At 71.8% G+C, this 922,746-nt stretch carries 788 protein-coding genes, 14 pseudogenes and 1 riboswitch (1 of these 803 cut by a window edge); of the genes and pseudogenes, 323 read left to right on the top strand and 479 right to left on the bottom strand.

The window, feature by feature from the left end:
- Positions 1 to 184 precede the first annotated feature (184 nt).
- Positions 185 to 1,192: a hypothetical protein gene (locus tag BN6_RS23815; protein ID WP_148302987.1), complete on the top strand. Its 1,008-nt coding sequence runs from the start codon at positions 185 to 187 to the stop codon at positions 1,190 to 1,192.
- Between the two features lie 144 nt (positions 1,193 to 1,336).
- Here BN6_RS23815 and BN6_RS23820 read toward each other — a convergent pair whose 3' ends face one another.
- The 4 genes from BN6_RS23820 to BN6_RS23835 form a co-directional block, all read right to left on the bottom strand.
- A complete protein-coding gene (locus tag BN6_RS23820) occupies positions 1,337 to 1,765 on the bottom strand; it encodes a DUF3592 domain-containing protein (RefSeq protein ID WP_148302988.1) in 429 nt (142 codons plus the stop codon).
- A gap of 59 nt (positions 1,766 to 1,824) precedes the next feature.
- The gene (locus BN6_RS23825; protein WP_015102310.1) at positions 1,825 to 2,505 is read right to left on the bottom strand and encodes a cation transporter; all 681 of its coding nucleotides are present in this window, start codon (positions 2,503 to 2,505) and stop codon (positions 1,825 to 1,827) included.
- A complete protein-coding gene (cmtR, locus tag BN6_RS23830; protein WP_041313787.1) occupies positions 2,502 to 2,858 on the bottom strand; it encodes a Cd(II)/Pb(II)-sensing metalloregulatory transcriptional regulator CmtR in 357 nt (118 codons plus the stop codon). Before cmtR ends, BN6_RS23825 begins: the two co-directional genes overlap by 4 nt.
- A gap of 180 nt (positions 2,859 to 3,038) precedes the next feature.
- The gene (locus tag BN6_RS23835) at positions 3,039 to 4,583 is read right to left on the bottom strand and encodes a sensor histidine kinase (RefSeq protein ID WP_051075710.1); all 1,545 of its coding nucleotides are present in this window, start codon (positions 4,581 to 4,583) and stop codon (positions 3,039 to 3,041) included.
- A gap of 202 nt (positions 4,584 to 4,785) precedes the next feature.
- Between BN6_RS23835 and BN6_RS49055 the strand changes: the two genes are divergently transcribed.
- From BN6_RS49055 to BN6_RS23855, 4 genes are all read left to right on the top strand, one after another.
- Positions 4,786 to 5,205, top strand: a complete 420-nt coding sequence (locus BN6_RS49055) for an ATP-binding protein (RefSeq protein ID WP_015102313.1) — start codon at positions 4,786 to 4,788, stop codon at positions 5,203 to 5,205.
- Positions 5,206 to 5,292: 87 nt separating this feature from the next.
- A complete protein-coding gene (locus BN6_RS23845) occupies positions 5,293 to 6,096 on the top strand; it encodes an alpha/beta fold hydrolase (RefSeq protein ID WP_015102314.1) in 804 nt (267 codons plus the stop codon).
- Positions 6,093 to 7,313 (top strand): PP2C family protein-serine/threonine phosphatase, encoded by a 1,221-nt coding sequence (locus BN6_RS23850; protein ID WP_015102315.1) that lies wholly within the window; start codon positions 6,093 to 6,095, stop codon positions 7,311 to 7,313. The genes BN6_RS23845 and BN6_RS23850 overlap by 4 nt, the downstream gene beginning before the upstream one ends.
- Before the next feature lie 272 nt (positions 7,314 to 7,585).
- Positions 7,586 to 8,047, top strand: coding sequence for a response regulator (locus BN6_RS23855; RefSeq protein WP_331712593.1), 462 nt, complete (start codon positions 7,586 to 7,588; stop codon positions 8,045 to 8,047).
- Between the two features lie 233 nt (positions 8,048 to 8,280).
- Here BN6_RS23855 and BN6_RS23860 read toward each other — a convergent pair whose 3' ends face one another.
- Positions 8,281 to 8,742: a VOC family protein gene (locus tag BN6_RS23860; RefSeq protein WP_015102317.1), complete on the bottom strand. Its 462-nt coding sequence runs from the start codon at positions 8,740 to 8,742 to the stop codon at positions 8,281 to 8,283.
- Positions 8,743 to 8,954: 212 nt separating this feature from the next.
- Here BN6_RS23860 and BN6_RS23865 point away from each other — a divergent pair, with 212 nt between their 5' ends.
- Positions 8,955 to 10,610, top strand: coding sequence for a serine/threonine-protein kinase (locus BN6_RS23865; RefSeq protein ID WP_015102318.1), 1,656 nt, complete (start codon positions 8,955 to 8,957; stop codon positions 10,608 to 10,610).
- 63 nt (positions 10,611 to 10,673) lie between these two features.
- Here the strand turns inward: BN6_RS23865 and BN6_RS23870 are convergent, their stop codons facing one another.
- Positions 10,674 to 11,669: a LysR family transcriptional regulator gene (locus BN6_RS23870; RefSeq protein ID WP_148302989.1), complete on the bottom strand. Its 996-nt coding sequence runs from the start codon at positions 11,667 to 11,669 to the stop codon at positions 10,674 to 10,676.
- A 134-nt stretch (positions 11,670 to 11,803) separates the two neighbouring features.
- Between BN6_RS23870 and BN6_RS23875 the strand changes: the two genes are divergently transcribed.
- Entirely contained in the window at positions 11,804 to 12,286 is a 483-nt protein-coding gene (locus BN6_RS23875; RefSeq protein WP_015102320.1) for a hypothetical protein, read from the top strand.
- 97 nt (positions 12,287 to 12,383) lie between these two features.
- A complete protein-coding gene (locus tag BN6_RS23880) occupies positions 12,384 to 13,334 on the top strand; it encodes an NmrA family NAD(P)-binding protein (RefSeq protein ID WP_015102321.1) in 951 nt (316 codons plus the stop codon).
- A 200-nt stretch (positions 13,335 to 13,534) separates the two neighbouring features.
- On the opposite strand, the gene BN6_RS23885 is transcribed toward BN6_RS23880, so the two are convergent.
- Both BN6_RS23885 and BN6_RS23890 read right to left on the bottom strand, forming a co-directional pair.
- Entirely contained in the window at positions 13,535 to 14,791 is a 1,257-nt protein-coding gene (locus BN6_RS23885) for a signal peptidase I (RefSeq protein WP_015102322.1), read from the bottom strand.
- Positions 14,792 to 14,870: 79 nt separating this feature from the next.
- Positions 14,871 to 15,449 carry a hypothetical protein gene (locus BN6_RS23890; RefSeq protein WP_015102323.1) on the bottom strand — a complete coding sequence of 193 codons (579 nt, stop codon included), beginning with the start codon at positions 15,447 to 15,449 and terminating at the stop codon, positions 14,871 to 14,873.
- Positions 15,450 to 15,830: 381 nt separating this feature from the next.
- Here BN6_RS23890 and BN6_RS23895 point away from each other — a divergent pair, with 381 nt between their 5' ends.
- Together BN6_RS23895 and BN6_RS23900 are read left to right on the top strand one after the other, a co-directional pair.
- Positions 15,831 to 16,640 (top strand): ABC transporter ATP-binding protein, encoded by an 810-nt coding sequence (locus BN6_RS23895; RefSeq protein ID WP_015102324.1) that lies wholly within the window; start codon positions 15,831 to 15,833, stop codon positions 16,638 to 16,640.
- Complete coding sequence (locus BN6_RS23900; RefSeq protein WP_015102325.1) at positions 16,637 to 17,398, top strand: ABC transporter permease; 762 nt, start codon at positions 16,637 to 16,639, stop codon at positions 17,396 to 17,398. Before BN6_RS23895 ends, BN6_RS23900 begins: the two co-directional genes overlap by 4 nt.
- An 18-nt stretch (positions 17,399 to 17,416) precedes the next feature.
- Here BN6_RS23900 and BN6_RS23905 read toward each other — a convergent pair whose 3' ends face one another.
- Positions 17,417 to 18,613, bottom strand: a complete 1,197-nt coding sequence (locus BN6_RS23905; RefSeq protein ID WP_015102326.1) for a PucR family transcriptional regulator — start codon at positions 18,611 to 18,613, stop codon at positions 17,417 to 17,419.
- Between the two features lie 283 nt (positions 18,614 to 18,896).
- Between BN6_RS23905 and BN6_RS23910 the strand changes: the two genes are divergently transcribed.
- Both BN6_RS23910 and BN6_RS23915 read left to right on the top strand, forming a co-directional pair.
- A complete protein-coding gene (locus BN6_RS23910) occupies positions 18,897 to 19,376 on the top strand; it encodes a calcium-binding protein (RefSeq protein ID WP_041313794.1) in 480 nt (159 codons plus the stop codon).
- Between the two features lie 255 nt (positions 19,377 to 19,631).
- Positions 19,632 to 22,445, top strand: a complete 2,814-nt coding sequence (locus BN6_RS23915; RefSeq protein WP_015102328.1) for a type 1 periplasmic-binding domain-containing protein — start codon at positions 19,632 to 19,634, stop codon at positions 22,443 to 22,445.
- 160 nt (positions 22,446 to 22,605) lie between these two features.
- Here the strand turns inward: BN6_RS23915 and BN6_RS23920 are convergent, their stop codons facing one another.
- From BN6_RS23920 to trpS, 3 genes are all read right to left on the bottom strand, one after another.
- Positions 22,606 to 24,972, bottom strand: a complete 2,367-nt coding sequence (locus BN6_RS23920; protein WP_331712645.1) for an ATP-binding protein — start codon at positions 24,970 to 24,972, stop codon at positions 22,606 to 22,608.
- A gap of 43 nt (positions 24,973 to 25,015) precedes the next feature.
- On the bottom strand, positions 25,016 to 25,723 hold the full coding sequence (locus BN6_RS42340; protein ID WP_015102330.1) for a hypothetical protein: 708 nt from the start codon (positions 25,721 to 25,723) through the stop codon (positions 25,016 to 25,018).
- Positions 25,724 to 25,868: 145 nt separating this feature from the next.
- On the bottom strand, positions 25,869 to 26,930 hold the full coding sequence (trpS, locus tag BN6_RS23930; RefSeq protein ID WP_015102331.1) for a tryptophan--tRNA ligase: 1,062 nt from the start codon (positions 26,928 to 26,930) through the stop codon (positions 25,869 to 25,871).
- A gap of 130 nt (positions 26,931 to 27,060) precedes the next feature.
- Here trpS and BN6_RS23935 point away from each other — a divergent pair, with 130 nt between their 5' ends.
- Together BN6_RS23935 and BN6_RS46865 are read left to right on the top strand one after the other, a co-directional pair.
- Positions 27,061 to 27,381 (top strand): hypothetical protein, encoded by a 321-nt coding sequence (locus BN6_RS23935; protein ID WP_015102332.1) that lies wholly within the window; start codon positions 27,061 to 27,063, stop codon positions 27,379 to 27,381.
- Positions 27,363 to 27,506 (top strand): hypothetical protein, encoded by a 144-nt coding sequence (locus BN6_RS46865; protein WP_015102333.1) that lies wholly within the window; start codon positions 27,363 to 27,365, stop codon positions 27,504 to 27,506. Before BN6_RS23935 ends, BN6_RS46865 begins: the two co-directional genes overlap by 19 nt.
- 173 nt (positions 27,507 to 27,679) lie before the next feature.
- Here BN6_RS46865 and BN6_RS23940 read toward each other — a convergent pair whose 3' ends face one another.
- From BN6_RS23940 to BN6_RS23950, 3 genes are read right to left on the bottom strand one after another with little or no spacing between them, the layout of a single operon-like run.
- Positions 27,680 to 28,480: an NAD(P)H-binding protein gene (locus tag BN6_RS23940; protein WP_015102334.1), complete on the bottom strand. Its 801-nt coding sequence runs from the start codon at positions 28,478 to 28,480 to the stop codon at positions 27,680 to 27,682.
- Between the two features lie 51 nt (positions 28,481 to 28,531).
- Positions 28,532 to 29,704 carry an MFS transporter gene (locus BN6_RS23945; protein WP_015102335.1) on the bottom strand — a complete coding sequence of 391 codons (1,173 nt, stop codon included), beginning with the start codon at positions 29,702 to 29,704 and terminating at the stop codon, positions 28,532 to 28,534.
- Positions 29,701 to 30,789: an alkene reductase gene (locus BN6_RS23950; protein WP_015102336.1), complete on the bottom strand. Its 1,089-nt coding sequence runs from the start codon at positions 30,787 to 30,789 to the stop codon at positions 29,701 to 29,703. Before BN6_RS23950 ends, BN6_RS23945 begins: the two co-directional genes overlap by 4 nt.
- Positions 30,790 to 30,912: 123 nt before the next feature.
- On the opposite strand from BN6_RS23950, the gene BN6_RS23955 reads away from it, so the two are divergent.
- Positions 30,913 to 33,516 carry an AAA family ATPase gene (locus tag BN6_RS23955; protein ID WP_041313797.1) on the top strand — a complete coding sequence of 868 codons (2,604 nt, stop codon included), beginning with the start codon at positions 30,913 to 30,915 and terminating at the stop codon, positions 33,514 to 33,516.
- A gap of 136 nt (positions 33,517 to 33,652) precedes the next feature.
- Here the strand turns inward: BN6_RS23955 and BN6_RS23960 are convergent, their stop codons facing one another.
- On the bottom strand, positions 33,653 to 34,435 hold the full coding sequence (locus BN6_RS23960) for an MBL fold metallo-hydrolase (RefSeq protein WP_041313800.1): 783 nt from the start codon (positions 34,433 to 34,435) through the stop codon (positions 33,653 to 33,655).
- 51 nt (positions 34,436 to 34,486) lie between these two features.
- Here BN6_RS23960 and BN6_RS23965 point away from each other — a divergent pair, with 51 nt between their 5' ends.
- On the top strand, positions 34,487 to 35,119 hold the full coding sequence (locus BN6_RS23965) for an ABATE domain-containing protein (protein WP_015102339.1): 633 nt from the start codon (positions 34,487 to 34,489) through the stop codon (positions 35,117 to 35,119).
- 8 nt (positions 35,120 to 35,127) lie between these two features.
- On the opposite strand, the pseudogene BN6_RS23970 reads toward BN6_RS23965, so the two are convergent.
- The 9 genes and pseudogenes from BN6_RS23970 to BN6_RS24010 all read right to left on the bottom strand — a co-directional run bounded on the left by BN6_RS23970 (position 35,128) and on the right by BN6_RS24010 (position 46,761).
- Positions 35,128 to 35,927: pseudogene (locus BN6_RS23970) on the bottom strand (IS110 family transposase).
- A 304-nt stretch (positions 35,928 to 36,231) separates the two neighbouring features.
- On the bottom strand, positions 36,232 to 37,311 hold the full coding sequence (locus BN6_RS23975; protein WP_148302991.1) for a hypothetical protein: 1,080 nt from the start codon (positions 37,309 to 37,311) through the stop codon (positions 36,232 to 36,234).
- A gap of 41 nt (positions 37,312 to 37,352) precedes the next feature.
- Positions 37,353 to 39,581 (bottom strand): hypothetical protein, encoded by a 2,229-nt coding sequence (locus BN6_RS23980; protein ID WP_015102343.1) that lies wholly within the window; start codon positions 39,579 to 39,581, stop codon positions 37,353 to 37,355.
- Complete coding sequence (locus tag BN6_RS42350) at positions 39,578 to 41,035, bottom strand: protein DA1 (protein WP_015102344.1); 1,458 nt, start codon at positions 41,033 to 41,035, stop codon at positions 39,578 to 39,580. Before BN6_RS42350 ends, BN6_RS23980 begins: the two co-directional genes overlap by 4 nt.
- 3 nt (positions 41,036 to 41,038) lie before the next feature.
- On the bottom strand, positions 41,039 to 41,977 hold the full coding sequence (locus BN6_RS44990) for a hypothetical protein (protein WP_041313806.1): 939 nt from the start codon (positions 41,975 to 41,977) through the stop codon (positions 41,039 to 41,041).
- 47 nt (positions 41,978 to 42,024) lie between these two features.
- A complete protein-coding gene (locus BN6_RS23995; protein WP_015102346.1) occupies positions 42,025 to 42,999 on the bottom strand; it encodes a protein phosphatase 2C domain-containing protein in 975 nt (324 codons plus the stop codon).
- Entirely contained in the window at positions 42,999 to 43,712 is a 714-nt protein-coding gene (locus BN6_RS24000; RefSeq protein ID WP_015102347.1) for a vWA domain-containing protein, read from the bottom strand. The genes BN6_RS23995 and BN6_RS24000 overlap by 1 nt, the downstream gene beginning before the upstream one ends.
- A gap of 14 nt (positions 43,713 to 43,726) precedes the next feature.
- Entirely contained in the window at positions 43,727 to 45,346 is a 1,620-nt protein-coding gene (locus BN6_RS24005; protein ID WP_015102348.1) for a DUF4407 domain-containing protein, read from the bottom strand.
- Positions 45,343 to 46,761, bottom strand: coding sequence for a hypothetical protein (locus tag BN6_RS24010; RefSeq protein ID WP_148302992.1), 1,419 nt, complete (start codon positions 46,759 to 46,761; stop codon positions 45,343 to 45,345). The genes BN6_RS24005 and BN6_RS24010 overlap by 4 nt, the downstream gene beginning before the upstream one ends.
- A 681-nt stretch (positions 46,762 to 47,442) precedes the next feature.
- Here BN6_RS24010 and BN6_RS24015 point away from each other — a divergent pair.
- The gene (locus tag BN6_RS24015) at positions 47,443 to 47,859 is read left to right on the top strand and encodes a DUF3592 domain-containing protein (RefSeq protein WP_148302993.1); all 417 of its coding nucleotides are present in this window, start codon (positions 47,443 to 47,445) and stop codon (positions 47,857 to 47,859) included.
- An 81-nt stretch (positions 47,860 to 47,940) separates the two neighbouring features.
- Here the strand turns inward: BN6_RS24015 and BN6_RS24020 are convergent, their stop codons facing one another.
- The 3 genes from BN6_RS24020 to BN6_RS24030 all read right to left on the bottom strand — a co-directional run bounded on the left by BN6_RS24020 (position 47,941) and on the right by BN6_RS24030 (position 50,861).
- Complete coding sequence (locus BN6_RS24020) at positions 47,941 to 48,444, bottom strand: DinB family protein (protein WP_015102351.1); 504 nt, start codon at positions 48,442 to 48,444, stop codon at positions 47,941 to 47,943.
- A 293-nt stretch (positions 48,445 to 48,737) separates the two neighbouring features.
- Positions 48,738 to 50,204 (bottom strand): APC family permease, encoded by a 1,467-nt coding sequence (locus tag BN6_RS24025; protein ID WP_015102352.1) that lies wholly within the window; start codon positions 50,202 to 50,204, stop codon positions 48,738 to 48,740.
- Positions 50,205 to 50,342: 138 nt separating this feature from the next.
- The gene (locus tag BN6_RS24030; RefSeq protein WP_015102353.1) at positions 50,343 to 50,861 is read right to left on the bottom strand and encodes a M15 family metallopeptidase; all 519 of its coding nucleotides are present in this window, start codon (positions 50,859 to 50,861) and stop codon (positions 50,343 to 50,345) included.
- Positions 50,862 to 50,948: 87 nt separating this feature from the next.
- On the opposite strand from BN6_RS24030, the gene BN6_RS24035 reads away from it, so the two are divergent.
- Together BN6_RS24035 and BN6_RS24040 are read left to right on the top strand one after the other, a co-directional pair.
- Positions 50,949 to 51,644 carry a response regulator transcription factor gene (locus BN6_RS24035; RefSeq protein WP_041313819.1) on the top strand — a complete coding sequence of 232 codons (696 nt, stop codon included), beginning with the start codon at positions 50,949 to 50,951 and terminating at the stop codon, positions 51,642 to 51,644.
- Positions 51,637 to 52,728: a sensor histidine kinase gene (locus tag BN6_RS24040; RefSeq protein WP_015102355.1), complete on the top strand. Its 1,092-nt coding sequence runs from the start codon at positions 51,637 to 51,639 to the stop codon at positions 52,726 to 52,728. Before BN6_RS24035 ends, BN6_RS24040 begins: the two co-directional genes overlap by 8 nt.
- Before the next feature lie 17 nt (positions 52,729 to 52,745).
- Here the strand turns inward: BN6_RS24040 and vanX are convergent, their stop codons facing one another.
- From vanX to BN6_RS24055, 3 genes are read right to left on the bottom strand one after another with little or no spacing between them, the layout of a single operon-like run.
- On the bottom strand, positions 52,746 to 53,369 hold the full coding sequence (gene vanX / locus BN6_RS24045; RefSeq protein WP_015102356.1) for a D-Ala-D-Ala dipeptidase VanX: 624 nt from the start codon (positions 53,367 to 53,369) through the stop codon (positions 52,746 to 52,748).
- Entirely contained in the window at positions 53,366 to 54,397 is a 1,032-nt protein-coding gene (vanA, locus tag BN6_RS24050) for a D-alanine--(R)-lactate ligase (protein WP_015102357.1), read from the bottom strand. The genes vanX and vanA overlap by 4 nt, the downstream gene beginning before the upstream one ends.
- Positions 54,394 to 55,383, bottom strand: a complete 990-nt coding sequence (locus tag BN6_RS24055; protein ID WP_063641829.1) for a D-isomer specific 2-hydroxyacid dehydrogenase family protein — start codon at positions 55,381 to 55,383, stop codon at positions 54,394 to 54,396. Before BN6_RS24055 ends, vanA begins: the two co-directional genes overlap by 4 nt.
- A 487-nt stretch (positions 55,384 to 55,870) precedes the next feature.
- On the opposite strand from BN6_RS24055, the gene BN6_RS24060 reads away from it, so the two are divergent.
- Positions 55,871 to 60,058, top strand: coding sequence for a glycosyl hydrolase family 18 protein (locus BN6_RS24060; RefSeq protein WP_197540179.1), 4,188 nt, complete (start codon positions 55,871 to 55,873; stop codon positions 60,056 to 60,058).
- Positions 60,059 to 60,129: 71 nt separating this feature from the next.
- Entirely contained in the window at positions 60,130 to 60,351 is a 222-nt protein-coding gene (locus BN6_RS24065; protein WP_041313822.1) for a hypothetical protein, read from the top strand.
- A 112-nt stretch (positions 60,352 to 60,463) separates the two neighbouring features.
- On the opposite strand, the gene BN6_RS24070 is transcribed toward BN6_RS24065, so the two are convergent.
- On the bottom strand, positions 60,464 to 60,958 hold the full coding sequence (locus tag BN6_RS24070; protein ID WP_015102360.1) for a hypothetical protein: 495 nt from the start codon (positions 60,956 to 60,958) through the stop codon (positions 60,464 to 60,466).
- 568 nt (positions 60,959 to 61,526) lie between these two features.
- Here BN6_RS24070 and BN6_RS42355 point away from each other — a divergent pair.
- On the top strand, positions 61,527 to 63,806 hold the full coding sequence (locus BN6_RS42355; protein WP_015102361.1) for a hypothetical protein: 2,280 nt from the start codon (positions 61,527 to 61,529) through the stop codon (positions 63,804 to 63,806).
- 121 nt (positions 63,807 to 63,927) lie between these two features.
- On the opposite strand, the gene BN6_RS42360 is transcribed toward BN6_RS42355, so the two are convergent.
- Complete coding sequence (locus BN6_RS42360) at positions 63,928 to 66,222, bottom strand: COG1361 family protein (protein WP_015102362.1); 2,295 nt, start codon at positions 66,220 to 66,222, stop codon at positions 63,928 to 63,930.
- A gap of 273 nt (positions 66,223 to 66,495) precedes the next feature.
- Here BN6_RS42360 and BN6_RS24085 point away from each other — a divergent pair, with 273 nt between their 5' ends.
- On the top strand, positions 66,496 to 67,260 hold the full coding sequence (locus tag BN6_RS24085; RefSeq protein ID WP_158509420.1) for a bestrophin-like domain: 765 nt from the start codon (positions 66,496 to 66,498) through the stop codon (positions 67,258 to 67,260).
- Positions 67,261 to 67,388: 128 nt separating this feature from the next.
- Here the strand turns inward: BN6_RS24085 and BN6_RS24090 are convergent, their stop codons facing one another.
- Positions 67,389 to 67,790 (bottom strand): hypothetical protein, encoded by a 402-nt coding sequence (locus BN6_RS24090; protein WP_041313828.1) that lies wholly within the window; start codon positions 67,788 to 67,790, stop codon positions 67,389 to 67,391.
- Between the two features lie 1,005 nt (positions 67,791 to 68,795).
- Positions 68,796 to 69,140 (bottom strand): hypothetical protein, encoded by a 345-nt coding sequence (locus tag BN6_RS24095; RefSeq protein ID WP_148302994.1) that lies wholly within the window; start codon positions 69,138 to 69,140, stop codon positions 68,796 to 68,798.
- 572 nt (positions 69,141 to 69,712) lie between these two features.
- Here BN6_RS24095 and BN6_RS24100 point away from each other — a divergent pair.
- Positions 69,713 to 69,910 (top strand): hypothetical protein, encoded by a 198-nt coding sequence (locus tag BN6_RS24100; protein WP_041313834.1) that lies wholly within the window; start codon positions 69,713 to 69,715, stop codon positions 69,908 to 69,910.
- 6 nt (positions 69,911 to 69,916) lie between these two features.
- On the opposite strand, the gene BN6_RS24105 is transcribed toward BN6_RS24100, so the two are convergent.
- Positions 69,917 to 72,841: a hypothetical protein gene (locus tag BN6_RS24105; RefSeq protein ID WP_015102366.1), complete on the bottom strand. Its 2,925-nt coding sequence runs from the start codon at positions 72,839 to 72,841 to the stop codon at positions 69,917 to 69,919.
- A gap of 497 nt (positions 72,842 to 73,338) precedes the next feature.
- Here BN6_RS24105 and BN6_RS24110 point away from each other — a divergent pair, with 497 nt between their 5' ends.
- The 3 genes from BN6_RS24110 to BN6_RS49730 are packed head-to-tail and all read left to right on the top strand — an operon-like array spanning position 73,339 to position 74,250.
- Positions 73,339 to 73,860, top strand: coding sequence for a GNAT family N-acetyltransferase (locus BN6_RS24110; protein WP_084672922.1), 522 nt, complete (start codon positions 73,339 to 73,341; stop codon positions 73,858 to 73,860).
- The gene (locus tag BN6_RS24115) at positions 73,841 to 74,122 is read left to right on the top strand and encodes a hypothetical protein (RefSeq protein WP_015102368.1); all 282 of its coding nucleotides are present in this window, start codon (positions 73,841 to 73,843) and stop codon (positions 74,120 to 74,122) included. Before BN6_RS24110 ends, BN6_RS24115 begins: the two co-directional genes overlap by 20 nt.
- Positions 74,119 to 74,250 (top strand): hypothetical protein, encoded by a 132-nt coding sequence (locus BN6_RS49730; RefSeq protein WP_269454274.1) that lies wholly within the window; start codon positions 74,119 to 74,121, stop codon positions 74,248 to 74,250. The genes BN6_RS24115 and BN6_RS49730 overlap by 4 nt, the downstream gene beginning before the upstream one ends.
- Before the next feature lie 60 nt (positions 74,251 to 74,310).
- On the opposite strand, the gene BN6_RS24120 is transcribed toward BN6_RS49730, so the two are convergent.
- Genes BN6_RS24120 through BN6_RS24155 form a run of 8 tightly spaced genes read right to left on the bottom strand, consistent with a single transcriptional unit; the run spans position 74,311 to position 86,320 of the window.
- Positions 74,311 to 74,988, bottom strand: coding sequence for a hypothetical protein (locus BN6_RS24120; protein WP_041313840.1), 678 nt, complete (start codon positions 74,986 to 74,988; stop codon positions 74,311 to 74,313).
- The gene (locus BN6_RS24125; protein ID WP_041313843.1) at positions 74,985 to 75,482 is read right to left on the bottom strand and encodes a hypothetical protein; all 498 of its coding nucleotides are present in this window, start codon (positions 75,480 to 75,482) and stop codon (positions 74,985 to 74,987) included. The genes BN6_RS24120 and BN6_RS24125 overlap by 4 nt, the downstream gene beginning before the upstream one ends.
- On the bottom strand, positions 75,482 to 76,663 hold the full coding sequence (locus BN6_RS24130) for an Mce/MlaD family protein (RefSeq protein ID WP_015102370.1): 1,182 nt from the start codon (positions 76,661 to 76,663) through the stop codon (positions 75,482 to 75,484). Before BN6_RS24130 ends, BN6_RS24125 begins: the two co-directional genes overlap by 1 nt.
- Complete coding sequence (locus tag BN6_RS24135; protein WP_015102371.1) at positions 76,660 to 78,669, bottom strand: hypothetical protein; 2,010 nt, start codon at positions 78,667 to 78,669, stop codon at positions 76,660 to 76,662. Before BN6_RS24135 ends, BN6_RS24130 begins: the two co-directional genes overlap by 4 nt.
- Complete coding sequence (locus BN6_RS24140; protein WP_015102372.1) at positions 78,666 to 80,402, bottom strand: hypothetical protein; 1,737 nt, start codon at positions 80,400 to 80,402, stop codon at positions 78,666 to 78,668. The genes BN6_RS24135 and BN6_RS24140 overlap by 4 nt, the downstream gene beginning before the upstream one ends.
- Before the next feature lie 22 nt (positions 80,403 to 80,424).
- Complete coding sequence (locus BN6_RS46870) at positions 80,425 to 80,706, bottom strand: hypothetical protein (RefSeq protein ID WP_015102373.1); 282 nt, start codon at positions 80,704 to 80,706, stop codon at positions 80,425 to 80,427.
- Positions 80,706 to 82,778 carry a hypothetical protein gene (locus tag BN6_RS24150; protein ID WP_015102374.1) on the bottom strand — a complete coding sequence of 691 codons (2,073 nt, stop codon included), beginning with the start codon at positions 82,776 to 82,778 and terminating at the stop codon, positions 80,706 to 80,708. The genes BN6_RS46870 and BN6_RS24150 overlap by 1 nt, the downstream gene beginning before the upstream one ends.
- A complete protein-coding gene (locus tag BN6_RS24155) occupies positions 82,775 to 86,320 on the bottom strand; it encodes a penicillin-binding transpeptidase domain-containing protein (RefSeq protein WP_015102375.1) in 3,546 nt (1,181 codons plus the stop codon). The genes BN6_RS24150 and BN6_RS24155 overlap by 4 nt, the downstream gene beginning before the upstream one ends.
- Positions 86,321 to 86,807: 487 nt before the next feature.
- Between BN6_RS24155 and BN6_RS24160 the strand changes: the two genes are divergently transcribed.
- Entirely contained in the window at positions 86,808 to 88,385 is a 1,578-nt protein-coding gene (locus tag BN6_RS24160; protein WP_041313846.1) for a hypothetical protein, read from the top strand.
- A gap of 16 nt (positions 88,386 to 88,401) precedes the next feature.
- Here BN6_RS24160 and BN6_RS24165 read toward each other — a convergent pair whose 3' ends face one another.
- Together BN6_RS24165 and BN6_RS24170 are read right to left on the bottom strand one after the other, a co-directional pair.
- Positions 88,402 to 88,716, bottom strand: coding sequence for a hypothetical protein (locus BN6_RS24165; RefSeq protein WP_148302995.1), 315 nt, complete (start codon positions 88,714 to 88,716; stop codon positions 88,402 to 88,404).
- Between the two features lie 187 nt (positions 88,717 to 88,903).
- Positions 88,904 to 90,433, bottom strand: coding sequence for an MFS transporter (locus BN6_RS24170; RefSeq protein WP_015102378.1), 1,530 nt, complete (start codon positions 90,431 to 90,433; stop codon positions 88,904 to 88,906).
- Positions 90,434 to 90,519: 86 nt separating this feature from the next.
- Here BN6_RS24170 and BN6_RS24175 point away from each other — a divergent pair, with 86 nt between their 5' ends.
- Positions 90,520 to 91,167 (top strand): TetR/AcrR family transcriptional regulator, encoded by a 648-nt coding sequence (locus BN6_RS24175; RefSeq protein ID WP_015102379.1) that lies wholly within the window; start codon positions 90,520 to 90,522, stop codon positions 91,165 to 91,167.
- A 204-nt stretch (positions 91,168 to 91,371) separates the two neighbouring features.
- Here BN6_RS24175 and BN6_RS24180 read toward each other — a convergent pair whose 3' ends face one another.
- A complete protein-coding gene (locus BN6_RS24180) occupies positions 91,372 to 91,662 on the bottom strand; it encodes a hypothetical protein (RefSeq protein ID WP_015102380.1) in 291 nt (96 codons plus the stop codon).
- Positions 91,663 to 92,191: 529 nt separating this feature from the next.
- Between BN6_RS24180 and BN6_RS24185 the strand changes: the two genes are divergently transcribed.
- The gene (locus BN6_RS24185) at positions 92,192 to 92,650 is read left to right on the top strand and encodes a VOC family protein (protein ID WP_015102381.1); all 459 of its coding nucleotides are present in this window, start codon (positions 92,192 to 92,194) and stop codon (positions 92,648 to 92,650) included.
- A gap of 59 nt (positions 92,651 to 92,709) precedes the next feature.
- Here BN6_RS24185 and BN6_RS24190 read toward each other — a convergent pair whose 3' ends face one another.
- The 3 genes from BN6_RS24190 to BN6_RS24200 form a co-directional block, all read right to left on the bottom strand.
- Positions 92,710 to 93,348, bottom strand: coding sequence for a hypothetical protein (locus BN6_RS24190; RefSeq protein ID WP_015102382.1), 639 nt, complete (start codon positions 93,346 to 93,348; stop codon positions 92,710 to 92,712).
- Positions 93,345 to 94,544 carry a DUF6357 family protein gene (locus BN6_RS24195; protein ID WP_015102383.1) on the bottom strand — a complete coding sequence of 400 codons (1,200 nt, stop codon included), beginning with the start codon at positions 94,542 to 94,544 and terminating at the stop codon, positions 93,345 to 93,347. Before BN6_RS24195 ends, BN6_RS24190 begins: the two co-directional genes overlap by 4 nt.
- Before the next feature lie 67 nt (positions 94,545 to 94,611).
- Entirely contained in the window at positions 94,612 to 95,928 is a 1,317-nt protein-coding gene (locus tag BN6_RS24200) for an NAD(P)-binding domain-containing protein (protein WP_015102384.1), read from the bottom strand.
- A 100-nt stretch (positions 95,929 to 96,028) separates the two neighbouring features.
- On the opposite strand from BN6_RS24200, the gene BN6_RS24205 reads away from it, so the two are divergent.
- On the top strand, positions 96,029 to 96,886 hold the full coding sequence (locus tag BN6_RS24205) for a helix-turn-helix domain-containing GNAT family N-acetyltransferase (RefSeq protein ID WP_015102385.1): 858 nt from the start codon (positions 96,029 to 96,031) through the stop codon (positions 96,884 to 96,886).
- Between the two features lie 72 nt (positions 96,887 to 96,958).
- On the opposite strand, the gene BN6_RS24210 is transcribed toward BN6_RS24205, so the two are convergent.
- The gene (locus tag BN6_RS24210; protein WP_015102386.1) at positions 96,959 to 97,522 is read right to left on the bottom strand and encodes an SGNH/GDSL hydrolase family protein; all 564 of its coding nucleotides are present in this window, start codon (positions 97,520 to 97,522) and stop codon (positions 96,959 to 96,961) included.
- A gap of 449 nt (positions 97,523 to 97,971) precedes the next feature.
- Here BN6_RS24210 and BN6_RS24215 point away from each other — a divergent pair, with 449 nt between their 5' ends.
- Positions 97,972 to 99,261 carry a GAF domain-containing protein gene (locus tag BN6_RS24215; RefSeq protein ID WP_015102388.1) on the top strand — a complete coding sequence of 430 codons (1,290 nt, stop codon included), beginning with the start codon at positions 97,972 to 97,974 and terminating at the stop codon, positions 99,259 to 99,261.
- Between the two features lie 55 nt (positions 99,262 to 99,316).
- Here the strand turns inward: BN6_RS24215 and BN6_RS24220 are convergent, their stop codons facing one another.
- A complete protein-coding gene (locus tag BN6_RS24220; protein WP_015102389.1) occupies positions 99,317 to 100,471 on the bottom strand; it encodes a carboxylate-amine ligase in 1,155 nt (384 codons plus the stop codon).
- 150 nt (positions 100,472 to 100,621) lie between these two features.
- Between BN6_RS24220 and BN6_RS24225 the strand changes: the two genes are divergently transcribed.
- Positions 100,622 to 101,224, top strand: coding sequence for an SMI1/KNR4 family protein (locus BN6_RS24225; protein ID WP_158509421.1), 603 nt, complete (start codon positions 100,622 to 100,624; stop codon positions 101,222 to 101,224).
- A gap of 13 nt (positions 101,225 to 101,237) precedes the next feature.
- Here BN6_RS24225 and BN6_RS24230 read toward each other — a convergent pair whose 3' ends face one another.
- Both BN6_RS24230 and BN6_RS24235 read right to left on the bottom strand, forming a co-directional pair.
- Positions 101,238 to 101,900: a response regulator gene (locus BN6_RS24230; RefSeq protein ID WP_015102391.1), complete on the bottom strand. Its 663-nt coding sequence runs from the start codon at positions 101,898 to 101,900 to the stop codon at positions 101,238 to 101,240.
- The gene (locus BN6_RS24235; protein WP_015102392.1) at positions 101,897 to 103,156 is read right to left on the bottom strand and encodes a sensor histidine kinase; all 1,260 of its coding nucleotides are present in this window, start codon (positions 103,154 to 103,156) and stop codon (positions 101,897 to 101,899) included. The genes BN6_RS24230 and BN6_RS24235 overlap by 4 nt, the downstream gene beginning before the upstream one ends.
- Before the next feature lie 340 nt (positions 103,157 to 103,496).
- Between BN6_RS24235 and BN6_RS24240 the strand changes: the two genes are divergently transcribed.
- The gene (locus BN6_RS24240; RefSeq protein ID WP_231904736.1) at positions 103,497 to 104,951 is read left to right on the top strand and encodes an alpha/beta hydrolase family protein; all 1,455 of its coding nucleotides are present in this window, start codon (positions 103,497 to 103,499) and stop codon (positions 104,949 to 104,951) included.
- A gap of 34 nt (positions 104,952 to 104,985) precedes the next feature.
- Here the strand turns inward: BN6_RS24240 and BN6_RS24245 are convergent, their stop codons facing one another.
- Positions 104,986 to 105,408: a MarR family winged helix-turn-helix transcriptional regulator gene (locus tag BN6_RS24245; RefSeq protein WP_015102394.1), complete on the bottom strand. Its 423-nt coding sequence runs from the start codon at positions 105,406 to 105,408 to the stop codon at positions 104,986 to 104,988.
- A 56-nt stretch (positions 105,409 to 105,464) separates the two neighbouring features.
- On the opposite strand from BN6_RS24245, the gene BN6_RS24250 reads away from it, so the two are divergent.
- Positions 105,465 to 105,980, top strand: coding sequence for a DUF6790 family protein (locus BN6_RS24250; RefSeq protein ID WP_015102395.1), 516 nt, complete (start codon positions 105,465 to 105,467; stop codon positions 105,978 to 105,980).
- A 23-nt stretch (positions 105,981 to 106,003) separates the two neighbouring features.
- Positions 106,004 to 106,654, top strand: a complete 651-nt coding sequence (locus BN6_RS24255; protein WP_015102396.1) for a TMEM175 family protein — start codon at positions 106,004 to 106,006, stop codon at positions 106,652 to 106,654.
- Positions 106,655 to 106,675: 21 nt separating this feature from the next.
- Here BN6_RS24255 and BN6_RS24260 read toward each other — a convergent pair whose 3' ends face one another.
- A complete protein-coding gene (locus BN6_RS24260) occupies positions 106,676 to 106,987 on the bottom strand; it encodes a nucleotidyl transferase family protein (RefSeq protein ID WP_148302996.1) in 312 nt (103 codons plus the stop codon).
- A gap of 192 nt (positions 106,988 to 107,179) precedes the next feature.
- Here BN6_RS24260 and BN6_RS24265 point away from each other — a divergent pair, with 192 nt between their 5' ends.
- The 4 genes from BN6_RS24265 (at position 107,180) to BN6_RS24280 (ending at position 108,346) form a co-directional block, all read left to right on the top strand.
- Positions 107,180 to 107,392 (top strand): hypothetical protein, encoded by a 213-nt coding sequence (locus BN6_RS24265; protein ID WP_041313857.1) that lies wholly within the window; start codon positions 107,180 to 107,182, stop codon positions 107,390 to 107,392.
- Positions 107,393 to 107,402: 10 nt separating this feature from the next.
- Positions 107,403 to 107,624 (top strand): hypothetical protein, encoded by a 222-nt coding sequence (locus BN6_RS24270; protein WP_148302997.1) that lies wholly within the window; start codon positions 107,403 to 107,405, stop codon positions 107,622 to 107,624.
- Positions 107,625 to 107,635: 11 nt separating this feature from the next.
- Positions 107,636 to 107,953 (top strand): hypothetical protein, encoded by a 318-nt coding sequence (locus tag BN6_RS24275; RefSeq protein ID WP_015102399.1) that lies wholly within the window; start codon positions 107,636 to 107,638, stop codon positions 107,951 to 107,953.
- A gap of 219 nt (positions 107,954 to 108,172) precedes the next feature.
- Positions 108,173 to 108,346 carry a CsbD family protein gene (locus BN6_RS24280; RefSeq protein WP_041313863.1) on the top strand — a complete coding sequence of 58 codons (174 nt, stop codon included), beginning with the start codon at positions 108,173 to 108,175 and terminating at the stop codon, positions 108,344 to 108,346.
- 166 nt (positions 108,347 to 108,512) lie between these two features.
- Here BN6_RS24280 and BN6_RS24285 read toward each other — a convergent pair whose 3' ends face one another.
- On the bottom strand, positions 108,513 to 109,742 hold the full coding sequence (locus BN6_RS24285) for a glycosyltransferase (RefSeq protein ID WP_015102401.1): 1,230 nt from the start codon (positions 109,740 to 109,742) through the stop codon (positions 108,513 to 108,515).
- 164 nt (positions 109,743 to 109,906) lie between these two features.
- Between BN6_RS24285 and BN6_RS24290 the strand changes: the two genes are divergently transcribed.
- Positions 109,907 to 110,416 (top strand): hypothetical protein, encoded by a 510-nt coding sequence (locus BN6_RS24290; RefSeq protein WP_041313866.1) that lies wholly within the window; start codon positions 109,907 to 109,909, stop codon positions 110,414 to 110,416.
- A gap of 853 nt (positions 110,417 to 111,269) precedes the next feature.
- Here the strand turns inward: BN6_RS24290 and hemA are convergent.
- Genes hemA through BN6_RS24305 form a run of 3 tightly spaced genes read right to left on the bottom strand, consistent with a single transcriptional unit; the run spans position 111,270 to position 115,593 of the window.
- The gene (hemA, locus tag BN6_RS24295; RefSeq protein ID WP_231904737.1) at positions 111,270 to 112,499 is read right to left on the bottom strand and encodes a 5-aminolevulinate synthase; all 1,230 of its coding nucleotides are present in this window, start codon (positions 112,497 to 112,499) and stop codon (positions 111,270 to 111,272) included.
- A 56-nt stretch (positions 112,500 to 112,555) separates the two neighbouring features.
- Entirely contained in the window at positions 112,556 to 114,070 is a 1,515-nt protein-coding gene (locus BN6_RS24300) for a long-chain-fatty-acid--CoA ligase (RefSeq protein WP_015102404.1), read from the bottom strand.
- Positions 114,067 to 115,593, bottom strand: coding sequence for a class I adenylate-forming enzyme family protein (locus BN6_RS24305; RefSeq protein WP_015102405.1), 1,527 nt, complete (start codon positions 115,591 to 115,593; stop codon positions 114,067 to 114,069). Before BN6_RS24305 ends, BN6_RS24300 begins: the two co-directional genes overlap by 4 nt.
- 182 nt (positions 115,594 to 115,775) lie before the next feature.
- Here BN6_RS24305 and BN6_RS24310 point away from each other — a divergent pair, with 182 nt between their 5' ends.
- Positions 115,776 to 117,011: a cytochrome P450 family protein gene (locus BN6_RS24310; RefSeq protein WP_015102406.1), complete on the top strand. Its 1,236-nt coding sequence runs from the start codon at positions 115,776 to 115,778 to the stop codon at positions 117,009 to 117,011.
- A gap of 93 nt (positions 117,012 to 117,104) precedes the next feature.
- Positions 117,105 to 118,763 (top strand): carbamoyltransferase N-terminal domain-containing protein, encoded by a 1,659-nt coding sequence (locus BN6_RS24315; RefSeq protein WP_015102407.1) that lies wholly within the window; start codon positions 117,105 to 117,107, stop codon positions 118,761 to 118,763.
- A 3-nt stretch (positions 118,764 to 118,766) separates the two neighbouring features.
- Here the strand turns inward: BN6_RS24315 and BN6_RS24320 are convergent, their stop codons facing one another.
- From BN6_RS24320 to BN6_RS24340, 5 genes are all read right to left on the bottom strand, one after another.
- Positions 118,767 to 119,693, bottom strand: a complete 927-nt coding sequence (locus tag BN6_RS24320) for an AurF N-oxygenase family protein (RefSeq protein ID WP_015102408.1) — start codon at positions 119,691 to 119,693, stop codon at positions 118,767 to 118,769.
- A 42-nt stretch (positions 119,694 to 119,735) separates the two neighbouring features.
- Entirely contained in the window at positions 119,736 to 121,823 is a 2,088-nt protein-coding gene (gene pabB, locus BN6_RS24325; protein ID WP_015102409.1) for an aminodeoxychorismate synthase component I, read from the bottom strand.
- Positions 121,820 to 122,668, bottom strand: a complete 849-nt coding sequence (locus BN6_RS24330; protein ID WP_197540180.1) for an arylamine N-acetyltransferase family protein — start codon at positions 122,666 to 122,668, stop codon at positions 121,820 to 121,822. Before BN6_RS24330 ends, pabB begins: the two co-directional genes overlap by 4 nt.
- A complete protein-coding gene (locus tag BN6_RS24335; protein WP_231904738.1) occupies positions 122,665 to 123,492 on the bottom strand; it encodes a UbiA family prenyltransferase in 828 nt (275 codons plus the stop codon). The genes BN6_RS24330 and BN6_RS24335 overlap by 4 nt, the downstream gene beginning before the upstream one ends.
- Positions 123,493 to 123,571: 79 nt before the next feature.
- Positions 123,572 to 124,744: a cytochrome P450 gene (locus BN6_RS24340; RefSeq protein ID WP_015102412.1), complete on the bottom strand. Its 1,173-nt coding sequence runs from the start codon at positions 124,742 to 124,744 to the stop codon at positions 123,572 to 123,574.
- 265 nt (positions 124,745 to 125,009) lie between these two features.
- Between BN6_RS24340 and BN6_RS24345 the strand changes: the two genes are divergently transcribed.
- Positions 125,010 to 126,230: a cytochrome P450 gene (locus tag BN6_RS24345; RefSeq protein ID WP_197540181.1), complete on the top strand. Its 1,221-nt coding sequence runs from the start codon at positions 125,010 to 125,012 to the stop codon at positions 126,228 to 126,230.
- 48 nt (positions 126,231 to 126,278) lie between these two features.
- Here BN6_RS24345 and BN6_RS24350 read toward each other — a convergent pair whose 3' ends face one another.
- The 5 genes from BN6_RS24350 to BN6_RS24370 form a co-directional block, all read right to left on the bottom strand.
- Entirely contained in the window at positions 126,279 to 127,109 is an 831-nt protein-coding gene (locus tag BN6_RS24350; protein WP_015102414.1) for a methyltransferase domain-containing protein, read from the bottom strand.
- A gap of 87 nt (positions 127,110 to 127,196) precedes the next feature.
- Positions 127,197 to 128,105, bottom strand: a complete 909-nt coding sequence (locus BN6_RS24355) for an SAM-dependent methyltransferase (protein ID WP_015102415.1) — start codon at positions 128,103 to 128,105, stop codon at positions 127,197 to 127,199.
- 37 nt (positions 128,106 to 128,142) lie between these two features.
- On the bottom strand, positions 128,143 to 128,523 hold the full coding sequence (locus tag BN6_RS44085; protein ID WP_084672923.1) for a LuxR C-terminal-related transcriptional regulator: 381 nt from the start codon (positions 128,521 to 128,523) through the stop codon (positions 128,143 to 128,145).
- Between the two features lie 383 nt (positions 128,524 to 128,906).
- The gene (locus tag BN6_RS42365; protein ID WP_015102417.1) at positions 128,907 to 129,662 is read right to left on the bottom strand and encodes an EF-hand domain-containing protein; all 756 of its coding nucleotides are present in this window, start codon (positions 129,660 to 129,662) and stop codon (positions 128,907 to 128,909) included.
- 287 nt (positions 129,663 to 129,949) lie between these two features.
- Positions 129,950 to 131,473, bottom strand: coding sequence for an alpha/beta hydrolase (locus BN6_RS24370; protein ID WP_015102418.1), 1,524 nt, complete (start codon positions 131,471 to 131,473; stop codon positions 129,950 to 129,952).
- A gap of 631 nt (positions 131,474 to 132,104) precedes the next feature.
- Here BN6_RS24370 and BN6_RS24380 point away from each other — a divergent pair.
- The 4 genes from BN6_RS24380 (at position 132,105) to BN6_RS24390 (ending at position 138,504) form a co-directional block, all read left to right on the top strand.
- The gene (locus BN6_RS24380) at positions 132,105 to 132,575 is read left to right on the top strand and encodes a hypothetical protein (protein ID WP_015102420.1); all 471 of its coding nucleotides are present in this window, start codon (positions 132,105 to 132,107) and stop codon (positions 132,573 to 132,575) included.
- Between the two features lie 141 nt (positions 132,576 to 132,716).
- The gene (locus BN6_RS24385) at positions 132,717 to 136,847 is read left to right on the top strand and encodes a CHAT domain-containing protein (RefSeq protein WP_015102421.1); all 4,131 of its coding nucleotides are present in this window, start codon (positions 132,717 to 132,719) and stop codon (positions 136,845 to 136,847) included.
- A gap of 471 nt (positions 136,848 to 137,318) precedes the next feature.
- Positions 137,319 to 137,462, top strand: a complete 144-nt coding sequence (locus BN6_RS46875) for a hypothetical protein (protein WP_158509423.1) — start codon at positions 137,319 to 137,321, stop codon at positions 137,460 to 137,462.
- Between the two features lie 277 nt (positions 137,463 to 137,739).
- Positions 137,740 to 138,504 carry a GAF and ANTAR domain-containing protein gene (locus BN6_RS24390; RefSeq protein WP_041313875.1) on the top strand — a complete coding sequence of 255 codons (765 nt, stop codon included), beginning with the start codon at positions 137,740 to 137,742 and terminating at the stop codon, positions 138,502 to 138,504.
- 16 nt (positions 138,505 to 138,520) lie between these two features.
- Here BN6_RS24390 and BN6_RS24395 read toward each other — a convergent pair whose 3' ends face one another.
- The 4 genes from BN6_RS24395 to BN6_RS24410 all read right to left on the bottom strand — a co-directional run bounded on the left by BN6_RS24395 (position 138,521) and on the right by BN6_RS24410 (position 142,226).
- Positions 138,521 to 140,017, bottom strand: a complete 1,497-nt coding sequence (locus BN6_RS24395; protein WP_015102423.1) for a PP2C family protein-serine/threonine phosphatase — start codon at positions 140,015 to 140,017, stop codon at positions 138,521 to 138,523.
- Between the two features lie 479 nt (positions 140,018 to 140,496).
- Positions 140,497 to 140,925, bottom strand: coding sequence for a hypothetical protein (locus tag BN6_RS24400; RefSeq protein ID WP_015102424.1), 429 nt, complete (start codon positions 140,923 to 140,925; stop codon positions 140,497 to 140,499).
- A 240-nt stretch (positions 140,926 to 141,165) separates the two neighbouring features.
- Positions 141,166 to 141,675, bottom strand: a complete 510-nt coding sequence (locus tag BN6_RS42370; RefSeq protein WP_015102425.1) for an STAS domain-containing protein — start codon at positions 141,673 to 141,675, stop codon at positions 141,166 to 141,168.
- 155 nt (positions 141,676 to 141,830) lie between these two features.
- Positions 141,831 to 142,226 (bottom strand): ChaB family protein, encoded by a 396-nt coding sequence (locus BN6_RS24410; protein ID WP_015102426.1) that lies wholly within the window; start codon positions 142,224 to 142,226, stop codon positions 141,831 to 141,833.
- A 222-nt stretch (positions 142,227 to 142,448) separates the two neighbouring features.
- Here BN6_RS24410 and BN6_RS24415 point away from each other — a divergent pair, with 222 nt between their 5' ends.
- From BN6_RS24415 to BN6_RS24435, 5 genes are read left to right on the top strand one after another with little or no spacing between them, the layout of a single operon-like run.
- On the top strand, positions 142,449 to 143,375 hold the full coding sequence (locus BN6_RS24415; protein ID WP_015102427.1) for a UDP-glucuronic acid decarboxylase family protein: 927 nt from the start codon (positions 142,449 to 142,451) through the stop codon (positions 143,373 to 143,375).
- A 29-nt stretch (positions 143,376 to 143,404) separates the two neighbouring features.
- On the top strand, positions 143,405 to 145,018 hold the full coding sequence (locus BN6_RS24420; protein ID WP_015102428.1) for a carbamoyltransferase family protein: 1,614 nt from the start codon (positions 143,405 to 143,407) through the stop codon (positions 145,016 to 145,018).
- The gene (locus BN6_RS24425; protein WP_015102429.1) at positions 145,015 to 145,968 is read left to right on the top strand and encodes a glycosyltransferase family 2 protein; all 954 of its coding nucleotides are present in this window, start codon (positions 145,015 to 145,017) and stop codon (positions 145,966 to 145,968) included. Before BN6_RS24420 ends, BN6_RS24425 begins: the two co-directional genes overlap by 4 nt.
- Positions 145,965 to 146,828, top strand: a complete 864-nt coding sequence (locus tag BN6_RS24430) for a glycosyltransferase family 9 protein (RefSeq protein ID WP_015102430.1) — start codon at positions 145,965 to 145,967, stop codon at positions 146,826 to 146,828. The genes BN6_RS24425 and BN6_RS24430 overlap by 4 nt, the downstream gene beginning before the upstream one ends.
- Positions 146,786 to 148,045, top strand: coding sequence for a UDP-glucose dehydrogenase family protein (locus BN6_RS24435; protein ID WP_015102431.1), 1,260 nt, complete (start codon positions 146,786 to 146,788; stop codon positions 148,043 to 148,045). Before BN6_RS24430 ends, BN6_RS24435 begins: the two co-directional genes overlap by 43 nt.
- Positions 148,046 to 148,110: 65 nt before the next feature.
- On the opposite strand, the gene BN6_RS24440 is transcribed toward BN6_RS24435, so the two are convergent.
- From BN6_RS24440 to BN6_RS24470, 7 genes are all read right to left on the bottom strand, one after another.
- A complete protein-coding gene (locus BN6_RS24440; protein ID WP_015102432.1) occupies positions 148,111 to 149,361 on the bottom strand; it encodes an aldehyde dehydrogenase family protein in 1,251 nt (416 codons plus the stop codon).
- 64 nt (positions 149,362 to 149,425) lie between these two features.
- The gene (locus tag BN6_RS24445; RefSeq protein ID WP_015102433.1) at positions 149,426 to 150,106 is read right to left on the bottom strand and encodes an SDR family oxidoreductase; all 681 of its coding nucleotides are present in this window, start codon (positions 150,104 to 150,106) and stop codon (positions 149,426 to 149,428) included.
- Positions 150,106 to 151,383: a D-glycero-beta-D-manno-heptose 1-phosphate adenylyltransferase gene (rfaE2, locus tag BN6_RS24450; RefSeq protein WP_015102434.1), complete on the bottom strand. Its 1,278-nt coding sequence runs from the start codon at positions 151,381 to 151,383 to the stop codon at positions 150,106 to 150,108. The genes BN6_RS24445 and rfaE2 overlap by 1 nt, the downstream gene beginning before the upstream one ends.
- Entirely contained in the window at positions 151,380 to 151,949 is a 570-nt protein-coding gene (locus BN6_RS24455; protein WP_197540383.1) for a D-sedoheptulose-7-phosphate isomerase, read from the bottom strand. Before BN6_RS24455 ends, rfaE2 begins: the two co-directional genes overlap by 4 nt.
- A 2-nt stretch (positions 151,950 to 151,951) precedes the next feature.
- The gene (locus tag BN6_RS24460; RefSeq protein WP_015102436.1) at positions 151,952 to 153,166 is read right to left on the bottom strand and encodes a glycosyltransferase; all 1,215 of its coding nucleotides are present in this window, start codon (positions 153,164 to 153,166) and stop codon (positions 151,952 to 151,954) included.
- Positions 153,163 to 154,038: a glycosyltransferase gene (locus BN6_RS24465; protein WP_015102437.1), complete on the bottom strand. Its 876-nt coding sequence runs from the start codon at positions 154,036 to 154,038 to the stop codon at positions 153,163 to 153,165. The genes BN6_RS24460 and BN6_RS24465 overlap by 4 nt, the downstream gene beginning before the upstream one ends.
- The gene (locus tag BN6_RS24470; RefSeq protein WP_015102438.1) at positions 154,035 to 155,024 is read right to left on the bottom strand and encodes a glycosyltransferase family 9 protein; all 990 of its coding nucleotides are present in this window, start codon (positions 155,022 to 155,024) and stop codon (positions 154,035 to 154,037) included. The genes BN6_RS24465 and BN6_RS24470 overlap by 4 nt, the downstream gene beginning before the upstream one ends.
- A 166-nt stretch (positions 155,025 to 155,190) precedes the next feature.
- On the opposite strand from BN6_RS24470, the gene BN6_RS24475 reads away from it, so the two are divergent.
- Together BN6_RS24475 and BN6_RS46880 are read left to right on the top strand one after the other, a co-directional pair.
- Positions 155,191 to 155,733 carry a D-glycero-alpha-D-manno-heptose-1,7-bisphosphate 7-phosphatase gene (locus BN6_RS24475; protein WP_015102439.1) on the top strand — a complete coding sequence of 181 codons (543 nt, stop codon included), beginning with the start codon at positions 155,191 to 155,193 and terminating at the stop codon, positions 155,731 to 155,733.
- Between the two features lie 213 nt (positions 155,734 to 155,946).
- Entirely contained in the window at positions 155,947 to 156,117 is a 171-nt protein-coding gene (locus BN6_RS46880) for a hypothetical protein (protein ID WP_158509424.1), read from the top strand.
- A gap of 417 nt (positions 156,118 to 156,534) precedes the next feature.
- On the opposite strand, the gene BN6_RS24485 is transcribed toward BN6_RS46880, so the two are convergent.
- Both BN6_RS24485 and BN6_RS24490 read right to left on the bottom strand, forming a co-directional pair.
- Positions 156,535 to 157,428, bottom strand: a complete 894-nt coding sequence (locus BN6_RS24485; protein WP_041317958.1) for a glucose 1-dehydrogenase — start codon at positions 157,426 to 157,428, stop codon at positions 156,535 to 156,537.
- A 160-nt stretch (positions 157,429 to 157,588) separates the two neighbouring features.
- Positions 157,589 to 158,437 carry a glycosyltransferase family 2 protein gene (locus BN6_RS24490; RefSeq protein WP_015102442.1) on the bottom strand — a complete coding sequence of 283 codons (849 nt, stop codon included), beginning with the start codon at positions 158,435 to 158,437 and terminating at the stop codon, positions 157,589 to 157,591.
- 153 nt (positions 158,438 to 158,590) lie between these two features.
- Between BN6_RS24490 and BN6_RS24495 the strand changes: the two genes are divergently transcribed.
- From BN6_RS24495 to BN6_RS24515, 5 genes are all read left to right on the top strand, one after another.
- Positions 158,591 to 159,889, top strand: coding sequence for an extracellular solute-binding protein (locus tag BN6_RS24495; protein WP_015102443.1), 1,299 nt, complete (start codon positions 158,591 to 158,593; stop codon positions 159,887 to 159,889).
- Positions 159,886 to 160,785, top strand: coding sequence for a carbohydrate ABC transporter permease (locus tag BN6_RS24500; protein ID WP_015102444.1), 900 nt, complete (start codon positions 159,886 to 159,888; stop codon positions 160,783 to 160,785). Before BN6_RS24495 ends, BN6_RS24500 begins: the two co-directional genes overlap by 4 nt.
- Positions 160,782 to 161,588 (top strand): carbohydrate ABC transporter permease, encoded by an 807-nt coding sequence (locus BN6_RS24505; protein WP_015102445.1) that lies wholly within the window; start codon positions 160,782 to 160,784, stop codon positions 161,586 to 161,588. Before BN6_RS24500 ends, BN6_RS24505 begins: the two co-directional genes overlap by 4 nt.
- Before the next feature lie 62 nt (positions 161,589 to 161,650).
- Positions 161,651 to 162,106, top strand: coding sequence for a DUF4383 domain-containing protein (locus BN6_RS24510; protein WP_015102446.1), 456 nt, complete (start codon positions 161,651 to 161,653; stop codon positions 162,104 to 162,106).
- Positions 162,107 to 162,145: 39 nt separating this feature from the next.
- Entirely contained in the window at positions 162,146 to 163,639 is a 1,494-nt protein-coding gene (locus tag BN6_RS24515; protein ID WP_015102447.1) for an FAD-dependent oxidoreductase, read from the top strand.
- A gap of 142 nt (positions 163,640 to 163,781) precedes the next feature.
- Here the strand turns inward: BN6_RS24515 and BN6_RS24520 are convergent, their stop codons facing one another.
- The 5 genes from BN6_RS24520 to BN6_RS24540 form a co-directional block, all read right to left on the bottom strand.
- On the bottom strand, positions 163,782 to 164,012 hold the full coding sequence (locus tag BN6_RS24520; protein ID WP_015102448.1) for a hypothetical protein: 231 nt from the start codon (positions 164,010 to 164,012) through the stop codon (positions 163,782 to 163,784).
- A gap of 103 nt (positions 164,013 to 164,115) precedes the next feature.
- A complete protein-coding gene (locus BN6_RS24525) occupies positions 164,116 to 165,120 on the bottom strand; it encodes an NAD-dependent epimerase/dehydratase family protein (protein WP_015102449.1) in 1,005 nt (334 codons plus the stop codon).
- A gap of 67 nt (positions 165,121 to 165,187) precedes the next feature.
- Positions 165,188 to 165,439 (bottom strand): DUF6480 family protein, encoded by a 252-nt coding sequence (locus tag BN6_RS24530; RefSeq protein ID WP_041313880.1) that lies wholly within the window; start codon positions 165,437 to 165,439, stop codon positions 165,188 to 165,190.
- A 39-nt stretch (positions 165,440 to 165,478) separates the two neighbouring features.
- Positions 165,479 to 166,303 (bottom strand): SDR family oxidoreductase, encoded by an 825-nt coding sequence (locus BN6_RS24535; RefSeq protein WP_015102450.1) that lies wholly within the window; start codon positions 166,301 to 166,303, stop codon positions 165,479 to 165,481.
- A gap of 81 nt (positions 166,304 to 166,384) precedes the next feature.
- Positions 166,385 to 167,158 (bottom strand): alpha/beta fold hydrolase, encoded by a 774-nt coding sequence (locus BN6_RS24540; protein ID WP_148302999.1) that lies wholly within the window; start codon positions 167,156 to 167,158, stop codon positions 166,385 to 166,387.
- 203 nt (positions 167,159 to 167,361) lie between these two features.
- On the opposite strand from BN6_RS24540, the gene BN6_RS24545 reads away from it, so the two are divergent.
- Positions 167,362 to 168,129 (top strand): alpha/beta fold hydrolase, encoded by a 768-nt coding sequence (locus tag BN6_RS24545; RefSeq protein ID WP_015102452.1) that lies wholly within the window; start codon positions 167,362 to 167,364, stop codon positions 168,127 to 168,129.
- The gene (locus tag BN6_RS24550; protein WP_015102453.1) at positions 168,126 to 169,514 is read left to right on the top strand and encodes a hypothetical protein; all 1,389 of its coding nucleotides are present in this window, start codon (positions 168,126 to 168,128) and stop codon (positions 169,512 to 169,514) included. The genes BN6_RS24545 and BN6_RS24550 overlap by 4 nt, the downstream gene beginning before the upstream one ends.
- A 14-nt stretch (positions 169,515 to 169,528) precedes the next feature.
- Here BN6_RS24550 and BN6_RS24555 read toward each other — a convergent pair whose 3' ends face one another.
- The 4 genes from BN6_RS24555 to BN6_RS24570 all read right to left on the bottom strand — a co-directional run bounded on the left by BN6_RS24555 (position 169,529) and on the right by BN6_RS24570 (position 172,762).
- Positions 169,529 to 170,545 (bottom strand): glycosyltransferase, encoded by a 1,017-nt coding sequence (locus tag BN6_RS24555; RefSeq protein WP_015102454.1) that lies wholly within the window; start codon positions 170,543 to 170,545, stop codon positions 169,529 to 169,531.
- Between the two features lie 158 nt (positions 170,546 to 170,703).
- Entirely contained in the window at positions 170,704 to 171,360 is a 657-nt protein-coding gene (locus BN6_RS24560; protein ID WP_231904741.1) for a GAF and ANTAR domain-containing protein, read from the bottom strand.
- Between the two features lie 127 nt (positions 171,361 to 171,487).
- A complete protein-coding gene (locus BN6_RS24565; RefSeq protein ID WP_015102456.1) occupies positions 171,488 to 172,201 on the bottom strand; it encodes a GAF and ANTAR domain-containing protein in 714 nt (237 codons plus the stop codon).
- Positions 172,202 to 172,432: 231 nt separating this feature from the next.
- Complete coding sequence (locus BN6_RS24570; RefSeq protein ID WP_015102457.1) at positions 172,433 to 172,762, bottom strand: hypothetical protein; 330 nt, start codon at positions 172,760 to 172,762, stop codon at positions 172,433 to 172,435.
- 174 nt (positions 172,763 to 172,936) lie between these two features.
- Here BN6_RS24570 and BN6_RS24575 point away from each other — a divergent pair, with 174 nt between their 5' ends.
- Positions 172,937 to 174,727: a thiamine pyrophosphate-requiring protein gene (locus BN6_RS24575; protein ID WP_015102458.1), complete on the top strand. Its 1,791-nt coding sequence runs from the start codon at positions 172,937 to 172,939 to the stop codon at positions 174,725 to 174,727.
- Between the two features lie 108 nt (positions 174,728 to 174,835).
- Here BN6_RS24575 and BN6_RS24580 read toward each other — a convergent pair whose 3' ends face one another.
- On the bottom strand, positions 174,836 to 175,195 hold the full coding sequence (locus tag BN6_RS24580) for a hypothetical protein (RefSeq protein ID WP_015102459.1): 360 nt from the start codon (positions 175,193 to 175,195) through the stop codon (positions 174,836 to 174,838).
- Positions 175,196 to 175,409: 214 nt separating this feature from the next.
- Here BN6_RS24580 and BN6_RS24585 point away from each other — a divergent pair, with 214 nt between their 5' ends.
- Positions 175,410 to 176,858, top strand: a complete 1,449-nt coding sequence (locus tag BN6_RS24585; protein WP_041313891.1) for an RICIN domain-containing protein — start codon at positions 175,410 to 175,412, stop codon at positions 176,856 to 176,858.
- A gap of 77 nt (positions 176,859 to 176,935) precedes the next feature.
- Here BN6_RS24585 and crtI read toward each other — a convergent pair whose 3' ends face one another.
- A complete protein-coding gene (gene crtI, locus BN6_RS24590) occupies positions 176,936 to 178,405 on the bottom strand; it encodes a phytoene desaturase family protein (RefSeq protein WP_015102461.1) in 1,470 nt (489 codons plus the stop codon).
- A 32-nt stretch (positions 178,406 to 178,437) separates the two neighbouring features.
- The gene (locus BN6_RS24595; RefSeq protein WP_015102462.1) at positions 178,438 to 179,523 is read right to left on the bottom strand and encodes a polyprenyl synthetase family protein; all 1,086 of its coding nucleotides are present in this window, start codon (positions 179,521 to 179,523) and stop codon (positions 178,438 to 178,440) included.
- Positions 179,524 to 179,665: 142 nt separating this feature from the next.
- Between BN6_RS24595 and BN6_RS24600 the strand changes: the two genes are divergently transcribed.
- Positions 179,666 to 180,592: a phytoene/squalene synthase family protein gene (locus BN6_RS24600; RefSeq protein WP_015102463.1), complete on the top strand. Its 927-nt coding sequence runs from the start codon at positions 179,666 to 179,668 to the stop codon at positions 180,590 to 180,592.
- Between the two features lie 122 nt (positions 180,593 to 180,714).
- A complete protein-coding gene (locus BN6_RS24605; RefSeq protein ID WP_015102464.1) occupies positions 180,715 to 181,671 on the top strand; it encodes a DUF5914 domain-containing protein in 957 nt (318 codons plus the stop codon).
- 30 nt (positions 181,672 to 181,701) lie between these two features.
- Here BN6_RS24605 and BN6_RS24610 read toward each other — a convergent pair whose 3' ends face one another.
- The 5 genes from BN6_RS24610 to BN6_RS24630 all read right to left on the bottom strand — a co-directional run bounded on the left by BN6_RS24610 (position 181,702) and on the right by BN6_RS24630 (position 187,067).
- Complete coding sequence (locus BN6_RS24610) at positions 181,702 to 183,255, bottom strand: FAD-dependent oxidoreductase (RefSeq protein ID WP_015102465.1); 1,554 nt, start codon at positions 183,253 to 183,255, stop codon at positions 181,702 to 181,704.
- Positions 183,252 to 183,971: a class I SAM-dependent methyltransferase gene (locus tag BN6_RS24615; protein WP_015102466.1), complete on the bottom strand. Its 720-nt coding sequence runs from the start codon at positions 183,969 to 183,971 to the stop codon at positions 183,252 to 183,254. The genes BN6_RS24610 and BN6_RS24615 overlap by 4 nt, the downstream gene beginning before the upstream one ends.
- On the bottom strand, positions 183,968 to 184,276 hold the full coding sequence (locus BN6_RS24620) for a lycopene cyclase domain-containing protein (RefSeq protein ID WP_015102467.1): 309 nt from the start codon (positions 184,274 to 184,276) through the stop codon (positions 183,968 to 183,970). Before BN6_RS24620 ends, BN6_RS24615 begins: the two co-directional genes overlap by 4 nt.
- Positions 184,269 to 184,604: a lycopene cyclase domain-containing protein gene (locus BN6_RS24625; protein ID WP_015102468.1), complete on the bottom strand. Its 336-nt coding sequence runs from the start codon at positions 184,602 to 184,604 to the stop codon at positions 184,269 to 184,271. Before BN6_RS24625 ends, BN6_RS24620 begins: the two co-directional genes overlap by 8 nt.
- A gap of 210 nt (positions 184,605 to 184,814) precedes the next feature.
- Complete coding sequence (locus BN6_RS24630) at positions 184,815 to 187,067, bottom strand: catalase (protein ID WP_015102469.1); 2,253 nt, start codon at positions 187,065 to 187,067, stop codon at positions 184,815 to 184,817.
- Between the two features lie 166 nt (positions 187,068 to 187,233).
- Here BN6_RS24630 and BN6_RS24635 point away from each other — a divergent pair, with 166 nt between their 5' ends.
- Entirely contained in the window at positions 187,234 to 188,235 is a 1,002-nt protein-coding gene (locus BN6_RS24635) for an iron-containing redox enzyme family protein (protein WP_015102470.1), read from the top strand.
- A gap of 1 nt (position 188,236) precedes the next feature.
- Here the strand turns inward: BN6_RS24635 and BN6_RS24640 are convergent, their stop codons facing one another.
- Both BN6_RS24640 and BN6_RS24645 read right to left on the bottom strand, forming a co-directional pair.
- Entirely contained in the window at positions 188,237 to 188,431 is a 195-nt protein-coding gene (locus BN6_RS24640; protein ID WP_015102471.1) for a CDGSH iron-sulfur domain-containing protein, read from the bottom strand.
- A complete protein-coding gene (locus BN6_RS24645; protein WP_015102472.1) occupies positions 188,415 to 189,062 on the bottom strand; it encodes a HemK2/MTQ2 family protein methyltransferase in 648 nt (215 codons plus the stop codon). Before BN6_RS24645 ends, BN6_RS24640 begins: the two co-directional genes overlap by 17 nt.
- Before the next feature lie 173 nt (positions 189,063 to 189,235).
- On the opposite strand from BN6_RS24645, the gene BN6_RS24650 reads away from it, so the two are divergent.
- Positions 189,236 to 190,519 carry an APC family permease gene (locus tag BN6_RS24650; RefSeq protein WP_015102473.1) on the top strand — a complete coding sequence of 428 codons (1,284 nt, stop codon included), beginning with the start codon at positions 189,236 to 189,238 and terminating at the stop codon, positions 190,517 to 190,519.
- Between the two features lie 74 nt (positions 190,520 to 190,593).
- A complete protein-coding gene (locus tag BN6_RS24655) occupies positions 190,594 to 190,956 on the top strand; it encodes a hypothetical protein (RefSeq protein ID WP_015102474.1) in 363 nt (120 codons plus the stop codon).
- Positions 190,957 to 191,043: 87 nt separating this feature from the next.
- Here the strand turns inward: BN6_RS24655 and BN6_RS24660 are convergent, their stop codons facing one another.
- Positions 191,044 to 191,517 carry a DUF6292 family protein gene (locus tag BN6_RS24660; protein ID WP_015102475.1) on the bottom strand — a complete coding sequence of 158 codons (474 nt, stop codon included), beginning with the start codon at positions 191,515 to 191,517 and terminating at the stop codon, positions 191,044 to 191,046.
- Positions 191,518 to 191,799: 282 nt separating this feature from the next.
- Here BN6_RS24660 and BN6_RS24665 point away from each other — a divergent pair, with 282 nt between their 5' ends.
- Entirely contained in the window at positions 191,800 to 193,263 is a 1,464-nt protein-coding gene (locus BN6_RS24665) for an aminotransferase class I/II-fold pyridoxal phosphate-dependent enzyme (RefSeq protein ID WP_041317975.1), read from the top strand.
- A 110-nt stretch (positions 193,264 to 193,373) separates the two neighbouring features.
- Positions 193,374 to 194,369, top strand: a complete 996-nt coding sequence (locus tag BN6_RS24670; RefSeq protein ID WP_015102477.1) for an SDR family oxidoreductase — start codon at positions 193,374 to 193,376, stop codon at positions 194,367 to 194,369.
- A gap of 24 nt (positions 194,370 to 194,393) precedes the next feature.
- Here the strand turns inward: BN6_RS24670 and BN6_RS24675 are convergent, their stop codons facing one another.
- Complete coding sequence (locus BN6_RS24675) at positions 194,394 to 195,572, bottom strand: zinc-dependent alcohol dehydrogenase (RefSeq protein WP_015102478.1); 1,179 nt, start codon at positions 195,570 to 195,572, stop codon at positions 194,394 to 194,396.
- Positions 195,573 to 195,856: 284 nt separating this feature from the next.
- Here BN6_RS24675 and BN6_RS24680 point away from each other — a divergent pair, with 284 nt between their 5' ends.
- A complete protein-coding gene (locus tag BN6_RS24680; RefSeq protein ID WP_015102479.1) occupies positions 195,857 to 196,066 on the top strand; it encodes a hypothetical protein in 210 nt (69 codons plus the stop codon).
- 48 nt (positions 196,067 to 196,114) lie between these two features.
- On the opposite strand, the gene BN6_RS24685 is transcribed toward BN6_RS24680, so the two are convergent.
- Positions 196,115 to 196,591: a DUF6098 family protein gene (locus BN6_RS24685; RefSeq protein ID WP_015102480.1), complete on the bottom strand. Its 477-nt coding sequence runs from the start codon at positions 196,589 to 196,591 to the stop codon at positions 196,115 to 196,117.
- A 221-nt stretch (positions 196,592 to 196,812) separates the two neighbouring features.
- On the opposite strand from BN6_RS24685, the gene BN6_RS24690 reads away from it, so the two are divergent.
- Together BN6_RS24690 and BN6_RS24695 are read left to right on the top strand one after the other, a co-directional pair.
- Positions 196,813 to 199,317 (top strand): molybdopterin oxidoreductase family protein, encoded by a 2,505-nt coding sequence (locus BN6_RS24690; protein WP_015102481.1) that lies wholly within the window; start codon positions 196,813 to 196,815, stop codon positions 199,315 to 199,317.
- A gap of 3 nt (positions 199,318 to 199,320) precedes the next feature.
- Positions 199,321 to 199,779, top strand: a complete 459-nt coding sequence (locus BN6_RS24695; RefSeq protein WP_015102482.1) for a hypothetical protein — start codon at positions 199,321 to 199,323, stop codon at positions 199,777 to 199,779.
- 12 nt (positions 199,780 to 199,791) lie between these two features.
- Here the strand turns inward: BN6_RS24695 and BN6_RS24700 are convergent, their stop codons facing one another.
- The 6 genes from BN6_RS24700 to BN6_RS24725 all read right to left on the bottom strand — a co-directional run bounded on the left by BN6_RS24700 (position 199,792) and on the right by BN6_RS24725 (position 205,172).
- Positions 199,792 to 200,217, bottom strand: coding sequence for an anti-sigma factor antagonist (locus tag BN6_RS24700; protein WP_015102483.1), 426 nt, complete (start codon positions 200,215 to 200,217; stop codon positions 199,792 to 199,794).
- A gap of 215 nt (positions 200,218 to 200,432) precedes the next feature.
- Positions 200,433 to 202,364 (bottom strand): hypothetical protein, encoded by a 1,932-nt coding sequence (locus BN6_RS24705; protein ID WP_015102484.1) that lies wholly within the window; start codon positions 202,362 to 202,364, stop codon positions 200,433 to 200,435.
- Positions 202,365 to 202,641: 277 nt separating this feature from the next.
- Positions 202,642 to 202,836 (bottom strand): hypothetical protein, encoded by a 195-nt coding sequence (locus BN6_RS46885; protein WP_015102485.1) that lies wholly within the window; start codon positions 202,834 to 202,836, stop codon positions 202,642 to 202,644.
- A gap of 13 nt (positions 202,837 to 202,849) precedes the next feature.
- Positions 202,850 to 204,001, bottom strand: a complete 1,152-nt coding sequence (locus tag BN6_RS24715; protein ID WP_015102486.1) for a class I adenylate-forming enzyme family protein — start codon at positions 203,999 to 204,001, stop codon at positions 202,850 to 202,852.
- A 43-nt stretch (positions 204,002 to 204,044) separates the two neighbouring features.
- A complete protein-coding gene (locus BN6_RS24720) occupies positions 204,045 to 204,869 on the bottom strand; it encodes an alpha/beta fold hydrolase (protein ID WP_015102487.1) in 825 nt (274 codons plus the stop codon).
- Positions 204,870 to 204,890: 21 nt separating this feature from the next.
- Positions 204,891 to 205,172 carry a hypothetical protein gene (locus BN6_RS24725; RefSeq protein WP_041313899.1) on the bottom strand — a complete coding sequence of 94 codons (282 nt, stop codon included), beginning with the start codon at positions 205,170 to 205,172 and terminating at the stop codon, positions 204,891 to 204,893.
- Positions 205,173 to 205,359: 187 nt separating this feature from the next.
- Here BN6_RS24725 and BN6_RS24730 point away from each other — a divergent pair, with 187 nt between their 5' ends.
- Positions 205,360 to 206,517, top strand: coding sequence for an alcohol dehydrogenase catalytic domain-containing protein (locus BN6_RS24730; RefSeq protein WP_015102489.1), 1,158 nt, complete (start codon positions 205,360 to 205,362; stop codon positions 206,515 to 206,517).
- Here BN6_RS24730 and BN6_RS24735 read toward each other — a convergent pair.
- From BN6_RS24735 to BN6_RS24760, 6 genes are all read right to left on the bottom strand, one after another.
- On the bottom strand, positions 206,495 to 207,655 hold the full coding sequence (locus BN6_RS24735; protein WP_231904742.1) for an FAD-dependent oxidoreductase: 1,161 nt from the start codon (positions 207,653 to 207,655) through the stop codon (positions 206,495 to 206,497). The two genes, BN6_RS24730 and BN6_RS24735, sit on opposite strands and share 23 nt — an antisense overlap.
- Positions 207,656 to 207,690: 35 nt before the next feature.
- The gene (locus tag BN6_RS24740) at positions 207,691 to 208,905 is read right to left on the bottom strand and encodes a cytochrome P450 (protein WP_015102491.1); all 1,215 of its coding nucleotides are present in this window, start codon (positions 208,903 to 208,905) and stop codon (positions 207,691 to 207,693) included.
- A gap of 45 nt (positions 208,906 to 208,950) precedes the next feature.
- Positions 208,951 to 210,087, bottom strand: coding sequence for a 3-oxoacyl-[acyl-carrier-protein] synthase III C-terminal domain-containing protein (locus BN6_RS24745; RefSeq protein ID WP_015102492.1), 1,137 nt, complete (start codon positions 210,085 to 210,087; stop codon positions 208,951 to 208,953).
- Positions 210,088 to 210,108: 21 nt separating this feature from the next.
- Positions 210,109 to 210,879 (bottom strand): SDR family NAD(P)-dependent oxidoreductase, encoded by a 771-nt coding sequence (locus tag BN6_RS24750; protein WP_015102493.1) that lies wholly within the window; start codon positions 210,877 to 210,879, stop codon positions 210,109 to 210,111.
- Positions 210,880 to 210,906: 27 nt separating this feature from the next.
- On the bottom strand, positions 210,907 to 212,565 hold the full coding sequence (locus BN6_RS24755) for an HAL/PAL/TAL family ammonia-lyase (RefSeq protein WP_015102494.1): 1,659 nt from the start codon (positions 212,563 to 212,565) through the stop codon (positions 210,907 to 210,909).
- Between the two features lie 653 nt (positions 212,566 to 213,218).
- The gene (locus BN6_RS24760; RefSeq protein WP_015102495.1) at positions 213,219 to 214,406 is read right to left on the bottom strand and encodes a cytochrome P450; all 1,188 of its coding nucleotides are present in this window, start codon (positions 214,404 to 214,406) and stop codon (positions 213,219 to 213,221) included.
- 740 nt (positions 214,407 to 215,146) lie between these two features.
- On the opposite strand from BN6_RS24760, the gene BN6_RS45945 reads away from it, so the two are divergent.
- Positions 215,147 to 215,458, top strand: a complete 312-nt coding sequence (locus BN6_RS45945) for a hypothetical protein (protein ID WP_148303000.1) — start codon at positions 215,147 to 215,149, stop codon at positions 215,456 to 215,458.
- A gap of 61 nt (positions 215,459 to 215,519) precedes the next feature.
- Here BN6_RS45945 and BN6_RS24770 read toward each other — a convergent pair whose 3' ends face one another.
- Together BN6_RS24770 and BN6_RS24775 are read right to left on the bottom strand one after the other, a co-directional pair.
- Positions 215,520 to 216,167 carry a hypothetical protein gene (locus tag BN6_RS24770; RefSeq protein ID WP_015102497.1) on the bottom strand — a complete coding sequence of 216 codons (648 nt, stop codon included), beginning with the start codon at positions 216,165 to 216,167 and terminating at the stop codon, positions 215,520 to 215,522.
- Positions 216,164 to 216,559 carry a hypothetical protein gene (locus BN6_RS24775; protein ID WP_015102498.1) on the bottom strand — a complete coding sequence of 132 codons (396 nt, stop codon included), beginning with the start codon at positions 216,557 to 216,559 and terminating at the stop codon, positions 216,164 to 216,166. Before BN6_RS24775 ends, BN6_RS24770 begins: the two co-directional genes overlap by 4 nt.
- A 47-nt stretch (positions 216,560 to 216,606) precedes the next feature.
- Here BN6_RS24775 and BN6_RS24780 point away from each other — a divergent pair, with 47 nt between their 5' ends.
- Positions 216,607 to 217,779: a PEP/pyruvate-binding domain-containing protein gene (locus BN6_RS24780; RefSeq protein WP_197540183.1), complete on the top strand. Its 1,173-nt coding sequence runs from the start codon at positions 216,607 to 216,609 to the stop codon at positions 217,777 to 217,779.
- A 67-nt stretch (positions 217,780 to 217,846) separates the two neighbouring features.
- Positions 217,847 to 218,449, top strand: a complete 603-nt coding sequence (locus tag BN6_RS24785; RefSeq protein ID WP_015102500.1) for a histidine phosphatase family protein — start codon at positions 217,847 to 217,849, stop codon at positions 218,447 to 218,449.
- Positions 218,450 to 218,513: 64 nt separating this feature from the next.
- Here BN6_RS24785 and BN6_RS24790 read toward each other — a convergent pair whose 3' ends face one another.
- From BN6_RS24790 to BN6_RS24820, 7 genes are all read right to left on the bottom strand, one after another.
- On the bottom strand, positions 218,514 to 219,071 hold the full coding sequence (locus BN6_RS24790) for an EF-hand domain-containing protein (protein WP_197540184.1): 558 nt from the start codon (positions 219,069 to 219,071) through the stop codon (positions 218,514 to 218,516).
- Positions 219,072 to 219,172: 101 nt separating this feature from the next.
- A complete protein-coding gene (locus tag BN6_RS24795) occupies positions 219,173 to 221,485 on the bottom strand; it encodes a molybdopterin-dependent oxidoreductase (protein WP_015102502.1) in 2,313 nt (770 codons plus the stop codon).
- 127 nt (positions 221,486 to 221,612) lie between these two features.
- Positions 221,613 to 222,512 carry a sterol desaturase family protein gene (locus BN6_RS24800; protein ID WP_015102503.1) on the bottom strand — a complete coding sequence of 300 codons (900 nt, stop codon included), beginning with the start codon at positions 222,510 to 222,512 and terminating at the stop codon, positions 221,613 to 221,615.
- A 92-nt stretch (positions 222,513 to 222,604) separates the two neighbouring features.
- Entirely contained in the window at positions 222,605 to 223,378 is a 774-nt protein-coding gene (locus BN6_RS24805) for an AraC family transcriptional regulator (RefSeq protein WP_015102504.1), read from the bottom strand.
- A 16-nt stretch (positions 223,379 to 223,394) separates the two neighbouring features.
- Positions 223,395 to 225,089 carry an ABC transporter ATP-binding protein gene (locus BN6_RS24810; RefSeq protein ID WP_231905428.1) on the bottom strand — a complete coding sequence of 565 codons (1,695 nt, stop codon included), beginning with the start codon at positions 225,087 to 225,089 and terminating at the stop codon, positions 223,395 to 223,397.
- A gap of 5 nt (positions 225,090 to 225,094) precedes the next feature.
- Positions 225,095 to 226,882 (bottom strand): ABC transporter ATP-binding protein, encoded by a 1,788-nt coding sequence (locus BN6_RS24815; protein WP_015102506.1) that lies wholly within the window; start codon positions 226,880 to 226,882, stop codon positions 225,095 to 225,097.
- A gap of 29 nt (positions 226,883 to 226,911) precedes the next feature.
- Complete coding sequence (locus BN6_RS24820) at positions 226,912 to 228,027, bottom strand: serine hydrolase domain-containing protein (protein ID WP_015102507.1); 1,116 nt, start codon at positions 228,025 to 228,027, stop codon at positions 226,912 to 226,914.
- A gap of 183 nt (positions 228,028 to 228,210) precedes the next feature.
- Here BN6_RS24820 and BN6_RS24825 point away from each other — a divergent pair, with 183 nt between their 5' ends.
- From BN6_RS24825 to BN6_RS24875, 11 genes are all read left to right on the top strand, one after another.
- Positions 228,211 to 228,870, top strand: coding sequence for a TetR/AcrR family transcriptional regulator (locus BN6_RS24825; RefSeq protein ID WP_015102508.1), 660 nt, complete (start codon positions 228,211 to 228,213; stop codon positions 228,868 to 228,870).
- A 354-nt stretch (positions 228,871 to 229,224) separates the two neighbouring features.
- A riboswitch (cobalamin riboswitch) is annotated at positions 229,225 to 229,390 on the top strand.
- A gap of 526 nt (positions 229,391 to 229,916) precedes the next feature.
- Positions 229,917 to 231,287 carry a KamA family radical SAM protein gene (locus BN6_RS24830; RefSeq protein WP_015102509.1) on the top strand — a complete coding sequence of 457 codons (1,371 nt, stop codon included), beginning with the start codon at positions 229,917 to 229,919 and terminating at the stop codon, positions 231,285 to 231,287.
- Between the two features lies 1 nt (position 231,288).
- Positions 231,289 to 237,519, top strand: coding sequence for a non-ribosomal peptide synthetase (locus BN6_RS24835; protein ID WP_015102510.1), 6,231 nt, complete (start codon positions 231,289 to 231,291; stop codon positions 237,517 to 237,519).
- A 59-nt stretch (positions 237,520 to 237,578) separates the two neighbouring features.
- Complete coding sequence (locus BN6_RS43025; protein ID WP_015102511.1) at positions 237,579 to 241,769, top strand: condensation domain-containing protein; 4,191 nt, start codon at positions 237,579 to 237,581, stop codon at positions 241,767 to 241,769.
- Positions 241,766 to 243,115 (top strand): lysine N(6)-hydroxylase/L-ornithine N(5)-oxygenase family protein, encoded by a 1,350-nt coding sequence (locus BN6_RS24845; RefSeq protein ID WP_015102512.1) that lies wholly within the window; start codon positions 241,766 to 241,768, stop codon positions 243,113 to 243,115. The genes BN6_RS43025 and BN6_RS24845 overlap by 4 nt, the downstream gene beginning before the upstream one ends.
- A 10-nt stretch (positions 243,116 to 243,125) precedes the next feature.
- Entirely contained in the window at positions 243,126 to 244,718 is a 1,593-nt protein-coding gene (locus BN6_RS24850) for a class I tRNA ligase family protein (protein WP_015102513.1), read from the top strand.
- Positions 244,719 to 244,748: 30 nt separating this feature from the next.
- A complete protein-coding gene (locus BN6_RS24855) occupies positions 244,749 to 245,084 on the top strand; it encodes a cupin domain-containing protein (protein WP_015102514.1) in 336 nt (111 codons plus the stop codon).
- Positions 245,081 to 246,121 (top strand): NAD(P)/FAD-dependent oxidoreductase, encoded by a 1,041-nt coding sequence (locus BN6_RS24860; RefSeq protein ID WP_015102515.1) that lies wholly within the window; start codon positions 245,081 to 245,083, stop codon positions 246,119 to 246,121. Before BN6_RS24855 ends, BN6_RS24860 begins: the two co-directional genes overlap by 4 nt.
- Entirely contained in the window at positions 246,118 to 247,494 is a 1,377-nt protein-coding gene (locus tag BN6_RS24865; protein ID WP_041313909.1) for an MATE family efflux transporter, read from the top strand. The genes BN6_RS24860 and BN6_RS24865 overlap by 4 nt, the downstream gene beginning before the upstream one ends.
- A complete protein-coding gene (locus BN6_RS24870; protein WP_015102517.1) occupies positions 247,487 to 248,686 on the top strand; it encodes a CaiB/BaiF CoA transferase family protein in 1,200 nt (399 codons plus the stop codon). The genes BN6_RS24865 and BN6_RS24870 overlap by 8 nt, the downstream gene beginning before the upstream one ends.
- Positions 248,683 to 249,948: an NAD(P)/FAD-dependent oxidoreductase gene (locus BN6_RS24875; protein ID WP_015102518.1), complete on the top strand. Its 1,266-nt coding sequence runs from the start codon at positions 248,683 to 248,685 to the stop codon at positions 249,946 to 249,948. The genes BN6_RS24870 and BN6_RS24875 overlap by 4 nt, the downstream gene beginning before the upstream one ends.
- A 5-nt stretch (positions 249,949 to 249,953) precedes the next feature.
- On the opposite strand, the gene BN6_RS24880 is transcribed toward BN6_RS24875, so the two are convergent.
- From BN6_RS24880 to BN6_RS24890, 3 genes are all read right to left on the bottom strand, one after another.
- Entirely contained in the window at positions 249,954 to 250,664 is a 711-nt protein-coding gene (locus BN6_RS24880; protein WP_015102519.1) for a (2Fe-2S)-binding protein, read from the bottom strand.
- An 86-nt stretch (positions 250,665 to 250,750) separates the two neighbouring features.
- Positions 250,751 to 251,956, bottom strand: coding sequence for an ATP-grasp domain-containing protein (locus BN6_RS24885; RefSeq protein WP_041313915.1), 1,206 nt, complete (start codon positions 251,954 to 251,956; stop codon positions 250,751 to 250,753).
- The gene (locus tag BN6_RS24890; protein ID WP_015102521.1) at positions 251,953 to 253,212 is read right to left on the bottom strand and encodes a pyridoxal-phosphate dependent enzyme; all 1,260 of its coding nucleotides are present in this window, start codon (positions 253,210 to 253,212) and stop codon (positions 251,953 to 251,955) included. The genes BN6_RS24885 and BN6_RS24890 overlap by 4 nt, the downstream gene beginning before the upstream one ends.
- Positions 253,213 to 253,487: 275 nt before the next feature.
- Here BN6_RS24890 and BN6_RS24895 point away from each other — a divergent pair, with 275 nt between their 5' ends.
- Positions 253,488 to 254,630, top strand: coding sequence for an MFS transporter (locus BN6_RS24895; RefSeq protein WP_197540185.1), 1,143 nt, complete (start codon positions 253,488 to 253,490; stop codon positions 254,628 to 254,630).
- Here the strand turns inward: BN6_RS24895 and BN6_RS24900 are convergent.
- Entirely contained in the window at positions 254,593 to 255,351 is a 759-nt protein-coding gene (locus tag BN6_RS24900) for a class I SAM-dependent DNA methyltransferase (protein ID WP_015102523.1), read from the bottom strand. The genes BN6_RS24895 and BN6_RS24900 overlap by 38 nt on opposite strands.
- Positions 255,352 to 255,690: 339 nt before the next feature.
- Between BN6_RS24900 and BN6_RS24905 the strand changes: the two genes are divergently transcribed.
- Genes BN6_RS24905 through BN6_RS24915 form a run of 3 tightly spaced genes read left to right on the top strand, consistent with a single transcriptional unit; the run spans position 255,691 to position 259,037 of the window.
- Complete coding sequence (locus BN6_RS24905) at positions 255,691 to 256,710, top strand: FecCD family ABC transporter permease (protein ID WP_041313918.1); 1,020 nt, start codon at positions 255,691 to 255,693, stop codon at positions 256,708 to 256,710.
- Positions 256,710 to 257,774 carry an ABC transporter ATP-binding protein gene (locus tag BN6_RS24910; RefSeq protein WP_015102525.1) on the top strand — a complete coding sequence of 355 codons (1,065 nt, stop codon included), beginning with the start codon at positions 256,710 to 256,712 and terminating at the stop codon, positions 257,772 to 257,774. Before BN6_RS24905 ends, BN6_RS24910 begins: the two co-directional genes overlap by 1 nt.
- Positions 257,775 to 257,831: 57 nt before the next feature.
- The gene (locus BN6_RS24915) at positions 257,832 to 259,037 is read left to right on the top strand and encodes an ABC transporter substrate-binding protein (protein WP_015102526.1); all 1,206 of its coding nucleotides are present in this window, start codon (positions 257,832 to 257,834) and stop codon (positions 259,035 to 259,037) included.
- 96 nt (positions 259,038 to 259,133) lie between these two features.
- Here the strand turns inward: BN6_RS24915 and BN6_RS24920 are convergent, their stop codons facing one another.
- Positions 259,134 to 259,871: a class I SAM-dependent methyltransferase gene (locus BN6_RS24920; protein ID WP_015102527.1), complete on the bottom strand. Its 738-nt coding sequence runs from the start codon at positions 259,869 to 259,871 to the stop codon at positions 259,134 to 259,136.
- A 143-nt stretch (positions 259,872 to 260,014) separates the two neighbouring features.
- On the opposite strand from BN6_RS24920, the gene BN6_RS24925 reads away from it, so the two are divergent.
- Both BN6_RS24925 and BN6_RS24930 read left to right on the top strand, forming a co-directional pair.
- Positions 260,015 to 261,214, top strand: coding sequence for a cytochrome P450 (locus BN6_RS24925; RefSeq protein ID WP_015102528.1), 1,200 nt, complete (start codon positions 260,015 to 260,017; stop codon positions 261,212 to 261,214).
- Between the two features lie 333 nt (positions 261,215 to 261,547).
- On the top strand, positions 261,548 to 262,078 hold the full coding sequence (locus BN6_RS24930; protein WP_015102529.1) for a hypothetical protein: 531 nt from the start codon (positions 261,548 to 261,550) through the stop codon (positions 262,076 to 262,078).
- Between the two features lie 167 nt (positions 262,079 to 262,245).
- On the opposite strand, the gene BN6_RS49735 is transcribed toward BN6_RS24930, so the two are convergent.
- The 7 genes from BN6_RS49735 to BN6_RS24955 form a co-directional block, all read right to left on the bottom strand.
- Positions 262,246 to 262,368, bottom strand: a complete 123-nt coding sequence (locus BN6_RS49735; protein WP_269454276.1) for a hypothetical protein — start codon at positions 262,366 to 262,368, stop codon at positions 262,246 to 262,248.
- 489 nt (positions 262,369 to 262,857) lie between these two features.
- Positions 262,858 to 264,519 carry a DUF6461 domain-containing protein gene (locus BN6_RS24935; protein ID WP_015102531.1) on the bottom strand — a complete coding sequence of 554 codons (1,662 nt, stop codon included), beginning with the start codon at positions 264,517 to 264,519 and terminating at the stop codon, positions 262,858 to 262,860.
- Positions 264,520 to 264,622: 103 nt separating this feature from the next.
- Complete coding sequence (locus tag BN6_RS42380; RefSeq protein ID WP_015102532.1) at positions 264,623 to 264,931, bottom strand: tetratricopeptide repeat protein; 309 nt, start codon at positions 264,929 to 264,931, stop codon at positions 264,623 to 264,625.
- Between the two features lie 238 nt (positions 264,932 to 265,169).
- Positions 265,170 to 265,922: a hypothetical protein gene (locus tag BN6_RS42385; protein WP_148303002.1), complete on the bottom strand. Its 753-nt coding sequence runs from the start codon at positions 265,920 to 265,922 to the stop codon at positions 265,170 to 265,172.
- A 134-nt stretch (positions 265,923 to 266,056) separates the two neighbouring features.
- Positions 266,057 to 266,536, bottom strand: a complete 480-nt coding sequence (locus BN6_RS24945) for a TY-Chap domain-containing protein (RefSeq protein WP_015102534.1) — start codon at positions 266,534 to 266,536, stop codon at positions 266,057 to 266,059.
- Between the two features lie 2 nt (positions 266,537 to 266,538).
- Positions 266,539 to 267,018, bottom strand: coding sequence for a DUF6301 family protein (locus BN6_RS24950; RefSeq protein ID WP_015102535.1), 480 nt, complete (start codon positions 267,016 to 267,018; stop codon positions 266,539 to 266,541).
- A gap of 87 nt (positions 267,019 to 267,105) precedes the next feature.
- Positions 267,106 to 268,440, bottom strand: a complete 1,335-nt coding sequence (locus tag BN6_RS24955; protein ID WP_015102536.1) for an MFS transporter — start codon at positions 268,438 to 268,440, stop codon at positions 267,106 to 267,108.
- A 54-nt stretch (positions 268,441 to 268,494) separates the two neighbouring features.
- Between BN6_RS24955 and BN6_RS24960 the strand changes: the two genes are divergently transcribed.
- Positions 268,495 to 268,851 (top strand): ArsR/SmtB family transcription factor, encoded by a 357-nt coding sequence (locus BN6_RS24960; protein ID WP_041318011.1) that lies wholly within the window; start codon positions 268,495 to 268,497, stop codon positions 268,849 to 268,851.
- Positions 268,852 to 269,072: 221 nt separating this feature from the next.
- On the opposite strand, the gene BN6_RS24965 is transcribed toward BN6_RS24960, so the two are convergent.
- The 8 genes from BN6_RS24965 to BN6_RS25000 form a co-directional block, all read right to left on the bottom strand.
- Positions 269,073 to 269,432 (bottom strand): STAS domain-containing protein, encoded by a 360-nt coding sequence (locus tag BN6_RS24965; protein ID WP_015102538.1) that lies wholly within the window; start codon positions 269,430 to 269,432, stop codon positions 269,073 to 269,075.
- Entirely contained in the window at positions 269,429 to 270,478 is a 1,050-nt protein-coding gene (locus BN6_RS24970; protein ID WP_051075726.1) for a cobalamin B12-binding domain-containing protein, read from the bottom strand. The genes BN6_RS24965 and BN6_RS24970 overlap by 4 nt, the downstream gene beginning before the upstream one ends.
- Complete coding sequence (locus BN6_RS24975) at positions 270,475 to 272,007, bottom strand: PP2C family protein-serine/threonine phosphatase (RefSeq protein ID WP_051075727.1); 1,533 nt, start codon at positions 272,005 to 272,007, stop codon at positions 270,475 to 270,477. Before BN6_RS24975 ends, BN6_RS24970 begins: the two co-directional genes overlap by 4 nt.
- A gap of 721 nt (positions 272,008 to 272,728) precedes the next feature.
- Positions 272,729 to 273,097 carry a helix-turn-helix domain-containing protein gene (locus BN6_RS24980; RefSeq protein WP_015102542.1) on the bottom strand — a complete coding sequence of 123 codons (369 nt, stop codon included), beginning with the start codon at positions 273,095 to 273,097 and terminating at the stop codon, positions 272,729 to 272,731.
- Positions 273,098 to 273,863: 766 nt separating this feature from the next.
- Positions 273,864 to 274,382, bottom strand: a complete 519-nt coding sequence (locus BN6_RS24985; protein WP_015102543.1) for a hypothetical protein — start codon at positions 274,380 to 274,382, stop codon at positions 273,864 to 273,866.
- Positions 274,379 to 275,149, bottom strand: a complete 771-nt coding sequence (locus BN6_RS24990) for a hypothetical protein (RefSeq protein ID WP_015102544.1) — start codon at positions 275,147 to 275,149, stop codon at positions 274,379 to 274,381. The genes BN6_RS24985 and BN6_RS24990 overlap by 4 nt, the downstream gene beginning before the upstream one ends.
- On the bottom strand, positions 275,146 to 275,463 hold the full coding sequence (locus BN6_RS24995; protein WP_015102545.1) for a hypothetical protein: 318 nt from the start codon (positions 275,461 to 275,463) through the stop codon (positions 275,146 to 275,148). The genes BN6_RS24990 and BN6_RS24995 overlap by 4 nt, the downstream gene beginning before the upstream one ends.
- Complete coding sequence (locus tag BN6_RS25000) at positions 275,460 to 276,164, bottom strand: lipase chaperone (protein ID WP_015102546.1); 705 nt, start codon at positions 276,162 to 276,164, stop codon at positions 275,460 to 275,462. The genes BN6_RS24995 and BN6_RS25000 overlap by 4 nt, the downstream gene beginning before the upstream one ends.
- Before the next feature lie 274 nt (positions 276,165 to 276,438).
- Here BN6_RS25000 and BN6_RS25005 point away from each other — a divergent pair, with 274 nt between their 5' ends.
- The gene (locus tag BN6_RS25005; protein ID WP_041313922.1) at positions 276,439 to 279,192 is read left to right on the top strand and encodes an AfsR/SARP family transcriptional regulator; all 2,754 of its coding nucleotides are present in this window, start codon (positions 276,439 to 276,441) and stop codon (positions 279,190 to 279,192) included.
- Between the two features lie 54 nt (positions 279,193 to 279,246).
- Here BN6_RS25005 and BN6_RS25010 read toward each other — a convergent pair whose 3' ends face one another.
- From BN6_RS25010 to BN6_RS25025, 4 genes are all read right to left on the bottom strand, one after another.
- Positions 279,247 to 279,627 (bottom strand): MFS transporter, encoded by a 381-nt coding sequence (locus tag BN6_RS25010; protein ID WP_015102548.1) that lies wholly within the window; start codon positions 279,625 to 279,627, stop codon positions 279,247 to 279,249.
- Positions 279,628 to 279,872: 245 nt separating this feature from the next.
- The gene (locus tag BN6_RS25015) at positions 279,873 to 280,799 is read right to left on the bottom strand and encodes a YihY/virulence factor BrkB family protein (RefSeq protein WP_148303004.1); all 927 of its coding nucleotides are present in this window, start codon (positions 280,797 to 280,799) and stop codon (positions 279,873 to 279,875) included.
- A gap of 221 nt (positions 280,800 to 281,020) precedes the next feature.
- The gene (gene chrA / locus BN6_RS25020; RefSeq protein ID WP_015102550.1) at positions 281,021 to 282,148 is read right to left on the bottom strand and encodes a chromate efflux transporter; all 1,128 of its coding nucleotides are present in this window, start codon (positions 282,146 to 282,148) and stop codon (positions 281,021 to 281,023) included.
- Positions 282,145 to 282,816 carry an arsenate reductase/protein-tyrosine-phosphatase family protein gene (locus tag BN6_RS25025; protein ID WP_015102551.1) on the bottom strand — a complete coding sequence of 224 codons (672 nt, stop codon included), beginning with the start codon at positions 282,814 to 282,816 and terminating at the stop codon, positions 282,145 to 282,147. The genes chrA and BN6_RS25025 overlap by 4 nt, the downstream gene beginning before the upstream one ends.
- A 334-nt stretch (positions 282,817 to 283,150) precedes the next feature.
- Between BN6_RS25025 and BN6_RS42390 the strand changes: the two genes are divergently transcribed.
- Together BN6_RS42390 and BN6_RS25035 are read left to right on the top strand one after the other, a co-directional pair.
- Positions 283,151 to 284,029 carry a hypothetical protein gene (locus BN6_RS42390; protein ID WP_015102552.1) on the top strand — a complete coding sequence of 293 codons (879 nt, stop codon included), beginning with the start codon at positions 283,151 to 283,153 and terminating at the stop codon, positions 284,027 to 284,029.
- Positions 284,030 to 284,042: 13 nt separating this feature from the next.
- On the top strand, positions 284,043 to 285,011 hold the full coding sequence (locus BN6_RS25035; RefSeq protein ID WP_015102553.1) for a YVTN family beta-propeller repeat protein: 969 nt from the start codon (positions 284,043 to 284,045) through the stop codon (positions 285,009 to 285,011).
- Between the two features lie 91 nt (positions 285,012 to 285,102).
- Here BN6_RS25035 and BN6_RS25040 read toward each other — a convergent pair whose 3' ends face one another.
- The 3 genes from BN6_RS25040 to BN6_RS25050 all read right to left on the bottom strand — a co-directional run bounded on the left by BN6_RS25040 (position 285,103) and on the right by BN6_RS25050 (position 287,221).
- On the bottom strand, positions 285,103 to 285,519 hold the full coding sequence (locus BN6_RS25040; protein WP_015102554.1) for an RNHCP domain-containing protein: 417 nt from the start codon (positions 285,517 to 285,519) through the stop codon (positions 285,103 to 285,105).
- 26 nt (positions 285,520 to 285,545) lie between these two features.
- Positions 285,546 to 285,926 carry an RNHCP domain-containing protein gene (locus BN6_RS25045; RefSeq protein ID WP_041313925.1) on the bottom strand — a complete coding sequence of 127 codons (381 nt, stop codon included), beginning with the start codon at positions 285,924 to 285,926 and terminating at the stop codon, positions 285,546 to 285,548.
- A gap of 410 nt (positions 285,927 to 286,336) precedes the next feature.
- Positions 286,337 to 287,221: an NAD(P)-dependent oxidoreductase gene (locus BN6_RS25050; protein ID WP_015102556.1), complete on the bottom strand. Its 885-nt coding sequence runs from the start codon at positions 287,219 to 287,221 to the stop codon at positions 286,337 to 286,339.
- A 49-nt stretch (positions 287,222 to 287,270) separates the two neighbouring features.
- Here BN6_RS25050 and BN6_RS25055 point away from each other — a divergent pair, with 49 nt between their 5' ends.
- Together BN6_RS25055 and BN6_RS25060 are read left to right on the top strand one after the other, a co-directional pair.
- A complete protein-coding gene (locus BN6_RS25055; RefSeq protein ID WP_015102557.1) occupies positions 287,271 to 287,672 on the top strand; it encodes a MerR family transcriptional regulator in 402 nt (133 codons plus the stop codon).
- Between the two features lie 252 nt (positions 287,673 to 287,924).
- Positions 287,925 to 288,287 (top strand): hypothetical protein, encoded by a 363-nt coding sequence (locus tag BN6_RS25060; RefSeq protein ID WP_015102558.1) that lies wholly within the window; start codon positions 287,925 to 287,927, stop codon positions 288,285 to 288,287.
- A 304-nt stretch (positions 288,288 to 288,591) separates the two neighbouring features.
- Here the strand turns inward: BN6_RS25060 and BN6_RS25065 are convergent, their stop codons facing one another.
- On the bottom strand, positions 288,592 to 288,840 hold the full coding sequence (locus tag BN6_RS25065) for a hypothetical protein (protein WP_051076034.1): 249 nt from the start codon (positions 288,838 to 288,840) through the stop codon (positions 288,592 to 288,594).
- A gap of 417 nt (positions 288,841 to 289,257) precedes the next feature.
- Here BN6_RS25065 and BN6_RS25070 point away from each other — a divergent pair, with 417 nt between their 5' ends.
- The 3 genes from BN6_RS25070 (at position 289,258) to BN6_RS42395 (ending at position 290,887) form a co-directional block, all read left to right on the top strand.
- Positions 289,258 to 289,965 carry a hypothetical protein gene (locus tag BN6_RS25070; protein WP_148303005.1) on the top strand — a complete coding sequence of 236 codons (708 nt, stop codon included), beginning with the start codon at positions 289,258 to 289,260 and terminating at the stop codon, positions 289,963 to 289,965.
- A 16-nt stretch (positions 289,966 to 289,981) separates the two neighbouring features.
- Positions 289,982 to 290,551, top strand: coding sequence for a hypothetical protein (locus BN6_RS46890; protein WP_158509425.1), 570 nt, complete (start codon positions 289,982 to 289,984; stop codon positions 290,549 to 290,551).
- Positions 290,552 to 290,629: 78 nt separating this feature from the next.
- Positions 290,630 to 290,887 carry a transposase gene (locus BN6_RS42395; protein WP_015102563.1) on the top strand — a complete coding sequence of 86 codons (258 nt, stop codon included), beginning with the start codon at positions 290,630 to 290,632 and terminating at the stop codon, positions 290,885 to 290,887.
- A 128-nt stretch (positions 290,888 to 291,015) separates the two neighbouring features.
- On the opposite strand, the gene BN6_RS25085 is transcribed toward BN6_RS42395, so the two are convergent.
- Positions 291,016 to 294,219 carry an AfsR/SARP family transcriptional regulator gene (locus BN6_RS25085; protein ID WP_015102564.1) on the bottom strand — a complete coding sequence of 1,068 codons (3,204 nt, stop codon included), beginning with the start codon at positions 294,217 to 294,219 and terminating at the stop codon, positions 291,016 to 291,018.
- A 1,098-nt stretch (positions 294,220 to 295,317) separates the two neighbouring features.
- Between BN6_RS25085 and BN6_RS25090 the strand changes: the two genes are divergently transcribed.
- Positions 295,318 to 298,713: a BTAD domain-containing putative transcriptional regulator gene (locus BN6_RS25090; protein ID WP_015102566.1), complete on the top strand. Its 3,396-nt coding sequence runs from the start codon at positions 295,318 to 295,320 to the stop codon at positions 298,711 to 298,713.
- A gap of 194 nt (positions 298,714 to 298,907) precedes the next feature.
- Here the strand turns inward: BN6_RS25090 and BN6_RS25100 are convergent, their stop codons facing one another.
- The 18 genes from BN6_RS25100 to BN6_RS25180 all read right to left on the bottom strand — a co-directional run bounded on the left by BN6_RS25100 (position 298,908) and on the right by BN6_RS25180 (position 319,479).
- Positions 298,908 to 299,531, bottom strand: coding sequence for a helix-turn-helix transcriptional regulator (locus BN6_RS25100; protein WP_015102567.1), 624 nt, complete (start codon positions 299,529 to 299,531; stop codon positions 298,908 to 298,910).
- Positions 299,532 to 299,725: 194 nt separating this feature from the next.
- On the bottom strand, positions 299,726 to 300,550 hold the full coding sequence (locus BN6_RS49740; protein ID WP_197540186.1) for an NADase-type glycan-binding domain-containing protein: 825 nt from the start codon (positions 300,548 to 300,550) through the stop codon (positions 299,726 to 299,728).
- A gap of 347 nt (positions 300,551 to 300,897) precedes the next feature.
- Positions 300,898 to 301,443 carry a phage tail protein I gene (locus BN6_RS25110; RefSeq protein WP_015102569.1) on the bottom strand — a complete coding sequence of 182 codons (546 nt, stop codon included), beginning with the start codon at positions 301,441 to 301,443 and terminating at the stop codon, positions 300,898 to 300,900.
- On the bottom strand, positions 301,440 to 303,377 hold the full coding sequence (locus tag BN6_RS25115) for a putative baseplate assembly protein (protein WP_015102570.1): 1,938 nt from the start codon (positions 303,375 to 303,377) through the stop codon (positions 301,440 to 301,442). The genes BN6_RS25110 and BN6_RS25115 overlap by 4 nt, the downstream gene beginning before the upstream one ends.
- Positions 303,377 to 303,787 (bottom strand): GPW/gp25 family protein, encoded by a 411-nt coding sequence (locus BN6_RS25120; RefSeq protein ID WP_015102571.1) that lies wholly within the window; start codon positions 303,785 to 303,787, stop codon positions 303,377 to 303,379. The genes BN6_RS25115 and BN6_RS25120 overlap by 1 nt, the downstream gene beginning before the upstream one ends.
- Positions 303,784 to 304,101, bottom strand: coding sequence for a PAAR domain-containing protein (locus BN6_RS25125; RefSeq protein ID WP_015102572.1), 318 nt, complete (start codon positions 304,099 to 304,101; stop codon positions 303,784 to 303,786). Before BN6_RS25125 ends, BN6_RS25120 begins: the two co-directional genes overlap by 4 nt.
- A 41-nt stretch (positions 304,102 to 304,142) precedes the next feature.
- Positions 304,143 to 305,810: a VgrG-related protein gene (locus BN6_RS25130; RefSeq protein ID WP_015102573.1), complete on the bottom strand. Its 1,668-nt coding sequence runs from the start codon at positions 305,808 to 305,810 to the stop codon at positions 304,143 to 304,145.
- On the bottom strand, positions 305,807 to 306,568 hold the full coding sequence (locus tag BN6_RS25135) for a CIS tube protein (RefSeq protein ID WP_015102574.1): 762 nt from the start codon (positions 306,566 to 306,568) through the stop codon (positions 305,807 to 305,809). Before BN6_RS25135 ends, BN6_RS25130 begins: the two co-directional genes overlap by 4 nt.
- A gap of 19 nt (positions 306,569 to 306,587) precedes the next feature.
- On the bottom strand, positions 306,588 to 307,013 hold the full coding sequence (locus tag BN6_RS25140; protein WP_015102575.1) for a phage tail protein: 426 nt from the start codon (positions 307,011 to 307,013) through the stop codon (positions 306,588 to 306,590).
- A gap of 57 nt (positions 307,014 to 307,070) precedes the next feature.
- Positions 307,071 to 307,502, bottom strand: a complete 432-nt coding sequence (locus BN6_RS25145) for a hypothetical protein (protein ID WP_148303006.1) — start codon at positions 307,500 to 307,502, stop codon at positions 307,071 to 307,073.
- 2,553 nt (positions 307,503 to 310,055) lie between these two features.
- Positions 310,056 to 310,214, bottom strand: coding sequence for a DUF6760 family protein (locus BN6_RS47475; RefSeq protein WP_015102577.1), 159 nt, complete (start codon positions 310,212 to 310,214; stop codon positions 310,056 to 310,058).
- Entirely contained in the window at positions 310,211 to 310,672 is a 462-nt protein-coding gene (locus BN6_RS25150; RefSeq protein WP_015102578.1) for a hypothetical protein, read from the bottom strand. The genes BN6_RS47475 and BN6_RS25150 overlap by 4 nt, the downstream gene beginning before the upstream one ends.
- A complete protein-coding gene (locus BN6_RS25155) occupies positions 310,669 to 311,109 on the bottom strand; it encodes a phage tail protein (RefSeq protein WP_015102579.1) in 441 nt (146 codons plus the stop codon). The genes BN6_RS25150 and BN6_RS25155 overlap by 4 nt, the downstream gene beginning before the upstream one ends.
- Before the next feature lie 44 nt (positions 311,110 to 311,153).
- Positions 311,154 to 312,683, bottom strand: a complete 1,530-nt coding sequence (locus tag BN6_RS25160; RefSeq protein WP_015102580.1) for a phage tail sheath family protein — start codon at positions 312,681 to 312,683, stop codon at positions 311,154 to 311,156.
- Positions 312,684 to 312,828: 145 nt separating this feature from the next.
- The gene (locus BN6_RS25165; protein ID WP_015102581.1) at positions 312,829 to 314,907 is read right to left on the bottom strand and encodes an ATP-binding protein; all 2,079 of its coding nucleotides are present in this window, start codon (positions 314,905 to 314,907) and stop codon (positions 312,829 to 312,831) included.
- Positions 314,904 to 315,605 carry a DUF4255 domain-containing protein gene (locus BN6_RS25170; RefSeq protein WP_015102582.1) on the bottom strand — a complete coding sequence of 234 codons (702 nt, stop codon included), beginning with the start codon at positions 315,603 to 315,605 and terminating at the stop codon, positions 314,904 to 314,906. The genes BN6_RS25165 and BN6_RS25170 overlap by 4 nt, the downstream gene beginning before the upstream one ends.
- A 56-nt stretch (positions 315,606 to 315,661) precedes the next feature.
- Positions 315,662 to 318,745, bottom strand: coding sequence for a hypothetical protein (locus tag BN6_RS25175; RefSeq protein ID WP_408005257.1), 3,084 nt, complete (start codon positions 318,743 to 318,745; stop codon positions 315,662 to 315,664).
- Positions 318,746 to 318,852: 107 nt separating this feature from the next.
- The gene (locus tag BN6_RS25180; protein ID WP_015102584.1) at positions 318,853 to 319,479 is read right to left on the bottom strand and encodes a helix-turn-helix transcriptional regulator; all 627 of its coding nucleotides are present in this window, start codon (positions 319,477 to 319,479) and stop codon (positions 318,853 to 318,855) included.
- 167 nt (positions 319,480 to 319,646) lie between these two features.
- Here BN6_RS25180 and BN6_RS25185 point away from each other — a divergent pair, with 167 nt between their 5' ends.
- The gene (locus BN6_RS25185) at positions 319,647 to 320,948 is read left to right on the top strand and encodes a COG1470 family protein (RefSeq protein ID WP_041313945.1); all 1,302 of its coding nucleotides are present in this window, start codon (positions 319,647 to 319,649) and stop codon (positions 320,946 to 320,948) included.
- 63 nt (positions 320,949 to 321,011) lie between these two features.
- On the opposite strand, the gene BN6_RS25190 is transcribed toward BN6_RS25185, so the two are convergent.
- The 6 genes from BN6_RS25190 to BN6_RS25210 all read right to left on the bottom strand — a co-directional run bounded on the left by BN6_RS25190 (position 321,012) and on the right by BN6_RS25210 (position 325,997).
- Complete coding sequence (locus BN6_RS25190; protein ID WP_015102586.1) at positions 321,012 to 322,385, bottom strand: GH1 family beta-glucosidase; 1,374 nt, start codon at positions 322,383 to 322,385, stop codon at positions 321,012 to 321,014.
- A gap of 8 nt (positions 322,386 to 322,393) precedes the next feature.
- A complete protein-coding gene (locus BN6_RS25195) occupies positions 322,394 to 323,212 on the bottom strand; it encodes a carbohydrate ABC transporter permease (RefSeq protein WP_015102587.1) in 819 nt (272 codons plus the stop codon).
- Positions 323,209 to 324,132: a carbohydrate ABC transporter permease gene (locus BN6_RS25200; protein ID WP_015102588.1), complete on the bottom strand. Its 924-nt coding sequence runs from the start codon at positions 324,130 to 324,132 to the stop codon at positions 323,209 to 323,211. Before BN6_RS25200 ends, BN6_RS25195 begins: the two co-directional genes overlap by 4 nt.
- Positions 324,116 to 325,381, bottom strand: coding sequence for an extracellular solute-binding protein (locus BN6_RS25205; RefSeq protein ID WP_015102589.1), 1,266 nt, complete (start codon positions 325,379 to 325,381; stop codon positions 324,116 to 324,118). Before BN6_RS25205 ends, BN6_RS25200 begins: the two co-directional genes overlap by 17 nt.
- Before the next feature lie 116 nt (positions 325,382 to 325,497).
- Positions 325,498 to 325,665 (bottom strand): hypothetical protein, encoded by a 168-nt coding sequence (locus tag BN6_RS46895; protein ID WP_015102590.1) that lies wholly within the window; start codon positions 325,663 to 325,665, stop codon positions 325,498 to 325,500.
- A complete protein-coding gene (locus BN6_RS25210) occupies positions 325,662 to 325,997 on the bottom strand; it encodes a hypothetical protein (RefSeq protein ID WP_015102591.1) in 336 nt (111 codons plus the stop codon). Before BN6_RS25210 ends, BN6_RS46895 begins: the two co-directional genes overlap by 4 nt.
- A 212-nt stretch (positions 325,998 to 326,209) precedes the next feature.
- Between BN6_RS25210 and BN6_RS25215 the strand changes: the two genes are divergently transcribed.
- A complete protein-coding gene (locus BN6_RS25215; RefSeq protein ID WP_231904744.1) occupies positions 326,210 to 329,839 on the top strand; it encodes a BTAD domain-containing putative transcriptional regulator in 3,630 nt (1,209 codons plus the stop codon).
- Between the two features lie 763 nt (positions 329,840 to 330,602).
- Here BN6_RS25215 and BN6_RS25220 read toward each other — a convergent pair.
- The 10 genes and pseudogenes from BN6_RS25220 to BN6_RS44110 form a co-directional block, all read right to left on the bottom strand.
- Entirely contained in the window at positions 330,603 to 331,604 is a 1,002-nt protein-coding gene (locus BN6_RS25220; protein WP_015102593.1) for a ketopantoate reductase family protein, read from the bottom strand.
- Entirely contained in the window at positions 331,601 to 332,332 is a 732-nt protein-coding gene (locus BN6_RS25225) for an SDR family NAD(P)-dependent oxidoreductase (protein WP_015102594.1), read from the bottom strand. Before BN6_RS25225 ends, BN6_RS25220 begins: the two co-directional genes overlap by 4 nt.
- A complete protein-coding gene (locus BN6_RS25230; RefSeq protein WP_015102595.1) occupies positions 332,329 to 334,098 on the bottom strand; it encodes a M28 family peptidase in 1,770 nt (589 codons plus the stop codon). Before BN6_RS25230 ends, BN6_RS25225 begins: the two co-directional genes overlap by 4 nt.
- 20 nt (positions 334,099 to 334,118) lie before the next feature.
- On the bottom strand, positions 334,119 to 335,774 hold the full coding sequence (locus tag BN6_RS25235; RefSeq protein WP_015102596.1) for a gamma-glutamyltransferase: 1,656 nt from the start codon (positions 335,772 to 335,774) through the stop codon (positions 334,119 to 334,121).
- Entirely contained in the window at positions 335,771 to 337,579 is a 1,809-nt protein-coding gene (locus tag BN6_RS25240; RefSeq protein WP_015102597.1) for a dipeptide ABC transporter ATP-binding protein, read from the bottom strand. The genes BN6_RS25235 and BN6_RS25240 overlap by 4 nt, the downstream gene beginning before the upstream one ends.
- Complete coding sequence (locus BN6_RS25245; protein WP_015102598.1) at positions 337,576 to 338,391, bottom strand: ABC transporter permease; 816 nt, start codon at positions 338,389 to 338,391, stop codon at positions 337,576 to 337,578. The genes BN6_RS25240 and BN6_RS25245 overlap by 4 nt, the downstream gene beginning before the upstream one ends.
- On the bottom strand, positions 338,388 to 339,338 hold the full coding sequence (locus BN6_RS25250; protein WP_015102599.1) for an ABC transporter permease: 951 nt from the start codon (positions 339,336 to 339,338) through the stop codon (positions 338,388 to 338,390). Before BN6_RS25250 ends, BN6_RS25245 begins: the two co-directional genes overlap by 4 nt.
- Positions 339,339 to 339,342: 4 nt before the next feature.
- The gene (locus tag BN6_RS25255; protein WP_015102600.1) at positions 339,343 to 340,968 is read right to left on the bottom strand and encodes an ABC transporter substrate-binding protein; all 1,626 of its coding nucleotides are present in this window, start codon (positions 340,966 to 340,968) and stop codon (positions 339,343 to 339,345) included.
- A 19-nt stretch (positions 340,969 to 340,987) separates the two neighbouring features.
- Positions 340,988 to 342,001, bottom strand: coding sequence for an Lrp/AsnC family transcriptional regulator (locus BN6_RS25260; RefSeq protein WP_015102601.1), 1,014 nt, complete (start codon positions 341,999 to 342,001; stop codon positions 340,988 to 340,990).
- Positions 341,998 to 342,615, bottom strand: a pseudogene (locus BN6_RS44110) (hypothetical protein); the annotation flags it as partial. The pseudogene BN6_RS44110 and the gene BN6_RS25260, both read right to left, overlap by 4 nt.
- Between BN6_RS44110 and BN6_RS50065 the strand changes: the two are divergent.
- Positions 342,615 to 342,944, top strand: coding sequence for an MmyB family transcriptional regulator (locus BN6_RS50065; RefSeq protein ID WP_197540187.1), 330 nt, complete (start codon positions 342,615 to 342,617; stop codon positions 342,942 to 342,944). The pseudogene BN6_RS44110 and the gene BN6_RS50065 sit on opposite strands and share 1 nt — an antisense overlap.
- Here the strand turns inward: BN6_RS50065 and BN6_RS25270 are convergent.
- Both BN6_RS25270 and BN6_RS25275 read right to left on the bottom strand, forming a co-directional pair.
- Positions 342,853 to 343,752: a hypothetical protein gene (locus BN6_RS25270; protein WP_231904745.1), complete on the bottom strand. Its 900-nt coding sequence runs from the start codon at positions 343,750 to 343,752 to the stop codon at positions 342,853 to 342,855. The genes BN6_RS50065 and BN6_RS25270 overlap by 92 nt on opposite strands.
- Positions 343,753 to 343,898: 146 nt before the next feature.
- On the bottom strand, positions 343,899 to 344,453 hold the full coding sequence (locus tag BN6_RS25275; RefSeq protein ID WP_015102604.1) for an RNA polymerase sigma factor: 555 nt from the start codon (positions 344,451 to 344,453) through the stop codon (positions 343,899 to 343,901).
- A 464-nt stretch (positions 344,454 to 344,917) separates the two neighbouring features.
- On the opposite strand from BN6_RS25275, the gene BN6_RS25285 reads away from it, so the two are divergent.
- On the top strand, positions 344,918 to 345,775 hold the full coding sequence (locus BN6_RS25285; RefSeq protein WP_015102605.1) for a phosphotransferase family protein: 858 nt from the start codon (positions 344,918 to 344,920) through the stop codon (positions 345,773 to 345,775).
- Between the two features lie 53 nt (positions 345,776 to 345,828).
- Here BN6_RS25285 and BN6_RS25290 read toward each other — a convergent pair whose 3' ends face one another.
- Positions 345,829 to 346,710 carry an arylamine N-acetyltransferase family protein gene (locus tag BN6_RS25290; RefSeq protein ID WP_041313964.1) on the bottom strand — a complete coding sequence of 294 codons (882 nt, stop codon included), beginning with the start codon at positions 346,708 to 346,710 and terminating at the stop codon, positions 345,829 to 345,831.
- A gap of 73 nt (positions 346,711 to 346,783) precedes the next feature.
- Between BN6_RS25290 and BN6_RS25295 the strand changes: the two genes are divergently transcribed.
- Entirely contained in the window at positions 346,784 to 347,386 is a 603-nt protein-coding gene (locus BN6_RS25295; protein ID WP_041313967.1) for a TetR/AcrR family transcriptional regulator, read from the top strand.
- Between the two features lie 377 nt (positions 347,387 to 347,763).
- Here the strand turns inward: BN6_RS25295 and BN6_RS25300 are convergent, their stop codons facing one another.
- Positions 347,764 to 348,276, bottom strand: a complete 513-nt coding sequence (locus BN6_RS25300; protein WP_015102608.1) for a hypothetical protein — start codon at positions 348,274 to 348,276, stop codon at positions 347,764 to 347,766.
- A gap of 670 nt (positions 348,277 to 348,946) precedes the next feature.
- Here BN6_RS25300 and BN6_RS25305 point away from each other — a divergent pair.
- Positions 348,947 to 349,126: a DUF3558 domain-containing protein gene (locus BN6_RS25305; RefSeq protein WP_015102609.1), complete on the top strand. Its 180-nt coding sequence runs from the start codon at positions 348,947 to 348,949 to the stop codon at positions 349,124 to 349,126.
- A 134-nt stretch (positions 349,127 to 349,260) separates the two neighbouring features.
- Here BN6_RS25305 and BN6_RS25310 read toward each other — a convergent pair whose 3' ends face one another.
- Positions 349,261 to 350,109 (bottom strand): helix-turn-helix domain-containing protein, encoded by an 849-nt coding sequence (locus BN6_RS25310; protein WP_015102610.1) that lies wholly within the window; start codon positions 350,107 to 350,109, stop codon positions 349,261 to 349,263.
- Between the two features lie 124 nt (positions 350,110 to 350,233).
- Here BN6_RS25310 and BN6_RS25315 point away from each other — a divergent pair, with 124 nt between their 5' ends.
- Positions 350,234 to 351,235 carry an alpha/beta fold hydrolase gene (locus BN6_RS25315; RefSeq protein ID WP_015102611.1) on the top strand — a complete coding sequence of 334 codons (1,002 nt, stop codon included), beginning with the start codon at positions 350,234 to 350,236 and terminating at the stop codon, positions 351,233 to 351,235.
- A 375-nt stretch (positions 351,236 to 351,610) separates the two neighbouring features.
- Positions 351,611 to 352,297 carry an alpha/beta fold hydrolase gene (locus BN6_RS25320; RefSeq protein ID WP_015102612.1) on the top strand — a complete coding sequence of 229 codons (687 nt, stop codon included), beginning with the start codon at positions 351,611 to 351,613 and terminating at the stop codon, positions 352,295 to 352,297.
- Between the two features lie 65 nt (positions 352,298 to 352,362).
- Here BN6_RS25320 and BN6_RS25325 read toward each other — a convergent pair whose 3' ends face one another.
- Together BN6_RS25325 and BN6_RS25330 are read right to left on the bottom strand one after the other, a co-directional pair.
- On the bottom strand, positions 352,363 to 352,770 hold the full coding sequence (locus BN6_RS25325) for a RidA family protein (protein WP_015102613.1): 408 nt from the start codon (positions 352,768 to 352,770) through the stop codon (positions 352,363 to 352,365).
- A 240-nt stretch (positions 352,771 to 353,010) separates the two neighbouring features.
- Positions 353,011 to 354,168: an aKG-HExxH-type peptide beta-hydroxylase gene (locus BN6_RS25330; RefSeq protein WP_063641831.1), complete on the bottom strand. Its 1,158-nt coding sequence runs from the start codon at positions 354,166 to 354,168 to the stop codon at positions 353,011 to 353,013.
- A gap of 221 nt (positions 354,169 to 354,389) precedes the next feature.
- Here BN6_RS25330 and fxsA point away from each other — a divergent pair, with 221 nt between their 5' ends.
- The 3 genes from fxsA (at position 354,390) to BN6_RS25340 (ending at position 359,352) form a co-directional block, all read left to right on the top strand.
- Positions 354,390 to 354,554, top strand: coding sequence for an FxSxx-COOH cyclophane-containing RiPP peptide (fxsA, locus tag BN6_RS43030; protein WP_015102615.1), 165 nt, complete (start codon positions 354,390 to 354,392; stop codon positions 354,552 to 354,554).
- A 99-nt stretch (positions 354,555 to 354,653) separates the two neighbouring features.
- Entirely contained in the window at positions 354,654 to 358,352 is a 3,699-nt protein-coding gene (gene fxsT, locus BN6_RS25335; protein ID WP_015102616.1) for an FxSxx-COOH system tetratricopeptide repeat protein, read from the top strand.
- The gene (locus tag BN6_RS25340) at positions 358,330 to 359,352 is read left to right on the top strand and encodes a hypothetical protein (RefSeq protein ID WP_015102617.1); all 1,023 of its coding nucleotides are present in this window, start codon (positions 358,330 to 358,332) and stop codon (positions 359,350 to 359,352) included. Before fxsT ends, BN6_RS25340 begins: the two co-directional genes overlap by 23 nt.
- A 4-nt stretch (positions 359,353 to 359,356) precedes the next feature.
- Here the strand turns inward: BN6_RS25340 and BN6_RS25345 are convergent, their stop codons facing one another.
- The 4 genes from BN6_RS25345 to BN6_RS46905 form a co-directional block, all read right to left on the bottom strand.
- The gene (locus tag BN6_RS25345) at positions 359,357 to 361,660 is read right to left on the bottom strand and encodes a DNA repair protein RadA family protein (RefSeq protein ID WP_015102618.1); all 2,304 of its coding nucleotides are present in this window, start codon (positions 361,658 to 361,660) and stop codon (positions 359,357 to 359,359) included.
- Positions 361,657 to 362,592, bottom strand: coding sequence for a hypothetical protein (locus BN6_RS25350; protein ID WP_041313980.1), 936 nt, complete (start codon positions 362,590 to 362,592; stop codon positions 361,657 to 361,659). The genes BN6_RS25345 and BN6_RS25350 overlap by 4 nt, the downstream gene beginning before the upstream one ends.
- A 266-nt stretch (positions 362,593 to 362,858) precedes the next feature.
- Positions 362,859 to 363,320, bottom strand: coding sequence for a hypothetical protein (locus BN6_RS25355; RefSeq protein WP_015102620.1), 462 nt, complete (start codon positions 363,318 to 363,320; stop codon positions 362,859 to 362,861).
- 43 nt (positions 363,321 to 363,363) lie between these two features.
- Positions 363,364 to 367,287, bottom strand: a complete 3,924-nt coding sequence (locus BN6_RS46905) for a hypothetical protein (RefSeq protein ID WP_015102621.1) — start codon at positions 367,285 to 367,287, stop codon at positions 363,364 to 363,366.
- Positions 367,288 to 367,531: 244 nt separating this feature from the next.
- On the opposite strand from BN6_RS46905, the gene BN6_RS25365 reads away from it, so the two are divergent.
- Positions 367,532 to 367,978: an RICIN domain-containing protein gene (locus BN6_RS25365; RefSeq protein WP_015102622.1), complete on the top strand. Its 447-nt coding sequence runs from the start codon at positions 367,532 to 367,534 to the stop codon at positions 367,976 to 367,978.
- 49 nt (positions 367,979 to 368,027) lie between these two features.
- Here BN6_RS25365 and BN6_RS46910 read toward each other — a convergent pair whose 3' ends face one another.
- Positions 368,028 to 368,168: a hypothetical protein gene (locus tag BN6_RS46910; RefSeq protein WP_015102623.1), complete on the bottom strand. Its 141-nt coding sequence runs from the start codon at positions 368,166 to 368,168 to the stop codon at positions 368,028 to 368,030.
- A 221-nt stretch (positions 368,169 to 368,389) separates the two neighbouring features.
- Here BN6_RS46910 and BN6_RS42400 point away from each other — a divergent pair, with 221 nt between their 5' ends.
- The 4 genes from BN6_RS42400 to BN6_RS25385 are packed head-to-tail and all read left to right on the top strand — an operon-like array spanning position 368,390 to position 370,745.
- Positions 368,390 to 368,848 (top strand): YbaB/EbfC family nucleoid-associated protein, encoded by a 459-nt coding sequence (locus tag BN6_RS42400; protein WP_015102624.1) that lies wholly within the window; start codon positions 368,390 to 368,392, stop codon positions 368,846 to 368,848.
- Between the two features lie 9 nt (positions 368,849 to 368,857).
- On the top strand, positions 368,858 to 369,160 hold the full coding sequence (locus tag BN6_RS25375) for a type VII secretion target (RefSeq protein ID WP_015102625.1): 303 nt from the start codon (positions 368,858 to 368,860) through the stop codon (positions 369,158 to 369,160).
- Entirely contained in the window at positions 369,157 to 370,431 is a 1,275-nt protein-coding gene (locus BN6_RS25380; protein WP_015102626.1) for a hypothetical protein, read from the top strand. The genes BN6_RS25375 and BN6_RS25380 overlap by 4 nt, the downstream gene beginning before the upstream one ends.
- 17 nt (positions 370,432 to 370,448) lie before the next feature.
- Entirely contained in the window at positions 370,449 to 370,745 is a 297-nt protein-coding gene (locus tag BN6_RS25385) for a hypothetical protein (protein WP_015102627.1), read from the top strand.
- Between the two features lie 105 nt (positions 370,746 to 370,850).
- Here the strand turns inward: BN6_RS25385 and BN6_RS25390 are convergent, their stop codons facing one another.
- On the bottom strand, positions 370,851 to 371,588 hold the full coding sequence (locus BN6_RS25390; RefSeq protein ID WP_041318048.1) for a phosphotransferase family protein: 738 nt from the start codon (positions 371,586 to 371,588) through the stop codon (positions 370,851 to 370,853).
- Positions 371,589 to 371,981: 393 nt separating this feature from the next.
- Positions 371,982 to 374,768 carry an eCIS core domain-containing protein gene (locus BN6_RS25395; protein ID WP_041313987.1) on the bottom strand — a complete coding sequence of 929 codons (2,787 nt, stop codon included), beginning with the start codon at positions 374,766 to 374,768 and terminating at the stop codon, positions 371,982 to 371,984.
- A gap of 651 nt (positions 374,769 to 375,419) precedes the next feature.
- Here BN6_RS25395 and BN6_RS25400 point away from each other — a divergent pair.
- Both BN6_RS25400 and BN6_RS25405 read left to right on the top strand, forming a co-directional pair.
- Positions 375,420 to 376,493: a hypothetical protein gene (locus BN6_RS25400; RefSeq protein ID WP_015102631.1), complete on the top strand. Its 1,074-nt coding sequence runs from the start codon at positions 375,420 to 375,422 to the stop codon at positions 376,491 to 376,493.
- Positions 376,490 to 377,305: a hypothetical protein gene (locus tag BN6_RS25405; protein ID WP_015102632.1), complete on the top strand. Its 816-nt coding sequence runs from the start codon at positions 376,490 to 376,492 to the stop codon at positions 377,303 to 377,305. The genes BN6_RS25400 and BN6_RS25405 overlap by 4 nt, the downstream gene beginning before the upstream one ends.
- 94 nt (positions 377,306 to 377,399) lie before the next feature.
- Here the strand turns inward: BN6_RS25405 and BN6_RS25410 are convergent, their stop codons facing one another.
- The 10 genes from BN6_RS25410 to BN6_RS25455 all read right to left on the bottom strand — a co-directional run bounded on the left by BN6_RS25410 (position 377,400) and on the right by BN6_RS25455 (position 387,481).
- Positions 377,400 to 378,527 carry an MFS transporter gene (locus BN6_RS25410; protein ID WP_015102633.1) on the bottom strand — a complete coding sequence of 376 codons (1,128 nt, stop codon included), beginning with the start codon at positions 378,525 to 378,527 and terminating at the stop codon, positions 377,400 to 377,402.
- Complete coding sequence (locus tag BN6_RS25415) at positions 378,517 to 379,668, bottom strand: GNAT family N-acetyltransferase (protein WP_015102634.1); 1,152 nt, start codon at positions 379,666 to 379,668, stop codon at positions 378,517 to 378,519. Before BN6_RS25415 ends, BN6_RS25410 begins: the two co-directional genes overlap by 11 nt.
- Before the next feature lie 358 nt (positions 379,669 to 380,026).
- Positions 380,027 to 380,677: an HAD-IA family hydrolase gene (locus tag BN6_RS25420; RefSeq protein ID WP_015102635.1), complete on the bottom strand. Its 651-nt coding sequence runs from the start codon at positions 380,675 to 380,677 to the stop codon at positions 380,027 to 380,029.
- Positions 380,674 to 381,327, bottom strand: a complete 654-nt coding sequence (locus BN6_RS25425; RefSeq protein ID WP_015102636.1) for a ribulose-phosphate 3-epimerase — start codon at positions 381,325 to 381,327, stop codon at positions 380,674 to 380,676. The genes BN6_RS25420 and BN6_RS25425 overlap by 4 nt, the downstream gene beginning before the upstream one ends.
- Positions 381,328 to 381,352: 25 nt before the next feature.
- Entirely contained in the window at positions 381,353 to 382,471 is a 1,119-nt protein-coding gene (locus tag BN6_RS25430; RefSeq protein ID WP_015102637.1) for a DegT/DnrJ/EryC1/StrS family aminotransferase, read from the bottom strand.
- Positions 382,468 to 383,514: an FAD-dependent monooxygenase gene (locus BN6_RS25435; RefSeq protein WP_015102638.1), complete on the bottom strand. Its 1,047-nt coding sequence runs from the start codon at positions 383,512 to 383,514 to the stop codon at positions 382,468 to 382,470. The genes BN6_RS25430 and BN6_RS25435 overlap by 4 nt, the downstream gene beginning before the upstream one ends.
- Positions 383,511 to 384,644 carry an MDR/zinc-dependent alcohol dehydrogenase-like family protein gene (locus BN6_RS25440; RefSeq protein ID WP_015102639.1) on the bottom strand — a complete coding sequence of 378 codons (1,134 nt, stop codon included), beginning with the start codon at positions 384,642 to 384,644 and terminating at the stop codon, positions 383,511 to 383,513. Before BN6_RS25440 ends, BN6_RS25435 begins: the two co-directional genes overlap by 4 nt.
- A complete protein-coding gene (locus BN6_RS25445; RefSeq protein ID WP_015102640.1) occupies positions 384,641 to 385,768 on the bottom strand; it encodes a sedoheptulose 7-phosphate cyclase in 1,128 nt (375 codons plus the stop codon). The genes BN6_RS25440 and BN6_RS25445 overlap by 4 nt, the downstream gene beginning before the upstream one ends.
- Positions 385,749 to 386,822 carry an ROK family protein gene (locus BN6_RS25450; protein ID WP_015102641.1) on the bottom strand — a complete coding sequence of 358 codons (1,074 nt, stop codon included), beginning with the start codon at positions 386,820 to 386,822 and terminating at the stop codon, positions 385,749 to 385,751. Before BN6_RS25450 ends, BN6_RS25445 begins: the two co-directional genes overlap by 20 nt.
- Positions 386,819 to 387,481 (bottom strand): 6-phosphogluconolactonase, encoded by a 663-nt coding sequence (locus BN6_RS25455; RefSeq protein ID WP_051075733.1) that lies wholly within the window; start codon positions 387,479 to 387,481, stop codon positions 386,819 to 386,821. Before BN6_RS25455 ends, BN6_RS25450 begins: the two co-directional genes overlap by 4 nt.
- Before the next feature lie 317 nt (positions 387,482 to 387,798).
- On the opposite strand from BN6_RS25455, the gene BN6_RS25460 reads away from it, so the two are divergent.
- From BN6_RS25460 to BN6_RS25470, 3 genes are all read left to right on the top strand, one after another.
- Positions 387,799 to 389,004 (top strand): ROK family protein, encoded by a 1,206-nt coding sequence (locus BN6_RS25460; RefSeq protein ID WP_015102643.1) that lies wholly within the window; start codon positions 387,799 to 387,801, stop codon positions 389,002 to 389,004.
- Positions 389,001 to 389,639: an NUDIX hydrolase gene (locus tag BN6_RS25465; RefSeq protein ID WP_015102644.1), complete on the top strand. Its 639-nt coding sequence runs from the start codon at positions 389,001 to 389,003 to the stop codon at positions 389,637 to 389,639. Before BN6_RS25460 ends, BN6_RS25465 begins: the two co-directional genes overlap by 4 nt.
- A gap of 124 nt (positions 389,640 to 389,763) precedes the next feature.
- Positions 389,764 to 390,171 (top strand): hypothetical protein, encoded by a 408-nt coding sequence (locus tag BN6_RS25470; RefSeq protein ID WP_148303008.1) that lies wholly within the window; start codon positions 389,764 to 389,766, stop codon positions 390,169 to 390,171.
- A gap of 318 nt (positions 390,172 to 390,489) precedes the next feature.
- Here the strand turns inward: BN6_RS25470 and BN6_RS25475 are convergent, their stop codons facing one another.
- Complete coding sequence (locus BN6_RS25475) at positions 390,490 to 391,359, bottom strand: LysR family transcriptional regulator (protein ID WP_015102647.1); 870 nt, start codon at positions 391,357 to 391,359, stop codon at positions 390,490 to 390,492.
- A gap of 69 nt (positions 391,360 to 391,428) precedes the next feature.
- Between BN6_RS25475 and BN6_RS25480 the strand changes: the two genes are divergently transcribed.
- On the top strand, positions 391,429 to 392,223 hold the full coding sequence (locus BN6_RS25480; protein WP_015102648.1) for an SDR family NAD(P)-dependent oxidoreductase: 795 nt from the start codon (positions 391,429 to 391,431) through the stop codon (positions 392,221 to 392,223).
- A 77-nt stretch (positions 392,224 to 392,300) separates the two neighbouring features.
- Here BN6_RS25480 and BN6_RS25485 read toward each other — a convergent pair whose 3' ends face one another.
- The 5 genes from BN6_RS25485 to BN6_RS25505 form a co-directional block, all read right to left on the bottom strand.
- Positions 392,301 to 393,215 (bottom strand): LysR family transcriptional regulator, encoded by a 915-nt coding sequence (locus BN6_RS25485; protein ID WP_015102649.1) that lies wholly within the window; start codon positions 393,213 to 393,215, stop codon positions 392,301 to 392,303.
- Between the two features lie 74 nt (positions 393,216 to 393,289).
- Positions 393,290 to 393,655, bottom strand: a complete 366-nt coding sequence (locus BN6_RS25490; protein ID WP_015102650.1) for a RidA family protein — start codon at positions 393,653 to 393,655, stop codon at positions 393,290 to 393,292.
- Positions 393,652 to 394,392 carry an SDR family NAD(P)-dependent oxidoreductase gene (locus tag BN6_RS25495; RefSeq protein ID WP_015102651.1) on the bottom strand — a complete coding sequence of 247 codons (741 nt, stop codon included), beginning with the start codon at positions 394,390 to 394,392 and terminating at the stop codon, positions 393,652 to 393,654. The genes BN6_RS25490 and BN6_RS25495 overlap by 4 nt, the downstream gene beginning before the upstream one ends.
- Positions 394,389 to 395,126, bottom strand: a complete 738-nt coding sequence (locus tag BN6_RS25500) for an SDR family NAD(P)-dependent oxidoreductase (RefSeq protein WP_015102652.1) — start codon at positions 395,124 to 395,126, stop codon at positions 394,389 to 394,391. Before BN6_RS25500 ends, BN6_RS25495 begins: the two co-directional genes overlap by 4 nt.
- The gene (locus BN6_RS25505; protein ID WP_015102653.1) at positions 395,123 to 396,067 is read right to left on the bottom strand and encodes a succinylglutamate desuccinylase/aspartoacylase family protein; all 945 of its coding nucleotides are present in this window, start codon (positions 396,065 to 396,067) and stop codon (positions 395,123 to 395,125) included. Before BN6_RS25505 ends, BN6_RS25500 begins: the two co-directional genes overlap by 4 nt.
- A 254-nt stretch (positions 396,068 to 396,321) precedes the next feature.
- Here BN6_RS25505 and BN6_RS25510 point away from each other — a divergent pair, with 254 nt between their 5' ends.
- The 7 genes from BN6_RS25510 (at position 396,322) to BN6_RS25540 (ending at position 405,098) form a co-directional block, all read left to right on the top strand.
- Positions 396,322 to 398,028 (top strand): ABC transporter family substrate-binding protein, encoded by a 1,707-nt coding sequence (locus BN6_RS25510; protein ID WP_015102654.1) that lies wholly within the window; start codon positions 396,322 to 396,324, stop codon positions 398,026 to 398,028.
- Positions 398,029 to 398,080: 52 nt separating this feature from the next.
- Positions 398,081 to 399,058: an ABC transporter permease gene (locus BN6_RS25515; protein WP_015102655.1), complete on the top strand. Its 978-nt coding sequence runs from the start codon at positions 398,081 to 398,083 to the stop codon at positions 399,056 to 399,058.
- A 1-nt stretch (position 399,059) separates the two neighbouring features.
- Entirely contained in the window at positions 399,060 to 399,956 is an 897-nt protein-coding gene (locus BN6_RS25520) for an ABC transporter permease (RefSeq protein ID WP_408005341.1), read from the top strand.
- Positions 399,953 to 402,025 (top strand): dipeptide ABC transporter ATP-binding protein, encoded by a 2,073-nt coding sequence (locus tag BN6_RS25525; protein ID WP_015102657.1) that lies wholly within the window; start codon positions 399,953 to 399,955, stop codon positions 402,023 to 402,025. Before BN6_RS25520 ends, BN6_RS25525 begins: the two co-directional genes overlap by 4 nt.
- Positions 402,026 to 402,218: 193 nt before the next feature.
- Positions 402,219 to 403,454 carry a pyridoxal phosphate-dependent aminotransferase gene (locus tag BN6_RS25530; protein WP_015102658.1) on the top strand — a complete coding sequence of 412 codons (1,236 nt, stop codon included), beginning with the start codon at positions 402,219 to 402,221 and terminating at the stop codon, positions 403,452 to 403,454.
- Complete coding sequence (locus BN6_RS25535; protein ID WP_041314000.1) at positions 403,451 to 404,473, top strand: D-2-hydroxyacid dehydrogenase; 1,023 nt, start codon at positions 403,451 to 403,453, stop codon at positions 404,471 to 404,473. The genes BN6_RS25530 and BN6_RS25535 overlap by 4 nt, the downstream gene beginning before the upstream one ends.
- Positions 404,474 to 404,813: 340 nt before the next feature.
- On the top strand, positions 404,814 to 405,098 hold the full coding sequence (locus tag BN6_RS25540) for a hypothetical protein (protein ID WP_015102660.1): 285 nt from the start codon (positions 404,814 to 404,816) through the stop codon (positions 405,096 to 405,098).
- A gap of 195 nt (positions 405,099 to 405,293) precedes the next feature.
- On the opposite strand, the gene BN6_RS25545 is transcribed toward BN6_RS25540, so the two are convergent.
- The 15 genes from BN6_RS25545 to BN6_RS46915 form a co-directional block, all read right to left on the bottom strand.
- Positions 405,294 to 405,929, bottom strand: a complete 636-nt coding sequence (locus BN6_RS25545; RefSeq protein WP_015102661.1) for a GntR family transcriptional regulator — start codon at positions 405,927 to 405,929, stop codon at positions 405,294 to 405,296.
- Complete coding sequence (locus BN6_RS25550; RefSeq protein ID WP_015102662.1) at positions 405,922 to 406,728, bottom strand: DUF4438 family protein; 807 nt, start codon at positions 406,726 to 406,728, stop codon at positions 405,922 to 405,924. Before BN6_RS25550 ends, BN6_RS25545 begins: the two co-directional genes overlap by 8 nt.
- The gene (locus BN6_RS25555; RefSeq protein WP_015102663.1) at positions 406,725 to 407,537 is read right to left on the bottom strand and encodes a DUF4438 family protein; all 813 of its coding nucleotides are present in this window, start codon (positions 407,535 to 407,537) and stop codon (positions 406,725 to 406,727) included. The genes BN6_RS25550 and BN6_RS25555 overlap by 4 nt, the downstream gene beginning before the upstream one ends.
- The gene (locus BN6_RS25560; RefSeq protein WP_015102664.1) at positions 407,534 to 408,853 is read right to left on the bottom strand and encodes a TldD/PmbA family protein; all 1,320 of its coding nucleotides are present in this window, start codon (positions 408,851 to 408,853) and stop codon (positions 407,534 to 407,536) included. The genes BN6_RS25555 and BN6_RS25560 overlap by 4 nt, the downstream gene beginning before the upstream one ends.
- Entirely contained in the window at positions 408,853 to 410,319 is a 1,467-nt protein-coding gene (locus BN6_RS25565) for a TldD/PmbA family protein (RefSeq protein WP_148303010.1), read from the bottom strand. Before BN6_RS25565 ends, BN6_RS25560 begins: the two co-directional genes overlap by 1 nt.
- A complete protein-coding gene (locus tag BN6_RS25570; RefSeq protein WP_015102666.1) occupies positions 410,316 to 411,437 on the bottom strand; it encodes a Gfo/Idh/MocA family protein in 1,122 nt (373 codons plus the stop codon). The genes BN6_RS25565 and BN6_RS25570 overlap by 4 nt, the downstream gene beginning before the upstream one ends.
- 163 nt (positions 411,438 to 411,600) lie before the next feature.
- Positions 411,601 to 411,735 carry a type 1 glutamine amidotransferase family protein gene (locus BN6_RS25575; RefSeq protein ID WP_197540188.1) on the bottom strand — a complete coding sequence of 45 codons (135 nt, stop codon included), beginning with the start codon at positions 411,733 to 411,735 and terminating at the stop codon, positions 411,601 to 411,603.
- 65 nt (positions 411,736 to 411,800) lie between these two features.
- Complete coding sequence (locus tag BN6_RS25580; RefSeq protein ID WP_015102668.1) at positions 411,801 to 412,961, bottom strand: hypothetical protein; 1,161 nt, start codon at positions 412,959 to 412,961, stop codon at positions 411,801 to 411,803.
- A gap of 119 nt (positions 412,962 to 413,080) precedes the next feature.
- The gene (locus tag BN6_RS25585; protein WP_015102669.1) at positions 413,081 to 414,256 is read right to left on the bottom strand and encodes a zinc-dependent alcohol dehydrogenase; all 1,176 of its coding nucleotides are present in this window, start codon (positions 414,254 to 414,256) and stop codon (positions 413,081 to 413,083) included.
- On the bottom strand, positions 414,253 to 415,242 hold the full coding sequence (locus BN6_RS25590) for an SRPBCC family protein (RefSeq protein WP_015102670.1): 990 nt from the start codon (positions 415,240 to 415,242) through the stop codon (positions 414,253 to 414,255). The genes BN6_RS25585 and BN6_RS25590 overlap by 4 nt, the downstream gene beginning before the upstream one ends.
- 436 nt (positions 415,243 to 415,678) lie before the next feature.
- Complete coding sequence (locus BN6_RS25595; protein WP_015102671.1) at positions 415,679 to 417,730, bottom strand: ATP-binding cassette domain-containing protein; 2,052 nt, start codon at positions 417,728 to 417,730, stop codon at positions 415,679 to 415,681.
- Complete coding sequence (locus BN6_RS25600) at positions 417,727 to 418,554, bottom strand: hypothetical protein (protein WP_015102672.1); 828 nt, start codon at positions 418,552 to 418,554, stop codon at positions 417,727 to 417,729. Before BN6_RS25600 ends, BN6_RS25595 begins: the two co-directional genes overlap by 4 nt.
- Positions 418,551 to 420,737, bottom strand: coding sequence for a cysteine peptidase family C39 domain-containing protein (locus BN6_RS25605; RefSeq protein ID WP_015102673.1), 2,187 nt, complete (start codon positions 420,735 to 420,737; stop codon positions 418,551 to 418,553). Before BN6_RS25605 ends, BN6_RS25600 begins: the two co-directional genes overlap by 4 nt.
- Entirely contained in the window at positions 420,734 to 421,486 is a 753-nt protein-coding gene (locus BN6_RS25610; protein ID WP_015102674.1) for an HlyD family efflux transporter periplasmic adaptor subunit, read from the bottom strand. Before BN6_RS25610 ends, BN6_RS25605 begins: the two co-directional genes overlap by 4 nt.
- Before the next feature lie 142 nt (positions 421,487 to 421,628).
- Positions 421,629 to 421,766 (bottom strand): hypothetical protein, encoded by a 138-nt coding sequence (locus BN6_RS46915; RefSeq protein ID WP_158509427.1) that lies wholly within the window; start codon positions 421,764 to 421,766, stop codon positions 421,629 to 421,631.
- Positions 421,767 to 422,261: 495 nt separating this feature from the next.
- Here BN6_RS46915 and BN6_RS25615 point away from each other — a divergent pair, with 495 nt between their 5' ends.
- On the top strand, positions 422,262 to 422,552 hold the full coding sequence (locus tag BN6_RS25615) for a DUF4342 domain-containing protein (protein ID WP_015102676.1): 291 nt from the start codon (positions 422,262 to 422,264) through the stop codon (positions 422,550 to 422,552).
- 543 nt (positions 422,553 to 423,095) lie between these two features.
- On the opposite strand, the gene ppk2 is transcribed toward BN6_RS25615, so the two are convergent.
- On the bottom strand, positions 423,096 to 424,079 hold the full coding sequence (ppk2, locus tag BN6_RS25620) for a polyphosphate kinase 2 (protein WP_015102678.1): 984 nt from the start codon (positions 424,077 to 424,079) through the stop codon (positions 423,096 to 423,098).
- A 319-nt stretch (positions 424,080 to 424,398) separates the two neighbouring features.
- Positions 424,399 to 424,890 carry a hypothetical protein gene (locus tag BN6_RS25625; protein WP_148303012.1) on the bottom strand — a complete coding sequence of 164 codons (492 nt, stop codon included), beginning with the start codon at positions 424,888 to 424,890 and terminating at the stop codon, positions 424,399 to 424,401.
- Positions 424,891 to 425,327: 437 nt separating this feature from the next.
- Between BN6_RS25625 and BN6_RS25630 the strand changes: the two genes are divergently transcribed.
- The 5 genes from BN6_RS25630 (at position 425,328) to BN6_RS25650 (ending at position 433,747) form a co-directional block, all read left to right on the top strand.
- Positions 425,328 to 428,294, top strand: a complete 2,967-nt coding sequence (locus tag BN6_RS25630) for an amino acid adenylation domain-containing protein (RefSeq protein WP_015102681.1) — start codon at positions 425,328 to 425,330, stop codon at positions 428,292 to 428,294.
- 1,003 nt (positions 428,295 to 429,297) lie between these two features.
- Entirely contained in the window at positions 429,298 to 430,140 is an 843-nt protein-coding gene (locus tag BN6_RS25635; RefSeq protein ID WP_015102682.1) for an MEDS domain-containing protein, read from the top strand.
- Positions 430,137 to 431,078, top strand: coding sequence for an anti-sigma factor RsbA family regulatory protein (locus tag BN6_RS25640; protein WP_015102683.1), 942 nt, complete (start codon positions 430,137 to 430,139; stop codon positions 431,076 to 431,078). Before BN6_RS25635 ends, BN6_RS25640 begins: the two co-directional genes overlap by 4 nt.
- 473 nt (positions 431,079 to 431,551) lie before the next feature.
- On the top strand, positions 431,552 to 432,346 hold the full coding sequence (locus tag BN6_RS25645; RefSeq protein WP_015102684.1) for a class I SAM-dependent methyltransferase: 795 nt from the start codon (positions 431,552 to 431,554) through the stop codon (positions 432,344 to 432,346).
- A gap of 168 nt (positions 432,347 to 432,514) precedes the next feature.
- Positions 432,515 to 433,747, top strand: coding sequence for a cytochrome P450 (locus BN6_RS25650; protein WP_197540189.1), 1,233 nt, complete (start codon positions 432,515 to 432,517; stop codon positions 433,745 to 433,747).
- A gap of 145 nt (positions 433,748 to 433,892) precedes the next feature.
- Here the strand turns inward: BN6_RS25650 and BN6_RS46920 are convergent, their stop codons facing one another.
- The 3 genes from BN6_RS46920 to BN6_RS25660 all read right to left on the bottom strand — a co-directional run bounded on the left by BN6_RS46920 (position 433,893) and on the right by BN6_RS25660 (position 436,330).
- A complete protein-coding gene (locus BN6_RS46920; RefSeq protein WP_158509428.1) occupies positions 433,893 to 434,066 on the bottom strand; it encodes a hypothetical protein in 174 nt (57 codons plus the stop codon).
- 102 nt (positions 434,067 to 434,168) lie between these two features.
- Positions 434,169 to 435,542, bottom strand: a complete 1,374-nt coding sequence (locus tag BN6_RS25655) for a M20/M25/M40 family metallo-hydrolase (protein ID WP_015102686.1) — start codon at positions 435,540 to 435,542, stop codon at positions 434,169 to 434,171.
- Between the two features lie 254 nt (positions 435,543 to 435,796).
- The gene (locus BN6_RS25660) at positions 435,797 to 436,330 is read right to left on the bottom strand and encodes a hypothetical protein (protein WP_015102687.1); all 534 of its coding nucleotides are present in this window, start codon (positions 436,328 to 436,330) and stop codon (positions 435,797 to 435,799) included.
- Positions 436,331 to 436,610: 280 nt separating this feature from the next.
- Between BN6_RS25660 and BN6_RS25665 the strand changes: the two genes are divergently transcribed.
- Entirely contained in the window at positions 436,611 to 437,312 is a 702-nt protein-coding gene (locus BN6_RS25665; RefSeq protein ID WP_015102688.1) for a GAF and ANTAR domain-containing protein, read from the top strand.
- A gap of 45 nt (positions 437,313 to 437,357) precedes the next feature.
- The gene (locus BN6_RS25670) at positions 437,358 to 438,113 is read left to right on the top strand and encodes a GAF and ANTAR domain-containing protein (RefSeq protein ID WP_015102689.1); all 756 of its coding nucleotides are present in this window, start codon (positions 437,358 to 437,360) and stop codon (positions 438,111 to 438,113) included.
- A gap of 88 nt (positions 438,114 to 438,201) precedes the next feature.
- Here the strand turns inward: BN6_RS25670 and BN6_RS25675 are convergent, their stop codons facing one another.
- On the bottom strand, positions 438,202 to 438,714 hold the full coding sequence (locus tag BN6_RS25675) for a hypothetical protein (protein ID WP_015102690.1): 513 nt from the start codon (positions 438,712 to 438,714) through the stop codon (positions 438,202 to 438,204).
- A gap of 244 nt (positions 438,715 to 438,958) precedes the next feature.
- On the opposite strand from BN6_RS25675, the gene BN6_RS25680 reads away from it, so the two are divergent.
- The 5 genes from BN6_RS25680 to BN6_RS25695 all read left to right on the top strand — a co-directional run bounded on the left by BN6_RS25680 (position 438,959) and on the right by BN6_RS25695 (position 443,102).
- Positions 438,959 to 440,032, top strand: a complete 1,074-nt coding sequence (locus tag BN6_RS25680; protein ID WP_015102691.1) for a carboxylate-amine ligase — start codon at positions 438,959 to 438,961, stop codon at positions 440,030 to 440,032.
- The gene (locus tag BN6_RS25685) at positions 440,029 to 441,030 is read left to right on the top strand and encodes an iron-containing redox enzyme family protein (RefSeq protein WP_015102692.1); all 1,002 of its coding nucleotides are present in this window, start codon (positions 440,029 to 440,031) and stop codon (positions 441,028 to 441,030) included. Before BN6_RS25680 ends, BN6_RS25685 begins: the two co-directional genes overlap by 4 nt.
- Positions 441,031 to 441,194: 164 nt before the next feature.
- A complete protein-coding gene (locus tag BN6_RS25690) occupies positions 441,195 to 441,632 on the top strand; it encodes a DUF1360 domain-containing protein (protein ID WP_231904746.1) in 438 nt (145 codons plus the stop codon).
- 73 nt (positions 441,633 to 441,705) lie between these two features.
- The gene (locus BN6_RS47480) at positions 441,706 to 441,861 is read left to right on the top strand and encodes a hypothetical protein (RefSeq protein WP_173430496.1); all 156 of its coding nucleotides are present in this window, start codon (positions 441,706 to 441,708) and stop codon (positions 441,859 to 441,861) included.
- 215 nt (positions 441,862 to 442,076) lie between these two features.
- On the top strand, positions 442,077 to 443,102 hold the full coding sequence (locus tag BN6_RS25695) for a glycosyltransferase (protein WP_197540190.1): 1,026 nt from the start codon (positions 442,077 to 442,079) through the stop codon (positions 443,100 to 443,102).
- Between the two features lie 12 nt (positions 443,103 to 443,114).
- Here BN6_RS25695 and BN6_RS25700 read toward each other — a convergent pair whose 3' ends face one another.
- From BN6_RS25700 to ctaD, 5 genes are all read right to left on the bottom strand, one after another.
- Positions 443,115 to 444,257: a carboxylate-amine ligase gene (locus BN6_RS25700; protein ID WP_015102695.1), complete on the bottom strand. Its 1,143-nt coding sequence runs from the start codon at positions 444,255 to 444,257 to the stop codon at positions 443,115 to 443,117.
- A gap of 368 nt (positions 444,258 to 444,625) precedes the next feature.
- Positions 444,626 to 445,201, bottom strand: a complete 576-nt coding sequence (locus BN6_RS25705) for an ANTAR domain-containing response regulator (protein ID WP_408005261.1) — start codon at positions 445,199 to 445,201, stop codon at positions 444,626 to 444,628.
- On the bottom strand, positions 445,195 to 445,380 hold the full coding sequence (locus BN6_RS50070; protein ID WP_015102697.1) for a hypothetical protein: 186 nt from the start codon (positions 445,378 to 445,380) through the stop codon (positions 445,195 to 445,197). Before BN6_RS50070 ends, BN6_RS25705 begins: the two co-directional genes overlap by 7 nt.
- Before the next feature lie 232 nt (positions 445,381 to 445,612).
- Complete coding sequence (locus tag BN6_RS25710) at positions 445,613 to 445,885, bottom strand: DUF3040 domain-containing protein (RefSeq protein ID WP_015102698.1); 273 nt, start codon at positions 445,883 to 445,885, stop codon at positions 445,613 to 445,615.
- 18 nt (positions 445,886 to 445,903) lie between these two features.
- Positions 445,904 to 447,667: an aa3-type cytochrome oxidase subunit I gene (gene ctaD / locus BN6_RS25715; protein WP_015102699.1), complete on the bottom strand. Its 1,764-nt coding sequence runs from the start codon at positions 447,665 to 447,667 to the stop codon at positions 445,904 to 445,906.
- Between the two features lie 372 nt (positions 447,668 to 448,039).
- Between ctaD and BN6_RS25720 the strand changes: the two genes are divergently transcribed.
- On the top strand, positions 448,040 to 448,849 hold the full coding sequence (locus BN6_RS25720) for an MBL fold metallo-hydrolase (RefSeq protein ID WP_015102700.1): 810 nt from the start codon (positions 448,040 to 448,042) through the stop codon (positions 448,847 to 448,849).
- Here BN6_RS25720 and BN6_RS25725 read toward each other — a convergent pair.
- Together BN6_RS25725 and BN6_RS25730 are read right to left on the bottom strand one after the other, a co-directional pair.
- Positions 448,839 to 450,071 carry an Nramp family divalent metal transporter gene (locus BN6_RS25725; RefSeq protein ID WP_015102701.1) on the bottom strand — a complete coding sequence of 411 codons (1,233 nt, stop codon included), beginning with the start codon at positions 450,069 to 450,071 and terminating at the stop codon, positions 448,839 to 448,841. The genes BN6_RS25720 and BN6_RS25725 overlap by 11 nt on opposite strands.
- Positions 450,072 to 450,101: 30 nt before the next feature.
- Entirely contained in the window at positions 450,102 to 450,962 is an 861-nt protein-coding gene (locus BN6_RS25730; RefSeq protein WP_015102702.1) for a manganese catalase family protein, read from the bottom strand.
- A 202-nt stretch (positions 450,963 to 451,164) separates the two neighbouring features.
- On the opposite strand from BN6_RS25730, the gene BN6_RS25735 reads away from it, so the two are divergent.
- Both BN6_RS25735 and BN6_RS25740 read left to right on the top strand, forming a co-directional pair.
- Positions 451,165 to 451,866: an AfsR/SARP family transcriptional regulator gene (locus BN6_RS25735; protein WP_041318090.1), complete on the top strand. Its 702-nt coding sequence runs from the start codon at positions 451,165 to 451,167 to the stop codon at positions 451,864 to 451,866.
- A 29-nt stretch (positions 451,867 to 451,895) separates the two neighbouring features.
- Positions 451,896 to 452,111, top strand: a complete 216-nt coding sequence (locus BN6_RS25740) for a hypothetical protein (RefSeq protein WP_148303014.1) — start codon at positions 451,896 to 451,898, stop codon at positions 452,109 to 452,111.
- 43 nt (positions 452,112 to 452,154) lie between these two features.
- Here the strand turns inward: BN6_RS25740 and BN6_RS25745 are convergent, their stop codons facing one another.
- From BN6_RS25745 to BN6_RS25755, 3 genes are all read right to left on the bottom strand, one after another.
- Entirely contained in the window at positions 452,155 to 453,348 is a 1,194-nt protein-coding gene (locus tag BN6_RS25745; RefSeq protein WP_015102704.1) for a hypothetical protein, read from the bottom strand.
- Positions 453,349 to 453,361: 13 nt separating this feature from the next.
- A complete protein-coding gene (locus tag BN6_RS25750; RefSeq protein WP_041314011.1) occupies positions 453,362 to 456,505 on the bottom strand; it encodes a CHAT domain-containing protein in 3,144 nt (1,047 codons plus the stop codon).
- A 253-nt stretch (positions 456,506 to 456,758) separates the two neighbouring features.
- Positions 456,759 to 457,607 carry a LysR family transcriptional regulator gene (locus BN6_RS25755; RefSeq protein WP_015102706.1) on the bottom strand — a complete coding sequence of 283 codons (849 nt, stop codon included), beginning with the start codon at positions 457,605 to 457,607 and terminating at the stop codon, positions 456,759 to 456,761.
- 90 nt (positions 457,608 to 457,697) lie between these two features.
- On the opposite strand from BN6_RS25755, the gene BN6_RS25760 reads away from it, so the two are divergent.
- Positions 457,698 to 458,537, top strand: a complete 840-nt coding sequence (locus tag BN6_RS25760; RefSeq protein ID WP_015102707.1) for a TIGR03620 family F420-dependent LLM class oxidoreductase — start codon at positions 457,698 to 457,700, stop codon at positions 458,535 to 458,537.
- A gap of 213 nt (positions 458,538 to 458,750) precedes the next feature.
- Here the strand turns inward: BN6_RS25760 and BN6_RS25765 are convergent, their stop codons facing one another.
- Genes BN6_RS25765 through BN6_RS46925 form a run of 4 tightly spaced genes read right to left on the bottom strand, consistent with a single transcriptional unit; the run spans position 458,751 to position 462,450 of the window.
- A complete protein-coding gene (locus BN6_RS25765) occupies positions 458,751 to 459,719 on the bottom strand; it encodes a zinc-dependent alcohol dehydrogenase family protein (RefSeq protein ID WP_015102708.1) in 969 nt (322 codons plus the stop codon).
- Positions 459,720 to 459,722: 3 nt separating this feature from the next.
- Complete coding sequence (locus BN6_RS25770; protein ID WP_015102709.1) at positions 459,723 to 460,496, bottom strand: HisA/HisF-related TIM barrel protein; 774 nt, start codon at positions 460,494 to 460,496, stop codon at positions 459,723 to 459,725.
- A 31-nt stretch (positions 460,497 to 460,527) separates the two neighbouring features.
- Complete coding sequence (locus BN6_RS25775) at positions 460,528 to 461,760, bottom strand: FAD-dependent oxidoreductase (RefSeq protein WP_015102710.1); 1,233 nt, start codon at positions 461,758 to 461,760, stop codon at positions 460,528 to 460,530.
- 27 nt (positions 461,761 to 461,787) lie between these two features.
- The gene (locus BN6_RS46925; RefSeq protein ID WP_158509429.1) at positions 461,788 to 462,450 is read right to left on the bottom strand and encodes a hypothetical protein; all 663 of its coding nucleotides are present in this window, start codon (positions 462,448 to 462,450) and stop codon (positions 461,788 to 461,790) included.
- Positions 462,451 to 463,488: 1,038 nt separating this feature from the next.
- On the opposite strand from BN6_RS46925, the gene BN6_RS25790 reads away from it, so the two are divergent.
- Both BN6_RS25790 and BN6_RS25795 read left to right on the top strand, forming a co-directional pair.
- Positions 463,489 to 463,938: a hypothetical protein gene (locus BN6_RS25790; RefSeq protein ID WP_015102712.1), complete on the top strand. Its 450-nt coding sequence runs from the start codon at positions 463,489 to 463,491 to the stop codon at positions 463,936 to 463,938.
- A gap of 306 nt (positions 463,939 to 464,244) precedes the next feature.
- Positions 464,245 to 464,805 (top strand): ATP-binding protein, encoded by a 561-nt coding sequence (locus tag BN6_RS25795; RefSeq protein WP_148303016.1) that lies wholly within the window; start codon positions 464,245 to 464,247, stop codon positions 464,803 to 464,805.
- 40 nt (positions 464,806 to 464,845) lie between these two features.
- Here the strand turns inward: BN6_RS25795 and BN6_RS25800 are convergent, their stop codons facing one another.
- Positions 464,846 to 465,220: an STAS domain-containing protein gene (locus BN6_RS25800; protein WP_015102714.1), complete on the bottom strand. Its 375-nt coding sequence runs from the start codon at positions 465,218 to 465,220 to the stop codon at positions 464,846 to 464,848.
- A gap of 529 nt (positions 465,221 to 465,749) precedes the next feature.
- Between BN6_RS25800 and BN6_RS25805 the strand changes: the two genes are divergently transcribed.
- On the top strand, positions 465,750 to 466,328 hold the full coding sequence (locus BN6_RS25805; protein ID WP_015102715.1) for a hypothetical protein: 579 nt from the start codon (positions 465,750 to 465,752) through the stop codon (positions 466,326 to 466,328).
- 239 nt (positions 466,329 to 466,567) lie between these two features.
- Here BN6_RS25805 and BN6_RS25810 read toward each other — a convergent pair whose 3' ends face one another.
- Complete coding sequence (locus BN6_RS25810) at positions 466,568 to 466,975, bottom strand: hypothetical protein (protein WP_015102716.1); 408 nt, start codon at positions 466,973 to 466,975, stop codon at positions 466,568 to 466,570.
- A 671-nt stretch (positions 466,976 to 467,646) separates the two neighbouring features.
- Between BN6_RS25810 and BN6_RS45965 the strand changes: the two genes are divergently transcribed.
- From BN6_RS45965 to BN6_RS25835, 5 genes are all read left to right on the top strand, one after another.
- Positions 467,647 to 467,859, top strand: coding sequence for a hypothetical protein (locus BN6_RS45965; protein WP_015102717.1), 213 nt, complete (start codon positions 467,647 to 467,649; stop codon positions 467,857 to 467,859).
- A gap of 270 nt (positions 467,860 to 468,129) precedes the next feature.
- Positions 468,130 to 468,321, top strand: coding sequence for a hypothetical protein (locus BN6_RS46930; RefSeq protein ID WP_158509430.1), 192 nt, complete (start codon positions 468,130 to 468,132; stop codon positions 468,319 to 468,321).
- 56 nt (positions 468,322 to 468,377) lie between these two features.
- Positions 468,378 to 468,989 (top strand): hypothetical protein, encoded by a 612-nt coding sequence (locus BN6_RS25825; protein WP_015102718.1) that lies wholly within the window; start codon positions 468,378 to 468,380, stop codon positions 468,987 to 468,989.
- Between the two features lie 699 nt (positions 468,990 to 469,688).
- Positions 469,689 to 470,066, top strand: a complete 378-nt coding sequence (locus BN6_RS25830; RefSeq protein WP_041314030.1) for a hypothetical protein — start codon at positions 469,689 to 469,691, stop codon at positions 470,064 to 470,066.
- Between the two features lie 1,259 nt (positions 470,067 to 471,325).
- Positions 471,326 to 472,378, top strand: coding sequence for a magnesium and cobalt transport protein CorA (locus BN6_RS25835; RefSeq protein WP_015102720.1), 1,053 nt, complete (start codon positions 471,326 to 471,328; stop codon positions 472,376 to 472,378).
- A gap of 260 nt (positions 472,379 to 472,638) precedes the next feature.
- Here BN6_RS25835 and BN6_RS25840 read toward each other — a convergent pair whose 3' ends face one another.
- Positions 472,639 to 473,829: a PP2C family protein-serine/threonine phosphatase gene (locus BN6_RS25840; protein WP_015102721.1), complete on the bottom strand. Its 1,191-nt coding sequence runs from the start codon at positions 473,827 to 473,829 to the stop codon at positions 472,639 to 472,641.
- A gap of 89 nt (positions 473,830 to 473,918) precedes the next feature.
- Here BN6_RS25840 and BN6_RS25845 point away from each other — a divergent pair, with 89 nt between their 5' ends.
- From BN6_RS25845 to BN6_RS25865, 5 genes are all read left to right on the top strand, one after another.
- The gene (locus BN6_RS25845; RefSeq protein WP_015102722.1) at positions 473,919 to 474,404 is read left to right on the top strand and encodes a MarR family winged helix-turn-helix transcriptional regulator; all 486 of its coding nucleotides are present in this window, start codon (positions 473,919 to 473,921) and stop codon (positions 474,402 to 474,404) included.
- A 187-nt stretch (positions 474,405 to 474,591) separates the two neighbouring features.
- Positions 474,592 to 475,182, top strand: coding sequence for an ATP-binding protein (locus BN6_RS25850; RefSeq protein ID WP_331712599.1), 591 nt, complete (start codon positions 474,592 to 474,594; stop codon positions 475,180 to 475,182).
- A gap of 662 nt (positions 475,183 to 475,844) precedes the next feature.
- Entirely contained in the window at positions 475,845 to 478,952 is a 3,108-nt protein-coding gene (locus tag BN6_RS25855; protein ID WP_015102724.1) for an efflux RND transporter permease subunit, read from the top strand.
- On the top strand, positions 478,945 to 479,385 hold the full coding sequence (locus tag BN6_RS25860) for an efflux RND transporter periplasmic adaptor subunit (protein ID WP_015102725.1): 441 nt from the start codon (positions 478,945 to 478,947) through the stop codon (positions 479,383 to 479,385). The genes BN6_RS25855 and BN6_RS25860 overlap by 8 nt, the downstream gene beginning before the upstream one ends.
- 39 nt (positions 479,386 to 479,424) lie before the next feature.
- Positions 479,425 to 482,586, top strand: a complete 3,162-nt coding sequence (locus BN6_RS25865; RefSeq protein WP_015102726.1) for an efflux RND transporter permease subunit — start codon at positions 479,425 to 479,427, stop codon at positions 482,584 to 482,586.
- 49 nt (positions 482,587 to 482,635) lie between these two features.
- Here the strand turns inward: BN6_RS25865 and BN6_RS25870 are convergent, their stop codons facing one another.
- Genes BN6_RS25870 through BN6_RS25880 form a run of 3 tightly spaced genes read right to left on the bottom strand, consistent with a single transcriptional unit; the run spans position 482,636 to position 484,817 of the window.
- Positions 482,636 to 483,148: a COG1361 family protein gene (locus BN6_RS25870; RefSeq protein ID WP_015102727.1), complete on the bottom strand. Its 513-nt coding sequence runs from the start codon at positions 483,146 to 483,148 to the stop codon at positions 482,636 to 482,638.
- Positions 483,145 to 483,954, bottom strand: a complete 810-nt coding sequence (locus tag BN6_RS25875) for an ABC transporter permease (RefSeq protein ID WP_015102728.1) — start codon at positions 483,952 to 483,954, stop codon at positions 483,145 to 483,147. Before BN6_RS25875 ends, BN6_RS25870 begins: the two co-directional genes overlap by 4 nt.
- Positions 483,951 to 484,817 carry an ABC transporter ATP-binding protein gene (locus BN6_RS25880; RefSeq protein WP_231904747.1) on the bottom strand — a complete coding sequence of 289 codons (867 nt, stop codon included), beginning with the start codon at positions 484,815 to 484,817 and terminating at the stop codon, positions 483,951 to 483,953. Before BN6_RS25880 ends, BN6_RS25875 begins: the two co-directional genes overlap by 4 nt.
- 576 nt (positions 484,818 to 485,393) lie before the next feature.
- Here BN6_RS25880 and BN6_RS44125 point away from each other — a divergent pair.
- Genes BN6_RS44125 through BN6_RS25895 form a run of 3 tightly spaced genes read left to right on the top strand, consistent with a single transcriptional unit; the run spans position 485,394 to position 488,884 of the window.
- Positions 485,394 to 486,875 (top strand): BTAD domain-containing putative transcriptional regulator, encoded by a 1,482-nt coding sequence (locus BN6_RS44125; RefSeq protein ID WP_158509431.1) that lies wholly within the window; start codon positions 485,394 to 485,396, stop codon positions 486,873 to 486,875.
- Positions 486,872 to 487,561 (top strand): response regulator transcription factor, encoded by a 690-nt coding sequence (locus tag BN6_RS25890; RefSeq protein ID WP_015102731.1) that lies wholly within the window; start codon positions 486,872 to 486,874, stop codon positions 487,559 to 487,561. The genes BN6_RS44125 and BN6_RS25890 overlap by 4 nt, the downstream gene beginning before the upstream one ends.
- Positions 487,562 to 488,884 carry a sensor histidine kinase gene (locus tag BN6_RS25895; RefSeq protein ID WP_015102732.1) on the top strand — a complete coding sequence of 441 codons (1,323 nt, stop codon included), beginning with the start codon at positions 487,562 to 487,564 and terminating at the stop codon, positions 488,882 to 488,884. It abuts the gene before it with no gap.
- Positions 488,885 to 488,964: 80 nt separating this feature from the next.
- Here BN6_RS25895 and BN6_RS25900 read toward each other — a convergent pair whose 3' ends face one another.
- Positions 488,965 to 489,693: a phosphatase PAP2 family protein gene (locus BN6_RS25900; RefSeq protein WP_015102733.1), complete on the bottom strand. Its 729-nt coding sequence runs from the start codon at positions 489,691 to 489,693 to the stop codon at positions 488,965 to 488,967.
- 464 nt (positions 489,694 to 490,157) lie between these two features.
- Here BN6_RS25900 and BN6_RS46935 point away from each other — a divergent pair, with 464 nt between their 5' ends.
- The 4 genes from BN6_RS46935 to BN6_RS25930 all read left to right on the top strand — a co-directional run bounded on the left by BN6_RS46935 (position 490,158) and on the right by BN6_RS25930 (position 495,542).
- A complete protein-coding gene (locus BN6_RS46935; protein ID WP_015102734.1) occupies positions 490,158 to 492,068 on the top strand; it encodes a pentapeptide repeat-containing protein in 1,911 nt (636 codons plus the stop codon).
- A 460-nt stretch (positions 492,069 to 492,528) separates the two neighbouring features.
- The gene (locus BN6_RS25920; RefSeq protein ID WP_041314043.1) at positions 492,529 to 493,578 is read left to right on the top strand and encodes a serine hydrolase domain-containing protein; all 1,050 of its coding nucleotides are present in this window, start codon (positions 492,529 to 492,531) and stop codon (positions 493,576 to 493,578) included.
- Between the two features lie 594 nt (positions 493,579 to 494,172).
- A complete protein-coding gene (locus BN6_RS25925; protein ID WP_158509432.1) occupies positions 494,173 to 495,030 on the top strand; it encodes a YncE family protein in 858 nt (285 codons plus the stop codon).
- A gap of 272 nt (positions 495,031 to 495,302) precedes the next feature.
- The gene (locus BN6_RS25930; protein ID WP_041314046.1) at positions 495,303 to 495,542 is read left to right on the top strand and encodes a hypothetical protein; all 240 of its coding nucleotides are present in this window, start codon (positions 495,303 to 495,305) and stop codon (positions 495,540 to 495,542) included.
- A gap of 103 nt (positions 495,543 to 495,645) precedes the next feature.
- Here BN6_RS25930 and BN6_RS45975 read toward each other — a convergent pair whose 3' ends face one another.
- The 9 genes from BN6_RS45975 to BN6_RS25980 all read right to left on the bottom strand — a co-directional run bounded on the left by BN6_RS45975 (position 495,646) and on the right by BN6_RS25980 (position 509,353).
- Positions 495,646 to 495,843: a hypothetical protein gene (locus BN6_RS45975; protein ID WP_015102738.1), complete on the bottom strand. Its 198-nt coding sequence runs from the start codon at positions 495,841 to 495,843 to the stop codon at positions 495,646 to 495,648.
- Between the two features lie 633 nt (positions 495,844 to 496,476).
- Positions 496,477 to 497,166: a hypothetical protein gene (locus tag BN6_RS25945; RefSeq protein WP_041314055.1), complete on the bottom strand. Its 690-nt coding sequence runs from the start codon at positions 497,164 to 497,166 to the stop codon at positions 496,477 to 496,479.
- Positions 497,167 to 497,421: 255 nt separating this feature from the next.
- Positions 497,422 to 499,575: a DUF3488 and transglutaminase-like domain-containing protein gene (locus BN6_RS25950; RefSeq protein WP_015102740.1), complete on the bottom strand. Its 2,154-nt coding sequence runs from the start codon at positions 499,573 to 499,575 to the stop codon at positions 497,422 to 497,424.
- The gene (locus BN6_RS25955) at positions 499,575 to 500,720 is read right to left on the bottom strand and encodes a DUF58 domain-containing protein (protein WP_015102741.1); all 1,146 of its coding nucleotides are present in this window, start codon (positions 500,718 to 500,720) and stop codon (positions 499,575 to 499,577) included. The genes BN6_RS25950 and BN6_RS25955 overlap by 1 nt, the downstream gene beginning before the upstream one ends.
- Positions 500,717 to 501,715: an AAA family ATPase gene (locus BN6_RS25960; protein WP_015102742.1), complete on the bottom strand. Its 999-nt coding sequence runs from the start codon at positions 501,713 to 501,715 to the stop codon at positions 500,717 to 500,719. The genes BN6_RS25955 and BN6_RS25960 overlap by 4 nt, the downstream gene beginning before the upstream one ends.
- 29 nt (positions 501,716 to 501,744) lie before the next feature.
- Positions 501,745 to 503,925, bottom strand: a complete 2,181-nt coding sequence (locus BN6_RS42410) for a serine/threonine-protein kinase (protein WP_051075738.1) — start codon at positions 503,923 to 503,925, stop codon at positions 501,745 to 501,747.
- Between the two features lie 92 nt (positions 503,926 to 504,017).
- On the bottom strand, positions 504,018 to 508,325 hold the full coding sequence (locus BN6_RS25970) for an FtsK/SpoIIIE domain-containing protein (protein WP_015102744.1): 4,308 nt from the start codon (positions 508,323 to 508,325) through the stop codon (positions 504,018 to 504,020).
- 14 nt (positions 508,326 to 508,339) lie between these two features.
- On the bottom strand, positions 508,340 to 508,597 hold the full coding sequence (locus BN6_RS25975; RefSeq protein ID WP_015102745.1) for a WXG100 family type VII secretion target: 258 nt from the start codon (positions 508,595 to 508,597) through the stop codon (positions 508,340 to 508,342).
- 87 nt (positions 508,598 to 508,684) lie between these two features.
- Positions 508,685 to 509,353 carry a hypothetical protein gene (locus BN6_RS25980; protein ID WP_015102746.1) on the bottom strand — a complete coding sequence of 223 codons (669 nt, stop codon included), beginning with the start codon at positions 509,351 to 509,353 and terminating at the stop codon, positions 508,685 to 508,687.
- 117 nt (positions 509,354 to 509,470) lie between these two features.
- Between BN6_RS25980 and BN6_RS46940 the strand changes: the two genes are divergently transcribed.
- Positions 509,471 to 512,149 (top strand): PASTA domain-containing protein, encoded by a 2,679-nt coding sequence (locus BN6_RS46940; protein ID WP_015102747.1) that lies wholly within the window; start codon positions 509,471 to 509,473, stop codon positions 512,147 to 512,149.
- Here the strand turns inward: BN6_RS46940 and BN6_RS25990 are convergent, their stop codons facing one another.
- Genes BN6_RS25990 through BN6_RS26000 form a run of 3 tightly spaced genes read right to left on the bottom strand, consistent with a single transcriptional unit; the run spans position 512,150 to position 514,247 of the window.
- The gene (locus BN6_RS25990) at positions 512,150 to 513,088 is read right to left on the bottom strand and encodes a hypothetical protein (protein ID WP_041314061.1); all 939 of its coding nucleotides are present in this window, start codon (positions 513,086 to 513,088) and stop codon (positions 512,150 to 512,152) included.
- Entirely contained in the window at positions 513,085 to 513,954 is an 870-nt protein-coding gene (locus tag BN6_RS25995; RefSeq protein ID WP_015102749.1) for a hypothetical protein, read from the bottom strand. Before BN6_RS25995 ends, BN6_RS25990 begins: the two co-directional genes overlap by 4 nt.
- Positions 513,951 to 514,247, bottom strand: coding sequence for a hypothetical protein (locus BN6_RS26000; protein WP_041314064.1), 297 nt, complete (start codon positions 514,245 to 514,247; stop codon positions 513,951 to 513,953). Before BN6_RS26000 ends, BN6_RS25995 begins: the two co-directional genes overlap by 4 nt.
- 144 nt (positions 514,248 to 514,391) lie before the next feature.
- Between BN6_RS26000 and BN6_RS26005 the strand changes: the two genes are divergently transcribed.
- Positions 514,392 to 514,952, top strand: a complete 561-nt coding sequence (locus tag BN6_RS26005; RefSeq protein ID WP_041314066.1) for a hypothetical protein — start codon at positions 514,392 to 514,394, stop codon at positions 514,950 to 514,952.
- A gap of 176 nt (positions 514,953 to 515,128) precedes the next feature.
- Here BN6_RS26005 and BN6_RS26010 read toward each other — a convergent pair whose 3' ends face one another.
- The 7 genes from BN6_RS26010 to BN6_RS26035 all read right to left on the bottom strand — a co-directional run bounded on the left by BN6_RS26010 (position 515,129) and on the right by BN6_RS26035 (position 521,035).
- The gene (locus BN6_RS26010; protein ID WP_041314069.1) at positions 515,129 to 515,335 is read right to left on the bottom strand and encodes a hypothetical protein; all 207 of its coding nucleotides are present in this window, start codon (positions 515,333 to 515,335) and stop codon (positions 515,129 to 515,131) included.
- A 122-nt stretch (positions 515,336 to 515,457) separates the two neighbouring features.
- On the bottom strand, positions 515,458 to 515,724 hold the full coding sequence (locus BN6_RS42415) for a hypothetical protein (RefSeq protein WP_051075739.1): 267 nt from the start codon (positions 515,722 to 515,724) through the stop codon (positions 515,458 to 515,460).
- A complete protein-coding gene (locus BN6_RS42420) occupies positions 515,688 to 516,020 on the bottom strand; it encodes an alpha/beta fold hydrolase (RefSeq protein ID WP_015102752.1) in 333 nt (110 codons plus the stop codon). Before BN6_RS42420 ends, BN6_RS42415 begins: the two co-directional genes overlap by 37 nt.
- Positions 516,021 to 516,354: 334 nt before the next feature.
- On the bottom strand, positions 516,355 to 517,980 hold the full coding sequence (locus BN6_RS26020; protein WP_015102753.1) for an amidase: 1,626 nt from the start codon (positions 517,978 to 517,980) through the stop codon (positions 516,355 to 516,357).
- A 453-nt stretch (positions 517,981 to 518,433) separates the two neighbouring features.
- Positions 518,434 to 519,039, bottom strand: coding sequence for a hypothetical protein (locus BN6_RS26025; RefSeq protein ID WP_148303018.1), 606 nt, complete (start codon positions 519,037 to 519,039; stop codon positions 518,434 to 518,436).
- Entirely contained in the window at positions 519,036 to 520,295 is a 1,260-nt protein-coding gene (locus tag BN6_RS26030) for a DUF7224 domain-containing protein (RefSeq protein WP_015102755.1), read from the bottom strand. Before BN6_RS26030 ends, BN6_RS26025 begins: the two co-directional genes overlap by 4 nt.
- Positions 520,292 to 521,035 carry an ABC transporter ATP-binding protein gene (locus BN6_RS26035; protein ID WP_015102756.1) on the bottom strand — a complete coding sequence of 248 codons (744 nt, stop codon included), beginning with the start codon at positions 521,033 to 521,035 and terminating at the stop codon, positions 520,292 to 520,294. The genes BN6_RS26030 and BN6_RS26035 overlap by 4 nt, the downstream gene beginning before the upstream one ends.
- 152 nt (positions 521,036 to 521,187) lie before the next feature.
- Here BN6_RS26035 and BN6_RS26040 point away from each other — a divergent pair, with 152 nt between their 5' ends.
- From BN6_RS26040 to BN6_RS26055, 4 genes are all read left to right on the top strand, one after another.
- Positions 521,188 to 521,478, top strand: coding sequence for a hypothetical protein (locus BN6_RS26040; protein WP_015102757.1), 291 nt, complete (start codon positions 521,188 to 521,190; stop codon positions 521,476 to 521,478).
- Positions 521,479 to 522,093: 615 nt separating this feature from the next.
- Complete coding sequence (locus BN6_RS26045) at positions 522,094 to 523,311, top strand: PP2C family protein-serine/threonine phosphatase (protein ID WP_015102758.1); 1,218 nt, start codon at positions 522,094 to 522,096, stop codon at positions 523,309 to 523,311.
- A 298-nt stretch (positions 523,312 to 523,609) separates the two neighbouring features.
- Positions 523,610 to 525,931, top strand: a complete 2,322-nt coding sequence (locus BN6_RS26050) for an Orn/Lys/Arg family decarboxylase (RefSeq protein ID WP_231904748.1) — start codon at positions 523,610 to 523,612, stop codon at positions 525,929 to 525,931.
- 286 nt (positions 525,932 to 526,217) lie between these two features.
- Positions 526,218 to 527,525 (top strand): cation:proton antiporter, encoded by a 1,308-nt coding sequence (locus BN6_RS26055; RefSeq protein WP_015102760.1) that lies wholly within the window; start codon positions 526,218 to 526,220, stop codon positions 527,523 to 527,525.
- A 193-nt stretch (positions 527,526 to 527,718) separates the two neighbouring features.
- Here the strand turns inward: BN6_RS26055 and BN6_RS26060 are convergent, their stop codons facing one another.
- Both BN6_RS26060 and BN6_RS26065 read right to left on the bottom strand, forming a co-directional pair.
- Positions 527,719 to 527,928, bottom strand: coding sequence for a DUF2795 domain-containing protein (locus BN6_RS26060; protein WP_015102761.1), 210 nt, complete (start codon positions 527,926 to 527,928; stop codon positions 527,719 to 527,721).
- A gap of 189 nt (positions 527,929 to 528,117) precedes the next feature.
- Positions 528,118 to 531,459, bottom strand: coding sequence for a S8 family serine peptidase (locus BN6_RS26065; protein ID WP_015102762.1), 3,342 nt, complete (start codon positions 531,457 to 531,459; stop codon positions 528,118 to 528,120).
- A 792-nt stretch (positions 531,460 to 532,251) separates the two neighbouring features.
- Here BN6_RS26065 and BN6_RS26070 point away from each other — a divergent pair.
- The 5 genes from BN6_RS26070 to BN6_RS46945 all read left to right on the top strand — a co-directional run bounded on the left by BN6_RS26070 (position 532,252) and on the right by BN6_RS46945 (position 537,503).
- Positions 532,252 to 533,991, top strand: a complete 1,740-nt coding sequence (locus BN6_RS26070; RefSeq protein ID WP_015102764.1) for an ABC transporter ATP-binding protein — start codon at positions 532,252 to 532,254, stop codon at positions 533,989 to 533,991.
- 560 nt (positions 533,992 to 534,551) lie between these two features.
- Positions 534,552 to 536,399, top strand: coding sequence for an asparagine synthase-related protein (locus tag BN6_RS26075; protein ID WP_015102765.1), 1,848 nt, complete (start codon positions 534,552 to 534,554; stop codon positions 536,397 to 536,399).
- Positions 536,400 to 536,403: 4 nt separating this feature from the next.
- Entirely contained in the window at positions 536,404 to 536,637 is a 234-nt protein-coding gene (locus BN6_RS26080; RefSeq protein WP_197540191.1) for a lasso peptide biosynthesis PqqD family chaperone, read from the top strand.
- Positions 536,634 to 537,116 (top strand): lasso peptide biosynthesis B2 protein, encoded by a 483-nt coding sequence (locus tag BN6_RS26085; protein ID WP_015102767.1) that lies wholly within the window; start codon positions 536,634 to 536,636, stop codon positions 537,114 to 537,116. The genes BN6_RS26080 and BN6_RS26085 overlap by 4 nt, the downstream gene beginning before the upstream one ends.
- Before the next feature lie 213 nt (positions 537,117 to 537,329).
- On the top strand, positions 537,330 to 537,503 hold the full coding sequence (locus tag BN6_RS46945; RefSeq protein ID WP_015102768.1) for a hypothetical protein: 174 nt from the start codon (positions 537,330 to 537,332) through the stop codon (positions 537,501 to 537,503).
- 103 nt (positions 537,504 to 537,606) lie between these two features.
- Here the strand turns inward: BN6_RS46945 and BN6_RS26090 are convergent, their stop codons facing one another.
- A complete protein-coding gene (locus BN6_RS26090; RefSeq protein ID WP_015102769.1) occupies positions 537,607 to 538,098 on the bottom strand; it encodes a MarR family winged helix-turn-helix transcriptional regulator in 492 nt (163 codons plus the stop codon).
- 87 nt (positions 538,099 to 538,185) lie between these two features.
- Between BN6_RS26090 and BN6_RS26095 the strand changes: the two genes are divergently transcribed.
- Positions 538,186 to 539,718 carry an amidohydrolase family protein gene (locus BN6_RS26095; RefSeq protein ID WP_015102770.1) on the top strand — a complete coding sequence of 511 codons (1,533 nt, stop codon included), beginning with the start codon at positions 538,186 to 538,188 and terminating at the stop codon, positions 539,716 to 539,718.
- A 594-nt stretch (positions 539,719 to 540,312) separates the two neighbouring features.
- Here the strand turns inward: BN6_RS26095 and BN6_RS26100 are convergent.
- The 19 genes from BN6_RS26100 to BN6_RS45010 form a co-directional block, all read right to left on the bottom strand.
- Positions 540,313 to 541,611 carry a glycosyltransferase gene (locus BN6_RS26100; RefSeq protein ID WP_231904749.1) on the bottom strand — a complete coding sequence of 433 codons (1,299 nt, stop codon included), beginning with the start codon at positions 541,609 to 541,611 and terminating at the stop codon, positions 540,313 to 540,315.
- Positions 541,578 to 542,174, bottom strand: coding sequence for a TetR/AcrR family transcriptional regulator (locus BN6_RS26105; protein ID WP_041314084.1), 597 nt, complete (start codon positions 542,172 to 542,174; stop codon positions 541,578 to 541,580). Before BN6_RS26105 ends, BN6_RS26100 begins: the two co-directional genes overlap by 34 nt.
- 231 nt (positions 542,175 to 542,405) lie before the next feature.
- A complete protein-coding gene (gene nhaA / locus BN6_RS26110) occupies positions 542,406 to 543,704 on the bottom strand; it encodes a Na+/H+ antiporter NhaA (protein WP_015102773.1) in 1,299 nt (432 codons plus the stop codon).
- Between the two features lie 544 nt (positions 543,705 to 544,248).
- Complete coding sequence (locus BN6_RS26115; protein ID WP_015102774.1) at positions 544,249 to 544,878, bottom strand: TetR/AcrR family transcriptional regulator; 630 nt, start codon at positions 544,876 to 544,878, stop codon at positions 544,249 to 544,251.
- A 39-nt stretch (positions 544,879 to 544,917) separates the two neighbouring features.
- Positions 544,918 to 546,636, bottom strand: coding sequence for an amidohydrolase (locus tag BN6_RS26120; protein ID WP_015102775.1), 1,719 nt, complete (start codon positions 546,634 to 546,636; stop codon positions 544,918 to 544,920).
- 486 nt (positions 546,637 to 547,122) lie between these two features.
- Positions 547,123 to 548,259, bottom strand: coding sequence for an iron-containing alcohol dehydrogenase (locus tag BN6_RS42425; RefSeq protein WP_015102777.1), 1,137 nt, complete (start codon positions 548,257 to 548,259; stop codon positions 547,123 to 547,125).
- A 3-nt stretch (positions 548,260 to 548,262) separates the two neighbouring features.
- Complete coding sequence (locus BN6_RS49745) at positions 548,263 to 549,015, bottom strand: helix-turn-helix transcriptional regulator (protein WP_331712600.1); 753 nt, start codon at positions 549,013 to 549,015, stop codon at positions 548,263 to 548,265.
- Between the two features lie 673 nt (positions 549,016 to 549,688).
- Complete coding sequence (locus BN6_RS26145; protein WP_015102780.1) at positions 549,689 to 550,441, bottom strand: ABC transporter permease; 753 nt, start codon at positions 550,439 to 550,441, stop codon at positions 549,689 to 549,691.
- A gap of 8 nt (positions 550,442 to 550,449) precedes the next feature.
- Positions 550,450 to 551,454, bottom strand: coding sequence for an ATP-binding cassette domain-containing protein (locus BN6_RS26150; RefSeq protein ID WP_015102781.1), 1,005 nt, complete (start codon positions 551,452 to 551,454; stop codon positions 550,450 to 550,452).
- Complete coding sequence (locus BN6_RS26155) at positions 551,454 to 551,873, bottom strand: EXLDI protein (protein WP_015102782.1); 420 nt, start codon at positions 551,871 to 551,873, stop codon at positions 551,454 to 551,456. The genes BN6_RS26150 and BN6_RS26155 overlap by 1 nt, the downstream gene beginning before the upstream one ends.
- A 113-nt stretch (positions 551,874 to 551,986) precedes the next feature.
- Positions 551,987 to 553,234: a cytochrome P450 gene (locus tag BN6_RS26160; protein WP_015102783.1), complete on the bottom strand. Its 1,248-nt coding sequence runs from the start codon at positions 553,232 to 553,234 to the stop codon at positions 551,987 to 551,989.
- Between the two features lie 42 nt (positions 553,235 to 553,276).
- Entirely contained in the window at positions 553,277 to 555,712 is a 2,436-nt protein-coding gene (locus tag BN6_RS26165) for a lantibiotic dehydratase C-terminal domain-containing protein (RefSeq protein ID WP_015102784.1), read from the bottom strand.
- Complete coding sequence (locus BN6_RS26170; protein WP_158509433.1) at positions 555,709 to 556,518, bottom strand: lantibiotic dehydratase C-terminal domain-containing protein; 810 nt, start codon at positions 556,516 to 556,518, stop codon at positions 555,709 to 555,711. The genes BN6_RS26165 and BN6_RS26170 overlap by 4 nt, the downstream gene beginning before the upstream one ends.
- 7 nt (positions 556,519 to 556,525) lie before the next feature.
- Complete coding sequence (locus BN6_RS26175; protein WP_015102786.1) at positions 556,526 to 558,955, bottom strand: lantibiotic dehydratase; 2,430 nt, start codon at positions 558,953 to 558,955, stop codon at positions 556,526 to 556,528.
- A complete protein-coding gene (locus tag BN6_RS46950; protein ID WP_015102787.1) occupies positions 558,952 to 559,287 on the bottom strand; it encodes a nitroreductase family protein in 336 nt (111 codons plus the stop codon). The genes BN6_RS26175 and BN6_RS46950 overlap by 4 nt, the downstream gene beginning before the upstream one ends.
- A 1-nt stretch (position 559,288) precedes the next feature.
- Complete coding sequence (locus BN6_RS46955) at positions 559,289 to 560,380, bottom strand: nitroreductase family protein (protein ID WP_015102788.1); 1,092 nt, start codon at positions 560,378 to 560,380, stop codon at positions 559,289 to 559,291.
- Entirely contained in the window at positions 560,377 to 562,194 is a 1,818-nt protein-coding gene (locus BN6_RS26190; RefSeq protein ID WP_015102789.1) for a TOMM precursor leader peptide-binding protein, read from the bottom strand. Before BN6_RS26190 ends, BN6_RS46955 begins: the two co-directional genes overlap by 4 nt.
- Positions 562,191 to 564,149: a hypothetical protein gene (locus tag BN6_RS46960; protein ID WP_158509434.1), complete on the bottom strand. Its 1,959-nt coding sequence runs from the start codon at positions 564,147 to 564,149 to the stop codon at positions 562,191 to 562,193. The genes BN6_RS26190 and BN6_RS46960 overlap by 4 nt, the downstream gene beginning before the upstream one ends.
- 71 nt (positions 564,150 to 564,220) lie before the next feature.
- A complete protein-coding gene (locus BN6_RS45010; protein ID WP_197540192.1) occupies positions 564,221 to 564,427 on the bottom strand; it encodes a thiomuracin/GE37468 family thiazolyl RiPP peptide in 207 nt (68 codons plus the stop codon).
- Positions 564,428 to 564,649: 222 nt separating this feature from the next.
- Between BN6_RS45010 and BN6_RS26200 the strand changes: the two genes are divergently transcribed.
- Complete coding sequence (locus tag BN6_RS26200; protein ID WP_015102792.1) at positions 564,650 to 565,216, top strand: EXLDI protein; 567 nt, start codon at positions 564,650 to 564,652, stop codon at positions 565,214 to 565,216.
- Positions 565,217 to 565,264: 48 nt separating this feature from the next.
- A complete protein-coding gene (locus tag BN6_RS42430) occupies positions 565,265 to 565,723 on the top strand; it encodes an enediyne antibiotic chromoprotein (RefSeq protein ID WP_015102793.1) in 459 nt (152 codons plus the stop codon).
- A gap of 383 nt (positions 565,724 to 566,106) precedes the next feature.
- On the opposite strand, the pseudogene BN6_RS50275 reads toward BN6_RS42430, so the two are convergent.
- A pseudogene (locus tag BN6_RS50275) lies at positions 566,107 to 566,238 on the bottom strand (hypothetical protein); the annotation flags it as partial.
- 6 nt (positions 566,239 to 566,244) lie between these two features.
- Here BN6_RS50275 and BN6_RS50280 point away from each other — a divergent pair.
- A complete protein-coding gene (locus tag BN6_RS50280; RefSeq protein ID WP_408005342.1) occupies positions 566,245 to 566,352 on the top strand; it encodes a TetR family transcriptional regulator in 108 nt (35 codons plus the stop codon).
- Positions 566,353 to 566,370: 18 nt separating this feature from the next.
- Positions 566,371 to 566,583 carry a hypothetical protein gene (locus BN6_RS47485; RefSeq protein ID WP_015102795.1) on the top strand — a complete coding sequence of 71 codons (213 nt, stop codon included), beginning with the start codon at positions 566,371 to 566,373 and terminating at the stop codon, positions 566,581 to 566,583.
- Positions 566,584 to 566,859: 276 nt separating this feature from the next.
- On the opposite strand, the gene BN6_RS26215 is transcribed toward BN6_RS47485, so the two are convergent.
- Positions 566,860 to 567,864, bottom strand: coding sequence for a helix-turn-helix transcriptional regulator (locus BN6_RS26215; protein ID WP_015102796.1), 1,005 nt, complete (start codon positions 567,862 to 567,864; stop codon positions 566,860 to 566,862).
- Positions 567,865 to 567,977: 113 nt separating this feature from the next.
- On the opposite strand from BN6_RS26215, the gene BN6_RS26220 reads away from it, so the two are divergent.
- Positions 567,978 to 568,445: a VOC family protein gene (locus tag BN6_RS26220; protein WP_015102797.1), complete on the top strand. Its 468-nt coding sequence runs from the start codon at positions 567,978 to 567,980 to the stop codon at positions 568,443 to 568,445.
- 292 nt (positions 568,446 to 568,737) lie between these two features.
- Here the strand turns inward: BN6_RS26220 and BN6_RS26225 are convergent, their stop codons facing one another.
- The 4 genes from BN6_RS26225 to BN6_RS26240 all read right to left on the bottom strand — a co-directional run bounded on the left by BN6_RS26225 (position 568,738) and on the right by BN6_RS26240 (position 572,850).
- Positions 568,738 to 570,261: an FAD-dependent monooxygenase gene (locus BN6_RS26225; protein ID WP_015102798.1), complete on the bottom strand. Its 1,524-nt coding sequence runs from the start codon at positions 570,259 to 570,261 to the stop codon at positions 568,738 to 568,740.
- Between the two features lie 49 nt (positions 570,262 to 570,310).
- Positions 570,311 to 571,009 (bottom strand): TetR/AcrR family transcriptional regulator, encoded by a 699-nt coding sequence (locus BN6_RS26230; RefSeq protein WP_015102799.1) that lies wholly within the window; start codon positions 571,007 to 571,009, stop codon positions 570,311 to 570,313.
- A gap of 289 nt (positions 571,010 to 571,298) precedes the next feature.
- The gene (locus BN6_RS26235; protein WP_015102800.1) at positions 571,299 to 572,213 is read right to left on the bottom strand and encodes a YwqG family protein; all 915 of its coding nucleotides are present in this window, start codon (positions 572,211 to 572,213) and stop codon (positions 571,299 to 571,301) included.
- 229 nt (positions 572,214 to 572,442) lie between these two features.
- Positions 572,443 to 572,850: a MarR family winged helix-turn-helix transcriptional regulator gene (locus BN6_RS26240; RefSeq protein WP_408005262.1), complete on the bottom strand. Its 408-nt coding sequence runs from the start codon at positions 572,848 to 572,850 to the stop codon at positions 572,443 to 572,445.
- A 291-nt stretch (positions 572,851 to 573,141) separates the two neighbouring features.
- Here BN6_RS26240 and BN6_RS26245 point away from each other — a divergent pair, with 291 nt between their 5' ends.
- From BN6_RS26245 to BN6_RS26275, 7 genes are all read left to right on the top strand, one after another.
- The gene (locus BN6_RS26245; protein ID WP_015102802.1) at positions 573,142 to 574,368 is read left to right on the top strand and encodes an FAD-dependent monooxygenase; all 1,227 of its coding nucleotides are present in this window, start codon (positions 573,142 to 573,144) and stop codon (positions 574,366 to 574,368) included.
- 221 nt (positions 574,369 to 574,589) lie between these two features.
- A complete protein-coding gene (locus BN6_RS26250; RefSeq protein ID WP_231904750.1) occupies positions 574,590 to 575,600 on the top strand; it encodes a lipocalin family protein in 1,011 nt (336 codons plus the stop codon).
- A 437-nt stretch (positions 575,601 to 576,037) separates the two neighbouring features.
- Entirely contained in the window at positions 576,038 to 577,579 is a 1,542-nt protein-coding gene (locus BN6_RS26255) for an alpha/beta hydrolase (protein ID WP_197540195.1), read from the top strand.
- 143 nt (positions 577,580 to 577,722) lie between these two features.
- On the top strand, positions 577,723 to 578,622 hold the full coding sequence (locus BN6_RS26260; RefSeq protein ID WP_084672771.1) for a CPBP family intramembrane glutamic endopeptidase: 900 nt from the start codon (positions 577,723 to 577,725) through the stop codon (positions 578,620 to 578,622).
- 16 nt (positions 578,623 to 578,638) lie between these two features.
- A complete protein-coding gene (locus tag BN6_RS26265; RefSeq protein WP_015102806.1) occupies positions 578,639 to 579,787 on the top strand; it encodes a sensor histidine kinase in 1,149 nt (382 codons plus the stop codon).
- The gene (locus BN6_RS26270) at positions 579,784 to 580,458 is read left to right on the top strand and encodes a response regulator (RefSeq protein ID WP_015102807.1); all 675 of its coding nucleotides are present in this window, start codon (positions 579,784 to 579,786) and stop codon (positions 580,456 to 580,458) included. The genes BN6_RS26265 and BN6_RS26270 overlap by 4 nt, the downstream gene beginning before the upstream one ends.
- A gap of 244 nt (positions 580,459 to 580,702) precedes the next feature.
- Positions 580,703 to 581,548, top strand: a complete 846-nt coding sequence (locus BN6_RS26275) for a YwqG family protein (RefSeq protein WP_015102808.1) — start codon at positions 580,703 to 580,705, stop codon at positions 581,546 to 581,548.
- 143 nt (positions 581,549 to 581,691) lie between these two features.
- Here BN6_RS26275 and BN6_RS26280 read toward each other — a convergent pair whose 3' ends face one another.
- The 4 genes from BN6_RS26280 to BN6_RS26295 all read right to left on the bottom strand — a co-directional run bounded on the left by BN6_RS26280 (position 581,692) and on the right by BN6_RS26295 (position 586,300).
- Entirely contained in the window at positions 581,692 to 582,012 is a 321-nt protein-coding gene (locus BN6_RS26280; RefSeq protein WP_015102809.1) for a hypothetical protein, read from the bottom strand.
- A gap of 12 nt (positions 582,013 to 582,024) precedes the next feature.
- Positions 582,025 to 583,383, bottom strand: a complete 1,359-nt coding sequence (locus BN6_RS26285; protein ID WP_197540196.1) for a High-affinity nickel-transporter — start codon at positions 583,381 to 583,383, stop codon at positions 582,025 to 582,027.
- 11 nt (positions 583,384 to 583,394) lie between these two features.
- Positions 583,395 to 584,666 carry a tetratricopeptide repeat protein gene (locus BN6_RS26290; protein ID WP_408005343.1) on the bottom strand — a complete coding sequence of 424 codons (1,272 nt, stop codon included), beginning with the start codon at positions 584,664 to 584,666 and terminating at the stop codon, positions 583,395 to 583,397.
- An 80-nt stretch (positions 584,667 to 584,746) separates the two neighbouring features.
- Complete coding sequence (locus BN6_RS26295) at positions 584,747 to 586,300, bottom strand: DUF4331 domain-containing protein (protein WP_231904751.1); 1,554 nt, start codon at positions 586,298 to 586,300, stop codon at positions 584,747 to 584,749.
- A 258-nt stretch (positions 586,301 to 586,558) separates the two neighbouring features.
- On the opposite strand from BN6_RS26295, the gene BN6_RS26300 reads away from it, so the two are divergent.
- Together BN6_RS26300 and BN6_RS26305 are read left to right on the top strand one after the other, a co-directional pair.
- A complete protein-coding gene (locus tag BN6_RS26300; RefSeq protein WP_015102813.1) occupies positions 586,559 to 586,879 on the top strand; it encodes a hypothetical protein in 321 nt (106 codons plus the stop codon).
- 81 nt (positions 586,880 to 586,960) lie between these two features.
- Complete coding sequence (locus BN6_RS26305; protein WP_015102814.1) at positions 586,961 to 587,374, top strand: hypothetical protein; 414 nt, start codon at positions 586,961 to 586,963, stop codon at positions 587,372 to 587,374.
- 198 nt (positions 587,375 to 587,572) lie between these two features.
- Here the strand turns inward: BN6_RS26305 and BN6_RS48060 are convergent, their stop codons facing one another.
- On the bottom strand, positions 587,573 to 588,283 hold the full coding sequence (locus BN6_RS48060; protein WP_015102815.1) for a nuclear transport factor 2 family protein: 711 nt from the start codon (positions 588,281 to 588,283) through the stop codon (positions 587,573 to 587,575).
- A 128-nt stretch (positions 588,284 to 588,411) separates the two neighbouring features.
- Between BN6_RS48060 and BN6_RS49750 the strand changes: the two genes are divergently transcribed.
- Positions 588,412 to 588,540, top strand: a complete 129-nt coding sequence (locus BN6_RS49750; protein ID WP_269454282.1) for a hypothetical protein — start codon at positions 588,412 to 588,414, stop codon at positions 588,538 to 588,540.
- A 190-nt stretch (positions 588,541 to 588,730) separates the two neighbouring features.
- On the opposite strand, the gene BN6_RS26320 is transcribed toward BN6_RS49750, so the two are convergent.
- The gene (locus BN6_RS26320) at positions 588,731 to 588,952 is read right to left on the bottom strand and encodes a hypothetical protein (RefSeq protein ID WP_041314113.1); all 222 of its coding nucleotides are present in this window, start codon (positions 588,950 to 588,952) and stop codon (positions 588,731 to 588,733) included.
- A gap of 417 nt (positions 588,953 to 589,369) precedes the next feature.
- Here BN6_RS26320 and BN6_RS26325 point away from each other — a divergent pair, with 417 nt between their 5' ends.
- Both BN6_RS26325 and BN6_RS26330 read left to right on the top strand, forming a co-directional pair.
- On the top strand, positions 589,370 to 592,072 hold the full coding sequence (locus tag BN6_RS26325) for a tetratricopeptide repeat protein (RefSeq protein WP_015102818.1): 2,703 nt from the start codon (positions 589,370 to 589,372) through the stop codon (positions 592,070 to 592,072).
- 1,139 nt (positions 592,073 to 593,211) lie between these two features.
- Positions 593,212 to 593,451 carry a response regulator transcription factor gene (locus BN6_RS26330; RefSeq protein ID WP_015102819.1) on the top strand — a complete coding sequence of 80 codons (240 nt, stop codon included), beginning with the start codon at positions 593,212 to 593,214 and terminating at the stop codon, positions 593,449 to 593,451.
- A 54-nt stretch (positions 593,452 to 593,505) separates the two neighbouring features.
- On the opposite strand, the gene BN6_RS26335 is transcribed toward BN6_RS26330, so the two are convergent.
- From BN6_RS26335 to BN6_RS26350, 4 genes are all read right to left on the bottom strand, one after another.
- Positions 593,506 to 594,372 carry a hypothetical protein gene (locus BN6_RS26335; protein ID WP_015102820.1) on the bottom strand — a complete coding sequence of 289 codons (867 nt, stop codon included), beginning with the start codon at positions 594,370 to 594,372 and terminating at the stop codon, positions 593,506 to 593,508.
- 97 nt (positions 594,373 to 594,469) lie between these two features.
- Entirely contained in the window at positions 594,470 to 594,865 is a 396-nt protein-coding gene (locus tag BN6_RS26340) for a peptidase inhibitor family I36 protein (RefSeq protein ID WP_015102821.1), read from the bottom strand.
- Positions 594,866 to 594,976: 111 nt separating this feature from the next.
- Complete coding sequence (locus BN6_RS26345; protein WP_015102822.1) at positions 594,977 to 596,110, bottom strand: sensor histidine kinase; 1,134 nt, start codon at positions 596,108 to 596,110, stop codon at positions 594,977 to 594,979.
- Positions 596,111 to 596,127: 17 nt separating this feature from the next.
- Positions 596,128 to 596,784, bottom strand: a complete 657-nt coding sequence (locus tag BN6_RS26350) for a response regulator transcription factor (protein ID WP_015102823.1) — start codon at positions 596,782 to 596,784, stop codon at positions 596,128 to 596,130.
- A gap of 125 nt (positions 596,785 to 596,909) precedes the next feature.
- Here BN6_RS26350 and BN6_RS48065 point away from each other — a divergent pair, with 125 nt between their 5' ends.
- The 4 genes from BN6_RS48065 to BN6_RS26370 are packed head-to-tail and all read left to right on the top strand — an operon-like array spanning position 596,910 to position 600,359.
- On the top strand, positions 596,910 to 597,437 hold the full coding sequence (locus tag BN6_RS48065) for a hypothetical protein (protein WP_015102824.1): 528 nt from the start codon (positions 596,910 to 596,912) through the stop codon (positions 597,435 to 597,437).
- Complete coding sequence (locus BN6_RS26360; RefSeq protein WP_015102825.1) at positions 597,434 to 598,522, top strand: peptidoglycan-binding protein; 1,089 nt, start codon at positions 597,434 to 597,436, stop codon at positions 598,520 to 598,522. Before BN6_RS48065 ends, BN6_RS26360 begins: the two co-directional genes overlap by 4 nt.
- Positions 598,519 to 599,184 carry an ABC transporter ATP-binding protein gene (locus tag BN6_RS26365; RefSeq protein WP_015102826.1) on the top strand — a complete coding sequence of 222 codons (666 nt, stop codon included), beginning with the start codon at positions 598,519 to 598,521 and terminating at the stop codon, positions 599,182 to 599,184. Before BN6_RS26360 ends, BN6_RS26365 begins: the two co-directional genes overlap by 4 nt.
- Positions 599,181 to 600,359 carry an ABC transporter permease gene (locus BN6_RS26370; RefSeq protein WP_015102827.1) on the top strand — a complete coding sequence of 393 codons (1,179 nt, stop codon included), beginning with the start codon at positions 599,181 to 599,183 and terminating at the stop codon, positions 600,357 to 600,359. The genes BN6_RS26365 and BN6_RS26370 overlap by 4 nt, the downstream gene beginning before the upstream one ends.
- Before the next feature lie 803 nt (positions 600,360 to 601,162).
- On the opposite strand, the gene BN6_RS26375 is transcribed toward BN6_RS26370, so the two are convergent.
- Complete coding sequence (locus BN6_RS26375) at positions 601,163 to 601,798, bottom strand: hypothetical protein (protein WP_015102828.1); 636 nt, start codon at positions 601,796 to 601,798, stop codon at positions 601,163 to 601,165.
- Between the two features lie 104 nt (positions 601,799 to 601,902).
- On the opposite strand from BN6_RS26375, the gene BN6_RS26380 reads away from it, so the two are divergent.
- The 9 genes from BN6_RS26380 (at position 601,903) to BN6_RS46970 (ending at position 613,392) form a co-directional block, all read left to right on the top strand.
- On the top strand, positions 601,903 to 602,343 hold the full coding sequence (locus tag BN6_RS26380; protein WP_015102829.1) for an Hsp20/alpha crystallin family protein: 441 nt from the start codon (positions 601,903 to 601,905) through the stop codon (positions 602,341 to 602,343).
- 448 nt (positions 602,344 to 602,791) lie between these two features.
- Positions 602,792 to 603,280 (top strand): DUF6292 family protein, encoded by a 489-nt coding sequence (locus tag BN6_RS26385; protein WP_051075744.1) that lies wholly within the window; start codon positions 602,792 to 602,794, stop codon positions 603,278 to 603,280.
- A gap of 1,062 nt (positions 603,281 to 604,342) precedes the next feature.
- Positions 604,343 to 606,253: a hypothetical protein gene (locus tag BN6_RS48070; protein WP_051075745.1), complete on the top strand. Its 1,911-nt coding sequence runs from the start codon at positions 604,343 to 604,345 to the stop codon at positions 606,251 to 606,253.
- 238 nt (positions 606,254 to 606,491) lie between these two features.
- Positions 606,492 to 609,062 (top strand): ATP-binding protein, encoded by a 2,571-nt coding sequence (locus tag BN6_RS26395; RefSeq protein ID WP_197540197.1) that lies wholly within the window; start codon positions 606,492 to 606,494, stop codon positions 609,060 to 609,062.
- A complete protein-coding gene (locus BN6_RS26400) occupies positions 609,059 to 609,514 on the top strand; it encodes a hypothetical protein (protein WP_015102834.1) in 456 nt (151 codons plus the stop codon). Before BN6_RS26395 ends, BN6_RS26400 begins: the two co-directional genes overlap by 4 nt.
- Entirely contained in the window at positions 609,504 to 609,953 is a 450-nt protein-coding gene (locus tag BN6_RS26405) for a hypothetical protein (RefSeq protein ID WP_015102835.1), read from the top strand. Before BN6_RS26400 ends, BN6_RS26405 begins: the two co-directional genes overlap by 11 nt.
- A gap of 495 nt (positions 609,954 to 610,448) precedes the next feature.
- Positions 610,449 to 611,510, top strand: coding sequence for a (-)-beta-caryophyllene synthase (ptlA, locus tag BN6_RS26410; protein ID WP_015102836.1), 1,062 nt, complete (start codon positions 610,449 to 610,451; stop codon positions 611,508 to 611,510).
- A gap of 195 nt (positions 611,511 to 611,705) precedes the next feature.
- Positions 611,706 to 612,218, top strand: coding sequence for a hypothetical protein (locus BN6_RS26415; protein WP_041314118.1), 513 nt, complete (start codon positions 611,706 to 611,708; stop codon positions 612,216 to 612,218).
- A 1,030-nt stretch (positions 612,219 to 613,248) separates the two neighbouring features.
- The gene (locus tag BN6_RS46970) at positions 613,249 to 613,392 is read left to right on the top strand and encodes a hypothetical protein (RefSeq protein WP_158509436.1); all 144 of its coding nucleotides are present in this window, start codon (positions 613,249 to 613,251) and stop codon (positions 613,390 to 613,392) included.
- 62 nt (positions 613,393 to 613,454) lie between these two features.
- Here BN6_RS46970 and BN6_RS44145 read toward each other — a convergent pair whose 3' ends face one another.
- The 6 genes from BN6_RS44145 to BN6_RS26445 all read right to left on the bottom strand — a co-directional run bounded on the left by BN6_RS44145 (position 613,455) and on the right by BN6_RS26445 (position 619,893).
- The gene (locus BN6_RS44145; protein ID WP_015102839.1) at positions 613,455 to 614,180 is read right to left on the bottom strand and encodes a lasso peptide biosynthesis B2 protein; all 726 of its coding nucleotides are present in this window, start codon (positions 614,178 to 614,180) and stop codon (positions 613,455 to 613,457) included.
- The gene (locus tag BN6_RS26425; RefSeq protein ID WP_015102840.1) at positions 614,177 to 616,027 is read right to left on the bottom strand and encodes an asparagine synthase-related protein; all 1,851 of its coding nucleotides are present in this window, start codon (positions 616,025 to 616,027) and stop codon (positions 614,177 to 614,179) included. The genes BN6_RS44145 and BN6_RS26425 overlap by 4 nt, the downstream gene beginning before the upstream one ends.
- 15 nt (positions 616,028 to 616,042) lie before the next feature.
- Positions 616,043 to 616,225: a lasso RiPP family leader peptide-containing protein gene (locus tag BN6_RS26430; RefSeq protein WP_148303019.1), complete on the bottom strand. Its 183-nt coding sequence runs from the start codon at positions 616,223 to 616,225 to the stop codon at positions 616,043 to 616,045.
- 240 nt (positions 616,226 to 616,465) lie between these two features.
- The gene (locus BN6_RS26435; RefSeq protein WP_015102841.1) at positions 616,466 to 617,656 is read right to left on the bottom strand and encodes an ROK family protein; all 1,191 of its coding nucleotides are present in this window, start codon (positions 617,654 to 617,656) and stop codon (positions 616,466 to 616,468) included.
- Between the two features lie 822 nt (positions 617,657 to 618,478).
- A complete protein-coding gene (locus BN6_RS26440) occupies positions 618,479 to 619,270 on the bottom strand; it encodes a maleylpyruvate isomerase family mycothiol-dependent enzyme (RefSeq protein WP_015102842.1) in 792 nt (263 codons plus the stop codon).
- Between the two features lie 23 nt (positions 619,271 to 619,293).
- Positions 619,294 to 619,893 carry an NADPH-dependent FMN reductase gene (locus tag BN6_RS26445; RefSeq protein ID WP_015102843.1) on the bottom strand — a complete coding sequence of 200 codons (600 nt, stop codon included), beginning with the start codon at positions 619,891 to 619,893 and terminating at the stop codon, positions 619,294 to 619,296.
- 405 nt (positions 619,894 to 620,298) lie between these two features.
- Between BN6_RS26445 and BN6_RS26450 the strand changes: the two genes are divergently transcribed.
- The 7 genes from BN6_RS26450 to BN6_RS26480 all read left to right on the top strand — a co-directional run bounded on the left by BN6_RS26450 (position 620,299) and on the right by BN6_RS26480 (position 627,442).
- A complete protein-coding gene (locus tag BN6_RS26450; protein ID WP_015102844.1) occupies positions 620,299 to 621,477 on the top strand; it encodes a cytochrome P450 in 1,179 nt (392 codons plus the stop codon).
- Between the two features lie 54 nt (positions 621,478 to 621,531).
- Positions 621,532 to 621,726 carry a ferredoxin gene (locus tag BN6_RS26455; protein WP_015102845.1) on the top strand — a complete coding sequence of 65 codons (195 nt, stop codon included), beginning with the start codon at positions 621,532 to 621,534 and terminating at the stop codon, positions 621,724 to 621,726.
- A 6-nt stretch (positions 621,727 to 621,732) separates the two neighbouring features.
- Positions 621,733 to 623,877: an aminotransferase class III-fold pyridoxal phosphate-dependent enzyme gene (locus BN6_RS26460; protein ID WP_015102846.1), complete on the top strand. Its 2,145-nt coding sequence runs from the start codon at positions 621,733 to 621,735 to the stop codon at positions 623,875 to 623,877.
- A 111-nt stretch (positions 623,878 to 623,988) separates the two neighbouring features.
- Positions 623,989 to 625,011 (top strand): methyltransferase, encoded by a 1,023-nt coding sequence (locus BN6_RS26465; RefSeq protein WP_015102847.1) that lies wholly within the window; start codon positions 623,989 to 623,991, stop codon positions 625,009 to 625,011.
- Between the two features lie 19 nt (positions 625,012 to 625,030).
- Complete coding sequence (locus tag BN6_RS26470) at positions 625,031 to 625,768, top strand: antibiotic biosynthesis monooxygenase family protein (RefSeq protein WP_015102848.1); 738 nt, start codon at positions 625,031 to 625,033, stop codon at positions 625,766 to 625,768.
- Positions 625,738 to 626,160 (top strand): ester cyclase, encoded by a 423-nt coding sequence (locus tag BN6_RS26475; RefSeq protein ID WP_015102849.1) that lies wholly within the window; start codon positions 625,738 to 625,740, stop codon positions 626,158 to 626,160. Before BN6_RS26470 ends, BN6_RS26475 begins: the two co-directional genes overlap by 31 nt.
- A gap of 82 nt (positions 626,161 to 626,242) precedes the next feature.
- Entirely contained in the window at positions 626,243 to 627,442 is a 1,200-nt protein-coding gene (locus tag BN6_RS26480; protein ID WP_015102850.1) for an NAD(P)/FAD-dependent oxidoreductase, read from the top strand.
- Positions 627,443 to 627,503: 61 nt separating this feature from the next.
- Here BN6_RS26480 and BN6_RS26485 read toward each other — a convergent pair whose 3' ends face one another.
- The gene (locus BN6_RS26485; protein ID WP_015102851.1) at positions 627,504 to 628,349 is read right to left on the bottom strand and encodes a helix-turn-helix domain-containing protein; all 846 of its coding nucleotides are present in this window, start codon (positions 628,347 to 628,349) and stop codon (positions 627,504 to 627,506) included.
- A 135-nt stretch (positions 628,350 to 628,484) separates the two neighbouring features.
- Here BN6_RS26485 and BN6_RS26490 point away from each other — a divergent pair, with 135 nt between their 5' ends.
- Complete coding sequence (locus BN6_RS26490) at positions 628,485 to 629,984, top strand: MFS transporter (RefSeq protein WP_015102852.1); 1,500 nt, start codon at positions 628,485 to 628,487, stop codon at positions 629,982 to 629,984.
- A 48-nt stretch (positions 629,985 to 630,032) separates the two neighbouring features.
- On the opposite strand, the gene BN6_RS26495 is transcribed toward BN6_RS26490, so the two are convergent.
- Together BN6_RS26495 and BN6_RS26500 are read right to left on the bottom strand one after the other, a co-directional pair.
- Entirely contained in the window at positions 630,033 to 630,932 is a 900-nt protein-coding gene (locus BN6_RS26495; protein WP_015102853.1) for an aldo/keto reductase, read from the bottom strand.
- 93 nt (positions 630,933 to 631,025) lie between these two features.
- Positions 631,026 to 631,451 carry a nuclear transport factor 2 family protein gene (locus tag BN6_RS26500; protein WP_015102854.1) on the bottom strand — a complete coding sequence of 142 codons (426 nt, stop codon included), beginning with the start codon at positions 631,449 to 631,451 and terminating at the stop codon, positions 631,026 to 631,028.
- A 349-nt stretch (positions 631,452 to 631,800) separates the two neighbouring features.
- On the opposite strand from BN6_RS26500, the gene BN6_RS26505 reads away from it, so the two are divergent.
- The 12 genes from BN6_RS26505 to BN6_RS26560 all read left to right on the top strand — a co-directional run bounded on the left by BN6_RS26505 (position 631,801) and on the right by BN6_RS26560 (position 644,319).
- Positions 631,801 to 633,558, top strand: coding sequence for an acetyl/propionyl/methylcrotonyl-CoA carboxylase subunit alpha (locus tag BN6_RS26505; RefSeq protein WP_015102855.1), 1,758 nt, complete (start codon positions 631,801 to 631,803; stop codon positions 633,556 to 633,558).
- Between the two features lie 32 nt (positions 633,559 to 633,590).
- Positions 633,591 to 633,920 carry a TcmI family type II polyketide cyclase gene (locus BN6_RS26510; RefSeq protein WP_015102856.1) on the top strand — a complete coding sequence of 110 codons (330 nt, stop codon included), beginning with the start codon at positions 633,591 to 633,593 and terminating at the stop codon, positions 633,918 to 633,920.
- Positions 633,917 to 635,188, top strand: coding sequence for a beta-ketoacyl-[acyl-carrier-protein] synthase family protein (locus BN6_RS26515; RefSeq protein ID WP_015102857.1), 1,272 nt, complete (start codon positions 633,917 to 633,919; stop codon positions 635,186 to 635,188). Before BN6_RS26510 ends, BN6_RS26515 begins: the two co-directional genes overlap by 4 nt.
- Positions 635,185 to 636,396 carry a ketosynthase chain-length factor gene (locus BN6_RS26520; RefSeq protein WP_015102858.1) on the top strand — a complete coding sequence of 404 codons (1,212 nt, stop codon included), beginning with the start codon at positions 635,185 to 635,187 and terminating at the stop codon, positions 636,394 to 636,396. The genes BN6_RS26515 and BN6_RS26520 overlap by 4 nt, the downstream gene beginning before the upstream one ends.
- A gap of 33 nt (positions 636,397 to 636,429) precedes the next feature.
- A complete protein-coding gene (locus BN6_RS26525; protein WP_015102859.1) occupies positions 636,430 to 636,687 on the top strand; it encodes an acyl carrier protein in 258 nt (85 codons plus the stop codon).
- A gap of 14 nt (positions 636,688 to 636,701) precedes the next feature.
- The gene (gene fabG / locus BN6_RS26530) at positions 636,702 to 637,481 is read left to right on the top strand and encodes a 3-oxoacyl-ACP reductase FabG (protein WP_015102860.1); all 780 of its coding nucleotides are present in this window, start codon (positions 636,702 to 636,704) and stop codon (positions 637,479 to 637,481) included.
- Between the two features lie 25 nt (positions 637,482 to 637,506).
- Positions 637,507 to 638,463 (top strand): aromatase/cyclase, encoded by a 957-nt coding sequence (locus BN6_RS26535; RefSeq protein ID WP_015102861.1) that lies wholly within the window; start codon positions 637,507 to 637,509, stop codon positions 638,461 to 638,463.
- The gene (locus BN6_RS26540) at positions 638,460 to 639,929 is read left to right on the top strand and encodes an FAD-dependent monooxygenase (RefSeq protein ID WP_015102862.1); all 1,470 of its coding nucleotides are present in this window, start codon (positions 638,460 to 638,462) and stop codon (positions 639,927 to 639,929) included. Before BN6_RS26535 ends, BN6_RS26540 begins: the two co-directional genes overlap by 4 nt.
- Positions 639,929 to 641,395, top strand: coding sequence for an FAD-dependent monooxygenase (locus BN6_RS26545; RefSeq protein WP_015102863.1), 1,467 nt, complete (start codon positions 639,929 to 639,931; stop codon positions 641,393 to 641,395). The genes BN6_RS26540 and BN6_RS26545 overlap by 1 nt, the downstream gene beginning before the upstream one ends.
- A gap of 94 nt (positions 641,396 to 641,489) precedes the next feature.
- Positions 641,490 to 643,031, top strand: a complete 1,542-nt coding sequence (locus tag BN6_RS26550) for an acyl-CoA carboxylase subunit beta (RefSeq protein ID WP_041314128.1) — start codon at positions 641,490 to 641,492, stop codon at positions 643,029 to 643,031.
- A gap of 82 nt (positions 643,032 to 643,113) precedes the next feature.
- Complete coding sequence (locus tag BN6_RS26555) at positions 643,114 to 643,302, top strand: acyl-CoA carboxylase epsilon subunit (protein ID WP_051075746.1); 189 nt, start codon at positions 643,114 to 643,116, stop codon at positions 643,300 to 643,302.
- Positions 643,303 to 643,671: 369 nt separating this feature from the next.
- Entirely contained in the window at positions 643,672 to 644,319 is a 648-nt protein-coding gene (locus BN6_RS26560) for a response regulator transcription factor (protein WP_231904752.1), read from the top strand.
- Positions 644,320 to 644,648: 329 nt separating this feature from the next.
- Here the strand turns inward: BN6_RS26560 and BN6_RS26565 are convergent, their stop codons facing one another.
- The 5 genes from BN6_RS26565 to BN6_RS26585 form a co-directional block, all read right to left on the bottom strand.
- Positions 644,649 to 644,876: a hypothetical protein gene (locus BN6_RS26565; protein ID WP_015102868.1), complete on the bottom strand. Its 228-nt coding sequence runs from the start codon at positions 644,874 to 644,876 to the stop codon at positions 644,649 to 644,651.
- A gap of 565 nt (positions 644,877 to 645,441) precedes the next feature.
- Positions 645,442 to 645,639 (bottom strand): hypothetical protein, encoded by a 198-nt coding sequence (locus BN6_RS26570; protein WP_041314132.1) that lies wholly within the window; start codon positions 645,637 to 645,639, stop codon positions 645,442 to 645,444.
- The gene (locus tag BN6_RS26575; protein WP_015102871.1) at positions 645,636 to 645,899 is read right to left on the bottom strand and encodes a hypothetical protein; all 264 of its coding nucleotides are present in this window, start codon (positions 645,897 to 645,899) and stop codon (positions 645,636 to 645,638) included. Before BN6_RS26575 ends, BN6_RS26570 begins: the two co-directional genes overlap by 4 nt.
- The gene (locus tag BN6_RS26580) at positions 645,900 to 646,211 is read right to left on the bottom strand and encodes a hypothetical protein (RefSeq protein WP_148303021.1); all 312 of its coding nucleotides are present in this window, start codon (positions 646,209 to 646,211) and stop codon (positions 645,900 to 645,902) included.
- Positions 646,212 to 646,614: 403 nt separating this feature from the next.
- The gene (locus BN6_RS26585) at positions 646,615 to 647,520 is read right to left on the bottom strand and encodes an SMP-30/gluconolactonase/LRE family protein (protein ID WP_015102873.1); all 906 of its coding nucleotides are present in this window, start codon (positions 647,518 to 647,520) and stop codon (positions 646,615 to 646,617) included.
- A 178-nt stretch (positions 647,521 to 647,698) separates the two neighbouring features.
- On the opposite strand from BN6_RS26585, the gene BN6_RS26590 reads away from it, so the two are divergent.
- Positions 647,699 to 648,226: a site-specific integrase gene (locus tag BN6_RS26590; RefSeq protein ID WP_051075747.1), complete on the top strand. Its 528-nt coding sequence runs from the start codon at positions 647,699 to 647,701 to the stop codon at positions 648,224 to 648,226.
- Positions 648,227 to 648,314: 88 nt separating this feature from the next.
- Here BN6_RS26590 and BN6_RS26595 read toward each other — a convergent pair whose 3' ends face one another.
- The 14 genes from BN6_RS26595 to BN6_RS26660 all read right to left on the bottom strand — a co-directional run bounded on the left by BN6_RS26595 (position 648,315) and on the right by BN6_RS26660 (position 673,015).
- On the bottom strand, positions 648,315 to 649,751 hold the full coding sequence (locus BN6_RS26595) for an MFS transporter (protein WP_015102875.1): 1,437 nt from the start codon (positions 649,749 to 649,751) through the stop codon (positions 648,315 to 648,317).
- A gap of 359 nt (positions 649,752 to 650,110) precedes the next feature.
- Complete coding sequence (locus BN6_RS26600; protein ID WP_015102876.1) at positions 650,111 to 650,359, bottom strand: acyl carrier protein; 249 nt, start codon at positions 650,357 to 650,359, stop codon at positions 650,111 to 650,113.
- Positions 650,360 to 650,375: 16 nt separating this feature from the next.
- On the bottom strand, positions 650,376 to 652,151 hold the full coding sequence (locus BN6_RS26605) for a fatty acyl-AMP ligase (protein ID WP_015102877.1): 1,776 nt from the start codon (positions 652,149 to 652,151) through the stop codon (positions 650,376 to 650,378).
- A complete protein-coding gene (locus BN6_RS26610; protein ID WP_015102878.1) occupies positions 652,148 to 653,350 on the bottom strand; it encodes an acyl-CoA dehydrogenase family protein in 1,203 nt (400 codons plus the stop codon). Before BN6_RS26610 ends, BN6_RS26605 begins: the two co-directional genes overlap by 4 nt.
- Positions 653,351 to 653,360: 10 nt before the next feature.
- Positions 653,361 to 654,500: an acyl-CoA dehydrogenase family protein gene (locus tag BN6_RS26615; RefSeq protein ID WP_015102879.1), complete on the bottom strand. Its 1,140-nt coding sequence runs from the start codon at positions 654,498 to 654,500 to the stop codon at positions 653,361 to 653,363.
- Positions 654,497 to 655,336: a thioesterase II family protein gene (locus tag BN6_RS26620; protein ID WP_015102880.1), complete on the bottom strand. Its 840-nt coding sequence runs from the start codon at positions 655,334 to 655,336 to the stop codon at positions 654,497 to 654,499. The genes BN6_RS26615 and BN6_RS26620 overlap by 4 nt, the downstream gene beginning before the upstream one ends.
- A gap of 7 nt (positions 655,337 to 655,343) precedes the next feature.
- The gene (locus tag BN6_RS26625; RefSeq protein WP_015102881.1) at positions 655,344 to 660,023 is read right to left on the bottom strand and encodes a non-ribosomal peptide synthetase; all 4,680 of its coding nucleotides are present in this window, start codon (positions 660,021 to 660,023) and stop codon (positions 655,344 to 655,346) included.
- A gap of 20 nt (positions 660,024 to 660,043) precedes the next feature.
- Positions 660,044 to 665,467 carry a type I polyketide synthase gene (locus BN6_RS26630; RefSeq protein ID WP_015102882.1) on the bottom strand — a complete coding sequence of 1,808 codons (5,424 nt, stop codon included), beginning with the start codon at positions 665,465 to 665,467 and terminating at the stop codon, positions 660,044 to 660,046.
- Positions 665,468 to 665,492: 25 nt separating this feature from the next.
- Complete coding sequence (locus tag BN6_RS26635; RefSeq protein ID WP_041318215.1) at positions 665,493 to 665,753, bottom strand: acyl carrier protein; 261 nt, start codon at positions 665,751 to 665,753, stop codon at positions 665,493 to 665,495.
- Positions 665,754 to 666,090: 337 nt separating this feature from the next.
- Positions 666,091 to 667,281 (bottom strand): cytochrome P450, encoded by a 1,191-nt coding sequence (locus BN6_RS26640; protein ID WP_015102884.1) that lies wholly within the window; start codon positions 667,279 to 667,281, stop codon positions 666,091 to 666,093.
- Between the two features lie 66 nt (positions 667,282 to 667,347).
- Positions 667,348 to 668,583 carry a cytochrome P450 gene (locus BN6_RS26645; protein WP_015102885.1) on the bottom strand — a complete coding sequence of 412 codons (1,236 nt, stop codon included), beginning with the start codon at positions 668,581 to 668,583 and terminating at the stop codon, positions 667,348 to 667,350.
- Positions 668,584 to 668,657: 74 nt separating this feature from the next.
- Positions 668,658 to 669,938 (bottom strand): aminotransferase class V-fold PLP-dependent enzyme, encoded by a 1,281-nt coding sequence (locus tag BN6_RS26650; protein WP_015102886.1) that lies wholly within the window; start codon positions 669,936 to 669,938, stop codon positions 668,658 to 668,660.
- 225 nt (positions 669,939 to 670,163) lie between these two features.
- Positions 670,164 to 671,417: a flavin-containing monooxygenase gene (locus tag BN6_RS26655; protein ID WP_015102887.1), complete on the bottom strand. Its 1,254-nt coding sequence runs from the start codon at positions 671,415 to 671,417 to the stop codon at positions 670,164 to 670,166.
- Between the two features lie 41 nt (positions 671,418 to 671,458).
- Entirely contained in the window at positions 671,459 to 673,015 is a 1,557-nt protein-coding gene (locus tag BN6_RS26660) for a bifunctional NAD(P)/FAD-dependent oxidoreductase/class I SAM-dependent methyltransferase (RefSeq protein ID WP_015102888.1), read from the bottom strand.
- Positions 673,016 to 673,065: 50 nt separating this feature from the next.
- Here BN6_RS26660 and BN6_RS26665 point away from each other — a divergent pair, with 50 nt between their 5' ends.
- Entirely contained in the window at positions 673,066 to 673,641 is a 576-nt protein-coding gene (locus BN6_RS26665; protein ID WP_015102889.1) for a helix-turn-helix domain-containing protein, read from the top strand.
- 153 nt (positions 673,642 to 673,794) lie between these two features.
- Here BN6_RS26665 and BN6_RS26670 read toward each other — a convergent pair whose 3' ends face one another.
- The 3 genes from BN6_RS26670 to BN6_RS49755 form a co-directional block, all read right to left on the bottom strand.
- Positions 673,795 to 674,433 carry a response regulator transcription factor gene (locus BN6_RS26670; RefSeq protein ID WP_158509437.1) on the bottom strand — a complete coding sequence of 213 codons (639 nt, stop codon included), beginning with the start codon at positions 674,431 to 674,433 and terminating at the stop codon, positions 673,795 to 673,797.
- 1,391 nt (positions 674,434 to 675,824) lie between these two features.
- Positions 675,825 to 676,526 (bottom strand): Clp protease N-terminal domain-containing protein, encoded by a 702-nt coding sequence (locus tag BN6_RS26675; RefSeq protein WP_015102891.1) that lies wholly within the window; start codon positions 676,524 to 676,526, stop codon positions 675,825 to 675,827.
- A 578-nt stretch (positions 676,527 to 677,104) separates the two neighbouring features.
- Positions 677,105 to 677,227, bottom strand: a complete 123-nt coding sequence (locus tag BN6_RS49755) for a hypothetical protein (RefSeq protein ID WP_015102893.1) — start codon at positions 677,225 to 677,227, stop codon at positions 677,105 to 677,107.
- 297 nt (positions 677,228 to 677,524) lie between these two features.
- On the opposite strand from BN6_RS49755, the gene BN6_RS26680 reads away from it, so the two are divergent.
- The 4 genes from BN6_RS26680 (at position 677,525) to BN6_RS26695 (ending at position 682,553) form a co-directional block, all read left to right on the top strand.
- On the top strand, positions 677,525 to 677,995 hold the full coding sequence (locus BN6_RS26680; protein ID WP_158509438.1) for an acyltransferase domain-containing protein: 471 nt from the start codon (positions 677,525 to 677,527) through the stop codon (positions 677,993 to 677,995).
- Between the two features lie 223 nt (positions 677,996 to 678,218).
- Entirely contained in the window at positions 678,219 to 678,752 is a 534-nt protein-coding gene (locus tag BN6_RS48075; protein WP_015102896.1) for a LysR family transcriptional regulator, read from the top strand.
- A gap of 142 nt (positions 678,753 to 678,894) precedes the next feature.
- A complete protein-coding gene (locus BN6_RS26690) occupies positions 678,895 to 680,883 on the top strand; it encodes an NHL repeat-containing protein (RefSeq protein ID WP_015102897.1) in 1,989 nt (662 codons plus the stop codon).
- Between the two features lie 542 nt (positions 680,884 to 681,425).
- Positions 681,426 to 682,553 carry a hypothetical protein gene (locus tag BN6_RS26695; RefSeq protein WP_015102899.1) on the top strand — a complete coding sequence of 376 codons (1,128 nt, stop codon included), beginning with the start codon at positions 681,426 to 681,428 and terminating at the stop codon, positions 682,551 to 682,553.
- A 99-nt stretch (positions 682,554 to 682,652) separates the two neighbouring features.
- Here BN6_RS26695 and BN6_RS44155 read toward each other — a convergent pair.
- Positions 682,653 to 682,960, bottom strand: a pseudogene (locus BN6_RS44155) (helix-turn-helix domain-containing protein); the annotation flags it as partial.
- Between the two features lie 188 nt (positions 682,961 to 683,148).
- Between BN6_RS44155 and BN6_RS26700 the strand changes: the two are divergent.
- Positions 683,149 to 683,583, top strand: coding sequence for a CoA transferase (locus tag BN6_RS26700; protein ID WP_015102900.1), 435 nt, complete (start codon positions 683,149 to 683,151; stop codon positions 683,581 to 683,583).
- Positions 683,580 to 684,104, top strand: coding sequence for a hypothetical protein (locus BN6_RS45020; RefSeq protein ID WP_015102901.1), 525 nt, complete (start codon positions 683,580 to 683,582; stop codon positions 684,102 to 684,104). The genes BN6_RS26700 and BN6_RS45020 overlap by 4 nt, the downstream gene beginning before the upstream one ends.
- Before the next feature lie 256 nt (positions 684,105 to 684,360).
- On the opposite strand, the gene BN6_RS26710 is transcribed toward BN6_RS45020, so the two are convergent.
- Together BN6_RS26710 and BN6_RS26715 are read right to left on the bottom strand one after the other, a co-directional pair.
- The gene (locus BN6_RS26710; RefSeq protein ID WP_015102902.1) at positions 684,361 to 684,855 is read right to left on the bottom strand and encodes a metallophosphoesterase family protein; all 495 of its coding nucleotides are present in this window, start codon (positions 684,853 to 684,855) and stop codon (positions 684,361 to 684,363) included.
- A gap of 29 nt (positions 684,856 to 684,884) precedes the next feature.
- Positions 684,885 to 685,073, bottom strand: coding sequence for a hypothetical protein (locus BN6_RS26715; RefSeq protein WP_231904753.1), 189 nt, complete (start codon positions 685,071 to 685,073; stop codon positions 684,885 to 684,887).
- A gap of 105 nt (positions 685,074 to 685,178) precedes the next feature.
- Between BN6_RS26715 and BN6_RS26720 the strand changes: the two genes are divergently transcribed.
- Positions 685,179 to 686,426 (top strand): FAD-dependent monooxygenase, encoded by a 1,248-nt coding sequence (locus tag BN6_RS26720; RefSeq protein WP_015102903.1) that lies wholly within the window; start codon positions 685,179 to 685,181, stop codon positions 686,424 to 686,426.
- 80 nt (positions 686,427 to 686,506) lie between these two features.
- Positions 686,507 to 686,890 carry an HPF/RaiA family ribosome-associated protein gene (locus tag BN6_RS26725; protein ID WP_041314140.1) on the top strand — a complete coding sequence of 128 codons (384 nt, stop codon included), beginning with the start codon at positions 686,507 to 686,509 and terminating at the stop codon, positions 686,888 to 686,890.
- A gap of 69 nt (positions 686,891 to 686,959) precedes the next feature.
- Here the strand turns inward: BN6_RS26725 and BN6_RS26730 are convergent, their stop codons facing one another.
- From BN6_RS26730 to BN6_RS49090, 4 genes and pseudogenes are all read right to left on the bottom strand, one after another.
- A complete protein-coding gene (locus BN6_RS26730; protein WP_015102905.1) occupies positions 686,960 to 687,826 on the bottom strand; it encodes a metal-dependent hydrolase in 867 nt (288 codons plus the stop codon).
- An 837-nt stretch (positions 687,827 to 688,663) separates the two neighbouring features.
- Positions 688,664 to 691,501: an AfsR/SARP family transcriptional regulator gene (locus BN6_RS26735; protein ID WP_015102906.1), complete on the bottom strand. Its 2,838-nt coding sequence runs from the start codon at positions 691,499 to 691,501 to the stop codon at positions 688,664 to 688,666.
- Positions 691,502 to 691,807: 306 nt separating this feature from the next.
- Entirely contained in the window at positions 691,808 to 691,990 is a 183-nt protein-coding gene (locus tag BN6_RS45995; protein ID WP_148303022.1) for an RICIN domain-containing protein, read from the bottom strand.
- A 410-nt stretch (positions 691,991 to 692,400) separates the two neighbouring features.
- Positions 692,401 to 692,740, bottom strand: a pseudogene (locus tag BN6_RS49090) (peptide chain release factor 3); the annotation flags it as partial.
- 386 nt (positions 692,741 to 693,126) lie between these two features.
- On the opposite strand from BN6_RS49090, the gene BN6_RS26740 reads away from it, so the two are divergent.
- Together BN6_RS26740 and BN6_RS26745 are read left to right on the top strand one after the other, a co-directional pair.
- Positions 693,127 to 693,492: a MerR family transcriptional regulator gene (locus tag BN6_RS26740; RefSeq protein ID WP_051076045.1), complete on the top strand. Its 366-nt coding sequence runs from the start codon at positions 693,127 to 693,129 to the stop codon at positions 693,490 to 693,492.
- Positions 693,493 to 693,552: 60 nt separating this feature from the next.
- Positions 693,553 to 695,229 carry a ribonuclease J gene (locus BN6_RS26745; protein WP_015102910.1) on the top strand — a complete coding sequence of 559 codons (1,677 nt, stop codon included), beginning with the start codon at positions 693,553 to 693,555 and terminating at the stop codon, positions 695,227 to 695,229.
- A gap of 735 nt (positions 695,230 to 695,964) precedes the next feature.
- Here BN6_RS26745 and BN6_RS26750 read toward each other — a convergent pair.
- Together BN6_RS26750 and BN6_RS48080 are read right to left on the bottom strand one after the other, a co-directional pair.
- Positions 695,965 to 696,360 carry a VOC family protein gene (locus BN6_RS26750; protein WP_015102912.1) on the bottom strand — a complete coding sequence of 132 codons (396 nt, stop codon included), beginning with the start codon at positions 696,358 to 696,360 and terminating at the stop codon, positions 695,965 to 695,967.
- Positions 696,361 to 696,519: 159 nt separating this feature from the next.
- Positions 696,520 to 696,735, bottom strand: a complete 216-nt coding sequence (locus tag BN6_RS48080) for a hypothetical protein (protein ID WP_015102913.1) — start codon at positions 696,733 to 696,735, stop codon at positions 696,520 to 696,522.
- Here BN6_RS48080 and BN6_RS49095 point away from each other — a divergent pair.
- Positions 696,634 to 697,245: a transposase gene (locus BN6_RS49095; RefSeq protein WP_231905435.1), complete on the top strand. Its 612-nt coding sequence runs from the start codon at positions 696,634 to 696,636 to the stop codon at positions 697,243 to 697,245. The genes BN6_RS48080 and BN6_RS49095 overlap by 102 nt on opposite strands.
- On the opposite strand, the pseudogene BN6_RS26760 reads toward BN6_RS49095, so the two are convergent.
- Positions 697,158 to 699,098, bottom strand: a pseudogene (locus BN6_RS26760) (ATP-binding protein); the annotation flags it as partial. The gene BN6_RS49095 and the pseudogene BN6_RS26760 sit on opposite strands and share 88 nt — an antisense overlap.
- A 719-nt stretch (positions 699,099 to 699,817) precedes the next feature.
- Here BN6_RS26760 and BN6_RS26765 point away from each other — a divergent pair.
- From BN6_RS26765 to BN6_RS42465, 4 genes are read left to right on the top strand one after another with little or no spacing between them, the layout of a single operon-like run.
- Positions 699,818 to 700,168: a CPBP family glutamic-type intramembrane protease gene (locus tag BN6_RS26765; RefSeq protein WP_051075750.1), complete on the top strand. Its 351-nt coding sequence runs from the start codon at positions 699,818 to 699,820 to the stop codon at positions 700,166 to 700,168.
- A gap of 25 nt (positions 700,169 to 700,193) precedes the next feature.
- A complete protein-coding gene (locus BN6_RS26770; RefSeq protein WP_015102916.1) occupies positions 700,194 to 700,850 on the top strand; it encodes an ABC transporter ATP-binding protein in 657 nt (218 codons plus the stop codon).
- A gap of 3 nt (positions 700,851 to 700,853) precedes the next feature.
- Positions 700,854 to 701,282, top strand: coding sequence for an FtsX-like permease family protein (locus BN6_RS42460; RefSeq protein ID WP_015102917.1), 429 nt, complete (start codon positions 700,854 to 700,856; stop codon positions 701,280 to 701,282).
- The gene (locus BN6_RS42465) at positions 701,283 to 702,035 is read left to right on the top strand and encodes a hypothetical protein (protein ID WP_015102918.1); all 753 of its coding nucleotides are present in this window, start codon (positions 701,283 to 701,285) and stop codon (positions 702,033 to 702,035) included.
- A 255-nt stretch (positions 702,036 to 702,290) separates the two neighbouring features.
- Here BN6_RS42465 and BN6_RS26780 read toward each other — a convergent pair whose 3' ends face one another.
- Entirely contained in the window at positions 702,291 to 702,902 is a 612-nt protein-coding gene (locus BN6_RS26780; protein WP_158509439.1) for a TetR/AcrR family transcriptional regulator, read from the bottom strand.
- Positions 702,903 to 702,907: 5 nt separating this feature from the next.
- Positions 702,908 to 704,149 carry an MFS transporter gene (locus tag BN6_RS26785; protein ID WP_148303023.1) on the bottom strand — a complete coding sequence of 414 codons (1,242 nt, stop codon included), beginning with the start codon at positions 704,147 to 704,149 and terminating at the stop codon, positions 702,908 to 702,910.
- 62 nt (positions 704,150 to 704,211) lie between these two features.
- Here BN6_RS26785 and BN6_RS26790 point away from each other — a divergent pair, with 62 nt between their 5' ends.
- Positions 704,212 to 704,997, top strand: coding sequence for an SDR family NAD(P)-dependent oxidoreductase (locus BN6_RS26790; RefSeq protein WP_015102921.1), 786 nt, complete (start codon positions 704,212 to 704,214; stop codon positions 704,995 to 704,997).
- Positions 704,998 to 705,155: 158 nt separating this feature from the next.
- Here the strand turns inward: BN6_RS26790 and BN6_RS46975 are convergent, their stop codons facing one another.
- Positions 705,156 to 705,320, bottom strand: a complete 165-nt coding sequence (locus BN6_RS46975) for a hypothetical protein (protein WP_158509440.1) — start codon at positions 705,318 to 705,320, stop codon at positions 705,156 to 705,158.
- A gap of 76 nt (positions 705,321 to 705,396) precedes the next feature.
- Here BN6_RS46975 and BN6_RS50285 point away from each other — a divergent pair, with 76 nt between their 5' ends.
- The gene (locus BN6_RS50285) at positions 705,397 to 705,606 is read left to right on the top strand and encodes a serine dehydratase beta chain (RefSeq protein ID WP_197540393.1); all 210 of its coding nucleotides are present in this window, start codon (positions 705,397 to 705,399) and stop codon (positions 705,604 to 705,606) included.
- Positions 705,607 to 705,687: 81 nt separating this feature from the next.
- Here BN6_RS50285 and BN6_RS47490 read toward each other — a convergent pair whose 3' ends face one another.
- The 20 genes and pseudogenes from BN6_RS47490 to BN6_RS49100 all read right to left on the bottom strand — a co-directional run.
- On the bottom strand, positions 705,688 to 705,861 hold the full coding sequence (locus BN6_RS47490) for a hypothetical protein (RefSeq protein WP_173430498.1): 174 nt from the start codon (positions 705,859 to 705,861) through the stop codon (positions 705,688 to 705,690).
- Positions 705,862 to 705,908: 47 nt separating this feature from the next.
- Entirely contained in the window at positions 705,909 to 706,571 is a 663-nt protein-coding gene (locus BN6_RS26800; RefSeq protein WP_015102924.1) for a DUF2848 family protein, read from the bottom strand.
- Positions 706,562 to 707,347, bottom strand: a complete 786-nt coding sequence (locus tag BN6_RS26805) for a carbon-nitrogen family hydrolase (RefSeq protein WP_015102925.1) — start codon at positions 707,345 to 707,347, stop codon at positions 706,562 to 706,564. Before BN6_RS26805 ends, BN6_RS26800 begins: the two co-directional genes overlap by 10 nt.
- Positions 707,348 to 707,434: 87 nt before the next feature.
- Positions 707,435 to 708,244 (bottom strand): alpha/beta hydrolase, encoded by an 810-nt coding sequence (locus tag BN6_RS26810; protein ID WP_051075752.1) that lies wholly within the window; start codon positions 708,242 to 708,244, stop codon positions 707,435 to 707,437.
- Positions 708,241 to 709,767 (bottom strand): ABC transporter substrate-binding protein, encoded by a 1,527-nt coding sequence (locus BN6_RS26815; RefSeq protein WP_148303024.1) that lies wholly within the window; start codon positions 709,765 to 709,767, stop codon positions 708,241 to 708,243. The genes BN6_RS26810 and BN6_RS26815 overlap by 4 nt, the downstream gene beginning before the upstream one ends.
- A 25-nt stretch (positions 709,768 to 709,792) precedes the next feature.
- On the bottom strand, positions 709,793 to 710,638 hold the full coding sequence (locus BN6_RS26820; RefSeq protein ID WP_015102928.1) for an ATP-binding cassette domain-containing protein: 846 nt from the start codon (positions 710,636 to 710,638) through the stop codon (positions 709,793 to 709,795).
- Positions 710,635 to 712,500 carry a dipeptide/oligopeptide/nickel ABC transporter permease/ATP-binding protein gene (locus BN6_RS26825; RefSeq protein ID WP_041314145.1) on the bottom strand — a complete coding sequence of 622 codons (1,866 nt, stop codon included), beginning with the start codon at positions 712,498 to 712,500 and terminating at the stop codon, positions 710,635 to 710,637. The genes BN6_RS26820 and BN6_RS26825 overlap by 4 nt, the downstream gene beginning before the upstream one ends.
- On the bottom strand, positions 712,497 to 713,438 hold the full coding sequence (locus BN6_RS26830; RefSeq protein ID WP_015102930.1) for an ABC transporter permease: 942 nt from the start codon (positions 713,436 to 713,438) through the stop codon (positions 712,497 to 712,499). The genes BN6_RS26825 and BN6_RS26830 overlap by 4 nt, the downstream gene beginning before the upstream one ends.
- Entirely contained in the window at positions 713,438 to 714,868 is a 1,431-nt protein-coding gene (locus BN6_RS26835) for a CocE/NonD family hydrolase (protein ID WP_015102931.1), read from the bottom strand. The genes BN6_RS26830 and BN6_RS26835 overlap by 1 nt, the downstream gene beginning before the upstream one ends.
- Before the next feature lie 45 nt (positions 714,869 to 714,913).
- Positions 714,914 to 715,435 (bottom strand): flavin reductase family protein, encoded by a 522-nt coding sequence (locus BN6_RS26840; RefSeq protein WP_015102932.1) that lies wholly within the window; start codon positions 715,433 to 715,435, stop codon positions 714,914 to 714,916.
- A gap of 18 nt (positions 715,436 to 715,453) precedes the next feature.
- Positions 715,454 to 715,798, bottom strand: a complete 345-nt coding sequence (locus BN6_RS26845; RefSeq protein ID WP_015102933.1) for a cupin domain-containing protein — start codon at positions 715,796 to 715,798, stop codon at positions 715,454 to 715,456.
- The gene (locus BN6_RS26850; RefSeq protein WP_015102934.1) at positions 715,795 to 717,192 is read right to left on the bottom strand and encodes a 4-hydroxyphenylacetate 3-hydroxylase family protein; all 1,398 of its coding nucleotides are present in this window, start codon (positions 717,190 to 717,192) and stop codon (positions 715,795 to 715,797) included. The genes BN6_RS26845 and BN6_RS26850 overlap by 4 nt, the downstream gene beginning before the upstream one ends.
- Before the next feature lie 9 nt (positions 717,193 to 717,201).
- Positions 717,202 to 717,849 (bottom strand): GntR family transcriptional regulator, encoded by a 648-nt coding sequence (locus tag BN6_RS26855; protein ID WP_015102935.1) that lies wholly within the window; start codon positions 717,847 to 717,849, stop codon positions 717,202 to 717,204.
- 3 nt (positions 717,850 to 717,852) lie between these two features.
- Positions 717,853 to 718,959, bottom strand: coding sequence for an SDR family NAD(P)-dependent oxidoreductase (locus BN6_RS48085; protein WP_331712602.1), 1,107 nt, complete (start codon positions 718,957 to 718,959; stop codon positions 717,853 to 717,855).
- A gap of 103 nt (positions 718,960 to 719,062) precedes the next feature.
- Positions 719,063 to 719,248 (bottom strand): hypothetical protein, encoded by a 186-nt coding sequence (locus BN6_RS26865; protein ID WP_041314151.1) that lies wholly within the window; start codon positions 719,246 to 719,248, stop codon positions 719,063 to 719,065.
- A gap of 34 nt (positions 719,249 to 719,282) precedes the next feature.
- A complete protein-coding gene (locus BN6_RS26870) occupies positions 719,283 to 719,528 on the bottom strand; it encodes a hypothetical protein (protein WP_148303025.1) in 246 nt (81 codons plus the stop codon).
- Positions 719,525 to 719,782, bottom strand: coding sequence for a hypothetical protein (locus BN6_RS26875; protein WP_015102938.1), 258 nt, complete (start codon positions 719,780 to 719,782; stop codon positions 719,525 to 719,527). Before BN6_RS26875 ends, BN6_RS26870 begins: the two co-directional genes overlap by 4 nt.
- Positions 719,783 to 720,577: 795 nt before the next feature.
- Positions 720,578 to 720,919 (bottom strand): beta/gamma crystallin domain-containing protein, encoded by a 342-nt coding sequence (locus BN6_RS26880; protein ID WP_051075753.1) that lies wholly within the window; start codon positions 720,917 to 720,919, stop codon positions 720,578 to 720,580.
- Between the two features lie 160 nt (positions 720,920 to 721,079).
- A complete protein-coding gene (locus BN6_RS42470) occupies positions 721,080 to 722,267 on the bottom strand; it encodes a PucR family transcriptional regulator (protein ID WP_015102940.1) in 1,188 nt (395 codons plus the stop codon).
- A 467-nt stretch (positions 722,268 to 722,734) separates the two neighbouring features.
- Positions 722,735 to 722,881 (bottom strand): annotated as a pseudogene (locus tag BN6_RS49100) (IS481 family transposase); the annotation flags it as partial.
- 414 nt (positions 722,882 to 723,295) lie between these two features.
- Here BN6_RS49100 and BN6_RS26890 point away from each other — a divergent pair.
- From BN6_RS26890 to BN6_RS26900, 3 genes are read left to right on the top strand one after another with little or no spacing between them, the layout of a single operon-like run.
- Entirely contained in the window at positions 723,296 to 723,907 is a 612-nt protein-coding gene (locus BN6_RS26890) for an isochorismatase family protein (protein ID WP_015102942.1), read from the top strand.
- Positions 723,904 to 725,139, top strand: coding sequence for an MFS transporter (locus BN6_RS26895; RefSeq protein WP_015102943.1), 1,236 nt, complete (start codon positions 723,904 to 723,906; stop codon positions 725,137 to 725,139). Before BN6_RS26890 ends, BN6_RS26895 begins: the two co-directional genes overlap by 4 nt.
- Before the next feature lie 13 nt (positions 725,140 to 725,152).
- Positions 725,153 to 726,130 (top strand): LysR family transcriptional regulator, encoded by a 978-nt coding sequence (locus tag BN6_RS26900; RefSeq protein WP_084672779.1) that lies wholly within the window; start codon positions 725,153 to 725,155, stop codon positions 726,128 to 726,130.
- A 249-nt stretch (positions 726,131 to 726,379) separates the two neighbouring features.
- Here BN6_RS26900 and BN6_RS26905 read toward each other — a convergent pair whose 3' ends face one another.
- Complete coding sequence (locus tag BN6_RS26905; RefSeq protein ID WP_148303026.1) at positions 726,380 to 726,958, bottom strand: hypothetical protein; 579 nt, start codon at positions 726,956 to 726,958, stop codon at positions 726,380 to 726,382.
- A gap of 476 nt (positions 726,959 to 727,434) precedes the next feature.
- Positions 727,435 to 728,268: an SDR family oxidoreductase gene (locus BN6_RS26910; RefSeq protein WP_015102946.1), complete on the bottom strand. Its 834-nt coding sequence runs from the start codon at positions 728,266 to 728,268 to the stop codon at positions 727,435 to 727,437.
- A gap of 39 nt (positions 728,269 to 728,307) precedes the next feature.
- Between BN6_RS26910 and BN6_RS26915 the strand changes: the two genes are divergently transcribed.
- Both BN6_RS26915 and BN6_RS46980 read left to right on the top strand, forming a co-directional pair.
- Positions 728,308 to 729,141 (top strand): helix-turn-helix domain-containing protein, encoded by an 834-nt coding sequence (locus BN6_RS26915; protein ID WP_015102947.1) that lies wholly within the window; start codon positions 728,308 to 728,310, stop codon positions 729,139 to 729,141.
- 653 nt (positions 729,142 to 729,794) lie between these two features.
- Positions 729,795 to 729,974 (top strand): hypothetical protein, encoded by a 180-nt coding sequence (locus BN6_RS46980; protein ID WP_158509441.1) that lies wholly within the window; start codon positions 729,795 to 729,797, stop codon positions 729,972 to 729,974.
- 117 nt (positions 729,975 to 730,091) lie between these two features.
- Here the strand turns inward: BN6_RS46980 and BN6_RS26920 are convergent, their stop codons facing one another.
- The gene (locus tag BN6_RS26920; RefSeq protein WP_015102949.1) at positions 730,092 to 730,994 is read right to left on the bottom strand and encodes an aldo/keto reductase; all 903 of its coding nucleotides are present in this window, start codon (positions 730,992 to 730,994) and stop codon (positions 730,092 to 730,094) included.
- Positions 730,995 to 731,081: 87 nt separating this feature from the next.
- Between BN6_RS26920 and BN6_RS26925 the strand changes: the two genes are divergently transcribed.
- Positions 731,082 to 731,789: a TetR/AcrR family transcriptional regulator gene (locus tag BN6_RS26925; RefSeq protein ID WP_015102950.1), complete on the top strand. Its 708-nt coding sequence runs from the start codon at positions 731,082 to 731,084 to the stop codon at positions 731,787 to 731,789.
- A 334-nt stretch (positions 731,790 to 732,123) separates the two neighbouring features.
- On the opposite strand, the gene BN6_RS42475 is transcribed toward BN6_RS26925, so the two are convergent.
- Positions 732,124 to 732,588, bottom strand: coding sequence for a pyridoxamine 5'-phosphate oxidase family protein (locus tag BN6_RS42475; RefSeq protein WP_015102951.1), 465 nt, complete (start codon positions 732,586 to 732,588; stop codon positions 732,124 to 732,126).
- Positions 732,588 to 733,166 carry a dihydrofolate reductase family protein gene (locus tag BN6_RS26935; protein WP_015102952.1) on the bottom strand — a complete coding sequence of 193 codons (579 nt, stop codon included), beginning with the start codon at positions 733,164 to 733,166 and terminating at the stop codon, positions 732,588 to 732,590. Before BN6_RS26935 ends, BN6_RS42475 begins: the two co-directional genes overlap by 1 nt.
- A 57-nt stretch (positions 733,167 to 733,223) precedes the next feature.
- Between BN6_RS26935 and BN6_RS26940 the strand changes: the two genes are divergently transcribed.
- A complete protein-coding gene (locus tag BN6_RS26940) occupies positions 733,224 to 734,147 on the top strand; it encodes a LysR family transcriptional regulator (protein WP_148303027.1) in 924 nt (307 codons plus the stop codon).
- A 71-nt stretch (positions 734,148 to 734,218) separates the two neighbouring features.
- Here BN6_RS26940 and BN6_RS49760 read toward each other — a convergent pair whose 3' ends face one another.
- The 5 genes and pseudogenes from BN6_RS49760 to BN6_RS26955 form a co-directional block, all read right to left on the bottom strand.
- Positions 734,219 to 734,638, bottom strand: a complete 420-nt coding sequence (locus BN6_RS49760; RefSeq protein ID WP_331712647.1) for a transposase — start codon at positions 734,636 to 734,638, stop codon at positions 734,219 to 734,221.
- Positions 734,545 to 734,799 (bottom strand): transposase, encoded by a 255-nt coding sequence (locus BN6_RS49765; protein WP_015102955.1) that lies wholly within the window; start codon positions 734,797 to 734,799, stop codon positions 734,545 to 734,547. Before BN6_RS49765 ends, BN6_RS49760 begins: the two co-directional genes overlap by 94 nt.
- Before the next feature lie 11 nt (positions 734,800 to 734,810).
- Positions 734,811 to 735,212 carry a transposase gene (locus tag BN6_RS49770; protein ID WP_269454283.1) on the bottom strand — a complete coding sequence of 134 codons (402 nt, stop codon included), beginning with the start codon at positions 735,210 to 735,212 and terminating at the stop codon, positions 734,811 to 734,813.
- Between the two features lie 692 nt (positions 735,213 to 735,904).
- A pseudogene (locus BN6_RS49110) lies at positions 735,905 to 736,103 on the bottom strand (cobalt transporter); the annotation flags it as partial.
- Positions 736,104 to 736,134: 31 nt separating this feature from the next.
- Positions 736,135 to 736,983 (bottom strand): SDR family oxidoreductase, encoded by an 849-nt coding sequence (locus BN6_RS26955; RefSeq protein ID WP_041314164.1) that lies wholly within the window; start codon positions 736,981 to 736,983, stop codon positions 736,135 to 736,137.
- Positions 736,984 to 737,070: 87 nt separating this feature from the next.
- Between BN6_RS26955 and BN6_RS26960 the strand changes: the two genes are divergently transcribed.
- Both BN6_RS26960 and BN6_RS49115 read left to right on the top strand, forming a co-directional pair.
- Complete coding sequence (locus BN6_RS26960; protein WP_041318267.1) at positions 737,071 to 737,718, top strand: TetR/AcrR family transcriptional regulator; 648 nt, start codon at positions 737,071 to 737,073, stop codon at positions 737,716 to 737,718.
- Positions 737,719 to 737,959: 241 nt separating this feature from the next.
- The gene (locus tag BN6_RS49115; protein ID WP_015102960.1) at positions 737,960 to 738,250 is read left to right on the top strand and encodes a hypothetical protein; all 291 of its coding nucleotides are present in this window, start codon (positions 737,960 to 737,962) and stop codon (positions 738,248 to 738,250) included.
- Positions 738,251 to 738,264: 14 nt separating this feature from the next.
- Here the strand turns inward: BN6_RS49115 and BN6_RS50290 are convergent.
- Together BN6_RS50290 and BN6_RS26970 are read right to left on the bottom strand one after the other, a co-directional pair.
- Positions 738,265 to 738,540 (bottom strand): annotated as a pseudogene (locus tag BN6_RS50290) (aldehyde dehydrogenase family protein); the annotation flags it as partial.
- On the bottom strand, positions 738,500 to 739,408 hold the full coding sequence (locus BN6_RS26970) for an alpha/beta fold hydrolase (RefSeq protein ID WP_015102961.1): 909 nt from the start codon (positions 739,406 to 739,408) through the stop codon (positions 738,500 to 738,502). The gene BN6_RS26970 and the pseudogene BN6_RS50290, both read right to left, overlap by 41 nt.
- Positions 739,409 to 739,444: 36 nt before the next feature.
- Here BN6_RS26970 and BN6_RS26975 point away from each other — a divergent pair, with 36 nt between their 5' ends.
- Positions 739,445 to 739,984, top strand: coding sequence for a helix-turn-helix domain-containing protein (locus tag BN6_RS26975; RefSeq protein WP_015102962.1), 540 nt, complete (start codon positions 739,445 to 739,447; stop codon positions 739,982 to 739,984).
- A gap of 24 nt (positions 739,985 to 740,008) precedes the next feature.
- Here the strand turns inward: BN6_RS26975 and BN6_RS44215 are convergent.
- The 5 genes and pseudogenes from BN6_RS44215 to BN6_RS27000 form a co-directional block, all read right to left on the bottom strand.
- A pseudogene (locus BN6_RS44215) lies at positions 740,009 to 740,496 on the bottom strand (transposase family protein); the annotation flags it as partial.
- Positions 740,497 to 741,199: 703 nt separating this feature from the next.
- Positions 741,200 to 741,976, bottom strand: coding sequence for an MBL fold metallo-hydrolase (locus BN6_RS26985; protein ID WP_015102964.1), 777 nt, complete (start codon positions 741,974 to 741,976; stop codon positions 741,200 to 741,202).
- Complete coding sequence (locus BN6_RS26990; protein WP_015102965.1) at positions 741,973 to 742,770, bottom strand: alpha/beta hydrolase; 798 nt, start codon at positions 742,768 to 742,770, stop codon at positions 741,973 to 741,975. The genes BN6_RS26985 and BN6_RS26990 overlap by 4 nt, the downstream gene beginning before the upstream one ends.
- Complete coding sequence (locus BN6_RS26995) at positions 742,770 to 743,597, bottom strand: alpha/beta fold hydrolase (RefSeq protein WP_015102966.1); 828 nt, start codon at positions 743,595 to 743,597, stop codon at positions 742,770 to 742,772. Before BN6_RS26995 ends, BN6_RS26990 begins: the two co-directional genes overlap by 1 nt.
- Before the next feature lie 96 nt (positions 743,598 to 743,693).
- Positions 743,694 to 746,426: a helix-turn-helix transcriptional regulator gene (locus tag BN6_RS27000; RefSeq protein ID WP_041318272.1), complete on the bottom strand. Its 2,733-nt coding sequence runs from the start codon at positions 746,424 to 746,426 to the stop codon at positions 743,694 to 743,696.
- Between the two features lie 112 nt (positions 746,427 to 746,538).
- On the opposite strand from BN6_RS27000, the gene BN6_RS27005 reads away from it, so the two are divergent.
- Together BN6_RS27005 and BN6_RS42485 are read left to right on the top strand one after the other, a co-directional pair.
- Positions 746,539 to 747,498: an AraC-like ligand-binding domain-containing protein gene (locus BN6_RS27005; protein ID WP_015102968.1), complete on the top strand. Its 960-nt coding sequence runs from the start codon at positions 746,539 to 746,541 to the stop codon at positions 747,496 to 747,498.
- Between the two features lie 703 nt (positions 747,499 to 748,201).
- Positions 748,202 to 750,907 (top strand): IPT/TIG domain-containing protein, encoded by a 2,706-nt coding sequence (locus BN6_RS42485; RefSeq protein ID WP_158509442.1) that lies wholly within the window; start codon positions 748,202 to 748,204, stop codon positions 750,905 to 750,907.
- 334 nt (positions 750,908 to 751,241) lie between these two features.
- Here the strand turns inward: BN6_RS42485 and BN6_RS27015 are convergent, their stop codons facing one another.
- The 3 genes from BN6_RS27015 to BN6_RS27025 are packed head-to-tail and all read right to left on the bottom strand — an operon-like array spanning position 751,242 to position 757,625.
- Positions 751,242 to 754,070: a DEAD/DEAH box helicase gene (locus BN6_RS27015; protein WP_015102970.1), complete on the bottom strand. Its 2,829-nt coding sequence runs from the start codon at positions 754,068 to 754,070 to the stop codon at positions 751,242 to 751,244.
- The gene (locus tag BN6_RS27020; RefSeq protein WP_015102971.1) at positions 754,045 to 755,367 is read right to left on the bottom strand and encodes an ATP-binding protein; all 1,323 of its coding nucleotides are present in this window, start codon (positions 755,365 to 755,367) and stop codon (positions 754,045 to 754,047) included. The genes BN6_RS27015 and BN6_RS27020 overlap by 26 nt, the downstream gene beginning before the upstream one ends.
- On the bottom strand, positions 755,364 to 757,625 hold the full coding sequence (locus BN6_RS27025; RefSeq protein ID WP_015102972.1) for a tellurite resistance TerB family protein: 2,262 nt from the start codon (positions 757,623 to 757,625) through the stop codon (positions 755,364 to 755,366). Before BN6_RS27025 ends, BN6_RS27020 begins: the two co-directional genes overlap by 4 nt.
- Positions 757,626 to 757,936: 311 nt before the next feature.
- Here BN6_RS27025 and BN6_RS27030 point away from each other — a divergent pair, with 311 nt between their 5' ends.
- From BN6_RS27030 to BN6_RS46985, 3 genes are all read left to right on the top strand, one after another.
- Entirely contained in the window at positions 757,937 to 759,160 is a 1,224-nt protein-coding gene (locus tag BN6_RS27030; protein ID WP_231905436.1) for a metallophosphoesterase family protein, read from the top strand.
- Positions 759,160 to 762,813 carry an AAA family ATPase gene (locus tag BN6_RS27035; protein ID WP_015102974.1) on the top strand — a complete coding sequence of 1,218 codons (3,654 nt, stop codon included), beginning with the start codon at positions 759,160 to 759,162 and terminating at the stop codon, positions 762,811 to 762,813. The genes BN6_RS27030 and BN6_RS27035 overlap by 1 nt, the downstream gene beginning before the upstream one ends.
- Before the next feature lie 796 nt (positions 762,814 to 763,609).
- Positions 763,610 to 763,855 carry a hypothetical protein gene (locus BN6_RS46985; protein ID WP_015102976.1) on the top strand — a complete coding sequence of 82 codons (246 nt, stop codon included), beginning with the start codon at positions 763,610 to 763,612 and terminating at the stop codon, positions 763,853 to 763,855.
- On the opposite strand, the gene BN6_RS27045 is transcribed toward BN6_RS46985, so the two are convergent.
- A complete protein-coding gene (locus BN6_RS27045; protein WP_041314171.1) occupies positions 763,842 to 765,335 on the bottom strand; it encodes an SIR2 family protein in 1,494 nt (497 codons plus the stop codon). The two genes, BN6_RS46985 and BN6_RS27045, sit on opposite strands and share 14 nt — an antisense overlap.
- A 700-nt stretch (positions 765,336 to 766,035) precedes the next feature.
- Here BN6_RS27045 and BN6_RS27050 point away from each other — a divergent pair.
- From BN6_RS27050 to BN6_RS27130, 17 genes are all read left to right on the top strand, one after another.
- Positions 766,036 to 766,392, top strand: coding sequence for an effector-associated constant component EACC1 (locus BN6_RS27050; RefSeq protein ID WP_015102978.1), 357 nt, complete (start codon positions 766,036 to 766,038; stop codon positions 766,390 to 766,392).
- Between the two features lie 2 nt (positions 766,393 to 766,394).
- On the top strand, positions 766,395 to 767,579 hold the full coding sequence (locus BN6_RS27055) for a caspase, EACC1-associated type (protein WP_015102979.1): 1,185 nt from the start codon (positions 766,395 to 766,397) through the stop codon (positions 767,577 to 767,579).
- A gap of 88 nt (positions 767,580 to 767,667) precedes the next feature.
- Positions 767,668 to 768,594, top strand: coding sequence for a substrate-binding periplasmic protein (locus BN6_RS27060; protein WP_158509444.1), 927 nt, complete (start codon positions 767,668 to 767,670; stop codon positions 768,592 to 768,594).
- 401 nt (positions 768,595 to 768,995) lie between these two features.
- Positions 768,996 to 769,502, top strand: coding sequence for a DUF6069 family protein (locus BN6_RS44220; protein WP_148303028.1), 507 nt, complete (start codon positions 768,996 to 768,998; stop codon positions 769,500 to 769,502).
- Between the two features lie 367 nt (positions 769,503 to 769,869).
- Positions 769,870 to 770,253, top strand: a complete 384-nt coding sequence (locus tag BN6_RS49120; RefSeq protein WP_015102982.1) for a flavin reductase family protein — start codon at positions 769,870 to 769,872, stop codon at positions 770,251 to 770,253.
- A 1,784-nt stretch (positions 770,254 to 772,037) separates the two neighbouring features.
- Positions 772,038 to 773,075: a zinc-dependent alcohol dehydrogenase family protein gene (locus tag BN6_RS27075; protein WP_015102985.1), complete on the top strand. Its 1,038-nt coding sequence runs from the start codon at positions 772,038 to 772,040 to the stop codon at positions 773,073 to 773,075.
- Positions 773,072 to 773,416 carry a hypothetical protein gene (locus BN6_RS48100; protein WP_015102986.1) on the top strand — a complete coding sequence of 115 codons (345 nt, stop codon included), beginning with the start codon at positions 773,072 to 773,074 and terminating at the stop codon, positions 773,414 to 773,416. The genes BN6_RS27075 and BN6_RS48100 overlap by 4 nt, the downstream gene beginning before the upstream one ends.
- 148 nt (positions 773,417 to 773,564) lie before the next feature.
- Positions 773,565 to 774,137, top strand: coding sequence for a DoxX family membrane protein (locus tag BN6_RS27085; RefSeq protein WP_015102987.1), 573 nt, complete (start codon positions 773,565 to 773,567; stop codon positions 774,135 to 774,137).
- An 87-nt stretch (positions 774,138 to 774,224) separates the two neighbouring features.
- Positions 774,225 to 774,689, top strand: coding sequence for a universal stress protein (locus BN6_RS27090; protein ID WP_158509445.1), 465 nt, complete (start codon positions 774,225 to 774,227; stop codon positions 774,687 to 774,689).
- Positions 774,655 to 775,575, top strand: a complete 921-nt coding sequence (locus BN6_RS27095) for an ABC transporter ATP-binding protein (protein WP_015102989.1) — start codon at positions 774,655 to 774,657, stop codon at positions 775,573 to 775,575. Before BN6_RS27090 ends, BN6_RS27095 begins: the two co-directional genes overlap by 35 nt.
- A gap of 4 nt (positions 775,576 to 775,579) precedes the next feature.
- Positions 775,580 to 776,740, top strand: coding sequence for an ABC transporter permease (locus tag BN6_RS27100; RefSeq protein ID WP_015102990.1), 1,161 nt, complete (start codon positions 775,580 to 775,582; stop codon positions 776,738 to 776,740).
- Positions 776,737 to 777,075 (top strand): hypothetical protein, encoded by a 339-nt coding sequence (locus tag BN6_RS27105; protein WP_015102991.1) that lies wholly within the window; start codon positions 776,737 to 776,739, stop codon positions 777,073 to 777,075. Before BN6_RS27100 ends, BN6_RS27105 begins: the two co-directional genes overlap by 4 nt.
- A 1,035-nt stretch (positions 777,076 to 778,110) precedes the next feature.
- Complete coding sequence (locus tag BN6_RS27110; RefSeq protein WP_015102993.1) at positions 778,111 to 778,788, top strand: response regulator transcription factor; 678 nt, start codon at positions 778,111 to 778,113, stop codon at positions 778,786 to 778,788.
- Positions 778,785 to 781,007, top strand: a complete 2,223-nt coding sequence (locus BN6_RS27115; RefSeq protein WP_015102994.1) for a sensor histidine kinase — start codon at positions 778,785 to 778,787, stop codon at positions 781,005 to 781,007. Before BN6_RS27110 ends, BN6_RS27115 begins: the two co-directional genes overlap by 4 nt.
- A gap of 108 nt (positions 781,008 to 781,115) precedes the next feature.
- Positions 781,116 to 782,246, top strand: a complete 1,131-nt coding sequence (locus BN6_RS27120; protein WP_148303029.1) for an OmpA family protein — start codon at positions 781,116 to 781,118, stop codon at positions 782,244 to 782,246.
- The gene (locus tag BN6_RS27125; protein ID WP_015102996.1) at positions 782,246 to 783,499 is read left to right on the top strand and encodes a hypothetical protein; all 1,254 of its coding nucleotides are present in this window, start codon (positions 782,246 to 782,248) and stop codon (positions 783,497 to 783,499) included. Before BN6_RS27120 ends, BN6_RS27125 begins: the two co-directional genes overlap by 1 nt.
- On the top strand, positions 783,496 to 783,738 hold the full coding sequence (locus BN6_RS27130) for a hypothetical protein (protein WP_015102997.1): 243 nt from the start codon (positions 783,496 to 783,498) through the stop codon (positions 783,736 to 783,738). Before BN6_RS27125 ends, BN6_RS27130 begins: the two co-directional genes overlap by 4 nt.
- Before the next feature lie 50 nt (positions 783,739 to 783,788).
- Here the strand turns inward: BN6_RS27130 and BN6_RS27135 are convergent, their stop codons facing one another.
- Positions 783,789 to 784,292: a universal stress protein gene (locus BN6_RS27135; RefSeq protein WP_231904757.1), complete on the bottom strand. Its 504-nt coding sequence runs from the start codon at positions 784,290 to 784,292 to the stop codon at positions 783,789 to 783,791.
- 197 nt (positions 784,293 to 784,489) lie between these two features.
- On the opposite strand from BN6_RS27135, the gene BN6_RS44230 reads away from it, so the two are divergent.
- Entirely contained in the window at positions 784,490 to 785,146 is a 657-nt protein-coding gene (locus BN6_RS44230; protein ID WP_084672784.1) for an RES family NAD+ phosphorylase, read from the top strand.
- Between the two features lie 146 nt (positions 785,147 to 785,292).
- Here BN6_RS44230 and BN6_RS27145 read toward each other — a convergent pair whose 3' ends face one another.
- Positions 785,293 to 786,162, bottom strand: a complete 870-nt coding sequence (locus tag BN6_RS27145; RefSeq protein ID WP_015103000.1) for a universal stress protein — start codon at positions 786,160 to 786,162, stop codon at positions 785,293 to 785,295.
- A complete protein-coding gene (locus BN6_RS27150) occupies positions 786,159 to 786,740 on the bottom strand; it encodes a CBS domain-containing protein (RefSeq protein ID WP_015103001.1) in 582 nt (193 codons plus the stop codon). The genes BN6_RS27145 and BN6_RS27150 overlap by 4 nt, the downstream gene beginning before the upstream one ends.
- Positions 786,741 to 786,937: 197 nt before the next feature.
- On the opposite strand from BN6_RS27150, the gene BN6_RS27155 reads away from it, so the two are divergent.
- The gene (locus BN6_RS27155; RefSeq protein WP_015103002.1) at positions 786,938 to 787,597 is read left to right on the top strand and encodes a response regulator transcription factor; all 660 of its coding nucleotides are present in this window, start codon (positions 786,938 to 786,940) and stop codon (positions 787,595 to 787,597) included.
- Between the two features lie 9 nt (positions 787,598 to 787,606).
- On the opposite strand, the gene BN6_RS27160 is transcribed toward BN6_RS27155, so the two are convergent.
- Positions 787,607 to 788,644 carry a NaeI family type II restriction endonuclease gene (locus BN6_RS27160; RefSeq protein WP_148303030.1) on the bottom strand — a complete coding sequence of 346 codons (1,038 nt, stop codon included), beginning with the start codon at positions 788,642 to 788,644 and terminating at the stop codon, positions 787,607 to 787,609.
- A complete protein-coding gene (locus tag BN6_RS27165) occupies positions 788,604 to 790,298 on the bottom strand; it encodes a sensor histidine kinase (RefSeq protein ID WP_041314189.1) in 1,695 nt (564 codons plus the stop codon). Before BN6_RS27165 ends, BN6_RS27160 begins: the two co-directional genes overlap by 41 nt.
- A 138-nt stretch (positions 790,299 to 790,436) precedes the next feature.
- Here BN6_RS27165 and BN6_RS27170 point away from each other — a divergent pair, with 138 nt between their 5' ends.
- Complete coding sequence (locus tag BN6_RS27170) at positions 790,437 to 791,429, top strand: Acg family FMN-binding oxidoreductase (protein ID WP_015103005.1); 993 nt, start codon at positions 790,437 to 790,439, stop codon at positions 791,427 to 791,429.
- A 51-nt stretch (positions 791,430 to 791,480) separates the two neighbouring features.
- Complete coding sequence (locus BN6_RS27175; protein ID WP_015103006.1) at positions 791,481 to 792,179, top strand: universal stress protein; 699 nt, start codon at positions 791,481 to 791,483, stop codon at positions 792,177 to 792,179.
- Here BN6_RS27175 and BN6_RS27180 read toward each other — a convergent pair.
- From BN6_RS27180 to BN6_RS27200, 6 genes are read right to left on the bottom strand one after another with little or no spacing between them, the layout of a single operon-like run.
- Positions 792,134 to 793,234 (bottom strand): lycopene cyclase family protein, encoded by a 1,101-nt coding sequence (locus tag BN6_RS27180; RefSeq protein WP_041314192.1) that lies wholly within the window; start codon positions 793,232 to 793,234, stop codon positions 792,134 to 792,136. The genes BN6_RS27175 and BN6_RS27180 overlap by 46 nt on opposite strands.
- Entirely contained in the window at positions 793,234 to 793,401 is a 168-nt protein-coding gene (locus BN6_RS44235; RefSeq protein WP_084672785.1) for a cation-transporting P-type ATPase, read from the bottom strand. Before BN6_RS44235 ends, BN6_RS27180 begins: the two co-directional genes overlap by 1 nt.
- Complete coding sequence (locus BN6_RS27185; RefSeq protein ID WP_015103009.1) at positions 793,379 to 794,005, bottom strand: CBS domain-containing protein; 627 nt, start codon at positions 794,003 to 794,005, stop codon at positions 793,379 to 793,381. The genes BN6_RS44235 and BN6_RS27185 overlap by 23 nt, the downstream gene beginning before the upstream one ends.
- Positions 794,002 to 794,466: a universal stress protein gene (locus BN6_RS27190; protein ID WP_015103010.1), complete on the bottom strand. Its 465-nt coding sequence runs from the start codon at positions 794,464 to 794,466 to the stop codon at positions 794,002 to 794,004. Before BN6_RS27190 ends, BN6_RS27185 begins: the two co-directional genes overlap by 4 nt.
- A 10-nt stretch (positions 794,467 to 794,476) precedes the next feature.
- Positions 794,477 to 797,107, bottom strand: a complete 2,631-nt coding sequence (locus BN6_RS27195; protein WP_015103011.1) for a bifunctional acetate--CoA ligase family protein/GNAT family N-acetyltransferase — start codon at positions 797,105 to 797,107, stop codon at positions 794,477 to 794,479.
- Positions 797,104 to 797,580: a universal stress protein gene (locus BN6_RS27200; RefSeq protein ID WP_015103012.1), complete on the bottom strand. Its 477-nt coding sequence runs from the start codon at positions 797,578 to 797,580 to the stop codon at positions 797,104 to 797,106. Before BN6_RS27200 ends, BN6_RS27195 begins: the two co-directional genes overlap by 4 nt.
- A gap of 200 nt (positions 797,581 to 797,780) precedes the next feature.
- On the opposite strand from BN6_RS27200, the gene BN6_RS27205 reads away from it, so the two are divergent.
- Complete coding sequence (locus BN6_RS27205; RefSeq protein WP_015103013.1) at positions 797,781 to 798,212, top strand: universal stress protein; 432 nt, start codon at positions 797,781 to 797,783, stop codon at positions 798,210 to 798,212.
- 85 nt (positions 798,213 to 798,297) lie between these two features.
- Complete coding sequence (locus BN6_RS46990) at positions 798,298 to 799,062, top strand: DUF6544 family protein (RefSeq protein WP_015103014.1); 765 nt, start codon at positions 798,298 to 798,300, stop codon at positions 799,060 to 799,062.
- A gap of 183 nt (positions 799,063 to 799,245) precedes the next feature.
- Here BN6_RS46990 and BN6_RS49125 read toward each other — a convergent pair.
- Positions 799,246 to 799,524: pseudogene (locus BN6_RS49125) on the bottom strand (histidine kinase); the annotation flags it as partial.
- 289 nt (positions 799,525 to 799,813) lie between these two features.
- Here BN6_RS49125 and BN6_RS27215 point away from each other — a divergent pair.
- The 3 genes from BN6_RS27215 to BN6_RS27225 all read left to right on the top strand — a co-directional run bounded on the left by BN6_RS27215 (position 799,814) and on the right by BN6_RS27225 (position 804,128).
- Positions 799,814 to 800,323 (top strand): DUF6069 family protein, encoded by a 510-nt coding sequence (locus tag BN6_RS27215; RefSeq protein ID WP_015103015.1) that lies wholly within the window; start codon positions 799,814 to 799,816, stop codon positions 800,321 to 800,323.
- 215 nt (positions 800,324 to 800,538) lie between these two features.
- Positions 800,539 to 802,353 carry an ATP-dependent nuclease gene (locus tag BN6_RS27220; protein ID WP_015103016.1) on the top strand — a complete coding sequence of 605 codons (1,815 nt, stop codon included), beginning with the start codon at positions 800,539 to 800,541 and terminating at the stop codon, positions 802,351 to 802,353.
- A 101-nt stretch (positions 802,354 to 802,454) separates the two neighbouring features.
- Entirely contained in the window at positions 802,455 to 804,128 is a 1,674-nt protein-coding gene (locus tag BN6_RS27225) for a transposase (protein ID WP_331712603.1), read from the top strand.
- Here the strand turns inward: BN6_RS27225 and BN6_RS49775 are convergent.
- From BN6_RS49775 to BN6_RS49135, 5 genes and pseudogenes are all read right to left on the bottom strand, one after another.
- A pseudogene (locus BN6_RS49775) lies at positions 804,076 to 804,301 on the bottom strand (response regulator); the annotation flags it as partial. The gene BN6_RS27225 and the pseudogene BN6_RS49775 overlap by 53 nt on opposite strands.
- A gap of 375 nt (positions 804,302 to 804,676) precedes the next feature.
- Positions 804,677 to 805,183: a hypothetical protein gene (locus BN6_RS42490; RefSeq protein ID WP_148303032.1), complete on the bottom strand. Its 507-nt coding sequence runs from the start codon at positions 805,181 to 805,183 to the stop codon at positions 804,677 to 804,679.
- Positions 805,184 to 805,411: 228 nt separating this feature from the next.
- Positions 805,412 to 805,837 (bottom strand): hypothetical protein, encoded by a 426-nt coding sequence (locus BN6_RS27235; protein WP_231904758.1) that lies wholly within the window; start codon positions 805,835 to 805,837, stop codon positions 805,412 to 805,414.
- Positions 805,838 to 805,956: 119 nt separating this feature from the next.
- Positions 805,957 to 806,700, bottom strand: a complete 744-nt coding sequence (locus BN6_RS48105) for a hypothetical protein (protein ID WP_015103021.1) — start codon at positions 806,698 to 806,700, stop codon at positions 805,957 to 805,959.
- On the bottom strand, positions 806,697 to 807,638 hold the full coding sequence (locus BN6_RS49135) for a tyrosine-type recombinase/integrase (protein ID WP_015103022.1): 942 nt from the start codon (positions 807,636 to 807,638) through the stop codon (positions 806,697 to 806,699). Before BN6_RS49135 ends, BN6_RS48105 begins: the two co-directional genes overlap by 4 nt.
- 618 nt (positions 807,639 to 808,256) lie before the next feature.
- Between BN6_RS49135 and BN6_RS27250 the strand changes: the two genes are divergently transcribed.
- Entirely contained in the window at positions 808,257 to 809,495 is a 1,239-nt protein-coding gene (locus tag BN6_RS27250; protein ID WP_148303033.1) for a lanthionine synthetase LanC family protein, read from the top strand.
- Positions 809,496 to 809,711: 216 nt separating this feature from the next.
- Here the strand turns inward: BN6_RS27250 and BN6_RS48115 are convergent, their stop codons facing one another.
- From BN6_RS48115 to cysD, 12 genes are all read right to left on the bottom strand, one after another.
- Positions 809,712 to 810,965: a tyrosine-type recombinase/integrase gene (locus BN6_RS48115; protein ID WP_197540199.1), complete on the bottom strand. Its 1,254-nt coding sequence runs from the start codon at positions 810,963 to 810,965 to the stop codon at positions 809,712 to 809,714.
- 273 nt (positions 810,966 to 811,238) lie between these two features.
- Entirely contained in the window at positions 811,239 to 812,141 is a 903-nt protein-coding gene (locus BN6_RS48120) for a hypothetical protein (protein ID WP_015103025.1), read from the bottom strand.
- A complete protein-coding gene (locus BN6_RS48125; protein ID WP_015103026.1) occupies positions 812,134 to 812,547 on the bottom strand; it encodes a site-specific integrase in 414 nt (137 codons plus the stop codon). Before BN6_RS48125 ends, BN6_RS48120 begins: the two co-directional genes overlap by 8 nt.
- A 3-nt stretch (positions 812,548 to 812,550) precedes the next feature.
- On the bottom strand, positions 812,551 to 813,336 hold the full coding sequence (locus BN6_RS48130) for a tyrosine-type recombinase/integrase (RefSeq protein WP_015103027.1): 786 nt from the start codon (positions 813,334 to 813,336) through the stop codon (positions 812,551 to 812,553).
- 586 nt (positions 813,337 to 813,922) lie between these two features.
- On the bottom strand, positions 813,923 to 819,679 hold the full coding sequence (locus BN6_RS27265) for a MupA/Atu3671 family FMN-dependent luciferase-like monooxygenase (protein ID WP_015103029.1): 5,757 nt from the start codon (positions 819,677 to 819,679) through the stop codon (positions 813,923 to 813,925).
- Positions 819,676 to 824,067 carry a type I polyketide synthase gene (locus BN6_RS27270; protein WP_015103030.1) on the bottom strand — a complete coding sequence of 1,464 codons (4,392 nt, stop codon included), beginning with the start codon at positions 824,065 to 824,067 and terminating at the stop codon, positions 819,676 to 819,678. The genes BN6_RS27265 and BN6_RS27270 overlap by 4 nt, the downstream gene beginning before the upstream one ends.
- Positions 824,068 to 824,110: 43 nt before the next feature.
- Entirely contained in the window at positions 824,111 to 824,848 is a 738-nt protein-coding gene (locus BN6_RS27275; protein WP_015103031.1) for an aspartyl/asparaginyl beta-hydroxylase domain-containing protein, read from the bottom strand.
- Positions 824,838 to 831,119: a non-ribosomal peptide synthetase gene (locus BN6_RS27280; protein WP_015103032.1), complete on the bottom strand. Its 6,282-nt coding sequence runs from the start codon at positions 831,117 to 831,119 to the stop codon at positions 824,838 to 824,840. Before BN6_RS27280 ends, BN6_RS27275 begins: the two co-directional genes overlap by 11 nt.
- Positions 831,119 to 832,636: a histidine ammonia-lyase gene (hutH, locus tag BN6_RS27285; protein WP_015103033.1), complete on the bottom strand. Its 1,518-nt coding sequence runs from the start codon at positions 832,634 to 832,636 to the stop codon at positions 831,119 to 831,121. Before hutH ends, BN6_RS27280 begins: the two co-directional genes overlap by 1 nt.
- Positions 832,633 to 832,812 carry a hypothetical protein gene (locus BN6_RS27290; protein WP_148303034.1) on the bottom strand — a complete coding sequence of 60 codons (180 nt, stop codon included), beginning with the start codon at positions 832,810 to 832,812 and terminating at the stop codon, positions 832,633 to 832,635. The genes hutH and BN6_RS27290 overlap by 4 nt, the downstream gene beginning before the upstream one ends.
- A gap of 202 nt (positions 832,813 to 833,014) precedes the next feature.
- Complete coding sequence (gene cysC / locus BN6_RS27295) at positions 833,015 to 834,922, bottom strand: adenylyl-sulfate kinase (RefSeq protein WP_015103035.1); 1,908 nt, start codon at positions 834,920 to 834,922, stop codon at positions 833,015 to 833,017.
- Positions 834,922 to 835,911 (bottom strand): sulfate adenylyltransferase subunit CysD, encoded by a 990-nt coding sequence (cysD, locus tag BN6_RS27300; RefSeq protein ID WP_015103036.1) that lies wholly within the window; start codon positions 835,909 to 835,911, stop codon positions 834,922 to 834,924. Before cysD ends, cysC begins: the two co-directional genes overlap by 1 nt.
- 75 nt (positions 835,912 to 835,986) lie before the next feature.
- Between cysD and BN6_RS27305 the strand changes: the two genes are divergently transcribed.
- Together BN6_RS27305 and BN6_RS27310 are read left to right on the top strand one after the other, a co-directional pair.
- On the top strand, positions 835,987 to 837,231 hold the full coding sequence (locus BN6_RS27305) for an MFS transporter (RefSeq protein WP_015103037.1): 1,245 nt from the start codon (positions 835,987 to 835,989) through the stop codon (positions 837,229 to 837,231).
- Positions 837,228 to 839,459: a M20/M25/M40 family metallo-hydrolase gene (locus tag BN6_RS27310; protein ID WP_015103038.1), complete on the top strand. Its 2,232-nt coding sequence runs from the start codon at positions 837,228 to 837,230 to the stop codon at positions 839,457 to 839,459. Before BN6_RS27305 ends, BN6_RS27310 begins: the two co-directional genes overlap by 4 nt.
- Here BN6_RS27310 and BN6_RS27315 read toward each other — a convergent pair.
- From BN6_RS27315 to BN6_RS27380, 14 genes are read right to left on the bottom strand one after another with little or no spacing between them, the layout of a single operon-like run.
- On the bottom strand, positions 839,446 to 840,255 hold the full coding sequence (locus tag BN6_RS27315; RefSeq protein WP_231904759.1) for a [LysW]-aminoadipate kinase: 810 nt from the start codon (positions 840,253 to 840,255) through the stop codon (positions 839,446 to 839,448). The two genes, BN6_RS27310 and BN6_RS27315, sit on opposite strands and share 14 nt — an antisense overlap.
- A 10-nt stretch (positions 840,256 to 840,265) precedes the next feature.
- On the bottom strand, positions 840,266 to 841,339 hold the full coding sequence (locus tag BN6_RS27320; protein ID WP_015103040.1) for a M20/M25/M40 family metallo-hydrolase: 1,074 nt from the start codon (positions 841,337 to 841,339) through the stop codon (positions 840,266 to 840,268).
- Between the two features lie 16 nt (positions 841,340 to 841,355).
- The gene (argC, locus tag BN6_RS27325) at positions 841,356 to 842,387 is read right to left on the bottom strand and encodes an N-acetyl-gamma-glutamyl-phosphate reductase (protein ID WP_015103041.1); all 1,032 of its coding nucleotides are present in this window, start codon (positions 842,385 to 842,387) and stop codon (positions 841,356 to 841,358) included.
- Positions 842,384 to 843,247: a RimK family alpha-L-glutamate ligase gene (locus tag BN6_RS27330; RefSeq protein ID WP_015103042.1), complete on the bottom strand. Its 864-nt coding sequence runs from the start codon at positions 843,245 to 843,247 to the stop codon at positions 842,384 to 842,386. The genes argC and BN6_RS27330 overlap by 4 nt, the downstream gene beginning before the upstream one ends.
- Positions 843,244 to 843,408, bottom strand: coding sequence for a lysine biosynthesis protein LysW (lysW, locus tag BN6_RS27335; protein WP_015103043.1), 165 nt, complete (start codon positions 843,406 to 843,408; stop codon positions 843,244 to 843,246). Before lysW ends, BN6_RS27330 begins: the two co-directional genes overlap by 4 nt.
- Positions 843,409 to 843,420: 12 nt before the next feature.
- On the bottom strand, positions 843,421 to 844,353 hold the full coding sequence (locus BN6_RS27340) for a transketolase family protein (protein WP_015103044.1): 933 nt from the start codon (positions 844,351 to 844,353) through the stop codon (positions 843,421 to 843,423).
- On the bottom strand, positions 844,350 to 845,186 hold the full coding sequence (locus tag BN6_RS27345) for a transketolase (RefSeq protein ID WP_041314220.1): 837 nt from the start codon (positions 845,184 to 845,186) through the stop codon (positions 844,350 to 844,352). The genes BN6_RS27340 and BN6_RS27345 overlap by 4 nt, the downstream gene beginning before the upstream one ends.
- A 2-nt stretch (positions 845,187 to 845,188) precedes the next feature.
- Positions 845,189 to 846,490 carry a DegT/DnrJ/EryC1/StrS family aminotransferase gene (locus BN6_RS27350; protein ID WP_015103046.1) on the bottom strand — a complete coding sequence of 434 codons (1,302 nt, stop codon included), beginning with the start codon at positions 846,488 to 846,490 and terminating at the stop codon, positions 845,189 to 845,191.
- Positions 846,487 to 847,737 (bottom strand): cytochrome P450, encoded by a 1,251-nt coding sequence (locus BN6_RS27355; protein WP_015103047.1) that lies wholly within the window; start codon positions 847,735 to 847,737, stop codon positions 846,487 to 846,489. Before BN6_RS27355 ends, BN6_RS27350 begins: the two co-directional genes overlap by 4 nt.
- Positions 847,734 to 848,813, bottom strand: coding sequence for an acyl-CoA dehydrogenase family protein (locus BN6_RS27360; protein WP_015103048.1), 1,080 nt, complete (start codon positions 848,811 to 848,813; stop codon positions 847,734 to 847,736). Before BN6_RS27360 ends, BN6_RS27355 begins: the two co-directional genes overlap by 4 nt.
- A complete protein-coding gene (locus BN6_RS27365; protein WP_015103049.1) occupies positions 848,813 to 849,952 on the bottom strand; it encodes an acyl-CoA dehydrogenase family protein in 1,140 nt (379 codons plus the stop codon). Before BN6_RS27365 ends, BN6_RS27360 begins: the two co-directional genes overlap by 1 nt.
- Positions 849,949 to 853,278, bottom strand: coding sequence for a non-ribosomal peptide synthetase (locus BN6_RS27370; protein WP_015103050.1), 3,330 nt, complete (start codon positions 853,276 to 853,278; stop codon positions 849,949 to 849,951). Before BN6_RS27370 ends, BN6_RS27365 begins: the two co-directional genes overlap by 4 nt.
- Positions 853,279 to 853,320: 42 nt before the next feature.
- Entirely contained in the window at positions 853,321 to 854,325 is a 1,005-nt protein-coding gene (locus tag BN6_RS27375) for a BtrH N-terminal domain-containing protein (protein ID WP_015103051.1), read from the bottom strand.
- Positions 854,322 to 854,912 (bottom strand): hypothetical protein, encoded by a 591-nt coding sequence (locus BN6_RS27380; RefSeq protein WP_015103052.1) that lies wholly within the window; start codon positions 854,910 to 854,912, stop codon positions 854,322 to 854,324. The genes BN6_RS27375 and BN6_RS27380 overlap by 4 nt, the downstream gene beginning before the upstream one ends.
- 362 nt (positions 854,913 to 855,274) lie before the next feature.
- Between BN6_RS27380 and BN6_RS27385 the strand changes: the two genes are divergently transcribed.
- The 3 genes from BN6_RS27385 to BN6_RS27395 are packed head-to-tail and all read left to right on the top strand — an operon-like array spanning position 855,275 to position 858,589.
- Entirely contained in the window at positions 855,275 to 856,210 is a 936-nt protein-coding gene (locus BN6_RS27385; RefSeq protein ID WP_015103053.1) for a thioesterase domain-containing protein, read from the top strand.
- Positions 856,207 to 857,832 (top strand): non-ribosomal peptide synthetase, encoded by a 1,626-nt coding sequence (locus BN6_RS27390; protein ID WP_015103054.1) that lies wholly within the window; start codon positions 856,207 to 856,209, stop codon positions 857,830 to 857,832. Before BN6_RS27385 ends, BN6_RS27390 begins: the two co-directional genes overlap by 4 nt.
- Positions 857,833 to 857,848: 16 nt before the next feature.
- Complete coding sequence (locus tag BN6_RS27395; protein ID WP_015103055.1) at positions 857,849 to 858,589, top strand: sulfotransferase-like domain-containing protein; 741 nt, start codon at positions 857,849 to 857,851, stop codon at positions 858,587 to 858,589.
- Positions 858,590 to 858,592: 3 nt separating this feature from the next.
- Here BN6_RS27395 and BN6_RS27400 read toward each other — a convergent pair whose 3' ends face one another.
- Both BN6_RS27400 and BN6_RS46995 read right to left on the bottom strand, forming a co-directional pair.
- Positions 858,593 to 861,583, bottom strand: coding sequence for a non-ribosomal peptide synthetase (locus tag BN6_RS27400; protein WP_015103056.1), 2,991 nt, complete (start codon positions 861,581 to 861,583; stop codon positions 858,593 to 858,595).
- A 42-nt stretch (positions 861,584 to 861,625) separates the two neighbouring features.
- Positions 861,626 to 862,006, bottom strand: coding sequence for a VOC family protein (locus tag BN6_RS46995; protein WP_015103057.1), 381 nt, complete (start codon positions 862,004 to 862,006; stop codon positions 861,626 to 861,628).
- Between the two features lie 750 nt (positions 862,007 to 862,756).
- On the opposite strand from BN6_RS46995, the gene BN6_RS27410 reads away from it, so the two are divergent.
- Complete coding sequence (locus tag BN6_RS27410; RefSeq protein ID WP_015103059.1) at positions 862,757 to 863,095, top strand: hypothetical protein; 339 nt, start codon at positions 862,757 to 862,759, stop codon at positions 863,093 to 863,095.
- Between the two features lie 224 nt (positions 863,096 to 863,319).
- Here BN6_RS27410 and BN6_RS27415 read toward each other — a convergent pair whose 3' ends face one another.
- The 6 genes from BN6_RS27415 to BN6_RS27440 form a co-directional block, all read right to left on the bottom strand.
- Positions 863,320 to 864,237, bottom strand: coding sequence for an IS3 family transposase (locus BN6_RS27415; RefSeq protein WP_015103060.1), 918 nt, complete (start codon positions 864,235 to 864,237; stop codon positions 863,320 to 863,322).
- Entirely contained in the window at positions 864,234 to 864,545 is a 312-nt protein-coding gene (locus BN6_RS27420; protein WP_015103061.1) for a transposase, read from the bottom strand. Before BN6_RS27420 ends, BN6_RS27415 begins: the two co-directional genes overlap by 4 nt.
- A 161-nt stretch (positions 864,546 to 864,706) precedes the next feature.
- The gene (locus BN6_RS27425) at positions 864,707 to 865,765 is read right to left on the bottom strand and encodes a hypothetical protein (RefSeq protein WP_148303037.1); all 1,059 of its coding nucleotides are present in this window, start codon (positions 865,763 to 865,765) and stop codon (positions 864,707 to 864,709) included.
- A gap of 65 nt (positions 865,766 to 865,830) precedes the next feature.
- Positions 865,831 to 866,178: a hypothetical protein gene (locus BN6_RS27430; protein ID WP_041314235.1), complete on the bottom strand. Its 348-nt coding sequence runs from the start codon at positions 866,176 to 866,178 to the stop codon at positions 865,831 to 865,833.
- 611 nt (positions 866,179 to 866,789) lie between these two features.
- Complete coding sequence (locus BN6_RS27435; protein WP_015103064.1) at positions 866,790 to 867,053, bottom strand: type II toxin-antitoxin system RelE family toxin; 264 nt, start codon at positions 867,051 to 867,053, stop codon at positions 866,790 to 866,792.
- A complete protein-coding gene (locus tag BN6_RS27440; RefSeq protein WP_041318322.1) occupies positions 867,054 to 867,368 on the bottom strand; it encodes a DUF6247 family protein in 315 nt (104 codons plus the stop codon). It lies immediately after the preceding gene.
- A 522-nt stretch (positions 867,369 to 867,890) separates the two neighbouring features.
- Here BN6_RS27440 and BN6_RS49140 point away from each other — a divergent pair.
- On the top strand, positions 867,891 to 868,391 hold the full coding sequence (locus BN6_RS49140) for a transposase (protein ID WP_331712648.1): 501 nt from the start codon (positions 867,891 to 867,893) through the stop codon (positions 868,389 to 868,391).
- A gap of 123 nt (positions 868,392 to 868,514) precedes the next feature.
- Here BN6_RS49140 and BN6_RS27445 read toward each other — a convergent pair.
- Positions 868,515 to 869,657: pseudogene (locus BN6_RS27445) on the bottom strand (IS701 family transposase).
- 163 nt (positions 869,658 to 869,820) lie between these two features.
- On the opposite strand from BN6_RS27445, the gene BN6_RS48135 reads away from it, so the two are divergent.
- On the top strand, positions 869,821 to 870,006 hold the full coding sequence (locus BN6_RS48135) for a hypothetical protein (protein WP_197540201.1): 186 nt from the start codon (positions 869,821 to 869,823) through the stop codon (positions 870,004 to 870,006).
- Positions 870,007 to 870,061: 55 nt separating this feature from the next.
- On the opposite strand, the gene BN6_RS27455 is transcribed toward BN6_RS48135, so the two are convergent.
- The 4 genes from BN6_RS27455 to BN6_RS27480 form a co-directional block, all read right to left on the bottom strand.
- Positions 870,062 to 870,490, bottom strand: coding sequence for a transposase (locus BN6_RS27455; protein ID WP_231904761.1), 429 nt, complete (start codon positions 870,488 to 870,490; stop codon positions 870,062 to 870,064).
- A 993-nt stretch (positions 870,491 to 871,483) separates the two neighbouring features.
- Positions 871,484 to 874,702, bottom strand: a complete 3,219-nt coding sequence (locus BN6_RS27470) for a hypothetical protein (protein ID WP_148303039.1) — start codon at positions 874,700 to 874,702, stop codon at positions 871,484 to 871,486.
- A 146-nt stretch (positions 874,703 to 874,848) separates the two neighbouring features.
- Positions 874,849 to 875,172, bottom strand: coding sequence for a hypothetical protein (locus tag BN6_RS27475; protein WP_148303040.1), 324 nt, complete (start codon positions 875,170 to 875,172; stop codon positions 874,849 to 874,851).
- Positions 875,173 to 875,307: 135 nt separating this feature from the next.
- On the bottom strand, positions 875,308 to 879,006 hold the full coding sequence (locus tag BN6_RS27480) for an NACHT domain-containing protein (protein ID WP_015103075.1): 3,699 nt from the start codon (positions 879,004 to 879,006) through the stop codon (positions 875,308 to 875,310).
- Between the two features lie 225 nt (positions 879,007 to 879,231).
- Between BN6_RS27480 and BN6_RS44280 the strand changes: the two genes are divergently transcribed.
- Together BN6_RS44280 and BN6_RS27485 are read left to right on the top strand one after the other, a co-directional pair.
- Positions 879,232 to 879,645, top strand: coding sequence for a transposase (locus BN6_RS44280; protein WP_015103076.1), 414 nt, complete (start codon positions 879,232 to 879,234; stop codon positions 879,643 to 879,645).
- Positions 879,646 to 879,915: 270 nt separating this feature from the next.
- On the top strand, positions 879,916 to 880,401 hold the full coding sequence (locus BN6_RS27485) for a DUF2690 domain-containing protein (RefSeq protein ID WP_148303041.1): 486 nt from the start codon (positions 879,916 to 879,918) through the stop codon (positions 880,399 to 880,401).
- Between the two features lie 65 nt (positions 880,402 to 880,466).
- On the opposite strand, the gene BN6_RS27490 is transcribed toward BN6_RS27485, so the two are convergent.
- The gene (locus tag BN6_RS27490) at positions 880,467 to 884,390 is read right to left on the bottom strand and encodes an nSTAND1 domain-containing NTPase (RefSeq protein WP_015103078.1); all 3,924 of its coding nucleotides are present in this window, start codon (positions 884,388 to 884,390) and stop codon (positions 880,467 to 880,469) included.
- Between BN6_RS27490 and BN6_RS46030 the strand changes: the two genes are divergently transcribed.
- From BN6_RS46030 to BN6_RS27510, 4 genes are all read left to right on the top strand, one after another.
- Positions 884,341 to 885,597 (top strand): D-alanine--D-alanine ligase family protein, encoded by a 1,257-nt coding sequence (locus tag BN6_RS46030; protein ID WP_148303042.1) that lies wholly within the window; start codon positions 884,341 to 884,343, stop codon positions 885,595 to 885,597. The two genes, BN6_RS27490 and BN6_RS46030, sit on opposite strands and share 50 nt — an antisense overlap.
- A gap of 9 nt (positions 885,598 to 885,606) precedes the next feature.
- Entirely contained in the window at positions 885,607 to 886,530 is a 924-nt protein-coding gene (locus BN6_RS27500; RefSeq protein ID WP_015103080.1) for a threonine ammonia-lyase, read from the top strand.
- A 9-nt stretch (positions 886,531 to 886,539) separates the two neighbouring features.
- Positions 886,540 to 887,157, top strand: a complete 618-nt coding sequence (locus tag BN6_RS27505; protein WP_015103081.1) for a C39 family peptidase — start codon at positions 886,540 to 886,542, stop codon at positions 887,155 to 887,157.
- Between the two features lie 1,008 nt (positions 887,158 to 888,165).
- A complete protein-coding gene (locus tag BN6_RS27510) occupies positions 888,166 to 889,509 on the top strand; it encodes a recombinase family protein (RefSeq protein ID WP_148303043.1) in 1,344 nt (447 codons plus the stop codon).
- 444 nt (positions 889,510 to 889,953) lie between these two features.
- Here BN6_RS27510 and BN6_RS43045 read toward each other — a convergent pair whose 3' ends face one another.
- Both BN6_RS43045 and BN6_RS44285 read right to left on the bottom strand, forming a co-directional pair.
- Positions 889,954 to 890,556: an IS3 family transposase gene (locus tag BN6_RS43045; RefSeq protein ID WP_158509446.1), complete on the bottom strand. Its 603-nt coding sequence runs from the start codon at positions 890,554 to 890,556 to the stop codon at positions 889,954 to 889,956.
- The gene (locus BN6_RS44285; protein WP_231905437.1) at positions 890,454 to 892,013 is read right to left on the bottom strand and encodes a pentapeptide repeat-containing protein; all 1,560 of its coding nucleotides are present in this window, start codon (positions 892,011 to 892,013) and stop codon (positions 890,454 to 890,456) included. Before BN6_RS44285 ends, BN6_RS43045 begins: the two co-directional genes overlap by 103 nt.
- Here BN6_RS44285 and BN6_RS47000 point away from each other — a divergent pair.
- A complete protein-coding gene (locus BN6_RS47000) occupies positions 891,991 to 892,347 on the top strand; it encodes a hypothetical protein (RefSeq protein ID WP_162164595.1) in 357 nt (118 codons plus the stop codon). The genes BN6_RS44285 and BN6_RS47000 overlap by 23 nt on opposite strands.
- Here the strand turns inward: BN6_RS47000 and BN6_RS27525 are convergent.
- From BN6_RS27525 to BN6_RS27535, 3 genes and pseudogenes are all read right to left on the bottom strand, one after another.
- Positions 892,336 to 893,079: pseudogene (locus BN6_RS27525) on the bottom strand (integrase core domain-containing protein); the annotation flags it as partial. The gene BN6_RS47000 and the pseudogene BN6_RS27525 overlap by 12 nt on opposite strands.
- A 27-nt stretch (positions 893,080 to 893,106) precedes the next feature.
- Positions 893,107 to 894,015, bottom strand: coding sequence for an IS3 family transposase (locus tag BN6_RS27530; protein ID WP_015103088.1), 909 nt, complete (start codon positions 894,013 to 894,015; stop codon positions 893,107 to 893,109).
- A 5-nt stretch (positions 894,016 to 894,020) separates the two neighbouring features.
- Positions 894,021 to 894,332 carry a transposase gene (locus BN6_RS27535; protein ID WP_015103089.1) on the bottom strand — a complete coding sequence of 104 codons (312 nt, stop codon included), beginning with the start codon at positions 894,330 to 894,332 and terminating at the stop codon, positions 894,021 to 894,023.
- Between the two features lie 316 nt (positions 894,333 to 894,648).
- Between BN6_RS27535 and BN6_RS49145 the strand changes: the two genes are divergently transcribed.
- The 3 genes from BN6_RS49145 to BN6_RS27550 all read left to right on the top strand — a co-directional run bounded on the left by BN6_RS49145 (position 894,649) and on the right by BN6_RS27550 (position 897,298).
- Positions 894,649 to 894,936 carry a hypothetical protein gene (locus BN6_RS49145; RefSeq protein ID WP_015103091.1) on the top strand — a complete coding sequence of 96 codons (288 nt, stop codon included), beginning with the start codon at positions 894,649 to 894,651 and terminating at the stop codon, positions 894,934 to 894,936.
- A 422-nt stretch (positions 894,937 to 895,358) separates the two neighbouring features.
- Positions 895,359 to 895,745: a Tn3 family transposase gene (locus BN6_RS46035; RefSeq protein ID WP_269454367.1), complete on the top strand. Its 387-nt coding sequence runs from the start codon at positions 895,359 to 895,361 to the stop codon at positions 895,743 to 895,745.
- A 71-nt stretch (positions 895,746 to 895,816) separates the two neighbouring features.
- Positions 895,817 to 897,298 (top strand): serine/threonine protein kinase, encoded by a 1,482-nt coding sequence (locus BN6_RS27550; RefSeq protein WP_015103094.1) that lies wholly within the window; start codon positions 895,817 to 895,819, stop codon positions 897,296 to 897,298.
- Between the two features lie 200 nt (positions 897,299 to 897,498).
- Here BN6_RS27550 and BN6_RS27555 read toward each other — a convergent pair whose 3' ends face one another.
- Positions 897,499 to 898,056, bottom strand: coding sequence for an NYN domain-containing protein (locus BN6_RS27555; protein ID WP_015103095.1), 558 nt, complete (start codon positions 898,054 to 898,056; stop codon positions 897,499 to 897,501).
- A 34-nt stretch (positions 898,057 to 898,090) separates the two neighbouring features.
- The gene (locus BN6_RS27560) at positions 898,091 to 898,435 is read right to left on the bottom strand and encodes a hypothetical protein (protein ID WP_015103096.1); all 345 of its coding nucleotides are present in this window, start codon (positions 898,433 to 898,435) and stop codon (positions 898,091 to 898,093) included.
- A gap of 279 nt (positions 898,436 to 898,714) precedes the next feature.
- Here BN6_RS27560 and BN6_RS50405 point away from each other — a divergent pair, with 279 nt between their 5' ends.
- From BN6_RS50405 to BN6_RS43050, 5 genes are all read left to right on the top strand, one after another.
- On the top strand, positions 898,715 to 899,035 hold the full coding sequence (locus tag BN6_RS50405) for a helix-turn-helix domain-containing protein (protein ID WP_015103097.1): 321 nt from the start codon (positions 898,715 to 898,717) through the stop codon (positions 899,033 to 899,035).
- 182 nt (positions 899,036 to 899,217) lie between these two features.
- Positions 899,218 to 900,378, top strand: a complete 1,161-nt coding sequence (locus BN6_RS27565) for a Mu transposase C-terminal domain-containing protein (RefSeq protein ID WP_197540202.1) — start codon at positions 899,218 to 899,220, stop codon at positions 900,376 to 900,378.
- On the top strand, positions 900,375 to 901,316 hold the full coding sequence (locus tag BN6_RS27570; protein WP_231904762.1) for a TniB family NTP-binding protein: 942 nt from the start codon (positions 900,375 to 900,377) through the stop codon (positions 901,314 to 901,316). The genes BN6_RS27565 and BN6_RS27570 overlap by 4 nt, the downstream gene beginning before the upstream one ends.
- Positions 901,313 to 901,822: a TniQ family protein gene (locus tag BN6_RS27575; protein ID WP_015103100.1), complete on the top strand. Its 510-nt coding sequence runs from the start codon at positions 901,313 to 901,315 to the stop codon at positions 901,820 to 901,822. Before BN6_RS27570 ends, BN6_RS27575 begins: the two co-directional genes overlap by 4 nt.
- Positions 901,823 to 901,870: 48 nt before the next feature.
- Positions 901,871 to 902,839: an IS30 family transposase gene (locus BN6_RS43050; RefSeq protein WP_041314256.1), complete on the top strand. Its 969-nt coding sequence runs from the start codon at positions 901,871 to 901,873 to the stop codon at positions 902,837 to 902,839.
- Positions 902,840 to 903,253: 414 nt separating this feature from the next.
- Here BN6_RS43050 and BN6_RS27590 read toward each other — a convergent pair whose 3' ends face one another.
- Positions 903,254 to 904,492 (bottom strand): lanthionine synthetase LanC family protein, encoded by a 1,239-nt coding sequence (locus BN6_RS27590; RefSeq protein WP_148303033.1) that lies wholly within the window; start codon positions 904,490 to 904,492, stop codon positions 903,254 to 903,256.
- Positions 904,493 to 904,787: 295 nt separating this feature from the next.
- Here BN6_RS27590 and BN6_RS27595 point away from each other — a divergent pair, with 295 nt between their 5' ends.
- Positions 904,788 to 905,756 (top strand): tyrosine-type recombinase/integrase, encoded by a 969-nt coding sequence (locus tag BN6_RS27595; protein WP_015103102.1) that lies wholly within the window; start codon positions 904,788 to 904,790, stop codon positions 905,754 to 905,756.
- On the top strand, positions 905,753 to 907,990 hold the full coding sequence (locus BN6_RS27600; protein ID WP_015103103.1) for a site-specific integrase: 2,238 nt from the start codon (positions 905,753 to 905,755) through the stop codon (positions 907,988 to 907,990). The genes BN6_RS27595 and BN6_RS27600 overlap by 4 nt, the downstream gene beginning before the upstream one ends.
- A 63-nt stretch (positions 907,991 to 908,053) precedes the next feature.
- Here BN6_RS27600 and BN6_RS46040 read toward each other — a convergent pair whose 3' ends face one another.
- The 8 genes from BN6_RS46040 to BN6_RS47005 all read right to left on the bottom strand — a co-directional run bounded on the left by BN6_RS46040 (position 908,054) and on the right by BN6_RS47005 (position 918,067).
- A complete protein-coding gene (locus BN6_RS46040) occupies positions 908,054 to 908,899 on the bottom strand; it encodes a hypothetical protein (RefSeq protein ID WP_148303045.1) in 846 nt (281 codons plus the stop codon).
- A gap of 313 nt (positions 908,900 to 909,212) precedes the next feature.
- Positions 909,213 to 911,708, bottom strand: a complete 2,496-nt coding sequence (locus BN6_RS27605; RefSeq protein WP_015103105.1) for a site-specific integrase — start codon at positions 911,706 to 911,708, stop codon at positions 909,213 to 909,215.
- Entirely contained in the window at positions 911,705 to 912,964 is a 1,260-nt protein-coding gene (locus BN6_RS27610) for a tyrosine-type recombinase/integrase (RefSeq protein ID WP_015103106.1), read from the bottom strand. The genes BN6_RS27605 and BN6_RS27610 overlap by 4 nt, the downstream gene beginning before the upstream one ends.
- A 576-nt stretch (positions 912,965 to 913,540) precedes the next feature.
- Positions 913,541 to 915,190 (bottom strand): tetratricopeptide repeat protein, encoded by a 1,650-nt coding sequence (locus BN6_RS27620; protein ID WP_331712649.1) that lies wholly within the window; start codon positions 915,188 to 915,190, stop codon positions 913,541 to 913,543.
- Positions 915,079 to 915,675: a hypothetical protein gene (locus tag BN6_RS50075; protein WP_331712606.1), complete on the bottom strand. Its 597-nt coding sequence runs from the start codon at positions 915,673 to 915,675 to the stop codon at positions 915,079 to 915,081. Before BN6_RS50075 ends, BN6_RS27620 begins: the two co-directional genes overlap by 112 nt.
- A 77-nt stretch (positions 915,676 to 915,752) precedes the next feature.
- A complete protein-coding gene (locus BN6_RS27625) occupies positions 915,753 to 916,592 on the bottom strand; it encodes a hypothetical protein (RefSeq protein ID WP_015103108.1) in 840 nt (279 codons plus the stop codon).
- Positions 916,593 to 917,110: 518 nt separating this feature from the next.
- Positions 917,111 to 917,314 (bottom strand): hypothetical protein, encoded by a 204-nt coding sequence (locus tag BN6_RS27630; RefSeq protein WP_041314266.1) that lies wholly within the window; start codon positions 917,312 to 917,314, stop codon positions 917,111 to 917,113.
- Between the two features lie 585 nt (positions 917,315 to 917,899).
- Positions 917,900 to 918,067: a hypothetical protein gene (locus tag BN6_RS47005; protein ID WP_015103109.1), complete on the bottom strand. Its 168-nt coding sequence runs from the start codon at positions 918,065 to 918,067 to the stop codon at positions 917,900 to 917,902.
- Between the two features lie 86 nt (positions 918,068 to 918,153).
- Between BN6_RS47005 and BN6_RS27635 the strand changes: the two genes are divergently transcribed.
- Together BN6_RS27635 and BN6_RS27640 are read left to right on the top strand one after the other, a co-directional pair.
- Positions 918,154 to 918,432 (top strand): hypothetical protein, encoded by a 279-nt coding sequence (locus BN6_RS27635; RefSeq protein ID WP_015103110.1) that lies wholly within the window; start codon positions 918,154 to 918,156, stop codon positions 918,430 to 918,432.
- 22 nt (positions 918,433 to 918,454) lie between these two features.
- Positions 918,455 to 919,255, top strand: a complete 801-nt coding sequence (locus tag BN6_RS27640; protein ID WP_015103111.1) for a DUF6166 domain-containing protein — start codon at positions 918,455 to 918,457, stop codon at positions 919,253 to 919,255.
- A 306-nt stretch (positions 919,256 to 919,561) separates the two neighbouring features.
- Here BN6_RS27640 and BN6_RS27645 read toward each other — a convergent pair whose 3' ends face one another.
- Together BN6_RS27645 and BN6_RS27650 are read right to left on the bottom strand one after the other, a co-directional pair.
- Positions 919,562 to 919,948 carry a hypothetical protein gene (locus BN6_RS27645; RefSeq protein WP_015103112.1) on the bottom strand — a complete coding sequence of 129 codons (387 nt, stop codon included), beginning with the start codon at positions 919,946 to 919,948 and terminating at the stop codon, positions 919,562 to 919,564.
- 49 nt (positions 919,949 to 919,997) lie between these two features.
- On the bottom strand, positions 919,998 to 921,224 hold the full coding sequence (locus tag BN6_RS27650; protein WP_015103113.1) for a helix-turn-helix domain-containing protein: 1,227 nt from the start codon (positions 921,222 to 921,224) through the stop codon (positions 919,998 to 920,000).
- Positions 921,225 to 921,953: 729 nt separating this feature from the next.
- On the opposite strand from BN6_RS27650, the gene BN6_RS42510 reads away from it, so the two are divergent.
- Both BN6_RS42510 and BN6_RS46045 read left to right on the top strand, forming a co-directional pair.
- Positions 921,954 to 922,493 (top strand): DUF4254 domain-containing protein, encoded by a 540-nt coding sequence (locus tag BN6_RS42510; protein WP_158509449.1) that lies wholly within the window; start codon positions 921,954 to 921,956, stop codon positions 922,491 to 922,493.
- A 5-nt stretch (positions 922,494 to 922,498) separates the two neighbouring features.
- Positions 922,499 to 922,746: the 5' portion of a hypothetical protein gene (locus tag BN6_RS46045; RefSeq protein ID WP_015103115.1), read on the top strand. The gene runs 46 nt beyond the window's last position; the window shows 248 of its 294 coding nt (coding positions 1–248); its start codon is at positions 922,499 to 922,501; its stop codon lies off the right edge, out of view.

A 922,746-nucleotide genomic window follows, 5' to 3' on the forward strand; every position in this document is an offset into this window, starting at 1 on the left:
GCCACGCCCGACCAGCCGTGCCTTCTCGCGGCATCCGGCGCACCGACACCTGTTCGGCGGCGTGCGCTGCCCGGCTCGGTCCCGTGCCGGCTGCCCGGTACGGACCAGCGGGCGCCACCCTTCCCGCACCGGCCGGCCGCTGCCACCCTCTTGCCGCCGGAACTCCGCGAGGGAAGGGGAAGCCTTGTCCATCCGAGGGAACAGGATCGCCGCAGCGGCTGCGGGGGTGGCGCTCGCGCTGGCGGTGTCACCCGTCGCGTCCGCCACGACCGCTGCGGCCTGCACGTGGCAGAAGACCACGTGGGAACTGCCGACCGGGGCCGAGGCGGGCAGCGTCACCGGCTACGACGGGAGCCGGTACGCGGTCGGCGTCACCGGGCGCAAGGGCCAGTTCGGGACCATCGGCTCGCCGCGCGGCACCGTGTGGGACAGCGGCCGGGTCGTCCTGCGCATCACCGGGGACGTCCCACACCTGCGGGACGTCAACAGCTCCGGCCTGGTGGTCGGCGACACCGTCGACGACAACGGGTTCAGGGCCATCACCGTCACCCGCGACGGCAGCGTGACCACCCTGCCCGGCAACCCGACGTGGAGCGGCTACACGGCCTCGCTGATCAACAACCGGGGCGACGTCGTCGGCGCGGCCACCACGACCGCGGGCCGGCGCGTCGTGGTGTGGCCGGCGAGCGCGCCCGGCACGTACCGCGAACTGCCCACGCCGACCGTGTCGAGCCTGTTCCTGACCGACGTGGACGAGCAGGGCCGGATCATCGCCCAGACCGATTCCGGTTCCGGCGGCGGTTTCGTGTGGGACACCGACGGCCAGTACCGGGTGGTCGCCGCGACGGGCGCGGGCGGCTGGGGCACACCGTGGGCGATCCGCGACGGCCGGGTGGTCGGCAGCGTCGACTCCACCTCGGCCTACGCCGCCGCGGAGTGGAACGCGCGGGGCGCGCTGACCCGGGTGATCCGCGACGGCGCGCTCGTCGCGCGGGCGATCGGCGGCGCGGGCACCGTGGCGGGCATCCGGTTCGTCGGCTCGACCCAGCGGCCGGTGCTGTGGCGCAGCGGCGTGGTCTCCGACGCGCTCACGTCGGTGGCGGCGGGGTTCTCGGTGCGCGGCGTCAGCAACGACGAGCGCACGCTGGTGGGCACGGAGAACCGCGTCCCCAGCCACTACAGCTGTTCCTGACCACCACCGGTCGGATCGGTCGCGTCGACCGATCCGACCGGGCTGCCGGCGCAGCCCACCGGTCCGGCAGCCGGTGGACGCGACGACACGAGTGGTCGAGCAACGCGTCCGAGGTCGAGCAGCACGTGGGCGCCCGAGACCACCTCAGGTCGAGCGACGGCGTCCGGACTGGCGTGCGAGACGCCAGGTGAGCATCGGAATCGCCACGGCGGCCGCGGTCGTGATGCCGAGCATCACGAAGGTGACCGTCCGGTCGTTCGTCGCCCGCACGTCGTCGACGTCCGACGACGGGTCCGCCGGGTCGTAGACGATCTCGATCTGCTCGTCCAGAGCGGGTTCCGGCCCCGACACGCGTTGGCCGATCAGCGAACGGAACTGCCTGCCGTCCGGCGTGCGGAACTCCACCTCGTCCCGCCGGACCGTGTCCACCACCCGCGCCGAAGCCCGCTGCCCCCGTTCGGACAACGCGATGTCGTTGCTCCACATCGTGTACGTCCCGTACGCGAACCCCGCCACCACCACCGCGCCCATCAACCCGAACAACCAGGCCGGCGGCCGTTTCGTGGACACCATGATCCCCATGGGACCGGCATTCCACGCCGCCGGGCCCGCCAAACCCCGGCCGGGTCGGTTCAGCAGCAGTGGTCGCCGCGCCAGGCTTCGCGGCCTTCCTTCACGGCCACCGCGGCGATGACCAGGGCCACGACCGGATCCGCCCAGGACCAGCCGAACAGGGAGTTGAGCACGAGGCCGAGCAGCAGGACGCCGGACAGGTAGGTGCACAGCAGCGTCTGCTTGGAGTCGGCGACGGCGCTGGCCGAACCCAGTTCCCGTCCGGCGCGGCGTTGGGCGGTCGACAGGAACGGCATGACCAGCAGCGACACGGCGGCCAGCACGATGCCGACGGTCGAGTGGTCGGCGGTTTCCGCGCCCAGCAGGGAACGTGCGGACTCGACCGTGACGTACCCGGCCAAGGCGAAGAACGAGACGGCGATGACTTTCAGCGCGGTCCGCTCGCGCGCTTCGGGGTCGGCGCCGGAGAACTGCCACGCGACCGCCAGCGCGGAGGCGACCTCGATCACCGAGTCCAGGCCGAAGCCGACCAGGGCGGTGGAGGAGGCGATCGTGCCGGCGGTGATCGCCACGACCGCTTCGACCACGTTGTAGGTGATCGTGGCGGCGACCAGGAGGCGGACTCGGCGGGTCAGCGCCGCCCGCCGTCGCGGGTCGGCCGTGCCGCGTGGAGCCTGGGTGCGGCAACCGTCGGCGCACTGCCCGGTGTTCGCGACCGGGCCGGGGCGATCGGCGCTCACCCGCGCACCTGCGCCGCCGGGCCGGTCACGGTCGGCGGGACGTCGAGGCAGGGCTCGGCGGTGTCCACGGTCAGCACCACCGAGACCAACTCCCCCAGCGCACGGGTCAGGTGCGCGTCGGCCAGGGCGTAGCGGACCTGGCGGCCCTCGTGGGCGGCGACGACCAGGCCGCAGCCGCGCAGGCACGCCAGGTGGTTGGACACGTTGGAGCGGCTCAGCCCGAGGTGGTCGGCGAGCCGGGCGGGGTAGCTGATCCCGTCGAGCAGCGCGACCAGGATGCGGCACCGGGTCGGATCGGCCAACGCCCGGCCCAACCGGGCCAGCGCGTCCTCGCGCGTCTCACACTTCAGCATGGGGAGAACCATACAGCGACTGGTGTACTACAGTCACGGCTGAACTGTAGGACTGATCGGCAGCAGTCGTCACGGCCGCGCTGGCTGTTCCCTCCGGGACCGCACGGTCGAGGAGCCCCACCGGCACGGCGAACGCCTACCCCACGAACTCGGGTCGCGCGGCATCTCCGGCGTGCCAGGTCAACCGACGGTGGCGTGCGCCTTGGGCAGGGTGAAGCGGACCGTGGTGCCGCCGGTGACGTCGGTGTCGAGCCAGATGCGGCCGCCGTGGAACTCGACGATCTTGCGGCACAGGGCCAGTCCGATGCCGGTTCCGGGGTAGCGGTCCTTCGGGTGCAGGCGTTGGAAGATCACGAAGACGCGTTCCGCGTACCGCTGCTCGATCCCGATCCCGTTGTCGCTCACCGAGAACACCCACGTGTCGTCCTCGCCGGGCTCGGCGTCGACCCGCACCACCGGGGTTTGGGCCGCGCGGAACTTGACGGCGTTGCCGATCAGGTTCTGGAACACCGCCGTCACCAGGCCGGGCACGGCCCGCACCGCCGGCAGGTCGCCGACCTCGACCCGCGCGCCGGACGAGTCCAGGGCCTCGGCGAGGTTGTGGCGGGCGGCGTCGACCAGGTCGGCCGCCGCGACGACCACCTTCTTGTCGTCGTTGCGGCCCACCCGGCTGAACGCGAGCAGGTCGTTGATGAGCACCTGCATCCGCTTCGCGCCGTCGACCGCGAACGCGATGTACTGCGTGGCACGGTCGTCCAAGCGGTCGCCGTAGCGCTGTTCCAGCAGTTGGCAGAAGCTGGCGATCTTGCGCAACGGCTCTTGGAGGTCGTGCGAGGCCACGTAGGCGAACTGCTCCAGCTCGGCGTTGGACCGGCGCAGGTCCTCGGTCGCGGCGTCCAGCGCGGTGTTGCGGTCCCGGGCGTGGTCGAGCTCGTCCACGATCCGCCGGCGCATGATGTCCACGCCGTGCCCCAGTTCCAGCAGCTCCTGGGGCCCGGTGGCGGCGACGGTGTGCCCGAACTCCCCGCTCGACACGCGACCGACCTGCCCCCGCAGCGTGCTCAACGGGCGCACCACGTGCATGTGCACGGCCACGACGCAGGCGCACACGGCGATCAACACCACGCCCAAGGCGATGATGCAGGTCACCGCCATGCGGGTGGCGGCGTCGTTGAGGGCCGTGCGCCCGTCGGCCCGCTGGTCGGCCATCTCGTCCCGCAACACCGACAACGCGGCCCGCACCGCGTCGAACTGCCGTTTGCCCGCGCTGTCCCCGGGCACGTCGGTGCCGGCGCGCACCGCGTCGATGGCGGGTTCGGCGTAGCCGTCGCGCCAGGTCGCGACCGCCGCGTCCACGGCGGCCAGCCCGGCGTCGACCTCGGGCGACCCCATCGCCACGATCGCCGCGCGGGCCACCTCCTGCCCGATCAGGCCGTCGGCGTAGGGACCCAGGAACGCCTCGTCGCGGCTCAGGATGAAGCCGCGCACCCCGGTCTCCTGGTCGACCAGGTCCGAACCCCACTGCTGGGCGCTGACCACCGCCGGGCCGACCACGTCGAGCAACCGCGACCGGGCCCGCGACAGATCCCCGATGGCCGACAGCACCACCGCGAACGCGCCCAGCAGGATCACGACCAGCACCGCGGAGATCAACACCGACCACCGCCGCAGTGACCTGCCGCCGGCCGGGCCGTTGTCCGTCCCCGACTGCGAACCCGAGCGCACGGCTCCTCCAGACCACGACGCGACCGCGTCGACGGCTCGACGCCACGACGAGCGCGGCCATGATAGGAGCACCCCCGCCACCCGACGCCGCTCCACCGAGGGCGTGGGAGCGCGACGCGTTTCACCCCCGCCGGGAGGTTTGCGCGGTGCGCGACGGGGAAGCCGGTTCGGTGAGCCTCTGACAGGAGACAGGCGTGACGGTGTGAACGAACGCTCTCGCCCCGCGGATGCCGGCACAGCGGAGGTACTGGAACTGGGCGGTGACGGAGAACGGCTGCCCGTGGTCCGCCGGTGGGTCGCCGAGCTGCTGCGGGGCCGGGTCGACGAAGAGATCGTGCAAGACGTGCAGCTCATCGCGAACGAGCTGGTGAGCAACGCCTACGACCACGGTCGGTGGGCGGTGCGGGTGCGGGTCAGCCTGCCGACGGCGGGCGCGCCGCGGGTCCGGGTGGAGGTCGACGACACGTCGTCCGACCTGCCCGTCCTGGGCCGGTCACGGCTGACCGATCTGCGCGGCAGGGGGTTGGTGCTGGTCAACGCGCTGTCGACCCGGTGGGGTGCGCGGCCGAAGTTCGGCGGCAAGACCGTGTGGGCCGACGTCGCCACCACCGCCACCCCGTAGCCGGACGGGACACCCGCGCGGCCCGGTCGTGCCTGGTCGTGCGGTGGTCGCGAGCCGGGTCCCGCACGGCGGTGCGAAGATGTGTCGGTGGACGTGCGCAGCAGGAACAACGTGGTCGACACCGGTGACCGGAACGGTCCGGTCGTGCTGCTGGCGCACGGGTTCGGCTGCGACCAGAACCTGTGGCGGCTGGTCGCGCCCGTGCTCGCCGCCGACCACCGGGTGGTGTTGTTCGACCACGTCGGCGCGGGCCGCTCCGACCTCGCGGCGTGGGACCCGGACCGGTACTCCACGCTGCACGGTTACGCCGAGGACGTGCTGGACATCTGCGCCGACCTCGACCTGCGCGACGTGGTGCTCGTGGGCCACTCGGTCAGCGCGATGATCGGCGTGCTGGCCGCCAACCGCGAGCCGGAGCGGTTCGCCCGGCTCGTGCTGCTCACCCCCTCGCCCCGCTACCTCGACGACGGCGACTACCGGGGCGGGTTCTCCCCCGCCGACATCGACGAGCTGCTGGAGTCGCTGGACAGCAACTACCTGGGCTGGTCGGCGGCGATGGCCCCGGTGATCATGGGCAACCCGGAGCGGCCCGAGCTCGGCCAGGAGCTGGCAGACAGCTTCTGCCGCACCGACCCGACCATCGCGTCGGTGTTCGCGCGCACCACGTTCCTGTCCGACAACCGCGCCGACCTGGCCCAGGTCTCGGTGCCGACGCTGGTCGTGGAGTGCGCCCAGGACGTGATCGCGCCCCGGGAGGTCGGCGCCTACGTGCACGCCCGGATCCCGGGCAGCCGGTTGGTCACCCTCGACGCGACAGGTCACTGCCCGCAGCTCAGCGCACCGGAAGCCACCATCGAGGCGATCACGTCCAGCACCGCCGACCTGCGGTGACGACCCCGACCGGGCGGGGCGGCGGCGGGCAGCCGGAGGACCAAACCTCCGCGCTGCCGGCGGAGGACGCCGAGGAGCTCTACGACCACGCGCCGTGCGGGCACCTGTCCACGACGCCGGACGGCCGGATCGTCAAGGTCAACGCCACGCTGCTGGACTGGCTGGGCCACGACCGCGCCGACCTGGTCGGCCGGCGCCGGCTCAGCGACCTGCTCAGCGTCGGCGGCAGGCTCTACTACGAGACCCACCTCGACCCGCTGGTCCGGATGCACGGCGAGGTCAACGGCATCGCCCTGGAGCTGGTGACCGCCGGGGGCGGCCGGTTGCCGGTGCTGCTGACCGCCCGGGTCAAGAACGGTCCGGACGGCCGGCCGCTGCTGCTGCGCGTCACCGTGTTCGACGCGCGGGAGCGCCGTGCCTACGAACAGGAGCTGCTGCGCGCCCGCCGTGACGCCGAACGCGACCGCGACCAGCTGCGGCGGCTGGCCACGACCCTGCAACGCACCCTGCTCCCGCCGAGCCTGTCGGCCCCGCCGGGCACCGAGGTCGCCGCCTACTACCACCACGCCAGCCCGGACGAGGTCGGCGGCGACTTCTACGACCTGTTCCCGTTGGCCGAAGACCGGTGGGGCCTGTTCCTGGGCGACGTGTGCGGCAAGGGTGCCGGCGCGGCGGCCGTGACCTCGCTGACCCGCTACACGCTGCGCGCGGCGGCGGTCTACGACAACGACCCGGCCGCCGTGCTGGGCAACCTCAACGCGGTCCTGCACCACGAGTACAACGGGGACGACCCGCGCTTCAGCACCGTCGTGTTCGGGCTGCTCGCCCCCGACGGCGACGGGTACCGGCTGAGGCTGGCCAGTGGCGGGCACCCGCCGTCGCTGCTGCTGCGCGCCGACGGCACGGTGGAGTACCTGCACACGCCCGGCGGCCAACTGGTCGGGATCCTGCCCGACGCGCGGTTCGTCACCGCGACGACGCGGCTGGGGCCCGGCGACACGCTGCTGCTCTACACCGACGGGCTGACCGAGGCCCGCACCGGCAGCGGGTACGAGCGCTACGAAGAGGAAGCGCTGCACGCGTTCGCCACCGGGCTCGCTCCGACCACCGCGCCCGCCCTCGTCGCCGCGGTGACCGACCTGCTCGCCGGTTTCGGGGCCGGGCTGGAGGACGACGCCGCCGTCCTGGCCGTGAGCGTGCCGGCCGCCCGGTCATGAGCCGGACCCCTTCCCGACACGGGGCGGACCTCTCGGACGCAGAGGCGACCACCTGGGCCGACGCCACCCGTGCGCCTGATCGTCGGCCGCCGGGGACCCGCTACGATGACCACGCCGCCTTGAGCTGACAGGGCGTCGCCGTGCCGCGGTCCGCTCCCCCGATCGAGCAGGTTCCGCCCGCTCGCCAGAAAGAAGGGGTCGTTGTCCCGCGCGCGGAAATCTCCGTCGCGGCACCAGCCCGGCGATTCCGGCGACCGTCCCCGGGGTGCGAAGTGAACATCAACTACGGCATGGACAACCCACCCTCCCCGCTGACCGTGCTGCTGGTGGAGGACGACCCCGGCGACGTCCTGCTGATCACCGAAGCCCTGCGCGAACACGGCCTGGGCTCCGACGTGCACACCGTCAGCGACGGCGCGGAGGCGGTCTCCTTCCTCTACCGCGCCGGGGAGCACGCCGACGCCCCGCGCCCCGACCTGGTGCTGCTGGACCTCAACCTGCCGCGGATGAACGGCCACGAGGTGCTCACGCACATCAAGTCCGACCCCGACCTGCGCTCGATCCCGGTGATCGTGCTGACCACCTCCAGCGCCCCGGACGACCTCACCCAGACCTACCAGGCGCACGCCAACGCCTACATCACCAAACCCTTGGACTCCACCGGGTTCGCGAAGGTGGTCAACCGCGTCGAGGACTTCTTCGGCGACGTCGCGAAGCTGCCCAGGCGGCGCTAGCCGGCTGAGGCCGGGACGTCGGTGGCAGCGGTGTGGAGCCGGGTTGTCGACGACGACGCGGTGGACGTGGGTGATGCCGTGGGCGGCGAAGAACGCCCGCGCGGTGGGTGAAGCCGATCGTGAGACCCGCCACCCACCACCGTCGCCGCGAGTTCCAGGGCGATGCGGCGGGCCGAACTTCGCCGGCGGCACGCCACCACCCCGCCGGACCGGCAGGGCCGGCCGGGAGCGGGTCAGTCGAGGCAGAACTCGTTGCCCTCGGGGTCGGTCATCACGATGTAGCCGAACGCCATCGGCGGCTCGGGCTCGAACCGGCGCACCCGCCCGGCCCCCAGCGCGACCAGCCGGTCGCACTCGGCCTCCAGGGCCGCCATCCGGTCGTCGCCGGTGAGCCCGGGGGCCGCGCGGACGTCGAGGTGCACGCGGTTCTTCGCGGCCTTGCCCTCCGGGACCTGCTGGAAGAAGAGGCGCGGCCCGTGCCCCTCCGGGTCCTCGATCGCCGAACGGGTGTTGCGCTGGTCCTCCGGCACGTTCATGCGGGCCAGGAAGTCGTCCCACGCGGCCAGCGCGTCAGCGCCCTCGGGCAGCTGCACGCCGGGCGGTCCGGGGTGGACGTAGCCGAGCACCTCGCGCCAGAACGTCGACAGGGCGCGCGGGTCGTGGGCGTCGAAGGTGACCTGCACGTGGCGGCTCATCGAAGGTGCTCCGTTCGTCGGCTGTCCGTCCGGGCCACCATCGCACCCGACGCGGACAGCCGCTGTCCTCGATCGTCCGCCGGCACGGACGGCAGCAGCGTGGACACCGGCCGCTGCGCACAGTGACCGGGCCGTCCGCGCACCCGGTTGCCAGTGCGAACGAAGTACCGGCGGCTCCTCGGCCGCCGGTGATCGGTTGCTAGCGTGACGCGGTGTCTGAGCGAGAGCACACCGGGCGGATCCTCGACGGCCGGTTCGAGCTGCTGGAGAGGCTGGGCAGCGGTGGGATGGGGACGGTCTGGCGCGCCCTCGACCTGGGGCTGCACCGCGAGGTGGCCATCAAGGAGGTCCGCCCGCACGACGCCGAGCAGATCGAGGCCAACCCCGCGATGGCCGCTCAGCTGCGGGAGCGCGTGCTGCGCGAGTCCCGCGCGCTGGCCCGGTTGCAGCACCCCAACGTCGTGTCGATCTACCAGATCATCGACTCGCCCGACTCGCCGTACCCGTGGATCGTCATGGAGCTGGTCCGCGGCACGTCGCTGGACGCGCGGCTGAGCACCGGCGTGCTCACCCCGGCCGAGGCGGCCAGGGTCGGGCGCGACGTGCTGGCGGCGCTGCGCTCGGCGCACTCGGCGGGCGTGCTGCACCGCGACGTCAAGCCCGGCAACGTGCTGCTGCGGACCGACGGCAGCGCCGTGCTGACCGACTTCGGCATCGCCGCGCTGCACGGCTCGACCCAGCTCACCGCGACCGGTGACGTCATCGGGTCCCCCGAGTACATCGCCCCGGAGCGGCTGCGCGGCGACGAGACGCACACCGCGTCGGACTTCTGGTCGCTCGCGATGCTGCTGTACGTGGCCGTCGAGGGCAACCACCCGATGCGCCGCGCGACCACGATGGCCACCCTCGCCGCCGTGATGACCGAGCAGGTCCCGCCGCCGCGCCGCGCCGGGGCCCTGGCGCCCGCGCTCAACGCGGCGCTGCGCAACGACCCGGCCGACCGGCCCAGCGGCGAGGTGCTGGACCAGATGTTCGCCGCGGCCGAGCGCGACCCGGGCCCGCGCCTCGGACCGCCCACCCCGGCGGGCTTCCCCGTCCCGGGGCCGCCGAGCGGTCCGCAGCCGCCGCTCCAGTACCCGCAGTGGCAGTCCGGGCCGACGCCGGCACCGGTCGGCGGGCCGCTCCCCCACGGGTACCCGGCGTCCTACCCGACCCCGCTGCCGCGGCGCAGGCCGACGGGTGCCGTGGTGCTCTCGCTGGTCGCCGTGGCGTTGGTCGTCACGACCGTGCTGCTGGTGATCAGCAGCAACGGCGCGGACAACTCGGCGAACTCCGGCACGGGCACGCAGACCACGCCGGTCACCACGCAGCCGAACGTCGTGCTGCCCACCGGCCCGACGACCACGACCACGGCCGCCGTCGCGGCGACGAAGGACGACCTGCTCACGCCCGCCGGCGCGCGCAAAGCGGTCGGTGCGCTCGGCGAGGTGATGGGCGGGACCAAGGTGTCGGAGCTGACGCTGTGGTCCGAGCGCGCGACGGCGACCGCGCCGACGGCGGCGGTCGCGAACGGCTTCGACGAATTCGTCTACACGGGCGGCAAAGCGACCAGGTACGGCCCGGACGGGGTGGACGCCGACCGCGCCGTGCTCGACCTGAACGACGTGAACTGGGATGCGCTGCCCGCGCTGTTCGACCGGGCGGTCACGGACCTGGGCGTGCCGAAGCCGACCATGCGGTACGTGATCATCAGCACCGGCATCATCGACGGGAAGGCGACGGTGCGGGTGTACCTGGCCGACGACTACGGCGGCGCCTACCTCCAGGCGGACCTGAAGGGCGAGGTCCAGAAGCTGTACCCGCGCTAGAGGTGGCCGGGGCGCGGACGCCTTGCCCTCCGCACAACCGTTGCGGGACAACGGGAACCGGCGTCAGGTGGGGAACTCGGCCAAGAGGTGGTCGCGCAGGGCCTGGACGGCCAGCGGCACGTGCGCGGAGGACGGGTAGGTGAGGTACAGGGGGATGCTCGCCGTCTCGTAGGCGGGCAGGACCGGGGTGAGGTCACCGGTCGCGACGGCCGATTCGCCGACGAGCCGGGGCAGCAGGGCGATGCCCGCGCCCGCGATGGCGGCTCGTCGGACGAAGGACATGTCGTTGGCCGCCAACCGTCCCCGGACGTCGACCTCGACCACGTCGGCACCCGCGCCGTCGCCCGCCGGCCGGCGGTGCAGCAGCCAGCGCGCCCGGCCGCGATCGGCGCGGAAGAGGACGCAGCTGTGGTCGGCGAGGTCGGCCGCGGTGTCCGGGGGTCCGCCGGCCGCGGCCAGGTACCCGGGCGAGGCGTAGAGCCGGAAGCTCATGTCCTGCAACTTGCCGGTGGTGAGCCCGTGCTCGGCCGGTCGGCCGACCCGCAGGGCCAGGTCGTACCCGGCTTCCACCAGGTCGGGCGTGCGCGCCAGCAGGTCGACCTCGACGTGCACGAGCGGGTGCTTGGCGGTGAAGGCCGCCAGCAACGCGGGCAGCACCTCGGCACCCAGGTCGGGCGGCGCGGTGAACCGGACCACGCCGCGCGGCACCTCGTGGGCGTCGACGACCGCGATGACGGCGTCGTCGACCTCGGCGAGCGCGGTCGCGACGCGGCGGTGGAAGTCGCGCCCGGCGTCGGTAAGGGTGATCGCCCGGGTGGTGCGGTGCAGCAGTTGCGTCCCGAGACGCCGCTCCAGCCGCTTGACCTGGCGGCTGATGGACGATTTGGGGGCGTGCAGGGTGCGGGCCGCGGCGGTGAACCCGCCGGAGTTCACGACCTGCACGAACACGGCGATGTCACCGAGGTCCAGCCCAGCGAGGGCATTCGGCGTCGGGTCCACGGGCGGGCGCGCGGGCTGGGCGCCCGCGGCTGCCGCCTCGGGCTCGCGGTCGGCTGTCACGCCGTGAACTCTACGAGATTGTCCCACTGGTGCAACAGTACGTTCGATTCTTCGTGTCTAGTGCCACCTGGAGCAACATCCGTAGCGTCGTGAGCGTCAGGAACCGGCCGCTCAACGCTCGGAGGACCACCGCGATGCCCACCGACTCCACCACCAGCCCGCCCCGGGCCTCGGCCGCGCAGCGGGACGAACGGCCGAGGCCCCGGCTGCCCATCGCGCTGCTCGCCGCCGTCGTCCCGGCGTACCTGTTCCCCGCGCTGACCAGCGCACTGAGCGCGTTGGTGATCCCCGACCCGGTGGTCGCGGCGGCCGTCGCCGCGGCCTCGTGGACGACGATCGCCATCCCCTCGGCCGTGGCGGCGGTGCTGGTGACGCTCTGGACCCGCCGGCGCACCCCGCCCGAGCGGCCGACCGCCGGCCGCACCGCCAAGGCGGTCGGCATCGCGGCCCTGATCTGCGTGCTGATCGCGGGCGCGGGCAGCGCCGTCCTCATCGGCAACGGCGTCCTGCCGCTCACGGTGCTCCAGTACACCCTCAGCTCCGCCGCGATCGGCGGCGGCCTGGCCGCCCGGCGGTGGGCGCGCACCAACCGCGCCGCACACGCCAAGCGCCCGTGACCCGTCCCCGGTGGCCTATCCCTGGTGACCCATCCCGCGCAACCCGTCACCCGCGACCCGTCACCCGCACGCGGTCGTCATCCCGGAAGGAAAAGTCATGATCCTCGTCCTCGGAGCCACCGGACTCGTCGGCGGCGCGGTCCTGCGCCGGCTGGTGGGGCTCGACACGCCGGTCCGCGTCCTGACCCGACGCCCCACCCCCGCCCTCACCGCCTTGTCGGCCGACGTGGAGGTGGTGACCGGTGACGTCGCCGACGCCGCCTGCCTGCGCCGGGCCGTCGGCGGGGTCGAGCAGGTCTTCCTCGTCATGGCCAACGGACCCCGGCAACAGCAGCACGAACTCGCCGTCGCGGACGCCGCCGCCATCGCCGGGGTCGAGCACCTGGTCAAGGTGTCCGCGCCCTACGTCGGAGCCGATTCACCCGTGGCGATCGCCCGCATGCACGACGCCATCGAACAGGGCATCCTCGCGACCGGCGCGCGGCACGGGATGCAACACACGTTCCTGCGCCCCTACGCCTTCATGCACAACCTGCTCAACAACGCCCCGACCATCCGGATGGCCGGGTTCTTCACCGGCACCACCGGCGAGACGCCGATGAACATGGTCGACGTCGCCGACATCGCCGACGTCGCCACGACGGCCCTCACCACCACGCGGACCAGGGGCCGCGCGCTCGTCCTCACCGGGCCGGAGACCGTCAGCTACCCCGACGTCGCCCAGAAGCTGACCGCGCTCGGACGTCCCACCCGCTACCTCGACATGCGGCCGGACGAGTTCGCCGCCGGCTTGCGCCGCGCCGGCCTGGAGGAGTGGGTAGTCGACCACCTGCTCGAGATCCAGGCCATGACCGTGACCCACCCCGAGGTCCCCACCACGACCGTGCGGGAGGTGACCGGACAGGCACCGAGGACCGTCGACGCCTTCCTCGCCGAGCACCTGGCCGAGTTCACCCGCCCGCGCGGCCTGCGGGAACGCCTCACGGCCGTCCCCCTGCGCCTGACCGCCCGACTGCGCACGACCTCGGGCACGACGTCGGGCACCTGAGCCAGCCATCCCGGCCGTTAGCAGCGTCACCATGTCGGCGCAGATGACCAGGGCATGTGACCGGGGTATCAGCCAAAGCACAGTCGAACCACGCCTCGACACCCTCGACGCAGGAATTCGTCCGCGATGAAAACGCACGGAATTACCGTCGGAATATCGAGGTGTCTTCCATCAACTCGATCGTATGCCGGATGCGGTATTCAGCGGGCGTTGTAGTGGGCTTGGACCTGGGCGGCGGTCAGGGCTTGGGGGTAGAGGGCGACCTCGTCCAGTGCGCCTTTGTACGGCTTGTCGGTCGGAGCGCCCTCCGGGCCGGCGAAGGACAGGCGGGAGGCCGGTACCGCCAGGCCCGGTACGCGCAGCGCCGAGGCCGGGCTCGCCTTGCCGTTGACGAACACCTGCGCGGTGGTCGCCGTCACCGTGACGGCGACGTGCTGCCACGCGCCGTTGGTCAGGTAGCCCGAGCCCAGGGCCATCAACTGGGTGGACGAGTTCTGCAGGACGCCGATCTCGCCGCCGCGCAGCACGATCCGGTAGGTCGCCGCGCCGCCCGCCGACACGAACTGGAAGAGCGTGCTCTCCGACGACTGGTAGTCGGCCTTGATGAACGCCTCCCAGGTGAACGTGGACGGCGCGGTGCGGACCGTGGTGGTCGCGAACCCCAGGCCGGTGTTGGACGGGAAGGCGACGGCCTTCTGGTTCGGCTCCGAGGGCAGCGCGCCGGGTGCGCCGTACTGCGGCGCACCGCGGAACTCGGCGTTGTAGTTGTTGCCGGACGAGTCGCGGGCGGTCGGGCCGGCGGTCTCGCCCAGGCGGTAGTAGTACTGGGGCCGGTCGGCCAGGACCGCCGCCGGGTAGCCGCTGAGCTCGGCGGTCCGCCAGCTCGCGGCGGTGGCGGTGGTGTCGGTGAAGCCGGCTCGGGCCGTGGTCACGCCCACCGTGATGAGCACGACCAGTGCCGTCCCGGCGGCCACGGCCTGTCTGGTCGAGCGTGGTCCCGGGCCGAACGCGCCGGCCGTGAGCAGCGACAGCGCGCCCGCCGTGGCGATCAGCGGCAGCCAGCGGCCCTCCCCGGCCCACGTGAGCGGGTAGCCGACCCACGGCACGCGCAACCGGGCCAGGCCGAGCACGTCGTCGACCGGTACCGCGGTGGGGTCCGGGTCGGCGTTGGCGTCGCCCTTGGTCACCAGCGTCCGGTCGGTGTTCACCGCCAGCACCCGGTGCAGCAGCCTGCGGTCCTGCGGGCCGGGGTCGGTGAACAGGATCACCTGCCCGGCGGCGACGGCGTCCCCCGCGATCGGCGACGCCGCCACGACGTCACCCCGGTCGATCCGCGGGGCCATCGAGCCCGAGACGATCGCGGTGCTGTGCCACCCGATCAGCGGCGGCACCAGCGACCACAGCACGAGGCCGACCACGACGCCGAGCACCGCGCGGCAGACCGCCCTCCCGACCACGGCGGGCCAGGGGTCGGGGGTCTGTCGCGCGGTGCTCTCGCGGTGTCGGATGGTCGACCTCGCCTGGTTCGCGGTCCGGTCAGGACGTGGTCTCGGCGGCCCAGGTGAAGGTGACGCCGGTGTTCTTGCCCATCAGGTCGGTGGTGTCACCGGTGGGGGCGAAGGTGTAGCCGATGCGGAAGGTCTTGGCCCCCGAGCCCGGCGTCTGGTAGCCGAGCACGCCGTTGGCGTACGAGCCGATGGCGTCGAAGTCGGCCAGCGTGCCGGCCCACTGCGCGTTCTGGTCCGGCGTGAACGACGCGCCGGAGCCCGTGCCGCGCTGGATGGTCAGGGTGATGTTGCGGGCCAGGCTACCGGTCGGCTCGACCGGGGACGTGGCGAACATCCGGATGTCCGAGGCGTAATCACCCGTGTAGGTGACAACGACGTCCTTGCTGTCGGTGGTGTTGGGCGCCAGCTTGTCCACCGCGAAGACCGCCCGGCCCTCGTGGTCGTTGGTCAGGTCGATCGTGCCGGTGCTCCACGAGTTCGACCCGGTCGAGGTCTGCGCGGAGAAGGCGGCCTGCGACGCGACCAGCACGAGCACGCCGGACAACAGGATTCCCAGCGGTGCCGCTGCGTATCGGACGATGGCCTTGGCCCGGGTCGACTTGATCATAACGCTCTTTCCCTCCGAAGACTGGCGAATCTCATCCTAAGTGGAGGAACGCGCGAGCGAGCCGATCCGTACGCCAGGTCACCAGTGACGTGGCGCACCGTGTCCCGGACCACCGCCGCACTACTTTCCTTGCATGATCAGGAATTTCCGAGTTCAAAAGATCCACAATGGACGAATGATCCACACCACCCGGCCGATACCCCGGACGGCCGCGATCGAGTTCGACAACCGGCACACCCGCGGGCAACCCCGGACCGCGCCGGGAGGGGCTTGCGTCGCCGCTAGTCAGTGCTACTATCTACCGGTAGTCAGTGCCACTCAGTAGATGGCCTCGGCGGCCGGTCCAGAGCGCGCCGGAGAAGCGGATGGGAAGACCCACTCATGACAGCCAGGACAGCCATCGGGCCCGTGATCCACGTGCGGGGCCTGGAGAAGTCGTACAAAGAACTGAAGGTGCTCCGCGGCGTCGACTTCGACGTGGCGCGGGGCAGCGTCTTCGCCCTGCTCGGATCGAACGGCGCGGGCAAGACCACGGTCGTGAATATCCTGTCCACCCTGCTCAAGGCCGACGCGGGCACCGCCGGCGTGCACGGCTTCGACGTCGCCACGCAGGCCGCCGACGTGCGCGAGTCGATCAGCCTCACCGGGCAGTTCGCCGCCGTCGACGAGATCCTCAGCGGGCGGGAGAACCTCGTCCTGATCGCCCGGCTGCGCCACCTGGGGGACGCCGGCCGGATCGCGGACGACCTGCTGGCGCGCTTCTCGCTGACCGACGCGGGCGGGCGGAAGGTCTCGACGTACTCCGGTGGCATGCGCCGCCGCCTGGACATCGCGATGAGCCTCATCGGGAACCCGCCGGTGATCTTCCTCGACGAGCCGACCACCGGGCTCGACCCGCAGGCCCGCCTCGAGGTGTGGCAGGCGATCCGCGGGCTCGCCGAGGCCGGCACGACCGTCCTGCTCACCACCCAGTACCTGGACGAGGCCGAACAGCTCGCCGACCGGATCGCGATCCTCCACGAGGGCCGGATCCTGGTCGACGGCACCCTCGCCGAGCTCAAGCGACTGCTCCCGGCCGCCAAGGTCGAGTACGTCGAGAAGCAGCCGACCCTGGAGGACGTCTTCCTGACCCTCGTCGGTGCCGCGGGCAACGCGCCCACGTCGGAACACGCGAGCGAGGACCGGTCATGACCAAGCGCTTCCTCAGCGACACGGCCGTCCTGCTGGGACGGTCCCTGCGGCACATCACCCGCAGCCTGGACACCATCATCACCACCGCGATCATGCCGATCGCCTTCATGCTGATGTTCGTCTACGTGTTCGGCGGCGCGATCAGGTCCGGGTCTGACCCGTACGTGAACTACCTGCTGCCCGGCATCCTGGTCATCACGGTCGCCTCGGGCATCTCCTACACCGCGTTCCGGCTCTTCCAGGACATGAGGAGCGGCATCTTCGAACGCTTCCAGTCCATGCCGATCGCGCGCTCGGCGGTGCTCTGGGCGCACGTGCTGACCTCGTTGGTCGCCAACCTGCTGTCGATCGCGGTCGTCGTGCTCGTCGCCCTGCTCATGGGCTTCCGCTCGGGCGCGGGCGTGCCGGCGTGGCTCGCCGTGGCCGGCATCCTGGTCCTGTTCACCCTGGCGCTGACGTGGCTCGCCGTCATCCCCGGCCTCACCGCGAAGTCCGTCGACGGCGCGAGCGCGTTCTCCTACCCGCTCATCTTCCTGCCCTTCCTCAGCTCGGCCTTCGTGCCCACCGACACCATGCCCGGCCCGGTGCGCGCCTTCGCCGAGCACCAGCCCGTGACGTCGATCGTCAACGCCATCCGCGACCTGTACACCGAACAGCCGGTCGGCACCGACATCTGGATCGCCCTCGCGTGGTGCGTCGGCATCCTCCTGGTCGCCTATGCCTTCGCCACGATGACCTACCGCCGCAAGATCTCCTGACCGCGGCACGTGCGGCGGTCAGCCCCAGACGTCGGCGAGGACGCAGGCCACGGCGGTGGCCAAGACGCGGACGCCACGGGGTGAACCGGGGTCGATGCCGGTCAGCTCCCTGGCCCGGCGCAGCCGGTAGTCCAGGGTGCGGGTGTGGATGCACAGCGACCTCGCGGTGTGCAGCCGGTTGAAGTCGTTGCGGTAGTAGCAGTCCAAAGTGGACACCAGGTCCGGGCCGGCCGCGAGCAGGCGCGCGATCTCGCGCAGCCACTGGTCGACCGGCGGCAGGTGGGCGACGGCGAGTTCCACGAACACGTCCGCCACGCCGTGCATCCGGCGCGGCACGGCCGCCATCGGGGCGAACCTGGCGGCCTGCCGCGCCGAGGCGGCGGCTTCGGCCAACCCGCCCAGCCGCCCACCGGCGCAGCCCACCGCGCAGGGCACGCCGAGCGCTGCGGCGAAGTCCCGGACGACCGCGAGCGCCGAGCCGACCGGTCCGCTGCCCTCGGCCGCCGCCGGCAGCCACGGCGGGACGAGCCCGACGGCGGGGACCAAGGCGACGAACTCCGCCGGCACCGCCCAGCTCAGCGGGACCTGGTGGCACTTGAACAGCTGCTCGACGACCCCGCCGGCCGCGGGCAGCGGACCGGTCGGCTCGGCCAGCCGGACCACCACCACGGTGTAGTGCTCCGAAAGCCGCACGCCCAGCGCGCTCGCCACGTGCTGGGCCATCTCGTCGTCGGCGAGCAGCATCCGCGCGAGCTGCTGCACGCGTTCGGCCACTGGCAGGAAGCTCTTCTGCCCCTCCATGAAGCCGTCGAAGTAGGCGCGGGTGCCGGTCTCGCCCTGGGCGCTGAACCAGCCGACCAGCCGGAGCAGGTCGTTCAGGTCGTTCGGCCCAGTGGCGTCCTGCATCTCCTGCATCATCAGCGTCGCGTGCAGCGTCACGACCTGTCGTGCCGAGACCGGCGAGACGCCCTGCGCTCCCCGCTCGGTGCCGATCGCGGCGATGCGGGCGCAGTCCTGCTCGGTCATCGGCCGGTCGTCCGACGCCAAGGACGCCGTGATGCGCCGGAACCACACCGCGTAGTCCAGCATGGCGGCCCGCGAGCGCGGGTTGTCCGCCGCCACCCGGTACTCGGGCAACTCGCGGCTGTAGACGACGATCTCGTTGCGCGCGTTGGTCTCCGCCCGCCTGTGCAAGGCGTGGAAAAGCGCCCTCATCACCACTCCCCGCCTGTGGCGGCCTCACTCGGACATGCAGACCCTAGTGAGGATTCGCGCGCCGGTACCGAAATCCCTCCTGCCGGCGGCACGGGATGGGCCTGCCGGCGGTATCGGGGCGCGGTATTTGCGGGAAATGACAACGCGGCCGGCATCGCCGGACCTCCGGTGTCGCGGATTCACGACGCGCCGCCCTCGCGCCGGCTGACACGCTGACCGCCCCGAACCACCGTCACGTCCCGGAAGGACCCGAATGCTCCGCTCAAGACTCAGCCGCGGGCCAGTGGTGTTCGCAGGCGTCCTCGTCGTCGTCACCGCGATGCTCACCGCGGTCGGCCCGGCCGCCGCCACGCCTCCCCCCACCAACACCTGCAACGACCCGCTCACCGGAGTGGACTTCCTGGCCTCCTGGACGGGCACGCCCGGCCCCGACGTCGTCTGGGCGCAGCCCGGCGCGGTGCTGCGCGCCGGCGCGGGCGACGACTCGGTGTTCTCCGAGATCGCCGGCCCGACCGCGATCACCTGCCTCGGCGACGGTGCCGACACCTTCGACCACAGCGACCTGCAACAGACGTCGGTGGGCTACTTCCGGGTCCGCGGCGAGAACGGCAACGACCACATCACCGGCGGCACCGGCAACGACGTCCTGGTCGGCGGAGCGGACAACGACACCCTGGTCGGCGGCCCCGGGCAGGACCGGGTCGACGGCGGGCCCGGCGTCGACCGGTGCGACGCCGAGGTGGAGGTCAACTGCGAGTTCTGACCCGCGGTCGCGCACCCGTTCCCCCCGAGGCTCGGGCGCGTGACCGCCGGCCGCGTGACGCCGGTCCGGGCGCGCTGACCCGGACCGGCGTCACGGGGTGGTTGCCCCCGGGCCGCCGGACCGCAGTTGTGCGCGTTCCGGTGGCCCGGTCGGCGTAATTCGGCGCTGAGTTCACCCGGAGACCCGACCGGACGGTTCACGTGAGGTTTTCTGGAAGGGGGTTCCGGCGCGGTCGTCGACGAGGGGCAGGCGCGAGTGGCTCAGGAAGCTTCGGGCGGTTCGGCCTTCCGCGGCCTGCGCGGTGCGGTGTCGGTGATCGGCAAGTTGCTGGACCGGCCGAGGTGGACCCGGGTTCCGCGGGCGGGCCTGCGCGGGGACCGGCCGCTGCCGCTCATCTGCCTCATCGGCGAACCGGCGGGTGACGGCGTGCTCGCCGCGCTCGCCCAGCGGGTCGACGCCGTCGCCCCGCCCAAGGTGCTGTTCGCGAAGGTCGACGCCGACACCGACGACGCCCGCGGGCCGCGGCCGGGCGCGGACCCCGCGCGGCTGGAACCGCCGCTCGTGCCGCTGCTCAACGTCGTGCGGGACCGGTTGGCCGAAGACCGGTTCGGCAACCAGCGGATGCGGCGGTTCCGCTACTTCACCCTGGTGGACACGTTGACCAGACAACCGCCGGCGGAGGACGTGGGCCGGCGGCGGTCGGTGGCGGACGACCTGGCGGCCGCGTGGAGCGGTCGCCGGTCGGACCCGCGCCAGGACCGGGTCGACGCCGGCGCGAGCGTGCGCGCGGCGCTGCCGTCGTGGGCGCAGGTCTTCGTGGCCGTCCTGGTGGCCTGGCACCGGCCGGTGCGGTACTGGCTGTGGTCGCACCGGGTGTGGCCGTCCGGCTCGGAGCCCCGGTGGTTGATGCGGCAGCGGTTCATGGTGCCCGGCCACTCGTCGAGCTTCCTCGGGTTCGCCGAGCGGCTGATCGCCCGGCGGGACGAGAACCTGGACGAGTTGAAGAAGCTGCTCGTGCACGCTTTCCTCCAAGACCTCCGGATCGCCTACGGCTCGGGCACGGTCCGCCTGCGGCGGTGGCGGCGCACCGCCTACCCGCTGCTGCTGCTGGACGACCTGACCGACGCCAACGGCGGGTGGGAGCTGCTGCGCCTGATCAACGACGTGCGCAACGAGTCGACCGAGCACGACCCGCTGCTGGTCGTGGCACGCGCGGCGCGGCTGCCCGCGTGGATGCCGCAGCGGCGGCTCGAACCGGTGCACACCATCGAGGCCGAGTTCGTCAACTGGGTCGACGGGCTCCCCGCCCGCCGCCAGTCCTTGAGCCGTGACGCGCGTTTCATCGCCGTCCGGATGCCCGCCGCGGACGAACCACCCGTCCCCGACGACCTGTCCGCGTGGTCCGCCGCGCAGTTCCGGCCCCGGCCGGTCCCCCTTCTGGCCCGCCGATCGGTACTGGCGTCGACCCTCGTCGTCGTGCTCGCGGCGGCCGCGCTGGTCGGCGGGCCGTGGCTGTGGCAGGGCATCGCGGGCGACTGCCTGCCGTCGCCGCGTGCCGGGGTGGCCGTGCGGTGGATCGCGGACGCGCGCAGCGGCGAGTGCCTCGGCTACAGCGACAGCGCCGCCCAGGTGTTCGGCGACAACGAGCGCATGGTGGCGGCCGAGCGGGCCATCTTCGAACTCAACGAGACCGCCGAGCGGCTGCACTCGGTGGACCCGGAGCGGCCGTTGGTCAGCCTCGTCTACTTCGCGGAGTTCACCAACCCGCAGGGCGAGCTGGGGTCCGCCGACTCCATCACCGAGCAGCTGACCGGTGTGCTCCTCCAGCAGGCCGAGCGCAACATCCCCAGCGACCACAACGGTCCCCTGCTGCGCGTGGTCCTCGCGAACGGCGGCTACGAGATGGGCCGGGCGCGCTGGGTCGTGGACGAGTTCCTGGCCCCGCTGTTCGAGCGGGACGACTCGCTGATGGGCGTGATCGGGATGGGGCGCACGGTGGACCCGGTGGAGAGCGCCATCGGCGTGCTCGGCGACCTCGGCGTCCCGGTCGTGGCCACCACGCTGACCGGGGCGGACCTGGCCGGGCGGTCCCCGATGTACTTCCAGCTCGTCGCGGGCAACGCCGCCCAGGCGCGGGTGGTGAAGGCGTACGCGAAGCGGGAGGGCAAGGCGATCGACGTCTACCAGCCCGAGGACGTCGACGGCGACGGGTACCTCCGGTCGCTGCGCCACGAGATGGCCCGGACCGACGAGGCGGCGGAGCCGCCGAAGCCGGGGTTCGTGTCGTGGGGCAGCGAGGTGACGTCGGTGAAACCGCTCTGCGGCACCGACCGGATCGCCTTCTTCGCCGGCCGCCAGGCGGACTTCGACGGGTTCTTCGACCGGGTGCTCGCCGAGTGCGCGCCGCACCTGCGGCCGACCGTCCTCGGTGCCGACACGGTGGCCCGCTTCGTCGCCCAGGCCGACAAGCGCGACACCCCCTCCTACGCCGGAATACCGGTCCTGTTCGTGTCACTCGGCGGCCAGGTCGTGCTGGACAACCGGGCGTGCCTGGCAGGCCCCGCACCCGCCTCGTCCACGCCGCCGGCCTCGGAGCCCGCGCCAGTCGCCAAGTCCACCGCGCCGGCGACCGTGTGCTCGCTCATGCGCTACCTGCGCGACCCGGCCGAACGCCACGGCGAGGCGTGGCGGGCCTTCGGCGCGGCGATGAACCCGAACAACGTGCCGTGGATCGGCGAACGGGTCGGGATCGCCTACGACAGCGCGGGCATCTTCGTCCACGCCGTGACGCGCAACCAGAACGCCCGCACCCGGATCGACTCCTCCGGCCGTGCCCCCAACCGGGCCGCGATCTCCCACGAACTGCTGGAGATGTCGTGCCCGAAGCAACCCGACGCACCACGCGGCGGCTGCTACACCGGCGCGTCCGGGGTGATCGACTTCCACGAGAGCCGGTCCGGCGACTCCCGTCCGGTGACCATCCTCAGGCTCGCCGACGTCAAGAACCTCACCGAACCCCCGACCTGCGTCTACGTGGAACCCGCCGACCCGGCCCTCTGCCCCGGCTGACCCCGGCGAGCGGACCGGCGACGGGATCGCCCTTTGAGCGGCGTTGCGGCAGTGGTTCGAGGACGTGGCCGCGTATCGCCCCGAACACGTTCGAGTCGTACGAGATGTACTACCGCCGCGTATGGCGCAAGTCGCACGCCGCTCGTCGCTGATAGGTGCGCTACCCGACCCGGGTCAACGTAGTCGTCCCGCAGTAGCCGCCGCAGGTCCTCAGCTCCGCCTCGTCGGGCGGCATCGTCTCCGTCCACCACGCCGTGTCCGGGCCTGCACCCATTGTGAACGTAACCGCGTTGTACCCGATGATGGGACCGCAGGACGCGCCCGCGCTGTCACGGGTCCGCACCGGAGCCTGCCCGGAGACCTGCGTGTCGTCACCGGACAGCTGAATGCTGTCGCCGCACTCCGTCCGGTAGACGTACGCGCCGTAGCCGGATTCCTCAATCGTGAAGGCGTCCTGATAGATCTCCCACGTGCCCGCGATCCCGGTCGGCGGTGCGCTCGTGATCGTGGGCGCGGCGGCACCCGTGATTCCGGTCTGCCAGTCGTTCGCGATCCCCGTCCCGCTGACGGTCGGCCAGTTCCCCAGAGCCTGTTCTTCCTTGTTCTTGTTGTACGCGACGGCGGCGATGGTCCCGACGACCGCGAGCCCGACGAGGAACATCGTGAGCAACGACGTGCCCTGCGCGGCAGCCGCTGCCGCCGACGCGCCCGTTGCTGCCGTCGCGCCCGTTGCTCCTGTTGCGCCCGTGGACACGGCTCCGGCGGGGGCCGCCGAGCCCGCGTTGGCGGTTACGCCGAAGTCGCCGCCCGGCGCGGTGGTCAGGTCGGCGGGAGGTGAGGGCGGGCCGGGGTCGGGTGGCATCTCGAACGACGACGGATCGGTGCCCGAGTAGGCCGCGTCGACGCTGTCGAACGTGGCCGGTGAGGGCGGTTCCGGCACCGCGTGGTCGAGGTCGGCCATGTGCTCGGCCACGATGTCGGGGGTGTCGCCCTCACCGGGACCGGGGTGCTCCGGCACGTCGATCCGGCCGGGCGGCTGGAGTTCCGGCGGCAGGAAACGGTGGGCGTCGGTCGCGGCCGCGCTCCCCCGCTGATCGCCGAGGACGTGCCACAGCACGCCCGCCTGGGCCAGCAGCGCCCCAGCCACCACCCACCGGCCCGTCACCAGGCTGCGGACGCCTTCCTCGTGGGTGAAGTACGCCTCGGCCTCCCGGTCTCCCGCGCGTCGGGCACCGACCCAGCCTCGGCTCAGCGTTCGGCCCCAGGCGTCGAACCGCAGCGAGTGCGCCAGCTTCGGCGAGGCCGCGCGGCCGAGCGCCACGGTGAGTTCCGGCAGCCCGGCGTCCGTCGTCAGGCCGGCGACCCGCTCGATCGCCCTGCTGTGGGCGGCGACCTGGGCGGGCGTGGTGGCCGGATCGCCCACCCACCGCGTGAAGTACCGGCACAGCCCGTCGACCGGGATCGCCGCGTCGTCACGACGCTGCACGGCCGGCACCACGCCCGGCGCGCACAAGTAGCCGTGTTCGCCCGGCGTCACGAGTCCGAGACCGGTCAGGCGGTCGCAGACCCCGGCCGGGTCCGGTTCGCCCGTCAGGGCACCGATGTGCACGGTGGCCAGCTCGGCGTCCCCCAGTGTCGCGAGCAGGTTCAGCGCCTTCCTCGCGGCCTCGTCGAGCTGGTCGAGCAGCAGCGGCAGCAGGTCCCCGACAGCGGCCGGCGGCGGTAGCTCCTGCCGGCCGGATCCCGCCACGCCGGCCGCGCGCAGCAGCAGCAACGGGTTCCCGCCGGACACCTGCCACAGGTCGACCGCCGTGGCGTGTTCCGCGTCGTGCAGTGGCCGGCCGAGCGCCCGGGTCAGCAGGCGCGCCGCCACGTCCTGGCCGAGGCCCGCCAAGTGGTGCACGGCCCCGTCGCCGATCGGGGTGCTGTCCCGGCCGGCCAGGACGAAGGTGGCGTCGGGAACCAGGTCGGTGAGCTCGCGCAGCTGGTCGATCGTCAGGTCGGCGTTGTCGACGTAGACCGTGATCCGCAGGCCGGTCAGCAACCCGCGCAGGTCCGCCCGGGACGGCGCGTACCCCTGGGTCCGGTAGCAGGCCTCGAACACCTCCTGCGCGAGGTCCGCGACCTGTCGGTGCGCCGCGCTGACGAACACCACGCCGTCCGGCCCGCTCGCGGCCCCGCGTGCGACGTGACGCAGCAAGGTGCTCTTGCCGACCCCCGCCGGCCCGCACAGCCGCACCAGCCCTTCCGCGGCGACGGCGGCGGTCAGCGCCGCCGCTTCCGCCTCCCGCCCGAGCGGCTCGCGCGTGCGCCGGGGCAGGACCGAGATCCGGTCCCGGCGCACCGGGGCGGGCCGTTCCCGCTCCACCGTGACGACGGAACCGTGCCGCGCGTCGACAACGACGTTGTAGCTCCCCGCGACCACGGGCCCGTCGGTGCTCCCACCGACCCCGACGTGGTAGCCGACGCCTCCCTGGGCCTCAGGACCTCGCCCGTCCTCGCCCGACCGTCCGAGTTCTTCGCGCATCCCGCTCACGACCACTCCCGCCCCTCGTGACCTACCGGCCGGCTCACAGCAACCGCCACCAGCCGTCGCACGACGTCTCCTTGACGACCACGGCGGCGTGCCGGTACCCGGTCGGACCCGTCCGGCAGTACCCCTCGTCCACCACGTGCTTCACCGCGTCCGACACCACCAGCGCCAGACATGCCCCGCCGTCCTCGCCGAGCGCGTGCTTCAGCTCCGCCGCGTCCACCAGCCGTGCCGCGTGCACCAGCGGGGTTCCCGACCACTGACCCCCCACCCGGTCGACGTAGCCGACGTGGACGGCGGCCCGCAGGTCGATCCGGTAGGCGTCACTGGCCGCCTGGTTGTGCTCGCGCAGCGCCTTGGCGACCGCCTCGACGAACGTGTCGAGGACGTCGACCACCGTGACCGCCTCCGGCATCACCACCGTGAGACCGTCACCCCGGTCGGACATGTCGAAGAAGTCCTGCGGGACGCCCAGTGCCGCCGTACCGGCCAGCACGCACTCCGCCAGCGCCCGACGCAGGTGCCGTTGCCCGACGTTGTTGCGACAACTGGACTTCTGCACGTCGGTGGTGACCACTGTTCGGTACGCCGCCCGCAAGTCGGCAGGCCGCACCGGCTCGGGCGCGGCCGACGGGACCGGCGTCGAGGTGTTCAGGTGGGTCACATTGCCGTCGCCCGCGACCACCGGGCCGTGGACGTCCCCGCCGATCTTCACCCGCACATCGCGCTGTGGTCGCCCTTGCATCACGACTCCTCGCCGCCGAACGGCACCCGGTGAACCGCAGTTGTACCGATCAGCGGGGCGGCCTTCTGCGTCATCTGACGCAGAAGGCACTCGTTCAGTCGCCCGGCCCACTCGACCGGCCGCACGGCCGCACGACCATTCCGCCTCAGTAGGAGGTTTTCATCGCCGCGTGGACTTCCTGCATGGTTTCGGCGGCCACCGCGTTCGCGCGCTCGTTGCCCTCGCGGAGGATGCGCCGCACCTCCCCCGGGTCGGCGGCGAACCGCGCCCGGCGTTCCCGCATCGGGGCGAGGAACTCGTTGACCGACTCCGTCACGACCCGCTTCAGCCTCGCGGCACCACCCGACCCGATCTCGTCGGCGACGGCGGCGGGCTCACGTCCCTGGCAGAGACCGGCCAGCAGCAACAGGTTGGCCACCTCGGGCCGTGCCTCCGGCTCGTAGGTGATGTGGCGCAACGCATCTGTCTTCGCGCCCTTGATCCGTGCCACCGTCTCGTCCGGGGTGGCCGCGAGGTTCACCGCGTTGCGCCGGCTCTTGCTCATCTTGGTGCCGTCGGTGCCCAGCAGCAGCGGGGCGGCGGACAGCAGGGCGTCCGGTTCCGGGAAGACGTGTCCGTAGCGCTCGTTGAACCTGCGGGCCACGGTCCGGGTGACCTCCAGGTGCGGCAGCTGGTCCTGTCCGACCGGAACCAGGTTTCCCTTGCAGAACAGGATGTCCGCGGCCTGGTGGACGGGGTAGGTGAACATCAGCCCGCTCACCGCCGAGTGCTGCGAGTGCGCGATCTCGTCCTTCACCGTGGGGTTGCGGTTGAGCTCGGACACCGACACCAGGCTCAGGAACGGCAGCAGCAACTGGTTGAGCCGCGGCACCGCGCTGTGCGCGAAGATCGTGGCCCGTTCGGGGTCCACCCCGACCGCCAGGTAGTCCAGCACGAGCCCGCGCACGGTCTCCAGCGGCCGTTCCGCGACGTCGCGGTCGGTCAGCACCTGGTAGTCGGCGATGACCAGGAACAGGTCGACACCCAGGCCCTGCAACCGAACCCGGTTCGCCAAGGTGCCGAAGTAGTGCCCGAGGTGCAGAGGACCGGTCGGACGATCCCCCGTCAGCACGCGGAAACCGCCGGGATCGCGCCGGATGGCGTCCTCCAGCTCGGTGCTGCGCCGCTGGGCGACGGCGATGCCGCCGGCGGTGGTGTGGTTCTGCATCAGATTCTCCCGGAGGGCTCATGGGCCGTCCGGGAACAACACCTGATGCCAACCGGGTTCCCCCGGGATCGGGCTGTCCTCGGACAGCCCGCATATGGATGGCCGTCCCTACTGGGGACGCCACCAACCCGTGTGCACAGTCAACATCACGTCACCGAGCATAACAATCCGGCCGGAGACTCTCCAGCCCGCCCGCCGCGCCACTCCTGAGCCAGACCGAGCAGGCCGGTGCGTCTCGCTCGCCGCGCTGGCCGGCCTCGCCTCCCGCATCCAGGACGAGGGGCACCTCGGGGTCTCCGTCAAGCACCACACCACCAGCGACTCCGAGACGTTGCTCGTCAACGCCTACAGAACCGACAAGGAGGCCGACGACGGCGAGGTCATCTTCCGCCTGGTCTGGGACACGTACCCGGAAGAACGTACCCGGAAGAGGTGGACCGGGTCGTCGTGACCGTCAACGACCAGACCAGAGCCGCCACCAAGGACGAGCTGGAAATGGCCTTCAGCCCGCGCAAGATCCAACCCGACAGCCGGTCCCGCTCAGGGCCACCAGGCCCCTACTACCAACAGCCGTGACGCCTGAGGGGCACTGACGTCAGCGACCGCGTGCTCCGCGCCACCGGCCGGGAGCCCCGCGACTTCACGACTGCTCCCGACGGGACACGCGGCCGCTGGATCTGGTCGGCCGCGTGACCCGCCCAAAGATCACCGGTGCGGCGGATTCCCGCCGCACCGGGTGATCGAGGTCGCTAGAAGCGGTCGGCGTGCTCGCCCACCCACTGGGCGAACGTGCGGGCGGGGCGGCCGGTCACCTGCTCGACGGTGTCCACCACGCGGCTCGCTTCGGCGGGCGGGTCGGCGTGCCAGCCCACGACGTACTCCGCGTCCTCACGGGAGACGCCGGTGGCCAGCAGCCGCTCGACGGCCTGGTCGCGGGTGATCCTGACGAACGTGATGTCCCGGCGGAGGGTTTCGGCGAGGATCGCGATCCGCTGACGCGGGGTGAGCACCTCCGGTCCGGTCAAGTTGTACGCCTGCCCCGAATGTCCGTCCTCCACGAGCGCGGTGACGGCGACGTCGGCGATGTCGGCCTCGTGCACCGACGCGCCGGGCAGGTCGAAGGGCTCGCGGACCACGCCCTCGGCGCGGATCGAGTCGACCCACGCCAGCGTGTTGGACATGAACTCCTGCGGCTCCAGCCGGGTCCACTCCACCCCGGACTCGACCATGGCCTGTTCGGTCGGCCCCACGTACCCGCCCCACACGACGGTCATCCGGCGCACCCCCGCGTGCACGGCCCGTTCGACCAGTTCGACGCCGACCTCCGCCAGCCCGGCCGTCACCGTGATGTGCAGCCGGGTGACCCCGGCCAGCGCGTCGGTCAAGGTCTCGGGCGCGGTGTGGGTGCCCTCGACCAGTTCGACGCCGGGTGGGAGCCGGGCGCCGGCGGGATTGCGGGTGAGGGCCCGCACGTGCTCCCCGCGGCGCACGAGGCCGGCCACGACGTGCCGGCCGGTGTTGCCGGTGGCCCCTGTCACCAAAACGGTCATCTTCGACTTCCCTTCGTTCCCGCAACGGTAGAAGCTCCAGCAAGGTGGAGGTCAAGCCAGGAGTGCCGCGATCGCGGGACCGAACGCGGCGCCCAGCAGGTAGGTGAGGTTGAACAAGCCCATCGCCGGCGCGCGGTGCGAGTCGACGGCGTTGCCGGCGCGCACGGCGTAGACGCCCTGGCCCGACGCCGCCGCGAGCGAAGCCAGCGCCTGCGCGACCAGCAGCACCACCGGGACGACGCTGACGCCGGTCAACACCAGCCCGATGGCGGCGAGCGCCGGGAACAGCACCGCCACCACCCGGAACGGGGTTCGCGCCGTCGCCGCGACGACCACGTAGGACACCAGCCCGCCGAACAGCAACGGCCACAGGAGGGCGAGCCCGACCTCGCCGCTGGTCCAGCCGGAGTGCTCGGTCAGCCGCGGCGGCAGCACGTACATCAACCCGAAGTTGACCACGGCCAGCACGAACGCCAACCCGGCCGAGATCAGGAACACCGGCGTGCGCAACAGCACGGCGGGCACGAACCCGTCCGGGCGCGACCGCAGGTGCGCGGCGACCAGGACCGCGATGAGGACGACGGCGACCCCGGCGGGCAGCCAGAAGTGCGGTACGAAGACCAGCGCGGTGACCAGTGCTGTCACCAGGATCGCGCCCATGGGGTCGAAACGCGACGGCACGACCGGCGTCCGGGGTGCCGATCGCAGCACCGCCGGCACGGCGAGCAGGCTGACGGCGGGCAGCGCCAGCGCGAGTTGCCAGCCGAGCGCGTCGCCGACCAGGTCGCCGATCAACGGCGACGCCGAGCCGACGACCGCCAGCGACGAGGTGACCAGGCCCATCGCGCGCGCCGACCCGGCCAGGCTCATGGCCACCGTGGTGAACCCGGCGGTCCCGAGCCCCTGCAACGCACTGCCGACGACCAAGGCCGGCAACCACGCGACGGTCGCCGCCACGACGGCACCCGCCAAGACCAGCGCGGCGCACGTGAGCAACGCGGTCCGGACGCCGCGGTGGCTGTGCAGCCCGGCGAGCAGCGGCGTCCCGACGGCGATCCCCCAGCCGAACGCCGTCACGATCCACGTCACCGCGGCGGTTCCGGTGCCGAGCGACGCCGCCGCGTCGGGCAGGATCAGCGCCGGCCCGGCGATGCCGAACGACAGCGGCCCGGCCAGCAGGGCCAGCCACGGCCCCGCTACCCGGGTCCGTGCCGGCGCGCTCATCGCCCGGCCAGGGTGGGGTAGTCGGTGTAGCCCCGGTGGTCGCCGCCGTAGAACGTCGTGGGGTCGGCACCGGTGAACGGGCCGCCGGCGGCGATCCGCTCCGGCAGGTCCGGGTTGGCCAGCCACAACTGGCCGAAGCTGATCGCGTCGGCGACGCCGTCGCGCAGCGCGTCCGCGCCGTCCGCCACCGCCGCCGGGTCTGCGCCGGTCGGGTCCGGACTGCCCGGGTGCGGGTTGAGGATGAGGGTGCCGGGCCAGTCGGCGCGGATCAGCTTGGTGATGTCGCGCGTGCCGAACTCCGAGATGTGCACGTAGGCGGGGCTCACCGGGACGAGCGCCCGGACGAGCGCCGGGTAGAGCAGTTCGGTGTCGCTCTCGCGCACGCCGTTGAGGGTGGAGCCCGGCGACAGCCGGATGCCGGTGCGGTCCGGGCCGATCGCGTCGCCGACCGCCCGCACCACCTCCACCGCGAACCGGATGCGGTTCTCGACGGTGCCGCCGTAGGCGTCGGTGCGCCGGTTGGTGTTGTCGGCGAGGAACTGGTGGATCAGGTAGCCGCTCGCGCCGTGCAGTTCGACGCCGTCGAACCCGGCCTCGACCGCCAGTCGCGCGGCCGTGACGAACTCGTCCACCGACCGAGCGATGTCGGCCGACGTCATCTCCCGCGGTTCCGGGTGGTCGAGCAGGCCGTCGGGGGTGTAGAGCCGCTCCCCCGACGCGATCGCCGACGGTGCCAGCGGCAGGCCGCCGTCCGGGTAGAGCGACGGGTGCCCGATCCGGCCGGAGTGCATCAGCTGGACGAAGATCCGGCCGCCGCGCGCGTGCACGGCCTCGGTGACCACGCGCCAGGCGGCGGCCTGCTCGGGGCTGTGCAGCCCGGGGGTGTCGATGTAGCCCTGGCCGACGACGCAGGGTTGGGTGCCCTCGGTGATGATCAACCCGGCTGTGGCGCGTTGCGCGTAGTACTCGGCGGTCAGCGCGGTGACCTGGCCGCCACGGGCCCGGCTGCGCGTCATCGGTGCCATCACCAGGCGGTTGGGCAGCGGCAGGGGTCCCCGCTCGAGCGGGGTCAGCAGCGCGTTCATGCCGTTGAGCCTGGTCCGGGCGGGACCGCGCCGAATCGGTAAGGTTTCGGTACCGGGGTACTGGGATTCGACCTACGTACCCCACTCACGGTCACGGAAGTTCACTTTTTGAGGGGTGCCGGCGTGTTGTACGGCAGGGCCGGCGAGCAGGCGGCGATCGAGGCGCTGCTCGCGGCGGCCCGCGCCGGGCGCAGCGGCGCGCTGGTGCTGCGCGGCGAGGCGGGCATCGGCAAGTCCGCGCTGCTCAGGTGGGCGGCCGACGCCGCCGCCGGGCTGCGCGTGCTGTGGGTGACCGGGATCGAGGCCGAAGCCGATCTCGCGTTCGGCGGGCTGGTCCAGCTGCTGTGGCCGATCCAGGACCGGCTCGCCGCGCTGCCCGGTCCGCAGGCGGCGGCGCTGCGCGCGGTGCTGGACTCGGACCGCACCGGCGGGCAGGACCGGTTCGTGTCCGGGCTCGCCGTGCTCACGCTGCTCTCCGACGTCGCCGACGACGGCCCGGTGCTGTGCCTGGTCGACGACGCGCAGTGGCTGGACCGGGCGACCGCCGACGCCTTGCTGTTCGCCGCCCGGCGGATGGCCGCCGAACCCGTCGCCATCCTGTTCGGCGCGCGGGACACCGGGTTCGCCGCGCCGGACCTGCCGGAACTGCGGCCGGCGCGGCTCGACGCGGCGGACGCCGGGCGGCTGCTCGCCGAGCGCGGGCCGGTGCCGCCGTCGCCGGCCCAGGTGATCGCGGAGTCGGCGGGCAACCCGCTGGCCCTGCTCGAGTTCGCCGCCGCGCAGCAGGAGCACCACATCGCCGCCGGGCCGCTCCCGGTGGCCGACCGCGTGCTGGCCGGCTTCCGCGCGCAGATCAGCGCGCTGCCGGAGCGGACCCGGCTGATGATGCTCATCGCGGCGGCCGAGGGGCGCGGGCACCTGCCGACCCTGCTCGGCGCCGCCGACGTGCTGGGCGTGGGCCTGGCCGACCTGGCGCAGGCCGAGACCGCGCGGCTGCTCGACGTCACCGGGACGACGGTCACCTTCCGGCACCCGCTGGTCGGCACGGCCGCCTACCAGGGTGCGGTGCTCGCGCGCCGGGTCGTGGTGCACCAGGCGCTCGCCGAGTCCACTTCGGACGCCGACTGCCGGGCCCGGCACCTGGCCGCCGCCACCACCGCCCCCGATGAGCGCATCGCGGCCGAGATCGTGCGCTCGGCCGAGCGCGCACGGGCGCGCACGGCGTTCGCCGCGGCGGCCGGGCTGTACCGGCAGGCCGCACACCTCACCGCCGACGACGGTGGGCGCGCGGCGCGCTTGGCGGAGGCGGCTTCCCTGGCGCTCGCCGCCGGGAACGGGCGGCAGGCCGCCGAACTGGTCGGGCAGGCGCAGCCGCTGACCGAGGACGCCAAGGCGCGGGCCGGCCTGGCGCAGGTGCGGGCGGCCGTGGAGTTCGAGTTCGGGGACGCGCGCGCGGCCGGCCGCCTGCTGGTCGCGCACGCACCCTCGGCCGAACCCGCCAGGGCGGTCGAGATGCTGCGCACCGGGGCGCGGTACGCCTGGTTCTCCGGCGACCGGGAGACCGTGCACGACGCGGACAACGCGCTGGACGGCGACGACCCGCTGGTGCGGGGCCTGGCCGCGCTGGTGGACGACGACTTCGCGACCGGGTTGCCGCTGCTGGCCGACTACGTGGCGCGCGCGGCGAGTTCCGACCCCGGCCGGACGTACTGCGCGATGATCCTCGGTGACGACACGACGACCAGGGAACTGGCGTCCGCCGAAGTGGCGCGCTGCCGGCGGGACGGGCTGATCGGCGTGCTCCCCGCGGTGCTGCAAGACCTCGCGGGTGCGCAGGTGTCGGCCGGGCTGCACCGGGACGCGGCCGCGTCGGTGGCCGAGGCGGTGCGGATCTCCCGCGACACCGGATCGCACCGACTGCTCTCCCGGCTCAACGCGGTGCCGGCGCGGGTGGCCGCGATCGAGGGTGACGAGCGGCGCTGCCGGGAACTGGCGGAGGTGCCGCCGGACGCGGGTGGGGTGGCGAGCACGGCCGCCCTGGCGTTGCTCGACCTCGGCCTCGGCCGCTACGAGTCCACTGTGGATCGAATGGACTCCGTGCTGCGCGGGCCGCTGCGGTACACGACGGCGGCGATCATGGCGATCCCGGACCTGTTCGAGGCCGCGGTGCGGTTGGGCGACCCGGGCCGGGCCGAGCCCGCGTTCCACCGGTTCGACGCGTGGGCGCAGGCAGGCGGACAGCCGTGGGCCAGGGCGGTCGCGGCGCGCTGCCGTGCCATGCTCGAAGAAGGCGAGGCGCGGTACCTGCACGCGCTGGAGTTGCACACGGGTGGTGCACGGCCCTTCGAACGAGCGCGCACGGAACTGCTCTACGGGGAATGGCTCCGCAGAGCCAAACGCCGCAGCGACGCGCGGGTTCCGTTGCGCTCGGCGTTGGAAGTCTTCGCACGACTGCACGCACGGCCGTGGGTCGATCGTGCCCGCGCCGAACTGGACGCCACCGGCGACTCCGGCCCGGCGGCCGAACCCACTGCGGACAACCCGCTGGATCGCCTCACCCCCCAGGAACTCCAGGTCGTCCGGCTGGCCGCGGACGGCGGTACGAGCCGGGAGATCGCCGCGCAGCTGTTCCTCAGCCCGCGCACGGTCGAGCACCACCTGTACCGGGCGTTCCCGAAGCTCGGCGTGCGGTCACGGCGTGAGCTGGCCCGGTTGGACCTCGGGTAGGCAGCGTCCGGTACCCGCCTGCTCCGAACTCACCGTCGCCGCCATCGTCCTCCGGCGCGGATGAGAACCGCAGGGCACCGCCTGGCGACCACCCGGGACGTGGTGGCGAGGGTGCCGCCACCACGACGTCCCCGGCTCAGCCCAGGTCGAGGCGGTCGGCCAGGCCGGCGGCGGTGAAGGCGGCCACCAGCTCGTCCAGTCCCTCGGAGAAGTGGCTCCAGCTGTTGTAGTGCACCGGGACCACGCGGCGGGCGTCGAGGATGCGGGTGGCCTCGGCGGCCGACGCGCTGTCCAGGACGAGCGCCGCGCCGTCGAACACGACCGGGATGCGCGGCGCGCCGGCGAACAGGATGGCCGTGTCGATCGCGGGGAAGCGCTCGGCGACCTGCCTGACGGCGTCGAGCGAGGCGTTGTCGCCGCTGACGTAGACCGCGGGCAGGTCGGGCGCGGTCAGGACGAACCCGACGACCTGGCCGGTGACGGGCTCGACCTCCTCGCGGGTCCCGGGGCCGTGCACGGCGGGTGCGGCCGTGACGGTGACGGTGCCGCCGTCGGGCCGGGTCAGCTCGACGGTCTCCCAGTCCGCCAGGCCCTTCGCGGCCCCGCCCAGCCGCCGGCCGCCGCCGGGGGTGGTCAGGACGAGGGGGACGTCGGCGAGCAGGGCGCGGCCGGCGTGGTCGAGGTTGTCCGGGTGCTCGTCGTGGGAGAGCAGGACGACGTCGACGCGGCCCAGCTCGGCCGGGGTGGCCGACGCGGGGGCGGTCTTGGCCAGCTCCGGGCCGGAGCCGTCGCCGTAGGTGCCGGGACCGTCGAAGGTCGGGTCGGTGAGGAAGGTCAGGCCGCCGTAGGTGAGCAGGGCGGTCGGGCCGCCGAACACGCGGACGGGGAACTGCTCGGTGGTCGTGCCGGTGGACGTCACAGGACTGAGTCTCCTCACGGATGAATGTCACCTATCCGTGAGGAGACGGTAGTGTTTCTCACGGATGAGCGCAAGCTCTACCATGAGGCCATGCACGAGGACGTCGACGCCGCTCCCCCGCCGGCACCGGGCGCGGAGCAGTACCCGGCGCTGGACTTCGCCAACAGCGCGGTGGCGCTGCCCGGCGGGCAGTACACCGACCAGCTCGGCACGCCCACGTCCGCCGACCGCTGGCTGGCCGACCACGCCCTGGCTCCCGAGCGGGCGGGCCTGGCCGAGATGTGCACCTCCCAGCTCCGCTCGCTGCGCGAACAGGTCCGGTCGCTGCTCGCCGCACGGGTCGCCGGCGTGCCCGCCCTGCCGCCGGCGGTGGCAGCCGTCAACGCCGCGCTCACCCGCGTCCCGACCGCCGCCCTGCTGCTGTGGGACGAGAAGACCGGCCCGCACCGGGCGGCGCCACACCCGGTCAACCAGATCCTCGACCACGCGTTGGCAGCCCTGGCGGCCAACGCGGCGGACCTGCTCACCGGCCCCGACGCCGAACGCCTGACCGCCTGCGGCTCCCCACCCTGCAACCGCTTCCTGCTCCGCCACGGCCGCCGCCACTGGTGCTCGACCCGCTGCGGCGACCGCGCCCGAGCCGCCCGCGCCTACGCCCGCCGCACCCACGCCGCCGACTCTTGATCGGTTTGTCAAGCGGCGGCAGCGAGGTGAGGTGCAGGTTGATAGGGCCGGTTGTCACGCGGCAGTGCCCAGAGGACGTTGACGCGTCGGCGGGCGAGTGCGAGCACGGCCTGGGTGTGGTGTTCGCCCTCGGCGCGCTTGGTGGTGCCGGTGGCGGCGATGAACTCGGCGCCGAGCAGGACGCCGATTCCGGGCATGCTGATGATCACCTTGGGGCGTTGCGGACCTTGCGTTCACGCAGCCGGACAATCAGGTCCTCGACCCCGACGTCCCGAAGCGCGGCCGGGGTCTGGAATCCCGTCAGCAGGACCAACGGTCCCTGGGTGGTCAGGTCGAGAGCGCGCTCCAGCGCGGGACAGACGGCCGGCATCCGGTCGTGGAGCCGGTTGACCGATCGGACACGGTCGGCGGCCAGGTCCTGGCGGCGGGCCACGAGCAGCCGCAGCTCGACGACCAGTTCGTCGTCGCCGTCCAGGATCGTCAGGTCGCGGCGCATCCGGGCCTGGTCGGCGATGATCAGCGCGTCCTTGGCGTCGGTCTTGCCCGCGCCGCGGTGTCCGGCGGCGGCCCGGTTGACCATGATGCCCGGCACGTAGGCGACCACCTGGCCGTGATCGAGCAGCAGGGTCAGCAACAGCGCGGACTTCAAGTCGATGACCCACCGGACCCGCTCCGACAGGGCACACACCTCGCCGATCGCGGCCAGCAGCACTGCCTCGTCGTTGGCGACCCGGCGGGAGAACACCCGCCTGCCCTCTGCGTCGACCACGGTCACGTGGTGGTGCTCCCGGCCGATGTCCACACCCACAGTTGCGTCAACTCACACCTTTCACCAGCAGGTTCCTGATCGCGCCCGCAGACGACCCCGCCGCCAGGTCCCTACACGGCGATCGGTTCGCAGCTCTCAATCAGAGGCCGAGTCCGTCCGGAAGAGGCGGGCGGCGAGTCGGCCAGAGCCACACCAGCGGCAGACGGCTGAACGCCACACCCGCCCCTCCCGGGGCATCCGGACCCTACGAGGCCGGATAACCAAAGGGTAGGGACGACTGAACGGCGTCACGTTCCGCCACCAAGCCGGTCACGAGCCCGTGCGGCGGCGCTCGGCGCGCGGGTCACGCGTCATCGTCGTCGTCGAAGTCGTCGGAGTCGTCCGCTCCCAGGATGTCGGCCGCGCCCACCGACGGGGCCGCCGGCCGGGACCCGACGACCGCCTCCCGTTGCGGGCCGCCCGGCAGGGACGCCTGCTTCTCGCCGAAGTCGATCGCGAACGGCGTGTCGGACAGCCGGTTCGCGATCACCGCCGTGGCCTTCGCCATGATGTCCGCCACGTTGCCCCGGCTGACCAGACCGTTGTCCAGCAACGAGTTCAGCAGCCCGCGCGCGCCCTCGAAGTCGAGCCGGCGCTGCTGCATGAACAGCGCGATGACCTCGTTGACCTGGTCGGGGTGGGCGGCCAGCTTCAGCCCGATCAGGTTCATCTCGTCGTTCTTGATGGCGTCGGCGTAGAACTCCATCTCCACCCGCTTCATCGTCAGCTCGTGCTCCTGCTGCCGCTTCTGCCGCTCCAGCTCGAACACCGCGCGCTGGGCCTCCAGGTCCAGCTGCGCCCGCTGCTCGATCGCGCGCAGGTCGAGGTCGGCCCTGGTCGCCTCGTTCTCCCGGCGCCGGGCCGCGAGCGCACGGGTGTGCTCCTTGCGCCGGCGCACCTCGCCCGCCGTGCTGTCGTCCAGGCTCAGCGCCACCCCGCAGTCCAGCAGTCCCAGGCCCTGCTTCAGCGTGCGCTTGTGCGTGAACCCGAAGGCCTGGTGCACCTCCTGCTCGGCCACGGCGACCTCTTCGATCGCGTGCTCGACCGTGATCTCCCGGAGCTTCCTGGTCAGGTACGCCTTCACGATGAACTCGGCGTCGGTCAGGTTGGTCTCCACCGCCGCCACCGGATCGGTGATCCGCCACGACGCGTCGACCTGGGCGATGAAGCTGTACGCGCGTTCCGCGCTGGGCACCCGCAGCACGAGGTGGCGGTTGAACACCGACGTGTCCACCAGGAACACCGCCCGCAGGCCCGCGCCGTCCCCGAAACCGAGTTGGTGGGTCAGGTGCTGGTACTTGCCGTGCCGGTCGAGGTAGACCGTCGCCTGATCGGGCCGGGGCACCGGCCGTTTCTTCCACAGCTCCGCGTACGTCAGGTCCATCCGCGTCACCAACGGTGTGCTGTGGCTCGGGTTCCGGTTGATCACGCTCGGTTCTCCTTCTCATCCAGTGCGGCGAGCAGGTCGGCGACGGCGTCACGGGGACCGTTGCGGGCACGGGCCCAGTCCTCCAGGTGGAACGGGATCGTCGCCGCGTCCCCCGTCGTCCGCACGAGGTCGGCGAACAGCCTGCCCAGGGGTGCGCGCTGGGTGGTGTCGCGCTGCGCGGTCTTCACCCAGCGGCGGAACACGTCCAGCATCTCGTGCAGGTAGAACTGGGCCTCCAGGGCGCGGGCGACCAGCGTGACGACCGCCTCGCGCCGGGTGACCCGCCGGGTGCCCACCACGACCCGGTCCGCCCGGTCGGCGGTACGCGTGTCGTCCTCGGCCACCCACAACAAGCCCGGCCACGGCTCGGTGCTGCCGTCCTCGGACACCTGGAGGTAGACGCTGAGCTGCACGACGCAGATCAGCGCGGTGGCCCGCACCGCGGGCTTGGTCGAGACCGACCACTTGATCAGCTCGCCGAGCACGGCGTCCAGCTTGTCGTGCTCCACCACCAGGTTCGTGATCGCGTCGGCGATGGCGATCACCATGCGCGGGGTGTCGGTGTCGGCGGCCTTGCGCAGCCGCTTGAGCGATTCGGCCGTCGTCATGATCGGCAGCACGCCCAGCGCCGCCACGGCCGCCACTCGCCTGCCGGTCACCTTGACGCCCTGCAACCACTGGTCGATCATCCGGGCCAGCAGCGGCTGCATCTCGGGCTGCATCGCGGGCAGCCGCAACGCGCCGAGCACCGCGTGGCGCTCCCACGCGGCGTTCCTGTCGGCCCAGCGCTCGATGACGTACCGGCGGGTGTGCTCGAACTCCGACAGGCTCAGCAGGCCGGCCGCGACGCCGACCCGGAAGCGCACGTCCCGGTCCGGCGAGCTGCCCAGCTCGCGCAGCCAGGCGCGCACCACGGCGTGCGCTTCCGGGTACTCCAGCCAGATGTGCTGGAGCACCCGGCGCGGGCGGTGCGGGTCGCGGTAGCGGACCACGTCGACGGCGAGGCTGCCCAGGTCGCCGTCCTCCACCACGGTCGTGATCTCGGCCGCCATCTGCTCGGCCAGCGAGAGCGTGCGCACCGCGAACACCTTGCGGGTGCGGTCCCGGGAGTCGGGCACCTCGGCCGCCTGGATCGCCTTCGCGAGCTTGGTCGCGTTCTCCGCGACGGTCGCCAGCGGCAGCCCGTCGAACACCGCGAGCGCGATCGCGAACGCGCGGTGGTCGTTGTCGGACAGCCCGTCGAACCACTCGCGGAAGCCCGACTCGGCGTGCGCGGCGTAGCGCTGCCGGACGTCTTCCAGCTCGCGCTCGCCGAGCACCACCAGGCACAGGCCGCGGCCGAACTCGGCGAGGTCGTGCGCGCGCAGCGACCGGCCCACGACCTCCTCGACCAGTTCGGCGAACTCCGGGAAGTCCGCCAGGTCCTGCTCGGGCTTGCCGGCCCGGCGCAACCCGCCCTGGAAGTGGCTGTGCACCAGCGCCCGGTCGTCCAGCCGCGCCGCGCCGTCGACCAGGAACCCGCCGATCTCCCGGTCCCGCACCGGGGTGTGCGCGGCGACCAGGACGACCATCCGCGCGCCGGTGTCGGCGAGCCGCCGCTTCCACTGCTCCAGCGCGAACGTCGACAGCGCCGCCGCCTGCCCGATCTCCAGCGATTCGAGCAGGTAGCCGTGGTCGGCGGTCAGCTCGACCGGGGTCGACGGCGAGCGCAGGTCGAGGTCCGGGCTGAGCTTCTCCACGCCGCGGGCGCACTCCTGGGCCAGCAGGTGCAGGGCGGTGGCCGTGCGCCCCCAGCCCGAGGGCGCCCGCAGCAGCAGGATCCTGTTGTCCCGCAGGCGTTCCTTCAGGTCGCGGTAGTTGTCCGGCGAGACGAAGGTGGCGGTGATCGAGGACAGCGCCTCCGGCGCGATGGGGCCGGTGGGCACCGAGCCGTGCCCACCGGGCCCGCGCGGCGAGCCGGCTTCGACCAGGCCGATCGTGTTGGCCACGAACACGTTGCCGACGGAGCCCCGCTCGCCGAGCAGCGCGGCGACCGCGTTCTCCAGCGCCCGGGTGTTCTGGTGCAGGTGGCGCGCCTTGGACGGGTCCGTCGCGGTCGCCTTCGCGGTGTCGGCGTCCTCCTCGGGCTGCTCCGGCGCGCCGTCCGGTTCGGCCTCCTCCGGCTTCACCTCGGCGGGCTCGGCCGCGGGCGCCTTCTCCTCGTCGGCGGGCTGGTCGTCGCTCACGGCGTGCTCCCGAAGTACGTGCGCGCGTCCACGGACGGGATCGACGGGGTGGTGAACACCGAGCCGATCGAGTTCCCGGTGAACGTCACGTTCAGGTCGGCCCCGCTGCCCGGTGCCGCGGCCTCCGGGCCGTCGTCGGGCGACGGCGGCGTCTCGTACCCCGGCACGCGGGCCCACACCAGGCCGGTCGGCTCGTCCAGCGGGCGGTACGCCTCGGGGCGCAGCCCGCGGAACCCCTGCCGGACCACCGACCGGTACACGTGGTCGGTGACCAGCACGACCGCCTGCCCGTGCTCCGCCCGGCGCAGCACCTCCCGCCCGCGCTCGGCCTCCGCCGCGCGGAACGCCGTCGTCATCGCCTCCCCGACCCAGCCGTGCTCGTCCCGGGCCACGAGTCCGAAGTGGACGGCGACGCGCAGTCGGATCCAGTCGGTTCGGTCGCGTTCGGCGTTGTGCCGGGCCAGCTCGGCCAGCAGGGCCTCCACGAGCGGGTCGAGCACCGGCAGGACCTCGCTGTCGAACACCAGCAGCACGCCGTCACCGAGGTCGTCGAGCCGCTGCGGCACGTCGCCGAACCCGGCCGCGACCACCGCGCGGGCCAGCACCTGGTAGAGCGCGGCGCGCAGGCCGGCCTTCTCCGGGTCGGTCCGGTCGCTCGAACGCTCCACGTCCACGACGAGGACCGAGCGGCTGACGGGGTGGATCTCCATGTCACCTTCTCCTCTGCGGTTGCACTGCTCTGCCTCGCGCCCAGGCAACTCGCGGCGCGCGCAGACCGCGTCGAGCACGGCGGTGATGCCGTGCGCCACGACCGCGTCCCGCACCAGCCGGTAGCCCGCGCCGTACACCGGGTCGGCCGACGTCAGAGCGGCCTCGCGCACCGCGTCGGCGAACGGGGTGCGCTGCCGCTTGAGCCACGCGCCCGCGAACAGCTCGCACACGCCCTCCTCGACCTCCGGCGGCAGACCCCACGCCCCTCGTTGGCACAGCCAGGCGTGCCCGATCTCGTGCGCCACCGTCGCACCGAAGTGCACCGGCGTCAGGCCGCGCGCGATCTCGATGCCGAGCACGCTGCTCTCCTGCTGCGACGTCCAGGTGTGCGTGCGGCCCAGGCACAGCGCGCCCGGGTCGGCGTTGATCGACTCCGGGTCGACCAGCGTCACCTTCACCGGCCGGTCGAGCCGGATGCCCAGCGCCGCCATCTCCTCCCGGACGCGCGGGATGTGGGCGCGGGCGGTCACCTGGTCCTCCACCGCCTGCCGCCGGCAGGTGGGGCAGCGGACCGTCGAGGCGGTGAACCCGGGCCAGCCGCCCTCGCCCACGTGCCGGGGTCGCCCGCACAGCGCGCACCGGCCGTCCTCGGGGTGCCGCGCGCACGTCGTCTCGCCCTGCATGGACACCGCGTAACGGCCCACCGGCGGCCGCCCGCACACCGTGCACAGGTCACCGGACATCCCTCAGGTCACCGGGACCCAACGCCGGGTGTGCGGGTCTCGCCGCCACCCGCCGGTCGACCGCGTCGCCGCCTGCTCGGGCGGGAACAGCACCGAGTCGAAGTACCGGCCCCACTCGCCCGCGCTCGGCCTGAGGTCGGGGTCGTCGCCCAGCGCGGCGCGCAGCAGCCGCATTCCCTCGGCGGGCAGCAGGCCCGCCAGCCGCTCCGGATCACGCGACGTGGACGCGAACGGGCCGGGAGTCAGGCAGCGCAACACGAACAGCCCGAACTTGTAGCAGTCGGTCGGCTGGTTCAGGGTGTCCTCGGGCGGCTCCCAGTCCGGCGCGTTGAGCTGGCGCACCACCGCGACCGCGCCCTTGATCCGGATCGCGTCGCAGTCGACCAGCATCACGCACGGTCGTTGCACCAACTGGAACACCGCGTTCTTCGGGTTGATATCGCCGACCACGAGGTTCGCGCGGTGCAGCAGGTGCAGGGCGTAGGCGAAGTCCCGGCACACCAGCAGCCGCCCGGCCAAGCCAGGCACCGGCATCCCCAGCCGCAACGAGCGCTCCGGGTCGACGAACAGGTGCTGCACCTCCCGCAGCGAGCGGGCCGACGCACCGCTGGGCATGACCCGGTTCTCGAAGTACGCCTCGGGGATCAACCGCATCAGCACGCCGAGCACGCCACCGCCCTCCTGCTCGACCGTGCGCACCGGCCACGCGGTCGACCGGTCCAACCGGACCCGCGTGTCCTCGTCCAGGCGCAACCGGCGGCGCACCACCGCGGCCAGCCCCTGCGGCGGCGCGTGCCCGGCCTTGTACTGCTTGTACACCAAGGGACCCGGCACGTCGGGCAGCACCGCGTGCGGCGCGCTGAACACCCTCGCCTGGCCGCCGGACCCCAGCAGTGGACCCAACGGCCCGATCTCGGCGAGGGTGACGGCGTGCCCACCCACATGCCCATTTACGTGCCCAGTCACGTGATGCCCGGTCACGTGCTCGGTCACGTCCGCGCCACGGGCCAGAACCCGACAGCGGTACGGTCGTCGTCGAAGCTCTTGCGCGCGAAACCGGTCTGGGCGGCGAAGTCCAGCCCCGAGGCGGGCGGCATCGCCCACGCGTCGGCGAGGAACGCGCCGACCGCGCCGGTGCCGTGCCCGAGCGGATCTCCGACGCCGTCGGTGACGACGATCAGCGCCTCCCCCGGTGCGACGGTGGTCCGCACCGGGACCAGGTCGGCCGGCGGCACCGGCAGCGCGTGCACCGAGCCCGAGTGCAGGTCCGCGCCGTCGTTCTTCACCGCCGCCTGCGGCTCCCACCGCTTTCCCCCGCGCAGCACCCAGGCCGACGTGTCCCCGATCGACAGCAGGTGCACCGGGTGCGCGCCGTCGACCGGCTGGAGGTCGACCACGGCGTACAGGACGGTGGTCGCCAGGTGTCCGGCGACCTCGCGGAGGTCGGCGTCCTCCCGGCCCAGCAGGTCCCGCCCCCGCCGCTCGATCCGGTTCGCCACGCCCTGCACGAAGGTGCCCCACGGGAACCGCTGCGGCTCCGTGGAGGCCAGGGCCGCGGCCAGCTTGTCGGTCGCCCAGCGGGCCGCGAGGATCGCGGCCTTGTGCGACATCGGCCCGGACGACACCCCGTCGGCGACGCCGATCACGAAGTAGCGGCCGTCGTCGGTGCGCCGGAACCCGTACTCGTCCTGCCGCACCCGCCCGTAGTGCCGGTGCGCCAGCCCGCGCACGCTCGCCGCGCGCACCTCGGCGATCGGCTTCTTCGGCGCTTCCAGCAGCGCGAAGCCGTCCAGCACGGTGTCCCGCCGGTCCCAGCCGGCCGGGTCGGGCACCGGGACGACGTTGCCCGCGGCCCGGCCGGGGTCGCCGACCTCGTACGGCCGCACCCCGCCGCGCCACTGCGGGGCGGGGGCCGGGGCGGGGGCGACGGGCGGGTCGGTCGGGTGCTCGGTCGCGGTGTCCATCAGACGAAGTCGTCCGAGGAGTGCGCGGTGATGCCCGGCGGCAGGTCGGCGCGGTCGGGCAGCAACAACCCGGACCCGCCCTGCGCCATGCTCTGGCCGGAGGCGAGCATGCTGGAGATCAGGATCTCCGCGATGGCCGCGATGGCGTCGGCCGGGTTCTGCCCCTGGCCCATCAGGTAGAGCTGCATGGCCTTGGGACCCGACGCCGGGTGGATCAGGGTGGCCAGCGTCGCCGGGTCGGCCTGGTCCACGCCGCACGGCACCAGGTTCGGGTAGGTCGGGAAGTTCTCGGTGAGGTCGCGGAAGGCCGAGCGCCACTCGTCGACGTGGTCGGTGGGCGCGCCGTCGCTGACGAAGAACACCGCCGGGCGGTGGACCATGAAGCCGTCCGCCTTGAGCTGCTTGACGTTGCTCTCGATCTCCGAGCGCAGCAGGCGGAACGCGGCGGCGTAGGAGGTGGCGCCGCGCACGGTGAGCGAGGGCAGGGTCACGCTGTCGTCGAGCAGGTCGCACAGCGGCAGCCGGACCTGGGCGTCGCTGCCGAAGTCGATCACGCCGAAGCGGACCTTGTCCGACAGGATCGGCGCGTCGGCCAGCGCGTCGACCACCTGCGGCATGATCATGTTGGCCTGGTCGAGCTTGTCCCCGCTCATCGACAGCGAGACGTCGATGACGAGGTAGAACGGCAGGAGTTTGGCCTTGTCGCTCTCCACCTGGGAGTCTCCGTTCAGGGGTTGGGGCGGGTCGACGGCGTGCCGTTGACCCGCGTGCCGTGGGTGGGCGGGATCCGGACGGGCGGGAACCGGACGGTCTGGGCGCTGTCGGCCGCGGCGCCGCCGTTGGAGGCGGAGCCGCCGGGAGCGGCGGCGTTCGGGACCGTGCCGGGTGGGACGGCGGAGCCTGGTGGGACTGCGGAGCCGGCCGTGCCGCGCGGACCGAACGCGACGATGCCGGTCGAACTCGCGGCGGACGCGCCGCCGACCACCCGGAAGGACGGGTCCACCGCGGGCAGCGGTGCGGTCGACTCGGGGTCGCCCGCCCCGACGTTCTGCCGGTACCAGCGGCGCAGTTCCTCCTTCGTGCGCTGCTCGGCCACCTTGCCCCACACCTCGATGGCGCTGGTCGCCATCTTCAGCTGCTGGTCGGCCACCAGCTGGGTGGTGCGCGCGTGCGCGGCGGTCTGCGCCGCGAGGCGCTGCCGCTCCACGTCCGCCTCCTGGTCGGCGCGCACCTCGGCGAGGTCCCGGTCGCGGTCGGCCCACACCTTGTCGTCGGTGTCCGCCCCGTCGTCCGCGCGCCGGACCAGCCGGTCGTACAGCGTCTCCGGGCCCATGCCGGAGAGCAGCTTGGCGATCACCGGCAGCAGTTCGATGCACAGGAACAGCAGGAACAGCGCCGTGTGCGCCTGCGACCCGCTCTGCCGCCCCTCGGTGATCCGGTCCAGGGCTTCCAGGCGGGCCAGCAGGCCGGTGTCGGCGACCGTCGCGGAACTGCCGCGCTGCTCCAGGTCCGCCCGGTCGGCGCGCAGCCGCTCCAGGTCCGCCTGCACCTCCGGCAGGCGCTTGCGGGCCTGCTCGGTCAGGTTGACCGAGCCGCTCTCCAAGCGTCCGGTGACCTTGGCGGTGACGTCGTCCAGCTCCCGCTGCGCCTTGTCGCGCGCGCCCCGGGCGTCGTCGGCGAGCCGCTTCTTCTGCCGGTACGACTCGCCGTCACCGGGCACGCCGGTGCCGCACTTGCCGTCGAACTCGCACTGCGCCAGGGCGTTGGCGTCCAGGAACGCCTTCTCGGCGGCGTCCAGCTTGGACTTCGCCGCCTTGACGTCCGGGTCGTCGGACACCGTCGCGGTCGCCTGCCCGGAGACCACCGCCAGCAGCCTGGTCTCCTCGGCCTCCAGCTCGGTGATCGCGCGGAAGGCCTCGTCGTACTTCTCCTGGTTGGACTTGGTCTGCTCGGCCTGCATGGCGATCAGCTCGGAGTTGATCTCCGGCTCGAAGATCTTGAGCACCAGCGGCATCGAGATGATCGCCCCGATCACCGCGGCGAGCGCGATCCGGGGCAGCGCCGCGAGGATGTTGAGCAGCAGGCCGTTGCCCCTGGTCATGGTGACGATCAGCAGCCGGTCCAGGTTGAAGATCACCACGCCCCAGGCGAACCCGGCCCCCGCCGCGGCGTAGGCCGGCAGCTCCAGGATCGAGTGCAGGGCGAAGAACGCCGACACGGCGGCGACGGCCGACGTGCTGAGCAGGACACCGCCCATCGCGGCGTGCTTGTTCACGTCGCCGGGGCTCTTCTCCAGCACCGACATGCGGGCGCCGGCGAGTCTGGCGAGCGCCAGGGAAAGGCTCATCGGCCATCTCTTCCACGATCGGGGCGGCCCGCGTCGAGGTCGAGCGCGGGCGTTTCGGACAACATCGCGTGCAGGTCGAGCGGGAACCGCGCGAGCCACGGGGCGGGCAGCGGCGGCAGCGCCACGAGGTCCCCGCCGACACCGGGCAGCGGGAGCGACGACCCCGCGACGGCGGGGCGCGGCAGCACGGGCACCGGCAGGAGCGGACCGGCCGCGTCCCGGTCCGGCCAGGGGACCTCCGGCAGCACCACCGGCAGCGTCGTCACCTCCGGCACGGGCAGGACGGTCACCGGCCCGACCTCGCGCCGGTCCTCGCCCAGGTCGTTGAGCGCGCGCACCTCGATCGGGCCGGACCGGTCCGGGGTCACCGACGTGCTGCCCCGCCCGGGACGCCCGTCCACCCGCGTCGTGCGCGCCCCGGCGGTGAGCTCGACGTGCCGGGCCTCCCGGGCCTCCCACTCCACCACCACCGGCCGGTCGGCCAGGACGAACACGCGGTCCACCCGCACCTCGCCGAGCACCGGCGGCGCGACGGCCTGGCCGAGCACCCGCCGGAGGTGCAGGACCCAGTCGCGGGCCGCCGGGCGGGCGTCGCGGTCGGTGCCCAGCGCCCGCCGCAGCAGGTCCATGCCCTCCGCGTCGAGCACACCGGCCGCGGCGGTCGGGTCCGTGCTGGTGGAGGAGAAGTGGCCCGGGGTGAGGCAGCGCAGCACGAACAGGCCGAGCTTGTAGAGGTCGGTGGCGCGGTTGAGCACGCCGCCCTCGGGCGGCACCCAGTCCGGCGCGTCGAGCTGCCGCGTCCGCGACACCACGCCGCTGGGCCGCACCGCGTCGCAGTCCAGGAACAGCACCATCGGCTCGGCGTCGAGCCGGAAGACCTCGTTCTTCGGGTTCACGTCGCCGAAGACGATCTTCAGCTGGTCGTGCAGGAAGCTCAGCACGGCGGCGAAGTCCCGACAGATGCGCAGCCGCTGCTCGGGGGTCGGCACCGGCCGGCCGACCCGCAGGGCGCGCGCCTCGTCGATGAAGAGGTTCTGCACCTCGCGCAACACCCGCCGCTCGCCGGTATTGCGCCGCACGAGGTCGAAGAACGGCGGGGGGATGCGCGGCATCAGCACGCCGATCGCCTGCTCGTCGGACACCACGACCCGCACCGGCCACGCGGTCATCGCGTCGAGCCGGGCGCGCAGGTCGTCGGGCAGCCCGGTGCGTGCGGCCACCGCGCGACGCAGCGCGTCGGGTTGGACATGCACCGCGCGGTAGCGCTTATAGACCAGCGCACCGCGCACGTCGGGCAGCCGGAACCCGGGCAGGTCGTACACCGTCGCCTCGCCGCCGCGCCCCAACCGGACACCGGGCACGCCCAAGTCCGCGAGGTCCACGGATATGGCGGGGTCGAGAGCGGAATTGCCCATGTCGTCCCTCTTCACCGGCTGTCGCTTTATTCGTCCGAGCACGGAAGCCCATTGCCTCGGGCCGCAACACGTCGGTCGCCGACGGTCCCGTGCGGTCATCGAGCACTCAACTGGGCGGCGACGCTACCGCAATCACGACGGCGATATTGCGATCACTCGACGCACAATCCGCAAAAGTAGGGATTGGCCGTGCGCAAAATCCGGGAAATACCGGGTTTCCCGGATACACCGTTACCGGAGGTCACAGCTACGACATGGGGAAACATCGCACGGCGACAACGTGCATAACGATTCGATCACCGCAGCGCGCCGCGCACCGCCCCGGCACCGCCGGCGATATGCCCGGCCGGACCGCGTGCCCCTGGCCCGGCACAATCCGCAACACCGGCACCAGGTCGGTCGATATCCCGACTCGCCCCGGCGATTGCTTGCACGTTCAACAATTCTGCTGAACGGAAGCCATCTGTTGACAAGAAGTGGTGACGCGAATATGGGGGCAGCCGCCGGCGAAACAGCGTCCCGGGGTGAGTGGCAACCCCGGAAACCGGGTGGCCGCCGCGTTCCGCGTCGCACGCGCGCCACCGCGCTCGAACTACTCTGCGGCACGGCACGTCGTCCGGGCGGCGCGTGTCCCGGAGTGGTGGGTCCGGAGTGGGGGTGGCGGGTACGAGTGGAGGCGTGGTGGCGAAGTCGCTGAGGTCGACGACGGGTCGGGTGGTGGCCGGGGTGGTGCTGGTGGGCGCGGTCCTGGGGCTGGTGATCGTGCTGCGCTCGTCGGCCGAGCAGCGGTCCTGGGCCAGTGCGGAGGGGACCGTGCAGGAGCGGACACGGTCGGGGAAGAGCACTTCGGTCAAGGTCGAGTACCCGCTGCCGGACGGGACGACGCAGGTCGCCACGCTGTCGGAGAACGGCCCGATCCGGAACGTGGGTGAGCGCGTGACGGTCCGCTACGACCTGGTGGACGGCCGGGTCGTGGACGCGGCCTTGGCCGACAACGACCAGGCGCACTGGGTGACCGGCGGCATGTTGGGAGTCGTGGTCCTCGGCGCGATGGTCGCCAACCTCCTGGCGTGGGCGCCCAAGCCACGTTCCGGCTGACCCGGAGGCGGGGGTGCCTCCGGGCGGCCCCGGCGCGTGCGTGCCGCCACCGGTCACCGGTCACCGGTCACCGCGACCCGCTCACCGACCCGGTTTCGGGTGCGGGGCCTGGTCGATCTGCTCGCGGAGGATGTCGCCGTGCCCGGCGTGCCGGGCGAACTCCTCGATCATGGCGAGCAGGGTCCACCGCATGCTGACCGTTCCCTCGGCGGGGAAGTCCTTGGTGTCATCGAGGTCGAAGCGCGCGGCGATCTCCCGTGACCGTCGGCTCGCGCGCTCGAACTCGGCGATGACGTCGGCCACGGACTCGTCGTCGGCCACCGCGAACGTGCCCTCGTCCCGCTTCGAGTACCCGTCGCACTCGGCTTCGTCCAGGCCCGCCCAGAACCGCTGGAACCAGATCCGTTCAGCGGCGGCCGCGTGCTTGACCAAGGAGATCGGCGTCGTCAGCGACACGACGAGCCGCCGGCGGGCGTCGGCTTCGGAGAGACCGCGCACGGTCTCGACCAGCGCTTCCCGGTTGCGATCGAGCACGTTCTCGATGACCGCTCGCTCGGTGCCGTCAGTGATCCTGTTGGTGGACAAGGACTTTCACTCCGTTCGTGGGCGCGCCCAAGAGGCCCGTGCCACCTCACGCCCCTGTCAGGGCGGTCGGCGACCGGGCCGCGTTCGACGCGGTGGTTCGAGGACAGGACTATGCGTCCAGAGGGTGGAACGAATGGCGAACGTCAGGCGTTCGCGGTGCTCACCGCTGCGGTGCGCGGGAGCGTGCCGACCCGGGCAGATCTCCCGTGAAGGTGCCGACGCCGCTTACCCTACCGCGTCTCCGGGAGCCGTGCGGTCGGCGGACCGGAAACCGACCGACCCGAGGTCGTCGGCTACGCCTGACCCGAGCGGTCGAGCGGGGGCGAGTCGCGTTCCAGGTCGGTGCTCAGGGCCTGGTAGACCGCCGGGCGGTGGCGGCGCAGCCACCAGGCCACCGCGAGGCCCGCCGCCGCCACGACCGGCAGCAGCCAGGGCAGCAGGGTGATGACCGGGTTGTCCGAGCCCGCCAACGTGGGGAAGTTCGCGATCGCCAGCGCCACGATGACGGCCAGGCCGAGCGCGCCCAGGCCGGGTGCGAGCGCCGTCCGGGCGAACCGGCGGTCGCCGACCCGGCGGAAGTGGACCACGATCGCCACCGCCGCGAGGAACTGGAGCACGAGGATGCCGAGCGTGCCCAGCCCGGTCATGCTCGCGGTCAGCGCGGTCACCGGGTCGAGGCCGGCCAGCCGGAAGGCCAGCGCGACCAGCGAGGCGAACAGCAGCTGCGCGACGGCGGCCCGGCGCGGCACGCCGGTGCCCGGGTGGGTGCGGCCCAGGCCGCGCGGCAGCACGCCCACCCGGCCCAGCGCGTACAGGTAGCGGGTGGCCGAGTTGTGCAGCGCCAGCAGCGCGGCGAACAGGCTGACGACCAGCAGCACGGTCATCACCTTGGTCAACGCCTCGCCCAGGTGCTCCCGCGACACGGAGAAGACCAGGTCGCCGGTCGACAGGTGCGCGAGGGCGACGTCCTGCGCCTGCGCGACGCCGATCGCGCTGACCACGGCCCACGTGGTGAACGCGGCGAAGACGCCGATGAACCCGATCGCGAGGTAGGTCGCCCGGGGGATCGTCCGGTGCGGGTCCTTCGCCTCCTCGCCGAACAGCGCCGTCGCCTCGAACCCGATGAACGCGTTCGCGGCGAACAGCAGCGCCAGTCCGCCCGCGCCCTGCGCCACCACCGAGGGGTCGAACACCGACAGCGAGAAGCCGTGCCGGAACAGCACGCTGAAGTCCAGCACCAGGAGGATCGACACCTCCAGGACCAGGCAGACCGCGAGCACCTTGGCGCTGACGCCGATACCGCGCCGGCCGAGCAGGAACACCAGCACCACCGACAGCGCGCTCCACACGATCCAGTCGAGGTCGGGCCCGAACACCTCCGCGATCCCGGTGGAGGTGAAGAACCCGCTCGTGCCGATCGCGCCGGCGACGAAGCAGTTGTAGCCCAGCATCGCGATGAACCCGGCGACCAGCCCGAAGGTCTTGCCCAACCCGCGCACGACGAACGCGTAGAACCCGCCGGCGCTGGTGAGACCCTTCGACATCTGCGCGTAGCCCACCGCGAACAGCAACAGCACGACCGTCGCCGCGATGAACGCCACGACCATCCCGCCGCCGTTGCCGAGCGCGATGCCGAGGGCGGCGATCACGACCATCCCGGTCAGCGGCGCGACGGCGGCCAGCACCAGGAAGACGATGCCGGGCACGCCGAGCACGTTGCGGGCCAGCGCCGTGTCGTCCCGGGACTCGCTGCGACTCATGGCTGGCGAGTATCCAACCGCCCACCGGAGCCCGACTTGCCGCAGCGCGCACACGTCTTGCTTCTACGCGACCCGAACACGACACCACGGCGTCACCGACCGGACGCGTTGGTCAAGCGCGACGAGGGTCCCCGGTCGTCACCGCATCCTCGGGTCGTGCGACGGATCGTCGTACATGGGTGGGCAGCCGCCGTCGACGGCTTCGGGGCGCAGTTCGTAGTGCCAGGGTTCGTTGCGGTAGATCTGGCACAGGCCGTACCCGGCGCCGTGCTCGGACAGCCAGGCCGCGGCGGCAGGCGGCCCGATGTCGACCGCGTCCCCCGCCACGTGGGCGGACTTGTCCGGCGTGGCCACCCACCGGGCGGCCTCCTCTTCCGAGCCGCATCTCGACACCACCTCGTGGCGCAGTCGTTCCTGGTACTCGGGCGAACGCCAGCCGCCGTTGACGACGATCTCCACGCCGTCCGCCGCGGCGGCGGTCGCGGCCCGGCGCAAGGCACCGAGCAGGCCGGGATCGAGGTTGGCCACGGCCGGGACGTCGTCGGCGAAGACCGACACGGGGTCCGGCACGTAGCCGTGCGCTGCGCCGAGGGCGCGCCGAGTGGCCGACGACCGGGCGCGGCGTGCCGCTGTGCGTACTTGTTCGCTGTGTGCCATGCCCCCAGTCAAGGCAGCACGCCGTTGTTGGCACGTATGTGGTTTTCGATATGCGCACGAAATACCCGAGGCCGTAACGTCGGGAGTATGCGTGTGTTGATAGTCGAGGACGAACCGTACCTGGCCGAGGCCATTCGCGATGGCCTGCGCCTGGAGGCGATCGCGGCGGACATCGCCGGTGACGGCGACACCGCCCAGGAGCTGTTGAGCGTCAACAGCTACGACATCGCCGTCCTCGATCGCGACATTCCCGGGCCGACCGGCGACGAGATCGCCCGGCGGATCGTCGCCTCCGGCAGCGGCATGCCGATCCTCATGCTCACCGCGGCCGACCGCCTCGACGACAAGGCGTCCGGGTTCGAGCTCGGTGCCGACGACTACCTCACCAAGCCGTTCGAACTGCTGGAGCTGGTGCTGCGGCTCCGGGCGCTCGACCGCCGGCGGGCCCACAACAGGCCGCCCGTGCGGGAGATCGCGGGCCTGCGGTTGGACCCGTTCCGCCGCGAGGTCTACCGCGACGGCCGCTACGTCGCGTTGACCAGGAAGCAGTTCGCGGTGCTCGAAGTGCTCGTCACGGCCGAAGGCGGTGTGGTCAGCGCCGAAGAACTCCTGGAACGGGCGTGGGACGAGAACGCCGACCCGTTCACCAACGCCGTGCGGATCACCGTCTCGGCACTGCGCAAACGGCTCGGTGAGCCCGGGATCATCGCCACCGTGGCCGGCGTCGGCTACCGCATCGAGACCGGACCGGGCACCGGGCGGGAGGGCGGCGACCGTGGATAGGCAACCCGGTATGAGCGTCCGCCTCAAACTCACCCTCAGCTACGCGGGGTTCATCCTGCTGGCCGGCGTCCTGCTGCTCGCGGTCGTGTGGGTGTTCCTGCTGCGGTACGTGCCCGAGGTGCTGTCCCTGCCGATGGTGGACGTGCCCGCCCGCTCGGAGCTGGAGCGCGCCTTCGTCCCGAAGGCCACCACGGCGCTGGTGTTCCTGCTGGCGCTCGGCCTGTCCGGGGGGTGGTTCCTGGCCGGCAGCATGCTCGCGCCGCTGACCCGGATCACCAACGCCACCCGCCTGGCCGCGAACGGCTCGCTGTCCCACCGGATCCACTTGGAAGGCGCGCAGGACGAGTTCCGCGAACTCGCCGACGCCTTCGACACCATGCTCGCGCGGCTCGAAGCGCACGACGCCGAGCAGCGGCGGTTCGCGGCCAACGCCTCCCACGAGCTGCGCACCCCGCTGGCGATCACCCAGACGCTGCTCGACGTGGCCCGCAACGACCTGACCCGCGACACCGGCGAACTGGTCGAACGCCTGCACTTCGTCAACACCCGGGCGATCGACCTCACCGAGGCGCTGCTCCTGCTCAGCCGGGCCAACCAGCGGTCGTTCCACCGAGAGCCCGTCGACCTGTCCCTGGCGGCGGAAGAGGCCGCCGAAACGCTCCTCCCCCTCGCCGAGAAGCGCGGCCTCACGATCGAGACCTCCGGCGACATCGCCACCACCCTCGGTTCGCACGCGCTCCTGCTCCAGCTGACCACGAACCTCGTGCACAACGCGATCGTCCACAACCTGCCGCAGCACGGCACCGTGTGGGTCACCACCAGCGTCCAGCCCGACACCGTGGTGCTCACGGTCGAGAACACGGGCGAAAGGCTGACCTCCCAACTGGTCTCCACGCTCGTCGAGCCGTTTCAGCGTGGCACGCAACGCGTCCGCACCGACCACGCGGGTGCCGGCCTCGGCTTGGCGATCGTCAAGAGCATCACCGAGGCGCACGACGGAACCCTCACCCTCACGCCCAGGGCCGACGGAGGGCTCCGCGTCACCGTGCAACTTCCCGCCGCGCCACCGCACACCGACCCCTGACCATCGGGAAGCGGTCCTCATGAGACGAACGACTGCTCGACGGGGAAGTCGAAGTAGCTGTCCGGGAACGGCTCGTCGGTCAGGGTGTAGTGCCACCACTCGACTTCGTACGGGCGGAACCCGCAGGTCTCCATGATGGCGCGGAGCCGCCGCCGGTTCTCGGCTTCGACCTGCCCGACCCCGCTCGCCCCGTGGTGCGAGACGGGGTCCATCAGGTCGTGGTCACCGCCCATCGCGGCGAGTTCACCGGTGGCCAGGTGGTAGAGCGTCAGGTCGACCGTGCTGCCCCGGCTGTGGCCCGACCTGGCGGCCACGTACCCCTTCTCGACCATCTCCGCCCGGTCGATGTTCGGGTAGTGCCGTGATTTCGTCCGGCCGTCCTCGGGCTGTGCCGACCACCGCAGGAAGCAGTCCACCGCGCGTTGCGGGCGGTAGCCGTCCCACAGCAGCAGACCGAAGCCCCAGGACGCGGCCTTCTCCTGCGCGCACTCCAGCGCCGCGCACAGCGCCCTCGTGCCGACGATGCGGTTGGCCGCGTACCCGTCCACCGGTTTGCCGGTGAAGTTGTCCCAGGTGGCGTACTTGGCGTCCCAGCGTATTCCGGGCACCAGCTCGTCCACGAAGACGAACTCGTCGTTCACCGGACGTTCCCGGCCACCGCCAGCGACACGAGCCGGTCGAGCACGTCCGCCGGCGACAGCCCGGCGGCGGCCATCATGCGCGGGTAGCGGCTGTACGACGTGAGGCCGGGCAAGGTGTTGACCTCGTTGAGGATCACCTCGCCGTCGTCGGTCAGGAACAGGTCGACGCGCGCCAGCCCCCGGCACCCCAGAGCGCGGTAGACGGCCTTGCCGGTCTCCTGGACCAGCGCGCGCGACTCCGCCGGGATGTCGGCGGGAACGGTGATGGTCGAGTTCTCCGACCCGCCCTCCGGGTTCTCCTCCTGGTGGATCCGGAAGATCCCGTGGGACAGCGTGATCTGGTCGGGTTCGCCGATGACCAGGTCCACGTCGTCGCCCAGGATCGCGCAGCCGATCTCGGCGGCGACGATCCCCTCTTCGACCAACACCTTCGAGTCGTACCGCCGCGCGGTCTCCACGGCGCTGCGCAGTTCCTCGGGGCGGGAGACCTTGGTGACGCCGAACGACGACCCCGACCGGGCCGGCTTCACGAAGACCGGGTAGGTCAGCCCGCCGGGCTCGACGTCCTCGCCCGCCGGGACGACCAGGAAGTCCGGCGTGGGGATCCCCGCGGCCCGGACGACGGTGTAGGCGAGCGCCTTGTCCATGCACAGGGCGGAGCTCTGGACGTCGCAGCCGACGTAGGGGATGCCGGAGAACTCCAACAGGCCCTGCACGGCCCCGTCCTCGCCGAACCTGCCGTGCAGCACGGGCAGCACGACGTCCAGCCCGACCTCCTCGTACTTGCCGTCCTCCAGGACGAGCAGGCCGTGCACGCCGCTGTCCGTGGAGAGCACGACCGGACGGCGCCCGCCGCCCTCCCCGTCGACGTCCGGGCCGTCGCAGAGCCACCAGGAGCCGTTCTCCGCGATCCCGATCCAGTACGGCTCGTACTTCTCCGGGTCGAGGCTCTTCGCGACCTCCTGGGCGGACTTCACGGACACGGGATGTTCTTCGGAAGTACCCCCGAAGATGATTCCGATCTTCATACCCAGTGTCGCCTTTCGCTGTCGAAGTTCAAGCAGTTGATGAGGCTGTTCTGCACGGTGTCCCGCAGCGCGTGGTCCGTGTAGTAGGCGGTGTGCGGACTGATCAGGACGTTCGGCAGGCGTTGCAGCCGCACCAGCGCCTCGCTGACGTCCCGGTTGCGGCAGTCGGCGTAGAAGATCCCTTCCTCCCCTTCGAGCACGTCCAGCGCCGCACCGCCCAATCGGCCGGTCTCCAACGCCGCGAGGAGGGCATCGGTGTCGAGAAGTGGGCCGCGCCCGGTGTTGACGATGAACGCACCGTCCTTCAACTGCGCGATGCGCGGCCCGTTCACCAGGTGGTGCGTCTCCGCGTTGAGCGGGGCGTGCAGCGTGACGATGTCGCTCGACCGCAGCAGTTCGTCGAGCGAGACGTGGTCGACGCCGATACCGGGACGTTTGTCGTAGGCCAGCACGCGACAGCCGAACCCGCGCAGCCTGGCCACGACCGCCGTGCCGATCCGGCCCGTACCGATGACCCCGACGGTCAGGTCGCGCAGTTCCCTCCCCCGCACGTCCCCCAGCCGGTAGTCGTGGGCATCGGTGCTGCGGAGGAGGGATTTCGCGTTGCGCACGACCATCAACATCAGCATCAGCGTGAAGTCGGCGACGCTGTCGGGCGAGTAGGAGACGTTCTCGACCACCAGGCCGAGGCTTTCCGCGTACTCGACGTCGATGTGGTTGTACCCGATGCTCCTCGTGGACACGTACCGCACACCGGCCCGGCTGAGCGCGAGAAGAGCGGCGTTCTCGATCCGGACCTTGTGGCCGACGCTGACGCACCGGTTGCCCGACGCCAGTTCGACGTTGGTCTCGGACACCGCCGCCTCGGTGATGGTCAGCGCGACGCCGAAGCGCGACGCCGTCTCCCGGAAGGCAACGGCCTCGTCCGCGTCGCACCCGTAGATCGTCACGCCCAGCACCGGGGCGACGGAGGGCCGCCGGACCATCGGCGATCGGGAGCGGCGAGCCGCGGTTCGCGCCGGTTCGCTGTTGGACATGCCTCCAGTCAAGCCACCACGACGTTGTCAGCGCGTATGCGGTTTCCGATACACCGACGATAAGCTACCCACTGGTAGGGCCGCCGTTCGCCGAGTTGGCCACCCGATCGCCGGGAACGCGCCGGCGGCCGGCGCACCGGTTTCGTAATACCGGACGTGATGCGCAGATTATTTCGGCGCGCAGTTCTGCCGGTCCGGTGAACGGTACCCGCCGATGTGAAATTCCGACTGCCGTTTTATTCGAACCTGAACCATTCGGCTCTGCTGCGCCCTTCCGCTTCGCCGGCAGCATCGGAGGTACATCCCGCAGTTCAAGAATCGAGGGGCGATGTACGACCACCCGCTGTCCGAAGCACCACGACGGACGAGAACAACGCCACCTGGTCGCTTTCACCGTCGCAGGTCGCGCGTCTCGTCACTCAGCGGCCTGCTGGCCGTGGCCCTGCTGGCGAGCCTGGCACCGAGCCCACCCGCCTGGGCCGGGCCGAACCACGCGCGGGAAGCGCCGGCGAGCGCGGCCGCGGACGACGGGCCGCCGACCACCGGCCGGTTCTACCTGCAGAGCCGGATCAGCGGCTACAACATGACCGCCTCCGACAACTCGGACCGCAGGTGGGTCGCCACCAGGCAGCCCAAGGGCGACGAGAACTTCCAGCAGTGGGAGTTCAGCCGCAACGGCAACGGCACCTACAAGGTCAAGAACGCCCAGCGCGACGGCAAGTGCCTCACCGAGCAGGACAACCCCGAGGGCGAGCCGCGCCTGGTGGTCGGCGGCTGCGCCGAGCCCAAGACCGACTGGGAGTTCCGCCACGACACCGGCGAGGTGTACCGCATCTTCGTGCCGGGCACCCAGCGGCGGCTGTGGGGCGAGCCGGTGCTCGACTCCCAGATGCAGGTCAAGATCACCGAGAGTTCGATCGCCAACGACGCGTGGTACCTGACTCCGACCAGCCCGGAGCGCGGACCCGTGCCGAGGGATCCCCGCCTCGACGACATGACGTTCCTGATGTCGCACAACTCGATGCACAACACCGAGGACCAGGAAGACGGGATCGCGTTCCCCAACCAGCCGCACAGCGTCGCCGCCCAGCTGCGCGCCGGCGTGCGCGGGCTGATGTTCGACGCGCACTTCGTGAACGGCAAGGTGCGGCTCTGCCACGAGATCGCCGTGCTGAAGGGCTGCACGGACGAGAGCGCCGAGGCGGTCAAGCTGTTCACCGACGTCGGGGACTTCCTCGAGCAGGACCGCAACGCCGTCGTCACCGTCATCCTGGAGGACTACGTCACCGCCGAGCAGCTCAGCGGCGCCCTCTCGGAGCTGTTCGGCGAGGGGAAGCCGTTGCACGACCTGGTCTTCCGGCCGGACGCGGAAGGCGTGCGGGACAACGGCTGGCCGACGATCGGCTCGATGGTGGGCAGCGGCAAGCGCCTGCTGCTGTTCACCCAGGACAGGGGCGCGTCCGACCAGCGCAACCTCAAGAACAAGATCGGGTTCATGAGCCAGCGGGACTGGACCGTCGAGAACTACTGGTCCATGGGCGCGGGGCTCGGCGGGTCGGACTGGAGCTGCTACAGCCGGTGGGACGACCTCCCGTTGAGCACCGAGGAGAAGTCGTTCCGGCGGCTGTTCGTCATGAACCACTTCCGGGACGCCCCGATGGACCCGACCTACCGGACGGACAACGAGAAGGCGCGCGACCGCGCCGAGCGGTTCTGCGCCCCGGCGGCCCGCAAGAAGGCGAACTTCCTGGCCATCGACCAGTACGGCGACGGCGACCCGATGTCGGCCGTGCGGGGCCTCAACGAGTACGTCTACCACGGTGACACCCCCGGCTCCGGCGGCACGCCGGGCGAGGTGCCGGGCAGCGATCCCCGGTTGAGCGCGGGCGCGCCGGTCGACAACGCCCCGGACAACCGCGGCAGCAAGCCGTCGGCGGGCGACCAGCACGCGGCCTGCCGCCCGGACGGCCTGGTCGGTTCGCCACGGGCCCGGTACTGCGACGTGTACGACAAGTCGGGCGTGGAGTGGGTCGGCAACGACCGCAACCGGCGCGCGGTCGGTTACTTCACCGGCTGGCGCACGGGCCAGAACGGCAACCCGCAGTACCTGGTCAACAACATCCCCTGGTCCAAGGTCACGCACCTGAACTACGCGTTCGCCCACGTGGCCGACAACCGGATCTCCGTCGGCACGCCCGACGACCCGAAGAACCCCGCCACGGGCATGACCTTCCCGGGCTTCCGCGGTGCCGAGATGGACGCGTCGCTGCCGTACAAGGGGCACTTCAACCTGTTGACCCGCTACAAGAAGCGGCACCCCGCCGTCAAGACGTTGATCTCGGTCGGCGGTTGGGCCGAGTCGAGCGGCTTCTACGCCATGACCACCCGGAGCCAACGGGATTCCCGGGACGGCTGGGTGAACCAGCCCGCCATCGACACCTTCGCCGACTCGGTGGTCGCCTTCCTGGACCGCTACGGCTTCGACGGTGTCGACATCGACTACGAGTACCCCACTGCGCTGCCCGACGCGGGCAACCCGCAGGACTGGGCCGTCGCCAACCCGCTGCGCCCGCACCTGAACGAGGGCTACGACGCGTTGATGAAGACGCTGCGGACCAAGCTGGACGAGGCGAGCGCGAACCGCGGCCGCTACTACCTGCTGACGTCGGCCGTCTCCGGGTCCGGCTACCTGACGCGTGGGCTGGACGCGGGACAGGCGTTGCGCTACCAGGACTACGTCAACATCATGTCGTACGACCTGCACGGCTCGTGGAACCACTTCGTCGGCCCGCAGGCCCCGTTGTACGACGACGGCAAGGACAACGAACTCACCGCCGCCGGCGTCTACACCGAGCCCGAGTACCAGAAGAACGGCTACTTCAACCTGGACTGGAGCGCCCACTACTACCGCGGCAAGCTCGCGCCCTCGCGGATCAACCTGGGCATCCCCTACTACACCAGGGGTTGGCGCGGGGTCGAGGGCGGCAAGGACGGGCTCTGGGGCACGGCCGCCCTGCCCGACCAGCGAGCCTGCCCGCCCGGCACCGGCACCGGTGGCGGCTCGCCCGGCACCACGACACCGTGCGGCAACGGCGCGATCGGCATCGACAACGTCTGGCACGACACCGACCGGGGCAAGGAGGTCGCGGCGGGTTCCAACCCCCTGTGGCACGCCAAGAACCTCGGTCAGGGCACCCAGCCCGGCTACCTGTCCGCCTACGGCCTCGACCTCACCAAGCCGGAGAACCGGCTGACCGGCACCTACCAGGGCAGGTACGACTCCGCGCTGGTGGCGGGCTGGTTGTGGAACAAGGACAAGAAGGTCTTCCTGTCCACAGAGGACGAACAGGCGATCGACGCCAAGGCGAAGTACGTCAAGGACAACGGCCTGGGCGGGGTGATGATCTGGGAGCTCGCGGGCGACTACGCCAAGCGGGAGAACGGCGAGTACGGCATGGGCTACGACCTGACCACACGCCTCGACGGGGCGCTGCGGGCCGCGGCACCGCCCAAGACCGATCCCTCGGGTGCGACGGTGCCGCCCAAGCAGGTCGTGGACGTCTCGGTGGAGCTGGTCGACTACCCGACCGACGTCAAGGACATGTGGCCGATCCAGCCCAAGCTGCGGATCACCAACCGGACCGGGAAGCCGCTGCCCGCGGGCACCGAGGTGTCCTTCGACCTCCCCACTTCCACGTCGCCGGTCGTCAAGGACGACGCGTGGCGGGAGCTGACGGACAACATCAAGCCCGGCCACCAGGGGCCGAACGCCGGCGGCCTCAAGGGCGACTTCCACCGGATCACCCTCAAGCTCGGCTACTGCGAGGAGGTCGCGTCCGGCAAGTCCCGGGACATCGGCCTCAAGTACTACCTGCCCGTCACCGGCCCCATCAACACCGTCGTGGCGATCGGCAGGAACCGCTACGGCGTGCTCGGGGACCAGCGCAAGGGCACCAGCACCGTCTCTCCCGACACCAGCGACACCAAGGTGCCCGCGTGCCAGGCCGAGGGGTGGAAGGCCGACCGCGTCTACAACCCGGCGGTCGCGCCGTTCGGCATGTGGAAGACGGGCACCAGGTGGAAGTTCGAGGACAGCTCCAGCGGCGGGCTGCTCGACCACCCCGGTGACCGCACCGCGGTGTCGTTGGCGCAGAACGCGGGCGAGAGCAAGAACCAGCTGTGGACGGTCAGCCTCGACAGCCGGGACAACGGGCAGGCCTGGTTCCACGTCAAGTCGAACAGCAGCGGTCGTGACCAGTGCCTGTCGGCCAACGGACTGCTCGGCGCCCTCGCCGTGCGCGACTGCGACGGCGCGGCGGGCCAGTGGTGGCAACTGGTGGACGCCGACAACAAGATCATCGCCGGCGAGCCGGAACACGGCAAGGCCTACCAACTGGTCTCCTTCGCCGCGGGCAGCGACTGGCGCAAGCCCGATTTCGTCGCCGAACCCAAGAACAGCGGCGGCATCGGCACCACCATGGTCGCGGGCAGCACCGACGGCACCACCCGCACGGTGGTGACCCACAACGGCTACTACTGGAAGGCCAAGTACTGGACCCGGGGTGACACCCCGGACGCCACCAACCCCAACAACCCCTGGACCCGGCTCGGCCCCACCCGCTGACGGTCGGGGGTGCCGCGGTCGCACCGCGGCACCCCTCCCCCCGTCAAGCCGGCGGCAGGACCAGCAGCGCGGTGCCGGCGCAGGAACACCCTCCCGGCCACCGCGCCGAGCACCAGCGCGACCAGGCCCGGCAGCACCACACCGCCCTCGGCGAGGTGCTTGATGCCGTAGACGAGCGGCAGCACGGTCACCAACGACAGGGCGACGCTCGGCAGGTCCAGCCGCCCGGGATCGGGGTCGCGGTGCTCGGGCAGCAGGACCGGCCCGGTGATCAGCAGCAGGCCCAGAGGTGATCGCCACCGCCCCGCCCGCCGTCGAACGCGCGGCGGCCCGGTTGCGCGACACGGGCTGACGAGCCCTCGAAGCCCCGGCGGGCCGGGAGGCGGGCGGTCCGGTGGAGGCGGGTCAGCGGCAGGCCACCCAGGTGTCGCCCTGCTTGACCAGCTTGATCGTCTGGTTCGGGCCCATCAGGGCGACCGGGATGGGGGCCTCCATGGTCTCCAGGCCCGACTCGGCCTCGGGCGACAGGTCGTCGGGCTTGCCCTCCACCTCGACGGCGAGCACACCGGTCGCCGTCGTGTCGGACTGGTCCCGGACCTCCTTGGCGGTGATCCGGTAACGCAGGTCGGCGAGGCGGGGGTCGAGCTGTTCGAGTTCCGCCTTCTTCGCGGCGATCGTCCGGGACTGGGTCCACTCCTCGGGGCAGACGAGCTTGCGCACCGCCTCGTCGTCGCGGGCGTCGGCGCTCTCGGCGAGCGCCTTCAGCGCCGCCTCCGGCCCGCTCCCCGCCGTGGTCCCCGCTGTTGTCGCCGGTGTGTTCGCCGGGGTGTTCGCCGGTGTGCCGCCGCAAGCGGTGAGCAGGAGCACGACAGCTGCGGCGAGTGGTGCGCGAAGCGTCATTCGCCCGATGGTAGCGATGATCAGCTCTGGACAGGGTGGAAAGTTCCGGCCACCGCACCCGCCGCGCCCTGGTAGGCGTCGCGGCAAGGCCCGGCGCTGTACGACCGCATTTTGGCGGGACCTGCACCGGATGCACTCTGAATGCTGCCGCCGGATGCTGGAATACGCCGCACGAACGTCGATTCCCCGCCGTCATGGCGGCGACCCGCAGGCAGCCGGCAGTGGGACGAACGCCCCCCGACTCGGCGCTTCAGCTCACGACGAAGTAGCCACTTAGCGTATTTTAAATGATACCAGGAGTGATAGTCTGTCCTTCCGGCGAGTCAGCGGATAACCAGTCACCACCGACACGGTGTCCCCACAATCGGACCTGCGGCGACCCGCCGGTAACGGCACCGAATTCTTCTTCGAGAACACCCCTACCACAGTCGCCTCCGCATGTCGCACGCGTGCCGGAGCCCTTTGTCCTGCCCGCACGCGCCGGCCCGTGCGCGCCGGCCCGTGCGCGCTTTTGCGACGCAGTAGTGATGCTCCACGATTCAGCGGTTGTCCAGCGAAAGGAATGACGATGATCCTGTTATCCAGAAAGCGCGGCGCGAGACGCAGAGTGGTGGGTGTCGCGGTAGCGGTCCTGCTGGGTGCCGGGGTGCCCTCCGGGGTGGCGGCGAGCGCGCCGGCGACCGTCGAGGACCTCCAGTCCTGGCACACGGCCATCGCCAAGGTCGCGCCGCCGTCGACACCGGGGTGCTACACCGCCGACCACCCGCGGCTGGCGTGGCGGCAGACCGGGTGCGCGGCCCCGCCGTCGGCGGCGATGGTGCCGAAACGCCCTGGTGCGCCGATCACCGTCAACGTGGGCAGCGGAGTCGGGCTGCTGCCCCAGGTTCCGCCCGGGGGCGGACCCATCACCCAGGCGTTCGGCTCGTTCGAGAACGTCAACAACGTGGTCAGCGTGCAGTCGCCGATCGTCGATGGCGGCGCGCCGGTGGCGAACGCCTACACGCTCCAGCTCAACACCAACTTCTTCGCGGCCACCGAGTGCGCCGGCGCGTCCTCGTCGCTGTGCCAGGGCTGGAAGCAGTTCGTCTACGCCAACAACGGCACCAGCGGCAGCCTCTACGTCGAGTACTGGCTGTTGACCTACAACAACCCCTGCCCGGCCGGTTGGTCTGCGCACCCGGCGTTCCTGCCGGAGACCTACTGCTACCAGCGGGGCGGCGCGACACCGACGGGCAACGTGCCGATCACCGCCATCAGCAACCCGAACTTCCAGTTGAACGGCAAGGTCGACGCGGCCACCGACACGGACACCGTGACGTTCGACAACGGGACCTCCACGGTGGTCGCGAACGTGGCTCCGAGCAAGACCCACGCCCTGGCAACGGATCCGGGGTGGATCCAGGCCGAGTTCAACGTGTTCGGCTACGGCAACCGGGCGCGGGCCGACTTCAACATCGGCGGCCCCGCCGCCGACTTCGACGTGCGCACCAGGATCGACTACGGCGGCGTGAAGGAACCCGTCTGCCAGTCCGGCGGCTTCTCCGGCGAGAGCAACAACCTCAACCTCGGCCCACGCCCGAAGCCGACCCTGCCGGGACCGGCCCTCATCTTCAACGAGCGGACCGCTGACGCCGTGACGTTCGGCTGCGAGGGCGCGGCGACCATCGGCGACACCCACCAGAAGACGTTCGCGGGTCTGCTCTACGACTTCCAGGCCACCGGTGACTTCGTGGAGGCGCAGGTCGGCAGCGCGTTCGAGGTCCAGACGCGCAAGATCTCCGGCGCGCCGTCCTGGCCGAACGCCTCGGTGAACAAGTCGGTCGGCACCAGGATGGGCACCACCCGGGTCGCGCTGTGCGACGGGACTCGCCTGGTCGTGGACGGGCGGACCACCGAGATCGCCCCCGGCACGGGGGTGCGGCTGCCCAGCGGCGTCAGCGTCCGCCGCGACGGCAACCGCTACCTGATCAGGGACGTCCTGGGCAACAGCGTCCGGGTCGCCCCGAACACCGGGGCGAACCCGGTCTACACCGACCTGGAGGTCGGTCTCGGCACCTGGCCGACCGCCGTGCGCGGCCTGCTGGGCAACCCCGACAACAACCCCGCGCTGCTCGAAGCGCGCGACGGTGCCCGGTTCACCATCCCGATCTCGTTCGACAACCTCTACAACAGGTTCGGTGCCAGTTGGCGGGCCAACCCGGCCTCGTCGCTGTTGCAGCCCTGCAACGCGGTGAACGCGGGCAGCCCGTCGGGGCCGTTCTTCACCGGCCACCTCGACCCGGCGGTGCGCGAGCGCGCGGCGACCGCCTGCCGCCAGGCCCAGGTCCCCGCCGCCTGGCTGGACGCCTGCACCCTGGACGCCGCCGTCATCGGCCCGCAGGCCCCGCAGGTCTACCTCGGCCGCCCGCCGCCCGTCGTGAACGCCAACCCCGGACCGGTGCACCACGCCGGGATGACGTGGCGCACGATCGAGCAACGCCCCGACGGGGTGATCCACGTGGGGGCCGACAACCTCACCAACGCGTACCAGGGCGACACGCCGGCGACCGTGGCGCTGCCGGTCCTGTGCATCCGCGTGGACGGCCGCGTGGCCCCGCCGGGAATCCCGGACACCGGCCACCACAGCTGGGCCAACGGTGAGGTGAAGCTGACCGCCCCGGTACCCGGTTCGGCCCTGTCCAGCCTGCCGGTCGCGAACGAGCACTGCTCCGCCGCGTTCGGTCGCGAGTGGAGGATGGCCGAGTTCCACGACGGCGAGGGCTGGTCGTTCTGGGCGAACGGCACCCTGCCCACCGACGTCCGCTTCTGGACCCACATCAACGACCAGAACGCCAACCCCTGGAGCTGACCCCCACGACCCGCGCCTCCGCCCCTCACCGGGCGGGGGCGCGGTCCTCGGTTCTGCCGCGGTGGCCGGGCCCCGACCGGGTTCACCTTCAGCCGACGTGGGTTCGGCGGCGGCTGTGCGATCACCCCTTGCGCGCGGCCGCCATCCCGGCCGCCGTGACGACCATGATCGCCATCCCCGCCGCCACCGCGATCAAGGCGATCACCGGCTTGGCAGCCGGTTGGGAGTGGGCCACGGGGTAGGTCGGTGCCGGCGTGACGGGGTTCTCCGGCGCCGGCTCCGGGGGCACCTGCCCAGGGGTCACCTGCTCGGGCGGCACCTGCTCGGGGCGCACCTGCTCGGGAGGCGTCGGGGGCGGTGGAACAGGCGCTTCCAGTTCCGGCGCCAGGACCGTGACGCGGACCGGCGCGGAGGCGGAACGGCGGTACTTCGCGGCATCCGCGCCCGCGAGGCGGGGCGTGCCCACCACCGTCAGGTCGGTGCGGAGGTCGCGCTCCACCACGACCTCGCACGTGTAGGTCACCGTGGCTCCCGCGGGCAGCTCGCCGATCATCCGGCGGCACTCGGCCGGTTCACCCTCCACGGCGACGTCGTCGAAGGCGATCCGGCCCGGGTTGCCGACCCGGACCGTGATGGCGACGGTCTCACCGGCCCGGACGGCGTCCGCCGACCACACCGCGGACAGCGTCAGCAACGGGTTCACCACCGAGAAACCGGCCGTCGCCGAGGCCGTGGTGGCGAGGCCGAGCCGGTCCGAACCGGTCACCGTCACGGTGTCCGCCACGTCGGTGACCCCGGCCTCGACCTCGCACGTCACGGTGACCGCCTGGCCCGGGTCGACGGTCCCGGCGTCGGCCCGGTCGCACGCCTCCAGCACGTCGTGGTCGAGGCGCAGCCCCGACAGCGGTGTGTCACCGGTGTTCTCGACCCGCACGTCCACGGTGACGGTCTGACCGTCGACCACGACGTCCGGCTCGACGGTCTGGACCACCCCGATCGCCGGTCGCAGCACCTCGACCGAGGTGGTGGCGGTGCCGGCGAGCCGGTCGCCGGCCAGGCTGCTGCCGCCGACCTCGACGGTGACCGGGTGGTCGTCCGCCGCCGCCTCGGTCCGGCAGGCGACCGCGGCCGACGCCCCGCCCGCCAGTTCGTCGGGCAGCCGCGCGCAGGCCGGCCCGCCCGCGATCCGCGCGGCGAGGTCGCGCGCGGGGGCCTCGCCGGTGTTGGTGACCTCGACGGTGTGGTCGACCGGGTCGCCGGCGTGGACGGCCGGCCGGTCGGGCCGGATCGTGACGACGAGTTCGGGCAGCGGCACCGAGACCGCCGCGCCCTGCACCAGGAACGCGTCGGTGCGGCCGCTGAGGTCGAGCAGGGCGTCCGGGTCCGCCGGGGGCAGCGCGGCCGCCGCCACCTCCACGACCTTCGCGTCCACGCTCAGGTTGTTGACCGGTTCCGGGTTGCCCAGCGCGTAGGAGGAGAAGAAGTTGTCGGTGCCGCCACCGCCGGGGTCGGCCTGGGCCTGGCCGTTGACGAGCAGCCGGTCGGCGGGCTGCGCCCAGTCGCCTTCGTACGCGGTCACGCCGATCCGGGCCCGCCCGCCGGTCGGCCGGACGCCGGCCAGCCGCGCCTGCACCTGCCGCTGTTGCGACTGCACGCGAACGTGTCCACTGTGGACGGTGATGTGCCGGCGCGCGGGCGCCTCCTGGTGCGCCCGGTCGAACGACCACACCAGCGTGAGCGCCCAGCCGCCGAAGCAGTCCCGGCCCTGCGGTGTCCAGATGTTGCCCACGGTCACCGGGACCGGCCGCCCGGTCGCCACCGCGCGGAACTCGGCGGTGACGTCCGCCTGCGCGCTGTAGAACTGCTGGTCGGTCGGCCCGAGCGCGTCGGCGTGGTCGACGGTGTAGGTGAACCGCCGCGGCCCCAGGGCCGTGGTCTTCCCGCCGACGGCCAGGACCGGGGCCTGGAGCGCCGGTTCCCCCGGCGGCCGCTCGCCCCTCCGCCCGCACGGCGCGGTCGAGGACCGCGCGGTCGCGCCGGCCCAGCCGAGCTTGGCGTAGGCGACCGACGCGCCGGCCGGGACGTCCAGCGTGGCCGTGGACGAGTTGTAGGTCGCCGGATCGCCGTCCACGTCGGTCCACGTCATCCAGTGGCCGTTGTTCTGCGCGGAGACGCCGGAGCCCCGGCGGGACTGCGCCTCGCGGCACAGGCGGGCCGGGAACTGCGGGTCGTGCGTGTCGTCGTCGGGAGGGCAGCCCAGCACGGCGTTGCCGATCACCGTCACGTCGCCGTACACGGTCTGGTCGAAGTCCACCGGCAAGGACGGCTGCGGTGGGTTCTCGGCGGCCAGGACCGGGGTCGCGATCCACAACACCAGTACCGACGCCGACAGGCACCACAATCGTCCAGCTCGCATCGGGTCTCCTGTCTGGTCCGATGGCCGTGACACTCAAACACAACCGTCCTCCCCCCGCCCGGCGGGCGCGGCGGCGTTCCGTGGCACTGCGTGCCAGCTGGGGAAGCGAGGTACCGACAGGGTGCCACTGGCGGATGACGGGGCCTGTCCACCGTGTGCGCTCGGTGTCCGACGGCCGTGCAGGCGGCGGCCGAACGGGACGGGCATGACCGCTTCGGGTGGACTCTCCGCGAAAGTCTGGCCAGGCGACCGTCCAATCCGGACCATGGCACAGTGACGATCTTCAGCGTGGTAGTCGTGATAGCCGCGGTGGTGCTGACCCTCGCGGTCGCCATCGTGGTCGGCCGTCGTCCGGTGAGCGACACGACCGAACGCGACTCCGACTCCCGCAGCTTCGTCGGCGCGGTCCTGAGCGGGCTGTTCATCGTGGTGCTGGCGTTCTACGTGGTCATCGCCTGGACCGAGTCCGACACCGCCGAGAGCAACGCCCTGGCCGAGGCCAGTGCGCTGGCCGACCTGCACTACCAGGTCGAGGTCGCTCCCGAGGCGCAGCGCGAGCGCATCCGGACCGGCGTCGAGGACTACGCCCGGCTGGTCGCCGACGACGAGTGGGACAAGCTCGCCGACGGCGGGCGCTCCGAGGCCGCGACCACCGCGCTCAACTCCCTGCGCACCGAGGTCGTGCACCTGCCCACCACCCCCGAGCAGGTCCAGATCGCCCGCGACCGGGGCATGGAGCGCGTCCGGGAGATCTCCGACCTGCGCCGCGCCCGCCTCGACCAGGCCCAGGGCCTGAGCCCGACCGGCTACCTCATGCTGGTCGCCACGATCATCGGCGCCATCGCGATGATCGGCTACCCGATCCTGGTCGGCACGACCACCCGCGCCCGGCACCTGATCGCACTGGGCGTGATGGCCGGCGCGGTCGCCTTCACCTGCGTGCTCTGCCTCGACATAGCCCAACCCTTCCGGGGCGACCTCAAGGTCGAACCCGACGCGTTCGTGACCCTCTCCGAGGAACTGCGCTCGGTGACCTGATCCGCCTGATCCCGGTGCGGCGCTTGGTCCAGGGTGCGGCGCCCGGTCCCCGCGCCAGGTCGGAATCGGGCGCCGGCCCGACTTCGACGTGACCCGGCCGAGGTCGGCTGCCGACGGCGACCGAGGTGTCACACGAGCGACACCGCGCCACTCCCTTCGGCCCGCACCGCGTTCGGGTAGGGCCGCATGCGGTCGGGCATGTGGGCGCGCAGCAGATCCGCCAACCGGCGGGTGATCGCCCGGTCCATCAGGTAGCCCGCGGCCCGGCCCGCCTCACCGGCCGGCCCGTCGCAGGTCGTGCAGGTCCAGGCACCCTGGTCCGGTCCGTCGGGTAGCCGGACCAGACGCCACCCGCTCGCACACCGCACCTCACACCCGTCCACCGACCGGATGGTGTCGACCAGGCTGCCGGCCTCGCCGTAGGACAGGCGCACACCCGCCCTCCGCCCACCCATGTCGAACAGGGTCAACCGCAGCCCACCGCCGGCTCGGCGCACGTCGACCCCGATGCACCACAGCATCGTCTTCATCCTCCGCTCATCGCCACTCCCCTCCGGTTTCCCGGCACCCCACGGGTTCGCGGAACTCGTCCCCCCGGACACGCGGATCGTCGCCGGTCACCCACCACCAGCGGAGCCCCGGACGCAGAAGAGGCACACCGATCCACCGCGACGCGAAGTTCCACGATTCGGCGAGCGGCACGAATACAACCGCGGACAGGTTCACACAGGCCTGGTGCCGGATGGACCAGTCCTGCCCACGAATACCCGATCGGGGGCGCGTCACCGCCGTCCGGTGGAGTTCCGCAACGGCCTCCCCCACCGCATCGACCTCGGCGGGGGGTGTTCATGCAAAAACCCTTCCGGTGACAGCCGCCCCGCTCCCTCCCCCGCGATGAACGGCAGCCGGATCCCGGTGCTGGACTGCACCCATGTGATGCCCAACGCCCTCGTGCTCGGCCGGATCGATTCGGTCACCGCGCGCGATCCGGTCCGCCGTCGCCGTGGCCGTGGCCGGGTCATCGAACCACGAGGCCGGCCAGACCGTGGCCCCGTGCTTCGCCACCGTCACCGGACGCTCCGCAGCCGCCCACGCCGCCACCCGACCCAGACCTCCGACGAGCACCGCAGCCCCCGCCGATGCTTCGGGCACCGTCCGCCGACCCACTTTGGCCATCTCGCACCCTCGCCGACCGAACCACGGAAACCGTCCAGGGCCAGAGGGTCATGCAGGCCGACGAGGTCCAGGCGGAGGAGTGAAGACCGCCCGCCGTGTGCGGCTCGCGCAGCAACGAGTGCCGCCTTTGGGAGGGTGAACGGGCGCAGCGCACGGCCGCAGGCGGCAGCGACCCGCTGCGAAGTGCGCCCGGCAACGCAGCGGACATCCGGTCCAGGTCGACGGCGATAGAGCCGCGCACAGTTCTTCCTGACGGCAGAGTCCGGGGTCCGCGCCTCCGCAACCGCCCCGAGGCACCGACCGACGCAGTCACCGGCGCTACTGGCACGTTCTCCACTCGAACGGCCTTGGAATCGGGATCAGAACCCGGTGGGGAACACGCGGACCGACCGGACGGGGACGGTCAGCGAGACCGGTACTCGCGAGGGCACCCGTCGGGGCCCGACCGGGTTCAGGAGCACGTGCGAGCCGGATACCTCCAGGCTGACCAGGCCGGCCTCGGTCGTGCACAACACTCCGCCGAGGACGACATGATCCTGCTCAAGTCGAACCGCGCGACCCTGGTCGGCGGTGAAGCGGCCTGCGTCCTCGTCGACATCCAGCTCGACATCGTGGCGATCCCCCACGGAAGGCAGAGCGGGCGAGCACCACACTCCGGCACCTTCGCCTGCCGCGCACTGGAAGAAGACCACATCGTCAGCCACCGCCGACACCCTGATCTCCACTACCACCCCACCGAGAACAGCCCGCGAACCGCGAGGCTATCCACCAGCCGCCGCTATGTCGAGGATCTGATGGTGACGCCAGCGGCACCGCGCGGACCGGTACGGCCCCTGGCGGCCTTCGAGATGCTGCGCCGGATCCTCGGGTACCCGCACACTTCAGTCGACTCCAGGGACCGGGCGGCGACGTGCTGCGCCTGGCCGAGTCGGAGAACGCCCCCAGGTGGTGGTCGGCAGGCGGGCACGTTGCTGCGGATGCCGTTCAACGGCACGAGGGTGTCCACGACGGTGGTGCGGCGTGAACCAGGTGGACGACCACTTCGCCGACACTGTGAAGCCACCTGATCTGGCTCCAGGTCAAGGTGAAGCCCTGCGCGGCACGCGCAACCACGTTGGTGATCGGCTTGGCGGAGTGCTTGCACCGAGCAGGGTGCCGATCGTCCTGCACGAAGGGCTCTCGAACCCGTACTCCGAGGCGAGCCAGGTGGCCACGGCGATGCGCCTGGCCGCTAAGTGGACATCGAAACCCCGATCACAGCAAGGTTCCGAGACTGGTGGCCGCGATCCTCACTTCCACCTCGGCTTCCGCCGGCGCGAAGGCCCAGGCGACCGACACCGTCCGGACGTTTCTGGTCCGCCGCCCCGACTTCGCCCTCCAGCCTGCCTTGCGCACGCTGTTCGAAGCCACCGGGGACCAGCAGGCCGTGTGGGCTTCCGGTGATGCCACCGGAAGCCCACACGTCGTCGGATGACCGCTGTTACTCGATGATCGTGAAGTTGTGCGTACGGATGCTGGACGTCGACCCGTTCGCGTAGCGCGCCGTGACGCGCAGGACGTAACCGCCGTAGGACGGCGGGGCGTAGGTGATGCTCGCCGTGCCGCCCACGGCGGCCACCGTGTACTCGGTGCCCCGCCGGCGGTTGATGTCGAAGCGGTAGGTGTACTCCACCACGTCAGGCCGGCCCGTGAAGGTGAACATGCCCGGCGTACCCAGCGGCACCCCGTGGAAGCCCTCCGGGTACTTGTCCGACTGCACCGACGGCTGGTCGAAGATCTGGAACCGGTAGGTGGTGGCCGCGGACACCGCGCCCGCCGCCGTCCGGCTGGTCACCACGATCGACTGGTCACCGAGGTGCGTCGGGGTGAAGCGGACGGTCGTGGTGCCGTCCGGACCGACCGGCACCGTCGTCGTGACACCGTCCACCGTGTACTCGAACTCCGTCGACCCGGACCGGATGGCGGTGAACGTGAGCGCACCCTCTCGCCACGGCGAGGACTGCCCCGCGGGGAAGTCCGCCGAGGTGACACCGGGGTTGTCGACGATGCGGAACTGGTGAGGCGTGGGGCTCGACTCGACGCCCACCGCCGTCCGGCTGATCACCTTCAGGTACTGGTCACCGGCTTGTGTCGCGGTCCAGCGGATCGTCGCGGTGCCGTCCGGACCAGCCGGCACGGTGGTCGTGGAACCGTCCACTGTGTACTGGAACTCGGCTGCGCCCGGCTGGTTCGCGGTGAACGTGAGGGTGCCCTCGCCCCACGGGCGTTCCTGCCCGTACGGGAAGTCCGTCGAGGTGACGCCCGGGTTGTCGTGCACCCACCAGCTGCTCGAGCCCGCAACGGTCCACGTGCCCGCCGCGTTGCGGGCGCGGGCGCGCAGCACCAGGGTGCCGGTGCGGTCTGCGGTGTGCTGGACGGTGGTGACGCCGGCGGTGGCGGGAACGGTGTACTTCACCGAAGGCACGTGGTCGAACCAGTACTCGTACTCGGTCGGCGACACCATGCCGGTGGTGAAGGTGAGAGTGGCCGGCCGGGTCAGGGAGTCGCCGGCGATCTCGATGCGCGGTGCCGCGCCGTCGACGTAGATCTCGACGGACCGCGTCTCCGACACCGCGCCGGCGGCGTTCGTGCTGCGCACCCGCAGCGCCGTGACGGAGTTCGAGTCGGTGTCGACCGGCGACCAGGTGAAGCTGCCCGTGCCGTCGGCCGCCACGGGCACGGTGACCGGAGTCGAGTCCGGACCGTTCCAGCGCGAGAACCAGTAGGTGTAGGACACCGCGTCCGTCTGGCGCGGCTGGAGCACGAACCGAACCGTCGACCCGACGAGCGCGGTCCCCTCGCGGGTGACCACCGGAGCGTTGTCCACCGTGAACCGGTGCTCTCGTTCAGGCGACGAGACGCCGTCTGCGGACGTGCTGCGGACCTTGAGCGTGTTGTGGCCGCTGTGCGTCGGCGCGTAGACGACGCTCGCCTTGCGGTTCGCGTCGGCTGCGACAGTCGTCTCGGGACCATCGTCCACGCGGTAGGTGTAGCTCGCCACGGAGGTCAGGTTCGAGGAGAAGTCGAACCGGCCGGGAACGCTCACGCCGCCGTTGGGGTTGACGTACTGGTCAGAGTACAGGTCGGACCACACGAACGGCCGGTTCTCCAGGACCGCGAACGAGTACGACTCGTCCGACTGCGAACGGTTGCCCGCGCGGTCCACGGTGTTCACCGTGACGTAGTCGCTGCCCGTGCGGACCGGCGTGTGAGTGATCGACGCCGGACCGCCAGGCGCGGTCGGGACGGCCGTGGACCACTGCTCGTCGCTCGCGAAGCGGTACTCGTAGGCGACGACGTCGTCCGAGGTCGTGGTGAAGGTGAAGGCTCCGGGCACGCCGTACCCGCCGCCCGGCGTCGAGCCGCGCGGGTAGACCGGCGAGGACGTGGTCGGCGACGTGGGTCTGGTGCGGTCGATCGTGAAGTAGCAGGGCGTGGTCTCGGCGGACGCGGCGGTGCCGTCGAGGGCCCGTACCGTCCACGCGTGCGTGCCGTCCGCGGCCAACGCCCAGTCGTTGGCCTGCGCGACGACCTTGCCGTCCGCGCCGGCGGCCCGCTGGAGCGTCTCCCGCGCGGCGGGGTCTGCGACCGGCCAGTGCGCGAACTCGGCGGTCAGCGCGTCGCCCGGGTCGGGATCGCCGAGCTGTGCGGTGAACAGGAGGCGTCGCGCGTCGTTGAGCCGCTCGGGGTTGAGGTAGGTGCCCGGCGCGGTCGTCGCGCAGCCGCGGTCGGGCGCGATCTGGTGGCCGGTCGGCGTCGCGGGCGCGCGGTTGTGGCTGACCACCAGCTTGAGGTCGTTGGCGGCGGCGCGACCGTAGGCCCGGTTGGGCTCGTGCGCGCGCGGTACGCGCAGTTCGAGGGTGATCGAGTCGTCACCGCGCTGCACGGCGGCGGTGATCGCGGCGGTGAGGTCGGTGTCGATCGCCGCCGGGCACTGGCCGCCGACCGGGCCGGCGGTGGCGAGGAGTTCCCGTTCACGCGGGGGCAGCAGCCACGACGAACGCGAGGTGAGCGCGTCGGTCCGCCACACCTGGAGGGAGCGGACGGCGCAGTTCGCCGCCTGGGTCTCCCGGCCGGAGAGCGCGGCGGACAGCACGGTGGAGCCGTCGAACGCGGTGAGGTCGAAGCGGAAGTACGACCGGCTGACGTGCCACCCGTCGCCCGCGCCGATGGGCGCGTCGCCCTGGTGGCCGAGGTGCACGCGCAGGGGCGTTGCGCGGTCCACGTACCCCCACTGCGCCCTGGTCACGGTGGTGGTCGGCACGTGATCGTCGGCCGACGCCGGTGTGGCGGTGAAGAAGGTGAGCGCGGTGCCCACCAACCCCGTCACGCCGACCACGAGCACGGATCTTCGCCAAGTCGTCACAGGTACTCCCCCTGATCTCAAGTCCACTGGGGAAGATCATGGCAACCGAACCTTCTGTTCACGCCATCGATTTCACCGAAAGTCCACAATCGGCGAGGGCGCCTGCGGCCGTACGCGGGAGCGGGCAGCGCAGGGATGTCACCGTCGGGCGCGCGGGCGCACTGTTCGGAGTCGGCTGGTGTGGGCGGCTGATGTGTTCGGAGTACAGCGGCAGGTGCCCGGCGAGTTCCGCCACCTCACCGTGGGCCCGGTCACGCCGCACCTCCCGGTGCCACTTCGCTGGCGCCCGGCGCAGCAGCCGTCCGATGTGGGCCAGCGCGGGCGGAGCAGCAGGTGGCCGTGGAGGTGGTCGACCGGGTGACCGTCGATCACGCCGGTCACGTACGGACGCCAGTCGGCGGCCGCCGCACGGGTTCGGGCAGGCGTGCGGCGACGTGCAGCAGGTCGCCGCGCAGCACACCCGGTTCGAAGCCCGACGGTAGCCGCACATGGTCCCGATGGGCGGCGACGAACCGACCGAGTTCGAAGTCGTCAAGGCCGGTCGCCGCGCCGCCCACCTCGCGCTGCGCGGGCGGATCTTTTCCGAGGTCACGCGGTCGCGGTCCTGCTCGGTCCGGAACTGCGGCGGTTCGCCCTGCTCGATTTCGGGCTGGTTCGAATTGGGAAGCGCCGACCGGGCGGATCTCACCGGCTACTACCAGGTGGTCGTGGGGTGCCAGGAGTTCGACCGGCCCGACGAGCCCCGGTTGACCTACGAGAACGTCATCGGCCGGCCGGCGACCCCGTTCCCCGGGCTGGGGCCAGCCGTCCACTGGGTCGCGCGGGGTGTGGACGGTCTGCTCGGCGTCGCGAAGGTCCACTTCCAGGAAGCCGAGAACGCGCACGTGGCGGTCGCCGAGGTCCAGGTGCGGCCAGCGTCCCGGCGGCGCGGCGTCGGGACGGCCCTGCTGGCGGCCATCGCGTCGCTGTGCCGCTCCCGAGGCCGCCGGGTGGCCGGTCGTGGCCGGGAGCCCCGCTGAGCCGTGGGCCCTGGGCCTGGGCTTCCGGCCGGTGCGGTCGATCGTGATCCAGGTGTTGGCGGTCGCCGACGCCGACCGGACGTCGTGGGAGGCGGCACCGGCCCCCGGTTACCGGCTGGAGCGGTGGCGGGACACCGCTCCAGAGCGGCTGGTCGACTCGTACGCCACGGCCCGCGGTGCCATCCACGACGCGCCCCTGGAGGACAGCGAGTTCGGGAACCGGAGGTTCCAGACCTCCACCGGGCGGGGAACACCCACATGATCAGGGTCAACCACCAGCTCGGCTTCGTCATCGCCCGGACCCTGGTCGCGATGAACCGGGAGGTCGCCGGTCTGCTGCCGGACGACGTGCCGGCCGGCCACCACCCGAGCGGACGTGATGGGGTGTAGCGGACCGCGCCTCCGGCTTCGCCCGCGCGAGTGCGCTTGCCGCGCGGGGCGAACCGGACGTCAGGGTGCGTACCGGACGGCGGCGGCGACGGAGGCCGCACCCGTCCAGCGGTGGGTGGTGGTTCGGCCGTCGTGCTCGCCGACCTCCACGCACAGGCCGTGCAGCAGCCACGGGTCCAGCAGGCGCAGGGTGCGGGACAGGTTCGGGATCCGGTTGATGCCCAGCCTGTGGTGGGTGGGCGCGCCCAGCATCCGTTCCACGCGGTCGCTCCGGCAGCGCACGGCCGTCCGCTCGTCGCCGGTGTGGCGGACCAGTTCCCGCCGCCACGACGTCGCCAGCAGCAGTTCGGCGCTGTTCCACCGCTGTCGCGTCTCGCCCACGGTCGGCGCGGACAGCGCGGTCCGCTTCGACTGCCGCAGGTACCACGCCACGATTAGGCGGCTGCGGAACCACCGGGCCGCCTGCGGGTCGCCGCTGATCCGGTCCAGTTTGGACAGTGCGGTGGTGCTCGCCGGCGGCAGCACCTTCGCGGGCAGCGGCAGCAGCAGCACCACGACATCGGCGCCCGCGTCGACCTCGAACGGGTCGATCTCCAGCGCGGGCACCGCGTGCCCCGCCAGCGCCGCGCACAGCGACCCTCCGACGCCGTAGCCGGTGCCGTCGACCACCACGACGCCGGTGTGCGTCACGGTCTCCGGCCGCACGGGCACGCGGCGGCGGCGCAGGAACCCGATCACGACGGGCCGGTCATCAGGAACAGCTCCACCAGCACCTGGCCCTCTTCGCCGGACTGCGCGCCGACGTAGGCGCGCATGTCCGCGCGCGACCGGAGCTGGGGGATGTCCACCGGTTCGATGATCGACTTCAGGTGCTCGGACACCACGACGCCGTCCTCCAGCCGGCCGTTGCGCGGGCGGCCGAACAACAGCACCAGGCCCACCTGGGCGTCCGGCCCGACCGTCGCGGTCAGCCGTTCGCGGAACACCTCTACCACGGCGTGGTCGGGCACCACCGGCATGACGAAGGACTGCGGCGTGAGGCGCAGGCCCTGCGGCCGGGGCGGCTCGGTGGTGGTCGGCGGGGTGGACGGGCTCGCCACGTCCGCCGCCGGCCGGATCTTCGGCACCTCCGAGCCGATCACGATCACGACCAGCAGCAGCGCGAGTTCGGCGAACAGCCACCCGGCGGGCCCCAGCGTGCCGCCGTCGGGCTGCCGGCGTCGCCGCCGCATCAGGCGGCCGTCCCCGGGTCGTGCCGCTCGTCGGGGTGCCGGAGCCCGTCGGAGACCATGGCGAGCCAGTTGACCCCGTCCACGGTGGCCCGCAGCTCGTCGATCGTCTTCTCCAGCAGCGCGGAGGTCCGGTCCAGCGAGCCGGCCGCCCCGGCGACCACGTCGGCGACCGCCGTGAACGGCTGCTGGGCGGCGGCCAGCGCCTCCCGGTGCCGCTCGTGCCGCTCGGCGACCGACCGGGCGTCCGCCAGCTGCGCGTCCGCCCGCTCCAGCACCACCCCGGACTGGATGACCGCCTCGCGGGCCGACTCCGCCGCGCCGGACACGTCGGTCACGACCGTCGCCAGCGGTTCGAGCTGGGTGCCGATCAACCGCGCGGTCTGATCGAGGTCGCGCCGCACCTCGTCCAGCTTCGCGGCCTGCGCGCCCAGTTCCGGCAGCGCGGTCACCAGCCGCTCGACGCCCGCCACCAGGCGGTCCACCACGGCGGTCGACTCGGCCAGCTTCACCGTGGCCGAGGTGAACAGCTTCGCGGCGGCGCCCAGCTCGACGGCGGCCTGCCGGGTGTGCTCCTCCACCTGCACCGGGCCGAGACCGGCGCGCAGCACGGTCAGCGACGGCAGCAGGTCGACCTCCAGCCGGTGCACGACCCGGTCGATCTCGTCGGCCCGGCGCTGGGCCTGGGCGGGCTTGCGGTAGACGTGCATGATCACCAGCACGGTGACCACGATGGTGATCGACAGGCCGACCGGGCTGCGCCACATCGGCTGCGCCAGCCAGTCCGCGAAGAACGACGACGGCCCGGCGGCCGGCGAGGACGCGAACTCGGTGACGTAGGCCCATTCCGCGTAACCGAGGAACGCCCACGTCACCACGACCGGCAGCAGCGGCAGCGTGCTGCTCGGCCGGTCGACCGGGTGGTCGGCGATGCCGCGCAGGTAGCCGGGTTCGCGCAGCCGCCACAGGTCGGCGTCCCGGTCGACGGCCGACGAGCCGGCCTCGGCCTGCTTGGCCTGCTGGACGGCGGCCCGCAGCACCGCGTCGAGCTGCGCGAGGTGCGCGGGCCGGTGCCCCGGCGACGTGCCCGCCACCCGGTCCAGCCGGGTGGTCGCCGCGCCGACCAGGCCCTCGAACTCGGCGGCGGCGGTCTGGGTCGGTGCGGTCTGGGTCGGTGCGGTCACGGTGTCCTCTCGGGGGTGGGCGACCGGTCGAACAGGCCGTCGATGATCAGGTACAGCGCGGCGATGCCGCCCACCACGACGAGGGCGATCAGCAGCCACCGGACGTCGGGCCACTTGAGCCAGGACGGCAGTCCGGACAGCAGTCCGCGCTTGGCCGGCCGCTCGGCGGCCCCGTCCTCCTGGTGCCAGTCCGGCAGCGAGCCGGTGCTGTCCTCACGCGACCCGGGTTCCGGTTCGCGGGTGGCTGGCTCGGGTTGCGGCACGGCGTGGGCCGCCCGGTTCGCGGCGGTCCGGTGGACGTCCGACTCCAGCCGCACGGCCGCGTCCCGCAACACCTTCCGCTGCGCCGGCGGCGTGAGCCGGTCGAAGTCGGAGCGCAACGCCTGCACCAGCAGGCCGGTGGGCAGCTGCCGGTCGAGCCGGTCGAAGTGCGCGACGCCGGCGGCCAGCACGGTGCCGCCCAGCGACGGCCCGGCCAGGTTGTGCGCGGTGAGCAACCACTTCTCCGCCCATGCCGGGCCCTGCCCGCGCCCCAGGTCCAGCACGCGCGCCAGGACCTCGCCCTCCCGGCCCGCGCACAACCGCATCAGCTCGACCGCCACGGTCGGCGTCACGGTGCCGAGCCCGTCCAGGACCGCTTCGACCTCGCGCCAGGTGTCCGGCGCGGCGTCGAGGAACGCGCGTGCGGTGGGGCTGAGCGCCTTGTGCTGCCGGATGTCCGCGACGATCCGCGCCGTCGGCACGCCGTAGATGCCGACCGACGGGTCCGCCGGCGACACGCCCAGCTCGGCCAGCCACGGCTCGTGCACCTGGTGCAGGTCGGCTCCGTGCAGCGGACGCCCGTCGGCGATCACGTAGTCGCGGACGAACTCGGCCATCCGCGCCCGGCTGTCGAAGCGGGCCCGCAGCAGCCGCGCCAGCGTCGTGGACCAGCCCGGCACCTGGTCCGCCGCCGGCGGGAACAGCGCCGGGTTGGTGTGCGGCGCGGCACCGACGTGGACGTCGAGGATGCTGTCGAACAGGACCTCGGTCAGCTCCACCGGCAGCGACTTCGGGCCGGCCAGCTCGGCGATCGCCGCGGCGGGCGCGTCGGCCGCCCACCGGCTGAGCACGCCCCGCCCGTGCCCGGTGGTCAGCCGGGCGTCGCCGGCGGCCAGCAGCACCGGCACGTCGGACTCCTCGAAGTCCAGCTCGCGGGCGGCGACCAGGTCGACCAGCCCGGCCAGCGACGGCACCTCCAGGTACCGCTGCGGCAGCGCCTCGCCGCGGGTGGCCAGGGCGGTCAGCCACGCCACGACCTCGGCGGTCTTCGGGTGCTTCACCGCCCGCTTGCCGTGCTGCTCGGCGGCGCGGTCCAGCCACGAGCCCAGGCCCGCGTTGCCGCCGGGCAGCCGCTGCGGCCACCGGCCGGTGACCGGCGGGCTGGTGTCCCGCACCGCCCGCCGGACCAGGTAGGTGGAGAACACGTGCCGGCGCACCTCGGCGGTCGGCAGCAGCGCGATCACCGCGTTCAGGGTCGCCGCCACGTCCACCGGCTCGCCGTCCACCACCACCGCCTGGGCGTCGGCGAACAGCGCGGTCAACGCGGCCGACAGCGCGGTCCGCGCCACCGGGCGCAGCCACCGGTCGGACGGCTCGGCCGTGTCCGGGTGCCCCAGCAGGCCGTCCGCGCCGACCCGGCACACCGCCCAGTGCCAGAACTGGGCCGGGTCGTGCGAGGCGGGCGCGAACAGGAACTGGCACATGCCCGCCTGGCCGAACGCGCCGCCCCGGCCCTGCACCGCGAAGCACCAGTGCGGCACCGAGTCGATCCCGACCTGCCGCAGGCTCCACATCGGCAGCAGGTGGCCGTCTTCGGCGGGCTCGTCGCGCTGCGGCACGTTCGTCAGCAGCTTCGTCGCGACCGCCGTGTACGCGGCGGGCGGCGCGGCGCGGCCGTCACCGACGTTCGGCACGAAACCGCCGCCGGTCAGGTCGCCGTACTCGACGAGGACGTAGTCGGTCATGGCCGCAGTCTCCCCAGCAGGTTCAGCAGGAGTTGGGACAGCGCGCCGGACCGCGCGGTCAGGTCGGTGAAGTGCCCGGTGCCCAGCGGTTGGAACGACTCCGCGCCCTCGCCGCTGGGCACCGGCACCTCGCCCAGCGGTGAGCACAGGAAGAACCGCAGCTCGCGCCAGTCCTGGCCGAGCATCGAGGCGATCTGCTGGCCGAACCCGAGGCCGTAGGTGATGCCGCAGGTCAGCGCCGACATCACCAGGTCGCGCACGCGCAGCACCCGGGCCTGGCCGACCACGAGCGACTCGGTGAGGTGCCGGTCGAGCGAGGGCAGCGGGATCTGGCTGGGCGGGAACAGCGCGGACGGCTCGCCCGCCTCCACCTTGACCAGGTCCCGGCCGCCCAGGTGCACCAGGTTCCACAGCGCGTGCGGGTCGCCGTAGTGGGTCACCAGTGACCCGGCGATCTGGAGCGCGGCCTGGTTGCGCAGTTGCACGTCGTACTGGTTGTGCAGGATCGGCGCGACCACGTTGTGCGCGGCCTGGTCCAGCGACGTCCGGCCGCCGTCGGACCGGCGGGCGACCTCCAGCAGGTAGCGGGCGACCCCGTTCACCACGTCGCCGGGGCCGTCCGCGTCCGGGCCGCGCCCGAGGTCGCGCAGCGTCCGGCCGCCTTCCAGCGCCAGCCGGAACAGGTCGGCCTTCGTCACGCAGACCAGCACCTGCTGGGTGCCGCCGAGGTCGACGGCGAGCGAGCCGGACAGCTCGGCGAGCTGGCCCGCCACCCGGTTCTGCACCGAGTTCCGGGCGCCGCGCACCCGGTCCGCGCCGGTGTTGACGTCCTTGGCCGGGCGCATGCTGCCGCGCATCACCCGCTCGGCCTGGTCGTAGGGCAGCAGGCCGGTGAAGCCCTTGGTGACCACCGGGTCCACCACCCACATCAGGGTGCCGTAGTTGCGCAGCAGCCGCTGCCGGTCGTCGGCCAGCACGGTCCGCTGGTCGAACAGCTCGCCGGGCAGGTCGGCGATCGCGGTCAGCACCCGGCGGCCGCCGATCTGGTAGCGGCGCACGATCGGCTGGCGGATCCGCTTGCCCCACTCGTTGCCCGCCGCGTGCACGTCGTGGATCTCGTCGATCTGGTTGACCAGGTCGGCGGACACCGTGTCGTTGAGGAACGCCACCGGCATCATCTCGCCGAGCTGCGTGGCGTTCATCGGCCGCCCCTCCTCCTCGGTGCGGGCGTAGTGCCCGATGAGGACGTTGAGCGGGTGCTCCTCCAGCATGTCCGAGGTCTGCGGGTTGATCGCGGTGGTGTCGGGGTGCCAGTCGACCGACTCCAGGCCGGTCGTGGTGAGCTGCTGGCTGAGCGTGCGCAGCACCAGGTAGCTCTTGCCGGCGGCGGTGCCGCCGATCGCGGCGGCCACGTCGAACCGCTCGACGGTCCACTCCGCGTCGTAGCGGGCACCGGCCGACCGGATGCGGTCGAGGAACACGTGGCCGTCGCCGCAGATCCGGTAGTACCAGCGGATCCGCCGCTCCTGGAAGTCCGACGACGCCCAGTCGCGCGCGGTGCCGTAGAGGCCGACCCGCCACTGCATGTCGCCGGGCTGGGTGCCGTGCACCTCCAGCCACAGGCTGGGCGGACGCGGGTAGCCCTCCTCGTCGTGGGACGGCGGCACGCCCAGGTCGGCGTAGCACGCGGGGCACTTCTTGAGCCGGTCGAGGTTGCCGGGGTTCTTCGCCATGGGTGTCCGTTCGTCGCGGCGGTCAGCGGAGCGCGATGATCAGGGAGAGCACGAGCAGCGCGCCGCCGCCGGCCAGCCACAGCACGCCCTGCCGCCAGGCCAGGTCGCGGCCGATCCGGGCGGCCTCCTCCAGCCAGGTGTGCACCCGGGCCTCGACCTGGCGGGCGGACTCGTCGGGCAGCCCGCCCATCGCCCAGTCCACGACCTGGTGGTCCACGCCCTCGTCGGCCCGGCCGCCCAGCGGCAGGGCGGCGACCCCGGCCCGCAGGTGCCCCGGACCGCTCGCCACGAACTCCTTGAGCATCACAGCTCCCCCGCCACTACCGAGATGAGGACGATCAGGCACACCGCGAACACCGCCCGGCCGCTCCACAGCCACGACCGGTACACCCGGCGGGCCACGACCTGCTGCTGCGCCCGGATCCGGGTCACCAGCTCCTCGCGCCACTCCGCCCAGGCGGGCGCGCGGTCGTCGCGCAGCGCGGTGCGGATCGCGGTGACCTCGTTGCCGTAGCTGCCGTTCGCGACCCGGGCACCGCCGGCGGACGTCGGTGCCGGGCCGGGTGCCGGGCTGCGCAGCGCGACCAGCCTGTCCAACCACGCCTTGGCCGACCAGTCCGGGTCGAGCAGCGCGTTCGGCCGCAGCGGCGCGACCAGGGCCTGCTTGAAGGTCGACCACTCGGCCGGCCACGCGTTGAGCGTGTCCAGCACGGTGGACACCGAGTCGACCGGCCGCTTGCCGACCGGTCCGCGCAGCAGCGCGTCGACCTTGTCGATGCCGATCAGCGCGGTCAGCACGACGAGCACGAAGCCGAACCGGTCGTGCTCGCGCACGTCGATCACGTCGTGGCCGGGCGCGCGGAACCGCCCCGCCGCGCGGATCACCTCGGCCGAGGCGTAGCCGGGCGTGAACCGCAGGGCGGCGGCCGGCCCGCCGATCCGGGTCACCGCGTCGCCGTCGACCAGCACGTAACGGCTCTGGCCGGCGGCGTCGAGGTGGTGGCACACGTTCTGCGGCTTCACGTCGCAGTGCGCGACCCCGAGGTCGTGCAGCTGGTCCACGCCCGCCGCGAGCGCGGACAGCGCGGACAGCGGCGCGCCGCTCGGCGCGGTGCCCAGCTTGTCGTGGCCGGCCCAGCCGACCGGCTGGAGCAGCGGGCTGGCCACGATCACGAAGCAGTCCGGCTGCGGCTGGTCGGGCACGCCGAACCAGGCGGACAGCCGGTTCTCCGCGCCGCCGCGCACCGCCGCCGGGTCGGCCCGCGCGGTCAGCACCTCCGGCGGCGGCGTCGCCGCGACCAGGTGGATCGGCGCGACCGCCCAGGACCGCTCGCCGGGCCGGCCCGCGACCGCGTTCGCCTGGCGCACCAGGCCCGCCTGCGTCGCCAGGTGCCGGCGCAGGTAGCCCGCGTGCTGCGGGGTGGCGCAGCGGTAGATCTTGATGTGCGAGGGCTCCTTGGTCACCGGGTGCTGCGCCGTGGTGTAGAGGACCTGCACGTGCACGTCGTGCACCGGGACGTCGGACCGGCCGGTGGGCAGCGGGAACCGGCGGGTGGTCGCCTTCGTGCCCGGTGCGGGCGGCTGGATCCACAGCGCCCCCGGGCTGCCCGGGTCGGCGGACTCGGTCTGGTACTGGCCGCCGTCGAGCACGTCGGCACCGGTGCCGGCGCTCGGCACGGCGTCGTTCCAGCCGGCCAGCTCGTAGGTCAGGGTGCGCGCGGCGGAGCCGTTGCGGGCGGCGAACCGCAGTTCGCCGGACTCGGCCAGCCCGATGCCGGCCGCGTCGAGCTCGACCCCGTCGACCTCCACGGTGTAGTCGGCGCGGTCCGGCACCCGGTGCGCCCGCACCCGGCCGCCCGCGAACGACAGGTCGACCAGGTGGCCGTGCGGCACGTCGGACAGCGACTGCGGTAACAGCAGCCCGGTGCCGTCGTAGCCCGCGCCGGGGCGCAGCAGCGGCACCCGGTCGGGGCCGGGTTCGAGCAGGAAGTGGAACTCCAGGCCGTCCGCGCCGAGCACGAGCAGCCACGCCTCGTCGGCGGGCGCCCCCGGTGCGGCCTGCGCCGCCGGCTCCGGCTCGGCGGCGCGGGGCTTCGGCATCGCGCAGGTGACGTCGCACGGCTCGACCGCGTCGGCGGCCACGTCGAACTCGACCCGGATGCGGCCGTCCCCGTCACCGAAGGTGGCCCGGATCTCGCGCACGGCGGACCGGATGTCCGACCACGCCTCGGCCGGCAGCCCGACCCTGGTCCGCACCAGCACCTCCGGCACCTGCTCGTCGGCCAGCGGCACGGACTCCGCGAGCCGGTCCCGCACCTCGGTCAGCACCCGGCCGCGCACCGCGCGCACCAGCCGCTCCTCGTCCCGTTCGGTCATCCCCGGACCTCCACCACCTTGTCGATCACCTGCTGGGCGAGCAGCCGCACCCGGCGCGAGCCCGCCTCCTCCGACCCCGTCTCCACGGCGACGGCGAAGGTCACCGGGCCGGCGGCGGTGTCCAGCGCGCCGACCACCCAGGCGTTCTGCGTCGCGAAGCCGCCGGGCACCGGCGCCTCCCCCTCGCCGCGGATCTCGTGGGTACCTGTCTTGACGCGCAGGGAGCGCTCGCGTTCCGTCCGGAGCCGGTGCGCGGTCCCGCTGTCGTCCTGCGTCACACCGCTGAGCGCCTCGCTCAGCTCGCCGGCCTGCTCGGCGGTGAGCACCCGGCGCTGCACGCCCCGGTGCTCGGTCCGGTCGCGGCCGAACGGCCCGGCGGTGACCGAGACCAGGCTGGGCTGCACCACCACGCCGCCGTTGGCGACGGCGGTCATCATCGTGGCGAGCTGGAGCGGGGTGCCCTCGACCCGGCCGCCGCCGAGCACGTTGTTGCCCAGGCTGTCCGAGCCCGGCACGTCGACCTCGGTCGGGACGTAGGACGCCCGGCCGGCGGCCAGGTCGGCCAGCCACGCGGTGTCCGCGCCGCCCGCCGAGGTGTCGGCGAAACCCATGCGCACGGCCATGTCCCGCACCGCGTCCCAGCCCAGCTCGCGGTCGACCAGCTGCACGAAGGCGGTGTTGCACGAGACGGTGAGCGCCTGCTTGAGCGTGATGCGGCCGTCCGCGCCGGTGCCCTCGCACCGCGTCTTGGTGTAGTTCTGGATCGGCTCGCCGCTGCGCGGCCGGTAGGTCGCCGGGGACGGGATGGTGGTCTGGGCGGTGTTGCCCGGCCGGGCCAGGAACGCCGCCGCCACCACGACCTTGAACGTGGAGCCCAGGCCGTAGCGGCGGCCGAGGGCGCGGTTCTCGTCGATGGAGGGCAGCGCGGCGTCGGGCGCGCCCGGCGCGTACCGGCGTTCCTCGGCGCGCTCCTCCTCGGTGTACCCGGCCGACTGCCGCTGGAGCGACCAGCGGCGGCAGCGGTTGTCCCACTCGATCGTGTCGCACCCGGTCTCGGACGCGGCCAGCCGGCCGTTCTCGACCGGGCCGTAGTCGTCGTTGTGCTCGCCGAAGGCGCTCGCGCCGTCCCGGTCGGGGTCGGGGCCGGTCTTGTCCGGCCAGTCGAGCGGGCTGGGCGCGCTGGAGGCGGCGAGCACCTGCCCGGTGCGCGCGTCCAGGACGACGACGCCGCCGGCGAGCGGCCCGGCCTCGGTGGCGTCGGCGCGCAGCGCCTCGGTCAGCGACCGCTGGAGGACCGGCTGCACGGTCAGGTCGATCGTCCCCCGCTCCGGTCCGCCCGGTGTCGGCAGCAGGCGTTCGCCCAGGGACGTGCCGGAGCCGCGCTCGATGAGCGGGTCCAGCGCGTTGTTGAGCACGCCGCCCTTGCCGTGCAGGCGGATCAGGCCGGCGAGGTCGGACAGCGCGAGCGGGGCGGGCTCGATCGGCACCCACCGCTGCTCGGCCCGGTCGCGGTAGTAGGCGGGGGTGCCGCCGATGCGCAGCTCGACCGACGTGCGGCGGTTGGCGACCCGGTCGGTCGAGCACTGCTCGGGGTCGATCCGCGCGGACTCGGCCGTGCACGTCGGGCGGTCTTGGGCGTAACGGCCGTACGGGCGCACGGTGACCACCGCGGCGAGCCCGCCGACGAGGGCGAACACCACGATCACCACCAGCGGCACGACCCGGCGCACCTTCGCCAGCGGCAGCTTGGGCAGCTCCGGGGTGCGGACGGTGGCGGTGCGCGGCGCGGTCGGCGGGCGGGGGCCGCGCGGCCGGTCGGCCCGGTAGAGCAGCCACACCGCCGCCATCACCGCGACGACCAGGGCCAGCGTCGAGTGCCCGCCCCGGGACAGGAACGGGACGGTGATGCCGGAGTGCGGCACCCGGTTGGTGGTCGCGGCGAGCACGAACCCGAACTGGCCGAGCAGCATGCCCGCGACGCCCACCGCGAACAGCCGCGCCGCCCGTCCGCCGCGCTGCCCGCCGGGCACCTCGGCCCGGTCCTCGGCGAAGCGGCCCAGGTGCCGGTGGACCCGGGCCAGGGCGGCGGCGAGCAGCGCGAGCAGCAGCGCCAGCAGCAGGACCGCCAGGCCGCCGAGCTTGTTCCAGATCACCGCGAGGACGAAGTCGGTGTCACCGGCGGGCAGCGGCCCCAGCACGGTGTCGGCGAGCCCGCGCCCCCACACGCCGCCGTCCGCCACGGCCGACATGGACTGCGCGACCTGGGACCGCTTGGCCGCGGCGTCGTTGTCCAGCGAGTCGAGGCAGACCTCGTAGCCGTCCGGGGCCCGGGGCGCCTCGACCCCGGCCGGCGGCGCCTGGCAGGCGACCGACCAGCTGAACGTCCACGGTTCGAGCCACGCCTCCTGCCGGGTCTGCACGTGCTCGACGAACCGGAACACGCCCAGCGCCACCGCCGCCACCACCAGCAGCGAGACCATCAGCGTGCGGCCGGCCTTGAGCGTGTCCCGCCGCCGGACGCCCGCGCCGACCTGGCCGCGCAGCAGGTGCACCACGATGGTCGCGGCGGCCGCCAGCAGCGGGATGATCGGGCCGATGTCCTTCTTCCAGATGACCGCCGCGCCCGCCACGCCGAGGATCACGATGGTGTAGCCCAGGTGCTTGCTGCGCCGGAACCACCGCGGCAGCCGGGTCCGGCTCGCCCATAACTCCCGGGGCGAGCGGGGCAGCGGCGGCGGCGAGACCTGGAACCCGATGGCGTACCGGGCCAGGACGACCGCGAGCACCCAGACGCACAGCACCTTGGCGTACTCGGCGGTGGCGACCTTGAAGAAGGTCAGCCCGTCGTCGCCGACCGGGTCGAACTTCGGCGCGACGATCAGCACGAACACCGCGCCGATCCCCGCCAGGTAGCGCCACGTCGGCGCGAGCCGGTCGAAGGGCCGCGCCGCCGCCCAACGCCCGACGCGGCCCCGTTCGGACCACAGCAGGGCGAACGCGACGCCGAGCGGCACGAAGATGGCGAACCCCACCTCGACCAGCGCGGCGAGGCTGAAGGTCTGGGCGAAGCCCGCCGTCGGGTCGGGCGAGACGCCCAGGCGCAGGGCCATGATGATGCCGACCTGCACCAGCGCGGTGGTGGCGAGCACCACCGCGAGCACCGGCCCGGCGACGATGTCCTCACCCCGCCGGCCGTGCTCGGCCTTCAGCCGGCGCACCACCACGGCGACCACGGCGTAGAGCGGCGCAGAACACGGGATGTACCAGGCCACGGTCAGGAACGTGCCGAAGCTCGCGCCGGCCAGCACCAGCAGGGGCGGCAGGACGAGCGCCGCGTGCGGTCCGCGCAGCGCCTTGCGCCACCCCTCGTGGCGCACGGTGGGCGCGGCGCCGTCGGCGGCCAGCGCCACGGCGGGCCGGCTCACCAGGAACCGGACGCAGTTCACCACCGCCAGCAGCAGACCGGCGAGCACCAGCGACCGGCCCCACGCCGCGGGTCCGCCGAGGAACAGCGCCAAGACCGCCACGACCTCGTGCCCCATCCGCGCCCGTTCCTCCTCGTTCGTGATCCGGCGCGAACGTTCCCGCCGCCTTCCGGCATTCGACTATCCGCTGATCGTCGTCGTGCGGAGCAGCGTTACCACGGTGATCGAATCGTTTTCCGCGACGAAGTGCGCAGGTCACCCCGGGCGGGCTCGACCGCAGGTCACCCCTCGGACATGAGCCGTCTTCGGAAGTTCGGGTGGTTCTAGGGGGTCACCTCCCCAGGTATACCGGGACCCGCCCGCCGGTCGCCACCGAATCGGCCGACCCGACCGTTCCAGTCCACAGTGGACGGCCATTCGCCCGCAAAACTACGGCGACCGGATTCGCGGGCGCATTCGTGCCGCGGAAAGCGCGGGCGAAGAATGGCACCACCAGGCCGATGGCCTGCGCGCGCAGATCATCCGAGGTCGGCTCGCCGGCCTCGGCCCGGTGGACGGTCGGACCGCTGGAACCGCCGGTCGCGCGGCCCGGACAATGTGCGTCGTGGGTGAGACCGGACAGGACTGGGCGGCGCGGCTGGCCAAGGCGTTGCGGGCACGCGACCGGGATAGGGCGACGGCCGCGCTGGTCGAGGAAGCAGGCGCCGCGCCGGCACCGGCGCTGCGCGACCGGTACCGGGACGACCCGCGCTCCCGCGAGGCGCTGCGGCACGTGCTGGCGGCCGCCGGCGGGTGGGCCGACGCCGTGGTGGGCGACCTGCTCTCCGACGCCGTCGGTGACGACGCGTCCGAGCTGCTGCACCTGGCGGTCCGCCGTCGGACGGCGGTCGCGCCGCAGGTCCTGGCGCGCCTGCTGGACGACCCGAGCACCGTCCGGACGGCCGTCGTCGCGGCGGGTTCGTCCGGTCACCGCGAACTGGCACCCGCCGTGGCCGCGCACCTGGGTTCCGACCACGGCGGGCTCGCCGCCGCGGCCGCGTACGCGTTGGCCGGGTTGCGCGCGACCGGGTCGACCGCCGCGATCCTGGACCGGGCGGTCCGCGGCCGGCACCCCGCGAAGTTCCTGTCGGCGCTGGTGCTCATGGACGACCCGGCCGCTGTCCGACCGCTGCTGGAGTGGTTGCCCACCGCGCGCGACGCCGACGTGCAGGACGTGCACGACGCGTTGTCGCGGCTCACCGGGCGCGAGCCGGCGATCCCGGAGGACGGGCCGCAGCGGGCCACCGCGATCCGCCGCGCCTGGGCCGGGTTCGACCCCGCCGCACCGCCCGCACCCCGGGTCGACGGCCCGGAACGCCTGCCGGACGGCACGGCGCGGGCCACCGTCGACTTCGGCGCGGGCCTGGTGCGCATCGAGCACGACCCGCCGGAGCCCGGCGAGGACTGGGTGCGGTGGGACCTGTCGCTGTTCGTGGGCCGCCGCCGGGTGTACGGGATCGGGTCGGGCTGCGGCACCTGCGAGGCGTACCTGCACCTGGTCGGCTGGCCCGACGACCGCGCCACCGAGCTGGCCGACGACGTCCGCGCGCACCTGCGGGACGTGCCGAGCCTGACCGACGGGCTGCTGGCGGCCGTCCGCCCGGTGCTGGCGGGCCTACGCTCGGGCGAGTACCGACTGGTCCTCGCCGACCTGCCGCTGGAACGGGTCGAACCCGGGCCGGGCACCTGGTTCACCCGCCGGCACGCCCTGCGCTCGTGGCACGACCCGGACCTGCGGGAACTGCGGGACGAGGCGGACCTGGGCCTGCCCGGCACCACGCACTTCCAGGTACCCGAACGGATCCCGGGCCACGACTGCGCGTTCGGCGTGGTGGTGCCGACCCAGCCGCTCGACGCCCTGGCCGAGGACGTGGTGGCGCGCCACGGCGACGCGATCGCCGCCGGAGCCCGCCCGACCGCGATCCTGTTCGCCTGGGCCGACGACCGTGACGTGGCCTGCGAACACCCGGAACAGTTCCTGCACGCGGTGATCCTGGACGGCCATCACCGCCTCACGGCCTATGCCCGTGCCGGAGTGCCCGCACGGGTGTTGGTGGTGAGCAGGCTGGCGAACAACTGGGGTCCACCGGAGGACCGTGCCCGGGTGCTGCTGGACCTGCTCGCGCCGTTCCGCGTCACCTGACGGCAGGCGGGGCCGCTTACGCCATGTCGTAGGGCACCAGTGCCTTGTGCACGGTGGACCACGCGTACCTGTGCTCGATCACCGCGTCGTAGAGCGCGTCTGCCGCAGCGTCCAGGCTGGTGTAGCCGCGCGGGGTCCGGTCCCTGTCGTTCCAGCCCCTGCCGAACATCACAGCGCACGGCTTGGGCTCGCGGGTCTGCGCCGTGTACCGGACGTCCGGCGCGGAACCCGTCTCCGTCACGACACCGAGCAGGACACCCGCTTCCGTCGTCACGGCCCACCCGTCGATCCCCTCCACCACCCGCCGGCGACCACGAGGCTTCTCCCCCACCGATTCCTCCCCTACCGCCGTGAGGATGGACAACTCGCCACCGATCATGACCGTACGACGGGTGCGATCTCGCGGCGACCACCGTCGGCGGACCGAGGACTCGGGGTGTTCGGCGGCGGCCGTCACCCAGCGGTTCGACCCGGAACAGCGACTCGTCACCTGGAGCTCCGCACCAGGCGGACAGTCCTCAATGGACTGCCGACTGCTCGACGCGCGGTCGTTGGCGCAACCAGACCAGAGCGGCCACGGCACCGAGCAGGGCGGCCACGGCGCACAGCCGCGTCCCGTGGTTCATCGCGGCGGTGAACGCCTCGTCCGCGGCCGCGACCAGGCGATCGGCCGGGCCGGGAGGCAGTTCGGCGGCGAACCGGTGAGCGGAGGTCAGGTCCTCGACGGCGAGGGAGGGCGTGTCCGGCAGGGTGGTGGCCAGTCGCGCGCGGTAGGAGGCTGAGACGACGGTGCCGACCACCGCGATCCCCAGCGCCCCGCCCAGTTCACGGACCACGCTGTTCACCGAACTGGCCATGGGCGACTTCACGCGGGGCACCGCGGCCACGGTCACCGTGCTGGCCGGTGCCATCACCAGGCCCATCCCCGCGCCCACCACGCCCATGGTGAGGGCGAGCACCGCGAACGGCGTGCCGACGGTGATCAGGGACAGGCCGCCCAGACCGGCGGCCATGCCGGCGAGTCCGGCGGCGATGGTGGTGCGGGGGCCGAATCGGGCGGTGCAGCGATCGCTGGTGCCGGCGGTGGCCGCCATCGACAGTGCGAACGGCAGCGCGCCGAGGCCGGCTTCGAACGGGCTGAACCCGTGGACGAGTTGCAGGTACTGGGTGTAGCCGAACAGCACGCCGAACAAGGCGAAGAAGGTGATCCCGAGGACCCCGCCCGCGACGCTGAACGCCCGGTCGGCGAACAGCCGCACGTCGACCATCGGGTGGGCGGTGCGCAGTTCCCAGCGGACGAACGCCGCGAGCAGCACGACCGCCGCGCCCGCCTCGACCGCGGTGGTGGTCGTCAGCCAGCCGCGTTCGGGACCTTGCACGACCACGTCGACCAGGGCGGCCAGGCCGGTGGCCGACAGCAGCAGACCGGGGACGTCGAGCCGGCCGGTGCGGTGGCCGGGCAGGGCGGGCACCAGCAGCAGGATGGCGGTGAGCGCGAGGGCGACCAGCGGCACGGTGATCCAGAAGACGCTGCCCCAGGCGAAGTGGTCGAGCAGCAGCCCGCCGGTGACCGGGCCCGCCACGACGCCGATGCCGGCGGTCGCGGACCAGGTGGCGATCGCCCGGCCGCGCTCGCCGGGGCCGAACAGCGCCACGATGACCGAGAGGGTGGCCGGCATGACGAACGCCGCGCCCAGCCCCATCACCGCGCGGAACGCGACGAGGTGACCGGCCGAACCGGACAACGCGGCCGCCGCCGACGCGACGGCCAGCACCGCCAGGCCGCCGACCAGCGCGCGGCGGTGCCCGAACCGGGCGCCGAGGCTGCCCGCGGTGATCAGCGTCGCGGCGAACACCAGGGTGTAGGCGTTGGTGATCCACTGGAGGTCGGCGGTGGACGCCGGCAGCGCTTCGGCGAGCGCGGGCAGGGCCGTGTTGAGCACCGTGTTGTCGATCGTGGTGACGACCAGGGCCAGGCAGAGCGCCGCCAGCGCGGGCCGGCGGCGTGGATGGCCTGACTCCGGAACGGGGGTGACCTCGCTGCCCATGACGTCCTTACGGTCGTAACCTTACGGTCGTTAGCCTGACGGGTGGGACCGTACAGCGATCGGCTAACACCTGTAAAGTCACGGCCGTGAAGAAGGCTCCCGCAGCTCCCGACCAGGCCGAGGACACCGCGCCTCGGCCGCGCAACCGGCGCGGCCAGGGCCCGCTGCTGCGCGAGGAGATCATCCGGGCGGCGACGGCCCTCATCGTGCGCACCGGCTCCGACCAGGCGGTCACCCTGCGCTCCGTGGCCCGCGAGGTCGGTATCGCCGCACCCTCGATCTACGCGCACTTCCCCGACCGGGACGCCATCGTGGAAACGGTCGTCATCGAGGCGATCACGCAGCTCCACCAGGCGGTCACGGCCGCCGTCACGGCGCACGACGACCCGGTCGAGGCGCTGCTCGCCGGCTGCGCCGCGTACGTCGACTTCGGCGTCCGCGAACCCGCCCGCTACCGCGTCCTGTTCGGCTGGGCCCGCCCCAAGCCCGAAGCCCCCGCCGCAGACGTCTCCGGCGAGCGGGGGCTCGACGCCTTCCAGGTCCTGGTCGACAACCTGGACGCCTGCGTCCGCGCCGGCCGCTCCGCCAGCACCGACACCTACACCGACGCGGTCACCCTCTGGACGGCCCTGCACGGTCAGGTCACCCTGCGCGCCGACCTCCCCGACTTCGACTGGCCCCCCACCGACACCGTCGAGCAGATGGCCCGCCTCCTCGGCCGCATCAACCCCTGACCCGACGGGGGAAGCGCCGCCCAGGCCGTCCGGCACGTGGTCAGGGACCGAGGTGGAACAGCGGGTCCGGGTCGATCCCTGGCCGGAGCCCTCGGGGAGGCTTCCGGGAGATGGGGTGGAACGGGAAACGGGCGGCTTCCTCGCGGAAGCCGCCCGTCAGTCCCCGCGGCCGGCGGAAGAGCGCCGACCGCGGTGGACGAGCGATCAGCGCCCGTCGTCGGCCTCGTCCCAGTCGTCAGGACCGTCGTCGGGGTGCTGGTCGCCGACACCGTGGTCGCCCCACTCGTCGTCGATGTCGACGGTGACTTCCCAAACCGACACGTTGTTGAACGAGTCGTCGATCGACACCAGGTTGTTGGTCGTGTTCGAGTTGGTGACCTCGTTGCCGTCGCCGAAGACCACGTCGCCGGGATCTGCCTGGGCGGCGGTCCCGGACAGGGCGATGGCCGCGAGAGAGGCCGGGACGATCAACAAAGCCCGTCGGATGATCGACATGCTGTTCTCCTCGTGAGTGTCAGGGCGCTCTGTCGGCGCCTGACATCGACGCTAGGACGGAAATCGATCACTATCAGGTACTCCGGGACCCACGTACGGGCATCACCCGCCGTCGCCCGCACCGCCGCGATCGCCGCCGTCACCACGCCCCGCGCGCCCCCGGATCCCGCCACCGGCCGGTGACCACGCCATCCGCCGCCAACACGCCGACGACCTGCGATTCATCGGCTGCCCCCCGGGCCGGGCGCGGTGCGGCCGTCATGCCGTGCGATATCAGGCGGGGCAGGTTTGGCCGTGGTTAAACACCGATTGGAAACATCCGTGCTCACGGGTGATTCAGCCGAAAAACTGGGCACACATGGTAGTCGCGACCGTTCGGCCCGTCCGCCGGCGACGCGAGTGGGAAGTGGCCGGCAGCCGTCGGATTCAGGCGTCGGCCGGCCGGGTACAACCCGAGCGGTGCCGACGCGACAGCCCGTCCACAGAACCTGTCGGACACAGACCGGAAGTTGTGACGGAGGTGGTCAGGGTGAACGAACTCGATCCCGTGCCCGCGCTGCGGCAGGTGGTGCTCGACGCCACCGACGCGCGGGCGCTGGCGGAGTTCTACCGACGTCTGCTGGGGTTGACCTACCGGGACGGGGATCAGCCCGGCGGCGCAGCTGAAGACAGGGCTGAAGACGCGGCCGAAGACGGGGCTGAAGACACGGCCGACTGGCTGGTGCTGCGCAATCCGGGCGGCGCGCAGCTCGCGTTCCAACGTGTCGACCGGCTTCCCGAGGCGAGCTGGCCGGACGCCGACCCCGTGCCGCAACAACTGCACCTGGACATGACCGTGGCCTCGGTCGAGGAACTCGACGTCCAGCACGTCCGCGTCCTGAAACTGGGCGGGCGACTGCTGAGCGACCGCGGCGACGACCCGGAGGAACCCCTGCGCGTCTACGCCGACCCGGCCGGCCACCCCTTCTGCATCTTCGTCGCTGCCTGACAACCCGCTTCGGAGACAGCGGCCGCCGAGGGCTTGGGCGTTCGTCGCGAGGGCTGGGGTCAGCCGCGTCCGCAGCGCGCGTCGATGACGGCCTGCGCATCGGCCGGCAGCGTCGTCGGGTCGTCGAAAAAGCGTCTGGACTGGCAGATCCGGACGAGGCCGTTCCACACCTCGCGGTACAGCAAGGGATCCGCCTCCAAGCTCGCCGCCTGGCGCGGGGTGAGCGGGAACTTGTAGTTGCCGTCCCAGTGCCCCTGCCCGACGTCGAGGTCGAGCAGGTACCCCGCTCCGCGCCGGACGATCGCCGGAGCCCAGTTCCAGTCGGAGCCCTGAGGCCGGAAGATCTGCTCGTCGTCGTCGGAAAGCCGGAGGAAGACGCCTTGGTCGCCGCGCACTCCCTCGACAAGCGTCGAAGACAGGGTGATCCACACGATTGTGTCGTCTCGCACGCCCAGGTGCGTTGCCGTCCAACGGTTCGCTGGAGGCGCGGAGGGAAAGTCCCACGCCACCGTGCACACGCGATCGGGGTCGTAGCGCGCGGTCGAGCGTCCGATAGGGCGAACCTCGTACGTGCCACCCAGAACGTCGATCACCGTCCGGGCCTCGACGCTGTCGACCGGTCGGCCCAACGCGTTCGCGAAGGTCTCACGCGGAGCTGCGAGCGGGTGTTTCGGCTTGGTCGCCTTCGACTTCTTCACGACCAGTGCTCCAGTTCGGCGTCGATGCGGGGGTCGGTGCGGATCCACACCTCACCGGTCGCGGCTTCCGGTGGGGCATCGACGTGGTCGAGTCCGAGCGTCCGGACCAACTCCAGCAACTCGACCCGGGTTTCGCTCACCTCTTCGAGCGCGCAGCTGTCGAAAAGAACGTAGTGCACGTCCCAGCGGTCGTTGTACCCGGAGTCGGCCCAGGTCCGGCAAAAGCGCTCCACCGCCTCCCGGTCGAGCGGCGCAGTCGGTTGTTCTGCCTCAAGCGCAGCCACCGCGGCGAAACCTCTCGCGATGTCCTCGGCGCTCCACCAGTCCGCCGCCTGCGCGACGGCGGCGGGGGTGAAGTCCTCCGGTGCGAGGAAGATCTCCAGCAGCCGGCCGACCCCGGTGTCCTCGATCTCCAGCTGAGCTTCCTGGAGGTGTGCCACCAGACCGTCGGCCATGGCGCACGGGCCGGAGAGGGTGAAGACGCCGGTGGCGGCCACCAGGGTGCCACCGTCACGGTGTGGGGCGGCGGACGCCACAGCTGCCTCGGACGCGACCCTCGCGAGGTCGAGGAGGTCCGCCGGCACGCCGTCGTACAACGCCGCCCGCGCGTGGGCAGCGGCGGAGTTGAGCGGGCCGGCGTGGTCGAACGTCACCACCAGACCACGACCGGCCGCAGTGAACCAGGCATCGACGGTGTCCCCACTGCTGTTGCCGAAGCCGAGGCGCGTGACGCCGGCGTCCGTCCTCGGCTGACGTCCGTCGACACAGGTCAGGATTTCCAGCCGCCGCCGCAGCTCGCGCGGGTGGGTCCGCCGCAAGACGGACCCGTCGAACTCGAACCGGAGTCGTGCCCGCGCGAGACTTGCGGCGTCCGGCAACCAAGGGCCGTGGAAGTCGAGAGCGGCGAAACCGCCACGGGCGAAGTTCGCGACCTGGGTCCGGTAGTCGCCGCGGTTGGTGACGACCCGGTACTCGGCCCGGGGGTTCTGCGTCCCCTTGACCCGGCAGACGGCCTTCAGGTCGAACAGGAGCGTCAACGCCTCTTCGTTCTTCTCGTCCTCGATGGAGAACGCCGCGTTGTCGTCATCACGGTACTGGTCGGCGAACTCCCAGAACGCGTCGACGGCGGAGTGAGGACCACCGGGAATCCACGCCCGCTCATTGCCCTTGTCGTCGCTGAAGGCCAGTCGTCTCATCGCCATCCTCGGGGTGTCGGCCCTCCGGATCCTTTCATGAACGCCCCGGTGCCGGTGCCGCAGGATTTCAGCAGCGCGCGCCTGGCGCCGACAGCGTCAGCTCCGAGACGGCGGGAGCGCAGCACCCGCCGCCGGAGGGTTCAGTGTCGAACACGCCGGAACCGCCGCACACCCCGGTTTCCGGCAGGGTCAGCTCGACCCTGCTCGCCGCCACGTGGTCGCCGGCGATCTCCGCGACCACGCTGCGGGCCTGCTCGTAGCCGGTCAACGCCAGGAACGTCGGCGCGCGCCCGTAACTCTTCATCCCCACCAGGAAAACACCCTGCTCGGGGTGGCGCAGTTCGTTCGCGCCGTGCGGGTAGACCGTGCCGCACGAGTGCGCGTTCGGGTCGATCAGCGGCGCGAGCGCGGTCGGGGCCTGCAACACCGGATCCAGGTCCAGCCGGACCTCCGACAACCACGACAGATCCGGCCGGAACCCGGTCAGCACCACCACCTCGTCCACCGCGTCCAGCCGGTGCCCGTCCTGCGACTCCAACACCACCCGCTCACCGTCACGCTCCACCAGCGCGGTGCGGAACCCGGTCACCACCGAGACGTGACCCGCCTTCGCCGCCGCCCGCGCCCTGAGCCCCAACGCACCACGAGCCGGAAGCTGGTCGGCCTCACCACCACCGAACACATTGCCCACCGCACCACGCCGCAACAGCCACACGATGTGCGTGCCGGGGTGCCGTTCCGCCAGATCGGCCAGCGCCACCAACGCGGTCAGCGCCGAGTGCCCACTGCCCGCCACCGCGATCCGCCTGCCCGCGTACCGGTCGGCGTCCACGGCCAGGTTCGGCACCCGGTAGGAGATCCGGTCCGACGCCGCCCGCTCCCCGACCGCAGGCAACCCGTCGCCGCCCAACGGGTTGGGCACCGCCCACGTCCCGGACGCGTCGACCACCGCGCGGGCCGTGATCCGCTCCTCACCCTCGGCGGTCCGCACGTGCACGGTCAACGGCTCACTGTCCCGCCCGGCGTCCACCACCCGGTCCCGCCCGCGCCGCGCCACCCCGACCACCCGCGCCCCGAACCGCACCCGGTCCCCCAGCGCCTCCGCCAACGGAACCAGGTACTCGGCCGCCCACTGCGCCCCGGTCGGGTAACCGTCGCCAGCAGGCGCGACCCACCCCGTGGGCTCCAGCAACCGCCGAGCGGCCGGGGCCACCAGCTCGGACCACCGGGAGAACAGCCGCACGTGGTGCCACTGCGCCACCGCCGCCCCCGCCTGCCCACCGGCTTCCAGCACCACCGGCTCCAACCCACGCCCGACCAGCTCGGCCGCCGCCGCCAACCCGCTCGGCCCCGCACCCACCACGACCACCGGATACCCGTTCACAGCCACCCCGTCCATCGGCAAGCATCTATCAAGACGATCCGAACTCTATAGAGACACATCTATGAAAGCAACCATTGACGGAGGTCTATAGAGTGAGGGTATGACGACGACGCTGCCCACGGTCGGCCTGCCGGTCCAGGACGCCACCACCTACGCCCAGTGGTTCGCCTGCCTCGCCGACCCCACCCGCGTCCGCCTGCTGCACGTCGTCGCCACCCACCCCGGCGAGATCACCGTGGGCGCGCTGTCCGAGGCCATCGGCGTCACCCAGCCCACCTGCTCCCACCACCTGCGCAAACTCGCCGACACCGGCTTCGTCCGCCTCCGCAAAGAAGGCACCGCCACCCTCGTCTCGGTCAACCCCGCCTGCTGCACCGGCCTCCCGCACGCCGCCGACGCCGTCATGGGCACCATCGTCACCCGCCCGTGCTGCCCCACCGACCTGCCCGCCGACGTCACCGTCCGCGCCCTCACCGACCACGACTGGCCCGACGTCCGCCGCATCCACACCGAAGGCATCGCCACCGGCGACGCCACCTTCGACACCGAAACCCCCACCCGCCGCGCCCTCGACGCCAAGTGGCTGCCCGACCACCGCTGGGTCGCCGAACTCGACGGCCACGTCGTCGGCTGGACCGCCGCCGCACCCACCTCCACCCGCGACTGCTACTCCGGCGTCGCCGAGACCTCCGTCTACGTCGCCGCCGACGCACGCGGACGCGGCGTCGGCAAAGCGCTGCTGCACAAACAGGTCACCGCAGCCGACACCGCCGGCCTCTGGACCCTCCAAGCCACCGTCTTCCCCGAGAACCGCGCCGCCATCGCCCTGCACCACTCCGCCGGCTACCGCACCATCGGCCTCCGCGAACGCATCGCCCAACACCACGGCACCTGGCGCAACACCGTCCTGCTCGAACGCCGCACCGAGCCGTCCGCCGCCTGCGCCACGGAGTGCTGAACGCCCCGGACAAGACGAAAGGCACGTCGGCCCCGAACATCCGGGCCCGACGTGCCTTTCTGCCGAAGAACCTCAGAGTTCCAGCGGCGGGAACGCCGTCACCGCAGCGGCCACGGCACGGGCGATCGTGTCGTGGAACCGCGCGTTCGGCACGCCACCGGTCACCAGGTCGGGGTTGATCGTGTTGGAGGACGAGTCCGCCACCATCCCCGCCAGGTCGAGCACACCATCGGCCCCCAGGTTCACGTACTCCGACACCAGCGTCTCGTTGAGCTGCTTGCGCCGCACTTCACGCGGGTCGTCGGCGGCCAGGCCGAGCGGCGGCACGGTCGCGATGATCACGTGGATCACCGAGCGGTCGCCTCGCCGGACGTTGCGCAAGGACGCGGCACTCGTCGGGTGCACGAGTCCCTTGATCTGCGCGACGATCTGGTGCTTCCCCGCACCCGCCACGATGTCGTTCGCCCCCAACGCCACCACGACGGTGCGCAGGCCGGGCTGGCTCACCACGTGCCGGTCGAGCGTCCACCACGCCGTACCGGCACTGGCCGCACCGGTGCCCGACGGCGGTGCGGTGATGCCCGGACCGGCGGTGCCCGGCAGGCCCGCGCGGCGCCGGGGTCGTGCGCCTCCCACACCTCGGTGGCCACCGTGAGCTCACGGCGTGCGGCGGCACCGCGATGACCCCGGCCCAGTGGGAGCGGTACTTCCCGGACCTGGCCTTCCAACCGCCGTGCTGACCCACCGGCCGGCCGCCGCCGGGTACCTGCACGTGCACGTTGCGGCCTACGTCCGAATCGAGGGCGTGCACCCGGCCTGCCGGCGAGGCGCCGCCCGTCCGCCGTGGTGGACGAGGTCGTGCGCCTCGACGTCGCTTGTCGCGGGGCCGGACCGAATGGGGCGTCCCACGGGGTCAGGTCGTGGTCCACCCCAGGGCATTCGGTGACCGCGTGCCGGGGACAGGAGTGGCCGGGGACTTCATCAGCGCCTGCACGGGTGCCGTAGTTTGGTCACGGTCGTGCTGGAGCAAGCCGGCGGGCCGTCGATCCGTGCGGGCATCCGCGGGAGGAAAGGTGGACTGCACCATGGTGGCGGTACCAGGCGCGAGGTCGGCCGCTGCGGATCCGGCGATCGGACATGGGGCGGACGAGGACCTGCGGGCGTTGTTCGGGCAGTCCAGCGCCGTGTTCGCCTCGCTCGTGGGGCCGGCGCACGTGGTGGAGACCGCGAATCCCGCCTTCTTCGCCACCATCGGCGAGGAACGCGCCCGTACCGGTGTCGCGCTGGTGGACCTGATGCCCGAACTGGCCGGTCAGGACATCGTCGCCAAGCTCGACCACGTCTACCGCACGGGTGAGCCGTACACCGGCCGTGACGTCCGGGTCGTGCTCGGCACCGGCCCGCACGCGCGGGAGGCGTTCTTCGACCTCACCTATGAGCCGCGCCGCGACGCCGGCGGCGAGGTGGCCGGCATCCGGGTGATCGGGGTGGAGACCACCCAGGTCAAGCACGCCCAGCGGTTGATGGCCGAGCACCGCGCGCTGCTGGAGCAGATCGCCCGCCAGGCGCCCTTGACCGAGGTACTGGACGGGATGGCCCGGGTGATCGAGAACCTGGCGCCGGGGGAACTGCTCGTCTCCGTGCTGCTCGCCGATCCCGACGGCCTGCACCTGCGGCACGGCGCCGCGCCCAGCCTGCCCGACTTCTACAACGAGGCCATCGACGGGATCGCCACCGGCGACGGTGTCGGGTCCTGCGGCACCGCCGCCCACCGGCGGGAACCGGTCATCGTCACCGACATCGCCACCGACCCGTTCTGGGACGACTTCCGGGACCTCGCCCGGCGCGCCGACCTGGCCTCCTGCTGGTCCACGCCGATCCTGGCCCGCGACGGCGGCCTGCTGGGCACCTTCGCCATGTACCACCGCACCCCGCGCGTCCCGCAGGACACCGACCTCGCCCTCATCCGGGTCTTCGCCGGCACCGCCGCCCTGGCCATCGAACGCCACCACGGCGAGCAGGCGCAGCGCGCCGCCGAGGCCCGCGCCGAGGCCGCCCGCGCGGAGTTGGCCGAGGCGGTCCGCGCGGAGCGGAAGCTGCGCGCCGAAGCCGAGGAACGCGCCGTCGCGGCCGCCGAGCTCACCGCCCGGGTGCGCGCCGCCGCGACCGCGCAAGCCCCTGCGGCGCACCCCGAGCAGTGCCAGCTCGGCGGCCGGGCCGGGTGCACCGCGCCACCGGAGCTCAAGGTCGCCGACCCGTGGGGCGACTCGGCCTGGGGCTGCACCGCCCACGCGGAGGAAGCCCTCATCCACGTCCGGTCGGTCTTCATCGCCAACGAGGAGCTCGGCGGCCTGGCCGGCTACCTCAACCGCTGACCCGGCCTCGCGCCACGGCAGGACCGGGGCGGCGACGAACCTCCGCGCAGCTCGGTCAGGGCTTCTCGCGCAGGGCCTCGGGTACCGCCGGGGTGCCTTGGTCGCACCCGGTCAGGGTCCGGGTGGCCAGCTCGTGCACCACGCCCGCCGGGTCGCCGGTGTCCAGGAACGTCCGGTGCTGGCGCTCGGATCCGGTGCCGTCATCCTTGAGCGCGGTCAGCAGACGTTCGACCAGCGCCAGGTCGCCGCTCGCGCGCAGCGCGTCGTGCACCCTGTCGCAGAGCCGGTCGACCAGCAGGCGTGCGGGTACGAGCCGACCTGAGCACACGTCGAGCGCTTGGCCGGCCAGTCCGTCCCGCGCCGCGCGCCACGTCGCCGTGCGCAGCCACTCCACGGGGACCGGTGCCGCCCGTACGCCGCGGTGCAGGTCGCCCAGCGCGGTGGTCACCAGGGCGCGGGTCAGGGCGGCCAGCAGGACCGCCTCGTCCACCGTGGCGGCCACGTCGGAGACGCGGACTTCGACCGTCGGCAGGCGGGAGGACGGACGGACGTCCCAGTACACCATCCGCTCATCGCGGGCAGCGCCCGATTCGGTGAGCATGGTCGTGGTCCGTTCGTAGTGCTCCAGCGACTCGAAGTACGGCGGCGGTCCGGCGGAGGGCCAGCGCGACCACACCACCGAACGCCAACTCGCGTAGCCGGTGTCACGCCCCTGCGCGTACCGCGAGTTCGCGGTGAGCAGGCTCAGCACGGGCAGCCACTGCCGGAGGTGGTTGCCCACCTGCACCGCGATCTCCGGATCGGGCACGGCGACGTGCACGTGACAGCCGCAGATGGACTGCTCCTCGGCCAGCATCCGGTAGTCCTCGTGCAGGCGCTGGTACCGCGGATCGTCACTCACCTCGGACCGCAGGCCGCCGAGCGGTGGCGCGCCGACCGCCAAGAGCCGCGCGTCCGCCCGCCGTGCCGACTCCGCGGCGACCGAGCGCAGAGCCCCCAACTGCTCTCGAACCTCGTCCAAGTCGTGGCACACCGCGGTGTTCGTCTCGACCTGCGCGGCGGACAGCTCGGTGTCGAGCCCCACGCCGAAAGCGTCCTTCGCGTACTCCGCGACCTGCTCTCCGCGCGCGATCTGTCGTCCGGTGTCCGGGTGGACGAGCAGGAACTCCTCTTCGACGCCGAGCGTCGGTACCGCGTGGTGCGCATTCATCGAAACCCTCCAGGCAACCGGGCGCACGGGGTACCCGGTTCGACGGAACCCAAGCCTGTCTCGAATGGATGGTCCACGGACAACCCGCCACCGCGTCGATCTTTCAGGACGTGGGGACGGCGTCCTCCGCCCCGTGCGACGATGGCCGGCATGAGCGCACCTGTGGCCGGGTCGTGGGGCCGCATCGGGAAGTGGTTGCGGAGCAACGCTTCCGACCTCTCCCTCAGGCCGCCCGCCGAGGCGTCGGCCGTCGCCGCCGCGCAGACCGCGGTCGGGCTCCCGTTCCCGGCGGACCTGGTGGAATCGCTGCTGTGCCACGACGGTTCGCCGGCTTCGGTCGTGCCGCCGCGCTGGACGTTGGTCCCGTTGGAGACCGCGGTCGGGATCTGGCAGCGCAACACCGAGCACCTGGCCGCCCGGCAGGCCGTCGAGATCGACGACATGAGCGACGAGGACGACGAGGACTGGACCGAGACCGAGGAGGGCGAGGAGGACCGGTTCTGGGGCTGGAACCCGGCCTGGCTGCCGATCGCGCTGGACGGCAGCGGGGGCCACCTCGTGGTGGAGTTGCGGGAGGGCGAACGGCGGGGCGTCGTCGGGGTGCTCGACCCGGAGACCGGGCCGCGCTTCGAGGGCTACGGGACGTGGCCCTCGACGGCCGCGTTGCTGGAGGGCACCGCGAACGCGTTGTACGGCGGCGACGCGCTGTGGACGGTGGGGATCGAGTCGTGGGGCGTCGACTGGACCCGGTGAGCCGCCGGCGGCGTCAAGACGGGTGCACGAGGCGGCTTTCGTAGGCGAAGATCACGGCCTGGATCCGGTCGCGGAGTTCGAGCTTGGGCAGGATCCGCCCCAGGTGGGACTTCACAGTCGCTTCCGCGAGGTGCAGGGTGGCCGCGATCTCGGTGTTGGACAGGCCGCGGCCCACCTGGACGAGCACCTCGCGCTCACGGGCGCTGAGCCGGCTCAGCCGCTTGTCGCGCTCGGCGCGGGTGCCGTCGGGGAGGTGCGGGCGGAAGCTCTCCAGCAGGCGGCGGGTGATCCGGGGGGAGACCACCGCGTCGCCCGCGGCCACGTCGCGGATCGCGGTGAGCAGTTCCTCGGGTCTGGTGTTCTTCAGCAGGAAGCCCGACGCCCCGGCCCTGAGCCCGGCGAAGGCGTAGTCGTCGAGGTCGAAGGTGGTGAGGATCAGCACCCTGGTTCGCGGGCAGGCCCGGACTACCTGCCGGGTCGCCTCGATCCCGTCGGTCCCGGGCATCCGGACGTCCATGAGGACGACGTCCGGGCTGAGCTCCCGGGCGAGGCGGACGGCCTGGTCGCCGTCCGCGGCTTCCCCGACCGGGGTCATGTCGGGTTGCGCCTCCAGGACCGTGCTGAACGCCATGCGCAGCAGCGCTTCGTCGTCGGCGATCAGGATGCGGATCGTCATGCGGACGCCGCCCCGCTGCTGCCGAGCAGGAGCCGGGTGTGGACTCCCCAGCCGCCGCCCGGGAGCGGTCCGGCCCGCAACGTCCCCCCGTAGGCGGCCGCGCGCTCGCGCATGCCGGTGATGCCGTGGCCGGGCGGTGTGGCACCGGGTCGTGGCAGGCGGGAGCCGTTGTCGGTGACGTCCACTGTGACCGTCTCGGTCGAGCACCGCACCCGGACCTCAGCCTGCGTACCGGGTCGGGTGTGCTTGAGGGTGTTGGTCAAGGCTTCCTGCACCAGGCGGTAGACGGTCAGTTGCGCGGTGGCGGGTATGTGGGCGTGACCGCCGTGGACTTCGAGGCGGGTCGGCAGCCCGGCTGCGCACATCTGGTCGACCAGCGCCTCCAGTTGTGCGATGCCGGGCAGCGGGTGGCGCGCCGCGTCCGGTTCGTCGGCGTGCAGGACGCCCAGGGAACGCCGCATGTCGGTCAGGGCCTGCCGGCCCGTCTCGGAGATCTGGAGCATCGCGGTGGTGGCCTTGTCCGGCGCCCGGTGCTGGGCGTAGACGGCGGCGTCGGTGAGCGCGACCATGACGGACAGGTTGTGGGTGACGATGTCGTGCATCTCGCGGGTGATCCGCGTCCTCTCCTCGGCGACGGCCACGCGCGCCTGCTGTTCCTGCTCTTGTTCAAGGCGTTCGGCCCGTTCTTCGAGGGCCGCGAGGTAGGCGCGCGTGGTCCGGACGTTCACCCCGAGGACGGCGGCGGCGACGACCATCGCGGTGACCGCGACGAACGGGGCCAGGAACGCGCCGTCCGTGGCCCAGCGCAGGCAGGCCAGCAGGCCCCCCACCGCCACGACGGCACCGGCGAGGAGTGTGCCGCGCCGACCCGAGTTCGCGGCCACCGTGTAGAGCGCCACCAGCAAGGCGATGTCCGCCGGCAGTTGGACGTCCAGCAGCCATTGGACGAAGGCCGCGCCCGCCACGACGCCGAAGACCGCGAGCGGGGCCCGCCGCCGCCACACCAGGGGCAGCGCTAGGGCAGCGGTGAGGGCCAGGGCCACCGGCATCTCGCGCAGCGGGTACGTGGTCACGACGTGGAGCAGGAGCAGCGTCGCCGGCAGCAAGTCCCACACCACGGACGGCAGCCGGGAAACCCCACGCCTCACCAATCGCACCACTCGCGCCGAGACCGAGTCGGCGTGCCGCGCCAGTCCCACGGTCGGCCACGCCCGGCCCCGGTGGGCGCTGCCGGGTTCCGCGGCCGCCTCGGTCATCACACGTCCCCGTCGATCCAGCAGGAGAGCGGCCCCGGCCGGGGCCACCACCGCGGACCGCCGGAGCCGACCTCGCGCCGCCCGGCAAGCACCACGGTCCTGCCACGGTAGGCCGCCGGGCCCGTCGAGCACATGAGCCCACCGTCTGATCGCAGCACGCCGGTATACGACCACAGGAGGAGTCCCACTACCTCCCGTGGTCGCAAACCGGCCGCTGATCGGGCGTTCCCGATTGCCACTCCGATCGCACGGCGACCCTCCTCAGGTTGCGTCCCCGGTTGCAGGTGGTGGCGACCCGGGATCGATGCGACAGCGCAGGTCCAGCGCCGAGTATTGCCAGGTGACCGAGATCATCACAGGACTGCACATGTCCCCCTTGGAAATCCTCGCCGTGCTGGGTGCCGTCGCCCTGGTCGTGGCGCGCTGGCTTCCACCCGCCGCCCGCCCACGCGTCACGATCGCGGCGGGTGCGGTCTTCCTGCTGTCCACGATCCTGCTGATCGTGACGGGGATCCGCTGGCAGCTGCTGCCGGTGCTGGCGGGCGCTGCCTTCGCGGCGCCGTTCGCCTTCTCCCCCCTGGTGCGACGCCGTACCGGCCGGCCGGCGTGGCGGGCCCGCTGGTGGCTGGCGTTGCCGGGGGCGCTGGCCTGCGTCGGCCTGATCACGACGGGCCCCGTCGCCGCGTGGGGCTTTCCCGTGCCCGTGTTTCCCAAGCCCACGGGCGATTTCGCGGTCGGCACCCGCGTGGTGCAGTGGACCGACCCGAGCCGCCCCGAGACGTTCACCGCCGACCAGGACGACCGGCGCACGGTCGTGGTCCAGCTCTGGTACCCCGCCCAGAACAGCCCTGCGGACGTGCCACGGGCCCAGTACCTCGGACGCACGGAGGACGAGGCGCGCACCGTCTCCGCAGCCCTCGCCGGCGGCGTCGGCCTGCCGGCTTTCCTGGTCGACGGCGTTGCTCGGGCGCACACCCACTCGGTCTTCGACGCCCCGGTCGCCGATGGGGGCGGGCGGTTCCCGGTCGTGCTGTTCTCCCCCGGGGCGAACGGCGTGCGCACCCAGAACACCGCCTGGGCGGAGGAAGTCGCCGGCCACGGCTACGTGGTCGCCGCCGTCGACCACCTGTACGACTCCGCCGCCGTCGTCCTCACCGACGGCCGGACGATCACCGCCCAGACCGCCTCCACCGGCGACCAGGACGAGGACCACCGGCTCGCCGCCGACTGGACGGCGATCCGGGCCGCCGACCTGGGCTTCGTCCTCACCCGGCTGGAAGGTCTGGACCGGGGCGAGGACGCCGGCCCGCTGACCGGCCGCCTGGACACCGGCCGGGTCGCGGCGACCGGTCACTCCATGGGTGGTGCCGCCGCCCTTCAGGCCGCCCGGCAGGACCGCCGGGTCGACGCCGTCATCGACCTCGACGGCTACCCCCACGGCCCCACCGCCCCGTCCCTCGACCAGCCGACGCTCGCGCTCACCCAGGCGATCACCCCGGCCACCGACCAGCGCTACCTGCCCCGCCTCACCGAGGTGCTCGAACTCGGCACCGCGACGAACTACCGGCTCACCGTCCCCGGCGCCGCACACCTCACGTTCATGGACGGTGCCCTGTACCTGCCGCCCGTGTCCTCGATCGTCGGCTCCTTGGGCCGCACCGCGAGCCCCCGCGTCGTCGCCACCACCACCCTGGCCTTCCTGGACACCGTCCTGCGGGAGGAATCCGTCGACCTGGCCGGTGTTCTGTCGGCCCACGGCGATCTCACCGTCCACCACCCGGACCAGAACCGGTGATCAGCTGTCACCGCACGGGTGAACGGGCCGCGCCTCACCGATCCGGGTCGGACGCGAGGATCTCGGCCAGCCGGAGGGTGTCCCGCAGGTAGCGCTCGTAGGGGAACCCCGCCGCGACGAGTCCGGCGCGCAACTCGTCGTAGAGCGGCTTTCCCGCGGTGTGGAAGGCTTCTCGGCCGGCGTCGGTGAGCCGGACCAGGCGTCGGCGCGCGTGTTCGGGGTCGACGGTGATCTGCACCAGGCCGTCCGTCTCGAGTGGACGCAGCGCGCGGCTGATCGCCGGGTCGGACACCGACAGCGCTTGCGCGAGGCGGTGCTGCGTCGTCGGTTCGACGTCCTCCAGCGTGCCCAGCAGCCGCAACTGGCTGTAGGTCAGGCCGTCGTCGGGGCGTCGCCGGGCCGCGTCGCCCAGCAGCATGACCACGCGGTGCAGCAGGTCTGCGAGTCCGTCATCCACCGCACCAGCCTACCTCAATGTTGACCCGTTAATATTAACCAGGTAAGACTAGCGTCGTGGACACCTTCCCCTACCTCGCCCAGTCCGCGTTTCCCCTGGTCTGGATCCTGGTGCTGGCCATCGGGGCGTTCCTGCGGGCCCGCCGCGCCCGGTCGCGCCAAGAGGCGCTGGAGATCTGGCAGCGCTGGTGGGCCATCGGCGCCTTCGGCATCGGCAGCCTGTGGATGACGGTCGCGTTCCTCGTCATCCCCGACGCCATGGCCGCGGCGATCGGCTTCGAGCGGACGCCGTTCATGGTGGAGATCGCCTTCGCCAACCTCGGACTGGCCGTGATGGGCTTCCGGGCCGCCTCGGCGTCCGCGCGCGAGCGCATCACCATCGGGCTCGGCGGCGGGATGTTCCTGTGGGGAGCCGCGATCGGCCACGTCCACCAGTGGTTCGCCAACGGCAACCACTTCCCCGGCAACACCGGCGGCGTCATCGTCAACGACATCCTGGTCCCGGCGGTCATGATCGCCCTGGCCGTACGATCCCGGCGACTGGCGGCCGATCCCCGGCCGATCGCCGCCTGACCCGGAGGAAGCAGGTCCTCACCATGGCGACTCACACCGGCACCGAACCCGAGGACGAGACCGACGAGGTGCGCGCGGCCGCCACCGATCGGCTCACCACGTTCGTCGACGCGGCGGTCGCGATCGCCCTCACCCTGCTCGCGCTGGACCTCCCCGTCCCCACCGGCGACAGCACCGACGCCATGCTGGGTTCGGTGTCGGCGCACCGCGAGGAGTACCTGGCCTTCGCGCTGAGCTTCGTGGTGATCGCCGCCCACTGGCGCGCCCACCACCGGATCTTCCGCCACGTCCGCTCGCTGGGCACCCGCCTGACCAGCCTCGCCCTGACCTGGCTGTTCATGCAGGTCCTGATGCCGTTCGCGACCCGGGTGATCACCGCCGACGGCGCCTTCGCGCCCCGGTTCAGCTTCTACGCGCTCGTGCAGGTCCTGGCGTCGGCGTCGTTCGCGCTGATCATCCGGGAGATCCGGCGCGAACACCTGTACCGCACGGACGTCCCGCCCAGGGGGCTCGCGCAGAGCCTGGTGCGCAGCATCTGCCTGGCCGCGGTGTTCGGGGTGTCCATCCCCCTCTCGTTCCTGACCACGAGCACCGTCGCCTACCTGTGCTGGCTCGCCGCACCGATCGTGCTCACCATCGCCGGCCACGTCCAGCGCCGCGCTTCCGACACCTGACCGGCCTGACCCGGGCCGTTGTCAGCGGCGCGTCGTCGCCGTGACGAGGGTCGAGGAGAGGTAGGCGTGTGCGGGGCTGGTCGGGACGAAGAGCGTTTCGAGGCCGCTCAGGTGACGGTTCGCCCGAGCCATCGGCAGTTCGTGCTCCAGATCGGCCGGGGTGCGCACCCCCCGCACGATCACGCCGATACGTGCCTCGCGGCAGTAGTCGACCAGCAGCCGGCCGGGACTGGAGTCGACCGTGACGTTGACGAGGTCGCCGGTCACGTCGGCGAGCAGGGCCAGCCGTTCGGGGAGGAAGAACCGGCCGGCCTTGGCCGGGTTGGTCAGCACGCACATGAGCGAGGTCGGTTCGGGGACGGCGTTGGGGGACGGGCCCTGACCGGGTGGTCGACGGTCGTGGGACCGCTCGTCGTCGGAGGGGGAAGTCGATGGCGGGGGGAAAACCGTTGGTGGCGCAGGCACCGACGGAATCGAGCGCGTTCTTCAACGCCGGTACGGCTGGCCGACGGGCGCGAGGCCGTCGTGGAGCCGTTGGACCAGGGTTTCCTCCTGATGGAGCACGTGCGGCCGTTGAAGGACATGCTGGACTGGCTGGCGGGCGATCCGCCCGTGATCGAGTCGTACTCCACGACGTGGGGCAACGTCGCCGGTGAACTGGGCGAGGTGGCGGTGGACTACCGGGCCGCGGTGGCGTCGGGTACGGCGGGGTGGGGGGTGCGGCGGCGGCGTACTTGACCATGCGCGGGTGCATGGTGATGCGTTGTCGGGGGCGGCGTCGGCGGCGGGGACCGTGGGGACGGTCGTCGGGATGATGGGCATGGTGGTGGGGTTCGTGCGCGAGTTGGTGCGCGACCTGATCGCCGGCCTGGTGGGGAAGCTCATCGCCTGGGTGTTGGAGGCGGCGTTCACGCCGAACCCGCGCCTCATCGACGTGGTCGACGCGGTCCGTCGCCACCGGGCCCAGTGAGGGGAACGACCGTGCTGCCCGCGCTGGAGGACCTGCTGGGCGACGACCCGCCGGACCTGCTCGCCATCCCGTTCCTGTTCGGCGAGGTGCGCTGGGCGGCGGCGCAGGCCCTCGCGGCCGAACGCCGCGCGTCGGCGGTCGCCGAGCCGGTCGTGCTCGCCCGGGTTCCACTTCCGCTGACCAGCGACGGCCTGTCCGACCTGGCCACCGATGCGGGCCTGCCCCTCCGGGGCGGTGTGGAGGGGAAACTGGCCTCGTTCGTCGAGCTGCGCGAGCGCGGCCTGCTGCCGCTGACCGACCTGCGCCTGTCGACCGTGGCGGAAGGCTGACGGCCGCGCGGATCGCCCCTCCTGTGCGACGACCGGTGAAAGCGCATCGGAAACGCCGGAGTTCGCCGGAACGAACCCACCGGGCGATCTTTTCGCACAGCCACGGTGCGCGGTCATCGTGGTCACGCAGGTTTGACGGCGCGCCGATCGGGCACCCCAGGGACGAGTGACGGGCGAATGAGACCGCACACCACGACTTTGGCGAAAGAGAGGATCGGAATGGGCGCCGACGACAAGCTCGAAGGAAAGGCCGACGAGCTGAAGGGCAAGGTCAAGCAGGGCGTGGGCGACGCTACCGATGACCCGCAGCTGGAGACCGAAGGCAAGGTCGACGAAACCAAGGGCGACCTCAAGCAGGCTGCCGAAAAGGTGAAGGACGCCTTCAAGAACTGATCCGCCAGTTCGGTCGACAAGCGGAGAGGCCCGCGTCCCGCAAGGGGTGTGGGCCTCTCCGCTTGAGTGAGGACGGACCGTTCTGCCGGCCGGAACGGCTGTGTCGACATCGGTGGCCTCGGGTCGGCCTTGGGTCCAGGTCGAGAGCGTCGAACAAGCGGCCGAGTCAACGGTTCGTCTTGCGGGTCAGGGGAAGGGCCGCCGCCGCGCGCGGGCCCGCCAACCCCTCTGTTCTCCGGGTCTCAGGACGGCCACGGGACTCCTGTCCGGTCACCAGGTCGTACACGCGCTCGATCTCCTGGGCGGAATGGTCGGTGGTGTGGCGGGACTCGACGCGGTCGGTGCCCGCGACCCCGTAGGCGAAGCGCCGGACGTTGTCGGCGAACAGTTCGCGCAACGCCTTGGCCAGGGCGCGCGGATCCCGTCGCGGGACGAGCAGCCCGGTCACCTTGTCCACGACCGTCTCCGCGAAGCCGCCGACGTCGGTCGCGACCACCGGCGTGCCGCACGCCATCGCCTCCACCGCGACCATGGTGTTCAGGCCATCCCACGGAGCGCAGACCACGACGTCCGCCGAGCGCAGCAACGCCGGCATCGACGCCCTCGGCACCCGGCCGAGGAACCGCACCCGGTCCTCGACCCCGCACGCCTGCGCGTACGCGCGCAACGGACTGAGCACATCGGCGTCCGCGCGCGGCGAGGTGCTGCCCGCGAACACCAATTCCGTGTCCGGCAACCCGATCAGCGCGGTGACCACGTCGGCGACGCCCTTGTGCGGCGAGATCGTTCCCGCGACGACGATCCTCCTGGCGAGCCGGCGCGGGAAGACCGTGCCGCCGGGCCGGAAGCGGCGGGTGTCCACCGTGTACGGCACGACGGAGACGTCGCCCGGCGCGACCCCCATCGCCGACAGTTCGCCCAACTCCTTCCGGGACGCCGCGACGAGGTGCGCCGCCCGGCGGCTGACCAGGAGTTCGGAATCGACGCGCTCGTCCGGGCCGGGGTCCCAGCGGCCGAACCGGCGCTCCACCACGCCCAGCGAGTGGAACGACTGCACGACCGGCACGTCCAGACCGTCCACAGCGGCCACCGCCGCCAGGCCCGACGTCCAGTGGTGGGCGTGCACCACGTCCGGGCGCGTGGCCCGCAGCCGCTCCCCCAGGTACTCGGCGAAGTCGCCCAGCGCGGTCGCCCCCGGCTCCGGGCCGTGCTCGACGCGGTAACCGGCGCGCGAGCCGGGCAGGTCCCGCTTGAGCGCCCCGTCCGGCCGCGTGTACAGGACGACCTCATGGCCGCGATCCCCCATCGCGGCGGCAAGTGCGGAGACGTGGGTCGCTTGCCGGATGCCGGTCGACCGGTCCGCGCCGACGTGCTCCGCGACCAGCGCGATCTTCACTGTGCCCTCCGCGACAAGGTCTCGCGCTCGTGCGCGGCCATGATCGTCATCGTCTTCGGAGGGCTGCTTGCTCAACCCGCCGGACGAGTACCACGAGCCGACGCCGTCAAAACACCCGGCGGACTTTTCGATCATGGCCGCCGCGCCCGGTACCATCCGCGTCCATGGACGACGGGCGACTGCCGCTGGACCACCCCGACTGGAAGACCCTGTCGCACCGGGGAGGTCCGGAGGGGAAGGTCGACGTCCCGACCGAACTGCGCGCCCTGCTCGCCAACCCCGGTGACGACGCCCGGTTCGGCGGATTCTGGCCGTACCTGTGCTCGGAGGACACCACCTGGCCGGCCGCCTACGCGGCGACCCCGTACCTGGTGGACCACGCTGCCGCCGTGCCCGCGACCCGCCGCGCCGGGCGCGTCGCGGTGATCGGGCTGATCGTCACCCACTCCCGCACGCAGTCCTGTCCCGCCAGGCTCCGCGATGCCCACACCACGGCCCTGGGCCGGGCACTGCGACTCGCCACCGAGACCGTGACGGTCACCTCCGGCGACGACCTGCGCTGGGGGCTGTCCGCGCTCGCCGCCCTGCGGGGCGCTCCCCTGCTCGCTGAAGTGTTGGCGAACCCGCAGTGCCCCGAGTGCGGAGTGGACATCCCCGTCGACGCGACGCCCTGAACCACGTGGTCCGGGACGTCCTCGAACGCCTCCCGACCGCCGGAGCCACTGGCCCCTTGTCCATTTGTTGACAGTGCGAATGAACTGCCGGTCCGGCGTCGGGATGGGCCCGATCACGAGTAGCTGCTCGGGGCTGTCCGGTGTCCGAGGGCCGGGTCGCCGGGACGTCAGTCGGCCGCTCGGTTCGACGTGGGTTCTTGTGCCGCGCGCCGGGTTTCGTCGGCGGGCGACTTGCCGGCGAACCCGAGCCCGAGCACGCGGGCCGTGGCTGCGGCGATCATGGCCGGCGGCGTCTTCCTGCTCTCCGGCGTAGTCGGCGGCCTGCCCCTGATGAGCAACCGCCCCCACGACGAGACGCCCCCGGTCAGAAGCCCGTCGGCGACCGACTCCCCCGGCCGACTACCTGGACCGCATCGCCTACCGCACCGCCCGCGCCACAGCGGGGTGCAAGGGCCGCAGGTCGGCCTGGATCAACATCACGGGCATGGTGAGCGTGCTGTTCACCCTCTTCTTCGTCAACCTCGTCGCCGTCGGCCTGCACTCGTGCGCGGGCGTCGACTGACGACTGGGTCGTGGCAGGCCGCCACCCGCGACGCCACTGCCGGCGCGGTGGCGCTTGCCGCTCTGGCCAACCCGGCACCTCGCCCGGTTCTTCCAACCGGCCTACTGCCGAATCGGGCTGGGAATGAACCACGACGGACGTACGAGTTCCGCTCGTACCGGCCACCTGGACATGCACCGACAGACCGCCGATACGTGACGTGGGGCGACGGGCTTCCGTGTCCTGTCAGTCTGTCGTGGAAGACCTCGCGGTGTGCCGCGCTCGCGGCACGCCCCGATCACCGCAACCGGGTCATCGCCACCGGGTCATCGCGTCGGTGCGGGAGAGGCCCACTGCCCGCCACACGTCGTCCAGGGCGGCGGCGAAGTCGTGGACGGCCTCGGTGGTGTGCGCCGCGCTGGGGGCGACGCGCAGGATCTCCTCACCCGCGCGGACGCTGGGAGCGTTGATCGGCTGGACGTAGATGCCGTGCTCGCGCAGCAGCAGCGCCGACGCCCGCTTGCACTTCTCCTCGTCCGCCACGAACACCGACACGATGTGCGACTGGTCGGACAGGAACGGGATTCCGCGTTGGGTCAGCAGGGTGTGCAGCAGAGTGGCGTTGTGCGCCAGCCGGTGCCGTTCGGTGTCCGACGCCCGCAGGTGCCGTACCGCGGCGAGCGCGCCGGCGGCGGTGGCGGGTGGCAGCGACGTGGTGAAGATGAAAGGGCGAGAGGTGTTGCGGATCGTGTCCACTATCGGCGCGGGGCCCGCGATGTAGCCGCCCGAGGTGCCGAAGCCCTTGGCCAGCGTTCCCATGATGACGGTGAACCGGTCGGCGATGCCGAGGCTCGCGGCGATGCCCGCGCCCTGCGGGCCGTACATGCCGACCGCGTGCACCTCGTCCAGGAATGTCACCGCGTTGTGCTCGTGGGCGATGTCGGCGATCTCGGCCAGTGGCGCGAGGTCACCGGACATCGAGTACACCGACTCGATCACGATCAGCTTCGGGCGGGCCGGGTCGACGGCGGCGATCAGCTCGCGCAGGTGCGTGACGTCGTTGTGCCGGAAGATGTGCTTCTCCGCGCCGCTGTGCCGGAGCCCGTCGATGATGGACGCGTGGTTCTTCTCGTCGGAGAACACCGCGCAGTTCTCCGTGCCGCCCGCCAGCACGGTCAGCGCGCCGTCGTTTGCGCTGTAGCCGGAGCCGAAGAGCAGTCCCTGTTCTTTGCCGTGCAGGTCGGCCAGTTCCGCTTCCAGCACGTGGTGCACGGGGTTTGTGCCGGCGATGTTGCGGGACCCTCCCGAGCCGCCGCCGTACCGGTCGATCGCGTCCTTCATCGCCGCGAGCACCCGGGGGTGTTGGCCCATGGCCAGGTAGTCGTTGCTGCACCAGACACTGATCTCGACACAGCCACCCTGGTCGGTCCGGGTGCCGGCTGCCGGAAAACGCCCGGCGATGCGCTGCACTTCGAGGAACTCCCGCCTGCTGTCGACGGGCGCTTCCGCCCATCGCCCCATCACGTCCAACGGCTGCACCACCGGTCGGCCCTCTTCCTGGTCGTGAGTAGGGACGGTGCACTGCTCCCCGAGACGGGTCAGGAGTGGCGACCACCGGTGGCCCCTGATTGATCGAGCGCGGCCACCGCGCGGTGCAGCTCGCGTTTGAGCACCTTGCCGCTGGGCCCCAGCGGCAAGCCGGTGACGAACTCCACCCGGCGCGGGTACTTGTACGCGGCGAGCCGCTCCTTGCCCCACGCCACCAGCTCCTGCGCGAGGTCGACACCGGGCGTGACCCCGGACCGCGCCACCACCACGGCGCACACCTCCTCGCCGTGCCGCTCGTGCGGCACGCCGATGACCGCGACCTGCGCGATCTTCGGGTGCCGCGCCAGCACTTCCTCGACCTCGCGCGGGTAGACCTTGTAACCGCCGCGCACCACCATGTCCTTCTTGCGGTCGACCAGGCGCAGGTAGCCCTCGTCGTCGAGCACGCCGACGTCGCCGGACCGCAACCAGCCGTCCACGAGCACCTCGGCGGTGGCCTCCGGCCGGTTGAGGTAGCCCATCATCACGTTGTGGCCGCTGATCACCACCTCGCCGGGCTCACCGGCGCGCAGCAGCTCGATCCTGCCCTCCACCTCGGGCCGGGCGATGGCCACGCGCACGCCCCAGATCGGTTTGCCGACCGTGCCGAGTCGGCTGGGCCAGGCCTTCTGGTTGTACGCGACCACCGGGGAGGTCTCGGTCAGCCCGTAGCCCTCGTAGACCCGGCAGCCGAACGTGCTCTCGACGGCCTCCAGCACCTCGACCGACAGCGCGGCACCGCCGGAGAAGACCCGGTCCAGCTTCGGCCGCACGGAGGTGGCGGCGTCCAGCAGCGCGAGGTACATCGTCGGCACGCCCATGAACACCGTGCAGCCGTGCCCGGCCATCAGCCGGATCGCCTCGGGGCCGTCGAACCGCGCCATCAGCACCATGGTCGCGCCCGCGGCGAAGCAGGTGAGCATGCCGCAGACCTGGCCGAAGGCGTGGGACAGCGGCAACGCGCCGAGCAGCACGTCCGCCGGCCCGAGGTCGAACGGCGAGCGCACGGTGGTGCCGACGTTCAGCACGACGTTGAGCTGGCTCAGCATCGCGCCCTTCGGCCGGCCGGTGGTCCCCGAGGTGTAGAGCACCAGCGCGAGGTCACCCGGATCGCGCGGGACGTAGGAGTCGATCGGCTCGACCGGTGCGAGCAGCTCCTCGCACAACACCTCGACCACCCTCGGCACCACGTCCACATAGGACGGATCGGTCGCCAGCGCGACGGCGCCGGAGTCCTCCACGACGTAGGTCATCTCGGCGGGCGTGAGCAGCACGTTGACCGGCACCGGCACGGCACCGAGTGCGAGGAGGCCGAAGTAGACCGCCGGGAAGTGCGGGGTGTTCGGCAGCACCAGCGCGACCCGGTCACCGGGTCCGACGCCGCGCGCCCGCAACACCGCCGCGCAGGACCGCGCACGTCGCCACAGCTCGCGGTAGGTGATCCGCTCGGCACCGAACACGATCGCCGGGTGCTCCGGCCTGCGTCCGGCCGTCTCGGCGAGGATCGCTGCCACGGACACGGTCATCGCAGCACCTTCCGGTCCGGCTTACCCGCCTTGTCCAGCGGCAGTTCGGCGCGGAACCGGACGTCCGCGGGCGCGTGGCTGGGCGACAACGCCTCGCCGACGTGGCGGATCAGCTCGGTGGGCGTCACCCCGGAGCCGGCGCGGGGCACCACCACCGCGCAGGTGCGTTCCACCCGGTTCTCGTCGGTGACCCTGAACACCGCGGCCTGCCGCACGTCCGGATGCGCCAGCAGCGCGTTCTCCACGGCGACCGGGTGGACCCTGACACCCCTGGTCTTGATCACGTCCGACATCCGGCCGCTCAACGTCAGGTAGCCGCGCTCGTCGAACCGGCCGAGGTCGCCGGTGCGCAGCCAGCCGTCGCTGTCGAACGCGCTCGCGGTCAGCTCGGGGTCGTGCCAGTAGCCGAGCATGACCAGCGGCGAGCGCACCCGCACCTCCCCCACCTCGCCGATCGGCAACCGTCGGGCGGACAGGGGATCACGCACCTCGACCTCACCGATCACGGGCCGTCCCGCCGTGGCGAGCAGGCCGGCGTCGCGGTGGTCGGCGGGCGCCAGCTCGGTGATCGGTCCGACCTCGCTGGTGCCGTAGGCCTGGACGAGCACGTCGCCGAACACCCGCACCGCCTCGGCCAGCCTCGCCGGTGCCGCCGGGCAGCCCGCGTAGGTGAGCGTGCGCAGGCTCGTCAGGTCGGTGGTCCGCACGTCGGGGTGTTCCAGCAGCGCGTACAGCTGCGGTGGCGACACCGCCATCCTGGTGACCCCGTGCCGGGCCACCGCGGCGAGTGCCGCGGTGGGGTCGAAACCGGGCTCCAGCACGACCGAGCCGCCCGCGCCCAGCACCAGGTCGACGATCGCGCCGCTGGAGTGGCTGAGCGGCAACGTGGACAGGTAGACGGTGTCCAAGTCCGCCGGCAGCCCGCTCAGGACCATCCGCCGTACGCCGAACGACATGGCGACGCCCTTGGGAGTGCCGGTCGTGCCGCTGGTGTAGGTGACCGTGGCCGGCTGCTCCGGATCGACGTCCTCGGCCACGGGCCAGCCGTCGGGGCCCGCCGACAGTTCGAACCTGTCGGGGCCCGCCGACAGGTCGAGCACGTCGTCGCCGAGCTTTCCCAGTGCCACCAGGCCCGGTGGTTCGGCCGGCTTCCCGCACAACGCCCGCGCGGCAGCCAGGTGGTCCGCGTCGACGGCGAGCAGGTCGAGCCGGGCGGTGTCCTGCAACGCACCCACGTCGATGCGGTCCAGCGGGTCGACCGCGTTCGCCGTCTGGAGGTGCACCACCGTGACGCCGATGAGGTTCGCCGCGTACCGCAACACGACGGTGTCCGGCGTGTTGGTGGTTGTCAGCAGCCCCACCACCGCCGGGCCTCGCACGCGAGCACGCATCCCATGCGCCGCACGGCCGATCGCGGCGACCAACTCGCCCGCGCTGATCGCGTTCTCCTGCCACCACAACACTGTTCGCGCGGGGTCGCGGGCGAACACCTCCACCAGATCGCCGACGTAGTTCCCACTCATGATCCGCTCCCCAGCCGCCACCGGCCACCGGCCACCGGCCACCGGCCACCGGCCACCGATCCTCACGGTAAGTGTCTCTGCGCTTGCCAGGAAAGCACTTCGGACCACGCTTGGGGTTTTTGATAACCATCATTGCGGCGACCGGTCGTCCTTGATATTGATCCTATGAGGAGGAAGCGCCCATGGACCACGGTTCCGCCCCGCTGGTACTCGATGACGAGTTCGTGCAGGACCCTTACCCGGTGTACGCGAAGCTCGGCACCGAGGGCTCGGTGCACCGCGTGATGATGCCCCCGGGAGTCCCCCTGTGCGGCGGACTGGAGGTCTGGCTCATCACCGGGTACGAGGCGGTGCGCTCCGCACTGGCCGATCCCCGGCTGAGCACCGACCTGAACAGGATCCACGGGCTGTTCGCGCGGAAAGGGCCGGACCGCGCCCAGCGGGGCGGTTTCTCCTCGGCCCTGGCCAGCCACATGATGCACACCGACCCGCCGGACCACACCAGGCTGCGCAAGCTCGTGAGCAAGGCTTTCACCGGCCGCGCCGTCGAAGCGCTCCGGCCGGGGATCGAGGAGATCACCGATGGGCTGGTCGACGCCCTCGCCGACCACGACACGGTGGACCTGCTGGACGCCTTCGCGTTCCCGCTGCCGATCCGGGTGATCTGCCTGCTGCTGGGCGTACCGGTCGAGGAACAGGAGAACTTCAAGTCCTGGTCCCAGGCGCTGGTCTCCGGCGACTCCCCCGAAGCGGCCGCCGCCGCCGCGACCGCCGTGGCCGAGTACCTCGGCGACCTGATCGGGCGCAAACGCCGCGCGGCCACCGACGACGTGCTCACCGCGTTGATCTCGGCGCACGACGTGGACGACCGGCTGACCGGCACCGAACTGGTCTCGACGGCCTACCTGCTGTTCATCGCGGGTTTCGAGACCACCCTCAACGCCCTGGGCAACGGCACGCTGCACCTGATGCGCAACCGGGACCAGTGGGAGGCGCTGCGCGCGGACCGTCGCCTGCTGCCGGGCGCGGTCGAGGAGTTCCTGCGGCTGGAGAGCCCGCTGAAGCACGCCACCTTCCGCTGTGCCACCGAGTCCCTGAGCATCGGTGACGTCGAGATCCCGGCCGGCGACTTCGTGCTGCCGGCGATCGCCGCCGCCAACCGGGACCCGCTGCGCTTCGGTGATCCGCACGCGCTGGACGTCCGCCGGCCCGCCGCCGGCCACCTGGCCTTCGGGCACGGCGTCCACCACTGCCTCGGGGCGCCGCTGGCCAGGGTGGAGGCGCAGACGGCGTTCGGCGCCCTGCTCGACGCGTTCCCCGCCATGACGCTCGCCGTCGACCCCGAGGACTTGCGGTGGCGCAACAGCACGATCATCCGGGGGCTCGACTCACTGCCGGTACGACTAGCCCACCGCTAGCCCGCTTTTCGGAGCAGCACGCCACCAACCCGTTTCGGCGTGCGCCGAGATGCCCTCCAGAATGCTGTACGGCCGGAAAGGTGTGGCTGACCGATGCGCATATGCGGGATCAAGGCATCACACGACGCCGGGGTGGCCGTCATCGAGGACGGTCGCCTGCTGTTCAGCCATGAGATCGAGAAATTGGCGAACGGCGGGCGTTACAGCTCCCTCGGCGACTTGGACCGGGTGACCGAGATCCTCGCCGCCGAGGGCCTGTCGCCCGCCGACATCGACCAGTTCGTGGTCGACGGCTGGTACACGAAAGACGCTGCGGGCCGGCACGCCGTCGCCGTGACCTCCGGCGGCCTGCCGGTGCGGCTCCGAGTCGCACCGTACGTCGAGAGCCCTGGCGACGGCGGTCCGCTGCAACGCCACACGTTCAGCGGCCACGGTTTCGGCGACTACGCCGGCTACACCCACGTCGCCAACCACCTCATCGGCACGTACTGCTCAAGCCCGTTCGCCGCCCGGGGCGAAGACGCGTTCGTCCTGGTCTGGGACGGAATCATCACGCCGCGCCTCTACCGGGTGCGGGCCGTGACCCGTGAGGTGACCTTCGTCGGAGACCTCATGCCCGTCTTCGGAGGCAGTTTCGCGGCGTTCTGCGCGCGGTTCGAACCGTACCTGCGCGAGACCGACGACATGGCGTCGGACCGGGCCATCCGCCACCACCTCTCCGTCGCGGGGAAGGCCATGGCCTACGCCGCCACCGGCCGGGTCGAGACCGGCGCCTTCGCCGTCTTCGACGACCTCCTGGCCGAGTACCGCGACATCCCCGTGGACCGGGTGGGTGTTCTGGGGGACAAGGTCGCCGCGAACCGGGACGAGCTGATGCCGGGCCTGTCCAACGCCGACCTCATCGCCACCTATCAGGCCTACCTCGGCCACCACCTGCTCCGGCGGCTCGTCTCGGCGGTGCGGGGCCGCTTCCCGGACGGCGGCAACCTGGTGCTCGGCGGCGGTTGCGCGCTGAACATCAAGTGGAACACCGCGATCCGTGCCAGTGGGGTCTTCGGCGAGGTCTTCGTCCCGCCCTTCCCCAACGACGCGGGGGCGGCGATCGGAACAGCGGCCTGCGAGATGTTCCGGCGCGGCCGGACGGCGCTGGAGTGGAACGTCTACAGCGGACCTCGGCTCCCCACCGGCACCGTCCCCGACGGGTGGCGCGCACAACCCTGCGACGAGCGCCGGCTGGCCGCCCTCCTGCACGCCGAAGACGAACCGGTGGTCGTCCTGTCCGGCCGGGCGGAACTGGGCCCGCGCGCGCTGGGCAACCGCAGCATCCTCGCGCCCGCGACCAGCGCCCGGATGAAGGAGCGGCTCAACCACATGAAGAACCGGGCCCAGTACCGGCCCGTCGCGCCCATCTGCCTGGCGGACCGCGCGCCGCAGGTCTTCGACCCCGGCACCCCGGACCCCTACATGATCTTCGAACACCGCATGCGGCCCGGCTGGGCCGAACGCGTCCCGGCGGTCGTCCACCTGGACGGCACCGCGCGGCTCCAGACCATCGAGTCCACCCAGGACACCGCCACAGCGCGCATCCTCGCCGCCTACGCGGAGATCAGCGGAATCCCGGTGCTGTGCAACACCAGCGCGAACCTGGCGGGTCGCGGCTTCTTCCCCGACGTCGAGTCGGCGGCCCGGTGGGGCGGGACCCGTTACATCTGGTCGGAGGGCACCCTGTACACCAACACGAACGCGGGTTGATGCTCACGTGCCCGGCCGGACGAGGTCGGGGCCGATACCCAGGTCGTCGAGCAGCAACTGCAACGGAGCGGTGTCCCGCCGGGGTGGCGGGCGGGACGCGGCCCACTCGTCCAACTGGTCGACCCCGATCTCGAAACCGCCTTGGGCCGCGACGATCACCCACGGCTCCAGGTCGGCGGAGCGGAACGCGGTCAGACCACTGACGAGCGCTTCGCGGAACACCTGCTGCCCGGCGCTGTCCAGGCTCCGGTAGAGCGAGCCGCACAACTCGCGGAACACCACCGCGTGGCCGCTCTCGTCCCGCCGGTGCAGGTCGGTGGTGATCCGGTTCATCGGCTGGATCTCCTGGGCCGTGGCGAGCGCGGAGAGGAACCCGCTGATCGTCGTCTCGGCGGCCAGCGAGAACGCGATGTCCACGATGTCGCGGTCGAACCCGGACAGCCCGGCCCGGACGGCGGCGCGTCCCCGGACCACCGCCCAGACGTCCGGTGCGAACCGCACCCCCGCCAGGGCGCGCCGGCGGCGGGTGACGCCGACGGCGTTGTGACACATCAGGATGTGGTAGTGCTCGTCGATGATCGTCTGGTGCAGCGCGTCGACCGCCACCTCGTCGCGCCGGACGGGGATCCGCTCCCGCAGCATCAACCGGCAGGCCGGCAGGATGATCTCGTCCTCGATGGCCGCGGTCTTGGCGTTGTAGGCGATCCACGCGGCGGAGAGGATGCGCTCGCGGGCGTCCCGGTCGAGCCGGTCCGCGCCCGGCAGGCCGAGGACCGGCACGAGGTGTTCGGGGAAGTCCGGCAGCGCCGGGTCGAAGTGCCCGTCCAGGTCGAGTTCGTCCTTCTTCACGGCCACCCGGTGACCCCAGCGACGGGTCAGCTGGACCAGCAGGTCGCGCTCGTACTCTTCACGTGCGGCGGTGCCGGGCATCGGATACCTCCTTCAGGTGTTCAGCACGGGAACCGTTGTGGCTCATCGCGGAGGGCCGTCCGACACCTCGGGCGCGCGCCAGGCGCGGAGGGTCGCCGCCGCCTTGAGCAGCATCTCCTCGTACTCCTCCTGCGCGTCGGAGTCGAGCACGATCGCCCCGCCGGCACCGATGGTCAACCGGTCACCGACGCGGACAGCGGTGCGGATCACGATGTTCAGGTCGGTGCCGCCGGAGAGGCCGAAGTAGCCGAGGGCGCCGGAGTACACGCCCCTGGCCTCCGTTTCCAGGCCGTCGATGATCTCCATGGTGCGCAGCTTCGGCGCTCCGGTCATCGAGCCGCCGGGGAAGCACTGCCGAACGCAGTCCATCGCGCTGATCCCGTCCTTGAGCCGGCCGTGGACGGTGGAGACCAACTGGTGCACGGTCTGGTAGCTCTCGACGGCCAGGTACGGGTCGACCTCGATGCTGCCCACCTGGCACACCCGACCCAGGTCGTTGCGCAGCAGGTCGACGATCATCAGGTTCTCGGCCTGCGTCTTGGCGCTCGACGCGAGCGTGGCGGCGATCTCGGCGTCGCGCACGGGGTCGGCGTCGCGGGCAGCGGTGCCCTTGATCGGCTTGCTGGTGACCGTGCGGTCCCGCTCGATGCGCAGGAAGCGCTCCGGCGACGAGCAGAAGACCGTGACGTCGCCGAGGCGCACCAGCGCGGCGTACGGTGCCGGGTTCACCCGGCGCAGCCTCCGGTAGAAGGAGGTGTCGTCGTCGTGGAACGGCAGGTGCAGCGCGTCGGTCAGGCAGATCTCGTAGCTCTCGCCCGAATTCAGCTGCCGCCGGCACTCCGCGACGTCCGCCAGGTACTGGTTCCGGTCGCGGACCAGGTGTTCCTCGACGTCCGGGGGCAGGTCGGCCGGGACGACCGGCTCGCTGTCGGCCGGGTGCAGGCCCGTCAGGTCCGCGGCCGTCCGGTCCACCCACTCCCGCGCGTCGCGGGCGGTCTTCTCGTCGTGAACAGCCACCAGGTAGGTCAGCCCTTCCTGGTGGTCTACCGCGATGACCCGATCGGCGAACATCCAAGCGGCGTCCGGTGTTTCGGCGGTGTGGCGGGCCGCGCCGCGGCACTCGGCCTTGAGCTCGTAGCCGAAGTAGCCGACGTAGCCACCGGTCAGGTCGAACGGCAGGTCGGTGTCGGGGGTGCGCCGGTCGCGCAGCCGCTGCTCCAGGACGTCGAACATGCCGCCGGGGACGAGGCGGACGCCGTCGGCGTCGCGCACCTCCACCACCCCGCTGCCGGTGCGGCAGGTCAGGACCTCGCTGAGCGGTCCCGACGTGTCACCGAGGAACGAGAACCGGGAAAGATTTTCCTCCACCCGGCTGCTGTCCAACCAGAAGCAGTGCGGTTTGTCGGCGAACAGCTCCAGGAAGATGGCCTCGGCGTCGGCGTCGGTCCGCACGACCCCGCTCACGACGCCCAGTTCCGCGACCGCACCAGGGGTGTCGTCGCGGGCTGTGGTCCCGCTGAGGGTGATGGACGGCCGCCGTCCGCGCCGCGCCCGGCGGGTCAGTTCGGCGAAGTTCCGCAGGATCTCGCCGCCGCACTGGGAAGCGACCGACTCGGGGTGGAACTGCACGCCCCACTGCGGCCGATCGCGGTGGCGCAGCGCCATGAGCACACCGTCGTCCGCCCACGCCGTGGCGATGAGCGCGTGGGGCAGCGGCTCCTCGACGCACAGCGAGTGGTAGCGGACCGCGACGAACTCGCGCGGGACGCCGGCGAACAGCGGGTCGCCGTTGTGGGAGACCTTGGCCGGGTAGCCGTGCCTCGGTTCGGGCGCGGTGACCACCGACGCGCCGGCCAGGTGCGCGATCGCCTGGTGCCCGAGGCAGACCCCCAGCACCGGCAACGTGGTGCGGCGCAGCAGATCGCCGACGAGGCCGATGTCCCGGGCGTGCTGCGGGCGGCCGGCACCCGGTGAGACGACGATGTTGTCCACGTCCGCCGGCAGCGGGCCGGACAGCATGGGGTCGTCGTTCACGACCACGATCGGCTCCTGGCCGTTGATCCCGGCGATCAGCTGGTACAGGTTGAAGGTGTACGAGTCGTAGTTGTCCACCAGCAAGGTGCGCGTCATGGGTCGGCCAGGGTCTTGCCGAGAGCCTGGAGGTCGCGTGACTCCAGGGTGATCCCGAAGATCTCCTCGGGAGCGGACAGCGCCTCGGCCTCGTCCAGCTCGCGGACCGTCGCCGGCTCCCCCGGCCGGATTTCGGTGAGCACGGTGCCGACGAGGACGTGCCGCACCTTGGGCTGCGTGCGCTGGAGAACCATCCGGTGGTTGAACGGCGAACGCGGGTGCGTGAGGCAGAAGTGGTTGAGCAGCTCGAAGTCCGACGGGTAGCGCACGTCCGTGGTGAAGCCGTACAGCTCCGCCGGCCCCTCCGGCCGCAGGAACCGCAGTACCCGTTCACCGGTCGGCTCTCGCACGAGGTCGAACGACCAGTCGCCGTCCAACCGCGCGTTGTCTGCGAGCTGGATCGGCTCGTGCGGTCCGTAGGCACCGAAACTCACGTCGTGGAGCCAACGTTCGCCGTCCAGCTGCACGCACAGGGCCACGTGCAGGGCCGGTCCGAACTTGTTCCCGGTGCGGATCCGCGTCCTGGCGGCGAACGCCGTGAAGGTGAACCCGATGCGGTCCAGAACAGCCGCCATCAGCACGACCTGTTCCAGGCACCAGCCACCGCGGCCTTGCCGCACGATCTTCTCCTGAACGCTGCCCAGGTCCAGCGGCACCGCCGTGCGGCCGAGCAGTGCGTCCAGGTTGTCGAAGGGGATCGCGTCGACGTGGGCGGTGTGCAGGCCCCGCAACGTGGACAGGTTCGCGGCCACGTCGCCTTCGTAGTTCACGCGCTTCAGGTAGGCGTCCAGGTCAACGGCACTCCCCTGCCACATCGACTCGGTCACACGCTGCTCGTCCGTCATGTGAACTGCCCGGCGACCACGGCGGCGAGGATGATCCACCCGAAGCAGGTGTTGGCGACGAAGGCGTCCCAGCACGACCTTGGATCGTCCAGGTCCACGCGCACGACCAGGTAGGCCAGGAAGAACCCGGCCAACACGGCGATCAGGAAGAAGCCCCACCCCACCGGCGTCCGGGAACCGGCCCACAGCACGCCGCCGACGCTGAGCACGACGAAGACCACCAGCCACGCCTTGGTGGCTTTGCCGAACAGCAGTGCCGAAGACCTGACGCCGATCTTCCGGTCGTACTCCTTGTCCTGGTGGGAGTAGATCGCGTCGTGGACCAACGTCCAGAACGCCCCGGCGGCGTACAGGCCGTACACCGCGGGAGGGTAGTCGACGCTCCCGGTCACCGCCGTCCAGCCGATCAGCACGTAGATGCTCATCACCAACGCCAGGAACGCCGAGGGCCAGAAGAAGATGCGCTTCATGAAGGGGTACGCGACGATCAACGGGTACGAGGCCGCGGCGACCAGGGCTGCCTCCACGTTCGCCACCGCCAGGACCAGCAGCGCGGCCACGCCCTGGGCGGCGGCGAACAGGAGTGCGTTCCCGATGCCCACCGCCCCCGACGGGACGGGGCGCGACGCGGTGCGGGCGACTCGGGCGTCGACGTCCCGGTCCACGACGTCGTTGACCGAGCAGGCCGCGCCGCGCACCAGCACCGCGGCGACAGCGACGACCACCACCGTCAGCAGGTCCGGTCGCTGCCCGGCGGCGAGGACGACGGCCCACAGCCCCGGAAGCAGGTACAGCACGTATCCCGTGGGCCTGTCCAGTCGCATCAGCAGGAGGTAGGCGCGGACGGGACCCGGACTTCTCGTGACCATGCCCGCGGATATCTTGTGCAGCATCAGGATCCCATCACCAGGTCACCGGAAGTCGGACCAACCCGCCGATCAACGTGTCGTGGCGCAGCTCCAACTCGTCCACGCCGACAGCCAGGCGCAGGGTGGGGAATCGCGCGAGGAGCTGGGTCAGCACCACTTGCAGCTGCATCCGCGCCAGCGCCGCGCCAACGCAGTGGTGCGCGCCGTACCCGAACGCGAGGCTGCCGGCGGTGTCGCGCGTGACGTCGACCCCGCCGGGGTCGGCGAAGGCCGTCTCGTCGTGGTTGGCCGCGATGATGTTCAGCAGCACGAAGTCGCCGGCCCGGATGGTGACGCCGTCGATCTCGAAGTCCGTCACCGCGTGGCGGGGCATGCCGCCGTTGTGCGGGTTCGGCATCGACAGCCGCAGGGTTTCCTCGACGGCGCCGGGAACAAGGGTCGGGTCGTCCAGCAACGCCTGCCACTGCTCGGGGTCGGCCAACAGCAGCAGGACGCAGGTGCCGATCCGGGCCACCGTGGTCTCATAACCGCCGAACAGCAACAACGCCGTCAACCCGAGGATTTCGTCGTCCTCGATCTTCTCGGTCGCGCAGATCCGGGAGATTACGTCATCGGCCGGATCCCGCCGCTTGCCGGCGATGAGCTGCCGGCAATAGCCCAACAACGCGCCCACGCCCTGCTTGGACCTGACCGGGTCCCCGATGGTGGCGGCGTCCCGGGTCCAGCCGCCGAACCGGTCCTTGTCCTCCTGCGGCACGCCCAGCCACTCGCACATCACCTGGATCGGCAGCGGCAGCGCCAACGCCCGGCGCAGGTCCACCGGTGACTTCCGCCCGGCCAGTTCGTCCAGGAGCTGCCCGGCCAGCTTGTCGACGCAGGTCCGCAGCGCCGCCATCCGCTCGGGTGCGAAGTGCGGCTCCAGCAACGCGCGCAGCCGGGCGTGGTCGGTGGCGAAGCCGCCCAGCAGGCCGGCGAGCAGCGCCGACCCGCTGTCCTTCGCCGCGGCCTCCGGATCGGGGTTCGTGCGGCTGAGCCGGTCGTCGTCGAGCAGCTGCCGCACCCGGGCGTGACCGGTGACCAGCCACGCCTCGTCACCGCCGGGGGTGCGAACCCGGTGGACCGCGCCCCGGGCTTGGAGCGCGCGCAGCCCCGGCGCGAGTTGCAGCACGTCGGCCTGCGCGAAAGGCAGTTGAGCCGGGGTAATCACTGACGACCTCCGCCGGAATCGAAATTCGGACCGCCGAGCAGTCGAATCCCTGGTGCCACCGGGGAATTCGAGCGGAAGTCCCGGCTATTATCGTGAGCGACCCGTCCGGAGGTGTCAACGCCGCCGCGTGACCAGGTCCGACTTTGGGAAAAACCCCAAAGAAACCGGCGCAAAGCCTCGATCGGACTATTCTGCGGATTGACGGCCGGCAGGCCGCACCGAGAGCTGGAGAGGCGAAATGGCGGTATCGGCCGATCCCGGGCAATTGCGTGAAGGCAGGCCGTTCGACCCGTATGGCGCACATCGCGACGACCCGTACTCGTTCCTGGCCGGCATCGGAGACGCGGAGCCGGTGTTCTACGCCCCGTTGCTGGGCGCGTGGTGCGTCACCCGGCGCGAGGACCTGATCGCCGTGCTGCGGGACGACCGGAGCTTCTCGGCGCGCGACCACAACCCCCGTCCCACGGTCCCGCTGCCCGAGGACGTGAGCCGGATGTTCCGCACCTGGCGCGGTGCCGGCGCGGTGGCCGTCGGCTCGCTCGACCCGCCCGAGCACACCCGGATCAGGGAAGTGCTCAACGCCGGGTTCACGCCGGCCAGGGTCAGGGCGTTCGAACCCACGATCCGCGCGATCGCGACCGACCTGGTCGAACGTGCCGCGGTGACGGCGGAGTTCGACTTCATCTCGGCGTTCGCCGTGCCGTACGCCCTGGAGGTGATCTGCCGACGCCTCGGCGTGCCGAACGAGTACCTCGACCGCTGCCGCACGTGGTCCGAACAACGCATCGAACTCATGATGCTGCAACGCGACGGCGATCCCGACCTGCTGCGCGACTGCGCCCGCGGGCTGATGGACTTCGGGGCGTTCGCCCGTTCACTCGTGCGGGAGCGGCTGACCGCACCGCGCGATGACCTGATCAGCGAACTGCTCCACGAGGGCAGGGCGGGCCAGACGCTGACCGCCGACGAGGTTGCCGTCCAAGTACCCACACTGATCTTCGCGGGACACATGACCTGCGCCGAGGCGCTCGGCACGATCCTCTTCCAGCAGCTCCGGTCACCCGGCGGCTGGGCCGAGGTCGTCGACGGGACGATCGCGACGCGGGACCTCGTGGAAGAGGGGTTGCGGGTCGACAGCCCACTGGCGGGCATGTACCGGACCGCGATCCGTGACGTCGTGGTCGGCGACGTCCACCTCGCTGCCGGGAGCCGGCTGCTGCTGTTGTACGGCGCGGCCGGCCGGGACAGTCGCGCCCACGCCTGCCCGGCCGCGTTCAGCCCAGGCACCCGGTCTGCCACGCACCTCGCGTTCGGGCACGGCATCCACTTCTGCCTCGGAGCCGGGTTCGCCCGCGCGGAACTGGAGATCGCGGTGCGGGCCGTCGCCACCAGGATGCCGGGCCTGACCCTGGCGCCGGGGCCGCCGCCACGGCACCGGCCGGTGTTCCCACTCCGGGCGTTGACCGAGTTGCGGGTGCGGCAGTAGCGACGGCCCGGCAGCGACGGCCCGGTAGCGACGGCTCGGCGCCTGCGGTCAGGCGCGGACCGCGGTCAGGAACAGGTAGCCGCTCTCCGGGGTGACCGCGGACAAGCGCATGAAGTCGATGAGCGAGGCGGCCTGCGCCTCGCCGACCAGATCGGCCAGCTTGTCGCGGACGGTGTCCACGGCGTCGGCCATGAGCGCGAGGGTGCGGGAGCAGTTGTCGCTGATGTCACGGATCTCCACGTCGACAAAACCGTTGGCGGCCAACGCCTTCCGGTACTCGTCCACGGTGCCCAAGGAGCGCACCGCGTAGTTCTGGCAGATGTGGTCCAGCAGCGCGCGTCCCGCCGGGCTGACCGGACCGCGCTCGATGACGTCGGCGACGGCGAGGCGGCCGCCGGGGCGCAGGACGCGGGAGATCTCGCCGAGCACCTGGCCGCGGTCGGGCATGTGCCACATCGACTCGAACGCCCAGGCCCCGTCGAACGAGCCGGCCGGGAAGGGCAGGTCCATCGCGTCGGTGAACTGGAAGGTGGCGCGGTGGGCGAGCCCGGCCGCGGCCGCGAGTGCGGTGGCCCGCGCCACCTGGGCGTGGCTGACGGAGATGCCCACCACGTCCACGTCGCAGGCGCGCACGAGCCGCAGCGCGGGGTGGCCGATGCCGCACCCGACGTCGAGGACCCGCTCGCCGGCCCGCGCGGCGAGACCGGAGATCATCAGGTCGGTCAGCCGGTCGGTGGCCACCTCGACGGAGCTGTCGTCGGCGTCGTCCTCCCAGTAGCCGTAGTGGATGTTGGGGCCCCACGCGGAACCGTAGATCCGACCGATCCCGTCGTACACCTCGGCGACGTCGCCGGGAGCGGGAGACTGGCTGAGCGTCATGAAGAACTCCGTATCGTCGGGACGGTGGCGGGACATCGGCGGCCGGCCGCGCCGGCGCCCGGCGGGGACCACGCCGGGCGCCGTCGCTCACCTCAGCTCGAAGCGCAGGAAACCCAGCCGCAAGCCCCCGGCCCGCCACTCGGCCCCCAGCGCCTGGTTCGCCATCAGGGAGATCCGCAACTGCCTGCGGTCCACCGCCGAAAGGCTGCTGTCGCTGTCCAGCACCGCCTTCGTCCAGGCGGTGCTCTCCTCCCAGAACGGCAGGGTCTCCGACGTGGCGTCGACTTCATCGACCAGTTCGAACCCGGCGGAGCGCGCGGCTTGCGCGTAGTCGAGCACCGTGGCCGGTCTGGTGTAGAAGTACTCGGCCCACACGTCGGCACCGTGCGGGCGGGTGAGGAACACCTCCTCGACGCACACGTTCCCGCCCGGCCTGAGCACGCGCGCCAGCCGCTCGAACCACCGGGCGCGGTGGAAGTACCCGCTGCTCTCGATGGCCACCGCCGCGTCGTAGGGGCCGGACACGGGGAGCTGCATCGCATCGCAGACCAGCGTTCGGACCTGCCGGCCCAGACCGCACTCCCGCGCGAACCCGTCGACTATCGGCGCGTGTTCCGGCGCGTTGGTGACCGCCGTCACGTCGGCGCCGTACTCCTGGGCCCAGAAGATCGAGCCGCCGCCCAGGCCGCAGCCGACGTCCAGGACCTTCCCCGACAGCCGGTGCCCGGCGTCCCAGACCTCGGCCGCGTACCGCAGCAGACCTTCCTGATGACACCGTATGCTGCGGCGGATGGCATCAGGCGTCGCGTCGTGGGCGCGCAGCGGCCTTTCCGCAGACGGGTAGTAGCCGACGTGGTAATGGATTTTCGGGCCAGGCCCGTACTTGCGGACGAGCCTGGCCGTTTTGTCGTCGTAGTACTGGCCGACGAGTCCCACCTCGTCCGGCGGGTCCAGCACCGCTTGCGGTGGACTCGACAGTTCATCCAGATCTGACACGGTGAGTTCTCCAGGGCTCGGAGGCCGACAACGCCGGTCAATTCACGGTTTCCCACGCCACCCGCGGCGGCCACGAATCCGTGCGCAGGAGTTCGAGGACGAACGCCTTCGACACCAGCGACACGCGGTTCGGCACCAGCAGCTTGTCGGACATCACGCGGACGTGGTAGTCGATGGTCTTCGCACTGAAGTACAGTTCCCTCGACAGTCGCCCGCTGGAGAAGCCGGCCGCGACACCCTCCAGGATTTTCGCCTGGAGGGAACTGAGGGTCCAGCAGTCGACCTGGAGTGCTGTGCAATCGGCAGAGCCGGCCGTCGCCGGACTTACCGGACCGGAGAACACCTGCCCGAAACCGTGCTCCCGGACACAAACCGAGTGGTGCTCGCAGTTCAGCCTGCCGTTCCGCCCGTTGTCCATGACACCCATCCATTCCCGTACAGCCGGCCAGGTCAGGAGTGCAATCGTCAGCGCCGCGGAGGTCGCGACCGACCGCGCCAGGCCGCCGCTCGCGATTGGTGCCTCGGCGGTGAATCCGCCCGATAAGTCCGCACCACGCCATTTCCCACAATTTTCCGACATGGCGGGGAGGCCCCTCTGAAGTGGAGGCCAAAGCGGTTCTGGTGCCGATGATGGCGACAGAGGCCGACCCGTCGCACACGTCACGGCGACGGGTCGGCGCGTCGGCGTCGGCCTCGGGGTCCACGGGCGGGCGAGTCCGACCGCCGAGCAGTTCCCTGGCCGCCTGGTTCGCGCGACGTCAGTCCTGGTGGAACTCGTCCTCGACCGTTCCCGACCGCGGCCTACAGCGGGCCGTAGAGCCAGTTGCCGTTCGCGTCGGGGTCCTCGCCCGTCCAGAACTCGACCACGGCCTTGCGGACCTCCTCGGCGCGCAGGCTGCCGTCGGCGTCGTGGTCGAGCCGGCGGAACGCCTGCTCCCGACCCTCGGCAGCGGCCCCGCCCATGCCCCGGGCCAGCGTGGCGTACTCGTCGAAGTTGAGGTGTCCGTCGCGGTCGGCTTCGAACAGGGCGTACCAGGCGGCGGCGCTCCGGTGCAGCGAGTCGACGAACCCGGCGTTGTCGCCGTCGATGGCGGCCCGGATGCCGCGTTCGTAATCGGCCGCGGTCAGCCTGCCGTCGCCGTCCTCGTCCACCTGTTGCAAGTAGGTGTCCCAGATGTGGTGCATGGAGTCCTTGAGCGCCTGCGCCTTTTCCGGGTGCGCGCCGAAGGGGGCGGCCAGGGCATCGGCGCGGGCCGATATGTCCTGCGCGGTGACGTAGCCGTCCTGGTCGTTGTCGAGGAGCCGGAACATGTGCTGCAGCTTGCGACTGAGAATGGAAGTGGCGGTGGCGGTCACAGTCGGTTCTCCTCGTCGGATCGTGGCGATCGGCGGTGCCTGCCGGGTTTGCGGAACTGGTCCGAAAAAGTGATCAAGGACCGGATGTCCGCCGGGCTTGTCGAACTGCGCCCTTACCGGTCTTCGGCAGTCACTTCCGAGGTTAGGGGATTCGCGCTGGAACCGCATTCCCCCGGGAGAGGGGTGTCGAGACCGCCACATTGGCCGACGTCCCGGTCGAACCGCGCATTCTGTGAATCTTCCGGTCCTGTCAACCCGATGGGGCGGGTGAAATTTTCACCCGGACAGGTGGGGTGTCCGTTTCGTGGTGCACGGAAGGCGTCTCGGTTGCGCTGTTCAGGCGAGCGGCCCGGTGTGATCTTTCCAGTGCGGCCCGGACTCGTGGACGTGATCACCCGCCCGTCGCCGGGCGGGTGATCGCGGTGGACGCGACCGCCGGCCGATCAGCCCGCAGACTGATTACCGGCTGAACCCCGGTGACCCCGCCACTAGAAGCGGGTGGCGACCAGTGGGGATTTCGGCTGGACTTGAGCGGACGGGTCGGGCAGGGGCATTCCGGGACAGGTCGAGTCTTTCTCGGGGATCTTCCCGTCCACGATGAAGGATTCGACCACGTTGTCCACGCACGCATTGCCGAAGGCGTAGACGCCGTGGTCGCCCTCGTCCGTCACGGTCAGCAGCCGGGAGTTCGCGAACTTCCGGTGGGCTCGTTGCGCCCCCTCCAAGGGCGTCGCGGGGTCACGGGCCGACTGCACCATCAGGACCGGTGGCACGCCCTTGCCGGTGGGGGCCTTCAACTGGAGGGGCGGGCGCTTCCAGAACGCGCACGGGGCCGTCGTCTGGTACCAGCCCGCCAAGGGGTACTGCTTGCCGAGGCGTTCCGCTTCCCGTGCCAGGTAGTCACGGCCTCCGTGGAACTTCGTGTCGTTGCACGAGACGGCGAACGCCGTGGCGCCGGCGGCGTCGGGGTAGCGGACCTCGGGCGCGGCCGCGGTGGTAACCCCGGTGGTGGGCTGGGCGAGTTCGGAGAACGTCTGCGCCGTGTAAGGGAAGTTGGTCTTGCTGTACAGCCCCTGGATCAGCAGCAGGTCGAGCATGACGCCGTTGTAGACGGTGCCGTCGGGGCGCTGGACCGGGGCCTTCGCCAGTCGCGCCCTGGTTTCCTCGTACTTCTGGCGGACCTGTTCCGCCGTGGTGCCCAGGCCGTAGCGGCTGTGGTACTTCGCCACCCACGGCAGGAAGTCGACCCGGAAGCGGCGTTCGAAGCCCGGACCGAACTCGGCCGACGAGTTCTGGAACGTGGTGGTGAAGTCGGTGTTCGAGTCGAACACGAACTTGTCCACGCGGTGCGGGAAGTAGGTCGCGTAGTAGGCGCCCGTCCAGGTCCCGCCCGAGTAGCCGATCCAGCTGATCTTGTCGCGGCCGAGCAGGTGGCGCAGCAGGTCGTAGTCCTTGACCGTCTGCTCGGTGTTCACGACCTTGCCGAACTCGCCCGAGTGGCGCTGGCAGGCGGCGGCGTGCCGCTCCGCCGCGTCGTAGATCAGCTCGACGTTCGCCCGGCTCCGGTCGCGGGGGTCGGTCACCGTCAGGGAGTCGGCGTTCGCGCAGGTGAGGTTGGTGCTGGCGCCGGTGCCGCGCGGGTCGACGCCGATGATCTCGACGTTGTCGACGAGCCGCGACCTGCTCTGGAAGTGCAGCGGCAGGGTCCGGCCCGGTGCGCCGGGGCCTCCCGGGTTGGTCACCACGCTGCCCCTGGCGTTGCCGGGCTTGGCCTTGAGGCGGCTGATGGCGATGGTGATCGTCTTGCCGTCGCCGGGGCTGCGCCAGTCCTGCGGCGCTGTGTACGTGCTGCACTCCAGGGTGGGTTCGGGGATGTCGTCGCACGGCGCCCAGGTGAGGCGCTGGGCGTGCAACGGGGTTCGTTGGTCCTGCTCCCGGGCTTGCGCCTGCGCCGGGGCTGGGAGCGTCGCCACCAAGGCGACTGCGGACACGGCTACCACAACTTTTCTCATGAGCACCCCTCTGGTCGTGCCACCACCTCATATGTGCGACGGGTGGAGGACAACCTGGGAAGCACCGGGTGTTCGGGTCTACGAAAGCACCAGGCCGGTCGGTGCCTCGGGACGGCCGCCGTCAGTGATCGCCGCCGCGCGGAGCGTCACCGCGACGGCGATTCGCCCGCCTCCCGCGCCTTGAGCTCCGCCTGCGCCGCGAGTCCGTCCGCCATCTCCTGCATGAAGCCTCGGAGGTGGTCCGGGAAGGACTCGCGCAGCTCCGCGGCGACCGGGTCGCCCCGATCCCGTCCCGCCCGTCGGACGAGAGGCCGTCGGACTGGCCGGGCTCCAGCGAGTCGATCGGTGTCCACGTCGGCCGGCTCCGCGGATCCAGCAGCAGGGCCCACACCGCCGACGGGGGTGCCGCGGATTCGGCCGTCACGTCGTAGTCGCTCATGGGGCCGACGCCAGTAACGGGGTGATCGGGAAGGAATGCGCGAGACTGCGGCCTACCGGTCGGGAATTGCGGTGGACCCGGACGCCGGCCGGTGTCGCCGGCCGGTGTCGCTGACCGCGCGTGACCACGGCTTCACCGCTGGGCGCAGCGATGACGCCCGTCCGTGGCGGCCCGACGTGGGTCAATGGACTCATGCGCCGACTTCTGCTCTCCGTGGCCGCCCTGCTCCTGCTCACGCCGGCCGCGCACGCGGCGGGCGGCGACCCGTTCGACTACGTCCAGATCAGGAGTGCGGGCAGGCCCGCCTTGGTGCTCACGGCAGGCGAGGGCGGCCTGGTGACGCTCCGCCCCGGAAGCGGTGAGACCGGCCAGCAGTGGCGGATCTTCCCCTCGGACACCGACCCGTACGTCACGGTGCTGGTCAAGCCGGCCGTCGACTGCCTGACCGGCTACGAGCCGCAGGACGTCCGGATGCTCAGCTGCATCGGCACCCAGACCCAGAGCTGGGCGAAACGCACCCAGCCGGACGGCTCGTTCGCCCTGGAGAACGTCGGCCACGCCAACGCGTGCCTGACCGCGCTGCGCGCCTTCTCCCGCGTCGAGCTCACCCCGTGCGACGACGACCGCGACCAGCTCTGGACCGCGGTGGCCGGCACCCGCTGAGCGACCGCCGGACGGACCCCTGGACGGACCGCGCCACGCGACGAGCGTCCCCACCAGCGATGACCCGCCAGGTTCACGGAACCGGCGTGACCGTGCGGTGACCCCCAGTAAGGTCGGGCTTCGACAGCACGGGGAGGCCCAGTGAGCTGGTGGAAACGCGAGCCGACGCCGGAGCATGATCAACCCGAGTTCGTTGTCACCGAGACGAATCAGAACGGCGCTGTCTACGAGGTCTACCGCGCCGCCGACGCCGAGGTCGCGAAGGCGTTCTTGTTGACCAAGAAGGTCGAGCGCGGCTTGTTCTACATCGTGGTCGAGACCCCGCAGGGGAACTGGGGCACGGATGTGGAGGGGCTGTACCTGGAGAACCTGCTGCCCTGGCAGGCCGACACGAGGTCGGCGGACTGCGTCGGACACATCGAGTCCATCACCAACTTCTTCGGCCTGCGAATGGCCGGCCGAGGTGATGGCGACAACTTCATCGTGCGGGTCGCGTGCGGCCGGTGTGGCCATTCGTGGCACGACGCTGTGCGGTACCGGAACGACACGGTGGTCCGCTGTCCGGGCTGCGCGGCGCGGAACACCGTCGACTCGTCCGGGATCACCGTCACCATCGATCCGGTCCGGCGGACCGAAGCAATCCTGAGCCCGTACTCGGTCGAGCACGAGGACGCCGAACCGGTCGACACCGGCGACCCGGAAGCCACGCCGGCGGCCCTGGATCACGCCGTCGCCGCCGCTCGGGACGCGGTGGCCGCGACGCCGCCCGGCCAACCGCACCGACCCGGCCGCCTGTTCACGCTGGGCTGCGTCATCGAAGAGCGGTTCACCCGGTCGAGCGAGCCGGCCGATCTGGACGCGGCGCTCGCCGCCTTCACCGAGGCCGCCGACAGCACCTCGCCCGGGGACCCGGCGCGGGCCGAGCGCCTGCTCGCCGTCGTCCGGTTGCTCAACGCCCGGCGACACCTCGCCCACCAGGCGGCCGATCTCGACGCGGTCATCGACAGGTCACGCGCGGCGCTGGCCGCCCTGTCGCCGGGGGCGGCCGAACGACCCGCGCTGCTCTTCCAGCTCGGTCTCGCGCTCCGCGAGCGCTTCGAGCGCACCGGCCGGCTCGGCGACCTGGACGACGCCGTCACCGCCGGTCGCGAGGCGGTGGCCGGGACTTCCCCCGACGCGATCCGCCATCCCGGCTACCTGGCCACCCTGTCGGCGACGCTCCGCGTCCGGTTCGAGCACACCGGGCGGCGGGACGACCTCGACGAGGCCGTCACGACCGGACGCGCCGCCTCGGCGGGAGCCGGGCCCGACCACCCCGACCGCGCCGCGTGCGTGAGCACACTCGGTCTGGCGCTGCACGAACTGTTCGTCACCACCGATGACGAGGCCGCGCTGACGGACTCGATCACCGCGTTCACGGAGGTGTGCGCCGGCACCGGACCCGACGACTCGAACTACGCCGGGATGCGGCACAACCTCGGCCGCACGCTGCTGGCCCGGTTCGAGGTGGCGAGCCGACTGTCCGATCTGGAGGGTGCGGTCGCCGCAACCCGCGCTTCGACGGCCGCGGCCACCCCGGAGGACGCGGAGTTCGCGAGGTTCCACGCGCAGTACGGCATGGCGTTGCTCGCCCGGTTCGACCACACGGGCGACCCGACCGACCTGGACGACGGCGTTGCCGCACATCGTCAGGCCGTGGTCGCCACGCCGGCCGGTCACCCGGACTTCGCGCTGCACCGGGCCGGGCTCGGGACCGCGTTGATGACCCGGTTCCGACGCACCGGGGCGGCGGCCGACCTCGACCAGAGCGTCCTCGTCCTGCGCGAAGCGGCACAGGCCACGTCGGCCACCCACCCGGACCACCCCGGTGTCCAGGACATGCTCGGCGTCGCCCTGCACAGCCGGTTCCAGCGCACCCTCCAGGAATCCGACCTGGACGAGGCCGTCGTCGCCGGCCGCCAGGCGGTCGCCGGCACCGCACCCGAGCACGCCTGGTACCGCCGGCGCCTGTCCAACCTGGGTTCCGTGCTGCACACCCGCTACCGGCACACCGAGCGCCTGGCGGACCTGGACGACAGCATCGCGCTGGACCGCGACGTGATCGCCGCCACCCGGCCCGACGACAGGCACCACAAAGTCTTCCTGGCCAACCTCGGCACGGCGTTGGTCGACCGGTACCGCGTCACCGGCGCACCGGCCGAGCTGGACGAGGCCATCAGCTCGGTCCGGCGGGCGATCGCGGGCACGCCGCACGACCACCCGCTGCTCCCCGCCCACCTCAACAACCTCAGCACCGCGTTGCAGGCCCGGTACCAGCGCACCGCCGAGGCGGGCGATCTGGACGAGGCGCTGTCGGCCGCACGTGACGCGGTCGCCGCGACGGCGCCCGGCGAGCCCGACCGCACCGCTCTGGTGCAGCTCGCGGTCCTGCTGGGCATCCGGTTCGAGCGGACCGGCGAACTCGCGGACCTGGACGAGGCGATCACCACCGCCGGCGAGGCGGCGGCCGGCCTCCCCGGCGAACACCCGGGCCGCGCGAAGGCGCTGATCGTCCTCGGCACGACGCTCCGCGACCGGTTCAGGCGCACCGGCCGACCGGGCGACCTGGACCAGGCGAGCGCGGCGTTGCAGGAGGCGCACGGCGTCGAGTCGGGCGCGCTCCCGGACCGGATGGCCGCCGCCGGGATGTGGGGCGAGCTGGCGTTCGAGACCGGCCGGGTCGACGCGGCCGCGGCCGGGTACGCGGCGGCGGTGCGGCTGCTGCCGCGGTTCGCCTCGCACGGCCTTTCCCGCGCCACCCAGGAGGACCGGGTCGCGCGCTGGAGCGGCCTGGCCGCGGACGGCGCGGCGTGCGCGGTCCGAGCCGGTCGTCCCGAGGAGGCGGTGGAGCTGCTCGACGCCGGCCGGTCGGTGTTGTGGGCGCAGCTGTTCGACCTGCGCACCGACCTCACCGAGCTGGCCGAACGCGAACCCGCGCTGGCCGAGCGCTTCGAGCGGACCCGGACGCTGTTGGACGCGCCGCTGCCGGCGGTGAGCCCGTCCGGCGATGACGAGGACCCGCGCGCCGAGCAGAACCGCGTCGCGGAGGAGCGGATGCGCGCCGCCCGCGAGTGGGACGACCTCATCGGCCGGATCCGCACCATCGCCGGGTTCGAGCGGTTCCTCCGACCCACGTCGTTCGCTCAGCTCCGGGCCGCGGCCGGTACCGGCACGGTGGTCATCGTGAACCTCAGCCGCCACGGTTGCGACGCGCTGCTGGTCTCCGCCACCGGTGTCGACGTGGTCGAGCTGACCTCGCTGACCCGCGCGGCGGCGGTGACGTGGACCAACGCCCTGCTGGGCGCCCTGGGCCACGCCGCCGACCCGAACCGCACGGTCGCCGAACGGGACCAGGACCGACACACGGTCCTGGACGTCCTGGCGTGGCTGTGGGACACCATCGCGGAGCCGGTGCTGACCAGGCTCGGCCACACCGCACCGCCGGCCGGTGCGTGGCCGCGGATCTGGTGGTGCCCTACCGGTCCGCTGGCCCTGCTGCCGCTGCACGCAGCCGGCCACCACCCCCGTCGCCGGACCGACGCCGCCGGCGGCACCGTGCCGGACCGGGTGATCTCGTCGTACACCCCCACGCTGACCGCGTTGTCGCGCGCCGCGAGCGCACCGGCTCCGGCGGGCAGGCCGACGCTGCTGGCCGTCGGCATGCCCACCACTCCCGGCGCGACCGACCTGCCCGCCGTGTCCGAGGAACTGGACCGCGTCCACGCCCGCCACCCGATCACCACCCGCCTGGAGAACCGGACCGACGGCAAGTCCTCGGGAACACCGACCAAGGCCCGGGTCCTGGCCGAGTTGCCGAGGCACGCCTGGGCGCACTTCTCCTGCCACGGCAGCCAGCACTTCAGCGACCCCGTCACGAGCGCGTTCTGGCTCGCCGACGGCCCGCTCAGCATCGCCGACCTGATCCACCACAACCCGGGTCGACGTGAACTGGCGTTCCTGTCCGCCTGCCAGACGGCCAGCGGCAGCCCCAGGATGGCCGACGAGGCCGTGCACCTGGCCGCGGCGATGCAGCTTCTGGGCTACCGGCACGTCATCGCCACCCTGTGGTCGGTCTACGACCACGTGGCCCCGAGGGTCGCCGACGCGGTCTACTCCGCCCTCACCACCACCTCGGACGCCGCTGACGCGCTGCACCAAGCCGTCGCCGCGTTACGGGCGCGGTGGCCCACCGACCCGCTGGTATGGGCGCCGTACCTCCACACCGGCCCGTAGCGGTCGCTTCACCGGTTCCGTGCCGCACAACGGCGCAGTCGCAGCTCGGGCGGGAGGGGTCGCCATGGGCGAGGTGGTCGGCCTTGGCCCGGGTGAGGGCGCGGTAGGCGTCCTGCTTGGCCGACCAGCGGCGACGGCGGCGGCGAACGCGCAGGCGGGCCAGGTGCGGCAGTGGTGGCTTGCGGGCTGTCCAGCGGTCCGCGAGCAGCCGCGCCCGATCGGCGCGGCCCGGAGCGGTTCGTCGAACAGGGCGCACCGCGCGGACTTGTCGGGACACGGGACCGATGCCCCACGGGGTCACGGTGCGCACGGTGCCGAGGCCGCGAGCATCGCCGCTGCGCTACAGCACGGCGTGCAAAGTCTTGATCGGCGCGGTGAGTCCTCGCCCCCATGCGGCGGCGGGCAAGCCGGTCGACCACCAGCCCGGCGGCACCGTGGCCGACCGCTTGTCGAGGGGTGGAGCAGTTGCGTGTGGACGACACCACCGACGCGGTGTCGATTTCACCCGAAACGGTGGTCATCATCGTGATGCGCCTCATCGTGCGCTGTGGGCGTCCGGTCGAGCTGAGAACGCATCCGGGAACACGCACCGACCCGACCGCCCACGGCGTCTGACACCGGAACCCACATCCATCGTGCCGTCACCGGCCACAAACGCCGCGTGCACGACTCACGAAAGGGTTAACCGCTGAGCCGGACGCTCACTCCCTGCTCGGAGTTCATCCGATCCACGGCCCCCCGGCAGGCCCGGTTCCGGCGCTTCCCCGCCCGCCCAAATGTTTCGCGGGACACTCAGCGTGGCTACCTGTACTGGGTCTGGTTCTCGGGTCCGTCGGACAGCTTCGTATGCGGTATCCGGGCGAACGACCGAGGAGAGCGGTGGACAGTGGCGATGGACGAAGTGCGCGAGACCGCCGCGGCGGTGATCGAGTTCACCCTGTCGCTGCACCCCGACGAACCGGTGGGCGTGCTGCTGGGCCGGGTCGCGAGCAGAGTCACCCACCTGGTCGAAGGGGCGGACGAGGTGAGCGTGACGCTGTACGACCACGGCGTCCCGGGCACCGTCACCTGCACCTCGGAGTCGGCGCTGCTGCTGGACAAGGCGCAGTACTCCGTCGAGGACGGCCCGTGCCTGCGGGCGGCGCGCGAGCAGACCGTGATCCGCACCAGGCTCGACGCGGAGGCCGGCCGGTGGCCGCAGTTGGCCGAGACGGCGGTGGAGCTGGGCATCCGCACGGCGTTGTCGTGCCCGCTGTTCCTGCCCGACGACGGCGCGGCGCAGCACCGGCACGCCGAGGCGCGGCGGCTGTCCGGGGCGTTGAACGTCTGGAGCAGCCAGGCCGACGCGTTCGACCCGGTGCGGACCGCGTTGGTCGCCGTGTTCACCTCCGCGATGTCGGCGATCATCCTCACCGCCGCGCACTGGAGCCACGCCCACGCCCAGGCCCGTCAACTCGTGACGGCGCTGGAGACCCGGGACATCATCGCCACCGCCAAGGGGATCGTCATGGCCCGGCTGGGCTTCACCGCGCCGGACGCGTTCCGCTGGATGACCGAGGTGTCGCAGCGCACGAACCACAAGGTCCGTGACTTGGCGGCGCTCATCGTCACCGATCCGGACGCGATCCTCGCCCGCCCCGGGAACCAGGTGCCGTAGCACCGAGCGCCACCGCCTACCGAGCGCCGCCGTTCCAGGGAGTGGTCCGCGCCGGGTCGGTCCGCCGGGCGAGCAACACCGTCACGTCGTCCCGCAACGCCCCGTGCTGGTGGTCGCGGACCGCGTTGACGAGCCGGCGGACGGTTTCCGGCACCGGGTGCGCGCCGGTCACCTCGCGGCTCAGGAAGTCCGCCAAGCGCTCTTCGCCGAACGGCACCTCCGCCGCGTCACGAGCCGTGGTCACCCCGTCGGTGTAGAGCACGACCCAGTCCTCGGGTGCCAACGCCCGCTCCCCGATCCGCACCTCGCCGAGGCCGAGCCCGAGGCCGAGCGGGCGGCACCGGCCGCCGTCGAGGGTGTCGACGGCCTTCCCGGGGCACACCACCAGCGGCAGCGGGTGCCCGGCGTTGAGGTAGCGCAGGCGGCCGGTCACGAGGTCGAACTCGGCGAGGACGGCGGTGGCGCACGCGGAGCCGCCGAACCGGCCGCTGATCGTCTCGTCGATCAGCTTGGCCTGGTCGTACAGCCCGAACCCGGCGTGCCGGGCGCTGCGGTACGCCGCCACCGCGGCCGCGGCGACCGGACCGGCGCACCCGTCCTGGCTCGCGGCGTCGAGCACGATCACGGTGGCGGTGGACTCCGACAGGGTGTAGTCGAAGACGTCGCTGGTGACGTCGTCGCGGGGTTCCAGCGCCGCGGCCACGACGAGCCCGTCCACCCCGGCGGTCGACGGCGGCAGCAGCGACCGGATCAGCTCGGCGTCGACCGAGCGGCGGACCTGCACGCGACCCCGGTCGATCACGTCGCCGTACTGCGACAGCAGGCTCACCAGGTGGCCCAGCAACGCCGAGAACCAACGGCAGTGCGAGTGCAGTTCCGGGTCTTCGAGGTCGTCCACGTGCTCGACCTCGACTTCGAGGACACCCAGCCGCTCCGCCCCGTCCACCAGCGGCACCCACAGCGCGCGGGACTCCGGGTCGTCCCCCGGCAGTGCCCGGACCTCCCGGAACGCGCGACCGGCCACCGTCCGGTCCACGTCCAGCGAGGCGCGGCGACGCCCACCCGCGGCCACGGCGTGGAGTCGGCGCCGGCCGGAGTCGACCAGGTAGAGGGTGAGCCCCACGCCCAGCACCCGCCCGGCCGCCTCGGCGACGGCCGGCAGCCGGTCGGGCGCCGCCGACTGCGCGCCTTCGAGCAGCTTCACCAGCGCCGCGAACAGGCCGGGCCGGGGCCGGGCCGCCGAGGACGGACGGCTGTAGGTGGCGCGGTAAGACGACGTCAGCTCGTCCAGCCGCTCGTTCACCGCGAGCGCGAGGACATCGCGTTCCAGCGCTGGTAGTGCGCCCCGTCCGTGTACGTAGTCGTCAACGGTCGCGGGATTTGTGCCGCCGCCCAACGCGAAGTACCTGACCCACAGGTCGTCAGGCGACAGGCCGGCGTGCTTCACCGCGAGCGCCGCGCTGCGCTGCTGGTCCGCAGCGCGCTGTTCTGGTCGATGTGCCTCGTCATTCATGGTCGTCCCGGTTGGTGGTGGTTCTCAACGGCCCACGAGTCGATCGATGGAGGTGTCGGGGCGCGGCCAGGCGGTCGGGTAACCCCCGCACGTCCACGGACCACCGGGGTGGACCGCCCGGGCGGTGGGTGCGCGCGGCACGGCCGCTGTGGGTACGCGCGGCACGGCCGCGGTGGGCCGGTTACGCCGCAGGGGCCGGTGGCGGGCGGCGGGGTGGATCGACCGGCGACGGGACACGCCTGCGAGGCCGGACCGAGCATCGACGCGACCGGGCGCACCGACGTCGGGCAGCACTGCGGAACACGGGACACCACCACTCCTCGAACCTCGGCGGAGACATCCGGCGGGGTCGGACTACCCCCGCCAAGCGCGCGAAAACCAAGCGGCGGTGTCGGGTGTCCGCCGTCGTGGTGGGCGATCTCCCGCGCTGGGGCCGCGGTGGCACCGGTACTGCTCGACCAGGTCCTACCCCGCGCGGGTCACAGCATCGGCGGAACCGCCCGGTAGCTCTCGGTGTAGTAGTCGCCGGTGCGTTGCCGGTGGGCGTCGCGGTCGGTGTCGTCCGGGTCGTACTCGGGGGCGTCTTTGATCTGGTCCTTGGTCCGGTCGACGTAGACCTTGCGCTCCTCGTGGTCCACCCGTCGCACCGTGCCCACGGGCAGCACGACCTTGCGGCCGAAGATCCACGGGCCGGTGTCGACCATCAGGCAGTCGGCGGGAACCTCGGCGTTGTCCTCGTCGACCTTGCCGATACCGCCGTCGGTCGCCTCGACGTGGTAGCCGATCAGACCCGTGTCGGGACGTTCGCCGGCACCCGCGCTGTCCCGCACGCGGTCGAAGCCGGCGTCACCGGCGGACAGCCACGTCGGGTCGCGCCAGACCCAGGGGGCGAACAAGTACGGTTGCATCTCGGTCCTCCGGTGTAGGGAGCGGGTACCGCGGGGCTACCCCGATCGGAGCGGCGGAATCGGGCCGATACGGCCACCGGCGTCGGTGGTGGCGGAGGAAGGGCGGCCGGCCTGCGGTTGCTCAGCGTGGTCGGGACGACCTCCACCGCATCAGCCACGCCGCCTTCGTGCGCGCCGTGCCGACGTGAGCGCTGACGTGGGCGGACATGCGGTTTCGCGCGGGCCGGTTCCGCCGGCTCCTCAGTGTCGACGCCCGGGTACGCGCGGCCTGCGTGCCGCCGGGTCGTTGTCCTCTGTGACCGGGAGCCGGCGGGTGATCGCCAGCCGAACCGGCTCCGGGGTGGCCGGTCGCACCGGGAAAACGCCGGCCAGCGCGGCGGACAGGTTCCGGTGCACGTGGAGCAGGCGGTGCAGGCCGCTGACCCGGAGGGTGTGCAGCACCGACGGGTCGGAGGCCACGATGCGCAGGAGCGCGCCCCGCGCGGCACAGCCGAAGTGGTGCTCCACCAGCACCTCCAGCCCCGCCCGGTCGAGGTAGCGGACCTCGGTCAGGTCCAGCACCACCGACGCCGCCGCCTCACGTGCGATCCGCAGGCATCGGTCGAGCGTCACAGCGGTCACGGAGTCCACGGCGCCGGACGCGCGCACCGCGACCACACCGTCCCGGATCACGTGTTCGAAGTGCAGCGTGGCCGGGCGCGGCGGGTCGGGCGCGGTTCGGATGTGGTCGTTGTCGACGCAGCGGTCCATCTCTTCCCCTCATGAGCGTGAAGCGACGGCCGTGGTCACGTCGCCGTGCCGGGCGGGCTCGCTGCTCAACCCACTCCCGGTTCCCGACCCTAGCGCCGACGGACACCACCGCAACTTCAGGACCGCTCCGCCGTCCGGGTGAGGTGACGAGTCGGTCAGTTCCGCGCGGACTCGGTCGCGCGTTCGTTGGCCTTGTGGATGGCGGCGACCAGCTCGCTCTTGCCCATCGTCGACCGGCCGGGCACGTCGAGCCGCTTGGCGATCTCGTAGAGGTGCTGCTTGGACGCGTTGGCGTCCACCCCGCCCGCGGTCGATCCCTGCGCCGGAGTGCTGCGCGCGGCCTGCTTGTCGGAGGGTCCCTTGTGCTCCTTGGGCTCCCAGTGGTCGCCGACCTTCTCGAACGAGTGCTTCAAAGCGGAGAACGCGGTGCGATGTGCGCGTTCGCCTTCTCCGTAGGTGTCCACGGCCGAGTCGTGCGCCTTGATCCACGTGCGCTGGGCCTTGGCCGAGGACCTCTCGACCGTGCTGGGCAGTTCCTGCCTTCCCGGCATGGCTCCTCCTCTCTCCACACGGTGCTGCCGGGTACCCCGGGTGCCGGACCCGCAACCGCGCCGGCGACAGCCGTGCTCGCCGTACCCGGCACCACCCGGGTGAAACACGACGATCGTGCCTCGCGTCGCCCGTTCGAGTTCACCTCGCGGTGGGCGGCCGGCGGGTGGGAAGTAACGACCGGGTCGGTGCATGAGTCGCTCCGACGCGGGTAGCTGGGAAGCATGGGATTGCGACGAGTGGTGGTCACCGGCGGTGCGGGCTTCGTCGGTTCGCACGTGTGCGAGGCGTTGCTGCGCAGCGGCGTGCGCGTGGTGTGCGTGGACAACTTCCGCACCGGCTCGGTGGACAACCTGCCCGAGAACCCCAAGCTGGGGGTGGTGCACGCCGACGTGACGCGGCCCCTCGACCTGCTGGGCGAGGTGGACCTGGTGCTGCACCTCGCCTGTCCCGCGTCCCCGGTGGACTACCTGCGGATGCCGGTGGACACGTTGCGGACCGGTGCGCTGGGCACGCTGCACGCGCTGGAGTTGGCACACCGCAAGGGTGCCCGGATCGTGGTCGCGTCCACCAGCGAGGTGTACGGCGACCCGCTGGAGCACCCGCAGCGCGAAGACTACTGGGGCAACGTCAACCCCATCGGCCCGCGCAGCGTCTACGACGAGGCCAAGCGGTTCGGCGAGGCGGCGGTGGAGGCGTTTCGCCGCGAGTACGGCACGAACACCGCGATCGTGCGGATCTTCAACACCTACGGACCCCGGATGCGCCCGGACGACGGCCGCGTGATCCCCACTTTCCTGAGCCAGGCGCGCGCGGGTCGCCCGCTGACGGTGCACGGTGACGGGCAGCAGACCCGTTCCCTGTGCCACGTCGACGACCTCGTGCGCGGCTTGCTGCTGATGGCGGAGTCCGACCACCACGGTCCGATCAACCTGGGCAACCCGCAGGAGGTCACCGTGCTGGAGATCGCCGAGCGGATCATCGCGCTGACCGGCTCCGCGTCGAGGATCGAACACGTGGACGCGATGGTGGACGACCCACGTCGACGTCGGCCCGACATCTCGTTGGCGCGGTCCGTGCTGGGCTGGCAACCCGAAATCTCGTTGGACGAAGGACTCCGGCGCTCGTTCGCCCTGGAACCGGTCGGCTGACCGTCCACATCGGAGGAAGGAGGCGCGCTGTGCGCGTACTCGGCATCAACGCGGTTTTCCACGACCCGGCAGCGGCTCTGGTGGTCGACGGCCAGGTGGTCGCGGCGGCCGAGGAGGAGCGGTTCTCGCGGCGCAAGCACGGCAAGCGGCCGGTGCCCTTCTCCGCTTGGGAGCAGCCCGAACAGGCCGCCCGGTGGTGCTTGGAGCACGCCGGTCTGACCCCTGCGGACCTGGACGCGGTGGCGTACTCCTACGACCCCGGCCTGGCGGTGGAGGACACCGCGCCGTGGGAGGAGCTGCGGACCACCTACGCGCGTCGCGCTCCGCAGTTCCTCGCGACCGCGCTGCCCGGACTCGACCCGGACATCGTCCAGTTCGTGCCGCACCACGTGGCGCACGCCGCGTCCACGGGCTTGGCCGCGCCGTTCGACGGCAACTGCGCGGTGCTGGTGGCCGACGGCCGGGGCGAGTGCGGCTCGCACCTGTCCGGCGAGTACCGGGGCCACGAGTTGACCACGCTCGCCGCGCAGGAGCTGCCGCACTCGCTCGGCCTGCTCTACGAAGACCTGACCGAACACCTGGGCTTCCTGCGCTCCAGCGACGAGTACAAGGTGATGGCGCTCGCCTCCTACGCCGAGCCGGTGCACTTGGAGCTGTTGCGGGAGCACGTCTTCGCGCGCCCGGACGGCGGTTTCGAGGTGCGCCCGGTGGACTGGGGTGCGCTGGCGAAGCAGCGGGCCGCCGATGACGAGGTGACCCGCGAGCACGCGGAGCTGGCGGCGAGCGTGCAGGTGCGGGTGGAAGAGGTGCTGCTCGACCTCGCCCGGTGGTTGCACGAGAGGACCGGGCAGCGGCGGCTGGCCATGGCGGGTGGTGTCGCCCTGAACTGCGTCGCGAACACCCGCATCCTCGACGAAGGGCCGTTCGACGAGCTGTGGGTGCAGCCCGCGGCGGGCGATTCGGGCACGGCGCTGGGCGCGGCGCTGCACGTGGCGGCGCGGGGCGGGGAACCCGCCGCGGCGATGCCCGGGGCGGATCTCGGGCGCGGTTTCACCGATGACGAGGTCGAGGGCTTCCTGAAGCGGGCCGCGGTGTCCTACGACGAGCCCGACGACATCGCCGAGGTGGTCGCCCAGGCGTTGGCGGACAACAAGGTGGTGGCGTGGTTCCAGGGCCGGGCCGAGTACGGTCCCCGGGCGCTGGGCCGGCGATCGCTGCTGGCCAACCCGTGCCACGCGGAGAACCTGGAACGGCTCAACAACGTCAAGGGGCGCGAGCAGTTCCGCCCGGTCGCGCCGATGGTGCTGGAGGAGCGGGCGGCGGAGCTGTTCGGCCGGGGACCGATCCCCAGCCCGTACATGCTGTTCGTGCACGACGTGCACCCGGACTGGGTGGATCGGATCCCGGCCGTGGTGCACGTGGACGGCACCGCGCGGGTGCAGACCGTGGCACCGGACCGCGAACCGCTGATGGCACGGGTGTTGCGCGGGTTCGAGCGGCGCACCGGCGTGCCGGTCGTGGTCAACACAAGCCTGAACACCGCCGGCCGGCCGATGGTCGACGACCCGCGCGACGCGTTGGAGTGCTTCGGTTCCGCGCCGGTGGACCTGCTGGCGATCGGTCGTTTCACGGTGCGGCGATGAGCCCCGACTACGCGGTGGTGATCCCGACCGTCGGGCGGTCGAGCCTGTCCGTGGTGCTGGACGCGGTGGAGCACGGCCGGGGCGTGGCACCGCGCGAGGTGATCGTGGTGGACGACCGCCCGGAACCGGGCCCGCTGCCGCCGACCCACTCGGCGCGGGTGCTGCACACCGGGGGCCGGGGGCCGGCCGCGGCCCGCAACGCCGGCTGGCGGGCGACGTGCTGCGAGTGGGTGGTGTTCCTGGACGACGACGTGGTGCCCGGCCCGGACTGGCGGGAGCGCCTGGCCGAGGACCTGGCCGACGCCGGGCTCGACCTGGGCGCGAGCCAGGGCCGGATCGTGGTGCCGCTGCCCGAGGACCGGCGGCCGACCGACTGGGAGCGCGGCACCGCCGGGCTGGCCGGCGCGAAGTGGATCACCGCGGACATGGCGTACCGGCGGGCCGCGCTGGCGCGCGTGGGCGGGTTCGACGAGCGGTTCCCGCGCGCCTACCGGGAGGACGCCGAACTGGCGGTCCGCGTGCTGGACCACGGGTACCGGATCGACACCGGGAACCGGACCACGACCCACCCGGTCCGGGCCGCGGACTTCTTCGCCAGCCTGCGCCAGCAGCGGGGCAACGCGGACGACGCCCTGGTGCGCCGGCTGCTCGGCCCGGGGTGGCGTTCCCGGATCGGCGGCCACCGGGGTCGGTTGGGGTGGCACGCGGCCACCACCGCCGCGGGGGCGGTGGCCGTGCTCGGCGCGGTGACCGGCCGGCGGCGGCTCGCGCTCGCCGGCGGCGCGGTGTGGGCCGGGCTGACCGCCCTGTACGCCGGACAGCGGATCGCCCCCGGCCCGCGCACTGCCGACGAGATCGCGCGGATGCTGGTGACCAGCGCCGCCATCCCGGTCGCCGCGTGCTGGCACCGGCTGGTGGGCGAACTCCGGTTCCGCGGGGTGCGGCGGTGAACGTTCTCGTGCTGCGCGCGCTCGGGCTGGGCGACCTGCTGACCGCCGTACCGGCGCTGCGCGGCCTGCGGCGGGCGTTCCCGGCGGCGGTGATCACGCTGGCCGCGCCGGGGTGGCTGGCCGACGTGGTCGCGCGGATCGACGCGGTGGACCGGCACCTGCCGGTCGGCGAGTTGGAGCCGATCCCCTTGCGGGAGCCGGACCTGGCGGTCAACCTGCACGGTCGCGGGCCGCAGAGCACCGCCCTGCTGCGCGCGACCCGGCCGGGCCGGCTGATCGCCCTCGACGGCCGCGACGACGAGCGGCACGAGGTGCTGCGGTGGTGCGACCTGCTGGAGCGGCACGGGATCCCGTGCGACCCGGACGACCTGCGGCTGCCCCCGGTGCCGCGCAACGACCACGTGGTGGTGCACCCCGGTGCGAGCCACGGCGCGCGGCGGTGGCCGGCCGACCGGTGGGCCGCGGTGGCCCGGGCGCTGGGTCCCGAGGTCGTCGTGACCGGCAGCACGGCGGAACGCCCGCTCGTCGAGTCGGTGGGCCGGCCGGCGATCGGCCCGCTCGGGGCGTTCCTCGACCTGGTCGGCGGCGCGCGGGTGCTGGTCTGCGGTGACACCGGCGCGGCGCACGTGGCCACCGCGTACGGCACGCCGTCGGTGGTGCTGTTCGGGCCGGTGTCCCCCGCTCTCTGGGGACCGCGGAACGGCCCTCACCGCGCCCTGTGGCACGCACGGCCCGGCGACACGTTCGCCGACCGGCCCGGTCCCGGGCTGCTGGAGATCGACGTGGCGGAAGTCCTGACCGCACTGGGAGGTGTGCCTTGGCGCGAATCGGTGTCATCGGAGCGGGCTACGTCGGCCTGACGACGGCCGCGTGCTTCGCGGAACTGGGCCACGACGTGGTGTGCGCGGACGTGGACGAAACCAGGGTCCGGGCGTTGAACCGGGCCGAGATCAGCGCGCTGGAACCGGGGCTGACCGCCCTCGTGCAGCGCGGCCTGGCCACCGGGCGGCTGCGGTTCGTGCGCGGCAACCGGGAACCGCTGTCCGGCTCGGAGTTCGTGTTCCTGTGCGTGCCGACGCCGACCGGCGAGGACGGCGCGGCCGACCTCACCCAGGTGCGCTCCGTGCTGCGCGAGGCCGACCTGCTGCCGCCGGACTGCGTGCTGGTGCTGAAGTCGACCGTGCCGCCGGGCACGGCGGACGCGATCGCCGACTCGGTCGACGTGCCGGTGGTGTCCAACCCGGAGTTCCTGCGCGAGGGGCACGCGGTGGAGGACTTCCTGCGGCCGCAACGGATCGTGGTCGGCGGTCCGGCCGCGCGGCAGGTGTCGCGGCTCTACCGGGGGACCGAAGCCCCGGTCGTGGTCACCTCGAACGTCGGCGCGGAACTGGTGAAGTACGCCAGCAACTGCTTCCTGGCCGTGAAGCTCTCCTACGTCAACTCGTTGGCGGAGCTGTGCGAGCAGGTGGGTGCCGACATCGCGGAGGTCACCTGCGCGATGGGCCTGGACGACCGGATCGGCACCGCGTTCCTCGACCCCGGCCCCGGCTGGGGCGGTTCGTGCCTGCCCAAGGACACGCGGGCACTGCTGGCCGCGGCAGGGGCGGCCCAGGTCGACTTCCCGTTGCTGTGCGCGGCGATCGACACCAACGAACACCAGCCCCGCCGCGTGGTGGCGAAGGTCCGTGACGCCGTCGGGTCGCTGGAGGGTACGCGGATCGCGTTGCTGGGGCTGGCTTTCAAGGCCGGCACGAACGACCTGCGGGACTCCCCCGCGCTCGCCGTGGCCGGGTTGCTGGCGGCCGAGGGCGCGGACCTGGTGGCCTACGACCCGAGCGTGTCCGACGCGCCGGGGGTGGCGGTGGTCGACTCGGTGCGGGAGGCCGCCCTGGGCGCGCGGGCGCTGGTGGTGCTCACCGAGTGGCCGGAGTTCGCCGAACTGGACTGGCCCGCGCTGGTCCGCCGGATGGCCACCCCGGTGATCGTGGACACCCGGAACCTGGTCCCGCCGGAGAAGGCGGTGGAAGCGGGCTTCCGGCTGGTGGCCACCGGTCGGCCGGTCCCGCCCGGCCCGTGACTCGCGACGGCCCGGCCCGCTGAGCGCGGGCCGGGCCGGTTGGGTAGAGGCCGACCAGGTCGGGGTCAGCCGGGTTGGCCCAGGTGCACGACCTTCGTGGTGGTCATCTCGTCCAGCAGTTCCGGGCCGTAGCCGTAGCCGGTGCCCGACGCCCGGCGCGGTTGGGCCGCACCGCCGGGCGCGCCGCCGAAGACCGCGTTGACCTTCACCGTGCCGACGGGCAGCGCCCGCCACGCCCGCTGCGCGTGGGCCATCGAGGCGGTCAGGACCGTGGCGGCCAGGCCGTACTCGTCGGCGGCGGCCTCGTGCAGGGCCTGCTCGAACGACGGCACCAGGCGCACGGGGGCCACCGGCCCGAACGTCTCCTGCGTCCACACCCGCATGTCCGGGGTACAGCCGGTGAGCACGGTCGCCGGGTAGTGGCGTCCGTCCGGTTCACCGCCCACCAGGACCTCGGCCCCCGCCGCCACCGCCTCGGACACGTGGGCGTGGACCGCGTCGGCGTGGCGCTGGTCCACCAGCGGCTGCGGGTCCGCGTTCCACTCGCGGGCCAGGCCGCACAGGGCGTCGAGGAACGGCACGGCGATCGCCTCGTGCAGGTAGATCCGCTCGACCGAGGTGCACAGCTGGCCCGCGTTGGTGAACGCGCCGAGCGCCGCCTGCCCCGCCGCCCACGCGGGGTCGACGTCCGCGTCGACCACCAGCGGGTCGTTGCCGCCGTTCTCCAGCAGCAGCTTGGCGCGGGAACCGCCGGCGATCGCCCGGCCGGTCGCCGTCGACCCGACGTGCGCCACCACGTCCACGCCGGGGTCGGCGGCGAGCGCCGCGCCGACCTCGCCGCCACCGTCCACGGTTTGCAGCACGTCCGGCGGGAAGTGCGCCGCCAGCACCTCGCCGAGCAGCCGGCCCGTCCTCGGGCACCGCTCACTCGGCTTGTGCACGACCGCGTTGCCGGTGACCAGCGCCGCGCCCAGCAGGCCGCAGGCGATGGCGACCGGGTCGTTCCACGGCGTGAGCGCCACCACCACGCCGCGCGGTTCGGGGATCATGAAGTCGGCCGCGCCGGCGGAGCCGTGCAGCGACCGGCCCCGGTGGACCGGGCCCAGCTCGGCGTACTGCGCCAGCGTGCCGGCTCCCGCCAGCACCCCCTCGCGCCCGGACTCGAACGGCCGCCCGGTCTCCTCCTCCAGCACCTTCGCCAGCTCGTCGGCCCGGTCCCGGACCGCGGCCGCGGCGGCGCTCAGGGCGGCCCCGCGCTCGGCCGCCGGCGTCGCACCCCAGGACGGCTGGGCTTCCCGTGCGTTGCGCACGCTCATCTACGCTCCTCATCGCCAGACGTGGGTTCGCACGACGACCACGACGGCCGCGTGCCGGTTCTCGCTACGGCCAAGAGCCTTCCTCCGCGTGGGCGACCACCAGTTCGCGGATCTCGCACCCCGCCGGTTGCCGCAGGGCGAAGACGATGGCGTCGGCGACCCGCTCGGGCGGGTTGAGCCGGCTGTCGTCGGGCGGCCGGTACTGCTCCGCGCGGTCGTCGAAGAAGTGCGTGCGCATCCCGCCCGGGATCACCAGGGTCACCCCGGTGCGGCCGGCGGTCTCGGCGGCCAGCGCGCGGGTGAAGCCGACCACGCCGAACTTGGAGGCGCAGTAGGCCGTCGCGTCGCTGACCGCCTTGAGCCCCAACGTGGACGCGATCGTGACGACCCGGCCGCCGTCGAGGTGCGGCAGCGCCGCGCGCACCACCGCGGCGGTGCCGAGCAGGTTGACCAGGACCACCCGGTCCCAGTCCGCCCCGGGGACGTCGACCAGCCGGCCGCAGGCGTCGGTCCCGGCGGCCGTGACGACCGCGCTCAGCCCGCCGTTGCGGGCGACGATCGCCTCCACCGCGCTCTCCGCGGCCCGGGTGTCGGACAGGTCGACCGATTCGAAGTCGGCCACCTCGTCCGACGCCGGGGCCGCCTTGTCGAGCACGAGCGGTGTGCCGCCCAGTTCCCGCACGGCGTGCACCACCGCCGCGCCCAAGCCGGACGCACCTCCGGTCACCAGCACGTTCCCCACCATCAGGCCCTCCTCGTCAAGATCCCGGTCGTCGACCGGCCCCGGTGGTAGGGCACCACCACGGTCCGGCCTCCCCAGCCGCGCACCAGCTCCGCCTCCGGCAGGGACTCGGCGGAGTAGTCCCCGCCCTTGACCCACACGTCCGGTCGCAGTTCGGCCAGCACCCGTTCCGGGGTGTCCTCGTCGAACACCAGCACGTCGTCCACGCAGTCCAAGGCGCGCAACAGCTCCGCGCGGTCGTCCTGGCCGGTCACCGGGCGCTCCGGCCCCTTGAGCCGGCGCACCGAGGCGTCGGAGTTCAGGCACACCACCAGGCAGTCGCCCAACGCCCGCGCCGCCGCGAGAGTGCGGACGTGGCCCGCGTGCAGCAGGTCGAAACACCCTCCCGTCGCCACCACGACACCGCCGCGCGCCCGCACCGAGTCCACTGTGGACTCGGCCCGGTGGAGCCCGGACACGCCGCCGCGCGCCAGGAAGTCGGCCGCCGCGGCAACCGCCGCCACCACGGCGTCGTCCGGCGCGGAGCCGTTCGCCAAGCGCGCGGCGGCGGTCACCGCGAACCGGTCGCCGGCACCGCACGGGTCGGTCGCCGTGATCGCCGGGGCGGGCACCACGACGGGTGCGTCGCCCTGGTGCAGCAACGCGCCGGCACGCCCCATCGTCACGACGACCGCACGGGCGCGCCACCGTCCTCGCAGCAGCTCGGCGGCGGCGTACGGGTCGGAGGTGTCCGCGAACGCCGACGCCTCCGCCAGGTTCGGCGTGACCAGCCGGGCGTCGGGCACCGGGGCCGGGCCGCGCGGGTGCGGGTCCCACACCACGGGCCGCCGGCCCAGCACCGACCGCAGCCGCTCGTCGCGCGCCAGCCCCCGCCCGTAGTCCGAGACCAGCACCAGGTCGGCCGCCAGCACGGCGTCGAGCATCTCGTCGGTCACCTCGGGCGTGCCGGGGCCACCGCCCCGGTCGACCCGGGCCACCGACGTGCCGGCGCTGCGCAGCCTGGTCTTGACCGGGGTGGGCGCGGTGGAGCCGCCCAGCACCGCGGGCACCGCGAGCAGGCCGCGCAACCGCGTGCCGTCCTCGTCGTCGGCGACGGCGCTGACCAGCGTCACGTCCAGACCGTCGGCGTGGGCGAAGGCCGCCGCGAGCGCCGCGCCGCCGGCCCTGGCACGTTCGGCGGTCACGTCCAGCACCGGCGCGGGCGCGTCCGGGCAGACCCGCTCCACGACGCCCTCCACGTCGACGTCGAGCAGCGAATCCCCCACCACGACCAGCTTCACGACACCCTCCGCCGCACGGTCGGCAGCGCCGCCTCGAACGCCTCGCACAGCGCGTGCACGGCGACCAGTTGCGCCTCCTGGACGTGGCACGCGGCACCGGGCAGCGCCAGCACGTCGTCGGCCAGGTCCGCGAGCGGGTTGGGCGCCGGTCCGGTCGACGCCCAGACCAGCGCGCCCGCCTCCCGCCCGGCCTCGGCGGCGCGCAGCAGGTTCGGGCTGCGGCCGCTGGTGGACAGCAGCACCAGCACGTCGCCGGGGCGGGCGTGCGCGCTCACCTGCCGGGCGAAGACCTCCTGGTAGCCGTAGTCGTTGCCGATGGCGGTCACGCTGGAGGACTCGGCGCACAGCGCTATCGCCGAGAACGCGGCCCGGTCGTCCCGGTAGCGGCCGACCAGCTCGGCGGTCAGGTGCTGCGCCTCGGCCGCCGAGCCGCCGTTGCCGGCCGCCAGCAGTCGCGCGCCGCCGGTCAGCCGGTGGGCCAGGGTCGCGCCCCAGCGGGTGATGCGCGGGGCCTGCGCCCGCAGGCCGGCCAGCGACTCCCCCAGCCCGTCCAAGTGCTTCTCCACGCTCACAGCGCACCTCCGACGGCCAGGTCGACCGGCTTGCCCGCACCGGCCCGCAGGTAGGCGCGGACGGTGTCGCGGGCGATCCGGTCCCACGAGTACCGCGCCGCGACCCGGTCGGTGCCGGCGGTGCCGTACGCCTCCCGGCGGCCCGGGTCGCGCAGCAGCGAGTTCAACGCCGCGACCAGCGCCCGCCGGTCGCGCGGGGGCACGAGCACGCCGGTGACGCCGTCGACGACGGTGTCGGTCAGCCCGCCCACGGCGGTGGCCACCACGGGCACCCCGCACGCCATCGCTTCCAGCGGCACGATCCCGAATGGCTCGTACCAGGGCACGCAAGCCACGACGTCCGCCGACCGCAGCAGCGCCGGCATCTCCTCCCGCGACACCCGCCCGACCAGGGACACGCGGTCACGGACCCCGCAGCGCTCGGCGTGCGCGAGCAGCCGCTGCGCCTCCGAGTCGGCGCGCAGCAGCGACGCCTCGGGACCACCGGCGATCACCAGGTCGGTGTCCGGCACCGACCGCAGCGCCTCGATCAGGTCACCGAACCCCTTGCGGGGCACCAGCCTGCCGATCGAGACGATCCGCCGGCGGGATGTCCCGGGGCGGAACCCGGCCGGGGTGAACAGGGTCTGGTCGACCCCGCAGGGCACGACCGACACCCTGGACCTCGGCACGCCCATCCGGGCCAGTTCGGTCACCTCGTCGGCGCAGGTGGCCAGCACCCGGTCCACGTCGCGCCCGATCGCCCGCTCCACGCCGAGCCGCTCCGGCGGGCTGGTGTCGGCCGCGCCCTGGTGCCGGCGCTTGACCGCGCCCAGCGCGTGGAAGGTCTGCACCACCGGGATCCCGACCGTCCGCCCCGCCGACAGCGAGACCACGCCGGACATCCAGAAGTGCCCGTGCACGACGTCCGGTGGGTCGGGGGCCCAGTCGTCGGCCAGGAAGCGGGCGAAATCGCCGAGGTAGGGCACCAGGTCGTCCTTGGGCACCCGGCGCGGTGGCCCGGCGGGCACGTGCACGACCTCGTACCCGTCGTCCGAGAGCACCCGTTCCGGCTGGTCCGGCGCGTACCGGCGGGTGTAGACGACGACTTCGTGGCGCAGCCGGGCCAGCGCCGCCGACAGCGCGGCCACGTGCACGTTCTGGCCTCCCGCGTCCACCTCGCCGAGCGCCGCCAGGGGACTGGCGTGCTCGGACACCATCGCGATCCTCATCCGCTCACCTCCGTCAAGATCCCGTCCCAGTCGCCCAGGAACGCGTCGATCCCGTAGTGGGCCAGGGCGAACTCCCTCGCCCGCGCGCCCCTTTCGCGGGCCAGCGCCGGATCCGCCACCAGTTCGGCGACGCCGCGCACCAGCTCGTCCACGTCGGTCGAGACCACGCCCGCGTCCGGCGGCACCGCGCGCGGCACCTCCGTGCAACCCAGCGCCACGACCGGCATCCCCAGGTGCATGGCCTCGATCAGCGACAGCCCCAGCGACGTCCACCGCATCGGGTGGACGTAGACCCGCCGCCGGGCCAGTTCCCGGTGCAGCACCGGGAGGTCGTGGTCGCCCAGGCCCCACGGCAGCCGCTCGGTGCCCATCCCGAACACGTCCAGCGGGGCGGCGTCGGCGAACCTCGGCAGCAGGTCGGTGCCGACCACCCGTCCCCGGCGGACCGGCTCGTTCACCACGACCGCGGCCCGCGCGAGCTCGCCGGTGTAGAGCGGGCCGGGGTCGACCACGCCGTGCTCGACGACCACGGTCCTGGTGGTGCCGCAGTCCCACATCAGGCGGTTGAAGTGGGTGACGTGGACGATCAGGTCCACCCGGTCCGCGACCGGGTGCGGCAGGTTCGGCCGCGCCGGCGTGTTGTGCTCCAGGTAGACGACCGGCACGCCGCCCGGCACCCGGTCGAGCTGGTCGGCCTCCTGCACGACGGCAACGTCCGCCCGCACGTCGGCCAGGTCGACCTCCCGGGCGCGGGGCCACTGGCGACCGAGCAGGCCCTTGCCGTCCGGCGGCCCGACGATCAGGTAGTCGTGCGCGCCTTGGACGAACGCGTGCGTCCACGACCCGTGCACGTGCCACAGCAACACTTTCACGCCCGCACTCCTGTCAACTCGGTCACGACGGCCACGACCTCGGCCGGGGTCACGTCGTCCAAGCACGGGTGGCCCGGCACCGGGCACTCCCGCGCCCTGGTGTCGCGGCACGGCGCGCTCTGGTCGCCGAGCAGCACGTGCCGCCCGTGGGGCGCCCACCTGGCGGCCGGCACGACCGGCGCGAACAGCGACACCACGGGCGTGCCCACGGCGACGGCCAGGTGCGCCGGCCCGGTGTTGCCGACCACCACGGCGTCCGCACCCCGCAGTACGCCGGCGAGTTCGGCGAACGTCGTGCGCCCGCCCAGGTCCACCCCGTGCGCTCCGGCGACCCGCGCGGTCAACGCCGTCTCGCCCGGTCCGCCGGTCACCAGCACGCGGTGACCGGCCTCGGTCAACGCCCGCACGGCCTGGGCGCACCGGTCCGGCGACCACGTGCGCGCGGGTACGGACGCTCCGGGGTGCACCACCAGGTAAGGCCCAGGAAAGGGTGGTTCCGGTGCGTCCACCCGCAGCCGGCCGTCGTCGCCGGGCGGAAGCTCGAACCCGGCGGCCCGCGCCACGGACAGCGCCCGGTCGGCCTCCGGCACGTCGGGGTCGTCCCGCAGCCGCACGTCCAGCAGGGAACCGGCGTAGTCGACCGACCGCGCCACGACCTTCGGCACGCCCGCCAGCTTGAGCAGCAGCGCGAGCGGCAACGGGCTCTGGTGAAACGAGGTCAGCACCAGCGCCACGTCGACGCGCAGCTCCGCCAACACCGGCAGCAGCGCTTCGACGTCGGCCGGCGAGAACTCCCCGGCGGGGTGGGCGATCCACGGGCAGTGCCAGTGGACGACCCGGTCGACGCCGGGCAGCAGCGCGGCGGCGCGCCGGCCGTTCGGTCCACAAAGGACCACGACCTCACCGGACGCCGCCGCGGCGCGAACCGCCGGTCCCGCCAGCAACACGTCACCGTCGTTGTCCAGCCGGGCGACCAGGGTCCTCATCGGAACACCTTGGGCATGTACTCCACACAGGAGTGTTAGCCACGAATCCGACGAACAAACGCTTCGGGAGAAGCGTTTCTCCTACTGACCGGTAACCCCCCGGTGGCGAGGGAAATTCACCCGCTCACCGTGGTTTGAACCGCTTTGAACTGGATAGGTCCCTCTGGTGACCTTCGACGCGGTGCTGTTCGACCGGGACGGAACGCTCATCCGAGACGTTCCGTACAACGGCGACCCCCGGCTGGTGGAACCCCTGCCGGGGGCTCGCGAACTGCTGGACCGGCTGCGCACCACCGGGGTGCGCACGGGCGTGGTGAGCAACCAGTCGGGCATCGGCCGCGGGCTGCTCAGCCGCACCCAGGTCGACGCCGTCAACGCCCGGGTGGAAGCGCTGCTGGGCCGGTTCGGCACCTGGCAGGTGTGCCCGCACCACCCGGAGGACGGCTGCCCGTGCCGCAAGCCCGAGCCCGGCCTGGTGCTGGCCGCGTGCGCGGCCCTGGGCGTGGCCCCCGAGCGAACCGCCGTGGTCGGCGACATCGAGGCAGACGTCCGCGCCGCCCTGGCCGCCGGCGCGCACCCGATCATGGTCCCGACGCCGGTGACCCGGCCGGAGGAGGTCGACCGCGCACCCACCGTGGCGGCCGACCTGCACGAGGTGCTGGCGCTGGTGACCGACAACGGCGTGCGGACAGGGGGCGCGAAGCCCTGAACGGGTCAGCGCGAACGGGTTCACCGCGTCAGGAGCTGTTTGAGGTTCAGATCTAGCTTCGCCCCTGTGGTGTGCTGGCAGGGTTGATCGACGCCGAGTGGGCCCTGATCGAACCGCATGTTCCGGTGGCGGCCACGGGAACGGTACGGCCCCTGGTCGGCCGTCTACTCCCGGTGCAACGCCTGGGCCAGGGCCGGGGTGTTCCAGACGTTGATGGACGCGCTGATCGCCGAGGCCGCCTCCCGCGGACAGGTCGGGTTGGAACCGGTGAGCGTGGACTCCACGATCGTGCGGGCACACCACGAATCGGCCGGACTCGCGATCGCCGGGGAAACCCTCGACGCGCCGGAACAGGCACTGACCGAGGAAAAAGGGGCTCCGTAGCCCACACAACAGAGCGTGCCGCGGGTGGTGCGCCGCCGTCCGCGCCGGACACCACCAACGCGGGCACGCCCGCCGATCGGGACCGTGCCGCCCTCCGGCACCGTCGGAAGGCGCGGGCCAAGGCAACCGGACTCGGCCGGTCCCAAGGCGGGCTGAGCAGCAAGCCAACCGGAGGAACAAGGGCTCCGCCGGAGGACGGCCCGTGTCCTCGATCCCGTGCCCTACAAGCGGCGCAACACCGTCGAACGCTCCTTCCAGAAGTCCAAGACATGGTGTGGTCTGGCCACCCGCTATGACAAGACACCGGAGAGCTACGAGGCCGGACTGCATCTACGAGGAGCGATCCTATAGCTGAAGACCCTCACCTCAACCACATGATCCAAACTCCAAACAGCTCCTAGCGTCAGCGCATCGGGGTCAACGCATTGGGGTGCCACCGGTCACGGCCAGCACCGCGCCGGAGACGTAGCTCGACTCGCCCGACGCCAGGAACACGTAGGCGGGAGCCAGTTCGGCGGGTTGCGCGGCCCGGCCCAGCGGGGTCTGCCCGCCGAACGAGTCAAGCGCCTCGGCGGGCATGGTGGCCGGGATGAGCGGCGTCCAGACCGGTCCGGGCGCGACGGCGTTCACCCGGATCCCGCGCTCCGCGAGGTCCTGCGCCAACCCCTGGGTGAAGGTGACGATGCCGGCCTTGGTGGTGGCGTAGTCGAGCAGTGGGGGCGAGGGCTGCGAGGCCTGGATCGAGGCCGTGTTGACGATCGCCGATCCCTTCCCCAGGTGCGGCACGGATTCCTTGCACAGCCAGAACATCGCGTAGAGGTTCGTCTTGAGCACCCGGTCGAACTGCGCGGTGGTGATGCCGAGCAGGCCCTCGTCCTGGGACATCTGGTAGGCGGCGTTGTTCACCAGGACGTCGATGCCGCCCAGTTCGCCCACCGCCTGCCGCACGACGTGCGCGCAGTGCCGTTCGTCGGTGATGTCGCCGGGGACCAGCACCGCGCGCCGACCCGCCTCCCGCACCCACTCCGCCGTGCGCTCGGCGTCCTCCTGCTCCTCCTCCAGGTAGGAGAGCACGACGTCCGCGCCTTCCCGGGCGAACGCGATCGCGACCGCGCGACCGATGCCGGAATCGCCGCCGGTGATCACCGCACGCCGACCGGTCAACTTGCCGGTGCCGCGATAGGTCCGCTCGCCGTGGTCCGGGCGCGGTTCCATCTCGCTCCCGGTGCCGGGGTACTCCTGCTGCTGCGCCGGCTGCGCCTCGGGGCTCGGATGCTCCTCGTGCACGGCGGGGTTGTGCTGGTCGGGCATGGGGTCCACCTCCCGGTAGTGGTATTCCACCCAGGCGTTCCCGGTAGCCGCCCGCTCAACCCGATGGCGGGGCACGATCTGCGTGCGCCGGGTCACCTCGCGGCCGGCCGGCGCAGCAGGTCCCGCCGGGCCACCCCGCGGCCGGCAGGCTCCCGCCGGGTCATCCCACGGCCAGCACGCGCCGCTCCACGTCCGGGGGCAGCACCCGCCGCTGCCGGGCCACCACCGGCAGGCGCAGCAGAGCCGAGCCGAGCGCGCCGCGCGCGTCCGGGTCGCCGACTCCGCGCCCGAGGAGCGCGACCGTGCCCGCGAGCGCCCTGCGCCACGGCCTGCGCAGCCAGGTGGTCAGCAGGTCGTTGCGCAGTTCCGCCCGTCGCCGGGCGGCGGCCGGCCCCCGTACCAGGGACGGCTGGTGGTGGGCCACGACGTCGTCGACGTAGCAGCAGGCGTACCCGGCCACCGCCAGGTCCCAGGACAGCAGCCGTTCCTCGCCGATGAAGAACAGCACCGGGCTGAACCCGCCCACCTCCAGGAACGCGTCCCGCCGCACCACCGACCCGCAGCACACGAACCCCAGCACGGACGGGCCGGGCAGGTCCGGCTCGACCCCCAGCGGCGAGGCCGCCATCACCCGGCACACCGGGTCCAGCTCGCCGCCGGGCTCGACCACCACGCGGGCCGCGATCAGGCCCAGCCCGGGGTGGGCGTCGAACAGTTCCTCGCTCCTGCGCAACGCACCGGGCGCCCACCACGAGTCGTCGTCGCTGAACGCCACGTACGGCGTGCCGGCGGCGCGGACCCCGACGTTGCGGGCCGAAGCCCCGACGTTGCGCTCCAGCGGGATCAACCGCACCTCGGGGAACTCGCGGCGCACCCTCGCCACCGTGCCGTCGGTCGAGCCGTTGTCCACCACGACCACCGGCACGTCCAGCTCGCGCAGGAAGCCCAGCGTGCGCGCCAACTCACCCACTCGATCGCGCGTCGCGACCACCACCGTTGTCCGGGCCATGCGCTCGGCTACCCACGGGCGGCGCGCGCACACCGCGCAACCGGTCGACACCCCCGGTTGCCCCGTCCGGGCGACATCGGTGTGACGGCGTCCTGGGCGTGGAATGCCGGTGTACCACGTTCGTGGGCAACATCGACCGTGAGGAGCGCGCCGATGCGCTTGCCGGCTTGGGTCGCCGTGCTGCTGCTCGCGGGCTGTGGGGGCCTCGGCCCGTCACCCGCCGACGCCCCGAACGCCCTGGTGACCATGGGTTTCGGGTTGCCCGACGAGCACGCGACCGCACGCGTCGAGGTCTACCGGCGCGCCCACCCCGACACCGCGCTGCGCATCACCGAGGGCGCGTTCGACGAGCAGCAGTTCCTGTCCTCGGTGGCGGCGGGCGACCCGCCGGACGTGGTGTACGCGGACCGGCGCAAGCTCGGCGGCTACGCGGCCCGGGGCGCGGTGCTCGACCTCTCGGACTGCCTGCGCCGCCACGGCGTCGACCTCGGGCGGTTCCGGGAGGCGGCGGTGCGGCAGGTCTCCCCCGGCGGCAGACCGCACGGCCTGCCGGACTTCTCCTCGGTGCGCGTGCTGATCCTGGGCAACGCCGTGCTGCGCGCGGCCGGGGTGGACCCGGCGTCGGTGTCCACCACCGAGTGGGCCGGGCTGCCCCGGCTGGCCCGGCTCGCCGACGTGCGGGGCCCGGCGCTGCTCCGGATCGGGTTCGACCCGAAGGTGCCGGAGTTCCTGCCGCTGTGGGCCAAGGCGAACGGGGCGGAGCTGGTGACCACGCCGTTGGACGACCCGAAGGTGGTCGAAGCGGTGCGGATGACCGCGCAACTGGTCGCAGCGCAGGGCGGGTGGGCCTCGTTCAAGGCGTTCCGCGACACGTTCGACCTGTTCGGCGCGGGCAACCCGTACGCGGCCGGTCAGCTCGCCGTGATGCCGATGGACTCCTGGTACGTCACCACCCTCGCCTCGGTCAGCCCGGACGCGGACGTCACCGTCACGCCGTTCACCGACCGCGCCGGCCGGCCGCTGACCGATTCCGGCGGGCAGGCGTGGGCGATCCCAAAAGGCGCGCGGCATCCCGACTCGGCGTGCGACTTCATCGTCACGATGACCGCCACCGACACCTGGGTCACCGCCGCGACCGCGCGCCGCGACGCGCTGGCCCGAGCGGGAAAGCCTTACGGGGGCACGTTCACCGCCAATCGCGAGGCCGACGAGCGGATCTTCCGCGAGGTGTGGCGGCCGGGCGGCAACCGAATCCTCGACCAGGCCGTCCCGGTACTGCTGTCGTTGCAGGACAAGGCCTTCGCCCTGCCGGTCAGCGCGGCGGCGAGCGACCTGGTCCGGGCGTGGGAGGGCGGGGTGAACCGGGTGCTGTCCGGGGCGCAGGGGCCCGAGGAGGCGATGGCGCAGGCCCAGCGGGAGGCGGCCGGCGCGCTGCGGAGGGTGGCGGGATGAGGTCGGTGGCGGGCCGCGAGGCGAAAGCCGGGTACCTGTTCCTGCTGCCGTGGGTGATCGGGTTCCTGGCGTTCACCGCCGGGCCGATGCTGTTCAGCCTGTGGTTGTCGTTCACCCGCTACGACATGCTCACCCCACCGGTGCCGATCGGTGCCGACAACTACCGTGATCTGGTCGAGGACGACCGCACGGCCACCGCGTTGGGCAACACGCTGTTCTTCACCGCGTTGCACGTGCCCTTGCAGGTCGTGCTCGCCTTGGCGCTGGCGACGCTCCTGCGCCACGCGGGACGGGCCGCCGGGTTCTTCCGCACCGTCCTGTACCTGCCGGTGATGACGCCGCCCGTGGCGTTGGCGGCGCTGTTCCTGTTGCTGCTCAACGGTCAGCGCGGCGCGATCAACGCGTTCCTCGGCTGGTTCGGCTTCACCGGGCCGAACTGGACCACCGACCCGTCGTGGGTCAAACCCGGGCTCGTGCTGATGAGCCTGTGGACGGTCGGCAGCACCGCCGTGCTCTACCTGGCGGCGCTGACCCGCGTCCCCACCGAGCGCTACGAGGCCGCGCGGCTGGACGGGGCGAGCCCGTGGCGGCAGTTCTGGCACGTGACGCTGCCCGGGATCAGCGGCACCGTCTACTTCACCGCTGTGGTGAACACGATCGCGTCGCTCCAGGTGTTCACCGAGGCGTACACGATGTACTTCGGTGCGCGGGCGACCCGGTCCAGCCAGGACGACGCGGCGCTGTTCTACGTCGTGCACCTGTTCCAGGAGGCGTTCGGGTCGCTGCGCATGGGGTACGCGTCGGCGCTGGCGTGGGTGCTGTTCGCGGTGATCGCGCTGGTGACGGCGGTGCAGGTCCGGTTGTCCCGCCGCTACGTCCACTACGAGGGATCATGAGACGTCTCCCGGTGCTCGCCGCGCTGCTGGTGGTCACGGCCGCGTTCGGCTACCCGTTCTGGTGGCTGGTCAGCGCGTCGCTCAAGGACCGGGCACACGTGTTCGACAACGCGCTGCTGCCCGTGGTCTTCTCCCCCGGCAACTACGTCGAGGTGTGGCACGCGGTGCCGCTGCTGACGTGGATCGGCAACAGCGTGGCGGTCGGCCTGGCCGCGGCGCTGGCGGTCACGCTGTCCAGCGCGGCGGTGGCGTTCGGGTTCGCGATGTTCCGCTTCCCCGGCCGGTCCGCGCTGTTCGGGGTGGTGCTCGCGACCATGATGCTGCCGGCGGCGGTCACGCTCGTGCCGGTCTACCTGGAGTGGCACGCGCTCGGGCTGGCCACCACGCAGATCCCGCTGTGGGCGCAGAACCTGTTCGGGTCGGCGTTCTCGGTGTTCCTGCTGCGCCAGTTCTTCCTGGGCCTGCCGCGCGAGGTGTTCGACGCCGCCCGGGTGGACGGCGCGGGGCCGTGGCTGCTGTTCACCCGGATGGCGCTGCCGCTGACCTGGCCCGGTCTGGTGGTGGTGTTCGTGTTCGAGCTGAAGGCGGCGTGGACGGACCTGATCAAGCCGCTGGTGTACCTGCGCGACCCGGCGCTCTACACGTTGCCGCGAGGGTTGAAGGCGGTGCTGGACCGGTTCGGCGAGGGTGGCGAGGCGCAGTGGGAGCTGGTGATGGCGGCGAGCACGGTCGCCACCGTGCCCCTGGTCCTGCTGTTCCTCGTGGCGCAGCGCCACTTCGTGCGGGGAGCGGTCGTGGGCTGACCGCCGCGCGATGTTTGGCGGCGCGCGACGGGGTAGTCAGTGGAGGACGCGAAGGAGGCAACATGTCCCGACAGCCCATCGAGGCGACCCGCACCCCCGTCCAGACCGCCGCGCTCGCCACGGGCGTGGTGTTCCTGCTGGTCGGCATAGCGGGGTTCATCCCCGGAATCACCACCGACTACGACGCGCTCAGCTTCGCCGGCCACCACTCGGGCGCGAAGCTGCTCGGCATCTTCGAGGTGTCCGTCCTGCACAACATCGTCCACCTGCTGTTCGGCGTCGCGGGTCTCGCCCTGGCCCGGACGGCGGCCGGAGCCCGCGGCTACCTGGTGGGTGGCGGAGTCGTGTACCTCGTCCTGTTCTTGTACGGCCTGGTCATCGACCACGACAGCGCGGCCAACTTCGTGCCTGTCAACGAGGCCGACAACTGGCTCCACCTGGGCCTGGCGCTCGGCATGATCGCCCTGGGCCTGGGTCTGAGCCGTCGCGTGATCCCGCGTGACGGCCGGAGCGTGTGACCGCGTTCGACCCACCCGGTCAGGGGGTATCCGTCCGGTATGGACACCACCACCGCGCACGAGTCCCTCTGGCTGCTCGACGCCGCGCGCCGATACCCGCCCGTCACCGACACAGCGGTGGACGTGGCGGTGGTCGGCGCGGGCGTCGTCGGCGTCACCACCGCACTGCTGCTCAAACGCGCCGGCCTGCGCGTCGCCCTGATCGAGGCCGACCGGATCGGGGCGGGGACCAGTGGCAACAACACCGCGAAGGTGACCGCCCTGCAGGCCACGGTCTACTCGGAGATCACGAAGGCGCACAACGTCGAGACGGCGGCCGACTACGCCACCGCGAGCCTCGCCGGCGTGGCGGCGGTGGCCGGGTTCGCGGAGGGGGCCGACTGCGACCTGCGGCGGATGCCCGCCTACACCTTCGCCTTCAGCCGGGAGGAGGTGGCCGGGGTCGACGAGGAAGCCGACGCCGCGTTCGACGCCGGGCTGCCCGTCGCCCGGGACCGGGGCGAGCTGATGGGCGTGCCGTTCGAGGTCTTCCACGCGGTGCGGTTGGACGACCAGTTGGCCGTGCACCCGGTGAAGTACCTGCGGGCGCTGGCGGAGCAGGTGGACGGCGACGGTTCGCACGTGTTCGAGGGCAGCCGCGTCACCGGGATCGATTCCGACGACCCCTGCTCGGTGAACACGGCGTTCGGGACGGTCTACGCGAACCGCGTGGTCGTGGCGACCCACTACCCGCTGTTGGACCGGGGCGGGTACTTCGCGCGACTGGAGACCGTACGGGCGTACTGCGTGGCGGCACGGCTGCGCACCGGCACCCCGCCCACGGGGATGGCGATCAGCGCGGGTACGCCCAGCTGGTCCATCACCTCGCACGGCGACCAGGTGATCGTGTCGGGCCGGAGTCACCCGACCGGGTCGCTGGAGGACGAGCCGTACCGGGCGTTGTCGGACTTCGCGCGCAAGCACTGGGACGTCGCGGAGATCACCCACCGGTGGTCGGCCCAAGACGTCGTGGCGTTCGACAGCCTGCCGATGTTCGGCTCCTACGCGCCCGGCTCCGACCGGCTGTACGTGGCCACCGGGTTCCGCAAGTGGGGCCTGTCCGGCGGCACCGCCGCGGCCCTCGCCCTGACCGGCGAGCTCACCGGCCGGCCGGAGCCGTGGGCCGGGAGGTTCACCCCGCACCGGCTGTCCCTCAAGTCGACACCGACCCTGCTGCGCAAGAACGCCGAAGTGGTCGTGGACCTGGTCGGCGACCGGCTCAAGCCCGGCGAGGTGGGCTCCGCCGAGGAGGTCCCGCGCGGAACCGGCCGGCTGGTGCGCAGGGGGCTGGGCAAGGTGGGGGTGTTCCGCGACGAGCAAGGCGACCTGCACGTGGTCTCGGCGCGGTGCACCCACCTGGGCTGCCTGGTCCGCTTCAACGACGCCGAGCGCAGTTGGGACTGCCCCTGCCACGGGTCGCGCTTCGGGGTCGACGGCGACGTCCTGGAAGGCCCGGCGACCGATCCGCTCCCGACCCTCGACCCGGACGTCTGAGGCGGCGCGGTCGGGTGGTCGGGTCGACTTCGTTGCGTTGCTTCGATCTCGGTCCGTTCGTGCCGGCGACGCCGACACGGGCCAGCCCAGGCCCACGTCGGTGCCTGCGATCCGTGAGCCACGGATCGCAGGCACCGGGAGGTCACGCGCCCAGGCGCTGCGCGAGGAGGGCCTTGCCCTGCTCGGCTCCCTTGCGGCTCTCGCCCTGGGCGCGGCGGAAGAAGTCCGCCAGCTCCGCGTCACCCGCGCGCTCGGCGTCCGACACGTAGGTTTCCAGCCGCAACGCGTTGCTCAGGCACGCCTCGACGAACCAGATGATGTTGTAGTCCTTGTCCTGCGTTCCGGTGATGTGGCCGGACTCGCTGATCGACATCGTTCCTCCTCTGTCGTTCGGCTGGCACACCAGGTGTTCCCGCCACGCGGAGTTCGACACCCCTGGGGGTCGGAGCCCGCGGCCGGCTCCACCGGAACGGCGGTCACGGCCTGAGCGCGGGGCTGGCGGGCTCACCCTCCCGGCGTGCCATGCCGTCCACCAGATCGCTCAGGACCCGACGGGCTTCATGGCGCGGCACCCAACCGAGTTCATCGCGTGCACGTGACGTGTCCAGCACCGGTGTGGCGAGCGCGAGGTCCACCCAACCGGGTGAAGTTGGTTGCAGGCGCAACCGCCAGGTGAGCGACGCCAGTCCGCGCAGAACGGACGGGGGAAGCGGAACGTGCCTGGTGCGCAGGACTTCCGCGAGCACCTGCGGCGTGACGACCGGATCGGCGGCCAGGTTGAGCGCGCCCGACAGCCTGCGCCGCAGCACCAGCGCCAGCGCGTCGGCCACGTCGTCGGCGTGCACGAACTGGAGCACCAGCTGCTTCGGCAGCGGCAGCAGCGGCAACGTGACCCGGAACAGCGCCGACGGGACCAGCGGGCCCAGGAAGTATCGCTTGATCTCCGCGGCGGCGTCGGGTTGCAGGATCAGCGCCGGCCGCAGGCGGGAGACCGTCAGCCCGGCGTCCTCCCGCTCGACCCGGTCGAGCCGCCGCTCCACGTCGGCCTTGTGCACGCTGTAGAGCGAACTCGACACCCCGCAGGTGGGCCAGTGCTCGTCCACGGTCCGGCTCTTGACCGCCGGGGAGTACGCGCCGACCGACGACAGGTGGACGAGGTGCGGCACCCCGGCTTCGCGGACCGCGGCGAACACGCGTTCGCTACCCGCCACGTTGGTCCGGTACAGCGTGTCCGCGTCGTGGGCAGGCTGGATCCGCCACGCCAGGTGCACCACCGCGTCCGCGCCTCGGAAGACGTCCGTCAGGGGCTCTTCCGCGCCGTCGCGGGAGAGGTCCACCGGGGTCCACTCGACGTCGTACGGCGGCACGGGTGCGGGCGGGCGGCGCGAGATCCCGTGCACTTGGACATCCGGTTCGGAAGCGAGCCTGCGCAGCAGAGCGGTGCCCACGTTGCCGGTCGCTCCGGTCACGACGATCCTCATGCGGATCGGCTACCCGCCCTCCGCCCCGGCAACCTCACCAGAGCGCGCCGGCCCCAGGAGCCGGCCCTCAGAAGCTGGTCAGCCACCCCATCAACTGGGCGATGACGAACGCCACCACCAGCAACGTCACCACGATGACCGCGGCGAGGGTGATGACCGGGGCCCGGCGGGACGGCATCGGCTGCGGGTGGGACAGACCCGAGGTCTGCCCCGAGTCGGGCGGGGTGTCGCCCGGCGCGACCCCACCTCCGGGTTCGAGACCCGGCGTGCGCGCCGGGTCCGGATCAGGCGGGGTGTCACGCGACTCGGTTGTGCCCATGGGTCTCGAATACCCCGTACGGGCCATCGAACACACGGTTCAAGGATGCCGCCACGTGTTGTCGGAGACCTCTCGGCTGGCCTGCGGTCCCATCAGGACCATGCCGCCGTCGACCACGAACGACGCGCCGGTCACGTACCCGGCCGCAGGGGTGGCGAGGAAGGCCACGACAGCGGCGACCTCCCGTGCGTGACCCGGCCGCCCCAACGGCACGCCGGGACGCGGCTGCGTGCGCGGGTCCACGTCCTCCTGGCCGGTCATCGGCGTGGAGATCTCGCCGGGGGCCACGGAGTTCACGGTGATGTCGTGCTCGGCGAGTTCCAGCGCGAGCACCTTCGTCAGTCCCCCAAGGCCGGCTTTCGCCGCGCAGTACGGAGCCGAACCGACCAGCGGCAGGTGCTCGTGCACCGAGGTGATGTTGATGATCCGGCCGCCGCGACCGGCCGCGATCATCCGCTTGGCCGCCTTCTGGCAGCACAGGAACGCCCCGTCGAGGTCCACCGACAGCACGCCGCGCCACGTGTCGAACGACATGTCCAGGGCCGGCTCCGCCGAGCCGGTGCCCGCGCAGTTGACCAGCACGTCGACACCTCCCAGCTCGTCGGCGAGTTCGTCCACGACGGACGCGGACCCGGGCAGGTCGGTCAGGTCGAGGCGGCGCACCGCGGCGCGCGCCCCCGCGTCCCGGACCTCCCGCGCGGTGCGCTCGGCACCCTCCGCGTCCTCGTGGTAGGTGATCCCGACGTCCACTCCCCCGCCGGCGAACGCGACGGCGACGGCCTTGCCGATACCGGAGTCGGATCCGGTGACGATCGCGCACTGGGGGGCTCCCGCGCGCTCATGGGGCAACGGTGCTGTGGTCATGCCGTCGAGTACCCGGGACGTCGCCGGCCATCCCGGGCGTCCGACCCGCCGCCGCCCGATTCACCCGACGGGGACTGTGGGTCACCCCTCCCGGCGGTGTTGCGGCCCGGCGCGCGGCAGCAGCGGCCGGACGATCGCGGCCAGCTCCTCCGGTGCCGAGTAGTTCAGCGTGTGACCCGCGCCCGGCACCTCGACGTAACGGCCGTCCGGCAGCAGCGCCACCACCTCCCGCGCCCACGGCCCCGGCGCGACGGGGTCGCGGCTGCCCCGGACCACGAGGGCCGGCGTGCGCACGTGGTGCAGCTTCTGCTCCACGGGGTCGGCCAACAGGTACCGGAACGTGGTGATGATCCGCCGCGGCCCGGCCTCGAAGTAGTCCTTGACCAGCACCAGTCCCAGCGTCGGGCGTTCGCGCGGGGCGCCGGCGAGCAGTCGTCCGATCTGGCGCAGCGGTGAGCGGGCGTGCCGGTCCATCGTGGGGCCGTTGAGCACCACCGGGCCGAGCAGGTCGGGAGAGTGCACCGCCAGGTCGACGACGACCTGGCAGCCGGCGGAGTTGGCGACCAGCGGCACCCCGTCGCGTCCCGTCGCCCGCAACCAGTGGGCCAGGGCGAGTGACAGGCCGCGCACGTCGAGCGCGGTGCGGGGGCCGGGCGTGCGACCGAAGCCCGGCAGGTCGACGGCCACCACCCGCGCGGCGGGTGCCAGCCGTCGTGCGAAGGGCAGGAAGTAGCGGTGCGAGCAGCCCAGTCCGGGCACGCACACCACGTCCGGCGCGTCGGCGGGGCCCAGGACCGAGGCGTGCACCCGCGTTCCCGCCACCTCGGTGAACTCCGCCGCCGGCCGGCCGGTCACCGCCGCCACCGCCACGACGTCGGGAGCGGGCCGGGCGGGCCTGCCGATCGTGCGGGCCGGTTGTGCATGCCGAGGGCGTACCCGTCCCGCCGAGTGCCAACCGTCCCGATCACCGCGGCGAGCGGGGCACCGCCTGTTTGTCCGGTTCCCGCACGGGTATTCGAACGGTGCGGAGCTTGTCCGATCAGCCCGAAGGGTCGGCTATGACGGCACCCGAACTGCCCGATGAGTACCTCGTGCGGTTCACCGGCACCACGCAGGGTCGGCTCCGCAGCCGGGTGCTGGGTCGACGGCAGACCGCGCCGCCCGTCGTCGCCGTGATGGGCTTGGCCGTGTCGACCTACCAGTTGCCCGCCCTGGCCGCGCTGTCGTGGACCGAAGCGCACCTGGTCGACCTGCCCGGCTTCGCGGGCAGCGACGACACCCCGCACCGGCCGGACGTGACCCGCCACGCCGAGGCGGTGTGCGAGTGGCTGGACGCCGCCCGCCTGCCGCCGGTCGTCCTCGTCGGGCACTCCAGCGGCACGCAGGTCGCCGCGCGGGACGCCGCCGCCCGGCCGGACCGGGTCCGCGCCGTCGTGCTGGCCAGTCCCGCCGTCGACCCGAAGGCCCGCAGCGTTCCGCGAGCGCTCTACCACTGGTGGCGCGACCTCCGGGCGCCGATGCCGGGCTTGGCCGCGGTGCACCGGCCCGAGTGGCGGCGCGCCGGCGTCCGGCGGATCGTCCAGCTGGTCCGCGCGCACCTGCGGGACCGCCTGGAGGACGTCGTCCCGGACCTCGCCTGCCCGGTCCTGGTGCTGCACGCCCGCGACGACCGGCTGTGCACCGCGCGGTGGGCACGCCGGCTCGCCGACCTGACCCCCGACGGGCGGCTGGTGACCGTGCCGGGCCCGCACACGTTCCTGTGGACGGCCCCGGCCGCGTGGAGCGGACCGATCCGGGAACTCTGCGAGACGGGAGCACGACCGTGAAGCCACAGCGGGCCGTCGCGTCCTTCGACTCGGCCTCCGCCTTCCTGCGGGTGCTGGCCGGCCACCTGCACGGCAGATCCAGCCCGGTGCTGGGACTGGGCCCCGCCGCCCGTGCGGCCGGACGGGTGCTGCCCCTGGTCAACCGCCTGCCGGTGGCCGTCCGGGAAGCGCTCTACACCTGGTCGGGCTGGTCGGAGGCCGTCCGCGAAGGGCGGCTGCACGACGTGGACAGCGATGAGATCGCGCGCTGGGCGGCCGGGCACTACCCGCGCCGCCGCTACCCCGCCGTGGTCATCGGCTCGTCGTCCGGCGCGCTGGTGCACCTCGCCGCCCTGGCGGGCGTGCCCTGGCTGCCGCAGACGTTCCTGGTGCCGGTCCGCCGGCACGGCATCCACCCCGACCGGCCGCGCGAGGCGATGACGGCACTGGCCGACGCGCGCGCCGCCTTCCTGGGCGCGAACCCGCACGTGGCCGTGCACCACATGCACGACGCGAACCAGGACCGGCTGATGATCCGCCACATGGCGTACTTCAGGTTCAAGTACCGGCGACTGCCCGCCGCCTACGCCGACTTCCTGGACCGCCACCTGGAACCGGGCGGCACGGTGCTCATCTCCGACTGCGCGGAGAGCCGCCCCACGACCTCCACGGGGCCGCGGCAGTTCTTCCAGCACGGCGCGGTGGGCGGTGCCACCGAGGAGGAGTACGCGCGAGGCGGGCCGCGCGTCGCCGAGTTCCTGGCCGGGTACGGCTCTCCGGTCCGCGCCTGGGACAGCCCGGACCCCGACTCGCAGAGCCCGGAGGCCGAGTGGGGCTTCGACCCCGCGCTGGTCCCCGACCTGGCCCGGCTGTGCGCGCAACGGGGCTGGACGCTGGAGCGGCTCGGTTTCCCCAGCGCCCAGGCGTTGAGCGAACCGGTCGCGGAGGCCCACCGCGCCTGGTACACCGAGCAGGGCGTGACCGCGAACCGGCTGCTGGTGAGCAGCTTCGCGCTGATCGACGCGCACCTGCCGTTGACCCTGGGGTTCGTCCCGTACTGGACGGTGTTCTCCACGCTGCCCGCGCGAGACGCGCTCGACGACTACCTCCGCCGCGCGGCGGCGTACGACGAGATCCGGCTCGGTGTCTTCTCGCACGGCACCCGGTCGATCGGGTTGGCCACCCCCGCCGACTGGGACCTCGTCCTGAGCCGCGCGCGGCACGGTGCCTGCTGCGGGGTCGACCGGGCCGCGTTCCCGCTGGACTTCGCCGCCAACGCCCGGTTCCACGAGCAGGCGGCCAAGCTCCCACCGGCCGCGAACCGACCCGGGCCGGCACCGTGGACGTGGGTGCGGGACCGGCTGGGCGGTCACATCGAACCGGTGGGGTCGGTGGGCAGCCGCTGACGGTCAGGCGGTGCTCAGGAGCCCGCCCGGTCGAGCCCGCAGTGGACGGCCGAGGCGTACACCTCGGCGATGCCGCCCGCCACCCGCTCGATGCCGTACCGGGCCGACACCCGGTCCGTCCCGGCGATGGCGTAGGCCTCGCGGCGGGCGGTGTCGACCAGCAGCCCGTTCAGCAGGCGGCTCAGCCCGCCGGTCCCGCGCTGGCTGGGGATCATGCCGGTGACGTGGTTCACGACCACGTCGGCCATGCCCTCGGTGGTCATGGTGGAGACCACGGCGACCCCGCAGGCCATCGCCTGCATCGCCAGCACCGACGGTCGCTCGCACCACGGCCCGCACACGACGATGTCGGCCGAGCGGAACAACGCCGGCAGGTCGTCGTCGGCGGCGGCCAGGCGCACCACGCGGTCTGCCACGCCCAGCTCCTCGGCGAGGTCGTCCACCGCGGGCGTGCCGTCCAGCACCAGCAGTTCGGCCTCCGGCAGCGCGCGCAGAGCAGTGACGAGCTCGTGCGGCAGCCCGTCCGGCGCGGCGGTGACGATCCGGTGCGTCGACCCGCGCAGCGCACTCGGCCCTTCCGGCGCGAAGCGGCGGCGGTCCACGCCGTAGGGGACGACCGAGACCTTGGACCGCTCGACCCCCAGGCGCAGCAACGCGGGCAGTTCGTCGCCCGACGTCGCCACCACCCGCACGGCGCTGCGGCAGACGGCGCGTTCCACGTTGACCCGCTCGACGGGTCCCCGGCCGGCGTCGTGGAAGGTGTGCACGACCGGGATGCCCAGCGGCCGCGCGGCGAACAACGCCGCCAGACCGGCGGTCCAGCTGTGGGTGTGCACGACCTCCGGGGAACTGTCCGACCACTGTTCCCGCAAGGTCGTGACGAAAGACTGCAACCGCTGCCCCGGGCCCTTGTCGTCGGCCGCGATCCGCGCGCTGTGCACTACGACCTCATGACCTTCACCCGAAAGCGCACTGGACAAATCGACAACGGGAATGTCCGATTCGACCGAGGTGACCATCGCGATCCGCATACGCGTACCTTTCCCATGGACAGCGAAAAAGGCAGCGGCTACTGGCTGAACCGTGCGACTTCACCGTACCGCCCCGCGATCGACGCGCAACTCGGCCGGCGGTGGTGACGCACACAGTCGGCCCTTCGTGGGCGAACCCGTCTTCCTCCCCCGGCCCGTTACCCGACCCGTTCGACCACCGCGTGCGGGTCCAGCGAACCGTCGGTCAACGCCCGCGCCACCTCCGACACCGGCACACCCGTCCGCACGCTGTAACGCTCCAGAACCGCCCGCGCGTCCTCCGGCCCGCCCGACGACACCGCCAGCAGCACCCCCACCGCCTGACTCACCCCCGCCCGGTCGTGCAACGCCGCCACCGTCCGCTCCGCCAACCGCTCCACCCGACGCGGCCCACGCTCCTGGCTCAACCCCAACACCGCCAGATCCGCCAACCCCTGACCCCGCCGCACCACCCGCTCCGACAACCTCGTCGGCACCGTGTAGAGCAGATTCACCCCACCCACCGCCCGACCCAACAACCGCATCGGAAACGCGTAGACCGCCCGGTAACCCTCCCGCAGAGCAGCCTCCGCGAACTCCGGCCACCGCCCCCGCGCCCCGTCCAGATCCCCCACCGCGACCACCGCGTCCTCGGCGATACCGTCCAGACACGGACCCTGACGCAACTGGGCCTGCAACAACTCCACGAACCGGGCCCGCTCGTCCGACGCCGCCGCGACCTCCACACCACCACGCGGATCCACCACCAGCACCCCGACCGCGTCCGCCCCCAACACGGCCGCACACGCCCCCACCACCGCACGCAGGACCGTCAACCCGTCATGACGAGCCGTCAACAAAGCCGTGATCCCCACGACATGGTCATCGAAATCCCGCGACGGCACACTCACCCGGCCAGCATAAGGCCGACCGATCACACGGACCGCACAGCGCGATGGCGGCTCACTCCGCGGCCGAGTCCAGCCGCAGTTCCCGGCTGAGCACCTGCCGCGCCACCTCAGTCAACGGGAGCTGGTTGCTGTAGGCGTACGCACGCAGCCGCAGCAACGCGTCCTCCAGGTTGATCTGCAACAACGTCGCCAGCATCCCGATCGCCATGTTCACGTCGTCATAGAACGACGACACGTCCTCGCGGGCCCACGACGCGACCGGCTTCTCGTCCTTGCTGTCGGTCAACAACGCGGTCGTCGCCAAGTCGGCGAGCGCGACCGCGTCACCGAACCCCTCCGCATCCAACGGACCGGCGCGATGCCGGTAGAGGGCGAAGGTCCCCACTTGGATCGCGCCGACCCGCAACGGGAACGCGAACGCGGCACGAACGTCGGCGGTCGCGGCCTCGTGCACGAAGCCGGGCCAGCGTCCGGCCTCGGTGTTCAGATCACCGACCAGCACCGCTTCTCCGTCGCGGAACGCCGACATCCCCGGGCCCTCGCCCACCGTGTACTGCAACTCCTCCAACGACGCCGCCCACGCGTCACTGGCTGCCGCCAACTGCTGCGTCCGCCCCGCCGCGCGCACCGTGATCGCAGCGGCGTCCACGTCGATCCGCCCCAAGGCCACCGCGCACACCGCGCTCACCCAACCCGAAGCCGGCGGATGATCCTGGGCGTAGGTGGTGACCAGCCGCCACAGCTCCTCGTGGCGCCGACCATCCACAACCCGCCACCTCCACACGGCCGCCACACGCCACGGACGGCCCACTCCTCGCCTGGGCACATCATCGCGCACTCACGAACGGGGCGCCGGCCGCCTATGCCCACCCGGGACCACGGGCATGGCGGGGCCGCGCGCCGATCAGCGAGGAGGACTCGCATCGCAGGCCGTGACCGGCGAGGAACCGCCCGGCCAGGCCGGTCTACCAGGCCTCGTGAACGGGCCGGTGTCCGTTCAGCGCCCGAGCGCGGAGGCGAGTTCCTTCTTCGTCATCGTGGAGCGGCCCTTGATGTTCTTCTTCTTGGCCTCGTTGTAGAGCTGGTCACGGGTGGGCCCCTGCGGCCCCTGCCGGTTGCCGGAGCGCTGCCCGCCACGGCGCTGCGGCGAGGTGTCCCGGGTCGACGTCCGACTGGCCGTCTTCGACTCGCCGGCCTGCGCCCGGTTCTTGTTCACGGTCCGGGCGGCGATCTCCTTGGCGCGTTTCGTAGACTCGCCGCGCTCCTTCGCCGAATCCTTGATGTGCTCGTACTGGCGCTCCCGCTTGGCGTTCGATCCGCTTGGCATGGCAAACCTCCTTTTCCAGTCCTCAGGTACCCCTCCGAATACCGTCCACACCTGACGCCGGCGGTGGCCGCGGGTGCGCTCGATCGGCTCGTACCGCGCCCGGCCGGGTGTGGAACGCCTTGTGCCGGGTAGCCGCCCGCTGGAGCGGGACGACGGTGTCGAGGAGGGAACGGCATGTCCGAGACGGTCGGCGACTACGTGCTCGCCAGGCTGCGTGACTGGGGCGTCGAGCAGGTGTTCGCCTATCCCGGCGACGGCATCAACGGGATCGTGGCCGCGTTCGGCAAAGCGGACGACAACCCGCGGTTCGTGCAGTCCCGGCACGAGGAGATGTCCGCGTTCGAGGCGGTCGGCTACGCCAAGTTCAGCGGCAAGGTCGGGGTGTGCCTGGCCACCTCGGGTCCGGGCGCGATCCACCTGCTCAACGGCCTGTACGACGCCAAGCTCGACCACGTTCCCGTGGTGGCGATCGTGGGGCAGACCGCGCGCAGCGCGATGGGTGGCAGCTACCAGCAGGAGGTCGACCTGCAAGCGCTGTTCAAGGACGTGGCCAGCGCCTACCTCGTGGAGGTGAACGTCGCCGAGCAGCTGCCCAACGCGCTGGACCGGGCGATCCGCGCCGCCGAGGCCGAACGCGCCCCGACCGCGATCATCATCCCCAGCGACCTTCAGGAAGAGGAGTACACGCCGCCGAAGCACGCGTTCAAGCAGGTGCCGTCGAGCCCGCCGAGCCGGGTGAAGTCGGTGCTGGTCCCGGACCAGGACGAGATCGCGCGCGCCGCCGAGGTGCTCGACGCGGGCGAGAAGGTGGCGATCCTGATCGGCCAGGGCGCGCGTTCGGCCGCCGAGGAGGTCGTCCAGGTCGCGGAGCTGACCGGCGCGGGCGTGGCCAAGGCGCTGCTGGGCAAGGACGTGCTGTCCGACGAACTGCCGTTCGTCACCGGGTCGATCGGGTTGCTGGGCACCCGTCCGAGCTACGAGCTGATGCGCGACTGCGACACGTTGCTCATCGTGGGCTCGAACTTCCCCTACAGCCAGTTCCTGCCGCCGTACGGGCAGGCCCGCGCGGTGCAGATCGACATCGACGGCAAGTTGATCGGCATGCGCTACCCGACCGAGGTCAACCTCGTGGGCGACGCCGGGGCGACGTTGCGGGCGCTGCTGCCCCTGGTGCGCCGCAAGGCGGACCGGACGTGGCGGGAGAAGATCGAGGGCGACGTCCGCGACTGGTGGGAGACCATGGACCGGCAGGCCGCGCTGGACGCCAAGCCGGTCAACCCGATGCGGATCGTGTCGGAGCTGTCCGCCAGGGCCCCGCACGACGCGATCTTCACCGCGGACTCGGGTTCGGCCGCCAACTGGTACGCCCGGCACCTGCGGATGCGCGGGGACATGCGCGGTTCGCTGTCGGGCACGCTGGCGACGATGGGTCCGGGCGTGCCGTACGCGATCGGGGCCAAGTTCGCCCACCCCGACCGGCCGGTCATCGCCCTGGTGGGTGACGGCGCGATGCAGATGAACGGCATGGCCGAGCTGATCACCATCGCCCGCTACCGGGAGCTGTGGTCCGACCAGCGGCTGGTGGTGTGCGTGCTGCACAACAACGACCTCAACCAGGTCACGTGGGAGCTGCGGGCGATGGGTGGCGCGCCGAAGTTCGAGCAGTCGCAGACCCTGCCGGACGTGGACTACGCGGGTTTCGCCCGCTCGCTCGGCTTGGCCGCGATCACCGTCGACGCCCCGGACCAGCTCGGCCCCGCGTGGGACCGGGCGCTGACCGCGAGCGTGCCGACCGTGCTGGACGTCCACTGCGACCCGGAGGTGCCCCCGATCCCGCCACACGCCACGTTCGACCAGTTCAAGTCGGTCACCGAAGCGATCCTCAAGGGCGACCCGGCGGCGTGGCATCTGATGGCGCAGGGCATCCGCACCAAGGCGCAGGAACTGCTGCCGGGCAAGCGCTGACCCCACCCGGGGCGCTCGCCGCGACCCACGGATCCGGATCCGCGAAGGGGCCTGGAGCGGGTCGGTCGCCACCGGCGCACCGGTGGCGACCGATCCGCCCACCCGGGGTCAGGGCTTGGGCCACCAGAACCAGTCGGCGCAACCGCTGTGGTCCTCACAGACCCGGAACCGGGCGATCTGGGCGTCGAAGCAGCTCGCCGGGCCCCAGTTCCCGTCGGATCCGTTGCCGTCCCACACCGAGAAGTGGCGGTCGTCGGCGAGGACGACGTCGGCGTAGACGCCGTTGCCGTCGGCCTCGCCGTCGTAGGCCGCGGCGCAGCGCTCGTCCGCAGCGGCCTGGTTCGCGCCCCGGCTCAGGACCGTCGCCTGGGCCTGACCGGCACCGAGGACCACCAAGGCCGTCGTCGTCGCGGTGAGCAGCGCCGCGGACAGCAGCCGTGCGGGACGGCGCGGAGAAGGTGATGTCATGTCGTCACTCCTTCGATGGAGGTGTCGCCGGTCCGAGGCCCCGAGCAGGTGCTCCGAAGCTGGTTCCGACGTGGTGGACGACTCCGTTCTAGGCCGTCGGGGTGTCCCACCATCAGGTGTTGCGGCTGGTCGGGACGGTGGGACAGGCTGGGACACAGCTCAGCCGGGGCAAGTGGGACAGACCCCGGCCGACCGCGCGCCCGAGGAGCCCCGATTGGCCGAGGACACCCCGCCCGGGAGCACCGACGCGCCCGACCCGCGCACGGCGACCGACATCGCGATGTTCGTGGAACTGCTGCGGCGGCTTCGCACGCGGGCGGGCAACCCCGGCTACAAGAAGACCCTGGAGCGGGCGACCCGGGACGAGCACGGCATCCCCAGGATCAGCGGGTCGACCCTCCACCGGGTGCTGGAAGGTCACCAGGACCTGGCCCGGATGCGCGATCCGGACGTTTTCGTCCGCGAGCTGGTAACCGCGCTCGGCGCGAACCCGCGACCGTGGTCGGAGGCGCTCGACCGGCTGCTGCACCCGGCGACGCCGGAACCCCCGGTCGAGCCCGCGACCGACACCACACCGGTCAGGCGGACCCGGCGCGGACTCCTGGCCGTGACCGCGGCGGTGCTGCTGGTGGCGGCCGGGGTCGTGGTCTGGTCGACCGCCGGGCCGCACGAACCGCCGGCCGCGCCCCCGACCGGCCCCGTCCGGCTGTCGATCAGCCTCGCCGCCGATCCCGCGCTGAGCCTGGCCGTCGACCCGACGGCCGACCCCTCGGTCACCCACACGATCCTGGCCGACGACGCCGCCGGCACCGGCTGGGAGATGGTCGCCCCGTACCACGCCGGGCCCCGGTCCTGGCAGCTGCGGGCCTCGGGGCGGCTGCTGTCGTGCCTGGAAGTACTGGGAGCCGGTTACGCGGAGGGCACGCTGGTCCAGCAGTACGGCTGCAACGGCAGACCGCACCAGCACTGGACGCCCGAACCACAGGAGGACGGCACCCTGCGGTGGATCAACTTCCACTCCGAGCAGTGCCTCACCGCCGCCGGCACCCGACCGCGCGCCGGAACCGAACTGGTGCAGCGCGAGTGCGACCCGGCGCGCGCAGCGCTCCAGCAGTGGCGCGTGACCACGATCGACACCCCGCTCCCGCCCACCGTGCCGAACAGCGTCGTCCCGGGCCGCCCGGGTCCGGGGCCGACGGACTACCCGGGTGGCGGCAAGGACCACCCCTGCCACGGCGTCGGCCCGGCACTCGACCCGAGGGCCACCGCCTGGGCCGCGCAACCCTCCCCGGTCGGTGGGCAAGACCCCGGCGGGGGCCGGGTGTCGATGGGCCCGGACACGGCCGGCGCGGTCGAGCTGATGCACGCCACCAGGACCACCGACACCGGCGACCACACCTTCTACTGGGCCGAGGGCTGGATCGCGTTCAGCCCGCACCTGTTCACCATGTCGTTGCAGTGGACCACCGCACCCGGCTCCGGCGACTGGCACACCTGCACCGTCCCGTTCACCACCGAGCACGGTGCGCACGGGCGGCCCGCCACCACCGCCCTGCCCCGCTCCCCCGACGGCACCGGACACCTGGCCTTCCGGACCTGCATCACCTACACCCCCGAACTGGAACCCCGGGAACCGATGATCAACTGCTCCGGCCGCCACTGATCACGCCCGCGCCGGCCTTGCCCGAACTGCCGCACCGGCGGAACCTGAGAGGCACCGCACGGGCGTGCCGGCGGGGCTCAGTCGGCGGGGGTGCGCAGGCGTCGGGCCGCCAACCTGCCGGAGATCAGCACGGGCGGGATACCGACGCCCGGTGTCGTGCCGCTGCCCGCGAGCACCACGTTGCCGCGTCGGAACGGGAGGTTGCGCGGGCGGAACGGGCCGGTTTGGCCGAAGGTGTGGGCGGCCGAGAACGGGGTGCCCGCGGCCTGTCCGCCGGCGGCCCAGTCGTCGGGGGTGCTCAAGGCGATCCTGGTGACGTCGTCGGCGGAGGCGATCAGCCCGCGTCGCACCAGGGTGTCCACCAGGTCGTCCGCGTAGCCGGAACCACGCAGGTCCCAGCGCAGCGGGTTGCGGTCGAGGTTCGGGCACGGCGCCAGCAGGTAGTGCAGGTCCCGACCGGGCGGGGCCAGCGACGGGTCGGTGCGGGTCGGGGTGGTGAGCAGCAACGACGGGTCCGACATCAGCCGACCGCGGGAGATGATCTCGTCGAAGGTGGTCTCCCAGGCGTCGCCGAACGAGATGGTGTGGTGCGCGAGGCCGTCCACCACGCGCCGCGCGCTCAAGTGCACGACCACCGCCGAGGGCGACCACCGGAGGGTGCGCCGGGGTCGGCCGCGCAGCAGCCGGGTGGTCTGCCCGGGTCCGGTGGCCAGCACGACCGCGCCGCACGGGATGCGGTCGCCGCCGACCAGGACCGCGGTGACCCGGTCGCCGGTCCGCTCCAGCGCCAGCGCCTCGGTGTCGCGGCGCACCTCGATCCCGGCGGCGACCGCCGCGGCCTCCATCGCGGCGGGCACCTGCCGCATCCCGCCGCGCGGGAACCACACCCCCGCGACGGTGTCCATGTAGGCGATGACGGCGTACGCGGCCAAGGCGTCCTGGGGCGCGACCCCCGCGTAGAGCGCCTGGAAGGTGAACACCCGTTGCAGGCGCGGATCTCGCAGGAAGCGGCTCACCGCGCCGGTCAGGTTGCCGAACCCGCCCAGCCCGGCCAGCGCGGCGAGGTCCCGGCCGACCAGGTCGAGCGGCGAGTCGAAGTTGGCCGCGATGAACCGGTCCCGCTGCACCTCGTACAGCCGGGTCAGCCACGCCCGCAGCCGGCGGTACCCGTCCGCGTCGGCACCGCCGGCGAACTCGCGCACGGCGTGCTCCATCGCGGCGGCGTCGGTGTGCACGTCGATCGCGCTCCCGTCCGCGAAGACCGCGCGGTAGGCGGGGTCCAGCGGCAGCAGCTCCACCCGGTCGGCCAGGCGGTCCCCGACGGCCGCGAGCGCCTCGTCCACCAGTTCGGGCATCGTCAGCACGGTCGGCCCGGTGTCGACGCGGTGCCCGTCGACGTCCAGCCTGCCCATCAGGCCGCCGCAGTGGGCGGCCTGCTCCACGACGACCACCTCGTGCCCGTCGCCGCGCAGGTGCAGCGCGGCGGAGAGCCCGGCGAGCCCCGCCCCGACCACGACGACCGGGCGGGGCGATGCCCGCCTCGTCACGGCGGCGGTCCGGCGGCCGGAACCGGCGGGGTTCACCGCGTCCTCGCCGTGGCCTGCTCCGCCAACGCGACCAGGCGGTCACGGGCGGCCGGGACGAGGGCGGCGGCGTCGAGCGCGCGCAGCCCGGACGTGGTCAGCGCGGTTATCCGCTCCTCGATCACGGCCACCGCGCCCAGGTCGTGCAGCAGCGCCCGCACGTGGGCCAGCTCGTGGTCGGTGGCCCCGCCTTCCAGGCAGTCGCGCAGCGCGCGCACGGCGTCCGCCCGGCCGGCGGTGCGGGCCAGGCCGAGCGCGGTCGCCATCAGCGGGGTCCGCTTGCCCTCCCGCAGGTCCTCGCCCACCGGCTTGCCGGTCACGCGCGCGTCGCCGAACGAGCCCAGCAGGTCGTCGCGGAGTTGGAACGCCACGCCGATGTCACGACCGTAGGCCCGCAGTGCGTCGATCACGGCCGCCGGCGCGTCGGCGACGGCCGCGCCGAGGTGCAGCGGGCGTTCGACGGTGTACGCGGCGGTCTTGAGCCGGGCGACCCGCAGACCGGCCGCGACCGATTCCGACCGGGTCGCACCGCCGAGCAGGTCGAGGTGCTGGCCCGCCATCATCTCCGTCCGCATCGCCTGCCACGGCTCCCACGCGCGGGTCAGCGCCGAGCCGGGCAGCCCGGCGCGGACCAGGGCGTCGTCCGCCCACGCCAGAGCCAGGTCCCCGACCAGGATCGCGGCGCAGTCGCCGTAGTGGGTGGCGTCACCGGCCCAGCGCTCACGGCGGTGCCGCGCGGCGAACACCCGGTGCGCCGTGGGACGGCCGCGCCGCGTGGCCGAGCGGTCCATGACGTCGTCGTGGATGAGCGCGCAGCACTGGAGCAGCTCCAGGGCGACCAGGGCGCGCACCAGGGCGTCGGCTTCCGGTCCGCCGGCCGCGCCTCCCGCGGCGCGCCACCCCCACCAGGCGAAGGTGGGGCGGAGCCGCTTGCCGCCGCCGAGCGCCAGATCGGCGAGCGCGTCGCCCAGTTCCGGCGCGAGCCCGCCGTCGCGGCGCAGTGCCAGGTAGCCCTCCAGCTCCTCCCCCAGACGACGGGGGAGGTCGTCGTCCACGGTCGGCCCGACAGCGGTCAGCGACATGCGGCCTCCTCGCACGGTGGTGTCCTCTGCCAACCAAGCAGCCCCGCCGGACTGCCGCATGATGAACGCGCCTGTCGTGCGGACGGGTCGGCGTCGATCTAGCGTGGGTCCCGGGTGCCCGAGGACGAGGAGTCGAACCCTGATGTCTGCCGATCGAGAACTCGACGCGGCGAAGATCACCGACCCGGCCATGCGCGCGGCGTACCGGCGGTGCCGGGCGCTCAACGCCGAGCACGGGCGGACCTTCTACCTGGCCACCCGTCTGCTCCCGCCCGACCGGCGGCCCGCGGTGCACGCGCTGTACGGGTTCGCCCGCTGGGTGGACGACATCGTGGACGAGGTGGACGACGGCCGCACCGCCGCCCAGCGCGCGGCGGAACTGACGGCGGTGGAAGGTCTTCTGGAGCAGGGCCTGCGGACGGGCGCGAGCGACAACCCGGTGATCTCGGCGCTGCTGGACACCTCGGGTCGCTACGGGATCCCGCGCGCCCACTTCGAGGACTTCATGTCCTCGATGCGGATGGACCTGACCGTGACCGACTACCCGACGTGGGACGACCTCGCCCGGTACGTGCACGGTTCGGCGGCGGTGATCGGGTTGCAGGTGCTGCCCGTGCTCGGCACGACCGTGCCCCGGGCCGAAGCCGAGCCCGCGGCGGCGGACCTGGGCGTCGCGTTCCAGCTCACGAACTTCCTGCGCGACGTCGGCGAGGACTTGGACCGGGGGCGGGTCTACCTGCCGGCCGACGAGCTCGCGGCGTCCGGTGTGGACCGCGACCTGCTGGTCTGGTCACGGCGGACCGGACGCGCCGACCAGCGCGTCCGCGACGCGTTGGCGGCCCAGGTGGCGCGGGCCCGGCGCGCCTACCGGGCGGCCGAACCGGGGCTGCGCGTGCTCGACCCGCGCTCGCGGCCGTGCGTGGCGACCGCGTTCCGGCTCTACGGGCGGATCCTCGACCTCGTCGAACGCGCCGACTACGACGTGCTGTCGCGGCGGGTGGCGGTCTCGCAGGGGCGCAGGCTGGTCGTCGCACTGCCCGCCCTCGCCCGCGCCGCCTTCGCCCACTGACAGCGCCGATTGACCGCGCCCACCGACAGCGCCCACTAGCAGCGCCCACTCCACTCGTCCACTCCACTCGTCCACCGGCTTCGTCCACGTCCGACCGGTCCCGCTCTCCAGGGGGAAGACACGTGCCCAAACTCCCGCTGCGGCTGTTCCGCAGCCGTCCGTGGCCCGAGCAGGAACCGACTTGGCGGGCCGCCGCACCGGCGCTGATCGGGTCGGCGCTGGCCCGCGCCACCGCCCGCCCCTCCGGGAACTGGTTCACGGTGTGCGCCAGCCGGGAGGTGCCCGGCGACCGGCCGTTCGGGCGCACGGTGGCCGGCCGCGAGGTCGTCCTCTGGCGCGGTGCCGACGGCGGCCTGCGCGCCGGGCCGGGCGCGTGCCCGCACCTCGGCGCACCGCTGCGCGACGGCGTCGTGCACCGGGGCGAGGTGGTGTGCCGGTGGCACGGCCTGGCCCTGGGCGAGGCGAAGTTCGGCCGGTGGAGCCCGTACCCGGCGCACGACGACGGGGTGCTGGCCTGGGTGCGGCTGGACGACGTGGGCGGTGAGGACCCGCTGCCCGCACCCGTGCTGCCCGCGCGACCGCCGGCCGGGGCGATCGAGGCGGTGACCACGGTGATCGGCCGGTGCGAGCCCGAGGACGTGGTCGCGAACCGGCTGGACCCGTGGCACGGGGCGTGGTTCCACCCGTACTCGTTCGCGAACCTGCGGGTGGTGGGCACCCCCACCGACGACGAGGACCGGTTCCTGGTCGAGGTGACGTTCAAGCTGGTCGGTCGGGTGGGGGTGCCGGTGGTCGCGGAGTTCACCTGCCCGGAACCCCGCACGGTGGTGATGCGCATCGTCTCGGGCGAGGGCGTGGGCAGCGTCGTGGAAACGCACGCCACTCCCCTGTCGCCCGGTCCCGACGGCGCGCCGCGCACCGCGGTGATCGAGGCGACCGTGGCGCACTCGTCCCGCCGGGGTTTCGCGTTGACCCGCCCCGCCGCGCCGCTGATCCGCCCGGTGATGAGGTGGGCGGCGGCCAGGCTGTGGCGCGACGACCTCGCCTACGCCGAACGCCGGTACGCGTTGCGGGCGTGAGGCGTCACGCCTCGTCGCGGGCGTGAGGCGTCACGCCCGCGTGCCGTGCGCGAGCGCGTCGGTCCCGGCCGGGTTGCGGCCCCACCTGCGGGCCACCGCGCGCAGCACCACGCCCCGCCCCCTGGTCGGCACGCTCCACAACGGCGTCCCGCGCACGCCCCACCCGGCCAGCAGGTGGTTGGCGGCGGCGAAACCGGTGGTGGCGGCGCGTTCCATCAGCGCCACGGGCAAATCGATGCGGACCAGGTCGCCCGCCAGCACGACGCCGTCCTCCGGGGTGACGACCGGTGGCCTGGTCCGCCAGCCACCGGGCGGGAACAGCGGGCAGTCCGCGCGCAGTTCGTGGCGGGCGTCGACGATCCGCGCGTCACGGGTCTCCGGGTACACCTCGTGCAGGTGGGCGAGCAGCCGCCGCTGCGCGTCGTCCACCTCGGCCAGCGCGTAGCCGTGCAGCTCGACCACCGCTCCCCCGCTCCGGGCGGCCCACGCCCTGGCCTCGTGCTCGTAGCGGTCGAGCACCGAGACGTTGTCCAGCGGGCCGTAGCCGCTGGTGCCGAGGAAGGGCGGCCGATCGGCGCGGACGGGGCGGTCCAACCAGTACCGCGACACCAGGAACGGCGGCGCGGTCTCCAAGGCGGCGATCGACTCCCGCCACCGGGGCGTCCCGAGATCGGGCGAGGCGGCCACGACCGCGCGCAGGCCGGGCACTTCGGCGGCCAGCACGACCGCGTCGACCTCGACGTCCTCGCCGGCGTGCACCACGAACCGCCGCGCCCCGCCGCGCGACACCGCCGCGACCGGCGAGCCCGTGCGGACCTCGGCGCGCAACCCCTCCAAGCGACGGGCCAGCGGTTGCCAGAGGCCGTGCGGGAACGGGTCGGCGGCGACGTCGAACACCAGGCCCTCGGACGACCCCAGGAAGTAGATGTGGAACATGGTGACGAGCTCGGCCGCCGACATCCGCGCCGGGTGGGCGAAGAAGCTGCGGGAGAACACCTCGAACGCCAAGGCGTGCACGGCCGGGGGGAACCGCACGTGCTCCAGGTACGTCACGGCGTCCACGTGGTCCAACGCGTCGTACGTGCCGGGCACCGACACGTCCAGCATCGGCAGGGCGGCACGGGCGTCCACTTCGGACAGGTCCTGCCACGCGAACGTCGGGCTGCGCCGCAGGAACGCCATCGCGTTCCACGGCACCGCGCGTGGCAGCCCGGCGAACCCCTCGCGGTGCCCGCCGGCGTGCCACAGCGGGTAGTCCGGCACACCGACGAGCGCCGTGCCCCGGGGGTCGACCCGGCCGATCAGGGCGCGCAGGTTGTAGTACTGGCGGAAGAACGCGTGGAAGCCGCGGGTCATCGTGACGTGGCTGCCGTCGGCCAGCCGGGTCGGCCACCCGCCGACCCGGCCGCCCAGGTAGTCCTCCCGTTCGAAGAGCACGACCCGGGCACCGCGTTCGGCCAGCGCCGTCGCCGCGGCCATCCCCGCCACGCCGCCGCCGACGACGGCCACCGTCTTCGCGCCGTCGAGGGACGGCTCGCCGGGCAGCGGGTCGGTCCGCACCGCCCGCCGGTCGCGGCCCTTCACCCGCGCTCCGGGGCACGCCCGAGGAACGTGTGCGTGATCCCCCGCTGCCAGCCTCCCGCACTGCCCCGGCGCACGCCGGTGAACCCGGCGCGGCGCAGCCGGTCGCGGAAGGCGTCGGCGTCGTCGAAGTCCAGCGCGCTGCGCCACAGGTAGGTGTAGAGGCCGCGGTCGCCGGTGACCGCCCACCCCGCCGGGATCACCACCGACCAGCACACCGCCGTCCAGACCGCCCGGCGCAGGGCCGAGTTCGCGATCGCGTAGTCGAGCACCACGAACGGCGCTCCGGGCTTGAGCAGGGCGCGGACGTGCCGCAGCACCGGGTCCGGCTCGGGCAGGTTGCGCACCAGGTACGCGGCGAACACCGCGTCGAACGGCCCGCGCACCCCGGCGGCGGCCAGGTCCTCGGCTCGCGAGTGCACGAACTCGACCCGGTCGGGCCACCGCTTGCGGCGGGCGGCGGCGAGCATCCCCGCCGACGCGTCCACCGCCACCACCTCGGCCTCGGGCGCGGCCTCCACCAGTGCGGCGGTGGAGGCACCCGTCCCGCAGCCCAGGTCGAGCACCCGCGCCCCCCTGCCCCGCTCGGGCAGCCGCAACGCCCGAGCCGACGCGCGCAGTGCCGCGTGGTAGCCGGGGTTGAGCCCGACCAGCCGGTCATAGCCGCGCGCGGACGTGTCGAACGCCCCGGACACCGTGCCGGCCGTGATCTCCGTCATCGGGCGGTCTCCTTGCGGCGTTCCCACAACGCCAACGTCAGGGTGATCATCGAGAAGGCGAACAAGAAGTCCTCCACCGGGATGTCCCACGGGAACCGCACCCCGCTGATCGCCCAGTCCGCGTAACGGACCACCGGGGCGTCCAGCTTGGTCAGCCACCCGTCGACCGGGACTTGGAAGGCGAACATGATGGCGAGCGCCGCCCAGTAGACGGGGTTGCGGAACAGCCCGGTGCGCAGCACCGCCAGTTCCAGCACTACGACCACCACCACCGACAGGAGCGCCGCGACGAGGTATTCAGGCACTGACACCCCTGGTCGTCACGCGCCGGATCACGCTGCCGACCGCCTCGTAGGTGCTCAGCGCGCACAACGGCACGACCACGAAGAACAGCAACTCCTCTATCGGCATCCCGCCCGGCAGGACCACTCCCGAGATGAACTCGGACCCGAACGTCCAGTGCCCGCGCGCGATCGCCACGAGGTCCCACGCGCCGAACACCACCACCACGGGAAACACCGCCCGCACGACGGCACCCGCGCCACGCCGGTACACCCCGGCGCCCAGCGGTTCGAGCGGCACGGTCACCGCCAGGCACAGCACCATCAGCGCCGCGTACTGCCAACGCTCCATCTCCGCCTCCTCCGCGACCTCATCCGACCGTATTGGGCACGACGGGTTCCCGCACAACAGGACCCGGACCGTCCCGGCCACCGGGGATGCGGCGCCGGCACCGACCGGGCGAAAGCCGCAGCCGGGACGGGCCGGCGGTCCTGCCTTCGCGGATCGACAGGACGCCCGCCGCACGCGGGGGTCCCACGTGCGACGGGCGTCCGAAGAGGCTCAGGCTTGCGGCGGCTCCTGACCCGCGGTGAGGCGGTTCCAGACGCGGTGTTGGCGCATCAGGGTGAGCACCTGCTCGGCCACCTCGGTCGGGTTGTCCCCGGTGACGATCCCCGGCCCGGAACCGACGGCCGCCGTGCCCCACGCACCGATCGCCTTGGCGTGCCGGTAGGTCTCCTCCACGAGCAGGTCGACCCGGGGGTCGACCGGAGATCCGCCGGTGGCCTTCTCGTCGCGGGCGGGCAGCGCGTCGGGCGCCGGCGGAGGCGTCGCGGCGAGCAGGAGCGCGTCGAACTCGACCGATCGCGCGGTGGCGAACGTGCGCTGGGCGACCAGGCCCTGCCCGAGCTCCCCGCCGTGCGCGGCGATCACCAGCGGCACGACACCGGCCGCGAACAGCGCCTCCCGCACCGCGGCGACGCCGTCGAGGCCGTCCGGGGCGTCCGCGTCCACGACGATACCGACCATCCGGCCGTCGATCGGCCATTCCTGGCCGAGCTGGGACAGCGCCGGGCTCGGCACCACCTCGGGCAGCGCCTCGGCCTCCGGGGCGGGCAGACCGAGCCCGGTGGCGACCTCCGCGGCCAGCCTCGTGTCCACCTTGGCCAGCACCAGCAGCTGGCGTTCCTTGATCGCCTGCTCGTAGCACTTGCCCAGCTCGAAGGTGATCGCGCGGATCACGTGCTCCTGCTCCAGCGGGCTCAGGCTGTGGAAGAACTGCCGGGGCTGGGTGAAGTGGTCGGCGAACGACTCGGGCGCCTTGCGGACCTTCGTGGCCTCGGCGACCCGTTGCGGCACCTCCACGTACGCCAGGTCCTTCGAGCCCGCGAAGAACGGGCAGCCGCCGTCCAGCGAGTTCGGCTTGTAGGGCGCGACACCGCCGTGCACGGCGTGCTGGTGGAACCCGTCGCGCAGCATGTCGTTGACCGGCGCGTGCGGTCGGTTGATCGGGATCTGCCCGAAGTTCGGCCCGCCCAGCCGGGTCAGCTGGGTGTCGAGGTAGGAGAACAGGCGGGCGTGCAGCAGCGGGTCGTCGGTGACGTCGATGCCGGGCACGAGGTGGCCGGTGTGGAAGGCGACCTGTTCGGACTCGGCGAAGAAGTTCGTCGGGTTGCGGTTGAGCGTGAGCATCCCGATCGGCTGCACCGGGGCCAGTTCCTCGGGCACGATCTTGGTCGAGTCCAGCAGGTCGATGCCCTCGAAGGTCTGGTCGGGCGTGTCCGGGAACACCTGGACCCCGAACTCCCACTGCGGGAACGCGCCGGACTCGATCGCGTCGTACAGGTCCCGGCGGTGGAAGTCCGGGTCGAAGCCGCTGATCATCTGCGCTTCCTCCCACAGCAGGGAGTGCACACCGAGCTTCGGCTTCCAGTGGAACTTCACCAGCGACGTCTCACCGGCTTCGTTCACCAGCCGGAAGGTGTGGACGCCGAACCCCTCCATGGTCCGGTACGAGCGCGGCACCCCCCGGTCCGAAACGTGCCACATCATGTGGTGGGTGGCCTCGGTGTGCTGGGAGACGAAGTCCCAGAACGTGTCGTGCGCGCTCTGCGCCTGCGGGATCTCCCGGTCCGGGTGCGGCTTCACCGCGTGGATGATGTCGGGGAACTTGATCCCGTCCTGGATGAAGAACACCGGGATGTTGTTGCCCACGAGGTCGAACGTGCCCTCGTCGGTGTAGAACTTCGTCGCGAACCCACGCGTGTCCCGCACCGTGTCCGCCGAACCGCGCGACCCCACCACCGTGGAGAACCGCACGAACACCGGCGTCGACACACCCTCCTTCAAGAACCCCGCCTTGCAGATGTTCTCGGCGGTCCCGTAGCCCACGAACACGCCGTGCGCGCCCGCGCCACGGGCGTGCACCACCCGCTCCGGGATGCGTTCGTGGTCGAAGTGCATGATCTTCTCGCGCAGGTGGTGGTCCTGCAACAACGTCGGACCGCGCTCGCCGGCCTTCAGCGAGTGGTCCGTGTCATACAGGCGCACGCCCTGCGCGGTGGTCAGAAACGCCCCCTGCTGGCTGTTCGCCGTCTTCGGCGCACCCGTCGGCGCACCGGTCGGGGTCACCGTCTCCGGAGCGTCCTGGTCTGGTTTGGGGGGCAGCGGCTCGCGCGGCTCGGTCGGCTCGGCGACCGAGGGCGGCTCGCTCCCCGGCGCTCCCGGAATGGCCGGTTCGGCCGCCTCCGTCACCTTCTCGACAGCCTTCTTCAACGCGCTCACGACGACCTCCGCCGGGTTCTTGGACACCACCGGGCCTCCTTCTCCTCGTCCGGCGATTACCCGAGCGGATGCGGTCTACACCGAAGCTCCGGCATCCGATCGGCTGGGACGAGAACACGCCGAGTCACCGACCACTTCGGAGCGACGGCCGGCGTCGGCGTGCATCACTCCGGTTGGGGGTGGGTATTCCACTGACGTGACGCATACTCTGCACGCTCTGGGAGCCGCCGCCCTGCCCACTCCGCGTGGGCCGCTGTCCGAGGCGGTCATCACGGCCCTGCGATCCGACCCGTCGCAGTGGTCCGCACCCACCGGCGTGGACGGGGACGACCCGTACGGCGACGACCTCCAACTCGCGCTGCACGTGTGCTACGAACTGCACTACCGCGGCTTCCACGACGCCGCACCAGGCTGGGAATGGGACCCCGACCTCATCCGGCTGCGCTCCGCGATGGAACAGGTGTTCCACGACGCGTTGAACGCCGACCTGCCCGGACACCCAGACGTCAACGAGGTCCTGGACGAACTCCTGGTCGAACCCGTCAACGGGCAGGGACTGAGCCACCACCTGCTCGACCAGGGCCAGTGGTGGCAGATGCGGGAACACTTCGCCCACCGGTCCATCTACCACCTCAAGGAAGCAGACCCCCACGCCTGGGTCATCCCCCGCCTCACCGGCCGGGCCAAAGCCGCACTCGTCGCCGTCGAGTACGACGAATACGGCGGCGGACACGGCGACCGGATGCACTCCCAGCTCTACGCCCGACTACTCGCCGGCGCGGACTTGGAGACCGGCTACCTGCACTACCTCGACCACGCACCCGCGCCGACGCTGGCGACCGTGAACCTCATGTCCCTGTTCGGACTCCACCGCGAACAACGCGGCGCACTCGTAGGCCACTTCGCCGCCGCCGAGATCACCACCGCACCCAGCGCCACCCGCATGGCCACAGCACTCCAACACCTCAACGCCCACCCCGACTGCATCGAGTTCTACACCGAACACATCGAAGCCGACGCCGTACACGAACAAGTCATGCGACACGACGTCATCGGCGACCTCCTCACCCGCGAACCCGAACTCACCGACTCGATCGTCTTCGGCATCCGCGCCACCGAACTGCTCGAACAACGACTCACCGACCACACCCTCACCGCCTGGACCGACAACCACACCTCACTGCTCACACCGCTGTGAGTCACCGCCGACGCGCACGGTGACTGGTGTCGCAGAACGGGAACCGCTTGCTGCGGCGACACGCGCACACCGCCACCACGAACCGGTCGGACTCGACCACCGTGCCGTCGTCCAGCACCAGCTCGACCGGTCCTTCCACAAGCATCGGACCGCCGGGGACGATGGTGACCCGGCGCTTGTCACGCGGCGTCGGCACGGATCACCACCAGCTCCTCCCGGTCCTGCCCCGAAGCCAGCAACCCCTTGTCGCGCAACCACCTGGCCCGCCCGCGCAGGACCGGTCCGAACGGCACGGTCCGGCGGGCGACGACGGCCGCCTTCAACCCGCCCTCCCGCAGGCGGTCCAGCGTGCGGTCGCCGTCGCACAGTTCGGAGTGGACGATCAGGGCCATGCCCCGGTCCACCAGCAGCGACGGCAGGGCGGTGCACAACCGGTCGAGCACCGAGCGCCCCCGCTCCCCCGCGTCCCAAGCCCGCGCGGCCCCTTTCGGCACGCCCGGCGGGCTGGGCACGTACGGCGGGTTCGACAGCACCACGTCGAACCGCGACCGCCCCACCAAGCCGGCGAAATCAGTGCGCAGCGCCCTGACGGCGACACCGCGGACCCACCCGTTGATCCGGGCGGAGGCCACCGCCCGCCTGCTGATGTCCACCGCGGTCACCTCACCGGCTCCCGCCAGACCCGCCGCCACCCCCAGGAAACCGGTACCCGTGCACGCGTCGAGGACGCTCGCGCCCGACGGTATCCCCGCGTCGACCAGAGCTTCGGCGAGCAACCACGTGTCCTCCTGCGGGCGGTACACACCAGGTGGTCTCAGCATCCACATGGAGATGACGTTCCCGGCGCGGCACGCTCCAAACAGGATCACGCCGCGAACGTGCCCACGACGCCGGACGAACCCGGCACGACGACCACCCGGGTCGACGGCTCGTCGATCCCGGATCCGGACAGCCGCGCACGTCACGTGTGGCCGGTGCCGCGCCGGGGAATGGAGCGGTCATGTCGACCAGCTTGAAACGGGCCGCGAGCACGTCGCTGCTCTACTTCTTCGTCCTCGGGGACATCCTCGGCGCGGGCGTCTACGTCCTCGTGGGCCAGGTCGCCGCCGAGGTGGGCGGCGCGGTCTGGTTGCCCCTGGTCACCGCCCTTCTGCTGGCCTCCCTCACGGCCGCGAGCTACGTCGAGCTCGTCACGAAGTACCCCAGAGCCGGCGGGTCGGCCCACTACGCGACCCGCGCCTTCGGGCCGGCCGCGGGGTCGCTGGTGGGGTTCTGCATGGTGGCCGGCGGGGTGGTGTCGGTGGCGGCGCTGGCCCGCGCGTTCGCCGGTGACTACCTCGACGCGCTCGTCGGGCTGCCCACCGTGCCGGTGGTGGTCGTGTTCCTCGCCGCGCTGGCCGCGCTCAACATCCGCGGGGTGAGGGAATCGCTGCGCGCGAACGCCGTGGCCACCGTGATCGAGGTCGGCGGGTTGGTGCTCGTCATCGGGCTCGGTGCGTGGGTGGTGCTGCGCGGGGACGCCGACCTGTCGCGGTTGTCCCAGGTGGACACCGGTGGTGGCGCGGTCCAGGCGGTCCTGGCCGGTACCGTGCTCGCCTACTACTCCTTCGTCGGGTTCGAGACGTCGGTCAACCTCGCCGAGGAGGTCCGCGACCCGCGCCGGTCCTACCCCCGGGCGTTGTTCGGCGCGCTGGCCACCGCCGGGGCGGTGTACCTGCTGGTCGGAGCCGTGACCAGCGCGGTCGTGCCGACGGACCGGCTGGCCGCGTCGGACGGCCCGCTGCTGGAGGTGGTGCGCGCCGCGGGCGGCGTGCCGGGGTGGCTGTTCGGCGTGATCGCCCTGGTCGCGGTGGCCAACGGGGCGCTGCTGACCGGGATCATGTCCTCCCGGCTGGCCTACGGCATGGCCCGGGACGGGCTGCTGCCGACCGCCCTGACCCGGGTCCTGCCGGGCCGCCGCACGCCGTGGGTCGCGGTGCTGGTCACCTCGGCGGCGTCGCTGGTGCTCGCGCTCACCGGCGAGGTCGCGGCGCTGGCGGAAACCCTCGTGCTCCTGCTCCTGGTCGTGTTCACCGCGGTCAACGCCGCCGTGCTCGTGCTGCGGCGGGACGAGGGCGAGGTCGACCACTTCCGGGTGCCCGTCGTCGTCCCGTGCCTGGCCCTGGCGTCGTGCCTGCTGCTGTTCACCCAGGTCGACGGCGAGGTGTGGCTGCGCGGCCTGCTCCTGGTCGGACTCGGCGCGGTGCTCGCCGCGGCGAACCACTTCCGGCGGCGCACTGCATGACTCCCCGTGCTCGCCCCCGGTTATCGAAGGGATCCGGGGGTACACGGTGGTGACAACGCGAAAGGGGTTCGCCGATGCCAGTACTCACCCGGCTCCTGGGCGTCGCCACGGCGGCGTACGGGGCCGCGATCGTCGCGGAGCCGAAGTTCCTCGCCCGGCCGTGCGGCTTGGCGGACGCGCACGGCAACGTCGCTCCCGCCGTGCGGACGATGGTCGGCGGGATCGGGGCGCGGGACCTCGCCATCGGCGCGGCGATGGTGTTCGCGCCGGCCGGGACGCCGACCCGCGTGGCGGTCGCCGCACGGGTGGCGTCCGACCTGGCCGACGCCCTGGTGTTCGGCTTGACGCTGCCCGACCGGGCCGCACGGCCCAAGGTCGCGGCTTTCGCGGTGACCTGGGCCGTCGCGTGCGCGGTGTCCGCGTTCGGGAAGAAGTGAGGTGACGAGACCGGCGGTGCTCGGTTCAGCGGGTTCCCGCTCGTGGCCGGCACGCCGGCCCGACCGCTGAACCGAGCGCTCAGCCGGTCACTGGACCGAGTGCTCGGCGACGTCGAGGAGGTGGACGTCGCGCCACGGCCGCGTCCCCCGCCCGGAGCCGGCATACGGCGCCAGCCGTACCGCCAGATCGCCCTTGCTCCACCCGTCCGCCGCGGTTCGCGTTCCGGTCGTCGGCTGACCGTCGAACACCTGGCGCACCCACCGGGCCACCGCCGCCGGCGGGGGCACCCGGTCCGCGCCGAACCTGGCCTGGACGATCAGGTCTTCGCCACTGTGCGTCTCCAGCGCCACGGCCCACCCGGCGGTCTCGTCCCAGACGAGCGCCACGTCACGGTCGGGGTAGCCCGGGAGTCGGCCGTCCAGCGCCACGTACACGCTCCTCGGAGGTTCCACCTGCACGTACGAACTCTCGCCGGACAGCCGCAGCTCGTCGGCGACCAGCCGGACGTAGCTCTGTAGCGCTCGCACCACGGAGTCGTCGAAGTCCCATTCCACCCGCATCGCCCGCTTCCCTCTCGCAACCGATGCGCCGACTGTTTGACGCCCTGACCGCATACCCAATGGGGTGAAACACCAAACCCGGCCGGTAACGCCGAATTCACCTGCGCTTTCGTGCGGTGTGCCGCCACCCCCCGTACCCCAGGCACCCGGACGCCGAGCGAACGGGAGTCGGAGCCGCACGCGTCCGACCGGCGGGTTATCACCGCACCCTGACGACCCGCGCGATGTCACCCGAACGGGTCAGTCGGATTGCGATGGACCACCGTCGGCTACTCCTCGATCATGGATCACAGCGAAGTGCCCGTGCTCGACGCGTTGCAGGACTTCCGCGACCACGGCTACACGCCGTTCAACCCGCCCGGCCACCGCCAAGGCCGCGGTGTGGACCCCAGGGTGCTCGACGTCCTGGGCCGGGACCTCTTCGCCGCGGACGTCATCACACCCAACGGCCTGGACGACCGCCGCACCACCGGCCGCGTGCTGGAACGCGCCCAGGAGCTGATGGCCGACGCGGTGAACGCCGACCACGCGTTCTTCTCGACCTGCGGCAGCTCACTGTCGGTCAAGAGCGCCATGCTGGCCGTCGCCGGGCCGCACGAGAAGCTCATCGTGCCCCGTCACGCGCACAAGTCGGTCATCTCGGCGCTGATCCTCAGCGGCGTCTGCCCGGTGTGGATCGCACCGCACTGGGACGCCGAGCGGCACCTCGCGCACCCGCCCGGCCCCGACGAGGTGCGGGCGCTGTTCCGGGCCGAGCCGGAGGCCAAGGGGATGCTGCTGGTCACCCCCACCGACTACGGCACCTGCGGCGACATCCGCGCGGTGGCCGAGGCGTGCCACGAGTTCGGCAAACCCCTGATCGTGGACGAGGCGTGGGGCGCGCACCTGCCGTTCCACCCCGACCTGCCGCCGTGGGCCATGGACGCCGACGCCGACCTGTGCGTGACCAGCGTGCACAAGTCGGGTGCGGCCGTGGAGCAGAGTTCCGTGTTCCACCTCCAAGGCGACCGGGTCGACCCCGCCGCGCTCAAGGCGCGGGAAGACCTCCTGGGCACCACCAGCGCCACGTCGCTGGTGTACGCGAGCCTGGACGGCTGGCGACGCCAGATGGTCCAGCACGGCAAGGCGCTGCTGACCTCGGACCTCGCCCTGGCCCGCACCACCCGCGCGAGCCTCGACGAGCTGCCGGGCCTGCGGGTCATGGGCGAAGCCGAGTTCACCGGGCCCTCCCTCGCCGACTCGCTCGACCCGCTCAAGCTCGTGGTGGACGTGTCCGGCCTGGACATCAGCGGCTACCAGGCCGCCGACTGGCTGCGCGAGCACCGCCGCGTCACCGTCGGGCTCTCCGACCACCGCCGGATCGTCGCGCACTTCACCCACGCCGACGACGAGCGGTCCGCCGGCGTGCTCGTGGACGCGCTGCGCGCGCTGACCCGCGACGCCGGATCGCTGCCGACCCCGAAACCGGTCGACCTGCCTTCACCGCGCGAGCTGCAACTGGAGACCGCCATGCTGCCGCGCGACGCGTTCTTCGCCACCGTCGAACAGGTCCCCGCCGACCAGGCCGTCGGCCGGATCGCCGCCGAGATGATCACCCCCTACCCGCCGGGCGCGCCCGCCGTGCTGCCCGGCGAGGTCATCACCCGGGAGATCCTCGACTACGTCCGCAGCGGCCTGGCCGCCGGCATGGTGCTGCCCGACCCCGCCGACCCTGATCTGGAGTCGGTCCGCGTGGTGGCCCGCTGACCCGCCAGAACGTCGAGCACCGGAACGCCCAGCGGTACGCGCTCACCCGGCGAATGAGCGGGGCGCGGCCGGGTATCCCCGGTTACCCAGTGCGGAGTGGAGTGAGGCCGATGCCGAAGCAACTGTCGGAACAGGTCGTGGTCGTGGTCGGGGCTTCGTCGGGCATCGGGCGGGCCACCGCCCTGCGGCTCGCCGCACGCGGCGCGCGGGTCGTGTGCGCCGCGCGGAACCTCCCGGCGTTGGACACCCTGGTCGCGCAGATCGGGGAACGGGCGATGGCGGTGCGGACCGACATCACCGACGAGGCCGCGGTCCACGCCCTGGCGCGCGCCGCCGAACAGCGGTTCGGGCGGATCGACACGTGGGTCAACGTGGCCGGGGTGGGCGTGGTCGGCCGGGTCGAGGACGTGCCCGCCGCCGAGTTCGACCGGGTCATGAGGGTGAACTTCCTCGGTCACGTCCACGGCGTGCAGGCGGCCCTGCCCGCCCTGCGCCGAGCCGGCGGCGGGGCGGTCATCGGCATCTCCTCCGTGGAGGGCGTGCGGTCGGTGCCGTGGCAGGCCCCGTACGCGGCGAGCAAGTTCGCCCTGCGCGCGCTCTACGACAGCCTGCGGGTGGAACTGGCCCAGACCGGCGACCCGATCACGGTCACCACCATCCTGCCCGCCGCGGTCGACACGCCGTTCTTCGAGCACTCCCGCACCCACCTGGGCGTGCTGCCCAAGCCGCCGGCGCCCGTGTACGCGCCCGAGCTCGTCGCCGACGCCGTGGCGACGGCCGCCGAACACCCGCGACGCGAGATCCCGGTAGGCGGCGCGGCGGCGGTGTTCTTCCTCGGCCAACGCCTGTTCCCCGCGATGACCGACGCGCTGATGTCGGTGCGCGCACTGGCCGAGCACCTGTCCCGCAAGAGCGGCCCGGACAACGAGGTGGACAACCTCCACACGACCGTCGCCGGGCCCGGACGCATCCGGGGGTCGTACCCCGGTCGGGTGATGCGGCGCAGCCTGTTCACCACGCTCGCGTCCCGCCTGCCCCGACCGGGTGAAATCCTCGCCGCCGCGGTCTCCCGGTCGAACGGGTCGAACGGGTCGAACGGGAGGTGACCGCGCTGCCGAGCCCGCGTCACGTCACGGCTTCAGCAGCACCTTGACCGCGTTGTCGCGCTTCTGCTGGAAGATCTCGTACGCGTGCGGCGCTTCGGCGAGCGGCAGGTGGTGCGTGGCGAAGTCCTCGGTGCCCAACGGGTCGTCGTCGGTGAGCAGCGGCAGGATCTCCGGCACCCACCGCAGCACGTTCGCCTGCCCCATGCGCAGCTGCACCTGCTTGTCGAACATCTTCAACATCGGCAGCGGATCGGCCATGCCGCCGTAGACGCCCGACAGGGAGATGGTCCCGCCGCGCCGCACGACCTCGATCGCCAGTCGCAACGCCGCCAGCCGGTCCACCCCCGCCGTCTTCATGAACCGGGAGGCCAGGAAGTCCGGCAGGAGCCCCACGGCCTGGTGCGCCGCCTTCGCCACCGGCGCGCCATGCGCCTCCATGCCCACCGCGTCGATCACCGCGTCCGGCCCGCGACCGCCGGTGAGTTCGCGGATGCGGTCCACCAGGTCAGGCTCCAGCAAGTCCAGCGCCGTCACCCCGCGAGCGCGCGCACGCGCCAGGCGCTCCGGCACCAGGTCGACCCCGATCACCGTGCCCGCGCCCCGGTGCAGCGCGACCCTGGTCGACATGTCGCCGATCGGCCCCAGGCCCAGCACGACGACGCTGGTCCCCTCCCGCACCTCGGCGTACTCGACCGCCTGCCACGCCGTGGGCAGCACGTCCGAGAGGTACACGAACCGGTCGTCCGGCGGCCCGTCCGGCACCTTGATCGGCAACGTGTTGCCGAACGGCACCCGCAGGTACTCCGCCTGACCGCCCGGCACCTGCCCGTACAGCTTGGTGTAGCCGAACAGCGCCGCGCCCGAGTCCTGCTCGCGCACCTGCGTCGTCTCGCACTGCGACTGGAGGCCCTGGCCGCACATGAAGCACGTACCGCACGAGACGTTGAACGGCACCACCACCCGGTCGCCCGGCTTGAGCGCCGTGACGCCCGCACCCACCTCTTCCACGACGCCCATCGGCTCGTGCCCGAGGATGTCGCCCTCGTCCAAGAACGGCCCCATCACCTCGTACAGGTGCAGGTCCGAGCCGCAGACACCGGTCGACGTGACGCGCACGATCACATCCGTCGGCTCCTTCAGAACCGGGTCGGGCACGGTGTCCACCCGGACATCGCGCCGCCCGTGCCAGGTCACAGCCTTCATCTCGCCTCCTGTTCGGTGATCAGCTCTCCACGGGTACCCACGTCGGGAGGTTCGAGACACCGCGGGCCCCCTCGGTGCCGGCCGACCACGTTGAGCGGGCCGATCCGGGACCGGGTGTGCACAATGGAGTCGCGCTCCTCGGGATCGCGCTCCTGCAACCCACCTCCGCGTGGTTTCCACCGCCGTTCACGGGCTACCCGGACTCCACATCACCCAGCCGACGCACTTCCCGCTCCGCACCCGTGCGAGGCGGATCGACGCGAAGGTCTCCAGGGAGGTCGACCATGACCGGACAGCAGCACCCCGCGCCCGGGTCGATCATCGTCTTCCTCAACCCGGACGCGCACGAGTCATCGGTGTTCATCGAAGGCGTGGTCGTCGGCGAGCCGCTCACCGATCCGGAGACGTCCCGCCCCTGGGTGCCGGTGCTGCGCCCCGGCCGGATGCTGTCGATCCTGGACGCCGCGAACATCGTCGAGGCGCGGGTGCCGTGACGCACCCGCTCCTCACGGCCGGCCACGGCGGGTGGGGAGCCGGGCCGGTCAGGAGTGCCGGCGGCGGTCCATCGGACCCCAGTCGGCGCTGCCCTGCTCCTCCACGATCTTCTCCGCCTCCCGCAGGACCTCGTCCGCGACCCAGGCCACGGGCCGGTCGCACGCCACCAGCGGCTCGTTGTCCGGGCCACGCCCCAGCTCACGCCCGCGCAACACCCACGGCCGCACGCCCGGCCGCCGGAGTTCGCCGAGGTGCCGGTAGTCGTACAACCGCCGAGCCAGCCACAGCTCCACCGACCGGTCACCCCACCAGGGCTCGACCCGCAGCGGGTTGGCCGACAACCCGGACAGGCGGACCCCGGTGAGTTCGTCCCGGCTGCGCGCGCTCGCACCCAGGTCCACCCCCGGCCCCTTCGACCAGCGGACGTACAGCTCGTCCTGCCGCGAGTCCTGGAGCAGGTCCGCCAGCTCCGCCAGGTCCCCGATCGTGGGCAGGTCGTCCAGTTCGTGTGGTTCCCCTGTCATGCCACGGGTGTTCCCGCAGAACGGCCGCCGACACCCGCGAGTCGGGCTTCGCCGGTTCGCCGGCCACCTGCGCCAGACCGAAAGGGTGACCCGGACGTCGTGTGATCTCCGGTTTGTGCTGTTCATCGGGTTCGCCGCCGAGCCGACCGGGCGGTGGTTGACGGCGGTCGCCGCGGGTAGCCGAGACGGCGGGTGCACACCGCGTCGACGGAGGGGATCGCATGGCCGACCGGATCGCGGACATCTGGGGTGCGCGCACCCCGCACGCGAGGGACGCGCCGTGGCCGGTCCGGGTCGACCTGCACCTGGACCAGGGCTTGGCCGAGTCCGATGTGGATCGGTGGGTGCAGTCGGCGTGCGTGCTGTGCAGCAACGGCTGCGGTTGTGACATCGCCGTCAAGGACGGTCGCGTGGTCGGTGTGCGGGGTCGTGCGGGTGATGTGGTCAACCACGGCCGGCTGGGCCCGAAGGGCTTGTACGGCTCGTGGCAGTGGAACGGACGCGACCGGTTGACCCGTCCGCTGGTGCGGCGCGGCGGCGTGCTGGTGGAGACCGACTGGGACACCGCGATGGAACTCGTCGTGCGGCGCTCGGGCGAGCTGCTGGACGAGGTGGGACCCTTGTCGCACGGCTTCTACACCAGCGGCCAGTTGTTCCTGGAGGAGTACTACACGCTCGGCGTGATCGGCAAGGCCGGCCTGGGCACGCCGCACATGGACGGCAACACCCGGCTGTGCACGGCGACCGCGGCGGCGGCGATGAAGGAGAGCTTCGGCTCCGACGGCCAGCCCGGCAGCTACCACGACGTCGACTCGTGCGACGCCCTGTTCCTGTTCGGGCACAACATGGCCGAGACGCAGACGGTGCTGTGGTCGAGGGTGTTGGACCGGTTGCACGGCCCCGACCGGCCGGTGGTGGTCGCGGTGGACCCGCGGCGCACCAAGGTGGCCGAGGCGGCGGTGGAGTCCGGCGGCGTGCACCTGGCTCCGCTGCCCGGCACGAACCAGGCGCTGATGAACGGCCTGCTCCGCGAGCTGATCGCCCACGGGTGGGTCGACCACGACTACGTGGGCGCGCACACGCTCGGCTACGACGAGCTGGCCGCCACCGTCGAGCCCTGCACGCCCGAGCACGTCGCCGGCATCTGCCGCGTCGACGCCGAGGACGTGCGGCGGGCCGCACGGATCTTCGGCACCTCCGAGCGGGTGCTGTCCACGGTCCTGCAAGGCTTCTACCAGTCCCACCAGGCCACCGCGGCGTCCTGCCAGGTGAACAACCTGCACCTGCTGCGCGGCCTGATCGGCAGGCCCGGCTGCGGCGTCCTGCAGATGAACGGCCAGCCCACCGCGCAGAACACCCGCGAGTGCGGCGCCGACGGCGATTTGCCCGGTTTCCGCAACTGGGACAACCCCGAGCACGTCCGCGAGCTGGCCGAGCTGTGGAAGGTCGACCCGCTGACCATCCCGCACTGGGCGCCGCCCACCCACGCGATGCAGCTCTGGCGCTACGCCGAGCAGGGGTCGATCCGGTTCCTGTGGATCTCGGCGACCAACCCGGCGGTGTCGTTGCCCGAACTGCCGCGCGTCCGCGAGATCCTCGCCAAGCAGGACCTGTTCGTGGTGGTGCAGGACGGGTTCCGCACCGAGACGGCCGAGTACGCCGACGTGGTGCTGCCGGCCGCGCTGTGGGGCGAGAAGCAGGGCACGTTCACCAACGTCAACCGCACCGTGCACTTGTCGGACAAGGCTGTCGAACCGCCGGGTGAAGCGCGTTCGGACCTCGACATCTTCCTGGACTACGCCCGCCGCATGGACTTCCGCGACCGCGACGGCGAGCCGCTTATCAGGTGGTCGGACCCGCAGGGCGCGTTCGAGGCGTGGAAGGAGTGCAGCCGGGGCAGGCTGTGCGACTACACCGGCCTGACCTACGACAGGTTGCGCGGCGGCAGCGGCATCCCGTGGCCGTGCGACGACGAGCACCCCGACGGGTGCGACCGGCTCTACGCGGACGGGGTGTTCCCCACCCACCCGGACGTGTGCGAGGACTACGGCCATGACCTGCTCACCGGCGGCACCACCTCACCTGAGCAGTACAAGGCCCAGCGCCCCGACGGCCGCGCGTTCCTCAAGGCGGCCGAGCACACCCCACCGCCGGAGCAGCCCAGCGACGACTACCCGTTCGTGGTCACGACGGGGCGCACGGCCTACCACTTCCACACCCGCACCAAGACCGGCCGCTCCCGGCAGCTCCGCCGGGCCGCCCCGCAGCCGTGGGTGGAACTGTCCGCCCGTGACGCCGCCGCACTGGGCGTCGCCGAGGGCGACCTGGTCCGCGTCGAATCGCCACGCGGCCGCGTCGAGGCGCCCGCCCGCGTCGGACGCGGCCGTGACGGCGTGGTGTTCGTGCCGTTCCACTACGGCTACTGGGACGTCGAGGACGGCCGGCACGGGCGGGCGGCCAACGAACTGACCCTGACCGAGTGGGACCCGGTGTCCAAGCAGCCGCTGTTCAAGATCGCCGCCGCCCGGGTCACCAGGCTCGCCGACGGCACCCGACCGACGCCCGCCCCCACCACGACGGCGTCCGCCCCGCACGACCCCGCGAGCGTCCCGGCGACCACGGGCGAGGACGACGTGCACGAGGACGTGGCCCCCGCCGACCCGCCCCCGCCACCACCGTCCCCGGATCGCACCCCCGGCGTGCCGCCCGCCGAGTCGAAGGGCTGAACCATGCACCTGTCCACCTACCTGGGCCTGCTGCACACCTCGCTGACCACGCTGGCCGACGCCTTCCGCGAGGTCGGCCGCGGCCACGGCGAGGAACCGGACGTGCGGCAGACCTGCCAGGTCCTCGCCGGCCGGGTCGACCGCCAGGCCGAGGCGCTGGCACCGGTCGTGGAGCGCTACGGCGAGCACCGCGAGGACGAACCCGAGCGCCTGCACGCCGCCGGGCTGGAGACGGTCCGCAGCGGGCCGGTGGGCCTGCTGCGCGACCTCCAGGACCTCTACACCCTGGCCGGCCTGACCGACATCACCTGGACCGTCGTCGGCCAGGCCGCCCAGGGGCTGCGCGACCGCGAACTGCTGGACATCGTCGACGCCTGCGAGCAGGACACCGCCCGACAGCTCACCTGGCTGCGCACCCGCGTCAAGCAGGCCGCACCCCAAGCCCTCATCGCGGCCCGGTGAGGGCGCGATCCCTCATCGCCCCGCTCGGTCCCGGCGGCCGAGGGCGGCGGCGAGGGCGGCCGGGACGGTCGGGTGCAGGTGGAGCACCAGGTCCAGGCCGGCCGTCCGGAGCGGGTGCAGCACGGCTCGCCGGGTGGCGACGATCCGCAGCTCGGTCCCGTGGAAGGCGCAGGCGTGGTGGTGCCTGAGCAGCAGTTCCAGGCCGGTCGCGGCGAGGAACACGACCTGGGTCAGGTCGAGGACGACCGGGGACGTCCCGGCGCGGGCGCGGACGGTGTGCAGGTGCCGGTCCAGGCGTGGGGCGGTGCCGAGGTCGATCTCCCCGGCCGCCCGCACGATCACGGCGTCGCCGGCGGTCGAGTCCTCGACGCGCAGCGCCCGGTCCCAGGCGGGCGCGGGGACGGGGATCGACAGGGTCTTCTCGGTGCAGCTGTTCATCGGGTGACCTTTCCCGGGAGTGGGCGACGGGGTGACCACGTCGCGTTCACGCCGGACAGGCTCGCTGCTCAACCCGTGCCGACCTGTCAAGGGTAGCCCCGGCTCCCGCTACCGCAACCCCGACGTGCCGGTGACGCTGCGCGGGCCTGCTGCCGGCACGTGCCACCTGCGTCGTGGATCCTGCCCCGGGAAGTACGGGGCACCGGGGAAGGCGATCATCCACTGTGTGGCGGAGCGGCCGCCTGGTGGACCGCCAGCGTGATCGACCCGGTGTAGGTGCGTCCCGAGGCGATGGCTGTCGGAACGCCGTCGACCGTCATGGTCACGGTGTGGCCGGGGTGCGCGGTGACGGCGGCGTCCGCGTCGATGGCGAGTTCGCTCAGGTGCGACGTGCCGGCCACCACCCAGCGTGAGCCGTTGCGGAGCTGGACGATCACACCGTTGTTGACGACCGGCCCGACGGTGTTGGTGATCGTGCCCAGCTGCCTGTACTCCGTGGCGGTGATCGTGCTCACGGCGTGGCGGGCCGCCGAGGCGGAGAGCACCCCGTCGATGTCGGAGTTGTCGAAGGCGAGGACCAGGTTCTTCCCTTCGCCGGGGACGGCCCCGCCCCGGATGGCGTTGTAGAAGTGGCCCTTGAGGGCGATGTCGGAGAAGGTGGCCGTGGCGTCGGTGCTGTGCACCTCGGTGACGTCGAAGCCGGCCAGCTTGACCGGGTCGCCGGCGGGCTCCCGGTACACGCCGGTGTTGAGCAGCCGCCCGTCTTCCTCGACCGGACCGGGGTCGTCGTCGTCCATCAGCTGGAGGACGACCCCGTTCGCGGGGTTCAGCCGGGCGCCCCGCGACCCGTCGACGGCGATCGCGGCCTGTTGCCCCTTGTTCAGGAAAGTGGCTTCCCCGGTGTCGAACACCGTGCCGCCGGTGATCTCCACCGAGCCGGCGCCGTGCCACATGACGCCGAACCTGCGCGATTCAACCACCGTGTTCCGCGTGGGCAGCGCGGCGAGTTCCGGGGCGGTGAGACCGAGCCCGAGTTCTGCGTTGAGCCGCGCGACGGCCTCGGGGGTGCTGTCGCCGTAGTGGATCGCGCCTCCTCGGATGATCGTCGCGTAGGTGCCGACCGCGAACCGCGTGCCCAGGAACCGCTCTGCCACGTCGTCGGTGGCGTACGAGCCGTACCCGTCCGGCCCGGTGTTGGCCACCGTGCTGTTGACGACGGTCAGCCGGCAGTTCCGGCCGCGCTCGGTCGACAGCACGCCCCACCCCTGCGACGAGAGCGAGGAGTTCAGGTAGGCAGCCCTGGTTCCGGTGCCCAGCAGGTTGGTGGCCCGGTTGTTCCCGGAGATGCCGAGCATCCAGGGCGCGTCCCGCATGTGGTCCAGGTCCACAGTGGACCGGTAGTCGGCGGGCAGCACACCGTCGCCGGTTCGGATCCGGGAGTTCTTGACGACCACGTCGCTGCCGTCCGCGGCGATCACGCCGGAACGGACCACGCCCGTCGTGGAGATGTCGGCACCGTCCACGACCAGCCTGGTGCCCGGACCCGTCGCCACGATGCCGGCACCGTCGCCGACGAAATCGGACCTCCCGTTGCCGGCGAAGGCAATCCTGGGCTTGTCGAGCGTGTACGCCCCGTCTTTCGCGAACACTCCGGCGAACGCTTCGCCGGTGGACGAGATCCGGACGTCCGACGCGCGGCGCCCTTCGACGCGCCCGCCCTCGACGCTCGCCAGTGCCGACTTGGCGGGCACGAGACCGGTGGCGTCCACGTAGAGTCCCTGGCGGAGCGGAAAGACGTCACCTCGATGCGCGACGAGGTTGGCGTCCGCCACGGAGAGCCTGACGTCTCCCCGGTACGCGCCGGGCGCGATCGTCGTCACGGTGCCTTCGGCCGCGGCGAGCACCGACCCGGTCTCCACCCCGTCGACCGTCAGGGTCAGGCTTCGCCCCGCCGGCGGGGCGACGGTGCCACCGGGCGCGACGGAGAGGGAATCCAGCCGGACGGTCCGGGGCACCAGGCGGGTTTCACCGGGCTCCACGGTGATCTCGGCGACCGTCGCGGCGGAACCACCGGCGGGCAGCAGCGCGGCGATGACGACCACCGGGAGCAGAAGCGCTTGCGCGCGAACGGTACTGCGTCGGTGCACGGGCCACTCCGTCCTGGTGGGATCCGCCGTCGAGCCGCTCGGCCGTCATTCGACAGCTGAGCGAACCTGACGACGCCGGCTTGACGACACCACTCCCCCGTCGCCTCTCATGGGATTCACGGTCACTTGGCGGGAGTTCGCCGCGGCCGCGCGGCCTTCGACTCCGACCGGCACGCCCTGCTCGCCACGCTGCGGCGGGACGGCTCGCCCCGGATCAGCGGCGTGGAACCGGTGTTCCGCGACGCGGACCTCTGGCTGTTCATCATGCCGGGGTCGGTCAAGCACGCCGATCACCGACGCGGTCGCCGCCGCCCGGTTCCGGGAAGTCCTCGAAGCGCGCACGGGCCTGCCGCCGCAGGCCGGGCCGGGGTTGTTCCACCTCGTCCTCGACGCGGTGTCGACCTCGCGCGCCACCGCGGGCGGCCTGGTCGTCCACTCGTCGCGCGCCGGGCACCCCGCCCGCCTCCGGCACCGGCCTGACCTCGTCACCTGGGCCGTCCGAACTGCATCGACCGCACCTTGCCGGTGGACGAGCGGTCGATCGCGGCCACCGGGGCGATGGCGCGGGGACACACGCCCAGGCGCTCGAACGCGGCCGCCAGGCGGTCGTAGGGCACCGCCGGGGGCGACACCACCAGCAGCTCGAAGTGCTCGCCCCGGACCGGGTCGCGCGTCGGCACGCAGGCGAGGTCGACGCCGGGCACGGCCGCGCGCAGCCGCGCCTCGACCGCGTCGAGGTCGACCCGCACGCCGTTGACGTTCACCAGCCGGCTCCGCCTGCCCTCGAACCGGAACCGCGCGGGACCGGTGCGGCGGACCCAGTCGTCCATCAGCCAGGAGTCGGGCCGCGGTCGGCCGGGTTCGCGCGCCAGGCGCGGGCTGCGGACGTGCAGCCGGAACTCGTCACCGGCCCGGGGCACGTCGGCGGTGAACCGGACGTCGGGCAGCAGCGCCCACTCCCCCGGGGGTTCGCCGTGCTGCCGCAGGGCGATCGTGGCGGTCTCGGTCGAGCCGAACAGTTCGATCAGCCGGCAGCGGTCGGGCCCCAGCCGGGCCACGACCTCGTCCGCCACCGCCGGCAGCATCGCCGTGCTGTGCAGGACCGCGGTCTGGACGCCCTCGAACCAGTCCAGTTCCCGGCGCATCGTGCCGAACGCCGACGGAATGGTCACCACGACCCACCGCGATCCCGCCGCGCCCGGGATCGGCGGGCCGTGCCCGGTCCGGTACCAGCTGGGGACGCCGAGCTCGGCCCCCAGCAGCACCGAGGTCCACGTGCCGTAGGAGTGCTCGGGCGGGGCGAAGGACATGATCGCGTCGGGCCGGTCGGGGCCGAGCAGGCCGGCGAGCAGCTCGGCTTCGCACCACGCCTGGCCGGTGTCGCGGTACCACTGCCGTGGGGTGCCGGACGTGCCGGACGTGCTGTGGGTGAGGCCGTCGCGCACGAGGTCGAAGACCAGTCCCCGCCGCCGGCTCTCGGGCACCAGGTCCCAGCGCACCACCCACGGCGTCCGGCCGAACGCCCCCGTCATGAACGCCGGCCGACCGTCGGCGGCCGGTTCCAGCAGCTCGCGCGGTGTCACGTGCTGGAAGGAGGTGTTCACCGCGGTGGTGCTCCGCCTGGCCGAGCCGCTCATCGTCGCCCCTCCTCGGTTCTCCGCGTCCGCGGGTGGTCCGCGCTCAGGCGCTCACCGCGCGGCCGGCACCGGCGTCCAGGAACTCGGCCACCACCGCCCCGATCCGCCGTGTGTAGGCGGCGAAGCTCGGGCACTCGCCGATCACGCGCAGCGTCCCCCGGGGGAAGGCCGCCGCCAGGTCCTCGGCGACCGCGAGCGGGTGGGCGCGGTCGTCCTCCTGCCCCACGATCAGCACCGGGGCCTCGACGGCCGCCAGGTCATCGAGGGAGAACCCGGGACGCGGCTCGGCCAGGGCGTCCATGCAGTCGAACAGCTCCGGGCGGCCGATCAGCTCCCGGGCCATCGACGTGGCCGCGAGCCGCCGGGGGTCGATCCGGTTCATCCAGGAGGGCTGCGCGTCGGTGAGCGCGTCGACCACGGCTCCCAGGCCGGCGGGGCCGGTGCGGTGCGGCCGGGCGAGTGCCGGGCGCTCGGCGCCGGGCTCGTCGAGCAGCGCCGGCGGCAGGACCAGCACCAGCCGCTCGAACCGGGCGGGGTCCGCCAGGACGAGGTCGAGGAAGAGGCCGCAGGACATCGACACGCCGACACCTCGGGTGGCGGCGGTGTGGTCGGCCACGACCCGCAGCTCCGCCACCAGGTCGGCGCGGCTCCACGGCGGTCGGGGCAGGGGCGAACCACCGTGGCCGCGGAAGTGGAGGTAGGCCCGCGACCCCTCGGTGCCACCGAGGAACGGGCGGGTCTCCGGGATGGTCTTGGCCAGGCCGTGCCCGACGACGGTGACCGGCTCGCCGACCCCCTCCACCACGTACTCGACCCAACCCCCGGGGGTGTGCAGGCGGCCGGCGGCGCTGATCCGCGGCAGGGGCATGTGCACTGACTCCCTTGTGACTCAACGGTTCCCGACACTACTTTGGTTCACCACGAGGTGGTTCACCAGCTGGGCGACCCTGGGGGTCGCGCCGAAGTCGATGCCGCGCGGGTGCGGTTCGCCGGACTCCATGCGGGTCGTCAACTCGCCGGTGATCTCCAGGAGCCGCACCGAGTCCAGGTCGAGCACGCTCGCGACGTCCTGTTCGCCGAGGGAGCGCTCCAGCAGGTCCAGCGCCCTGAGGTACCGGCCGCGCAGGTCTGCCAGCAGCTCCGGCACCGTGAGGGGAACCTGGGTGTCCACCCACCTCAAGCTACTCAGCGCCCAGCACTCTGTCAGCCGGGCACTTGTCACCTGATGTGATGAGAAAGCCAGACGCCACAGGGGTTTGCCGCTCCGGTAAAGACCTTCGCACGGCGACCACCGTCCACTGTGCACTACCGTCGAGGCGATGAACCGAGCAGCGCTCGGTTCCGGGTGGAGGAGTGGCATGGCCCCTCGCGTGTCGTTGCCAGAACAGGGTCCCTCGGCCGAGCCCGCCGAGCGCACCGCGACGAGGCCGGCGCGGATGCGGGCGCTGGTGCTGAGCGCTCCCGTCGACGGGTCCCGGCGCGGCCGGCTCGACCTGACCGACCTGCCCACGCCGGTCCCCGGTCCCGCCGAGGTGCTGGTGCGCGTGGCGCTGTGCGGGATCTGCGGGACCGACGTCCACGTCTGCCGGTTCCACGCCGACGGGACCTCGGCCTTCGGCGGCCCCGTCAGCCTGCCCGTGGTGCTCGGCCACGAGGCGTCCGGGGTGGTCGCCCGCACCGGCGAGTGGGTCACCCGCGTCCGGCCGGGCGACCTCGTGGCGCTGGAGAGCGTCCTGGCCTGCGGGACGTGCGACACGTGCCTGCGCGGCCGACCCAACCAGTGCGAGCGCGTCACGCTGACCGGGCTCACCGCGCCGGGCGCGCTGGCCGAGTACGTCGTGGTGCCGCAGACGGCCTGCCACCGGCTCGAACCGCTGCGGGCCTGCGGGTGGGGCCGGGACGAGGCGCTCCAGGCGGGCGCGCTGCTCGAACCGCTCGGCTGCGTCTACAACGCGCTGTTCGTCGAGGGCGGCGGGGTGCGGCCGGGGGAACACGTCACGGTGCACGGCCTGGGCCCGCTCGGCCTGTTCGCCGGTCTGCTGTGCCGGGTCGGCGGGGCGAGCCGGGTCGTCGGGCTGGACCCGCTGCCCGAGCGGCGCGACCTGGCGCGGCGGCTGGGTTTCACCGCCTGCCTGGATCCCGCCGACCCGCCGCCGGACCTGCTCGACGCCGACCTGCACGTGGAAGCCTCGGGGAACCCGGCGCAGACCCTGCCGGTGGTCGAACGGCACCTGCGGCCGGCCGGCCGGTGCGTGGTGGTCTCGCGCACCGACTCGCCCGTCCTGGTGGACACCAACCCGTGGGTGTCCACGGCGTCCAGGCTCATCGGCGCGCGCGGCCACAGCGGCGGGATCTTCCCCTACCTGATCAACCTCTTCGCCTCGGGGCAACTCGACCCGCGTGCGCTGATCGGCGCTGTGCTGACCCTCGACCAGGTTCCTGGAGCGCTGGCCGGCGACGCGATGACCGCGGCCGGCAAGACGCTCGTCCGGATCACCGGGACGCCCGTGCCGTGACACCAGGACTCGTGGCGAGCGCGCGTTCGAGCAGGGGGAGGGTCCGGTCCCGCAGGTCGCTCTCGTACCGCGCCAGCGATTCCCGCACCGGGCGCCCCGAGGCCAGGGCCGCCGCCAGCTCGGCGGCGTCGCGCAGCGCGCTGTTGGCCCCGTGCCCGAGCATCGGCGGCATGGCGTGGATGGCGTCGCCGAGCAGCGTCACGTTGCCCGTCCGCCACGTCGCCGGCGGCGGGAGCATCCGGATCGTCCGGGGGACGATCGTCGCCGGGGCCACACCGTCCACCAGGAGCCGCAGCGAGGGGTGCCAGTCGGCCACCGCGTCCCGCATGAGCGAGTGCAGGAACCCTTTCGGCGCACCGAAGAAGTCGTGCGGCCCGAGGTCGGGGTCGGTGATCTCCAGGCTCACCGCCACGTAGTCCTCGACCGGGTCGAGCCCCACCCCCGCGGCGGCGCGCGCCGCGTCCGCCACCGCGTGGCGCGGCTGGAAGAGACCGGCCGCGAGGTGCGTCCCGCGCGGGTCGCGGATCATCACGAAGCTGTCCTCGAACGCGGCGGGCAGCGCATCCGCCAGCTCGTCGGTGAGCGGGGCCTGCGACAGCAGGGCGTGCTCCACCAGGGGGATCACCGCGACCTCGGGCAGCAACCGGCTCCGGACGACGGAGTTGATGCCGTCCGCACCGACCAGCAAGGTGCCGCGCGCGTGGCCGCCGCCGGCGAAGTCCACGACCACGTCGCCGCCGTCGTGCCGGTAGCCGGTCGCCTCGTGTCCGAAGTGGACGATGTCGGTGATGCCGCTGAGCAGGATCTGGCACAGCGTCCTGCGGTGCACGCTGGTGTGCGGCAGGACGGGGTCGTTGGCCGGACCGAAGTGCGGGATCGTCGCCAGTTCCACCCCGTGGTGGTCGAGCACGGCGACGAGGTCGCGCCGGGGCGAACGCCGGGAGGTCGCCGTGTAGAGGCGGTAGAGGTGCTCGGGCAGGCAGCGCCGCAGCGCCGAACCTCCGTCGGCCCCCATGTGCAGGATGTACCCGCCCCACGCCGGCCCCGGCGCGCGCTCGTACACCGCGCAGGAGATCCCCGCGCGGCGCAGGCCCTGCGCCAGGCAGAGGCCGCCGACGCCGGCTCCGACGACGATCACGTGCTGCCCGTCGCTCCCGGGTGCGCGCGGCGGCATCAGCGGCTCAGCCGGTACTCGATGGGCAGCGCGGTGAGCCCTCCGATGAACGTGGAAGCCGCGCGCACCGGCGTTCCCGCCACTCGCGCCGACTCCAGCCGGGCCACGAGTTCGGTGAAGAACACCCCCAGCTCGACCTTGGCGAACGACGCGCCGAGGCAGTGGTGGCCGCCGCTGCCGAAGGAGAGGTGGCGGTTGGGGGTGCGTCCGACGTCGAACGTGAACGGGTCGGCGAAGACGTCCTCGTCCCGGTTCGCGGACGCGTAGTTCAGCAGCACCGCGTCGCCGGCGCGGATGGTGACGCCGCGCAGTTCGTGGTCCTGGGCCGCGGTCCGCATGAACGACTTGGTCGGCGTGACCCAGCGGAGCACCTCGTCGACCGCGCGCGGCACCGACTCCGGGCTGTGTCGAAGCCGCTCCCACTGGTCCGGGTGCTCGATGAGCGCGTGCAAGCCGCCGGCCAGCGCCACGCCGAGGGTGTCGTGGCCCGCCGTCGCGATCGTGACGCAGTACGCCGCGGTGTCCCGTTCCGACAGGCGGCCGCCGTCGCCACGGGCGTGCACGACGGCGGACGCGAGGTCGTCCCGGGGCTCGGCGCGGCGGTCGCCGACCACCCGGCGGAAGTAGTCGAACAGCTCCTGCTGGGCCGCCACGAACCGGTCCGGGTCACTGCCGTGGACGTCCCGGGTCAGATCGAGGATCCGGCGGTGGTCCGCCTCCGGCACACCGAGCGCCGACAGCACCACCTGGGCCGGGAACCGGTCGGCGACCTCCGCGACGAAGTCGCACGCCCCGCCCAGTTCGAGCATCCGGTCGACGTACCGCGCGGCGAGTTCTCCCATCCTGGCGTGCAGCCGGTCCACCGCGCGCGGCAGGAACAGCTTGGCTCCGATCGCGCGCACCGCGCGGTGGTCGGAACCGTCCATGTGGATGAGCGTGGTGAGGTCGGAGGTGCACTCCCCCGCGGCCCGTTCCATCGCCGTGGTGGTCAGCACCGGCCTGGGCGCGTTCAGGAACCGCTCGTTCGAGCACCCGATCGAGAGCACGTCGCTGTGCTTGGTTATCGCCCAGAACGGTCGGTGGTCGGGCGGGCTCACCCAGTGCACGGGCGCTTCGCCGCGCAGCAGCGTCAGGGCGTTGTGCAAGCGGTCGTCGTCGGCGTAGACCACCGGATCGGCGAGGGCGCGACCGGCGGCTTCCACAGCTGAACCCATTGATCCGCCTCCGTCGTCGTCAAGGGGTCGGGCGTGCGCCGAGGTCTACGGGGTCCAGCCGCCCGGGGGCACCTTCATGGACAGCGCGCCCGCCGAGAAGCTCAGGCCGAACGCCATCACCAGGCTCTCCCCCTCCGGCCGGTGCACCTGCTCGGCGAGCATGAGCGGCACCGAGCAGCCGATCGTGTTGCCGCACTCGCGCAACACCCGGTAAGCGGAGGCGACCTTGTCGCTGTCCGGGCGGACCTCGAACTCGGCGCACAGCCCGTCGAGGATCTGCTTGCTGCCGGTGTGCATGAACAGCGCCGTCGCGTCGGCCGGTGCGGCGAGGCCCGTCTTCCCGCTCGCGATGACCTCCTTGATGGTGCGGCTCGCGTACCACAGGCCCCGTGCCGCAACCCGGGGGCTGAGCGTGTAGAGCCGACGACCGTGCACGATCGGGACGTCCGAGCCGCCGTCGGGCACGGTGCCGAGTTCGGTGTCCTCCGGCAGCTCGTTGGTGAGGCTGACACCGGGACCGAACGACGGCCCGTCGCCTTCCGACTCGAACAGCACCGCGACCGCGGCGTCACCGAAGAGGAAGCCGTGCATGGCGTCCACGGTCTCCTGCCTGCGTTCGGCCTCGATCTCGCTGAAATGGGCGTACCGGCCCGGCAGGGGCGGGGAGAGCGGCGTTATGGCGTCCAGGAAGGCCGCCAGGACGTACTTGCCGGGGTTGCAGCTCAGGTACCACCGGGCGGTCTCCACGACCTTCGCGATCACCGAGCACCCCATGTACTGCACGCTGAGCGTGTCGGCCGACCTGGGGATCTCCGGCAGGTCGGCGACGAGGTCGCAGACCATGCTGGGGAGCAGGCGACCGGGGCTGCTCGTGGCACCGATGACCAGTCCGATCGACTCCGCCGGGACGTCGGCCTTGTCCAGGCAACGCCGCACGGCCCGCACGGCCAGCGCGCCGGCGGGCAGGCCCACCTCGGGCTCCGCGCCGTCGAACAGCACCTGCGGGTAGTTCGCCAGGATCGAGTGGCGGTTGTCCACGCCGAGCTTGCCCATCATGTCGGCCAACGCGTCGGAGAGCCGACCGCCCGCCGCGGTCAGCAGTTCCCCGGTCGACCAGTGCCACTCGGGCAGTGCCGACGCGATCGCCCGGACGTGCGGGTCGAGCACGGTGGTCTGGGTCATTTCGGTGCGCCCCCTCGGGGTCTAGCCGGCCACGGCGGACACGCCGCCGTCGATGACGATGTTCTCCCCGTTGATGTAGCCCGCCTTGTCCGACGCCAGGAAGACCGCCAGTTCGGCGATCTCCTCGGGCTCCGCGACCCGCCGCGACGGCGTCACCCGCATCAGGTCGTCGTGCACGGCCGACCCGATCAGGTGCCGGGTCGCCTCGCTGCGCGTCAAGCCCGGACTGATCGCCACCGCCCGGATGTTGTGCTCCGTCCCGGCCACCGCCAGGTGCCTGGTCAGCGAGATGTTCGCCGCTTTCGCGACCCCGTGCGGGATCATCGACTCGAACCGGACGCCCCGGATGCCGGCGACCGAGCCCATGTTGATGACGACCCCGCCGCCGCGTCGCTTCAAGTGCCCCCACGCGGCCCTCGTGCACAGGTAGGGCAGGTGCAGCTCGTTCTTGATCGTGTAGTACCAGTCCTCCAGCGGCTGTTCGTCGAAGGGGCCGTTGCGCAGGCTCGACGCGTTGTTGAACAGGATGTCGACCCCGCCGAACTCGGCGATCCCGGCGTCGATCCACGCCTGCGCCCCCTCCGGTTCCGAGAGGTCCACCGGTGCCAGCGCCGCCATGGTCCCGCCCGCCGCCCGGACCGACTCGACGGTGCTGTCCGACGCGTCCTCGTGCCGTGCGCAGCCGAAGACCTTGGCACCTTCCGCGCTGAACAGCTTCGCGGCGACCTGGCCGATGCCGTACCGGCCGGTGCCGCTGATGAAGGCGATCTTCCCGTCGAGCCGACCCGGCATGGGTTCCTCCCGCGTCCTGGGCACCGGTCAGACGTCCGCGTCCCAGTGCGGGCGCAGCGCCGCCACCAGGGCACCCGACCGGATCAGCCCGACGACGACGCCGAGGTCCTCGTCCAGCCGCCGGTCGTGGTCCACGAACGGGACGTGGTCGCGGATCACCTCGTAGCCGGTCCTGGTGCCCAGGCCGAGCAGGTGCGCGCCGCGCAGGTCGGCGGCCTGGCAGCCGGCCAGCAGGTGGATCGCGGCGATCTCGGTCACCAGCTCGACCACGCTGCGCGCGTCCCGCGCGGCGATCGTGCCCATGCTGACCTTGTCCTGGTTGTGGGCCTCGGTCGACCGGGAGAACGCGGTGGCGGGGTTGGTCAGCTTCAACGCCTCGGCCGCCAGCGCGGAGGCGGCGATCTGCATCCCCTTGAACCCGTGGTGCAGCCCCGCGGCCGGGTCGCCCGGGTCCACCCGGCGCACCAGGTTGGGCGGCAGGCCGTGGTTGAACTTCGTGTCGACCAGCATCGCGAGCTGGCGGTCGAGCAGGTCGCCGACGCTGGCCACGGCGAGCTTGAGCGAGTCCATCGCCTGCCCGACGTGCCCGCCGTAGAAGTTGCCCCCGTTGTGCACCCGCCCGGTCGCGAAGTCGAACAGCGGGTTGTCGTTGGTCGAGTTGATCTCGATGTCGAGCCACCGGCGCACCCAGTCCAGCGTGTCCGCGAGCACGCCGTTCACGTGGGGTGCGCACCGCACCGAGTAGCGGTCCTGGATGGGCCGGCCCAGCGGGATCACCCCGAGGCCGTCGACGTCGGGGTTGGCTTCGAGCACCTGGGGCGTGTCCAGGCACAGGTCGGAACCGCGCACGAGCGCGCGGACCCGCGCGGCGGAGCGGACCTGCCCGGGGTGCGGCTTCTGGCGGTGGATCACCGGCTCGAAGTGGCTGCGGTTGCCCATCAGCGCCTCGGCCGCCAGCGCGGTGCCCAGGTCGGCGACCGCGCACAGCCCCTCCGCGTCGTGCACCGCGAGCACGCCGAACCCGGACATGAACGACGTGCCGTTGATGAGGGCCAACCCCTCCTTGGCCTCGAAGGCGACGGGGTCGAGCCCCCGGGACCGCAGCGCGACCGCGGCCGGCACCGGTTCGCCGTCGACCCGCGCCGTTCCCGAACCCATGAGCAGGTCGGCCAGGTAGCACAGCGGGACCAGGTCGCCGCTCGCGCCCACCGAGCCCCGTTCCGGGATGACCGGCGTGATGCCGTGCCGCAGGCAGTCCACGATCAGTTCGACCACGCCGCGCCGGATCCCCGAGTAGCCGCGGGCCAGGCAGTTCGCCCGGACCAGCATCGCGGCCCGGACGACGTCCACCGGCGCCGACGGGCCGGTTCCGTTCAAGTGGTACTTGATCAGGTTGCGCTGGAGCTCGGTGGTCTTCTCCGGGCTCAGGTGGAACCGTGCGCTGTCCCCGAAACCGGTGGTCACCCCGTAGATCGGGCGGCGCATCAGGATCAGCCTGTCGCGGGCGGCCACGGAGGCGTCCATCCGGAGCGCGGCGTCCTCGCCGATGGCGATCGGCACGTCGCCGGGCTCCCGGGCGAACCTCGCCGCGTCCGCGACGGTCAACGCGTCCTCGCCGAGCACGATCCCGGACCGCGCGTCGGCGGCCGGCGGCGCGCACACGAGCGAAGGGCCATTGTCCTGCATGGTGGCTTTCCCTCCTGGGGAGCGGGAAAACGGCGGTGGCACGTGATCCCACCCGAGGAGGAAGGCACCCCGGGTCGGTTGCGGCCTGTTGCCTTCCGGCACTTTCTCGCACGCCGGCGGGACCGGCGCGTCACACCGGTTCGCGAACGCCGGCTTCGGTCAGCCGACCGAAGCGGCGGCTAATGCGGTTCCGGTGGCGGGGAGCGCTCCGGCCGTGGCGACAGCGCTCGTCGCGATCACCGGCCCCGGAACTCGTCCCATGCAGCCGAGGCTAGCAAGGACCCCCTGTTCCGGCCGGCAGGAAGTCGCAGGTCACCTGATGCAGTGACAGCAGCGACGCAGCCCTCGCTCCGGGCGGCGATCCGGGCGACCACGACCAGGTCCGAGGTCGGCGCAGGACCAGCCGGCCCAGCCCGTCGGACCGGTTCCCGGGACGTTTGCCGGGTGCCCGTCCTGGTCGCGGCTGTGGCGGTGCCGCGTCCGCTGGTGGAGTCGGCCCCCGCCGGGCGGGGACGATGTCGACCCGGCGCGGCGGAGGAGGTCCGGTACGGCCGGCCCCGATGACCGGGGACGTCTAAGATCGTCCGGGTCATCGGGGCCGGGTCGCGAATCCGTTCGCCTAGTACCAGTACCAACGGCGTTCCGGCTTGGTGTTAAAGACGCGTCGCAGCATCGCGGCCATGACCGCTCACCTCCTCCCGGTGTCCTGGTGCTCGTTCGGCCCGGGTGCGGTGCAGGGTGAAGGGCCGGGGGACGATGCCCTCGGACATGACCGCACGCGGGTCGCCTCCGGTGACCGACAGCCGGGCACCCCCGGCCAGTGCGGTCAGCGCTTCGGTGACCATCGTCTGCGCCACCGAGGCGCCGGGGCAGGCGAAGGGGCCCGCGCCGAACGGGAGGTAGGTGCCGTGCCCGCCGGGTAGCGCCCACCGGTCGGGTCGGAACGCGTCGGGGTCGGTCCAGCGGCGCGGGTCGTGGTGGAGCAGGTGCGGGCTGACCGAGACGAGCTCGCCGGCGTGCAGAGCGGTCCCCGCGAGGGTGACGGGGCCGGGGACGGCGCGGCGGAGCATCCAGGGTATCGGCCGGTGCCGCATCGCTTCCCGGACGATCTGGTCGGCGGGCCACGGCCAGGCGGAACCGGGGGTGTGGTGCAGGCAGGCCAGCAGCACCGACCAGGCCAGTGACGCGGCCACCGGCGCCGCCACGGCCCGGAACATCGTGAGGTGCACCTGGGCCACCGACCGGTCGGCCAGGTCGTCGGGGCACGCCTCCAGCACGGCGTCCAGCACGTCTCGCGGGGCGTCGACGCGCTGTTGCCGACGGTGCCGCACCTGTTCGGTCAGGGCCGCGACCACCCTGGCCCGCGCCACCTCCGCCCGCGCCCGCCGCCACACCCGCGACGAGCGGAACACCACGCCCACGTGCGCGGCCCGGTCGGCGCGACTCCGCGCTTCGGCCGGGGTGCCGGGGTGCAGCAGCAGGTCCGCCAGGCAGCGGTACACCAGCCGGTTGCCGGTCTCAGGCCACCGGCTGACCGACGGCAGCCCCGCCACCGCCGAGGCCAACTCGGCGCGGTAGTCCGGCAGGCGGGCCCGCAGGACATCACGCACCGCATGGCCGACCTCGACCTGCGCCGCCCGCGTCGGCAGCAGGTCGCCGAAGAACCCGGACCTGCCCGTGTTGAACTCCCGGCCACGCAACAGCGCGTGCGCCGCCTCCGGGTCGCCCAGGCACCACCCGCCCCCCGGCAGCGGGATCGCCCCAGTGGCGCTGCGCCGGCGAAGCTCCTCGACGTACTCCAGCGGATCGCGCCGCAACCGACGCCTGTCCCCGATCCTCATCCCACGACGCCCTCCGTGAACTGCGTCGACCTCCCGCTTTCGACTGCCCGACAGAGGTCTCCAGCTACCGCAGACTTCCCGCCCTCGGCGAAGCCGAACGGAGGCCGGCCGGCCACCACCCGTACGAGGAGACGACACCACTCGACCAGGGGCCGACCGCCCGCCCACCCGCAGCTGCGTCACCGGGCGTGGTCACCCATGGCGTAGCGGCTCCAGGTGCCGCCTACCGAGGTGGACCGGGGCACCGGCCGGGCGACAACGGGTCTGGGAGCAGGATGCCCGGCCAGGTCGTGAACCGGCGTTCCAGGGCCGGGTCGCCACGCCCTGGGTGTGTGCGTTCCTGGCAGACCCGACGTCTGACAGCCGCGACGGCACGGTCGGCGAGGCGTTGGGCAGGCTGGAGTCCAAGACCTGCGGGCGCGGCCTGGCCAGGCACCACGCGGTCATGATGACCAGCCACGGGGTGCGGACGGATGTTGGTTGCCCGGGGGGTGAGACGCTCTCTGCCGTGTTGACCGTGCGCATGAACGACATCGCGGCCCGCGCGCTCGGGACCAGTGCTGTCATACCACCGGCCGAGCTCGCGCCGGAGCTGCGCGATTTTCTCCGTGCGGGCGTCGTCCGGCGCGGCGAGGTCCTGCTGTTCGCGGGATACTCCGGTTGGGCCGACGAACCCCGGCAGGTTCGGGGACCTGACAGGCTGGGAGTGCTTCGTCAGCAGCTTCCACCTCGACGACGCGGTGCAGGTCACAATCGGGTCGACGGCGGACGGCGAGCCGGTGATCTCCGAGGAGGACCAGGCCTTGATGCTCCGGCACGGGCTCGGCTTCGCGTTGGAAGTGGTCCGGCTGGTGAACCGGCTGGACAAGCCGGTGGCGGTGCGTTGCATCATCAGCGCGAACACCACCAACGGGAAGTTCCGGTTCCACCGGGCGAGGCCGGGCGAGTCGTGGCTGACCGCCGACCTCGACTCCTACGCTCGCGGCTGGCCCGTCGAAAAGCTGATCGTGGTCGACAGCGGGCCGGCCGGTCTCGGCGGCACTCCTTGGTGACGGCAAAGGGCCGCTCGGCCTTGTGGGAGTGACGATTGGCTGTAGCGGGTCGTCTACATCACTAGGGACCGGCGGGGTTCTCGGTGCCTCGGTCGATGCCGAGGGTGGCGACGAGGTCTTCGTGGAGTTGGAACCACACGCGGTGGCAGGAGTCGATGTTCGTCTTGTCGACCCAGTCGCGGTGTCCGCCCTGTGCGCGTTGCAGGGCCGTCGCGAAGCGGGTGTCGTAGTTGCCGAACCTCGCCAGCACTCCGGCCAGGCGGGCGACAAGCGGACGCAGGTCGTCGTCGAGCGTGGTGAGTTCCGCCAGGATGCGCCCGTCCCACGCGGTGTCGCGATGGTCGTTGGGGGCGAACCTGTCTTTGTCGGTCGGCCTGATCTGCCAGTCGGTGACTGCGCGGAGCAGTCGGGCGTTGAGGGGGATGAAGTCGCGGTAGGTGGCTGCGATCTGGTTCTCCGGGTCGGCTCCGGCGCGTTCGACGGCGAGTTGGCGCTCGTTCTCGGTCTTGCCCGAGTCGGTGAGCGACCAGCCGCCGAGGTCGGCGAACTCGACGTGCTGCACCCAGCTCTGGCGTTCTGCCTCGCGCAGCACGCGCAGCGCCTCGTCCGGGCCGGTCCGGGCGCGTTCGGCGATCTCCGCGCTCTTCGCGAAGCCGAGGAGCCGCACCGCGTGCAGGATGAGAAGCTCCGGCGTCGACTGGTTCGTCATGTCCGCTTGTCCTGCCTGGCACTGAGTCGGGTGACGTACTGCTGGCACGCCTGCGGGGAGTGGAAACCCATCGCCTCGGCGATCTGGGTCCAGGTCAGGCCCTCGTTCCGGGCGGCGAAGAGCAGCCCGATCTCCACGCCCTCGACCTCCGCCCGTGCCGCCGGGAGCAGCGCCAGTGCACTCAGGAGATCGTCCCGGGTGAGGTCCGCCGACCGCCAGAGCGCATACTGCGTGAGGTCGACCGCTGTCGGGGGGACGGGGCCGGGCCGCCACGGGCGTGGCTCCAACCGGTCGGCCCCCAGCTCCATGAGCCGGTCCTGGGCGTCGCGCTCGCGTTGGCCCTGGGCCTGGTCGGCGCTCCGGGTTCGGTCGAGATCGTGCTTGCGCTCCATGCCACCCACTCTGCTACCTTCAACAGAATGTTGTCAATGTTTTGTTGATGAGCGGACGTGTGATGCTGACGAGACTGTCCGACGCGACTCGCTCGACCTGCGGCGGCAAGGCGGCAACGCTCGGCGTGCTGCTGCGCGGCGGCCTGCCGGTGCCCGATGGCTTCGTGGTCCCCGCCGGCGAACAGCGCACCGGCTCCGACGCCGGGCAGGCGCTCCGCGCGGCAGTCGCCCGTGAACTCGGACGGCTGGGCGATCCCGTGGTGGCAGTGCGCTCGTCTGCGGCGAACGAGGACACGGCGCACGCTTCTGCGGCGGGCCAGTACGAGAGCGTCATCGGCGTTCGAGGACCCGACGACGTGTGCGAGGCGATCGCGGTCTGCCGGGCGTCTGCCCGCGCCACGCGAGTGGCCGCCTACCGGGACCAGACCGGCGGCAGTACCTCGGCTGTGCACATGGCGGTTCTCGTGCAGCGCGTGATCGAGGCCGACGTGTCAGGCGTCATGTTCACGCCCGAGCAGCCCGGGGGTTCCACTCGCATCGAAGCGTCCTGGGGCCTGGGGGTCACCGTCGTGAGCGGAATCGTCACCCCCGACACCTACGAGGTCGCACCGGACGGGTCCATCGCGTGCACGATCGGCGGGAAGGAGACCCGCGTCGACCTGGGTCACGAGCGCTCCGGCGTCGTCACAAGCGTTGTCGCAGAGGGACAACAGGCCGCGCGAACCCTGGACGACGACACGACGACGCTCCTCGCGGGGTTGGGAAGCCGGATCGCCGCCGTGCTCGACGGGCCGCAGGACATCGAATGGGCCGTCGCGGGCGACAAGGTGTGGATCGTGCAATCGCGGCCGATCACAGCCTCACTGCCTGCGATCCCCCGTTCCGATGCGGTCATGCCCTCGTCGGCGTTGCGAGGAACGCCCGGTTCCCACGGGGTCGTCACCGCGACCGCGCGCATCGTGCGCGGCCCGTCGGACTTCCAGACCGTCCGCTCCGGCGAGGTGGTGGTCTGCCGGTACACCGACCCGGCGTGGACGCCGCTGTTCACCATCGCCTCCGGTGTCGTGACCGAGACGGGCGGTTCGCTATCGCATGCCGCGATCGTCGCCCGGGAGTACGGAATCCCCGCCGTGCTCCGCGTCGCGGACGCCACGACCCGCATCCGGAACGGTGACCGGATCGCCCTCGACGGAACAGCCGGAACCGTGACCGTCCTCTGACCCCGACCGCCACCCCGAGGAAGGAGACCGGGAGTCGTACTCGCCGTGCGCACTCCCGATGTGTCCTATGGCAACCAGGTACCTCTACATCGCCAGACACGGCGACGCCGACGCTTTCGGCAACCTCACCGACACCGGCCGAGAACAGGCCAGGCTGCTGGGCAAGCGCTTGGCGCACCTGCCCATCACCGCCGTCTGGCACTCACCACTGCCGCGAGCCGCCGACAGTGCGCAGCAGCTCACCATCTTCCTCAACGGAAACACACCCGTGGCCGAGGCCCCGGAACTCATCGACCACGTGCCCTACGTGCCGCCCGTCGAAGAGACGCCCCGACCGTGGATACCGTTCTTCGACGGCTACGAACCCGAGGAGGCCACCGCCGGGAACAAGATCGCCCAAGCGCTCACCGCGAGGTTCGCCACCGCGCCCGAAGGCGGCACGGACGTGCACGAGGTGCTCATCACGCACGCCTACCCCATCGCCTGGCTCATCCGCGACGCCCTCGACGCGCCGCCCGTGCGGTGGCTCAGCCTCAACAGCGCCAACACCGCGCTCACGGTCATCGAGTACCGACCCGGCATCCCGCCCGCCATCGCCATGGTCAACGACATGGGCCACCTCCGCCCCGACCTCCGCTGGACGGGCTTCCCCCCGACCGTGCGCCCCTGACCGTGCGTCCCTGACCGTACGTCCGCAACCGTGCGCCCCTGACCGAGCGTCGCGGCCTTGGCGGTCAGCCGGGGATCCTGCCGAACAGGTGGGTGGCGGGGGCGTCCGGGTCGTCGCCGTAGAAGAACTCGGCGAGCGCCCGGTGGAACTCGGCGCGGTCCAGCCCGCCGGAGCCGTCCTGGTCCAGCGCTTCGAAGACCGCGGCGGAGTCCTCAAGGGACACGTTGCCCGCCAGGCCGAAGATCTCCCCGAACTCCGCCTGGTCGACCCTGTTGTCGCCGTCGAGGTCGATCAGGTCGAAGTAGCAGTCGGCCACCGGCCCGACCTGCTGCGGGTACCGGGCGGGATCGGCCAGCGCCCGCTGGAACCCCTCGGTCATCTCGCGCAGGTCGACCTTCCCGTCACCGTCGGAGTCCATCGGCTCGATCACGCTGGCCCAGAAGGCGTCCAGCCCTTCGGTCAGCCGGTGGGCGGTCGCGGACCCCGACGCGGCACCACGGGCCGCGATGTAGCGCTCGCCCATCAACCGGACGTCCTGGCGGGTGATCACCCCGTCGCCGTCGACGTCCGCGCCCCTGAACCACTGGCGATACTTGAGATCTCGAACTCCAGTCACGGCCACGCCAGGTAGTCAACCGACACGTGGTGTCCAGCGGTGCCGCCAAGAGGGGGACTGGATCAGTCGTTCGGGTGGTGCCGACGCCGTCCACGTGGCGGTGCACGTCAGCTGGGCGGCACGAGCTTCGGTGGTGCGAAGGCGAGCACGTCGGGAAGGGTGCCTTCGTAGCGCTCGACATCGACCAGCGCGCTGAGGGCACTCGGTCCTTGGGACAGGCGCGAGCACGGCCGATCCGCCGTGAGGACGTTCGGGTTGCCGTGGCGGTCCAGCGTTCCGCTCGAACCGGGCTCGACCGGGTCCCACCACGCTCCCGTGGACAGTTGCACGACGCCCGGCATGAGGTCGTCCGACAGGACCGCGCCCGCGAGACAGCCACCTCGGTCGTTGAAGACGCGCACGATCATGCCGTCCGCGATGCCGCGCGACGCGGCGTCCGACGAGTTGATGGTCACCGGCTCACGACCACGGACCTTCGAACCGAGGCTGTGGCCGCCGTTGTCGTACTGGCTGTGCAGGCGGGTGGCGGGCTGGTTCGAGATGAGGTGCAGCGGGAACCGGTCCGACAGGTCGGCGCGCAGCCACTCCGCCGGTTCGAACCACTTCGGGTGGCCGGCGCAGTCGTCGTAGCCGAACGAGTCGATCTTTTCGGAGAAGATCTCGATCCGGCCCGACGGCGTCGCGAGCGGGAACTGCCTCGGGTCCGAGCGGAGGTCTTCGAAGCTGCCGGCATGCGGTCCGGTCGACGGCGGCAGCTCGGCGGTGGAACTCGCCCAGAAGTCGTCGAAGTCGGGCAGGGCGGCGGTGCCGAGCTTGGCCCTCGTCTGCTCGTAGAGGTGCCGCACCCAGTCGATCTCCGAGCGCGACTGCGTGAACTCCCGCTCGAACCCGAGGCGGGCGGCCAGGGCCGCGAAGATGTGGTGGTCGGTGCGGGACTCGCCCGCCGGCTCGCGGACCTTCGGCATCGCCACGAGGTGGGGGTCGGAGAACCCGGCGGCGAAGTCGTCGCGCTCCAGGCCGGTGGCGACGGGCAGGACGATGTCGGCGAACTTCGCCGTCGTGTTCCACCAGGCTTCGTGGACCACCACCGTGTCCGGGACCTGCCAGGCGCGGGCCAACCGGTGGAGGTCCTGGTGGTGGTGGAACGGGTTGCCCCCGCACCAGTAGATCAGGCGGAGTTCGGGCAGCGTGAGCCGCCGGCCGTCGTAGTCGATGACCTCGCCCGGGTGCAGCAGCGTGTCGGCGATCCGCGCGACGGGGATGAAGTCCGGGACCGGGTTGGGCACCTCCGGGACAGTCGCCACGAAGGCGCGGTCCCGGGCGACGCCCGTCGCGTCCATGGTCGCGTAACCCGCGCCCCAGCCGCCGCCGGGCCGGCCCATCGAGCCCGCCATCGCGGCCAGCACGACCGACATCCAGATCGGTTGTTCGCCGTGGTCCGCCCGCTGCACCGCGTAGTTGACCATGATGAGGGAGCGCCGGGACGTGAGGCGGCGGGCGAGGTCGGTGATCGCGTCGCGACCGATGCCCGTGATCCCCGCCGCCCAGGCGGCGTCCTTCGGGATGCCGTCGAGCTCGCCGACCAGGTAGGCGGCGAAGCGGTCGAACCCGACGCAGCACCGGCGGAGGAAGTCCTCGTCGTGCCACCCGTTGACCAGCATCGTGTGCGCGATGCCGAGCATCGCGGCGGTGTCGGTGTTGGGGACGACGGGCAGCCACTCGGCGTCGAGGAAGTCGGCGACGTCGCTGCGGATCGGGCTGAGGTTGACGAACCCGACCCCGGCCGCACGGCACCGGCGTTGCAGGTCCCGCGTCTGGTGCCGGGCCAGCCCGCCGGGGTTGACCTGGCTGTTCTTGAGGGCCAGTCCGCCGAACGCCACCACCAGCTCGCAGTTGTCGACTATCTCGTCCCACATCGGCATCCGGCTCTGGTAGCTCCACGGATGACCGCCGATCACGTGCGGGAGGATGACCTCCAACGCGGCGGTGCTGTAGGTGTTGCGGGAGTCGGTGTATCCCCCGTCCAACGCCAGGAACCGGTGGAGCTGCGCCTGCGCGTTGTGGAACCGGCCCGCACTCGCCCAACCGTAGGACCCGCCGAACACCGCGCTGTCCCCGTGCTGTGCACGAACTCTCCGCAGCTCGTCGCTCACCAGCGTGATCGCGTGGTCCCAACTCACCTCCACGAAGGCGTCCGCGCCTCGGGCCGCGCCGGGGACGCGCGGCTCGCCGTTGAGCCAGCCCTTGCGCACCGCGGGGCGCAACACGCGAGCGCTGTCCTCGGCGGCCGTCACCATCCCGGGGCCGATGGGCGATGGCGCGGGGTCGTCGTGCCTCGGCTCGATCCGCACCAACCGGCCGGAATCGACTACGGCGACGAAACTGCCCCAGTGCGTCGCGACCGACAGGCGTCGTTCCACCAGGTATCAACCCCACCTCTGAAGTGCCCGAAATCTCGGACAACGGTCGCGCTCCGCCAGCGGCGTGACACCCACGGTAGCCCCGACCGAGGGCGGGCAGAAGACGATGTGGCGGGGGCGGATCAGCTCACTGCCCGCTCCCGGACGGTGAGCGGGTGTCCGGGGGTTCGGCCGGGCAGGCGCCGGAGGCGCGGAAGGGCTCGGCGAGCTGGGCCAGGTAGGCGGTGGGGTAGTCGGGTTTGGCGGCCATGCCCAGGTGCTCGGAGGTGAAGCGCCGGGCCGGGTCGTGGGAGAAGGTGCCGAGCAGGTGGTCCCAGACCAGGGTGAACAGGCCGAAGTTGACGTCGCCGACGCCGGCCCACTTCAGGTGGTGGAAGCGGTGGCCCTCGTTGAGCGCGAGCACGTACTTCGCCGCGCCGACGCGGTAATCGGCGTTGGAGTGCTGTAGCAGCAGCTGGACGGCGACGGCGAGGGCCAGCGCGGAGGCGACGTCGACCGGCAGGCCGACGAGGATCAGCGGGGCGACGCCGGCGGCCATCTCCAGGGTCTGGTGCAGGGGGTGCTTCATCAGGCCGTTGAAGCCGTAGAAGCGCTTGACCGAGTGGTGGACGGCGTGGAAGCGCCACAGCGGGCCGATCTTGTGGCTGGCGTAGTGGACCAGGGTGATGCCCAGGTCGGCGACCAGGACCGCCGTCAGCACCTGCGGGACGAACGGCCAGGAGTGCGGCCACAGATCGGCGACGGTGACGGTGGCGGCCAGCACCGGGATGACACCCACGCTGATGAGCAGGAGCAGTTCGTTGACGCCGGCATGGGCGATGTCACGGCCGCCGTCTCCGTCCGGGCTGTTCCACGCCGCCTCGTACGGCAGGGCGCGTTCGGCGGCGAACGAGCAGCCGATGGCGGTCAGCAGCAGGCCGACCAGCCACAGCTTCGAGGCACCGGAGGCGACCAGGGCGATGGCGGCGCCGTTGACCCCCAGCAGCATGAACGGCACGTAGCCGTAGCGGACAACAGGTTTCAGCATGCGCATCAGCCTCGTGGCCGACGGCCCTTCCGGGCTTGGATGGATCCGCTGGGCCGCGCTGCCGGCCGTGCCGGGGCTGGAGCGGGCCGACGTCAGGCGGTGGGGCGTACCAGGTGGACCAGGCGGGAAGGGGCCAGGCCGAACATCTCGTGGCAGACGCGGGTCAGGTGGGAGCTGTCGGCGAAACCGGCACCGTGCGCGGCCTCGGTGAGCGTGGCACCGCCGCGCACCGCCTCGATCGCGTGCAGCAGGCGGGCCCAGCGCCGCCAGGCCGGGAACGGCAGCCGCAGGTGCTCGGCGAACAGGTGCCCCAGCCGGCCGGCCGACACCCCGACCCGCGCGGCGAGTTCGCCCAGCAGCAGCGGTCCGTCGATGAGCTGCGGGACCGCCTCCAGCGCGCGGGACAGCACGAGGGGCAATCCGCTCGTGTCGGCGGTCTGCCCGATCGAGGACAGCACTCCGGGCAGAGTCGGTGTGGCGACGGTCAGCGGACGGGCGGTGGTCAGCGGACGGGCGGCGATCTGCCAGGTGCTCACGCCGGCCGGGTCTCCGGCCGCGGCGATGCGGGCGGCGACGGCGCGCGCGGCCGGGTGGGCCGGATCGAGGTAGGCCAGCAGGCCGTGCGTGCCGGGCGCGGCTCGCAGCTCGTGCCGGGCACCGGCCGGGATGATCGCGGCCCCGGTCCGGAGCCGGTGGCCGTGCCGATCGGTCAGCACCACCTCGCCGTCGAGCACCAGCAGGACCTGCACCGCGGCGTGCGCGTGCGGCTCGGCCGACCCGATCGCGCCGGTGAAGGCGAGCAGCCCGGGGGCTGCCGTGGCCGTCCCCGTCCACCGCGCCGCCTGCGCCTGCTCGCCATGCGGCATTCCTGTCCCTCCCGCTTCACGTTGTCAGGGAAGCATTCCAGAAGTCGGCGTAGCGGCCGCCGCGGCGGAGGAGTTCGTCGTGCCGTCCCTCCTCCACGATCCGGCCGCCGTCGAGGAAGGCGATGCGGTCGGCGCGTTGGACCGTCCGCATCCGATGGGCGACCAGCACGACCGTCCGGCCGACCATCAGGCGTTCGATGCCCTCGTGGACGGCTCTCTCGTTCACCGGGTCCAGTGCGGAGGTCACTTCGTCCAGGAGCACGATCGGCGCGTCCTTCAGCAGCGCCCGCGCGATCGAGACGCGCTGGCGTTCACCTCCCGACAGCAGCGTGCCGCCCTCGCCGACGTGGGTCGCCCACCCGCCGGGCAGCCGCTCGATCACCTCGTCCAGCCGCGCGGCGCTCGCCACCGCGCGCAGCTCGGCCTCGGTGGCCTCGGGGCGGCCCAGCCGGACGTTGTCCTCGATCGTGCCGTCGAAGAGGTAGACGTCCTGGAAGACGATGGCGATCTGCCCCATCAAGCCCTCGGAGTCGATGGCGCGCACGTCCACGCCGCCTACGCGCACCGCGCCCGCGTCCACGTCGTGGAAGCGCGCGAGCAACTGCAGCAGCGTGGTCTTGCCCGCGCCCGAGGGGCCGACCACGGCGAGCCGCTGTCCTTCGGGCACGGACAACGACAGGTCGTGGAACACCGTGCGGTCGCCGTGCCGGAAGGTGACGGACTCCACCGCCAAGCCGTGCCCTGCGGGCTGGACCGGTTCCGGCGCTTCCGGCAGCGGCTCGGTGCGCAGGACCGCGTCGAGCCTGGCCAGTTCGGACCGCGCGGCGCGGAGCTTGCCGCCGATGTCGGCCAGCGACAGGACCGGATCGGCGCTGCGGGCGGCCAGCACCAGGATCGTCAGCACCTCCGCGACACCGATGCCCCCGCCGAGCGCGAGGTAGGCGCCCAGGACCAGCAGCACGGTGAACATCGCCTGCACGACGAGCGTCAAGCCGATCATGCCGGGCAGCACCGACAACACGGTACGGCGGGAGGCGCGCTGGAGTTCCCGCAGCGCGTCGTCGAGCAGCGCGAAGCGCTGGGCGCTGCGGCCGCCGGCGCGCAGGACCGGCTGGGCCTGGAGGAACTCGACGACCCGCCCGGTCGCCTCGGTGTCCCGGTCGTGGCGGTCGGCATCACCGGCGGCCGTCGAGCGGCCGGCCCGGAGCTGGATCACCGCCACGAGCGGCACGGCGACCAGCGCGGCCAGTCCCAGCCGCCAGTCGAAGGCGAGCATCACGCCGACGATCGTCACCGGGGTGACCAGGGCGGAGAGGTAGGGCCCCAGCAGGTGCGCGATCACGCCCACCGTGTCCAGCACGCCCTGACCGGCCAGCACGGACACCTCCCCGACCCGGCCGGTGCTGTACCAGCCGAGGGGCAGCCGGGCCAGGTGATCGCCGAGTCGGTGGTACATGCCGCGCAGCAGCGAGATCCCGGCGCGGAAGCCGAACAGGTCGCTGACGTAGCGCAACACCGCGTAGATCACGACCGCGCCGCCGAACAGGGCCAGCCAGGGCAGCGCGTCCGCGGGGGTGCCGCCGAACAGGTTTGCCAGCACGGGGACCAGCAGGGCGTAGGACAAACCCTCGACCACGGCGGTCGTCGTCATCAAGGCCACGGTGCGACGCACCGGCCGGGCGTGCTCATGGCCCAGGACGTGCAGCAGCATGCGGATCACCGGTACTCCTCGGATTTCAGGAAGGCGGCGAACTTCCCGTTCGCGGCCAAGAGGTCGGCGGGCCTGCCCTGCTCGACGATCGACCCGTTGTCCAGCACCACGACCGTGTCGGCGTCGGCGACCGTCTCCGGGCGGTGGGCGATGACCAGGATGGTGCGCTCGCCCGCCAGCGCCGCCAGCGCCCGCCGGACCGCCTGCTCGGTCTGCGGGTCGGCGAACGCGGTCGCCTCGTCCAGCACCAGGACGGGTGTGGCGGCGAGCAGGGCGCGGGCGAGCGCGATCCGCTGCGCCTCGCCACCCGACAGCCCGGCTTCCTGCCCGAGCACCGTGTCGTAACCGCGTGGCAGGTGAAGGATTCGATCATGGATGTTCGCCGTCCGGGCCGCGCGGACCACGGCGCCGAAATCCGCGTGTGGCACGGCAAGCGCGATGTTGTCCGCGACCGAGGCGCGGAGCAGTCGAACGTCCTGGAAGACGAAGGAGACCAGCCGGTAGAGGTCGTGGCCGGCCAGCTCGCGCAGATCGACGCCGCCGAGGGTGACCGAACCCCGGGTCGGGTCGAAGAAGCGTGGCAACAACCGGACCAATGTGGACTTGCCGCTGCCCGAGGGCCCGACGACCGCGGTGACCGTGCCCGGTTCGAGCACCAGGTCGATCCCGCGCAGCACCTCGTGACCGGCTTCGTAGCCGAAGTGGACGTCACGCAGTTCCACCCGGTGGCCCTGCGGCGTGATCGGGTGCGCGGGCTGCGGCAGCGGTGCCACCTCCAGCACGTCCCGGATCCGGCCGATCGCGCGCTTGGCGGTCCGCAGGTCGTCGAAGCTGTGGGCGATCAGGGCCGTCACCGGAGCGGTCAGGCCCAGTCCCAGCAGCAGGAAGGGCAGCAGGTCGGCCGGGGGCAGGCCGCCGGTCGTGATCAGGGCGGTGCCGCCGATCAGGATGACCAGCAGCACGAACGGCGGTGACAGCACGAGCTGCATCCCGGCGGCGATCACCGAGAGGCCGCGCACGAAACGGGAGTAGATGCCCACGAAAGCGTCGGTGGCCGTGCGGAACCCGCGGTGGGCGCGCCCGGAACCACCGAACGCCTTGACCACCGAGATGCCCTGCACGAACTCGACCACGGAATCGGCGATCTGCCCCATGGCCGCGTCGAACCGCTGCTCCTCGCGCAGCCGGGTCGGGGTCGTCATCAGCGGGATGTGCGCCAGGGCCAGCACCACCGGGATCAGCGTGATCAACGTCAGCCGCCAGTCGATCGTGAACAGGTAGACCAGCGAGAACAGGGGCACCACGAACGCGGCGACGAGCTCGCCGGGGGCGTGGGCGATGAACGGGTGCACGGCGCTGACGTCCTCGCCCACCACCTTGGCCAGCTCACCGGTCCGCCGCCGGGAGAACCAGCCGATCGGCACGCGCCCCAGCCGCGCGGCGAGGTGCCGGCGCAGGGCCAGCTGCACCCGGCCGTCGAGGAGGTGCCCGATCGCGGACGACGCGGCCGTGAACAGCAGTCGGACCAGCAGGCCGACCGCACCGGCGATCGTGACGAACCAGACGTGGCCGTGATCGATCGGGCCGGGTGCCAGCAGGCCGCGCCCCAGTTCGACCACCGCCAGCAGCGGCACCAGGCCCGCGACGGCACCGATCACCTGGGAGATGACGACGGCGGCGAAGCTCCACCGGTACGGGCGCAGCAGCCCGGCCGTGGACTGTCCCGCCGCGTCATCGGTGTCCGGCACGGGTGGGGACGGTTCTCTCGTCGGCGCGACGTCGGTCGTGGTCATCGCTGTCCTGCCTTCGTTGGCGGGCGCGGTCATCCGGACATCGCCGTGGCGTACAGGGCCGCGAGGGCTCCGTCGATGGGGTGGGGCTGGGGCCTGCCCGTGGGGTCGAGCCTGTTCCACCTCTGCATGTTCACCGCGACCGACAGCTGCCGTTCGCCGTCGGCGGTGGTCAGGGACAGCGCTCCGGCACCCCAGGCGGTGCCGCCGTGTCCCCAGGCGGTGCCGCCGGGGACCTCCACCGGGTACAGGCCCAGCCCGTAGTCGATGATCTTGCTCTCCTGGGAGACGACGCGGACCGTGCGCCGCATCTCCGCCAGCGACGACGGGCTGACGATCTGCCCGGCGAACAGCAGGCGGTAGAACCGGTTGAGGTCCGAGACGGTCGAGATCAGTGAAGCCGCCACTCCCACGTAGGACATGTCGAACTCGCTGAAGTCGCGCGGCGGATCGATCATGCCGAACCAGGACTCGTAGCTCTGCGACTGCGGCCCGCTGAACCGCGGTCCATCGGGGAACCCGGTGTCCCGCAGCCCCGCGCGCTCGATGACGTTGTGGGTGATGCACTCCTCCGCCGCGGTACCGGTTACCTGCTCCAGAAGCCGGCCCAAGAGCAGGTAGTTGGTGTTGGAGTACAGCCCCGGGGTGCCACCCGGTGGGCCGAAGGCGGGTGCGGCGACTCCCAGCCCGATCAGCTCGACGGGGTCGAACCGGGTGTGCCGGTGGTCGTCCAGGCTGTGCGGCGTGGTGTCGGCCAGGGCCGGGAACGGCTTGAGCGAGGGGTAGGCGTAGGGCAGGTACTCGGCGAAGCCGCTGGTGTGGTTGATCAGCATCCGGACCGTGACCGCGTCACCGCGCGGCCCGGGAACCAGCTCCGGGAGGTAGCGGCCGATCGGCGCGTCGAGCCCGATCCGACCGCTTTCCACCTGGTGTAGCACAGCGGCGGCGGTGAAGGTCTTGGTGATGCTGCCGACGCGGTGCCGCAGGTCGGCGGTGACCGGGCGGCCGGTGCCGAGGTCGGCGACGCCGGCGGCGCCGCGCCAGACCTGGTCGCCTTCGCGCACCTCGGCGAACAGGCCCGGCATCCCGGCGCGGTGGACGTCGTCGAGGGCCTCGGTCAGCTTCCCGGGGTCCAGCGGTTTCCTCACGGCATCCGTCCTCTCGTAGTCCCCGGGTGCGCCGCACGTCGGCCGCAGACCCGGTTCACCAGGGCGTGAGCGGCCCGCCGGCCGACTGCCGCCGGGCCGCTCGCGACCCCCGCCGCCATTATGCACGCGGTGCGTGCAACACCGAGTGCATAGGTTAGGCTGAGCCTCGGTGGAAGGGGTGGGATGACGGGCCGAAGGCGCTGGTCGACCGAGGAGATCCTGGACGCGGCGGCGGATCTGCTGAGCACCGGCGACGCCGAGTCGTTCAGCGTGCGCAAGCTGGCCGCGGTGCTCGGCACCGACTCCTCCAGCCTCTACCGGCACTTCCGCAGCAAGACCGAACTGCTGCGCGCGGTCGCCGACCGGGTCCTGCTGGCCGCCATCGACGGCTACCGCCCCGAAGGCGACTGGAAGCAGCGCGTCATCACCCTGGCCCTGCGCGTGCGGGAGGCCTTCGGCCGGCACCCGCAGCTCGCGACGATCTGGGGGCGCTACGCCTCCGGCGGCACCGGTTCCCGCATGGCGCTGGAAGAGGTGTTGCAGGCGCTGCGCGCGTCAGGACTGCCCGACGAGGAGATCCCGGCGCACTACCACCGGATCGCGGTCCTCATCGCCGCCCTGATCTCCGCCGACGCCGGCATCAGGACCCTCACCCCCGAGGAGTACGACCAGGGCATGGAGCTGTTCCGCGTCTCGGTGCTCGGCGCCGACCCCGAGCGCTTCCCCGCGCTGGCCCACTTCGGCCGCGACATCCGCCCCCTCGGGGTCGACCGCCGCGCCGTGTTCGAAGACGTCCTCACCGTCCACCTCGCCCACATCGAGGCCGCGATCCGCCCGCGCTAGCCGTTGCGGGCCGTGACGTTGGCGACGGCGCGGGGTGCGCCGGGTTTCGGTGGCCACCACCGGAAGCGGCGCGACGCCTCCGTCCGACCACGACGGAGGGCGACCGAGCGGCGGGCGTGACCTGTTGCCGGACAGGCGATCGCGACCGCGCCGGTTCCCGTCCAGGCCGCAAGCGCTGTCGCACAACACCGTCGCGACGCGACAGCCGGAGGTGGCGACGGTCTCCGTGCCACCGAAACCCTCCTTGTGGGGCTTGTCCCGCGACCCCTCGATGTGCCGCGTGGCAGGCATGCGAAATCCCTATTCGCAAAGCCTCGATTCACGATTCCTTCCGGTCGACACGGTCGGACGTCCTAACTTATGGTGGACCGCGGTGCGGGGAAGCCGGTGGGAGTCCGGCGCGGTCCCGCCACTGCGACCGGCGAGCACGATCCGGCGCGGCCGACGAGGTCCGTCGGCACGGCCCGGGAGCCACGCGGATCCGGGAAGTCAGGACACCGGCCGCGGATGTCCGTGTAGTCCACGAGGATGGAGCCCGCACGCATGTCGGACCTGCCTTGCCACGCGTCCGGTCGACGCCGTCCCGGCGTGCCCTGGTAGCCGTTCCTCCTCGTTCCCGGCCCCCTGCGCGGCGGTCGGGTCACCACGTGCCGTGCCCACCCGGGGCCGCGGTGCCCGTCTTACGCGGAGCTTCCATGCCCAGGCCACCCGAACCGACCTGTCGCCCGCCCTGCCCGGCCGGGCCCGCTGCGGTCGGACGCCCCCGCCGGCAGCCCGGGGTGTCGGACCGCATCTGCGGCGTGGCGTGCGACCGCACCGCCGCCACGTCTTGATTGGGTCCGGCGGACTCGTCCGCGGCCCGACCGACAGGGCGGCACGGCCGCGCAGCCCGGTGTGACCGGTCCGTGCGGTCACGCGCAAGCGGGGTCGCCCGGTGTTCTCCCGATCCGACTCCCGGCACACTGCACCGCGCGCCTGTGCCGGACACCTGCGGACATCCGCAGTCACGGCGGCCCCCGGGCCGCCTCTTCCCGAGGGGACGAGCGATGCTTCTGGACGGCTTGGGCGTGGCGGTCGCCGAGAGCGGCCGGTTCACCGCCTACGGGCTGAGCCGCTTGCGGCAGACGGAGCTGTTCGCCCGGCTGCCGGCGGAGCGGCGCTTCGACATCGAGGTGGTGTCCCAGGTCTTGCCGTTCCGCGTCAACGACTTCGTGCTGCGCGAGCTGATCGACTGGGACGCCCCGCTGGAGGATCCCGTCTTCCGGCTCACCTTCCCGCACCGGGACATGCTGGCGCCCCGGGCGTTCGAGGCGATGGCCGCGCTCCTGCGGGCGGGTGCCCCGCGCGCCGAGACCGAGCGCCTCGCGCGCTCGCTGCGGGCCGGGCTGAACCCGCACCCCGCGGGGCAGCAGACGCTCAACGTCCCGGAGCTGGACGGGAACCCGCTGCCCGGGGTGCAGCACAAGTACGCCAACACCGTGCTGTTCTTCCCGTCGGCGGGCCAGACGTGCCACTCCTACTGCACGTTCTGCTTCCGGTGGCCGCAGTTCGTCGGTGCCGAGGACCGCTTCTCCGCGAAGGACAGCGCCGGGCTCGCGGCCTACCTGCGGGTGCACCCGGAGGTCTCGGACCTGCTCGTCACGGGCGGTGACCCGATGGTCATGCGCACCCACCGGCTGGCCGGGTACCTGGAGCCGCTGCTGGCCGACCCGGGGCTGGCGCACGTGCGCACCGTGCGGATCGGCACCAAGTCGCTGACCTTCTGGCCGCACCGCTACGTGCTGGACGAGGACGCGGACGACCTGCTCGCGCTGTTCCGGCGGATCGTGGACAGCGGGCGGCACGTGGCGCTGATGGCGCACGTCAACCACTGGCGCGAGATGGAGTCGCCGCTGTTCGCCGAAGCGGTCGCGCGGATCCGCGCGACGGGTGCGGTGATCCGCACCCAGGCCCCGCTGCTGGCCCACATCAACGACGACGCCGAGGTCTGGGCGACGCTGTGGGAGCGGCAGGTCAACCTGGGGATGGTCCCGTACTACATGTTCGTCGAGCGCGACACCGGGGCCGACCAGTACTTCCAGGTGCCGCTGGAGCGGGCCGCGCGGATCTACGCGGACGCGGTCCGCCGGGTCGGCGGGCTGGCGCGGACGGCGCGGGGCCCGAGCATGAGCTGCGGGCCGGGCAAGGTCGAGGTGCAGGGCGTCGCGGAGGTCCGCGGCGAGCGCGTCTTCGTCCTCCGGTTCCTGCAGGGACGGCGGGCCGACTGGGCGAACCGGCCGTTCTTCGCCGCCTACGACCCGTCGGCCACCTGGTTCGACCAGCTGCGGCCGGCGTTCGGCGAGCCGCGCTTCTTCTTCTCCGACGAGTACGACGCGATCACCGGGCGGACACCGCTGCCGCCGGAAGCCGGGGTGTGACATGACGGAGTCGTCCACGAGCGCGACGGCGGAGTCGTCCCGAGGCACGGCGGGTGTGCCGCTGTCACGGGGGCAGCGACTGCTGTGGAACGCCGGGCGGCTGCCCGGCGGTGCCGTCGCCTACAACATCCACGTCGCCTACGCGCTGCGCGGCCCCCTCGACGCCGACCGGCTGGCCGAGGCGGTCGAGCGGGTCTACCGCGACAACCCGGCGCTGCACACCCGGTTCGTGGCCGGTGGCGGCACGGTCCGCCAGGTCCCGGCCCTCGACCCGCACTGGCGGGTGGACCGCCCGCGGACCGCCGAGGCCGAGTTGGCCAAGTGCTTCCGGCGGGAAGCCGGCCGGGAGTTCGACCTCGCCGGCGGGCAGGTGTTCGTCGCCCGGCTGCACCGGGTCGCCGAGGAGCACCACGTGCTGGAGCTGACCGTGCCGCACCTGCTCGCCGACGGCTGGTCGATGGGCCTGATCTGGGACGCCGTGCGGGCCCACTACCTGGGCGAGGACCTGCCGGAGCCCGACCTGCGGCACCCCGCCGAGGCGGATTCCGAGGCGGACTCCGACGCCGACACCGACCAGTGGGTCGACCGGCTCGCCGACGTCGACCTGCCGGACCTGCCGGTGCGCCTCCAGCGGGTCGGGGCGCCGGACCCGCGCTCGGCGTTCGGCGACGACGTGGACCCGGCCACCGCCGAGGCGGTGTGGCGGATGGCCGAACGCGAGGACGTCACGCCGTTCACCGTGCTGCTCGCTGCCTACGCGGTCGCGCTCGGCCGTTTCACCGGACGCGCCGACGTCACGGTGAGCACGCCGTACGCCAACCGGCGTCCCGGGTACCGGCGCGCGGTGGGCTACTTCGTCAGCATGCTGCCCCTGGCCCTGACCGTGGCCGAGGAGCAGACCTTCGCCCAGCTCGCCGCGTCCGCGTTCGCCGAGAACCAGTGGGCGATGGACCACCCGGACCTCGACCTGGACCGGCTGTTGCGGGCGCTGGACGAGGACGGCGGACGCGCCCACAACCCGTTGCAGCACTTCGTCATCGTCTGGCAGCACGGGATCGGCGGGAGTGACCTCGGGGCGACCCGGGTCGAGCGCGTCCCGCTGCACCCGGCCAGGGTGAAGTTCCCGGTCTCGCTGCTGGTCACCCCGCGCGGCAAGGGCTTCTCGCTCCAGTGGGAGTTCGACCCGGACGTGGTCGCGCCCTACGCGGTGGAGTCCCTGGACCGGGTCTTCCGGCAGTTGCTCCACCGGTTGACGGCCTCTCCGGACACCCCGATCGGTGCCGTCGCGATCGACCACCACGAGGTGGCGCCGCAAGCGTTCACGTACACCGATCTGCGCACCCGCTGGGACAGCACCGTCGCCGCGCACGGCCACCGGACCGCGCTGCGCGAAGGCGGCAACGCGGTGGACTACCGGAGTGTGGACGAGCGGTCCGACGCGGTGGCGGCCGCGCTCCAGGACCGTGGCGTCGCGCCGGGCGATTTCGTCGGGCTCGCCGTGCGCGGCGGCATCGACCGCGCCATCGCGGTGCTGGGCGTGATCAAGGCGGGTGCCTGTTACGTGCCGCTGGGCCGGGAGTGGCCCGCCGGGCGGCTGCGCGAGCTGTGCGCCCGATTGGACGTGACCTCGGCCGTCACCGGGCCGGACGACGCCGCGCCGGCTCCCGGCGTCGAGGCCGTGCCCGTCGTCCAGCCGGTCGGGCGCGCACCCGAGGTGGTCGAGCGGACCGCCGACAGCGCGGCGTACGTGAACTTCACCTCCGGCACCACGGGCGAGCCCAAGGCGATCGTGTGCACCGACGCGGGGGTGGTGCGGCTGGTGACCGACCAGGACTTCGCGCCGCTGGACGAGGACCTGGTGATGCTCCAAGCGGCTCCCGCCGACTTCGACGCCTACACCCTGGAACTGTGGGGACCGCTGCTCAACGGCGGCAGCTCCGTCTCCCCCGCGGGCCCCCTCACCGCCGCCGGGCTGCGCGCGGCGGTGACCGAGCACGGCGTGAACACCGCCTGGCTGACCTCGGCGCTGTTCAACACGCTCGTCGACCTGGACGTGGAGTGCTTCGCGGGACTGCGGACCCTGCTGGTGGGCGGGGACGTGGTGTCGCCCCGGCACGTGGCCCGGGTCCACCGCCGGCACGCCGGCCTGCGGGTCGTCAACGGCTACGGGCCGACCGAGAACACCACGTTCACCAGCTGCTTCCCGATCCCGCGCGACTGGCCCGCCGACCGGCCGGTGCCGATCGGCCGGCCGGTCCGGGGCGGCGACGTGCGGGTGTGGGGCACCGACCGCACCCCGCTGCCGCCCGGTTTCGTGGGCGAGCTGGTGGCCACCGGTGCCGGCGTGGCCCGCGGCTACCACGGCGACCACGCCGACCCGAGTTTCACCAACCTGCACACCGGGGACGGGTGGGTCCGCGCCTACCGCACCGGCGACCTGGGCTACGCCGACCCGGACGGCTGCCTGCACTACCTGGGGCGGCGCGATGGCCAGGTGAAGGTCAACGGCCGCCGGGTCGAGCTCGCGGGCCTGGAACGGGTCCTGCGTGCGCACCCCGGCGTGGCGGACGCGGCGGCGCTGGTCGGCTCCGCCGGGCAGGGGCAGACCCTGGTCGGGGTCGTCACCGGCGACGTGGCGCGGGACGACGGCCGGCGGGAGGAACTGGCCCGGTGGTTGCGCGAGCGCCTGCCCGCCTTCCAACTGCCCGACCGGCTGGTGCGGGTCGAGCACCTGCCGCTGACCGCCAACGGCAAGGTCGACCGGCGCGCGCTCGCCGAACTCGCGGCCGAACCGCGGGACCGGCGGCCGGACCGCCCGCTCACCCCGGACGAGCGGGCGCTGGCCGGGATCTGGTCGGAGCTGCTGGGTGACGCGGTCGACCGGCCGGACGCCCACTTCCTCCAGCTCGGCGGCAACTCGCTGCTGGCGATGTCGGTGCAGGCGCTGATCGAGGAGCGGACCGGGGCCCGGCTGCCGGTGGCGACCGTCCTCGCCACGCCGGTACTCGCCGACCTCGCCGCGGCGCTGACCGAGGCGCTGGCCGAAACTCGGACCGGGGCGGGCCGGACCGTCGCGCTGGAGCCCGCCGGGCCCGCCGACGGTCCGCTCCCGCTGAGCCGGGAGCAGCAGCGCCTGTGGTTCCTGCACCAGGTGGCCCCGTCCGCCGCGTACAACATCCCGCTGCGCTTCGCCCTGCCCGGGTCGGTGGCCGTCGACCGGCTGGCCGACGCGCTCGCCGGCCTGCTCCGCCGGCACCGGGTGCTCCGCTCGGTCGTGGCGGACGCCGACGGCGGGCCGGTGGCCCGTCCGGTCGACGTCGCCGACTGGTCGCCGCGGCGGATCGAGGTGTCGGACGTGGACGACGCCGTCGCGCGCGAGGCCGGTCACGTCTTCGCGCTCGACCGCGAGATCCCGCTGCGCGCGGCACTGCTCACCGGGCCGGACGGCGCCCGGCACCTGGTCCTGACGATCCACCACATCGCCTTCGACGGGCATTCGCTCGCGCCGCTGCTCGACGAACTGGCCGCGCGCTACCTCGGACAGGAGCCCGCCGCACCGCGGTACGAGTTCGCCGACGTGGTGCGCCGGCAGCGTTCGCCGGAGTACGCGCGCGAGGTCGCCGCCGCGCTGGACCACTTCGCGCACCGCCTGGCCGACGCGCCACGCGTGACCGCGCTGCCCGGCGAGGGGGACGGCAGTGGTGTCGGCGTCGTGCGGCTGCCGCTGTCGGGCGACCTGGTCACGGGGGTGGCGGAGCTGGCCAGGGCGCAGGGGGTGAGCCCGTTCGCGTTCTGGCTCGGGGTGGTCGGCGTGGTGCTGGCCCGGCTCAGCGGCGAGCCCGACCAGGTCGTGGCGGTGCCGGTGGCCAACCGCGACCGCGGCGAGTTCCGGTCCGTGGTCGGCCTGCTGACCAACACCGTGCCGCTGCGGGTGACCGTCGACGGGCGGGAGTCGTTCGGCGACCTGGTGCGCGGGCTGTTCGACCGGCTCACCGAGGACCTCGCCCACCAGTCCTGCCCGTTGGAGGACCTGGCCGCCCGGCTGGGCGTCACCCCGGACCGGCGCAACCCGCCGATCAGCCAGGTCCTGTTCAGCACCGCGAGCTACCCGCCGAGCGACGCCGGCGGGCAGCGGTTCGAGCCGCGCCCGGTGTCACCCGGTGCCGCGAAGTACCCGCTGTCGATCTCGGTCTCGACCGCGGGCGACGCGGCCGAGGTGGTCCTGGAGTTCGACCGGGAGCGGTACGGCGACGGGCAGATCGCCTCGCTGGCCGCCGCCGTCGAGGCCGCGGTCGGGCAGTTCCTCGCCGCTCCCCGGCGGCCGGTGGCCGACCTGGTGCTCGCCCGGGTCGAACCCCGCCACGACGGGGACGGGGCCGGCGACTTCGCACCGATCACCGAGCACATCGCCCGGCAGGTCGAGCAGCGGCCCGGTTCGACGGCGGTCCACGGCGGCACCGGGCAGGACGTCGACTACTCGACGTTGTGGCGGCGCGCCGAGGCGTACGGCGCCGCGCTGGCGGCACGCGGCGTCGGCGCCGGCAGCCGGGTGGCGATCCTGATGCGCCGCACCGACACGCTTCCCGTGGTGCTGCTCGGCGTGCTGCTGTCGGGCGCGGCCTACGTGCCGCTGGACCCCGCCTACCCGGCCGCCCGGCTCGGCCACGTCCTGGCCGACTCGACGCCCGACCTGCTGATCACCGACCTGCCGTCGGTGCCGGCGGAGGTGTCCGACCGCACGACGGTCGTCCCGGTGGCCGATCTGGTCGGGGGGCCCGACCGGTGGACGCGGGCGGTGCCCCGGCCCGAGGACCCGGCCTACGTCATCTACACGTCGGGGACCACCGGGAGGCCCAAGGGCGTGGTCGTCCCGCACGGGGGCCTGCACTGGCTGCGGCACTGGGCCGCGCGGACCTACCTGCCCGAGGACCTGCGGCAGGTGTTCGCCGGCACGTCGGTCTGCTTCGACCTGTCGGTCTTCGAGATCTTCGTGACCTGGTCGCTGGGCGGCGGCCTGCGGCTGGGCGGCACCACCCTCGACCTGATCTCCGGTGCCGAGGGCGTCACCCTGGTCAACACCGTGCCCTCGGTGTGGGAGGAAGTCCTCGAACACCGCGCTCCCCCGGCGTCGCTGCGGGTGCTCAACCTGGCCGGGGAGCCGTTGCGGCGGACCCTGGTCGACCGGACCGGCGCGGTCGCGCCCGCCGTGCGGCTGTACAACCTGTACGGCCCCACCGAGGACACCACGTACTCGACCGCCGCCCTGGTCCCGCTGACCGGCACCGGGCCGGTGCCGATCGGCGACCCGCTGCCGGGCACGGCGGCGTACGTGCTCGACGCCGAGGGCCGCCCGGTGCCGGACGGCTTCCCCGGCGAACTCCACCTGGCGGGCCGCAAGCTCGCCGCCGGCTACCTGGACCAGCCCGGCCTCACCGCGCGGCGGTTCGTGGCCGACCCGTTCGGCGGCGGGGTCATGTACCGCACGGGCGACCGGGTGCGCCGGGAGCCGGACGGCCCGCTGGTGCACCTGGGCCGGCTGGACGACCAGTGCAAGGTGCGCGGGTTCCGGGTCGAGCCCGAGGAGGTCGAGCGGGTGTTCGACGAGCACCCGTGGATCGCCGAGGTCTGCGTGGTGCCCCGGGAGGCGGGCACGCCCAGGGCCCGGCTGGTCGCCTTCGTCGCCGGGGCCGGTCCGGGCCCGGAGCCGGCGGAGCTGACGGCGTGGGCCGCGGACCGGCTGCCGGCGCACCTGGTGCCGTCGACGGTCGTGCTGCTCGACCGGCTGCCCCGCAACCCCTCGGGCAAGGCGGACCGGGCCGAACTCGCCGCCCGCCCGCTGCCCGACGCGGAGCCGACCGGCGTGGTGGCGCCGGTCGGTCCGCTGGAGACGTGGCTGGTCGAGCGGTTCGCCGCGCTGCCCGGTGCCGGCCAGACCGGCGCGGGCCACACCGGTGCCGCGCTCGGTGCCGGTCAGGTCGGGGCAGGTCAGGTCGGGGCCGGTCGGATCGGGGCAGGTCAGGTCGGGGCCGGTCGGATCGGGGCGACCACCCACTTCGCGGCCGTCGGCGGCGACACCGCGGCGGCCGAAGCGCTGGCCGGGGAGGTGCTGCGGGCGCATGGGGTGCCGCTCACCCTCCGGGACGTCCTGGACCACCCCACGCCGCGCGCCTTGGCCCGCCTGGTGGAGCAGCGCCGCGCCGAGGCCGACGACGTGACCACGTTGCTGATCTAGGTGCCCGTGAGGCGACCGACCCCGTCCCGCGCTGGAACCCGCTGAGAAGAGGCGCACCGATGCTCGCCCGCAACGATCCCCACGCCGAACGCTGCCTGCTCTACCTGGACACCCGGGAACTGCCCAACGAGCGGGAAGCCGAGCTGCGCGCGGCCCTCGACCAGGGGTACCGGCTCGTGGTGGCCACCCCCACCCCGGCGGCCTACCGCGGCTACCCGCTCACCCACGTGATCGAGGCGCCGGTGGGCGACTACGACAAGGCCGAGGAGGTGATCGTGGAGGACCTGGCGCGCCACGGCCTCACCGTGCACGGCGTCGTGGCGTGGAAGGACCGCGAGGTGGAGTTGGCCGCCCGACTGGGTGCCCGGCTGGGCCTGCACACCACCAGCCCGCGCGCGGCGGTGAACGTGCGCAACAAGGTGCTCACGCGCCGGCTGCTGGACGGCATCGAGGGCGCGAACCCCCGTTACGCCGTGGTGCGCCAGGAAGACGAGCTGGCCGCGGCCGTCGCCGAGGTGGGTGTCCCCTGCCTGCTCAAGCCGGCCGGGAACTCCGGCGGCCGGGGCATCCGGCGGGTCGCCGACGCCGCCGACGCGATCGCCGCCTACCGGGAGTTCACCGGCTACAACGCGGCGCAGGCGGGCGAGATGTTCCACTACTACGAGGACGCCGTCCTGGTGGAGGAGGAGCTGACCGGCAGCGAGCACTCCGTGGCCGGGGTCGTCAGCGGCGGCCGGGTGATCACGCTGGGCGTCGCCGACAAGCTGTTCGACCGGTCGCTTCCCCTCCAGTACCAGAACGTCGTGCCGTCCCGGCTGCCGGCGGCGGTGCTGGCCGAGGCGCTCGACCTGGTGCGCCGGGCCGTCGCCGCGACCGGGATCGACCACTGCGGCTTCCACGTCGACCTGATGGTGACCGACGCCGGCGTCCGGGTCCTGGAGGTCGGCGGCAGGCTGGGCGGAGAACTGATCAACTCGCACCTGATCCCGCTGGCCCAGCCCGGCCTCAACCCGTACCAGGCCGTGCTCGACGTGGTGCAGGGCCACTCCCCCTTGGCGCTGGACGACTACACCGGACGCTTCCGGGGTTTCGCGGCCTCGCGCGTGGTGATGCCGCCCGACTTCGGGGTGCTGGACCGGATCGAAGGCGTGCAGGACGTGCGCCGCGACTCGCGGTGCCGCGACTTCATGCAGCTCTACGGCCCCGGTCAGCGGATGGTGCCGCCGGAGGTGCGGTTCAAGGGCTACGAGATCGGCTACCTCGTCGCGCAGTGCGGCCCGGACGAGGACATCGACGCCACGATCGCGGAACTGGTGGACCGCATCACCATCACGGTGGTGCCGGACCCGCCAGTGGAGTCCACTGTGGACGACCGTCCCGTCCACGACCTCCTGCGCGAGCTCGGCGAGCACTCGGTCACCGTGCGGGCGCAGGACGGGAACCTGCGGCTCGACGGCCCGGTCACCGCGCTGCCCAAGGAGGTCGTGCAGCGGGTCAAGGCGCACAAGCCGGCGATCCTCGACCTGCTGGCCCGGGTGAGCGACCGGGTCGAACGGCTCGACGACCCGCCCGTGCCGGGGCCGTTGTCCCCCGCCCAGCAGGCGGCCCTCGCCGTCGAGCCGGACCACGGCGCGGCCCGGTCGGTGCTGCGGCAGAGCGTGCGCTGCGCGGGCGAGGTGGATCCCGAAGCGCTGGCGAAGGCGTTCGCCCGCCTGCTGGACCGGCACGAGATCCTGCGCGCGGTCGTGGCGGACGGCCGGCTCGCCCTGGCCGATTCGGCACCGTTCGAGCAGGCACCGTTCGAGCAGGCCGGGACGCCGGTCGACCTGCGCTCCGGACCGGCGTTCGCGCTGCACGTCCGCCCGGACGGGGACGACACCCTGATCGAGCTGACCGCGCACCCCCTGGTCGCCGACGCGCGGACCCTCGCGCTCGCCCTGGGCGAACTGGCCCGGCTGCACAACGGGGAACCCGAGCCCGCCGACCCGGTCGGCTACGCCGAGTTCACCGCCGCGCAGGCGCGCTACCTGGCCCACCCGGTCACCGCCGCCCGGCGCGCCCGGCTGACCGTCGACCCCGCCGTCCTGCGCGCCCCGGCCGCCTCCGTGCAGCGGCTCACCGCGCCCGCGCCCACCGCGGACGTGGCGGCGATCGCGGCCGAACTGGGCTCCACCGTCACGATCCTGAGGTTGGGCGCGTTCCTCCTCGCGGCCCACCGGCTGGGCCTGGCGCGGGCCGTGGCGGTCGAGCAGCCCAACCGGTCGGGGGCGTTCGCCGAGGTGCTGGGCCCGGTGGCCACCACGGCGCTGCTGCCCCTGCCGTCCGCGCCGACCGTCCGGGAGTTCCTCACCGCGGTCCGCGACCGGGTGCTGGACGCCCACGAGCACCAGGACCTGCCGCTCCCGGCGCCCGCCGACCTGGTGCCCCGGGTGCGGTTCACCGAGCGGCCGGGGCCGACCCCCGGACCGGTCTTCGGCGGTGCCGCCGCAACGCTGTCCCCGGTCGAGGCCCTGCTGCCGGGCGGCGACCTGGCGCTGACCCACGTCGACGGCGTCGAACTGGTCGTGGAGCACGACGCCGCGCCGGAGCGGGCCGAAGCGGTCGCGAGCCTCTACCGCTTCCTGCTCGACCGCCTGGACGACTGCCTCGACCGCGCGCCCGACGACCTGCCGCAGGACGTGGCCGCGGTGCGGCGGGCCGAGCACGAGCTGTCCCGGACGTCGTCGGCGGTCGAGGCGGTGCGGGAGATCTTCGCCGACGTGCTGGGCCGCGCGCGGGTCGGGCCGCGGGAGAACTTCTTCGAGCTGGGCGGGACCTCGCTGACCGTCGCGAAGGTCGTCTCCCGGGTCCGGCAGCGGTTCGGGACGGCACCGGGCTTCGCCGAGGTCTTCGACCACCCGACCCCGGCCGGGCTGGCCGGCGTCCTCGGCGCACCCGGCACGTCGACCGGGTACGCCCTGGTGGCGCGCCCGCCGCTGGCGGAACTGCCGGCGTCCCCGCAGCAGGTGCGCTACTTCCTCACCTACAACATCGATCCCGCCCGCTCGGGCCGGATCAGCGTGCTGGTGGACGAGTGGGCCGACGCCGACGCGTTCCGCGCGGCCGTGGCGAACGTGGTCCAGCGGCACGAACTGCTCCGCACGGGGTTCTTCACCGACGCGGCGGGCGTGCTGCACCAGCGCATCGCCGCGTCGGTGTCGCCGGAGGTGTCCGAGGCCCGGCTGACCGCCGAGGACCAGGACGGGCGGCGGGCGGAGCTGGAGGCCGCGCTGCGCACCCACACCTTCGACCTGGCCGCCCCGCCGCTGCTGAAGGTGCTGCTCGACCCGTTGCCGCAGGGCGGGGTGCGGGCGGCGGTCGGGGTGTTCAGCGGACTCCTGGACGCCTACTCGGAGGGCACCCTGGCCGTCGAGCTGCGCACCGCGTACGAGGCGGCGCTCGCCGGCACCCTGGCCGGGCTGCCCCGGCCCCCGGTGCAGTACCAGGACTTCTGCCGGTGGCAGCACGACCTGGCCGCCGGCCCGGAGTTCGACCGCGCGCGCACGTTCTGGGAGCAGCGCTACCCCGCCGACCACGAGCCCTTCCGGCTGCCCGCCGACGACGGCGAGCGGACCGGCGCGATGCGCGTGTTCCTGCTCGGCGACGAGCTCAGCGCCGCCGCCCGGGACGCCGCCGCGGCCTGCGAGTCGAGCCTGTTCGGCTTCCTGCTGGCCAACTTCTTCGAGCGGGCCGCCGAGCTGTACGGCCGCGACGACGTGTCGGTGGGCGTGCTCTACCACGGCCGGGAGAACGAGGAGCTGGCCGACCTGGTCGGCTACTTCGTCGACCTGTTCTGCCTGCGCTGCGACGTGCGCGGGCCGGCGGAGTTCCGCGATCTGGTGCGGCGGGTCAACCAGGAGCTGTTCGGTTCCGTCGACGCCCGTGCCTACCAGTACCAGGACCTGGCCGAACGGGTGGGCGCGTCGCCCGCGGACCCGGTGTTCCCGGTGACCGGCTTCCACGTCAACAACGTCATAGTGCCCGGCCGCGCGACGCGGGTGGGCGAGGAGTTCCGGGAGCAGGTGCTGGACCTGCCGTACCGGCCGAAGTTCGACTTCAACATCTACGTGCACGAGTCCGACCGGGGCATCCTGATCAGGATGGCGTACGCGACGGCGGTCGTCGGCCACGAACGGGCCGCGACCCTCGCCGCGGACTTCGTGGCCGGCGTCCGACGGAACGTGCGCGCCGTCCTGGGGAGCACCACATGACCGGCACCACGCGGACCTACGGGCTGATCGGCATCGGCATCGGCGTGTTCAACCTCTCGCTCGCCGCACTGCTGGAGGACAACGGCTACCGGGACGCCGTCTTCTTCGACCGGCAGCCGGAGATGACCTGGCACGGCGGCCTGCTGCTGGAGTCCTCGGAGCTCCAGGTGCACTACCTCAAGGACCTGGTCACCCCGGTCGACCCGACCAGCCGGTTCAGCTTCCTCAACTACCTGGCCCAGCGCGGCGTGCTCTACCAGTTCCTCAACCGCCGGGGCGGGGCGGTCGGGCGCGGCCAGTTCCAGCGCTACTTCCGCTGGGTCGCCGACGCGCTGCCGAGCACCCGCTTCGGGTCGACCGTCGAGGCCGTGGAGTTCGACGGCGAGCACTTCCGGGTCCGCGTCAACGGCGAGGAGCACCGGTCGCGGCACCTGGCGGTGGCGACGGGCCCGCGGCCGACCGTGCCCGACTGCGCGCGCCCGCACCTGGGCGACCGGGTGTTCCACGCCTCGGAGTACCGGCAACGGCGGGAAGGGCTGCACGGGGCGCGGATCACGGTGGTCGGCGGCGGCCAGACCGGCGCGGAGGTGGTGCTCGACGCGATGAACACCGTGCCGCACCGCGAACTGGCCTGGTACGGGCGGCGGCTGGCCTTCTCCCAGCTCGAAGACCACTCGTTCGTCAACGAACTCTACGTGCCGAGCTTCACCCGGGAGTTCCGGGCGGCGGCCGAGGACAAGCGGCTGGAACTGCTGGACCGGTTGGCGATGTCGTCGGACGGCATCACCCAGCACGTGGTCGACGCCATCTACCGGCTCGCCTACGACCGGATGTTCTTCTCCGACAACGAGTACGACTACGACTTCCGGGCCGGGCAGGAACTGGTCGGGCTGGAACCCGCTCCCGGCGGTGGTTACGAGCTGACCATGAGGTCGTGGCTGGACGACGGGTTGCGCACCGAGACGACCGACGCGGTCGTGCTCGCCACCGGCTTCACGCCCTCCTCCTGGGACCACCTGCGCGGCGTCCTCGGCGGAATCGACGCCACCGAAAAGCACGACAGCGCGGGACACGACAGCGCGGCGCACGACTGCGCGGGGCACGACTGCGCGGCGGCCGGGAACGTCAAGGACGAGGTCCCGCCGGTGGGCCAGAACTTCGAGGTCCTGTGGCGGCACCAGGAGACCAACAGCATCTTCGTCCAGAACGGCAGCCGGAAGTGCATCGGCCTGGCCGACCCCAACCTGAGCATCGCGGCCTGGCGCGCGGCCATGATCGCCAACCGGGTGCTCGGCCGCGAGGTCTACTCGACGCACCCCGACACCCCGCTCGTGCGGTTCTCCTAGGACGGTGGCGATGACGCTCCAACTCCGGTCCGCGGACCGGTTCCTGCTGATCTCGGCCAAGCCCGCGCCCAACGGCGGGTTGCACCTGGGTCACCTGGCGGGCCCGTACCTGCGCCAGGACATGCTGCGGCGGCACTACCTCTCGCGCGGCGCGTCGGTCGCGGTGGTCGGCGGCACCGACCCGGTCGACTCGTTCATCTCGCTGCGCGCGACGCAGGACGACCGCGACCCCGACCAGGTCGCGCACGGCTACTTCGAGCAGATCCGCGCCGACTTCGCCGCGCACGACGTCGAGCTGGACGCGTTCATCGACCCGCTCTCGCCGACCTGGCGGGACCGGTACGTCGCCTCCTTCGCCGAAGTGCTGGAGCGGGCGAAGGCGAACGGTCGACTTCGGCTGGAAACCGTGCCGTTCCCCTTCCGGGACAACGGTTCCGGCGCTTCCGGCGCGTGGGTGTGCGGCACCTGCCCGGACTGCGGGTCCGGCGTGTCGGGCTACTTCTGCGAGGACTGCGGGGCGCACTTCGACCCCGCGGAGATCGGCGCGCCCGTGCCCCGGTTCCCCGGGCAGGGCCTGACCTTCCGGCCCGAGTCCGACTTCTTCTTCCACATCGCGGAGCCCGCCGCCCGGCTGGCGTCGCTGGCCCGCGTCGGGGTGCCCGACGACCTGCGCGAGGTCGTCGCCCGGCAGTTCCGCGCCGGCCGCGACCTGGTCCGGCTCAGCGAACCGTCGGACTGGGGCATCCCGCTGGAACCGGGCTCGCGCCGGCGGTACTTCGGCCACGGGCTGCTCTACGGCTACTGCCGCCTGCTGGGCGACCTCTACCGGGAGGTGACCGGCGAAGCCGGCCACCCGTTCGACGACGGTTCGCCGGTCACCACCGTGAACCTGTTCGGCATCGACAACACCGTCTCGCACATGGTGAACATCCAGGCGATCGGCGAGGAGGTCGAGGGCTGGAAGGGGTTCGACGGGTTCGTGGTGAACCGGTTCCTGCGGCTGGAGGGCCGCAAGATCTCCACCAGCGCCCGCCACCTGGTGCACGCCGCCGACCTGACCGGCCGGTGCGGCCTGCACAGCGACGGCATCCGCTTCGCCCTCGCCGCGTCGAGCCCGACGCGGGCCGAGGTCGACCTGCACGTCGACGAGTTCGTCCGCGTCTACAACGAGATCTTCCTCGGCACGGTGTGCCGCGCGGTGGTCGACGCGGTCGCGGAGCTGCGTGACGCTCCCGCCACCGCGCCGACCACCGCCGTCGCGGCCCGGTTCGAGGAGGTCTTCGCCCGCGTCTGCGACGGGCACCGCTTCCCGGTCTACGACCCGGCCGAGCAGGTGGCGACCGTGCTGTCCTGGCTGGCCGCGAGCCCCCCGGCCGGCGACCCCGACCGGTACGGCCGGCTCAAGGCGCTCTCGCTGCTGCTGTACCCGATCGCACCGCGCCTGGGCCGCTGGGCGTGGCGTTCGCTCGGTGCCGAAGGCGAACCCGCCTACGCGGCCTACGCCGGCTCGACGGTTCCGCGCCCCGATGGGCCGGCACCCGTCCCCCCGCCCGCCGATCCCGCGCGGCTGCGGGAGGCGATCTCGGCGGCAGCCGCCGGCTGACGTCCACCCGTTCGCGACCCGAGGAGCACCATGGTCAACCGCGTTCCCTTCCAGGCCCCGACCTCCAGCCGGCCGGGGGTGCACCTGCACGAGGCCGACTTCACCGCCTTCGGCGCGGGCCGCGTCCCGTTCGAGGGCGGCCGGTTCACGCTGGAGCCCGGCGCGACGTCCAAACCGGACACCCACCAGGTGTCGGAGTGCTGGATGATCGCCGGCGGCTCCGGCCTGCTGACCTACGACGGGGCCGAGCACCCCGTCACCGCCGGCGACTACGTGTTCTTCGAGCCGCAGAAGACCCACTTCATCCACAACAACGGCGCGGAACTGCTCACGATCCACACCGTGTGGTGGCTGGAGCAGGGATGAGCCCCACCGCCACGCCGGACGTCCCGGACTTCGACACCGTGATCGTCGGAGCGGGTGTCCTGGGCTGCGCGCTGGCCCACCGGCTGGTCGGCACCGGCCGCCGGGTCGCGTTGCTGGACCGGCGCACGGTCGGCTCCGGGTGCAGCGGCCACGCCGGGGCGATCGCCTCGCCGTTGGCCCGCAACGACCGGCTGCGCGCGCTGTCGGCGCACAGCCGCCGGTGGTACGCCGACTACCGGCGGCAGCGCCCGGACGCGCCCCTGCGCACCCTCCCGATCCACTTCCTGTGCGCCGAGGGCAACACGGACGCGCTGCGGGAGCGGTGCACCGAGCCGTTGCGCCCCACGCCCGAAGCCGCGCTGCCCCCGTGGATCGCCGTGCCCGGTGACACCGTCGTGCTCGGCGGGCCGGAGGCGTTGCACGGCCAGGTGGCCGAGCTGTGCCGGGTGCTGACCGGGAGCGCCGGCGTGACGGTGTACGAGTGCGCGCCGGTGCTCGGGTGGTCGGGCGGGCCCGGTGCGTTCACCGCGGAGCTGTCCGACGGTCGGCGCGTCCGGGCCCGGGAACTCGTCCTGGCCAAGGGTTCCTGGCTGGCCGCCGCGGACCTGCCGCCGGGCGCGCCACCACCGCGCACCAAGAAGATCGTGTCCTACGTGCTGGACCTGCCGGCCGGCCCGGCGGACCCGGTGGTCTACCTCGCCGACCACGACGCCTTCCTGCTCCCCCGCCCCGAGCGCGGCCAGTGGTGGCTGAGCATCACCTCGCCGGAGTGGGACTGCCACCCGGACGACGTTCCGGCCGCGTCACCGGACGACCTGCGCATCGTCCGTGCCGTCCTGGCGGCGTACGCGCCCGCAGCGGTGTCCGCGCTGCGCGGTGCGAGCGTGCACTGCGACTCCTACGCCGGCGACGGCGGACCGCTGGTCACCACCGCACCCGGCCGACCGGTGGTCGTGCACGGCGGTTCGGGCAGCGGATTCCGTTACGCGCCCGCCGCCGCCGACGCCGTGCTCGGCGCCTTGGAGGTGTCACGATGAGCCTGCGCCCCAGAGCCTCGCTGACCGAAGCGCCGGTGCTGCGCAGCATCGCCGGAGCCGGTCTGGCGAACCTGCTGGCGTCGGTGATCCTGGTCGGGCGCAACCTGCTCGACGGTTTCTACGCCGCCGCGGTGTCGACCGACGCGCTGGCGTCGTTCACGCTGGTGATCCCGATCATCTTCCTGCTCATCGGGCTCAGCCAGGGCGTGAGCGTCGCGGCGAGCAACGTGCTGGCCACCCGCACCGGGGCCGGCACGCCGCCCTCGCCGGACTTCGTCCGCCACGCCGCGTTCGCCGCGCTCACCACGGCACTGGCCCTCGGGCTGCTGCTGGCCGTGGCCGCGCCGGCCGCCATGAGCCTGTACCGGGCGGATCCGGAGGTCCTCGACCACGCGGTGGTCCTGGCGCGCTGGTTGATCGCGGGCATGCCGGTGCTGTTCCTCTACGGGGTGTCCACCGCGATGCTGCGCGCGTTGGGCGACGCCCCCGGTGCCGCCAAGGCGGCCACGGCCGGGCTGCTGGTCGGTGTCGCGGCGACGCCCCTGCTGGTGTTCGTCACGCCGCCGTTCCCGGACGACCCGCTGGTCGGCATCGCGCTCGGGCTCCAACTCGGCTACGCGTGCACCACCGTCCTGGTCGCGCTGCGGTTGCGGCGGCGCGGTCTGCTCGGCGGCCGGATCGACCGGGCGACGCTGCGCGCCGACCTGTCGGCGTTCGCCCGGCTCGGCGTGCCGGTGGCCCTGACCAACCTGGTGACCCTCGGTGCCGCGTTCCTGATCACCGGTGTGGTGTCCAACGCCGGCACCGACGCGACAGCGGCCTACGGAGTGGTGTCGCGGGTCGACCAGTTCGCGCTGATCGTGGTGAACAGCGTCATCCTCGCGCTGGTGCCGTTCGTCGGGCAGAACTTCGGGGCGGGCAGACCCGACCGCGTCCGCCAGGGCGTGCTGTCGGCACTGGCGCTGATGCTGGGCTGCTGGGTGTTGCTGGGCACGGTGCTGGCCCTGGCCGCGCCGGCGGTCGCCGAGCTGTTCGGGCTGCCGGGCGAAGCCGCCGTGACGGCCACCGGGTGGTTGCGGCTGTCCGCGCTGGCGTTCATCTTCCAGGGCGTCACGATGACCGCCGTCGCGCTGCTCCAGGTGCTCGGCCGCCCGGGGCTCGCGCTGGTCGCCAACGCCGTGCACCTCTACGCGTTGTTGGTGCCGTGGCTGTTCCTGCTGGCGAGCGGGGACGACCCGGCGGTGCTGTACCAGGCGGTGGCCGGCGCCCAGATCACCACGGGCGTCGCCTTCCTGCTGATCGGGGCGTGGGTGTTGCGGCGGCGGACCGCGCCGGGCACGGCGGTGGACAAGGAGGGGGCGGCACATGCCTGACGAGGTGGACCCGATCGGCGACAAACCGCTGTCCGGCATCAAGATCGTCGATCTGACCAGGGTGCTCGCGGGCCCGTACTGCACGATGATCCTGGCCGACCACGGCGCGCGGGTGATCAAGGTCGAACGCCCGCCGGGCGGTGACGACTCGCGGCACTTCGGGTCGTACGGACACGGCCGGTCGGCCTACTTCGACTCGGTGAACCGCAACAAGGAGAGCATCGCGCTCGACCTGCGGTCCGCGCCGGACCGAGAGGTCTTCGAGGAACTGCTGGCCGACGCGGACGTGCTGACCGAGAACTTCCGGCCCGGTGTCATGCGACGCCTGGGCTACGGCTGGCCCGAGCTGCACGCGCGGTTCCCGTCGTTGATCCACGGCAGCGTGTCCGGCTTCGGCGGCGAGGGCAGCCCGCACCGGGACCGCCCGGCCTACGACATGGTGGTGCAGGGCATGTCCGGCATGATGTCGGTGACCGGGCAGCCGGGCGGCCCGCCGACCAGGGTCGGGGTCAGCGTCGGCGACCTGGCGGCCGGGCTGTTCCTCACCGTCGGCATCACGATGTCGTTGCTGCGCCGGGCCCGGACCGGGGTCGGCAACCAGGTCGACATCGCCATGCTGGACTGCCAGCTGGCGTTGCTGGAGTACTCGATCGGCCGGCACCTGACCACCGGCGAGACCCCGGGACCGGTGGGCACCTACCGCCCGGCGGTGCCGCCGCCGTTCGGCTCGTTCCGCACCGCCGACGGCTACCTGGTGATCGCCGCCGGCAACGACAAGCTGTTCGCCGCGCTGTGCACCGCGTTGGGCCGGCCGGACCTGGCGCAGGACAGCCGTTTCGTGCAGGGCGAGGCCCGAAAGGACCACGAACCCGCGTTGCAGCGGGAGATCGAGGCGCTGCTGGCGCAAGCCGGCACCGGGCACTGGTGCGCGGTGCTGGGTGCGGCCGGTGTCCCTTGTGGACCGATCAACACCGTCGACCGGATGCTCGCCGACCCGCACGTGGCGGCGCGGTCGATGCTGGTGGACGTCGACGGGGGCGGCGCGCTGCCGAAGGTGGTGGGCACGCCGATCAAGTTCTCCGACGTCGCGGACCTGACCCGGGTCACCGCCGCTCCCGACCTCGACCAGGACCGGGCGCGGATCCTCGCCGAACTCGCCGCGCGCACCGGCGGCGTCCGGGAGTGGTCGTGACGGCGGGAACGGCGCTGTGGGCGGACCGGCCGTGGGCACCGAGGAGCGACGCCCCGCCGCCGCGCACCGGGGTCCTCGTCGTCGGTGGCGGGATCACCGGCCTGGTCGCGGCGATCGACCTGGTGGCCCGCGGCGTCGCGGTGACCGTGCTGGAGGCGGGGGCGGCCGGCTCCGGCGCGTCCGGCCGGGCGTTCGGCTCGATCGCCCTGGGCTGCACCGCGACACCGGGCGCCTTGACCGCGCGGCACGGTGCGGAGCGGGCGCTCCGGATGTGGCGGGAATCGTCCGACGCCGCCGGGGTGTTCGCCGGCTACCTCGCGGAACTGGGCCTGGACGCCGGCTTCCACCGCGCCGGCCACGTCAGGGTGGCCGTGCACCGGGGCCAGGAAGAGGACATCCGGGCGCAGTACCGGCAGTGGCGGCGGTTGTTGCCGCAGGAAGAGCTCCGGCTGGCCGGCGGTGACGAACTGGCGGCGGAGTTCCCCGGCGCGGGCTTCCGCCTGGGGCTGGTGGACGAGCGCTCGGCGTCGGTGGACCCGTACCGGCTCCTGGGCGGGCTGGTGGCGCACTTCCAGGAACGTGGCGGCGTCTACGTCGAACACGCTCGCGCGGAAAAAATCTTGCGCCAGGGCAACGGTTTCACCGTGCGGCACCCGGCCGGCGAGACCACCGCCGAGCACGTCGTGGTGGCGACGAACGGCCACACCGACGGCCTGCTCCCCCGACTGGGCCGCCGGGTCTACCCGGTGGGCAGCTACATGATCGCCACCGCTGCGCTGCCGCCGGACTCGCGCGCCGCCCTCAGCCGCCGGACCGTGACCACCGCACACGTCCGCAAGAACTACTTCCGCCTCACCGGAGAAGGCCGCCTGGTCTACGGCGGCCGGCTGAACCTCGCCACGGGCCTGACACCCGCGCAGGTCAAGACCCGCCTGCACAACTCGATGCTCGGCTACTTCCCGGCCCTGGCGGACGTCGAGGTGACCCACGCCTGGGGCGGACGGCTCGGGTTCACCTTCGACCAGGTGCCCCACCTCGGCACCGACGACGGCGTGCACTACGCGGTCGGCTACTGCGGCCGGGGCCTGCCGATGGCGGTGCACCTGGGCCGGCAGGTGGCACGACGAGTGCTGGGCCTGCCGGTCGAGACGACCTTCGCCGACACGCCCTTCCCCACCCGGTGGTACTTCCGCCGCACCCCCTGGTTCCTCCCGCCCACCGCCACCGCCCACCGCCTGCGAGACCTCGCCCGCCGCCGTTGACCAGGTCAGGAATGGCACTTCCCCGGCCTGGTGACGGCTGCGCCGGCCAGCGGGCAGGCGCGACAGGTGTTTCCGGATGGCGTGCGGTAGAACAGGCAACAGCTGCGGCGGGTGCCGTCGGGCAACAGGGTGCCGCGCAGTGCGGGTGCGGTGAGCAGCTCGTCGCCGAGGGTGCCGAGGCCGGCGGGCAGCGGTCGCAACGCACTGCGCAGGGCCGCGCCGGCGTTGCCCCACAGCAACCCGTCGGCGACCTTGACGACGGCGCGCAACCCGACGTGGAACGGGGTCAGGTGCTCCTCGACCACGGTGTGCAGCAGCAGGGGCGCGGGGTCGCCGGTGGTCCAGCCCCCGGGCTCGGGCAGGGACAGCCGCACGGAGGCGTCCTGGTCGATCCGGTACCGCAGGCGGCTCAGGTCGGGTACGACACCGCCGGTCGCCAGCGCGCCCAGGGCGACCGACCACAACCTGGCCGCCACCAGGAAGTGCAGGGTCGAGGCGGCCACCCGCGCCTCGGTGGCCTCGTACCGGGTGCCGACCCGCCGCACGGCCTCGGCCAGGGCGTCCCGGTCGTCGTAGAACGAGCGCAGCGGCTCGCCGGTGTCGTCCTGCCCGACGACGCAGGACGGGCTGATCCGCGCCGCCGAGGCCAGCGCGGCGGTGACCGTCGCGGGATCGGCAGGGCGGATCGCGTGCCGCTCGGTTCGTGCTCGCCCCACGGGCATCTCCGGGAACTGGTGGTTCGGGGCGGCGGCCCGCACCCGACTGGTCGTCCGGGACCCGCTCCCGGTTCCCGCGCCCACCGTCACGCCGGCACAGCGCTGGGCCGCGGCGCCCGGACGACCGGGACGACGCGGCCGGCCGCGGCTTGGGCGCGGTGCAGGGCCAGTTCGGCGGTGGGACCTCCGGCGAGCACGATCCCGGTGCAGGAACGCTGATCGGCCAGGTGCTCGATCAGGTCGCCGGGGCTCGCGGTCGGGTACCACTCGACGTCGCCGGGCAGGTCGGCGAGGCGGTCCAGGCCGTCCCACCCCGCCAACACCCCTGCCGCACGCGGGTAGAGCGCCACGAACGCGGTCGCGGCACCACGACCGGGCCCTCCGTCGAGCAGGTCCGGGCGCGCGCCGAGGGCGACCTGCACCATCGAGTCGTAGACGTTGGTGCCCAGCGCCCGGCAGAGGGCTTCGCCGACGAGGGCCCCGCCGATGCGGGCGTTGACCTCCACGACCTCGGGTCCGGTCGTGGTGAGGACGAACTCGGTGTGGGCGAAGCCGCGCTCGTGCCCGGCGGCATCGAGCACCCGCCCGATCCAGCCGTCCAGGGCGGCGAGGTCGTCGGCGGGGAAGGCGACCGGGAAGGCGGACGCCTCCTCCCGGTGCGCGGGTTCCGGGGACAGGACCCGGCTGAGCACGCCGAGCAGCCGGGTCTCACCGCGCCAGGTGATGGTCTCGGCGCTGTAGAGGGGGCCTTCGAAGTACGGCTCGGCGACCAGCCTGCCCTTGAGCGCGGTGCCGGCGGCTTCCCGCAGCGCCGCGTCACGCTCGGCGGAGGTCCGGGCGAGCCACACCGCGCGCGACGAGGTGCCCGCGGAGTCTTTGAGCACCAACGGGAAGTCCGCTGCCGTGGTCGGGTCGAGGGGGCCGCTGCGGCTCAGTCCGCGTTCGTGCAGGCGCGCCCGGACGGCGGCTTTGTCGCGCAGCACGCGCACCGCGTCCGGGGACGGTCCGGGCACGCCGAGCCGGTGCGCCAACTCGGCTCCCGGGATGGCCCAGGTGTCGGTGGAGCTGATCAACGCGGCCACGTCGGGCAGGTCGCGCAGCGCCTTCTCGCAGGCCGTGACGTCGGTGGTGTCGACGTCCACCACCCGCACACCGTCGCCGCAGCGGGCCAGTTCGTGGGTGTAGGTGGAGCGGTCGCCGGTGAGCAGCACGAGATCGTGCCCCGCATCGCGGGCCGCGTCGGCGATGCGGCCGAGCCCGAAGGTGAGGGCTTCCAGCAGTACGACGGTCACGGTACGAGGTCCTTCCGGCAATCCTGGGGGCGTTGTTGTGCGGGCACGGCCGGTTCGTACGACCGGCGCGCCCAGTCGATCGCGGCCCACGGCGGGGCCAGCTCCTCCAGCGAGGTGATCTCCGCGGGCGCGAGCAGCGCGGGGGCGAGGGCTTCGCGGTGCCGGGCGAAGACGCGCGCGGTGTAGCGGTGGCCGGTGTCCGCGCCGATGACCACGTGCGTGCGCACCGGGTCGCGTCCCGCCTCCCACTGCGCCGCCAGGTGCGCCGCACCGGTGGACAGGCCGGCGAACACGGCGTGCGTGCGCATCAGATCGATGGTGGCGGCCATGGCGTGCTGGAAGTCCATCCAGTGGACGCGGTCGTACAGCTCGTGGTGGACGTTGTCGAAGTGGATGGCGCTGCCGATGCCGGCGATGATGGCGTCGGGGTCGGTGAAGCGCTCGCTGCCGAACGTGACGCTGCCGAACGGTTGGACGCCCACCAGGCGGACCAGCGGGTCGTGCCGGCGCAGCGCGCGCACCAGCCCGCCGGTGGAGGCCCCGGTGCCGACGCTGCCGACCACGGTCAGCGGCTCGCCGGGCAGCGCCGACCTGAGCAGGTCGGCCAGCTCGGCGTAGCCCCGGTGGTGCACCGGGTCGTGGTACTGGCGCATCCAGTGCAGGTCCGGCTGCCGGGCGAGCAGCTCGCGGACCCGGGCCACCCGCCGGTTCTGGTCCAGGTCCAGGTCGTGGGACGGCGGCATCTGGTCGACCGTCACGCCCAGGATCTCCAGCTGGGCGCGCAGGGTGTCGTCGACCGTGGTGGAGGCCACGATGTGGCAGCGCAGCCCGTAGCGGTGGCAGGCCATCGCCAGGGCCAGCGCGTAGATGCCGCTGGAGCTGTCGACCACCGTCTGACCGGGGCGCAGCACCCCCGTGTCGAGCAGGTGGCGCACCGCGCCGAGCGCGGCGTAGACCTTCAGGGTCTCGAACCTGATCAGCACGGTGTTGGGCGCCAGCCGCACGAGCGACGGTGTTCTGATGGCGTCGGTGATGTGCTCGTGGACCGTCGGCGTCGCGGCGCTGTCGTCGCGCACGGTCCTCACCCCCGGGTCGGCCGCGGGCGGCGGATCGTGGCCGCGGTGGCCTTCGGTGGTGCCGTCGTGCGGGTCGAGGTCATCGTCGAACCCTTCCGGGGGTCGTCGTGTCATCGAGCGACATCGGTGCCGGACCACGCGGGAACGGCGGGTGCCGCACCGCCGTCCGGGTCGGGCCACGGCGCCGGTCCTGCCGATCTTCTCCGGCCCCCACTGGTCGTCGGCGGGGCCTCCGCGGTTCCCGCGCCGGTGGGATCCGGTGCGGGCGGGCGGGAACTTTCCCGAGCGGTGGAACGACCAGTGCTGCGCCGGGCCGGTGGTCGCGCGGTGTCGGACCTGACGGGAGACCTGCGCATGGGCTGGGGCGGTTGATGGGTGTCCCGGCGTCGCCCGCTGCGGGAAGGCGAAGGCGCACCCCGACCGGAAGCGCCTTCACCGGCGCCCGGTCCGTGCTGATGGCGAGCGGGTGCCTGGTCAACATCGGCACGTTCGCGGTCTACCCGTACTTGGCCGTCCTGCTGCGCGACCGGCTGGGCGCGGGCATGGCCCAGGTCGGCGTCGTGCTCGGGGCCGCGACCCTGGTGCAGTTCGCGAGCGCGCCGTTCACCGCGGCGTTCGCCGAACGAGTCGGTCTCCAGCGCTGCCTGACGCTCGCGACGCTGCTCTACGGCGCGGGTGCGGTCACCTACCTGGTCGCGGCGGACGACCCGGCGCTGACGGTGCTCGCGCTGTTCCTGAGCTGTGGCGCGGGGGCGCTGTACTCGCCGGCCTACCGGGGCTACCTGGTGCACTCGGCGGCCCCGGAGCAGCGCCCGCGACTGGTGTCGGCCGGCAACGCGGCGAGCAACCTCGGTGTCGCCCTGGGGCCGGTGGTCGGCGCGCTGTTCCTGCCCGAGCCGAGCGTGTTGTTCACCGTGAACACGGTGCTCTACGCCGTGCTCGTGGTCGTCCACCTGTCCCTGCGCCGGGAGGCGGACGCCGGGGACAGTCCGGCGGTGGAGCCGTTCCGACGGGTGTTGCGCGGTGTGGCCGGGCTGCCGTTCGCCGTCACCGTGGTCACCCACTACCTGTACTTGCAGTTCTACCAGTACCTGTCGAGCTTCGCGGAGGGCCGCGTGCCCGCGACCGGCTACGGGTTGGTCATGATGGGCTACTCCTTGGGTCTGGTGGCGATCCAGCCCTTGGTGGCGCGGCGGGTCGGCGACCTCCGCTATCCCGTGGCGATGGCCATCGGGTTCTCCTGCATGGCGGTGGGCATGGTGGCCTTCGCCGGCGGCCGGACCGCCGGGTTCGCCGTCGGTGCCGCGGCGATGAGCGTGGGGACCGCCGTCCTGATGCTCAAGAACGACCTGGAGGCGTTGGCGGGGTCGCGGCGATCGGCCACGGTGACGTTCGGGCAGCAGCGGCTGGCGGTCGGTGTGGGGGCGCTGTTGAGCGGTGTGGTCGGCGGTGCCGGGTACGGGTTGTTCGAGAGCGCGGGGATGTTGCCCGGTTTCTGGCTCGCGGTGGCCGTGCAGTGCGTCCTGCTCCCGCCGCTGGTGCTGCTGGCGCCGCGCGTGATCAGGAGGGTTGTGCCGCGGGCTTCTCGTACACGGTGACGTAGTTGCCCTCGCCGCGGAACGGTTCACGGCGCCAACCACCCCACCGGTGCCGGAGTTCGAGCCCCGCCAGCCGGGCCATCAGGTCCAGTTCGGTGGGCCACGCGTAGCGCATGAACGCGGGGGCCAGCTTGGTGCCCTTGTCGGTGATCAGCACGTGGTGGCCTTCGAACCGCTGTTCCACCGGGTCGTGGCGGACCGCGGCGATCCGGACCCGGTCGAGCCCGACCCGGTAGGTCTCCAGGGTCTGGTTGCGCTCGTAGCGGGCGACGTCGGGCACCGGGCACTCCAGGACGAACCGGCCGCCGGGCAGCAGGCGCTCGGCGACGTTGGCGAAGCAGCGCACCTGCCGCTCCTGGTCGGGCAGGAAGAAGAACGTCGAGAACACGACGAACACCATGGCGAACAGGTCGTCGCCGCCCGGGTCCACGTCGACCATGTCGCCGATGACGACCGGGATGCGGTCGCCGCCGGGCTTGGCGCGCATCCGCGCCACCATCGCCGCCGAGGCGTCCACGCCGCGCAGGTCGACGCCGGTCGCGGCCAGCGGGATGGTCACCCGGCCGGTGCCCACCGCGAGTTCGAACACCGGCCCGGCCGGGCCCTCCGCGATCAGCTCGGCCAGCCCCCGCACCGCCTCGGCGGGGTCGTGCTCGGCGTGCCACTCGTCGTAGACGTCGACATTGAGCTCGCCGTAGGTCTCCGGTCCCAGGTCCTTCATCGAGCTTCTCCCCCGAAGGTGCGGTCGACGTGGCCGACGAGCCCCGCGCGGACGGCGGTGCGGGTGCCGCGCGGACCTCGTCGACCAGTGGTCGGGCGGCGGAGCGGGAAAGTTCCGCACCGTCCGGGCCGCCCCGGTCGGATGGTTCCCCGGTTCCCGGGAACCGGGGGCCGGTGCGATCCGACCTCTGTGGTGGTGGCCGTTTCAGCTCCGTCCCGAAGAGGAACAGGGTGCAGGGTGTCGGGTAGTGGCACGGATGTCGAGGACGATGTCGACCGGCGTGACCCGGCAGCCGCCGGCGCGCGACGAGCGCCGGGACCGCGGCGCCGGACCGGGTACGTGACAGCGCTGTTCGCGGTGCTGGTCCTGTTGCTGGTGGGCGTGGTCGTGGTCCTGATCGCACAGGGCTCCATCGCCGTCCCGATCGGGGACGTCGTGGCCGTGCTCACCGGTCGGGGCGCCACCTCCGAGGTGAACCGCACGATCGTGCTGGACGCGCGGTTGCCGAAGGTCGTGGCCGGGTTGCTGGCCGGGGCGGCGCTGGCCGTCGGCGGGGCGCAGATGCAGACGCTGTTCCGCAACCCGCTGGCCGACCCGTTCGTGCTCGGCGTCAGCTCCGGCGCGATCCTGGGCGCCTCGCTGGTCATCCTCGGCACCGGCGGGGTGGGCTGGTTGTCGGGGCTGGGCGTGGTGAGCCAGCTCGGCGTGACCGGGGCGGCCGTCGCCGGTGCCGCCGGGGTGCTGCTGATCGCGCTGGGCATCGCCCGCCGCGTCGGCGACCCGGTGGTGGTCCTGGTGGTGGGCGTGATGCTCGGCTACCTGGCCGGTGCGGTGGTGGACATGCTGGTCTACTACACCGACCCGGACCGGTTGCAGGCGCTGGCCACGTTCACCCGCGGCTCGGTGCGCAACGTGACGTGGAACGAGTTGCAGGTCATCGCGGTGTCCTGCGCCGTGGTGCTGGTGCTGTCGGTCTTCCTGGCCCAGCCGCTCAACGCGCTGCTGCTCGGCGACCGGTACGCGGGCAGCCTGGGCATCAACGTCCGCCGCGTGCGCTTCCTGTCCCTGGCCGGGGTCGCGGTGCTGTCCGGCATCACCACCGCCTACTGCGGGGCCATCGGTTTCGTCGGGCTGGCCGCGCCGCACCTGGCCCGCGGGCTGTTGCGCACGGCCGACCACCGGCTGGTGCTGCCGGCCAGCGCGCTGATCGGCGCGGTGATCGTGCTGGCGGCCGAGTACGTCGCCGGCGGCAACGGGCTGACCAGGACGTCGCTGCCGCTGAACTCCGTGACGGCGTTCGTCGGCGCGCCGGTGATCCTGTGGGTGCTGCTGTCCGGCCGGGCGCGGAGGAGTGCGTGATGACCACGGCGACGCCTGCGGTGTCCCCGCCCGCGGCCCTACAGGCCGTGGCGGTGAGCGCGGGCTACCGGCGACGACGCCGTCACCCGGCCGTCACCGTCCTGCGGGACGTGCACCTCGCGGCCCGGCCCGGCGAGCTGATCACGTTGATCGGCCCCAACGGCGCGGGCAAGTCGACCCTGCTGCGCACCCTCGTGGGCGCCCAGCCCCCGCTGGCCGGGCACGTCCTGCTCGACGGCCGGGACCTGGGCGGGCTGTCTCCCCGGGACCGCGCCCGGCGGCTGGCGGTCGTGCTGACCGAGCCGGTCGACGTCGGGCAGATGAGCGTGGCGTCGGTCGTGGCGCTGGGCCGGCTGCCCTACCGCTCCTGGATCGGCCGGGACACCGGGCACGACCGGGCCGCGGTGGACCGGGCGCTGGTCGACGCCGGGGTGGACTGGCTGCGCGACCGGCCGCTGCACGACCTGTCCGACGGCGAGCGGCAGCGGGTGATGGTGGCCCGCGCCCTGGCGCAGGAGCCGGCGGTCCTGGTGCTGGACGAGCCCACCGCGTTCCTCGACGTGGCCCGCCGCATCGAACTGGCCGCCATGCTGACCCGGCTCACCGCGACCACGGGCGCGGCGATCGTCCTGTCCACCCACGACCTGGGTTTCGCGCTGCGCCGCTCCGACCAGGTGTGGCTGGTCGGAGGAGACGGCGCGGTGACGGCCGGCGCGCCGGAAGACCTCGCCCACAGCGACGCGATCGCCCGGACCTTCGCCGGGGAGAACATGACCTTCGACGACGCGGCGGCCACGATCGTCGTCGCCGACGAGACCGTGCCCGGTGCGACCGTCCGGGTGGTCGGCGAGGGGCGGACGCGGCAGTGGGCCGAGCACGCCGTGCGCCGGGCGGGCTGGACACCCACCGAGGCCGGCGGCGGTCGCGTCCTGCGGGTGGAGCCCGGGACGCCGTGCCGCTGGCGGGTCGACGGGCCGGACGCGCACGGCGTCGGCTTCGACACCCTCGTCTCCCACCTGCGCGGCCAAGCCGTGCCGCTGCCCGAAGACGCACGAACCGGGTGACCACCGCTCGACGCACCCACCACCGGAACACCCACGGACACGCAGGAGAGCACCACCGTGAAAAGACTCATCGGCACGGCCGTCGCGTTGCTGGCGCTGCCCCTCACCGGCTGCGGGGTTTTCGGCTCGGGTGCGCCGGGCAGCCAGGCCGACGCAGCGGGCTGCGCCGCGGACCACGCCGAAGGCCGTGACCACTTCCCGGACAAGAGCACCGTCACCGAGTCCGAGCTGTGGAACATCAGCTACCACAACTCCTACAAGACCATCACGCTCGACGACACCGAGAACACCGACGGCGCCGACCTGAAGTACGTGCTCTACCAGTGCGGCACGCCCCGGCCCGAGGCCACCGGCGAGCTGGCGGGCGCGCTGTTCGTCCAGGTCCCGGTCACCAACGTCGCGGTCACCTCGTTCAACGCCTTGGCGATGGTCGACCGGCTGGGCAAGAACGACACCGTGAAGGGCCTCAGCGGTCAACTGCTGGGCAACGCCGCGAAGGACGAGTGGTACGGCGCGGTGGCCGCCGGCAAGCCGATGTCGATCGGCGAGTACACCGAGCTGGACAAGGAAACCGTGCTGGGCCTGAAGAACCAGGTCGTCCTGATGTCCGGGTTCGGCAAGGGCTTCGACGACATCAGCAACGCCCGCGCCGCCGGAATGCCCGGCGTGAGCGTGTCCAACCGGTTGGAGCGGCACGCCCTGGCCTCCGCCGAGTGGATCAAGATGGTCGCGGCCTTCTACAACGCCGAAGCCGCCGCCAACACCGAGTTCGACGCCATCAGGACGAGGTACGAGGAGGTCGTCTCCGCCGTTTCGGGCAAGATCGACAACCGGCGGGCGGGCTACCTCTGCGTCGCGGCCGAGCGCGGCTGCGAGTTCTTCCACGGGCACGGCGCGGAGACCCTGGTCGGCCGCCTGCTGACCCAGTTGGGCGTGGGCAACGTCTTCGCCCCCGACAACCCCGCCCCCAACGGCCAACCCTACGACTTCGAGAAGGCCGTGGGCACGGCGGCCGACGCCGACTTTTTCATCGTCTACGACCCCTTGAAAATGACCCGGGACACCCTGTCCGCCGACCCGCGCACGGCACAGTTCAAACCCTTCAAGGACAACAACTTCATCGCCGGCGTGGACGACAACTTCGAGGAGTGCCGCGCCAAGACCTACCTCGACGTGGACGTGCTCATCAAGGACTTCGCGATCGGCCTCGCGCCCGAGTTGTTCCCCGGTGCCAAGGGAACCTGCTTCGCCCGCCCCTCCTGACCAACCGTCCCAGTCCACTTGCCGTCCCGGTCCGCCCTCCGGCCCGGTCCGGTCCGCCGAACGCTCCGGCTGTTCGGCGGACCGGGGCGCGGTGGCTCAGGCGCGCGTGCCGCGCACGATGAGCCGGCGGGCGTGGTTGTCGTAAGGGGAGGCGTCGAAGTCGCCGAAGCACTCGACATCGGTGAACCCGACCGCCTCGAACAGCCCGCGCAGCTCGGCGGCGCTGTAGAGGGTGGAGTGCAGCGACGTGCGCCGCACCTCGTCACCGCGCACCCAGGTCCAGTCGCTGCGCAAGCGCGTCCAGTCGTCCAGGACGGTGTCGCGCATGTACACCGTGCCGCCGTCGACGTCGACCGCCTGCGGCCGGCCGACCCAGCCGGCGAACACCTCCTTGCCCATCACGTCGACCAGCAGCCGTCCGCCCGGCGCGAGGCTGGTGTGCACGTTGCGCAGCACCACGAGGTTGTCGCCGGGGTCGGTGAAGTAGCCGAACGACGTGTACATGTTGACCACCAGGTCGTACGCGCCGGGCTCGACGTGCTCGCGCATGTCCGCCCGCACCAGCCGTGCCCGCACCCTGGCCCGCTCGCACGCCTCGCGCGCCCGCACGAGCATCGCCTCGCTCAGGTCGACCCCGGTGACCACCGCGCCGTGGCGGGCCAGCGGCACGACGTGGGTGCCCGGTCCGCACGCCAGGTCCAGCACCCGGTCCCCGGCGGCGACCTTCAACAGCGGCGAACCGGCCACCAGCCGTTCCGCCTCCGCGAACCGGTGCGGTGGGAACATCACGTCGGCGAACCCCACCCACACGTCGTCGTCCTCGTACCAGCCCATGACGCTCCAGCCGTAGTCCCGTGCACCGCCTGCGCCCTACAGGTCGTGAGCGGGCACCCGCCGGTTCCCGCAGCGGGGAACTCCCCGCCACCGCAAGACGACTACTGGTGGTGACACCGGCCTTTCGGGATAGGGGACACCGGATGCAACCCGCGCAGGCAGCCCGCACGTACCCGTTCCGCGAGCCCACCGCGTTGGCGCTGGAGCCCGAGTACACCCATCTGCGGGACCACGAACCGCTCAGCCGCATCTCGCTGCCCTACGGCGGCGACGCCTGGCTGGCCGTGCGGCACGAGGACGTCCGGACGGTGCTCGGCGACCCGCGCTTCAGCCGGGCCGCCCTGCTGGACCGGGACGTGCCGCGCGCCTCCCCGCGCAGGCACACCGACCCCACGCTGCACACCGTGGACCCGCCCGAGCACACCCGGCTGCGCCGCCTGGTCGCCGCCGCGTTCAGCCCCCGGCAGGTGGACCGCCTCGTCGGGCACGCCCGGCTGGTCACCGACGACCTGCTGGACCGCATGGCCGAGCAGGGCCCGCCCGCCGACCTGATCACCGGTCTCGCGATCCCGTTGCCGGTCGCGGTCATCTGCCAGATGCTCGGCGTGCCGGTCGCCGACCGCGAGCGGTTCGCCGGCTGGATCGACGTCGCGCTGGCCACCACCGCCTTCTCCAGCGAGGAGATCCACGCCGCGTTCGCCGCGCTCAAGGACTACCTGACCGGTCTGGTCGCCGCCCGTCGCCGCGAGCCCGGTGACGACCTGCTCGGCACGCTCGTCCACGCCCGCGACGAGGGCGACCGGCTCAGCGAGGACGAGCTGGTCGGGCTCGGCGTCACGCTGCTCTACGCCGGGCTGGAGACCACGACCAGCGAGCTCGGCAACGCCGCCTACACCCTGCTCACCCACCCCGACCAGCTCGCGGTCCTGCGCGCCGACCCCGCCCTGGTCGACCGCGCGGTGGACGAACTGCTGCGCTTCAACCCGTTGGTGACCTCGGCCGGGTTCACCCGCATCGCGCTGGAGGACGTCGAACTGGGCGGAGTGCTGGTCCGCGCGGGCGACGCGGTGATGGTGCAGCTCGACGCCGCCAACCGCGACGCCCGCGTCTTCGACCACCCCGACGACCTGGACCTCACCCGCAAACCGAACCCGCACCTGGCCTTCGGTTTCGGCCCGCACTACTGCGTCGCGGCCCAACTGGCCAAAGCCGAACTGCGGGTGGCCCTGGACGCCCTCCTGCGCCGCTTCCCGACCCTCCGCCTCGCCGTGGACGAGACGGACCTGCCGTGGCGACAAGGTCGAATGGCGCGCGGCCTGAACCACCTCCCCGTCACCTGGTAGACCACTCCCCCACCGGTCTTCCACGCAGGTGGACGTGTCTCGCGGACGTGGCCGCTGAACGAGTCGCCACGGTCGGCTTGTCGTGCAACAGGATCGTCGCAATTCAAGGAGTGTCGGGCTGGAGCAGCCGCAAGCGCAGCGAGGTGTCCACGGTGACCCGGCTTCAACCGGCGGACCGGGGAGGTGGCGTACAGCTGCGCGTCGCATCCTGTTCAGCGAGGCGATCCGGCCGCGCAAGGGCATCGAGCAGCCGGTGTGCCTGAGGTGCCAGACGTAGTACGGCCAGGGCCAGTTCCCGCCGGGAACGCAGCTGGAGAAGTGACGGGGTGGCGAATGCCCGCCTGGAAGGGCGAGTGGCTGTCCGACGCCGCGTACGCGGAGCGGGTGGAACCGGCGTTGGCGACGCTGCGCACGTCCCGTGAGGCACGCGCGGTGAACATCGCGCGGGCGACGTTGGAGAGTGCGGTGGCGTCGCAGAAGGTGTTGCGCGAGGGTGCGTACCACCTGCTGCCGCTGCTGCTGGAACTGCTGGACGCAGGAGGCGCGCTCGCGACGGCGGCCGTCTACGACGTGGTGATTGAGATCGCCCTGGCCGAGCCGGAAGACTCGACGCGGCAGGTGGCGGGACTGCCGCTGAAGGACGCCTGCGACACCTACCTGGACCAGGCCAGGCGCCGGGCGTGGACCGACCTCGACCACGCCGACGAGGAGGTGGCGGCGAGCGCCGTCGACTTCCTCGGCCTGACCGAACCGGACGAGCAGTCCTTCGCGGACCGCCTGCTCCCCCGCGTACCCGCCCTGCCGCTCAAGGCGAGGGAGAAGGCGGAGGGCTGGCTGGCCGACATCGGCCGCTCCACCACCTGACCCGACCAGCATTTCCGCACGACCAACGGTTCTTTCGAGGCCGCGCGGACCCGCCCCACGGCTCCCGCGCGGCCTGTCCGTCGGCCGGCCAGAACGCCCCGACGGCGGTGTCAACGACCCGCGTCCCAGAAGCTCCCCGGTGCATCGGCGGGTCGGCGGGTCGGCGCTTAGAAGATCAGCACCAGCAGCAGGGCCACGGCCAGGACGACGGCGATCACGGTCGGGATGGTGGCGGGCGACCGGCGGTGGTGGGCCTGCACGGTGGTGGTGCGGAACCAGCTGTGCGGCACCCGACGACGATGACGACTGACCCAGGGCATGACTGGCTCCCGTTGTGTCCGAAGGAGTCTCCGCACCGGCACCCCGGCACGACACCGCGCCCGGCGGGCACGACCACGCCTGTCATACCCCGCCACACCACGTCCGACACCTCCAACCCGAACCCGCACCGGCCCGGCGACGATCGGCAAGGCACTGCGGCGGTCCACGCCTGGCCGGCGAGGTGCTCATCACTCCGGGAACACCACTTCGATCGACATGTGCCGGCGACGAGTCGAGTCGCTGTCGCGGTGGAACTGATTGCGCAGGCGGGCGGCCAGTTCGAGCTGAGGAAGTCGACGCGGACTTCAAGTCGGCGCAGGGCGTTACCGACGCGCGTTCGACGGCCAACTGGTCGGGACGGTTCGTCCTCGGACGCCTCCACGACGTCTCGCCACAACCCACGATGCCACGATGAGCGACGGCATCGCGCTCCCCGGCACGGGGCCGCAGACCGGACATCAGTCCACCAGTTCGAAGTGCAGCCCCGATTCACGCACCTGCGCCAGGTCCGCCGGCGAGAAGCCCCGCCCCACGAACCGGGAGATCACGGTCAACCCCATGGCGTGCCGGTACCGGTAGTCCTCGAAATCCAGGTCCTCGGTGTGCGGCGCGCCCGCGTCGTGGAGCGGATCGCCTCGGAAGACGAGTTCACCACCCTCGGCGAGCATCAGCCGGTAGTTGGCGTTGACGTTCCAGTACAGGCTGCCGGCTCTCCCTTCCCGGGACAGAACTGGCAGCTTCACGTGGTCGGACCCCTCGTAGCCGTTTTCCTCCACCACCACGACCACGTCGTCCACCGCCAGCACCGCCTGCAACGGCTGGTGGCCCACGCCGCCGGGAGCGACCTCCAGCGGGCGGCCGCCGAGCGCGCCGATCACCTCCTCCGCGGTCAGGCCGCGCACCACCGTGATCGTGGCGGCCACCTGGAGGGGGCTCTTGTAGATCCAGCGGTGCTCCGCGTACGGCAGGATTCGCACTGCCGGCTCGGGCTCGCCGCGCAGCCGGTGGCCCAGCCGGTCGGTCCGCTTGTGCACGACCTCCGGTTCGGCGGGAGCCGGCCACACCTCCAACAGGTAGGTCTCGTCCCCCTCGTCGCCCTCGTCACGGCCGGAGGCGTGCACCCGCACCCGGTACTCGCCCGGCCAGGGCGGTGCCTCCCAGCGCGACACGCGGTGGCCGGGCAGGTAGCCGGTCACGGGTTGGGCGCCGTCCAGACACCCGCCGCCCTCCGGCGCGGTCCAGCCGACCTCGGCGACCTCGTCCCAGCCCGCGACCGTCACCTCCTCCGGTGCACCGGCCAGCACCCGGACCGAAACCGGCACCCTGCCCTCCGCGAGCCCGGTGCGGACCGCCACACCGCCCGCCACCGCGGCGACCAGGCCGTTGCCGGAGAAGTCCACGTCCGCGGGCACCTGGCCCTCGGTGAGCAGGAACCGGTGGTCGGCCACCGTCGCCACCGACGACGCCCACTGCGGGAACCGGTACTCCGCGCGCCGCTTGGCCAGCACGGCTGCCGGATAGGCGGCCGGTTTGGGCACGTCCGGCAGCACCAGCACGGCAGCGCCCAGAGCCACACCCACGACCGCCGCCGACACGGCCACCGGCAGCGGACCGAGCGAACGCACCACCGCCGCCGACACGACCACCGCCAGAGCGAAGTGCGCCGCACCATGCCGGGCGGCGATCTGCTCCTCGTCACCGGTCGCATCCGGGACGGACGCGGTGTCCCGCAGCGCCTGCACCAGTTCCAGCACCAGGTCGACCGCACCGGGGTAGAGCTGGTCCACAATGGACACAGCCGCTTTCGCGGTGCTCCCGTCGCGCACCACGAAACTCATCGTGAACTGCCGGTCGGGCGGCTGGGCGAGGCCGGCGACCAGTTCCGGCGCGATCGGCACCGACAGCCGGTCGAGCGCCAGTTCGAGCGCACCCAGCAGCCGCTCGGCGAACACGTCACCGAGCCCGTGCACCGCCGACCTCACCGGCGACATGTCCTCGTCCCGATACCACCGCACCGCCTCCCACCGACCCAGGCGGGCGGCGGGTCCGGTCGGCACCAGCGCGGCGACCTCCGGTAAAGCGGCCGAGACGGTCACCGCGAACTCTTCGATCTTCCCCATCGCGCCATGGTGCCGGCGGGCACCGACAATCCCGGCCGGACCGGTCGTCGACCAGCGACCTCCGTGGCCGGCAGTCGCCGCCGGCCCCGGCGGGCCCAGGCGTTCAGGCGGTGTCCGGGTCGCCAACGGCGATGGGCCGACCTTGGAGTCGTTCGAGGCGTTGGGCCTCGGTGCCGCGGCCTTGGGCCCGATAGAGCTCCAGCGCTTCGCTCCACGCCGCGCGGGCCAGGTCGTGGTCTCCGAGGGCCGCGTAGGGCCGGCCGATGTGGGCGAGGGTGTCGGCGACCTCGGAGGTGTTGCCCAGGTCGCGGTGCAGGGTGAGGGCCTGGCGGTAGTGGTCGCGGGCGGTGTCGGGCGTGCTCCAGTGCGTGCCGGTCGTCGCCCTGTCGTCCCTTGGCGGAGGCCAGAGCACGGTGGGTGTGCGCCTGTTCGACGGTGTTGTGGTGGCGCTCCGACAAGACCAGTGCCCGCTTCAGGTGTCCGGTGGCCTGGTCGTGCAAACCGAGCCGGGAGCAGGCGCGACCCCAAAGCCGCTCGGCGCGGCTGCGGGCAGTCGGGTCGGGCAGGTGTGCCGCGCAGTCCACCGCCGCCCGCCACACGACGAGCGCGTCGTGGCCGCGCCCCTGTCGCAGGTGGAAGCTCTCCAGAGTTCAGGCCAACTGGCAAACCATGCGGTGGCGGCCCAGGGCGGCAGCGGCGCGCTGGACGGCCGGCAGGGTGGTGTGTTCGGCCGCCAGCCAGGCCGCCGCCGTCGTGGCGTCGGACAACGCCTGCGGGCGGACGCCGGACGCGGGCGGGTCGGGTGGCAGGAGTTCGCGGTGGGGGTTGAGGAGCCGTTCGGCGGTGTGGGCGGTGTGCAGGTGGAAGTCCGTCACCCGGACCAAGGCCGCCTCCCGCACGTCTTGCGGCAGACCACGGACGGTGGTGTCGGCGTAGTCGCGGACCAGGTCGTGCATCGCGTAACGGCCGCCCGACCGTCGTTCGAGCAGGGATGCTTCGTCCAGTGTGGACAGTGCAGCGCGTGCGTGGGCCGGAGACAGGCCGGTCAGTGCAACAACGACGGGCAGCGTGGTGTCGGCGCCGGGGGCGATACCCAGCAGACCGAACACGGCCAGCGGGTCACCCCCGCACAGCCCGACCACCTCGTCCACGGCGCCGGGTTCGACGACGACGCGATCGGCCCCGATGCGGGCCGACAGCAGGGCTCGGGCCCCGGGCGGGGTGAGGACGCCGAGGGTGAGGTGGCGCGCGTCGTGCCGGTCGATCAGGGAGACGAGCCGGTGCCGGCCGGTGACCAGCACCGTGCACGACGGACCGCCCGGCAGCAGCGGCACCACCTGCTCGGCCGTGGCTGCGTTGTCCAACACCACCAGCCTCTCCGCCGCCCATGGCATCTCCCGCATCCACCGCGTCGTCACCGACAACGGTCCCTGCCACCGCGCCCACGCCACCAACAACCCGGCTCCACACCGGCGTCACCAACGTCCCGGCCTCATAAGACTGGTGGGTTCGCCCGGTCACCGGAACGGCTTTGCGTTCAGCCTTGAGCTGGAGGGATCTTGAGCCAGCGCATCTCCAACGGGTTCTCGCCCACGTCACGCGTCGCGATCCGCTCGTCCGACCACGACTCCGCCGCCGCCGGCCACTCCCCCTCGCGCCAAGCCTTGTAGACCAACCCTCTCGGGTCCGAAACCTGGTAAACGTCCCGCAACGCCACGACGCACCGCTGTGCCAACGCGGCGTACTCCGCAGTCAACGCCGGCACCGGCAACGTGAACGTCCAGTTCGGCGGGTCGAAGCCCGACGGTGGCACCCAGCCCGCCTCGGTCATACCGCTGACATCCGCCCACGGAACGACCTCGGGCCCCGCCGCCTGCGCCTCCACCTCGTGCTGACCGCCCGCGAACTGCACGTACACCTTCGGGTTCGCCGGCAGGAAGACGATCAGGAAGACCCGGTCGGCCACGTCCCGCAACGCCTCGGTGAGATCCCGGCCGAACTCCGCCCACTCGGACATCGTCAGCGATCCTCCTTCAGGTCGAACTCGACCAGTTGCGGGGTGTGGAACTCGACCCTTGTCGACTTCGTCGCCAAGCTGACCGTGACCTGACAGTTCCCGGCCAGGCTCCAGGTCGCGTCGGTCCCCGACCGGACCCGTTCCAGCGACGGGCGGCCGTGCCGGGACACCCCTTCGCGCACCGTCAGCGTGAAGAGGTCGCCGAGCAGCGCCCGCGACTGCGCGGATTCCTCCCTGATCATGTCCGCGATCCAGAAGTCCAGCGACATCAGGGTTTCGGCGTCCACCGTCGACACGTCCGGCGGGGTGAGGCCGGCGACCGAGTTGACCAGGTACTCCCTGCCGTTCTCGACCTCGACCTCCCAGCCGAAGCGATCGATCGCCAAGAGGTGGGCTTCGGCGCGCGTGACCGGCCACGGCACGCCCGCCCAGAAGTCGACTATCTCCCACACCTCGACCGGTGTCATCGCCTTCCACTGCATGACCGATGTTATCCCGTGCGTGCTCCGGCTGACGTGAGCCCCGACCGGGGCCGGCCCCTGGTGGAAGCGCCCTGCGAGGACGCGGGTTCAGGCGGGCCAGCGGGTGTGCAGGCGGTCAATGCGGTAGGTGTGGACGTGCCGCCACCGGCCGTTGACGAAGACCGCGTCGTGCAGGTGGTCGTGGTCCTCGTCGAGTTCGTGGAGGTGCTCGACTTCCTCCGGGTCGTGCGCGGGCCAGCAGCGGACGGCCACGGCGGTCGCCGCCGTGGTGAGGACTCCGAGCACGGCCAGGGCGACGGTCGTGCTCGCGGCGGTCGCCAGCCAGCCGGCGAGGGGGTAGCAGAGCAGCCAGCAGGCGTGCGAGAGCGAGAAGTCCGCCGCGAACACGGCCGGCAGGTCCTCCCGGTGTGCGGAACGGCGCAGGAGCCGTCCACCCGGGGTGAGCACGAGCGAACCGCCGACGCCGATCGCCGCCCACAGCACGAGCAGGGCGGGCCAGCGCCAGTCGCCGGGCAGCGCGGTGGCCGGGATCGCCACGAACAGCACGACGGCAGGCAGGGTGGCGGCGCGCAGCATCACGGTCCGGTCGGCGACCCGGTCGAGCAGGCCGGGCAACGCCAGGGCCGCGACCAGTGACCCCAGCCCGTACGCGGCCAGCGCGAGGGCTACCGCGGTCTCGTCGCGGCCGAGCACGTCGCGCACGTAGCCGACGGTGTTGACCAGGACCATGGAACCGGCGGCGGCCACGGCCAAATGGACGGCGAGCAGCCCGCGCAGACGTGGGGTCGCCAGGTACACACGGATGCCGCGCGTGGTGGCGTCGAAGGTGCGGTCGGCGACACGGGCGTCCGTGGTGGCGGGCAGGACGGCGGCGAGCACCAGCAGGCCGGACGCGGCGAACCCGAGCGACGTGCCGAAAAACAGGGAGTCGTAGCCGATCACGGCGAGCGCGCCGGCGGCCAGCAGGGGGCTGAGCAGGCTTTCGAGGTCGTAGGCCAGGCGGGACAGGCTCAGGGCGCGGGTGTAGTCGCGCTCGTCGGTGACGATGTCGGGGATCGTCGCCTGGAACGCGGGCGTGAACACGGCCGACGCCGCCTGCAACAGGAAGATCAGCAGGTAGATCTGCCACACCTGGTCCACCCAGGGCAGGGCGAGCGCGATGGCCGCGCGCACCAGGTCCAGGCCGACCAGCAGGGTTTTACGCGGCAGCCGGGCGGCGAGCGCGCCGGCGAGGGGCGCGATGCCGACGTAGGCGACCATCTTGATCGCCAGCGCGGTGCCGAGCACCGCTCCGGCGTCGGGACCGGCGAGGTCGTGGGCGAGCAGCCCGAGGGCGACCGTCGCCAGGCCGGTGCCCGCGAGGGCGACGACCTGGGCGGTGAACAGCCGCCGGTAGGCGGGGTTGTTCAGCACGGCGAGCATGCGTCGGGCCTCCAGGTGCTGTTCGGGACCTCCGGGGTGGCACCATACGTGCTCATGTACGCACGCGACGACGTTGCAACAACGCAAGACTGGCAACAGCTACCTTCTGGCGAGCACGTCGAAGCGGCCGTCGACGGGTTCCGGATGCTGGCCGACCGCACCCGATTCCAGATGATGTGGCTGCTCTGCGGCGCCGAGTACGACGTGACGTCCCTGGCGACTGTGGTGGGGATCGCACGCCCTGCGGTGTCCCAGCACCTGGCGAAGCTGCGGCTCGCCGGTCTGGTGTCGATGCACCGCGACGGCCGGCGAGCCGTCTACCGCGCTCGCGGCGGACACGTGCGACGGTTGTTGGCCGAAGCGTTCCAGGCGGCCGACCACCACGTGACCGGCACACCCGACCACGACTGAGGTGCCCGCTCTTCCGCGCGCTACAGGAGTCGGCCCAGGGTGGGCCCACCACAGTCCGGCACCCGTCCGAGGGCGGCGGTGGCGGCGGTGGGGTGGTACCGCACACCACCGACGACCACGGCTGAAGCCCAAGCCGGAACGGTGGATACCACCGCAATCACCACACAGCCGAGACCCAGCGAGAGCGTGGAAGACGAGGCCGGCCGGAGTGGTCGGAGGAATCAGGACCGGGGTTGTTGTTCCCGTCCGGGCGCGGTGGCGGTGGTGAGGTGGTGGTAGGTGTTGGTGCGGCGGAGCAGGCGGTCGAGGAACGCCGGACGGCTGTCCAGCAGGAGGACCGCGCCGGCGGTCGTCGCGGCGCGGTGGGTGGACAGGAGCAGCGACAGGCCGTGCGAGTCGCAGAAGGTCAGGTTCGAGCAGTCCACCGCCACCACCGCCGGGCGGTGCGCGGCGAGCACCTGCCGCACCACGTCGAGGAGTTCCTCGCCCAGGTCGTAGACGAGCTCTCCGGACAGTTCCACGGCCGCGCGCTCGGCGGCGACGGAGACGAGGGTGCAGGTCAAGTGCTTCGCTCTGGTCATGCGGCAGGTCCTGGCTCGGTGTGGGGGGACGTTCGGGCGATCGCGGTCCGGGCTTCGCGGAGCAGGCACGTGGCGCGCGGGAAGTCGCGCAGTTCGGTGGCCAGCAGGTCGAGCGCGAGACCGAGGAAACGGGTGGGCGCGCCGCGCACGGCCAGGATCTCGGCGGTCCACGTCACGTGGCCCGCCAGCAGCGAGGGGTCGTCCGTGTAGAGCGCGGTGCACAGGTGGTCGACGATGTGCGCCAAGTCCTCGGGGGTGTGCCCGGACCCGTGGTCCGTCCCGTCGAGGCCCGTGTGCACGGCCCGCACCAACCGGGTCGCCGAGCGCGCGACCAGCGTGTACTCCTGGTCTGCCAGGTGGGGCAGGTCGTCGATGGGCTGGTGGGCGTCCCGCCTGCGGATCGGCGCTCCCCCGGCCAGCAGGTCCGCCGCCGTCCGCGCGTCGGGGGCCCACAGGTCCGCGCCCAGCAGCCGGGCGTAGCGGCCGTCCGGGCCGAACGCACTGCCGCCGACCAGCACCGGCGTCCCGGCGGCCTGGCAGGCGGTGATGGTCGCGTGCGCGGTGGGCAGCCTCGGCGCGAGCGAGCCGGACAGCGCCACCGCCTCGGGACCGGTGGTGTGCAGGTGGGTGATCAGGTGCGGGGTGGGGATCTGCGCGCCGAGGTAGTCGACGCGGAACCCGCGCAGGGCCAGCACTTCCGCCAGCAGCCGGGCGGGCAGCGCGTGCCACTCGCCGTCCACGCAGGCCACCGCGATCCGCGCCCGGTGCGGTCGGGGGTACCGGACGGCGGCGCTCAGCTTCGCGATGACCCGCTCGTTGATCGCCGTGGCGGCGTGCTCCTGGGCGACGGTGAGCCGGTCGGCCGCCCACTCGGCGCCGACCTTGCGCTGCACGCCGCCGATGACGTCCAGCAGCACCGACTCCGGGTCCAGCCCGTCGTCCAAGGCGCGCCGCACGACGTTCCCGGCGGCGTGGTCGTCACCGCTGACGACGGCGTGCCACAGCGCGTCACCGGACTGCTCCAGCAGGTCGGCGGTCGCGGTCACGGGGTGTACCGCCCGCGGCCGTGCCCGCCCACGGCCGTCAAGTGCTGCCCGCGCGGGGCGGTGATGGCCAGCAGCGCGATGTCGTCGTGGCCGCCGTCCCCGATCCACTCGGCGGCGACCATGTGGACGTGCTCGGCCACGGCTTCGGCGGGCATCCCCGCGCACGAGGCCAGCACGTCGCGCAGCCGCTGCTCGCCGAACATCTCGCCGCCCAGCGGCCCGCCGAACGCCTCGGTGATGCCGTCGGTGTAGAGCAGGCAGGTCTCGCCGGGCGCGAGCACCACCTCCGCGGTGGTGGACGAGATCGTGGGCAGCACGCCGATCAGCGTCCCCGAGGTGGGCACCTCCTCGACCACGCCGTTCGCCCGCACGACCAGCGGCGGCAGGTGGCCGCCGGAGGTCAGGCGCAGGCGCACCCCGGCGGTGGACCGCGCTACCGACGCCAGCACCAGCGTGACGAACCGGGTGGAGTGCCTGCTCAGCAGCGCGTCGTTGAGCAGCGACAACACCCGGGAGTGGTCCTCGGACATGGGGAGCAGCGCCTGCACGACGCCGCGCACCTTGCCCGTCATGACGGCCGCTTCCAGCCCCTTGCCGCACACGTCGCCGAGTACCGCCAGCAGGTCGTCCGGACCGGAGGTCACCGGGTGCAGGTCGTAGAAGTCGCCGCCGACCCGCTCGGTGTCCGACGCCGGGCGGTAGCGGCCCGCGAACTCGACGCCGTCCACCTGGCGCAGCACGGGCGGCAGCAGGTCACGCGTGAGGATGTCGGTGATCGATGCCTGCGCGGCGAACAGCCGGGCGGCGGACATCGCCGAACCGGCGCGCGCGGCGAACAGCCGGGCGAACACCTCTTCGTCCTCGGTGTAGGCCTGGTGCCGGCTGCGGCGCAGCAGCACCAGCGCGCCCGCCGGCACGCCGTGGCCGGGCAGCGGGGTCACCACGATGGAGCCGATCTCGCCGAACTCCTCGGGCACCAGCCAGCCGGGAGCGGAACCGGGGTCGATCCACCGCGACGGCACCGGCGGGAACCCCTGCAACGCCTCGGCCAGGCCCGCCACCTCGTCCGCATCGATCACGAGCCGGTCGTGCACCGGGGTCCCGCCCCGCGTGCACCGCGTAACCGGGAACTCCCGGCCGCTGCCGGGCGCGATGACCAGGGCGGCGTCCGCCAGGTGGTCGGCGGCCAGCTGAGCCGTGAGCTGCCGGCACCGGTCCGGGTTGAGCGAGGTCAGCAAGGCGGACGAGACCTTGCTCAGCAGGGCGGTGCGCTCCCGTTCGACGCGCAGCTGTTCCCGTGCCAGGTCGAGGTCGGTGCTGTCGACCAGCCACCAGGTCACCGAACCGTCCGCGTGCGGGGCGGCGTGCGCTTCGAAGCTGCGCTGCCCGATCGTGCCGGACACCGGTTCGCGCACCCCGGCGGCGTACCCGTCGTGCGCGTCCGCCAGCCAGGCGGACCCCTCGCGCAGCGGCGTGCCCGGGAGCAACCCGGGGAACAGCCGCTCGGCGGCGGTGTTGACCGCGCTCACCGTGTCGCCGGCGACGACTACCCCGGGACAGGGGGCACCGGTCCAGCCCGTGTCCCGCAGAACGTCCCGCAGGACTGGTTGATCGGTCTCCACCACAATGCACGGACGCCCGTGTCGGGGCCCTCCACCTCACAGAACTTGGTTGTTGGACGACAATGATTGTAGTGCCGAGCCGTCGTCACCGCACGCGGGTCGATCATCGGGCGTCCGCCACCACCCCCGGCACGCCGATGGCGAGGCCGTCAGAGGTGGATGCCACCACCACCTCCAGCTGGGCGGCGTCGGACAGCACCGAAGGACCGAGTCGGGTCGTCAGGATCGCAGTCGCGTGAGGTGCGCACCGCGTATCCACGGGTGCCCTGTCCTGGGGCTTTGCCACTGAGAACGAAACTTGAGCAGGAACGCGACGACGTTCCGGTCCGGGCCGTGGGCCGAGGGGTCCGCCCATCTCCCACGCGCTACCGCTTCCGGCTTCTCGTGACGCCGAAGCACCCGTCCGGACCGCGACTGCGGGCCGTCGGGCGACAGCTTCGGAAACCCGGCGTCGGGCACGAAATCCACGTGCGGGCCTGCCACGCACGGTCGCGCCGGGTCGGGGTGGCCCTGTCCAGGACCCCGACGGCCGACACCGGAGATGGCCGGACGCCATCGGTGCGATCGAGGTCGTGGACGTGGTTGCCTGGTCAACCGGGGGTCTGTGGTCCCCTGGTCCGCTACGGGGTCACACGCCGCGCAGTGGCGGGTAGGGCTCGCCCGGCGGGTGTTGTGGCCTGTTGGCGTCCCTGGCCTCTTGGAGCTGGTCTTCCAGGGTGACGATGCGGCAAGCGGCGTCCAACGCGGTGCCCTGGTCCATCAGTTCCCGGACGCGGGCGGCCAGACGCAGTTGGTAGCGGGAGTACCGGCGGTGTCCACCGGCTGAGCGCTGCGGCTCGATCAGCCCGGCCTCGTCCAGGCTGCGCATGAACCCGGCCGACGTGCCGAGCATCTCCGCGGCCCGGCCCATGGTGTAGGCCGGGTAGTGGTCGTCGTCGAACCTCTCGGCCGTGGTCTGCGCCGGGGCCTGTGGTTCGTCTTTTTCCTCTGGGTTCATCGCGCCTCCGCATCACGAGGGGCCCCGGCGCAGTACGCGCCGGGGCCCCAGGGGTGTTGGGTTTCACTTCCACCTAGCCGACCGTGAGACCGGCTTCCTCTGTCCGCTCGACCCGCAAGGAACGCGGGTGCTGCGGGGATCGCTTGTGCGTAACCGAAGACCACCTTCCAATCAGATGGAACTGCGGTACCCGTCCGGCCGAGTTCTGCCGAAACCGGGCGATCCGATGGTGTGCGACCCTTCCCTTCTCCTCTGATCAACAACTCCTGCAACCTCACGCGACGGTCGGCACCGGTCCTGATGCACATGCCGGAATCACCTCACCGACCATCCCTGGCCACCTGCCAAGAGCCCCGTCCACTGCTCGGCTCCGACAGACCTGGCCGTACCGCATCAACTGCTCTATCAACCGCTGCTATCAACTACCACTGCTAGCGACTGCTACAACAACTGCGATTACGACGTATCACTACAAACGGTCGTCGGCACCGGGATCGTTCCTCCGGTCACATCCGCCGATCAACCCCTGGTCCACTGCCGCGGAGCCCCTTCACTGCCTGGCCCCAGCATGTCCGACCGTCTTGCCTCGAACTCACGGGCAGTTCGTCTTCTCCCGTGCTACTGACTTTCTCTCTGCCAACAAGGAGAACACTACACACACCCACCGCCGAATGTCTACTTCGACTGGCACAGATTTGCTCGTCCGGGTGACAAAGGACCTCTCACCAGCGGCGATGAGGTCGAACAGTGCCGACCGAGGTCGGTCCTACGTGGTGGCGCGCGGGTCGAGCAGCCCGCGCGCCACGAAGAACACGACCCCGGCAAGCACCGCGGACACGGCGAGCAGCACGAGGTAGACGGCCAGGCCCGCCGTGAACGGGACCTGCCGCGGCCCGCTGTTCAAGGTCGTCAACTGGAGGAAGCAGGTCAACGCGGCGCAGAAGACCGTCCCGCCCCACAGCACACCGAGCACGCGCAGCGTGGCGCCCGCCCGGTTCACGTCCAGGCTCTCGCCTTGGACCGACGAGCGCGCGCTTGTGAGGGTCGCGCCGGACAGCAGCAGCCAGAACGCCGTCAGCGCGCCCACGACCACGCCGATCGTGCTCAGCGGGTGGTACGAAGTGGGCAGACCCAGGCCGACGACGACCAGCACCACCCCGATCACCAGGGCCGCGCCGACCAAGAGCAGTCCGACAACCCCGCAGCGGGCCCGCACGTGCGCGGCCCGCTGCGGGGAGATCCGCACGTACAGCGGCGGCGGGTCGCCTCCGACCGGGATGATCACCTCTCCAGCGACCAGTCGGAGCCGTCGCCGTCGGTGACGCTCGCGTCGGACATGTCCGCGGTGTTCGGCATGGTCCACTCCGTGCCGATGTCGCGGATCTTCTGGGCGATGTTCTGCTGTTCGGCCTCGATGGTGTTGGTGTGCGACTCCAGCGCCATGACCGTCGCGCCGATGATCCCGATCGCGACGGCGAGCCCGCCCGCGATGGCACCGATCGCCGCCGGCGCGCCGACGACCGTGCACGCGGCGGCCACCGCGGCGATCGCCGACACCACCAACGTCGCCAGCGCCACGCCGATGGCGATCCAGAACGCGTCGATCGAGTTGGCCAGGCTGACCAGCGACGACCGCATCTGGTTCGAGACGTCCTTGACCGCGTTCAGCCCGGCCGCCTGGGGCGGGACGGTGGCGGCGTAGGCGCGCGCCGCCTTGCCCGTCCACGCCACGTTGGTCTGCATCTTGTCCAGCCCGATCGTGCCCGCGATGTCGCCGAGCACGTTGCCGACCTTGTCCGACCACTCCTCGGCGACCTGGTTGAGCCGGTCGGAGTCGCCGGGCTGCCGGAACAGCTGGTCCACCCGGGCCCAGAACTCGGAGATCTTCGCGTTGACCTGCCGGAACAGCTCCTCGACCTGCTCCACGACCCACCTGAGCGGGGCGGGCACCCAGCTCAGCGTCCGGTTGACGGTCTCGAAGAACCGGCGCAGGATGCGGTCGACCTCGTCGGCCTTGCCGCGCGCCTCCACGACCAGCGGGTTGCCGCTCATCGGTTCCCCGCGATCCGGTTCAGCTCGTGCATGTTGGCTTCCTCTTCGCGCTGGTAGGTCTCGGCGGCGGCGCGCAGGCTGTCGCCGAGGCCGGTGAACGCCTCGACCGCCCGGCCCAGCAGGTCCTCCAGCACGACGCGCGCGTTCTCGTAGGTCTGGTCGAGGTTGCGGTCCACCGCCCACATCGACAGGTCGGCACCGGTCAGGTGCAGGTCGCCGATGGCCCGCCGGGGCGCTTCGACCTTCTCCGCGGCCTGCGACCAGAGGCTCGCGTCGTCGTGCATGGCGCGCAGTTCGGTCGTGATGTCGCTCATGGCAGCAGCCCCACCCGTCGCAGGAGGGTGGTCGGATCACTGGCCAGGGCGCGGAGTTCGGCGATGGCGGGACCCTGCGGCCCGTCCGCCAGGCGGCTCGGCGACCCGGCGGCGTGCAGCTTGCGCAGGACTTCGAGGAGTTCGCCCTCGATCTCCCGGTTGGGTGCGCCGTGCGCCCACGTGCCGTCGGTCTCGAAACCGATCAACTGTCCTGTTCGGACGGTTCCGCGCACGTGGCCGCCCGCGCTCTCCGCCGTCACCGGGTTGTCGGCCGCGTGGTCGAGCTCACTGGCGAACGCGTCCAGTTCCGCGGTGACGGCGTCGAACAGCCGGAGCGCGTCCTGCCTGGTGAGCCGGGAGTCGAAGGACACCGGGGTTCGCGGCTCCGAGCTGCCCGAAGTGGACGCTCGCGTTGACTCCAGTCCGCTCGCCAACGCCTGCATGGTCGCGTTGTTCGCCGCGCTGAGCACAGCCCCGCCGAGGCGGCGCGGGTCGAGCGCGCGCCGCCAGTCCGCGATGAGCGTGACCGCGCGCGTCTGACCGTCCGGTCCGACCGCGACGGTCACGGCACCGCTCACGTCCACCCCGATCGCCGAGTCCGAGTCGTCCTGCTCGACGGGCCGCGATGGTGTGGCACGTCGTTCGGCCGCGTACTCCCAGTCCTCGGCCTCCTCGAAACCCCATCGTCGGTCATCTACCACACGTTCCCCCTGCTGACTACTTTGTGTCACTGATCAATTCGGTCTGCAACCACACCGCGCCGACGGAGACGCCTGCCGCCGGGCGGTCCGAGAACCGCCGGACGACGAGAGTCCACAGTGGACAATTGTGCGGCCGGCACGGCCGCGGCGGGCACCGCCGCGACTCGTCCGAACCGCGTCCGTCTCCCCGTGAGGTGGTGCGATGTCGCTACCGGGGCGAGCTTGCCGGCTGGACCTGGCACGAACCTGGCACGGCGTGGTGGATACTCGCCCGATGGGGGCGGTGCGGTTCCAGTTGCTCGGCGAGGTCCGGACTTCGACGGAGGACGGGTTCGCCCCGATCCGGCACGCTCGGGTGCGGTGCGTGCTCGCGGCGCTGCTGGTGGACGCGAACCGGGTGGTCGACGTCGACGTGCTGGCCGATCGCGTGTGGGGCGAGCGGCTGCCGCAACGGCCCCGGGAAGGGGTCTACAGCTACGTGTCACGGCTGCGGCGGGCGCTCGCGGACGTGCCGGGGGCCGTTCTGGGCAAGCGGTCCGGCGGGTACGTGCTCGACGTCGACCCGCAGGCGGTGGACCTGCACCGGTTCCGGGAGCTGGTGGCGTGCGGCGGTGACGACCGGGACCGCGCGGCATCGCTCGGGTCGGCGTTGGACCTCGTGGTCGGCACCCCGTTGACCGGGGTCGACTCGCCGTGGGCCACGTCGGTGCGCGAGGAGGTCGAGCGGGAGGTGTTCGCGGCGCGCCTGGACGCGCACGAGGTCGCATTGCGGCTGGGCCGGCACGTGCAGGCGGTGACGCCCCTGACCGCGCTGGCCGCCCATCACCCGTTGGACGAGCGGGTCGCCCGGCTGGTGCTGCTCGCGCTGACGGGGAGCGGGCTGCACGCCGAGGCGTTGGCGCACTACGAGGCGCTGCGGCGGCGGCTCGCCGACGAGTTGGGCGTCGACCCGAGCCCCGAGTTGCGGGAGGTCCACCGGCGCGTGCTCACCCACGGCCGCGTGCCTACCGACGACCGTGAACCCGCCGCGCCGCACCCGGTGCCCCGGCAGCTGCCCGCCGCACCGCGCTGGTTCACCGGCCGCCCGGACGAGCTGGCCGCGTTGGACGACCTGCTCAGCCACCCGGGCCCGGCCGTGGTCTCGGGCAGCGGCGGCATCGGCAAGAGCACGCTCGCGCTGCGCTGGGCCCACCGGCACGCCGACCGCTTCCCCGGCGGGCTGCTGTTCGCCAACCTGCGCGGCTTCGACCCCTCGGGCAGCCCGGTGCCGGCCTCGTCCGCGCTGCTCGGCTTCCTCGACGCGCTCGGTGTCGGCAGGGACGCCGCGCCGGCCGACCTCGACGCCCGGACCGCGCTGTTCCGCAGCCTCACCGCCGACCGCCGGGTCCTCGTCGTGCTCGACAACGCCGCCGACACCGCGCAGGTGACGCCGCTGCTGCCCGGCAGCGGGTGCGTCACGCTGGTCACCAGCCGGCACCGGCTGCCCGCGCTGGTCACCGCGCACGGGGCGCTCCCGGTGCGCCTCGACGTGCTGCCCGCCGCCGACGCCCGCGCGCTGCTCGCCGAGCGGATCGGGGCCGCGCGTGTCGCCGCCGAACCCGCCGCTGTCGACGACCTGGTCGGGCACTGCGCGGGCCTGCCGCTCGCGCTGAGCGTCGTGGCCGGCCGAGCCCAGGCGCACCCCACGTTCCCGTTGGCCGCGTTCGCCGCCCAGCTGGGCGACGTGACCACCAGGCTCAGCGAGCTGGACGACGACCCGGCGGCCGGCGTGCGGACCGTGCTGTCGTGGTCCACCGAGGCGCTCGATGACGAGCACGCACGGATGTTCGCCCTGCTCGGCACCACGCCGGGACCCGACTGCACCGCGGTGTCCGCGGCCTGCCTGGCCGACCTGCCGCCGGCGCGGGCCACCGCCGTGCTGCGCGCGCTGGAGCGGATGTCGCTGGTGCAGGAGCACCGAGCCGGCCGCTACCGCATGTACGACCTGGTCCGCCTGCACGCCGCCGAACAGGACATCCCGCAGCAGGACCGGGACGCCGCCGTGCGCAGGGTGGTGGACCTGCACACGCACACCGCCGCGTCGGCCACCGCGGTGGTGTGGCCGTTCCGCCGGGCGAGCCCGCTCGGCCCCGTGCCGCCGGGCCGCCACACCCACGTGCCCGAGGACCTCGACGCCGCGCTGGCCTGGTTCACCGACGAGCGGGCCGTGCTGGCCGCGACCGTCCGGGCGGCATCGGAACTCGGGCTGCACCACCAGGTGTGGCAGCTCGCCCGGCACCTGACGCCCCTCTACGACCGGGCCGGCTTCCTCCAGGACGTGGCCGACGCGTGGCAGTTGGCGGTCCCGGCCTCCCGGGCGCTGGGCCGGGACGACCTGCTGGCCGACGCGCTGCTGGCACTGGGCTACGCCAACGGCCAGCTCGGCCAACTGGACGACGGGCTGGAGCACGTGAACCGGGCGCTGGCGCTGGCACGGCAGACCGGCGACCAGATGGTGGAGGCCATCGCCGAGAACTCCTTGTCGATCCTGGTCGAGTGGACGGGCGACCTCGCCGGCGCGATGCGGCACGCGCAACGCTCGCACGAACTGCTGCGCCGCCAGGGCAACGACGTGTTCGAGGCTCAATCGCTCGGCCAGGTCGGCTGGTTGGCCGCGCGCCTGGGCGACCACGAGACCGCGCTCGACGCGTGCCGCACCGCCGTGGAGGTGTTCCGCGCACAAGGAGACCGGGACAGCCAGGCCATCGCCACCAGCGCCCTCGGGTACGTCGCCCGCGCGACCGGTCGCCTGGACGACGCACGAGCCCTCTACCAGGAGGCGTGCGACCTGCTCCGTGAAGTGGGCAACGTGCGCCGGGAGGCGAAGGCCGTCGAGATGTTCGCCGAACTTCTGGTGGAGATCGGCGACCACGCCGCAGCACGCGCCACATGGGAACGAGCCCACAGCCTGTTCCGCGCCCAACACCGCGTGGCGGACGTGGAACGCGTCGAAGCACACCTGGAAGCGCTCGACATCGACCACCACTGAACCGAACAATCCTCCGGGGGTGCAATCAGTTCCGGCGGAGAATCAGGGAGTCTGTCAGACCGCGGTGACAGTGCCGATGGCGCGGCCGATCTTCGCGGGCTCGGCGAGCGTGCCCGCCACGCTGAACGCGGCCGGACTGGCCGACGCGGCGACCAGCGCCGCCAGCACCCGCAACGCCATCAGCAGCGGGTAGGTGGTGACGAAGGCGGTGGCGAAGTCGATCGCGGCGAACACCACGAGCCCACCGACGATGGGGACCTTCCTCGGCAGCCTGGCGGTGAGCACGGCCATGATCGGGGCGGCGACCGCGTAGGTGATCGAGAAGGCGATGACCAACTGGCCCGCCGCCGCCTCGCTCACCTCCAGATCGGCCGAGATCGCGGGAAGGATGCCCGCGATGATGAAGTCGTCGGGGCCCGTGTGGTGTCCCCTCAACCCCTTCTATCCGTACCCACCACCGCAAGTGACCGGCCACGGTAGAAGCTTGACGTCAGGCGCGCACAGCATTGCGTCCATTGTGGACACCCGGTGACAGGATGCCTCCACCGGCAAGGGCGTCAGCCGCGAACATCGGGCGTTCCTGCGGGACGGCGCAGTGCGTCGAGCGTCACGTGATCACGTGCGCCACGGCGAAAATTGCTCAGTAGCACCGGATGAGGTCCGATCAGTCCATGGTCCGGTCAGTCCATGGCCCGGGTGTCGCGCGGCGGGGCCACGGGGTCCTCTCCCGACTCGCCCTTGCGCATGCGCCGGCCGCGTTCCAGTTCGGCGTCCAGTTCCGCGCCGAGCAAAAGTGCGAGGTTGGAGATCCACAGCCACACCAGGAACACGATGACGCCGGCCAACGAGCCGTAGGTCTTGTTGTACGAGCCCGCATGTCCCACGTAGAAGGCGAACCCGAACGAGGCCGCGATCCACACCAGCACCGCGAGCAGGCCGCCGGGCGTGATCCACCACCACCGGGGTTGGCGGACGTTGGGGGAAGCCCAGTACAGCAGGCCGATGGCCAGGCTGGCCAACAACAGCAGGACCGGCCACTTGGCGACGTCCCACACCGCCACCACCGTGTCCCGCAGGCCCAGGATGCCGCCCAGCCAGTCCGCCACGCCGCCGGTGGCGGTCACGCCGAGGGCGGTGAGGGCGAGCAGCACGACGACGCCCACGGTGAGCCCGAGGCGCAGCGGGACGACCTTCCAGAACGGCCGGCCCTCCTCGACGTCGTAGATCGAGTTGGCGGCACGCATGAACGCCCCCAGGTAGCCCGACGCCGACCACAACGCCGTGACCAGCCCGACGATCGCGAGCGGACCGGCGATGGCCTTGGAGGACTGGAGGTCCTCGATCGCGCCGACGACCAGGTCCCGGGCCTCTCCCGGGCCGAGCACGCCGAGGCTGTCGATCAGCGCCTTGGTGGCGTCCGGGCCGAGCAACCCGAGCAGCGAGGTCAGCAACAGGATCCCGGGGAACAGCGACAGCACCGCGTAGTAGGTCAGCGCGGCGGCCCAGTCGGTGAGGTTGTCGTCACCGAACTCCTTCACGGTGCGCTTGAGCACGCCCCACCAAGAACGCCTCGGCAGGGACGTCGGCGCGTCGAGGTCATCGGTCATAGGTGCAACGTTCCGCACGAAGCAGTCGCCTAAACAGGTTGTGCGGTCCTGCGTGGGTGCCCGAACTCCGCGCAGGGTCGCTGATCTGCGGCGATCGGGCTCCAAGAAGTCGAAGGGCACGATCATGGGATGCGGCATCGCGACCGCCGCACCGGTGTTCCAGCCGGTGGGGCGCAACGCCGAAGGTGCCCGCCTCGGCCTCGTGGCCCGCGGTGTCGTGGTCAGCCGGCGAGGGTGATCAGTGCTCCGATCACGCCGGCGCCGACGAGGGCGGTGACCACGCCGCGGCGCAGGGCGAGCAGCCACAGCGCGGCGGCGGCCAGCAGGCCGTACTGCCAGGGGGTGTGCAGGGCGGCGGTGAGCGGGAGGGTGGTGCCGGCGATCGCGCCGATGGCGGCGGCCCCGGCCCCGGTGAGGAAGGCTTGAGCTTTCGCGTTGTCCCGCAGGCGTTCCAGGCGCGGTCCACCCAGGATGATCATCGCGAACGACGGCGCGAAGGCGACGAACGCGGCCAGCAGGCCGCCCCCCAGCCCGGCAGCGGCGTAGCCGACCACGGCGACGGTCTGCACGACCGGGCCCGGCGTGATCTGGCCCAGTGCCACGGCGTCGAGGAACTGGGCGTCGGTCATCCAGCCGTACGTGGTCACGGCGTCGTGCTGCATCATCGGGATGATCACGAAACCACCGCCGTAGGACAGCGCGCCGACCTTGGCCGCGACCCACGCCACGGCCGGCAGGCCGCCGACCGCCGCCGGCAGCGCGAGCACCGGCAACACCGCCTGCGCACGACCCGACGGCACCCGCACCGCGACCTCGACCAGACCGGCCACGACCAGCACGACCACCAGCCACGGCCCGGTGACCGCCGCGGCCACGGCACCGACCAGGACGTAGCCGCACCAACGGATCCGCGCGGATCTCCCGGCCCCCACCCGTTTCCAACTGCCGGGGATCAGGCCCCACGCCGCGTGCGCCGCCACGGCGGGGACGGCCGCGCCCGCGCCGGCCGCCGCGCCGAGCACCCACAGCGGCGGGTGCGCGGACAGGAAGAGCGCGGCCAGGGCCAGGATCAGCACCAGTCCGGGGACGATGAAGCAGAAGCCGCCCACGAGCGCGCCGCCGGCGCCCCGCAGCCGCCACGCGCACAGGATCGCCAATTGGGTGGACGCCGGGCCGGGCAGCAGGTTGGTGACCGCGATGCCGTCCTCGAACTCCTTCTCGCTCAACCACTTCCGCCGGTGCACGCACAGGTCGCGCAACAAGGCGATGTGCGCGGGCGGGCCGCCGAACCCGATGCACCCCAGGCGGCCCCACTCGCGGGCGATCGTGGCCAGGCCGACCCGGTTCACGACGCCTCCGTGATGGCGGCCAACCGGTCCACGCGGTCGGTGAGCACGGACAGCACGTCCTCGAAGATCTCGTCGGTGTCCACCGGCCCCGGGTCGGGCACCGACCAGTGCACCCAGCGGCCCGACTCCCCCGCCTCCTCGTAGGCCTTGTCGCACACCGCGACCACGAGGTCCGCCGGTTCGATCACGTCGCCGACGTGGGCGGTGCCGGCCCGTTCGAGGGTCAGGCCGTGCCGGTGGGCGGCGGTGACCGCGCGCGGGTTGAGGCGCGGGCCGGGGTGGGTGCCCGCGGAGGTGGCCGGGATGCGGCTGCGCGCGCTCCACGCGGCGGCGGCCAACGGGGAGCGCGCGGCGTTGCGGGTGCAGACGAACACCACCCTGGGCGCGGTGACCGACGGGGTGGGCCGCAGGCCGTCGAGGGCGGCGGGGAGCAGCCGCACGTAGGCGCGGCGGCCGTCCGCGTAGGACTGCGAACGCGCCACCAGACCCACCTCCAGGAGCACCTTCAGGTGGTGGGCCAGCAGGTTGGACGTGAGGTCGAACCGCCGCGCCAGCTCGCCGGGCGACCGGTCGCCGACCACCAGCAGGTCGACGATGCCCAGCCGGACCGGGTCGGACAACGCGTGGTGCACGGCCGCTCGACCACGAAGAGTGATGTCGTTTTCCATTGAGGCAATCCTCGCTGAGGTGCTTACATGAGTCAACGACCCAGCGACACCCGGGAGGCCCCGAGCCACACGCACCTCCGGAACCCCACCACACCCGCAGCCCCCGCGCGGACCGCCGGGACACCCCCGCCGGACGGCGTGCGAATACGCCCGCAGCACGCGAGCGCAATTCCAGAACACCGACCCGATATCACTGCGGCCATTTTTTCCTTAGCATGGCAGCGCATCCGCTCCGAATGACCCGCGAAGTTACTGCGTTATGCCCATTCTGCCACCGGGGTCGCTGTGTACGTTCGATCACATCGAACATTCCACCCCTCGGAATGGGGGAACCGTGACAAACCAGATCACCCGGCCGGACGACGGCGGAACGCTCCGGCAGAAATGGTCCCAGGCACCGGTCACCACGAAGTTGTACTGGCTGCTGCGGATCGGCGTCGCGATCGAGTACCTCGGCCACGGCTGGGCCGGCCTGAGCCGGTCGCGGGCGTGGCTGCCCTACTACGACCTGTTCGGCATCTCCCCCGAGGCCGCGGTCGACTACCTGATGTACCTCACCGGCGCGGTCGACATCACCGTCGGGTTGCTCGTGCTGTTCTTCCCGCTGCGGATCGTGCTGCTGCACGCCACCGTCTGGGGCGTGTTCACCGCCCTGCTGCGCCCCGCCGTCGGCGAGGGCTGGTGGGAGTTCCTGGAGCGCGGCGGCAACTACGGGATGCCCCTGGCGCTGCTGGTCCTGGTGGGCGGTGGCGGGTGGTCGCTGCGCCGCTGGTTCACCCGCGCCGACGCCCCGACCGCCGTCTCCGACCGCGCCCACGTCGCGTCCCACTGGGCCGCCCGGGGCGGGCTCGCCCTGCTGCTGATCGGCCACGGCGGATTCGCGGCCTTTGAGAACAAGGCCTACTTCTACAAGTACTTCGCCTTCTTCGGCCTTGACCGGGGCACCGTCGACGCGGCCAACCTGATGACCATTCTGGGCTGGTTCGAAATCCTGCTCGGGGTCGCCGTGCTGATCCGCGCGACCGCACCGCTGCTGTGGTTCGTGCTCGCCTGGAAACTGCTCACCGAACTGCTCCGACCGCTCACCGGGCAGGAGATATTCCAATTCGTCGAACGCGACGGGGACTACGTCCTGCCGATCGCGCTCGTCCTCGGCGCGGGCGTCTACGCCCTGGCCCGCGACCGCCTGCGCCAGTCCCGGCCCACCACGTAGAGGGGATCCTCCGTTGCGTCGCCTGCTCCTCCTCACCACCTCCCTGCTACTCCTCGCGACACCGGCCACCGCCGACACCGGTGTCGCGAAGGGGCAACCGGTCGTGATCGGCACCATCCCCACCGGGCCCAACACCCGCATGGTCGCCTTCACCCCGGACCACGAACTCGCCTACGTCGCCAACGGCGGCTCCGACAACGTCTCGGTCGTCGACCCCCGCCGCCGCACCGAGGTCACCAGGATCCCCGCCGGCAAGTTCCCCTACGGCGTCGTGTTCGACCGCCCCGGCCGGTTCGTCTACGTCTCCAACCGCGACTCGAACGAAGTCAGCGTGATCGACACGACCACGCGCGCCGTCGTCAAGACCATTCCCGTCGGCACCGCACCTCGCCTGGGAGCCCTCAAACCGGACGGCAGCGAGGTCTGGTTCAGCAGCACCGCCTCCAACGCCGTGAGCGTGATCGACACCCGCACCCAGACCGTCACCCACACCATCCCGGTCGGCAAAGCACCACGCGGCATCGCCTTCGCCCGTGGCGGCCGACAGGCCTACGTGGCCAACTCCGACGCCGACACCATCTCCGTCGTGGACACCGCCACCCACGCCGCGATCGCCACCATCCCGGTCGGCGACGAACCACGTGGCGTCCTGATCACCCCCGACGGCCGCACCGCCTACGTGAGCAACGCACTCGGCGGCACGATCTCCGTCATCGACGTACGCACCCGCACCGTCACCGCGACCATCACCGTCGGCCGCACCCCACGGGGCATCACCCTCGCCGCCGGCGGCCGGATCGCCTACGTCGTCAACTCCGGTTCCAACTCGGTGAGCACCTTCGACACCCGCACCAACGAAGTCCTCGGCGAAGTGCCCGTCGGCACCGACCCGCACTGGGCCGCACCCGGCCCCGGCAACCGCTACATCCTGGTCGCCAACTCGGGCTCGTCCACCATCTCCATCGTCACCCTGCGCTGCTGACCCACCGGACGTCCGCCTCGGCGCTCCCGCCGCGCGTCGGCTGCCGGGGCTCCGACGACGACCAGGGCCGGTCGTCGTCGGAGCCCCGGGATCACAGCGCGAGCAGCGCCCGGACCGGGACGCCGCTGCCGCACAGCGGCCGGACCGCCATCCTCAGCAGTGCCAGCGGGTTGTCGTCGCCGGCGACGCGGTTGGCGCTGAGTTCCCCGCATCGCAGGCAGTGGTGGACGAGCAGCCACTCACCGTCCGACCGGGTCGACAGGCTCAACGCCTCCATCCGCCCACCGCAGCCTGCCGCGCGGTCGCCGGGTACCCGGCCGTCCACGTGCAGGCTGCTCAGGCACTGCGGGCAGTGGTTGCGGTGCGCCGTGCCGGGTGCGGCGAGCGGCACGTCCAGCCGGCAGCCCGCGCAGCGGAACACGCCGCCGGGCTGTCGGCCACCACCGGGTACGGCGTCCTTGCGCCGCTGGGTGCGACGGTCCGTCCGCCGCGAGTTGTTCCGTGCCATGGGTTCTCCCCCGTTCCCGACGACCCTCACAGGTCGCTGAAGATCTCCAGCGGGAACGGTGGTTGGGCCAGGGGTCGGACGGCCAGCCGCATCAGGATGAGCTGGTTGTCGTCGCCGTGGACCCGGTTCGCGGTCAGCTCGTCGCAGCGCGTGCAGCGGTGGATGACCTTCCAGTCACCGTTGCGCAGCACCGCGATCGAGATGGGTGACATCCGCGCCTGGCACTCGGACGGCCCGCCCTCGACGTGGTCGTGGACGTGCCGGGAGTTGAGGCAGCTCGGGCAGTGGTTGCGCCGCACGCCGTCAGGCGCCGACGCGAGGACGGTCAGCCCGCACCACACGCAGGCGAAGGTCTCCATGCTCGAACCGGAACGGGATGGTGTGGTCTTCTTGTCGGTGTTGGACACCCGGAACTCTCCTGGCCAGATCTCGTACTCGGGTACGGGCGAAGGCTGGAGGGGCCGAGCAGACCTCACGCGGGCAGGTCGGAATGACGGGCAGCCCGAAGCCGCACCGGAGAACGCCGGGAGGGCCGACGCGCGAGAGCGGTCAGCGAAAGGACCCGGCCGAGGTGCGGTGGCGAGGCACACTCGGCCCATGCTGGGGCATAGATCAACTGCTTTCCAGGGCACGACACCCCTGAGCGCCGACGGTCGGACGCGACGGACGTTACCGCCGACTTCCCGCGTCCACCAACGTGTTTTCACCGCCACGCCCGGCCACGGCGGCCGAACACCGTGGCGACCGAGCCCCGCGCGATCAGGCGGCCCTCCCGCCGGGCCTGATGCCAGACGCCCGGTTCCGGTGTCGGAATCGGTCAGTCGTCGCGGGGTGTGCCGAACTCCTCGATCAGCACGGGATACTGCTCTGCGCCGTGTCCGGCGGCGATCGCGCGGTCGGCCATCGCCTTGATCAGCTTCGGCAGGTCGGCGTTGACACCCACCGCCTCGCTCTCCTCGATGAGGTGTGCCATCGCCCGGACGTCGGTCTCCAGGGCCGACACCTCGGCCGGGAAGGAACCACTGTCGATCTGCTCCGCGTACCCGGGCAGCCATTCGGTCACCACGGCAGCGATCTGTCGGGCGAACGGCGTGTACGTCGCGGCGTCGACACCGGCTGTCCTGAGCAGAGCGGTCCCCTGGAGCCAGCCGTTCAGGACGCTCCACATCATGGCCAGGCCGGCCACGTCGTACAGGGACGCCAGCCCGTGGTCCGCACCGAGGTAGGTGACGGTGCCGAGCGCGTCGAGCGTCGACTTGTGCGCCTCGAAGTCCGACTGCGGCCCGCTGTGCAGGATCACCGCCTCGGCGGTCCCGATCGCCGACGGGATGGCCATGATGGCGCCGTCCAGGTAACGGGCACCGCGCTGCTCGGCCCACTGGGCGGCTGCGCGGGCCTGGGCCGAGTCGCCCGAGGTCAGGTTGACCAACGTCGTGCCGGCCGGCTTGACGTCGCTCGCGTCGAACAGCTCGTGCACGGCCTGGTAGTCGGTGACGCAGATGATCGTGAGGGAAGCCGCCTGGAGCGCGTCGCCGACCGTGGGCGCCAGCCGCGCGCCCGCGGCCACCAGCTGGTCGGCCTTGGTGGCCGTGCGGTTCCACACGGTGGTGGGATGCCCGGCTTCCAACAACGCGCCGGCGAGTGCCTGACCCATCAGCCCGAGTCCGATGACCGCCACGGGTGTGGTTGTTTCGTCGTTCATGGCAGCATCGTCGACGTTGATACCGGTGTGAAGGTCAAGCGAGGTTTCGATGCGGATCGGGGAACTGAGTCGTCGGACGGGCGTCAACGCCCACCAGTTGCGCTACTACGAGGCCCAGGGCCTGCTGGAGGCGGACCGCGGCGCGAACGGCTACCGGGAGTACGGCGAGAACGCCATGCTGCGGGTGAAGCAGATCCGGCGCCTGCTCGGTGCCGGTCTGTCCTCCGAGGACATCGCGTACCTGTTGCCCTGTGCGGTCGGAGAGCTGCCGGAACTGCTCGGCTGTCCCGACCTGCTGACCGCGATGCGGTCACGGCTGAAGCGCCTGGACGAGCAGATGGACAGGCTCGCCCGATCCCGCGACGCTCTCGCCGACTACATCGATGCGGCCGAGCGGACGGGCAGCGCGAGCCACCCGCCCTGTGACGGTGCCGAACCCGTCCCCGCTTGAGCTGCCGGGGTCCGGACCGCGCCGGCGGGAACGCCGTCCCGAACGGCGGGCGCTGCTCTCCGTCGCGGACAGCGGCAACGACGCCGAGGAGGACGTCGCCGGCGGCGGTCTCCGCACTGGCTTCCTCAGGAGGCACCATCGCGGCCACGGAGATGGACAAGGCCGCGGACACGACGACGGCGAAGGTGCCCCACCGGTGCGCCGTGGGTCGCCGATGCGCAACGCGTGGTGCCCGTCCGGAAGGGCGCACCCGTGACGGGCGTGGACGTCAGGCTCGGCCCGCGCGGGCACCGGGCGGTGGCCCACCGGCTGGCCACCGGGAACAAGATCGCGGTGACCGACCCGGACGGCACCGAGCGGGCGGTGCCACTGGCGGCGGACACCCAGGTCAGAGCCGTCGCGGTGGCGGCTGGCCTGATGGCGGCGGTCCTGCGGCCGCCGGGAGCGAAGGACTACACCGAGATCCGGGCGTGGGAGCTGGCCACCCTCACCGAACGCACCCGCATCGAGACGCGCCCAGGCGTGGGACACCGGATCGTTCACCCGGCAGGAGGGCCGGCAAGACCATGGCGACCGCCGCCTCGGGCAGCACGGAGGTGCACCTGTGGGACGTGACGACCGGCGAGAAATGGCCACCGTCCAAGGCCACCGGCCCGACCCACTCCCCAACCCGCTACGCCTCGCCTTCACCACCGAAGGACTCGTGAGCGCCGGTTACGAGGTGCTGATGATCCCAACCGACACCGGCTGCCCGTGAGTCGGTAGCCCCACCACGGGTAGGACGTCTCGGGTTCAGCTGTCGATGGCGGTTTCACCGCGCAATGAGCCCAGGGGCCGGCACTCGCGGCCTTGGCTCGGTGGCCGACCTATGCCACGGTCGTCGGTCGAGCTTCCCCGGACGCCATTGCCGAGCCGGTGGTCAAGTGTCGCGTCGTCGCATTGATCGGTACAGCAACCACAGTGCCAGCGCGACCGGTGTCAGGACCACCCCGAAGAGAATGCCGGCGAACATCTGATAGCCGTGCGGATCGGAGGACACTCCGACGGCGCTGAGCACCGCATTGCCGACGAGCAGCACGATCACCGCGGTGGTGCAGGCGAATGCGCCGAGCACGAGGCACCGGAGCGCGGTCCGCAGGGCGCTCGCGCGGGCAGGGCGGTCCGGCATGTCCAAGTTCGGCTCCACGGGTTGGTGTGCCGCCGTCATCCCTGGGTGTGGGGGCGGTCGGGAACGCTGCTAATTCTGGCGTTGGACGTCCGACGCGTCCAGCCGGCGGCGATGGCCGAACAGCTTCCGGCAGGTCGGGGATCACAGCCTCATCGGGGTGAGCCTGTGACGACTTCCCGTCGCACACAGACAACCGCTCCGGGCCGGGTGCACGACCCGGTGCCGCCACCGGGCAGCGTGATGGGGCCGAGCTTGGTCGAGGGGGGCTCCGGCCTGCGAATGGACCCTCGCTGGACCGGTGGGCGGGATGCTCCGGCGCGGCACAACACCGCAGAGCCCGGCCGGGCTCGCCACGTGAGGGGGACAACGATGGGAAGTCGATCTGCCGCAACGAGAACCCGTTCCGCACTGGTGTCGATGGGTTTGGCCGTCGTCTTCGTGCTCGGTTCCACGAGCGCGCCGGCGTACGCCGACACCGAGATCGAAGGCGCGATCTACAGCCCTGCGGAACTGCAGGTCGGCATCTCGCTGACCGCGTCGGCGCTGGACGCGCTGTCCGTCGACGCGTCGAAGATCGACACGTACATGATGGGCCAGGTGCCGGCGGAGAACCAGCCGCCGACCGAGACCGCGCCCGACCCGGGCCCCTACCCGGACCCGGACTTCTTGGACGAGCCGGTGCCGGTGCCCGGTGCGGCGGCGGACGGGCCGACGGTCGCCGCCTACCCGATCTACGAGATCCTCGACCGCTGGAGCGACAAGTACGGCGCGACCAACATCATCCGTCGCGGCTACTACGACAGTGCGACCGACAAGGGCTTCGGCAACGACAAGTTCTACTGGAAGCACAACTTGACCCGCGCGGCCGTCAGGACGACCACGAAGTACCCGCGCACGCGGTACCACGTGAGCGGGCAGAAGTACCAGTATGAGACCGACGTCTACCACGTGAGGTGCACGGGGTGGGGGCCGTGGCGCAAGTGCAAGATCGTGGACAAGAAGGTGGTGCTGGTGAGTCACGACTTCCGCCTGCTCCCCGACCGCAGCTCGTTCGGCGTGGTGACCGCGTACTGCAAGGGCGTCGTATGGTGCCCGTACTGGGTCAAGGGGGCGCTGAACATCTGAGATGACGAGCCGGCTGGTGCACCGCGGAGACGCGCGCGGCCTCTTCTTGACCGAGGTCGCCGCCGTGGCCCGCGCCAACGCCACCCGCGGTCTCGTGCCGGCTCGCCTCCGTTTCGGTGACGGCGACCACCCGGTGGTCGCCGTCACCGCGGCGTTGCCAGGCACTCCACCGCACACCGCGCACCTGCCGGTCACCACCGACCGCACGGCGCTGACCGCCGTGCTCGCCGCCGTCCTCGGCCCCTTGGCCCCACCGTCCGACCCGGTCGGCGACCCTGCCGCTCACCCGTCGCCGCCGCTCGCGGTGCACGCCGAACTGCTCGGCGACCTGGGCGGCTGGGCCGTCGCGCTCACCACCTACGGCCCGCGCGCCTTCGTGTACACCGAGATCGCCACCGACGGTGCCACCTACGCCCACGTCGACGTCCGCGACGCAACAGGAACGTGCTACCGCACCGTCGAATCGCTCACGGCGACGCACCCACCGGTCGCCACGCCACACTCCATAGTGGACTGGATAGTGGCCGGCAAGGGCCACCGGACCCCGTCCGGACTCGTCGTCTTCGACCGACAGCCCTTCCGATGACCGCGCGCATCCGAACGCACACACCGCACCGGCCCACCTGAGCGCGCACTCCGTGTTCTGCGGGCGGTTCCACCCCGGTTGCCCCATGTTACGGCTTACAAGCGCTTCGCCGCCGGGGAGAAGGTCCCGGGCCGCAAGCCGCACATCGTCGTGGACACCGTGGGCCTGCTGGTGGCCGTGTTGGCGACGCCGGCGTCGACGCAGGACCGGGTCGCCGCCCGCAGTCTGCTGCGCCGCATGCGTGAGACCGGCGGCGAACGGGTGTCGTTGGTGTGGGCCGACGGCGGCTACACCGGCCCTCTGCTCGACTGGGCACGAACGACCTTCGCCTGGTGATGGAGATCGTTCGACGTCCCGACCTGCCGTACTCCACCGTGCTGCCCCGAAGGTGGCTGGTGGAGCGGACTCTGGCCTGGATCGCCGGCCGCCGACTCGCCCGACCCCCACAGCTCCGAAACGGACGCTCAGATCCGTGCCGACAGCCGGGTGTCGTGCGGGATGCCGGTCAGCGGCGACAACAGGTGTCGGGCTGCCTCGGTGTGCCGATCCGCCGTGGTCGGGTCATCCTCGTGACGGGCGGCCTCCGCCATGAGCAGCAGGGCTCGCGCCTCGCCCAGGCGGTGGCCCGTCCGGACGTGGATGGAGTGCGCTCGTGCCGCGTGGTCGGCGCCGACCCGGTGGTCACCCAGGCGCAGGTGGGTCGCGCCGAGCACGGCGTGCGCCTGTGCCTCGTGGTGCCGGTGGCCGGTCTCGCGGGCGAGGCTGAGCGCGTCGGTGGCGTCGCGGACGGCGGGCACGAGGTCGTCCCGGTGGTGGTGCACCGTCGCGAGCCCGAGCAGCGCGTCGAGTCGTCCCTGCAGGTATCGGGAGTTGTCGGCGGAGGTGAGGGCCTGGCTGTGCCACGCCGCCGCGTCGTCGTACCGGGACCGGAGGCAGTGCACCGCCGCGAGGGTGTTCTCGATGTCGGTCGCGACGACGTGGTGCCCCTTGCCCGCGTCGGCGGCCTCGTCGAGCAGGTCGAGCGCGCCTTGGTGGTCGCCGCGCAAGGCGGCCAGCCGGGCGCGCAGTTCCAGGCACCAGGCCGCTTCGTGGTGTGCCGGGTTCCGCCGGAGGTTCGCGGCGACGAGTCCGACCAGGTCGTCCACCTTCGCCAGGTCGCCCAGGTGCAGGTAGGTCTCGGCCAGGCACAGCAGCGCCTCGGCACGGCCGCGCTCGCGACCTGGCGCGTTCTGCACGGCGAGCGCCCTGGTGAGGTGGCCGATGGCGTCGGCCGGGTGGCCGAGCTTGAGCGCGGTGGCTCCCAGGTTGACCAGGACGGTGTCGGCGTTCAGGTCGCCGGTGGTGTCGGCGGCGGCGATCTCGTCGGCCCGGCTCAGCAGGTCGAACGCCCTGGGCAGCGGGCCGGCGTAGTAGTGCAGCAGGCCGAGGTTGGACAGCGCGGTGATCTCGCCCCGCGACCACCGGGCCGCGGTCGCCCCGGCCAGGGCCGACTCGAAGTGCTCGACCGCTGCCCTGTGCTCGCCCTGGACCAGGGCGAGCAGTCCGGCGCTGTTGTGCATCGCGGACATCGCGTGCGGGTGGCCGTCGGCTTCTGCGGCGGGCAGGGCGCAGTCGATCACGGTGGACCACTGCGCGGTGTTCCCGCGCAGGAAGTACCCCTTCAGCGCGTCGGCCAGGTGCCAGGCGAGGCCGCGGTGACCGCGGACCGCCGCCAGCCGCGCGATCGCCGTGATGTCGAGCGCTTCCGCCGTGAGCCAGTCCAGCGCGGCCGTGGCACTCTCGAAGTGCACGGGCTCGTGACCGACCCAGTCGGCGCTGCCCGGCAGGCGCGGCCTCCCGGCGTCGAGACTGTCCGCAGCGCTGTCGACCGCGATCGCGTACCACGTGAACAGGCGTCGCAGCGCGTCGTCCGCGTCGGCGACCGCCCGGTCGGCGGCGTAGAGGCGGTGCAGGTCGTGCAGCGCGTAGCGGCCGTGAGCGGGCTGTTCCACCAGGTTCGCCGCCACCAGTGCCCGCAGCCCCTGCTCGGCCTCGGTGTGGCCGATGTCGGCGAGTGCGGCGACGGCGGGCGCGGTCACGTCCGGTCCGGGCACCATCCCGATCAGGCGGAACAGCCGCTGCGCCAGCGGTTCCTGCAACGCGTAGGACAGGTCGACGGCAGCGGCGACCGCTGCGGTCGGATCGCCCTGCACCTCCAAGGCGGCGAGCCGGTCACCGGCTGCCAGCGCGGTGACGTAGTCGCTGATGGAACGCGCGGGCTGGGCGGCCAGGTGCGCGGCGGCGATGCGGAGCGCGAGCGGCAGACCTCCGCACAACGCCACCAGGTCGCCCACTGCCTCGGGTGCCCCGGCCACGCGCGCCGCACCGGCGATCCGGGAGAGCACCTCCCGGGCGTCCTCGGGACCGAGCACGTCCAAGCGCAGTTGGCGCGCGCCTTCGTGGGCCACCAGGCCGTCGAGCCGGTTCCGGCTGGTGATCAGGACCGTGCAGGCCGGTGTGCCGGGCAGCAGCGGGCGGACCTGGCCCACGTCCACGGCGTCGTCGAGCACGATCAACAAGCGCCGCCCGGCCAAGGCAGAGCGGTAGACCGACGCCGCGGCGTCCAGGCTGGCGGGTCTTCTGGTGGGGTCGACGTCGAGCGCTTGCAGCAGCTGCTCCAGCGCCTGCCGCGCGGTCAGCGGCACGTCCGCGCCGTGCCCCCGGAGGTTCACGAACAGCTGCCCGTCGGGAAAGCCGGAACGGTTGCGGTGCGCCCAGTGCAGCGCCGACGCGGTCTTGCCCACGCCCGGAGCACCGGTGAGGACGTGCACCACGCCACCGGTCGGTGCGTCGATGGCGCGCAGCACCTCGACACGCCCGACGAAGTCGCGCGGCGCGGCGGGCAACTGCGCGATGGCGGCGGGTGGTCGCGGGGCCGAGGCGTCGACGTCGTGGTTCAGCACGTCGGAGTGCAGTCGGCGCAGCTCGGTGCCCGGCAGCACGCCCAGCTCGCGGTCCAGCGCCGCCCTGGCGTCCTCGTAGACGACCAGGGCTTCCGTCGAACGGCCTTGCTGGTGCAACGCGGTCATCAGGATGCACCGCAGCCGCTCCCGCAACGGGTGTTCGGCGACGAGCCCGCGCAGCGCGGCGATCGCGTCGTCGTGCCGCCCGACCGCGACGAGGGCTTGCGCCAGGCGTTCCTGGGCGGTGAGCCGCTGCTCGGCGAGCCGCGCGCGGACCGCGTCCACGTCGGTGCCCGACAACTCCTCGAACGGCTCGCCCCGCCACAGCGACAGCGCCTCCGCCAACACCTCGACCGCCTGACAGTGCCTGCCGGCCGTCAACTCGCGGTAGCCACGGGCGGCCGAGTCCTCGAACAGGTAGACGTCCACCTCGTCGCGCGCCACCTGCAAGCGGTAGCCGTCCGGGTCACGGGCGATCCGCCGGGACGTATCACCGCCCGGCCCCATCAGGCGACGCAGGTTCCACACGTAGGTCTTGATGTTCCCGGCTGCCGACGACGGCGGGCCGTCCTCCCAGAGGGCGTCCACGAGCTGCTCGACGCGCACGGACTCGTTGGCGTGCAGCAGGAGCCGGGACAGCAGAACCCGCTGCTTCCGCGCCGCCGGCACCACCGGACTCCCGTCGGCACCCTCGAACTCCAGGCTGCCCAGCACACGTAACAGCATCGACACTTCCCCCTCGGGTCGGCGGCGCGAACCGCCCCTCCCTCGACTTCGCGAACCGGGCGACGGTGCTTCCGCCCAATCCAGCCTCGCGCGCAGCGCCACAACGCACAACTGTGGAAAGCGCCGATCGGACGTTCGGACGTGTGGTGGCGTTCGCACAGCCACCGGGCGTCCGTCTCCGGGCGTTGGCGGTGCCGCACGCGAAGACCTCGGTGAGCCGGCCGCTCGCGGCGTCGGCGGACGTTCCTCGGCGGATCCGAGTCTCTTCGACCGCCGCTCAAAATCACGATGGCTGCGCCGTTCATGGGATCCCCTTCACCAGCTCTCAGCCGAGACGGGCAGCGGCGCTTCCCACCATGGCGCTGTTTCCCTGTAGAGGTCCGGAAGGCGTTCACGCTCGGGTGCCAGTTCTCCGCCGTGCGCAGTGGAGCAGTCCCGGCCACACCCTGCCGCGAGGCGGAAGGAGTGCCCGGTGCAGGTAGCGGGCGCTTCAGGTTCGGCCTCCACGAGGTAGTGGCGGTACGCCCAATCGGGGGCCGGACGTGAGGGATCGTGCGAAATCACAGCCGAACAGCCGAACAGCTTCGTCCTCAATGGACGGATCAACGTGATGCAGCCTGTCAAGGGGAATTGTTTCCGGGACGATGACAAGAGTCTCGGACGTCGTTAGCGTCGTCGTCATGTCATGTCACGCGTTCGACCACCGGGCGCTCCCCGACCGTGGACGCGGTACCGGTATTCGCAGGTCAACCGTTCTTTGGACGGTTCGACCGCCGACTTAACCCCACGTCGGACGAAGCCACCACGAACGCGTGGATACCGCCCATTAGACAGGTATAGCTGTGGAATGCGACACAATGGGTCAATGTGAATGAGTGACGGTTTGTGCGGACGGCTCGGCGAAGAGCGTCACACGGCGGTGACGACGTGGTTCATGCCCTGTCGCCCGTCCGGCGAGCCGGGGTGACCGGACCGGAATCGCTCCCGCACGTGGCCGGACGGCCCCTTGCGCGGGTGAGCGGACGACCACGCGGTTCGGTCGGGCCGGGGCGCTGGGAGACGTGGCCCCGCCCGGCCACAGGAGGAGGATCGGACGGGATGACCGCGGGACAAGCGCTTCGGGTCGCGTTGCTGGGGCCGGTGCGCGCCTGGACCGGTGCGCGCGAGGTCGCGCTCGGCTCTGCCCGCCAGCGCGGCGTGTTCGCCGTGCTGGCGCTGCGGCCGGGCACGACCGTGCGGCGGGACGAGCTGATCAGGGCCGTGTGGGGCGACGACGCGCCGGCCACCGCCGAGGGCAGCGTCTACACCTACGTCTCCGTGCTGCGCAAGGCGTTGGAGCCGGAACGGCCGCGCGGCACGCCGTCCCGGCTGCTGGAGTCGGTCGGCGCGGGCTACCGGCTGGTGCTCGACCCGGCGGCGTCGGACGTGGCCGAGTTCGAGTCGCTGCGGCGGCGGGCGCGCGACGAGCTCGACGGCGGCACGCCGGAGGTGGCGTTGCGGTCGCTGGACGAGGCGCTGGCGCTGTGGCGGGGCATCCCGATGACGGGGCTGGAGGGCCCGTTCGTGCACGCGCGACGGCTGCGGCTCGCCGAGGCCCGGACGTCGGCGCGGGAGCTGTGGGCGGAGGCGGCGCTGGCCGCCGGGGCGCACCCGGAGGTGATCGCCGAGCTCGGTGCGCTGGTCACCGAGGAACCCCTGCGGGAGCGCGCGCGGGAGCTGCTGATGTCGGCGCTGGTCCGGGCCGGGCGCGGCGCGGAGGCGCTGGAGGTGTTCCGCGAGGCCCGGCAGGTGCTGCGGGCCGAACTCGACGTCGAACCGGGTCCCGGGCTGCGCGCCGCGCACGAGCGGGCGCTGGGCGTGGTGCCGGCGTCGCCCGCACCCCGGCCGGAACCCGCGCCGGCCAGGCGTGCGGAGCCGGTGCTGCTCGGGCGGGCCGACGAGGTGGCGGCGGTGCTCGACGTGGTCGGCGACCTCGCCGCCGGGCGGGGCCGGGCACTGTGGATCGAGGGCGAGCTGGGCATCGGCAAGTCGGCCCTGCTCGACGTGGCGCTGGCGCGGGCGTCCGCCGCCGGGCACCAGGTGGCGCACGCCGTCGCCGACCAGCTCAGCGCCCGGCTGCCGCTCCAGTCCGCCGTGGACTGCCTGGGCGTGGACGTGGACTCGCCCGACCCCCGGCGGTCCGCGGCCGCGCAGGCGTTGCGGGACCGCAGGCCCGCCGCCGGGTCGGTCTTCGCCGCCGCCGACCCGACCGCGCAGGCCGCCGGCCGGCTGGCGGCCCTGGTGGAGCAGCTCTGCGCGGACGGGCCGCTCGTGCTGGCGCTGGACGACCTGCAGTGGGCCGACGACGACAGCGTGGAGCTGTGGCGCAAGCTCGCCGCCGGCACCCGGCGGCTGCCCCTGCTGCTGATCGTCGCCGCGCGCCCGGTGCCCCGGCGGCCGGGGGTGGTGCGGCTGCGGCGGGACGTGACGTCCGGCGGCGGCGCGGTGCTCGACCTGGCGCCGCTGACCGACACCGCCGTGGCGGGGATCGTGGCCGGGCTGGTCGGCGGCGAACCCGGCCCGGGGCTGCGCCGGATCGCCGGGTGGGCGGGCGGCAACCCGCTCTACGCGCGGGAGGTGGCCGACACGCTGGTGCGCGAGCACGCCGTCCGGTTCGACACCGGGCTGGCGGACGTGTCGCCGGACGTGCTGGACCGCGCTCCCCCGTCGCTGGTGTCCGCGGTGACCGACCGGCTGGACTTCCTGTCCACGCCGACCCGGGAGGTGCTGCGGTTCGCGGCGCTGCTGGGCGGCGAGTTCGCGGTGGGCGACCTGGCGGTGGTGCTGGGCAGACCGGTGCCGGTGCTGCTGCCCGCGTTCACCGAGGCCATCGCGGCGGGCGTGCTGCGCGGCGCGGGGCCGCGCGTGGCGTTCCGGCACCCGCTGATCCGCCAGGCGCTCTACGACGGCACGTCGGCGGCCGTGCGCACGGCCCTGCACCAGCAGGCCGCCCAGGCGCTGGCCGCCGCCGGCGCGCCGGTCGAGCACGTGGCCGGGCAGCTGCTCGCCACGTCGGACGGGCTCGGGTCGTGGGCGGTCCCCTGGCTGGTGACGCGGGCGCCCGCGCTGGTGCACCGGGCGCCGCTGGTGGCCGTCGAACTGCTGAACCGGGGCCTGCGCGGCACGGACGACCCGGTGCTCACCGCGTACCTGGGCAACGCGCTGTTCCGGCTCGGCCACGACGCCGAGGCCGAGGAGCAGACCCGGCGCGCGCTGCCCCGCCTGCGCGACCCGGACCGGATCGCCGAAGCGCGGTGGACGCTGGCCTACGTGCCGTTCCGCGCCTCACGCCCGCAGGACGCGTTGGCGGCGCTGGACGAGGCGCTGGCCGACCCGGTGCTGACCGACGCGTGGCGGGCCCGGCTGCTGTCGCTGCTGGCGCTGGTGCAGCGGGCCGGGGTGGGCGACCTGGACGCGGCGGAGGTCAGCGCGCGGCGGGCCATCGAGGCGGGCAGGCGCGGTGGTGACCCGTTCGCCGTCGGGCAGGCCCTGGAGGTGCTCTGGCAGGTCGACGTGGTCCGCCGGGACTACGTGCGCGCGGTCGGGTACCTGGACCAGGCGCTGGAGGTCGTCGGCAGCGACCCGGGCCTCACCGACCTGCGGCTGGTGCTGCTGGACAACCGGGTGTTCACCCTCCAGTGCCTGGACCGGCTGGAGGAGGCGACCGAGACGCTGCGGCTGGCGTTCGCCGCGACCGGACCGGGCACCCCCGTGACGAGCCTGCACGTGGGCACCGCCGTGCACCGGTTCTGGCTGGGCGACTGGGACGACGCCGTGGCACGGCTGGAGGGCGTCCTGGTCGAGGACCCGGAACTGACCGGTTTCGGGCTGCGCGAAGGCGGCCCGGTGCTGCTGCACGGGGTGCTCGCGCTGATCGCCGCGCACCGCGACGACGAAACCCGGTTGCGGGCGCACCTCGCGGCCGGCAGCGAGATCCCCCTGGTGACCGTCGCCTACCGGGAGAACTGCGACTTCCTGGTGGCGGCGACGGCGACGGCGGCCGTCCGCGACGGGGACCACGCGGCGGCCGGGGAACTGCTCGGGCACCTGCTGGACACCGGGCACGCGGTCCAGACGACGTTGCGGCACCAGTGGCTGCCGGAGCTGGTGCGGATCGCGCTGCACCTGGGCGACCGCGCCACGGCGCGCGGCGCGGTCGAGGCGTGCGAGGACGAAGCGGGCCGGGAGACCTCGGTGGCGCGCGCGGCGGCGGCGGCGCGCCGGTGCCGGTGCCTGTTCGACGGCGACCCGGACGGGCTGCTGGAGGTGGCCGCGCACTACCGGTCGGTCGGCCGGACCTACGAGCTCGCGCAGACCTTGGAGGACGCGGCCGTCCTGCTCGACCGGCGGGGCCGCGCCGATGAGGGCGCCGGCACCCGCCGCGAGGCGGTGGCGCTCTACCGGGGGATCGGGGCCGCCTGGGACGTCCGCCGGATCAGCGGGCAGCCCGCCTGATCGCACCGGGCCGGGTCCGTCCCGGCGCACCCGGCCGGGCCCGGGTCCGGCTCGTCGGGCGGGGCGCCGATCACCCCGTCGTCCGACATCACCCACGCCGGTTCCCGGCGCCTGGGCCGGACGTCGGGCCGGCGGCCGCGCACCGAGCGTTCCACCATCCGCCGCAATCGCGCCTTGTCCGGGAACGCGGCCATCTAGATCATCCCCTTCCGCAGGGCGTAGGCGACCGCGTGCGGCCGGTTGCGCAGGTTCAGCCTGCTGGTGATCCCGTAGAAGACGTTCTTGATCGTCCGCTCCGAGTAGGACAGCGTCGTGGCGATCTCGGCGGTGTCCAGCCCGTCCGCCATCAGCCGCAGCACCTCGACCTCGCGGCCGGTCAGCCGGCCCCGTTCCGACGAGGGCGCCACCAGTTGGCGCTGCAGCCGCCGCACGTGGTCCAGCAGTTCGGCCACCATGGCCGGCGGCATGGCCCCGCCGCCGGCCGCGGCGGCCAGCACGCTGCGCAGCACCCGGTCGCCGGTCGCGCCGGCGCGCGGCAGGAACGCCACCACCCGGCACTCCACGGCGGTCAGCACGTCCGCCTCCCCGATCTCGTCCAGCACCAGCACCACGGGCACCCGTGCTCCCTTGGCCGAGCGGCGCAGCCCGGCCACCACCTCGTCGGTCAGCCTGCCCACCGCGACGACGGCCACCTCGGCGTCGGCCCACCGGTCCGCGTCGACCAGCGCGACCTCGGGGCGAGCCCCGAGGAAGCTGGTCAGACCGGCCTGGCTGAGGTGATCCGAGGACTGGACGACGACCCGCACTCGCTTCTCCACCACTGCCTCCCACAGTTCCGGATTGCACCTCCGAGTGTCCGGGGCGCGGCTTCACGCTTTCTCAAACGCGTCTGCACCGGTTCTTCAGACGCCCTCGCGGCACCTCGGCCGAGGCGGCTGATCAGGGCGGCGGGGGCAAAGGTGGCGGGTCAGGGGCGGCGGGATCAGGGGCGGCGGAGTCAGGGGCGGCGGGATCAGGGACGACGGAAGAACTCGACCTCGCCCAGCGCGATGTGCCTGCCCTCGGTGAGGCCGGTGGCGGCGGCCACGGTGAGGCGGACCCGCACCACGTCGCTGATCCCGGTGTCGGTGCGCTGCGGGCCCGGCTGGTCGGCCAGGTTCGCCGAGAGCGCGTGCGTGCCGCCGTCCCGCGTGGTGACGACCACCTTCAACGCCGACGGCCGCGCCTGCGCGACGAACCCGTCCTCCTCCGCCGACGCGCCCGCGTGCACCACCACGGACAACAACCGCAACGGGGTGGCGAAGGCGAACTCCACCTCGTCGCCGACCGCCGGCGCGCCCCAGTAGCGGTTCGAGAGACCATCCGCCGCAGCGGCGGCCGGGTGGTCGGCGACCGAGGCGCTAGCGGTGACGCTCGTGGGCGCGACGGGTTGCGGGGTGGCGAGCCGGTCGCGCAGGTCCTCCCACAGCGCGAGGGCCTGCGGGTGGAACAGCCACGCCGCGACGACCAGCGCGACCACCACCAGCAGGGCGGCCAGGCGGCGCAGCCACCGCGAGCGGTCCCCGCGCCACTGCCACCGGCGGCGGCGGGCGGCGGACCGCGCGGACGCCTCGGGGTGCAGCGGGGTGGCGCAGCGGCGGCAGAACCGCCGCCCCGGCGGGTTCGTGGTGCCGCAAGCCGGGCACGGCGGCCCGTCCACCGCCGCGTCGACGGCCGTCGTCGGCAGCGGGCGCTTGGCGTCGGGCCTGCCCGGCGCGACCGGCCCCAGGTACCCCGAGGCCCGATCGCGCGCCACACCCCCGTCCAGCGCGCCCGCAGCCGCTCCACTGGCAGCCACACCGCCGGCAGCCACCCCACTGGCAGCCACCCCACCGGCTGCCACACTGCCGGCCGTGCCACCGACTGCGGCGCTACCAGCGGCAGCGCTACCGGCCGACGTACCACCGGCTGTGCCACCACCAGTTGGGCCACCACCACTTGCGCCAGCATCAACCGGGCCACCACCGGCTGGGCCGTCGACCGGCGGGCCGGCGGGCGCGCTCTGCGTGCCACCCGGCGGCACGGCGGCCGACGGGCCGGCGTCCTGCCGGTCACGCGCACCCCATCCCAGGTAGTTGCCGCAGTTGCCGCAGAAGTCGTCGGAGTCCCCGACCGGCGCACCGCACTGCGGGCACGACCGGGCCGTCACGGCTCCTCCCCCGCCGGCACCTCCACGGCGCACCGCACGTGCACCGGGCACACGGCGGCCACCAGCGCCTCCACCAGCTCGCGGTCCACCGCCCCGGCCCCGCGCACCCGCACCACGACGACCTCCACCGGCTCGCCGGGCAGCTCGGTGTCCGGCGTGGTCGACCACCGGACCCCCGGACCGTCGAGCACCTCGGCCCGCACGCCCAGCGACACCTCCAGCAGCTCCCGCAGACCGACCGCCGTGCCCCGGCGGCGGTGCAGGTCCACGGCGCGGTGCACGACCTCCCGGCGGCGCGCGAGCGGCCACGCCGGGTCCAGGTCCGCCGACACCCAGGACGCCAGCCAGGACACGAAGTCCTCCGGCGCGAGCGCCGGGTCCAGGTAGGCCGTCAGGTTGTCCATTGTGGACAGTATCGAGGAGAGCACGGAGTCCAGCCCCGAGGTGAACCGCTGGGTGAAGTCGTCCACGGCGTAGAGACCGGGCAGCATCTCGCCGATGGGGTGCGTGCTCGGCAGCTCGGGGAGCGCGGCCCGGCTCATCTCGCGCCTACCGCGACCTGGTGCTGGTGCGAGAACACCAGCGCGTTCGGTGCGAGTTCCATGTCCTCCACCGGCGCACCACGCGCCCCGGTGAGCGGGTTGGCCGGGAACAGCCGCAGCTCCTCCACCGACGTCACGTCCGCGACCCGTTGCAGCACCGCGAAAACCTCGCCGTACCGCACCGAACGCCCGAACTCCCAGCCGGTGCCGTCCGGGCCGCCGCGCAACGGGTTGAGGTACCGGTAGAGCGCGTCCAGCGCCGCCCGGTGCACCCGGCCGTCCTCCACCGCGGCGGTCAGCCGGGCCACCACCGTGATCCCCTGGTAACGCGGTGGTTCCACGACCAGGCGTGCGCCCAGCAGCCGGCGTTCGTCCAACCGCCGCGCCACCGCCGCCACCACCTCCTCTGAGGGCATGAGCTGCTCGAAGCGCAGCCGATCGCCCTCGTCGGCGACCGCGTCGGGCACGAGCAGCACCCGCGCACCGCCCACCTCGCCGGTCACCGGCAGGCAGCGCACCCTGGCCAGCGACGGCACGGCCTGCCGCGCGATCAACTCGTGGTCCTGGGCGGTCACCGCGCGGTCCCACACCCGCAGCTGGTGGGGAACCCGCACCTTCGCCTCGTCCACCGTCTCGGCGTCCGCGCCGCCGCTCGCGGCCTCCCGGTTCTCCACCTCCGACACGTAGGGCTCGGAACTGCGCAGCACGGAGATCGCGCCGCGCGCCACGTTGCCCGCCCGTCCCCCGCCGGTCCGGTAGCGCGGCACCAGCACCACCGCGCCCTTGGCCGGCACGGCGCCGTAGCGGCGCAGCGACCCGTCCGGCTCCCGCACGGCGGGCGCGAACCGGACCTCCCCGGCGGTCGCGTCCAGCACCACGTGCCGGTCGTCGGGTCCGGACGAGCCGAAGTCCTCCACGAGCGACCAGTCGTCCCAGCCCGCGCCGTCCGACACCCGCACCACCACCGGCCGCCCGTCGGTCAGCACCGGGGCGGCGGGCAGCCGGAACCACTGGCCGGGCACCCCCGCCGACTCGCCCAGCACGGCGTCGAGCTCGACCTCGGCGTGCTCGACGGTCGTCGTGCCGCCGATGGTGAACGCCTCGGCCTCCCGCACGGTCGGCGACTCGCGGTAGAACGGCTGGCCGGGCAGCGGTTCGACCACCCGGCAGCGCAGCCAGCCCGCGCGGTGGCCCGACACGACGGACGCGGTGTGCCCGGCGGGGACGTGCAGCACCACCTCGCCCGGCCGGTTGAGGCCGCCGGTGCTGTCCTCGTCGGTGGCGCAGGCGACCCAGCCCCGGCCGTCCCACGCCTCCCACACCAGCGGCGGCTGGCGCGGGTCGACGCCGACGCCCTCGACCTGGCTGTCCAGCCGCAGCACCACGGCGCACCTCGGCACGGCGGCGGACAGCCCGAACAGGGTGGCGTCGCCGACCGCCGGCGCGGCCTGGAAGCACGGGACGTCCTTGCCCTCGTCCAGGTCGCGGGTGCGGTCGGCGTAGTCGCCGCGCGCCGACGTGGTGACCAGGCGCGTCAGCGACGACGGCACCACGGGCAGGTCGGCGACGGTGGCGAACACGACCGGCTCGTCCGCGTCGCCGCCGGCGGTCGCGACCTCGGTCCCGGCGGGCAGCAGCACGGTGTCCGGTTGGGGCGCGGACAGCCAGAACGTCACCTCGGCCCGCGCGGCGGTCGGCGGGAACAGCCGCACGCCCAGCAGGTCCAGGAACGCCAGGTAGTTCTTCTCCGGCACCCGGTTGAGCCGGTAGACCAGCTGGTCCACCATGTGCGCGAAGGTCTCGATGAGCGTCACGCCGGGGTCGGACACGTTGTGGTCCGTCCACTCCGGACAGCTGTCCTGGACGTACCGCTTGGCCTCGTCCACCAGTTGCTGGAAGCGGCGGTCGTCCAGGTCGGGCGAGGGCAGCGCCATCAGCGCCCACCGCCTTCCTCGGACGGGATCGTGTAGAACGGGAACACCAGGTTGCGCCGGTCGTTGGTGGCGCGGACCGTGTAGTGCACGTCGATGTAGAGCGTGCCGACCTCGACGGAGTCGAACGCCACCACGACGTCGGTCGTCTCGATGCGCGGCTCCCACCGGTCCAGCGCGACGCGCACCTCGCGGGCGATGTCGCCGGCCGTCGCGTGGTCCGCCGACGCGAACACGTGCTCGTGGATGCCGCAGCCGAACTCCGGGCGCATCGGGCGCTCGCCGGGCGCGGTGCCCAGGATCAGCCGGATCGCCTGCTGGATCTCCACGTCCCGCTCGACCATCCCGATGCCGCCCGTGGTGCCGACCCGCAGCGGGAAGCCCCACCCCCGGCCGATGAAGTCGACGCTCACAGCGGACCCCCGATCAGCACGGTCTTCGCGCCGAGCACGACGGTGGCCTGGCAGACCGCGCGGTCGCCGACGACGGCCGCCGGGGCACCGCCGATGAACACGCTCGGCGGCGGCGCGGGCCTGGGCAGCAGCACGTTCGACGGTCCCAGCAGCGGGTCGGGAATCTTGGGGCAGGCGTGCACGCTGCCGACCACGGCGGCGGGCACGCCCTCGATGAGCACGGTGAGCACCTTGGCCGCCAACGCGGGCGATACCGGCGGCCCGAGCGTGCCGCCGTGGGAGGTCTTGTCACCGGTCCGGGCTGCGAAAGGCATGTCGGCTCTCCTCTGGTAGTGGGTGGGGGTGCCGGTCCGGGTCAGTTGAGCCGGACGATCCGGCCCTTGACCTGGACCACCCCGTTGCGGGCGTCGATGGTGATGCCGGTGCTGTCGACCACCAGCGAGCTGAGCACCCCTCGCCCGCCCGGCCCGCGCACGGCGAGTTCCAGCCGGCCCCGGCTCTCGTCGACCTTCACCTCCAGCCGGCGGTCGCCGCTGGCCAGCCGGACGCCGGAGGCGCGCGGCCCGTCCATCAGCTCCAGCCGGTTGCCCTTGCGGGACGACAACGACCGGCGGTTGACCTTGCCGCTGCGGCGGTCCACCAGCGCCCCGTCGTGCTGCGAGGGCTTGTCCACCCCGTTGTAGAGGCCGCCGAGCACGTAAGGCCGGTCCAGGCTGCCCTGCTCGAACCCGACCAGCACCTCGTCGTTGACGTCCGGGCTGAGCACCCCGCCGCCGCCGACGCCGCCGAACTGGACGGTGCGCACCCAGTCGGTGACGTACTTGTCGTCCAGCCACGGGAACTTCAGCCGCACCCAGCCCCGCTGGCCGCCCACCTCCTTGATGTCGGTGACGATCGCGGTCGCCAGGCCCGGCATCCGGGTCGGCGCGGTCCCGCCCGCGACCAGGCCGGCCAGCGAGCGGTCGTGCGACGCGCTGACCACGACGGTGGTCCGGTAGCCCTGGGCCGGTTCCACGACGTGGGTCACGGCGGTCGCGGTGTACCGGCCGCTGAACGCCTCGCCCGCGCCACCGAGCGCGATGGGCACGCCCGCGCGGAGCTTCGGGTTGCCCTCCGCCACGGCTTCCAGCTCGGCGTAGCCCGAGCTGATCGACGCCTCCAACGAGCGCGCGGCCATCGTCGCCTCCGCCTGCGTGGCGTAGGGGACGTCGGTGACCAGGTTCCGCGCCTTCGTGCGGAACGCCTTGTTCACCTTCATCGACGACAGCCCGGGAACGGCCGTCTTGCTGGGGGTGTTGTTCCGCACCGCCACCAACGGCTTCTTGCGGGCCACGTCCCAGCCGCGCACCTGCACACCGTTCGCGAGCTCGGCGCTGCTCAGCGCGGCCCGCAGCACCAGCAGGTTGCCGCCGAACCGGAGCAGGAACGGGCTCTTGCCGTCGGCCGTGGGCTTGGGCGCCCGCGCGGCGGGCTTGAGCTTCGTGAACTCCAGCCGCCCCCGCTCGTCGACCCGCACGACCGCGCCGTGCTCGCGGGCCAGCCCCTGCAAGAAGTCCCAGTCCGACACCCCCGGCTGGCTGAGGTGCTTGTAGGTGATCCGCGACGTCTCCACCCGGCCGACCGCCAGACCCGCGTTCTTCGCGACCTTCGCGACCACGGCGGACGCCGTCATGTTCTGGAACGCCTCCACCCGACGCCCCCGGAACAGCCGGTGCGCCCTGCTCATCGCCCGGATCACGGTGAAGCTGCCGGTGCCGTCGACCTCCATCTCCACGGCCGTGACCTCGCCGGAGAACAGCAGTTCGCGCGCGGGGCCGCCGGTCGCCGACACCGAGACCTTCAGCGGCGTGCCGATGGTGATCCCGGTCTTGGCCAACAACGTCCGCTTGTCGTCGCGGTAGGTCAGCACGGCCGTGTCGGGCAGGCCGACGCTCTCGTCCACGACGCAGCTCTCCACCTCCCGGGTCACCGGGGCGTTCGCGACGATGGTCAGACCGGCGGCGAAGGACCGGACGGCGCTCATCGGTCGACCTCGCGGCGGTAGGACGTCGTCATCGGGGCTCCTCCGGTCTCCGGGTCGGCATCGTCGATGCCCGGCAGCAGCAGTTCCCCGCCCGGCACCAGCGCCAGCGGGTCGTCGATCCCGTTCGCCTCGGCGATGGCCCGCCAGGCGCCGGGGTCGCCGTACTCCCGCCAGGCGAGCTGCGGCAGGCTGTCGCCGGCGACCACGCGGTGCGCGCGGCGGGCTTCGTGCGACCCGGAAGTCGGGTTCTGGCGGGGGGTGTCGACCCCCGCCTCCTCGATCGACAGCGAGCACGTCGCGCGCAGTGGACGACCGTCCACGTCGAACAGCGAGTAGTCGACCGACAGGCTCGACAGCACGCCGTCGAACGACACCGACTTGGCGGTGCCCCACTCGAAGCGGACCCACGGGCTCGCGGGCTTCTTGCTGCCGATGCTCTTCTTCGTCGGCACGCAGGCGACCATCAGCTTCTCCACGCCCGTCTCCACCGAGTTGTCGTGGGTCGCGGTGGCGTCGAGGAAGACCTCCACGCCCAGCGTGCGGGGCCCGCTGCCGACGAACTCGGGCAGCGACGCCTGGCCCGCCATCCGCGAGGGTTGGCGACGCCACTCGACCGACTTGCTCAGCGCCAGCGTGCGGGGGTTGAACTGGAACGCGACGGTGGCCAGCTTCGCCCCGGGCTTCGCGCCGACGTCGGCCGGCGGTTCCATGATCACCAGGCGGGCCTTGACCAGGCTCGCCCCGGGTTTGCGTGCCACGACGTGACCTCCTTCTGGGTCAGGAAGCCTCAAGACCCTCGTGGGAGAACTCCAGGGTCTCCACCGCGGCCTGCGACTGGCTCGGGTCGAACGACGGCCCCTGCCACCGGATCGGGAGGACGCCGAGCACCTGCCACCGCACGATCGGCGTCAGGTCGGGTGCGAGCGCGACGATCTCGCCGTCCTTGCGCTCGGCCCGCTGGAGCACCTCGCCGAACCACTTGAGCACCTTCGCCGAGTCCGCCGTGACCGGCCGCGTCATGGTGACGTTCGTCCAGGTGATCCGCGACGGGAGGTGCCAGGTGAACCCGTTGTTGCCGCCCTCGGCGTACTCCTCGACCTCGAACTGCGCGCCCAGCCCGTCGCAGGTGTGGAAAGCGCCCAGGTTGTTGCCCGCCACGGACAGTTGGAAGAAGACGCTGCTGGCGAAGACGTCGTCGGTCATCGGTGGTCCCCAAGGTCGAAGGTGTCCGGGGTGGTACGGGGTTTCGAGGTCGGTGGGTCAGCGGCGCCGGTCGTGCAGGCGGCCGGCGCGCTCGCGGCCGGTGCGCAGTTCGGCGCGCAGCAGCCTGGCGATCGGCTCGACCAGCTTGCGGGCGAGGCCGTCCGCCTCGGCGGGGTCGAGGTCGTCGACGAACCGCTGTTCGGGGGTCCGCCGGTCTGTTCCACGCCCGGGGGTGTTCGGGGTGGGGTCCTCGGGGATGTTCGCGCCCGGGACGGGTTCGGTGGGTTCGGTGTGCGGGGCGGTGTTCGGCTGCGTGGTGCCCCGGCTGTGCGGGGACGTGGTCGGCGTGGGCGTCGCGGGGGCCCTGGACGAACTTGCCGCGGCCGGGGCCCCGGCGGACCTGATCCGCTGCACGGTCGGGTTGACGAGGTGGAACCCGCTCGGACGGCTGCCCCCGGTGGTTCGGGTCGGTACGGAGGCGCGGTTCACCGGCACCACCGTGGTGCCCGCTGAAGGTGCTCCCGGCGACCGGACGACCGGCGGAGTCACCGGCATCGCGGCCCTTGGGGTGGCGTGGTTGTGAGGCGGCAGCGGCGTTGGAAGGAGCCTCTGCGGAGCCGTCGCCCGAACCGCCTGCAATGTCATCGGTGAGGTCGTCTGCGATGCCGTCGGTGAGGCTGTCGGTGCGGTGGTCAGTGCGGTGGTCGGTGCGGTGGTCGGTGAGGTCGTCGGTGAGGTCGTCGGTGAAGTGATCGGCGAAGTGGTCGGTGGGGTCGTCGGGCGCACACGCGATGGGGCGGGAGCGTTTTTTGGTTGCGCGCGTTGCACTGCGGGACTTTCTGAGCGTCGCGCGACACTTGTGCGGGTGGGCGTTGCCTGCCCCGGCGCGGTGGCGGCGGTTGGTTGGCTGCGGTCGGACGACCATTGCGGCCGGACCACGGCACGTCGTGGAGGAACTGCGGGAACGTCCTCGTCCACGCGCAGTTTCGGTGTCAACGGGCGGTTCCCCAGCAGCGCGGCGGTTCGTTGGACCGTTGGAAGGACCGTGGAACGCGTGGCCCGAACGGCTCCAGCGCTGCTGTGCACCACGGGCGTCTCCGCACTGTGCCGCGTCGGCGGCAGGCGGACCACGGGCACCGCTCGTTGCACGGGTCGGGAGCCCTCGCCGCCGCCGCGCCGGGGCTCAGCGACCTCAGCGGTCTTGACGGCCCCGGTGGACTTGGCGGGCTCTCCCTTGGTCGCAACGACTTCGGGGGTCGCGGTGGCGGGGATCGCCGTGATCTCCTGGCCCAGGACGGTCCGGATCCGGTTCGGTCGCGCGGGTGAAGTGCCGTCGGGGACCTTGCGCTGTACCGCAGGATCGTCCGATCCAACGCGCGACACAACGGGAGTGGTCTTGGGGGTCGACCACTCGCCCGGGGATGCGAGCCTCGGCGACACAGCGTTTTGGGGCGGAGTGCTCGGGGTGCCGGTGTTCAGCGACATTGCCGTCGCGGGCATTGCCGTCGTGGGCAACGCAGTCGCGGGCATTGCAGTCGCGGGCATCCGTGCCAGCGGCTCACCCAGCAGCGGGGTGCCTGACGGGCGCACAACGGGTGTGCGGCCGTTCACCGTGCTGCCGGCCACCGGCGTCCGCTGGAGGATCGGGGACGCGTCAACGTCCCGAACCGCAGGCGGCACGATGGCGGCTCTGGTGGCCGGAAGACGCTGCACAGCAGGAGCTTTCGCGTCGACAGCCGAACTCGGCCTCTTGCTCCTGATCACACCGCCGGCCACGGGCGGCGTGTCGGTCCGCACGACCGGAAGCCGGCGGACGGGGAGGTCCGGCCGGACGGCCGTCGTCAACGGCGGTCCGATCGGATCGAGCCGCACTGCCGCCGACGCACTCCCGGCCCCTGCGGAGCGCTCCGCGACAGACCGCGACACCATCACCGACGAACCGCCCACGACCTCCCGCACCCCGCCCGGTACCCGCGCGACACCCGACCCCGAGGCCGGACCGGAGTCCGCCCGTCCACCGTGGCCGGTATCCACCCGCCCACCTCGGCCGGAGCCGGTCGGCGCACCGTGACCGGAGTCGATCGGCGTCACTTGCCTGGGTGCGGTTCGCGCTGTTGTCCCGGCTGCGGTTCGAACTGCCCGCGTCGAGCCGGCCGGCTCACCCCCCGAGCCGGTCTTCGCGGCAACGATCCCGGGCCGCGCCGGACCTTCAGCACGTGCCGAGCCCTCCGCGACCACAGACCGCAGCACCGGCAGCGCGGAACTGCCGGAACTCGGCCGCTCGCCGCCCGACGCCTGCCCGCTCGACGCCCGCCCGCCCGACGCTCGCGTGTTCCCGTTCGCTGTCTCGGGTAGGACCGACCGCGACACCGTGAGCGCGGGACTCGCCGACGCCGTCGCGTTCCCTCCTGGGCTGACCGCGCCCGAACCAGCGGGGGAAACCGGCGAGCTCGACCCCATCCCCGTCGGACCGGCAAGATCTCCCATCGGGCGGGCGGGCTCTTCCACCGCTCCGGCGGATTTCCGCACCGCCCTCTGCAACTTCCCCTCCGGACGAGCGGGCTTCCGAGCGGCCGCGGAGCGCGACACCGTTGGTGCAGGACCGCGACCACCGGAAGGCGTTCGCGCGACTCGCGCCGCGCCGGAGGGCTCCGGCGGTCCTTCCGCTCCGTGAGCGCCCGACCACCACACCACCGGCAACGTCCCGCCGGTCCACGGGTAGCCGGGGGTGGCGGTGCGCTGCACGGCCACGCCGTGCAGCACACCCGCCGGGGCGTCGGAGCTGATCGAGTGGCCCATCCCCGTTCCGAAGGTGTGGTCCTGCCACGAGGCGAGCCCGTCGCGGAAGCGCACACCGTCACCGACCGCCGGCCCGCCCCGGCCGATCACCCCGTCCGCCGGCGGGACCGCGCGCCAGCCGCCGTCCCACGCCGGGCGCTCGGACCCCGGCGCGGCGGCCCCGGAAGCACCGGACCCGCCGGTCCGACCGGACCCCCTGGGCCGGTCGGACCGGCCGCGAAACCTGTCCCACCAGGACACGGTTCACCTCCCCTCGTTCACCCTCGTGTTGATCCGCGCGATCTGGTCGACCCAGCGCCTGCGCTCCTGGTGCTCCAGGTCGAGGATCTCCTCGCGCGGCCAGTGGAAGTGGTAGGCCACGTACGCGACCTCCTCCAGCAGCCGATCGGCCGCGTACGTCACGATTCCCCCAGGCGACCACCGGCGAGGTCCACCTCGAACGCCGTGCCGCACGACGGGCAGGACACGCCGGCCCGGGTGTGGCCCTCGCTGTTGACCCGCCGGTAGAAGTCCTGGAGGAACGCGATGTCCGTCGCGTACATCTGCTCCACCACGCCGGGGTGGATCTCGGTGACCGCGCCCAGCTCGGTGATCACCTGGCTGAGCAGGACGACGCTGAGGTAGCCGGGGTTCTCCTTGACCCGCAGGTCGATCTGCGGGCGCAGTTCGTCGCGCGCGGTCGCCAGGCGCATCTTGCCGTGGCGGTGCACCACGCCGTCCGCGTCGACGTACCCGCGCGGCAGTTCGAAGTCGAACACGGTGTGCAGCGGCGCGGACGTCGCCACCGCCCCGCGGTCCCGCTTCGGGTTCTGGTCGACCAGTTCGTCGAGCTGGTCGAGCGCGATCGTCCGCCGCCTCATTCGACCGTGATCTCCTCGAACACGAGCGTCACCTTCTCGGTCGCGGCGGTGGACTCGCCGGCCTTGAGCGAGGGGCCCTCCCACTTGCTGGCCCACGCGTTGGTGAGCTGCATGCGCCGGACCGTGTTGCCCTCGGAGTCCTTGACCTCGATGGTGACGTTCTGCCGGGCCGCGCTGACCGCGCCCTTCTCCAGGGTCTCCTTGAGCCACTTGGTGAACTCGGAGCTCTGGTCGAGGCCGCGGGTGAGGGTGACCTCGCCGCCCTTCTGCGCGCCGGGCTGCTTGCGGATGAGCGGCTTGCCGGTGGAGGTCACCTGGAAGACGTCGACCACGTCCTCCTCCACGCTCAGACCGCTGATCTCCTGTAGCGACTCGACCATGAAGCCGCCGAGCTGCACGCCGAAGATGTGGGTGGAGAGAGCATCGCCTTCTGCCATGGGTTCGTTCGCCTTTCCGGTTCAGGTGCCCCGAGGGGCGTGGCTCACTCGTCGACCAGGCTGGTGCTGTCGGAGAACTGCGCGAGGCGGAAGACCACGAACTCGGCGGGCTTCACCGGCGCGACGCCGATCTCGCACACCACCTGCCCGAGGTCGATCGACTCCTGGGGGTTGTTCTCCCGGTCGCACTTGACGTAGAACGCCTCGGCGGGGGTGCGCCCGAACAGCGCGCCCTGGCGCCACTGCTCGGTGAGGAACGCGGTGATGTTGCGCCGGATGCTGGACCACAGCCGGTCGTCGTTGGGCTCGAACACGACCCACTGGGTCCCGATGAGGATGGACTCCTCCAGGAAGTTGAACAGCCGGCGCACGTTGAGGTAGCGCCAGGCCGGGTCCGAGGACAGCGTGCGGGCTCCCCAGATGCGGATGCCGCGGCCGGGGAACGCGCGCACGCAGTTGACGCCGATCGGGTTGAGCAGGTCCTGCTCGCTCTTGCTCAGCGACGTCTCCAGGTCGACCGCGCCCCGGATCACCTCGTTGGCGGGTGCCTTGTGCACGCCGCGCTCGACGTCGTTGCGCGCCCACACCCCCGCGACGTGACCGGACGGCGGCACCATGATGTTGCGCCCGCCCGCCGGGTCGAACACCTTGATCCACGGGTAGTACAGGGTGGCGTAGCGGGAGTCGTAGCCCGCTTCGTCCTGCCGCCACCCGCGCACCCGCTGCGCGGACAGGCCGGGCGGGGCGTCCAGCACGGCGACCCGGTCGCCCATCTGCTCGCAGTGCGAGATCAGGGCCAGCTGCACGGTCTTGACGCCTTCGAGGTCGAGCAGGCCGCGCTGGTAGGCGGCCATCAGGTCCGGGGCGGCGACCATGGTGATCTCGTCGATGCTCTCCAGACCGCCGAACCCGGTGCGCGCCTCGGGGTCGCCTAGGTACTCCTGCGCGTCGACCACGGTGGGCAGCGCCGCCGCGCCGTCCGCGCCCGCCGGGGGCAGTGCCACGGTCTGCTTGTCCGGGCGGGCCAGCGCGCCGCTGGGCTGCTCGGTGATCGTGATCAGCTTGGAGCGCTCGGAAACCTGGGTCGCCACGTAGTTCTTGGCGTTCTTGCGGGTGGACGCGTCGTAGGTCTCCACCACCCGGCCGCCCTGGCGGACCAGCAGCTTGAACCGGTCGTCGGCCGGGTTCTCGCCGTCGGCGTCGGTCACCTCGACGGTGATCTCGCCGTCGACGCCGGGCAGCGCGGCGATGCCCAGCCCGCCCACCTGCACGGGGTTCGGTCGGGGCGGCTCGGGTTCCGAGCCGGACTGCGGTCCGCCGACGCGCACCACGTACGCCGCGCCGCCGCCGTTGGCGAAGTAGCCGTAGACGGCGTGCGGCAGGAACGCGCCCTCGGTGAAGCCGCCGAAGTTCTGCACGTACTGGTTCCAGTTCGCCACCAGGGTCGCCTGGTGGAAGGGGCCCACCTCGCTGAAGCCGATGAAGGCCGCCACGGCGGTGCCGACGCCCTCGATCGGCCGTGCGCCGGACTGGACCTCCTCCACGTACACGCCCGGTGAGAGGTACTGCGGCATGGTCACTCCTGTCTGGTGAGCTAGTCCGCTTGTGTGCCAACAGCTTCCCGCGCGCGGGTGGCGGTCCGGGAGGTCCGGCGGCCCCGACCGGGGGGCAGCCCCGTGCCCTTTGGGGAAACGCGGTCCACACCGGACGCCCGAGGTGTCATCGGGGTGCGGTGGACCACGGGCCGAATTCGTCGCCCTGCATCAGCCTGCCTTGCTTGCGGTACTCCTGGTGCACCGCCGCGACGACGTCGGCCATCGTCAGCGGGCGGTCGGCGGCGGCGGCCAGGTACGCGGCGGTCACCACGCAGGACCGGATCGACCCACCGGCCAGTTCGAAGTGCTCGGCGCAGAACGCGAGGTCGAGGTCATCGCCCCGGGGCACGGCGGGGCCCAGGCACCGGTCCCACAACGCCTCCCGCTGGTGCGCGTCGGGCAGCGGGAACTCCGCGATGACGTCGATCCGCCGGGTGAACGCCTCATCCACGTTGGACCGGAGGTTGGTGGTCAGCACGGCGATCCCGTCGAAGGACTCCACGCGCTGCAACAGGTAGGCCGACTCGACGTTGGCATAGCGGTCCCGTGCGTCCTTGACCTCCGAACGCTTGCCGAACACCGCGTCCGCCTCGTCGAACAGCAGCACGCCGTGCACGCCGGCCGCCTCGGTGAAGATCCGCTCCAGGTTCTTCTCCGTCTCGCCGACGTACTTGTCCACCACCGTCGACAGGTCGACCACGTACAGGTCCATGCCGAGCTCGGAGGCGATGACCTCGGCGGACATCGTCTTGCCGGTGCCGGACTCGCCGGCGAACAACGCCACCACCCCGCGCCCCCGGCCGCCGCCGGGCCGCATCCGCCACTGCCCGAGCACCCGTTCCCGGTGCCGGGCCCGCAGGGCGAGTTCGGCCAGCTGCCGCCGGGTCGGCTCGGGCAGCACCAGGTCGTCCCAGCCGACCGAGGGCGTGACGCGGCGGGCCAGCCGGTCCAGGCCGGCCCCGTTCTGCGCCCGCACACCGGCCCGCAGGTGCTCCGCCGCCACCGGGTGGCCGTCCAGCACCGCCAGGCGGGTCGCGACGGACACCGCCCGCTCCACCTCGTCCGCGCCGAGCCGGAAGCCGCCGAGCGACGCCGGCAGCGCCGGGGCGGGCGGTGCGCCGGTCGCCTCGGTGAGCGCGCGCGTCCACAGGGTGGTGCGGCGGTCGGCGTCCAGCGGTGGCACCGGGACCGACACGGCGGGCCGGCCGGCCCACTGCGGGTCCCAGTGCTGCCTGCCGTGCAGGACCAGCGGCACGTCACCCGCCAGCGCCACCACCTCGCGCAGCAGCCGGACGCGTTCGGGCACCAGCCGTTCGACCGGGCCCACCACGAGGCCCGCGCCGCGCAGCCGCGCTTCGCGCACCACCGCGCCGAGCGCGGGCCCGTCCCGGTCGGCGAGTTCGGTCACGTCCAGCACCACGGCGGCCCGGCCGGCGGCGGCCAGCGCACTTGTCGCGGCACGGCCGCCGCCGCCATCGGCGTCGTGCAGGTGGAGCAGGCCGACGCCGCGGCGCAGCGCCGCGCCGACCCGCCGGGGGAACCCGTCCTCCGGTTCCCCCGCCACGACGCGCACCAGGTCGGCCACCTCGCGGTCGAGGGCGTCGTCGCCCAGCAGGTGGCCGACGACGCGGTCGGGCACGCGCAGGACCCGGGACAGCGCGGGCGACTCCGGTTCCCGCACCTCGACCAGGCCGCCCGCGACGAGCGGGGAACCCGCCGCGAGCCGGAACCGGCCCCCGCCCGCCGGGTGCAGCCCGCACAGGTCCAGCGCCAGGCCGACGGTCGCGCGGCGGCGGGTGACGTCGTCGTTGAGGTAGCCGTAGAGGCGCTCCACCCGGCTGTCGACGTCCGGTGCCAGGGCGATCAGCAGGAACTCGACGTCCAGCCGATCGAGGTGGAAGTCCCGGGCAAGGACGAGCAGCCGGGGTCCGGGCGCGGGCACGGCGGCGGCGATCGCGTCCAGGTCGGGGTCGTCGTACGGCGGGACCTGCGGCGTGCGCTGCTCGTCCAACGTCCGCCGGACCGCCTCCGGCGTCAGGTACAGGCCCCGGAACGGGTCGTCCGGCGTCGGGTCGCCCGCCAGCCGCGTCTCCACCGCCAGCCGGACGCGCTGCTCGACCGCCGCCAGCCGGCCCCACAGGTAGACCAGGTCGGCGTCCCCGGCCGGCGCGGCGGCCCGTTCGCCGACCACGTCGGCGGTCATCGGATCGGCTCGCCGCGCCGGCGTCGGACCGAGGGCTGCGGGCGGTCCCTCGACACCGAGAAGCCCTCGCCGGCCGCCGTGGAGGGGCCGTCGTAGCGGAGCCTGCGCGCACCGGACGGGGTGGGTTGCGACTGGTCCTCGGTGCGCAGCAGCACGCCTTCGGTCACCAGCGGGCCGGTCGGCGTCCACTCGCCCGCCAGCGGCGCGGTGATCTTGAGGGTGATGGCGGGTTTGAGCTCGCCGCCGAGCGCGGACCACACGTCGGGTGCCGCGCGACCCTCCGGCGCCGGCCCGGCGACCTGCATCCCGACCGCCAGGCCCAGTTCCGCCAGCGACCCGGTCAGCCACTGCGGCGCGAGCCGTTCGGCGCGCACCAGGCACGCCAACGCCTCCGACAGCAGCCGGTGCTCGTCCTGCGGCCGGTTGGTCCACGCGGTCACCAGGTAGGACAGCTCGAACCAGCGTGCCGGGCCGCGCCACCCCCGCAGCTCGCCGTCCTCGTCGTGCACCTCGGTCTCGCCGCTGCTGCGGCGGGTCAGGTCCTCCCGGATGTCGTACAGGAACACGTTGACGGCGGGCGCGTTGCGCCGTGCCGTCCACTCCGTGGTGGGTGCCTCGAACGCCAGGTCGCCCCGGCTGCCGGGTACCCCGCCGGCGTCGAGCAGCCGGCGGATGCCTTCGTCGACCTCGTGGATCACCGGTGCCTCCTCGTCGTCACGGTCATCTGCGCGTCACGGTCATCTGCGCGTCACGGTCATCTGCGCCCCACCATGTCGGGCGGCCCGATGGTGCCCGCCACGACGAGGAACGGCGTGGTGGCGGGTCGGAAGCCGGGTCCGGTCGCGGTGATGGTGCGCGGACCGGTCGCGTCCTTGGGCAGGATCAGCAGCTGCGCGGCGAACCCGCCGTCGGGCCGGGGAAACGTCGGGGCCGCGGCGGCGGTGATGCCGGGCGACCAGGTGAGCCGCACCGGCACACCTGGCGGGAAGTCCAAACCCCGCACCGAGGTCACGAACCCGGGTTCGCCGATCGGCGGCACGGCCACGATGCGGGGCAGCAGCACCCGCATCGGCGCGGTGGCGGAGTTGTCGCCCGGGTCCGCGTCCGTGCCGCTGGTCCTGAGCACCCCGCCGACCGAGGTGACCAGCGGCGCGTCGGGCGCGAAGACGACCTGCACGACCAGCGATCCGCCGGGTGCCAGGTCGGGCAGCGCGCAGCCGGCCGCCGAGCACCCCGGCGGCAGTGCCGACACCGGGACCCCTTGGGGCAGCGCGAAGTCCAGTCGGAGACCGGTCGCCAGCGCGCCGCCGCCGTTGCGGACCGTGTAGCTCGCGGTGGCGCGTCCGCCCACATAGGACGGATCAGGCTGCACCACGACGGCCACGCCGGGTCCTGCGGCGGGCGGTGCCGGTGGCGGTGGTGGTGGAGCAGGAGGAGGTTGCGGCGGAGGCGTGGAGGATGTCGGCGGCGCGGTCGTCCGGTCGCGCACCGGGATGTCGGTCCCCGTCGCGTTGTCCCCCGGCCGGACGTCCAGCACGTCGCCCGCCACCGACCACGTCACGCGCCGCCGGCCCGCCACGACACCCACCAGTTCCACCGAGACCCGGACGACCGCCCCGTTCTCCAACGCGCCCAGCTCGCAGCGCGGCCCGGAGGCGTCGCAGGAACCCCGGTCCGGGCGCACCACGTCCACCCGCACCCCCTCGGGCACCGCGGCGGTCAGCACGGTGCCCGGCGACGTCCCCGGCCCCCGGTTGGTCACGGTCACCGCCACGGTCGTCGTCGCCCCGGTCTCCACGTCCGGCACGGCGGGCGGCGCCTGCACCGCGAGGTCCACCGACGGCTGCCAGGACGGCTCCTTCTGCCGGCCGGGCAGGTCGCGGGTGATCCGGTCGAGCCCGCCGGAACCGTCGAGCACCGCCAACTCCTCCGGTGCCGCCGCAGGGCCTTCCCGCCGGGTGGTGAGCACCAGCCGGTCACCGCCCGGCGCGTAGGCCGCGTCACGGGGCTGGAACGGCCCGGAGGGCGGCGCGGTCACCGGCGTCGAGCACGGGCGTCCGCCCGGCGGGAGGACGACCCGGCACCCGTCGCCCGGCCGCGACACCTCGACCAGCCCGTCGAACTCCCGGTTGAACACCAGCGCACCGCTGTCCGGGCGGAACGCCGCGCTGTCGTCGGTCACCTCGCAGTCGAACCCGCACACCGCCGCCGACAGGTCGCGCTGCGCGTCCAACGAGCCCGCCCGCGCCGTCCACACGTGGTTGTCGCGGACCTCCTCGCCGTTGGGGCGGTTGAAGACCACGCCCCTGGTGAACGCGAGGGTCGTGCCGTCCGGCGACCACGCGGGCTGGGTGTCCTCCCGTTCGGCGACCTCCGGCGGCGGGGTCAACCGCCCGACCACCGCACCGGTCGCCGCGTCCACGACCACCACCCGGCCGGGCCCGCCCGGTCCGGGGCGCAGGCCGCCGGGTGAGCGCCGGGCGAAGGCGAGGAAACGGCCGTCCGGCGACCACGCCGGGTCGAACTCCCAGTCCGCCGGCCGCCGGTCGGCCACCGGCAGCCGGCGCGGGTCGCCGCCGTCCGCGTCCACCAGCCACAGCCGCTGCGCGCGCACGCCGTCGACGTCCTCGAACCGGGTCACCACGATGCGCCGCCCGTCCGGCGAGTAGGACTGCCGCTGGGTCCACGGGTCGTACCCCGCACGCGGGCGGAACAGCCTGTTCGGGTCCTCGTCCACGCCGGGGTCCTCGCGCAGCACCTCCACCCCGAGGTCACGCGGGTCCGCGCCGTCCGGCCGGACGTCCTGGAGGGTGGCGGCGTTGCGCACGGCGGCGGTCGTCCGCGACACCAGCAGCGTTGGCCGGCCGACCACCGACCACGCCGGTGACGACACCCGGCGGTCCTCGGCCAGCAGCAGGCCGGGCGCGACCGGCACCGGCAGCCCGGTCCGGGTGCCGACCTGGTAGACCTTCTCCACGTTCGGGTCGGCCGGGCAGGAGCAGGTCTGGTCGTAGCTGAGGAACAGCAGCCCGTCGCCGTCCGGTTTCCACACCGGCCAGTGGCCGCGCCACCCGGCCTGGTCGCCGCCGAGCACCGGGACGCCGACGCCCGCGCCGTCGAGCACCCGGAGCCGGGGCTCCCCCGCCGCGGTCAGGGTGTAGGCGATCCGGCCGTCCACCGGGTTCCACGCGGGTTCCCCGGCCGCGCCGACGGGTTCGTCGGTGACCCGCACGACCGCGCCGCCCGCCACCGGCTGCCGGTAGACCTCCGGCTCGCCGTCGCGGTCGGTGGCGAACGCGACCTGCGCGCCGTCGGGCGAGAACGAGGGCCACGACTCGTTCCCGGGGCTGTCGGTGAGCCGCCGGACGCCGGTGCCGTCCACACCCACCACCCACAGGTCGCGCTGCCCGTCCTCGGCCGAGTCGAACACGACCGACCGCAGGTCCGGCGAGAGCTGCGGGTGCCCGGCGTCGCGGCCGGACGTGAGCCGGCGGACCGAGCCGTCCGGCCCGCGCAGGTACACCTGGGGCCGGCGTTCGTCGCGCAGGCTGGTGAACACCACCAGGTCGCCGCGCGCCGACACGTGGTCCTCGAAGTGCGCCGGGCCGTCCGCCACCGGGACGCTCGTCGCCGGCTGGTCGGGCAGCGGGTCGTCCACCACGCCGATCGAGCGGTGCGCGGTGCCGGCGAACGCGATGCGCCCGCCGCCCGGTTCGGCCTGCTGCGCCTGCGCCGGGGCCGTCGCGGCGCGCAGCACGACCACGACCCCGCACAGCGCGACCACGGCCGTGATCGCGGCGACAGCTCGGTTCCTCGCCCTGCTGGACAACGACAACACCTCCGGTTGCGGGCCTCGCGGGAATCCTGGCCACGCCCGGCGCCGCGGCGCGAGGTCCGTGCGGGCAGGGCCGGGGCGGCCGGCGGGTGGGTTCGGGCAACCCGGCCTCAGATCAGGCCGTGCCGCATCACGTAGCCCACGGCGTGGGCGCGGTTGCGCAGGTTCAGCCGGGTGGTCACCTCGTGCAGGACGTTCTTGACCGTCCGCTCCGAGAACGAGGTCTTCACGGCGATCTCGGTGGTGTCGAAGCCTTCCGCGACCAGCCGCAGCATGTCCGCCTCGCGCGAGGTGAGCGTCGACAGGGTGGGCGCGTTGGGGTCCAGGACGGTGCGCTGCAACCGGCCGACGTGGTCCAGCAGCCTGCCCACCAGGTCACCGGGCAGCACCGCCTCCCCCTTCGCCAGCGTCAGCACGGTCGCGACCAGGCGGTCCTGGTCGGCCTCCGCGCGCCGCACCACCGCCGACACCCCGCAGTCGACGGTGAGCTGCAGCGCGTCCTGGTCGAACCGGCCCACCACCACACCGGTGCGGGTGGCGGACGACCGCCGCAGGCTGCGCAGCACGCGGGCCGCCGCGTCGTCCACCTCGTCCACCACGACCAGCGCCACGGCCGCGTGCCGCTGCTCGCCGGCGGGGAGCACCTCGACCTCGGGTCGTGGGCGCAACTGGTAGACGACCCCGGTGCGCAGCACCGGGTCCTCGGCGTAGACGGCGACCGGGATTCTCGTCGTCATGCGGAGCCCCTTCCACGACGGCGGGCCGAACCGGCCCAGGTGGCACCATCGTGGTCCGCCACCGCGGCCCGGGGCAGGCGCGGAGGTCAAGCGGTGCACTGGTGTGCCCGCACACTGCCCTTTTCTCCCTGCCGGGCGGCGGTCCGACGTCCCTACCGTTGCGTGGCGTGACCGCAACGACGGAATTCGGTCTCCCCACGGTGGTCGTGACGCCCGGCCAGGAGACCAGCACGACGATGACGGTGCGCAACGACAGCGACATCGTCGAGGCGTACGAGTTCGAGGTGGTCGGCGAGTGCGCGCCGTGGACCGGTGTCGAACCCCGGCGGCTGTCGCTGTACCCCGGCACATCGGGTCAGGTGACCGTCCTCCTGCGACCGCCGCGCTCACCGGCGGTGCGCGCCGGCGAGGTGCCGCTGGGGGTGCGGGTGCTGCCCGCCGAACGACCCGAGTCGGTGGTGGTGACCGAGACGACGGTCGTCATCGAGCCGTTCGCCGAGCAGCGCGCCGAGCTGGTCCCGGAACGCCGCCGCGCCTGGCGCAGCGCCCGCTACCACGTGGAGCTGCACAACGGCGGCAACACCCCGGTCGCCGTGACGCTGACCGCGCCGGAGGCCGACGACCGCCTGACGCACACGGTGCCGAAGCAGCCCACGACGGTGGAGCCCGGTGACCGCGCGGAGCTGGAACTGCGGGTGCGGGTCGGCAAGCTGCTGTGGTTCGGCAAACCCGAGCACTGGCCGCTGCGCCTGGACGTCGCGGCCGTCGCGGGCGACAACACCGCCCGGCACGAGCCGGAGGGCGAGCTGATCCAGCTGCCGGTGTTCCCCCGGTGGCTGCTGGCGCTGCTCGCCGCGTTGCTGGCGCTGCTGCTGATGTGGCTGCTGCTGGTGCGCCCCGCCGTGCGCAGCGCCGCACGGGAAGCTGCTGACGGTCGCGCGCAGGAGATCGCCCAGGCCGAGCGGGAGCAGCCGAGCACCGGGCAGGACCCGGGTCAGGGACAGGGCCAGGGCCAGGGCGACCAGGGGCAGGGCCAGAAACCCGGACAGGGCCAGGGACAAGGGCAGGGACAGGGCCAAGGTCAGGGCACCGTGGTCGGCGGCGGAACCCAGTTCTCCCGCACCATCGAGGTGCACACGGCCGGTGGCGGGCAGGGCGTCGGCACGGACACCGTGGCCGACGGCAAGGTCTTCCGGATCTCGGACCTCGTGCTGGGCAACCACCAGGGCGACGAGGGCGTGCTCACCATCGCGTTCGGCGACCGGACGCTCCCGCCGATCGCCCTGGAGACGTTCCGCAACCAGGACTACCACTGGGTGACGCCCATCGAGATCCCGCAGGGCGCGGCCGTCACCGCGACGGTGAGCTGCACCAAGCCCGGCACCCCCGCCAACGGGCAGCAGGCGCCGGACTGCTTCCAGGTGGTCAACGTCAGCGGCGTGCTCGCCGACCTGCCGGACGGCAACTGACCACCGGCTCCGGGCAGCCGCGCGCGAGCGCCGGCCGGGTGGGATCCGGCCGGCGCTCGCGGTTCAGGCCGACGGGACCGCGTTGCGCGCCACCACTTCCGCGAAGAACCGGCCGCTGTCCTTGACCGTCCGCCGTTGCGTGTCGAAGTCGACGTGGACCAGCCCGAACCGCTGCGTGTACCCCAGGGACCACTCGAAGTTGTCCAGCAGCGACCAGGCGAGGTAGCCGCGCACGTCCGCGCCGCGCGCGATCGCCGCGTGCACCGCGCGCAGGTGCTCGGCCAGGTAACGCGTCCGCCGGGTGTCGCGCACCCGGCCGTCCGGGTCCACCACGTCGGTGAACGCCGACCCGTTCTCCGACACCACGAGCGGCACGCCGCTGTAACCGGCCAGCCACACCAGCAGTTCCGTCAGCGATTCCGGGTGCTGCTCCCACCCCATCGACGTCAACGGCCCGCGCGGCGGCAGCACGTCCACCCCGCGCAGGCCGGGGAGCGCGCAGTTGCTCGGGATGCCGGGGTCGGACAGCGGCACGACGCGGCTGGGCGCGTAGTAGTTGACCCCGAGCCAGTCCACCGGCGCGGCGACGACCTCCAGGTCGCCGTCCCGGATCGCCGGCTCCAGCGCGCGCAGGTGGGCGACGTCGTCGAGCACGTCGGCCGGGTAACCCCTGCCCAGCACCGGGTCCACGAAGAACCTGTTGTGCAGGCCGTCGAACCGGCGGGCGGCTTCGCGGTGCGCCTCGTCGTCCGAGTCGACCAGCGCGGGCGAGAGGTTCAGCACGAACGACAGCTTCTGCCGCGTGCCGCCGAGCTCCCGCAGCGCGCGCGTCGCCGTCCCGTGCGCCAGCAAGTGGTGGTGCGCCGCGACGAGAGCACCGGCCGCGTCGCGCAGACCCGGGGCGTGCACACCGGTCCCGTAGCCCTGGAACGCGGAGCAGAGCGGCTCGTTGAGCGTCGTCCAGTCCACCACCCGGTCGCCCAGGCGCTCGTGCACCACGCACGCGTAATCGGTGAAGCGCTCCACGATGTCCCGCGCGCCCCAGCCGCCCACGTCCTGCAACGCCTGGGGCAGGTCCCAGTGGTAGAGCGTGACCAGCGGACGGATGCCCCGGTCGAGCAGGGCGTCCACCAGCCGGTCGTAGAACGCCAGCCCGCGCGGCTCCACGGTCCGCCCGTCCGGCATCACGCGCGGCCACGCCGTGGAGAACCGGTACGCGGGCATCCCCAACTCGCCCAGCAGCGCCACGTCCTCCAGGTGGCGTCGGTAGTGGTCGCAGGCGGGATCACCGCCCACGCCGCCCAGCACCGCGCCGGGCACCTCGGCGAAGGTGTCCCAGATGGACGGTCCACGGCCGTCCGCGCGCACCGAGCCCTCGATCTGGTAGGCCGCCGTCGCGGCGCCCCACAGGAAGTCCGACGGGAAGACTTGTTCCACTTACCACCTCACGGGTTGACCCGGCCCCCCAGGAGGCCGGCGACCAGTTTCCTCGACAGGAGCGCGAAAACCACGACGACCGGCAGCGTGCCGAGCACGGCGCCGGTCAGCACGAGGGGGTAGTCGGTGTAGTAGCCACCCGCCAGGCGGGACAGCGCTACCTGCACCGTGGGCCACTCGACCGGGTCGAGCACCACGAGCGGCCAGAAGTAGTCGTTCCAGGCGGCCAGGAACGTCAGCATGGCCAGCACCAGGGCGTGCGGGCGCAACGCCGGGAGCACTATGTGCCAATAGGTCCCGATGGGTGAGCAGCCATCCACCCGGGCCGCGTCGACCTGTTCCCGCGACACCGCCTCCCGGCACGCCTGGCGCATCCAGAACACCCCGAACGCGCTCACCAGCGCCGGCACCACCACCGCCTCCAACCGCCCGTACCAGCCCAGTTCCCCGACCAGCTCGAACAGCGGCACCACGCCGAGCTGCGCGGGCACCATCGCCGACCCCAGGACGAGCCCGAACAGCGCCCGCCGGCCCCGGAAGCGCAGGTGCGCGAACGCGAAACCCGCCAGCGTCGAGAACAGGACGTTGGCCGCGGTGACCGTGCCGGCCACGATCGCCGAGTTCGCCAGGGCCACGTCGAAGTCGGCCGCCTCGAACACCCGGCGGACGTTGCGCCCCAGCTCACCGCCGGGCAGCAACGGGGGCACCCGCCCGGACATGGCGGCGTTGTCGTGCGACGCCACGACGACCGCCCAGTACAGCGGGAACAGCGAGCCGACCAGGAGACCCGCGCGGGCGGCCACACCGAGGACGCGGCGCACCCTCACCCCCGCCCGACGAGCCGGCGCACCAGCACGGCGTTGACCGCCGCGAACACCGCGCACAGCAGGAAGAGCACCCACGAGATGGTGGCGGCGTACCCGGCGTCGAAGCGCTCGAACCCGTTCTCGTACAAGTACATGACCAGGGTCTGGAACTGCCGGTCGTTGCCGCCCGTCACGCCGCGGTCGACCAGGCCACCGCCGAACAGGCGCGGCTCGGCGAACAGCTGGAGCCCGCCGATCGCCGACACCACCACCGTGAACAGCAGGGTGGGCCGGATGCCGGGCAGGGTCACCGACCGGAACGTCCGCAACCGCGACGCGCCGTCGAGCGCGGCGGCCTCGTACAACTCCCGCGGCACGGTCCGCATGGCCGCGAGGTAGATCAGCGCGTTGTAGCCGGTCCACCGCCAGATCACCATGATCGCGACGCCCAGGTGCGCCGACCACGCGTGCGCCTGCCAGTCCAGCGGGTCCGCGCCGAGCCACGACAGCACCCAGGCCGCGAACCCCTGGTCACGTCCCAGCAACTGGGTGAACACCAGCGCGACCGCCACCACCGGCACCACGTTGGGCAGCAGCACGACCGCGTGCCACGCCGTGCGCGCGCGTTGCGGCCGGTTGAGCAACACCGCGATCCCCAGCGCCGCGACGATCTGCGGCACGGTGGACACGACGAAGATGCTCGCGGTGTTGGCCAGCGCGTTGTAGAAGTGCGGATCGGCGAGCAGCTCGGCGTAGTTGGCCAGGCCGGTGAACCGGACCGCTCCGAGGAGCAGGTCCCAGCGGTGCAACGACATCCACGCCGTGCGCAGCAGCGGGTACAGGCCGAACACCGCGAACAGCAGGAAGAACGGGGCCACGAAGAGGTAGGGCGCGATCCGCTCGCCGGGGCGGGGGGCACGGCGGCTACCGGAGGGCGTCACGGGCTTCGCGGACTGCCTGCTCCCACGCCTGCTCGACGGTCTGCGCGCCGTCCTCGACGCGTCCGAGCGCCCGCCCGAACACCGGTCGCACGTCGGCGTCGCGCACGCCCCGGTGGTTGGGCCGCACGGTGTCGGACGAGGCGGCGAACAGCTTGCCCAGCGGTGCCTCGCCGAAGTACGGGTCCTTGTGCTCCAGCACCGCGGGATCGCGGTACACCTCGGGCTGGCTGGGCAGTATGCCGTCGCGCACGAACAGCTTCCGCTGCTGCTCCGGGGCGGTGAGCCACTCCGCCAACCGGTAGGCCTCCTGCTGGTGCGCGCCCTGCGCGGGCACCGTCAGGTAGGAGCCGCCCCAGTTGCCGCCGCCGCCCGGGACAGCGGTGACGTCCCACTTGCCCGCACCGCCGGGGCCGGCCGCCTCCTTGATCTGGGCGAGCATCCACGCCGGGCAGGTGACGGTGGCGAAGCCGCCCTGGTTGAGCGCGGCGTTCCAGGGCTGCGTGAACGTGGCCACCTTCGCCGTGCGCCCCTTGGCCCCGAGCGCGCCCGCGAGGACGAACGCCCGCTTCACGTTGGGGTTCACGTCGGCGATGAAGGAGTCGTCGGCCTTGGCGAAGTAGTTCTCCTCCGCCTGGTTGATCACCGCCGTGTAGACGGTGTTCACCGAGTCGGCGAACCGGCTGTCGGCGACGCGCCCGGCGAACAGGTCCGCGACGCCCGCGTAGTCCTCCCACGTCGGCCACAGGGCGGCGACCCGGTCCCGGTCGGTGGGCAGGCCGGCGCGTTCGAACAGGTCGCGCCGGTAGCACATGGCCAGGCCGCCCATGTCGGTCCCGAGGCCCAGCACGGACTTCCCGTCGTCGGAGACGCCCTGCGCCCACTTCCACGGCACCCACCGCTCGCGCAGCCGGTCCGCGCCGAACCGGGACAGGTCGGCCAGCCGGTCGGTCGACCTGCGCAGCCGGGGCATGTACTGCTCCTCGACCGCGACCACGTCGGCCGCGCCCCGCCCGGCGGACAGGGCGGTGATCAGGCCCTTGTGGTGGTTCTCGTAGTCGGTGACCCGGCCGACGACCTCCACCTCCGGGTGCGCCCGCTCGTACTCCTCGAACAGCGGCCCGTAGCCGAACTCGCCGAACGTGGCCACGGTGAGCCGGAGCCGACCGTCCGCGTCCGCGTCCGCGCCGCACCCGGCGACCGCCAAGACCAACGCCACGACCAGCCACAGTGCTCGACCCGCCCGCTGCATCACGACTCCTCCCGCGCCCTCCAGGTGCGCCCATCGTCGTACCGGCACCGCCGGCGGGACCGGGTCGTGCGCGGTGTCTGCCCTTCCTCACCCGATGGTTGCCCGAAAGGGCCGGCTCACCCCGCGCGGACCCGCCGGTTCCACTCGTCGAGCAACGCGTCGATCCAGGCCGCCAGCAGCCCGGCGGTCGCCGCGTCCCCGCACGTGAGGGCGTGCCGCCGCTCGGCCCCGGCGCTGGTCAGCTCGCCGACCAGGTCCAGCGCCCGCAGTTCCGGCCCGGTCACGCGCGCCCCGACGCGATCCGGAACGCCTCGACGTACTTGGGCAGCTCCACCAGCGCGCGCTCCCACGTGTCGGCGGCGATCTGCCCGGCGAACACCGCGTCCACCGCGAGGCGGTCCACCTCCGGTCCGATCCCGCCGGCCTGGCGCAGCCGCCGGGACAGCTCCGCCCGGCGCACCCTGACCCGGATCACCTCCAGGGTGCGCTCCAGTTCGGCGACGACCCGGTCGGCTTGCTCCGGCGACAACACCAACCGCCCCTCCCTGGCCAGTTCGAGCAGCAGGTCGCCGACGAACCCCTCGGGCGCGCCGTGCGCGTTCCGCTCGGATCGCATCTCCACCGCACCTCCGCACGGGACCGACGACGTGCCACGAGCCCATCACGTGGCCGCCGCGACGCCAAGGACCGCGGCCGGGTTCTGCCCGTCCGTACCCTCTCCGCTGCCTGCACCACCGGAAGTTCCCGTGCGCCGGACGGGTGAGCGCCGGGAACCTCCCGTGCGCCCGGGGTGTTGGATGGTGCACGGGGCTGAGTGCGGGGGTGCGGGTGTCGACCACGTCTGCCGAGGGACTGCGGGTGAGCGTGCTGGGGCCGGTGCGCGCCTGGTCGGGCGTCGCCGAGCTGCCGCTCGGGCACGCCCGACAGCGCGCGGTGTTCGCGGTGCTGGCGACCAGGGCGAACCAGGTGGTGTCGCGGCACGAGCTGGTAGACGCCGTGTGGGGCACCGAGCCGCCCGCGAGCGTCGTCGGCAGCCTGCACACCTACGTGTCGGGCTTGCGGCGCGTGCTGGGGGCGCACCGGGCGTCGCTCGAATCGCGGTCCACCGGGTACTCGCTGCGGTTGGCGGACGGCGCGGTGGACACCGACCTGTTCGTCCGGGCGCGCGACGAGGGCGGCCGGTTGTTGGCGGTGGGGCGGTGGGCCGAGGCGCGGGAGGCGCTCGGCGGCGCGCTGCGGCTGTGGCAGGGCACCGCCTACGCCGGGGTGTCCGGCCCGTTCGCCGAGCTGGAGCGGCAGCGGCTGGCCGAGCTGCGGCTGGCCGTCGCCGAGCAGCACGCCCGCGCGCGGCTGGAGCTGGGCGAGCACGCCGAGGTGGTAGCGGACCTGACGGGGCTGGTCGCCGAGCACCCGTGGCACGAGTCGTTGCGCGGCCTGGTGATGCTGGCGCTGCACCGCTCCGGGCGGCGGGCCGAGGCGCTGGAGGCGTACCAGGAGGTGCACCGCGCGCTGGTGGCGGAGCAGGGGGTCGGGCCGGGTCCGGCGCTGCGCGAGCTGCACCGGCGCATCCTGGCCGCCGTGCCGGAGGAGCGGGTGCTGTTCTCCGCGCCGCCGCGCCTGGCCCAGGTCCGCGCGCCGGGCGGCGTGCTCGTCGGCCGGGACGAGGAGACGGCGCTGCTGCGCGAACTGGTGTCCGACGTGCTGGCCGGGCGCGGGACGGCCGTGTGGATCGAGGGCGAGGCGGGCATCGGGAAGTCCGCGCTGCTGGCGGTGGCGCTGGCGGACGCGGGCGAACGGGGCTGCCAGGTGGCCTGGACCGCCGCCGACGAGCTCGGCCGGCGCGACCCGCTGCACGTGGCCGCGCGGTGCCTGGGCGTGCGCTCCGACTCGCCGGACCCCCGGCGGGCGCGGCTGGCGGCGCTGCTGCGCGGCGACTCCGGCGCCGACGACCCGCTCCCGGTCGCGCTGAACCTGCTGGCGGCGCTGGTGGACGAGGCGTGCGCGACCGGGCCCCTGCTGCTGGTCGTCGACGACCTGCACTGGGCCGACGACGCCAGCGTCCTGCTGTGGCACCGGCTGGCCACCGCGACCCGGCAGCTCCCCCTGCTGCTGGTGGCCTCGACCCGCGCGGACCCCGGCCGGCCGGAGCTGGCCCCGGTGCGCCGGGGCGTCGAGGCGCGCAACGGGCACGTGGTGGCGCTCGGACCCCTCCCGCGGGCCGGCGCGGAGGCGCTGCTCGCGAGCGTCGTGGGCGCGCCGCCCGGTGCCGCGCTGCGCGAACTGGCCCGCCGCACGGCCGGCAACCCGCTCTACCTGACCGAGGTGGCCCACGCGCTGGTGCGCGGGTCCTGCGTGCGGGTGGTGGGCGGTGTCGCCGAGGTCGACCCGTCCGCCGTCGAGGAGGTGCCGCGTTCGCTGCTGGCCGTCGTGGAGCGTGCGCTCGACGTGCTGTCCGACGAGACGCGCGAGGTGCTCCGGCTCGCGGCGCTGCTGGGCGCGGAGTTCCGGGTGGCGGAGCTGACGGCGGTGACCGGCCGCCCGCCGCTGGAGCTGGTGGGCGCGCTGGAGGAGGCGTTGACCGCGACCGTGGTCGTGGCGGTGGGCGACGACCTGGCGTTCCGGCACCCGTACCTGCGGCAGGCGTTGCACGAGGGCGTGCCGGGTTCGGTGCGGGCGGCGCTGCACCGGCACACCGCCGAGGTGCTGGCCGGGATGGGGATGCCGGCCGACCGGGTCGCCGGGCACCTGGTGGCCGAGGAGATCCCGCCGGACGGCTGGGTGGTGCGCTGGCTGGCCGAGAACCACCGCGCGGTGGTCGCCCGCGCGCCGGCGGTCGCCGCCGACCTGCTGCGCGCGGCCGTGGACACCGACCTGCCGACCCCGCGGCAGCGGGCGAGCCTGCTCGCCGCCCTGGCCAGGGTGCAGTTCCGGCTGGGCCGGTTCCCCGAGGCGGACGCGGAACGGGCGCAGGCGCTGACCACCGACCCCGCACAGGCCGCCGAGATGCGCCAGCTGCGGGCGGCGATCCGGCACCGGCGCGGCGACACCGCGACGGCGGTCGCCGTGCTGGGCGAGGCGCTGAACGTGCCGGACGTGCCGGAGGTCTGGCGGTTCCGGCACGTGGCGCTGCTGGCCGACTTCCGGCGCGGCGACCTGTCCGACCTCGACCAGGCGGAACGCTCGGCGCGGCGGGCGCACGCGGACTCGGTGGCGGCGGGCGAGCCGTACGCGGTCGCGCAGGCGTCCCAGACGCTGTGGCTGGTGCACTCCATCCGACGTGACCACGAACGGGCGCTGGGCCACGTGGACGACGCGCTGTCCCACGTCGGCGACCGCCCCGACCTGTCCGAGCTGCGGCTGGACCTGCTGGACAACCGGGTGTTCAGCCTGCAGAACCTCGACCGCCTGCACGCGGCCGAGCAGGCGATGTGCACGGCCCGCGTGGTCGCCGCACGCCACCACCTGCCGACCGCGCTCCAGGTGACGGCGGCCGTGCACCACTACTGGACCGGTCGGTGGGACGAGGCGCTGGCCGAGCTGGACACGGTCACCGAGGACGGGCCCGGCATCACGTTCTTCGGCCTGCGCGAGCCGGGCCCCGCCACCCTGCTCCTGCGCGGCGTGGCGGCGCTGATCGCCGGGCACCGCGACGACCGGGCAGCGGCGGCGGCGCGACTGGGCGGTGCCGACGCGCCCACGACGTTGGCGGAGCGGGAGAACTGCGACTTCTACCTGGCCGCCTCGGCGCTGGCGGCCGAGCAGCGCGACTGCGTGGACGAGGCGGTCGCCCGCCTCGAACCGGTGCTGCGCCCGGACTACGCCCAGATGATGCTGCGCCACCAGTGGCTGCCCTACCTGATCCGGCTGGCGCTGACGGCGGGTGACCACGCGACGGCACGGCGGGCGCTCGCCGTCAGCGAGGACGAGGCGGCGAAGGAGGTGCTGCCCGCCCGCGCGTCCGCCGCCCTGGCCCACTGCCGCAGCCTGATCTCCGGCGACCCGGACCCGGTGCTGGGCGCCGCGGCCCACTACCGCGAGAGGGGGCGGGTGCTGGAGTGCGCGGCGGCCCTGGAGGACGCGGGCGTGCTGCTGGCCGCCACCGGCCGCGCGGACGAGGCGTCGGCCGCGTTCGCCGAGGCGGTGCAGCTGTTCGGCGCCCTGTCCGCCCGCTGGGACGTCGTGCGCGCGGAGAACCGCCGTCGGGCAGCGGGAGTCCAACGCACCGGACCGGACACCCGCGCCCCGGCCGGCACCGGCTGGCAGTCGCTGTCCCCGCTGGAGGTCCACATCGCCCGGCTGGTCGCGGCGGGCCTGTCGAACCCGGACATCGCCGAACAACTCGCCCTCCCGAGGGGGACGGTGCAGTCGCACGTGTCGCGCCTGGCGGACAAGCTGCGCACCGGTTCACGCGCGGGCATCGCCGAGCACGTCCAAGCGAACAAGCCGCCGCACACCTGACTTGCGCAAGACCATTGCCCCTGTCACACCCGAGGTCTGCACTCCTCGCCATCCCGCGCCCAGACGCCCGCCACCTACCGTGGGCGGAATGACGCGACGGGAGAAGCGGATGAGAAGCCGGGGATGATTCCGCCGACCAGCCCCTGCCGGGTGCCGGCCGGGCAGAGGCATCGGCACCCGCCGGGATCCTGGGGCTTCAGCGGAGCCTGGGGACCGCTGCCGTCGGCCAATCGATGCGCCGATCGGGCCTGGTGGCGAGCCGGCAGCGTCCACGGAACCTGGTGGCGAGGGTGACATGGGCACCGTCGTCAGGAACGCGGTTTCCCAGGCCGGGCAGCCTTTGGGCAGCGCAAGGCGGGAGCAGGCCGAGTCAGTGTGCGAAGATTGCGACCGGTCGCGATCCGGGATGATGTGTGGATCCTACCGACGGGGCACGTACCTCTCGGAGTGGTCAAGCAGGCGGCTGGTCTCGGACAGCTCCTGCTGCAACGCGGGCTTGTCCTCAGGCGGCGTACGGCTGTCGCTCCACTGCCTGGGCACTGGCCACGCCCTCGGCCACGTTGGTCGTGCCGGTCGAGGACTGCTGCGAGGGCGTTCCGTCCGCGTCGGGCGACCCGCTCGAACCGTCTCCGCCGCAGGGCTTCAGGTCGACCGGGCGTATCACCCAGCGCCCGGTCGACCTGCACGTCGAGGCCCGACTGCAATCGCACCGGGCGGCCGGTGTGGATCGAGGGCCGGCCCCGACTCGTGAAGTCGCGCGGTATCAGCGCACGCGGGCCAGTTCGTCCAACACCGGCGGGTTCATCGTGTTCGGATCGCGTTCGGCGCGGTGCACCGCGTCGACCACCGCGCGCACGTGCGGGACCGCGATGCCGTGACGCGCGGCCATCTCCAGCACTGGGCCGAGGATGTGGTCCACCTCGGTTTGGCGGTGGTGGATCGCCAGATCTCGCCAGACGCCCGTGCGGGTCTGCTGGTGGGACACCCAGTAGGTGATCTGCGCCTGCCAGGCTGCTTCCACCGCGTCACGGGCGGGAGTCGTGAACACCATGGGGTCGAAGCCGTCCACGGGTTCGCAGCGCACGCCGGCCGCTTCGGCGACCCGCACGACCTCGGCGACCAGGAGGCCGAACAACGGCCGGTGCTCAGGGCGGGCCAGCAGCACCGGCACGTCTTCGTCGGCCACGGCGGTCGCGAAGTACACCGCCGCGATGGCCGCTTTCGACCACAGGTAGCCGAAGATGTTGTCGGTGACGTCGGTGGGGTGGAACTCGCCCAGCAGCCGGGCCAGACCGCGCACCCGGTCGCCGACGGTCCCGTCGATCTCGCCGATGCGGAAGGTGCCGGGACCGCCGTAGGTGATGCGGCCCGGCCCGTCGTAGAAGCCGCCGAACGTGACCAGCGCACCGACCGTCCGATGTAGACCGATGGCGGCCGCGATCGGGTACTCCTCCAGTCCGTTCTGCAACGACACCACGCACCCGTCGTCGGCGAGCAGCGGGGTGATCACCCGCAGGGCGTCCACCGTGTGCCGGGACTTCACGGCCAGCAGCACGGTCCGCAACGGCTCGGCCAGCCCGTCCGGGCCCACCGCGCGGGGCCGCGCGACGAAGTCCGCCTCACCGGAGATCCGCAGCCCGTCGGCGGCGATCGCGGCCACGTGCTCGGCGTTGGCGTCGACCAGGACCACGTCGTGCCCGGCCCGGTGCAGGTGGGCTCCGACGAGGCCGCCGATGGCGCCCGCGCCCACGATGTGGATGGTCATGTCAGGTCCCTGGTCAGCGGCAGGTGCGGGCGGCCGGTGTGCGAGCCGCCGCTGACGTCCACGACGGCCCCCGTGGTCCACGACGAGCGGTCGGACAGCAGGAAGGCGCACGCCTCGGCGATGTCGGCCGGGTCTCCGGTGCGGCGCAGCGGGGTGGCCGCGAGGGTCTGCGCGAAGTAGTCGGGCACGTCCGGGGTGTCCGGGCCGATGACCTCGTCGAGCACCAGGCCGGGCGCCACGGCGTTCACCCGGATCCCGTGCGGGCCGCCTTCGATCGCGCTCACCTGGGTGAACATCTCGACGGCGGCCTTGGACGAGCAGTAGTGCCCGCCGCCGGCGCGGGCGGACCGGGCCGCGCCGGAGGAGACGATGACGATCGCACCCGGCGTGCCGCGAGCGGTCCACCGTCGGAACAGTTCGCCGGTGATCAGCATGACCGACCGGACGTTCACCGCGAACACCAGGTCCCACTCCGCCGCCGTCAGCTCCGCGATCGGCAGGTTCGGGTAGATGCCGTGCGCGAACACGACACCGTCCAACGGCCCGCCTTCCTCCGCTTGGTCCACAATGGACGACAGGTCCGCCTCGGCAAGGTCGGCCCGGACGTCCACGTCGGGGGTGCGGTCCTGGGTGACGACCTGCGCGCCCCGCTCGGCGAGCAGCCGCGCGGTGGCCCGCCCGATCCGGCCGGCCGCGCCGGTGACGAGGTAGCGTGCCGGCCCGGTCATCCCAGCACCTCTTCCAGGAACGCCACGACCTGGCGCAGGCTCACCGCGACGCGGTTGCGCTCCCGCAGCAGCCGGGAGTGCAGGAACCGGAACTCCGCGCCGGAGGGGTCCAGCGCGGCCAGCCGGGGCGCGTCGGCCAGACCGGGCAGGCCGCCGACGAACACCGCCGGGTCGTGCCGGAACCGGTCGCCGCGCGTGTAGTCCAGCGGGACCAGCAGGCGCGAGAGCCGGTGCACGACCGAGTTGAACCAGTCCACGTCCTCCGACCCGCGTTCGGCCCACAGGGTCGCGGCCAGGTCACGTGCCCGCAGCGCGCGGTCGACGGCGACCGACAGGTCCAGCCGCCCGCCGGAGGCGGCCTGGAGCTCGCGCAGCCGTGCGGCCAGTGCGTCGCAGGTCGGCGTGAAGTCCAGCGGCAGCGCGGGGTCGGTCAGCAGCCGCCACACGGCGTGCAGGTAGATGCGGGTGTCGCGGGCCAGCAGCTCGGGGTCGATCTTGTCCAGGGTGTCCTCGGGGGTGTGCCACCACCAGCCGGTGCCGTTGCCCTTGCGCGGGCCGCCGCCGAACACGGCCGCCTGGGCGTTGAGCAGTGCCGGGTCGATCGGCTGCTCGCTCAGGTTGGCGAAGATGGCGGGCACCCCGATGCCCCAGAACGACTGGTCGCCGGCGCGGTGCATCCGGCGGCCCGCCCACTCCTGGTCCGCCTGCGCGCCGAGGGCTTCCCGGGCCAGCTCGCCGAGTTCGGCGGCGGAGGTGGCGTCGGCGACCACGGTGTTGCCGTTGCCGCCGGTGGAGTCGATGTTGACGTGGACGACCGCGCGGTCCTCCAGCTCCTCCCAGTGGTGGTCGGCGTACCAGGCCGAACCGGAGTAGCGGCCCTGGGAGTGCCCGGACCAGAACGCCAGCCGCAGGCCCCGCCGCCAGCGGTCGCGGTGCGCGGCGGCGATCCGGGCGACCTCCACCATGGTCGCGTTCGCGGTGCCGTTGTCCATCAGGCCGTGGTGCCACGTGTCGTGGTGGCCGGTGAAGAAGACGAACGGCTCGTCGTCGCCGGCCAGGTCGGCGATCAGGATCGGGGTGGGCCGCCACCCGGTGTCGATCTCGGTGTGCACGGTGACCTCGCCGCCCGCCGCGGCCACCTGCCGCAGCCGGACGCCGTCCGCCGCGCTCACCGAGCAGACGGCGGTGGCGGGCAGCTGGTGCACGGTGTCGTCGCCGGGACTGCCCCAGACCGGCGACACGCACATCTCGTGCAGCTTGTCGTGCGGGCTGACGTGCACCTGCGCGATCGCGCCGCGCCGGCCGGCCTCGATGGTCTGGTCCGGCCCCGGGACGCCGTCGACCAGCACCACGCACCCGGCGACGTCCAGGCCGTCGTAGTCGGCCGCCGCGCCCCGTCCGACGGCCACCAGCCGGCCGGTCAGCCCGGCGCGGTGCGTGGACTGGGAGAACGACACGGCCAGCGCGGTCAGCGATTCGCCCGCGACCTCGACCCGGGCCGACACCGGGAGGCTGATGTAGGCGTCGTGGCTGATCACCTCGGTGGTGAAGCCCAGCTCGTCGAGCAGGCCGCGCAGGTAGGCGAGGCTGTCGAGCTCCTCGGGGGTGCCGGCGTGCTTGGTCCAGCGGGCCATCGGCGCCAGCACGGCCATCAGGCGCTCGGCGGAGACCTCGCCGGTCACCCGGAGCACGTCGGCGAGCGTCCCGGGCCGGTCGTCGGCCGCGAGCGCGACCGGGCCGCCGTCGGCGGTTTCGGTGGTGTTCACTGTGGACGGTCCTCTCGGGTTCACAGGGCGGCGGCGCTGCCCGCGCGGCGGGGTCCGGCGCAGCCGAACAGCCGGTCGTCGTCACCGCGCCAGCTCATCTGGAACGAGCCCAGGTGCCAGTCGTAGGCGGGCAGCGGCGACATGAGCAGTCCGAGCGAGGTCACGCCCCGGGTGACCTCGTCGGGGATCCGGCTCTCCATGGAGAACTGGTAGTCGTCGCGCAGCGGGTAGAGCCGGGGCGCGTCCTCGGCGGCGTAGGGGTCCATGCCGTAGTCGAGGATGTTCGACAGCACCTGGGGCACCGTGCAGTAGACGCTGCCCGGGGATCCCAGGCCCAGCACCGGGCGGCCGTCCTTGAGGACCAGGGTGTTGCCGATCGCGCAGCGCATCCGGCCGCCGCCGGTGAACCAGCCGCCGAGCCACATGTCCATGCTGTTCACGCCGTTGCTGCCGATCATCGGCACCCCGCCGATCACCTCGCCCGGGATGCCGGATCCCTGGAGGGTGTTCATCGACTGCACCCAGTTGCCGTACTGGTCCACGATGGACAGCTCGCAACTGCCGGCGGACTGGGCCGGCGTGGCCGGGGGCAACTGCCCGATCGCGGCCAGCCGCGCCGCTCCCCCGGTCACCTCGACGTGCTTGGCGAGGTCGGCGGTGGGCCTGCTGCGCCGGATCAGCTCGGCCACCATCGCGTGGAACTCGCGTGACATCAGCACTTCGGTCGGGTTGTCGAAGATCTTCGGGTCGTTGAGGAGGTTCGCCTCCTTGTCCGCCCGCCGCAGCGCGTGCGCCACGTAGTACAGCGCGTCGGCCGACTCGGTGTAGTGGCCCAGGGAGGTGATGTCGAGCTCGTCCAGGATGCCCAGCACCATCGAGCAGAACACGGCCTGCCGCTCCGGCGGTGAGAGCTGCACGATCTCGTGCCCGCGGTGCTTGTAGCGCAGACCGCTGCCCCACTCGGCCTTCGAGACCGCCAGGTGCTCGGCGGTGATCGGCCAGCCCAGTTCGTTGGCGCGGCGCAGGAAGTCCCGCGCCCAGCCGCCGGTGATGAAGTAGTCCGGGCCCTCCTCGGCCAGCCGCAGCATGGTGCGGTGCAGTTCCGGCTTGGGCCACCGGTCGCCGACCTGCGGCAGGTGCCCGCCGGGCGCGAAGTGGGCGCGGCCGGAGGGGGTGTAGAGGAAGAAGTCGTAGGACTGGGCCATCACCAGGTGCTCGAAGGAGTCCACCACGTGGCCGACCTCGGCCCAGTGCACGGCGGGCGCGCACAACTCCGCCCAGGGGCGGGTGGCGAACCGCTCGTAGAGCGCCTTCATGCCGGGCATGAAACCGGGGATCACCGCGTACGGCCCGGCCCCGCTCGCCGAGTACTGGCTGCGCGGCGGCGGGACCCGGTGGAACGGCGGCAGGTCCGGCGCGATCGTGCCGTGGCTGTTGAGCTCGTGCACCGTCCCGGTTTCCGCCTCCCAGAACAGCATCGTGAACATGCCGGCGTGGTTGGTCAGGTCCTGCTGCACGACGGCCTGGACCAGCGAGCCGGCGATGACGGCGTCCACCGCCGTCCCGCCGCCGTGCAGCACGTCGCGCATGGTGTCGGTGACGATGGGGTGCTGGCTGGAGCACACCGCTCGTTCGCCGGACACCGGGGTCTTGGGTCCAACGCGGCCGTCGGTCACCTGGTGACTCCTTCCTGGTCGAGCCCGAGCACCGAGCCCACGAGGCGGGCGGTGTACTCGTGCCCGGGGTTGTCCAGCACGAGGGCCGTGCGGCCCTGTTCGACGATCTCGCCCCGGTAGAGCACCAGGACGCGATCGGTCATCTGCCGGACGACGGACAGTTCGTGGGTGATGAACAGCATGCTCATCCGGTACCGCCGTTGCAGTTCCCGCAGCAGGGTCAGGATCTCCGCGCGGACCGACACGTCCAGCGCGGCCACCGGTTCGTCGCAGATCAGCAGCCGGGGCCGCAGCGCGACGGCCCGCGCGATGGCGATCCGCTGCCGCTCGCCGCCGGAGAGCTGCGCGGGGCGCCGTCGCGCGTGCTGCTCGGTCAGCCCGACCTGGGCGAGCAGTTCGGCGGTCTCGGCCCGGTGGTCGGCGGCACGGTCGCGGGCGGTGATCGCCTCCCGCAGGGTCGCGCCGATGGTGCGGGCCGGGTTCAGCGACGAGTACGGGTCCTGGAACACGACCTGCACCAGGTGGGCGACACCGCGCGACTGCTCGCGGCTGAGCCGCCGGTAGTCGGTCAGGTCGAGCCCGCCCAGCCCGATGGTGCCGGAATCGGGGCGGGCCAGGCCGAGCAGCGTCCGGGCGATGGTGGTCTTGCCCGAACCGGACTCGCCGACCAGGCCGACCGACTCGTGCACGCCGACGTCGAAGGACACCCCTTTGACCGCGTCGGTGCGCTGCTTGGCGGCGGACAGGTCCCGGTACGACTTGCGCAGGTCGCGCACGGTGAGCAGGACACCGGGGGCGGCGACGTTGGCGTCCCCGGTGTCCTGTCCCTCCTGTTCTGCCGGGCCGAGGAGATCCGGGGCGATCTCGTCGACGCGCAGGCAGGCGGTCGTGTGGCCGGGGGTGGTGAGCGTGAGCAGCGGCCGCTCGGCACGGCAGGCGTCCACCGCCCACGCGCAGCGGGACGCGAAGCCGCACTGGCCGCCGACGGAGTCCGCCGGGGGCACCCGCCCGGGGATGGACCTCATCGTCTCGACCCGGCGGTCGACCGGCAGGTGCGACCCCAGCAGCCCGGCCGTGTAGGGGTGCCTCGGGTCGCGCCGCAGCTCGTCGGCGGGGGCCTGCTCGACCAGGCTCCCGGCGTACATGACCATGATCCGGTCGCACACCGAGAACGCCACGCCGAGGTCGTGGGTGACCAGCACCAGGGCCATCCCGCGCCGGCGGCGCAGGCTGTCGAGCATGGCGAGGACCTGCGCCTGCGTGGTGGCGTCCAGCGCGGTGGTGGGCTCGTCGGCGATGAGCAGGTCCGGGTCGCCGGCCAGCGCCGCCGCGAGGGCGACCCGCTGCCGCATCCCGCCGGAGAGCTGGAACGGGTAGCGGCGCGCCACCCGCGCGGGGTCCAGGCCGACCTCCTCCAGCCGGCCGTGGACCTCCGCGCGCACCTTGGCGCGGTTGCGCCGGATCTCGGCCGCGAGGCCCTCCGCCACGTGCGCGAACACCGTCTGCACGGGGTTGAGCATGGAGAACGGGTCCTGCATCAGCAGGCTGATCCGGCCGCCGCGCACGGTCCGCAGTCCGCGCTCGGGCAGGCCGAGCAGCTCCCAACCGTCGAAGGTCACCGAACCGGTCGCGCTCACGCCGGCGGGCAGCAGGCCGACCAGCGAGCGGACGGTGAGCGACTTGCCGCTGCCGGACTCGCCGACGATGCCGACCGACGTCCCCGCGTCGACGGAGAAGCCCACGTCCCGCACCAGCCGACGGCCCCGGTGGCTGATGTCCACGCTGTCCACGGTGAGCAGGCTCATCGTGCCTCCCGCCGTGTCGTGAGCCGGTCGTAGACGCTGTCGCCGAGCACGGTCGCGCAGACCGCCGTGAGGATGATCAGCACGGCCGGCGCGAGCGAGAGCCACGGCTCGGACAGGATCTGCTCGCGGCCGTCGGCGATCATCACACCCCACTCCGCGCTGCCCGGCTGGCCGCCGATGCCCAGGAACGCCAAGGCGGAGAAGGCGATCAGGGCGACGACGAAGTCCAGCAGGAACGTTGCCACCACCGTCGGCACGATGTTGGGCAGGACGTGCCGGAACATCACCGTGCGCGCGGGCAGCCGCAGGCTCTGGGCGGCCTCCACGTAAGGGAGTCCGCATTGGACGCTCGCCGCGCTGCGGATCATGCGGATCGCGGTCGGCACGGACAGCAGCGACAGCACCAGGACCGTCACCGCGTAGCCGCCCGACGAGATGCCCACGACCACGATGGCCACCAGCAGTGCGGGCAACGCGTACATCACGTCCACCAGGCGGCTGATCACCGCGTCGACCCGGCCCCGGTAGTACGCGGCCGCCAGGCCCAGGCACACACCGACCGCCACGGCCACCAGCGCCACCAGCAGCGGGCCGACCACCGCGACCCGGGCACCGGAGATCACCCGGGACAGCACGTCCCGGCCCAGGTCGTCGGTGCCCAGCCAGTGCTGCGCGCCCGGCCCGCTGGAGCTGAGCATCAGGTCCTGGGCGTTGGGCGGGAACGGCGCCAGCAGGTCGCCGGTGACGACGCAGACCAGGATCACCGCCAGCGGCACCGCCGCGACGATCGCGGGCGCTCCCAGGCGCTTCACGACGCCACCTGCCGGGCCCGGATGCGCGGGTCGAGCAGGCCGGTGAGCACGTCCACGGCCAGGTTGACCAGGATCACGAACGCCGCCGCGACCATGGCGATGCCCTGCACCATCGGGATGTCCTTGGTGTTGACCGAGACCACCAGCAGCGACCCGACACCGGGCAGCGAGAACACCGTCTCCACCAGCACCGCGCCGGACAGCGCGGCGATCAGCACCACCCCGGAGGAGGTCACGATCGGCACCGCCGCGTTGCGCAGCGCGTACTTGACCAGCACCCGCCCCGGCGCCACTCCCCTCGCCCGCGCGAAGGTGATGTAGTCCTGGTCCATCACGTCGAGCATCGCCGCCCTCGTCTGTCGCAGCACGATCGCCATCAACCCGGCGGCCAGCGAGACCGCCGGCAGCACCAGGTGCCAGAGGCCGTCCGCGAAACCGTCGCCCGAACCGAACACCGGGAACCAGTCCAGCAGCACGCCGAACACGTACACCAGCAACAACCCGACCGCGAACGGCGGCGCGCTCATCCCGAAGGCCGCCGCGGTGGACACCACGCGGTCCGCCGCGGCACCGCGCCGCAGTCCGGCCGCCGTGCCGAGCGGAATGCCGACCAGCACGACCAGCAGCAACGCGAACAGCGCCAACTGGAAGGACATCGGCAGGGCCTGGCCCAACGCGTCGAGCACGTTCTCGCCCGAGCGCACCGACGTGCCCAGGTCGAACCGGACCGCGTCGGCCAGCCACCGGCCGTACTGCACCAGGAACGGGTCGTCGAGGTGGTACTTGAGCGTGGTCGCCTCGATCAGCTCCGGCGTGGTCGGCGCGGTGCCCATCAACGTCGCCAGCAGCGATCCCGGTGCCAGCGCGAGCAGGCTGAACACCAGGAACGACACCAGCAGCAGCATCGCGACCATCGCGGCCAGGCGGCGGGCCAGGAACCTGGTCATGGCATCACGCCGTCGCCCGGACGCGCTGGATCCAGGTGCCGTCCAGGACGTCGGACTGGGTGACCGGCTCGGAGAAGGTGAACCCCTTGCCGAGCGCGACCACGAAGTTCGGCGCGTACAGGGGGATGTAGGGAAGCTGCTCGGAAACCTGCTTGAGCACCGACTGCGTCGCCGCCCAGCGCGCCTCGCGGTCCACGGAACCGGTCAGCGCCTTGACGTCGTCCTCGATCTTCGGGGTGGTCCAGTTGGCCAGGTTCAGGCCCGGCGCGGCGATGCCGGCCTGCCCCACCACGCGCGGCAGCACCGCGTTCGGGTCGGGGATGGTGGCGATCAGCTGCATCGACTGGATGCCCGGGGTGTCGTGCGCGAACACCCGCTTCGCCCACACCTCCGGCGATTCCGGCTTCGGCGTGATCGTGACGCCCAGTTCCTTCATGTTCTCCTGGAGGTTCAGGATCGTCGGCTCCGCCCACGGCGAGCTGGTCGTGTAGGGGATGGTGACCTCGAACCCGCCGGGCGTCTTGGACTGCGCCAGTTCCGACTTCGCCTTGCCCTTGTCCAAGTCGTACTGGGGCAGGGTTTCCAGGAAGCCCTTGGCCGTGTCGGCGGACCCGGCGACACCTTCCAGCAGGGTCTGCGGCACCAGGCCCCGCAGCACCACGCCGTTCGCGCCGTAGACCGCGCGGGACACGCCCTGGCGGTCGATCGAGTGGGCGACCGCGCGCCGCGCGTGGATGTCGTCGAACGGCGGCTGCGAGGTGTCCAGCGTCAGGTAGCTGGTCACGTTGGCGGGCAGTTGCACGGTCTGGGCGCCGGAGATGTTGTTCCACTGCCCGATCTGCTTGACGTTGGTCACCTGCGCGCCGTTGATCGAGTTCGAGCGCATCGCCAGTTGACCGGTGTTGTCGTCCTTGATCGGGACGAACGAGACCGCCTTGGCCTTGGGCTGGGTCTTGGCGTGCTTCGCGTTGCGCTCCAACAGGATCTTGTCCGGTCCGCTGGACTTGAACACGTACGGCCCGGTGCCTACGGGCAGCCCGGACGGCGTGCCCAGTGCCGCCCCGGCGGCTTCGGCGGCCTTCTTCGACTGCACGTAGGAGATGACCGAGAGGTTGTCGCGCGCGGTGGGGTCGGCGAACTTCAGCTTCACGGTGACGGTCGTCGGGGTGGTGGCGGTGATGCTGTCGATGCTCTTGACCCGTCCGGCGGTCTGCGCGCCGGCCTTCGCGTCGGTCACGTGCTGGAGGCTCCACACGGCGTCCTCGGCCGTCAGCGGGGTGCCGTCGGAGAACTGCGCGCCGGGCGCGAGTTCGTAGACGATGGAGGTCGGGTCGGGCTGCGTGACGCTCGCGGCCAGCGCCGGGCGGAACGTGCCGTCGTTGGCCACCCGTTCCAGCGGTTCGGTCACCAGGCTGATCACCTGCTGGGTGTTGACCGTCGCGTCCTTGGCCAGGTCGAGCGACACCGGGAGCTGTTGCAGGGCCCAGGTGAAGCTGTCGAACTCGGTCTCCACCCCGGCCGCGGTGGTGGTGCCGGAACCGTTGCCACCGCCGGCGCACGCGGTCACGAGCAGGCCGGCGATCGCGGTCGCGGCGACCGTCTTGCGTCTGCGCCTGTTGAGAATCGTCATTGTTTCTCCTTCTGCGGCGTTACTCACCGGCCGGGCCGGGCGCTTCGAGGGGCAGGAAGGCCCGTTTGAGGGTCCGGATGTTGATCGACACCCGGGTGCCGCGCACGCCGGGGAGCGTGCCCAGCACCTCGGTCCGGAACCGGAACAGGTCGGCCTGGGCGGGCACGGTCAGCTCCACCAGCAGGTCGCTGTCCCCAGCGGTGGCCGCCACGTACCGCACTTCCTGGCGCGCGGCCAGCGCGCGCACGGCGTCCGCCAGGGCGGCGGGCTCCAGGTCGACCCAGGCGAACGCCTGGATGCCGAAGCCGAGCAGTTGGGCGTCGACCAGCGTCACCGGGTGCACCCGGCCGGTCGCGATCAGCGCGTCGGTGCGGCGGCGCACGGCGGACTCGCTCAACCCGGTGGCCTGCGCCAGGTCGGCGAAGCTCATCCGGCCGTCGACCCGCAGCCGTTCGGCGATGACCTCCTCGACCGCGTCCAGCGGGGCCGGTTCCTCGGCCGGTGCCAGGTCCAGCAGGGGCAGGCGCACGCCGGGGAGGTCGGCGACCAGCGAGTGACTCCAGTCCACAGTGGACTTGAACTCCCGCAGCACCGGTTCCGACATCGTCTCGAACGTGGCGTCCACCCCGGTCAGGGTGTCCAGCAGGATCGTCGCCAGGTCCTGGGTGGACGGGGTGATGAACTCGGCGAGCAGCCCGTAGCGGCCGGTCAGCACGGCGACCATGCGCACGTCCGCCCTGGCCACCAGGTGGTCGGCCAACGTGCGCAGCGACTTGTTGGTGACCGCGAAGTACACCGTCACCGGGAAGCCCTGGCCGGTGCGGATGGAGTCCACCACGACGGTCGTGCGCAACGCCCCGGACGTGGTCAGCGCCCGCACCCGACGGGCCACCGTGGACTCGGAACTGTCCACGGCCTTGGCCAGGTCGCGCCAACTCACGCGGGGGTTGGCCTGGAGGGCGGCGGCCAACCGCGCGTCGAGGGACGCACGCTCCCACCACCCGCCGGGCGCCGGACCGTCTGGTGAACTCATGCGAGCACCGTACGCATCGTGACGGTATCCGTCCATAGGCGTCGGCATCTTGATGAGATCCGCGCCAGAACTGCGGGAGCGCGCCTCCTCACCGTCCCCACCGGCGGGCACTGGGCAACACGGCACCGTGCCTTCAGCGCAGCCGCTACCGCACCCGGTTCTCGTGGAGGGTCGGGGCCGGGCATGCCGGTGTCGCCGTGCAGCCGTGGCTTGTCGGCGATGTCGAAGACGAAGGGCAGCTCGACGGTCTGGGCGGCGCCGAGTCGTCCGTTCAGGGCCGTTGAGCGATAGCCGGACGAGTAGACGTGTGTGCGGCCGCTCAAGGTTTGGGCGTGCGCCATGCGGGCCCTACCGGCACCGAACAGTGCCTTCCCGAGCACCGCGGAGCGCAGCTCGCCCGGTGTCGCGTTCGGCAGTGCCGCGCGGTGCGCCGCGACCTCGGCCTCCAGGTCCGCGTGCACCCCGGCGACGATGGCGAGCACGCCTGCCTCCGTGGTCGACTCCAGGTTGCCCTGCGGCACAACGTGGAGGTTCCCCTCTTCGGTGTTGATGCCGATCAGCAGGTCGACGTCGGAGGCGGGGCCATCTGCGAGACCGTCGGCGGGCTGGACCGATGACCACGAGCGCGAGCACCTCGACCGGCTTGAGGCACCCGCAGGACCCGCTGCTCGCGGAGCTGATCGGCGAACTGACCATGAAGAGCCCGGAGTTCGTCGCGCTCCGGGGCGATCACCGCGTGGCATCCTGCGATGTCTCGCCCTACTACCCGCACCATCCCGTCGTCGGCACGGTGACCTGTCCTGGGAGGGCCGGCATGATGTCGGCCCTCCCAGGACAGTGCGGTACGAGGATCAGAACTTGCCCGCAGCCACGTCGGCGAGGGTCACGCGGCCTGTCTTGTAGTTCACCACCCAGGGCTTGGACGGTTCCGCCGCGTCCTTGACCGGGATGCCCTCGGAACGGATCGGCAGGCCGTTGTCGGCGTTGACGGTGAGGACGTACGTGGTGTTGCCCCCCTGAATGGCGGGAGCCGCGGTGAGGGTCAGCGCGGCCTGGCCGTCGACGTCGGTCTTGCCGATGGTCACGTCCTCCATGGTCGCGAGCAGCTTCAGCACACCCGCGCGGACCTCCGCGTCGGAGGCGGCGATGTACAGCGCGTGCGTGGTGTTGCTGAACAGGTGGTTGTCGATGCGGTTCTCCAGTTCCTCGCCCGTCGGCCGGTCGGGAACCTCCTGGCCGGACTCGCGGAACTTCTCCTCGACCTCCGCCATGGCCCGCGCCCACGCCTCGTCCGCCTCGGCGGGGCTCAGGCCGATTCCCAAGGGGTTGCCCGCGGCGGTGATCATGTCGACCTTGGCCTTCTCCACGTCGCCGTTCGCGGCGAGGCGGGCCGCCGCCGTCACCTTCGCGTTGAACGGCGAAGCGGGCTCGGCGGCGCCCTTGGCGACCGTGGCCGCCAGGTTCTGCGGCGAGTCGCCGGTGAAGACCTGGCCTTGGTCGGTGTAGACGGTGTAGTAGAGCTGCGGCCCGTCCGGCAGCAACTTCGTGTTGATGATCAGCGACGCTTCTCCTGGCAACGTGCCGGCCGCCTGGACCGCGGAGGCCAGCTTCACCAGCGGTGACTCGACCACCACCTGCTGGGCCGCGTCGGAGGGGCCGGCCGGGACGTTGCCGTCCGTCGTCCCCATCACCACGGCCGCCGCGACGGCCGCCGCGCTCACGGCCGCGACGCCGGCCTTGGTCCAGGACATCCACCGCTTCGGTCGTACGACTGTGTTCACGGGTTCCGCCATCGCCGTGTGCAGCGCCGTGCGAGCACGGTCATAGGCCTCGGGCCTCGGGGACGGCACTTCACGCAGGTCCTTCATCAGATCCATTTCATCCATGGGGTGCCTTCTCACGTTGTCGGGACTCGCAACAGCGCGGCCACCTCGGGGGCCTCACGCAGCGCCTTGCGCGCCTGGTGCAACAGGCGCCGGGCCGTGCCGGCGGGAATGTCGAGCACCCGCCCGGCCTCGGCGACGGTCAGGTCCTCCCAGGCGACCAGGCCCAGCACTTCCCGCTCTTCCGGTTTGAGCCGAGCCAGTGCACTTCGCAGCTGTGCCTGCGTGTCCACGCGGGCATCCACCGCCGGCCAGGGATCCCAGTCGTTCGCCACGCTGGTCAGGTCCGACGCCGGCTCCTCGGCCGGTTCGGACCGCCAGTGCCGCCGCAGCCTGTTCAGTGCGACGCCGTACAGCCAAGGCCTGGCTTCGGGGTACGAACTGTCATAGGTCGCACGGGACTCGTAGGCCGCCACCCACACATCGCCGAGCACGTCCTCGGCGGCCTGACGCCCCACTCTGCGCGCCAGGTAGTTCCCGATCGCGGCCTCGTGACGGCTGATCACTTCCACGAAGGCAGCGGTGTCTCCACGCAGCGATCTGCCGATCAGTTCCGCGTCTGACGACATGAAGCTCCTTGGGTTCGCTCAGCCCTTACACCCCGTCTTTGCCAACGCGCGCCCAAAGCGTTCAGGTTGCCTCACCCCATGACGAACGTCGCTGGTCAGCGCCTGGTGAACTGCCGGACGAACGAGGCTTGGTCACACGTCGTCGACCTGCCGTCGCTGAAGCCGGAGCGTTGTACGCGGTCGGGCCGACCGGACTCCGATTCGTTCGAGGTCAGCGGCAACGCGTCCAGCGTGACCACCGGGACGGGCACCATGTAGTCGGGTGTGCGCGCACCCCCGCCGTTCCGGGTGTTCATCCTGCCCGGCCCGCATCGTCGTGAACGTCCCCCACCAGCGGTGAGCCGTGGCGGGATCGCCGCAGAGGAGATCCCGCCACCATCTGGCAGGTAGTGCGGAAGTACATCATCTTGTCATCACGAACATCCGCCCATGCCGCTGATTGAGCACGTGCGAGGATTCACGGTGTGGAGGCGGAGGTCGTTTGGCGTGCGACGGCCGCGGCGACGGCACTGGCCGGAGAGCTGCGCCTGCGGGTCGGCGACGCGGTCGTGATCCAGGATTCGAACATGCTCGCCCTGCGTCTGCTGCCGTGCGGCGTCTTCGCCCGAGTAGCGCAGGCGGGGCAGGAGGTGGCCGCGTTCGAGGTCGAACTCGCCGGGCGACTCGCCGCCACCGCGAGCCCCGTCGCGGCACTGGACCCCCGGGTCGAGCCGCGGGTCTACGAACGCCACGGCTTCGCCGTGACCTTCTGGACCTACCACGACACCGTGACCCCCGACCCGGACTTCCCCGGCGCATACGCCGACGCGCTCCACCACCTGCACGCCGGCATGCGACACGTCGAGACCGAAGCCCCGCACATCCTCGACCGGGTCGCAGAGGCCGAACGACCGGTCACCCACCCCGACGACACCCCCGCGCTCACCGACACCGACCGGCATCTCCTCCTCGACACCCTGCGAAGCGCCCGCGAACGCATCCGCGGCCACGGTGCCGCCGAGCAACTGCTGCACGGCGAACCGCATCCCGGCAACCTGCTCAACACCCGTAACGGCCCGCTGTTCATCGACCTCGAGACATGCTGCCGCGGACCCGTCGAATTCGACGTGGCCCACGTGCCGGAAGAGATCGGCACGAGCTACCCCGACATCGACCACGCCCTGCTCGCGGAATGCCGGCGGCTCGTCCTCGGACTGGTCGCCGCCTGGCGCTGGAACATCCGCGACAACTTCCCGAACGGGCGTAGGCACGGCCAAAACATCCCGACCCTGCTCCGCAAAGGCCCACCATGGCCCACACTCGGCACCCTCACCACCGAATAACAGAACCCACGCACATGCCGCTGATCGAGCGGACGTTCGTGATGGCAGGCGGTTCATCGGCTCGGACCGGTCGTCGGTGGCGTGCTACACCGATTCCCTTGCTCAGGTGCGCGCGGCCTGCTGTCGGATGGCAGCCATGCTTCGTGTTGGTGGCCGGTCTTCTCCCAGAGCATGGCCAGGTGTTCGGGATCGATGTCGTCCAGCGGGATTCGGAACTCCGTCAGCGCCGCGGCGAATTCGTCTAGAGTGGACAGTGCGCGCTGGTCGGTGCCGCGAGGGCCGGTGCGGGTGATCGTGCGTGCACGCAAGGCCAGTTCGTGGTCGTCGCGGTGGTGTTGAGCCACGAGCACCCTGACGAACGGGGAGTCGGCAGGCTTGTCCGTCGCTCTGGTGGCGTACTCGGCGAGTTCGCGTGGCGCGGTGCGGAAGTCGTAGGAGGAGACCGTGCCCTCCGGGTGGTGGTGCACACGCCACGTTCCAGTGTCGAGGCGTTCCATCCGGTAGGCCAGTCGTCCCTGGCGGTGCGTGCCCTCCCGCAGTGGCAGCGGTTCGAGGAACGCGTCTCCGATCCCCGTGTCGGCCAGCCACCGCTGTCCCTCGACGTCCACCAGCAGGGCGATGTGGTTGCCCCACTGCCCCTCCCCGCGGGTGGCGCGGAGCACCGCCGCCTCCACGATCGTCACAGTGAACCCGACCGCCCGTAGCAGCAGGGCGAGCGCGCCGTTCATCTCGTAGCAGAGACCTCCGCGCTCACGGCGTGCGAACTTGTCCACCAGCGCGTCCGGGGTGAGCAGGACCGGCCTGGCGAGCTGGATGTCGATGTTCTCGTACGGAACCCGCAGCCGCCACGCCCGGTGCAACCCGCGCAGCGTGACCACGTCGGCCCGAACGGGCTCGCGGTACTCCAGTCGCTCCAGAAACGCCTCGATCACCATGACCACCTCTCGCTACATTGGCTCTAACTTTAGAGTGACTCTAACATCATGGTCACTCCAGTACCATGGCCGCATGACCGAACCGACGGGGTTGCGAGAACGGAAGAAGCAGCGCACCCGGAGGGCGCTGATCGAAACGGCGTACCGGCTCTTCGCGCAGAAGGGCTACGACCGGACGACCACCGCCGAGATCGCCGCCGCCGCCGAGGTGTCCAACGCGACGTTCTTCAACCACTTCGCGACCAAGGAGGACCTGGTCCTCACCGAGGACGGCGAGCACATCCTGCGCACCGGCCTGGAGGTCATCGCGGAGCGCCACTCCGGCGACACGGCGCTCGACGTCCTGCGTCGGGCGATGCTCCGGATGCTGGCCGAGGCCGAGGCAGGACTCCGCGACCCGGCCGGCGAACTGGAAACGATCCGGCTGGACCTGATCACCTCGGTGCCGGCGCTGCGGGCGACCATGCTGCAACGGGCATTCGACGCCCAACAACAACTGACCGCCGCACTCCGACAGACCCACACCGACGAACTCGACGACATCGACGCCGCCGCGCTCGTCGGCGGCGTCACCGGAGCCGTTCTCGCCGCCGGACAAGCAGCTCTGCGAACCGGCCAACCCCTCGGAACGGCAATGCGGCGTGCCATCGACATCGCTACCGGACAACCGAAGTAGCCACCCAGACAACGGCCAGGATCACCCGTGCCACATCACCGGCCGACCCCTGCGCCGTCGGCCGGCAGGCCTTCTCCGTCGGGGTCGGCCCCACCAGCGCGAGTCCTGGGGCGAAGGTGGGCGGGGCCTTGTCCTGCCTCGGGGTCGCAGAGTTCCGCGGTCGGGTCGTCGGTGAGCGCGTTGGCCGCCGCGGTGACGGAGTCGTTCGGCGACTGGCACGACCCATCCGGTCGAGCGCCGCCCGCCGGTCATCAAGATCCGGTTCGCAGCGCTGATCGCGGCGATCCGGCCCCGTGGTGAGCGGACGGGTGTGCCGGCCGGTGGTCAACGCCTCCGGCCGGCAAACCCGACGTGCTCGAACAGAGATGTCCGATCGACTACCCGCAGGCCATGTGGTCCCAGACATAGGCAGGTCCGCTGGTCCCGGAACTGTAGGAAACGTGCAGCATTCTCCAGACAGTGACCCCGCAGGGCGACTTGAACAGTCGGTCACCGCTGGTATGGATCGTCATCTGCTGTCCGGCGGCGAGCGTCACGGTGCCGCCGTCCTCCCAGTACCACTCTCCGTCATCGATGGAGTAGTCGAGTGTCCAGGTGACCGTTCGGGCACTCGTGGCGGTGTTGATCAGGCCGAGGTAGCCGCGGTGGAAACAGGAAGTACTGTCACAGTTGTAGCGCACGCACGGCTGATAGCGGATCGGTCCGAAGCTTTGGGTGCCACCGCACTTCGGCGATGCCATGACCCCCGCATCGGCCGTCGCTCGCGGTGCGGAGGTCTCGGTGGCGCCCGCGGTCCCGGTGCCGACTATGGCCATCGTTGTGGCCATCCACATCACGAGCAGCATCCCGAGGATTTTTCTCAAGATGAACACCTCTTCGTCCCTGTGCACAGTCGTCACCCCGTGGACTGCGAAGGTGAACCGCGCTTCCCCTGGCTGGCCAGGCAACTGTAGAGGCGGTCCGGCGGAATCGGGAAGGGTGCTTTCGAGGCACGGTTTCATCCCTGTGGGGTGTCAGAAGTCGGCCGCTGGCTCTGACCTGTCTGTTGGGCGGAGGGCACGTACTGGTTGATCAGATCGCCGAAGATCGGTAGCAATGCACTCTCATGCTGCTGGGCGAGCGTTCATACCCATCTGGAAGTAAGAACCTCCCGCGGTGAACGACAGCTATGCGGACCCGGCAAGGCCGGCGTCCCGCCGTGCCCCGGCCGGTGCCGTCGCCGACCGGACCGGTCGACTGTCTCCCCACGGCTCCGGGACGAGGGGAACACCTTGCTCCGCTCCGCCTCTCCCCTGCTCGTCCTGGTCGCCGCCGCGCTGACGGCATGCTCGACGGGCACCCCCGCCGACACCGTTACCACCATCATGGCCACCACTCCGCTGTCAGTGGACGCGTTTGCGGAAAGCGCCGTGCACCGGGCTGAACGCAGACCAGAACGCCCGGCTCGGCCTGTCGCAGGTCAAGGCGACCGGAAACGGCGGCCCAGCACGACCTGCGTGTGGAGGGCGTCGGAGCACGAGTCGAACCCGGTCGTCATGAGCGTGGAAGCACTCGACGGCGGTGTTCGCGGCGGACTTCGACGGGCGTCCCAAGGGCATATGCGTGCTCTGGGTCGGCGCGTCGGAAAACCTGGTCATGCAGTGGGGCACCGACCTTTCCGAAGGCCCGGACGCCACCGATCCCTGCTCGGCCGCGAAGCGAATCGCGACCACCGTGGTGGGCAACCTCAGGACCACCTGAGTCACACCCGCGACGGACACAGCCCTCGACCCGCCGACGCCTCTCGTCCGGCCGGCGACGAACATCCGCGCATGCCGCGAAACGGGCGCTGGAACGTCCGCTTCTGCCGATAGGCCGATCGCTCACGGTGCCAATCAGGACGTGCCGTTGTGTGCCGGCCAGGCTGTGTCGTCGACGGCCAGCCATGGTTCGTTCGCGGCGGCGGTGGGGGTCGTTCCGGTGAACACGCGGACGTCGTGGTGGAGGTGGGACTGGTCGGCGTAGCCACCGTCGGCTGCCACCCGCGCGGGGGCGTGCCCGCGGACGAGGCGGTGGATGGCGTGGTCGAAGCGGACCAGCATGGCGGCACGTTTGGGTGTCAGGCCGATTTGCGAGCCGAAGCGGGACCACAGGCGCTGGCGGCTCCACCCGCTCTGTGCCGCGAGGTCGCTCACGCGCGCTCGGCCGTGGCCGGCGACGATCTGGCGCCAGGCCCAGGCCACCTCGGGATCGACCAGGCTGCCTGCATGGAGGCGGGTCGACAGTTCTGTGTCGATCAGCGCGAAGCGCTCCGGCCAGGTTCGCGCGCGGTGCAGCCGCTCCCGCAGGCGCGGCGTGTCCCGGCCCCACAGGTCGTCGAGCGCGATGACGCTCCCGCGCAACTGCGCGAGCGGCAGCCCGAGCACGGGGTACGCGGAAAGCGGAGACAGGCGTATCTGCACACATTCGACGCCCTCGGCGCGCACCTGGAACGCGCTGAAGGCGAGCCCGGCGACCAGGCTCTCGGACCGCAGTCGACCGGCCCTGCCGTGGATGTCGAACGGGCGGTCACCGAACTCGACGGCCACGGTGACAGCCGGGTGGGGGATGGCTCGTAGTTCGATCGGGCTGTCACCGCGAATGCGGAACCCGGCCATGTCGACACCGGGCAGCGCGGTGGCCCGCGACGGTCGCGCGATCTCCCAGCCGGCGGTGGAGTCTGCCTTCCGGCGAACTGGTCGCACGCCTCGACCCTAGGGGTGGTTCGGCGGAGGGAGCAACCAACGCGAGGCCCGGACATTTCTCCAAGACTCGTCGCGTTGGCCACAGCGAAGGTGATGGCGCCTCGGCCCGATCGACGGAGGAGCCATGGACGAAACGACGACCTCGCGCGACCAACGCACCCACAGCCGCGCAGACGCGACGCCGGAAGCACCGCGCGGGTGGCGGGCATGGCGTCGACGGCGGCGGATCACGCTGCCGGCCGTCGGCGGGCTGGCCGTCCTCCTCGCGTGGAACACCGTGGCAGTGGACACGGAGACAACCGGTGCGTCCGGCGAGCAGATCGTGCGCCTTCCCGGCGGGGACGTCCACATCGTGCAGGATGGGCCGCCCGATGCGCCCACGGTGGTGCTCTTGCACGGCCTGGCCGGTTCGACGGCATGGTGGGACCCGGTGCTGCCGGCGTTGCGGGACTTGCACGTGGTGCGTGTGGACCTGCTCGGGCATGGCAGATCGGCCAAACCGGCCGTCGGCTACGGCATCGAGGAGCAAGCGCGCCGGGTCGGGGCCGTGCTCGATCAGCTCGGGGTGCGCCGCGCGAGCGTCGTCGGGCACTCCACCGGCGGTGCCGTCGCCACGTCGCTGGCCGAGCAGCGCCGCGACCTGGTGGCGGCGATCGCCCTGATCGACACCGGCCCGCGGGCGGACGCGTTCCTCGGCGACAGCTTCGTCGGGCACCTGATGACCACGCCGGTGGCGGGGGAGCTGATCTGGCGGCTGCGCACCGACGGCACGATCCACGGCGCACTGAGCACCGCGTTCACCCGCGAGGTGCAGATCCCCGACCAGATCATCGCCGACGTCCGCGGCATGACCTACCGCAGCCTCACCGCGACCGACGAGGCGGTCGACGCTTTTCTGAAGGAACAGCCCATCCCTGACCGGCTTGCCGACCTCGGCCTGCCGACCCTGGTGATCTTCGGCTCGCAGGACCGGCGGTGGCGGCCGTCCTCCGCCCAGGACTATCGCTTGAACCTCCACTCCCGCATCGAGATCCTCGACGGTGTCGGCCACACCCCCATGTACGAGGACCCCGACGCCACCGGAGCCCTCCTGCATGGCTTCGCCGTCGAAACCGCACCACGCTGATCAGAAATTTCTGACCCGGCATCACCACTCATCCGCCGCGCCTGGCGCTGATCGAGCGGTGTGGTGCGGTGGTGTCGTGTGGCCGGCGATCACCGCCAGGTCGAGGACGACGGCGTGTTCGGTCGCGGGTGAGGCCGCCAGGCAGAACCAGTCGGCGGAGCAGCCCTCGTCGACCAGACCCCACAACTCGGCCGACTTCGGTTCGAGGCGGTCGAGCAGCCGGTGCAGATGGTCGGCGAGGTCGCCGTCCGCCGGTCCGGAGGACAGCGCCCGGGGCGGCTGCGCAAGCGGAAGCAGAACGTCCGGAACTGTCTCTAGCCTGCCGTGTCGACGTACTGCGGTGACCTGACCGCGCGGGGAGATGGAGAAACGATCATGGACATCCTGCTCATCGCCGGTCTGTGGCTCGACGGATCGGCCTGGGCCGACGTCGCGTCCACACTCCGGTCGCTCGGCCACAACCCCGTGCCGCTCACCCTGCCCGGTCAGGGGGACGGACCCGCCTCCGCCACGCTCGACGACCAGGTGGCGACCGTGCTCACCGCCGTGGACGCGGCCGCCGGCAAGCCCATGGTGGTCGGGCACTCGGCCGCCTGCACCCTGGCCTGGCCGGCCGCGGACGCGCGTCCGGACAAGATCTCCAAGGTGGTTCTCATCGGCGGCTTCCCGGCTGCCGACGGGAAGCTTTACGCCGACTTCTTCGAGCTGCGGGACGGCGTCATGCCCTTCCCCGGCTGGGACCCGTTCGAAGGGCCGGACGCGGTCGACCTGGACGAGGGTGCCAGGCGCGCCTTCGCCGCCGCCGCGATCCCCGTTCCCCAGGGCGTGGCCACCGGCATCGTGCGGCTGACCGACGAGCGACGCTTCGACGTCCCGGTCGCGCTCGTGTGCCCCGAGTTCACCCCGGCCCAGGCGAAGGCGTGGATCGACGCCGGCGACGTGCCCGAACTCGCGCGGGTCGAGCACCTCGACTTCGTCGACATAGACTCCGGCCACTGGCCCACGCACACGAAGCCGGCCGAGCTCGCCGGGCTGCTCGCGGCGGTGGCCGGCACGGCCTGACCGGTGTCGGTGCCGCACGACCCCGGGGCACGACGACGCCGGCACGACGGCGGACCCGAGTGGGGTCAGCGGGGCAGCGCGGCCAGTGCCTCGACCTCGACGGTCAACGCCGGGGCGGCCAGGGCGGCGACGACGATCAGGGTCTGCGGCGGGTAGTCGCCGCCGGGGAACCAGCGGGCGAACGTCTCCGTCATCGCGGTGCGGAAGCCGGGCAGGTGCTCGGTGCCCGACACCATGCTGAACAGCCTCACCAGCTGCGCCGGCCCCGCGCCGGCCGCCTCCAGCAGGCGCTCGATGTTGGCGAACACCGCCCGTGCCTGGGACAGCGAGTCCTCGCCCGCCAGGCTGCCGTCGGGCAGCGTGCCGACCTGGCCGGCGAGCACCACCACGTCGTGGTCGGCGGACACGTGCGCCAGGTGGCTGTACGGCCCGGCGGGCGCGGCCACGGTCTCGGGATTCCAACGCCGGATCATGAGTCCTCCTCAGCTAGGTCGAGCTGGGCGGAACCCTACGTCGTCGCCTCCCGGCGGCGTGGACGGCGTCGGGCAGGCGGCGCGAGAGGTGGCGTGCGAGTGCGTGAATCGCCTCCGTCCACACTGGAGAGGACTTCGAGGGAGCACGGGCCGTTTCGGGCCCGTGGTGTGTTCCCACTTCGGGTGGACGCCGGGTGACCGGCCGCGCAGGGCGTCCTGGTCTGAGCCCTCGAAGTCGGTTCATCGACCAGGCGGCGGTCGTTCCGGACCGTCCTCGCGGCGCAGCACGCGGGCCCGGTGGTCAGCGGCGAGGCGGTCGGCTTCCGCTTGGGCTGCGGGTGTGATCGGGGTGGTGCGCCAGGACGACAGGGTGTTCGCCATGCCCTGCACGAAGTCCCGGCCGACGGTGGTCAGCTCGGCGCCGGCCAGCAACGTCTCCGCCACGTCCAGCGACGCGGTGCGCCAGCGGGCGAACTCCACCTCTCGGCCGGCCCGCCGGCAGAACGCCGCCACGCCGAGGTGGGCGTACGCGCCGTGCAGCAGGCCGTGGGCGGGTCGCGGGTCGTCGCGCCACGGCGCGTAGTACCGCTTCCCCGAGTCGGGCACCACCAACCGGAACAGGTCCATCAGCGCCACCAGCTTGGTGTGCTGGAGTTCGTGGGCCAGGGTCATCGCGGTGACCACCGGATCATGGGGCAGGGACAGGAAGACGCACCCGTACGCGTCGGCGTGCGTGGCGCTGTTGACGCCCTCGGCGGGCCGGCGCAGCGGCGTCAGGACGGTGATCGCGGCGGCGATCTCGGCCGCCACCGCGCCGTGGTCCCGGGTGAGCACCGCCCACGCGCCGGTCAGCCCCTCCTGCCACCGAGGCACGTCCGGGTCCTCCGCGAGCGGCAGCCGGGCGGCGCTCGAACCGATCTCCCGCGACCGCTCCAGCAGGAAGGTCGGGCCGCCGGGGACCTCGACCCGGGGCGTCGGCCGCCAGGTCAACCCGCCCACGTCGACCTTCCCGCGCGGGTCGCCCGTCAGGACGCCGAGGGTGGGCAGCCACGGCCGGCCGGTCCGGGGCAGGTCCAGCGAGACCGCCGCCCCGGCCCGCACCGCCGCCGCGGCGGCCACGTAGGCCAGCCACGCCGGTGCTCCCCGGCCGATCGCGGTCCTCGTGGCCCACGCCCCCACCGCCGGGTGGTCGACCACGTGGTGGACGGCCGCAACGGGCAGGCCCGCCACCACGTCCATCGCCTCGCGGGCCTCGGGCCACCGGTCCGCGACGTGGCAGATCAGCTGGAGGGTCCGGCTGCGCCGGGCGCGGGTCAGGAACTCCACCGCGGCGACGCCGCCACCGCCGCCGGCCACGGCGGCGAACAACGATCGCGGCATCCGCAGTTTTGGGGGCATCGCACCTCCGCCGCCGGTTCGCGGCCGGGATCCGGAGATGCCGCCCGCCGAACTCCGAGAAGGATCCCACAAGACCGTGGGATTACCGGGATGATTGCGGAATGATCGGCTAACCTCGCAACCCCGAGTGCCGCGACAGTTCGATGCTTCGCCTGAACGGCGCATTCCGGTCGCGGGGTTTCGACGGCCGCGGTCGGGAGCGGACACGCAGGAGGCGGGAGATGACCGATGATGGCGCGCTGGAGTCCGAACTCCTCGACCTCACCGAGGTAGCGCCGCAGGACCTGGGCGGGATAGCCGCTCCGGCGCTCCGCGAGTCCCTGCGACGGATACTGACCGAGAGGTGCGCCGCTGATCAGTACGCCGCCTTCCAGAGTTCGCTGTAACCCGATCACTGCGGCCATCCGAGTGAATTTGTGGCGACTGTCCGCAATAAAGCGGAATTCCGGTAATCCCGCGTCCACGCACCGCGATCTGGAGTAGTGATGAGCAGCTCAAGGAGAGCTACCGCCGTCGCCTTCCTGTCGACATCCGGTAGCACCGGTCGGACGAGCGCGGTCGCCAACCTGGCGTGGGTCTTGTCGAGCGTCGGCCACCGCGTCCTGGTCCTGGACCGGGGGTCCGAACCGCCTCGGGTCGAGGAGTACCTGTCGCGCTTCCACGTGCACGACGTCGAGCCGCCGGACCCGGCCACGACCGCCAGGCGGTACGCCATGCCCGGCTGGACGGGCCACGTCGACGTCCACACCCCGGACGGCGGCGCGGACGCGCGGGCGTCCGCCGGTCCGGTCGCGCCGGTCGTGCGCTCGGCCGCCGAGCGGTACGACTACGTGCTGCTCGACGCCCCGACCGGCCGCGACGACGGCTCGCTCGCGGCGATCGCGGACGTGGCGCACGTCGGCGTCGTCTGCTTCGTGCCCAGGCCGCGGGCCATCAGGGACGCCGCCGCGCTCGCGGGCGCGTTCCGGGGCCTCGCGGTGCGCCCGGTCGACGTCGTCCCGCTCGTCACGATGTTCGACCACGGCTACGACCCCCGCGCGCGGCAGAGCCTGGACCTCATCCGGGCGGAGTTCTCCGGCCTCGCCGGCGACGAGCCGGGCCGGACGCGCGCGACGATCCAGCTCCCGCACCGGCCGTTCGAGGCGTTCGACCCGCTGCTCGCCGTGCTCGTGGAGGACCCGGACGACACGACCGGGCTGCGGGAGCAGTACGAGAAGCTGGCCGCGGCGGTCACCGACGGCCGGGTCACCCGCATGGGGCCCGTGCGCCGGTCGACCAGGTCCCGCTACCGGCGGGCGTTCGGCCTGGAGGCGGTGGCCGAACCCGACCGGGTGCTGGTGGCCTGCCACCCGGCGGACCGCGCGTGGGCGGACTGGGTGTGCGAACTGCACCGGAGCGCGGGCACCCGCGCCGTTCTCCTGCGCGGGCACGAGGAGTGGCTGGACGACGGGGCACCGGTGGAGGTGCTGGTGATCCGCTCCGCGCGCTGGGAGGGCTCGCCGCGGCAGGCCAGGCTCGCCCGCCTGCTCGCCGGGCGCGACGTCGACGTGCGGTGGGTCCGGGTCGACGGCGACCCCGACCGCGCGGTCGCCGTCGACCCGGACCGCGCGGCCGCCGACGGGCCGGAGGTGGTCGTGGCCGACCTCGACGGCCCGGACGCGCGGGCCCGGCTGCTGACCGGCCTGGACCTGGTCGGCGGGGCGGACGCGGACGAGCCCGGGGGTTTCCCCGGCGGGAACCCGCTGACCTCCCTGCTGCCGAACCGGCTCGCCGGGTTCGTGGGGCGCGACGAGGAGCTCGAAGCGGTGCGCGACCGGCTGCTCGACGGCGGCGGGCCGGTGACGGTCGGCGGGGCGCCCGGGGTCGGCAAGAGCGAGTTGGCGCTGGAGTACGCCCACCGGTTCAAGGGCCTCTACCACGCGGTGTGGTGGGTTCCCGCGCACGACCGGCAGGCCGCGATGATCTCCCTGTCCCGGTTGGCGGCGGCGACGAGGTCCCCGGGCCGGGCCGTCGAGGTCGCCGCGGCGGGCCGGCCCGCGTGGCCGTTGACCGCGCTGGGCTCGCCCGGCGGTTCGCCCCGGTGGCTGCTGGTCTACGACAACGCGGACTCCCCCGGCGCGCTGGAGGGGCTGGTGCCGCTCGAGGGCCCCGGTCACGTGCTGATCACCACGTCGGCCGGTGCCGCGGACGTCGAGCCGGCCGAGTTACCGCCCGAGGACGCCCGGTGCTTCCTGCTCGACCGCGTGCCGGGGCTCGGTGCCGACGCCGCCGAGCGGGTGTCGGCGGCGTTGGGCCGGCTGCCGCTGGCCCTGCGGCTCGGCGGGTCGTGGCTGGCCGAGACCGTGGCGCGCGAACGCCTCGCCGCCACCCGCACCACCGACGCCGTCGCCTGGTCCGCGCGCACCCTCCTCGACGCGCTCGCCGGCGGCGGGCGGCCGGACCTGGTGGGACGCCTGGTCTCGCTGGTGGTGGACGCCCTGTCCCGGGAGGCGGCCGGGCGCACCGCGGTGGCCCTCGCGGAGCTGTGCTCCTTCCTGTCCTGCCAGGGGATCGGCCTGCGGCTGGTGCGGTCCGCGGCGGTGGTGTCGGCGCTCGTGGAGATCTGCGGCGAGGACGCCGAGCCGCTGCGGCTGGACTCCTGGGAGGTGGACCGCGCGCTGTGGCTGTGCGTGCGGTTCGGCCTGTTCCAGGTCGACTGGGGCGAGCACAACTCGGTGCGCGTGCACCGGGCCGTGCAGCAGGCGCTGATCGACCGGATGCCCGCCGACGAGCGGGAGCGCCGGCACGCGCGGGCACTGCGCGCGCTGGCCGCGTTCGCGCCCACCGAGGCCGAGGAGGCGGAGGAGTCCGACGACGGCCGGCGCAACCGCGCCTGGCACTTCCGCGAACTGCAGAAGCACGTGTTCCCGTCCCGCGCCATGGACAGCGACGACGACGTGGTCCGGCGGTGGCTGGTGAGCCAGCTGCGCTTCCTCTACACCGACGGCGGGGCCGAGGTGGGCCTGCTGTCGATGGAGCCGGCGCACGCGCTGCTGGCCCGGTGGACGGCGCGGTTCGGGCCGGACGACGCGCTGCGGGCGCGCCTGGCGACGCAACTGGCGAACGTCGAGCGGAAGACCGGCAAGGCCGAAACGGCGCTGAAGCTGGACGAGAGCGCGCTGAACCACCAGCGGGAGACGTTGGGCCTGACGAGCACCCAGACGCTCATCAGCGCCCGCGGATTCGGTGGCGACCTGCGCGGCGAGGGGTACTTCAGCGAGTCGCTGGACGAGGACCAGACCACGTGGTCGGGTTTCCGGCAGAACTTCGGCGACGACCACCCGCACACCCGCAGCGCGGCGAACAACCTCGCCGAGGCGCTGCTGCTGTGCGGCGAACCCGGTCGGGCGCTCGCGCTGGAGCAGGACAACTTCGCGCGGCGGATGCGCCTGTTCGGCGACAAGGACCCGAACACGTGGTGGTCGCTCATGCGCGTGGGCGTCTACCAGCGGGAGGTCGGCGAGTACGAGAAGGCCGGCCACGCACTGCGGCGCGCCGCGCAGCGGCTGAAGTTCGGCGGCGGCACCAGTGCCGCGGAACTCGCCGCGCGGTGGCACCTGGCCATCACCGAACGGCTCATGGGCGACGTCAAGGGCGCCCGGACGCGCAACGCCGAGACGTTGGCCAGGTTCCAGGAAGTCCTGGGCCCCTTCCACCCCGAGACGCTGGCCTGCGCGCTCAGCCTCGCCGTGGCGGAACGGGCCGCGGGCGAGGCGGCGGGGGCCGTCGAGAGGTCGCGGCACGTCGTGGCGGGGTTGTGCGACGAGGTCGGGCTCTCCGCCGCCCACCCGTTCGTCGGGTTGGCGCGGCTGTGCCTCGGGCTGAGCCTGCGCGCCGCCGGCGACGTCGAGGACGGTGCCCGCGAAGTCGCGGCCGCGCACGGGATCCTCGTCGACCGGCTCACCGAGTCGCACCCGTGGACGCTGGCAGCCGCCGTGGCCGTGGCGCGGCTGACCGCCGCCGGCGGCGACACGTCGACGGCGGTGAAGCAGTTGACCCGGACCTTCAGGCGGTGCCGGACCTTCCTGGGTGCCGGGCACCGGACCACGCGGGTCGCCGAGCACAACCTGGCGCGAACCCGGGAGCCCGGTGCCGAACGCGACAACGGTTGGAGGGACAGCGATGTCGACATCGCCCAGACGTGAGCCCGGTGCCGGCCCCGGCCAGCCGCACCCGGAACAGCCGCACCCGGAGCAGCCGCACGAGGAGCTGGCGCCCCTGCTCGGCAACGGGTTCCGCTCGGCGCGGGCGGCGTGCCGGGACGAGGTCGCGCGATGCCCGTCGCTGCCGTACGTCGGCTACATCAGCAAAGGGGTGTACCGGTTCTCCGCGGACCGGCTCGGCGCGGGGTTCGGCGACCGCGCCGGCCTGCACCGGATCGGGCGCCGGGTCGCGCAGTCCGCCGAGGAGATCGACCACGCGCTCCAGGAACCCGACACCGGCCCGCTGATCCGCACGGTCGTCCACACCGACAGCGGGGCGGTCCTCTGCAACCACGTGATACCGCAGGAGTACGTGGTCGCGGTCGCCACCGGCGGTCCGCAGCCGGTGGACGGCCCGCTGACCGACGTCGAGGCCGTGAACGACGCGGACATCACGTTGTCGGGGCTCACCACCAGGCTGCGCGAGCTGGTCAGCCTGCCGTCGCTCAACCACGGCGGGTGGCAGACCGCGCACACCACGCGTCCCCTGTCGTCCGTGGGCGGCGTCGACCGGCCCCGGACCGAGAGCTGGGCCGAGGTGCCGGAGCGGCTGCGCGCCGGGCTGACCGCGGCCGTGCGACCGCAAGACCTCCACTACCTCGCGTACCACGTCGACGGCGAGCCGGCGCTGGAGTCCGACGTCCTCGGGCACGCGTCGTTGGAACGCTTCTACACCAAGGTCGACGTCGATGAGCGACGGATCTTCTACCGCGAGTTCGGCTGGCAGCTGGACTCCGTCGTCCGCAAGTTCAACCGGATGCTCACCGGCGCGCTGTCGGGCGGCCTGGTGACCCGGCTCGTGCTCGACGTCGAACGCGGCGCCATCTACTACTACCAGCTCGACATCGGGGTGTACCTGGTCGGCGTCACGCTCGACCAGAGCCGGGTGCGCGACGCCGACGAGCGCGTGGCCCGGCTGGCGCACCGCGCCGGGTCCGGCTGACCCGTCAGCTCCGACCCGACGAGGCCACCCGCACCGCGGTGTGGCGGACCTGCGCGCTGATGCCCTCCAGGTGCTCGCGCACCCTGGCCCTGCGGGCGGGCCGGGACAGGTCGGCCACCGCGCCACCCGGTGCCGTCCACGGCGTGAGGTGCACGAGCGGTTCGAGCTTGTGCAGCGGCAGGTACTCCACCACCGCGTCGTAGGTCCGGCAGATCTCGTGCAGGGTGTCCAGCGCGCGCTGCGGCAGTTCGCCCGTCGAGCGCCGGACGTCGTCCGACTCGTGCCACTTCAGCACGGCTCGCTGGAACGCGACCAGAGCCTGCCCGAGCACGGCGACGATGCCCATCGCCTCCAGGTAGCCGGACGAGGTCTGCCGGCGCTGCACGGCCTGGAGCACGGCGGCCGAGTCGTCGTCCACCGCGAACGCCTGGCGCATCATCAGTTCGGTCTGCGTGATCTCGTCCAGCGCGGCCAGCCCGTCCTCGAACAGCCGCGCGACCGCGACCGGCAACGGGGCCGTCGGGGCGTGCTCGGCCGGTGCCGACCCGCCGGCCAGGCCGACCAGCTGGTGCTGGATCTCGACGAGCCGGCGGTCCGACGAGGTCCGCAGCCCGTCGATGTGCTCGGCCAACTGCTCCACGAACCCGTAGAGGCTCGACTGCTGCCGGTTGATCTGGTCCATCCGCTGGCGCAGGACGCCCGCTTCGTCGCCGCCGGGTGTCCGGGGCAGCTTGCCCGCGGCGGCCCGCACGGCGGTCGGCAGGTCCTCGGCGAAGCCGCGGCTGTGGTGCACCAGTGGTTCGCGGCCCAGCAGGGCCCGCAGGTCGTGCGCCGGACCGGCGGCCACGACGCCGTTGACGACGAGGACGACCTCGGCGCCGGGGGCGGCCCCGGTCACCGCGGTGATCCGGCGCACGGCCGCGTTCGCGTCGGCCTCGGACAGGACCGAGTCGGTGACGATCACCGCGCACCCGCCGGCGCGGTCCTGGAAGGTGAGCCAGAAGTCCACCCGGGCGTCGTCGCCCGGGGACAGGTAGTGGTCGGGCTGGTAGGTCCAGCCGTGGCGCTCCAGGAGCCGGTGGATCACCATGACGATCTCGGTGGTGCTCAACGGGCCGAGCTGTTCCCTGGTGACCTCCCGGACCATCTCGTCGGTCACGCGTCGACCGGGGCTCTCGTGCGCCGACTGGAACAGGGCGCGGCACATGCGGATCACCTTGCGCGCGTTCCCGCCGGTCACCATCGTCACGAACTCGACGGTCTCCACCGAGAACGGTTCCAGCCGGCGACTGCCGAACTCGGCCGCCTGCGCCGACTCGACCAGGTCGCGCACCTGCGGGGCGCTCAACCCCGCCAAGCGCACCGGGGTGGTGATCCGGTCGGCCACCGCCGGGTCGACCGAGAAGAGGAAGTCGGGCTGCCCGCACAGCACCAGGCAGGCTCCCGCGCTGGAGAAGACCTCCAGCAACTTCTGGAACGCCAGCCCCAGCGCGTGGTCCTGCGCGGACGGGAAGATCTTGTCGAACTCGTCGATGACGAGGACGAAGCGCCGCTGCCGGTCACCGAACAGCAGCGCGACGACGCCCAGCGCCTCCAGCACGTCCAGCTCGTCGGAGATCGGCTCGCGGATCCCCCGGTCCACCAGGACGGGTGCCGGGTCCTCGCCGTTGAGCCAGCTCCACACCGCCGCCTCGAAGCCCGGCCGCAGCAGCAGCGCCAGCGCCAGGCCGAAGTCCTCGTTCTCGGTGACGCCGCTGAGCTCGCGGTGCACCCGCCGCAGGAGCTCGCTCTCCATCAGCCGCAGCTGCCGGACCACCTCGTGCGGCGCGATCTCGCGGCGGCGAAGCAGTTCCACGGCGTGGCCGGCGAGACCGTTGTCCTGGAGCTGTTCGGCGACGATGTCGGCGTAGAAGTCGCTGACCCGGGCCCGCACCGCCGCCACCCCGAGGTGGCCCAGGACCCGCCCGTAGATGCGCGTCACGGTCTCCGCGGTGGCTTCCAGGTAGAGCGACCTGGTGCGGTCCTCCAGCCGGGACGCCGCGAGCCGGACGAGGTGGCGGGCCAGGTGCGACTTCCCGGCCCCGTGCTCGCCGAGGATGAGCAGCACGGCACCGTCGGCCACGCCGCCCGCCCCGGGCGGTGGGGCGTCGAGGTACGAGGTCAGCTCGGCGACCGCGCGGCGGCTCCCGTCGGTCTGCACGGTGACCTCGGCGGCACCCAGGTCGTGGTCGAAGGTCGCTATCCGCGCGACCGCCATGGCCGAGAACGGGTTGCGCAGAGGCGTCGCTTCGTCGCGTCCACCGCTCATGAGGTACCCCATCCGTCCTTCGGAACGCGCTCGGCTTCCTCGATGATGTGCTCGATGGTCACCCTGGCGTCGTTGTCGTAGTCCTCCGCGTGTTCCATCAGGTACTCGAACGTGCTGTGCAGCGTCCGCTGCAATTGCGCCACGGTCTGCACCTTCTCGCCGACCGCGGCGACGGTCTCGTCGCTCATCCGCGGGAACCGGCCACGATCCCGGTTCTCCCCGGTCCGCTGGTCGACGAACCGCTTCACGTCCCCCTCCACGAGGCGACCGACGGTGAGGACGACCGGTTTGGTCCACCGCTCCACCGCCCGCTCGATCTGCTCGACGTGCTCGTCGCGCAGCACGTCCGACTCCAGCATGAACAGGACTCGCGGCGGGGCGAAGTCGGCGTAGCGGACGACTTCCTGCAACAGTTCGACGGGCGTCGGCAGGAGCAGGATGAGCGCGTGGTCCCGGTGCATGTAGTCGCCGAGGTTCACGTAGACCCGTTCGGGTTCCTTGCGGTTGCGCTCGAACTCGTCCACGAACTCGTCGCGGATCAACCGGTCCTTGCGCATGAGGTCGAACAGCCGGTCGCACATGCCGACCATCCGCATGTCGAGCGACAACTGCTCGAACCGCTTGAGCGGCTTGGTGGCGTCGACCACCGTCGCGACGATCTTCCGCTCACCGAACCTGGTTCGCGCCCAGGCGGCGCAGCGGTTCACCAAGGCCGACTTGCCACAGCCGGTGTCGCCGTTGACGAGGACCGTGCGGCCGTAGTCGACCACGGACGACAGGTCGCCCAGTTGCTTCTGGAAGTTCAGGTACTGCCCCTCGCTGTCGCCGACCGCAACGTAGAGCCCATCATGGGGGTGGCTGAAGGGCTCCAGCGGCTGCACCGCCGACACGAACGGGTGCACCGCGAAGGGGTTGATCGGGTCGAGCGTCATCGGCACCCCCGCCGGGGCCGGGTCGGCGCACCGCCGGGCGCGCGCGACGAGGACCCGGCCGCGGCCGCCCGCCGTCCTCGCATCCGGTCCCCCTGGTGTGTCGGACGTCCGAACGTTACCGACAATAGAATCGCCAGTCAGCAGAACAGAGTTACCCGATAACACCCGAACGGCGCGCCCTGCCACCGGACGGGCGGAGTCCACCGGTCACCGAAGGTATCGCCGAGGGGCCCGGAGCAGAGTATTTCCCGATCGGTTGGAATAGATCACGCACGGCCTGCCGCCGCCGATGTGCGGATACGCACGTGCACCCGGCAAGGGGTCAATGCCGGGGCCGGGACGTCCACCTCCTCGTCGGGTCCGGCGGTTTCCGGAACTTCCGGCGGGCGGAAGCGGTCGCAGGCCGATTTCGTCACCGCGCACCGCAGGTTGGGCACGACGATGGCAGGTGCGATCACCGATCGCTCCAGCGCGTGCAGCAGCGGGTACCTGGCGGCCGGCGGGCGCACCCCGAGCGCGGCCACCGACAGCGGGTCGATCCGGATGACGGCGACCGCCGGTTTCTTCGCACCCCCGGCCGAGTCCATTGATCGCGCGGCGATCCCGGCAGAGACCTGCATGTGCATTCCGCAGTACAGCGGACAACCGCCGAATACATTCGCCCTGCTGTTCGAAGCGGCAACACCATGGATACCGCCGAAATAGTCCGCAGGCCCCGCCGGAAACATGATCGACGCACCCGGCGCGGCTCCCGCGAAAGCCGCCGCGCGGTCAGCCGGGTCGCCCGGCGACGTTCCCCGCCACCGGTGGACCGGCCGGGCGCAGGCCGTTCGCGCGCGCGACCGCCCGTAGTTCGAAGCGCTTCCAGTCCTCCACGTACGCGACCGCCGAGACGGGGTCCCCGGCGAGTTGGGCGCGGGCCAGGGCGAGTGACTCGACCTCGGTCGCCTCGGTGTCCTCCAGCACGGCGACCACCTTGTCGATGCGGTCGCAGAAGACGTGCAGCACGGTCGCCGCGTAGACCAGGTAGGCGCGCAACTGCTCGTAGACCATGAGGAGTTCGTCGGCCGTGCCCTCCGGGGTTTCCAACGCCCGGTAGTTCCGCAGCGCCGTGGTCGTCATGTCCAGCCGGCGGGCCTCCACGAGGTGGCGGCGCAGGCGCACCGCGAAACCGTCGAAGCGGTCGGCCAGCCGGCTCGACAGCCCGTCCACCACCGTTTCCAGGTCCGAGCGCACCAACGCCCGGGTCAGCCCGGCGAGGTCGCGGCGGCCGGTCGACGCGTAGTGCACGTACAACTCCCGGACGACGCGGTTCAGGTCGCGGGGCAGGCCACCGGACAGGACGTGGCACAGCCACACGAACGGCTCCGGGAGCCTGGCCACGCGGCGCACCAGCAGCCGGCGGGTGTCCTCGACGGCGAACCGGCGCACGCCCACCACGACGTCGAAGGCCGAGTCGAACGCGGTGCGGACCGTGGACGAGCGGCGCGAGTACGAGGCCAGGGCGTCGTCGGACACCGTGACCAGGAAGAAGCAGTTCTCGACCCCGAACACCGCTTTGATGTCGTTGAGGAAGCGCTCCGCCTCCTCGGTGGAGCCGATCTTGTCCAGTTCGTCGACGCACACCACGATCGACGCGCCGGGCTGCCGGGCCAGCCGGGTGAGGAAGTCCCGGAACTCCCCCACCAGCTCGGGGAAGGTCTTGACCTGGCCGGCTCGGGCCCGCGCGTGCGACCCGCCGAACTCGGCCACGGCGGGCGGTTTCGCGGTGATCGTGCGGGTGAGCGTGGTCGTCTCGAGGTACTGGAGGCCGTCGAGCCTGCGCCGGGCCTCGCGCGCCAACTCGTCCTCGGAGCGGCCGGACCGCACCGACCTGCTCCTCAGCACGGCGATCGGCACCAGCGCCACCACGGCACCCGCGCCGATCACCAGTGCGCGCCAGTTGGCCGGCACCCACGCGGCGGCGTCCGCGACGCGCTCCACCTGCCAGGCGCCCAACGCGACCAGAGCACCCGCGAAGGACACGAGCAGCCACGGCCAGTTCCGGCTCCGGACCGGCGGCGGCGGTCCGGCACCGCGCAGCACCTCCTCGCACAGCGCCCGGTAGAGGTGCACCAGGAACTCGCGCGGCGCGTAGTTGGTGGGTGCGGGTTCCAGGATCCTGAGGGCGTTCGGGCCGCCCTCCGCGCCGAACTTGCCGAACATGGCCAGCACCGTGCTCTTGCCGACCCCGCGCGGACCGCTGATCCCGATGGACCCGCCGGACATCGCCTTCATCAGGTCGGCCAGGTGGCGGCTGGTCCCGGTCGCCACGAACTGCGTCGCGTCGGTCACCTGCCCCAGCCGGCGCACGTCCCCCTCCGGCAGCTCCACGGCGTAGGACCGCTTCGCCACGGCCGCCAGTCGCAACCCCACCAGCGGGCGCACCCCGCGCTCCACCAGCGCCTCGATCCACTCGCGGTGCGCGTTGACCGCCGCGAGCCGCGCGGCACGGGCACGGGCGACGACGTCGGGAGGCCACCGCTTCGGGTCGTCCGACGACAGCCCGGTCGTCCGCTCGCGGAACGTCCTGGTCACCCGGTGCAGGACGGCGAGCGCGACGCCCAGCGTGAGGGCGGTGGCGACGCCCTCCCGCGGCAGCTCCAACGGCTCGCCCACGATCTCGGTGACGAGCCACGTGAACGCCCCGCCGAAGACGCCCGCGAGGGTCAGCAGCGCGACTGCCCGGACAGCGCCGCGCACCACCTGGGTCAGCAGGACCATCAGCCCCACGGCCGCCACTCCCAGCACAACGCCCGCACCGGGCAGCACGGCGAGGCCGAAGCCCTGGAACAGCCCGAGGGTGCTCATTCCGATCGCCGCCAGCCAGCCGACCGGAGCCGCGATCCACACCACCATGTCCAAGACCACCGCCTGGTGCAGCGGAAGCGGCAGCAGGACGCGGGCGTACTCGTCCTTGGCCTGCACGTAACGGCTGCGCGCCGTCGACGTGGACGCCAGGATCACCCCGGTGCCGGCGCGGACATCCTCGGCGATCCGGTCCACGAAACCGCGGTAGGTCGACGCGTCGACCAGGCCGCGGACGTCGACGCGGCGGCACGCCTCCTCCGCCAGCCCGGTGCTCAGCTCGACCACCCGGAGCGCCGGCGAGTCGTCGGTGTGCGGACCGGGTTGCTCGAACCGCTTGTCCGCCAGGGCACGGCGGATCGCCTCGGTGCGGGGGTGGTAGACGCCGCCTTCGTGACGCACCAGCCCCGGCGTCCTCGCCAGCGTGCTGACCGCTTCGTGAACGTGCCGGTTGTCCCACGGCAACCAGGCCACCAGGTAGCGGAAGGAGGCTGATCCGGACGCTGCGAGCAGCACGCCGGCCATCATGAGGAAAGTGGCCAGCGGCTCGTCCATCGTCTCGGCCTCCAAGACGACGGTCAACCCCAACATCCACAGCAAAGCCCACAGCGCGGTGACCACGGTGTCGCGTTCCAGCACTTCGTCCGGGGCGTCCATCAGGCTCTCGTCGGCCTCCGCGGTGACGGCCCACGCCCAGAGCCACACCAGGCCGACGCCCGCCCACTTCGCCCAGCCGGCCCACACCTGGTCCGGGCCCACGAGAGCGCCCGCCGCCGCGAGGAACACGCCGATGACGGCTAACCCGGTCAACCGCGAACCGAGCAGGGCCATGTCGACCGCACGCGGCGGCCTCGGCCGGGAGGCCCGCATCAGCACCATGCCGGCCATCAGGGCGATACACCCGCTGAGCACCCACGACGAGCCCGAGGGCAGGCCGGGCGTCTGCCGCAACCAGGTCGCCACACCGTCCTCGACCCGGAAGCCGAGCCCAGCGGCGACCACCAGCACCAGGGCCTGGACGAGCCGCCGCGGCACCCGGTCGCCCAACCGCCACCACGCCACCCCGTCGTCGCCGGAGTGCCGGAACAGCGCGGCCAGCCGGTGCAGGTCGCGGCGCACCACCGGGTCGGAGTCCTCCAGCAGGTGCCGGCCGATCGAGTCGGCGTCGGGGAACACCTCCCGGTCGACCAGCGCGGACGGGTCGCTGGTCCCGCCGAGGTGCGCCCGCTCGAACAGGAACCTGTTGACCGGGTCGGCCAGCGCCGCGGCGACCGGGCCCGAGGGGTCCTCGCGGACCGCCTCGGCCACCGAAGCCCACCGGAGGAGGCCGGCGTCCGGCGCGGGCGGGGTCAACTCCAGCACCGGGAACCGCTCGTCCGGCGGGATCGGCCTGCTGGTGAGCAGGACGGGGAACGGCAGCGCCGCAACCCCGTCCAGGAGCGATACCCGCAGCCCCGGGGCCAACTCGTCCACACCGTCGAGCACGGGGTGCACCAGGCCCGCGTCGACCACGGCGGCCGCCGCCTCGCGGTCGACCGGTCCGTCCCGCCACAACCGGTCGACCAGCCAGGCGCGCAGTGACGTGCCGGCCCTCCACGTCGCCAGGTCGAACCCGACGGCCACCGGTCCGCCGGGTTCCCGCCGGCGCAGAACCTCGTCCTCGTAAGCCCGTGCCAGGGCCGTCTTCCCGGCACCGGGCTCCCCCACCACCAGTAACGACCGCGCGGCCCGCTCGATCACGACGTCGAGCGGCGGGGTGAACTCGGCGAGGAAGAGTTCCGCCTCGGTCTTGAGGTCGGCGGCCAACCGGTCGGCGTGCTGCGCCGGGCTCGACGTGACCTCGGACATCGTGCGTCACTCCCTCCACCGGACAGCGGTCGGACCGGTTCGGTGCGACCGGCGGTCGGGGACGCTCGTCGAACCTCCCGGTGACACTTCGCGCGGAGGGCGTCGTTCGTTAACGGCCCGAGCGCACAGCGCCCTCCCGGTGAACAGGACCGTCCCGTGTCAGGTCGGTGCCAGGTCGGTGCCAGGTCCGGCCGGCACCATCCCCGGCGCACGGGAGTACGGCGGCTCAAGAGGGGGAATCGGGATGAAGTTCGCGCGGTCCGCGGTGGTGTTCGCCGCGGTGGTGCTCGGGCTGGTGGGTCTCGTCCCGTCGGCGACGGCGGGGGACGAGACCTGGCGGTTCGACAGCGAGTGGGACACCGGGTCGCTCGACCACAACCCCACCAACGGCGTGCACACGCGGTCGTGGAACGGCGGGCCCTGGCAGATCTGGGCGGTGAAGCGGTACGGCGACGGCACGTTCCGGTTCATGAACACCGGGTCGCTGAGGTGCCTGGACAACAGCGAGCACGGCGTGCGCGGGTTCGGCTGCAACGACGGGTCGTGGCAGCGGTGGAAGGTCAACTCGTGGGGCGACGGCACCGTCGAGATCGTGAGCACGTGGAACAACCACTGCCTCGACAACAGCTGGGAAGGCATCCGCACGGTCGGCTGCAACGGCCTGGAGTACCAGCGGTGGAGGGTGCGCTAGCGCGGTGACCGCGGACGTCCGCCGGGTCCGGCCGGCCGGACCCGGCCGGTCAGTCCTGGTCCCCGGCTCCCTCTTCCCCGCCCTTCCGCTCGTCGACCGACGCGAACGGTCCCTCGGGCACGGGCGGGTTGGGCGCGTCCGACCACTTCGTCAGCGCGTCGAACACCGATTCCAGGAACTCGAAGACCATGAGCACCACCCCCTGACAGCGATTGTGCCCGACTCCCGACGCTCACGACGGCGCGCCCGTCGCCGGGAGGATCTGTTGCGTGCCGGTGGACCACCGGCACGCCATCGTCCGGCCGCGCCGAGCCGTGACCACCCGGTCGGCCGATCACCCGCATACCCCGGACGGGTGACCTCGGAGATTTCCGGCCGGACCGGGCGGGGCGGTGGGTAGCGTCCCGTCCCGTGAGCGAGGGAACGGCCAGGGACCTCTTCTCCGGTGATCCGGCGGCGATCGAGGCCGGGCTGGACGACTGGGTCGCCGAGCTGGAGCGCAACGCCGAGCACTACCAGGAGCTGCAACGCCGGGTGGACGACGTGCGGCTCACCGCGACCAGCCCGAACGGGGCCGTCACCGTCACCGTGGACGCGTCCGGCGCGCTGGTCGACGCCACGTTCACGCCGAAGGTCCTCAACACCGCGCCGGAGGAGTTGGGCCGCCAGCTGATGGCCGCCGTCGGCCAGGCCCGAGCGCGGATCACCGACGAGGTCGGCCGGGCGGCCGCCGAGACGGTCGGCGGCGACGGGGCGCAGCGGATCACCGGCTACTACCGGGAGAAGTTCGGCGTCCCCGACGAACGGCCCGGACGCCGCGACCGGGCCGAGGACGTCGACGGCTCGGTCTACCACCAAGAGGGCTTCTGAGGGGGGACCGTGGGGTTCGAGGTCACGGCGGGCGACCTGCGCGCGCACGCCGACAAGGTCGAGGGGCACAGCGCCCTGCTCGGCCAGGCCGTCGAAGCGGCGGGCAGCGCGATGTCCGACGACACCTACGGCCGGATCTGCCGGTTCCTGCCCCCGGTCTTCAACGACCTGGAGGACGTCGCCCGCGACGCGCTGGCGTCCGCGCGCACCGGCCTGTTCGCGATCGCGGCGAAACTGCGGGACACCGCCGCGACCTACGAGACCGAGGACGAGGCCGTGGGCCGCGGGTTCTCCGGGATCGCCCCCCGGTGAACGACAACCCGCTCATCGCGCCGGTCCGGTCGTCGACCGAGTGGTACACCGGCATCGGGATCGCCGAGTCCGTCGCGGACCTGGTCTCGGGGATCAAGAACGGCGACTGGCTCGACATCGGGCTCGGCGGGCTCACCACCGGGCTGGAGGCGCTGAGCATCGTGGCGGACCCGCTGGGCTCCGTCGCCTCCAACGTGCTGTCGTTCGTCATAGAGCACGTCGCACCGCTCAAGGCCATGCTGGACGACCTGGCGGGCAACGCGGACGCCGTCGCCGCGCAGGCGGCCACGTGGCAGCGGATCTCCGGCGCGGTCGGCGAGGCGCGGACGGCGTTCGAGCGGGAGTCGGCGGCCGACACCGCCGGGTGGACCGGCCGGGCCGCCGACGCCTACCGGGCCCGCGCCGCCGACACCGCGGCCCTGCTCGGCGCGGCCGCCCAGGGCGCGGACGGGCTCGGCAGCGCCACCGAACTGGCCGGACTGGTGGTCGCGGTGGTCCGGGAGACCGTCCGCGACCTGATCGCCGACCTGGTCGGCCGGCTCGTGGTGTGGGCGGTGGAGGCGTTGACCGTCGTCGGCCTGCCGGTGGTCGCGGTGCAGGCCGCCACGGCGGCGGCCAAGTGGGGCGCCCGGATCGCACAGCTGGTGAAGAACCTGGTGCGCACCCTCCAGAAACTCGTGCCGCTGCTGCGCAGGCTGAAGGACCTCTTCGCCAAGATCGGCCGCAAGCTCGACGAACTCGGCGGAGGTGGCGGGAAGAAGCCGCCCAAGGACCCGGACACACCGCCCGGATCGTCCGGTGATCCCTTCGACGACCTCCCCGAGGTCGAACGGGAGAAGCTCATCGACGAACTCGTCCGGGACAGCAACCCGAACTTCCCGCTGAGCCGCGAGAACGCCGAGGCGATCCTGCGCGGCGGCCCTCCCGGCACCACCCCGGAGGTCGCCGGGCCGGGCGGCGAGGGCGCGGACGTGGTGTTCCGCGACGCCAACGGCGAGGTCGTCGGCCGGCGCGAGGCCAAGGCGTCCGACGGCACCTACGCCTCGTTCAACAGCGAACTCACCCACGCCACCAAGCAGGTGCAGCGCAACGGCGAGGTGTGGTTCCAGGTGCCGCCGGGCACCGACGCGCAGACGTGGGTCCGGCGGTGGCAGGGCCAGCGCCCCGGTGCCGGGCTCGACAAGTACACCGACGTCACGCTGGTCGTCCGGGATTCCAACGGGGTCGAAGTGGGTCGCTACAATCTCGGCGATCGCCTTCCGCCCCGGTGAGCGAACGAGGAGTGCGCGTGAGTGAATCGGCCTGGCTGCTCAGCGACCGGCACCGGGTGAAACTGGGCCTGGGCAAGCCCGTGCGGTCGCCGGACGGTTCGGTGGACCACTTCCACGACGGTTCGCAGAACTCCCGGAACTCCGACCTGACCCGCGCGCTGTGGAAGTTCCTCGCCGACTACGGCGACGGCCCGGTCCGGGTCGTGACCAGCTACCAGCCCGAGTTCACGGCGGTCGCCGAGTACCGCACCATCGGCGGTGACGCGCTCGACGACACCGACTTCCCCGAGTACCTGCGCGACTGGACCGGCTGACCGGAGCGCCGAGCACGTCGGCTCGGCCGGCGGCCACGGTTCGCAGGTCGCGGTGCTGAGGTCGGCGGTGCTGAGGTCGGCGGTGCCGCACTGGCTCGTGCGGCCTCACAGCTGGGATCTCAGCACGTCGATCTCGCAGCCTGGCGCGGACGGGTCGAAGCCGTGCTCGATCAGCCAGCGGACCGCCCGCAGGCTGCGCAACGACCACCACGCGCGGATCACGTCGAGGTCGACGTCGGCGCCGTAGCCGGCCACGACGTCGCCCAGGTGCTCCTGGTGCCCGAGCGTCAAGGTGGCGAGGTCGAACAGGGCATCGCCCTGGGCCGCCTCGGACCAGTCGATCACGCCGGTGGCCTCGTCACCGTCTACGAACACGTGGCTTGTCTGCAAATCGCCATGCGTGAACACCGGTGTCCACGGCCGGAGCGCGGCCTCGGCGACCTGGCGGTTGCGCGTGACCAGCTCGGAGGGAAGGACGCCGGTCGTGATGAGCCACTCGCACTCGTGGTCGAGGTGCGACGTGATTTCGTCACGGCTCCGGCCGGGCCACGGCGGCAGCGGCGCGTCATGGAGCTTCCGCACGGCGGCACCCGCCGCGACCCACGCCGCAGACGACGCGGTCGACGGCTCGCCGAGGCGACCGAGTGCCGTGCCCGGGAGGGCGGCGAGCGCGAGCACGGGCGGCTTTCGCCACAGGACTCGCGGAGTCGGGATCGGCGCCCTGGCCATCGCCTCGACCTCGACGTCGGTGCGCGTCTGATCAGCATCGACCTTCAGGAACACGTCGCCGACGCGCAGGGTCGCGCAGTCGTGATGGGCGACGACGACCGCGACTTCCTCCACGTCGGCCAGTATCGCGGGGATCACCGCCGACGTCGCCGGATTTGGCACCGGCGACCGCGCGGCCGACACGTCCCGCTGTGCGCCGGCCCCGGTGCACGCCACCGACCGCTGACGGATCGAGCACCGCCCCGGTCCGCCGGGCCTCGGCACGGTGTCGCGCAGCGGCCGTTGCCAGGACCGACGTCATCACCGCGGTGGACCGCGTCGACCGCAAGTGGGGCGGCTGGTGCCGGAGAGCGGGTTCGGGCCTGGGACGGGGTGGGCAAGCGACACCGGGTCCTGCCGGCGGGTGGTAGTGCTCAAGCGATCTGCCCGGTGGTGATCCGGGCAGTCGTTCGGGTTTCCGGGGCGATGGCCGCGGGGTCGAGGCCGCGACAGGCGCACAGCGCCCGGTCATCCCCCGCGTCGGGCCGGCCCCTTGCCCTTGCCCACGTCGGTGTACTCCATCTCGTCGTCCGCCTCCTCGAGCTCGACGAGCGGCTCGTCGATGTCCATGGCCTCCGGCTCGGGCTGCCGGGGCCGGGAGGATTGCCCGATCGTGAACCGCACCCCGGGCGGGAACGGGCGCACGCCCTCGTGGGCGAAGTCCCAGTAGAACTGGACGCCGCTGAGGTGGGCGTAGAAGTGCTGCCCGTTCTCGTCGACGTGGTGGTTCAGGCCGGCGACCTCCGGGTACTCGCGGTCGTCCGCGGTCCCGCCCATCGTGACGTCCCCCTCGACCGCCGGTTCCGGTGCCTTGGCCTTCGCCGCCTTGGGGTTCAGCACCTTGAACTCCCGGTTCAGGTAGCCCTTGAGTGCGTCGGGGGAGGTCTTGAGCGCCTCGGCCATGCTCGGCACGGTGTACTTGCCGCGGCGGTCGGCGATCATCCGGCTGAGGTCGCGCGGCAGCTGGGCCGGCTTGAGGCCGTCCTTGGCGGGTGCCGCCTCCCACGTGTCGTAGAACCCGGTCTCGCGGATCTTGGCCTCGATCTTCTTCAGGCCGTCGGCGTCGAGCTTCTTGCCCTTCGTGAACGCACCCTTGCCGCGCTGCCGCTTCGGCTCGGCGTCGGACTTCTTCTTCCCCCGCTGCGGCATGCGCTTCATGTTCGGGTCGGCCGTGCGGTTGTCCCGCTTCTCGTGCCCGGTGGTACCCCGGATGAGGCGGCTGACCGTGTCGGGGCCCACCCCGGAGGCCTGGTGGATCTCCCGCTGTGAGGCGGCGCCGCCGTACTGGGTCGGCCTCTCGGCGTAGTAGCGGAAGACCACCGCCTGCGTGTCCCGGTCGCCGAACAGCCCCACCTGCCGGAGCAGCATCCGGTCGTCGTCGTCGAGCATGTTCCGGGCGCGACGCCCGGGGTTCACCTCCTCGCTCCCCTCGCCGACCTTCCGGCCGCCCTCGTCAGGCAGGTACTCGAAGAGGTTGCGTTTCCAGGAGTTGTAGACCTCTTCGTCGTCGGACTCGGCGAGTTCACCCTCGCTGTCGGAGTTGCTCCCGTAGCCCCGACCCCCGGCGTCTCGGACGGGGATGCGGATCTCGGGGCCGTTGACCTCCTGCGCGTCGGCCGGGGGACCCTGCCACGACAGCGCCGAGGCGCTGACCGCGCCACCGCGCTCCGGGTCGGCCATCTCCCTGATGTACTCCAGGTAGTGCGGGTCCTGCACGACGTGGCGCAGGTGGTCCTGCAGGCCCTTCACGGAACTCGCGTAGTAGAACCCGTAGTTGGGGTTGAACTGGAGGTTGCCGAATCCCAGGACGTCCCGGTAGTAGCGCAACGCCGCCGCGCAGCCCATGCACGGCCGGTACCGGCCCGAGATGGCGAGCGCACCCTTGGCCTCCTCGGGCTTGAGACCGGCCCGGTGGATGGCCACGAGGAACTTCTGCTCGGCGTGCATCCGCTTGGGCTTGCGCCGGCCCGCGTCGGCGCCCTCGCGGTACGTGCCGTCCGAGGCACCGAAGCGGAGCATGATCACCGATCCCGCGTGATCACCCGAGGTGAGCAGGTTGTGCAGGCCCGGGTCCTCGGCGTCGACGACCATGACCGGTCTGCCCGTGCTCTTGCGCATGGCTTTGGCCGTGGCGTCGTCGCCCATGCCCCGCAGCTCCTGGAACGCCGCCAGCACCTTCGTCTCGGCGCGGTTGAGCCGCCCGAGGTACTCCTGCGCGTCCGCGCTGAGCAGACCGTCCGTGCGGTCCTCGTCGTCCTGGTGGATCTCCACCAGATCGCGCAGGGTGGCCATGTCCTCCCCGAACTCGACCTCCAGGTTGACCATCGTGTCGTTGTAGTTCGACGCGAACAACAGCCGGTCGTTGATCAACATGCCCTGGAGCTCGCGCTCGTTGACGACCTGGATGTCCTCTTCCATCCTCACGAGATCCCGCTGGACGGCTTGCAGGGCGTCGTGGAGCAGGAAGCTGAGGTGGGACAGGGTCTGGGTGGTGCGTTCGTGCGCCTTGCGACGGGGGAAGCGCAACCGGGCCTCGTCGGGGGCCCGGCCGTGCTTACCTCCTCCGTACACCTTCGCGTGCTTCTTGACCTCCTGCCCGATCTGCTTCACCACGTCGGTCTTGCCCCCGTCCTCCTTCTCTTCCGCCAAGTCCTCCACCCGGTTGGAGGGCTCGAAGGACTCGGAGGAGGACTCCTCGGACGATGTCTCCTGCTTGCCGACCACGCGCTGCACGCGCTGCTCGCCACCAGCTCCGCCCGCAGGCGACCCACTCGACTCCGCGGCGACGGATCGCGCGTGCCGCGCGCCTGCCCGGAAGGCGGCGCCGTCGGCCGCGGCGGACCGCTCCTCGGGGTCACGCGGGCTGCTGATGCCCATGCCGGCGCCGTTGTCGGTAGCCGACACCCGGCCCGCCCGCTGCTGCTTCACGTGGCTGGTCTCGTGCCCCAGCGTCTCGTCGTCGGAGTCCTCGCCCAGGACGATGTCCTCGCCCACGGTGAAGGCACTCGCACCGATCGCCTCGGCGGAGCGCTGGGCGACCGGGCCGGTGTGCACCCTGACGGCCGAGAAGTCCTCCTGGTGGAAGGACTCCAGCTGCTCGCGCCGGGACGGCTCGATCGGCCGGCCCGGCGAGCGCACCGCCGCGTCCACCAGGGCGCGCTGGACGGTGGGCGCGTGACCGCACGCGTCGTCGTGGACGTGCCGCTCGCCGGCGATCAGCTGGGCGACGACCCGGTTTCCGACCGAGCGCTGCAACGCCGCAACCGCTGCCGGGGTCAGCGGACCGGGGCGGACGGGGCCCCCTCGCTCGTCGGACCCGGGAAACGGCCGGCGCCTGGCGCTGGGCTGGTCGTCCGGCCGCTTCTCCTGTTCGCGCACGCGCACCTGCCCCCTCGGTCCCGACTTCGGTGGACCCCTCCCATCCTGCACACCGGGTGCGGTACGGCGAACCGTCGGCCGGTCCCCCGTCGGGGCACTGTTGGTGTCAGAACGGGCAACGCGGGCACGGTGCTCGGCGTCAGCGCTCGTAGGCGACAGCTTGTCCGGAGGCGGCCCCATGGTCTGCCCCACGACGCCCGACAACTTCGGATGTGCGGATCAGGCGGCCTGCTCCACCTGTTCGCCTCCATTGCCGACCCGCGTGATCTTCCCGAGCATGATCCGGGCACAACCCGGTGGACGGGCGGTGGTGGAGTCCGCCAGTCGGGCAGTGGTGTCCGGCACGTGGAGGTGGAACGGCGATGTGGGAAAGCGCGCTAGCGCAGACCGGCACCGACTGTTTGCAGCGGTCGGTTCCTTGTCGGGCGGTCGATCCGGATGGCCAGGATCGGTCATCGTTCAGCCCTTTCCGCGCTTGTGCGGGTTGCTAGCGTGCACGGCGCCGGTCCAGCGGTGTCGGGGAGGATCATGGGGTCAGACGCGTTGGCGGAACTCACGTTCACCGTGCTCGCCGCGAAGAACGCGCTCAAGTCGAGCCGTGACCACCTGCACGACATCGTGGAATCGCGGCTCGTGAACGACCCGGACACCGCCGCGTTCTGGGCGGGCTATGCCGCCGGTGGGCAGGTGTCCCCGGAACTGACGGCTGCCCTGGCGGGAAAGCTGCGTCAGGACGAGCGGTTCGCCGCGCGGGTCGAGGGCCTGGTGAACCGCGCGATGTGGCGTCGTCGGCTGGTTCCGAGACGAGACGTGCTGCTCGGGATCGGGCTCGCGGTAGCCGGGGGTGTCACCGGCGCGGTCTCCGCGCCGTTCGGTGAACCCCGGGCGCAGGACCACGTCAAGCAGGCGGAAGAGGAGAAGGCCCGGTCCAAGGGTGTGCTCGCGGCGAAGGTGGAACGCCAGGTCCGGGTGGACGACGCATTGGGCTGGGTGTTCGCCGACCCGTTGTCGGACGCCCAGGTGCGCGACCTGCCGGCGACCAAGGGCCGGCCTGTGCCGGGGCCGTTGGTCGGTGTCGCACGGCCGGTCTACATCCCGCTCAACTCCTTCGGGAAGCTCTACAACTTCACCAGGGCGAGGGTGACGGTCGTCAACCACTGGCCGAAGCCGGTGCTGATCACCGATGTCAGGGCCAAGGTGAAGCGGACGGCACCGCTGTCCGGCGCGCTGGTGTGGGCGGGCGCGCAGGGCGGTGTCCCGGTGATCGACCTGACTTTCGACCTGGAGGAGGACGAGCCGCGAGCACGGACCGTCGACGCGGACGGCACGCTCGGCGATCCCTGGACCTACAGCGAGAACGTGGAGCTGGAACCCGGTCAGACCCAACCGTTCAACGTCGACGGGCGGGCCACGGCGTCGTGCTGCGAGTGGTACCTGGAGATCCACGCGGAGATCGGTGGGGAGAAGCAGGTCTTCGAGGCGAGGGAGGCGGCCGGGCCCTTCACGACCACGGCGTTCGCCGACCACTACCGGCAGCGCTTCAGCTACCAGGTCAACGGCGGCACGTGGATCGAGCGCGGCGAGGGCGGGATGTTCCGGTGAGGACCGGGGTGCGGCGGACGCTCATCGTGGTTGTCTGCTTCGCCGCGGGTTTCCTCGTGAGCCGCGCGGTGCGGTGGGAGACGGAACCCGCGACGACACCGCCCACGCCGTGGAGCACGGTGCCCGCCCAGGAGCCCCGGATCGACGCCCGCGTCGCGCCCGGCGCGCTCGATGACGGCGCGGGGTGGGTGCTGATGGCGGCGGAGGATCTCGCCCGCGCCGAGCCGCCCGACGACGTCGTCGACTGCGGTGGGCTGCGGGACTGGGCGTTGCGCGAAGGTGCGGTGCCCGCCGGGAACGCTCCGCACTCGATCGAGGTCACGGCGAACTACCGGACCACCGTCCAGACCGTGCACGTTCGCGTGCTGCCGGATCCCACGCCGTACTCCGGGAAACCGCCGACCGTGCGACTGGCGTGCCTACCGCGCCCGGATGCCGTCCTGCCGTTCCCCGAGCCCGACGCGGCGCGGGTCAAGGTCAACGGAGAGCCCTCACTCCTCGACCCGGTCCAGAAGCAGACGACCCTGTACCGCCCGCACGAGGTCCGGCCCCGGTCTCCAGCGGAACTGGAGGTCGTAGTCGACCTGACCGGTTCGACGGGGCCGTTCGCCTATCGCGTCGAGATCGACGTCGTGGAGCAGAACGAATTCCGGGGGAGGGCCGCGAGCGGACCGCTGTTCGCCACCGAGGACGGTGGCGGGATGGGCTACTGGCCGGCGACCGCCACGTGGACGATGAGCCCCTCCCGCACCCACGTCTACTGCGAGCCCGTGACCAACCCGACTCCGGGCACGGAGCCCACCTGCACCTGACCACTCCTGGCCACGGCCAGGCGGAAGTAGATCTCTCAGCGGCACCGGGCCGGAGCGCGGCCGTCTGCTGTGGGCCGTCGCCGATCGATGGGTGTCACCGGCGGAAGCCGGGAGTGGGGGATGCGTGGCGGTGGGCGGTGGCCAGTGCGGCGGCCAGGGCGGCGGCTCCAATTGTGGTCAGTGCCAAGGGGATGGGGAGGGCGGGGGTTGGTGGGGTCGCGAGGATTCCCACCAGCAGGGGGAGGGTCGTGCTGCCGGCCATCGAGGCGGCGAACAGGAACGCTGTCGCTTGAGGGGCCGCCGGGGTCCGGCCGGTCAGCCACGCTACCGCCACGGGGATCACGGGAGCCAGGCACAGACCTGCCGCGGTGTAGGCGTAAGGGGTCAGGGGCGGGATGGTCGCGACGGCCAGGGCGGCAGTGGCCGCGGCCAGGCAGTAGACGACCACGCGGTGCAGGGGCTGGGTCCTGGTCACCAGGGGGATGACGATCCGGCCCAGGGCGAGGGCTGCCCAGAACGCGGAGACCCAGTGCACGGCGGTGTCCGGCGGCAGGCCCTGGGAGATCAGGTGGGTCGCCTGCCAGGCACCTACGCCGGTCTCCAGTCCGGCGTAGAGCAGGACCATCAGGGTGAAGGGGGCCAGGAGGCCGGCGGGCAGGTGGTGGCGGGAGGGTGGCGGTGGGGCGTGGCGAGGTGCGGCCTGGCCGGCGGGCAGGCACAGCAGGGCCAGCACGCCGATCACGGGGAATGCCGGGGTGATCGTGGGCATCCAGCCGACGGCCAGCGGGCCGGTGATGGTGCCCGCTCCGAAGGCGGCGTTGAGGAAGTTGAGCATGAGGACGCCGTCGAAGCGCTGCGCGAACGCGACGTTGAGGTGCAGGACGGCACCGCCGTAGCCCAGGCCGGTGACGGCGCCGGCTGTCACGAGCACGGGCCAGGTGTCGGCGAGACCCATGCCGACGCAGCCCGCCGCGAACAGGACGACGGACAAGCGCAGCACCAGAGGACCCGGTAACCGGTGGGCGAACAGGCCGCACAGCGCGATGGCGGTGAAGCCACCGAAGCTGTAGCACGCGATGAGGGAGCCGCCTTCGCCTGCCGCCAAGCCGTATTCGGCCCGCAGGACGGGCAGGGCGGCACCCAGTGCGGCGGTGACACCACCCAAGAGGACGAAGAAGGCGAACGCCGCGGCGGTGGCGGTGCGGGTGGGTTCAGAAGACATCGGGCAGCCACACCTCCGTCCGGCGCGTGAGCATCCCCATCAGCTCGACGATCCCGTCGTCGAGCGGCCCCAGGGATCGGGTCAGGGCGGGCGGGTCCAGGGTGCCGGCGTACCAGGCGGCCAGTTGCCCCGGCGACAGGGCGACGGCCCCGGTGCCGCCGGGGCTGGTGACAGCCCTGCCGTCGGCTACTTCCAGGACCAGGCGTTGCGCGGCGGGGCCGGTGATGGCCAAGTCGAGTCGGCCGGTAACGGTTCGAGGCCAGCCGCGGCTCTCCAAGGCGGCGGGGATGTCGAGCAGCCGCAGCATCCACGGGTACCAGCCCTGTTCGCGCAGTTCGTGTTGGGGCAGTTCCCACACCAGCGCGGGCAGGTTCGCCAGCGTGCCGGTGTCGAAGTGGACGGTGTGCGCCATGCTGCCGAAACCGCCGAGGAAGCGGAGCAGGGCGCGGCCGGACGCCGTGTCGCGGGCCCAGAAGTCGGACACGACCAGGTCCTGCCCCCAGGGTTCGACGGGGCGCACGCGCACACCCAGCAGGCCCTGTGGTTCGCCGCCGACCACGAGGGTGTAGCAGCGGTGCTCGCTGTCGGAGTACTTCCAGTCCCACCACCAGGACGGGCGGCGCAGTGGGCCGTCCCAGGCGCGGGCGAGGTCGCGTTGGAGCTCTCGCGCGGGCTCGGTGAACCCGGGCACCACGTCGCCGGGTGCGGCGGGCAGTGACCGCAGGCCGCGCGCGGGCACGGACCACCGCCTGCCCAGGCCCGCGACTTCCCAGCCCCACCGCCGGTAGACGCCGGTGGCGGGCGTCCACAGGGTGCTGAGGACACCGCCGTCGGCTCGGGTCCGGTCCATGAGCGTGTCGATCACCCGGCGGGCGACACCGCGGCCTCGCCACTCGGGGCGCACGCACACGTCGGCCACGCAGCCGGTGGGCACGGCGCTGCCACCGAAGAACTGGTGCGCCCGCAACGCCACCGCGCCGCCGATCACCTCGTCGTCCACGACCGCGACGGCGGCGGGGCCGCGTGACCGGTGGCAGGTGAGATCCCGGTGGTCGCCGCCGAACGACTCGGCGGCCAGGCGGGAGTACTGGTCCCAGTCGCGTTGGTGCCGAGGCGCGGTGACGATCGGTTCAGACGTCACGGGCGCTCCCCCGCCCCACCGGCACCGCCTCGGACCCGTGCGGTTCCCCTCGCCGGAGGCCGGCTCCACATCGGACGGTGGCAGGCCGGCGACCGCCGGGCGTCGGTATCACCGGGACGCCGCCGGCCCGTGCCGTCGGCACCACCCGTTGCAGCGGGTCCAGCGCCGCACCAAGCAGGATCCCGCGGAAACCCGACATAGACCGGGCCCCCGTCGCGCGGCCCGCCCGGGTGTCGGCGGCCCGAGCCTGGCGACACGGACGCGATGTCGTCGTGGACGTATCCGGAATGCACGGGCGTCACCTCTCTGACGGGGACGGGTGTCGACAGGTCGTGCGGACCGCGTGCGCGACGCGACGTCACCCCGTGCGCAGCGCGACTTCACCTCGCGGGCCGAACCGGACGTGGGCCAGGTCCGGCACGATCGCGTCGGAGCCGGTCAGCTCCGCCGGGTCGTGGGTGGTGCTCAGCGCGACCGCGCGGATGCCCGCCGCGCGGGCCGCGGCGAGGCCGGCCGGGGCGTCCTCGAACACCAGCGCTCCGGCCGGTTCGACACCGGTTCGGCGGCAGCCGAGCAGGTAGCCGTCCGGCGCGGGCTTGTGCTGCTCGACGTCGGCGGCGGTCACGAGCACGTCCGGGGCCGGGATGCCCGCCACCGCGAGCCGGGCGGTCGCCGCGGGGTGGTCGCAGGAGGTGACGATCCCCCACCTCCGGCCCAGGCGGGTCAGCTCGGCCGTCGCCTCGCGCGCCCCGGGCTGGGCCACGACCTCGGTGACGTACCGCTCCTCCAGGGCGTCGACGGCCGCGGCCTCCTCCGGGGTGGCCAGGTCGGGCGCGGCGGCCCGGAGGTGGTCCGCCGTGGTGCGCCCGTGGCCCAGCGCGAAGGTGCGCTCGGCGTCCAGGCCGTGCCGGGCCGCCCACTCGAACCAGGCCTTGGCCACGCACCCGGAGCTGTCGACCAGGACGCCGTCGAGGTCGAACAGGATCACGTCCGCGACGAGGAGGGTCATCGGGCCGCTCGCAGCGTGCCCACGGCCGCCGGCGGGCCGCCGTGGCGCGGGGCGAACACCGCGGAGGCCGCCACCAGGACGTCCGCGCCCGCGTCCACGAGCCGGCCCGCGCGTTCGGCGGTGACGCCGCCGTCGGCGACCAGTCGCACGTGCTCGATCCCGCGCTTGACCAGCAGCGCGCGCAGCCGGCCGATCTTGTCCAGCACGTGCGGCAGGAAGTCGCTGGTGCCGGGGTTGCTGGTCATCAGGACGACCTGGTCGACCTGCTCCAGCACCTCGTCCAGCACGCCCAGCGGGGTCGCGGGGTTGAGCACCACGCCCTTGCGGATGCCACCGCCTTCCAGTCCCCGCAGGACCGCGGACAGGTGCTGGGTGCTCTCGACGTGCACGGACACCGTGTCCGGAGCGATGTCGACCAACTCGTCGAGCAGCCTTTCCGGCTGCTGCACCTGGAGGTGGACGTCCACCGGCAGGGTCGTGCGCTCGCGGATCGCGCGGACCGTGCGCAGCCCGAAGTTGATGTCGCGCACGAAGTGCCCGTCCATCACGTCCACGTGCAGCAGGTCGGCTTCGGCGCGTTCCACGTCGGCGATCGCGTCGGCCAGGGCGAGCGGGTCGGCGCCGAGCAGCGCCGGGGCGATCATCACCATCGGGTCCTCTCGTTCCACGGGGTGGTCAGCCGGCGACGAGCCGGCGCGGGCGGTGTCCGGTGGCGGCGAGCAGCACGTCCAGCACGTAGTCGATCTCGGGGCCGGTCAGGTCGGGGCGGACCGGCAGGCAGAGCGTGCCCCGCGCCTGCGCCTCGGCGTTCGGGAACGACCCGGTCAGCCCCAGGTCGGCGAAGGCCGGTTGGCGGTGCACCGGGACCGGGTACCGCACGACCACCTCGACGCCGCGCGCGGTCATCTCCTCGAACACCTCGTCCCGCCGGTCGACCGCGACCTGGTAGAGGTGGAAGACGTGCCGCTGCCCGGCGGGCGGCGTGGCGGCCACCCCGGTGCCGGCGAGGGCCCGCGCGTAGTGGCCGGCGACCTCGGCGCGCCGCGCGTTCCACCCGTCGAGCCGGTCGAGCTTGTCGTCGAGCACCAGGGCCTGGATGACGTCCAGCTTGCTGTTGCACCCCCGGACGACGTGGTCGTTCTGGGCGCGCTGGCCCAGGCCGCGCAACACCTTGACCCGGCGTGCGATCTCCGGGTCGTCGGTGGTGATCGCTCCGCCGTCACCGGCCGCGGCGAGGTTCTTGCTCGGGTGGAAGCTGAAGCAGCCCACCCGGCCGAAGCCGCCCACCCGCCGGCCCGCCCACCTCGCGCCGACGGCCTGGGCGCAGTCCTCGACCACCGCCAGGCCGTGGCGGTCCGCGATGGCGCCGAGGCGGTCCATGTCCAGCGCTTGGCCGAACAGGTGGACGGCCAGCACCGCGCGGGTGCGCGGGGTGACGGCGGCGTCGACCTGGTCCAGGTCCATCAGGTGGTCGCCGGGCGTGCAGTCGACCAGCACGGGCCGGGCGCCGACCGCGGTGATGGCGAGCACCGAGGCGTGGAAGGTGTTGGCGACGGTGATCACCTCGTCGCCCGGTCCGACGTCCAGCGCCCGCAGCGCGAGCACGAGGGCGTCGGTGCCGGAGTTGAGGCCGACGGCGTGGGCCACGCCGGTGTGCGCCGCGAAGCGCTCCTCGAAGCGCTCGACGGCGGGACCGAGGATGTAGTCGCCGGCGGCCAGGGCGTCGCGGATGCGCGCGGTCAGCGCGTCGAGGTCGGCGAACTGGGCGCGGTGGTGGTACTTGGTGACCTTCATGGCGTGGCTCCACGGTGTGGGAGGACGACGACGGGCTTGCCGACGAACCCGTTCTCGGCGTGGTCCGGCAGGGCGGACGCGGCTTCGGCGAGCGACATGCGACGGGTGGTGAGCCGCTCGACGGCGGCGCCGGCCGTCCAGCCGGGTCCGGTGGCGGCGAGCAGGCCCAGCGCCCGGTCGAAGTCCGCGCGCAGCGCGCCGTGCGTGCCGGCCAGCACGAGCGGGACGCCCGCCACCGAGGACCGCTCGACGCGTTCCCGGCGGCGCAGGTCGTCGAGGTCGACGCCGGCCAGTTCCACTCCGGGGCGGGTGCCCGCGAACAGCAGCAGCACGCCGCCGGGGCGCACCATGGCGAGCGCCGCGTCGAGGGCTTCGGGCGAGGCGGACGCAGTGGCCAGCACCACCCGGTCGAACCGGCGGCCCGCCGCCGGTGCCAGCACGTCCTCGGGCAGGACGTGGTGCGCCCGCAGGAAGTCCAGCCGCGCGGCACCGCGGTTGACCAGGCTGACCGGCACGCCGTCCGCGTGCAGCACCGCCGCGATCAGCGTGCCCGCCATGCCCGCGCCGACGACCGCCACGGCCGAACGCCGGTCCCCTCCGGCGTCCTCCAGTCGCCGCACGCAGTGGCAGGCGCACGCGAGCGGTTCGGCGAACACGGCGCGGTCCTCGGGCACGGTGTCGGGCACCGGCACGAGGGCGCCGCGCACGGCCTCCGGGGCACCCTCCAGCTCCACTAGTTCGCCGTAGCCGGACGTGCGGGCGTGCAGCGGCGGGTGCGGGTCGAACACGACCCGCTGTCCCGCCACCAGCCCCAGACCGTCGGTGCCGCCGACCACCTCGGCCACGATCTCGTGGCCGAAGTCGCGCCGCAGGTGCCGGTCGGACCGCAGCTCGCGCAGGTCCGACCGGCACACGCCGACCCGGCGCGGCGCGATGACGGCCTTGGCCGACGTCCCGGACGGCTCGGCGACGCGCGCCTCGCCGAGCACCACGCGCCCGTCGTCGTGGTCCAGCCTCCGGTAGGGCGTCCCGGTGGGGATCACGCGGTGCCTCCCAACTCGCCGACGGTCGTGAACAGGTCGGGCGCGCGGTGGGCGCGGCCCGTCATCGTGGGGTCGACCAGCACCTTGATCCGCTCGGCGGGACCGGCGGACGGAGCTCGCCGCGCGGCCAGCGCGGGCAGCTCGTCGGCGGCGGCCTCCAGGGACACCACGTGCGTGACCACCGGTCCGAACGACTCGGGGTGGTCGAGCAGCAGCCGCTGCGCCCGCTCCAGGTGCCGCCGTGCGGTGCCGCGGTGGCCGGTGAACCCGGCCGCGCCCCGGCGCACCACGACGCCGGGCCGCGGCAGGCCGCACGCGTTCGCGCGGCGGACCTCGCCGAGGTCCACCCCCGGCGCCGCCGGGTGGCGGTCGCCCGGACCGAAGCCGCCGACGAGGTCCACCACCCCGTCGGGCCCGAGCGCGGCCACCGCCTCGGTCAGCGCGGCGGGCGCGGCTTCGCGGGGCAGGCACAGGAAAGCGGCGTCCACCGGCACCCCGGGCGGCCCGGTGTGCAGGGAGGTCGTGCCGAACATCCCGCGCCCGGCGAGGAACCGCAGCCGTTCTTCGCGCGGGTGCAGCAGGAAGGTCCGGACGCCGCGCAGCTCCCCGACGACGGCGGCGAGCACGGCGGTGCTGCCGCCGCCCCAGACGGCCACCCTCGCGGGTTCGCGCTCGAACAGCTCCCAGCCGTAGAGCACGGTGGCCAGCGGTTCCACCAGCGGTGCCAGGTCCGCGACCAGGCCGGGCCCGGCGGCCACCAGCTCCGGGCCGTGCTCGTCGACCACCAGCCGCTGCTGGAACACGCCGTCGTAGCTGTGGCCGAGCACCCGGTCCTGGTCGGTGGCGTCCACCGGGTTCAGCACGGCGTGCCACGGCACGCCGGTGACCGGGTCCGCCAGCTCCACCAGGGCCTCGTGCCCCAGGACGGTGGCCGCGTCGGGCCGCACCCGGCGCTGGATCTGCAGGTCGGTGCCGCACACCCCGGCGCGCAGCACCCGTGCCGCGCGTTGACCGGCGCGGACCGCGGGAGCCGGCCTGCTCTCCACGACGCTGCCCGTACCGCGGCGCACCAGCGCGAGGTTCACCCCGGTCGCCACGGTCGCGCCGGTCGTCTCGGCCGTGCCGGTCACGCGACCTCCCGCAGCCGGTCCAGCGCCACCCAGGAGCGGTGGGCGCGGTGGATCTCCTCGGGGGTCACGTCCTCCACGAACACCCCGTGGCCGAGCCCCTGCGGCAGCGGGAGGTGCTGGTGCCCGTCGCGGTGCCGGGTGGCGTCCTCCAGGCACCGGACCAACTGGTCCGGGGTGACGCCCGACGTGGTCACCGGCAGGCCGATGAGGCGGAGCAGCCGGACCACGCGCCGGACCTCGTCCTCGGACAGCAGACCGCGCCCCTGGGCGATCAGGCAGCACAGCACCATGTCGACGGCGACCGCCTCGCCGTGCAGCAGCGGGTGGTCGGCGTTCAGCTCGAAGCCGGGGCTGAACGTGTGGCCGAAGTCGACCAGCCGCCTGAGCTCCTGCTCCCACAGGTTGGGCGCCAGCTCCGCCAGCATGCCGCCGACCGCGCGTTCGATGATCTCCCCGCCCACGCCGCCGTGCTTGACCAGCTCCACCACGTCCGCGGCGCGGTCGGCCAGCAGGTCGAACAGGACCCGGTCGCGGACCAGGGCGATCTTGACGATCTCGGCGAGGCCGTTGGCGACGTGCCGCGTCGGCAGCGTGCGCAGGAAGCTCTGGTCGAGCAGCGTGGTGGCGGCCGGGAAGTAGGTGCCGAGCCGGTTCTTGTGCGAGTGGTGGTTGATCGCGGTCTTCACGCCGACCGCGGCGTCGACCAGGCCGATCAGCGTGGTGGGCACCCGGATGAACGGGATGCCGCGCCGGTAGAGGCTCGCGGCGAGCCCGACCACGTCGGTCAGCACGCCGCCGCCGATGGCGATGATCGGGTCGCTGCGCCGGTTCAGGCCGGCCGCGTCCGCCGCGTCGACCACGGCGTACACCGACTCGACCGTCTTGTTGGGTTCGTCGGTGGGCAGGGCGACGTAGCGCGCGTCGACCCGCTGGTGGCGGAAGTAGGCGCGGACGTCCGGGCCGTAGAGCTGCCAGACCTGCCGGTCCACCACCACCAGGCGGCGCGCGCCCGGGTGCAGCGCGGCGGCTCGGGCCAGGTCCCGGTTGCCGGGGTCCAGCACCCGATCGGTCTGCCGGACGTCGTAGCTGACCTCCTGGGTCGCGTTAACGGTCCAGGACTTCACGTCGTTCCCCCTTGGTCAGGTGCACGTCGATGAGGTCGAGCGGGGATCGGGCCCTGATGCCCGCTCCCCGCAGTGCGGCGAGCCCGTCGTCGCTCGCGCGGGTGATCCGCCGGGCGAAGTAGGCCGGATCGTCGATCCCGTACAGGCCGAGCGCGGCGAGGTTGCGCAGGAGGCTGTCCCGGTAGTGGTCGCCGAGCCCGTCGACCACGCCGCCGCTGAGCACGGTGCGCTCCACCCCCGGGTCGAGGACCGCTTGGTGCAGCAGCACTTCCGCCAACGGCCGGGTGAAGTCGTCCAGCAGCGACCGGGCCCGGGGATCACCTCCGCGCACGGCGGCGGTGAACGCCCCCACGACGTCGTCGGGGCTCCGGTCCCGCAACGGGCGCGCCTCGGGCAGTTCTCGCAGCAGCGCTTCGATGCCGCGGCCGGAGGAGAACGCGGCCAGGTGGTCGGGTGCCCCGCACTCGCAGTGCGCCCGCACTTCCCGGCCGAGCGCCGTGAACCGCGCGGGCAGGTGGCCGATCTCGCCCTGCACGCCGTGGACCGGGTCGAGCGGGATGTGGCCGGTGCGCAGGTCGATGGTGCGGCAGGCGATCCCGCTGCTGACCGTGACGGCGGTCGCCCTGCGCCCCGGCAGCGAGTGCGCCAGCAGCTCGACGGCGAGGGCGGACACGTCGTTGAGCACGGTCCACCGCACGTCGGGCAGCGCCTCGCGGAGCGCGGCGGCGAGGTTGAACGGTGCCGTCCCGCCACCCCAGAGCGGTGCGCTGCCCAGCACCTCGCCGGTGTGGCCGTTCAGCGCGGCACCGAGCGACACGCCGACCGCGTCGAACCCGTGCCGGCGCCGCTGCTCGCGGGTCCGCTCGACGACGAAGTCCACCAGGTCGGCCTGCAACCCGGGGACGGGTTTGGCGGTGTTGCGGTGGTTGACGGCCGGGACCCGGCACAGCAGGCGCACCGCGCACGCGTCGGTGAGCAGCCCGACCCGCCACCAGCTCCCTCCGAGGTCGAAGGCCAGGACGGGGTGTCGCGGTCCTAAAGCGACAGTGCTCACCCCGCCCGCTCCTCGCCGGCCGCCGCCTGGTCCGCGAACAGCTCACCGTCGACGCCCAGCACGCGTGCGGCGGGATCGGTGTCGGGGACCTCTCCCCCGCGCAGCCGCGCCACCGCGCGCGCCTTGGCCGCGCCCGCGGCGAGCACCACCCTGGTGGGCACCGAAGCGAGCAGGTGCACGGCCATGCTGACTCGGACGGTGCCCTGGTAGGGCTGCGTGACGACGACCGGTGCGGGATCGTCGACCGCCGGGTCCCCCGCGAACAGCGACGCGGTGTGGCCGTCCTCGCCCAACCCGAGCAGGGCGATGTCGGGCACGCCGCCAGGGGTCAGGCCGGCGAGCAGCGCGGCGTAGCGGTCGACCGCGCCGAGCAGGTCGTGCGCGGCGGTGGGCATGGGGTGCCACCGGGACGGTGACACGCCCGCGGGTGTGATCAGGTTGTCCTCGATGACGGCCGCCGAGGTCGCCGGTCGGTCGTCGGTGACGCGTTCGTCGGTCTGGACGACGTGCACGGCGTCCCAGTCCACGCCGGCCCCGGCGAGCAGGCGGTAGGCCCGCGCGGGCGTGCTGCCGCCGGACAGGGCCAGCAGGCAGGTTCCGCGTTCGCGCAGGACGTCGGAGACCCGACGGGTGATCAGGTCGGCGACGGCGGTGGCCATCGCCTCCCCGTCGTGAAAAGTTCTGCAGCGCAACGTACTTGTCGACTGGCGCACAGTATCCTCCACAGTGGAGCGTGGGATCAGGTCGTGGCGGTGTGTCGAAAGCGGTCGGGCGGGAGGGGCGACGGCCGCACCGCCGTCGCGCACGTGCTTGTGTCAGCTGACCGGGCTCGTGCCGTTCCTCGTCGAAGGCTTCCCGGTCCGGCGGGTCGTGCCCGCCGTGCTCGCCCCCATGCCCAGACCTCCGTGAGGCGTTGTCCGCCTGTCGGCGGCGGGTCGTCGCAGGTTTTGTACTCCCCTAGTGCAAAATAAGGGACATGTGCCGATGGCCGCAATTCGAGGTCGCGGGTCTTCCGCTGACAGCGCGCGTGCTGAACCTCGTCCACGAGCGCGGACGGGTCGCCCGCGCGGAGGTCACGAGCACGCTCGGAGCGGCCCGCGGCGCGACCGGCGACGCCATCGCTGAGCTGGTCGGACTCGGTCTGGTGCGGGTCTGCGAACCGGTCCGGGCGGGCACCCGCGGCCGCCCCTCGCCCACCCTCGCGGCCGAGCCCGGCGGGCCGGTCGCCATCGCGGCGCAAGTTACCCCCATTGGACTAGACCTTGCCGTGGTCGGCCTGCACGCGGAGATCGTCGCCAGGCACCGGCTCGCCCTGCCCGACCACATCGACGACCCGGCGCGGGTGATCGGCGCGCTCGCCCGCGCCGTGACCCGCCTGGCCGAGGAGTCCGGCCGGGCGTGCGTCGGCGTCGGCGTCGGCGTCGCGGGGATGGTGCGCGACGAGGACGGCCTGGTCCGCTCCGCGATCCACCTGGGGTGGCGCGACGTGCCCGCCGGGGACCTGCTCGCGGCGGCGGTGCCCGCCGGGCTGCCGGTCGTGGTCCGCCGGGACGCGGCCCTGGTGGCCATGGCCGAGCACCGGCACGGGGCCGGCCGCGACGCGGGCACGCTGCTCGTGGTCACCGGGCACCACTGGGGCGTCGGCGGCGCGCTGCTCGGCGGCGGCGTCTCCCCGCACGGCACGCACCTCGAAGTCGGCCACCTGGTGCTGGACCCGCGCGGCCGGCGCTGCGCCTGCGGCCAGCGGGGCTGCCTGGAGACCTACACCGACGGCAACGCCCTGCTGCGCGCGGCCGGGCTGCCCGAGTCCGCCGACTCGGCGGCGTCCGAGCGCCTGCTGGACTCCGCGCGCGCGGGCGAGCCGGCCGCGCTGGCCGCGGCGGAGGAGGTGGCCAGGCGGCTGGGCATCGGCCTGACGAGCCTGGTCAACATCATCAACCCGGACCGGGTGGTGTGCACCGGCACGTTCGCGGCCCTGCTCGCCCTGGCCCGCGACGACGTGCTGCACCCGTCCCGCCGGTCGGTCGTCGCCACCCTCGACAACCCGCACACCACGCCCGGCGCGGTCGAGGACCCGGTGCTGGTCGGCGCGGCCGAATCGGTGTTCCTGCCGCTGCTGCGCGACCCGCGCACCCCCCTGTTCCGCACCGACCGCCCCGGAGGAGGAGTGCCGGCACCATGACCGCACCGGACCCGGCCGAGGTCGTCCACCGCCACGCCCTGCGGCTGCTGGCGACCGCCCAGAACGGCCTGACCTACGCCGACGACCCGTACGACCGCGAGCGCTACCAGGAGGTCCGGCGGGCGGCGGAGGGGCTGCTCGCCCTGGTCGCCACCGGCGACCTGCGCGAGGTGCGGCGGATCGTGGCCCTGGACACCGGACACGCCACGCCCAAGGTCGACGTGCGCGGCGCGGTCTTCGACCCGGGCGGGCGGGTGCTGCTCGTGCGGGAGCGCTCGGACGGCCGCTGGACCCTGCCGGGTGGCTGGTGCGACGTCCTGGAGTCGCCGGCCGAGGCGGTCGCCCGCGAGGTGCGGGAGGAGTCCGGGCTGACCGTGCGGGTCGCCAAGCTCGTCGCCGTCCTCGACCGCGAGCGGCAGGGCCACCGACCGCGCTTCCCGTACCACGTCCACAAGTTGTTCTTCCTGTGCGACGAGGAGTCCCGCGGCGAACCCGACCCGACGGAGATCTCGGCCGTCGACTGGTTCGCCCTGGACGCACTGCCCGAGCTGTCCACCTCGCGGGTGCTGGAACCGCAACTGCACCTGGCGCACACCCACTGGCACGACCGGACCCTGCCCACCGTGTTCGACTGACGGCGAGGCGGGCGACAACGCCGCCGCAGCGCGGAAGTCGGGGCTTCGCACGGCTTGCCCGATCCCGACGTGATCCCGCTGCTCAACCGTGCTTCCGGACCGGATCGTGGCACTCTGTCCCATCGTGGACGACGACCGTCCCGCCGAGGAACCGCCGCGTCGGCCGACAGCCGGACGTCGGGTGATCAACGGATTGGTGGTCGCGGGACTCGCCATGGTCGGGTGGACGCTCCTGCGGGCCGACCTGCTGCCTTCGCCGGGGTGGTTGTCCCGGTGGTGGCCCGCGGTGGCGAGCTTGCTGCTGTTCGGCGTGGCGTTCGCGGTGTGGCGCAAGGGCCGGGTGCCGAGGGCGGCCGAGCCCGCGGTCCGCCGCGACTGGACCCAGGTGATCACCGCCGCGACCGCGTTGGGCGCGCTGGTCTTCACCGCACTGTCCCTGCGCGCCGCCCAGGAGCAGATCGAGGTCGCCGAACAGGGGCAGATCACCGACCGGTACGCCAAGGCCGTCCAACTGCTCGGCCCCCGGCGCTGAGCGCTTCCAGGTGCGGCTGGGCGGCACCTACGCGCTGGAACGCCTCGCCACCGACGACGAAGCCGATCGACCTCCGCGACACCTGCCTGGCCGAGCTGATCGCGTTCAACGCCGACCTGACCAGGATGTCGCTCGTCGGCCCGGAGTGGTCCTCACCGGCGCGAAGCACGACGACAAAACCAACACCACTGGCGTGAAGTACGACGCGACCACTGTCGGGGCTTGGTGGTGAGCCAGAGCGCCTCCCGGGTGGCGATGCCTTGGTCGGAGCCGCAGCTCCGGCCGCCGCAGGGTGCCGCACCCAAGTGCGGCACACCGTCAGCTCACCCCCTCCAGCGCTGCCTGGACGAACCGGGCGATCCACGGCGACCGGCTGCCCGCCGGCCAAAGGACCAGGGTCCGGTACGGCGTCGCGTCGGGTACCGGGCGGTACGTCACGTCGGGCCGGACGTTCAGCGCGGCCAGCGAACTCGGCACCAACGCCACGGCCTGGCCAAGTGCGACCACGTCCAGCAGTTGGGCACTGTCCCGCACGACCGGGCCGTCCGCCGGGCGATCCGGGTTTCCCAGCCAGTAGTCGCGGTCGACCACCCCCGGGGCGCTCCACCGGGGCGCGGGCTCGGCGAGCAGGTCGGCGGTGCTGAGGACCTCGCGCCCGGCCAGCTCGTGTCCTACCGCGAGCGCGGCGACGCGTGGTTCGGTCGCCACCAGCTCGGTGTCGAGGCCGTGGCCGTCGACGCAGGCGGCGATGGCCAGGTCCGCGCGCCCGTCCCGGACCATGTCGGCCTGCTCGCCGAATCCGCTCACCACCACCCGGATCTCCGGTGCGTCCGGATCAGCCCGGAACCGTTCGCGGACCCGGAGCAGCAGCCGCGTGGCCACCCCGGGTTTGGCGGTGACCACGAGTCCGCGGAAGGGAAGGCCGGCCTGCCGCGTCCGGCGGACCGCGGCGTCGAGGGCACCGAGCACGGCGGCGGCCTCCTCGAACAGGATCTCGCCGGCCCGGGTCAGCGCCAGCCGGTGTCCGGTGCGGTCGAAGAGGTCGACCCCGAGCCGACGTTCGAGCTGACGCATGGCCCGGGACAGCGGCGGCTGCGCGATGCCGAGCCGCTCGGCCGCGCGGGTGATGTTCAGGTGCTCGGCAACGGCGCGGAAGTAGCGCAGTTCGCGGATCTCCGGCTCCGGCATACCGCCAGGGTATGGGGCGGCACCGAACCGGTCGTTCTCTTCCGGCGCGGCGTCGGCTGGAGTGGCGACATGAACGCGAACGAAGTAGCCCTCGTCACCGGCGGCAACAAGGGCATCGGCCGGGAGGTGGTCCGCCGACTCGCCGGACAGGGCTTCACCGTCTACCTCGGAGCGCGCGATCCGGAGCGTGGCCACTGCGCCGTCGAGGAGCTGACGAGCGCGCCGGACGGTGCGGCGCGGACCGCCAAGTCCGGCGGGCGCGGCAACGGGTTGGACATCCGGTTCGTGCGGCTCGACGTCGGCGACGTGGCATCCGTCCGGGCGGCCGTCACGACGATCGAGGCCGCGACCGGACGGCTGGACGTGCTGGTCAACAACGCCGGGATCATGGTCGAGTGGGACGTCCGGACCACCGACATCACGGCCGCGCACCTTCGCGAGGTGTTCGAGGTCAACGTCTTCGGCGTCGTCACGGTGACATCGGCCTGTTTGCCGCTGCTGCGTCGCTCCCCCAACCCGCGCGTCGTCAACATGTCCAGCGGGCTCGGGTCGCTCACCCTGCTGAGCGACCCGGAGAGCCCTCTCCCGGCTCAGGGCTTCCTCGCGTACAGCTCGTCCAAGGCCGCGCTCAACGCCGTGACCCTGATCTACGCCAACGCCCTGCGCGCGGACGGGATCAAGGTCAACGCCGCCAGTCCCGGTCTGGTGCCGACCGACCAGAACGCCGCTGCGACGTTCCCGCGCGGCGACCGCTCCACAGCCGATGGCGCGGTCGTCCCGGTACTCCTCTCGACGATCTCCGCCGACGGCCCCACCGGCGTCTTCCGCGGGCCGAACTCCCTGGACGACGTCATCCCGTGGTGAGCACCCGACCAAGCTCCCGGACAGGGCGTCGTCACCTCGTCCGCGCCGGCTTCCGGCGATCGTCGTGCGGGCGTCGGTCAGGTGTCCTGTTCCAGGCGTGCGCACACGGTTTCGAGGACCGCCAGAGCGGCGGTCAGGGCGGGACGGCGGCCGGTCGGGGTGCGCCAGACGCCGTAGATGCGGCGCAGGGGCGGGGCCGTCACCGGGAGCACCCGGACCGACGGCGGGAGCGGGCCTCGGCCCATGCGCGGGACCAGGGCCAGGCCGAGGCCGACGCCGACGAGTCCGATCTGGCTCGCGTACTCGGTGACGATGTGGGTGAACCGGGTCGGGTTCGGGGTGTGCTGGAAGGCGTTGAGCAGGAAGTCGTGCGCCACCGAGCCGGGTTCGTAGAGCCACCGGTCGCCGCGCAGCTCGTCCAGGTCCACCGACGCCCGCCCGACCAGCGGGTGGGTGTGGTGGGCGAGCACGTCGGACAGGTCGTCGCCCAGGTGCCTGGCCTGGAGTCCCTCGGGCAGGGTCAGCGGGATGGCCATCCAGTCGTGCGCCACGGCCAGGTCCGCCGTGCCCCGGGCGACCAGTTCGACCGCCCGGTGCGAGTCGGCCTCGATCAGCCGCAGCGACAGGTCCGGCCAGGCGCGCGTCAGCTCCTCGGTCGCGCCGGGCAGCACGCCGCGCGTGGCGGTGGGGAAGGCGGCGACGGTGAGGGTGCCGGTGACGGTGTCGCTCTGCGCCTGGAGCTCGGCGCTCATGCTCTCCAGTTCGACCACGATCCGGCTGGCCGACTCGGCCAGGACGCGGCCGGCCGGGGTCAGGGTGGTCCGGCCCGCCTGGTGCTCGACGAGCTGCTGGTGGACGTCGCGGCTGAGCCTGGCGATCTGCTGGGAGATGGCGGACGGGGTGTAGCCGAGCGCGCTGGCGGCGGCGGTCATCGATCCGTGCACGGCGAGGGCCTCGATCGCGCGCAGCCCCGCCAGGCTCACCGTCAGCACGTCGGCGTCACCTCACTCCCGGTGTCCGTCCAGTGCCGCCATCCTGGCACGACACCGCCGCGACACCACCACTGTCACTCGCCGTCACCGCCGGTGGCGGGGAGGTGCAGCACGGCGTCCACCTCCACCTTGACCGAGCGCAGCCCGGCCACGACCGTCGTGCGCGCCGGTTTCCAGTCGCCGAAGTGCGCGGCGTACGCGTGGTCGAACTCGGCGAAGTCGGCGACGTCGGCCAGGTAGGCGGTCACCTTCACCACGCAGGTGCGGTCGCCGCCCGCCGCCGCGACGACCGCGGCGAGGTTGCGCAGGGCGAGCGCGGTCTCGGTGGCCACGTCGGCGGGCCGGTAGGAGCCGTCGGGCAGGCGTGGCACCTGGCCGGACACGTAGACGGTGTCGCCCGCGCGCACGAACGGCCGGTAGTGCCCGGCGGGCGGGATCACCGGCGGGCCGCCAGGATCGCCGAGGACACCTGGAAGGCGTTGAACCGCTGCCCGGTGGCGAAGTCGGCGTCGATGCCCGCGAGGAACGCGAACGCGGGCGCGAGCCGTGCGGGCGGCACGATCCCGATCCGCATCTCGTCGGTGTAGTGGGAGTCGGACATGGGGGTGTCGATGGGCCGCCCGGTGGACATCGTGTTGACCGCGACGTTGTGCTCGCGGCCTTCCAGGGCGAGCACCTTCATCAGCCCTTCCTGGGCGTGCTTCCCCGGGGTGTAGGCGGTTTCCTTGACGAACCCGGACAGCGCCGACCCCGAGGACAGGAACACGATGCTGCCGTCGCGCGCCGCGACCAGGTGCGGCCACACGGTCTTGGTGAGCACGTAGGCCGCGCCGAGGATGATGTCGACCTCGCGCCGCCAGTCCTCGAAGGTGACGTCCAGCATGGACACCTCCTTGAGCACGGCGGCGTTGTGGATCAACGCCCGGGGCGGGCCGTAGTGGGCCAACGCCGTCTCCGTCGCGTCCCGCGTGGCGGCCGGGTCGGCGAGGTCGACCACGAGCGGCAGCACGTCCGCGCCCGCCGCGCGCAGTTCTTCGGTGAGAGCGGCCAGTTTCCCGCCCTGCACGTCCATCAGCGCCACGCGCATCCCGGCGGTGACGAGCTCGCGGGCGATCTCCCGGCCGAGTCCTTCGGCGGCACCGGTCAGGAACGCCACCTTGCCGTCGACGGCGATCACGAGGACGCCCCGGCCGCGGTGACCCGGATCGCCTCGGAGAGCTGGAAGGCGTTGAACCGGTGCCCGGAGGCGAAGTCCGCGTCGATGCCGGCCAGGAAGGCGAACGCGGGCGCGAGCCGGGACGGCGGCACCATCACGGCGCGCTGGGCGTCGGTGTAGGTGTAGGCCAGCGGGCCGTCCACGGGCGCGCCGAGGGTGATGGTGTTGACGGCGACGTTGTGGTCTTTTCCTTCCAGGGCGAGCACTTTCATCAGTCCTTCCTGGCCGTGCTTGCCGGCCACGTAGGCGGCCTCGTTCGCGAACCCGGACAGCGCCGAGCCCGACGAGACGAACACGATGCTGCCGTCGCGTGCCGCGACCATGCCGGGCCACACGGCCTTCGACAGCACGAACGCGCTTTGCAGGATGCTGTCGACCTCGGCGGCGAACGCCGCCCCGTCGAGTTCCAGCACGGGGGTTTCGCGGAACACCGCCGAGTTGTGCACGAGCAGCCGGGGCGTCCCGAACCGCTCCAGGACCTCCTCGGCGCGGGCGCGCAGGACGTGCGGGTCGGTGAAGTCGGTGGTGAACGCGTGCACGGACGGCAGTTCGTCGGCCAGCGCGCGCACCGCGTCGGCCTGGTCGCACAGCACCGCGACGGTCATGCCGGCGGCGGCCAGTTCGCGGGCGACGGCGTGGCCGAGGTCTTCGGCGTTGCCGGCGACGAGGGCGAAGCGGCCGGTGGGGTGGGTCATCGTGCGGACTCCTCGACGATCTCGGCGACCAGGGCGACGACCTGGCCGGGTGACTCGATCCGGGCCAGGGTGGGGCGCAGCAGGGCGAGCGCGGTGCGCGGGAACGGGGCGCGGAAGGTCTCCACGACCTCGCTGGTCACCGGGTCGAGCAGGTGGCCCAGGACGGTGTCGCGGCCCACCACGGTGCCGAGGGCGGCTTCCCGCAGCACCGGTTGGTAGACGCCCGGCCGGGAGGTCGACAGCGCCACCTTGCCGGTGGCCGCGGTGCCCGGCTCGTCGGGCAGGTCGGCCTCGGTCAGCACGCCCGCCTTGCCCAGCGCCCGGCGCAGGCCGCGGGTGACGGCGGCGGCGCGGTCCTCCTCGAACTCGCCGCGCCCGCCGGCCTCGATCCACACCGCGACGGCGCCCTGGGCGCGGGCGTGCCCGGTGAGGCTGGAGGCGCGGTCGGGGCCGTCGAGGATGAGCGGGGTGCCCATCCACTCGGCCAGGTGCTCGCTGCCGGGGAACCGGTAGGTGAAGCAGTTGATGTTCCAGCTCCCGCCGCCGTGCACGTCCAGGACGACGTCGGCGCCGTCGACGGCGTGCTCGGCCAGCACGGCGGCCAGCCGCTGGGTGTGCGAGCCCGCCGGGTCGCCGGGGAAGCTGCTGTTGAGGTCGAGCAGGTCCAGGTGGGTCTGCCGGGCGTCGGCCTCGGTGGCCAGCGGGTGCGCGACGGGCACCACCCGCAGCGTGCCGAGCAGTTCCTCCTGCCGCACGGAGGACAGCAGCCGGTTGACCGCGAGCGTGCCCCAGGGCCCTTCGTCGCCGTGCACGCTCGCCACGAGCAACCCCACCGGACCGCCCTCCCCCGCGGTCCCGATCCGCACGTCGACGGAGCCGTAGGCCAGTGACGACGCGACCGGGTGATCGCTCCACTGGATCGTTTCGGCGAGTGTCGGCATATCCGCTCCCTCTGGTCCGGCGCGCTGGCGATATTCGGTGCGCGAATTCTGCGCAGACCGGCCCGGGAAGCACAAGACAGAGTTACGGGACGCCGTCAATTACCTTTGCTTAACCCCGTCCGCCCAGCTCATCGGCAGTTTAGCAAGGATTAAAGGGGCCGTTAAACGATTGTTGCTTGCCACTCCCGAGGGCCCGCCTGTTCACTCTGGTAACCGCGTCGGGGGCCACCGCACGAAAAGTTCTGGAGCAGCGCATGAATCGTCGAAGGATGTCCGGCGTGCTCGCCGTCGCCCTGGCGGTGTCCGCCTGCACGGCCGGCTCGCCGTCCGGCGGGGACACCACCAACCTGGTGCGGGGGGACGCCAACACGGTCAACACCGGCACCGCGAAGCAGGGCGGGACGATCACCTACGTCCTGGAGCGCAACATCGTCAACTGGAACCCGCTGGGCGCGGACATCGGCGTGGCCACCCAGCTGGTCGCCGACGTCTACGACCCCGCCGCGTTCGTCACCCTGCCCGACCTCAAGACCGTCGAGCTGAACAAGGACCTGCTGGTCAGCGCCGAGCAGACCAGCGAGTCGCCGCAGACCCTGGTCTACCGGATCAACCCGAAGGCCGTGTGGAACGACGGCACGCCGATCACCGCGGCCGACTTCGACTACGTCCGCCGCGCGTCGACCCCCGCCACCTGCCCGACGTGCGAGGCCGCCCACACCATGGGTTACGAGGACATCACCTCGCTGACCGGCACCGACGACGGGCGCACGGTCACCGTCACGTTCAGCCGGCCCTTCGGCGACTGGAAGTCGCTGTTCGGGCCGATCCTGCCCGCGCACGTGGCCCGCAAGCTCGGCGACGACGGCACCCCGGAAGGTCTGGCCAAGTCGTTCAACGAAGGGTTCCGCTACCAGGACTCGTTCCCCGACTGGTCCGGCGGCCCGTTCATGTTCGCCTCCTGGGAGACCAACCAGGCCGCGACGCTGGTGCCCAACCCGAAGTGGTGGGGCGCGCCGGTCACGTTGGAGCGCCTGGTGTTCCGGGTCGTCACCGACACCTCGCAGGAGGTGCCGGCGTTGCAGAACGGCGAGGTCCAGATCATCAACCCGGACCCCCAGGTCGACCTGCTGCGCAACGTGCAGGCGCTGGGCGACGTGAAGTACCAGCTCGTGCAGGGCCTGCGCAAGCAGATGGTGCTGCCCAACCTGAACAACCCGGCCATGCGCGACCCGGCGCTGCGCAAGGCGTTGTTCACCGCCATGGACGTCGGGCAGACCATCGGCAAGACCGTCGGCCAGTTCTCCTCCGACGCCACCCCGCTGCGCAACCGGATCTACGTCCCGCAACAGCCCGGGTACAAGGACAACCTCGGCACGTTGGGCACCGGCGACATCGCCAAGGCCAAGTCCATCCTCACCGAGGCCGGCTACAAGGTCGACGGCGACAAGCTGATCGACCCGCAGGGCACGCCGGTGCCGACGCTGACCATGCGCTACATCCAGAACAACCAGATCCTCCAGACGGTGTGCCAACTGTTCGCCGACTCGGCCAAGCAGCTCGGCGTGACGGTCGACGTGCAGACCACCGACTCGATCGGCGCGACCGTGACCCACCAGGCCGGCAAGGACTTCGACCTGTTCGCGATGGGCTGGATCGGGCAGACCTTCGTGGCCTCCCAGTACTCCCAGGCGTTCAAGACCAAGGCGGGGCTCAACTTCGGCGGCTACTCCAGCCCCGTCGTGGACGAGCTGCTCACCAAGGCGCTCGGTGCCACCGACGAGGCCGAGGTGGCCGAGCACCTCAACGCGGTCGACGCGCAGCTGACCGAGGACGCCTACATCCTGCCGCTCTACCAGGTGCCGGACCTGCTGGCCTACAAGGCGAACCTGGTCAACGTCCGGGCCAACGGCACCTACAACGGGCCGCCCTACAACGCCGGGCAGTGGGGCATCGCCGGATGACGGGCCGCGGCGCGGGCTCGACGCCCGCGCCGCCAGGGGAAGGCAGGCAGCGATGTTGGCTTACGTGCTGCGGCGGTTGCTGCACACGATACCGATCGTGCTGGTCGGCTCGTTCGTGACGTTCGTGATGGTCAGCGCGTCGGGTGACCCGCTGGGCGACCTGAAGGCCAAGCAACCGCCGGTGCCGCAGGCGGTCCTGGACGCCGAGGCGCACCGGATGCGGCTCGACCAGCCCCTGCTCGAACGCTACTGGCACTGGCTGACCGGGATCCTGCACGGCGACTGGGGCCCGTCGGTCAAGCGGATCGACATCGGCGCGGAGATCTGGCCGAGGCTGCTGGTGTCGGCCCGGCTGGTCACGCTCGCCGTGCTGGTGGCGCTGCTGCTGGCGTTGGTGATCGGCGTGGTCAGCGCGGTCAAGCGGTACTCCGCGGTGGACTACGCGTTCACCGCGCTCGGGTTCCTGCTGCTGTCGATGCCCGCGTTCTGGTTCGCGGTCCTGTTGAAGCAGCAGGCGATCGAGGTGAACCAGGCCACCGGGACCACCCTGGTCTACACGGTCGGGGACGCGTCGATCCCACCGCCGTCGGGGTTCTGGCCCGCGGTGCTCGACGTGCTCGGGCACTTGGTGCTGCCGACGATCGTGCTGGCCATGACGTCGTTCGCGCCGTGGAGCCGGTTCGTGCGCTCGTCGATGATCGAGGTGCAGCAAAGCGACTACGTGCGCCTGGCCCGCGCCAAGGGGATCAAGCGGCGCACGGTGCTGGTGCGGCACGCGCTGCGCACCGCGCTCGTGCCGCTGACCACGGTCGTGGCGCTGGACCTGGCCGTGCTGTTCTCCGGCGCGGTGATCACCGAGACCGTGTTCCAGTGGCGCGGCATGGGCTCGTTCCTGCTGTCCGCGGTGCGGGACAAGGACATCTACGCCGTCATGGCCTGGCTGCTGCTGGTGTCGGTGATCGTCGTGGTGTGCAACCTCATCGCCGACCTGCTCTACGCCGTGCTGGACAGGAGGGTCCGCCTTGGTTGAGATCGCGCAGACGCCCGCCGCCGACGGCGGGGCCCCGGTGGCGACGCCCCGGTGGCGGCTGGTGGTGCGCCGGTTCCTGCGCCACCGGCTCGCGACGGCCAGCCTGGTCGTGTTCGTGCTGCTGGTGCTGCTCGCCTTCGTGGGCGGCGAACTGTGGCACTACCGGTACGACGTGTTCACCCCGGACAACTCGCAGCCGCCGTCGGCCGAGCACCCGTTCGGCACCGACGCCACCGGCTACGACCTGCTGGCGCAGGTGCTGCGCGGCACGCAGCGCTCGATCGAGATCGCGCTGTTCGTGGCGGCGGTCTCCGGGGTGTTCGGCAGCGTGTGGGGCGCGGTGGCCGGGCTGCACGGCGGCAAGGTCGACACGCTGATGATGCGCCTGGCCGACCTGGTGCTGATCTTCCCGGCGATCGCGGTGGCCGCGGTGCTGGCGAACAACGTCGGCGCGACCAGCCAGGGCTGGTTGCTGATCGGGCTGGTGCTGGCCGCCCTCACCTGGCCCTACGTGGCACGGCTGGTGCGCGGGCTGGTGCTGTCGCTGCGCGAGCGGGAGTTCATCGCCGCCGCGCGCACGTTCGGCGCGGGCTCCTGGCGGATCATCTTCCGGCACGTGCTGCCCAACGCCATGGGCACGATCATCGTCGCCGTGACGATCATCGTCGCGGTCGCGATCCTGGCCGAGACGGCGCTGTCGTTCATCGGGTTCGGCGTGCGCCCGCCGGACACCTCGTTGGGGCTGCTGGTCAGCCAGAACCAGACCGCGGTGTCCACCCGGCCGTGGCTGTTCTACTTCCCCGGCCTGTTCATCGTGGTCATCGCCCTGTCGGTCAACTTCATCGGCGACGGGCTGCGCGACGCCTTCGACAACACCAGGTCACGGAGCAGGCGATGACGACGGCGACCACCACCGAAGTGCTCGGCATCCGCGACCTCACCGTCGCGTTCCCCGACGAGCGCGGGCAGGTCACCGCCGTGCGCGGGGTGTCCTGGTCGTTGCGGGCCGGCGAGGTGCTGGGCGTGGTCGGCGAGTCCGGGTGCGGCAAGTCCGCCACCGCGCTCGCCGTGATGGGCCTGCTGCCGCCCGGCGCGCGGGTCGGCGGGTCGGTCCGGTTCCGCGACCGGGAACTGGTCGGGCTGACCGACGAGGAGATGAACTCGGTGCGCGGCAAGTCGGTCGCGATGGTGTTCCAGGACCCGCTCTCGGCGCTCAACCCGGTGTACTCGGTGGGCTTCCAGGTCGCCGAGGCCGTGCGGGCGCACCACCCGCGGCTGGACCGCGAGCAGGCCGTCGAACGCGCGGTCGCCCTGCTGGACCTGGTCGGCATCCCCAACGCGGCGGACCGGGCCGGGGACTACCCGCACGAGTTCTCCGGCGGGATGCGGCAGCGCGTGGTCATCGCCATCGCGATGGCCGACGACCCGGACGTGATCATCGCCGACGAGCCGACCACCGCGCTCGACGTGACCATCCAGGCCCAGGTGCTCGACGCGCTGCGCACCGCCCGCGAGCAGACCGGCGCCGCGACCGTGCTCATCACCCACGACCTCGGCGTGGTCGCCGGGCAGGCCGACCGGGTGGTGGTGATGTACGCGGGCAAGGTCGTGGAGTCCGGCACGGTCGAGGAGGTCTTCTACTCGCCCCGGATGCCCTACACGCTGGGGCTGCTGGGCAGCCTGCCCCGCCTCGACGGCCGCGAGGACACCCGGCTGACCCCCATCGCCGGCACCCCGCCCCCGCTGGACCGGCCGATCACCGGGTGCGCGTTCGCGCCGCGCTGCCCGCTGGCCCGCGACCTGTGCCGCACCGACGAGCCGCCGCTGGCACCGGTCGAGGGCGAGCACCTGGCCGCGTGCCACTTCAGCGCGGAACTGGCCGGCAAACGACCCCAGGACGTCTTCACCCCCCGCACCGCGCCCACTCCCCCGCCCACTGCCCCGCCCACTGCCCCGCCCACTGCCGCGTCCCCTGCCTCCGACGTCGTCGCGGACGGGCCGTCGACGCCGATCGTCGCCGCGTCGGGCCTGGTGAAGCACTACGCGGTGCGCGGCACGGGATTCTTCCGGCGCGGTCGGGGTGAACTGCACGCGGTGTGCGACGTGTCGTTCGACCTGTCCGCCGGCGAGACCCTCGGGCTGGTCGGCGAGTCCGGCTCCGGCAAGTCGACCATCGCGAAGCTGCTGATGTCGCTGGAGGAGCCGACCGGCGGCGAGGTGCTGCTCGACGGCCGGCCGCTGTCGCCGCGCGGCCACGCCCGGGACCTCCAGATCGTGTTCCAGGACCCGATGAACTCGCTCGACCCCCGGATGACCGCCGCCGACCTCGTCGCGGAACCGCTGCGGGTCAACGGCACGAGCCGCCGCGCGGCCCGGACCAGGGCGCTGGAGCTGCTGGCCTCGGTCGGGCTGTCCGGCGCGCGCTCCGAGCGCTACCCGCACGAGTTCTCCGGCGGCCAGCGCCAGCGCATCGGCATCGCCCGCGCCCTGGCGCTGCGCCCCCGCGTGCTGGTGCTCGACGAACCGGTGTCCGCGCTGGACGTGTCCGTGCAGGCCGACGTGATCAACCTGCTGGAGGATCTTCAGGACGCGCTCGGCCTGGCCTACCTGTTCATCGCCCACGACCTGTCGGTGGTGCGGCACATCGCCGACCGGGTCGCCGTGCTCTACCTCGGCCGCGTGGTGGAGACCGGCGACCGCGACACCGTGTTCGACCACCCCCGCCACCCCTACACCCGGGCACTGGTCTCGGCCGTGCCGCTGCCCGACCCGCGCAAGGAACGCGCCCGCGAGCGGATCGTGCTGACCGGCGACGTGCCCAGCCCGGCGAACCCCCCGTCGGGATGCCGATTCCGCACCCGCTGCCCGCTCTACCTGGACGGGCTCACCGACGCGCAACGCTCCCGCTGCTCCGGCGAGACGCCCGCGCTGCTCGACGGCGTGGCCTGCCACTGGAGCGGGCGGTGAGCGGGCCGGGTCGCGCCGGCCACCGACGCGGCCCGGGGCGTCGGCCGGGCCCGCGCGGTGCGACCGGCGCGGACCTGGTACCGCTCGACATCGGCGTGGCCGGCCGGCGGATCTCGCCGGCGCCGACGAACTGTCCCGGGTCGGCCATCCCGGCCGACCCGGCGTGAACCAGACAGCAGAGGGAGACACCGACATGGCGGCACGCCGTCACCCCGTCGCATCGCGGCGGGTGCTGCGCACGCACCTGCCGGAGCGGGCGGACACGCTCGGCACGTCGGTCCGGGAGGCGGACCTGGAGCTGCGGTTGGACGGCGCCGGGCACGGACTGCTGGACACCACGCACTTCGACACGGTCCGCTTCCCCCCGCCGCCGTGGGCGCTGGCCGCGTTCACCGACGCCGCGAACGACGGCGAACTGGCCTACACCGGCTACCGGGGCAACGCCGCCGTGCGGGCGGCGTGCGCGCGATCGGTGTCGGGCCTGCTCGGGATCGACGTCGACCCGGACCGCGAGATCGTGATCACCACCGGCACCCAGGGCGGCCTGTTCGCCACCCTGAGCGCCCTGGTCGACCCCGGTGACGTGGTCGCGCTGGCCGACCCCGAATACCTGTTCGTGGAGCGGATGCTGCGGTTCCTGGGCGCGCGCGTGGTCCGCGTGGGCATGGTCGAACACCCCACCGGTCCGCAGCTGGACCTGGCGGCGCTGGAGGAGGCCGTGATCGGCGAGGGCGTCACCCTCGTCCTCACCTCCAACCCGAACAACCCCACCGGGACCGTGTACACGCCCGAGACCGTGCGCGGACTGGCCGCTCTCGCCGTGCGGCACGATGTGCTGGTCGTCGTGGACGAGCTGTACTGCCGCCTGGTCTACGACGACAACCCGTACACCCACCTCGCGGCGCAGCCCGGGATGGCGCGGCGGACCGTGACCCTGCTCGGCGGGTCCAAGACCGAATCGCTGAGCGGCTACCGCGTCGGCGTCGCGGTCGGCCCCGCCGACGTGATGGACGCCATCGAGCAGGTCATGGCGATCTCGTGCCTGCGCGCGCCCGCCTACTCCCAGCACGTGCTGACCCGGTGGCTGGTCGACGACGTGGAGTTCGTGCGCACCCGCGTCGCCGAGCTGCGCGCGCTGCGGGAGCTGACGGCCGAGCGGCTGCGCCGGGTCGAAGGGCTGGTCGTGCGGCCCGGCGCGGGCACCGCCTACCTTTGGCCCGACGTGTCGGCATTGGGGATGAACGACGTGGAGGTCGCGAAAGTGGTGCAGCAGCGCGCCGGGGTGATCGTCAGCCCCGGCTACCAGTTCGGCCCGTCGGGCCACGGCCGGTTCCGGGTCTGCTACGCCCGGGAGGAGACCGGGTGGTCCGCCGCGCTGGACCGCGTCGTGGACGCGCTCAACCACGCCGCGACGGAGGTGGCCCGGTGACCCGGGTGGTGATCTGCTCGCCGCTGGAGCCCGACCTGGTGGCGCGCATCGCGGCCGTCGGCCCCCGGGTGGAGGTGCTCTACGAGCCCGACCTGCTGCCGGTGCCGCGCTACGAGGGCGACCACGTGGGCGTGCTGCCGGAGCTGACCGCCGAACAGCGGCAGCGGTGGGCCGCGCTCACCTCGACCGCCGAGGTCGCGTTCGACTTCGACCGGCGCGCGCCCGCCGAGATCAACGAGAACTTCCCGAGGTTGCGGTGGGTGCAAGGCACCAGCGCGGGCCTGGGCAGGCTCACCGACCGGTTCCCGCTGGACCTGTCCAAGGTGGTGGTCACCACCGCCGCCGGGGTGCACGCGGTGCCGCTGGCCGAGTTCGTGCTCACCGGGCTGCTGCACTTCGTCAAGGACGTGCCGCAGCTCAAGGAGTGGCAGGCCGGACACCGCTGGACCCGCTACACCAGCCGGACGCTGTCCGGACAACGCGTCCTGGTCGTCGGACTGGGCGCCGTCGGCCGGCACACCGCGACCGTGCTGGCCGGCCTCGGCGTCGAGGTCGTCGGCGCGATCCGACCCGGCGGCACCCCCGGCGCACCCGGCGTCTCCGAAGTGGTGCGGTTCGACGAGATCGGGTCGGTCCTGCCGACCGTGGACGCCGTCGTGCTGGCCTGCCCGCTGACACCGCAGACCGAGGGCCTGCTCGGCGCGGCCGAACTGGCCGCGCTCAAACCCCACGCCGTGCTGGTGAACATCGCCCGCGGCCAAGTCGTGGACGAGACCCCGCTGGCCCGTGCACTCGCCGCCGGCACCCTGCGCGGCGCGGTCCTCGACGTCGCCACAGTAGAACCCCTGCCCGACGACTCACCGCTGTGGGACCTGCCCAACGTCCTGATCTCACCGCACTCGGCGTCGACGGCGGCCAACGAGAACGCCCTGATCACCGACATCTTCTGCGACAACCTCCGGCGCTGGCTAGACGGCAAACCCCTGCACAACCTCTACCGCCCCGAACTGGGTTACTAGAGCCGCAGGCGCGGCGAAGCGCTGCCCGGGTGGGAGACCGCCGTGCGCACTACGAGAGGAGACGTGACGCACGCGTGTGTCGATCGACCGGTGAACAATCGAGAGACATTCACGTCGACACCCGCCTGGAAACATGCACGAGAAGAAGCCCTCTCCGGAATACGGCGGGCGAAGGTGTCCCGCACTTCTGCGGTACACCTTCGACTTTTCGTGGCCGACGTCGGGAATCTACTCGATCGGCGGCTGAACTGTCGGTCGGATGGTCTTAGCGTTCACCAGCGACAGGTCCCAACCGGGTCTGCAGTCGAAACGACTTGGGCCAGACCGGAAGGAATGAACGATGACAAGGGTGAAGGCCCTCATTGCCGCGGCCTCGGCGCTGGCGGCACTGACCATCGGGACGACCGGGGTCGGGACGGCTTCCGCAGAGGCCGTCCGCGCGCAGGAAGCCCGCACAGTGTGCTACGCGAACGACGTTGACGTGCGATACACCGTCGGCGGAAGCCCGACAGGGCGGCTCGTGTACCTGAACCAGAGCGTCAACGTGATCGACCACCGCGACGGGGTGTGGTGGCAGATCAATTCTCCCTACTCCGGATACGTGCTGGCGCAGTACTTCTGCTGATCAGCCCCAGTGGTCGGGCGACAAGAAGATCGGGCGGCAGCCGCTGTCACCCGCCGGGCGGCGTCGATATCCCGTGGTGCCACGAAATTGGACGATCCACCTGATTCGCTACGGAGTTGATCCGTACGGAAACGGACCGGGCGATTCCCGGCCGATGACGATATTTCCCTTTCTGTTCGTCCGCTTGGACAGCGGCTAGAGGACGTAGTCGTCGCGCAGGTAGTGCCGGTACAGGGTGGTCGCCACGGTCGTCGGGTCGCCGCCCGCGAGAGCGTCCACGAGGTCGCGGTGCAGGGCGGGCATGTCGGTCAGGGCGAGGTGCTGTTCTTCCAGCGAGGAGCGCATGACCGCGCCCATCTGGGCGTCCATGCCCGCGAACAGCTTCGCGAGCCGGGGTTTGCGCGCGGCGGCGACCAGTCGGCCGTGGAAGGCCGTGTCGAGGTCGACCACGGCGGCGAGGTCGCCGGCGCGGGCGGCGTGGTCCATCCGGTCGACCAGGTCGGTGAGGGGGTCCACGAGGTCGGCGGTGCCGTGCGCGAGCACCGCCCGCACCGCGCCTTCCTCCAGCACGTAACGGGCGTAGCAGGCGTCCTGGATGTCGTCGTGGGACAGCCGGGTCACGATGCTGTGGCGGCGCGGGCTGATCTCGATCAGGCCCTCGTCGGCCAGTCTGGTGAGCGCGAGCCGCAGGGTGGTGCGGCTGACGCCCAGTTCCTCCGCGATCGGCACTTCCAGCAGTCGGGTGCCGGCCGCCAGTTCGTTGTTGAGGATGCGGGTGCGCAGCAGGCGGTGCACCCGGTCGGGCAGTGAGCCGGCGTCGAGGTCAGGCATCGGGGCATCCCAGCAGTCGCGGTGTCACTCCCACGTGGCCGGTCGGGTCCACGTGCACGTCGAAGTCCGTCGCGGGTCCGCACAGGATCGGCATCGCGCCGGGGCCGTGGCCGGGCAGCGGGCTGGCCGCGTGGACCACCACCGCCATGGTCAGCCACCCCTCCCTGCGTCCCGCGTTGTGCCGGACGTCCACGTCGTCGAGGCACAGCAGATCACCCAGCCGCCAGGGTGCCGCGTCCGCCCGGTCGACCTGCACGTCGAGGTCCCACTGGTGCGCGGGGCGGCCGAACCCGTTGCCCACCAGGTGCGAGGGCACGCGGGCGCGCACCGATCCGACGTCCAGTGCCGCGAGCACGGCGGGGTCGATGTTCAGCACGGTGGTGGCACCCCGGGCGGGGGCGCCCTGGCCGTGCGCGCGGATCGCCACCCGGTCGTCGGGCAGCATGCGGGCCAACACGTCCTGTGGGAACACCGCGATCACCCTACCGTCGCGTTTGCCCAGCACCCGGCCGGTGGCGCCGCGCGCGTCGCCCGTGCGCACGACGGCCTCGTTGCCCAGGCAGGCGAACGCGGTCAGCGCGTGGCAGGCCGCCGGGTCGGGGTGCACGAGGGTGACGCCGGGGGCGGCGTGGTCGCCGTCGACGTCGAACACGCCGTCGCCCAGCCGCAGGCCCAGCACCACGCCGCCGGTCGCGGTGGGCACGTAAGGCGTGCCGTCGCGGTCGACCAGGTACGGCGCGGGGCCGAGCCGAGGGGTCTCCACCACGCCGAGCAGCATGGTCCGCACCAGGGCGCTCACCAGCCGGCCCCGATGTTCGCTCCCAGGTCGTCGACCAGGTCGAACGCCTCGATCGGGCCGGTGAACAGGGTGGTGGGGCCCGGTCCGTGGCCGAACAGCCGGCAGTCGCCGGTGCTGAGCGCGCCGACCGCCAGGTAGCCGGCGCGGTACCCGCGGCCGAACCGGTGGTCCTGGTCCTCCAGCGCGACCAGGTCGCCGATCCGGCCGGACCGGACGCCCATCAGGTCGGTGTTGGCGTACTCCGAGGCCATGCCGGTGCCCGCGCCGACCGCCGCAGGCGCGATCCGGGCCGCCACGGACACCCGCAACCGGCCGTCCGGGGCGGTCGCGACGGGCAGGCGGGGCAGCAGGTCGGGGTCGAGGTTCTTCACCACGACGTCGGGGTGGTCGAGCAGCCGCAGCCCTTGACCGCGGGCGCGGATCGCCACCCGGTCCCCCGGTGCGACGTCGACGGCGTCGGACTCGGCGAGGTCGACCAGCACGTAGGCGTGCTGGCCGTACACGCGGCCCGTCGGCCGCCGTGCGCCGAGGACGGTGACCTCGTTGCCCACGCAGGTCAGGTACTGGAGGGCGTGGTTGGCGGCCGGGTCGGGGTGCCACACGGACAGGCCTGGTTCGAGGTGGTCGGCGGCGTGGCCGGTGGCCGGGTCGCCGACGCGCACGCCGAGGGTCACCCCGCCCATGCCGGGCAGCAGGAACGCCGTGCCGTCGCCGTCGACCCGGTAGCCGAACCGGTCGCCCGTGGGCGGGCAGACCTCGCCCAGCAGCATCTGGGCGGGCAGCCGGTCGGCGTTGGTGCGCGGGGTCACCGGGGACCGAACCGGAAGCCGTGCGCGCGGATCGCCGGCGCGGTGACCGCCCCGTTCCACACGTTCATGACCGGCTGGGCGCGCAGCTCGTCGCCCACTCCGTCCACAGTGGACAGTAGATCGAACACGGACTGGGTGAACCTGGCTCCCCGCACGGGGTCGCCCAGCTCGCCGTCCGCGATCCGGAAGCAGGCGTCCCGGCTCACCCCGGTGATCGTGCCCGCCTGCCGGTCGACCAGCCGCGTGTACCAGAACCGCTCGACGTAGAGGCCGTTCTCCACCCCGGCAACCAGGTCGCCGTGCGTGCCGGGCGCCATCACGACGTTCGCCGCGACCGGCGACGGCACGGCTTCGCGCGCCACGTGGGCGTGGCCGGTGCGGTCGGTGACGGGCGCGCCGACGAGTCCGGCGGTGATCAGCGGCACCACCGACTTGGTCGTGCCGAGCACGTCGAACGGCACGGGCAGCCCGAACGGGTAGGACGCGTCGTCGGCGACCGTGACCAGGTCCGAGGCCACCCGCCGGCCCGGTGCGGTCGCCGCGCCGACGCCCGCCTCCGCCAGGCCGCCGTCGAAACCGAGCACGCCCAGGAACCCGAGCAGCTCGCCGGTGGCCTCGGGGCCGAGCACCACGGTGTAAATGCCGTCGGGCAGCGGTTCCCGGCCACGGCTCCGCACGGCGCGGGCGACGGTGTCCGCCACGGTCCCGGCGTCCAGGCCCAGCGCGTCCCGCGACCGGTGCAGGTTCGCCCAGTGCGCCGAGCCGTCCCCGTCGCCCACCGTGAGACTGCCGGTCGCCTCGGTCGCCACGACGTGCCGCAGCGCGCCGGTGCTGGAGGCGACCGCGAGTTGGGTCACCGCCCGGCCGACCATGCCCGCCGCGGTGCAGCCGGCCCGGCGTGCCCGGGTCATCGCCTCGGCGGCGATCGCGATCCGGGCCGGGGCGTCGAACGCGGCGGTGTCGTCGTGCCACAGGAGGTGGTCGTCGGAGACCGGGGCCGCCGGCCGGGCCGAGCCGGGCGCGGCGGCCGTGCGGGCGAGGTCGCGGGCGAGCGCGGCGGCGCGGCGGACCGCGTCGGGCACCCGGTCCAGGGCGCCGGTCGCGACCCGCGCGGCGTGCCCGTCCACCACGGCCCGCACCACGACCTGCTGTTCGGTGACGTCCTGCGGCTGGTGGACGCGCTCGCCCGCGAACCGGGTGTACTCCCCGGCCCGCGCCAGCAGCGCGGCCTCGACGTGGTCGGCCCCGGCCGCGCGGACGGCGTCGGCCAGCAGCCCGGTGGCGCGGTCGGGGTCGACGGGCGCGGCGAACCCCATCACGCCACCCCGATCCGGACGCCGCGCACGAGCGTGGACGGCGCGCCGTGGCTGAGGAAGCTCCACTGCTTGGGTTCGCCCTTGCCGCACGGGTAGCCGAAGATCCGCAGGTCGTCGGCCACCGCCTCGACCGAACCCCAGAACCGGGGCGTGATCCCGCCGTAGGAGAAGTTCTTCAGCAGCCGCCCCCGCTTCCCGCCGCGCACCTCGTAGGCCACCTCGGTGCCGAACTGGAAGTCGAGCCGCCGCTCGTCGATGGACCACGACCGGTTGTCCTCGGCGTAGAAGCCCTCGCCGAGCCGGTCGCACAACTCGTCCAGCGTGCCCTCGCCGGGTTCGAGGTAGACGTGGGTGGCGAAGCAGACCGGCGTCCAGGCCCAGCCGTCCGACCGCGCCGCCCCCGTCAGGGTCGCGCCCGTCCGCGCCGCGGAGTCCAATGTGGACAGCGTGTTGCGCACGATCCCGCGATCCACCAGCGTGTGCCGACGCGCCGGCGTGCCCTCGTCGTCGAACGCGAAGCTGCCGCGCGTGCCGGGCACGGTCGGGTCGCTGGTGATGGTCACGGCGGGCGACCCGTAGCGCAGCGAACCGATGTCGTCCACGCCGATGAACGAGGTGCCCGCGAAGTTGGCCTCGTCGCCGATCATCCGGTCCAGTTCCAGCGCGTGCCCGGCGGACTCGTGGATCTGCAACGACATCTGCTGGCTGCCCACCACGACGTCGGCGGTGCCCGAGGGCGCGACGGGCGCGGTGAGCAGCGCCACCGCCTCCTCCCCCACCCGTGCCGCGTTCGCCACCAGGTCCCGGCCGAGCACGAACTCCCACCCGGCCGCGCCCGTGTCGCCGTGGAACGAGTTCGGGTAGCTGCGCCGCTGCACGTCGCCGTGCCCGGCGGCGGTGGCCACCACCAGCACGCCGGACTCCAGGAAGTGCTGGTGCTGACGGGAACCCGCCGAGTTGCCGAAGTGCCGGTGCTGCCGCTTGGCGTTGACGCCCGCCTGCGCCGAGACCACCTCGCGCGGCGCGGACGCCGCGTCCAGCGCCGCGCCGAGCAGCGCCTGCCGGACGCTCTCGGCGGTGGCGAACGGGTCGAGTTCCACCACCGTCCGGTAGCTCCCGCTGTGCGCGTCGAGTTCCGGCAGGCGGACCGGCTCGGACGCACCCCTCGCCGCCACGGCCAGCGCGTGCGCCCGACGTGCGGCGGTCGCGGCGTCGGCGCTGTCGGCCAGCGGGCGGGCGGCGAACCCCCACACACCGTCGACCAGCACCCGGACCCCGATGCCCAGCGTGTGCTCGACCCGCACGTCCGGATCCGCGCCCGCCTGCCGGTACGCCCGCAGTTCCTCGGCCTCCACCAGCCGCACGTCGGCATACTCGGCTCGCCCGTCAACCGCGTCCAGCGCCACCTCCACGACCGCGCGGGCCGCGGCGTCCTCGGCCATCGCGCCCCACCCGTGCGGGCTCACGCCACGCCACCCAACGGCAGGTCGACCCACGCGCGTCGGCGGAACGACGCCTCGAACGCGTTGATCGTCTCCTGCACCAGCGCGCCCTGCGCGAAATCACCCTGGTTCGTCGCGCCGCCGTCCAGGATCTCGGTGGTGAAGTCGGCGCACAGGTTGGCGTAGAACAACGAGTCCCATGCCTCCGCGGACGTCGCGCCCGGCGGGAAGAACCGGGCCGGGATCTCCCGCTCCACGAACTCGGGCTCGTCCTTGGTCGCCGTGCGGATCGTCTGGCAGCCACCGGACTCCTGCGCCAACCGCACGATCACCGCGCCCTCCGAACCGTAGAACCGCGCCTCGATCCCCGGCAGGGCACCCACTGCCACGTACGAGGACTGGATCGAGGCGACCAGGTCGTTGTCGAACTCGCAGATCCACATGTCGCCGTCATCGATGTTGAGCCGCTGGCTGCGCCCCGTGGCGAGGACCACGCGCTCCGGCACGAAGTTGCGCATCGTGCCCACCACGGAGGTCAACCGCGCCCCGGCCCACCAGTGCATGATGTCGATGATCGGCGCGCCATAACCCTCGATGGACGAGGTGGCGATCACGGCGGGGTCGGCGTCGGGGTCGACCTGGCGCATCGGCGTGGCGGGGTCGATCCACTGGCTGTTCTGCTCGAACCCGTTGAACAGGTACGGCGTGCCGACGAACCCGGCGTCGATGAGGCTCTTGGCGTGGAGAACCGCCGGCGCGTACCGGAACGTGAACCCCAGCTTGGTCTTGAGCCCCCGGGACGCGGCAGCCTCGGCGAGCCGCTGGGTCTCCCGGTAGTCCCGGTGCACCGGCTTCTCGCACAACACGTGCTTGCCCGCCGCGATCGCCGCCGCCGAGACCTCGAAGTGCGCGGTGTTGGCCGTGGCGACGTCGACCACGTCGACCGTCGGGTCGTCCAGCACCTGCCGGTAGTCCTCGAAGGTCCGCCCAACCCCGAACAGCCGCGCGGCCTCACCCAGGGCCACCGGATCGCTGTCGACCAGCGCGACCACCTCGACCCGAGGATCACGCGACCACCCCGGCAGGTGCGCCCGCCGAGCCCACCGCCCCGCCCCGACCACAGCAACCCGCAACTTGTCCACGTCGCTCTCCTCGCACTGGGATCCCCCGACGCTATGCCGACTGTCGATTGCCGACAATCGACACAGAGTATGACGTGGGTCACATGCCGCCACTGCCGGATCCCGGCGCATCGGACCGGGACGAACCGCACCGCGGCGGGTTCCATCCGCAACTTGTCCGGGTTCACCGTCCCCCTGGCAGCGGCAACACCTCGTAGTCGTCGACCGACACGTCACCGACCAGTTCGTCCACCGTGAAGGTGCCGGCCTTTTCGAGGTCGTGGTCGCGCGCCTGGGTCTCACCGCCGGCGGTGGACACCACATCACCGGGTGCAGATACTCGGCGGCTTGCGCGCGGAACGGTGCCTGACCGGTTCCGACCGACTACCGGTACCCGTGCCCAGGCGCGTTCTGCGTGGAACTGTCGCTGTCCGTGGACCTCCGGCGTTCCCGCCGATGCCGGCTTCGCTCCTGGCGTTCCCGCTCGCGCCGACCGTAGGTCGCGTCGCGGACGGTCTCCTCGTCTTCCAGGCTCGACCCGAGCGCACCGGCGACGATGCCGACAGAACTGCACAACCACACCAGCTTCAGGTACGAACCCGCACCAACCGGGTGGCCCAACGTCTGTTCGAAGTAACCGCTGTCGATCAAAACGGCCGCCGCGAGCAGCGCGAGCACGAACAGGATCGCGTACATGCAGGCCACCCCGATCGCCAGCGTGGTTGCCGTGGAAACGTTGTACAGCAACATTTTGCGTCGCTCGGCGGTCTCGGACGGCCGATCCCAGAGGTGGTTGCGCACCGTCAACCACACCGTCATGACCAGTACGGTGACCACCGTGATCGCCGCCAGCCGCAACGGGGGCAGCGCGTCCGCGAGCTTCCAGAACGAACTGGTGATGATGCCGTAGGCGGCGGTCCCGGCCGCGGCCGCGGTGGCACCCGCGAGGTGCGGGACGAGCCGCCACGGACGGTTGTCCCGCACCATCCCCGCCAGCAGGCGCAGCCGGCCACGCAGCCCGACCAGGGCGAGACGGGTCACGGGCGACTCGGGACCACCGGAAATCCGCTGGGTGGGAGCCAGCGCCTCACGCACGCGCGCCACCACTCCCCCGCCGTCGCGGTCCCCGGCGATCCCGAGCTGCCGCGACACCAGTTGGCGCACCACGTGGACCAGCAACGCCCGTGTCCGACGCCCGACCATCACCGCACCGAGCGCGGGCAGCGAGATCATCGCGACACCGTGCTCGACGTCGACCCCGGCGACCACGGGTTGCGTCCCCGCGCGCCGGGGCAGGTCGGTGACCAGGACCAGCACGTCCCAGCCCCGGTCCTGCCGGTGTTCCTGCGACAGCGCGCGCATCGGGATGTCACCGTCGTCGTCCAGCGGCAGCCGGTCCACCTCGTGCTCCACCCGCCACCGCGCCCGTCCGCTCACCCGGGCGGCGAAGGTGTCGGGCAGGTCGTCGGCGATCGTCGTGATCACCCGCTCGGGCAGCCCTTCGTCGGCCAGCACTCCCACGGTCACCTGGTGGGGCGCACCCATGTGGTCCACCTCGCTTGTCGGCGCTCGCCGGCTTCCACGGGAGGTACCGGCCGAACCCATCCGGCCCGGCGGTCTCGCAGCGCGGTCCGCGCTCCCGCGAAGGCCGGACGCGGGTGGCATCAGGGTTTGAGGACGACCTTCTCGCAGTTGTCCTGCTTGTTCTTGAAGATGTCGAAACCGCGTTCCGCCTCGTCGAGCGGCAGGGTGTGGGTGATGATCCGGGTCGGGTCGATCTCCCCGCGTTCGATGCGTTGCAGCAGCGGCTTCATGTAGCGCTGCACGTGGCACTGCCCGGTCCGCAGGGTCAGCGACCGGTTCATCCACGCGCCGGCCGGGAACTTGTCCACCAGGCCGCCGTACACGCCGATCACCGACACCACGCCGCCGCTGCGACACGACAGGATCGCCTGGCGCAGCGCGTGGGGGCGTTCGGTCTCCGAGCGAACGGCCTGCTTGACCCGGTCGTACGCGGCGATGTGCGCGCTGCCGTGGCTGGCTTCCAGACCGACCGCGTCGATGCACTTGTCCGGTCCGCGCCCGCCGGTCAGTTCCAGCAGCCGGGAGCGCACGTCGACCTCCTCGAAGTTCACCGGCGTGTGGCCCGCCCGTTCCGCCAGCTCCAGCCGGTAGGGCTCCTTGTCGATGGCGATGACCTGCGCGGCGCCGAGGACCCGGGCGCTGTCCATGGCGAACTGGCCGACCGGGCCGGCGCCCCAGACCGCCACCACGTCGCTGGGTTCGATGTCGCACATCTCGGCGCCCATGTAGCCGGTGGGCAGGATGTCGGAGAGGAACAGCACCTGCTCGTCGGTCAGGTCCGACTCGATCTTGAGCGGGTTCACGTCGGCGAACGGCACCCGCGCGTACTGCGCCTGACCGCCGGCGAAGCCCCCGGTCAGGTGGGAGTAGCCGAAGATGCCCGCGACCGGGTGCCCGAACATCTTCTCCGCGATCCCGGCGTTGGGGTTCGAGTTCTCGCAGCACGAGTACAGCTCGGCGGCGCAGGCGGCGCACGCGCCGCAGGCGATCGGGAAGGGCACGACGACCCGGTCCCCGACGCGCAGCCGACCCGGCTCGACGCCCGGTCCCACCTCGACCACCTCGCCCATGAACTCGTGCCCCAGGACGTCGCCGTCCTGCATGGTGGGCACGTACCCGTCGACCAGGTGCAGGTCCGAGCCGCAGATCGCGGTGGAGGTGATGCGGACGATGGCATCGCGGTTGTTCAGGATCTTCGGGTCCGGCACGTCGCGGACCTCGACCTTGTTGCGGCCCGCCCAGGTGTTCGCCCTCATGCGTCAGCTCCCTTCGCGAGCTCGGATTCCGACAGCGGTTGCGCCGGGCGCTGCGGGAACTCCCTGCGCGCACGCTTGCCCCACGGGGCACCGTCGGAACGGACCACCTCGCCGGTCTCCAGGACCTGCTTGAGCCGGCGCAGCTCGTCGTCGAGCTGCTGGTGTGGTTCCTCGCCGAAGTACTTGGCGACCGCCTTGCCGATGGCCCCACCAGGAACCTCGTACACCAGGGTGACGTGCACCTCGGTGCTCACGCCGTCCGGGGCCGGCACGAAGTGGACCGCACCGGCGTTCGGCACGGCGGCTTTCCCCGTCGATCGCCACGAGATCTTCTCGCCGGGCGTCTCGTCGGTGATCTCCGCGTCCCACTCGACCTCCTTGCCGAACGGGGCACTGGCGGACCAGTGGCTCGTCCGGTCGCCGGTGGTGCGGACCTGTTCGAGGTGCGCCATGAACGTCGGGAGGTTTTCCAGGTCACGCCAGAACGCGTAGACGTCCGTGGCGGGTTTTCGGATGGTTGTCGTTGCCGTCAACTTCACAGGTCCTCCTGTGCGTACGCCCCGTGCCTCCTGCACGGAGCTGGTGCGTGCCGCTCGGGTGGCTTGCACGGCGGTCAGCAGGTCCAGCGCCGTGATCCCGGCTACGGCACCGGTGACCCCGACCAGGCGTCGTCGACGGTGCCCGCCACGGTGGGCGAGGGCCATCCCGAGCGCGGCCAGGTCCATCGCGTCGCCCGCGACCCTGGTCCACGCCCACGCGCCCTTCCGCCGGCTCGTCAGGAGCCCGGCCGCGTGGACCAGCTCCCGCGCTCCGACGACCGGCACCACCGCTCGTGACCTCGCGGAGTCGTCCACGCCGCTGATCCGGCGCACCGTGCCCGGTGCTGCGAGCTGTACCACGCCCAGGGCGAAGCTCAGCCAGCCCAGCCCCCGGCCCCGCCGCCGCACCTCGTCGTGCTTTTCCTGCCCTCTGGTCGAATGGGTCATGGGCAGCCTCCATGTCCGATCGAGAACTGTCGAACGTCCCGCTGCACCGCGATCCGGGACGCGCCCGATGTGGGGTGGGCTACCCCTCGAAAATCCCGCTAACCCACCGATCGACCACTGCGTGGAGATGACACCCGGTTACAGCCACAGCGGTGTGAACCGGTCATACCCGTCGTCTGTGAGCAAGTGAGGTCGTCCACTTGAACCTGACGCCTGATCCCGGAACGTTCTGCGGGGAAGAACGTTCGCGGGTGTCCGGCAGGTCGAAGTACCCGGGTGAGTTCGCGAAGCGACCGTCGATCGCGACACGGGCCGCTCCGGGCAAGGCGAACTGAACTACTCCATCCGTGCATTTCCGGGCGTGCTTCGTCATAGCGGTGCCGGCCCAGCGCAACGGGAAAGTGTCAGGTCCTCTTTGGACCGTCCGGCGGTCGCGTCAGCCGACCTCCGGCGCGGGACGCTCCCCCGACCTGGCGGCCGCGTGCTCGAACGGCGCGCCCACCACCTGCCGCGCCGCCAGTCGGTGGAACAGGCCGTCGGTGTCGGCGAACAACTCGTCGAACGTGCCGGACTGCACGACCCGGCCCCGGTCCAGGACGACGATCCGGTCCGCGTCCCGCACGGTCGACAGCCGGTGTGCGACGACCACGCGGGTGGCGGCCGACCGGCGGGTGCCGGCGGTCACGACCTCCTGGGTCCGGTTGTCCAGCGCGCTGGTGGCCTCGTCGAAGAACAGCACCCGGGGCTTCGTCGCGAGCGCGCGGGCGATCAGCACCCGCTGGCGCTGCCCGACCGACAACGTGCCGCCCCCGAACGGCACCACGGTGTGGAGCCCCATCGGCAGCCGGCGGACGTCCTCCTCCAGCCCCGCCAGCCGGACCGCCTCCCACACCGCCTCGATCGGCAGCGGGTCGGCGCCGCAGATGTTCTCGCGCAGGGTGCCGCCGAACAGCCGCCCGTCCTGGAGGACGACGCCGCACTGGCGGCGCACGGCCCCCACGTCGAGCCCCGCCAGGTCCTGCCCGTCGTAGCGCACCGCCCCCGTCCCGGGTCGTTCGAACCCCAGCAGCAGCCGCAGCAGGGTCGACTTGCCCGACCCGCTCGGTCCGACGAGGGCGACGAACTCGCCGGGCCGGACGTGCAGGGAGACGCCGTCGAGCACGGGCGCGGCCGAGCCCGGGTAGCGGAACGTCACGTCGCGGACCTCGATCTCGCCGGCGAGTTCCACCGGCCGCGCCCCCGGCTCGCTCTCCGGCGACGCGGCGAGCACGTCGGACACCTCGCCGAGGCGGGGCAGCGCGGCGGCGACGTCGACCCCGGCCGCGCACAGCGTGATCGTCGCCTGCACCAGCAGCGCCAGCCCCGCGTTGGCGGTGAAGAACCGGTCGGCCGGCACCTGCCCGCTCAGCGGGCCCGACAGCACCGCCAGCAGCACCAGCTGAGCGCTGATCGGCAACGCCGTGACCAGCGCCGCCAACCCCGCCTGGACCCGCCGCACACCCTGCACCCCGGCCCGCGCCGCCACCGCGGCCTCCGCCCACCGGTTGAACGCCCGGGGTTCGGCGGCGGCGGTCTTGATCGTCGTGACGCCGGCCAGCACCTCGTCGGTGACCGAGGCGGCGCGGTGCTCGGCGGGCAGCGCGGCCCGCTGCCGGCGCACGACCACCGCGCCGAGCGCGGCGCTCACCAGCGCCGTGCCGACGACCAGCCCGAACCCGACCCAGGTGAGCCCGGACTCCACGACGAGCAGCAGGCCGACCCCGGCGCAGGCGGTGCACAAGGCGAGCAGCGCCCTGGCGGGCACCCCGTCCAGGGCCTGCCGCACGTGGGCGACGCCGAGGACCCGGTTCGCCAGCGCGCCGCTGGTCGTCCCCCGGAAGAACCCGGTCGGCAGCCGGAGCAGCCGGTCCCACAGCGCGAGGTGGAGGTTCGCCTCGAACCGGTCCTCGAACCGCAGCGCCCGCAGGTTCAGCACGACCTCCAGCAGCGCCGCCGCCACCGCGGTCGCCAGGTAGAGGACGACGTCCCAGGCCATCCCGCGCAGGTCGCCCCGGACGAGCCCACCGAGGACCTGGCCGATGATCAACGGCGTCGCCAGGTGGAGGATCGCGACGAGCGCACCGGCCACCAGCATCCCGCGCAGGTCGCGGCCGTTGCCGGTGAGCCCCCGGCGCAGCAGGTCCCGCAGGCGGGCCCGCGCGGGCAGCGGCAGGTGCGGGACGGCGACGCTGTCGGTGAACGCGGTCGCGCCGGCCGCGTCCACCGGCGTGCGTGCCCTGGTCACGGGGTCGACCACGTGGTAGCGGCCACGCGCGAACACCAGCGGCACCGCGACGGGGTCGCCCGTCCCGTCGGTGCCCCGGCCGATCAACGGTCCGATGTCGCGCCGCCACCAGCCCCGGTCCAGCCGGGTCCGGCGCAGGCGGATCCCGGACTGCCGCGCGTGCGCCCGCAGCGCCGCCAACGGGTCCGCCGGCGGCGCGCTCACCGCCGCCACCCGGTCACCGCGCGCAGCACGTCGCGGGGCTCGCCGCCGGACTGGTCCACCGGGCCGGTGCGGGGGCCCAGGCCCAGTTCGCCCAAGGCGCGACGGGCGGTCGCGGCGATCGCGGACCGGTGGGCGCGCCGGCGTTCGGCGAGCGCGGCGAGGAGACGTTCGTCGTCCGCTCCCGCCTCGTCCACGGCGGCCCCGGCCAGGCGGGTCAGGTGGCCGCCGATGACGTCGGTGAGCCCGCCGGCGCGCAGGACGTCCTCCGTGGTGCGGAAATTTAGGACGCAGTCGTCCTCGGCGCGGATCCAGTCCCCCACCGCGAGCAGGACGGCGTCCCGGCCGGCGGTGACCACGTCGCCGCCGTTGACGCGGAACCTACCGCCGGCCCGCAGCCAGAGCGGGCGTCGGGCGCACAGCGCGGACCGGCCGGAGGCGAGCGCGCCCGGCCGCAACGGCTCGCTGTGGCGCGGCGGGTGCGCCGGTCGGGCCCGGTCGGACATCGCCTGCAAGGCGCGGTCCAGCGCCGGGCCGAGCGCGCCGGCCCACCCCGGGAACGCCGGGTCGTGCAGTTCCCGCAGCCGGGCCCCGGGCAGCGGCACGGCCCACAGTTGCCCCTCGCCGGTCGACGCGGGCGGCGGCACGGCGCTGAACTCCGGACAGCGCGCCACGAACTGCCGGCGGGACCGGCTGCCGTCGGGCAGCTCCCACACCGCGAAGAGGTCGACCGGGCCGCCTTCGACCAGGTAGGTGAACCGCCGGTCGAGCCGGCGCGGTCGCGCGGACGCCTCCGACGCCGAGGCGGCGAGGAGGTCCCAGCTCACGGCGTCACCTCCGGGGTCTCGTGGTGCCGGATGAGGTCGGCGTAGGCGCCGTCGCGGGCGAGCAGCTCGTCATGCGTGCCGCGTTCGACCTCACGGCCGTGCGCCAGCACGACGATCAGGTCGCAGTCGCGGACGGTCGCCAGCCGGTGGGCGATGATCAGGCAGGTCGCCCCGCGTCGCCGGATGTCGGCGTCGATGAGCGCCTCCGTCGCGGTGTCCAGGGCGCTGGTGGCCTCGTCGAGCACCAGCAGCCGGGGCCGGCGGGCCAAGGCGCGGGCGATGACCAGGCGTTGGCGCTGCCCGCCGGAGAAGTTCCGGCCGCCTTGGCGCACCGGGGCGTCCAGGCCGCCGGGCCGGTGGGCCACCTCGTGCAGGACGTGCGAGTCGGCCAGCGCGGCGAGGACCTCGTCGTCGCCGATGGTGGGGTCCCACAACGTCACGTTGTCGCGCACGGTGCCCTGGAACAGGGTTTCGTCCTGGTCGACCACCGCCGTGGTCGCCGCCCGCAGGTCCGGGTCCAGGGCGTCGAGGTCGTACCCGTCGATCGTGACGCGCCCGCGCCACGGCCGGTGGAGCCCGACGACCAGCCTGCCCACCGTCGACTTGCCGCTACCGGAACCACCGACCAGCGCCACCCGGGCACCGGGCGGCAGCTCCAGGGAGAAGTCGGTCAGCAGCGGCGCGGCCGAGGGGTTGTAGCCGAACGTGACCGACTCGACCAGCACCCGGCCCTCCATCGGCACGTCCGTGACGGGGTCCGGCGGGGGCGCGGGCACCGGGTAGTGCTCGACGTCCAGCAGCCGCCGGACGTCGACGCCGACCTCCGCCACCCGGGCGCTGACCTCGCCCAGGGCGTCCACCGGCCGGTTCATCGCCGTGACCAGGCCCTGCACCGCGACGAGCAGGCCCACGGTCAGGGTGCCCGCCACGACCAGCCCGCTGCCGACGGCCAGCAGCACGGCGGTGGTCACCGCCATCACCAGCGTCGGGACCACGCCGAGCACGGCGGCCGGGACCCCGGCCCGTTGCCGGCCCCTGCTCACCGCGGCCTGGCGGGCGGCGACCTGCCCGAACGCCAGGTCCTCCTGCCCGTTGGCCTTCGTCGTCTCGATCATCGCGATCGTCGAGACGACGGTGGAGTACCAGCGGCCCCGCTCCGCCTGGACCCCGGCGACGGCGGACGTGCGCATCCTGGACAGCCACCGCAGCACCACGACGTTGAGCCCGGAGCACGCCGTGGCGCACAGCCCGAGCACGGGGTCGTACCAGCAGAGCAGGACGCCGTAGGCCAGCACCAGGGCGAGGTCGACGGCGGTCGCGGCGAGCCGCCTGGTGAACACCTCCGCCACCGCGTCGTTGGTCTCGACCCGGTGCGCGATGTCGGCGGCCGGCCGCTGGTCGAAGAACGCCTGCGGCAGCCGCAGCACGTGCCGGAAGAACCGGGCGGCCCCGCCGAGCGCGACGGCGGTCTCCGCCCGGACCAGCAGGAGCCGCTGCACGAGCGCCGCGACGGACGTGATCACGGTCGCGATCGCCAGCGCCGACACCAGACCGGTCGCCACGCCGGTGTCCCCGCCGAGCAGCACCCGGTCCACGAACACCCGCGACAGCAACGGGAACCCGATGCCCAACACCGCCACGAGCAGCCCGAGCAGCACGGTCAGCGGAACCACCGAGCCGAGGTGGCGCCACCGCCGGGCCACCGCCGCGAGCAGGCTGAACCGCCGGCCCTCGGGCCGGAACGCGGGCCCGGGTCCCAGGTCGATCGCGATGCCGGTGAAGGAGCGCTCGAACTCGTCCCACGGGACGGCCCGGGGGCCCAGCGCCGGGTCGTTCACCCGGACCCGGCGGCGGTCCATCCCCTCCAGCACCAGGAAGTGCTCGAACCGCCAGTGGAGGACCGCGGGCAGCCGCAGCTCGCCGAGGCCGGCGATCCCGCACTGCCTGCCCCTGGCGGTCAGCCCGTGCCGCCGCGCGGCCTTCACCACGCCGGACGCGGTGGAACCGTCCCGGCCGACCCCGCAGTCCCGGCGCAGCTCCTCCAGCGGGACGTGCCTGCCGTAGTGGGACAGCACGATGCCGAGCGACACCGCGCCGCACTCGGTCGCTTCCATCTGGACCAGCGTGGGCGTGCGGACCCGGCGGCGGGTGGGGCGCGCGGTCCTTCCGGCGACGGCGGTCACGTGAGCAGCCAGTCGACCGGGCGTTCGTCGGCGAGCGTGATGCGGGCCGTGACGACGCCAGGCGCGTACCACCGGTCCCGGGCGAGGTCACCGGTCGGGTCGACGGTGACCGCCACGACCGGGCCGGCGGAGAGGAAGGGCGTCACGTCGCGGGTCCGGCCGAGGAAGGCGCGCAGCGATTCGGCGGTCTCCGGGAACGAGCCGACCTCGCGCACCACCCCGGCGGCGGGACCGGGCGCGCCGGACAGCTCGACCGTCATCCCGGCCCGCACCGACCGCGCCGCCGGAGCGGCGACGTAGACCACGGCGCGCACCCGGTCGTCGGGCGTGTCGAGCCGTTCGAGGTTCGCGACACTGGTCCCGGTGGCCACCCACTGGCCGGGCGAGACCAGCGTGCCGACCACGTACGCGGTCCAGGGCGAGCCGACGGTGAGCGTGCCGCCGTCGGCGTCGGCCAGTTCGTAGAGCGCCTGACCCCGCTCCACCCGTTCGCCGGACCGAGCCAGGACGGCGGTCACCAGGCCCGCGCGCGTTGCGTCCACTGTGGACACCCCGGCGGCGCGGGTGAGAACACCCGGCGCGGAGACCGTCCTGGGCACGGTACCGAAAACCGACCAGGCGCTCGCGGCGACCACCACCGCGGTCAGGGCGAGCGCGGTGAGCCAGGCGGGCACCGGGGCGAGGTGCGCGACCTCGTCCAGCTGCTCCGGCGACGCGAGCGATTCGAGGGCGCGTTTGCGGAACTTCACCGGCTCCTCCTCGGTCGACCGGGAACGCGGGCCCGGTGGAAGAACGCGAACGGGCGCGCCGGGAGCGGATCCCGGCGCGCCCGTCGTCGCGCGGTGTGGCCGTCGCGGCGACACCGGCACAACAGTCCGACTGGCGGTCTGCCTACGCGCGGGGGATGCGGCGACCGCTGCCGAACTCGCCGTAACCGCCGGCGACGGTGTCCAGGTCGGCGTCGTCGAGCTCGACGACAGCGGTGATCTCGACGTCGTCGGAGGTGGGGAGGATCTGGTCGTTGGCCATTGTTCTTCTCCTGGTCAGACGTGCTTCGGTGGAAGGCCGTTGCGGATCCGGAGGCCGTCGTCCTCGCGGTGTCGCCTTTTGGCCACGAGAGAAACGTAAGGGCCCGGTCGGGCGGTCAACCACGCAGAAGTCCAGGCAGAACAAGAACTTCCGCCCGTTCTGCCGGTCCCGCCGGACGGGCGTTTCCCGGCATTGCGGCGGATGGGCGTCGCGTCGCGGAAACAGGGGATTAAGCGCAGGCGTCCAACAGGTACCGTGCGAGTGGGTTCAGCGCAAGTCGCCTTGCGAGTTCCGCCGATGCGCCACTGCGGTGGTCTGGCATCTCCGAAAGGCGACCGGCGAGCCGGGGTCGGGTTCCCACGCCCCTCCCACCCGCGGTACTAGCGGTGCCCTGAGGGTTGGATCAGGCGGAGATCAGGGGAAACCCTGATGGCACGGTGACCGGTCGCCGACATGCTGGAGGTGTCAAGGGACATCCGCAGTTCGAGGAGAGTCATGAGCGAATCCAGGCCCGAGTCCCCCCGTGCCGCCGTCGATGCCGTGGTCGACGCCGTTCGGGGGTTGGTCAACGAGGGCATCAACCGCCGGGTGGTCGTGCGCGACAGCAAGAACGACGTGGTGCTGGAGGTGCCGGTGGCCCTTGGGGTGGTAGCGGTGCTGGCCGCTCCGGTGGCCACCACGATCGGTGCCGGTGTCGCGCTGGCCGGCAGGTGCGGGATCAAGCTCGAGAACCGCCAACAGCCCGGTAACAAGCCCGCGACGACGGTCGAAGCCGAGCAGGTGTAGCCGGTCGGCGGTGGTGCCAGCGTGTGCCGTTCGACAACCTGCCGATGGAACCGCTACCGCCGGCACCTCGCGCGGCCACGCCGCCTCCACCGCACCACCAGTGCTACCACGCAGACCAGCCCGATGCCGATGCACCCGAAACACCACGGCGACGACGGGGACGAACCCTCGGACATCGCCACTGGCCGCGGCAACATCCTGATATCGATCATGATGCTGGCTCCGGGCGGCGCAGCACTCGCACTGGGGCTGTTCCTGGGCTGGGACACCGTTCCCGAACGCAGATGGCAATACCTTCTTCCGCCTGCACGTGATCGACATGAACGGCCCGATGGACGTCGACAGGTGGGACGAGCCCGCCGGCGACCGCTTCGCATGCCGGTACGAGGCATACCTCACCAACCCGCGTTCCCAACGCAGGAAAACACATAGCGCGTCGCGCTGAACATCCTCATCGCCGACGACAGCGCCTGAGCAGCCCCGCCGCCTTCCAGCCGCGTCCGCTGGTGGTGGCGTCGTTGGCGGTGGTCGCCGGAATCCCGCTCACGTGGGTTCGTCGGGGTGCAGACCCGGTTCGTGGGGCATGTCCGCGGCGATGGGCGTCGGGCTGAGCGAGGTGTCGTCCTCGCCCGCTTCGAGGAGCGTGTTCGCGGCGCCGACGATCCGCCCGTCCGGTTCGCCCACGACGTCGAGGTCACGGTCGGCGTAGTCCAGGCGGGCCAACACGCTGCGCATCGCCTCCAGGCGCGCGCGGCGCTTGTCGTTGCTCTTGACCACCGTCCACGGGGCTTCGGCGGTGTCGGTGGCCCGGAACATCGCCACCTTGGCCTCGGTGTAGTCGTCCCAGCGGTCCAACGAGGCCAGGTCGTTGGCGCTGAGCTTCCAGCGCCGGACCGGGTCGACCTGGCGAATGATGAAACGCGTGCGCTGCTCGGCCCGCGACACCGAGAACCACAGTTTCACCAGGACGACGCCGTCATCGACCAGCATCCGCTCGAACTCCGGCGCCTGGCGCAGGAAACGTTCGTACTGCTCGTCGTCGCAGTACCCCATGACCCGCTCCACCCCCGCGCGGTTGTACCAGGAGCGGTCGAAGAGCACCATTTCCCCCGCGGTGGGCAGGTGCTCCACGTAGCGCTGGAAGTACCACTGCCCTCGTTCGCGCTCGGTCGGAGTGCCCAGCGCGACCACCCGGGCACCGCGCGGATCGAGGTTCTCGGTGAAGCGCCGGATGGTGCCGCCCTTGCCCGCCGCGTCCCGGCCCTCGAACACGATGACCACCCGCCGACCGGTGTCCTGGACCCAGTACTGGAGCTTGAGCATCTCGATGTGCAACAACCGCTTCGCCCGCGCGTACTCCGTCCGGCCCAGCCGCTCCGCGAACGGGTAGTTCTCCCGCCACGTGTCGACCTCCGTCCCGTCCGGGCGCAGCAGCACCGGCTCTTCGCCCTCGGGGAAGCGGACCTTGATCTCGCCGGACAGCTCGGGGAACACCTCGGCCGCGGAAAGGAGGTCAGGCTCGGCCATCATGACCCGCAAGTACCCCCACCCGATCCGGGACTAAACCGACATTCCGCCTTCGCCACCCGACCGGCTACCAGGACTGGGACTCCGACGACCCGTATGAGGCCGCCGGCAGCGCGTCGGTCAGGTCGCCCACGGCCTCTTGGCGTTGGACCAGGCGGCTGACACCCATCACCAGGAGGCAAGCCTCGAAATAGAAAACGTCCGCCCCCAATTTCAAAGTAAGCCCATTAAAAGCAGTTCGAGGCAAGCTGTTTCAAGGTGGAAGAAGCTTTTTTCCCGCCCACTTCTTGTCCGCCCTTTACACGAATCAAGTAACCACTCAGGACACCTGATGCCGCTCTCGTGTCGCGTCACGGGAACGTCGGGTCCGTTCACGCTGTCGTTGACCAAGGGGTACCACGACGAACAGCAGCACCAGCGAGGAAATCACGAGTAGCACCCCGCCGCCCAGCCCCGCCGCCCCCTCGGCGAGGAACCCCGACACCTCCACCAGTAGGCCGAGCAGGCCGAGCACCACGAAGCCCACCCGCAGCGCCGTCAGCGGGAACGGCATGGCCAACACCGCGTCGGCCTGGTCCATCAGCGGCCGGGCCAACCGCGAATCTTCTACCGCCACGCCTTGGCGCATCGCACGCACGATGGCACGGCGCTGGCGGGAGTCCAAGCCGCGTAAGGCCGTGGAACCCCACAGTCGCCGCATCACGACGGCCATGGCGAGAGCGAACACCGCTCCCGACACCAGACCGACCCACACGTTGTCGCGCAACAGCCCCTGGGCGACGCCGAAGATCCCACCGGCGAACACCCCCATCAGAACGACTTTGCCGTACGAAACCCGCCGCGCCACCGGTCCTCCCCCGAGTCGTCTCCTGTCGATCTACCCCTTACGGCGTCCGACGAACCGTCAGGCCCACCGTCGCAAGACCCCGGCCGACCCGTTCGACGACCGGCGCTGCGGCGCGGCGACCTCACACCCCGCGCGCTGCCGGGATCCGTGCACATCAACCGACCCGACCCGCGATGTCGGACTTGCGGCCGAGTCGGAGGGGTCTTGCAGCACCGTTCCATGTAGACACACCGTCCGGTCACCGTGGCCGCACTGTCGGTCGAGAGCGCCGAGTGGGCTGCGCATCCGTACCGGAGCCACATGGGCGAGTCGGTCCGGGTGGCGTTTCCGCGCCGGGCGGCACTGGGAACGCTGGTAGTGGAACTTTTCCGGCCAGCAGCACAAATCGGAGGAAGATCGTCGTGTCGCGCAACCTGGTTCTTGACGAGTTCGAGCAGTCGCTCCGACGAGATCCCGACCACGCAGCGGTCGTTGATCGCGACAGGGTGGTGAGCTATCGCGAACTCGCCGAATCGGCCGGCCGGATCGCCGCTTGGCTGAGCTGCCGGGGAGTCGGTCGTGGTGACCTGATTCCCTTGGTGGGTGAGCGTTCCGTCGATTTGATCGCCGCGACGGTGGGTGTGTCCCAGTGCGGTGCCGCCTACGTACCGGTCGACGCCGCGTACCCGGCCGAGCGCCGCGAGAGCATGATCGCGCAGTGCCGGCCCAAGGCGGTGCTGTCCGCTGCGTGTGGGGTCGATGACAACATCGGTGCGGCGGTGGACGTCCGGACGATCCTCGCCGAGGCCCGGGACCCGCGACCAGGACCGGTGGAGATCGGGGGCGGCGACTCCGTCTACGTGATCTTCACCTCGGGCACGACAGGTGTGCCGAAGGGCGTCGTGGTCGAGCATCGCGCGCTGGCCCGGTTGATCGAGTGGCACAACAGGCGCTTCGCGATGGGGCCCGACTGCCGCAGCACCCTGATGGTCGGCGTGGGTTTCGACGTGTCCCAATGGGAAATCTGGTCGGCCCTGACGTCCGGGGCCACGATCCACGTCGTGGACGAGGAGGTCCGCGCGGAACCGGCCGCCCTGCTCGACTTCTACGCCGAGCACGGTCTCACCCACGCCTACGCGCCGACGGCGTTGGTGCACGGACTGGCGGACGCGCCGCAGCCGTCGTCGCTGCGTCTGCGGTACTTGTTCTGCGCCGGTGAGAAGTTGCACCCGTTGGCGACAGCCCACCTGCCGTACAAGCTGGTGGACTACTACGGGCCGACGGAAGCGACGATCTACGCGACCTACCGCGTGGTGCCGCCGCACAGCGAGCACGAGCCGTCCTCCATCGGCGTTCCCGTCGCCGACACCGAGGCGTTCGTCCTGGACGACGTGCTCGACGACGTGCCACCGGGAGACGTCGGGGAATTGTGCCTCGCGGGCGCCGGGCTGGCTCGTGGCTACCTGGGCAGCCCGAGGCTCACGGCCCGGCGGTTCGTGCACAGCCGGCGGCTCGGCCGACGTCTCTACCGCACCGGAGACCTGGCGCGCCGGCTGCCCGACGGCACCCTCCAGTTCGTCGGCCGCCGCGACGAGCAGATCAAGATCCGCGGTTACCGGGTGGAGCCCGGCGACGTGGAGGCCGCGCTGCTGAAGCATCCCGGGGTGCGCGCGGCGGCGGTGGTCGCCGAGGCCGATGAAGAGGCAGCGCAACGGCTCTTCGCGTTCCTGGTACCGGGCGACCCGGCCGAGGCCGAGGACCGGCTCGTCGCCGACGTGCGCGCCGGCCTGCGGCGGGAACTGCCGGACTTCATGCGCCCGGCCGTCTACCGCCTGCTCACGGAGTTGCCCACCGCGGCCAGCGGCAAGACCGACTACCCCGCGCTGCGCCAACTCACGACCACCGAGGAGCCGTCCGAGGAGGACGAGGAGGACGAGGACCGTTTCGACAACGACGTCGAACGCGGTATCGCCTCGGTCTGGTGCGAGGTGCTCGGACACCGCCACTTCAGCGCGGACGACGACTTCGCAGAGGTCGGCGGCAACTCGATGCTGGTGGCGTCGACCGTCGAGCAGATCAGTGCACGGACCGGGATGAAGACCCGCATCCGTGACCTGTACGAGTTCCCGAGCGTGCGCGCCCTCGCCACCGAACTCCGAAAGCGCGCCACCCAGGACGTGCCAGGCGGTGACGGCGAACCCGTGCACGAACTGCAACGCGACATCCAGCTACCGCCCGGCTTCGCGGTCACCGGCAACTTCGACCCGGACGTGCTCACACGCCCGCGGCACATCCTGCTCACCGGGGCCACCGGGTTCGTCGGCATCCACCTGCTCGCGGAGTTGCTGGCCACCACCCGTGCCCACCTGCACCTGCCCGTCCGCGGCTCCGACGCCGCGCACGTGACCGACCGGCTCCGCCGAGTCGCCCGCCGCTACCAGGTCGACCTCGACCTGGACCGGATCTCCGTCCATCCGGCGGACCTGGCGGAACCGCGGTGGGGCGTCGCCGACGAGGACTACCGGCGGTTGACCGAGCAGGTCGACGTGGTCTACCACTCGGCCAGCGCCGTGAACTTCATCCAGCCCTACTCCTACCTGAAGCGCGACAACGTGGACGGGTTGCGGCAGGTCGTCGCCTTCGCCGCCGAAGGCCGGACCAAGGCGCTGATCCTGCTCTCCACCATCTCCGTGTTCAGCTGGGGGCACCTGTTCACCGGCAAGACCCGGATGCGGGAGGACGACGACATCGACCAGAACCTGCCCGCGGTCAGCACCGACCTCGGCTACGTGCGCAGCAAGTGGGTCATGGAGAAGATCGCGGACCTGGCCGCCGAGCGCGGTCTCCCGCTGATGACCTTCCGACTGGGCTACGCGACCTGCCACAGCCGGACCGGGCTCAGCGCGGACTACCAGTGGTGGGGACGACTCGTGCAGACCTGCACCGCCCTGAACGCCATCCCCGACCTCCGGGAGCTGCGCGAAGGACTGACCACCGTCGACTACATGGCCCAGGCCATCGCCGCGGTCTCCCGACGACCGCAGGCGCTCGGCCGGCGGTTCAACCTGGTCCCCTCACCCGAGCAGGCGATGACCCTCAAGGAGTTCTTCCACCTGGTCGGCCGCCAGATCGGTCAGGACTTCGCCGTGCTGCCCTACCGGCAGTGGGTCTCGCTGTGGGAGCACGACCCCACGGCCCCGCTCTACCCGCTGCGCGGCATGTTCACCGACGACATGCACGAGGGGCAATCCACGATCGAGCTCTACCAGAACACCTACCGATGGGAGACCGACGACCTCCGGCACCACCTGGCCCCGAGCGGAATCCGCGAGCCGGAGTTCACCCCGGACCTCCTCACCCGCTACCTCGACCGTCTGCACATCGACTAGCACCGCTCCGTTGAGCGGTAGAGGCGGACCACCACAGGGGGCGCGATTGGCGGGAGCAGGGGCAGTGCCCGCCGCTGGAACGCCGGGCTGGAACAGCTCCGCCTCGTCCAGGCTGGTCAGGAATCCCGGCGCATGTCCGGTTGGCGTGGAACTTCTTATCGCGGTTGGCGGCGGGTCTCGGTGTGGTGCAGGACGGATCTCCCGGTCATCGCACCCGCGAACGTGAAGAGGGGCCCGGCACCATTTCGGCGCCGGGCCCCTGGGGTTGCGGGTTCACTTCCACCAACCGGTCCTAGAACCGGCTTGTCATGTCCACGTCATCCGCACGAACTCCGGACGACGCTGGGATCGCATATACGTGACCGGAAACCACCTTCCAATCGATCTGGAGTGCGGTACCCGCCCGGACTTGTTGCTCCGAGACAGGCGATCCGATGGCGTGCAACCCTTCCCTTCTCTGTCGTTCCCTACCTTGCCTGTACTGCTCGGGCCACCGTGCCGGAACCCCTTCCACTGATCGGCTCCAGCGCGCCTGACCGATACTGCTGTTCCCACTGCAGACTGTCGGACTCCGGGTCGTGCGAACTGTTGTCGAGCGTAATGCGGTTGTGCTCCCGGTACTGCGTGTGCCGACCGTCCTTGGCCTCACCTGCGGAACCTTCTACCACCGGTCCCGGCCGGAGGGGCCGTACTGCTCCCAACTCGCGGGTAGTTCGTCCTCTCCCGCGCTGACCAAATGTTCTCTTCTGTCCAACAAGGAGAACACTACACACACCGACCTACGAATGTCTACCCCTGTGACCATAGATTTCCTCAACCAGGTGCCGCAGGTGCGCTTACCTGCGGTGATGCACCAGCTGCGTGGTCCGCGGCCTCGGTCCGGCCGCCGAGACCACGGCGGTCACGACCCGTCCGCAGGTGAACCGATCTCCCGGCGAAGGGTCCGCGCACCAGCGCGGACCCGTACTGCCGGCGAGCACCGGCGATCGGTACGATCCAGGGGATGCGCAGGTCGGGGCTGGTGAATCAGACGCGCGGGCTGGGTGCACACGACCACGTGTGCTGGCGGTACGACGACCCGCCCGACTTCCAGGCCCGTGCGCGGGAGTTCCTGCTCGACGGCTTGGAGCAGGGCTACCGGGTCTGCTACGCGGCCTCCGGCGATGTGGACGCCCTGGTGCACGATCTGAGCGGGATCGACGGCCTCGACCGTGCGCTGGGCGAGGGTGCGGCCCAGGTCACTTCGCTGGGAGCGACGTACCAGGGCGGCACGGTGGTCGAGCCCGAGGCGCAGGTCCAGTCCTACGCCGCCGCCACCGAGGCCGCCGTGCGTGACGGTTTCGCCGGGTTCCGGGTGGCGGCCGAGGCCACTCCGCTGGTGCGCACCCCGCAGCAGCTCGCCGCCTTCGCCCGCTACGAACACCTGGTGGACCGCTACATGGCCGAGCACCCGTTCTCCGCGATGTGCGCCTACTCCTCCGCTGAGATCGAGGACTCGGCGTTCGCGCAACTCGCCTGCCTGCACCCGAACACGAACGCGCGATCGCCCGGTTTCCGGCTGCACGCCGCGGACGACCACGGCACCGTGCTGGGCGGCGAGGTGGACTCCCCCGCAGTCGACCTGTTCACCCAGGCGTTGGGCCGCGTCGACCTGCGCGCCCAGGGCGGGGAGCTGGTGCTCGACGCCACGGAGCTGACCTTCATCGACCACAACGGCCTGCTGCGCCTCGCCGACCACGCGGCCCACCTGGGCGCACCCCTCGTCCTGCGCGCTTCCTGGCCGGGCCTGGCCCGCCTGGTAGACCTGCTCGACCTGCGCGACGTGCACGTGGACCACGCCGCATGACCACCACGACGCCGCCTCCCGCCGGGTTCGTGCACCCGGCGTTGTTCTACAGCTCCGACGAGGAGTACCTGGGCGCACTCGTGCCGTTCATCACCGACGGCCTGGCCGAGGGGCACCCCGCCGCCGTGGCGGTGCCCGGGGCGAGGCTGCTCCTGCTGCGCGAGGCGTTGGGTGCGGCCGCGGACGACGTGCTGATGCTGGACATGGAGGTGGCGGGCCGCAACCCCGGCAGGATCATCCCGACCGTCCTGCGACGCTTCGCCGACGCCCACCGCTCCGGCCACGTGCGCATCATCGGCGAGCCGATCTGGGCCGGCCGCACCGATCTCGAGTACCCGGCCTGCGCACAGCACGAAGCCCTGATCAACCTGGCCTTCGTCGGACGCGACGTCACCATCGTCTGCCCCTACGACACCCGCACCCTCGGCGACCGCGCGCTGACCGACGCCCTGGCAACACACCCGACGGTGTGGGAGACGACCGGACGGCGCGACAGCGAGCACTACGACCCTCACGCCGTGGTCGACCGCTACAACCGACCACTGCGAGCGGCCCCGGACGCCACCGGCCTCGACATCAGGACCACCGCCGACATCCGCGACGTCCGCCGGCTCGCCGGCGACCGGGCGCGACAAGCGCACCTCGATGCGGAGCGGACGGCCGACCTCGAACTCATCGCCACCGAGTTGGCGACCAACAGCCTCCGGCACACCGACGCGGGATGCCGGCTGCGGATCTGGCGCGACGAGGAACACCTGATCTGCTCGGTCGAGGACGACGGGCGCCTGACGGACCTCCTGGCCGGGCGCCGCCCACCCGAACCAGGACAGCACGGAGGCCGAGGTCTTCTGCTGGTCAACCAACTCGCCGACCTCGTGCGCACCCATGCCACCGCCCGCGGCACGACCGTGACCGCATTCCTGCGCACGGACGGGTGACCGACGGGGAAGGGTCGCCGGGTTCACCGCCAAGCCGCAGTCTCGCGGTGTACGTACGCACAACCCGGGTATGTGGCGTAGTGCCGCAACGAGCGATCGCGCGGCGGTAGGACCGCTTCGAGCGGTCCTGGCCCAGGCGGCACGGAACGTTGAGCAAGCAGCGCCCGTGCCGCCTGGGCATCTCCGGCACGTCGCTTCGGGGCACGAGCTGGGCCAGTCGTGGCGGGTGAGCACTCGGAACTGGGGGTCTGCTCGACATCGGCGATCGTCCGCGTCCTCGCCTTCGACGTGGCGGACCGGAACCAGGCCGCAGCCGCCCCGCCCCGGAGACCCTCGGGCTCCCGCCGATCCGGGGCGTTGTGCACACCGCCGGTGTCGGCCGCCTGGCAGCACACCGAACTGTCTCGCAGGCTCGCCGGCTGAACACCGCGTTCGCCCCACCCAGAGCCGTCCACCACCCGGAGGTCACCCCGATGAGCCGCTACCTGCTCGACAACGCGGACGCCCGCACCAGAGCGCGCTTCGACGCGCTCAACGCGACCTACGACGCGGCCAGCCACACCGCGCTCGACGCCACAGGCGTCACGACGGGCTGGAGGTGCTGGGAGGTCGGGGCCGGCGACGGCGGTATCGGGCGGTGGCTGTCCGACCGCGTGGGAGAGCACGGCTCCGTGCTGATCACCGACATCGACACCCGCTGGGTACGAGCCTGCGAACGGGCCAACACCACCGTCCTCGTCCACGACGTGGTCGACGACGAACCGCCCGGTGACGGTTTCGACCTGATCCACGCCCGCCTGGTGCTGGTGCACCTGCCACGCCGACAGGCCGTCCTGGACCGCCTGCTCGCCTGCCTGCGGCCCGGCGGCCGGCTGGTGCTGGAGGAGTTCGACCTGGAGCTGCGCCTGACGACGTCGGCCGGCGACCCCACCTCCCGTGCGACGTTCGAGGCAGTGCACCAGCCGTTCATGCGCCTGCTCGAATCCCGGGGCGCGGACCTCGCGTGGACGCGATCCTTGCCGGAAGACTTCACCGCGCGGGGGTTGCGCGACGTCACCGTTCGGACGCACACCCAACTGTGGCGCGGAGGAGAAGACCACATCGCCCTGCACCGCGCGAACATCGGGCAGGTGGCGGAACTCCTGTTGGACCAAGGCGTGTCACCCCACGAACTCGACCGGTTCCACGCGCTGCTCGACGATCCCCGGTTCGCCGTGTGGTCCTACACTCTCGTGTCGACCTCCGGCAGGCTCCGCCCGGAAAGCTGACCCTCAGGTCCTCTCCGGTTCGACAGTGGACTGTCCGTGACGTCGTCCCCTGCGCCGGCCCGCGTCAACCCCGCCGTTGAGCACGATGTGACCTTTTCGGACACTGCTCGAACACCGTTTGACGGCGTCCCGTTCGGGCATACGATCGGAATGCGACGTCCACATGCTTTGATCGACAACTCGCTGTCCGCGTTGGTCGAGGGCTACACCTGGTTGCCCGCGCGACGGGCGCGGTCGGCGTCGGGCGTGGCGCACACCCGCGTTCTGGGTCAGCGCGCGGTCGGGTTGTGCGGTCCGGACGCCGCCCGCTTCTTCTACGACGAGGACCACGTCCGGCGGCACACGGCGATCCCGTGGCCGGTGCAGAACACGTTGTTCGGCCGGCGGGCGGTGCACACCCTCGACGGTGACCGGCACCGCCGCCGCAAGAGCATCTTCCTGACGGTCGTGAACCGGCACACCGCGCGAACCTTGGCCGATGGCGTCGGCACTTCGTGGGACGACGCGGCGGCTTCGTGGGAGCCGGGGCGGCCGGTGGTGCTGTTCGACGAGGCCGCCCGGGTGCTCACCCGGGCCGTGTGCCGGTGGGCGGGCGTCCCGTTGGCCGACGCCCAGGTGCCCGTCGTGGCACGGGACCTGGTGGCGATGGTGGACGGCTTCGCCACACCCGGTCCCCGGCACTGGCGCGCCCGCGCCGCGCGGGGCCGGCGGGAGGCGTGGCTGGGTAACCTGGTGACCCAGGTGCGTGATGGTGCCTTGAGCGTGCCCGCGGGTTCGGCCCTGGCGGCCGTCAGCGCTCACCGGGAGGTCGATGGCGAGGAGCTGTCCCCCCGGTTGGCGGCGGTCGAACTGCTCAACGTCATCCGGCCGACGGTGGCGGTGTGCTGGTTCGTCGCCTACGCGGGCCACGCGCTGCACCGCTGGCCCGAGCACCGGCAAAGCCTGCGCGACGGGGACCGCGACTTCGCCCTGGCCTTCGCCCACGAGCTGCGCCGCTTCTACCCGTTCGCACCGTTCATCGGCGGCCGCGCGGTCCGCGAGCTGACCTGGCACAGGGACCGCATCCCGAAGCACGCCATGGTGCTGCTCGACCTGTGGGGCCACAACCACGACGAACGGCTGTGGGGCGACCCGTTCGCGTTCCGGCCGGAGCGCTTCCTCGGTCGCGACATCGGCCCGTTCGAACTGGTGCCGCAGGGCGCGGGTGACCCGGAGACCAACCACCGCTGCCCCGGCGAGCCTCTGACCGTGGCGATCCTGCGCACCCTCGCCGTGCGGTTGGCGCAAACCGACTACACGGTCCCGGAGCAGGACATGACCATCTCGCTGCGACGCGTCCCGGCACGGCCCAAGAGCGGATTCGTCCTCGTCCCAACCGGCACGGCGTCGCACAGCTCCTGACCGGTGTCATCACCCGGGAATCGCCCTTGGCACCACCGGCCCGGTCGACTCGCGCGGGGGGTCGGCCCCACGCAAGCCGCGAACATGGACGCCTTCCGATCGGTCCGACAGCGTGCCGGTGCCTGCCCGGCCGTCGCACCGCAGGTCAGTCCGGTGGTTCGGCTGCGGCGGTGTCCTGGTCGGTGTCGTGGATGACGTCATGATCGGTCGGTGTTGTGCGCTCGACTTCCGGGACCTCCACGTCCAGGTTGTCCAGGCGCGGCGTGCCCGGGGAGTGGGGCGGGTCGGGAGTGAGCGGTGCGCTGTCGTCTTCCGTCATCGGAGACGGCTACCCGTGCGATCGTCGGTCAAGCATCTCGAACGAGTGAAGCGAACACCGCGGCCACCCGGCCGGTCCTGGTGCGCGACGGTGTCGGATCGGTCAGCGGCGGTCGTGCAGCGCCGCGAGTCGTGGCCACAGGTGGGCCAGCGTGGCGGCTCCGGCGAGCAGGACGTCGATCGACACCCGTTCGTCGCTGTCGTGCCACCGGTCCTCGGGCAGACCGGTGCCGAAGAACACGACCGGCGCGTCCAAGGCGCGGGCGAGCAGTTCGGCCGGTCCTCCGCCCGCGTTGCCCATCCGGCCCGGCGGTGAGCCGAACCCCTCACGCATGGCGTCGGCGAGCGCGTCGAGCGCCGGGTGGTCCTCCGGCGTGCGGTAGGGCTCCTGGCCGGTCTCCTCCGCGACGGTCAACTCGTAGTCGACGTGGTCGCCGATGTTGTCCGCGACCCAACGCCGCAGCTGCCCGGCCACGTCCGCCACCTTCTGGTCCGGCACCGTCCGGATGCCCAGGTCGGCGGCGGCGACGGCCGGGATCGCGCCCGTCGGCGGCCCGACCGGATCACCCGCGACCACGGTGAGCACCTCGGCCGCCGGCCGGGTCCACAGCCGTTCCAGCACCGTGTACCCGGCCTCACCGCCGATGGTGCGGGTCTGCGACCTGGTCAACCAGTCGTCATCGCTGAACGGCAGCGCGGCCAGGGCGGACCGGGTGCGTTCGGATGCCTCGGCCACGTCGTCGTAGAACCCCGGCAGCGTGACGCGGCCCTTGTCGTCGTGCAGCCGGGCCAGCAGCCTGGACAGCTCCTCGGCGGGGTTGGGGGCCGGTCCGGACACCGCGCCGCTGTGCACGTCGCGCAGCGGACCTCGCACTTCCAGGTGCGCGAGGACCTGGCCGCGCACGCTGGTGCAGATCGCGGGGTGGTCGGCCCGCCACAGCAGGGTGTCGGAGAAGACCACCAGGTCGGCGTCGAGCCGGTCGCGATGCTCCTCGATCAGCTGGGCGAAGTGCGGTGACCCGGCCTCCTCCTCGCCCTCGACCAGGAACTTCAGGTTCACCGCGGGTGCCGTGCGCCCGGTCGCGGCCAGGTGCGCCCGAAGGCCCCACAGGTGGGCCAGCACCTGGCCCTTGGCGTCGGAGGTGCCCCGCCCGTAGAGGCGGCCGTCGCGCAAGGCCGGTTCGAACGGGGGCGTCTCCTCCCACTGCCCGTCCTTCGCGGCGCGCACGTCGTGGTGGCTGTAGACCAGGACCGTCGGCGCGTCGGGCGTCGCACACCACTCGGCGTAGACCGCCGGCCCCACGTCCCACACCTCCACCGTGGGGAAACCCGTGTCCCGCAACGCCCCGGCGAGCCACCGCGCCGACCGGACCAGGTCGACGTCGTGCTCCGACTCCCCCGCGACCGAGCGCAGGCGCACCCAGCCGATCAACTCCTCGACGATCCGGTCGCGGTGGTCGGCCAGGTAGCCACGCACGCGTTCGGCCACCTCCCCGTTCCCGCCAGGCGAGGGCGGAGTTCCTTCGTCGGCCATCGTCGTCCTCTCGCTGCGCTGTCGTCGGGGAGTCGCCAGCGGGCACGGCGCCATCAGCCTCTCCTGCCTGAACACCGTGCCGCTGGGGCGGTCGTGGCCACCGTTTCGGCGATGCCGGCCAACGCCTCCGGCTCCGAGGTGCGGTCTGGCCCCGCACCGGGTCTGCGCCGAGGTCAGCGGCGAGGTCTGCGCCTGGGTCAGCGGCTGCTCGACACAGCGCGGAGCACCGGGCCGACATCCGACCGGCGACCGGGGCGCAGCGCGGCGTGCCGCTGCCCCGGACCGGGCCCGTCCCGCGCGGCCAGCACGTCGGCCACCACACCGGTCGCGAAGCCGTAGACCGACTTGTGCAGCAGGTCCACCAGCAGCTCCCGGCGCGGCCACGTCTGCGGCGGCGCGCCGACACCGGTGGCGTTCTCCAGGATCTGGTCGTTGGTCAGCCGCACCACGGTGAACATCGCCGACGCCACCGGACCGCGCACCCCCGCGTTGGCCATCAACGACCGCACCACCCCGGCGAGCGCACCCTGACCCAGGTGCATGGCGAGGTTGACCGCGCGCGGTTGCTTCCCGGGCTTCTCGGTCATCCCGAGCAGCCGCTCCAGCACCCGGGCCGGCACGTGCGAGTCCGGCCGCCCGGTCACCCGCTGCTCCAGCTTCTCCCCGACGGTCATCACCACCGCACCGGCCGCACCGGCCACCAACCCCTGCCACAGCGCACGCTTCATCATGACCACCGGCTACCCCGCGCCCGGCGACCTATCCTCATGCCGTCCCGCCGTCCGCTCGCGACCCGGCCTCGGGCGCTCCACGACCCGCGGCCGCTCCGGCAGCTCGTCGAGCCGGCGGAGGCAGGTGTGCGGAGGAGCGCCGGACCGGGGATAATCGGACGCCCTGGTACTCCCGGGGCGCGTCCGCGACGTACTGCGTTCGTGCACGAGATCACCGAGGCAGTGGTCACGGCTGGTGCGTGGTCCGGTGCGGCGGTACTCCCTGCGGCAGCGAGGACGGATGTTGGACGGGCAGCGTCGAGACCGGCTGGCGCGGATGGTCGCGGAAAGTGTGGTCTCGCCTGGCCGCGCGGGCTGGGCGCGGGCGCTGTGCGAGGTCTGCGTGCGGGCACTGGCCGGGGTCGACGCCGCCGCGATGTCCTTGCGCAGCGACCACCGCGCGCAGGAACTGCTCGGCGCGAGCGACCGCTGGGCCGGCGTGCTGGAGGAAGCCCAGTACACCGTCGGCGAGGGCCCCGGGGTCGAGGCGTTCGCCACCGGCGGGCCGGTGCTGGTGGCGGACCTGAGCGCGTACCGCGCGAAGTGGCCCGGGTTCGCCGATCTCGCCGAGGACGAGGGGCTGGCGGCGGTGTTCGCCTTCCCGCTCCAGCTCGGCGGCATCAGGCTCGGGACACTGGACCTCTACCGCCGCCGACCGGGTGGCCTGTCCTCCGAGGTGGTCGCCGACGCCGCCGTGCTGGCCGACCTGACGGTCCTGTCGCTGCTCGACCACAGCGGTGCCACCGACGGCGAAGTGCGCGTCGAGGTCTCCTACCAGGACGTCAACATCGCCACCGGGATGCTCTCGGCGCAGCTCCGGATCAGCCTGGAGGACGCCTTCGCCCGGCTGCGGGCGCACGCCTTCGCCAACCGCAGGTCGGTGCTCGACGTCGCGCGCGACGTGCTGGCCCGGCGCCTGCCCCTGGACCAGCTCGCGGACTGACCCGTCACCGCGCGCCGCACCCCCGGCGGGTCGTATGCTTCCGAGGTGCCCGCTCCCGAGCAGATCGCCGCCGCGTTGAGCGACATCACGGCGAAGCTGGTCGACGGGCATGACGCCGACACGGTGCTGCGCATGATCACGGCCGCGTGCACGCGGCTGCTCGACGCCTCCGCCACGGGCGTGATGCTGGTCGACCCGCGCGGCGGCATCAGAGTCGTGGCGGCGTCCGACGAACGGGCCCGGTTCGTAGAGCTGCTCCAGTCGCAGATCGAGGAAGGCCCCTGCGTGGACTGCATCCGCGACGACGTCGTGGTCAGCGCCGTCGACCTGGCCCGGGAAACCGACCGCTGGCCCGAGTTCACCCCCGCCGCGACGGCCGCCGGCTACCGAGCGGTCCACGCGATCCCCATGAGGTTGGACAACCGCGCCCTTGGCGGCTTGAACGTCCTGTTCACCGGGACCGCGCCCTGGGCGCAGTGGCAGTACGACCTCGCCCGCACCCTGGCCGACCTGTCGGTGCTGGGGCTGTCGCAGGAAGGCGACTCCCGACGCGCGGACCGACTGGTCGAACACACGTTGACCACCATGAACGACCGGGTGCGCCTCGCCCACGCGACCGGCCTCGTCGCGGGCAGCTTGAACCTCGACCCGGAACGGGCGAGCGCGTTGATCCACCAGCACGCCGGCGCGCATCGCACACCGGTGCGCGACATCACCCGCGCCCTGGTCGACGGCTCCCTCGACCCGGCCGCCCTGGCTCCTCCCGCCGAAGCGCGCCAGGAACGGCCGCCGGCCGGCTGACCTACTCCACTCGGGACTGGGTGCGAGCACAGGATCACCCGTCTGGGCGGTGCGCCGCTCTACAGTGGACTTCTGCTCTGGCGTCCGGTTACGCGGGGTCCGCGTGCAGGACCAGGCTGTGGATCTGCGCGATGGTGACCTCAGGGCTGTCCGGCAGGATCAGGTCGATCGGCTCCACCAACTCGTAGTGGCCGCTACCGGACGGGCAGGAAGCCCCGGCGGTGCTGAACTTCGCCGGGTTCCTGACTGTGGCTTGCACCTTGCCGCCCGGTTGTTCGACGGTCGCGCCGAGAGCGATGACGAGGTCGTCGGCGAAGTGCGACGGCGATTCCGTCGAGGAGCGCAGCACGCTGTCCTCGTCCTGCACGAGCGTGATGGTGCCGCCGTCCTCCGGTCCGCCCGCGTCCGGCAGTTCGGCGGTCAAGCGCAAGCCGGTCAAGCGAAACCGCGCCGTGCCCTGTGCATCGGTGTCGGCGGTGAACGAGCAGGTTCCGGCGAAGTCGACCAGCACGGGCTTCGACCTCAGCGTGAACTCGACCTCGGACGCCCGGCACCGCAGCTCCGACTTGGATCCGGACTGCGGCAGATCGGCGGACGACATGGCGGGGGCCACCTCCTGTTGACGAACGCGCTCGGAGCGCCTGGGGCCTGCTTACCCCGGGTCGGCGGCCTCAAACGAGGGGCGCGGAGCGGGGACCGACCGGGTGATTGCCGTTCCGGACCGGCGATCGTCCACCTCGGTCGATGACCTGGCCGGTGAAATCCGTCCCCGGCCGGGTAACCCCGCTTATGCAGACGCCCCACACGTCGGTCCGAGTCGGACGCGCGCCGCTCGGCGGTGCGGTGTGAGAACGGTCGGGGTGGAGGAGGAATTCCTGCTCGCCGACCCGACCACCCGCAAGGTCATCCCGCGCGCAGCGGCCGTGTTGAAGCGGGTCGACGGCCTGCCGGCGGGCTCGAAGACCCACCGCGAGCTGCTCGACACCCAGGTCGAGTTCGCCAGCGGGGTGTGCGAGGACCTGACCGAGCTGCACCGCCAGTTGGCAGCAGGCCGCCGAGCCCTGGTCGAGGCGGCCACCGACGAGGGTGTGCTGGTGGTGCCCTCCGGCACGCCGGTGCTCAGCGCACCCGTCGCTCCTCCCGTGGACGACCGCTACCGGGCGATCACCGACCTGTACGCGGGGCAGGTGGCGGACTACCACTGCTGCGGGTGCCACGTCCACGTCGGAGTGCCGGATCGGGACACGGCCATCGCGGTCGTCAACCACCTGCGCCCGTGGCTGCCCACGCTGCTCGCCCTGTCGGTCAACTCGCCGTTCGCGCACGGCCGCGACACCGGTTTCGGCAGCTGGCGGATGGTCGAGCAGTCCCGGTTCCCGGGGTCCGGCCCGCCGCCGCGCTTCGCCTCGGCCGCCGAGCACGACACCGCCGTGGAGCGGTTGGTCGACTGCGGGGTGCTGACCGATGCGGCCATGACGTTCTGGCACGCCCGCCCCTCGCCCCGCTACCCGACGGTCGAGGTGCGGATCGCGGACACCGCGGTGACGGCGGCGGACGCGGTCGCCTTGGCGGCCGTGACGCTGGCCCTGGTCGAGCGGGCGCTGGACGACCTGGCAGCCGGGCGGGAGGCCCCGGAGTTCGACCACCAGGTGCTGGCCGCGGCCACCTGGACGGCCGCGCGGTTCGGCGTCGACGGACCGGGGGTGGACCCGTGGAACGGCGTAGCGGTACCCGCGCCGGTCCTGGTGCGCCGCTTGCTGGACCACGTGGGCGGGACGGGGCATCCGCACGACCACCTCGGCGCACCGACCGGTGCGCGCCGTCAGCGGGCAGCCGCCGCGAATGGCCCGAAAGCCCTGGTCGACTGGCTGGCGTCGGCGTGCATCACCGGGATCGGGCCGGGTATCCCGCCGACGTGACGCATACTCTGCACGCTCTGGGAGCCGCCGCCCTCCCCACTCCGCGTGGGCCGCTGTCCGAGACGGTCATCACGGCCCTGCGATCCGACCCGTCGCAGTGGTCCCCGCCCACCGGCGTGGACGGGCACGACCCGTACGGCGACGACCTCCAACTCGCGCTGCACGTGTGCTACGAACTGCACTACCGCGGCTTCCACGACGCCGCACCAGGCTGGGAATGGGACCCCGAACTGATCCGGCTGCGGTCGGAGATGGAACGGGTGTTCCACGACGCGCTGGACGCCGACCTGCCCGGACACCCGGACGTCGACGAGGTGCTGGACGAACTCCTGGTCGAACCGGTGGACGGGCAGGGACTGAGCCACCACCTGCTCGACCAAGGCCAGTGGTGGCAGATGCGGGAACACTTCGCCCACCGGTCCATCTACCACCTCAAGGAAGCAGACCCCCACGCCTGGGTCATCCCCCGCCTCACCGGCCGGGCCAAAGCCGCACTCGTCGCCGTCGAGTACGACGAATACGGCGGCGGACGCGGCGACCGGATGCACTCCCAGCTCTACGCCCGACTACTCGCCGGCGCCGGTCTGGAGACCGGCTACCTGCACTACCTCGACCACGCACCCGCGCCGACGCTGGCGACCGTGAACTTGATGTCCCTGTTCGGACTCCACCGCGAACAACGCGGCGCACTCGTAGGCCACTTCGCCGCCGCCGAAATCACCACCGCACCCAGCGCCACCCGCATGGCCAAAGCACTCGACCACCTCGACGCCCACCCCGACTGCATCGAGTTCTACACCGAACACATCGAAGCCGACGCCGTACACGAACAAGTCATGCGACACGACGTCATCGGCGACCTCACGACCCGCGAACCCGAACTCACCGACTCGATCGTCTTCGGCATCCGCGCCACCGAACTACTCGAACAACGACTCACCGACCACACCCTCACCGCCTGGACCGACAACCACACCTCACTGCTCACACCGCTGTGAGTCACCGCCGCCATGTCGTCACGAGGGACGGCTGTGGAGGAATCGAGTTTGAGGCCGTGAACGAAGGCTATTCACACGGCATGTCGATGGCAGGGATTCTCAATCGCGTCAGGACGAACTACGCACGAGGCGAGCCGCGGCCACTGGGCGGCTACCTTCGGGCGATGGGCGGGTACCTGGGTTTGGTGGGCGCGGCCACGGTGGTGGGCGTGGCTCGCGGTGCCCGCTTGCCGGAGCGGTTCTCGTGGAGCGACACGTTGCTGGTGTCGGTGGCCACCCACAAGATGACCAGGCTGTTGAACAAGAGCGCCGTCACCAGTCCTCTTCGGGCACCGTTCACCCGCTTCGAGGGATCTGCCGGCGAAGGCGAAGTGCTCGAGTCGGTGCCCTCCACGGGCAACCACCGACATGCGGTGGGCGAACTGCTGACCTGCCCCTTCTGCTCCGGGGTGTGGCTGGCGACGTCGTTGACCGCCGGACTCGTGCTGGCTCCCCGCCCTACTCGCCTGCTCACCACCACCATGGCCGCCGTCGCCGGCTCGGACTTCCTGCACCTGGCCTACGACGCCGCCAAGTCGGCCGCCGCGCAGGCCGGTGAGTGATCCGCCCGGTCGGCGTCGCACGCCGGCAGCCGCCGGCCGGGCGTTCCGCACCCGATGAATGGAGGACGACCCGATGGACCCCGACGACCGAGTGGATGCGCAAGATGGTGTCGACCCGGAGGAGTTCGCCGAAGACGTCGGCATCGACCCGACACCCCAGGAAGTCGACCAGTACCTCGAACTGGCCGTGGAAACCCCCCAGTCCGAATCGGACGAGTCCGGGGAATAACGCAGCGCTGACGCGGTCGGGCCGGGGCCAGAGCGGCCACAACTCCAGCAGGCCCGCCGGCGGTGGCAAGCCACCGATCACGTTCCCGCACGACCACACCCGTCTCCAGCAAGACCGCGAATCGCCGGAAAGCACGCCTGATCCGGAATGGACCGTGCGGTAGCGGGCATGTCTGTGATGTGAAAGGGACAAGCGTAAGCAGGCGGCTGTCGTACGTGCTCCCGCTGCGGTGGAACGACGACAGCGGACTCGACGAGCTGACCGACTACCTGCGGTGGCTCGCGGAGCGGTGTCAGGTCGTCGTCGCGGACGGTTCGCCCGAGCCGCACTTCACACGTCACGCGCAACGGTGGAACAGATGGGTCACCCACCTCCGGGTGCCCACAGTGACCGGGGCGAGCAACGGGAAAGTGGTCGGGGTCTGCCACGGCGTGCGGGTTGCCGTGCACGACAGGGTGGTCATCGCCGACGACGACGTGCGCTACGACGACACCGCACTACGGCGTGTCGGAGAGGTGCTGGACAGCTCAGACCTCGTGGTGCCGCAGAACTACTTCGGCGCGTTGCCGTGGCACGCCCGGTGGGACACCGCCCGGACCCTTCTGAACCGGGCGTTCTCCGGTGACTACCCCGGCACGTTCGGGGTCAGCCGCACGACGTTCCTGGCCATGGGCGGGTACCGCGACGACGTCCTGTTCGAGAACCTCGAACTGATGCGCACCCTGGCGGTAGCCGGTGGTCGGATCGCCCGCGCCCCCGACCTGTTCGTCCGGCGCACACCTCCCACAGCCCGGCACTTCTGGTCCCAGCGGGTCCGCCAGGCCTACGACAGCCTGGCCCAACCCGTGCGCTGTTGCGTCGAACTCGCCGTGCTGCCCGCCGTGGGCGTGGCGATCGCACGGAACAGCACCGCGAAGGTCACGAGTTTCCTGGCCCTGTCCGGAGTCCTAGTGGCTGAACTGGGCCGTCGTCGACACGGCGGGACTCAGGTCTTCCCCGCCACGACGGCGGTCTTCGCGCCACTGTGGATCGCCGAAAGGGCCGTGTGCGTCTGGATCGCACTCGCCCGGAGAGTTCTGCTCGGCGGCGTGCGCTACCACGGTGGACGCCTGCCGACCGCAGCGCACTCGAAGCGGTGGCTGAGCAAGCGCCGTGCTTCCCGACCAGGGGACGGCAGTGCGCTGACATCACCCGACGGCGCTCGCCCAGTCCACAGTGGATGCCGCCCGGCGCCCCGGTAGCGACATCCGAGATCACGCCGCGGTGTCCGGTAGCCAGTCGTGGCCCGTGTCCCGGCTCAGGATCGTCACCACGTCCTCCAAGCGCCCGCGCCGCTGGAACGCCTTGCGTTGGCGGACGGCGCCGTTGCCGTTCTGGAGGACCTTCGTGGACAGGGCGTTGACCGCGCGCAGCTCCCCGCTTCGGCGCAGTGCCGGCCGGACGTGGCGGATCAGCCGCCGCAGCAGGTGGGCGGCCGGGACGCGGTGGTTGGTGAACAGGTCGATGCCGTCGCCCTCGATGCCGTCGTGCGCGGCGCGCCAGTAGGCCGCGCGCAACGCCTCGGTGGTGACCGGCAGCCCCTGGTCACCTTGGCGGACAGCCCCCAGCGCGGTGCTGACCAGGGCACGCACCAGGGCGGCGAGCAGGATCGACTCGTCGACCGTGGCGGGCACGTCGGAGACCCGGACCTCGACGGTGGGCAGGTGGTCCGACGGCCGCACGTCCCAGTACACCATCGCCGGGTCCAGCACCGCTCCGCTGTCGATCATCATGTCCAGCACGGCGTCGTAGTGGCCGGCGGACGTGAAGTACGGCGGCGCGCCGGAACACGGCCAGCGGCTGTTGAGCACCGACCGCCAGCTCGCGTAGCCGGTGTCGACGCCTTGGTGGATCGGCGAGTTGGCGGTCAACGCGAGCAGGACCGGCAACCAGGGCCGCAGGTGGTTGCACACCTGCACCGCAGTCTCCCGGTCCGGCACCGAGACGTGCACGTGACAGCCGCACACGCCGTGCTCGGCCGCCAGCAGACCGTAGTCCCGCCCGATCCGCCGGTAGCGGTCCGAGTCGCTGAAGGACTGCCCCAGCGGTCCGGTCAGGGGCACGCCGACCGCGAGCAGCTGCGCTCCCGCCTGCAAGGCCGCAGCCGCGGCCGTCGACCGCGCGGTCAGCAGATGGCCACGCACCTCGCGCAGCGTGCGGCACACCGGTGTGTTGCTCTCCACCTGCACCCGGGTCAACTCGGGGCACAGGTCCGCGCCCAGCCGGTTGGCCAGGTCGACCACCTCACCGGCCACCGGGACGGGCGCACCGCTGTCCGGGTCGACGACCAGGAACTCCTCCTCCACCCCCAGGGTCGGCACTCCGATGTCCGAGATGGGCTGATCAGCGTTGACCATGGTGTCCTCACCGCTCGCAGGTGGCCGGCACGCAGGTGCGCCCGAGCACCGGCAGCACGCGCGCACGATGACGGCACGATCCCGGCCCAAGGGCCCTGCGTTGGTGTCGGCACACTGCTTGGCCGACGAGAAGTCCCTCGCGCGGTCCGTTCGGATGAGCGGGAGCCCGGGTCGAGGGACCACGGAATACCACTCACCGTCGGTGGCAAACCGGTTGTCGGACACCGGAATCCCAGCAGACCGGGGCCGTGCACGCGTCGGCGCAGGCGCGGAACGGTTCGAGGCCGGCGCGTTGCCGGGCGGCGCGGTCGATCACGTGGGTGGAGTCGAGTTCCGGCAGGCGATCCCGGAGCCGCGCGGGAGGTCCGTCAATCGGCGGCGAGGAGGTCCTCCAGGAAGCGCTCGGCCAGGTCGCGGAGCTTGACGTTCTCGCGCTGCGACCGCGCGGCCAGCATCGCGAACGCCTCGTCCGCGCTTACCCGGTGCACGGCCATGACGATGCCCTTGGCCTGGTCGATGACCGCCCGGGAAGCCAACGCCTGCCTCAGTTGAGCCGCCTGCTCACGAGCACGGAGGTAGCGGCGTGCGTTGCGCAACGCCGCCTCGACCGCGGTCGTGTACAGCTCCAGGAGCGCCACGTCGAGAGCCCGCAGACCGTCCGCGTGCCCGCTGTAGAGGTTGAGGGAAGCCGGTGTGTCCTCGTCGAAGCACAACGGCGCCGACAGGTAGCCGGCCACACCGAGCCCCTCGGCCTGCTCGGCGAAGGCCGGCCAGCGGTCCGGCAGCTCAGCCGCCACCGCGCGCACGACCTCGCCGATCCGCACGGCTTCCAGGCACGGTCCTTCCCCCGCCCGGTACTGCGCGACGTCCACTTCCGACGCCTCTCGCCCGGTCGTCGCTCCGGTCACCGGACCGTCGTCGGACAGCAGAGTCACGCTCACCATGTCGGCGCCGGGACCGCGCGCACCACCTGGCGGCAGATCCGGTCGAGGATGATCGACAGGTCCTCTTCCTGGTCCAGGACCGCGGCCAACCCCTCCAACGCGCCGGTGATCTCGTCCAGCCGCCGGACCAGCGTCTCGGCGGCCTCGTCGTCCGCCGCACCCCGCGGTTCGCCGCCCATCGCCCCACCTCCTCGGTCGGCACCGGCCGCCGCCCCGCTCCTGCGGACCGGCGTGAACCGCTGCCGTCATCCGCTGACGTTCCCCCGTTCGAAGGTAGCCACACCTTCCGGGCGATGGTGGACGCACCTGCCGTCGCCGGGGTGATCCGCCACGTCAGAGGTCGGTCGGAGGTCCGGCGGACGTCAGGCCGCCACCGGACACCCCCGCCCGAGGCGGGCGAACTCCTCCCGCTCAGTCCTGCGTTCCGGCCGACCGCAGGCGTGTGACGTGCATGCAGGCCGCAGTCATCAGCAGCAGGAAGCCCGCGAACACCAGAGGCAGGTGGACGACCGCTCCGCCGAGCAGGAAGGCGAAGCCGAGCACGGTGACCCACACCAGCACCGACCTGCGTCGGGTGGCCGTCACGGTCGGGTCCCTGCCTGCGAGCACCGAAGCGAGGGCCGGGTCGGTGTGTTCGAACCAACGCTCGATCCGGCGGAGTTGACGGCGTTCGTACCTGGTCACCGAGTCCTCCGTGCGGTGTCAGTCGTCGTGATCGGCCTCGCGGTCGGTGGGGGCGAGGACCTTCTCGGTGGTCGGGTCGACCTCGACGTCGTCCTGGTTCTTGCGCAGGACGGAGTAGTGGGCCTCGTCGCGCATCCGTTCGGCCATGTGGGGGTAGTGCAGTTCGAACGCTGGGCGTTCGGACTTGATCCGGGGCAGTTCGGTGAAGTTGTGCCGGGGTGGCGGGCAGGAGGTGGCCCACTCCAGGGAATTGCCGAAACCCCACGGGTCGTCGTGCTCGGCGTGGTCGCCGTAGCGGTAGCTGCGGAAGACGTTGTAGAGGAACGGCAGCGTGGAGGCCCCCAGCACGAACGAGCCGATGGTGGAGACGGTGTTGAGGTCGGTGAACTGGTCGCTGGGCAGGTAGTCGGCGTAGCGGCGGGGCATGCCCTGGTTGCCCAGCCAGTGGTGGACCAGGAAGGTGAGGTGGAAGCCGATGAACGTGGTCCAGAAGTGGATCTTGCCCAGCTTCTCGTCGAGCATCCGGCCGGTCATCTTGGGGAACCAGAAGTAGATGCCGGCGTAGGTGGCGAACACGATCGTGCCGAACAGGACGTAGTGGAAGTGCGCGACGACGAAGTACGTGTCGTGGACGTGGAAGTCGATCGGCGGGGAGGCCAGCAGGATGCCGGACAGACCGCCGAACAGGAACGTGACCAGGAACCCGACGCTGAACAGCATCGGTGACTCGAAGGTGAGCTGCCCCTTCCACATGGTGCCGATCCAGTTGAAGAACTTGATGCCGGTGGGGATGGCGATGATGAAGGTGGTGGCGGAGAAGAACAGCATCAGCACCGCGCCGGTCGCGTACATGTGGTGCGCCCAGACGATCACCGAGTACAGGGCGATGGCGATCGTCGCGTAGACCAGGCCCTTGTAGCCGAACAGGGGCTTGCGGCTGAACACGGGGAAGATCTCGCTGACGATGCCGAAGAACGGCAGCGCGACTATGTAGACCTCGGGGTGGCCGAAGAACCAGAACAGGTGCTGCCACAGGATCGCCCCGCCGTTGGCCGGGTCGAACACGTGCGCTCCCAGGTGGCGGTCGGCGAGCAGGCCGAGCAGCGCGGCGGTGAGGATCGGGAAGGCGACCAGCACCAGGATGGCCGTGATGAGGATGTTCCAGGTGAAGATGGGCATCCGGAACATGGTCATGCCGGGCGCGCGCAGGCACACCACGGTCGTGATCATGTTGACCGCGCCGAGGATGGTGCCCAGGCCGCCGACGACCAGGCCGGTGATCCACAGGTCCGCCCCGACGCCCGGGGTGCGGGCGGCGCTGCTGAGCGGCGTGTAGGCGGTCCACCCGAAGTCGGGCGCGCCGGCGGGCGTGAGGAACGCGCTGACCGCGATCAGGCCGCCGAACAGGTAGAGCCAGTAGGACAGGGCGTTGAGGCGCGGGAACGCCACGTCCGGCGAGCCGATCTGCAACGGCAGGATGAAGTTGGCGAACCCGAACACGATCGGGGTGGCGTAGAGCAGCAGCATGACCGTGCCGTGCATGGTGAACAGCTGGTTGTACTGCTCGTTGGACAGGAACTGGAGCCCCGGCCGGGCCAGCTCGCCCCGCATCAGCAGCGCCAGCAGGCCGCCGACCAGGAAGAACCCGAACGACGTCGTCAGGTACAGCAGGCCGATCTGCTTGTGGTCGGTGGTGGAGAACAGCCGCAGCAACGCCGACCCCTTGAGACGGGGCCGCGCGGCCTCACGGGGCACGATCGGCGTGGGTTTGAGCGTCGTCATGACCATCCTCGACTCGACTGGTGCGGTGCGCAGGCCCACCGGCAGCAGACCGCTTCCACGTTTCCTGGCACGACCTCGAACCGCCTGCGACGCGCCCGACTACCCCGCAGCGGCCCGCTCACACCCGGCCGGCCGGAATTTCACCCGGTCCGGACGAATCGACGTGCGGGCGAGGTGTTCCCGCCCCGGACACCTCGCCACTCGTCCTCGGGCCGGGTCGACGAGGAGGTCGGCCGCCGGCCAACCGGCTTCCCGGGCACTCCGAACGGCCGCTCCAGCACCCGGCCCCGCGCCGCGCGCCCGCCGGCGCAGCACCGTGACCCCGACGGCCGGCGAGCGGTTGAGCGCGGCCCGCGTGGCAACCCAGGCTCCATGGACCAGCAGAACTCGCTGATGTTCGTGGGCAACGCCACCACGGTGCTCGAACTCGGCCCCTTCACCCTGCTCACCGACCCGAACTTCATCCGCCGCGGCCAGTGGAGCTACTTCGGCCAAGGTCTCGCCTCCCGCCGCCTCAAGGACCCCGCTCTCACCATCGACGAACTCCCCCGGCTGGACGCCGTCGTCGTCTCGCACCTGCACGGCGACCACTTCGACCGCGTCGCCGCCCGCTCCCTGGACCGCGACCTGCCGATCCTCACCACCTCGCACGCGGCCCGGAAGCTGGGCCGGCGCGGCTTCCGGGAGACCGTCGGCCTGGCGACCTGGTCCGACCTCACCCTCACCCGCGACGGTGCCTCGCTGACCGTCACGTCCCTGCCCGGCCGGCACGCGCTGGGCCCCCTGGCGAAGCTGCTCCCGCCGGTGATGGGCAGCATGGTCGAGTACCGCCCGCGCCCCGACGCCACGCCGCTGCGCGTCTACCTCAGCGGCGACACCCTGGTGCACCGCGAACTCCACGAGATCCGCGAGCGCTACCCGGCCATCGACGTGGCCGTGGTCCACCTGGGCGGCACGAAGGTCCTCGGCCTGCTGCTGACCATGGACGGCAAGCAGGGCGTCGACCTGCTGCACCTCCTCCGCCCCCGGCACGCCGTCCCCGTCCACTACGACGACTACGGCCTGATGAAGTCCCCGCTGTCGGACTTCGTCGCCGAGGTCGAACGGCGCGAACCGCCGGCCGCGGTCACGTGCGTCGACCGCGGCGGCCGGTTCACCTTCCCGTCGCACCTCACCCGGTGAGCGTGCGGACCAGCAGGAACAGGTTCAACGCCGAGATCACCACCGCGCCCGCCACACCGAACAGGGTCGTGCCGCGCCGGTTCACCGCGCTGCCCATCACGTCCGCCCGCCGCCCCAGCAGCACCAGCGGCACCAGGGCGAACGGGATGCCGAACGACAGCACCACCTGGCTGAGCACGAGCGCCTGGGTCGGATCGACCCCTAGCGCCAGCACGGCCAACGCGGGCAGCATGGTCAGCAGCCGCCGCAACACCATCGGGATGCGCCGGCGCAGGAACCCCTCCATGACCACCTGACCGGAGTACGTGCCGACGCTCGACGCGGCCAGCCCGGACGCCAGCAGCGCCAGCGCGAACGCCAACGCCGCGCCGGGCCCCAGCAGCGCGCCCAAGCCGGCGTGCATGTCCTCCAGCGACTCCCGCGCGGGCCCCGAGCCGTGGAACGCGCCCGCCGCCACGATGAGCATGCTCGCGTTCACCGCCCCGGCCACGCCCAGCGCCACCACGATGTCCGCCCGGCTGGCCCGCAGCACCCGCCGCCGCGCCGCCGGGTCGGTGGTGTGGTGCCGCTGGGTGAGCGCCGAGTGCAGGTAGATCACGTGCGGCATCACGGTCGCGCCGAGCATGCCGGTGGCCAGCAGCACGCTGTCCACCCCGGCGAACCCGGGCACGAGCCCCGCCGCCGCGCCGGTCGGCGGTCCCAGCCGCAGCGCCTGGTAGAGGAAACCGCCGAGCACCACCGCGAGCAGCCCGACGATCACCGACTCGAACCGCCGCCGGCGCAGCGGGGCCAGCGCGAGGATGCCCGCCGACACCACCGCCGTGATCAGCGCCGCGGGCAGCAGCGGCACGCCGAACAGCAGGTTCAGCGCCACCGCCGCGCCGACGAACTCGGCCAGGTCAGTCGCCATCGCCACCAGTTCCGCCTGCGCCCACAGCAGCCCCGTCACCGGCCGGGAGTAGTGCTCCCGGCACAGCTCGGGCAGGTTGCGCCCGGTCACCACGCCGAGCTTCGCCGACTGGTACTGGACGAACATCGCCAACGCGCTCGCCCCCACGACCACCCAGAGCAGCAGGTGGCCGTGGGCGGCGCCGCCCGCCATGTTGGTGGCGAAGTTGCCCGGGTCGACGTAGGCCACCGCGATCACGAACGCGGGCCCCATGACCACGGCCGCCGAGCGCAGCCGCGCCACGACCGGCGTCCGCGACGGGGTGTCGACCATGTCACCTCCTCCGAACCGGCGGTCCGGCCGTCACGTGAGCTTGCGGATGGCCTTCTCGATCAGCCCCAGGTTGGCCGGGCTGGTGGCGTAGAGCAGCGGGTCCGGCTTGGGTGCGGACGCCTTGTCGCCCAGCGGCTCCGGGTCCATCAGGTAGGAGAACTCGTGGGTCCCGTCCGGGGTGGGCCCGGACGCCCACCGGCCCTCCGGCCCGGCCGTGCCGTCCGAGTTGTGCCAGATCGTGCCCGCGTGCTCCTGGTGCTCCTCGTCGAACAGGGCACTGGGCGCGATCGGACCCTCCAGGCCGTCCTCCTGCAACTCCTCGATCGCGGCCAGCCACATGTTCTGGTGGGCGGTGTCGCGGGCCAGGTTGAACTTGAGCATGTCCCGCACGCCCGGGTCGTCGGTCATGTTGTAGAGCCGCGCGGTCTGCAACCGGCCCTGGGCCTCGGCGGCGACGTTGGCCCGGAAGTCGGCCATCAGGTTGCCGCTGGCGACGATGAACCGGCCGTTCCACGGCACGCCGTTGCTGTCGGACAGCGTCGGGCCGCCGCCGCTGACGATGGCCTGCTGCACGTCCATGCCGCCGACCACGGCGGCCACCACCGGGTCCTCCACGGCCTTGGCAGTCACCTCCGAGGGCGCGCCCTCCAGCAGGCGGGCCACCATCGTCGCGAGCATCTCGACGTGGCCGATCTCCTCGGTGGCCACGTCCATGATCAGGTCTTTGTACTTGCCCTCCATCCGGCAGTTCCAGCCCTGGAACAGGTACTGCATGGTCACGGTCATCTCGCCCCAGGCCCCGCCGATCAGCTCCTGGAGCTTGCGCGCGAACAGCGCGTCGGGCTGCGCGGGCTTGGCCTCGAACTGGAGCCTGCTGGTGTGCAGGAACATCGCCGCCTCCTCGGTTGGGTGCGGCCGACGGTAGGCAGCGGGCGTGACCGGTCCGCGCCCGAGAACGGCACGACCGCGTCACCGCCCCGACACCGGCGCAGGTGGATGAGGGACGAATATTTCCCCGCGGTGGTGTGGAGGCGCGATTCCCGGGCACCCGAGCGGCTCTACGGGCGTGCCGGCAGAAAGGGTGTTCGCGGCGATGAACGATCGACCCCGCACCACCGTCCACCTGCTCGACGGCTTCGGCCTGGACTGCGACCAGGCGCGGGTGCACGTGGTGCCGAGTGCGCGGAAACTGGTGGCGCTGCTGGCGTTGCGCGAGGCTCCGGTCACCCGGTCGGTGGCCGCGGCGCTGCTGTGGCGCGAGACGACCGCTCGACGGGCGGCGGCGTGCCTGCGGTCGACGCTGTGGCGGCTGTCCGAGCCGGGCGTGGTGAGCACCGCCGACGACACCCTGTTCCTGCGCCCCGGCGTGGAGGTGGACTTCCACCGCGCCCGACGGCTGGTGGACGCCGCGACGTCGGCCGATCGTGCGCCGGAGCCGGAAGCGGTGGCGCTGCTGCGCACGGACCTGCTGCCCGGCTGGGACTACCCCTGGCTGCACGAAGAGCAGGACTGGTGGCGCGAGGCCCGGTTGCGCGCGTTGGAGGCGCTGAGCGCGCGGTTCCGGTCGTCGGGCGACCGGCTGCGGGCCCACCAGGCGGCGCTGGCGGCGGTGCAGACCGATCCGCTGCGGGAGAGCGCGCACCGGACGCTGGTGGAGTTGCACCTGGCCGAGGGCAACCCGGCACAGGCGGTGCGGCAGTACACCGCCTACCGGCTGCGGTTGCGCAGCGAGTTGGGGTTGGAGCCGTCCCCGGAGATCCACCGCCTGGTGCGTCCGCTGCTGGGCGGCCGGTGATGGCGGGCCCGGCAATGGCTGTCCCGGCGGTGGCTGGCCCGGCAATGGCGATGGTGTGCATGGGGCTGCTGTGGCTGGCGGGGGTGGGGTTGTTCGTGCTGGCGTGCCGGTGGTCGGCGGCGGAACCGCGCCGAGCGCGCGAGGCGAGGCGGATCGCGACGTGGCTGCGTGCGGCCCCGTGGATGTCGGCGGTCGGGGCCTTGGTCCTCGTGGCGGGCGCCGGCCTCCTGCTCCTGGTCCCGTGACTCGGAAGCGTGGTGGACCCGCCGACGAGCCGGGGACCGTGCGTCACGGTGTTCCGCCGGCCGGTACGAGCAGGTGCGCAGCCGCCTGGAAGTTCTTCACCACCACGTCGACCCGCCGGAAGTCGATCTCGGAGAACTCCTCGAAGCGGGTGATCAGCATGTCGTGCACGGTGTCGGAGACGAGCACGGCGACCGGCACGTCCGGGTGCCGCCGCACGACCTCGCGGACCGGGTCGCTGTCGGCCAGCCGGCAGAAGTTGACGATCGCGTCGGCGGTGAACCCGAGCGGGCCGAGGCCGACGGTGCCGATGTCCATCGCCATGCGCAGCCGGATCGGGTCGTCGTGCGCCGCGTTGTCCTCGGACAGCCGCTGCGGCAACGCCGTCAAGAGCGTGTCGAGAGCTTTCGGCAGGTCGGTGTCCGGTTCGAAGAAGGCGACCACGCCGTCCCCGGTGCCCTGGAAGTACGGGCCGTTCAGGACGATCCCGGCGTCGGCCAGCACGGCGTCCACGACCTCCCGCAGGCGCTTCTGGACCTGTTCGCGCTGTCGGATGGTCCGCTTGCCGTAGCCGACCACGTCGACCGTGAAGCCCAGCCGCACGTTGATCGCCGCATCGCCCACCGGAGCGCCGCACGGGAGCCGGATGGTGAACCCGTCGGCACGGCCGCGCGGGTGCAGGCCCCAGGAGTCGGCGGGGCGCAGCGCGTAGTCCGCGACCGCCTCGCCGACCAGTTCCCGGCACCCCTGCGGCGTCACGACCGTCAGCCAGCCCACGTCCGAGCCCGACCGGACGCCTTCGGTGCGCCGCCAGCGAACGCCGGGACCGCCGACCTCCACGCAGTCCAGCACCGGCCTCGTCGGCGGCACCGCCACCTGGTCGTGCAGCACCCGACCGGCCAGGTCGGGCTCGTAGCGGATGAAGTCCAGACCTTTCGTCACCGCGTAACGGATCTGAGGCACTTCCACCGGAACCGACCTCGGGAGCACGTCGACCACCAGCACGTCGGGTGTGGTGAAGCGCAACCCGATCTCGGCCCACGTCGGCGGTGGCGCTTCCGGGTCGAGCCGGGTCGCGTAGTCCACCTTGACCAGGTAGGCGTCGTGCCCGTCCGGCGCGCCGGCCAACGGGTCGACGCGCATCCCGTGGAAGGTGACGCCGCCCAGGCGGATGTCGGTGCTGTGGAACGACCTCAGCTCCTCGGTGAGCATGAGGTCGACGTGCGCGAGGGTCTGCACGAGCGCTCCGGGGTCAGTTGCCGACGTGGATGGAGGCCGCCCACGTCATCGGGGCGGTGGGGTGCTCCGCGCGCACCAAACGCACCGCGTGGTGCAGGGCGAGCGCGGTGTCCGGCAGGTGCGGGGCGGTGGTCCCGCCTCGGGTCAGGAAGCCGTGCACGGCCGCGCCGATCCGCGCGGCCGTCGAGTTGACCGGGGTGAGCGTGCCGATCACGCTGCCGTACCCGGCCAGGTGGAACGCCGCGGTGATGTGCACCGCCTCGTCGGCCAGCCGGACCGCCGTCAGGGACGTGTGGCACGCGGACAGCAGCGCCAGGCCCGTGCCGCCCAGGTCGAGGCGGGAGAGCAGGTCGACGGTGAGCGCGGCGTCGGCGTGGTCGTGCAGCAGCAGCCGGCCGGTGCCCGGCTCGAAGGGGTCGCTCACGGCGTGGCACGCGAAGTGCACGACCGGGTGGTGCGGCAGGGCGTCGAGCACCGCGTCCCGGGTGGCCTCGGCCGAGACCAGCGTCCGGGCACCGGGCAGCAGCGCGACGACGTCGTCCAGCTCGGCGGCGGCGGAGGGCAGCGGGGGCGCACCGGGCGTGTCCGGCATCGCCACGACGAGCGCGGGGCCGTCGGCCGTCGGGTGGCGGCTGTGCGCGAGGCCCCGGATCGAGAACGCGTAGGACGACACGACCCGGTCCAGCACCGACCGGCCCCGTCCGTCGAGGTGGTGACCGGCCGCGTGCAGCGGCAGGTGGGTCAGCACGCCGACCGGGCACCACCACAGGCGCGGCCACTCGCCGCGCGGTGCCGAGCGCAGGCCCAGGTGGTCGAGGATCGGCTCGGTCACGTTGTCCCACAACCACTCCAGCACCTCGTGGGCGGCCCGGTGCGCGGCGGCGCGAGCCCCGTAGGTGGGTGTCGTGGTGGTCTGGGCGACCTCGAACTTCTCCGCCTGCTCCGCCGCGAGCCGGTGCGTCACCGCGGGCAGCGGCACGACCGCCACGGGCCGTCCCCGGTGGAGCACCAAGGCGTCCGAGCGCGCCGCCGCGGCGTAGACGTACACGACCGGGCCGCGGTCGGCGTGCCCGGACAGCTCGGCGGCCGACCGCGACAGCAGGAACCGGTCCAGGCCCGGCCTGCGGCGGATCTCCGCCGGCAGCGCCGTCATCCGCTGCCGCAGGGTCGTCCGGCGCTCCGGCGGCACGGCGAACACCGGTTGCTCCGCGACGGGGTGCTCGGCGGCGTCCAGCTCGTCGCGCACGCGGTGGAACTCGCTGTGCAGCCGGGGTTCCAGCTGCTCCAGGCGGCGCAGGTCGCCCAGGGCGTCGATCTTCTCCGCGTGCAGCAGCACCCTGGCCTGTTCCAGCAGTTCCACGGCCCGGTCGGGTCGTCCCGCCGTCACGGCCGCCGCGGCGGCGTCGGCGGCGAGCCCGGACGCGTGGCCCAAGCCGAACTCGCGGTCCGCCCGGAGCAGGCGGCGCGGGGCGAGGGAGGGCAGCACCGCGACCGCGTCCTCGTACGCGGAGACGGCCGCCGCCGGGTCGCCGGCGGCGAGTTCGACCTCTCCCAGGCCACGCGCCGCCGCGACGCGTTCCGACGCGGTGGCGGCGGCCGACCGCAGCACGTGGGTGTAGGTCGTGCGGGCGTCGTCCAGCGCCCGGCGCTCCGACAGGTGCTTGCCCAGCTCCAGCAGCGCGGCTCCCAAGGTGAGCAGCAGCGGCGGTTCGCCCGGGGAGGCCACCGAGTCCTCGACCGCGTCCGCGGCGAGCACGCAGTGGGCGACGGCGGCGCGCAGGTCGTCCACGTCGCCGGTCCGCGGGTACCGGTTGAGCAGGGCGTAGGCGGTGTTGGCGAGGGCGGGCTTCGGGACCTTCCGGCCCTGCGCCGGGGCGGTCGCCCGCCTGCCCACCTCGACCGCCTCGTCCAGCAGGGCCGGGTCGTCGGTGTGCGCCGCGAGCGCCGTCAACGGGATGATCAGCGACGTCCGGTCGTCCGGTCCGGGCGCGGCCAGGGCTTCCCGGCCCAGGTCGACGGCGGCGCGGAGCGCGTCCTCGTCGCCGTCGCGCTCGAAGCCCAGGACGGTGACGGACGCCGCGTCCAGCAGGATCGACGCGCGTCGGACGTGCCCCACCGGGACGGTGCGGGCGGCCTCCCGGGCCGCCTCGACCGCCCTGACCAGCACCGACCGCTCGCCGGTCCGTTCGTAGAGGGTGCGCAGGGTGCCGCCGAGCGCCGCCAGGACGAGTGCCCGGTCCGCGTCGCCGGTGCCCGTCCGGGCCACCGCGGTCGTCGCCGCGCGCGCCGACTCGACCAGCGCGCCGACGTCACCGGTCAGGTTGAACGACCCCCTCAGGACGGCGGCGAGGAGCGCTTCGGCGTGCGCCCGGTCCGGGTCGTGCTCGGCGAGGGAGCCGACCGCCCGCCGGGCCAGGCCGACCGCCTCGCGCAGCGCGTCGCGGTCACCCGCCCGCACCGCCGCGGAACTGCTGCGGAAGGCGAGGTTGGCGAGCATCGCCGGTTTGTCGCCGTCGTGGTCCGGGGTCTTGTCGCAGGCGGTCTGGAACGCCCGGACGGCTTCGGCCGCGGGCTCGTCGTCGCCGGTCTCCTCGAACAGGTCCCACAGGGCGTTCGCGAGGTTCGCCCACGCCACCCCGAGTTCCGGTCCCGCGGCCACCGCGTCGCGCCCGACCGCGACCGCTTCGCGCAGCGCGTCCGCGTCCCCCGTGTGCAGGTAGAGCGTCCGCAACGACGCGCACAGGTTCGCCGAGCGACCGGCGAGGGCCGGCGCGTCCGGGGGCGAGGCGGCCAGTGCGCGGCGGCCCACGTCGACCGCCTCCCCCAGGGCCGAGTGGTCCGAGGTGGCCTGGAACCAGGACTCCGACATCGCGGCGAGGTTGGACAGGGCGAGCGGGTCGTCCGGCGTGCGCTCGACCGCGCGACGGGTCGCGGTGATCGCTTCGGCGAGCGCGTCCACGTCGTCGGTTCGGCTGTGCAACAGGAACAGGCTCGCGCCCAGGTCGCACAGGCGACCGGCCGGCGGATCGGCGACGTCGACCGCGCGCCGGAGCAGGCCGACCGCCTCGCGCAGCACGGCCACCTCCCCCGTCCGCTGGTGCTGCCGCGCGAGTTCGCGTCCCCTCCGGTGGAGGGTCGCGGGATCCCCGTTCACCATTTCCCGAATCTAACACCATTTCCGATTTCATTTCGAGCGAGGGAATTCCCGCAGAATTACGGACTTGTCGAACGCTGTGGCGGATGCCGTCGCCACGTCGACAAGGGGGCAGTGCGGCAAACGTGTGTCCCGACGCCGAATCCGCGCGCCACCGAGACGTGAATGTCGGAGTGTGTGGAGCAAAGGGGAATGCATGGCTGTCCGGCCAAAGGAGCGAAGACGCTCGATGCGGGCGACCGAGTAGCGCACGGCATCAGTCCCCGAAGGCCGCCCGGTGGGCCGCCATGCAGGTGGGCGGGAGATCGTCTGGGACCGAGACGCTGCCGACGATCGTCGTGCGCGGCGCGAGCGGGATCGCGCGCACCCGGGTGGACCGGATCTCGGCCACCTGGTCAGCGGGCAGCACCGTCCAGCCGCGCGGATCGGAGCCGACCTCGACGATCGTGTCCTGGACGGTCCCCGCCCGGCGGCCCGGCCGCACCTGGACCCCGGCCTCCCCCAGCGCGGCGATGACAGCCAGGTCGTGGTCCTGGGAAGTCCGGAACGGGTCGGCGGCCAGCTCGGCCACACCGACCACCTCGCCACCGGCGGCGGGATGCCGCGCGGACACCACCGCGAACAGGGACTCGGTCCATGCCGGCAGCACCCGCACCCCGGGCGCCGACCGCACTCCACGCGCCAGCGCCAGGTCGAGCTCCCCCTGCCGCAGGGCGTTCAGGCGCGCGGGCAGCGGCAGGTCGACGAGCACGACGTCGAACGCCGGAGCCCTCTCCCGCAACGCGTCGATCCCCCGTTCCAAGCGGGCGGTGAACTGCCCGGTACCCGTCCCGATGCGCATGACGCCGGCCTGCTCACGCGACACGGCCCGGACCCGGTCGGCGGCCGCGAGCGCTTCCCGCGCCGCGTCGAGCACCCTGTGCCCGGCCTCGGTCAGCCGGACCCGGTGCGGTGAGCGGTCGAACAGCCGGACGCCCAGCTCGCGCTCCAACCGCGCGATCTGCCTGCTGACCGCGGGCTGGGCGATGTGCAGCCGGTCGGCAGCCCGGCCGAAGTGCAGCTCGTCGGCGACTGTGACGAAGTACCGCAATGCCCGCAGTTCCACCGGCCCTCCCCTGCGACGATGCCGTCAGGTTATCGCCACGCGTCAGTCCTGGTCCTGGTTCGCCGCGGGCGGCCGTGCTGGAGTCGGGACATGAGCCTCGACCTCGGCCTGCTCGGCGCCCACCTGCGCGAGCACGAAGCAGACCCGCGAGCCGCAGCGGAACTCGAGCGAGCCGGCTACGGCACGCTTTGGCTGGACGCCTCGCCACCTGCCGACCTCGTCTTCGTGGAGCAGCTGCTCGACGCGACCACCCGGCTGGTCGTGGGAACGAGCGTGGTGAACGTCTGGACCGCCGACGCGGAGACCGTAGCCGCCTCCTACCACCGGATCGAGGCCCGGCACCCCGGCCGGTTCCTGCTCGGCGTCGGGGTCGGGCACCGCGAGGTTCACACCGAGTACACCTCGCCGTACGCCAAGCTGGTGTCCTACCTGGACCAGCTCGCCCAGGCGGGAGTTCCGGCCGGCCGCACGGTGGTGGCCGCGCTCGGGCCGAAGATGCTGCGCCTGGCCCGCGACCGCACCGCCGGGGCCGTTCCGTGCATGGTGCCTCCCGAGCACACCCGGCGGGCGCGCTCGATCCTCGGCGTGGGCAAGCTGCTGCTGCCCGGACATTTCGCCCTTGTCGAGCCGGACCTCGGCCGGGCCCGTGCGATCGCCCGGTCCGCACCGCCCGGAACCGCGCTGGGCGTCACCAACTACGCGGCCAACCTCCAGCGGCTCGACTTCACCGAAGACGACCTTTCCCACGCCGGTAGCGACCGTCTCATCGACGCGCTCGTCGCCCACGGCGACCCGGCCACCGTCGCGACGCGGCTACTGGCCCACCGGGACGCCGGCGCGGACCACGTCGGCGTCTACCCGCTCGGCGACGACCTGATCGCGACGCTCCGCACGGTCGCCGAAGCGGTGCACACCGCCAAGGCCGGGTGATCGGTCAGCGGACCGAGAGATGTCCGGACTTCCCAGTCGGACGTGCCGTCGGCGCGTCGACGGCCCGACCCGAGCGGAACCTGATCGCCATCGTCGCGCAGGCGGCTGCGTCCGGAGTGGTCGTGGTTGGACAGAATGCGGTTTCGGCGACGTATACGGCACAGGTCCTTCGCCTCTCTACCGCCGGACTGCCGCTGTGCGTCGTTCGCAGGGTCAGCCGGTGAGGATCACCTTGCCCCGGCGGCCAGGTTGGCGAACGTGGTCCAGTGCCGTGGCGACGTCGGCCAGGTCGTAGGTCGCGGCGACGGGTGCCGCGAAGTCCGGTGTGGACAGTAGCTCGACGGCGTGCTTGGAGAGTTCGGCGAGCACCTCGGCGGTCTGCTTGGAAACGATGTGAGGCAGCCAGAATCCTCGGACTGTGATGCTGCGGAACACCAGGGTGTGCGGTGTGAGGGCGAGTGTGCCGCCGTCGAACATGCCGAGCACGACGGCCTGTCCTCCGTCGCGCAGGCACTGGATCGCGGCGGTGCCGAGTTCTCCGCCGACGGCGTCGAGCGTCGCGTGGACGCCTTCGCCGCCGGTGACCTCGCGCACGCGGGCGACCAGGTCTTCGACGGCGGTGTTGATCACGGCGGCGGCTCCCGCGCGGGTCAGGTCGTCGTCGTGGCCCCGGTTGCGGACTACGCACACGCATCGGACGCCGGTGCGGTACGCCAGGTGCAGCACCATCCGGGACAGCGCGGAGCCGGCAGCGGTGATCAGCAGCCAGTCGCCGTCGCGCAGCGCGAGTTCGCGGGTCAGCAGGAGCGCTGTGAGGGGGTTGACGGTGAGCTGGCAGGCTGCGGAGTCGGCGAGCCGGTCGGGTACCGGGACGACGTCCGCCGCCGGTACCGCGACATACTCCTGCCAGGTGCCCTGCGCGGCCACGGCCACGCGTTGCCCGACGGCCGGACCGCCGGTCGTGGTCTCCTCGACGGTGCCGACGCCCTCGAACCCCGGCACGGCGGGCAGGGTGGGGCGGCGGCCGTAGCGGCCCTCGATGAACAGTTCGTCGGACGGGTTGACCGGGCGCGCTGTCATCCGCACCAGGAGTTCTCCGGCGCCGGGTCGGGGGCGGGGGCGGTCTGCCAGGGTGACGACGTCGGGGGCGGGTCCGTGTCGGGAGAAGACGACGCTGCGCACGGGTCACCGCCCGTCCGGCGGCGGGTTGCGGCGGATGTCGTCGAGGGTGACCGCGCCGGAGTGCAGCATCTTGTTGGCCAGCACGTAGGACGCGCCGCCTTCGGTGATCCCCTGGTGCAGGTCCCGCACGGTGCGGGCGCCGCCGGAGGCGATCACGGGGATCGAGAGGGCTTCGACCAGGGCGCGGGTGAGGGCGTGGTCGAAGCCGCGCCCGGTGCCCTCCCGGTCGGCGCAGTTGGCGATCACCGCCCCGCACCCGAGGTCGCGCAACGTCCGCCCGAACGTGAGGGCGTCGATCCCGGTCGCCTCGTCGCCGCCGTCGACGTAGACCGTCCAGCCGTCCTGCCCGCCGCGCCGGTAGCGGGCGTTGACCACGCCCACCAGCCGGTCGGAACCGAAGCGCGCGGCGATGGCCGAGACCGTGTCCGGGTCGTCGACGGCGCTCGTGCTGACCGACACCGACGCGGCCCCGGCGTCCAGCAGCTTCGCGCAGTCCTCGACCGAGGGGACGCGGCCGTCGTGCAGCGACACCATGACCTCGACCAGGGGTGCCGCGCCGGCGACGACCCGCTGCGCTTCACCGACCCGCTCCCAGGTGTCCACCACGTCGACCAAGACCCGCCGCACGCCCGCTCCGGCGTAGTGCGCGATCAGTTCGACCGGGTCCCACCGGTCCCGGAGGCCGGGGACGCCGCTGGCTTCCGTGGAGCGCTCGTCCGACACGTCGACGCACGGGATGAGCACGTCGACCAGGGTCGGGGGGTCGGTGACTGGCATGGCGTCCTCCCAGGGGTCACGGCGTGGGGTGTCACGGTGCGGGCAGGTGTCGCAGGCGGGCGCTGCCCGGGGTGATCCGGCGGGCCACTGCGGCGGCCGAGGCGATCGCGCTTTCCTGGTCGCCCAGTCCGGTGGTGTAGTGGCCGGCGAAGTGCAGACCTTCGCGGCCCTGCAACGCCGCCAGCGCGCGTTGTGCGTCGACCAGGTCGGTCGTGGGTGTCAACGCGTGGAAGGTGCTCGTCGCGAGGACGCGGCGCGGCTGGGCGGAGCGGTGGGTGATCTGGCTCTTGAAGACGTCGACCCCGTGCGAAGGGCCGTACCAGAAGCTCGATTCGGCCCAGCCGTCGTGGCTGATCAGGTTGTACGTCGACCACAGGTCGCGGTCGCCCGGCAGGTAGGCGGGGTCGAGGTGCAGGGCGTAGCGCACCGGCCGGTAGGCGAATCGGCGCAGCACGTGCCACGGTGCGCCGGGGCCGGTCATCGACGCGGGGAGCAGGCGCGCCGCTGTCGGCGGTGGCACGGTGAGCACCAGCTGCTCTACTACGCGGTGGTGGCCCTCGGTGTCGATGAGTGCGTAGCCGTCGGCGGTGCGTTCGACGCGGTCGACTCCCGCCCCGGTCCTGACCTCGGTGGTGGTCAGCCGCGCGGCCAGCGCCCAGGCGAGGCTTTCCATGCCGCCGCGCAACACGCGCACCGTCGACGGCTCGTCGTTCGCGACGCTCGACAGGTAGGTCAGGACCACGTGGGCGGGCAGCCCGACGACCTGGGCCACCGGGCACGCGAACAACGCGGCGGGCAGCGCGGACAACACGTGGTCACGCACCGCCGGCGGCGGCGACAGCGACTCCACCACAGCGCCGAACGGGACGTCCCGGTCCGGCAGGTCCGGCACACTGTCCAGGAACGACCGCGTCTGCTCCCACAGCGGCCCGCGACCCACGTGCGCCGGCCGTCCGGGACAGTCGTCCACCAGCAGCGCGTTCCCGTCCATCGAGAAGGTGTGGGAGGACGGGACGTCGATCAGCTGGTGCGCGTCGATGCCGACGGCGGCCATCAGGGCGGCGTGCGCGGAGGAGTCGTCCGCCGCGATCTCCTGGGTGCCCAGGTCGAACACCCCGAGCACGTTCTCGACGCACCCCGCCGCGGAGCGCGCGTTCCCCCCGATCCGGGAGCGGGCCTCCAGCAGCACCGCGGTGCACTCCTGGTCCACCAGCCAGGCGGTGACCAGACCGGAAATTCCCGCGCCGACGATGCCGACCCGCATGACGACCTCCTCACGCCCGTGGGACGGTCACGACCAGGCTTCGGCGGCGGCGCGCCAGAACAGGCCGATGTTGGCTTCGAGCAGCCGAGCCGAGAAGGCGGCTTCGTCGGGATCGTCGCCGCGGCGCAGGCCGTCGTCCGCGGTCTCCAGCGCCAGCGCGAGCAGGTCTTCCGACGCCGTCCCGTCGTAGTAGTCGAAGAACTCGTCCGGCGCGGTGACAGCCGACTCGCGCACGCCGGCGGTGATCGCCACGCAGTCCGGGAAGTAGACGGTCATGTCGGTGTGCAGCGCCAGGGCGAGCGACGCCTGGCTGCCCGTCACCGCGATCCACGACAGGCAGCCGCCGAACGCGTAGATCGTCGGGTCCGGCACCCGGCGTCGCAGTTCGGCGTCGCCGAGCCCGAGGGCGCGGGCGCACGCGACGAGCTTGGGCGTGGCGTTGGTGACCAGTTCGGTGATCTGCGTGAAGAACGCCGTCGCCGGCGGGTGCGGGTACTTCGCCAGCCCCACCCCGTAGGCCACCAGTTCCGCTTGGTGCGCCTGTAGTTCCGTCAGGACCAGTCCGCGCAGGTCGGCCGCGGTGAGGCTGCCGTCGTTCAGCTTGTCCAGGACCGCGTTGGCGACGGGTTCGTCGTGGCGCAGTGTGGCGAGCCGGCCGGCGAGGTCCGCTGCTTCGGTGTGCACTGTCATGGTGGACTCCTCGATGGGGTGGTGGCGCATCGACGTCGCCGGGTCATTCCTCGGGGCCTCGACGGGTGCCGGGGACCGCCCAGTGGGTCCGCAGGAGAGGATCGACCCGGGCTGCGGTCCGGGCCCTTTTGGCGTGCCAATCGAGCCGGAGGTGAACATGACGTAGGCCAAGTCGCTCGCGGACAGTTCCGGAATCGGTGCCGAAGCTTCGGCCACGGTCTCAGCGGCGTCCGCCAAGGCGAGGCAGGGTGGCAGCGGGTCGCCGTCGACCGATCGTTCCCACCCCACCGCGACGGAATCGCCCACCCGAACCCCCTTCGCGGCGAGCACCGCGGCCAGGGCCTCCATTCGGCGGCGGACCTGGTCATAGCTCAGCAAGTCAGCGTCCTGCGGGGACAGCGCGATCGCTTCGGGGGTCGCCCGAGCCTGTTCCAGGAACAACTCGTGGACGAGCGCATCCCGCGGGTAGTCCAGGACCGTTGCATTCCACTCCCGACCCCGACCCAGGTGCGCTGCCCGCTGCGATTCACGCCCGGCCACGACAGAACCCCCCATCAGGCCCGGGCACGGCACGGCCCGCTTGGAAAGACCCCGTCAAGGCGGATTTTCGAATTAGACAAACATTTGCCAAGAATATATCCCGATCCACCGGCGGCCTCAATCAACCGTTCGGGTGCCGACCCGGTCCGTTGGGCCCACGGGGCGAATTCCCGCCAGCCGACCCGTCCGGCTGACGTCCATCCGGTCATTCTTGCGTATTTTATGCGGGGCGGACTATTCCGCCGCGATCGGCCAGGTGGCTCAAACGTGGCGGGCGGCAGCACCGCGGTCCGGGCAGAAGGGGATCTGACGGACCGAACCGGTCGATCGCTCCGTCGGCATCGTCCGCTTACCCCGCGCCGTTTCGGGGTATCACCGCGCCAACGGAGGTGCCGCGCCGGTCGGGAGAGACCGTCGGCGAGGGTGCCTCACCGCTCCGCGAGCGAACGATCGCGGTCGTGGAGCGGAACATCTCCGCTGGAGTGAGAGGACACATCGATGAGCGGCAAGGGCGTTCCGGGAAACCCGGCCGGGTTGCGGTCCGACGTCGAGAAGGCTCCGGAAAAGGCCAAGGAGAAGGCCGGCGAAGCCGCTGATCGGGCCGGCACCGCCGCCGGGCAGGCAGCCGCGAAGACGCAGGGCGTCGCGGGTGAGGTGGCGGCCAAGGCCCAGGGGGTCGCCGGCGAGGTCGCGGCGAAGACGCAGGCTGTTGCGGGTGACGTGGCGGCGAAGACGCAGGCCGTGGCGGGTGAGGCCGCGGCGAAGGCTTCCGCGGTCGCGAGTCAGGTGGCCGGGCGGGCCGACCAGGCCGTCGACGCGCTGCCGCCGTCCGTGCGGGAGAAGGTCGTGCTCGCCAAGGAACAGGCGCGCAAGCACCCCGCGCTGGTGTGGGGCGGCGCAGCGGCGGCCCTGCTGGTGGTGTGGCGGTTCGTCCGCCGGGGGCGGTGACGACCCGGGCCTCGACGGGCCCTTCAGCCTGACCTTCGCGCCGCCCGCCCCCTCGGGGACGGGCGGCGCGCGCGTAGCCGGCCCGGTCGCCCACGAAGAGCGCCCGACCAGGAGCAAGACCGGACCGGAAGAGTCCCGGTTCGCCCGTCCCCCACTACCGGGTCGAACGGCAACCTGGTCGTGCCGATGGGACCGCCCGGCACGCGTACACGATCGGGTGCACGGTGAGCACTTCCCGCGGTCCGGTGAGCGTGAGCGGGCGCGGTCGAGGGGTCGAGATCGCCCTGCCACGGCGGGACGGGCCTGGTGAGCGCGGCGATCGCCAGTCGTCGGCCCGGCCGACGCGAACGACTGCGGCTCAGGCGCACTGCGGGGGCGGATGGTTCGGTCGACGACGTATCGGGGATTCTGGTGGTCGAGGCGACTGGAGCAGACGGTGATGGCGACGTGAACCCCGCAGGCGAGAACCTGCCCGAGCACCGCGGGCCGGTTCTGGAACTCGGTGACCGGCCACCGATGAACGCGGTTCGCCGATGGACCGAACGGGCCGTGCCGCACGTGGTGGGCGAGTCGCTCGAAGACCTGCTGTTGCTGGTGACCGAACTGGTCAGCAACGCCTACGACCACGGGCGCCGGCCGGGGCGACTGCGCTTGCTGGACTCCTGCGACCAACTCCGGGTCGAAGTCGACGACGGTTGCCCGGAGCCGCCGGTGCCGGGCCGGTCGCGCATCGCCGACAGCAGGGGCCGGGGGTTGCTGCTGGTCGCTGCGCTGTCCAGCGCTTGGGGGCACACCGGACGAGTCGGTGGGGGCAAAACCGTGTGGGCGGACCTGCCCCTTCCCGACTTCACGGGCGAAGCGCGCTGACCGGCCTCGCCTGGCGCACGAAGGGTGCACCTGAGGGGAACTAGCGGTTCGTGTCCTGGCGTGCGGCGGTGAGGGCGTCCTCGACGCTGTCGTGAATCGGGAACAGCTCGTCCATCGCGGTGACGCGCAGCGCGTGCCGAACCTGCCTGCTCGCCGCCAACCGCACGACGCACGCCGGGCCGTCCGCGTTGTGCTGACGCAGGTGCGCCAGCACGGCGATCCCGGACGAGGCGAAGAAGGTCACGTCGACCAGATCGAGGACCAACGCCGCGGGTGCCCCGTCGAGGATCTTCACGCCCGACTCCCGCAACGGGTCGCTGTTGGACATGTCGATCTCGCCCGCAACCCGCAACACCGTCACCTCGTCCACCACGTCCACGCGCATGCCGGGCAGCGGATTCGTTCCATCACTCATGTCCCGATCCTTCCTCAGTCCGCCGCCGGAAATCCGGGACGTGTGCCTCTGTTGTCCCGCTGCGGGCGGCCTCCCCGATCGTCGTGCCGCGTGTCTAGAGTCGCGCATCAGCGGAGGCACAGCAGCGCAGCCCCCTTGGGAACGGCATCCGGCAGGGTGCCGTCGTCACGGGAAGGCCCTCCGGTGTTCGAGGACGATCTGCACTTGGCGCGGGCACTGACCGCCACACGCTACCGTCCATTGTGGACGATCTGCACCACAGCCAGTCCGACACCGACGACGACACCTGCGTCGTCGGACTCCAACCACCTGAGACATCGAGACATCGCTCCCCGCCAGGCCGGCATCCACTCGTGCCGCAACCGTTCACGGCACCGACGTCGAACAGGTCGGCCGCCGACAGCGCAACCCTGACTCCAGCCACGGGTTCTGCGCAACGCCTGGTGGATGCGGTCCCACGCTGATCACGTCGAGCCGACTCGACCGCCACTAGAGTGCCCACGTGCACCGGAAGCCGCTGAGCCATCGCATGCGACCGCGACCGGATCACGCGCCCGTGCTGCCGTCGGACACGCCGGAAGCGCGACGCCGTGCCCGTGGCGAGGGCTTCCGGGCGAAAGCCGTGGAATGGGCGGCGCTGCTGATCTCCTTGGTGGCACTGGCGGTGAGCCTCGCGGCGTGGACGAGGCCCTACCCAGCCGACCCGCGGAGCCTGCCCCGCTATGGCGACCCGAAGCAGGCCGTCGTCATCGCCGACGTCGAGCAGGCTCTGGGGTTCTTCACGTTCCTGGACGACGAACGAGAGAGCCGGGTCTTCCTCAACATCAGCATCCCCACCGAGGTGATGCGCCAACGATTCCGGCCGCACGGCGACGCACAACCAGGGGACGAGCCGTACCGGGACGGCTTCGTCCTGCCCGACGACCACCTCACCTACGTCCTGTCGATCAACAAGGCAGGCGAGCCGGACCGAAGGGGGATGTACTTCGCGCACGGCGCCTACAACCTGAACGGCTACTTCGCCAACCGCGGCATCATCGACATCTCCACCGGAGCGGCCACGGTCTCGATCACCCCGCTGACCGATCTGGAAGCCCTCGGCCCGTAGTGCACGACGAATCCTCGGACCCACTCACGAACGAATCCTGATCACATCCGGTAGGCCACAGGCCGAGAACCAGTGGTACCGAAGGTCGATTCGACGCCCGACTGACAGCCGTTCGGATGATCTCGGCAGACGCCTCTGAGATGGCCTCGGAAGTTCTGACGTAATAAAGGGTCGGGTGGCCGCAGGTGCGGCCACCCGACCCTTTCCCGGCGCACGGAATCGGCGCCGGGGCGGCCTGATCAGAGAATGTCGACCAAGACCTTGGAGACGTCGATGTCGTCGATGATGTCCGCGTCGTTCAGCGCCTCGACCACGGCGCTCTTGAACACCAGGTTGTCCTCGACCGTCAGGTTGTTCAGGACGTCCTCGATGACCACCTGGACGGCGTTGAGCTGGGCGTTGGTGAGCACGTCGATGTCGTTGCCGCTCGCGATGTCGCCGATGGTGATGACCGAGTCCGGCAGGTCGATCGGGACCTGGACGGTGGTGTTGATCGTGCAGACGATCACGTTGACCAGGCCGGTCGGGTCGGAGTTGATGCAGGAGGCGCTCGGGGTGCCGGTGGCCGAGGCGGAACCTGCGGTACCCAGGGCGGCGAGGGCGGCGAACGTGACGGCGGTGGCGGCGGTGGCGATGCGCTTGAGCAACTCGGGCTCCCGTTTACTCGGTGGGGGTCGATCTGACGGGAGAAATCAATCAGACGTCCACCCGGCTCCGGAAGTGCCAGTTTTTCTGAGCGCCGTTCACCTGTCACACAATTGGTCCGACCGCCTGCACGCAGTTGCGCCGACCGCCGCCCGGAACCGCGCCGTGCCACATGTTCGCGACTCACCATTTCGACAGCGGCCCCGACCAAACTCCACCGCGAGTGTGATTCCGTACCGCCGCCCATCAGCCGGAGATGGGATGATCGACCGGAGCCGATGTGGGACTTCGAAGCGCGATGCGGGCCGCCTGTCGATACCGTCTCGACGTCTTGGACCGCCCGGGTGGTCTTTTCCTGCCAAACTGCGCCGGAAGGGTGACCCCCCGGACCCACTGGCAAAAAATACAAGGCGATGTGATCGGCGTCACTCCAGCGAACCGTGGCGTACGTTGTTCAAGCGTCTGCCAGACGCGCCCCCCTCGCGCGCGCCGCCCTCACCCACACGAGCGAACAGCGATGGCGGCGACAGTCGATCTCGTGTCCTCTGTGGAGTGACTTTCGGCGGGAATCAGTTTCTGTGGCCCCATATCGGCTATCCCAGACACGTGTACGTGACGACCGCACATCCGGTCTGAACGCCGGTGACGCCCCCAGCCCCCCAGGAGGTGGGCCATGACCTCGACACCCTGTCCGCCCACCGGGGCGTTCGTGGTCTACCTCAATCCAGACCTGCTCGATCCCGCCCCCTTCGTGTGTGGTGCGGTCATCGGCGACTCGATCGTGGATCCGGAGACGCGCCGTCCATGGGTACCGGTGCTGGGCACGGGCCACCTGGCGCTGGTGGACACCGCCGACATCGTCGAGTCGACACCTCGCCGCCCGTGAAGCGTCGTGGTCGGCGTTCGACACCGGCCGGTCGCCGCTGTTGCGCGGCCACGAGGACGAAAAACTTCTCCGCATGCTGCGGTTCGACCCCGATTCCGTTGTCGCGACGGACAACACCCACCTGTCGCCCTCGCCCGCTTCGGCGTGGATCCGCACGTGGGGTGGCGGCACCCCCGGAACTTGACGGCGTTGCCGACGACGACGTCGCCGTAGCGTTTCCGCAGCACTTGGCAGAAGCTCGCGATCTTGCGAAGCGGGCTCTTGGAGTTCATGCGAGGCGACCTGGGCGAACTGCTCCAGTTCGGCATTGGAGCGGCGCAGGTCCTCGGTCGCGGTGTCGAGCGCGGAGTTGTGTTCGCGCGTTTGGTCGAGCCGGCCGACGATGCGCTCACGCAGGACATCGACGTCGCCGCTGCTCGGCGGCCGGCGGGGTCCTTCTGCGCAAAGGGTTCCGGCGTTTAGTGGGACTCCGCTGCGGGGACCCGCGTGCCATCACGACGTGCACCCTGGGGAGATGGATGGACGACGAGGTTCGGCGCGCTCATGACGAGGTGGTCAACCTGGTCGCCCTGCGCCCGGTGGCCGTGGCGGACAGGCGGTCGTTGCCCCGACGGTTCTTGTGGCGTGACGTCTGGTTGGCGCTGACATCGAGTTCGCTGAACCTGCTCGCCGCGGCGACGGTGGTCGCGGTCGGGGCGGACGGGTGGCTCACCTCCGCCGCCGGCAGCGCGTTGGCGAGCGCCGCAGCGAGCTCGATCGTCTCCGGCTTACACGAAGTGCACCAGCGGACCCGCCACGCCGGCCGGCTGCTCGAACACGGCCCCGACGCGGCCGACACCCTCGCCGCCTTGCAAGCCGACCGACCCGGGCCGCACTGGACCTTGGCCCTGCGGGTGGTGTTCGACCTGCTTCTCCTCGCGCTGCCCGCGATGGCGCTGTCCCAGACGTGGCACGAAGGCGCTTCCACGTGGACCATCACCGCAGGCGTGCTGACCGCACGGCTCGTCGCCGCCACGATGGAGCACCTGTACCTCCGGCGCAACCACCGGTGGCGACAGGACTTCATCCATCGCGAAGGCATCCCGCTACCGGCCCTGCCGGACCGCTGGCGCGTGCTCGTGACCCCATGAACGACCACCAGCAGACCAGCCAAGCAGCACGCCGATCATCGAGGTCGTAGCCCGTCGTGGCTGCCTCGCGGTCGCCGGGTCCCCTCGCACGCGCGGTCCGGCGGCCTTGGCTTTACACCAGAGCGCAAACTGCGGCCGGAACACCGTCGGGGTCCGACAGGAGTGGCATCCTGTGCGAATAGTCGCTTTGGCGGATCCGCCGAGCGGGGGTTGTCATGACGTCGTGGCACCACCGACTGTCCGGTCAACCAGTGGACGTGTACCTCGGAGCCGACGACAACCAGCAGTGGCGGTTGCTGTCGGCGCGCGGCAGCATCGCATCCAGAACGTCAAGCACGAGTACTGCATGGACGTGCCGGATCACGACGGCGTCCCGGCGGGCACCCCGATCAGCGAGTACCACTGCAACACCGGTGACACCGACAACCAGGTGTTCGTCCGGCCGAGACTGCGGAGGCGAGCGCCACGAGGGGGTCCGGCCGCCGCCTCGTCGGCCACCACTCGCACCTGCGCCGCCACACCGGTTCGCTGTCCGGCCCGGACTGGTCGCGATCACCGTGATCGTCGTGGCGTTCCGGCAGGCGCACTGCCCACCGGAGCTGCTGGGACGGGTCAGCGCGAGCGCGCAGTTCCTGAACTACGGGGTGATCCCGGTGGGCACGGTGATCGCGGGCGTGCTCGCGGACTCCGGCCGGCTGGGTGGTGGTCGCGGTGAACCTGTTGGCGCGCTACGCCGACGTCGACGGGAAGGTGCGGTTCTTCGCCGACGACCGCCGGGTGCCGCTGGACGGGGTGGCGGATGAGCGGGCCGGATCGAGCGCATCCCCTACGAGTTTGTGCGTGGTGGTGAGCGACCCGGAGGATGACCTTCCCGGCGACTTCGACACCGCCCGCGAGGTGCACCACGCCGCGCTGCACAAACCCGTCGACGTCACCGCGTTCGTCGCCGACTTGGAGCAGCGATCGACAAGGACACGCTGCGCCACCGACTGCTGCCTGTGTCAGTTCGCGATCGCGACCCTGTCGACGCCACGTTCGCCGCGCGCGGGCTGGCGTACATCGACACCCGCGGCGTGAGCGTGGCGGGGTCCGCGTTCGGGGGTAGTTCTCGTCGTCGGACCTCCAGCCATGGTCCGCGCCCCGGGGCCTGTGGTCGGCAAGTCTCCTCTGAGGTCATCGCGCCTGCACAACGCGAGGGGCCCCGGCGCAGTTCGCGCCGGGGCCCCGGGGTTGTTGGATTCCACTTCCACCTAGCCGGCCGTGAGACCGGCTTCCTCCGTCCGCACCACCCGCACTACAAGCGGGCGCTGCGGGGATCGCGTGTGCGTGACCGAAGACCACCTCTCGATCAGGTGGAACCTCGGTACCCGTCCGGCAGAGTTCAGCCGAAACCGGGCGATCCGATGGTGTGCAACCCTTCCCTTCTCCTCTGATCACTGCGACTTGCGTTCTCACGTGAACGGTCGGCACCGGTCCTGATGCACATGCCGGAATCACCTCGCCGACCATCCCCGGCCACCTGACTAGAGCCCCGTCCACTGATCGGCTCTGACAGACCTGACCGCACTGCACTTGCGGTACTGCACTTGCGTTATCACACTGCCGATAGCAACTGCTTCACGAACCGAATTGCTTCACCACTTCGTCCGGCCGCCGGCACCGGGATCACTCCTCCGGTCTGTCGCCGATCGACCCCTGGTCCACTGCCGAGGAGCCCCGTTCACCGATTGGCCCCAGCACGTCCGACCGTCTTGCCATCGATCCCACGGGCAGTTCGTCATCTCCCGTGTCACTGCTCTTCTCTGTCAACGAGGAGAACACTACACACGCGGGCACCCGAATGTCTACTCCGACCGACACAGATTTACTCAACCAGGTGACGAAGGCTCTCTCACCTGCGGCGATGGCACCATCGGGCCGCAGAATGGGCAGATCCCCATCCACGACACCGAACCTGACCGGTGGTCGCCCGTTGCCGTGGGCGATCCGCGGCCGGGCGGGCGCGGCACTGGATGATCCACGGTGAATCGGCCGGCGTCCTGCTCGTGGTGACCGAGCTGGTCGCCAACGCCGTCGACCCACGGGCGGCACCCCCGCCGGAGCCGGCTGCGGCGATCAGGGATCCGGTCTCGCGTCCGCGTCGAGGTCGACGGGACCTCGGCTCGCCGGCAGATCGGAACGTCACCGGCCGGATCGATACCGCGGCCGGGCCTGGTCATCATTGCCGGCCTGTGCGCCCGTTCGACCGCCGTGAATTCGTCGTGGAGGTAACTGTGTGATCGCCTGTTCCAGCGATCCACCGTGGCCGGGCCCACCGCTGCGGCAGAATCGCGCGAATGGCGAAACTCGGAGCCGACAGCACGCTCGGCCCCGTCGTGGGCCGGTCCCACGACTCCGTCGTGGCCTGCGGGGTCTACGTCGACGGTGTCCGGCTGCCGGGCCAGTGGTCGGCTGCCGACGCGGTCGCCGAAGTCCGCGACCGGGGCGAGGGGTTCGTCTGGATCGGCCTGTACGAGCCCGCCGACGAGCAGATCCGGGACGTGGCCGAGGCGTTCGGACTGCACGAGCCGGCCGTGAAGGACGCTGTGTGCGCCCATCAACGGCCGAAGCTGAAGCACTACGGCGACAACCTGTTCATGGTGTTCAAGACGTTGGGCTATGTGGAGAACGAGTCCCCGACGACCGCCAACGAGATCGTGGAGTCCGGCGAGATCATGCTGTTCCTCGGCGCCGACTACGTTGTCACCGTCCGTCATGGACGGCACGCGGGGTTGCGCGACGTGCGGCAACAGCTGGAGGCGATCCCCGACCGGCTGGCCGCCGGACCGGCGGTGGTGCTGCACGACATCGCGGACCGGGTGGTCGACGGCTACCTGGAGGTCGTGGAGGCGTTCCAGGGCGACATCGACCTGGTGGAGGCCGCGGTGTTCGCACCGCGCAGCGTGCTCGGTGTCGAGCAGATGTACCTCGTCAAGCGGGAACTCGTGGAACTGGGTCGGGCCGTCATGCCGTTGGCCGGGCCGCTTCGGCGGCTCAGCGACGGCACGTGCGGATCGCTGGTGCCCGACTCGGTGCGCTCCTACTTCCGCGACGTGGACGACCACCTGACCTCCGTCGCCGAGCGGGTCGCCGCCTTCGACCACCAGCTCTCCAGCCTGGTCGACGCCGCCATGGCGAAGGTGTTGCTGCAGCAGAACAACGACATGCGCAAGATCTCCGCCTGGGTCGCGATCATCGCCGTGCCCACCATGGTCGTCGGCGTCTACGGCATGAACTTCGACCACATGCCCGAACTGCGGTGGAAGTACGGCTATCCGTTGGTGCTGTCATTGACCTTCATCGCATGCCTGACCGTGTACCGGCTGTTCAAGCGCAACCGGTGGCTGTGACCCACGGCGGCAGCCGCTTTGCCAGCTACACCGAGGTGCTGCCCGCAGGGCGTCGCCATCGTGTCGCATGGCCTGGCCCGCTACCGGGCCGGAGCCCTTCTTCGCAGCCCGCCTCCCCAGATTTCGCAGTGTGCCGTCGAACCCACGGTCGCGCCACCACGCGACAACGCCGTGAGCTGACGGGTTGCCGATGCGTGATCTCCGGACTCCGGCGGGGCGAGAGGTGACGGTCTCGGGTGAACAGTGGCGGAAGTGCGGGATCAGCCCTCGGCGGGGGCCTGATCCCGTCCCCTCCAGTCCAGGCACAACACCATCGCGTCGTCCTCCGGGCCCGAGGCGTGGCGGTGCCCGGCCAGTTCCTGGAGGATCGCGCGGGGTACCTGGGCGGCGGGCAGCAGGCGGGTGGCGTTGATGGCGCGCGCCAGCGCCCGCTCGCCGTAGCGCTCGCCGCCGGCGGAGGCGACGTCGTACACGCCGTCGCTGACGAAGATGAGGCGGTCGCGGGGCACTACACGGAACCTCTCGGCGGTGTAGGGGGTGCCGTCGAACATGCCCAGCGGCATCTGGGCGTCGAAGTCGACGGGTTCGGCGGTGCCGTCGCGCAGCAGCCACATCCTCGGCGAGCCGGCGTCGACGACTTCGACGTCGCCCGTGGTCAGGTCGAATTCCAGCAGCAGCACCGAAACGTGCAACCGGCCCTCGTACTGGCCGTAGACGGCCTGGTCGGCGAGCGCGGCCTGGTCCGCCAGGGGCGTTCCGGCTCGTCTCGCGTTGCGCAGCGCGTTGACGGCCAGGTTGGTCAGCAACGCCGCGTCGATGCCCTCGCCCATCCCGTTGGTCACCGTGAGCGTCAGCCGGTCAGCGGAGGTGGACCAGTCGAAGTTGTCGCCGTAGATGGCGTAGGCGGGTTCGAGTTGGGCGCCGATGCTGTACTCGGCGCGGGCACAGGCGCGGCCGGGCAGCAGCTGCCACTGCATCTCGGCGGCCAAGGTCAACCGGTTGGCCCGCCGGGCCTGGAGGTAGAGGTCGGTGTCGCGCTCGGCGACCATGATCTCGTGCGCGAGCACTTCGGCGATCTGCGCGAGCGCGTCCAGGACCACGTCGTCGGGCGCTTGGGGCAATCCCACGGAGAGCACGCCGAGGCGGTCGCCCCGGACGGTGACCGGCAGGTGGACGACGACACCGGACGACACCCGCTCGACGCGCGGCTGCTGCGCCCCGAACGACTTGCCCGGCTCGCTGGTGCCGACGGGCACCGGGCGGGCGGTGTAGGGCAGGACGGAGACGGGCTGCAACATGGTCACCGCGTAGTCCGCCATCAGCAGGTCCACGTCGGTCGCCCCGAAGCGGCGGGCGAGCTCGGCCCGGGTGACGTCGAGCAGCGCGTGCGGGGCGGCGTTGCGGAGCTGACGCTCGACTTCGAGGTATCTGCCGTCGGCTGGCGCGGTCATGTGTGCCCGATTTCTTCCGGTGGCCGCCGCACCGTGGTGACGGACGAGCGCAGGCTGACAGGAGGCGGCGAGGATGCGATGGTGGACAGGTGAACCGGTTCCGCGCCCACTCCGACCCCGATGACGCGCTCGATGTTCTCACCGAGGTCGTCGAACGCATCGAGGTGATGTGGGAACGGAGTCGTGGAGCCTCGCCGGCTCCCCTGTCGGCGTCGCAGTTGCGCGCGATGTTCGTGCTGGAACGCTTCCCGCAGATGAACCTGCGCGCTCTCACCGAGCAGCTCGACTCGACGCCGCCGTCGGTCAGCCGGTTGTGCGACCGGCTGGAGGCGGTGGGGTTCCTGGACCGGTCGCTCAGCCCCAACTCCCGGCGGGAGGTCGAGCTGCGGTTGAGCGAAAGGGGCCGGACGTACCTGTCCGACCTGCGAAGTCGCCGTCGCGAGCACGTCCGCGGGTTGATCGAGGCGATGCCCGCGTCGGCGCGGACGGCGCTGGTGGAGGGCCTGCTCGCACTCCGCGACACCGCCGTCGTGCCGGACGCGCCGCGCCAGGAACCCGGTACGCAGTCGGCGTAGCCTCTGCCGAAACATGATCGCCTTCCGACTGCATCGCACGCGGACGCTCGCCCACAGGGTCGCTACTCCTGCTAACGTTTGTCGAGAGACAATAGTTTAGCAACTGCGAGAAGGGGTCGTGGACCGCGGCCGCAGAGGGGGACCCGATCATGCGCGACCTCTTGGCCAAGGTGCCCGCCGGGCGATCGTGGCAGGCAGACCGCCCGCAGTCGCCGGCACGCCGTGCGGCCTCCACGTGAGCCCGGCCGACGTGGAGGGGATGTTCGACGCCGCACAGGCCCGGACGGCGTCGGGTCGGCAGGGGACTCGGTGCGCGACGGCCGCGGGAGCCGGTCATGCGCGAGCAGGTGGGATCCTGGACGCCCACCGGCGTGCCGTCGTCGAGTCGACGCACCTGGTCCGCGACGAGCCCGACCTGCTGCCCGCCCGGCACGCCGTGCGCGCCGCCGCGGTCGCGGCGGGTCTCGGCCTGATCGCCCAGACGAAGATCGTGACCGCCGCGAGCGAGCTGGTCCGCAACGCCTACGTCCACGGCGGTGCCGGGACGTTGGTCATCAGCACCGTGACCTCGCCACGCGGCAGACGCGGGCTCCGGTTGTCGGTCACCGACAGCGGACCGGGCATACCGGACGTGCCGGCAGCGCTCGCCGACGGCTTCGGGACCGGCACCGGACCGGGCCACGGGTTGGGCGGCGCGCGCACCCTGGTCGACGAGTTCGCCATCAACACCGAGGTCGGCAGGGGCACGACCGTGACCATCGTGCAGTGGGTGACGTGACGGCGCGGGCGCTCGCGACGGAGACCGGACCGCCCCTGCCCGCCGCCGTCACCCCTTCCGAACCGGCGGGTGACCCGGACAAGCGCGCCACCGACGGCACGCTGCGCCTCCAACCACCGCTGCGCGCACGGCGAACCGGCCACCCGAACGTCGCCCGGTGCGCGTGCGGAGCGACGTCCCGGCAGGAAGACGCCCTGCGCCCGCCGGCGGCGACCTCTACGACTGGTTCGTCCCGCCCGACGCCCTCCTGCACATCACCGTGGTCGACGCCGTGGGCCACGACATCACCTCCACCCGCATCGCGATCGACGTGACCCACACCGTCCACACGCTCACCATGGAAGGCCATCCCCTCAGGACCTCTGATCTCGACGCGTCCGAGCGGCGGTGCCCTCCCGGTGATGCCGCAACGACCGGGCAGGGCGAGCGCAGGTCTTGTGCCGGTCTTCGGTCATCCGGTCGGCGAAACGGGGCCCACGGCGTGCGGCGTCGGTGGTGTACTGAGTGTCACGCGTGCCGGGTCGTGCCGGGTCGTGGTGGCGGATCGGCATCGAGTGGCGGAGGCGGCCGACCGGCGGGTGGGGGCTCAGCGCGGGGTCATATGAGCGGGCCATGAGGTCGGTATGACCGGGTTCTGAGGTTCGCGGTCCATCGTTTCGCGCATGATGCGATGGATCGTCGGGTCGAGCCAGAAGTACCGCCGCCTGGTCTTGGCGGTCGCGGTCGCCCTGCTCGCGTTCGGCTTCGCGCAGTTGCGGAACACGTCGGTCGACGCGCTGCCGGAGTTCGGGCCGGTCCGGGTCGACGTCCAGGTCGAGGCGCTCGGGTTGTCGGCCGAAGAGGTCGAGAACCTGATCACCAACCCCATCGAGAACGAGTTCTTCAACGGCATACCCTGGCTCGCCAAGCTCGAATCGCGGACCATCCCCGGACTCTCGTCGCTGGAGATGACCTTCGAGCCCGGCACGGATCCGATCCGCGCGCGCCAAGTGGTGCAGGAGCGCCTGACCATGGCTCCCGCGCTGCCACAGGCGTCGTCCAAACCGCCGCTGGTCGTGCAGCCGCTGTCCAGCACCGGCCGGCTGATGATGATCGGGCTCTCCAGCGAGGACAAGTCGCTGATCGACATGTCCCTGCTCTCCCGGTGGACCATCGTGCCGCGGCTGCTCAGCGTGCCGGGGGTGGCGAACGTCGCGGTCTGGGGCTTCCGCGACCGGCAGTTGCAGGTGCAGGTCGACCCGTCGAAGCTGGCGCTCAACGCCGTCACGCTGGACCAGGTGCTGCGCACGTCGGCGAACGCCCTGTGGGTCTCGCCGCTGACCTTCGTCGAGGCGTCCACCCCGGGTCTGGGCGGCTTCGTCGACACGGCCAACCAGCGCATCGAGATCCAGCACAACCAGCCGATCAAGTCCGCGGCCCAGCTCGGCCAGGTGACCGTGCAGGGCGCCGAGGACCGGGGGTTGAAGCTCGGCGACGTGGCCACCATCGCCGAGGACCACCAGATCCTCATCGGTGACGCGGTGGTCGAGGACGAGCCGAGCCTGATGCTGGTCGTGGAACGCTTCCCCGGCACCAGCGTCTCGGACGTCACCGCGCGGGTCGAGGGCGCGTTGAACGAGCTCCGGCCCGGGTTGGGCGGCATCCGCGTCGACACCACGGTCTACCGGCCGGCGACGTTCGTGGAGCGGATGGCCGAGAACCTGACGCTGTCGCTCGTGCTCGGCGGCATCCTGTTGCTGCTCCTGCTCGGCGCGTTCCTGTTCAGCTGGCGTTCCGCGCTGGTGAGCCTGGTGTCGATCGTGGCCTCGGTCGCCGTGACGGTGCTGGTGCTGTCGTGGTTCGGCGTGCCGCTGAACCTGATGACGCTGGCGGGGCTGGTGATGGCGCTCGCGGTCGTGGTGGACGACGCCGTGGTCGGGGTCGACAACGTGCGCCGGCGGTTGCGGGACCGGGGCGAGCGCGGCGTGTCCGACGTGATCGGCGGCGCGCTGCTGGAGGTGCGCGGGCCGTTGTTCGTGGCGGCGGTGATCTCGGCGGTGTCGGTCGCGCCGCTGTTCGTCCTCGACGGTGTGCGGGGAGCGTTGCTCGCTCCGGTCGCGATCGGGTTCCTGGTCGCGACGCTCGTGTCGTTCTTCGTCGCCCTGGTGCTCGCGCCCGTCCTCGCGACGGTGCTGCTGTCCGGCGAGTCGTTGCGGCACCGGCCCTCACCGGTCGCCGAGTGGCTGGAACGGGGCTACGCCTCGGCTCTGGCCCGGTTGTTGCGCGGCCGGGTCTGGGGGTTCGCGGTGGCGGGGGTGCTGCTGATCGTCGGGTTGGCCGTGCTGCCGCTGCTCGGCGGGCGGCCGTTGTCCCCGACGTTGCAGGAACGCGACCTGCTCATCGCGGTGGAGGCCCCGCCGGGCACGTCCCGGCCGGAGATGAACCGGATCACCGCCGCGCTCACCCGTGAGCTGCGCAGGACCGACGGCGTGCGCAACGTCGGCGCGCACTCGGGGCGGGCGCTGGCCTCCGACCAGGTGGTCAACATCAACTCCGGCGAGGTGTGGCTGAGCATGGCCCCCGAGGCCGACTACGCCAGGACGTTGGACGCCGTGCGCGGTGTGGCCGCCGGTTACCCCGGGATCCGCACCGACGTGCTCACCTACTCCGACAAGCGGGTCCGCGAGGTCGTCACCCGGGGCAGCACGTCGGACCTGGTCGTCCGGGTCTACGGCAACGACTACGGGGTGCTCGACAGCAAGGCCGAAGAGGTGCGGGGAATCCTGCGCGGGATCAGCGGTGTCGCGTCCCCGCGCGTCGACAGCACGCAGGTCGCGCCGACGATGGAGATCGAGGTGTCGGTCGCGAAGGCGGCGCAGTACGGGCTCAAGCCCGGTGACGTGCGCCGGGCGTCCGCGACGCTGGTCGCGGCGACCGTGGCGGGCAACCTGTTCGAGGAGCAGAAGGTGTTCGAGGTCGTGGTGTGGGGCACGCCGCAACTGCGGCAGGACCCGACCAGCGTCAAGAACCTGCTCATCGACGCGCCCACCGGCGGCCCGGACGGTGGCGCGACCCAGGTCAGGCTGAGCGACGTCGCCGACGTCCGGATCACCTCGAAGCCCGCGATGATCCGGCACGACCAGGTGTCGCGCAGCCTCGACGTGGTCGCCGACGTGAGCGGCCGCGGGTTGGACGAGGTGACCGCCGAGGTCCGGCAGAAGGTCGCGGGCGTCACCTTCCCCCGGGAGCACCACCTGGAGGTGCTCGGGGAGAGCCAGGTGCGGGCGTCCACGGACTTCGAGGTCTGGACCTACGTGGTGGGCGGCGCGATCCTGGTGTTCTTCCTGCTCCAGGCGGGGCTGCGCAGTTGGCGACTGGCGTGGCTGACCTACCTGCTGCTGCCGGTGTCGTTGACGGGCGGTGTGCTGGTCGCCGTGCTGCTGCGCGACCGGGTGTCGGTCGTCGCGCTGCTGGGCCTGCTCGCGGTGCTCGCCGTCGCCGTGCGCGGCAGCCTGCTCCAGGTGCGCCACCTCCAGGAGTCGGCCGCGCACGACGCGGACGGTGTCCTGCTCGGCGCGCGGCAGCGGTTCGCGCCGGCCGTGGCGGGTCTGCTGGGTGCCGGTCTGGCGCTCGCGCCCTTGGCGTTCTTCGGCGTCGTGTCGGGGCTGGAGGTCGCCATGCCGCTCGCCCTGATCGTCGTGGGCGGTCTGGTCACCACCGCGTTGGTGAACCTGTTCCTGTTGCCCGGTCTGTACTCGCGGTTCACGGCGAAGGAGAAGGCAGATGCCTAGCAGGCGATGGATCGCGGCGGCACTGGTCGTCCTGGCCCTCGGCGCGGCGGGGTGCGCCGGCACGCCGACCGCCGACGACCGGCCCGTCGAGCCGCCGGCCAAGGTCGAGTCGATCTCGGGCAAGGACGTCAAGCGCGTGACGTTGACCGAACGGGCCCACCAGCGCGTCGGCGTGGAGACGGTGGAGATCGCGACGGGCGCGTCCGGTCTGGTGGTGCCGTACGCGGCCGTGATCTACAGCGCGGACGGCGGCACGTGGGTGTTCGTCGAGACCGGGTCGCGCAGCTACGCGCGGGAGAAGGTCGTGGTCGAGAACGTGGGCGGCGACAAGGGGACCGAGGCGTACCTGTCCGCCGGCCCACCGGTCGGCACGAAGGTCGTGCGGACCGGCGTGGTCGAGCTGTACGGCGCCGAGCTCGGGGTCGGGAAGTAGTCCGTGAACGTCCACTCGGGACGATAGGAGTTTCGCGCCATGATGCGCTGGATCGTGCGGACGAGCTTGAAGCTCCGCTTCCTCGTGGTGGTCGCGGCGTCGATGATGATGTTCTTCGGCGTGCTGCAACTCCAGTCCACGCCCGTCGACGCCTTCCCGGAGTTCGCGCCACCCCGGGTGGAGATCCAGACCACCTGCATCGGCCTGTCGGCCCGCGACGTGGAAGAGCTCGTGTCGGTGCCGATGGAGCAGGGCCTCAACGGCATCGAGGGCCTGACCGCCATGCGGTCGAAGTCGGTCTCGCAGCTCTCCTCGATCGTGATGATCTTCACGCCGGGCACGGACCTGATGAAGGCCCGGCTGCTGATCCAGGAACGGCTCAACGCCATCACCCCGCGCCTGCCCAGGTGGGCCAACTCGCCGTTCATGATCCAACCCCTCTCCTCGACCAGCCGGGTCATGAAGATCGGCATCTCGCAGGACGACAAGTCCGACGCGGCCCACGTCGACATGGCGCTGCAGGCGTACTGGACGATCCGGCCTCGGCTGATGCGGATCCCCGGCGTGGCGAACGCCGCCATCTGGGGCGACCGCTGGCACGTCAAACAGGCCCTGGTCGACCCCGACCTGATGAAGAAGCACAACGTCACCATGCAGCAGGTGCTCGACTCCGCGGGCAACGCGGTGGACGTCGGGCAGCTGAAGTTCAAGGGCGGCTTCGAGATCGGCACCGGCGGGTACGTCGACACCGCCAACAACCGGTTCCCGGTGCAGCACCAGCTGCCCCGGCTCGACGGTCAGCAGCTCGCCGAGATCCCGATCGAGACCGCACCCGGCGCGCCCAGGGTCTACCTCAAGGACGTGGCGGAGATCCGGGACGACGTGATGCCGCCGTCGCTGCTCACCGGTGACGCCGTCATCAACGACGGCCTCGGCATCATGATGATCATCGAGAAGCTGCCGTGGGGCAACACGTTGGAGGTCACGCACGGGGTCGAGCAGGCGCTCCGGGAGCTCGCGCCGGGGATGCGGGGGCTGGAGGTCGACACCGAGATCTTCCGGCCGGCGACGTTCATCGAGCAGTCGGTGGACAACCTCGGGCGCGCGATGCTGTTCGGCTTCGGGCTCGTCGTGCTGATCCTGATCTTCTTCCTGTTCGAGTGGCGGGTCGCGCTGATCAGCGCGATCACCATCCCGCTGTCGCTGGTGGCCGCCGGTCTCGTGCTGCACGTCGCCGGGGCGACGATCAACGTGATGATCCTGGCCGGCCTGGTCATCGCGCTCGGCGTGCTGGTGGACGACGCCATCATCGACATCGAGAACATCGTCCGGCGAATACGGCAGCACAGACGGGAGGGCAGCGACAAGTCCACCGCCCGGATCGTGCTGGAGGCCTCGCTGGAGGTGCGCGGACCGATCGTGCACGCCACGATGATCATCCTGGTGTCGATCGTGCCGGTGTTCATGCTCGGCGGCCTGACCGGGTCGTTCTTCCGCCCGCTGGCGTTCGCCTACGGCCTGTCGATCCTGGCCTCGCTGGTGGTGGCGCTGACCGTGATCCCGGCCCTGGCGCTGATGCTGCTGGCCAAGGCCCCGATCGAGCGGCACCACTCGCCGCTGGTGACGTGGCTCCAGCGCGGCTACACCGCGCTGTTGGCCAGGATCATCCCCCGGCCCGGGGTCGCGTACTCGACCGTCGCGGTGGTGCTGGTGGCCGGGATGGCGGCACTCCCGTTGCTGGGCAACAACCTGCTGCCCTCGTTCAAGGAGCGGGACTTCCTGATGCACTGGGTGGCCCAGCCCGGGGCGTCCCGCGAGGAGATGGTGCGCATCACCCAGCAGGTGAGCAAGGAGCTGCGCGCGATACCCGGCGTGCGCAACTTCGGGGCGCACATCGGCCAGGGCACGCTCGCCGACGAGGTCGTCGGGATGAACTTCACCGAGAACTGGATCAGCATCTCCCCCGACGTGGACTACGACACGACCGTCGCCGCGGTGCAGCAGGTGGTCAACGGCTATCCCGGGCTCCAGCGCGACGTCCAGACCTACCTCAAGGAGCGCACCAAGGAGGTGCTGACCGGTGGCAGCGACGCGATCATCGTCCGCATCTACGGCGACGACCTGGAGGTGCTCCGGGAGAAGGCGAACGCGGTCAAGGAGAGCATCGACGGGGTCGACGGGATCAAGGAAGCCCACGTGACCCTCCAGACCAACGTGCCGCAGGTGCACGTGGAGGTGGACCTGCAGAAGGCGTCGCGGTACGGCATCACCCCGGGCGAGGTGCGGCGCACGGCGGCCGCGTTCATCTCCAGCGAGGAGGCCGGCGACATCTGGCGCAACGGCAAGAACACCGAGGTGCACGTGTGGAGCCACCCCAAGGCCCGGTACAGCGTCGAGGGCGTGCGGGCGCTGCTGATCGACTCCCCCGGCGGCGGCAAGGTGCCGATCGGCGACCTGGCCGAGGTCAAGGTGGTCCCGTCGCCGAACCAGATCCTGCGGGAGAACGGGTCGCGCCGCATCGACGTGGGCGCGAACGTGAAGGACGGCGCGGCGCTGGCGACCGTGGCGCAGGAGGTGGAGGAGCGGATGGCCCGGGTCCAGTACCCGGCCGGGTACCACGCCGAGCTGATCGGCGAGTACAAGGAGGCGCGCACGGCCCAGGACCGGCTGCTGCTGTTCTCCGGGGTCGCGGTGCTGGGCATCCTGTTCCTGCTCGCGACGGCGTTCAACAGCTGGCGGCTCGCGCTGCTGGTGCTGCTGACGTTGCCGATGGCGCTGGTCGGCGGGGTGCTCGGTGCGCTGCTGACGGGCGGCATCCTCTCGCTGGGTTCGCTGGTCGGGTTCTTCACGGTGCTGGGCATCGCGGCGCGCAACGGCATCCTGATGATCAACCACTTCCAGCACCTGGAACGGGAGGAGGGACAGCCGTTCGGCGAGGAACTGGTGCTGCGCGGCGCGCTGGAACGCCTCGCCCCGATCCTGATGACCTCGCTGGCCGCCGGTCTCGCGCTGGTCCCGCTGGCCGTCGCGGGCGACCTGCCGGGCCACGAGATCGAGCACCCGATGGCGATCGTCATCATCGGCGGCCTGTTCAGCTCGACCCTGCTGAACCTGTTCGTGACACCGTCGCTCTACCTCAAGTTCGGCGGTCCGCGCCGGCGGCGGCGCAAGGCGGAACAGCCCGAGCCCGCACCCGCGTGACGTGAGAGGGCGGTCCCGTTGTCCGGGGCCGCCCTCCCGCCGTGCGCGTTCAGGCCGTGTCGCGCAGCCGGCGGCGGGTGAAGAGCACCACCGCGCCCAGCACGACGGGGATCGCCAACGCCACCGGCAGGGCGCCGCCCGGGTCGAGGGTCTGGCGGCCGGTGATCTCGACGTGGATCGGCGGGCTCACGGCGAGCGGCCCCGATCCGTCGGGCAGCACCACGGCGTAGACGTCGAACGTGCCGGCGTTGACCGCTTGGACGTCCCACGACACGGTCGTGCTCTCCCCAGGCCCCAACGGGTCCACCGACTGCGTCGGTCCGGCCGTCCAGTCCTCCAGGTCGACGTAGACGTCGTTCATCGACGCGACGTTGAGGTGCGCCACCAGTTTCGCGGTCTTGTCGGGACCTGTGTTGGTCACCGTCGACCGGATGTTGATGTACGACCCGACGGGCTTCTCCACGCGCGTCCCGTCGACGGCCACCTCCACCGTCGCCGCCGCGACCCCGGGCGCCCCCAGGGCCAGGGCCGCCGCCGCGGCCAACGCGCCCACGTGCCTCATGCGGGTCCACCCCCTCCGCCGAGCCGGACGATCCGAGGTCCCGCCACGGCCAGCGCGACCACCGCGCCGGCCACCGCGACCACGGGCGAGATCAGGTACCCGAGGTCCTGCGTCCAGCTGTGCCCCTTGAGCACCACCAGTTGCAGGTAGTGCATGCCCGCGGTCAGCGGGTTGACGCGGGTGAGCACCTCGCCGACCGCGCTGGTCGGCATCGCGGGCAGTTGGGTGGGCGCGAACAGGGCCAGCACCAGGAACAGCGACGCGCCCAGACTGACCTTGTTCGCGCTGGACACCGCGCTGATCAGCAGGCCGATCGCGGCCATGGCGAAGGCGAGCAACGTGCCGACGAGCATCCCGAGCAGGACCGCGCCGGCGACCACGCCGACACCGTGGCCGAGCACCCACAGGTACGGCAGGCTGACCAGGAAGGTCCCGCCCCACAACGACATCGCGGCGGCCAGCTTGCCCTGCACGATCGCGCCGCGCGAGACCGGCGAGAGCAGCAGGCTCTCGAACGTGCCGCGCTCGCGCTCGCCGCTGATCGCGTCGGCCGCGACGACCATGGTGATCAGCACCCCGACCGCGACCGAGACCTGCAGCGTCAGGTTGACCGCTTCGCGCTGTTCGAGGAAGTTCAGGATCTGGTTGGTCGCGGCCAGGTAGGTCACGGCGCTGAGCAGCACGCTGTAGGCGAACAGCAGCACCGGTCCCCGGCCGCCGAACCACAGGTCACGGCTCTCCTGCCCGGCGATGACCCACCACCCGGGCCGGGCCGGGGCCGCGTCCGGTTCGACGGTCGTGGTCACGGCTGATCACCGCCGGTGATCGCGAGGAACGCGTCGTTCAGGCGCACTCCCCCGACGTCGAAGGACAACACCGGGACGCCGGCGTCCAGCACCGCCGACAGCGCCTCGTTCAGCCCCTCGGTGGCCGCGAACACGACGGTGTTCGCGCGGTCGGTGGGGAGCAGTTCGACGCCGGGCACCGCGGCGAGCACCTCGCCGGCGCGGCCCACCTCGTCCGGCGGCACCCTGACGTGGCCGATCCGGCGACCCGCGCCGCCCTCGGTCACCCCGGCGACGGTGTCGTAGACGATCACCTTGCCCTTGTCGAGGATCAGGACGGTCGAGCAGATCTCTTCGACTTCGGGGAGGGTGTGGGTGGACAGCACCACCGTGGTGCCCCGACCCGACGCGATCGCCGCCACCAACCCCAGGATCTCCCGCTGCCCCGCCGGGTCCAACCCCGACGTCGGCTCGTCCAGGAACACCACCACCGGATCGTTGACCAACGCCCGCGCGATCCCCAACCGCTGCCGCATCCCCCGGCTGTACGAGCCGATCCGCGACCCGCCCCGCCCCGCCAGCCCCACCTGCTCCACCAACCCCGCCGCCACCCGCGCCGCCTGCCCGCGCGACCGCCCGAACAACCGCGCGTGGTACGCCAGGTACTCCACCCCCGTCTGACGCGCCGGATACCCCGCGCCCTCCGGCAACACCCCGATCCGCGCCCGCACCTCCGCCGCCCTGCTCCCCGGCACCCCCGCCACCGAGAACTCCCCGCCCGACGGCGCCAACACCGTCGACAACAACCGGATCGTCGTCGTCTTCCCCGCACCGTTGGGCCCCAACAACCCGATCACCTCACCCACCCGCGCGGTGAAACTCACCGACTCCACCGCCGAACGCCCCCCGAACCACTTCGACAACCCACGAGCCTCAAGGGTCACACCTGACATGGCCTCGCCTCCACGATAGGAGCAATGTCCCGAGTGGATCGCCCGGAGATGAGAGAACGATAAGAACACGAAATAGTCCGATTCATTGAGACGCCCGTCGCGGGTGGCCGCCCGGAACGGCCGTTCGGCGGAATTCCGGCCTCCTTCCAGCCGTTGCACAGGTACTGGGACAAGTCGATATTCGGAGGTCCGAACCATTGCCGTCGACGTGCCGTCGGATCGGCGGAAACAGCGCCGCCACCGGCCCGGTACCCGGATCACCGCCGGTCACGGCAATCCACCATCGGGTGGAGGACAGGTCGACAGCCGGGCGAACCGACTGCCTGTGAACAGGTTCCGACACGCGACCGGCGGCTCACACCGGCCGAAAACCGGCCGAACCCTTTTCCTCAAAGCGTCCATGTGCACACAATTGGGGCACATTCCAGCGGCGACACCCGGGCCACCGGAACAAAACTCCAGGTCCGGGAGATGACTGGAGCGAGAACCCGCTGGGAGGGGGCCGCCGTGGAGTTCCGACTACTGGGTGCGGTGGAGGCCTGGTGCCAGGAACAGCAACTCGACCTCGGGCCGCGCAAGCAGCGCTTCGTGCTCGCGGTGCTGGCGCTCAACGCCAACCAACTGGTGCCCGTGGACCGGTTGGTCGACCTGACCTGGCCGGCGCGGCCACCGCGCACCGCCTACCACGGGATCCACGTGATGGTCTCGCGCCTGCGCCGCGCGATCGCGTCGGCCAGGACGGGGCTCTCCGACGTCGAGATCCTGACCCGCGGCTCGGCGTACGTGCTCAAGCTCGACCCCCTGTCGATCGACGTCCACCGGTTCCGCGCCCGCGTCGCCGACGCCCGGCGCGAGACCGACGACGAGGCGCGCGTGCACCTGCTGCGGCGGGCGCTCGCGCTGTGGCACGGTCCGCCCCTGGCCGACGTGGCGACCTCGGACGTGGCCACCATGCTCTGCCAGGGCCTGGAGGACGCCCGGCTGAGCGCGCTGGAGGAGTGCCTCGACGCCGAACTGCGGCTGGGCAGGCACACCGCCGTCGTCGACGAGCTGACCGACCTCGCCGCGCGCCACCCGTACCGGCAGGGACTGCACGCGCAGTTGATGCTCGCGCTCTACCGGTGCGGCCGGGTGACCGACGCGCTGGAGGCCTACCGCGCCGCCCGGAGCAGGCTGGCCGACGAGCAGGCGCTGGAACCCGAATCACGGCTGAGCACCCTCCAGCGCGCCATCCTGCGCGCGGACCCCGCTCTCGACGCACCCCGCGCCCGCGAACCGGTGCGGGTCCTGCCGCCGCGACGGGCGTGGTCGCCGCCCGCCCGCACCGCGGACGTCGTGGTCGAGGCTCGTGGGTTGTCGAAGTGGTTCGGGGGGCGTTCGGCGGTGGAGTCGGTGAGTTTCACCGCGCGGGTGGGTGAGGTGATCGGGTTGTTGGGGCCCAACGGTGCGGGGAAGACGACGACGATCCGGTTGTTGTCGACGGTGTTGGCGCCGTCGGGCGGGGAGTTCTCGGTGGCGGGGGTGCCGGGGAGCAGGGCGGCGGAGGTGCGGGCGCGGATCGGGGTGTTGCCGGAGGGCGCGGGGTATCCGGCGCGTCAGACGGGGGTGGAGTACCTGGCGTACCACGCGCGGTTGTTCGGGCGGTCGCGCGGGCAGGCGGCGCGGGTGGCGGCGGGGTTGGTGGAGCAGGTGGGGCTGGCGGGGCGGGGCGGGTCGCGGATCGGCTCGTACAGCCGGGGGATGCGGCAGCGGTTGGGGATCGCGCGGGCGTTGGTCAACGATCCGGTGGTGGTGTTCCTGGACGAGCCGACGTCGGGGTTGGACCCGGCGGGGCAGCGGGAGATCCTGGGGTTGGTGGCGGCGATCGCGTCGGGTCGGGGCACCACGGTGGTGCTGTCCACCCACACCCTCCCCGAAGTCGAAGAGATCTGCACCGGGGTGCTGGTGATGGAGCGGGGCAGGGTCGTCGCCGACCGGGTGCTGACGTGAAGCGGCACGGGCGGGTGCTGGTGGTCGAGGACGAGCGGTCCTTCGCGGACGCGCTCGCCGCCGGGCTGCGCGCCGACGGGTTCGAGGTCGAGACGGCCGAGGACGGTCTGCTGGGCCTCGACGCGGTCCTGTCCCGGCCGTTCGACGTGGTCGTGCTCGACCTGATGCTGCCCGGCCTGACCGGGCTGGACGTGTGCGCGCGGCTGCGCCGGGCCGGCGTCGAGGTGCCGGTGCTGGTGCTCACCGCGCGCGACGGCGAGCTGGACCAGTTGCGGGCGCTGCGGATCGGTGCGGACGACTACCTCACCAAGCCGTTCTCCTACCGGGTGCTGCTGGCCCGGCTGCACGTCCTGCTGCGCCGGTCCGGGCCGCGCGGGTCGGACGTGCTGGCGGCGGGCGACCTCGTGCTGGACCGGGTGGGCCGGCGCTGCCGCCGTGGTGAGACCGCCATCGAGCTGACCCCGCGCGAGTTCGCGCTGCTCGAACTGCTGATGTCGCGGCCGGGCCAGGTCGTGTCGAAGCGGTTCGCGATCGACGAGGTGTGGGACCCGGCGATCCCGGTCCAGTCGAACGTGCTGGAGGTGTACATCGCCTACCTGCGGCGCAAGGTCGACGTGCCGTTCGGCCGGCACGCCATCGGCACGGTGCGCGGCTGCGGGTACCGCCTGGACCCCGGGGGCGGCTGAGTGCGCCGCCGCGGTGGGTGGGGCGTCCAGCTCCGGTTGACCGTGCTCGCGGTGCTGGTCGTGGGCCTGGGGCTGGTCCTGGGCGGTGCCGTCGTGGCGGTGCTGGTGCGCGACGACCTGACCGGTGACGCCGAGGAGCAGGCCCTCTCCCGCGCCGAGTCGGCCGTGCCGCTGGTCGAGGCCGGGCTGCCCGCCGCGCTGCCCGACCTGGTGCAGGTGGTCGACCGCGACGGCGCGGTGCTGGCGTCGAACGAGGCGCTCGGCGGCACCCGGCTGCTGGCCCTGTGGCCGGACGCCGACGTGGTCACCGGCACCTCGCGGCTGCCGGACGGCGAGCGCTGCACCGTCGCCGGGGTGCGCGGCACGCTGGCGGGCCGTCCCGTCGCCGTGTACGCCGCGGCGTCGCTGGACCACGTCGAGGACGGCGTGACCGCCACCGTCCACGCCATGGCCGTGATCGTGCCGGTGCTGGTGGTCGCGGTGACCCTGGTGTCGTGGCTGCTGGTCGGCCGCGCCCTGCGGCCGATCGGGGCGATCCGCCGACAGGTCTCGGAGATCACCGGCAGCCGGCTCGACCGGCGGGTGCCCGAGCCGCCGACCGACGACGAGGTGGGCCGGCTGGCCCGCACGATGAACGCGATGCTGGCCCGGATGCAGGCCGACCACGACCGTCAGCAGCGCTTCGCCGCCGACGCCGCGCACGAGCTGCGCAGCCCGCTGGCCGCGATCCGCGCGCAGCTGGAGATCGGCCTCACGCACCCGGACCGCACCGACTGGGTCCGGGTGGCGCAGGACCTGCACCGCGAGGGCGCGCGGCTGTCCGGGCTCACCGACGAGCTGCTCGAACTGGCCCGGTCCGACGACGCGCCGGACCCGACCGGCTGGGTGGACCTCGACGAGGTCGTGCTCGCCGAGATCGAGACCATCCGCTCGCGCGGCACCGTCGAGGTGCTCCTGTCGCCGTTCTCCGCGGTCCGCCTGCACGGCAACGCGGGCGGGTTGCGGCGGGTCGTCCGCAACCTGCTGGACAACGCCGAGCGGCACGCCCGCGGCACCGTCACCGTCGGGTTGTGGCTGGGTGAGGACGGGTTCGCCGAACTGGTCGTCAGCGACGACGGGCCGGGCGTGCCGGGAGCCGATCACGATCGCGTCTTCGACCGCTTCTTCCGGGTCCAGCCCGCCCGCGCCCGCAAGGACGGCGGTGCGGGGCTGGGTTTGGCGATCGTCCGCGACGTGGTCGAACGTCACGGCGGCACGGTGTGGCTGGCGAATCCTTCATCCGGGGCGTCGTTCCACGTCCGCCTGCCCGCCGGCTCGGTCTAGGAGCTGTTCGCGGTTCGTGGCGGTTGCGCACCTGAGTGGCTGACGCTGGATCCGGACCTCGACCAGCTCCCAGCGGCTCGTCAGGCGGCTCGGGCGGGCACCCGGTCCGGGGGTGAGCCGCGTTCCCGCCGCCACGCCCCGAGAACGGCCGTCATCACGGTGATCCAGGCGGCTCCCAGGGCGTAGCCGGCGAGCACGTCGGAGACGTAGTGCACCGACAGCGCGATCCGTGACAGGCCGATCGCGAGGACCGCGACCGTCGCGGTGGCCGTCGCGACCCATCGCCACAACGGTGGTAGCGCCTGCCAGCACAACAAGAGCAGCAGGGAGTACGACACGACCGCCGACTGCGCGTGCCCGCTGGGGAAGCTCAGGCCGGACGCGTGCGCGACCGGATCGGCGACGACCGGGCGGGCCCGGTGCACGACGGTCTTGACCGCACCGTTCACCACCGCACCACCCACCTCCGTGACCACGACGAACACGGCCGGACGTGGCTGTCGGCGATACAGCAGCCACCCCGCGACCAGGGTGAAGACGACGAAGTAGACCGGGCTGGACCCCGCCGTGCTCGCCGCCTTCATCACGGCGGTGAACACGTCGTGGTCGAGGGCGAAGCGGTGCAGCCGGTCGCGGGCGACGTCGTCCACGTGCTGGAGCGGCGGCCACCGGGACTGGACGAAGAACAGCAGCAGCCCGAACGGAACCGCGACGAGGGCGACGGCGGCCAACGCCAACACCGACCGGGCGCCGAAACGCGCGTCCGGGTGTTCCGGGCCGCGGCAGCCACGCCGCTCGTCATCGCCCACGTCGCCGGACCTCCCGCCCGCGCCGGCGGACGGTCAGCCGGCACGCCTTCGACGATGGCCGGGAATTGTTAAAGCATGATGAAGATCCACAACGCCCCGCCGAACCCTGTCGGTCCGTCGTCGCACCGGAGAGGCGCAGTGACAGAAGCCTCGTCAGACGACCGGGCGACCGTCAGCCCTGCCGCCGCTCTCTTCAGGGACGACGCACCGAGCGGCTGACCGCCAGGTGGACCGGCGGCGAGCTGTCCCGACAACGCCACGCCCTGGTCGCGCAGGGCGTCGCTGTTCACCATGTCCACGTCGCCGACGATGGCCGCTTTCCGCGCCGGACGATCCTCTTCCCGAACTCGTGCCGCGCGATCGCGTTCCACCCGTCCTCCGGTCCGGGTTCGGCGTGGAGCCGCCATGATGGGCGGGTGAGCACGTCACCGTCCCGGGATCCCCTCTTACCGTCCACGCCGCCGATGTCGCCGCTGGTGTACCGGACGCCGGTGGAGCCGCCGGGCGAACTGCCGGTGTTGTCCAACCGGGCGATGGCCTGGGCGGCGGTGGGGCTGGCGGTGCTCGGTGTCGGGCTTGCCGCGGGGTTGCTGGTGGCATTCGGCGACGGTCGGCACTCCACCCGGCTGGACGCCATCAAGACCGCCGGCACGATCGTGGTGGGAGTCGGCGGCGCGGCCGCGCTGTGGCTGGCCGCGCGCAGGCAGCGGACGGCGGAGCTGAGCCTGAACCAGACGCTCGCGGCGCACGCCGCCGCGGTCGCGAACGCCGAGGCCCTCCGGATCACCGAGCTGTACGGCAAGGCGGCCGATCAGCTCGGGTCGACGCAGGCCCCGGTCCGGATGGCCGGCTTGTTCGCGCTGGAACGGCTCGCCCAGGACAACCCCACCCAACGACAGACGATCGTCAACCTGCTGTGCGCCTATCTGCGGATGCCGTACGAGCCGATACCGCCGATACCGCCGGAGCCGCAAGCGCCGGCGGCCCGGCGGTCAGGGGTGTTTCGGCCGCTGCTGGGCAGCGCTGCCCGACAGCGGGCGTCGACACGGCCTGCCCCGGCGGCCCCACACCCCGACATCGCGACCCTTTCGGTGGTCGAGACGGCGCAGGAGCACCAGGTGCGGCGGACGGCGCAGGCCATCCTGTTCCACCACCTCCGCACGGGCACCACGGAGAAGCCGGTCGAGACCTTCTGGTCCGGGATCAGCATGGACCTCACCGGTGCGGTGCTCGGTCCGGCCAACCTGATCGGCTGCCACGTCCTCGCGGCCGACCTCACCGGAGTCACCTTCACCGGCGACGTGTGGTTCCGCGAGGCCCACTTCGGTTTGGGCGCCGTGTTCACCGGGGCGCGTTTCGCGGGCAGCACCGACTTCAGCGGTGCGCGGTTCGACCACCACGCGGGCTTCGACGGGGCGGTGTTCGCTCGTCGTGCCCAGTTCGACGGGACCGAGTTCGGCGGGACCTCGACGTTCGAGCGGGCCGACTTCCGCTCGGCCGTGGTGTTCAGCGGCGCGAAGTTCGCCGGCACCGCCTCGTTCTCCGAGTCGCGGTTCGGCGGCCAGACCGATTTCGGCAAGACGAAGTTCGCCCGGCGAGTGGCGTTCAGGGAGGCGCGCTTCCTCGGCAACACCTACTTCGCCGGCGCGGAGTTCGCCGAGCACGCCGGCTTCCACGGGACCCGGTTCGCCGGACACGTCACCCACTTCGGCACCACCACGTTCGACAGCGCCGACTTCCACGCGGCCGAGTTCGGTCCGAACACCAACTTCAGCAACACCCGGTTCACCGACGGGGCCTCGTTCAACAACGCACTGTTCACCGCCGAAGTGGAGTTCACCCAGGCGAAGTTCGACGACGGCGCCAGCTTCGGCGGCACGCGGTTCACCACCTACGCCGCGTTCGACGGCGCGGAGTTCGGCGGCTACACCACGTTCTACGAAAGCAGCTTCGGCCGTCCGGCCAGGTTCGAGCGGACGCGGTTCACCGCGGACGTGCGGTTCGAGAGGACCGAGTTCGCGGAGGGGGCGGGCTTCACCGAAACGGAGTTCGGCGCGGACGCGCGGTTCATCGACACGAGCTTCGAGCACGTGTGCGGGTTCCTTCGCTCGCGCTTCGCCGCCGAGGCCGCCTTCACCCACACCCGCTTCGGCGGACCGGTCGGGTTCGTCGCCACGGCTTTCGCCCGGCCGCCGCAGTTCAGAGCGGTGTGGGTCCGGTTGGACGGACCCCGCCCGGCCCTGGCCGGCACCTGGCCACCGGGAACAGCGGTCCAGGAAACCAGCGGACGCCCCCAAGGCGTCAACGAAGGCCGCTGGGGACTGCTGACAACCGCACCACCGGACGACGTGCTCGCCGAACACGACCCGGCGTGAGCGCGTACGCATGGCGCCGGACGCGAAAACCAACGGCCTGCGGTAGCCCCGCGCGGCGAGGACGTTGCGATCTTCGCAGCCCCTGGCCCAACAAATGGTCTCCGACGCCCGAAACCTCGGCCTCCCTACGTTCAGCCTTCCTGTACAGACGCGAATGTGCCGCCAGGAACAAGCCCTGGCGGGCACATCGCGGATCACGTGCGCGCTATGGGATCAAGAGCCGCTCACCGCGAAATCAGTGCCCAAGAGTGTTTGCAACCGGCCAACGCGAGGACGTTGATCCGACGGCCCCCACCAACCGGATCAGGATTTCATCGGCGTCATGATCACCGGGGTCGACGGCACCGTTACGCCGCCCACGGGAGTGACCACGACCGGATCCGACCCGCTCAACCTCTCCAGGCAGCCGGAGATCCCGCCCCCCGCGAGGGCGCGCCGGCCGTTAGTCACAATGGTCCCCATGCGACGTCTGCTCCAGCTGTTCGTGGTGGTGTCCCTGCTCGCGGGTTGTGCCGCCCCCGAGCCGGACGACCTGACCCAACAGGAACGGCAGATGCCGGAGCGGTTCAACGAGTTCCACCAGCGGTTGAAGCAGGAGGGGTTCAGCGGTGTCGCGGAGATCCGCTGGCGCAAGGAGAAGCACCTCTCCGAGGCGTACGGCGAGGCCGACCCGGCGACGAAACGACCGAACACCCTCGACACCCGGTTCCCGATCGGCGAGGCGACCCAGATGTTCACCGCCGTGGCCGTGGTCCTGCTGGCGCGCAAAGGCGAACTGAAGCTGAGCGACCCGGTGTGCTCGCGCCTGCCCGTGTGCGTGCCCGGCTGGCAGCCGATCACCGTGGAGCAACTGCTCCTGCACACCTCCGGCCTCCCCGACTACACCGAGCAGGCGTTGTCGACCATCGGTCCGTCCCACCTCGACCTGGTCCGCCACGTGCAGAGCCTGCCGCTGGTGCGCGCCCCGGGTTCGTGGCAGCCCGGCAACTCCGGTTACGCGGTCCTGGGCGCGCTGATCGAGCACGTCACCGGCGAGCGGTACGGGCAGCACCTCAAGCGCGTCCTGTTCGACCCGCTGGGCATGGCCGCCACCGCGGCTGACTGGGACACCGTCGACCCGGCCCAGCGCGCGGTCGGCTCCCCCGCCTCGACCCCGGCCCGGTACGCCGACCGCGCGATCGTCTCCACCGGCCCGGACCTGGTGCGGTGGGGCGAGTTCCTGGTCTCGGGCGACACAGACGTCACCGACATCACGGGCTTCGACCTGCTGGGCAAGAAGAACGTCTCGAAAATGACCACCGACGCCACCGGCAACGGACAGGGCTACGGCCTCCGCACCACGGGCGAGAGCGTGTTCACGACCATCTGGCAAACCGGTGCGGTGGCCGGATTCTCCGTCTACTTCGGGGTTTCGTCCTCGGATCAAGCGATCGTCGCCGTGCTGGGCAACCGACCTTCGCCGGACACCGCCGACCTCGGTCGAACCATCATGACCACCATCACGAAGTGACCCGCGCACCGGCACACCCGACCCGGGCAGCTCCGGTCGACCGCATTCCACCCTCTCCGCTCCAGATCACCGGTTCCTGGTTCTGATGGTGCTGCCAGTTCTGCCTACGGCCGAGGTGTCGTCCTCGTCCACCGAGGCCCATGACGCGGGCAACGATCAGCGCTTGGGGCGCCGTCCCGGCCCATCAGGTGCCGGGCGGACCCGGCGGATCACCTCGTCCTCCACCACGGGCCGTCTCCCAGGGACGCCAGGTGGCGGATGCCGGTCGAGAACCGGTCCTCGCGGAGTTCGCCTCGCGCACCACGGCCCGCATTACCGCATCTGTGAGCACGCCCCGCCTTCTCGTGCGTCGAATTCACCCCCTGAAGGGCATCTAGCCCTCTTCACTCAGCGAGATCGCACACTAGGCCAATAGGGTCACGCCCGAGGTGTGGAGCCGTACGCGTCTCGGGACGTCAGCGTCCCGCGTCCGGTGAGCGTGGGAGGAGTGCGGGTCAGAACGGTCTTCATGTTCTGTTTGCGGCGAAGAAGGAACTCCACGGTCGAGGGAGAACAGTGATGTGGTTGCCGACAGGGCCTCGAATCTACCCAGAGTTGTTCGCTTCCACTTTCGGGCGAAGGTATGCATTGTCCATGTGGATGATGGTGGTTGTGCTGGCGGTGTGCAGCTCGCCCGCCGCCAGAGCTGAGCCACGCTGGCCCGCACGTGTCCAGGTGTTCGTGGCCAACAGCGGGAGCGACACCGTGACGGTCTACGACACTCGGGCGGGAGAAGTGGTGGCCACCGTGCCGGTGGGGTTGCACCCGTTCAACGTCGCGGTGACCAAGACGCACGCGTATGTGACCAATTTCGGCTCGGGCACGGTCACCGTCATCGAGATCACGACGAACAAGCCACTCCTGACCATCCCGGTAGGTCGGTTCCCGCACGGCGCGGTGGCGAGTCCGGACGGTAGCCGCGTCTACGTCGCCAACAACGGCGCCCAGAGCGTGACGGTCATCGACACCGCCTCGAACAAGGCGGTCGCCACCATCCCCGCCGGCCTCTTCCCGGCCGGCATCGCCCTCAGCCCCGACGGCGAACGCCTCTACGTGGCGAACACCGGCACGGACGACGTCACCGTCATCGAGACCAGGGGCCACCGGCCCATCACGACGACCAAGGTCGGCGACGCACCAATCGGCGTGACGGTCACCCCGCGCGGTCGCGTCCACGTGACCAACTCGAACTCGAACACGATCTCGGTCCTCGATCGCTCCGGCGACCTGATCGGCGGGGCGGTGCCCGTGGCCGCGAAGCCCGAGGGCACCGCCGCGAGCCCGGACGACAGCTTCGTCTACGTGGCCAACTCCGGTGCCAACCTGATGTCGATCGTCAGCGCGGGCACGCCGGCACTGGTCGGCACGGTGCCCGTGGGCGCCAACCCCCAGGGTTTGGCCGTCACCTCCTGACCACCGGCCGAATCGGAACGTCGCTCGGCGCTTACGTGGTCGCGACCCAGACAGCCCTGAAGTTCGGAACCGGCCAACCACCCGCAGGAGGCCACGGGCGAGCCCCACCACGCCGTCCCACGACACCCGCGCGCAGTCGTGATGGTCGCCCCGTTCGCACAAGGTGACCGGCGGCTGCACCTACTCACGGAGGTCCGACTACACCCGGTTCGGCGGAGTGAGGTGAACGCACCCCGGGGTTGACGGAAGCCGTTTCCGGGCATTCGAGGACCATGGAAGCCGACACGTCCGAGGACTTCGACAACCGGTCGCCCTTCACCTGGAGGGCCATGACAACGGCGTTGATGGCCATCATGGCGGTGGTAGCGGGCATCGGCATCGTCGCCTCCAGTGGCCAGGGAATCGGGTGGTTGTTGCTGGTGGTCGGACTGGTCAGCGCTCTGGTCGCAGCCTGGATCTTCCACCTCGCCCGGAAGTCCCGCCGCACGCAGGACGGCGCCAACCGGCTCTAGCCGCTCGCTGTCCTCTTCCTCGTCTTCGACGAGGGCTGTCCGGCGACCGGCCCCGAGACCGATCCCGTGTGAGTGCGGTGGGCGGTGGTGTTGGTCAGAGACGCTAGAGCACGGCCCGTTCCCCGTGGGCCGAGTGGGAGGTTCCGGCTATGGTGCCCTTTGAGTTGATGATTGCCGCATAGCTTGTCCTGCCACCGGGCAACATGCCGAGTGGGATCAGCGTGCCGTTCGGAGTCCAGTACACGGCGTGGTTTTCCCGCAGGTGCAGCGACACGAGGTTCGTGGAGGTGCCGACGGTCATGTTGCGGTCGTTGATGTCCGACGCGCGGCCGAGTTCGTCGTCCCGCAGGCGGGGCAGGGTGGTGGCGGTCCCGTCCGGCGTCCAACGGGTCGGCTACCGGTAGGGCGGATTGCCGGTACCGCCCGCCATGGCGCCCGTGGCGTTGATCGCGGTGGGCAGCCCGAACGAACCGAGGTCGACAGGGTCAAGCTGGGCTTGACGGTGCCGTCCGCGCTCCACCGCAGAGCGTGATCCGCCCGTCCGGAGATGGTTATGTCGCCGACGATGACTCCCGAATCGTTGATGCCCACAACGCGTAACTCGGAACCGGTGCCGCTCGGTGACCACAGGTTCGAGTACCCGATGACGGTGTCGGCGTTGTTCAGCCCGACGGCGTTGCTGCTGTTGTCACCGGGCAAGGTGCCGAGATCGATCACGGCGGCGGGTGAGAGCCACGCGGCCGGACGCTGTTTGGTTCCCTCGACGGGACACTGTCTCGCCCACTTCGCGCCGGCGGCGTTGACCTTCAGTCCAGAGTGGACAGATGATCTGGGCACCTGGCGGTTTGATCTCCTACTTGTGCGTGCGATGTACATGCAGAACGGGCCGTAGTCCGCCGGACGTGTTCATCGGTTTGCAGGAAAGCCTGCCGGGTCAGTCGAGCGTTTGGTGAGTTGCGGCTGCTGACGAAGACCCGGAGGTGGTGATCAGCCAGCGGGCGCCGCGCCACCCGCTCCACGCCATGTACAGCCCCGCTGCGAGAAGAGTGATCACCAGCCCCGACCACCAGTCCTCTTCCACGTGTTCCGCTGTCGTCGGGCGCAACGCTCCCGTGGGATCGACCAGCAGTTCGAAGCGCCCGCCCACCTCGGCTTGTGGAGACGGGCTGAAATAGGTCGTCGGGTATCCGCCCGCGCATTCCAGGTCGTGTTCGGTTGCCGGTGTCGAGGTGTCCCCTGTCGTCGCGACAACCCCGGTCAGAGCGAGCACCGTGCACTCCACAGCGGTGGCGTTGTCGAGAGTCACCCGTGCCTTGGTCGCGGCGACCGAGGCGAGCGCCATGGCCGTCAACAGGGCACCCCCCAGCAGGATCGCCGCGACTTCGTGGCGCTCGTCGCCGACCGTCGATCTCAGTCCCGCAACAGCGAGCCCAGCGCCCGCCAGGACGATCAAGCCGCCCAGGACCACGATCGTCCAGCGCCACCAGCCCCACCCGCCCAGCGAGTACAGCAGCACCGAACCGACCGCCACGCCGATGATGAACGGGGGCAACGCCACCGTCAGGAGCACGATCCGCAACACCCGGAAGGCCGGGAACCGCCCTGCCGCCGCCATGGTCATCATGATTGCGCAACTGCGGCGGCAGGGGAACAACGTGGGGAGGATGTTCTCGCTCAGTCGGTGCCGAGCGGCCGACGTGGGCGCACTCGGCCCTGTGGGTGCCAGAACTTTGCACCAGGTGTTGATCTGCGGCGATTGTGCGTCCCGGCACATCGTTGTTCGTGGAGTCCGGGCATGTCGAGTCGGATTGCGAGGGGATTCATGTGGAGGTAGGAAAACGAGACTCCCTCCCCTTGCCGATCGGAGATCCTCACCAGGTCACCGACCGGATACCCGAACAGCTCGGTCGACGGCGACACCGTCAGGTCGACTCCCTCGCGGGAACAGCGTGCGCGGGTTCAGGGTGGCGGTGAGGCGACGGAGTGGGGGTGCGGTGGTCAAGGCGGCTCGGCGGATGTCACGGGTTGCCCGCCAGGCGGCGCCCACCGCGGCTTCGGCGGTCGGGTCCGGGGCGTAGTCGGCTTCGTTCGCCGCGGTCGACAACGTGGCCAGCAGGGGTTGGGCTTGCGGGGTCAGGGCACCGTGGTGGGCGGTGGTGGCGACGACCTCGGCCCGGGTCATGGTCGGGTGGACCGGGACGCCCACCTCGGTCAGGCGGTCCACGGCCTCCTGCCACGCGCCGCGGACCGAGGACTTCGGTGGCGCGGATCGGCGGCGGGCGCGGCGGAGGGCTTTCGCGGTCGGCACGGCGGCGATCAGCAGCGCCACCAACGCCGACGCGGACACCACCCACGGCAGGGTCGACGGTTCCGGTGTGCGGACGTCGCCCGGGGTGATCGGGTCCGGGGTCGAGGCGGTCGGCGGGTCGTGCTGGTCCTGCGCGGCCTGCTGCGCCGCGTCGGCCATGCCCGTGGCTGGTTTCGTTGCCCCCACACGGGTGTCGACGGTGTTGGCGCGCGGGCTCGGGTCGACGGTGACCCAGCCCAGACCCTCGAACTCGACCTCGGTCCAGACGTCGACGTCCTTCTCCGTCACGGTGAACGCGGTCGACTCGGGTGCGCCGCCGAACCTCGGGCGGAAACCCATCACCACCCTGGCGTGGTAGCCGGCACCGCCGAGCAGCACCGCGTAGGCGCTCGCGTACTGCTCAGGGGTGCCGCGGCGCGTCTCCAGCAGTCGACCGATCTGGTACAGCCCGTGCCCGCCGGCCGCGTCCGGCCCTTCGTCCAGGAGGAAGCCCGAGTCGGGCGCGGTGAACCGGGTGAGCAGCGCCAGCACCGAGGCCGACCCGCTCGGTTGCCCGCGCACCACCTCGGTCGTGAAAGCGCGCAACGGCGCGGGAAGCGGATCACCTGCCGGCTCGATCCGCACCGGCGAGGCCGCGCGGATCCGGTCCGGGTCCGGGGTGCCCACCGACGTGGTGACGGTGTAGTTCTCCGGGAACGGCCGGTCCTCCGGCACGACCAGGTCGCCGGTCGTCTCCGACACCCCGAGGCCGGCGGTGTCGACGGTGCGCGCCCGTCCCGGCGTCGGCAGCCAGGCGAGCGGCCCCGGCGCGGTGACCGTGATCCGGGAGACGACCTCGGTGGCACCGGGACGATCCGGGGACGGCAGGGTGCGGCCGGCGCGGCGGTAGTCGGCGCGGACGTTCCAGTAGGTGCCGGTGAAGTCCTCCAGGCTCGCCATCCGCAACCGGTCGACGTGCCGGGACATGCTGCCGGACAGGCGGACCGGCCTGGAGCCGTTGCGCAGCGCGAGGAACTGCTGCAGGGGGCTCACCCCGGACCTCGGCACGACCGGCGCGTCCAGCAACTCCCGCGCGTCGGCGGGTGGTCGGACACCGACGCCGGGCGCGACCGGACCGAGCACCGCCGTCGCCACCACGACCGGCACCGACACGAGCGCTGCGCCCACGAGGAACCCCCGGGACGGCGGGTGCGTGCGCGCCGTCAGCAGCACACCCAGACCGGTGAGCACCAGCGCGGGGACCAACCACCACGGCAACGCCGGTCCCGCGCTGCCCAACGACAACGCGAGTACCAGGCACACCACCGGCGGCAGCAGCGGCACCAGCGGGTTCGTCGACCACAGCGCCGCCAATCCCGCCGTCAGGCACGTCCACCCGACGACGATCGCAACCACGGCCGGGAGCGGGCCCTCCGGATCCGCCGGCAAAGCGCCGGTGAGCAGCAGCCGAGGTCCGTCGACCACGTCGACGCCGCGCCCGGACACCGCCACCGCCGCCAGGACCACCAGCACCAGACCGGTGGACGACATGAGCGCGGCAGGCGCCCGTGGCAGCAGCACCACGGTCACCACGACCACGGCCGCCACCGCGACGGCCGCCGCCCCGGTGATCAGCAGGATGCGGGGCGCACCACCGAACACCGGCCCGAAGGCCAGCCCGGCGAGCACTCCCGCCACGATCGCGAGCACCGGCCGCGTGATCCCGAACGCCGCCTGCCGGTTCATCACGAGCCTCCTACGAAACGGTTCCACTCGGCTGCGGTCTCCTCGGCGGTCGGCGCGGACAGCACGACCAGCCCCGGTCGACGCCGCACACCGCACGCACCCGGCGCGATCACCGCGACGACCACCGTGGTGAACCGGCGGCGTTGTCCCGCCAACCGGGTGAGCACGGCCGACGCATCCTCTCCCGTGACGACGACCAGCGCGCCACCCGGCGCGGTGTCCTCGACCAGTCGGACCAGGTCGACCGCCGAGCGGTCGGCGCACCGGGAGACGGCGGCGAGCCGGTCGAGATCGGTGTGCGCGCCGGCGTCCGCCAGTGCCGCCGCGTCCTCGGCCAGCACGTGCAGCACGACGGGACGCGCGGCCGTCCACGCCGAGGAGGCCACGGACGCCGCGACCTCCACCGCGTGCTCGAACGCCTCGTCGCCGAACACCGACTCGCGGGTGTCGAGGACCACCGTCGTCGCGGGCTCGGTGGTGTCCACGTGCTCGCGCACCATGAGGTTCCCGGTGCGGGCGCTGGACTTCCAGTGGATCCGGCGCGGGTCGTCACCCGGCGCGTACTCGCGCAGCGACGAGAACGTCACCGTGCCGGGCCGCGAGTTCTCCGTGACCGGACCCTCGTAGTCCAGCACGATCCCGACGGGCAGCGGTCGGAGCGCGTGCACGCGAGGGTGCACCCACAGCAGCGCGTTGTCGGTTTGCCGTTGCGCGCGGCTGAGCAGGCCGAACGCGTCCACGCGCAGCAACGTCAACGGTCCGAGCCGGAGCAGGCCACGCCGGGTGGTCGGGACCGGGTACTCGACCACGCGGCTCTCCCCGCCGGACAGCGAGCGCACCGGCAGGTCGATCCTGATCGAGCCGATCCGGTCCACCGCGGTGAGCGCCGGCGAGCGCCACCGCGACGGGTTGTGTGCCTCGACGCGCCCGAGGGCCGCCTGGCCGACGGTCACCCGCAGCGGCGACACCGTGCGGCGCAAGGACACCCGCGACTTCACCGACACGGCGACGGCCGCGCAGCACAACGCCGACGTGAGTCCGACCGCGAGCCCGATCAGCGCGGGGTAGCCGAGCAGCACGCCGGCCGCGTACAGCACGACGGCGCCGATCGCGGCCCAGGCTCCGGTGCGGGTGAACGGCGTCACCGGGCGCCCGCACCGAGCGGCGACGGCACGGCGACCGTGCGGAACGCCTCGCGCAGCACGCTGTGCACGTTCTCGCCGCGCATGTCCGCCTGCGTCGTCGGCACGAGCCGGTGCGCGAGCACCGCCTCGGCGACCGCCTTCACGTCCTCGGGCAGCACGAAGTGCCGTCCGGACACCGCCGCGTGCGCCCGTGCCGCCCGCACCACCGCGAGGCTGCCGCGCGTGCTCACGCCCAACCGGAGCGAGGGGTGCTCGCGGGTGACGCCGGCGAGCAGCGCGACGTACCGCGCGATCTCCGGCGCGACGTACACCCGGCCGACGATCTCCTGCAACGCGGCCAGGTGGTCCGGGGTGATCACCGGTCGCACCGCGCCGATCCCGGAGGACGTCGCCGTGCCGGCCAGGATCTCCTGCTCGACGTCCAGGTCCGGGTGGCCGACGGTGATCTTCATCAGGAACCGGTCGAGCTGGGCTTCGGGCAGCCGGTAGGTGCCCTCCAGGTCGATCGGGTTCTGCGTGGCCACCACGAGGAACGGGTTCGGCACCGGGTGCGGTTCGCCGTCGACCGTCACCTGGCCCTCCTCCATGACCTCCAGCAGCGCCGACTGGGTCTTCGGCGACGCGCGGTTGATCTCGTCGGCGACGACGACGTTCGCGAACACCGGACCGGGCTTGAACTCGAACACCCGCCGGTCCTGGTCCCACACCGACACACCGGTGATGTCGCTGGGCAGCAGGTCGGGGGTGAACTGGATCCGGTGCGCGGTGCCGCCGGTGGCGACCGCCAGCGCCTTGGCCAGCGTCGTCTTGCCGGTGCCGGGCACGTCCTCGACCAGCAGGTGACCTCGGGCCAGCAGGCACACCAGGGCGGCGGAGATCCGGTCGGCCTTGCCGCGCAGCACCGTGCCGATCGTGTCCACAATGGACTCGGCGGCGGTGCGGACGGTCGCCACGTCGGACGGACCAGGCGCGGAGTGGTTCACGGTGGACGACATGTGCGGGTCCTCGCGGGTGGTTGAGTTGATCAGGACTCGGTGCACGCCAGCGGCGGCGCGGGGTCCGGCGGCGGCGCGGTGACGCCGTAGCCGAACACCCGGAAGCAGGTGCGATCCCCGCGCCGCACACCGGACACCGCGAGGGAGTCCGCCGTCGGCGGCAGCTCCGCGCCGACCTGCCGCGGCGTCTCGTCGCCCAGCACGCGCAGCACGATGAAGTGCTGCAGGCCGGGAAGGCGGGAGGTGCCGGCGGACCACCGCAGGGTGCCCGTGCCGTCGGCCTGCACACTGATGTTGGCCGCCACCGGGTAGAGCCGGGTGGCGGTCGTGGGCGCCGGGGTGGACGCCGTGGTGGACGCGGTCGATGTCGGCGCGGCCGGGGTCTCGTCGAGTCCCAGGGTGATCCCGGTCCCCGCGCCGCCCACCGCGACGGCCGCGACCGCGACCGCGATCCACCGGCGGCGCTTGCGCGGAACGGGCGGCTGGACGGGTTTCACCGGAACCGGTCGCACGGCCGTCCCGGTCGACTGGCGGTCTTCAGGACCGGACGCGACCGGCGGCGCGAAGTGGGGTGGCGCCGAAGTGAGCAGCGCCGACCACCCGACGGCGACCTCGCGCGCGGTCGGACGCCGGTCCGGCACCTTGTCGAGGCAGGCGGCGATCAACCGCCACGCGTCGTCGACCACGCCGTCCGGTCGTTCCGGTTCCCGCTCCAGGTGCGCGCGCATGAGGGCGGCATCGGTGCCCTCGGCGAACGGACGGCGGCCCGCGAGCAGTTCGTAGGCGGTGATCCCGAGCGCGTAGACGTCGGTCGCCGGCGTCGGCGGCGCGCCGTCGAACAGTTCCGGCGCGAGGTACGCCTGCGTGCCGCGCAACTCGGTGAACCGGGTCCGACCCGGCGCGTCGACCACCCGGGCGAGGCCGAAGTCGGTCAACCGCGCGGTCCGGTCCGGGCCCGTTCCGGCCAGCAGGACGTTCTCCGGCTTGAGGTCGCGGTGCACGATCCCGTTGGCGTGCACCACGTCCAGCGCGGTGGCGGTCTGACCCAGCAGCGCGGCGGCGTCGGCGAGGGGCAGCGGGCCCCGGCTCAGCAGCGACCGCAGGTCACCGCCTTCGACGAGGTCCATCACGATGCCGACCTGCTCGTCCTCGAACAGCAGGTCGAGCACCCGCACGATGTTCGGGTGCCGCACGCCCCGCAGCACCTCCCGCTCCGCGAAGAACCGGCTGAGCACCGCGACGTCGGTCGAGTACTCGGTGCGCAGGAGCTTGATCGCCACCGGCGAGCCCGTCGACCGGTTCCGGCCGGCGTGCACGTGCCCGGTGGCGCCGCGCCCGATCGGGGTCGGGTCCATCAGGTAGTTCTTGCCGAACGGCACGAACGCGTCGGTGGTCGGGACGGCGCCGGCCGGCGGCAGCGTCTCCAGGCGGTCCGGGGTCGGATCGCCGTTGCCGCTCAACGCGGCCACGAGCGTGCGCACGAGTGCCGTCGGGGTCGCGGGCCTGCTCGACGGGTCGAGCGCGAGCGCGCCCGCCAGCACCTCGACCACCTCGGGCCGGTGTCCGGCCGCCTCGGGCCGCTCCCCCGTCAACCGGGCCAACCTGCCACGTTCGTCGGCGCGGTACGGCGGTTGTCCGGTCAGCAGCGCCCACAACGTCGACGCGCAGGCGAACACCGTTCCCCGGACGGTCCACTCCTCGCCGCGCAGCACCTCGGGCGGCTCGTGACCGGTGGGCGGGACCAGGTCGGCGATGGCCGGCGGCAACGGCGTGCCGAGCACGAACCCGCCGGAACCGTCGTGGTGCAGCGGTGGAACGGGGCCGAGGACGCCGTGCGCGGCGAGGGCCTCGAGACCGGCGGCGAGGGCTTTCGCGGCACGGGCCACGTCGTCCGGGGTGTGCGGCACGCCGGCGGACACGGGCGGCGCGCTCGTCAGCACGAGGAAGGGCCTGCCGGCGTCGTCGACGCCGTGATCGAGCAGTGGCAGCACCAGGCCGGGGTCCACCGGCGCGAGCCTGCCTTCGAGGTCGGCGCACTCGTCGCGTAATCGCGCCCGGTGCCGGGAGCCCGGAACGCGGGTGACGACCAGGACCACGACCTCGACGCCGTCGCGAGTGCTCCGGACCTCGGCGAGCGGACCCCGGTCGCCGACCGGTTCCGCCCCGATCGGATCACCCGGGAGCCAGGATCCAGGTCTGTCCTCGTACACCCGTTTCCTCCCGGACGGCTGCGGGACGAGCCGCGCGTCAGACGATTCCCGGGCGCCGACCATACTCCAGTCGACTCGGCGGCCCACGGCGGTCATCGCGGGCTTTCCCCGAATTCGGACACGGCGACCTGGACCCGCCTCGTCCCGCCTTCCCGGACGAACAACGCACGGCCCGGCGTCCACCCGCCCGGCGTCGACCGGGGCAATCGCAACTCGAACAACTCGCCGTCCTCGGTCGAGGGGGTCAACAGCAATCCGGTCCTCGACCGGCGAATGGAACAGAGCCATCCTCGATATCGGAACCCGGCCAGGACATCCGCACCAGTGGCGGCCGTGATCAACACCGATCCGGAATCGCCGACACCGCGCGCGAACGACTCCAGCACCTCGGTGAGCGCGAAATCGACCAGTCGTTCGCCGTCGTCCACGACCACGGCGCACGGACCCGACGCGGCATGGTCCTCCACCCGCGCCGCCATCGCCTTCTCGTCGGTGACGACCTCGATCCCCGGTCGGCCGGCGAGCACGCGCAGCGGTGACGGCCTCGGCGCGAGCACCAGCACCGGCAGCGTCCCGTCCAAGCTCGCCGTGATGGTCAGCAACGCGGTGGACCGGCCCGAGCGCGGCGGTCCGGCGACCAGGAACGTGCCGCCGACCTGCGCGAGGTCGACGTCGACGGGCGCCAGGTGGTCGCCGCCGACGGCGGGCGTGCACACCGCCGGACCGGCCGGCCTCGGCGCGGTCCGCAACGCCTCGACCTGCCGCGCGGACGCGGTCGCCGGCAGCACGTCGATCCGGTGCGGCAACCGGTGCGGCGCGACGCCGTCCCACCGCGCGCGCAGCGCCACCCCCGTCCGGTGCAGCGCCTCGGCTTGCGCGGTGCCGGCTGGATCCGGTGCGAGCAGGGCGAACTGGACCTCCTCGCCGGTTTCCGACCACACCGCGCGGCCCGGCGGCACGTGCGCCGGGAACGTCCGGGGGTTCAACCCGAACGCCGCCACGTCGTCCCGGTCCGCCTGCCGCATCACCAGTCGCGCGCCGATCGTCGCGGACACCCGGTGCGAGAAGCCCGTGCGGTCCGTCGCGACCACCGGCGTCACGCCGACCGCCGGACCACCGCGCAACAACCGGAGCAGCGCGTCGAAGAGCACGCCGCCGTCGAGGTCGGCGTAACCGGCCGCGAACACCTCCAGCCGGTCCACCAGCAGCACGAGGTGCGGCAACCGGTCCTGCGGCGCGGCAGCGGCCCGCTGCTCGGCGAGGCCGGAGTGCCGTCCCGCCGCGAAGATCCGCTCGCGCCGGTCGACCTCCTCCAGCAACCACCCCAGCAGCCGCTCGACCCTGGCGTGATCACCGCCGTCGACGATTGCGCCGCAGTGCGGCAGTTCGGCGACGGGGTCGAGGGCGCCGTTGCCGCAGTCGAGCCCGTACAGGTGCAGGTCCTCGGGCGACCGGTCGACCACCAGGGCGGCAGCCAGCACGCGCAGCGCCGTCGACCGCCCCGAGCGCAGCGCGCCGGCGATCGCGACCGGGCCGGCGTCGAGGTCGAGCACGAACGCGTCCTGCGCCTGGGCGCTCGGCCGGTCGATCAGGCCGACGCGCGCGGTGGCGAGCCCGCACCGTTCCGCCGGCGGCAGCAGGTCGAGTAGCACGACGTCGGGCAATGGCGGCAACCACGGGCAGTGCGGTCGGTCCGCGCCTTCGGCCGCGCGTCGCACGGCGGCGACCAGCGCGGTGAGGTCGGTCCGCGTGGAGGTCCCCTCGGCGTCCCGGTCCCGGCGGAGGGCTCGGCCCAGCACCTCGACCGTGCGGGGCGACACCTCCACCTCCGCCGAGTCGTCCTCCGCCGACTCCGCCGGCCACGCCACGCGGGCGGTCTGGAACGCGGTCAGCTCGCCGTGGCCGGTGCGCAGGTACGCCCGACCCGGCAACCGGGCCGGGATCCGCGCGGCGTCGGCGGAGTCCACCACGTCGACGGACTCGGCGTCGGACGTGACGCGCAGGCTGATCCGGAGGTTGACGTTGGCCCGCAGGTCCGCCGTCACGACGCCGGCGGGTCGTTGCGTCGCCAGCACGACGTGCACGCCGAGGCTGCGGCCGCGCATGCCGACGCCCACGACACCGGGCACGAACTCCGGCACCTCCTCGACCAGCGACGCGAACTCGTCCACGACGATCACCAGGCGCGGCAACCGATCCCCGGTGCGCGCCCAGTGGTCCTCGATGTCCTTCGCGCCGGAGCCCGCCAGCACCGTCTCGCGGCGGCGGAGCTCGGCCGACAGCGAGTCGAGGACCCGGGTGACGAGGTGCCCGTCGAGGTCGGTGACGAGACCGACGCAGTGCGGGAGGTCGGCGCACGCGGCGAACGCGCTGCCGCCCTTGTAGTCGACCAGCACGAAGTTCATCGCGTCCGGGCGGTTCACCGACGCCAGGGACGCCACGAGGGTTTGCAGCAGCTCGGACTTGCCCGCGCCGGAGGTGCCCGCGACCAGCGCGTGCGGACCGTCCGCGCGCAGGTCCGCGGTGATCGGCCCGGACGGCCCGACACCCAGCAGGGCCGTGGTCGAGCGCCCGTCCGGCGAGCGGTCCCAGCGAGCCGCCACGAGCCGCGCGTCCAGCACCGGATCACCGGTCAGCGGCAGGTCGGCCACGTCGGTGAAGCGGGCCCGGTCCGGGAGCGAGGAGTCGCCGCCGCGATCACCGAGCAACCGCAGCGGCGCCAGCGCCCGACCCAGGTCCGCGGCGACGTCCGGCAGCAAGCCGTCGACCAGCACGTCCGCCACGACGTCGAGCCCGGGGCGGCTGACCCGGGCCCTGGTCCCACTCCCGCCGATCACGACCGTGGCGCCGCACTCGTCGGGCAGCGAGTTCTCCTCGGCGTCCAGGCACAGCGCGTGGACGCCCGCCGCCGGCCCCCTGGTCAGCAGGTCGGCGACCCCGCCCAGGTCGCGCAGGCGACGCGCGCCGTCGAGGACGACCAGCACCGCCCGACCCTTCGGCGGCCCGTCGCCGAGAACCCGGCGGTGCTCAGCGGTCCGCTCGTCCACGAGCCGTGACAACTCCGCGACGCGCGCCTCGGCCTGCTCGGCGTCGGTGGCGACCATGCGCCGGCAGTCGAACGCGGAGGACGACGGCGCGGTGTGGGGCAACCAGGTCGCCCACTCCCAGTCGGCGGCCCGGTCCCGACCGGTGATCACCACGATCCCCAGGTCGCCCGGCGCGTGCAGCACGGCGGCGTGCGCGACGAGGGCTCGCGCGACGGCGCGCACCGCGTCCGCCGGACCACAGACCCCCAGCACGCCGGCGCCGGTCAGGTCGACCGAGATCGGGACGTCCCGCGCCACCGGGACCTCCGGGACCTCCGCGTCGCGTTCCGGGCGCAGCACCACCGCCGCCGGGCGGTCGACCAGGCCCACCCGCAGGCTGAGGAAGTCCGAGTCGCGTCGTCGGCGCTGCCACAACGCGGCCGTGGGCGCGCGCCGGCCGACACCGGCGACGCGGACGAGGGCCGACGGGTCCGGGTCGGCGGCCCGCTCGCGGTGCTCCTCGGAGGTCACCGCCGCCAGCACCTCGCGGTCGAACCGGGCGCGGTCGCGCTCGTACTGCGCGTGCAGGCGGACGTGGTCCCGGCGGCCGGATCTCCGGTCGGACACCAGGTTCGCCAGCGCCATCAGCGGGCTCAACCCGGCGATCACGACGAGGTAGGCGCCGGCGCCGGGCAGCAGGGCGTACAACCCGCCGCACACCACCAGCGGCAGGAGCGTGGCCGACCACGGGAACCGGAAGCCCCGGGGAGGGGCGGGTTCGGCCGGCACGGCCAGTTCCGGCAGCCTGGTCGGCGCGGTGATCCTCGGCGGCCGGTTGACCAGGCGCGCGCCGCCCGTCGGCTCGGCGGTGATCTCCGCGTCCGCCGGCGGAACGGCGCGCAGCGCGAGCACGGACTCGCCGACGGCGAACACCGAGCCCTCGGCCAGGTCCTCGGCGGCGGTGATCCGCCACGCGCCGAGCCGGACGCCGTTGCGCGACCCGGTGTCGACGACGCGCCCGTCCTCGACCTTCGCGTGGGCGCGGCTGACCTCGTTGTCGGGCAGGACGAGGTCGCCGACCGCGCCACGCCCGATCACGACCGGCACGCCGGGGCGGACGGGTGCCGTCGTCCCGCCGAGCACACCGCCGACGACGGCCACCTCGGACGCCGCGTCGCCGCCCGTCCGGTGCGGCGGCACCCCGCCCAGCACCGAGCCGTCCGCCAACCCCGCCGAGATCAGCGGGATGTCGTCCGGTCCGTCCGAGCGCACGCCGAGCGCGCGGTGGAGGTCGGCGAGCGTCGCCTTCTCCCCCGCCCGGACCACGACGGCCCGGACGCCGTCGCGGCCGGGGACGACCAGCTCCCACTCCACCTCGGCCGCCGCGCTCAGTTGCCCGCGTGGTCCAGCGCGACCTTGCGCCGGTCGACCTCCTGCGAGGCGTTCACCAGCTCGCGCGCCAAGCCGTCCAGCGCGGGGCGGAACTGGCCCTCCCAGGCGTGCCGGAAGCGCTCGGCCGCGCCTCCCGACCACGTCGTCGTGGAGATCAGCGAGGTGAGCGCGCGCTTGAGGTCTTCGACCTCGCCGCTGCACGTGCCCAGCTTGCGCGACAGGGTTTCCAACTCGGCGAGTTCGGCCTGGATCACGGTGACTCCTCGGGTACCGGGTGCGTCGGACTGCGCAACCGAAGCTAGCCGGCCCGGCCGGTCGGCGTAATCGGGAACCCTCCCCAGTCACCGCCGGATCAGGCGCAGGTCGGACCTGGTGATCATCCGGGTGGTGAGCACGTGCTCGCCCAGCGAGCGCAGCGCGTACGGACCCGTCATGTTCGGCACCCCGGCCCGCTCCAACCTGGTCCGCAGGTACTCGACGCGCTTGACCAGCGTCGAGCGCTCCCACCCCAGCCGGAACGCGGCGGCGGCGTAGGAACGCGGGTTCGGGTCGTACCGGTCGCCCTCCTCCAGGTAGCCCGCGAACAGCGCGACCAGCGCCGCGCGGTCCTGCTCGTTGACGTTGACCTCGGCGCCGATCGAGGTGGGCAGGCCGCCTTCCGGCGCGCCGGAGGACACCTGCGCCGACGGGCCTTCCAGCACCAGTTCGTGCACCGCGCGGACACCCTCGACCAGAACCCGGCACACGCCCTCGACCTGGACCCGCTTCCCCGGGCCCAACTGGTTGCGAATACCCACCTCGTCCACGACCGCGAGTTGTCTGGCGTCACTCGTGTTGATCAACCACCACAGTTCGTTGGCGAATTCGACCGCGCCCGCGAGCCGGGAAATGGCCAGGTCGTCCGAGTCGAGGCACACGTCGCAGTCACTCGATCGGCCGAAGGTGAACCGGCGTTCCCGAGTCGGCCGGTGCTCGGCTCCCGCGACGCGCACAACCAGTTGGTCACTCACGTTCTCCCCTTCTTCCCCACGACTCGGTTATCGGGTGGTCACCCCTTCCCATTACGGTAAGACGCCGGTGTTCCTACGCTGACGGATCGACACGGCTGACAAGGCAGGTGACCCGCGGTGGGTGTGTTATCCGGGCGCAATCGCATCCGACGTGGAATTTCCGCGCTGTGGCGCGGGCCGCGCAGTCGGGCCGCCTCGCTCGCGCTCGTCGGCTGCCTGCTCGCGGGAGTGCTCGCGGTGACGCTCGGCGCGGGGTACTCGGTGTCCCGCACGGTGCTGTCGGACGGTTCGGCGTACCTCGGCAAGGGCCACACCGTCGCCCACGTCAACGGCGAGAGCAACCTGACCGACGCCGAGGTGGCCCGAAGCCTCGCGACCGGGACGCAGCGCTTGGAGTCCGTCGCGCTGCCCAACGGCCTGGTCGCCGTCGTGAACAACGACACCGGTGACGTCACCTTCATCGACCCCGCGACAATGGCTCCGGCCGGCACACCGGTCAACCGGCCGGACTCGGCCGGGCTGATCACCGCGCTGCCCGCCGCCGAGCACAGCTACCTGGTCGACCTCCAGCGCGGCACGGTCGAAGTGGTCGACAAGCAGGCCAATCCCGGGACGCCGGTCCAGGTGCCGGGCCGCGTGCTCGACGCGGTGCCGGTCGGCGACTCGGTGTGGGCCGTGACCGGCGAGGGCAAGGTCGTGCAGATCACCGGCGAGCGCCTGGTCCGCACCACGTCGCTCGGCTCCGGTTTGCGGATCACCTCCGCCGACGGGCACCCCGTGGTGGTGACGGCCGACGGCACCGCCTACGCCGTCGACGGCGACCAACCCAGATCGGTCGGCACGACCGGGCTTCCCGCCGGGGACGGCGCGGTGCTCGGGTCGTGGCAGGGCGCCGAGCGGCACGTGATCGGGGTCGACCGCACCCGCAACCAGGTCGTCGTGCTGGACCCGCGCACCGGCACGAGGGTGACCATCGGTCTCGACGTGCCGAGCGGCTCCACCCCGCAGTGGGGCGCGCCGGTCGAGTTCGGCAACCGCGTGTACGTCCCCGACGCCGCCGAGCCCGCGCTGTGGAAGGTCGACCCGGCCTCGGGCACCGCCGAGAAGCTGACCGTGCCGGGAAAACCCGGCAAGATCGAGCTGAAGGTCAGCGGCGGCAAGGTGTGGGCCAACAGCCAGTACGACCAGCGCGTGCTCGTCGTCGACGACCACGGCGCGAGCACGTTGGCGGACAAGGGGACCGGCGAGGCGGTGACGGACTCGCAGCAGGAGCCGACCACGACGCCGCAACCGGAGAGCCCCGCCCAGAGCACCACGCAGGAAACGCCGGCCGCACCGCCGCCGCCGGCGCCGCCCACGTCGCGGCAGCCGGACCCCACGACCGAAACGGTCACCGTGCCGTCGTTCACTCGGGGCACCGGGCACGAGGCGGCCTGCGCGGAGTTGGAGCGGCTCGGGCTGCGGTGCGAGGCGCTGTCGGCGGGCGACGCCTCCGGGTTGGCCACCGGCGAGGTGATCGACACCAACCCCGGCGGCGGTCGGCAGGTGCCGGTCGGCAGTCGCGTCGTGGTCCGCTACGTCGGCCCGGTCGAGGTGCCCGACGTCGTCGGCCTCGACGTGGAGGCGGCGTGCGCGGCGATCACGGCGGTGCAGTTGGAGTGCGCCCAGGTGCCCGACCCCACGCCGACGAGCCGACCCGAGGAGCTGTTGGTCGTCTCCCGCCAGGACCCGACACCGGCGGTCGGCGGCGGCGCGGCGAAGGGCAGCAGGGTGTCGGTCCACTTCCCGAACCGGATCTCCGGTTTTCCCCCACTGGCCGGGAAGACCCAGGTCGAGGCATGCCAGTTGGTCGAGAGCTACCACCTGACGTGCGCGCCGAAGTCGGGTTCGCCGCCGGCCGGCCAGTGCCCGAGCGCGGGCGCGGTGTTCGACCAGAAGCCCGTTGCGGGCACGGTGGTCGAGGTCGGCTCCGAGGTGGAGATCTCGGTGTGCGGCGGCCGGGTCGTCCTGCCGGACTTCGTGAACCCGTTGCCCCGGAACAAGGACGCGGTGTGCGCCGACGTCCGCAGCAAGGGGTTGCAGTGCAATCCGGTCGAAGGAGTGACCGCCGCCGGTACCGGCCATCCGCCGCTCACCGCGTACTCGCAAACCCCTGCCGCCGGGCAGCAGGCCGAAATCACCCAGCCGGTGACGATCACCTACTACAGCGACCAGGTGGACCTCTCCGACCACGTCGGTCAGCAGTACGGCGGCAACGTGTGCGCGGGACTTGCGGCGAAGGGCTTGCAGTGCACCGCCAACCGCGTGGCCTCGCCAGTCGCGATGAACACCATCGTCGGCCAGAACCCACCCGCCGGCCGGGTCGCGATCGGGTCCACCGTGACCGTCGACTACTCGGGGTGGCAGTCGGTCCACTACTGGATCGAGAACGTCGGCGGGTCCGGCGGCAAGGTCTGGCAGCTCACCGGGAGCCCCGGCGGCGGCGAGCGCTTCTCGGTGGGCCGCGCCTTCGGCTCCAGCAGCGACACGATTCCCAACGGGCAGTTGGTCCGGGAGTTCAGGTGCTCGGCGACGTGCGGCGGAGTGCCCCAGAACCGGTTCTACTCCCGGCTGGAGTCGTGGCCCGGCTACGGCGCATCGCCGGTGGCGGTGTTCCTGCCGTGCGACACCAACGACGGTCGGGTGCCGATCTACCGCGTGTGGAAGGACGAGAACGGCAAGCGGTTGTACGGCATCAGCGACACCACCGGCGGCTGGGAGGGCAACGAACTGCTGGGGTGCGCCTGGCGGGCGTGATCACGCGGACAGCAGGGTCAGCTCGCGGAAGACCTCAGCCGGGCCGACCCTGCCCAGCATGATCGGCGTCACGTCCTCGCCCAGTTCAGCGGCGAACAGCGGCGGCACGTCCGCGCGGACCGACCACAGTCCGGCATCACCGGCGTCGACGATGTCGATGCGCCGCAAGGGCAATCCGTCGCGTACCCACTCCAGCGCCCACCGCGAGGCCACGCCGCGCGCGAGCGCGGCCAGGTCCGCCGCGACCTCGTCGGCAAGCCGGGGCGCGGCCAGCACCGCGCGAGCCGCGTCCGCGTCCGCCGGGTCGGAGTCGAGGAGCCGGGTGAGCGCGTCCGGGTTTGTGACGACGAACGCGTCCGAGGTGGGCCTGGGGCGCGGTGCTATCGCCAGCAGCTCCACGAGCATCCTGGGTACGTGGTCGACGGGCGTCGGCACCGGGCCGGTGCCGTCATCGACGTCGACCTCGTTCCCCTTGCCCATCAGAGTGATCTCGTCAGTCCCGGTGTCACGACGCAGCACGAGCCGGGCGTGGAACGGGAGCCCGCAGGGCATGTCGTCCCGCTGCGGAGGTCGGGCCGGTCGTCCCGCCACGACCCGCCGGGCGGTGTCGCGGTCGCGCGCGTAGTCGCCGACGGTCGACGTCCAGCACGTCGCCGACGTACCGTCCCGGTCCGGCGATGCCGCGGTTTCCAGGGCGATGCCACGGCCTCGGCGGTCGATCATGCAGTGCAGCGCGCGCACCGAGCCGCTCGGCAAGCCGGCCGGCGCGGTGTCGACGTCCACCGGCAGCACGTGGTCGAACCACTGCCCGAGGTGCGAGGTAAGGTCGTCCACGACAAGCCCGGCGACGTCGGCCGGCAGGTGGGCGCGCGCGACGACCAGGCCCGAACCGGTGTCCTCCACCACCCAGTCCTGCGGCGCGAGCGGAAACCCCGTCACAGCAACCCCTTCAGGTCGGCCGCGAGCTTGCCCGGCGTGTGCACCACGTCGTCCACGACGTCCTTCGCCTTGCCCGCCACCGCGTCCACGCCGTCGGCCGCCAGATCGCCCACGCGATCGGAGATGTGGTACTTGCTGTCCAGCACGCTCCACGCCACACCCGCGCCGACGGCGACGACGAAGCCAGGCGGGAACACCGCCAGCCCGGCGGCGCCGGCGAGCGTGGAGGCGCCTGCGACCGACAGCGCCGACACGGCCGCGCCACCACCCGCCGAGGCGAGCGTCCTGGTGACCTTCTGTGTCGTGTTCAGCTTCGGGTCGTGCGCGTTGCGCCACGCCGCCGAGGCGATACCCATCGTCGTGGCGCTGCGGCTGAGCGCGGAACCCATTCCCGCCGGGGTCTTCAACCTCGCCGCGATCCCGCGCACCCCCGAAGGGCCGCCGGAACCAGCCCGCAAGCCGCCGAGGTCGATCCGCTGCCGGTTCCGCGCCGCCGTGCCCATAGCGGACCCCAGCCGACTGACCGGCGACGGGACGCCGGCGCCGAACGAGCCGCCGAAGAGCTGCAGCGGCACCAGCATGAGGTCGAACGCCAGTTCGCGGTTCTCGATCTCCTGGAGCCGTTCCAGCGCCGCGCGCCTCCCGGCGAGGTCGGCCCGGACCTGGTCGAGCGCCCGTCCGGCAGCGCGGAGGCCGTGCGCCGCGTCGTCGACGGCGTGCCGCACCCTACCCGCCACGTCCGCCGGCACACCGGCGGGCACGGACACGCCGGCGAGCTGCGCGAGCGCGTGGTCCACCACGTCCAACTCCCGCCGCAGCAACGCAATCGCGGCCCTCATCGCCGTCGGGTCCACCACGCACGTCATCGGGTTTCCTCCTGACGTCGACGCCACGCCTGCCGGCGGCTCTCCAGGTCGTGCGCCGCGTGGTCGAGCGCGGCGGCGCAGGACCGCAACGAGTCCGCCGCGCGCCCCGTCGCCGCACCGACACCGCGCAACTGCCCGCGAGCCGCCTGGGCCGCGCCGGATTCCCAGCGGCCCAACGAGGGCGGGCGCACCGACGCGGCCGCACCGGCGATCCTGCGCAACGTCGCGGCGAGCTCGGCGATCTGCGCCGGGTCGCCTTCCGGACACGGGTCGGCCGGTTCGACACCGAACACGTGACACCTCCTGATGAGCGGTCCTGCCCGGGAGGCTAGAGGCGCGCACCGGCGGCGGGTATGGGAAACCCTTGCCGTTCCGCCGACCCCGATGGGAACCGCTTCCCATGTCGTTCGGCACTCCGGCGCGAGCACACTCACCCCATGCCGAACCCGTCGAAACGCCGACCGGTCAACCTGTCCCTGGTGGCACTGGCGTTCCTCTGCCTCGCATTCCCCTTCACCGCTGTGTCGTGCCAGACCGCGATGGGCTCGATCAGCGCCGAGTTCACCGGCTACGACGCCGCCTTCGGAGGTGCCCCGACGATCGAGGCGACCGAAGGCATGAAGGAGCCCAAGTCCGCCGAGGACAACGGGGTTTCCCCGCAGCCGCTGGTGATCCTCGGCATCGTGGTCCTGGCCCTGGGAATCATCCCGCTCTCCCGGTCGCGCGCCAACCCGGTGTTCGGCATCGGCGTCGGCGCGGTCGCCGGCGTGCTGTTCGCGGCCGGCCAGCTCTCGATGCGCAGCACCGTGGCCTCCGCACTGGCGGATGACAAGGACCTCAAGCGCACCGACCCGTACGACCTGATCGAATCCCGCTACGGCTTCTGGCTCGTCCTGCTGGTCACGCTCGGTCTGGCCGCCTACAACGTCGTCGCGCTGGCCCGAGCCCGCGCGACCGCCGTCCCACCACCTCAGACCCAGCCACCGCCCACCCCGTAACGCGCCGCCGCGAACGGTCCGGCACCAAACCTGTTCGTCCGCCGACCAACCGGCCCGCCAGGATGGCGGGCATGGTGCTGTGACCAGCAGCTCATGTCAGAGCCCGCTGTGGTGTCGCGGTCGTGGGAGCAGCGCACCGGCGCGGTCGGCATGGGGATCGGCGCGTCCTCATCCGACTACTTGTGGTGAAGGACGAGTGCACGGTCTGGACGAGCGATCCCGTGTTGCCCGCCCGTTTGAACGCGCGTCATCGTGGCCAGGTTGAGCGTGATCCCGACCAGGCCGATCCCGACCATCCCGGCGATCGCCGCGGCGTGCACGTCGGCGAAGACGGCGGAGCCGACCAGGAACAACGCGTTGAGGAGCAATCCGGCGACGATCACGGCGACCGTGTGGGCCGTCGACGTGGTCGGCGCGGGACCACCGCCCGACCTGCCGGCCAGCCGCGTGAGCGCCAGCCGAGGACATGCTCTGCGGAGCACCGGTTCGGTGCACCCCGGCCGGATCAGAACGTCGGGTCGGGCAGCGGGACTCCCCGGCAGGTGAGATCGCGCTGCGGCACGACCCCGTCCACCAGGACCCGCGTCTGTTCCTCCGTGGCGCGGTGTCCCGGCTGGTCCACGACGGCGCGGAGCGCGGCCAGGTCCGTCGCCGCACCGGGGAACCGGGCGGAGCGGTACATGGCCTCCAGGTACCTCAGGTCGAGGTCGCCGGCGGTGTACGTCGTGCCGGCGGTCAGCACGGCCGGCGTCGCGGCGATCTCGGCGCGCACCCGCTCGTAGGTCGCCCCGATCTCGTCGCCGGTGGTGTCGCGTCCGTAGCGGCCGTGGTACTTCGCCCCCAGGGCAGGAAGTCCTCCCGGAACCACCGCTCGACCCCGGCCTCGAAGTCGGCGAACGCGCCCTGCCAGTCGGTGGTCAACTCTGTCTTGGAGTTGAACACGAACCGGCCCACGTGCGTCGGGAAGGAGGTGGCGTACTGCGCGCCCAGCCACGTCCCGACGGAGTAGCCGAGCCAGTCGATCTTCTCGCGGTCGAGCAGCCGACGCAGCAGGTCCAGGTCGCACACGACCTGCTCGGTGGTGATGCGCAGCCCGAGGTCGCCGGACGCCGATTGGTACTCGCGGACCTGGCGCTCGGCGCCGTCGTAGAGGCGGTCGACGTTGGTTCGTCACCGGGCCGGTCCCAGTCGAGCGATGCGGTGAAGGCGCCGCACTCCAGGCGTTCCGCGCCGGCCGGCTGCGCCGGGGGCGGACCGTCCGGGAAGCACGCCTGCCAGTCGATCTTTCGCGCGAGGTGCCGTCACGGTGCCAGCTCGGCCGACGCGGGTGCGGTCGTGGGAATCACGGTGGCGGTCAGGACCACTGCGGTGAACCTCGCCCGCACGGCTGCCCCTCGGGTGTTCACTTCGCGGTGGGCAGGTAGCGGGGCGCCTTGCGGGCGTGGGTGGCCTGCTCGTAGGCGTAGGCGAACGAGAGCAGCTTCGCGTCGCTGAAGCGCGTGCCCAGGAACGACAGCCCCAGCGGCAGGCCGTCGCGGCTGAAGCCTGCCGGCACGGACAGGTGCGGGTAGCCGGCCGTCGACGTGTGGCGGCTCGTGCCCGCGAACGAGTTGCGCACCGGGTCACCGCCCTGGTAGTCGACGGGCGGTGCGGGCAGCTCGGTGGACGTGACGATGGCGTCGAGGCGGTGCGCGGCGAGCACGTCGTCGATGCCCTGCCGGCCCGCGGCCGTCGCGGCTTCGCGGTGCGCCCGGTACTCCGGGTTGGTGATGTCGCCGTCGGTCTTGTCCGCCATCTCGAACAGGTCCTGGCCGAACGTCGCCAGCTCGACGTCCGCGTGCTGCCGGTTGTACTCGATCAGGCCGGTGAGGTTCTTCGGGTGCGAGCCGGGTGTCGCGGCCAGGTAGGCGTTGAGGTCGTGCTTGAACTCGGTCAGGACGGCGGGCAACAGGTGTGGCACCACCACCTCCTGGAAGTCGGGCAGGTCGGCGCCCTCCACGACCGTCGCGCCGAGGTCGCGCAGCTTCGCGACGGAGGCGTCGAAGACCCGGTCGGCGTCGGGGTCGATGCCCTGGTGCCCCTTGCGCCAGACGCCGATGCGCTTGCCGCGCAGCGCGTCGGTCTTGAGCACCTGGGTGTAGTCGGCGGGCAGCGCGCCGGCGGCGGCCGGGGAGTCCGGGTCGGCGAGGTCGGTGCCGCGCAGCGCCCACAGCGTCACGGCCGCGTCGGTCACGGAGCGGGTGATGGGCCCGGGGCTGTCGTGCCGGCTGGTGATCGGGACGACACCGGTCCGGCTGACCAGGCCCAGCGAGGGCTTGACGCCGACGGTCGAGGTCATCGCCGCCGGGCAGACGATCGACCCGTCGGTGTCGGTGCCGATCGTGATCGCCGCGAGGTTCGCCGCCGCGGCGGCGGCCGAGCCGCTGGACGAGCCGCACGGGCTGCGGTCCAGCACGTAGGGGTTGCGGGTCTGGCCGCCCGTCGCGCTCCAGCCTGCGAGGGCGTCGGAGCCGCGGAAGTTCGACCAGATCGAGAGGTTCGCCTTGCCGAGGATGACCGCGCCGGCCTCGCGCAGCCGGGAGACGAGGAACGCGTCCTTCTCGGGCCTCGCCTCCAGCAGGGCCGTGGACCCGGCCGTCGTCGGCTGCCGGTCGGCGGTGTCGGTGTTGCCCTTGATCAGCACTGGGATCCCGTCGAGTGGTCCGCGCGACCGGTGCTCGCGCCGCCGGGCGTCGCTCTGGCGGGCCAGGTCGACGGCGTCGGGGTTGACCCCGAGCACCGCGTTGAGCCGGGGGTTGAGGGTGTCGATGCGCCGGAGGTAGGCGCGGGTCACCTGCTCGGAGGTGAACACCCGGGCGTCCATGCCCTGCTGGAGGTCCAGGACCGTGACCCGGTCGAGCACCGCGCCCAGCAGTGCCTCGGGCACGACGCCGGTCGAGGCCTGCGCCGGCAGCGCCGTGAACGCACAGGCCGCCACCAGCCCGACCGCCACCCCGCGCACCGACCACCTTGCTGCTGTTGACCGCATCGGATCCCCTTCGTCCGTGAAGATCGCACCCTCGCGTACAGTCCACTGAGGACTGCCGGTGCGGATTCCATCCTCTTGGGAACGACGCTAGGCCGACGCCCCCGGCGCGAAAATGCGCCTGGCACCCTTGCCGGGGTAGTGCTTGCACCACCACGCCGCTGCGGCGCGCTCTACGCGGCCGAGCGCGGCGATGAACGCGCGAGGGTCCGGCGCGATTGCAGGTAGGCGTTGACCGCACCGCGCTGGCCCAGCGTGACGTGGTCGCGGGCCAGTGCCTCAAGCACGGCAAACTACGGTCGAGGGCTCCATCATCTGTCCGATCGCGGCTCTGGTGCCGATCTCGTGGAGCAGTCCGTCCTGGTCGAGCCGGGGCGTACGCCACAGCGCCTTCACGCCGGGGTGCAGATCGAGGATGGAGGACGAAGCTGTGTGTCGGTGACGCAGCAGCGGCCTTCATTCGCGGACGGCGGCCTCCTCCTTGGCACCGAAGATCACGAACAGCACCAGCCCCAGAAGGCAAACGAGGATGGCCAGCGTTGTGGCGGTGCGATCTGATTGGTCCGCGATGGCGAAGGCCCACCACTGCGGTCCGGATTCACCGTTCGCCGTCGCGCGTATGCGGGTTCCGAAGAGCAGACAGCACATCAAGTAGAACAGCGGCAACGTCCAACTGCGGGTGGCACCCACCGCGACGGCGGTCACCAGCGCCATGCCGGTCAGTCCCAAGGTGTTACGCAACGCGGTCATCATGTTCGGTACGAGCAGCGTCGCGGCTGCCGCGGTGATCAGCAGCACGCCTGCCACCGCAGCACGGTGCACGTATGGCAGTCGTGGTGTCACGCGGAACAGCGAGGTCGGTTGTCGGCTGTGCGATCCGATTGCACAAGCGAGGATCAGCGGCAACAACTGACCCAACGGGACACTCATCTGCCGTGCCGACGACAGGGACGGGATCGGGACGTGGTCACCACCGAACACCACCCCGACGACGGCCACGGCGCAAGACGTGGCCAGCAGAGTCGGCCAACGATGTGCCCGCAGCCACAGCCAGGCGATCACGACGGCAGCGCCGGCGAGGGCGTGGCGCAATCGCGGTGCGCTTCCAGCAGTTCCGTGTACCACGCGCGCTGGCGCTCCGCCGGACTGCGGATCAGGCGGTCGAGGTCGGCGACGTAGTCGGGCGGCACCAGCCGGGCGGCGGGTTCCTCCGGCCTGACCCGATGGATCAACCACGCGTTGAGCAGGACGTTCGATTCGGCAGCGGGATAACCTCGGGAACCGCCCTCGACGGCAGCGCAGGCGGGCGGTACCGGAAACAGGTTCTGCGCCAAGGACATCACCAGGTCGGTGTCGGTTGTCGTGGGGCGGGTGGGGCCGACGCGCGGCGCGTCGGCCCCTGGCCGCAAGCCGTTCTCCAGGTACAGCGGTGCCGGCGGGGCGATATCGGTGAACGCGTCGCGGAATCGGGCCGCTGCGGTGAGCCAGGCGTCGACGTCGGCGGCGTGCTCCGGCCACATGCACACCGTGATGCCGTCGCGCGTCGCACAGCTCTCGGCGGTGGCCGATCGGGCCTCGGTCAACTGCCCGTCGGTGCTCTGGATCATGGCCACGGCGGTGGTCGCCACAAGGGTGGCGAGCGCCGCGACGACGGCGACCACGACGACCCGGGGCAGGGCGAGGACGGCGAGGCCGACCAGCCCCAGGCCTAGGATCCACAACCACTGCCCGGCCACTGTCACGGCAACGGGCTGCGATGCCACATCGCAGCACTCGCGGTTCACCGCGCTCAACCGGGCGATCAACGGATCGGCGCTCGTGGAACCGAAGGCAAGCCCCAGCCAAACAGCGACCGCCGCCAGTGGGGCAGCGAGATAGCGGGGCAGGTAGTGACCGGCCGCCGCACCTAGCAGGACGGAAGCCACGATGCACAGCGGCCCGAGCAGCACGACCGACCAGTACGGCCCGCCACCACCGCGCACATTCATCGCGATGGTGGCGAACGCCATGGTCCACCCGATCATGCCGGCGATGAGCGCGCCCGCACCGTTGAGCAGCAGCCAGGTCAGTTGCGGGCGCGAGTACGTCCGGATCAGCAGGGGCGTGCCGGTTCGACGGTCGCGCGAGGCGTCCCAGGCCGCGATGGCCGCGGTCAGGGGGACCAACAGGACGCCGTGCTGCTGGAGTTGCCCGGAGGCCCACCCCCAATCCACGAACCAGGAGTCCCCCCGAGTGCCCGCGTAGAGCCCCAGGAGGGCCATGACGGGCACGGCGATCGGAGCGGCGCCCCGACGCAGGGCGATCGACAGCGGGCTCACCGGTCATCACCGGTTTCCACGAGTGCGTCATAGGCGGTGTCGATGTCGGCAGCGACGCTGCCCCGGCCGCCCGTGAACTCCTCCACTGTGCCGTCGAAGCGCATCTCTCCCTCGTCCAGCACCACGACCCGGTCCGCAGCGGCGGCCACGTCCTCGGTCAGGTGGGTGCTCAGCACGACGGCCCGTTGCCTGCCCAGGGAGACGATCAGATGGCGCAGTACCCGACGCTGCCGCGGGTCGAGGCCCACCGTGGGCTCGTCGAGCAGGAGCACTTCGGGCTGGTTCACGACGGCTTGCGCGATCCCGACGCGCCGGTGCATGCCGCCGGATAATGTCGAGATCTTCTGGTCCCGCCGGCTGGACAGGTCGACCGCCGCCAAGGCGACGTCGACCGCATCGGCACGTTTCCGGCGCGGCACCATCCGTTGCCAGGCCGTGAGAGTGAGGAACTCCGCCACCGTCAGGTTTCCGGGCATGGTGAAGTGCTGAGGCAAAAACCCGAGCAGATCGCGATAACGCCTGCGGTCACGAGCACTGTCGACACCGCCCACCGACACCGAGCCGCGCTGAATGCGCAACGCCGTGGACAACAAGCCGAGCAAAGTGCTCTTACCCGCCCCATTAGGCCCCAATACCGCTGTCACACCGGAGCGGAAATCCAGCTCCAGTCGGTGTAGTGCCTCCACGTCGCCATAGCGGTGCGAGACCCCCCGAACCTGCACGACATCGGTCAGTGACATCTGTCCCTCGCATGACGAAGAGCGGTGGTGATCGACTCTAGTGGAGTTCTTCCACGCAAGTTCACCGGCACGGAACGCATCTATGAGAACCTCTCCGAGATTCCAGACCTGAAGATCCCTTCCTCCGGGATGTGGGAGGTCTGCTACTCCACATGGACGAGCCTGGGTTTTCCACAAAGGCCGCCTCGCTGTACGTGACCACGGCGGCGTTCATCAACGGCGTGCGCGTCCCCGGCACCGAGGCGATCGCAGGCGGGTACGTCAACGCGAACGAGGTCGTCGTCCAGCACACGATCGGGCTAACGTTCGTGCGCACGTTCGCCGCCGGGGACGTGGTGACGCTGCACGGCTACCGCATCGGGAAAGACGGCACGGTCGGCATCATCAGCAACGGCGACGGGCGCACCCGTATCTCCGCGCACTGGGTGAACCCCGGTTTCTGACCTCACAGGCCCTGCGGGCACGGGTCGGGCCGTCCTTCGCTGTCACCGCGCGCAGACGCTGCTTCCACGCGTCGGCAACGTCGTCAGATCGGCGATCGAGGCGCAGTCCCGACCTGCCCAACGCTCCTGCCGGTAGCGCGCCAGAAGGTCGTAGACCAGCCGGCATCGCACAGTTCCGGGATACGGCCGGTGTGGCTGCTCATCTTCGCGACGCCACCACTGCGGGCATTCCCACTTCTCGGGATGACCGCACCTGAGATCACCGCGACCACGCTGGACGGGCTCGCTCGCAGGGCTTCGAACTCATCCCGACGAGCGCACCAGCGCGGATCGATACCGCCGCCGCAAAATCGGCCATCGTGGGAGGTGGAGGGTCGCGGCGGTCCACGACGGCCACACCCTCGCCTCGAACCCCCGCAGCCCTGAAGGCGGGAAGGTCTGCTGGACGAAGGCGGTCGGCATCGGCGTCCGATCGCCGAGCCGGCGTGGGACTGGTCTACGGGCCGTATTACCGTCATGGGCACATCCAACTGTTCGGCACCGGCTCGTATGGCTCCTGTCACGCGCTCGTGCTGTCCTGGGGGTGCGTGTCGGCGGCGAAGACGGAGTGGGCAGATGACGGATGTCCGGCGGTTGGCCCGGCGGTTGCAGGTGCTGGAGGCGATCACCGACAACGCGCTGCGCGAGCTTGACCTGGACAAGCTGTTCGACGTGTTGCTGCAGCAGGTGCGGTCGCTGTTCTCGGTCGACACCGTCACCGTCCTCTTGGTGGATTCCGGCGGCGGGCACCTGGTGGCCAGGGCGACCACCGGCCTGGAGGAAGAGGTCCTCCAAGGTGTGCGGATACCGGTGGGCTCCGGCTTCGCCGGCGCGGTCGCCAACTGCCGCGAGCCGGTGCAGATCGACCACGTCGATCCCACCACCGTGGTCAACCCGCTGCTGTGGGAGCGCGGTCTGCGGGTCATGCTCGGCGTGCCGATGGTCGCCGAGGGCAGGCTGATCGGCGTGCTGCACATCGGCAGCACGAGTTCACGCCGGTTCACCGACGAGGACGTCGACCTGCTCCAACTCGCCGCGGACCGGCTGGCCACGGCGGCGCACCTGCACCGCTCGCGGTCCGAGCTGGCGGCGGCGGCCCTGCTTCAGGACAGCCTGCTGCCCGCCCTGCTGCCGACCACACCGGCCTGGGAGTTCGCGGCGCGCTACGTGCCCGGAGCGGAGAGCGGCGTGGGCGGCGACTGGTACGACGTGTTCACGCTGCCCGGCGACCGCATCGGTGTGGTCATCGGTGACGTGGTCGGCAGTGGGCTGCCCGCCGCGATCGTCATGGGACGGCTGCGCAGCGCGCTGCGCGCCTACGCCCTGGAGTTCGCCGAACCGGCGGAGGTGCTCGGCAAGCTCGACCGCAAGGCCAGCCACTTCGAGGCCAACACCATGGCGACCGTCGCCTACGCCGTCATCGACACCGCCACCACCCGCGTCGACCTCGCGCTGGCCGGTCACCTGCCACCGGTGCTGGTCGTGCCCGACGAACCGGCCCGCCTCGTCGACGCCCCGCTCGGACCGCCCATCGGGTACGAGCTGGCGGTTACCGGCCGCCGGAGCGCGACCTTCGACCTCCCACCTGACGCGCTGCTGGCGTTCTACACCGACGGGCTGGTCGAACGCCGCGGGGTGGACCTCGACAGCCGACTCGAACAGCTGTGCGACGCCGTCGCGGCGGGACCCGCGGACACGGTCTGCGCCAGGATCATGGCAAGCCTGGTCGGCAACCAACCCGCCACCGACGACATCGCGTTGCTCGTGACCCGCCACCGGCCCGACCTCACCTAACCTGCCCCGCCATCCACGGGACGGGGTAGTAGAGCCACATCCCAGGCGAAGTCCATCACCGCGAACCGATCAGTGCGGTGAACGCGTCGACCTCGGCGACGTTACCGATCACCACGCCACCGTCCAAGTCGATCACGGCGTGCCTCCCGGAGGCGGGAAACACCCGGTCATAAGTCGCATACCCCTACTCGCAAAATCACACGATCGAATGAGAGCGATCCACGTTTCAGTGACAAAGCCGCTGTACGTCCCGCCGCTCATTACGCTCGAAAGAAATTCGGGTGAGGGGGCTGAGCGGGTGACCGAGTCCACTATTCTCATAGTCACGGAGAAGTCGGCGGCCGACAACACCGTTCCGGCGGCGAAGGTCGAGCAGGTCTGCGCGCACCTGCGCGAGTGCGGGCACGAAGTGATGGTCGTGCACTCCACCACCGATGCCGCCTCCGCCGTCACCTCGCAGGCCGACCTCGCCGCCGCCGTGATGAGCTGGGAACTGGTCGGTGGTGCACTCCAGTCCGCCGACACCGACCCGGCCGTCCCGGGCGGGGTGCTGCGGATGCTGCTGGACCGGTTCTCCTCGCGGCTGCCGGTGTTCCTGCTGACCACCGGCGAGTACGACGACGAGACGCCGCTGTGGGTCTCCGAGGTGATCAACGGGTGGATCTGGCTGCTGGAGGACACCCCGGACTTCATCGCGGGCCGGGTCGACTTCGCCGCGCACCAGTACCTCGACCAAGTCCTGCCGCCGTTCTTCCGCGAACTGCGCCGGTTCGACGACACGCACCCGTACTCGTGGCACACCCCGGCCCACGCGGGCGGCATCGCGTTCCTCAAGTCCCCGGTCGGGCGGGCGTTCTACGACTACTACGGCGAGCGCCTGTTCCGCACCGACATCTCGGTGTCCGTCGGTGAACTCGGCTCGCTGTTCGAGCACACCGGCCCCGTCGGCGAGGCCGAGCGCAACGCCGCCCGCATCTTCGGCGCCGACGAGACCTACTTCGTGCTGCACGGCACGTCGTCGTCGAACCGCATGATCGTCCACAGCGCGGTGGCCAACGACGAGATCACGCTCCTGGACCGCAACTGCCACAAGGCGATCAACCACGGCGTGATCCTCACCGGCGCGCGCCCCGTGTACCTGGTGCCGACCCGCAACGGCTACGGGATCACCGGCCCCATCCCGCCGGAGCGCCTGACCGCCGACGCGGTCCGGGCGCAGGTCGAGCGGACCCCGATCGCGGCGGGCGCGGTCAGCCCCGACCCGGCGTACGCGGTCATCACCAACTCCACCTACGACGGCCTCTGCTACGACGCCGTCCGGGTCAACGAGCTGCTGGGCGCGTCGACCCGGACCCTGCACTTCGACGAGGCGTGGTTCGCCTACGGCCGGTTCAACCCGCTCTACGCCCGCCGCTACGGGATGGCGGTCGACGGCGACGGGCTGCCGGACGCGCAGCGGCCCACGGTGTTCACCACCCACTCCTCGCACAAGCTGCTGGCCGCGCTGTCCCAGTCGGCGATGATCCACGTGAAGTCCGGCAGCAAGGCGCCGTTCGACCCGACCCGGTTCAACGAGACGTACATGATGCACGGCACCACGTCGCCGCTGTACCCGATGATCGCCTCCTGCGACGTCGCGGCGGGCATGATGGACGGCCCGGCCGGGAACTGGCTGACCAGCGAGGCGATCACCGAGGCGGTCCGGTTCCGGCAGGCGATGGTCCGGCTCGGCAGGAGGCTCGCCGACGCGGGCGACCGGCCGCCGTGGTTCTTCGGCGTCTGGCAGCCGGGCGAGGTCACCGACGCGGGCACCGGTGAGCGGGTCGAGTTCCACCGGGCACCGCTCGACCTCCTGCGCACCGATCCGCGCTGCTGGACGTTGGAGCCGGACGCCGAGTGGCACGGCTTCCCCGGCCTCGAACCCGGGTTCTGCATGCTCGACCCGGTGAAGGTGACGATCACCTGCCCCGGTGTCGACGCGCTCGGCGGGGTGTCGGCGTTCGGCGTCCCGGCCCGGGTGGTCACCGCCTACCTGGAGACCCGCCGGATCGTGGTCGAGAAGACGGACGTCTACACCTTCCTCGTCCTGTTCTCCATGGGCATCACGAAGGGCAAGTGGGGCACGCTGCTCGACGCGCTCACCGACTTCAAGCAGCTCCACGACGACAACGCACCCTTGCCCGAGGTGCTGCCGGACCTGGTGAAGGCGCACCCCGAGCGGTACGGGCGGCTGACGCTGCCGCAGCTGTGCGAGGAGATGCACGACAGCCTGGCCGCGAGCAAGGTCGTGCAGCTGCTCAACGAGGCGTTCACCAGCCCGACGCCGCCCACGGCGGTGATGACGCCGGCCGAGGCCTACCAGCACTTCATCCGCGGCGAGACCGAACTCGTCGGGCTGGCCGAGCTGGCCGACCGCGTGGTGGCCACCCAGGTCACGACCACCCCGCCCGGCATCCCGGTGCTGGTGCCCGGCGAGCGCGTCGGCCCTCCGGACGGCCCGCTGCTCCGGTACCTGCGCGTGTTGGAGGCGTTCGACCAGCGTTTCCCGGGTTTCGCCAATGAGACGCACGGCGTGCACCACGAGGGCGGCAAGTACTGGATCTCGTGCGTCACCGAGTAGCCGTTACCGCGTAGGCACCGAGTAACGGCCCCTTCAGTGGAGGTCGTGCTTGGCGCGGTGGCGCAGCGGTGGGCCCAGCGATCGTGCCCGGCGTTCCGCGAGCGGTCCGCCGCGGGGAAGCACCCGATCCACCACCTTGGTGACTGTGAGTGACCAGTCGGAACTCGAAGGGAGGTCCGGCCGGTCGCGGGACCGGGCCCGGTCGGGGGTTGGCGTCACCACAGCCGGGTAACCGCCGGATGGCGGCCAGCCGATGATCGGACCGGCCCGCGCCGAGAGGAGTGTCGTGACGGGTTCCGGTGCCGTGGCCTACACCTGTATCGGTGTCGCCACCCTCTTGGCCGCTCTGCTCCCACGGCTCCTGAACCGGCTGCCGATCTCGATGCCCATGGTGTTCCTGGCCGCCGGCGCGCTCGCGTTCACGGCCATCGGCTCGCTGCCCGATCCCGACCCCGTGCACCACGGGTCCGTCACGCTCCACCTGACCGAGCTGTGCGTGATCATTTCCCTGATGGGCGCGGGGCTCGCGCTCAACCGGCCGGTCGGCCTGCGTCGCTGGTCCACGACCTGGCGACTGCTGGCCATCACGATGCCCCTGTCCGTGCTCGCCATCGCGGTGCTGGGCTGGGGCGTGCTCGGGTGGGGCGTGGCCTCGTCGGTGCTGCTCGCGGCGGTCGTGGCGCCGACCGATCCGGTGCTGGCCGGCGAGGTTCAGGTCGCCGAGCCGGCCGAGAACCCCGACGACGACGCCGAGTCGAACGAGGACGAGGCGCGGTTCGCGCTGACGTCCGAGGCGGGGCTCAACGACGGCTTGGCCTTCCCGTTCACCTACGCCGCGGTCGCCATCAGCATCGTGGGCGCGGCCCCGGACGCGTGGCTGCCGCACTGGCTCGCCGTCGACGTGGTGTGGCGGCTGGCCGCCGGTCTCCTGGTCGGCCTGTTCGCCGGGTGGGTGCTGCGCAAGCTGTTCTTCGCCGCGCCGTCGGAGAAGTTCCGCCTGGCCGAGCACGCGGAGGGGTTCGTCGCGCTCGCCGCAACCTTCCTCGCCTACGGGCTCACCGAACTGGTGGGCGGCTACGGCTTCATCGCGGTGTTCGTGTGCGCCTGCACGATCAGGGCGGGCGAGCGGTCCCACGGGTACCACCGCGTCCTGCACCAGTACGTCGAGCAGATCGAGCGGATGCTCACGGTGTTGATCATCTTCCTGCTCGGCGGCGCGGCCGTCACCGGCCTGCTGGCGGGCACCAGGTGGCAGGAAGTGCTGGTGGCACTGCTCATCCTCCTCGTCGTCAGGCCGGTGACCGGCCTCGTCGCCCTGGCGCGCGGGAAAACCGGACCGCGCGAGCGATTCGTCATCTCCTTCTTCGGCGTGCGGGGCGTCGGATCGCTGTTCTACGTCGCGTACGCGTTGCAGGCCGGGCAGTTCGCCGAACCGGAAGCGATCTGGCGGGTGGTCGGGTTGGTCGTGATCGGCTCCATCGTGCTCCACGGCGTCACCGCGACCCCGGCGATCAGGCTCCTGGACCGCCTGCGGCTCCGCGCGGCGCGCGACCGGCACGGCGACCCGGCGCAGGCACCCCAGACACCAGTGTGACCAGACACCGGTATGACCAGACACCGGTGTGACCAAACGGCCTGAAGCACGGACTGAAACACCTGTCGTCCTGCCCAGTGGAAAGTCGTCGCCGGCGGCGACAGTCTGACGCCGCCGGCGGCGAGGTGTCCGCGCCGACTGCCCGGGTCGGGTCTGTCGGCGGGTTGGGACGTGCGGGTCTCAGCTCACGACGTCAGGCGTCCCGCTGCTCATCGACCGGCACAGCTCGGAGCACTTCGTCGAAGGACCCGTACACGCCTTCGGGGATGGAGCGCAGTGCGTGCACGGTGTCCTCGTCGGCGTTGTTGCGCGACGCGTGGTCCGCCAGCTGCTCCTTGGCGGCCGGGTACCCGACATCGCCCAGCGCCGTGCGCAGTCGGTCGATCGTGGTCGTGCTGTGCATAGCCGTGCCTCCTACATCCGGTAAGCCTGTCGACGGCATACCCCCGTGTGGCTGGGCCAACCACGCCCAGGTGGCGGCGTTGCACGACGTCAGGCCGGTCAGCGGTTCAATCGCGCACGGCGAGGACCGAATCACCGTCGCGTGCTCCCGAACCGCCGAAGCCGTCCGGGAGCACGCAACGGATCGCGACTACGACCCGACCACCCCGTACGCACGGATGATGGTCTGGTCAATGGCGTTGCCCGCCGTGTCAGTGGCGGTGACGTGCAGCGACACCGCGCCGGACGCGGGGTGCTGGAGCTGGGCCACGTAGTCGCCGCCACCCAGGTCGAGCAGCCGCATCGGGCTCCACGTCCGGCCGTCGTCCGACGACGCCCGGCCCGTCACCGACGCGATCGGCGCGCCCGTCGCGCCGGCCACGTGGCCCACGTGCAGGGGGAAGCCGTAGGAACCGCCGCCCGGTGCCCGGTTGTACTCGTCGAGCTGCGGCCGGAACATCAACTCCAGCAACGGGATGCGGTCGGTGCGCCCGTCCGCCGGCCGGCTGGAGCCGAAGGTCCACGTGGTGTCGGTGCGCGTCGAGTACTGCCACCAGGGCGCCGACCGCTCGTTGGTGTAGTTGAGGCGGTAGGTGGTGGGGTCCGGGCGCACGGGCACCGACAGGCCGGGGACGCCGTTGTAGTCGACGACCTGCTCACCGTTGGCGTGCAACGTGGTCCGGTGCACATCGCGAGCGGCCAGCTGGTTGTTCCAGTGTCCCCCGGTGTCCACGTACGGGGCGATGCGGAGGTCCAGGGTGTCGCCGGTGCGCGTGGCGGGTGGCACCAGGCCTCGCGGACCCGGCCCGGCCGGGCGGCCGAACCACTCCTCCCGCAGCACCTCCCCGAGCCGGTAGGAGGTCGGAGCGCCGGTGAAGGAGGCGAGGTCACCCGGTGCCCGGGTCATCCACACCTCGTGCGTCCACCGGACGTCGCCGGCGGAGACGAAGTAGGTCCGCTTCCCCGGCCTGGGCACGGTTCGCTGGAACTCCTTGCGGTGCCGGTAGTCCGGGCGCGCCGCCCACCGCACGTCCATGCCCGGCGTGTCCGGGGTGTCGGCCCGGTACCAGGTGTCCAGCGTGGCGGTGTTGGTGTGGTCGGCGCGGTAGGACAGCACCTCCGGCACCCGCTGCCGCTCCGACAGGAACAGGTCGTACTCGTAGGCCGGCGGGCTGCCCTGGTCGTCCGGCGGGGCGATCAGGTCCCACTTGCTGTAGAACTCGAAGTCCCCCTTGGTGACCGGCTCGGTGGGTGCGGCGAAGGCGGGCACGTTCCGGGGCGTCAGCTGGCTGTCGCTGTCGTCCTGCCCGTCCAGGGCGCGGTGGAAGCCCAGCGACACCCCGTTGGTCGTGGTGGGCAGTTCGGTGTCGACCACGATCCGGTTCGCGGTTCGGCCGTCGAGGGTGAGGGCGGTGTCGTCCGTCACCGCCAACTCCAGGTCGCCGACGAACGCCGTCTCGGTCACGCGATCACCCGAGTCGTCGGCCGAGCTGAGAAAACCCACCGCCGTGTAGGTGCCGGGCGGCACGCGGAACGTCACCGTCGGACGGTCGCCTTCCACGTACTGCTCGAGATGGCCGCTCGCCGGGCTCCAGAGCACGACCCGGCTGGCCGCCTGGAGCCGTCCGGAGTGGGCGACGGCGGTGACGGACACCTCGTGCGTCTCGGGTTCCACGAAGACACCGACGGAGGTGTGCACGACGGTGTCGCCGCCGGTGCCGACCAGGTACCCGACGTAGCGCCCCGTCGGCCCGGCCGCCGGGTCGAGGGCCACCGCCACCGACGCCGTGCCGCCCGCCGGCACCGTCACCCGCGGCCGGTCGACGGTGAACATCCCCGCCGGCGGCGTGCTCCCGTCCTGGTGGGTCACCTGGAGCGACAGGTCCAGCGTCACCTCCGCCGCGGTGGCGTTGGTGAAGGTGACGGCCCTGCTCACCGGTTCGGCCGGGTGCGGCCACCGCAGGTAGCCCAGGTTCAGCGTCCCCGGCCCGGCGTACACCCGCTGGGCGAACGCCCGCGCGACGTCCAGTCGACCGCCGCCCTGCTCGTACGGGCTCATCCCGGCACCGGTCCGCGCCGTGGAGATCAAGGCGTCCTTGAGCTGGGTGTTGCCGTACGCCGGGTGTTGCTGCGCGAGGATCGCCGCCGCACCCGCCACGTGCGGGGTGGCCATCGACGTGCCCGAGCGCCGCGCGTACCGCTCGTCCACGATCGGGCTGCCGGTGGTGCCGCTCGCCCGTGCCGCCACGATGCCCACGCCCGGCGCGACCAGGTCCGGTTTGATGGCCAGGTCCCCGCCGCGCGGACCGATGCTGGAGAAGTCCGCGAGCACGTCCTCGTGGTTCACGGCAGCCACCGTGAGCGCCTCGTCGGCCCATCCGGGGCTGGTGATGGTGCCCTCGAAGTTGCCCAAGTTCCCGGCCGCGGCCACCACCAGCGCGCCGCTGTCCCGGCTGACCGCGTCCACCGCCATCGAGACCGCGTCCGGACCGGTCGCCGGTCCGCCGCCGACGCTCATGTTGATCACGTCCGCGTCCTGGGCGGCGGCCCACTCCAGCGCCCGGATCACCGCGTCGTCGGTGCCGTTGCCCTGCCGGTCGAGGGCTTTGGCGTTGAGCAGCGCGGCGCCCGGCGCGACTCCCCTGCGCACCACCGCCGTCGCCTCCCCGGTGCCCGCCGCGGTGGACGCCACGTGGGTGCCGTGCCCGTTGCCGTCCGAGGCGTCCGGTTCGCTGGAGAAGTTGGCCTCCGCCACGACCTTCCCGCCGTCCAGGTCCGGGTGGGTGGTGTCGATGCCGGTGTCGACCACCGCGATCTTGACGCCCGTCCCGTCGAAGCCGCCCGCCCACGCCTGCGGCGCGCCCACCTGCGGGACGCTCCGGTCCAGCAGGGCGGTGACCTTGCCGTTGCGCCAGACCTTCCGCACCGCACCCGCCCCGGCCACGGCCGGCCAGAACACACCGGCCTGGTCCTTGTGCTGCACCACGGACCGGGCGTTGATGCTGGACAGCACGAACCCGTCGGCCGCACCCGGCGGCGGTGCCACCGCGGCGGCCAGGACCGAACCCGGGTCGTACTGGACGATCAGCGGCAGGTGCGCGCTGTGCGCGTCGTCGAGGCCGTCGGCGACCATCGCGGTCAGGTCGAACAGCTCCGCGTCGACCCGATCGGCGGCGATCAGCGGTGCCACGTCCGACGGCACCAGGTAGAACCGGCCCCGGTCCGTACGGGTGCTGTACCCGACGTCCTCCCGACCCGGCCCCGGCGCGAAGATCGTGTCGTGCTGCCCGTCGGGTCGCACGTGCAGTCGGACGCGGTCGCCGGTCACCAGCGTGATCGTGTGCCACTCGCCCGACCCCGGCGGGTTCTCCGCCGGGGTGACCGGTTGTGCGGTGGTCTGCGGCGCGACCAGCAGCGCCGCCGCGAGCGCGCCCGTGACGGCCACGCTCCATCTCCGCATCCGGCCCGGGGTGTACTTCCCTCTCGTACCCATCCAGCCACACCATCCCTGCTCTACCAAGTGGACAGTTCTCTGCATGTCCCGCGCGGCGAAGTCGTTGAGCGACACGGGAAGCGGGCCCCACATCGGGTGCTGACGCCCGCGGAAGTGATGCCGGCGCAACGGGCCGCGAACTCCTGGTGACCCGGCTCACGGCAGAACGGTGAAACAGGAGGATCGGACCATGGCTCGCACACCGCGTCCACGAAAGACTGATCTCGCGACACGTTCAGGCACCAGGGGTTGCCCGAACGTGCACCTCCTCCACGGCTCATCTGGTGAGAACGGTCAACCTGCGGCAGTTGCGGGCCGGATAGCCGACCCCCGAAAGTGGCTACTTCCCGTGCGGCCGGGCACCGGCTCGGCGACGGACGGGACCAGGTTCCTGATCGGTACGAGAGAGCACCGATCGCTGCGCGGTCGACTCTCCGCCGGCACCGTCGCACGCCGCCGAATCGTCGGTCAGGTCGCCCTGCCCTTCGTTCACGGCCGTTGATCTTGCCTGGTGGTCGCCATTCCACCTGATCGGGTCCGTCGGCCGGGTGCGGGGCGCGGTAGCCCGAGGTGAGATCCACAATGGCGGGACACAGCGGACAGGTGGGCTTCGAGGCGGATGCGGCAGATGTGCGTTGCAGGGTGCGGTGAGCAGCGGTCGGCTGGTGTCCTCGCGGGCCTCGCTCAACGCCCTCCCCGCGTCCGTCGGGACATGTTCGCGGTAAGGCCGTGCCGCGCGGCGGGAGTCCGCGCGGGTCCGTTCGTCACGCCTGCGGGTGACGGGGTCGGCCGGTGACGGCGTCGCTCCGGCGGCTCGCCCGGCCGCAGTTGTGGCCCGCTGTCGGTGCCGTGCTGCTCACTCTCGTAGCGACCGGTTTCGGCCTGGCGCAGCCCCTCGTGGCGGCTGGTCTGGTGGACACGGTCTCCCGGGGCGGGTCGGTCGCGGGGCCGGCTTTCGTACTGGCGGGGTTGTTCGTCGCGCAGGCGTGTGTCGGCGCGTGGGGCTACTTCCTGCTGGAACGGACCGGGGAAAGGTTCTTGTTGCGGGTGCGCACCACGCTGTGCTCGCACCTGGTGCGGATCGTGCTGCCGGTGTTCGACCGGCACCGGATCGGCGACTTCATCTCACGCGCGTCGGCCGACGTCGTCGCGTTGCGCGACGGGTTGACCAACACGGTCGTGCAGACGGTCACCAGCGTGATCATCGCGGTGGCCACCGCCGTGGTGATGGCGTTCATCGACCCGGTGCTGATGGTGATGGTCGTCGGCGTGCTGGCCGTCAGCAGCGTCGTGCTGGGCGCGATGTCGTCCCGCATCGGGGATGCCTCGGTGTCCCTGCACACCACCGTGGGCACGTTGTCCGCCGAGCTGGAGCGGGTCCTCGGCGCCATCCGCACAGTGCGCGTCAACCGGGCCGAGGACCGCGAGGTCGCCGCGATGACCGGGCTCGCCCAGGACGGCTACCGCGCCGGCGTGCGCACCGCGCGGCTCGTGGCGGCGATCGGCCCGCTGTCGGAGATCGCGATGAACGGCGCGTTCCTGCTCGTGCTGTTCGTCGGCGCGTCACGAGTGGCGAGCGGCGACCTCTCGCTGGGCAGTCTCGTGGCGCTGTTGTTGTACGCCAACCAACTCGTGATGCCCATCGGCACGGCCGTCGACGGCATCGCGGAGATCTACAAGATCAAGGGACCGGCCCGGCGCATCCGCGAAGTACTAGACCTCCCCGTCGAACAACCCGGCGACCCGCAGCCGCCGGCACCCTCGCAGTCCGCGCCGGTGCTGGAGATCCGTGACGTGCGATTCGGCTACGAACCCCACACCCCGGTGCTGCGCGGACTGTCGCTGACGGTGCCACAACGGTCCCTGGTCGCCCTGGTGGGCGCTTCCGGGGCGGGCAAGTCCACCACGTTCGCGTTGGTCGACCGCCTGTACGAGCCGTGGAGCGGCACCATCCGCCTCAACGGCCACGACACCACCGATCTCGGCCTCGCCGCGACCCGCGCCCGCATCGGCTGGGTCGAGCAGGACACCCCCGTCCTGCACGGCACGCTGCGCGACAACCTCCGCTACGCCGTGCCGGACGCCTCCGACCCCGACCTCTGGGACGTCCTGGACCTGGTGAACCTCCACGCGAAGATCCGCGCGCTGCCCTCCGGCCTGGACACCGAGGTCGGCGAACGCGGTGTGCGGCTTTCCGGCGGCGAACGCCAACGCGTCGCCATCGCCCGCGCCATCCTGGCCAAGCCCGACCTGATCCTGCTGGACGAACCCACCGCCCACCTGGACCCCGCCAACGAAACCGCGCTCACCCGGACCATGGCCGACCTGCGCCACGAATGCTCGCTGCTGGTGATCGCACACCGGATGTCCACCATCAGGTCCGCCGACCGGATCGCGGTGCTGCGCGACGGCGTCGTCCAGGCCACCGGAACCTACACCGACCTGCTCCGCACCAACTCGGAGTTCACCCGGATCGTGGGCGGATCCGCCACACCCCGGCCACCGGCCCATCCCGCCACCACTCCGCCGTGACACGTCCGGGAGCCCGACGGTGAATGCAGGTGGCGCACGGATTTCCGAGGCCCGTTCCGCGTCCTTACTGGACGTTGCCGCCGGCCGTGGCCGGGAAGTCGGGAGCGGCGTCCCGCGGCAGGGCCGGCCGCTTCGACCTGGTGTCGGCAGGGCTCGACGGCGGTCACGGAGTGTGGCTCCTCCCGCCGGGATCACTGATGTGGTTGTGCGACGGGATGAGCGAGCGCGGTCGAGTTGTGCGGCCCCGGTGGTCCTTCCACTGTGGTGAGGGCGGTTCTTCGCCGCCTGGGCACATCGACGAGAGGGTGGATGCCATGACGAAGAGGACGTTGCCGGAGCGATACCAGACACCGTCGGCACAAGTGGTCGGTCGTTTCACCAGGGACACGCGGGCGCTCGTCCACGGGCTCCGGGACCACCGCGGACGTGGACGCCACGAGAGCTAGTGGAGCAGCCGCACCACATGACCGTGTCAAAGCCGGGCGGCGCGGTCGGAGGGCCGGGATCGCCGGGTCGCCGACCGCGCCGGATCGGGTCTCTCAGGACCGGCAGGGGTCTCGATGCAGGGGTTGTCCAGCAGTCTGGTCGCACTGCCCGATCACCCGGGCGCAGCCGCCGCGGCGTACCGGGTCCCGTACGAAACACCGGACGTGGTGCTCCACCCCTCCGGACGGCCGTGGCTGGTCGGCAGGTGGGCGCCGGGAGAGCTCCAAGTGGCCACCACCGGGTCGGCCCAGGTCGCGGTCTTCGGCTTCTGCCCGGTCACGCCCGGCTGGATGGCCGGCTGCGCGGAACGGCTGCGCACGGTGGCCGACGCCGACTCGATCGCCCGCAGACTGCCCGGCAGCGCGCACCTGATCGTCTCGGTCGGGGGCCAGGTGCGGATGCAGGGCAGCCTGACCAACCTGCGCAGGGTCTTCACCACCGAGGTCGGGGACCAGGTGTCGGTGGCGAGCGACCGCGCGGACGTGCTGGCCACGATGGTCGACGCGGGCGTGGAGGAGGACCTGCTGGCCACCACGGTCGTGCAGTCGAACGCGTACTACCCGTTGATCGAGAAGAGTTGGTGGCGCACGGTGCGATCGGTGCCGCCGGACTCCTACGTGGTGCTGTCCCAAGGAGGACGGGCCCGGCTCGTCCGGTGGTGGCGGGCTCCCGATCCGGTGCTGCCGTCGGCCCAAGGCGCAGCCGACGTGCGCGCGGCCCTGTCCGACGCCGTGACGAGCAGACGTCCCGTTCGGGGAAGGCTTTCGGCGGACCTGTCGGGCGGGATGGACTCCACCACCCTCTGCTTCCTCGCCGCCGAGCGAACCCCCGACCTGCTCACCTTCCGGTGGACCGACGGCAGCACGCGCAACGACGACCCGGCGTTCGCCGCACGGGCGGCACGACTGCTCGGCAACGCGCAGCACGTGGAGCTGCGGGGCGAGGACGGCCCGGCGCTGTTCGCGCCGCCGTACGACACCCCCGACGTCGAGGTGCCCTGGGCGATGACCCGGGGCCTCAACCACAGCGCCTACGAGCGGCAGGTGCTCCTCGCCCACGGCTCCGGTCTGCACCTCGCCGGTCACGGCGGAGACGAGGTCTTCAGCGGCTCCCCCGGCTACCTCCACTCCGTCCTGCGCCGGGCTCCGCTCACGGCTCTGCGCCACCTGCGGATCTACCGGGCGCTGGGCGGCTGGCAGTGGTCGGCCGTCATCACGGCCCTGACCGACCGGCGGAGCTGGAGTTCCTGGTGGCACGAGGCGGCCGACAACCTGACCTCGCCACCGAAACCGGCCCACGCGCCGCCGTTGGGCTGGACGACAGCGACACGCGCCGCCCCGTGGGCCAACGGCGATGCCATCGCCACCGCCCGCCGCTACCTGCACAGCATGGCGGACGAGGTCCGGCCCCTGGCCGACGACCGCGGCCAGCACCAGGCATTGGCCAACCTGCGCCTCGCCGGCCCGTTGTGCCGGCAGGTACAACGGGAGTACGCCACCTCCGGGCTCCGGCTGGACGTGCCCTTCCTGGACGACCGCGTCGTCGAGGCCGCGCTCGCCGTGCGGGTGTCGGACCGCATCACCCCGTGGCGGTACAAACCGCTGCTCGCGGACGCGATGCGAGGCATCGTCCCCGACTTCATCCGCAACCGCACCACCAAAGGCGACTACCAGGACGACGGCGAGCCCGAACTCCGCCAGCACGTCCCCGACCTGCTGGACTACTTCGCCGACTCGGCCCTGGCCGCTCGCGGCCTGATCGACCTGCCCGCACTGCGCGAACACCTGCTGCGGCCACGCCTTGACGACGCCGCCGAAGCCCACCTGGAAACCACCCTCGGCTGCGAGATGTGGCTGCGCGCGATCACCCACGACCGACCCGCTCCCGATCGGAGGGCACATGTCCCTGCGCCTGCACCCTGACACGGTGTCGACCAGCACCGAGGACGGCACGGTCCTGCTCAACAAACGCACCGGCCACTACTGGCAGGTCAACCTGACCGGCGCGCACATCCTCGACAGGCTGCTCGCCGGCGACACCGCCGACGACATAGCCACGGACATCGCCGCCCACTACGACATCGACACCACCCACGTCCGTGCGGACATCACCGCGCTGACCGACAACCTGCTCGGTGCCCGACTGGTCGAGCCGGCATGACCGGACCGCGCGTGGTGCCCGACCGGATCACCCTCCCCCCGCACCGCCGGGTGCTGCCCCTGCTCGCGGTCGCCGCGGCCACCGTCCTCACCCGGCTCCCGCCGAAACACCTGTGCTCGATCCTGGAACACCTCCGGCGCAACGCCCGACCCGCCACCGTCGACCAGGCCGCCGCGGCCCGCAGGGCGGTCGTCGCGGTCAGCCTGCGCTGCGCGGGAGAGGGCTGTCTCCCCCGATCCGTCGCCGCTGCCCTGCTGTGCCGCCTCCACGGCACCTGGCCCACCTGGCGCACAGGTGTCCGCACCCACCCCTTCGCCGCTCACGCCTGGATCGAAGCCCACGGACAGGTCATCGACGAGATCCACCCCGCCGGAACCTTCACCCCGATGCTCACCGTCGCACCCGAGCGTTCGTCTACAAAGGACCGCTCCGTGAATTCCTTGACACACAACACAGTGCCACCCTGGGGCCGAACCTGACCAGTGCGTCACCGCTCCGAGGCAGGCAGATCAACATGATCGGCCAGACTCGGCACGGATAGGGTGGGCCGGGTCGTCACGGACTACGGGAGTCGGGCATGGCGCGAGCGGTCGGTGACCGGTGGCCGGTGCTGCCGGCCATCGGGGTCGCCTCGGCGGTGACGGCGTCGTGCTCCGGCGGCGAGGTGGACGAACGGGCGTACCCCGGCAGTCGTGAGGGGGTACACCGTCGAGGACGTCCAGCGGCTCTCCCGGGTGCCGATCCCGGACTGCGCCGGGGAACAGGCGAAGATCTTCGTCGTGCCGGAATCGGCGGAGAGCGTCGCGTTCGACTTCGGCGGCACGGTCGAGTGCGTGGACCGCTTCCTGGTCGGGCTCGGGGACTGACTCGTCGGCACAGCCGGAGGCAACGGGTGCGGTCGCGCCGTCGAGTTCGTGATCCATCCGAGAGAAGGACACCCGATCCGGGAGCGCGATCACCAACTCGACGTCATGCGTCGAACCCGTGCCTGGTCGGCTGTTGCTCCGGGTCATGACGAGGGAGCAGATTGTCGAGGATCGTGCCGGCGATGCGGGCGAACTGGTCGAGCTCGTCCGCCGTGAGGGGGTCGACGAACAGTCGCCGGACCTCCTGGGCGTGGCCGGGCACGGCCTTCTTGAGCGTGGCGAGGCCCTGCGCCGTGATCACGGCGTCCACTCCCCGGGAGCCGCACTGTTCCCTGGTCACCAGCCCTCGCTTGCCCATCCGGGTGAGCTGGTGGTGCATGCGGCTCTTCTCCCAGCCGGCCGCCTGTCCCAGCTCGTAGGAACGCATCCGGCCGTCGGGCGCCTCGGACAGCAACGCGAGCACGGTGTAGTCGGCGTTGGACAGACCGCTGCCGGCCTGGAGCTGCTGCTCGATGCGTGTTCGCAGCAGCTCCAGCATCTGGAAGGACGTCCGCCAGGCGCGGAGTTCGCGTTCGGTCAGTCGCTGCTGCACCATGCGGCCATCGTACTCGTCAGTTGATGCATCAACTCAACTGTGTACCCTTGAGTTGACACATCAACTCGATGGGCACGAGGAGACACCATGAGCAGGCGGCGTGACTTCCTGAGGACCTCCGCGGCGGTGACCGCGGCCGCCGCTGGAGCGGTCGCGGGCATCGCCGGCCCGGCCGACGCGCACGGCGACGGTCAACCGCCGAAGGACACCGGCCACCGTGGACGCCGCTATGTCATCCGCGGCGGCGCCGTGATGTCCATGGACCCCGACGTCGGCGACTTCGAGCGGGCCGACGTCCTGATCGAGGGCAAGCGGATCGTCGCGGTCCGGCCCGACATCCGCGCCGCCGACGCCGGCGTGATCGACGCGCGTGGGCGCATCGTCATGCCGGGCTTCATCGACACCCACCACCACCTGTTCGAGACCGCGGAGCGCGCGTTCCTCGCCAATGGCCTGCTCCGCGACGACGGATCCGGATCGCCGAGCGCGCACCCGAACTACAGCGAGCACATCCTCGAAGGGTTCGCACGGGTGTACCGGACGCAGGACGTGTACATCAATGAGCTGTTCGCGGGGCTCTCGCAGCTCGACGCGGGTGTCACCACGGTGCTCGACGTGTCGCAGGTCCACCACTCCCCCGAACACACCGATGCGGCGGTCCAGGCGCTGATCGACACCGGGCGGCGTGCCGCGTTCGGCTACTTCGAGGGCGACGGCCGCATCGGAGCCCGGTACCCGGAGGACGCCCACCGCATCCGGGACAAGTGGTTCCCCTCCGACGACCAGCTCGTGACCATGGTCATGGGCGGCGAGCTCCACCTCGGCAGGGAGGTGTACACCAGGGCGTGGGCGATCGCCCGCGAGCTGGGTCTGAGGATCGCCGCGCACTCCGTCGGCTCGTGGGGGATGCGGCCCGTCTTCGACGCCGTGGCGCGGGGCGACGGCGGGGTCGAGGTGGGACCGGACAACCTCTTCATCCACATGACCGGCATGTCCGACGAGACCTGGCAGCGCTTCCGGGACGCCGGCGCGCACGTCTCGCTGGCGTTTCCCATCGAGATGACCATGCGGCACGGCACTCCGCCCATCCTCAAGATGCAGGAGCTGGGCCTGGAGCCCTCCCTGAGCTCCGACGTCGAGACGACGATGACCGCGGACCCGTTCACGCAGATGCGCACCGCGATGACCATGCAGCGCATGATCGTCAACCAGTTGGTGCTGGACCAGGGAACCCCCGTGCCGCCCGACAACTGGCCGACGCCCGCCCCCGGCACGCCGGACCTCCTCACCGTCCGCGACGTGCTCCGCTACGCGACCGTCAACGGCGCCAAGCACCTGGGACTCGACGGCAGGACCGGCACCCTGACGCCGGGCAAGGAAGCCGACATCGTCCTCCTCGACGCCACCGCGCTCAACGTCGCCCCGCTCAACAACGTGCCCGGGGCGGTCGTGTCCCTGATGGACCGCACCAACGTCGAGACCGTGATCGTCGCCGGCCAGGTGCGCAAGTGGCGGGGGCGGCTGCTCGACGCGGACCTGAACCGGCTGCGCCGCGACCTTGAAGCATCACGCGACCACCTGTTCAAGGCAATGCGGCTACCGCAGAACCTGTTCGCCTGAAGCGGACCGTCGCAGGCCCTGACCCACCCGGCGTCGGCCCGAGGTCTCCATGTGTCAGCTGCGGTGACCAGCAGCGACAACGGTCGCCGCCAAGTGCAGCGTTCTGAGTGGGCGGAGCGGTCGCCGTGCCACGCCGGTGGACGACGAGGTGCCCGCAAGTCGGAGGGTCCGCGTGGCACGACCGGTCGACGCGGACGCGGATGCGGTGTTCGAGGTACTGGCGGATCTGGATCGCGTGCGGCACGAGATGCGCGGCCGGTGCACCGTGACGGCGAACCTCACGCGGCCTGTCACCACGCACCGCTCGATGGCGGAGGCATGGCTCGGTCTGGCGATGGACAGGTGCGATGCGGGCCCGCGGACTTGTGGCTCGTGGAAAACATGCGTCCGACAGCGGACGGCCAGACCGCCGGACGAGTCGATGCGCTACACCGACGTCGGACCTGGGAAACGAAGACGCCTACCCCGTCAGGCGCGCCGTTCAGCCGTTCCGAGCATCGCTTGGTCGCGTCGCCCAGGCTCAGACGACCATCAGGGGCAACGCAAACCCGCGGATACAGTCGTCTCGGCCAGTCCAGCCGTCCACGGCGGTGACTACTGGGCCGCCGCTTCCTCGATCACTGCCACCGCTCGCGCAACACCCCGTTCGGCGCGGATCTCCCGCCCCACCTGCTCCGCACGTGAACTCAGCGCAGGATCGCCCACAGCGGCGGTGACAGCCCGAGCCAGGGCAGTTGCGGTGAGGTCCTGTTGGCGCACGGGGACAGGAGCGACACCGATCGCGTGGGCACGCCGCGCCCAGTACGGCTGGTCGGCGACGAACGGGCACACGACCTGCGGACGGCCCGCGGCCAGCGCCGCCGCGGTCGTGCCCGCACCGCCGTGGTGGACGACTGCGGCCATGAGCGGGAACAGCCTGTCGTGCGGGGCCTGGTCGATCACCAGGACGTCGGGCGACGACACTGACGCGATCCCGCCCCACCCGGTGGCCAGCACCGCCCGGACGCCCGCGTCCCGGACGGCGTCGGCGACGATCCGGCCGGTGCGCTCGGCCTGCCGGCCGGCCATGCTGCCGAAGCCCACGTACACCGGGGCCGGTCCCCCGCCGAGGAACTCCGCCAGCCTCCCGGACGGCGCCCACGAGCCGGACCGCAGGGGCCAGAAACCTGTGGTGTGCACGGATTCCGGCCAGTCCGGCGCGGTCTGCGCGATCTGCGGGCTGAACGCGTGCAACACCACCCGGTTGCGACCCGCGGCGTCGTGCAGCAGGTCGTGCACACGGCGGCGGCGCGGCAGTCCGAGCCCGTCGGCCCGCCAGTCGTTGACGACGCCCGAGTAGGCGCGCAGGGTCGCGGACACGGTCAGGTAGGTGGCGCGGTTGAGGAATCGGGGCAACCTGGGGAGGGGCACCATCGGGCACGGGTGTGCAGAGGTCGGCACCCAGCCCGGTTGCAGCGCGACCAGGACCGCCGGGACGTCGAGCATCTCGGCGGCGTGCTGGGCGGGGAGGGTGGGCGTGTGCACCACCACGTCCGCGCCCGACCGGCGCGCGGTCTCTCCGACGTCCCGCAGGACCCGGGCCATCAGCGGTTTGATGCGCCGGGCCGTGCGGACGGCGGCGAGCTTTCCCTTCAGCCCCCGGTAGCCGCCGTCGACCGCGGCCTTGACCACCGGGTCGTCCATCAGGCGGTTCGGTCCCTCGTCCAACGCCGCGAACTCCACGTCGTGCTCAGCCGCCGAGGAGGCGAACGACTCCGGCGCGGCCAGCACCACCTCGTGTCCGGCCTCACGCAACCCGACCGCCAACGCGAGCATCGGCTGCACGTCGCCCCGGGTGCCGTGGGTGACCAGCAGCGCCTTCACGGCCGCACCGCCGCGAACGCGGACAGCCACCGGTCGTTGGTGAACAGGCCACCGGTCAGCATCTCCAACCCGGCCCGCGCACCCCGCACCGCGACCGCCGTCTCCGCCGGATCTCCGCCCAGCAGCCGGCCGACCTGATCCCCGAGCAGCAGCGGCGCCAACTGCCACGACACGTAGGTGACCGCCCGCGCCCGCACGTCCCCGGTCGGCCGGACCCACCCCTGCGCCTCCCCCTCGGCCAGCCACGCCTCGGTGCGTTCCACGAGACCGGTGAACAGGGCCGTCGCACCCGCGGTGCCGTCCAACAGGGCACGAGCCAGGTACCGCCGCACCGGGGTGGCCGTCCGCAACGAGTCCGCCAGCGCGTCGACACCGGCCTCTCCGCCGGCCCGCACCGCGTCCAGGACGTACTGGTCGCACGCCTCACGCAACCCGTCCTTCGAACCGAAGTGGTGCAGCACCAACGCCGGCGAGACCCCGGCGTCCGCCGCGACCGCGCGAACCGACGCGCCCGCGACCCCGTCCGCGCCGAACCGCGCCAGCGCCGCGTCCCGGATGCGCGCCCGAGCCGTCAGATCAGAGACTGAACTCATGTTCAGAGTATTGAACGATCGTTCAGCCGCCGTCAAGTGGCCGCGCGACCGGACGCTGCCTGGAGCGAGGATGGCGACGGCATCGGATCGAGCCGGAGATCGGCGACCGGCTCCGTCCCGGCGAACACACGCCGAACTCCTCCACGTGGCCGAGGCTGACGGACATAGCCACGCCCACCCACCCCGCGACCCGCCACGCGGCCCACGCGAGGGGTCGGCCGAGGGATCGGGTCAGTCCGCGGTGGGCGTGCGCTGGTGGACGTCCGGGATGCCGTCGTGGTCGTCGTCCCGGGTCTCCTCTTCGTGGATCCGCCGGTAGACCCGGTTGCGTGCCCGCAGGATGACCGTCGCGACCAGTGCCGAGAGCAGGGAGCCCAGCAGCACGGCGATCTTGGCGTCGCCGTACTGGGTGCTGCCCTGCCCGAAGGCGAGTTCGCCGACCAGCAGCGACACGGTGAACCCGATGCCGCCCAGCACCGCCAGGCCGACGACGTCCACCCAGGCCAGGTCGTCGTCCAGCTCCGCCCTCGTGAAGCGCGAGACCAGCCACGTGCTCGCGGTGATGCCCACCAGTTTGCCGAACAGCAGCCCGGCGACGACACCGAGCGTGACGGTGTCGGTCAGCGACGACACGAACCCGTCGAACCCGCCCAGCGCCACACCGGAGGCGAAGAACGCGAACACCGGCACCGCGACCCCGGTCGACAGCGGGCGAAAGCGGTGCTCGAAGTGCTCGGCCAGACCGGGGCCCTCGCCCGCCCGGCGCCGGATCACCGGGACCGCGAAGCCGAGCAGCACGCCGGCGACCGTCGCGTGCACGCCCGAGGCGTGCATCAACGCCCACACCGCCGCGGCCAGGGGAAGCAGCAGCCACCACGACCGGACCCGCCGTTGCACGAGCACCGTGAACAGCGCCAAGGGCACGAGCATGAGCAGCAGCGGGACCACCGACAGCCGGTCGGTGTAGAACAGGGCGATGATCACGATGGCGATCAGGTCGTCCACCACGGCCAGCGTCAGCAGGAAGGTGCGCAGCGCCGAAGGCAGGAAGCGCCCGATCACCGCGAGCACGGCCAGCGCGAACGCGATGTCGGTCGCGGTCGGGATCGCCCACCCCGACGCCGCTTCGGGCGAGCCCAGGTTGACCAGCGTGTAGATCAACGCCGGCACCGCCACACCGCCGACCGCCGCCGCCACCGGCACCGCCGCCCGTCGCGGGTCCCGCAGGTCACCGGCCACGAACTCGCGCTTGAGCTCCAGACCGGCGACGAAGAAGAAGATCGCCAGGAGGCCGTCGGACGCCCACTGGCCCAGCGACAGGCGCAGGTGCAGCGACTCCGGGCCGAACTCGACCCCGCGCAGTGCCTCGTAGGCCGGCGCCCACGGCGAGTTGGCCCACACCAGGCCGAGCAGCGCGGCGGCCAGCATGATCACCCCGCCGACGGTCTCCAGGCGGAGGATGTCGGCGATGCGCCTGGCCTCGGGCCACGTGCCCCGGTCGAAGATCCTGGCGGCGGTGGCGCGGTTCACGGGCGGCTCCGGGGTCGGTCGGACACGACGCCGACCAGGCTTCCCGGCACACCATGCCCTGCCCAGGGCAACGACCCCGACCCTACCCACCCCGGCCGGGATCCGCCCATCACGCAGAACACGCCGGTCGACGACCGCACGCTCTGTCGTCCGCTGTGCCGCGTGCACGTGGAGGTCGGGCGGCGGATCACGGACTGGCGGTCCGGGGTGTCGACCTCGTCGTCCACGAGCCGGTAAGCCTCGACCCTGGTGGACCTCCACCCGCCCGGTGTCGTCCCAGCCGATCAGCTGCGCAGACCGGTGCACGGGCACGGGGTGCAGGTGCCCGCCGGAGGTCCGGCCTACCCCGCAGGCAGTCGCTGGTTGCCGCCAGGTCGCGGATGACCCGGGCAGCGTCGACGGGTCTGCCGAGGTGAGGTGAGAAGCCGTGCGGGCGACGAAGCACCAGCGAAACGCCGGGTCGCCGGCAACGGAGACGCAGAACGGGCCATGGGCACGAATCCGCCGGCACCACCGACGATCCGCAACCCGGCTGGATGTCCCCTCAGGCGGGCCGGTAGATGGCCGACGCCCAGATGTCGGCCAGCGACCGGATCATGGCATCCGAGGACGCCCACCCGCGATCGGGTTGCAGCGAGTTCACGTAGAAGCAGCGCTCGTTCATCCACACCAGGGTGGTGGCCAGTTCGCCGGCGTCGTGGCCGGCAGGCGCGACTCCGGTCGCCCTGTCGGCCACGATCTTCGCGGTCGCGCCGGCGATCAGGCGGTCCATCATGTGCTCGAAGGAGCCGGCGAGTTCGGGTTGCTCCGGATAGGCGCGAGCGACCGTGCGCAGCACCGGGCCGTGCGCGAGGAAGACCCGGTACACCGCCCGCAACGCCGTGTAGAGGGAATCGACGGCGTCCCCGGCCACCGCGTCCACTTCCAGCCAGTTCCGCTCGAACTCCCCGTACACGTCATCGAGGATCCGCTCGAACAACGCGGCGACGACAGCGTGCTTGGACTGGAAGTAGAAGTAGAACGTGGCCCGCGACACCCCGGCCTCGTCGAGGATGTCGGAGACCGCGGTGTCCTCGATGGACCGGTCCGCCAGAAGCCTGCCGACCGCGTCGATGATGGCGACTTCGACCGATCCGTCGCGTTGGACGCCACGGGAGGTGCGCCTGGCCGCCATCAGCGCCCGCGAGCCTGTCCGGAAAGCATGTCGCCGATCCTAGAGGACGCCTTCGTCGTGCACCGGACGCCCGCCGAGCATGGTCAGGTGCACCTTCGTGTCCTTGAGATCCTCGGTCGGCGTGGTGAGCGGATCGCGGTCGACGACGATCAGGTCGGCGTGTCCGCCCGCCTCCAGCGTGCCGATCCCCTTCCAGCGCAGGATTCGGGCGGCCGACCGGGTCCAGCTGGCGAGCGACTGCTGCCGGTCGATCACCTGGGCCGGACCGTCGTTGCGGTCACCGAACACGCCGCGGTGGGTCTGCGCGAAAGCGATGTGCTCGAAGACGTTCGCGGGCCCCCAGTCGGTGCCGCAGCCGACCTCGAAACCGTGGTCGAGCTCGCGGCGCAACGGGATCAGGTTCTTCACGTAGTCGCTGCCCAACCGCTCCCGGAAGGTGTGCATCTTGAAGTAGGAGAAGGACATGCTGGTGGTGATCTGGAAACCCAGGTCGCGGTAGCGGCGGCACTGGTCGTCGTCCATGAAGTAGGCGTGCTGCAGAGTCCACTGCTGTTCGGAGAAGTCGCCGAACTTGCGCCGGGCGGCTTCCAGGTGTGCCAGCGCGACGTCGTGCTCGCGGTCGGCCACCGAGATGAGGTTCATCCGCATCCCGCGCTCGGCCGCGAACTCGACCATGAGTCGGCCCTTCCACTCCGGGATGAACTCGACGCCCTTCGACCACTCGCCGTAGGGGCCGCGGTAGCTCCGGTTGAGGATCATCATCCCCGGGTTGATCGGTCCGCCCCGCGAGCACAGGAAGCTCTCTGTGCGGAACATGTCGCCGGAGAGGTCCTGCAGGCGGTAGGCGAGTTCCAACCGCTGCACCAGCTCGGTCTCGGTCAGCGTGACGGAGGTCGGCAGGCCGTGCGGCTCGGCGTCGGGCGTGCACAGGACGCGGGTGGTCAGCGTGCCGGCGTTGCCGTGCTGGCGGTAGACGTCGATGAGCGGCCAGTCCATCATGTGGCCCTCGAAGATGGTCGTGACGCCCCTGCGGTTCGCCTCGGCCATCCCGCTCCGGGCGCCCTCGTACCAGTCTTGCGGGGACACCCCGTCGATCCGCGCGAGGATGGCGTCCCACCACGGTTCGTTGTTGTAGTAGTTGTTCACCGGCCCGAGCAGCCGGCCGGTCGGCTCGCCGTCCGCGTCCTTCTCGATCGAGACGCGGCCGACTCGGTCCGGGGTGTTCCTGGAGACCTGGAGGTTCCACAGGCCGCGCGTGTTCAGCACGGTCACGGCCGGGTGCACCGGAGCCCACGCCTGGATCCAGACCGGGTGGTCCGGTGCCGCGGCGTCCAGCAGCTGCCGGGTCGGCAACTCCCCTTCGGCCAGGTCCCGGTAGGAGCGACGGAGGAAGTAGTGGGGTTCCCCGATGGGCGAGCAGCGGATCCACTGCCCCTTGGGGGTCCTCGCGGCGGCGGCGCTGATCCGTGCGGCGATCTCACCGTGGTCGCGGCAGTCGAGCAGGTCCACGACCGAACGCTTGATGCCGTTCCAGTGGAGCAGGTGCGGATGCGTGTCGATCAACCCGGGCATCACCGTGGCACCCGCCAAGTCGACGGCAACGGCCTGGTCGCCGGCGGCTGCGCGCATCTCCTCCGCCGAGCCGGTGGCGACGACCCGACCCTCCCGGACGACGATCGCCTCCTCGACGGCACCGTCCTCGCGCATCGTGACCACTTGGCCGCCGTGGAACAGCGTGGCCCTGTCATCCCTGGTCATCCGATCTCCTCCTCATCGACACTGACGAGGCTCCGGATCGTATGTTCAGACACACCGTCCAGACAAGGTGTATGGCCACAGAAGGTCGCTCGAAAAACACGGACAGGTCTTGTCACGGCGGCGCTGTTGCTGCCGGGACCGCCAGGTGGCCTCAACGTCCCGAGGCCGCAGCCCTGCTCCGCGATCGCCGACTCCGCCAACCGGATCGACGCGAGTCCCGGCGTGGTCACCACCACTCGTTCGCCGTGGTCGTCGGCGGTGGTGCATGTCCGAGCCGCAGCCGCCCGGCCACCTCGGAGTTCGAGCCGTCCTCGGTACACGCCAACACGATCCGGGCGCGAGGCCAATCCCTGTGCCGCCACGTGACGCCTCGTCCACGGCTCCAGCACGCGACGCTCGTCATCGGCCGGGTGCAGCGGCACCGAGTTCCGGACTCGGCACCGCCACAACCCGGCCTGCTCAAGGATCGACGACCCAGGACACCGGCTAGCCGCCGTCGGCCACCGCGCCGAAGAACGCGCGGAGCCGGCCCGCGTCGAGACCGGTCAGCGCCCTTCGCCACGACGCCAACGCGGCCTCCGCGAACGTTCCCGGGTCGCCGGGCAGCGGCTGCCGGGGCACGCCCCAGTCCCGCAGCTCCGAGGCGCTCCCGGCCGCCTCGGAGCCCAGCGACACCGCGGCCAGTGCCCGCCGGGCCCGGTGCGGCTCACCCCAACCCGGCTCCCGCGACGCCCACTGGGCGTAGGTGGGGAACAACCACGCCAGCGCCCGCATCTTGGTGACCCCGGCGACGGCCGCCGCCGCGTCGGCGAGGTACCACAGGTGGAACGCGAACGGGGACCGGCCGAGCAGGCTCCACGCCTGCTGTGACCCGGCGCTCACCAACGACAGGGACAGGCGCAGCCGGTTGGCGGCGGCGGTCCCCGGCTCGTGGCGGAGCAGCCGGTCGGCGCGATCCCGCACGAGGCGCGCCGCGCCGGTGCACCACGCCGTCCCGGCGCCGCCGAGCGGGTGTGGACCCAGCACCGGGCCGAGCAGCCGCACCAGCACCTCCAGCGCCCCCGAAGCGAGCAGGTCACGCGGCAGCGACGAGGTCAGCACCGGGTCGACCACCGCGCCGGACGGTCGCAACGCCGGCCCGACGAGCAGCCGCGACCGTCCGTCCGGCAGGAGCAGCCTGGCGACCGCGCTGGTCTCCGAGCCGGTGCCGATCGTGGTGGGCACGGCCACCAGCGAGCACCCGGTGCGCCGCGGCGCGCTCAGCAGGCCGAGACCGGACCTGGCCGGGCCGCCGTACCTCGGCTCGCAGCCCGCAGCCAGCGCCACGGCGATCTTCGCCGCGTCCAGGACCGATCCGCCGCCGATCGCGACCACCCGCCGGACCCCGTGCGCCCGGATCGCCGCCACCAGTTCCCCGTGTCCCGCGGTGGACGGCACCAGACAGCGCGCCGACGTGGCGGCCAGTTCCCCGATCACCGGGTGCGCGCGCGCCGCGGCGGGATCGGCCACGACCAGCGTGTCCGGGCCGGGCCGGGCTCGTGCCGCCCACTCGGCGATCGCGTCGCGACCCGCGTGGACGGCGACCGGTGAGGGCATCGCGCCGAACAGGGCTGAGCCGGCCACCGCTCACCCCCTGACCCGGTTGCGGACCGCACGGCCGGGGTGCGTGCCCGGCGCGGTCCTGGAGAAGAGGTCGAACCTGCTGCGCAGCCCCAGTTTCCGCAGGATCGCCGCCACGTGGTTCTTCACGGTGTTCGTGCTGATGCCCAGGCTGCGGGCGATCTGGCCGTTCGTGCACCGCTCGGACAGCATCCACAGCACTTCCTGCTCCCTGGGGTGAGCAGGTCCGGCCGGGCCGATCCGCGCACCGGCGCGGGGGCGTACTGGCCGAGCAGCCAGACCCGCTGTCCGCGCAGCGTCTCCTTGGCCGCGGCGACCAGTCGGTCCGGCGGTTCCTGGACCGCCACGAAGCTGTCGACGCCGGACAGCTGGTACAGCAGGAAGTCCCGCTCGGACACCCCGCCGCAATAGGCGAGGACGTACGGGGGGTGGGCGGCCGACTTGAGTTCGCGGCAGCAGGTCAGTCCGGCGTCCGGGTCCGGTTTCGTGGGATCGATGATGACCAGTCGGACCGTTCTTCGGTCGACCGATTCCTGTACCAGGTGGAAGTCCTCGGAAGCCACCGGGACGACGGTGTCGAACCCGCCTTCGGCGCTTTCCAACGCCGCCTTCACCCCCAGGCACACTATCGGTTGTAAGCCATAGAGCAGTACCTGCACACTTCCCCCCTGGGAAATAGAATGTGCTTTCCAAGATGCGGTCTGCGGTCACCGCCCGGCTGCGGCGCGGGTCGGGCGGGCACCGCCTGGAATCATCCACGAACTCCGTCCACGAACTCCGCCGTCGAGTCCGACGAACCGATTCAACTGCGCTCCGATCCGCGCGTCAGGTGGGCGATGATCGCTGGGGTGTCACGGGTGTCCGGGCCACGTCGGGTTCGACCGCGACTCGGCCGGGTTCGGCGGCGCGGGACTTCGGCACAGCCGCGGGCCTCTCCTGGAATCGGCGGTTTTCGCAGATCACCGTGCCGTGGTGACGGATCGGCGCGATGTCGAACGGGTCGCCGGCGCCGGTCGGCGTGGTGGTGGGAACGGCTCGTTCAGGGCCCCCGCCCCGGCGCTCGATGCCGCCCACCGTGATCGACCCCCTCCCCCACCCGGCGCGCAGCGCCGAAGACGGAGCCGGTTCTGCTCGGGCTCCACCACCCGGTGTTTCGAGTGCTCTGCCGTTTCCGAATCCGGTCGCCGGGCCCAGGACTCCACTGGGCGCGCCCGCCGCCGGCAATCGGCTGGGATTCGGCCGCACATCGCGACCGGCCCCTTCGAACGCGGCCGCCAGTACCCTCGCCAGACTACTCACCCTCGCCTGTCCAGGGAGTGGGCGAACGGGTGACAGCGCTGATCGGAATACCTGCGCGCACGGGTACGGACGAGGTGGTTCGGGAAAATCGGACCACCTCGCCCGCGCCCCGCGCGCGTCGTCGCCGGGAAGGTCACACGTTGCGCAGAGAACCGATCGACCACCTCACGGTCAGCAGGGTGAGAACAGAGATGACGCCGAACGCGATCGGCACGGAACTGTCCGTGAATGCGCCGGCGAACAACGCCCGGGACGCCTCCACCACGTGGTAGAAGGGGTTCACCTGAGCCACCACCCGCAGCCAGTCCGGCGCCAGGCTGATCGGCAGCACCACCCCGGAGAGCAGCAGCAGGGGCAGGCTCAGGAACCCGAGCAGCTGGGACAGCACGTTCTCGTCCCGGACGGCCAGCGCGATCGCGTACGAGAACGCCGCGGTGAGCATGGTGATCAGCACGAACAGCACCAGGGCCAGCAGCAGGCCGCCGGCCGAGAAGTCGAGCCCCATCGCGAACGCGATCACCAGCAGCACCAGAGCTTGCGGCAGCACGATCACCACGTCGCGCAGCAGTTTCGCGACGATCAGCGCGGCGCGGCTCATCCGCGTGGCGGCGAGCCGCTCCACGACGCCGGACCGCAGTTCGGAGACCATCCCGAATCCGGTGTAGAGCGAGCCGAACAGCGCCAGCAGGACCAGCAGTCCCGGCGCGAACCGGTCGAACATCTGCTCCTGGCCGACCCCCGGCACGGAGACCTGGTTCAGCAGCGGCGCGTAGAGCACCAGCCACAGCAGCGGCTGGACCAGGCCCACCGCGATCAGCGCGGGCGACCTCAGCAGCCGCTTGACCTCGTAGCGCCAGAGGATCGCGGTGTCGGAGACGAACGCCATGGTGGTCCTCACCTCCCTTGGCCGGCGGTGGCCGCGACCGGTCCCGCGACGGCGGTCGTGGGCTGCTCGCGCAGCGAGCGCCCGGTCTGCTTCAGGAAGACGTCGTCCAGACTGGACGATTCGACCGACATCGACCGGACCGGGATGTCGTGGCCCTCCAACGCGCGCAGCACCGCCGGGACCGCGTCGCCGCCGTTGTCGACGTAGCACCGCACGCCGCGCGTCTCGACCCGGACCTCCCGCACGAACGGCAGGTCACCCACCACGGCCGTGGCGCGCTCGGTGTCGGCCTCGTCCAGCCGCACCGTGACGACATCGCCGCTGACCGTGCGCTTGAGGTCGTCGGGCGAACCCTCCGCGACGATCACGCCGCGGTCGATGATGGCGACCCGGTCGCACAGGGCGTCGGCCTCGTCCAGGTAGTGGGTGGTGAGGAAGACGGTCGTGTCGGCCGCCCGCAAGGCACGCACCTCGTCCCACAGCGCGATCCGCGCGGTGGGGTCGAGGCCGAGCGTCGGCTCGTCCAGGAACAGCAGTTCCGGCCGGTGCACCAGGCCGAGGGCGAGGGCGAGCCTGCGGCGCTGCCCACCGGACAGCGTCTGGCCCGCCCGGTTCGCGACCTCGACCAGGTCGAACGCCTCCAGCAGGCGGTCACCGCTCTGCCTGGCCGCGGTGACGCCCATCCCGGAGATCCGGGCCTGGAGCATGAGGTTGTCCCGCACCGGCATCCCGTCGTCCACGCCGCCCGCCTGGCTGACGTAGCCGATGCGCTCGCGCGCTCTCCGGGTCTCCTTCGGCAGTTCGCACCCGACGACGGTGATCCGGCCGCTGGTGGGCGGGGTGAGCGTGCTCAGCATCCGGACGGTGGTGGTCTTGCCCGCCCCGTTGGGGCCCAGGAACCCGAAGATCTCGCCCCGGTCCGGCAGCGCCAGGTTCACCCCGCGCACGGCTTCCACCGTCCCGGACCTGCGATCCCGGAAGGTCTTCTTCAGGTCGACGGCTTCGAGGATCATCAGATGTCCAACTCCTCGACGGTGGTCGACTGCCGCGCGCGTTCGAGGTTCGCGGCCAGTTGCCGCGGCACGGCTCCGAGAAGTTCCTCGAACCTCTCGAAGACGTGCAGTTCCAGCTGCGCCGACCCCCACGCCTCCGCCGAGGCGTTCCAGAACGCGTCGCCCTCCGGTGCCGTGGCGTCGGTCCACCACGCGTTGTCCTCCGGGACTTGCGCGGGAACCTGCTCCGGCCAGTTCTCGAACCGCTGGGTGTGCAGCGCGTACCGCCCCTTCTGGGTTTCGTAGGCGACGTGGTACGTGCCGGACCTGGCGTCGGCGGAGGGTGCGTACCACTCCCCGATCCGGCGCGCGATGAAACGCTTGCGCTGGTAGTCGCTGGTGTGGCCGACGCCGACGTCGACCTCCCGGTAGTCCTCCACGTGCCCCTCCGTCGGCCGGGCCCGCCGGTGCGCCGGCCGCGATCGACCATGCCCGGTCAAGCATCCGTATACGTACTACTATACACATACCGGCAAGAGAGGAAACCCGCTGCTCACGAGGGTGGTATCGCCCGCCCCAATCGAACGGGCAGAGAGCGTCGACCGTTCAACGTGACCACCGACCGCCGACGCAAACCCGCCGGGTCCACCGCGAACGCGAGACCGGGGGCGGCTCGCACCAGCACCTCGATCGCGACCTGCGCCTCCACCCGGGCGAGTGCCGCGCCGGTGCAACGGTGCGGCCCGCGCCCGAAGGCCAGGTGCGCACGGGCGTCCCGCGCGGGGTCCACCGCGTGCGGGCAGGCGAACCGGGCCTCGTCCCGGTTGGCCGAGTTCAGCGCGACCACGACCAGCTCCCCCTCCGGGATGCGGGTGCCGCCGACCTCCACCTCGGTCGTCGTGAACCGCCACACCCCCAGTCGCGCCGACCCCTCGGCGCGCAGGAACTCCTCCACCAGTGCCGGCACGGCGGACCGGTCGGTGCGGACCAGCGCCGACAATCCCGGGTCCCGCAGCAGGCCCTCCACCACGTTCCCGATGAACGCGCCGGTCGTGTCGAAGCCCGCCACGGCCAGGTGGAACAGGAACGTCACCACGTCGACGTCCGGCATCGCCCGGCGCTGCGCGGCCCGCACGACGCTGCCCATGAGGTCGTCGTGGTGCTCGCGGCGGCGCTCCCCGACGTACCCGCCGACCAACTCGAACGCCCGCTGCGCCGCAACGCGCAGAGCCTCCACGTCGGCGGCGTCGTCCGCCACGGTGCGCCGCACGAAATCCACGAACACCGGCCGATCCCGGTCCGGGATGCCGAGCAGTTCGCACATCACGGTCACCGACAGCGGCACGGCGTACCGGCTCAGCAGGTCGAACTCGTCGGGCAGGTCGGCGAGCAGCTCGGCCGCGATCCCCGCGACGCGCGGACGCAGCTCCTCGGCCCGCCGGGTGGTGAACGCCCCGGCGACCAAGGCGCGCAGCACACCGTGCTCGGGAACGTCCACACTCGACAGACTCGTGCCGTAGGCGGAGATCATGTCCCCCGCGGGCGAGCTCCAGTCCAGGTCGCGCCACGCGTCGGGGTAACGCCGGGTGTCATTGGTCAGCCGGGAGTCGGTGAGCACGCTCTGGACGTCCTCGTACCGGGTGACGAGCCAGGCGTCCAGCCCGTTGGGCAGCCGCACCCGAGCCACCGGGCGGTGTTCGCGCAACCAGTCGAACACCGCGTGCGGCGCGTCGAAGAACGCCGCGCCGAAAGGGTTGTCGGGATCGACCGGGCGGAGCGCCGCGCCCGCTTGATCGCTCATGTCGTGCTCCCTGGTTCGTGCGCCGCCGCCCGGCGCGAGTGGTCAGAACACGCCGAGCTCGTAGGCGAACCCGACGTCCTTCGGCCTGCCGACGAGGAGCTGGATCATCGGCTCCAGGTGCTGATCGGCCAGTCCCAGGGCAGTCATCAGCACGTCCGGGTCCAGCCCGCAGTGCGCCTGGCACGCCAGCGACCTCGCCGCTGCGGCGAGGTAACCGCGCTGGGTGGCGATACCGGCCTCCATGCCCTGGATGCGGTACCAGCGGTCGCCGTGCACCGGCAGCGCCGCCTCGTAGTCCGTGACGACGGTCAGCGCCACCGGCACGCACCCGACGTCGATCACCGAACGCGTCACCGCGTGCCGCAGCTCGTGCCGCACGTCGCCGCGCCGCAGCAGACCCAGCCGGCGCCCGTCCACCACCAGGTACACCCCCGGTGCCACGCCGGCGACGTCGCCGATCGTCACGACGTGCGCGGTCTGGTCGAAGCAACGCCCGCCCGGCAGGTCGTTGCGGTAGGGCGCGCGGATCCGGTCCAGCAGCCCGGCCAGCTCCTCGGCGGTGAGGCCGCCGCGCCCGAAGAAGCCGAGCGAGCTGCGGCGCGCGGTCCAGGCGTCGTCCCCGGGGTCGGTCGGTGGCAGGTCGACCCACTCGACGACCCCGGCGCGCAGCCGCCCGAGCAGGGGCGGCGCGGAGACCCGGGGAGCACCGGGCCGGGCCCGCGCCGCGTCCTCGACCGGGTGGCCCACCGGTGCCGGGCGGGCCGCGACCGGCACCGCGGCGGGTCCGGCGGTCAGCACGGCATAGCTGCGGGTGGTCGTCCCGTCCACCCCGATGACCCGGTCGACCTCGGCGTCCGGGAAGTGGTAGCACACCCCGAGGTCCCACCCCGCCGCCTCGGCGACCGCGAGCGTCTGGCCGACCAACACGCCCGCGTCCATGCATTGCAGCCGGTACGCGAACTCGCCGTACTTGAACTCGGTGCGCCACGGCGTCACGGTCACGACCAGGTCGCGGGGCACCCCGGCCGGTTCCGGCCCCGCAGGCCGGGCCAGCGCGTGGTGGACCGGTTCGTAGCGCGCGGACGCGGTGTCGCCGAACACGGTGTGCAGGTCCGCCGGGTAGCGCTGACCCGCCGAGGACACCACGCGGTGCACCGAGGCCGGGAAGCGCTCGGCCCCGGCCGCCGGCCGCAGCCTCGACGCACCGGCCGCGCAACGCAGGAACGTGCCCCAGTCGTCCGGTGACCGCGGGTCGAGCCCACCGGCGGGGGTGGGCCTGCCGTCCGGGAGCGCGGTCAGCTCGCCGACCGGGCGAGGGGCGGGCAACTCGCTCCAGTCGACGCCCTCCGGGATGCGGACACCCGTGCGGTTGTCGCGGGCGTAGCGCAGCGCGGGGAGGCCGGCGGTGTCGCGGGCTCCCGGTGTGAACCGGATCTCGGTGTCCGCGTGCCGGTCCACGACGTCCGCGACGACCTGGCCCAGCGCGAGCCGCTGACCGGGCGTGACGCCGAGCCGGGTCAGGTGCAGGTAGGTCCAGTTGACCAGGACGCGGTGCAGCCGGAGCACCGGGTCGGACGCCGCCGCGGCGAGCCAGCGCGGGTCGCGCTGCAACCGGGCGTGGAACGGGCTGCGCGCCAGCACCGACTCGTCCCAGCTCGTCTCGCCGTGCCGACCGGTCAGCGGCAGGCGCAGCCGGTCGAGGGCGAGCAGCCGGCGCGCCTCGGGCACCAGGCCCTCGACGCCGTCGGTGAACGCCGCCAGACCGGGCAGGTGCAGGGGTTCACCGGTCCGCGCCGAGCGCAGCACCAGTTCGACGAGCGGCGTGAGCCTGGGCAGCCAGCGCTCGCTCAGCCGGCTCAGCTCCGCGCGGAGCCGGTCCGGCGTCGCCGATTCCATGATCGCGCCCTCGACGTGCGAGCGGAACGACATGCCGCCCAGTCTCAGCGGACCGGGGAACCTGGTCGCGCAGAGCAACATCAACGCCACGGCCAGCCGCATCCGCGCCGCCGGGCGTTCACCGCCGGCGGCACGCAGGCTGTCGATCGCGGCACCGGTCGACAGGTGGTGGAACCGGTCGAACAGCGCGACGGCGTCCGCACCGCCCAGCACCGGGGCGCGATCCGGGTGCGCGATGCGCAGGACGGAGTTGTCGGGCTGTGGCGGGAGATCGTCGTCCACGCCTTCGCGCAGCGCGAGTTCCAGGTCCGCCGCCGGGCGCGCCGCCGGTGTCCCGGGCTCGGCGGCGCCCAGCCGGTGGCGCAGTGCCGAGGCCACGTCCGCCGCGGTCGACCCGTCGACCAGCAGGGAGACCCGGATGTTCGGGCCACCCTGCCACTCCCGGAAGATCTGCCGCAGCGCGCACTGCCCGGCGACGTCGTCCAGCAGCGGAGCCAACTGCTCGGCGATCACCGCGTCGTGCGACGTGCTGCGGTAGACGCGGTGGTCCAACCACGTCACGGATTCGGGCAGTCGTGTCATCTGGTGACCTCCGCGTCGGACATCAGCGCCATCCAGGCGGCTGCGGCCTCGTCCAGCAGGGTGAGCCCCAGCCGGTTGCAGTGCGTGTGCCACGCGTGCCGGAACGCGTCGACACCGCCCAGCTCACCGGCCACGTCGGAGCACAGCCCGGCGACCGCGACCGCTGCCGCCGCCGGCGGCCGGTCCTGCGGGGTCGCCGAGCTCTGCGCCCGGCACCTGCGCCGGACCTCCGCGGCCTGGTCGCCGGCGAGCCGTTCGGCCCAGACCGTCATCTCCGGCCCGAGTTCGTGCTCGCGCAACGCGTGCCGCAGCACGTCCACGCCGTGCCGGAAGCGCTCGCCCCAGGAGTGCTGCCGGTGCGCACGCAGCGCGACTGCGCTGGAGGCCTTGAGGAATCGCAGGGTGCGCGGCGCGTCGGTACAGGAGGGACCGCCCGGCATCCACTCGCCGTCGAACTCCGTCTCCCACCACGTCCGGGAAGCCCGCAACGGCAGCACGACCCCGGTGCCGGTCTCCCGCGCCCTGATCCACGCGACCGATCGCTCGTACTCCGCCACGGTGAGCGCGCGCGGCTCGGGGTTGCGCTCCGCCCACCGCCGGAACTCGCCGTCCAGGCGCGACATCGCCCGTGTCCGCTGCTCCCGGTCGGCGCACAACAGCCGGATGCGGACATGCGGTCCGCCGTCCCAGTAGCGGAGGAAGAACCACGCGCCCAGCCCGAACTCCTCATGGACCCGCGCCGCCGCCGGCAGCAGCACGGGTAGTTGTCGATCGAGGTCGCTGTGCGCGCAAACGTGGACCGACAACCACTCCTCAGCCATCCCCGAGCCCCACTTCCCACACCACTTCCGGAACCCACGGCGTGCCGTGCGCGTCAGCCGGCACCTGCGCGCTGGTCGGCAGGACCTCGTGGAACAGCAGCCGGCGGGCACCCTTGCGGGTCAGCTTGTCCAGCTGGAGCACGCCCAACGGCGAGGAGAGGTCCAGCGGCAACGGTTTGCGGTGCTTGTCCGCGACCGTGCTGCCCACGACCCGCACGTACACCTGCCGAGGTATCTCCAACCGTCCGCACCACTCGGCGACCCGCACGCCGTAGGGGAACAGGTCCTCGCCGGCACCGCGTCCCGGCACGTCGGCCGCGTCCACGATGACGGTGCGCCGGAGCAGCACCACGTCGCCGATCCGCACCCTGGGCGTGACGACCGCCCCGTCACCCACCACCTCGCCCGCCGCGGCGACGACCGGCTGCACCCGGTGCTCCGCCGGCGGCGCGAACGCCCGCAGCAGCACGCGGATCACCGCCGGGCCGCGGAACTCCGCCATCCGTCCTCTCGGGACGATGCGCACCGGCCGGCCGCGGTGGGTCAGCAGGAGCCGCCCGGCCCGGGAGACCACCCGGCAGTCCCGGGCGTCGACGCCGCGTCCGCCGACCGCCGGTCCGGCCAGGTTCAGCTCCGGCAGGGCACCCAGCTCGCGCAGGTTGACGTTGCTGCCGGACACGGCGGAGATCTCCACGTCGAGCGTGCCGGGCCGGGTGACCGGCCGGTCGTCCGGCCAGCCGGCGACCTCCTCGGCGGGCAGCCCCAGCCGGCGCAGGATGCGCCGCACGTGCGCGGCCGGTCGTCCGGAGCCGTCCTCGACCGAGTTGACCACGAACAGCCGCCGGCCGGCCACGCGGACCGGGTGGCCGTAGAACGCCAGGCTCGTGGTCGCGCTGGGGCCGGGATCGGGTGCGGGCGGCAGCGCGTCGAGGGTGATGCCGTCGGGCCCGACCGGCGCGGCGGCGATCAGCTCCCGCAGCCCGCCGAGACCGGCCGCCGACGCGTCCGGCAACAGGAACCCGTCGCTCCACAACGCGTCCAGCCCCGGTGTCCCGCGAGCGGTGGCCAGGTCGTGCAGCACGTCGACCAGCGGGACCGGGGTGCCTTCCCCGTGCCGTTCGGCGAGGTGGTGCGCGACGACCGCGCGCACCGGCTCCCACGGGTCCGCATGCCCGATCCAGTTCCCGATCGCGCGCAAGGTCGGCTCGACCTGCCGCCAGCCCGCGTCGAGTTCCAGCCGTCCGTCCCGCAGCACGCTGTCGGCGAACGTCGCAGTACCGCGGGAGAGCGCGTCGGCGGGCCAGCCCAGTCGACGCCCCAGCCCGGAGAGGGCTTCGGGCAGGCGTTCGACGGCGGCGGCCCCGGTGTCCGGCCGCATCGCGCTGTCGACCAGGTCGGCCACCTCGCCGAGCGCGGCGGACACCGGGGTCGCCCGGTGCGAGCCGAGCACCGCCCGCACCGGGTCGTCCCCCTGGGCGCCGACCGCTCCGGCCGCGACGACCAGGTCCGCGCGCACCAACGAGTCGAGCAGCCCACGCGCCCGGGGCACGTCGCCCAGCACCGCGGCGAGGTCGTCCACGGCCGCCGCCACGTCGCGCGGGTGGCCGAGCCACGTGCCGAGCACCCGGCGGACCGGTTCGTCCAGCCGGAGCTGGCGGACGCCGGCGTGACCGTGCGGCACGAACCGCACGAACTCGCCGAACGTCGTGCTCGGGTTCGCCGTCACCCGGTCCACCGGGCCGAGCTGCCGGACGAGCACTTCGGTGATGGTCGCGTTCAGCTCGACGTGGTCGACCCGCCGGGTGAGGTCCCCGGCCCACCGGTCCGGGCCGTCGTGGAAGACGCCACGGGCCCAACCGCACAGCGCACCGCGCGGCGTGGACTTGACCGAACCGCGCGCCACGAACGCGTACAGGCTCAGCACCGCGTCCACGTCCGCAGGACCGGCACGTCCGTCGAGCACCGCGGCCAACGGCGACCCGGCCCGCTGGAGCTCGACCTTGACCGGCGGCAGCCCCGCGAGTTCCACGACGGCGGCCGAGCTCCGGCGCAGTTCGTCCGTCCACACGCGTTGCCCGTCCTCGACCGCGGCTTCGAGTCGCGCGTGCACCGCGAGCCAGTACCGCACCTCGTCCGCCACCGCCCCCGGCAGCCGTCCGCCGACGCCGGACCACAGGCGGCGCACGCGTGCCGCACGGCGGTTGTGGATCGCCCTCCTGAGGTCGAGCAGGACCCGGCGGTCAGGGTGCGCCGCCTGCGCGCCGATCAGTCCGTGCAACGCGTCCGAGCACCGCCCACCGCTGAGGCGGAGCTCCTCCGCCGTCGCCGCCCGCCGTTCGACCGCCGACGCCGCCGAGGCGGAGCCGACGACGTCCGGTGCGGTCGCGGGCAGGGCGGGCACCCGCACGACGTAGGGGTTCACCGGTCCGCTCCCACTTGGATGCGGTAGCGCGCGGACGCCCGCTTCCGGGCGACCATCACCGCGAACACCGCGATCCGGGACGGACCACCGGTCACGTCGCGGATCGGCTGGGTCAGGAAACCGTTGTGCACCCTGGCGACCAACCCCTCCGCGCTCGCCGCCACCAGCAGCCGCGTCGTGGCGGCTCCGGCACGCAGGTGCAGGTCGACGTACGCCCGGTCGCCGCGCTCCCGCCGCCACTCGTCGGCGTCGGTGGTGACGAAGAACGTCGCGGGCGCGAGGTGCGCGTTCGTGGACTGCGCCAGCTGGCAGCGGCGGAGGAAAGCCCGCACGTCACCGACCAAGGACGTCGTGCCGTCGTAGAGGCCGTCGGCGACTCCCCGGACGTTCACGGCGGCGGTGAGCACGGACAGCGCCGGCGCGCCGCCCCACATCCCCGGGAACGATGTCGTGCGCGCGGCCGAGCCCAGCCGCGCGAGCTGGTCGCGGTCCAGGGACGCCGGCGACGGGATGAACCCCGGATCGCCCGAATCCCGATCGCGGCGCACCCGGCGCCACGGCACGCGCAACGGCTCCGGCCCGTCGTCGTGCGGTACGGGGTGCGCCGCCGGCACGGGCATGGTGGTCGAGGCGAACCGCCGGTGCGCCGCCGCGGCCGAGGGCCCGACCTCGTCGATCGGCGGGCAGGGGCGGTGCGCGGACGTGGGCGACCGGTCGGGCCGCGGCCAGGTCCACGACCCCGCCGGTCAGCCGGATCATCAGCAGCGCGGACTCCCGCGCGCCGTCCAGGCCCAGCAACCCGTCCAGCTCGGCGGCGGTGGAGTCGGTGTCGAACGCGCCGACCAGCCCGAGGGCGCGTGCCGTCAGCAGCAGGCTTTCCGCGAGCAGTCCCGCCTCCTGGCACACCAGCCGGTAGGCGTACTCGCCGTAGTGGGCGCCGATCGTGCCGACCGCGGCGCTGATCACCAACCCGGTCCTGGTCCACCGCCGGTGCCGCGGCGGAGCGGCGGACCGCAACTGGTGGTGCTCGGGGAAGTACCGGGCGACGTCCGGAGCACCCGCCGGGCCGTCCCCGCCGACGACCCAGACCGAACAGGGGTGCACGCACCGGGCGGACGGCACGACGCGGTGGTGCCGCCAGGCCGACTGCGGCCCGAGCTCGACCGCCGACGCCCCGGCCCCGTGCGCGAGGAGTGCGGCCAACGCGGCGGCCGTGAGCCCGGCGCGTGCACCACCGCCGCCCGACCAGTCGACCGCGGGATCGACGTCGACCGGCGGGAGCCGCCGCACCCAGGAGGGCGTGCCGGTGTCGCGCCGCCACGGCGGGAACTCGGCGGGCAGGCCCCGCGGCACCACGTCGGCCATCCGGTCGAAGGTGAGCCGCAGGTACCGGTCGACGGCCGGCGCCGTGTCGTCGGCGATCACGGGAACGGGTGGGGAAGCAGGTTCAGGTCGGCCCGGGTCAACGGCCCGCCGGCGCGCCCCATCCGCGCCGGCGCGGTCCGCAGCCGGTCCAGGTCGCACCGCCGCGCCCAGTGCCCGAACGTCATCGGGACGCTCCCGGGCACCAGCACCTTCACGCAGCGGAACCCACCCAGGCGGTGCTCGGGCGTGGTCTGGTCGACCACGAGCACCGGCAGCCCGGCGTCCCCGACGCGCTCCACCACATCGGCCAGGTCGTCGCGCAGGTCGTCGTGGCGGTGCGGCTCGGCGTGCCGGCGCGCGGCGTCGGCCAGGCTCAGCCGGTCCACCGGGTCGAGCAGGAACTCCAGGCGCGGGAACGCCTCCGGGGCGCAGTACAGCAGCCGGTGGTCCTCCATGTGCCGCACCTCGTCCGGGTCGTCCAGCATGGCCAGCGCGCGGTCCCGGTTCGCGCGGTAGGCGGGCGGGAACTCCGAGGTGAACGGCGCGAGTTCGAGCAGCGCCCCCTCGAACGCCGTACCCAGGTCGAGGTGCGCGCCGGCCGCGCACAGCGCCTTCGGCTGCCCCGGCCGGTCGTGCTCGTCCACGGCCAGCACCCAGACCGCCGGGACGCCGAGGTCGGTGGTGATGTCGAACAGGTGGATCCGGTAGCCGCTGAGCCGTTCGATGCGCTCGACCATGAGCCGCAGCGCGGTGTCGCGGACCGGGTCGAGCTCCACCTCGACCGGTCGCACCCGGCAGTACCAGGTCAGCAGGAACGCGTCCCGCTCGGCGATCTCGAACAGGCCGTGCAGCGCCGCCTCCGTCGGGTTCGAACCGATCGCGCACCCGTTGGAGATCTCGTAGGCCAACGACGGCGTCTCCGTCCGGTGGTACAGCGGCTCGTAGTAGGCGAAGCACTCCGGGACCAGCACCGCGGTGCCGGCCGTCAGCGAGTGCGCCCACACCCACGGGATCTCGCGATCCTCGTCGAACGGGTGGAAGGGGAAGTTCGCGCCGGTGTACTGCTCCGGCTCGTGGAGGCCGAATTCGCGCGGGTCCACGGCGGTGTCGCGGAGCCGGGCGAAGCTGTCGCGGACCGCGGTGCGCCGACCGCCCGGCTGCGCGCCGCCGGACCGCTCCAGCGCCTCGGCGACGGCGGTGACCTCCGCCCCGAGGAAGCTGCCCTGCCGGCCGAAGCCGATCTCCTGGCGGGGTGACACGCGCAGCCCGGCCGGCGCGGTCGCGGTGGGGAACAGGCCGTGCGCGCTGCGCCGGATGTGCCGGACGAGCCCGGCTTCCTCGTCCACGTACAGGTCGCGCAACGCGTCGGCGGAGTCCAGCAGGTTGCGCACCCGGTACCGGTCGGGCGCGGGCTTGGGCACGGGCACCTCGAACACGTCGGGTGCCGGCGGGCCGTCGTCCGGCACCGATCCGCAGGTCGGGCACAGCGGGTCGGGGAGGAACTTCCGGTTCGCGACCGCGAGGTCCTTCAGCGACAGCACCTGGAAAGCGGTGTGCGGGGCGCCCGCGGTGTCGACCCGGGCCCGCACGAGTTCTGCCAGCAGCGGCCGGATCAGGCGGTGCCGGTCGTCGAACCGGACGCGGCCCTCCCGCGCGAACCGGGCGACGGTGGGCACGGCTTCGGGCCGGCACGCCGCCCGGCGGGAGACCAGGCAGCGCAGGCAGCCCGGCACCCCGGCGCGCGAGGTCGGGCCGAGGATGACCTTGCCGGGCTCCCACCACGCCGTGGTGCTCCGCCCGCCCACCCCGGACTCCTCGTCCACCAACGCCAGGTGCTCCTCGGTCGGTGGCGCGTCCAGCACGTGCAGCGTCATCGGACCGCCTCCTCGCGCGAAGCCGCGACCACGACCGCGCAGACCCGGCCGACCCGGCCGAGCAGCGGGTGGGTCGGGGCGGTGACGGCGAGGACGTCGCACTCGGCACCCAGCGCGGATCGCAACCACCGCGCCGCGTTCGCCACCACGCCGGGCGCGGCGGGTTCGTCCGCGCACCCGGCCCCGGCGGGGATCGACGGTGCGCGCAACGCCTGGCCGGTGACGGTCTCGTGGAGTCCGCACGCCGCGTCGAACAGCGCGTCGGTCGCCGCCCGCGCCGGGTCGTGGGCGACGCCGACCCCGGTGAGGCCGGTGGGGGACTCGGCGCGGGCGACCGCGAAGCCGTCCTCGTCCAGCACCGAGCGCACGGTGACCTCGTGGCCGCCCGCCGCCAGGATCCGCCGCAAGCGGACGTCGTGGGGGCTGTCCGCGCCGACCACCTCGCCGCCTGGGGCCGCGCGGTCGCGCAAGGCCCGCTGACCGAGCCTGCCCACCGCGCGCAGCGCCGCTTCCCCCCAGTTCGCGCCGGAGGCGACGCCCAGCGGGACCCCGGTCTCCAGCCATGCCGCGAGCCGGTCCCGCGGCACGTCGACCGGGCGGTCGCGGAGCAGGTCGGACATCGCGTGGACGTCGTCGTGGCGCGCGTCGGCGACGGCGTCGAGGCAGGCCCGTTCCGCTGCGACGAGCACCGCGGCCAGCCGGGCGGTGGTGAGGTCGAGCCCGGTTCCCACGGCGGTGACCCGGGCCCCGTCGTCCTCGACGGAGGTGACGGCGGCACGGCAGCAGTGCAGGGGGACCTGCGCCAGAGACCCCTCGTCGACCTCGCCCACCGCGCCGAAGCGGCTGTCCGCCTCGGACCTGAAGACCGGGGAGAAGGCCGCGGATCCGGTGTCGTCCGGCGGCAGCGACGCCGCCCAGCCTCCGGGCGCGGCCGGCACCTCCGGCGCTTCGGCGGAGAGCACGACGGCCTCGGTTTCGAGGGTGGCCAGGTCGATCCGCACGGCCCGGTCGCGGAAGTCGTCGGCGGGCACCCCGGTCAGCAGCTTGAACGCCTCGAAGGCGAGTTGCCCGGCCACGATGCGCGCCGTGGGCGTGCCGAGGAACGGGCTCGGCGCGGTCGTGACGCGGAGCCGCCGCCACAGGTCCGGCCCCCGCGTCCCGCCGGCCGGGCCGGCCAGCGGACCGAGCCAGGCCTCGTCGCCGGCGATCACGCCGTGCAGGACCGTCCTCCCGGCGCGCTCGCAGTGCTCGTCGAGCCACCCGGCCGCCGCGGCGTCGAACTCGTCGGCGAAGTGGAGGACAACGGCCGTCCGCCGCACCAGCTCGGCGAGTCGCGTCCGCGCGGCGATGGGACCGTCGTCGGGGCCTATCACCTCGACGGTCAGATCGGGGTCGCGGGTCTGGGCGTCGGCCACCACCTGGCGCACGCCGAGCGCGCTGGGATCACCGGCCATCAGCACCGCGGTGGTGCGCCGGTTCCCCAACTGCACCAAGGCACGCACCAGGCCCTCCAACGTCCGACCCGACCCGACGCACAGGACCGCGGCGTCCCGGAACGACTCGTACCGCGCGGCCGGCGAATCGCCGAAGTACTCGATGAAGGCCAATTCCCCGGCGTAGGCGGTCAACTCGCGCGCGGACAGCCCGTGCGCGCGGTCGACACCCGCGTTCCGCACGAACCCGGCGTCGTGCAGGTTGTGCACCAGCAGGCGGACTTGCTCGCCGACCGCGGGCGGCAGGCCGCGTACGAGGTCACCCAGCGTCGCGCTGCCGTCGAGGTGGGGTGCGATCCTGTCGATGAGCGCGTACGACGACTTGCCCCGAATGGTCAGCGAGGCGGCGTTGCACAACAGGAAGGCCCCGTCGTCATCAGGTACCCACAGCGCGTCGGTGCGCAGCTTCGGTCTGAATTCGTCCGCGACCACGGCGGCCGAACCGGGCGTTGGTGTGTTCACGGTTCGCACGTCCCCCTCATGGCGGTGCGGGCGCGGCCGGTCCGGTGGTCCGGACCGGCCGCCCCGGGTTATCAGGTGGAGCAGCTACAAGCGGACGTGGAGCAGCAGCACGACGCACCGACCTCGGTCAGGCCGTGCCCCATTCGCAGCGACTCCAGGCCTGCCGTGTTCGACGCGAAATCGAGTGTCTCCACGTCGAGGTCGCTCAGGTCGAGCAGGACGTGGTCATTGTCAATGTCCACTTCTCCCCCTTCTCCGGTGAATTCGAATACCGACACGACCACTCTTCAGCAGGATCGGTGCGCGGGCATCGGTACAAGCGCACCGCTGCCGACCGGTCGACCTGTAGTTCTTTCTGGTCCAGAGGTGACTATTTCCCCGACGGGGAAGAACGTGAACGGGCTGACCACTGGCGGGGTGGACGAATTCCAGCTCACGACCCCTTGTCGGGCTAGCAGATGTGTACGTATACTCATAATTGTCGAGGGAGGCCGGACGTCATGCCCAACAAGACGATCTACGTCGCGGATGGCGATGTCGCGCTCTACCAGCGCGCGCAGGAACTATCGGGAGGAAATCTGTCGTCCGCCATCGGACAAGCGCTCCGGCGCTTCGTGGAAGTCCAGGAAGCGAGCCTCGAAGGATTCGAGGAGATCGAGGTTCGCGTGGGTTCCGCGGGCGTTTACCGCCGCAAGCGGTTCCTCGCCCGGCGCATCGCCAGTTGGCAGGTCAAAGCCGATGGCGGGTTCACCGTGTACTACGCGGCGTTCTTGACCAGGAACGGGCGGTACGCGGTGCACACCAAGAAGGTGGCCGGAGCGGTGGAAGCGCCCGATCACACCGCGTTGCCCGGCGAAGCAGGCTGGCCCGGTGCGATGAGGTGGCAGGACGTGAACGAGTACTGGGACAACGCGACGTTCCAGAACTCGGGGGAGCCCTGGGCGGCCGAACTCGATCTGCTCGTCTTCGAGGATTTCGACGAGTTGCAGGAGGCGGTGCCCGCGGAGCTCGCGCGGCTCGCCGAGATGAATGCCCGACAGTACCCGGTGGAGGAACTGGACATCTGACGTCCCGATCCGGCCGCCGGTGCTCCCCGATATTGACCAGGAGGAAGAATGGGCTCGTTCGACCGGTTATCCCGCTCATCCGCAATCGCGGCCGCGGCCATCGCGGCGTTCGGGTTGTTCACGGCCGCCGGTACGACGGCGACGGCCGCAGCGTCCACCCTGGACGCTCCGGCGGTGAGCGCCACCCCCGCCACCGGGCTCTCCCACGGCGACACGGTCTCCGTGTCGGTGTCCGGCTTCACCGCCGACTCGTCGGTGCTGCTCGGTGAGTGCGTGGCGGTTCCGAGCGGTGTGGCGTGCGCCAGGGACAACGGTGCGATCCTCACGATCGACGGCAGCGGAGGTGCCTCGACCTCGATCTCGGTGCTGCGCACCTTCGAGGCGTTCACCAGCGACGGCCAGTCCATCGGCGTGGTGGACTGCGACACCGTGGCCGGTGGCTGCTCGCTCAACGTCGCGGGACAGGGGCTGGTGGAGACGGCCTCGGCCTCCCTCTCGTTCGCCTGAACCACCTGCGGCCGAGCCGTGACCACCTCCGTGAGCCCAGGCGCCGGGACCACGAGGTGATCGACCGGCCGTGAACACACGAGCAGGGCTCCGGACCGGGAACCGGTCAAGGGCCCTGTTCGTCGTCGCCGAGCCCGCACACCCTCGCCCGAACGGCTTCCTCGGCTCCGACTCGGCGTGCTGAGCAAGTCCCCCGTCATGGCCCAGTGGGCACCGCACGGCGTCGCCACCCGCGATCGCAAACGGGAACCGGTCGGGCCATTTGAGCGCGAAGTCGGCTCCCTGATCGCGTCGTCGGCCGCGGTCGTGGGACCGGCCGCCATCTGGAACGTGTGGAGCTGGTCCGGGAACTCGTCGAGACGGACCTCTACGCCGGCGGCCCGCAGTCGCCGTGCCAGCCGTCTGCGGTCGTCCAGCAACGCCTCCGGGGCACCGACCTGGAAATAGACAGCGGCAATCCGCGCGGATCGGCGTGCAGGTGGCGCCAACGGATCGCACGGGTCCGCCCCTACCAAGCCACGATCGAGACGCTCGCCGAGTCGGGATACGCGGGCGCCTCGTTCGCGCGGATCGCCAAGCGTGCCGGGTTGAGCAGCCCGGGGCTGCTCTCCTACCACTTCGCCGATTAGGACGAGCTGATCGGTCAGGTGGTCGCGCACATCTACGGCACCGGCGGTGCTCAGATCCGCCCAGCCGCCGACCAAGCCGTGTCAAGTGCCGACACGCTGCTGGCGTTCGTGGCGGGCAGCATCGCGTTCTACGACTCACACCGCACCCAGATGCGCGCGTTGATACAGATCCTCAACGGCCACCCCCAGGCGCGCGAGCGCTGGGTGGACCAAGCCAATTGCTGCCCGTGATGAGTGCCGAGTTCACCCGTGGGGTGTCTCCATGCCACGGCGCAAGCGCCGTCCCAACCTCCGAAAGGGCGCCGTACGCGGCTTGACGTCCTATCCCACGGCCGTCTCGATCTCGGCCCGCACCTCGTACGCCCACTGTCGCGGCGAAGGCGGCCGGTTTACGTCCTCCATCGCGGCGTGCGATCAACGAACGGAGCGGTAGCCATGGCCACAGGCGCTCCTCCCCCGCGAGCATCGCTGTCCGGTAGAAGGTGCGCACACGACGCCCCAGTTGCCCTACTGGATCAAGGAGTTCCCCCCGGCGCGTGCGGCGCGGCGGGCCAGTTCGGTGAAAGCGGTCCGCAGGGGTGGTGGGCCGATGACCTCGATCTCGGTGTCGAAGCGCGCCAGCTGCGCCGCGAGCGCGGGCCAGGACCAGGAACCGGTCCTCAGCCTGGTCCTGGTGGGACCGGCCTGTTCGGCGACGCCGTCTCCGGCGAACGGTGCCACCTCGGTGATGGGGAGCCCGAGGATCACCTCCCCCTGGCACGGCCAGGCGTCGACGCTGTCGGAACCCTTGAACCGCGCGGAAAGGAAGGTGACGACGTCCCCGCCGGGCACCTGTCGCGCGGTGAAGCGCGGCCCGTTGGGGACGCGGAGCGTCATCCGGTCCACGCGGTGGATGCGCCAGTCCTCGCGCTCGGCGCTCCACCCGACGAGGTACCAGCGACCGGCCCGGACCACCAGGTGGTGCGGTTGCGTCCGGCGGGGCTCCCGCGGCCCGTCGTCGTCGCCGCCCGGTGAGCGGTAGTCGAACCGCAACTCCTCGCGGGCCCGGATGGCATCACTCACCGCCAGCAGCAGGTCGACGTCCACCCGCGGGTCGCCGCCGCGCCCGGCCGATTCGGCGGCGGTGACGTCGAGGGTGTCGACGCGATGGCGCAGCCGGGACGGCAGGACCTGCCGCACAGTCGAGAGAGCCCGCACAGCGGCCTCCCCGACACCCGCACCCGCTGCCGCCGCCATCCGCAACGCCACGACGAGCGCGACCGCCTGCTCCTCGTCGAACAGCAGCGGCGGCACCTGACCGCCCGCGTCCAGCCGGTAGCCGCCGTCCGGACCCTTCACCGCACCGATCAGGTAACCGAGCTCGCGCAACCGATCCACGTCACGGCGCACGGTCCGTTCACTCACACCCAGCCGCTGGGCGAGCAGTGGTCCTGGCCAGTCGCGGCGCACCTGCAACATCGACAACAACGCGAGCAACCGGCCGGACGTGGTCGTCGACGAGGAGATCGGCATGTTCCCCATGGTCGCACCATTAGCGGACGTTCCCTGTCCGCCACCTCCGTCACGATGGTGTCGCCGCCGGGAATCACCGACGGCGAACACCACTTCTCGAAGGACCACACATCATGTCGATCAACGCTGTCGCGCACCTGAACTTCCACGGCCAGGCCAGGGAAGCCCTGGAGTTCTACCGGTCGGTGTTCGACGGGAAAGCCACCCTCGCCACCTACGGCGACTTCGGCATGCCCGCCGGGCTGCCCGACGCCGAGAAGGTGGTGTTCGGCCAGGTCGTCGCCGACAACGGCTTCCGGGTCATGGCCTACGACGTGCCGGGAGAAAGCATCCCCGTCGCCCAGGGTGCGTCCACCACGCGCCGGGAGAACGGCACCACGATCACCGAGCAGCCCTTCTTCCTCTCCGTCCGCGGGGAAACGGTCGACGAGGTCACCGAGTACTGGAATCGCCTCGCCGAAGGCGCGACGGTCATCGAGGCTTTCGGCCCCGCACCGTGGGCACCCGCCTTCGGGATGCTGACCGACCGCTTCGGCGTCACCTGGATCCTCGACGTGGCAGCCGGATACAGCCAGTCTTGAGGTTGTGACGCCGAGGGACGGCCTTGCCGTCCCTCGGCGTCGCAGGCGCGGCCCGGCGGCCGATAGCGGCGATGACAGGACTTCGATGTCGGGATCAGGACACAACCGTCGCGATCCACTGGAGCACCGCTGGCGTTGGTCCTGGGCGCGATCTTGACTCATGCCGGTGAGCACGAACGCGACCTTGGCGAACCCGCGTTGTCCGATCCCGGCCGCGCGCAGCGCGCTGATCACTGGGTGGATCGCCTGTACTTCGGCGTCGCTTGGCGTCGGGCAGTTGTGGGACTCGCGCCTAGTTCTCCGGGCTGCCGAACCAGCGGGCTGCGCCACCGGCGAACTCCTCCAAAGCGGGAACGTCCTCGGTGGCCCATGCCACGACGCCGTCAGGACGGATCAACAGGGCGCGCTGACCGAGGTCGTTGCGCGCTTTCCCTGCGACGTAACGGATCTTGCCGGCCCAGCCCGTGGCCGTGGCCTCCAGCGGGCGGTCGCTGCCGAAGTCGAGCGCGATGCCCTGGCCCTGGCGCATCAACTCGCCGAGGCGGAGGCCGTCCTCGAAGCGGAAGTCGGGGGCGGTCCGGCCGACCAGCGGATGCACGTTGCCCAGGTCGTAGCGGTCGAACAGACCCGATGTCTTCCGGTATGCGTGCGTCGTTCCGTCGGCAGTGCTCATCAGGTCGTGGACCAGCCGCCGCAGCGCGAGGGCGTTGGGGCCCGGCTTCATGGTCGCCACCTGGGCGCGTGACCAGTCGAGCACCGAGGCACCGACCGGATGGCGCTCGCTGGTGTAGGTGTCGAGCAAGCCGTCGGGCGCGTGCCCGTGCACGGTGGCGGCGAGCTTCCAGCCGAGATTCACGGCATCGCCGAGGCCCAGGTTGAGACCTTGACCGCCGAGCGGGGAGTGGATGTGCGCGGCGTCGCCGGCGAGCAGCACGCGGCCCGCGCGGTAGGTCGTCACCTGCATCGCGCGGTCGGTGAAACTCGATGCCAGGTGGACATCGGTCAGCGTCACGTCGGTGTCGGTGATGCGACGCAGGACCGTCTGGAGGTGCTCACGGGTCAGCGGCGCGGTGCGGTCGAACCTGCCGCCGTCGAAGTCCATCAGGCCCAGGTGACCCTCGAAGGGCGTCCGCAGGTACATGCCGTGGGGTGTCAGGGTGAAGCCGAGCGGCAGTTGCCGAGGGTCGGCGAAGGTGACGCGCGCGGTGTAGCCGGTGAACAGCGGTTCCGTGCCGACGAAGTCGAAGCCGGCGAGCCGGCGGACCGTGCTGCGACCGCCGTCGCATCCCACCAGCCAGCGCGCCCGGTACTCCCGTCCGTCCGCCGTGGCGATCACGGCCTCGTCGTCCTGGCGCACGGCCGTGACCGGGGCACCCCGGATGACCTCCACGCCGAGTTCGGCGGCCCACGGCGACAGCACCGCCGAGACCGCCTCAAGACTGGTCATGAAGCCTTCCATCGCCGGACTGGGCAGCCGGAAGGGCAAAGCGGAGGTGTCGATGGCGGCGGCGTCGAGGCCCATCCCCCCGAAATGGCTCACATCACGGGGTGCCGGCGCTTCGACCGCTTCAGCAGCCGCGCCGACCCGGTTCTCGTCGGCGCCGGAAGCGCGCACCACCGCCGCGAGCAGACCCCGGCGGTAGAACGCCTCGGCCGACCCGGCGGTCAGGCCCCGCAACCCGAGCGGGAGCGCCTGAAACGGCGAGCCGGGTTCCCGGTCGCGTTCGAGGACCAGCACCGAGCAACCGGACAGAGCGAGTTCGCCTGCCAGGAACAGCCCGACCGGGCCGCCGCCGACGATCAGCACGTCGTGCATGGGAATTCCCCCTGGTGAGAAGACCGACGGGCGAACCCTGCCGGGTGGGTCAGCGCAGACGCGCCAGGCCGTCGAGGACGATGGCGATGCCGGCGAGGAACTGCTCGCGGTCGTCGTGCTCCTTGGCCTGGTCCACGATGGCGTGCATGAACGGGTAGGTCTCGGCGTCGAGTTCCCGCCACGTCGTGGACAGCGCGTTAAAGAACTCTTCGCGGTCCACATCGGACGGTTCCCCCGCGGTGTCCCCGTCGAGACGGGCGTGCTGGCTGACCGCTCCGAGGATGTAGTGCACGAGTGTCGACGTCGCGTTGAACCAAGAGGCTCGTGGGACGCCCAACGCGCCCACCTGGCGGCCAATCCTCTCGAAGACCTCGACCGTCACCGGTCCCGCCGGGTTGCGGACGATCTGGAGGGTCAGCCGCGTGGCGAGCCACCGGTGTTCGGCTATCGCGTCGAACAGGGCCAGCGCGACCGCGCGGATCTCCTGCTCGGGCGCGGCACCCGTCTGATGAGGCTTGGCCGCGAGAGCCGCCGCGACGATCGTTTCCGTTGCCGCGTCGAGCAGTTCGTTCCTGGTGCCCACGTGGTGGTAGACCGCCCCGGACCCGGTTGCCAGCCGCTCGGTCATCGCCCGAACGGTCAGCGCGCCCTCGCCACCCGAATCGAGCAGTTCGATCGCCGCATCGAGGACCTGCTCCCGGGAGAGCACCTGGTTGCGCCGCCGGGGCCGGTCGGCTCGTGTCGTCACAGCGCCACCGTAACAGGATTTGGAGCGATGCACCAACTTGGTGCATCGCTCCAAACCGGGCCACCGTGTCGTCGGATCTGGTGCCGCCCAAGCGAGGTGGAACCACAGCGGACGGCACACCATCCGATGTGGACTGGCGTGCGCCGGGCTCCGGGAAAACCAGGTGGGCGTGCTGCGGGGCCTAGCCGGTCGTGCCGCAGGGGTTGCCGCCCGGGGCTGACGCTCGTACCGATGAGGAAGCCGGTCGAAGGTCCGTAGCGTCAGCCCCAGGGCGGTGTCCGTTTCCCGCCTACTCGGTGAACATGGTGAACGACAGCGTTCGGTCGAAGCGCTTGTCGGCGAGATCGTCGCGACTGATCAGGAAGCACCCGTAGTGGACCTCGCTGTCCGTCGGGAACTGGGCGAGCGTCACCCATTCACGAGTCAGCCGGTACTTCTCCACCTCGCCCGGCTGGAACCGTTCCGATCCCGGGAAGTCCGAGTCGTCCAGCCGGCTCGTGATGCCGATGTGCGCCATCTGCGTCCACGGGTCGTTCTGGCCGCCGATCTCCGAGCAGTACCCGCCGAGGTTGACCACCAGGCCTCGGTCGGATTCCGGCCAGAGCTCGTCGACCAGCTCGCACAGGTCATCGACGTGCTCCAGCTCGCCGAGCAGCTGCTCCTCGATCACCTGGTCCGACTCTTCGAAGTCGTACTCGTCGTCCTCGATCCACTCCGGCAGCTCCGGCTGGACCGACGCGGAAAGCGGGCGTTCGGGGGTGAGGAACGGGATGTCCTCGTGGAAGGGCGTCGTGCTGTCGTGGCCGGGCGGCGGTGACGCCACCGCCGTCTCCGCACCCGCCGGGACGTACACGACGCGAGCGAACTCCGGCACGTCCGTGCCGAGAGGAGCCAGCAGGTCGTTTTCGTGGTGCAGGAAGAACAGCAGCGAGCCGTCCTCGGGCAGGGGAAGCCCCCCGACCCGCGGGAGGACCGCACAGTCGACGGAAGCGACGAACGGTAACGGGGACCCGCTCCCGTCGCTCGGCCACTCCGCGCCCACCGGCAACCGGGGAAGCCCTCCCCGCTGACCGACCACCTGCTCGCCGTCGCCGGCAGATCCCAAGTGGATCGCGAATCGGAGGTGATCGGTGAACTCGTCGATCTCGTCGTCCGGGATGCCCCGATCGATCGCCGCGCGGCGGAACTGGTTGTGATGATCCATGGTGCGGGATGATCGCAGACGACTGGACATCACTCAACCCGGCCCGTGCAAAGCCGGCGCTCCCAGAACCTGTTCAGCCACAAGCACATGCCGACGTTCCGGAAGGCATGGGCCGCAAGCTTCCCACCGCGACCCGACCCGCGTTCGGCCGCGCCGACTCACGCCGTGCAGTTGCCGCGACAGAGGTTCCGGTCGGCTGCCTCGCCGGTTTCGTTGAGAGTGAACGGTGCTACGCGCGGTCGAGGGGCAAGGTGCCGGTCACGCCCCTCGCGTTCGCTGTTGCCGCACCGGTAAGGGAGTCGAGCAGGCCGGTGAGCAGACGGCGTTCGTCCGCGCGCAGGCGATCGATGAACGGCACGAGTGCCGCGCGGACCTCTTCTTGGACCTGTTCCGCCAGTTCGCGCCCCGCAGGTGTGATGAAGACATCGACCGCACGGCGGTCTTCCGCCGACTTGCCCCGTGCGACGAGGCCCCGCCGCTCGGCCCGCTCGACGAGGCCGGACATCGTGGACTTGTCCAGGCCAAGGAACGCCGCCAGCTCGGCCATGCGCGGCCGGCGGTCACGCAGGAGACCGAGCACTCGCAACTGGGTGAGGGACAGGTCGTGCTCGGAGCCGATGCGGGTGAGCACGGCCATCACCCGGAAGGACGTCCGGACCAGAGCGTCCTCGAGCGCAACGTCGGATCTCATGCCCCGATCCTACTTGACATAGTTTGTCTTGCCAACCAAACTCAAGGTAGTGGGCAATGCAAACCAAATCTGCGGGGTGCCGTCGCGGTTGCCCACTTCCCCACTCCTGCACGACGTTCGGCCCGTCCCGCGCCTCTGACCCAGGTGACCGAGGCGCGGAACGAGGAGACGGGCGACCCCATCGTTCACGTCCGGCAAGGCACCGGTCCACCAGTCCCACCTGCCCCAAGGAGAGCCATGCCGCCCAACAGCAACAAGCGTTGCCTCGTCGTCGGTTCCGGCATCAGCGGTCTGGCCACCGCGATCCGCCTGCACCGGATCGGCTGGGAACCGGTGATCGTGGAGCGAGCACCCGACCGCCGATCGGGCGGCTACTTCGTCGCCCTCTTCGGCGCCGGTCGGGCCGCCGCGCGACGACTCGGCTTCGATGACGCCATCCCCGACCGGGCCGTACGTGACGGCCGGACCTACGTCGTCGACCGGGCCGGCCGCCGCAGACCAGGTCTGGGATTCGGAGACCTCCCCGGTGACCAGCGCATGATGCTGCGCGGTGACGTCGAGACCGCCGCGTTCGACGCACTTCCCGACGACCTGGAGATCCGCTTCGCGACCCGGCCCACGAGAATCGAGCAGGACCAGTCCGGTGTGGACGTGACCCTCGACCACCACGGCGCGACCACCACGGAACGGTTCGCCCTCGTCGTGGGCGCCGACGGCCTGCGCTCCACCGTCCGGCAACTCGTCTTCGGCCCGCACGAGCACCACCTGCACCGGCTCGGCTACATGATCGCCGCCCTCGCCCTGCCGAACCCGCTCGACGGCGTCCCCGCGCGCGACGGCATCAGCCTGTTCGAACCAGGCCGCGCGATGTGGCTCTTCCCCTTCGCCGACCGGCCGCACAGCCTGCTCTTCTCCTACCGCACCAACGACGTCGAACGGCAGTTCACCGGACGGCCCGCCGCCCGGGTCCGCGCCGCCTTCGGCCCGGCACCGGCCGGGCCGCTGCTCGGACCGGCACTGGACGCGCTCGACGACACCGGCGAGTTCCTGTTCGACACCGTGGAGCAGACCCGGATGGACACCTGGTCACGCGGCCGGGTGGTCCTGGTCGGCGACTCCGCCTGGTGCGTCGGCCTCTACGCCGGCATGGGCGTCTCCGCCGGACTGGCCGGAGCCGACCTGCTCGGCACCGTGCTGCACCACCACCCCGGTGACATCCCCGCCGCGCTCAGGTCCTGGGAAGCCCGACTGCGCCCCCACCTCACCGTCTACCAGCAGGCAGGCGTGAGCGGACAGTCCTTCTTCACACCCGACAACCAACGGCAGATCGCACTCCGGCCGATCATCGCGCGCGGCGCCCGACTCCCGCTGGTCGGCGACGCCCTCCGCTTCCTCCAGGCCAACAGCAAGATCAACCGGACAAGGGGACTCGACATCGCCGGTAACCCCACTGCGGCCGCCTGAACGCGCGAGCCGCCGGCAAGAAGCCCGCTTGTCCGGGTGGAGGCCCCGCAATACCGGGCAGTTGGTCCCAGCACGTTGTCGACAGCCTCCAACTCCGAACCAACGTGGACAGCACGACGTTGTCCTTCTACTCGAATGCAAGGAGAGTCCTCATGTCCGCAATCCGAACCAGGCGCCGAGCGGTGGCCTTGGTCGCCGCAGCGGTGACTGTGGCATTCGGTGTGCCGATCGGTTCTTCCGTCCAGGCCGCTCCGTCGGCGGCACCCACCGCGAGTCCGGTCACGTCGGGGATTCCGGCCCTGGTCGATCCCGGGGTCGACCTGGGCCGGCACGCGCCGGGACCCCAGCCGACCTGGTTCGACTCGATCTACTTCACCAGTTCGGTGCGGGCGAACGGTCAGGAGTTCGGCCTTCAGGTCCACACCCGCATCCTGCCGAACAGGGGCGAGGCCGCGTACCGCTGGACGTTCTCGGTGATCAACAAGACCACCGGCTGGTACAAGGACCACGCCGTGATGGTCGAGCCGGAGGACTACCGGTGGAGCCAGGGCAAGCTCGACATCCAAGCGCCGGGACTGAGCTGGACCGGTGACGCCACCCGCCAGTCGGTGCAGGTCCAGACACCCTGGGGATCACTCGACGTCCAACTGTCACCGACCGGCCCCGCCCTGAACTACGCGTCGACCGGTGTGTTCAACCTGGTCGACGGCGTGCCGAACTACGAGTTCGCGCTCCCGGCGGTGCGGACGTCCGGAACGCTCGTCGTCGAGGGCAGGAAGCACCAGATCGTGGGGACCTCCTGGCTGGACAGGCAGTGGGGCGAGATGCCCACGTCGCTCGTCCGGTGGACGTGGATGAACCTCGGCATGCCCAACGGTGACAAGGTCGCCATCTGGGACACGATCGGCACTGGAACCAGGAACAGCTGGGCGACGGTCCTGCACCCGGACGGCTCCTACCAGGTGGTCGCCGTCGAACCCCTCGCCCAGGGCGTCTCCCGGCAGTGGACCAGCCCGGCCACCGGCCAGACGTACCCCACCCGGTGGCGCATCCGGATTCCCGCCCTGCGGTCCGAACTCGACGTGCAGGTCACCGGAAACCCGGACCAGGAGATCGAAACCCCGGACGGTGGCGGCTACCTGGAAGCCACGGCGGCGTTCACCGGCAGGTACGACGGCAAGAACGTCCGTGGCGAGAACTACGTCGAGATGACCGGCGAGTGGAAACCCTGATCACCACCGAAGCCATTCGCAACTGACACGAACCCAGGCGCACTCTCCGGAGTCGCAGATCGGCCTGGTAGTAGGCGGCTCGTTCGGCGTGGCGGGTAAGCAGGTCCCGCAACTGCCGAAGCGGTCGGAGCAACGGTTTCACACCGGCAGCCCGGTGGTGAAGTCACGTTTCGGGCTGTCCGCGCCCGAGTAGTGCCCGTGGGGGCGGGATTTCGTCCCGTCCCCACGTGGGCACGCCCAGTCGACCGCAGGTCGGTGTCCCCCGTGAGGACTACAGAGAAGTGTCCACACCAAGGGGATTCGTGGTGCCGCTCTCCCTCATAGGTTTGCCAACGACGGCGTCAGTGCGTCACGGCACGCCGAGAACTTGGAGGGCAAGGGCGTTGAAGACAGTGCAACGGTCAGCGGGAGCCGGTATTCCCCGCAGGTTCACCGGGGTGGTGATCGCGGTGGCGCTCGCCGTCGCGGCGGCGGCTTGTGGCGCCGACCCGGAAGGAAACGCGCCGAGCGAGGACCCACCACCGGTCGCCGCCGAGGTGGCCGCCACGCCGCGCATCACATGGGGCACATGCCCGGCGTTGGCCGAGGGGGCCAGCCGCGACCCGCGGCTCACCTGCGGAACGGTGGAGGTTCCGCTCGACTACCGGAACCCCCGTGGCGAGAAGATCGAGGTGGCCGTCTCGAAGCTGCCGACAGCGAAGTCCGGCGACCGCCGCGGTGTTCTGCTGCTGAACCCGGGCGGGCCGGCGTTGGCCGGCCTGGACACGCCGGGGGTGGTGGCGCCGACTCTGCCGCCGTCGGTGGTGGCGGCCTACGACCTGATCGGCTTCGACCCGCGCGGGGTCCAGCACAGCACCCCGCAGAGCTGTGGTCTGGACGACCCTTCTCTCGCCGGCCTTTTCCCGTACCCGGCCGCGGACGGCTCGATCACCGCGAACGTCGACCACGCCCGCACCGACGCCGAACGGTGCGCGACGAGCGCCGGCGAGAAGCTCCGGTACTTCACCACCGCCAACACCGCCCGCGACATGGACCGCATCCGCGCGGCACTCGGCGAGGAGAAGATCTCCTACTGGGGCCAGTCCTACGGCACCTACCTCGGCACCGTCTACGCGTCACTGTTCCCCGATCGCGCCGACCGGGTGGTCCTCGAAGGCAACGTCGACCCCACCAAGGTCTGGGCCGGCGCGAAGGACAACTGGGGCAAGGCCATGTCGGAACGCTTCCCCGACGCGGCAAAGGTCGCCGCGGCGCAGCACGCCACGCTCCGGCTGGGCGGCACCGTCGACGAGGTGACCCGGACCTACCTCGCACTCGCCGACCGCCTCGACCGCACTCCCGCGCCCGTCCCCGGCACCCCATTGGCCCTGACGGGAGCGATGCTGCGCACCGTCACCTACAGCCTTCTGCTGCACAACGACACCCTCCCAGTGCTCGCCCAGTTCTGGAAAGCCGCCGCCGGACTGGCCGACGGCACCCCCACCGAGGCGGACCGCCAGGTGCTGCAACAGGTGTTCACCGCGCCACCGCCGACCCCGGGCGTGCCGGCCGACAACCAGGCCACCATGTTCCTGGCACTGACCTGCGGCGACGCGCAGTGGCCCAACGACGTCGACCAGTACGCCCGCCGCACCGCCGAGGACCGCGCGGCCTGGCCGCTCACCGCGGGGATGCCCGCCAACATCTGGCCGTGCGCGTTCTGGCCGAAACCGATCGAAAAGCCCGTCCGCGTGACCGACAAGGGACCGCGCAACACGCTGATCCTCCAGAACCGCAGGGACAACGCCACCCCGTGGGAGGACGGCCTCGGGCTCTACAAGGTCCTCGGCGAACGAGCCGCGTTCGTCGGCGCGGAACACGGCGGGCACTACGTCTACAACCAGGGCTCGACGTGCGTGGACGAGGCGACGGTGACGTTCCTGACCACCGGCCGGTTGCCGGACAAGAAGCTCCACTGCACCGACATCACCCCGCAGTGACCACGATTGCCGGCGGCAATTGTAGGTAGACGGGGAACTCCTGGTGGCGGGCTGGATGCCGTGACACCCGAAGGTATGGCCTGTTGTCCCCCTTGAGAGCTACACGGGTTGTTGTTCCCAGCGGGATTCCACGGTTGGGCCGGATGCCTAATCTCCCTGTCAAACGAAGAGCGCATCGCAGAGAGGACGAGGAAATGGTTCGTTTGAAGGAAGTCGGGCAGCTACGCAGGTATCGGTTCCCCCTGCTGCTGGTCACGTTCACCGTCGTGATGCTGGCGAACGCGGTCATCATGCAGCTGGTGTCGCCCATCGCGCTGCTCGCCCTGCCGGTGGGGGCCGTCTCCGTTCTCGTTGTCTTGGCCGGTTATCGCAAGCTGTCGCAGGTCGTGGAGCAGCGGGCGGACATCCCGGAGCTCGCCACGCCGCGGATGTGGTCACAGCTGCGGCGTGGGGCGTTGCTCGGGTCCGGGCTGTTCGTCCTGTTGATCCTGCTGATCGGGATGTTCGGTGGCTGGCAGGACATGTCGTGGGGCTCGATCTGGGGCTGCCTCGGCACTGCCGGGCTGGTGGCGAGCGTCGCGGTCACCGAAGAGGTGCTGTTCCGCGGCGTGCTCTTCCGGATCATGGAAGAACGCACCGGGACGGTGATCGCGCTGCTCGTGTCGTCGCTGATCTTCGGTCTGGCGCACTCGATCAACGCCGAAGCGACGCTCTGGGGCGTGTTGTCGATCGCCCTGACGGGCGGGTTGCTGACGACCGCCGCCTACGTCACGACCCGTTCGCTGTGGCTGTCGATCGGTCTGCACTTCGCCTGGAACTTCACCCACGCCGGCATCTTCGGCGTCGCGTTGTCCGGCTCGGCCGAGGTGCCGCACGGGCTGTTGCAGACCACGCTGTCCGGTCCTGCCGTGGTGACCGGTGGCACCTTCGGGCCTGAGGCGAGCCTGATCGCGCTGCTGGTCTGCGTTGTGCCCAGCGTCGCCCTGCTGCGCCGCGCCGCCCGCACCGGCCAGATCAAGCCGCGTGTCAAAGCCGGGGCCTGACCAGTACGCTCGCGCGATGCTCCTCGGGTGGCAAAGACTAACGCCGTCTACTAAGGACAGTGCGCTCGCACTGGTCCTCACGGCCCTGGCGTTCGTACCGACCGTGTCCACCATCGGCCCCCAGCTCGGGGACTTGCCGAGACGCCCGGTCGACGCGCTCGCGTTCGTGCTGGTCATCGCCCAAGCTGCGCCGCTCGCGATCAGACGACGCATGCCGGCGGGCTGTCTGGCGGTCATCGGTACCGCCTTCGCGCTGCACCAGTCGTTCGGCTACCCGGACACCATCGCCGGCATCGGGCTCTACCTGGCGCTCTTCGCCGTCGGAGCGCACCAGGTGGGGTACCGCCGCGTCATCGCGGCGATGGCGACCGCGGGCTACAGCGGGTTGGCGATCACGTTGCACCTGCTGGGCTCGCCCAGTCAGCTTCAAGTGTTCGTCGTCTTCTACCTGAGTCTGGTGGTGATGTGGATGGCCGGGACCGCGATGCGCCGGTGGCGGGCCGAGGAGGCGGAGAACCGTCGGCTGAGTGTCGAGGTGGCGACCGCCGGAGAGCGGGCCCGCATCGCGCGGGACCTGCACGATGTGGTGACCCACCACGTGACGGCGATGGTCGTCCAAGCGGACGCGGCACAGTTCTTGCTCGACGGGGCACCGGAAGAGGTGGGGCGAGGGCTCGACGCCATCAGCGTCACGGGCCGCCGGGCGTTGACGGACCTGCGTCACCTGCTCGACGTGCTCGAGGCGACGGGTGACTCGGCGAGGGCCGACCGGTCGCCGACCCTGGGCCGGGTCGGCGACCTGGTCGAGCAGGCCCGGCTCTCCGGCCAGCCGGTCGAGCTGACCAGGCGGGGCGACCAGCGTGAGCACGCCGTCGACGTCGAATTGGCGGCGTACCGGGTGGTGCAGGAGGCGCTGACCAACGCGTTGAAGCACGCGGCGGGACACCTGACCCGGGTCGAGATCGACGATCACGACGACCGGATCGAGATCGAGGTCACGACGGACGGGATCTCCGCGGGCACGCCCGCGATCGGGTCGGGTGGGCGCGGCCTGAGCGGGCTGCGGGAGCGGGTACGGATGCTAGATGGTGAACTGGTGGCCGGGGCCCGGCCCGAAGGCGGGTTCCGGGTGCACGCTCTCATCCCGTCACGGAGGCAGGCATGACCATCCGGGTTCTGGTGTGCGAGGACCAGGAACTGGTGCGCGCCGGGTACAACACAATCTTCTCGGCGCAACCGGACATGGAGGTCGTCGGCGAGGCGGCGGACGGCAGGCGGGCCGTCGAGGAGGCGCTGCGGCTGCGCCCGGACGTCGTGGTGATGGACATCCGCATGCCCATCCTCGACGGTATCGAGGCCACTCGCCGGCTGGCCGGGCCCGGTGTGGGGACCCCGGCGAAAGTGTTGATGGTCACCACGTTCAACGTCGACGAGTACGTCTACGAGGCGCTCAAGGCCGGTGCCAGCGGGTTCCTGCTCAAGGACGCGCCACCGGCGGAACTGATCAAGGGCGTGCGCACTGTCGCCGCCGGGGAATCGCTGGTGGCGCCGGCCGTCACCCGAGCGTTGATCGGCCACTTCGCCGAGCGCCTGCGCCCCACCGACACCACCCACCCGGCCCGGGAGCACGTCCGGCAGACCCTCGCTCGCCGGGAACTCGAAGTGCTCGTGCAGATCGCCGCCGGCCTGTCGAATGCGGAGATCGCCGAAAAGCTGTGCATCACCACGGAAACCGTGAAGACCTACGTCTCCCGAATCCTGACCAAACTCGACCTGCGTGATCGCGTGCAGGCGGTGGTCCTCGCCTACCGGGTAGGACTGGTCGTCGCCGAGTGACGCCCGTGCACTTCGAGCCGGCAGTAGAACGTCAGCTCGCACCAACCTGGGCCCGTGCCTGCCGAACTTCCGTCCATTCAGGGCGGAAACGACACGGTGCCCCTCCGCAGAGCTGGTCACGGACTCGCCGGGTGCGGACGCGTCGGAAAGGGACTCGGCCCTGAAAGCTCCTTGTCCCGCCCGAAAGGGCAGAGCCGTCGACCGAACCTCGTCTCGGTCCGGTGATCGCGGCTAAGGTCGCCGCGTGATCGCAGACATCCTCGGCCCGTTCCGCGACGAGGCGCTCGCACGAGGTATCCCGACCGGCGACGTCGAGCGGTGGATCAGCATCGCCCGCCCGTGCGCGACCTTGACGCCGTCCGCGAACGGGCCGGTCGTGGCCCGCTTCGGTGGCCCCCTGATGCTCCCCGCCGACGCCCCGGACCCGTGGTTCCCCCTCGTCGCCACCATCGACTGCGAGGCCCTGCCCCCGGACGCCACGGACCTCCCCCTCCCCCCTGACGGTCGACTGCTGTTGTTCGCCTTTCCCCTGGCGGACGATCCCGGCGTGGCATCGGCCGGTGAAGCGCTCCACATCCCCGCCGGCACGACAGTCGAGGAACGAGAGAACAACCCGTACTTCTACGGCGAAGTCCCGGACTACGACCAGGTCTGCCGAGCGTTCCCCCAGGGCGAGCTGCGCCTGACCACGAACGTCTCCCTGCCGCACTCCGGGATCAAGGACATCCCCGAGCCGCCGTACTCCGTGCCACTGCCCGGCCACCCGCGCTCCGAGGAACTGGTCGCGGTGTGGTGGGAAACCCGAGGCAAGATCGCCTCCGACGGCCCGCTCCAGATCGGCGGCTACGGCACGGACGAGTCCGGACTGGACCCCGTCACCTCCGCCGCGGAGTCCGCGGCGGAAGCCGAACGAGCGGGCCACCGGCCGGCGGCAGAGCCACCCGGCACCGACGACTGGGTGCTAATCGCCGACTGGTACCCCGACATCCGAGGCTTGGAAGGCACCACCGTCCACTGGACGATTCCGCGAGCCGACCTGGCCGCACGACGCTTCGAACGAACGCACGTCACCACGTACTGGAACCCCTGAGACCGCAGTGACCGCAGTGCCACGCTGAGACACCATCCGAAGAACTCGGTTGCATCGTGCTGCGGACCGCCGACCCGATAGCGCGTGGCCACTCGTTCGACCATGAATGCACTCCCGCGGATACCGTCACCCCGCGATGGCGGTCAGTCGATCAGGCCGGCCACGTTGGCGCGGTCCGCGCCGAGTTGAACGTAGGTGCGCGCCCACTGCTGGTCGGTTCCGGTGGGTGGCTGCCCGTCGCAGAAGGGTTTGCGGCCGTGTGCGGTGTAGTAGCGCAGGAGGGGAAGTGTTTCGTCGGTGCGGCGGAGAGTGTCGTCGGAGTAGCGCGGGCCGGGTGGTGTGGGCTGGTGTTTCAGGCAGGTGATGTCCGCTGCGCCCTCGGTGTCGAAGACCGGTCCGGGGTCCGGGGTGGAGCACGCGGTGAGCAGCACGGCCGTGCTCAGGACGAGTGCGGTGGTGCGCATGAAGGGGTTCTCCTATCCGAGTGCGGCGCGCAGGGTCAGCCCGAGGCCGACGAGGAGGACGAGCGCGGCGGTCAGCGCTGGGAGTGCGGTGAAGCGGTCGCGGAGGCGTTCGACGGCGGCGAGCCGGTCGCGCAGGCGGACCAGGAGCAGGCCGACTGCGACGAGGGTGGCGGCCATGCCGATCCCGTAGGCGATCACGAGCAGCACGCCGAACCAGGTGCGGCCGAGGGCGACCGCACCGAGCAGGACGACCAGGGCGGACGGGCTGGGGACGAGTCCGCCCGCGATCCCCATGCCGACCAGACCCGAACGACCCACCCGACGCCCGTGCCCATGTCCATGTCCGTGCCCGTGGCCGTGTCCGTGCCCGTGGCCGTGTCCCTGGACGACGAGTGCGGGATGTCCGGTGCGCAGGGCGGAGCGCAGCAGAACGGTCCCGATGGTGGCGACCAGGAGGCCGCTGAGGATGCCCAGGACCCGCAGGAGCGACTCGCCCGCCAGGGTGCTGGTGGCGCTGATCAGCAGGCCGATGACGAGCACACCGAGGGTGTGGGTGAGGGTGACGGTCGCCCCGACCGCCACCGCGTCCCGGGCGGTGCCCTCACGACCGGCGAGGTAGGCGGCGATCACCGTCTTGCCGTGTCCGGGCAGCGCCGCGTGCGACGCGCCCAGCAGCAGCGCCAGCAGCACGGCGAGCATCCCGACCAGCGGGGTGAGGTCCTGTTCGCCGACGATGTCGGTGAACGCGCGGGTCGCGGTGCCGAGCAGCGAGGTGCCGCCCGGTCCGGCGACCGCGCCCGACGCGGTGGACGTGCCGGGCTCGACGCGCAGGCTGACCGACCGCACGTCGAGCGGGTCGGACAGCAGGTCGTCCGGGTAGGCGCGCAGGGTGTCGCTGGTGCTCGACGCCGGCACGGGGGGATCGACCAGCGCTGTGCCGTCCCCGACGGCGGTCATCTCGTGCCAGCCGACCCGGTCGCCGCGGTACGCGTCGCGCACGTCGAGCACCGCCGTCCGGTCGAGGTCGGCGGGCGCGGTGAACGAGCAGGTCAGGCGGGTGGTGGTGAGTCCCGCTTCGCCGGCGGGCGACTCGACGGCCGCCGAACGGGCGGTCAGCGCGACCGCGCCGCCGTCCACCCGCAGCTCCACGCCCCGCCGCACGGCGTCGCACTCGCGGGAGGCGTAGGCAGGTTGCGCGGCGGGGCGTTCCTGGAGCGTCGGGATCTCGGCGAGGTCGATCACCGACACCAGGTCGACGCGGTCCGGGTGCACGGTGATCGCGTGGTGGTGGTTGACGGTGAAGTTGCCCAACGGGTGCGCGGAGGCCGCGGCCGGGACCAAGGTCAGCCCCAGGCCAGCGAACAACAGCACCACGACGGCCCTCATCGCAGGCCCGCCAACGCGGTCCGGGCGGCGGGGGCGTCGACCGGCGAGAAGTGCGGGTTGGTCGTCAACGCCAGATCGAGGGCCACCACGGCCTCGTCAGGACGGCCCAGGGCGGCGAGGATTATCCCCCGGTGGTAGGCGAACGTGGCGTTGCGCCACCCGGTGCGCGCGGCGAGGTCCGCGTACTCGACCGCCTCGGCGTCGCGTCCGTCCAGGTGCAGCGCCCAGGCGAGGGCGTCGGCGACCAGCGGGTGCGTGCGTCGGCTCCACTCCTGCCGTGCGGCGGCCACCGCGGTCGCCGGGTCGCCGCGGTCGGCGGCGGCGACGGACCGGCTCAGGTCGTCGGTGCTGCCGGCGCTCGCGAGCAGCCGCTCCTGCGTGGCCAGCACCTCGAACTGACGTGACGCGTCCGCGGTCCGGCCGGCGGCCCGCAGGAGGTTCGCGTACTCGTGGATGTACTGCGGCGACGGGACCCGCGCGACGATGTCGGCGTACCCGGCCAGTGCCTCGTCCAACGAACCACGCGCGGCGGCGACCTTGGCGTGCCCCTGCACCAGCGGCACGTCGTGCGGGTCGACGAGCAGGCCCCGGTCGTACTGGTCGGTGGCCTCGGCCAGGTCGCCGTTGTCGAACGCGAGCTCTCCCAGGTGGTAGCGGATGAACAGCACCTCGGCGGGCGTCGACGCGGCGTCCAGCGCGCGGAGGAGGGCCGCTCGCGCGGAGCCGACGTCGCCGCGTTGTTCGAAGTCGTAGGCGGCGCGGGTGAACGCCGGGACACCGGGTTCCAGGTCCACCATGCGCTGCGTCGCGGCGCGGGCGGCGTCGGCCTCGCCGAGTTGGGTCAGGGCGTCGGCGAGGACGCCGTAGACCTCGGCGGTGTCGGGCAACGCGAGGCGCGCCTGCTCGGCGTGGTCGCGGGCGGCGGCGAAGTCGTGGCGTGCGTTGGCCAGCGCGCCGAGACCGATGTGGGCGGCTCCGTTGCGCTCGGGTCGGTAGCGCAGCGACGTGTCCAGCGCACCCTGCGCTTTGGCGTAGTAGGCGGGATCCCCCGTCACTCGCGCCTGCTCCACGTAGGCCGCGCCGAGTTGCGCCCAGGTGCCGGCGTCCTCCGGCACGCGACGCAGCCGCTCCTGCGCCGCGGACACACCGCGCTGCACCCCGCTGTGCGCCACGGGTGCGGCCGGCAGCACAGGCGGGTCGTCGCGGCGCGACGCCGTCACCGTCGTCACCAGCAGCACCACACCCGAAGCGATCACCAGCAAAGCCACAATCCTGCGCCTGGTCATGACACTCCAAAAGAGAGGGTGCGGCAGGTGCGTCCCGGAAGACGCTCCTGCCGCCCGTGGTGCTAGGACATCGCCGGAACAGTCCACTGTGGACGCTTGCGCAGCAGCCAGGCGCCGGCACCGATCAGCAGTGCGGCCAGCGCCGCGTTGAGCACGAGCCCGGCAGGGAGACCGGTACCGCCGCCGCCACCGCCACCAGAGGGCGCAACGGCTCCGCCGGCCCCGGAGTTGACCGCCGTGTTGTTCGGCAGTGCCACGTACGGGAACGTCGCGCCGAACGCCTTGTCGTTCGCGTTCACCTTGTCCCCCGCCGCCAGCGCGGGCACGATGCCGGTGACCGCCGCGCCCTCCAACGCCTGCACCCCGATGTCCACGACGTCGTCGGCCAGGCGTCGTCCGTTCGGGTAGCCCTGGAGATCGTTGGCGAGCACGCCCAACCGGTTCGGCGACGCGGTGGGCGGCACGGACACGTTGAGCCGCAACTGCTCGGACGGCGTGAACCGCTTGGGGTTGACGTCGGCGTTGTTCAGCTGCGAGTTGAGGTCGGCCTTGATCGGCCCGCCCAGCTTGGTGGTGATGCCGGTCAGGAAGATCTCGACCAGGTCGTCGCGCGGCGTCGCGGGCGCGGGGATGCCGTAGATCGCCTGGATCAGCTTGGGCACCTCCGGATCGGTCACCCGGTTCACCAGTTCGGGGATCTTCCCGTCACGGTCGGGCGTCAACCCGTTGAACTTGTCCTTCAACGCCGCCGGCACCACGACCTCGTTCACCAGCGGGTTGCCCAGCCGCGACACCTGCACGTGAGGTCCGAACGCCCGGGAGTCGCCCGGACTGAGCGCCATCGACTGCCGCTCGGTGTCGCTCCACACCCCGATGACGGGGTTGCGCGACGCGTCGCCCTTGAGCGCCAACTGGGACTTGGGCACCTGCAACGCGATGGTGTTGACGTTGAACCCGGCCAGCGTGTCCTGCCCGACCTCCGACAGGTTGCCGCCGTAGAGCAGGTCGAACACCCGCAGGTCGAGGAAGAACGCGTCGTCGGCCTGACCCACGTAACTCTTGCCGCCGCCCGGAACGTCCGTCACCGCCTGCGCGCGCAACGCGCCGTAGTCCGGCATGGACGCCGGGCCGGTGTTGGACGGCGCCACCTTCCCGGAGCGGATCAGCTTGCGGTCGCGGCCGTCGGCGTCCCAGAGCTCCAGCGTGTAGGTCTGCCGGAACAGCAGGTTCTCGTCGTCCAACGACGTGACCGGGCCGTTGTTGTAGAGGAAGGTCGACTTGCCGCGCCGGTCGTCGGTGCGGAACGTCCACCGGTAGGTGAGGTCGGCGCGCGCGTCGCCGTCGTTGTCGATGTTGATGTCGTAGTGGGCGTCGGTCGCCCACGGGTAGAAGTTGGGACCGCCGTTGGGTTCCTGGAACGGCGACCAGTTCGCCACCAACGTCACCGTGTCGGGCTTGTCGGGGCTGACGAACGCGTAGACGTCCGTGTTGTCCACCGCCGGATCACCGGCGATCAACGGCGCTTCCCGGTGGCTCGACGCTCCGGCCGGACCAGACCCGCCGATCAGACCGGCGGCGAGCACCGTGCTCCCGACCGCGATCAGACTTGCCGCCACACGTCGTCGACGACGCGTGGGTGGGGGTGCTGACATGCTCCATCCCTTCGGATCGACACCCGTCCGAGGCGCAACCCGCCGCACGGACAGGACACTCCCGGTTCGGACGGGCCCGAAACGCGGTTCACCAGTTCACCCGATCGCCCTCTTGCACATTCACGGCAGCAGCGCGGCTCGACCCGTCATCCGATGTTTCGTCGGCACCTGCCCTCGGTGGCGAATGGACTTCGTTCGCTCTGTTCCCATTCCGCTGACGAGGTGTCGCTGACGCAGGCCATCGAGGAGGTGGTCGCGACCACCAAGCGGCCGCGAGCCGTCGACAACGAGGAACTTCACGCCGCGCTCGACAAGACCCGCCAGGCGCATCAGGACGCGCCCGCTTGCAGGTGGCCCTTTCGCCATGCCAGCCAAAGGGTCGTGCCGGGACCCGCCCCGGCCGTCGCCGCTGACTACAGCACACCCGCGAAACTCGACGACCTCCTGCACGGCGGAGGCGTCGATCGGACCGCTGACCGCTCGCTGACAGCTGGGGCGCTGACGCCGTTCGGGCGCTTAACACCCTCGATCCGCAGGTCCTAGCCTGTGGGTCAGGGGTTTTCGACACACAGGGGGTATTGCGATGGAATTCGTCGGGTCCGGATCACCGCAGGAGGTCTCGCGGTGAAGGCATTGGTGACGACAGCCGCGCTGTTGGCTGCCCTGGTCGCGCCGGCGGTGGTGGCGGCCCCGGTCGCCACGGCGGCCCCGACCGGGTTCGGCGTGGCCGGTTCGCCCGGTCCGAACTGCGACGCCGGGCTGTGCGCCGAGTTCCGGCGTTCGACGGCGAGCGGGTCGCCCCGCACCTGGGGGTACGGCTCGTTCACCGGGTCCGGCAGTCGGTCGGTCGAGCTGAAGGTGACGCTCTACACGTACTGGAAGCCGCAGTACGTGGCGATCGCCACGGCCACGACCACGGGCAACGGGTTCCGCGAGGTGAGCACCCGCGAGACGACCACCGACTCCCTCATCATGCTCACGTGCGCCCGCATCACGTACCAGGACAACCAGGAGACCCGTCAGATCTGCGACAACTGAGTCCCATCGGGCGCCCGTCAGGACCAGGGTTACGCTCGACCATGCAGGTGGTGTGCGGTGGTGGGTGAGGGATCGCCGGTCCTTGAGGTGGGCGATGCCGTGTTCGACGCGGATACGGTGTGAAGAGTGGGCTTTGCGTTGTGCGGCAAGGATTTTCTCGTACCAGGGTGGTGGGTCCTTCCGGAACCTGCGGCGGTGTCACCACGCGCCGCAGGTTCCGGCACCGAGGCCCTGGCATCCGGCGTCGGCGAGGATCTGCGCATCGTGCGCGTCGTGGAGCAGGCCGATCAGGCCCCGCGTCGCGGGCCTGGGTGATGTCGGCGACCGAACCTGGCACGGTCGCGCCGTAGTACAACACCCGGTCCGCGAGGTCGGCGGGCACCATGGTCTTGACGGCGTTCTGCCTGGACTCCCCGGAGAAGAACCGGTGCCGGTCGACACGAAGCCGCGCGGCGAGTACGTCGAGGGTGAGTCCCTGACGGACATGCACCGGTGTGACAACAGGCGATCCACGAACACCAGCGTGTACTTCGCGCCTGCACCCGGAGCGGAGCCGTGGAGCTTGAGCGTGGTTTCCTCGATACGGCTGAAGCGCCCGTCGGGCGCGAACTCGCCGAAAACGTAGACCTCCGTGCGTACGGTCGATCCGTCCGTCTTGGTGACCTCGACGGTGTGGCGATCGGCGTAGTGGGCACCGTCGTACAGCTCGTCATGAACCTCGACAGACCCTGCGGTCACGATCGTGCGCAGGTGGGCGATGTGCTCGACAAACCCCTGGCGGTCAGCCCACTCACCGTCGGTACGTTGGCGGTAGTCGGGGGTGAAGTGCCGGTCGATGGCCTTATACAGGTCGAGATCGGGGGTGAACAACAGGTCTGTGAGGACAGCACGAATACCGGTCCGATTCATGGAGATCCTTTCGCCACAGCCGCATATGCGTGCGCCACGCACGCACTACGAGGAAGCTGGTCCGCCGTGAACCCGACCCCTTCGACCGGCGGGCGACCCTGCTAATCCTCACCGAGCACGGTGAACACGTGGTGGACGAGCTACGCCGCCGGCTGGCCGCCCACATCACCGCAAGCCTCACCGCCTGGCCGCCAGGCGAAGCCCAAACGTTCGCCCGGGGCCTGCGCCGGTTCATCACCGAAGGCCCCTTTGCCTGAGCCGTCGAGCAGCCCTCGACGGCTCCGAACGAGACCGGCTGTGCCGATTGCCGACACCCCGATCCTCATCGCCGCACCTGGGTGCAGCAGAACCCCGCACTTCGTCCACAGCATCGCTGAATCCGGGCAGCGGGGAGGCGATCTCGACGGTCACCTCTCCCGCCGCCTCACGGAGTCCGGCTCCCGACCGTCAGACCTCCGGGTCGAGGAACCTCGCGTGCACGGGCTCGAATGGTGAGTTCCAACTCGCCAGGGCGGCCCGGATGGTGGCCTCGGGGTCGGTGCAGAAGTCCGGCGGGGCTTCGTCACAGCCGGGCACGTCGCCGACCCAGAACTCGGCCGAGACCCCGCTGACGAACAGTTCGCCGGACCTCAACAGGTCCAGTTGGAACGTCCAGCCGCAGTCCGACACCGATGGGGCTCGACTCCATGCTCGGCCAGGCCGTCCACCCGCGACGCGTTTCACCCCGCCAGGACACCCTCGAACTACTGCTGGCCCACGACGTCACCGTGTTGATCAAGAACTACCTGCTGCGCGGCGGCGAGGTCTGGGGTCATGGCGAGATCTGGTCAGACCCGACTCGTACGATCCTCTGTCCGGTCTGCGCCGGGAACGGGACGTTGTCGGGGAACGCCGCCGGATCGCCACCGTGTACGCGGAGTCCCTGGGCTGACGACGAAACGGCCTGCTTCGACCCTCGGCCGGGCGGCTGGTTCTCGTGCGTACGTCCGTCCGGGCGGTCGGTGCGTCGAAGCCGGGGGACGGTGGTCGGTCGTGCGGTAGACCGGGTTGGTCGAGGAACTGCCAGGCTGCTTCGGGAGGGTGGGGATGGCGAGTCCGGGTCAGGCCGTGCACCGCACGATCGTGGTGGTGGACGTGGAGGGGTTCGGTGACGCGCGCCGGACGCTGCCCCACCAGGTGGCGACTCGGGCCGGGTTGTACCGGGTGGTCGGCGCGGCGCTGCGTGCGGCGGGGGTGCCGTGGGAGGGCTGCTACCACGAGGATCGCGGTGACGGCGTGTTCGTACTGGTCCCGCCCGGGTACGCCAAGGCGCCGCTGGTCGAGGTGATGCCGGTGGCGTTGGCGGCGGCGTTGCGGGAGCACAACGACGCCGGCCCGACGGCGCAGCACGTCCGGTTGCGGGTGGCGGTGCACGCCGGCGAGGTGGTCTTCGACCGGCACGGTGTCACCTCGACCGCGGTCACCACGGCCTTCCGGCTGCTGGACGCGCCGCCGGTGAAGGCGGCGTTGCGACAGTCGCCCGGTCTGGTCGCGTTGGTGGTGTCGCGCTGGGTGTTCGACGAGGTGGTCCGCCACTCCGCGGTGCTGGACCCGGCGACGTTCCGGCCGGTGCCGGTGGCGGTGAAGGAGGTCCGCGACACCGCCTGGCTCGCCCTGCCCGACCATCCCCACCCCGCCGACCAGGGCGTGCTCGACCGGCCGGCGGGCCCGGTCGCACCCGACGGCGGTGGCCCGACGCCTCGGCAACTGCCCGGGGCACCGACACTGTTCGTCGGCCGCGAGAAGTACCTGGCCGACCTGGACCGCGCCCTGACGCCCGGCAACGGCGACCATGCACCGGGGGCGGCGGTGATGATCTCGGCGTTGGGCGGCGCGGGCGGGGTCGGCAAGACCTGGCTGGCGCTGCACTGGGCCCACCGCCACACCGACCGGTTCCCCGACGGGCAACTGTTCGTCGACCTGCGCGGCTTCGGCCCCTCCGGCGACCCGACGGATCCGGCGGTGGCGGTGCGCGGCTTCCTCGACGCCCTCGGCGTCGACCCCGAGCGCATCCCGACCGACCTCGACGCCCTAGCCGCGCTGTACCGCAGCCTGGTCGCAGGGCGACGGATGCTGATCGTGCTGGACAACGCCGCCACCAGCGACCAGGTCGTCCCCCTGCTGCCCGGCACAGCCACCTGCACCGTGCTGGTCACCGGCCGCCGCAGACTCGCCTCGCTGATCGACCGGCACGGCGCCCGCCACCTGACCCTGGACGTCCCGGACCGCGACGAGGCCCGCGCCCTGCTGACCGCGCGCCTGCCCGCCGACCGGGTCGCCGCCGAGAACGACGCCGTCGACGAACTGGTGACGCTGTGCGGGGCCTACCCGCTGGCCCTGGCGATCACCGCCCGCACCGCCGCCACCCGCCCCGCCATCCCGCTGTCCGAGATCGCCACCGAACTGCGCGAACTCGGTCTGGAAGCGCTCGACCACGACTCCGACCCCGCCGCCGGCCTGCCCACCGTGCTCTCCTGGTCCCTGCGCCACCTCACCGAACAGCAGCGCACCACGTTCTCGCTGCTGGGCATCGCACCCGGTCCCGACACCACCTCGCCCGCCACCGCCGCCCTCACCGGCCTGCCCCACGGCCCGGCCCGCAGGACGCTGACGGCGCTGGAGGACGCGTCGCTGATCGAACGGCGACCGGGAGGCCGCTACGCGATGCACGACCTCGTCCGCGCCTACGCCGCCACCACCGCCCACGCCCTGTCCGACGACGAACGGATGGCCGCCCTGACGCGGGTGACGGACTTCCACCTGCACACCGCCCACGCCGCCGACCGCCTTCTGCGTCCCGACCGCCCGATGCTGCTGCCCGACCCGCCCGCACCCGGCGTCCATCCGTACCCGTTGTCCGACGCCGCGGCGGCGACCTCCTGGCTGGACGCCGAGCACGCCACCCTCCTCGCCGCCCAGCACACCGCCGCCCTTCTCGGCCGCCACGACGCCGTATGGCACTTCGCCTGGGCATTGGACACTTTTCACTTCCGGCGAGGGCACCGGCACAACGCCGTCGCCTCCTGGCGGGCAGCCGTGGACGCCGCCGCCCACCTGCCCACCCCCACCGCCCGCGTCCGCGCCCACCGGCACCTCGGTTACGCCTGTACCCGGCTGGGCCTGCACCAGGAGGCCACCAGGCACTTGGGCCAAGCACTCGACCTGTCGGTACACCTTCGGGATGTCACCGAGCAGGCGCACACCCACCTGGCGCTCGCCTTCGCCTGGGGACGACAGGGGGACGATCGGCAGGCGCTGGGTCACGCGCACCGCGCACTCGACCTCCAACGCGTCCTGGACAACCCGGCGGCGGAAGCCGACGCGCACAACCTGGTGGGTTGGTACGCCGCGCGCCTGGGCCACTTCGACACCGCCCGCGACCACTGCCACGCCGCCCTCATCCTGCACCGAGAACGCCACGACCCCGACGGTGAGGCGGCAGCGCTGGACAGTCTCGGGCTGATCGCGCACCGCACCGGCAACCACCACCAGGCCATCGACCACTACCACCAAGCCCTGACGGTGTTCCGCCCACTCGGCTACACCTACCAGGTCGCGGACACCCTCGACCGGATCGGCCACTCCTACGCGGCTCTCGGACAACGTGAACACGCCCACGCGGCCTGGCAAGAGGCCCTGGAGTCGTACCGGGAACAAGGGCGCGACACCGAAGCCGACCGCATCCGAGAACAGCTCGACGACCTCGACACCACCAACCGCAGTCCGGACGCAGCCGCTGACAGTTCATAGGCGGGCATCAGGGCGAAAAACGACTGCTCACTCCGTGCCCACTGGGTCCGCGGATCTCCCCGAGATCACCACCAGCCTTGGCTCACGAAACGTCGATGACACGCCAGACGCTCCGACTCGGGCAGTCGCGACCCCGCTCCGGTGCGCGCGGCCAGGCGCGGGGTTGTCCACTGGCCGCGCCGGGCCGGCTGCGTGGGAGCTGCCACCGGTGTCCGGCGACCGTCCCGGACCTGGACCCGGGTTCTGACGAGCCGGTACGTCACCACCGGCCCACCACCGAGGGCAGGAACGTTTCGAAGATCACCGCCCGGGACCGGCCCGCCGGATCCGGGCGCCGTCCACCAGGACCGGCGGGTAGCCGGCGTCGAGGGCGACCAGCAGGTCCCCGTCGTCGTCGGCGACGGGGACGGGGACGGGGACGGCGGTGTCCAGCGCGCCGGCGACCGCGCCGGCCCGGCCGCCGAGCTGTTCGACACCGCTCGCCTCACCACCGAAACCGTCGAGTTCGCCGCGGTGGGCTCAGCGTCGACGTCCTCGGCGGGCACCTCGCCGGCGCGGGCTTCACCGACGCGTTGCGGGTCGCGGTCGTGGCGCTGGGGAGTTGTGGCGTCGCCGCGGCCCGGGGCAAACGGTTGCTGCGGCGTGCCGGCGCGCCGTAAACACCGGAACTGAACGACGACCACCGGCCAACCATGCGGGAGTTTCCCTCTTTCGAGTGCCCGGCGTTATACCGGCCAGCGGTCTGGACCATTCGGCAAAAGGGTGACGACTGCCGTCGAATTTTCCGTTCAACCGCCCGGACAGCCACCTGAAGTGTGCTTCCCGGATCCGCCGACGCCCGGTACGCCCGCACCGGGTGTCGGCGTCGGCGGAATCCGGCGGGAATCCACCCGAAACCGGACCAGCGGCTACGTGACCACCGTTCACGTGCCAGTCCGACCCGGTGATTCACCACCGGAAAGATCACTCCGCAATCATGCGAATTCACCCGTTCACCCCGATCGGCCGATTGAAATACCCACCACCCGACGTGAGGATGGTCCACGCGAGGGGACACCACTGCCTATCCGGATCAACGGGTGGGCACCTTTCGACCGCTCATACGGACTCCGCACCGTTGAGGATCCAGGGGGACTCCGATGTCACACGCGGCAAGATTGTCCTCGCGCGAACGCGAGGTGCTCGACCTCTACGCGACCGGGCTCACCTATCTGCAAATCGCCCGCCGCCTGGGGATAACGGCCAGCACGGTGGACACCTACCTGCGGCGCATTCGGGAGAAGAGTGGCATGATCACCGGAGCCGATCTGGTCCGGCTGGCCCTGTCATTGCGTTCGCGGGAATCCGGCACCGGATTCGACCCCGGTCTCCCGGGCTGAACGACGTGCGGCGGTGCGGTCCGGGATCCGGACCGCACCGCCGCGCCGAGGGGTTCACCTGGGCACGTGTCGGGCGGCTCGCAGCCGGGCCGCGTTGGCGTCCTTGGCCTTGGCGAACGCGTCCGGGTCCTTCTCGATGCGGGCGCGCTGGTAGGCCGACTCGACGGTGAACCACACGCCCACCAGGTTGGTCCTGACCTTGCAGTCGATGTCGGTCGCGGCCGTCGCGAGCTGCGTGGGCGTCACGTCGCCGATGAACGCCGGATCGCCCGCGACCGCGAGCGGGTCGGCGTAGTGGTGGCCGGCCTCCGCCATGCACGCGGACCACGCCGCGACGGCCGCGCGGACCCGGCTGTCCTGCCGGCCCGCCTCGAACGACTCGAACTGGAGCCGCTGCCCGAGCTGCGGGTCCGCGCCGGCGGGCAGGTCGCGGTCGAGCACGCGGTCCGCGTCGCCCGCACACCCGCCCTCGGGCACGGCCTGGCCCGCCAGCACCGACTGCCCCTGCCCGGTCAGCGCGTTCTGCCCGGTCGCGTCGAGCTCCGGTTTGACCGGCGCCGGGCGCAGCGCCGGGTCCCGGGGACCCATCCCGTACCCGTGGAGCTCAGCCAGGCCGGCGTCGGTGATCCCGTAGCGGCGCTCGGTGAGGCTGCGCGGGCCGAACGGCTGCGCGACCGGCAACGGCACGGTGTACTCCACGCCGAACCGGCGCAGGCACGCGGTGATCAGCAGGACCCTGGCGGCGGCGATCTCCACCCCCTGCTCGTCGGTCACCAGGTAGTCCTCGACCGGCAGCCGCAATTCCGCACCCGGCGCCACCGTGGGCACCGGGCCGATTTCGGGTTCGGTGCCGCGGGCCGGCGCGGAACACGCCGCGAGCGCCACGACGCACCAGACGAGAAGAACGCGGAATGAGCGCATGGCAGAGCCTCCAGCGGGTGTGCGCCATTTCGACCACGGGTGAAGCCGGCCCGACCGCGAACACCGGCCGGACCGACATCGGGTCACGCTCGACGAATCAGCAACTGCTCGACGAGTAGTAGGCCGACGAGATGGTGTTCTTGTAGGTGGCCGAGGCGTTGCCCACGTACCCCGGCGACAGGCAGCCGTGCGAACCGGTGTAGCCCGCGCCGGTGAACACGTGCCACCAGAACGAGTCGCGGTTCCGGTAGGACTCGGTGTTGTTGTCCGCCGAGACGCCCGTCCCCGGGAAGTTGTCGTCGGCGAAGTTCGAGTCCGAGACGTACAGGTCGAACACCCAGCCGCTTTGGCCGGTGAGGTAGTACAGGCCGAACTCGCCGGACTCCAGCGAGCCGTTCTTCCCGGCCGCGCCCGCCGGGCCGGCGGCCATGGTCAATCCGAGCACCGCGGCGAGCACCGCGCCGAGCAGAGTGGACTTTCTCGCGAATCCCATGGGTTCCCCTCGAATCCGATGAACCGGAACACCACGATGGTCGCCCCGCGAGCCCGCACCCGAGTAGTCGCGAGGGTTCGGTTCTTGACGTCCCCTCGCACACCTGCTAGGTCACCCGGCCGTGCTGCGGGGCAGGAGCACCCGCACCACCAACCCCCCTCCGTCCCGTGGCTCGGCCTCCACCCGGCCGCCGTGCGCGTGCACCACGGACCGCACGATCGACAGCCCCAGCCCGCTCCCGCCCACCGAGCCGACCCGGTTCGCGGCACGCTGGAACGGCTCGAACAGCCGGGCCACGGCCGGGTGCGGCACCACCGGCCCGGTGTTGGCCACCGACAGCTCCGCCTCCTCCCCCACCGGGGCCACCAGCACCCGCACCCAGCCGCCGGACACGTTGTGCCGCACGGCGTTGACCACGAGGTTGTGCGCCAACCGGTCGAGCAGCGTCCGGTCGCCGCGCACCGCCGCCGGCCCCCCGTCCACCGACACCGCCACCCCGAGGCGCTGCGCCTCGTGCCGGGTGAGGTCCACCGCGGCGGCGGCGGCCTCCGCGAGGTCGACGTCCTCGGGCGCGGCGATCTCGTGCTGCGACTGGGCCAGCGTCAGCAGGCCGTCCACCAGCGACTCGTGGCGGGCGTTGACCACCAGCAACGTCTCCCCCAGTTCCCGCAGCTCGACGGGCGCGTTCGGCCGGTTCATCGCCACCTCCAGCAACGTCCGGTTGATCGCCAGCGGTGTCTTGAGCTCGTGCGAGGCGTTGCCGACGAACTGGCGCTGGCCCGCGAACGCCGCGTCCAGGCGGGACAGCATGTCGTCGACCGTGTCGGCGAGCTCGCGCCACTCGTCGCGCGGCCCCCCGAACGCGATCCGCTCGTGCAGGTTGCGGTCCGCCACCCGGCGCGCGGTCGTCGTGATCCGGTGGATGGGGCGCAGCACGCGCCCGGCCGCGAACCACCCCGCCACCAGCGCGGCCAGGACGACGCCGCCCAGGCCGAGCAGGCCGCGCTCGACCAGCGGGTCCAACGTCCGCGCCCGCAGTTCGTCGCGCACCTGCCGCTCGGCGGCGGCCTGGCGGCTCTTGAGCTGCTCGGCCGCCTCGGCGGACGCGGGCTCCGACGCGAGCACCGGCACCTCGATCCGCTGGGTCGCGGTGCCCCGGTCGACCACCAGGCAGGCGATCGCGAGCACGCAGCCGCCGGCGAGCAGCGCGACCAGCCCGTGCAGCAGGGCGAGCCGGGTGCGCACGGTCCACCTCGGCCCGGTCATGGGATCCGGTAGCCGACGCCGAGCACGGTCTCCACCACCACCGGCGGGCCGAGCTTGCGGCGCAGCGTCATCACCGTGACGCGCAGGACGTTGGTGAACGGGTCGATGTGCTCGTCCCAGGCCCGTTCCAGGAGCTGCTCGGAGGTGACGACCGCGCCCTCGGCCCGCAGCAGCTCCTCCAGGATCGCGAACTCCTTGCGGGACACCGGAACGCGCCGGTCGTCGCGGAACACCTCCCGGCGGGCCGGGTCCAGCTCGACGCCCGCGCGGCGCAGGGTCGGCGGCGCGGCGGGGCGCGCGCGGCGACCCAGCGCCCGCACCCGGGCCACGAACTCCGCGAACGCGAACGGTTTGGGCAGGTAGTCGTCCGCACCGAGGGAGAGCCCGGCGACCCGGTCGCCGACCCGGCCGGCGGCGGTGAGCATCAGCACCCTGGTCAGCGCGCCGGACTCGACCACCCGCCGGCACACCTCGTCGCCGGGCACGTGCGGCAGGTCCCGGTCCAGGACGAGCACGTCGTAGTCGTTGACGGCCAACCGGTCGAGCGCCGCCGCGCCGTCGTAGACCACGTCCACGGCGACGGCCTCCTGTCGCAGCCCTTCGGCGACGGCGTCCGCGAGCAGCACTTCGTCCTCCACGACGAGTACGCGCATGTCGGGCACCTCCTGGCGCCTATCGTGACCGGAAGGCCATAAAACACCCATAAGCGAGCCGCTAATGCGCTCCTTACGGCAATTCCGCTGCAATTTCCCCCATCCGATGCACAAGGGGAGGGCAAATGTGCGGAACACGCTCGTTGACCGCGGTGCTCGTGGCGGTCTTGCTGGCCGGGTGCGCGGCGTCGCCCGAAGCGCCGAGCGTCGTCTCGGTGGGCAGCGGCTCCGCGTCCGCCGCCGCCGGGTCGGGGAACGCGGCGCAGGTCGTCGCGTACCGGGACTGCCTGGTGGCGAACGGGGCCGTGCTGGTCGACCACCCGACCGAGGAGGGGCTGCCGCAGATCGACAAGGAGCGCACGCCGGTGGACGTCGCGTCGACCGCCGCCGAGCGGTGCCGGGCCTTCGTTCCCTCGGGCGGGGAGGTGGCGAAACCCGATCCCAAGCTCATCGAGGCGCGCCAGCGGTACGCGGCGTGCCTGCGGCAGAACGGGATCCCGGACTACCCGGACCCAGACCCTCAGACCGGCGACCCGCGCATCGGCGACGACCTGGCGGGCAGGCTCAAGGAAGACCCGAAACTGCCCGCCGCCGAGGCCGCGTGCCACGACATCCTGACCGGGGCGGGCGACAAGGGCACGGTGGGCGGATGACCTCACGGCGCCGTCGCGTGCTCCGGGCGGTGGCCGCGCTCCTCGTGGTGGCGGGCGCGGGTGCGGCGGTCCCGCTGTGGTCGAGGTGGACGACGACCGCCGCACCGCCGCCCGCGCCCGCCCCCGGCGTCACCGCGCCGGTCACCAGGGCCACCCTCGCCGAGACCACCGCCGTGGACGGTGAGCTCGGGTATGGCCCGGCGGTGCCGCTGACGTCCAAGGCCGCCGGCACGGTGACGTGGCTGCCGGAGGTGGGCGCGGTGTTGACGCGCGGGGACGTCCTGTTGCGAGCCGACGAGAAGCCGGTCGTGGTGCTGCTCGGGCCGCTGCCGATGTACCGGTCGCTGGCGCGGGACTCGACCGGCCGCGACGTGCGCCAGTTCGAGGAGAACCTGCGTGCGCTGGGGTACGTCGGGTTCACCGTGGACGAGAAGTACACCGAGGCCACGGCGAACGCCGTGAAGCGGTGGCAGCGCGCGCTGCGGGTCGAGGACACCGGCGAGATCGACCCGGGCGGCGTGGTCTACGTGCCGGAACCGGTGCGCGTGTCGTCCCGCGCGGTCCGGATCGGCGGGAGCGCGTCGGGCGAGGTCCTCTCGCACACGCCCGACGTCAAGGTGGTCACGGTCGACGCGCGGGCGAAGGACGTCGCGTGGGCGGTGGTCGGGGCCGGGGTGTCGGTCGCGCTGCCCGGTGGCGCGCAGGTCCCCGGTGTGGTCGCCGCCGTCGGCACGGAACTCAGCACGGGCACGGGCACCGGCACCGGCCAGCCGGGAGGCAACCCGACGGGTCAGTCGACGAACGCGACGGTGCCGGTCACGATCACCGTCGCCGACCAGAACGCGGTGGCCTCGATGACCAAGGCCCCGGTGCAGGTGCGCTACACCGCGCGGGCGCGGCCGGACGTGCTGACCGTCCCGGTGCCCGCGCTCCTCGCGCCGGTCGAGGGCGGCTACGCCGTCGAGGTCGTCGACGGCGACGCCACCAGGGTGGTGGCGGTGGAGACCGGCCTGTTCGCCGACGGCCGGGTCGAGGTGCGCGGCCCGGGGCTCGTCGAGGGCATGACCGTGCGGGTGCCGGGATGAGCGGCGCGGTGGCCCTGCTGCGGGGCGTGTCGAAGGTGTTCGACAACGGCGTGGTCGCGTTGGCCGGCGTGGACCTCGCCGTCGCGGCGGGTGAGCTGGTGGGCGTCGTCGGCCCGTCCGGGTCGGGCAAGTCGACGCTGCTCAACGTGCTGGGCACGCTGGACCGGCCGTCGTCGGGCGAGGTGTTGGTGGACGGCGAGGACGTGGCGGCGCTGTCGGACCGGGCGCTGTCCGCGCTGCGCGCGCACCGGATCGGGTTCGTGTTCCAGCGCTTCCACCTGACCGCCGGCAAGACCGCGCTGGACAGCGTGGCGGACGGCCTGCTCTACACCGGGACGCGCCGGCCGGAACGCCTGCGCCGGGCCGGGGACGTGCTGGGCCGGGTGGGGTTGGGCGACCGACTCGCCCACCGGCCGCACCAGCTGTCGGGCGGCGAGCGGCAGCGGGTGGCCATCGCCCGCGCCGTGGTCGGGCGACCGGCGCTGCTGCTCGCGGACGAGCCGACCGGCAACCTCGACTCCGAGTCCGGGACCAGGGTGCTGGAGGTCCTGCGCGGCCTGCACGTCGGCGGGACCGCGGTCGTGGTGATCACGCACGACCTCGACATCGCCGCGCGGCTGCCGCGCCAGGTGCACCTGCGGGACGGGAGGGTGACCGGGTGAGGACGCGTCTCTCGGTGTCCGACGCGGTGCGGGTGGCCGCGTCCGGGTTGCGCACCGGGCCGTTGCGGGTGGCGCTGGCCGCCCTGGGCATCACGATCGGGATCGCGGCGATGCTGGCCGTGGTCGGGGTGTCGGCGTCCAGCCGGGGCGAGCTGGACGAGCGGTTGGCGGCGCTGGGCACGAACCTGCTGACCGTGGAACCGGGCAGCACGGTGTACGGGGAGGGCGCGAAGCTGCCGGCCGAGTCCGTCGGCATGGTGCGGCGCATCCCTCCCGTCCGGTCCACCTCCGCGACCGGGCGGCTCACGGCGGGCGTGTACCGCAACGACCACGTGCCGTCCGGCGACACCGGGGGCATCGCGGTGCTGGCCGCCCGGCTCGACCTGCTGGACACCTCGGCCGGTCGCGTCGCCACCGGTCGCTGGCTGGACGGCGCCACCGCGACCTACCCGGCGGTGGTCCTCGGTGCGCGGGCGGCGCGGCAGCTGCTGGTCTCCACGCCGGGCACGCGGTTGTGGCTGGGCGGCCGGTGGTTCGGCGTGGTCGGCGTCCTGGCCCCGGTCGCCCTGGCCCCCGAGCTCGACACCGCCGCGCTGGTCGGGTGGCCGGCGGCGGCGGAGTACCTCGGGTTCGACGGGCACCCCACGAAGCTCTACTGCCGGTCGGACCCGCCCCAGGTCGAGGCGGTGCAGTCGGTGCTGGCCGCGACGGTCAACCCGCGCAGCCCGATCGAGGTGCGGGTGTCCCGGCCGTCGGACGCGCTGGCCGCGCAGCGGGCGACCGACCGCACCCTGGACGGGCTGCTCCTGGGTATCGGCGCGGTCGCGTTGCTGGTCGGCGGGGTGGGGGTGGCGAACACGATGGTCATCTCGGTGCTGGAACGGCGCGGCGAGATCGGGCTGCGCCGCGCGCTGGGCGCGACCAAGGGGCAGATCTGCGTGCAGTTCGTGCTGGAGTCGCTGCTGCTGGCCGGGCTGGGCAGCGCCGGTGGCGTGGTGCTGGGCACCGCGATCTCGGCCGGGTACGCGACGTGGCAGGGGTGGCCGACGGTCGTCCCGTGGACGGCGTCGGCGGGCGCGTTCCTCATCGGGTTGCCGGTCGGCGCGCTGGCCGGGCTGTACCCGGCGATCCGGGCGGCCCGGCTGACCCCGGTGGAGGCGCTGGCCTCGTTGTGACCGGGGTTGTCATGCGCCGCTGACGTGCTGGTGCAGGTGGGCGGTCAGGGTGGGGTGGGTTTCGTAGTGGGTGGATCACCGGAATCGAGGCTGCGGGAGGCGTCGACCACGGCGAGTTCCCCGAGGCGTGGAACCCTGCAAGGGGCGGTCGACGGTTGTCCGAGCAGTGCGCGGCAGCCAGTGCGGAGTCCCGCCCACCGGCATCGGGCAGCCCGACTGTCACCGCCTCGCGCACGGCATCCGAATCGCCATCGGATCCGGGTGCCACATCCATTCGGGCCATCACGGGACTTTCATCGTTCATCCCATCGAGCCTTCCGGCGGTTCCGGCATGGTCCTCGCCGATCCGGGTCAGTGCTCGACCGACTGAACCTTGGTGGTCACCGCAACCACCACGACCCAGTAGGTCGTGGTCCCGGTCGGCGTTTACGGGACGGGCGTCGGCGAGCCGGTCGATCGTCCCTCGGAGCTTGAGAGTGATGGCTGGTGGGCGCGGCGGGACTCCTCCGACCACAGGGGCGCGAGCAGGACGAGGCAGGGGGTATTTCAGGCTCCAAGCGGGCGGCCGTGTTCAGCCGTCTGCACCGGCGAGGTGTCGCCGTGTGCCGAAGCCGACCGGAGCAGGTGCAACGCGGGCATGCAGACCTCAGCCGTCGTCGGCACCCCCACTCCGCACCCGGCTCGCCAGCCGTCGTCCACATAGGACCCCATTGGACGACGTCGCGCGGCTCGCGGACGCTCCAGTCCCACGCCGTCGGAACCGGCCCTCGTCTAGGTCTTCCGGAGGCCGCGGGATCGTTGATCTACTGCTCCGCCACCGGTGGTGAGCCTGACCGCAGCACGTGGGTGGTGTGGCGGATCTGGGTCGCCTGGTCGGTGAGGGACTGGACCCGGGCGGCCAGGCCGGCGTGCGTGGCCGTCAGGTAGGGGTGCGTGTCGGCCAGCGGGGGCAGCAGGCCGGCCGGGTCGTCCTCGGCGAGTGCCTGACCGACCAGGTCGACGTGGTGCTGGGCGTGATCGGACAGGCCCCGTACGGAGCTGACCTGACCGGCCAGCTGGCGCAGGACCGTGGCGTTGTCGCGGGCCCAGGCGGCGACCGCCCGGTCACCAGCGCGTTTGTCGCGCTGGGCGCGTACCCGTTCCTCGCCGGTCTGCTCGCCGGTGCCGGTTGGCCGCAGGCGCAGGTAGCGGCGTTCGGCGGCCTGGCGGCTGGTCACCCCGAGCGCGGGAGCCAGCGCGGCCCAGCTGACCTTCTGCGAGCGGGCCGCAGTGATCAGCTCGGGCTCCCAGCCGGCCAACTCCTCCCGCAACTCGCGCAGCACCGCCAGTGCCGCCACCAGGTCACCAGGACTACCCGCGCCCGCACGGGTTCGGGCCCGCACGTCCTGGACCAGGGCGAGTGCCTCGACAGCGGTGTAGTCGCCCACATGATCGCTCACATGTCATCCTTTCAACGACATAGGTACTTGTCATCCCTTCGATGACATGATAGATCTGTGGTGTGCGTCGACACCAGAGCCGAGACCACAAGGGAGGGAACGTCATGTTGATGCGCACCGACCCGTTCCGGGAGTTCGACCGGCTGACCCAGCAGCTGTTCACCAACACCACGGGCACCTGGTCGCGTCCCACCGCGATGCCGCTCGACGCCTACCGCGCCGGGGACGAGTTCGTCGTCGCCTTCGACCTGCCCGGCGTCGACCCCGACGCGATCGAGCTGAACATCGAGCGCAACGTGCTCACCGTCAAGGCCGAGCGCCGCCCCACCGCGACCGACCAGTCGGTGGAGATGCAGGTGTCCGAGCGGCCGCTGGGAGTGTTCTCGCGACAGCTGTTCCTCGGCGACACCCTGGACACCAACCGGATCAACGCCGACTACAACGCGGGCGTGCTCACGCTGCGGATCCCGATCGCGGAACAGGCCAAGCCCCGCAAGATCGAGATCAGCGCCGGGCAGGCCACCCGCAAGGAGATCAACGCCTGATCCGGCGGCGTGATCACCGAGCTGATCACGGTGATCGCCATTGTGTCCGTTGCACGGACAGCCCCCGGGAGGAGCTCCTCGCCCCGCTGTGCGCGGGGCGAGGACCGGGTGCTCTTTGAGTTCGCCCCGATCGTGCCAGCGAACCGGCGCTGACCCACGCCGCCACGGCCAGCCGAACCGATCTCTCCAGCGGTGCCACCGTTGCGATGGGTTCAGGCGAGGTCGGGATCGGTCGCCGCCCAGCGCAGACCCGCCCACACCACAACGAACTTGACCCAGCGAACCGAGCTGACGGCGTTCGAACCGCCGCACGTGGCGCGGTGGCCACCCGCCGAGGACACCGATGACAATGACTCTGACTATCGAACAGCCGCCGCACCTGGCCACCCAACCCAGGCGTGCGGAAACACCAGGCCGTCTGACTGACCGGGACTGTGCCGTACTCCTGATGCCCGTCGTCGAACACGCCGACGGGCCAGGGGGCGACGAAGTCCTGCCCGAGCTGGCAGAGCACGGTTTGCGCCACTACACCGCCCGGATCGCCGCCGCGGTGGGCGCCGGAGCGGAAGCGGCCTGGTGCGAGTGGGCCGACGCGCCCAGCGCCTACATCGCACTGGATCAGCGGCTGCCCGGCCACGCGGACGGGGACGTGGCGCTGATCTGGGCCGCCGAGCGCGGCTGGGCACTCGCGGTGGAAGCCGGCTGCGGCGATGACCTGCTGATTACCGCCTCACTGGACGGCGATGTGCTGCCCGCCCCCGACACCGTCGCCACCTGGTTCCGTGCCGTGCTCACCGGCAGACACGCCGACGCACACCAGCACCCCACTACCCAGGCCAATGCCGCAGCGAGCACCGACGTCACCCGTCGGCTCGCGAAGTGGGCCGGGCACGAGCCGACTTTCGACAGTCGCGACGGCGAACGAAGCGGGGGCTGACCGGTCACCGGATCGCGTCGCAGCCGGTGACCGCCGTTCGGCGTCGTTGGTGAGGTCGGTGCCGAGGCGGCCGCGCAGTCCAGCGATGTGGTCGTACACGGTGGCAAGGTCGTCTTCCGACCCGTGGGAGTGATCGAGATGGACGGCACGAGCGTTCCCCGCCTCGCGGGAACAGAGCGCGGGAGGCTGCCCGAGACCGACCAGAGCGACTTCGCCGACTTGGTCTGCACCGAGGCGGCATGGGTGCGAGCGGAGTTCGACGCGATCATCGCCGCCAACTTCGGTGTCGGAGCCGAGCAGCCCGTGGTCCCCCCGCGCCGTCCACCACGCCCCACGCGGGATCGCCGCCCTCGCCCCGGTGGTGCGGACCGCCGGCTCGATCCGCCGGCGTGGGCGCGACGAGGTGACCACGCGAGGACGGCCCGCCGGGTGGAGGCACGGGAGCGCTCCCCTCCGATGCCTCGCCGCGTTGCCGCGCAAGGCAAACCAGCGAGCACAACCGGAGAAAGGCGATTGGTCGGCAAGGAGGTGATGTCAGGAGGGCGCGGCGGCGAGAGGTGATGAGTCCGCTGTGGATGGTCAGCCCGATGTGCTCGCCGGCAATCATCCGCGAGGAACGCCGGCCCGGCGTCTCGTGACGCGATCCAGGCGACACATCCCGGCAGGGCTTGCGCATTGATCGCCCGTTGTACACCCCTCCGGCAGGAGTTGCGCCTTCCTCCGCGACAGTCGCGTCCGATGCCCGCCACAGCCCGCGCTGCGGCGGGCATCAGACTCTTCGAAGAAGGACCTGTGCCGCACCCCTGTCGAGATCTTGCAGGTTGGGAACAGAAACTCGAGTTGGTCTCTCGATGCCGAGAGGCGGTGGACCGCCAATCGGCACGTTGAGCAACTCGGTGGTCGTCACCGCGCGAACGGGGTAGTCCGCCCCACACCCCGCGGCTCTCGGCAATTCTGCGGATCCGCCGTGATCCGATCTGGTGACTGAGGGCCACAATTGTGTAGCGCGGGGTGATTCGCCGCTAGGGTCGCTCGGGGGTGGGCGAGGGGAGGTCAGCTGCGGTGGTCGGTGTGCCGTCGGCGGGGGAAGGTGTTTCCGGGGACGTCGACGACGACCTCACGGTCCGTCTCCCCGTCGTGCCGTTGCAGCGGGTCTCGGGTGGTGCCCCGCTGGTGAGAGGGCTGTTCGACGGGGTCGAGCGGTGGGGCTGGGAGTTCGCGCCGCTGCCCGAGTTCACCGAGGTGCCGGAGCCGGCTCCCGAGTGGCGCGAGCCTGCCGAGGTCGCCGCGGCGTGGCAGTTGCGCAGGCGACGTCTGCGGCAGGTGCCGTGGACGTCGGCCGGTGTCGGTGTGGTGGCGTGGGGCGGGTGGGCGCTGCCGCTCCCGGGCGCCGTGGACGTCGCGCTGTCGGGGTGGCTGGTCGTGGGTCTCACGATGGTTCTTGTGCGGCAGGTCGCGGTGCCGCGGTCGCGGATGAGGGCCGCCGCGCGGGAGCGTGACTTCCGGTTCGACCAGTTCCGTCACCGCGTCGGCGAGTGGCGCAGCCGGATGGCGGCCCGGGAGCGGGTGTTGGCGGCTCGGGCGGTCGCCAAGGAGTGGCTCCCGCTGCGGCCGTCGGTGACGGCGGCGCGGGTGGAGGTGTTCGGCGGCACCGGTGACGGCTGGGCCAGCCTGGTCACGACGGTGGGCAGTTCCCTGCTGCGGGCCGGCGACTCGGTGTTGGTCGTGGACCTCAGTGAGCGGCGCGTCGCCGACGACCTGGCGGGCTTCGCCGGTGCGGTGGGTCTGCCGGTGTCGGCGGTGGCGTTGTCGCGCGACGACGGCACCTTGTTGCGCGGGCTCGACTCCGATGAGGTGGCCGAGGTGGTGGCGGGTGCGGTGGCGACCAGGCGGTCCGGTGCCGATGCCGCCGACCTCCGGGTGGTCGACGCCTCGATCCTCGCCGCGATCGCCAGGAGCCTGGAGGGTCCGATCACGTTCGCGCGTCTTGCGGCAGGTCTGCGCGTGGTCCGTGGCCACTACGGCGCCGAGAGCCCGCTGACCCCGCTGGAAGCACGCCGGCTCACCGCCCAGATCGACGCCGTTGGCAGCACGGACCGGGTTGTCAACGCATTGCACGCCCTGACGAACCTGGTTGAACTGCTCGCCGCCGAGGGGCCGCTTGGCGAGCCGGTGGCGTGGTCCGGCCCGGGTTTGACCGTGCTGGCCACCGAGGGGCCGCACCCTCGCCGCAAGGACTTCCTCGACCGGGTGTTGTTCGAGCGGGTGCTGCACGCCGTGCGCGTGCGCCCGCAACAGGCCGGCGGGAACGTGGTGTTCGTAGCCGGCGCGGACCGGATCGGGCCGGCGGCGGTGGAGGAGCTGGCCCGCCAGGCGCGGCGTTGTGGTGTGCGCCTGGTGCTGATGTTGGAGCACCTGCGCGACGACGTGACGCGGCTGCTCGGCGGGGACGACAGCGCGACGATCCTGATGAGGCTGGGCAATCACGAGGAGGCGAAGGTGGCGGCCGAGTTCATCGGCCGTGAGCACACCTTCAAGATCAGCCAGATCACCCGTCAGGTCGGGCAGAGCTTCACCGAGGGCCACAGCGATGCCACCGGAACTCAGAGCAGCGCCTCGCACAACGAGGGAACACACCGCAGCCGACCGGCACCCGCCCGGTGGTTCGACCGCAAGGCGGGCAGCGAAAGCAGTTCGGCGGGCACAGCCACGTCACGGTCGGATACCTGGCAGCACACGGTCAACTACTCACTCGCCGATTCGGAGAGCACCGGCACCACCGAGTCGCGGGTCTACGAGTTCACCGTCGAACCCACGCAGCTCCAGGACCTGCCGCCGACGGCGTTCATCCTCGTCGAGCACAACGGTGTCGGCCGGCGCAGGATCGTGCTGGCCGACTGCAACCCGGGGATCACCTTGCTGTCGCGCGTGGTCGGCGGCACTCGGTGGCGGGACGAGGCCCGAAGTGCTTGAGCCGAGCGCCTTCGACGGTGCCCGGGTGCTCCGGCTGAGGTCGGCGCCGTGCCGGACCGATCCTGATCCCGCGCCCGGGCAGTTGTTCGCCGCACTGACCGCGGCACATGCCGGTCTTTCCGGCAGCGGCCTGGTTTTCGCGGCGTGGCAGCGGGACGAGGGCGATCCGCAAGTCCGGGTGTTGTTCGGCGGGAGCCCCGGGTTCCCACCCGGTCCCGGTACCGGTGTGGTGGGCGACGTGCTCGCGCCGCTGTACCCGCCGGGCAGCACCGCGGAGGTGGTCGACTCCGCAGAGGTCGTCGCCGGTTGGCGCAGCTTCCCCGCCTGGGTGCGCTGCACCGGCCGATTCGACGCGCTGCGGCAACCGGTGGACGACAGACGACGTCCGCCGTCCCGAGGTGCGTTCGACGACTACGTCGCGCACCTGGGCGAGTCGTTCGTCTGGCTGACCGCAGCGCAACCCCTTCCGGCGGGTCACGTCGACGACGAGTTGTCCACGTTGGAGGTCACGATCCCGGTGCTCCGCAGGGAGACTCGGCTGGAGTCCAGTCGGATCGCCCTGCACCGCGCCGAAGGCAGCTACCGCGAGCTGTCTCGCGCGCTGCCAACCGGCTTGTGGGCCGTCCACGTCCTGGTCGCGGGGCGCGACACCGTCTCGGCGCGGCGAGTGGCGGCGTTGTTGTGCGGTGCGAGCGACTTGGACGACCTGCCCTACACACTCGCCGCAGCAGACGCGACGGACTCCTTCGAACGCGCGTTGACCGCGGTCGTCCCGAGATCACCGTTTCCCGCGAGTGGCGAGTTGCTGGCCGCGCTGGCGCGGCCGCCCAAGCAGGAGCTTCCCGGCATCCGACTGACCGAGCCCGCCAGGTTCGACCTCACCCCGGAGACGAGCGGGTTCCTCGAACTCGGCACCGTGCTCGACGACGCGGACCAGGCGGCGGGCCGGTTCACGGTCGCAGGAAGCACCTTGAACCGCCACACGTTCGTCGCGGGCTCGACCGGCGCGGGCAAGTCGCAGACCGTGCGGCACCTGCTGGAGCGGTTGCACCACGCGGGTGTGCCGTGGCTTGTCGTGGAGCCCGCGAAGGCGGAGTACGCGGCGATGGCGGGCCGCATCGGCGAGGACGTGGTGACGGTGATCAGGCCGGGTGCGCCGGACGCCGTCCCGGTCGGCCTCAACCCCCTGGAGCCGGAGCCGGGTTTCCCGATCCAGACGCACATCGACCTGGTGCGGGCGCTGTTCCTCGCCGCGTTCGACGCCGACGAGCCGTTCCCGCAGGTGCTCAGCCTCGCGTTGAACCGCTGCTACACCGAGCTGGGCTGGAACACCGTGGTGGGCGGGTCGCGCCTACCAGGCGTGACGCCGAAGTACCCGACCCTGGCCGACCTGAGGCGAGCGGCCCTGGAGGTGGTCGAGGGCGTCGGGTACGGCAAGGAGGTCACCGACAACGTCCGGGGCTTCATCGACGTGCGGCTGGGTGGGTTGCGGCTGGGCACCCCCGGCCGGTTCTTCGAGGGCGGCCACCCGCTCGACGTCACGGACCTGTTGCGGCGCAACGTGGTGCTGGAGATCGAGGACGTCGGCAACGATCAGGACAAGGCGTTCTTCATCGGCGCGGTGCTGATCCGGCTGCACGAACACCTGCGATCCCGCAGGTCCGAGGGTCCGAGCGGTGGGCTCCGGCACGTCACCGTGCTGGAGGAGGCGCACAGGCTGCTCAAGCGTGCCGAGCCGGGCTCGCCGACCGCGCACGCGGTGGAGCTGTTCACCGCCCTGCTGGCCGAGATCCGCGCCTACGGCGAAGGCATCGTGGTGGCCGAGCAGATCCCGTCGAAGATCGTGCCGGACGTCGTCAAGAACACCGCGTTGAAGATCGTCCACCGGTTGCCCGCCGCAGACGACCGGGACGTCGTCGGCGCGACCATGAACCTCGACGAGGCGCAGTCCCGGCACGTCGTGTCGTTGCCGCCCGGGCGGGCGGTGGTGTTCGCCGACGGCATGGACCGTCCCGTGCGGCTGAGCGTGCCGCTGGGCGAGGACCGTGAGAAGCGCGTGCCCGGCCGTGCCCCTGCCATCCGGGATACCCGAAGCGTCGCGTGCGGCCCGACCTGTCGTGCGCGGGCGTGCCTGCTGCGCGAGGTCGACGCCGGCGCGACCGCCGCCGAAGACCCACGACTCGTGTTGTGGATCGAACTCCTCGTCGTGGCGCACCTCGTGGGGCGCCCGGCTCCCCGACCGGAGCGGAAGTGGCTGGTGAGCCTCACCGCGAGGTTCGACGCCCGTACCCTCGAGTGCGCCATCGCCCACCGCGTGCAGACCGCGGTGGACCTCCGCTACACCGGGCTGGCGGCGCACTACCAACCCGAGGCGCTCGCCGAGCACGTCGCGGCGTCGGCGTTGGCCACCGTGCGCGGGGACGCCACGACGTGCGACGGGGCGGAGGCGCAGTGGCAGGCCGGCAAGTACCGATGGCTGGACGTGGTGCGGGCGCTCGTGGAAGCAGGCCCTGACACCGGTCCGCACCCCGACACGGCGAGCTGGGCCGACCGCGGCCTCCACCTGACCGGCGACACCGCGGCCGAGCAGCTCACGGACCTGGAGGCCCACCCCGACAGCTGGCTGCCCGACGACACGGTGATCACCGGTGCGGGCACACCGCCGGTCCACGAACAGGCGTTGGCCGAGCTGAGCCGTGTGCAGCCCTTGGATCAGCGGTTCCTCGCAGTCACCGGCTTCCTGGGCCTGAGCACCACGTGGCCGTTGGCCACGCTCAACCTCACTGATCAGACACAAGGTGACCGATGAGTGCGGACAAGAACAGACCCGTCGAGGAGCCGGCCGCACCCGACCGGCGCGCCGAGGCCGCCGAGGCCGCCGAGGCCGCCGTGGAAACACGCCAGGACGAACCGGCCGAGGGAACCGCCAGGCGCTCGCTGCGCGAAGAACGTCCACTGGAAACCGACGTCCGCGACAAGGTCGCGGTGGAGCCCGCTGCCAAGGAGATCGTCCGGCACGCAGATCAACGGGCGCTCAAGGGCGATGGCGACCACTACGTCCGGGGCGTGCGCGAGGGAGACCTCGTCTACTACGTCGACGGTGTGCTCGACCGGCAGGTGCCGAACGTGGAAACCAAGTACCCCGGTGGCGGACGAGCCGCCCACTGGGATCCCGACAAGGACGCCCTGGTGATCGAGGATGGTGACCGGGGCACGGTGTTCACGCCGAAGAACGGAAGGGACTACTTCGATGACCTCTGACGGTCGGGAGCTTTCCGGCGAAGGTGTCGTCCGGCTGCGGACAGGCGAGTTCGACCTGCTGCGCCAAGTCGTGCGCGAGGTCCGCGAACTGAGCGACGACCAGCTCTCCGCTCTCGGAGTGGGCCGGGATGAGGTGGATGACCTGCGCACTGCGGTACGCACCGTGCACGGTGAACTTGCCGACACCGACTACAGCGCTGTGGACGTGGTGCTCGATGAGTCCGCCACCGAACCACCCGCGGTGACCCACCCAGAGCCGCCCGGTCCGGCCCGGGTCACTGGCCTGCTCACACAGGCGACAGCCGTGCGACTACCGCACCTGATCCACTATGTACGCGACTGGCTCGGAGAACCGGAACTGAGCCTCCGCACCGGCAGCGATCCCGCACAGCTCGACGGCCTCGCCGCCCGCTTCCCCACGTCCAGCGCCAACCACTGAACGCGTCGACCTCGCGCGTGGTCTGCCCCGAGCGAGCAGGGTTGGTCCGTACGCGCGCTGGGGCCTGGGCATCTCCGACGTGCCGTGCCTTCCCTGCACACGCAGGGGTGGCCGATCGCGCTGCACAACAGGGCGGCGGCACGGCAGTGTGTCCTCAGGATGGCGAAGTAGTGGTCGCTGCGGCGACGGATGACGTATCACGCCCTCGACGCCGGAGATGTTCCAGTCACGGCAGCCGATCCGGGAGAGCGGGACCTCGAACAAAGGACCCCTTGGTGGGTAGGCGCAGGCAATGCCCGGGTTCTATCTCGGCCGTGGAGGTGTTGTTCTTCAGCCAGTCCACGGTGTCTCGGCCAGTTCGTTGTCCAGCAAGGCTTCGGCGGCGGGGCCGGCGACGCGGGTCGCGGGCCGTTCGGGTGGACACCTTGTCGGCCGTTGCCTTTCCGGATCTGTCTCCGTGATCCTGGCCCTACCGACCGGAGGAAGGCGGAGCAGGTGGGCAGACCGGCCACGCCGCAGCAGACGGCGTTCCACATCCCGTTCCCCCGCGCGATCAGCCCGGACGTGTCCGCGGTGCACCCGGGCTCGATGGCGTGGCTGCGCCGGCACGGGATGCTCCGGAGTGACGCGTCCGCACGGCGGGTGGACGGGTGGCGGCTCACCGAACTGGCCGGCCGCTTCTTCCCCGATGCCCGAGGCGAGGACCTGCGCCTGGGCGCGGACGTCATGGGGTTCTTCTTCCTGTTCGACGACCAGTTCGACCACCCCGGTGGCCTGCGGGCCGAGGCGGTCGCGGTCAGCAAGCGGTTGCTGCACCTGACATCCCTGCCCGCCGGCCCCGCCCCCGAGGGGGCCGGCCCCGTGGTCGCGGCCTGGGCGGATCTGTGGAACCGGTCGTGTCAGGGGATGTCGTCGGCATGGCGGGTCAGGGCGGCCCGCGAGTGGCGCCGGTACTTTGTCGGGAACCTGGAGGAATCCGTCGCGCGGGAAGGCATGTCCGGCGAGTCGGTGGAGGACTACCTCCGGCTGCGCGCGATGACCATAGGCACCACGCCCGTGTACGACCTGTGCGAACGCACCCAGCACTTCGAGATCCCGGACGAGGTCCTGCACAGCCACCACGTGCAGGCGATGCGGGACCTGGCCACCGAGATCGTCGTCCTGTGCAACGACGTGGCCTCCACGATCAAGGAAAGCGCCCGGGGCGAAACCCTCAACGCCGTGCTCCTCCTCGAACGGCACCACGAAGCAGAACGCGGACCGGCTGTCGCGCGCGTCCAGCGAATGGTCGAAGCCCGCCTCGCGGCCTTCCGGCGGCTGCGCGACCGCACGTCCCGGACCTGCGCTGCGCTCGACCTCACCGCCGAGCAGTGCGATCGGGTCGACCGCTACGTGCGCACAGCTCTGATGTCGGTGGTGCGCGGCAACTACGACTGGCAACAGCGCAGCGCACGCTTCTCGGCCGACGACGCCCGCCCCGGCTCCCTACCCGGATACCTCGACGATCTCGTCGGGCACTCCGGCGTCGTCGGGCCGCCCCCCGTCGACGGATCATGACGCCCTTCCGCGCCACAGCGACCGTGGGGGTTCACCTCTGTCGCGCTCACATCGTTCATCACAACTCCTTCGGCCGCTTGCGCGTCGATCACCGAGAGTGGTCGAGTTGTTACTAGTTGCTTGTCATCCAGTCGGGAGCAGCACATGCCGAGACACCTGGGAACGACTACGCGCAACCGGTTCAGGGCCTGGGCGGTGGCCGCCGCCTCCATCCTCGCGCTGGGTTCCGCCGCGGCGGTCCCGCCGCCCGCCGAAGCCGCGGTCGCCAGCCTGGCCTGCACCATCAACGTGCAACTGAGCTTCAGCCCACCGCTGACCGCCGTGCAGACCTCGGCGTCGGTGGTCGCCGTCGCCAGCCTGTCGAACTGCCTGTCCCCCAACGGCTCACAGCCGCAATTGGCCGGCGGCGTGGCCACGCCCGTCACGGGCACCGTGTCCAGCCTCGGCGGCGTCCCGTGCAACCTGCTGCTCACCATCACCGGCTCGGGAGTCATCGAATGGTCCCCGGGCGGCGAGCAGACGACGTTCGACTTCACCGTACGCACCAACGTGCTCGACGGCACCGTGCAGCTGACCACCTGGCAAACCGGCGGCACCCTGGCCGGCACCACCTCACAGACGGTCGGAGCGGCCAACCCCAACCTCGACTGCCTGCTCAACGGCCTGTCAGGTCTGGCGGTGCCGGTCGCGGTGACGACCTTCCTCTGATCGTGTGCGGGACTGCGAAACGAGCGCCCCTGTCACTGAGCGTGTGATCAGCCGACCAAGGACGGGCAGGGGCGCCCCTGCCCGTCCTTGAGGCGTCACGGTCAGGTGTCGGGCTGGATCGGACTTGCGCAGCGGGCCTCCGGGACTACGAGGTTGGCGAGCTCGCCACGCGCTACGTGCACATCGCCGTCCTCGCCGACGCCGCCATCAAGATCGTGGAGATCCACCACGGTGTCCACGAGTCGACTGCCACGCCGAACGGCTCGTCAGCACCGTCGGGCACGAAGCCACCGACCACCCGCTCATCATCAACCAACACCACCTGAGAACAGTGCCGCACCGCCCTTTCCGGCCTCGACCCGACCGGTGCAACGCACGCACCTGCCGCTCAGCCGTTGCGTGCCGCGGGCGGAGCGGACACCCGCCCGGCAGGTGTTCACCCCGGCGGAGGCCGTCGATCTGGTGGACTGGGTGCCGCGTGAACGCGCCCATGGCGCTGTCGACCACCTGGGGCGGGCCGGAACGGGTGATCGACGATCTCATCGTCCTTTCCCGCTGACGTAGAGGCTGCGCCGTTCGGGTGTTTCTCGGCGGTGGACGGCTCCCAGCCGCCCAGCGGCTCCCATGCGATCGGTATCACCCGGACTGATGACGCATTCGGCATCCGGTGACCGTGAGTCTTCACATTCGCGGGCCCGGCGGTCGGAAGGCACCTCACCCAGGTGGTTCGGCTGTCGCTGTGCGATCTGATGCCGCCCACGGCCGCGTCGCCGGTTCAGCCGGCCTCGACGGCGGCGGTGCGAGCCCGGTTGTCGACGCCGACGGCCGCGCGGGCTTCGAACTGGCTGTCCCGAACCGGGTGGTGCGTGCCTTGTCGTTCAACTTGACAGTGCGACGAGAAGAATATGGCGAGAGGGTGCTTCTACATTTCGAAGGCGAGCCTCCGGATAGCGCGAAACGGTCATCGGAAGCTTGTTTGCGGTGCACTCCACGTTCCTGCACAGTGGTTTGACCAGGGTGAGGAGAAATCATGAAGGTGCGAGTTGAGTTCACCGCCAGTTGCCGCCTACCGGATTTGATGCGTGCCCTTCGCGGGGTGGTCACGGCAGTCGCCGTCGTCCTGATCGTGCTGCTCACGGGTGACATGCTGCCGAGCGGGGTGTGGCTGCGGTAGGCCGCGCTGGAGGTGCCCAGGCCGCGCCGGGAATGTCCCGGCGCGGCCTGGGCACCTTTCGCTCACAGCGTCAGAACTTTGACGAAGCCAACCGCGGTCCACTCCGGTGACCGGTCCACCATCAGCCCGTCGACCTCCACCCACGCGTGGAATCGCACGGGATCTTCGGCGGCTCCGATGACCCACCGCATCCGCTGACGGGACAAGGCGGCGGTGACCACCGCGCCCAGCGAACGTTCCAAGCACGCCACCCGCCCGAAGTGTCGATCCGCCGCCGCGTCGACCGCCGCGACCGTCGACACCGCCTCCGCGACCGTCGCGGCGCGCGAGCACCAGCGGCCCAACAGCAGCTCGATCAGACGGGTCGTGAGGTGGAACGGCAGGCGCAGCAACACCAGGGCGATCAGCAGACCCGCGTGCTCACGGACCGAGGGTGCCCGTTGCGCCCAGCCGGCGTTCAGGATGCCTTCGGGGCGTTCCGGCGAGGTCATCGGCGGTCGTGACGCACCCACGCCCGGCGCGATCAGTCCTCGCGCCAGCATGTCCCCGACCACGTGTCGGGCGTCGGCCCGGAACACGTCGGCGGTGGGCTGCGCGTACTGCGCGGCTGCGGTGCCGATGACGTGCTCGACGTCGCCGAGGCGGCCGAGTTCCCGCCACAGCGCCGTCGCGGTCGCGTTCAGCACGTGCCACTGCCCCGATCTGCCGTCCAGCAGGAACGTCGCCCCGCTGGCCGCCGCGGCGGCGTGGACGTGGCAGGGAACGTGCACCACGGTGGGCTGCCTCACCCGACCGCTCCGAGCCACAGGTCGTAGGCGATGAGGCGGTTGAACGCCGGGAAGGGCGTCCCGGCACCCGCCAGGGTGCGCTCCACCGAGGCGAGCACCGACCGCGGCTCGATCAGCCCCAGGTCGGCCAGCCGGCTATCGCGGAGCATCGCGCGGATCGTCGGCGCCGCCGCCCGGACACCCCGGTAGTCCTCGCCGAGGTAGTTGCCCTTGGTGCGTCGGCGCAGCGCGTCGGCGGGCACCCGTTCCCGCAACGCGGTGCGCAGCAACGGTTTGAACTCCGTCCCCGAGGCGCGGCGATGTGCCGGGAGCGCGGTGCACGCGCGAATCACGTCGTTGTCCAGGAACGGAGCCTGCGGCCAGACACCGAACGGGCGCGCCAACTCGCCCAACTGCCGCTGCACCGCGCCCGACCTGCGCAGGTCGTGCCACGCGGTGAAGTCGGCGACGCCCGGCCCGGCGGTGTCCGGGTGCCGGCCGGCGTGGGCGTGCACGAAGTCGGCGAGCATCCGCCGTGCCGCCGAGGACAGCCAGCCGGTCTCCAGCCCCGGCGCGGGCCACCACGAGATCGCGTCCACCCAGTCCGGGTGCCGGGCGTCGCCGCGTCGCAGCCGCTGGGCCAGGTCGAGCAGGGCACCCCGCATGGGTGTCCGGGACAGCCGGACCGCCCGCGTCAGCACCCTGCCCGGGGAGTCGTTGCGCAGCTTCGCCCACGAGCGGGTGTCCGCCAGCAGCCGGCCCACCTGACCGGTACCGGCCAGGTCGCCGAGGTAGGAGGGCGGTGCGACGACAAGGGCGTCCGCGCCTTCGCCTCCCAGGTGCACGCGACCGCCCGTCGCCGCGACGTGGCGCAGGCGCAGGCGGTTGCGCTCGCGCACGGTGGTGGCGAAGTCGGGCAGTTCGTCGCACGCCGCGGCAGCCAGGTTCTGGTACGCCAGCGTGTCGCCGGTGCCGCGAACGACCTCCAGGCGCAGGTGCCGGCTCAGCCTGGCGTTGTGCAGCGCGTGGCTGAGGTCGTCGGCCGGCGCGTCCGGGTGGTGGTAGGCGAAGACGGGCAGCGGCTCGCGACGGTGGCGCGCCGCCAGGAACGCGATCGACGTCGAGTCCAGACCGCCGCTGAAGTCCGCGCTGACCGACCCGCCACGCGCCATCCGGGCGGCTACCGCGACGTCCAGCGCTTCCCGGAGCCCGGTGGCGCAGTCCTCGGCGGACATGGTCGGGTCCGGGGTCGGCGGCGCGTAGGCCCACCTGGTCACCGAGCCGGTCGAGGACACCCGCAGCGCCTCGCCCGCGTCGAGCCGGTGGAGCCCGGCGAGCGCCGTCCGGTTGACGGTGAGGCTCGGCACAGAAGAGCAGAAGATGTCCGCGGCGACGACCAACGGGTCCGGGTTCGTCCCGATGCCCGCGGCCTCGGCGGTGCGCAGGGGGCTCGTGCCGAACACGACGCCGCCGTCGTCGGCGTGGAAGTACAGCGGGTGCTGCCCGGCCAAGTCGGTGAACGCGACCAGTTCGCGGTCGGTGACGACCACGGCGAGGTAGCTGCCCGGCCACCGCGTCACCAATTCCGGCCGGTTCGCGCGCAGCGCGGCGGCCAGGTCGGTGTGCAGGCGGGTGTCGTCGGCCAGGCAGTCGCCGACGACCAAGACCCGGCCCGCCGGGCACCGGGCCGAGCGGAACTCGCCGGACCGCCACGGGCCCCAGGCGATCAGCGCGGGTAGATCCGGCCACACCCCGGAGGCGCTCCCGGCCGCCGCGAGCGTGCGGTCCGCCGGGTAGCTGCCGAGGAACCCAGGTGCCCGGGGTGTCGTTCCCGTGGGGGCCTGGGGGTTCGCGGACAGGGAGGTCACGGCTGCGGCTGTCGGCTACCAGTAGTACTGGGAATTCGCGTCCGCATTACCGCTGGACGAGCTGCCGAGGGTGACCCGCCGCACGTCGCCGATGTCGATCACGACGGGGGGCTCGTAGTGCGCGTCCCCCGAGTCTGCCGGTGAATTCGCATTCGCCGCGTCATTTCCGCCGGTCGACCGCGCGCGGATCCGTCGCATCAAGTCCATGGTAGGCCCTGCTCATGAGTGAGGCGTGTTGGGAGCGCAAGCGTATCCCATCCGAATGTTCGGCTTCCAGCGGTCGAATGCCTTCGTCGTGAATGGGCCACGCTGTCATCCGACCGTGGTCTCCGCCGCCGCCCGGTCAGGTGGTGCGTGTTTCGGTGTGTTCACCCGCGCGCGACGGCCGGTAGTCCGCCGAATTGAACTGCCGCGGTGTGGCCGACCGGGTCGGACAGTTCAATTCGATGACCGAGACCGCAGGCCGAGGATCAGCGCGCCCTGCGCTTCCGCGTACGGGCTCAGCGTGCTGGTGCGCAGCTCGAAGTCGGCCGTCGGCGCCACCGCGCCGGACAGGGCGAACCGGGTCAGCTCCTGCCGACAACTGTCGAGGACCATGGACCGGGCCTCCGCGAGTTCGCCGCCGAGGACGATCCGGTGCGGATTGATCAGGTTGCACAGTTGCGCGAGCGCGAACCCCAGCACGCGGCCGGCGTCGTTGAGCACGCGGGTGCAGACCGCGTCGCCGTTGCGCGCCCGCAGGACCAACGCGGCCAGCGTCGTCGGAACGTCCCGGGCGGTGCCCCGTTGGGACTGCTTCACCTTGGCCAGCAAGGACTCCGCGCCGACCAGCGTGTCCAGGCAGCCCCGCCCGCCGCACAGGCACATCTCGCCGTCCGGGTCGATGGTCAGGTGACCGATCTCCCCGGCCATGCCACGCTGCCCGCGCACCAGGTTCGCCCCCACGACGATGCCGATGCCCACGCCGGTCGACGCCTTCACGTACACGACGTGCTCCACCGCGTCTTCCGAGGTGTAGGTCTGCTCCGCCAGCGCGCCGAGGTTGGCGTCGTTGTCCATCACCACCGGCACGCCCAGTTCGACCGCGAGCTCGTTCGCGGGCTGGTCGTCCGCCTCCCACGGCGGCAGGACCGGCGTGGCGAACCGCCCGGTCCGCGGGTCCACCATGCGCGGCACCGCCAAGCCCGCCGACACGACATCGGCGATGTCCTGCCCGGTCTCCTCGACCGCTTCCCTGACCAGCCGGAGCACCTCGGGCAGCAGGCGGCGGAGGCCGACGTTGGCTCCCGGGCTCTCGGTCCGGGCGGCGATGCGGTCGTGCGGGTGGTCCACCGGTCTGGCCGCCACCGAGATGTGGTTGAACCCGAGGTCGATGCCGACCGCCACGCCGCGCATGGGGCTCAGTCGCACCTTGCCCCTGGCCCGGCCGCTGCCCGGCGCGTCGACTTCGACGACGCCCTCCTTGGCGAGGTCCGCGATGGCCGCCGAGACGAGCCCCTGCGACACGCCGGCCCGGCGGGAGAGCTGCGATTGCCGGTCGGATTTCACCATGATCTCGATGATCAGCCGCTTGAGGGTCGACTCGCGCCCTTGAACGGGGGCGTCCAGGAGTTCACGCGCCTCGCGCATGGGCGTCGCCCTTTCCGCAAAAATGTTATTCCCGAAGTCTCCGCAGCCAAGAATAGCATCGGTTTCTTCAATCTGAACAAGCGGCGCGGCCCATCGGCCGCTGAATGAATTCCACCGCGTCTGGAAACTTCCGCTGCCCGACCAGCCGATGCCCGGGGGTCCGGGCGGCTACGACCCGTGATCATGACTGGCGATTCCTCGCCTGCCGGCGCGGCCGGGCCTGCCCTGCCCTGCCGGCGAGCCCTTCTCAACCGCAGGAAGGCGATCGGGGGATCGCGGACATCGGTTCGCGTGCCGCGGACTCCATTTCGTTCCGCTCGCGAGCGAGGGCGGCGGTCGGGCCAGGGGCGCGCCCGGAGCAACGCGGGGCAGAATGGTGTGAACAATGGAATGCGGCGATTCGTCGCGCTGTCCGTGTGCGCGGTCGCACGGGCGGCCCACCCCGTCGGCGAACGCCCGGCCACCTCGCCGGTGGAAGTCGGTGGAGTGGGCTCTCAACGGCCACGCCCACCCGCGAATGTACTTCGCCGACCACACCGGCGACGGCCGGCCGGTGGACGTGTCGGTCGCCAAGTGGAACGAGGCGCAGGGCGTCGATTCGGATGCGAACCCATTGCGGCTCAACGCGGTCCAGGGCCTGTGCGCCGACTTCTGGCGCTCCCCAAGCCCATCCGCACGCCTCCCGCGAACGGGTTGCGGCGGGGAGGCGGCCGGCCTCGTGTGCGGGGGGCGCTCACGAGGCCGGCCGCGCGCTGGGCCCGACCCCCGGTCGTGGAGGTGGCCCGACCCAGCGCTTGGAAAGGCCGGCGGTGACCCGGGCCCTCAGAACCCGGGGAACACCCGACGGAGATCGTCCAGCGACAGGCTGTCGCTGGTCAAGATCGTCCCCGGCGGCGTGCGTTCCGGTGCGAGCCGGCCGGCCGCCAGCCGGAGGAACGCCTCGGCGGGCAGGGTCAGCCTGCCCACCACCGGCGTGGCCGGGGCGTCGGTGATCGCGGCGGTCTCGCGCAGGTCGAGCCAGAACGTGCGCGCCGGCCCGGTCGTCACGACCTCGACGACGCCCTGCCGCCCCTGCAACTCCGCCGGCCTGCCGATCATCCCGATCAGCAGGTCCAGCGTCCGGTACAGGAACTCGACCGCGTCCGACGCCACCACCGCTGCCGGGTCGAACGCCGCCCGCACGTCCCAGCCGTGCAGTGCGACCTCGTTCAGCCGCAGCGCACCGACCCCCGCCACGTCCAGCGGTTCGCCCAGGAACCCGAGGTCGATCTTCAGGTTCGCGCGGGCCTGCGCGTCCAAGGCCTCGAAGCGCCGCACCAACTCGTCGTCGGCCGCCCGGAACCCGGCAGCCTGCTCCCGGGGCGGCAACGCGTTCCACCGCGCCCAGACCTGCTCGGGGGTCTCGGTGGGTTCGGCACCGGTGAGCGCCTCCTCCAGCGTCGCCGACAGCAGTTCCGCGCCGCTGCCCAGGTGGCTGAAGACCTGCGCGACCGTCCAGTCCGCCGCGGCCGACCGCCGTTGCAGGTCGGCCTCCGACAACCCGGCGACCATGGCGTCCAGGTCGTCGTGGCTGCTGCGCAGGACGGTGATCGTCCGGTCGACCAGTTCGCTCATCTGCCGCTCCCCGAGTTGTCCGATCACGCCAAGTATGGCTTGGCTTCTCGGGCGTTGCGCAGCGCCTCGCCCCACCACACCAACTGGTCGAGCAGGGTCTTGGCGGCCTCCTCGACGGGGCCCGCGTCGAGCAGCCCGCCCTCCTCGTCGAACAGCTCCCAGTAGTTCGGGAAGGCCACGCCGTCGCGCACCGTGACCGCGTGCAGCTCGGCGAAGACCAGGCGCAGCGCCTCGACGGCGCGCAGACCGCCCGCCTGGCCGCCGTAGGACGCGAAACCGATCGGCTTGGCGCGCCACTCGGCGAAGTGCCAGTCGATGGCGGCCTTCAACGAGGCCGGGAAGCTGTGGTTGTACTCCGGGGTCACCACGAGGTACGCGTCGGCCGCGGCGAGCTTGGCGGTCAGCCCGGCCATGGCGGCGGGCCGCTGGTCGGTGGTGGCGATCGCGGGCGGCTCCGGGCCGAGGACCAGCGGGAGGTCGGTGTCGGCCAGGTCGACCAGTTCGACCTGGAACTGGCCGTGCTGGGTGGCCTGCTCGGCCAGCCAGTTCGCGACGACTGGGCCGAACCGGCCCTCCCGCACGCTGCCGATGATCACGGCGAGGTTGAGCGGCTTGCTCGACATCGGAAGTGCTCCTGTCTGGTTGATCCGTTCCGGCGGACCGGCCCGCTCGGACGTCCGCACCCGCCGGGCGACCCGGCACGCGCCGGACCGCACTCCGGGCAATCATCTGGCAGCCGTCGCCGGTGAGGGAGGCCGAGCTGAGACCGGCACTGCCAGGGCCACTCTCGCCCCCCCACCATCCCGCCGCACCCCGGTTCCCGCCGTCAAGGCAATCGCGGCGCACGCGACGGCGAATTGACAGCGGCCCGGCAGAAGTTTGCCAAGACCTGAACTTCGGGACCTTGACGCTGCTCGCCGCGGTACTCGACCATTAACCGGGTTCAGATATCCGCGGCACTCGACCGCGGTTCCCGACCGGCGCAGATCGCAGAATCTCCGCCCGCAGCCCGGGAAGGCCAGTCGACAGTGACCACCACAAGCCCCGCCTCCACGATCGACCTCTATTCCGACGAATCGGTGCTGGAGCCGTACGAGAACTACCGGGTGCTGCGCGGACAGGGCCCCGCCGTGTGGCTGGACCAGTACGGCGTGTGGGCCGTCCCCCGCTACCGCGAGGTCTACGACGCACTGCACGACCACGAGACGTTCTCCTCGGCATCCGGCGTCGGCCTGAGCGACGAGCTGAACCGGGTGATGGCCGGCGGCACCATCGCCAGTGATCCGCCCGCGCACGACGACCTGCGCAGGGTACTCGGCCGACAATTGACCCCGAAAGCACTGCGGCAACACCAGGAATTCGTCCGGGCGAAAGCGGCAAAGCTGGTCGACGAACTGATCGAGCGTGGCAGCTTCGACGCCGTTCCGCATTTCGCGCAGTGGTTCCCGGTTTCCCTGGTGCCCGATCTGCTGGGCTGGGCGGAAAGCGACCACACGAAACTGCTCGACTGGGCGGCGGCCGGGTTCAACGCGCTCGGCCCGATGAACGAGCGCACCCTGGCCGGGATGCCGGTGCTCCGGTCGCTGTGGGGGTACCTGGACCGGATCGCCACCGAGCGCGACCTGCGCGAGGGCAGCTGGGGCGCGAACCTGGCCGCCGCCGTCGACGCCGGGGAGATCCCCGCCGAGCGGCTGCCCACCCTGCTCGGCGACTTCCTGGTGCCGTCCCTGGACACCACGGTCAGCGCCCTGGCGAGCACGCTGTGGCTGTTCGGCACCCACCCCGAGCAGTGGGACCGGGTCCGCGCCGACCACTCGCTGATCCCGAACGCGTTCAACGAGGTCGTCCGCCTGGAGACCCCCGCACGCGGCTTCTGCCGGCTGGTGACGGCCGACCACGACCTGGGCGGGGTCACCCTGCCCGCCGGCTCGCGGGTGTTCCTGCTCTACGCCTCGGCCAACCGCGACGAGCTGCGCTGGGACGACCCGGACACCTTCGACGCCGGCCGGCGCGACGCGGCGGGCCACCTCGCCTTCGGCCACGGGATCCACGGCTGCGTCGGCCAAGGCCTGGCCCGGCTGGAGGCGCACGCGCTGCTCGCGGAACTGGCCGCGAAGGTGCGCCGGATCGAGGTCGCCGAGCCGACCTGGCGCAGGCACAACACCATCCGCGGCATCGCCGCGCTCCCGACCACCCTGCACCGCTGACCTCGGCACCGCTGACCCGGTACAGCCGACCGACACCTGAGGGGGACGGCCACGATGAGGCTGATCGTCGATCGCGACCGCTGCGAAGGGCACGGCGTGTGCGAGGGCGCCGCGCCCGACCTGCTGAAGCTGGACGAGCACGGCGACCTGGTCCTGCTGGCCGACGGGGAGCTCCCGCCGGACCTGCGGCAGCAGGCAGCCGACTCGGTGCTCATCTGCCCGGTCGCCGCCCTCAAGCTGGAAGGCTGACGCCCGATGGAGAGCACGGCGCGAACGGTGTTCCGCCCGGCCTCGGCCCGCACCATCGAGCTGATCGCCGAGCACAACCGGCGGCAGCGCTGCACGTTCATGATGGCCAGCAACTACGTCAACCCGGCGGCGGCGGGGCTCGGCTACCTGCTCGACCAACTGGTGCCGGCGGGGCCTGCCGGGCCGAGGGTGTCCTACCTGCTCAGCTCCGGCCTGGAGGCGCTCTCGGCCGCGATCAAGCTGGCCCGGCACGCGGCGGTGGCGGCGGGCCGGGACGACGGTGGCTGGGTGCTGCTGGTGGACCGGCACGAGCGCTACCAGGAGTTCATGGACCCGCTGGGCGCGGGCGTCGAGCAGGCGCTGATCCCGCACGTGGTGAGCGCGCCCAGCGCGGCCGACGCCACCGCGCGGTTCCCGGGTGCGCCGTGGGCGGCGGTGATCGTGATCCGGTACGAGGACACCGACCTGGCGGAACCGGCGCTGGCGGACCTCGCCGACGCGTGCCGCCGACGCGGCGGCGTGGTCGCGCTGTGCTGCACCGAACTCGACCTGTCCACCCCGGACCTGTTCGAGAACCCGTTGGCGGCCGACGTCGTGGTCCACGGCGAGGGCCTCGTCGACCGCCAGGTCCCGTTCGGCTCCATCACCATGTCGCCCGCCGCGCACGGGGTGTGGCGCAACCACGTCGACTGCTTCGCCCACACCTCGACCTACGGCGGCAACACCCTGTGCGCGGGCGTGGCGCTCGACGCGCTCGACCGCGCCGGTCTGGTCACCCCGCCCAGGCGGGCGGTGCTGGACCGGATCGACTCCGACCGGGCCGTGGCGGGCGAGTACTGGACCAGGCACGTCAACCCCAACATCGGCGAGATGGCCAAGGTGTTCAACCTCGACGTGGACGTGCGCACGGCCTCGGGCGGGCGGTTCACCACCGGCGACGGCCGCGACGTCATCGACTGCGCGGGCGGCTTCGGCAGCAACCTGCGCGGCCACAACCCGCCGGACCTGGTGCCCGACGTGCTCGACGTGCACGACCCCGGCCACGACTACCTGCCCGACCTGGAGCGCAAGCTGGCCGAGCTGACCGGGCTGGACCGGGCGTTCCCGTCGGTCAGCGGCGCGGTCGCCAACCACGCCGCCGTGACGCTGGCCGCACTGGCCCGCCCCGACCGGCGGACCGTGGTCACCTTCACCGGGAACTACGGCGGCAAGACCCTGTTCTCGCTCAACCTGAGCAAGCACGGTCCGCAGAGGACGGAGTCGGTCGCCGACGCGTTCCGGCCGTACTACGCCGAACTGGTCTACGTCGACCCGTTCGCCGACGACGCCGTCGAGCAGTTGACGCGGCACCTGCGCGGTGGTGACGTGGCCGTGGTGTGGTTCGAGTACGTGCAGGGCGCGACCTGCCGACCGCTGCCGGAACCGCTGCTGGCGGCCATCGACCGCCACCGCGACGAGCACGGCTACCTGGTCGCGGTGGACGAGGTGCTCACCGGCGGCTGGCGCACCGGCCGGGACTACCTGGCGCACCAGGGCGTCATGCGGACCGCCGACATCGTCACCCTCGGCAAGACCATCAGCGACATGACCGTGCCCGCTGCCGCCGTGGTCGTCAGCGAGGACGTCTACAGCCGCGCGGTCGCCGCCGCGCCCGCGCACGTCGAACGGCTGCGCAGCGGGTTCCGCCACAACCTCGGCGTCCACATCTCGTTGCACGCGCTGGAATCGGTGGACCACCCGGAGCTGCGCGCCGAGCGGCAGGCGGCCTACGCCGAGCTGCGGTCCGAACTGGACGGTCTGTTCGCCTCGTCGAAGGTGTTCGGCCCGGTCGCCGGTTCCGGCGCGCACCTGAAGCTGACGATGCACGACCGCTTCCCGCACGGCGGCACCCTGGGCACCCTGCTCACGCTGGCCCTGTCCGACCTGGTGCACCAGCGCTGCCAGGTCTACGCGCCGCTGCTGGCGATCCGCCACCGGGTCGCCGCCGATCCCGCCGACCTGCGCGAACTGGTGTCCCGGCTGGCCCGGGGAACCAGCGGGATCACCCCGCTGACGGTGTACAAGCACCTGGCCGGCTGCCTGCTCGGCTCGAAGTTCGCGCCGCTGGGCCGGCTGCTCAAGGGCCGGGCGGCCCGGACCAGGGTGTCCTAGGCCCGCCCACGCACCCGGACCGCGCTCCCCCGCGGCCCGGCCCGCGCACCCCACCCGACGCGGCACCCCACCCGACGCAGCACCGCGACCAGGAAGGTTGGCCCCGACGCCATGTCAGAGGAGAGCACCGAGAACACGACCGCCATGCGGTTGCTGCGGCTGGTCACCGCGAGCTGGATGTCCAGCGCGATGAGCGCGGTGGCCGAGCTCGGCGTCGCCGACCGGCTCGCCGCCGGACCGCGACCGGTCACCGACCTGGCCGCCGACGTCGGCGCCGCGCCGGGACCGCTGTACCGGCTGCTGCGCGCCTGCGCCGACATCGGCCTGTTCCGGGAGAGCGCCGGCCAGGTGTTCGCCCTGACCGACCTCGGCGACGGGCTGCGCTCGGATTCACCCCACAGCCTGCGCAACTTCGTCCGCTGGGTGGGCCTGGCCGCCGACCGGCACACCTGGTCGGACCTGGCGCAGACCGTGCGCACCGGCGAGCCCGCCTTCGAGCGCGTGCACGGCAAGCAGGTGTGGGAGTACTTCCGCGACTCGCCGGAGGTGGCGGAGGTGTTCGACAACGCGATGACCGAGTTGTCCGACCACGTCATCAAGCCCGTGGTCGACGCCTACGACTTCGGGCGGTTCCGGCGGATCGTGGACGTCGGCGGCGGGCACGGCTCGCTGCTGGCGACCGTGCTGACCGCCAACCCGGCGGCCACCGGCGTGCTGTTCGACCAGCCCGAGGTCATCGCGAGCGCGGGCGCGCCGCTGGACGAGGCGGGGGTGCGCGACCGGTGCCAGCTGGTCGACGGCGACTTCTTCGTCGGCGTCCCGCCCGGTGGCGACGCCTACCTCATGTCCAACATCATCCACGACTGGGACGACGAGCCGTCCCGGCGGATCCTGGCCAACTGCCGCGAGGCGATGGCCGACGGCGGCCGGGTGCTGCTGGTCGAGGCGGTCGTGCCGGACGGCGTCGCGTCGTCGCCGACCGTCAAGCTGATGGACCTCGACATGTTGGTCATCAGCGGCGGCAGGCAGCGCACCGGTGCCCAGTTCGACGCGTTGTTCCAGGACGCCGGCCTGAAGCTGTCCGGGATCGTCCCCGCCGGGCTGTGCAGCGTCGTAGAAGCAGTGCGCGCCTAGCGCGAACAGGGAGGCTCCGATGCCGGTAATCGCGGCGAACGACGGTTGTCTGACCGTCTTCAACATGTTCACCACCGACACCATCGACGGGCAGCGGGAACTGCTCAAAGAGATGCGGGACATCATCGACAACGGCAACTTCACCGGTTGGCGCTCGTCGACGCTGCACGCGGGCCAGGACGAGCACGGCACCGCCAACTACATCCAGTGGCGCAGCCTGGCCGACCTGGAGGCGCGGTACGCGGGCGAGGGCTACAAGAACAACACCGTGCCGCTGTTCAAGCAGATCTCGACCTCGGTGCACCTGCTCAAGACCGAGGTGGTCTTCTCCCAGCACCACCCCGACCTGCCCCGGATCGAGATCTCACCGGAGCGCGACGACTACACGGTGATCATCGTGATGGACGTCGCCGCGCAGGACCAGGCCGCGCTGGTGCAGGTGCTCGGCCGGCCGGACGAGTGGATCAAGACCGTGCCCGGCTACCTCTCGCACGCGCTGTGCCGGGGCATCGACGGCACGTTCGTAGTGCTGTACGCGCAGTGGGAGAGCAAGGAGCGGTACGACGCGTTCCACACCATGCCGGAATCGGCACGTCCCCAGGCCGTGCGCGAGCAGCGCGCCTTCACCGACACCCTGATCACCGCACGGCGGTCGAACACCTACCGGGTCGTGCACACGCGCTCCGCGGGTTCCCCGGCCGTCTCGATCATGAACCAGGAGGGCACGTGGCAGGCGAGGGCAACGTCGCGACCGTAGAGAGGTCCATCGAGCTGATCAACCGCGGCGAGGTCGAGGCCGCCGTGGACGTCCTGTTCGCGCGGGACGCCGTCGACCACGACCCCGCGCCCGGTCAGGGGCCGGGCCGCCCCGGTTTCCTCGCCTTCTTCCAGGGCTTGACCACCGGGTTCCCCGACCTGCGGATGCGGCCCCGGCTCGTCACGGCCAACGAGGACCACGTGTCGGTGGCCTTCACCGTGTCCGGGACGCACACCGGCCCGTTCCTGGACGCCCCGCCGACGGGCCGGGCGTTCCGGGTCAGCGGGGTGGAGGTCTTCCGGTTCGCGGACGGCCGGGTCGCCGAGCGGTGGGGCCTGACCGACGACATGGGCATCCTCGTCCAACTGGGGCTGGTCGACCCGCCGCACTGACGAACCACCCGCGACAGCGGTCTCGGCAGAGCGCCCCGACGACGGGGCCACCGGAACAGGACCCAGGAGAGGACCGCCGGAGATGAGCACACCCCCGTCACTGGTCGTCGTCGGCGCGTCCTTGGCCGGTCTGCGGGCGGTCGAGGCCGCCCGCGGCAGCGGGTTCGACGGCGCGATCACGCTCGTCGGCGACGAACCGCACCTGCCGTACAACCGGCCACCGCTGTCCAAGGAGTTCCTCGCCACCGGCGTCGGGCCGGACTACTTCCGCACCGAGACGTCCCTGCGCGACGACCTCGGCGTGGACCTCCGGCTCGGCGCACCCGCGACCGCCCTGGACACCGGGGCGCGGGTGGTGGTCGCGGGCGGCGCGGAGATCCGCTACACGGCGGCGGTCCTGGCCACCGGAGCCGCCGCGCGAGCCCTGCCCGGCACAGCGGGGCTGTCCTGCGTGCACAGCCTGCGCGGCATCGACGACGCGCGGGGGCTGCACGCGAAGCTCGTCCCCGGCGCGCGGGCGGTGGTCGTCGGAGCCGGGTTCGTCGGCGCCGAGGTCGCCGTCACCGCGCGCCGGCGCGGGGTCGAGGTCACCGTGGTGGAGGCGGCGCCCGTGCCGCTGGTGCGCGCCGTCGGCCCGGAGATGGGCGCGGCGCTGGCCGGGCTGCTCGCCGGCCTCGGCGTCCCGCTGCTGTGCGGCACCGGCGTCGAGTCGGTGACGCAGCGGGGGAACACCGCCACCGTGCGTCTCGCCGACGGTCGCGCACTCGTCGCGGACGTGGTGGTCGTCGGCATCGGGGCGGCCCCCGCCACCGGCTGGCTGGCCGGTTCGGGCGTCGAGCTCGGTGACGGCGTCCTGTGCGAGCCGGACCTGGCCACCACGGCGGCCGCCGTCTACGCGGCCGGCGACGTCGCCAGGTGGCACAACCCGGTCTTCGGCACGACCATGCGCCTGGAGCACTGGACCACCGCCGCCGAACAGGGGGCGACCGCCGGCCGCAACGCGGTGTCCCCCGGCACCGCGCGCCCGTGCGCCACGGTCCCCTACTTCTGGTCGGACTGGGGCGGCCACCGCATCCGGTTCGCCGGGATCCCGGATGCGGACGAGGTCGCCGTGGTGCAGGGCGATCCGGCGGCGGACAGCTTCGTGGCCCTGTACCGCCGGGGCGACCGGCTGACCGGCGCGCTGGGGCTCAACCGCAACCGCGCGGTCGTCAGGCTGCGCGCGGCCATCGCCCGGGGCGTGACCTGGTCCGACGCGGTCACGTCGGTGCACCGCGACTGACCCGCGCCCGGACCGGGAACGCCGTGCCGCGGCCCCGGTCGGACCGCGACCCGGTGACGGCTCAGCCGGAGCCGACCGCGCGCAACCCCACCTGGTTCACGTTCAGCCGGTTCAGCTTCGCCTCGGTCGCCGCGTCCGCCGGCAGCAGCACGACCAGCCGCTGGTCCGGGTCCGCCAGTTGCATCGTCTCGAACGACAGCCGGACCGTGCCGATGTCCGGGTGCGTCATCTCCCGGTCCGCCGGCCTGCCGCCGAGCGGCCGGCGCTCCCACCGGGCCGCGAACTCCGCGCCCACCGTCGTGGCCAGCCGTTCGGCGAACGCGTCCACCACCGCGTCCCCGCGGCGCAGCTCGTGCAGGTCGACGACGTACTCGTCGGCGACGCCGGACCAGTCCGGGTAGACCGCGCGGGCCCGCTCGTCGGTGAAGACGAACCACAGCAGGTTGGGCTCGTCCTGGTCGAGGACGCCGGTCGGCCGCATGAGCCGGGCGTAGCCGTCGGTCCAGGCGAGCAGGTCGGACAGGTGGTTGACCACGAAGCACGGCGCGGGCTCCAACTGCCGCAGGATGGCCCGCACCTCGCGGCGCACCACCCGGGACGTGCGGCGCTCGCGCGGGCACAGCTCCGCGCCGTTGCTGAACGCGGCCAGGCTGTTGAGGAACCCGATGTCCTCCTCGCCGAGGTTCAGCGCCTCGGCGATCGCCGAGAGCACCTTGGCCGACGGCCTGGTGTCGCGGCCCTGCTCGATCCTGGCCAGGTACTCCACGCTGATCCCGGCCAACGTGGCCAGCTCGGCTCTGCGGAGCCCCGGGGTGCGCCTGCGGGCGCCAGTGGGCAGGCCGACCTGGGCAGGCGTCACGGCTTCACGGCGACTGCGCAGGAAGGCCCCCAGTTCGCCTTCCATCATGCCGCCAGTCTGCCACCCCGGGCCGGGTCCGGCCACGGCTGTGCGTGGCCCTGTCAGGGCTACCACCAGCACGGTATCCCTATCCCCCGCACGGACGCCGGAGAATGTCCGGGTGGACCACCACGGGGGGAAGACATGACCGAGCACGCGAACGCGCCCGCGCCGGCCAGGGCCGGTCGGCGGGAGTGGCTGGGGTTGGCGATGCTCGCCCTGCCCGCGCTGCTGGTGTCGATGGACCTGACCGTGCTGCACCTCGCGGTGCCCGCGCTCAGCGTCGACCTGCGGCCCAGCAGCTCCCAGCTGCTCTGGGTCGTCGACGTCTACGGCTTCATGATCGCGGGCTTCCTGGTCACCATGGGCACCCTCGGCGACCGGATCGGCCGCCGCAGGCTGCTGCTGATCGGCGCGGCGGCGTTCGGCGTCGCGTCCGCGCTCGCCGCGTTCTCCACCAGCGCCGAGATGCTGATCGCGGCCAGGGCGCTGCTGGGCGTTGCGGGCGCGACGCTCGCACCGTCGACGGTCGCGCTGATCCGCAACATGTTCCACGACCCGCGCCAGCGGACCTTCGCCATCTCGCTGTGGTTCATGAGCTTCATGGCGGGCTCGGCGGTGGGACCGCTGATCGGCGGCGCGCTGCTGGAGTTCTTCTGGTGGGGCTCGGTGTTCCTGATCGGGGTGCCGGTCATGGCGCTGCTGCTGGTGGTCGGCCCGCTGGTGCTGCCCGAGCACCGCTCCGACCTGCCGGGCAGACTGGACCTGGTCGGCGCGGTGGTCGCGCTGGCGGCCGTGCTGAGCATGATGTGGGGCTTGAAGCAGGTCGCCGAGCACGGGGTGGCGCTGCCGCCGCTGCTCGCGGTCGCGGCCGGGCTGGTGCTGGCCGGCTGGTTCGTCCGGCGGCAGCGGCAGAGCCCGGACCCGCTGATCGACCTGCGGCTGTTCCGGATGCGCACGGTGGCCGTGTCGCTGGGCGTGCTCACGGTCGGCGCGATCGGCATCGGCGGGATCGGCTACCTGACGGCGCAGTACCTCCAGCTGGTGGTGGGTCTGTCACCGTTGCAGGCGGGGCTGTGGATGCTGCCACCGCTGGGGGCGGGCATCCTCACCACCGTGCCGGCGTCCGCCGTGGTGCACCGGGTGCGGCCCGGCGTCGTGTTCGCCGTCGGGCTGGTGACGGCCGCGGTCGGGTTGGCGCTGGTCGGCCAGGTGACGGGCCCGCACCAGTTGGCGCTGGTGGTGATCGGGCTGGTGCTGGTCTTCGGCGGGCTGATGCCGCTGCTGGCGATGGGCGTCGACATCGTGGTGGCGGCGGCACCTCCCGAGCGCACCGGCGCTGCATCGGCGTTGTCGGAAACGACGCAGGAGCTGGGGATCGCGCTGGGAATCGCGTTCCTGGGCAGCCTGGCCACCGCCGTGTACCGGGGCGGGCTGCCGGTGACCTCGGCCGAGCTGTCCACTTTGGGCAGTGCGAAGGCCGCGCGGCTCCCGCCGGACGTGGTCGCGGCGGCCGAGTCGGCGTTCACCGACGGCCTGCGGGTGGCTTCGCTGGTGTCCGCTGCGGCGCTCGCCGTGTCCGCGGCCCTGGCGGTGGTGCTGCTGCGGCGAACCGGACCGTCCGCCCCCGCCGAGGAGCACTGAACCGCCGGCCGGCCGACGGCAGGCGGTTCGCCGGGCGCAGCCGGGCGGTCAGGCCGAGGCGCTGTCCAATCGGGACAGTTCCGCCGCAGTCAGCTCGACCTCCAGCGCCGCCACGTTCTCCGCCAGGTGCGCCACCTTCGTGGTCCCCGGGATCGGCACGACCGCCACGCCCCACTTCACGGCCTGCTGCCGCACCCACGCCAGGGCCACCTGGCCCGGCCGGGCGCCGTGGTCGCGGGCGACGTCGGCCACCGCGTCCAGCAGTTCCCGCGCGGCCGGCGCGGCCCCCGGCGCGTGCGCGCGGCGCGCGGTCGGGTCGAGGAAGTTCAGCTGGCCGGCGCCCTGCGGGCAGTACGGCACCACGCCGATCCCCAGTTCGGCGCAGACCGGGACGACCTCCTCCACCTGCCTGGCGACCAGCGACCACTCCGACTGCAACGCCGCGATCGGGTGCACCGACGAGGCCCGTCGCAGGTCGTCGGCGGTGGCGTTGGACAGGCCGAGGTGGCGGACCTTGCCCGCCGCGACCAGTTCCGCCATCGCGCCCGCGGTCTCCTCCACGGGCACCCGCGGATCGCGGTCGTGCAGGTAGTACAGGTCGATCACCTCCACGCCCAGCCGGCGCAGGCTGGCGTCGCAGGCGGCGCGGACGTAGCCGGCGTCGCCGCGCGTGGTCATGCCGTCGGCGGTGCGGACGACGCCGAACTTGGTGCACACGACCGCCTCGTCCCGGCGGTGGCGCAAGGCCGCGCCCACCAGCTCCTCGTTCGCGCCCGCCCCGTACAGGTCCGCCGTGTCCAGGAACGTGACGCCGAGGTCCAGCGCCCGGTTGATCACGGCGGCCGCGTCCGGGGTGCGCGCGCTCAGGCGCATGCAACCCAGTCCCTGCGCGGGCGCGGTCAACCCGGTGGTGCCCAGCGCGGCGGTGCCCAGCGGAGTCGGACGCATGACGCCTTTCCGGCGGCCGACAGGGGAGGATCGGCGATCCGCTCGACCCCGCCGCAGCCTGTGGTGCGGGAACCACTGTCCCACAACGGGAACTCAGGCGGGGTGCGGCGACCCGGTCGACCAGATCAGGTGGAACGACAGCCTGCGCAGCCGCCACCCGTGCGCGGTGCGCGACGCGAGACCCTCGGCGCGGGTGCCGGTGGTGAACAGGGAGCCACCCGGGAGGACCTGGGTCGAGACCAGGTTGGCCCGCAGCCTCGCCCGGTCACCGTACAGGTCGACCGCGGCGGGCGAGTTCAGGTGCTGGGTCCGGGCGAACTTGGCCAACGCGGTCCGGTGGAAGGCGGCCAGGCCCGGGACGCCCTCGTGGCGTCCCACCGGGAACTCGACCACCGCGTCCTCGGTGAACAGCGACCGCGCCCACGCCTCGTCCAGCGAACCCGCGTCCAGGTCGAGCAGGTAGCGGTCGAGCAGCGCGCCCACGTCGGCACGGGACGGCAGGTCGGACTCGGCTGTCATGGCGCACTCCCCCACAGCGGTCGGATCGGACCAGCGTCCGAGCAGGACCCGGCCCGGGGCAACCCGATCGACCGGATTTGTGGAAGAACTGACACGAGATCGCGGTGATTTGGCGTATCGCGGTGGCGCCCGGCAGGGCAGCGGACACTTCTCTGACCTGCCTCGCACCTGCGCGCTGCGTCCGTGCGGCGACCTGCGAGAAACTGACGCAAGTCTGAAACCGGTCGTCTTGAACGGTTCCCGGCGGCGCGCACATGATGACAGGGCACCAGGCGACGGGATTCCGGCCGGTGCCGTTGTCGCAGAACTCCCACTCGTCGCAGTCCGCTGAACGAACCAGGAGACCACGTTGCGCAAGGTGCTGATCGCCAATCGCGGCGAGATCGCCGTCCGGATCGCCCGCGCCTGCACCGACGCGGGCCTGCTCGGTGTCGCCGTCTACGCGGAACCCGACCGCGACGCGCCGCACGTCCGGGTCGCCGACGAGGCCTACGCGCTGGACGGCGACGTGCCGGGCACGACCTACCTCGACGCGGCCAAGCTGCTCGACGTCGCCGTCCGCGCCGGCGCGGACGCCGTGCACCCCGGCTACGGCTTCCTGTCCGAGAGCGCCGAGTTCGCCGAGGCGGTACTCGCCGCCGGCCTGACCTGGATCGGCCCGCCACCGCACGCGATCCGCGCGCTGGGCGACAAGGTGACCGCGCGGCACATCGCCCGCCGGGTCGGCGCTCCCCTGGTCGCCGGGACGGCGCACCCGATCAGCGGCCCGGACGAGGCGGTCGCGTTCGCGCGGGAGCACGGGCTGCCGATCGCGATCAAGGCCGCGTTCGGCGGCGGTGGGCGCGGCCTCAAGGTGGTCCGCTCCCTCGCCGAGGTCGCCGACCTGTACCAGTCGGCCGTGCGCGAGGCGATCGCGGCGTTCGGGCGCGGCGAGTGCTTCGTGGAGCGCTACCTCGACCGGACCCGGCACGTGGAGACGCAGTGCCTGGCCGACAGCCACGGCGCCGTGGTCGTGGTGTCCACACGCGACTGCTCGTTGCAGCGCCGGCACCAGAAGCTGGTCGAGGAGGCGCCCGCGCCGTGGCTGTCCGCGGAGCAGGACGAGCGCATCCGCGCCGCGTCCAAGGCGATCCTCGCCGAAGCCGGCTACGTCGGGGCCGGCACCTGCGAGTTCCTGGTGGCCGAGGACGGGTCCATCTCCTTCCTGGAGGTCAACACCCGGTTGCAGGTCGAGCACCCGGTCACCGAGGAGGTCACCGGCATCGACCTGGTGGGCGAGCAGTTCCGGATCGCGGCGGGTGAACCGCTCGGCTACTCCGACCCGGTCGTCCGGGGCCACTCGATCGAGTTCCGGATCAACTGCGAGGACCCGGGCCGCGGCTTCCTGCCCGTGCCCGGCGCGGTGACCGGCTTCCGGCCGCCCTCCGGTCCCGGCGTCCGGCTGGACGCCGGTGTCGAAGCCGGCACGGTGATCGGCCCGGCGTGGGACTCGCTGATGGCCAAGCTCGTCGTCACCGGGGCCGACCGCGCCCAGGCGCTGCGCCGGGCGGCCCGCGCCCTGGCCGAGTTCGAAGTGGACGGCGTGCCGACGACGTTGCCGTTCCACCGCGCCGTCGTGACCGACCCGGCGTTCGCCGGCGAGCGATTCGCGGTGCACACCCGGTGGATCGAGACCGAGTTCGACAACACCATCGCGCCCGCCCCGGACACCCGGGACGGGACGGCGGACGGGAGCGCCGAGGGCGCGGGCCGGGAGCGGATCGTCGTCGAGGTCGACGGCAAGCGGGTGGAGGTGTGCCTGCCGGCCGGGCCGGCGGCGTCCGCGCGCCCGACCGGCACCCGCCCGCGCGGCCCGCAACCCAGGCGGGGCAGGGACAAGCGCGCGGAGTCCGGCGACGCGGTCATCGCGCCGATGCAGGGAACGATCGTCAAGGTCGCGGTGCAGGACGGCCAGGAGGTGGCGCAAGGGGAGCTGCTCGTCGTCATCGAGGCGATGAAGATGGAGCAGGCGCTCAAGGCCCACAAGTCCGGCGCGGTCCTCGGCCTCACCGCGCAGGTGGGCCAGAACGTGCGCGGCGGCACCGCGCTCTGCGAGATCAAGGGCTGACGACAGCCGCTTTCCGGAGGGAAGGATCACCGATGTTCAGCACGTTGATCGTCGCGCGGATGGACCCGGGTTCGAGCCCGGACGTCGCGGAGTTGTTCGCCCACTTCGACACCACGGAGATGCCGCACCTCATGGGCACCCGCCGCCGGCAGCTGTTCTCCTACCGGGGCCTGTACTTCCACCTCCAGGACTTCGAGACCGAGCACGGGCACGAGTCGATCGAGGCGGTCAGGACCGAGCCCCGGTTCGTCCGGATCAGCGACGAGCTCAAGCCGTTCATCGAGGCGTACGACCCCCGGACGTGGCGCTCGCCCGCGGACGCGATGGCGAGCCGCTTCTACCACTGGGAGGCGGCCGAATGAGCGCGCGGCGGGTCGTCATCACCGGGATCGAGGTCCTCGCGCCGGGCGGTGTGGGCGTCAAGGACTTCTGGGCCCTGCTCAGCGAGGGCCGCACCGCCACCAGGCGGATCAGCTTCTTCGACCCCTCCCCGTTCCGGTCCCGGGTGGCGGCCGAGATCGACTTCGACCCGGCCGAGCACGGCCTGGGGGCGCAGGAGGTCCGCCGGATGGACCGGGCGGCCCAGTTCGCCGTCGTCGCCGCGCGCGGCGCGGTCGCCGACAGCGGACTCGCGCTCGACGCGCTCGACCCGCACCGGGTCGGCATCACGGTGGGCAGCGCGGTCGGCGCGACCATGGGCCTCGACCAGGAGTACCGGGTGGTCAGCGACAGCGGCCGGCTGCACCTGGTGGACCAGGAGTACGCGGTGCCGCACCTGCACAACTACCTGGTCCCCAGTTCCTTCGCCGCCGAGGTGGCGTGGGCGGTGGGCGCGCAGGGGCCGACCGCGGTGGTCTCCACCGGCTGCACGTCCGGGATCGACTCGGTGGGCTACGCGGCGGACCTGATCCGGGAGAGCTCGGTCGACGTGGCGGTGGCGGGCTCGTCCGACGCGCCGATCTCGCCGATCACGGTGGCCTGCTTCGACGCGATCAAGGCCACCACGCCCCGGCACGACGACCCGGCCACCGCGTCACGGCCGTTCGACCTGTCGCGCAACGGTTTCGTGCTCGGCGAGGGCTGCGCGATGTTCGTCCTGGAGGAGCTGGAGCACGCCCGCCGGCGCGGCGCGCACGTCTACGCCGAGGTCGCGGGCTACGCCACCCGCAGCAACGCCTACCACATGACCGGGCTGCGGCCGGACGGGCTGGAGATGGCCGAAGCCATCCAGGTCGCGCTCGACGAGGCCCGGCTGGACGGCGACCGGATCGACTACGTCAACGCGCACGGCTCCGGCACCAAGCAGAACGACCGGCACGAGACGGCGGCGTTCAAGCGGAGCCTGGGCGCGCATGCCCACCGCGTGCCGATCAGCTCCATCAAGTCGATGGTCGGCCACTCGCTGGGCGCGATCGGCTCCATCGAGATCGCCGCGTCCGCGCTGGCCATGGAGTACAACGTGGTGCCGCCGACGGCGAACCTGCGCACCCGGGACCCCGAGTGCGACCTGGACTACATCCCGCTCATCGCCCGCGACCACACCACGGACGCGGTGCTCACCGTGGGCAGCGGTTTCGGCGGCTTCCAGAGCGCCATGGTGCTGGCGCGGCCCGACCGGGCGGGGGCATGAGCGCCCCGGTGGTGGTGACCGGCATCGGCGTCGCCGCGCCCAACGGACTGGGCACGGCGGAGTACTGGTCGGCCACCCGCGCCGGGCGCAGCGGCCTGGGCCGGGTCACCCGCTTCGACCCGTCCGGCTACCGGTCGAAGGTCGCGGGCGAGGTGCCCTGGTTCGTCGCCGAGGACCACCTGCCGAGCAGGCTGCTGCCGCAGACCGACCGGATGACCAGGCTGGCGCTGGCGGCGGCGGACTGGGCGCTGGCCGACGCCGGAGTCCGGCCGGCCGAACTGCCCGCGTTCGACATGGGCGTGATCACCGCCAGCTCGTCCGGCGGGTTCGAGTTCGGGCAGGGCGAGCTGCAAGCGTTGTGGGGCAAGGGGAACCAGCACGTCAGCGCCTACCAGTCGTTCGCGTGGTTCTACGCGGTCAACAGCGGTCAGATCTCCATCCGCAACGGCATGAAAGGCCCCAGCGGCGTGGTGGTGAGCGACCAGGCGGGCGGGCTCGACGCGATCGCCCAGGCGCGCCGGCAGATCCGCAAGGGCACTCCCCTGATCGTCTCCGGCGCGGTCGACGCCACCCTGTGCCCGTGGGGCTGGGTGGCGCTGATGGCGTCCGGCGACCTGAGCACCGTCGAGGACCCGGCTCGCGCCTACCTGCCGTTCGACCGCAGGGCCGCCGGGCACGTCCCCGGCGAAGGCGGGGCCATCCTCGTCCTGGAGGACGCCGAGGCGGCGGCGGCACGCGGCGCACGGGTGTACGGCGCGATCACCGGCTACGCGGCGACCTTCGACCCGCGTCCGGGCAGCGGCGGGGAACCCGCGCTGCGCAAGGCGATCGAGCTGGCGCTGGCCGACGCGGGGACCGACCCCGGCGACGTGGACGCGGTGTTCGCCGACGCCGCGGGCGCGCCCGAACTCGACCGGGTCGAGGCCGAGGCGATCTGCGCGGTGTTCGGCCGCGACGGCGTCCCGGTGACCGCGCCGAAGACGATGACCGGCCGGCTCTACTCCGGCGCGGCCCCGCTCGACGTGGCCGCCGCGCTGCTGAGCGCGGTCGACTCGGTGCTGCCGCCGACCGTCGGCGTGCACCCCGTCGCCGGGTACGGGATCGACCTGGTCACCGAGCTCCGACCGACGGCCGTGCGCACCGCCGCGGTGATCGCCCGCGGCCGCGGCGGCTTCAACTCGGTGGTGGTCGTGCGCGCCGCCGACTGACCGACCAAACCTGAGCACGGAGGAAGGAAAGCCATGTCGCACAGCAACTTCACCATCGAAGACCTCAAGCGGATCCTGGTCGCGGGAGCGGGCGCGGACGAGGGCGTCGACCTCGACGGGGACATCCTCGACACCGAGTTCACCGACCTCGGCTACGAGTCCCTGGCCCTGCTGGAGACCTGCGGCCGGATCGAGCGCGAGTTCGACATCACGCTGGACGAGTCGCTCGACGAGGTCACCACACCGCGCACGCTCATCGACCTGGTCCACGCCGAGCTGGCCGCGCGCTGACCCGAGGAGAAACCATGACGCAGCAGCGAGTCGCCCTGGTCACCGGCGCCACCAGCGGGATCGGCCTGGCCACCGCCCGGCTGCTGGCCGTGAACGGCCACCGCGTGTTCATCGGCGCGCGCACCGCCGAAACCGTGGCCACCACGGTCAAGCAGTTCCGGGAGGAGCGGCTGCACGTCGCCGGCGCGGCCGTCGACGTGCGTTCCCCCGACGACGTCCGCGATTTCGTCAAGGCCGCCGTCGACCGCTTCGGCGAGGTCGACGTGCTGGTCAACAACGCGGGCCGCAGCGGCGGCGGCGTGACCGCCGACATCGCCGACGACCTGTGGCTGGACGTGCTCGACACCAACCTCACCAGCGTCTTCCGGCTGACCCGCGAGGTGCTCAACGCCGGCGGGATGCGCGAGAAGGACTGGGGCCGGATCATCAACATCGCCTCGACCGCCGGCAAGCAGGGCGTGGTGCTGGGCGCGCCGTACTCGGCGTCCAAGCACGGCGTCGTCGGCTTCACCAAGGCGCTGGGCAACGAGCTCGCGCCGACCGGGATCACGGTCAACGCGGTGTGCCCCGGCTACGTGGAAACCCCGATGGCGCAACGGGTCCGGCAGGGCTACGCGTCGGCGTACGGAACCACCGAGGAACAGATCATGGCCAAGTTCCAGGCCAAGATCCCGCTCGGCCGGTACAGCACCCCGGACGAGGTGGCAGGACTGGTCGGCTACCTGGCCTCGGACATCGCGGGCTCGATCACCGCGCAGGCGCTCAACGTCTGCGGCGGCCTCGGCAACTTCTGACCCGTCCCGACCCGAAGGAGCAACCATGTCAGCGAACGTGGCAGAACCCGTGCTGCGCGAGGTCGAGCACGAGATCGGGGTCGAGGCTCCGGCGCAGGCCGTCTACCGGTTCATCGCCGAGGTCGAGCACTGGCCGCGGATCTTCCCGCCGACGATCCACGTCGACCACGTGGAGAAGGCCGGGCGGGCCGAGCGCATCCGCATCTGGGCCACCGCCAACGGGGCGGCCAAGAGCTGGACCTCCCGGCGCGTGCTCGACCCGGCCCTGCTGCGGGTGGACTTCCGGCAGGAGGTGTCCACCCCGCCGGTGGCCGCGATGGGCGGCGCGTGGCTCATCGAGCCGGTCGACGGGAACGCCTGTCGGGTGCGGCTGCTGCACGACTACCGCGCCGTGGACGACGACCCGGCCGGCCTGGCGTGGATCGACCAGGCGGTGGACCGCAACTCGCGCTCGGAGCTGGCCGCGCTCAAGGCCAACGTCGAGCTGGCCGACCGTTGCGCGGACCTCACCTTCTCGTTCACCGACACCGTGCTGGTCGACGGCGCGGCCCAGGACGTCTACGACTTCGTCAACGACGCGCACCTGTGGCAGCAGCGGCTGCCGCACGTGGCGCGGGTGGAGTTCACCGAGGACGCCGCCGGCCTCCAGACGCTGGAGATGGAGACCCGCGCGAAGGACGGTTCCACGCACACCACCAAGTCGCACCGGGTCGCCTTCCCACACCGCAAGATCGTCTACAAGCAGGTGACGCTGCCGGCGCTGATGTCGCTGCACACCGGGTACTGGACGTTCGAGGAGCGGGACGGCGCGGTCGAGGCGTCCTCCCAGCACACGGTCACGATCAACACCGACAACATCGCCCGCGTCCTCGGCCCGGACGCCGACGTGGCGGCGGCGCGCGAGTACGTGCGCACCGCGTTGAGCACCAACAGCCGGGCGACCCTGGCGCACGCGAAGGCGTTCGCCGAGAACGCGCGGTGAGCGCACCCGGCCCGGACGCCCCGGTCGCCGTCGTCGGGGCCGGTCCGGTGGGGCTGATGCTCGCCGGCGAGCTGCGCCTGGGCGGCGCGGAGGTCGTCGTGCTGGAGCGGCGCGAGACCCCGACGACCGAGTCCCGGGCGTCCACGCTGCACGCCCGCACCATGGAGATCCTCGACAGCCGAGGGCTGCTGGAGCGGCTGGGCGAGCCGCCGAACCAGCCGCGCGGGCACTTCGGCGGCATCCCACTGGACCTGACCACGCCCGGCCGCCACTGCGGGCAGTGGAAGGTTCCGCAGACCACGACCGAGCGGCTGCTGGCCGAGTGGGCGACCGGGTTGGGTGCCGAGGTCCGGCGCGGCTGGACGGTGCGGGACGTCGTGGACGACGGCGACGGCGTGCTGGTCGTCGGCGAGTCGGGGCGGCGGCTGCGGGCCGGGTACGTCGTCGCCTGCGACGGCCAGCACAGCACCGTCCGAAAGGTGGTCCGGGCGGCCTTCCCGGGCCTGCCCGGGACGCGCCGGCTGGTCCGCGCGGACGTCGCGGGCGTCGACGTCCCGGACCGCCGGTTCCAGCGGCTCGACGCGGGCCTGGCGATCGCGGCCCGCGCCGGGAACGGCGTCACCCGGGTCATGGCGCACGAGTTCGGCTCCGCTCCCGCCGCGGCGCCCGACTTCGCCCAGGTCGTCGCGCTGTGGCGGCGGATCACCGGCGAGGACATCAGCGGCGGCGAACCGCTGTGGATCAACTCGTTCGACGACGCCAACCGCCAGCTGGAGCGGTACCGGCACGGCCGCGTGCTGTTCGCGGGCGACGCCGCCCACGTCCAACTGCCCGCCGGCGGGCAGGCGCTCAACCTCGGCCTGCACGACGCGGTGAACCTCGGTTGGAAGCTTGCCGCCGTCGTGCGCGGCCACGCACCGGACGGGCTGCTGGACACCTACCACGATGAACGCCACGCCGTCGGCCGCCGCGTGCTGGCCAACATCCGGGCGCAGGCGCTGCTGCTGCTCGGCGACCGCTCGGTGGAGCCGGTGCGCGCCCTGCTCGCCGAGCTGATCGCGACCGAACCGGTGCGCGCCCTGCTCGCCGGGATGATCAGCGGCGTCGACGTCCACTACCCGCCCGGCGGGACCGGCGGGTCCCCGCCGGCGGGCGGGTACCTGCCGGAACTGGCCCTGACCACGGCGACCGGCACGACCACGACGACCGCCCTGCTGCGCACCGGGCGCGGGCTGCTGCTGGACCTCACCGACGGGGGTCGCCTGCGCGACGCGGCGGCCCCGTGGGCCGACCGCGTCACCGCCGTGGCCGGACGCCCGGACCCCGCACCCGGCGCGGCCGGCCTGCTGGTCCGCCCGGACGGCCACGTCGCCTGGGCCGGTGCCGACCCGGACGGCGCGCGGGCCGCGCTCGGCCGCTGGTTCGGGACCGGCCGACCACCGCACCAACCTCGAGAGGGAGACTGATGGACGCCGATGTGATCGTCGTGGGAGCCGGACCGACCGGCCTGATGCTCGCGGGCGAGCTCGGGCTGGCCGGCGTCCGCGTCGTCGTGGTCGAACGCCTGGCCGAACCGACCGGCCAGTCACGCGGCCTCGGGTTCACCGCCCGCGCCGTGGAGACCTTCGACCAGCGCGGCATCCTGCCGCTGTTCGGCGACCTCGAAACCAGCCCGATCGGCCACTTCGGCGGGGTGCAGTTCGACTACACCGTGCTGGACGACTGCCACTTCGGCGCGCGCGGCATCCCGCAGTCGCGGACCGAGGCCGTGCTGGAGGAGTGGGCGGGCAAGATGGGCGCGCAGGTGCGGCGCGGCTGGGACCTGCTGGACGTGGCCGACCACGGCGACGCGGTGACCGCCACCGTCGCCGCCCCGGAGGGGAGCAGGACCCTCCGCGCCGGCTACCTCGTCGGCTGCGACGGCGGCCACAGCGCGGTGCGCGAGCTGGCCGGGTTCGACTTCCCGGGCACCCCCGCCACCCGGGGCATGTACCTCGCCGACGTCGTGGGCTGCGACCTGCGCCCGCGCTTCCTGGGCGAGCGGCTGCCCAACGGCATGGTGATGGCCGCACCGCTCGCGCCCGGCGTGGACCGGATCATCGTCTGCGAGCACGGCACCCCGCCCGCCGACCGCACCGACCAGGTCGACTTCGCCGAGGTCGCCGACGCGTGGCGGCGGATCACCGGCGAGCCCCTGGCCGGCGGCCGGGCGGACTGGGTCAGCTCGTTCACCGACGCCACCCGCCAGGTCACCGAGTACCGGCGCGGGCGGGTCCTGCTGGCGGGCGACGCCGCCCACATTCATCTGCCCGCCGGCGGGCAGGGCCTGAGCACCGGCGTGCAGGACGCGGTCAACCTCGGCTGGAAGCTCGCCGCCGTCGTGCGCGGCCACGCACCGGACGGGCTGCTGGACACCTACCACGACGAACGCCACCCCGTCGGCGCGCGGCTGCTGATGAACACCCGCGCCCAGGGCCTGGTGTTCCTCGGCGGGGAGGAAGCCGACCCGCTGCGCGAGCTGATGACCGAGCTGATCGCGCTCGACAGCACCAAGCGGCACCTCGCCGGGATCGTCAGCGGCGTGGACATCCGCTACGACGTGGGGTGCGACCACGCGCTGGCCGGGCTGCGCGTCCCGCCGCGCGCGCTGCGCGGCGCCACCGGCGAGACCACCACGACCGACCTGCTGCACGCCGGCACCGGTGTGCTGCTCGACCTGGACGACAACGCGGCCGTCCGGGCCGCCACCGAGGGCTGGGGCGACCGGGTGCGCACGGTCACCGCGACCCCGGTGTCGCCGTCCGCGCCACCGGCCACCGCCATCCTCATCCGGCCGGACGGCTACGTCGCCTGGGCCGGCGAGGACGTGGACGGCCTGGACACCGCGCTGCGCCGGTGGTTCGGCGCACCCGCCGCGGCCACGCCGCGATGACGACGGCGAACCCCGCGCCCGGCCGCGCGAGGTTCGCCCGTCCCGCCCGGACGCCGCCGCGGACCGGGCCGCCGACCAGCGAAGGGAGCAGTGCGTGAACCGCCTGGACCAGCTCAGGGAGCTGAAGAAGCAGATCGAGGACGGCCCCGACCCGCAGGCCACCGAGCGCCAGCACGCCAAGGGCAAGCGAACCGCACGCGAGCGGATCGCGCTGCTGCTGGACAAGGGGTCCTTCACCGAGGTGGAGCCGCTGCGCCGGCACCGCGCCACCGGGTTCGGCATGGAGGACAAGCGCCCGCACACCGACGGCGTGGTCACCGGCTGGGGCACGGTGCACGGGCGGACGGTGTTCGTCTACGCGCACGACTTCCGGATCTTCGGCGGCTCGCTCGGCGAGGCCCACGCGCAGAAGATCCACAAGCTGATGGACCTGGCCATCGCCACGGGCGCCCCGCTGATCTCGCTCAACGACGGCGCGGGCGCGCGCATCCAGGAGGGCGTCGCCGCGCTGGCGGGCTACGGCGGCATCTTCCAGCGCAACACCAGGGCGTCCGGGGTGATCCCGCAGATCAGCGTCATGCTCGGGCCGTGCGCGGGCGGTGCGGCGTACTCCCCAGCGCTCACCGACTTCGTGTTCATGGTCCGCGACACCGCGCAGATGTTCATCACCGGCCCCGACGTGGTGACGGCGGTGACCGGCGAGGACGTGACCCAGGACGGGCTCGGCGGCGCGGACGTGCACGGCGAGGTCTCCGGTGTCGCGCACTTCGTCCACGACGACGAGGAGACCTGCCTGGAGGACGTGCGGTTCCTGCTGTCGTTGCTGCCGGCCAACAACCGGGAGGTCCCGCCGGTCGAGCACACCGACGACCCGGCCGACCGGCTGTGCCCCGCGCTGGCGGGTCTGGTGCCCGACGACGGCAGCAGGCCCTACGACATCCGGTCGGTGATCGAGGAGGTCAGCGACGACGGGCACTTCCTGGAGGTGCACGAGCGGTGGGCGACCAACATCGTCGTCGCGCTGGGCAGGCTGGCCGGCCGGGTCGTCGGGTTCGTCGCCAACCAGCCGCAGTCGCTCGCCGGCGTGCTCGACATCCGGGCCAGCGAGAAGGCGGCGCGGTTCGTCCAGTTCTGCGACGCGTTCAACATCCCGCTGGTCACCCTGCTGGACGTGCCCGGCTTCCTGCCCGGCGTCGACCAGGAGCACGGCGGCATCATCCGGCACGGCGCGAAGCTCCTGTACGCCTACTGCAACGCCACGGTGCCCCGGATCTCGCTGGTGCTGCGCAAGGCGTACGGCGGCGCGTACATCGTGATGGACTCCCGCAGCGTCGGCGCCGACCTCGCCTACGCCTGGCCGGGCAACGAGATCGCGGTGATGGGCGCGGAAGGGGCGGCCAACGTCGTCTTCCGCCGGCAGATCGCCGCGGCCGACGACCCGGAGGCGATGCGCGCCCAGCTGGTCCGGCAGTACAAAGACGAACTGGTGCACCCCTACTACGCCGCCGAGCGCGGACTGGTCGACGACGTCGTCGACCCCGCCGAGACCAGGAGCGTGCTGGCCTCGGCCCTGCGGGTGTTGCAGAGCAAGCACGCCGACCTGCCCAGCCGCAAGCACGGCAACCCGCCGCAATGACCGCCCGCAACGGGTAGCAGTCGAAGTGCAAGGTGCATTCGTGGAGTTGCGATGCGTTGCCGACCGAATACCGGAGGTTCTGGTGGAGAAGCTGGTCCGAGTCCTCGGCGGCTCGCTCGTCGACGACGAACTCGCCGCGCTCACCGCAGTGCTGCTGGCCCGCACCTCACCGAACGTGGCGACCGCGCCGGTTCCCGATCACATCCCGTGTGCGCACTGGTGCCGCGCGGAACGCGTTACGGCCTACCGCAGCCCGTCGAGTTGGCAATAGTGCGGATTCCTCGCAGCCACAAAAGCGCTGGTCACACCAATGATCCACTGGTGGCGGGCAATTGCGACAATTGTCACCCCCGGTGCAGCCATGGTAACTTCGCGATCACCGTCATGACACCGGAAAAAATCATGAATGCGGTTCACACTCTTGAGCGCGCCGGGGGGTGCCTCCTTTCACCCGCAAACGGAGACTGGAGCATACCGAATACGGAGGGTGAGGTGCCCGACTACATCCGGAAGGTGCGCAGCCGTCTGGTCACGGTGGAAATCCATCCCTGGGGGGAACGTGGTAGGGCAACAAGCCGGTGAGTTAGTCAGCACATGGGAGCCCGCGCCCGGCGGGCGGAACGGCTCGGCCACGTGGCACGTGCTCGTGGTCGAGAGCAACGTCAGCGACAAGGAGAACTTGGTCACCTGGCTGCGCAGGCAGGGCCACGACGTCTACAGCGCGGAGACCGGCACCGAGGCCATCCGCGTCCACGACAGCGCCGACCTGGTCCTGCTCGACCTGGAGCTGCCGGACCTGGACGGCATCGAGGTGTGCCGGGCGATCCGGGCGAAGTGCGACGTGCCGCTGATCGCCGTCACGGCGCGACGAGCCGAGCTGGACTGCGTGCTGGGCCTGCAGTCCGGCGCAGACGACTACCTGGTCAAACCGTACGGGTTTCGCGAACTCATGGCCCGCATCGACGCCGTGATGCGCCGCGCCCGGCCACGGGCCGCACCCGCGCCCACCGTGTCCCGCGGCTCATTGCGAATCGACGCGAAGCTCCGGGAAGTGATACTCGCCGGCAGGCGAATCGAACTGACCCGGAAAGAATTCGATTTGCTCTACCTGCTGGCGTCCCACTCCGAGACGGTCGTACCGCGCAGCGCGATCATGAAACAGGTCTGGGGAGACTCCTGGTCCCGCCGCACCGTCGACACCCACGTCAGCAGCCTGCGCAACAAGCTCGGCTCCGGGCAGTGGATCGTCACCGTTCGCGGTGTCGGTTTCCGCCTCGGCGAGGGCTGACCCCCGACGAGGGCCGCCCGCCACCGAAGCCGGCCGGCCCCGCTCCACACGGGCAGTCATCCACATCCCGGCGCAGGGGGGAGCTCCGGAGTGGAACACCCACACTGGCACACGAGGTGACAACGCCGTCATAGCCCGGCTTCGCCCCACGCGCGGTGACGTCCAGACACGTCACCACGCTCCAAGGCGGAGCCGGGACGTGCCCGCCGCCCACGGCCGCACGCACACCGGTTCTGCCGCGATCGGCCTGACAACCACCGCTCTGTCCCGCGTGGACAGAGCGCGCAGGGCGGGCAGCCGCAGCAGAAGCCGCCCCAACTCCGCAGGCGTCAGCGCGGGCAGCTTCCGTCGCAGCAGGACCGACGCAGCAGGACCGACTCGGCATCCGGTACTGGACAACGGCAGATCACCAGAGCCAGTCCCGCCTGGGCGTGATTGCACACCGCGGTGAAAATCTCCGCGAACCCGGGATCGAGGGACTCACCGGCAGCGGTGAGGTTCTGCTCGAAGTCGTCGAACTGCACGACCGGCCGCAGCCGCGCCGGCGCGGTCAGCACCAGTAACAGGGTGCGGCGGTCAGAGTGGACTCAGCAGACATCGGTGGCGGCCGCGTGTGGTCCGCAGGCGACGATGTCCCTGCCAACGGATGACAGCGACCGTCCAACCTCTGCCGGCCCTTCGGAGGTGTGCGTCCAGCGAGATGATCCGGCCGTCCGGGTCGGCGGTGTAGTCGGGCTCATCGGCCGGCCGGTCGCAACCCGGGGGTGCGTCGGTGTCCTTCCGCCTGCCCAACACCGCTTTCTGCCTGGGCGCCGGGTGCGCGTCCCCACAGCGGCATGGCGAACTTGATCAGGTGCACCACCTGGTAGCTGCCCCCGCCTCCCACGCGGGCTCGTCGGGCCGGCCCAGGCGAACGCGTCGCCGTCGGCCGGGTTCCCCGCGCCCTCCCGGAAGTCGAACAGGGTGGTCGTGGCGGGCTTCCCGGCGGCGTCAGGACGGTTGTCCGGGCGGAAGCCGGGCATTCGCCAGCGGGTTCGCAGGCCCGGCACGGCCGCTGCCTCGTCGGCCGGCGGTGGCGCAGGCCGAACCGGTCGCCGAACAGCGACGCGCCGACCGAGACCGTCACGCCGCCGATCCGACCAGCCGGTCCAGGGCCGGGTGCAAGCCGGCACGGTCGGCGATGACGTCCAGTGCGAGCGGCTCCCGAACGGGACGAGCAGAGCCGGGGTGCGCCGGGAGTGGCGGCGCGTCGCACGCCGCCACCGCCAGACCGAGGCTCCCGGCGAGCACGGCCCGCCGGGAGAGCTTCGCGTCGGTCACGCGTTGTAGACCCGGAACACGACCTGGACCGGCAGCTCCTCGTCCTGCTGCCGGACCCCGATCACCAGCCTCAGACCGCCCACGCGCCACCCGAAGTGGTGGCCATAGCCGAAGTCGTCCCACTCCGACTCGACGGCCTCCCCCGCCCCGCCCGGCCGCCACCCCGCGGCGGCGAGCGAACCCGCCACCAGCGCGCCGGACCACCCGTCGGCGTCGTGCGCCGCCGCCGGCACCTGGTCCACGATCTCCGCGTCGCTCATCTACATACCGTTTCCGGGAACGTGGATCACCCGCAGGGTCCCGTTCCCCACCTGGTTCGGGAAGTGGGTGCGGAACAACGACTCGAACGCGTCGGCCGCGGCGCGGTTGGAGACCGCGCAACGCTCCTCGTTGTACCGGAAGTCGGCCGGATCACAGGGCGGGTTCTTGGAGGCCGCGTCGTTGCGGCCCGCCCACTTCGCCTCCACCAGGTAGCCGCCGATGGGCCCGCCGTCGACCTGCGTGCGCCGGTAGTCGAGCGGGTAGACCGCTCGTGGTCCTGGCCGGTGACGTGCTTCCGGTACTTCGCCCACGGCCGGCCCGACTGGCTCACGGGAGTCGGCGCGTCCCGGCCCGACACGGTCGCCGCCGACAAGGCGTAATCCAGTCACGCCAACCGCAGGAAGAAGGCCGCCAGGGCGGACTACCCGTCTTCCACGACACCGTGCTCGACAAAGGACGTAACACGGTCGAACCTGCATCGACAAGATCAAGGCATGGCGCGGGCGACGGCGACCGGCAGGGCGCCGATGGTGGCGGGCTGGTCGGGTGGCGAGGCACAGCGAGGCGGGTGAGGCGCGGCACGGCCAGAGGCTGCGCACGCGGGCAATCCGGCTGCCGGCGAGGCTTCGGACTGGCACCCGGCGGGCGCAGCCCTGAGTCCACTTGGACTGCCAAGGGGGTGGACCGGGTGCGGAGGCGGTGCCCGGTGGGCGGTCAGCGTTGGACGAAGACGATCTCGTACTCGTCGGCGGTCGGTGGGAGGCCGGTCTCGGCGGTGTCGGACTTGGCGTTGACCACGGCCAAGCGGTCGTCGAAGGCGACCGCGGTCGCCGGGAACTGGAAGGCGTCGTGCGTGATGACCTCCTCGACCACGCCGGAGGCCAGGTCGGGGCTCAGCCGGACCCGCGAGACCTGGTTGACCCGGTTCTGCACGACCCACAGCCGCAGGCCCTCCAGCACCAGCCCGTCCGCCTTGGGCACGTCGACGCCCTCGACCATCCGGCTGACGCCCGACACCGGGTCGACGGTGTAGAGCCTGCCGTTCGCCGTGTGGGAGACGATCAACGGCTCGCCGTCCTCGGGCGCGACGATGCCGTTGAGGTTGAACTCGCCGCTGATCTCGGCCGCCGGGCCGGTGATCAGCAGGGTGCGGGCCTGCCCCAGCTGCCCCTCCGGGCTGATCGGCACGAAGTACAGCACGCCCGCCGACGAGTCGCTGAAGTAGGCGCCGTCGCGGTTGACGAACGCCTTGTTGACCACCGTGGCCGCCAGGTCGTCGATCTCGCCGAGCTGGTACGCGGCAACGGTTTCGCCGGTCTCCATGTCGTACACGTACGCCCAGCCCAGGCCACCGCCGACGAACAGCCACCCGTGCCGCAGGTCGGCCCACAGGCCCATCGCGAAGCGGCCCCTCGGCGCCTCGACGAACAGCTCGGCGGTCCCGCGCCTGAGGTCGCCCCGGTAGATGTGGCCGCGGAACAGGTCGCCGTAGTAGAACGTGTCGCCCGCACCCCTGGCGATCCCCTGGGTCGAGGTGACCCCGGGGAGCACGACGACGTCGCTCGCCCCGGCCCGCGGGCCACCCACTGTCGTTTCCTCGGACTCGTTCCGGGGTGCCATCAGATCGCCTCGTTCCGTCGTCCTCGGATCCGCCGACAACAATCTCGCGAACACGACCCGGCGTGGGCAAGGCCCGGGGGTGTGGGCGATGTGCCGCACGAAAGCGCGCACCGAAGCGCGCCTCACCGCACACTTACGGACCTTCACCGCGTGCTGCGGCGCTGCCTACGCTGGATCCATGTCGACCCCCGGCCCGCCGCTCGGTGCGCACACCCGGGCCGCGACGATCGTGATGGAGGCGTCGAACGAGCCCGGCTGGGGCATGTTCGTCTGGCTTGCCGTGACCACCGACGTCCGGGGTGCCGAGTTGTGCGCCCTGCGCTGGGACGACGTCGACTTCGACCTCGGCGCGCTGACCGTCCGGTCCGCGACCGGCCTGCGGCGCGTCCCGCTCGACGCGCAGACGATCACCCTGTTGCGCGCCTACCTCGCCCACTGCGCCGCGCAAGCCGCCATCCTGGGCATCGAGCGGCACCCGGCCGCCTACGTCTTCTCGACCACGCCGGACGGCGGGACCGCGCCGTCGCCCGACGAGTTCGCCGGGCGCTACACCCGGATGTGCGCGGGCCTCGGCTGGGCGGCGGACCTCGACCGGCCGCCGCACTGCCCGACGACCGATCTCGTCGCGGCCGGGGTCGACGTGCGCGTCTTCCTCTGGCGGTTGCAGCGCGGGCTCTCGCGCATCCAGCGGAGGCCGAGGGCGTGACCGGCGGGACGAGCACCGCCGGAAATGCCCCGAGGCTGGGACTTCAAGAGTGGGGACGCCAGGGGTTGGGACCGCGGCAGCCGGGACGTCAGGGGTTGGGGGCGGCAGGCTTCTGGGGTTTCTTGGACGGCGCGACGACCAAGGCGGTCGCCGCGGCTAGGACGGCGACGGCGGCGAACACCGCGTAGGCGTTGGTGAAGCCGCCGATCGACGGCGTGCCGGCGAGTCCCGCGGCGGCGACGGTGGAGCCCACGCCCACGAAGATCGCGGCGCCGGTGGGGTTGAACGTGTAGACGATGCCCGAGACCACCCCGGCCTCGTGCTGGGCGACTCCGGCCAGGGCGGAGGTGGTCGCCGCGACGAAGACCGAAGTCGCGCCCAACGCGAACAGGACGACACCGGGCATGGCCTGGAGCAAGACGTTGCCGTCCGGTGTCAGGCCGATGAGCAGCGCATTGCCCACGGCGACCAGGGCCAGGCCGGCGCACGCCACCACGCGGGTGCCGACGACGCCGACCAGGCGACCGCCCGCCATCGCGCCGACCACGCTGGCCACGGCCGCGGGCAGGAAGAACAGGCCGGCGGACAGCGCGCTGTAGCCGTGCAGGTGTTGCAGGTACTGCGAGGTGACGAAGACGTCCCCACCGGTCACGCCGGCCGCGGTGAGCATCAGGAACGCGCCGGTCGCGACGGGTCGTTGGGCCAGCACCCCCAGGCGCATCAACGGGTTGCGCACAGTGCGCTCGACGACCGTGAACACGCCGTACAGCACGATGGCGGCCACGAAGGCCAGCAGCGTGCCGAGATCGGCCCAGCCGTGGTTGCCGGCGTTGATGACGCCGTAGATGAGCGAGCTGGTGGCGGCGGTGGAGGTGACCGCGCCCAGCACGTCGACGCGCCGGGCCGCTCCCTCCACCCGGCGCTCGGGCACCAGGACCAGGATGGCCACCAGCAGGCCGATGCCGACCGGGATGTTGATGAAGAACACCCAGCGCCAGCCGGGGCCGCTGGTGAGCAGCCCGCCGGCGAGCAGCCCCACGGTGAAGCCGACGCCGCCCAGGGAGGACCACACGCCCAGCGCCTTGTTGCGCTCGGCGCCCTGGAACAGGCCGGTGAGCGTGCGCAGCGCGGCCGGGGACAGCAGCGCGCCCCCGACGCCCTGGAACGCGCGTCCGACGATCAGCATCGTCCCGTCCTGCGCCAAGCCGCTGGTCAGCGAGGCGAGGGTGAACACCGCCAGGCCGGTCAGGAGCATGGTGCGCGCGCCGAAGGTGTCGGCGAGCCGGCCGCCGAGCAGCAGCAGTCCGCCGAGGAACAGCACGTAACCGCTGACCGCCCAGGTGAACTCCACGCGGCTGAGGTCCAGGTCGGCGCGGATGGCGGGCAGGGCCACGTTGATGACGGTGGAGTCCAGCATGAGCATGAACTGCGCCGTGCAGATCGCCGCGAGCGCGGTCCAGCGGCGGGGGTCCGCGGACTGCTGCGGCTTGGCCGCGTCACGCACCGGGTCTCGGGGGTCGCGCATCACCGGGCTCCTGGCTCGAATCTCGGTGGCAGAGCCTCGGACCCGCCGAGGCAGTGCCCTGCATCGAACGACATCGCACTCCGCCGCGGGCCGCACGGCGCGAGGTGCCGTCGGCGGCGGTGGATTCCCTCGCACCGCAACGCCTGGCGTCTGGGCGTGGAGGACCTGTGCGCCGATTCCCCATCGCCGCGCGCGACCGTTCAGGCCGTGTCTTCTCGGCCCGGGACATCACCGCCGATCCCCTGATCGACCGCCTCACCCGGGGAGGCAACCCTACGTTGACAGCCGCCGGCTTGTCAACCTCAGGATGACAAGTCCGGGCCCGCCGGCCCCGCACCCCGGCCGGGATCCGGGGCTGTTCACGGCCGGGTCGGGCCGTTCCCGCGGCGCTCGGCCACCATCCGGTCGATGTCGCCGACGGTAGCGGCGGACACCAGGTCCTCCTCGCTGATCTCCACGCCGAGTTGGCTGGACAGGCTCACCGACAGCTCGACTATCGACAGCGAGTCCAGACCCGCGTCCTCCAGGCTGTGCTCGGGGCGCACCGCCGCTTCGTCGAGGTCGAGGTCGTCGACCAGGATCCGCACGAGTTCTTCGTCCACCTTCATCTCCCTCCTCTGCCGGTCACTCGGCGCTGCGCGCCGGACGCGCGCCCTCGCCGACGACGATCAACGTGCCGTCGAGGTAGCGGTCCCGGCACGCGCGGCGCTGCAACTTGCCGCTGGACGTCTTCGGCACGGTGCCGCGCCGCAGGAACACGACGTCGTGCACGTGGATGTCGTGGTGCGCGGCGACACTGCGGCGCACCGCCGCCCGCAGTCGGCCGGGATCGGCGTCCGTGCCCGGCTGCAACTCCGCCGCCACCACGACCCGTTCCTCTTCGCCGGTGTCCACGGAGAACGCGACGACGTTGCCGGGCCGCACCGCCGCGACCCCTTCCTCCACGGTCGACTCGATGTCGATCGCGTGGTGGTTGCGGCCGTCGACGACCATGACGTCCTTGCGCCGCCCCGCGATGAACAACGAGTCGTCGTGGAAGAAGCCGAGGTCCCCGGTGCGCAGCCACCCCGGCTCGCCGTCCAGGACCGCGTCGAAGATCTCGCCCGCGCGGTTCCCGGCCGGGGACTCGTCCCCGCCCCGGTAACCCGCCCAGTAACCCGCGCAGACGTTCGCGCCGCGCACCCAGATCTCGCCGACCTCACCCGGTCCGGCCGCCAGCCGGGTCTCCGGGTCCACGATCCGCACGTCCTGCCCCGCGGGCGCCCCGCAGCCCACCATGATCATCCCGCCGGGGTCCCCGTCCGCGATCCGCCGGGCGCGGCCCGCGGTCAACTCGGCGCGGTCGAAGGAGAAGACCGGCGGCTCCCGCTCGACCGGGACGGCGGTCACCAGCAGGGTCGCCTCGGCCAGGCCGTAGACGGGGGTGTGCGCGGAGGACCGGAAGCCGCACTCCGCGAAGGCTTCGGTGAACCGGGCCAGCGAACGCGCCCGCACGGGCTCCGCGCCGTTGCCGGCGAAGACCAGCCGGGACAGGTCCAGGCCGGCGCGCTCCTCGGCCGGGACCCGGTCCACGCACATGTCGAACCCGAAGTTGGGGCACAGCACGTGGGTCGCCTCGTGGTCGTGCAGCAGCCGCAGCCAGCGCAGCGGCTCCCGCACGAACGCGAGCGGCGACAGGTGGACGATCGGGAACCCGCGCGCCAGCGGCAGGACCACGCCGAACACCAGACCCATGTCGTGGAAGAACGGGCTCCAGCTCACCGTCGTGGAGCGCTCGTCGAAGCGCAGGGCGGTGACCAGCTGGGCCGCCGCCACGGCCATGTTCCGGTGGGTCACCCGCACGCCCGCGGGACGCCGGGTCGACCCGGAGGTGTACTGGAGGTAGGCGGTCGCCCCGGGCCGGGCGCGCACCGGTTCCCACGGCGCGTGCGGCTCGGGTTCGACCTCGTCGGGGCAGACGATCCGGACCGGTTGGGACAGCGGGATCCCGGCCACCGCGTCCCGGGACGCGCTCGGTGCGATCGCCACCTCGCAACCGCAGTCGTCCATCGCCGGCGCCACCCTGTCGTGGTGGCGGTAGGAGCTCGGCGCGGTCAGCGGGACCGCGACCAGCCCGGCGTAGAGGCAGGCGACGAAGCCGACGACGAAGTCCACCCCGGTCGGGCACAGCAGCGCGGCCCGCGCGCCCGGCCGGGCGACCTCGCGCAGCCGCGCGCCGACCGCGCGGACCCGCGCGTCGAGCTCCCCGCAGGTCAGCTCCCGGGCCACCCCGCGCGGGTCGGCGGAGTAGTCGACGAACGTCATCGCCGTGCGGCCGGGATCGGCTTCGGCGCGCCGGCGGACGACCGCGGGCAGCCCGTCGGCCTGCCCTGTCCAGGTGGTCTCCGACAGGACACTCACCTCCGGCTCCCCCGCGCCCGGGAGCGCGAGGCGCCCAGCACGCCGCCCGCGATGGTGCGCAGGAGGATGTTCGACGTGCCTTCGTAGATCTGCCCGATCATCGCGTCCCGGTAGAACTTCTCCACCGGGTAGGCCGTGGAGAACCCGTTGCCGCCGAAGGTCTGGACGGCCTGCGACGCCGCCCGCCCGGCCACCTGCGAGGCGAAGTACTTGGCCATCGCGCACCGTGACAGCATCTCGGGTACGGAGCCGCCGCCGTCGGCCAGGCGGGCCGTGTCGTGCACGAGCAGGCGCGCCGCCTCGATGTCGGTCGCCACCCGGGCGAGCGGCAGCTGCACGCCCTGGAAGCCGGAGATGGGTTGGCCGAACTGCCGGCGCTGGTCGGCGTACTCGACGGCCGCCTCCAGGGCACCGGTGGCCAGCCCCACCATCTGCGCGGCGATGCCGATGCGGCCGATGTTGAGCGTGTCGACGGCGATGTCGTAGCCGTCGCCCTCCTCCCCCAGCCGGTCCTCCAGCGGCACGCGCACGCCGTCGAACCGCACCTCGCAGGTGGAGCTGGCCCGGATCCCGAGCTTCTCCTCGTTGGGCCCCACGTCGAGCCCCGGTGCGTCCCGCGGCACGAGGAACGCCGTGATGCCGTGCACGCCGTGCTCGGGCGCGGCGTTGGCGAACACGACGAACAGACCGGCCTCCCGGGCGTTGGTCGTCCAGACCTTCCGCCCGTCCAGCACGTAGTCGCCGCCCTCGCGCCGCGCCCGCGCCCGCAGGGCGAAGGCGTCGCTGCCCGACTCGGACTCGGTCAGCGCGTACGCGCCCACGAGGTCGCGGGCCAGCCGGGGCAGGTGCCGCTCCTGCTGCGCCGGGCTGCCCCAACGGATCAGCGCGGTGTTGACCAGGACGTTCTGCACGTCGACGCAGACCGCCACCGACGGGTCGACCCGGGCGAGCTCGGCGATGGCCAGCGCGCTCATGAACACCGAGCCGCCCGCGCCGCCGAACCGCTCCGGGATCTGGACGCCCATCAGACCCAGCGCGAACAGCTCGTCGATCAGGTCGCGCGGGATGCGGGCGTCGCGGTCCATCCGGTCCACCCGCGGCCGCAGCTTCTCCCGCGCCCACTTGCCGACGGTGTCCCGCAGGGCTTCCTCCTCGTCCAGGAGCTCGGCGCGTCGGGTGACGCCGGACGCTGCTTGCATGACATGCCCCTCACTGGAATGCGGACAGCCCCAACACGGACCGGGCCACCACGAGTTTGTGAATCTCGGTCGTTCCCTCGGCGATGGTCAGGGCCCGGGCGTCGCGGTAGTGGCGTTCGAGCGGGTAGTCCGGCGACAGGCCGTTGGCCCCGTGGATCTGGATCGCCTCCGACGCCACCCGCACCGCCATCTCGGTGGCGTACGCCTTGGCCATCGACGCCTCGCGGTCCGAGCGCCGGCCCTCCTGGATGGAGAGCAGCGCGCGGTGGATGAGCAGCCGCGAGGCGTCGATGTCGACGGCCATCGTGTAGACCTTGTCCTGGATGAGCTGGAACTCCCCGATCAGCCGGCCGAACTGGCGCCGCTTCCTGGCGTAGGCGACCGACGCCTCCAGCGCCGCCCGGGCGATGCCCAGGGAGATCACCGCCATCCGGCACCGCGCCCACTGCAACATCTGGAAGACCAGTTGCAGGTTCTTGAGCGAGCCCTCCGGGCCGACGCAGTTCTCCCGCGGCACGCGGCAGTCCTCGAAGGTCATCTCGGAGGTCACGAACGCGGTGAGCCCGAGCTTGGGCAGGTCCCGGGTCCGGTAGGGCGACCGCTCGCGCTCGACGATGATCGGCCTGATCTCCCCCCGCCCGCCGTCCTCGACCACCCGGCACAGGACCACCGCGTAGTCGGAGATGTCGGCGTTGGAGATCCAGCGCTTGCGGCCGTTGATGACGTACTCGTCGCCGTCGGCGACCGCCCGGGTCTCCATGGCCGCGTTGTTCGAGCCGTGCTCCGGCTCGGTGGAGGCCAGGCAGCCGATCTTCGCGCCGCCGAGCAGGGCCGGCACCGCCCGCTCGCGCAACCCGGGCGGGCCCACCGCGGCGATGTAGCGGGCGCACGCGTGGGAGACCATCAGGCAGCCCTCCAGGGACGGGAACACCCTGGCCAGCTCCTCGCTCGCCAACGCGCCCGCCACCTCGTCCCGCGCCACCTCCTCCACCGGGTAACCGTGGCCCCGCAACGTCTTCACGATCTGCGGCAGCATGTCCAGCGGCAGCTGGTCGTCGGAGTAGCGGTCACCGAGCGGCCTGATGTCCTCCTCCAGGCCCGCGCGCAGCGAAGCCAGCCGGTCCTGTGCGGTCACCGGTTCCGTGCTCATGGTCGCCAAGCCTCCCCCCGGCCCGCGTGCAGGCGTTCGAGCTGACCGGTCACGGCCCAGGCGAACCGCTGCCGCGCCGTGTCGATGAAGAAGTGGCCACCGGGCAGAGTGGTCACCGTGAAGTCGCCGGTGGTGTGCGCGCCCCAGCCCTCCAGGCCGGCGCGCGGCACGGTCGCGTCCTCGCTGCCGCCGAAGGCCGCGATCGGGCAGTCGAGCGGGCGGCCGGACTCGTGGTCGTAGGTCTCGTCCAGGCCCAGGTCGGCGCGGATGACCGGCAGCATCACGTCGACGAGCTCCTCGTTGTCGAGCATGGGGTTGTGCTGCCCGGCGAGCTGGTGGAGGCCCTCGACCAGGTCCGCGCGGGTGAGCTCGTGCAGCGGCGGTCTGGTCGACCGCAGGTGCGGGGCCCGCGCCGCGCCCACGAACAGGGCCTCGGGCCCCGGCCGGCCCCGCCGGGCGAGCTCGCGCGCGGTCTCGAAGCCGATCAGCGCACCGACGCTGTACCCGAGCAGCACGAACGGCCGGCGGACCTCCTCATCGACGGCGTCGGTGACCTGCTCGACGAGCGGGCCGAGCCGAGTCAGCGGCGGCTCGCCGAGCCGGCGGCCGTGGCCGGGCAGCTCGACGGCGCACACCTCGACGACGTCGGGCAGGTCCGCGGCCAGCCCCTTGAAGGCCGACGCCCGGCCCCCGGAGTAGGGCAGGCAGACCAGGCGCAGGCGCGCGGCCGGGTTCGGCCGCGGGCGCTGGATCCACTCGCGGTGGCCCGCCCGGCTCGCGACGGGGGCGGGACCCCCGTCGCGAGCCGGGTCGAGCCGCTCGGGTGACTCCCGCATCGGCCGGTCAGGTCGTCGAGCCGGCGACCCGGGCGGCCGCGCCGAACCGCTGCACGAACCGGGCGACCGACTCCTCCGGGATCAGCACGCCGTCGCACTGCGGGGGCCCGCCCGTGTAGCCGTTGCGGCGCAGGGCGTCGATGTGCCCGGCGGCGCGGTCGGGGTCGGCCGGGCCGGTGGCCGGCGCGATGCCCGGCTGCGCGACGAGCACGTTGGACAGGACCGAACTGGTGACCTGGGTGGTGCTGAACGCGTCGGGCGTGTTGGCGGCGAACCAGTCGACGCCCTCCTGCCCGGCCAGCTCGTACATCAGCGGCGGCCAGCCGAACAGCTTCTGCATCGGCGTCGCGCACTCGATCACGTCGCCCTGGCTGAACAGCAGGTCGGCCTTCTCCTCGATCCTGGCCAGCGCCACGTCCCGGTCGTAGCACGGCGGGATCGAGTCGTCGACCAGCATGGTGCCCGGCCGGAGCTTGGCGATGTCGACGATGTCGGGCGCATTGGTGTCCGCGCTGATCACGGTCGTCTCGTAGAACTCGTCGGGCAGCTTGGAGATCCCGCCGATGATCTGGATCTCCCCCCGGTAGCCGAGCACGTTGACCGCCTCGTCCGCGGCCTTCCTGAGCCGGCCGGTGAGGCCGGCCGCCGGGCCACGCGGGCTGTCGCTGGTCGCCGCGTAGGGGTCGCACAGGACGAGCTTGCGCGGGTGCGGCAGGTGCTTGAGCAGCAGGTGCATCGACGCCTTGCCGACCGAGCCGACGCCGAGGATGCCCAGCACCTCGTCCTGCATCCGGCGGCCGGTCATCCGCAGCATGTTCTCCACGTTCAGCAGCACCGCCGCGGACGTGGTCTCGTGGCCGCTGGTGACCGGCGGGAGGTCCGTGCGGTCCGCGATGGCGGCGGCGACGCTGCGGGCGTAGTCCGTCGCGGTCACCAGCAGGCCGCTGAGCGAGATGTTCTTGGCGCCCAGCCGGGCCCCCATCTCGATCCCGCCGATGATCGTCTCGACCAGCCGGTCCCGGTTCAGGTACAGGTCCGCGGTGTCCAGGCGCGGGACCATGATGGTGGCGATGCGGCCGAGGTTGGTCTCGACGATGCCGCACAGGTGCGGCAGGTCGAGCGCGGTCAGCCGGTGCGCGACGTCGCCGGGGTCGAGCCCCGCGCGCTCGAACAGGCCCGCCGGCGTGGCCAGCACGCCCGCGCCGTCGACCCGCGGCAGCTGACCGGCCGAGTACAGGGTCAGCAGGTCGCGCTTCTCGGTGCGCACGCTGCCGGGCTTGACCTCGCCGTTCCCGTTCGCGCTGACCACTTTCCCGTCCTCCGTCCGGTCCTGCCCGGCGGCGTCACCGTCGCCGAACGACGCCGAGAGCTCGGCGATGGTGGGGTGGGCGAACAGGAAGCGCACCCCGAGCTGCTTGCCCACCGTGTCGGAGATCTTCGACACCAGGTTCACCGCTTGCAGCGAGTCGTCGCTGAGCTCGAAGAAGCTGTCGTGGACGCCCACCTCCTCCAGCCCCAGCACGTCGCACCAGTGCCGGGCCAGCTCAACCTCCAGCGGGGTGCGCGGCGCGACCGGCCCGCCGGCCGCGTCGAGCTGCGGGACGTCGGCGCCGGCCAGCGCGTCGCGGTCGATCTTCCCGTTGGCCGTCAGCGGGAGCTCGTCGCGCAGCACCACCGTCTTGGGGACCATGTACTCGGGCAGCTTGTCGCGGACGAACGTCCGCAACTCGCCCGTCTCGGGCTTGCGCCCGCCGGCGGCCACCACGTACGCCACCAGCCTCTTGCCGTCACCCCCGTCGTCCACGGCCAGCACGACCGCTTCGCGCACCGCGGGGTGTTCCCGGATGGTGCTCTCGATCTCGCCGAGCTCGATCCGGTAACCGCCGATCTTCACCTGGAAGTCCTCCCTGCCCAGAATCTCGATGCTGCCGTCAGGAAGACGGCGGCCGATGTCACCGGTCCGGTACAGGCGTTCACCGGTCCGCGGATGGGTGATGAAAGCGGCGCTCGTGGCCTGCTCGTCGCGCCAGTAGCCGTCGGCCACGCCCACGCCGCCGATGTACAGCCCGCCCGGCACGCGGAGCGGCCGCACGTCGAGGTCGCGGTCGAGGACGTGCACCTGCTGGTTGGCCAGCGGCTTGCCGTACGGGATGCTCGTCCAGTCCGGGTCCACCCGGTGCACCTCGTGGGTGATCGACCAGATCGAGGCTTCGGTCGCGCCGCCGAGGCTGATCACCCGGACGTCGGGCACCAGCCGGCGCAGCCGGTCCGGGAGGGTGACCGGGATCCAGTCGCCGCTGAGCATGGCGACCCGCAGCGAGGCGGGCACCTCCGCCCGCACGCCCTCGGCGTACTGGACCAGCAGCCCCATGAAGCCCGGCACGGAGTTCCACACCGTGACCCGCTCGTCCCGGATCAGGTCGAGCCAGTGCGCCGGGTCGCGCAGCCCGGACTCGTCGGGCAGCACCAGCCGCCCGCCGGCCGCGAGCGTGCCGAACACGTCGTAGACCGAGAGGTCGAAGCTCAACGACGACAGGCCGAGCACGCCGTCGTCGGGGCCGATCCCGAACCGCCGGTTGATGTCGACGATCGTGTTCAGCGCGCTGCGGTGGGAGATCATCACGCCCTTGGGCACGCCCGTGGAGCCCGACGTGAAGATCACGTACGCCAGGTCGTCCTCGCGCTGGACGGGTTCGAGCGGCTCCTCGGAGACCTCGGTGAGCAGTTGGGTGTCCACCCGCAGCCGGCGGGTGTTCTCCGGCCACTCGACGTGCCGGTCCACGCGTTGCCGGGTGAGCACGACGCCGACCCCGGCCGCCGCCAGGACGCGGTGCAGCCGCTCGCGCGGCAGCGAGGCGTCCAGCGGCAGGTACGCCGCGCCGGACTTGAGCACGCCGAGCACGGCCGGCACCTGCGCCCAGCCCTTGTCCATCACCACGCCGACCAGCGTGTTGGGCCGGACGCCCTGGTCGCGCAGCCAGCGGCCGATGCGGGTGGCGTGCCGGTCGAGCTCCCCGTAGGTGATCGTCCCGGCCGCCGACACGACCGCCGGCCGGTCGGGCTGGTCGGCCGCCTGCGCCTCGAACTGGCCGTGCAGCAGGCCCTCCGGCACGGGCGCCGCCGTGGAGTTCGCCTCGGCCTGCGTCAACCGGTGGGCCTCGGGGACGAGGTAGCGGCGGCTGCGCTCCTCCCAGCTGCCCGGCACCTCGGCGAGCCGCCGCACGTGCCGCACGAACGCGTCGAGCATGTCCTCGGCGAGCCCGGGCGGGAACACCGAGTCCAGGACGTCCCAGATGAACTCCAGGCCGCCGTTGCGCACGGCGCTGCGCACCTCCAGGTACACCTGCGGGGTCTGGCTGACGGTGTAGCCGAGCTCGCCCAGCCCGGAGATGTCCAGGCTGCTCATCTCGACGCTGTTGAACACCACGTAGGTGTTGCGCCGGGGCGTCCCGCCGTACGCCTTGGCCAGCTCGCGCATCACCTGCACGCCGCTGACGTAGCGGCAGTGCTCCAAGTCCTCGATGAGCTGGCGCTGCAGGCGCTGCGCGCGTTCGAGGAACGTGGAGTCGGGCACCGAGGTCACCCGGAGGTGGTTGGGCAGGGCGAAGCTGCCGACGATCTTGTCCACGTCCTCGTGGATCGGCATCCGGTCCCAGAACGGGGCGTTGACGCTGAACTCCTCGGTCTTGCTCCACAGCGCGGCGACGTCGCAGAAGGCGGTCAGCAGCGCCACGCCCGGCATCAGGCCGGACTCCTGCACCCGCGCCTTGAACCGCGCCCAGGAGTCGGCTTCGAGGATCCGGGCGGTCAGCGCCTTGGACACCATCGGCCCGTCGGTCCGGGCGACCTGGATGGGCAGCTCCGGCGGCGGCGGGAGGGTGGGCAGCCGCCGCCGCCAGTAGTCCAGCGCCCGCTCGTGCACGGGTGTGCCCTTCAGCGCCGTCTTGGCCACCACGTAGTCCCGGGTGGACAGCCCGATCGCCGGCAGCTGCTCGCCGGTGTTGAGCAGCGAGAGCTCCCGCCAGATCTGCATCAGGCTCAACGAGTCGGCGACGAGCAGGCTCGACCCGAGGTGCAGCCGCGTGCGGTCGCCGTCGAGCAGGGTGGCGCGCATCCGGAACAGCGGCCAGGTGTCCCGGGCGAACACCTCGCGCGGCATCTCCAGGCGGAGCTCGGCCATCCGCGCGGCGATCTCCTCCTCCGACCGGCCGCGCAGGTCGGTCACCTCGATCTCGTACTCCGGCACCTCCGGGAGGATCTTGTTGCGCCCGTCCGGGAGCACGACGGCGCGCAGCATGGCGTGCCGCTGGATCACCTGCCGCCAGGAGGCCGTGAACCGGTCGAGGTCGAGCCCGACGGCGTCGACCTCGATGTAGCCGTTGCCGGACAGCTCGCCGATCTCGAACGCGTCGCGCCCGCCGGCGAAGATGGCCTGCTGCATGTCGGTGAGCGGGAACGGCTCGTGCAGCTCCGCCGGCGCCGGCACGACCTTCGGGATCGCCGCGGGCAGGTCGGCGGCGCGCTCCCGCAACGTGGTGAGGATCCCGTCCTTGTGCTCCTTCAGCGCGGTGCGCAGTTCGTCGGTGAGGGCGTCCCGGGGTGCGCGGACGCGGAGCTCGTCCCCGTCGGCCCAGAGGAGCACACCGCGTCGTGCGAGGTCCGCGACCAGCTCCTGCACGGTTGTCATTGCTTCGCCTCCAGGTGAGGTCAGAGAACTTCGAACTCTTCCCAGGCATCGGATCCCGAGCCGTCGTCGGGCGGTGGCGCGCCGCCGGCCGCGGCGGCGGCCAGCATCTGCTCGGCGAGCTGCCGCACGCCGGCGCCCTCCAGCGCGGCGGCCAGCGGCAGCGACATCCCGAACTCCACTTCGACCTGGTTCTTCATACCGACCGCGACCAGGGAGTCCAGTCCCACCTCGGTCAGCGGCAGGTCTGCGTCGAGCTGCTCGGGTTTCAGGCCGAGCGCGCGGGCGATCACGTCGTGCAAGTAGGCCTGGAACAGCTTTTGGCGCTGCGCCGGTTCGGTGGCCAGCAGGTCCTCGACGGTGAGCGCGCGCCGCCGAACGGCCGGCCGGTCCGGCTCGGCCCCGGCGACGAGTTCGGCGATCAGCGGGGAGGTTCCGGCCGCCGCCGCCCAGCGCTGCCAGTCGACCAGCCCCACGACGACCTGCGCCGCCTCGGCGCCGAACAGCAGCCCCAGCCACCCGGTGCCGCCAGTGGGCGTGATGCCCTCGACCCCGGCGCGCTCGACGAACCGGCCGACGCCGTCGGGCCGCACCGACAACCCCGTGTCCTGCCACGGCCCCCACGCGATGCTCAGCGCCGGGAGCCCCCGCGCCGCGCGCCACGCGGCCAGCGCGTCGAGGAAGGTGTTGGCCGCCGCGTAGTTGCCCTGCCCCGGCGAGCCGAGCACCCCGGCCAGCGAGGAGAACAGGACGAAGAAGTCCAGCGGCAGGCCGGCCGTCAGGGTGTGCAGGTTCCACGCCCCGACGGCCTTCGGGTCGAACGCGGTCGACAGGCGCGCCGGGTCGAGCACGGCCAGGGTGGCGTCGTCGAGGACACCGGCCGCGTGCACGACGCCCCGGACGGGCGGCATGGACTCCGCCGCGTCGGCGAGGACCGCCGCCAGCGCCCGGTCGTCGCCGACGTCGGCACGGGCGACGTGGATCTCCGCGCCCGCCTCGCGCAGCGCCCGCAGTTCCCGGTCGGCGGCCTCGTCGGCGCCCCGGCGACCGAGGAGCAGGAGGTGCCGCGCGCCGCGGTCGACCAGCCACCGCCCGACCAGCAGCCCCAACGCGCCCAGGCCGCCGGTGACGAGGTAGGTCGCGTCCGCCCGCACGACGTCGGCGGGCACCGCCCGCGGCGCGGCCCGGCGGACCAGGCGCGCCACGTGCCGCACCCCGCCCCGGACGGCGATCTGGGTCTCCGGGTCGTCGGCCCGCAACTCGTCGGCGAGCCACCGCGCCGCCGCCGGGCCGGGGTCGGGGTCGAGGTCCACCAGCGTGGGCCGCAGCCCGGGGTGCTCGACCGCAGCCACCCTGCCGAGCCCCCAGACCGACGCGTGCGCCACCGACGTCGGGGACGACCCGCCGACGGCGTGGACGCCGGCGGTCGTCAGCCAGAGCCGCGGGCCGCCCTGCGCCGGCGCGTCCCGCGCGAGCGCGTGGAGCAGGTGCAGGACGCTGACCGCGCCGCGTTGTTGCCCGGCGCGCAGCGCGTCCGGACGCGGGTCCGCCGGGCCGTCACCGCCCGCGTCCAGGCTCCACAGGTGCGCGACCCCCTTCAGCGACCCCAGCCGCTCCCGCGCCACCTCGACTGCCCGGCGCACGTCGTCGCCGCCGTCGGGGCGGATCACGAGCCGCTCGGGGTCCGTGTCGTCGTAGGAGTCACCGGCGTTCGCCAGGAGGACCCGCTCGCCGTCCTCGACCAGGTGTGCCGCCACCTGTGCACCCATGCCGCGCTCGTCGGCGAGGACCAGCCAACCACCGCCGGACCGGCTCGACGGCCCCGCCGCACGTTCCCGGCGCGGCCAGTCGACTTCGTAGAGCGCGCGGTCCAGGGTGGTCGACGCGGGCAGCAGGGCGTCACTGTCCAGCTGCCTGATGTGGACGCCGTCGAGGACGGCGACGGTGGTCCCGTCCTCGGTGGCCAGCAGGACGTCACCGACCACGCCGGCCGCGACGGCATCACCCGCCGCGCGGACGCGGGCGTGGACCCAGAGGCGGTCCTGCCGCCCCACGCCCGATGGCGCCGCGGTCACCCGGTCGATGGCGAACGGGACGTGCGGGCGCTCGTCGGCGTCGACATCGCCCCGGAAGGCGGCGACCAGGACCTGGAGGGCGGCGTCGAGCAGCGCCGGGTGGACGCCGTGGTAGCCGGTGTCCGCGGCCACCTCGGCGGGCGCGACGACGACGGCGAGCGCCTCCCGGTCACCGCGCCAGAGCCCGTCGACCGCCCGGAACGCCGGCCCGTACTCCAGCCCGCGCCGGTGCAGGGCCTGGTAGAAGTCGGCCGGGTCGACCGGGTCCGGGCAGCGCGCGCGGACGGCGTCCAGGTCCGGCACCGGGAGGTCCGGCGGAGCCCCGGGCACGATGGTGCCGGTCATGTGCAGCGTCCACTCCGGTTGGCGTCCGGCGCCGCCGGCAGGGTGCGCGTACGCGCGGACCTCGGCACCTCCGCCATCCACAGTGGACACCCGGAGCTGGAGCGTCGCGGTCTCGGTGTCCGCCAGGGCGAGCATGTGCCGGAACTCGACGTCGGCGACGACACCGGACCCAGGCACGGCCACCGCCGCCGCCGCGCGCGCCATCTCCAGCCACGCGGCACCGGGCAGCACGGCGACGCCCTGCACCCGGTGATCGTCCAGGACGGGCTGCCCCGCGACGGCGATCACGCTCTCCCAGACGTGGCCACCCGCTTCGTCGGCGAGCCGCAGGTGCTGCCCGAGCAACGGGTGGCCGCCGCGACCGGGCAGGTGCGGCGAAGTGCCCGCGGGCAGCCAGCTCCGCTCCCGCTGCCAGGGGTAGCCAGGCAGCCGCACCAGGCCGCGGGGCCCGAGGTGCAACGCGGTCCAGTCGGGGTCGAAACCGAGGGCGTAGAGCGCGCCGAGCGAGGTCAGCGCGACCTCGCGCGGTGGTTCGTCACGACGCAGCGACGGCAGGAGCACGACCTCCCGGCCGCGGGCCTGGGCACCCTGCGCGATCGCGGGCAGGAGGCCGGGGTGCGGCGCCAGTTCCACGAACACGTCGTGGCCGTCGTCGAGCAGGGCCTCCACGGCCGGCGCGAACAGCACCGGCTCGCGGATGTTCTGCGCCCAGTACCCGCCGTCGAGGGCGCGCGGGTCGTCCCGGCGGCCGGTCACCGTCGAGTACATCGGCAGTCGCGGCGGGGTCGGCCGCAGCCCGCACAGGGCGTCGGCGAGGTCGTCCACGAGCGGGTCCATCTGCGGGCTGTGCGAGGCGAAGTCGACCGACCGGAGGACCCGGCAGAAGGTGCCGCGGGCCTCCAGCCGGGCGGTGACCCGCTCGACGGCGTCCGGGTCGCCGGAGATCACGGTCGAGGTCGGCGCGTTGACCGCGGCCACCGAGACCCGGCCCTCCAGCCCGCGCAGCTCCTCCCGCACGGCGGCGACGGGGAGCTCGACGACGGCCATCCGCCCCCGGCCCGACACGGTGCGGATCGCCCGGCCGCGCCGGCAGATGACGCGCACGGCGTCCTCCAGGCCGAGCGCGCCCGACAGGTGCGCCGCCGCCACCTCGCCCATGCTGTGGCCGACCACGGCGTCCGGCACGACGCCCCGCGACCGCCACAGCGCCGCCAGCGCGACCTGGAGGGAGAACAGCGCCGGCTGGCAGAAGTCCGGCTCGGTCAACCGGGAGGTCTTCTCGTCGGCCCACAGCTGCTCCAGCACCGACCACCCGGCCTCGGCCCGCACCAGGCGGTCGCACTCCTCCAGCGCGGCGAGCAGCGCGGGCTCCTCGCGCAGCTCCGGGTCCAGCGGCCACCAGACCGGCCCCTGCCCCGAGCAGACGAACACCAGCCGGCGGTGGCGGCGTCGACCCGAGTCGCCGGAGATCGCGCCGGGGGCGGGGTCGCCCGCCAGGAAGGCGCGCAGTCGCGCCGCGGCGTCGGCCCGGGAGCCGGAGACGACCGCGAGGCGGTGGCGGTGGTGCGAGCGGCGGGATCCCGCGGTGTAGGACAGGTCGGCGAGGTCCGCTCCCCCGTCGCCGGTGAGCACGTCGAGGTACCGTCGCGCGGTCTGCCGCAGCGCTTCCGGGCTCCGGGCGGAGAGCGGGAGCAGCACGGACCCCTCCACGCGCGGCGGGGCGGAGCCGGGGTAGGGGCGGACCGGCGGCGCCTCCTCCAGCACCACGTGGGCGACCGTCCCGCCGAAGCCGAACGAGCTCACGCCCGCCCGGACCGGCCCCTCGCCCCGCGGCCACGGCTCGCGGGTGCGCGCGACCCGCAGCCGCAGCGACTCGAAGTCGATGCGCGGGTTGGGGTTCTCGACGTGCAGGCTGGCCGGGATCTCCCGGTGCTCCAGCATCAGCACGGTCTTGATCACACCCGCGATGCCGGCGGCGGCTTCCAGGTGGCCGATGTTCGACTTGACCGAGCCGATGACGCACGGGCGCTCCGCCGGTCGGCCGCGACCCAGCACGTTGCCCAGCGCCTGGGCCTCCATCGTGTCGCCGAGGGCGGTCCCGGTGCCGTGCGCCTCGACGTAGTCGATGTCGCTCGACGCGACGCCGCTGTTGCGGTGCGCGGCGCGCAGCAGGTCTTCCTGCGAACGCCCGTTCGGTGCCATCAAACCGTTGGTGCGCCCGTCCTGCGCGACCGCGCCACCGCGGATCACCGCCCGGATCGGGTCGTGGTCGGCGAGCGCGCGCTCCAACGGCTTGAGCACCACCACCCCCGCGCCCTCGCCGCGCACGTAACCGTCGGCGGCGGCGTCGAAGGTCTTGCAGCGCCCGTCCGGGGCCATCACGCCGGCCTTGCTGAAGTTGATCCCGAAGGCGGGCGACAGGATCAGGTTCACGCCGCCGGCGAGCGCGAGCCGTGACTGCCCGCTCCACAGGCTCTGGCACGCGGAGTGCAGCGCCACCAGGGAGGACGAGCAGGCGGTGTCGACGGCGACGCTCGGGCCGCGCAGGTCGAGCGCGTAGGAGATCCGGTTGGCCGCCACGCCGAGGGCGACGCCGGTGCCCCAGTACGCGTCGACACCGTCCAGACGGGACGCTTGCAGCAGCGCGTAGTCGAAGCTGCTGATGCCGACGAAGACGCCGGTGTCGCTGCCCGCCAGCGCCGCAGCCGGCTGCCCGGAGTCCTCCAGCGCCTCCCACGCGACCTCCAGCAGCAACCGCTGCTGCGGGTCGATGGCACTGGCCTCACGGGGCGAGATGCCGAAGAACTCGCGGTCGAAGCGGTCGACGCCGTCCAGGAAACCGCCCCAGCGAGTGATCATCTTGCCGGGTGCGGCGGGGTCGGCGTCGTAGAACTCGTCGACCTCCCAGCGATCCGGCGGCACCTCGCTGATCGCGTCCACCCCGTCCCGCAGGAGCCGCCAGTACTCCTCGGGGCCGTCGGCGCCGGGGAACCGGCACCCCACACCGATGATCGCGATGGGCTCCATCCGCCACGCCTCCCCGTTCCGGTCGTCAGTCGTCGTGCGGGCTCGTGCTCGCGCCGGCCACGTGCGCGGCCAGCGCGGCGATGGTGGGGAACTCCCACGTCAGCGTGTCCGGAAGCGGCACCCCCAGCTCCTTCGCGAGGTCGCCGACCAGCGCGACGCTCGACACCGAGCTCAGGCCGTTGGCGATGAAGGACTCGTCGACGTCAACCTCCTCGGGGCCGATCCCCCGCGCGGTGGCGATCCGGGCGACCAGCCAGTCCTCGACCTGTCGCCGGTCGACGGGCATCCCCACGGTGCGTTCCTCCCCCGAGAGCCGGTCGAACCCGCGTCGTCCGGCACCGCGCGCCCAGGGCGCGACGGGCCCGCCGGCGGCGGGGCGCGCGGCCCCACCGTGATCCACCGTCCCAAGTGCTGGGAGCCGGTTCGCGGATTCGGATCAACACCTAAACTCCACGAGTGCCCACGGGTGTGGACAGCCCCGTGGGAGCGGACGATGTGCCGCGCCAAAGTGCGCTCCATCGCGCCTCGACCCTTTTCCCCACAAGGGCTTCGCCTGGTGCCGAGGCACGCCGAAGACCGGCCCGCCGCAGCGGCGGGCCGGTTCCGGTGTGCTCAGCGGCGGATCAGGCGGCGTGGACCTCCAAGGGCAGGTTGGCCAGGGACCGGAGCACGTTGTGGCGGCGCGGCCGCGGTGGGCCCGCCAGTTCGAGGGTGCGGACCTGCCGGGCCAGCGCGGTCAGCAGGCCCTCCGCCTCGAACCGGGCGGTCGCCGCGCCCACGCAGGAGTGGATGCCCGTGCCGAGCGCGAGGTGCGGCGCGGCGCGGCGCCGGATGTCGAAGCGGTCGGGCCGCTCCCACCGGCGCGGGTCGCGGTTGGCCGCGCCCAGGAAGCACAGCACCTTCTCCTTGGCCGGGATCACCGCGCCGGCCAGCCGCACCTCACCGGTGGTGGTGCGGAAGAAGTGCTGGACGGGGGTGTAGTACCGCAAGGCCTCGTCGAAGGCCGCGCGGGCGAGCGCCGGGTCGTCCCGCAGCGCCGCCCACTGGTCGGGGTTGACGGCGAGCAGGTACAGGGTCCAGGACAGGGCGTCGATGGTGGAGTCGAGGCCCGCCGAGATCAGTGAGCGCACCAGCAGGCCCGCCTCGTCCTCGGTGGCCTCACCGCGGTCCACGGCGGAGTAGACGGCCGCGCCCAGGCCGTCGGCGCGCAGCGAACCACGCCGGCACTGCTCGGTGAACCACTCGTGCAGCGGCATCCCCGCCGCCATCGCCGCCCGCGCGATCTCGTTGCGCGGGCCGAACAGGTTGAAGGCCATGTCCCCGTAGCGGAGCAGCTTCTCCCCGCCGCCCGGGGCGAGGCCGAACGCCTCCGGGAACGCCCGCAACAGGTACGCCTGCGCCAGGTCGGTCACGCCGTCGAACCGACCGCGCGCCACGACCGCGGCCACCGCCTCCTCGGCGTGCCGCTCGAACCCCGGCCGCAGGCGCTCGATCGCCCGCGGCGACATCGCCCGGGTGGTGATCCGCCGGGGCCGGGTGTGCGCCGGCGGGTCGGCCTCCACCAGCAGGCTTGGGCTCCGCCACGGTTCCTCGTGCCAGAAGTTGGCGAGCCCCACGCCCGCGGCCGAGCAGAACCTCTCGTAGTCCCGCAGCACCGCGTGGACCTCGGTGTAGCGGGCCACCGCCCACACCCGGTAGCGGTCGAGGTAGACCACCGGGCCCGCTTCGCGCAGCCGCTCGTGGAACGGGTCGGGGTCGCGCTGGAACTCCTCGGCGAACGGATCGATGTCCAGGACCGGAACGTCGGTCTGCACCTGATAACCCCCATCTCTCGCGGAGAACCGCCGGCCGCCGCCGGCCGATCGGGTGCCGCCGGCCGATCAGGTGGCGATCGGCAGCCGCACGTAGCCGTGCAGGGCCAGACCGGGTCGGCGTTCACCCGGACCGGTGACCTCCAGCCTCGGGAAGGCGCGCAGCAGCGCGGGGAACGCGACCTGGGCCTCCAACCGGGCCAGGGCCGCGCCGAGGCAGTAGTGGATGCCGCCGCCGAAGGACAGCGGCGGTTGGCCGGACCGGTCCAGGCGCAACCGGTCCGGCTCGTCGAACACCTCCGGGTCGCGGTTGGCCGCGCCGAGCACCAGCACGGTGCGCCGGCCGGCCTCGATCGGCTGCCCGTCGAGCACCACGTCCTCGGCCGCGGTGCGGGCGAACAGGAACTGCAGCGGCGGGTCGAACCGCAGCAGCTCCTCGACCGCCGGTCCGGCGAGCCCGTCCTCGGCGCGCAACCGGTCGGCCTGGTCGGGGTGGTCCAGCAACGCGACCAGGCCGTTGGAGAGCAGGCCCGTGGTGGTCTCGAACCCGGCGGCCCACAGCAGCGCCGCCATGGTGGTCACCTCCTCGCCGCTGAGGCCGGGCTCGTCCCCGGCCGGGGCGACCAAGGCCGAGAGCAGGTCGTCGCGCGGGTGCGCGCGGCGCTGCGCGGCCAGGTCGTCGAGGTAGTCCCGGATCACCACCGCGGCCGCGTCCGCCCGCCGCACGGTGGCCGGGTCCAGCGCGTTGACCACGCCGGTCCAGTCCCGCACCAGCGTCTGGAACATCGGCCGGTCCGGACCCGGGATGCCGAGCAGCTCGCCGATCACGGTGACCGGCACCGGGTAGGCGAACTCGTCGACGAAGCAGCACCCGCCGGAGAGCCGGTCCAGCGCCTCGGCCACGAGCCGCTCGACCGCGGGCCGCAGCGCGGCGACCCGGCGGCCGTTGAACGCCCTGGACACGACCCGCCGCAGCCGGGTGTGCTCGGGCGGGTTGAGGTGCCCGAGGCTGGTGAAGAACAACCGCAGCGACGGCCGTTCCCGCCAGTCGGCGTACCCGGCGCGGACCAGCATCCCGCCCACCTGCTTGGTCAGCCGGGGGTCCCGGGCGGCCGCCTCGACCAGCCGGTAGCCGGTGATCACCAGCTCGCCGCCCGGCCCGGTGACCGCCGGGCCGAAGCCGTGCAGCCGCCGGTAGGTCGGGTAGGGCCCGGCCTGGACCTCCGGCACGGTGAACAGCGCGGCGGCCAGTTCCGCCGCCCCCTGCCGCACCGCCCGGTCACGTTCCGGCGAATCGGTCTCCATCGTGCTCAGATCCCTCCTTGCGCGGTGCACGGGCCAGGGGCCCGGTGCGCGATGAACGTTCGGGAGACGCGTGCTCAACCGGGCAGGAACCGCTCGTTCGGGTGCTCAGTCGACCAGAACCCCTTCTCCGCCGTGCCCACCGACTCGACGAGCAGGTCCACCTCGGCCGCGGTGTTGTAGACGCCGAACGACGCCCGCACGGACCCGACCAGACCGAGGCTGTCGAGCAAGGGCGTGGCGCAGTGCACGCCGGTGCGGGTGGCGATGCCGAAGGAGTCGAGGTGGCTGCCGACGTCGTTGGGGTGCACGCCGTCGACGTTGAAGGAGACGATGCCGCCCAGCGGCGCCTGCGCGCCGTACACGGTGACGCCGTCCAGGGCGCGCAGCCCCTCGGCGGCCCGCGCGGCCAGCGCCGCGTCGTGCTCCCCCACCGCGTCCCGACCGAGTTCGTCGAGGTAGTCCATCGCGGCCGCGATGCCCACCATGCCCGCGATGTTGGGCGAGCCGGCCTCGAACCTCAGGGGCGGGCGCGCGCCGAGCGGGCCGTCCGCGTAGGTGGCGATCGGGGTCATGCCGCCGCCGAGCAGCAGCGGTTCCAGCCGGGCGAAGTGCTCCGCCTTGCCGTACAGCACGCCCACGCCGTGCGGGCCGTACATCTTGTGCCCTGAGAAGCAGTAGAAGTCGGCGTCGAGGTCCCGCACGTCGACCTTCCGGTGCGCGACGGCCTGCGCGCCGTCCACGACCACGACGATGCCGCGCGCGTGCGCCTCCGCGGCGATCTCGCGCACCGGGTTCACCGTGCCCTGCACGTTGGAGACGTGGGCCACGGCGATCACCCGCGTCCGGTCGGTGATCTTCGCCCGGAAGGCGTCCAGCGACGGCTCGCCGTGCTCGTCGACGTCGGCGACCTGGAGGGTGGCCCCCGTCCGCGCGCACAGCTCGCGCCACGGGAGCAGGTTGGAGTGGTGTTCGAGCCCGCTGATCAGGACCTCGTCGCCGGAGGAGACGACCTGCGGCCCGAAGCCGTGCGCCACCAGGTTCAGCGACTCGGTCGCGCTCTTGGTGAACACGACCTCGGACGCGTCGGCGGCGTTGAGGAAGTCTCGGACTCGCTCGCGCGACCGCATGAAGCGGCCCGTCGCCCGCATCCCGAGCGCGTGCACGCCACGTCCGACGTTGCTGTGGTCGTTGGTGTAGTAGCCGTACATCGCGGTCAGCACCTGCTGCGGCACGTGCGTGGTGGCGGCGTTGTCCAGGTATACCGGCGTTCTGCCGTCGAGGTCCGTGCCGAGGATCGGGAAGTCGGCCCGGACGTCGCGCGGCAGGCCGGCGGGGGTGTTGTGCTCAGCTGACATCAGCGCACCTAACAGAGAGGGAGGAAGGGCGTCGACGAACGTCGGCGGAACCGACGTCGTCGGGTGCCGGCGCGGACCTGTTCCGCGCCGGCGATCACCGGGTCGGCCCGTGACGGCGGCCCGGTGCCGGGCCCCGCGGACAACGTTCGCGAGACCGCACCGGTACGAGCAAGCCCGAGGGGTGCGGACGATGCGCCGCACGGAAGTGCGCACCTCGGTGCGCGGTCAGGCTTCGCGCCGGTCGACGATGTGCTCCACGATGTGCGCGGCGTCCGCGCCGGCTCCGACGACCACCGACGACGCCATGGAGTGCAGCCAGGGCAACCCGACCGCGTACAGCCCGGGGTGGGTGGTGACGCCCCTGGTGTGCCGCGGGAAGCCGTACTCGTCGAACACCGGCAGGTCGACCCAGCCGAAGTCGAGCCGGTACCCGGTGGCCCACACGACGGACCCGATCCCGGCGTCGGCGAGGTCGAGCTCCGTGCCGGCGTCCCGCACCGGCGAGTCGTCGGTCGGACGGCGGTCGTCGGGCGGCACGTCGAGCCCGGCCGCCGCGGCGTAGGCGTCGAACAGCCGCCGTTGCGTCTTGTCGAACTGGGCCTCGCCGAACGCCAGCCGCTCGGCCAGGTCGTCGTGGAACCGCACCTTCGTGCCGTCCGCCGACTCCAGCCGGCCGTGCAGCGCGACGCCGTCCCGGGCGAGCTGCCGCAGGTCGATGCTGTGGCCGCCGCCCTGGCCGGAAAGCAGCGGGTTGCGGTCGAACCGCGCGGCCGGCGGCGGCGGCTTGAGCACCACGCCCACCTCCGCCCCGTGCAGGTGCACCTGGAGCAGCCACCAGCCGATGTCGCGACCCCGGTATCGGCGGGGGGCGGTCGCGAACGTCGAGACCGCCAGGTGGACCTCACGACCCGCCCGGTGCAACTCCTCGGCGATCTGCGCGCCGGACTGGCCGGCGCCCACCACGAGCACGCCGCCGTCGGCCAACTGCCCCGGCCTGCGGTAGTCGCCGGAGTGCAACTGCTGGACGTGCGCGGAGACGTGGTCGGACGCGGCTGGGATTTTCGCCCGCGGGTACGGCCCGGTCGCCAGCACCACGTCGCGCGCCCGGAACGTCGTGCCGCCGGCATTTGCCACCAGGTCGCCGTCCGCAGCGGTCAGGCGGGTCACCTCGGTCCCGAGCCGGGCCGGCGGGTCGAAACCGGCCGCGTAGCGCGCCAGGTGCGCCACCACCTCGTCGCGCGCCATGTAACCGTCCGGGTCGTCGCCGTCGTAGGGCATCCCCGGCAGCTGGATGGTGAAGTTCGGCAGGACCAGGTGGAACTCGTCCCACCGGTCGTGCCAGCTCCCGCCGAGCCGGTCCCGCCGGTCGAGGACCAGGTGCTCCACCCCGGCCCCGGTCAGCCAGTAGCTCATGGCCAGCCCCGCCTGACCGCCTCCGATCACGAGCGTGTCGATCCGTTCCACCGTTCCCCCGGTCATGTCTGCTCCATCCCCTGTTGGTCACGTGCTCGCGCGGGCCGTCACCGCGGCCGGTCGGCGGCTCGCCGGGTCGCGCGCAGCACCGCGTCGGTGAGCGTGATCGGCTGCCCGTCCGGCGCGGTGGCCGGGCGCTGCGGTGCCGAGGCGGTGATGTCCCACTCCGCCGGGTCCAGCAGGGCGGCGACCTGCTCGGCGGTGGACATCAGGTGCGGCAGGCGCGGGCGGCGCAGCTCCGCCACGTCCAGGTCGGCCGGGTGGTGGCCGACGACCAGCAGCGTCCCGCCCGGTCGGACGGCCGCCGCCAGCCGCCGGTACAAGTCCTCGCGCACGGCCCCGGGCAGGTGCAGGTACTGCACCGACACCAGGTCGAACTGCTCGGGGGCGGGGTCCCACGCCGTCACGTCGGCCTGCTGCCAGGTGACCTCCACGCCCGCCTCGGCAGCCTGCCGGGCGGCCCTGTCCAGCGCGGTCCGCGCCAGGTCGACCCCGGTGACCTTCCACCCGCGCTCGGCCAGCCAGATGGCGTCCGCGCCCTCGCCGCTGCCCACGTCCAGCGCGGTGCCGGGCGCGAGGTCGGCGGCGGTGGTGGTCACGTGCCGGTTGACCTTCCCGCTCCAGACCCGCTCCCCCGTCCCGTACCGCTGTTCCCAGTAGTCGCCCGACAGCAGCCGGCTGACCAGCTTGGTGTCCTCGGCGACGAGGTCGGCGTTGATCGCGGCGCCCGCGGCCGCCCCGGCGGCGGCGGCGCCGACCACCTGCGCGCTGAGGTCGGTGATGTTGCCGGCGACCCACACCCCGGGCGTCTCGGTCAGCCCGGTCGGTCCGGCCGCGATCGACTCGCCGATGCCCTGCGAGTGCGGGGTCGGCGCGAGACCCAGGTCGGCGAGCACGCCCGAGTTGGCCACCAAGCGCGGCGCGACGACCACCGCCGAGCAGGCCACGACGGCCCCGCCGGCCAGCCGGACGCCGGTGAGCCGGTCGTCGGCCACCTCCAGCGCCTCCACCATCCCGTCGACCACCTCGATGCCCCAGGCGGTCAACTGGGCCACCTGCTGCTCGGTCACCGCCGGACCGGTGTGCTGGAAGAAGGTCACCGCCGAGGCGAGCTGCCGGAACATCAGCGCCTGGCGCACGGCCCACTCGGTGTGCGTGGCGAGCACGCCCACGGGCAGGTCGCGCAGCTCCCAGCCGTGGCAGCTCGGGCAGTGCACCACGTCGCGGCCCCAGCGCTGCGCCACGCCGGGGACGTCGGGCAGTTCGTCGGCGAGGCCGGTGGTCACCAGCAACCGCCGCGCCTCGACCGTCCCGCCGTCGTCCAAGTCCACCTCGAACCCGTCGTCGGCCCGGCGCGCCGCGACAGCCGTGCCGGACAGCACAAGCCCGCCGAAGCGCTCGACCTCCGCGCGCCCGGCCTCGACGAGCTCGCGCGGACCGATCCCGTCACGGGAGAGGAACCCGTGCACGGCGTGCGAAGACGCGTTGCGCGGCGCCCCGGCGTCCACCACGACCACCGAGCGGCGGGAGCGGCCGAGCGCGACCGCGCCGCTCAGCCCGGCGGCGCCGCCGCCGAGCACCGCAACGTCGAATTTCCGTGTCATGGCACCACCTTCGGTGCCCGGCGGCCGGGAGACCAACTAAAGTTGCGAGAATGGCAAACCTCGAAGAGGTGCTGGCCGGAGTCGGGTCCAGGCTGCGCGCGATCCGCAAACGACGCGGGATGACGCTCACCGAGGTGGCGGCCTGTACGGGTCTCTCGGTGTCCACGCTGTCGCGGGTGGAGGCCGGTCGCCGCCGCCCCACCCTGGAACTCCTGCTGCCGCTGGCCCAAGAGTACGGCGTGCAGATCGACGAGCTCATCGGCGCGCCGCCCACCGGCGACCCGCGCATCCACCTGCTCCCGGTGCAGCGCAACGGCATCACGTTCATCCCGCTGACCCGCCGGCCCGGCGGCCTGCTGGCGCACAAGGCGATCATCCCGCCGCGCCGCCGCCCGCCGCAGTTGCGGGTGCACGAGGGCTACGAGTGGATGTACGTGCTCAACGGCCGCCTCCGGTTGGTCCTCGGCGACGAGGTCCTGGTTCTCAGCGAGGGCGAGGCGGCCGAGTTCGACACCCACGTGCCGCACTGGTTCGACAGCGCCGACCCCACCCCCGTCGAGGTGCTCATCCTGTTCGGCCGCCAAGGCGAACGCGCCCACCTGCGCGCCCGCTCCGTGCCGCGGTAGCGGCCCGCCACGTCCGGGAACCCGGGCCGCACCCCGGGTTCTCGCACCACCCGTTGACATCGCAGACCGACCCGCGCGTTGCCCACCGCCCAGAGGGCCGGCGGTTCCGGTCCTCCCGCACCGCGCGTTCCCGGGTGCCGGCCGGGACGCCGGTCACCGCCTCTGGGCTGGCACCGTGTCGTCGCGCAGCATCTGGGCGACGAAGTGCGCCCGACTGGGCGAGTTCACCTTGTTGAGCACGGACGAGACGTGCCGCTTGGCGCTGTGCAAGGAGATTCCCACCTTGTCGGCGATCTGCCGGTTGCTCAACCCCTCCAGCAGCAGGGCGATGACGTCGCGCTCGCGCGGGCTGAAGTAGGGCTGGTGCCGAGACCGCGGCACGTCACCCGATCGGGCGCGGTCGAGCAGGTAGTTCGCGACGGGGGCGGGCATCGGCATTTCCCCGCGGATCAGCGCCCGCAACGTGCTGTCCAGCGTCGCTTCCGTGATGTCGTGCACCATGAGGTAGCCGTCCGCGTGCGTCCGGGCGGCCATGGCCAGGTGTTCCGGGTCGGCCCTGGTGACAAGTTCCAGGATTCGGCTGGTGGGAAAGGTGAGCCGGAGGTCGTCGGCGATCTCGTCGGGCGCGCAGCAACTGACTATGACGACGTCAGCCGCCCAACCACCGCCGCGCGCCCGTAACGCGCCGAACAACTCCTCCACATTTCGATGGCATTCCAGCGTGCTGATCCACTCAAGTCGTCGAAGCATTGTCTCCAGACCGCAGCGGAGCACTTCGAGCGATTCGAGCACAGCGACATCCATGGTGTTCGGCCCTTCTCAGATCGTCGAAGCACGTGACCGGACGCCGCAGCGGTTGGCGGGATTCGACCGCGCCCGGACGGTTCTCCGACGATTTCCGCCGGCCGGAGCGCGTTTCACGGACGAATCCACCCCGGGGGCGGAGCTCGTCGACCGTCCGGCCGCACCACCGGGACGTCGGTCTCGAAGAAGTCGAATGGCGGCGAGCCCGACGGGCCGGCGGCGCAGCGGATCCGGACAATGGCGCCCGAAGATCCCGACGTCCGGCCGAATGCCGATCGCGCACCCGCGTGATCGTCCCGGCAGCACTGCGGCGGCGCCGCGACGAGCCCGGCGACCGCCGCCGTCACGGCGGTGCCCCAAAGCCGGGCGCCACGACTCCACCGCCTACTCGGAACTGCGAAAAGAGGGCTCTACCCGACCGGCGTGGCCTTTTCACCCCAGACACCCTGGTCGTCGCGCCCCAGCCGCCCCCGGCCCCTGGCACGGGGTCGGGTCGCCACCCGCGACATCGCGGCGGTCCGCGAGCGCGGCACCAGGCAGGCCGATTCGGCGCCAACCGGTTACGTTGCATCAGTCAGGTGAACCGGGGTGACGCCCGGACATTGCGCGCGGTAGGATTGACCATCCGCAACGGGCCGGGCGGAAGTGAGTCGCCCATTGGTCGTGCGCACTCGAACGAGCGCGGCGTACAGGATATCAATCGGACTGCCCGCGCTGTTTCGCGACAACAACTTCTCCCGGCCGGCGATATCACCCGCACCAGTGATACCCTGCTGCCCACGCGCGGCGACAACGGCGAGCACAGCGACAACCGGCCGCGCACCGGCCCGTGTCCGGTCGTGGTGTCTCCTGGCACGAGATCCGTAACACCGCATTTCGAGGCCCCCTCGTCGCGTACCGCCACCAGCCCCCGGAGCGGACGTCACAACCTATGGAATTCACTTATAGCACCGGATATTTCACCGGTCAAGACACGGTGTGAACAGCTGGAGGAACTCCAGCACAACACATTTCACGTTCCGCACGCGCACGCCGCCCGTCCACTCCCGCGCTGTGATCATTTTCGGGCCCGCACGACGTCCAACCGATCGGCCATCGCGGCGAGAGCCCCACGCCGACGGGGACGACGGCAGCGGGCGCGGCGCGAGGGGCAGCGGCGAGCGGCGGGGACGGGCGCGGCGGCAAGGGGGCGCGATGAGCGCCGCGGCGGCGGGCGGCGAGTACCGCTGCGCAGCGCCTTCGAGCTGTTTCGGGCCAACAACCTTGGCAAGATCCGGACCCCGGCGGCACGGGCGCTCTCGACACCCCGATCGTGTCCACGCGTCGGGGGCGACGCCACGCGCTACCGGTGTTCCTCGACCTCCAACGAGATCGTCTCCTCAGTGGCCCGCGAGTCCGTGGGCCGCGAGCCAAGCCTCGACCGCGTTCTTGTCGACGCCCAGACCGGTGAGGACCACCGCGCCAACGCCCTGCTCGTCGGCCAGTACCGCGAGCAGGATGTGCTCCGTGCCGACGTACTGGTGGCCGAGCCGCTGCGCCTCCCGGACGCTCACGTCGATGACGTTCTTGCCGCGCAACGTGTACGGGATCTGCTCGGGAACCGCGCCGCGCGGCGGGCCGAGGGCGTCGTGCACCGCCGCGCGCAACCGGTCGGGCGTGACGCGTTCGGCCAGCACCTTCGACGCCACCCCCTCCGGCTGGCTGAGCAGCGCGAGCACGATGTGCTCGGTGCCGACGTAGTCGTGCTCGGCGGCGCGCGCCTCGTCCTGGCTCGCGGCGATGACCGCCTTGGCGCGCGGGGTGAAGCGTTCGAGCGCCGCGCCCGGGTCGCCGGCGGCGGATTTGGGCACGAACCTCTTCTGGACCGCCTGCCTGGTCACCCCCATGCTCTTGCCGATCTCGGTCCAGGTGGCACCGGTGTTGCGGGCCTCGGCCACGAAGTGACCGATGAGCTGGTCGGCGGCCTCACCGAGCCGATCGGACACGGTCACCGCGTCGGCGAGGTGGGCCAGCGCGTCACCGCCCGGGTTGAGCCCGGCCACGAAGCCGATCAGTTCGTCTAGCTGCACTGGTTCATCCATGACGCAACCCTAGGTTGACAAACTTCTCGTTGTCAACCTGAGGTTGCCCACCGTTCGGGGCCAGGTCAGCCCACCCACACCAGGTCACTCTCCGCCACGCCAGTCCACCCCGCCAGGCCAGTCAGTCCCCGCCAGGCCAGTCAGTCCCCGCCAGGCCAGTCAGTCCCCGCCAGGCCAGTCAGTCCCCGCCAGGCCAGTCAGTCCCCGCCGGTCCGGTCCGGCCCGCGGGGTCAGCCCACCTCCCCGGCAGCCGCTCTCCTCTCTGCTGGATCCAGCGGTGCTCCGCGTACAGCGGGTTCGACACGGGTGGCTCGGGCTCGCCGCGCAGGCAGTCACCGAGCCGGTCGGTCCGCTTGTGCACGACCTCCGGCGCGGCGGGTGCCGACCAGACGTCCAAACAGTAGGTCTTCTCCCCGTCGTGACGGCCGGAGCCGCGCACCCGCGCCCGGCACTCGCCCGGCCAGGGCGGTGTCTCCCAGCGGTCGCCCGGGGGACGCGTGGTCCGCCGACGCGTTGCGCGCCGGGCTCGACCGCATCACCTCCACCAGCTCCAGCACCCGATCGGTCGCACCGTGGAATCACCGGTCCACTGTGGACACCAGTGGTTCCACGGTGCTCCCCTCGGCCGGGACCAGGCTCATCGTGAACTGCCCCTCGGACAGCGAGCCGATCCCGCCGACCAGCGTCGGTGGGATCGGCACCGGACAATCCCGCGTCACCGGTCCTGTCGACAGCTGCCCCTGCGCACCCACAGCGACCCTCCGCCCAACCCTGGCGGCAGCGGTACACCTCGCCGCCCGGGGCCGGACAGGGTGAAACCGTCCAGTCCGCCCCAGTGCTCGGTGTCGCAGCCATCGCCGAACACCGTGCGCCCGTCGGCCTCCAGCTCGCCGCAGACCACGCTCGACTGAGGACAACCCCAAGACCCTGAGACGTCGCGTGGTGGGTGGCAGTTCGACAATGCCCGGAGTTTTGTGGAGCCATTCGGCGGGTCGTCCTTGGCCGTCATCTTCCAGGCGATCGACGAAGCCTGCACCGCCCTCAACCCGCACCTTCCCCAACCGCTGCAAGATGTCGTGTTCGGGGACGGCATCGACACCCTCGACCGCACCGAATACGCCCAATCGGCCATCTTCACCGTCGAAACCGCCCTGTTCCGATTCTGCCAGCACCGGGGAATCAACCCCTCAGTCCACATCGGACACTCCATCAGCGAAATCACTGCCGCACACATCTCCGACAGCCTCACACTGCCTCACGCCGCACGCCTGATCACCCACCCGCGCCCCACTCATGCAACGACTCCCACCAGGCGAAGCCATGGTTTCGATTCCGGTCAGCGCCGACGAGGGCGCACCGCTGATCGACGGCAGCGACACCATCGCCTCGCCGCACGGGGGATGCCGGAGGACACCGCGCTCGCCGAACGGCTGGACGACGGTGCCGGGCGGCTGGCCGCCAACCCCTGAGTTCGGCTTCGCGATCATCACCGCCACCGCCCCCTGACCCGCCGGAACCTCCTCCCCTGACAGGCTCGCGCCCGACGACCGCGCGGCCGAACCAGGCCCCGAAGCCCGGTCTGGCCCCGAACGCGCCCAAGCCCGGTGGACATCCGACGGTTGTAGGTTGATCACCAGATGGGGCGCGTGGACCCGATCGGCCCGCTGTCGGCGGTGGCCAGGGGGAGGCGTGATGGCGGAATTGGGCCTCGGTTCGGTGCGCGCTTTCGTCGCGGTGGCGGACAACCGGCACTTCGGCGAGGCCGCTGCGCAGCTCGGCACCACCCAGCAGGCGGTGTCCAAGGGGATCGCCAAGCTGGAGGCGACGATCGACTCCGTGCTGCTCTCGCGCCTGCGCGCCGGGACCGGGCTGTCCCGCGCGGGCGAGGTGTTGCTCCCCCACACCCGCGCGCTGCTGGCCACCGCCGACCACGCTCTGACCGTGCTGTCCGGCCGTCTGGTCGTAGGTCTGCTCGACACCGGGCCGCGCCGGCACTCGCAGTTGCGCCGCGACCTCCTGAGCATCTCCCAACGGATGCTCTCCCTCCCCTTGCGCAACCGCGAACGCGACGGCCTGGTGACCCGCGCCGTAACGCCGGCCATGCCACCACGGGTCGACTACGGACTGATCGAGGCGGGTCGCGCTCCTGCGGGCCGCTGCGGGCGTCGGTGGCGCGGGCCGAGGAGCACCGGGACCACTTGGCCGCCGAGTCGCGCCCGCTCCTGAAGCCCCCGTCTCGGGTCGCGACCGGCACACCCGACGCCGCGCTTTCGGCGGTGGCGCGGCGTCCGTAAGGTGCCTTGTGATCGTGGGGCGCACTCGGCACGGTAGGTGGGTCGGCCCGCCCACCCCTCGACAGGAGTGCGTGATGCGCCTCTTGCCCGTCGTATTCGCCCTGGCGTTGCTCGTTTTCGGCACACCGGCGATCGCAGCGCCCGCGCCCGGCGCCGATACCTACGCCTACACCGCCTCGACCGTCGAATCGTCCTTTGTGGAGGGTACGACCAACGCCTGGATCACCGGCGACGACGTGGGCACGTGGATCGACCTGCCGTTCAAATTGCCGTTCTACGGAACGATGTACGAGCGCGCCGTGATCAGGGTCGACGGCTCTCTCGGCTTCGCCGGGAACAGTCCCACGCAGCCGCCCAAGCAGATCCCGTCGCCGAACCAGCCCAACGGCAGCGTGTACGCATTCTGGGACGACCTGGTGGTCGACGCCGAAGCGAGCGTGTGGACCGGGACCGACGGCGTCGCACCGAACCGGCGTTTCATCGTCGAGTGGCGCAACGTGACGCTGAAGTCGGTGCCCGGCAGCAGGTTGACCGCCGAGGTGGTGTTCGGCGAGAACGGCGTGATCCTGCTCCAGTACCGGGGCCTGGACCAGCCCGCCGAACGCGGCGCGACCGCCCTGGTCGGGGTCGAGAACGCCGACGGCACCAGCGCCTTCGTGTGGTCGGAGAACGAGGCGAAGCTGTCGGACGGCGTGGCCGTCCGGTTGCACGTACCCGGCACCGCGATCGCCCGTGGCCGGATCACCGATGCCAACACCGGCCGGTACCTGTACAGCGCCAAGGTGTCCACGACCTTGGGCGGCCGGACCACGAGCACCTCGGTGGACTACCTCGGCACCTACCAGCTCGAAGTCTCCGCGACCGATCCTCGCATCACGGTGAGCCTCGACGGATCACCGCCGGTGGTCCTGGCACCCGGATCCGTGCCGGAGCACACGGTGCTCACGCTGGACCACGCGTTCAAGACACCGATCTTGGACCCGCCGCCGAACGTACTGGAGATCACCGTGCCGGCCGGCGGGAAGACCACGGCGTCGGCACCGGTCCACAACTCCGGCACCGCACCCGGTTCCTGGACGACGGTCCGGGAGATCGCCGGCGGCTCCACGCCGCCCCGACCCGGCGCGTCCGGCCCGCTGCGCTCCTGGGACCCCAAGGCTTCCGGCGTCGAGAAAAGCTACGGCGTGGCGGAGTTGAACGGCGACGTGTGGCTCAGCTCGCCGTCCACGCACCAGTTGACCCGCCTCACCCCGGAGGGCGTCGTACGCGACCGGACGACGTTGCCCGACACCGAGAAGCCGGCGGACCTCGCGCTGGTGGGCGACAAGTTGTGCTACGTCAACAGTTCGACGTACGACGGCGGCGCGGTGATCCACTGCGTGCGCCCCCTGACCGGCGAGGTCACCCCGTTGCTGACGACGGTCCCCCACGTCGTGGGAGGGACGAGCGGCTTGGCCTACAACCCGGCCTCCGACGTCTTCCACCTGATCGACGACCGGACGGTGTGGACCGTCAAGGGCACCTCGCACCCGGACGTGGGCGCGCTGGTGTCGTCGTGCCTGATCAAGTTCAGCCGGTGGGACCCGAACTACTACCCGGAGGGCGCCGCACTGGGCCCGCACGGCGACATCTGGGTCTACGAGTCCACCGGCGACTACAACGGCCGCACCGGCCGGATCGAACTGATCGACCCCACCGACTGTCAGTCCGGTGACCTGCTCGGCTGGTCGCCCATCCCCAGCCCGTACAACGCGGGCGGCATGGAATCGGACGCGGCGGGCAACGTCTGGGCCTACACCGCCCCGCGCTTCGCCGGCCCGTTCCCCCCGACCGGCCCGGCGAACATCAGCCTGTTCCAAACCCGCTACCCGATCTACACGGAGCTGCCGTGGCTCTCGTCCGGCACGGCCCCCACCATCGCGCCGGGAGCGACCGGGCAGGCCGTGGTCGACATCGACGCGACGACCCTGCGGCCGGGTGTGCACAACGTCGCCTTGGACCTGCGCACCACTAGTCCGGGCAACCCCAGCCTCGGCATACCCATCCGCCTCACCGTGACGTGATAGGCCACCCGCGGAAGTGATCGACCGTCGGCCTCCGGCAATGTCGGAGGCCGACGACGTCACCCTCCCGGGAGGCCAGCCTTCGAGCGGCTGCTTCAGCCGAGGCGGGACTCGATCCTGCGGCGCTGGTGGGGGCGGTCGAGGAAGCGTTCGACGCGCTTCCAGGTGCCGTCACCTGAGGAGAACGTCAGGTACACGCCGTAGGTGCCGGTTCGCCGGGCGCGAGGTTCTCCCAGTCCTGCTGGGCGATCGCGCCGGCTTCCTCGCACAGTGTCCGGTATGGATCGGCTCAGCGGTCGGTGTGGACGCAGCGGGCGACGGAAACGGGGCACGCTCACAGCACCCACCGCCCGGACGCCGTTCGACCGAGTCGAGAGCACGCCCCGGAGAGTCGCCTACGGCTGAATCGACAACGCCACTGCGGGGTTGTCCCGGTCGGCAGGAATTCCTTGTGTGACAGGGAATTCTGCTCTGATCGGGCCGTGACGGTACCGACTTGTGGTCACTATCAATGACCGATGGGCGACGTTAGCGTGTGAGGCATGCGCCGACTGCTCAACGTCACCGCCGCCGTCCTGCTCGTCCTCACGACCGTTCCCGCCGTCGCGTCCGCCTCCGTGAAGGCTGTCGACCTGGGCGTGCTGCCCGGCGGCGAATACAGCTTCGCCAACGGGATCGGCAACGCCGGCACCGTGGTCGGCTACGCGAACACCGACGACGACCTCGTCCACGCCGTGTCGTGGACGCCGGACAACCGGATCACCGACCTGGGCACCCTGCCCGGCGACGTGGGGAGCTCCGCGACCGGCGTCAACGATCGCGGTGTGGTGTACGGAAACTCCTACGCCGAGAGCGGGCGGGGCCGCGCGGTGCGCTGGGTCGATCGCGTGATCCAGGAACTCCCCCCGCTGCCCGGTCACGTGGAGACCCTCGCCTCGGCGATCAACGAGGCGGGCACGGTCGTGGGAGTGTCGGTCGGCGCCGACTACACCGACGAACACGCGGTCGCGTGGGACCGCTCCGGCCGCGTCGTCCGACTCGCCGAACTGCCCGGCGACCAGGTGTCCCAGGCGATCGGCATCAACGACGCGGGCCTGATCGTCGGCTACTCCGGCCGGTACGGCACGATCGCCGACCTGCACGCGGTTGTCTGGACGCCGGACGGCAGCGTCACACCGCTGGTGTTCGACGGCTCGAACGCGGGCGCCGCCGAAGGCATCGAGGACACCGGCGTCGTCGCCGCCACCATCGTCGACCGCGACAACCGCCTCCACGCCGTCCGCTTCGACTCCGACGGCAGGGGCACGGACCTGGGTGCCGGCCTGCGGGCGACCGGCATCGGCGAGGACGGCACGGTCCTCGGCACCCGCTCGGACCGGGGCGCCCTGCACGGCGCCCGCTGGCGGCCGGGCACCGTCGAACCGGAGTTCCTGACCGTCGGCTACGCGGTCGCCGCCGTCAGCCGCACGGGCGTGACCGTCGGCACGACCCGAGGCGCCGGCACGACTTCCCGCGCGATGGCCTGGACGCCCGACGGGGATTCCGGCACACGACTCCCGTCACTCGGCGGCCCCAGCAGCAGCGCGAGCGCCGTGAACGACCACAACGTCGCAGTCGGCTCCGCCGAGATCACCAGAGGTGTGCGGCACGCCGTCAAGTGGCACCTGTGACCGGATGCCTACGGAGTCCAACAACCTTCGGGCGCACCGAAACCGTTCACGTCCGAACCACGCACCGGCCTCGGCTCGTCGGACGCCGGCACCCACCCGGCCCGCGTGTGCCCGACCCAGGTTCCGGCCGACCGTGCGCACCGACATGACCGTGCCCTGGCCGCGAGTTCCAGGGCGATGCGGCGGGCCGACCACTTGCGGTCCCGACGCGGCCGCTCGATGCGGACCACGACCTCAGCCGCGGTGGCGTTGACTGCCGGCACGGAACGCTGGAGCGGTGAGGCCAGAACGGCCTCGCCGGAACGGCGACAGCGGTTGACCCACTTCGAGGCGCACTGCCGCGAGACGCCCATCTCGGCCGCGACATGCCCGGAATCACTCCGCCACCAAAGCGTCCGTGTAGAACATCAACTGGGCCCTGATCAACTTTGTTCGACCCGGCTGCTGCATGCGCTGGTCGGACGACGTCATTCGGTGGCGGCTCCGGCGCCGTAAACTGGAATCGTCGGCCCGATTGCACGAAGCGGTCGACGTCGGACTGCGCGAGAGCTTCGCGCATGACGGCTCACGGTCGGTAGGTCGGAGGGAACTGGGCGTGGCGAGGATCGCAACCGGGTCGTCGGCGGGTCGGCGCGGGTACGACGGCCTGGTGCATGCGGGCAGCGGTATCGCGGTGGCCGAGGGCTCGGCCGACCGGCCAGGCGTGCTGCCGGCGCGGGCGTCGGACCACGGCACCGGGTACCTGCTGGCCGCCGCCGTGCCGCGCGGGCTGACCGAGTGCGCGGAGCCCGACGGTCGGCATGTGCGGCTCTCGTTGGCGGGCACCGCCTCCCGGCTGCCGCACGACCTGCGGCCAGCCGATGTGGACGATCTGGACGGGTACGATCCCGCGCCGTGGCTCACCGGAACCGACTCGCCACACGGCTCGCTCCGGCACGCGCGGTCCCCGATGGGCTACGACGGTGTGCCGCCCGCCTGGGGCCGGCCACCGGGCCGGTGGGCCGCGGACCGGGCGGAGTGGCTCGCGTGACCGGGCGGGACGAGGTGCTCGCCGTGGTCGCGGACCTGTCCGGACCGCTCGGGCCGTTCCGCACGCCGGAGGACATGGACGACATCCGGCTCATGTGGGTGTCCGAGGTCGACTGGTCGGCGTTCGGGCACCTCGCGGACATCGCGTGCGGCTCCTGGCCGGAACTGGCGCGGCTGGACCCGGACGCCGTCCACTACGAGCTGAGCCGACTGCTGACCGAACTCGGGCAGCGGGACGTGGCCGGCGCGGTGGCACGGCTGGCCGGGCTGCTGGAGGTCCCGGCCGCCCGGACGGTGGCCATCGCGGCGCTCGGCGGCTTCGGCCCGGCCGCCCTGCCGGCGTTGGCCGCGCTGGTGGACGAGCCGTTGACCGTCTCCGAAGCGGTGTGGCTGGCGTGCGCGCTGGGCGAGACCGAAGACGAACGGGCCCGGCCGGCGCTGCTCGCGTTGCGGGACCGGGTAGGCGCGCCGGAAGTGGTGCAGGAGGTCGCGACGGCGCTGGTCCACCTCGACCACTGCTGAACCGGCCCGGCCGGCCCCTGGATCATGGTCTTGGGCCCGGCCGAGGCGTTCGGCACTGCCCACGCGGTCGCCTGTCCCGTCGGCGATGTCGGCCGTGGTGGCGCCCACCGTCCGGCCGTCGACAATTGCTGGCTGCCCCGGCTCCGTGAACTGGAATCGTCGGCCCGGTTGCACGAACCGGTCGCAGAGCCTGATCGCCGGGGCGGCCGGCGCGAAACTGACCGGTGCCCGGTCGGGGCATCGCGGAAGACGCCCGCTACTCCGTCACCGGCACGATCCGCGCGTCCAGCAGCACGCCGTCACGCACGTCCAGCAACCCGATCGTGCCGTGGGGTTGCCGCCGCCGGTCGGTCGGCGATCCGGGGTTGAACACCCGGACCCCGTCGACCGTCTCGTCCCACGGGATGTGCGAGTGCCCGAACACCACCAGCCCCGCGTCCGGGAACCGCCGCCGCATCCGCGCCGCACGTCCCGTCGCCGGTCCGCTGTCGTGGATCATCCCGACCCGCAACCCGTCCAGCTCGAACTCGACCACCTCGGGCGCGCCCCAGGCCACCACGTCGGGCCCGTCGTTGTTGCCGCTGACGGCGATCACCGGCGCGAACGCGGCGAGTTCGTCCAGCACCGAAGGCACGCACACGTCACCCGCGTGCAGCACCACGTCCGCGTCACGCAGGTGCGCGGCGACGGCGGGCGGACAGGTCTTCCAGCGCCGAGGCGCGTGGGTGTCCGCGAGGACCACGACCTTCACCGCACCTCCCCCGCCCGACCCCGGTAAGTTCAGCAGGTGTTCACGATAACCGAGTGGGACCCAGGGCTCAGGTCGAGGATCTGCACGTTCCGAGCCCCGGCGGGCACGCGGACCTGGTAGGTACCGAGCCTGACCGGGTAGCCGAAGAAGCTGCCCGCCGGTGCGACGGCGGTGCCCGCGATCTGCGAGCCGTCGGTGCGGTGGACGGTAACGGACACGTCCGCGCACTGCCGGTCGAACGGCCGACAACGCGGCGGCGTCCAGGCCGCGACGCGCCGGCCGGCGTAAGTTTGCCCCGACGGTGTCGAACGGAGGACCTCTCAGTGACCACCAGGCATGCGGTGATCTCCGGCGCGAGCATCGCCGGGCTGTCGGCCGCTTTCTGGCTGAAACGCACCGGGTGGCAGGTGACCGTGCTGGAGCGGGCCGAGGAGTTCCGCGACGGCGGGCAGAACGTCGACGTCCGCGGCGTCGCCCGCGAGGTGCTTGCGCGGATGGGGCTCACCGAGGCGGTGCGGGCGCTCAACACCACCGAAACCGGCACGGTGTTCGTGGACGCGGTGGGGAAGGTCATCGCGGAACTGCCCTCGGACGGCCCGGACGGCGCGACCGCCGAGCTGGAGGTGCTGCGGGGCGACCTCGCCCGCGCGGTCCTGGACCACCTGCCGGCGGGCGTCGAAATCCACTACGGCGACCTGATCGCCGAGGTGGACGAGCGCGCCGACGCGGTCGCGGTGACGACCGCCGCCGGCCGCGTGCTGCGCGCGGATCTGCTGGTGATCGCCGAAGGGGTCCGCTCGACCACCCGTGACCGGCTGTTCGGCGACCAGGTCGACCGCCGGGAGCTGGGCATCGCGATGCTGTTCGGCACGATCCCGCGCACCGCGGACGACGACGACCGGTGGCGCTGGCACACCACCACCGGTGGACGGCAGGTCCACCTGCGGCCCGACAACCGCGGCACCACGCGCGCCATGCTCGCCTACGCGCACGCGGACAACCTGACCAACCTCGACCGCGTCGACCTGCTGGCCCGCGTGCGCGACCACTACGCGGGCGCGGGTTGGGAGACGTCCCGCGTCCTGGACGGGTTCGACACCTCCCCCGACGTCCACCTCGACCACCTGACCCAAATCCGGATGCCCACCTGGCGGCGCGGTCGGGTGTGCCTCGCGGGTGACGCGGCCTGGTGCGTCACGCCGATGGGCGGCGGCGGCGCGTCGCTCGCCCTGGTCGCCGGGTACGTCCTGGCCGCTACCCTCTCCTCCGCCGCCCTCTCCTCCGCCGAACCGGACACCGGCCTCGCCGCCTACGAGGAGTGGATGCGGCCCCTGGTCAAGGATGTCCAGCAGCTCCCGCGCGGCATCGAGCGCATGGCCTTCCCCCGGACCCGTTTCGGCCTGACCACGCACAACGCCGTCCTCAGAGCCCTCACGTCCCCGGTGCTGAAACCGCTGATGGCCAGGTTCACCCAGGTCGCCGGTTCCGACCGCCCGCTCCCCCCGATCTCCACTCCGCTGACCTCCACGCCGCCGACCGTCGACGCGGCAGATCCGTCCACTGTGGAGTGACGCACGCCCGCGCCAGGTTTGAGCCTGCCCCTCCAGGGGTACTGACCAAGACCATTGCCGTCCCGCTTCGGAAGGTGCTCATGCAGATCCAGGTCAACACCGACCACAACATCCACGGTGGCGAACGACTGGCCACCTACGTGACCAACGACCTGGAGAACGGCCTGTCCCGGTTCAGCGGATGGTTGACCCGGGTGGAGGTGCACCTCAGCGACGACGGGAACGGCAAGCCGGAAGACAAGAAGTGCGTCATCGAGGCGCGGCCCGGTGGCAAGCAGCCGGTCGCGGTCACCCATCACGCGACCACCGTTGACGACGCGTACGCCGGGGCGGCGCACAAACTGGCGAAGGTGCTGGAATCCCAGTACGACCGCGCCCACGACCACAAGGGCAGCGACAGCATCCGCCACATGCCCGCGCCGGAAGACCCGGACCAGGTGGGCGTGATCAAGCCGCAGGGCTGATCACGACAGGACTGATCACGACGACCGGCCGGGGTGGCGCCCGGCTGGTCGTCGCGCCGCCGCCGCCCGTCAGGTCCGGTCCACCACGGCGAGCACCGCCGGCCACACGCCCGGCACCAGCAGCACTCCCGCCACCGCGCACGCGGGCAGCACCACGAACCGCTCCACCGCGCCACCCGTGCGGAAGCGCAGCGGGCGGGGTGGGCGGATTTCGTACCAGGTTTCGCCGCTGATCGGGATCGGCCACAGGAACGGGCAGCCGGAACGGGTCAGCGCGTCGCCGAGGCAGTGCACCACGCAGCCCACCGCGACCGCCCACCCGATCCACCCGGCGAGCGCGGCCAACTCCCGCGTCAGGGTCCCGTCCGCCAGCCACACCACCCCGATCAGCGCCGCCATCGCGAGCACCCAGTCGCCGAGCGCGTCGGCCGCGAGCAGCACCGCCAGCGCGAGCACCGCACCGGCCGCCCACGTGCCCATCGAGCCGGTCGCCCAGTTGATCCACCACCCGAGCAGGGCCGCGAACGCCACGGTGTGGGTGGCGTGCCGGTGCTTGCCCGACACCGGCTCGTCCCGCGGCCCCTTGGTGATCTCGTACAGACCGCGCGACGCACCCCGCGCGATCCTCGACAACACCCCGGTGATCGGCCCGACGAGCCGCGACGCCCGGGAGCCGGGGTGGTCCAGGTCCGGGATGAGCGCCGACCCGGCGGTGACGGTGGCGACCACCACCGCCTGCGGCACGGTGTGCGCGCCGAGCAGCGAGGCCAGGGCGAGTCCGGCGCACCACCCGGTGCCGGCGTGGGTCGTGCCGAGCATCACGATCTCCTGAGCGGAACGTCCCGGCTCACGACAGCCGACGCCGTTCCGCTGCCACATCGCGGAAACGCCGAACCGCGCGCGTTGCCGGTTGCCGAAAAGGATGAACAGCAGCACCCCTGGCAGCGCCGTCAGCGGAACCCAGGCTCACCCCGAACACCCACCGAGGATCATCCCGAACAACACGACCTCGCCGTAAACGATCCGCCCCGCCACACCGGCCTCCTCGAGTCGACTCGGTGTTGATCTACCCGGGTGGACGCACGCCGAACCACCCGGCCCGTCGACCTGCCGGGTCGGCCGTAACGGACCGCGCCGCCCGGCCCGCGTGCGGTCGCACTCGCGTGCGCCCGCCTGGCACTCGTCCCGGCCAGCGCGGTCGGGGTGACGGTCGCCTTCTTGCAAGGGTACGAGTCCGCGCCCGCACCGGAGAGCCCGCTGACACTGGTCGCGACCCTGGCCGGGCTGGTGTTCGGCGTGTGGGCGCTGTCGGCGAAACGGCCGGGCGCGGATCCGCCCTCCCACGCCGTCACCTCGCCCGACGAGCAAGTTCACCTCGGATCCAAAGACACCACACGATCGCGGGTGCTCTCCTCCTCAGCCACGTGTTGCCGACGGTAGACGACAACCAGCGCCACTACCCCGCGACGCCCGCCACGTAGGCGAGCGCGATCTTGACCACGGTGAGCTGGCCGCCGGCGAGAGCACCTTGACCTCCGACGGTGCGGGCATCCCGAGCCTTACGGCACCGGAACTCCTGGTTCGCTCGGACTCTCGTACCGCGATGCGTGCCCCGAACGTCCGCTGCTGCCGATGAGAGGACGGCGACAGCGTTGCCGGTGGCGTGCGAGGTGCAGCACGACTACCTCGGCCAGTGGCAGAACGGGCCGGGCAGCGACGGGTTCGAGTGCAACGTCGGCGTCCAGAGTTCCAGCGTCCAGTGGGGCTGAGCGCTCACGTCCGCGAGACCTGTGCCGCCGGGGCGCGCTGCTCCTGACGGAGGACGTCCAGTTGTCGCTGGATTCTGCCGGCGACGTCGGCTCGCTGTTGAGACTGGCACAACTGGACGGCCCGCCGCCACGTCGCGCCGGCCAGGTCGTCGTGGCCGAGAGCGCGGTAGGTCTGCCCGAGGCGATCCAGGGTGTCGACTTCGTTGTAGTCGTGGCCGAGTTCGCGGAGCAGTGCGAGCGCCTGCCGGTAGTGGTCGAGGGCCTGGCCCAGCCGACCGGTGTGGTGGGCGATGTAGCCCAGACTGTCCACTGTGGTCGCTTCCAGCTCGCGGTCGCGATGGCGGCGGGCCAGGGCCAAGGCGGCCTCGCAGTGCGTGCGCGCCTGCGGGTAGAGGCCGGACTTGGCCTGGTGCCAGCCCACCTGGCCGTGCGTCCAGGCCACCCACACCGGCAGGTCGAGGTCCTGGTAGAGCCGCAGGGCCGGGAGGGCGTGCTCCAACGCCCGCCGGTCGTCGCCCCGCACCTCCCAGACGCCGCCGAGGGTGGCGTGGGCGTGGGCCTGGCCGAGGGCGTCGCCCGTCTTCTCGCTGACCGCGAGGGCGTGACGGAGGTGCCGCAGGGCTTCGGCGTGGAGTCCCAACCCACCGCACGCGTTGCCGAGGCGTCTGCGGGCCAGGGTCTGCGTGGCGGTGTCGCTCATGCGGTCGGCGGAGGCCACGCCCGCCCGCCACGCCCGGACCGCGTCGTGGTAGTTGCCGCGCCTCCGGAAGAACGTGTCCAACGTCCAGGCCACCTGCCAGCCCGGAGTGTGCCAACCCTGCCGCGCAGCCAGTTCCTGGACGGTCAGCAGGTTCCGGAACTCGGTCGCCAGCCACCTCATCGCGGCCGGCTCGTCCTCGATCGTGGTGAAGGCACAGCCGTCGGCGGGGGTCCCGATCCGGATCGGATCGCGGTGCGGGTCCAGCACCTGGTCCGCCGTGTGCGCGGTGTGCAGGTAGAAGTCGACCAATCGCCGCAGTGCGTCGGTGGTGGCTGCCGGAGGGTTGTCCTGGTGGGCGCGTTCACGTGCGTACAGCCGGACGAGGTCGTGCATCCGGTAGCGGCCTGCGGCGTGTTGGCCGACCAGGTGCGCCTGTTCCAGTTCACGGAGACAAGTCCGGGCGCGGGCGGTGGGCAGCGCGGTCAGACTCGCGATGGCGTGCAGACAGGTGTCCGTGCCGGGGGCGAGCCCGAGAGCCTTGAACACGGCGGCTGCCCCGGCGGACAGAGCGCGGTAGGACCAGGAGAACACCGCGCGGAGACTCACGAGGTCGTCGCTGGTGTCCAAGGCGTTCAGCACGCCGGACTGGTCGCGCAGCTCGTCGGCCAGCACCGTCAACGGGAAGTCCGCGTTCCTGGTGGCGCGTGCGCCCACCATGCTGATCGCCAGCGGCAATCCCCCGCAACAGGACAGCAGTTCCGTCGCCACACCGGGTTGGGCGGTCAGCCGGTCGTCGCCGAGGTGCCGGGCCAGCAACCGGTAGGCCTCCTGGTCCGTCATCCGGTCCAGGCTCAGGAAACGCGCGCCGTGCGCGGCGACCAGCCCGCTGAGGTGCCGACGGCTGGTGACCAGCGCGGTGCAGGTCGGGCTGCCGGGCAGGAGGGCGGCGACCTGACTCGTGTCAGCGGCGTTGTCCAGGAATATCAGCATCTTCTTGCCCGCGACCAGACTGCGGTACAGGCCGATCTGGGCGTCCAGGTCGAGCGGGACGGCGGCGGGGGCGACGCCGAGCGCGTCGAGGAAGACGCGCACCACCGTCTCTGCGGGCATCGGTTGCGCGGCGGGATCGAAGCCGCGCATGTTGACGTACAACTGGCCGTCGGGGAACCGGTCGAGGTGCCGGTACGCCCAGTGCAGCGCCAACCAGGTCTTGCCGATCCCGCCGATCCCGCCGATCACTGAAATCGGCACGCTGTCGTCAGCGTCGTCCTTTCCCAGTGCGGTGTCGAGGTCGGCCAGTTCGCGCGTCCTGCCCGTGAAGAAGAGCGGCTGGGCCGGGAGGTGGCGCGGTACCGTCACCGGGACGGTCGCCGGACCGGATCGCACGGTGGGAGCCGCCAGCGCCGGGTCGGCCGCCAAGACCTGTTCGTGCAAGCGACGCAGCGGTGGGCTGGGGTCGGTGCCGAGTTCGTCGGCCAACCGGCCGCGCACCCGCTGGTAGTGGTCCAGCGCCTCGGCCGGTCGACCGCTGCGGTACAGGGCGGTCATGAACTGGCACGCCAGGCGCTCGTCCAGTGCGTTCTTGGCCGTCCACGCCGCCAGGTCGGGCAGCAGGGCGGCGTGCAGGCCGAGCCGGAGCCGGACGTCGGCGAGATCGAGCCTGGCCTCGTGGCGGTGCAAGATCAGGGTCGCGCGGGTGGACTCCAACCAGGGAGAGGTCAACCCGGCGAACGGTTCCCCGCACCACAACGTCAACGCCTGTTCGAGCAGGGCGGCGGCGCGAGCGTCGTCGTCGGCGGCACGACCGTCCTCGACCAGTCGGCGGAACCGGTGGAAGTCGACCGTCTCGGGCTCGACGTCGAGTTGGTAGCACCTCGGCGGCTTGCGGGTGATCGCCACGTCCGCCGCGCCGGACAAGGCGCTGCGGAGCAGGGTCATGCTGTGCTGGACCGCCGCGCGCGGGTTGCGAGGCAGGCGGCGATCGCCCCACACCCGGTCCACCAGTTGGTCCACCGACACCGCGTGGTTCGCCTCGACCAGCAGGACCGCCAGCACGCACCGCAGTTGCGGGTAGCCGATCCCGATCGGCTGACCTCGGACGTGCGCCTCGACGTCGCCCAGCAGACGGAACTGCACCGTCATCCGTCTTCCTCCCTGCACCCGGAGGACATGCTTACCGGGTCTGACGACCACCCTCAAGCGTTGCCCGCGCGCCGCGCACGTTCGGGCTATGCGCAAGCGGCCTGTCGGCGTAGGGAAGTCCGTCGACGTAGGGGAACCAGTCGGCGAAGGGAGTACGTGCGGCCAAAAGCACTGTCTGGTCCGGGAATCCGGGAATCGGGGAGACGGCGCGGCGCGGATGCGGGCCGCTGGGCCGAGGGCATCCGCGCCGTGCCCGGTCCGGCGGCCGTGGTAGGCAGGCAGTGTGCGGTCAGCCAGGAGGCGACGTCACGGCCAGATCTGCCACCACTGGTCGTTGTACCCGAGGATGCAGTCGTAGTTGACGACGTTCGCGCCGTTCTGGCCCTGGTTGGACGGAACGGCGAGACAGCGGTCACTCTTGTAGTTGCGCAGTCGTAGTGGATCAGCGGCTTGCCGTTGCGGTTGTCCGCCGAGTTCACGGCGAGACACTTGCGGTGGTAGTTGTTGATCAGATTCTGGTACGTGCCCGGGTTGATGCCCCGCACTCCAAGATTCCCATCCATCCTCCAAGCGAAGGGGCCGTTCTGACCCACCAACCTTGGCCACCCGCGAGTGGCCAATTCGTTGGCAGCGCATGAGTTCCCAGGTCAGGGCCGCCGGTCCCACCTCATCCCAAGGGCCAAGGGCGCTCACCGGCAGGCCGGGCCGAAGGGGAGGTCGGGCAGGAGTCGTACCCACTGCTCATGCGTGATCATCCCCTTCGCCCGAAGTGCCTCGCACAGGTGCCGGGTGACCGCATGGAAATCGGGGCTCAACTGCCGTACCCAACCTTCCGCGTCGACCCCGGCGAGCCTGCCGTTTGCCACCGAAGGAAGTCCACAATGGACTCGTCAAGCCGGTGATGTAACGACCATGCCGCGCCGAACCACCCCCGAGCAGACCCGGGCAAACGCGATCTGGTCCCGGTGGGAGGGGGTCCATGCCGGTCTGGACCTTGAACACGAGCGCCGAGAACGGCGCGTCCAGCGCACGGGCACGTCCCTGGACGTCCACCCGCGGCTCAGGGCGTGGTGCCAGTTCTACGAGCAGGTCCAGCAGGTGCCGCACGCCGAAGTCGAGCACGGCCGAGCCGAACAGCACCGGCGTGGCCGAGGCGTTCCGGAAGCGTTGCGGGTCGAAGTCTCCGCCAGAGGCGGCCGGCAGGTCGAGTTCCTCCACCGCGCGCGTCCACCCCGCGCCGGCCGGACTTGCCGTGCACCGCGCCGGCCTCGGAAAGATCACCCGAGCGTGCAGGGCGAGCGCCCCGGTCAACGTCGACTTGCCCGCGTCGAGGTCGCTGATCACCGCGAAGGAGCGCCGCCGATCAGCCTGGCGCGGCACCTCGACGGATGGAGCCATCACCGGATCCGCGGTGGCCATGCATGCTCTCCTGCGCTGGATACGCTCCGCACAAGTCCACTCTCACGTCACGGTAGCCTCTGCCCCCGTCACCCAGGTCGGGCCCCCGGATCCCGGCAGGAATCAGGTCGTGGTTGTGCGGCGACGTGGACGGTCGCAGCGCCCGCACCGGGTGCCACAATGACCGAATCGCATTCGACATCGGAAGGGACCTCGTGGGCGGGCGCATGCAGATCGGCGAGGTGGCCGAGCGGACCGGCCTGTCGCTGCGCACGATCCGCTACTACGAGGAAGTCGGCCTGGTCGTGCCCAGCGACCGGAGCCAGGGCGGATTCCGCCTCTACGCCGAACCCGACGTCGATCGCCTCCAGGTGATCAAGCGCATGAAGCCGCTGGGCTTCCAACTGGAGGAGATGCGCGAACTGCTCGCGCTCCTCGAGACCCACTCCGCCACCGACGACCGCGACCAGCACCTCGACCGCCTCGCGGCGTTCCACGCCGCAGCCGAGGAGCGCTGCGAGGAACTCCGTGCCCAACTGCGGATCGCCGAGGAGTTCGCCGGTGCTCTGCGGGCCTACCTGCCCGGCGACTGAGCGCTGGGACGGGGTCGATTTCGCCGTGGTCACACTCTCACGTAACGTGAGAGTGTGACCATGGCTCAAACCTCCGTCCCTCCGCCGACCCTCGCCCCCGACGCGCTGCGCGTCATCGCCCTGGGCGGGCTCGGCGAGATCGGGCGGAACATGACCGTGTTCGAGCACGAGGGCAAGCTGCTCGTCGTGGACTGCGGCGTGCTGTTCCCGGAGGAGCACCAGCCCGGAGTGGACGTGATCCTCCCGGACTGGACCCACTTCCGGGACCGGCTGTCCGATGTGGTCGCGGTCGTGCTCACCCACGGCCACGAGGACCACATTGGCGGGGTCCCCTACCTGCTGCGCGAACGCCCCGACATCCCCATCGTCGGCTCACGCCTGACCCTGGCCCTGTTGACGGCCAAGCTCGTCGAACACCGCATCACCCCGGTGACGGTGGAGGTCCAGGAAGGACGCCGGCTCTCGCGAGGACCGTTCGACCTGGAGTTCCTGGCGGTCAACCACTCCATCCCCGACAGTCTGGCCGTAGCGATCCGCACCGCTGCCGGACTCGTGCTGCACACCGGCGACTTCAAGATGGACCAGTTCCCGCTCGACGGACGCATGACCGACCTGCGCGGCTTCGCCCGCCTCGGAGAGGAAGGCGTCGACCTGTTCCTGGTCGACTCCACCAACGCCGACGTGCCCGGCTTCACCACCGCCGAGCGCGACCTCGCCCCGGCGATCGACGAGGTGTTCCGCACCACCCCGCGCCGCGTCATCGTGTCCAGCTTCGCCAGCCACGTGCACCGCATCCAGCAGGTCCTCGACGCCGCCCACGCCCACGGCCGCAAGGTCGCCTTCGTGGGGCGTTCCATGGTCCGCAACATGGGCGTGGCCACCGAACTCGGCTACCTCAAGGTCCCTGACGGCCTCGTGGTGGACATCAAGCGCATGGACCGGATGCCGCCCCGCCAGGTGACGCTGATCTGCACCGGCTCGCAAGGCGAACCGATGGCCGCGCTGTCGCGCATGGCCGGCGGCGACCACTCGATCCAGGTCGAGGAGGGCGACACCGTCCTGCTGGCCAGCTCGCTCATCCCCGGCAACGAGAACGCCATCTACCGGGTCATCAACGGCCTCACCGACCGCGGCGCGAACGTCGTGCACAAGGGCAACGCCAAGGTCCACGTCTCCGGCCACGCCAGCGCCGGCGAACTCGTCTACTGCTACAACATCGTCCAACCGGCCAACGTCCTGCCCGTGCACGGCGAAGCCCGACACCTGCGCGCCAACGCCGAACTCGCCGTCAAGACCGGCGTGCACCGCGAACGCGTGCCGATCGCCGCCAACGGCCACGTCGTCGACCTCCAGGACGGCCGGGCACGCATCACCGGCAGGGTCGAGATCCACAACGTCTACGTCGACGGTCAGACCGTCGGCGGCGTCACCGAAGCCTCGCTGGCCCAGCGCCGCACCCTGGGCGAGGAAGGCGTCATCACCGTCGTCGCGATCGTCGACACCGACTCCCGCCGCCTCGCCGAACCGCCGGACTTCATCGCCCACGGCTTCGAGCACGACACCTCGACCTTCGTCCCCACGACAGCCGCCATCGAGAAGGCCCTCGCCGGCGCCGCCGAGCGCAGCGTCACCGACTTCGAGGAACTCGAACGGCTCATCGCGCGCGAGGTGCAGAACTGGGCCTTCCGCACCCACCGCCGCCGTCCCGTCGTCATCCCCGTCGTCGTCGAGGCGTGACGCGCCAGGCACCTTCGGTCGTCCCCGAGCGCCGCCGCTTCCACCCGACGGCGCGCGGCCGGGGCGACCGGGGGTGCGGCCGGGGCGCCACGTGGAAGTCACAGACCCACCCGGACCAAGCGGGCGCATGACTGAGCCGCAGCACCACAGGTCGGCGACGTAGCCCACAAGCACGGCCGAGCACCCGTTCGACGCCACGATCACGCAGCAGCAACGGCTCTACCTGCCGCAACAGCGGACGAACCCTCGAATCGAGCTCCCTGCCCCGGTCACCGCAACCGGCACGCGGAGAGCGTGCTCACGAGCAGTTCACCCGACCTGGGATCAACTGTCACGTCAGCGCAGAGTTCCCGACGCCCGCGCCCCGTTGAACCCCGCTGGCGCGGAGCATCGCGCGGGGTACGTCCGGCTTCCGAAGGGCGCCCGAGACACGAGCACCGCACCGGAGGTCCGCAGCACGAGTCCAGGACTCCCGCGACAGAGCCGTGCCGTGCAGGACCGCGACGAACTCCGCCGGAGTTTCCGCCGCGATCCGGGCGATGGTCGTCAGAGCCCGCGAAATGTCCGTGCGAGCCGTCGAACACGCCGAGGCCGTATCGACTCGACCACGAGGTCGACCAGCCAGGGCGTGAGCGACCGAGAGATGATTACGCTCGTCCAGCCGACGGTGGCAGCCTGCTGGAAGCAGCGGGGGTGCTCCCAGCAGCACTGCTCTGCCTGACCGATCTTGACGGGTCAGGATCCGGTGACCGGCGAGGCGATTCCGACGAGGACGCCGTAGGGGTCTCTGACGTAGGAGACCACCTGGCCCCAGGCGGTGTCGTGCGGCTCGGCCAGGGCAGTGGCACCGGCCGCGACGGCGCGGGCGAAGCCACCGGCGACGTCGTCGGTGATGAAGGTGAACTCGATGCCCACCGGTGGTAGGGCAGGGTCGAGGGCGGCGTAGGGCACCGGCACCGCCTCCGCCCCCAGCCGGTGGCTGGTGAAGGCAAGCGCCGTGCCGCCGGTGTCGAGCTGGGCGAAATCGCCCGACTCGTGAACGAACGCGCGGGCAAGCCCGAAAGCCCGCTCGTAGAAGTCAACGGCGTGGACCACGTCCGAGACGTACACGATGGCGTAACCGAACCTCATTGCGGCTCCCTGAAGATCAGTACGAAGTACCGCCAACACCACCACAGAGCCAGCACCGCAGTCTTGAACGAATCGGACATCGCGCCGTCGATCACCATGGTGCAACATCCGCACCTGCCGCTGACCGGGCGTTCAAGGTCAATGAGAACGTTGTGAGGATCAGCCGCGGGCGCGCCGTAGCCCGTCCTCCAGTTCCTCCTCCGCGACCGTGCCGGTCAGTTCACCACCTCGTTCAATGCGGTCCTCTCCGACGCCGACATCGAGGTAGTGAAGATCCCACCAGGGTGTCCACGAGCCAACGCCCACGCCGAACGGTTCGTCGGCACCGTCCGACGCGAAGCCACCGCCCGCCTGCTCATCCTCAACGCACACCACCTGAGAACGGTGCTGAAGCGCTACCCGGCCCAGTACAACCACCGCCGACCACACCAAGCCCTACAACTCGCACCACCACGACCGGACCACCCGACCGCAGAGCCCGACCACGTGTCGACACGCCGCCGACCAATCCTCGGAGACCCTGATCAACGAGTACGAACACACAGCCGCCTAACCGCAGGTCAGACCATGTTGCCGACTCTTGACACCCCACAGGTCGCGCAGAACGGTCCGTACCCGTGGCCGAGAAGCGCCAGAACGAGCACCACTCCGCGCTTCCCCGCCGTGGACCACGCGGGCACGATCACGGCAACTTCGGTGCCTCAGCGCAGAATTTCGGCACCTCGCATCCCCTGCGTCCGGAGCTCAGCGCGTAGCTCGCCAGCGTCCGGGTGTCCGAGTTCATCGAGGATTGACAACGCCCGCAGCCATGTCCGGCTGGCCATGGGAGCGTCCCCTGACGCCAGGTGGGTCGAGCCGACGCGGCGCAGCACAACCGCCTCGTAGTAGCGGTCACCGAGATCACGGAGGAGGTCAAGCGCGTTCGCGTAACTGCTCAAGGCTTCGACGTTGCGACCGAGGTGCTGATAGGCGTGCCCCAGGCTTTCCCAGGTGTAGGCCTCGTCGTGCCGTACACCGTGGCTGGCCAACACATCGAGCGCGTGTTCACAGTAGACGATGGCCTCTTCGTGCCGTCCGAGCAGTGTTAGATACCAACCGACTGCGTTCGCCGCACGGCCGATACCGGGCTGGTCGTTCAGCCGCTCGTAGAGTTCCAGCGCGCGTTGTGCATGGGTTAGAGAAACGTCGCAACGCTTCTGCAGTTCGAAGACCCACGCGCCGCTGAGCCGCGCTGCCGCCTCACCGCCCCCGTTGGACAGATCTGCGAACAGTTCGATCGAGCGGAGGATGTGTTCTTGCGCCCTCTGATGAAGCCCCAATCGGGCAGAAGCATGGCCCAGATTGCGGTGAGTGTGTGCCACCCCTTCGTGGTCGGACGACCCCTCCGCCATCGTCAGCGCCATCTCCTGGACCCTGACCTGGTGGGACCAATGGCCTTGCCGATCCAGGAAGTCGGTGAGCGCCCACGCCAGCCGCCAGGCGTACGCTGCGAGGCCCTTGCCGGCCGCCTCACCGATCAACGCCACCAAAACCGCGTGTTCCGATTCGAACCACTGGAAGGCATCTTCATAGGTGCTGAACTGCTCACCGATCACGCTGGCCGGTACTGCGGGCAGCGAGATCTCCACCCGATAGGGCGCTAGCGTCAGCGCGGCGGCTGTCGCGGTACAAAGGTAGTAGGCCAGCAGGCTGCCTGTCGCCAGGTCGCGCTCGGTGACAGTTAGTCGGCTGTGCACGCAGTCACGCGCGTAGGCCCACACCAAGTCGTGGAGAAGGAATCTTGCGGGCTGGTGTTCGATAACGAGATTGGCCCTCGTCAACTCCCGCATCACGGACCGCGTCCGCTCAACCGAACCACCCGATGAGGCCGCTGCCGCTGCCGTCGACACGTCGGGCCCGGGGTGCACACCGAGCATGGCGAACAGTCGCGCACCTTCCGGGCTCAGATCGCCATACGACGAAGCGAACACCGTGCGCAGGTCCACCGCCGGCGCACCTCCGTTGAGGAAATCGAGTCGCGTGCGTTCGTCCTTCAGTTCTTCGATCAAGGTACCCAGTGGCAGCATCGGGTTCTCCGACGCCCGCGCAGCGACGATTGACAATGCTAGCGGGAGGCGCCCGCAACGATCGACTAATTGGTCCACCGTCGCCGGCAGGATCACGGCGCCAAGTCGTCGTTGCACTAATTGGATTGCGTCATCCCGGGTTAATACGTCGAGGCTGATCGAATACGCACCCTCGTGCACCACCAGGTCCGTCATCTTGTTGCGGCTGGTCGCCACCACCAATGAGGTCGAGCCGCCCGGAAGAAGGTTGCGCATGTGGTCCGCATCCCGCGCGTTGTCGAGCAGGATCAGCATTCGCCGCTGGGCGAGGATGCTCCGGTACAACCCAACCCGCGCATGCGGCGAACCAGGCACCCGCTCCGGAGGCACGTCGAAAGCATCCAGGAACCCTTGAACCACCTGGTCTGTCGACAACGCCTGGCCCCCTGGGTCGAACCCTCGGAGGTTCACGTACAACTGGCCGTCGGGAAACCGCGCCGCCACACGGTGTGCCCAAAAAAGGGCAAGTGCGGTCTTGCCGATACCGGCAGTGCCGTCGATCGCGGAAATCATAATCGCCCGGCCGCCGCCCTCGTCCCCGTCGAGCAACGAATCGAGCCGGTGGAGTTCCATCGTTCGCCCTATGAAATGCGGATTGCAGGAGGGCAGCTGACGCGGCACGACCGCGCGCATCGCTGCGATACGAACCGTCAGGTGACTCTGTACGACACCACCGTGGATCACACCGGCTTGCACCACCGAGGCTGCGGTGCCGACGTCGAGGTCGTTGCGCACTCCACCAGCGGCGGGCAGGGGGTCGCCTTCCAATAGGACCTCCCACGGCAGCAGGACCACACCCGGCGTTCATCACGCTATCGCAGGCACCGAAGAAGGCGCCAGGACGTCTACAGGAAAAATCCGTGCGGCCCGGCTGGGGATCCGGTACGGCTGAATCTGGTGATCGCGATCAAGTCGGCCGCCACCACCGTGGCAAGGACTCCGAAGTTCGGCTGTTCGGATCATCCGATCGGTGACCCCACGCATGGGCCGCGTGGAGGGATGAGGAGGCAAAGGAAAGTCGGCTACAGCTTACTTGTCGAAGCATCAAGCCTGCTCAACTGGGCAGGTTCAGGCGGTCGCAGCACGTGATCTTGGTGCTCGGAAGGGAAAGATTGCCCGCCGTGCTTCGGAAGTCGACCTTGGCCGAACGGGAAGAAGGTTCCCCGTGGCGTGGCCGAGTCATCGGAGTACGCGGCACTCGACCGCTACGTCTCCCCCTACAACCACCGCCGACCACACCAAGCCCTACAACTCACACCACCCCGACCAGACCGGCCGATCGCAGAGCCTGGCTACACCTCGATACACCGCCGACCAGTCCTCGGCCGCCTGACAGCTACCTGCGGCAGCGGGTGCACCCCGGCCGCCCGGTGGCGGCCACACTGACGACCGGCCTGATCTGGGCAGTGCGGCGCTACCCGCTCGCGTTCGTCGGCTACATCGAGTTCGAGAACGTCGCGGTTGGCCTGACGGCGTGGACGGTGTCGTTCGCGTGTCAGGAGGTTCTGCTGAGCTGGCTGCGGGTGCGCAGCGGCAGTGCGTGGACGGCGAGCCTCGCCCACGGGGGCAACAACATGATGCTGGCCCTGCTGGTCGGCTTCCTGCTGCCGGACGTGGACGTCCTGGCCGTCACGGTGCTCATCACGGCCCCCTTGGCGGTACTCGCCGCCTGGGTGCTGGCCACCGGGAGATTGCGGCCGTGAACGGTTCCGCAGTAGCGTCGCGGCGTTGGACAACCTGAGTCTCACCTGCCTGGCAGGCACCTGGACCGCCGTCCTGGGGCCGTCCGGCTCCGATAAGTCCACACTGCCGCACTGCGCCGCCGGACTGGACAAGATCACCAGCGGCCGGGCGCTGCCGGCAGACCGGGACATCACCGACGCGTCGGACACCGTGCTCACCGAGCTGCGGCGCCGCGTGATCGGCCGCGTGTTCCAGAGCCTCAACCTGATCGGTCCGCTCACCGCCGAACAGAACGTGGCCTTCCCGTCGAAGATGGCCAGGGTTCGCGTGTCCAGGGCGCAGGTGCGCCAGGCACTGACCGACGTCGGGCTCGGTGACCGGGCCATGCACAAACCGCGAGAAATGGCCGGTGGTCAGCAGCAGCGGGTGGCGATCGCCCGCGCGATGATCTCCCGACTCTCGGCGCTGTTCGCCGACGAGCCCACCGGTGCGCTGGACTCCACCTCGGCGAAGATCGTCCTGGAGCTGTTGCGCCGCCTGGTGTGGGAGGCCGGGCAGAGCATCGTCATGGTGACGCACGACCCGGCGGTGGCTGCCAGTGCCGACACGGTGGTCTTCCTGTCGGACGGCCACCTCGTGGACCGGCTGGACAGGCCGACCACGTCCCTGGTCGCCGAGCGCCTCGCGCGGTGGGGGTGCTGAACCGTGGTGCGACTGTCCTTCAGCACGTTCCGCGAGCGCTGGGAGTCGTTCGGCGGCGCCATCCTGAGGGTGGCTGTCGGTGGGGCGCTGGTGCAGGCATCGCTGCCGGTGCTGGTCGCCACGGGTGAACCGCGGATTCCACCGGGCCTCTCCCGCCAAGACGAGGACGAGCTCCGCGAGGGATTGGTGGGTGCCGCGACGGTCATGGGCATTGCCGTCTTCCTTGCGATCTTTCTCGCCGTGTTCATCGTCGGTTCCACGTTCGCCCACACCGATGCCCAGCGCCGCGAGGATCTCGCCCTTCTACGACTGACCGGCGGTAGCCGCCACCAGCTGCGCGTGCTGCTGTTGTCCGAATCGCTGCTGCTCGGGCTGGCCGGCACGGCCGTGGGCGTGCCGCTCGGCGTGGTCGCCACGTTCGGGCAGACCTGATTGCTGATCGACATGGTGCTGCTGCCGAGCGGGTTCACTGCGGCCTGGCTGGCCTGGGCCGTGGTGGTGGCCGGGACGGCAGGTGTCGGCGTGGCACTGGCCGGTGTGTTCGGCGCTTCGCTGCGGGCGGCGAAGATTCGACCCGTCGACGCACTGCGGGAGACCGGCGCGACGGCCACCGTGATGACCGGCTCCCGCTGGCCGGTCGGATCGGCCTTCGCGGCGTGCACCGTCGCCATGGTGGTGTGGGCGCAGGGAGCCGACAGGATCGGCGCCATGCTGCCGGCGCTGGGCATCGCCATGTTCGGCGCGGGGGCGATGAGCATGCTCAGCCCGCTGGTGGGGCCGGTCCTGGCCCGGCTGCTGGGCGCGCTGTTGCGCGGCAGCACCCTTGCCGGGCTGGCGCGGGCCACCCTGCGCGACGGGGTGCGGCGCAGCGCGGCCACCGCGGCACCGCTGATCATGCTGACCTCGCTGCTGCTCGGGTTGACAGGCACCTTCACCTCGCTGGGCACGGCGGAAGGCGCGGAGGCCGAGCGCTCGGTGAAGGCACAGCTCGTGGTGACCTCCACCGGAACGGACGCGGACCGCATCGCGACGGTGGACGGGGTGGCGGTCGCCTCGACGCCTGCACGGGCACGTCCCCGAGTCCATCCTGTCTGTCCCCTTGCCCGACCGAGTCGACGTGACCCGTCCGAGGTCACGTCGAGGAAGGCTCCGCCGCCGTTACGGGGTCTGAAACGCTGTGCCTGAACACCTTCGCCTCGGTGTGGTCCGGCGCCACTTCTGCACCTGCTCGTCATCCAGACCGCTCGCGCAACTGGCTCGCAGGCTTCCGGCGACTCCGTGTCCACGCTCAGTGGCGATGCCGACGATCGGCTCAGTGCGTTGATCGACACCAGCGTGCCGATCGACGTCGTCGGCCACTCCGTCACGATCTTCCGCAGGCCGTGACGGCGAGGAGGTTCCACCTTTGCGGATCAGCACCGGCTCACGCGGTCCGCGTCGTCAGGAGCGCCAGACGTCCGCGATGTTCTTGTCGAACATGCTCGCGAGGGTGATCAGTGCGCTGGGCATGTCCACCGAGTCCGGATCGACCAGGGCTTGGAGGTGGATGCCCAGGAGCGCGCCGTTGAGCGCGACGGCGGCGGCGCGCTCTTGGTCGACGGCCTTCGCGGGGTCGGCGTCCGCCGGTCGGCGCAGGCGCAGCAGGACTTCCATGCCTTCGCGGCGGCGTCCGAGGAATTCCTTGTACTGCTCGCGGACGACGCCCCGGTCGTTGAGGGCCTCGACGAGGATCATGAACACCAGCGCGGAGTTTCCGGCGTTCAGCAGCCGGGTGGTCTCGGAGAACACCTCGGTGAGCGACGGGACGGACTGGTAGCGCGAGGCGGGCCAGATCCGTTCCACCGCGCGTTCGACGACGGCCATCACGAGACCGTTCTTGTTCTTGAAGTGCCAGGGGATCGAGCCGCGGCTGATGCCCGAGCGCTTGGCGATGTCCACGAAGGACGTGCGGTCGAACCCGCGTTCGGCGAACAGTTCCTCGGCGGCGTCCAGAATGCGGCGCCGGCTCTCGTCGCCGATCTCGTCGATCCGGCGCTGCCCTGGGGAGGTCACGCCGGTCATCGTACGAGCCGCGCGATGTCGCCCAGCACGTGGCGCGCGCTCGCGACCAGCACCAGCCCCGCGAGCACCGAGCCTGCTGGTGCCACCACGGTGATCGCGATCTGCTCACCCCAAAGCGCCTTGGCCAGGCCGGTGAGCAGCGCCCCGCCCAGCCCGCCGATGGCCGCCGTGCAGACACCCATCAGCGCGAACGCCGTGGCACGGATCTCCCGCGGCGTCACCGCGGCGACGACCAGGCTCAGCGGGACGACGCCCGCGAAGGTCATGCCCTGGGTGATCACCCCGACGACGACGTAGGTGGCGACGTCCGGTGCGTGCGCCTGCACGGCGAACCCGATGCCCAGCAGGGTGAGCGCGGCCGCCGCGAGGTACAGGCATCCCTTGGGGCTGAGTTTGAACAGCCGGTCGCTGAGCCAGCCGCTGAGCGCCGCGCCGGCGAGTCCGCCGAGCGCGCAGACCGACATGATCAGGCCGCGGTCCGCGGCGTCCTGCCCGAGTTGCTCCTCGAGCAGGACGTTGAGGTAGATCGGCACCGTGGTCACGGCCATGCCGAACGCGCCGAGCGCGAGAGCTGCCAGGACGAACGTGCGAATGTCACGCAGCTGCGCGAGCGCGCCTCGCGGGGTGGTCGTGACGTGTCCGCGCTGCGGTTCCGGCAGTCGCAGCGCGCTGAGGCCGAGCAGCAGCGCGGGCACGGCGAGGAATGCGAACGCCCAGCGCCACGGCTCGTTCTCCTCGGGGATCAGTACCGCGAACGCCGCCGCCAGCAACGGTCCGATGATGATTCCCAGGGGTTGGCCGCCGCGGTGCAGGCCGAGCACGCGACCACGCCGTGCGGACGGGTAGGCGTCGACCAGCAGCGAGGACTGGATCGGCCCCTCGTTGGCCTTGCCCACGCCCGCCACGATGCGCACCACCACCGCCTGCCAGAAGTTCTGGACCACGCCGAGCACCCCGGCCGCCGCCGCCCAGGCCAGGGTCGCGAGCCCCGCGATCGTCGTACGGCGGTGCCGGTCTCCCAGCAGACCGAGCGGCACGGCGGCGAGGGCGACCATCACCACGGCCATCGCGCCCAAGACGCCCATGGCGTCCGTGTCGATGCCGAGCGACCTGCTGATCTCCGGCGCGAACACCACGAGCATCACACCGTCCACGCTGTCGAGCACCTGCAGCCCGACGAGCACGCCGAGCGTGGCGTGGCCTCCGGTGGTGAGCACCTTGCCAGTCGTCATCTCCATGCCGAACACGCTACTGTGTCAGTCAACATAGAGTAATCCTGCCAACATAGAGAGGTGCTCCCATGCAGAACTGGACGGATTCGGTCGCCTTCATCACCGGCGGCGCGAGGGGGATCGGGCTGGGCATCGCGCGTGCTCTCGCCAAGCGGGGAGTGAGCCTCGCCCTGACCGACGTCGACGCGCCGGCGCTGCAACGCAGTGGTGAAGAGTTGAAGCAGGTGACGGAGGTGCGGACCTACCGGCTGGACGTGCGCGACCGTGCCGCGTTCGCCGAGGTCGTCGACGAGGCCGAGCGGGCGCTGGGGCCGGTCGGCCTGCTGTTCAACAACGCCGGGATCGCGCCGTACTCCGCCATCGACGAGCTGAGCTACGAAAAGTGGGATCTCACGCTTGCCATCAACCTGACCGGCGTGGTGAACGGGGTCCAAACCCTCCTGCCACGGATGCTCGAACGGCGGACGGGGCACATCGTGAACACCGCCTCGGGCGCTGGGCTCGTGGCCGGCCCGAACGTGCTGTACACGACCACGAAGTTCGCGGTGGTCGGCCTGTCCGAGTCGCTCAGTGCGGCCGTCGCCGAGCATGGCATCAACGTCAGCGTGATCTGTCCTGGCCCCGTCGCCACGGACATCATCGCGAACACCGGCTCGTTGGATGCGGGGGTGGCGTTGCGGGACGACCTCGTGCCCGCGGTGGAGGCGTTGCTCAAGAGCGGGACCAGCATCGACGAGGCGGGGGAGATGGTTGTGACGGCGATGGCGGCCGGCAAGCCGTGGATCTCCACCGGCTACGACATGCGGCCCCACCTTGAGCAGCGGACGGCGGCCCTGCTCAACTCGTTGGCCTGACTCGTCAGATCAGCGTCCGGATTGCCTGTTCGAAACCGATGACGTGCTGAGCCGCGAGCCCGGCGGTCTTCTTCCCGTCGCCTTCAGCAACCCCTTGAGCTGCAGGACGTGCTCGTCGACGTGTCGGCCATTCCGTACAGCGGCGGTAGGAACACGTATCAGACGTGCGCCGCCAGGTTGTCGCAGGAGATGAGCGCGTCCTCCATGAACGGGATGTGCACGCACCGATAGATCGCCCTGTGCACGGCGACGTCATCGCGCAGCAGCGCGGCGTTGTCGCCGTGTCCGGGCGGTCTCCAACCGGGGAGCGCAAGCTCGCGCACGGCCGGTGCGATGCGCGCAGCGAAATCCTCTGTGGACGTGCGTGAGTCGTCCGGTGCCGATTCGCTGTGAGCGGAGCTGTTCGGCCTCCGCTTTGCCACGGGGCACGGGCACAACAGCGCCAAGGCGGTCGTGCCCGGGTTGGCCGGACACGCACCTGACACCGTCGATCCGGGCAGACCACCCGTCGGTGCAGCTACCCGGATCACTGTTCGCGGCTGCACCGACCGACAGGAGTCCACTTCGGACTGCCATGCCCGCGCATCGTCGTTGTCAGGGAACCTGTGAGGTGGCAGAACTGTGCACTGGGATGCTGAGCTGCGGCGATCGCGCACGCTGGACCTTCTAGGCATGATCGTGAAGTGTGCGTTACGACTGCTGTACCTGATCTTCGTCCGACTCGGTGACTGGCTGGTCCTCCTTGGCCGGTCCTCCGAGGCCAAGGACGTCGAACTGTTGGTACTGCGGCACGAGGTCGCCGTCCTGCGCAGGACCAACTCCCACCCGCGCCACCACGTCGACGGCCTGCCCGTCCACGTACACGCCGGTCGTCCTTCAACGACGCCAGGTATTCCGCTCCAGTGCGCGCATCACGCGCTCTTCTGCTTGATCTCGTAGGCGTGGGTCAGCAACGGGCCACCGGGGACCTCCAGGTGCACGCGCCAATAAGGGCCGTAGGCGAACTCCCCCGCCAGTAGCGGCAACGTGCCGCAGAACAGCACCAGATCCCCGGTGACGGGTCCGAGGACGCGGGTCATCCGGTCGATCAGGTCGGCCGGGTGCCGCAGCACCGCCACCCGGCCGCGCTGGTACTGCCAGCCGTCCACACTGGACTCGGCGACGTGGTCGTCCCACCCGACCGAGCCCAGGTCGACCTCCACCACCTGTGCTCCCAGCGGTTTCGGGCAGGCCGCCTTGGACGCGGCGACGTCGGCGCGCTCCAGGTCCCGGTCGGTGTGGTCCGAGCCGACGCCCAGGAAGTACCGGCCGCCGATCCGGATCACCACCGGCTCGACCTCGCCGGACGTCGCCGGCCCGTCGACCTCCACCACGGCGTCCGTGGTGACCAGCACGGGGTCCAGGTCGTAGAACGCGGGCACGCTCGCCGGCGGCGGCACCCCGATGGCGGCCAGTTCGGCGATGTGGGCCCGCACGGACGCCGTGTCGCGGGCCGTGTAGCCGGCCACGACCAGCCGCGACGGGGTCAGCGCGAGTTCCTCCCCGGTGCCCGCCACGTGCAGCGTCACGCCCATGACAGCCCCCGGCGGTCGGCCAGCACCGGGAACCCGGCGCGGGTCTCGGCGACGACGGCCCGGTCGACCTCGCACGTCGTGACGCCCTCGTCCGCGCCCGCCTCGACCAGCACGGCACCCCACGGGTCCACGACCCGGCTGCACCCGGCGAGTTCGACGCCGTGCTGCTCGCCGACCGCGTTGCAGGCCACCAGCAGCACCTGCTGCTCGACCGCGCGGCAGGAGGTGAACAGCCGCCAGTGCTCGCGCCGTGCGGCCGGCCACGCCGCCGGGACGACGACGGTCTCCGCGCCGCGGTCCACCAAGCCCCGCCACAGCTCCGGGAACCGCAGGTCGTAGCAGGTGGTCGCGCCGATCGGGCCGAGCGCGGTATCGGCGACGTCGAGCGCGTCGCCGGGCGTGAGCAGCTCGGCTTCGCGGGAGGCGTGGCCGAACACGTGCACCTTGCGGTAGGTGTGGGCGATCCGCCCGTCGGGCGCGACCAGCACGGCGGTGTTGAACAGCCGCCCGGTGTCGTCGCGTTCGACGAAGCTGCCCGCGTGGACGTGCGCGCCCAGGTCGGCGGCCCAGGTCCGGGCGGCCAGGACGGTCGGGCCGTGCAGCGGCTCGGCGTGCTCGGCGTAGCCGTCGAAGCCGAAGTAGCCCGCCGCCCACAGTTCGGGCAGCACCACCAGGTCCGCGCCGCGCGCGTCGGCGACCAGGCGGCCGACCCGCGCTCGGCGCGCGCCGGGTGTCTCCTCCGGTGGCGAAGCCACCTGGACCAGTGCGATCTTCATTGACGTTCCCCGCTCGGTAGAGATCTCATAGACCGGATGCATACGAGTGGTGGGCGCACGTCGGCCCGGATCGGAACTTCTGGACGGTCAGAGCACGCGGCTCAGGAAGCGCAGGGCGTCCTCGACCACCGGGGTGGGGTCGACGCCCCGGAACACGTGGTCGGCGTCGGGCACCGGCCGGAACTCGACCGGAGCGCCCACGTCCCGCAACGCGCCGACCAGGAACACGCTCTGCTCGAAGGGCACCAGCCGGTCCTGCTCGCCGTGCGCGACGAACAGCGGCGGCGCGTCCCCGGTCGCGTAGGTCGCCGGCGACGCCGCCGAGGCGCGCTCGTCCGCCGCGGAATGGCCGAGCAGCAACGATTCCGGGGAGTCCACCGGGTTCGGCATCCGCCTCAGATCGGCCGGGCCGTAGAAGTCGAGGGCCGCGCGGACGTGACTGCCCACGCCCGCTACGCCGTGCGAGCCCTCCAATGCGGCCACCCCACCGGTCAGCGCTGCGAGCGCGGCCAAATGCCCGCCCGCCGACTCGCCCCACACGGCGATCCGGTCGGCGTCGAGGCCCAGGTCCGGCGCGAAGTGCCGCAGCCACCGCACAGCCGCCTTCACGTCGTGCAGTTGGCCGGGGAACGTCGTCTCACCGCTGAGCCGGTACTGCGCCGACGCGAACGCGTACCCGGCGGCCAGGACCTGTCCGGGCAGGTCGTGCACCCATCGTGGGGACTCCGCGCCGGGCCGGTGCGAGCCGTGCAGCCACGCACCACCGTGGATCCACAGCACCACCGGTACTTCACCGCCACGCGGCACCGTCAGGTCGAGCAGCAACGGCCGGAACCCCGGCACCGTCGCGTAGACGACGTCGCGGTAGCGCGCCACAGGTTCGTCGTACGGCGTCACGATGTCACCTGCGGAGCCCAGGACAGCACGTCCAGCGCACCGTTGGGCGCGAACGCGCCGAGGCCGGCGATCCCCTTGGCGAACACGTAGTTCTGCACCGCGGCGATCGGCAGGAACCACGCCTTGTCCACCACCGTGCGGTTGAACTCCCGCGCCGCCGCCTCGGCCTCGGTCTCGGCCGCCGTACCCAGTGCCTCGAACGCCCGGTCGATGTCGGGATCGGTGCTCAGGAACGGGTTGAGCGGCGAGGTCGCCCCGGTGATGTTGAACAGCGCGCTCGCGAACAGCGGGGTGTTCAGCCGGAACGTGGTGGCGGAGAACTTCCGCGAGGTCAGGTCGGCGACGTACCGGTTGAGGTCGTTGCCGTCGGTGTGGATGGTCGCGGTCACGCCGACCTTCGCCAACTGCCCGGACACCGCCTGCGAGGCCGTGTTCATGCCGAAGGTCAGCAGGTCGACCAGCTCGAACGAGAACCCGCCGCCGTACCCGGCCTCCTCCAACAACGTCCGCGCCCGCGCCGGGTCGTGGCGGAACCGGTCGTCCAGCGCCGGGTCGTGGCCGTCGGTGCCGGCGGCGGCGATCTGGCCGACCGCGCTGAACCCCGCGCCCAGCGCGCTCGCCACGGCGGAGCGGTCCACCGCGTGGTTGAGGGCCTGACGCACCCGGATGTCACCGAGCGCGGGCGTGGTCTGCCCGGCCCGGTCGACCAGGTACAGCGCCAGCACGCCCGGGTTGCCCTCCAGCACCGCCGCGCCGCTGCCGCGCGCCTGCTCCGCCAGCGTGGCCGTGGCGTTGAGGTTCACGTCGACCTGGCCGCTCGCCAGGGCCTGCATCGCCGAGTTCGGGTCCGGGATGACCCGCACCTGGACCTTGGCGAACCGCTGCGCCTCCGGCTTGTAGTAGTGCGGGTTCTTGACGAACGTGTAGTGGTCGCCGGCGACCGTGGCGGCGGGGTCGAGCGTGTACGCGCCCGCCCCGAACGTGGCGGACGCCAGCTTGTCGGGCTGGGCGAGCCCGGCGGGGCTGATCACGTCACCCCAGTTCACCAACTGGCTGAACACGTAGGGCAGGATCGGGTTCGGCGAGGTGAGGCGCACCCGCACGACCGGCCCGGCTGCGGTGACCTCGCTGATCCCGGTCAGGAACGGCTTCATCGGGCCGGCCGCCGCCAGGTAGTAGTTCAGGGTCGCGACGACGGCCGCCGGGTCCACCGGGGTGCCGTCGGCGAACGCGGCGTCCGGCCGGATGGTCATCTCGAACAGCGTGTTGCCCGGCCCGACGTACTTCCAGTCCGAGGCGAGGGCGGCGCTGAACGTGCCGTCGGAGTTGGCGCGGATCAGCGGCTCGTAGCTCAGCCAGTGCACGATGCCCTGGACGCCGGAGCCGTTCTGGGCCGGGTTCATGCTCTCCGGCGGCGCGGGCAGCGCGACGACCAGCGTGTCGTCGGCCGCCGCCGAGCCCGCGCCGGCGCAGCCCGCGGCGAACAGGGTGCAGGCCGCCAGCAGGGCGGTCAGTGCTCTCATCGGGGGTCTCATCGGGGTCGTCCTCTCACAGCGGGCGGGTCTGGAGGCGTTCGGCGCGGCGGCGGGCCTGCTCGACCGGGTCCGGGACGGGCGCGGCGGCCAGCAGCGCGCGGGTGTAGGGGTGGCTCGGCCGGGAGCTCACCTCGTCGGCGGGTCCGGCCTCGACGACCCGGCCGGCGCGCAGCACCACGACGTGGTCCGCGAGGTGCCGGACCACGGCCAGGTCGTGCGTGATGAACAGGTAGGACAGGCCGCGCTCCGCGCGCAGGTCGGCCAGCAGGTTGAGCACGTGCGCCTGCACCGACAGGTCCAGCGCGCTGACCGCCTCGTCGCAGATCACCAGGTCCGGTTCGGGCATCAGAGCGCGGGCGACGGCGATCCGCTGGAGCTGGCCGCCGGAGAACTGCGCCGGGTAGCGGGCCGCCGCGTCCGGGTCGACGCCGACCCGGTCCAGCATCGCGGCGACCCGGGCCCGGGTCTCGGCCCGGGGCGCGGGCGGCAGCGTCTCGGCCACCGCCTGCCCGATGGTGCGCCGGGGGTTGAACGACAGGTAGGGGTTCTGGAACACCACCTGCACCCGGCCGCTGAGCGCGCGGCGGCGCTTCGGGCCCAGCTGGGTGATGTCCCGGCCCGCCAGGCGGATCGTGCCGCCGGACACCGGCACCAGACCCAGCACGGCCTTGCCCAGCGTCGTCTTGCCGGAGCCGGATTCGCCGACCAGTCCGACGGTCGTGCCCGACGGCACGGTCAGCGACACGTCGGTCAGCGCGGGTGCCGCACCGTAGCTCACGTCGAGGTTCGCGATGTCCAGCAGTGGTGTCGTCGGGGGTGTCGTCGGGGGTGTCGTCGGGGGTGTCGTCGGGGGTGTCATCGGGCCGCTCCCGTCGTCGTGTCACGGCGCGGGTGGACGCAGCGGTGGCTGCCGCCGTGCCCGACCGTCTCGGCCACCGGCCGGGCGCACTCCGCTGTGGCGAACGCGCAGCGCGGCGCGAACCGGCAGCCATCGGGCCAGTGGCCGGGCGCGGGCACGGCACCGGCCAGGACGGGCAGCCGCGCGCCGGGAGCGGCGGCGTTGGGGTCGGCGGCGAGCAGGGCTTCGGTGTAGGGGTGGCGGGGCGCGTCGAACACCCGGCGCACGTCGGCCCGTTCCACGACCTGGCCCGCGTACATGACCACGGCCTTGTCGCAGGTGTCGGCGACGACGCCCCAGTCGTGGGTGACCAGGACCAGCGCCATGCCGGTGCGCTCGCGCAGCTCCCGCAGCAGGTCGAGGATCCCGGCCTGCACGGTCACGTCGAGCGCGGTGGTGGGCTCGTCGGCGATCAGCACGCTCGGCTCACCGGCCAGCGCCCGCGCGATGGCGACGCGCTGCGCCATACCGCCGGAGAGCTGGTGCGGGTACTTCGCCAGCACGCCCTTCGGGTCCGGCAGGTGCACGGCCTCCACCAGGTCGACGGTCCGCCGCCGCACCTCGTCCCGGGTCGCGCCCCGGTGGTGGTGCCGGACGGCCTCGGCCAGCTGGGAGCCGACGGTGAACAGCGGGTCCAGGCTCGCCACCGGGTCCTGGGCGATGTAGCCGATCCCACCTCCGCGCACGCCCGCCATGCCGCGCTCGTCCAGCGCCACCAGGTCCCGCCCGGCGAACCGCACCTCGGCCGCCTCGACCACCGCGCCGGGCGGCAGCAGGCGCAGCACGGCCGAGACGGTCATCGACTTGCCGCAGCCCGATTCCCCGACCAGTCCGAGCGCGGTACCGGCGTGCACGTCGAACGCCACGTCGTCCACGACGGTCGTGCCGTCCTCCAGCCGCACGGACAGGCCGCGCACCGACAGCACCGCCGTGTCGTCGGCGGGTCCGCCGGCGCGGCGCACCACCGGCGTGCGCATCCGCCGCCACGACAGCGGTTCCCGGCTGGTCCGGTCGTCGGTGGCGTCCCGCAGCACGTCACCGACGACCGCGCAGGCGATCGCCGTGGACGCGACCACACCACCACCGGGAACCAGCAGCCACGGCTGCCGGTAGATCGCCTGCGACGCCTCGGTGATCAGCCCGCCCCAACTGGGTTCGGGCGGCTGCACGCCCAACCCGAGGAACCCCAGCGACGCCTCCACCAGCAACGCCGACCCGGCGACCAGCGCCACCAACGAGATCACCGGCCCCACGACGGCCGGCAGCACGTGCCGCACCAGCACCTTCGGCGTGCTCAGCCCCGCGACCCGGGCCGCGGCGACGAACGGTTCCTCGCGCACTGCCAGCGTCGACGCCCGCACCACGCGGGCGAGTCCGGCGGCCGACAGCACGCCGAGCGTCACCATCGCGGCCGACTCGTCGTGCGGGAAGATCGCCAGCACAACCAGCAGGATCACCACGGCCGGCATGGACAGCGCCAGGTCGCTCACCCGCAGCACCACCCGGTCGAGCCACCCGCGCCGGTAGCCCGCGAGGACACCCGCCGCGCACCCCAGCACCAGGTACGCGGCCAGCGCCTGCCCGACGACCAGCAGGCTGACCTGCCCGCCGTGCAGGACCCGGCTCAGGACGTCGCGCCCCAACTGGTCGGTGCCCAGCCAGTGCGCACCGGTCGGTCCGCTGTACACGGCCGTGAGGTCCTGCTCCTGCGGGTCGTACGGGGCCAGCAGGTCCGCGCCGAGGCAGGCCGTCACGACCACGACCAGCCACCCCAGGCACAGCGCGCCGACCGGGCGGCCGACGACGGCGCGCCACGCGGTCACCGGGTCACCGCCCGCGGATCGAGGCGACCGATCACGAGATCCACCAGGAGGTTCACCACGACCACCAGCACCGTGAAGCACAGCACGACACCTTGGAGGATTGGCAGGTCGTGCTGGGCGGCGGCGGTCACCGTGAGCTGTCCCAGGCCGGGCAGGGCGAACAACTGCTCGACCACCACCGACCCGCCGAGCAGGCCGATCAGCACGACGCCGAACACCGACACGACGGGCAGCGCCGCGTTCTTGGCCACGTGCCGCAGCACGATCCGGCGCGCCGGCAACCCGTTGGCGCGCAGCGACCGCACGTACGGCCTGCCGAGCACCTCGACCACCGCACCGCGCACCTGCTTGGCGATCACAGCGATGCCGCCCGCCGCCAGGCAGACCACGGGCAGCACCAGCGCCGTCAGCCACGCCCCGGGCGACTGCGCCGCCGGCACGTACCCGGTGACCGGGAACCACGCCAGGTTCACCGCGAACACCACCACGAGCACCAACCCCAGCCACGGCGTCGGCACGCTCATCGCGACCACCGACAGGCCGTCCAGCACCCGCCCGACCACGCCGCCGCGCAGCGCTCCGACCAGCCCGACCGCCACTCCGACGATCGCGATCACCACGGCGGACAGCACGAGCAAGGACAGCGTGGTCGCGAGCCGGGCCTCCACAACCGCCGACACCGCCTCACCGGTGAACAGCGACCGCCCCAGGTCACCGCGCACCGCACCGCCCAGCCACGTCCCGTACTGCTCCCACAACGGCCGGTCGAGCCCGAGCTGCGCACGCACCTGCTGGTAGGCGGCAGGGTCGGTGTTGGTGCCCAGCACGACCCGCGCGGCGTCGCCGGGTGTGAGCCACGCCAGCAGGAACGTCAACGCGGACAACGACACCAGCAGCGGCACCGACCACAGCAGCCGTGCGCCGACCAGGCGGAGCATCACCGGCTCCCGGGCAGCAGCACGACCGTACCGGGCAGCAGCACGGCGGTGGCGGGCCCGTCGGACTCGTCGGCGCGCACCACCGTGACGCCCAGGCGCAGCACGTCACCCGGTGCCAGCCTCAGGTGCACGGGGTAGACCTCCACGTCGAGCACGACGGGTTCGTCCTGCGGCAGTGGTTCGGCCCGGTCGTGCGGGTGCCACGGCGCGCCGGGCTCGCTCCGCTCGGCGTCCACGGCACGGTGCGAGGCGCGCAGCCGGCCTTCGGTCACCTGGAGCACCTCCCCGTCCCGCACCACCGAGATCCGGGCGTGCAGGTCGACGTCCGCACAGCCGCGCACGGACAGCACCGCGGTCAGGCCGATGCCACCGAGCAACGTCGTCGGTTCGGTGACGGGCAGGTCGAACGTCACGTCCTCGCCCCACAACCGCATCCCGGACTCGGTGGCCAGGTCGACGATCGGGTGCACAGCGGTCGGCGGTCCGGGCGGCACCGCGAGCAGGCTCGCCGCCGGCTCGACCGGGGTCGGCTCGACGACCGGCTCCCACCGGATCCACCGGGGGTCGGGCCAGCCCTCCCGGCTCACCCACTCGTCGGTCCCGAACACCGCGAGCCGGGCGTTCTGCCGGGGCGGGTTCCCCGCATCCCGCAGCCAGAAGTCCAGCCAGGCCGTGAGCTCCGCTCGCAACTCGGGGCCGAGGACCGGTTCGTGGCTCCAATTGCCGACCAGCAGCCGCTTGGGGCCGGCCGCCTGCCGGAACCCGCGCACCGTGCCGCGCAGGAAGTAGTCCTGCCAGCCGCCGATGAACAGCGCGGGCACGTCGAGCGCGGCGAAGTCGACCCGCTCGAACAGGTCGGTGTCGAACTCCTCCTCCACCAGACCGTGGTAGAAGTGCCGCAGGCCCTCCCGTCGGGTGTCGGCGCGCTGGGCGTTGAGGAAGGTCCTCGCACCCCACGCGGTATGCGACGGGATGCCGCCGCGCTTCCACATGTCGCGGTAGGTGTCGGCCGGCGCGATCCACGGCGCGATGCACCGCAGGCCGCGCGGCTTCCGCACCGCGGCGAACAACTGGTTGACCCCGCAGTAGGAGCCGCCGACCATGGCCGTGCGGCCGTCGCAGAAGTCCTGGTCCGCCAGCCACTCCAGCAGCTCGACGGTGTCACGGGACTCGCGGTCGGACAGCACCCCGTGGTACGGGCCGGTGGAGCCGCCGAACCCGCGCACGTCGGCCACGACCACGTCGTAGCCGGCCGCGAGCACGGCGCCGACCAGGTCGGCGTTCTGCGCGGCTTCCTTGCGGTAGGGCGTGACGGTCACGACGACCGGGTTCGGCGAGGTGCCGGCCGGGTGGTGCAGCACGGACAGCGCCGCGCCGTCGCTGAGCGGAACGGCGAGCCGAGCCGGGGGCGGCAGTGGGTTTTCGGGCATGGCGAAGAGACCTCGCTTCGAGGTGTGTCCGAGGGGGAAGCGGTTCTAGGAGATCCAGGGGGCGGGGGCGTGCCCCCGGTCCAGGACGTCGCTGAACCGGCCGCGCAGGAAGCCCAGCGGTTCGCCGTCGCGCTCGCACACGTCCCCCACGTGGCCGACCACCACGACGTGGTCCCCCGCGGTGAAGTGGCGCTCGACGTCGCATTCGAGGTGGGCGAAGGCGTCCGGGATCACCGGGACGCGGTGGCGGCCGTGGGTGACGTCCAGGCCCGCGAAGTGGTCCTCGCCGCGGCGGGCGAAGCGCAGCGCCAGGTGTTCCTGGCGACTGGACAGGATGTTGACGGCGAACCGGCCGGCCGCGGTGACGGCGTGGGTGCTGCGCGCGCCCGTGGTCAGGCACACCAGCAGCAGGGGCGGTTCGAGCGAGACGGAGGTGAGCGAGTTGACGGTCATGCCGTGCGGGGTGCCGTCCGGCGAGCGGGTCGTGACGACGGCGACGCCGGTGGCGAAGCGGCCCATCGTGCGGCGCATGGTGAGCGGGTCGACGGGGATGGTCGCGGGGATCATCGGGGCCTCCAGGGCGGGTCAGGTCCGGTAGCGGACCTCGAACGTCAGGACCCCCTCGTCGGTGCGCCACGGGCCGTGCGCCATGCCCGGCGGGCGGCACGCGTACATGCCCTTGGTGAAGGTCCGCCCCAGGGTGAGGTCGGTGAACGACCCCTCCAGGATGTAGACCTCCTCCCAGAAGTCGTGGCGCTGCACGCCCATCGGCGTCGAGTCCGCGCCCGGCGCGTAGCGCAGGATGCGGGTGGCGACACCGGTGTCGGCGTCCCGGGCGAGGATCCGCTCGGTGATGGCGGGGTCGCCGCCGGGGCAGACGGTGAAGTCGATCCCGGTGACGGGGAAGAACTCGTGCTCGGGTTTGCTCATGGTGTCTCCGTGCCGTAGCTGCCCAGGAAGGAGTCGACTTCCGCGACGGCGGTGTCGAAGTCGTAGTTGCGGTAGGCGTGGCCCTTCGCGACGAACGGCGCGCCCGCGTAGAACATCTCGTACTGGTGGTGCCGACCCGCGAACTCACTGCCGATCGCATCCCACACCAGCTTGAACAACTTCACCCGCTCCACGGCCGGCACACCCGGGCTGTGCACATACCGATCGATGATCGGCCGGGTCTCCGGGCCGACCAGGTCCGCCATGCTCGACGGCACCTGCAACACACCACCGCCGACCAGCTCCCGCAGAATCGCCAACACCCGTGGATACAGCTCCGCTTGCAGGCCCATCACGCCGTACAACGCCTGCGCGTCCGGCCGCCACAAGCCTCGCGCGTCAGGCTCGGAAGCGTACTCGGCGGCCAGAACGGCGGATTCGACCAGTGACACCAGCGACGCCAGTTCACCCAGCTTCTCCACCACACCGGGAAACCGGTCCACCCCGTTGACCGCCGCCACCTTCCGCCCCAACCCCGCCAGAAAACGGAGCTTGACCGCGAACCGGATCTGCGCCTGCCAATTGCCCAGCACATGCGCGCCCGTGTCGAAGAACTGCCGCCGCAGACCAGGAACATCCCGATAGACGAACACCCGCTCCCACGGCACGAACACGTCGTCGAACACCACCAACGCATCCGTCTCGTCGAACCGAGACGACAACGGATAGTCGTATTCACTGGACGCTGCCGGTGCATAGGGTCTGCGGCACAACAACTTCAGTCCTTCCGCCGCCACCGGGACGACGAAGCTGACGGCGAAGTCCTCGTCCTCGGCGGTCAGCGGTTTGATGCAGGACACCAGGATTTCATCCGCGACGGCACCACCCGTGGCCAGCATCTGCGCACCACGCACCACGATCCCGTCCGGCCTCTCCTCCACCACGCCGACCTGGACGAACTCGCCCTCCCACCCACTCGCCGTCGACGCACGAGACACCTGCGGCGGAATGATCGCGTACGACACGTACAGACTCTCGGCCACCATCCGACGCTGGAACGCCAGGACGTTGTCCGCGAACCGCTCGTCAAAAGCCTCCGGGTGCGCGGCGAACGCAGCCACGAACGCGCCCACATGATCAGGACTACGCCCCACCCACCCGTGCGTATGCTCCGCCCACCTCGTCGCGGCAACCCGGAAGGCGGTCAAGTCCTCACGGGAACGCGGCGCGGTGAACAGCGGTGTCACGTCCGGGACGAGGTCGAGCAGTTCCGCGATGGTGCGGGCGATCGGCGCGAACGCCGGGTGGTCGGCGACGTCGGCCACCACCGCCCCGTCGACGTAGATCCGCCGGTCGTCCTTCAACGACGCCAGGTATTCGATTCCAGTGCGCATCAGGTGCTCCTAGCGTTCGGACAGGTGCAGCGCGGTCAACGTGCTCGCCAAGTGGGCCGCGACCGCGCGGCCGGCCGCCTCGGGGTCGCCGGAGCGCAGGGCGGCCACTATGGCGGCGTGTTCGTCGAGCACGCGCCGGGCGCGGTCCGCGCTGTTCGCCACGGCCCGCAGGCCCATCCGGACCTGCCGCTCCCGCAACGTCTCGTAGAACTCGGCGAGCACGGGGTTGGCGGCCCGCCGCACGATGGTCCGGTGGAACACCCGGTCGCGCTCGATGAACCCGAGCGGGTCGGTGATCGCCGCCTCCTGGTCGGCCACCAGCCCGTCCAACTCGTCGGTGAACGCCGGGTCGGCGGGCACGGCGCGGCGCACGCACCAGTCCTCGACCAGTGCCCGCGCCTCCATCACCGCACGCACCTCGGCGTCGGAGATGGGCGGCACGAACGCGCCCTTCTTGGGCATGATCCGCAGGAACCCCTCGGCCTCCAGCCGCAGCAGCGCCTCGCGGACCGGGGTGCGGGAGGTGCCGGCCGCCTGCGCCACCCCGGACTCGGTGAGGAAGGTGCCGTCGTCCGGCGGCAGCGTGGCGATGTGCTGCTTGAGCCAGCGGTAGGTGGTGTCCTGCGCCGACCCGCCGGAGAGTTGTGAACCGCTCATGGACTAGATGTATACAAGCTGTGGACAAGCTGCGCAAGAGTGGATCCGCGCTGGTGGGGCACCCGTTGCCAAAGCGGAACCGCAGACGGCGGCGGTCGTGCGGGCAGGAGAGGCGGCTACTTCATCGAGTCGACCTTCATCTCGGTGCAAATGCTGAATCCGCTGAACTTGAGTCGCAGGTCGATCCGCCCGCCGCGGACGCAGCCAGGTCTGCCAGGGCGCTTGGTTCCAGCCGACATGTCGACAGGGCCGCCACCTGCGGTCTCGTTGAGGGCACTTCCGCCACGGGCAGAAGGACCCTGGCGTCCGCACGCTCGGAGAACTCCCAAGCGACCTGCAAGTACCGCGCGGGAGCTTCGAGGCTGCGCAGCATGAGCGGCAGGTCCGCGGCGCGGAGTGCGCGACCGTGGTGAACACCACCGCGCCGCCGTCGTTGAGCAGTGGGGCGAGCCGCTGCACGGTGAAGAACGCGCCCTTGGTGTTGACCGCGAAGTGCCGGTCCCACGCCTCCTCCGTCACCTCGGCCAGTTCGGCGAACTGCGCGATGCCGTGGTTGACGAACAGGTAGTCGACGCTGCCGAGCCGCTCGGTCACGAGTGCGCCGAGCGCGGCGATGTCGGCCATGCTGGCCGCGTCGGAACGCACCACGTGCGGCGCCTCACCCTTGAGCGTCGTGCGTGCCTCCTCGATGTTCCGCTCGTTGCGGCCCGTCAGCACCACCTCGGCACCGCGCGCGAGCAGTTCCCGCACGATCACCAGTCCCATGCCGTGGGTGCCACCGGTGACTACAGCCTTCTCTACCGGTGCCTCAACGACGACTACGCCGGGGTGACCCGCCCGGCGACTTCTGCTATGCAGTGACCGGTTTCGTCCCACCCAGGTTCCCGCCGACCTCGGCACAGGCCGGACTACGACCGACCACGGGTGTGCTGCACCGGCGCTGCTCACAACCGGCGCGATCTTCGACGCGCGGGCGAACCGGCCTCTGCCGCCGAGAGTGCCAGACCGCATCGGGCTGCCGAAAGTTTGGGTGCGGGTGCCGATGTGCCCGAGCCGCCACCCGCCCGCAGCTTTGACGGAGGAAAGCCCATCAGGCGACCACCCAGTCATGAGCGGGCAGGGTGCTCGGAAAGAGAGTTCCGGCGCGGTGACTACAAACCGTCGAGAGGGTTTCGGGTGGCCGCCCACGGCTCTGAACGGCCACCCGAACAGATCATCGGAATCGTTTGACCGCTTGGCGGACCACGTAGGCACCGCACGCTCCACCGGCCAACCACAAGCCGACGGCCAACACGACGGACCCGCCGTTGAGTACCACGACCAGCCCGATCGCGGAGAGCACCCCCATCATCGTGTAGGCGAGGAGTACGTCCTTGCTCATCTTTTCGCGCTGCACCACGGGAGTGCTCCTTCCGTCGTTCGACTGGTGATCGTCAGCGGCTGGTCAGCCAGCGGACGCCCTTGCCGGCGATGCCGTCGCCGACCGCGCCGATCACCCCGCCGACCGCGCCGCTGATGGCGGCGTCGCCGACCTTCGCGCTGTCACCACCGCCGATCAACGCTCCGGCTGCGCCACCGGTGGCGCCGAAGATGGCACCGACGATTCCGGCGCGCCGCTGAGGCTGCACTGAGGTGCGATTCAGTCGAATTCTTGACCGGTGCGCAAGCCGCAACGTCAAAGGTCCATTGTCGACTCCCAGCGTTGCCGGCGTTCCTCGGCGGTCTGTTCCCACCACGGCGTCCCGCGCTCGCCCAGTGCCACCTTCGCCGCGTGGACCCGGCGGCGGGCCTGGGCCTCCGCCACCTCGTCACCGGCGCGCAGCGCCGCGCCGACATCGCGCCGCGCCGACATCAGGGCCTTGCGCAGCCGCGCGGCCGTCTCCTCCGGGATCGCCGGATCGGTGGCTCGCCATCGCCGGCCGTTGATCACCACGTAACGGTCCTCCACCACTCCAGCATCGCCCGGGAAGGACCGGTTCGCAGCGGCGGTACGCGAGGTCGTGGGATCAGGGGCGGCTCCTGCGAGGTGCAAGAACTTTGCGCTGGGACGCCGAACCGCATCGATCTCGCATCATGGGCGGCAGCGGGCATGATCGTGAGGCATGGCGTCACAACCGCTGTACCTGATCTTCGTTCGGCTCGTCGGATGGTCAGTCCTGCTCGACCGGTCACCCCGCGGCCGAGGACGTGGAGTCAACGGCGTTACGGCACAAGGTGGACGGTGAAGGTGTACCTGCCGCCCTGCCCGCGTCGACGTTGCCGCGAATCGCGGACAGGGCGCGGCCGACGTGGTGAAGCCGAGCCCGTGGCCTGGCCCGCGCCGACCGGCACGGTCGGCCACGCTGCGATGCAAGGCGCACCAAGGTTTGGACCAAGCCCAGCAGAGCGCCCTCGGACACCATCTGAAGCGCGTTGACCAGATTGTCGATCTGGAGGGACACCGCGCTGACCAGGCCACCGACAACCGGGAGCGCGATGATCGCGGAGATCAGCGTGAGGCCGCGCAGCCGGGCGAAGGCGACGCGCCCACCCCGGCGCCCGGTGGGCGACGACCGGACGGCCGTGGTCTGCGGCTTTCACCGCGCATCCCGCCATCCACGTGCTCACGGTCGACGCCCTCGCCCGTGAGCGGACAATGCGCTGACCGGACTGGCCGCCGACACGTGGCCCCGTCGTGCTCGACCGCGGTGCGGGTTCGAGCACGACGGGGCAGCGTGCCAGAGCCGGTTCAGAGGATCCGGAACTCTTCCAGCCGCACCCCGCTGGGGTGGTTCGGCCAGGTGAAGGTAGTCCATTTCCCGATCGGCGACGCCGGCTGCCACCGCCCGTCCCCGAACCACTGGACGCGGTTGTTCCCCGCCCAGATCTCGGTGACCCAGACTCTGTGCCCGTTGCTGTCGTAGATGCGGATGCTCCCGGCGTTCGCGAAGCACATGTTGTAACTGGACATGTTGGTGGCGTGGACGGTGACCCGCGCGAACTCGTTGTTGTTGCATGGAACTTCTCCGACTGCCCACGCCGAGCCGGCCGGAACCGCGACCGTCATCGTGACGGCCGCCAGCGCGGTCACCGCAGCCTTTCTGACCTTTCGAGACAACTGAACCCCACCCCCTTCACAGCACAGGTATCACTTCTCGAAGAACGAATTCCGGCGTCGTGCGCCGGCGGAAAAAACCATAACAACCGGCACGACGGGCGGGCAACGTGCGGCGGTACGACATCAGTCGGCTTTACATTGGAGATCCACACAAATTGCGATACTGGAGCGCCCACCACACCTCGAACGCGGTTTCCGTGTCCTGAAGGTCCGCCCCGGTCAGCGCGGCGAAGCGCGCCAACCGGTAGCGCAGGGTGTTGACGTGGACGGACAGGGCGGCGGCGGCCTCGGGAATCGACCGCCGCCGGGACAAGTAGGTCTCGACGCTGGCAAGCAGCGCCTCACCGGTGGCGCTCTCCGCAGACACCGGTTCGACGTAGCGTGCGTGCAGGTACTCCCCCAACTCCCGCTCGTCCGCCACCGCCAGCCGCAACGCCATCCGCCCGCGGTCCACGACCCCGCCACGGCCGAACCTGATCGCCGCCTCCAGCAGTCGGGTGGCCTCGGCGAACGCGCCGCCCAACCGGGACAGCCCGGCTGGGCCCGCCAGCCCGACCGTGATGTCGCCCGCCGGCTCGGCGGTGACAGGCCGAGACAGCACGGCCGCCGCGTCACCGCGGTAAGCGCCTATCAGCACCGTGTCCTGCGCGCCGGCCGCGCGTTCCAGCTCCCGGGTCAGCGTCACCGGATCGCTGCCGGCGGAGCGCGCCCGCAGGACCCAGTAGTCCCGATCGACGACGAGCCCGAGGCCGACGCCCGCCGTGACCACCTGTTCCGTCGTCATCGTGCCCTCCAGCAGGCGGGTGAGCAGCATCCTGCGGTGCTGCCCCTCGCGGTGGACGAGGTCGAACCCGGTTTTGCGGTGACCGGCGAGGATGTCGTTGCTGTAGCGGTCGCCTACCTGCCAGATCCGCTGGACGCCGACCAGCGCAGCGTCGGCCGGGAGCCCCTCGGCCCGCGCTGCCCGAAGGAACTCGTCGCGTAGCAACGCGATGCCCCTCCGGTAGGCGACCAGGACGTCCGCGCTGGGGATGCCCTGCAACGCCCGACGCCGCCCGGTCTCCCGCTCGTCCTCCTCGACCGCACCGGCCGCCGGGTGCTCCGCACCGCGGAGCGCGGCGACAACCCGGACGACGTTGCGGTGCGCGGACGGCCGGACCTCCGACGGCGGAACAGCGCGGTACGAGCCGATCGCACCGACAACGCGCAACTGCGCCGCCACCAACTCCTCGCTCCGCAGCAACAATTGCCCGGCCACCCCGGCGAGCTGGGCCTCCAACGCACCGCAGACCGCCCGGTCCGTCTCCTCGTCACACGACACGGTCAGCACCGCTGGCCGGACCGCACCACCCGACCACCCGCCCGGAAGCAGACTCCCAGGACGTCGAGCACGCCCGGATCGTCGCCGACGCCGAATGAACGGCAACGGCCTAAAACCGCTCCACCAACCACACCACGACTTCTTCGCACTGTCCGCTCCCCCAACGTCGCGACTACGGCAAACCTATGGATTCGGCGACCTGGGAACATCACCGTGCGGTGGACATGCGCGTGTAGCTCGCAAGAGGGACAGAAAGCGAGCAACCAGTCAATTTTTGTTCGCGCACCAAACCTGCGATTCCAACCCTCAACCGGCACCCGTCCGCTCGTGGGCCATCGTGACAGCTGGCGGACCTTCGGGAGCACATGTCCTCAGAGGCAACCCTTTGGGCTTGTTCAGGGCCTGTCAAACACAATGAGCGGCTCTGGCCCGTAGTCGGTGGTGACGCTGGGTATTCGTCAGGGCAGGCCGGTCGGGTCAAGGAACCTGCGGCGGTTCAAGCCCAGATGGACCAGGTGCCGGCCGACCGTGCGCACCGAGATCGTCGTGCCCTCGGCGTCGAGTTCCAGGGCGATGCGGCGTGCCGACCACTTGCGGTCCCGGCGCAGCCTCTCGGGACTGATCTTCCGTCTACGCCTCGCAGGGCTGCGGACGGGTGGGGAGGTAGTGCGGCTCGCCCGACGGCCGGTGTCCGGCGGTGGTCGGGCACACCGGTGTAGCGGATCCGGTGGGGAGCCGCCCCCCTCTGGTCCGCGCGTCCGGGTCGCCGGCGGCCGGCGGCGGCCACCGGCCACCGCGCGAATAGCGGGTCGCGCGGCGTGGCGATCATTTCGGTGATCGTGCCAAGAATGCACGCCGGGTGCCGGCAACCGCGCGCTACTCCGCCCGGCGCCACCGGCGGGGCCGGCTCGCGTCCGCACCTGGGCGGTCCGACGGCCGGGAGGGTATAGGCGATTTCAATACCAGCACGGCGGTGGGCCGTGTTAGCGTCACGGCACAATTCTTCGTGACGGCCGTGAAGGACCGATATGACGACCCCTCCCTGGATTGTCGATCCAGCTACCTGCGCGTTGCTCGTCATCGACATGCAGAACGATTTCGTGCGTGCGGGTTTTCCGATGGCTGTGCCGATGGCCCGCGAGCGGGTGTCGGTCATGCGGGAAGTCATCGACACGTGCCGGGGCGCGGGAATTCCCGTGATCTACACGCAGCACATCCTTTATGACACCTTCGACGTGTCGCCACTGGAGACCGCGTACATTCCTCGGCTGCGCGAATCCGGTATGCGCGACGGCAGCCACGGCGCGGAGATCATCGACGAACTCGCGCCGGAGCCGGGCGAGATGGTGATCCGGAAACACCGGTACGACGCCTTCCACAACACACCGCTGCACAGCGTGCTGAACACGATCCGGGGACTGCGGCGGGTCGACACGGTGATCATCATCGGCACCCTGACCGAGGCGTGCTGCGAATCGACCGCCCGCAGTGCGTACATGCACGACTACCGCGTCGCCTTCATCGAGGACGCGACCGGTGCCCTTTCCGATTCCGCGCAGGAGGCGACACTCCGCTCCATCCGCGGTTTCTTCGGCCGGGTGCTGCCCGCGTCCGCGCTCACCGAGGAGCTGGGCGGATGAGCAGGGACGTCCGTTACGAGCGCAGGGCGGTCACCCTGCTCGCGTTGGGCTTCGGTCTGGTCGGCCTCGACCGGTGGATCATCGCCCCGCTGTTCCCCGCGATGGCCGACGAACTCGGCCTCGACTACCAGGACCTCGGCGGCATCGTCGGCGTGCTCGGCGTGGCCTGGGGCGTGTCGTCGCTGCTGATGGGCCGGTTGTCCGACCGGATCGGCCGCCGGAAGGTGCTCGTCCCCGGCATCCTGCTGTTCTCGCTGTGCACGGCGTTCACCGGACTGGCCGGCGGGCTGTTCAGCCTGATCGCCATCCGGTTGGTCATCGGGCTGACCGAGGGGGCGTACAGCCCGGCGGCGTTCGCCGCGACCGCGGAGGCGTCCCACCCCAAGCGCCGCGGTCTGAACATGGGCATCCAGCAGAGCACGTTCGCGCTCTTCGGGGTCGGACTCGGACCGATCCTCGCCACCCAGCTGCTCCAGGTGCTGCCGAGCTGGCACTGGGTGTTCGCGCTCCTGGTCGTGCCCGGCGTCTTGCTGGCCGTCCTGCTGGCCAAGGTGATCAGGGAACCGGACGTGCTCGTCGCGCCCGCCCCGGTCGCGGCCGAGCGGCCGAAGTGGAGCCACCTGTTCCGGCACCGCAACATCCCGCTGGCCATCGTCGCCCTGTGCGGCACGATGACGTGCATCTTCGTGCTCAGCGCGATGGTGCCCAGCTACCTCACCGACTTCCTGCACCTGAGCACCGTGCAGATGGGGATGATCGCCTCGGGCATCGGGTTCGGCGCGTTCTTCGGCCAGCTCGTCATCCCCGGCGCGTCCGACCGGATCGGCCGCAGGCCCGCCGTGCTGGTCGCGCTGGTGCTGTGCGCCGCGCTGCTGGCCGTGTTCGCCGCGCAGGGCCCGGTGATGCCCGTGCTGTTCCTGCTGCTGTTCTTCGTCGCGTTCGGCGCGAACGGGTGCCTGGCGCTGATCGTGGGCGCGTTGACGGTGGAGTCCGTGCCGCCCGCGCTGACCGCCACCGCCATCGGGACCGTGATGGGCATCGGCGAGATCTTCGGCGGCGGTGTCGCACCCGTGGTCGCGGGCTACCTCTCGAAGCACTACGGCATCCAGTACTCGCTGTACCTGGCGCTGGGCGGGTTGCTCCTCGCCGTGGTCACGGCGGTGTTCTTCGTGGAGACCGCGCCGCGCAGGTCACGCCGGGCCGCACCTGCGGCGCGACCCGAAGTGGTGTGAGACGGTGGACGGCATGGATTTGGAGGGCGTGCGGTCATTCCTGGCTGTGGCCAAGCACCACACCATCTCCAAGGCCGCCGCCAGCCTGTACGTGACCCAGCCGACGATGAGCCTGCGGCTGCGCCGCCTGGAGGAGGGGCTCGGCTTCCCGTTGTTCGAACGGGGGTGGCGCGGGGTCACCCTGACCCGCCAGGGCGCGTACTTCCTGCCGTACGCCGCCCAGCTGGTCCGAGACCTGGCCAGTGCGTCGGAGGTGCTCGGTGAGGCGGGTCAGGGACAGGGCCGCCCGCTGAGCTTCGCGACCGTCGCGCGGGACCAGGAGGACCAACTCGTCGTCGGGGTGGACTCGTGGCTCACCGGCCGGATGACGGACGCGGTCGTGGACACGTTCGACGCCGCGGTGGGGCCGCACGGCTTCCGGATCACCGGCAGGCCGGCACCCACCCTGATCGACCTGCTCGAACTGGAGCACATCGACTACGCCGTGTTCTACTCGACGGGCACGGGCGACGCCATCCACGCGCGTCCGCTGCTCCGCGATCGGATGGTGCTGGTGCACCACGGGGACCTCGTGCTGGACGGCGAGCGGGAGTCCGCCGTCCGCGAGGCGCTGTCGGCCCACGACTTCCTGCTGTTCGACAACCCCGTGCTGACCCACCACGCGGGCGTCACCACCCGGCTGATCGACGACTACGGCCTCACCCGGTTCCGCGTGGTCGACGACCTCGACGTGATGCTCTCCCTGCTGCGCAAGGGCGGCACGATCTCGATCCTCCCGGTCAGCGCGATCCCACCGGACTCGCGGGGCGACACGATCGCGATCACCGAACTCGGCCGGTTCTCGCCGGAGATCACCATCGACCTCGGCTGGCACGCGCGCAGCGGCCGGGTGGCCGAGTTCGACGCGTTCCACGCGGCGATCGCCGCGGCGATCGCCGCCCGACCCGCCGGACCGGACGCCACCGTGTTCCGGGCGCCACCGTCACCATGACGAAGCCGGCGGCGGGTGGTCCGTTCGAACGTCGTTCCGTATCGGGGTCGGCGTAGTAACCGCCAAAAACCGGGCGGATATACGCTGACCTGCGGAGAAGTGCTACTGGTGTGACAGGTCAGGGTTGGTGCGTGGTGTGGCGGGTGACGACCGCGGCAGCGTCAAGCGGGCGGGCTGCGGATGACCCTGACGCACGGCATTCCCGACAGGCGCGGCGCCACAGCGTCAAGGAGGCCGTGCGGCGGGCACTCAGCGGGTGACCGGTCGAGGTTTCCACAGATCGCGCAAGGAGTCCTGCACGGCGATGCCGAAGAGGGTCGCGAAGCCGTAGGCATAACTCACGAAGACCAGGAAAGGCCCCCAGGTCAGCGGGAACGGCACCTCGGAGATCATCCACAGGTCGTGATCGCCGGTGAAGAGTCCGGCGACGAACGTCACCACAGCGGCCGCGAAGCCCAGGGCGATCCACCCGATGGAGACCAGCGGATACAGGACCGCGGGGAGCCACACGACCGACATGCCGCTCACGTTCCACGCCGTGGAGACGCGGTCACCCCCGTCGGTGACGACGAAACCGATCGCCACGACCGCGCAGAGCCCGAGGTACACGGCCGTCGAGACGTCCAGGGGCAGCGGGCCGCCGAAGTACTCGGGACGCAGACCGCCGATGCCGTGCTCCCGCAGGACCGCAGTGAGCCGGTTGTGCCCTGCCTCGCCGGAGAAGACCTCCACCAACTGCGACAACGCCGCACCGCCGATGTGCAGGAGCCAGACCAGGAGCACGTCGAAACCGAGCACACCGACCGTGCCGGCCAATCTGACCCACATCGGCAACCGCCTCGACCGGGGTTCGCCCGCCGTCTGGCCCTCGTACAACGTGTCTTCGGACTGCGGCGACATCGCAGACCCCCTGCCGGGCACGGGACGGTCACGACCAGTATCGATCATGGTGAGCAGCGCTTCGCCAGAGCGTCAACCTCACTCACCCACCTGACCGCCGCCTGTCCGGTGGTCGACCGGTGACAGCCGGCCGAGAGTCGCCGAACACGAGACAGCCGAGGTGGGCAACCTCAGGACCACCTGAGCCACACCGCAACGGACACCAGGTCCACTCCGCCAACTTCTGACGTTCCGCCGCCGACGAACGTCCTGTCATGCCGCGATCAGCGCGTCCGGAACATCCGCTTCTGCCGAGTTGAGTGCGTGAGCGATGCTTGGGCCCGCACCCGAGTTCACGAAGTGGTGTTGGCCGGCCTGCCCCCTGCTGCCTGCCCGACTACGGGTGGTGGTGGGAGCCGGGTGGGTCACGCCGTCTCGGCCAGCTCGCGCCACTGATGCCAGGTGGCGAGCCGCTGCTGGTACACGCTCTCGGTGATCGGGTACGGGTAGCTGCCGAGGAACAGCCGCAGCGGCGGTTCCGGCAGGTCGACCAGGCTGAGGACGACCTCAGCGGTGACCGACGGGTCGCCTGGCGCGCGGGCGGTGGCGCCGGCCCGGCGGGCCTGCCGGATCGGCTCATAGGCCGCGATCGGCGCGGTGTGCGCCGCCGATGCCCCGGCCCAGTCGGTGCCGTACGGTCCTGGCTCGAGGATCGTCACCTTGATACCGAGCGGGCCGACCTCCTGGGCCAGGGCCTCGCTCATCCCTTCAAGGGCCCACTTGGAGGCGTTGTAGAGGCCCAGCGTCGGGAAGGCGGCGATGCCGCCGATGCTGGAGACCTGGACAAGGTGCCCGCCACCCTGCGTCCGCATGATCGGCAGAGCGGCTTGGGTCACCCAGAGCGGGCCGAACAGGTTGGTCTCGATCTGGGCTCGGGCCTGCTCCTCGGTGGTCTCCTCGATCATGCCGAACAGGCCGTAGCCGGCGTTGTTGACGACCACGTCCACGCCGTCGAAGGCTTCAGCGGCGCGGTCCACCGCGGCGAAGACCTGAGCCCGTTCGGTCACGTCGAGCGCGATCGGCAGGAGGCGGTCGCCGTAGGTCTCGGCCAGGTCCTGGAGCGTTTCGGGCTGACGTGCCGTCGCGGCGACCCGGTCACCGCGCTCGAGCGCCGCCGTTGCCCAGATGCGTCCGAAGCCGCGTGACGCCCCGGTGATGAACCATGTCTTCATGGCCTCGACCATGCCCCGGCGCAGCATCGCCGGCCAGCACCCTGGCAGGGATACCCTCGACAAACGATGACACGCGACAATCTTCTCGGGGAGTTCCTCCAGGCGCGCCGGGCCCGCGTGCGGCCGGGCGAGGTAGGGCTTGTGTCCTACGGTCGGCGCCGAGTCACCGGACTCCGCCGCGACGAGCTCGCGAGACTCGCCGGCGTCTCCGTCCAGTACCTGACAAGGCTGGAGCAGGGCGTCGACCGGCACCCGTCCCCCCAGGTCGTGGACGCGTTGACGACGGCGCTGCGCCTCGACCTCGACGCCGCGAGCCACCTGCGCGCCCTGGCCGCGTCGCCAACGGAACCACTCAAGCCCAGCGATTTCCGCGTCGAGGTGCAGCACCTACTCGACTCATGGGGCAGCACCCCGGCGTACGTCCGCGACCGCCGTTTCGATGTGCTGACGGCCAACAAGGCAGCCATGGTGCTCTCCCCGATGTACCACCCCGGGCACAACCTGGTCCGCGATGTATTCCTCGACCCCGCCGCCCGCAGCTTGTTCCCGGACTGGCCGGACATCGCCGAACAGACAGTCGCGGCCTTGCGGGCGACGGCCGATCCACGCGACCCACGGACGGCCACCCTCGTGGCCGAGTTGCAGCACCACGACGACTTCCGCTCGTTGTGGGCCAGACACGACGTACGCCCGTCACGCAACGAGACCAAGCGGTTCGATCACCCCGACGCCGGCCACCTCACCCTGCGCCGTCAGACCCTCACCGTCGCCGGAGCCGAGGACCAGGTGATCATCGTCTACCAGCCGGAGCCCGGCAGCGCTTCGGCCGACGCCCTGGCAGGGCTTCTCCAGCCCGAGACTGCTGCGTCCCACGCACCCACGCGGCGATGCCGCGACTGATCGAACGCCGCGCCGGGCCGTCCCCATCTGCCGCGATTGGCATGGTGCTGGTGGTGTCGTCGTGGGGCGACCGTGATGGGTTATGGACCTGTCGAACCTGGACGATGTCGTGCTGCGCCTTGCCGCCTCGGCCTACCTGGGCCGCTACACCAGGACCTCCCGCACCGACACCGAGTCCGGCTTCTACCGCACCTGCGTCATCGACTCCGTACTCGACCATTCACCTGTCGAGTACGTCCGCCGACCCCACGTCCTCAACGAGTCCCCCTGGTGCTTGCCACCCGGGGTAGGACCCGCCATCGAACGCGCCGTCGACGAAACAGGCAGGCCGGGCCGATCCTGCTCAACCAACGCCACCGGCGGATGGACCGACACTGCACCACCAGGCGCCCCCACCACCTCGCCAAGACCTGGGTAGTGCGGCTGCCGAAACTGCATCCGCACCTGCTGCGGCACACCTACGTCACCACCATGCCCGACTCCGGAGTCCACCTCCGCCACGTCCACATCGCCGCACGCCACGCCGACCCCGCACCACCAGCCACTACGACCGAGCAGGAGTGTTGGCTGAACCCCATCGGCGACACCGGCACAACCCCGAACACCACAGGAGCAAAGCCGGGTCCGGCCTGGCATCCAGGGCCGTAAAGCCATTGGCTGACAAGGGGAACTTCGGCAGGAAGTACTCGGCGGCGAGCCGGGCACATGCGGAGACGGTGTTGCGGGCGTTCTACAACTTCCACCTGGAGGCCGGTGGCTGGCCGATCATCAACCCGTTCCGCTGGACCGTTCCCGGCGGGCGGTGCGGGGCAACGCCCACCACAACCCGCTGAAGCCTTTCGTCAAAGGCCCGCGCGGGCCGGTATCGGCCGAAGGCCTCCAGGCGACTGCCCCGGCGACGTCGGACAAGCAGTTCAACCACGGTTGTCGTCGGCACTGTGAGCGGTTGCTCAACGGTGGTTCCGCGCCAGAGAGCTGAGCGCGTCGAGCGTGGACTGGTGCGGCTGGTCGATGACGGCCTTCGACTCGTCGACCAGGCCGGTCAGGCGGGCCAACTCGGCGTCGGTCAGGTTCTCGGCGACCTCGGCCGCGGCGATGTTGGCGCATAGGTGATCGGGGTTGCTCGTGCCGGGGATGACGACCACGGCGGGGGAACGCCGCAGCAGCCAGGCCAGCGCGACCTGCGCCGGCGTCGCACCGAGGCGCTGCGCGGGGCCGGTCAGCTCGTCGTAACCCGCGAGCCGTCCGGAGGCCAGCGGGAAGTAGGGGACGAACATGATGCCCTGTGCCTCACAGTCGGCGAGGACCTGGACACCGCTGCGGTCGAGCAGGTTGAAGCGGTTCTGCACGGCCGCGATCGGCGTCATCTCCTGTGCGCGGGCCAGCATCTGTGGTGCCGCGCCGGACAGCCCGATGCGGCGGATGAACCCTTGGTCGCGCAGCTCGACGAGGACGCCGAGCGAGTCCTCCAGCGGCACGTCGCTGGGCGGTGCCGGACCGTCGCCGCCGAGCCGCAGGTACGTCAACTCGCTCGCCTGCACACCCAGGTCGGCCAGCGCCTCGTGGACCTGCCGGCGGACCGTGTCCGGGTGGTCGGCGATGATCCACGACCCGTCCGGGCCGCGCCCCGCGCCGACCTTGTTGCCGACGACCACCCCCTCCGGGAACGGACGCAACGCCTCTCCGATCAGCCGGTTCACCGTACGCGGCCCATACGCGTTCGCGGTGTCGAAGAAGGTGACTCCCAGCTCCACCGCCAGGCGCAGCACCCGCCGCGCCGACTCGGGGTCCTCCGGCGGCCCCCACACGTTCGGCCCGGCGAGCTGCATGGCACCGTATCCGATCCGATTCACTGGCCCTCCCCCGCTGTATCACTGCAACGCTGATCGTCGTAGCAGTGCCTGTTTCAGTGATACGCCAAGTCCCGTAACATTGCAACGGTGGACGACGCGAAGACCCGTACCCGACGGCAGGTCATCGAGGTGGCGGCCGGCATCCTGGAACGGGAGGGTGCCCAGGCGGTCTCCACCCGCTCGGTGGCCGCGGCGGCCGGCATCCGCGCCGCCTCCCTCTACCAGCTCTTCGGCGACAAGGACGGCCTCCTCGCGGCCCTGGCCAGCCACGCCTTCGAGCGCTACCTGTCCGAGAAACACACTCTGGTGCCCACCGACGACCCTGTCGGCGACCTGCGCCGCGGCTGGGACATCCACGTCGACTTCGGCCTGCGCCACCCCGCCTTCTACCTGCTGATGTTCGGCACCGATCGCCCCGGCCGCCGCCCACCCGCCGCCGACGAGGCCCACGGCCTCCTGCTGAAGTTCCTCGACCGCGCCGCCGCGGCCGGCCGCCTCCGGGTCCCGCCCGCCCTCGCCGCCCACCTCTGCCTGGCCGCCGTCACCGGCGTCACCCTCTCGCTGATCGGCGCCCCCGCCCAGGACCGCGACCCGGAGATCTCCGCGAGAATGCGCGACACCCTCATCGGCTCCCTCACCACCGACCCACCGCCGCCCTCGGCGGCGGGCCCCGGCCTCGCCTCCCGGGCCCTCGCCCTCGATGCCGCCCTCACCGCAGTGGACCGGGACACCCTCCCGATGCGCTCGACCGAAACCGCCCTGCTGCGCGACTGGCTCCACCAGCTCGCCCGCTGACCCGGACAGGCAGCTCTCCCCCCGCCGTGATCACCTTGCCCCCTGCATCGCTGCCGCCGTCACACAACCCGACGGCCCCGGAGGCGGACTCCAGGGAACCGTGACCGAGAAAAACCACCAATGTGGACTGATCATGAGTGACATCGCGGTGAGACAACCGAAAAAGCCCAGCTCAACGAAGATCGACATGTCACGCGGTTCGAGACCTTGTAGCTCGGGAGGAGTATCCGACCGTTGGCCAGGGTGGCCACTTCTGTTCGCTCCGTACCGAAGGGTTGTGCTGGATGGCCGTGTTGCGGTTGGGCTTGGGCCCGAGGAACGGCCGCTTGCTGTGTCACGGAGGTTCGACGGGAAGTCTGGTGTCGGTGACGTTGTCGAAGCGCGAGTCACCGCCCCGGATGAGCACGTAGTGCCGTGTGACGTCCGCCTGATAGACCCGCAGTGGCCCCTCTGGTGCGAGATCGTGGATTCCGAGTTGCTGGCTGGCCGGCAGGCGTGCGTTGAGGAGTTCGACGGCGACAGGGCAACCCTGATCGTCGACCATACTGCCGGTCGCTTCGAGGTAGAGGGCCTCCGCTCGGCCGATCGGCGCGCGTGTGTCGAAGACCGTGACGGCCACGGTGGGACAGGCCGCGATGTTGCGTGAGTGACGACTGTCCGGTGAGGACACCCAGAGGAGTCGGTGCTCCCCATCGGCCGCGTAGAACACCGGGGTGACCCACGGGTTGCCCGCGGGGTCGATGGTCCCGAGCACGAGGTAGCGATGCAGGGCAAGCAGCCGTGGAACGGTGGCCCACATCAGGCCCTCGCCGGTGCGGGCGGGTGAGGTCGGTACCGCACGTTGATTTCCGCAGCGGGGTCGCCTTCGCCGACCCGATGCAGGCGGATCGGTGCTGCGCCGGGGTTGTCGTACAGCCGGATGCCTTCACCGAGCAGGACCGGCGCGATGTGCAGGTCGATCTCGTCGATCAGTCCCAGTTCGAGAAGCTGACGGCCGATGGTCGGCGAGAGCACCTCGAGGTTCTTGCCGCTGGCCGCCTCCAGTCCGATCCGCACCGCCTCGACCGGCCCGCAGTCCAGGAACGTGACCCCGTCGGCGGGGGTGGCGTCCTCGGGGTGATGGGTCAGCACGAAGACCGGTCCGTCCCAGGCGCCGCCGTAGGTACGGCCGCCGGACGCGACGGCCAGGTCCCAGCCGTCCCTGCCTCCCAGCACGGCGCCGGTGGTCTCGACGTACTCGTCGATCAGCCCCGGGCGGTTCGAGAGCCCGGTCATCCAGTCCATCGCGTGGCCGGGCCCCGCCACGAATCCGTCCAGTGACATCGTGAAGTGCCAGAGCACCTTCCCGCCCGCGGTCTGCGGCTCGGTGTCGTACATGTGTCGCCTCCTGGATCTCTTCGCCGGTCGTGACCGATCCTGGCTCCGGGCAACGCGGTGATCAACGAGGAGATCCGCCACGATTGTTCAGCCATGCTGAATAATCCGGGTATGGAACGGCAGGACATCGAGGTGTTCCTCACGCTGGCCGAGGAACTGCACTTCGCCCGTACCGCGGAACGCCTGCGGCTGGCCCCCGCCTCGATCAGCCAAACGATCAGGAAACTGGAACGCCGGTTCGGCGCACCGCTGTTCACCAGGACCACGCGGCGAGTGGACCTGACCCCGCTGGGCCGGCAACTGCTGGACGACCTCGGCCCGGCCTACGCCCGGGTCCAGGCCGCGATCGAGCGGGCGGTCACCGCGGGGCGCGGCGAAACGGGCGAGCTGCGCCTGGGCTACATGTCCGCCGCAGTGGCACGCCGGGTCCTGACGCTCATCGACGCCGTTCGCGGTCACGTACCCGGCATCCAGGTGAACATCATTGAGACCGCCCTGGCCGACCTGTACGGACCACTGCGCCGAGCCGAGGTCGACCTGTCCGTACTCCCCCTGCCCGTCGCCGAACCCGATCTCACCGTCGGGCCCGTCCTGCTCTCCGAGACCGCGCTGCTCGCCGTCTCCACCACCCACCCCCTGGCCCGACGTGCGCCGGTGACAACCGACGACCTCGCCGAACAGACTTTCCTGTTCGCCCAAGGCCTTCCCGAATACTGGGTCGAGCACCACCTGCCCACGACCCGCTCGACGGCCAGGGTCACCACGCTGCCCGGGTTCCAGGAGATGCTGGCCTACGCCGCCTCCGGACACGGCGTCGCCCTCGTGGGCGCCCAGGTCGAACAGCTCTACCCACGCCCGAACCTGACCTGCCTGCCCATCGAAGGCGGCCCCACCTTCGACTACGCCCTGGTCTGGCGCACCGACGACCTCAGCCCTCCCGCCGCCACCTTCCTCCACCACGCACAAACCCACAGGACATGACCCGCAACAGCACACCACCCCAGACCCGACTCGTTCAGACCAGCCATCACTCCACCCCGCCGCACGAGTGGTCAAGCAACGCGGAAACCAGCCGCCCGCCTAGGTTTCGGCGTTCGGCCAGCGGTCACCGAACGTGTGGCGAAGGCTTTCAGCACGGGCTTCCAGCGCATCGTCCACCTGGCACGGCCCGTCCCGGTCAGGTCGGGGCTGCGGCTGACAAGGTACAGACTCTTCATCGCCGACTGTTCGGTGGGGAAGTGCCTGCGGGCGCGGATCGCCCGGCGGTGGCGGGCGTTGAGCGACTCGATCGCGTTGGTGGAACAGATCATCCGCCGGATCTCCACGTCGTAGTCCAGGAACGGCACGAAATCGTCCCAGGCGTTGCGCCACAACCGGATCATCGCCCCGTACTTGCGGCCCCATTGCTCGGCCAGGTCCTCCAGCGCGGCTGCCGCGGCGTCGGGGGTGGGTGCGGTGCAGGTCGGGGTGATGCCCCGTTCACCGCGTCCCGGTCCTGGCGGGCCACCAGCCGGAAGATGTTGCGGATCAGGTGCACCACGCAGGCCTGCACGACGGTGTGCGGCGACACGTCGGCCACCGCGTCGGGCAGGCCCTTGAGACCGTCGCAGACCAGGAAGGACACGTCGTGCACGCCGCGGTTCTTCAGCTCGACCAGCCCGCCCGTCCAGAACTTAGCGCCCTCGCCGCCGGCGCCCGTCCACAGCCGAGCACGTCCTTGCGGCCGTCCACCGTGACGCCGATCGCGGCGTCGAGCGGGCGCGCGGCCCAGTCGTTCATCTCCGCGACGACCTTGTCGGTGATGCGCGAGACCGTCTCCTCCGACACCGAGGCGCCGTAGATCTCAGCGAGGTGCGCCGAGATCCACCTGGTGGTCAATCCCTTGCCATACAACGACAACACGATCTCGTCGACGTCGGCGAGACGGCGTTTGCCGCTTTTTGACAATCTGTGGTTCGAAGGTTCCCTCCCGGTCGCGGGCACCTCGATCCCGACTTCGCCCGCCGCATCCGAGATCACGGTCTTGCTCCGGCTGCCGTTGCGCACGTTGCTCGACTCGCGTCCCGGTTCCGCGCGGTTCTTCTCGTGCCCGAGGTCTCGGCCATCTCCTCGCCCAGCGCGGTCTCCAACACGCTCTTGGTGAACAGCTTCAGCAGACCGTCCGGGCCGGTCAACGCCACCCCCGCGCCTTGGCCTCGGCCACCATCGCCGCCGCCGCGGCCTGCTTCGGCGACAGCCGCCGCCCGGCCCCGGACTCTCTCTTCCGTGCGCCCACAAGGTCAGATGTCATCACTCCCAGTGCCCATCCCGCCGGGCCCCAAGCCCGGCGTGTCGGACCGGACACACCGGTCTCGAAACAGTCCCCTGCCGATGACCGCGTGTTACGTGGTGCAACGGGTGGGCGGGTCGGGACGATGCGGGAGTGGCGGTGTTGCCAGGTGTTGGGAGTGTGCTGGTGGGTGGGTCGGCTCGGTGGGTGTTCCTGAGTCACACCTCCGAGTTGCGGGTGCACCCGGCTGGCGAGTCGTTCGTGGATGCGGCGGAGAGGGCGGTTCTGCGGGTGCGGGACGCGCCGGTGGACATGGCACATTTCACCGCAGGTGACCTCCCTCCGGCGGCGTTGTGCCAGCGGCGGTTGCCGAGTGCGATGTGCATGTGCTGGTGGCGGGATTCCGGTACGGGTCACCGGCGCGAGATCGGCCGGCGATGTCGTACACGGAGTTGGAGTTCGAGGCGGCGAGGAGGAAGAACGGCATAGTCAGCAGCGATACGGCCGCCAGCACGATCCCGACCGTGGAGTGGTCTGCGTCCTCGGCACCGAACAGGGCGCGCACCGGCTCGACGGTGACGTAGGCGGCGAGCGCGAAGAACGACACCGCGATGACCTTCAGGGCAGCTCGCGTGCGCCTCGGGATCGGAGGGCTGCCAGGCGACCGCCGGGCGGGCAGGACGAACACCATGTTGTTCGTCAGCCGCTGTAGGCGCGTGTGGCTGCCTTCGGGTAGTGGCGGCGCAGGTTGGCGGCGATGACGCGGTCGAGCGTGCGGTCGGACAGCATCCGGGTCAGGCGGGTGATCAGGGCGGCATCCCGGCCGATGGTGTAGCGGGTGCGCGGTCTGCGGATCGTCACGGCCTTCGCGATGACGCGGGCGGCGGCGTCGGCGGTCAGGCCTGATGCGGTGCCCGAAGCCATCAGCGTGTTGGTCGCCTGGACCAGGCTGCCGTAGCGCTCGTGTTGCTCCGGCGTCATCTGGGCGGCCAGTTTGTTCGCCGTCGCGATCCCGCGGGTGGCCATCTCCGTGCGGACGCCGCCGGGCTCGACCACGACCACCTGTACGCCCAGCGGCGCGACCTCCCGGCGGAGCGAGTCGCTGACCGCCTCCAGGGCGAACTTCGCGCCGGCGTACGCGCCGTACGTGGCCATGGCGACCTTGCCGCCGACCGAGCTGATGTTGATCACGCGACCCTTGCTGCGCAGCAGCGCGGGCAGGAGCGCCTGAGTGATGGCGATGTGGCCGAACAGGTTGACTTCGAACACCCACCGCCACTGCGTCATCGGCAGGGCTTCGACCGGGGCGTTCACCTGGATGCCCGCGTTGTTGACGAGCGCGTGCAGCGCGCGCGGGTCGCCGGCGACCCGCGCGGCGAGTGCTTCCACCTGCTCGGACTTGGTGATGTCGAGGATGATCGGCTCGACGCCGGTCGATCGGATGGCGTCGGCGTCACGGTCGCGTCGCACGCCGGCCAGGACGTGGAATCCCCGGCGAGCCAGTTCGCGGGCTGCTGACGCGCCCATGCCCGTGGAGGCTCCGGTCACGACGACCAGCTTCTGATTTCCAGATGACGTTGTCACTTCGACGACCCTACCAGTTCAGATGACAACGTCAACTGTATGATGGACGTCATGGCCACCCGTGCGGAATCCGCCGCCGCCACCCGCCGCGCCCTGCTCGACGCGGCCGCCGAGCTCCTCGACCTCGGCGGCCCCGAGGCGGTCACCTTGCGCGAGGTGGGCGCGCGGGCAGGCGTGACGCGGGGAGCGCCGTACCGGCACTTCGCGGGCAAGGACAGCCTGCTGACCGCCGTCGCGACCGAGGGTTGGGAACGGATCGGCGACCGGGTACACGCCCTGCGGACCGACCCGGCCCTGTCGGCCTCCGAGAAGCTGTGCGGCGCGCTCCGCGCCCTCATCGGCGTCGGCCGGGACCAGCCGCACCTCTACCAGATGTTGTTCAGGCAGCGCGGAGACCGTCCCGGAGAACGCGGTGAAGGCCTCGAGCGCGTCCGGCTCCAGCTATGCGGACCGGAGGGTGACCCGGCCGCGGCTGTTCGCGCGGCCGAACGCTTCCAGGACGAGTTCCTGGCCATCGTCGCCACCCTCGTGAAGGAGCGGAACGCACCGCACTACGGCGCCCTGCTGCTCAGCAGCGCCCACGGCATCGCGGGCATGGAGCTCAGCGGCCACCTCGGCCCAGACAAGTGGCGCACCACCGCCGACGGGCTCGTCGACACCCTCGTCCGCATGGTCGCGGACGCCGGCGAAACGACATAGCAACGCCCTGCCTCCGCACTCGAGTCAGCAGCCCTCCTGACCAATACCGTGGCATCCGTTGCGCTGACTTGCCATTCAGCGAACGTCCGCCCATGCCGCTGATCGGTCAGTGGCGAACGCACGCACAAGCCGAGCCGCGCCGGCGGGTAGGACTCCCTGGCCGGGTCGAGGTGCCCGCTGCCGACGGTTCCCGATGGCAGTCCTCACGCGACGTCCCGTCGTGCGGGGCAGGATCCGGGCTATGAGCGACCCGGACCGGCTTGCACTGCTGTGGAAAGAGCACGTGCGTGCGCCATTCCCGCCGCACCTTCGTCGCGCGGACATCGACGGGGAGGACACGGTGTTGCTGGACGCGGACATCGGCGGTTGCGTCTCCGGAGCACTGTCGCGCCCACTGGACGAGCGGCGTCGCCGAGCCCTCGTGAGGTGCCTGATGGCTGCGGCAAAGGCCCTGCCGTCGATCGGCGATGGACGATGCCGCCGAGCGCCGCCGTGGTCGAGCGCGGCCGAGATCCACACGGCGGTGCCGTAGTCACGGGTGTACACGGACGAGGCCGGGTCGTAGTCGGCGGCGTTGGCCGTGCGCACCGCATCGGTCTCCCCGGTGAACCGTTCGATCGTCACCACCGGACCAAACAGTCCTTCGCGGACGATCGGGTCTTCGGCGGTGCCACCGGTGACAACGGTGGGCGGGGTGGAAGAAGCCCCGCCGGTCCAGCCGCACACGACAACCGAGTCGGTCGGACAACCCGCCGTGCGCCGACCGATCGCCTGGTCAGGTTCACGTCGCCCGGAGGCCGCTGAGCAGATCGTGTGCGGCATCGGCCACGGCGTCCGATCTGACCATCGGGATGGTGATGTGCGAGGCGTCGGCGAGGGCACGGTGTTCGCCGTGCGGGGTCGCGGCGGTGATCGCCTCGAACAGGCGTTGGCTGCCGGCGATCTGTTCGCGGAGGTTCTCCTCGGACTGGAACACTGTCTGTTCGGCGCCGATCGCGGTGCCGGACAGGACGATCACGGGCACGTCGGGCATCGGGCCGCCAGCGCGGAGTTCGTCCAACAGGGACTGGACGTTCACGCCTTCGCGTATCCCGATGAGCAGCCTCTCAGGGCTGGTGTGCTTGTCGATCAGCTGTCCGCGGATGTCGTCGGGGAAGACGTCGAGCATGCCGCTCTCGAACTGCCCGCGGGCCAGGGCTGCGAGGTCGTCGGTCACCTCCGGCAGCTCCATGTCCGCCATGTTGTTGGCCGCCAGCTTCAGGCGCTCGGGCATGTAGTCGTCGTAGTCGGGGTGGAGGGGTTCGAGCTGGAGCAGCGCGGCGACCTCGTCGGGGAACCGCTGGGCGTAGCGCAGGGTGTAGGCACCGCCCAACGAGTGGCCCACGAGCACGTAGGGCGGCGGCACGTCCAAAGCGCGCAACAGTGCGCGCAGTTCGTCGGTGACCTCGTCGAGGGAACGGGGCAGGTCCGCGTCCTGGCTCCAGCCGGTACCGGCGCGGTCGTAGATGACCGACGTGGTGAACTCGGCGACCCTGTCGTGGGCGAGCAGGTAGTCCAACCCCATCGCGCCCGCGCCGGGCAGGAACACGACGGCGGGCCCACCGGTGCCCGAACGGTGGATCCACAGCCGGTGTCCGTCGACATCGACGTGGCGCCCGAGGGACGGCAGCCCACCTGAAATCGGTCTCATAAATGAGAACGGTATCAATCATGAGACCATGCGGCAATGGAACTCACGCAGTTGATGCTGCACCCCATCCGGCTGCGGATCGTGAACTCCGTGTTCGACGGCCGGCCGTTCACGACCTCGCAGTTGCGCGATCGGCTGCCGGACGTGCCGAAGGCGACCATGTACCGCCACGTGGGGCTTCTGGTCGAGCACGGGCTGATCGAGGTCGAGCGCGAGGAGCGCAAAGCCGGCGCGGTCGAGCGGACCTACCGGTTGCACCGGTCGCGAACGGTGATCGACGATGCCGCCGCGGCGGCGATGACCAAGGAGGACCACCGTCACGGCTTCGCGGCGGGGATCGCGTCGATCGTGGGCGAGTTCGAGGTGTACATCGGCCAGGACGACACCGACCCGACCACGGACATGGCGAGCTACCGGCAGGTCTCACTCTGGCTCGACGACACCGAGAAGGAGGCCTTCTACGAAGACCTCATCGCCGCTGTCCGCGCACACCTCGACAACGGCCCCTCCCCCGGACGCAAGCGGCACCTCATGGCCATGATCATGTTCCCGACCAAGTCGACCCATGACACGTAGCGATAGCCGCTCGGGTACCGGCCCACGCCCGCGGTAGGGAACGCGGATCGGGCCGCTGGCACCTCGGTACGCCTTGTCCGCCCACCACGGGATGCCCGCTGCGGTCAGGGTGTCGATGATGCCGTCGGTGCGGGCCGCGGTCAGGTCGTGAGCTGAGCCAGGCAGCGCGGGCGAGGCCCACAGCAGGTGCCCGGCCGGATCGGCGAGGACTTGGACGTTCATGCCGTGGCGCTTGTGTTTCCCGAGTAGTACGGCCGGTCGGCGGCGATGCGGTCGATGCGGAGCAGGGGGCCGTCGAGGATGACGCAAGGCTTGCGCGCGGCGGCTCGCGTCGCCTCGGCAAGATCCGGCGCGAGGGCGGCCAGAAGCCGCACCGCCTCGGGGAAGTAGCGGCAGACGGTGGCCAGGCCGATGCCGAACCCCGCGCCCAGGCTGGTGTAGGTGTAGCCGCAACGAAGACGGGCTGGCACGAGCGGTGCTTGGCGTACGGGATCGAGCCCGCGCCACCTGCTCGGCAGTAGGTCCAGGTGCGGAGGGGCGAGTCGGCGGCGAAGCCGGTCTTGGGGTTGGGCTCAGCCGTTCCGCCGGCGGATGAACGAGGTAGTCGCGGCGTTCGGCATGGGTGAGGTGGTCGGTGCCGCCGCCGCACGAGCAGGATCGCGGCGATGGCGTTGGGCGCGGTGGGGCTCTCGGCGCGCAAGGTCCGGTAGCGGTCGGCGTCGACGGCTCTGGAGCACGTCGCTGAGACCCGACCGGTCGGCCACGTCGATCTCCAGGAACAGGACCGTCGGCTGCGCCGGGCACGGGGTTCATGCCGCGTTGTTCGGTCTCCTTGCGCGGCACTCGTCGACGTCGCCGGCCTACCGGTGATTGCGATGATGGTGAGGGCACCGTCGTGCGCGATGGAGTCGGTGATGAAGCGGCGAGCCGAGCGTGCCGGGGGTGCAGGGCGGGCGTCGTGGAGGCGTTGGCCGACTGCGGCGCTGAGCCCGTCGAGTCGTTGCGAGACTTCGGCATCACCGCGTCGCCCCCGAGCCGGGTCAGCCGGCAGCAGGACTGTCTCGTCCTCACCTGGCCATCGGCGAGGGCGATAGCGGCCGGCTCCCGACAGCGCCCAGGCGGCCCGCCACCTCTTGGCGCGCGAGCACGCGCCCGAGGCGTTGACTCGCGGCTGCGGGCTGCCCGGCCAGGACGAGCGGAGATGGGGCGCCGGGGTCAGACCGTGACGGTGGTGGGGTGGCCGAGTGGCAGCCACCGGACCTCCGGGCGGTCGGCGAATGCCCGTTCGACGGACTCCGGAGATTCCCGGAAGTGCTGCCAGCCCTCGTAGTGCACGGGAATCGCGACGTGCGGGCGCACCGCGTCGACCAATCGGAGCGCCTGGCGCGCGGTCATCGAGTAGCGGATCGGGCCGGTGATCGGGAAGCGGACGCCGCCGAGGTGCAGCAGGACGGTGCCGACCCGGACGCGGTCGGCGACAGCGAGGACCCCTCGGTGCAGGACAGTGTCCCCGGTGCACCAGAACGCCCCGTTCCGTTGGCCCTCCCAGCGAAGCGCGAAACCGATGACCTCGCCCACGAGCACGGTGCTCAGCGGTGGTCCGTGGCGGCACGGCGTGGCGGTGATCTCGATGTCGGGACGGCCGGGGTGCGACAACCGGGTGGTCTCCCACGCCCGCAACCCCCGCGCGCCCCGGCCGAGCCGTCGCGCGCCGGACGTCGTGGTCACCACCGTGCCCACGTCCGCGAGCAGGGCGCGGCCGGCGTCGTCGAGGTTGTCGCCGTGGTGGTCGTGGGTGAGCAGCACGACGTCGACCGCGCCGAGCCCGGCGACCGGGATCGCCGGGCCGGTGAGCTTGCGCGACGACGTTCCCCACCCGAACCCGTACCGGCGGCCCGGTGGGTCGAACGTCGGGTCGGTCAGCAGCCGCCACCCGCCGAACTCGACCACGGTCGTCGGACCGCCGACACGGGTGATCGTGGCGAGGGTCACCGGGCGTGCCGCAGTGCCCAGTCCAGGACGTGGTCGGCGATGGCCTCCCAGCCCTCCTGTGCGGGCAGCAGGTGGGCGAAGCCGGGGCGGTCCTCGACCTCGGTCACCGTGTTCGACTTGTAGTGCTTGGCGTTGGAGTGCTGCACGGCGGGCGGCATGATGTGGTCCTCGCCGCCGGCGACGAACAGCAGCGGGGCGCGGGCGTCGTTGTGGTAGTCGACCCACGTGTCCTGGTGGCCGGGCTGGAAGTTGGCCAGCACGCCGCCCCACACGATGCCGCCGTTGACCGGGATCGCGTACCGCTCGTAGAGGGCGCGGGACTCCTGCTCGGTGAACGTGTTGGTGAACGCGTAGTTCCACTGCTCGAAGGTGATCGGGACCGCCCGGTGCCGGTTGGCCGGGTTCTTGAACACCGGGAACGTCGACTTGAGCTGGCTGAGCGGGACCACGCGGACGCCCTCGGTGGGCGCGGAGTTCAGCGCGACGCCGACCGCGCCGCGGCCCCGGTCGAGCAGGATCTGGGTGAACGCGCCGCCGGCCGAGTGCCCGATGAGGATCGGCGGGGTGTCGAGCGCGTCGATCACCGCCGCGAAGTGGTCGATGATCTTCGGGACGGTCAGCTCCGCGATCGGCGTCGGGTCCGCGTTGAGGGCCTCGACCTCGACCTCCAGGCCGGGGTACGCCGGTGCGACGACCGTGAACCCCTTGCTCTCGTAGTGCGCGATCCAGTGCTCCCAGCTTCGCGGGGTCACCCAGAACCCGTGGATGAGGACGATGGTGTCGGGTGCGGTCATCACAGGCTCCTGAGGAAGGCGAGCAGGTCGTCGGCGAGCTGCTGCTTGTGGGTGTCGGTGATGCCGTGCGGCGCGCCCGGGTACACGGTGAGCGTGGCGTGCTCTATCCGGGCAGCGGACGCCTGGCCGCCGACGTGGAACGGGACGACTTGGTCGTCGTCGCCGTGGATCACCAGCGTGGGCACGTCGAAGGCGTCCAGGTCCGCGCGGAAGTCCGTGGCGGAGAACGCGGCAACGCACTCGTACGCGTTGTGGTGCCCCGCTTCCAGCCCCTGCCGCCAGAACGCCTCGCGGACGCCCTGCGACACGTCGGCACCCGGCCGGTTGTTGCCGAAGAACGGGCCGTCGGCGAGGTCGCGGTACAGCTGCGAGCGGTCGGCGAGCGAACCCGCGCGGATGCCGTCGAACACGTCGCCCGGCACGCCGCCGGGGTTGTCGTCGGTCTGGAGCATGAACGGCGGCACGGCGGACACGAGGACGGCCTGCGCGACCCGCGCGGTGCCGTGTCGGCCGATGTAGCGGGCCACCTCGCCCCCGCCGGTCGAGAATCCGACCAGCGTCACGTCGCGCAGGTCAAGGGTGTCGATCAGCGCGGCGAGGTCGTCGGCGTAGGTGTCCATCCCGTTGCCGTGCCAGGTCTGGGTGGACCGGCCGTGGCCGCGCCGGTCGTGGGCGATCGCGCGGAAGCCGCCGCGGGCCAGGAACAGCTGCTGGGCCTCCCAGCTGTCGGAGTTCAGCGGCCAGCCGTGGCTGAGCACCACCGGTCGGCCCTCGCCCCAGTCCTTGTAGAAGATCCGCGCGCCGTCAGCGGCTGTCACGTAGGGCATCGGTAGCGCTCCCCTCGTCCTCCGGTCGCAACGTGCCGATCGTCGCGGGCGGGTGCGGGCGTTCGAATCCCGTGGAACGCGTAGTCGTGACGAGGGTCAGCCGGACAACTCCCGGGCGAGCCGCCGCCGGGAGGTCACGCCGAGCTTCCGGAAGACCTTGCGCAGGTGGTAGTCGACGGTGCTGGCGCTGATGAACAGCTGGGTGGCGATCTCGGTGTTCGTCGCGCCTCCGGCCGCCAGCGTGGCGATCGCGAGTTCCCTCGGGGTCAGGCCGGGCGCGGTCCCGGTCGTGCGGCGGCGCGCGGTTCCACCGGTCGCGGCGAGTTCCTGCGCGGTCCGTGCGGCGAACCCGGAGGCACCCATCCGATCGAACAGCTCCACCGCCGTACGCAGCTGGTCACGGGCGTCGCGACGGCGGCGGCACCGGCGCAGCCACTCGCCGTAGAGCAGGTGCGCGCGTGCCAGGTCGGCGCGGGCCGGGGTGTCGGCCAGAAGCACGATCGCACGGCGGTAGAGCGGCTCGGCGCTGCCGACCGGCGCGAGCAGGGCTTGCGCGCGGGCGAGCACGCCCCGGGCCCAGACCGTGCCGGCAGCGGTCGCCCGGTCGGTCAGCTTCGCGAGCGCGGAGGCGGCGAGCACCCGGTCACCGCTGCGCACGGCGGCCTCCACCAGGTCCGGGAGCAGCCGGGAGTGCAACCCGGTCACGTCGGCGTCCGCCATCCGCTGGGCGATCGCCCGCGCCCGCGCGTAGTCGCCGCGCCCCAGGGCGAGGACCACCAGGCCGGCGCGGGAGATGGACTCCACCGAACCCGAGCCCAGCCACGTGCCGGCCGCCAACGACCGGTTCAGGACCTCCTCCAGGTCGTCGCCCTCCGCGCGCCAGCCCAGCAGCTCGGGGTGCCGGTAGACCGCCCACAGCTCGTCGGTGCCGCCGATCGCCCGCCGCACGTCGTGGCACTGGGCCAGCAGGTCGGCGGCGGCACCCAGCTCGCCGAGGTAGGCCTCGCCCATGGCGGCGCAGTACAGCGCGACGTCGAGCTGCCACAGGGCACCGGTCCGGCGGGCGATGTCGACGGCCCGGCGGACCACGGCGCGGTGCAGGTGGGCGTCCCACAGCAGCAGGCACAGCGACGCCCCGGTCAGGTACCGGCGCAGCACCTGGTCGTCGGGCGTCACCGGGTCGAGCAGCGCGGCGACTGCCTCCCGGATGTGCGGCACGGCGGGCCCGTGCCCCTCGTCGACCAGCACCACGAACGCGCGCACCAGCAGGTCGGCGGCGGTCGACGAGCCGGTGCGGGCCAGGACTCCCCTGGCCACCTTGGCGACCTCGGCGGGGGTGGTGCCGGTCAGCAGGTGTTCGGCGCGGATGGTGTGCTCGATCGTCTCCAGCACCGCCTCCCGGGCCGTCCCCGGCGCGAGCTCGGCGAACGCCAGCGCGGCCCGCAGGCACAGCGCGGCTCCCTGCGCGAAGGCTCCCTCACCGCCCAGCATCACCAACCCACCGGCCCGCACCAACAACTCCCGACCTTGACCTGAGCCCTCCATCGGCGCGGCGGTCACGGTGTCCAGCAGTGTCATCGCCTGCCACGGCGCGCCGGCGGTCAGTGCCGCCTCGGCCGCCGTGAGCAGCAGGTCGGCGCGGCGCGGACCGTCCCGGGTCAACTCGGCCGCCCTGGTCAGGAACCGGGTGCGGGCCGCGTAGCCGCCCCGCGCGCCGGCCCGGTCCGCCGAGCGGAGCAGCTCGGCGGCGACGTCGTCGTCGGGGCCCACGCACGCCGCCGCCAGGTGCCACGCCCGCCGGTCCGCGTCCGCGGGCCGGGTGGTCACGGCGGCCAGTGCGGCGTGCACCCGTCTGCGCTCCACGCCGGTCACCCCGCCATACACCGCCGAACGCACCAGCGGGTGCCGGAACGCGGCGGTGGTCCCGACAGACAGCAGCCGCGCCGCCTCGGCCGGTCCGCTCGCGCCACCGGCCAGGCCCAGCCACGCCGCCGCGTCGGCGATGTGGGCGAGGTCCCCGCCGGGCTCGGCCGCCGCGAGCAGCAGCCACCACCGGGTGGGCTCGGGCAGTGTCGCGACCCGGTGCCGGTAGTGCTCCTCCAACCGGCTGCCCACCGGCAGCGGGTCCGGCAGCGACACCCCACCGCTCAGCTGGTCCGCCGACAGCTCACGACCCAGGTCGGTCAGCGCGAGCGGGTTGCCACCGGCCGCCGCCACGATCCGCGCCGCCACCCGGCCGTCCACCGGTCCGGCCACCGACTTCAGCAGCTCGACGCCGGCGGTCTCGGGCAGCCCCGTCACGTCGATGACGGGCAGCCCCACCAACCCGGGCACCTCGCCGCGCGCGGCGAACACCAGGCCGACGCCCTCGGCGTGCAGGCGTCGCGCGACGAAGGCCAGCACGCCCGAGGACTCCTCGTCGAGCCACTGCGCGTCGTCCACGCAGCACAGCACCGGGCCGCGTTCGGCGACCCGCGCCAGCAACGTCAGCGCCGCCAGCCCCACCAGGAAACGGTCGGCGGGCGGTCCGTCGTCGAACCCGAACGCCACCCGCAGCGCGCCCCGCTGGGCGGGTGGCAGGTCGTCCACGTCGCCGTGCAGCGGGACCAGCAGCCGGTGCAGGCCCCCGAACGGGAACCCCGCCTCGGACTCCACCCCGGCCACCCTGACCACTCGCAACCCGGCTGCCGAACCCGTGACGTGGTCGAGCAGGGCCGTCTTGCCGATGCCCGGATCACCGCGCAACACCAGAACCCCGCTCAGGCCGTCGCGCAACGCCCGCACCACCCCGTCGAGCGCCGCGCACTCGGCCGCCCTGCCCCTGAGCATCGTGACCACGTCAGCACCGTAGGGAGGAAGCCGATCACCGGTGCGGGCTGTGCGTGCACGGTGGGCGGCCCACCGTGCACACTGGTCGGCAGCGCGCGCGAAGGTGGGGGTGATGGCCTACATTCTCGACACCGCCGACCTCCCGGCCCGGGATCGGGTCGAGGCGGTCCGGTCCGCGATGGCGCGCGCCTCCGCACCCTGCCAGGTCATCCACGAGAACCCGGACGACGACGTGCACGCCCGCCTCGGCGTCTGGGACCTGGGCAGCACCAACGTGTTCACCACCCACGCCACCGGGATCCGCCTGCTGCGCACCGGGAAACAGGCCAAGCAGGACGCGATGCCGGTCGTGGCCCTGTCGGTGCAGCAGCGCGCGCGAGGCCGGCACGAGCAGTTCGGGCGGCGGCGGGTCGTCGCGCCCGGCGAGCTGATGGCCGTCGACCTGTCCGCGCCCTACGACTTCTCCTGGTCCGGACCGGGAGGCGCGGGCTGTCTCCAGGTGCCCGTGGACCACCTGGGCCTGCCCGTCGACGTCGTCCGGCGCGCCATCGCCGACCTGCCGCGCAGCCCCCTGCACCGGCTCGTGACCGACCACATCGCCCACCTCGTCGCGAACGCCGACCGGCTGGCCGCCGACCCCGCCGCGCCGGCCCTCGGCGCGGCGAACGTCGAGCTGGCCCGCGCGCTCCTGCTGTCGGCCGGACAACCCGACCGGCACGGCCGCGCCGCCCTGGCCGAAACCCTGCTCACCCGCGTCCGGACGTATGTCCGCCGGCACCTGACCGACCCCGACCTGAGCCCGGCCGCGATCGCCGGGGCGCACCACATCTCGGTGCGCCACCTGTACCAACTGTGCGCGCGGGCCGGGTTCAGCCTCGAACAGTGGATCATCGAGGAACGGCTCGCCGGCGCTCACGACGAACTGGCCCGCGCCACCGACGCCCACCGGACCGTCGCGCTGACCGCCCGCCGCTGGGGGTTCGCGGACCCTGCCCACTTCACCCGCCGCTTCCGGGCCCGCTACGGCCTGACACCGGCCGAGTGGCGACGGGCCGCCCGAACCGACAGCTGACCTCCGACCGACGCTGGCGCCCACCGACCGCGGACGGCCGGCGACAGCCGCGAACGCAGGTGTCGTGGTACCGGTTTGCGCCGGTGACCGCGACGTCACGAGGTCGGCCGAGCGGGATGAACACCGCGCGGTACTCGTGGTTGTCGGCGTTCTTCACGGCCTGGGCGGGCTTGCTCCGACGCGGGCGCGCACGACTGCGACGGTCGCCGGCGGTACGGGGGTGGCCGGGGTGATCGCCCACCGCCATCAGGACGGGTACCGCACCGGACATGCCGGCTGCACCAGGTCTGATCCAGGTCGCTTGCGTTCGTGGCCGTCATGTCGACATGGGGGCCGAAGCCTGGCGGAAGGCGATTTCCGGCATACGCCGAACGTGTACCGAAGTTTTCCCGGACGGCGCAGGGGCGCACACTCACGGTTTACCTGTCCGCAGTTCTCGCAAAGCCGACCCGCAAACTTGTCGTAAATCGTCGTGGTGCCGGCCGGAATAGTAGGCTACTGGTCGCACCGGAAGATGACCTTGAGTTACGTGGCCGTGTTTGGACGCCCGCAGCCGTGGAATCATGCCTGGTCAACGCCTCGTGGGTGACGTAGAGTTGCGCCGCGCGACCAGTCGCACACCCTCCGGTTTCATTCTTTGACATTTGCGTCCCGCACGAGAACGATGTCCGCAAAAATGTATGTTGCTTTCACAGCGGCAGGGGTGTGCACTGACGTCTCCCGTTATTTTCCGATCTGCCGCGTACTTCCCGAAGAGGAATGTGAGCCTCCCATGAGTGTTGAAACCTTTCAGAGATCGCGCCGCCGCAGAGGTGGCTGGCACCGGCGGCTGGCCATGACGGCAGCGGTGTCGGTGGCGTCGGCGGGGCTGCTCGCCGTGGGCGCGCAGCCCGCCTCGGCGGCGGTCGTCACCCACCCGTTCGCCTACGTCGCCAACAGCGGCGCGAACACGGTCACCGCCTACGACGCCACGACCGCGACGGTGGCCTCGACGATCGTGGTCGGCTCCACGCCGCTGGGCCTGGTGGCCACGCCGGACGGCGCGCGGGTCTACGTCGCCAAGCTCAGCGGCGGCGTGTCGGTGATCGACACGGCCGCGGGCGCGGTCGTGGCGTCCATCGCGGTCGGTTCACAGCCCATCGGGATCGCGATCACGGTCGACGGCACGCGGATCCTGGTCGTCAACAGCGGGTCGAACTCCGTGTCGATGATCGACACGGCCACCAACGCGGTGACCGCGACCGTCACCGTCGGCGCCAACCCCACCAGCGTGGCCATCAGCCCGGACGGAGCCACCGCCTACGTCACCAACGACGCCTCGGGCACCGTCTCGGTGATCGACACCGCCACGGCGACGGTGACCGGCACGATCAACCTCGGGTTGACCCAGCCGGCCGGCGTGGCCATCACCCCCGACGGTGCCACCGTCTACGTCGCCCGGTACGGCGCCGGCACCGTGGCCGTGATCGACACCGCCACGAACGCCGTCACCGGCAGCATCACCGTCGGCGCGGTCCCGTCGGGCGTCGCGGTCAGCCCCGACGGCACCCGCGCCTACGTCGCCAACATCGGCCCCGACACGATCTCGGTGATCGACACGGCCACCGACACCGTCACCGCCACCGTTCCGGTCGGGAGCAACCCGAGCCGGGTGGCCGTCACCGACGACGGGTCCACCGTGTACGCCACCAACAACGGCGCCGGCTCGGTGGCCGCCATCAACACCGCCACCAACACCGTCACCACGACCTTCGCGGTCGGCTCCGGCCCGTTCGGCGTGACCACCGCGAACGTGGTCCAGCCGAGGGTCACCGCGATCAGCCCCACCACGGGACCGACCGCGGGCGGCACGAGCGTCACCATCACCGGCACCAGCCTGGCCGCGGCCACCGCCGTCCGGTTCGGCGCCACGCCCGCGACCTCGTTCACCGCCGTGAACGACACCACCGTCACCGCCACCGCCCCGGCCCACGCCGCCGGCCCGGTCGACGTCACCGTCACCACCCCGACCGGCGTCAGCACCACCTCGGCCGCGGACCAGTACACCTACCTCGACCCCGCCCCGGTGATCAGCGCGGTCGACCCGGCCACGGGCCCGGCGGCCGGAGGCACCCCGGTGACCATCACCGGAACCCACTTCACCGGCGCCACCGCCGTGGCCTTCGGCGGCACCCCCGCCACCTCGTTCACCGTCGTCAACGACACCTCCATCACCGCCACCGCGCCCGCGGGCACGGCCGGCACCGTCGACGTCACGGTCACCAACGCCGGCGGCACCAGCGCACCGGGCAGCGGGTACACCTACGTCGCCGCTCCCGCCGTGACCGCCCTCGACCCGACCAGCGGACCCACCGCGGGCGGCACCGCCGTCGCCATCACCGGCACCGCCCTCACCGGGACGACAGCGGTGAGATTCGACGGTGTCGACGCGACCTCGTTCACCGTCACCAGCTCCACCTCCATCACCGCAGTCGCCCCCGCCCACTCCGCCGGGACCGTCGACGTCACCGTCACCACCGTCGGCGGCACGAGCGCGGCCACCGCCTCCTCCCGCTACACCTACGCCGACGCCGACCTGTCGGTCTCGGTCACCGACTCCGCCGACCCGGTGTCCCTGGGCGGCGATCCGTACACCTACACCGTCACCGCGGCCAACGCCGGACCCAGCACCGCCACCGGCGTGACGGTGTCCACCACCCTCAGCGGCGCGTCCACGACGATCAACTCGGCGACCCCGTCCCAGGGATCGTGCACGACCGGCGCCGCCACCGTGTCCTGCACGCTCGGCACGATCGCCGGCTCCGGCTCGGCGAGCGTGACCATCTCCGTCACCCCGTCGACGTCCGGCACCGCCACCGCCACCGCCGCGGTCTCGGCCACCGAACCCGACCCCGTGCCCGCCAACAACACCGACACCGAGTCCACGACCGTCGACAACGCCCTGGGCTGCACCATCGTGGGCACCGCGGGCAACGACTCCCTCAACGGCACCAACGGCAACGACGTGATCTGCGGCCTGGGCGGCAACGACACCATCACCGGCGGCAACGGCACCGACACGATCCACGCCGGCACCGGTGACGACGTCCTGGTCGGCGGCAACGGCGCCGACACCCTCTACGGCGGCCTCGGCAACGACACCAGCAAGGGCGAGTCGCTGCTGGACAGCCTGCTGGGTCTGTTCGACAACGGCGACGACACCATCGACGGCGGCCCCGGCAACGACAACCTCGACGGCCAGAACGGCAACGACACCCTGATCGACCACGACGGCACCGACACCATGGCCGGTAGCCTCGGCAACGACACCATCGACGTCCAGGACGGCATCGGCGGCGACACCGCCAACGGCGGCCTGGGTACCGACACCTGCACCGTCGACGGAGGCGACACCACCAGCAGCTGCTGACCGACCACCTCCCCCTTCGCCGCGGGACGACCGGGCACATCCAGCCGTCCCGCGGTGACCACCGCGCCGGGTCTGGATTGCGCGGGTCTTTGGGCGGTTGCCCGCCCGGACAGTCGGCACCGGTCGACTCCACCCGCAACTCCGAACGGCTCCCTCATCACCACAGGCCCATGGTCCGCTGGTCCATGATCCGCGTCACCAGCCGCCGACTCGCCCAACACCAGTAGCTCGGAAACAGCCGCTCAGCCTCTGGGCGTTCACCCGCGCAGGATTACTCGGGGAGGCTTGGCGCGCATGAACTCGCCGGGTATCGCCGGTTCGTCTGTCTGCGGGCCTACGGAATGCTCAGCTCGGACCCGATGATGAGGTTTCGCACATCGTGGGGCGCTGTGGCCAGGTAGTGGCACAGCAGGTCCGCCGCGGCCTTGGCGTCGGCGAGTGCTCGGTGAGCCGTGACGTGAGCGGCCGGTGTGCCGATACCGGTCAGGCAGTCGTGCAGTTTGCGGCGGCCTGCCTGGTGGACGTGGTTGTCGAGTTTCATCGTGCACAGTGTCGCGCTCGGGGAGAACGGCGTGCTGGTGCGGGCGAACTCCGCGTTCAGGAAGCTCAGGTCGAACGAGGCGTTGTGGGCTACGACGACGGCGCCGTTCAACTGGGCGGCCAGGGCGGGCGCCACGTCGGCGAATACGGGTGCACCGACCAACTCCTTTTGCGTGATGCCGTGGACCTCGCTGGCCGCGAGTCGGCGTTGTGGGTCGACCAGCGAGCTCCACTCGCCGAGGACGGTGCCGTCGGGGGCTATGCGGATGACCGCGACCTCGATGATCCGGTCCTTGCGCCAAGCCGCGAAGCCGGTGGTTTCGACGTCCACGACCGCATAGGCGGTCGGGGCGGCGAAGAGAGGTGGCGGAACGGAGGGGATTCCGGTGATGAGGTCGGCGTCGTGTTCGGGCAGCCGGTCGACGAGGTTGGCCAGCGTGGAACGGGCCCCGGCCATGTCCAGGCACCCGGCGGCGTAGCCCCTGGTACGCAGTGGCTTGCCGAGATGGACGTCGTGCTTCTCGACTGCGGTGTCGGGCAGCGAGGCGGCGATGTCCTCGGCGGTGGTGTCATCCTCCAGCAACAGTTGCTGGAGGACCGCGCGCAGCTGTGCCGGTGTGCATTCGGGCACCGTGAAGGCGATGCCGTCGCGGACCGGCGACGCGCCCGCACGGGTCAGCCAGGCTGTCAGGGTGTTGAGAATCCGGTCGCCGCGCCAGGGAAAGACGATGGTGTCTTTGCCCTTGGCCAGCGCGGGCTTCTGGGCCAGGTCGAAGCGGCGGTAGGCCGCGCGTCCTTCGTCGAAGAGGCGTTGAGCGGTGGCGTCGAGGTAGCCGGGGATGTCGTCGGACTCGTACCAGGCGCGCATCCGACGGCGGACTTCGTCGTGGATCTCGGCACGGCCGCCGGCGAACCGGGGTGCCCGTCCGCCATGCGAGGGCTCCACCTGGATCAGGGCCGCCTGGTCATCGACGGAGACGATCTTCCAGCGCCTGCCCGCGAAGATGACGAGCGAACCGACTTCGGTGGGTGTGGTCACGTGCAGCACGCCGAGGGTGCGAGAGCCGTGGACCAGCCGGTACTCCTGTTTCTCCGCGAAGACAGCGTAGAACGAGTAGTGGTTGACGATCCGCTCGCCCACCCTGCCGAGCAACAGCAGACCGTCAGGTTCCTGCTGGACGAGTTCGGTTCGGCCGAGGTCGCGCAGCACGGAGGCAAAGGTGGTCTGGTCGATGTGCGCGAACGGCCCGGAGTGGCACAGCGCTTGGAACAGCTCGACCGGGTGCGCTCCCTGGTGCTGGGCGATGACGGACATGATCTGCTGGACGAGCGTGGACAGGTGCAGCGCGGACGTGTCCGCAGGCTCGTACCACCGCTCGATCAGCAGGCTCATCATCGCCACGGCCTGGAACAGTTCCGCACGCAGTTCGTCCTGGGGCGCGATGTCAGCAGTGATCTCCTGAGCGGTCACGTACATGCGCAGCACGGCCGGCTCGCCACGACGTCCAGAGCGACCGATGCGCTGGCGCAGGCTCGCCACCGAGGGTGGCGCCCCGATCTGGGCGACCGAGCTGAGAGTGCCGATGTCGATGCCCATCTCCAGCGTGGAGGTGCACAGCACGGTAACGGGCCGATTGCCCTTGAGCAGGTCTTCGACGTGCTCCCGCACGTCTTTGGCGAGGCTGCCGTGGTGGGGGAAGAACTCGTTGGGCACGGCGCGTTCCTCACTGCGGCGGCGCAGGCGGTCGGCGTACACCTCGACATCTCCGCGCCGGTCGAAGAAGACGAGGTTGTTGCCACCGCGCAGGGTGGTGAACACGTGTTCGCCGATGCGCTCGACGGAGGTACCGCCGTCGGTCTCGTCGTCCTCGATGGCGGGCGCCTCGTTGACGTACCCGCGGATTATGACGCTGGTGTCTCCGCTCTGGTGCGAGGACGTCAGGAGGTGAACGGCTTGGCCGTTGCCGGGACGCAGGTAGTCGCGCGCCGACTCCATGCTGCCCAGGGTGGCCGACAACCCGATGCGGGGAACACGACGCCGGGTCGCCAGCTCGACGCGGTGCAGCAGGGACTGGAGTTGCGCACCCCGCTCGGTGCCGGCGAACGAGTGCATCTCGTCGATCACGACCCACCGCAAGGCTCGCAGCAGCCGGCTGATCTCCATGCCGCGCAGGATGAACATGGCCTCCAGCGACTCCGGCGTGATGAGCAGGATGCCGTCGGGCTTGGTGAGGACCTTCGCCTTGGCCGAACCGGGCACGTCGCCGTGCCAGCGGTGCACCGGCAGGTCCAAGTCCTCGCACAGCTCGTCGAGTCGGCGGTGCTGGTCGTTGATCAACGCCTTGAGCGGTGACACGTAGAGCACCCGGATACCGCCGTCGTCCACCTCGTCGAGCAGGGCGGAGCAGATCGGCAGGAAAGCTGCCTCCGTCTTGCCCGACGCGGTGGCCGCGGAGACGATCACGTCCTCGGTCCCCTTGAGCACCAGGGGGATGGCTTGCTCCTGCACATCGTTGAGCCTCGGCCACCCCTGCCGGTGGATCCAGCGCTGGACCTTCTGGTGGAGGCGGAAGAACTGGGATGATCCCGGCGGGGTGTCAGAGGCGGAAGGTGGCCAGCTCATCGTCCACTCTCGACTCGTCCTGCGCTGCGGGCTCCAGCGGTGCGAGGTCGGGATTGCGCTCCGCCTCGAGCACCACCCCGCCGACGAGCGGTTCCCACGGCAGGCCCGGGTTGTGCTCCAACACGGACAACAGGTTGAGGAACTCGCGGATCGTGGTGCGGGGTGTGCGGAAATAGGCGTCGCCGATGTTCTGCGAGCAGTGGCGCATGAACGCGTGCAGCGCCGCATCGGGCACGAGGTACTGCGTCGGATCGCCCGAGGCGTGCACGTGGCGCAGCTTGGTGAGCAGGATGTAGAAGTCCTCCTGGGTGAGGTTGCCCAGCCGCAGCACCGGGCCGGAGTGGTCCACCAGGCCGTTGGCGGCGAAGGCGTTCTCCGCCAGACGAGACTGCAGCGCCTCGTAGGAGTACAGGCCGCGACGGGTGTCCATGAGGAACTCGGGCGTGCCGCCGAACAGGAAGCCGACGTGGGTGCTGATGCCCTGGAGGCTGTCGTTGACGATGCGCAGGATCTGTTCGTAGTTGGCGGAACGGGCCTGCGCGGAAGTCAGCTTGTAGAGGTTGACCATTTCGTCCAGGCAGACCAGCAGACCGGTGTAGCCGGCCATGCACACGAAGCGCGACAGCAGCTTGAGCTGGTCGTAGAAGCTCGAATCGTCCACGATCGTGCGCACGCCGAGCGCGGCTCGGGCCTCGGTCTTGGTGGTGAACTCGCCTCGCAGCCAGCGCACCGCGTCGATCTTGAGCTGTTCGTTGCCGGTGTCGTGGCCCCGCCAGTAGGCCTCCACGACGGTGCCGAAGTCGTAGCCGCCGACCAGCTCGGACAGCTCGGCCATGCGCTGCCGGATCACGTGCTCCGGTGACGTGCCCTGTTCGCGGGCGGTGGCGAGTGCCTGGGAGACGAAGCGCTCCACGATGCCCGCCAACGCGCCGCCGTCCGGCTTGGCCGAGGTGGAGGTGTTGCGGGCCAGCTCGGCGTAGAGACTCCGGGCCTGGCCGCCGGTGGCGTGCAGGCGGCGGTCGGGGGCAAGGTCGGCGTGCATGGTCACCAAGCGCTTCTTCAGCGCGGCGGCTCGGACCAAGTTCAGGAAGAACGTCTTGCCGGAGCCGTACTCCCCGATGACGAAACGGGCCGTGGAGCCGCCGTCGGCGACGCTGTCGAGGTTGCGCAGCAACGACTCGACCTCGCGTACACGCCCTACCTGGACGTGCTGCTGACCCGAACGGGGCACGACGCCCGCCCGCAGCGACTGGATGATCGCGTCGCGGTCGCGCGGCCGGATGCGTGTGTCGTTCATGCGAGCAGTTCTCCCAATGCGTAGTCGTTGATCAGGAGCCGGTCGCCGTCGTCCTCTACGACCGGTTCGTCGGCGGCGTCGACCGCCGCTTCGTTCAGCACGTCCAGCGCGCCCTCGGGCATCAGGTTGGCCTCGGCACAGAGAGCGTCGAACTCGAGACGGGTCCAGGACGGTCGCGTGGACAGTTCCCTCAACAAAGTGGAGTGGGCGGCGTCGAGAAGTCCGACGAGGTCCACCGCGACCACTGGTGCGGGTGACGGTGGCGCCGCATCTTCCGGCTCCTCGGCGAAGACTTCGGCGAGAAGGGCGGCCACAGCCGCGCTCTCCCTCATCGTCGCCTCTACCAGGGCGGGATCGAGGCGCATGACTCCGACCGGCAGGTCGGGCGTCGGCGGAGGCGGGATGAGATAGCCGGTCGGGCCGGTATCCGCGGGCATGACGACCACGGGTTCGACGGCCGGAGCGGGGCGGGTGGACGCAGAGGTGAGGGCGTGCAGTTCGGCGTACACGGCGTCCGGCTCCTGCCCCAGCAACTTGTAGATCTTGCGCAGCGTGTCGACCTCGGCGGGTGAGACGACACCGTCGGCGGCGGCGATCGCGGTCGCGAACTCGGCGACGTGGGCGCGTTGGCCATCAGTCAGCACACCCAGTCGTTTGGTGAGCCCGGTCAGCTTCAGCTTCGACGCCAGCAGCCAGTCCAAGTGGGCGGTCAGCCTGATCCGCTCCCCCGGGGTCAGGTGCAGGCTCGTCTCCAGATGGGAGACCAGGTGGTCCCGTTCGGCGGTGGACACGTCGTCGTCGGCGGCGGAGACCACGGCGGCGAGGTGCAGCAACGTCGCGGCGGCGGTGTACTCGGGCGTCGTGGTCGCGGATTGCGCAGCTGTGACGCGGAACAGCACGGCCGCTCCCGCGCTCTGCAACGGACCGCCCAGGCGCACATCGGGCTCGATGCCGATGCCGAACTTGTCCAGCAGTTGCGCCAGACCGACCGCGTCGGCCTTGGCGAACTTGCCAGGGGTGCGGGCCGGCCACAGGGAGGTCAAGTCCGCCAGCTCGAGCCGGGCCTGCCGCACGTCGTCGGGAAGGGTCCGGTCGACCAGTTCACGCAACGGGCGCAGACCGGCGAGGTCGCCAGTGAACAGCTCGTCTGGCAGGAGGGCCAGCGCGGGCAGCGTTCCCGCCGCCTCGGGTCGACGACCGATCAGACGGCTGTACGCGTCAAGGTCGTCCGTGCACGAGTCCACCAACGCCTTGAGCACCTTCGTCGGCGCGGCGGAGGTGAACACGTCCGGCACGTCCAAGTGCCACGTCGTGCTGCGGAGACCGCCGCTCGCCGGCCGGTAGGAGAAGTCCACCCGGCTCTTGAGCGAGCGGATGCGAAGGCCGTCGGGACAGCGGGCACGGTAACGAGTGGTGAACAGCGCGCGGAACTCGTCCGGGCACCGGGTCGCGGGCGTTCGCGCATAGATCTCCGGGTGCAGCATGGCCCACGACCACGCCCATTCCACAGGCAGCGGACGCCCCTCGGCGGCGAAGCGACCGAGGCCGACGCGCAAGGTGAGCGGCGGAGGCCACTTGTCGTGCTCGGCCGGGTCGGGGGCGGGGCCCACTCCCTTGCTGATCAGCGCGCGCAAGGCCTGCTGGAACTCGGTCGCGTACTGGCGGAACGACGAATTGCCGCCGTAGACGGTCAGCAGGCGCACGACCTCGCTCAGGATGCGCGGCAGGTCGGCTCGCGCGGCCGGATCCTGCTGCGCGTCGACCAGCGCACGGCGCTCCAGGCCGTAGAAGTACAGGAAGACATAGCCGATGTAGGCGTCGGCCGCCCACCGGCCGCCCTCCAGCCACAGCAGGTACGCAGCTCGGCTCCGTGGCGTGATCGAGTGGTAGGCGGGCCAGTAGTCCATCTCCTGACCCGCGAAGTCCGGCTTGCGCCAGTCGATCGGCAGTGTCGGGTCGATGACCTCGACGTTCCCGCCGGACACGACGTCGCTCCTGGTGAGCCGTCCGAAGTAGACCATCCCGGGCAGAGTCCGACCTGCCAGCGATGTCGTCGCACCGACTGGGACCCAGGAATGCCCGGACACCGCAGGACGGCGGGGCGAAGCAGGTTGCGGTGGGCGCGGATGCGGTGCGGCGACGGGCTGTGGCGGGTACGGCGCGGAAACCTGCGGTGGTACGGGCGGAAGGTATCGAGGTGGCGCGATCGCGGTGGCCCCGCCCCCGAACCTCTGCCGCAGCCGGTCGAACAGTCCCACTCGGCCCCCTCAGGTGTCGCACCGTAGCCGCGCGGACGGCCTCCAGAACGGTGACAGCGGTTACGTCGCGTCAGCTCCATTCGGCGTTAGCGCCCTAACGGGTGAACTACGTCAGTGGGATTTTCGCCTTGTCGCAGCAACCACCCACTACGCGAGGATCGCTCGCGCGGGCCGATAGATGACCGATGTAGCGCTATGGAGGACAGCCGCGATGTGCGGGCCATGGAGTTTTCGCGTGATCATCACTCGGCGCTGCTGCCCGCGGTCCGCACGTGCCGGTCGAGTGGCCGGCGGTGACCGGGGTGCGGATCGTGCACGCTGCCGACATCCACCTCGACAGTCCCCTGCGTGGGCTCAGCAGGTTCGCTGACGACGACCTCGCCCGGCGGTTGCGGTTGGCGTCGCGACGCGCGATGGAGAACCTGGTGAGGTTGGTGGTCGACAAGGGCGCCCACGCACTCGTGCTGGCCGGGGACATCTACGACGGCGACTGGCGCGACTACGCGACAGGTCAGTTCTTCGCCCGGCAGATGGACGTCTTGGACCAGCACGGGGTGCACGTCTTCATGGTCGCCGGCAACCACGACGCAGCCAGCGTCGTCACGAAAGCCCTGCCCTTGCCCGGCAACGTCACGGTCATGAGCACGGACAAGGCGGAGACGATCACCGTCGACGACCTCGGCCTGGCCGTCCACGGTCAAGGCTTCGCGTCGAAGGCCGTCGATGAGAACCTGGCGCTGTCCTACCCCGATCGCGTCGAAGGACTGGTGAACGTCGGCATCCTCCACACGGCGGTCTCGGGGGCGGAGGGGCACGCGAGGTACGCTCCGTGCTCGCCCGCGGACTTGGAGCGCAAGGACTACGAGTACTTCGCCCTTGGCCACGTACACACCCGACGAGTGGTGAACAAGGGCCACCGAGTGGCGGCGTTCTCGGGCAACTTACAAGGCAGGCACGCGAATGAGACGGGCCCGAAAGGTGCCTTGATCGTGGACTTGGCCGTTGACCAGGAGGCGGTCTTGTCCTTCGAGCCGCTCGACGTGGCCCGTTGGGAGAAGGTCGAGGTGGATGCCACCGGCTTGCGATCGATCGATGAGGTGTTCGATTCCGTCGAGCGCCGCCTGGCCGAGGCACGGACGATCACCGGCGACCGCCCGCTGCTGGCCCGCGTCACGATCACCGGTGAGACCGCCGTGGCCGGAACGTTGAGCGATCGCGTCCGGTTGACCGAGACGGTGCGCTCCATCGCGGAGCGCGCCGGCGTCACCCTCGAAAAGGGCGTCTCGCAGGCGCGACCCCCACGAGCCGACGGCAACGTCGAGGACCGGTTGCTCGATGCCGTCCGCCAACGGGGCCGGGAGTTGACCGCAGACCTCGGTCTCGTCCACGAAATGGCGAAGTGGCCCGACCGTGACTTCGGCCTCGAACTGCGCCGGAGTGGCCTGCTCGACCTGCGCGACGACGACGTGCTGCGCCGAATCACCGCTACGGCCCTGGACGCCCTGGTGGCCAAGCTGTCCCCCGAGGTGAGCTGATGCGCGTGAGAACGCTCGAACTCGCCCGCTACGGGGCCTTCGAAGACAGGTCCGTCGACTTCGGCTCCGACCTGAGCCTCGTCCTCGGCGGCAACGAGACCGGCAAGACCACTACTCTGGACGCCCTGGCCGACCTGCTCTGGTCGATCCCGCTCCACTCATCGCGCAGCTTCCGCTTCAGCAGGCAAGCACTCGTGCTGCGCGCCACCCTCTTCCTGCCGGACGAGGTGGAACTGCGCGTCGAGCGCGTCGCGAGCGGCCTGAGCGACATCGCGACGGGTGCCGGGATCACGGCGGTGTGGCAGGGCGAGGGGGACGATCGCGCCCGGTGGAAAACCTCGTTCGGGCTGTCGCACGAAGCTCTGCGCGCCGGTGGGCGTGATCTGTGCCAGGCACGAGGCGACCTGGCGTCGTTGATCTTCCAGGCGCGCAGCGGGCACTCGGTCCGCGGCATACTCGAAGACCTATCGGCACGAGCCGACACGCTGTACAAGAGCCACCGCAACAACAAGAACGTCGAGGCACGCCAGGCGCTCGCCGAGTACCAGGACGCCGTGTCCGAGACAGAACAGGCGATGGCGCGCGCTCATCACGTGATGGAGGTGCGGGCGGCCGTGGAACGGGCTGCGGGTGATCTGGCCCTGCGGCGTGCCGAGGCCGACAGAGCCAGGGCCGGGCACGACACGTGGAGCGCCAAGCTCAGGGTCGTGGGCGAGGTCCGGGACCTGGCACGCACGCGAGCCCGCGCAGCAGAGCTGCGTGCCGCCGGACCATGCCTGGTGGGAGACGACCTCGCGGTGTGGGACGACGCGACCCGGCGGCTCCGGTCGCTCGACGACGACCTGGCGGACGTCGAGCGACAGAGGAAGGCGGTGGAGGAGCAGTCGGCGGCCATCACCGTCGAGCACGATGTCCTGGCCGAGCAGTCGGCGATCACCCTGCTGGTCCACGAGTGCACAGCACGGGTCGAAGGCATGGCCACCGCCGGGAAATCACTGTCCGATGCCGATCTGCTGGACACCGAGGCTCGGGCGCTGCTCTTCAGCCTCACCGGTGTCGAGAACCTGCGGGTCGAGGACGCGCTGTCCCGTCTGTGGCTCGGCGAGGATCGAATCGCCGAGTTCGACACCGTCGCGTCCCAACTCGACAACGCGAACGCGGCGTTGTCCTCCTCCGAGAAAAGGGTGGCCACCGCTCTCGACCAGGAGGCGGCCGAGAGCTGCGATTCTGCCGCAGCGCCGACAGAATCCGTCTCGGCACTGCGCGAGGCGCTCGAATCGCTGAAGGCCGCAGATTCGGCGCCGATGGCGTTCGACGAAGCACTGCACGCGGCGCACAAGGCGACGACCGAGCGCGCCGAACTGCTCAACCGAGCAGGTCTTCCGGTTCACGCGGACATCGGCGACGTTCCGTCGCTGGACGCGGCCAAGACCAGCGGCGACCAGCTCATCGCGTGCGAAGAAGCACTACGTACCGCGCGTTCCGGAGCGGAGCGCGCCACACACCGGGTCGGCGAGCTCGAACAAGGGTTGCGCACGAGCGCTGATCGCGACGTCCCGGACCCCGCCGCGGTCGTGAGCGCACGCGCCGAGCGGGACAGGCTCTTCGACAACGTTGTGCGGGCGTGGGTGGCGGGCATGTCCGCATCGCGCGCACCGGGCCTCCCCGTGGAGGCGGAGCGCGCCATCCGACACGCCGACTCCATGGCCGACCTGATTTCCGAGCACCGGCAGGCGGCCGCGTCACGATCGGCTCTGGTCAGCCAGCTCGCGGCGGCACGCGTCGAGTCCGGCGCCGCCGCAGCGGCGGTGGAAGCCGCAGAGTCCGCACTGGCGCTGGCACGGCAGAACTGGACAGCAGTCTGGCAGCCGACAGGTGTAACCGCTCCTCCGCCCGCCGAGGCGATCGCACACCGTGCTCTGTTGATCGACGCACTGGCCGCCGAGGGCAGGGCTCGGACGGCACGGGACCTCGGGGAGAGCCTGCGTCCCCTCGTCGAGCAGCAGCGCACCTACCTGGCAGAGTTGCTCGCACAAGCCGGACGTCCGCGTCCCGGTGCCGTTCTGGACATGCTGGTGACGGCTGCGGAGAACGTGCTCTCCGAGGACGCCGAGGCGCGAGGATCGCGTGCCGTCGCGCAGCAGATGCGGAAGCTGCGGGAGGCCGCGCAGTTTGATCGCGACCAGGCACTGGCGACTCGCGATTCGATCGAGGCGAAGTGGGTCTCCGCCTTCCTGACCGTCGGACTGCCCATCATGAGTCCGACGGGGTGGTACCGACGACGGGACGTCGTGACGCGGGCCCATGGCCTGCACGCCGACGCGAACCGCCACCGCGAAGAGGCTCACGTGCACCGCGAGCGCTACCGGCTCTTCGCCGAGGAACTCTCCCGGGTGGCCGCGCTGCTGGACGTCGACGTGGCCGCTGATCCCACCGAAACCACCGCCCTGCTGTCCGACCGCCTGCGGGCAGCGCAGCAGGCCAAGACGACATCGGAGAACTTCGAGCACCAACTGACCGCGTTGAAGGCGAGGGTCGAACACACGACACGACAGCGGGAATTCGCTTCCGAGGAGTTGGCGGTGCTCCACCACCGTGTCGGCTCTGACGACCTCGACCACGCTGCAGGACGAGGACGCCTCCTCGTGGACCACGAAGAACGGGCTGCGAAGCACACCGAGGTGATCAGGGCGGCGCTGCCGGACCTCGACATCGACCAGTTGGTGTCCGATCTGGCAGAGGTCGACACCGAGTCCGTGCGTGCCGCAGCGGAATCCGCCGAACGACTCGCCGACACGGCGACCGAAGCTCGTGAGAGGACGGTCGGGGAGCACGCTCGGCTGGAGCAGCAGTACCGCGAGCTGACCACGCGTCCCGGAGCAGCGGAGCTGCACGCCAAGGCCGAGGAGAAGCTGGCCGTGCTGGCCGAGCACGTCGAGGAGTACCTGGACGTCGAGATCCAGCGGACGGTTCTGCGAAGTGAACTGGAAGCTCACGAGCGCAAGCACGCCTCTCCGCTGCTCGACGCGGCGGGTCGCATCCTCGAACAGCTCACCGAGGGCCGGTACGTCGCGCTGCGTGCCCAGCACGGCAAGGACGGGCGATCGCTGCGCATCGTGGGAGCCGACGAACACGCGCACGCACCTGATGAGCTGTCCGAGGGAACCGCGGACCAGGCGTTTCTCGCATTGCGGCTCGCGGGCATCGCGTCCCTCCAGGAGAGCCGTGTGGCCCGCGGATTGCCCACGCTGCCTGTCGTTCTGGACGACGTGCTGATGACGTTCGACGACGCGCGTGCCGCTGCCGCTCTCCGGGTCATGGCCGAATTGGCCAAGCGCTGGCAGGTCATCGTGCTGAGCCACCACACCCACATCAGTCAGCTGGCGGCGGGGTTGGGTCTCGACAACGTGACCGTGTCGGAGCTGGTGGAGCCGGCGAAGTTGGAGCCGACACGCGGCCCCGAGGAAGTGCGCGCCGCGGTACGCGAGGGCACGGCCTTGGAGGAGGTCGCGCCGACTCAGCCCACGCGCCCCACCATCGCGCAGGACTTGACGAGCGTGCGGACATGGGCACGCCAGAACGGATTCCAGGTCAAGGAACGGGGCCGTGTGCCCCATGACGTGATCAAAGCCTACGAAGCGGCGAACGCATGAGCAGACCGAGTGAGCACCTGGATGACACCCAGCCGCGATGGGAAAGCGAAGCGCCAAGATGCACGGCGCGGTGACCTCGCCCGGCACCTGCGCGGCGACCTCGCCGCCGGACCTCCGAATCAGGCTCGCTCACTAAGATCTTCCCCACTGCGATGTCGACCCAGTTGACCGAACACCCGCCCGGCTCACGCGCCGACACCGGACTACGTCGACTCATGCGCTTGCCGTGGGGCCGGATGGAGGGCGACCACGCCGACAGTCGACTGGACGACGGCCGCTGTCTCGAACCGATTGAGGAAGGCCGACTGGTCGACCGAGGGCATCGCGGAGAAGTTGCGCCGGGACGGTGCGGCGAGGATGAGCAGCACGACCCCTGCGAGACTCAAGCCCTCGCGCTCGGGCTTCGCGCACTGACCCGCCGCACCTTCGTCACCACGGGATCTTTTCATCAACGAGTACTACAAAGCAGCTCGATCAGCAGTGATACCTTCGAGCGACACAGCCACAACCGGGACCGTGAGGTCAGCGAGCCAGGTCCCGTCCGGGGCAATTGCCAGCCGATCATGACTCACACAGCTTTCGCGAGAACGGCACAGCCGGGGGTTTCGGTGCCCATCGACCCTGGACGATCGACCCGTCAGGTCGAAACATTCACTGCACTCGCCGCGCAACCCACGACCGTCGACCCCGCCGCTCCGACCGCGACACCGGACCGCCAGGCGCCAGGCGCAGTAGCGCAACGGCAGCGAAGGGCGATACACGTGGTACAGGGACCCGGTCATGGGGCGGTGATGAGATGGCGCACACGTACGAGTTGCCGGATCTACCCGACGGATGGTCTCGCGCGCGGATCGGTCAAGTCGTCGTGCGGACCCGCGCCGCCGAGCACCTGACGTTCGAGGAACTTGTCGAGCGCGAGGTCCGGTCGAGCGTCGAGTTGGGTGACCCGAGGCAACGCGCCGAGTTGGAGGCCGACATCCGCGCGGACTTCCGGCGGCGCGTCGACCAGTACAGCCGAGGGTGCCCGGTCACTTCCGGATGATCAGCTCGGCGACTGCTCTCATGTGCTCGGCGATCACGGTGCCGATGCGGGCACCGTGGCGCTCGTTGATCTTCGATGAGCTCTTCGGGCGCATCGAGGCCAACGAGATGACGCCGACGGGCAGGTCACCGGATCTCTCGTCGAGTCGGATCGGCACGCAGAGGTAGGTCAGCCACCGGTCGCTCCGACCGGCGCGGGTGTCTCCGTCGTCCGGGTAGATGACCGGGCGGCCGGCGCAGAACGCCCTGACCGATTCGTACTCCGAGTCGGCGACGATCTCGGCGTAGCGCATCATCTCCGGGTTGCGCCACAGGCTCGCGGTCGACGCCCACAACCACAGCCGGCCCGTCTCCACCGGGTCTCGCCGGACCCAGATCTCCAGCTTCATCAACTCGCCGTGCGGCACCGACAGCGCGGTCCTGATTCGCTGCAGGGCCGCGTCGAGCGCGTCGTGGTCGGCGTGCTGGCGCTGTTCCAGCGTGCCGTGGCTCTCATGGCTCCACGAGTTCCACCAGGCTCCCAGCCGCTGCCGGTAGGGCCGGGTCGGCAGTTTCGGCACGGCGGGATTTCGACGACGCAGGCAGATCTTGATCTCCGTGACCAGTTGCGCCACCTGGTAGTAGAAGTCGGGCACGACCGCCTGCACTCCGAACGAGCTCATCCGGTCGACCACACTGTCCTTGACGTCGTCCACCGTCGCTTCCGCCCCGGCCGGGAAACCCATGCCCTGCAACGGCACCACGGCGACGCGAATCCGGTCCTCGTCGGCCTCCGGGATGGTCGCGGCCAACGCTCTCAGCAGCGGGGGGTCGGTGAGGCTCGACCCCAGCACGATCACGGAGTGGCGTCTGAACAACTCCTCCAGGACCGCGCTGGAGCGGTCGTAGGCGACCATGTAGTCACGCTCGCTGAGCACCACCGTCGCGCGCTGCCGACCGCCACCGTTGGGGACGTGGCCGTGCAGGTGCAGGATCTGGCCGGGCCGGGTGTGGTCGGCGACTTCGAAACCAAGCGCGGCGTCACGCTCCTCGATCACGGACACGCGCGCTTCCACCGGCGGCAGGCCGACGACCCTCCGACCCAGGTTCAGCAGGTCCACCTCCTGCTGGATGAACTCGTCGTAGTTGGTCGTGGTGAGGAAGAATTCCTTGCCGTTGTCGACGAGTTCAGCGGCCAGGCTGACCACGGCTCGGGCGAGCTCGCCCTGCTGCCACGCCCGCCCGCCGTACAGCAGGGTCCTGATGTCGTTGACGAGCACGGTCTCCCATCCGACCGAACGGTCGGCGTACAGCTTGGCAACGACGGAAGCAGCCTGCAACGGGGTGTTGGTCTTCATGATCGCATCCGCGACCGCGGGCGACTTCTGCCTGCTCAACAGGTTCTCGACGAGGGCCGGCCAACTCAAACCGGTCCGGTCGATCGTGACACCCGCGCCCGCGTAGATCACCAGCGACTGCCGTGCGGCAACACGGTCGATCACCGCGTTCAGATCATCGTCGTCGAAGAACCGACCAGAACTTCGCGAGAAGTACACCGGAACCCACCCCCTCGAAGCTGGTTCGGACCTGATGGTGTGATCGGCACCGGCCGATCCACGTTACCCACCAAGACATACGGTCTACCTGCACGAGACAGTTTCACCCGTTCGCTGCGCATCTCGGAGAGAACGTGCGTTGCGAACCCCGAAAAATCGGGGACAGCAGTGACCACACCCTCCAGGACAGCCATGCCGACCAGCGCGAAGATCCCCCGCCTCACCGCCGGCGACGACAACCCCGGTTCCGGTCTCGGGATGCGAATCGTCGAGCAGCACGCCGACTCTTCGGCCGGCACGTACGAAGTCCCCGGCCCGCAGCGGCCACGACCGGAACTCGGCGACAAAGAAATCGAACCGGCTTTGCCGCACCCGCCGCACGGCGCACAGGTCGACACGATCACCGCAAGGGAACTACTACCCCGATGGGACAAGGTCTTGTCGCACATCTTTTCGAGGAATTCCATTTCGAGTAGAAATAATCAACCGCCGATGCCTCGGAACGGTAACGATGCCGCCATTCCGGTAACGCCTGCCCGACACCTCGGGACATGGTGTTGCAGACGCAGACGGCACTAGTCGCCGACATCGCCTTCCACCGACGAGCCCGCACCAGTACGGAACGCGGATGACAACAGGAGAACGCGTGACACTGCCCATCGTGGTGGACGGCCGTGACGACGGACTCTGGCGCTGGCTGAGCCGAGACCCGGCGCTGGGAGGCCGGATCCGGGCCGTTCCCGGGCGACCGCCGGAATCGACGCTGGGTGCGGAATTCGTCCTGATCGCCGCCGTCACCGTGGTGCCCACCCTGGTCAAAGCCATCCTCGCCTACCTCGCGGAACGCGAGCGGGGACGAGCCGTGAAGCTGCGACTCACCGTCAAGGAGGCTGACGGCAGTCAACGGACGGTGGAACTGACGGGACAGTCGGACGCGGTCGTCGTGACCCGCCTGATGCTCGACGGGGGCACCGGGCACCGCATCGAAGCGACAGAGGACTGACGATGCGGCTCCCCGACCCGGACAAGTCCTACGCCGTGTTCCTCGGCACCACCAAGTACTCCGGGGACCTCGTCGACCGGCCGCTGCCCGCAGTGCGGGGCAACGTCACCGACCTCATCGCCGCACTCACCGACCACGAGCACGGGAGCTTCCTCCCCGACCACTGCATCGACCTCGTCGACGTCGACGACGCCACGCACATCCTCCGGACCATCGAAACCACCGCGCGCAAGGCCACGGACACCTTCCTGCTCTACGTCGCGGGTCACGCCTTCCCGAAGGACCCGGGCGGCAACGAACTGTTCCTCTTCCTCCCCGGCACCGACCTGGCACGCACCCTCTGGTGGCGGGACGCACTGCCCTACGCGGAGATCCGCGACGTCCTGCACCACAGCGTCCCCGCCAACCGCATCGTCATCGTCGACACCTGCTTCGCGGGTATGGCGCTGACCGAGGCGATGGCCGCCGACGCACGACAGCTCTTCGACGTGACCGGTGCCTACACGCTGGCCGCCGTCGGACCGAACAGCCGCGCCATCGCGCTGCGGGACGCTCCGCACACGGTGTTCACCGGTCTCCTGCTCGAACTGCTCACCACCGGCGTACCCGGCCTCGGCGAACTGCTGTCGTTCCCCAGGGTCTTCCCCTACCTGCGGGCGAGACTCCTCGACGAACGACGGGAAGAGCCACACCAGCGCTCCAGCGGAACGGCCGAGCACCTCGGGGTCGTCCGCAACCGCGGCCTCAACGGCGCGTGGGCACTTCCCGAGGACATGGCGCGAGACCTGGTCAGCAGGGAACCCGCCGCGCGCGCGGCGGTGCTGGACAAGTTCGAGGACCTGTTCCACACCGGCACCGCCGCCGTCAAGGTCCGGGTTCGCGCCCTGGTCGTTCCGATGATCGACGACGACAGTCGGATGGTCGCCGAGAAGGCGGCCGACCTGCTGGACCGGTTCCACCCCGACTGGCCACGGAGACCCGGGCGGCGCTCGGCGTTGCACAAGCACCTGACCGATCCGTGGTTGCTCACGTTCTCCCCCGTTCTGGCGGCGGTAGCCACCGTCATGCTATGGCCCGTGGCCAATCTGGCGTCGTTGGCGATCTCCATCCCCGCTGCGGCGTGCGGACACATCGTGGCGGCGGCGATGAGCGCGCGAGTGTCCACACCGGACGGTGTCGGTCACTGAGCAACTGCTCGCAGATTCCTCCCACCGAATCGACAGGGATCCACACATGACTGCTCGACGGACCATTCTCCGAAGAATCATCCCGCTGGTGGCAGCTGTCGTGGTCGTCGCCGCTACGATCGCCATCGTCCGGTTCGTCTCCACCGGCCACGGTGAGGCCGACACCGCGGCCTCCGGCCAGAGCACGGCAGTCGTCCGGCAACCTACTTCCGCCGCCGCGCTTCCCCCGTCCTCGTGGGCCTCGCCGGTCCGCATCGGCATCAACGGGTCGTTGCCGGGGTGGAGCTACCCGTCCTCGACACCGGACGGGTACGACGGTTTCGACGTCGCCCTCATCCGCTTCATCAAGGACAGCCTGCACATCGAGGTGCATCTGGTACCCATGCAACCCGGAGAACGGGAGAAGAGCCTGCTCGACGGCACAGTCGACCTCGTTGTCGCCAACTTCTCCATGGACGGCAAGAGCGTCGCCCGTGAGGGATCGGCGCGCAAGGACGTGCTCGCCTTCGCCGGCCCCTACTTCCGGGACAGGTCCGGGATCATGCTGTCGACGAAGAAGCTCTATGAGTTCACCCACCAGAATGCGACGATCCCGTCGGAACTGGTGTGCGTGGTGAAGGGGACCACCGCCGAGGGGTACATGACGGGCGCCAAGGTGCGGCGGTCGCAGGCCGAGTGCTTCGAGGAGATCGGCAAATCCGACGAGGTGGGCGAGCGCGTCGTCGGCGCGGTGACGGACGAGACGATCGTGGACGCCTACAAGCACGCCAAGGCGAACGACCGCCTTGCGGGCACCGTGATGTGGGACGGACAAGACCACCCGATCAGTCCCGAGATGTATGGCATCGGCATGCGCAAGGGCGATCCCGCGCGGTGCCGCGAACTCGGCGGCGTGATCACAGAGTTTCTTGTCTCGCAGGGCGATCCATGGCACAAGGCGTTCTACGACAGCCTGGGCGCGCAGTCACCCAAGGACCGCAAACCCACAGCGGTCGATCCCACCTACTGCGGCTGACGGGTTGCTCGCCTTCGGAGGAGTCGAACTGGGCGGAAACCTCTCATCGAAGTCTTCGCCCTCATGGCCGGCGCCGGAGCCGGGACTGCGGCCCGCTCGGGGCAGCTTTGGGGAACGCTCGCCCCGGATCGAGAACCCCGTGCCCGATCGGGCGTTCGTTCCGTCGAGCGCGGATACCCGGCAACCGGCCCGACTTGCCCTGGTGTCGCCTGTTCATCTGGGCGCAGGGGCGGGACTCCAGGCATCTGCGACCTCACGGCTTCGCCGCTTCAGCGGCCTAGTGCCCTGTTCGGTAGGGACTTTCGGCAGACGTGCGGTGCCGCCGACTGGAGGACAGTCGAAGCTCGGGGGGATGTGAAGCGCAACGCCGCGGTGACCGCCGCCCGCACAGGGAGAACGCTGTGAAACAACGACGTGACACGTACGAGATCCAGCACCCCGCGCCCAGGACCCACTTCGAGTCGAAGTCCTCGTCAGAAGACGACGCGCACCCGTTACGCCCGTACTCGCCCGGACTCTTATGGGCGGATGGCACGGCCACGGCGTTCGTGGCCGGGCTGCTCGCCGTCGCCGGCATCCTGTTCGCCCGAGGGGCGCTCGACATCGCCGTACTCGCCCCGACCGGCGACGCGGTCGGAGGGACAGCCGGCACCGTCGGCTATGCCGTGGTCGCCGCCGCAGCGGCGCTCGCCGCGACCGGTCTGCTGCAGCTGATGCTCGCCACGACCCCGGACGCGGTGCACTTCTTCACCCGGATCGTCCAGCTCCTGGCGGTCATCGCCGCGGTCCTGCCGCTCGGCTTCGACGCGGGCACCGGTACCCGCGTCGTCACGGCCCTGCTCAACACCTTGATCGGCGCAATGATCGCAGCGTCGTTGCGCGATGTCGCGCGCCGCTCGCGCAAGTGAGCAGCCCGCCCACTCCGGCGGGCTACAGATCCATCGCGGTTGTCCTGCGCGTGGGTCGATTGTCACTGGTGGCTTCACCTGTGCTGGCGCGGCCGATCTGAACCACCTGTCATGGTGTTCGGCGACCACAGTGACATGATCGTCCCTTCGACCGCACCGACCGACCGATCGTGCGGGACGGAGTCGGTCGGTGTCCACGACACCGACCGACTCCAAAGTCGTTCGGCCGATTCTGGGCCGACCGCGGCACGAGGTCCGATTTCGGCGAGTGCCATGACCACGACGCGGGCAGGCTTCGTCCTAGGAGCAACCCGCCACCCGTGCATTCCGGGATCGAGCCCGCGATCCTCTACTCGGAACGCCGGTTGTGCGGATCTTCAGCGACAACGAGAACGGCACACCCAACCTCGCGCCGATGTCCTCGGCGTTCTGCCTCGGCTCGCGCGCGCTCCTCGGCCTGGAGGCCAGTTCGCAGACGACTCGGAACATGTCGCGCACCCGCCAGTGCGTCCTCAACCTGCCCTCCGTCGACCTCGCCGGGGCGGTGGACCGGCTGGCCCTGACCATCGGGGTGGATCCGGTGCCCGAGCGGAAGCCGCTGTGCGGATACCGGCACGTCGAGGCGAAGTTCCACCGCGCCGGGCTCACGCTCGTGGCCTCGGAGACGGTGTCGCAGCCTCGCGTCGCGGAATGCCACCGTCGTCGTGGAGGCGATCGTCGAGGCGGTGCACCAAATGGCAGCCGACGATGAGGGCCTGCGCGGGGCCATCGTGTCGTTCGAGGTACGTGTGCAACGTGTCTTCGTCCACGACAGCATCCGCGCGCCCGGCGTCCAGGACCGCATCGGCTCCGCACCTATGGCACCGGCTGATCGTGAGCTTCCAGCACTTCTACGGCCTCGGTCCACGCGTCTGACCCTCCACCCTCGCGCCAATACCGGAACGGGTGTACCGGAGCTCCGACGTCGACCGGGCGAGAGCCACCTCTATCGCGCGACGCCGACAGCCCATGTCCCTGCCGCCAAGACCGAGCACCGGCGGCACGGACGCTTGCGCGGGAGATTCACCGACGACTTCACCTCACAACCGGTGCACGTCGTGCGCCCGCCCTTGAACGATGTACTTCCTGGGCCACAACGCACGGCCACACGTCGAAGGTCTTCTTCCCCATCGCCACCGTCAGCTCGCTTCGCGCCGGACGCCATGGTGCTCATCGATGTGACGCGCTCCGCATTCCTGGTACGTCGGAAGGGCCTTCCAGCGGGACGTCGCCCACGATCGGGTGGGGTCGACGTCGTGTGCCTGGATGTGCGCGTGGGCAGGCATGGTTCCGGTAGCCGGGCGCTTCAGTCCAGCGGTCCACTGGCTGCGCCGGCATTGCGCTGCTCCTCCGCTCAGCGATCACCGGCGCGGACACGCAGATCGTTACAGGCTCGACGAACCCGCCGCCATCCGAGTGGCGTCGGCAGGCGATCGAAACGACCCTTCAGAACTCGGCGATGAACAGGTCGGGCCGCACGCCCACGCGGAGCAGAGAGGAACTCACGTGTCGCCAAACGCGACGACCTCCGATGCGGCTGGAGGCATGAGCACTCAGTCGGTCGCCGTACTCGCACTGTTCATCGTTCTCATCCTCGTGATCCTGGCAGTGCGCCGGACACTCCGCAGGCAACCACGACACACGCGCCGTACCGCCGTCACGCCTTCGAACGATCCCAGCCTCGACGTGGCACAGGTACAGACCGTGACGAGCGCATCGGCACCGGACGACCTCTGAGGTTCACCCCGCCCGTCCGGCGCTGACGAACACCGCCCGCGTACCGAGCGACAAGCCTGGCCGGGACCGGAGGAGCGGGGCATCAGGCACTGCCACTTGGCTCGGTCGATCACCGGTGAGGGCACGCCCTGGTGCCGCACTCGTTTTCGTCGCAGGGAATCCGCACCCACACGGTCTTTCCGCTCGCCAAGGACCGCACGCCCCAAGCCTCGGACAACTTCGCGACGACGATCACGCCTCGGCCGCGACGGTCTCCACACCGTGAGCGGCGCGGGACCGGGAGCCGGGCGTCGACGCCCAGCGGTGTCACCGTGCACGACCGGTTCACTACCCCCGGGATCAGCACCACCGGCGCTTGGTCCGTCCTGTTCTGCCCGCCGGGCGTACCGGTGCGAGGCCCTTCGCCTGCACAACGGGATCGGAGCGGCCCACCCCCGCGGCCCGGATATGCCAGTCGCCAACAGCTTGACCAACTGGCACAGGCCCGCACCGACCCGCAGAGGTGGGCTGCGACTGCGTGATGGCCCTGTGCCGCCAGCCCCGGCGTCGACCGTTTCGGTGATCGTCCTGGAGGGGTCGACCACGCATCCGCCCCTTCCACTGGTCACGGCGAACTCGGCGGGCTCGTGCACGTGAGTGGCACAGCGCCTTGGTGCGACCGGGACCTTCGGGTGCGGCGGCAGGGGCCTCGGGCTCTCCTCGTGCCCGTGCCGCGAGCGGAGGCTGGAAGGCGTACCAACCACAGCGAGGAGGCGCGCGATGAAGGCGATGGTCTACCAGGGTCCCGGGCAGCGGTCTTGGCAGGACGTGCCCGACCCCGTGCTGGTCGGGCCCACCGACGCGGTCGTCCGGGTCACCGCCGCCACGATCTGCGGCACGGACCTCCACATCCTCAAGGGCGACGTGCCGGAGGTCGAGGCCGGGCGGGTGCTCGGGCACGAGGCCGTCGGGGTCGTGGAGGAGGTCGGTGCGGCGGTCACCTCGGTGCAGCCGGGCGACAGGGTGCTGGCGTCGTGCATCAGCGCGTGTGGGCGTTGCCGGTACTGCCGGGCCGGTGTCTACGGGCAGTGTCTCGGCGGCGGGGGGTGGATCCTCGGGCACACGATCGACGGGACGCACGCCGAGCGGGTGCGGGTGCCGTTCGCCGATTTCTCCACGCACCTGGTGCCGGACAACGTCGATGACTCGTCGGCGGTCATGCTGTCGGACATCCTGCCCACGTCGTTCGAGGTCGGTGTCCGCAACGGGAACGTACAGCCCGGACAGACCGTGGTCGTGGTGGGCGCGGGGCCGATCGGGCTGGCCGCGATCGAGACCGCGAAGTTGTTCAGCCCCACTCGGATCGTGGCCGTCGACCTCGTACCGGCGCGGTTGGAGGCTGCCAAGCAGTTCGGGGCGGACGTCACGGTGCGGGCGGACGAGGATCCGGAGCGGGTGGTCGCGGAGCTGACCGGCGGGTTGGGCGCGGACGTCGCGATCGAGGCCGTGGGTGTTCCGGACACGTTCGAGCTGTGCACGCGGCTGGTCCGGCCCGGGGGCCGGGTCGCGAACATCGGTGTGCACGGGCTGCCCGCCGTGCTGCACCTGGAGAAGCTGTGGATCCGCAACGTCACCATCACGACCGGCCTGGTCGACACGGTGTCCACGCCGACGCTGCTGGAGATGCTGGCGGCGGGCCGGTTGGACGCCGGCAGGTTCGTCACGCACCACTTCCCGATGTCCGAGATGGATGCCGCCTACGACGTGTTCGCGCGGGCGGGCGAGACCGGAGCGCTGAAGGTGGTGCTGACCCGATGACCGCCACGGAGGAACGTCTCGACGCGTGGACCGGGTTCCGCGGCGAAGGCTGGCGGCGGGAGATCGACGTGCGCGGGTTCGTGCAGGACAACTACACGCCGTACGAAGGCGATGCGGGCTTTCTGGCCGGTCCGACGCCGAGGACAGCGGCGTTGTGGCGGGACCTGTCCGGGCTGTTCGCGGAGGTGGAACGCGTGGACGTGCTGCCGTTCCACAAGCTGGGCGCGCCGAAGTACGCGAAACTCGGCACCCCGTTCGCCCTCGCGGGCACCCCGACACCCACCGCGGTGCTGGTCTCCCAGGTGCGTTCGACGTTCATCGCGCACGGGCTCAACGCCTGACCCGACCGCGGCCGTTCGGTCGAGGACCTTCGGCACGACGAACAGCGCCCAATGAGCCGCGATTGTCCCTGTGGAACGAGGACTTTCTTCCGCTCACAGGCGAGTGACCCGCTGCGAGGCTGGGTGCAACGACAGAGAAGGAGGCGTCATGACCGCGATTGCCGACACCACCGCCGACACCACCGCCGACACCACCGCCCGCACCGACGTGGGCACCAAAGCACTCGCCGTGCTGCGGATCGCCACCGGGTTCGTGTTCCTGTGGGCGTTCTTCGACAAGGCCTTCGGGCTCGGCTACGCCACGAAGTCGGCCGGCGCGTGGTTCAACGGCGGGTCGCCGACCAAGGGCTTCCTGAGCCGCGTCGCCGTCGGCCCGTTCGAGTCGACGTTCCACGCCTGGGCCGGCGCGGGCTGGGCGGACCTGCTGTTCATGCTCGGGCTGCTCGCGATCGGCGTCGCCGTGACGGCGGGGTTCGGCCTGCGGCTCGCCGCGATCGCCGGTGCGCTGATGATGCTGCTGATGTGGGCCGCCGAGTGGCCGCTCGCCCAGGTCGACTCGGCCGGCCAGGCGACCATGTCGACCAACCCGATCGTCGACTACCACGTGATCTACGCCCTCGCGCTGATCGCGGTGGCGTGGACGAACGCCGGCGACACCTGGGGCCTCGGCCGCCGGTGGGCCCGAATCCCCTCGGTGCGGGACAACGCGTGGCTCCGGTAGTGACCTCGCGGCGGGTGCGGAAGCAGATCCGCACCCGCCGTTCTGCTGTGCGAGAGGGAGAAGGCGATGACTGGACAACCTGTGGTCGTGGTCGGTGTGGACGGGTCGCCGGCGAGCACGGCGGCCCTGACGTGGGCGGTGGCGCACGCCCGCGATGTCGGGGCACGAGTGGTCGCCGTATCGGTGTGCCGGGTGCGGCCGACGCCGCCGTCAGATGATCGACAGCTGACTCCCGCCGACGCGTTCACCGCGCTGCACCAGCGCGAGCTGGACCAGGCGATCTCGGTGATCGACGCGGGCGATGTCGAAATCGAGGCGCGGGTGCCACGTGGTGCGGCGGGGCCGGTGCTGGTGGCGATTTTGACGGACGCGGACGCTTTGGTGCTGGGCGGTCACGGCTACCGCAGGGGGAAGGTGTCGGTGATCGGACCGGTCATCGGCCACTGCCTGCGACACGCGCGAATCCCGGTCGTCGTCGTGACAGCGGGAGGAGGCGGCGACGGGAGCCCGGCCCGCGTTGGAATGCCGGTGTCTGCGCAAGAATTTCGGTGACCTGGCAGCGGTCGACGACGTCAGCTTCCACTTGTCGGAAGGCGAGACGTACGGGCTGCTGGGGCCGAACGGCGCGGGCAAGAGCACCACCATCTCGATGGTCGCGGGCATTCTCGCACCGGACTCGGGGAAGGTCCTGGTGTACGGCGTGAGCGCCGGTTCGGCCGCGGCCAAGCGGCGGATCGGCTACGTGCCACAGGAACTCGCGCTCTACCCGGACCTGACCGGGCGGGAAAACCTGCGGTTCTTCGCCAGGTTGTACGGGCTCTCCGGCCGAGCCTCGGCCCGGCGTATCGACCACGTGCTGGAGGTCGTCGGGCTCGGCGACCGCGCCGGCGACTTGGCGCGGGAGTACTCGGGTGGCATGAAACGGCGGCTCAACGTCGGTGCAAGGTTGCTGCACCAGCCCCTGTTGCTGGTGTTGGACGAGCCGAGGGCGGGTGTGGACCCGCAGAGCCGCAACGCCATCGTGGACAACGTCCGCGAACTCGCGGCGGCCGGCATGGCGATCCTGTACACCACCCACTACATGGAGGAAGCGGAACGCCTGTGCGACCCGGGGCGGCGTGATCGACGCGGAACGTCTGATAGCCGAAGGACTCGACGTGAACTGGTCGAGCGGCTCGGTGAGCGGAGCCACATCTCCCTGGTGGTGCAGGGAGACACGGCTTCCGCGCTGGCCGCCGCACGCGCGCTGCCGGCGGTCCGGTCGGTGCCGGCCCGCGGTGACGAGGTGGAGCTGGTCGTGACCGACGCCGGGATCTGCCTGCCCGAGGTGCTGGCGGCGGTGACCCGCGACGGTGTGTCCGTGCGGTCGGTACAGGTCACCGAGCCCGATCTGAAGACCGTGTTCCTGCACCTGACCGGCAAAGCGCTCAAGAGGTGACCCGGTGCGGCTCATCCTGCTGATCGCGGCGAAGGAAGTGCGGCAACGCTTGCGGGACCGTTCGGTGTACGTCTACGCGCTCCTGCCGCTTGGGCTCACGCTGGTGCTGAACCTGGTACTGGGCAGGGTGGACGGCTCGGGCCCGTTCCACTTCGCGGTGGCGGTCGAGGACCGCGGGCCGATCGCGGCGTCTTTCGTGGACACCGTGCTGCCCGCCGTGCGGGACAGTGGCGCTGCCGACTTCCGGGTGGTACCCGATGCCGGGGAAGCCAGGCGGTTGGTGGACGAGCGCGAGGCGTCCGCCGCGCTGGTGTTGTCGGAGGGGTTCTCCGACGATGTGCTGAGCGGGCGCGCCGCGGTCGTCGGTGTCGTGGGTGGTGCCGATGCCCCGTTGGGGACGCGGGTGGCGCGGTCGATCGCCGATTCGTTCGTCCAACGGCTCACGACGGCGCGGGTCGCCGTCGCGGCGGCCGTGCACGCGGGGTCCGCTCGTGATCCCGCCGAGTTGGCTGCCTTGGCGGGTGCGCTGAACGTTCCTCCGCTGATCTCCGACACCGCGGCACGGCGCGAACTCGACCCGACGACGTACTACGCGGCGGGGATGGCGGTGTTCTTCCTGTTCTTCACCGTCCAGTTCGGGGTCGCGAGCCTGCTCGACGAGCGCCGGGACGGCACGCTGGCGCGGCTGCTCGCCGCACCGCTGCGCCGTTCGTCGATCCTGGTCGCGAAGCTGCTGACCAGTGCGGTGATCGGGGTGGTGAGCATGGCTGTGCTGGTGGCCGCGAGGAGCGTGCTTTCGGGTGCGCGGTGGGGGCACCCGCTGGGTGTCGGGCTGTTGGTGGTCGCCTGCGCGCTCGCGGCGACCGGGGTGGCCGCCGTGGTGGCCGCGCTCGCGCGCACCGCCGACCAGGCCGGTGGGTGGCAGGCGGCCATCGCGGTCACCCTGGGATCGCTCGGCGGCACGTTCTTCCCCGTGGCCCAGGTCGGCGGGGTGCTCGCGGCGGCGTCCTACGCGTCGCCGCACCGGTGGTTCATGCTCGGGCTGTCCGACCTCGCCGCGGGGGACGTCGCCGCGGTGCTGCCGTCGGTGGCGGCGCTGACGGGGTTCGCCGCGGTCGGTCTCGGCGCGGCGCTGCTGATGACGCGGAAGGCGGTCGCGCTGTGAAGGCACTGGTCATCGCGGGAATCGGGCTGCGACGGCTGTTCCGGGACCGGATCAGCCTGTTCTTCCTGTTCGTGCTGCCGTTCCTGCTGATCCTCGTGATGGGGGCGGCGTTCGGCGGCGCGGCGCGGCCGGCGCTGGGCGTCGTGGGCGACGGGCCGGTCCTGGACGAGCTGCGCGCCGAGCCCGCGATCCGAATCGAGCGGCTCGCGGACGAGGCCGCGTTGCGGTCGGCGGTCGAGCCGGGCGAGGTGAGCGCGGGCCTTGCTCCGCACCAGCGGCAAGCAGTCAGCCGGATCCGGCCTCCACGCCCGGCTGCGCTTGTTTGCCGGGGCTGACTTGAGGCCGTTCCAAGGTCGACCTTTCCAGCCTGACGCACAGAGTGTGCAATCCGTGTGTCAAAGCCCGGGGCACACCGCGAACGCCGCTTCCGTCGCGTTGCGGACGGCGCGGGCAAGTCCGCGCCACCCGACACCAAGCCCGCTCCTCGCCGCGACCAGGCGGTCAACGCCCGGTGCAGCAGCCCGGGACGGGTATGTCTGGTCAGCGTCACGCACCGAGTCGCGGGTCGGGTACCGGCGGCCCGCGTGCGGGCAGGGGACAAGGCGGGCCTCGGTGGAGTCCGAGAACCTGTTGCCGCAGTTGCTAACCGCCGTCGGCACCACCACCCCGAAGTGCTGTCCGGCACCGCCGACCTCACGCACCTCCGCGCGCTGGGCACCGGCAACCGCAACCTGTTCGTCATCCGGTTCGACCTTGCGTCGCGCGGGGCGACGCGGAGGAGACCGCCCGCGCCATCGCCGACCACGAAGAGATGCTCGCCGGAATCGTGTGAGCGCATGGCCCTGCCCCCGATGCCCGAAGTGCGCAGGCACGGTTGCCTGCAGCCGACCAAGGGCAGGTGCGGCCGGCCGACCGTCACGCGGCGCTGCGATCGCGGGCGGGGCTGTGGCACTCGTCACAGTGCACGCCGGGTGGCGCGCAACTCGATCCCGGACCAGAGGTTCAGGAAGCGAGGATCCGGCAGGGCCATCGGGGCGGACTGCCCCACTTCCCAGCGGTCAGCCGACCATCGCTCATTACGACGATTGATTCCGCACTTTTGCGAACCCTGTGCATCAGAGCCACTCCCCGTAAGTCTTGCGGTGCGCAGCACTGGACATCCGCGCGACGGGACGAGAGCGCGAACCAGACAGGCCCGGCGTTCAACCCGAGCACTGAGGTCGCCATGACCACGTGGCGCAAGGTCTTCGGCCACCAGGGCATGTCGTCCACTGTGGACTTTCCATCGGCCGCCAATATTTCCGAGAAGTGCGGACTGTAACCGAGCGTGGCGATCAGCCGATTGCGGAGGTGAACGGTAGGAGGCGCGCATGATCTCGGTGATGGCGATCGACGACCACGAGAGCAATCTTTACGGCCTGCAGATGTACCTGGCGGACAAGGCGCCGGACATCGCGTACCTGGGAGGCTACGGCTCGATCGCGGCGTGGAGCACGTCCGGACGTGCCGTCCCGCAGGTCGTGCTGCTCGACATGCTGCTGCCGGACGAGCCGGACATCGCGTGGAACGTGCGGTTCGTCCACGCGGCGGGTCCTCACGTCATCCTGCACACCAGCAGCCACCGGCCCGCGCTGATCAGGAAGGCGGTCGAGGCCGGAGCGCGGGCACTCGTGCTCAAGGGCGATCCGCTGTCCAGGGTGGCCGAGGCGGTGCGCGACTTGTCGCGCGACCACTTCTACGTCTCCAGCAGGCTAGCGCACGTGATGGTCACCGATCCCCGTGCGGCGCTGAGTTTCAGCAAGCAGGAGTTGGCGACGCTGACCATGATCGCGAAGGGCCTGCCGCGGCGGCGGGTGGCCCGGGAGTTGAACGTCAGCGAGTCGAGCGTGCGGACCTACCTCGACCGGGCGGCCAAGCGGTACGCCGCGATCGGGCTGTACCTGGCGGGACCCGGCGAGGTGGTCGCCGCGATGCTGGAGGACGGGCACATCGCCATCTCCCCGCCACACACCCCGACCGACTCGACCTCAGGGGACGCGCGGGGATGACGGCCGGCGACGGGCCGGCGGCGAAGGCGCGGACGTACCGGTCGGCGGTCGAACGGGGTATTCAGCGGGCGTTCGCTGTGATGAGCGTGGCGTTCGCCCTGGCGGCGGCTGTTCCGGATCCCCGCTCCTGCTCACCTGCCGTGACCGCCACCAACACCGTGTTCTTCGTCTTCCTGCTCGTGGTGGCGACGCGCGCGTGGCGGGTGCGGCTCGGCAAGGCGGAGGGGATCATCGCGGCCGGTATCACCGTCGCGGGCGATCTCGCCCGTGTCGTGCCGGCAGCGGAGGTGCCGCCCGCCGCCTCGGGTGCCTCGATCGTGACGGTTGTCCTGCTGGTGGGATTCCACGATCGCCGCTGCTGCCTCGCTCTCGTCTCCGTCGTCACGCTCATGAGCCTCCAGTGCGATGCCGTCGTGGACGGGGTCGCAGCGTCGATCGAGGGTCAGTGGCCCCACCTCGCGGCGTACGTGACGTCCTACTACCTCGTGCCCGTGCTGCGCCTCGACGGAGAGCGGGCCGACCAAGCACGTGAGGCGCTGCACCGGGTTCACGTCAAGGCCGCCGAGGCACATGCCCGTCGCGAGGCGCACCGCCACTTCCAGCGGGTCCTGCACGACGACATCATGTCCGCGCTGCGGGCGGTCGCCACCATGGGCCTGCGCCGCAAGGACGTGAGGCGCGCGGCGGCGGAGGCCGTCTGGCACGCCGAGTCCCTGCCCGACGACACAGTCGGTGCTCCTGTCGAGCTGTGGCCGCTGCTCGCGGCGCGGTGGAGGAGCGTGGGTATCCACGTGTTGCCGGGGCGGTCGGATCGCGTCGTGGTGCCGTCGGCCGTCGCCGGTGCGGTTGTCGCCGCCCACCGCGAACTGCTGCGCAACGTACGCCGTCACGCGCGTGTCGACCAGGTCGTCGTGGACCTGCGGGCAGACGGGGCCGGTTTCGTGTTGCGGGTGACCGACCACGGCGTCGGATTCCGTCCGAACGAGATCCGCGGTTCGTCACTGGGCCTGCGCGATTCGGTGCTCAGCCGGATCGGCGAGGTCGGAGGTCGGGTCGCCGTCGAGAGTGAACCCGGCGTCGGCACGTCGGTCGAACTGTCGTGGCGGCCCGACGGGACGAGCTGCGTCGGCGCGGACCAGAAGCCCGACCGGGCCAGGGGCTTCCGAGCGGCAGTCGTGGACGTACGCGTGCCGCTGTACGCGGCGTGCCTGCCATACCTGCTCGGCGCGGCCGTTCCGTTGACAGGTCGCCTCGGTGCCGCGCAGGTGACGCCGTGGCTCGCGCTCTGGTACGCGGTCTTCGCTGTGACCGTCGTGGCGTTCATCGAGCGGGCCCGCCGCCCTGTCGGATCGTGTGCCGCGTGGGCGGCCGCGCTCTGGGCAATGATCAGTTCGGTGTCCGCGTCTCTGATGCTGCCCGCCGACACTCCCGGCGCGTTGTTGTCGTGGCCGATCGGCGCGGTCGGTCCGCTGCTGCTCGTGCTGGCGGTCGTCCGCCCGTGGTGGGAGGGCGTGTGCGCCGTCCTGGTCTCCCAGACCGCTTTGGGCTGGGCGATGGCGACCGGGCACTTCGTCCTGGCGCAGCCGCTCGAGGTGGTGCCGCTCGCGCTCGCGCCCGTGGTCGGCGTCGTGATGGGCTCGACGATCTCGGTAGCCATCGCCGACCACGGGCGGGTCGCCATGGGCACCGACGATGAACGTACTCGGGTCGCGACCCAGGCCGCAGGTCATGACAGTCGCCATGCCCTGCACGCGAGCAGGCTCGCCGGAATCGGTCGCGTGGTGCTGCCGTTCCTGGCGGGCGTCGTGGACGGGCGGGTCGCGCTGGGCGACCGGCGGACACAGTGGATCGCCTGCGAACTGGAGCACAGCACCCACGACGAGATGCACATCCCGGGTGTGCTGGACGACGATGCCCGGCGGGTGCTGAACCGGGCGCGCCGGGCGGGATGTGTCATCACGGTGCAGACCGACGTCGACACCCTGAATCCACCCGCGGTCGTGCGCGAGGTGTTGACGACGACGCTCGTGGGCGGGGAACTGCCGAAAGAGGTTGTGCTGAGCCTGTACCCATGCCGAGGCGGCACTCTCGTGAGCCTCGTCCGTCTGCCGGGGAGCCGTGCCGCGATGGAAAGGCTCCGCGTCGCCTTCCCCGCCGCCGAGCTGTCGAACGACACCGACGCGGTCGAGTTCGAGCTGTTCGTGCCGTTCTCCACCTGATTCTGTCGGCATTTCTGGCGACTGTCGGAGAACACCTCGCTGTCCGACGATTGACGTGTGAAGCCAACACGAACCACCACACCGAACCGCAGGCGGTTCCGGCAGCGCGTGGGCGCCGTGATCGCGACGGTCGCCGCGATGTCCTCCTCTTCCTGCGCCACAACGGAATCGACCAGGTTGACCTTCGCCGCGACAGGGAGCGCGGCCGAGCCCGTACCCTGGAACGACGTCCTGGAGAAGCTCGCGCTCGACCACGCCATGCGGGCCGCGCAGGTCGGTGACGGAGCGGTGACCGTCCTTTTCGGACCCGAAGGCGACGTCCACCGGGTCGACCTCACCCCGATGCGGACCGAGACCGAGGTCGAGCAGGACCCGGATACGGCGTCCGGCAAGGCGCGCACCCTGCTTCCCGGCCTGCGGACCGCGCTGGTCGACGGCACGCCGGCAGCCGGTGGGCTCGACCTGCTCGGCACGTTCCGCCGCGCCGTGCAGGCCACACCCGCACCGGGCACGGTCGTGCTGATCTCCTCGGGGGTGCAGACCGCCGATCCGGTCGACCTGCGCACCTTGGGCTGGGACTTCGACGTGGCGACGACCACCGACGACCTCGCCGCGCGCGGCTTGATACCGGACGCGTCGGGGCGCACGGTCGTGATGCTCGGCATCGGTGTCACGTCCGGCACGCAGCCCCGGTTGCCGATCCCGGCCGAGGCGAAGGTCATCGCCTTCTGGCACGCGCTGTGCGTCCGGTCCGGTGCCACGAGGTGCGAAGGGCGTGACACGCCACCGGGACCACAACCCGTGTCGGGACGCCCGCAGGTGCCCGTCGTACCGGTCGATGCGACGCCGACGCGGTGCGCCGGCAGCCAGATCCTCCCCGAAGCCGTGACGTTCGCGCCGAACGAGCCGACGCTGCTGGCCGGCGCGGACGACGTGCTGCGGCCCATAGCCGAACAGCTCGGCCGGTGCCCCACCACGCGTCGCGCGTCGTTCACCGGCCACACCGCCGCTGTCCCCAGTGGTGACCAGGGCTTCGACCTCTCCCGCAGGCGGGCGGAGGTCATCCGGACCAGGCTCGCCGAGTTGGGCGCACCGGCCGGAGCCCTGGGCCCCGCGGAAGGCGTCGGCTCGACGCGGCCGATCGTGGACAACCTGCCCGGAGGGGTCTTCGCCGAAGCCCTGGCCCGCCACAACCGGCGGGTGGAGATCACCATCACCGACGTCGACGAGGAGCACTGATGATTATGTCCGCGAAGGTGCCCGTCGGGCACACCGTGACGTCGCTGCTCGGGCTGGGCCCGATGCCGTTCACGAAGATCGTCAAGTCGCACGAGCTGGTCGCCGAGTCCAACCGCACGAGCGGTACAAGACCGGACTCGGATCTGACCAACCTGGAGGACGGGCTGCGCCGCGCCGTCGAGACTCGCGCCGAACGAGCCGTCCGCAGGTCGGTTGCCAAGCGCATCGACCCACTCGCCGAAAAGATCAACAACCTGCACGCCGAGGTCAACGTCGTCTGCCACCAGATCACGGCGCAGGCCGACCAGCGGTACGTGGGCCCCCACGGCGAGTCGTTGAACTCCACGGAGACCACCGAACTGCATCGGCAGTACTCCCGGGCCGTCGCCGACGACTCAGGCGAGGGCGCGGTGGTCCACCGCCGGACGACGCCGGAGTCCAAGCGGGCCATCGTGCGGTTGCTGGCACTGGACATCTTCGTGCTGACGTTCCTGATGATGAAGTTCCTCAACGTGGACTTCACGAAGTTCTGGCAGACGCCGGGCGGACTGATGAAGGCCGGCACGGCCGTGCTGTTCGGCGTGCTCGGCACGATCGGTGTGGCGCTGGGGATGAAGGCGTTCGGTCGGCGGCACCGGGCGTACCGCCGACCCGACGGCAACTGGGACTTCTCCGGTGGCAGCAAGAGGGTCCTGATCACGGAGCTGAGTGTCGCGATCGGTCTGGTGCTGGCCGTCGCGGGTGCCATGGCCTGGCGGTTCATCCTCGACGGCGAGGGCGGCGACCAGACGCTGACGGTGATCATGGCGATCCTGTTCGCCCTGATCACCGGAGCGGTCGCCTACCTGTCGTACCTCTCCGAGTTCGCCGACGGATCGCTGATCACCGAAGCGATCGACGTGCTGGCGCCCCAGCTGCACGGCGCGCGGGACAGGCTGTCGGCGCTCGCCAAGCGCCGGTCGGTCCTGCTGGAGAACGCGGACCGGCTGTTCTCCCGGATCGAGCGCACCGACGTCGAGATCCGGTTGACCGCCGTGCGCACCGTTCTCACCAGCCCGCACGACAAGGCGATCCGATACGCCAGGTCGCTGCACCAGCGGACGGGTGCGAGCGGGTCGCTCCCCGAACCCCGGCTGGACCTCGCGGCTCTCGACCTGGCCACCGACCAGACTCGCCGCCTGGCGGAGAACCAGGCGGACCTGCGGACCGTCGGCGACGACCTGGGCGACAGCGGGCTGGTGGTGGTCCGATGAGCTTCAAGGACAAAGCACAGCGCGCCCTGGCCCTGGGCGAGATCGTCGTCACCCTGAGCGGCCTCGGCCAAGCGCCGCCGGACATGCCGAGATACCTCCAACAGCAGTACGGCGACGCCGCCAAGGTCCGGCTGAAGGACAACCCCGCGCGGATCAAGCGCCTCACCGCGCCGACCACGAAGCAAAGCACCTCTCACACCCTGTCCCGCAGAGAACTGAAAGAGTTGCGCGGCAAGTGAAGGAGCGCGGCCACGGCTCGCGGGACGCCCTCGCGAGCCGGGGATCGCACTCAAGCCACAGGCCGGAGAGCACCACTGCGAACCCGCCGGCGCAGGTCAACGCAACGGCGTCGGCCGACAGCGCGTTCCGGGTCGACGTGCCGTTGTTCCGGCTCGCGGACGACGACCACCGGGCAGACCGCGCGGCGCACGCAGTACGAACTGAGCGAGCCCAGCAGCGCCTCGCGGATCACCCCCGCACGCGGCTTCCCGACCACCAGCAGCACGGCATTCGCCGAAGCCCGCACCAGAACGTCGCGCGCCGGGCCGTCCGCCATTTCCACGTGCACGTCGTCCCCGACCCGGTCGGCGATCTCGTCCAACAGGACCCGGTCTTTCTCGCGCAACTTCCCGGGGTCCGCGCCGGCGGCCACGGCCGCGAACACAGGCCCGAAGAACATGCCGTCGTCGCAGTCCCAGACGAGCAGGGCGTGAACAGGCACCCCACGCAGCCGCCCTTCCTCCATCGCCCAAGTCAACGCGAGCCGGCCTGCGGGTGAGCCGTCGACACCCACGACGATCCTGTGGTCCACGCAGCCTCCTCGGGTAGTCGCTTCCCCCAGCATCCCGGTGGCCGGCCGGCAGGGTCAGATGCGCTGGTCCCGCACACGGCAGGACTTTCGCCCTCAAGGTTCGCCCGGAAGGGTCGGACAGGGGCGGCGGGCCGGTCGTCAGCCCGCAGGCTCGCCGGCACCGAGGATCGTCGGCGAGCGTGCTGTCGACACCGCTAGGTCTATTGGGAGAGATCAGCGACGCGGCCGCCCGTCAGGGCATCTTCAAGCACGCGACTCCGACCTTGTGGCGCTGCCGAGAGCAAGGACAAAACGCGTTCGACCTCAACTCCCGCGAACTGGGCAGCCCACCTGCAGAATTCGGTGCCGCCAACCGGATGACCGGGAAGGGTCAATCCGCGTTCTACGGCAGCACATCCCTGCAATGCGCAGTAGACGAGGTGGCGCGGTCCGCGGACATCGCCTTCTCGGCGTGCAGTTTTGCGCCATCGCGACCGCTCTTCCACTTTGACGCTTTTGCAGTCCCGGACCCTCCGAGCCCGTTCGCCGAGGACGCTTGTGACGACACCCAGGCCCTGGCCTTCCTTCGCCGCTTCGCCGAAACGCTGAGCGAGCCCAACACCGACGACGACCAGTACCACTACGTTCCGACCCAACTTTTCACCGAGTATCTGCTCGCCGGCCCGGAAGAGCTCCGTCCGGACGCGGTGCGTTTCGCGAGCAGCCTCGACAGCCAGTACGAGAACTGGGTGGTGTTCGTCGACAACAGCCGCTGCCTGGACGCGCCGACGACGAGGGCTGGGCCTGTTCGCGATCACGTCGCCGTAACGGCGGAGACGGCCAGCGGCTCGCCTTGATGGCGAACGTGGTGATGACGTCGCGCCAACCGGACCGTCGACTTGGAACGGCTGGTGACGGTGGCGCTGCAACGCCGTCGGACTTCCTCGGCACGGCAACGAAAATCGGAGGCGCACGCAGGTGCACCCCCGATTCGACGGACTCGCTACTCCCCCGTGGGCCGGACGACGGCCACCGGGCACGGGGCGTGGTAGACCAGTGCCTGGCTGGTGGAGCCGAGCAGCATCCCGGTGAACCCGCCGTGCCCCCGGCTACCCACCACGAGCAGCTGCGCGGTCTGGGCCAGGTTGAGCAGTGCGCGCACCGGCCGGTCCCGCAGGACGACCCGGTCCACCCGGACGTCCGGGTACTTCTCCTGCCACCCGGCCAGCCGCTCGGCGAGCACCCGCCGTTCCGCGTCCTCGACCTGGGTCCAGTCCACGGTGAGCCTGCTGCCGTACGGGGTGTCGATCAGGAAGTCGTTCCACGCGAGCACCGCGGTCAACGGCGCGTTGCGCGTCGAGGCCTCCTCGAAGGCGAACCCGACCGCTTCCTCGCTGGCCGGCGACCCGTCCACACCGACGACCACGGCCCCGTGGTCGCGCACCTCGCCGCGCACCACGACCACCGGGCACTTCGCGTGCGCGGCCACCGCGACGGCGACAGAGCCGACGAGCAGCCCGGTGAACCCGCCCAGCCCCTGCGAACCCAGTACGACCGTGCGGGCCCGCGCGGATTCGCGGATCAGCGCGCCGGAGGCTCCCGAAGTCTCCAGCGCCGTCATGACCTCCACGTCGGGCGCGGCGTCGCGGGCCACGTCCGCGGCTTCTGCCAGCCAGGTCCGGCCCTGGTCCTCGATCGCCTGGAGCACCTCGCGGCCGGTCAGCACGATCTCGGGGTAGCCGCGTGTGGGCATCACGTAGGCGTGCACCAGCTTGAGCGGCAGGCGGTGGCGTGCCGCCTGTGCGGCTGCCCACGTCACCGCCGACAACGCCGAGGTCGAACCGTCCACACCGACCACGATCGGGGCACTCATCGCACGATCCTTTCCGTCGTGTCCCGGACGCGCGCTCCCGCGACACCCGGTACCGCTTCCGCCAGGGCCACCGCGACCCGGGCGCTCTGCTCGTCGGGGAAGTCGGCGTCGATCGACACCTCGCCGTCGTGCACCGACGCGGTCCACCGGCCGGGGCCGGCGCAGGCGTCGAGCCGGGCCCGGACGTCGGCAGCGATGGCCGCGTCGGTGCGGGCCAGCGCGCGCACCAGGTCGCGCCGGGTGACCACGTCGAGCAGGCGGGCCCCGTCCACGATCGGCACGCACCGCACGCGGTCGTCCACCATCACGCGGGCGATGAGCACCACCGGGGTGCCGGGGCCCATGGCGAACACCGGCGTCGTCATCACCGAGCTCACCGGGGTGTCGCCGGCCGAGCCCTCGGTGTACCGGCCGCGCACCAGGTCGGCCTCGGTCACGATGCCGATCAGCCGCTCGTCCTCGTCTACCACGGGTGTCGCGGTGAAGCCGTGGGACACCAGCAACGCGGCGGCCTCGCGGGCCGGCACGTCCGGTGTGACCGCGATGACCGGGCTGGTCATGATGTCGCAGGCGCGCATCGCGCACCTCCTCCTCGTTCGTTCCCGCTTCCGACGCTAGGCGGCGGGCAGGCGGGCGGAACCGGCCCTTGGTCCCCGCCGGACAGGGCCCATCGCCGCCAGGTCGCGGGTAGTCCCAGGGTCCAAAGTCCCTGGGACGCCACCGGCGGATCGGGCATCGTCGTGGGGGCATGGTCGGACGACGCGAGGTGGGTGCGGTGGGTGCGAGGATCTTCCTTGTCGACGATCACGAGGTGGTTCGGGTCGGGGTCCGCGAGCTGTTGAACAGCGCGGACGACCTGGACGTGGTCGGCGAGGCCGGATCGGTGGCCGAAGCCCTGGCCCGGGTACCCGGCAGCCGAGCCGACGTCGCCGTGCTCGACGTCCGCCTGCCCGACGGCAACGGCATCGAACTGTGCCGCGAACTGCGCTCCCTGCTACCCGACCTCAAGTGCCTCATGCTCACCTCCTTCACCGACGACGAAGCCCTGTTCGACGCCATCATGGCCGGCGCCTCCGGCTTCGTCCTCAAACGCATCCTCGGCACCGACCTCGTCTCCGCCGTCCGCACCGTCGCCGCCGGCGAGTCCCTGCTCGACGCCCGCTCCACCTCCGCCCTGCTCAACCGCATCCGCCGCGAACGCGAACACGGCGACCCCGTCCGAATGCTCACCGAACAGGAACGCCTCGTCCTCGACCACATCGGACGCGGCCTCACCAACCGCCAGATCGCCGAGCAGATGTTCCTCGCCGAGAAGACCATCAAGAACTACGTCTCCCACCTGCTGGCCAAACTCGGCCTCGAACGCCGCACCCAGGCCGCCGTCCTCGCCACCCGCCTGCGCAAACCCGACCCGGCGACCCGCGAGAACGGCTGACTACGACGGTCAGCAGTGGATGTGCGGCGCGGGTTCCACAGGATCGCCCGGTCGTGCCACCGCGTAGTGGGCGTCGCCAACCCGCACCGTGGGGCGACCCGGAGCATGCTCCGGAACGCGGATCAGCCGTACAGCCAACAACGAACCCTTGCGGGGAACCGGAAGTCCGAGCGCTTCCGCGACGCGCGGTGCTTCGTTCTGGTGGCCGAGCACGACGATCCCTTCCTGGGCGAGGAGCAGCCGCGCGTCCCGGCATCGCTTCATGCCGTCGTGCTGCATGGCCACGGTGAGCGTGGTCTTGCGCTCGATCAGCTTGCCCTGCACCCGTCGGAGCAGCTCGTTGACGCGCTGCTGCCCGGATCGCGGGCCCATGATCGCGTCGCTGTCCGCGCGGGGCATGGCGAGCAGCGCGTTCTCGGGCAGGAGGGCGTCGCGGAACAGCCATTCCGCGTTCGCCGTGGCCCGACCGGGCCGGAGTTCCCGCCGGCTCCTGCGCGGCCGGGTGAGCACGTCGGGTGTGGCGCGGACCAAGCCGACGTCGAACGTTGCGCGCCGGTCGTCCGCCGAGACGAGCAGGCACAGCCGGCCGATCGCGCCGGAGGGCACCGACCAGGTCGTGTCGAGCGAGAGGAGCAACTCGACCTCGTGACCGGCGACTTGGCAGCCCGCCCGCCGGCCGGGCGGCAGGGTGAACTCCGCTCTGGTGAGGATCGTGAACTTGGTGCCCAGGTACACCTTCTCGACCTGGTCCAGCCGGTCGACGTCGAACCGACCGGTGCGCGGACCGTCCAGCACTTCGTCGAGGGTGTCGCGCAGGACGGCACCGAAGCGTGCCGACGCCTTCGGTTGACCGCGGATCCAGGCGGCAACCTCGTAGCGGCCACGATCGGAGCGGGACGCCGTCTCGTCGGGCATCGACTCACGGTAACCGGGACGACGCCCGCACAGTCCGCAAAGATGGGCGGTCAGGCCCAGCCGGTCAGAACCAGCCGTCAGGCCCAGCCGGTCAGGACAGGGGGACTTGCCAGCAGAAGCGGGTGCCGCCACCGGGATCGGCGCTGACGGACAGGGTGCCGCCCAGTTCGGCGGCGCGGCGCTCCAGGTTGTGCAGGCCGCTGCGCGCGACCTGGTCCGGCATCCCACCACCGTTGTCGACCACCGTCAGGGTGAGCCGGTCCCCCGCTTCCACGGTCACGGTCAGTTCGGTGGCCCGTGCGTGGCGGACCACGTTGCTGACGGCTTCGCGCACCACCGCTTCGGCGTGTTCGGCGATGTCGTCGGGCACGGAGTTGTCGACTGTTCCGGTCATCCGCACGGTCGGTGTCACCGCCGTGTCCGAGGTCACCTCGGCGATCAGGTCGAGCAGCCGGCGGCGCAGGCCCGGGGCGTCGTCGGACGCCTGGAGGTCGAAGATCGACGTCCGGATCTCCAAGACCGTCTCGTCGAGCTGCTTCACCGCCTTCTCGACCCGTTCCCGGATGCGCGGCTGCTGGATCGTCCCCAGAGCGCCTTGCAGGCTCATGCCGGTGGCGAAGAGCCGTTGGATCACGTGGTCGTGCAGGTCCCGGGCGATCCGGTCACGGTCCTCCAGCACGTCCACCAGCCGCCGGGAGCGCTGGTTCTCGGCGAACTCCAACGCCACCGCCGCCTGGTCGGCGAACGACGCCAACAACGGCACCTGGTCCGCGACGAACTGGGTGCCGCCCTTGCCGCGGGCGGCGAGCAGCACTCCGTTGACCGTGCTGCCGGTGCGCAGCGGCACCGCCACGGCGGGTCCCACGTCCACCGACAGCTGTCCCAGCCGGCCTTCCAGGTCCTCGACCAGCAGTGGCGCGGCGGAGTCGAGCACCTGCCGCGCGAACTTCTCCCGGGGGGTGACCGCGACACCGATCAGCCCGTCGGACTGCTTGCCCGCCCCGGCGGCGATCCGCAGGTCCGCGACGCCCTCTTCGACCAGCAGGATCAGCGACAGCGAGGCGGCCGACAGCTCGCGGGTGCGCTGGGTGATCAGGTGCAGGGCGTCCTCCGCCGACGCGCCGCCCAGCAGCACCGAGTTGATCTCCGCAGCGGCCTCCAGCCACCGCTCCCGGCTGCGCGACCGCTCGAACAGCCGCGCGTTCTCGATCGCCACCCCGGCCGCCGCCGCCAACGCCGACAACACCACCTCGTCATCAGCGGTGAAATCCGCGCCGTCGATCTTCTCGGTCATGTAGAGGTTGCCGAACACCTCGTCGCGCACCCGCACCGGCACGCCCAGGAAACTGTGCATGGGCGGGTGGTTCGGCGGGAAACCCACCGACGCGGCGTGTGACGACAGGTCGTGCAACCGGATCGCCCGAGGGTCCTTGATGAGCAGTCCGAGCAGACCCTTACCCTCCGGCAGGTGGCCCATGTTGGCCCGTGTCGCCGGGTCGATGCCCACGTACACGAACTCCGACAGGTCCGCCTTGGTGCCCAGCACGCCCAGCGCCCCGTAGCGCGCGCCGACCAGCTCCACGGCCGCCTGCACGATCCGCTGCAACGTCGAGTCGAGTTCCAGGCCCGCCCCGACCGCCAGCACGGCGTCCAGCAGCCGCTGCATCTTGTCCCGCGTCGAACCGATTTCGGTCAGGCGCTCGCGCATCTCGTCCAGCAGCTCGTCGAGCCGCAGTCCGGCGAGCAGGCGTGGCGTCGGTACGTCCAGGGGTTCCGGCACGGGCATCAGGCTCGCACAGCGTGATCGTGGCACCAAGTCTTGAGCCCCCGTCGGATCGGGACCTTCGACCATGTGAGCGGACGACCACCCGGACGAATGATGAGTGGAAGGTGTCTTCGAAAGCGGAGTTCGGGGTGACGGGTGATGGTGGAAGCGGCGCAAGTGCTGGGACTGGGGCCGGATGAGCTGCGGGAGGTGTTGGCCGCGGCCACCCTCGCGCCGTCGGTGCACAACACCCAGCCATGGCGGTTCCGGCTTGCCGACGACCGGATCGAGCTGCACGCCGATCCGGCGCGGCGGCTGCCCGCGACCGACCCCGAAGATCGGGAGTTGCGGCTGGCGTGCGGCGCGGCGTTGTTCAACCTGCGGTTGGCGTTGCGGGCCAGGCTGATCCGGCCGTTGGTGACGCTGCTGCCCGGTTCCGACGCCCCCGGCGCGTTGGCGGTCGTGCGCCGGGGCGGTCGGCAGGACCTGGACGAGGAGGCGCGCGGCCTGATCGGCGCGGTGCCGGCCCGCAGGTCCAACCGCATGCCGTTCCGAAACGTGCCGGTGCCGGCGGCGCACGCCCACGCGCTGGTGCGGGCGGCCGAACGGGAGCGGACGTGGCTGCACGTCGTGGCCGACCGCGAGGAGCGGGCGCGCCTGCAACGGATGGTCGGCGACGCGCACCGCGTGCAGGCCGAGGATCCCGCCGTCCGATCGGAGCTGGCGGCGTGGACCGGTGTCCGGGCGGGTGACGGCGTGCCGCCGGCGTCGGCGGGCATCCGGCCCGCGCCGCAGGACGAGTGGGCGCTGCGCGACTTCGACGCCCGGGAACGCACGCCGGGCAAGGACTACGAGTCCGACCCGCTGATGGTCGTGCTGTGCTCGTTCCACGACGGCCCGCAGGCCGAACTCCAAGCCGGCCAGGCGTTGCAACGGGTGCTGCTCACGGCGACCACGTTCGGGTTGTCGGCGTCGTTCCTGTCGCAGCCCGTCGAGGTCCGGTCGGTCCGCGAGCGGTTGCGCCGGTCGCTGGGCGGGTCGCTGGAGCCGCAGGCGGTGCTGCGGATCGGGTTCGGGTCGCCGGTGCCGCCGACACCGCGGCGCGAGGTCGAGGCGCTGGTGCTGGAGCAGGGACTTTCGTCCCGCTGCTGACCTCGCGCACGACCCTGCCGCGGTCGGCGGCGGCGGACGATCGTGGAGGGCATGGACAACCTGGTCAGCTCCCCTGTTCCGCCGGTGGTCGTGGCGTCCGGTGAGACCGCAGTCGACGAGGCCGCCCGCTGCTGGGCCGCAGAGCACGCGCGACTCGTCGGAGTTCCGGTCGAGGTGCGCCCGCCGGACCGGGTGGGTGGTCTGCCCCGTGGTGGGCTGCTGGTCGTCTCCCAGCCGGGCAACGGCCCGACGAGGGTGGGCCGACGGGTGTTGACGTTGGTCGACCACGCGGCGTGCGACGTCGTCGTGGTCCGCGGTGCGGCGCCACGCGGACACCGCCGGGTCACCGCGCTGGTGACGGGAACCGATGACGACCTGGTGCTCACCCGCGCGGCCGTGCTGGCCAGGCAGCGCGGTGCGGCGCTGCGCGTGCTGCACGCGTCCCCGCCGCTGCCCGTGCGGGCGGACGACCCGGAGTGGCCGCTGACCCACGCGGACCGCGTGCTGCGCGGCGTCCGGCACACGTCCGTGCTCGCCCGGATGCACCCGCACGAGGCGATCGCCCGCTACGCCGACACCGACCTGCTGGTCGTCGCCGGGAGCGGGCCCACCACGCGAGCCGCTCTGCACCACGCCCGGTGCCCGGTGTTCGTGGCCCGCCGGATCCCGTCCGACGTGGCCCGCCGGCCCGTGATCGTCCCCCGTCAGCCGGTCGCCCGCGACAGCCGGCGGCGGACCGCGGACAGGTAGGCGGCGGCGGGCATCGTCGCGAACAGCCGCACCTCGTCGATCAGCGAGGTGCGTTCGTCGAGGAACCGCAGGGCGGGCTCGGCGGTGGCGTGCCGGAACAGGGCGGCGAAAGCCTGCTCCAGGCGGGCGGGCTCGGCGGCCACCACGTCCAGCAGCGCGCCGTCGTAGAGCCGGAACCGGGTGGGCGGCGGGCGCAGGTCGAACGGGTGCCCGTGGCGGCGCAGGGACCGGGCGATGGCCGCGCTGTCCCGCTGGACGCGCTGGTAGCTGTACCCGGTGGAGGCCTTCACCAGCCCGCCCCGGGCACCGATGGCCAGCACGTTCCCGCGCCGCCGGGGTGCCGGCCGCGAGATGAGCGGGAGGTCGGCGGACTCTTCCCGCTCGACCACGTGCCCATCGGTCCCGATCACGTCGTCCAGGTACTCGCGCAGCGCCTCCCGTCGCGCGGTGTCGTCCACCGGACCGCTGGTGAACGAGGTGTGCTCGACGAGGGCGTGGTGCGGGTCGACGGGCAGGACGTAGACGAAGCTCGCGCCCAGTTGGCGGGTGCGGAAGTCGAACAGGGTCGGCACGTCGGGGTCGAACGCCGGCCGGTCGGTCCGCACGTGCCACCCGAGGAACGCCAACCTGCCGTCCGGGTCCGGCAGCGGTCCGCCGACGCTGTCGAACACCCACCGGGCGGGGAAGGCCTCGCCGTCCACGACGATTCGCCCGTCCTCGACCAGGTCGACGTGGCCGCGCCGGTAGCGGCATCCCGGCGCGAGCTCCCGCACGACCCGCACGACCCGCACGACCCGCGCGAGATCCGGGCCGAGCACCACCCGGTACCGGTAGCAGCCCAGGTCGAGTACCCAGGTGCGTCCGCCGGCGTGCACGCGGACGCGGTCGAACGTGCGGGACACCGCCGCGTCGAGCAGCCCGGGGCGGTCGCTCCACGACGCCCACGCCAGCCCTTCCAGGTCGGCGTGCCCGTCGTCCACCACGGTGACCGGCCACCGCGACAGGTGGCCGGCGAGGCTGAGCCCGCTCATCCCGCCGCCCGCGATGACGATCATCACCGCACCCGCTTGTGCAGGGTGTTCGGGCCCAGCGCCGCCGGCCGGTCGGCGGCCACCGCGCCGGTCAGCCCGGCGGCCTCGTCGGTCCCGGCGCGCCGGACGACCTCGTGCACCGGCAGGCCGTGGTGGGCCGGCTCCCGGTCAGTCGTGGCCGGTGACGGCATGGCGGGACTCGGGGAAGGCGACGTCGACCACGCCGGGCACCGCACCGACGAGCACGGACACGATGTGCCGGTCCTCCGGGTCGTCCATCGCGTCCACTATGGACACCCGTCCGTCGGTGACGGACACCGTCCAGCGGTGGCGGCCCGCGTACAGGCCGAGCCGCCGGCGGACTTCGGCGGCCAGGTCGCGGTCCTCGCGGCTGATCACGCGCAGCAGGTCCCGGCGGGTCACCACCCCCACCAGCCGCCCGGCCGACACGACGGCGGCGCTGCGCGCGTCGGCGTCGACCATGCGCCGGGCCAGCACGGCCAGGTCCACCTCCGGTGTGACCACGGCGTCCGGCGGGCTCATCACGCCCTCGACGGTCCGCGCGGGCGCGGGGTCGTGGCGGGCGGGTTCGCCGCGCACCAGCGTCCGCGGGTCGAGCGACAGCCGGCCGCGCAGCGCGTCGACCTCGGTGACGACGCCCACGAGCCGGCCGCCGCCGTCGACCACGGGCAGCATGGTGAACCCCTTGGCGGCGAGCAGCGCGCCGGCGTCCCGGGCCGACGAGCCGGGTGGAACGGTCACCACGTCGTGGGTCATCACGTCGCGGACCCTCATGACCGGGCCTCCTCTGCTGCGGGTTCGGCGCTGCTCGGCACCTCGGCGGGGATCACGACGACCGGCGCGGTCGAGTGCAGCACGCAGTGCGCGCTGGTGCTGCCCAGGACGCGGCGGCGCAGCTTGGAGCCGTTGTGGGCGGCCAGCACCAGCAGTGCCGCGCCTCGCGCCCGGTCTTCGAGGACCTCGGCCGCGCTGCCCCGCGCGCAGTCGCGCACGATCTGCGGGAAGTCCCGGCGACCGGTCGCGGCGGTGCGCAGGGCGTTCTCCACCACGGCTTCGGACCGGCTCCGCGCCTCCTGCTCGGAGGTCATCGTCCAATCGGCCAGCGGCTCGAACTGCCACACGTTGACCACGTGCAGCGGGCACCCGCGCAGGGTCGCCTCGTCCATGGCCCAGCGCAACGCGCGCAGGCCCGCCGGCGTGTTGTCCACGCCGACCACGATGGGTTGTGCGTTCACGGCCGTCACCTCACTCGGTTCTGGGTTCGACTCGACGTCCGGTGCTCACCGGAGGGGTGCGCAGGCCACGCGGGAACGCGTCGGCGGGCGCGGCGGGGGCCAGTCGCACCCGCGCGTCCACCACCTCGGCGTGGCCGCCGCGCACGATCAGGGGGTTGAGGTCGAGTTCGGCGACCTCAGGGAGCAGTTCGGCCAGCCGCGACACCCGCAGCAGCACGTCGCGCACGGGTGCGGCGTCGACCTCGCCGAACACCCCGGCCGCCGCCCGGAACCCGTGCAGCAGGTCGTCGGCGTCCGCTCCGGTCAGGGGCGCGAGGGCGGCGGCGCGGTCGTCCACCACGTCGGTGTCGACGCCGCCGAGACCGGTGACCACGAGCGGCCCGAACTGGGGGTCGCCCACGACGCCGACGAGCAGTTCCCGCCCGCCTTCGCTCATGGGTTGGACGAACACGCCGTCGAGCCGGTCGCCGAACTGGTCGCGCAGTTCGTCGAACGACGCCGCGACCTGCGGGCCGTCGACGTTCAGGAGCACGCCGCCGGCGCGCGATTTGTGCAGCACGTCCCGTGCCACGGCCTTGAGCGCGACCGGACCGCCGAGGGACCGCTGCGCGGCCACCGCGCCTTCCTCGTCCGTCACGAGGGCACCGCCGAGCACGGGCAGCCCGAACGCGCGCAGGAGCTTCACGACCCGGTCCGGGTCGAGCCACCCGCCGGCCGGCTCGTCGGCCAGGTGGGCCTGCACCACGGCGCGGGCCGCCGTCAGGTCGACGCCGGGCAGTGGGGCGAATCCCGGTTCCGGGCGGCGCAGCCACTCGGCGCGGTCCGCCAACGCGGCCAGGGCGCGCACCGCGCCCGCCGGGTCCGGGTAGCAGGCGACGCCGTCGGGCCGCACCAGCAGCGGGCCGGACGGGTCGACCGCCAGCACGGGCTTCCCGGTGCGGTGCACGCCACCCGCCGGGTCGCCGAGCGCGGTGGGCACCGTGACCGCGACGATCGCGTCCACGACGGGATCCTCGGCGATCAGGTCCAGGCACCGCGCGAACACCCGCGGGTCGAGGACGGCGGTCGTGTCGACCGGGTTGTCCGGGCTCGCCGTCGACGGCAGCAGCGACCGCAGCGCCCGCGTGGTCGCCGACGAGAGCACGGCCACGGTCAGTCCGTTGTGGACGCACGCGTCGGCAGCGAGCACTCCGAGCCCGCCGGCGTTGCCGACCACCGCCACCGACCGTCCGGCGGGCAGCGGGGTCGCGTGCAGTGCCGCGAGCACCTCGACCAGCTCGGTCACGCCGTCCACCGCCGTGACGCCGGCCTTGCGGTACAACGCGTCCCGGGTCACCGCGGGCGTCGCGGTGGCGGCGGTGTGCGAGGCGGCGGCGCGCTGCCCGGCTTCGCTGCTCGCGGACCTGATGGCGAGCACGGGCTTGCGGCGGGACACGCGGCGGGCGAGGCGGGAGAACTTGCGGGGGTTGCCGAACGATTCCAGGTACAGCACGACGGCGTCGGTCCGCTCGTCGCGCTCCCACCACAGCAACAGGTCGTTGCCGCTCACGTCGTACTTGTCGCCGGTCGAGACCAGGTCCGACGTGCCGAGCCCGGCCCGGCGCAGCTGCTCGGCCAGGGCGATCGCGACACCGCCGGACTGGGTGACCACGCCGATCCCGCCCGGTGCCGCCGGTTCGCGCAGGAAGGTCGCGTTCATCCGCACCGCCGGGTCGGTGCTCACCACGCCGATGCAGTTCGGCCCGACCACGCGCAGCCCGCGCACCGCGTCCGGCAACCGGTCGACGCCGGAGGTCACCACGACCACCGCCTTGACACCTTGCTGCGCGCAGTCCTGGGCGACCTGCGACACCGCGCTCGCTGGCACGCACACCACAGCGAGGTCCGGTGTCTCCGGCAAGTCCGCGACGGACGGGTGGCAGGTGACACCGGCGATCTCGCGGGCGTGCGGGTTGACCGCGTGCAGGCGGCCGGTGAACCCGCCGTCGACCAGGTTGCGCAGCACGGCGTGCCCGACCGAGCCGGGCGAGCGCCCCGCGCCCACGACCGCGATGGACGACGGCTTGAGCACCGCCCGCAGGCTCGCCAGCTCCGCGGCCAGCTCACGGTCGGTGACCGCGTCCAGGTAGCTGTCGCCGGGTTCGAGCCCCAGATCGACGTGCACGACCTCGCTGTCCGGAGTGGACCTGCCGACAAGTCCGAGGTCGGCGAAGACCCGCAACATCCGGACGCTCGTCGCCAGCACGTCGGCGACGAACGAGCGCACGCCCCGCGCGCGGGCCAGCGACACCAGGTGCTCCAGCATCAGAGTGCCCACGCCGTGCGACTGGCGGTCGTGCGCCACCACCAGCGCGACCTCGGCGACGTCACCGGAGATCACCACGTAGCTGGCCGTGCCGACCAGCTCGTCGCCGACGAACGCGCCCACGGCGACGTGGCGGGGCTCGTCGACCGAGGTGACCCGACCCACGAAGTCGTCCAGTCCACGGGGCGAGGCGCTGAAGAACCGGGAGTAGCGGTCGTCCAGCGGCAGCCCGCGGTGCAGCGCGAGCAGCGCGTCCGCGTCGGTCGGCCCGAGTACGCGCAGCCCCACCACCGTGCCGTCCGCGAGCAGGGCGCGGTCCCCGAGGTGCGCGGTCACAGCAGCGGTCCGGGCGTGATCACCGGACGGGCCTCGTCACGGGCCGGCTTGGGCAGGCGCACCACCACGACGGGGCACGCCGCGTGGTGCACGCAGAACGAGCTCACCGAGCCCAGCAGCGCTTCCCGGACCGGCCCGGCACCCCGGCTGCCGACCACCAGCAGCGAGGCGTGTTCGGACGCCTTGGCCAGCACGTCCCGCGGGTCGCCCTCGGCCAGCACCGGCCGCACGTCACCTTCCGCACCGGCCACGGCCTCGTCCAGCACCGCCTGGTGCGCCTCGCGCACCCGCTCCCGGTCGAGGCTCGCCGCCACGGTCGCCGACATCGGACCGATCACGATCCCGTAGTCGACGTGCCACGCCAGCACCGCCTCGACCGCGCAACCGCGTCGCAACCCCTCGTCCACCGCCCACCGCAACGCGTCCTGACCGGCGGCCGACCCGTCGACCCCCACCACGATCGTCTCGCTCATGACTCCTCCTGGCTGCTCCCCTCCCACTTTTCCGGCGGCGCGGCGGCGCGGTCAGTGGCCGCGGTCCCGCACGGGCAGGGACCTTCGGCCTTACGTGACCCGCGCAGTGCGGTTGGGCCCCGCCGACCGACGACGAAAGCCCCTGACCGGCCGGCGCGCCCGGCGCGACGCTGAGGGCGGAACCGAACGAGGAGGCAGTGATGATCCTGGTGGGAGTGGACGGATCGCCCGCGAGCCGCAAGGCGCTGAAGTGGGCGCTGGAACACGCGAAACGCTCCGGCGAGACCGTCGAGGCGACCATGGCGTACGCGGCCCAGGAGGGGTTGGTGCCCGCGAACACGATGGGCCTGAACCCGTATGGGGAAACACCCCACCGCCGGCACCCGGCGCGAGACCTTCACTCGATCGTGGAGGACGTGCGGGCGACCGTGCCCGACGCGCCGAGCGTCGCCGAGGTCACCGTCACCGGCGACGCCGGCACCGCCCTCTCGGAGGCGTCCCGGCAGGCCGACCTGCTGGTCGTCGGCACGCGCGGCCACGGCCGGCTGGCCGAGGTGTTCCTGGGCAGCGTGGCCGCGGACTGCCTGCGCCACACGGCGTGCCCGGTCGTGGTCGTGCCGCCGGACGCCTGACGGGTCGAAGGTCCCGGTCCGCCCGGTCCCGCGGACCCTGCCCCCGGCGGCCCGGTCGCGGCGAACCTGGAAGCGGAGGTGCACCATGCCGCACAACGACTTCGCCACCACGGTCGCCCACGTCACCCCGGACGACCTCGCCCACCTGCCCGAACCGGCCCGACGCCACCTCACCTTCGCCGGAGTGGTCGGCCGCACGCCGGACCGGTCCGTCGAGGCCAGGCTGCGCGGCTGGTTCCGGATGCGCCCGGACCAGCGCTGGACCGCGTGCGACTGCCACCAGTACAACACCGCCCCGGAGGTCACCCGGCGGTTCCGGATGCGGACGTCGCTCGCCCACCTGTTCCCGCTGCGGGCCACCGACACCTACCTCGAAGGCCACGGCCGGCTACACGCCACCGCCCTCGGCCTGTTCACCGTCGCCGACGAACACGGCCCCGAACTCGACGCCGGCGAACTCGTCACCTACCTGGCCGACGCCGTCCTGCTCGCCCCGTCGATGCTGCTGCCCCTGCCCGTCGGGTGGACGGCCGTGGACGAGCACACCTACCAACTCGCCCTCACCGACCACGGCCACACCGTGACCGGCCGCGTCACCGTCGACCACCGGGGCGCGCCCCGTGACTTCACCACCGACGACCGCTGGGCCGTCCTGCCCGAGGGCCTGGTCCGCACCCGCTGGTCGACCCCCCTCGACGGCTGGCTCCTGGTCTCGGGCCGGATGCGCCCCCGTCGCGGCACCGCCGTCTGGCACCTGCCCGACGGCCCCTTCGCCTACGCCCAACTCGACTTCACCCGCAGCACCATCACCTACAACGCAACCGCCCCTGCCCCGGCATCGCTGAGCTGACCCGCCATGACGACCACCGTTCCGACGCCGCTGCTCGACGTCGCCACCCAGGTGCGCGAGTCCCCGTGACGCCTCGCCGGCACCGGTGCGTGTCCTGCCGGTCAGGCCGGACGCCGTGCGCGCAGCACCAGCCCGGCACCGGCCGCCATCGTCAGCAGCCCGCCCAACGCGAGCCACCCGACGGCCGTGCCGCACGAACCGCGAGAGATCGTCCTTGGTGCCCAGCACCCCCAGCGCCCCGTAGCGCGCGCCGACCAACTCCACCGCCGCCCGCGCCACCCGCTGCAACGTCGAATCCAGCTCCACACCAGCCCCGGCCGACAAGACCGCGTCCAACAGCCGCTGCATCTTGTCCCGCGTCGAACCGATCTCGGTCAGCCGCTCGCGCATCTCGTCCACCAACTCGTCCAACCGCAGCCCACCGAGCAGCGCCCGGGTCGTGCCATCACCGAAGTCACCCACGGTCCACCACGGTTCCGCGAGCCCTCCGCTCCGACCACACCCGAATCGGGTGAAGCGCCGGGCCTCCGGCACGTGTCGACGGCCGTCAGCGTCCCTTCGTCCCGCCGCGGCGGGGACTTTCGACAGGCGCGCGAGAACTCCGACGACGGGAGAGTCGGGGCCACGACGCAGAGCGAGAAGAGGCCAAGACGACGATCGCCCGCTCTCGACCGGCGATCCCGAGTTGGCCGACAACCACCGCCCCGGCGCCGGCAGGCCCGGCGGCCGACCGAGGAGGGAAGACCCAGCCATGGCACAACGCCCAGATGCCCGCGGTGTCCACCACGTCGACCCCACGAAGCAGTTCGAGCTGGAGTCACCAGCGCAGGACGAGGAGGAGACGCCGGCGCGCGCCTACTCCCCCGGTCTGCTGTGGGCGGGCGGTGCCGCCACGGCGTTCGTAGCCGGGTTGGTGGCCGTCGTCGGCATCCTGACCGCACGAGGGCTGCTCGACATCGCGGTGCTCGCCCCGCAAGGCCACGGCGCATGGGGCGGCGCGGACGCCGTCGCCTACACGCTGGCCGCCGCGGGCAGCGCGTTCGCGGCCACCGGCCTGCTCCAACTGATGCTGACCACCACACCGGACGCGGTCCACTTCTTCACCTGGATCATCCTGCTGCTGACCGCCATCACCGCGGTCCTGCCGCTCGGCCTGGAAGCCGACACCGGCAGCCGCGTGGCCACCGCGACGCTCAACACCCTGATCGGCATCGCGATCGCGGTGTCCCTGGGCGACGTCGCCCGCCGCTCCCGCAGGTGACCGCACCGGCCCGCTCCCCGCCACGGTGGCGGGCCCAGCGCGTCGGCCAGTCGGACACCCAGCGGGCAGATCACCGACCGCAAGCGGTTGCGGCGTGTCGGTTCCCCAGCTCGCGTCCCCGGCTCATAGGGTCTGGGGACCATCGCCCCGGTTCGGGGCCCCGGCGGTGGGTCGAGCAATGACCGGTACGACGATCTGCCCTGGATGGTTGGCTAGTGCACCTTGGAAAGTACTCCGTGCGCGGGTTCCGCTCCCTCGCCGGCGTCACGGACATCCCGATCAGCAGCCCGACGATCCTCGCCGGTCCCAACGACGGCGGCAAGACCGCTGCCCTCAGCGCACTGGGCTTCCTCCTCGGTGCCCACACCCTCACCGAGGACGACAGGTCCTACCTCGCCGCCGAATCCGGCGGCCGGTGCGCGCTCACCGAGGTCATCGGCGAGTTCCACCTGGACCCCTGGGAACAGGACAGATTCAGACTTCCCGCAGAAGTGCGGATCCGACGCTGCGCCGAAGCCGACCTCGTGCCGCGCTACGAGATCTGGGGCCCGGTGCCCGCCGACGAGGACCTGCGCGACCTCAGCGGCAAACTGGTGCCCGACCTCAAGGAACTGGCCACGCGCTTCGGCATCAGAGTGCCCAAGCCGGTGAAGGCCACCCTGCTCGACGCGCTCACCGAGTACGGGAGAGAGCACTCCGGCGGTGACGGTTGGAGCGGCATGCCCCCGGCGTTGGCCGATCGGCTGCCGCGACTGGCCGAGTTCGAGGGCCACTCGCTGGATCCCGAGGCCGCAATCCGCAGCGTGCTGGCGGTCCGCTTCAAGACCTACGTGGCCGAGGAGAACGTCCAGCGCCGGGTACACGACCTGGAGACCGACGCGAGCGACTGGCTCGGCATCCAGGCGAAGCCGCTGGCGGACCACATCGTGGAGCGCTGCGGCGACATCGCCACGGTCACCGTCCAGACCGACGTGAGCTTCACTCCGGTCCTGCGCTCGACCAACCTGCGGCTCGAACGCGCCTCCGGCGAGCAGGTCCGGCTGGACCACTCCGGGCGCGGCAGCGCGCGACGCATCTCGATGGCGGTGTGGGAGGGGACCAGCGAACTGCTGGCCGCCGAGCCCTCCGGCGACGAGGTCGACCCCGAGGTCGGGCCGCCGGTGCAGGTGATCGTCGCCTACGACGAGCCCGACACGCACCTGGACTACCACTTCCAGCGCGAAGTCATGAGGATCATCCGACGGCAGGGCAAGGCAGAGCACGTCAGCGTCGTGGTGGCCACGCACTCGATGAACCTGATCGACGGCGTGGACATCCGCGACGTCGTCCTGCTCAAGCTGGACGACCACCGCCGGACGGTCATGCAGCGCCTGGGCAGCGCCGAACACGCCGCGTTCGACCGTCACCTCGGCGCGATCGCCGCCGCGGTCGGCCTGCGCAACTCCGTCCTGCTGCACGAGCGGTGCTTCCTCGCGGTCGAAGGCGAGACCGAGCAGCTGGTGTTCCCCCTCCTGTTCGCCCTCTCCGAAGGCATGTCGCTCCAAGCGGCAGGCATCGCCTTGTGGGGGTGCAACGGCAACGACGGCGCGCTCAATCTCGCGAAGTACCTGCACGAGCACGGCCGCTCGGTGATGCTGGTGATCGACGCGGACAGCGAAGCGAAGAACAAGATCTTCCGGCAGGGCAACCTGACCCGGCACTTCGGCCAGGACCGGGAGAAGGTGTCCAGGATGCTGGGCAAGAGGTCGGGCGTCGACGAACTGGAGGAGCTGTTCGACGACGAGACGTGGGCGCGGACCGCAAACGAGGCGTGGCCGCGCGACGGCGGTTGGACCCCCGAGCACTTCGCCGCCCACCGTGGGCAGAAGAAGTTCAGCGGCGGAGTCGAATACATGCTGCAACAGCACAACGAACAGCAGCCGCGTAAGCCGGCGATGCTGTGGGAGGTCGCCGTCCGACTCGAACGACCCGAGGACGTGCCGGGTGAACTGCGGGACATCTTCTCCGACCTGCGGGCTCTAGCCGGCTAACAGCTGCTCGGTCGGACGACCGCGCCGGGCTCGCCGCGCCAGCATCCGCTCCTTGCGCTGCGCAGCGGTGGGCTCGGCCCACACGTGCCACTTCACAGTCGGTGCCCACCGCTGAAGATGCTCTTCCCGGTCCACCCCGCACCACCGGCAGCCGTTGGGGTTGGGTACCGGATCCTCATCGCTCTCGTGCATCACATCACCCCTCCGTCCAGGTAGTTGTACCGCGCGGGTACGACATTTCCAGGACTTGCGGCCAAGAGCGACCCGAGTCCGTCTGCGGAGTTCCGAAGCACCTGGACCTGCGCGGTTCCCACTGCGCGCCACCACTGCGGTTCTATATCACTGAAATCATCACTACTTCTGATCTCAGGTCTGCGACCCAGGCGGAACGCCGCCCTCCCCGAGGACCTTCGCCACTGCCGGCCGAAGCGCACGTCCGGGCCGCTGGCCCAACCCCGCACGCCCGGTATCCGGTCCGGGCCCTATCGCACGGCCTCCTTCGACGGCTGCAGCTCGATCAAGATCCCCGACACCGCCCGCAACCGGGCCTGACTCGATTCCCCGGGCAACGGCGGCCACCCCTGGTGGAGCTGATGACACTGGTCGAGACCGGCACCAGAGCGCTGATCGGCGCGGTGTTCGGTCCCACTCGAGAGGGCGAGACCGACTACACCAGACGCCTGCTGCACCTTCTCACCCCGGACATGGTGGTGTTGTGGGACAAGAGCTTCGACAGCAACGCCTTCCTCGCCCAGGTGCACGCCACCGACGCGAGGATCCTAGGGCGGCTGCGCAACAACCGGCGCATCCCCGTCCTGGCCCGTCTCGTCGACGGCTCCTACCTGTCGACGATCGGCGCCGTGCGGGTGCGGGTCGTCGACGCGCGGATCACCGTGACCGCGGCGGGCGGGACCACGTTCACCGGGACCTACCGGCTGGTCACGACCCTGACCGACGCCCGCCGCCACCCGGCCGCCGCCCTGGTCGCCCTCTACCACCAGTGGTGGGAACACGAATCGGCGTACTACGCCCTGCGCCACACGATCACCGCCGGACGAGTCCTGCGCTCGGGCGACCGGCCCGGGCTCGAGCAGGAGATGTGGTCCCTGCTCACGCTCTACCAACTCCTGCGCACCGCCATGGTCAACGCCGTGGAATCCCGGCCCGGCACCGATCCGGACCGCTGCGGATTCATCATCGCCGTGCACGCCGCCCGCGACCAAGTCGTCCAGGCGACCGGAATCATCGCCGACAGCAACGAGAAATCCGGGGTCATCGCGCATCTTCTCCTGGCCGCACTCCTTCCGCCCCGACGCCCACGCGTGAGCACCCGCAAGGTCAGATCCCCGATCTCCCGCTACAGCGACCGCCGCGACGACGGCACACCCGACCGAAGCCGCACCGTCACCGCCCTCGACATCAGCGTCCTGGAACCCTGGAGCTGCAGCCCGCTGCCCACCGCCTCTCGGGACGACCGCAATATCACCCCTGCCGAGCGTCGCAGGCATCGGATTCTGGTCCTGTTACAGGAAGATTCCACCCGTCTCCGGCGACCTCGCGACATCGCGGTCCACTTCGGTGACATCACCCTCGACACCATGTACAGACGGGCTGGCCCGATGGGCCGACAGCGGACTCATCCACAAGATCGGCCCCAGCCTCTACGCCGCCACGACATGGTCACCGACTTCCTTGCAGGAGCACGGAAATCCTTAACTACGCCGCACCCGTGTCCAAGCCCTCGGCCTCGTCCCACTCGCCGTCCTTGGCCGTGAGCATCAGGATCGGCGTCCACATCTCGGCGGCCCGCAGCCGCGCGCACACCCGATAGCCGTTCAGCCCCGGCAGCATCACGTCCAGCACGATCACGTCGTAGGCGTTCCGCATTGAGCCCGCGGACGAGAAGGCCCGCAAGTCGCCGGTCGTTCTCCACCACCAGTACCCGCATACCGCCAACTATGCCGCACCTGGGACGCCGTACCTGAAGGTCATTTCAGGTACGCTCAGGTCCTTTCAGGTGTGATCGAGCAAGCTGGCTAGCGCAGCACACCGAAATCAGACGCAACAACAGTCGGAGCAGAACCCTGTTCCAATCTGTCGGCGATGACGTCGAAGATGCATGGATGTGTCACCATAGTCGGGATTCAAAAAGGGAAAGTGACAGGCGCTTGATGTTCAAACCGGACAACGCCCTGACGGCCACGACGTGGACGTTACTGTCGGCAAGATCGACGAGAACAACGAGCCCCTTATCACTCGTCGGTGTCGTGCCAGGTCACGCCGTCGGGCGTGTGCCACCGGTGGTGAGCCGAGCTTCGAACAGTCAGGAGACCTTGATCTCCAGCAAGATCGCCGGACCTTTACCCTCCTGGTCGTCGGCGACCCCGATGCCGGTCCAGATGTCCTTGACACCCGACTTGTTCTCGATCTTGTCGTCCACCTTGGCGACCACGTCGACCCGGCGCTCGGCCAACCCGTTGAACTGGAAGGTGTCGGGGATCTCGACCTCCAACCGGCCACTGGGCCCGGTGGCTTTGAAGCAGTAGTGCCCGCGCCAGGCGACGTCCTTGTCCAGGGTGGCGTTGGACCGCCGTACCTCGATCAGCCCCGGACTGCCGCACGTGGTCATCACGAGACGGCCGTCGCCGCGGATCACACGGATGTTGCGCTGTTCCCAGACGACGTCCGCCCCAGGGTAGGAGAAATCCTCCACCAGCGAGGACTGGGCGTCGGCGGCGGTCTGCGCGCCGGCGATCGCCAGCGCTCCTCCCGTCGCCATTACAGCGCCCACTACGCCGACGAGGAGAACACCGCCGATCATCAACACCACACCCCGTTACAACAGATTGCCGGAGGGGTTCGCACGGCTACTGCCGAATGCGGATCGAACCCCGTTTGAAGCAGAATCAGGAGAACACACTCGCCGGCCGGCCGGGACATGACGATGCCCACAACGTCAATCGCCTTCCATCTGTCCGCGCCCAGGCCCGAAAAACGCGGCTCGAATAGTCTAACGCGCAGGAGGTCTACACATTCCGCAGTAGGCCAACCTATTACCTCAAGGCAGTGAAGGGAAGACATCCTCCCATGACTTCAACGGTTCAGGCAGTTGTTCGCCGTAGGCCCGGTGCGCCAGTTTCAGGCCGGGGCGCAGGAAATCCTTGGCGATGCGCAGACGCAGGATCTCGGAGCGTTCCAGCGTCATCCACCGCTTGGCCAGTGCCCGGGCCTGTTCGACCGGCATCGGCAGCTCCCGGATCAGCACGTCGGTCATCCGGTGCGGGTCGAGCAACTCGACGTCCGGATTCGGCGGCACCTGCCCCAGCAGGTCGGAGGACAGGTGCAGGGCTCGGTACGTCTTCTCCCGGTGGTCGAAGTCGCCTGCGGCGATCGCCGTGTCCACGGCGTAGTCGTACGCCCGCGCGACGAGCGTCCAGTCCTCTCGGGACAGTCCTGCGGCGTCGTGCATGATGTCGGCGGTCAACAGCTGCACCACGGCGAGCCACTCCTGCGTCCCCAGTTCGGACCGGGCAGGTGATCCGCCGGATAGACGCGTGGCGAGGCTCCGCAGGTCGAGTTTGACCAGCTCGTCCGGACTGACCATCAGAACCTCACCCCCGCCGCGGCGAACGCGTCCAACCCGATCTGGAGGCTTTCCAGGGAGGGCCAGAAGTGGCCGCTGTGGTTGGTGATCTTCAGCCCGAAGTACCCGATCTGGGCGTTGCCGCCGATGGATGCCTCGCCCGCCGCGCGCACCGGTGCCCCGCGGGTGAGGACCGAGTGCGAGATCTCGCCGGCTCCGTCGATGTTCTTGGGCACGACCACCAGACTGCCATCCTCGCGGACCGCCCACTTGACCACGACGTTGTCGATGACGACGTCGAACTCCGCTGTGCCGGGGGCGACCGGCTTGACACCCAGCCGGTCCGCTTTCGCGAGCTCCTCGGCCAGTCCCTCTGGCATCTTGACCGCGGTGCAACGCGGCGCGCATGGTCGAGGGTGTCCCGTCAGGGAAGTGCCCCATGCGGTGCAGGACATTCCAGGCAGATGGTCCGACGAACCGGTTCGCGTCCCTCTTGCCTGGCCGCATGGCCGCTTCACCCCGCGCGTCTCGTGCCCGTGGTGGATCAGCGCCGCCGGGGCGAGGTCGGCCAGGGCGACGCCTTGGACGGTGAGGGCGCAGCACACGTCGAACACCGCTTCGCGGCGGTGTAGCCAGGACATGTCGTGTGCGGCAGCGAGTTCGGCGAACTTGTCGAGCAACGGGTCGGCCTGGGCAACGATGAAGAAGGAGGCGTAGTCGGTGAACAAGTTCGTGCGGAGGGCCAACAGGGTCGGCTGGATCACGCGGAGGCAGAACAGCGACCGCAGACCCGGCCCGTAAGCGAGCCCTGTGGTGCGCCGTGACCCAGTGAGTTGACCTGGATCTCGGCCCGTCCCAGAGGGCTGGAGTCCCAGCGTTGTTGCCAGGTGTCGCCGTCGAACTCGGTCAGGTAGGTAAGCACTTGACGTGTCGCCTGACCACGCTGCTGACGCGTGACCTCGGCGCCGTCCCAGGTCGCGATGGCGAGCCGGGCGATGGCTTCGATGCCGGTGGTGCTCAGGTCACCGTGCGGGCGTGGCGGCGCTGTGACCACCGCCGCCTCCGCCTTGATCTTGCCGGACACGAACCGGCTGGCGAAGCCGAGTTCGGCGATGACCGGGCCGTGACGCCTGCTGAGCCCAGTCGTCGGGCGGACCCCCTGCTCAGCCACCGAACACCGCCTGAATGTCGGCAGCGGCGTAGCCCAAAGGTATTGGCGCTCCGGTCGCGGCCGGGCGTAGTGCTCGGTGAGCTTGTCGAACAGCTCTTCCACACCGACGGCGAGGTAGCGGCCCGTGGTCTGGATGTTCGCGTGCCGCAGGATCGCCTGGACCTCCGGCAGGGTGAGCTTCCCGCTGTTGGCCATGCGGCTGACGGCGGTGTGGCGCATGTCGTGCAAGGTCCAGTTCGTGCCCAGCCGGGCGTTCGCCCGTTGCAGCACCCGTCGCATCGCCGAGTAGCCGAGCGGACGATTCTCACCGCGGCGAGTCCGCCAGACCGGTTCACCGGTGGCCGGTGTCCCGATCTCGTCGAAGTAGAGCGCGAGCCGGACGAACGCCTGCGGCGAAGCCGGGACCGCCTCCCGCTCGCGGCTGCCCTTGGACACCACGTAGATCCGCCGGCCCACCCAGTCGACATCCTCGGGCCGGACACCGAGCAGTTCGGTGGCACGGGCACCGCTGGTGACGAAGAACTCCAGCACGATCGGGGATCGACCTCGGTGGACGATCGGCCACCCGCTGCCGAAGGCGCGCTCGCCCGACGACCAGCTTGGGTTCCAGCGGGCTCAAGTGCGCCAGCGCACGACGCCGCTGCGGCGAGGATGGAACCGGATTGACCACGGGACCACGGCCATGATGCCCGTGGTACTCGTAGAAGCCGCTGACCGACGACAACGCGTGGTTGATGGTGGTTGCGGCGTAGCCCGCCCGCAGGCTGGCCTTCCCCGTACGCAGATCGACGGCTCCGGGCTCGGTCGATCCAGGTCGACGACGACGCTGCGGATTCGCCGCAGTACGCAACCACCCGACCAACACCGCGACCTCAGACTCCGTCGCCTGCTCCCACCGCACGCCGAGCAACCACAGCAGCCTTCTCTGCACCAAGCAAGAGGACACGCCGGGTTGATCGGTTCAGATGCTCAAGGAGCCGTCGTCTCGCCTTCACATCCGCACCGTGCCACCAGACGATCGCACAGCGTCCTGTAATGCCGATGGAGTGCCACTATTGACGGGTGATCTTGCGTAGCGCTGAGACATGCCAGCGTGTTGCTGGTGCCGCGTGGCGGTGGGTGTTAGACCAGGTGCGGTGGGAGGATGGGTTGTGGATCCCGGAATCGGTGTCCGGTCCGCTGGTGCCGCAGTACCGGGACGGCATGTACTACGGGGTCGGCGGTCTGGCTCATGCGCTGATCGAGATCCGGCTTTCTCGTCCGTGGACTGCTGAAGAGCAGCGCGTAGCGGACGCCGTCGTTGAGCGGCTGCGCGGTGCGGTGTCCACCACGACCGACTACAGCTTCTTCAACGGGCTGGTCAGCACGATCGGTGTGCTGACCGCGCTCGATGCTGCCGGAGCGGATGCGGCCGTGGACCGGCTGATGGTGCTCGCCGCACCTGATGGCTGGCCTCAGACATCCCTTGGCCCACCGCGGTTCCTGCCCGGCACCCGCGTCCACGATGTGGTGCTGGGCACGGCCGGAGTCCTGCTGGGCGCATTGTGGGCGGGGCGAATGAACGTGGCGGGCGCGCACGCCCTCGCAGAACACGCCGTCGGCGTGCTCATGGCCGAGCGGGAGGAGGAACAGACCGGGGTCAACTGGCGTGACGTACCCCAGCGCTTCCGCACCGATCCCGGCGGGCAGGCGCCCAACTTCTCGCACGGTCTCGCGGGCATCGCGACGACGCTCGCGCTGGCCGGTGCCGAGCTCGACCGGCCGGACCTGATCTCGGCCGCGGTAAGCGGTGCGGAACATCTGGTGGCACTGGGCAAGACGGACGGTCCAGGTTTCGTCGTGCCTCGCCGCATACCCGGCAACCATGCCGACGAGGACGAGTTCAGCTACGGCTGGTGCCACGGCCCCACCGGGACTTCGCTGCTCTTCCTCGCCCTGCATCGAGCCGGCGTGGCGGAGGTGGCCGGTGCGCCGCCGCTGGTGTGGCACCGCCGGTGCCTGCACAGCGTCCGCACGTCTGGTCTGCCATCGCGCCTTTACCCCGGCTTCTGGGACAACGACGGACGTTGCTGCGGCACTGCGGGCGTAGGCGAGGTGTTCCTGGACTCTTGGCATCGCAGCGGCGACCCGGACGACCTGGAGTTCGCTCTCCAGTTGGCAGACACCCTGGTCGACAATGCCGTGGTCGAGGGATCTCATGCCTACTGGCGGTTCATCGAACACCGTGCACCAGCTCCCCTGCTTCCGGCGGGAGTTGGCTGGATGCAGGGTGCAGCCGGGATCGCCGCATTCCTCCTCCGTGTCAGTCGCGTCATGCAGGCAGGGCCGAAGGCCGCACCGATTCCCCGCATGGACAACTGGTGGACACTGCCCAGCGTGAGCCCATAGCGCCATCTTCGGTTTGGCACGGCTGATTCGACGGTCTTCGTCAGCTCTCAGGCGGATTGGCCCCGGCACGAGTCAGCCGGCCGGGAGCGATCCGTCTGGCTCGGTCATTGGACTGCGCCGACGGCGGGCATGCCGAGGTCGACCTGGCGGGTGATCCGGGTGAGCCGCAGGGCGTCGGCGCGCTTGTCGCGCAGGCACTGGAGTGTGCGGTCGATCTCAGGTCGACCTCACTCGCCGGGTCGCCGGAGTCGGCTGGATGCTGGGGATGCCGAGATTGACAGGCGCGATGCGGGCCAGTCGGTTGGTCTCCTCCCGTTTCTGTCGGAGGAGGGCAAGGGTGAGGTCGATGCCCTCGACCTCACCCAGCCAACTCTCACGTTCCGCCCGAGCGCGGCGGGCCAGTAGGTCCTCTTCGATCTCGTCGAGCCGTGGCAACATTTTTGGGTTGATTGCGAGCATTGGGCAACGCAAACATGAATGCTCATGCCGGCAAGGGGTCCCATATGGTCGCGTGCAGCCGCCCAGCCCAACCTTACGCTTGTCGAAATGCTCTTCGAACTCTGACCACTCTTGCTCGGTGACGTCCCGGTATTCATCGCTCGGGCGAGAATTGCGGCGTCGGCCAATAAATTCCTGATAGTGATGGACGACGTCTTCGTTGAACACTGCGACGTAGCCTCGTGTGGTTTCGAGATTCAAGTGGCCGAGCAGGGCCGCGCCGATGTGGATCGGCAGCCCGTTGTTCACAAGCTCAGTCGCGAACAATCTCCGGAAATCGTGAGGAGTGAAGCAGGTCGTGAGGAAGCCTGGATGGCGCTCGGCGAGCTCCTCGCACCGGCGTCGCAGCATGTTCACCACGGTGGCGGGCGAGATGACGTCCTGGTTGGTACCGATCTCGCGTTGGAACAGGTACGGCATCGCCGGGCTGGCCTGGCGCTCGTGCGGGTCGTAACGCGGCAGCAACGGGATGGCACGGCCGTCCTGGGTGTGACGACGGATGATCGCAGCGGCGATGCTGAATAGCTCGGCGGACATGGGGATGACACGTTCGCGGTCGCTCTTGGAGGGGGCGATCACGAGCAGCGCGATGATTTCGCCATTGGGGCGCTGGTATTGCCGGACGCTGAGGTGGGTGAGCTCCAGTGCCTCCTCGATTCGGATGCCGGTGTGTCGAAGGACTTCCACGATCGCCCACTCGAAGAACGCGGCGTCTTCGGCGGCTGCGACGTTGACGTGTTTTCCGGATGTCTGGTCTAGGACGCGTACGTTCTCCTTGCCACCGAGCCTGATCCGCCGCTCGTCGACCCGGCTCCACAAACGCTCGTAGGCGCGGCCGTCGAGAGTGATCACCTCCCCGCCGCCCGCGGTGTCGGCGCGCTCCAGCAGCGCGCGGAGGTGCTCGTAGCGGGCCTCCATGTATCCCACGAGTGTGTCCAGCAATGGTTGGCGCTGGCGGGTGCGGTCGTCCATTCGTTCTTTGACACGCCGCTTGCGGACCCCGAACCCGCGGACCTCCGCGTCACCGGCGGGGCAGGGCGCCACCCAGACCGCCCAGTGCTCGGGTTCGGCGGCCGCCCAGGCTTGCAGGTCGGAGTAGAAGGCCCGGATGGCGCGCAGGATCGGCTCGAACTCGCGGCGGCCCTTGCGGTCCGCACGGACCGCGACCTGCTCGCGCCACGTCCTGTAAAGCTCGGCGTCGATGCGCAGGTCCGCCTGCCCGGGGGCGAGTCTCTCGACAGTGGATCAGAAGTGGCTGGCCAGGTGCCGGGAAAGGTTGTCCAGCGTCGAGTAGTCCAGTTCGGGTCGGCGGCGCTCCAGGTAGGCGATCAGCAGCTGCCGGATGCCGGATTGGCGAATCGGGTAACGGTCGACCATCTCCTCGACGGTCAACCGGCCGGTCAACAACGCCGCCTTCAGCGTCGACGGTCCCTGCGGTGGGAAGTGCCCCATGGCGTGCAGCGCCTGCCAGGCCAGATGCCCTGGAAACCGGCTGCCGGCACCGCGCGCCCCGAGCACCAACCCCTGACGGCGGCACTCCCAGGCGTAGTGCAGCAGGGCCGCAGGGGTCAGATCGGCCAGGGCGATGCCCTGGGTGGTCAGGGCGACGGCCACGTCGAACAACGCGGTGCCGTGGTGGACCGGGTTCACCTGCGTGGCCTGCACCTGCGCCCAGAACCTGTCCAGCAGAGGGTCGTTCTGGGCGACAAGGAACCGCTTCCCGTAATAGAGAAACTGGTTGGATCGGAACGCCTCCAGCGACGGCTGGATGACGCGCAGGCAGAACAGGCACGCGGCGCCGGTCCCGATCTGGCTCCTCTCCCTCGGCGCCGATCGCAGGACCGAGACGGGGCGCGCTGGCTCGTTGAACCCGCTGGCCTCCCACCGCTCCTGCCAGGTCTCGCCGGGGAACCCACTCAGGTGCTGAAGAAGGTCCCGTGTGCCACGGCTTCGACGCCAGCGGTTGTCCGCCGACTTCGTCGGCCAGCTCGTGCGCACCGCCTGCGTGATGTCCTCAATGGAGGCGCGCGTCAGTTCCCCTTGAGGGCGCGGAGGGACCGCTGGCGGAGGCGCGGGGGCGGCGTTCACGCTGACGAAGCGGCTGATGCCCTTCTTGCTCTGGAGGGTCGCGCCGCCGAGGTCAGGCACCGAACACCGCCTTGATGTCGTCGGGGTCGTAGCCTGCGGTGTAGACGCGCTGCGGGCGGGGCCGGTTGTAGTGCTCGGTGAGCTTGTCGTGCATGTCCTCCACCCGCGCGGTCAGGTACCGGCCGGTGGTGTCCAGGTGCGCATGACGCAGGATCGTCTGCACCTCGGCGAGCGTGAGCCGCTCGTCGCCGGCCATCCTGGTGGCCGCCGTATGCCGGGCGTCATGCAAGGTCCAGTTGGTGCCCAGCTTCTCGTTGGCCCGTTGCAGGATGCGTCGCATCGCCCAGTAGGTCAGCGGCCTCTGGCCCCCGCGCCGGGTGCGCCAGACCGGCTGGCCTGGCGCTGGAAGCCCATCGACGGCCAGATAGCTGCCGAGATAGCGGAAGGCGTCCGGGGACGCCGGCACGGCTCACCGCTCCCGGGTTCCCTTGCTGATCACGTAGACGAGCTGGCCAGCCCAGTCGACGTCCTCCAGGTCGATCCCCAGCAGCTCGCTCGCCCTGGCCCCGGAGGACACGTAGAACTCCAACAGGGCGCGATCGCGGTCGCAGCCCATCACCGCGAACAGCTCGTCCCACCGATGGTCGGGTATCGCGCGCGGGGCCTGCGCCGGAATCCGCTGCCGCAGTCTGGCCCGGCGGAACACCGGCGTCGGCTCCAGAGGAGAGCGGTGTGCCAGAGTCCGCCTGCGCTCAGCCGACACCGGGACGGGGTTGAGCACCGGGCCGGCCCCGAAGCGGGCGTGGTAGCGGCAGTAGCCGCCGATCACGGTGAGCGCGTGGTTGATCGTCCTGGGCGCGTAGCCCGCCCGCAGCGACGGCTTGCCGGTGTTGAGATTCACCGAACCCGGTGGAGCCGAATCGGGCAGTCGGCGGCGCCGCTGCGGATTGGCCGCCTCCCGCAGCCAGCCCACCAGCACCGCGACCTCGGCTTCGGTGGCCTTCTCCCACGGAGTCTCCAATAGCCACAACAGGCGGTGCCACCGCAACAGATCGAACGCGTAGCTTCGGCACGTCAACGGGCTGGCATCTCCCAGCATGAGATCCCGTAGATAGGCGCTGACCGACTTGACCTCGTGCCCGTCGCGGTCCACCACGACGAATGGCAGGTCGGTTCCTCGCCCAGCGACCACAGACCCGACGGCAGGAACAGAGTGCTGTCCCTCCATCAGGGCACGGCGTACATCCTCGACCACACCAACTCCTTGATCCTGATCAGCAACAAGTCGAGCAGCCGGCTCATCTCGGCGTGGAACTCCGCCAGGGATGTCACCTTCGCTCCGTCCAACTCGACATCCATTCCGGTCACTCACTCCCAGTTGGGCAGTTTGGTAGAAGTTCTGATAGTGATCAGCGGTCACGTAGACCAGTCCGTCATTGGAGTACACGAGTCGATGACCGGGCTGCTTGTTGCGGCCTATCCCGCTGTCCAGACCGACGTCGGCTTCGAACCACTCCCGACCGTTCGCACTCGGCAACAGATCTTTCACGAGTCAAGTGACCTGGGCGACCGGCAACGACGTGCTCGTACCTCATCAGCCGCGCGGTCGGCACCACGGCAGACCGGGTTCGAAGATCCATCTGATCGAACGGGCGTCGAGCGGCACTCGCGCGCCAGTTCACCCTCGACCCGGCCGTTCGTCATGACGAAGTCATGACGAACGCGAGGACTACTGCTTCACGTCGCGAAGCTCCGATGACCTGTGGTCCGATGTGAGCGGTTTCGGCGGGGTTCGCGGGCGCGTTCGGAAGGGTGCGACGCGGTCGGTTCGACCGCGCGTGTCACGTCAGACCGTCCTGCTCCCCCAGCACTGCCGACAGCGGCTGGTCGGCCCGGGTCGGCGCGGCCTCCAGGAAGTGGTGGAGTGCACGACTCACGGCGGCCAGGGTGTCCGGGGCGAGGAAGCCCGTGTCGGCGACCAGGTAGCCGGTGAGGCCCTCGGGTCCCCGGGACACGTCGACCAGCAGTTCGAAGTCGCCTGGGGTGGGGGGTAGTTCGACCTCGGTCATCTCGACCTCACCGTCGGCTGTCCACGCCCGCATCGCCTCGCGCATCACCAGCATCACCGGGGTCAGGGGCTGGCGTCCCTGGACGCGGCAGGGTGCGAGTTCCTCCACGACCTTCTCGTACGGGGTGTTCTGGTAGGTCAAAGCTTCCACCGCGCTGTCCCTCGTGCGCCGCACCAGGTCGCGCACGGTGGGGTCGCCCGAGACGTCCACGCGCAGCGGCACGGTGTTGACGAAGAAACCGACCAGCCGCTCGAACTCGACCTGGCCCCGGCCGGCCACCGGGCCGGCGATCACCAGGTCGGTCCGGCCGCTCCAGCGCGACAGGACGGCGCCCAGGGCCGCCAGGAGCACCATGAACAGGGTGCCCTCCTCGGCCCGCGACAACTCGGTCAGCCGCTGGGTGCCTGCCTGGTCCAGCCTGATCCGCTCGACCGTCGTGCCCGTCGTGCCCGTCGTGCCCGTCGTGCCCGTCGTGCCCGTCGTGCCCGTCGTGCCCGTCGTGGCTCCGCCGGGCGGCTCGGGCGGGCGCAGCGGGCGGACGCCGGCCAGTGCCCGCCGCCAGTAGTCGAGCTGGCGGTCCAGCGCGGTCGAGCTGAGCCAGTCCCGTTGCCAGCGCGTGAAGTCCAGGTAGCGCGCGGGCAGTGGCGGCAAGTCCGGTTCCACACCGGTGGCGAAGCAGCGGTACAGGGTGGCCAGGTCATCCTGGAGCACCTCCATGGACCAGCCGTCGGCGGCGATGTGGTGCACCGCCAGGGTGAACAGGTGGTCCTCGGCGGCCAGGCGCAGGACGGCGGCGCGCAGCACCGGGCCCCGCCCCAGGTCGAACGGGCGGTGGGCGAACTCGGCGGCCCAGGCCACCGCGCGGCCCGGGTCGATCCCGTCGCCGTCGACCAGTTCCAGCCCGAAGTCCGAGCCGGAGCGGACGACCTGGCGCAGCTCGCCGCGGCCGTCCAGCCGCAGCACCGTGCGCAGCACCTCGTGCCTGGACACCAGTGCCCGCAGCGCCCGGTCCAGCGCTGTGACGTCGATCGGGCCGCGCATCCGGAACACGCCGGTGATGTGGTGCGGGTCGACGCCCCGCGCCAGTTGGGCGGCCAGGTACATGCGCTCCTGCCCGAACGAGGCGGGCGCGGACTCCAGGTCTCGGATCTCCCCCGCCTGCCCGGCCACGACGTCGGGACCGGCGTCGCCGGTGGCGAGCCGGGGCGGCACGACCGCCGTCGCCCGGCTCGCCCGGTCCTCGGACTCCGCCGCGACGGCCCTGGCCAGGCCGGCGACCGTCGGGGACTGGAAGATCACCCGCAGCGGCAGGTGGGGTGCCAGCTCCCGGCGCAGGCGGGCCACCAGCTGGGTGGCCAGGATGGAGTGGCCGCCCAGCTCGAAGAAGTCCTCGTCGGCGGCGACCTCGGCCACGCCGAGCACGTCCCGCCAGATCGCGGCGATCCGCTCCTCCAACGGCGTCGACAGCGGTGTCCCGCCGACGTTCGGACCCCTCTGCCGGTCCCGCGGTCCGGGCAGCGCAGCGCGGTCGAGCTTGCCGTTGGGGGTGCGGGGCAACGACGGCAGCACGACGACCCGCGTCGGCACCAGGTGCGCGGGCAACACGTCGACCAACGCCGTGCGCACCGCGCCGCCGGTGAGCGGCACTCCCGGTGCCGGGACGACGTAGCCGGACAGCGCCGCCGCCGCCGTGCCGAGCCCGTGCGCCGCCGCCGCGGCCGCCGCCACGCCCGGTACCGCCGACAGCGCCGCCTCGACCTCGCCCAGCTCGATCCGGAACCCGCGCACCTTCACCTGGTGGTCGGTGCGGCCGAGGTAGCGCAGCCGACCGTCCCGACCGAACCGGACGACGTCGCCGGTGCGGTACATCCGGGCGTCGGGCACGGCCGGGTCGGGCGGGAACCGCTCCTCGGTCGCCGCGGGACGGCGCCAGTAGCCCGCCGCGACGCCCGCGCCGGCGATGTGCAGCTCGCCGGGCACGCCGATCGGCACCGGGTCGCCGCGCTCGTCCAGCACGTGCAGCCGGGTGTTGGCCAGCGGCCTGCCGATCGTCACCTCGGTCCCGTCCACCAGGTCGGCGGTGGACCACACGGTCGTCTCGGTGGGGCCGTACATGTTGTGCACCTGCGCCGAGGTGTGTGCGCGCAACTGCCCGACGAGGTGCGGGTCCAGCGCCTCGCCACCGAGCACCAGCACCTCCAGCCCGTCCAGCGCGGCCACGTCGTCCTCGGCGAGCAGCGCCCTGGCCTGGCTCGGGGTGCACTGGAGGTGGGTGACCCCGTGCGCGCGGACCAGTTCCGCGAGCCGGGGTTCCTCCGGTGTCCCGGCGGCGGCGCGGGCGCGGACCTCGGCCAGCGCGGGCAGCGAGTCCAGCACCGCGTCGACGTCCACCCCGAAGTCGATCAGACAGGCCAGCTCGTCGACCCCGGCCGCGCCGAGGGCGTGCGTCAGCGCGGCGCACGAGTCGACCGTCCCGAGCAGCGCGTCACCGCCGAAGTAGCGGGCGCAGGCGTGGTCCAGCAGCGCCTCCCGGTCGTCGTCGCCGAAGTCGGCCGAACGGACGTCCAGCCCCATCCCCTTGGCGAGGTTGGCGATCAGGCCGAGCGACGAGCCCAGGTAGTCGCGGAACGGTCGCCAGGCCCGCGCGCGGACCTCCTCGTCGTCGGCCCCGACGAAGGTGTGCAGCATCAGGGTCACGTGCCCCCGGCCGACGTGCCCCGCGGCCCGCCACGCCTCGCGGTAGGCCGCGATCTTCCCGGTCAGCTCGGGTACCGACTGGCCGAGCAGGTGGGTGAGCAGGGCCGCGCCGCGCTCGCCCGCGACGCGGCAGGTGTCGACGCTGCCGGATGAGGTGAGCCAGACCGGCAGCTCCCGGGTGACCGGGCGCGGCAGCACCGAGACGCCCAACTCGCGCCCGCCGGGGGCGGTGAAGGGCACCTCCTCGCCACGCCACAGCGCGCGCACCCGGTCCATCCCCTCCACCGTGAGCCGGTGCCGGTCGGCGTAACCCTCCGGGTTGAACACGAAGTCGTCCAGGTGCCAGCCGGAGGCGAACGACACCCCGACGCGGCCCCCGGAGATGTTGTCCACCACCGACCACTCCTCGGCCACGCGCACCGGGTGGTGCAGCGGCAGCACCACGCTGCCCGCGCGCACGTGCACCCGTTCGGTGCGCGCGGCGACGGCCGCGGCCAGCACCGAGGGGGCCGGGAACGGGCCGCCGAACTCGTGGAAGTGCCGTTCGGGCAGCCACACCGCCGTGAAACCGTTGCGGTCGGCGAACTCCGCGCCGGAGAACAGCAGCCGGTACTGCTCGGGACCGGGCTCGGTCGAGGCGCTGGAGAAGTAGAACAGGCTCAGCTCCGGCCCGCGCCGGGCACGGGTGTCCGGCGCGAGCACCACGCGGTGGCCCCGGCTCACCGTCCACAGCAGCTCCAGCACCGAGATGTCGAACGACGCGCTGGTGACCGCCAGCCACGTGGCCGGCGCGCCGCCGCCCAACCGGTCGTCCATGGCGCGCAGGAAGTTGCGCAGGTTCCCGTGGGTGAGCACGACGCCCTTGGGCGTGCCGGTCGAACCGGAGGTGTAGATGAGGTAGGCCGTCTCCTCCGCCGCCGGATCGGCCCACCCGTTCGGGGCGCCGCCCCCGGTGTCCGCTTGCGCGGTGGACCGGTCGACGTGCAGAACGGGCACGTCGCTCAGCGCGCGCCCGGCGGTGGGCTCGTGCACCAGCACGAGGGCCAGCTCGGCGTCCTTCGCCATGTACCGCAGGCGTTCCTCGGGGTAGGCCGGGTCCAGCGGCACGTAGGCCGCGCCCGAGCGCAGCACCGCGAACATGGCCACCACCAGGTCCGCGGTGCGGCGCAGCACCAGACCGACCCGGCTGCCCGGTCCGACGCCCGCGGCGCGCAGCGCGCCCGCCAGGACCTCGACCCGGTCGGCCAGGTCGCGATAGGTCAGCTCGTGCTCGTCGATGATCAACGCGACCTCGTCCGGCCGGGTGGCCGCCTGGCCGGACAGACCGCTCAGCACCCCGTCCGCCGGTTCGGCCGCGGTGCGGTTCCAGTCGGCCAGCGCCGCGAGTTCCCGCGCGGTCGGCAGCAGCAGCCGGGACAGCGGGAGGTCGGGGTCGGCCGCCGCCCGCCGCAGGAACTCCACCAACAGCTCGGCCATGGCCGCCGCGGTCCCGGCGTCGAAGAGGTCGGTGCTGTACTCCAGCACCCCGACGACCTCCCGCCCCTCCTTGGCGAAGTCGGCCGCCAGGTCGAAGCGGGCGTGCCCGTAGTCCACGTCGACCGACGCCACCCGCACGCCGGGCAGGTCGTAGTCGACGTCGGGCACGTTGCGGAAGCCGAACTGGACCTGGAACACCGGGGCGTGGCCGACGTCGCGCACCGGGCGCAGCTCGCGGACCAGCCGCTCGAACGGCAACTGGTCGTGGGCCAGCGCGCCCAGCACCGTCTCCCGGACCCGCCCGAGCAGGTCGGTGAAGCACGGGTCGCCCGCCAGGTCGGTGCGCAGGACCAGACTGTTGACGAACATGCCGACCAGGTTCTCCACCTCCGGCAGCCGCCGGCCCGCCACCGGCGTGCCCACGACCACGTCGTGCTGCCCGGACCAGCGCGACAGGACCGCCTTCCAGCCGGCCAGCAGCACCATGAACAGCGAGGCGTTGGCGGCTCGCGCCATCCGCTCGACCTGCTCGGTCAGCCCGGGGTCCAGCCGGACGTGCACCCGGCCGCCGCGACCGGTGGGCACGGCGGGCCGGGGCCGGTCGGCGGCGGGTTCCAGCAGTGGCGGCGCGTCCGCCAGGCGGTCGCGCCAGTAGGCGATGTCCCCGGCGAGCGCCGCGTCGGTCAGGGTCTCCTGCTGCCAGGCCGCCCAGTCGGCGTAGCGCAGCGGCGGCACCGCCGGTTCCGGGCCGCCCAGGAGCGCGGCCCGGTAGCCCGCCGCGACCTCCCGCACCAGCACGGCCCGCGACCAGGCGTCGCCGACCAGGTGGTGGTTGACCACCAGCAGCAGGGCGTGCTCGGGCGAGGTGCGCAGGAGCACCGCGCGGAACAGCGGACCGGTGGCCAGCGGCAGGGGGCGGGCCGCCTCCCGTGCGGCCAGCCGGGTCAGCAGCTCCTCGGACGCACCCGGCGCGTCGACCACGACCAGCCGGAAGCCGGTGCCCGGCAGCACGCGCTGGACCGGGACGCCGTCGTCCTCGGCGACGACCGCGCGCAGCACGTCGTGCCTGGACACCACCCCGGCCACCGCCCGCTCCAGGGCGGGCACGCTCAGCGGGCCGGTCATCCGCAGCACGCCGTACTCGTTGGAGGCCGCACCGCCGGGCTGCAACTGCTCCACGAACCACAGGCGCTGCTGCCCGAACGACAGCGGCGCGGGTTCGTCCGGGTTCCGGCGCGGGATGACCGGCCCGGACGAGGTGCGCGCGGCGGCCGGCGAACGGCGGATGCGGCGCCCGAACTCGGCGCGCTGCTCGTCGGTGAGCCGCGCCAAGCGGTCTCCGGTGGACTCGGTCACGAGCGCTCCAACTGGTCCAGCACGGCTTCCTCCACCATGGTCGCCAGCCCGGCGACGGTCGCGCCCTCGAAGAACACCCGGACCGGGATCTCGATCTCGTACGCGGCCCGCACCCTGGCCGCCAACTGCGCCGCCATCAGCGAGTGCCCGCCCAACTGGACGAAGTTGTCGTTCACGCCGACGTCGTCCACACCCAGCAGCTCCTGCCACAGCTCGGCGAGCTGCGCCTCCAGCTCGCCCCGCGGCGCGACGTACGGTTCGGCCAGGTCGGGGCGCGGTGCGGTGGTCACACCGCCGCCGGTGGACCACGGCCCGTCCGCACCGAGGTCCAGCGGCTCGCCGATCCCGGCCCGCGCGACCAGCACGTGGCCGCCGCGCCCGGCCAGCAGCGCCTCGAACGCACGCACCCCCTGCGCGGTGGTCAGCGCGCGCGCCAGCACCTCCTCGTACGCGGCGCGGAGGTCGCCGGGCACCTCGGCGTCGCGGAGCATCCCGGTCTCCCCCCAGGTGTCCCAGGCCGCGGACAGCACGAGCCGCCCGTCCGACCGGCTTTCGGCCAAGCCGTCCAGGTAGGCGTTGGCGGCCGAGTAGTCGCATTGGCCGTAGGTGGGCACGACAGCCGCCAGCGAGGAGCACAGCACGACGAAGTCGGCCTCCCCGGGACGCAGCGCGGCGAGCAGGGTGCGCGCGCCGGCGACCTTCGGCGCGAGCACTCCGGCCATCTCCAGGTCGGTGCGCCGTTCCACCGCGCCGCCGCCGGCCACGCCGGCGGCGTGCACGACACCGTCGATGCGGCCGAACCGGGCCCGGACCCGGTCCAGTGCGGCGGTGAGCGCGACGACGTCGGACACGTCGGCCCGCTCGGCGGCCACCGTCGCGCCCGCGTCGGCGAGCGCCCGCACGGTGGGGTGGTCCTCGTGCGCGCTGCGGCTGAGCAGCACGACCGTCGCCCCGTGGCCGGTGGTCAGCCGCTCGGCGAGGGCCGCCCCGATGCCGGTGAGGCCGCCGACGATCAGGTACACGCCGCCCCGGCGCACCGGCAGCGCGGAATCGGCGGGTGGCGCGGTGGCGCGGGCGGGTTCCCGTCGCCACCACCGGTCGCCGCGCAGCGCCAGCACCGGGTCCGTCGCGCCGAGCACGGCGCGGGTCAGCGCGGTGGCGGTCGCCTCGTCCACGCCGTCGGCGTGCGCGGGCAGGTCGAGCTGCACGCAGTCGAGGTTGTGGTACTCGGTGGGCAGCACCAGCACCGGGCCGCTGAGCATGCGGGCGACCGGGTCGGCGTGCTCGGCCCCGGTGACCGCGAACGCGCCGCTGGTGACCACGCCCAGGCGCAGGTCGTGCACGACCCGTTCGGCGGCGACGGCCCTGGCCAAGCGCACCAGGCCGAAGTAGTCGCGGGTGTCGTCGGCCGAGGGTGCCAGGGGCCAGCAGTACAGCACTGTGCTCGGCGTGCGCACGAGTGCGCGCAGCTCGGCGAACAGCTGTCGGTAGTGCTCGGGCCGGGCCGGGTCCAGCTCGTAGACCCCGCGCCGCACCCGCCGGTACTCGGCCCCGGGCAGCACCGTGGTGACGACCTGGCCGGCGGCGGTGAGCACGTCGGCCAGCGCCTGCGCACGGCCGTCCGCGTCGAGGAACAGCAGCCACGCGGAGCGCTTGCCCTGCACGGGCTTCGCGTCGGGCTCGACGGTGGTGGCCCGCCAGCCGAACCGGCCGAGGGTGGCCTCGTCCCCGCCGACCGCCGCCCGCGCCGCGGGTTCCACCCAGTGCCTGCGGTGCTGGAACGGGTAGGTGGGCAGGATCGCGGTCCGCCCGCCGGGGTCGCCCAGCCGGTCCCAGTCGACCGGCACGCCGTGGGCCCACAGGCTGCCGAACGCCAGGCGCGCCGAACCGGGTTCGCCCGCCGCCGACGGCAGCGGCGGGGTGGCGGCGGTCAGGCCGGGCACCTGTGCGGCGTGGACCAGGCCGGTGAGCATCCCGCCGGGACCGGCCTCCACCGCGACGGCGGGCGCGTCCGACCCGCCCAACGCCGTCAGGCCGGCCAGGAACCGGACCGGGGCGCGCATCTGCCGCAGCCAGTAGCTCCGGTCCAGCGCCTCGGTCCCGGTGAGCCAGTCGCCGGTGAGGTTGGACAGCACGGGGATCGTCGGCGGGTGCGGCGTGACCTCCGCCAGCAGCGCGGCCAGCTCCTCCTGCGCGGTGTCGGTGAGCCGGCTGTGGAAGGCGTGCGAGGTGGGCAGGCGCACTCCGCGCAGACCCCGGGTCGCCACCGTCTCCTCGGCGGCCACCACCGCCTCGATCGGACCCGACACCACGGTGCTGCGGGGGCCGTTGACAGCGGCGACGTCCAGCCCGTGCCGCCCGGCCAACTCGGCGGCGGCCTCGGCGTCCAGCGGCAGGGCCAGCATCGCGCCGGGCGGCATCGCGGCCATCAGCCGCCCTCGGCCGGCGACCAGCCGCAGCGCGTCGGGCAGGGTGAAGATCCCGGCCAGGCAGGCGGCGGTGTACTCGCCGAGGCTGTGCCCGAGCAGCGCGGCGGGCGTGACGCCCCAGTGCAGCAGCAGCCGCGCGGCGGCGTAACTGGTGGTGAACACGGCGGGTTGGGTCAGCCGGGTGCGCGACAGCCCGTCGTCCTCGGCCCACAACTCGGCTCGCAGGTCCAGGCCCAGGTGCGGGACGAGCAGGTCGGCGCACTCGTCGACGGCCGCCCGGAAGACCGGTTCCGACCGGTAGAGCCCGGCGCCCATGCCCGGGTACTGCGAGCCCTGTCCGGGCAGCAGGAACACCGGGCGGGCCGGGCCGTCCTCCGCACGGCCGGACGCGACCTTCGCGCGGTCCGCGGTGGACAGGGCGTCGACCGCCGCGGACACGCTGTCCGCGACCACCACCCGGCGGTGGGCCCACTGCCGCCGCCCGGTGCGCAGGGTGTGGGCGACGTCGGCCAGGTGGAGTTCGCCGTGCTCGGCCAGGTGCGCGCCCAGCAGTCCGGTCATCGCCGCCAAGGCGGCGCTCGACGCGGCGGACAGCGGCAGCACCACGGGACCGGTCTCGACGGGGGCACGCGGATCGCGGGCGGGCGCCTGTTCGAGCACGATGTGCGCGTTGGTACCGCCGATGCCGAACGCGCTGACCGCGGCCCGGCGCGGCCCGGTGATCACCGGCCAGTCCTGGAGCCGTCCCGGCACGAAGAACCCGGCACCGACCAGGTCCAGCTCAGGATGCGTCGGGTCGGCGTGCAGGCTGGCCGGAACGCGGCCGTGGCGCAGCATCAGCACCGTCTTGATCAAACCGGTGATGCCCGCGGCTGCGTCGAGGTGCCCCAGGTTGGACTTCACCGAGCCCAGCGCCCTCGGTACGGCCGGCTTGGCCGCGCCGTAGGTCTCGGCGAGCGCGGCGACCTCGATCGGGTCGCCCAGCGGCGTGCCGGTGCCGTGCGCCTCGACGTGGCCGACCGTGGCCGGGTCGACGCCGGCGATGGCCAGCGCCTCCCGGATGACCTCCACCTGCCCCCGGTAGCTGGGGGCCGTGTAACCGACCTTGCGGTGGCCGTCGTTGTTGATGGCCGAGCCGAGCAACACCGCGTGCACCGGGTCGCCGTCGGCGAGCGCGTCGGTCAGGCGCTTGAGCACCACCACCCCGACGCCGTTGCCGAACACGGTGCCGTCGGCCTCGGCGGAGAACGGGCGGCAGCGCCCGGTTGCGGACTCCATGCCGCCCTCGGTGTGCCGGTAGCCCACGCGTGCGGGCACGGTCACGGTCACCCCGCCCGCCAGCGCCACGTCGCACTCCTGGGCCAGCAACGCCTGCGCGGCCAGGTGCACCGCGACCAGCGAGGTGGAGCAGGCCGTCTGCACGCCGACCGCGGGGCCGTGCAGGCCGAGCTGGTAGGCCACCCGCGCGGCGAGCTGGTCGGGCAGGTTGGCCTGCAACACCATCGGCATCCCGTGCGTGGAGACCAGGTCGGGCCGCGGTAGCAGGTTGTGCGCCAGGTAGCTGCTGAACATGCCACCCGCGTACACGCCGGTCCGGCGCGCACCGCGATCCGGGACCAGGCCCGCGTCCTCGACGGCGGTGAGCGCGCACTCCAGGAACAGCCGGTGTTGCGGGTCGAGCAACGCCGCCTCGGCCGCGCTGTAGCCGAACAGCTCGGCGTCGAACCCCTCGACGTCCGACAGCGCGCCCTTCGCCGGGACGTGGGCGGGGTCGCCGGCGAGGTCGGCGGGAACCCCGGCGGCGGCCGGCTCCTGCGGCGTGAAGCGGGTAACCGCCTCTTCCCCCGCCGTGAGCAGCCGCCACAGCGCGGCCACCGAGTCCGCGCCGGGGAACCGCCCGGCCATCCCGACGACCGCCACCCGGTCCGGCTGGTCGTCTGCCTCACTGTGCTGACTCATCGGTGCTACCCCCAGAGCGTTCTCGGGTGGACCCGGTTCGGGTTCAGACGGCGACCAGGTACTGCTGGAAGCGCGGCATGAGGTGGTCCAGCACGCGGACCTCCTTCTCGCTCAGGTCCGGGTGCCAGACGTCCCAGAGCAGCACGCAGCGCTGTTCGGTCCCCTCGTTGCGGGCCTCGTGGATGAAGCTGTCGTCGAACAGCAGGCAGCGGCCCTCGGTCCAGGTGCGGCGGTCGTCGGCGACGGTGATGTGGCAGTCGGGCGGCACCACCAGGGCGAGGTGGCAGGTCAGCAGCAGGTTGACCCCGCCGGTGTGCGGGGTGATGTGCACGCCGGGGTTGAGGACGGTGAACATGCCGTCCCTCGGCCCGTGCGGGGTCTTGTCCAGCGCGGCCAGGGTGTTCGGGCAGCGGTTGGCCGCCTCGGGGTCGACCACCCCGTTGCGGTACAGGGAGAAGGTGTCCCAGCCGCGCCAGCCCAGTTCCTTGGTGTAGGCGTCCTCGTAGGGCGCGAACGGCACGTCCTCCTGGCGCAGGGCGGAGAACTCCTCCCGGATCAGCGGGAAGTCGGCCTCGACCGCGCGCACCCACCCCAGTCCCGCCGTGTCGTGCCAGGGCAGGGCGCTGATACCGGGGAAGAACAGCCGGGTCGGCTCCTGCTCGTCGTGCAGGTACGTCGGAGCCCGCTCGCCGACGAGGATGCGCAGGCACTCCTCGATGCGCTCCAGCCCGTCCGAGCCGAACTCGGTGTCCAGTTCGGCGAGTACTCGGTCAACGTCCACTGTGGACCTCTCCATCGTCGTCGGTTCGGCGCACGCCCCCGCGGGCGCGGGAGAGCGACCGCAGGGCCGCCCGGCGCCGGTCGGCTCGGGCGCCGTCCTGCTCGGGCGCCCGCGGACCGGTGGCCAGGACGCGGGCGGTCAGCTCGGCGATGGTGGGGTGCGCGAACACGTCCACCAGTCGCACCGGCCTGCCCAGCCGTTCGATGAGCAGCAGTTGCAGCCGGGCGGCGAGCAGGGAGTTGCCGCCCGCGTCGAAGAAGTTGGTGTCGCGGCCGACCCGGTCCAGGCCGAGCACGTCCCGCCACGCCCGGGCCACGACCTCCTCCGCGCCCGTCCTCGGCCGTTCGGCCTGGCCACCGACCGGGCGCGCGCCGGGCGCGGGCAGGTTCCGGTAGTCGACCTTGTTCGAGCGGGTGCGGGGCAGGTCGTCCAGCACCAGCACGACGTCGGGCACGCTCGGCGAGGGCAACCGTGCGGCCAGGTGCGCCCGCAGCGCGGCCGGGTCCGGTGTGCGCCCGGAGGCGGGGACCACGTAGCCGACCAGCACCGGGGCGGGGCCGCCGCCGTCGTGGGCGGTCACCACCGCCTCCCGCACGTCGGGGTGGTCGGCCAGCAGCGCCTCGACCCCCGCGGGCTCGACGCGGTTGCCCCGGATCTTGAGCTGGAGGTCGGAGCGCCCGAGGAACTCCAGGACGCCGTCACGGCGGCGGCCGAGGTCGCCGGTGTGGTAGAGGGTGCCGCCGGGCCGCCACGGGTCCGGGACGTAGGCCGCCGCTGTGTCGGCACGCCTGCGGTGGTAGGCGCCCGCCAGGTGGTCCGAGCGCACGTACAGCCGGCCCGGGACCCCGTCCGGGCAGGACCGCAGCCGGTCGTCCAGCACCAGGACCTCCCGGCCGGCGATGGCCGTGCCGATGGGCACCGGCCCGGCGGTGTCGGTCGCGGTGAGGCGGTGGTGGGTGGCGAGCACGCACTCGGTCGGCCCGTACTGGTTGTGCACCAGCGGCGGCAGCGGCCCGCGCCAGCGGCGGGCCAGCGCTTCCGGCAGCACCTCGCCCGAGAGTTGGACGTGCGCCAGCTCCGGCGGCACACCCGCCCCGCCGTCGAAGACCTCGGTCACCAACGCGAAGAACGAGGGCACGGTCTCGAAGTGGGTGATGCGCTCGGCGTGCAGCCAGGCGGTCATGGCCACCGGGTCCCGGCGCGCGGCCCGCGGCGGCAGGCAGAGCGTGGCGCCGCGCAGCAGCGCGAGGAAGACCTCGGTGTAGGCCGCGTCGTAGGTGAACGGGGCCCACTGGGCGATCCGGCTGTCGGGGCCCACCTCGACGCAGCCGGCCTGCCAGTTCGCGAACTGGGCGAAGGTGGCGTTGGACAGCAGCACGCCCTTCGGCACGCCGGTGGACCCCGACGTGTACACCAGGCACAGCGGGTCCTCGCCGCGGCCGGGCCACGGGTCCGCGGGCGCGGGCGCCCCGGGCTCCGGCGCGCCCGGGTCCGCCACGGGCAGCCCGGCGAGCACCGCCGACCGCGCCTCGGCGAGCCGGGCGGTGGTCACCACGCAGACCGGTTCGGCGTCCGCGAGCAGCCCGGCCGTCCTCGGGGACTCGTCGTCGGTGTCGAGCACCAGGAACGGGTGACCCGCCGCCAGGACGCCGAGCGCGGCGGCCACCTGCGCCGCCCCGACGGGCAGCAGCACCGCCACGATCCCGCCGGCCGCGCTCCGGGTGGCGCGTACCGCCCCCGCCACGCCGTGCGCCCAAGCCGCGAGCTCGCCGTAGGTCAGGACCTCCCCGGCGTGCCGCAGCGCGACCGCGTCCGGGCGGGCCAGGGCCTGCCGCCGGAACAGCTCGGCGACCGGGGTCGGGTACCGGGCGCGGTCCGCACCCGCCGGTTCGATCGGGGCCGGGTCCACGTCGGACAGACGGGCAGCGGACAGCGGGCGGTCGGGTGCGGTGGTGCTCTCGGCCAGCAGCACGGCGAGCTGTTCGGCGAACCGGACCGCCGTGGACTCGTCGAACAGCCCGGTGGGGTACTCCAGGTCACCGGCGAACCGGTCCCCCTCGTCGACGAGGGTCAGGCCCAGCTCGTACTTGGCGGTGCCGGTGGTCAACGCGCGCACCTCGGCCGCCCGCCCGGTGAGCAGCAGCGGCGGGAACGGGCGTTCCTGGTACACGAACGCGGCTTGCACCAGCGGCGGTCTGCTCGGATCACGGGACAGGTCGAGTTCCGCGCCCAGCAGGTCCAGCGCGGCCCGCGGGTGGTCGAGCCCGGCGAGCAGGGTGGCGCGCACCCGTCCGGTCAACTCGGCGAGCGAGGGATCGCCGGACAGGTCGACGCGGAGTGGGAGCGTGGTGGTGAAGCAGCCGACGGCCCGGTCGAAGGCCGGGTCCTCCCGGTTGGCCACCGGCACACCCACCACGACGTCCTCGCTGCCCGCGTACCGGCCGAGCAGGGCGGCGTAGGCGGCCAGCAGCACCGTGAACGGGGTCGCGCCCGACTCGGCGGCGAAGGCGCGCACCCGATCCGCCGCCAGCACCACCGGCAGGTTCGCGCCCGCCAGGTCGCGCACCGGCGGCCGGGGGCGGTCGGTGGGCAGGTCGAGCACACCCGGATGGCCGCGCAGCACCTCCCGCCAGTGGGCCGTGTCGTCGCCGTCGGTGGTGTGCTCGGCGTAGCCGGGGCCGGGGTCCGGCGGCGGTCCGGCCATCCCGGTGCGGTGCCGGTAGCAGGCGGCGAGGTCCGCCAGCGCTATCGGCACCGACCAGCCGTCCAACGCCGTGTGGTGCGCGGTCACCACCAGCACGTGCTCTGCCGCGGACAGCCGGATGAGCAGTGCGCGCAGCAGCGGCGACCGGGACAGGTCGAACGGGCGGCGGATCTCGTGCGCGGTCAGCGCGGCGGCGACCCCCTCGGCCCGCTCGGGTGGGAGGCCCGCGAGGTCGACGACCGGCAGCCGGGTGTCCGGCACCGGACCGACGCGCACTTCCAGGCCGTCGCCGGTGACCGCGGACGTGCTGCGCAGCACCGGGTGGCGGATCAGCAGGTCACGCACGGCGAGCGCCAACGCGGCGACGTCCAGTTCGCCGCGCAGCCGGACCGAGGCAGGCAGGTGGTAGACGGCGCTGCCCGGGTGCAGCCGGTCCATCAGCCACAGCTGCCGCTGCTGGTCGCTCGGTGTGCCCGGCGGCCGGGCCAGGGCGGCCGGACGGCGCGGCGACGTCTCCGCCTGCCGGGCGTCGACCAGCCGGGCCAGGTCGGCGAGCGTCGGCGCGCCGACGAACTCGGACAGCTGGAGGGGCACGTCCAAGGCGTGCCGGACCCGGGCGACGAACCGGGAGACGGTGAGCGAGCTGCCCCCGAGGTCGAAGAAGTCGTCGGTGACCCCGACCGAGCCCTCCGGCAGGCCCAGCACCTCGGCGCACAGGGTCGCGAGCACGTGCTCGGTCCGGGTGGCGGGGGCACGTCCGCCCGGGGCCGGCGCGACGGCACTGCCCGCCAGGGCGCGCAGGGCGATCCGGTCGAGCTTGCCACCGGAGGTCAGCGGGATCTCGGGCAGCACGGCCACCGCCGAGGGCACCATCACCTCGGGCAGCCGGGTCCGCAGCGCGGCGCGCAGCTCGCCGGGGTCGAACCCGACCTCCGGGTCGAGCACCAGGAACGCGACCAACCGCACCGGGTCCCCGTCCGCCTGGACCACGGCCTGCCGCACCCCCGGCAGGGTGGTGAGCGCCGCCTCCACCTCACCCGGCTCGACCCGGTGGCCGCGGATCTTGACCTGGTGGTCGAGCCTGCCGTGCAGCACGATCCGCCCGTCGGGCAGGTACCCGGCCAGGTCGCCGGTGCGGTAGACGGTCCGCCCCTCCCCCGGCCGCACCGGATCGTCCACGAAGGAACCGGCCGTGAGCGCCGGTGCCCGCCAGTAGCCGAGGGCGACGCCGGGGCCGCCCACGACCAGCTCGCCGATCGCGCCGAGCGGCACGGGCCTGCCCCGCTGGTCCAGCACGTGGCAGTAGGCGCCTGCCAGCGGGCGGCCGATGGTGATCGGCTCTCCCGGCAGCACCCGTTCCCCGGTGGCGTACACGGTGACCTCGGTGGGACCGTACAGGTTCCACAGCTCGGCGGTGCGGGCGAGCAGTTCCTCGACCAGGCGCGGTTCCAGCGCTTCCCCGCCGGCGAACGCGCGCAGGCGCGGGTCGCCCGCCCAGCCGCTGTCCAGCAGCAGCCGCCAGGTCGACGGAGTGGCCTGGAGCACGGTCGCGCCGCTCGCGGCCAGCACGTCCGCCAACGCCGCGCCGTCGCGGGTCGCCGAGTCCGGCACGATCTCCACCGTCGCACCCACGACCAGCGGCGCGCACAGCTCCACCATGGACATGTCGAAGGACAACGCGGTCACCGACAGCACGGTGTCCGAGGACGCCAAGCCCGGTTCCGCCACCAGCGCGCTCAGCAGGTTGGCCAGCGCGCGGTGCGGCACGGTGACACCCTTGGGCCGCCCGGTGGAGCCCGACGTGTAGAGCAGGTAGGCGGGCGCGGACGGGTCGACGCGGTCGCACGCCACCCGCGGGCCGGCCATGAGCACGGGCAGGTCGGCGTCGGTGACGACCAGCGCGGCACCGCTGTCGGCGACGACGGCTTCGGCGCGTGCCGCGGGCAGTTCGGCGCCCATCGGCACGGCGACCGCGCCCGCTCGCCAGACGCCCAGCAGCAGCGGCACCACCTCGGCCCGGCGGGACACCGCGATCGCGACCCGGTCGCCCGGCCGCACGGCGAGCGCACCCGCGATCACGTCCGCCGCCCGGTCGAGTTCCCGGTAGTCCAGCGCGGTGCCGGCACAGCGGACCGCGATCCGCTCCGGCGATCGCTCGGCGTTGCGGCGCACCACGTCCGACAAGGTCCACGACGGGCTCACGTGAGCGCCGGGATCGTTGAACCCGACCAGCAGCCGCTCGCGGTCCGCCGAGCCCAGCACCGGCAGGTCACCCACCGGCAGGTCCGGGTCCTCGACCGCCGCGGCGAGCAGCACGGAGAGCCCTTCGGCGAAGCGCACGGCGGTCGCGGCGGTGTACGTCGAGGCGCGGTACTCCAGCAGACCTCGCAGCGCGCCGTCGGGCAGCGGTTGCAGGATCAGGGTGAGGTCGTACTTGGCCGTGCCGCTGTGCACCGGCACCCGCTCCGCGGCGACCAGCGGCAGCGTGAGCTGCCCGGACCGTCCGTTGTGGATGGACACCAGCAGCCGGAACAGCGGGGCGCGATCGCCGGCCGTGCCGCCACCGAACAGCTCGACCATCCGGGCGAAGGGAAGTTCCTTGTGCCGCAGCGCTCCCTTGACGGTGTCCCGGGTGGCCGCCAGCAGCGACCGGAACGGGGCGTCCGGGTCCACTCCGGTGCGGCAGGGCAACAGGTTGAGCAACGGGCCGAACACCCCGGCCAAACCCGGCCTGCCGCGCGTGGCGGCGGTCAGGCCGACCACCACGTCCCGCTGTCCGGTGTACCGGTGGACCAGCGCCGTGAACGCGGCCAGCACGGTGGCCGCCGTGCTGACGCGTTCCCGCCGGGCCAGCGCGCCCGTCGCGGCCACCAGCGGCGCCGGCAGGGTGAACTCGTGCACCGCCCCCGCGTGGTCGGTGCGCGCCGGGTGCGGCCGGTCCGGCGGCAAGGTGGTCACGGGCGGGTCGCCGGCCAGTCGGTCGCGCCAGTACGCCACCTGCGCCGGGTCGTCGCCGGCCGCCCGCTCCGCGCGGGCGTGCGCGCCGAAGTCCGGACCGCCGGCCAGACGCGGCGCCGCCGCCCCGGTGAGCCGCGCGGTGTAGCGCGCGCCGAGTTCGTCCAGGAACCCGCCGAGCGACCAGGCGTCGGCGATGATGTGGTGCGCGACCACCAGGAGGACGTGCTCCCGCGCGGTCAGGCGGACCAGGTGCGCCCGCAGCAGAGGAGCACGGCCGAGGTCGAGCGGAAGCGCGGCCAGCCGACCGAGCAACCGCGCCGGATCTGTTCCGGCCGGCACCTGGAGGACCCGCACGGGCACCGTCACGGCCGGGTGGAACACCAGGCCCGGCTCGGGGTCGCCGTCCTCGATCGCGCAGCGCATCACCTGGTGCCCCGCCACGACTTCCGCCAGCGCGGCCTCGATCGCCGCCACGTCCAGCGGCCCCGACAGCCGCAGCGCGCCGGTCTCGTTGTGCAGCGCGGCCCCACCCGCGAGCTGCTCGGTGCGCCAGATGCCCAGTTGCGGGTAGGTCAGCGGTGCCCGTTCGGGCGCGGGCTCGGGACGCATCAGGACAGTCCCAGGTCTTCGGTCCACAGCGGACCGTTGTCCAGCAGGAAGCGCCGGGCGTTCGCCATGTCGTCGCTGAGCACGCGGTCCTCCCGCAACGCGGGCACCACCTCCCGGAAGTCCTGCACGACCCGCGCGGTCGCCGGCGATACGCGCAGGTCCGCGTTCAGCTCGGTGGCCTGCACCGCCAGCATCAGCTCGATGGCCAGCACGTGCTCGACGTTGTCCAGCACCTGGCGCAGCTTCAGCGCGGCGGTGCCGCCCATGCTGACGTGGTCCTCCTGCAACTGGCAGGTGGGAATGGTGTCCACGCTGGCCGGGGAGGCGAGGGTCTTGTTCTCGTTGACCAACGCCGCCGCCGAGTACTGCGCGACCATGAAACCGGAGTGCAGCCCGGCGTTGCGGGTGAGGAAGTCCGGCAGCCCGCGCTGCCCGGACAGCAGCTGGTACGAACGGCGCTCGGAGATCGCCGAGAGGTCGGCCAGCGAGATCGCGAGGCAGTCCAGCGTGGTCGCGGTGGACTGGCCGTGCAGGTTGCCACCCATCAGCACGAGGTTCTCCTCCGCGAAGAACAGCGGGTTGTCCGAAACCCCGTTGCACTCCTCGGTCACCACCGTCGCGGCGAAGTCCACGACCTGGCGGGCTGCGGCGTGCACCTGGGGCAGGCAGCGGAAGGAGTAGGGGTCCTGCCGGGACCGGTTGCACGTCGGCAGGGCCGCGTGGTTGCCGCCCGCCAGCAGGAGTCCGAGGTTGCGGACCACGTCGTGGCGGTGCCGGTTGCGCGAGGTGCTGTGGTAGAGCGGGTGGTAGAAGTTGTCGGAGCAGCTGAACGCCTGGGTGCTCACCGCGGCCACGACGTCCGCGCAGCGGGTCAGCAGCGTGGCCCGGTGCACCGCCTCGGCGGCCAGCGCGTTGATGTACTGCACGCCGTTGGTCAGCGCCAGTCCGTCCTTGGCCTGCAACCTGATCGGCGCGAGCCCGGCGTCCGCCAGCGCCTCGGCGGCCGGGGTCAGCCGCCCTTCCCAGTGCACTTGGCCGAGCCCCAGCAGCGGCAGCGACAGGTGCGCCAGCGGGGCGAGGTCGCCGCTCGCGCCGACCGTGCCCCGGGCCGGGATCGCCGGGATGACCCCGGCGTTCCACAGCGCGATCAGGGCCTCCACCGTGCCGGGCGAGATCCCGGTGCGACCGCTGCGCAGGGTCAGCAGCTTGATCAGCAGCACCAGGCGGGAGACCGCCTCCGGCACCGGCTCGCCCACACCGCAGGCGTGCGAGAGGACGTGGTTGCGCTGCAACTCCTCGACCTCGGCCGAGTCGATCCGCGTTTCGCACAGCGATCCGAAACCGGTGTTCACGCCGTAGACGTGTTCGCCCCGCCTGCTCAGCTCGTCGACGAATTTCCGGCCGGCCGCGATGTCGGCCACCACGTCATCGGCCAAACGCAGCTCCGGCCGTTCCCGGACGATTTCGACCAGAGCGTCGATCGAATAGTCTTCCCGGGTGATCGTGTGCCCGTTCATGCGCGACCCGCCCGCACCGCCGCGGCGACCTCGGCCGATTCCGCGGCCCAATCCGGGACGACGAAGCCCAGCCGATCGCGGCAGAACTCCGCCCACTCCGGCGAACTGTCGCTGAAAAGCACAGATGCGTCAGGAAGCGGGGCCGCTCGAACCACCGCGGCCTCGTCCAGGAACACCAGCGAGTCCACCGCCGACGCCGCGATTTCGGCCGCCGGGAAACCGGAGTAGGACTGGAGCTGCGCTATTTCGTACGCACGAAAATAAGTCGGCACGAGCCTGGACCTCCCAGTGCGTGGTGAATACACATCCAACTCGCCGCGTCTCCCGACGGTAGCAGTGCGCACAATCCGGTAGCAATACAACTGCGACCGCTCGAAGTTATTTCTCGGTCGCCCGCAGCACCCCCCTCCGGTGGAGCAGGCCGAGCACGGCCCGGACCGCCGCCTCCGGCGTGCAGGTCGAGGTGTCCACCCGGAGGTCCGGGTGCTCCGGCGGTTCGTAGGGCGAGTCGACACCGGTGAACCCGGGCAGCTCGCCCCGCCGCGCCTTGGCGTAGAGGCCCTTGGGGTCGCGCGCCTCCGCCACCGCGAGCGGCGCGTCCACGAACACCTCGTGGAAATCGCCCTCGGGCACCAGTCCCTTGGCCGTGGCGCGCTCGGCCCGGAACGGCGAGATGAGCGCCACGATCACGACCAGGCCGGCGTCGGCCATCAGCCGGGCGACCTCGGCCACCCGGCGGATGTTCTCCACCCGGTCGGCGGCGCTGAAACCGAGGTCGCGGTTGAGCCCGTGCCGGACGTTGTCGCCGTCGAGCAGGTAGGTGTGCACGCCCAGGCTGTGCAACCGCCGCTCCAGCAGGTCGGCGATCGTGGTCTTGCCCGCGCCGGACAGCCCGGTCAGCCACACCACCGACGGCCGGTGGCCCTTGCCCGCGGCCCGCTGCTCCCGGTCCACGGTCACCTGCTGCCAGTACAGGTGCCTGCTCCGGCCGAGTACGCCCCGGACCATGCCCGCCCCCAGCGTCGCGCCGTCCACCCGGTCGATGAGCAGGAAGGCGCCGGTGTCCCGGTTGTCCTGGTAGAGGTCGAAGGCGAGCGGCCGGTCGAAGACCAGCTCGCAGCGCGCGATCTCGTTGAGCCCCAACGAGGTCGCCGGCACCTCGGCGAGGGTGCCGACCTCCAGCCTGCCGACCACGCCCGACACGACGGCACCGACCAGCCCGGTACCGAGCTTGAGCAGGTAGCCCCGGCCGACGTGCAGCTCCCGCCGGTCCAGCCACACCAGGTCGGCCTCGATCCGGTCGGCCACGGTGGCGGGCCGGTCGGCCGCGCACAGCAGGTCGCCGCGGCCGACGTCGACGTCCTCGACGAGGGTGACCGCGACCGACTGCCCGGCCACGGCCGACTCCCGGTCGCCGTCGTAGGTGACGATGCGGTCCACCGTGCCCCGGGCACCGCCGGGCAGCACCACGACCTCGTCCCCCGGGCGCAGTTCGCCGCCGACCACCGGGCCCGCGTAACCCCGGAAACCCCCTTCCCGCCGCAGGACCACCTGCACCGGCAGCCGCGCCGGGCCGCCACGCGCGCGGTCGTCGCCGACCGGCACCGACTCCAGCCACCGCAGCAGCGAGGGGCCCCGGTACCAGGGCGTCCTGGAGCTGGGCCGCACGATGTTGTCGCCGTGCAGCGCGGACGCGGGCAGGCAGTGCACCGGGGGCAGGCCGGCCGCGCGCGCCAGTGCGGCCATCTCCCGCTCCACGTGCTCGAACGCCTCGACGGAGTAGCCCAGCAGGTCCAGCTTGTTGACCACCACCAGTACGTGCCGGATGCCCAGCAGCGACACCAGGTACAGGTGCCTGCGGGTCTGCGGGCGCACTCCGCCGGCGGCGTCGACCAGGACCACGGCGGCGTCCGCCGTGGAGGCGGCGGTGACCATGTTCCGGGTGTACTGCTCGTGTCCGGGCGAGTCGCCCACCACGAACCGCCGAGTGGCCGTGGCGAAGTAGCGGTGGGCCACGTCGATGGTGATGCCCTGCTCCCGTTCGGCGGCGAGCCCGTCCACCAGCAGGGAGAAGTCCGGGGTGGACGCGGGCATCCCCCGCCGGGCGGACTCCGCCACCAGCACGGCGAACTGGTCGTCCAGCACCAGCCTCGCCTCGTGGAGCAGCCTGCCGATGAGGGTGCTCTTGCCGTCGTCCACGCTGCCACAGGTGATGAACCGCAGCAGGTCCTTGTCGGTCAGCTGGTGCGGCGGGTCGTCTGCCGCGAGTCGCCCGTCGCCCGCCATCAGAAGTACCCCTCCTGCTTCTTGCGCTCCATCGACCCGGCCGAGTCGTGGTCGATCAGCCGCCCCTGCCGCTCGGAGGTCGTGGCCAGGGCCACCTCCCGCACCACCTCGGCCGGCGTGGTCGCGGTGCTCTCCACCGCACCGGTCAGCGGGTAGCAGCCCAGGGTGCGGAAGCGGACGTCGAGAAGCTCGGGCACTTCGCCCGGTTCCAACGGCATCCGCTCGTCGTCCACCATGATCAGCATCCCGTTGCGGCGGACCACCGGTCGCGGCGCGGCCAGGTACAGCGGCACGATCGGGATCTGCTCCCGCTGGACGTACAGCCACACATCCAGCTCGGTCCAGTCGGACAGCGGGAACACCCGAACGGTCTCACCCGGCGCGCGGCGGGCGTTGTACAGCCGCCACAGCTCCGGCCGCTGGCGGCGCGGGTCCCAGCCGTGCCCCGGGGAGCGCAGGGAGAACACCCGTTCCTTCGCCCTGGACCGCTCCTCGTCCCGGCGTGCGCCGCCGAACGCGAGGTCGAAACCGTGCTCGTCCAACGCCTGTTTGAGCCCTTCGGTCTTCCACAGGTCGGTGTGCGCGGCCGAACCGTGGGTGAACGGGTTGATGCCACGTGCCACGCAATCCGGGTTGCGGTGCACCACCAGGTCCAGGCCGAGTTCGGCGGCGGTCCGGTCGCGGAAGGAGATCATCTCCCGGAACTTCCACGTGGTGTCCACGTGGAGCAGCGGGAACGGCGGTTCGGCCGGGTGGAACGCCTTGCGCGCCAAGTGCAGGAGCACCGAGCTGTCCTTGCCGATGGAGTACAGCAGCACCGGGCGCTCCGATTCGGCGACCGCCTCGCGGATGATCCGGATGCTGTCCGCCTCCAGCTTGTCCAAGCAGGTCAAAGAGATCACTCCGGACACCGCGCCGACTTCTGTCCGTTGTGGACTCGACCCGGTCGTGGGTGGGGATCCGGCGCCGTTCGCACCTAGCCAAGTCATGCGAAACGCCCTACTTTCTGATCGGGGCAGGACATCACGTCGAGCCGGCTCCGCCCGGCGGTTGGGGAGGGCGTCATGGTGAGCGCCGTTTCGTATCCGAAGGACTTCTGGCTGCTGTGGTCATCGTCGATCGTCTCCGGCATCGGTGACGGCGTGCGCGTGGTGGCCCTGCCGCTGCTGGCCACGACGGTCACCCGCGACCCGCTGCTCATCGCGCTGGTCACCGTGGCGGGCACCCTGCCGTGGGTGCTCGTCGGCCCGTTCACCGGCGCGCTGACCGATCGGCTGGACCGGAGACGGCTGCTGTGGCGCGTCTCGGTGTTCCAGGCGGTGCTGATGGCCGCCTTCACCCTGCTGATCGGCGCGGACGCCACACCGGTCGCGGTGCTGGCGGCCACCACGTTCCTCATGACCTCGGCGGAGACCCTGGCCATGAACGCGTCCGCCGCACTGGTACCCGAACTCGTGGCGAAGGACCGCCTCGCGCCGGCCAACAGCCTGTTGCAGGGCGGGCACTTCGTCACCAGCGACCTCGCCGGAATGGCCGTGGGCGCGGTCCTGTTCGGACTGGGGCCGGTGCTGCCGTTCACCGTGGACACGGTCAGCTTCGCGCTGGCGGCGGTGCTGCTGCTCGGCATCCGACCGCCCACCTCGGGCGGCGCACCCGCCGGACGCGTCACCGTCCGCTCGCTGCTGCGCGACATCCGCGCCGGGATGCGGTGGCTGCTGGCGCACCGGCTGCTGCGCACCCTGTGCGTGTTGTTCGCGTTGAGCAACTTCGCCGTGACCGGCGTGCTGGGTATCGCTGTGCTGTACGCGTTGGAGGTCCTCGGTGTCAGCCAGACCGGCTACGGCCTGCTGATGGTGGTCGTGGCCGTCGGCGGGGTCGGGGGGCTGGTGGTGGCACCGCTGCTGACCTCCCGCCTGGGCCTGGGCCGCACCATCCAGGTCTCGCTGGCGCTCGCGCCCGTGCCGTTCCTGGTCGCCGGGCTCACCAGCGCGCCGCTGGTGGCGGCGGGCAGCCTGCTGCTGGTCGGCGCGGGCGTGTCCATCGGCAACGTGGCCAGCATGTCCATCCGGCAACTGCTGGTGCCCACCGAGCTGTTCGGCCGGGTGAACAGCTCCTACCGCCTGGTGGCGCAGGGGCTCAGCCCGCTGGGCGGCGTGTTCGCCGGGCTGCTGGCCGCCTGGTACGGGCTGCACGCGCCGTTCCTGTTCGGCGCGGCGCTGTTCACCGGGATCGTCATCTTCGGTGCCCCGCGGGTGTCCGACACAGCCGTGCGGGCCGCCGAGTCCGCCGTCCAGGAGGAGGGCCGATGAGGCTCCGCGTCCTCGCCCTGCTCGGCCTGGTCCTGCTGGCCGCGGTCGTGGTGTTCGCGCAACGACCACCGCGACCCAACGCCACCGCCGGGGACACCGAGTTCGCCGCGGGTCGGGCGTCGACCCATCTGGCGCACTTCGCCGACTCTCCTCGTCCCACGGGTTCACCGGCGGCCTCCCGCACCCGCGAGTACCTGCGCACGGCTTTGGCCGACCTGGGCCTGACCGCCACCGAGCGCACCTCGGTCGCCGCGCGCACCTTCGCCGACCGCACCCACCTGCTGGGCTCGGTGACCCCGCTGCACGCCGTGCTGCGCGGCCGGGAGAGCACCGGCGCGGTGCTGCTGGTCGCGCACTACGACTCGGTCCCGCTCGGTCCCGGCGCGGCCGACGACGGCGCCAACGTGGCCGCGGTGCTGGAGGTCGTCCGGGCGCTGCGCGCCGGACCCGGACTCCGCAACGACGTGCACGTGCTGTTCACCGACGCCGAGGAACCCGGGCTGCTCGGCGCGCGAGCGTTCGTCGACTCCGGTGTCCCGGCCGACGCCGTCGTGCTGAACCTCGAGGCACGGGGCGTTTCCGGCCCGGCGCTGATGTTCCAGACCTCGGGCCCGGCCGGCGGGCTCATGCCCGCACTGCGGGCCTCGGGCGCGCTGACCACGTCGGTGTCGGCCGACATCTACCGGTTGCTGCCCAACGACAGCGACCTGACCGTGTTCGACGAGGCCGGGGTGCGTGGGCTCAACTTCGCGTTCATCGGGGGCTCGGCGCACTACCACACCGCCACCGACGACATCGCGCACTTGGACGCGGGCAGCGTGCAGGACATGGGCGACGCGGTACTGGCTGCCGCACGCGTGCTCGGCGACGCCGACCTCGCCGCGGCCGATCCCGGCGCGGCGCACTACTTCAGCGTCCTGGGTCTGGTGGTGCACTACCCGGCCTGGTCCACCCTGCCGCTGGCCGCGCTGACCGCGCTGGGACTGCTCGGGCTGTGCCTGCGATTGCGCTGCGGCCTGGCGGCGCTGCGGGTCGGGGCGAGCCTGCTGCTGCCGGTCCTGGCCGCCGGCGCCGCGGCGTTCGGGCTCTGGTGGCTGCTGGGGGTGCTGCGGCCGGAGTACGCACTGCTGCCGGCGGGCGACCCGTACCAGCCGGGCCCGCACCTGGCCGCGCTCGCGGTGCTGACCGCCGCGCTGCTGCTGGTCTGGCGCGGACTGCTGCGCGGAGCGGGCGAACCGGCCCTCGCGCTCGGCGTGCTGGGCGTGCACGCCGTGCTCGGGCTGCTCCTCGCGGTGCTGCTCCCCGGCGGGGCGTACCTGTTCACCCTGCCGGCGCTGGTCGGGCTGCTCGCGGTGGCGCTGACCGGCCGCCCGGCCGCGGCCTCGCTGGGCGCGGTGCCCGCCGTGCTCGTGCTGCTGCCCGTGGTGCTCCTGCTCACGCCGGCCCTCGGGCTGGCCGGCGCCGCCGGCGTCCTGGTACCCGCCGCGCTGCTGGCCACCACAGCGCTGCCGCTGCTGCGGGCCGCGCCACCGCGTCGGCCGGTCGTGCTGACCGCGCTGCCGCTGGCCGTCGCCCTGGTGGCCACCGGGGTGCTCACCGAGGGCTACGACGAGCAGCGGCCCAAGCCGGTCAGCCTCGGGTACGCGGTCGACGGCGACCGCGGCTCGGCCCGCTGGCTCGGCGAGGGCGAGCCCGATCCCGCGTTCGCCGCGCTGCTGCCCACCCCGCCGGCCGCGGTGGACGAACTGCCCAACCTGACCGGCCGGAGCCTGCGCACCGGGCCGGCACAGGTGGCGGCTTCGGTGCCCGCCCCCGTCTGGGAACATCTCGGCGACCGCCAGGACGGAGGGCTGCGCGAGTACCGGGTGCGCCTGCGCACGCCGGGCAACGCGTACGCGGTCGCGGTCTACGCCGACGTCCCCTCGGGTGAGCTGGTGGAGGCGGTGGTCGACGGCCGCGCCGTGCCCGGCGGACGCAACCGGCGGTTCACCACGGGACCCTGGGGCTGGGGCTTCGGCTACACCGCGCCGCCCGCCGCCGGGTTCGACGTGGTCCTGCGGGTGCGGGGCGGTGACGCCGCGCCCCGGCTGCGCGCGGTGAGCCAGACCAACGGCCTGCCCTCCGACGCCGACGCGCCCGCACTCGCCCCGGACCGCACGCAGGCCGCCTGGCCCTCCCCCGCCGGGCAGAGCTACGCGAGCCGCACGATCGAGCTCAGCCACGGCTGACCCTCGTTCCGCCGCCCGCGAGCGCCGCCGACACCGGGCGGTCCACCCGCCCGTCGGCCACCACGACCTCGCCGATCCCACCCGCCAGCGCCTCGGCGGCGGCGATGAGCTTGACCGCCATCCCGCCCCGCACGTGCGCGGGCGGGTCCGACCCGGCGACGCGGTGCTCCGCCAGCACGCTGCGTTCGTCCGCCGGGTCGGCCAGCACGCCGGGCGCGGCGGTCAACAGCACCAGGGCCCGCGCGCCGAGCGCGACGGCCACCGCCGAGGCGACCCGGTCGGCGTTCACGTTGACCAGCCCGCCGTCGTCGGTGGCCACCCCGGGCGGTGACACCACCGGGGTGTACCCCTCGGCCAGCAGCGCGCGCAGCAGCCCGGCCCGGACCTCGACGATCCGGCCGCTGTGGTCGTCGCGGACCACGACGGTGCGGCCGTCCACCCGCGCCCTGGTGGCCTTCTTGCGTTCGGCCCGCAGCAGTCCGGCGTCCGCGCCGGACAGCCCCACCGCCGCCACGCCCAGCCTGCCCAGCTCGGTCAGCAGCGCGGGGCGCACCGCGCCCAGCAGCGCCAGCGTCAGCACCTCCAGCGCGGCGGCGTCCGTGTGCCGCGTGGTCACCCCGCTGGGCGAGACGAGTCTGCGCGCCGGGACGCCGAGTCGCCCGGCCAGCCGGTCGACGGCCGCCGACCCGCCGTGCACGAGCACGACCGGCGTGCCCGCCGAGACCAGCCCGGCCACGTCCGCGCACACCGCGTCGGCGCGGATGCCGTCCGCGCCACCGCACTTCACCACCAGCACGACCGCCTCCTCACACCGCATCGGACCTGGACAGGTCGGTCACCGCGGCCGTCAGCACCTCGATGCCCCGGAAGAACTCCGCCAGCTCCAGGTGCTCGTCGTCGTGGTGGTCCAATCGGCTGTCGCCGGGCCCGTAGGTCGCCATCGGGATGTCCCACACCTCGGCCAGGGTGTTCATGTCCGAGGTCGCCGTCTTCACCTTCGCGCCGGCCCGTCCTCCCAGGCCGCGGATCGCCGCGGACAGCGCGCGCACCACCGGGTCGGTGCGCCGCACCCGGCAGGCCGCCACCGCGTTGACCACGGACAGCTCACCCGCCCCGACCCGTTCCCGCAGCGCGTGCACGCACCTCTCGACGTCGAAGTCGGGCGGGGTGCGAACGCTGAACTCGGCGGTGGCCGCCGTCAGGTCGCCGACGAAGGACACCAGGGTCGCGCCGGGGTGGCCGAAGGTGCCGTGGCCCGCCTCGGGGCCGAGCAGCTCCAGCAGGACGGTCCACGCCAGCGCGGCCAGCTCGCCCGCCTTCGGTTCGGGGTTGCTGGGGTGGGTCGGCGGGGTCTCCACCCGGTAGCGCAGGTCGAGCTTGCCCTTGTAGCCCAGCACGACGTCGGACCAGCCGCTGGGCTCGCCCACGATCAGCGCGTCCGGCGGCGGGTGGTGCTTGCGGATCTGCACGGCGCCGCGCGAGCCGGGTGTCTCCTCCTCCACCACGGCGGCCAGCACGATCCGCCCGGCCGCCGCCGTGGCGCGGACCGCCGCGCAGACCATCGCGGCCAGCGGGCCCTTGGCGTCCACCGCGCCCCGCCCGTAGAGCCGCCCGCCGGTCAGCCGCACCGGCCGGGTTCCCGGCACGGTGTCCAGGTGCCCGAGCAGCATCACGGTCGGGCCGGGGCCCCGGTCCAGCTCGCCGATCACGTTGCCCACCTCGTCCAGCCGGGCGGCGAAACCCAGCTCCCGCAGCACCGACAGCAGGTGCCCGGCGAGCGCGGCCTCGGCGTAGGAGGGCGAGGGGATCTCCAGCAGGGAGCGCAGCAGGGCCGCCGCGTAGGCGTCGTCCAGCACGGGTCCGTTCCGCTCGGCAGGCACCGGTCACACCTCCGCTTCAGTTCGGGTGCAGGCCCGGGAACTCCAGGCCGGTGTCCTCGGGAAGGCCGAGCCGCAGGTTCAGGCACTGCACCGCGTTGCCCGCTCCGCCCTTGACCAGGTTGTCCAGCGCGCCCACCGCCAGCACGGTGCGCTCGGCCTCGTCCACCACGAAGCCGACGTCGCAGAAGTTGGACCCGGAGAGGATCTTCGGGTCCGGCAGCCGGTGCGGGCCTCGGTGCTCGGCCACCACCCGCACGAACGGCTCCGCGGCGTAGTGCCGCCGGTAGGCCGCGCGGATCGCACGCGCGTCGACGCCGTCGGCCAGACGGGTCCAGCACAGCACCTGCACCCCGCGCACCGCCTCCACGCCGGTCGCGGTCATGAGCACCGGTCTGCCCAGCCGTTCGCCGATCTCCGCCTCGTGCCGGTGGTGCAGCGGGGCGAAGACGCGCAGCGCGCCGCTGCGCTCGGCGTGCGTGTTCTCCGGGCCGACGGCCGCACCGGAACCGCTGGAGCCGGCGCGGGCGTCCACCCTGATCTCACCGGCGACCAGGTCGTCGGCCACCAGGGGGTGCAGGGCCAGCACCGCCGCCGTGGCCATGCAGCCGGGCACGGACACCCGGTCGGCGGTGCGCAACCGGTCGCGGTGCAACTCGGGCAGACCCGGGACGAACCGGCCGAGCAGCCCCAGCTCGGTGTGCGGCCGGCCGTAGTACCGCCGGTAGCTCTCCGGGTCGTGCAGCCGGAAGTCGGCGGACAGGTCGACGACGATCTTGGCCGCCGCGAGGTAGTCCCGGATCCGACCCATCGTCGCGGTGTGCGGGGTGGCCAGGAACACCGCGTCGTACTCGCCCAGGTCCGCCGGGGCCACGAACGTCAGATCGGTGCGCCCGCGCAGGTTCGGGTGCGCGCTGTCCACGCGCCGCCCGGCCAGCCTGGTCGAGGTCGCCGCCGCCACGTCCACCTCGCGGTGGCCCAGCAACAGGCGCAGCAGCTCGCCGCCGATGTAGCCGGACCCGCCCACCACCGCCACCCGCACGACCCTCACTCCCCTTCCGCCACGAGAAAGTCGACGATCTCCGCCGCCACGTCCACCCGGTCGCCGAGCGCCGCCTGGAGGCCGGCGAACTCCACCCGGTCGTTGACCTCCAGCACGTGCAGCCCGCCGGCGCCGTCCTCCACGAGGTCCACCCCGGCGAGGACGGCACCGACCGCCGCCGCCGCCGCGAGGGCCAGCGCACCCAGCTCCGCAGTCACCTCGCAGGGCTCGCTGCGCGCGCCCAGCGCCACGTTCGCCCGCCAGCCCGCGCCGAGCCGGTGGCTCGCGCCGAGCACCCGTCCGCCGAGCACCAGCGCGCGGATGTCCCGACCAGGACCGGTCACGAACTGCTGCGCGTACACCAGGTGCGACTGCGGTCCGGGCAGCGCGGCCACGTACTCCAGCACGGCGGCGGCCGTCGCGGCGTCCGGCAGGAGGGTCACCAGCCGGCCCCACGAGCCGACCAGCGGCTTGACCACCGCCGGGTAGCCGAGGCCGGCGAGCGCGGGCAGCGCCGCCTGCGGGCTCAGGGCCAGCACCGCGCGCGGGGTCGGCACCCCGGCGGCGCGCAGGGCCAGCGTGGTCCGCCACTTGTCCCCGCACAGCCGGGTGGCCGCGGCCGGGTTCAGCACCCTGGTGCCGGCCTCCTCCAGGGTGAGCGCGGCGTGCGCCGCCCGGTGGTAGCCGATCTCCCGGTTGAGGACCACCCGCCACGGGGTGGCCGGCACGCCGGTGTCGTGGCTGAGCGCGCGGGTGTCCACGTGCGTCCACGGCACGCCGCGCCGATCCAGCGCCGTCATGATCCGCTTCTCCTCGGTGCGCACCCGGGAGGCGAGCACCACGACCGGGGAGTCCGCACGGCCGCTCACTCGCCCCAGTCCTCCTCGACCTCCGGGGCCAGCGCGAGCAGCGGCGGGTCGACGCCCACCACCTCCAGCTCGCTGCGGCAGTCCCCGCACTCGACGATCTCGTTGAGCCGCGGAATCTCGGCCACCACCACCGACGCGTCGCAACTCGGGCAGATGATCACAGGCTCCTCCAGTCAGCGATGTCCACGGCCGGCCGCCGCGATGCCCGCCGCCGTCACGCCGGCGGCGTCCAGCAGTTCCTCCTGGGTGCCGACGGTGGCCACGAACTCATCGGGCAGTCCCAAGCGCAGGACCCGCCTGGGCCCGTGGTCGCTCAGCGCCTCGGCGACGGCCGACCCCAGGCCGCCGGTGCGCCAGTGCTCCTCGATGGTCACCACCAGCCGCGCGTCCCGCGTCTGCGCCAAGAGCCCAGCCGCGTCCAGCGGCTTGACGGTGTGCACGTGCAGCACGCCGGCCGCCAGACCGTCGGCGGCCAGCAGGTCGGCCGCGTCGAGCGCGCGCAGCACAGGCAGCGGACCGGTCGCCACCAACACCACGGCCGTGCCCGCGCGGAGTCGTTGCAGCCTGCCCAGTTCCGGCGCGGGCACGTCGGCCGGGAGTTCGGGGGTGGCCTTGCGGCCCAGCCGCAGGTACACCGGTCCGGGCACCCCGGCCAACTGGTCGAGCAGCGCGGTGGTCGAACCCGGCCCGCCGGGCACCACGACGGTCATGTTGGGCAAGGTCCGCATGACCGCCAAGTCCTCCAGGGACTGGTGGGTCGGACCGAGGTGGCCGGAGGCGACCCCGCCGTGGGTGGCCACGATGCGCACCGGCAGGTTGTTGTAGGCGATGTCGATCTTCACCGCCTCCAGCGCCCGCGTGGCGGCGAAGGTGGCCATGGTGTTGACGAACGGCACCCAGCCGGTCGCCGCCAGCCCCGCCGCCACGCCCATCAGGTTGTGCTCGGCGATGCCCAGGTTGAGGTAGCGGTCGGACGCGGGGCCGAAGTCGACGCCGCTGAACAGTCCGCTGTCGGTGTCCAGGCACACCAGCCTGGGGTCGGCGGCCATCATCCCGACCAGGTGGTCCCGGTAGGCGGCACGGGTCGTGGGGGTGTCGGTGCTCACCGGTCACCGTCCGGGTGCTCGTCGAGCGCCGCTCGTGCCTTGGCCGCCATCCGCGCGGAGAGCAGGGCGTAGTGGCTGCCGACCCGGCCCGCCGCGAACGGCAGGCCGTTCCCCTTGACCGTGCGCGCGATCAGCGCGCTGGGCCGGCCCGGTTCCCACGGCGCGCTGCCCAGTGCCGCGCGCAGCGCGTCCCGGTCGTGGCCGTCGACCTCGCGCACCGCCCAGCCGAAAGCGCGCCACTTGTCCGCCAGCGGTTCCAGCCCGGTGATGTGCTCGGTGCGGCCGGTGAGTTGCAGCCCGTTGCGGTCCACCACGGCGACCAGGTTGTCCGCGCGCTGCGCCGCCGCGCCGAGGGCGGCCTCCCAGCAGGCCCCCTCCTGGAGTTCGCCGTCGCCGAGCAGCACGAAGCTGCGCCGGTCCGCGCGGGCCAGCCGAGCGGACAGCGCGAAGCCCAGGCCCAGCGCCAGACCGTGCCCGAGCGAGCCGGTGGGCAGTTCGACACCGGGCACCGCCCGCACCGGGTGGCCCATCAGCCTTCCCGACGACGTGCCGTAGCCCGCCAGCTCGGCCACCGGGAAGAACCCGCGCTCGGCCAGGGTCGCGTACAGCGCGATGGCGGCGTGCCCCTTGCTGAGCAGGAAGTGGTCCCGGTCCGGCGCGGCGAAGTCGGTCGGGTCCACGCGCAGCACGCCGAAGTACAACGCCACCAGGATATCCACTGAGGACAGTGAGCCGCCCAGGTGCCCGCCCTCGGGTCCGGCGCACATGTCCACGACGTGCCGCCGGACGCGGTGCGCGACCTCCGCGGTGGTCTCGTGCAGGTCCAGGAGCATGATCAGGCCACCTTCGCCATGCGCGCCACCAGGTCCAGCCGACGCCACACCTTCTCGAACCCGTCGGCGTAGCGCGCCAGCGCGGGCCCGGCCTCCGGGTGCAGGTGCCGCTTCTGCAAGGTGAGGGTGCCTGCCACGACCGACTCGGCGACCGGGACGGGGGCCGAGGGTTCGGGTGCGGCGCCCGACCAGGGCCGGCCCCGGCCGAAGCCCACGCGGTCGGTGAACACCCGTTGCCGGGGCAGCGTCAGCACCTGGTAGCGGGAGACCGGTACGCCCTCGGCGCGCAGCAGCCGGTGCAGCGCGCGGCGGAGCGACTCCGGGGTGACCCCGTCGACGCCCATGGCCTCGGCGTCGAAGCGGAACCGCAGGATGTGCCAGGCGTGCTTGCTGTCCGGGGCGATCGTCGGCACCAGCAAGCCGGGCAGCTCGGCCAGCCGCGCCAGGAACGCGGTCACGTTGCGCTGCCGGGCCCGTTCGTACTCCGCGAACCGGTCCAGTTGGGACAGCGCGAACGCCGCCTGCACCGCGTTCATCTTGTGGTTCCAGCCCAACAGGTGCGCCACGTAGTCCCGGTCCCGACCGGGTTCGATGACCTCGCCGAACTGCCGGGCCATCCGCGCCCGCCCGGCGGCGTCCGCGTCGGCGAGGGTGAGCAGACCACCTTCACCACAGGTGGGCAGGTTCTTGGTGACCTGGAGGCTGAACGCCGCCGCGTCGCCGAGCGAGCCGACCGGGCGGCCCCGCCACCGCGCGCCGTGCGCTTGCGCGGCGTCCTCGACCACGGCGAGGCCGTGCCGCCGGGCCAGCGCGCCGATCGCGTCCATGTCGGCGGGCGCGCCGTGCAGGTGCACCGGCATGATCGCGGCGGTGCGCGGGGTGATCAGCGCCGCCGCCGACTCCGCGTCGAGGGTGAAGTCGACCGGGTCGATGTCGGCGAAGACCGGCACCGCCATCTGGTGCAGCGGGGCCAGGCCGCTGGCGATGAAGCTCAGCGCGGGCACGACGACCTCGTCACCCGGCCCGATCCCCAGTGCGGCGAAGGCGAGGGCCAGCGCGGTGGTGCCGTTGGAGGTGGCCACGCAGTGCTCCGCACCGCACAACGCCGCCCAGCGCTGCTCCAGCGCGCTCACCGCCGTCTCACCGTCCACGTTGGACACCATCGCGTCGCCGCCGAGCACGGCCAGCACGGCCGCCCGGTCCGCCTCGGTGACCACCGGCCACGGCAGCGAGCGCAGCTCCCTGGGCACCGCCGCGCTGCCGCCGAACGCGGCCAGCCGGGTCTCCCCCTCGTCCACCCTCATGCGCCCGCCCTGTGCAGCACCAGCGGCAAGCTGGTGAGTCCGTTGAGGAAGTTGGAGCCCAAGCGCCGGACCTCGCCCGCCGGCTCGAACCGCTCGACCGCGTCCAGCAGCTCCTCCACCAGCAGTTGCAGCCCGACGCGCGCGGCGGACAGGCCGATGCAGCGGTGCGGGCCGTGCCCGAACGCGATGTGCGGGTTGGGCTTGCGGCCCGGGTCGAACGTGTAGGGGTCGGGGAAGGTCCGTTCGTCCCGGTTCGCCGAGCCCAGCCAGGCCGCGACCAGACCGCCCTCGGGTATCGTCGCAGCACCGAGCCGGACCTCGGTGGTGGTGCGGCGCAGCAGGTGGTTGACCGGGCTACCCCAGCGCAGCGCCTCCTCCACGACACCGCCGACCAAGCTGCGGTCGGCGCGGATCCGCTGCCACAGCACGGGTTCCTGCGACAGGAGCAGCGCGAGGTGCCCGGCTGCCTGCGGGATGGTCGGGTTGGCGCCCATGATGAACGCGTAGCAGTTGACCAGCACGTCGTCGTCGGTGAGGGGACCCCCGTCCACCTCGGTGCCCAGGAGCGCGGAGACCAGGTCCTCGCCCGGGTCGGCCCGGCGCTCCTCCACCAGCGCGGAGAACAGCGAGAACAGGAACACGTGCGCCTGCAACAGGGTTTCCGCCACCTCGCCGGCGTGGTAGGCGGGGTCCTCCGGTGCCATGCCGGCCACCGTCCAGTGGGCCGCCTCCTCCCACTGGCCGGCCGGGATGCCCATCAGCTCGCCCGCGACCAGCATCGGCAGCCGCGAGACCAGCTCCGCGAAGTCCGACTCGCGCCGGTCGACGGCGTCGGCGACCAGCCGCCGGATCCGGCCCCGGATGTCGTCCTCGTGCTCCCGCATGACCTTCATGGACATGCTGCGGACCGCGCCCGCGCGCAACCGACCGTGCCGGGGCGGGTCCATCAGGTGGATGGCGCGGCCCTTGGCGCTGTCGCCGTGCAGCACGCTGAGCATCGTGCTGTGCTCGGAGCTGAAGCGCTCGGTGTCGCCGAGCACGGCCACCACGTCGGCGTAGCGGGTCACCGACCAGAACGGGGTGCCGTCCGGTGCCGTTTGTCGCCACACCGGCGCCTCGTCGCGCAGGGCGCGCCAGGCCGCGTGCGGATCGCCGGTGCGGTACAGCTCGACGTCGTACAGGTCGATCTCGGCCAGTGCGGTGGGACTGGGGCCGGTGGTGGGCACGACTACCGCCTCCTCGTTCATGGGGCCGGGACCCGCACTCGGACCGCGGCGAGCCTGCGCCGCCCGGCTTCCCGCCACAGCACGGACACCGCGCCGAGCGCACGCACCGCCGCCGGCAGCAGCAGGTAGTGCGCGTGCACCGGTTCGCCCAGGCTCATGCCCCGGGCTCCGTGGATCTGCAACGCGGTGCGGACGACGCGGGTGGCGGTTTCGGCGGCCAGGGCCAGTGCCTCCACCGCCAAGTCGGAGAAGGGTTCGTCCGCGTCCGCGTGCCAGGCGGCTTCCAGCAGGGCCAGCCGGGTCGCACCGAGCGCGATTCGCTGCCGGGCCAACGGGAAGGCCACGGCTTGGCGCGTCACGATCGGTGCGCCGAACTGCTGTCGGGACCCGGCGTGCCGCACCGCGAGGTCCTGCGCGCCCAGGGCCAGACCGTACAGGTAGGCCCCGGCGCGGACGCGGGCCCGGCCGAGCACCCCGTCCGGGTCGGGCGACGGGGTGCCGTCGCCGAGGTCGCCGATCTGCTCCGCCTCGGCCGCGACCAGCCCGGTCAGCTCCACCAGCCGCCCACCCGGTGCGGGGCGGGTCCGGTCGCGCACGCGGTCCTCCGGCAGGAGTACCAGCCGGACGCCCGCGCCCGTCCGCTGCGGTACGAGCAGGTGCGCGCCGGGAATCCAGTTACCCGGTAAGGAGACCGTGCCGGACAAGCGCAGCGCGCCGCCATCCGGGACGGCGTGCAGCGACCGCTCGGCGGGCGCGCCGAGCAGGTCGAACCCGGCCAGGTGCACCGCCGTGTCCCCGGCGGCGAGCGCGGTGGCCGCCTCCGCTGCCTCCGCCGTGCCTGACGACGCCATCGCGTCCAACGCCATCGACGGTCCACTGTGGACGTCCGGCAGGGCGCGCCGGCCCAGCTCCGAGCAGACCACGACCCCGCAGGCCAGGCCGAGGTCGAAGCCACCCGCGCCGACCGGCGCCTCGAAGGCGGGCGCCTCGATCCCGCGCAGGGCCGCACGCGCCTCGGCCGCGTCCTCGGCCGCGGCCAGCCGGGCGCGCACGGTTCCGGCCAGGCGCCGGAACAGCGGATCGGGTGTCAGGTCCATCACTGCCCCCCGTCGTGGTGTTCACGGTCGAAACTGGCGCTGGCGATGAGTTCCAGCAGGACCTCGGAGGTCCCGGCGGACAGCGTGAGGCCGGGTGCCTCCCGGTAGCCGGAGTCCAGCACCGCCGCCGAACTCCCGGCGGGCACTCGGCCCTGGCTCAACGCCGCCCACACGGCGACCTCTTGCGCTGTCTCGCTGGTGCGGTACTTCGCCATCGCGGCGGCGGTCGGGTCGACCACGTCCCGGTCGAGGCCCGCGACGACCTCCCAGGCCAGCAGCCGGCCGGTCCGCACGGCCGCACCGTGCCTGCCGATCTGTTCGAGCAGGGCCTCGTCGACATCATCGGCGTCCAGTTCGGACAGTGCGGCGCGATACCACCGGTCTGCCTTGAGCGAGTAGTCCAGCCCGGTCCGCTCGATGGCCAGGCACCGGGTCAGCAGCGGCCAGCCGTCACCCTCCGCGCCCACCAGGTCCTCCCGTCCGACCCGCACGCGGTCCAGCTCCACCCGGTCGAACTGCTCGTCGGCCAGGCTGGCGATCGTGCCCCGGTGCACGCCGTCCGCGTGCAGGTCCACCAGCACCAAGCTGATTCCCTCGTACTTGCTCCCGCTTGCACCCGTGCGCACGGCGCACAACGCGAGATCGCTGAGCCCGCTCTTGAGCCCGTACACCTTGGTGCCGGAGACCAGGTAGTCGTCGCCGTCGCGCACGGCCGCGGCGCGCAGCGCGGCCAGGTCGGAGCCGACCTCGGGCTCCGTGTAGAGCACGGTTGCGAACCGCTGCCCGGCGGCCAGCGCGGGCAGGTGCGTGGCACGCTGCTCCGCCGAACCCGCTTGGAGCAGGAACAGGCCGACGATCTGCACGCTGAGCACGTGCAGCATGTCCGGCACGCCACCGTGCCCCAGCTCCTCGGCCACCGCGGCGGCGTCGGCGTGCCGCAGCCCCCTGCCGCCGTACTCCACCGGCCAGTTCACCGCGAGCAGGCCCCGACGGCCCAGCTCCCGGTACAGCGGCCGGACGTCGGGTTCGGGCCCGTCGTCGGCCAGGGCCGCGACCAGGGCGTGCACCTCGGGTTCGGCCAGCACCGCGCGCACCTCGGCGCGCAGCGCGCGTTCGGACTCGGAATCGCCGAAGTTCACTGCCCGGTCCCCTCCCTCGCACCCATGAAGCGCTCGACCTCTTCGTCGGACATCTGCTCCAGCAGGTCGAGCAGCTCGTCCTCGTCCAGCCGCGCGGCGCGCTGCCGGTCGACCAGCACCGCGAGCCCCGCGACCGTGGAGTCCTGGAAGAAGTCGGCGACCGTGATCTCGACGTCGAACCTGCGGCGGATCCGGAAGATCAACTGCGCGGCTTGGAGACTGCTGCCGCCCAGCTCGAAGAACCGGGTGACCACGTCCACCGCGTCGAGCCGCAACATCGGCCCGAACAGCTCCTCCGCCAGGACCTTCTCGGTTTCGGTGCGCGGCACGACGATCTGCGTGCCGCCGCGCGCCACGGCGTCCGGGTCGGGCAGGGCCCGGACGTCGACCTTGCCGCTGGGTGTCAGCGGCAGTTCCGGCAGCACGACCACGAACTGCGGGACCAGGCCCGCGGGCAACTTGGTCGCGGCGAAGGCGCGCAGCTCCTCCGCGCCGACCTCGCCGTCGGGTGCGCCCACGTAGGCGACCAGGTACCGCTGGTCCCGGCTGTCCGACCACGGCATCACGTAGGACTGGCGGACGCCGGGCGAGGCCGCCAGCACGGCCTCGATTTCGCCCGGCTCGATCCGCACGCCCCGGATCTTGATCTGCCGGTCGACCCGGCCCAGGAAGACGATCGCGCCGTCCCGCTGCCGCTTCACCAGGTCGCCGGTGCGGTAGAGCCGCCCGCCGGGCGCGGTGCCGAACGGATCGGGCACGAACTTCTCCCCGGTCAGCTCGGGCCGCCGGAGGTAGCCCCGCGCCAGCCCCGCGCCGCCGATCACCAGCTCGCCGGGCACGCCGTAGGGCACCGGGCGCAGCGACTCGTCCAGCACGTGCGCCACGTGATTGGCCATCGGCAGCCCGATCGGCGGCGAGGAGTCCCAGTGGCCCGAGCACTCCTGCACGATCATGGTCACCGTGCACTCGGTCGGCCCGTAGCCGTTGAAGAAGCGGGAGACCGCGTTCCACCGGTTGACCAGTTCACCGGGGAACGCCTCGCCGCCGACGAAGGAGATCCGCAACCGGGTCAGCCGCGCGGGCTCCAGCAGCGCCATCACCGAGGGCGGCAGGTCGATCACGCTGATCTCGTTGTGCTCCAGCAGGTTCTGCAACCGCTCCAGGTCGAGCCGGTCGGCGTCCTCCGCCACGACCAGGCGGGCACCGGTCAGCAACGCCGCGAACAGTTCGAAGACCGACACGTCGAAGGTGTAGGAGGCGTAGCCCAGCACCCGGTCGGCCGCGGTCAGGTCGAACAGCTCCTGGGCGGAGCGGATGAAGTTGACCACGGCCCGGTGCTCGATCAGCACACCCTTGGGCGTGCCGGTGGAGCCGGAGGTGTAGAGCGCGTAAGCGAGGTCTCCCGGTGCGCCGGCGCGGGCCGGCGGGGTCGTCGGCTGGGCCGCCAACTCCGCGTCGAGCCGGTCGAGGTGGAGCACGTCCGACCGGTCGGCGGGCAGACCCGCCGCCGAGGCGGTGACGGTCAGCACCGCACACGGATCGGCGTCGGCGAGCAGGCCGGCGATGCGGTCGGGCGGCGCGGCCGGGTCCAGCGGTACGAACCCGGCACCCGCCTTGAGCACCGCCAGCACGGCCACCGGGTGCTCGACGCCCCTGGGCAGGCACAGCGCGACCAGTTTCTCCCGGTCGGCGCCCCGGGCGCGGAGCAGGTGCGCGAGCCGGTTGGCGCGCTCCTCCAGCTCGCCGTAGGTCAGCGAGCGGTCGCCCGCGCTGACCGCCACCGCCGCCGGGTCGTGTGCGGCGACCTCGGCGAACCAGTCGTCCACGGTGCGGGCCGACCGGTGGTGTCGGGGACCGTCCCAGTGCTCGACGAGTTCGGTGTGCTCGGCGGGTGTCAGGAGGTCCAGCCCGCTCAGCGCCTGGTCCGGGGCATCGGCAGCCAGCTCCAGCAACCGGGCGAAGTGCGCCTGCATGCTGCGCACGGTCTCCGGGCGGAACAGGTCGACGCAGTACTCCACGTCGATCGAGGACTGCTCGCCCGCCTCGTACACCTGCCACGTCATGTCGAACTTGGACGTGGCGGTCTGCGGTTCCTCGAAGTCCACGTCGACGCCGTGGATGCGCACCGCGCGGGGCCGTTCGGGAAGCAGGAACGTCAACTGCACCAACGGGGACCGGGACAGATCACGGACCGGCGCGACCTCCTGCACCACCTGCTCGAACGGCAGGTCCACGTGCGCGAAGCCCTCGCGCACGACCCGGTCCACGCGCGACACCAGCTCCCGGAAGCTCGGGTCGCCGCCCACGTCGACGCGCAGGGCGAGCATGTTCACGAAGAACCCGACCAGGCTCTCCAGCTCCAGCCTGCCGCGCACACTGGTGGAGCAGCCGAAGACCAGGTCCTCCTGGTGGGAGTACCGGTGCAGCAACGTCATCAGCACCGCCACGTACACCGCGTACGGGGTCACGCCGAGTTCTCGGGCCAACCGGTGCGCGGCGGTGACCGCCTCGCCCGACAGAGGACCGCGTTCCAGCGCGCCCCGGAAGGTGAACACGGGTGGGCGGGGCAGGTCGGTCGGGATCTCCAGCACCGGGAGGTCGGCCAGTTGCCCGCGCCAGTAGGCCGACAACTTCGCCAAGCGGGGCCCGGACAGCCACTCCCGTTGCCACAGCGCGAAGTCGGCGTACTGCACGGGCAGGTCGGGTAGTTGTGGCGCGCGCCGCTCCACCGAGGCCCCGTACAGCTCGGCGAGTTCGCCGGTGAACACCTCGGCGGAGATGCCGTCGAAGATCACGTGGTGAACGACGAAGACGAACAGGTGCTCGTCCTCGTCGGTGCGGAACAGCCCCGCGCGCCAGAGCGGTCCGTCACCGAGGTCGAACGGGGTCTGCGCCAGCTTCTCGGCCAGCTCACGCGCCTGCGCCCGGCGTTCCGCGGCCCCGTCGCGGTCCACTCCGGTGGCCCGCAGTCGCACCGGGACGGTCGGGCTGATCACCTGGCAGGGTCCGCCGTCGAGTTCCCGCAGGGACGTGCGCAGGGTCTCGTGCCGTGCCACGACGGTCGCCAGGGCGAACTCCAACGCGGCGACGTCCAGCGCACCGCGCAACCGCAGGCACAGCACGATGTTGTAGGTCGGCAGGCCCGGGGACAACCGGTCCAGGAACCACAACAGGTTCTGCGCATGCGACAACGGGGCGGTGTCACCCCGTTCCCGACGGGTCGGGGATTCGGCGGGGCGGTCGTCCTGCCCGGCCCGCAGAAGGGACAGGAACCTGACCCGCCGCTCCAGCGGCAGCCTGCCGAGCCGCTCGCGCAGATCGCTCATGGGGCTACTCCTCAGCACTCGACGGGACACCGCCGGACACGTTCACCGCGCGGCGGAGGCCAACGCCAGGGACTCGACTGCCTGCTCGTAGGACCGCCGCAGCCGCTCGCCGTGGCGGTGGAGTCCCGGTGCGGCGGCCACCGGGTCCGTCCGGCCGTGCGCACCGGTGACCCGCAGGGCCGTCCAGTGGTGCGCGACCTGTTCCACTCGGCGACCCGCCTCGGCCAGTTCCGGTTCGGCCCAGCGCATCCCGCAGGTGCGCAGCAGCTCGCCGTGCACCGCCGACTGGGCCTGCATGCTCCAGCCGAAGGTGTAGACCTCCGCGGGCGCGGCGGCCTCCCCGGCGGCGGACCGGTCGACGACCTCGGCGAGGAACTCGCCGAAGCCGGCCAGACCGGTGCGCTCCGGGCCTTGGCTCTGGAAGCCGTCCACATTGGCCCGCAGGGCGGAACGCAGCGCTTCAGGTGTGAGCGGGGGCGGCACGGCCTCCACGATGACCTCCAGCCACCGCGCCTGCCCGCCCCGACCGCTGAAGAACACGTCCTGCTCGTCCGGTGGCATGGTGGAGCGCCACGCGCGCAACAGGTCTGCCACGGGCAGTTCGCCCCGGTGCGCGGGCGGCATCGCGTCGGAGACCAGCGCCACGCCCCGGTCGAGGTCCAGATCTCGCACCAGGATCAGGTGCGCGGCGTGCACGTCGTGGTAGGCGGGCCGGAACGGCAGGTGGTAGTTGTCGACGGCCAGCACCGGCAGTCGGCCCACCGCCAGCGGACCGGTCAGCGCGGTCAGCGGGTCGGGTTCCGGCGCGGTGCGCCACACCGAGCGGACGCGGTGGTGCGGCAGGACGCTGCCCGCCAGGTCACCGGGCACGCGGCAGGGCCAGTAGTACTCCTCGGGCCGCACGTCGCCGGGCAGGTGCCGGAACTCCCAGCCCAGGCCCAGTACTTCCAAGGGTTCCGCGCCCGCGTGCCGGACCACCTCGGCGAGGGTCGCGTGCACGCAGCTGACCGGATCCCGGTACCACTGCTCGACCTGGGAGCCGGTCACGACCACGCCCCGGTCGCGCGCTGCGCGGTGAGCGCGAAGACGTGCAGGGCGACGTTGCGGGGTAACCGCACCGCCTTCAGTTCCGCCCGGCGCGGCACCGGCACCCGCTGTGCCCAAATGATGCCCGGCACCCTGGGCTGGACGTGCTGCGGGTAGTGCATGACCGTCGATCGGAGCGCCGACGTCTCGCCGAAGACAGGCTCGGCGGCCCAAAAATCGGATACCCGAACGTGCTCGAAGTCGATCGAGCCGTCGGTGAAGTACAGCGCCAGCTCGTCTTCGACCCGACGCTCGCCGCAGGCGAGCAAGTGCACCCAGTCGTAGTACCCGGCGGGCAGTTCCAGCAACTGCCCGTCACCGCGCACGTTGTCCGGCTCCCCGGATCCCGCAGTCGGAAACTCGAATGGCACGCCGTCGAGCACCACCACTTCACCGCACGGCATCTGCTCCGCCGGCAGCGAGTTGCGCCAGACATTCAGGCCGCCGACTCCGGTACCCCCGACCGAGGTGATGCCGACATTGTTCCGGTGCCCGGCAATATCCACCGAGCAGAACACGTCGTGGCCCGTCAGCACGCCATCGGCCAATCAGCCGACCTGCGCCGAACTATCGATCTCGGCTGATCAGAGCAGTCAGTGGAACACGATCCCGACACGCGGGCACCACAAAGCACACCCATGTCGCCCCCCAACCAAGGAATGATCCACACCCCAGTGCCGCAGGTTCCGCGTCCAGACTTGCCACCCAGAGAACCCGGAACCGCTCATTTCGCACCATAGCCACGATCCACGATCGTGTCTACCGTCGTCCGAACCGGACGACGGAGGGCGCTTCGCCCCGACCGGCCGGACCCGCCCACGTTGATGTTTGGACCAAGAATGACTCCTTGGCAGAACACGATCGCTTCGCTAATAATGGGTGATCGGGCCTGGATCCTGAAAGGACGGAAATGGGGACGTCTGATCCGGACGGCCGGCAAGAACGCCTGCGGAGGGAGGGCGCGCTGCCCGAGCGCAAGCGCGCGCTGCTGGCCGAGCTGAGGGCTCGCCGCACGGGCTCCACGCCCGCCGGGGGTGACCTGACCGAACTGCGCCCCGGCGCGGGGAACCCGGTGGTGCTGGTGCACCCGGTCGGCGGTGCCCTGTTCTGCTACGGCGAACTGGTGCGCCTGCTGCCGCCCGGTCCGCCGCTGCTGGGCATGGCCGCCGACGACGTGCTGCGCGCGTCCGAGCCGCCGGACTTCCGCTTGCTGGCCGCGCACTACACGGGCCGGCTGGCGTCGGCCGGAGTGCGGCCGGTCCTGCTGGCCGGCTGGTCGCTCGGCGGGATGCTGGCCTTCGAGATGGCCCGCCTCCTGCCCGGCGGTCCCGTCCCCGTCACCGTGCTGGACGCGATGCCACCGCTTCCCGGCCAGAGGCCGCGCCCGCTGAGCGAGACCGACCTGCTGGCAGCCTTCTCCGGCGATCTGATCCGGTCCGCCGGGTCCGATCCGGACCGCGTGGGCCTGCCCGCGCCGGAACCGGGAGAACCGCCCGCGGTGGTGCTACCCCGGCTGCGCGCGGACTTGGCCGCACACGACATACCACTCGAACTGTCCACTTCGGACCTTGTAGACCGCTTCCTGCTGTACCGCAACGCCTATGTCTCACTGGAGCGACACCGGCCGGCATCCGGCGGCCCCTCGGTGCGGCTGCTGTGGGCCACCGGGACCGCTGCCGACCTCCGGCCGTGGTGGCGCGACGTGGCCGAGGTGACGGGCCGCGCGGTGCGGGCCGATCACTACACCATGCTCCGCGAGCCGGCGGTCGCCGAGGTGGCCGCGTTCGTGCAGGAGTCCATCACCCTGGCGGCGCGGGCCGCCCCGTTCGCGCTGGGGAACCCATGACCACTGCCGACCTGCCCGCCCTGGTGCTGGCCCACGCCGAGACCACGCCCGACGCGCCCGCCGTGCTGGCCGGCCCGGACTCGTTGACCTACCGCCAGTTGGCCCGCACCGCGCACGGCCTGGCCGCGGCGCTCCTGGCCGCGCGACTGCCCGCCGGCGCACCGGTGGCCCCGCTGGTCGGCCGGGACGTCGAGTTGCCCGCCGCGCTGCTGGCCGCCCACCTGGCCGGGCACCCGTTCGTCCTGGCCGACCCGGCCTACCCGCGCGGCGAGCCCGGCCGGATGCTGCTCGACGCCGGTGTGCGTGCCGCGATCGGCCGGGACCGCGCGGACACCGCGCTCGTGCGCGCGCTGGACCGCTCGGTGCACGTGCTCCTGCTCGATGACGCCCCACCACTGCCGACGTGCGCCGCTGCCCGCACGCCGGAGATCGCGGCGGTCGTGCACACCGCCGGGCGCGACGGCGCTCCCCGGCCGTTCCCGCTGCGCGCACGGCCGCTGGTGCGGCTGCTGCACCACTTGCGCGAGCGGCTCGGTCTCGGCCCGGAGGACCGGTTCCTGGCTCTCGCGCCACCGACGCTGGGCTGCGCCGTGGTCGAACTGGTCCTGCCACTGGTGTGCGGCGGTGCCCTGCGCATCGGCTCGGAGGCCGACGCGCGGGATCTGGCCCGCCAGGTGGAGGTGATCCGCGACTGGCGGCCGACGGTGCTGCACGGCACCCCCACCTACTGGCGGCACCTGCTCGGCGCGGGCTGGGAGCCCGAGCCCGGGACGACCGTGCTCAGCAGCGGCGAACCGCTGCCCACCGCGCTGGCCCGCGCGCTGCACGCGCGCGGCGCGGCGGTGTGGCAGCTGTACGGCCAGGCGGAGACGTCGGTGTTCGCCGCCCTGGGCCGGTTCCACCCGGACGAGCCGGAACCCGTCGTCCCGCTCGGAGATCCGGTGCCCGGCGCGGAACTGGTGGTCACCGGGGAGCACGAGTTGGCGGTGGCCGGCGACGTCGTCGCCACGCCGCCGGGCCCGCACCACACCGGCGACCGGGTGCGCCGCGCCGCGGGCGGAGCGCTGGTCCCGCTGGGTGCGGATGCGCGAGCCGGGCTGCGGGAGCACGCGGTGCTCGCCGTACCCGGGGTGGCCCTGTGCGTGGTGACCGCCGACGCCGCGAGCGGGGCGCTGACCGCCCACGTCGTCGCGGCCACCGACGGCGACCCGGACCCCGAGGCCGTGGACCAGGCGCTGGCCGGGTTCGACCCGCCCTGCCGCGCGGTGCGACACCCGTTCCTGCCGATGGCCGCCGACGGTCGTGCCGACCGGACCCGGCTGTCCGAAGAGGACGGTGGGTTCGCCGTGGAGACCGGCCGGCCGCCCGAGACGCACGAGGAGCACGTCATCGCGGAGATCTGGGCCGACGTGCTCGGCGTCGCCGACCCCCCGGCCGACGTCAGCTTCTTCGAACTCGGCGGGTACTCGCTGGCCGTGATGCGACTGGCCGCCCGGTTGCAGAGCGCGTTCGGACTGGCGGTGCCGGTGCCCGACGTCTTCGACAACCTCACCATCGCCACCCAGGCGGCGCTGGTGGAACGGCTCTACCGCGAGCAGCTCGCCGAGCTGACCGACCACTGACAGCCAGGAGTCCCCCATGTCCGCGCGGAACCCGACGGCCCCTCCGGTGCTGGCGCTGTGGAGCGCACCACGTTCCCGGTCCACGGCGTTCCTGCGCATGATGCGGGAACGCGGCGACCACACCGTGCTGCACGAGCCGTTCTCCCACGTCGTGAACTTCGGGCGGACCGAAGTGGACGGTCGCCCGGTGCACGGCGAAACCGAGCTGATCGCGGCGATTCGTGCACTGGGCCACCGCGAGCCGGTGTTCTTCAAGGACACCACCGACTACCACTACCCGGGACTGCTCGGCCACGCCGAGTTCCTGCGGGAAGCGCGGCACACCTTCATCATCCGCGAGCCCGCCGAGGTGATCGCCTCGCACTTCGCCCTCAACCGCGATCTCGGGCTGGCCGAGATCGGCATCGAGCGCCTGCACGAGATATACCAGGCCGTGCACGCGGCCACCGGCGAGCGGCCGGTCGTGGTCACCGCCGAAGACCTCATCGCCCGGCCGCGGCAGACCGTGCGCGCCTACTGCTCGGCGGTCGGCATCCCGTTCCGGGCCGAGGCCATGACGTGGCAGCCGGCGGTGCTGCCGGAGTGGCGGTCCACCCTGCGGTGGCACGGGGCGACCAGCCGAACCAGCGGCTTCACCGAACTCGCCTCGACCTACCCGGACACCGTGCACAACAACCCGGTGCTGGCCGGCTACCTGGAGCACCACCTCCCGTACTACACCGACCTGCTCCGGTACCGGCTGCTCGTGCCCGCCTGAGCCTCAGCCCTCGGCGATCCGCTCGGCCAGCGCGGCGGGGGTGGGCGCGGCGAACACCGCGGTGGGTGGCAGGTCGACGCCGAGCACCTCCTTGACGGCGACCACGAGGTCCACCGCGCGCACCGAGTCGCCGCCGAGCAGGAAGAAGTCGTCCTGCTGCGCCACCGCACCGACCGCCAGGACCTGGCCGAACAGCCCGGACACCGCGCGCTGCAACGGGGTGGGCACCGGTTCCGCACGACGAAGCGAGGCCCGGACCGGGCGCGCGGCCAACGCCAGCCGATCGACCTTCCCGTTGCGGGTCAACGGGAACTCGGCCAGCGCGGTGACGAACGGCGGCACCATTGCCGAGGGCAGCTTCCCCGCCAGGAAAGCGCGCAGCGCGGCCGGGTCGACCGGCCGGCCCGACGACAGCACGAAGGCGTGCAGCACCCGCAGGTCCCGACTGCGACCGGTCGCGACGACGACCGCCGCGCGCACCGACGGGTGCTCGGTGAGAGCGGCCTCCACCTCGCCCAGTTCGATGCGCACGCCCTGGATCTTGACCTGGAAGTCCTCCCGGCCCAGGATCTCGATCCGCCCGTCGGGCAGGTACCGGCCGAGGTCGCCGGAGGCGTAGCAGCGCCGGCCCGTGTCCGGGTCGGTGTGGAAGGCCGCTTCGGTGCGCTCCGGGTCGCGCCAGTAGCCCTGCGCCAGCCCCACCGCGCTGGAGATGTGGATCTCGCCGGGCACCCAGTCCGGCCGGTGCGCGCCACCCGGCCCGAGCACGTGGTAGCTCTGGTTGGTCATGGGAACGCCCAGCGGGATGCTGATCGACTCCGGGTCCACCCGGTCGACGGGGTTGATGACCGACCACACGCAGGACTCGGCGGGCCCGCCGCTGCCGATCACCCGGACGGCCGGATTGGCCGCCCACACGCGTCCGGGCAGCGTCACCGGAATCCAGTCGCCGGCGAGGATCACCAAGCGCAGCGGGTCGACCAGTCCGGTGCGACCGTCCGCCTCCAAGTACGTCAGCAGCATCTCCAGCAGCGGCGGTACCGAGTTCCAGAACGTGACACCGTGCCCGGAGACCAGCTCGGCCCAGTGCCCGGGATCGGGGTTCGGCGACGAGTCGGGCAGCACGACCGCGCCGCCCGCGTCGAGAATGCCGAAGACGTCGTACACGGAGAGGTCGAAGTGCAGCCCCGACACGGCCAGGCAGCGGTCGTCGGGGCCCACCCCGAAGCGCGGGTTGATGTCGCGAATGGTGTTCAGCGCGCCCCGGTGGTCGACCGCGACCCCCTTGGGCCGACCGGTCGAGCCCGACGTGAAGATGACGTAGGCCAAGTCGTCCGGCTGCTGCACGGCGTCCAGCGGGCCGCCGTCCTCCCCGTCGAAGTCGTCGTCGACGCACAGCACCCGCACCTGCTCCGGCCAGTCCAGCGCACCCGCCAGCCGCCGCTGGGTGAGCACGAGGTCGACCTCGCCGCGCGCGAGCAGCTCCCGCAAGCGCTCTCCCGGCACCGCGTGGTCGATCGGCAGGTACGCGGCCCCCGCGGCGAGCACCCCGTGGGCGGCCACGACCTGCTCCCAGCCCTTGGCCATGACCACGGCGACCAACCGGTTGGGCCGGGCACCCAGGTGCCGCAAACGTCTGCCGACCTGGTTGACCCGCCGGTCCAACTCGCGGTAGTCGATCCGCCGGGTGGCGGTGAGCACGGCGGGTGCTTCCGGGCGGACTTGGGCGTGCGCGGCGATCGCCTGGTGCAGCAGGGATTCCGGCGGCGGGGCGTCGGTGGCGTTGACCAGCGCCCGGCGGGCGAGCTGGTCCGGCGGCAACGTCACCGGACGGGCGTCGGACCACAGCGCCGGGTCCGCTGCCAGCCCGTGCAGCAGCCGATCGAGCGCCCGGGTGAGATCGGCGACCAGCCCCGGTGGGAACACCCGCTCCCGGTGGTCGACCTCGCACCGCAGCCCGCCCGCGCGCTCCCGGAACCGGAACGCCAGGTCGACGTGCGGCTCGTACACCCGTGACAGCGCCGGCTCGGGCACGTCGGAGGCCACGCCGAGCGCGAGGTCCACCACCACCGGGAAGCCGCTACGGGTGCCGTTGCGCCGGTTCACCTCGCGGAGCACCCGCGCGCCGTCGAACGCCCGGTGCGCGAGGTCCTGCTCCCGTTGCCGGTGCGCCGCGCGCGCCCGGTCGGCGAACACCCCTCCCGTCTCGTCCAGTGCGGTGAGCACGGCGGTGTCGCCGTTGCCGACCTCGGCGCGGGCCGCGCCCGGCACCGGGCAGACCACGGTGAAGCGGTCGCCTTTGCTCCACCTGCGCAGCACCTCGCCCACCGCGGCCAGCAGGAGGTCCTCCGGGGTGACCCCGTGCTCGGCTGCCCGTTCCCGCAGCGCCCGCCAGCGCGCGCGGGGCAGCTGGGCGAGTTCGCGGGCCTGCTCGTGGCCCGTGGCACCGGGCAGGCGGGGCAGGTCCGGAGCGGGTGGCAGCTCGTCCAAGCGGGCCAGCCAGTACGCGCGGGCGTCGGCGAGGTCGGCGCACTCCGGCACGGGCGCGGAGTTCCCGGTGGCCACCGTGCCGAGCAGCTCACGTCCGAGCAGGCCGTAGACGCTGTGCTCGTCGGCGACGATCAGGTCGACCCGCAGGTGCAGCAGACCCCGCCCGCCGGGTAGCAAGCTCACGACGAGGTCGGCGGGCTGGTCCCGGCCGGCCGCGCCGAGTTCCGCGCGCAGCCGGTCCAGCGCCCGGCCGACGACGTCCGGTCGGGCCCCGCTCAGGTCGAGCACGGGCACCTCGACCGGTCCGGGCCGCGCCACATCGGTGGTGCCCTCGGCACCCACCGACGTGCGCAGCGCCGGGTGCCGCCGAACCAGCCCGGCCCACCTGCGCCGCAGCCGTTCGGCGTCCACGGTGTCCAGCGCCCACTCGACGTAGCGGTGACAGGGAGCGGACTCCAGTTCCCGGCCGAACCACAGCGCGTACTGCCGGTCGTTGAGCGTCAACCCGGCCTCCCCCCGGCGAAGTCGACCTCTGCTCCGTCGCCCCTACTTCGAGGCGGTCAGTTCCGCCTCGCTGCGCAACACGCAGAACTCGTTGCCCTCGGGGTCGGCCAGCACCGCCCACCCCTTGCCATCCGGCTTGCGCCGGTCCACCACCATCGTCGCGCCGACACCCAGCAGGCGGTCCACTTCTTCGTCCCGGGGGATCAGCGGCCGCAGGCACAGGTGCACGCGGTTCTTGCCGACCTTCGGCTCGGGAACCTGGTTGAAGAACAGGATCAACCCGTCCGCCAACGACACCGATGCCTCCGGGTCACCGGGCGCGTCCTCATCACTCACCGGCTGTCCGGTGACCTGGCTCCAGAACTGCGCCAAGGCGTACGGGTCCGGACAGTCGATGGCGAGGTTACGCACGACAGACGTCACGCAGCGTCCCTTCCCAGTTCTCCTCCGTCACCTGCGAGCGTAGCGTTGGCCGGGTGCCAGGGCCAGCGCGCCCACCCGTCGCTCGGTCCACAGCGAGAGGCGGGTGGCGGACAGGCCGCTCCACAGCAGTTGCCACCGTGGAAGTCGCGGGGCGGCACCGGCCTCAAGGTCGACTTCGTCATGGACGGCAGCCAGGCCAAAAAGGGGCGCGTCCGGCCATGGCGACAGCCGCATCCGAGCTGATCCCGGAGTCCGAACTGCTCGACGCCGGGGAGATCCGGCCGCTGGAGGACGTTCCCGACTGCAAGTTCAACCTCGACTGGCCGCACAACTCCGGCCACGTAGCCGGCGACAGCGTGAAGGTCGGGTTCGTCGGCCGCGCTTTCGGCGCCGCGCCACCTCGCCGCGCAGCGCGACCGGGCGCAGCATCGGCTTCGGTGGACTCCAGCAGTCCCTCCGGGGCCGAATCACATGCCGCAACATTGACCGGGGCTCGGCCTGACAGGCTGACGAGTCAGGCTAGTCCTTCGACCTCGATCGAGAGGCGGTCGTCGCCGCCAGGTGTTCGTCCGGCTACCGATAGCCACGTCACGTAGTCGTGGCGGCGCGGTCTTGCCACTTTCGTCGGGTTTGAGCGAATGGAGTGGTGAACGGCGGATGTGGCCGGCATGAACGCCATCAGGCGGTCGATCCTTCCGGTGCCGTCCGTGGGGCGGTGAATCCCGTGCGAGCGAAGGGAAGGCAAGGATCATGCTGCAACGACTGGCTGGGAAGATCGTCTGCTGTGGTGCCGCGATGGCGCTGAGTCTGGGTGCGCCTGCGTATGCCTCGGCCTCGGCCACCGTCGGGACCGCGGATCAGGAAGGGTACTCGTGCGAGTCTGTGGAGTGGTACGGCCACGATGTCGAGGCCCAGGGGTGCGAACCGGAGGAAAGTCCCAACCTGAAGCCGGACCCGTTCATCATCTACTCCAAGCTGGACCTGCTTCCGAGGTACATCGTGTGTCAGTCCGGATCGCAGGTCTGGGATGTCATTCGCGGAAATGATTGCGAGTACGTGTGGTATGGGTCGGATGACGAACGTGCGTGACGGCTCGTAGCGCACGTTCTCGTCGTGTCGGCGTCGAGCCGGGCCGGTGACGTGCGTCTGTCCCGAGCGAGGACGTGGCCCTTGGCCGGTCGTTCACTAGTGGCTGGAGGACGACCGGCCAAGGGCCTGTATCAACCGCGCGTGGCGGCCCCGGAGGACCCGTGCGGCGTCTGGCCCATCGCGTTCGGAGTGAATGAGCTTCCCCCGATAACCCGAGGCGGTTGTTACCTGGATGCGGTCGGTGCCGCCGGGATGGTATCTGGCTGGGTCTGGGTGGCGTGCCAGGCGGCTTCGTACTCGTCGGGGCTGAGCCAGCCGAGGTCCTTCTGGATGCGCTCGGTGTTGTAGAACCCGTCGATATAAAGGAACAGCTCGTTCTCGGCCTCGTCATGGGTGCGCCAGGACCGTCGGTAGACCAGCTCGATCTTGAGCGTGGAGAAGAAGTTCTCCATCAGGGCGTTGTCGTAGGAGTCGCCGACCGACCCCATCGAGGGCAGGGTTCCGTTGTCCGCCAACCGTTCCGTGAACCGGAAGGCCGTGTAGGTCGAGCCGCGGTCGCTGTGGTGGATCAGCTGTCCGTCGCGCACGTCGCGGGACCAGATGGCGTACTCCAGGGCGCCAAGCACGAGGTCGGTGTCGCAGCGGTCGCTGGTCTTCCAGCCCACGATCCGGTTGGAGAACGCGTCACGGACGGCCGCGAGCCAGAAGACGCCCTCGCCGGTGCGGATCCGGGTCGCGTCGGCCACCCACAACCGGTCCGGTGCGGCTGCGCTGAAGTCCCGGTTCACCCGATCCGGTGCCGGCGCGGCCCGCGGATCCCGCCTGGTCGACGGCGTCCGCCACTGTTTGCGCAGGAAGGCGCCCTGCAGACCGGCCTGGCGCATCAGCCGCTCGACACGCTTGCGCGACACGCGGACACCCCGACGCCGCAGGACCTGGTGCACCCGCGGGCTGCCGTAGGTGCCGCCGGAGGCGGTGTGGATGTCGGTGATCTCCGCGGTGATCGCCCGGTCCTCGCGTTCGCGGTCCGACGGGTCGGCCTGTCGGGCCACCCAGCCGTGGTAGGTGGAGGAGGAGACACCCAGGACCCGGAGGACGAACTCGACCCCGAAGCGGCCGCGAAGCTGCTCGACGAGCTTCACGACCGTCGCCGGGTCGGGTCGAGTTCCGCCGCGAAAAAAGCGGACGCGGTCTTCAGGATCTCGTTGGCCCGCTTCAGTTCCGCGTTCTCCTTGCGCAGCCGGCGCAGCTCCTCCGACTCACCGGTGGTGTGTCGGTCGTCGTGCTCGCCGCGGTCGGCCTCGTCCTGCCGGATCCAGTTCCGCAACGCCTCGTGATGCACGCCCAACTGCTCGGCCAGGCGCCGGATCACCGGCTTCGGATCCGACTCCCGGTACAACCGGACCGCACGGGACCTCAACTCGTCGGGGTACTTCTTCGGTGCTGCCACGGACGACTCCCTTCAGGCCCCATCGGACCATGCCTGGAAAGCCACCGAGCTATCGGGGGAACCTCAGAGTTCCTGTTCGTGGCGGGTCTGGTCGGCAGACTCCGGTGGAGACGGCCGCTCGAGTGTTGCCGGTTCAGGTCCGTCCGGCCGAGATCAAGGGCTCACGTCTTCCGCACCTCCAGAACCAGTGGCCGACCGTCGTCAACCGCGACCAGCGCATCGAAGTCACCCGAGAGCGGATACTTCACCGAGCCGAATATCGGGACTTCGTACTCGATCTCGGACGCGAAGCTGCCCGTCACGTGCAGCAACCCGCTCGACTCGTCAAAAGCCATTCTGGCGTTCACCAAGGGATCGCCGCTGAATGTCCAGGAAGCTCGCCCTCCGCTACCCAGATTCACTTCCGGGCAGCGTGCCGGGAAGGGCAGGCGGCCCGCTTTCGCACAGTCGTCGAATACGCTCTTCACCAGGGGCCGGACCTCATCGAGGGAAACATCGGGGGTGATCTTCCGAACAGTCTTGACCGGAACGGGTAGGCGGGTGATTGGAGACACAGACGCTTTACCGTCACGCCAGAACACCTCAGCCGAGTACCCGACCACGCGGGTCTTGGTCTTCTCCCCCCATGCCTCTTGGTAATTGATCGACATCACCGCGTTGCCACGGACGTTGAACCGGTCCTCACGCCAGGCGCTCTGGAGGCCATCCACCGGATCACCGTGCATGGACCAGGCGACGGACTCCCCCGACACCACCGCTTCGCTCTGAGGGCAATTGGCCGGCGCCGGGACCACCGCTTTCGCGCAGTCCGTGATCGCGTTGCGCACCGCGGTTCTGACGGCGTCATCCGTAGCGCCGACCGGCCTCTCCCCCGCATCCTCCGTGAACTTGTCGTCCGGGTCCGGGAGGCAGGACAGAACGATCAACGCAATGGCAGCGAGCAAGGCAGCGAGCAACACCTTGGGCGACACGGTCACCCTGTGCACCGACTCCGACGGATCGCTCGCCTCGACGCCCGGGACATCCGCCAGAGGCGGGGCCAGGCGGTCGTCCGCCGCGCCTCCCTTCAGGGGGATCACCACATGGAACTTGATGAGTTCCCTGACGTGAAAGACGATAGACGTCTTGACGATCTTCAGGTAGCCGGTGTTGCCTATGGATGAATCCCCGGACGCCGTGGCGTGCCCGGTGTTCGACACCGTGTGATTCTCAGATTTCATCTTCACCTACAGCCGAGCCCCGCACGTGCTGACCCTCATCGCCGACCAGAGCACCGGGACGGGAGTCAGTCAGCCCGGAATCCGGAGTTCGCCTCGCCATCCGTCGCCTCCGCCCTGCCGGTGTCGCGGACGCGCACGAAACCGGTTCGGCGCACCTCTCCCGACAGGCCCGTGTTCGCCTGCCCGTTCCCCGTGGACACCGCGTCGCCGGTTCTCGACACGTCGATCGAGTCGGCTGATCGAGTTCCTCGCAGCGCAGCCCACACAGCCACCCCTACCGCAGCCACGGAAGCCAGCGCCGATGCCACTACAGCGATCTTGTTCGCTTCATCCCACGTCACCACGGCGATCCAGACACCAAGCACGGTCACCGCGACAAGAGCGACAATCAGCACCATCCTGCCCTTGGTCATCGGGAGAGCATCCCGCACCACAGGCAGCCTCGTAACGGAGGGTGTCACGATTCGAACGGTCGGCCGAACGACGGGTTCGCGCACATACACCCGAATGGGGGCGGTCTTGTTGCGCGCAGTCGAACCAAGCCGCACAAGCGCAAAATTGCGGACTTGACCCGGATCATCTCGAAAGATCCACGGCTATCGCTGACGGAGAGGCGGTAAGGCGCCTCGCGAATGACTTCCGATCAAGGACGAGGCCGCTCTCGGCCTTCATTCCTCGAGGTAGCCGTAGTCCGAGTGGCGACGGAACGGTGAGGGCTGCCTTTCAAGTAGCACTGGCGGCGTCGTTGAGCGGACGGTTGGGATGATATTCAGGCGGGGCTGTCAGGCTGCTGGCGGGGTGGCGAAGGTGTAGGTGCCGACCGGGGCGGCGACGTTCGACACGTCGGTGCCGACCACGTTGACCGGGTGACCAGTGCACGCGACATGTCGTCATCGGTCGGTCGCTACGGGCGGATCGGCCGGTGGCAGGGCCGTGATGGGGCGGGACCGAACCCGATTGCCTGGATGGCCTGCCGGAACCGAATGAAGGTGGATTCGTCGGATACCCGTCGCCGTGGCAGGGGTCAGCCGAGGTCTTCCAACCACAGCACGCGTTCGACGATGACCCGCTGTTGTTGTTCGAGGATGATGTAGATGATCAGGCCGTGGCCGAAGCCGTAGACGAGTTGGCGCAGTGCCCCGCCGGGGTTGGCGCGGTGGTAGGGCTCGCCGTGCCAGGGCTCGTGGGTCAGCAGAGTCATCGCCTCGGCGAACGGGGTGCCGGCTTCCGCGGGCAGTGCGTGGACCTGGTCCCAGACCTCGTCTGGGAACTCGATCGTGTAGGTCACCTACAGGCCGCGTTCCGTCCGCAGTTCGTCCCACGTGTGCAGCCGCTGCGGAGGCTGACCGGCCAGGGTCTGGTCGACGCGGGCCAGCATCCGCCGGTGGGCGGCGGGGTCGTGTCGGGTGACGGTGGCGATACGCCGCCAGTGGTCGAGCACGTCGTGGACCGGTTGCAGGCTGGAACGCTCGACGGCCTGGCCCAGGGCGTGGCGGCAGTCGGCGTCGAAGGCGTCGCGTTCCTCGGGCAGCAGCGCGGCACGGATCGCCTCGGGGGTCCTGCCGACCTCCGGGGGCTGCTGGTGCGCGGCGGCTGCGGTCACACCCACACGATAGCGCCATCACCGACACCCGGCGCAGCCCACCGAGGGCCGTCCGCTCGACGTGTCGGCAGAGGCGAGACTGCCTGGACCGGCGCGCTCTCTCCCCATCGCTCGAGGGGCGGTGGCCGGTCCCTCTCTGCCGCTTCCCGGCAGGTGCACACCTGGCGGATGCGAAAGCTCGTGACTGATCCAGTCGAACGAGCTGAACTGTTGAGCGCTCCTGGCACCACCGTGGAAGCCTCCGCGGTGACAGCCTTGTCGAGGGCGGTGGTGTGGATCTGATGGGTGACATATTTGGTTAACACTGAAGCTATAGACCTTGCAGACCTTCAGGTTGAGAAACACGACCACCCAGGCGACCCATCAGCGGGCCGACCTCGTCGCGCCCTGTGCACCACCAAGACCTACTGCTGGACGGGATACCGGACCAAACGGCGTCCCCTCGCTAGGCTGCCGCCATGGCCTCTCCGGCTCTTCCACCAGCCAGTCGGAAACCCCTGCCGCCCGGTGACCGTCGCCCAGGTGCGCGGCGTGGTCGAGCGGCTGATCACCGCGGGCCAGTGGAAGCGGGGCGATCCGGAGATGCTGGTGGTGTTCGACGCCGGCTACGACGCGCCCCGCATCGCCTACCTGTTGGGTGACCTGCCGGTGCGGGCGCTGGGGCGGATGCGGTCGGACCGGGTGCTGCGCCGCCCGACCCCGCCCCGGGTCCACAACCCGCTGGGCGGACGGTTCCCCAAGCACGGCGGCGAGTTCGTCTTCGGCGACCCCGGCCACCTGGTGCGCCGAGGACGTGCTGACCCGCACCGAAACCCGTCTCTACGGCACCGCCACCGCACAGGCATGGAACCGCCTGCACCCACGACTGACCGCCGCAGCGCCTGGATCGACCACAATGGACCACAATGGACCACTACCGATCATCGAGGGCACCGTCATCCGCCTGACCGTGGAGCACCTGCCCTCCGGCGGGTTAATACGACAACGACAGGTTGTGATGTCCGCGTCTCTTGTAGTGGCTAGTCCGGGTGCGGGCTTGGCTTGTTCGTCGCCAATTCGACCAGTGCAGGACGTGGTCGACGGTGGGGATGACGCGGTTGACGATCCGGTTCCATAATCGGCGGATCTCGTTGACGGACAACGGGATCAGCGGTTGGCTCGCGCCGGATGAGGAGCCCCCTTTTCGGTGATCTCGCGGGTGATCACCAGGAAGGCCAGGGCGGTCATGGACAGTGTGATGTGCCGGTACCACGCCTGGTAGCCGCGGACCTGGTAGTGGTCCAGTCCGGTCTCGTTCTTCGCGGTCTGGAAGCACTCCTCGATCGCCCACCGCGCACCCGCGACACGCACCAGTCGCTCCAGGGTGGTGTCGGCCGGGCCGAAACAGACGTAGTAGGCGATGTCCGACGGGTCGGCGATGCTGCGCCTGGCCAGCAGCCAGTGCCCCCATTCCCGCCTGCGCAACGGCCGGATGTCGATCACGGCCCAGTCCGACACCCGCGGCCCTCTTCCGCCCTCCCCGCAGCTGAGTCGTTTCCACGCAGTGTCGGGAAGTTCGGCGATCAGACGGTTGACGCGAACCTTCAGCAGACCGAACGACACCACCATCGCACTCTTGGGCACGGCCACCACGTGTGGGACGTCGACGGTCTCCAGCCACAGCCGGAACTTCGTGTCGTTGCCGTAGAGTTCGTCCGCGGTCACCCACCCGAACGGAACCTCGGCCTCCAGCGCTCGTTCGAGCATGCGCCGGGCGAGCAACTACTTGGTCGCGAACCGCACCTCGTCGCCGATTCCCGCCGCACGACACCGTTCCCGGTCATCGGTCCAGTCCTTCGGCAGATACAACTCGCGGTCGATCAACGCCCGTCCTCGCGGCGAAGCGTAGGCCAGGAACACCCCGATCTGCGAGTTCTCGATCCGCCCCGCCGTCCCCGAGTACTGACGGCCCACGCCGGCGGACTTGGTGCCCTTCTTGAGGAAACCGGTCTCGTCCACCACCAGCACACCGTTCTCGGCGTCGCCGATCGACTCGACCACCGCCGCGCGGATGTCGTCGCGCAGCCCGTCGGTGTCCCAGGCGTAGAAGTTCAGCAGCCGCTGCATGCCTTCCGGGCCAGCGTCACCGGCCGCCTCGGCCAGTGTCCACCCGTTTTTCCGCTCCACTTCGGAGAGCAGGCCCCTGACATACCAACGCATTCGGCGCCGTGACTCCACACGCGGAAACCGACCCGCGAACCGGCCGAGGAACGCATCAAACCCCGCCGACCAACCCGAGACCAACTCCATCGACACACAAGATCAGATACCAGAAGATGGCCGCAGATCACAACCTGTCGTTGTCGTATTAGACAAACCGGTCTAGCTGTGGCGCTCCGACGCCGAAGCCGCCGAGGTCGACCGCTACTGGCGGATGTTCCTGCGCCGCTTCGACCTCGAGCACACCTTCCGCATGCTCAAACAGACCCTCGGCTGGACCAAGCCCAAGCTGCGCAACCCTCAGGCGGCCGACCGCTGGACCTGGTTGGTCCTGGCCGCCCACGCGCAGCTGCGCCTGGCCCGCCCGTTGGTCGCCGACCTGCGCCACCCCTGGGAACGCCCCGCCGAACCCGCCAAGCTCACCCTGTGGGGTGCCTAAGGTCGCCATACGGTCTGGCCTGCGGGTCAGGCTGCTGCGGGTTCGTACTCGTTGATCAGGCCGCCGAGGACGGGTTGTCGGCGTACCGACGTGCGACTCGGCCTCGGAAGCGGGTGGTCCGGTAGTGGTGGCGTGGGTTGTCGTGCTCGGTGGGTCGACGGTGGTTGTAATGGGACACGTAGCGATCCAGCACTGTTCTCAGGTGGGGTTCGTTGATGATGAGCAGTCGGTCGGTGACCTCGCGTCTGACGGTGCCGACGAACCGCTCGACGAAACAGTTCGCTCGTGGACTCCGTGGCGGGATCTTCACGACCTGAACACCGACGTCGGCGGGGACTGCGTCGAACGAGGCGGTGAACTGCCCTGCCCTGTCGCCGATGAGGAACCGGAAGTCGTCGGCCCGACCACCAAGGTCCATGAGGAAGTTGCGGGCTTTTTGGGTGGTCCATGCCCGGTCGGGGTTGGTGGTGCCGAGGATGTGCACGTAGCGGGTGGCGACCTTGAGGACGAAGAACACGTACACGCGTCTGAGGGTGACCGCGCAGTCGACGTGGAAGAAGCCACAGGCCAACATGCTCGCGGCCTGGGCACGGAGGAATCACCGCCACGACATGGCGGTGTCACGTCCGGATGCAGGCGGTACGCGTAGGCGCTCGAGCACGCGACGGACCGTTGAGGCGGCCGCCCGGTGGCCGAGCTTGAGCAACTCGCCTTGGATCCTGTGGTAACCCCAGGCGGTGTTCTCCCGCGCCATCCGCCCGATCAACGCCACCACAACGTCGTCGACCGGCGGGCGGCCCGTCCGGCTCGGGTAGGTCCACTTCCTCGCGACCAGGTGCCATCGCAGGACGGTGCCCGGCGTCACCAACCGGTGCTCCCGTAACCAGTCGGATAGCCGTCGCATCAACGCGGCGAGCACCGCACGATCGGCCCAGCCCAACCGCGGGCGATGTCGCGGTGATGCTCGGCCCGTCGACGGAGCCGGACAGCTTCGGGTGCCGGTGCGATCCCGGCCCAGGCGTCGAGTCGGTGGGCTTCCCGTTCATGCTCGACGGCGTCCTGATCGGTATAGAAGCGGTTGGCACAGCGTGGATGGCAGGTGGCCAGGCCTGGACCGGTGTGCGCGCCCTGCTCGGTGTCGTTCTGGCAGGCGGGTCGAAGCGGCAGCCGACCGCGGTGTCGGGGTTGTCGTAGGTCTGGAGGTCGCGGTCGGCGAGGATCTTCTTCCAGTCGCGGCTGGTCAGGATCGCGCCCTGGAAGGTGGTTAAGGGAGTTGAGCGTCGCGGCGATGTACTCGGCGGTTCCCGGGGCAGGAACTGGGTGGATCTGGTCTGCTTCATGCCTTCGTTGTGGTTGCGCCCGTCGGCGATGCTGCGCACGGCCGCGTGTTCCTCATCGAGCGCGCGGAGAACGCCGCGGCCTCCTCGATGGATCCACCTTGACTGGCTCCGCGGAGACCTCGCGCGCCACCACACACTCAGTGTCGGGCTGCGAGTTCAGCGTGACCGTGGAGATGTGAAGGGCTCGTCGCGCTCTCCTTCAGCTGCCGCAGGTTGCGGCGGCGGACGTCCGGTGGCCAGTGCGCTGCGGATGCCCAACCGACGAGCGCCGCCGCCCGCCAGGTGTGCAGCTGAACGTTCCTGGAGGAGGTCAGGGAGTCCGCCTCATGTGTGGACGGGGTCATTGCACGGAATAGGGTGCAGGCGAGGCGTTCCCCATTGTCTCCATCGAACTTCTCGTAGAGGTGGCGCGCGAGATCCGGTCGACCGGAGCGCAACATGGTGTCCATCAGATACCCGGTTAACCCGTCGTCGGAGAGCGTGATGGCGTCGGCGATCTCGAAGGCCTTCTCCGCCGCTCGGACCGCAATGGTCAGGTCGCCATTTGTAGCACTGACGTCTGCGATGGTCGCGTAACCGAATTCGTGCAACCCATCCGCCAGATCCAGGGCGATGTCGTACTCACCGGCGCAGGCAAGGGCCTCGCAGAGCACACGCCGGGTCTCCGGTCCGGTCGTGTCGTCCGTGGCCTGCAACGCCCTGAGCGCGAACGCGCGTGCGTGGTCGTCTTGCCGCGCATGCCAGAGAATCACCGCCGTCGACGCGCTCAGTTCGACGCTCGCCGCGCCACCCAAGTCATCGACTGCCCGTCGGAACGTTGCCACCAACCGCGGCATCCCCCGAACCGCGGCCGGCAATGGCCCGGCGGCCCTCAACACGCCGTGCAGCGTCGACAGACGGTCGCCGCCCTTCCTGACCCGGAACGCCGCCTCGATCGCCTCGTTGAGCAGGCGGTCAGCCTCCGGGGAGTCCGACGCGCGGCAGGCGAACGACAACCTGGCCAGTGCCTCGGCGCGACGTGTCAGGGGTTTGACCTGCATCAGGACCGCCTCGCCGCGCCCGATGTCGTTCGCGCGATGGAAGGCCTCGACTGCATCCAGGGCGTAGTCCCAACCTAGCCATCGGTCCGCAGGTGCGCATCCCTCGATGAGATCGGTCGCCAGTCGGAGGGCCTGGTTCCGGGTACCATTCACAGCCGCCATCGCGACCGCCAGCCGAGCCTGATCGGACAGGGGCCAGTCCTCGCAGTCGGGCACCGCCAGCCCGGTCGTGGCTTCGGCCAGTTCGACCTCGCGCGCTCCGATACGCCGCCATGCTCGGTTTGGGTTGGCCTCGACCACCTCACGGGCACCGGGGAGGTCGCCCGCTTCGATGAGCGCGAGAGCTAGGTCGTGCATGTTGTAGTCGATGAACGGGTGGCCGTACCGTCGACTCGCAGTGAGCATCTGTTGGGCCACGTGCGCCGCATCCTGGACTCGCCCGGTCGCCAGCAGGGTGTTCCCCAACCGGATGAGACGCGCCGACACGTCCTCGAGAAGGTCCTCGTTATCGGCCAGTTCGCGAAGCAGTTCATCCGCTTCACGCAGGGCGCTGTCGCCGTCATGCGCGGGTCCATCTGCATCGATTAGCCTGCCGGTGCTCCCACCCGCGTCGGGACCGTCGAGCAGACGGCGGATCCGATCGATGTCTGCCCACTCCCGAGGGCCGAGGTCGGGATGCTGTCGCTGTCGTTCGGCGAGCGCGTCGAGCCCGACACGGGCGGCGGCGTGTTCACCCGGCTCCCCGAGGACACCGGCCTCAGCGCTAACCGCATGTCGTGACCTCACGTAGTCATCGAGTTCCAGCCGGGGGATTTTCGCCCCGGCCTTCCTCGCGGCGCGTACGCACGAGCGCAGGACGACGGGCTGCAAGTGCTCGTCAACCATCGAAGCACATGTCCACGAAGCGTCGACGAGCCCTCTCGCGCGTTCGAGGAGGCCTGTGTCTGCCAGGGCCTCGGCGACCTCCGCTAGAGCCACGGCGCGAAATCGTTCTTCGGTGGCGAAGGCAACGCCTTCCGCCTGGTCCGCCTGCCCAGACAACACAAGTAGCCGAAGCATCCCTTCGGGCAGGAACGGGCTGTACGAGACGGCCAGAAGGTGGTGGAGGTCGAGTCGGAACAGCAGTTCGAGGTCGTCTGTCGACTGTCCACCGGACTTCTCCGTCAGCGCACGTACGACGGCGATGGTGTCGAGGAAGACGCCGTCGTGCCCAAAGGTCGCCAGCAACCTCTGCCTCCGCTCGTGCGACACGAGGGCCGTCAGCAAGCCTTTGTCGGCAGTGGCGGCGTGCGCGCGTACGAAGTGGTGCAAGCCGTGCAGGAGGAAGGACGGCGTCGTGTCGGGCCAGCCCGCGGCCGCGTGACGGGTTGCCCACTTGACAATCCGCTCGCCGACCCGCGCCCGCCCGCCCGCACCGATCCAGTCGTGCACGAACTCGCCGTATTTGGCGTGGGCCCACTGGTAGCCGACCCCGCTGGGGGCAATGGCGATGGGCAGCAGGCACCGTTCCACGTCGTACAGGTGCTGTGCGACCTGGCAGACAGCAAGTCCCAGGAGATCGGCCAGGTCGAGTCGAGATAATGGCGCGCTAGCGACGAGTATCAGTGCGGCGATCTCCTCGCGTACCGGATCGGCAGACGCCAAGAACGCCTCAAGGTGGCGCTTCGCGTTCTCTGTCTGGGCCTTGGCATGCCGACTGGGGATCAGGTGAACGAGGCTGAACCGCGACGCACCCAGTGGGTGGTGAGGTGGGGTGGCGGTGCGTGGATCGGGCAAGCTCCGCGTCGCGACGACGACGTGGGCATATCCCGAGACGTGCACCGGAAGTAGCGGGCTGATCGCGTCGATGGGCAGTTGCTCGTCCAAGCCGTCCACAAGCAACACTGCCGGGCGCTCGGCGGTGCCGAGCGCGGCGACGGCGTCCCAGAGCCGCGCGAACTGCGCGGACCGCTTCTCCGCGGCGGCGACCTCCTCGTCCACCCTGAGAACGCCGATCAGTTGGCCGATCACCGCCTCGAGGAAGTCGCCGGACCTGTTGGAGTACCGGTCCACGATGTAGAAGACAGCGGTCGGGCAGCCCAAGGCGTTCAGTCTTCGGCACAGCTCGACCATAAACGCGGTCTTGCCGGCGAACGCAGGCGCCTCGACCACGTGGTACGTCCCCGTGCCGCAGAGCGCGTCCAGCAGGCTGCACAACTCGTCCTCGCGGTCGAGGACTTCGGTGTGGAAGCTCTCGAGCGCCCTGCGGGTAGCGGCGTAGCGGTCGTGGTGGGCAGTCGCGGCGTGTCGCCCGTCGCCCAACACGTTCACCACCACGGACTGCACGGTCAGGCCCCCGGCGATCACAGAGCCGGCGACGTCCCCACCCACCTGAACGTTGTCCCCACCGACGGCGCTGTCCCGAACCACCTGGCCCAGTTCCGGCGCACCTTGAGCGGGGCGTCGGTGACCGCGTCGGAATCTCACCGGCCCGCTGTCCGCCCGGTCGCATTCACGTCACCGTGCACCGAACCGCCGACCTGGACATTCGAGCCTGTGATCATGCTGTGCATCACGGACTGCCCGGCAGCCACGGTGCTCTCACCGTCAGGTTCCGGAACTCGGCCTTTCACCATGCCCAACACCCCGACCGCCAAGCCCATCACTGCCGTGCCGGCGCCGATACCACTGGAGATCCGGTCGGCTTCCTCCGTGCCCAAGACGACGAACAACCACACCACGCCGCCCACCGCCATCACCGCACCAGCTACGACCAGTACCACCCAAGCGCTGCGGCGCACATCCATCGGGTCTCCAATTGGTGATGTGACCATCAAAACTAGTGAACGTTCACCGCGTGGAGGTACAGGGAGTGTAGTTCCACCTGCACCAGGCGATGAGCACCTAACCACGACGACAGCGACCATCGAGTTCCGAATCTCTCAACCGAACCAACTTTCAGCGGAGGCCAGGTCACCCAGGGTTGACTCGTCAAATTGCTCCGAACAGTGCAGTTCGGACTGCAAGAGCCATTCGATTGGCACGTCCGCAGGCGTAGCGAGTATGTCTTGAATCAGGTATTCCGGAACTGAGCTCGGACGTGCCGCCCCGACGGGATTGAACGGCCCAGACGACCGGAGCAGGTCGCAGCGTTCCAGGGACGGCGCCTCGATCATCCTTTGTCCGATCGCACGGACGGCAGGCCATGAGCACGGCTCCAGATCGATCATGGAGCCCAGCATTTCGTCAGGTAGCCGGTCGAGGGTGTCGACACGATCGACTTCAGCTGTGTGATGGAGGACGAGAAGTGCGGTGTCGACCGTGTGGGCCGCAAGGTCGTCCAGGATCGAGCGTTGAAGGCGACGGCTGACTCCAAAGGCGCCTATTCTGCTCGAAGCGAGTCGGAGACCCCGAAGCTCTTCGGCAGTGACCGAGCGGACAGTCTCATCCACAAAGTCCAGGCAGCGGGCGACGACAGCGGTATCCGCCATGGCCAGCAAGGCAAGAGCCCACGTGATATGGGACAACGCGTCCGAATGGGCGTAGAAGAGGTCGACCCACCAGCGTTGATTGGCACGCTGGTGTCGGACGTCGCGGATGAGTCGACCATAGTCGGCTTGAGGACCCAGTGCACTCGATCCTGGGGTGATGTCTCCGCCTGTTTTGACGGCATTGGCGGGCAGTGCGGCTCCGATGAGGGCTATCTCTGCCGCGAGTAGACACGGGCCGTGGATGGCGGCGAGTTCGCGAGCAGTGTTTCCCCAGACCGACGTGGTGTCCTTCTGCCCTTTCCCTGTATGAGTCGCCTTGAAGACTCGTTCATACCGGCCGTCGCGGGCAATAAGCCGCTTCGCCACACGCCTGGCGAACTCGTTGCCCAGAGTATAGAGAGGGTGCCCTGTATCCGGTAGGCCGTCCGGAAGGTAGCTGTGGGCTTTCTGGCGGAACCGGCCCGCAGCGAAGAGGGAGACCAGGTCATCGGCTTCGTTCAGACCGTCTCTCGGGACCGCGTCACTGCATTGGCCATCGAGCGCGGCACGGAGAGACTGCCGTGCTTGCGCCGAGTCTTCAGGTAGCGCGAGGCCCGCTTCCATCGCCGCGACGACGCTGCGCGGATCGTCCAGCACCAGCCGCGACACGAGGTGCTCCGGCAAAGGAATGCCGGGGGGGACGTGCTTGCCGTAGTACATCCACGCGGCTTCATCCTCGGTGCCTGCGGCAGTCTCGACACCTGACCGCCACCAGCGGGCGACGACCTCTCCCGCATCGCCCTGTGACGACCTCACAAGGTGCTCCAGAAGGTGGCCGCGCAACTTGTTAATCGGATCGTGAGGCCTGTCAGCGATGGCCTCCAGCAGTGCTTTCATGAAAAGTCCCCCGCCGCGGTCTTCCGCCATCGCGGGAAGGTCGTGATCGACGCCCAGCGCGTGGACGAGCAGACGGACGCTCAGGTCGTCCGTGATCAGACGCGCCACCCTCGCCTGGGAACTTCGCCGGGCGACGAAGACACCATCAGCCAGCAACGTCCAGGCGACTTTCCGGGTGTGGGTGATGAGGCCGCGCACTACCGGACCGCCGACCACGGGAGTTGTTCGATGGACCTCTTCCTCCAGCATCTCCGCGAGCGCGGCGAGTTCCCTGACCGCTGCGAATCCCGCATAGAACCGGCAGGTGTTGAACCAATACGGCCGTCGTATCAATGCCCGAAACACTTCCGACCCGTCGAACTTCGGCAGTTCCGCGCCCGCCACGTTGTAGAGGTGATTCGCCGCGAAGTACTCCTGCACCGGTTGCACGTCGAAACGGAAGGTCCCTTGCTCTTTGCTCGTCAGCGCCCACACCCGGTCGGTGACAGCGGTGAACAGCTCATCGACCAACCCGACGTCCTTGCGGACGTCGTGCAGATAGTTCAGGATCGCCCGTTTGATCTCCTTAATGGACAACTGCCCGTTGGACGCAGCGGACTCGGCAAGCATCTGGAAGTGCCAACCCAGATAGGCTGTCACCTCCTCCAGGTCCTTTCTGTGCCTGTGTACCGCGGGACTCTTGGCCGCCTCCCGGTCCAGGAACGTCTCCATGTACGAACGGTACAACTCAGTACGCTCGTCGGGGATGGAGTCGCCACGCTTCTGGATCAGATACAGCAGAATCGTCAGTTGCATCGGGTTCTCGGCCAACTGCGCGATATGCGGTTCAGCAGACCTCGTCACGAAGATGCGTGTGAGCGCGCCACGGTCGGCGACGGAGAGACCTCGTGAATCCGCCCACTTGTCAAGATACTCCCGGCGCAGGACGAATTCGAGCGGCCGCAAGGCGATCGTCTCGAATCTATCCGCAGACGGCTCAGCCAGACCAGAGGAATTCGGCCTGGTAGTGACCACGACCTGTGGCGGCCAATCGTTGGCCCCCAGACGAGCGCACAACTCGTCGATCCTGGACACGACCTCGCTTCTGACCTCCGCGGACGCCACCTCGTCGAGCCCGTCAAGTACAAGCAACAGCGGAAACCGCGCGATCACGTCGTGGACATCCCCGATGGCGACGGGCAGATCACCACTTTTCACCCGCATCAGAGCGGCCAGGAACGACTCGATCGACCGGGAGCGACGCCGACCACGCCCACCGTCCGTCACGGACTCGGAGACATCGAAAGGATCATTTCCGGCCAACCAAGCGGCATAGTCACGCAGATCGACCCTCAACGGCACACGCCGCTTCTTCACTTCGAACGCCGACGCGCCGATCGGCGTACCGCTCTCCTTGCCCGGCAGGAACGCCTCACGGTGCAGCTGGCACAGATACTGCGATAACGTCGACTTGCCCTGCCCCGGGGCACCCCTGATCAGAGTCAACGGCAGGTCGGTACGCAACAGGTACCCGACGACGCCACCCAACTCCTCCAGACCATCACGACGACCTCGCGCCACACCGACCGCGCGCGGCATCGCGATCCGCTCCGCCACGACATCGACATACAGGTCCGCAAGGGCATAGGAGTCCAGGTCGACCTGCTTGAATTTGACCTTCGAATCCTCGTCCCACTGAGTCGCGACGACCTTGACGACCAGGTCGCGCAACTGTGTCTCACGTTCACGCAGCCGAGGCGCCTCGATCAGGTACCGCATAAGGTCCCAACCGGCCAGCATGTCCGCGTACGCCCACAGAAGCGTCTCCGGCGCAGAGTTCAGCCGCGCGTCGATGTCGGCCCGCCACCAACAGCGCATGGGTATACCGAACTCGGCAGAGTACTCCGCAAGACGCTCGTCGAGTCGGTCCATCGTTCCGCGGTCGGGCGCGCTCGTTCCATCCACCGACGTCATCAGGTGATACTGGGTGGCACCTTCTCGGACGAGACGCCTGATGTTGTCGGCTTCGCCCTTGATCGCCGCGTTCAACCATGCGACAGGGCTGCGAATCGCGTTCGCCGACCACTTGACCTGGTAAACGACGTACGGGCCGCCCGGTTCCCGCCGGACCGCGTCCCTGCCGCCATCGGACTGTCCGACCGGCATGCACGTGACGTCAGGAAACGCGTGCGCCAGCAAGGCACCACACATCCGCTGGAACGCCTTCTCCTCAAGCCGCTCATACAGGTAGCGCCCCTGAGGGGTTCGAGACACCGTTCCGTCAGGACGCGTCATCGAGCGACCTGCACGACCCGGTTTCCGACAGACCCGATCTCCCGCACGGTCTCTTCCACCGCTACCCCCGCTTGGCCACCAGGCTCAGGCATCCGGCAATCCTACCGCGCGGCATCGACACCTTGAGGTTCCCCCGGTAGGTCGGTGGCTTTGATCCTCACCTGGTTGTACGGAGTCGGGTTACTCGATGATCACTCGTCTCAGTAGCCCGGAGGACAACCCACGATGCCCAAGCGGTACCCACCCGAGTTCCGGCGCAAGGTGCTCGACCTGGTCGCGTCCGGCCGCCGCGTCGCCCAGGTCGCGGCGGATCTCGACATCAGTGACCAGACGATCTACGCCTGGCGCCGCCAGGAGCCCATCGACTCCGGACAACTACCCGGCACCACCAGCACCGACAACGCCGAACTGGTCGCGGCGCGTCGGCGGATCGCCGAACTCGAGGCCGAGGTCGCCGTCCACCGCCGCGCCGCCGAACTGCTCAAGGAGGGCAGCCCCCCAAAGGCGGTACGAGGCGGTCACGGTGATCGCCTCCGAAGGGCGGTCGATCCAGCTCGCCTGCCGCGTGCTCGGAGTGGCGGAATGCGTCGCTGTCCATCCACATGCGACGTCGATACTCGATCAGCAGGCCGTGCATGATCAGCCAAGGGGTCCACCACGTGCCGATGCAAACGTGGAAGACCTGGTCGAACGGGCCGACCTCGACCGGCTGAGGAAGCACTTGGTGGGCGAGTCGCCGTTGCCGACCGTGCGGCGTTGCGCGGTGTACGGATCTGTACGGACTCGTGACCAGCGTGTACGGGGCCATCGCCGAGGGCTGCCGCCGGCGGGCGAGGTGTTGCTACCACTGAGCGGCGGGCGCTCCAGCCCGAATCCCCGGATCACCGATCCGAAAGTGAGGAAACCGGTGTGAAGAACGTGACAGGGAATCAGGGGGTGCGCCGTCGTCTGGCCGCCGCCCTCGTGACCGCGTTGGCGTTTTTGATGGCCAGCGTGACTTCCGCGCAGGCCGAAGGTGCCAATGGCGGCAGCAACTACTACGACGGCAAGGACCCGGCGGCCACCGGCTGCAACGTCAACGCGTCGCAGATCGCTACCCGGCCGATCCTCGACCGCAATACCGGTCAGCAGGTGGCGTCGATCCAGATCTTTTACTCCTGGTCGTGCGGCGCGAACTGGATCCGGGTGACCGGCAACCCGTACGGCGGCAACGCGACCAAGTACATCGCGTCGTCGCTGGGCGGGTGGAACAGCGAGTGGGACCCAGGGTATGGGTCGAGCTACTCGATGATGGTCTACGCGCCCGGGACGGCGCAGATCAACGGCTACGTCTACCTGTTCGAACCTGGGATCAACGAGTGGAACTGGAGGGCTGAGGGCACCTTCTCCCTGTAGTCGTCGCCCGGTCGAGCCCGCGGTCGCGCGCCCTTACCCAGGTGGCGCGACTGCGGTTCGGCCGATCAGTCGCAGGGCGCGTCGTAGGGCTGGTCGGGCACCAGTTGCGCCCACTCCGCCGCAGTGATGGCGTCCCCGACCACCTCACAAATGCGACCGGCTGCGGATTCCGGGTCGGTGTCCCAGATGAGGATCCCACCAGCCCGGGTGCCAGCGACGAGGGTGCGCCCGTCCGGGCTGAATTGAGTGGTGAGCACGCCCTCTGACGCGGCCTGGAGGGTCGCCAGGCGTTGCGGTCGGTGCGGATCGCCCAGGTCCCATAGCCAGATCGTCCGGTCGACGCTGCTGACTGCGAGCACGTCGGACCGCGGCCTGAAGCTCAGCTCGAAGATCTCGTCGATCGGCCCGAGGAGCGGCGGGCCGACCGGGACCGGCGGGCCGACCGTGGAGAGGTCCGCCAGGCGCACCGTGTAGTCGGCACCGCCGAACGCCGCGAGCGTGCCCGAGCCGTTGATCGCCGCCGCGTAGACCGGGCCGCTCGCCCCGGTGGCGGTGCCGAGGAGCCGCACGTCCGCGATGTCGTCGACGTCCCAGAGGTAGCCCTTGCCGTCACCTGCCGACGCGGCCAGTCGGCGGCCGTCCGGGCTGAACCTGACGCCGTAGACCTTGGTCGATGACACCGCGATCGTCGCGGCGACCCGAGGGCTGTCGGGGACGCTGATGTCGATGACGCGGACGGTGCCGTCGTCGCTCGACACCGCCGCCTTTCGGCCGTCTGGGCTCACCACGATGCCCTCGACCAACTCGGTCGCGGTCGCGAGCCGCGCGCGGACCCGAGCCGGTGACCCACCGCCAGCGACGTCCCACAGCACGATTGAGCCGTCGTCGCCACCCGCGATCACAGTGCCGCTGTCCGGTGTGATGGCGACCGCGCCGGTCAGCAGCGGGTCGTCGGGCCCCACCGCGAGCGGTTCGCCGAACCGCACCGGCCGCAGGGGGTCGGAGGTGTCCCAGAGGTGCACCTTGCCACGCCCGGTGCCGGCGGCCAGGCGGCTGCCGCTCGCGTCGAACGCGACCGCGAAGACGGGGTCCGCACCGGTCGACACCGGGCCAATCGTGGTCCACGTGCGGGTGACGCCGTCCTCCGCCAAGGTGGTCAGGGTATGTCTGCTGGCGTACGCGACCGCAGTCACCGGGGTGGAGTGGCTGAACTCGGCCAACGACTCCCAAGTCGCCGTGTTCCACCGCCACACCATGCCGTCGGCGCCCGCGGCGGCGAGCACACCGCCGTCCGGGCTGAACGTCACCGCGTTCACCCAGCTCGTGGGTCCGCTCAGTGGAGGGCCTGCGGACCTCGGGTTCTGCCGGTCTGTGACGTCCCAGCGGTAGACGACGTGCTCACCGGCGGTGCCCGCGACCAGGGTGCGGCCGTCGGGCGAGTACGCGACCGCGAACACCTGGCTGATCGGGCCTGCCGGTGTGGTGAGCGCTTCGGGGCGGGCCGGATCGGTGACGTCCCAGACCCGCACGGATCGGTCCTCCCCGCCGGATGCCATCGTCCGGCCGTCGGGGGCGAAGGCCACGCCCCGCACGGTCGCTGTCGGCCCGGTGACGGTCGGTAGCTCGGTCGGGACAGGGAGGTCGAGGCGCCACAAGCGGATCGCCGTGCCCGCAGCGACCGCGAGCAGCCCGCCGTCGCTGCGGACCGTCAGCGCGGTCACGGGGTCGCCGCGGCCGGGCAGGTGCGCGACCTCGACCGGTCTGGCGGGGTCGTCGAGGCGCCACATCCGGACCGCGCCCGTTTCGTCACCCGAGAAGAGAGCGGTCTCGCCTGGGGTGAACGTCAGGGCCGTGGTGGTTGTGCCCCCGGTCAGCGTCGCCACGGACGACGTGGCTGCGGCCCGCCCGCCATCCGCGTGCCGCAGGTCGATGAGGCCTGCGTCCGTGCCGAACGCGGTGAACGCACCCGACGTCGCGACGGACTTGGTGGTGCCCTTGTCGACGCGGAAGCGGTGAGGCACGACTCGGGCGGAGGAGTCTAGTACCGCGGACCGGGCCTCCGGGGTGGCCGCGATGTGGTACGCGGCCAGGGCGAGCTGCGCGGCGAGCGCGGCATCCTTGCCCACGAGGCGGTCCGCCGTCGCCGCGATCTGCCTCGATGCGGACAGCCGGTCGTTGTGCGCCGCAGCATCCCGATCATGGTCGGCCTGGACGGCGACCAGGTTCGCGTAGCCTGCGGTGCCGGCTGCGACAAGCGCCAGGATGATGAGCACGGCGGTCACCTGGTATCTGCGGCGCAGTCGGCGGCGCAGCGCGATCGCCTCGGCGCGTTGCCGGGATGCGGAGGCGTCGAGGAACTCCTGTTCCAGCACGTTGAGCCGGTCGGTGTCGTCGGACGCCCAGGCCAGCGCGGTTGTCAGGCGCGGTCCTCGGTACAGGTCGTCGTCGTGGCACCCGCCGTTGCGCCACACCCGGGCAGCGATGGTCAGCCTGCTGTGGGTTTCGTGGCCCGCCCGGTCGTGCGTGAGCCACTCTGCCAGCCTGGGCCACCCGCTCAGCAGCGCCTCGTGGCTGATCTCCACGGTCTCGGAACCGACGATCAGCAGGCGTTGGGCGACGAACCGCTCGAACACCACCGCAGTGGCGTCGTCGTCCCCGGTGAGCAGCTCGTCGATCGGCACGGGTCTGCGCGTGTCCGGCGTCCCCGGTTCTGAGCGCACCAGTCGGAGGAACAGGCGGTGGGCGATGGTCCTCTCGGAGGGAGTGAGCGACAGGTACACGTGTTCGGCGGTCCGGGCGATCGCGCCGCGCACACCGCCGACAATCCGATAGTGCGCAAGCCCGATGGTCCTCCGGTCCGACTTGTCTTCGCGGTAGGCGTCGACCAGCGCTTGCAGCGTGTGCGACAGCATCGGCAGGACACCCGCTTCGTAGGTCGCGCTGGCGCCGGGCCGTGCAGCTGCTTCCCGGATCAAGACTTCGACCAAGGGCTCGTCGAGTTGATAACCGGAGATCCGGGCCGGTTCCACGACGACCTCGCGGACCTGCCGCTCGGTCAGCGGGCCGACCACGACCTGCGCGTCCTGGGACAGCACCGCCAATCGGGGTTCGCGCAGCACCCGGCCGTAGAAGTCCGCCCGGAAGGCCAGCACGACCAGCGGACCGGGCGATGTCGCGCTCTCCGCTTCGTCCGCGAGCACCGCGGTGAGGAAACCCCGTCGCTGGTCCTCGTTCTCGCACAGGGTGAACAGCTCTTCGAATTGGTCCACGACGAGGACGACGTGGCCATCGCCGGCCGCCGACCCCGCCACCTCGCGCCACGACGTCGGGTCTTCAACCAGCGCCCGGAACACCTCGTCCGCTGGCTGCCCGGTCAGCTTCGCGGTGTGCTCTGCGAGTTCTTGCAGGGGCGCCGTGCCGGGCGTCATCAGCAGCACCGGCCATGACTCCGCGTCCGACACCGGTGGACGTCCCTGTGCGAGGGCGGGGATCAGCCCCGCGCGCAGGACCGACGATTTCCCCGATCCCGAAGGGCCGACCACGATCAGCGGGCTGCCGGTCCCGCGGCGTCGGGCCAGTTCGGCCAGCAAGCGGTCCACGAGCTCACCGCGACCGAAGAAGAAACCGGCGTCCTTGATCTGGAACGGTTCGAGGCCGCGGTAGGGATTCGGCGCCGACGCCACCTCGCGCTCGACCTGCCCGCGCAGGGTCGCGAGCACGTCGAGCCACTCCTGCCTGGCCTGCGCGCTGGTCACCCCCATCGCTGCGAGCAGGGTCGCGAACTGCCCGGTCACTGCCATCTGCGGCATATGCCGTCCCCGGCAGTAGCCGGAGATCGTGGTGAACCCCAGCCCGGTGTCGGTCGCCAAGGCTCGGAACGAGCGCCCCGAGCGTCGACGCAGGCGGTCCAGCTCCTGGGCGAACTCGGCCGGTGTGCTGATGGCACCCGGTCTGCCTTCGTCGCGCGGTAACGGGTCCTTGTCGGTCATCGGCGCGTCCTCCAGGGCGTGCTCTTCCGGGACCTGCGGACAGGAGGTGTACGGATCTGTACGAACCTCGGCGGAGGGCGTTCTGCCCCGTGACGTGTCCCGTGTTGGCTGGGCGAACTCCCGTCAGCCCTCTCACCCAGGAGGAACCGTGCCCCGTCCACTCGTACTGCTGATCGGCGGCAGGAGCACCGAGCATGACGCGTCCCTGCACAGTTACCGACACGTCTTGGCGGAAGTCGGCGCGGAACCGGAGAGGCACGAGGTCGTCGCCGTGGTCTACATCCGGCGCCTCGGCGGTGCCCAGGTCTTCCGCCGCGCGCCGTGGCCCGTGGACGAGGCCGACCTGCTGGCGGGCCCCGAGATCCCGACCATCGACGCGGTCCGCTTCCTGGCGGAGTGCGGTGCCTTCGTCTTCTCCCTGCTGCACGGCACCGAGGGCGAGGACGGCTGCTGGCAGGGCGTCGCCGAGATGTTCGGACTCCGGGGCAGCTTCGGTCCCGTGCTCGGTTCGGCCCTCGGCATGGACAAGTCGCTCCAGTCTGCCGTCGCGGCGTCCGTGATCCCCGATCTGCGCTGCCCTCCCGTCACGGTTGTTCGGCGGGACGACATCGCGTCGGGAGTCGACCGGGCACTTGCAGAGTTGGGCGACCGTGCCGTCGTGGTCAAGCCGAACCGGATGGGCGCCTCCCTGCTGATCGAGAAGCTGACCGACTGGGACGGAGCGGACCTGCTGAAGGCCGTGTCGGCGATCCATGAGTACGACCCCGAGGCCTTGGTCCAAGAGTTCGTGCACGGTGACGAGCACAGCTGCGGCGTGGTCGAGCAGCACGGGGAGCCGGTGGCGCTGCCGGTCCTGCGCATCCAGACCGAGCACGGCTTCTTCGGGCACGCCGAGAAGCACAGACACGGCCTCGCCGGCGTGCGGGTCGAGACCTCCGCGGTGGCGCGTCGCGTCCAACGGGTGTCCGAGCTGCTGTTCCGCGAGCTGAAGCTGTTCGGTTGGAGCCGCTTCGACTTCATCGTCTCCGGTGGAGAGCTTCACTTCCTGGAGACGAACACGATCCCCGGCCTGATGAGCGGCAGCCTCTTCCCCGCCATGTTGCGCGCTGGCGGCCGGTCCATCGGCGACCTGATCGACGCCTGCGTCGACGCCGCTCACGGCCGACCGGCCGTGAGCAAGCACCTTGCCTACCGCATCGAGCACTGAGGGACCGCGATGACTATCGAGCCGACCACCACCGCGAGACCGGTCCCCTCCGTCACGCCGATCCACGAACTCGCCGCGCACGGCTGGTGCCGCCTGCTGGTCAAGGACGAGACGCGACAGGTCTCCGGTGCGTTCAAGTTCCGCGGCGTGACGCACAAGCTGTCGAAGCTGCGCCCCGGCACCCCGCTGGTGACCGCGTCCACCGGTAACCACGCGGCCGCGCTGTCCGTCGCCGCCGAGGCGGCGGGCCACGAACTGCACGTCTTCACGCCCGAGAGCACCCCCAAGGTGAAACGGCGCCGCATCATCGACCATAGCGCCCGGGTCTTCACCGTCGCTGGCGGCTACGACGACGCGGAACGTGCGGCCATGGCACACGCCGGGTCCGAGCGGCTGACCTACGTGCACAGCTTCGACGACCCGGACGTGATCGCCGGGCACACCGGCCTGTTCGTCGAGGCGAGCAGGCAGGGTGTAAATCCCGACGTCGCGTTCGTGCCGATCGGCGGCGGTGGCCTGGTGTCCGCGGCGATCGGAGCCTGGGGCGGCAGCTGCCGCATCGTGGGCGTCGAGCACGCGGGTGCGCCCGCCATGCGCCGCTCGCTGAACACCGGTGCACGGTGCCGGCTGCCGACGGTGCAGGGCCCGGCGGAAGGTCTGCTGGTGCGCCGGGTCGGCAGGCTTCCGTTCGACATCGCGGCACGGTTCGGGCTGCGGGTGGCCGTCGTGACCGACGACGAGATCGCCGCCGCCCTGCGCCTGCTCTGGTACGAGGCGGGCATCCGGGCCGAGTACGCCGGAGCGGCGGCCCTCGCGGTCGCGCTCCGGGAACCGCGGCCAGAGCTCGACGCGTTCTGCGTGGTGTCGGGCGGGAACATCGACGACGCCGTGTGGCACCGCGCCATGGACGGCGTCGGCGGCCCTCTCGGTTAGGGTCGCGCCGTGGACGACACCGTCGAACTGCCGATCCCCTACTTCTCGCAATGGGAGTCCGCCGACCTCGTGCCCGCGCTGCTCGCGGGTGAGGTCTCGGCCGCCTCGGACCCCGCATGGGCGAGGTCCGGCGCCTCGACACCGCAGGAGTACGAGTTCTGGTCGTGGCGCATGTGCGGGATCGCCTGCCTGCGCATGGTGCTCGCGCACCGGGACGGTTCCGCGCCTCCCGCGATGTTGTTGAAGGACGACTGCGTGGTGGAGGGTGCCTACGTCGTCGAAGGCACGTCGGTGAAAGGGCTCATCTACGCGCCCTTCGCCCGGTACGTCGAGCGGAAGTGGGACCTGGCGGCCGAGGTCGTCACGGCGGTCGGCCTCGTCGAGGTCGGCGACCTGGTACGACGCGCCAAGCCGGTGATGATTTCGGTGCACCCCTCGGTGCGCGAACCGGCCGGGACCGCGGGCGGTCGCGGCGGGCACCTCGTGCTCGCGGTCGGCGCGGCACCGGACGGGCTGCTGCTGCACAACCCGTCCGGTCTGCCCGGGAAGTCCCAGGAGTTCGCCTTCGTCCGGCACGAGTTGCTCGACCGGTACTACGCAGGACGCGGCGTCGTGTTCGAACTCTGACCGACGCGGGTCGCCGTCAGCCACAGGGCTTGTGATCCCAGGGCGCGAGCGCGAACCGGCCGGACGACGCCCGTGGTGGGCGGGTCGAGCGGAGACGCCTTCGGGACGATCTCGACATCGCAATTCCTCCCGCTGGTACGTGCCCTTGGCTGGGGTGGGCCGACTGCGCCGCGTTCACCGATTTCAACACGCGGCACAGCGGGTTGTCAGCCGCAGGCGTGACGGAGGTCGCCCACGGCATTGCCAGCCTCACCGCTGGCACACACAACGCCTCTCTGTCGGGCAGGAGTGAGCACGAACAGGCCGAGGGCGCGGTACTCCTCTAGATCACCGTCAGCGACCCTGGTTGCTCGAGGCGCGAGCCGGGAATTCCATTGTGAGCCAACGCTGGCGACCTGCACACCGCAACGCACAACTGCGGACGCCGCCACGCCTCACGGCTCGAAATCGACAGTTCGTCGCCATGCGGCGTGGCGAACGAGGTGCTGGTTACCGGTGCCGGAGCAGCGTCTTCGTTGCACGATCCGTACAACCCGGAACGCGCCTCCACGTGAACACCACGCTCGGCCTGGTGCCGAACTATGGCAACGTCGTCGAAAACGGCCCACGCCGCGCCATCCCCGTGTCCGTCAACGGCCGGCTGGCGAACTGGTTCACCTGACCGACGGCCTGGCGTTCCAACTCCAGGTACCCGCCGGTTTCACTCAGCAGCAGGTGATCGGATTGGAGGAAGGCATCAGCTGACGGGGCCCTCCGCACGTCGACCTCGCGACCGGGTGTGGCCAGGTCGAGACTCTAGCGCTACCCACCAAATGGATCAGCTCTACCCACCAGATGGATCGCGTGGTCGCGAACATCCGCTTCTGCCGCATAGCGGGCGTCAATCTTGCAGCTGGCGGCGACGTTTGCTGACGGGGCACCCACCGGCCCGGCTGGTGCGTCGGTCGATTCAGAGCCTGCCATGCCGCCCGGGAGGCCATCTTGAGATGATCTTGTTTTCCTGTGGTGGTGTGGAAGTCGGCTGTCGTGGTGTTGTCCGGTCGGGACGTGCTCACGGACTGGATGGGCCTGCGGGCGGAAGATTGGACCGGGGTCCGGTGCGACCAGGGGCCGGCTCCCACGGGTGGCCTGCGGTTCGCGTTCTACGGTCGGACCTCGACCACCGAGCACCAGGATCCGGTGACCTCGCGGGCGTGGCAGTTGGAGGTCGCGCAGGAGTTGATCGCCGGTCACGGCACCATCACCACCACCTTCTTCGACGCCGGACGGTCACGGCGCGACCGGTGGCGCGACCGGCCCCAGGCCGCAGATCTACAGGCCGCCCTGCGTGATCCGGACCGAACGTTCGACGCGATCGTCGTGGGCGAGTACGAACGAGGCTTCGCCGGTGACCAGTTGGAGCGACTGCTGGCGTTGTTCCGACGCCATGGCGTGCAGGTGTGGCTGCCCGAAGCCGGTGGACCGGTCGACCTGGCGACACCGGAGCACCGGGCGACACCGGAGCACCGGGCGTTGGTCAGAATGTTGGGTGCGCAGTCGCTGCGCGAGGTGGTCCGCGACCGGCACCGCGCGATGGCGGCCATGCGGGCACTGACCGAGGAAGGCCGCTACCTGGGCGGACGCGCTCCCTACGGCTACCGGTTGGTCGAGGCGGGCCCGCACCCCCAGCCCGCAGGCGCGCGCCGCGGCCGCAACGTCACCCGCCTGGAACCCGACCCGCAGACCACACCGACCGTGCGGTGGCTGTTCACCGAACGCCTGGCCGGACGCAGCATCGGGAACATGGTCGAGATCCTCAACCAGCGACGCACGCCGTGCCCGACCGAACACGACCCCGCGCGCAACACCCACCGCGCCGGACGCCGTTGGACGGCCGAGACGGTGACCACGATCCTGCGCAACCCCCGCTACACCGGCTGGCAGGTGTGGAATCGGCAGAGCGTCGACCACGACCACACCACCCCGAGCGATCAGCGACGCCACCGTATGACGAAGCGCAAACCCGCGCACCAGTGGGTGCTGTCCCGCCAGCGCGCCCACACCCCGCTGGTCGGCGAACACGATTTCGTCGCCGTCCAGCGCATCCGCGCCCAACGCCCGAACCGGCGAGGGGAGGCCCGGGAGTATCTGCTGGCCGGGCTGCTGCGCTGCGGCGCGTGCGGGCGGCGCATGGAGTCGCGCTGGGTGCACGGGCGGCCCGGCTACCGCTGCCGTCACCTTCGCGGTCCGCGCACCGAGGCGACGCCGCCGACGCTCTACTTCCGCGAAGAGCAGTTGATCACCAGGATCGGGCACACCCTGCACCTGCCCGCAGCGGCGAGCCCGCGCCTGGCCGTCGACGCACTGCGCTGAGACCGAGCCGTGATCATCTGTCATGCCGACAGAGTGATCGCCGAAGAACCGCGCGTATCGACGGGCCGGTGGAAAAGATGAACCCCACAACGCCGGTCCGACAAATCGTCAACCTGCCCCGTGGGGAAACTGTGTGTCCGAGGACTTGAACCCCCACGCGTGGGATGCATCCCCGCCGGGGGGTCGAATCTCCGCGCCTCGTCACAGCGATGGTGTTGTTGGTGCCCGTCCCGCTGCGGGGACGTGTCACACGTAGAACGTAGCACAAGCGATCCTCCGCTGTCACACCGTCCACAATGGCTAACGGTAACTCGGCAGTGTCATTGATCGTTGCTTTTCTGATGTGGTGGGCCTTTATGGCAACGCCGCGCATCGGACGAAATGTCGTGTCGGACGAAATGTCGTTCGGTCAATGCCTCGTCCCCGCAGACCGGACACCGGATTTCATGCTACAAGGGCGAGGCCTCGACGATAGCCGACACGGACTTCGTGCGGAGTCCGGTAGCTGACTTTCGAATATAGACGGTCGTGGTTGTAGTAGCCCAGGTAGGCGAAAGCGTCGCGTCGGGCGTCGGCGCGGGTGTCCCAGACGGTCGTCCCGATCTCGGTCTTGACGGTGGCGAAGAACGACTCGGCGACGCCGTTGTCGAAGCACGACCCGGTCCGTCCCACCGACGGCCGGATGCCATGACCAGCGAACGCGGAGCGGAACAGTCCGGAGGTGTACTGCGACCCGCGATCGGCGTGAAGAATCGCGTCGCCGCCGGCCAGGCCGCGTTTGATGGCGAGGTCGACGGCGTCGCGGACCAGTTCGGCGCGCATGTGGTCGGCCATCGCGAGCCCGATGACCTCGCGGCTGTGCAGGTCGATTACCGTGGCCAGGTAGAGCCAGCCCTCCCGCGTGGGCAGACGCAGAGTGGGCGTTCTGGGGCGATGGCCGGTGGTCAGTCTTGGTCGTCGACAACGGGTCGGGCGCCGTCCCGGAGGAGTTGGTGCCAGGTGCCTTTCAGACCTTCGATGTGCTGCTGTTCGTCGGCGGGCCGCCATCCGGAGGGCCAGGTCGATTCGCTCGCGTGAACGACCAGGCATCCGTCGAACACGACGCCCCCGTGGAACACCGTTGGAAACGGGCGCTCGTGGAACCCGGCGACGCCGGAGAACCTTGCGCCATCGAACTTAGCGACGCCGGTGAACCTCGCATAGCCGAACTCGGCGTACCCGTTGAACACTGCGTGTTCGAACCGGGTGGTTTTGGCGAATCTCGCGTTCTTAAACATGGCGTCCTTCGTGAACGTCGCTCGATCGAACCTCGCATGCCCCATGAAGGTCGCTCCGTCGAACCTGGCAAGCCCGGTGAAGGTCGCTCCGTCGAACCCGGCAAGCCCGGTGAAGGTCGCTCCGTCGAACCCCGCGGGTCCCCTGAACTCAGCCCTGGTGAACCCGACGTCCCCGGCGAACTTCGCGCGGTCGAACTGGGTATCCCCGGCGAAGATCGCTCCGGCGAAACCTGCGGGCCCCGTGAACTCCGCTCGGGTGAAGCCGACATCCCCCGCGAACTCTGCTCGACCGAACCCTGAGTGTCCGGCGAACTCCGCTCCATCGAACCTCGCGGGCCTGGTGAAGGTCGTTTGGTCGAATCTGGCATCACTGGCGAACCTCGCGCCGGGGAACCCGGCAATTCCGTTGAAGATCGCTCGGTCGAACCTCGTGTCCCCGGCGAAGACAGCTCGATCGAACTCGGCGTCCCCGGCAAACTTCGCTCCGTTAAACGCTGCGGCATTCTCGAATCGCGCTCCGTCGAACTTGACGGGTCCGTGGAACACAGCTCCACCGAACGCGGTGTGACGTGGCTGGCATCGACTCAGGTCAAAAGAACAGAGGGTGGCGCCGGTGAGATTGAGGTCGGTGTCGGGCCAGAAGGTGATGGCTTGGCGGTCTACGGTGGGCCCGGGCCGCAGGTGGTCGCGCAGGATCTGCTGGGCCGTTAACCGGACCTCTAGTTCCTGTCGACGTTGGTCGTAGCGGGCCAAGCTCGCTTCGTCGGCATCGGCTACGGGTGGATCGCCGGGCAGAGCAAACGGCATGCGCAGGTAGGCGCACAACACGTTGACCACGGTCTGCCGCTGCGGCGGGTTGTCCTGGGCGAGGCGTTCCAGCGCGTACATTCCGGCCTGCCGGACCGGTGCCTTATCCGACCCGACCTGTTCGACGGACAAGGCAAACAGCTCGGTGATCCGGCGGGCTTCGGCGTCGGTGCGGATGTGCTCGGCGGACAGGCGTTGAAGTTCGTGGGAGCGATCCGCCTTCCGGCTTTCCAACTCGTGGGAGCGGTCGGCCGTGTCGCTTTGAAGCTTGTAGTCGCGTTGGGCGTCCTCCTGGTCGCGTTCCTTCTGCACCAGGCTCACCTCCGTGGCGTACTGCCTACGCCACGCCAGGTACAGCGCGAAGACACCACCGCTACCGAGGCCGATGCTCAATCCGGTGCGCAGTGCGTCGAACCGCACCGTCATCACCCCCTGCCCGGTCAAGCCAGCGGTTGTTGTCCACCACAACAACATCACCACCAGTCCGGCTGTGGCCACCATGATCACGGCGGCGACCGTTGCAATCATTCGCGCCGGCATCGGCTCCAGCGGCACCCTCGTCGCCGGTGGTGAATTCCGCGATGCGGAATCCGGCGATGCGGACACCGGCGAGGCCGGCGCCGACACACCGGACGTGCCGGTACGGGGTGTCGCGGCAGGTAAGTGCTCGGTCACACCAGAAAGCATGACCTCCGCCGGCCAGTACAAGACCGGAGCGGAGCCGGCTACACCCGAATGCCAGCTAACTGTATGAGGCCACGACGTTGGTGACGCCGTCGTGGAGCCGGGTGGCTGGCGGTTGGTTTCCAGCGGCAGTGTGGGGTCGATGGTGGTTGTAGTGCACGTTCCAGACGGCCGGGGCGTCGGTGCGTTGCTGTTCGCTGGTCCAGGTCCGGGCGTGGGGGAACTCCTCGGTGAGGATGCGGTTGTAGCGTTCGACCTTGCCGTTGTGGCGCGGGGTGTGGGCCCTGATGCACTGGTGGCGGGCTCCGAGCAGGGCCTTGGCGAAGTCGTGGGCGCGGTGGCGGGAGCCGTTGTCGGTGACGACGCGGTGGATGTGGCCGATGCCGTGGGCGGCGAGGAACGCCCTGGCCCGGTGCGGGAATGTGATCGCGGTGACCGCCTTCTCGTGGGGCAGGGCCTCGGTGTAGGCCGGGCGGGAGAACCCGTCGACCGCGGAGTGCGGGTAGGTGTAGCCGGCGCGGGCGCCCTTGTTCTTGGTGCGTTCGACCTGTCGGGCCTGATCGCTGCCGCGGCCATGGGCCCGCCGGCCGCCCCCGTCGGGGATCACGCCGGCCTTCTTGACGTCCAGGTGCACCATGTGGCCCGGCCACCGGGCGGTGATCCGGCGGGGAAGCCGGTTCTCGCCGGTCGGATCGAGGAATCGGCGACGGTTCAGGCCCAGGTGGGTCAGGTGCCGTCCGACGGTGCGCACCGAGATGCGGACGCCGTCGGCTTCCAGTTCCAGGGCGATGCGGCGGGCTGAGGTTCCCCCGATAGCTCGGAGCGGTGGTTACCTGGCTCCGGTCGGTGATGTGGGGATGATAGACGGCTTGGTCTGGGCGGCGTTCCGAGCGGCTTCGTACTCGTCCGGGCTGAGCCAGCCGAGGTCCTTCTGGATGCGCTCGGTGTTGTAGAAGCCGTCGATATAGCCGAAGATCGCGTTCGCGGCCTCGTCGCGCGTGCGCCAGGATTTCCGGTAGACGAGTTCGATCTTCAGCGTGGAGAAGAAGTTCTCCATCAGGGCGTTGTCGTAGGAGTCGCCGACCGAACCCATCGACGGCAGGATTCCGTTGTCCGCCAGCCGTTCTCCGAACCTGATCGACGTGTAGGTCGAGCCCCTGTCGGAGTGGTGGACCAACTGTCCGTCGCGCACGTCGCGGGACCAGATGGCGTATTCCAGCGCGCCGAGGACCAGGTCGGTGTCGCAGCGGTCGCCGGTCTTCCAGCCGACGATCCGGTTGGAGAACGCGTCGCGCACGGCGGCGAGCCGGAACGTGCCTTCGCCGGTGGGGATGCGGGTGGCGTCGGCGACCCACAACCGGTTCGGGGCGGGTGCGGTGAAGTCCCGGTTGACCCGGTCCGGCGCCGGTGTCGCCCGCGGGTCCTGCCTGGTGGAGGACGTCCGCCACTTCTTTCGGAGGAACGCCCCCTGCAGGCCGGCCTGGCGCATCAGCCGTTCGACTCGCTTGCGCGACACCCGCACGGCCCGGCGGCGCAGGACCTGGTGCACACGCGGGCTGCCGTAGGTGCCGCCGGAGGCAGTGCGGATGTCGACGATCTCCGCGGTGATCGTCTCGTCGTCGCGCCGCCGCCGCGGCGGTTCGGCCTGCCGTCGGACCCAGCCGTGATAGGTGGAGGAGGCGATACCGAGTACCCGGAGGACGGGCTCGACCCCGAAGCGGCTGCGAAGCTCCCCCACGAGCGTCACGACCGTCGCCGGGTCGGGTCGAGTTCCGAAGCGAAAAAAGCGGATGCCGCCTTGAGGATCTCGTTGGCGCGCTTGAGTTCCGCGTTCTCCCGCCGCAATCTGCGCAGCTCCTCCGACTCACTTGTCGTCGGCCGGTCGCCCCGCTCGCCGCGGTCGGCCTCGTCCTGCCGGATCCAGTTGCGCAGGGCCTCGTGATGCACGCCGAGTTGGCGGGCCAGGTGCGCGATCACGGGCTTCGGATCCGACTCCCTGTACAGCCGGACCGCACGAGCCCTCAACTCGTCGGGGTACTTCTTCGGTGCTGCCACGGACGACTCCCTTCAGACCCTATCGGACCATGCTTGAAAGCCTCCGAGCTATCGGGGGAACCTCACCGATGACCCTGTTCGAGCTGCAAGCCTGGCTCGGACACCGCAGTCCGGAAGCCACCCAGCACTACGCCAAGATCACCCCGAACACACTGGCCAGGGCCTACAACGACGCCGGCTACTTCGCCCGCAACGTCCACACCATCGAAGTCCTGGTCGACCGGGACGCCGTCACCTCCGGCCAGGCCGCCGCCGGCGAACCTTGGCAGCACTACGACCTGGGCCACGGCTACTGCACCTACACGTTCTTCGAGCAGTGCCCGCACCGGATGCCTGCGCCCGCTGCGACTTCTACACCCCCAAGGACTCCAGCAAGGGCCAACTGCTGGAAGCCAAGGACAACCTCCAGCGGATGCTGGCCAACCTCCCACTGACCGACGACGAACAAGCCGCCGTCGACGACGGCCAGGCCGCCCTCGACCAACTCCTGGAACGGCTGGCCGACGTCCCCACCCCGAGCGGGCCTTCGCCGCGCGAGATCGGCATCCCGGCCACCGCCACGCTACTGCCGATCATGCCGGTGGACAGGAGCAATGCGACCTGAGCTGGCCGCTGCGAAACAAGTGCTACCTCCGCATACGTCGACTCACAGGGTGGGTCGTCTGGCCATCTGGCCAGTTGATCTCGCCCGGGAAGCCATACGGGGCACCCTCGAAGCGCGGATGCCAGCCATAGCCGCGACATTGGGGACAGTTTCGCGTCTGGCGATGGTGAACCTCAGTGGGGCTGGCGGGCATCGTCTGAACCTGACCTTGTCCTGTGCAGTGGTCACACAGCTGCCAGTCAGCCGGAATCCCCGCAGGTCGAGGCGGTTCCGGCGACTTCCGCTCCCCAAACAGACCCATATTTACGGAGAGTACTGCACTCCGCACTCTACGTCGCAGGCAGTGAAGACGCTCGAGTTCGACCTGTGCCTGCCTGAACGGTGAAACAGGTCAAACTTGACAAATCAGATTCCACAGAACGCTGCGCTACCTCGCCGACGAGGCCTACCGACGGCGCATCACCCGCCAGCTCAACAAGGGCGAGTCGCTGCACAGCCTGCGCCGCGATCTGTTCTTCGCCCATGAGGGCTCGGTGCGGCGCCGCCACCACGAACAGCAGACCGAACAGGCGCTGTGCCTGTCACTGGTGGTCAACGCGATTATCACCTGGAACACCGCCTACCTCGAACTCGCACTAGAGCACCTGGCCGCCCGCCGCGGCCGTATCGACCACGACCTGCTCGCCCACGTCTCCCCGGCCCTGATGGAACACGTCAACCCCTACGGCACCTACGAGTTCCCGGTCGAGGCCGAGTACGCCCGCCAAGGGTTCCGTCCGCTCCGTGACCGCCCCTCGCCAGGCTTGTGACCGCCGCCGGTCCGAAATTGTCGGACCCGGTGTTTAACATTTCTGGATCTAGTGTGAACGGAGATGGTTCGATGCGTATTACCTGCAAGAATGGTGTGTGGGAGCTCGGCGACCGGATCGGCGGGGGCGGCTACGGCCAAGTGCTGGAGGCGCGTTCCGAGTCGGGGGTGAACGGTGCGGCCAAGCTGGTGCCCAAGGAGCCCGGCGCGGAGCGCGAACTGCTGTTCGCCGAGTTGGACGGGGTCCGCAACGTCGTGCCGATCATCGACGACGGTGAGACCGACGACGCGTGGGTGCTGGTCATGCCACGCGCGGAACGCTCTCTGGAAGAACACCTCAAGCAGGTCGGCGGCTCTCTCGACGTCGGCTCCGCGGTGGCGGTGCTGCGCGACATCGCGGTGACGCTGGCCGATCTGGAAGGCCGCGTCGTACACCGTGACCTGAAACCGGGCAACGTGTTGCTGCTCGACGGCCACTGGTGCCTGGCCGATTTCGGTATCGCCCGCTACGCGGACGCCACGACCGCCCCGGACACGCGCAAGGGAGCCTTCTCCGTGCTCTACGCGGCGCCGGAACGGTGGAGCAACGAACGCGCCACCGCCGCCACCGACGTCTACTCCTTCGGGTGCATCGCCTACGAACTGCTGTCGGGCGCTCCGCCGTTCACCGGCGGGTACGTCCACGAACTGCGCGAGGCACACCTGCACGGCGACGTGCCGCACCTGGTGTCCGCCCCGGCGGTACTGGCCGCGTTGGTGGAGGAGTGCCTGTACAAGTCCCCGCAGGCCCGCCCCAACGCCGTAAACCTGGTCAAGCGCCTCGAACGCGCGGCCGAACAGGCTGCCTCACCTGGGTTGGCCGCGTTGCAGGAGGCCAACCGCGCACAAGCCGTCAGCAAGGCCGCGTCGGTGCGAGCGGAGTCCGTGGCGCAGTCGGAGCAGCAGCGGCGCGCGGGGTTGTTCGAGGCGGCCACGCGCAGCTTCGCCAGGATCGCCGACGCGTTCAAGGACGCGTTGACCAGCAACGCCCCGGGAGCCGTCGTCCAAGCGGTGCGCGGTGGCGGCTGGGAGATCCACTTGGGGCAGGCCGTGCTCACCCTGACCGGTCCCACGCCGACGGCGGAATCGGCATGGGGTTCGTGGGACCGCCCTGGCTTCGACGTGATCGCGCACACCGAGATCGATCTGCTCATCCCGGCCGACAGTTACGGCTACGAGGGGCGCGAGCACTCGTTGTGGTTCTGCGACGCCGCCCCCACCGGCCAAGGCAGCTACCAGTGGTTCGAGACGGCGTTCATGGTCTCGCCCCTGCTCAACCGCCCGGTGCGGCAGGACCCGTTCGCCCTCGACCCCGGCACGGAGGCGGCCAAGGCACTGTGGACCGGCATGGCGGAGTGGCAGCTCGCCTGGCCGTTCACACCGTTGACCGTGGACGACCTCGACGAGTTCATCGGCAGGTGGGCGGGATGGTTGGCCACAGCCTCAAACGGCAGGCTGAGCCACCCCAGCTCGATGCCCGAACGGCGCCCGGAGAACAGCTTCCGCCGCCGTTGACCACCGACTTCTGACATACGCGGCCGCACGTACCGGCCAGCTGACCGGCTGGTCGCACGGAACCCCGCCGTGCCGGCGCACCGCAGCTGTGCGCCTTCATCACAGCGTCCTGGCCGCTGGCCAGGACGCTGTGATGTTGCTCGACCTCGACCGGCGGGGGCGCGATCCGCGCACGCGACTGCTTGGCCGTTGTGCAGTCATTAGCTCGACGGCGGCCTGGACAGGTAGTCGAAGTGAGGGTCGAGCTCGACGAACTCGTCGGCTGTGTCGCGGAGCTCACGGCTGACGGCGTGCTTCCAGGACACGACCCGCACTCCCAGACCGCGCCCCTGCAACGAGCGGATCGTGGGCAGGAAGTCGCCGTCACCGGCGGCCAAGACTGCCATGTCCCCCATGTCGGACTTCATGTAGGTGAAGGAGTCCTCCAGCATCTTGGTGGCCAGGGCGGTGTCGACCTGCTTCTCCTTGTTGGTGAAGACGCTGCGGTCGAAGGTCACCACCTCGAAGTCGGCGTCGCGGACCTTCTGCCAGATGCTGTCGTTCTCCGGTGGTCTGGAGCCGAACAGGATCGATCTGCCCACGAACTGGTCCGATGGACAGAGCAAGTCGTAGAACTTGCCGAAGTCGTAGGTCCAGGGCGCGGTGATCTGTCGTGCCATGGCGGTGCGGACGTCGGGGGCCAGGCCGGTGCGGACCGCTTGGATGCGTTGGCCCTCGATCCAGATGTTGGAGTTGTCGACGTAGACGTACAGGGTCATGGGAGTGCCTTTCTTGTAGTGGGGAAACGCGGGGTCAGCCGCAGACGAGCTGCCGGATCTGGCGCAGCAGGTCCTCGGCTTCGGATCCGCCGATGGACCGGAGCGTCTCGTCGCCCCGGTCGCTGGGGTTCAGGACCGCCTTGATGACGTCGGCGACCGGACTGCCCAGCAGGTAGAGCCGCACCACGTCCTCCTGGTTCGGCGGAAGCTCCTGGGGCAGGTGTCCGAGACCGTGTGATTCGAGGGCCCGACTGATCTCTGTACGTACGTGTACCCCGAGCCGACCCGCCCCTTGGATCTTCTTGAGCGTGTCCATCGTGGTCTTGCGCAGTCCGTCGTTGTTCGCCACTGCGGTGCGCAGTGCCTCGTAGCTGTCCATCCGACCTCCACGATTAGTTTCTGATCTCTACTAAAGATGAAGGCTAAAGATCGCCCACTGACTCCACAAGGGCCATCCGGCCTAGTCACTTCTCAAAAACGATCCATTTCGAGAAGGCCGTCAAGGACACCTCCGCTGTCGATGTCCGAAGTCGTCTGCATGGGTGACCTGGGTGTTCGGGTGTTAGTGCAGACGGGTGTGGGCCTCTGTCGTGTCCGTACTTCTGTGCACTAGCGTCCGCTTCGACCCGTACTCCTGTGCGCGAGGGCGAGGTCCGGGATGGCTGATGAGCTGGCGACCGTGCTGGAGCGCGGCGTGTTCTCGGCGCCGGTGAAGGTCTGGGACGCCGCGGTGCGCCGGGCGGAGGTGATCGGTCGGCTGGCTCGCGTGGATGCCGTCGGGCTGGAGGCCGCCGATGCCGCCGCGGCGGAGTTGGGGCTGTCCCGTCGGCAGGTGTACGTGCTGCTGCGCCGGTGGCGCACGGGTGAAGGGGTGGTCACCGATCTGCTTCCGCAGCGGTCCAGCGGTGGGGGCGGCGGCGCGCGTCTGCCCGATGAGGTCGAGTCATCGTGCGGGAGGTGCTGCGGACTCGGTATCTGACCCGGCAGCGCCGTTCGGTGGCGGCGGTGTGCCGGGAGATCACGCGGCGGTGCCGTGCGCTGGGTCTGCGGACGCCATCTCGGGGCACGGTGTTGCGTCGGATCGAGCGGCTGGACCCACTGAAGTCGGTATCGGCGCGCGAAGGCTCCGACTCGGCCCGATCGCGGCGGTCGGCCGGCGGTGTGCCGCCGGAGGTCACCGGGCTGTTGGAGCAGGTGCAGGTCGACCACACCCCGGTGGACGTGATCGTGGTCGACGAGCGGCACCGGTTGCCGATCGGCCGCCCCTGTGTCACCGCCGCGATCGACGTGGCCAGCCGCTGCGTGGTGGGCCTGGTGGTGACGCTGGAGGCGCCGTCGGCGACCTCGGTCGGGTTGTGCCTGACACACATGGTCACCGACAAGCGGGCCTGGCTCGAACGGCTCGGGGTGGAGGCGGTGTGGCCGATGAGCGGCAAACCGCGCGAGCTGTACGTGGACAACGCCGCCGAATTCAAGAGCGAGGCCCTGCGCCGGGGCTGTGACCAGCACGGCATCGCCCTGCGGTACCGCCCCAAGGGGCAGCCGCACTTCGGCGGGATCGTGGAGCGGCTGATCGGCACGATGATGCGGATGGTGCACGACGAGCTGCCGGGCACCACCTTCTCCAACACCGCGGCGCGCGGTGGCTACGACAGCGACGGGAACGCGGTGCTGACCGTGGCCGAGCTGAACTCGTGGCTGGCGCTGGCGACGGCCTGCTACCACGGGCAGGTGCACGAGACGCTGGGCCGCACCCCTGCCGGTGTGTGGGCCGAGCAGGTCGCCGAACACGGGGCGCCGGTCACCGTGGCCGGCCAGACGGCGTTCCTGGTGGACTTCCTGCCGGTGATCCGGCGCAGCCTGTCGCGCACCGGGTTCCAGATCGACCACGTGCAGTACTACGGCGACGCGCTCAAGCCGTGGATCGCCCGGCGCGAGCGGCTCGGGAAGTTCGTGTTGCGCCGCGACCCGCGCGACATCTCCCGGATCTGGGCGCTGTCGCCGGAAGGCGACGCCTACGTGGAGGTGCCGTACCGGACGCTGTCGCGGCCGCCGATCAGCGTGTGGGAGCAGCAGGCTGCGCTCGCCCGGCTGCGCGAGCAGGGGCGCGCCGAGGTCGACGAGCAGTCGGTGTTCACGATGGTCGAGCGGATGCGCCAGATCACCGAGGACGCTGGAGCCAGTACCCGCAAGGCCCGTCGCGACCGCGAGCGCCGCACCGCGACCCCGGCCAGGCCGCCGGCCTCACTGTCGGCGCCGCCCCCGCCAGACGAGGAGGCGGGCGCGGTGGCGAAACCGTTCGAGGTGATCGAGCAGTGGTGACCACCGGGGACAGCAGCACCGACGAGGGTCTGGACGACGACGGCGAGCTGGACTTGGCGCACCTGCACGAGTCGGCGAGGCGGATCGCACGCCTGCCGGACGAGGAGCGGGTGCGGTACGTGCGGGCGGATCGGTGGATCGGCTACCCCCGGGCCACCGCCGCGCTGGAGCGGTTGGAGACGTTGTTCTCCTGGCCGTCCAAGCAGCGGATGCCGAACCTGTTGCTGATCGGTCCGACCAACAACGGCAAGTCGATGATCATCGAGAAGTTCCGGCGCTTCCACCCGCCGATCTCGCACGAGGATCGGGAGGAGATCCCGGTCCTGGTGGTGCAGATGCCGTCCGAGCCGTCGATCAACCGGTTCTACACCGCGCTGCTGGCCGCGCTCGGCGCGCCCTTGCGGGCGCGGTATCGGCTGGCCGAGCTGGAACAGCTCGTGCTGCGGTTGCTGCGCGCGGCCTCGGTGCGCACGCTGGTGATCGACGAGCTGCACAACGTGCTCGGCGGCCGGGGCGAAGCCCGCAGGGAGTCTCTGAACCTGCTGCGGTTTCTGGGCAACGAACTGCGTATCCCGTTGGTCGGGGTCGGTATCCGGGACGCCTACCTGGCCATCCGCGCCGACGACCAGTTGGAGAACCGATTCGCCCCGTTCACCCTGCCCCGCTGGGAACCCGATGCCGACGCCTGCTCGCTGCTGGCCAGCTTCGCCGCGTCGTTTCCGCTGCGCCGGCCCTCGCCGATCGCCAACCCGGAGATGGCGACCTATCTGCTGACCCGCAGCGAGGGCACCATCGGTGAGCTGGCCGGCCTGCTCACCGATGCCGCCGTGGCGGCGATCGAGTCCGGTGAGGAATTCATCAACCAACGCACCTTGTTGCTCGCGCCGTACGAGGGGCCGACCGAACGGCGCCGGCTGTTCGAGCGCGAACTGGCATGAGTCCGGCTCGCCGGTGGCCGCTGCATCCGCAGCCCGGCCCGCTGGAGTCGCTGTCGTCATGGCTTCGCCGTCTGGCGCGCCTCTACGACCTGCCTGCGAAAGACTTGCTGACCCACAACCTCGGCCTGGTCGACCTGCAGGTCCCGGAACTGCTCGACGGGTGCCCGCCCGAGGCGATGCTCGCCGCGATCGCTGAACGCACCGGCGTCGACCTTGCCCGACTGCGCATGATGACCCTGGCCGGGTGGTCCCCCTGGCTGTTCGACCCGCCCAGCCCGAACCAGGACCGGGAGGTGTTCGACAACTACGTCCGGGACAACTCGGTGCTGTTCCCGCCGAGAGCGGCCCCCTCGTATCAGCTCAACCGCGGACGCCCCTGGGATGGGCCGTGGATCTGCGGACCGGGGCTGCGCCGGGCGTGCCCGCTGTGCGCAGCCGACGCCGATCGCGGCACGGGTTTGCTCTGGCAGTTGCCGCTCATGGTGGGCAGGTTCAGGCGGTCGTAGCATGTGATCTTGGTGTTCGGTGGGGAAGGATTGCCCGCCGTGCGTCGGATGTTGTCCTTGGCCGATCGGGAGGAGATCTCCCGTGGCGTGGCCGAGTCGTTGGAGTACAAGGAGATCGCGGTTCGGATCGGCCGTAACGCCTCGGTGGTCTCGCGTGAGGTGATCCGGCACGGCGGTCGGGACGGGTATCGGGCTGTGATGGCCGAACAGGCGGCGAGCGCGGCCCGGTCGCGACCGAAGTCGCTGGCGGTGGACCGCGTCCCTGCCCTGCGGACGCGGGTGGCGGGATTGTTGCGGGCGGGCTGGTCACCGGCGTCGATCGCGGGGTGGTTGGCGCGCCAGGAACCGGGCGAGGACGCTGGCCGGGTGAGTCACGAGGCCATCTACCAGTGGGTCTACGCCCAACCTGTCGCCACGCTGAACCGGGAGTTGATGGCGCTGCGGACCGGCCGCACGGCCCGCCGGGGACCGCGTCCGGCGCCCGCGCCGCGCATCCGCGAGCCCCGCTACCTCGACGAACGCCCCGCCGAGGCCGACGACCGGGCCGTACCCGGCCACTGGGAAGGCGACCTCGTCATCGGCAAGGCGGGCAAGAGTGCGGTGGCGACGCTGGTCGAGCGCACCAGCCGCTTCCTGGTCCTGGTCCCGCTGCGCGGACGCGACTCCCTGACCGTCACCGACGCGATCATCGCCGCCGTCGGCGACCTTCCGTCGTCGGTCAAACCTTCCCTGACCTGGGACTGCGGCTCCGAGATGGCCCTGCACAAACAGGTGACCGCCACCGGACTGCCGGTCTTCTTCGCCCACCCGCACTCACCGTGGGAACGCGGCAGCAACGAGAACCTCAACCGCATCGTGCGCGAGTTCCTGCCCAAGGGCGTCGACATCCCCTCCGATCCCCGCTACCTCGCCGCCATCGCCGCCGAGATCAACGACCGACCCCGTAAGATCCACGACTGGAGAAAACCCAGCGAGGTATTCACCGAACTCCTCGAAGCGGATGCTTCCACCGCCTGAACTCACCACCTACTGGCCCGCCGCGCTCGGGCGGAACGTGAGAGTTGGCTGGGTGAGGTCGAGGGCATCGACCTCACCCTTGCCCTCCTCCGACAGAAACGGGAGGAGACCAACCGACTGGCCCGCATCGCGCCTGTCAATCTCGGCATCCCCAGCATCCAGCCGACTCCGGCGACCCGGCGAGTGAGGTCGACCTGAGATCGACCGCACACTCCAGTGCCTGCGCGACAAGCGCGCCGACGCCCTGCGGCTCACCCGGATCACCCGCCAGGTCGACCTCGGCATGCCCGCCGTCGGCGCAGTCCAATGACCGAGCCAGACGGATCGCTCCCGGCCGGCTGACTCGTGCCGGGGCCAATCCGCCTGAGAGCTGACGAAGACCGTCGAATCAGCCGTGCCAAACCGAAGATGGCGCTATGGGCTCACGCTGGGCAGTGTCCACCAGTTGTCCATGCGGGGAATCGGTGCGGCCTTCGGCCCTGCCTGCATGACGCGACTGACACGGAGGAGGAATGCGGCGATCCCGGCTGCACCCTGCATCCAGCCAACTCCCGCCGGAAGCAGGGGAGCTGGTGCACGGTGTTCGATGAACCGCCAGTAGGCATGAGATCCCTCGACCACGGCATTGTCGACCAGGGTGTCTGCCAACTGGAGAGCGAACTCCAGGTCGTCCGGGTCGCCGCTGCGATGCCAAGAGTCCAGGAACACCTCGCCTACGCCCGCAGTGCCGCAGCAACGTCCGTCGTTGTCCCAGAAGCCGGGGTAAAGGCGCGATGGCAGACCAGACGTGCGGACGCTGTGCAGGCACCGGCGGTGCCACACCAGCGGCGGCGCACCGGCCACCTCCGCCACGCCGGCTCGATGCAGGGCGAGGAAGAGCAGCGAAGTCCCGGTGGGGCCGTGGCACCAGCCGTAGCTGAACTCGTCCTCGTCGGCATGGTTGCCGGGTATGCGGCGAGGCACGACGAAACCTGGACCGTCCGTCTTGCCCAGTGCCACCAGATGTTCCGCACCGCTTACCGCGGCCGAGATCAGGTCCGGCCGGTCGAGCTCGGCACCGGCCAGCGCGAGCGTCGTCGCGATGCCCGCGAGACCGTGCGAGAAGTTGGGCGCCTGCCCGCCGGGATCGGTGCGGAAGCGCTGGGGTACGTCACGCCAGTTGACCCCGGTCTGTTCCTCCTCCCGCTCGGCCATGAGCACGCCGACGGCGTGTTCTGCGAGGGCGTGCGCGCCCGCCACGTTCATTCGCCCCGCCCACAATGCGCCCAGCAGGACTCCGGCCGTGCCCAGCACCACATCGTGGACGCGGGTGCCGGGCAGGAACCGCGGTGGGCCAAGGGATGTCTGAGGCCAGCCATCAGGTGCGGCGAGCACCATCAGCCGGTCCACGGCCGCATCCGCTCCGGCAGCATCGAGCGCGGTCAGCACACCGATCGTGCTGACCAGCCCGTTGAAGAAGCTGTAGTCGGTCGTGGTGGACACCGCACCGCGCAGCCGCTCAACGACGGCGTCCGCTACGCGCTGCTCTTCAGCAGTCCACGGACGAGAAAGCCGGATCTCGATCAGCGCATGAGCCAGACCGCCGACCCCGTAGTACATGCCGTCCCGGTACTGCGGCACCAGCGGACCGGACACCGATTCCGGGATCCACAACCCATCCTCCCACCGCACCTGGTCTAACACCCACCGCCACGCGGCACCAGCAACACGCTGGCATGTCTCAGCGCTACGCAAGATCACCCGTCAATAGTGGCACTCCATCGGCATTACAGGACGCTGTGCGATCGTCTGGCGGCACGGTGCGGATGTGAAGGCGAGACGACGGCTCCTTGAGCATCTGAACCGATCAACCCGGCGTGTCCTCTTGCTTGGTGCAGAGAAGTTGGCTGCGGGCGGTGGGGGTGCCGTGGGATCGGGCGCGGCCTGCCGAGGTCCGTGACCTGGTGTTGTGGTGGAGCAGGCGGACAAGCCCCGGCGCCATCGGCGCACGGTGACGCTGGTGACGGCGGGCACGGTCAATCCGGTTACCCGCAAGCGGAATCTGGGCGACGGGTACGAACCCCGGACGATCCGGCACTCCAACGCGGTGGTGCGCAGCTTTTACGGGTTCTGGTTGGACCTCGGCGAGGGGCCGTTGGTCAATCCGGTGCAGTTGGATCGGCGGTGGCGCGGCGGAAGGCCGCACGCCCACCACAATCCGCTGGAGCCGTTCCGTGCCGAGGGCCGGGTCCGCTACAACCCGAAGCTTCCCCACCGTCTTCCGCGCGAGATGCCCGAGGAGCGCTGGCGGGAGGTGTTCGGGCAGTTGCGGTCGAACCGGGACCGGGCGTTGCTGTCGTTGGACGTCGGCAACGGCGCGCGGGCGTCGGAACTGCTCGGGGTACGAGGGGTGGACCTGGACTGGGGCGACCGGTTGGTGCGGGTGACGCGCAAGGGGACCGGTGCCCAGCAGTGGCTGCCGGCCAGCCCGGAGGCGTTCGTGTGGCTGCGCCTGTACCTGGCCGACCTCGGTGGTCTGCCCGACCCGAACGAGCCGATCTGGTGGACGTTGCGGCGGCGTGAGCGGGGAGAAGGGCTGCGGCGGCAGCCGATGAACTACGAGGCGCTGCGGGCGGTGTTCCGTTGGGTCAACACGGTGTTGGGCACCAACTGGTCGATGCACGACCTGCGGCACACCGCGGCCCTGCGCATGTCGCGCGACGACTCGCTGTCGCTCAGGGACGTGCAGGTCATCCTCGGTCACGCCCACCTGTCCACCACGGCGGACGTGTACGCGGTGGAGGGCCAGGCGCAGGTCGTGTACAGGGTGCGGCGGCACCTGGCCGACCGCGATAACCGGGCGCCGCGGCCGCCCCTCGTCGCGGCCGGCTACGACGCCGCGGACCTGGCCGTCCTTCTCGGAGGTGTCGTCCGATGACCACCGCGCCCACCGGATCGGAGGAAGGGACGCGGTCGGGCCCGCGGCGCCCGTCCCGGTCGGCCTCGAAGTTCAAGCGCCTCGACGAGGTGGTGGAGACCCGTGCCGCCGCGGCCTGCGGCGACCGGCTCTCGGCCGAGGAGGTGCTGGCCCTGTTTCCGACGTTGCCGAGTTGGACCAACGCCGAGCGGTACGGCAACCATCGGCGCCAGGAGCGGGGAGCCCGTCGGATCCTGGACTGGTTGCAGGCCCATCCCGGGCAGGGCTGGCAGGACCGGTGGCTGGTCTCCGGCGCGGACCGGGACCTGTCCTGGATCGACACGCTGGCCGACGAGCCCCGGGAGGGCGGGCCCGGTCGTGCGACCCGCCGCGACATCCTGGTCGAGGGGCTGACGTCGTTGCTGCTGTGCCGGATCGTGCTGCCCGGCTACGGTTTCCTGGCCTCCTTCCGCGCGACGTCTCTGTTCGCGCACGTCCGGCGGCGGTTCAGGCCGGATCTGTTCGCGCTGGTGGAGGAACGCGGCCGCGCGCTGAAGGCCGAACCCCACCGGGTGCGGCTGGCGCTGGTCGCGGTCAGCAGGATGGTGCTGCACACCGGCCGCGACGTCGACCTGCTCACCGCCGAGGACCTGTTGGCCCTGCGCGCGAACTCCACGCGGCGACGCGGCTGTCCGGACCCCGACCTGCCGCTGGCGTGGTCGTTGCTGTGCGGTGTGGCCGACATGGGCGAGCACGCCACCCTCAGGGACGCGGTGCGCCACGGCCGCCAGTCCACCGCCGAGATGGTGGACCGGCACGGCATCCGTTCCCGCGACGTCCGGGAGGTGCTGATCCGCTACCTCGACGAACGCCGACCGGCGATGGACTACAACAGCCTCGTCCAGCTCGCCGCCCGCCTGGCCGGGAGCTTCTGGGCCGACATCGAGCGGCATCACCCCGGCATCGACAGTCTGCACCTGCCCGGTGAGGTCGCCGAGGCGTGGAAGGAGCGGATGCGGACCACGACCGGTGCCGCGTCCGGCGCCAGGCCGCGCAAAGAGCGCTGGGGGTTGTTCGTCGTGGTGCGCTGCTTCTACCGGGATGTGCAGGAGTGGGCTCAGGACGACCCTTCCTGGGCGCGGTGGAGCGTTCCGAACCCCGTCCGCAAGAGCGACACCGTCGGCCACGCCAAGGCCAGGCGGCGCAGCACCGCGGAGATGCACCAGCGGGTGCGGGACCGGCTGCCGCACCTGCCGGTCCTGGTGGAGACGGCAGAACGGGAGAAGGCCGACGCTGCCCGGTTCCTGGCCCTGGTCCGGCAGGCCCGGCTCGGGGGCGAGGTCGTGTTCGACGGGCGGCGGTACCGTCGGGTCGCACCGGCCGCGTACGGAACCCCCTACTACAGCGGGGACACCCTTCCCACGCGGGCGGAGGACCTCGACTCCGGCGAGGTCGCCGACGTCGCGCAGGACGAGCACGAGGCGTTCTGGGCCTGGGCCGCGATCGAAGTCCTGCGGGACACCGGCGTCCGGATCGAGGAGCTGCTGGAACTCACCCACCTCGCCCTGGTCTCCTACCGGTTGCCCGACACCGGCGAGGTCGTCCCGATGCTCCAGGTCGTGCCGTCCAAGGCAGACCGCGAACGCCTGCTGCTGGTCGGCCCCGAACTGGCCAGCGTGCTGGCCACGATCATCACGCGGCTGCGCGCCGAGAACGGCGGCCCGGTCCCGGCCACCGCCCGCTACGACCCCTACGAACGCGTGACCGGGCCGCCCCTGCCGCACCTGTTCCAGCACCGCGTCGGCTGGCGCTGGGAGGTGCCCGACAAGAAGACCGTCCAGAAGTGGCTCACCCGCACCCTGACCCGCACCGGCCTGACCGACCGCGCGGGCCGCACCCTGCACTGCACCCCGCACGACTTCCGCAGGATGTTCGCCACCGAAGCGGTCTCCGGCGGCCTGCCCCTGCACATCGTCGCCCGCCTGCTCGGCCACGCCAACATCACCACCACCCAGGCCTACACCGCGATCTTCGACGACGAACTCGTCCGCTCCTACCGGACCTTCCTCGACAACCGACGCGCCCTGCGTCCCGAGGCCGAATACCGCGAACCCACCGAGCACGAGTGGCGGGAGTTCCAGCAGCACTTCCACACCCGCAAACTCGAACTCGGCGAATGCGGACGCCCCTACGGCACCCCCTGCAAACACGAACACGCCTGCTTCTCTGAACTAACAGCACGTGCGTTTCGCTGACACCGGCTCAGCAGCCGCACCGTCGAGGACCAATATGTTTCCGTCATTGCCAATGCAGTCCAACTACTCTTCGGAAAGCTCGTCTCCCTGCCCACTGGGTTGTCCCCAGAGGAGCTCTGCCGAGTTATGGCACATCTGCGCAAACTGATCAATATAGGCGATATTCACCACATATACAGGGATATCTTGGTGTCGGGTGCGACCATTCTCGGCATCTAAGTAGACCCCGTATTCGACCGACTTGACGACGATATCGCCTTCGTTGTCAAGTCGGCAGACAAATAGGGGTGCATCAGTTACGAGCACGGGAACGAACAGGTCAATCCACGGTTGGTCAATTTCACCCGGACCACCCTGTTCGAGCAGTGAGGTGGTCGCACTTATCACCTGCCTGACCGCATCGAACGGGGCATTCCTGTCTGGATTCTTTTCAACTCTTGGAACGATCGAGTGGGCAACAGGAACACCCGAATCACCCAGTGGGGTACCTGCCCAATAGCCGCTATAGATTCTAAAATCCGCAATGTATGCCTTACTGAGCGGATCCAACCATTGTGGAATCTTGTGAAATTTATGCCGCTCTGCGGCCAGAAGTATCCATGGAACTTGGCTTCGTTTGCATTCAATAACCACGGTCAGGCCTAGCCAGGCGTCACCATTGGTCCTTGTAATCGATGGATGTGATCGCTTTACTGGATTCCACCATGATGCAACTACATCTATCTCTCGCAGCTTACTCTCTTGCGGGTCGAGGTAATGTACGCCCTGTTCAACCGTTTCCGAATGCCCCCAATGTTCCTGCAGTGGATGGGCCCTCAAAAACGCTCTAGCTGCACGAACTTCAAGAATATATCCTTGCCGCTTGAGCCATTCCGCAATATTTTTTTCGAGGGGATCTACGCTTTCCATGACCTGCCTCCCTGATCCAGACCGATCGACTCTTGTCAAACGTGAGCGAAAGCAGGCCGAGCATGTGTCCGTCTTGCCGCCGACTTCCCGCCCCAGAGTAATCCGGCAGCAGATGCTCGTCGAGAACGGGGGCACCGCAGTGGTCGAGTCAGGGCCTGCACACCCTGGTGGCCACCGATATAGGTCGTCGACTTCCTCGAGCAAACCTTCGCGCTTGCCTCGATGGTCCAGGCCTCCAGACTGTAGCGGATCTTCTCCAATCGTGGTCGTTGTGCTGGGCCAGACCGCAGTAGTGAACACCTGACACAAGTTTCTATGGACTTAGTTTTCGTAGGACAGAGGCTCTTCCAGAGATCGATCCGAAGGGCGGCATGCCTAGGTCGGTAGCAGTGGATGCCCGTTGGAGGGTGACATCAACTTGGGCCAGCTTGTCTTTGACGCCGCTGTAGCTGACTTGGAGTCCTTCAACTTCGCCGTGCCAGCCCTCCCGTTTTGCCTCGATGATGCGGGCCTCCAGATTGTCGCGGGTTTCTTCCAATCTGGCCCGTTGCGTGGGGTCCGGCCGCAGGAGCGAGCACCTCACACAAGCGTGTTCGTGGACGCAGGGTGATCCGAATGCTCGCGCGCAGACCCCTACCGAAACTTTCCTTTTCTCGAAGTGGGCGAGGAAGGAGTCCCATTCCTCATCGGTTGGGGTCCGGTATTCCTCGCTCGGTCTGGTAGCCCGGCGGCGGGCGATGAACGCTCGATGCGCTTCGATCGTCTCGGCGGGATAGACGGCCTTGTAGCCCATGGTGGTGTCGATCGTCTTGTGTCCGCAGATGATCTGAGCGATATGCGGCGGCAACCCGTTCATGATGGCGTCTGTGACGAAGATTCTTCGGAAGTCGTGGGCTTGGAACATCAGCGGGTTGCCGGTGGCGTCGGTAAGCCCTGTCGCCGCGAGCGCGTTGATGAGCAGCTTGCGGATGGCTGAGGGGGTGAACGCGCGGCGCTCGTTGCCGATGCCCCGCTGGAACAGCAGCGGCATTGGTGGGTGCCATATCTTCTCCCGGATGTCGTAGGAGACCACCAGCGGGACAGGCCGTTCAGGGGTGCGCAACCGCTGGACGATGGCGCTGAGGACGTCAGCCAGTTCGGGGCTGACCAGCAGCAACCGTTCGGTGTCGGTCTTGGACGGGGCGATCTGCAGCAGCGGCACCAGTTCACCGGTGCTGGGCAATCGATATTCGGTGATGCTGTGGTGGCTGAGTTCGAGCAGTTCCTCGCAGCGAATGCCGGTCAGCCGCAGAACTTCGATGGTGGCGAACGCCCAGAACGTTTCTTCGTCCTCATAGGACAGATTGCGTCGCTTGCCGGTGGCGGTGTCCTCGGCCCAGACATGGCGACCGATGACCTTGGGGGCGACGGCCCGTCGCAGTGTCCCGTTGGTGTTGTCGATGACCTCGCCCGGTTCGGTGGCTTGTGCTGCCGCCAGGAGCCGGGCGGCGGCCAGGCGCCGGTCGTTGGCGGTGCGCACCAGCACGGGCAGTACGGGTAGCCGCTCACGGGTGCGTTGATCCATGCGAGCCTTGCTGTGCTTGCGCTCCTTGGCTTTCTGGACCTCGTCGCCACTGATCGGGCAGGGCGCGACCCACGGCCCCCAGCGGGCTGGATCCTCGACGGCCCAGTGCGCGATGTCGAGATAGAGCGCCCGGACGCGCATAAGCTCGTCCTTGGCGTTCAGCCGAGGGGTCGACACCTCGATCCGGTCGCCGGCCGCATTGGTCGTGGTGCGTTTGACCGAGCTCAGCTCGTCCTCCCAGGCGCGGACGACCGCGGGTGGGAGCCGCAGGGAGTCGATGCCGGGCGCGAGGGCCTCAACGCGGGCCCAGAACAGCCCGGCCAATGTCCGCGAGATGGCGTCCAGGCTGACGAAGTCCAGCGATGGTTGGCGCTCCCGCAGGTAGTCGACCAGCAGGTCTCGGATTGGCTGGCACTGTATGCGATACCGGTCAACCAGCTGCTCGATCGTCAACTTCCCGCCGGCCAGGCCGAACGCGCGGATGCTGTGCGGCGCGTCCCCGGGGAAGACGCCCAGGGCGCGCAGCCGTAGGTAGAAGTCGACCTTCTTCTGTCCGCCGCGGGTATGGACGCGCCGCATCGTCTCGACCAGTTCGACGCAGTCGCCGACGGTGACCTCGGCGATGGTGCCGCCCTTGCAGGCCAGGATCGTGGCGATCCGGGTTGCCGCGATCTTCGCGTCGCCCTGGGAGCTGGCCGGTTCGGCGGCGGCCAGCTCAGCCAGCCTCGCGAACCCTGCCGGATCCCTGACCTGCGCCATCACCGACGCCAGATATCGATGGGTGCGGGTGAGCATCCATGGCAGGCCAGGGCGGATGACGTCGCCGCAGATCAGTATCAGTAGGCCGGACGGCAGGTCCGTGGAGTCGTAGGACGCCACTCCGCCGTGCGCTGCCAGCCACTCCATCGGCAGCTCGATCCATCCCGCTCTAGGGTGCTCCTCGGCACCGCTGGCCAGCCAACGGTCCTGCCAGGTGTCGCCCGGGAAGATTGCCAGCCAGCGCAGGAGCTTGGTCACTCCGCGCCGGCGCGCAGCCTGGGTGCCGTTCGCCGCGGCAGCGAAGGGCGCCACGGTCAGCCGCTGCTGCACCTGCTCGGCCGTGGCCGCAGTGTGCAGCCACCGTTCCTCGGCCGATCGTGGCGGAAACTCGGTGCGCAGCTGACGGTTCCGCAATCGCTGCTCTGCGGCGACCGAGGTGACAGCGGGCAGCGGTTTGCGGGTGCTGTGCTTGACGATGGAGGTCACAGCGTCCTCCCGAACAGCACGCTCAACGTCTTCGGGTCGTAGCCTGGCGCTGGCGGCGAGGGCACCGGCTTCTCGCGCTGTTCGGCGGTGCGGGCGTGATGGGCCAGGACACCGGCGATCACCTCGTTCTTGTTGGGCGTGAGGTAAATCTCGGTGGTGGACAGGTGTGCGTGGCCCATGACGAGTTGCACGTCGCTGAGCGTCAGTTGCGGGTCGTGGGCCATTCTCGCCGCCGCGCTGTGGCGCAGGTCGTGCAGTGTCCAGTCCGACCCGAGTACGGCGTTGGCGCGCTCGAACATGCGATGTGCGGCGTGGTAGTTCAACGGCCGCCGCGGCAGGCGCAACGTCCACCACACCGGCTGGGTCCGGCCCCGTGGGATCTGACCGTGCAACTCCTCCTGGTACAAGCGCAACCACACGAACGCGTCCGCCGACGCCGGGACCTGCTGCGCGGTCCGGGTTCCCTTGCGCACCACGGTGATCAAATGTTGGCCAGGGTCGATGTCGCACTGCCGCGTCCCCAGCAGCTCTGATGCGCGCACTCCGGTCGAGATCCAGAACGCCACCAGCGCCCGGTCCCGGTTGGACGGCAGCGCGGCGAACAGGTCGTTGAACAGCTGATCGGGAATCGCCCGGGGTATTCTCTGCGGCACCTTCGGGCGATATCGTCCCAGTCGCTCGCGCGCCCACCCGTCCATCGGGTTGTGATGCGCGTGCGCGCGCCGGGACCTGCGGGACGCGTCGAGCGGAAACGGGTTGAGGATCGGGCCGGTGCCCGCGTCCCGGTGGAAGTCGTAGAAGCCACGCAACACCGTCTCGCTGTGCGCCACTGTCGCCGGCGCGTACCGATCTCCCAACGCGAGCTTGCCAGTGACCGGATTCGGCACTCCCGCAGCGGACACGTCGCCTCTGCCAACCTCGCTGCGATCGCTCAGCAGACGACGCTGCTTCACCGTCAGCTGTATCCAGCAACTGAAATCGCGGGCCTCCACCCGAGTCGCCCGGTTCCAGTCGACATCCACCGCGCGCAGGAAACGCCACCACCGCAACAGACCCATGCCATACGAGCGCAGAGTTGCCGCTGACCGTCCAGCCGCCAACAACTCCCGCAAGAACACCGCCGTCGGCTCGACCACAGCGCCATCGGCGTCGAGCATGCGGTACGGCTCCGCTTGCTCGCCAGTGGCCACCAGCCGACCGACACGAGTCACGACCAGGTCGGCGAGATCGCGGCCTTGCCCTTCCGATTCGATCACGTCGGCAAGCTACCGACACGCTCCCACGCGGTTTCGCCACCTGCCTAAATCCCGGAGTTAGTTCAGTCAACGGTGCATCCGCTGCCCCAGCCTGCGCGTCGACCCCCGAGCCCGCCCGCGCCTGGTCGAGATCATCGCCAACCTCCGCGACCGCATCAAGGAGGCCAGGCTCAACGGCTGGCTCGGCGAAGTCCAGGGACTGGAGACCAGCCTGAAAGCAGCCGCCGGCAAGCTCGTGTCCTCGACCGGACCCGTGGCCGCCCGGCCGGCGGCCCGGTCCATCTCGGCCTGCCCGTCCTCGCCGACACCACGAGCCTACCGACATGACGCGCGTCCTCGTGCGGCCGGCAAGCCGATCCGGTGACCACTGCGCCAGCCGCACGACGGCCGGGGCTGCCGGGCCGGGGGCGTGGTCAGCGGGGGCGTACATGATCACGGCGACGCCGGCCAGACAGAGCACGGCGCTACGAGCCGGAACGGCTTCTGCCAGTCGAGAAATCCGACTCCTTGAAGAAGGCTCACTCACCGGACAATGGCTCGTTGTCCGGTAACTGCCCTGGTGGGCGGCGTCGTGGTTCAGGTGTGGTCGAGGTCGTCGAGTTGGCGTTGGACGCGCTCGGCGTCGGCGTCGCGGCCTTGGTCCCGGTACAGCTCCAGTGCCTCCCGCCAAACCGTACGGGCCTGGTCATGTCGTCCGAGGGCGGCGTGGGGATGGCCCATGCCGTCGAGGTTGTCCGCGACCGTGTAGGCGTTGCCGAGGTCGCGGTTCAGGGTGAGGGCGTGGTGGTAGTGGTCGAGGGATTGGTGGTGGTCGCCGGTGTGGTGGGCGATGTAGCCCAGGCTGTCGAGGGTGGCCGCCTCGCCGTCGGGGTCGTGGTGGTGTCGGTGCAGGGTGAGGGCGGCCTGGCAGTGCTCGCGGGCGGTATCGAACCGGCCCAGGCGCGCGGCGAACCAGCCCACCGCGTTGAGCGCGCCGGCTTCCCGCACCGGCAGGTCGAGGGCGCGGTAGAGGTCGAGGGCGTGGTGGGCGTGCTCCAGTGCCTGTCGGTCGTCCCCTCGCTGTTCCCAGTCGTACGCGAGCACCCGGTGGGTGAGGGCCTGTCCGGTGGGGTCGTGGTGGCGTACGGCCAGGTCGAGGGCCTGCTCCAGGTGGGTGGCGGCCTGTTCGTGCAGGCCCAGCCGGGAGCAGGCGAGGCCGAGCAGCCGGTGGGTACGACCGCGGGTGGCGGGGTCGGGCAGGTGCTCGGCGGCGTCCAGTGCGGCCCGCCACGTGGTGACCGCGTCGTGCCGGTGTCCCCGTCGGAAGTGGAAGGTGTCCAGGTTCCAGGCCAGGTGCCAGACGGTTTGGTGGTGGCCGAGGGTGGCGGCGGTGCGTTGGGTGGCCAGCAGGGTGGCGTGCTCGGCGTCCAGCCAGGCCAGCGCCGCGTCGGTGTCGGGCAGCGGGTGCGGGTGCACGCCGGGCGCGGGCGGCTCGGGCGGCAGGAGCGTGCTGTGGGAGTCGAGGAGGCGGTCGGCGGTGTGAGCGGTGTGCAGGTGGAAGTCCCCCGCCCGGGTCAGGGCCGCTTCCCGCGCGTGCTCGGGCAGGGTGGTGTGGGCGGTGTCCGCGGCGTAGCGGCGGACCAGGTCGTGCATCGCGTACCGGCCGCCCGGCCGTCGTTCCAGCAGGGAGGCGTTCTCCAGCGCGTTCAGCGTCCTGCGGGCGGTGCGCTCGGGTAGGCCGGTGAGGGCGGCGGTGGCGGGCGGGGTGGTGTCGGGACCGGGGGCGATGCCCAGCAGCGCGAACACGGTGCGCTGCCGGTCGGTGAGCCGGCGCAGGGACCAGGACAGCACCGTGGGCAGGCTGGCGGCCGGGTCGGTGTCGTGGTCGAGCGCCTCCAGGCCGAGGTCACGCAGTTCGGCGGCGGCCTCGGCCAACGCGACGTCGAGGCGGGGCCCGGCGGTGCGCGCGATGATCGACAACGCCAGCGGGTGGCCCCCGCACAGCCCGATCAACTCGTCCACCGCCCCGGGTTCGGCGGCGACGCGGGCGGCGCCCAGGCGGGCGGCAAGCAGGCCGCGGGCCTCCTCCGGGGACAGGACGTCCAGGGGCAGGTGTCGGGCACCGTGCCGGTCGATCAACGAGGCCAGCTGGTGACGGCCGGTGACCAGCACCGTGCAGGACGGCGAGCCGGGCAGCAGCGGCACGACCTGCTCGCTGGTGGCGGCGTTGTCCAGCACGACGAGCATCCGCCGCCCGGCCACCAGGCTGCGGTAGAGCGCGGTCTGGGCGTCGAGGTCGGCGGGGGGATGCGCCTGGGGTCGACTTCGAGGGCGTCGAGGAAGCCGCGCACCGGCTCGCCGGCGGGACTGAACCCGCGCAGGTCCACGAACAGCTGCCCGTCGGGGAACCGCTCCAGCCGGCGGTGCGCCCACGCCAGGGCGAGCCAGGTCTTGCCGATGCCCCCGGCACCGCCGATCGCCGACACCAGCACCGTCGCGCCCTGCCCGGCACCCGCCGGGTCGGCGGGCGCCGCGGTGGCGGTCAACACGCGGTCCAGCCCGGCCAGCTCCGCGCTCCGCCCGGCGAACAAGGCCGGCGCGGCGGGCAACTGCCGCGGGACGACCGGCGCGGGTCGCGGTGGTGGCGGGTGCAGGTTCAGGTTGCCGTGCACCACACCGACGGCGGCACCGTGACCGGTGGCGACGAGGTCACCGTGGATGCTCGTCGTCACCGCGGTGCCGGCGTCCAGGGTGGTGTCGGGGTGAGGCGGGTCGGCCGCCGACGCGGTGTGCCCGTGATCCGCGTCGGCTAGCGAGGGTCGTGCGGCTGCTGCGCAGGAGGCGGTGGTGTGCCGATGGACAGATGGTCGCCGGTGGCCGCGCCGATGGTGATGCCCGGTCCGGAGCCGTGCACACCACCGGCGATGTCGACCCCGCGCCGCCCGGCACCGCCACCCCGGTCGGCCGCGGCGCGTGACGCGGCTTCGGCCATGGGGCCGCCCGGCACGACCTCGGGCCCGACCTCGGGCGGCGGGACGGCGAGGACCGCGGGGTCAGGCGGGTAGGGGTGGTCGGGAAGCGCGATCCAGGCCGGCGCCCGGAACTCCTTCGCCGCCACCCGGACCGGCCGGAAGGTGGCCGGGTCGAGCGTGGCGCAGTGCCGCACCACGTCCTCGAACACGAGCCGGGACACCACCATCGCCAGCACACCCGGCGAAGCGGCCAGCGCCTCCTTCACCGCGTCGGCGTCGAGCAGCCGGAACGCGTCCACCAGGGCGGTCGAGGTGACACCGTGACTGTCGAAGGCGACCTCGCCGGCGTGCACGGCCAACCGCAACCGCACCCCGGCCGCGTCGTGGCTGGTGTTGTTGTGCCCGCGCACCGCCCGCGCCAACGCCTCGGGCAGCACCTCCACCAACGGAGCCTTCGGGAACTCAGGCGAGACCAGGACGAACACGCCGTCGCCCCGGTCCTCGTGGTAGCACCCGTCCCACGGCACCCCGGCCGCCGCCAACGCCCCGGCCACCACCGCGTACAGGCCCTCGCGGGTGTCGAGCTGGTGGTGCAGCGTCCGGGCCGGGGCGCTGTAGCGCTCCACGTCGACCAGGACCATCGTCCGGTGGACCGCGTGCCGACCCGTACCCGCCATGCCGACCCTCCGAGGGCAGAACCGCGTGGTGCGCCGATGAACCACGTTCTACCGACCGGCGCGGACGTGTTCCGCGTCATTTGACGCACCGGTCGCCCGTACGGCCGCACGAGACCACCCGACCGGGCGACACGCCGCCATCCCACGTGCCGGCCTCAAGAGCCAAGCCACCTCAGGCACGCGTGTCAGGCAACACCGTCAGGGACGAGCCGCCTGCTCAGCCCCGGAGCACAGACCACTTGAGCAACGGCTCCTACCAGTCCGGAAAGCCAGCGAGCCCACCTCTGCCAACGCTTGGTCGTACTAACTCCTTAGTCCGGTGAAGCCTCGACCTCGGCCCGATCCGGATCAGCCCGGCCGGCGCGCCTTCCTAGACGCGGACGAGACGGCGACAGGGCCCCGGGCCGGACGTCGGGTGGACCGGCCCTGTCGTCGTCCCGGGGAGGTCGGGAGCGGGTTCGGCGCCGTGCTCCGGTGCCAGTCCGGCAGGGTGTCGCCTCCACCCGCGTGACGCGGGGCTACTGGGCTTGCCCCCGCATGAACCGCACCTTCACCGGCCCCAACTCGGCCTCGACCCTTGCGAACTGGGCCACCAGGACCACGAGCATCGCCACGACCGACAGCACCGTCAGCAGCCGCAGGGTGCCCTGCCAGGTGGAGAGAAGTATTCCGAGCCCCCCACTGTGGTCGTCTCGCCCACGGCCGCCTCGTCGTAGTCTCATCCAGCGTCCTCCGTCAAGTGATCAATCGGGACGCGGGGCGGTCGCGCTGCTGTCGAAGGCCACACGACCACCCCGCCCGCACCCGGCGGTGGGCGCCCGTCCGACCCCGTGCCGCGGAGCCGGACGATGTGCCGGCGGGCGCCCCGTGAGGGGCCGCCCGCCGGTCCCACCACCGGACGCAGCGAGACGCTAGAGGGCGGATCCTCCGTCAGGACCACTTCGTCGGGTTGACTTCCATGCGTGCGGCGCATGGAGCCCACTCCGTGCGCACTGCTGATCGGCGATGAAACCCGCTTTGAAGAGCGGGAACGTCAGGACGCACGGCTAGTCGATCATGCGTGGATCACAGGACCGATTACTCTCTGCAACCGAACGGGGAACCAATGAGTCCGATGGCGGGCGGGTGAACGGGGGCCAGCGTGGGATTCGCGTTGGCCGAACGTGTGCAGCGTCCAACATGTCCGGACGTCGCTGCCAGCCAGAAGGATGCCGGCTAAAGCGCGGGGCGAACGCGGGGATAGTGCGGTGCAAGCGCGGGTCGGTCGAGCGTCCAGCAGATCATGCTGGTGGCGAACAGGAACGTGGTCAGGCTTGGGCGGCCACCGGCCCCCGCCGTGGGCAGCTCGCGCGGCGCGGCGGCGTGCCTGGGTAGTCCTCCAGGCCGGTGAGCTCACCGGCGTGGAGTTCGGCGAAGTCCGCCCACAATCGCGCGGCGATCGCCTCCAGCCCGTCGTCGGTGGTGTGGGCGGTCACGGCGGTGCGGATGTCGGGCGGCCCGCCTCTCGCGTTCCCCGGCGTGCCGGGTGTGGTCGGGCCGGTGATGTCGGAAGGATGCGGGTGTGGACGATGAGCTGGACCACCAACAGAGGGCCATCGAGCTGTGCGACGGGTTCACCCCGTACGACCTGGTCGCGCTCGGCAAGCTGGACCAGGACGCGCTGATCGCGCAGTACGAGGCACGGCAGGCGCTGTTCGACCACGTCGACGCGATGTGGGACAAGGCCAAGGCCGACGGGCTCGCCCCCGCCGACGACCCGCGGTTCTCCGCCGTCGCCGGCCTGCGCGACCTGGCACGGGAACTGCTGTCCAACGCCGAGAACGCCGGCGGCGGCGAATGAACCCACAGGAGAGGGGAACCGCGTGATCCACGTCAGCTACCGGCTGCTGGGCGCCGACGGCGACAGCCGCGACGAGCAGGTCGAACGGTCCGAGCACGTCCCGCGCCTCGGCGAGCTGGTCGGGTTCGACCCGCACCGCTCCTACCAGGTGGTCGACGTGCTGTGGCACCTCGGCGGCAGCGGCGGTCACCGCCTGCGAGCTCAACTGGCACAAGCACATCGCCCGGGTCACCGCCGACTGGGAGCACAGCCACCCCGACCGGTGATCCGCACCGGACGCGCCGGGCTGGAGCGGCGTTGCTCCGAACCGGGTGTCCGAAGCGACGGTCGGCGCGTCCCCGGCCCGCACCCGCGGGCCGGGGACGCATCCTGTGCGGGCACGGCGGGACCGCGCCCACGACGGGGTGCGGCCGGAGGAGGGAACACGGTGCCCGAGCACGTCTACGACCAGGCCGACCAGGACCGCACGTACCACGGCGTCCAGGACCGGACCAACGATTCCGAGTCACGGTTGCTGGTGGAGCAGACCGCGTTCGGAGCCACCGAGCGCGAGCTCGCCCGGTTCCTGCGGGAGATCCACGAACCCGAGCACAGCGGCTTCGGGTGGGGCTACAACGGCGGCGGCACCAGCGAGACCGCCGCGGCGATCCTGGCCGACGCCCTGGACGCCGCCCCGGAACGGTTCTCCCCGATGGCTGTCCTGACCGCCGAGGTCGACCGGCGGCTGCGCGAGGACTTCTGCGTCGACGTGCTCGCCCTGTGCGCCGACGAGTTCCGGCTGCGACGCGGCGCGGTGCTGTTCCCTGTCAAGTCGGCGTGTTGAGATCAGGCCGACGATCCTCGCCCGATCTGGCGGGGACACCTGCACGTAGTGCAGGTGTCCCCGCTGGTCGGCGGCATCCCGGATGTCGCGGCGGTACGCATCCGGGCCGCTGCTGCCGAGGACGACGTGCGAGCTGTCCACGCACACCGCCGATGTGCGGACTGCGCACGCCAGCAAGGAAGTCGAGCACGTCGCGCACCATGTTCGGGGCCGGTGTCTCCGGCGGCTTTCCTACGCACGCTGCGGAACTCCGCGCTGTGACCATCACGTCACGCCAAAGGTCGGATGGCGTAGCTGGGCCGCGGCTCAACTGTGCTTGGACATCGTCCCGTCCTGGGCGTGGTCCTGTTCGATCCGTTGGAAGATGTCGGCGTCGGTTTGCTGCTGCCAGTCGGGCAGGGCGTCCCATTCGGCGACGTAGGACGGCTTCGGATGGGGGAAGTGCCGGTGGATCTGTCCGGTCCAGCAGGCGGCGACGAACTGGCCCTTCTGAACGCGGGTGAGTTTCGCGGCGGCGCCGTCGGTTACGGCGAGGAAGTCGCGGACCTGCCGGTAGACCGCGCCGACGGATTCACGTTCCCATTCCGGGGTGTCCTCCCACGGTGTGACGTAGCCGGCTTTGGGCTCACCCGGGTAGTGCCGGCGGACCCCGGCGATCCACGCTTCACGGAACACACGGGCACCGTCGGTCACGCGGAATCTCCCTTGCTGCTACGAGATCATCGGAGGAGAAGCGGTGTGGTCAGGCGACACCGGCGCGGGCGGCGAACTCCGGCAGGCCGCGCAGGGCAGGTCCGGAGGAGCGCAAATCACGGGTCAGGCGATGGGCCCAGGGACGCACCCGCACCTCCTGCGGCGCTGTCCTCTCCGCCGCGAGCAGCGCGTGGAACGCCTGCTCGCGCTTACCCCAGGCTCCGTAGGCCAGTGCGACGTCCTCGAAGTAGCGCACGCGCCGTTCGGTGACGGTGATCGAGTCGGGTGCGATCACGCGGGCGGCGGCGATCGCGGTGCCGTAGTCGCCGAGCTTGCGGTGCACGCTGATCTCGTAGAGCCCGAGGAAACGGGCGTCCACCACGGAGGTCGCGAGCGTGTCCGGCAGCGCCGCCCGGGGCGTGCGGGCAGCGGCCGTCGCCTCGGCGTGCAGGTCCAGCGCGTCGGAGCGGCGGCCGGCGATCGCGGCGGTGTACGCGCCGGTCTCCAACAGCATCGCGTAGGCCGCCGCGTGGCGCGGGTCGGCAAGACCGGCCGTCGACTCCAGTTTGGCGGCGGTGTCGACCACCAACGCCTGGGCCTGATCGGTCCGGTCGTAGCGACGCACCACCACCGCCCCCATCTGCGCGGCCTCCGCCTCCACCAGCAGATCGCCCGACACACGGGCGGTCGAGATGGCGTGCTCGGACAGCCCGACCGCCATGCCGTCCTCGCCCAGTCGCAACGCCAGCCAAGTGGCATGCCGATACGCGGTGGCGGTCAACGCCTCGACCTCACCGCACCGCTCGCCGTCCACCACCGCGCGGACGGCCTGGGCGTAGCGGATGGTGTCGGGCACGGCCTTCGCCAACTGGGAGTACCGGCAGGCCATGTAGTCGGCCTGGGCCTGCCCGACCAGGTGGCGCAATCCGTCGACGGTGACCGGGCGGGAGCCAGGAGGGGCGGCGCCGGCGGGGGGAAGTCCGAGCAGCGTGGCACCGGCCACCCCGAGCATCCCGGTCAACAGTTCTCGCCGCAGCACGTCATCACCGCCATCCAGAGCGTCCGTCGGCCCTACCGTAGCGAGTCCCAACCGGGCCGGGGGGATGCGGTAGCGCGCGGCCAGCCGCCGCAACTCCTCCACGCCCACCGGCCGGCCGCGTTCGATGCGTGACAACGTCGAGCCCGAATAGCCCAGCAGTTTCCCTGCCTGGGCGAGAGTGAGGCGGCGTCGCACGCGCTCCGCGCGCAGGACGTCTCCCGGAGACGGCTCCGACATCCCCAGCATCCTCACCCCTCGGCGCCCTACTACGCGAGCCCCAATCGGGTCAAGAGCCCGCCCGGAATGCGCACAGCCTGTGCACGAGCGGCACCACACCTGTCAGACCGGCGCCAGAGACGCTTGGCTGGAGCAAGCAGACCGCCCCCAGACTCCGACAGGCAGGAGAACGAGACATCGCTCCCCGACACGGCGCCCCGCCTGCCTGCCGGACCACCACCCACACCCACAAACCGTCACCCGAACGTCCCGACAGGACCCCCATGGCTCCGTCGACCGATCCCCCTTCCGCCACAACGTCCGCGCCGCTGCATTCCTCGCGGCCTGTCCTGGAGTTCGTGAACGGCCACACCTGCGGCCAGTACCTCACGGTCGAGGGCTACTACGAGTGCCGTCACGGCCATCCCCGCCCCCGCCGTCGCCGCCAGGTAACGACGCAGCGGACTTCGCCGCGGCCGATCCGCGTCGGCCGCCCGTTTCACACCCACACTCCTCGACCTAACAGCCAGTCTTAGCAGGCCGAACCGCCGCTCCCCCGGAACCCCGCAGCCGGCCAGCCGTCCCGGACCGGAAGCCGAGGCACGAATCCCCGGCGTGTTCGCAGACCTCGCGGTCACTCCCGGACCGCTCAGCGAAAGGCGAACCCCACCGTCTCGCCTCGGCCGGGCGGTCGCGCCACGCTGCCGGATCGCACCCCAGACCAACACCGACCTCCCGGAGGTGGACATCGTGGTCCTCGCAACCGCCGACCCCCGAACCCCGCCAGGACTGCCCGAGGACGTCTCCCTGCCCTCCGGCACGTGCCTTGTACGCGCGTTCGGCGGCGAACCGACACTCCCCGACGACCTGCTCCCGATTATCGCGGCGTTGGTCCGCACGCACTGGGACCGCGCCGACGCGGTGTCCTCCGCCCACGACGAACACGCCGACGAATCCGGGTCCGCGTCCGCGGCCCGGGTCCTGGGAGCCGGGGCGACCGCACGGCAGGTGCTCGTCAACCAGATCGACCAGTGGGCCGCCGACCGGCTCCCGGACGCGGTGCCCGCGGCGCTGCTGCACACCGAGACCCTCGGCCAGCTGGTGGACCGGCTCGCCGCCGCCTGGGTCTCCTGGCGCACCCTGGCCGGCCACCCCCGCCACCACCGCGACCCCCACGACACGGCCGACGCGCTCGCGACCCTGGCCAATGCCTACGACGACCTGCTGACCGACCTCCGCTCCGGACGGCGACGGCTCCCCGGCGTCCCGCTCGGCGCCTTCACCCTGTAGACGCCGTGCCCACCGACTGGCGCGCCGTCACCGGACTGGCAGTCCCGGCCGACTCCCCGCTGGGCAGAGGCGGCCGTCACGTCGAGACGGTCACCGGCCACCTGCCCCCGCCCGCCGGCCGCGGCCTGTGCGCCCTCTGTCGTACCCCGTGGCCCTGCGGACCGTGGGACCGGGCGGCACGGGCGCTGGAGGAAGAGCACCTGCCCGTGGGCTACCTGCTTCCGCTCGACCTGCACGCCGTCCTCTGGCCTCC

It is taken from the genome of Saccharothrix espanaensis DSM 44229, from assembly GCF_000328705.1.
Classification (GTDB): domain Bacteria; phylum Actinomycetota; class Actinomycetes; order Mycobacteriales; family Pseudonocardiaceae; genus Actinosynnema; species Actinosynnema espanaense.

Excerpts from the sequence above, each read along its gene's own strand:
- BN6_RS25090 (WP_015102566.1), top strand. The coding sequence starts at position 295,318 with ATGACCGCGGGACAAGCGCTTCGGGTCGCGTTGCTGGGGCCGGTGCGC.
- BN6_RS46040 (WP_148303045.1), bottom strand. The coding sequence starts at position 908,899 with ATGGAAAGCGTAGATCCCCTCGAAAAAAATATTGCGGAATGGCTCAAG.
- BN6_RS27395 (WP_015103055.1), top strand. The coding sequence starts at position 857,849 with ATGTCCGCGCGGAACCCGACGGCCCCTCCGGTGCTGGCGCTGTGGAGC.
- BN6_RS46985 (WP_015102976.1), top strand. The coding sequence starts at position 763,610 with ATGGCGCACACGTACGAGTTGCCGGATCTACCCGACGGATGGTCTCGC.
- BN6_RS27390 (WP_015103054.1), top strand. The coding sequence starts at position 856,207 with ATGACCACTGCCGACCTGCCCGCCCTGGTGCTGGCCCACGCCGAGACC.
- BN6_RS26975 (WP_015102962.1), top strand. The coding sequence starts at position 739,445 with ATGGAACTCACGCAGTTGATGCTGCACCCCATCCGGCTGCGGATCGTG.
- BN6_RS25545 (WP_015102661.1), bottom strand. The coding sequence starts at position 405,929 with ATGCCTGACCTCGACGCCGGCTCACTGCCCGACCGGGTGCACCGCCTG.
- BN6_RS46970 (WP_158509436.1), top strand. The coding sequence starts at position 613,249 with ATGAAGGTGCGAGTTGAGTTCACCGCCAGTTGCCGCCTACCGGATTTG.
- BN6_RS46910 (WP_015102623.1), bottom strand. The coding sequence starts at position 368,168 with ATGGTCTTCGAGTTCCTGGAATCGGTGTTCGACGCGCTGACGAAGTGG.
- BN6_RS26805 (WP_015102925.1), bottom strand. The coding sequence starts at position 707,347 with ATGAAGATCGCACTGGTCCAGGTGGCTTCGCCACCGGAGGAGACACCC.
- BN6_RS26035 (WP_015102756.1), bottom strand. The coding sequence starts at position 521,035 with ATGTCACTGACCGATGTCGTGCAGGTTCGGGGGGTCTCGCACCGCTAT.
- BN6_RS26650 (WP_015102886.1), bottom strand. The coding sequence starts at position 669,938 with ATGTCAGCTGAGCACAACACCCCCGCCGGCCTGCCGCGCGACGTCCGG.
- BN6_RS24440 (WP_015102432.1), bottom strand. The coding sequence starts at position 149,361 with ATGAGCGTGCGCAACGCACGGGAAGCCCAGCCGTCCTGGGGTGCGACG.
- BN6_RS27215 (WP_015103015.1), top strand. The coding sequence starts at position 799,814 with ATGGCACAACGCCCAGATGCCCGCGGTGTCCACCACGTCGACCCCACG.
- BN6_RS27175 (WP_015103006.1), top strand. The coding sequence starts at position 791,481 with ATGGACAACCTGGTCAGCTCCCCTGTTCCGCCGGTGGTCGTGGCGTCC.
- BN6_RS24660 (WP_015102475.1), bottom strand. The coding sequence starts at position 191,517 with ATGCGGGTGGAATGGGACTTCGACGACTCCGTGGTGCGAGCGCTACAG.
- BN6_RS27170 (WP_015103005.1), top strand. The coding sequence starts at position 790,437 with ATGGTGGAAGCGGCGCAAGTGCTGGGACTGGGGCCGGATGAGCTGCGG.
- BN6_RS25115 (WP_015102570.1), bottom strand. The coding sequence starts at position 303,377 with ATGGCGCTGCCCTCGCCCGACCTGGACGACCGCCGCTTCCAGCAACTG.
- BN6_RS24025 (WP_015102352.1), bottom strand. The coding sequence starts at position 50,204 with ATGAGTCGCAGCGAGTCCCGGGACGACACGGCGCTGGCCCGCAACGTG.
- BN6_RS24785 (WP_015102500.1), top strand. The coding sequence starts at position 217,847 with ATGGCAACCAGGTACCTCTACATCGCCAGACACGGCGACGCCGACGCT.
- BN6_RS26740 (WP_051076045.1), top strand. The coding sequence starts at position 693,127 with ATGCAGATCGGCGAGGTGGCCGAGCGGACCGGCCTGTCGCTGCGCACG.
- BN6_RS24830 (WP_015102509.1), top strand. The coding sequence starts at position 229,917 with ATGCTTCTGGACGGCTTGGGCGTGGCGGTCGCCGAGAGCGGCCGGTTC.
- BN6_RS24825 (WP_015102508.1), top strand. The coding sequence starts at position 228,211 with ATGACGGGCCGAAGGCGCTGGTCGACCGAGGAGATCCTGGACGCGGCG.
- BN6_RS26595 (WP_015102875.1), bottom strand. The coding sequence starts at position 649,751 with ATGCGCGACCCCCGAGACCCGGTGCGTGACGCGGCCAAGCCGCAGCAG.
- BN6_RS26270 (WP_015102807.1), top strand. The coding sequence starts at position 579,784 with ATGACCATCCGGGTTCTGGTGTGCGAGGACCAGGAACTGGTGCGCGCC.
- BN6_RS26585 (WP_015102873.1), bottom strand. The coding sequence starts at position 647,520 with ATGGCACCCCGGAACGAGTCCGAGGAAACGACAGTGGGTGGCCCGCGG.
- BN6_RS42355 (WP_015102361.1), top strand. The coding sequence starts at position 61,527 with ATGATCCTGTTATCCAGAAAGCGCGGCGCGAGACGCAGAGTGGTGGGT.
- BN6_RS26900 (WP_084672779.1), top strand. The coding sequence starts at position 725,153 with ATGGATTTGGAGGGCGTGCGGTCATTCCTGGCTGTGGCCAAGCACCAC.
- BN6_RS26430 (WP_148303019.1), bottom strand. The coding sequence starts at position 616,225 with ATGCGACGGATCCGCGCGCGGTCGACCGGCGGAAATGACGCGGCGAAT.
- BN6_RS27305 (WP_015103037.1), top strand. The coding sequence starts at position 835,987 with ATGGTGAGCGCCGTTTCGTATCCGAAGGACTTCTGGCTGCTGTGGTCA.
- BN6_RS27555 (WP_015103095.1), bottom strand. The coding sequence starts at position 898,056 with ATGACCCTGTACGTCTACGTCGACAACTCCAACATCTGGATCGAGGGC.
- BN6_RS24170 (WP_015102378.1), bottom strand. The coding sequence starts at position 90,433 with ATGGGCAGCGAGGTCACCCCCGTTCCGGAGTCAGGCCATCCACGCCGC.
- BN6_RS24850 (WP_015102513.1), top strand. The coding sequence starts at position 243,126 with ATGACGCTCCAACTCCGGTCCGCGGACCGGTTCCTGCTGATCTCGGCC.
- BN6_RS23920 (WP_331712645.1), bottom strand. The coding sequence starts at position 24,972 with ATGCGCGAAGAACTCGGACGGTCGGGCGAGGACGGGCGAGGTCCTGAG.
- BN6_RS24305 (WP_015102405.1), bottom strand. The coding sequence starts at position 115,593 with ATGAGTGGGAACTACGTCGGCGATCTGGTGGAGGTGTTCGCCCGCGAC.
- BN6_RS24655 (WP_015102474.1), top strand. The coding sequence starts at position 190,594 with ATGCCAGTACTCACCCGGCTCCTGGGCGTCGCCACGGCGGCGTACGGG.
- BN6_RS24990 (WP_015102544.1), bottom strand. The coding sequence starts at position 275,149 with ATGAGCGGCAACCCGCTGGTCGTGGAGGCGCGCGGCAAGGCCGACGAG.
- BN6_RS27475 (WP_148303040.1), bottom strand. The coding sequence starts at position 875,172 with ATGGATGTGCGCCGCAGCGCTTGGGTGGTACTGGTCGTAGCTGGTGCG.
- BN6_RS25275 (WP_015102604.1), bottom strand. The coding sequence starts at position 344,453 with ATGTCGTCAGACGCGGAACTGATCGGCAGATCGCTGCGTGGAGACACC.
- BN6_RS26115 (WP_015102774.1), bottom strand. The coding sequence starts at position 544,878 with ATGGCGGCCAGGCGCACCTCCCGTGGCGTCCAACGCGACGGATCGGTC.
- BN6_RS25050 (WP_015102556.1), bottom strand. The coding sequence starts at position 287,221 with ATGAACGACGAAACAACCACACCCGTGGCGGTCATCGGACTCGGGCTG.
- BN6_RS26480 (WP_015102850.1), top strand. The coding sequence starts at position 626,243 with ATGAGCACACCCCCGTCACTGGTCGTCGTCGGCGCGTCCTTGGCCGGT.
- BN6_RS25700 (WP_015102695.1), bottom strand. The coding sequence starts at position 444,257 with ATGGTCAACGCTGATCAGCCCATCTCGGACATCGGAGTGCCGACCCTG.
- BN6_RS48135 (WP_197540201.1), top strand. The coding sequence starts at position 869,821 with ATGCTCAAACAGACCCTCGGCTGGACCAAGCCCAAGCTGCGCAACCCT.
- BN6_RS24290 (WP_041313866.1), top strand. The coding sequence starts at position 109,907 with ATGGACGACGGGCGACTGCCGCTGGACCACCCCGACTGGAAGACCCTG.
- BN6_RS46880 (WP_158509424.1), top strand. The coding sequence starts at position 155,947 with ATGGACGCGCTGATCGCCGAGGCCGCCTCCCGCGGACAGGTCGGGTTG.
- BN6_RS26485 (WP_015102851.1), bottom strand. The coding sequence starts at position 628,349 with ATGATGGAAGGCGAACTGGGGGCCTTCCTGCGCAGTCGCCGTGAAGCC.
- BN6_RS25055 (WP_015102557.1), top strand. The coding sequence starts at position 287,271 with ATGCGGATCGGGGAACTGAGTCGTCGGACGGGCGTCAACGCCCACCAG.
- BN6_RS24695 (WP_015102482.1), top strand. The coding sequence starts at position 199,321 with ATGCACCTGTCCACCTACCTGGGCCTGCTGCACACCTCGCTGACCACG.
- BN6_RS24595 (WP_015102462.1), bottom strand. The coding sequence starts at position 179,523 with ATGTCGCTGACCGCTGTCGGGCCGACCGTGGACGACGACCTCCCCCGT.
- BN6_RS25960 (WP_015102742.1), bottom strand. The coding sequence starts at position 501,715 with ATGTCGTCCACCGTGAACCACTCCGCGCCTGGTCCGTCCGACGTGGCG.
- BN6_RS50070 (WP_015102697.1), bottom strand. The coding sequence starts at position 445,380 with ATGGGCGGCGAACCGCGGGGTGCGGCGGACGACGAGGCCGCCGAGACG.
- BN6_RS25510 (WP_015102654.1), top strand. The coding sequence starts at position 396,322 with ATGAATCGTCGAAGGATGTCCGGCGTGCTCGCCGTCGCCCTGGCGGTG.
- BN6_RS26020 (WP_015102753.1), bottom strand. The coding sequence starts at position 517,980 with ATGCGGTCAACAGCAGCAAGGTGGTCGGTGCGCGGGGTGGCGGTCGGG.
- BN6_RS24960 (WP_041318011.1), top strand. The coding sequence starts at position 268,495 with ATGTACGCACGCGACGACGTTGCAACAACGCAAGACTGGCAACAGCTA.
- BN6_RS23995 (WP_015102346.1), bottom strand. The coding sequence starts at position 42,999 with ATGGACACCGCGACCGAGCACCCGACCGACCCGCCCGTCGCCCCCGCC.
- BN6_RS24625 (WP_015102468.1), bottom strand. The coding sequence starts at position 184,604 with ATGGAGCGTTGGCAGTACGCGGCGCTGATGGTGCTGTGCCTGGCGGTG.
- BN6_RS26845 (WP_015102933.1), bottom strand. The coding sequence starts at position 715,798 with ATGAGCAAACCCGAGCACGAGTTCTTCCCCGTCACCGGGATCGACTTC.
- BN6_RS26800 (WP_015102924.1), bottom strand. The coding sequence starts at position 706,571 with ATGGGCGTGACGCTGCACGTGGCGGGCACCGGGGAGGAACTCGCGCTG.
- BN6_RS26465 (WP_015102847.1), top strand. The coding sequence starts at position 623,989 with ATGTCAGAGGAGAGCACCGAGAACACGACCGCCATGCGGTTGCTGCGG.
- BN6_RS26350 (WP_015102823.1), bottom strand. The coding sequence starts at position 596,784 with ATGCGCGTACTCGTCGTGGAGGACGAAGTGCTGCTCGCGGACGCCGTC.
- BN6_RS24510 (WP_015102446.1), top strand. The coding sequence starts at position 161,651 with ATGTCCCGACAGCCCATCGAGGCGACCCGCACCCCCGTCCAGACCGCC.
- BN6_RS24545 (WP_015102452.1), top strand. The coding sequence starts at position 167,362 with ATGACGGCACCCGAACTGCCCGATGAGTACCTCGTGCGGTTCACCGGC.
- BN6_RS42475 (WP_015102951.1), bottom strand. The coding sequence starts at position 732,588 with ATGTGGGCCACCGTTCCACGGCTGCTTGCCCTGCATCGCTACCTCGTG.
- BN6_RS26520 (WP_015102858.1), top strand. The coding sequence starts at position 635,185 with ATGAGCGCCCCGGTGGTGGTGACCGGCATCGGCGTCGCCGCGCCCAAC.
- BN6_RS27650 (WP_015103113.1), bottom strand. The coding sequence starts at position 921,224 with ATGTCGGAGCCGTCTCCGGGAGACGTCCTGCGCGCGGAGCGCGTGCGA.
- BN6_RS25355 (WP_015102620.1), bottom strand. The coding sequence starts at position 363,320 with ATGTTTCCGGCGGGGCCTGCGGACTATTTCGGCGGTATCCATGGTGTT.
- BN6_RS27270 (WP_015103030.1), bottom strand. The coding sequence starts at position 824,067 with ATGAGTCAGCACAGTGAGGCAGACGACCAGCCGGACCGGGTGGCGGTC.
- BN6_RS26890 (WP_015102942.1), top strand. The coding sequence starts at position 723,296 with ATGACGACCCCTCCCTGGATTGTCGATCCAGCTACCTGCGCGTTGCTC.
- BN6_RS26735 (WP_015102906.1), bottom strand. The coding sequence starts at position 691,501 with ATGACGGTGCAGTTCCGTCTGCTGGGCGACGTCGAGGCGCACGTCCGA.
- BN6_RS26840 (WP_015102932.1), bottom strand. The coding sequence starts at position 715,435 with ATGATCCCCGCGACCATCCCCGTCGACCCGCTCACCATGCGCCGCACG.
- BN6_RS25015 (WP_148303004.1), bottom strand. The coding sequence starts at position 280,799 with ATGACCGATGACCTCGACGCGCCGACGTCCCTGCCGAGGCGTTCTTGG.
- hutH (WP_015103033.1), bottom strand. The coding sequence starts at position 832,636 with ATGAACGGGCACACGATCACCCGGGAAGACTATTCGATCGACGCTCTG.
- pabB (WP_015102409.1), bottom strand. The coding sequence starts at position 121,823 with ATGACGCGCACCTTGCTGGTGGACAACTACGACTCGTACACCTTCAAC.
- BN6_RS25465 (WP_015102644.1), top strand. The coding sequence starts at position 389,001 with ATGACCGCACCGGACCCGGCCGAGGTCGTCCACCGCCACGCCCTGCGG.
- BN6_RS25250 (WP_015102599.1), bottom strand. The coding sequence starts at position 339,338 with ATGACCAGGTTCCTGGCCCGCCGCCTGGCCGCGATGGTCGCGATGCTG.
- BN6_RS26910 (WP_015102946.1), bottom strand. The coding sequence starts at position 728,268 with ATGCTGCGCCGGGGCATGGTCGAGGCCATGAAGACATGGTTCATCACC.
- BN6_RS24445 (WP_015102433.1), bottom strand. The coding sequence starts at position 150,106 with ATGGTGGGGAACGTGCTGGTGACCGGAGGTGCGTCCGGCTTGGGCGCG.
- BN6_RS23895 (WP_015102324.1), top strand. The coding sequence starts at position 15,831 with ATGACAGCCAGGACAGCCATCGGGCCCGTGATCCACGTGCGGGGCCTG.
- BN6_RS27130 (WP_015102997.1), top strand. The coding sequence starts at position 783,496 with ATGAGCTTCAAGGACAAAGCACAGCGCGCCCTGGCCCTGGGCGAGATC.
- BN6_RS26960 (WP_041318267.1), top strand. The coding sequence starts at position 737,071 with ATGGCCACCCGTGCGGAATCCGCCGCCGCCACCCGCCGCGCCCTGCTC.
- BN6_RS42385 (WP_148303002.1), bottom strand. The coding sequence starts at position 265,922 with ATGCGGGAGATGCCATGGGCGGCGGAGAGGCTGGTGGTGTTGGACAAC.
- BN6_RS26855 (WP_015102935.1), bottom strand. The coding sequence starts at position 717,849 with ATGAGCGGTTCACAACTCTCCGGCGGGTCGGCGCAGGACACCACCTAC.
- BN6_RS25455 (WP_051075733.1), bottom strand. The coding sequence starts at position 387,481 with ATGGCCACCGCCGTCGCCGACCTGATCACCCGTCGGGTCTCCGACGTC.
- BN6_RS25580 (WP_015102668.1), bottom strand. The coding sequence starts at position 412,961 with ATGGGTGCGCCCCACCAGGTGACCGTGGGAGTGCTGGCCGACGAAGGG.
- BN6_RS25410 (WP_015102633.1), bottom strand. The coding sequence starts at position 378,527 with ATGTCTTCTGAACCCACCCGCACCGCCACCGCCGCGGCGTTCGCCTTC.
- BN6_RS24035 (WP_041313819.1), top strand. The coding sequence starts at position 50,949 with ATGCGTGTGTTGATAGTCGAGGACGAACCGTACCTGGCCGAGGCCATT.
- BN6_RS24005 (WP_015102348.1), bottom strand. The coding sequence starts at position 45,346 with ATGAGCCTTTCCCTGGCGCTCGCCAGACTCGCCGGCGCCCGCATGTCG.
- BN6_RS24195 (WP_015102383.1), bottom strand. The coding sequence starts at position 94,544 with ATGAGACGACTGGCCTTCAGCGACGACAAGGGCAATGAGCGGGCGTGG.
- BN6_RS25805 (WP_015102715.1), top strand. The coding sequence starts at position 465,750 with ATGCGACCGCGACCGGATCACGCGCCCGTGCTGCCGTCGGACACGCCG.
- BN6_RS24930 (WP_015102529.1), top strand. The coding sequence starts at position 261,548 with ATGCCCGCCTGGAAGGGCGAGTGGCTGTCCGACGCCGCGTACGCGGAG.
- BN6_RS26510 (WP_015102856.1), top strand. The coding sequence starts at position 633,591 with ATGTTCAGCACGTTGATCGTCGCGCGGATGGACCCGGGTTCGAGCCCG.
- BN6_RS26665 (WP_015102889.1), top strand. The coding sequence starts at position 673,066 with ATGGCAAACCTCGAAGAGGTGCTGGCCGGAGTCGGGTCCAGGCTGCGC.
- BN6_RS25775 (WP_015102710.1), bottom strand. The coding sequence starts at position 461,760 with ATGCGGGTCGGCATCGTCGGCGCGGGAATTTCCGGTCTGGTCACCGCC.
- BN6_RS25790 (WP_015102712.1), top strand. The coding sequence starts at position 463,489 with ATGAGCGGCAAGGGCGTTCCGGGAAACCCGGCCGGGTTGCGGTCCGAC.
- BN6_RS25400 (WP_015102631.1), top strand. The coding sequence starts at position 375,420 with ATGGGGTCAGACGCGTTGGCGGAACTCACGTTCACCGTGCTCGCCGCG.
- BN6_RS26440 (WP_015102842.1), bottom strand. The coding sequence starts at position 619,270 with ATGAGCGAACTGGTCGACCGGACGATCACCGTCCTGCGCAGCAGCCAC.
- BN6_RS27015 (WP_015102970.1), bottom strand. The coding sequence starts at position 754,070 with ATGAGCTGGCCACCTTCCGCCTCTGACACCCCGCCGGGATCATCCCAG.
- BN6_RS24920 (WP_015102527.1), bottom strand. The coding sequence starts at position 259,871 with ATGGGCTGGTACGAGGACGACGACGTGTGGGTGGGGTTCGCCGACGTG.
- BN6_RS24280 (WP_041313863.1), top strand. The coding sequence starts at position 108,173 with ATGGGCGCCGACGACAAGCTCGAAGGAAAGGCCGACGAGCTGAAGGGC.
- BN6_RS24205 (WP_015102385.1), top strand. The coding sequence starts at position 96,029 with ATGACGACGACGCTGCCCACGGTCGGCCTGCCGGTCCAGGACGCCACC.
- BN6_RS49730 (WP_269454274.1), top strand. The coding sequence starts at position 74,119 with ATGATCAGGGTCAACCACCAGCTCGGCTTCGTCATCGCCCGGACCCTG.
- BN6_RS24615 (WP_015102466.1), bottom strand. The coding sequence starts at position 183,971 with ATGACGGAGATCACGGCCGGCACGGTGTCCGGGGCGTTCGACACGTCC.
- BN6_RS26490 (WP_015102852.1), top strand. The coding sequence starts at position 628,485 with ATGACCGAGCACGCGAACGCGCCCGCGCCGGCCAGGGCCGGTCGGCGG.
- BN6_RS26535 (WP_015102861.1), top strand. The coding sequence starts at position 637,507 with ATGTCAGCGAACGTGGCAGAACCCGTGCTGCGCGAGGTCGAGCACGAG.
- BN6_RS25640 (WP_015102683.1), top strand. The coding sequence starts at position 430,137 with ATGACCACCACGACGCCGCCTCCCGCCGGGTTCGTGCACCCGGCGTTG.
- BN6_RS26895 (WP_015102943.1), top strand. The coding sequence starts at position 723,904 with ATGAGCAGGGACGTCCGTTACGAGCGCAGGGCGGTCACCCTGCTCGCG.
- BN6_RS24895 (WP_197540185.1), top strand. The coding sequence starts at position 253,488 with ATGGCGAGCGGGTGCCTGGTCAACATCGGCACGTTCGCGGTCTACCCG.
- BN6_RS24150 (WP_015102374.1), bottom strand. The coding sequence starts at position 82,778 with ATGACCGAACGGGACGAGGAGCGGCTGGTGCGCGCGGTGCGCGGCCGG.
- BN6_RS25110 (WP_015102569.1), bottom strand. The coding sequence starts at position 301,443 with ATGAGCCGGGCCGCGCTCCCCGAGCTGCCGAGCACGCACCCCATCGGC.
- BN6_RS25505 (WP_015102653.1), bottom strand. The coding sequence starts at position 396,067 with ATGCCGACACTCGCCGAAACGATCCAGTGGAGCGATCACCCGGTCGCG.
- BN6_RS27410 (WP_015103059.1), top strand. The coding sequence starts at position 862,757 with ATGCTGCAACGACTGGCTGGGAAGATCGTCTGCTGTGGTGCCGCGATG.
- BN6_RS26435 (WP_015102841.1), bottom strand. The coding sequence starts at position 617,656 with ATGCGCGAGGCGCGTGAACTCCTGGACGCCCCCGTTCAAGGGCGCGAG.
- BN6_RS24350 (WP_015102414.1), bottom strand. The coding sequence starts at position 127,109 with ATGACGCTCAGCCAGTCTCCCGCTCCCGGCGACGTCGCCGAGGTGTAC.
- BN6_RS24675 (WP_015102478.1), bottom strand. The coding sequence starts at position 195,572 with ATGAAGGCTGTGACCTGGCACGGGCGGCGCGATGTCCGGGTGGACACC.
- BN6_RS25760 (WP_015102707.1), top strand. The coding sequence starts at position 457,698 with ATGAGCCTCGACCTCGGCCTGCTCGGCGCCCACCTGCGCGAGCACGAA.
- BN6_RS24775 (WP_015102498.1), bottom strand. The coding sequence starts at position 216,559 with ATGGAGCGCAAGCACGATCTCGACCGAACCCGGAGCGCCGACCAGGCC.
- BN6_RS27550 (WP_015103094.1), top strand. The coding sequence starts at position 895,817 with ATGCGTATTACCTGCAAGAATGGTGTGTGGGAGCTCGGCGACCGGATC.
- BN6_RS26625 (WP_015102881.1), bottom strand. The coding sequence starts at position 660,023 with ATGACAACCGTGCAGGAGCTGGTCGCGGACCTCGCACGACGCGGTGTG.
- BN6_RS26690 (WP_015102897.1), top strand. The coding sequence starts at position 678,895 with ATGCGCCTCTTGCCCGTCGTATTCGCCCTGGCGTTGCTCGTTTTCGGC.
- BN6_RS27150 (WP_015103001.1), bottom strand. The coding sequence starts at position 786,740 with ATGCGCGCCTGCGACATCATGACCAGCCCGGTCATCGCGGTCACACCG.
- BN6_RS27110 (WP_015102993.1), top strand. The coding sequence starts at position 778,111 with ATGATCTCGGTGATGGCGATCGACGACCACGAGAGCAATCTTTACGGC.
- BN6_RS49115 (WP_015102960.1), top strand. The coding sequence starts at position 737,960 with ATGAGCGACCCGGACCGGCTTGCACTGCTGTGGAAAGAGCACGTGCGT.
- BN6_RS26090 (WP_015102769.1), bottom strand. The coding sequence starts at position 538,098 with ATGGTGCAGCAGCGACTGACCGAACGCGAACTCCGCGCCTGGCGGACG.
- BN6_RS24910 (WP_015102525.1), top strand. The coding sequence starts at position 256,710 with ATGACCACGGCGACGCCTGCGGTGTCCCCGCCCGCGGCCCTACAGGCC.
- BN6_RS24855 (WP_015102514.1), top strand. The coding sequence starts at position 244,749 with ATGGTCAACCGCGTTCCCTTCCAGGCCCCGACCTCCAGCCGGCCGGGG.
- BN6_RS24925 (WP_015102528.1), top strand. The coding sequence starts at position 260,015 with ATGCAACCCGCGCAGGCAGCCCGCACGTACCCGTTCCGCGAGCCCACC.
- BN6_RS24070 (WP_015102360.1), bottom strand. The coding sequence starts at position 60,958 with ATGACGCTTCGCGCACCACTCGCCGCAGCTGTCGTGCTCCTGCTCACC.
- BN6_RS25340 (WP_015102617.1), top strand. The coding sequence starts at position 358,330 with ATGTCGACATCGCCCAGACGTGAGCCCGGTGCCGGCCCCGGCCAGCCG.
- BN6_RS25840 (WP_015102721.1), bottom strand. The coding sequence starts at position 473,829 with ATGACCGCGCCAGCCGACGGCAGATACCTCGAAGTCGAGCGTCAGCTC.
- BN6_RS26380 (WP_015102829.1), top strand. The coding sequence starts at position 601,903 with ATGTTGATGCGCACCGACCCGTTCCGGGAGTTCGACCGGCTGACCCAG.
- BN6_RS46925 (WP_158509429.1), bottom strand. The coding sequence starts at position 462,450 with ATGACAGTGCACACCGAAGCAGCGGACCTCGCCGGCCGGCTCGCCACA.
- BN6_RS25255 (WP_015102600.1), bottom strand. The coding sequence starts at position 340,968 with ATGACGATTCTCAACAGGCGCAGACGCAAGACGGTCGCCGCGACCGCG.
- BN6_RS26065 (WP_015102762.1), bottom strand. The coding sequence starts at position 531,459 with ATGGGTACGAGAGGGAAGTACACCCCGGGCCGGATGCGGAGATGGAGC.
- BN6_RS24685 (WP_015102480.1), bottom strand. The coding sequence starts at position 196,591 with ATGACAGGGGAACCACACGAACTGGACGACCTGCCCACGATCGGGGAC.
- BN6_RS27425 (WP_148303037.1), bottom strand. The coding sequence starts at position 865,765 with ATGAAATCTGAGAATCACACGGTGTCGAACACCGGGCACGCCACGGCG.
- BN6_RS26220 (WP_015102797.1), top strand. The coding sequence starts at position 567,978 with ATGTCGATCAACGCTGTCGCGCACCTGAACTTCCACGGCCAGGCCAGG.
- BN6_RS27125 (WP_015102996.1), top strand. The coding sequence starts at position 782,246 with ATGATTATGTCCGCGAAGGTGCCCGTCGGGCACACCGTGACGTCGCTG.
- BN6_RS25860 (WP_015102725.1), top strand. The coding sequence starts at position 478,945 with ATGCCTAGCAGGCGATGGATCGCGGCGGCACTGGTCGTCCTGGCCCTC.
- BN6_RS26405 (WP_015102835.1), top strand. The coding sequence starts at position 609,504 with ATGACCTCTGACGGTCGGGAGCTTTCCGGCGAAGGTGTCGTCCGGCTG.
- BN6_RS24370 (WP_015102418.1), bottom strand. The coding sequence starts at position 131,473 with ATGAGAAAAGTTGTGGTAGCCGTGTCCGCAGTCGCCTTGGTGGCGACG.
- BN6_RS25735 (WP_041318090.1), top strand. The coding sequence starts at position 451,165 with ATGAACGATCGACCCCGCACCACCGTCCACCTGCTCGACGGCTTCGGC.
- BN6_RS26335 (WP_015102820.1), bottom strand. The coding sequence starts at position 594,372 with ATGCGCTCATTCCGCGTTCTTCTCGTCTGGTGCGTCGTGGCGCTCGCG.
- BN6_RS25945 (WP_041314055.1), bottom strand. The coding sequence starts at position 497,166 with ATGATGACCATGGCGGCGGCAGGGCGGTTCCCGGCCTTCCGGGTGTTG.
- BN6_RS42350 (WP_015102344.1), bottom strand. The coding sequence starts at position 41,035 with ATGTCCGGTGACCTGTGCACGGTGTGCGGGCGGCCGCCGGTGGGCCGT.
- BN6_RS25130 (WP_015102573.1), bottom strand. The coding sequence starts at position 305,810 with ATGAGCGCCGTCCGGTCCTTCGCCGCCGGTCTGACCATCGTCGCGAAC.
- BN6_RS23820 (WP_148302988.1), bottom strand. The coding sequence starts at position 1,765 with ATGGTGTCCACGAAACGGCCGCCGGCCTGGTTGTTCGGGTTGATGGGC.
- BN6_RS24460 (WP_015102436.1), bottom strand. The coding sequence starts at position 153,166 with ATGAGGATCGCGATGGTGTCCGAGCACGCCAGTCCCCTGGCGGCGCTC.
- BN6_RS24255 (WP_015102396.1), top strand. The coding sequence starts at position 106,004 with ATGGCGACTCACACCGGCACCGAACCCGAGGACGAGACCGACGAGGTG.
- BN6_RS25325 (WP_015102613.1), bottom strand. The coding sequence starts at position 352,770 with ATGATCCGGCGTTGGAATCCCGAGACCGTGGCCGCGCCCGCCGGGCCG.
- BN6_RS27000 (WP_041318272.1), bottom strand. The coding sequence starts at position 746,426 with ATGCTCAGGGGCAGGGCGGCCGAGTGCGCGGCGCTCGACGGGGTGGTG.
- BN6_RS24010 (WP_148302992.1), bottom strand. The coding sequence starts at position 46,761 with ATGGGCAATTCCGCTCTCGACCCCGCCATATCCGTGGACCTCGCGGAC.
- BN6_RS26445 (WP_015102843.1), bottom strand. The coding sequence starts at position 619,893 with ATGTCGAGCAAGCCGCTCAACCTCGCCGTGATCATCGGCAGCGTGCGG.
- BN6_RS25345 (WP_015102618.1), bottom strand. The coding sequence starts at position 361,660 with ATGAGCGGTGGACGCGACGAAGCGACGCCTCTGCGCAACCCGTTCTCG.
- BN6_RS24570 (WP_015102457.1), bottom strand. The coding sequence starts at position 172,762 with ATGCCAAGCGGATCGAACGCCAAGCGGGAGCGCCAGTACGAGCACATC.
- BN6_RS26835 (WP_015102931.1), bottom strand. The coding sequence starts at position 714,868 with ATGCCCGAAAACCCACTGCCGCCCCCGGCTCGGCTCGCCGTTCCGCTC.
- BN6_RS26630 (WP_015102882.1), bottom strand. The coding sequence starts at position 665,467 with ATGGAGCCCATCGCGATCATCGGTGTGGGGTGCCGGTTCCCCGGCGCC.
- BN6_RS25625 (WP_148303012.1), bottom strand. The coding sequence starts at position 424,890 with ATGGGGGTGTTCGCCGGTGGGATCTTCGGCGTCGCCCAGGGGCTGTTG.
- BN6_RS27310 (WP_015103038.1), top strand. The coding sequence starts at position 837,228 with ATGAGGCTCCGCGTCCTCGCCCTGCTCGGCCTGGTCCTGCTGGCCGCG.
- fxsA (WP_015102615.1), top strand. The coding sequence starts at position 354,390 with ATGACCGATGATGGCGCGCTGGAGTCCGAACTCCTCGACCTCACCGAG.
- BN6_RS25315 (WP_015102611.1), top strand. The coding sequence starts at position 350,234 with ATGGACGAAACGACGACCTCGCGCGACCAACGCACCCACAGCCGCGCA.
- BN6_RS26545 (WP_015102863.1), top strand. The coding sequence starts at position 639,929 with ATGGACGCCGATGTGATCGTCGTGGGAGCCGGACCGACCGGCCTGATG.
- BN6_RS43025 (WP_015102511.1), top strand. The coding sequence starts at position 237,579 with ATGCTCGCCCGCAACGATCCCCACGCCGAACGCTGCCTGCTCTACCTG.
- BN6_RS24600 (WP_015102463.1), top strand. The coding sequence starts at position 179,666 with ATGTCTGCCGATCGAGAACTCGACGCGGCGAAGATCACCGACCCGGCC.
- BN6_RS26470 (WP_015102848.1), top strand. The coding sequence starts at position 625,031 with ATGCCGGTAATCGCGGCGAACGACGGTTGTCTGACCGTCTTCAACATG.
- BN6_RS25240 (WP_015102597.1), bottom strand. The coding sequence starts at position 337,579 with ATGAGCCTGCTCACCGTGGACAGCGTGGACATCAGCCACCGGGGCCGT.
- BN6_RS24810 (WP_231905428.1), bottom strand. The coding sequence starts at position 225,089 with ATGCTGCTGCACGTCCTGGGCCATGAGCACGCCCGGCCGGTGCGTCGC.
- BN6_RS24215 (WP_015102388.1), top strand. The coding sequence starts at position 97,972 with ATGGTGGCGGTACCAGGCGCGAGGTCGGCCGCTGCGGATCCGGCGATC.
- BN6_RS24950 (WP_015102535.1), bottom strand. The coding sequence starts at position 267,018 with ATGCAGTGGAAGGCGATGACACCGGTCGAGGTGTGGGAGATAGTCGAC.
- BN6_RS25330 (WP_063641831.1), bottom strand. The coding sequence starts at position 354,168 with ATGCCCCCAAAACTGCGGATGCCGCGATCGTTGTTCGCCGCCGTGGCC.
- fxsT (WP_015102616.1), top strand. The coding sequence starts at position 354,654 with ATGAGCAGCTCAAGGAGAGCTACCGCCGTCGCCTTCCTGTCGACATCC.
- BN6_RS24720 (WP_015102487.1), bottom strand. The coding sequence starts at position 204,869 with ATGCCCCTGCCGCGGATCAGCGCCGCCGGCCGCCTGCACACCCCCGGG.
- BN6_RS25420 (WP_015102635.1), bottom strand. The coding sequence starts at position 380,677 with ATGACCCTCCTCGTCGCGGACGTGATCCTGTTCGACCTCGACGGCGTC.
- BN6_RS27560 (WP_015103096.1), bottom strand. The coding sequence starts at position 898,435 with ATGGACAGCTACGAGGCACTGCGCACCGCAGTGGCGAACAACGACGGA.
- BN6_RS26060 (WP_015102761.1), bottom strand. The coding sequence starts at position 527,928 with ATGCACAGCACGACCACGATCGACCGACTGCGCACGGCGCTGGGCGAT.
- BN6_RS46870 (WP_015102373.1), bottom strand. The coding sequence starts at position 80,706 with ATGCTCAAGGAGTTCGTGGCGAGCGGTCCGGGGCACCTGCGGGCCGGG.
- BN6_RS24800 (WP_015102503.1), bottom strand. The coding sequence starts at position 222,512 with ATGCTGAAACCTGTTGTCCGCTACGGCTACGTGCCGTTCATGCTGCTG.
- BN6_RS24995 (WP_015102545.1), bottom strand. The coding sequence starts at position 275,463 with ATGAGCGACATCACGACCGAACTGCGCGCCATGCACGACGACGCGAGC.
- BN6_RS24580 (WP_015102459.1), bottom strand. The coding sequence starts at position 175,195 with ATGACATCACCTTCTCCGCGCCGTCCCGCACGGCTGCTGTCCGCGGCG.
- BN6_RS25025 (WP_015102551.1), bottom strand. The coding sequence starts at position 282,816 with ATGGAAAACGACATCACTCTTCGTGGTCGAGCGGCCGTGCACCACGCG.
- BN6_RS26365 (WP_015102826.1), top strand. The coding sequence starts at position 598,519 with ATGAGCGGCGCGGTGGCCCTGCTGCGGGGCGTGTCGAAGGTGTTCGAC.
- BN6_RS26105 (WP_041314084.1), bottom strand. The coding sequence starts at position 542,174 with ATGAGTTCAGTCTCTGATCTGACGGCTCGGGCGCGCATCCGGGACGCG.
- vanA (WP_015102357.1), bottom strand. The coding sequence starts at position 54,397 with ATGAAGATCGGAATCATCTTCGGGGGTACTTCCGAAGAACATCCCGTG.
- BN6_RS25365 (WP_015102622.1), top strand. The coding sequence starts at position 367,532 with ATGAAGTTCGCGCGGTCCGCGGTGGTGTTCGCCGCGGTGGTGCTCGGG.
- BN6_RS24330 (WP_197540180.1), bottom strand. The coding sequence starts at position 122,668 with ATGACGGACGAGCAGCGTGTGACCGAGTCGATGTGGCAGGGGAGTGCC.
- BN6_RS27085 (WP_015102987.1), top strand. The coding sequence starts at position 773,565 with ATGACCGCGATTGCCGACACCACCGCCGACACCACCGCCGACACCACC.
- BN6_RS23900 (WP_015102325.1), top strand. The coding sequence starts at position 16,637 with ATGACCAAGCGCTTCCTCAGCGACACGGCCGTCCTGCTGGGACGGTCC.
- BN6_RS25705 (WP_408005261.1), bottom strand. The coding sequence starts at position 445,201 with ATGGTGAGCGTGACTCTGCTGTCCGACGACGGTCCGGTGACCGGAGCG.
- BN6_RS24715 (WP_015102486.1), bottom strand. The coding sequence starts at position 204,001 with ATGAGCGGCTCGGCCAGGCGGAGCACCACCGCGGTGAACACCTCCTTC.
- BN6_RS44280 (WP_015103076.1), top strand. The coding sequence starts at position 879,232 with ATGCCCAAGCGGTACCCACCCGAGTTCCGGCGCAAGGTGCTCGACCTG.
- BN6_RS23945 (WP_015102335.1), bottom strand. The coding sequence starts at position 29,704 with ATGAGCGCGCCGGCACGGACCCGGGTAGCGGGGCCGTGGCTGGCCCTG.
- BN6_RS24485 (WP_041317958.1), bottom strand. The coding sequence starts at position 157,428 with ATGCCCGACCAGCACAACCCCGCCGTGCACGAGGAGCATCCGAGCCCC.
- BN6_RS26160 (WP_015102783.1), bottom strand. The coding sequence starts at position 553,234 with ATGAGCGATCAAGCGGGCGCGGCGCTCCGCCCGGTCGATCCCGACAAC.
- BN6_RS25350 (WP_041313980.1), bottom strand. The coding sequence starts at position 362,592 with ATGACGCTCGACCCGATCAACCCCTTCGCGGTGCACCCGTTCGTGTCG.
- BN6_RS25140 (WP_015102575.1), bottom strand. The coding sequence starts at position 307,013 with ATGACCGACGACGTCTTCGCCAGCAGCGTCTTCTTCCAACTGTCCGTG.
- BN6_RS45965 (WP_015102717.1), top strand. The coding sequence starts at position 467,647 with ATGACCTCGACACCCTGTCCGCCCACCGGGGCGTTCGTGGTCTACCTC.
- BN6_RS24730 (WP_015102489.1), top strand. The coding sequence starts at position 205,360 with ATGGCCCCTCGCGTGTCGTTGCCAGAACAGGGTCCCTCGGCCGAGCCC.
- BN6_RS26190 (WP_015102789.1), bottom strand. The coding sequence starts at position 562,194 with ATGACGCTGCACGTGCTGGACGCGCCACCGACCGAGGAGCACCTGGCG.
- BN6_RS27480 (WP_015103075.1), bottom strand. The coding sequence starts at position 879,006 with ATGACGCGTCCTGACGGAACGGTGTCTCGAACCCCTCAGGGGCGCTAC.
- BN6_RS24500 (WP_015102444.1), top strand. The coding sequence starts at position 159,886 with ATGAGGTCGGTGGCGGGCCGCGAGGCGAAAGCCGGGTACCTGTTCCTG.
- BN6_RS25770 (WP_015102709.1), bottom strand. The coding sequence starts at position 460,496 with ATGCCAGTCACCGACCCCCCGACCCTGGTCGACGTGCTCATCCCGTGC.
- BN6_RS24135 (WP_015102371.1), bottom strand. The coding sequence starts at position 78,669 with ATGACCGACTACGTCCTCGTCGAGTACGGCGACCTGACCGGCGGCGGT.
- BN6_RS24380 (WP_015102420.1), top strand. The coding sequence starts at position 132,105 with ATGCGCCGACTTCTGCTCTCCGTGGCCGCCCTGCTCCTGCTCACGCCG.
- BN6_RS25720 (WP_015102700.1), top strand. The coding sequence starts at position 448,040 with ATGGACCAGCAGAACTCGCTGATGTTCGTGGGCAACGCCACCACGGTG.
- BN6_RS24955 (WP_015102536.1), bottom strand. The coding sequence starts at position 268,440 with ATGCTCGCCGTGCTGAACAACCCCGCCTACCGGCGGCTGTTCACCGCC.
- BN6_RS27200 (WP_015103012.1), bottom strand. The coding sequence starts at position 797,580 with ATGAGCGAGACGATCGTGGTGGGGGTCGACGGGTCGGCCGCCGGTCAG.
- BN6_RS25930 (WP_041314046.1), top strand. The coding sequence starts at position 495,303 with ATGGAAGCCGACACGTCCGAGGACTTCGACAACCGGTCGCCCTTCACC.
- BN6_RS25460 (WP_015102643.1), top strand. The coding sequence starts at position 387,799 with ATGTGCCGATGGCCGCAATTCGAGGTCGCGGGTCTTCCGCTGACAGCG.
- BN6_RS24945 (WP_015102534.1), bottom strand. The coding sequence starts at position 266,536 with ATGTCCGAGTGGGCGGAGTTCGGCCGGGATCTCACCGAGGCGTTGCGG.
- BN6_RS24805 (WP_015102504.1), bottom strand. The coding sequence starts at position 223,378 with ATGCCGCATGGCGAGCAGGCGCAGGCGGCGCGGTGGACGGGGACGGCC.
- BN6_RS25645 (WP_015102684.1), top strand. The coding sequence starts at position 431,552 with ATGAGCCGCTACCTGCTCGACAACGCGGACGCCCGCACCAGAGCGCGC.
- BN6_RS27385 (WP_015103053.1), top strand. The coding sequence starts at position 855,275 with ATGGGGACGTCTGATCCGGACGGCCGGCAAGAACGCCTGCGGAGGGAG.
- BN6_RS25005 (WP_041313922.1), top strand. The coding sequence starts at position 276,439 with ATGGGGGCGGTGCGGTTCCAGTTGCTCGGCGAGGTCCGGACTTCGACG.
- BN6_RS27005 (WP_015102968.1), top strand. The coding sequence starts at position 746,539 with ATGGCCTACATTCTCGACACCGCCGACCTCCCGGCCCGGGATCGGGTC.
- BN6_RS24680 (WP_015102479.1), top strand. The coding sequence starts at position 195,857 with ATGACCGGACAGCAGCACCCCGCGCCCGGGTCGATCATCGTCTTCCTC.
- BN6_RS26660 (WP_015102888.1), bottom strand. The coding sequence starts at position 673,015 with ATGACACGGAAATTCGACGTTGCGGTGCTCGGCGGCGGCGCCGCCGGG.
- BN6_RS24140 (WP_015102372.1), bottom strand. The coding sequence starts at position 80,402 with ATGGCGAAGAACCCCGGCAACCTCGACCGGCTCAAGAAGTGCCCCGCG.
- BN6_RS24335 (WP_231904738.1), bottom strand. The coding sequence starts at position 123,492 with ATGCGACTGGACAGGCCCACGGGATACGTGCTGTACCTGCTTCCGGGG.
- BN6_RS25205 (WP_015102589.1), bottom strand. The coding sequence starts at position 325,381 with ATGCAGCGGGCGGGTCGAGCACTGTGGCTGGTCGTGGCGTTGGTCTTG.
- BN6_RS27620 (WP_331712649.1), bottom strand. The coding sequence starts at position 915,190 with ATGCTCGTCGTGCTGGACAACGCCGCCACCAGCGAGCAGGTCGTGCCG.
- BN6_RS24755 (WP_015102494.1), bottom strand. The coding sequence starts at position 212,565 with ATGCAGGACAATGGCCCTTCGCTCGTGTGCGCGCCGCCGGCCGCCGAC.
- BN6_RS24055 (WP_063641829.1), bottom strand. The coding sequence starts at position 55,383 with ATGGTCCGGCGGCCCTCCGTCGCCCCGGTGCTGGGCGTGACGATCTAC.
- fabG (WP_015102860.1), top strand. The coding sequence starts at position 636,702 with ATGACGCAGCAGCGAGTCGCCCTGGTCACCGGCGCCACCAGCGGGATC.
- BN6_RS26085 (WP_015102767.1), top strand. The coding sequence starts at position 536,634 with ATGACCGGACCGCGCGTGGTGCCCGACCGGATCACCCTCCCCCCGCAC.
- BN6_RS25690 (WP_231904746.1), top strand. The coding sequence starts at position 441,195 with ATGGGCGGGTACCTGGGTTTGGTGGGCGCGGCCACGGTGGTGGGCGTG.
- BN6_RS44085 (WP_084672923.1), bottom strand. The coding sequence starts at position 128,523 with ATGGACAACGGGCGGAACGGCAGGCTGAACTGCGAGCACCACTCGGTT.
- BN6_RS25085 (WP_015102564.1), bottom strand. The coding sequence starts at position 294,219 with ATGCTGTTACGTGTGCTGGGCAGCCTGGAGTTCGAGGGTGCCGACGGG.
- BN6_RS24490 (WP_015102442.1), bottom strand. The coding sequence starts at position 158,437 with ATGGCCCGGACAACGGTGGTGGTCGCGACGCGCGATCGAGTGGGTGAG.
- BN6_RS25855 (WP_015102724.1), top strand. The coding sequence starts at position 475,845 with ATGATGCGATGGATCGTCGGGTCGAGCCAGAAGTACCGCCGCCTGGTC.
- BN6_RS26725 (WP_041314140.1), top strand. The coding sequence starts at position 686,507 with ATGCAGATCCAGGTCAACACCGACCACAACATCCACGGTGGCGAACGA.
- BN6_RS46920 (WP_158509428.1), bottom strand. The coding sequence starts at position 434,066 with ATGACGGAAGACGACAGCGCACCGCTCACTCCCGACCCGCCCCACTCC.
- BN6_RS23940 (WP_015102334.1), bottom strand. The coding sequence starts at position 28,480 with ATGACCGTTTTGGTGACAGGGGCCACCGGCAACACCGGCCGGCACGTC.
- BN6_RS46930 (WP_158509430.1), top strand. The coding sequence starts at position 468,130 with ATGCGAGGCGACCTGGGCGAACTGCTCCAGTTCGGCATTGGAGCGGCG.
- BN6_RS26655 (WP_015102887.1), bottom strand. The coding sequence starts at position 671,417 with ATGACCGGGGGAACGGTGGAACGGATCGACACGCTCGTGATCGGAGGC.
- BN6_RS27630 (WP_041314266.1), bottom strand. The coding sequence starts at position 917,314 with ATGAGACTACGACGAGGCGGCCGTGGGCGAGACGACCACAGTGGGGGG.
- BN6_RS26785 (WP_148303023.1), bottom strand. The coding sequence starts at position 704,149 with ATGGAGATGACGACTGGCAAGGTGCTCACCACCGGAGGCCACGCCACG.
- BN6_RS27115 (WP_015102994.1), top strand. The coding sequence starts at position 778,785 with ATGACGGCCGGCGACGGGCCGGCGGCGAAGGCGCGGACGTACCGGTCG.
- BN6_RS24980 (WP_015102542.1), bottom strand. The coding sequence starts at position 273,097 with ATGAACCCAGAGGAAAAAGACGAACCACAGGCCCCGGCGCAGACCACG.
- BN6_RS26260 (WP_084672771.1), top strand. The coding sequence starts at position 577,723 with ATGCCTAATCTCCCTGTCAAACGAAGAGCGCATCGCAGAGAGGACGAG.
- BN6_RS25870 (WP_015102727.1), bottom strand. The coding sequence starts at position 483,148 with ATGAGGCACGTGGGCGCGTTGGCCGCGGCGGCGGCCCTGGCCCTGGGG.
- BN6_RS48085 (WP_331712602.1), bottom strand. The coding sequence starts at position 718,959 with ATGACTGGGTGGTCGCCTGATGGGCTTTCCTCCGTCAAAGCTGCGGGC.
- BN6_RS24110 (WP_084672922.1), top strand. The coding sequence starts at position 73,339 with ATGGGCGGCGACGAACCGACCGAGTTCGAAGTCGTCAAGGCCGGTCGC.
- BN6_RS25950 (WP_015102740.1), bottom strand. The coding sequence starts at position 499,575 with ATGAACCGGCAGGCGGCGTTCGGGATCACGCGGCCGGTGCTCGCGATC.
- BN6_RS27020 (WP_015102971.1), bottom strand. The coding sequence starts at position 755,367 with ATGAACGACACACGCATCCGGCCGCGCGACCGCGACGCGATCATCCAG.
- BN6_RS26095 (WP_015102770.1), top strand. The coding sequence starts at position 538,186 with ATGAGCAGGCGGCGTGACTTCCTGAGGACCTCCGCGGCGGTGACCGCG.
- BN6_RS23905 (WP_015102326.1), bottom strand. The coding sequence starts at position 18,613 with ATGAGGGCGCTTTTCCACGCCTTGCACAGGCGGGCGGAGACCAACGCG.
- BN6_RS26790 (WP_015102921.1), top strand. The coding sequence starts at position 704,212 with ATGCAGAACTGGACGGATTCGGTCGCCTTCATCACCGGCGGCGCGAGG.
- BN6_RS24530 (WP_041313880.1), bottom strand. The coding sequence starts at position 165,439 with ATGGGCACAACCGAGTCGCGTGACACCCCGCCTGATCCGGACCCGGCG.
- BN6_RS26675 (WP_015102891.1), bottom strand. The coding sequence starts at position 676,526 with ATGGATGAACCAGTGCAGCTAGACGAACTGATCGGCTTCGTGGCCGGG.
- BN6_RS26165 (WP_015102784.1), bottom strand. The coding sequence starts at position 555,712 with ATGACACGACTGCCCGAATCCGTGACGTGGTTGGACCACCGCGTCTAC.
- BN6_RS47480 (WP_173430496.1), top strand. The coding sequence starts at position 441,706 with ATGGACCCCGACGACCGAGTGGATGCGCAAGATGGTGTCGACCCGGAG.
- BN6_RS26645 (WP_015102885.1), bottom strand. The coding sequence starts at position 668,583 with ATGGAGACCGATTCGCCGGAACGTGACCGGGCGGTGCGGCAGGGGGCG.
- BN6_RS25750 (WP_041314011.1), bottom strand. The coding sequence starts at position 456,505 with ATGGTGAACGGGGATCCCGCGACCCTCCACCGGAGGGGACGCGAACTC.
- BN6_RS26815 (WP_148303024.1), bottom strand. The coding sequence starts at position 709,767 with ATGAGAGCACTGACCGCCCTGCTGGCGGCCTGCACCCTGTTCGCCGCG.
- BN6_RS24470 (WP_015102438.1), bottom strand. The coding sequence starts at position 155,024 with ATGAGGACCCTGGTCGCCCGGCTGGACAACGACGGTGACGTGTTGCTG.
- BN6_RS26610 (WP_015102878.1), bottom strand. The coding sequence starts at position 653,350 with ATGCAAGCAGCGTCCGGCGTCACCCGACGCGCCGAGCTCCTGGACGAG.
- BN6_RS25290 (WP_041313964.1), bottom strand. The coding sequence starts at position 346,710 with ATGGTGATCGAGGCGTTTCTGGAGCGACTGGAGTACCGCGAGCCCGTT.
- BN6_RS24575 (WP_015102458.1), top strand. The coding sequence starts at position 172,937 with ATGTCCGAGACGGTCGGCGACTACGTGCTCGCCAGGCTGCGTGACTGG.
- BN6_RS27145 (WP_015103000.1), bottom strand. The coding sequence starts at position 786,162 with ATGAGTGCCCCGATCGTGGTCGGTGTGGACGGTTCGACCTCGGCGTTG.
- BN6_RS27430 (WP_041314235.1), bottom strand. The coding sequence starts at position 866,178 with ATGACCAAGGGCAGGATGGTGCTGATTGTCGCTCTTGTCGCGGTGACC.
- BN6_RS25425 (WP_015102636.1), bottom strand. The coding sequence starts at position 381,327 with ATGGTGATGATCGCCCCGGCGCTGCTCGGCGCCGACCCGCTCGCCCTG.
- BN6_RS24425 (WP_015102429.1), top strand. The coding sequence starts at position 145,015 with ATGAGCCCCGACTACGCGGTGGTGATCCCGACCGTCGGGCGGTCGAGC.
- BN6_RS24525 (WP_015102449.1), bottom strand. The coding sequence starts at position 165,120 with ATGAGGATCGTCGTGACCGGAGCGACCGGCAACGTGGGCACCGCTCTG.
- BN6_RS26075 (WP_015102765.1), top strand. The coding sequence starts at position 534,552 with ATGCAGGGGTTGTCCAGCAGTCTGGTCGCACTGCCCGATCACCCGGGC.
- BN6_RS25070 (WP_148303005.1), top strand. The coding sequence starts at position 289,258 with ATGGGTTTGGCCGTCGTCTTCGTGCTCGGTTCCACGAGCGCGCCGGCG.
- BN6_RS48060 (WP_015102815.1), bottom strand. The coding sequence starts at position 588,283 with ATGAATCGGACCGGTATTCGTGCTGTCCTCACAGACCTGTTGTTCACC.
- BN6_RS24935 (WP_015102531.1), bottom strand. The coding sequence starts at position 264,519 with ATGGGGAAGATCGAAGAGTTCGCGGTGACCGTCTCGGCCGCTTTACCG.
- BN6_RS26850 (WP_015102934.1), bottom strand. The coding sequence starts at position 717,192 with ATGCGCACTGGAATCGAATACCTGGCGTCGTTGAAGGACGACCGGCGG.
- BN6_RS25525 (WP_015102657.1), top strand. The coding sequence starts at position 399,953 with ATGACGACGGCGACCACCACCGAAGTGCTCGGCATCCGCGACCTCACC.
- BN6_RS27350 (WP_015103046.1), bottom strand. The coding sequence starts at position 846,490 with ATGAGGGTGGACGAGGGGGAGACCCGGCTGGCCGCGTTCGGCGGCAGC.
- BN6_RS24750 (WP_015102493.1), bottom strand. The coding sequence starts at position 210,879 with ATGCCGGGTCGGCTCGACGGGAAGATCGCCTTCATCAGCGGCACCGGC.
- BN6_RS25725 (WP_015102701.1), bottom strand. The coding sequence starts at position 450,071 with ATGGTCGACACCCCGTCGCGGACGCCGGTCGTGGCGCGGCTGCGCTCG.
- BN6_RS24515 (WP_015102447.1), top strand. The coding sequence starts at position 162,146 with ATGGACACCACCACCGCGCACGAGTCCCTCTGGCTGCTCGACGCCGCG.
- BN6_RS26400 (WP_015102834.1), top strand. The coding sequence starts at position 609,059 with ATGAGTGCGGACAAGAACAGACCCGTCGAGGAGCCGGCCGCACCCGAC.
- BN6_RS26145 (WP_015102780.1), bottom strand. The coding sequence starts at position 550,441 with ATGGCGTTCGTCTCCGACACCGCGATCCTCTGGCGCTACGAGGTCAAG.
- BN6_RS26750 (WP_015102912.1), bottom strand. The coding sequence starts at position 696,360 with ATGAGGTTCGGTTACGCCATCGTGTACGTCTCGGACGTGGTCCACGCC.
- BN6_RS25665 (WP_015102688.1), top strand. The coding sequence starts at position 436,611 with ATGTTGGACGGGCAGCGTCGAGACCGGCTGGCGCGGATGGTCGCGGAA.
- BN6_RS26990 (WP_015102965.1), bottom strand. The coding sequence starts at position 742,770 with ATGACCGCACCCGACACCATCGTCCTCATCCACGGGTTCTGGGTGACC.
- BN6_RS24555 (WP_015102454.1), bottom strand. The coding sequence starts at position 170,545 with ATGCGGATCGCGATGGTCACCTCGGTCGAATCGGACATTCCCGTTGTC.
- BN6_RS26575 (WP_015102871.1), bottom strand. The coding sequence starts at position 645,899 with ATGAGCGACGCGGAGATCGTGGACCAGGTGCCGGCGGCGGCGCACGAC.
- BN6_RS27165 (WP_041314189.1), bottom strand. The coding sequence starts at position 790,298 with ATGCCCGTGCCGGAACCCCTGGACGTACCGACGCCACGCCTGCTCGCC.
- BN6_RS26500 (WP_015102854.1), bottom strand. The coding sequence starts at position 631,451 with ATGACAGCCGAGTCCGACCTGCCGTCCCGTGCCGACGTGGGCGCGCTG.
- BN6_RS24770 (WP_015102497.1), bottom strand. The coding sequence starts at position 216,167 with ATGACGAACCAGTCGACGCCGGAGCTTCTCATCCTGCACGCGGTGCGG.
- trpS (WP_015102331.1), bottom strand. The coding sequence starts at position 26,930 with ATGCAGAACCACACCACCGCCGGCGGCATCGCCGTCGCCCAGCGGCGC.
- BN6_RS50405 (WP_015103097.1), top strand. The coding sequence starts at position 898,715 with ATGGCTGATGAGCTGGCGACCGTGCTGGAGCGCGGCGTGTTCTCGGCG.
- BN6_RS42340 (WP_015102330.1), bottom strand. The coding sequence starts at position 25,723 with ATGCAAGGGCGACCACAGCGCGATGTGCGGGTGAAGATCGGCGGGGAC.
- BN6_RS26830 (WP_015102930.1), bottom strand. The coding sequence starts at position 713,438 with ATGCTCCGCCTGGTCGGCGCACGGCTGCTGTGGTCGGTGCCGCTGCTG.
- BN6_RS25160 (WP_015102580.1), bottom strand. The coding sequence starts at position 312,683 with ATGCCGCAGTACCTCTCACCGGGCGTGTACGTGGAGGAGGTCCAGTCC.
- BN6_RS45975 (WP_015102738.1), bottom strand. The coding sequence starts at position 495,843 with ATGACCGTCGGCACCTCCACGAACCTCGTGTCGCTGCACCTGCGGGAA.
- BN6_RS27185 (WP_015103009.1), bottom strand. The coding sequence starts at position 794,005 with ATGAGGGTCCGCGACGTGATGACCCACGACGTGGTGACCGTTCCACCC.
- BN6_RS24125 (WP_041313843.1), bottom strand. The coding sequence starts at position 75,482 with ATGCGGCGGCGACGCCGGCAGCCCGACGGCGGCACGCTGGGGCCCGCC.
- BN6_RS24670 (WP_015102477.1), top strand. The coding sequence starts at position 193,374 with ATGCCGAAGCAACTGTCGGAACAGGTCGTGGTCGTGGTCGGGGCTTCG.
- BN6_RS26005 (WP_041314066.1), top strand. The coding sequence starts at position 514,392 with ATGCCGAACCCGTCGAAACGCCGACCGGTCAACCTGTCCCTGGTGGCA.
- BN6_RS25180 (WP_015102584.1), bottom strand. The coding sequence starts at position 319,479 with ATGACGACGAGAATCCCGGTCGCCGTCTACGCCGAGGACCCGGTGCTG.
- BN6_RS46990 (WP_015103014.1), top strand. The coding sequence starts at position 798,298 with ATGCCGCACAACGACTTCGCCACCACGGTCGCCCACGTCACCCCGGAC.
- BN6_RS27625 (WP_015103108.1), bottom strand. The coding sequence starts at position 916,592 with ATGGCGGGTACGGGTCGGCACGCGGTCCACCGGACGATGGTCCTGGTC.
- BN6_RS27280 (WP_015103032.1), bottom strand. The coding sequence starts at position 831,119 with ATGCGTCCCGAGCCCGCGCCCGAACGGGCACCGCTGACCTACCCGCAA.
- BN6_RS26495 (WP_015102853.1), bottom strand. The coding sequence starts at position 630,932 with ATGCGTCCGACTCCGCTGGGCACCGCCGCGCTGGGCACCACCGGGTTG.
- BN6_RS24645 (WP_015102472.1), bottom strand. The coding sequence starts at position 189,062 with ATGTGGATGCTGAGACCACCTGGTGTGTACCGCCCGCAGGAGGACACG.
- BN6_RS24870 (WP_015102517.1), top strand. The coding sequence starts at position 247,487 with ATGCCTGACGAGGTGGACCCGATCGGCGACAAACCGCTGTCCGGCATC.
- BN6_RS48115 (WP_197540199.1), bottom strand. The coding sequence starts at position 810,965 with ATGGACGACCGCACCCGCCAGCGCCAACCATTGCTGGACACACTCGTG.
- BN6_RS26240 (WP_408005262.1), bottom strand. The coding sequence starts at position 572,850 with ATGGCCGTGCTCACCCGCATCGGCTCCGAGCACGACCTGTCCCTCACC.
- BN6_RS46915 (WP_158509427.1), bottom strand. The coding sequence starts at position 421,766 with ATGGCCAACGACCAGATCCTCCCCACCTCCGACGACGTCGAGATCACC.
- BN6_RS24835 (WP_015102510.1), top strand. The coding sequence starts at position 231,289 with ATGACGGAGTCGTCCACGAGCGCGACGGCGGAGTCGTCCCGAGGCACG.
- BN6_RS42430 (WP_015102793.1), top strand. The coding sequence starts at position 565,265 with ATGGGCTCGTTCGACCGGTTATCCCGCTCATCCGCAATCGCGGCCGCG.
- BN6_RS46030 (WP_148303042.1), top strand. The coding sequence starts at position 884,341 with ATGGCACCCGGTCTGCCTTCGTCGCGCGGTAACGGGTCCTTGTCGGTC.
- BN6_RS48065 (WP_015102824.1), top strand. The coding sequence starts at position 596,910 with ATGTGCGGAACACGCTCGTTGACCGCGGTGCTCGTGGCGGTCTTGCTG.
- BN6_RS24845 (WP_015102512.1), top strand. The coding sequence starts at position 241,766 with ATGACCGGCACCACGCGGACCTACGGGCTGATCGGCATCGGCATCGGC.
- BN6_RS44235 (WP_084672785.1), bottom strand. The coding sequence starts at position 793,401 with ATGCCGTCACCGGCCACGACTGACCGGGAGCCGGCCCACCACGGCCTG.
- BN6_RS24860 (WP_015102515.1), top strand. The coding sequence starts at position 245,081 with ATGAGCCCCACCGCCACGCCGGACGTCCCGGACTTCGACACCGTGATC.
- BN6_RS24665 (WP_041317975.1), top strand. The coding sequence starts at position 191,800 with ATGGATCACAGCGAAGTGCCCGTGCTCGACGCGTTGCAGGACTTCCGC.
- BN6_RS26455 (WP_015102845.1), top strand. The coding sequence starts at position 621,532 with ATGAGGCTGATCGTCGATCGCGACCGCTGCGAAGGGCACGGCGTGTGC.
- BN6_RS27055 (WP_015102979.1), top strand. The coding sequence starts at position 766,395 with ATGCGGCTCCCCGACCCGGACAAGTCCTACGCCGTGTTCCTCGGCACC.
- BN6_RS26745 (WP_015102910.1), top strand. The coding sequence starts at position 693,553 with ATGGCTCAAACCTCCGTCCCTCCGCCGACCCTCGCCCCCGACGCGCTG.
- BN6_RS24690 (WP_015102481.1), top strand. The coding sequence starts at position 196,813 with ATGGCCGACCGGATCGCGGACATCTGGGGTGCGCGCACCCCGCACGCG.
- BN6_RS24965 (WP_015102538.1), bottom strand. The coding sequence starts at position 269,432 with ATGACCAGAGCGAAGCACTTGACCTGCACCCTCGTCTCCGTCGCCGCC.
- BN6_RS23875 (WP_015102320.1), top strand. The coding sequence starts at position 11,804 with ATGCCCACCGACTCCACCACCAGCCCGCCCCGGGCCTCGGCCGCGCAG.
- BN6_RS26280 (WP_015102809.1), bottom strand. The coding sequence starts at position 582,012 with ATGCGCACCACCGCACTCGTCCTGAGCACGGCCGTGCTGCTCACCGCG.
- BN6_RS25920 (WP_041314043.1), top strand. The coding sequence starts at position 492,529 with ATGCGACGTCTGCTCCAGCTGTTCGTGGTGGTGTCCCTGCTCGCGGGT.
- BN6_RS25730 (WP_015102702.1), bottom strand. The coding sequence starts at position 450,962 with ATGTTCCTGCACACCAGCAGGCTCCAGTTCGAGGCCAAGCCCGCGCAG.
- BN6_RS27370 (WP_015103050.1), bottom strand. The coding sequence starts at position 853,278 with ATGAGCGATCTGCGCGAGCGGCTCGGCAGGCTGCCGCTGGAGCGGCGG.
- BN6_RS42360 (WP_015102362.1), bottom strand. The coding sequence starts at position 66,222 with ATGCGAGCTGGACGATTGTGGTGCCTGTCGGCGTCGGTACTGGTGTTG.
- BN6_RS26515 (WP_015102857.1), top strand. The coding sequence starts at position 633,917 with ATGAGCGCGCGGCGGGTCGTCATCACCGGGATCGAGGTCCTCGCGCCG.
- BN6_RS25865 (WP_015102726.1), top strand. The coding sequence starts at position 479,425 with ATGATGCGCTGGATCGTGCGGACGAGCTTGAAGCTCCGCTTCCTCGTG.
- BN6_RS26265 (WP_015102806.1), top strand. The coding sequence starts at position 578,639 with ATGCTCCTCGGGTGGCAAAGACTAACGCCGTCTACTAAGGACAGTGCG.
- BN6_RS24230 (WP_015102391.1), bottom strand. The coding sequence starts at position 101,900 with ATGACGATCCGCATCCTGATCGCCGACGACGAAGCGCTGCTGCGCATG.
- BN6_RS24390 (WP_041313875.1), top strand. The coding sequence starts at position 137,740 with ATGGACGAAGTGCGCGAGACCGCCGCGGCGGTGATCGAGTTCACCCTG.
- BN6_RS46935 (WP_015102734.1), top strand. The coding sequence starts at position 490,158 with ATGTCGCCGCTGGTGTACCGGACGCCGGTGGAGCCGCCGGGCGAACTG.
- BN6_RS25125 (WP_015102572.1), bottom strand. The coding sequence starts at position 304,101 with ATGCCTTTCGCAGCCCGGACCGGTGACAAGACCTCCCACGGCGGCACG.
- BN6_RS27035 (WP_015102974.1), top strand. The coding sequence starts at position 759,160 with ATGCGCGTGAGAACGCTCGAACTCGCCCGCTACGGGGCCTTCGAAGAC.
- BN6_RS25295 (WP_041313967.1), top strand. The coding sequence starts at position 346,784 with ATGACCGAACCGACGGGGTTGCGAGAACGGAAGAAGCAGCGCACCCGG.
- BN6_RS24235 (WP_015102392.1), bottom strand. The coding sequence starts at position 103,156 with ATGACCGAGGCGGCCGCGGAACCCGGCAGCGCCCACCGGGGCCGGGCG.
- BN6_RS24780 (WP_197540183.1), top strand. The coding sequence starts at position 216,607 with ATGAGCGGACGTGTGATGCTGACGAGACTGTCCGACGCGACTCGCTCG.
- BN6_RS26820 (WP_015102928.1), bottom strand. The coding sequence starts at position 710,638 with ATGACACCCCCGACGACACCCCCGACGACACCCCCGACGACACCCCCG.
- BN6_RS25835 (WP_015102720.1), top strand. The coding sequence starts at position 471,326 with ATGGCGAAACTCGGAGCCGACAGCACGCTCGGCCCCGTCGTGGGCCGG.
- BN6_RS25800 (WP_015102714.1), bottom strand. The coding sequence starts at position 465,220 with ATGAGTGATGGAACGAATCCGCTGCCCGGCATGCGCGTGGACGTGGTG.
- BN6_RS24395 (WP_015102423.1), bottom strand. The coding sequence starts at position 140,017 with ATGAATGACGAGGCACATCGACCAGAACAGCGCGCTGCGGACCAGCAG.
- BN6_RS23950 (WP_015102336.1), bottom strand. The coding sequence starts at position 30,789 with ATGAACGCGCTGCTGACCCCGCTCGAGCGGGGACCCCTGCCGCTGCCC.
- BN6_RS26040 (WP_015102757.1), top strand. The coding sequence starts at position 521,188 with ATGGACGAGCCTGGGTTTTCCACAAAGGCCGCCTCGCTGTACGTGACC.
- BN6_RS50065 (WP_197540187.1), top strand. The coding sequence starts at position 342,615 with ATGACCACGAGCGCGAGCACCTCGACCGGCTTGAGGCACCCGCAGGAC.
- BN6_RS25430 (WP_015102637.1), bottom strand. The coding sequence starts at position 382,471 with ATGAAGGTCACCAAGTACCACCACCGCGCCCAGTTCGCCGACCTCGAC.
- BN6_RS26120 (WP_015102775.1), bottom strand. The coding sequence starts at position 546,636 with ATGACCAGGGATGACAGGGCCACGCTGTTCCACGGCGGCCAAGTGGTC.
- BN6_RS25165 (WP_015102581.1), bottom strand. The coding sequence starts at position 314,907 with ATGACCGCCGACGTGGTCGGCGAACGGGCCGCCGCGCCGGCCGGGGAC.
- BN6_RS25480 (WP_015102648.1), top strand. The coding sequence starts at position 391,429 with ATGAACGCGAACGAAGTAGCCCTCGTCACCGGCGGCAACAAGGGCATC.
- BN6_RS24495 (WP_015102443.1), top strand. The coding sequence starts at position 158,591 with ATGCGCTTGCCGGCTTGGGTCGCCGTGCTGCTGCTCGCGGGCTGTGGG.
- BN6_RS26235 (WP_015102800.1), bottom strand. The coding sequence starts at position 572,213 with ATGGATCATCACAACCAGTTCCGCCGCGCGGCGATCGATCGGGGCATC.
- BN6_RS42365 (WP_015102417.1), bottom strand. The coding sequence starts at position 129,662 with ATGTGGCGGTCTCGACACCCCTCTCCCGGGGGAATGCGGTTCCAGCGC.
- BN6_RS24300 (WP_015102404.1), bottom strand. The coding sequence starts at position 114,070 with ATGACCGTGTCCGTGGCAGCGATCCTCGCCGAGACGGCCGGACGCAGG.
- BN6_RS27500 (WP_015103080.1), top strand. The coding sequence starts at position 885,607 with ATGACTATCGAGCCGACCACCACCGCGAGACCGGTCCCCTCCGTCACG.
- BN6_RS25995 (WP_015102749.1), bottom strand. The coding sequence starts at position 513,954 with ATGACGTGCGTGGTGGACCCGACGGCGATGAGGGCCGCGATTGCGTTG.
- BN6_RS25260 (WP_015102601.1), bottom strand. The coding sequence starts at position 342,001 with ATGAGTTCACCAGACGGTCCGGCGCCCGGCGGGTGGTGGGAGCGTGCG.
- BN6_RS26460 (WP_015102846.1), top strand. The coding sequence starts at position 621,733 with ATGGAGAGCACGGCGCGAACGGTGTTCCGCCCGGCCTCGGCCCGCACC.
- BN6_RS26045 (WP_015102758.1), top strand. The coding sequence starts at position 522,094 with ATGACGGATGTCCGGCGGTTGGCCCGGCGGTTGCAGGTGCTGGAGGCG.
- BN6_RS26615 (WP_015102879.1), bottom strand. The coding sequence starts at position 654,500 with ATGAGCACGGAACCGGTGACCGCACAGGACCGGCTGGCTTCGCTGCGC.
- BN6_RS25540 (WP_015102660.1), top strand. The coding sequence starts at position 404,814 with ATGACAAGGGTGAAGGCCCTCATTGCCGCGGCCTCGGCGCTGGCGGCA.
- BN6_RS24410 (WP_015102426.1), bottom strand. The coding sequence starts at position 142,226 with ATGCCGGGAAGGCAGGAACTGCCCAGCACGGTCGAGAGGTCCTCGGCC.
- BN6_RS26600 (WP_015102876.1), bottom strand. The coding sequence starts at position 650,359 with ATGAAGGTGGACGAAGAACTCGTGCGGATCCTGGTCGACGACCTCGAC.
- BN6_RS25825 (WP_015102718.1), top strand. The coding sequence starts at position 468,378 with ATGGACGACGAGGTTCGGCGCGCTCATGACGAGGTGGTCAACCTGGTC.
- BN6_RS24520 (WP_015102448.1), bottom strand. The coding sequence starts at position 164,012 with ATGTCGATCAGCGAGTCCGGCCACATCACCGGAACGCAGGACAAGGAC.
- BN6_RS25155 (WP_015102579.1), bottom strand. The coding sequence starts at position 311,109 with ATGGCAGAAGGCGATGCTCTCTCCACCCACATCTTCGGCGTGCAGCTC.
- BN6_RS26325 (WP_015102818.1), top strand. The coding sequence starts at position 589,370 with ATGGCGAGTCCGGGTCAGGCCGTGCACCGCACGATCGTGGTGGTGGAC.
- BN6_RS25530 (WP_015102658.1), top strand. The coding sequence starts at position 402,219 with ATGGCGGCACGCCGTCACCCCGTCGCATCGCGGCGGGTGCTGCGCACG.
- cysD (WP_015103036.1), bottom strand. The coding sequence starts at position 835,911 with ATGACTTGGCTAGGTGCGAACGGCGCCGGATCCCCACCCACGACCGGG.
- BN6_RS25475 (WP_015102647.1), bottom strand. The coding sequence starts at position 391,359 with ATGCCGGAGCCGGAGATCCGCGAACTGCGCTACTTCCGCGCCGTTGCC.
- BN6_RS26215 (WP_015102796.1), bottom strand. The coding sequence starts at position 567,864 with ATGCCGATCTCCTCGTCGACGACCACGTCCGGCCGGTTGCTCGCGTTG.
- BN6_RS24415 (WP_015102427.1), top strand. The coding sequence starts at position 142,449 with ATGGGATTGCGACGAGTGGTGGTCACCGGCGGTGCGGGCTTCGTCGGT.
- BN6_RS24760 (WP_015102495.1), bottom strand. The coding sequence starts at position 214,406 with ATGAGGATCGGGGACAGGCGTCGGTTGCGGCGCGATCCGCTGGAGTAC.
- BN6_RS24865 (WP_041313909.1), top strand. The coding sequence starts at position 246,118 with ATGAGCCTGCGCCCCAGAGCCTCGCTGACCGAAGCGCCGGTGCTGCGC.
- BN6_RS26330 (WP_015102819.1), top strand. The coding sequence starts at position 593,212 with ATGTCACACGCGGCAAGATTGTCCTCGCGCGAACGCGAGGTGCTCGAC.
- BN6_RS27490 (WP_015103078.1), bottom strand. The coding sequence starts at position 884,390 with ATGACCGACAAGGACCCGTTACCGCGCGACGAAGGCAGACCGGGTGCC.
- BN6_RS23890 (WP_015102323.1), bottom strand. The coding sequence starts at position 15,449 with ATGATCAAGTCGACCCGGGCCAAGGCCATCGTCCGATACGCAGCGGCA.
- BN6_RS26245 (WP_015102802.1), top strand. The coding sequence starts at position 573,142 with ATGCCGCCCAACAGCAACAAGCGTTGCCTCGTCGTCGGTTCCGGCATC.
- BN6_RS24220 (WP_015102389.1), bottom strand. The coding sequence starts at position 100,471 with ATGAATGCGCACCACGCGGTACCGACGCTCGGCGTCGAAGAGGAGTTC.
- BN6_RS48075 (WP_015102896.1), top strand. The coding sequence starts at position 678,219 with ATGGCGGAATTGGGCCTCGGTTCGGTGCGCGCTTTCGTCGCGGTGGCG.
- BN6_RS26340 (WP_015102821.1), bottom strand. The coding sequence starts at position 594,865 with ATGGGATTCGCGAGAAAGTCCACTCTGCTCGGCGCGGTGCTCGCCGCG.
- BN6_RS46905 (WP_015102621.1), bottom strand. The coding sequence starts at position 367,287 with ATGTCCGAGGTCACGTCGAGCCCGGCGCAGCACGCCGACCGGTTGGCC.
- BN6_RS24650 (WP_015102473.1), top strand. The coding sequence starts at position 189,236 with ATGTCGACCAGCTTGAAACGGGCCGCGAGCACGTCGCTGCTCTACTTC.
- BN6_RS26695 (WP_015102899.1), top strand. The coding sequence starts at position 681,426 with ATGCGCCGACTGCTCAACGTCACCGCCGCCGTCCTGCTCGTCCTCACG.
- BN6_RS25675 (WP_015102690.1), bottom strand. The coding sequence starts at position 438,714 with ATGTCGTCCGCCGATCTGCCGCAGTCCGGATCCAAGTCGGAGCTGCGG.
- BN6_RS24900 (WP_015102523.1), bottom strand. The coding sequence starts at position 255,351 with ATGAAGGACCTGGGACCGGAGACCTACGGCGAGCTCAATGTCGACGTC.
- ppk2 (WP_015102678.1), bottom strand. The coding sequence starts at position 424,079 with ATGGCCGAGCCTGACCTCCTTTCCGCGGCCGAGGTGTTCCCCGAGCTG.
- BN6_RS25150 (WP_015102578.1), bottom strand. The coding sequence starts at position 310,672 with ATGAGGCGGCGGACGATCGCGCTCGACCAGCTCGACGAACTGGTCGAC.
- BN6_RS25210 (WP_015102591.1), bottom strand. The coding sequence starts at position 325,997 with ATGCGATCCGAGCGGAACGCGCACGGCGCGCCCGAGGGGTTCGTCGGC.
- BN6_RS25065 (WP_051076034.1), bottom strand. The coding sequence starts at position 288,840 with ATGCCGGACCGCCCTGCCCGCGCGAGCGCCCTGCGGACCGCGCTCCGG.
- BN6_RS27180 (WP_041314192.1), bottom strand. The coding sequence starts at position 793,234 with ATGATCGTCATCGCGGGCGGCGGGATGAGCGGGCTCAGCCTCGCCGGC.
- BN6_RS24815 (WP_015102506.1), bottom strand. The coding sequence starts at position 226,882 with ATGACCACGACCGACGTCGCGCCGACGAGAGAACCGTCCCCACCCGTG.
- BN6_RS25585 (WP_015102669.1), bottom strand. The coding sequence starts at position 414,256 with ATGAGGGCGAACACCTGGGCGGGCCGCAACAAGGTCGAGGTCCGCGAC.
- BN6_RS26935 (WP_015102952.1), bottom strand. The coding sequence starts at position 733,166 with ATGTACGACACCGAGCCGCAGACCGCGGGCGGGAAGGTGCTCTGGCAC.
- BN6_RS26905 (WP_148303026.1), bottom strand. The coding sequence starts at position 726,958 with ATGTGGGTCAGATTGGCCGGCACGGTCGGTGTGCTCGGTTTCGACGTG.
- BN6_RS24030 (WP_015102353.1), bottom strand. The coding sequence starts at position 50,861 with ATGGCACACAGCGAACAAGTACGCACAGCGGCACGCCGCGCCCGGTCG.
- BN6_RS25635 (WP_015102682.1), top strand. The coding sequence starts at position 429,298 with ATGCGCAGGTCGGGGCTGGTGAATCAGACGCGCGGGCTGGGTGCACAC.
- BN6_RS23880 (WP_015102321.1), top strand. The coding sequence starts at position 12,384 with ATGATCCTCGTCCTCGGAGCCACCGGACTCGTCGGCGGCGCGGTCCTG.
- BN6_RS25040 (WP_015102554.1), bottom strand. The coding sequence starts at position 285,519 with ATGGCACGGAACAACTCGCGGCGGACGGACCGTCGCACCCAGCGGCGC.
- BN6_RS24505 (WP_015102445.1), top strand. The coding sequence starts at position 160,782 with ATGAGACGTCTCCCGGTGCTCGCCGCGCTGCTGGTGGTCACGGCCGCG.
- BN6_RS25220 (WP_015102593.1), bottom strand. The coding sequence starts at position 331,604 with ATGACCATCCACATCGTGGGCGCGGGCGCCATCGGCGGCCTCGTCGGA.
- BN6_RS24315 (WP_015102407.1), top strand. The coding sequence starts at position 117,105 with ATGCGCATATGCGGGATCAAGGCATCACACGACGCCGGGGTGGCCGTC.
- BN6_RS27600 (WP_015103103.1), top strand. The coding sequence starts at position 905,753 with ATGACCACCGCGCCCACCGGATCGGAGGAAGGGACGCGGTCGGGCCCG.
- BN6_RS25500 (WP_015102652.1), bottom strand. The coding sequence starts at position 395,126 with ATGACCCACCCCACCGGCCGCTTCGCCCTCGTCGCCGGCAACGCCGAA.
- BN6_RS24225 (WP_158509421.1), top strand. The coding sequence starts at position 100,622 with ATGAGCGCACCTGTGGCCGGGTCGTGGGGCCGCATCGGGAAGTGGTTG.
- BN6_RS26590 (WP_051075747.1), top strand. The coding sequence starts at position 647,699 with ATGTCGACCCCCGGCCCGCCGCTCGGTGCGCACACCCGGGCCGCGACG.
- BN6_RS27075 (WP_015102985.1), top strand. The coding sequence starts at position 772,038 with ATGAAGGCGATGGTCTACCAGGGTCCCGGGCAGCGGTCTTGGCAGGAC.
- BN6_RS48100 (WP_015102986.1), top strand. The coding sequence starts at position 773,072 with ATGACCGCCACGGAGGAACGTCTCGACGCGTGGACCGGGTTCCGCGGC.
- BN6_RS24320 (WP_015102408.1), bottom strand. The coding sequence starts at position 119,693 with ATGCCCGGCACCGCCGCACGTGAAGAGTACGAGCGCGACCTGCTGGTC.
- BN6_RS43050 (WP_041314256.1), top strand. The coding sequence starts at position 901,871 with ATGTTGTCCTTGGCCGATCGGGAGGAGATCTCCCGTGGCGTGGCCGAG.
- BN6_RS26360 (WP_015102825.1), top strand. The coding sequence starts at position 597,434 with ATGACCTCACGGCGCCGTCGCGTGCTCCGGGCGGTGGCCGCGCTCCTC.
- BN6_RS26970 (WP_015102961.1), bottom strand. The coding sequence starts at position 739,408 with ATGAGACCGATTTCAGGTGGGCTGCCGTCCCTCGGGCGCCACGTCGAT.
- BN6_RS26150 (WP_015102781.1), bottom strand. The coding sequence starts at position 551,454 with ATGATCCTCGAAGCCGTCGACCTGAAGAAGACCTTCCGGGATCGCAGG.
- BN6_RS25225 (WP_015102594.1), bottom strand. The coding sequence starts at position 332,332 with ATGACCGGGCCGGCACGCTACCTCGTCACCGGCGCGGCCGGCCGGATC.
- BN6_RS23860 (WP_015102317.1), bottom strand. The coding sequence starts at position 8,742 with ATGAGCCGCCACGTGCAGGTCACCTTCGACGCCCACGACCCGCGCGCC.
- BN6_RS25590 (WP_015102670.1), bottom strand. The coding sequence starts at position 415,242 with ATGACCCATTCGACCAGAGGGCAGGAAAAGCACGACGAGGTGCGGCGG.
- BN6_RS24155 (WP_015102375.1), bottom strand. The coding sequence starts at position 86,320 with ATGGGGCACGAGGTCGTGGCGGTCTTGGCGCTGTTCCTCGGCGGACCC.
- BN6_RS27345 (WP_041314220.1), bottom strand. The coding sequence starts at position 845,186 with ATGCTCCTGGACCTGCACGAGACCACCGCGGAGGTCGCGCACCGCGTC.
- BN6_RS24535 (WP_015102450.1), bottom strand. The coding sequence starts at position 166,303 with ATGACCACAGCACCGTTGCCCCATGAGCGCGCGGGAGCCCCCCAGTGC.
- cmtR (WP_041313787.1), bottom strand. The coding sequence starts at position 2,858 with ATGCTGAAGTGTGAGACGCGCGAGGACGCGCTGGCCCGGTTGGGCCGG.
- BN6_RS25660 (WP_015102687.1), bottom strand. The coding sequence starts at position 436,330 with ATGATGAAGCGTGCGCTGTGGCAGGGGTTGGTGGCCGGTGCGGCCGGT.
- BN6_RS27360 (WP_015103048.1), bottom strand. The coding sequence starts at position 848,813 with ATGGACCTGACACCCGATCCGCTGTTCCGGCGCCTGGCCGGAACCGTG.
- BN6_RS26915 (WP_015102947.1), top strand. The coding sequence starts at position 728,308 with ATGACACGCGACAATCTTCTCGGGGAGTTCCTCCAGGCGCGCCGGGCC.
- BN6_RS24180 (WP_015102380.1), bottom strand. The coding sequence starts at position 91,662 with ATGTCGATCATCCGACGGGCTTTGTTGATCGTCCCGGCCTCTCTCGCG.
- BN6_RS26385 (WP_051075744.1), top strand. The coding sequence starts at position 602,792 with ATGCCCGTCGTCGAACACGCCGACGGGCCAGGGGGCGACGAAGTCCTG.
- BN6_RS26225 (WP_015102798.1), bottom strand. The coding sequence starts at position 570,261 with ATGCACGACGTGCTGATCGTCGGCGGCGGCCCGGTCGGGCTGTTCCTG.
- BN6_RS24090 (WP_041313828.1), bottom strand. The coding sequence starts at position 67,790 with ATGAAGACGATGCTGTGGTGCATCGGGGTCGACGTGCGCCGAGCCGGC.
- BN6_RS24740 (WP_015102491.1), bottom strand. The coding sequence starts at position 208,905 with ATGGGTTCAGCTGTGGAAGCCGCCGGTCGCGCCCTCGCCGATCCGGTG.
- ctaD (WP_015102699.1), bottom strand. The coding sequence starts at position 447,667 with ATGACGACGCTCAAACCCACGCCGATCGTGCCCCGTGAGGCCGCGCGG.
- BN6_RS24310 (WP_015102406.1), top strand. The coding sequence starts at position 115,776 with ATGGACCACGGTTCCGCCCCGCTGGTACTCGATGACGAGTTCGTGCAG.
- BN6_RS26525 (WP_015102859.1), top strand. The coding sequence starts at position 636,430 with ATGTCGCACAGCAACTTCACCATCGAAGACCTCAAGCGGATCCTGGTC.
- BN6_RS24400 (WP_015102424.1), bottom strand. The coding sequence starts at position 140,925 with ATGCAACCGTACTTGTTCGCCCCCTGGGTCTGGCGCGACCCGACGTGG.
- BN6_RS42370 (WP_015102425.1), bottom strand. The coding sequence starts at position 141,675 with ATGGACCGCTGCGTCGACAACGACCACATCCGAACCGCGCCCGACCCG.
- BN6_RS24745 (WP_015102492.1), bottom strand. The coding sequence starts at position 210,087 with ATGACCCAGACCACCGTGCTCGACCCGCACGTCCGGGCGATCGCGTCG.
- BN6_RS43045 (WP_158509446.1), bottom strand. The coding sequence starts at position 890,556 with ATGGCGGCCCGCCGACGAACAGCAGCACATCGAAGGTCTGAAAGGCAC.
- BN6_RS25270 (WP_231904745.1), bottom strand. The coding sequence starts at position 343,752 with ATGTCCTGGACCAAGGCCGGCGTCGCGGCCGTGAGCGCGGCGGCCGTC.
- BN6_RS24700 (WP_015102483.1), bottom strand. The coding sequence starts at position 200,217 with ATGAACAGCTGCACCGAGAAGACCCTGTCGATCCCCGTCCCCGCGCCC.
- BN6_RS26620 (WP_015102880.1), bottom strand. The coding sequence starts at position 655,336 with ATGCGGGAGTCACCCGAGCGGCTCGACCCGGCTCGCGACGGGGGTCCC.
- BN6_RS27205 (WP_015103013.1), top strand. The coding sequence starts at position 797,781 with ATGATCCTGGTGGGAGTGGACGGATCGCCCGCGAGCCGCAAGGCGCTG.
- BN6_RS26995 (WP_015102966.1), bottom strand. The coding sequence starts at position 743,597 with ATGCCCTACGTGACAGCCGCTGACGGCGCGCGGATCTTCTACAAGGAC.
- BN6_RS27355 (WP_015103047.1), bottom strand. The coding sequence starts at position 847,737 with ATGAACGAGGAGGCGGTAGTCGTGCCCACCACCGGCCCCAGTCCCACC.
- BN6_RS26200 (WP_015102792.1), top strand. The coding sequence starts at position 564,650 with ATGCCCAACAAGACGATCTACGTCGCGGATGGCGATGTCGCGCTCTAC.
- BN6_RS25515 (WP_015102655.1), top strand. The coding sequence starts at position 398,081 with ATGTTGGCTTACGTGCTGCGGCGGTTGCTGCACACGATACCGATCGTG.
- cysC (WP_015103035.1), bottom strand. The coding sequence starts at position 834,922 with ATGGCGGGCGACGGGCGACTCGCGGCAGACGACCCGCCGCACCAGCTG.
- BN6_RS27575 (WP_015103100.1), top strand. The coding sequence starts at position 901,313 with ATGAGTCCGGCTCGCCGGTGGCCGCTGCATCCGCAGCCCGGCCCGCTG.
- BN6_RS25320 (WP_015102612.1), top strand. The coding sequence starts at position 351,611 with ATGGACATCCTGCTCATCGCCGGTCTGTGGCTCGACGGATCGGCCTGG.
- BN6_RS23975 (WP_148302991.1), bottom strand. The coding sequence starts at position 37,311 with ATGGACCTGACGTACGCGGAGCTGTGGAAGAAACGGCCGGTGCCCCGG.
- BN6_RS25615 (WP_015102676.1), top strand. The coding sequence starts at position 422,262 with ATGAGCGAATCCAGGCCCGAGTCCCCCCGTGCCGCCGTCGATGCCGTG.
- BN6_RS26635 (WP_041318215.1), bottom strand. The coding sequence starts at position 665,753 with ATGCCCGTCGACCGGCGACAGGTCGAGGACTGGCTGGTCGCCCGGATC.
- BN6_RS25560 (WP_015102664.1), bottom strand. The coding sequence starts at position 408,853 with ATGGGGTTCGCCGCGCCCGTCGACCCCGACCGCGCCACCGGGCTGCTG.